The organism is Streptomyces sp. GQFP (assembly GCF_021545335.1).
Taxonomy (GTDB): Bacteria; Actinomycetota; Actinomycetes; order Streptomycetales; family Streptomycetaceae; genus Streptomyces.
The window spans coordinates 2,987,164-3,902,833 of record NZ_CP089312.1 but is presented as its reverse complement, the minus strand read 5'-3'; the positions used below and the strand labels follow the sequence as shown (position 1 = coordinate 3,902,833).

General features: G+C 69.3%; 827 protein-coding genes, 6 tRNA genes, 16 pseudogenes and 2 riboswitches (2 of these 851 running past the window's edge). Of the genes and pseudogenes, 527 read left to right on the top strand and 322 right to left on the bottom strand.

Going from position 1 to position 915,670, the window contains the following annotated elements:
* The 13 genes from LUX31_RS17155 to LUX31_RS17095 all read left to right on the top strand — a co-directional run.
* Positions 1-4,554, top strand: partial view of a DUF6531 domain-containing protein gene (locus tag LUX31_RS17155; protein WP_235475656.1) — the 3' portion only. 906 nt of this gene lie to the left of the window's left edge; the window shows 4,554 of its 5,460 coding nt (coding positions 907-5,460); its start codon lies beyond the left edge, outside the window; the stop codon is at positions 4,552-4,554.
* 11 nt (positions 4,555-4,565) lie between these two features.
* Positions 4,566-4,949, top strand: coding sequence for a hypothetical protein (locus tag LUX31_RS17150; protein ID WP_235475655.1), 384 nt, complete (start codon positions 4,566-4,568; stop codon positions 4,947-4,949).
* 202 nt (positions 4,950-5,151) lie between these two features.
* On the top strand, positions 5,152-5,520 hold the full coding sequence (locus LUX31_RS17145; protein ID WP_235475654.1) for a hypothetical protein: 369 nt from the start codon (positions 5,152-5,154) through the stop codon (positions 5,518-5,520).
* Between the two features lie 70 nt (positions 5,521-5,590).
* Positions 5,591-6,454, top strand: coding sequence for a hypothetical protein (locus LUX31_RS17140; RefSeq protein WP_235475653.1), 864 nt, complete (start codon positions 5,591-5,593; stop codon positions 6,452-6,454).
* Between the two features lie 408 nt (positions 6,455-6,862).
* Positions 6,863-7,591 carry a hypothetical protein gene (locus LUX31_RS17135; protein ID WP_235475652.1) on the top strand — a complete coding sequence of 243 codons (729 nt, stop codon included), beginning with the start codon at positions 6,863-6,865 and terminating at the stop codon, positions 7,589-7,591.
* 16 nt (positions 7,592-7,607) lie between these two features.
* Complete coding sequence (locus LUX31_RS17130; protein ID WP_235475651.1) at positions 7,608-8,507, top strand: hypothetical protein; 900 nt, start codon at positions 7,608-7,610, stop codon at positions 8,505-8,507.
* Positions 8,504-9,814, top strand: coding sequence for a CpaF family protein (locus tag LUX31_RS17125; protein WP_235475650.1), 1,311 nt, complete (start codon positions 8,504-8,506; stop codon positions 9,812-9,814). Before LUX31_RS17130 ends, LUX31_RS17125 begins: the two co-directional genes overlap by 4 nt.
* 8 nt (positions 9,815-9,822) lie before the next feature.
* Entirely contained in the window at positions 9,823-10,845 is a 1,023-nt protein-coding gene (locus LUX31_RS17120; RefSeq protein ID WP_443045968.1) for a type II secretion system F family protein, read from the top strand.
* Positions 10,842-11,765: a type II secretion system F family protein gene (locus tag LUX31_RS17115; RefSeq protein WP_235475648.1), complete on the top strand. Its 924-nt coding sequence runs from the start codon at positions 10,842-10,844 to the stop codon at positions 11,763-11,765. Before LUX31_RS17120 ends, LUX31_RS17115 begins: the two co-directional genes overlap by 4 nt.
* A 71-nt stretch (positions 11,766-11,836) precedes the next feature.
* A complete protein-coding gene (locus LUX31_RS17110; protein ID WP_235475647.1) occupies positions 11,837-12,088 on the top strand; it encodes a hypothetical protein in 252 nt (83 codons plus the stop codon).
* Between the two features lie 55 nt (positions 12,089-12,143).
* A complete protein-coding gene (locus LUX31_RS17105) occupies positions 12,144-12,647 on the top strand; it encodes a TadE family protein (RefSeq protein WP_235475646.1) in 504 nt (167 codons plus the stop codon).
* A complete protein-coding gene (locus LUX31_RS17100) occupies positions 12,647-13,084 on the top strand; it encodes a TadE family protein (RefSeq protein WP_235475645.1) in 438 nt (145 codons plus the stop codon). The genes LUX31_RS17105 and LUX31_RS17100 overlap by 1 nt, the downstream gene beginning before the upstream one ends.
* A 5-nt stretch (positions 13,085-13,089) precedes the next feature.
* The gene (locus tag LUX31_RS17095) at positions 13,090-13,563 is read left to right on the top strand and encodes a pilus assembly protein TadG-related protein (protein ID WP_235475644.1); all 474 of its coding nucleotides are present in this window, start codon (positions 13,090-13,092) and stop codon (positions 13,561-13,563) included.
* A gap of 23 nt (positions 13,564-13,586) precedes the next feature.
* On the opposite strand, the gene LUX31_RS17090 is transcribed toward LUX31_RS17095, so the two are convergent.
* Positions 13,587-13,937, bottom strand: coding sequence for a hypothetical protein (locus LUX31_RS17090; protein WP_235475643.1), 351 nt, complete (start codon positions 13,935-13,937; stop codon positions 13,587-13,589).
* 106 nt (positions 13,938-14,043) lie between these two features.
* Between LUX31_RS17090 and LUX31_RS17085 the strand changes: the two genes are divergently transcribed.
* The 8 genes from LUX31_RS17085 to LUX31_RS17050 all read left to right on the top strand — a co-directional run bounded on the left by LUX31_RS17085 (position 14,044) and on the right by LUX31_RS17050 (position 22,564).
* Positions 14,044-14,691 (top strand): hypothetical protein, encoded by a 648-nt coding sequence (locus LUX31_RS17085; RefSeq protein WP_235475642.1) that lies wholly within the window; start codon positions 14,044-14,046, stop codon positions 14,689-14,691.
* An 84-nt stretch (positions 14,692-14,775) separates the two neighbouring features.
* On the top strand, positions 14,776-19,362 hold the full coding sequence (locus LUX31_RS17080; protein ID WP_235475641.1) for a DUF6531 domain-containing protein: 4,587 nt from the start codon (positions 14,776-14,778) through the stop codon (positions 19,360-19,362).
* Positions 19,363-19,386: 24 nt separating this feature from the next.
* A complete protein-coding gene (locus LUX31_RS17075; RefSeq protein WP_235475640.1) occupies positions 19,387-19,854 on the top strand; it encodes a hypothetical protein in 468 nt (155 codons plus the stop codon).
* Positions 19,855-19,977: 123 nt separating this feature from the next.
* Positions 19,978-20,298, top strand: coding sequence for a hypothetical protein (locus LUX31_RS17070; RefSeq protein ID WP_235475639.1), 321 nt, complete (start codon positions 19,978-19,980; stop codon positions 20,296-20,298).
* A gap of 52 nt (positions 20,299-20,350) precedes the next feature.
* The gene (locus LUX31_RS17065; RefSeq protein WP_235475638.1) at positions 20,351-20,818 is read left to right on the top strand and encodes a hypothetical protein; all 468 of its coding nucleotides are present in this window, start codon (positions 20,351-20,353) and stop codon (positions 20,816-20,818) included.
* A gap of 65 nt (positions 20,819-20,883) precedes the next feature.
* Positions 20,884-21,312, top strand: coding sequence for a hypothetical protein (locus LUX31_RS17060; protein WP_235475637.1), 429 nt, complete (start codon positions 20,884-20,886; stop codon positions 21,310-21,312).
* A 26-nt stretch (positions 21,313-21,338) separates the two neighbouring features.
* Positions 21,339-21,983: a hypothetical protein gene (locus tag LUX31_RS17055; protein ID WP_235475636.1), complete on the top strand. Its 645-nt coding sequence runs from the start codon at positions 21,339-21,341 to the stop codon at positions 21,981-21,983.
* A gap of 191 nt (positions 21,984-22,174) precedes the next feature.
* On the top strand, positions 22,175-22,564 hold the full coding sequence (locus LUX31_RS17050) for a hypothetical protein (protein WP_235475635.1): 390 nt from the start codon (positions 22,175-22,177) through the stop codon (positions 22,562-22,564).
* A gap of 215 nt (positions 22,565-22,779) precedes the next feature.
* Here the strand turns inward: LUX31_RS17050 and LUX31_RS17045 are convergent, their stop codons facing one another.
* Positions 22,780-22,983: a DUF397 domain-containing protein gene (locus tag LUX31_RS17045; RefSeq protein ID WP_235475634.1), complete on the bottom strand. Its 204-nt coding sequence runs from the start codon at positions 22,981-22,983 to the stop codon at positions 22,780-22,782.
* Between the two features lie 8 nt (positions 22,984-22,991).
* Positions 22,992-23,843: a helix-turn-helix domain-containing protein gene (locus tag LUX31_RS17040; RefSeq protein WP_328285664.1), complete on the bottom strand. Its 852-nt coding sequence runs from the start codon at positions 23,841-23,843 to the stop codon at positions 22,992-22,994.
* 191 nt (positions 23,844-24,034) lie between these two features.
* Here LUX31_RS17040 and LUX31_RS17035 point away from each other — a divergent pair, with 191 nt between their 5' ends.
* A complete protein-coding gene (locus LUX31_RS17035; protein WP_235475633.1) occupies positions 24,035-24,448 on the top strand; it encodes an ATP-binding protein in 414 nt (137 codons plus the stop codon).
* Positions 24,449-24,520: 72 nt separating this feature from the next.
* Positions 24,521-25,185, top strand: a pseudogene (locus LUX31_RS17030) (hypothetical protein); the annotation flags it as partial.
* 33 nt (positions 25,186-25,218) lie between these two features.
* Here the strand turns inward: LUX31_RS17030 and LUX31_RS17025 are convergent.
* On the bottom strand, positions 25,219-25,716 hold the full coding sequence (locus tag LUX31_RS17025) for a hypothetical protein (RefSeq protein WP_235475632.1): 498 nt from the start codon (positions 25,714-25,716) through the stop codon (positions 25,219-25,221).
* Positions 25,717-25,771: 55 nt separating this feature from the next.
* Between LUX31_RS17025 and LUX31_RS17020 the strand changes: the two genes are divergently transcribed.
* A protein-coding gene (locus tag LUX31_RS17020) for an IS3 family transposase (RefSeq protein WP_235474831.1) occupies positions 25,772-26,943 on the top strand; the annotation gives its coding sequence in 2 pieces (ribosomal slippage) (positions 25,772-26,027 and positions 26,027-26,943; 1,173 coding nt in all).
* A 9-nt stretch (positions 26,944-26,952) separates the two neighbouring features.
* Here LUX31_RS17020 and LUX31_RS17015 read toward each other — a convergent pair.
* Positions 26,953-27,582, bottom strand: coding sequence for a hypothetical protein (locus LUX31_RS17015; protein WP_235475631.1), 630 nt, complete (start codon positions 27,580-27,582; stop codon positions 26,953-26,955).
* Positions 27,579-28,058 (bottom strand): hypothetical protein, encoded by a 480-nt coding sequence (locus LUX31_RS17010; protein WP_235475630.1) that lies wholly within the window; start codon positions 28,056-28,058, stop codon positions 27,579-27,581. The genes LUX31_RS17015 and LUX31_RS17010 overlap by 4 nt, the downstream gene beginning before the upstream one ends.
* 497 nt (positions 28,059-28,555) lie before the next feature.
* Between LUX31_RS17010 and LUX31_RS17005 the strand changes: the two genes are divergently transcribed.
* The 4 genes from LUX31_RS17005 to LUX31_RS16990 all read left to right on the top strand — a co-directional run bounded on the left by LUX31_RS17005 (position 28,556) and on the right by LUX31_RS16990 (position 34,160).
* The gene (locus LUX31_RS17005) at positions 28,556-31,597 is read left to right on the top strand and encodes a BTAD domain-containing putative transcriptional regulator (protein WP_235475629.1); all 3,042 of its coding nucleotides are present in this window, start codon (positions 28,556-28,558) and stop codon (positions 31,595-31,597) included.
* Between the two features lie 25 nt (positions 31,598-31,622).
* Positions 31,623-32,420: a prepilin peptidase gene (locus LUX31_RS17000; protein WP_235475628.1), complete on the top strand. Its 798-nt coding sequence runs from the start codon at positions 31,623-31,625 to the stop codon at positions 32,418-32,420.
* A 68-nt stretch (positions 32,421-32,488) separates the two neighbouring features.
* A complete protein-coding gene (mqnC, locus tag LUX31_RS16995) occupies positions 32,489-33,703 on the top strand; it encodes a cyclic dehypoxanthinyl futalosine synthase (RefSeq protein WP_235475627.1) in 1,215 nt (404 codons plus the stop codon).
* A 7-nt stretch (positions 33,704-33,710) separates the two neighbouring features.
* A complete protein-coding gene (locus LUX31_RS16990) occupies positions 33,711-34,160 on the top strand; it encodes an imidazolonepropionase-like domain-containing protein (RefSeq protein ID WP_235475626.1) in 450 nt (149 codons plus the stop codon).
* 97 nt (positions 34,161-34,257) lie between these two features.
* Here the strand turns inward: LUX31_RS16990 and LUX31_RS16985 are convergent, their stop codons facing one another.
* Complete coding sequence (locus LUX31_RS16985; protein ID WP_235475625.1) at positions 34,258-35,307, bottom strand: chitinase; 1,050 nt, start codon at positions 35,305-35,307, stop codon at positions 34,258-34,260.
* 430 nt (positions 35,308-35,737) lie between these two features.
* Between LUX31_RS16985 and LUX31_RS16980 the strand changes: the two genes are divergently transcribed.
* From LUX31_RS16980 to LUX31_RS16965, 4 genes are all read left to right on the top strand, one after another.
* Complete coding sequence (locus tag LUX31_RS16980) at positions 35,738-36,100, top strand: hypothetical protein (protein ID WP_328285663.1); 363 nt, start codon at positions 35,738-35,740, stop codon at positions 36,098-36,100.
* An 18-nt stretch (positions 36,101-36,118) separates the two neighbouring features.
* Positions 36,119-38,569: a bifunctional polysaccharide deacetylase/glycosyltransferase family 2 protein gene (locus LUX31_RS16975; RefSeq protein WP_235475623.1), complete on the top strand. Its 2,451-nt coding sequence runs from the start codon at positions 36,119-36,121 to the stop codon at positions 38,567-38,569.
* Entirely contained in the window at positions 38,569-39,858 is a 1,290-nt protein-coding gene (locus tag LUX31_RS16970) for an acyltransferase family protein (protein WP_235475622.1), read from the top strand. Before LUX31_RS16975 ends, LUX31_RS16970 begins: the two co-directional genes overlap by 1 nt.
* A 69-nt stretch (positions 39,859-39,927) precedes the next feature.
* Positions 39,928-40,623, top strand: coding sequence for a demethylmenaquinone methyltransferase (locus LUX31_RS16965; protein WP_235475621.1), 696 nt, complete (start codon positions 39,928-39,930; stop codon positions 40,621-40,623).
* Positions 40,624-40,665: 42 nt separating this feature from the next.
* Here the strand turns inward: LUX31_RS16965 and LUX31_RS16960 are convergent.
* A pseudogene (locus tag LUX31_RS16960) lies at positions 40,666-40,974 on the bottom strand (PASTA domain-containing protein); the annotation flags it as partial.
* Between the two features lie 155 nt (positions 40,975-41,129).
* On the bottom strand, positions 41,130-41,636 hold the full coding sequence (locus LUX31_RS16955; protein ID WP_235475620.1) for a GNAT family N-acetyltransferase: 507 nt from the start codon (positions 41,634-41,636) through the stop codon (positions 41,130-41,132).
* A 99-nt stretch (positions 41,637-41,735) separates the two neighbouring features.
* Here LUX31_RS16955 and LUX31_RS16950 point away from each other — a divergent pair, with 99 nt between their 5' ends.
* Positions 41,736-43,019: a geranylgeranyl reductase family protein gene (locus LUX31_RS16950; protein ID WP_235475619.1), complete on the top strand. Its 1,284-nt coding sequence runs from the start codon at positions 41,736-41,738 to the stop codon at positions 43,017-43,019.
* Positions 43,020-43,058: 39 nt separating this feature from the next.
* Here LUX31_RS16950 and def (LUX31_RS16945) read toward each other — a convergent pair whose 3' ends face one another.
* Positions 43,059-43,685 (bottom strand): peptide deformylase, encoded by a 627-nt coding sequence (gene def / locus LUX31_RS16945; protein ID WP_235475618.1) that lies wholly within the window; start codon positions 43,683-43,685, stop codon positions 43,059-43,061.
* Between the two features lie 143 nt (positions 43,686-43,828).
* Positions 43,829-44,698 (bottom strand): C40 family peptidase, encoded by an 870-nt coding sequence (locus LUX31_RS16940; RefSeq protein ID WP_235475617.1) that lies wholly within the window; start codon positions 44,696-44,698, stop codon positions 43,829-43,831.
* A 726-nt stretch (positions 44,699-45,424) separates the two neighbouring features.
* Between LUX31_RS16940 and LUX31_RS16935 the strand changes: the two genes are divergently transcribed.
* Genes LUX31_RS16935 through nuoN form a run of 14 tightly spaced genes read left to right on the top strand, consistent with a single transcriptional unit; the run spans position 45,425 to position 61,373 of the window.
* Positions 45,425-45,784 (top strand): NADH-quinone oxidoreductase subunit A, encoded by a 360-nt coding sequence (locus LUX31_RS16935; RefSeq protein WP_005476348.1) that lies wholly within the window; start codon positions 45,425-45,427, stop codon positions 45,782-45,784.
* A 14-nt stretch (positions 45,785-45,798) separates the two neighbouring features.
* Positions 45,799-46,353: a NuoB/complex I 20 kDa subunit family protein gene (locus LUX31_RS16930; protein WP_053743379.1), complete on the top strand. Its 555-nt coding sequence runs from the start codon at positions 45,799-45,801 to the stop codon at positions 46,351-46,353.
* A complete protein-coding gene (locus tag LUX31_RS16925) occupies positions 46,350-47,111 on the top strand; it encodes an NADH-quinone oxidoreductase subunit C (RefSeq protein WP_235475616.1) in 762 nt (253 codons plus the stop codon). Before LUX31_RS16930 ends, LUX31_RS16925 begins: the two co-directional genes overlap by 4 nt.
* Positions 47,108-48,430 carry an NADH-quinone oxidoreductase subunit D gene (locus LUX31_RS16920; protein WP_235475615.1) on the top strand — a complete coding sequence of 441 codons (1,323 nt, stop codon included), beginning with the start codon at positions 47,108-47,110 and terminating at the stop codon, positions 48,428-48,430. The genes LUX31_RS16925 and LUX31_RS16920 overlap by 4 nt, the downstream gene beginning before the upstream one ends.
* Positions 48,431-48,459: 29 nt before the next feature.
* Positions 48,460-49,278, top strand: a complete 819-nt coding sequence (nuoE, locus tag LUX31_RS16915; RefSeq protein WP_235479948.1) for an NADH-quinone oxidoreductase subunit NuoE — start codon at positions 48,460-48,462, stop codon at positions 49,276-49,278.
* Entirely contained in the window at positions 49,275-50,624 is a 1,350-nt protein-coding gene (nuoF, locus tag LUX31_RS16910) for an NADH-quinone oxidoreductase subunit NuoF (protein ID WP_235475614.1), read from the top strand. The genes nuoE and nuoF overlap by 4 nt, the downstream gene beginning before the upstream one ends.
* Positions 50,621-53,125 carry an NADH-quinone oxidoreductase subunit G gene (locus LUX31_RS16905; RefSeq protein ID WP_235475613.1) on the top strand — a complete coding sequence of 835 codons (2,505 nt, stop codon included), beginning with the start codon at positions 50,621-50,623 and terminating at the stop codon, positions 53,123-53,125. The genes nuoF and LUX31_RS16905 overlap by 4 nt, the downstream gene beginning before the upstream one ends.
* Positions 53,122-54,489, top strand: coding sequence for an NADH-quinone oxidoreductase subunit NuoH (nuoH, locus tag LUX31_RS16900; protein WP_235475612.1), 1,368 nt, complete (start codon positions 53,122-53,124; stop codon positions 54,487-54,489). The genes LUX31_RS16905 and nuoH overlap by 4 nt, the downstream gene beginning before the upstream one ends.
* Positions 54,482-55,093, top strand: coding sequence for an NADH-quinone oxidoreductase subunit NuoI (gene nuoI, locus LUX31_RS16895; protein ID WP_235475611.1), 612 nt, complete (start codon positions 54,482-54,484; stop codon positions 55,091-55,093). The genes nuoH and nuoI overlap by 8 nt, the downstream gene beginning before the upstream one ends.
* Positions 55,090-55,944 carry an NADH-quinone oxidoreductase subunit J gene (locus tag LUX31_RS16890; protein ID WP_235475610.1) on the top strand — a complete coding sequence of 285 codons (855 nt, stop codon included), beginning with the start codon at positions 55,090-55,092 and terminating at the stop codon, positions 55,942-55,944. The genes nuoI and LUX31_RS16890 overlap by 4 nt, the downstream gene beginning before the upstream one ends.
* Positions 55,941-56,240 carry an NADH-quinone oxidoreductase subunit NuoK gene (gene nuoK, locus LUX31_RS16885; protein ID WP_037929353.1) on the top strand — a complete coding sequence of 100 codons (300 nt, stop codon included), beginning with the start codon at positions 55,941-55,943 and terminating at the stop codon, positions 56,238-56,240. The genes LUX31_RS16890 and nuoK (LUX31_RS16885) overlap by 4 nt, the downstream gene beginning before the upstream one ends.
* Before the next feature lie 14 nt (positions 56,241-56,254).
* A complete protein-coding gene (gene nuoL / locus LUX31_RS16880) occupies positions 56,255-58,150 on the top strand; it encodes an NADH-quinone oxidoreductase subunit L (protein ID WP_235475609.1) in 1,896 nt (631 codons plus the stop codon).
* 5 nt (positions 58,151-58,155) lie between these two features.
* On the top strand, positions 58,156-59,727 hold the full coding sequence (locus tag LUX31_RS16875; protein WP_235475608.1) for an NADH-quinone oxidoreductase subunit M: 1,572 nt from the start codon (positions 58,156-58,158) through the stop codon (positions 59,725-59,727).
* The gene (gene nuoN, locus LUX31_RS16870; protein ID WP_235475607.1) at positions 59,724-61,373 is read left to right on the top strand and encodes an NADH-quinone oxidoreductase subunit NuoN; all 1,650 of its coding nucleotides are present in this window, start codon (positions 59,724-59,726) and stop codon (positions 61,371-61,373) included. Before LUX31_RS16875 ends, nuoN begins: the two co-directional genes overlap by 4 nt.
* Before the next feature lie 82 nt (positions 61,374-61,455).
* Here nuoN and LUX31_RS16865 read toward each other — a convergent pair whose 3' ends face one another.
* Entirely contained in the window at positions 61,456-62,091 is a 636-nt protein-coding gene (locus LUX31_RS16865; protein ID WP_235475606.1) for a hypothetical protein, read from the bottom strand.
* Positions 62,092-62,403: 312 nt separating this feature from the next.
* Here LUX31_RS16865 and recQ point away from each other — a divergent pair, with 312 nt between their 5' ends.
* Entirely contained in the window at positions 62,404-64,524 is a 2,121-nt protein-coding gene (gene recQ, locus LUX31_RS16860) for a DNA helicase RecQ (RefSeq protein WP_443046057.1), read from the top strand.
* 132 nt (positions 64,525-64,656) lie between these two features.
* Here the strand turns inward: recQ and fahA are convergent, their stop codons facing one another.
* Positions 64,657-65,871 carry a fumarylacetoacetase gene (fahA, locus tag LUX31_RS16855; protein ID WP_235475605.1) on the bottom strand — a complete coding sequence of 405 codons (1,215 nt, stop codon included), beginning with the start codon at positions 65,869-65,871 and terminating at the stop codon, positions 64,657-64,659.
* A gap of 235 nt (positions 65,872-66,106) precedes the next feature.
* Here fahA and LUX31_RS16850 point away from each other — a divergent pair, with 235 nt between their 5' ends.
* The 3 genes from LUX31_RS16850 (at position 66,107) to LUX31_RS16840 (ending at position 69,733) form a co-directional block, all read left to right on the top strand.
* The gene (locus tag LUX31_RS16850) at positions 66,107-67,342 is read left to right on the top strand and encodes a carboxylate--amine ligase (RefSeq protein WP_235475604.1); all 1,236 of its coding nucleotides are present in this window, start codon (positions 66,107-66,109) and stop codon (positions 67,340-67,342) included.
* 102 nt (positions 67,343-67,444) lie between these two features.
* Positions 67,445-68,713 (top strand): FAD-dependent oxidoreductase, encoded by a 1,269-nt coding sequence (locus tag LUX31_RS16845; RefSeq protein WP_235475603.1) that lies wholly within the window; start codon positions 67,445-67,447, stop codon positions 68,711-68,713.
* Between the two features lie 168 nt (positions 68,714-68,881).
* Positions 68,882-69,733 (top strand): HAD family hydrolase, encoded by an 852-nt coding sequence (locus tag LUX31_RS16840; RefSeq protein WP_235475602.1) that lies wholly within the window; start codon positions 68,882-68,884, stop codon positions 69,731-69,733.
* Positions 69,734-69,745: 12 nt separating this feature from the next.
* Here LUX31_RS16840 and LUX31_RS16835 read toward each other — a convergent pair whose 3' ends face one another.
* Positions 69,746-70,243 (bottom strand): transglycosylase SLT domain-containing protein, encoded by a 498-nt coding sequence (locus LUX31_RS16835; RefSeq protein ID WP_235475601.1) that lies wholly within the window; start codon positions 70,241-70,243, stop codon positions 69,746-69,748.
* Positions 70,244-71,054: 811 nt separating this feature from the next.
* Between LUX31_RS16835 and LUX31_RS16830 the strand changes: the two genes are divergently transcribed.
* The 4 genes from LUX31_RS16830 to LUX31_RS16815 all read left to right on the top strand — a co-directional run bounded on the left by LUX31_RS16830 (position 71,055) and on the right by LUX31_RS16815 (position 75,741).
* On the top strand, positions 71,055-72,065 hold the full coding sequence (locus LUX31_RS16830) for a polyprenyl synthetase family protein (RefSeq protein ID WP_235475600.1): 1,011 nt from the start codon (positions 71,055-71,057) through the stop codon (positions 72,063-72,065).
* A 349-nt stretch (positions 72,066-72,414) separates the two neighbouring features.
* On the top strand, positions 72,415-73,722 hold the full coding sequence (locus LUX31_RS16825; RefSeq protein ID WP_235475599.1) for a LolA family protein: 1,308 nt from the start codon (positions 72,415-72,417) through the stop codon (positions 73,720-73,722).
* A gap of 80 nt (positions 73,723-73,802) precedes the next feature.
* Positions 73,803-74,792 carry an ABC transporter ATP-binding protein gene (locus tag LUX31_RS16820; protein WP_235475598.1) on the top strand — a complete coding sequence of 330 codons (990 nt, stop codon included), beginning with the start codon at positions 73,803-73,805 and terminating at the stop codon, positions 74,790-74,792.
* Positions 74,779-75,741 (top strand): ABC transporter permease, encoded by a 963-nt coding sequence (locus tag LUX31_RS16815; protein ID WP_235475597.1) that lies wholly within the window; start codon positions 74,779-74,781, stop codon positions 75,739-75,741. The genes LUX31_RS16820 and LUX31_RS16815 overlap by 14 nt, the downstream gene beginning before the upstream one ends.
* A 34-nt stretch (positions 75,742-75,775) precedes the next feature.
* On the opposite strand, the gene LUX31_RS16810 is transcribed toward LUX31_RS16815, so the two are convergent.
* From LUX31_RS16810 to LUX31_RS16780, 7 genes are all read right to left on the bottom strand, one after another.
* Positions 75,776-76,321, bottom strand: a complete 546-nt coding sequence (locus LUX31_RS16810; protein WP_235475596.1) for a flavodoxin family protein — start codon at positions 76,319-76,321, stop codon at positions 75,776-75,778.
* 99 nt (positions 76,322-76,420) lie between these two features.
* On the bottom strand, positions 76,421-77,617 hold the full coding sequence (locus LUX31_RS16805; RefSeq protein ID WP_235475595.1) for an amidase family protein: 1,197 nt from the start codon (positions 77,615-77,617) through the stop codon (positions 76,421-76,423).
* Positions 77,614-79,077, bottom strand: coding sequence for a hypothetical protein (locus LUX31_RS16800; protein ID WP_235475594.1), 1,464 nt, complete (start codon positions 79,075-79,077; stop codon positions 77,614-77,616). Before LUX31_RS16800 ends, LUX31_RS16805 begins: the two co-directional genes overlap by 4 nt.
* Before the next feature lie 129 nt (positions 79,078-79,206).
* Positions 79,207-80,175 (bottom strand): M28 family metallopeptidase, encoded by a 969-nt coding sequence (locus LUX31_RS16795; RefSeq protein WP_235475593.1) that lies wholly within the window; start codon positions 80,173-80,175, stop codon positions 79,207-79,209.
* A gap of 159 nt (positions 80,176-80,334) precedes the next feature.
* On the bottom strand, positions 80,335-80,832 hold the full coding sequence (locus tag LUX31_RS16790) for a VOC family protein (protein WP_235475592.1): 498 nt from the start codon (positions 80,830-80,832) through the stop codon (positions 80,335-80,337).
* 105 nt (positions 80,833-80,937) lie between these two features.
* Positions 80,938-81,906, bottom strand: coding sequence for an EamA family transporter RarD (gene rarD, locus LUX31_RS16785; protein WP_235475591.1), 969 nt, complete (start codon positions 81,904-81,906; stop codon positions 80,938-80,940).
* A gap of 209 nt (positions 81,907-82,115) precedes the next feature.
* Positions 82,116-82,967, bottom strand: coding sequence for an NAD(P)H-binding protein (locus LUX31_RS16780; RefSeq protein ID WP_235475590.1), 852 nt, complete (start codon positions 82,965-82,967; stop codon positions 82,116-82,118).
* 92 nt (positions 82,968-83,059) lie between these two features.
* Here LUX31_RS16780 and LUX31_RS16775 point away from each other — a divergent pair, with 92 nt between their 5' ends.
* Positions 83,060-83,485 (top strand): winged helix-turn-helix transcriptional regulator, encoded by a 426-nt coding sequence (locus LUX31_RS16775; protein ID WP_235475589.1) that lies wholly within the window; start codon positions 83,060-83,062, stop codon positions 83,483-83,485.
* A 15-nt stretch (positions 83,486-83,500) separates the two neighbouring features.
* On the opposite strand, the gene LUX31_RS16770 is transcribed toward LUX31_RS16775, so the two are convergent.
* The 5 genes from LUX31_RS16770 to LUX31_RS16750 all read right to left on the bottom strand — a co-directional run bounded on the left by LUX31_RS16770 (position 83,501) and on the right by LUX31_RS16750 (position 90,568).
* The gene (locus LUX31_RS16770; RefSeq protein WP_235475588.1) at positions 83,501-84,586 is read right to left on the bottom strand and encodes a 2-oxoacid:ferredoxin oxidoreductase subunit beta; all 1,086 of its coding nucleotides are present in this window, start codon (positions 84,584-84,586) and stop codon (positions 83,501-83,503) included.
* Positions 84,579-86,564: a 2-oxoacid:acceptor oxidoreductase subunit alpha gene (locus LUX31_RS16765; protein WP_443045967.1), complete on the bottom strand. Its 1,986-nt coding sequence runs from the start codon at positions 86,562-86,564 to the stop codon at positions 84,579-84,581. Before LUX31_RS16765 ends, LUX31_RS16770 begins: the two co-directional genes overlap by 8 nt.
* 253 nt (positions 86,565-86,817) lie before the next feature.
* On the bottom strand, positions 86,818-87,507 hold the full coding sequence (locus tag LUX31_RS16760; protein WP_328285662.1) for a response regulator transcription factor: 690 nt from the start codon (positions 87,505-87,507) through the stop codon (positions 86,818-86,820).
* Positions 87,508-87,832: 325 nt separating this feature from the next.
* Positions 87,833-89,191, bottom strand: a complete 1,359-nt coding sequence (locus tag LUX31_RS16755; protein WP_235475585.1) for a sensor histidine kinase — start codon at positions 89,189-89,191, stop codon at positions 87,833-87,835.
* 165 nt (positions 89,192-89,356) lie between these two features.
* Positions 89,357-90,568, bottom strand: a complete 1,212-nt coding sequence (locus LUX31_RS16750; protein ID WP_235475584.1) for a sensor histidine kinase — start codon at positions 90,566-90,568, stop codon at positions 89,357-89,359.
* Positions 90,569-90,822: 254 nt separating this feature from the next.
* Between LUX31_RS16750 and LUX31_RS16745 the strand changes: the two genes are divergently transcribed.
* The 13 genes from LUX31_RS16745 (at position 90,823) to LUX31_RS16685 (ending at position 102,938) form a co-directional block, all read left to right on the top strand.
* Positions 90,823-91,209 carry an NADH-quinone oxidoreductase subunit A gene (locus tag LUX31_RS16745; protein WP_235475583.1) on the top strand — a complete coding sequence of 129 codons (387 nt, stop codon included), beginning with the start codon at positions 90,823-90,825 and terminating at the stop codon, positions 91,207-91,209.
* A complete protein-coding gene (locus LUX31_RS16740; RefSeq protein WP_235475582.1) occupies positions 91,200-91,820 on the top strand; it encodes an NADH-quinone oxidoreductase subunit B in 621 nt (206 codons plus the stop codon). The genes LUX31_RS16745 and LUX31_RS16740 overlap by 10 nt, the downstream gene beginning before the upstream one ends.
* Complete coding sequence (locus LUX31_RS16735; RefSeq protein WP_235475581.1) at positions 91,817-93,076, top strand: NADH-quinone oxidoreductase subunit C; 1,260 nt, start codon at positions 91,817-91,819, stop codon at positions 93,074-93,076. The genes LUX31_RS16740 and LUX31_RS16735 overlap by 4 nt, the downstream gene beginning before the upstream one ends.
* Positions 93,073-94,041, top strand: coding sequence for a complex I subunit 1/NuoH family protein (locus tag LUX31_RS16730; RefSeq protein WP_235475580.1), 969 nt, complete (start codon positions 93,073-93,075; stop codon positions 94,039-94,041). Before LUX31_RS16735 ends, LUX31_RS16730 begins: the two co-directional genes overlap by 4 nt.
* Positions 94,041-94,622 carry a NuoI/complex I 23 kDa subunit family protein gene (locus LUX31_RS16725; RefSeq protein ID WP_235475579.1) on the top strand — a complete coding sequence of 194 codons (582 nt, stop codon included), beginning with the start codon at positions 94,041-94,043 and terminating at the stop codon, positions 94,620-94,622. The genes LUX31_RS16730 and LUX31_RS16725 overlap by 1 nt, the downstream gene beginning before the upstream one ends.
* Entirely contained in the window at positions 94,619-95,314 is a 696-nt protein-coding gene (locus LUX31_RS16720) for an NADH-quinone oxidoreductase subunit J family protein (protein ID WP_235475578.1), read from the top strand. The genes LUX31_RS16725 and LUX31_RS16720 overlap by 4 nt, the downstream gene beginning before the upstream one ends.
* Positions 95,314-95,712 (top strand): NADH-quinone oxidoreductase subunit NuoK, encoded by a 399-nt coding sequence (gene nuoK, locus LUX31_RS16715; protein ID WP_235475577.1) that lies wholly within the window; start codon positions 95,314-95,316, stop codon positions 95,710-95,712. The genes LUX31_RS16720 and nuoK (LUX31_RS16715) overlap by 1 nt, the downstream gene beginning before the upstream one ends.
* The gene (locus tag LUX31_RS16710) at positions 95,709-97,703 is read left to right on the top strand and encodes an NADH-quinone oxidoreductase subunit 5 family protein (RefSeq protein ID WP_235475576.1); all 1,995 of its coding nucleotides are present in this window, start codon (positions 95,709-95,711) and stop codon (positions 97,701-97,703) included. Before nuoK (LUX31_RS16715) ends, LUX31_RS16710 begins: the two co-directional genes overlap by 4 nt.
* A gap of 6 nt (positions 97,704-97,709) precedes the next feature.
* On the top strand, positions 97,710-99,287 hold the full coding sequence (locus LUX31_RS16705; protein ID WP_235475575.1) for an NADH-quinone oxidoreductase subunit M: 1,578 nt from the start codon (positions 97,710-97,712) through the stop codon (positions 99,285-99,287).
* Entirely contained in the window at positions 99,284-100,807 is a 1,524-nt protein-coding gene (locus tag LUX31_RS16700; protein WP_235475574.1) for an NADH-quinone oxidoreductase subunit N, read from the top strand. The genes LUX31_RS16705 and LUX31_RS16700 overlap by 4 nt, the downstream gene beginning before the upstream one ends.
* A gap of 163 nt (positions 100,808-100,970) precedes the next feature.
* A complete protein-coding gene (gene htpX / locus LUX31_RS16695) occupies positions 100,971-101,834 on the top strand; it encodes a zinc metalloprotease HtpX (RefSeq protein WP_235475573.1) in 864 nt (287 codons plus the stop codon).
* The gene (locus LUX31_RS16690) at positions 101,831-102,226 is read left to right on the top strand and encodes a YccF domain-containing protein (RefSeq protein ID WP_235475572.1); all 396 of its coding nucleotides are present in this window, start codon (positions 101,831-101,833) and stop codon (positions 102,224-102,226) included. The genes htpX and LUX31_RS16690 overlap by 4 nt, the downstream gene beginning before the upstream one ends.
* Positions 102,227-102,359: 133 nt before the next feature.
* On the top strand, positions 102,360-102,938 hold the full coding sequence (locus LUX31_RS16685; protein WP_235475571.1) for an SMI1/KNR4 family protein: 579 nt from the start codon (positions 102,360-102,362) through the stop codon (positions 102,936-102,938).
* A 43-nt stretch (positions 102,939-102,981) separates the two neighbouring features.
* On the opposite strand, the gene LUX31_RS16680 is transcribed toward LUX31_RS16685, so the two are convergent.
* The gene (locus LUX31_RS16680; RefSeq protein ID WP_235475570.1) at positions 102,982-104,250 is read right to left on the bottom strand and encodes an APC family permease; all 1,269 of its coding nucleotides are present in this window, start codon (positions 104,248-104,250) and stop codon (positions 102,982-102,984) included.
* Between the two features lie 199 nt (positions 104,251-104,449).
* Between LUX31_RS16680 and LUX31_RS16675 the strand changes: the two genes are divergently transcribed.
* A complete protein-coding gene (locus LUX31_RS16675) occupies positions 104,450-104,716 on the top strand; it encodes a GlsB/YeaQ/YmgE family stress response membrane protein (protein WP_235479946.1) in 267 nt (88 codons plus the stop codon).
* A 105-nt stretch (positions 104,717-104,821) separates the two neighbouring features.
* Here LUX31_RS16675 and LUX31_RS16670 read toward each other — a convergent pair whose 3' ends face one another.
* Positions 104,822-105,310: a YajQ family cyclic di-GMP-binding protein gene (locus tag LUX31_RS16670; protein ID WP_235475569.1), complete on the bottom strand. Its 489-nt coding sequence runs from the start codon at positions 105,308-105,310 to the stop codon at positions 104,822-104,824.
* A gap of 235 nt (positions 105,311-105,545) precedes the next feature.
* Between LUX31_RS16670 and LUX31_RS16665 the strand changes: the two genes are divergently transcribed.
* Together LUX31_RS16665 and LUX31_RS16660 are read left to right on the top strand one after the other, a co-directional pair.
* Positions 105,546-105,627 (top strand) — tRNA-Tyr (locus LUX31_RS16665).
* A gap of 101 nt (positions 105,628-105,728) precedes the next feature.
* Positions 105,729-105,962 (top strand): hypothetical protein, encoded by a 234-nt coding sequence (locus LUX31_RS16660; protein ID WP_235479945.1) that lies wholly within the window; start codon positions 105,729-105,731, stop codon positions 105,960-105,962.
* Between the two features lie 46 nt (positions 105,963-106,008).
* Here LUX31_RS16660 and LUX31_RS16655 read toward each other — a convergent pair whose 3' ends face one another.
* On the bottom strand, positions 106,009-106,665 hold the full coding sequence (locus LUX31_RS16655) for an SDR family oxidoreductase (protein WP_235475568.1): 657 nt from the start codon (positions 106,663-106,665) through the stop codon (positions 106,009-106,011).
* 81 nt (positions 106,666-106,746) lie between these two features.
* Positions 106,747-107,988, bottom strand: a complete 1,242-nt coding sequence (locus LUX31_RS16650) for an amidohydrolase family protein (RefSeq protein ID WP_235475567.1) — start codon at positions 107,986-107,988, stop codon at positions 106,747-106,749.
* A 313-nt stretch (positions 107,989-108,301) separates the two neighbouring features.
* Here LUX31_RS16650 and LUX31_RS16645 point away from each other — a divergent pair.
* The 6 genes from LUX31_RS16645 to LUX31_RS16620 all read left to right on the top strand — a co-directional run bounded on the left by LUX31_RS16645 (position 108,302) and on the right by LUX31_RS16620 (position 110,851).
* A tRNA-Thr gene (locus LUX31_RS16645) sits at positions 108,302-108,374 on the top strand.
* Positions 108,375-108,420: 46 nt separating this feature from the next.
* Positions 108,421-108,493: transfer RNA gene (locus LUX31_RS16640), tRNA-Met, on the top strand.
* Positions 108,494-108,581: 88 nt separating this feature from the next.
* Positions 108,582-108,746, top strand: a complete 165-nt coding sequence (rpmG, locus tag LUX31_RS16635; RefSeq protein WP_003948671.1) for a 50S ribosomal protein L33 — start codon at positions 108,582-108,584, stop codon at positions 108,744-108,746.
* Positions 108,747-108,856: 110 nt separating this feature from the next.
* The gene (locus LUX31_RS16630) at positions 108,857-109,321 is read left to right on the top strand and encodes a MaoC family dehydratase N-terminal domain-containing protein (protein WP_235475566.1); all 465 of its coding nucleotides are present in this window, start codon (positions 108,857-108,859) and stop codon (positions 109,319-109,321) included.
* Positions 109,321-109,749, top strand: a complete 429-nt coding sequence (locus LUX31_RS16625; RefSeq protein ID WP_235475565.1) for a MaoC family dehydratase — start codon at positions 109,321-109,323, stop codon at positions 109,747-109,749. Before LUX31_RS16630 ends, LUX31_RS16625 begins: the two co-directional genes overlap by 1 nt.
* A gap of 46 nt (positions 109,750-109,795) precedes the next feature.
* Positions 109,796-110,851 carry a UDP-N-acetylmuramate dehydrogenase gene (locus LUX31_RS16620; protein ID WP_235475564.1) on the top strand — a complete coding sequence of 352 codons (1,056 nt, stop codon included), beginning with the start codon at positions 109,796-109,798 and terminating at the stop codon, positions 110,849-110,851.
* A 12-nt stretch (positions 110,852-110,863) separates the two neighbouring features.
* On the opposite strand, the gene LUX31_RS16615 is transcribed toward LUX31_RS16620, so the two are convergent.
* Both LUX31_RS16615 and LUX31_RS16610 read right to left on the bottom strand, forming a co-directional pair.
* Positions 110,864-111,895, bottom strand: coding sequence for an adenosine deaminase (locus LUX31_RS16615; protein ID WP_235475563.1), 1,032 nt, complete (start codon positions 111,893-111,895; stop codon positions 110,864-110,866).
* 124 nt (positions 111,896-112,019) lie between these two features.
* Complete coding sequence (locus tag LUX31_RS16610; protein ID WP_235475562.1) at positions 112,020-113,246, bottom strand: pyridoxal phosphate-dependent aminotransferase; 1,227 nt, start codon at positions 113,244-113,246, stop codon at positions 112,020-112,022.
* A gap of 309 nt (positions 113,247-113,555) precedes the next feature.
* On the opposite strand from LUX31_RS16610, the gene LUX31_RS16605 reads away from it, so the two are divergent.
* The 11 genes from LUX31_RS16605 to LUX31_RS16555 all read left to right on the top strand — a co-directional run bounded on the left by LUX31_RS16605 (position 113,556) and on the right by LUX31_RS16555 (position 127,693).
* Positions 113,556-113,628, top strand: a tRNA-Trp gene (locus LUX31_RS16605).
* A gap of 109 nt (positions 113,629-113,737) precedes the next feature.
* Positions 113,738-114,025, top strand: a complete 288-nt coding sequence (gene secE / locus LUX31_RS16600; protein ID WP_235475561.1) for a preprotein translocase subunit SecE — start codon at positions 113,738-113,740, stop codon at positions 114,023-114,025.
* A gap of 77 nt (positions 114,026-114,102) precedes the next feature.
* The gene (nusG, locus tag LUX31_RS16595; protein WP_235475560.1) at positions 114,103-114,963 is read left to right on the top strand and encodes a transcription termination/antitermination protein NusG; all 861 of its coding nucleotides are present in this window, start codon (positions 114,103-114,105) and stop codon (positions 114,961-114,963) included.
* Between the two features lie 152 nt (positions 114,964-115,115).
* A complete protein-coding gene (gene rplK, locus LUX31_RS16590) occupies positions 115,116-115,550 on the top strand; it encodes a 50S ribosomal protein L11 (protein WP_020132675.1) in 435 nt (144 codons plus the stop codon).
* An 89-nt stretch (positions 115,551-115,639) separates the two neighbouring features.
* Complete coding sequence (gene rplA / locus LUX31_RS16585) at positions 115,640-116,365, top strand: 50S ribosomal protein L1 (protein ID WP_235475559.1); 726 nt, start codon at positions 115,640-115,642, stop codon at positions 116,363-116,365.
* Positions 116,366-116,501: 136 nt separating this feature from the next.
* The gene (locus LUX31_RS16580; RefSeq protein ID WP_235475558.1) at positions 116,502-117,413 is read left to right on the top strand and encodes a hypothetical protein; all 912 of its coding nucleotides are present in this window, start codon (positions 116,502-116,504) and stop codon (positions 117,411-117,413) included.
* A gap of 57 nt (positions 117,414-117,470) precedes the next feature.
* Positions 117,471-118,298, top strand: a complete 828-nt coding sequence (locus tag LUX31_RS16575) for a DUF1396 domain-containing protein (RefSeq protein ID WP_235475557.1) — start codon at positions 117,471-117,473, stop codon at positions 118,296-118,298.
* Between the two features lie 272 nt (positions 118,299-118,570).
* Positions 118,571-119,101, top strand: coding sequence for a 50S ribosomal protein L10 (rplJ, locus tag LUX31_RS16570; RefSeq protein ID WP_235475556.1), 531 nt, complete (start codon positions 118,571-118,573; stop codon positions 119,099-119,101).
* A gap of 110 nt (positions 119,102-119,211) precedes the next feature.
* Positions 119,212-119,598 (top strand): 50S ribosomal protein L7/L12, encoded by a 387-nt coding sequence (gene rplL, locus LUX31_RS16565; protein ID WP_235475555.1) that lies wholly within the window; start codon positions 119,212-119,214, stop codon positions 119,596-119,598.
* A 618-nt stretch (positions 119,599-120,216) separates the two neighbouring features.
* A complete protein-coding gene (rpoB, locus tag LUX31_RS16560; protein WP_235475554.1) occupies positions 120,217-123,699 on the top strand; it encodes a DNA-directed RNA polymerase subunit beta in 3,483 nt (1,160 codons plus the stop codon).
* Between the two features lie 94 nt (positions 123,700-123,793).
* Positions 123,794-127,693 carry a DNA-directed RNA polymerase subunit beta' gene (locus LUX31_RS16555; protein WP_235475553.1) on the top strand — a complete coding sequence of 1,300 codons (3,900 nt, stop codon included), beginning with the start codon at positions 123,794-123,796 and terminating at the stop codon, positions 127,691-127,693.
* 72 nt (positions 127,694-127,765) lie between these two features.
* Here LUX31_RS16555 and LUX31_RS16550 read toward each other — a convergent pair whose 3' ends face one another.
* From LUX31_RS16550 to LUX31_RS16510, 9 genes are all read right to left on the bottom strand, one after another.
* On the bottom strand, positions 127,766-128,035 hold the full coding sequence (locus tag LUX31_RS16550; RefSeq protein ID WP_235475552.1) for a hypothetical protein: 270 nt from the start codon (positions 128,033-128,035) through the stop codon (positions 127,766-127,768).
* Positions 128,032-128,268 (bottom strand): hypothetical protein, encoded by a 237-nt coding sequence (locus tag LUX31_RS16545; RefSeq protein WP_235475551.1) that lies wholly within the window; start codon positions 128,266-128,268, stop codon positions 128,032-128,034. The genes LUX31_RS16550 and LUX31_RS16545 overlap by 4 nt, the downstream gene beginning before the upstream one ends.
* A gap of 25 nt (positions 128,269-128,293) precedes the next feature.
* Positions 128,294-129,178 carry a peptidoglycan-binding protein gene (locus tag LUX31_RS16540; protein WP_235475550.1) on the bottom strand — a complete coding sequence of 295 codons (885 nt, stop codon included), beginning with the start codon at positions 129,176-129,178 and terminating at the stop codon, positions 128,294-128,296.
* Positions 129,179-129,254: 76 nt separating this feature from the next.
* Entirely contained in the window at positions 129,255-129,503 is a 249-nt protein-coding gene (locus LUX31_RS16535) for a hypothetical protein (RefSeq protein WP_235475549.1), read from the bottom strand.
* Positions 129,496-130,146: a hypothetical protein gene (locus LUX31_RS16530; protein WP_235475548.1), complete on the bottom strand. Its 651-nt coding sequence runs from the start codon at positions 130,144-130,146 to the stop codon at positions 129,496-129,498. The genes LUX31_RS16535 and LUX31_RS16530 overlap by 8 nt, the downstream gene beginning before the upstream one ends.
* Positions 130,035-131,936, bottom strand: coding sequence for a hypothetical protein (locus tag LUX31_RS16525; protein WP_235475547.1), 1,902 nt, complete (start codon positions 131,934-131,936; stop codon positions 130,035-130,037). Before LUX31_RS16525 ends, LUX31_RS16530 begins: the two co-directional genes overlap by 112 nt.
* Complete coding sequence (locus LUX31_RS16520) at positions 131,923-132,759, bottom strand: hypothetical protein (protein ID WP_235475546.1); 837 nt, start codon at positions 132,757-132,759, stop codon at positions 131,923-131,925. The genes LUX31_RS16525 and LUX31_RS16520 overlap by 14 nt, the downstream gene beginning before the upstream one ends.
* A gap of 194 nt (positions 132,760-132,953) precedes the next feature.
* Entirely contained in the window at positions 132,954-133,880 is a 927-nt protein-coding gene (locus LUX31_RS16515; RefSeq protein ID WP_235475545.1) for a hypothetical protein, read from the bottom strand.
* A 166-nt stretch (positions 133,881-134,046) separates the two neighbouring features.
* Positions 134,047-134,670 (bottom strand): hypothetical protein, encoded by a 624-nt coding sequence (locus LUX31_RS16510; RefSeq protein ID WP_235475544.1) that lies wholly within the window; start codon positions 134,668-134,670, stop codon positions 134,047-134,049.
* Between the two features lie 815 nt (positions 134,671-135,485).
* Here LUX31_RS16510 and LUX31_RS16505 point away from each other — a divergent pair.
* On the top strand, positions 135,486-136,712 hold the full coding sequence (locus LUX31_RS16505; RefSeq protein WP_235475543.1) for an outer membrane protein assembly factor BamB family protein: 1,227 nt from the start codon (positions 135,486-135,488) through the stop codon (positions 136,710-136,712).
* A gap of 352 nt (positions 136,713-137,064) precedes the next feature.
* Here the strand turns inward: LUX31_RS16505 and LUX31_RS16500 are convergent, their stop codons facing one another.
* The 8 genes from LUX31_RS16500 to LUX31_RS16465 form a co-directional block, all read right to left on the bottom strand.
* Positions 137,065-137,409 carry a hypothetical protein gene (locus tag LUX31_RS16500; RefSeq protein WP_235475542.1) on the bottom strand — a complete coding sequence of 115 codons (345 nt, stop codon included), beginning with the start codon at positions 137,407-137,409 and terminating at the stop codon, positions 137,065-137,067.
* 148 nt (positions 137,410-137,557) lie between these two features.
* Positions 137,558-138,208: a hypothetical protein gene (locus LUX31_RS16495; RefSeq protein WP_235475541.1), complete on the bottom strand. Its 651-nt coding sequence runs from the start codon at positions 138,206-138,208 to the stop codon at positions 137,558-137,560.
* Between the two features lie 57 nt (positions 138,209-138,265).
* Complete coding sequence (locus LUX31_RS16490) at positions 138,266-138,616, bottom strand: hypothetical protein (RefSeq protein WP_235479944.1); 351 nt, start codon at positions 138,614-138,616, stop codon at positions 138,266-138,268.
* A gap of 65 nt (positions 138,617-138,681) precedes the next feature.
* Entirely contained in the window at positions 138,682-138,972 is a 291-nt protein-coding gene (locus LUX31_RS16485; protein ID WP_235475540.1) for a hypothetical protein, read from the bottom strand.
* A 162-nt stretch (positions 138,973-139,134) separates the two neighbouring features.
* Positions 139,135-139,713, bottom strand: a complete 579-nt coding sequence (locus LUX31_RS16480) for a phage tail tube protein (RefSeq protein ID WP_235475539.1) — start codon at positions 139,711-139,713, stop codon at positions 139,135-139,137.
* Positions 139,714-139,829: 116 nt separating this feature from the next.
* Entirely contained in the window at positions 139,830-140,240 is a 411-nt protein-coding gene (locus LUX31_RS16475) for a hypothetical protein (RefSeq protein ID WP_235475538.1), read from the bottom strand.
* A gap of 263 nt (positions 140,241-140,503) precedes the next feature.
* The gene (locus LUX31_RS16470) at positions 140,504-140,701 is read right to left on the bottom strand and encodes a DUF397 domain-containing protein (RefSeq protein ID WP_235475537.1); all 198 of its coding nucleotides are present in this window, start codon (positions 140,699-140,701) and stop codon (positions 140,504-140,506) included.
* An 11-nt stretch (positions 140,702-140,712) separates the two neighbouring features.
* Positions 140,713-141,564 (bottom strand): helix-turn-helix domain-containing protein, encoded by an 852-nt coding sequence (locus LUX31_RS16465; RefSeq protein ID WP_235475536.1) that lies wholly within the window; start codon positions 141,562-141,564, stop codon positions 140,713-140,715.
* A 168-nt stretch (positions 141,565-141,732) separates the two neighbouring features.
* On the opposite strand from LUX31_RS16465, the gene LUX31_RS16460 reads away from it, so the two are divergent.
* Entirely contained in the window at positions 141,733-142,209 is a 477-nt protein-coding gene (locus LUX31_RS16460; protein ID WP_235475535.1) for an ATP-binding protein, read from the top strand.
* Between the two features lie 62 nt (positions 142,210-142,271).
* Here LUX31_RS16460 and LUX31_RS16455 read toward each other — a convergent pair whose 3' ends face one another.
* Positions 142,272-142,757, bottom strand: coding sequence for a helix-turn-helix domain-containing protein (locus tag LUX31_RS16455; RefSeq protein ID WP_235475534.1), 486 nt, complete (start codon positions 142,755-142,757; stop codon positions 142,272-142,274).
* Between the two features lie 218 nt (positions 142,758-142,975).
* Between LUX31_RS16455 and LUX31_RS16450 the strand changes: the two genes are divergently transcribed.
* Together LUX31_RS16450 and LUX31_RS16445 are read left to right on the top strand one after the other, a co-directional pair.
* Positions 142,976-143,665, top strand: coding sequence for a hypothetical protein (locus tag LUX31_RS16450; protein ID WP_235475533.1), 690 nt, complete (start codon positions 142,976-142,978; stop codon positions 143,663-143,665).
* Positions 143,662-143,901, top strand: a complete 240-nt coding sequence (locus tag LUX31_RS16445) for a helix-turn-helix domain-containing protein (RefSeq protein WP_235475532.1) — start codon at positions 143,662-143,664, stop codon at positions 143,899-143,901. The genes LUX31_RS16450 and LUX31_RS16445 overlap by 4 nt, the downstream gene beginning before the upstream one ends.
* A 78-nt stretch (positions 143,902-143,979) precedes the next feature.
* Here the strand turns inward: LUX31_RS16445 and LUX31_RS37475 are convergent, their stop codons facing one another.
* The 6 genes from LUX31_RS37475 to LUX31_RS16415 all read right to left on the bottom strand — a co-directional run bounded on the left by LUX31_RS37475 (position 143,980) and on the right by LUX31_RS16415 (position 152,297).
* The gene (locus LUX31_RS37475; RefSeq protein ID WP_268828167.1) at positions 143,980-145,713 is read right to left on the bottom strand and encodes a M48 family metalloprotease; all 1,734 of its coding nucleotides are present in this window, start codon (positions 145,711-145,713) and stop codon (positions 143,980-143,982) included.
* 53 nt (positions 145,714-145,766) lie between these two features.
* Entirely contained in the window at positions 145,767-146,312 is a 546-nt protein-coding gene (locus tag LUX31_RS16435) for a Pycsar system effector family protein (RefSeq protein WP_235475531.1), read from the bottom strand.
* Positions 146,309-148,081 (bottom strand): hypothetical protein, encoded by a 1,773-nt coding sequence (locus LUX31_RS16430; RefSeq protein ID WP_235480201.1) that lies wholly within the window; start codon positions 148,079-148,081, stop codon positions 146,309-146,311. Before LUX31_RS16430 ends, LUX31_RS16435 begins: the two co-directional genes overlap by 4 nt.
* Positions 148,082-148,140: 59 nt before the next feature.
* Positions 148,141-150,396, bottom strand: coding sequence for a hypothetical protein (locus tag LUX31_RS16425; protein WP_235475530.1), 2,256 nt, complete (start codon positions 150,394-150,396; stop codon positions 148,141-148,143).
* Positions 150,393-151,298 (bottom strand): hypothetical protein, encoded by a 906-nt coding sequence (locus tag LUX31_RS16420; protein ID WP_235475529.1) that lies wholly within the window; start codon positions 151,296-151,298, stop codon positions 150,393-150,395. Before LUX31_RS16420 ends, LUX31_RS16425 begins: the two co-directional genes overlap by 4 nt.
* A 288-nt stretch (positions 151,299-151,586) precedes the next feature.
* Positions 151,587-152,297 carry a Crp/Fnr family transcriptional regulator gene (locus LUX31_RS16415; protein WP_235475528.1) on the bottom strand — a complete coding sequence of 237 codons (711 nt, stop codon included), beginning with the start codon at positions 152,295-152,297 and terminating at the stop codon, positions 151,587-151,589.
* Between the two features lie 417 nt (positions 152,298-152,714).
* Between LUX31_RS16415 and rpsL the strand changes: the two genes are divergently transcribed.
* The 6 genes from rpsL (at position 152,715) to LUX31_RS16385 (ending at position 161,459) form a co-directional block, all read left to right on the top strand.
* Entirely contained in the window at positions 152,715-153,086 is a 372-nt protein-coding gene (gene rpsL, locus LUX31_RS16410; protein WP_003948652.1) for a 30S ribosomal protein S12, read from the top strand.
* Between the two features lie 3 nt (positions 153,087-153,089).
* Positions 153,090-153,560 (top strand): 30S ribosomal protein S7, encoded by a 471-nt coding sequence (gene rpsG / locus LUX31_RS16405; RefSeq protein ID WP_005481264.1) that lies wholly within the window; start codon positions 153,090-153,092, stop codon positions 153,558-153,560.
* A gap of 39 nt (positions 153,561-153,599) precedes the next feature.
* Positions 153,600-155,726, top strand: a complete 2,127-nt coding sequence (fusA, locus tag LUX31_RS16400; RefSeq protein WP_235475527.1) for an elongation factor G — start codon at positions 153,600-153,602, stop codon at positions 155,724-155,726.
* 143 nt (positions 155,727-155,869) lie between these two features.
* Complete coding sequence (gene tuf, locus LUX31_RS16395) at positions 155,870-157,063, top strand: elongation factor Tu (RefSeq protein ID WP_235475526.1); 1,194 nt, start codon at positions 155,870-155,872, stop codon at positions 157,061-157,063.
* A gap of 207 nt (positions 157,064-157,270) precedes the next feature.
* Entirely contained in the window at positions 157,271-160,360 is a 3,090-nt protein-coding gene (locus LUX31_RS16390) for a glycosyl hydrolase 115 family protein (RefSeq protein ID WP_235475525.1), read from the top strand.
* A gap of 31 nt (positions 160,361-160,391) precedes the next feature.
* Positions 160,392-161,459 (top strand): endo-1,4-beta-xylanase, encoded by a 1,068-nt coding sequence (locus tag LUX31_RS16385; RefSeq protein WP_235475524.1) that lies wholly within the window; start codon positions 160,392-160,394, stop codon positions 161,457-161,459.
* A 55-nt stretch (positions 161,460-161,514) separates the two neighbouring features.
* On the opposite strand, the gene LUX31_RS16380 is transcribed toward LUX31_RS16385, so the two are convergent.
* Both LUX31_RS16380 and LUX31_RS16375 read right to left on the bottom strand, forming a co-directional pair.
* Complete coding sequence (locus LUX31_RS16380; protein ID WP_235475523.1) at positions 161,515-162,507, bottom strand: Lrp/AsnC family transcriptional regulator; 993 nt, start codon at positions 162,505-162,507, stop codon at positions 161,515-161,517.
* A gap of 210 nt (positions 162,508-162,717) precedes the next feature.
* Positions 162,718-164,283 (bottom strand): MFS transporter, encoded by a 1,566-nt coding sequence (locus LUX31_RS16375; RefSeq protein WP_235479942.1) that lies wholly within the window; start codon positions 164,281-164,283, stop codon positions 162,718-162,720.
* Positions 164,284-164,681: 398 nt separating this feature from the next.
* On the opposite strand from LUX31_RS16375, the gene LUX31_RS16370 reads away from it, so the two are divergent.
* The 5 genes from LUX31_RS16370 to LUX31_RS16350 all read left to right on the top strand — a co-directional run bounded on the left by LUX31_RS16370 (position 164,682) and on the right by LUX31_RS16350 (position 168,713).
* Positions 164,682-164,990, top strand: coding sequence for a hypothetical protein (locus LUX31_RS16370; protein WP_235475522.1), 309 nt, complete (start codon positions 164,682-164,684; stop codon positions 164,988-164,990).
* A gap of 1 nt (position 164,991) precedes the next feature.
* Positions 164,992-166,197: an enoyl-CoA hydratase/isomerase family protein gene (locus LUX31_RS16365; protein ID WP_235475521.1), complete on the top strand. Its 1,206-nt coding sequence runs from the start codon at positions 164,992-164,994 to the stop codon at positions 166,195-166,197.
* 65 nt (positions 166,198-166,262) lie between these two features.
* The gene (locus LUX31_RS16360; RefSeq protein ID WP_235475520.1) at positions 166,263-166,844 is read left to right on the top strand and encodes a hypothetical protein; all 582 of its coding nucleotides are present in this window, start codon (positions 166,263-166,265) and stop codon (positions 166,842-166,844) included.
* A gap of 15 nt (positions 166,845-166,859) precedes the next feature.
* Entirely contained in the window at positions 166,860-167,750 is an 891-nt protein-coding gene (locus tag LUX31_RS16355) for a hypothetical protein (protein ID WP_235475519.1), read from the top strand.
* Positions 167,751-167,792: 42 nt separating this feature from the next.
* Complete coding sequence (locus tag LUX31_RS16350) at positions 167,793-168,713, top strand: hypothetical protein (RefSeq protein WP_235475518.1); 921 nt, start codon at positions 167,793-167,795, stop codon at positions 168,711-168,713.
* 27 nt (positions 168,714-168,740) lie between these two features.
* Here LUX31_RS16350 and LUX31_RS16345 read toward each other — a convergent pair whose 3' ends face one another.
* Positions 168,741-169,166, bottom strand: a complete 426-nt coding sequence (locus LUX31_RS16345) for an ATP-binding protein (RefSeq protein ID WP_235475517.1) — start codon at positions 169,164-169,166, stop codon at positions 168,741-168,743.
* A 140-nt stretch (positions 169,167-169,306) separates the two neighbouring features.
* Between LUX31_RS16345 and LUX31_RS16340 the strand changes: the two genes are divergently transcribed.
* The 3 genes from LUX31_RS16340 to LUX31_RS16330 are packed head-to-tail and all read left to right on the top strand — an operon-like array spanning position 169,307 to position 171,232.
* Positions 169,307-170,161, top strand: coding sequence for a helix-turn-helix domain-containing protein (locus LUX31_RS16340; protein ID WP_235475516.1), 855 nt, complete (start codon positions 169,307-169,309; stop codon positions 170,159-170,161).
* On the top strand, positions 170,158-170,349 hold the full coding sequence (locus LUX31_RS16335; protein ID WP_235475515.1) for a DUF397 domain-containing protein: 192 nt from the start codon (positions 170,158-170,160) through the stop codon (positions 170,347-170,349). The genes LUX31_RS16340 and LUX31_RS16335 overlap by 4 nt, the downstream gene beginning before the upstream one ends.
* Positions 170,350-170,398: 49 nt before the next feature.
* A complete protein-coding gene (locus tag LUX31_RS16330; RefSeq protein WP_235475514.1) occupies positions 170,399-171,232 on the top strand; it encodes a hypothetical protein in 834 nt (277 codons plus the stop codon).
* Between the two features lie 111 nt (positions 171,233-171,343).
* Here the strand turns inward: LUX31_RS16330 and LUX31_RS16325 are convergent, their stop codons facing one another.
* The 3 genes from LUX31_RS16325 to LUX31_RS16315 form a co-directional block, all read right to left on the bottom strand.
* Positions 171,344-171,490: a ferritin-like domain-containing protein gene (locus LUX31_RS16325; protein ID WP_235475513.1), complete on the bottom strand. Its 147-nt coding sequence runs from the start codon at positions 171,488-171,490 to the stop codon at positions 171,344-171,346.
* Between the two features lie 129 nt (positions 171,491-171,619).
* Complete coding sequence (locus tag LUX31_RS16320) at positions 171,620-172,579, bottom strand: helix-turn-helix domain-containing protein (RefSeq protein ID WP_235475512.1); 960 nt, start codon at positions 172,577-172,579, stop codon at positions 171,620-171,622.
* 491 nt (positions 172,580-173,070) lie between these two features.
* A complete protein-coding gene (locus LUX31_RS16315; RefSeq protein ID WP_235475511.1) occupies positions 173,071-175,059 on the bottom strand; it encodes an ATP-binding protein in 1,989 nt (662 codons plus the stop codon).
* A gap of 565 nt (positions 175,060-175,624) precedes the next feature.
* Here LUX31_RS16315 and rpsJ point away from each other — a divergent pair.
* The 31 genes from rpsJ (at position 175,625) to truA (ending at position 193,729) form a co-directional block, all read left to right on the top strand.
* A complete protein-coding gene (rpsJ, locus tag LUX31_RS16310) occupies positions 175,625-175,933 on the top strand; it encodes a 30S ribosomal protein S10 (RefSeq protein ID WP_003948644.1) in 309 nt (102 codons plus the stop codon).
* A 17-nt stretch (positions 175,934-175,950) separates the two neighbouring features.
* A complete protein-coding gene (gene rplC / locus LUX31_RS16305) occupies positions 175,951-176,595 on the top strand; it encodes a 50S ribosomal protein L3 (RefSeq protein ID WP_235475510.1) in 645 nt (214 codons plus the stop codon).
* A 6-nt stretch (positions 176,596-176,601) separates the two neighbouring features.
* Positions 176,602-177,258 carry a 50S ribosomal protein L4 gene (gene rplD / locus LUX31_RS16300; RefSeq protein ID WP_235475509.1) on the top strand — a complete coding sequence of 219 codons (657 nt, stop codon included), beginning with the start codon at positions 176,602-176,604 and terminating at the stop codon, positions 177,256-177,258.
* A complete protein-coding gene (rplW, locus tag LUX31_RS16295; protein ID WP_235475508.1) occupies positions 177,258-177,677 on the top strand; it encodes a 50S ribosomal protein L23 in 420 nt (139 codons plus the stop codon). The genes rplD and rplW overlap by 1 nt, the downstream gene beginning before the upstream one ends.
* A gap of 38 nt (positions 177,678-177,715) precedes the next feature.
* Positions 177,716-178,552, top strand: coding sequence for a 50S ribosomal protein L2 (gene rplB, locus LUX31_RS16290; RefSeq protein ID WP_020132633.1), 837 nt, complete (start codon positions 177,716-177,718; stop codon positions 178,550-178,552).
* A 12-nt stretch (positions 178,553-178,564) separates the two neighbouring features.
* Positions 178,565-178,846: a 30S ribosomal protein S19 gene (rpsS, locus tag LUX31_RS16285; RefSeq protein WP_010986346.1), complete on the top strand. Its 282-nt coding sequence runs from the start codon at positions 178,565-178,567 to the stop codon at positions 178,844-178,846.
* Between the two features lie 41 nt (positions 178,847-178,887).
* Complete coding sequence (gene rplV / locus LUX31_RS16280; protein ID WP_235475507.1) at positions 178,888-179,235, top strand: 50S ribosomal protein L22; 348 nt, start codon at positions 178,888-178,890, stop codon at positions 179,233-179,235.
* Positions 179,235-180,083, top strand: coding sequence for a 30S ribosomal protein S3 (rpsC, locus tag LUX31_RS16275; RefSeq protein WP_235475506.1), 849 nt, complete (start codon positions 179,235-179,237; stop codon positions 180,081-180,083). The genes rplV and rpsC overlap by 1 nt, the downstream gene beginning before the upstream one ends.
* Positions 180,084-180,088: 5 nt before the next feature.
* Positions 180,089-180,508: a 50S ribosomal protein L16 gene (rplP, locus tag LUX31_RS16270; RefSeq protein WP_235475505.1), complete on the top strand. Its 420-nt coding sequence runs from the start codon at positions 180,089-180,091 to the stop codon at positions 180,506-180,508.
* On the top strand, positions 180,508-180,732 hold the full coding sequence (gene rpmC / locus LUX31_RS16265) for a 50S ribosomal protein L29 (protein ID WP_005481220.1): 225 nt from the start codon (positions 180,508-180,510) through the stop codon (positions 180,730-180,732). Before rplP ends, rpmC begins: the two co-directional genes overlap by 1 nt.
* Complete coding sequence (gene rpsQ / locus LUX31_RS16260; protein WP_235475504.1) at positions 180,732-181,025, top strand: 30S ribosomal protein S17; 294 nt, start codon at positions 180,732-180,734, stop codon at positions 181,023-181,025. Before rpmC ends, rpsQ begins: the two co-directional genes overlap by 1 nt.
* Before the next feature lie 110 nt (positions 181,026-181,135).
* The gene (gene rplN / locus LUX31_RS16255) at positions 181,136-181,504 is read left to right on the top strand and encodes a 50S ribosomal protein L14 (RefSeq protein ID WP_006376015.1); all 369 of its coding nucleotides are present in this window, start codon (positions 181,136-181,138) and stop codon (positions 181,502-181,504) included.
* A gap of 2 nt (positions 181,505-181,506) precedes the next feature.
* Positions 181,507-181,830 carry a 50S ribosomal protein L24 gene (gene rplX / locus LUX31_RS16250; RefSeq protein ID WP_235475503.1) on the top strand — a complete coding sequence of 108 codons (324 nt, stop codon included), beginning with the start codon at positions 181,507-181,509 and terminating at the stop codon, positions 181,828-181,830.
* Positions 181,830-182,387, top strand: a complete 558-nt coding sequence (rplE, locus tag LUX31_RS16245; protein ID WP_235475502.1) for a 50S ribosomal protein L5 — start codon at positions 181,830-181,832, stop codon at positions 182,385-182,387. The genes rplX and rplE overlap by 1 nt, the downstream gene beginning before the upstream one ends.
* A 5-nt stretch (positions 182,388-182,392) precedes the next feature.
* Positions 182,393-182,578 (top strand): type Z 30S ribosomal protein S14, encoded by a 186-nt coding sequence (locus LUX31_RS16240; protein WP_003948630.1) that lies wholly within the window; start codon positions 182,393-182,395, stop codon positions 182,576-182,578.
* Between the two features lie 215 nt (positions 182,579-182,793).
* The gene (rpsH, locus tag LUX31_RS16235; RefSeq protein WP_010986352.1) at positions 182,794-183,192 is read left to right on the top strand and encodes a 30S ribosomal protein S8; all 399 of its coding nucleotides are present in this window, start codon (positions 182,794-182,796) and stop codon (positions 183,190-183,192) included.
* Positions 183,193-183,213: 21 nt separating this feature from the next.
* On the top strand, positions 183,214-183,753 hold the full coding sequence (gene rplF, locus LUX31_RS16230) for a 50S ribosomal protein L6 (protein ID WP_235475501.1): 540 nt from the start codon (positions 183,214-183,216) through the stop codon (positions 183,751-183,753).
* A 3-nt stretch (positions 183,754-183,756) separates the two neighbouring features.
* Positions 183,757-184,143 carry a 50S ribosomal protein L18 gene (rplR, locus tag LUX31_RS16225; protein ID WP_235475500.1) on the top strand — a complete coding sequence of 129 codons (387 nt, stop codon included), beginning with the start codon at positions 183,757-183,759 and terminating at the stop codon, positions 184,141-184,143.
* 70 nt (positions 184,144-184,213) lie between these two features.
* Positions 184,214-184,819: a 30S ribosomal protein S5 gene (gene rpsE, locus LUX31_RS16220; RefSeq protein ID WP_006376045.1), complete on the top strand. Its 606-nt coding sequence runs from the start codon at positions 184,214-184,216 to the stop codon at positions 184,817-184,819.
* Positions 184,819-185,001, top strand: coding sequence for a 50S ribosomal protein L30 (gene rpmD / locus LUX31_RS16215; RefSeq protein WP_006376032.1), 183 nt, complete (start codon positions 184,819-184,821; stop codon positions 184,999-185,001). Before rpsE ends, rpmD begins: the two co-directional genes overlap by 1 nt.
* 2 nt (positions 185,002-185,003) lie before the next feature.
* Entirely contained in the window at positions 185,004-185,459 is a 456-nt protein-coding gene (rplO, locus tag LUX31_RS16210; protein WP_030671797.1) for a 50S ribosomal protein L15, read from the top strand.
* A gap of 245 nt (positions 185,460-185,704) precedes the next feature.
* Positions 185,705-187,018, top strand: coding sequence for a preprotein translocase subunit SecY (gene secY, locus LUX31_RS16205; RefSeq protein WP_235475499.1), 1,314 nt, complete (start codon positions 185,705-185,707; stop codon positions 187,016-187,018).
* On the top strand, positions 187,018-187,674 hold the full coding sequence (locus tag LUX31_RS16200; RefSeq protein WP_235475498.1) for an adenylate kinase: 657 nt from the start codon (positions 187,018-187,020) through the stop codon (positions 187,672-187,674). Before secY ends, LUX31_RS16200 begins: the two co-directional genes overlap by 1 nt.
* Before the next feature lie 128 nt (positions 187,675-187,802).
* Positions 187,803-188,639, top strand: a complete 837-nt coding sequence (gene map, locus LUX31_RS16195; protein WP_235475497.1) for a type I methionyl aminopeptidase — start codon at positions 187,803-187,805, stop codon at positions 188,637-188,639.
* Positions 188,640-189,263: 624 nt separating this feature from the next.
* Entirely contained in the window at positions 189,264-189,485 is a 222-nt protein-coding gene (gene infA, locus LUX31_RS16190; RefSeq protein ID WP_003948620.1) for a translation initiation factor IF-1, read from the top strand.
* A gap of 209 nt (positions 189,486-189,694) precedes the next feature.
* Entirely contained in the window at positions 189,695-189,808 is a 114-nt protein-coding gene (gene rpmJ / locus LUX31_RS16185) for a 50S ribosomal protein L36 (protein ID WP_003998809.1), read from the top strand.
* Positions 189,809-190,011: 203 nt separating this feature from the next.
* Positions 190,012-190,392, top strand: coding sequence for a 30S ribosomal protein S13 (rpsM, locus tag LUX31_RS16180; RefSeq protein WP_006376031.1), 381 nt, complete (start codon positions 190,012-190,014; stop codon positions 190,390-190,392).
* A gap of 69 nt (positions 190,393-190,461) precedes the next feature.
* Positions 190,462-190,866 (top strand): 30S ribosomal protein S11, encoded by a 405-nt coding sequence (rpsK, locus tag LUX31_RS16175; protein ID WP_003956432.1) that lies wholly within the window; start codon positions 190,462-190,464, stop codon positions 190,864-190,866.
* A gap of 136 nt (positions 190,867-191,002) precedes the next feature.
* Positions 191,003-192,025 carry a DNA-directed RNA polymerase subunit alpha gene (locus LUX31_RS16170; protein WP_003966937.1) on the top strand — a complete coding sequence of 341 codons (1,023 nt, stop codon included), beginning with the start codon at positions 191,003-191,005 and terminating at the stop codon, positions 192,023-192,025.
* 178 nt (positions 192,026-192,203) lie between these two features.
* Positions 192,204-192,707, top strand: coding sequence for a 50S ribosomal protein L17 (rplQ, locus tag LUX31_RS16165; RefSeq protein ID WP_235475496.1), 504 nt, complete (start codon positions 192,204-192,206; stop codon positions 192,705-192,707).
* A 128-nt stretch (positions 192,708-192,835) separates the two neighbouring features.
* A complete protein-coding gene (truA, locus tag LUX31_RS16160; protein ID WP_235475495.1) occupies positions 192,836-193,729 on the top strand; it encodes a tRNA pseudouridine(38-40) synthase TruA in 894 nt (297 codons plus the stop codon).
* On the opposite strand, the gene LUX31_RS16155 is transcribed toward truA, so the two are convergent.
* The 6 genes from LUX31_RS16155 to LUX31_RS16130 form a co-directional block, all read right to left on the bottom strand.
* Positions 193,683-195,713: an acyltransferase family protein gene (locus tag LUX31_RS16155; protein WP_235475494.1), complete on the bottom strand. Its 2,031-nt coding sequence runs from the start codon at positions 195,711-195,713 to the stop codon at positions 193,683-193,685. The two genes, truA and LUX31_RS16155, sit on opposite strands and share 47 nt — an antisense overlap.
* Positions 195,714-195,820: 107 nt before the next feature.
* A complete protein-coding gene (locus tag LUX31_RS16150; RefSeq protein WP_235475493.1) occupies positions 195,821-196,921 on the bottom strand; it encodes a nucleotidyltransferase family protein in 1,101 nt (366 codons plus the stop codon).
* A gap of 15 nt (positions 196,922-196,936) precedes the next feature.
* The gene (locus LUX31_RS16145) at positions 196,937-198,178 is read right to left on the bottom strand and encodes a glycoside hydrolase family 113 (RefSeq protein WP_235475492.1); all 1,242 of its coding nucleotides are present in this window, start codon (positions 198,176-198,178) and stop codon (positions 196,937-196,939) included.
* A 21-nt stretch (positions 198,179-198,199) separates the two neighbouring features.
* Complete coding sequence (locus LUX31_RS16140) at positions 198,200-199,651, bottom strand: glycosyltransferase family 2 protein (protein WP_235475491.1); 1,452 nt, start codon at positions 199,649-199,651, stop codon at positions 198,200-198,202.
* Between the two features lie 318 nt (positions 199,652-199,969).
* A complete protein-coding gene (locus LUX31_RS16135; protein WP_328285661.1) occupies positions 199,970-201,997 on the bottom strand; it encodes a glycosyl hydrolase family 28-related protein in 2,028 nt (675 codons plus the stop codon).
* Positions 201,998-202,172: 175 nt separating this feature from the next.
* A complete protein-coding gene (locus tag LUX31_RS16130) occupies positions 202,173-203,087 on the bottom strand; it encodes a hypothetical protein (protein WP_235475490.1) in 915 nt (304 codons plus the stop codon).
* 280 nt (positions 203,088-203,367) lie between these two features.
* On the opposite strand from LUX31_RS16130, the gene rplM reads away from it, so the two are divergent.
* The 5 genes from rplM (at position 203,368) to LUX31_RS16105 (ending at position 208,074) form a co-directional block, all read left to right on the top strand.
* Positions 203,368-203,811, top strand: a complete 444-nt coding sequence (rplM, locus tag LUX31_RS16125) for a 50S ribosomal protein L13 (protein WP_235475489.1) — start codon at positions 203,368-203,370, stop codon at positions 203,809-203,811.
* A 42-nt stretch (positions 203,812-203,853) separates the two neighbouring features.
* Positions 203,854-204,390 carry a 30S ribosomal protein S9 gene (gene rpsI / locus LUX31_RS16120; RefSeq protein WP_235475488.1) on the top strand — a complete coding sequence of 179 codons (537 nt, stop codon included), beginning with the start codon at positions 203,854-203,856 and terminating at the stop codon, positions 204,388-204,390.
* A gap of 273 nt (positions 204,391-204,663) precedes the next feature.
* On the top strand, positions 204,664-206,022 hold the full coding sequence (glmM, locus tag LUX31_RS16115; protein ID WP_235475487.1) for a phosphoglucosamine mutase: 1,359 nt from the start codon (positions 204,664-204,666) through the stop codon (positions 206,020-206,022).
* A 425-nt stretch (positions 206,023-206,447) separates the two neighbouring features.
* Complete coding sequence (locus LUX31_RS16110) at positions 206,448-206,690, top strand: response regulator (RefSeq protein ID WP_268828162.1); 243 nt, start codon at positions 206,448-206,450, stop codon at positions 206,688-206,690.
* Positions 206,683-208,074 carry a glycosyl hydrolase family 28-related protein gene (locus tag LUX31_RS16105; RefSeq protein WP_328285660.1) on the top strand — a complete coding sequence of 464 codons (1,392 nt, stop codon included), beginning with the start codon at positions 206,683-206,685 and terminating at the stop codon, positions 208,072-208,074. The genes LUX31_RS16110 and LUX31_RS16105 overlap by 8 nt, the downstream gene beginning before the upstream one ends.
* A gap of 22 nt (positions 208,075-208,096) precedes the next feature.
* Here the strand turns inward: LUX31_RS16105 and LUX31_RS16100 are convergent, their stop codons facing one another.
* The 3 genes from LUX31_RS16100 to LUX31_RS16090 all read right to left on the bottom strand — a co-directional run bounded on the left by LUX31_RS16100 (position 208,097) and on the right by LUX31_RS16090 (position 213,558).
* Positions 208,097-209,053: a DUF389 domain-containing protein gene (locus LUX31_RS16100; protein ID WP_235475485.1), complete on the bottom strand. Its 957-nt coding sequence runs from the start codon at positions 209,051-209,053 to the stop codon at positions 208,097-208,099.
* A gap of 31 nt (positions 209,054-209,084) precedes the next feature.
* A complete protein-coding gene (coaA, locus tag LUX31_RS16095) occupies positions 209,085-210,053 on the bottom strand; it encodes a type I pantothenate kinase (protein WP_443046056.1) in 969 nt (322 codons plus the stop codon).
* A 100-nt stretch (positions 210,054-210,153) separates the two neighbouring features.
* Positions 210,154-213,558 carry a hypothetical protein gene (locus LUX31_RS16090; protein WP_235475483.1) on the bottom strand — a complete coding sequence of 1,135 codons (3,405 nt, stop codon included), beginning with the start codon at positions 213,556-213,558 and terminating at the stop codon, positions 210,154-210,156.
* A gap of 435 nt (positions 213,559-213,993) precedes the next feature.
* On the opposite strand from LUX31_RS16090, the gene LUX31_RS16085 reads away from it, so the two are divergent.
* From LUX31_RS16085 to glmS, 5 genes are all read left to right on the top strand, one after another.
* Positions 213,994-221,532: a ricin-type beta-trefoil lectin domain protein gene (locus LUX31_RS16085; protein ID WP_235475482.1), complete on the top strand. Its 7,539-nt coding sequence runs from the start codon at positions 213,994-213,996 to the stop codon at positions 221,530-221,532.
* Positions 221,529-221,990, top strand: a complete 462-nt coding sequence (locus LUX31_RS16080) for a hypothetical protein (RefSeq protein WP_235475481.1) — start codon at positions 221,529-221,531, stop codon at positions 221,988-221,990. Before LUX31_RS16085 ends, LUX31_RS16080 begins: the two co-directional genes overlap by 4 nt.
* 288 nt (positions 221,991-222,278) lie before the next feature.
* Positions 222,279-222,926: a hypothetical protein gene (locus LUX31_RS16075; RefSeq protein ID WP_235475480.1), complete on the top strand. Its 648-nt coding sequence runs from the start codon at positions 222,279-222,281 to the stop codon at positions 222,924-222,926.
* Positions 222,927-223,335: 409 nt separating this feature from the next.
* A complete protein-coding gene (locus LUX31_RS16070; protein ID WP_235475479.1) occupies positions 223,336-224,133 on the top strand; it encodes a hypothetical protein in 798 nt (265 codons plus the stop codon).
* 117 nt (positions 224,134-224,250) lie between these two features.
* Positions 224,251-226,098 (top strand): glutamine--fructose-6-phosphate transaminase (isomerizing), encoded by a 1,848-nt coding sequence (glmS, locus tag LUX31_RS16065; RefSeq protein WP_235475478.1) that lies wholly within the window; start codon positions 224,251-224,253, stop codon positions 226,096-226,098.
* Here the strand turns inward: glmS and LUX31_RS16060 are convergent.
* Together LUX31_RS16060 and LUX31_RS16055 are read right to left on the bottom strand one after the other, a co-directional pair.
* Positions 226,059-226,292, bottom strand: coding sequence for a DUF397 domain-containing protein (locus LUX31_RS16060; RefSeq protein WP_235475477.1), 234 nt, complete (start codon positions 226,290-226,292; stop codon positions 226,059-226,061). The genes glmS and LUX31_RS16060 overlap by 40 nt on opposite strands.
* Positions 226,289-227,140, bottom strand: coding sequence for a helix-turn-helix domain-containing protein (locus LUX31_RS16055; RefSeq protein ID WP_235475476.1), 852 nt, complete (start codon positions 227,138-227,140; stop codon positions 226,289-226,291). Before LUX31_RS16055 ends, LUX31_RS16060 begins: the two co-directional genes overlap by 4 nt.
* A gap of 205 nt (positions 227,141-227,345) precedes the next feature.
* On the opposite strand from LUX31_RS16055, the gene LUX31_RS16050 reads away from it, so the two are divergent.
* The 4 genes from LUX31_RS16050 (at position 227,346) to LUX31_RS16035 (ending at position 229,884) form a co-directional block, all read left to right on the top strand.
* Positions 227,346-227,789 (top strand): ATP-binding protein, encoded by a 444-nt coding sequence (locus LUX31_RS16050; protein WP_235475475.1) that lies wholly within the window; start codon positions 227,346-227,348, stop codon positions 227,787-227,789.
* Between the two features lie 71 nt (positions 227,790-227,860).
* Complete coding sequence (locus LUX31_RS16045; protein WP_235475474.1) at positions 227,861-228,682, top strand: hypothetical protein; 822 nt, start codon at positions 227,861-227,863, stop codon at positions 228,680-228,682.
* A 60-nt stretch (positions 228,683-228,742) separates the two neighbouring features.
* Positions 228,743-229,270: a hypothetical protein gene (locus tag LUX31_RS16040; protein WP_235475473.1), complete on the top strand. Its 528-nt coding sequence runs from the start codon at positions 228,743-228,745 to the stop codon at positions 229,268-229,270.
* Positions 229,267-229,884, top strand: coding sequence for a hypothetical protein (locus LUX31_RS16035; RefSeq protein ID WP_235475472.1), 618 nt, complete (start codon positions 229,267-229,269; stop codon positions 229,882-229,884). The genes LUX31_RS16040 and LUX31_RS16035 overlap by 4 nt, the downstream gene beginning before the upstream one ends.
* A gap of 16 nt (positions 229,885-229,900) precedes the next feature.
* Here LUX31_RS16035 and LUX31_RS16030 read toward each other — a convergent pair whose 3' ends face one another.
* Positions 229,901-231,499: a M16 family metallopeptidase gene (locus tag LUX31_RS16030; protein ID WP_235475471.1), complete on the bottom strand. Its 1,599-nt coding sequence runs from the start codon at positions 231,497-231,499 to the stop codon at positions 229,901-229,903.
* A gap of 11 nt (positions 231,500-231,510) precedes the next feature.
* Positions 231,511-232,494 carry a hypothetical protein gene (locus LUX31_RS16025; RefSeq protein WP_235475470.1) on the bottom strand — a complete coding sequence of 328 codons (984 nt, stop codon included), beginning with the start codon at positions 232,492-232,494 and terminating at the stop codon, positions 231,511-231,513.
* Between the two features lie 107 nt (positions 232,495-232,601).
* Between LUX31_RS16025 and LUX31_RS16020 the strand changes: the two genes are divergently transcribed.
* Positions 232,602-232,973, top strand: a complete 372-nt coding sequence (locus LUX31_RS16020) for a holo-ACP synthase (RefSeq protein ID WP_235475469.1) — start codon at positions 232,602-232,604, stop codon at positions 232,971-232,973.
* A 27-nt stretch (positions 232,974-233,000) separates the two neighbouring features.
* Here LUX31_RS16020 and LUX31_RS16015 read toward each other — a convergent pair whose 3' ends face one another.
* Entirely contained in the window at positions 233,001-237,044 is a 4,044-nt protein-coding gene (locus LUX31_RS16015) for an NACHT and WD repeat domain-containing protein (protein WP_235475468.1), read from the bottom strand.
* 189 nt (positions 237,045-237,233) lie between these two features.
* Between LUX31_RS16015 and LUX31_RS16010 the strand changes: the two genes are divergently transcribed.
* The 6 genes from LUX31_RS16010 (at position 237,234) to LUX31_RS15985 (ending at position 243,114) form a co-directional block, all read left to right on the top strand.
* On the top strand, positions 237,234-238,682 hold the full coding sequence (locus LUX31_RS16010; RefSeq protein WP_235475467.1) for an NAD(P)H-hydrate dehydratase: 1,449 nt from the start codon (positions 237,234-237,236) through the stop codon (positions 238,680-238,682).
* A 69-nt stretch (positions 238,683-238,751) separates the two neighbouring features.
* Positions 238,752-239,693 carry a L,D-transpeptidase family protein gene (locus LUX31_RS16005; protein ID WP_235475466.1) on the top strand — a complete coding sequence of 314 codons (942 nt, stop codon included), beginning with the start codon at positions 238,752-238,754 and terminating at the stop codon, positions 239,691-239,693.
* Positions 239,694-239,742: 49 nt separating this feature from the next.
* Positions 239,743-240,924, top strand: coding sequence for an alanine racemase (gene alr / locus LUX31_RS16000; protein ID WP_235475465.1), 1,182 nt, complete (start codon positions 239,743-239,745; stop codon positions 240,922-240,924).
* A gap of 118 nt (positions 240,925-241,042) precedes the next feature.
* Positions 241,043-242,302, top strand: a complete 1,260-nt coding sequence (locus LUX31_RS15995) for an alpha/beta fold hydrolase (protein ID WP_235475464.1) — start codon at positions 241,043-241,045, stop codon at positions 242,300-242,302.
* Positions 242,268-242,816 (top strand): tRNA (adenosine(37)-N6)-threonylcarbamoyltransferase complex ATPase subunit type 1 TsaE, encoded by a 549-nt coding sequence (gene tsaE, locus LUX31_RS15990; protein ID WP_235475463.1) that lies wholly within the window; start codon positions 242,268-242,270, stop codon positions 242,814-242,816. The genes LUX31_RS15995 and tsaE overlap by 35 nt, the downstream gene beginning before the upstream one ends.
* A 142-nt stretch (positions 242,817-242,958) precedes the next feature.
* A complete protein-coding gene (locus LUX31_RS15985; protein ID WP_235475462.1) occupies positions 242,959-243,114 on the top strand; it encodes a hypothetical protein in 156 nt (51 codons plus the stop codon).
* 73 nt (positions 243,115-243,187) lie between these two features.
* Here the strand turns inward: LUX31_RS15985 and LUX31_RS15980 are convergent, their stop codons facing one another.
* The gene (locus LUX31_RS15980; RefSeq protein WP_235475461.1) at positions 243,188-243,751 is read right to left on the bottom strand and encodes a hypothetical protein; all 564 of its coding nucleotides are present in this window, start codon (positions 243,749-243,751) and stop codon (positions 243,188-243,190) included.
* A gap of 110 nt (positions 243,752-243,861) precedes the next feature.
* On the opposite strand from LUX31_RS15980, the gene tsaB reads away from it, so the two are divergent.
* The 9 genes from tsaB (at position 243,862) to LUX31_RS15935 (ending at position 255,751) form a co-directional block, all read left to right on the top strand.
* Positions 243,862-244,530: a tRNA (adenosine(37)-N6)-threonylcarbamoyltransferase complex dimerization subunit type 1 TsaB gene (gene tsaB / locus LUX31_RS15975; protein WP_235475460.1), complete on the top strand. Its 669-nt coding sequence runs from the start codon at positions 243,862-243,864 to the stop codon at positions 244,528-244,530.
* Positions 244,531-244,550: 20 nt separating this feature from the next.
* Positions 244,551-245,102, top strand: a complete 552-nt coding sequence (rimI, locus tag LUX31_RS15970; RefSeq protein WP_235479940.1) for a ribosomal protein S18-alanine N-acetyltransferase — start codon at positions 244,551-244,553, stop codon at positions 245,100-245,102.
* Positions 245,095-246,186 carry a tRNA (adenosine(37)-N6)-threonylcarbamoyltransferase complex transferase subunit TsaD gene (gene tsaD, locus LUX31_RS15965; protein ID WP_235475459.1) on the top strand — a complete coding sequence of 364 codons (1,092 nt, stop codon included), beginning with the start codon at positions 245,095-245,097 and terminating at the stop codon, positions 246,184-246,186. Before rimI ends, tsaD begins: the two co-directional genes overlap by 8 nt.
* The gene (locus LUX31_RS15960; protein WP_235475458.1) at positions 246,183-246,443 is read left to right on the top strand and encodes a hypothetical protein; all 261 of its coding nucleotides are present in this window, start codon (positions 246,183-246,185) and stop codon (positions 246,441-246,443) included. Before tsaD ends, LUX31_RS15960 begins: the two co-directional genes overlap by 4 nt.
* A gap of 285 nt (positions 246,444-246,728) precedes the next feature.
* Positions 246,729-252,809 carry a DNRLRE domain-containing protein gene (locus LUX31_RS15955; protein ID WP_328285659.1) on the top strand — a complete coding sequence of 2,027 codons (6,081 nt, stop codon included), beginning with the start codon at positions 246,729-246,731 and terminating at the stop codon, positions 252,807-252,809.
* A 32-nt stretch (positions 252,810-252,841) separates the two neighbouring features.
* Entirely contained in the window at positions 252,842-253,018 is a 177-nt protein-coding gene (locus LUX31_RS15950; protein ID WP_235475456.1) for a hypothetical protein, read from the top strand.
* Between the two features lie 238 nt (positions 253,019-253,256).
* The gene (locus LUX31_RS15945; protein WP_235475455.1) at positions 253,257-253,760 is read left to right on the top strand and encodes a SigE family RNA polymerase sigma factor; all 504 of its coding nucleotides are present in this window, start codon (positions 253,257-253,259) and stop codon (positions 253,758-253,760) included.
* A 60-nt stretch (positions 253,761-253,820) separates the two neighbouring features.
* Positions 253,821-254,795 carry a hypothetical protein gene (locus LUX31_RS15940; RefSeq protein WP_235475454.1) on the top strand — a complete coding sequence of 325 codons (975 nt, stop codon included), beginning with the start codon at positions 253,821-253,823 and terminating at the stop codon, positions 254,793-254,795.
* Complete coding sequence (locus tag LUX31_RS15935; protein WP_235475453.1) at positions 254,792-255,751, top strand: DUF3152 domain-containing protein; 960 nt, start codon at positions 254,792-254,794, stop codon at positions 255,749-255,751. Before LUX31_RS15940 ends, LUX31_RS15935 begins: the two co-directional genes overlap by 4 nt.
* A gap of 28 nt (positions 255,752-255,779) precedes the next feature.
* Here the strand turns inward: LUX31_RS15935 and LUX31_RS15930 are convergent, their stop codons facing one another.
* The 4 genes from LUX31_RS15930 to LUX31_RS15915 are packed head-to-tail and all read right to left on the bottom strand — an operon-like array spanning position 255,780 to position 261,271.
* On the bottom strand, positions 255,780-258,086 hold the full coding sequence (locus tag LUX31_RS15930; protein ID WP_235475452.1) for a glycoside hydrolase family 3 N-terminal domain-containing protein: 2,307 nt from the start codon (positions 258,084-258,086) through the stop codon (positions 255,780-255,782).
* A 38-nt stretch (positions 258,087-258,124) separates the two neighbouring features.
* On the bottom strand, positions 258,125-259,030 hold the full coding sequence (locus LUX31_RS15925) for a carbohydrate ABC transporter permease (protein ID WP_235475451.1): 906 nt from the start codon (positions 259,028-259,030) through the stop codon (positions 258,125-258,127).
* Between the two features lie 4 nt (positions 259,031-259,034).
* Positions 259,035-259,913: a carbohydrate ABC transporter permease gene (locus tag LUX31_RS15920; protein WP_235475450.1), complete on the bottom strand. Its 879-nt coding sequence runs from the start codon at positions 259,911-259,913 to the stop codon at positions 259,035-259,037.
* The gene (locus LUX31_RS15915) at positions 259,910-261,271 is read right to left on the bottom strand and encodes an ABC transporter substrate-binding protein (RefSeq protein ID WP_235475449.1); all 1,362 of its coding nucleotides are present in this window, start codon (positions 261,269-261,271) and stop codon (positions 259,910-259,912) included. Before LUX31_RS15915 ends, LUX31_RS15920 begins: the two co-directional genes overlap by 4 nt.
* A gap of 141 nt (positions 261,272-261,412) precedes the next feature.
* Here LUX31_RS15915 and LUX31_RS15910 point away from each other — a divergent pair, with 141 nt between their 5' ends.
* From LUX31_RS15910 to LUX31_RS15890, 5 genes are all read left to right on the top strand, one after another.
* Positions 261,413-262,465, top strand: a complete 1,053-nt coding sequence (locus LUX31_RS15910) for a LacI family DNA-binding transcriptional regulator (RefSeq protein ID WP_235475448.1) — start codon at positions 261,413-261,415, stop codon at positions 262,463-262,465.
* A gap of 169 nt (positions 262,466-262,634) precedes the next feature.
* Positions 262,635-263,963, top strand: coding sequence for an endo-1,4-beta-xylanase (locus LUX31_RS15905; RefSeq protein WP_235475447.1), 1,329 nt, complete (start codon positions 262,635-262,637; stop codon positions 263,961-263,963).
* A 138-nt stretch (positions 263,964-264,101) separates the two neighbouring features.
* Complete coding sequence (locus LUX31_RS15900; protein ID WP_235475446.1) at positions 264,102-265,166, top strand: LCP family protein; 1,065 nt, start codon at positions 264,102-264,104, stop codon at positions 265,164-265,166.
* Between the two features lie 120 nt (positions 265,167-265,286).
* Entirely contained in the window at positions 265,287-265,643 is a 357-nt protein-coding gene (locus LUX31_RS15895) for a YciI family protein (protein WP_235475445.1), read from the top strand.
* Between the two features lie 106 nt (positions 265,644-265,749).
* Positions 265,750-267,000, top strand: a complete 1,251-nt coding sequence (locus tag LUX31_RS15890; protein WP_235479939.1) for an RNA polymerase sigma factor — start codon at positions 265,750-265,752, stop codon at positions 266,998-267,000.
* A gap of 118 nt (positions 267,001-267,118) precedes the next feature.
* Here LUX31_RS15890 and LUX31_RS15885 read toward each other — a convergent pair whose 3' ends face one another.
* Complete coding sequence (locus LUX31_RS15885; RefSeq protein ID WP_443045966.1) at positions 267,119-268,396, bottom strand: THUMP-like domain-containing protein; 1,278 nt, start codon at positions 268,394-268,396, stop codon at positions 267,119-267,121.
* 708 nt (positions 268,397-269,104) lie between these two features.
* Here LUX31_RS15885 and LUX31_RS15875 point away from each other — a divergent pair.
* The 4 genes and pseudogenes from LUX31_RS15875 to groL all read left to right on the top strand — a co-directional run.
* Positions 269,105-269,305, top strand: a pseudogene (locus tag LUX31_RS15875) (polysaccharide deacetylase family protein); the annotation flags it as partial.
* A complete protein-coding gene (locus LUX31_RS15870) occupies positions 269,302-270,060 on the top strand; it encodes a polysaccharide deacetylase family protein (RefSeq protein ID WP_235475443.1) in 759 nt (252 codons plus the stop codon). The pseudogene LUX31_RS15875 and the gene LUX31_RS15870, both read left to right, overlap by 4 nt.
* Before the next feature lie 213 nt (positions 270,061-270,273).
* A complete protein-coding gene (gene groES / locus LUX31_RS15865; RefSeq protein ID WP_017239619.1) occupies positions 270,274-270,582 on the top strand; it encodes a co-chaperone GroES in 309 nt (102 codons plus the stop codon).
* Between the two features lie 145 nt (positions 270,583-270,727).
* A complete protein-coding gene (gene groL / locus LUX31_RS15860) occupies positions 270,728-272,350 on the top strand; it encodes a chaperonin GroEL (RefSeq protein ID WP_235475442.1) in 1,623 nt (540 codons plus the stop codon).
* Between the two features lie 90 nt (positions 272,351-272,440).
* Here groL and LUX31_RS15855 read toward each other — a convergent pair whose 3' ends face one another.
* From LUX31_RS15855 to LUX31_RS15845, 3 genes are all read right to left on the bottom strand, one after another.
* Positions 272,441-273,148, bottom strand: coding sequence for an ester cyclase (locus LUX31_RS15855; RefSeq protein WP_235475441.1), 708 nt, complete (start codon positions 273,146-273,148; stop codon positions 272,441-272,443).
* 106 nt (positions 273,149-273,254) lie between these two features.
* Positions 273,255-274,028: an SDR family NAD(P)-dependent oxidoreductase gene (locus LUX31_RS15850; RefSeq protein ID WP_235475440.1), complete on the bottom strand. Its 774-nt coding sequence runs from the start codon at positions 274,026-274,028 to the stop codon at positions 273,255-273,257.
* Between the two features lie 131 nt (positions 274,029-274,159).
* Positions 274,160-274,822 (bottom strand): MOSC domain-containing protein, encoded by a 663-nt coding sequence (locus LUX31_RS15845; RefSeq protein WP_235479938.1) that lies wholly within the window; start codon positions 274,820-274,822, stop codon positions 274,160-274,162.
* A 116-nt stretch (positions 274,823-274,938) separates the two neighbouring features.
* Between LUX31_RS15845 and LUX31_RS15840 the strand changes: the two genes are divergently transcribed.
* Entirely contained in the window at positions 274,939-275,838 is a 900-nt protein-coding gene (locus LUX31_RS15840) for a LysR family transcriptional regulator (RefSeq protein ID WP_235475439.1), read from the top strand.
* Positions 275,839-275,885: 47 nt separating this feature from the next.
* Here the strand turns inward: LUX31_RS15840 and LUX31_RS15835 are convergent, their stop codons facing one another.
* On the bottom strand, positions 275,886-276,215 hold the full coding sequence (locus tag LUX31_RS15835) for a WhiB family transcriptional regulator (RefSeq protein WP_235475438.1): 330 nt from the start codon (positions 276,213-276,215) through the stop codon (positions 275,886-275,888).
* A gap of 403 nt (positions 276,216-276,618) precedes the next feature.
* On the opposite strand from LUX31_RS15835, the gene LUX31_RS15830 reads away from it, so the two are divergent.
* The 4 genes from LUX31_RS15830 (at position 276,619) to LUX31_RS15815 (ending at position 280,982) form a co-directional block, all read left to right on the top strand.
* Positions 276,619-277,230 carry a response regulator transcription factor gene (locus LUX31_RS15830; RefSeq protein ID WP_003948568.1) on the top strand — a complete coding sequence of 204 codons (612 nt, stop codon included), beginning with the start codon at positions 276,619-276,621 and terminating at the stop codon, positions 277,228-277,230.
* 256 nt (positions 277,231-277,486) lie between these two features.
* Positions 277,487-278,074, top strand: a complete 588-nt coding sequence (locus LUX31_RS15825; protein ID WP_235475437.1) for a sigma-70 family RNA polymerase sigma factor — start codon at positions 277,487-277,489, stop codon at positions 278,072-278,074.
* Positions 278,075-278,238: 164 nt separating this feature from the next.
* Positions 278,239-279,741: an IMP dehydrogenase gene (gene guaB, locus LUX31_RS15820; RefSeq protein ID WP_235475436.1), complete on the top strand. Its 1,503-nt coding sequence runs from the start codon at positions 278,239-278,241 to the stop codon at positions 279,739-279,741.
* A gap of 116 nt (positions 279,742-279,857) precedes the next feature.
* The gene (locus LUX31_RS15815) at positions 279,858-280,982 is read left to right on the top strand and encodes a GuaB3 family IMP dehydrogenase-related protein (RefSeq protein WP_235475435.1); all 1,125 of its coding nucleotides are present in this window, start codon (positions 279,858-279,860) and stop codon (positions 280,980-280,982) included.
* Between the two features lie 723 nt (positions 280,983-281,705).
* Here the strand turns inward: LUX31_RS15815 and LUX31_RS15810 are convergent.
* Entirely contained in the window at positions 281,706-282,914 is a 1,209-nt protein-coding gene (locus tag LUX31_RS15810) for a nucleotide sugar dehydrogenase (protein ID WP_235475434.1), read from the bottom strand.
* 296 nt (positions 282,915-283,210) lie between these two features.
* Between LUX31_RS15810 and LUX31_RS15805 the strand changes: the two genes are divergently transcribed.
* The 5 genes from LUX31_RS15805 to LUX31_RS15785 all read left to right on the top strand — a co-directional run bounded on the left by LUX31_RS15805 (position 283,211) and on the right by LUX31_RS15785 (position 294,401).
* Positions 283,211-284,917, top strand: coding sequence for a glycerol-3-phosphate dehydrogenase/oxidase (locus LUX31_RS15805; protein ID WP_235475433.1), 1,707 nt, complete (start codon positions 283,211-283,213; stop codon positions 284,915-284,917).
* A gap of 355 nt (positions 284,918-285,272) precedes the next feature.
* Positions 285,273-287,537: a serine/threonine-protein kinase gene (locus LUX31_RS15800; protein WP_235479937.1), complete on the top strand. Its 2,265-nt coding sequence runs from the start codon at positions 285,273-285,275 to the stop codon at positions 287,535-287,537.
* A gap of 152 nt (positions 287,538-287,689) precedes the next feature.
* On the top strand, positions 287,690-290,776 hold the full coding sequence (locus tag LUX31_RS15795; protein ID WP_235475432.1) for a protein kinase domain-containing protein: 3,087 nt from the start codon (positions 287,690-287,692) through the stop codon (positions 290,774-290,776).
* 150 nt (positions 290,777-290,926) lie between these two features.
* Positions 290,927-292,585 (top strand): serine/threonine-protein kinase, encoded by a 1,659-nt coding sequence (locus tag LUX31_RS15790; RefSeq protein WP_235479936.1) that lies wholly within the window; start codon positions 290,927-290,929, stop codon positions 292,583-292,585.
* Between the two features lie 97 nt (positions 292,586-292,682).
* Entirely contained in the window at positions 292,683-294,401 is a 1,719-nt protein-coding gene (locus LUX31_RS15785) for a serine/threonine-protein kinase (RefSeq protein WP_235475431.1), read from the top strand.
* Here LUX31_RS15785 and LUX31_RS15780 read toward each other — a convergent pair.
* The gene (locus LUX31_RS15780; RefSeq protein ID WP_235475430.1) at positions 294,398-295,267 is read right to left on the bottom strand and encodes a hypothetical protein; all 870 of its coding nucleotides are present in this window, start codon (positions 295,265-295,267) and stop codon (positions 294,398-294,400) included. The genes LUX31_RS15785 and LUX31_RS15780 overlap by 4 nt on opposite strands.
* Positions 295,268-295,607: 340 nt before the next feature.
* Between LUX31_RS15780 and LUX31_RS15775 the strand changes: the two genes are divergently transcribed.
* The 4 genes from LUX31_RS15775 to LUX31_RS15760 all read left to right on the top strand — a co-directional run bounded on the left by LUX31_RS15775 (position 295,608) and on the right by LUX31_RS15760 (position 302,458).
* Positions 295,608-297,068 carry a diacylglycerol/lipid kinase family protein gene (locus tag LUX31_RS15775; RefSeq protein ID WP_235479935.1) on the top strand — a complete coding sequence of 487 codons (1,461 nt, stop codon included), beginning with the start codon at positions 295,608-295,610 and terminating at the stop codon, positions 297,066-297,068.
* Entirely contained in the window at positions 297,065-298,816 is a 1,752-nt protein-coding gene (locus LUX31_RS15770) for a serine/threonine-protein kinase (protein WP_235475429.1), read from the top strand. The genes LUX31_RS15775 and LUX31_RS15770 overlap by 4 nt, the downstream gene beginning before the upstream one ends.
* Positions 298,817-298,966: 150 nt before the next feature.
* Positions 298,967-300,598, top strand: a complete 1,632-nt coding sequence (locus tag LUX31_RS15765) for a succinic semialdehyde dehydrogenase (protein ID WP_235475428.1) — start codon at positions 298,967-298,969, stop codon at positions 300,596-300,598.
* Positions 300,599-300,676: 78 nt separating this feature from the next.
* A complete protein-coding gene (locus LUX31_RS15760; protein WP_235475427.1) occupies positions 300,677-302,458 on the top strand; it encodes a GMC family oxidoreductase N-terminal domain-containing protein in 1,782 nt (593 codons plus the stop codon).
* Between the two features lie 99 nt (positions 302,459-302,557).
* On the opposite strand, the gene LUX31_RS15755 is transcribed toward LUX31_RS15760, so the two are convergent.
* Together LUX31_RS15755 and LUX31_RS15750 are read right to left on the bottom strand one after the other, a co-directional pair.
* On the bottom strand, positions 302,558-303,598 hold the full coding sequence (locus tag LUX31_RS15755) for an LAETG motif-containing sortase-dependent surface protein (protein ID WP_235475426.1): 1,041 nt from the start codon (positions 303,596-303,598) through the stop codon (positions 302,558-302,560).
* Between the two features lie 686 nt (positions 303,599-304,284).
* Positions 304,285-304,533, bottom strand: a complete 249-nt coding sequence (locus LUX31_RS15750; RefSeq protein WP_235475425.1) for a chorismate mutase — start codon at positions 304,531-304,533, stop codon at positions 304,285-304,287.
* Between the two features lie 374 nt (positions 304,534-304,907).
* On the opposite strand from LUX31_RS15750, the gene guaA reads away from it, so the two are divergent.
* Entirely contained in the window at positions 304,908-306,479 is a 1,572-nt protein-coding gene (gene guaA / locus LUX31_RS15745; RefSeq protein WP_235475424.1) for a glutamine-hydrolyzing GMP synthase, read from the top strand.
* Positions 306,480-306,502: 23 nt separating this feature from the next.
* Here guaA and LUX31_RS15740 read toward each other — a convergent pair whose 3' ends face one another.
* Entirely contained in the window at positions 306,503-306,970 is a 468-nt protein-coding gene (locus tag LUX31_RS15740) for a pyridoxamine 5'-phosphate oxidase family protein (protein WP_235475423.1), read from the bottom strand.
* Positions 306,971-307,235: 265 nt separating this feature from the next.
* Between LUX31_RS15740 and LUX31_RS15735 the strand changes: the two genes are divergently transcribed.
* The gene (locus tag LUX31_RS15735) at positions 307,236-308,030 is read left to right on the top strand and encodes a class II aldolase/adducin family protein (protein ID WP_235475422.1); all 795 of its coding nucleotides are present in this window, start codon (positions 307,236-307,238) and stop codon (positions 308,028-308,030) included.
* Positions 308,031-308,224: 194 nt separating this feature from the next.
* On the opposite strand, the gene LUX31_RS15730 is transcribed toward LUX31_RS15735, so the two are convergent.
* A complete protein-coding gene (locus LUX31_RS15730; RefSeq protein WP_235475421.1) occupies positions 308,225-309,106 on the bottom strand; it encodes a DUF4429 domain-containing protein in 882 nt (293 codons plus the stop codon).
* Between the two features lie 224 nt (positions 309,107-309,330).
* Between LUX31_RS15730 and LUX31_RS15725 the strand changes: the two genes are divergently transcribed.
* Positions 309,331-310,608, top strand: coding sequence for a hypothetical protein (locus LUX31_RS15725; protein ID WP_235475420.1), 1,278 nt, complete (start codon positions 309,331-309,333; stop codon positions 310,606-310,608).
* A 163-nt stretch (positions 310,609-310,771) separates the two neighbouring features.
* On the top strand, positions 310,772-311,302 hold the full coding sequence (locus LUX31_RS15720; RefSeq protein WP_235475419.1) for a DoxX family protein: 531 nt from the start codon (positions 310,772-310,774) through the stop codon (positions 311,300-311,302).
* Between the two features lie 42 nt (positions 311,303-311,344).
* Here the strand turns inward: LUX31_RS15720 and LUX31_RS15715 are convergent, their stop codons facing one another.
* Positions 311,345-311,617 (bottom strand): hypothetical protein, encoded by a 273-nt coding sequence (locus tag LUX31_RS15715; protein ID WP_235475418.1) that lies wholly within the window; start codon positions 311,615-311,617, stop codon positions 311,345-311,347.
* The gene (locus LUX31_RS15710) at positions 311,604-313,055 is read right to left on the bottom strand and encodes a PspC domain-containing protein (RefSeq protein WP_235475417.1); all 1,452 of its coding nucleotides are present in this window, start codon (positions 313,053-313,055) and stop codon (positions 311,604-311,606) included. Before LUX31_RS15710 ends, LUX31_RS15715 begins: the two co-directional genes overlap by 14 nt.
* A 179-nt stretch (positions 313,056-313,234) precedes the next feature.
* Here LUX31_RS15710 and LUX31_RS15705 point away from each other — a divergent pair, with 179 nt between their 5' ends.
* Both LUX31_RS15705 and LUX31_RS15700 read left to right on the top strand, forming a co-directional pair.
* A complete protein-coding gene (locus LUX31_RS15705; protein WP_235475416.1) occupies positions 313,235-314,527 on the top strand; it encodes an ATP-binding protein in 1,293 nt (430 codons plus the stop codon).
* Positions 314,524-315,342, top strand: coding sequence for a LuxR C-terminal-related transcriptional regulator (locus LUX31_RS15700; RefSeq protein WP_268828159.1), 819 nt, complete (start codon positions 314,524-314,526; stop codon positions 315,340-315,342). Before LUX31_RS15705 ends, LUX31_RS15700 begins: the two co-directional genes overlap by 4 nt.
* Here the strand turns inward: LUX31_RS15700 and LUX31_RS15695 are convergent, their stop codons facing one another.
* Positions 315,343-316,458: a C40 family peptidase gene (locus tag LUX31_RS15695; RefSeq protein WP_235475415.1), complete on the bottom strand. Its 1,116-nt coding sequence runs from the start codon at positions 316,456-316,458 to the stop codon at positions 315,343-315,345.
* Positions 316,459-317,176: 718 nt separating this feature from the next.
* On the opposite strand from LUX31_RS15695, the gene ltrA (LUX31_RS15690) reads away from it, so the two are divergent.
* The gene (gene ltrA / locus LUX31_RS15690) at positions 317,177-318,820 is read left to right on the top strand and encodes a group II intron reverse transcriptase/maturase (protein WP_328285638.1); all 1,644 of its coding nucleotides are present in this window, start codon (positions 317,177-317,179) and stop codon (positions 318,818-318,820) included.
* A 108-nt stretch (positions 318,821-318,928) separates the two neighbouring features.
* Positions 318,929-319,282: a hypothetical protein gene (locus tag LUX31_RS15685; RefSeq protein ID WP_235475414.1), complete on the top strand. Its 354-nt coding sequence runs from the start codon at positions 318,929-318,931 to the stop codon at positions 319,280-319,282.
* A 22-nt stretch (positions 319,283-319,304) separates the two neighbouring features.
* On the opposite strand, the gene LUX31_RS15680 is transcribed toward LUX31_RS15685, so the two are convergent.
* Positions 319,305-320,510, bottom strand: coding sequence for a C40 family peptidase (locus tag LUX31_RS15680; RefSeq protein WP_235475413.1), 1,206 nt, complete (start codon positions 320,508-320,510; stop codon positions 319,305-319,307).
* An 8-nt stretch (positions 320,511-320,518) separates the two neighbouring features.
* Positions 320,519-320,693: riboswitch (cyclic di-AMP (ydaO/yuaA leader) on the bottom strand.
* 275 nt (positions 320,694-320,968) lie between these two features.
* Between LUX31_RS15680 and pcrA the strand changes: the two genes are divergently transcribed.
* Positions 320,969-323,494: a DNA helicase PcrA gene (gene pcrA / locus LUX31_RS15675; protein ID WP_235475412.1), complete on the top strand. Its 2,526-nt coding sequence runs from the start codon at positions 320,969-320,971 to the stop codon at positions 323,492-323,494.
* A gap of 113 nt (positions 323,495-323,607) precedes the next feature.
* On the opposite strand, the gene LUX31_RS15670 is transcribed toward pcrA, so the two are convergent.
* Positions 323,608-325,170 (bottom strand): M23 family metallopeptidase, encoded by a 1,563-nt coding sequence (locus LUX31_RS15670; RefSeq protein ID WP_235475411.1) that lies wholly within the window; start codon positions 325,168-325,170, stop codon positions 323,608-323,610.
* A 238-nt stretch (positions 325,171-325,408) separates the two neighbouring features.
* A complete protein-coding gene (locus tag LUX31_RS15665) occupies positions 325,409-326,305 on the bottom strand; it encodes an esterase/lipase family protein (RefSeq protein WP_235475410.1) in 897 nt (298 codons plus the stop codon).
* 427 nt (positions 326,306-326,732) lie between these two features.
* Here LUX31_RS15665 and LUX31_RS15660 point away from each other — a divergent pair, with 427 nt between their 5' ends.
* Complete coding sequence (locus LUX31_RS15660) at positions 326,733-327,149, top strand: cobalamin B12-binding domain-containing protein (protein ID WP_235479934.1); 417 nt, start codon at positions 326,733-326,735, stop codon at positions 327,147-327,149.
* 84 nt (positions 327,150-327,233) lie between these two features.
* Here LUX31_RS15660 and LUX31_RS15655 read toward each other — a convergent pair whose 3' ends face one another.
* Both LUX31_RS15655 and LUX31_RS15650 read right to left on the bottom strand, forming a co-directional pair.
* A complete protein-coding gene (locus LUX31_RS15655) occupies positions 327,234-329,033 on the bottom strand; it encodes a DUF5691 domain-containing protein (protein ID WP_235475409.1) in 1,800 nt (599 codons plus the stop codon).
* Positions 329,034-329,394: 361 nt separating this feature from the next.
* On the bottom strand, positions 329,395-330,747 hold the full coding sequence (locus LUX31_RS15650; RefSeq protein WP_235475408.1) for an SWIM zinc finger family protein: 1,353 nt from the start codon (positions 330,745-330,747) through the stop codon (positions 329,395-329,397).
* Between the two features lie 167 nt (positions 330,748-330,914).
* Here LUX31_RS15650 and LUX31_RS15645 point away from each other — a divergent pair, with 167 nt between their 5' ends.
* The 7 genes from LUX31_RS15645 (at position 330,915) to sucD (ending at position 340,195) form a co-directional block, all read left to right on the top strand.
* Positions 330,915-332,060, top strand: coding sequence for an ATP-binding protein (locus LUX31_RS15645; protein WP_235475407.1), 1,146 nt, complete (start codon positions 330,915-330,917; stop codon positions 332,058-332,060).
* The gene (locus LUX31_RS37470; protein WP_268828158.1) at positions 332,057-332,191 is read left to right on the top strand and encodes a hypothetical protein; all 135 of its coding nucleotides are present in this window, start codon (positions 332,057-332,059) and stop codon (positions 332,189-332,191) included. The genes LUX31_RS15645 and LUX31_RS37470 overlap by 4 nt, the downstream gene beginning before the upstream one ends.
* Complete coding sequence (locus tag LUX31_RS15640) at positions 332,188-335,145, top strand: DUF5682 family protein (protein ID WP_235475406.1); 2,958 nt, start codon at positions 332,188-332,190, stop codon at positions 335,143-335,145. The genes LUX31_RS37470 and LUX31_RS15640 overlap by 4 nt, the downstream gene beginning before the upstream one ends.
* Positions 335,142-336,317, top strand: coding sequence for a VWA domain-containing protein (locus LUX31_RS15635; protein WP_235475405.1), 1,176 nt, complete (start codon positions 335,142-335,144; stop codon positions 336,315-336,317). Before LUX31_RS15640 ends, LUX31_RS15635 begins: the two co-directional genes overlap by 4 nt.
* Before the next feature lie 147 nt (positions 336,318-336,464).
* Positions 336,465-337,364 (top strand): hypothetical protein, encoded by a 900-nt coding sequence (locus tag LUX31_RS15630; protein WP_235475404.1) that lies wholly within the window; start codon positions 336,465-336,467, stop codon positions 337,362-337,364.
* 746 nt (positions 337,365-338,110) lie between these two features.
* Positions 338,111-339,289: an ADP-forming succinate--CoA ligase subunit beta gene (gene sucC / locus LUX31_RS15625; RefSeq protein WP_235475403.1), complete on the top strand. Its 1,179-nt coding sequence runs from the start codon at positions 338,111-338,113 to the stop codon at positions 339,287-339,289.
* 21 nt (positions 339,290-339,310) lie between these two features.
* Positions 339,311-340,195, top strand: a complete 885-nt coding sequence (gene sucD / locus LUX31_RS15620) for a succinate--CoA ligase subunit alpha (protein ID WP_235475402.1) — start codon at positions 339,311-339,313, stop codon at positions 340,193-340,195.
* Positions 340,196-340,358: 163 nt separating this feature from the next.
* On the opposite strand, the gene LUX31_RS15615 is transcribed toward sucD, so the two are convergent.
* Positions 340,359-341,381 (bottom strand): helix-turn-helix domain-containing protein, encoded by a 1,023-nt coding sequence (locus LUX31_RS15615; protein ID WP_235475401.1) that lies wholly within the window; start codon positions 341,379-341,381, stop codon positions 340,359-340,361.
* A gap of 97 nt (positions 341,382-341,478) precedes the next feature.
* Here LUX31_RS15615 and LUX31_RS15610 point away from each other — a divergent pair, with 97 nt between their 5' ends.
* Complete coding sequence (locus tag LUX31_RS15610; RefSeq protein WP_235475400.1) at positions 341,479-343,155, top strand: cell division protein PerM; 1,677 nt, start codon at positions 341,479-341,481, stop codon at positions 343,153-343,155.
* 18 nt (positions 343,156-343,173) lie between these two features.
* Here LUX31_RS15610 and LUX31_RS15605 read toward each other — a convergent pair whose 3' ends face one another.
* The gene (locus tag LUX31_RS15605) at positions 343,174-343,989 is read right to left on the bottom strand and encodes a hypothetical protein (protein WP_235475399.1); all 816 of its coding nucleotides are present in this window, start codon (positions 343,987-343,989) and stop codon (positions 343,174-343,176) included.
* 301 nt (positions 343,990-344,290) lie between these two features.
* Here LUX31_RS15605 and purN point away from each other — a divergent pair, with 301 nt between their 5' ends.
* The 3 genes from purN (at position 344,291) to LUX31_RS15590 (ending at position 347,157) form a co-directional block, all read left to right on the top strand.
* The gene (purN, locus tag LUX31_RS15600; RefSeq protein ID WP_235479933.1) at positions 344,291-344,914 is read left to right on the top strand and encodes a phosphoribosylglycinamide formyltransferase; all 624 of its coding nucleotides are present in this window, start codon (positions 344,291-344,293) and stop codon (positions 344,912-344,914) included.
* A gap of 8 nt (positions 344,915-344,922) precedes the next feature.
* The gene (gene purH, locus LUX31_RS15595) at positions 344,923-346,494 is read left to right on the top strand and encodes a bifunctional phosphoribosylaminoimidazolecarboxamide formyltransferase/IMP cyclohydrolase (RefSeq protein WP_443046055.1); all 1,572 of its coding nucleotides are present in this window, start codon (positions 344,923-344,925) and stop codon (positions 346,492-346,494) included.
* A gap of 204 nt (positions 346,495-346,698) precedes the next feature.
* The gene (locus LUX31_RS15590; protein WP_235475397.1) at positions 346,699-347,157 is read left to right on the top strand and encodes a transposase; all 459 of its coding nucleotides are present in this window, start codon (positions 346,699-346,701) and stop codon (positions 347,155-347,157) included.
* A gap of 46 nt (positions 347,158-347,203) precedes the next feature.
* Here the strand turns inward: LUX31_RS15590 and LUX31_RS15585 are convergent.
* A pseudogene (locus LUX31_RS15585) lies at positions 347,204-347,794 on the bottom strand (FHA domain-containing protein); the annotation flags it as partial.
* 133 nt (positions 347,795-347,927) lie between these two features.
* The gene (locus LUX31_RS15580) at positions 347,928-348,551 is read right to left on the bottom strand and encodes a hypothetical protein (RefSeq protein ID WP_235475395.1); all 624 of its coding nucleotides are present in this window, start codon (positions 348,549-348,551) and stop codon (positions 347,928-347,930) included.
* Positions 348,552-348,809: 258 nt separating this feature from the next.
* On the opposite strand from LUX31_RS15580, the gene LUX31_RS15575 reads away from it, so the two are divergent.
* The 5 genes from LUX31_RS15575 (at position 348,810) to LUX31_RS15555 (ending at position 354,413) form a co-directional block, all read left to right on the top strand.
* Positions 348,810-349,664 carry a bifunctional methylenetetrahydrofolate dehydrogenase/methenyltetrahydrofolate cyclohydrolase gene (locus tag LUX31_RS15575; protein ID WP_235475394.1) on the top strand — a complete coding sequence of 285 codons (855 nt, stop codon included), beginning with the start codon at positions 348,810-348,812 and terminating at the stop codon, positions 349,662-349,664.
* Between the two features lie 259 nt (positions 349,665-349,923).
* A complete protein-coding gene (locus tag LUX31_RS15570; RefSeq protein WP_235475393.1) occupies positions 349,924-350,592 on the top strand; it encodes a DUF3017 domain-containing protein in 669 nt (222 codons plus the stop codon).
* A gap of 118 nt (positions 350,593-350,710) precedes the next feature.
* Positions 350,711-351,208 (top strand): helix-turn-helix domain-containing protein, encoded by a 498-nt coding sequence (locus tag LUX31_RS15565; RefSeq protein ID WP_235475392.1) that lies wholly within the window; start codon positions 350,711-350,713, stop codon positions 351,206-351,208.
* A gap of 417 nt (positions 351,209-351,625) precedes the next feature.
* Entirely contained in the window at positions 351,626-352,990 is a 1,365-nt protein-coding gene (locus tag LUX31_RS15560; RefSeq protein ID WP_443045965.1) for an XRE family transcriptional regulator, read from the top strand.
* Positions 352,991-353,423: 433 nt separating this feature from the next.
* A complete protein-coding gene (locus tag LUX31_RS15555; protein WP_235475390.1) occupies positions 353,424-354,413 on the top strand; it encodes a malate dehydrogenase in 990 nt (329 codons plus the stop codon).
* Positions 354,414-354,451: 38 nt separating this feature from the next.
* Here the strand turns inward: LUX31_RS15555 and LUX31_RS15550 are convergent, their stop codons facing one another.
* A complete protein-coding gene (locus tag LUX31_RS15550) occupies positions 354,452-355,384 on the bottom strand; it encodes a bifunctional helix-turn-helix transcriptional regulator/GNAT family N-acetyltransferase (protein ID WP_235475389.1) in 933 nt (310 codons plus the stop codon).
* 115 nt (positions 355,385-355,499) lie between these two features.
* Here LUX31_RS15550 and LUX31_RS15545 point away from each other — a divergent pair, with 115 nt between their 5' ends.
* Positions 355,500-356,768: a DUF5954 family protein gene (locus tag LUX31_RS15545; protein WP_235475388.1), complete on the top strand. Its 1,269-nt coding sequence runs from the start codon at positions 355,500-355,502 to the stop codon at positions 356,766-356,768.
* 43 nt (positions 356,769-356,811) lie between these two features.
* On the opposite strand, the gene LUX31_RS15540 is transcribed toward LUX31_RS15545, so the two are convergent.
* Both LUX31_RS15540 and LUX31_RS15535 read right to left on the bottom strand, forming a co-directional pair.
* Positions 356,812-357,552, bottom strand: a complete 741-nt coding sequence (locus LUX31_RS15540; RefSeq protein ID WP_443045964.1) for an isocitrate lyase/PEP mutase family protein — start codon at positions 357,550-357,552, stop codon at positions 356,812-356,814.
* Positions 357,553-357,554: 2 nt separating this feature from the next.
* On the bottom strand, positions 357,555-358,046 hold the full coding sequence (locus LUX31_RS15535) for a carboxymuconolactone decarboxylase family protein (RefSeq protein WP_235475386.1): 492 nt from the start codon (positions 358,044-358,046) through the stop codon (positions 357,555-357,557).
* Positions 358,047-358,093: 47 nt separating this feature from the next.
* Here LUX31_RS15535 and pdxR point away from each other — a divergent pair, with 47 nt between their 5' ends.
* A complete protein-coding gene (gene pdxR / locus LUX31_RS15530) occupies positions 358,094-359,518 on the top strand; it encodes a MocR-like pyridoxine biosynthesis transcription factor PdxR (RefSeq protein WP_235475385.1) in 1,425 nt (474 codons plus the stop codon).
* Between the two features lie 166 nt (positions 359,519-359,684).
* Here pdxR and LUX31_RS15525 read toward each other — a convergent pair whose 3' ends face one another.
* Both LUX31_RS15525 and LUX31_RS15520 read right to left on the bottom strand, forming a co-directional pair.
* On the bottom strand, positions 359,685-360,308 hold the full coding sequence (locus tag LUX31_RS15525) for an NADPH-dependent F420 reductase (RefSeq protein WP_235475384.1): 624 nt from the start codon (positions 360,306-360,308) through the stop codon (positions 359,685-359,687).
* Positions 360,309-360,338: 30 nt separating this feature from the next.
* Positions 360,339-361,073 carry an SDR family NAD(P)-dependent oxidoreductase gene (locus LUX31_RS15520; protein ID WP_235475383.1) on the bottom strand — a complete coding sequence of 245 codons (735 nt, stop codon included), beginning with the start codon at positions 361,071-361,073 and terminating at the stop codon, positions 360,339-360,341.
* A 157-nt stretch (positions 361,074-361,230) separates the two neighbouring features.
* Between LUX31_RS15520 and LUX31_RS37880 the strand changes: the two are divergent.
* Positions 361,231-361,362 (top strand): annotated as a pseudogene (locus tag LUX31_RS37880) (LysR family transcriptional regulator); the annotation flags it as partial.
* A gap of 117 nt (positions 361,363-361,479) precedes the next feature.
* A pseudogene (locus LUX31_RS15515) lies at positions 361,480-362,141 on the top strand (LysR family transcriptional regulator substrate-binding protein).
* A gap of 145 nt (positions 362,142-362,286) precedes the next feature.
* Here LUX31_RS15515 and LUX31_RS15510 read toward each other — a convergent pair.
* From LUX31_RS15510 to LUX31_RS15500, 3 genes are all read right to left on the bottom strand, one after another.
* Entirely contained in the window at positions 362,287-362,718 is a 432-nt protein-coding gene (locus LUX31_RS15510; RefSeq protein WP_328285658.1) for a hypothetical protein, read from the bottom strand.
* A 117-nt stretch (positions 362,719-362,835) separates the two neighbouring features.
* A complete protein-coding gene (locus tag LUX31_RS15505; RefSeq protein WP_235475382.1) occupies positions 362,836-363,033 on the bottom strand; it encodes a DUF397 domain-containing protein in 198 nt (65 codons plus the stop codon).
* On the bottom strand, positions 363,030-363,851 hold the full coding sequence (locus LUX31_RS15500) for a helix-turn-helix domain-containing protein (protein ID WP_235475381.1): 822 nt from the start codon (positions 363,849-363,851) through the stop codon (positions 363,030-363,032). The genes LUX31_RS15505 and LUX31_RS15500 overlap by 4 nt, the downstream gene beginning before the upstream one ends.
* Before the next feature lie 147 nt (positions 363,852-363,998).
* Between LUX31_RS15500 and LUX31_RS15495 the strand changes: the two genes are divergently transcribed.
* Both LUX31_RS15495 and LUX31_RS15490 read left to right on the top strand, forming a co-directional pair.
* Entirely contained in the window at positions 363,999-364,415 is a 417-nt protein-coding gene (locus tag LUX31_RS15495; protein ID WP_235475380.1) for a hypothetical protein, read from the top strand.
* A gap of 101 nt (positions 364,416-364,516) precedes the next feature.
* On the top strand, positions 364,517-365,011 hold the full coding sequence (locus tag LUX31_RS15490; RefSeq protein ID WP_235475379.1) for a carboxymuconolactone decarboxylase family protein: 495 nt from the start codon (positions 364,517-364,519) through the stop codon (positions 365,009-365,011).
* A gap of 89 nt (positions 365,012-365,100) precedes the next feature.
* Here LUX31_RS15490 and LUX31_RS15485 read toward each other — a convergent pair whose 3' ends face one another.
* Genes LUX31_RS15485 through LUX31_RS15460 form a run of 6 tightly spaced genes read right to left on the bottom strand, consistent with a single transcriptional unit; the run spans position 365,101 to position 373,233 of the window.
* Positions 365,101-365,937, bottom strand: a complete 837-nt coding sequence (locus tag LUX31_RS15485; protein ID WP_235475378.1) for an aminotransferase class IV — start codon at positions 365,935-365,937, stop codon at positions 365,101-365,103.
* A gap of 41 nt (positions 365,938-365,978) precedes the next feature.
* A complete protein-coding gene (locus LUX31_RS15480) occupies positions 365,979-367,193 on the bottom strand; it encodes an FAD-dependent monooxygenase (RefSeq protein ID WP_235475377.1) in 1,215 nt (404 codons plus the stop codon).
* Positions 367,190-368,770: a class I adenylate-forming enzyme family protein gene (locus tag LUX31_RS15475; RefSeq protein WP_235475376.1), complete on the bottom strand. Its 1,581-nt coding sequence runs from the start codon at positions 368,768-368,770 to the stop codon at positions 367,190-367,192. The genes LUX31_RS15480 and LUX31_RS15475 overlap by 4 nt, the downstream gene beginning before the upstream one ends.
* 59 nt (positions 368,771-368,829) lie before the next feature.
* Complete coding sequence (locus LUX31_RS15470; RefSeq protein ID WP_235475375.1) at positions 368,830-370,401, bottom strand: benzoate-CoA ligase family protein; 1,572 nt, start codon at positions 370,399-370,401, stop codon at positions 368,830-368,832.
* Positions 370,398-372,590 (bottom strand): aminodeoxychorismate synthase component I, encoded by a 2,193-nt coding sequence (gene pabB, locus LUX31_RS15465; RefSeq protein ID WP_235475374.1) that lies wholly within the window; start codon positions 372,588-372,590, stop codon positions 370,398-370,400. The genes LUX31_RS15470 and pabB overlap by 4 nt, the downstream gene beginning before the upstream one ends.
* A gap of 46 nt (positions 372,591-372,636) precedes the next feature.
* Complete coding sequence (locus tag LUX31_RS15460) at positions 372,637-373,233, bottom strand: antibiotic biosynthesis monooxygenase (protein ID WP_235475373.1); 597 nt, start codon at positions 373,231-373,233, stop codon at positions 372,637-372,639.
* A gap of 236 nt (positions 373,234-373,469) precedes the next feature.
* Between LUX31_RS15460 and LUX31_RS15455 the strand changes: the two genes are divergently transcribed.
* On the top strand, positions 373,470-374,249 hold the full coding sequence (locus tag LUX31_RS15455) for a DUF3050 domain-containing protein (RefSeq protein ID WP_235475372.1): 780 nt from the start codon (positions 373,470-373,472) through the stop codon (positions 374,247-374,249).
* 218 nt (positions 374,250-374,467) lie between these two features.
* On the opposite strand, the gene LUX31_RS15450 is transcribed toward LUX31_RS15455, so the two are convergent.
* A complete protein-coding gene (locus LUX31_RS15450; protein ID WP_235479932.1) occupies positions 374,468-375,286 on the bottom strand; it encodes a hypothetical protein in 819 nt (272 codons plus the stop codon).
* A 127-nt stretch (positions 375,287-375,413) separates the two neighbouring features.
* On the opposite strand from LUX31_RS15450, the gene LUX31_RS15445 reads away from it, so the two are divergent.
* Positions 375,414-375,785, top strand: a complete 372-nt coding sequence (locus LUX31_RS15445) for a hypothetical protein (protein WP_235475371.1) — start codon at positions 375,414-375,416, stop codon at positions 375,783-375,785.
* An 8-nt stretch (positions 375,786-375,793) separates the two neighbouring features.
* Positions 375,794-377,002: a glutathionylspermidine synthase family protein gene (locus LUX31_RS15440; RefSeq protein WP_235475370.1), complete on the top strand. Its 1,209-nt coding sequence runs from the start codon at positions 375,794-375,796 to the stop codon at positions 377,000-377,002.
* A gap of 10 nt (positions 377,003-377,012) precedes the next feature.
* On the opposite strand, the gene rocD is transcribed toward LUX31_RS15440, so the two are convergent.
* Positions 377,013-378,218, bottom strand: a complete 1,206-nt coding sequence (gene rocD, locus LUX31_RS15435) for an ornithine--oxo-acid transaminase (RefSeq protein ID WP_235475369.1) — start codon at positions 378,216-378,218, stop codon at positions 377,013-377,015.
* Between the two features lie 419 nt (positions 378,219-378,637).
* Here rocD and LUX31_RS15430 point away from each other — a divergent pair, with 419 nt between their 5' ends.
* From LUX31_RS15430 to LUX31_RS15415, 4 genes are all read left to right on the top strand, one after another.
* The gene (locus LUX31_RS15430) at positions 378,638-380,089 is read left to right on the top strand and encodes a glycine hydroxymethyltransferase (RefSeq protein ID WP_235479931.1); all 1,452 of its coding nucleotides are present in this window, start codon (positions 378,638-378,640) and stop codon (positions 380,087-380,089) included.
* Positions 380,090-380,211: 122 nt separating this feature from the next.
* The gene (gene trpS, locus LUX31_RS15425) at positions 380,212-381,225 is read left to right on the top strand and encodes a tryptophan--tRNA ligase (protein ID WP_235475368.1); all 1,014 of its coding nucleotides are present in this window, start codon (positions 380,212-380,214) and stop codon (positions 381,223-381,225) included.
* 182 nt (positions 381,226-381,407) lie between these two features.
* Positions 381,408-381,986 (top strand): 2'-5' RNA ligase family protein, encoded by a 579-nt coding sequence (locus LUX31_RS15420; protein ID WP_235475367.1) that lies wholly within the window; start codon positions 381,408-381,410, stop codon positions 381,984-381,986.
* A gap of 41 nt (positions 381,987-382,027) precedes the next feature.
* Positions 382,028-382,891 (top strand): YihY/virulence factor BrkB family protein, encoded by an 864-nt coding sequence (locus LUX31_RS15415; protein WP_235475366.1) that lies wholly within the window; start codon positions 382,028-382,030, stop codon positions 382,889-382,891.
* 296 nt (positions 382,892-383,187) lie between these two features.
* Here the strand turns inward: LUX31_RS15415 and LUX31_RS15410 are convergent, their stop codons facing one another.
* Positions 383,188-384,507 (bottom strand): D-alanyl-D-alanine carboxypeptidase family protein, encoded by a 1,320-nt coding sequence (locus tag LUX31_RS15410; RefSeq protein WP_328285657.1) that lies wholly within the window; start codon positions 384,505-384,507, stop codon positions 383,188-383,190.
* 91 nt (positions 384,508-384,598) lie between these two features.
* Here LUX31_RS15410 and LUX31_RS15405 point away from each other — a divergent pair, with 91 nt between their 5' ends.
* The 5 genes from LUX31_RS15405 to LUX31_RS15385 all read left to right on the top strand — a co-directional run bounded on the left by LUX31_RS15405 (position 384,599) and on the right by LUX31_RS15385 (position 394,822).
* Positions 384,599-384,841 (top strand): SCO4848 family membrane protein, encoded by a 243-nt coding sequence (locus LUX31_RS15405; protein ID WP_235475364.1) that lies wholly within the window; start codon positions 384,599-384,601, stop codon positions 384,839-384,841.
* A 129-nt stretch (positions 384,842-384,970) separates the two neighbouring features.
* A complete protein-coding gene (locus LUX31_RS15400) occupies positions 384,971-386,233 on the top strand; it encodes a metallophosphoesterase (protein ID WP_235475363.1) in 1,263 nt (420 codons plus the stop codon).
* Between the two features lie 326 nt (positions 386,234-386,559).
* Complete coding sequence (locus tag LUX31_RS15395) at positions 386,560-392,685, top strand: DNRLRE domain-containing protein (RefSeq protein WP_235475362.1); 6,126 nt, start codon at positions 386,560-386,562, stop codon at positions 392,683-392,685.
* Positions 392,686-392,706: 21 nt separating this feature from the next.
* Positions 392,707-393,102 carry a hypothetical protein gene (locus LUX31_RS15390; RefSeq protein ID WP_235475361.1) on the top strand — a complete coding sequence of 132 codons (396 nt, stop codon included), beginning with the start codon at positions 392,707-392,709 and terminating at the stop codon, positions 393,100-393,102.
* Between the two features lie 163 nt (positions 393,103-393,265).
* Positions 393,266-394,822, top strand: a complete 1,557-nt coding sequence (locus tag LUX31_RS15385; RefSeq protein WP_235475360.1) for an ABC transporter substrate-binding protein — start codon at positions 393,266-393,268, stop codon at positions 394,820-394,822.
* Between the two features lie 353 nt (positions 394,823-395,175).
* Here LUX31_RS15385 and LUX31_RS15380 read toward each other — a convergent pair whose 3' ends face one another.
* Positions 395,176-396,717 carry a sensor histidine kinase gene (locus LUX31_RS15380; RefSeq protein ID WP_235475359.1) on the bottom strand — a complete coding sequence of 514 codons (1,542 nt, stop codon included), beginning with the start codon at positions 396,715-396,717 and terminating at the stop codon, positions 395,176-395,178.
* Complete coding sequence (locus LUX31_RS15375; RefSeq protein WP_235475358.1) at positions 396,714-397,418, bottom strand: response regulator transcription factor; 705 nt, start codon at positions 397,416-397,418, stop codon at positions 396,714-396,716. The genes LUX31_RS15380 and LUX31_RS15375 overlap by 4 nt, the downstream gene beginning before the upstream one ends.
* Positions 397,419-397,564: 146 nt before the next feature.
* On the opposite strand from LUX31_RS15375, the gene LUX31_RS15370 reads away from it, so the two are divergent.
* Positions 397,565-400,030 (top strand): MMPL family transporter, encoded by a 2,466-nt coding sequence (locus LUX31_RS15370; protein ID WP_235475357.1) that lies wholly within the window; start codon positions 397,565-397,567, stop codon positions 400,028-400,030.
* Positions 400,031-400,036: 6 nt separating this feature from the next.
* On the opposite strand, the gene LUX31_RS15365 is transcribed toward LUX31_RS15370, so the two are convergent.
* Genes LUX31_RS15365 through LUX31_RS15355 form a run of 3 tightly spaced genes read right to left on the bottom strand, consistent with a single transcriptional unit; the run spans position 400,037 to position 401,740 of the window.
* The gene (locus LUX31_RS15365; protein ID WP_443045963.1) at positions 400,037-400,780 is read right to left on the bottom strand and encodes a TetR/AcrR family transcriptional regulator; all 744 of its coding nucleotides are present in this window, start codon (positions 400,778-400,780) and stop codon (positions 400,037-400,039) included.
* A gap of 10 nt (positions 400,781-400,790) precedes the next feature.
* Positions 400,791-401,327, bottom strand: a complete 537-nt coding sequence (locus LUX31_RS15360) for a thiol-disulfide oxidoreductase DCC family protein (protein ID WP_235479929.1) — start codon at positions 401,325-401,327, stop codon at positions 400,791-400,793.
* Positions 401,328-401,332: 5 nt separating this feature from the next.
* Positions 401,333-401,740 carry a hypothetical protein gene (locus tag LUX31_RS15355; protein WP_235475356.1) on the bottom strand — a complete coding sequence of 136 codons (408 nt, stop codon included), beginning with the start codon at positions 401,738-401,740 and terminating at the stop codon, positions 401,333-401,335.
* A gap of 174 nt (positions 401,741-401,914) precedes the next feature.
* Here LUX31_RS15355 and LUX31_RS15350 point away from each other — a divergent pair, with 174 nt between their 5' ends.
* Entirely contained in the window at positions 401,915-402,541 is a 627-nt protein-coding gene (locus LUX31_RS15350; protein WP_235475355.1) for a Uma2 family endonuclease, read from the top strand.
* On the opposite strand, the gene LUX31_RS15345 is transcribed toward LUX31_RS15350, so the two are convergent.
* A complete protein-coding gene (locus LUX31_RS15345) occupies positions 402,536-402,943 on the bottom strand; it encodes a VOC family protein (protein ID WP_235475354.1) in 408 nt (135 codons plus the stop codon). The two genes, LUX31_RS15350 and LUX31_RS15345, sit on opposite strands and share 6 nt — an antisense overlap.
* A gap of 86 nt (positions 402,944-403,029) precedes the next feature.
* On the opposite strand from LUX31_RS15345, the gene LUX31_RS15340 reads away from it, so the two are divergent.
* Positions 403,030-403,422: a hypothetical protein gene (locus LUX31_RS15340; protein WP_235475353.1), complete on the top strand. Its 393-nt coding sequence runs from the start codon at positions 403,030-403,032 to the stop codon at positions 403,420-403,422.
* A gap of 5 nt (positions 403,423-403,427) precedes the next feature.
* Entirely contained in the window at positions 403,428-405,818 is a 2,391-nt protein-coding gene (locus tag LUX31_RS15335) for a DUF4132 domain-containing protein (RefSeq protein ID WP_235475352.1), read from the top strand.
* A gap of 450 nt (positions 405,819-406,268) precedes the next feature.
* Here LUX31_RS15335 and LUX31_RS15325 read toward each other — a convergent pair whose 3' ends face one another.
* Complete coding sequence (locus tag LUX31_RS15325) at positions 406,269-406,751, bottom strand: hypothetical protein (protein WP_235475351.1); 483 nt, start codon at positions 406,749-406,751, stop codon at positions 406,269-406,271.
* Between the two features lie 270 nt (positions 406,752-407,021).
* Between LUX31_RS15325 and LUX31_RS15320 the strand changes: the two genes are divergently transcribed.
* Complete coding sequence (locus LUX31_RS15320) at positions 407,022-407,675, top strand: Uma2 family endonuclease (protein ID WP_235479928.1); 654 nt, start codon at positions 407,022-407,024, stop codon at positions 407,673-407,675.
* Between the two features lie 75 nt (positions 407,676-407,750).
* Here LUX31_RS15320 and LUX31_RS15315 read toward each other — a convergent pair whose 3' ends face one another.
* The 5 genes from LUX31_RS15315 to LUX31_RS15295 all read right to left on the bottom strand — a co-directional run bounded on the left by LUX31_RS15315 (position 407,751) and on the right by LUX31_RS15295 (position 411,939).
* Positions 407,751-408,530, bottom strand: a complete 780-nt coding sequence (locus tag LUX31_RS15315) for a succinate dehydrogenase iron-sulfur subunit (protein ID WP_235475350.1) — start codon at positions 408,528-408,530, stop codon at positions 407,751-407,753.
* Complete coding sequence (gene sdhA, locus LUX31_RS15310) at positions 408,530-410,284, bottom strand: succinate dehydrogenase flavoprotein subunit (RefSeq protein ID WP_235475349.1); 1,755 nt, start codon at positions 410,282-410,284, stop codon at positions 408,530-408,532. The genes LUX31_RS15315 and sdhA overlap by 1 nt, the downstream gene beginning before the upstream one ends.
* Before the next feature lie 56 nt (positions 410,285-410,340).
* Positions 410,341-410,832, bottom strand: a complete 492-nt coding sequence (locus LUX31_RS15305) for a succinate dehydrogenase hydrophobic membrane anchor subunit (RefSeq protein ID WP_235475348.1) — start codon at positions 410,830-410,832, stop codon at positions 410,341-410,343.
* Between the two features lie 5 nt (positions 410,833-410,837).
* Entirely contained in the window at positions 410,838-411,218 is a 381-nt protein-coding gene (gene sdhC / locus LUX31_RS15300) for a succinate dehydrogenase, cytochrome b556 subunit (RefSeq protein WP_105973587.1), read from the bottom strand.
* Between the two features lie 199 nt (positions 411,219-411,417).
* Positions 411,418-411,939, bottom strand: coding sequence for a 2-oxo-4-hydroxy-4-carboxy-5-ureidoimidazoline decarboxylase (locus tag LUX31_RS15295; protein WP_235475347.1), 522 nt, complete (start codon positions 411,937-411,939; stop codon positions 411,418-411,420).
* A gap of 266 nt (positions 411,940-412,205) precedes the next feature.
* Between LUX31_RS15295 and LUX31_RS15290 the strand changes: the two genes are divergently transcribed.
* The 8 genes from LUX31_RS15290 to LUX31_RS15255 all read left to right on the top strand — a co-directional run bounded on the left by LUX31_RS15290 (position 412,206) and on the right by LUX31_RS15255 (position 419,332).
* Complete coding sequence (locus tag LUX31_RS15290; RefSeq protein WP_235475346.1) at positions 412,206-413,924, top strand: beta-N-acetylhexosaminidase; 1,719 nt, start codon at positions 412,206-412,208, stop codon at positions 413,922-413,924.
* Positions 413,925-414,062: 138 nt separating this feature from the next.
* Positions 414,063-414,782, top strand: coding sequence for a DUF4328 domain-containing protein (locus tag LUX31_RS15285; protein ID WP_235475345.1), 720 nt, complete (start codon positions 414,063-414,065; stop codon positions 414,780-414,782).
* A gap of 145 nt (positions 414,783-414,927) precedes the next feature.
* On the top strand, positions 414,928-415,464 hold the full coding sequence (locus LUX31_RS15280) for a hypothetical protein (RefSeq protein WP_235475344.1): 537 nt from the start codon (positions 414,928-414,930) through the stop codon (positions 415,462-415,464).
* A gap of 76 nt (positions 415,465-415,540) precedes the next feature.
* Positions 415,541-416,125 (top strand): hypothetical protein, encoded by a 585-nt coding sequence (locus tag LUX31_RS15275; RefSeq protein WP_235475343.1) that lies wholly within the window; start codon positions 415,541-415,543, stop codon positions 416,123-416,125.
* A gap of 121 nt (positions 416,126-416,246) precedes the next feature.
* Positions 416,247-416,657: a DUF6278 family protein gene (locus LUX31_RS15270; RefSeq protein WP_235475342.1), complete on the top strand. Its 411-nt coding sequence runs from the start codon at positions 416,247-416,249 to the stop codon at positions 416,655-416,657.
* 114 nt (positions 416,658-416,771) lie between these two features.
* A complete protein-coding gene (locus tag LUX31_RS15265; protein ID WP_235475341.1) occupies positions 416,772-417,353 on the top strand; it encodes an RNA polymerase sigma factor in 582 nt (193 codons plus the stop codon).
* A complete protein-coding gene (locus tag LUX31_RS15260) occupies positions 417,350-417,535 on the top strand; it encodes a hypothetical protein (protein WP_235475340.1) in 186 nt (61 codons plus the stop codon). The genes LUX31_RS15265 and LUX31_RS15260 overlap by 4 nt, the downstream gene beginning before the upstream one ends.
* Before the next feature lie 291 nt (positions 417,536-417,826).
* Positions 417,827-419,332, top strand: a complete 1,506-nt coding sequence (locus tag LUX31_RS15255; RefSeq protein WP_235475339.1) for an AAA family ATPase — start codon at positions 417,827-417,829, stop codon at positions 419,330-419,332.
* Here LUX31_RS15255 and LUX31_RS15250 read toward each other — a convergent pair.
* Complete coding sequence (locus LUX31_RS15250) at positions 419,300-419,755, bottom strand: ATP-binding domain-containing protein (RefSeq protein ID WP_235480200.1); 456 nt, start codon at positions 419,753-419,755, stop codon at positions 419,300-419,302. The genes LUX31_RS15255 and LUX31_RS15250 overlap by 33 nt on opposite strands.
* Between LUX31_RS15250 and LUX31_RS15245 the strand changes: the two are divergent.
* From LUX31_RS15245 to LUX31_RS15235, 3 genes and pseudogenes are all read left to right on the top strand, one after another.
* Positions 419,718-420,005 (top strand): annotated as a pseudogene (locus LUX31_RS15245) (IS110 family transposase); the annotation flags it as partial. The gene LUX31_RS15250 and the pseudogene LUX31_RS15245 overlap by 38 nt on opposite strands.
* Before the next feature lie 428 nt (positions 420,006-420,433).
* Positions 420,434-421,096 carry an RNA polymerase sigma factor gene (locus LUX31_RS15240; protein WP_235475338.1) on the top strand — a complete coding sequence of 221 codons (663 nt, stop codon included), beginning with the start codon at positions 420,434-420,436 and terminating at the stop codon, positions 421,094-421,096.
* The gene (locus LUX31_RS15235) at positions 421,096-422,205 is read left to right on the top strand and encodes a hypothetical protein (RefSeq protein WP_235475337.1); all 1,110 of its coding nucleotides are present in this window, start codon (positions 421,096-421,098) and stop codon (positions 422,203-422,205) included. The genes LUX31_RS15240 and LUX31_RS15235 overlap by 1 nt, the downstream gene beginning before the upstream one ends.
* 298 nt (positions 422,206-422,503) lie before the next feature.
* Here LUX31_RS15235 and LUX31_RS15230 read toward each other — a convergent pair whose 3' ends face one another.
* Positions 422,504-423,328 (bottom strand): L,D-transpeptidase family protein, encoded by an 825-nt coding sequence (locus LUX31_RS15230; RefSeq protein ID WP_235475336.1) that lies wholly within the window; start codon positions 423,326-423,328, stop codon positions 422,504-422,506.
* Between the two features lie 80 nt (positions 423,329-423,408).
* On the opposite strand from LUX31_RS15230, the gene LUX31_RS15225 reads away from it, so the two are divergent.
* From LUX31_RS15225 to leuE, 3 genes are all read left to right on the top strand, one after another.
* Positions 423,409-424,989 (top strand): acyl-CoA mutase large subunit family protein, encoded by a 1,581-nt coding sequence (locus tag LUX31_RS15225; protein WP_235475335.1) that lies wholly within the window; start codon positions 423,409-423,411, stop codon positions 424,987-424,989.
* A 90-nt stretch (positions 424,990-425,079) separates the two neighbouring features.
* Positions 425,080-425,661 (top strand): Uma2 family endonuclease, encoded by a 582-nt coding sequence (locus tag LUX31_RS15220; RefSeq protein ID WP_443045962.1) that lies wholly within the window; start codon positions 425,080-425,082, stop codon positions 425,659-425,661.
* A gap of 50 nt (positions 425,662-425,711) precedes the next feature.
* Positions 425,712-426,362, top strand: coding sequence for a leucine efflux protein LeuE (gene leuE, locus LUX31_RS15215; RefSeq protein ID WP_235475334.1), 651 nt, complete (start codon positions 425,712-425,714; stop codon positions 426,360-426,362).
* A 20-nt stretch (positions 426,363-426,382) separates the two neighbouring features.
* Here leuE and LUX31_RS15210 read toward each other — a convergent pair whose 3' ends face one another.
* Positions 426,383-427,798 (bottom strand): FAD-dependent oxidoreductase, encoded by a 1,416-nt coding sequence (locus tag LUX31_RS15210; protein WP_235475333.1) that lies wholly within the window; start codon positions 427,796-427,798, stop codon positions 426,383-426,385.
* Positions 427,799-427,875: 77 nt separating this feature from the next.
* On the opposite strand from LUX31_RS15210, the gene LUX31_RS15205 reads away from it, so the two are divergent.
* The 3 genes from LUX31_RS15205 to LUX31_RS15195 all read left to right on the top strand — a co-directional run bounded on the left by LUX31_RS15205 (position 427,876) and on the right by LUX31_RS15195 (position 430,998).
* Positions 427,876-428,541 carry a TetR/AcrR family transcriptional regulator C-terminal domain-containing protein gene (locus LUX31_RS15205; protein ID WP_235475332.1) on the top strand — a complete coding sequence of 222 codons (666 nt, stop codon included), beginning with the start codon at positions 427,876-427,878 and terminating at the stop codon, positions 428,539-428,541.
* A gap of 124 nt (positions 428,542-428,665) precedes the next feature.
* The gene (locus LUX31_RS15200; protein ID WP_235475331.1) at positions 428,666-429,652 is read left to right on the top strand and encodes a glycosyltransferase family 2 protein; all 987 of its coding nucleotides are present in this window, start codon (positions 428,666-428,668) and stop codon (positions 429,650-429,652) included.
* Positions 429,649-430,998, top strand: coding sequence for an alpha-2,8-polysialyltransferase family protein (locus LUX31_RS15195; RefSeq protein WP_235475330.1), 1,350 nt, complete (start codon positions 429,649-429,651; stop codon positions 430,996-430,998). The genes LUX31_RS15200 and LUX31_RS15195 overlap by 4 nt, the downstream gene beginning before the upstream one ends.
* Positions 430,999-431,063: 65 nt before the next feature.
* On the opposite strand, the gene LUX31_RS15190 is transcribed toward LUX31_RS15195, so the two are convergent.
* From LUX31_RS15190 to LUX31_RS15180, 3 genes are all read right to left on the bottom strand, one after another.
* Positions 431,064-432,266, bottom strand: coding sequence for an acyltransferase family protein (locus LUX31_RS15190; protein WP_235475329.1), 1,203 nt, complete (start codon positions 432,264-432,266; stop codon positions 431,064-431,066).
* Between the two features lie 297 nt (positions 432,267-432,563).
* Positions 432,564-433,946: an alpha-2,8-polysialyltransferase family protein gene (locus LUX31_RS15185; protein ID WP_235475328.1), complete on the bottom strand. Its 1,383-nt coding sequence runs from the start codon at positions 433,944-433,946 to the stop codon at positions 432,564-432,566.
* Positions 433,946-434,932: a glycosyltransferase family 2 protein gene (locus tag LUX31_RS15180; RefSeq protein ID WP_235475327.1), complete on the bottom strand. Its 987-nt coding sequence runs from the start codon at positions 434,930-434,932 to the stop codon at positions 433,946-433,948. The genes LUX31_RS15185 and LUX31_RS15180 overlap by 1 nt, the downstream gene beginning before the upstream one ends.
* A gap of 198 nt (positions 434,933-435,130) precedes the next feature.
* Here LUX31_RS15180 and LUX31_RS15175 point away from each other — a divergent pair, with 198 nt between their 5' ends.
* The 4 genes from LUX31_RS15175 to LUX31_RS15160 all read left to right on the top strand — a co-directional run bounded on the left by LUX31_RS15175 (position 435,131) and on the right by LUX31_RS15160 (position 440,102).
* Positions 435,131-436,447: a DUF6716 putative glycosyltransferase gene (locus tag LUX31_RS15175; RefSeq protein ID WP_235475326.1), complete on the top strand. Its 1,317-nt coding sequence runs from the start codon at positions 435,131-435,133 to the stop codon at positions 436,445-436,447.
* Between the two features lie 65 nt (positions 436,448-436,512).
* Complete coding sequence (locus LUX31_RS15170; RefSeq protein WP_235475325.1) at positions 436,513-437,832, top strand: N-acylneuraminate cytidylyltransferase; 1,320 nt, start codon at positions 436,513-436,515, stop codon at positions 437,830-437,832.
* Positions 437,833-437,844: 12 nt separating this feature from the next.
* Positions 437,845-438,780 carry an N-acetylneuraminate synthase family protein gene (locus tag LUX31_RS15165; protein ID WP_235475324.1) on the top strand — a complete coding sequence of 312 codons (936 nt, stop codon included), beginning with the start codon at positions 437,845-437,847 and terminating at the stop codon, positions 438,778-438,780.
* Between the two features lie 98 nt (positions 438,781-438,878).
* On the top strand, positions 438,879-440,102 hold the full coding sequence (locus LUX31_RS15160) for a hypothetical protein (RefSeq protein ID WP_235475323.1): 1,224 nt from the start codon (positions 438,879-438,881) through the stop codon (positions 440,100-440,102).
* Between the two features lie 64 nt (positions 440,103-440,166).
* Here LUX31_RS15160 and LUX31_RS15155 read toward each other — a convergent pair whose 3' ends face one another.
* The gene (locus LUX31_RS15155; RefSeq protein ID WP_235475322.1) at positions 440,167-440,409 is read right to left on the bottom strand and encodes a VOC family protein; all 243 of its coding nucleotides are present in this window, start codon (positions 440,407-440,409) and stop codon (positions 440,167-440,169) included.
* 604 nt (positions 440,410-441,013) lie between these two features.
* Between LUX31_RS15155 and LUX31_RS15150 the strand changes: the two genes are divergently transcribed.
* Both LUX31_RS15150 and LUX31_RS15145 read left to right on the top strand, forming a co-directional pair.
* Positions 441,014-441,634: an RNA polymerase sigma factor gene (locus tag LUX31_RS15150; protein WP_235475321.1), complete on the top strand. Its 621-nt coding sequence runs from the start codon at positions 441,014-441,016 to the stop codon at positions 441,632-441,634.
* Between the two features lie 7 nt (positions 441,635-441,641).
* Positions 441,642-442,349, top strand: coding sequence for a hypothetical protein (locus LUX31_RS15145; RefSeq protein ID WP_235475320.1), 708 nt, complete (start codon positions 441,642-441,644; stop codon positions 442,347-442,349).
* Positions 442,350-442,385: 36 nt separating this feature from the next.
* Here LUX31_RS15145 and LUX31_RS15140 read toward each other — a convergent pair whose 3' ends face one another.
* Positions 442,386-443,048 carry a class I SAM-dependent DNA methyltransferase gene (locus LUX31_RS15140; RefSeq protein ID WP_235475319.1) on the bottom strand — a complete coding sequence of 221 codons (663 nt, stop codon included), beginning with the start codon at positions 443,046-443,048 and terminating at the stop codon, positions 442,386-442,388.
* A 368-nt stretch (positions 443,049-443,416) separates the two neighbouring features.
* Here LUX31_RS15140 and LUX31_RS15135 point away from each other — a divergent pair, with 368 nt between their 5' ends.
* From LUX31_RS15135 to LUX31_RS15095, 9 genes are all read left to right on the top strand, one after another.
* The gene (locus tag LUX31_RS15135; RefSeq protein ID WP_235475318.1) at positions 443,417-444,664 is read left to right on the top strand and encodes a M20 family metallopeptidase; all 1,248 of its coding nucleotides are present in this window, start codon (positions 443,417-443,419) and stop codon (positions 444,662-444,664) included.
* A gap of 308 nt (positions 444,665-444,972) precedes the next feature.
* On the top strand, positions 444,973-446,001 hold the full coding sequence (locus LUX31_RS15130; RefSeq protein WP_235475317.1) for a BMP family lipoprotein: 1,029 nt from the start codon (positions 444,973-444,975) through the stop codon (positions 445,999-446,001).
* A gap of 499 nt (positions 446,002-446,500) precedes the next feature.
* On the top strand, positions 446,501-447,547 hold the full coding sequence (locus LUX31_RS15125; protein WP_235475316.1) for a BMP family lipoprotein: 1,047 nt from the start codon (positions 446,501-446,503) through the stop codon (positions 447,545-447,547).
* A gap of 228 nt (positions 447,548-447,775) precedes the next feature.
* On the top strand, positions 447,776-449,425 hold the full coding sequence (locus LUX31_RS15120; protein WP_235479926.1) for an ABC transporter ATP-binding protein: 1,650 nt from the start codon (positions 447,776-447,778) through the stop codon (positions 449,423-449,425).
* Entirely contained in the window at positions 449,422-450,552 is a 1,131-nt protein-coding gene (locus tag LUX31_RS15115; RefSeq protein ID WP_235475315.1) for an ABC transporter permease, read from the top strand. Before LUX31_RS15120 ends, LUX31_RS15115 begins: the two co-directional genes overlap by 4 nt.
* The gene (locus LUX31_RS15110; RefSeq protein ID WP_235475314.1) at positions 450,549-451,811 is read left to right on the top strand and encodes an ABC transporter permease; all 1,263 of its coding nucleotides are present in this window, start codon (positions 450,549-450,551) and stop codon (positions 451,809-451,811) included. The genes LUX31_RS15115 and LUX31_RS15110 overlap by 4 nt, the downstream gene beginning before the upstream one ends.
* Positions 451,808-452,206 (top strand): cytidine deaminase, encoded by a 399-nt coding sequence (locus LUX31_RS15105; protein WP_268828156.1) that lies wholly within the window; start codon positions 451,808-451,810, stop codon positions 452,204-452,206. The genes LUX31_RS15110 and LUX31_RS15105 overlap by 4 nt, the downstream gene beginning before the upstream one ends.
* A gap of 110 nt (positions 452,207-452,316) precedes the next feature.
* Positions 452,317-453,600, top strand: a complete 1,284-nt coding sequence (locus LUX31_RS15100) for a thymidine phosphorylase (protein ID WP_235475313.1) — start codon at positions 452,317-452,319, stop codon at positions 453,598-453,600.
* 97 nt (positions 453,601-453,697) lie between these two features.
* Positions 453,698-454,291: a Uma2 family endonuclease gene (locus LUX31_RS15095; RefSeq protein ID WP_235475312.1), complete on the top strand. Its 594-nt coding sequence runs from the start codon at positions 453,698-453,700 to the stop codon at positions 454,289-454,291.
* Between the two features lie 6 nt (positions 454,292-454,297).
* Here the strand turns inward: LUX31_RS15095 and LUX31_RS15090 are convergent, their stop codons facing one another.
* On the bottom strand, positions 454,298-455,218 hold the full coding sequence (locus LUX31_RS15090; RefSeq protein WP_235475311.1) for an AEC family transporter: 921 nt from the start codon (positions 455,216-455,218) through the stop codon (positions 454,298-454,300).
* Here LUX31_RS15090 and LUX31_RS37685 point away from each other — a divergent pair.
* Positions 455,175-455,609, top strand: a pseudogene (locus tag LUX31_RS37685) (hypothetical protein); the annotation flags it as partial. The gene LUX31_RS15090 and the pseudogene LUX31_RS37685 overlap by 44 nt on opposite strands.
* Positions 455,610-455,639: 30 nt before the next feature.
* Here the strand turns inward: LUX31_RS37685 and LUX31_RS15080 are convergent.
* Positions 455,640-456,671: a sigma-70 family RNA polymerase sigma factor gene (locus LUX31_RS15080; protein ID WP_235475310.1), complete on the bottom strand. Its 1,032-nt coding sequence runs from the start codon at positions 456,669-456,671 to the stop codon at positions 455,640-455,642.
* Between the two features lie 153 nt (positions 456,672-456,824).
* Positions 456,825-457,979 carry a helix-turn-helix domain-containing protein gene (locus LUX31_RS15075; protein WP_235475309.1) on the bottom strand — a complete coding sequence of 385 codons (1,155 nt, stop codon included), beginning with the start codon at positions 457,977-457,979 and terminating at the stop codon, positions 456,825-456,827.
* 327 nt (positions 457,980-458,306) lie between these two features.
* On the opposite strand from LUX31_RS15075, the gene LUX31_RS15070 reads away from it, so the two are divergent.
* The 4 genes from LUX31_RS15070 to LUX31_RS15055 all read left to right on the top strand — a co-directional run bounded on the left by LUX31_RS15070 (position 458,307) and on the right by LUX31_RS15055 (position 460,075).
* On the top strand, positions 458,307-458,582 hold the full coding sequence (locus LUX31_RS15070; protein WP_235475308.1) for a hypothetical protein: 276 nt from the start codon (positions 458,307-458,309) through the stop codon (positions 458,580-458,582).
* A complete protein-coding gene (locus LUX31_RS15065; RefSeq protein ID WP_235475307.1) occupies positions 458,579-458,773 on the top strand; it encodes a hypothetical protein in 195 nt (64 codons plus the stop codon). Before LUX31_RS15070 ends, LUX31_RS15065 begins: the two co-directional genes overlap by 4 nt.
* Positions 458,770-458,970: a hypothetical protein gene (locus LUX31_RS15060; RefSeq protein WP_235475306.1), complete on the top strand. Its 201-nt coding sequence runs from the start codon at positions 458,770-458,772 to the stop codon at positions 458,968-458,970. The genes LUX31_RS15065 and LUX31_RS15060 overlap by 4 nt, the downstream gene beginning before the upstream one ends.
* A 709-nt stretch (positions 458,971-459,679) precedes the next feature.
* On the top strand, positions 459,680-460,075 hold the full coding sequence (locus LUX31_RS15055; protein ID WP_235475305.1) for a PPOX class F420-dependent oxidoreductase: 396 nt from the start codon (positions 459,680-459,682) through the stop codon (positions 460,073-460,075).
* Positions 460,076-460,174: 99 nt separating this feature from the next.
* Here the strand turns inward: LUX31_RS15055 and LUX31_RS15050 are convergent, their stop codons facing one another.
* Positions 460,175-461,443 (bottom strand): MFS transporter, encoded by a 1,269-nt coding sequence (locus LUX31_RS15050; protein ID WP_235475304.1) that lies wholly within the window; start codon positions 461,441-461,443, stop codon positions 460,175-460,177.
* A 63-nt stretch (positions 461,444-461,506) separates the two neighbouring features.
* Here LUX31_RS15050 and LUX31_RS15045 point away from each other — a divergent pair, with 63 nt between their 5' ends.
* Complete coding sequence (locus tag LUX31_RS15045) at positions 461,507-462,457, top strand: LysR family transcriptional regulator (protein ID WP_235475303.1); 951 nt, start codon at positions 461,507-461,509, stop codon at positions 462,455-462,457.
* 116 nt (positions 462,458-462,573) lie between these two features.
* On the opposite strand, the gene LUX31_RS15040 is transcribed toward LUX31_RS15045, so the two are convergent.
* Complete coding sequence (locus tag LUX31_RS15040; protein WP_235475302.1) at positions 462,574-463,335, bottom strand: alpha/beta fold hydrolase; 762 nt, start codon at positions 463,333-463,335, stop codon at positions 462,574-462,576.
* A 134-nt stretch (positions 463,336-463,469) separates the two neighbouring features.
* Here LUX31_RS15040 and LUX31_RS15035 point away from each other — a divergent pair, with 134 nt between their 5' ends.
* Together LUX31_RS15035 and LUX31_RS15030 are read left to right on the top strand one after the other, a co-directional pair.
* Positions 463,470-464,693, top strand: coding sequence for an adenosine deaminase (locus LUX31_RS15035; protein WP_235475301.1), 1,224 nt, complete (start codon positions 463,470-463,472; stop codon positions 464,691-464,693).
* Between the two features lie 136 nt (positions 464,694-464,829).
* Positions 464,830-465,189, top strand: a complete 360-nt coding sequence (locus LUX31_RS15030; RefSeq protein ID WP_235475300.1) for an ATP-binding protein — start codon at positions 464,830-464,832, stop codon at positions 465,187-465,189.
* A gap of 76 nt (positions 465,190-465,265) precedes the next feature.
* Here the strand turns inward: LUX31_RS15030 and LUX31_RS15025 are convergent, their stop codons facing one another.
* From LUX31_RS15025 to afsQ1, 5 genes are all read right to left on the bottom strand, one after another.
* Positions 465,266-465,475: a PspC domain-containing protein gene (locus LUX31_RS15025; RefSeq protein ID WP_235475299.1), complete on the bottom strand. Its 210-nt coding sequence runs from the start codon at positions 465,473-465,475 to the stop codon at positions 465,266-465,268.
* A gap of 126 nt (positions 465,476-465,601) precedes the next feature.
* Positions 465,602-466,153 carry a VanZ family protein gene (locus tag LUX31_RS15020; RefSeq protein WP_235475298.1) on the bottom strand — a complete coding sequence of 184 codons (552 nt, stop codon included), beginning with the start codon at positions 466,151-466,153 and terminating at the stop codon, positions 465,602-465,604.
* A 186-nt stretch (positions 466,154-466,339) separates the two neighbouring features.
* Positions 466,340-466,972, bottom strand: coding sequence for a hypothetical protein (locus LUX31_RS15015; RefSeq protein ID WP_235479924.1), 633 nt, complete (start codon positions 466,970-466,972; stop codon positions 466,340-466,342).
* A gap of 248 nt (positions 466,973-467,220) precedes the next feature.
* The gene (locus tag LUX31_RS15010) at positions 467,221-468,807 is read right to left on the bottom strand and encodes a sensor histidine kinase (RefSeq protein WP_235475297.1); all 1,587 of its coding nucleotides are present in this window, start codon (positions 468,805-468,807) and stop codon (positions 467,221-467,223) included.
* Positions 468,804-469,481: a two-component system response regulator AfsQ1 gene (gene afsQ1, locus LUX31_RS15005; protein ID WP_198655456.1), complete on the bottom strand. Its 678-nt coding sequence runs from the start codon at positions 469,479-469,481 to the stop codon at positions 468,804-468,806. The genes LUX31_RS15010 and afsQ1 overlap by 4 nt, the downstream gene beginning before the upstream one ends.
* A 286-nt stretch (positions 469,482-469,767) precedes the next feature.
* Here afsQ1 and LUX31_RS15000 point away from each other — a divergent pair, with 286 nt between their 5' ends.
* Positions 469,768-470,526, top strand: a complete 759-nt coding sequence (locus LUX31_RS15000) for a SigE family RNA polymerase sigma factor (protein WP_235475296.1) — start codon at positions 469,768-469,770, stop codon at positions 470,524-470,526.
* Between the two features lie 196 nt (positions 470,527-470,722).
* On the opposite strand, the gene LUX31_RS14995 is transcribed toward LUX31_RS15000, so the two are convergent.
* Positions 470,723-471,424: a uridine kinase family protein gene (locus LUX31_RS14995; RefSeq protein WP_235475295.1), complete on the bottom strand. Its 702-nt coding sequence runs from the start codon at positions 471,422-471,424 to the stop codon at positions 470,723-470,725.
* A gap of 60 nt (positions 471,425-471,484) precedes the next feature.
* Between LUX31_RS14995 and LUX31_RS14990 the strand changes: the two genes are divergently transcribed.
* The gene (locus LUX31_RS14990; protein WP_235475294.1) at positions 471,485-471,904 is read left to right on the top strand and encodes a hypothetical protein; all 420 of its coding nucleotides are present in this window, start codon (positions 471,485-471,487) and stop codon (positions 471,902-471,904) included.
* Between the two features lie 103 nt (positions 471,905-472,007).
* On the opposite strand, the gene LUX31_RS14985 is transcribed toward LUX31_RS14990, so the two are convergent.
* Genes LUX31_RS14985 through deoC form a run of 3 tightly spaced genes read right to left on the bottom strand, consistent with a single transcriptional unit; the run spans position 472,008 to position 475,367 of the window.
* Complete coding sequence (locus tag LUX31_RS14985; RefSeq protein WP_235475293.1) at positions 472,008-472,940, bottom strand: aldehyde dehydrogenase family protein; 933 nt, start codon at positions 472,938-472,940, stop codon at positions 472,008-472,010.
* A complete protein-coding gene (locus LUX31_RS14980; protein ID WP_235475292.1) occupies positions 472,933-474,402 on the bottom strand; it encodes an aldehyde dehydrogenase family protein in 1,470 nt (489 codons plus the stop codon). Before LUX31_RS14980 ends, LUX31_RS14985 begins: the two co-directional genes overlap by 8 nt.
* Before the next feature lie 5 nt (positions 474,403-474,407).
* Complete coding sequence (deoC, locus tag LUX31_RS14975) at positions 474,408-475,367, bottom strand: deoxyribose-phosphate aldolase (RefSeq protein WP_235479923.1); 960 nt, start codon at positions 475,365-475,367, stop codon at positions 474,408-474,410.
* A 274-nt stretch (positions 475,368-475,641) separates the two neighbouring features.
* On the opposite strand from deoC, the gene LUX31_RS14970 reads away from it, so the two are divergent.
* The 12 genes from LUX31_RS14970 (at position 475,642) to LUX31_RS14915 (ending at position 491,393) form a co-directional block, all read left to right on the top strand.
* Positions 475,642-476,289, top strand: a complete 648-nt coding sequence (locus LUX31_RS14970) for a PH domain-containing protein (RefSeq protein WP_235475291.1) — start codon at positions 475,642-475,644, stop codon at positions 476,287-476,289.
* A 5-nt stretch (positions 476,290-476,294) separates the two neighbouring features.
* Positions 476,295-477,977 carry a hypothetical protein gene (locus LUX31_RS14965; RefSeq protein WP_235475290.1) on the top strand — a complete coding sequence of 561 codons (1,683 nt, stop codon included), beginning with the start codon at positions 476,295-476,297 and terminating at the stop codon, positions 477,975-477,977.
* A gap of 337 nt (positions 477,978-478,314) precedes the next feature.
* Complete coding sequence (locus LUX31_RS14960; RefSeq protein ID WP_235475289.1) at positions 478,315-478,662, top strand: hypothetical protein; 348 nt, start codon at positions 478,315-478,317, stop codon at positions 478,660-478,662.
* A 118-nt stretch (positions 478,663-478,780) separates the two neighbouring features.
* Positions 478,781-479,818 (top strand): phosphate ABC transporter permease subunit PstC, encoded by a 1,038-nt coding sequence (gene pstC / locus LUX31_RS14955; protein ID WP_235475288.1) that lies wholly within the window; start codon positions 478,781-478,783, stop codon positions 479,816-479,818.
* A gap of 147 nt (positions 479,819-479,965) precedes the next feature.
* Positions 479,966-481,270 carry a phosphate ABC transporter permease PstA gene (pstA, locus tag LUX31_RS14950; RefSeq protein ID WP_235475287.1) on the top strand — a complete coding sequence of 435 codons (1,305 nt, stop codon included), beginning with the start codon at positions 479,966-479,968 and terminating at the stop codon, positions 481,268-481,270.
* Positions 481,267-482,991 (top strand): phosphate ABC transporter substrate-binding protein PstS, encoded by a 1,725-nt coding sequence (gene pstS / locus LUX31_RS14945; protein WP_235475286.1) that lies wholly within the window; start codon positions 481,267-481,269, stop codon positions 482,989-482,991. Before pstA ends, pstS begins: the two co-directional genes overlap by 4 nt.
* Complete coding sequence (locus LUX31_RS14940; protein ID WP_235475285.1) at positions 482,991-485,504, top strand: hypothetical protein; 2,514 nt, start codon at positions 482,991-482,993, stop codon at positions 485,502-485,504. Before pstS ends, LUX31_RS14940 begins: the two co-directional genes overlap by 1 nt.
* Before the next feature lie 211 nt (positions 485,505-485,715).
* On the top strand, positions 485,716-486,639 hold the full coding sequence (locus tag LUX31_RS14935) for a substrate-binding domain-containing protein (protein ID WP_235475284.1): 924 nt from the start codon (positions 485,716-485,718) through the stop codon (positions 486,637-486,639).
* Positions 486,640-486,758: 119 nt separating this feature from the next.
* A complete protein-coding gene (locus tag LUX31_RS14930; RefSeq protein WP_235475283.1) occupies positions 486,759-488,459 on the top strand; it encodes a hypothetical protein in 1,701 nt (566 codons plus the stop codon).
* A 271-nt stretch (positions 488,460-488,730) separates the two neighbouring features.
* The gene (locus LUX31_RS14925) at positions 488,731-489,672 is read left to right on the top strand and encodes a sortase (protein WP_235479922.1); all 942 of its coding nucleotides are present in this window, start codon (positions 488,731-488,733) and stop codon (positions 489,670-489,672) included.
* Between the two features lie 66 nt (positions 489,673-489,738).
* Positions 489,739-490,638, top strand: a complete 900-nt coding sequence (gene pstB / locus LUX31_RS14920) for a phosphate ABC transporter ATP-binding protein PstB (RefSeq protein ID WP_235475282.1) — start codon at positions 489,739-489,741, stop codon at positions 490,636-490,638.
* Complete coding sequence (locus tag LUX31_RS14915) at positions 490,635-491,393, top strand: hypothetical protein (RefSeq protein WP_235475281.1); 759 nt, start codon at positions 490,635-490,637, stop codon at positions 491,391-491,393. Before pstB ends, LUX31_RS14915 begins: the two co-directional genes overlap by 4 nt.
* A 54-nt stretch (positions 491,394-491,447) precedes the next feature.
* Here the strand turns inward: LUX31_RS14915 and LUX31_RS14910 are convergent, their stop codons facing one another.
* The 3 genes from LUX31_RS14910 to LUX31_RS14900 all read right to left on the bottom strand — a co-directional run bounded on the left by LUX31_RS14910 (position 491,448) and on the right by LUX31_RS14900 (position 494,718).
* Entirely contained in the window at positions 491,448-493,082 is a 1,635-nt protein-coding gene (locus LUX31_RS14910) for a phospho-sugar mutase (RefSeq protein ID WP_235475280.1), read from the bottom strand.
* A gap of 245 nt (positions 493,083-493,327) precedes the next feature.
* Positions 493,328-494,152 (bottom strand): purine-nucleoside phosphorylase, encoded by an 825-nt coding sequence (locus tag LUX31_RS14905; RefSeq protein ID WP_235475279.1) that lies wholly within the window; start codon positions 494,150-494,152, stop codon positions 493,328-493,330.
* A gap of 128 nt (positions 494,153-494,280) precedes the next feature.
* The gene (locus LUX31_RS14900; protein WP_235475278.1) at positions 494,281-494,718 is read right to left on the bottom strand and encodes a gamma-glutamylcyclotransferase; all 438 of its coding nucleotides are present in this window, start codon (positions 494,716-494,718) and stop codon (positions 494,281-494,283) included.
* 139 nt (positions 494,719-494,857) lie between these two features.
* Here LUX31_RS14900 and LUX31_RS14895 point away from each other — a divergent pair, with 139 nt between their 5' ends.
* Positions 494,858-496,306, top strand: a complete 1,449-nt coding sequence (locus LUX31_RS14895; protein ID WP_235475277.1) for an NAD(P)H-quinone dehydrogenase — start codon at positions 494,858-494,860, stop codon at positions 496,304-496,306.
* Between the two features lie 180 nt (positions 496,307-496,486).
* The gene (locus LUX31_RS14890) at positions 496,487-497,497 is read left to right on the top strand and encodes a DeoR/GlpR family DNA-binding transcription regulator (RefSeq protein WP_268828154.1); all 1,011 of its coding nucleotides are present in this window, start codon (positions 496,487-496,489) and stop codon (positions 497,495-497,497) included.
* An 86-nt stretch (positions 497,498-497,583) separates the two neighbouring features.
* Here LUX31_RS14890 and LUX31_RS14885 read toward each other — a convergent pair whose 3' ends face one another.
* On the bottom strand, positions 497,584-498,159 hold the full coding sequence (locus LUX31_RS14885) for a TetR/AcrR family transcriptional regulator (protein WP_235475276.1): 576 nt from the start codon (positions 498,157-498,159) through the stop codon (positions 497,584-497,586).
* 263 nt (positions 498,160-498,422) lie between these two features.
* Entirely contained in the window at positions 498,423-500,195 is a 1,773-nt protein-coding gene (locus tag LUX31_RS14880; RefSeq protein ID WP_235475275.1) for an acetyl/propionyl/methylcrotonyl-CoA carboxylase subunit alpha, read from the bottom strand.
* A 391-nt stretch (positions 500,196-500,586) separates the two neighbouring features.
* On the opposite strand from LUX31_RS14880, the gene LUX31_RS14875 reads away from it, so the two are divergent.
* Positions 500,587-501,123: a hypothetical protein gene (locus LUX31_RS14875; protein ID WP_235475274.1), complete on the top strand. Its 537-nt coding sequence runs from the start codon at positions 500,587-500,589 to the stop codon at positions 501,121-501,123.
* 9 nt (positions 501,124-501,132) lie between these two features.
* Here the strand turns inward: LUX31_RS14875 and LUX31_RS14870 are convergent, their stop codons facing one another.
* The 4 genes from LUX31_RS14870 to LUX31_RS14860 form a co-directional block, all read right to left on the bottom strand.
* Entirely contained in the window at positions 501,133-501,753 is a 621-nt protein-coding gene (locus LUX31_RS14870; protein ID WP_235475273.1) for a nucleoside triphosphate pyrophosphatase, read from the bottom strand.
* A gap of 59 nt (positions 501,754-501,812) precedes the next feature.
* A complete protein-coding gene (gene mmpB, locus LUX31_RS37465) occupies positions 501,813-501,941 on the bottom strand; it encodes a morphogenic membrane protein MmpB (protein WP_268828153.1) in 129 nt (42 codons plus the stop codon).
* Between the two features lie 131 nt (positions 501,942-502,072).
* Positions 502,073-502,282 carry an acyl-CoA carboxylase epsilon subunit gene (locus LUX31_RS14865; protein ID WP_235475272.1) on the bottom strand — a complete coding sequence of 70 codons (210 nt, stop codon included), beginning with the start codon at positions 502,280-502,282 and terminating at the stop codon, positions 502,073-502,075.
* 29 nt (positions 502,283-502,311) lie between these two features.
* Complete coding sequence (locus tag LUX31_RS14860) at positions 502,312-503,916, bottom strand: acyl-CoA carboxylase subunit beta (RefSeq protein ID WP_235475271.1); 1,605 nt, start codon at positions 503,914-503,916, stop codon at positions 502,312-502,314.
* A gap of 120 nt (positions 503,917-504,036) precedes the next feature.
* On the opposite strand from LUX31_RS14860, the gene LUX31_RS14855 reads away from it, so the two are divergent.
* Together LUX31_RS14855 and LUX31_RS14850 are read left to right on the top strand one after the other, a co-directional pair.
* Positions 504,037-504,957, top strand: a complete 921-nt coding sequence (locus LUX31_RS14855) for a biotin--[acetyl-CoA-carboxylase] ligase (protein ID WP_235475270.1) — start codon at positions 504,037-504,039, stop codon at positions 504,955-504,957.
* Positions 504,958-505,239: 282 nt separating this feature from the next.
* A complete protein-coding gene (locus LUX31_RS14850; protein WP_235475269.1) occupies positions 505,240-506,364 on the top strand; it encodes an adenylate/guanylate cyclase domain-containing protein in 1,125 nt (374 codons plus the stop codon).
* A gap of 35 nt (positions 506,365-506,399) precedes the next feature.
* On the opposite strand, the gene LUX31_RS14845 is transcribed toward LUX31_RS14850, so the two are convergent.
* Positions 506,400-507,155 (bottom strand): hypothetical protein, encoded by a 756-nt coding sequence (locus LUX31_RS14845; protein ID WP_235475268.1) that lies wholly within the window; start codon positions 507,153-507,155, stop codon positions 506,400-506,402.
* A 195-nt stretch (positions 507,156-507,350) separates the two neighbouring features.
* Here LUX31_RS14845 and LUX31_RS14840 point away from each other — a divergent pair, with 195 nt between their 5' ends.
* The 3 genes from LUX31_RS14840 to hutH all read left to right on the top strand — a co-directional run bounded on the left by LUX31_RS14840 (position 507,351) and on the right by hutH (position 511,484).
* Positions 507,351-508,181 (top strand): enoyl-CoA hydratase-related protein, encoded by an 831-nt coding sequence (locus tag LUX31_RS14840; RefSeq protein ID WP_235475267.1) that lies wholly within the window; start codon positions 507,351-507,353, stop codon positions 508,179-508,181.
* Between the two features lie 398 nt (positions 508,182-508,579).
* A complete protein-coding gene (locus tag LUX31_RS14835; protein WP_235475266.1) occupies positions 508,580-509,740 on the top strand; it encodes a GGDEF domain-containing protein in 1,161 nt (386 codons plus the stop codon).
* Between the two features lie 205 nt (positions 509,741-509,945).
* Positions 509,946-511,484: a histidine ammonia-lyase gene (gene hutH, locus LUX31_RS14830; RefSeq protein WP_235479920.1), complete on the top strand. Its 1,539-nt coding sequence runs from the start codon at positions 509,946-509,948 to the stop codon at positions 511,482-511,484.
* Between the two features lie 74 nt (positions 511,485-511,558).
* Here the strand turns inward: hutH and LUX31_RS14825 are convergent, their stop codons facing one another.
* Positions 511,559-512,353 carry a hypothetical protein gene (locus LUX31_RS14825; RefSeq protein ID WP_235475265.1) on the bottom strand — a complete coding sequence of 265 codons (795 nt, stop codon included), beginning with the start codon at positions 512,351-512,353 and terminating at the stop codon, positions 511,559-511,561.
* 52 nt (positions 512,354-512,405) lie between these two features.
* Positions 512,406-512,801 (bottom strand): LPXTG cell wall anchor domain-containing protein, encoded by a 396-nt coding sequence (locus tag LUX31_RS14820; protein WP_235475264.1) that lies wholly within the window; start codon positions 512,799-512,801, stop codon positions 512,406-512,408.
* A gap of 110 nt (positions 512,802-512,911) precedes the next feature.
* Here LUX31_RS14820 and LUX31_RS14815 point away from each other — a divergent pair, with 110 nt between their 5' ends.
* The 5 genes from LUX31_RS14815 (at position 512,912) to LUX31_RS14795 (ending at position 520,802) form a co-directional block, all read left to right on the top strand.
* The gene (locus LUX31_RS14815; RefSeq protein ID WP_235475263.1) at positions 512,912-513,265 is read left to right on the top strand and encodes a hypothetical protein; all 354 of its coding nucleotides are present in this window, start codon (positions 512,912-512,914) and stop codon (positions 513,263-513,265) included.
* A 273-nt stretch (positions 513,266-513,538) separates the two neighbouring features.
* Complete coding sequence (locus tag LUX31_RS14810) at positions 513,539-514,810, top strand: L,D-transpeptidase (RefSeq protein ID WP_235475262.1); 1,272 nt, start codon at positions 513,539-513,541, stop codon at positions 514,808-514,810.
* Positions 514,811-514,945: 135 nt separating this feature from the next.
* Complete coding sequence (locus tag LUX31_RS14805; protein ID WP_235475261.1) at positions 514,946-516,454, top strand: ABC transporter permease; 1,509 nt, start codon at positions 514,946-514,948, stop codon at positions 516,452-516,454.
* Between the two features lie 113 nt (positions 516,455-516,567).
* Positions 516,568-517,251: an ABC transporter ATP-binding protein gene (locus tag LUX31_RS14800; RefSeq protein ID WP_235475260.1), complete on the top strand. Its 684-nt coding sequence runs from the start codon at positions 516,568-516,570 to the stop codon at positions 517,249-517,251.
* Between the two features lie 290 nt (positions 517,252-517,541).
* Positions 517,542-520,802, top strand: a complete 3,261-nt coding sequence (locus tag LUX31_RS14795) for a S8 family peptidase (RefSeq protein WP_235475259.1) — start codon at positions 517,542-517,544, stop codon at positions 520,800-520,802.
* Here LUX31_RS14795 and LUX31_RS14790 read toward each other — a convergent pair.
* Complete coding sequence (locus tag LUX31_RS14790) at positions 520,741-521,238, bottom strand: ATP-binding protein (protein ID WP_235475258.1); 498 nt, start codon at positions 521,236-521,238, stop codon at positions 520,741-520,743. The genes LUX31_RS14795 and LUX31_RS14790 overlap by 62 nt on opposite strands.
* Positions 521,235-521,441, bottom strand: a complete 207-nt coding sequence (locus LUX31_RS14785; protein WP_235475257.1) for a hypothetical protein — start codon at positions 521,439-521,441, stop codon at positions 521,235-521,237. The genes LUX31_RS14790 and LUX31_RS14785 overlap by 4 nt, the downstream gene beginning before the upstream one ends.
* A gap of 143 nt (positions 521,442-521,584) precedes the next feature.
* Here LUX31_RS14785 and LUX31_RS14780 point away from each other — a divergent pair, with 143 nt between their 5' ends.
* Positions 521,585-522,418 carry a helix-turn-helix domain-containing protein gene (locus LUX31_RS14780; protein WP_235475256.1) on the top strand — a complete coding sequence of 278 codons (834 nt, stop codon included), beginning with the start codon at positions 521,585-521,587 and terminating at the stop codon, positions 522,416-522,418.
* Positions 522,390-522,605, top strand: coding sequence for a DUF397 domain-containing protein (locus LUX31_RS14775; protein WP_235475255.1), 216 nt, complete (start codon positions 522,390-522,392; stop codon positions 522,603-522,605). The genes LUX31_RS14780 and LUX31_RS14775 overlap by 29 nt, the downstream gene beginning before the upstream one ends.
* Here the strand turns inward: LUX31_RS14775 and LUX31_RS14770 are convergent.
* From LUX31_RS14770 to LUX31_RS14760, 3 genes are read right to left on the bottom strand one after another with little or no spacing between them, the layout of a single operon-like run.
* Complete coding sequence (locus tag LUX31_RS14770) at positions 522,596-522,847, bottom strand: hypothetical protein (RefSeq protein ID WP_235475254.1); 252 nt, start codon at positions 522,845-522,847, stop codon at positions 522,596-522,598. The genes LUX31_RS14775 and LUX31_RS14770 overlap by 10 nt on opposite strands.
* Entirely contained in the window at positions 522,805-523,203 is a 399-nt protein-coding gene (locus LUX31_RS14765) for a hypothetical protein (RefSeq protein ID WP_235475253.1), read from the bottom strand. Before LUX31_RS14765 ends, LUX31_RS14770 begins: the two co-directional genes overlap by 43 nt.
* Before the next feature lie 49 nt (positions 523,204-523,252).
* Positions 523,253-523,459: a hypothetical protein gene (locus tag LUX31_RS14760; protein ID WP_235475252.1), complete on the bottom strand. Its 207-nt coding sequence runs from the start codon at positions 523,457-523,459 to the stop codon at positions 523,253-523,255.
* A gap of 102 nt (positions 523,460-523,561) precedes the next feature.
* Between LUX31_RS14760 and LUX31_RS14755 the strand changes: the two genes are divergently transcribed.
* Together LUX31_RS14755 and LUX31_RS14750 are read left to right on the top strand one after the other, a co-directional pair.
* Positions 523,562-523,903: a helix-turn-helix transcriptional regulator gene (locus tag LUX31_RS14755; protein ID WP_235475251.1), complete on the top strand. Its 342-nt coding sequence runs from the start codon at positions 523,562-523,564 to the stop codon at positions 523,901-523,903.
* 17 nt (positions 523,904-523,920) lie between these two features.
* The gene (locus LUX31_RS14750; protein ID WP_235475250.1) at positions 523,921-524,424 is read left to right on the top strand and encodes a hypothetical protein; all 504 of its coding nucleotides are present in this window, start codon (positions 523,921-523,923) and stop codon (positions 524,422-524,424) included.
* A 29-nt stretch (positions 524,425-524,453) separates the two neighbouring features.
* Here the strand turns inward: LUX31_RS14750 and LUX31_RS14745 are convergent, their stop codons facing one another.
* Positions 524,454-525,383, bottom strand: coding sequence for a helix-turn-helix domain-containing protein (locus LUX31_RS14745; RefSeq protein ID WP_235475249.1), 930 nt, complete (start codon positions 525,381-525,383; stop codon positions 524,454-524,456).
* A gap of 170 nt (positions 525,384-525,553) precedes the next feature.
* On the opposite strand from LUX31_RS14745, the gene LUX31_RS14740 reads away from it, so the two are divergent.
* Positions 525,554-526,594 carry an NAD(P)-dependent alcohol dehydrogenase gene (locus LUX31_RS14740; protein ID WP_235475248.1) on the top strand — a complete coding sequence of 347 codons (1,041 nt, stop codon included), beginning with the start codon at positions 525,554-525,556 and terminating at the stop codon, positions 526,592-526,594.
* 91 nt (positions 526,595-526,685) lie between these two features.
* Here the strand turns inward: LUX31_RS14740 and LUX31_RS14735 are convergent, their stop codons facing one another.
* From LUX31_RS14735 to LUX31_RS14725, 3 genes are read right to left on the bottom strand one after another with little or no spacing between them, the layout of a single operon-like run.
* Positions 526,686-527,762 carry a FecCD family ABC transporter permease gene (locus LUX31_RS14735; RefSeq protein ID WP_235475247.1) on the bottom strand — a complete coding sequence of 359 codons (1,077 nt, stop codon included), beginning with the start codon at positions 527,760-527,762 and terminating at the stop codon, positions 526,686-526,688.
* Positions 527,759-528,745 (bottom strand): FecCD family ABC transporter permease, encoded by a 987-nt coding sequence (locus LUX31_RS14730; RefSeq protein ID WP_235475246.1) that lies wholly within the window; start codon positions 528,743-528,745, stop codon positions 527,759-527,761. The genes LUX31_RS14735 and LUX31_RS14730 overlap by 4 nt, the downstream gene beginning before the upstream one ends.
* Before the next feature lie 8 nt (positions 528,746-528,753).
* Positions 528,754-529,809 carry an ABC transporter substrate-binding protein gene (locus LUX31_RS14725; RefSeq protein ID WP_235475245.1) on the bottom strand — a complete coding sequence of 352 codons (1,056 nt, stop codon included), beginning with the start codon at positions 529,807-529,809 and terminating at the stop codon, positions 528,754-528,756.
* A gap of 142 nt (positions 529,810-529,951) precedes the next feature.
* Between LUX31_RS14725 and LUX31_RS14720 the strand changes: the two genes are divergently transcribed.
* Entirely contained in the window at positions 529,952-530,350 is a 399-nt protein-coding gene (locus LUX31_RS14720; RefSeq protein ID WP_235475244.1) for a VOC family protein, read from the top strand.
* Between the two features lie 12 nt (positions 530,351-530,362).
* On the opposite strand, the gene LUX31_RS14715 is transcribed toward LUX31_RS14720, so the two are convergent.
* A complete protein-coding gene (locus LUX31_RS14715; protein ID WP_235475243.1) occupies positions 530,363-531,046 on the bottom strand; it encodes a maltokinase N-terminal cap-like domain-containing protein in 684 nt (227 codons plus the stop codon).
* Between the two features lie 129 nt (positions 531,047-531,175).
* Between LUX31_RS14715 and LUX31_RS14710 the strand changes: the two genes are divergently transcribed.
* Positions 531,176-531,463 carry a DUF1905 domain-containing protein gene (locus tag LUX31_RS14710; protein ID WP_235475242.1) on the top strand — a complete coding sequence of 96 codons (288 nt, stop codon included), beginning with the start codon at positions 531,176-531,178 and terminating at the stop codon, positions 531,461-531,463.
* Positions 531,464-531,501: 38 nt separating this feature from the next.
* Here LUX31_RS14710 and LUX31_RS14705 read toward each other — a convergent pair whose 3' ends face one another.
* Positions 531,502-532,128, bottom strand: coding sequence for a TIGR04222 domain-containing membrane protein (locus LUX31_RS14705; protein WP_235475241.1), 627 nt, complete (start codon positions 532,126-532,128; stop codon positions 531,502-531,504).
* Between the two features lie 164 nt (positions 532,129-532,292).
* Here LUX31_RS14705 and LUX31_RS14700 point away from each other — a divergent pair, with 164 nt between their 5' ends.
* The 3 genes from LUX31_RS14700 (at position 532,293) to msrA (ending at position 536,191) form a co-directional block, all read left to right on the top strand.
* Positions 532,293-534,485, top strand: a complete 2,193-nt coding sequence (locus tag LUX31_RS14700) for a hypothetical protein (RefSeq protein WP_235475240.1) — start codon at positions 532,293-532,295, stop codon at positions 534,483-534,485.
* Between the two features lie 430 nt (positions 534,486-534,915).
* Entirely contained in the window at positions 534,916-535,467 is a 552-nt protein-coding gene (locus LUX31_RS14695; protein WP_235475239.1) for a DUF3455 domain-containing protein, read from the top strand.
* 211 nt (positions 535,468-535,678) lie between these two features.
* Positions 535,679-536,191 carry a peptide-methionine (S)-S-oxide reductase MsrA gene (gene msrA / locus LUX31_RS14690; protein ID WP_235475238.1) on the top strand — a complete coding sequence of 171 codons (513 nt, stop codon included), beginning with the start codon at positions 535,679-535,681 and terminating at the stop codon, positions 536,189-536,191.
* A 49-nt stretch (positions 536,192-536,240) separates the two neighbouring features.
* Here msrA and LUX31_RS14685 read toward each other — a convergent pair.
* From LUX31_RS14685 to LUX31_RS14670, 4 genes and pseudogenes are all read right to left on the bottom strand, one after another.
* A pseudogene (locus LUX31_RS14685) lies at positions 536,241-536,405 on the bottom strand (peptide-methionine (S)-S-oxide reductase); the annotation flags it as partial.
* 16 nt (positions 536,406-536,421) lie between these two features.
* Positions 536,422-537,576, bottom strand: coding sequence for a hypothetical protein (locus tag LUX31_RS14680; protein ID WP_235475237.1), 1,155 nt, complete (start codon positions 537,574-537,576; stop codon positions 536,422-536,424).
* Positions 537,573-539,234 carry a M48 family metalloprotease gene (locus LUX31_RS14675; RefSeq protein WP_235475236.1) on the bottom strand — a complete coding sequence of 554 codons (1,662 nt, stop codon included), beginning with the start codon at positions 539,232-539,234 and terminating at the stop codon, positions 537,573-537,575. The genes LUX31_RS14680 and LUX31_RS14675 overlap by 4 nt, the downstream gene beginning before the upstream one ends.
* A gap of 223 nt (positions 539,235-539,457) precedes the next feature.
* Complete coding sequence (locus tag LUX31_RS14670; protein WP_235475235.1) at positions 539,458-540,576, bottom strand: hypothetical protein; 1,119 nt, start codon at positions 540,574-540,576, stop codon at positions 539,458-539,460.
* 110 nt (positions 540,577-540,686) lie between these two features.
* Here LUX31_RS14670 and LUX31_RS14665 point away from each other — a divergent pair, with 110 nt between their 5' ends.
* Positions 540,687-541,841: a cystathionine gamma-synthase gene (locus tag LUX31_RS14665; RefSeq protein WP_235475234.1), complete on the top strand. Its 1,155-nt coding sequence runs from the start codon at positions 540,687-540,689 to the stop codon at positions 541,839-541,841.
* Between the two features lie 12 nt (positions 541,842-541,853).
* On the opposite strand, the gene LUX31_RS14660 is transcribed toward LUX31_RS14665, so the two are convergent.
* From LUX31_RS14660 to LUX31_RS14650, 3 genes are all read right to left on the bottom strand, one after another.
* A complete protein-coding gene (locus LUX31_RS14660; RefSeq protein WP_235475233.1) occupies positions 541,854-542,102 on the bottom strand; it encodes a hypothetical protein in 249 nt (82 codons plus the stop codon).
* Positions 542,099-542,602: a sigma factor-like helix-turn-helix DNA-binding protein gene (locus LUX31_RS14655; RefSeq protein ID WP_235475232.1), complete on the bottom strand. Its 504-nt coding sequence runs from the start codon at positions 542,600-542,602 to the stop codon at positions 542,099-542,101. Before LUX31_RS14655 ends, LUX31_RS14660 begins: the two co-directional genes overlap by 4 nt.
* An 85-nt stretch (positions 542,603-542,687) precedes the next feature.
* Positions 542,688-543,194, bottom strand: coding sequence for a MarR family winged helix-turn-helix transcriptional regulator (locus LUX31_RS14650; protein WP_235479919.1), 507 nt, complete (start codon positions 543,192-543,194; stop codon positions 542,688-542,690).
* A 164-nt stretch (positions 543,195-543,358) separates the two neighbouring features.
* On the opposite strand from LUX31_RS14650, the gene ilvA reads away from it, so the two are divergent.
* From ilvA to LUX31_RS14635, 3 genes are all read left to right on the top strand, one after another.
* A complete protein-coding gene (gene ilvA, locus LUX31_RS14645) occupies positions 543,359-544,597 on the top strand; it encodes a threonine ammonia-lyase (RefSeq protein WP_235475231.1) in 1,239 nt (412 codons plus the stop codon).
* 187 nt (positions 544,598-544,784) lie between these two features.
* The gene (locus LUX31_RS14640) at positions 544,785-545,768 is read left to right on the top strand and encodes an ATP-binding cassette domain-containing protein (protein ID WP_235475230.1); all 984 of its coding nucleotides are present in this window, start codon (positions 544,785-544,787) and stop codon (positions 545,766-545,768) included.
* Positions 545,765-546,610, top strand: coding sequence for an ABC transporter permease (locus tag LUX31_RS14635; RefSeq protein ID WP_235475229.1), 846 nt, complete (start codon positions 545,765-545,767; stop codon positions 546,608-546,610). Before LUX31_RS14640 ends, LUX31_RS14635 begins: the two co-directional genes overlap by 4 nt.
* A gap of 51 nt (positions 546,611-546,661) precedes the next feature.
* On the opposite strand, the gene greA is transcribed toward LUX31_RS14635, so the two are convergent.
* Positions 546,662-547,159 (bottom strand): transcription elongation factor GreA, encoded by a 498-nt coding sequence (greA, locus tag LUX31_RS14630; RefSeq protein ID WP_235475228.1) that lies wholly within the window; start codon positions 547,157-547,159, stop codon positions 546,662-546,664.
* Between the two features lie 216 nt (positions 547,160-547,375).
* Positions 547,376-547,774, bottom strand: coding sequence for a DUF4307 domain-containing protein (locus LUX31_RS14625; RefSeq protein WP_235475227.1), 399 nt, complete (start codon positions 547,772-547,774; stop codon positions 547,376-547,378).
* Between the two features lie 146 nt (positions 547,775-547,920).
* Here LUX31_RS14625 and mca point away from each other — a divergent pair, with 146 nt between their 5' ends.
* On the top strand, positions 547,921-548,781 hold the full coding sequence (gene mca / locus LUX31_RS14620) for a mycothiol conjugate amidase Mca (RefSeq protein ID WP_235479918.1): 861 nt from the start codon (positions 547,921-547,923) through the stop codon (positions 548,779-548,781).
* The gene (locus LUX31_RS14615; RefSeq protein WP_235475226.1) at positions 548,774-549,028 is read left to right on the top strand and encodes a hypothetical protein; all 255 of its coding nucleotides are present in this window, start codon (positions 548,774-548,776) and stop codon (positions 549,026-549,028) included. The genes mca and LUX31_RS14615 overlap by 8 nt, the downstream gene beginning before the upstream one ends.
* Before the next feature lie 37 nt (positions 549,029-549,065).
* Here LUX31_RS14615 and LUX31_RS14610 read toward each other — a convergent pair whose 3' ends face one another.
* Positions 549,066-550,553 carry an AAA family ATPase gene (locus LUX31_RS14610; RefSeq protein ID WP_235475225.1) on the bottom strand — a complete coding sequence of 496 codons (1,488 nt, stop codon included), beginning with the start codon at positions 550,551-550,553 and terminating at the stop codon, positions 549,066-549,068.
* A gap of 44 nt (positions 550,554-550,597) precedes the next feature.
* Entirely contained in the window at positions 550,598-553,798 is a 3,201-nt protein-coding gene (locus tag LUX31_RS14605; protein ID WP_235475224.1) for a tetratricopeptide repeat protein, read from the bottom strand.
* 202 nt (positions 553,799-554,000) lie between these two features.
* Between LUX31_RS14605 and LUX31_RS14600 the strand changes: the two genes are divergently transcribed.
* Complete coding sequence (locus tag LUX31_RS14600) at positions 554,001-556,034, top strand: thioredoxin domain-containing protein (RefSeq protein WP_235475223.1); 2,034 nt, start codon at positions 554,001-554,003, stop codon at positions 556,032-556,034.
* A gap of 224 nt (positions 556,035-556,258) precedes the next feature.
* On the opposite strand, the gene LUX31_RS14595 is transcribed toward LUX31_RS14600, so the two are convergent.
* From LUX31_RS14595 to trhA, 3 genes are all read right to left on the bottom strand, one after another.
* Positions 556,259-556,882, bottom strand: coding sequence for a TetR/AcrR family transcriptional regulator (locus LUX31_RS14595; protein ID WP_235475222.1), 624 nt, complete (start codon positions 556,880-556,882; stop codon positions 556,259-556,261).
* A gap of 5 nt (positions 556,883-556,887) precedes the next feature.
* A complete protein-coding gene (locus LUX31_RS14590; RefSeq protein ID WP_235475221.1) occupies positions 556,888-558,438 on the bottom strand; it encodes an MFS transporter in 1,551 nt (516 codons plus the stop codon).
* Positions 558,439-558,548: 110 nt separating this feature from the next.
* A complete protein-coding gene (gene trhA, locus LUX31_RS14585; protein ID WP_235475220.1) occupies positions 558,549-559,265 on the bottom strand; it encodes a PAQR family membrane homeostasis protein TrhA in 717 nt (238 codons plus the stop codon).
* Positions 559,266-559,593: 328 nt separating this feature from the next.
* Between trhA and LUX31_RS14580 the strand changes: the two genes are divergently transcribed.
* Together LUX31_RS14580 and LUX31_RS14575 are read left to right on the top strand one after the other, a co-directional pair.
* A complete protein-coding gene (locus tag LUX31_RS14580; protein WP_235475219.1) occupies positions 559,594-561,441 on the top strand; it encodes a phosphoenolpyruvate carboxykinase (GTP) in 1,848 nt (615 codons plus the stop codon).
* A 212-nt stretch (positions 561,442-561,653) separates the two neighbouring features.
* A complete protein-coding gene (locus LUX31_RS14575; RefSeq protein ID WP_235475218.1) occupies positions 561,654-563,702 on the top strand; it encodes a calcium-binding protein in 2,049 nt (682 codons plus the stop codon).
* Between the two features lie 16 nt (positions 563,703-563,718).
* Here LUX31_RS14575 and LUX31_RS14570 read toward each other — a convergent pair whose 3' ends face one another.
* The 9 genes from LUX31_RS14570 to LUX31_RS14530 all read right to left on the bottom strand — a co-directional run bounded on the left by LUX31_RS14570 (position 563,719) and on the right by LUX31_RS14530 (position 572,667).
* Positions 563,719-564,354 (bottom strand): hypothetical protein, encoded by a 636-nt coding sequence (locus LUX31_RS14570; RefSeq protein ID WP_235475217.1) that lies wholly within the window; start codon positions 564,352-564,354, stop codon positions 563,719-563,721.
* Complete coding sequence (locus tag LUX31_RS14565; RefSeq protein ID WP_235475216.1) at positions 564,341-565,891, bottom strand: substrate-binding and vWA domain-containing protein; 1,551 nt, start codon at positions 565,889-565,891, stop codon at positions 564,341-564,343. The genes LUX31_RS14570 and LUX31_RS14565 overlap by 14 nt, the downstream gene beginning before the upstream one ends.
* A complete protein-coding gene (locus LUX31_RS14560; protein WP_235479917.1) occupies positions 565,888-567,009 on the bottom strand; it encodes a toxic anion resistance protein in 1,122 nt (373 codons plus the stop codon). Before LUX31_RS14560 ends, LUX31_RS14565 begins: the two co-directional genes overlap by 4 nt.
* 160 nt (positions 567,010-567,169) lie before the next feature.
* Positions 567,170-568,264 carry a substrate-binding domain-containing protein gene (locus LUX31_RS14555; protein WP_235475215.1) on the bottom strand — a complete coding sequence of 365 codons (1,095 nt, stop codon included), beginning with the start codon at positions 568,262-568,264 and terminating at the stop codon, positions 567,170-567,172.
* 363 nt (positions 568,265-568,627) lie between these two features.
* Entirely contained in the window at positions 568,628-569,047 is a 420-nt protein-coding gene (locus LUX31_RS14550; protein ID WP_235475214.1) for an SCO4983 family protein, read from the bottom strand.
* Positions 569,048-569,140: 93 nt separating this feature from the next.
* Positions 569,141-570,352 carry a pyridoxal phosphate-dependent aminotransferase gene (locus LUX31_RS14545; protein WP_235475213.1) on the bottom strand — a complete coding sequence of 404 codons (1,212 nt, stop codon included), beginning with the start codon at positions 570,350-570,352 and terminating at the stop codon, positions 569,141-569,143.
* 234 nt (positions 570,353-570,586) lie between these two features.
* Entirely contained in the window at positions 570,587-571,384 is a 798-nt protein-coding gene (locus LUX31_RS14540) for a hypothetical protein (RefSeq protein ID WP_235475212.1), read from the bottom strand.
* A 198-nt stretch (positions 571,385-571,582) separates the two neighbouring features.
* Positions 571,583-571,789, bottom strand: coding sequence for a DUF397 domain-containing protein (locus LUX31_RS14535; protein WP_235475211.1), 207 nt, complete (start codon positions 571,787-571,789; stop codon positions 571,583-571,585).
* Positions 571,786-572,667, bottom strand: coding sequence for a helix-turn-helix domain-containing protein (locus LUX31_RS14530; RefSeq protein WP_235475210.1), 882 nt, complete (start codon positions 572,665-572,667; stop codon positions 571,786-571,788). Before LUX31_RS14530 ends, LUX31_RS14535 begins: the two co-directional genes overlap by 4 nt.
* A gap of 209 nt (positions 572,668-572,876) precedes the next feature.
* Between LUX31_RS14530 and LUX31_RS14525 the strand changes: the two genes are divergently transcribed.
* From LUX31_RS14525 to LUX31_RS14515, 3 genes are read left to right on the top strand one after another with little or no spacing between them, the layout of a single operon-like run.
* On the top strand, positions 572,877-573,284 hold the full coding sequence (locus LUX31_RS14525; RefSeq protein ID WP_235475209.1) for an ATP-binding protein: 408 nt from the start codon (positions 572,877-572,879) through the stop codon (positions 573,282-573,284).
* On the top strand, positions 573,281-573,664 hold the full coding sequence (locus LUX31_RS14520) for a hypothetical protein (protein WP_235475208.1): 384 nt from the start codon (positions 573,281-573,283) through the stop codon (positions 573,662-573,664). The genes LUX31_RS14525 and LUX31_RS14520 overlap by 4 nt, the downstream gene beginning before the upstream one ends.
* Positions 573,649-574,035 carry a hypothetical protein gene (locus LUX31_RS14515; RefSeq protein WP_235475207.1) on the top strand — a complete coding sequence of 129 codons (387 nt, stop codon included), beginning with the start codon at positions 573,649-573,651 and terminating at the stop codon, positions 574,033-574,035. Before LUX31_RS14520 ends, LUX31_RS14515 begins: the two co-directional genes overlap by 16 nt.
* A gap of 21 nt (positions 574,036-574,056) precedes the next feature.
* Here the strand turns inward: LUX31_RS14515 and LUX31_RS14510 are convergent, their stop codons facing one another.
* Positions 574,057-577,761, bottom strand: a complete 3,705-nt coding sequence (locus tag LUX31_RS14510) for an nSTAND1 domain-containing NTPase (protein WP_235475206.1) — start codon at positions 577,759-577,761, stop codon at positions 574,057-574,059.
* A 160-nt stretch (positions 577,762-577,921) separates the two neighbouring features.
* Between LUX31_RS14510 and LUX31_RS14505 the strand changes: the two genes are divergently transcribed.
* Together LUX31_RS14505 and LUX31_RS14500 are read left to right on the top strand one after the other, a co-directional pair.
* Positions 577,922-579,157 carry an acyltransferase family protein gene (locus LUX31_RS14505; protein ID WP_235475205.1) on the top strand — a complete coding sequence of 412 codons (1,236 nt, stop codon included), beginning with the start codon at positions 577,922-577,924 and terminating at the stop codon, positions 579,155-579,157.
* Between the two features lie 69 nt (positions 579,158-579,226).
* Entirely contained in the window at positions 579,227-580,015 is a 789-nt protein-coding gene (locus LUX31_RS14500) for a KAP family P-loop NTPase fold protein (RefSeq protein WP_235475204.1), read from the top strand.
* Positions 580,016-580,271: 256 nt separating this feature from the next.
* On the opposite strand, the gene LUX31_RS14495 is transcribed toward LUX31_RS14500, so the two are convergent.
* Positions 580,272-580,901 (bottom strand): isochorismatase family protein, encoded by a 630-nt coding sequence (locus LUX31_RS14495; RefSeq protein ID WP_235475203.1) that lies wholly within the window; start codon positions 580,899-580,901, stop codon positions 580,272-580,274.
* Positions 580,902-581,068: 167 nt separating this feature from the next.
* Between LUX31_RS14495 and LUX31_RS14490 the strand changes: the two genes are divergently transcribed.
* Complete coding sequence (locus tag LUX31_RS14490; protein ID WP_235475202.1) at positions 581,069-581,713, top strand: TetR/AcrR family transcriptional regulator; 645 nt, start codon at positions 581,069-581,071, stop codon at positions 581,711-581,713.
* 189 nt (positions 581,714-581,902) lie between these two features.
* Entirely contained in the window at positions 581,903-582,796 is an 894-nt protein-coding gene (locus LUX31_RS14485) for a S1 family peptidase (RefSeq protein ID WP_235475201.1), read from the top strand.
* 76 nt (positions 582,797-582,872) lie between these two features.
* On the opposite strand, the gene LUX31_RS14480 is transcribed toward LUX31_RS14485, so the two are convergent.
* Complete coding sequence (locus LUX31_RS14480; RefSeq protein ID WP_235475200.1) at positions 582,873-584,501, bottom strand: N-acyl-D-amino-acid deacylase family protein; 1,629 nt, start codon at positions 584,499-584,501, stop codon at positions 582,873-582,875.
* 10 nt (positions 584,502-584,511) lie between these two features.
* Positions 584,512-585,807 carry an amino acid deaminase gene (locus LUX31_RS14475; protein WP_235475199.1) on the bottom strand — a complete coding sequence of 432 codons (1,296 nt, stop codon included), beginning with the start codon at positions 585,805-585,807 and terminating at the stop codon, positions 584,512-584,514.
* Between the two features lie 167 nt (positions 585,808-585,974).
* On the opposite strand from LUX31_RS14475, the gene LUX31_RS14470 reads away from it, so the two are divergent.
* The 5 genes from LUX31_RS14470 to LUX31_RS14450 all read left to right on the top strand — a co-directional run bounded on the left by LUX31_RS14470 (position 585,975) and on the right by LUX31_RS14450 (position 590,470).
* Positions 585,975-587,033, top strand: coding sequence for a sugar kinase (locus LUX31_RS14470; RefSeq protein ID WP_235475198.1), 1,059 nt, complete (start codon positions 585,975-585,977; stop codon positions 587,031-587,033).
* Positions 587,030-587,791: an IclR family transcriptional regulator gene (locus tag LUX31_RS14465; RefSeq protein ID WP_235475197.1), complete on the top strand. Its 762-nt coding sequence runs from the start codon at positions 587,030-587,032 to the stop codon at positions 587,789-587,791. The genes LUX31_RS14470 and LUX31_RS14465 overlap by 4 nt, the downstream gene beginning before the upstream one ends.
* Before the next feature lie 11 nt (positions 587,792-587,802).
* Positions 587,803-588,216 carry a RidA family protein gene (locus LUX31_RS14460; protein ID WP_235475196.1) on the top strand — a complete coding sequence of 138 codons (414 nt, stop codon included), beginning with the start codon at positions 587,803-587,805 and terminating at the stop codon, positions 588,214-588,216.
* Between the two features lie 134 nt (positions 588,217-588,350).
* The gene (locus tag LUX31_RS14455; RefSeq protein WP_235475195.1) at positions 588,351-589,802 is read left to right on the top strand and encodes a GntP family permease; all 1,452 of its coding nucleotides are present in this window, start codon (positions 588,351-588,353) and stop codon (positions 589,800-589,802) included.
* Between the two features lie 101 nt (positions 589,803-589,903).
* On the top strand, positions 589,904-590,470 hold the full coding sequence (locus LUX31_RS14450) for a hypothetical protein (protein ID WP_235475194.1): 567 nt from the start codon (positions 589,904-589,906) through the stop codon (positions 590,468-590,470).
* Between the two features lie 64 nt (positions 590,471-590,534).
* Here the strand turns inward: LUX31_RS14450 and LUX31_RS14445 are convergent, their stop codons facing one another.
* Positions 590,535-591,887: a M14 family metallopeptidase gene (locus tag LUX31_RS14445; protein ID WP_235475193.1), complete on the bottom strand. Its 1,353-nt coding sequence runs from the start codon at positions 591,885-591,887 to the stop codon at positions 590,535-590,537.
* 308 nt (positions 591,888-592,195) lie between these two features.
* Here LUX31_RS14445 and LUX31_RS14440 point away from each other — a divergent pair, with 308 nt between their 5' ends.
* The 3 genes from LUX31_RS14440 (at position 592,196) to LUX31_RS14430 (ending at position 596,997) form a co-directional block, all read left to right on the top strand.
* Positions 592,196-594,907, top strand: coding sequence for a LuxR C-terminal-related transcriptional regulator (locus LUX31_RS14440; RefSeq protein ID WP_235475192.1), 2,712 nt, complete (start codon positions 592,196-592,198; stop codon positions 594,905-594,907).
* 78 nt (positions 594,908-594,985) lie between these two features.
* The gene (locus tag LUX31_RS14435; RefSeq protein ID WP_235475191.1) at positions 594,986-595,549 is read left to right on the top strand and encodes an ATP-binding protein; all 564 of its coding nucleotides are present in this window, start codon (positions 594,986-594,988) and stop codon (positions 595,547-595,549) included.
* 104 nt (positions 595,550-595,653) lie between these two features.
* Positions 595,654-596,997 (top strand): Nramp family divalent metal transporter, encoded by a 1,344-nt coding sequence (locus LUX31_RS14430; RefSeq protein ID WP_235475190.1) that lies wholly within the window; start codon positions 595,654-595,656, stop codon positions 596,995-596,997.
* On the opposite strand, the gene LUX31_RS14425 is transcribed toward LUX31_RS14430, so the two are convergent.
* On the bottom strand, positions 596,994-598,301 hold the full coding sequence (locus tag LUX31_RS14425; protein WP_235475189.1) for a hypothetical protein: 1,308 nt from the start codon (positions 598,299-598,301) through the stop codon (positions 596,994-596,996). The genes LUX31_RS14430 and LUX31_RS14425 overlap by 4 nt on opposite strands.
* Positions 598,302-598,374: 73 nt before the next feature.
* A complete protein-coding gene (locus LUX31_RS14420) occupies positions 598,375-598,887 on the bottom strand; it encodes a SigE family RNA polymerase sigma factor (RefSeq protein WP_235475188.1) in 513 nt (170 codons plus the stop codon).
* A gap of 44 nt (positions 598,888-598,931) precedes the next feature.
* Between LUX31_RS14420 and LUX31_RS14415 the strand changes: the two genes are divergently transcribed.
* Positions 598,932-599,450 (top strand): Imm50 family immunity protein, encoded by a 519-nt coding sequence (locus LUX31_RS14415; RefSeq protein ID WP_235475187.1) that lies wholly within the window; start codon positions 598,932-598,934, stop codon positions 599,448-599,450.
* Positions 599,440-599,853, top strand: coding sequence for an Imm50 family immunity protein (locus LUX31_RS14410; RefSeq protein WP_235475186.1), 414 nt, complete (start codon positions 599,440-599,442; stop codon positions 599,851-599,853). Before LUX31_RS14415 ends, LUX31_RS14410 begins: the two co-directional genes overlap by 11 nt.
* 101 nt (positions 599,854-599,954) lie before the next feature.
* On the opposite strand, the gene LUX31_RS14405 is transcribed toward LUX31_RS14410, so the two are convergent.
* The 3 genes from LUX31_RS14405 to LUX31_RS14395 form a co-directional block, all read right to left on the bottom strand.
* On the bottom strand, positions 599,955-601,004 hold the full coding sequence (locus LUX31_RS14405) for a hypothetical protein (RefSeq protein WP_235475185.1): 1,050 nt from the start codon (positions 601,002-601,004) through the stop codon (positions 599,955-599,957).
* A complete protein-coding gene (locus LUX31_RS14400) occupies positions 600,992-601,654 on the bottom strand; it encodes a hypothetical protein (protein WP_235475184.1) in 663 nt (220 codons plus the stop codon). The genes LUX31_RS14405 and LUX31_RS14400 overlap by 13 nt, the downstream gene beginning before the upstream one ends.
* Positions 601,655-601,824: 170 nt before the next feature.
* Positions 601,825-602,493, bottom strand: coding sequence for a hypothetical protein (locus LUX31_RS14395; RefSeq protein ID WP_235475183.1), 669 nt, complete (start codon positions 602,491-602,493; stop codon positions 601,825-601,827).
* A gap of 201 nt (positions 602,494-602,694) precedes the next feature.
* Here LUX31_RS14395 and LUX31_RS14390 point away from each other — a divergent pair, with 201 nt between their 5' ends.
* The 4 genes from LUX31_RS14390 (at position 602,695) to LUX31_RS14375 (ending at position 609,186) form a co-directional block, all read left to right on the top strand.
* Positions 602,695-607,308, top strand: coding sequence for a DUF6531 domain-containing protein (locus LUX31_RS14390; protein WP_235475182.1), 4,614 nt, complete (start codon positions 602,695-602,697; stop codon positions 607,306-607,308).
* Positions 607,309-608,265, top strand: coding sequence for an SUKH-3 domain-containing protein (locus LUX31_RS14385; protein WP_235475181.1), 957 nt, complete (start codon positions 607,309-607,311; stop codon positions 608,263-608,265).
* A 1-nt stretch (position 608,266) separates the two neighbouring features.
* A complete protein-coding gene (locus tag LUX31_RS14380) occupies positions 608,267-608,695 on the top strand; it encodes a hypothetical protein (protein WP_235475180.1) in 429 nt (142 codons plus the stop codon).
* Between the two features lie 119 nt (positions 608,696-608,814).
* A complete protein-coding gene (locus LUX31_RS14375) occupies positions 608,815-609,186 on the top strand; it encodes an Imm50 family immunity protein (protein WP_235475179.1) in 372 nt (123 codons plus the stop codon).
* 184 nt (positions 609,187-609,370) lie between these two features.
* Here the strand turns inward: LUX31_RS14375 and LUX31_RS14370 are convergent, their stop codons facing one another.
* A complete protein-coding gene (locus LUX31_RS14370; RefSeq protein ID WP_235475178.1) occupies positions 609,371-609,937 on the bottom strand; it encodes a hypothetical protein in 567 nt (188 codons plus the stop codon).
* A gap of 135 nt (positions 609,938-610,072) precedes the next feature.
* On the opposite strand from LUX31_RS14370, the gene LUX31_RS14365 reads away from it, so the two are divergent.
* The 15 genes from LUX31_RS14365 to LUX31_RS14295 all read left to right on the top strand — a co-directional run bounded on the left by LUX31_RS14365 (position 610,073) and on the right by LUX31_RS14295 (position 623,099).
* Positions 610,073-610,840, top strand: coding sequence for a hypothetical protein (locus LUX31_RS14365; RefSeq protein WP_235475177.1), 768 nt, complete (start codon positions 610,073-610,075; stop codon positions 610,838-610,840).
* A 289-nt stretch (positions 610,841-611,129) separates the two neighbouring features.
* A complete protein-coding gene (locus tag LUX31_RS14360; protein ID WP_235475176.1) occupies positions 611,130-612,029 on the top strand; it encodes a hypothetical protein in 900 nt (299 codons plus the stop codon).
* Between the two features lie 85 nt (positions 612,030-612,114).
* Positions 612,115-612,834 carry a Flp pilus assembly protein CpaB gene (gene cpaB, locus LUX31_RS14355; RefSeq protein WP_235475175.1) on the top strand — a complete coding sequence of 240 codons (720 nt, stop codon included), beginning with the start codon at positions 612,115-612,117 and terminating at the stop codon, positions 612,832-612,834.
* A 91-nt stretch (positions 612,835-612,925) separates the two neighbouring features.
* A complete protein-coding gene (locus LUX31_RS14350) occupies positions 612,926-614,554 on the top strand; it encodes an AAA family ATPase (RefSeq protein ID WP_235475174.1) in 1,629 nt (542 codons plus the stop codon).
* Between the two features lie 11 nt (positions 614,555-614,565).
* Complete coding sequence (locus LUX31_RS14345) at positions 614,566-614,958, top strand: TadE/TadG family type IV pilus assembly protein (RefSeq protein ID WP_235475173.1); 393 nt, start codon at positions 614,566-614,568, stop codon at positions 614,956-614,958.
* Positions 614,959-615,031: 73 nt separating this feature from the next.
* Positions 615,032-616,378 carry a CpaF family protein gene (locus tag LUX31_RS14340; RefSeq protein ID WP_235475172.1) on the top strand — a complete coding sequence of 449 codons (1,347 nt, stop codon included), beginning with the start codon at positions 615,032-615,034 and terminating at the stop codon, positions 616,376-616,378.
* 43 nt (positions 616,379-616,421) lie between these two features.
* Positions 616,422-617,363, top strand: coding sequence for a type II secretion system F family protein (locus LUX31_RS14335; RefSeq protein ID WP_235475171.1), 942 nt, complete (start codon positions 616,422-616,424; stop codon positions 617,361-617,363).
* Positions 617,364-617,380: 17 nt separating this feature from the next.
* Entirely contained in the window at positions 617,381-618,271 is an 891-nt protein-coding gene (locus LUX31_RS14330; protein ID WP_235475170.1) for a DUF5936 domain-containing protein, read from the top strand.
* A 26-nt stretch (positions 618,272-618,297) separates the two neighbouring features.
* Entirely contained in the window at positions 618,298-619,662 is a 1,365-nt protein-coding gene (locus LUX31_RS14325) for a sensor histidine kinase (protein ID WP_235475169.1), read from the top strand.
* Positions 619,646-620,395, top strand: coding sequence for a response regulator transcription factor (locus tag LUX31_RS14320; protein WP_235475168.1), 750 nt, complete (start codon positions 619,646-619,648; stop codon positions 620,393-620,395). The genes LUX31_RS14325 and LUX31_RS14320 overlap by 17 nt, the downstream gene beginning before the upstream one ends.
* Before the next feature lie 108 nt (positions 620,396-620,503).
* Complete coding sequence (locus LUX31_RS14315) at positions 620,504-620,704, top strand: hypothetical protein (protein ID WP_235475167.1); 201 nt, start codon at positions 620,504-620,506, stop codon at positions 620,702-620,704.
* Positions 620,701-621,309, top strand: coding sequence for a pilus assembly protein TadG-related protein (locus tag LUX31_RS14310; RefSeq protein ID WP_268828258.1), 609 nt, complete (start codon positions 620,701-620,703; stop codon positions 621,307-621,309). Before LUX31_RS14315 ends, LUX31_RS14310 begins: the two co-directional genes overlap by 4 nt.
* A 15-nt stretch (positions 621,310-621,324) precedes the next feature.
* Entirely contained in the window at positions 621,325-621,921 is a 597-nt protein-coding gene (locus LUX31_RS14305) for a hypothetical protein (RefSeq protein ID WP_235475166.1), read from the top strand.
* A 2-nt stretch (positions 621,922-621,923) separates the two neighbouring features.
* Positions 621,924-622,544, top strand: a complete 621-nt coding sequence (locus LUX31_RS14300) for an OmpA family protein (protein WP_235475165.1) — start codon at positions 621,924-621,926, stop codon at positions 622,542-622,544.
* Positions 622,545-622,583: 39 nt separating this feature from the next.
* Entirely contained in the window at positions 622,584-623,099 is a 516-nt protein-coding gene (locus LUX31_RS14295) for a hypothetical protein (protein ID WP_235475164.1), read from the top strand.
* 24 nt (positions 623,100-623,123) lie between these two features.
* On the opposite strand, the gene LUX31_RS14290 is transcribed toward LUX31_RS14295, so the two are convergent.
* Together LUX31_RS14290 and LUX31_RS14285 are read right to left on the bottom strand one after the other, a co-directional pair.
* Positions 623,124-623,315 (bottom strand): hypothetical protein, encoded by a 192-nt coding sequence (locus LUX31_RS14290; RefSeq protein ID WP_164315744.1) that lies wholly within the window; start codon positions 623,313-623,315, stop codon positions 623,124-623,126.
* A gap of 10 nt (positions 623,316-623,325) precedes the next feature.
* The gene (locus LUX31_RS14285) at positions 623,326-624,186 is read right to left on the bottom strand and encodes a helix-turn-helix domain-containing protein (protein ID WP_235475163.1); all 861 of its coding nucleotides are present in this window, start codon (positions 624,184-624,186) and stop codon (positions 623,326-623,328) included.
* Between the two features lie 288 nt (positions 624,187-624,474).
* On the opposite strand from LUX31_RS14285, the gene LUX31_RS14280 reads away from it, so the two are divergent.
* From LUX31_RS14280 to LUX31_RS14250, 7 genes are all read left to right on the top strand, one after another.
* Positions 624,475-624,996, top strand: coding sequence for an ATP-binding protein (locus LUX31_RS14280; protein ID WP_443045961.1), 522 nt, complete (start codon positions 624,475-624,477; stop codon positions 624,994-624,996).
* 456 nt (positions 624,997-625,452) lie between these two features.
* The gene (locus LUX31_RS14275; protein WP_235475162.1) at positions 625,453-626,103 is read left to right on the top strand and encodes a hypothetical protein; all 651 of its coding nucleotides are present in this window, start codon (positions 625,453-625,455) and stop codon (positions 626,101-626,103) included.
* Positions 626,091-627,122 carry a hypothetical protein gene (locus LUX31_RS14270; protein WP_443045960.1) on the top strand — a complete coding sequence of 344 codons (1,032 nt, stop codon included), beginning with the start codon at positions 626,091-626,093 and terminating at the stop codon, positions 627,120-627,122. Before LUX31_RS14275 ends, LUX31_RS14270 begins: the two co-directional genes overlap by 13 nt.
* Positions 627,123-627,263: 141 nt before the next feature.
* Positions 627,264-627,587, top strand: a complete 324-nt coding sequence (locus tag LUX31_RS14265; RefSeq protein WP_235475160.1) for a hypothetical protein — start codon at positions 627,264-627,266, stop codon at positions 627,585-627,587.
* A complete protein-coding gene (locus LUX31_RS14260) occupies positions 627,584-628,939 on the top strand; it encodes a hypothetical protein (protein ID WP_235475159.1) in 1,356 nt (451 codons plus the stop codon). Before LUX31_RS14265 ends, LUX31_RS14260 begins: the two co-directional genes overlap by 4 nt.
* 118 nt (positions 628,940-629,057) lie before the next feature.
* Complete coding sequence (locus tag LUX31_RS14255) at positions 629,058-629,672, top strand: hypothetical protein (RefSeq protein ID WP_235475158.1); 615 nt, start codon at positions 629,058-629,060, stop codon at positions 629,670-629,672.
* Positions 629,673-629,696: 24 nt separating this feature from the next.
* Complete coding sequence (locus tag LUX31_RS14250) at positions 629,697-630,404, top strand: hypothetical protein (protein ID WP_235475157.1); 708 nt, start codon at positions 629,697-629,699, stop codon at positions 630,402-630,404.
* Between the two features lie 121 nt (positions 630,405-630,525).
* Here the strand turns inward: LUX31_RS14250 and LUX31_RS14245 are convergent, their stop codons facing one another.
* From LUX31_RS14245 to LUX31_RS14235, 3 genes are read right to left on the bottom strand one after another with little or no spacing between them, the layout of a single operon-like run.
* On the bottom strand, positions 630,526-631,179 hold the full coding sequence (locus LUX31_RS14245; RefSeq protein WP_235475156.1) for a DUF6082 family protein: 654 nt from the start codon (positions 631,177-631,179) through the stop codon (positions 630,526-630,528).
* A complete protein-coding gene (locus tag LUX31_RS14240; protein WP_235475155.1) occupies positions 631,169-631,876 on the bottom strand; it encodes a DUF6879 family protein in 708 nt (235 codons plus the stop codon). The genes LUX31_RS14245 and LUX31_RS14240 overlap by 11 nt, the downstream gene beginning before the upstream one ends.
* The gene (locus tag LUX31_RS14235) at positions 631,869-632,147 is read right to left on the bottom strand and encodes a hypothetical protein (protein ID WP_235475154.1); all 279 of its coding nucleotides are present in this window, start codon (positions 632,145-632,147) and stop codon (positions 631,869-631,871) included. Before LUX31_RS14235 ends, LUX31_RS14240 begins: the two co-directional genes overlap by 8 nt.
* 189 nt (positions 632,148-632,336) lie before the next feature.
* Between LUX31_RS14235 and LUX31_RS14230 the strand changes: the two genes are divergently transcribed.
* On the top strand, positions 632,337-632,660 hold the full coding sequence (locus LUX31_RS14230) for a hypothetical protein (protein WP_235479914.1): 324 nt from the start codon (positions 632,337-632,339) through the stop codon (positions 632,658-632,660).
* A gap of 54 nt (positions 632,661-632,714) precedes the next feature.
* Positions 632,715-633,236: a GNAT family N-acetyltransferase gene (locus tag LUX31_RS14225; RefSeq protein WP_235475153.1), complete on the top strand. Its 522-nt coding sequence runs from the start codon at positions 632,715-632,717 to the stop codon at positions 633,234-633,236.
* Here the strand turns inward: LUX31_RS14225 and LUX31_RS14220 are convergent.
* Positions 633,231-633,719 carry a DinB family protein gene (locus LUX31_RS14220; RefSeq protein ID WP_235475152.1) on the bottom strand — a complete coding sequence of 163 codons (489 nt, stop codon included), beginning with the start codon at positions 633,717-633,719 and terminating at the stop codon, positions 633,231-633,233. The two genes, LUX31_RS14225 and LUX31_RS14220, sit on opposite strands and share 6 nt — an antisense overlap.
* Positions 633,720-633,813: 94 nt before the next feature.
* Here LUX31_RS14220 and LUX31_RS14215 point away from each other — a divergent pair, with 94 nt between their 5' ends.
* Positions 633,814-634,611, top strand: coding sequence for a class I SAM-dependent methyltransferase (locus LUX31_RS14215; RefSeq protein ID WP_235475151.1), 798 nt, complete (start codon positions 633,814-633,816; stop codon positions 634,609-634,611).
* A 522-nt stretch (positions 634,612-635,133) separates the two neighbouring features.
* Here the strand turns inward: LUX31_RS14215 and LUX31_RS14210 are convergent.
* Complete coding sequence (locus LUX31_RS14210; RefSeq protein WP_235475150.1) at positions 635,134-635,490, bottom strand: DUF192 domain-containing protein; 357 nt, start codon at positions 635,488-635,490, stop codon at positions 635,134-635,136.
* A gap of 690 nt (positions 635,491-636,180) precedes the next feature.
* On the opposite strand from LUX31_RS14210, the gene LUX31_RS14205 reads away from it, so the two are divergent.
* The 4 genes from LUX31_RS14205 (at position 636,181) to LUX31_RS14190 (ending at position 641,185) form a co-directional block, all read left to right on the top strand.
* On the top strand, positions 636,181-636,957 hold the full coding sequence (locus LUX31_RS14205) for an isoprenyl transferase (protein WP_235475149.1): 777 nt from the start codon (positions 636,181-636,183) through the stop codon (positions 636,955-636,957).
* Between the two features lie 347 nt (positions 636,958-637,304).
* Positions 637,305-638,630 (top strand): PhoH family protein, encoded by a 1,326-nt coding sequence (locus tag LUX31_RS14200; RefSeq protein WP_235475148.1) that lies wholly within the window; start codon positions 637,305-637,307, stop codon positions 638,628-638,630.
* A gap of 397 nt (positions 638,631-639,027) precedes the next feature.
* Entirely contained in the window at positions 639,028-639,741 is a 714-nt protein-coding gene (locus tag LUX31_RS14195; protein WP_443045959.1) for a transglycosylase SLT domain-containing protein, read from the top strand.
* A gap of 130 nt (positions 639,742-639,871) precedes the next feature.
* Positions 639,872-641,185, top strand: a complete 1,314-nt coding sequence (locus LUX31_RS14190) for an AI-2E family transporter (protein WP_235475146.1) — start codon at positions 639,872-639,874, stop codon at positions 641,183-641,185.
* A gap of 49 nt (positions 641,186-641,234) precedes the next feature.
* Here the strand turns inward: LUX31_RS14190 and LUX31_RS14185 are convergent, their stop codons facing one another.
* Together LUX31_RS14185 and LUX31_RS14180 are read right to left on the bottom strand one after the other, a co-directional pair.
* Positions 641,235-642,173 carry a M56 family metallopeptidase gene (locus LUX31_RS14185; protein ID WP_235475145.1) on the bottom strand — a complete coding sequence of 313 codons (939 nt, stop codon included), beginning with the start codon at positions 642,171-642,173 and terminating at the stop codon, positions 641,235-641,237.
* A 133-nt stretch (positions 642,174-642,306) separates the two neighbouring features.
* Positions 642,307-642,843, bottom strand: coding sequence for an alkyl hydroperoxide reductase (locus LUX31_RS14180; protein ID WP_235475144.1), 537 nt, complete (start codon positions 642,841-642,843; stop codon positions 642,307-642,309).
* 109 nt (positions 642,844-642,952) lie between these two features.
* Here LUX31_RS14180 and LUX31_RS14175 point away from each other — a divergent pair, with 109 nt between their 5' ends.
* From LUX31_RS14175 to LUX31_RS14160, 4 genes are all read left to right on the top strand, one after another.
* Positions 642,953-643,906, top strand: coding sequence for a hydrogen peroxide-inducible genes activator (locus LUX31_RS14175; RefSeq protein ID WP_235475143.1), 954 nt, complete (start codon positions 642,953-642,955; stop codon positions 643,904-643,906).
* A 224-nt stretch (positions 643,907-644,130) separates the two neighbouring features.
* A complete protein-coding gene (locus LUX31_RS14170) occupies positions 644,131-645,153 on the top strand; it encodes a MarR family transcriptional regulator (protein WP_235475142.1) in 1,023 nt (340 codons plus the stop codon).
* 23 nt (positions 645,154-645,176) lie between these two features.
* Positions 645,177-645,575 (top strand): roadblock/LC7 domain-containing protein, encoded by a 399-nt coding sequence (locus tag LUX31_RS14165; RefSeq protein ID WP_235475141.1) that lies wholly within the window; start codon positions 645,177-645,179, stop codon positions 645,573-645,575.
* An 8-nt stretch (positions 645,576-645,583) separates the two neighbouring features.
* The gene (locus LUX31_RS14160; RefSeq protein ID WP_235475140.1) at positions 645,584-646,012 is read left to right on the top strand and encodes a hypothetical protein; all 429 of its coding nucleotides are present in this window, start codon (positions 645,584-645,586) and stop codon (positions 646,010-646,012) included.
* A gap of 69 nt (positions 646,013-646,081) precedes the next feature.
* On the opposite strand, the gene LUX31_RS14155 is transcribed toward LUX31_RS14160, so the two are convergent.
* The 5 genes from LUX31_RS14155 to LUX31_RS14135 form a co-directional block, all read right to left on the bottom strand.
* Complete coding sequence (locus LUX31_RS14155) at positions 646,082-648,418, bottom strand: ABC transporter permease (protein ID WP_235475139.1); 2,337 nt, start codon at positions 648,416-648,418, stop codon at positions 646,082-646,084.
* Positions 648,415-649,107: an ABC transporter ATP-binding protein gene (locus LUX31_RS14150; RefSeq protein ID WP_235475138.1), complete on the bottom strand. Its 693-nt coding sequence runs from the start codon at positions 649,105-649,107 to the stop codon at positions 648,415-648,417. The genes LUX31_RS14155 and LUX31_RS14150 overlap by 4 nt, the downstream gene beginning before the upstream one ends.
* Positions 649,104-649,631 carry a PadR family transcriptional regulator gene (locus tag LUX31_RS14145; protein WP_235475137.1) on the bottom strand — a complete coding sequence of 176 codons (528 nt, stop codon included), beginning with the start codon at positions 649,629-649,631 and terminating at the stop codon, positions 649,104-649,106. The genes LUX31_RS14150 and LUX31_RS14145 overlap by 4 nt, the downstream gene beginning before the upstream one ends.
* A 65-nt stretch (positions 649,632-649,696) precedes the next feature.
* A complete protein-coding gene (locus tag LUX31_RS14140) occupies positions 649,697-649,963 on the bottom strand; it encodes a hypothetical protein (protein WP_235475136.1) in 267 nt (88 codons plus the stop codon).
* The gene (locus tag LUX31_RS14135; protein ID WP_235475135.1) at positions 649,960-650,907 is read right to left on the bottom strand and encodes an SPFH domain-containing protein; all 948 of its coding nucleotides are present in this window, start codon (positions 650,905-650,907) and stop codon (positions 649,960-649,962) included. Before LUX31_RS14135 ends, LUX31_RS14140 begins: the two co-directional genes overlap by 4 nt.
* Positions 650,908-651,171: 264 nt before the next feature.
* Here LUX31_RS14135 and LUX31_RS14130 point away from each other — a divergent pair, with 264 nt between their 5' ends.
* A complete protein-coding gene (locus tag LUX31_RS14130) occupies positions 651,172-653,613 on the top strand; it encodes a transglycosylase domain-containing protein (RefSeq protein WP_235475134.1) in 2,442 nt (813 codons plus the stop codon).
* A 331-nt stretch (positions 653,614-653,944) separates the two neighbouring features.
* On the opposite strand, the gene LUX31_RS14125 is transcribed toward LUX31_RS14130, so the two are convergent.
* Positions 653,945-654,424: a hypothetical protein gene (locus LUX31_RS14125; RefSeq protein ID WP_235475133.1), complete on the bottom strand. Its 480-nt coding sequence runs from the start codon at positions 654,422-654,424 to the stop codon at positions 653,945-653,947.
* 183 nt (positions 654,425-654,607) lie between these two features.
* Between LUX31_RS14125 and LUX31_RS14120 the strand changes: the two genes are divergently transcribed.
* From LUX31_RS14120 to LUX31_RS14095, 6 genes and pseudogenes are all read left to right on the top strand, one after another.
* A complete protein-coding gene (locus LUX31_RS14120; RefSeq protein WP_328285656.1) occupies positions 654,608-655,057 on the top strand; it encodes a DUF2690 domain-containing protein in 450 nt (149 codons plus the stop codon).
* A 377-nt stretch (positions 655,058-655,434) separates the two neighbouring features.
* Positions 655,435-657,780, top strand: coding sequence for a glycoside hydrolase domain-containing protein (locus tag LUX31_RS14115; RefSeq protein ID WP_235475131.1), 2,346 nt, complete (start codon positions 655,435-655,437; stop codon positions 657,778-657,780).
* Positions 657,781-657,839: 59 nt separating this feature from the next.
* Positions 657,840-658,217 (top strand): hypothetical protein, encoded by a 378-nt coding sequence (locus LUX31_RS14110; RefSeq protein ID WP_235475130.1) that lies wholly within the window; start codon positions 657,840-657,842, stop codon positions 658,215-658,217.
* A gap of 230 nt (positions 658,218-658,447) precedes the next feature.
* Entirely contained in the window at positions 658,448-658,891 is a 444-nt protein-coding gene (locus LUX31_RS14105) for a hypothetical protein (RefSeq protein ID WP_235475129.1), read from the top strand.
* A gap of 109 nt (positions 658,892-659,000) precedes the next feature.
* Positions 659,001-659,303, top strand: a complete 303-nt coding sequence (locus tag LUX31_RS14100) for a hypothetical protein (RefSeq protein ID WP_235475128.1) — start codon at positions 659,001-659,003, stop codon at positions 659,301-659,303.
* A 6-nt stretch (positions 659,304-659,309) separates the two neighbouring features.
* Positions 659,310-659,450, top strand: a pseudogene (locus LUX31_RS14095) (RNA-guided endonuclease TnpB family protein); the annotation flags it as partial.
* Between the two features lie 36 nt (positions 659,451-659,486).
* On the opposite strand, the gene LUX31_RS14090 reads toward LUX31_RS14095, so the two are convergent.
* From LUX31_RS14090 to LUX31_RS14075, 4 genes are all read right to left on the bottom strand, one after another.
* Complete coding sequence (locus LUX31_RS14090) at positions 659,487-661,496, bottom strand: SpoIIE family protein phosphatase (RefSeq protein WP_443045958.1); 2,010 nt, start codon at positions 661,494-661,496, stop codon at positions 659,487-659,489.
* Positions 661,497-662,079: 583 nt separating this feature from the next.
* Positions 662,080-662,772 (bottom strand): cytidylyl-2-hydroxypropylphosphonate hydrolase, encoded by a 693-nt coding sequence (gene fomD / locus LUX31_RS14085; RefSeq protein ID WP_235475126.1) that lies wholly within the window; start codon positions 662,770-662,772, stop codon positions 662,080-662,082.
* A gap of 73 nt (positions 662,773-662,845) precedes the next feature.
* The gene (locus LUX31_RS14080; RefSeq protein WP_235475125.1) at positions 662,846-664,240 is read right to left on the bottom strand and encodes a class II fumarate hydratase; all 1,395 of its coding nucleotides are present in this window, start codon (positions 664,238-664,240) and stop codon (positions 662,846-662,848) included.
* 322 nt (positions 664,241-664,562) lie between these two features.
* On the bottom strand, positions 664,563-666,230 hold the full coding sequence (locus tag LUX31_RS14075; RefSeq protein ID WP_235475124.1) for a fumarate hydratase: 1,668 nt from the start codon (positions 666,228-666,230) through the stop codon (positions 664,563-664,565).
* Positions 666,231-666,422: 192 nt separating this feature from the next.
* Between LUX31_RS14075 and LUX31_RS14070 the strand changes: the two genes are divergently transcribed.
* Complete coding sequence (locus LUX31_RS14070) at positions 666,423-667,133, top strand: DUF1707 SHOCT-like domain-containing protein (protein WP_235475123.1); 711 nt, start codon at positions 666,423-666,425, stop codon at positions 667,131-667,133.
* A 307-nt stretch (positions 667,134-667,440) separates the two neighbouring features.
* Entirely contained in the window at positions 667,441-667,812 is a 372-nt protein-coding gene (locus LUX31_RS14065; RefSeq protein ID WP_235475122.1) for a WhiB family transcriptional regulator, read from the top strand.
* Between the two features lie 195 nt (positions 667,813-668,007).
* Here LUX31_RS14065 and glpX read toward each other — a convergent pair whose 3' ends face one another.
* Positions 668,008-669,042, bottom strand: a complete 1,035-nt coding sequence (gene glpX / locus LUX31_RS14060) for a class II fructose-bisphosphatase (RefSeq protein WP_235475121.1) — start codon at positions 669,040-669,042, stop codon at positions 668,008-668,010.
* A 127-nt stretch (positions 669,043-669,169) separates the two neighbouring features.
* Here glpX and LUX31_RS14055 point away from each other — a divergent pair, with 127 nt between their 5' ends.
* A complete protein-coding gene (locus LUX31_RS14055) occupies positions 669,170-669,709 on the top strand; it encodes a DUF4245 domain-containing protein (RefSeq protein ID WP_268828152.1) in 540 nt (179 codons plus the stop codon).
* Between the two features lie 36 nt (positions 669,710-669,745).
* On the opposite strand, the gene LUX31_RS14050 is transcribed toward LUX31_RS14055, so the two are convergent.
* Together LUX31_RS14050 and xseA are read right to left on the bottom strand one after the other, a co-directional pair.
* Positions 669,746-670,015, bottom strand: a complete 270-nt coding sequence (locus LUX31_RS14050; RefSeq protein ID WP_235475120.1) for an exodeoxyribonuclease VII small subunit — start codon at positions 670,013-670,015, stop codon at positions 669,746-669,748.
* Positions 670,016-670,024: 9 nt separating this feature from the next.
* Positions 670,025-671,251: an exodeoxyribonuclease VII large subunit gene (xseA, locus tag LUX31_RS14045; protein WP_235475119.1), complete on the bottom strand. Its 1,227-nt coding sequence runs from the start codon at positions 671,249-671,251 to the stop codon at positions 670,025-670,027.
* A 181-nt stretch (positions 671,252-671,432) separates the two neighbouring features.
* Between xseA and LUX31_RS14040 the strand changes: the two genes are divergently transcribed.
* Entirely contained in the window at positions 671,433-672,482 is a 1,050-nt protein-coding gene (locus LUX31_RS14040; RefSeq protein ID WP_235475118.1) for a 4-hydroxy-3-methylbut-2-enyl diphosphate reductase, read from the top strand.
* Between the two features lie 29 nt (positions 672,483-672,511).
* Positions 672,512-673,258, top strand: a complete 747-nt coding sequence (gene ppgK / locus LUX31_RS14035; protein ID WP_235475117.1) for a polyphosphate--glucose phosphotransferase — start codon at positions 672,512-672,514, stop codon at positions 673,256-673,258.
* Between the two features lie 73 nt (positions 673,259-673,331).
* On the opposite strand, the gene LUX31_RS14030 is transcribed toward ppgK, so the two are convergent.
* Positions 673,332-673,727: a DUF6542 domain-containing protein gene (locus tag LUX31_RS14030; protein ID WP_443045957.1), complete on the bottom strand. Its 396-nt coding sequence runs from the start codon at positions 673,725-673,727 to the stop codon at positions 673,332-673,334.
* Between the two features lie 278 nt (positions 673,728-674,005).
* Between LUX31_RS14030 and ychF the strand changes: the two genes are divergently transcribed.
* Both ychF and LUX31_RS14020 read left to right on the top strand, forming a co-directional pair.
* On the top strand, positions 674,006-675,094 hold the full coding sequence (gene ychF, locus LUX31_RS14025) for a redox-regulated ATPase YchF (RefSeq protein WP_235475115.1): 1,089 nt from the start codon (positions 674,006-674,008) through the stop codon (positions 675,092-675,094).
* A 164-nt stretch (positions 675,095-675,258) separates the two neighbouring features.
* Positions 675,259-676,395: a Fic family protein gene (locus LUX31_RS14020; protein WP_235475114.1), complete on the top strand. Its 1,137-nt coding sequence runs from the start codon at positions 675,259-675,261 to the stop codon at positions 676,393-676,395.
* A 194-nt stretch (positions 676,396-676,589) separates the two neighbouring features.
* Here LUX31_RS14020 and LUX31_RS14015 read toward each other — a convergent pair whose 3' ends face one another.
* Both LUX31_RS14015 and LUX31_RS14010 read right to left on the bottom strand, forming a co-directional pair.
* Positions 676,590-677,555 (bottom strand): SCO0930 family lipoprotein, encoded by a 966-nt coding sequence (locus LUX31_RS14015; RefSeq protein ID WP_235475113.1) that lies wholly within the window; start codon positions 677,553-677,555, stop codon positions 676,590-676,592.
* A 311-nt stretch (positions 677,556-677,866) separates the two neighbouring features.
* Positions 677,867-679,507, bottom strand: coding sequence for a hypothetical protein (locus LUX31_RS14010; protein WP_235475112.1), 1,641 nt, complete (start codon positions 679,505-679,507; stop codon positions 677,867-677,869).
* Between the two features lie 234 nt (positions 679,508-679,741).
* Here LUX31_RS14010 and LUX31_RS14005 point away from each other — a divergent pair, with 234 nt between their 5' ends.
* From LUX31_RS14005 to LUX31_RS13995, 3 genes are all read left to right on the top strand, one after another.
* Positions 679,742-685,243 (top strand): hypothetical protein, encoded by a 5,502-nt coding sequence (locus tag LUX31_RS14005; RefSeq protein ID WP_235475111.1) that lies wholly within the window; start codon positions 679,742-679,744, stop codon positions 685,241-685,243.
* A gap of 103 nt (positions 685,244-685,346) precedes the next feature.
* Positions 685,347-685,643, top strand: a complete 297-nt coding sequence (locus LUX31_RS14000) for a hypothetical protein (RefSeq protein ID WP_235475110.1) — start codon at positions 685,347-685,349, stop codon at positions 685,641-685,643.
* Positions 685,644-685,746: 103 nt separating this feature from the next.
* The gene (locus LUX31_RS13995) at positions 685,747-690,129 is read left to right on the top strand and encodes an FtsK/SpoIIIE domain-containing protein (RefSeq protein WP_235475109.1); all 4,383 of its coding nucleotides are present in this window, start codon (positions 685,747-685,749) and stop codon (positions 690,127-690,129) included.
* A gap of 102 nt (positions 690,130-690,231) precedes the next feature.
* Here LUX31_RS13995 and LUX31_RS13990 read toward each other — a convergent pair whose 3' ends face one another.
* Positions 690,232-690,849, bottom strand: coding sequence for a hypothetical protein (locus LUX31_RS13990; RefSeq protein ID WP_235475108.1), 618 nt, complete (start codon positions 690,847-690,849; stop codon positions 690,232-690,234).
* Positions 690,850-690,902: 53 nt separating this feature from the next.
* Positions 690,903-691,187 (bottom strand): hypothetical protein, encoded by a 285-nt coding sequence (locus LUX31_RS13985; RefSeq protein WP_235475107.1) that lies wholly within the window; start codon positions 691,185-691,187, stop codon positions 690,903-690,905.
* Between the two features lie 327 nt (positions 691,188-691,514).
* Here LUX31_RS13985 and LUX31_RS13980 point away from each other — a divergent pair, with 327 nt between their 5' ends.
* Both LUX31_RS13980 and LUX31_RS13975 read left to right on the top strand, forming a co-directional pair.
* Positions 691,515-692,084 (top strand): sigma-70 family RNA polymerase sigma factor, encoded by a 570-nt coding sequence (locus tag LUX31_RS13980; RefSeq protein ID WP_235475106.1) that lies wholly within the window; start codon positions 691,515-691,517, stop codon positions 692,082-692,084.
* Entirely contained in the window at positions 692,081-692,776 is a 696-nt protein-coding gene (locus tag LUX31_RS13975; RefSeq protein WP_235475105.1) for an anti-sigma factor family protein, read from the top strand. Before LUX31_RS13980 ends, LUX31_RS13975 begins: the two co-directional genes overlap by 4 nt.
* A gap of 185 nt (positions 692,777-692,961) precedes the next feature.
* On the opposite strand, the gene LUX31_RS13970 is transcribed toward LUX31_RS13975, so the two are convergent.
* Complete coding sequence (locus tag LUX31_RS13970) at positions 692,962-693,432, bottom strand: COG4315 family predicted lipoprotein (RefSeq protein WP_235475104.1); 471 nt, start codon at positions 693,430-693,432, stop codon at positions 692,962-692,964.
* 209 nt (positions 693,433-693,641) lie between these two features.
* On the opposite strand from LUX31_RS13970, the gene LUX31_RS13965 reads away from it, so the two are divergent.
* The gene (locus tag LUX31_RS13965; protein WP_235475103.1) at positions 693,642-694,595 is read left to right on the top strand and encodes a CHRD domain-containing protein; all 954 of its coding nucleotides are present in this window, start codon (positions 693,642-693,644) and stop codon (positions 694,593-694,595) included.
* A gap of 147 nt (positions 694,596-694,742) precedes the next feature.
* Here the strand turns inward: LUX31_RS13965 and LUX31_RS13960 are convergent.
* Positions 694,743-695,473, bottom strand: a pseudogene (locus LUX31_RS13960) (ATP-binding cassette domain-containing protein); the annotation flags it as partial.
* Between the two features lie 319 nt (positions 695,474-695,792).
* Between LUX31_RS13960 and LUX31_RS13955 the strand changes: the two are divergent.
* Both LUX31_RS13955 and LUX31_RS13950 read left to right on the top strand, forming a co-directional pair.
* Positions 695,793-696,383 (top strand): sigma-70 family RNA polymerase sigma factor, encoded by a 591-nt coding sequence (locus LUX31_RS13955; RefSeq protein WP_235475102.1) that lies wholly within the window; start codon positions 695,793-695,795, stop codon positions 696,381-696,383.
* Positions 696,380-697,216: a DUF1206 domain-containing protein gene (locus LUX31_RS13950; RefSeq protein WP_235475101.1), complete on the top strand. Its 837-nt coding sequence runs from the start codon at positions 696,380-696,382 to the stop codon at positions 697,214-697,216. The genes LUX31_RS13955 and LUX31_RS13950 overlap by 4 nt, the downstream gene beginning before the upstream one ends.
* 28 nt (positions 697,217-697,244) lie before the next feature.
* On the opposite strand, the gene LUX31_RS13945 is transcribed toward LUX31_RS13950, so the two are convergent.
* The 4 genes from LUX31_RS13945 to LUX31_RS37875 all read right to left on the bottom strand — a co-directional run bounded on the left by LUX31_RS13945 (position 697,245) and on the right by LUX31_RS37875 (position 700,093).
* A complete protein-coding gene (locus LUX31_RS13945; protein ID WP_235475100.1) occupies positions 697,245-697,961 on the bottom strand; it encodes a GAF and ANTAR domain-containing protein in 717 nt (238 codons plus the stop codon).
* Between the two features lie 78 nt (positions 697,962-698,039).
* The gene (locus LUX31_RS13940; protein WP_235475099.1) at positions 698,040-698,828 is read right to left on the bottom strand and encodes an ANTAR domain-containing protein; all 789 of its coding nucleotides are present in this window, start codon (positions 698,826-698,828) and stop codon (positions 698,040-698,042) included.
* Between the two features lie 40 nt (positions 698,829-698,868).
* Positions 698,869-699,294 carry an STAS domain-containing protein gene (locus tag LUX31_RS13935; RefSeq protein ID WP_235475098.1) on the bottom strand — a complete coding sequence of 142 codons (426 nt, stop codon included), beginning with the start codon at positions 699,292-699,294 and terminating at the stop codon, positions 698,869-698,871.
* A gap of 247 nt (positions 699,295-699,541) precedes the next feature.
* Positions 699,542-700,093: a YceI family protein gene (locus LUX31_RS37875; RefSeq protein WP_235475097.1), complete on the bottom strand. Its 552-nt coding sequence runs from the start codon at positions 700,091-700,093 to the stop codon at positions 699,542-699,544.
* A 100-nt stretch (positions 700,094-700,193) separates the two neighbouring features.
* On the opposite strand from LUX31_RS37875, the pseudogene LUX31_RS13925 reads away from it, so the two are divergent.
* Positions 700,194-700,854: pseudogene (locus tag LUX31_RS13925) on the top strand (helix-turn-helix domain-containing protein).
* A gap of 152 nt (positions 700,855-701,006) precedes the next feature.
* Positions 701,007-701,843: an oxidoreductase gene (locus LUX31_RS13920; RefSeq protein WP_235475096.1), complete on the top strand. Its 837-nt coding sequence runs from the start codon at positions 701,007-701,009 to the stop codon at positions 701,841-701,843.
* Between the two features lie 18 nt (positions 701,844-701,861).
* Here the strand turns inward: LUX31_RS13920 and LUX31_RS13915 are convergent, their stop codons facing one another.
* Positions 701,862-702,974 (bottom strand): pyridoxal-phosphate dependent enzyme, encoded by a 1,113-nt coding sequence (locus LUX31_RS13915; protein ID WP_235475095.1) that lies wholly within the window; start codon positions 702,972-702,974, stop codon positions 701,862-701,864.
* 289 nt (positions 702,975-703,263) lie between these two features.
* On the opposite strand from LUX31_RS13915, the gene LUX31_RS13910 reads away from it, so the two are divergent.
* From LUX31_RS13910 to LUX31_RS13885, 6 genes are all read left to right on the top strand, one after another.
* The gene (locus LUX31_RS13910) at positions 703,264-704,451 is read left to right on the top strand and encodes a DUF4190 domain-containing protein (protein ID WP_235475094.1); all 1,188 of its coding nucleotides are present in this window, start codon (positions 703,264-703,266) and stop codon (positions 704,449-704,451) included.
* A gap of 159 nt (positions 704,452-704,610) precedes the next feature.
* A complete protein-coding gene (locus LUX31_RS13905; protein ID WP_235475093.1) occupies positions 704,611-705,363 on the top strand; it encodes a GntR family transcriptional regulator in 753 nt (250 codons plus the stop codon).
* A 326-nt stretch (positions 705,364-705,689) separates the two neighbouring features.
* Entirely contained in the window at positions 705,690-705,872 is a 183-nt protein-coding gene (locus tag LUX31_RS13900) for an SPOR domain-containing protein (RefSeq protein ID WP_105968232.1), read from the top strand.
* Between the two features lie 24 nt (positions 705,873-705,896).
* Positions 705,897-706,313 (top strand): (deoxy)nucleoside triphosphate pyrophosphohydrolase, encoded by a 417-nt coding sequence (locus LUX31_RS13895; RefSeq protein WP_235475092.1) that lies wholly within the window; start codon positions 705,897-705,899, stop codon positions 706,311-706,313.
* Between the two features lie 145 nt (positions 706,314-706,458).
* Positions 706,459-706,902 (top strand): ATP-binding protein, encoded by a 444-nt coding sequence (locus LUX31_RS13890; RefSeq protein ID WP_235475091.1) that lies wholly within the window; start codon positions 706,459-706,461, stop codon positions 706,900-706,902.
* Positions 706,903-707,208: 306 nt separating this feature from the next.
* Complete coding sequence (locus LUX31_RS13885; RefSeq protein ID WP_235475090.1) at positions 707,209-709,947, top strand: SpoIIE family protein phosphatase; 2,739 nt, start codon at positions 707,209-707,211, stop codon at positions 709,945-709,947.
* Between the two features lie 201 nt (positions 709,948-710,148).
* Here LUX31_RS13885 and LUX31_RS13880 read toward each other — a convergent pair whose 3' ends face one another.
* Complete coding sequence (locus LUX31_RS13880) at positions 710,149-711,657, bottom strand: hypothetical protein (protein ID WP_235475089.1); 1,509 nt, start codon at positions 711,655-711,657, stop codon at positions 710,149-710,151.
* A gap of 164 nt (positions 711,658-711,821) precedes the next feature.
* On the opposite strand from LUX31_RS13880, the gene LUX31_RS13875 reads away from it, so the two are divergent.
* Both LUX31_RS13875 and LUX31_RS13870 read left to right on the top strand, forming a co-directional pair.
* Positions 711,822-712,127 carry a hypothetical protein gene (locus LUX31_RS13875; RefSeq protein WP_235475088.1) on the top strand — a complete coding sequence of 102 codons (306 nt, stop codon included), beginning with the start codon at positions 711,822-711,824 and terminating at the stop codon, positions 712,125-712,127.
* Entirely contained in the window at positions 712,124-713,149 is a 1,026-nt protein-coding gene (locus tag LUX31_RS13870; RefSeq protein ID WP_235475087.1) for a phosphotransferase family protein, read from the top strand. Before LUX31_RS13875 ends, LUX31_RS13870 begins: the two co-directional genes overlap by 4 nt.
* Here LUX31_RS13870 and LUX31_RS13865 read toward each other — a convergent pair.
* From LUX31_RS13865 to LUX31_RS13850, 4 genes are read right to left on the bottom strand one after another with little or no spacing between them, the layout of a single operon-like run.
* Positions 713,124-713,918, bottom strand: a complete 795-nt coding sequence (locus tag LUX31_RS13865; protein ID WP_235475086.1) for a succinate dehydrogenase/fumarate reductase iron-sulfur subunit — start codon at positions 713,916-713,918, stop codon at positions 713,124-713,126. The two genes, LUX31_RS13870 and LUX31_RS13865, sit on opposite strands and share 26 nt — an antisense overlap.
* Positions 713,915-715,855 (bottom strand): fumarate reductase/succinate dehydrogenase flavoprotein subunit, encoded by a 1,941-nt coding sequence (locus LUX31_RS13860; protein ID WP_235475085.1) that lies wholly within the window; start codon positions 715,853-715,855, stop codon positions 713,915-713,917. Before LUX31_RS13860 ends, LUX31_RS13865 begins: the two co-directional genes overlap by 4 nt.
* A gap of 20 nt (positions 715,856-715,875) precedes the next feature.
* Positions 715,876-716,697: a hypothetical protein gene (locus tag LUX31_RS13855; protein ID WP_235475084.1), complete on the bottom strand. Its 822-nt coding sequence runs from the start codon at positions 716,695-716,697 to the stop codon at positions 715,876-715,878.
* Positions 716,698-716,717: 20 nt separating this feature from the next.
* Positions 716,718-717,008, bottom strand: coding sequence for a hypothetical protein (locus LUX31_RS13850; protein WP_235475083.1), 291 nt, complete (start codon positions 717,006-717,008; stop codon positions 716,718-716,720).
* A gap of 285 nt (positions 717,009-717,293) precedes the next feature.
* On the opposite strand from LUX31_RS13850, the gene LUX31_RS13845 reads away from it, so the two are divergent.
* The 8 genes from LUX31_RS13845 to LUX31_RS13810 all read left to right on the top strand — a co-directional run bounded on the left by LUX31_RS13845 (position 717,294) and on the right by LUX31_RS13810 (position 728,611).
* Complete coding sequence (locus LUX31_RS13845) at positions 717,294-719,537, top strand: ABC transporter family substrate-binding protein (protein WP_235475082.1); 2,244 nt, start codon at positions 717,294-717,296, stop codon at positions 719,535-719,537.
* Positions 719,538-719,685: 148 nt separating this feature from the next.
* Positions 719,686-721,593 (top strand): translational GTPase TypA, encoded by a 1,908-nt coding sequence (typA, locus tag LUX31_RS13840; RefSeq protein WP_235479912.1) that lies wholly within the window; start codon positions 719,686-719,688, stop codon positions 721,591-721,593.
* A gap of 708 nt (positions 721,594-722,301) precedes the next feature.
* A complete protein-coding gene (locus LUX31_RS13835; protein WP_235475081.1) occupies positions 722,302-723,924 on the top strand; it encodes a peptide ABC transporter substrate-binding protein in 1,623 nt (540 codons plus the stop codon).
* A 142-nt stretch (positions 723,925-724,066) separates the two neighbouring features.
* Complete coding sequence (locus tag LUX31_RS13830) at positions 724,067-724,999, top strand: ABC transporter permease (protein ID WP_235475080.1); 933 nt, start codon at positions 724,067-724,069, stop codon at positions 724,997-724,999.
* On the top strand, positions 724,992-725,939 hold the full coding sequence (locus LUX31_RS13825) for an ABC transporter permease (RefSeq protein ID WP_235475079.1): 948 nt from the start codon (positions 724,992-724,994) through the stop codon (positions 725,937-725,939). The genes LUX31_RS13830 and LUX31_RS13825 overlap by 8 nt, the downstream gene beginning before the upstream one ends.
* Positions 725,940-725,950: 11 nt before the next feature.
* Positions 725,951-727,003 (top strand): ABC transporter ATP-binding protein, encoded by a 1,053-nt coding sequence (locus LUX31_RS13820; RefSeq protein ID WP_235475078.1) that lies wholly within the window; start codon positions 725,951-725,953, stop codon positions 727,001-727,003.
* On the top strand, positions 726,996-728,144 hold the full coding sequence (locus LUX31_RS13815; protein ID WP_235475077.1) for an ABC transporter ATP-binding protein: 1,149 nt from the start codon (positions 726,996-726,998) through the stop codon (positions 728,142-728,144). The genes LUX31_RS13820 and LUX31_RS13815 overlap by 8 nt, the downstream gene beginning before the upstream one ends.
* Positions 728,145-728,221: 77 nt before the next feature.
* Positions 728,222-728,611, top strand: a complete 390-nt coding sequence (locus tag LUX31_RS13810; protein ID WP_235475076.1) for a VOC family protein — start codon at positions 728,222-728,224, stop codon at positions 728,609-728,611.
* On the opposite strand, the pseudogene LUX31_RS13805 reads toward LUX31_RS13810, so the two are convergent.
* From LUX31_RS13805 to LUX31_RS13770, 8 genes and pseudogenes are all read right to left on the bottom strand, one after another.
* Positions 728,601-728,907, bottom strand: a pseudogene (locus LUX31_RS13805) (oligopeptide/dipeptide ABC transporter ATP-binding protein); the annotation flags it as partial. The gene LUX31_RS13810 and the pseudogene LUX31_RS13805 overlap by 11 nt on opposite strands.
* A gap of 71 nt (positions 728,908-728,978) precedes the next feature.
* Positions 728,979-729,419 (bottom strand): VOC family protein, encoded by a 441-nt coding sequence (locus tag LUX31_RS13800; RefSeq protein WP_235475075.1) that lies wholly within the window; start codon positions 729,417-729,419, stop codon positions 728,979-728,981.
* A gap of 82 nt (positions 729,420-729,501) precedes the next feature.
* Positions 729,502-730,509: an ABC transporter ATP-binding protein gene (locus LUX31_RS13795; RefSeq protein ID WP_235475074.1), complete on the bottom strand. Its 1,008-nt coding sequence runs from the start codon at positions 730,507-730,509 to the stop codon at positions 729,502-729,504.
* 76 nt (positions 730,510-730,585) lie between these two features.
* On the bottom strand, positions 730,586-731,557 hold the full coding sequence (locus tag LUX31_RS13790; RefSeq protein WP_235475073.1) for an ABC transporter ATP-binding protein: 972 nt from the start codon (positions 731,555-731,557) through the stop codon (positions 730,586-730,588).
* The gene (locus LUX31_RS13785; protein WP_235475072.1) at positions 731,554-732,483 is read right to left on the bottom strand and encodes an ABC transporter permease; all 930 of its coding nucleotides are present in this window, start codon (positions 732,481-732,483) and stop codon (positions 731,554-731,556) included. Before LUX31_RS13785 ends, LUX31_RS13790 begins: the two co-directional genes overlap by 4 nt.
* Complete coding sequence (locus LUX31_RS13780) at positions 732,480-733,544, bottom strand: ABC transporter permease (protein WP_235475071.1); 1,065 nt, start codon at positions 733,542-733,544, stop codon at positions 732,480-732,482. Before LUX31_RS13780 ends, LUX31_RS13785 begins: the two co-directional genes overlap by 4 nt.
* A gap of 3 nt (positions 733,545-733,547) precedes the next feature.
* Positions 733,548-735,401 carry an ABC transporter substrate-binding protein gene (locus tag LUX31_RS13775; RefSeq protein WP_235475070.1) on the bottom strand — a complete coding sequence of 618 codons (1,854 nt, stop codon included), beginning with the start codon at positions 735,399-735,401 and terminating at the stop codon, positions 733,548-733,550.
* Between the two features lie 272 nt (positions 735,402-735,673).
* Entirely contained in the window at positions 735,674-736,213 is a 540-nt protein-coding gene (locus LUX31_RS13770) for a hypothetical protein (protein ID WP_235475069.1), read from the bottom strand.
* 524 nt (positions 736,214-736,737) lie between these two features.
* On the opposite strand from LUX31_RS13770, the gene LUX31_RS13765 reads away from it, so the two are divergent.
* The 12 genes from LUX31_RS13765 to LUX31_RS13710 all read left to right on the top strand — a co-directional run bounded on the left by LUX31_RS13765 (position 736,738) and on the right by LUX31_RS13710 (position 749,329).
* Positions 736,738-737,028 carry a helix-turn-helix domain-containing protein gene (locus LUX31_RS13765; protein ID WP_235475068.1) on the top strand — a complete coding sequence of 97 codons (291 nt, stop codon included), beginning with the start codon at positions 736,738-736,740 and terminating at the stop codon, positions 737,026-737,028.
* Positions 737,029-737,289: 261 nt separating this feature from the next.
* The gene (locus LUX31_RS13760) at positions 737,290-738,351 is read left to right on the top strand and encodes an ABC transporter ATP-binding protein (protein WP_235475067.1); all 1,062 of its coding nucleotides are present in this window, start codon (positions 737,290-737,292) and stop codon (positions 738,349-738,351) included.
* A gap of 13 nt (positions 738,352-738,364) precedes the next feature.
* Positions 738,365-739,480: an ABC transporter ATP-binding protein gene (locus LUX31_RS13755; RefSeq protein ID WP_235475066.1), complete on the top strand. Its 1,116-nt coding sequence runs from the start codon at positions 738,365-738,367 to the stop codon at positions 739,478-739,480.
* A gap of 120 nt (positions 739,481-739,600) precedes the next feature.
* Entirely contained in the window at positions 739,601-739,774 is a 174-nt protein-coding gene (locus LUX31_RS13750) for a hypothetical protein (RefSeq protein ID WP_235475065.1), read from the top strand.
* A 15-nt stretch (positions 739,775-739,789) separates the two neighbouring features.
* Positions 739,790-740,368 (top strand): MauE/DoxX family redox-associated membrane protein, encoded by a 579-nt coding sequence (locus tag LUX31_RS13745; protein WP_235475064.1) that lies wholly within the window; start codon positions 739,790-739,792, stop codon positions 740,366-740,368.
* A gap of 14 nt (positions 740,369-740,382) precedes the next feature.
* The gene (locus LUX31_RS13740) at positions 740,383-740,958 is read left to right on the top strand and encodes a TlpA family protein disulfide reductase (RefSeq protein WP_235475063.1); all 576 of its coding nucleotides are present in this window, start codon (positions 740,383-740,385) and stop codon (positions 740,956-740,958) included.
* Positions 740,959-740,964: 6 nt separating this feature from the next.
* Positions 740,965-742,866, top strand: a complete 1,902-nt coding sequence (locus LUX31_RS13735) for an ABC transporter ATP-binding protein (RefSeq protein ID WP_235475062.1) — start codon at positions 740,965-740,967, stop codon at positions 742,864-742,866.
* Positions 742,863-743,318: a S26 family signal peptidase gene (locus tag LUX31_RS13730; RefSeq protein WP_235475061.1), complete on the top strand. Its 456-nt coding sequence runs from the start codon at positions 742,863-742,865 to the stop codon at positions 743,316-743,318. Before LUX31_RS13735 ends, LUX31_RS13730 begins: the two co-directional genes overlap by 4 nt.
* 80 nt (positions 743,319-743,398) lie before the next feature.
* Positions 743,399-743,542 carry a hypothetical protein gene (locus LUX31_RS13725; RefSeq protein ID WP_235475060.1) on the top strand — a complete coding sequence of 48 codons (144 nt, stop codon included), beginning with the start codon at positions 743,399-743,401 and terminating at the stop codon, positions 743,540-743,542.
* A 62-nt stretch (positions 743,543-743,604) separates the two neighbouring features.
* Positions 743,605-744,678: a HesA/MoeB/ThiF family protein gene (locus LUX31_RS13720; RefSeq protein ID WP_235475059.1), complete on the top strand. Its 1,074-nt coding sequence runs from the start codon at positions 743,605-743,607 to the stop codon at positions 744,676-744,678.
* A complete protein-coding gene (locus tag LUX31_RS13715; RefSeq protein WP_235475058.1) occupies positions 744,675-745,883 on the top strand; it encodes a hypothetical protein in 1,209 nt (402 codons plus the stop codon). The genes LUX31_RS13720 and LUX31_RS13715 overlap by 4 nt, the downstream gene beginning before the upstream one ends.
* A gap of 74 nt (positions 745,884-745,957) precedes the next feature.
* Positions 745,958-749,329, top strand: coding sequence for an AfsR/SARP family transcriptional regulator (locus LUX31_RS13710; protein ID WP_235475057.1), 3,372 nt, complete (start codon positions 745,958-745,960; stop codon positions 749,327-749,329).
* On the opposite strand, the gene LUX31_RS13705 is transcribed toward LUX31_RS13710, so the two are convergent.
* The gene (locus LUX31_RS13705) at positions 749,324-750,118 is read right to left on the bottom strand and encodes an AfsR/SARP family transcriptional regulator (RefSeq protein ID WP_235475056.1); all 795 of its coding nucleotides are present in this window, start codon (positions 750,116-750,118) and stop codon (positions 749,324-749,326) included. The genes LUX31_RS13710 and LUX31_RS13705 overlap by 6 nt on opposite strands.
* 256 nt (positions 750,119-750,374) lie before the next feature.
* Here LUX31_RS13705 and LUX31_RS13700 point away from each other — a divergent pair, with 256 nt between their 5' ends.
* Positions 750,375-750,752 (top strand): VOC family protein, encoded by a 378-nt coding sequence (locus LUX31_RS13700; RefSeq protein ID WP_235475055.1) that lies wholly within the window; start codon positions 750,375-750,377, stop codon positions 750,750-750,752.
* A gap of 3 nt (positions 750,753-750,755) precedes the next feature.
* Here the strand turns inward: LUX31_RS13700 and LUX31_RS13695 are convergent, their stop codons facing one another.
* From LUX31_RS13695 to LUX31_RS13675, 5 genes are all read right to left on the bottom strand, one after another.
* Complete coding sequence (locus tag LUX31_RS13695) at positions 750,756-751,340, bottom strand: Uma2 family endonuclease (protein WP_235475054.1); 585 nt, start codon at positions 751,338-751,340, stop codon at positions 750,756-750,758.
* Positions 751,341-751,370: 30 nt separating this feature from the next.
* Positions 751,371-752,408 carry an ABC transporter ATP-binding protein gene (locus tag LUX31_RS13690; RefSeq protein WP_235479911.1) on the bottom strand — a complete coding sequence of 346 codons (1,038 nt, stop codon included), beginning with the start codon at positions 752,406-752,408 and terminating at the stop codon, positions 751,371-751,373.
* A gap of 19 nt (positions 752,409-752,427) precedes the next feature.
* Positions 752,428-753,411, bottom strand: coding sequence for an ABC transporter permease (locus LUX31_RS13685; RefSeq protein ID WP_235475053.1), 984 nt, complete (start codon positions 753,409-753,411; stop codon positions 752,428-752,430).
* A gap of 163 nt (positions 753,412-753,574) precedes the next feature.
* A complete protein-coding gene (locus LUX31_RS13680; RefSeq protein ID WP_235475052.1) occupies positions 753,575-755,359 on the bottom strand; it encodes an ABC transporter substrate-binding protein in 1,785 nt (594 codons plus the stop codon).
* 76 nt (positions 755,360-755,435) lie between these two features.
* Positions 755,436-756,464: an ABC transporter permease gene (locus LUX31_RS13675; protein WP_443045956.1), complete on the bottom strand. Its 1,029-nt coding sequence runs from the start codon at positions 756,462-756,464 to the stop codon at positions 755,436-755,438.
* Positions 756,465-756,731: 267 nt separating this feature from the next.
* Here LUX31_RS13675 and LUX31_RS13670 point away from each other — a divergent pair, with 267 nt between their 5' ends.
* From LUX31_RS13670 to LUX31_RS13650, 5 genes are read left to right on the top strand one after another with little or no spacing between them, the layout of a single operon-like run.
* On the top strand, positions 756,732-758,375 hold the full coding sequence (locus LUX31_RS13670; protein WP_235475051.1) for a peptide ABC transporter substrate-binding protein: 1,644 nt from the start codon (positions 756,732-756,734) through the stop codon (positions 758,373-758,375).
* A gap of 54 nt (positions 758,376-758,429) precedes the next feature.
* Positions 758,430-759,353, top strand: a complete 924-nt coding sequence (locus LUX31_RS13665) for an ABC transporter permease (RefSeq protein WP_235475050.1) — start codon at positions 758,430-758,432, stop codon at positions 759,351-759,353.
* Entirely contained in the window at positions 759,346-760,335 is a 990-nt protein-coding gene (locus LUX31_RS13660; protein WP_235475049.1) for an ABC transporter permease, read from the top strand. The genes LUX31_RS13665 and LUX31_RS13660 overlap by 8 nt, the downstream gene beginning before the upstream one ends.
* An 8-nt stretch (positions 760,336-760,343) precedes the next feature.
* Positions 760,344-761,327, top strand: coding sequence for an ABC transporter ATP-binding protein (locus LUX31_RS13655; RefSeq protein ID WP_235475048.1), 984 nt, complete (start codon positions 760,344-760,346; stop codon positions 761,325-761,327).
* Positions 761,311-762,402, top strand: a complete 1,092-nt coding sequence (locus LUX31_RS13650; RefSeq protein ID WP_235475047.1) for an ABC transporter ATP-binding protein — start codon at positions 761,311-761,313, stop codon at positions 762,400-762,402. The genes LUX31_RS13655 and LUX31_RS13650 overlap by 17 nt, the downstream gene beginning before the upstream one ends.
* Positions 762,403-762,561: 159 nt before the next feature.
* Here LUX31_RS13650 and LUX31_RS13645 read toward each other — a convergent pair whose 3' ends face one another.
* Positions 762,562-764,682: a S9 family peptidase gene (locus LUX31_RS13645; RefSeq protein ID WP_235475046.1), complete on the bottom strand. Its 2,121-nt coding sequence runs from the start codon at positions 764,680-764,682 to the stop codon at positions 762,562-762,564.
* Between the two features lie 176 nt (positions 764,683-764,858).
* Here LUX31_RS13645 and LUX31_RS13640 point away from each other — a divergent pair, with 176 nt between their 5' ends.
* From LUX31_RS13640 to LUX31_RS13585, 12 genes are all read left to right on the top strand, one after another.
* The gene (locus LUX31_RS13640; RefSeq protein ID WP_006375723.1) at positions 764,859-765,053 is read left to right on the top strand and encodes a hypothetical protein; all 195 of its coding nucleotides are present in this window, start codon (positions 764,859-764,861) and stop codon (positions 765,051-765,053) included.
* A 217-nt stretch (positions 765,054-765,270) separates the two neighbouring features.
* Entirely contained in the window at positions 765,271-766,161 is an 891-nt protein-coding gene (mshB, locus tag LUX31_RS13635; protein WP_235475045.1) for an N-acetyl-1-D-myo-inositol-2-amino-2-deoxy-alpha-D-glucopyranoside deacetylase, read from the top strand.
* Positions 766,158-766,625 (top strand): DUF6113 family protein, encoded by a 468-nt coding sequence (locus LUX31_RS13630; RefSeq protein WP_235475044.1) that lies wholly within the window; start codon positions 766,158-766,160, stop codon positions 766,623-766,625. The genes mshB and LUX31_RS13630 overlap by 4 nt, the downstream gene beginning before the upstream one ends.
* A gap of 264 nt (positions 766,626-766,889) precedes the next feature.
* Positions 766,890-769,376: a hypothetical protein gene (locus LUX31_RS13625; RefSeq protein WP_235475043.1), complete on the top strand. Its 2,487-nt coding sequence runs from the start codon at positions 766,890-766,892 to the stop codon at positions 769,374-769,376.
* A 159-nt stretch (positions 769,377-769,535) separates the two neighbouring features.
* A complete protein-coding gene (locus tag LUX31_RS13620; RefSeq protein WP_235475042.1) occupies positions 769,536-770,459 on the top strand; it encodes an ABC transporter ATP-binding protein in 924 nt (307 codons plus the stop codon).
* Positions 770,456-771,196, top strand: a complete 741-nt coding sequence (locus LUX31_RS13615) for an ABC transporter permease (RefSeq protein ID WP_235475041.1) — start codon at positions 770,456-770,458, stop codon at positions 771,194-771,196. Before LUX31_RS13620 ends, LUX31_RS13615 begins: the two co-directional genes overlap by 4 nt.
* Positions 771,193-772,368 carry a sensor histidine kinase gene (locus tag LUX31_RS13610; protein ID WP_235475040.1) on the top strand — a complete coding sequence of 392 codons (1,176 nt, stop codon included), beginning with the start codon at positions 771,193-771,195 and terminating at the stop codon, positions 772,366-772,368. Before LUX31_RS13615 ends, LUX31_RS13610 begins: the two co-directional genes overlap by 4 nt.
* Positions 772,365-772,982 carry a response regulator transcription factor gene (locus LUX31_RS13605; protein ID WP_235475039.1) on the top strand — a complete coding sequence of 206 codons (618 nt, stop codon included), beginning with the start codon at positions 772,365-772,367 and terminating at the stop codon, positions 772,980-772,982. Before LUX31_RS13610 ends, LUX31_RS13605 begins: the two co-directional genes overlap by 4 nt.
* 266 nt (positions 772,983-773,248) lie before the next feature.
* Positions 773,249-773,731: an RICIN domain-containing protein gene (locus tag LUX31_RS13600; RefSeq protein ID WP_235475038.1), complete on the top strand. Its 483-nt coding sequence runs from the start codon at positions 773,249-773,251 to the stop codon at positions 773,729-773,731.
* 77 nt (positions 773,732-773,808) lie between these two features.
* Positions 773,809-774,657: a hypothetical protein gene (locus tag LUX31_RS13595; protein ID WP_235475037.1), complete on the top strand. Its 849-nt coding sequence runs from the start codon at positions 773,809-773,811 to the stop codon at positions 774,655-774,657.
* Between the two features lie 98 nt (positions 774,658-774,755).
* Positions 774,756-775,826 (top strand): helix-turn-helix domain-containing protein, encoded by a 1,071-nt coding sequence (locus tag LUX31_RS13590; protein ID WP_235475036.1) that lies wholly within the window; start codon positions 774,756-774,758, stop codon positions 775,824-775,826.
* Between the two features lie 104 nt (positions 775,827-775,930).
* Complete coding sequence (locus tag LUX31_RS13585) at positions 775,931-777,328, top strand: family 43 glycosylhydrolase (protein WP_235475035.1); 1,398 nt, start codon at positions 775,931-775,933, stop codon at positions 777,326-777,328.
* A gap of 41 nt (positions 777,329-777,369) precedes the next feature.
* On the opposite strand, the gene LUX31_RS13580 is transcribed toward LUX31_RS13585, so the two are convergent.
* Positions 777,370-778,221 (bottom strand): transglutaminase-like domain-containing protein, encoded by an 852-nt coding sequence (locus LUX31_RS13580; RefSeq protein ID WP_235475034.1) that lies wholly within the window; start codon positions 778,219-778,221, stop codon positions 777,370-777,372.
* Between the two features lie 17 nt (positions 778,222-778,238).
* Positions 778,239-779,237 (bottom strand): GNAT family N-acetyltransferase, encoded by a 999-nt coding sequence (locus LUX31_RS13575; RefSeq protein ID WP_235475033.1) that lies wholly within the window; start codon positions 779,235-779,237, stop codon positions 778,239-778,241.
* 141 nt (positions 779,238-779,378) lie between these two features.
* Between LUX31_RS13575 and fdxA the strand changes: the two genes are divergently transcribed.
* Together fdxA and LUX31_RS13565 are read left to right on the top strand one after the other, a co-directional pair.
* On the top strand, positions 779,379-779,699 hold the full coding sequence (gene fdxA, locus LUX31_RS13570) for a ferredoxin (RefSeq protein WP_164267011.1): 321 nt from the start codon (positions 779,379-779,381) through the stop codon (positions 779,697-779,699).
* Between the two features lie 114 nt (positions 779,700-779,813).
* Positions 779,814-780,908, top strand: coding sequence for a bifunctional succinyldiaminopimelate transaminase/glutamate-prephenate aminotransferase (locus LUX31_RS13565; RefSeq protein ID WP_235475032.1), 1,095 nt, complete (start codon positions 779,814-779,816; stop codon positions 780,906-780,908).
* Positions 780,909-781,000: 92 nt separating this feature from the next.
* On the opposite strand, the gene LUX31_RS13560 is transcribed toward LUX31_RS13565, so the two are convergent.
* A complete protein-coding gene (locus LUX31_RS13560; protein ID WP_235475031.1) occupies positions 781,001-781,321 on the bottom strand; it encodes an ATP-binding protein in 321 nt (106 codons plus the stop codon).
* Between the two features lie 319 nt (positions 781,322-781,640).
* The gene (locus LUX31_RS13555; RefSeq protein WP_235475030.1) at positions 781,641-782,597 is read right to left on the bottom strand and encodes a heavy metal transporter; all 957 of its coding nucleotides are present in this window, start codon (positions 782,595-782,597) and stop codon (positions 781,641-781,643) included.
* 172 nt (positions 782,598-782,769) lie between these two features.
* On the opposite strand from LUX31_RS13555, the gene dapE reads away from it, so the two are divergent.
* Positions 782,770-783,849, top strand: a complete 1,080-nt coding sequence (gene dapE, locus LUX31_RS13550) for a succinyl-diaminopimelate desuccinylase (protein ID WP_235475029.1) — start codon at positions 782,770-782,772, stop codon at positions 783,847-783,849.
* A 115-nt stretch (positions 783,850-783,964) separates the two neighbouring features.
* Positions 783,965-784,723 carry a TIGR00730 family Rossman fold protein gene (locus LUX31_RS13545; protein ID WP_235475028.1) on the top strand — a complete coding sequence of 253 codons (759 nt, stop codon included), beginning with the start codon at positions 783,965-783,967 and terminating at the stop codon, positions 784,721-784,723.
* Between the two features lie 238 nt (positions 784,724-784,961).
* On the opposite strand, the gene folP is transcribed toward LUX31_RS13545, so the two are convergent.
* Positions 784,962-785,822 carry a dihydropteroate synthase gene (gene folP, locus LUX31_RS13540; RefSeq protein WP_235475027.1) on the bottom strand — a complete coding sequence of 287 codons (861 nt, stop codon included), beginning with the start codon at positions 785,820-785,822 and terminating at the stop codon, positions 784,962-784,964.
* 199 nt (positions 785,823-786,021) lie between these two features.
* Between folP and LUX31_RS13535 the strand changes: the two genes are divergently transcribed.
* Complete coding sequence (locus LUX31_RS13535) at positions 786,022-786,372, top strand: DivIVA domain-containing protein (RefSeq protein WP_235475026.1); 351 nt, start codon at positions 786,022-786,024, stop codon at positions 786,370-786,372.
* The gene (locus LUX31_RS13530; protein WP_328285655.1) at positions 786,369-786,962 is read left to right on the top strand and encodes a DNA-3-methyladenine glycosylase I; all 594 of its coding nucleotides are present in this window, start codon (positions 786,369-786,371) and stop codon (positions 786,960-786,962) included. The genes LUX31_RS13535 and LUX31_RS13530 overlap by 4 nt, the downstream gene beginning before the upstream one ends.
* A 77-nt stretch (positions 786,963-787,039) precedes the next feature.
* On the opposite strand, the gene LUX31_RS13525 is transcribed toward LUX31_RS13530, so the two are convergent.
* Positions 787,040-787,843 (bottom strand): enoyl-CoA hydratase/isomerase family protein, encoded by an 804-nt coding sequence (locus tag LUX31_RS13525; protein WP_235475025.1) that lies wholly within the window; start codon positions 787,841-787,843, stop codon positions 787,040-787,042.
* A gap of 357 nt (positions 787,844-788,200) precedes the next feature.
* Between LUX31_RS13525 and LUX31_RS13520 the strand changes: the two genes are divergently transcribed.
* Complete coding sequence (locus tag LUX31_RS13520) at positions 788,201-788,368, top strand: DUF3117 domain-containing protein (protein WP_003966491.1); 168 nt, start codon at positions 788,201-788,203, stop codon at positions 788,366-788,368.
* Between the two features lie 96 nt (positions 788,369-788,464).
* Here the strand turns inward: LUX31_RS13520 and LUX31_RS13515 are convergent, their stop codons facing one another.
* Positions 788,465-789,163, bottom strand: coding sequence for an O-methyltransferase (locus LUX31_RS13515; RefSeq protein WP_235479908.1), 699 nt, complete (start codon positions 789,161-789,163; stop codon positions 788,465-788,467).
* Positions 789,164-789,373: 210 nt separating this feature from the next.
* Between LUX31_RS13515 and sigE the strand changes: the two genes are divergently transcribed.
* The 5 genes from sigE (at position 789,374) to LUX31_RS13490 (ending at position 794,495) form a co-directional block, all read left to right on the top strand.
* The gene (gene sigE, locus LUX31_RS13510; protein WP_235475024.1) at positions 789,374-790,147 is read left to right on the top strand and encodes an RNA polymerase sigma factor SigE; all 774 of its coding nucleotides are present in this window, start codon (positions 789,374-789,376) and stop codon (positions 790,145-790,147) included.
* Positions 790,144-791,142: an anti-sigma factor family protein gene (locus LUX31_RS13505; protein WP_235475023.1), complete on the top strand. Its 999-nt coding sequence runs from the start codon at positions 790,144-790,146 to the stop codon at positions 791,140-791,142. The genes sigE and LUX31_RS13505 overlap by 4 nt, the downstream gene beginning before the upstream one ends.
* Positions 791,143-791,206: 64 nt before the next feature.
* Entirely contained in the window at positions 791,207-792,949 is a 1,743-nt protein-coding gene (locus LUX31_RS13500) for a trypsin-like peptidase domain-containing protein (RefSeq protein WP_235475022.1), read from the top strand.
* A gap of 208 nt (positions 792,950-793,157) precedes the next feature.
* Complete coding sequence (locus tag LUX31_RS13495) at positions 793,158-793,598, top strand: sec-independent translocase (RefSeq protein WP_235475021.1); 441 nt, start codon at positions 793,158-793,160, stop codon at positions 793,596-793,598.
* A gap of 237 nt (positions 793,599-793,835) precedes the next feature.
* Entirely contained in the window at positions 793,836-794,495 is a 660-nt protein-coding gene (locus LUX31_RS13490; RefSeq protein ID WP_235475020.1) for a hypothetical protein, read from the top strand.
* A gap of 133 nt (positions 794,496-794,628) precedes the next feature.
* On the opposite strand, the gene LUX31_RS13485 is transcribed toward LUX31_RS13490, so the two are convergent.
* Genes LUX31_RS13485 through LUX31_RS13475 form a run of 3 tightly spaced genes read right to left on the bottom strand, consistent with a single transcriptional unit; the run spans position 794,629 to position 797,741 of the window.
* Positions 794,629-795,762 carry an Mrp/NBP35 family ATP-binding protein gene (locus tag LUX31_RS13485; protein WP_235475019.1) on the bottom strand — a complete coding sequence of 378 codons (1,134 nt, stop codon included), beginning with the start codon at positions 795,760-795,762 and terminating at the stop codon, positions 794,629-794,631.
* A gap of 43 nt (positions 795,763-795,805) precedes the next feature.
* A complete protein-coding gene (locus tag LUX31_RS13480; protein WP_235475018.1) occupies positions 795,806-796,444 on the bottom strand; it encodes a DUF1003 domain-containing protein in 639 nt (212 codons plus the stop codon).
* Positions 796,434-797,741, bottom strand: coding sequence for a magnesium transporter MgtE N-terminal domain-containing protein (locus tag LUX31_RS13475; protein WP_235475017.1), 1,308 nt, complete (start codon positions 797,739-797,741; stop codon positions 796,434-796,436). Before LUX31_RS13475 ends, LUX31_RS13480 begins: the two co-directional genes overlap by 11 nt.
* Positions 797,742-798,008: 267 nt before the next feature.
* Between LUX31_RS13475 and LUX31_RS13470 the strand changes: the two genes are divergently transcribed.
* Complete coding sequence (locus LUX31_RS13470) at positions 798,009-798,716, top strand: hypothetical protein (RefSeq protein ID WP_443046054.1); 708 nt, start codon at positions 798,009-798,011, stop codon at positions 798,714-798,716.
* Positions 798,717-798,797: 81 nt separating this feature from the next.
* Here LUX31_RS13470 and LUX31_RS13465 read toward each other — a convergent pair whose 3' ends face one another.
* Positions 798,798-799,343 (bottom strand): hypothetical protein, encoded by a 546-nt coding sequence (locus tag LUX31_RS13465; protein ID WP_235475015.1) that lies wholly within the window; start codon positions 799,341-799,343, stop codon positions 798,798-798,800.
* Between the two features lie 41 nt (positions 799,344-799,384).
* A complete protein-coding gene (locus tag LUX31_RS13460) occupies positions 799,385-800,509 on the bottom strand; it encodes a magnesium and cobalt transport protein CorA (protein WP_235475014.1) in 1,125 nt (374 codons plus the stop codon).
* Positions 800,510-801,012: 503 nt separating this feature from the next.
* On the opposite strand from LUX31_RS13460, the gene LUX31_RS13455 reads away from it, so the two are divergent.
* The gene (locus tag LUX31_RS13455; RefSeq protein ID WP_235475013.1) at positions 801,013-801,618 is read left to right on the top strand and encodes a suppressor of fused domain protein; all 606 of its coding nucleotides are present in this window, start codon (positions 801,013-801,015) and stop codon (positions 801,616-801,618) included.
* A 134-nt stretch (positions 801,619-801,752) separates the two neighbouring features.
* On the opposite strand, the gene LUX31_RS13450 is transcribed toward LUX31_RS13455, so the two are convergent.
* The gene (locus LUX31_RS13450; protein WP_235475012.1) at positions 801,753-802,976 is read right to left on the bottom strand and encodes an MFS transporter; all 1,224 of its coding nucleotides are present in this window, start codon (positions 802,974-802,976) and stop codon (positions 801,753-801,755) included.
* 163 nt (positions 802,977-803,139) lie between these two features.
* Here LUX31_RS13450 and LUX31_RS13445 point away from each other — a divergent pair, with 163 nt between their 5' ends.
* From LUX31_RS13445 to LUX31_RS13435, 3 genes are all read left to right on the top strand, one after another.
* Positions 803,140-803,781, top strand: a complete 642-nt coding sequence (locus LUX31_RS13445) for a DUF6758 family protein (protein WP_235475011.1) — start codon at positions 803,140-803,142, stop codon at positions 803,779-803,781.
* A 154-nt stretch (positions 803,782-803,935) separates the two neighbouring features.
* Positions 803,936-804,793, top strand: a complete 858-nt coding sequence (locus tag LUX31_RS13440; RefSeq protein WP_235475010.1) for a PHP domain-containing protein — start codon at positions 803,936-803,938, stop codon at positions 804,791-804,793.
* Positions 804,794-804,842: 49 nt separating this feature from the next.
* A complete protein-coding gene (locus LUX31_RS13435; protein WP_235475009.1) occupies positions 804,843-805,448 on the top strand; it encodes a MarC family protein in 606 nt (201 codons plus the stop codon).
* A gap of 88 nt (positions 805,449-805,536) precedes the next feature.
* Here LUX31_RS13435 and LUX31_RS13430 read toward each other — a convergent pair whose 3' ends face one another.
* Positions 805,537-805,689 carry a hypothetical protein gene (locus LUX31_RS13430; RefSeq protein WP_107055985.1) on the bottom strand — a complete coding sequence of 51 codons (153 nt, stop codon included), beginning with the start codon at positions 805,687-805,689 and terminating at the stop codon, positions 805,537-805,539.
* A gap of 184 nt (positions 805,690-805,873) precedes the next feature.
* Here LUX31_RS13430 and LUX31_RS13425 point away from each other — a divergent pair, with 184 nt between their 5' ends.
* Positions 805,874-806,782, top strand: coding sequence for an NYN domain-containing protein (locus LUX31_RS13425; RefSeq protein ID WP_235475008.1), 909 nt, complete (start codon positions 805,874-805,876; stop codon positions 806,780-806,782).
* Between the two features lie 22 nt (positions 806,783-806,804).
* On the opposite strand, the gene LUX31_RS13420 is transcribed toward LUX31_RS13425, so the two are convergent.
* Complete coding sequence (locus LUX31_RS13420; protein WP_235475007.1) at positions 806,805-807,692, bottom strand: alpha/beta fold hydrolase; 888 nt, start codon at positions 807,690-807,692, stop codon at positions 806,805-806,807.
* Positions 807,693-808,095: 403 nt separating this feature from the next.
* Entirely contained in the window at positions 808,096-810,795 is a 2,700-nt protein-coding gene (locus LUX31_RS13415; RefSeq protein ID WP_235475006.1) for a DEAD/DEAH box helicase, read from the bottom strand.
* A 470-nt stretch (positions 810,796-811,265) separates the two neighbouring features.
* Between LUX31_RS13415 and LUX31_RS13410 the strand changes: the two genes are divergently transcribed.
* Positions 811,266-812,057 carry a ferritin-like fold-containing protein gene (locus LUX31_RS13410; protein ID WP_235475005.1) on the top strand — a complete coding sequence of 264 codons (792 nt, stop codon included), beginning with the start codon at positions 811,266-811,268 and terminating at the stop codon, positions 812,055-812,057.
* Positions 812,058-812,114: 57 nt separating this feature from the next.
* Here the strand turns inward: LUX31_RS13410 and LUX31_RS13405 are convergent, their stop codons facing one another.
* The 5 genes from LUX31_RS13405 to LUX31_RS13385 all read right to left on the bottom strand — a co-directional run bounded on the left by LUX31_RS13405 (position 812,115) and on the right by LUX31_RS13385 (position 815,920).
* Positions 812,115-812,384, bottom strand: coding sequence for a hypothetical protein (locus LUX31_RS13405; RefSeq protein ID WP_235475004.1), 270 nt, complete (start codon positions 812,382-812,384; stop codon positions 812,115-812,117).
* 190 nt (positions 812,385-812,574) lie between these two features.
* On the bottom strand, positions 812,575-813,993 hold the full coding sequence (gene ltrA / locus LUX31_RS13400) for a group II intron reverse transcriptase/maturase (protein WP_235475003.1): 1,419 nt from the start codon (positions 813,991-813,993) through the stop codon (positions 812,575-812,577).
* A gap of 479 nt (positions 813,994-814,472) precedes the next feature.
* On the bottom strand, positions 814,473-814,700 hold the full coding sequence (locus LUX31_RS13395) for a DUF3107 domain-containing protein (protein WP_235475002.1): 228 nt from the start codon (positions 814,698-814,700) through the stop codon (positions 814,473-814,475).
* A gap of 135 nt (positions 814,701-814,835) precedes the next feature.
* The gene (locus tag LUX31_RS13390) at positions 814,836-815,477 is read right to left on the bottom strand and encodes a TetR/AcrR family transcriptional regulator (protein ID WP_235475001.1); all 642 of its coding nucleotides are present in this window, start codon (positions 815,475-815,477) and stop codon (positions 814,836-814,838) included.
* A 206-nt stretch (positions 815,478-815,683) separates the two neighbouring features.
* Positions 815,684-815,920: a hypothetical protein gene (locus LUX31_RS13385; RefSeq protein WP_235475000.1), complete on the bottom strand. Its 237-nt coding sequence runs from the start codon at positions 815,918-815,920 to the stop codon at positions 815,684-815,686.
* Between the two features lie 166 nt (positions 815,921-816,086).
* Between LUX31_RS13385 and LUX31_RS13380 the strand changes: the two genes are divergently transcribed.
* From LUX31_RS13380 to moeZ, 11 genes and pseudogenes are all read left to right on the top strand, one after another.
* Entirely contained in the window at positions 816,087-817,115 is a 1,029-nt protein-coding gene (locus LUX31_RS13380; protein ID WP_235474999.1) for an alpha/beta fold hydrolase, read from the top strand.
* 8 nt (positions 817,116-817,123) lie between these two features.
* On the top strand, positions 817,124-818,533 hold the full coding sequence (locus LUX31_RS13375) for a DUF3152 domain-containing protein (RefSeq protein WP_235474998.1): 1,410 nt from the start codon (positions 817,124-817,126) through the stop codon (positions 818,531-818,533).
* Positions 818,534-818,589: 56 nt separating this feature from the next.
* Positions 818,590-818,682: an Ms4533A family Cys-rich leader peptide gene (locus tag LUX31_RS37670; RefSeq protein WP_328285728.1), complete on the top strand. Its 93-nt coding sequence runs from the start codon at positions 818,590-818,592 to the stop codon at positions 818,680-818,682.
* Between the two features lie 162 nt (positions 818,683-818,844).
* Positions 818,845-819,342: pseudogene (locus tag LUX31_RS13370) on the top strand (ABC transporter substrate-binding protein); the annotation flags it as partial.
* A gap of 94 nt (positions 819,343-819,436) precedes the next feature.
* Positions 819,437-820,252: pseudogene (locus tag LUX31_RS13365) on the top strand (ABC transporter permease subunit); the annotation flags it as partial.
* Between the two features lie 147 nt (positions 820,253-820,399).
* Positions 820,400-820,558: an ABC transporter ATP-binding protein gene (locus LUX31_RS37870; RefSeq protein WP_443046053.1), complete on the top strand. Its 159-nt coding sequence runs from the start codon at positions 820,400-820,402 to the stop codon at positions 820,556-820,558.
* 208 nt (positions 820,559-820,766) lie between these two features.
* The gene (locus LUX31_RS13355; protein ID WP_235479907.1) at positions 820,767-822,491 is read left to right on the top strand and encodes a DUF3492 domain-containing protein; all 1,725 of its coding nucleotides are present in this window, start codon (positions 820,767-820,769) and stop codon (positions 822,489-822,491) included.
* On the top strand, positions 822,488-823,789 hold the full coding sequence (locus tag LUX31_RS13350) for a hypothetical protein (protein ID WP_235474997.1): 1,302 nt from the start codon (positions 822,488-822,490) through the stop codon (positions 823,787-823,789). The genes LUX31_RS13355 and LUX31_RS13350 overlap by 4 nt, the downstream gene beginning before the upstream one ends.
* 141 nt (positions 823,790-823,930) lie before the next feature.
* Positions 823,931-824,890, top strand: coding sequence for an NAD-dependent epimerase/dehydratase family protein (locus LUX31_RS13345; protein ID WP_235474996.1), 960 nt, complete (start codon positions 823,931-823,933; stop codon positions 824,888-824,890).
* Positions 824,878-825,627, top strand: coding sequence for a spherulation-specific family 4 protein (locus tag LUX31_RS13340; RefSeq protein ID WP_235474995.1), 750 nt, complete (start codon positions 824,878-824,880; stop codon positions 825,625-825,627). Before LUX31_RS13345 ends, LUX31_RS13340 begins: the two co-directional genes overlap by 13 nt.
* A gap of 63 nt (positions 825,628-825,690) precedes the next feature.
* Positions 825,691-826,869 carry an adenylyltransferase/sulfurtransferase MoeZ gene (gene moeZ, locus LUX31_RS13335; protein WP_235474994.1) on the top strand — a complete coding sequence of 393 codons (1,179 nt, stop codon included), beginning with the start codon at positions 825,691-825,693 and terminating at the stop codon, positions 826,867-826,869.
* An 80-nt stretch (positions 826,870-826,949) separates the two neighbouring features.
* On the opposite strand, the gene LUX31_RS13330 is transcribed toward moeZ, so the two are convergent.
* The 3 genes from LUX31_RS13330 to LUX31_RS13320 form a co-directional block, all read right to left on the bottom strand.
* Entirely contained in the window at positions 826,950-828,494 is a 1,545-nt protein-coding gene (locus LUX31_RS13330; RefSeq protein WP_235474993.1) for an alpha/beta hydrolase, read from the bottom strand.
* A gap of 115 nt (positions 828,495-828,609) precedes the next feature.
* Positions 828,610-830,160, bottom strand: coding sequence for an alpha/beta hydrolase (locus LUX31_RS13325; RefSeq protein WP_235474992.1), 1,551 nt, complete (start codon positions 830,158-830,160; stop codon positions 828,610-828,612).
* 98 nt (positions 830,161-830,258) lie between these two features.
* The gene (locus LUX31_RS13320; RefSeq protein ID WP_235474991.1) at positions 830,259-832,997 is read right to left on the bottom strand and encodes a lysylphosphatidylglycerol synthase transmembrane domain-containing protein; all 2,739 of its coding nucleotides are present in this window, start codon (positions 832,995-832,997) and stop codon (positions 830,259-830,261) included.
* Between the two features lie 185 nt (positions 832,998-833,182).
* On the opposite strand from LUX31_RS13320, the gene LUX31_RS13315 reads away from it, so the two are divergent.
* The 5 genes from LUX31_RS13315 (at position 833,183) to nudC (ending at position 843,254) form a co-directional block, all read left to right on the top strand.
* Positions 833,183-833,548 (top strand): MGMT family protein, encoded by a 366-nt coding sequence (locus LUX31_RS13315; RefSeq protein WP_328285654.1) that lies wholly within the window; start codon positions 833,183-833,185, stop codon positions 833,546-833,548.
* A gap of 257 nt (positions 833,549-833,805) precedes the next feature.
* Positions 833,806-837,171 (top strand): ATP-dependent helicase, encoded by a 3,366-nt coding sequence (locus tag LUX31_RS13310; RefSeq protein ID WP_235474989.1) that lies wholly within the window; start codon positions 833,806-833,808, stop codon positions 837,169-837,171.
* A 36-nt stretch (positions 837,172-837,207) separates the two neighbouring features.
* Positions 837,208-840,720, top strand: coding sequence for an ATP-dependent DNA helicase (locus LUX31_RS13305; RefSeq protein WP_235474988.1), 3,513 nt, complete (start codon positions 837,208-837,210; stop codon positions 840,718-840,720).
* Between the two features lie 10 nt (positions 840,721-840,730).
* The gene (locus tag LUX31_RS13300) at positions 840,731-842,143 is read left to right on the top strand and encodes a dipeptidase (protein WP_235474987.1); all 1,413 of its coding nucleotides are present in this window, start codon (positions 840,731-840,733) and stop codon (positions 842,141-842,143) included.
* Positions 842,144-842,306: 163 nt separating this feature from the next.
* Positions 842,307-843,254, top strand: a complete 948-nt coding sequence (gene nudC, locus LUX31_RS13295) for an NAD(+) diphosphatase (protein WP_235474986.1) — start codon at positions 842,307-842,309, stop codon at positions 843,252-843,254.
* Positions 843,255-843,311: 57 nt separating this feature from the next.
* Here nudC and LUX31_RS13290 read toward each other — a convergent pair whose 3' ends face one another.
* Positions 843,312-843,569, bottom strand: coding sequence for a glutaredoxin family protein (locus LUX31_RS13290; RefSeq protein WP_235474985.1), 258 nt, complete (start codon positions 843,567-843,569; stop codon positions 843,312-843,314).
* A gap of 190 nt (positions 843,570-843,759) precedes the next feature.
* Between LUX31_RS13290 and LUX31_RS13285 the strand changes: the two genes are divergently transcribed.
* The 5 genes from LUX31_RS13285 (at position 843,760) to LUX31_RS13265 (ending at position 847,661) form a co-directional block, all read left to right on the top strand.
* Positions 843,760-845,955 carry an ATP-dependent DNA helicase UvrD2 gene (locus tag LUX31_RS13285; RefSeq protein ID WP_235474984.1) on the top strand — a complete coding sequence of 732 codons (2,196 nt, stop codon included), beginning with the start codon at positions 843,760-843,762 and terminating at the stop codon, positions 845,953-845,955.
* A gap of 171 nt (positions 845,956-846,126) precedes the next feature.
* Entirely contained in the window at positions 846,127-846,450 is a 324-nt protein-coding gene (locus LUX31_RS13280; RefSeq protein WP_235474983.1) for a hypothetical protein, read from the top strand.
* Positions 846,451-846,622: 172 nt separating this feature from the next.
* Positions 846,623-846,991 (top strand): WhiB family transcriptional regulator, encoded by a 369-nt coding sequence (locus LUX31_RS13275; RefSeq protein WP_020119791.1) that lies wholly within the window; start codon positions 846,623-846,625, stop codon positions 846,989-846,991.
* Positions 846,988-847,311: a hypothetical protein gene (locus LUX31_RS13270; RefSeq protein ID WP_164409200.1), complete on the top strand. Its 324-nt coding sequence runs from the start codon at positions 846,988-846,990 to the stop codon at positions 847,309-847,311. The genes LUX31_RS13275 and LUX31_RS13270 overlap by 4 nt, the downstream gene beginning before the upstream one ends.
* Before the next feature lie 122 nt (positions 847,312-847,433).
* Positions 847,434-847,661, top strand: coding sequence for a hypothetical protein (locus LUX31_RS13265; protein ID WP_235474982.1), 228 nt, complete (start codon positions 847,434-847,436; stop codon positions 847,659-847,661).
* 6 nt (positions 847,662-847,667) lie between these two features.
* Here LUX31_RS13265 and LUX31_RS13260 read toward each other — a convergent pair whose 3' ends face one another.
* Both LUX31_RS13260 and LUX31_RS13255 read right to left on the bottom strand, forming a co-directional pair.
* On the bottom strand, positions 847,668-849,032 hold the full coding sequence (locus LUX31_RS13260) for an ABC1 kinase family protein (protein WP_235474981.1): 1,365 nt from the start codon (positions 849,030-849,032) through the stop codon (positions 847,668-847,670).
* A complete protein-coding gene (locus LUX31_RS13255; protein WP_235479906.1) occupies positions 849,025-850,236 on the bottom strand; it encodes a TOMM precursor leader peptide-binding protein in 1,212 nt (403 codons plus the stop codon). The genes LUX31_RS13260 and LUX31_RS13255 overlap by 8 nt, the downstream gene beginning before the upstream one ends.
* A gap of 338 nt (positions 850,237-850,574) precedes the next feature.
* Between LUX31_RS13255 and LUX31_RS13250 the strand changes: the two genes are divergently transcribed.
* From LUX31_RS13250 to LUX31_RS13235, 4 genes are all read left to right on the top strand, one after another.
* Positions 850,575-851,177 carry a M48 metallopeptidase family protein gene (locus LUX31_RS13250; RefSeq protein WP_235474980.1) on the top strand — a complete coding sequence of 201 codons (603 nt, stop codon included), beginning with the start codon at positions 850,575-850,577 and terminating at the stop codon, positions 851,175-851,177.
* 133 nt (positions 851,178-851,310) lie between these two features.
* A complete protein-coding gene (locus LUX31_RS13245) occupies positions 851,311-852,990 on the top strand; it encodes a TerD family protein (RefSeq protein WP_235474979.1) in 1,680 nt (559 codons plus the stop codon).
* An 11-nt stretch (positions 852,991-853,001) separates the two neighbouring features.
* The gene (locus tag LUX31_RS13240; protein ID WP_235474978.1) at positions 853,002-853,682 is read left to right on the top strand and encodes an AIM24 family protein; all 681 of its coding nucleotides are present in this window, start codon (positions 853,002-853,004) and stop codon (positions 853,680-853,682) included.
* Between the two features lie 17 nt (positions 853,683-853,699).
* Positions 853,700-854,455: an AIM24 family protein gene (locus tag LUX31_RS13235; protein ID WP_235474977.1), complete on the top strand. Its 756-nt coding sequence runs from the start codon at positions 853,700-853,702 to the stop codon at positions 854,453-854,455.
* Between the two features lie 65 nt (positions 854,456-854,520).
* Here the strand turns inward: LUX31_RS13235 and LUX31_RS13230 are convergent, their stop codons facing one another.
* The gene (locus LUX31_RS13230; protein WP_235474976.1) at positions 854,521-855,036 is read right to left on the bottom strand and encodes an NUDIX hydrolase; all 516 of its coding nucleotides are present in this window, start codon (positions 855,034-855,036) and stop codon (positions 854,521-854,523) included.
* Positions 855,033-856,436 (bottom strand): zinc-dependent metalloprotease, encoded by a 1,404-nt coding sequence (locus tag LUX31_RS13225; protein ID WP_235474975.1) that lies wholly within the window; start codon positions 856,434-856,436, stop codon positions 855,033-855,035. Before LUX31_RS13225 ends, LUX31_RS13230 begins: the two co-directional genes overlap by 4 nt.
* Before the next feature lie 188 nt (positions 856,437-856,624).
* Here LUX31_RS13225 and LUX31_RS13220 point away from each other — a divergent pair, with 188 nt between their 5' ends.
* The 5 genes and pseudogenes from LUX31_RS13220 to LUX31_RS13205 all read left to right on the top strand — a co-directional run bounded on the left by LUX31_RS13220 (position 856,625) and on the right by LUX31_RS13205 (position 859,885).
* On the top strand, positions 856,625-857,737 hold the full coding sequence (locus tag LUX31_RS13220) for an SDR family oxidoreductase (RefSeq protein ID WP_235474974.1): 1,113 nt from the start codon (positions 856,625-856,627) through the stop codon (positions 857,735-857,737).
* A pseudogene (locus tag LUX31_RS37865) lies at positions 857,709-857,860 on the top strand (cobyrinate a,c-diamide synthase); the annotation flags it as partial. The gene LUX31_RS13220 and the pseudogene LUX31_RS37865, both read left to right, overlap by 29 nt.
* A gap of 141 nt (positions 857,861-858,001) precedes the next feature.
* Positions 858,002-858,463 (top strand): molybdenum cofactor biosynthesis protein MoaE, encoded by a 462-nt coding sequence (locus LUX31_RS13215; RefSeq protein WP_235474973.1) that lies wholly within the window; start codon positions 858,002-858,004, stop codon positions 858,461-858,463.
* 110 nt (positions 858,464-858,573) lie between these two features.
* The gene (locus LUX31_RS13210; protein WP_189147013.1) at positions 858,574-858,732 is read left to right on the top strand and encodes a hypothetical protein; all 159 of its coding nucleotides are present in this window, start codon (positions 858,574-858,576) and stop codon (positions 858,730-858,732) included.
* A gap of 58 nt (positions 858,733-858,790) precedes the next feature.
* Positions 858,791-859,885: a YlbL family protein gene (locus LUX31_RS13205; protein ID WP_235474972.1), complete on the top strand. Its 1,095-nt coding sequence runs from the start codon at positions 858,791-858,793 to the stop codon at positions 859,883-859,885.
* Between the two features lie 38 nt (positions 859,886-859,923).
* Here LUX31_RS13205 and LUX31_RS13200 read toward each other — a convergent pair whose 3' ends face one another.
* Complete coding sequence (locus LUX31_RS13200; RefSeq protein ID WP_235474971.1) at positions 859,924-860,466, bottom strand: PPA1309 family protein; 543 nt, start codon at positions 860,464-860,466, stop codon at positions 859,924-859,926.
* 164 nt (positions 860,467-860,630) lie between these two features.
* On the opposite strand from LUX31_RS13200, the gene LUX31_RS13195 reads away from it, so the two are divergent.
* The 4 genes from LUX31_RS13195 to LUX31_RS13180 all read left to right on the top strand — a co-directional run bounded on the left by LUX31_RS13195 (position 860,631) and on the right by LUX31_RS13180 (position 866,136).
* Entirely contained in the window at positions 860,631-863,585 is a 2,955-nt protein-coding gene (locus LUX31_RS13195; RefSeq protein WP_235479905.1) for a UPF0182 family membrane protein, read from the top strand.
* Positions 863,586-863,657: 72 nt separating this feature from the next.
* Positions 863,658-863,731: transfer RNA gene (locus LUX31_RS13190), tRNA-Met, on the top strand.
* Positions 863,732-863,937: 206 nt separating this feature from the next.
* Positions 863,938-865,731 (top strand): tetratricopeptide repeat protein, encoded by a 1,794-nt coding sequence (locus tag LUX31_RS13185; RefSeq protein ID WP_235474970.1) that lies wholly within the window; start codon positions 863,938-863,940, stop codon positions 865,729-865,731.
* A gap of 331 nt (positions 865,732-866,062) precedes the next feature.
* Positions 866,063-866,136: transfer RNA gene (locus LUX31_RS13180), tRNA-Met, on the top strand.
* Between the two features lie 24 nt (positions 866,137-866,160).
* Here LUX31_RS13180 and LUX31_RS13175 read toward each other — a convergent pair.
* Together LUX31_RS13175 and hisN are read right to left on the bottom strand one after the other, a co-directional pair.
* A complete protein-coding gene (locus LUX31_RS13175; protein WP_235474969.1) occupies positions 866,161-866,556 on the bottom strand; it encodes a CBS domain-containing protein in 396 nt (131 codons plus the stop codon).
* Between the two features lie 120 nt (positions 866,557-866,676).
* Positions 866,677-867,477 (bottom strand): histidinol-phosphatase, encoded by an 801-nt coding sequence (hisN, locus tag LUX31_RS13170; RefSeq protein ID WP_235474968.1) that lies wholly within the window; start codon positions 867,475-867,477, stop codon positions 866,677-866,679.
* A gap of 201 nt (positions 867,478-867,678) precedes the next feature.
* Between hisN and LUX31_RS13165 the strand changes: the two genes are divergently transcribed.
* Positions 867,679-868,311 carry a TetR/AcrR family transcriptional regulator gene (locus LUX31_RS13165; protein WP_235474967.1) on the top strand — a complete coding sequence of 211 codons (633 nt, stop codon included), beginning with the start codon at positions 867,679-867,681 and terminating at the stop codon, positions 868,309-868,311.
* A 19-nt stretch (positions 868,312-868,330) separates the two neighbouring features.
* On the opposite strand, the gene LUX31_RS13160 is transcribed toward LUX31_RS13165, so the two are convergent.
* The 4 genes from LUX31_RS13160 to LUX31_RS13145 form a co-directional block, all read right to left on the bottom strand.
* Entirely contained in the window at positions 868,331-868,654 is a 324-nt protein-coding gene (locus tag LUX31_RS13160; RefSeq protein WP_235474966.1) for a DMT family transporter, read from the bottom strand.
* A gap of 113 nt (positions 868,655-868,767) precedes the next feature.
* Entirely contained in the window at positions 868,768-869,778 is a 1,011-nt protein-coding gene (gene rsgA / locus LUX31_RS13155) for a ribosome small subunit-dependent GTPase A (RefSeq protein WP_235474965.1), read from the bottom strand.
* A gap of 16 nt (positions 869,779-869,794) precedes the next feature.
* Complete coding sequence (aroA, locus tag LUX31_RS13150; protein WP_235474964.1) at positions 869,795-871,111, bottom strand: 3-phosphoshikimate 1-carboxyvinyltransferase; 1,317 nt, start codon at positions 871,109-871,111, stop codon at positions 869,795-869,797.
* A gap of 161 nt (positions 871,112-871,272) precedes the next feature.
* Entirely contained in the window at positions 871,273-871,995 is a 723-nt protein-coding gene (locus LUX31_RS13145; RefSeq protein ID WP_235474963.1) for a M50 family metallopeptidase, read from the bottom strand.
* Between the two features lie 50 nt (positions 871,996-872,045).
* Between LUX31_RS13145 and LUX31_RS13140 the strand changes: the two genes are divergently transcribed.
* The 4 genes from LUX31_RS13140 to rsrA all read left to right on the top strand — a co-directional run bounded on the left by LUX31_RS13140 (position 872,046) and on the right by rsrA (position 874,736).
* Entirely contained in the window at positions 872,046-872,861 is an 816-nt protein-coding gene (locus tag LUX31_RS13140; protein ID WP_235474962.1) for an SOS response-associated peptidase, read from the top strand.
* 1 nt (position 872,862) lies between these two features.
* Complete coding sequence (locus tag LUX31_RS13135) at positions 872,863-873,507, top strand: alpha/beta hydrolase family protein (protein WP_235474961.1); 645 nt, start codon at positions 872,863-872,865, stop codon at positions 873,505-873,507.
* A gap of 255 nt (positions 873,508-873,762) precedes the next feature.
* Positions 873,763-874,443, top strand: coding sequence for an RNA polymerase sigma factor SigR (gene sigR / locus LUX31_RS13130; protein ID WP_235474960.1), 681 nt, complete (start codon positions 873,763-873,765; stop codon positions 874,441-874,443).
* Positions 874,440-874,736, top strand: a complete 297-nt coding sequence (rsrA, locus tag LUX31_RS13125) for a mycothiol system anti-sigma-R factor (protein WP_235474959.1) — start codon at positions 874,440-874,442, stop codon at positions 874,734-874,736. Before sigR ends, rsrA begins: the two co-directional genes overlap by 4 nt.
* A gap of 60 nt (positions 874,737-874,796) precedes the next feature.
* Here rsrA and LUX31_RS13120 read toward each other — a convergent pair whose 3' ends face one another.
* A complete protein-coding gene (locus tag LUX31_RS13120; protein ID WP_235474958.1) occupies positions 874,797-875,162 on the bottom strand; it encodes a hypothetical protein in 366 nt (121 codons plus the stop codon).
* A gap of 164 nt (positions 875,163-875,326) precedes the next feature.
* Here LUX31_RS13120 and LUX31_RS13115 point away from each other — a divergent pair, with 164 nt between their 5' ends.
* From LUX31_RS13115 to LUX31_RS13075, 9 genes are all read left to right on the top strand, one after another.
* Positions 875,327-875,692, top strand: a complete 366-nt coding sequence (locus tag LUX31_RS13115; protein ID WP_235474957.1) for a hypothetical protein — start codon at positions 875,327-875,329, stop codon at positions 875,690-875,692.
* Positions 875,693-875,735: 43 nt separating this feature from the next.
* A complete protein-coding gene (locus LUX31_RS13110; protein WP_235474956.1) occupies positions 875,736-876,548 on the top strand; it encodes a hypothetical protein in 813 nt (270 codons plus the stop codon).
* Between the two features lie 362 nt (positions 876,549-876,910).
* Positions 876,911-877,321, top strand: a complete 411-nt coding sequence (locus LUX31_RS13105) for a roadblock/LC7 domain-containing protein (RefSeq protein WP_235474955.1) — start codon at positions 876,911-876,913, stop codon at positions 877,319-877,321.
* 180 nt (positions 877,322-877,501) lie between these two features.
* On the top strand, positions 877,502-878,932 hold the full coding sequence (locus LUX31_RS13100) for an HD-GYP domain-containing protein (protein WP_235474954.1): 1,431 nt from the start codon (positions 877,502-877,504) through the stop codon (positions 878,930-878,932).
* Positions 878,929-880,155, top strand: coding sequence for an HD-GYP domain-containing protein (locus LUX31_RS13095; protein WP_235474953.1), 1,227 nt, complete (start codon positions 878,929-878,931; stop codon positions 880,153-880,155). The genes LUX31_RS13100 and LUX31_RS13095 overlap by 4 nt, the downstream gene beginning before the upstream one ends.
* Before the next feature lie 157 nt (positions 880,156-880,312).
* Entirely contained in the window at positions 880,313-881,293 is a 981-nt protein-coding gene (locus LUX31_RS13090) for a tetratricopeptide repeat protein (RefSeq protein ID WP_235474952.1), read from the top strand.
* A gap of 138 nt (positions 881,294-881,431) precedes the next feature.
* Positions 881,432-882,082 carry a peptide deformylase gene (gene def, locus LUX31_RS13085; RefSeq protein WP_235474951.1) on the top strand — a complete coding sequence of 217 codons (651 nt, stop codon included), beginning with the start codon at positions 881,432-881,434 and terminating at the stop codon, positions 882,080-882,082.
* A gap of 302 nt (positions 882,083-882,384) precedes the next feature.
* Positions 882,385-883,470, top strand: a complete 1,086-nt coding sequence (cyc1, locus tag LUX31_RS13080; RefSeq protein WP_328285727.1) for an epi-isozizaene synthase — start codon at positions 882,385-882,387, stop codon at positions 883,468-883,470.
* On the top strand, positions 883,467-884,828 hold the full coding sequence (locus LUX31_RS13075) for a bifunctional albaflavenone monooxygenase/terpene synthase (protein WP_235474949.1): 1,362 nt from the start codon (positions 883,467-883,469) through the stop codon (positions 884,826-884,828). Before cyc1 ends, LUX31_RS13075 begins: the two co-directional genes overlap by 4 nt.
* A gap of 30 nt (positions 884,829-884,858) precedes the next feature.
* Here LUX31_RS13075 and LUX31_RS13070 read toward each other — a convergent pair whose 3' ends face one another.
* Positions 884,859-885,821, bottom strand: coding sequence for a GlxA family transcriptional regulator (locus tag LUX31_RS13070; RefSeq protein ID WP_235474948.1), 963 nt, complete (start codon positions 885,819-885,821; stop codon positions 884,859-884,861).
* A gap of 93 nt (positions 885,822-885,914) precedes the next feature.
* Between LUX31_RS13070 and LUX31_RS13065 the strand changes: the two genes are divergently transcribed.
* Complete coding sequence (locus tag LUX31_RS13065) at positions 885,915-886,115, top strand: hypothetical protein (RefSeq protein WP_235474947.1); 201 nt, start codon at positions 885,915-885,917, stop codon at positions 886,113-886,115.
* A gap of 19 nt (positions 886,116-886,134) precedes the next feature.
* On the opposite strand, the gene LUX31_RS13060 is transcribed toward LUX31_RS13065, so the two are convergent.
* The 8 genes from LUX31_RS13060 to LUX31_RS13025 all read right to left on the bottom strand — a co-directional run bounded on the left by LUX31_RS13060 (position 886,135) and on the right by LUX31_RS13025 (position 895,817).
* Positions 886,135-887,148, bottom strand: a complete 1,014-nt coding sequence (locus LUX31_RS13060; RefSeq protein WP_235474946.1) for a ribonucleotide-diphosphate reductase subunit beta — start codon at positions 887,146-887,148, stop codon at positions 886,135-886,137.
* Positions 887,148-889,520, bottom strand: a complete 2,373-nt coding sequence (locus LUX31_RS13055) for a ribonucleoside-diphosphate reductase subunit alpha (protein WP_235474945.1) — start codon at positions 889,518-889,520, stop codon at positions 887,148-887,150. Before LUX31_RS13055 ends, LUX31_RS13060 begins: the two co-directional genes overlap by 1 nt.
* A gap of 126 nt (positions 889,521-889,646) precedes the next feature.
* Positions 889,647-889,795, bottom strand: a riboswitch (cobalamin riboswitch).
* Between the two features lie 77 nt (positions 889,796-889,872).
* Complete coding sequence (locus LUX31_RS13050) at positions 889,873-890,376, bottom strand: GNAT family N-acetyltransferase (protein ID WP_235474944.1); 504 nt, start codon at positions 890,374-890,376, stop codon at positions 889,873-889,875.
* Positions 890,377-890,520: 144 nt separating this feature from the next.
* Positions 890,521-892,152, bottom strand: coding sequence for a monocarboxylate uptake permease MctP (mctP, locus tag LUX31_RS13045; protein WP_235474943.1), 1,632 nt, complete (start codon positions 892,150-892,152; stop codon positions 890,521-890,523).
* Positions 892,149-892,442, bottom strand: coding sequence for a DUF3311 domain-containing protein (locus LUX31_RS13040; protein WP_235474942.1), 294 nt, complete (start codon positions 892,440-892,442; stop codon positions 892,149-892,151). The genes mctP and LUX31_RS13040 overlap by 4 nt, the downstream gene beginning before the upstream one ends.
* A gap of 105 nt (positions 892,443-892,547) precedes the next feature.
* A complete protein-coding gene (locus LUX31_RS13035; protein WP_235479904.1) occupies positions 892,548-892,745 on the bottom strand; it encodes a YbdD/YjiX family protein in 198 nt (65 codons plus the stop codon).
* Entirely contained in the window at positions 892,720-894,885 is a 2,166-nt protein-coding gene (locus LUX31_RS13030; protein WP_235474941.1) for a carbon starvation CstA family protein, read from the bottom strand. The genes LUX31_RS13035 and LUX31_RS13030 overlap by 26 nt, the downstream gene beginning before the upstream one ends.
* A gap of 167 nt (positions 894,886-895,052) precedes the next feature.
* Entirely contained in the window at positions 895,053-895,817 is a 765-nt protein-coding gene (locus tag LUX31_RS13025) for a GntR family transcriptional regulator (protein ID WP_235474940.1), read from the bottom strand.
* Between the two features lie 400 nt (positions 895,818-896,217).
* On the opposite strand from LUX31_RS13025, the gene LUX31_RS13020 reads away from it, so the two are divergent.
* From LUX31_RS13020 to LUX31_RS13005, 4 genes are all read left to right on the top strand, one after another.
* Positions 896,218-897,501: an extracellular solute-binding protein gene (locus LUX31_RS13020; protein ID WP_235474939.1), complete on the top strand. Its 1,284-nt coding sequence runs from the start codon at positions 896,218-896,220 to the stop codon at positions 897,499-897,501.
* Between the two features lie 498 nt (positions 897,502-897,999).
* Positions 898,000-898,983: a carbohydrate ABC transporter permease gene (locus tag LUX31_RS13015; RefSeq protein ID WP_235474938.1), complete on the top strand. Its 984-nt coding sequence runs from the start codon at positions 898,000-898,002 to the stop codon at positions 898,981-898,983.
* Positions 898,980-899,858 carry a carbohydrate ABC transporter permease gene (locus LUX31_RS13010; protein WP_235474937.1) on the top strand — a complete coding sequence of 293 codons (879 nt, stop codon included), beginning with the start codon at positions 898,980-898,982 and terminating at the stop codon, positions 899,856-899,858. The genes LUX31_RS13015 and LUX31_RS13010 overlap by 4 nt, the downstream gene beginning before the upstream one ends.
* A 9-nt stretch (positions 899,859-899,867) precedes the next feature.
* Complete coding sequence (locus LUX31_RS13005; protein ID WP_235474936.1) at positions 899,868-901,370, top strand: glycoside hydrolase family 3 protein; 1,503 nt, start codon at positions 899,868-899,870, stop codon at positions 901,368-901,370.
* A gap of 141 nt (positions 901,371-901,511) precedes the next feature.
* Here LUX31_RS13005 and nagB read toward each other — a convergent pair whose 3' ends face one another.
* Positions 901,512-902,297 (bottom strand): glucosamine-6-phosphate deaminase, encoded by a 786-nt coding sequence (nagB, locus tag LUX31_RS13000; RefSeq protein WP_235474935.1) that lies wholly within the window; start codon positions 902,295-902,297, stop codon positions 901,512-901,514.
* 153 nt (positions 902,298-902,450) lie between these two features.
* Positions 902,451-903,203, bottom strand: coding sequence for an SDR family oxidoreductase (locus LUX31_RS12995; RefSeq protein WP_235474934.1), 753 nt, complete (start codon positions 903,201-903,203; stop codon positions 902,451-902,453).
* 98 nt (positions 903,204-903,301) lie between these two features.
* Between LUX31_RS12995 and LUX31_RS12990 the strand changes: the two genes are divergently transcribed.
* Positions 903,302-903,943 carry a TetR/AcrR family transcriptional regulator gene (locus LUX31_RS12990; protein ID WP_235474933.1) on the top strand — a complete coding sequence of 214 codons (642 nt, stop codon included), beginning with the start codon at positions 903,302-903,304 and terminating at the stop codon, positions 903,941-903,943.
* Between the two features lie 454 nt (positions 903,944-904,397).
* Positions 904,398-905,873, top strand: coding sequence for a sensor histidine kinase (locus tag LUX31_RS12985; RefSeq protein ID WP_235474932.1), 1,476 nt, complete (start codon positions 904,398-904,400; stop codon positions 905,871-905,873).
* 176 nt (positions 905,874-906,049) lie between these two features.
* On the opposite strand, the gene LUX31_RS12980 is transcribed toward LUX31_RS12985, so the two are convergent.
* On the bottom strand, positions 906,050-906,307 hold the full coding sequence (locus LUX31_RS12980) for a WhiB family transcriptional regulator (RefSeq protein WP_006380970.1): 258 nt from the start codon (positions 906,305-906,307) through the stop codon (positions 906,050-906,052).
* Between the two features lie 319 nt (positions 906,308-906,626).
* Positions 906,627-907,595 carry a diacylglycerol/lipid kinase family protein gene (locus tag LUX31_RS12975; protein ID WP_235474931.1) on the bottom strand — a complete coding sequence of 323 codons (969 nt, stop codon included), beginning with the start codon at positions 907,593-907,595 and terminating at the stop codon, positions 906,627-906,629.
* A gap of 182 nt (positions 907,596-907,777) precedes the next feature.
* Between LUX31_RS12975 and LUX31_RS12970 the strand changes: the two genes are divergently transcribed.
* Positions 907,778-908,224: a hypothetical protein gene (locus tag LUX31_RS12970; RefSeq protein ID WP_235474930.1), complete on the top strand. Its 447-nt coding sequence runs from the start codon at positions 907,778-907,780 to the stop codon at positions 908,222-908,224.
* Positions 908,225-908,252: 28 nt separating this feature from the next.
* On the opposite strand, the gene LUX31_RS12965 is transcribed toward LUX31_RS12970, so the two are convergent.
* The 3 genes from LUX31_RS12965 to LUX31_RS12955 all read right to left on the bottom strand — a co-directional run bounded on the left by LUX31_RS12965 (position 908,253) and on the right by LUX31_RS12955 (position 910,388).
* Entirely contained in the window at positions 908,253-909,380 is a 1,128-nt protein-coding gene (locus tag LUX31_RS12965) for an RNA polymerase sigma factor SigF (protein ID WP_235474929.1), read from the bottom strand.
* Positions 909,377-909,790, bottom strand: coding sequence for an anti-sigma regulatory factor (locus LUX31_RS12960; RefSeq protein WP_053744517.1), 414 nt, complete (start codon positions 909,788-909,790; stop codon positions 909,377-909,379). Before LUX31_RS12960 ends, LUX31_RS12965 begins: the two co-directional genes overlap by 4 nt.
* Before the next feature lie 337 nt (positions 909,791-910,127).
* A complete protein-coding gene (locus LUX31_RS12955; protein ID WP_235474928.1) occupies positions 910,128-910,388 on the bottom strand; it encodes a UBP-type zinc finger domain-containing protein in 261 nt (86 codons plus the stop codon).
* Positions 910,389-910,478: 90 nt separating this feature from the next.
* Here LUX31_RS12955 and LUX31_RS12950 point away from each other — a divergent pair, with 90 nt between their 5' ends.
* Positions 910,479-912,074 carry a Na+/H+ antiporter gene (locus LUX31_RS12950; RefSeq protein ID WP_235474927.1) on the top strand — a complete coding sequence of 532 codons (1,596 nt, stop codon included), beginning with the start codon at positions 910,479-910,481 and terminating at the stop codon, positions 912,072-912,074.
* A gap of 12 nt (positions 912,075-912,086) precedes the next feature.
* On the opposite strand, the gene LUX31_RS12945 is transcribed toward LUX31_RS12950, so the two are convergent.
* From LUX31_RS12945 to LUX31_RS12935, 3 genes are all read right to left on the bottom strand, one after another.
* Positions 912,087-912,956, bottom strand: coding sequence for a 1-aminocyclopropane-1-carboxylate deaminase/D-cysteine desulfhydrase (locus LUX31_RS12945; protein WP_235474926.1), 870 nt, complete (start codon positions 912,954-912,956; stop codon positions 912,087-912,089).
* A gap of 188 nt (positions 912,957-913,144) precedes the next feature.
* Positions 913,145-913,735 carry an N-acetylmuramoyl-L-alanine amidase gene (locus LUX31_RS12940; protein ID WP_235474925.1) on the bottom strand — a complete coding sequence of 197 codons (591 nt, stop codon included), beginning with the start codon at positions 913,733-913,735 and terminating at the stop codon, positions 913,145-913,147.
* 117 nt (positions 913,736-913,852) lie between these two features.
* Complete coding sequence (locus LUX31_RS12935) at positions 913,853-914,086, bottom strand: hypothetical protein (protein WP_235474924.1); 234 nt, start codon at positions 914,084-914,086, stop codon at positions 913,853-913,855.
* A 304-nt stretch (positions 914,087-914,390) separates the two neighbouring features.
* Between LUX31_RS12935 and LUX31_RS12930 the strand changes: the two genes are divergently transcribed.
* Positions 914,391-915,670, top strand: partial view of a family 2B encapsulin nanocompartment shell protein gene (locus LUX31_RS12930; protein ID WP_235474923.1) — the 5' portion only. The gene runs 127 nt beyond the window's last position; 1,280 of the gene's 1,407 nt are visible here — the first part of the coding sequence; it begins with the start codon at positions 914,391-914,393; the stop codon falls past the right edge of the window.

Below are 915,670 nucleotides of genomic sequence, written 5' to 3'. Positions count from 1 at the left end.
GCGTTCACCGAAGCGTTCACGGACGCCCAGGTGCCGGCCCCCGGGGTGTCGCTGACGGTCGGGCGGGTCTATTCCTCGGACAACGCCCTTACCGGTGCGCTGGGCAAGGGCTGGCAGCTGCCGTGGGAGACGCGGCTGCAGTTCGAGTCCGACGGTGACGCGGTGTTGGTGGGTGAGGGTGGCACCCGGCACACGTATGCCAAGAAGTCCGACGGGACGTTTACGGTTCCGGGGGAGTCCCGCTCCAAGCTGGCCGTTGACGGCAGCGGCTACAAGCTGACCAAGGCCGACCGCTCGACGTACGGGTTCAACTCATCGGGTCGGTTGACGGCGGTGAAGGACCGTACGGGCAAGGGCCTGACCCTGACGTACACGGGCAGCCAGCCCACGACGATCACGGACGCGGCCGGGCGCCCGGCTTCCCTGGCCTACGCAGGAGACCGGCTGGACAAGCTGACGCTCGCCGACGGCCGGGTGGTGGACTACACGTACACCGGTGACCGGCTGACCAGTGTGACGTCGCTGGACCACAGGACCGAGGCATACGGTTACGACGCCTCCGGCCGCATCGACAAGGTCACCGATGCCCGTAACAAGGTCGTCACTGCGAACGTCTACGACGCTCTGGGCCGGGTGACTTCCCAGACGGATGGGCGGAACAAGACCACCGACTTCGTGTACTCGAAGAACGGATCTTTCGCCCAGACCGATGTCACGGCCCCGGACGGTGGTGTGTGGACGGACATCTACTACAAGAACGTCCTGTTCACACAGATCGATCCGCTGAACAACAAGGTCATTTACCGCTACGACAAGTTCTTCAACCGTACGAGCGTGGTCGACGCGGAGATCCGCAAGACCGAGTCGACGTTCGACAGCACGGGCCGCATAACCGCCCGGTCGAACGCGGCGTCCTATGCGTCCTGGACGTACGACAGTGCCGGCAACGTGGCCACGTCAACGGACGGCGAGTCCAACAGGACCGTCTACGGCTACAACCCCAACGGCCAGCTCCTCACCGTCAAGGACCCGCTGAACAAGACGACGGTGTATGGCTACAACGCGACCACGGCTCTGCTGGAGACCGTCACCACCGCGCGCGGCAAGCTCACCCGTTATGGGTATGACGCGGACGGCAACCTGACGTCGGTCACCACGCCCAAGGGCAACAAGACCACGTATACGTATGACGCGTCGGGCCGGGTGCAGACGGCCGTCGACCCGCGGGGCAACGTCAGTGGTGCGGACCCGGCGGCGTACACGACCTCCTACACGTACGACGACGCCGACCGGGTCAAGACGGTCACCGACCCACGCCGCAACGTCACCTCCTACGGCTATGACGAGGTCGGCAACCTCACCACGGTCACGGACGCCCTGAAGCGCGTCACGACCTACGCCTACGACGCCGCGAACCGCCTGACCTCAGTCACGGACCCGGCCCAGAAGCAGACCATCCTGGACTACGACCCGGTGGGCCGCCTGAGCAAGGAGACCAACCGGCTTGGCGCGAGCACCACGTACGAGTACGACAAGGCGGGCAACCAGACCAAGGTGGTCAGCGCGCGCGGCAACGCGAGTGGCGCGGACGCCACGAAGTACACCTGGGCGATCGGTTACGACAAGGTCGGCAACCGCAAGACGGTCACCGATCCACTGAGTAAGACGACGGCCTTTACCTGGGATGCCGCCAACCGCCCGCTGTCGGTGACCGACCCGCTGAACCACATCCGCAAGGTCACCTACGACGACAACGGCAGCGTCACCCAAACCAGCGACGGTCTAGGCCACGGCACCACGCTGGCCTATGACGACCTGGGCCGCCTTGCCTCGTCGAAGAACTGGTTCAATTACGCCACCACCTACGAGTACGACGACGACAGCCACCTGACCGCCGAGGTCTCCCCGGAGACCGAGCGCATCACCTACGGCTACGACGATGACGGCAATCTCACCACCGCAGTTGATCCGCGTGGAAATGTCTCCGGCGCGGACCCGGCGAAATACACCTGGGCCTACGGCTACGACCCCGCAGGCCTGCCGATCTCCGTCACCGACCCGCTCGGCAACCGGCGCACGACCGGCTACGACGCCGTCGGCAATGTCACCTCGGTCACCGACGCCCGCACCAAGCGGACGGCTTACGAGTACGACGAGCTGAACCGTCCCAAGAAGGTGACTGCTCCCGACACCGGCACCACCGGGTTCACCTACAACACCGCGGGTCTCCTGGAGACCAGCACGGACGCCAACACCCGCACCAGCACCTACGGTTACAACGCCGAAGGTCAGCTGACGTCGGTCAAGAACCCGCTGAACAAGACCGTCGCGTACGAGTACGACCTCGACGGCAACCGGACGAAATTCACCAACGCCCGCGCGCAGACCGTCACGACCACGGTCGACGCCCGCAACCTGCCCACGAAGATCGCCTACTCCGACGGCACCGCGGCGGAGACCTACAGCTACGACGACGCGAGCCGTCTCACTGGTGTCACCGACGCGACGGGCAGCCGCACCCTGGCCTACGACAACGACGACAAGCTCTTGTCGATCACGTCGCCGGGCGCGACCAATCCCTTCAGCTACGTCTGGAACGCGGACGACACCCTCAAGTCGCGCACGTACCCGGACAGCCGGGCCACTAGCTACACGTACGACAAGGTCGGCCGGATCAAGAGCCAGACCACCAACAGCAAGGCCATCGGCTACGTCTACGACAAGGCCGGAAATCTCACGTCGGTCACGCTGCCCACCACCACGGCACGCACCGAGACCCGTGCCTACGACGAGGCCGGCCGCCTGGCCTCGATGACCACGCCGACCGGCAGCAGCACCTACACCTACGACGAGAACAACCGCCTGGTCGCCGACAAGTTGGGCACCGGCTTCCCGGCCCGTTACGGCTACGACGACGCGGGCCGCATGACCCGGGCCTGCACCGACACCTCGGCCACCTCCTGCCTGACCGGCACCACCGGCTTGACCTACACGTACGACAAGGTCGGCAACCTCAAGAGCGACGCCAAGTCCGGCGGTACCACGACCGCGTACACCTATGACGCCGGCGACCAGCTGACCACGACCACGGTCGGCACGACGGCCACCAGCTACACCTACGACGCGGACGGCAACCAGACCAAGGACGACGACGGCACCTACGTCTACGACCCGGCCAACCGCCTCAAGTCCGCCACCATCGGCAGCGACAGCTACGCGTTCCTCTACGACGCCGACGGCAACCGCACCACCACCAACAAGAACAGCGCGCTGGCCGGCACCGCCCGCTGGGACATAGTGGGCGACCTCCCCACGCTCGCCACTGCCACGAACGCCACCGGTGCCCTGACCGGCGACTACCACTACGACCCCGACGGCACGGCCCGCTCCATGGACCGCACCACGGGCCCCTTCTACTTCACCCAGGACCGCCAGAGCTCCACCAGCACGGTCTACGACGCGGCGGGCGTCGACAACTACCGCTACACCTACGACGCCTGGGGCATCCAGACCGGCAAGCCCACCATCACAGGCGGCCAGCCCACAGTCTTCGGCTACACCGGCCAGTACAACGACCAGTACCTTCCCGATCGCCTCCAACTGCGCGCCCGCTCCTACGACAGCACCCAGCACCGCTTCACCACGCAGGACCCGGTCCCAGCTGCTGGCGACAACCCCAACCAGTCCCCGTACAACTACGCCGACAACGACCCGGCCAACCTGTCTGACCCATCGGGCAACTGCCCGATGTGCATCGGCGCAGGCCTCGGAGCCATCGTCAGCGGCGGCGTCTACGCCTACCAGCACCAGGATGACTTCGACTGGGGCGACTTCGCGGCAGCGACCGCGACCGGCGCTGTCATCGGAGCGGGCGCAGGCTTCCTCGCCCCGGCCGGCATGGGGCTTGCTGGCTCCCTTGGCCTCTCCGGAGGCCGCGCCCTTGCCGTCGCAGCCGTCACCGACGCGGCCATAGGCATGGGCTACACCTGGGCCGTCAACACGGCCCTGTGCAAGCCCACCACGCCGATGGACCTCCTCATCGGAGCCGTTACCGGCGGACTCGGGCCTCTCTTCGGACCAGCCTGGCAGTGGGGCAAGGGACTCTTTGGTGGAAGCCGCGCAGTCACCATGGCTGCCAATAGTCACACGGCGGCTGGTAGTGCAATTAGATGGACTAAGACGTCGACAGCCATGGGCTCAGACGACGCAACTCTGAGTGTTGAGGAGTTGATTAAGAATTCTGGACATCATGATGTGATTGTCCATGGAACCAAGGATGGTTATATCGGTGTAGACGTCCATAAGACGAATGCCGGGCAAATATCTGAAGCCGTGACAGCAAACCCCAACTATGCAGGAGGATGCCTCAGGTTGCTTGTTTGTCACTCGGGTGTCTCAGGTGTTGGGCAGCAAGTTGCTGACGCTATGAACGTGCCGGTATGGGCTCCGACTACTAGGGTAGGTGTAATGAGGGGGAAGGGCCCAGGCCAGGAGCCAATTTTGGATGTGGGAGGATACTGGCGGCTGTTCCTGCCGATCAATGATCCTAGATAGTGGTGGACGGAATGAAGAGGTTCGGTTTCTATCGAGAGCATTTTTCTGTACCCACAGAGCTTCCCAGTATTCATGATATTCCCCTCAGCCTAGATTCTGTGATTGAAGATATTCTGGGCTACCTGGAAGGCAACCCGACTGCGGTGGACTACACCGAAGCGAGTGACTGCCTCCTTGGTTGTGGAGCTTTGCTAGTTGGATGCTCATCGGTGAAGACGGATGGTGAATGGGTTTGGCGACACGATACTCACCATTATGTGAGTGAGCATGGCTTGAGTGTTCCGCCAGAATTTATGACCTGGGGGGAGGATCGCCGATGGGTAGTAGTGAGAGGGGAATGGGAAAATGTAGAAATTTTCGACGAAGCCCTGGCAGTCTCCCGTTCTCTTGAGTAGAGGGTGCTGGGCGCGGAGGCCAGGAAATTGTACCGGTATCATGCGGGCTCCGATGCGGTTCACGCTTTTCTGTCATGTAAGTATCGGATCTCCGTAGGTGTGACCGGGAGATTATTATCCTCTATAATTGCGCCTACGTCGGTGTCTCGCTCGAAATCCATTTGAAGAACCATCTCCAGTGGCACAAGAGGAAGAAGTCGCTATGAAGCGCACGTCAACAGCAGTTACGGTCATCGCACTCGCACTCGCCTTCGTGGGGATCGGAACATCAACCGCCAGTGCTCGCTCGGTGATGCTCTACCAGCACAAGAACCTCTCGGGCGGGTACTACAACTGGACCGCGCAGTACGGGAACCTTTCTGGAAAGAGTTGGTTCTTCGAGCCCGGCTCTATCGATAACGCCATCTCCTCCTTCGATAACCCATCGAGTACTGAGTGGTTTTTCTTCGATGGTGCCGGCTGCACCGGGGCCTATTACTTTGCGAAGGCGTATTCCGAGGATGCGGACTTGTCGAGCAACTCGGGAAATCCTTCCAACTTCGACAATAAGATAAGCTGTGTGACTATCTAAGGTAATTCTGGTGGGCGGGGTTGTGGAAACTCACAACCCCGCCCTTCGCTGCGCCAACGGAGGGGTATCAATGCGGAAACTGTCAACTCTTTCACTCTTGCTTTCTTTTTTCTTGATAGAGGGTTGCGCCTCTGGGGGATCTGACAAATCGGATGAGGTTGCTGAGCCTACCGCTCGCGCACGTGCGGAGTGGAAAATTGATCTGCCATTCGATGAATATCAACTGTCGTCGAGTGAAGGTGCGGTTGTATTCGCGGCGCAAGAAAGACTTACTGCGGACTGTATGCGGTCGACTGGTGCGAATTGGAAGGAGATTCGGCCTGGGGTTGAGGAGGTTTCCTCCAGAAATAAGCGGCGGTATGGAGTGATCGATGAGGGCATCGCCGCCTCTTATGGATATCATATGCCGCCACCTGGCCCGGAGGTTCTCCAGCGACTTAAGGAAGAGCAGGAAAGGGAAAAGGATCCTAATTCCAAGATCTATCTGAAAGCTTTTGGGGAAGATGGGTTTGGAGGGTGTGCAAGATGGGCTTATGAAAATCTCCTGGAAGGTGCGCCAGGGGCTGACCTTGATCTCTACAACGAACTTAATCGGAAGAGTTTTCGGATGTCCATGGAGACTCCGAAAGTGGAGAAGGTGATGACTGAATGGAGGAAATGTGTAAGTCGCGGAAATTATCGCTATGTGAGCCCTATTGAAATGTCCAGCGACTCTCGATGGTTCTCGGGAAAGGCGATATCCGGTAATGAAAAGAAGGCCGCTGTGGTGGATGCGAAATGCAACAGAAAGGTTGGCCTTGCGGCTATTTGGGTGCAGCAAGAAGCGAAAATTCAACGAAATCTAATCGGCGCGAATGTGAAGTACTTTGATGACTTGAAGGAGATCAGGGAGATTAATGTGAGCGCAGCACGAAAAGTGTTGCGAGCGGAATGATGAGTTGAGTGTGATTGCGGCTGGCTGATGGTGCGGCGAGTTCTAGGGTCTTGTGCGCTGCGAGACGGTGGCGCAAGTCTTGTGAACGCCTGGTGTCGACCTAGTGTTGCAAATGTGATGCCCCTGTTTGCGTGCACATAAAGCAAGATGGGTTTACCCGGCAGGCTTGGTCGCGCGGAAGCGGCATGGTTGGAGTTGCGTGTCGAGCCCTTCCGGTCCCCGAGGGGATCGTGACGTCGGGTGCGCCTTGAGGGGCTTATGTGCTGCTGATACGGTGCGATGGCTTGACGCCCGCGCCTGGGCTGGATATCTACCCTAGTTGCCTTGTGTAAACATCTATAGATGTGGGCGAGATGTCCTATTTTGGCGAATAGGTAAGTTTTCCTGGGTGTAACGGGGAGCGGTTGCGTGAAGATCCAAGAGCGTATGGGGACGGCGCAAGGTCGCCCCGCAGCGCCGGCTCAGCCGATGGCCGGCGATCGGCTGCCTGCGCCGCCTCGTGAGCGCAAGCCGGCTCTTGCCGCTCTTGCGGTGCTTTTGATCCTGGTCGGCGCGCTGGGCGCGACGATGCTCGTGCTGCGGGCGGGGGACCGGATCGAGGTCATCAAGGTGACCGACGAAATCCCGGCCGGGGGGTCCGTCAGTAAGGCCAACACGACGTCCGTCATGGTCGCTGCCGACACTGGTATCAACTATGTCGAGTGGACCCAGCTGGACACCCTCAAGACCCTCAAGGCCAGGTCCACGATCTACGAGGGCACGGTCGTCATGGGACAGATGTTCGGCTCCGACGGAGGCGTCGCTGCCGGGCAGGCCACCGTCGGACTCTCCCTCAAGGAGGGGCAGTACCCGAACGGACTCAAGGCCGGAAGCTTCGTCGCCGCCTACCGCGTCGGCAATACCACCGGCACCGGCTCTACCACCGGTTCCAGTGACTCCTCCTCGTCCGGCGCCAGCACCAGCCCGATCGTGGACAAGGCGAAGGTCACTTACGTAAAGCCGGCGGCGAGCAGTGGTGACGTCATAAGCAGCACCAACCTCCCCGTCACCCTCACCGTGGACAGCACCAAGGCCGCCGACCTCGCTCAGGCAGCCGCCGCAGGCCAAGTGGCTCTCGTGCTCATCCCCAGCAGCTGAAGGCGGCCCCAGAACCATGGCGCTCATCGTTCTTGCCGCCGACAAGGGTTCCCCCGGCGTGACCACCGCGGCCGTCGCTCTCGCGGCGGTCTGGCCGCGGCGGGCCCTGCTCGCCGAGACCGACCCGGCCGGCGGTGACCTCGTGTACCGCAGTGCCGCCGCGCACGGCGGGATGCTCAACCCGAACACCGGCATGCTGTCCATCGCAGCGACCGCGCGGCGTGGGCTCGTTCCCGATCAACTCTGGGACCACGTACAGCCGTTGAGCGGTGGGCTCGAAGTGCTCGTCGGGCTCGGCATCGCCGAGCAGGCCGCCGGGCTCGCGGGGCTCTGGCCCACCCTCGGCAGCGCCTTCGCGCAGCTCGCCGACTCTCCGAACGCGCCCGCCGACGTCATAGCCGACTGCGGACGCATCAGCGGGGACACGCCTGTCGTCGAACTGTTCCCGCATGCCGCCCTCGTGCTGCTCATCTCGCGTACCGAGCCCGAGGCCATCGCTCGCGTGCGCGATCGTGCCGCCGCTCTCTCCACCAAGCTGCACGGTGGTCCGCGCGGGGCCGCCAGCCTCGGTACGCCGTTCATCGGGGTCGTCCTGATCGCCGATCCGAACAACTCGGGCAAGCTGGTCAACCAGGTCAACGACATGCTCGTACACGCGCAGACGGGTGCCCGTGTCGTCGGCACGCTCGCCGAAGACCCCGCCGGGGCCGAGCAGTTGGCCGGGCGCAAGCGCGGGCGGCTCGACAAGTCGATGCTCATCAGGTCGGCCCGCAAGGTGACTTCGGATCTGTATCAGCAGTACGGCGCCGCATGGTCCGTACCCGGTCAGGGCCACCAGGCGCAGCAGATCCAGCAGCCGGGCGGTCAACAGCCCGGCCACGCGGGCTACTCCGGCCATGCCGGAGCCGGCCGATGACCGCTGTCGACCACTCGCTGGTCAAGCGGTTCCGGCAGGACGCCGGTGACCGGATCTCCGAGCAGCGTCGGCTCGACCAGGCCTCGAACGTCACGCCGATGTCCGGTGAGGACGAGCGGCAGTACGCGCGTGCCGTCATAGCCCAGATCCTCGAGGACTACGCCCGGACCGAGATCAACGCCGGGCGTACGCCGCTGGATGCCGAGACCGAGGAGCAGTACGCGGCCGCCGTGCACGCCGCGCTCTTCGGTGTCGGGCGGCTGCAGCCACTGCTCGACAACCCCGACGTCGAGAACATCGACATCAACGGGTACGACCAGGTCTTCGTCGGGTACTCGGATGGGCGTGAGGTTGCCGGTGATCCTGTCGCCGAGAGCGATGAAGAGCTGATTGAGCTCATTCAGGTTCTTGGCGCCTACTCCGGGCTCTCCTCCCGGCCCTTCGACTCCGCCAATCCGCAGCTCGACCTGCGGCTGCCGGACGGGTCCCGACTGTCCGCCGTCATGGATGTGACGCGTCGACCCGCGCTCTCCATTCGTCGTGCGCGCATGGGGAAGGTCTTCATCTCCGACCTTGTCGGCAACGGGACCGTCACCCCCGAAGTCGCGCACTTCATGGCCTGTGCCGTGCGCGCCCGGAAGAACATCATGATCGCGGGTGCCACCAACGCCGGTAAGACGACGCTGCTTCGGGCCCTCGCCAACGAGATCCCGCCGCACGAGCGCCTCATCACCGTCGAGCGTGCGCTGGAGCTGGGCCTCGACCAGTTCCCCGAACTCCACCCCAACGTCGTGGCGTTCGAGGAGCGGCTGCCCAACTCCGAGGGCCAGGGCATGATTTCGATGGCCGAGCTGGTGCGGCGGTCGCTGCGTATGAACCCCTCGCGCGTCATCGTCGGTGAGGTGCTCGGCGACGAGATCGTGACGATGCTCAACGCGATGTCGCAGGGCAACGACGGCTCGCTCTCCACGATCCACGCCAACAGCTCGCACGAGGTCTTCAACCGTATTTCCACGTACGCGCTCCAGGCGACGGAACGGCTGCCCATCGAGGCCAGCCAGATGCTCGTCGCGGGCGCCGTGAACTTCGTCGTCTTCATCACGCGGCGCAACAACTTCCACACGGGCGGCCGGCTCCAGCGCATGGTGACCTCGGTCCGTGAGGTCAACGGCGTGGACGGCCGGGTGCTGTCCAGCGAGGTCTTCGCCGAGACCCCGGACGGCCGCATCGTGCCGCACGCGCCCATCTCCTGCCTCGACGATCTGGTCGCGCACGGGTACCGGTTGCCCGGCGGGAACTGGGGGTGACCATGATCATGACTACAACCAATAGTGCGTCCGGTGACACGTACTCGGCGGCCGTCGGCTCTCTCGGCTCCATGGGCGGGCTGTTCTCCACCGAGGTCCTCTACTCGCTCGTGGCCGGTATCGCCGTCGGCGGCGGGCTCGCGCTGCTCGTCGTCGCGATCCGCGGGCTGCCGGCCAAGCCGGAGCACGAGAAGCAGAAGGCCAGCGAGCGGGCCAACGAACTCATCCGGTTCGCGGGGCAGCGCGGTTCGCTCGCCGCCCTCGTCGGACTCGCCGTGCTGGTGCTCACCCGGTGGGCGGTGGCCGGTATCGCGGCCGGCGTCCTCGTCTTCTTCTGGGACCGTCTCTTCGGCGGCGCGGCGGAGGAACGGGCCGGAATGCGGCGCGTGGAGGCCCTCGCCTCCTGGACGGAGTCGCTGCGCGACACGATCGCCGGCGCGGTCGGTCTGGAGCAGGCGATCCCGGCGTCGGCGCGCGCGGCGGCACCGGTACTGCGTCCGCACCTGGACGCGATGGTCGACCGGCTCCGCTCCCGTACCCCGCTCCCCGAGGCGCTGCAGCAGCTCGCCGACGAGATCGACGACGCGTCCGCCGACATCATCGTCGCTGCGCTCATCCTCAACTCACGGCTGCGCGGCCCGGGTCTGCGTCAAGTCCTGGGCGCGCTCGCCAAGTCGGCGCGCGAGGAGGTCGACATGCGGCAGCGCGTCATGGCGCAGCGGTCGTCGACTCGGCGGTCCGTACAGATCGTTGTGGCGGTGTCCGTCGCCTTCGTCCTCGGACTCGCCATCTTCAACCGGGAGTTCGTCGAGCCGTACGGCACACCGATCGGCCAGGTCGTACTCGCCGGCGTCTGCGGCCTGTTCGCGCTCGGCTTCTGGTGGCTGCGCAAGCTGTCGACCATCGAGACACCCGAACGCTTCCTGGTACGGGACGACGCGTCCGTGAAGTTCGTACGGCCGCCCCAGGTGCCGAACCCGGGTGCGCAGGGACAGCCGCCGTACGGCGCCGAGGAAGGGGTACGTCGATGAACGACCTGACCATGCCCGTGCTGGTCGGCGCCGTCCTGGGCCTCGGTATCTACGTCCTCGTACGGGCGTTGATGCCGTCGAAGCGGAGCGCGGTCGCGCAGGTCGCGCGGATCGACGCGATGCGGGCGCGGGGAGCGGCGTACGAGTCGGCCCATCGCACGCAGGATGCCGGGCGGATCGGTTCGTTCCGGGCCCAAGTGGGCGTCCGGGTCTCGGACTTCTACTTCCAGCAGGGCTGGGAGCAGCGCTCGCTGCGGGCCGATCTGGCCGTCCTGGACCGGAGTTGGGAGAACTTCCTCGCGACGAAGGTGCTGCTGGGGGCGGCCGGTCTGTTCTTCGGCCCGTTCCTGTTCGCCATCGTCTACACGCTGAGCATGGCCAGCAGCCCGGCCATCCCGGTCTGGCTGGCGCTGCTCTTCGCGCTGGTCTTCTTCTTCCTGCCCGACCTGGAGGTACGGCGGGACGCGGCCGACAAGCGGCGTGATCTGCGGCGGGTGATCGGGGCGTATCTCGACCTGGTGTCGATGAGCCTGGCCGGCGGCCGGGGTCTGCCGGAGGCGCTGATGGCGGCGGCGGAGGTGTCGGACGGCTGGGCCACCCAGCGCATCCGCAACGCGCTCGCGGACGCTCGTATCACCGGCACCAGCCAGTGGCAGGCGCTGGGTTCGCTGGGCGAGGAGCTGGGTGTGGAGGAGCTGAAGGATCTGTCGGCCTCCCTCGCGCTCGTCGCCGACGACGGAGCGAAGGTCCGTGAGTCCCTCGCCTCCCGCGCCGAGACCATGCGGCACCGCGAACTCGCCGAGATCGAGGGCAGCGCGGGCGAGAAGTCCCAGTCGATGCTCGTGGCCCAACTGCTGCTCTGCGCCGGCTTCCTGGTGTTCCTGATCTATCCGGCGGCGATGCGTGTGTTCCAGGTCTGAGTCATTTCCAGTGCTGATTCCAGTACTGCCCATGCCCCAAGATTCTTTTTGATTTGAGAGGACAACTCACCATGAACGGACGGAACTTCAGCACCGGGATCCCGGCAATGGACTTCCTGGTCACCTTCTTCCAGGCCCGGGTGGAGCGTGCGCGCTCCGGCGAGCTGGACCGCGGTGCGTCCGCGGTCGAGTGGGTCATCATCTCCGCGGTCGTCGTGGCGATCGTCGGCGTGGTCGCCGCGATCATCAACACCGCGCTGAGCGACGGCGCCAACAAGGTCGGCGACTGCATCAAGGGCGCCAAGGCGAGCGGCACCTGCTGATCGTCGTACGAAAACGGGGTGTACGGGGTCGAGTCGGTTGACGGGGTTGTTGCTCGTGGGTGGCGCAGGCAGATGGGTACGCCGAAGGGTGGAGGCCGCACGGGAGTCGGCGTCCGCCCGCGGTGACTCCGGCACGTCCGGCGCCGGTAGGTCCGGGGCCGGCAGGTCCGACTCCGGCATGACCGCGATCGAGTTCGTGCTGCTGACGCCCGTACTCTTCTTCATGATCTTCGCGACGGTGCAGTTCGCGCTGTACTTCTTCGCGGACCATGTGGCCCAGGCGGCGGCCCAGGCAGGCGCCCGCAAGGCCCGCGCGATGGCCCACGATCAGCCGGGCGCCTGGCGGGGCGAGGCGCAGGACGTCGTGGACAGCTACATCCAGCAACTCGGCCCGAGCCTGGTCCTGTCGCCGAACGTGACGATGCTCCAGCCCGAGGTGAACACGGTGGGCGTGGAGATCACGGCACGGGTGCCCACGGTGTTCCCCGGGTTCGATCTGACGGTGCACGCGCAGTCGGTGGGGCCGGTGGAGCGGTTCGTTCGGGAGGGGGAGAACTGATGAACTCGCCTTCTGATGTACGGAGTCGCGGCGTGCGGGAGTACGGCGACCGTGGCCTGTCCACCATCGAGGTGGTGATCCTCGCCCCGGTGATGATCATGTTCATCCTGGTGCTGGTGGCCTTCGGGCAACTGGTCGACGGGCGGGGTGCTCTTGACGGGGCTGCGCGGGACGCAGCCCGTTCGGGCTCCTTGCAGTGGGAGGAGGGCCTCGCCATGGCGGAGGCCCGCGCGGCGGCGGAGGCCGACCTGACGGACATCTGCGACGGCCCGGTGACCGTGACCAAGACGAGCGCCGGCTTCGCGGACGCGGACCTCTTCTCGGTCGACGTCAGCTGCGAGGTACGGGGTCTGGCCATGCTGGGCCTGGACATCCCGACGCGGCTGACGGGTTCGTTCACGTCGCCGCTGGACCCCTTCAAGAGGAAGGCAGGGTGAGCCGGATGGACAGCTCTGTCGGAGCGGTCGTGGGCACCTGGTTCAGGTCGCGCCGAGCCCGCCTGGACGACCGCGGCTCGGGTGCCGGCGCCGTGATCATCTTCGCCCTCCTCTTCCTCTCCCTCTCCGCCTTCGTGATCGACGGCGGCATGTCCATCTCGAAGCGGGAACGCGCGGCGGACATCGCGGAACAGGCGGCGCGTTACGCCGCCCAGGACATCGACCTCGAAGCCCTCTACGGCAACGCGGCGGGCGGCGCCCCGATCAACTTCCAGAACTGCGACGCCCGCGTGAAGGCCTTCGCCCAGGAGATGGGCATGTCCGCCGCGGACACGGGCGCGTCCCACTGCGTGGCGGCGAACGCGGACGAGGTGCAGGTCGAGGTGCAGTTGACGTACTCGCCGGTGTTCACGGGGCTGTTCTACGGCGGGGATGTGACGGTACGGGGCGAGGCTGTGGCGGAGAACGAGGTGGGGTGAGGGGGGTACGGGGGCCGCTCAGCTCACTTGTTGCCGCCGCTGCCACTCTGGCCGCTGCCCCTGGTGTCCTTGGTCGTCATCTTCTCGTTGACCTGCTTGGCCAGTTCGTCGTCCAGCTTCTTGAACTCGCGGACGACGGCGTCGGACATGCTCGCGAGGGCGTCCAGTTGCTGGGTGATGTCCTCGCGCCCGTCCTCCCAGTTGGACTCGAAGTCCTCTAGGGCGTCGTTCACGCTGCCGTCGCCGATGTCGTCCCGGTAGGACTCGAAGAGCTTCTTGGTGTGGTTCAGCCGGGTCTTGATGGAACGCAACCGGCTGCCGTAGTCCTCGAGTTCGCTCAGCGGGAGCGTGAGGTCGGACTTGCCCTTGCCCATGTGTGAGTCCCCCGGAGTGCCTCGTAGTCTGATCAGTGTCTGATCGGCACCGTACAACGGAACGATGTCGGCACGGGAGATCGAGTCAACGGGGTGGAGTGAGGACATGGCCCGCTACAGCGAAGCGCAGACGGTCGAGCGAGGTGGGTTCCGGATCAAGGTGCCCGAGTCGTGGTGGGAGTTCGACGTGCGCCCCGAGTCACGCGACGACTCCATCCGGCGGATGGTGGACGAACGGGTGCGGCAGCGCGAGGAGTTGGCCCCGTACCGCGACACGTACACCGCGTTCCTCCGGAAGGCGGCGGCGGACGCGTGGAAGTCGGGTGCGCTGTACTGCGGTTGCATGGCCGAGAGCTTCGGCGGCGACACCCCGATCACCGGCTCGGTGACGGTCTCGATGGTCGGCGGCCGGGCCCAGGACGGCACGCCGCTCTCGACCGAACCGGCGGCCATCGTGGCCCAGTTGGCGGTCAAGGAGGCGAAGCGGGAAGGGGACAGCTGGCGGAAGGTGACGACCGTCGACATCCCCGGCGTCGGCCCGGCGGCCCGTACGTACGGCGTCGAGGACATCGCCGTACCGGGGGACGAACTCGGCCGCACCATCAGGGCTGTGCTGATGCAGACGTTCATCCCGGTGCCGGGCCAGGAGGGCAAGGTGGCTCTGGTGGCGGGCAGCAGCCAGGTGCTGGACCTCGCGGAGTCGTTCTTCGACATCTTCGACGCGATCACCTCGACATTCCGGTTCAGCGACTGATCTCCTTCACTCCGAACGGCCGTTCCTTGTAGGTTCACGTGTGCACATGGTTGTTGGTGGCGCGCAGGTGACGGGGGTTGCGGGATGGCGGGGTATCGGCCGGCGGATTGGCATGTGCTGGACCTGGACAAGGACCCGACGCCCGGTGACCCGCACCGAGTCCGCCAACTCGCCCGTACCTTGCATGACTTCGCCGATGACGTGTCGGACGCGCTGCGGTTGATCAAGGGGATGGCGTCGGAGAACGAGACGCTGGAGTGGGCGGGCAAGACCGCTGAGGTGTTCCAGGACGAGTTCGCGGATGTGCCGAAGAATCTGAAGAAGCTGAAGCGGTCGTACGACCTGTGCGGTGACGCGCTGGTGGATTACTGGCCGAAGCTGGAGCGGGCGCAGGCGCTGGCGGACAAGGCGCTGGCCAAGGGGCGGGAGGCGCAGGCGGACCTCTCCTCGGCCAAGTCCCGCCTGTCCTCGGCCGATTCGTGGGTTACCCGCGCCACGAAGGAGTCGGACAAGTACAAGGACGACCCCACCGGCAGCAAGGCGGCGGAGCCGCCGGACGAGGCGAAGGTCCGGGCCGCGACTCGGGATGCCCAGCACGCCAAGTCGGCGCAGAGCACGGCCCAGTCGGACGTCTCCAGTGCCCAGTCGGCGCTGGACGCGGCGAAGAAGATGGCCGAGGACGCGCGGAAGATGCGCGAGGAGGCGGCGGGCGAGGCGAAGCGGAGGATCGACGAGGCCTCCGATGCCGGTATCCAGAACCGGAGTTGGTGGGAGGAGGTCGGCGACTGGTTCGTCGACAACTGGGACAGCATCGTCGCCGTGTGCAAGATCGTCGTCGCGGTGCTCGGGGTCGTCGCGATGATTATCGGGGGGCCGATCCTGGGCGCGATCGTGCTGATCGCGGCGCTGGTGGTGCTGGCGGACACGCTCTACAAGTATTCCAAGGGACAGGCGTCTCTGTGGGATGTGGGATTTGCCGCGCTGGACTGCATACCGGGGATGAAGGGGCTGACGACCCTCGGCGGCCTCGCCAAGGGCATGAAGGTCCTGGGCAAGGGCGGTCTCAAGGCCATGGCCAAGGGCCTGGGGAAGAAGGGCCTGCGTAAGGAAGCCGACGACGCTGTGGCGCACGCCAAGCCCACCAAGGGCCGCTGCAAGAACGGCGACCCCATCGACATGATCTCCGGCGACATGCTGATGGAGGAGACCGATGTCGACCTGCCGGGACTGCTCCCGGTGGTGCTGCGCCGCACGCACCTCTCCTCCTACTCGTACGGCCGCCTCTTCGGGCCGTCCTGGGCCTCCACCCTGGACGAACGCCTCGAACTGGACGAGGAGGGCGCCGTTCTCGCCGCCGAGGACGGCATGCTCCTCTTCTACCCCGTGCCCACACCGGGCACCTCGGTTCTGCCACTGGAGGGCCCGCGCCGGCCGCTGGACTGGGACGGTGCCCCGGGTGCTCCCGTCAGGATCACCGACCCGGACACCGGCATCACGCGCCACTTCGCCGCGAGCAGGACCCCGACACCGGTCGACGAGACGTTCGCCCTTCCCATCGTCGCGATGACCGACCGCAACGGCCTCCGTATCGACTTCGACCGCGACGACGACGGCACGCCGGTGGTCGTACGGGATTCGGCGGGCCGCCGCGTGTACGTCGACACCGAGAACGGACGCGTCACCAGACTCCGGGTCCACCACCCGGAGGACGGTCCCGACGGCACGGTGGTCAGGCGCTTCGGCTATGCCGCCGACGGCAACCTCACCGAGATCCACAACTCCAGTGGGCTGCCCCGGAAACTGACGTACGACGCCCGCGCGCGCATCACGTCGTGGACCGACCGCAACGGCTACTCCTACCGCTTCACCTACGACGCCCTGGACCGCTGCACCGCAGGCGAGGGCGACGACGGCAGCCTTTCCTGCACGGTCGAGTACGACAGCGAGAACCGCGAGACGCGCTACACCGACGCACTCGGCGGCACGACGACGTACCGCTACAACGACCTCCACCAACTGGCGGCCGTGACCGACCCGCTCGGCCACACAACCCACTCCGAGTGGGACCGCTACGGGCGGATGCTCTCCCGCACCGACGAACTGGGCCACACGACCCGATTCACCCTCGGCGAGCACGGCGAACCCGTGCGCATGGACCGCCCCGACGGCACCAGCATCCACGTGGAGTACGACGCCGACGGCCAGCCCATCGCCATCACGGAGCCCGACGGGGCGCGTTGGGAGTGCGCGTACGACGACCGGGGCAACCTGCTCAGCAGCACCGACCCGCTGGGGGCGGTGAGTTCGTACACTTACGACGAACACGGGCACCGGATCGCGCAGACCGACGCGCTCGGCAACACCATCCGCTTCGACACCGACGGGGCCGGCCTTCCGGTGCGGGTTGTGGATTTGCGCGGAAGTGTCGCCACCGTACACAGGGACGCGTACGGCCGTGTCGTGCGGATCGACGACCCGGTCGGCGGGAGCGTCCGTCAGGGCTGGAACCCCGAGGGCCTGCTGCTGTGGCGGGAGCGCGCCGACGGCGGCCGCGAGTCCTGGTCGTACGACGCCGAGGGCAACCTCACCGAGCACCGCGACGCGGGCGGGTTCACCACCGCCTTCGAGTACGGCGCCTTCGACCTGCCCAGTGCCAGGACCGACCCGGACGGCACCCGCTACGTCTTCACCCACGACGCCGAGCTCAGGCTCACTGTGGTGACCAATCCACTCGGCGCCGAGTGGAGTTACCGCTATGACGCGGCGGGCCGCCTGATCGGCGAGACGGACTTCAACGGGCGCACGCTCACGTACGGCTACGACCCGACCGGTCGCCAGGTCGAGCGCACGAACGGTACCGGCCAGGCCCTTCGGCTGACCCGTGACGCCGCAGGTCGGGTGCTGACGTCGCGTACCCACGACGGCGCGGTGGCGACGTCTCTGCGCTACGACGCGGCGGGCCGGCTGGTCGAAGCCGTGAACGCCGACAGCAGGGTCACGTACGACTGCGACGCGGTGGGCAGGATCGTCGCGGAATCCGTCGACGGCCGTACCGTCACGAGCGAGTACGACCTGCTGGGCCGAAGGACTCGGCGGACCACCCCCTCCGGCGCCACCTCGCACTGGTCGTACGACTCCGCGGGACTCCCCACCGCCCTCGTCACCGCGGCCGGTGAACTGACCTTCGCGCACGACGCGGCCGGCCGGGAAACCGCCCGCGGCCTGGGCGGCGCGGCCACGCTGACGCAGTCCTGGGACGCGGGCCACCGTCTGGTCGAGCAGATTATCCGGACGGGAACCGCCGAGGACCAGGCCGGGCCCGGCAGCCCGACCGTCCGTCAGGCCCGCTCGTACACGTACCGTGCGGACGGCCACCTGATCGGGATCGCCGACCTGCTGGGCGGCTCCCGTCGCTTCGACCTCGACCGCGCGGGCCGCGTCACCCAGGTGTCGGCCGAGGCCTGGACCGAGTCCTACGCCTACGACGAACTCGGCAACCTCACGGCCGCCGCCCACCCGGCGCCGGGCAGCCAGGACGCCCAGGGACCGGCACGGCACTCCGGGACGAAGGTCACCTCGGCCGGCCGTACGACGTACGAGCACGACGCCCAGGGACGCGTGGTCCGGATGATCCGGCGGACGCTGTCCGGGCTGCGTCGGATCTGGACGTACACCTGGGACGCCGAGGACCATCTCACCCAGGCCGAGACGCCCGACAAGGGGGTGTGGCGCTACCGCTACGACGTGCTGGGACGGCGTACGGCCAAGCAGCGTCTGGACGAGCACGGCTCGGTCACCGACGAGACCCTCTTCACCTGGGACCTGGCCAATCTCGCCGAGCAACAGACGCTCCGGGACGGCGTGGTGCAGACCGACACCTGGGACTGGGAGCCGGGCACGCACCGCGCGGCGGCACAGTCGCGCACCCGGTGGCGAGCCGAAGAACCGGCCGCGGTCGACCGTCAGTTCTACGCGATCGTCACCGACCTGGTCGGCACGCCCACCGAACTGATCGGCGAGGGCGGGGAGATCACCTGGCGGTCGGCCACCAGCCTGTGGGGACGCCCGCTGTCCGCCGAGGACGACGGTGACCTGTGCCCGCTGGCCTTCCCGGGCCAGTACCGCGACCCGGAGACGGGCCTGCACTACAACCTGTCCCGCTACTACGACCCGGACACGGCGAGCTACCTCTCACCCGACCCCCTCGGCCTGGTCCCCGCCCCGAACCACCACGCGTACGTCGACAACCCCTTGCGCTGGACCGACCCGCTCGGGCTTGAGGGCGACGAGCCGGAGCGCGTTTACGACGACTCGGAGTACACGAAACACGGTTCAGGCAGCAGTTCCTCCGCCAAGGGCGAGGTGAGCCGTGCGCCGACCGATGGCCAGGCCGCGTTGGACCGGTCCCTCCCGTTGGGCGATCCGAACAATCCGGACAGATTCCGGCGCGTCGGCGTGGACCACGTCAACAACGAGATCGTGGTCCTGGACCGGCATCGCAAGATCCTGGACAAGGACGGCAATATCGTCAAGGAGATCTACCATGGCCACGTGCAGTCCTCGTACCCGTCGCCGGCTGTCAAGGAGAACGATCTGACCGCGCTGGTGAAGGCCAAGATGATCAACAACAAGAAGAAGCAGAAGGTGCTCCCGCCCCCATGCGATGGGTGACGGGCATACGGAGGAAGACCGGCCATGGCGTCCGAGTGGGACTGGGAAAGCGGCGAAGGCCTGCTGGGCATCGACGACCCCGCAGAGTGGGACGCCGCGTTCGAGCGGGGCGAGCGGCATCTCGGTACGGCGGCGATCGGCTTGGCGTTCCAGTGTTCGTTGGACGAGGCATCGCCTCGGATTCTCAGAGCGATGCAGTTGCCGGACCGCGATGAACGCGGGTTCGCGTTCACCGCGGCGGGAACCGCGGCTCGGCTCAACGGCGGTTTGACGCCAGAGCTGTACGCCGCACTGCGGGCGGTGGGCCATCGCGGCCTCGCCGAGACCGCCGTCGATGACACCCTGACGTTCGTGCCGTTCAGGGATCTGCCGCCGTGGTTCAAGTGGCGGAAGATCGCGTCAAGGGTGCGGGACAAACTGGAGACTTGGCGGTCGAGCGTCAAGTACGCGGTCGAGGACGCCTGGCAGGCGCTGCGCGGACGCCGCTCCTGAGCGGGTGTGAGGCGAAGCGGCTTGGGGTGGGGAGCGGCCGGTGTCACCGAAATCAGCGGGATGGCATCGGACTTGGCGGACACGACGGTTCGGTAATTCATCCGTACGGAGAGTTGATCCATCGTGAGGACTGCGGAGTTTCTCGTCGAACTCGACGGGGGAATGCTCGACTATTTCCGTGAGATCGCCGAGGAGATGGTCAGCCGGTTCGGAATCTCCCGAGCCGAAGCCGTGGCCAGGATCAACTCGACGTACGAGGGTGTGCAGATCGAGCCGTACCCCGACCTCATGTGTCATGAGATGCCGGAGTACTGGGCCTACGGTCTCTACTTCGAGCCACGGGACGGGCGGTTGCCTTACGGTGCGCCCGGTGAGGATCTCTCCGTATGGGAAGTGAGGCCGGCTCCCTCTGGGAACTCGTATGTCTGGACGCTCAAGGCGTGAGCCTTCGAGCTCCTGCCGCTGTGCGGCGGGCAAAAGTGAATGAAGGTCGGGTATGGCGTCCGGGCACGACTGGGAAAGCGGCAAGGGCCTGCTGGGGCTCGATGACCCCGCCGAGTGGGATGCCGCGTTCGAGCGCGGAGAGGATCGTCTTGGTACGGCGGTGATCGGGTTGGCGTTCCATTGTTCGCTGGAGGAGGCGTCGCCTCGGATCGTCAGGGCGATGCGGCTGCCGGATGCCGGCCAGCGGGGCTTCGCGTTCACCGCAGCGGGGCACGCGGCCCGGCTCAATGGGGAGTTGACCCCGGAGCTGTACGCGGCCCTGCGCGCCGAGGGGCCTGGCGGCATCGCCGAGCACCCCATCAGAGACACGCTGGGGTTCGTACCGTTTCGGAAGCTGCCGCCATGGTTCAAGAGGCGGTGGGTGCTTGTGACTGTTCGCGACAAGCTGGAGAGCTGGTGGCTGCGGTCCGGGGAAACGGTTGAAGACACCTGGCGGGCGCTGCGCGGACACCGTTCCTGACCGGGTGTGCCGGCCGTGGGCGCGTGGGTCGGGAGAGGGCCGCTGAAGTGGCGGTCGAGGACAACATGAGCAGCACCTTCAAGTACCGTTTCCAGAGCCCTCTCGGCGGTCTGGCCGCCGACCTGACAGCGGAGTACGCCCTGCCGGGCGCCGACGATGAATTCTTCCTGCGGGTTGACCGACACGTGAGCCTGTCGCTGCCCCAGGGCGTCAGTTGGAGGGATGCGGCCTGGCTCTCCTTCGGTCTGGCGGCGCACGCACCTGACCTGGCCCTCCGGAACCCTCAAGGAATACGCGTCCGAGTCACGGCTCTTGAGTTCCCGCTCGCTCATTTCCGGTCGGAGGTCGCGGCGTTGGCCATGGACGGGTGGATACGGCAGGAACTCTCCCTGCCCGATCACGGGTTACGAGCTGTCTTCGACGCCGAACAGAGAAGCTACGGATTCCATTGGGGAGAACAGCCAGAGCCGTTCTCGGACGATCTCCTGAAGTAGATTTCGAGAGGACATGGCTGAACGGTATGGGCGAGCAGATCGACCCCGATTCGCAAGTACGGCTCGCGCGAGCGGTGTTCGGGCCGCTCGGGGGAGTGGTGGAAGTCAGTGCGGTGAACGCCACAGGCACCTGGGCGCTCGCTGACGTCTCTGTGGGCGATTTCCTGGCCCGCAGGCAGAGCGACGTGGAGCGCCTGCTCGACGGCATCCGGTCGGTCTGCCGATTCGGCGACGCGGCCATGGCGATCGTCGACGAGCTGGGCCGGTTCCGCGACCATGAAGTGCCTGCCGCGTTCCTGCTCCTGTGGTCTGCGGGTGTCACGGGAGTTCCGCAGCCTCTCGAGAACCTCGAAGAACCACCCGTGGTACGACGCATGTGCCGGATGGCAGCGGACCTGCAACTGACGTACTTCCTCCAGGCCTTGATCACAGCCGCCCTCGCGACCGGAACGGACCCCCACCAGGGAGCGCCGAAAGTCGCCGAACTCCTCGCAACCGCAGCGGACTTGGCGGACGGAACGGGCGGCAGCGCCCCGCTCGACATCTTCAGGATGTGGCGAGTCGCCCATCTGCCGGGCATCCTCCGCCCGGAGTCGGACGCGCCGGAGAGCGGAAAGGCAGGCTTCCGGGCGTACGACGAACTATTGGAGAAACTGCTGGAGGAACTCTGAGGGCTACAGCCTGAGATCCCAATCCAACGAACGCGCCATTGTGTTCCAGGCTCCGCCGGAGCCGTCCCGTCCGAAGGGAAGATTTCGTCGATGCCACAGGACACTCGACCGACTTTGTCGTGGACTCGTCCTTCCCGACGGCGATGGGACGATTCGTCCGATGCCGGCACCGGCGTCGGCCGGGTCTGTTCTTGCACGGTGAGCCGCTCACGGCCGACAGCCTGGCCGACTGGAGTCTCCCGGCAGCGGACGAGGACGGCTACTCGGGCATAGTCACATTCTCCACGGGCCAGGAGATGGAGGACTTCTGGGAGGAGAACGGCTACGTGCTGGACGCCTTGGGCGAAAGGCCGTTCTCGGTGTTCTACCGGCTCCACGCACAGGCGTTGCGGGCTCGGACCGTCGCCGGAGTGGAGTCCGTGTCGGCCGAGGGCGCCCTGGCCGTGGAGGGGACGGGCCTTCTGCTGTCCGAGTACTTCGCCGTCAGCGTGCTCACACCGGAGGATCCGGCGTCCGACCCGTTCTCGGCGCGTGTCCTGAGCGACTTCGTCGAGGCTTTCGGCCTGTTGGCGCGCTCATGACGGACCGGTCCTCAGGTATCACCGGAGTTCATCGAGCACGTGCGGGGCTTCGGCTCTCCCGTGGCGATCGACCGAGGCTGTGCTCGGACTCGAACAGTGAGCAGACACAGGCAAGGCAGAGTTCGATGGAACGGATCCTGGCCCAGGAACGAAACCGACCACAGGGCAACTGGACCAAGCCCCGGAAGCGGCGGTGTCCCTGAGTCGACGTGAGATCAGACGGTCGTGTGCGCAGTTTCTGCCTTGAGTGTCTCGACGAAGGCGGTGAAGGCTCGGAGTGGAAAGGAGAGGGCGCCGCGGGCCGGTTCCTTGGAGTCGCGGATGGCGATGCGGGTGTGCAGTTCGGCTATCTCGACGCACGCGTTGCCCTCGCCGCCGCCGGAGAAGGTGGACTTTCGCCAGTGCAGGGCCTGGGTCATGCGACGCCTCACAGTTCCTTTGACAAGCGGTGGACGAAGTCCCGGGACGCCGTGGGGTCCAGCGCCGCCTCCTCCACCCTACGGAACAGCGTTCGAAGGTGGCTCAGTTGAGGTTCCGGGTCGATGAAGGCGGTCCCGGTTGGGCCGTCCCGGATTCCGGTGTCCAGCCGAGGCACGGGGCCGCAGACGTACAGCATCGACGCGTCGGCGCCGCCGAAGCCGTCCTGGTCGGTGGGGATGACGCGTACGGTCACGTGCTCCTGCTCGATCTGGTCCAGGATCTGCCGGAGTTGAGCGCGAGTGACCTGGCGATCGGCCACACGGATGCGTAGGGCGAACTCGTGGACGATCGTCTCGTACGTGGTGGGGGCGTCGCCCTCGATGACCGTGTGCCGCCGCATGCGGAATTCCACTCGGGGCGTCACTTCGCTCTTGGGCAGCTCCGGGCGCATGTATCCGAAGACGGCGCGTGCGTAGTCCGGGGTCTGGAGGAGCCCGGGAACGTGGGTGACCACGACCTCGCGCAGGAAGGTCGCGTGGTGCTCCGCCTCGGCCACGTCCAGGTTCACCGGGGGCAGAACTCCCCGGAAATCCTCCCACCAGCCGCGCGTGCGATCCGTTGCCATCGCCGCCAGCGCTTCGATCAACGCCTCGTCCGTGCAGGCGTAGTTCGCGGCGAGGCGGCGGATGCGTTCAGCACTGACGCCGACGACTCCGGACTCGATCTGGCTCATCTGGACGGAGTCGGCTCCGAGTAGCGCCGCGGCCTCGCGGGCCTTCATGCCTGTCGCCTCGCGCAGCCTGCGCAGTTCGGTGCCCAGCCGCACTCGGCGGGCCGTGAGATGCCTCTTCGGCGGCACCGGTTCCTCCTCGTTCCAACTGCCTCGCGGGTATGCCCCGTTCGGGGGTCAGAGTACGGCAACGGGTTGCACATTCCTAAAGTTAGGAAATACCGTCAGTGCTGCGACGCACACGCTGCGGAATCACCGGATCCCTGGAAGCGCGCTGCTCCGCCCTGTCAACTCCCCTCCCCGCCAACGGAGTTCAACGCATGCCCGAAACCGACTGGGAGTACGTCCTCCACATCCCCCACGACCTCCGCGCGGTCACCGTCTGCCGCCGTACCGTCCGCCTCGTCCTCACGATGCACGGCCTGATCCGCCTCACCGACGTCGCCGAACTCCTCGCGACGGAGCTGGTCTCGAACGCCGTACGCCACACCAAGGGCCCCGTCGCCCTGCGCCTGCGCATGCGGGACGGCTTCCTGCGCGTCGGAGCATGGGACGCCGACCCCGAACCGCCCCAACCGCCGCCCTCCGCAGAGGCGTTGGCGCAGCTCACGCAACTGGAGGAAGGGCGAGGCCTGGCCCTGGTCAGCACCTGTGCCGACCTGTGGGGCTGGCAGCCGCTGAGCAGGGACGGACGGCGAGGCAAGTACGTGTGGGGTGACCTCCTCGCGGCCTAGCTCGTTGATCGATCCGAACGGAAGATGGAAAGGAGAGCGGATGGTCGGCTCGTCGCATGAAGGCCTGCACCGGATCTGACCGAGATCGAGCCGATCGAGCGGCGCGTGGACACGTTGCTGAGAGCGGAGACGGACGAGGGCACGTACCTCTTGGTCGTCGAGTCGCAGGGAAAGCAGGACGAGAGGAAGCGGGGCAGTTGGGCGTACTACCTCAGCTACCTGTACGCGAAGTACCGCTGGGAGCCGGTGCTGATCGTCCTGACCCAGAGCAGGGCCACGGCCCGCTGGGCGGCACAGCCGATCCGTCTGGGCCTGCCCGGCTGGCACTCGCTCACGGTACGGCCGCTCGCATACTGAAACCGCTGGCGGCAGCGCTGGAGACCACCGACCCCGAAGGCGCGGGGATGCTCGCGCAGTTTGTCGAGTCATGTCTGGGCGATGCCCAGGCCAAGCAGATCTGGAAGGAACTGATGATGCCGGTCAACTACTTCTTCCGCCACGAGGTCGCTGAGAAGGTCCGGGAAGAGGGGCGAGACGAAGGCCGAGGAGAGGGCATCGGGAAGGAACGCGCATCGATGGTCCTCCGGATCCTCGACTGGCGCGGTATCGCGGTGCCGGAGTCCGTACGTGGCCGAGTGGAGGCCTGCTCCGACCTCGGCCAGCTCGAAATCTGGGCCCAGCGGGCCGTCAGCGCGACGAACGCCGAGGATCTGTTCGGCGGCGGCGACGCGGGCTGATCCGCCCAGGCCGCCGCCGGGACTCGGCCCGCGTCAGCGGTTGACCGACTGGATCTCCTGGACCGCGATCTCCTGCGTCGTCTCGAACGTCCCGTTCGGGAGGTCGCCGCCCGTGCCGTCGCTGCCCTGCCAGGTGATCTCCCAGGTGACGGAGGCCTTCAGCTGGTAGGGGGTGCCTTCGGTGGCCCGGAGGTACGTGATCCCGCACGGCGGAGTCTCGGACGCCTTGCCCGCCGCGTACGGCGTACCGATCGAGCCGTCCTCGTTGATCGTGCAGTCGCCCGAGGCCGGGTAGGTCGTGGCGTCGGTCGTGCCCGGGGCCAGGTGCAGGGCGACCGGCTTGGCTGTCGTCTCCGCCCACAGGCCCGTGTTGGGGAGTTCGGCGCGGACCTTGACCTCCTGGAAGGTGCCCTTGTCCAGCCAGACCCAAGTGGGCAGGTTGACCGTGGACTTGGCGGTCGGCCGCAGTTCGATCTCAGTGCTGGGGACCTCGATCTTGTCGTAGGCGTACTCGGCCAGGTGAGGGGCCACGAAGTTTCCGGACGGGGACCCAATAGGGTTGTCCTGAACAGGAAACGAGGAAGAAGTGGCGCCACCCAGTAAGTACTCGCCGGAGTTCCGCGAGGAAGCCGTCCAGATCGCGTTGAGGTCAAGCAAGACGATCTCCGAAGTCGCCCGGGAGCTTGAGCTGAACCCGGAGACACTACGCGGCTGGGTCAAGAAGCAGCAGGAACCGGCTCCCGACGCCGAACTGACGGTAACCGAGCGGGCGCGCCTGAAGGAACTCGAACGACGCAACCGCGAGCTGGAGATGGAAGTTACCTTCCTGAAAAAAGCCGCAGCGTACTTCGCGAAGGATCCCCGGTAGCAAGCAAGTACGAGTTCATCGACGAGATGCGGCTCGACACCGAGGAGTACGCATACAGCGTCGAGTTCATGTGCGGCCGACTCGGCGTATCTAGATCCGGCTACTACGACTGGCGATCCCGCCCGGAATCCGCGACGACCCAGCGGCGCGAAGAATTGAAACTGCTCGTCGAGAAAGCCTTCGACATGTCCGACGGCACCTACGGACACCGGCGCATCCAGGCCCAGCTGCACCGCTGGGGCGTCACCGCGGGACTGGAGCTCGTCCGCCGGCTCATGCGCGAGCTGGGCCTTGAGCCCTGCCAGCCGCAGCCGAAGAGGTTCAGCCTCACCAAGGCCGCGGCCGGCCAGGTGCCGGACCTCGTCGGGCGCAACTTCACCGCGGATGCGCCCGGCGAAAAACTCGTCGGCGACATCACCTACATCTCGACCGGGGAAGGCTGGCTGTACCTCGCAACGGTCATCGACTGCTGCACGAAGGAAGTCATCGGTTACGCAATGGACGACCACTACCAAACCCCACTGATATCCAGGGCGATCCACAACGCGGCACGCAACAGGAACCTCTCGGCCGGCGCGATATTTCACTCCGACCGCGGAAGCAACTACATGTCAGCCGAGTTCGGGAAGACGCTCGACCGGTACGGACTCCGCAGATCTTCCGGCCGCACCGGGATCTGTTTCGACAATGCCATGGCCGAATCATTCTTCGGCGCCCTGAAGAACGAGCGTGCATCAAGGGTGACTTACCTGACCCGCGAGGCCGCCCGGCAGGACATCACTCGCTACATCGAATTCTGGTACAATCGCAAACGCCTCCACTCGGCAGTGGGTTACCGCCCTCCGCGCGAAGTCCACGCCGAATACGAGAAGTTGCGAATTACCGCGTGAAACAGACGGTCAGACACCTGTCCGGAAAACGCGAGGCCCCTCAAGGGTCTTGGGGGTGGGAGCGTGGGCGATCTTGGGGATCACGCCGGCGGGCTCCCAGAACATGATGCGGTTGCAGTCCCAGGAGAAGGGGTCGGTGGTGTCCGCTGCGACGCCGCGCCAGAAGTAACCCTTCTCGCCCAGGTTGTAGTCGTCGAAGCCCATGACCGTTCCCGCGGTTCCATCAGTGTCGTCGTAGTAGTTGAACGTGGACTTGCCGTCCCGGAAGAAGTCCGTCCACAGCCTCGACCCGTACCACCCGATACGGGTACTGACGTCGCCCGAACCCACCGTCTCCGAGAAGGTCTTGAGCTGCTCGGGCGTGAAGCCCGGTTCGTACCAGCACGGTGGTGGTGTCCAGGTGGTGTTCGTCGACGAGAGGGCACCGCGCTTGCCGCCGGTCGGGCCACTGACCTGGGTGACCTTGATGTTGGAGTAACTGGCGGACGCGTACAGCTCCTTGCCGTTGGCGCCGCCCTTGGAGGGCGGAGGCGTTGAGTGGTCCCCAGGAAGGTCGGCCTGCGCGATGCCGCCGGTCCACAGCACAAGGGCGGCAGCCAGAACCGGACCCAGGCGCAACGAGTGAGTAGACGTCCTCATGCGGCCTTGCACTCCTCCGACTTGCCCGCGACCTCGATGACCATCGCCTTCCAGGTCTTGGAGGACGCGGACGGCGGGTTCATGAGCAGGGTGTACTTCTCGTAGCTGGCCAGACTTTCCTCGGTGCGGAGGATCTTGCCCGTCTTGACTTCTTTTCCGTAGAACTCGGCCTGGTTCCGGCAGAAGGTGACGACGATGTTCTTGTTGCTCAGCGTGGTGGCTTCAGCGTTGTAGTACTCGTCGGTGCCGTTGACGGTCCAGCCGCCCTTCACCATGGTCTGGATCTGAGACTTGGCGTACTGGGCCGCAAGCCCCTCGGAGTAGTACTTGTACGCAGGGTCCTCTGGGTCCTGTTGGGCCATGCCGTGGATCAGCGCTCGGATGTAGTTCTCCGCGTTGGTGAGCGCGGCGGCGGAATTCGCGTCGGAGGGCGCATCGAAGTCGAAGACGAGCTTCACGTCGGACGGCACACTCACATCCGGCGCCCCCGCAGCCGCCGACACCGAAGCGGAAGCCGAAGGGCTACCCGCCCCCGACTCCGCCCCCTTGATGTCATCCGGCGACGAGTCACCGTCACCCCCACCGCACCCGCTGACCAGAAGAGCCGCTGTCGCGGTGAACGTAGCTACGGTGACGGACAGGGCGCGGCGGGCCACGGTTGATCTCCCCCGGGGTTGGCTTGTGTACGGCAGAGAACGAAGCTATCAGCGGTGCGTAGAGGGCATTTGCGTGCCGCCAGGGGATTGTGTGGGGACCGTGAGGAGTGTGTCGTGGCGGTTGCGAACGGTACGCATGCCGGGCGCCGCCGGGACCCGGCGGTCACCCTCGACCCGGACTCCGCCCCTCACTCCGCCCCTGACTCGACCCGGACTTCGCCCACCGCCCCTCCACGCCCGAAATAAGATCCCGATAGGCTCAGCACACCCCCGCGCCCTTCTCCCACCCCACACGACACAAACCCAGGACACCCGCCATGCCGCGACGCAGCACTTCAAGCCGGACGGGAAATCCGACGGGCAGCCCGACGGGAGGCTCGTCGGGAACCGGGACTCCCCGGAACCGGACTCCGCAGCCTCTGCCCCGTCGGCGCCGCAGCTTCGGTGACTTCGTCAAGGCGTTTCTCGCGTTCGTCGCCCTCGTCGTTCTGCTCGTCGGGGTGCCCTACGCGCTCGCCGTGACCATCGGCTGGCCCTTCCCGGGCGGCACGCCCTCCCTGGACTGGCTGCAGGAAGAGATCACGGTCAACACCTTCCTCGGTGTGCTCGGGGTCATCGTGTGGATCGCCTGGGCGCAGTTCACCGCGTGCGTCCTCGTCGAGATCAAGGCCGCGCTGTCCGGCGTCGGCATGCCGGGCCGGGTGCCCGGGGCCGGGCCCAGCCAGCTGCTCGCGCGGCAGCTCGTCGCCGCGCTGCTGCTGGTCGGAGCCACCGCCGCGTCCCTCACACCCGGGCTCTCGCAGCTCGGGAACAGCTACGACGGCAACCAGCGGGGCACTGTCGCCTCCGCCCAGGCCACGCCGGGCGGTTCACTGAGCGGGATCTTCGCGCAGCAGCAGGAGCAGGCGGCCGGTACCGCCGCCGCGATCGGCCAACAGGCCGCCGACGCCGCCAGTCACGCCGAGGTCGGGGGCCCGTCGGTCAAGTCCGAGAACACGAAGTACTACCGGATCCAGCCTCCCGAGGGGCGTCACCACGACTCCCTCTGGGAGATAGCCGAACGGCACCTCGGCGACGGACGCCGGTACGGCGAGATCTACCAGCTCAACAAGGACCGCGTGCAGCCCGACGGTTCACGCCTCTCCGAGGCCAGCCTCATCCGGCCCGGCTGGATCATGCAGATGCCCGGCGACGCCCGCGGCGGCGACCTCGTGGACATGTCCAGCACCGCCGCCGCCCCTGACGCCGGCCCCGCCGTCTCCGCGCAGGTGCAGCAGCAGATCAACACGTACGCCCAGACCGGCGACCACGCCCAGGGCACCGGCGGCGGCACCGCCTCCCTCGACAACAGCACCACCCGCATCAGCGTCCCCAAGCAGCAGACCCCCACCACCACCCCCGCCGTGCACCACGAGCAGCACGCGGCCACCGCCACCGAAACCGCCTCCGAGTCCGCCTCCGACGCCGGTTTCTCCTTCGGCCTCCCCGAAGCCCTCCTCGGCGCCCCGCTCCTCGCCGCCGGTCTTCTCGGCGCCCTCGGCCGCCGGCGCCGCCAGGCCCTGTGGCAGTCCGCGCTCGGTGCGGTCGGCGGGCGGCGCGGTATGGAGCCGCCCACGCCGACCGGCGCCGCCGCCGACGCCCAGGACGCCCTCCTCATCGGCGCCGACCCCGAAGGCGTACGCCTGCTCGACCGCTCCCTGCGCGGCCTCGCCGCCTCCCTCGCCGGCGAGTCCCGCCCCCTCCCCACCGTCTACGCCGCCTGGCTCAGCAACGGTGACCTGCATCTGCAACTCGCGCAGCCCGCCGGGAAGCCGCCGGCCCCCTGGCAGCTCGGCCAGGACCAGACCTTCTGGCTGCTGTCCCGGACCGACGCCGAGCGGTACGAGGATGTCGACACCGCCGCTCCCTACCCGGGGCTCGTCAGCCTCGGGACGATGGACGACTCGCGGCTGCTGCTCAACCTGGAGTCGGTGCCCGGCATCGTCTCGCTCAGTGGCAGCGAGTCCGACCGGGCAGCCGTATTCGCCTCCGTAGCAGCCGAGTTGGCCACCAACGGGTGGTCCGACCGCATGACCATCACCCTCGTCGGCTTCGGCCAGGACCTCACCCCCCTCGCCCCCAACCGGCTGCGCCACCTCGACGACATCGAGGCCCTGGTGGAGACCATGGAGGCCGAGACCCGCCAGCGGCGCGGTGCGTTGGGCGCGGCCGGCCACGACTCCGTACTCACCGGACGCACCGGGCCTGCCCAGCACACCCGTTGGGCCCCGCACCTCGTCCTCCTCGCCGCCTCACCCTCCGCCGACGACGCCGTCAAGCTCGCCGAACTCGCCGCCGACGCAAGCCGGTTGGGCATCGGATACCTCGTCGGCACCGACAGCGGCGATCTGCCCGGCGCCGCCTGGGAGATGGAGATCACCAGCGAGGGCAAGCTCCTCGCGCCGCTCCTCGGGCTCGAACTCGACGCCCAGACACTCCCTGTCGCCCAACAGCGCGCGATCGTCGAGCTGTTCGTCGACGCCGACCCCGAGCGCACTCCGGACGGACCGGCGACCACGCCCCCCTTCCTCGTCGACATCAGCGAGCAGGGGCGGCCGGCGGTGTACGCGCGGCTCGTGGGCCCGTACGAGATCATCGGCCTCGACACCCCGGACGGGGAGCGCAGCCCGCTCCAACACGAGGCGCTCGCCCTGCTGTTGCTGCACCGCGAGGGCGTGCACCCGCGCGTGCTCGCCTCCGCGCTCTGGCCGCGCGGCGTCACCGACGACGTACGCGAGGCCCTCCTCGAACGGCTCCGCGTCTGGCTCGGCACCGACCCCGACGGCACCCCCCGCCTCGCCACCGACGCCAACGGGCGGCTCACGCTCGCCCAGTCGGTCGTGTCCGACCTCGACGTACTGCGCTCCCTCTACCACGAGGCCACGCAGGGCAGGGGTGTCGACAGCCGGGTCGTCCGCGGACGGCTGCTCACCGACGCGCTCGCGCTGGTGCGCGGACCGCTGCTCGCCGACCGTCCCGAGGGCCGCTACGGCTGGCTCACGCACGAGATCATCGACGCCCAACTCCCGCTCCTGGTCGCGGACATCGGGCTCGCGCTCTCCGAGTTCCACCTCGTGAAGAACCGCGCCGAGCGGGCCATCGAGGCGCTCAACGCCGCGCTCAACTCCGCCCCCGGCGACGAGCGCCTGTGGCACGAACTCCTGCGCGCCACCCACTCCACCGGCGACACGGACAAGCTCCAGCAACTCGCCGCCGACCTGATCCGCCGCAGCGGCGCCCGCGGCCTGCCGCCGCGCACCGAGGCCCTCCTCGACGAACTGCTGCCGACGTGGCGCGACGGCACAGCGGCAGTGGGATGAGAGCTGTGGGAATGAGAGCTGCGGGATGAGCATCGACCAGCTGCTCGTCGTGGTCGCCGCGCTGTGGGGCGCGGCGGCCGGGACCCTCGTACCCCGCGCCGCCTACCGGTTCTCCGTCCCGCCCGAGGAGCCCTGGCAGGACAGCTGTCCGCAAGGGCACTCCCTGGGTGGCTGGCTGGGCCGGGCGCGCTGCGCGGTCTGCGCCGGAGGCGAGCCCACCCGGGACGCCGGGCACCTCGCGGCGGACACGACAGCACCCTCGTACGACAAGAGCGCCGCGTACGGCCCCAGCACCCCCCTCCTCGCCCTCGTCACCGCGCTCGTCTGTGCCGCCCTCGCCGCCGCGACCGGTACGCGGCCCGAACTGGGGGCCTGGCTGCTGCTCGCGCCCGTCGGGGTGCTGCTGGCGGTCGTGGACTTCCGGGTGCAGCGGCTCCCCGACCTGCTGACCCTTCCGCTGGCCGGCGCCACCCTCGTCCTGCTGGGCGTGGCCGCGCTGCTGCCCGAACACGCGGGCGACTGGCTCACCTCCCTCCTCGGGGCGCTGGTGCTCGGGGGCGCGTACTTCGTGCTCTTCCTCATCAGCCCCAACGGCATGGGCTTCGGCGATGTGAAACTCGCTCTGGGGCTCGGGGCCGTCCTGGGCTGGTACGGCTGGGGGAGTGTCGTGCTCGGCACCCTTGCGGGGTTCCTGTTCGGCGGCCTGTACGGGCTCGGCCTCGTCGTCGCTCGACGGGCCGGCCGCAGGACATCCATCCCCTTCGGCCCGTTCCTGATCTCGGGCGCGTTCGTCGGGCTGCTGATCGGTGCGTACGCGGCCTGACGTGAGGCCTGGCAGGGCGCTGACGTAGGCTGGAGCGGTCCGCCCCACCCCTGCCGAAGGGACGCCCGGTGACCGAGAACGCCGACCTTGTGCCGTTTGATGTCGCAGCCGTCCTGGACCGTGCCGCCGCGGGCGGGCGGATCACCCCCGAAGAGGCGCTCCACCTCTACCGCGACGCCCCGCTGCACGCGCTCGGCTCGGCCGCCGACGCCGTACGCCGCCGCCGGTACGCGGGTACGGAACACATCGCGACGTACATCATCGAGCGCAACATCAACTACACGAACGTGTGCGTCACGGCGTGCAAGTTCTGCGCCTTCTACGCCGCCCCCAAGGACAAGGCCAAGGGCTGGACCCGCGACCTCGACGACATCCTGCGCCGGTGCGCGGAGACCGTCGAACTCGGCGGCACGCAGGTCATGTTCCAGGGCGGCCACCACCCGGACTACGGCGTCGAGTACTACGAGAAGCACTTCGCCGCGATCAAGGCCGAGTACCCGCAGCTCGTCATCCACAGTCTGGGGGCGAGCGAGGTCGAGCACATGGCCCGGATCAGCAAGGTCAGCGTGGATGAGGCGATCTCCCGTATCCACGCGGCCGGTCTCGACTCCTTCGCCGGCGCCGGCGCGGAGCTGCTCCCCGCGCGCCCCCGCAAGGCCATCGCGCCCCTCAAGGAGTCCGGCGAGCGCTGGCTGGAGATCATGGAGACCGCGCACGGGCTGGGCGTCGAGTCGACGTCCACCATGCTCATGGGCACCGGCGAGACCAACGCCGAGCGCATCGAGCACCTGCGGATGATCCGTGACGTACAGGACCGGACGGGCGGCTTCCGCGCCTTCATCCCGTACACCTACCAGCCCGAGAACAACCACCTCAAGGGCCGTACACAGGCCACGATCTTCGAGTACCTCCGCATGATCGCCATCGCGCGCCTCTTCATGGACAACATCGCCCACATCCAGGGCTCGTGGCTCACCACGGGCAAGGAGGCCGGCCAACTGTCCCTGCACTACGGCGCGGACGACCTCGGCTCGATCATGCTGGAGGAGAACGTCGTCTCCAGCGCCGGCGCCAAGCACCGCTCCAACCGTATGGAGATCATCGACCTGATCCGCAAGGCGGGCCGCGTCCCCGCCCAGCGGACCACGACGTACGAGCACATCGTCGTCCACGACGACCCGGCGAACGACCCGGTCGACGAGCGTGTCATGTCCCACATCTCCTCCACCGCGATCGAGGGCGGCACGGCCCACCCCGAGCTGAAGCTCCTCACTTCCAACTGACGTCCCCGTGCTGACGATTCACGCCGCCGACGGGGTACGCCTGGACTGGGCCGCGGAGCCCCTGAAGGACGCCGCCGTCGCCGTCGACGGCACGAGGATCGCCGCCGTGGGCCCGCTCGTGGAGCTGGCGGAGCGGTTCCCGGGGGCGAGAGTGCGCGAGTGGCCGGGAGGCGTCCTGGGCCCGGCCCTCGTCCACGAAGGCCCACTCCCAGCCGCCCCGACCCCACGCGAACGCGTCCACGCCCTACTGAAGGCGGGCGCGGTGGCGGTCCTGGAGGAGTCCGTCACCTCCCCCGACCTCCGCTCAGCCGCCGCGCGCAACGAGGTCCTCGTACTCCGGCACACGCGAACCCCGGAAATCGTGGAGGGCGAGCGAGCGGACCTGGCGGTGTTCGACGGGGGCGGGGTGTGCATAGCAACGGTATGCAGTGGACGTCTTGTACACAGACGCCGGTGAGCTGTCGCTTTTAGGGGCGCGGGGCTGTGGCATTGTGCGGCTCCGCCGCGTGGGCGCGACAAGCCCCCACAGCCCCGCACCCGACAAACAACCAATCTCACCCCGAAAACGCCACCCCAAACGCCCCCGCCTCCTGAGAAACCCCACTGCAATCGGTCGCCGCATCATCAGACGCCGAATTCCCGTCCTCACACTCCTGATCCCGAAATGTCGACCACATAGACACCCACGCAACCCCCTTCTCCTCCGCGAATGCCCGCACTTCCGCCGCATCCGCCAGCGAAAACGTCTCATTGTCGACGTCGTTCACACCGATCATGGAAGTAAGAGCCATCCCCTTCCACGCCCCCTCGTCCGACAACCCGAAGACGTCGGCGAGCTGATCATGCGTAGCCGTCGCGGACGTGATCGCGTACTGCCCCATGTCGTCGGTGTATTCACTCCCGTAGTTCATCGTCATGATGTTGACGGTGGACACCTGCACGGAGTTGTTGTTCGCCGAGTCGAGCAGGGACACGCTGTCGTCGTCGAGGCCGCTCGGCATGACGGGCAGGGTGAAGGAGACGCTGACGTCGCTCCGCTCCTGCTGCAGCAGCGCGATCGCCTTCGAGCGCAGCTCGACCGAGTCGGAGTCGGTGAGCGCGTCACCCTCGACGTCGAAGTCGGCCTGGGTCGAACCGGCCGCGTCCAGGGCCGCGCCATAGGCCTTGGCCAGCGCGGACGCGCTGTCGCAGACCTCGGCCAGCTCCTTGCCGGAGGCGCCGCCGAAGGAGACCCGGACCGAGCTGCCGCTCGCCGTGAGCGCGGCTATGCGGGACTTGACGGCCGAGTCGCCGATGGCCGTCGTACCGTTCCACTTCGGCGTACAGGTCGTACCGTCCGAGATCACGAACGCGAGGTTGTACGTCGACGGTGAGCCTGCGCTGTCGTTGTCGTTCGCCTCGGTGGCGCTGACGTACGGGGCGAACCCGGTCGTCGACTCCGTGCTCTCGGAGGACGAGGCGCTCGGCGAGGCCTGTTTGGAAGGGGCCGCGGACGCGGCGTCGGAGCCGCTGTCCGCATCGCTGTCCGAGCCCGATGAGCACCCGGCGCAGGTCAGGGCAACCAGACATGTGAATCCGGCGGCCGGCCTCAGGAAACGCCTCATGGCGCATGCACCCGCTTTCGTGATTTCCGTCTCAGGATGGAAACGTCTCAGGATGGAAACAAAGTGTGTTTCCGAAGTGGATCCGGAGTGGAAAGGTCTCACACGAGGCTGTCCTTCATGAGGTCGATGAACGCACAGCGGACTCATGGACAGTGCACCGTGAAGGGCGCGAATGGGGCAAGTAAGTCGGACAATCGAGCCCTTTCCATCAGGGGCGGGTTGCGCAGGCTTCCGGGGAATCTCTCAGAGGATGCACAGGTTAAGGAGTTTCTCATGGGCGTCTCACATGAGAACCAGAGTTTCAATCACATAAACGCCTCCTAATGTCCGGGGAATGCATTCCGAGCCTGCCATCGAAAACCGTGCCGCCAGTAGCGGCGGCCGTCGCCGTAAGAGCGGCAACGGGTCCAACGGGTCCGCAGAAGGTCCCGTGTTCGTTGACAACTCCGGCCGCCGGGCGAAGCTGCTCCGGCGGTTCGGCACCTTCGTGGGTGTCGTCTGCCTTGGGTATGCCGTCGTGCTCGGCATGGCCTTCATGGGCTGGGGCACCTCGCTCACCCCGTCCTCGCTGCTGCCCTTCGGGGGCGGCGGCCCCGGCGGCAGCCAGGGACCGGGCGGCAACCAGCAGCCGCAGGGCGGCATCGGAGCGGCCCCCACGGGCGCTCCCACCGGAGCCGCCACCCCGCCCGCCCAGCCCTCCGGCATCCCGCCGGCGGGCGTTGCCACGGGCGAGCCGCCCGCTTCGGCACCGACCGCGACCGCCACCGCGTCCGCCTCCGCGGCCGCCAACTGACCGGAACGCAGCCACCACATGACTACGACGACCACCTCGCGCGGCCGCAGGCGCGCCCCCTCGAAGGTGCAGCGGGCCGCCGGCAAGGCCGCGGCGCTGCAGAAACCACGAGTCATCCTCGCCATGCTGCTCCTGCTCGCGCTGACCAGCGTGATGCTGCTCGACGGCTATCTGCGCGCGGAGGTCGGCGGCGACCAGCGCGTACGCACCGGGGCCAGCGCCAGCGATGTCCCCGACGAGGTCATCGACGGCGGGCCGATCCTCAGCTTCCGCAACGGACAGGCCGTGAGCCAGTCCGTGCCGGACAAGACGATCGCGCTCACCTTCGACGACGGCCCGAACCCCACCTGGACGCCCCAGATCCTGGAGATCCTGGAGGAGTACGACGTCCCCGCCACGTTCTTCGTGGTCGGCTCGATGGTCTCGCGCTACCCGAGCATCGTGAAGACGATGGTCGAGGACGGCAACGAGATCGGCATCCACACCTTCACGCACGTCGACCTCTCCTACCAGAGCGACGCCCGCGTCAACCGTGAGATGGAGCAGACCCAGCTCGCCCTGGCGGGCGCGGCCGGCATCACGACGACGCTGTTCCGGGCGCCGTACTCGTCGGAGGCGGACGCCATCGACAACTACAGCTGGCCCGTCTACAAGAAGCTCGGCGAGGAGGGCTACACCAGCGTCTTCGTCGACACCGACAGCGACGACTGGAAGCGCCCCGGCGTCTCGAAGATCATCAAGTGGGCCACGCCGGAGGACGGCGCGGGCGCCTCGGTGCTCTTCCACGACGCCGGCGGTGAGCGCTCGCAGACGATCAAGGCGCTGCCGACATACATCAAGAAGATGAAGGCGGCGGGCTACACCTTCACCACCATCAGCGGCGCGATCCAGCAGGAGCAGTCGAGCGCGCAGCAGGCGGCCACCGGTACGGCCGGCTCGGACGCCAGTGCCAGCCCCAGTGCCAGCCCCAGCGCGAGCGCCACCGCGGGCACGGACACCGCCACGAGTGCTCCGAGCACCGCCGAGGGCCAGCAGCCCGGCGGGGCGCCGGTAGGCCAGCAGGGCAACGGGCAGCAGCAGGGCAACGGCCAGCCCGGCACGGGTCAGCAGGGCAGTGGCCCGGGAGGCGCGGGGACCGTGAACCTCCTCCAGGCCGCCCATCGCACCGCCACCGGCGCGACCCTCTACGAGGGCAAGGCCCTCATCGCGGCCGTCGCCGTCGCCGAATGGGCGGTACCGGGCCTCGCGACCGGACTGGCGGTGGTCGGGTTCGCCGTCATGGGCCGGTTCGGGATGATGCTGATCCTCGCCCGCCGCCACTACCGGCAACGCAACCGGAAGCGCGGCAAGGGCGGCAAGTTCAGCTGGGGGCCGACGGTCACCAGGCCGGTGACCGTGATCGTGCCCGCGTACAACGAGAAGGAGTGCATCGCCAACACCCTGGAGTCACTGGCGAAGAGCACCCACCCGATCGAGATCATCGTCGTCGACGACGGCTCGGACGACAACACGTCCCAGATCGCCCGCGACGCGGCCATCTCCTTCGGCATGACGAACGTACGGGTCATCCGCCAGGAGAACGCGGGCAAGCCGGCCGCCCTCAACAACGGTGTCCGCAGCGCCAGTTACGACATCGTCGTGATGATGGACGGCGACACCGTCTTCGAGCCGGACGCCGTGCACCAACTCGTCCAGCCCTTCGCGGACCCCGAGGTCGGCGCGGTCGCGGGCAACGCCAAGGTCGGCAACCGCAACACGATCATCGGCGCCTGGCAGCACATCGAGTACGTGATGGGCTTCAATCTCGACCGCCGTATGTACGACCTGCTGCGCTGCATGCCCACCATCCCGGGCGCGATCGGCGCGTTCCGTCGCGACGCGGTCCTGGAGGTCGGCGGTATGAGCGAGGACACGCTCGCCGAGGACACCGACATCACCATCGCGATGCACCGCGCGGGCTGGCGGGTCGTCTACCAGGAGCACGCCAGGGCCTGGACGGAGGCTCCCGCCTCGCTGAAGCAGCTGTGGAGCCAGCGCTACCGCTGGTCGTACGGCACCATGCAGGCCCTCTGGAAGCACCGCAAGTCCCTTACGGACAAGGGCCCTTCGGGCCGCTTCGGCCGCGTGGGCATGCCCCTGGTGGTCATCTTCCAGATCATCACGCCGATCTTCGCCCCGCTGATCGACCTGTTCACCGCCTACTCGATGATCTTCATCGACTTCCAGGCGGCCCTGCTGGCCTGGCTGGCGGTCCTCGGCATCCAACTCGTCTGCGCGGCCTACGCGTTCCACCTGGACAAGGAGCAGTACAGGTATCTCCTCATGATGCCGCTGCAGCAACTGGCGTACCGCCAGATGATGTACCTCGTCCTGATCCACTCCTCCATCACCGCCCTCACCGGCGGCCGCCTGCGCTGGCAGAAACTGAAGCGCACGGGCGAGGTAGGCACCCCGGCGGGGGCGAACTGATGAGCTGGGGGACGGATCAGCAGGGCTACGGCCAGAACGACGCCTACGGCAACAACCATGGCTACGGCTATGGGTACGAGTACGGACAACAGCCGTATCCGCAGGAGCCGTACCCCCAGCAGTACGTCGAGTACGGCCAAGTCGGCCATGGGCAGCAGGAGTACGCGACGCCCGACGTCAACGACACCAAGGAGACAGCGCTTCCCGAGCCCGAGTCCCAGCCCGAGCCCGACCTCCCGCCGAAGGCGCAGAAACCCGCGGGCCGTGACCGCTACTTCGACGCCCTCCGGGCCGTCGCCCTCGTCCGCGTCGTCACCTACCACACCTTCGGCTGGGCCTGGGCGGGCATGGTGTTCCCCTCCATGGGGGTCATGTTCGCCCTGGCCGGCACGCTGATGGCGAAGTCCCTGGAACGCCCGGCCCTCAAGGTGATCAGGAGCCGGATCCGCCGGCTCCTGCCCCCCTTCTGGTTCTGGGGCTTCTTCGTGATCGTCGCGATGATGGTCCACGACTGGATGCCGGGCTGGCAGATCGTCTTCTGGATCGTGCCGCTCGGCGATCCGCCGGGCAATGCCTGGGGCCAGCAGGCCTGGGAGATCCTCTGGTACCTGCGCACGTACCTCTGGTTCGTCCTGCTGTCCCCGGTGCTGCTGCGGGCGTTCCGGCTGGCCCCGGTGGCCGTCCTGCTCCTCTCGCTGGCCCCGATCGTGGTGTTCCACAACTTCTGGGAGCCCCCGGACAACCGCTTCGGCAGCGCCCTCACCGACCTGGCCACCTTCCTCTTCTGCTGGATGCTCGGCTTCGCGCACCGCGAGGGCGTCCTGCAGCGGCTCAAGCCGGCCCTGGTGGTCCTCTTCTCGCTCGCCGCCATCGGCTTCGGCGGCTGGTACGCCTTCACCCACCAGGCCGAGACGGGCTCCTACGACCTCGACGACATCCCGCTCGCGCAGGCGTTCTGGTCGGCGGGCTTCGTGACGCTGCTGATGTACGCGAAGGCCCACTTCGAGATCGACTTCGCGTGGCTCACCCGCTTCAAGCGGCTCGACCGGATCGTGACGATCTTCAACGCGCGCGCCGTCACCCTCTACCTCTGGCACGAGATCGCGCTGGTCCTGGCCGTCCCGCTGATCGACCAGTTCTGGAACATCCCGGCCTTCGAGAAGTACCTGCCGCTGGAGAGCCAGTGGTTCATGTTCGGCGTCGGCTGGATCCTGATCGCCGTGTTCATCCTGCTCTGCGGCTGGGTGGAGGACGTGGCAGGCAAGAAGAAACCGAAACTGCTGCCGTAGGCGGCCGGAGGGTGCGACGACGGGCCGGGCGCTTCGGGTACGTCCGGCCCGTACTGCCACAATGGGCACGTGACCCGCGCATCCCTGAACAAGCAGCCGCACGAAGTCGCCTCGATGTTCGACGACGTGGCGGAACGGTACGACCTCACGAACGACGTGCTGTCGCTCGGCCAGGACCGCGTGTGGCGCAAGGAGGTCGCGAAGGCGGTCGACGCCCGCCCCGCGCAGAAGATCCTCGACCTGGCCGCCGGCACGGCCACGTCCTCCCTGCCCTTCGCCCGCACGGGCGCCTACGTCGTCCCCTGCGACTTCTCCCTCGGGATGCTCAGGGTCGGCAAGCGCAACCACCCCTGGCTGCCCTTCACGGCCGGGGACGCCACCAAGCTGCCCTTCAAGGACGACACCTTCGACGCGGTGACGATCTCCTTCGGGCTGCGCAACGTCCAGGACACCGACGCGGCACTGCGCGAGCTGTACCGGGTCACGCGCCCCGGCGGACGGGTCGTGATCTGCGAGTTCTCACACCCGACCTGGACGCCCTTCCGCACGGTGTACACCGAGTACCTCATGCGCGCCCTGCCCCCGGTCGCCCGCGCGGTCTCCTCGAACCCCGACGCCTACGTCTACCTCGCCGAGTCCATCCGCGCCTGGCCGGACCAGCCGGCCCTGGCGGAACTGCTGCGCGAGGCCGGCTGGTCCAAGGTCGCCTGGCGCAACCTGACGGGCGGCGTCGTGGCCCTGCACCGGGGCTTCAAGCAGCCCTGACCCCCACCTTCCCGTATGGGGTCCGACACGGGATCCGATCGACTCGAACGCTTCCCCGGGCCGGTCGTGCTCGCGCTTCAGCCCACCCCTGGGCGGCTTCGGCACGCGCGGCTCACGCACCCCCGCGCCCCCGCCGCCCTCCCCGTCCCCGAAGTCGAACCACACGGTGACGACGGCACCGCGCGGAATCTCGACGCCGGGCGGCGGGTACTGCCGTACGACGTAGTCGACGACGGCGAGATGGAACTCGGGCCGGTCGGGCGCGGCGAGCAGCACCCCGTGTGCTCTGGCCCTCTCACGCGCGTCCATGGCCATCAGGCCGACGAGCCTCGGCACGCGCGCCTCGGGCATGTTGGGTGTTGAGTGCACAGACGTCACCCCCAGCGGTACCGGCAGAGTAACCCCGGCCGAGTACCGCCCGGAAGCGCTAAGTATTTTTCTGCGCCAAATAACTACTGTGCGTCACAATTTTGGATCTCCATCGGGAATCAATCGGTCGAAGTCGGTCAGAGGTCAAGCCGGTAGCAGTGCCCCTCCTGCTTCGACGTAGGCGTCCTGAAGACCTCGACGAGTCGCATGCCCAGCCGCCGGGTGACCGCGATGGACCGCTCGTTGCGGGCGTTGACCATCGCGACCACGCTGGGCACGCCCGCCGCACGCACCCGCTCCAGGGTCAACTCGGCCGCCGCGGTGGCGTACCCCTGGCCCCAGTGGGCCCTCCCGAGCCGCCAGCCGATCTCGATCTCCCCCTTGGGCCCCCAGTCCTGCGGCCACGGCTGGGCGCCCGTGAAGCCGATGACCTGGTCCGACTCGTCGAGCATGGTCCAGAAACAGAACCCGTACTCGGCGTCGTGCCGACGCTGGCGCGCGGTGAGTTCCTCGTAGGCGGACACTTCAGCCGATCTGCCCCCGTGGAACTCCATGACATCGGGGTCGTCGAAGACCCGGTGCCACGCGAAGGCGTCCTCGTCGGTGGGAACACGCAGGCGTACTACGGGGAGCGCTCGGTTCACGGGGCAGCCCTTCAGCCGGGTGATCAGTACTGCTGAATAGACTGCCCATGTCCAGTGCCGGTCGGCACACAGATTTGAGAGTCTTGGGGAGAACCCGCCGTGACCGAGCCCCTCTCCGAAAACACCGCCGATGTCATCGTGGTCGGGGCCGGGCCAGCCGGTTCCACCACCGCCTACTACCTGGCGAAGGCCGGACTCGACGTGCTGCTGCTGGAGAAGACCAGCTTCCCGCGCGAAAAGGTGTGCGGCGACGGCCTGACACCCCGGGCGACCAAGCAGCTCGTCGCGATGGGCATCGACATCTCCGAGGAGGCCGGCTGGCTGCGGAACAAGGGCCTCCGCATCATCGGCGGCGGCGTCCGCCTCCAGCTCGACTGGCCGGAACTCGCCTCCTTCCCGGACTACGGCCTCGTCCGCAAACGCGACGACTTCGACGAACAACTCGCCCGCCAGGCCCAGAAGGCGGGCGCGCGCCTGTACGAGCGCTGCAACGTCGGCGCCCCGATCACCGACGACCGCACCGGCCGCATCACCGGCGTGCACGCGAAACTCGGCGAGGACAAACGCGAGGTCACCTTCCACGCCCCGCTGGTGGTCGCCGCCGACGGCAACTCCACCCGCCTCTCCCTGGCGATGGGCCTGCACCGCCGCGAGGACCGCCCGATGGGCGTCGCCGTCCGGACGTACTTCACGTCTCCCCGCCACGAGGACGACTACCTGGAGTCCTGGCTGGAACTCTGGGACCGGCGAGGCGCCGAGGACCGCCTGCTCCCCGGCTACGGCTGGATCTTCGGCATGGGCGACGGCACGTCGAACGTAGGTCTGGGCGTTCTGAACACCTCGGACTCCTTCAAGGAACTCGACTGGCGCGAGGTCCTGAAGGCCTGGTGCGCGTCAATGCCGGAGGAGTGGGGCTACACCCCCGACAACATGACCGGCCCGATCCGCGGCGCCGCCCTCCCCATGGCCTTCAACCGGCAGCCCCACTACACGAAGGGCCTGCTGCTCGTCGGCGACGCCGGCGGCCTGGTGAACCCCTTCAACGGCGAGGGCATCGCCTACGCCATGGAGTCCGGCCAGATCGCCGCCGACGTCATCGTCCAGGCCCACGCGCGGGCCACCCCGGCCCAGCGGGAGATCGCGCTCCAGCGCTACCCGCGCGTGCTCAAGGACACCTACGGCGGCTACTACACGCTCGGCCGCGCCTTCGTGAAGCTCATCGGCAACCCGAAGGTCATGAAGATCGCGGCCGAACGCGGCCTGACCCACCCCCTGTTGATGAAGTTCACCCTGAAGATGCTGGCCAACCTGACCGACCCGACGGGCGGCGACGCGATGGACCGCATCATCAACGGCCTGAGCAAGGTGGCCCCGAAGGCGTGACCGGCAGAGTTTCCTTCAGCGGGTGAGGCCCTCTCGTGCTCAGGAGCTGAGGGCCTGCTCCTTGGCGGCCCGTCGCGCGAACACCGCCTCGCGACGGTCCGCCACCTGCCGCAGGGCTTCCTTCCGCTCCCGCCTGGAGAGCCGGTCGAGATACACGCGCCCGTTCACGTGGTCCGTCTCGTGCTCCAGACACCGGGCGAAGTACCCCGTCCCCTCGACGACCAGAGGGTTCCCGTCCTGATCGAACCCGCGCACGACGGCACGGTCCGGGCGGGGTACGTCCATCATGGCCCCCGGCACGGACAGGCACCCCTCGCCCTCGTCGAGGAGGCGCCGGTCGCCGGCGTCGAGCGGCTCCAGCACCGGGTTGACGATGTGCCCGACATGGCGGACACCGTCGTCGTCCGGGCAGTCGTACACGAACAGCCGCAGATCGACGCCGACCTGGTTGGCCGCGAGCCCGGCCCCGTCGGCCACCTGCATCGTCAGGAACATGTCGTCGATGAGCGCCGCGAGTTCGGGCCCGAACTCGGTCACGTCCCGGCACGGCTTGTGGAGCACCTCTTCGCCCACTTCGGTGATCCGCCGCACGGCACCACGCCGTGCCTCGGGCGTGAGCCGCGGATACGAGTCGACGGGCCTGCCCTGTACGAAGACACGAGGCATCGCTGTCTCTCCTTCTGCTGTGTGGAGTACCGAGGAGGTACCGGGGCATCAGCCTCACACAGCCATCCCCCGCAGGGGGCGGAGACAGGGAACGGAGAAGGGCCGCCGCCGACCAGCGGCAGCGACCCTCATCCACCGCTCGCTCAGAGAACGCGCACCGCACCCGTCGCCGGGTAGCCCGAAAGGTCCTGAATGACAACGCCCTTGGACGGGTTCGCCGCGTCCAGGTACTGGCCGTTACCGACGTACACCCCGACGTGGTACGCCGAACCCTTCGCACCCCAGTACAGGATGTCGCCGACCTGGATGTTCGACAGGGAGACCTCGGTGCCCTGCATCGACTGGTCCTGCGAGACCCGGGGGAGATCCACGCCGACCTGCTTGAACGCGGCCTGGACCAGGGAGGAGCAGTCCCACGCGTTGGGGCCCGTGGCACCCATGACGTAGGCGTCGCCCAGCTGAGCCTTGAGGAAGTCGACGACGGTCGCGACGCTGCCGCTCGCGGGGGCGGTCACCTGCGACGAGTCCGAGCTGGAGGCGGACTCCGAGGAGGTGTCGGATGCCGCCAGCGTGGCGCGCTCGGCGGAGCGGGACACAGCGGCCTCTGCGGCCGCCTTGCGGGCGGCCTCGGCCTGCTTCTTGGCCTCCGCCTTCTTCTTGGCCTCCGCGAGGTCCTTCCTGGCCTCCTGGGCCGCCTTGGCGGCTGCGGCGTCACGCTCGGCCTGGAGCTCGTAGTTCGCGGCGGCCAGCTGCGTGGCGTCCGCGGACTCGGCGATCTGAGCGGCCAGGTCGGCCGTGAGGGTGGGCAGTTCGAGTGTCTGCGTCACAGGCTGCTCGGCGGCGCTCGCCGCACTGGACGCACCAGCCACTGCCAGGGTGCTGAGAACGCCACCGGCGACTCCTGCGCGCATGGCCAACGACGAGTTGCCGGCACGCCGGGGCTTCCGGTGGCTTCGTATGTGAGCGGTAGCGGTGTGGGACATGGGTACTAGCGGTACCAGGGGCTCCTCCATACCTTCAAGAAACGTGTGCTGCGCCACAGTTGTTCAATGGAGCGCCCAAATTCCCCGAGCGTCACTCTTTATTGACGCCGTAACGGGCATTGCGGACAGTGGCGATCATGCCTGTGATCATGCGCTTTCATCGGTACGCCCGAATTGCCCGCTGCTTACCATCGGTTGCGGTCCGTGGCCAACCCCCGATCTTCACAGACCTTCACAGGTGTGGCGCAGGTCACGGAAAGGTTACCGGTCGGGGAGCGTCACGCGCGTAGATCGTCGACCGGCCGCCGCTCGTGAACGCGTGCACGCACGGGCGGGCATCCACATTCACCACTCGCCCTCTCTGGAGTGTGAACGCGCTCCACTATCAAGCCGCCCTGTCCATCTCCAATTTGCATGCAGGGGAACTTTCTTGATATGGAGACGCCGCTTGTGACCAGCGGTAACCGGCGAAAATGTCACCTCTGGTGATCGCGTGGACGCTTCGAGTGTGAAGATCACCGCTCATCCGACTTCATGATCCTTCGTCAGGTGGTGGAGATCACAAAGGTTCGGCAATACCTCGTGTCGCAGATCACAGACCGGCGGGCATAGGATGCGGGGCAGTTGGGCTTGTGACCTGCTTCACATGTTCTCGATCTTCGCCGGGACGGGCGGGGTTCGCGGGGCGGACGGGGCGGGGGCTCCGGCCCGATGCAATCGCCAGCAGTCAGTGCCGACTGAGAGGAGCGAGGAGCGGTGAACGCGTATGCGCCCATCCTCGTACTGGGAGCCCTCGGGGCAGGCTTTGCGATCTTCTCCGTGATCATGGCTTCGCTGATCGGCCCGAAGCGTTACAACCGGGCCAAACTCGAAGCCTATGAATGCGGGATCGAGCCGACACCCACGCCGGCCGGCGGTGGGCGATTCCCCATCAAGTACTACCTGACGGCGATGCTCTTCATCGTCTTCGACATCGAGATCGTCTTCCTCTACCCCTGGGCCGTCACGTTCGACGCCCTGGGTGTTTTCGGGCTCGTGGAGATGCTGCTCTTCGTGCTCACCGTCTTCGTGGCGTACGCGTACGTATGGCGGCGCGGCGGCCTGGAATGGGACTGAGGGGCCTCTAAGACATGGGACTCGAAGAAAAACTGCCGAGCGGATTCCTGCTGACCACCGTCGAGCAGGCCGCGGGCTGGGTGCGCAAGGCGTCCGTCTTCCCCGCCACGTTCGGACTCGCCTGCTGCGCCATCGAGATGATGACCACCGGCGCCGGCCGATACGACCTCGCGCGCTTCGGCATGGAGGTCTTCCGCGGCTCGCCCCGCCAGGCGGACCTGATGATCGTGGCCGGCCGGGTCAGCCAGAAGATGGCGCCGGTACTGCGGCAGGTCTACGACCAGATGCCCAACCCCAAGTGGGTGATCTCCATGGGGGTCTGCGCCTCCTCGGGCGGCATGTTCAACAACTACGCGATCGTCCAGGGCGTCGACCACATCGTCCCCGTCGACATCTATCTGCCCGGCTGCCCGCCACGGCCCGAGATGCTGATCGACGCGATCCTCAAGCTCCACCAGAAGATCCAGACCTCCAAGCTCGGCGTGAACGCCGAGGAAGCCGCCCGCGAGGCGGAGGAGGCCGCGCTCAAGGCACTCCCCACGATCGAGATGAAGGGGCTGCTGCGATGAGCGACGCGAACGGCACCGGAGCAGGCGGGGCGGGCAACGGGGTCAACCCCGAGAAGGACCTCGCCTCCTCCAACCTCCCCGGCCAGCGCGGCGACGGCGGCGAGGAGATCCGCGTCCAGCGCGGCATGTTCGGCGCCACCAACGGCGGCGACACCTCCGGCTACGGCGGCCTGGTCCGCTCCGTCCGGCTCCCGGGAGCCTCGGCGAGGCCCTACGGCGGCTGGTTCGACGAGGTCGCCGACGAACTCGAGGGCGCCCTGGAGGAACAGGGACTGGTCCCCGAGAACGTGATCGAGAAGACGGTCGTCGACCGCGGCGAGCTGACGTTCCACGTCGAACGCGCGTACCTGCTCCGGACCGCCCAGACCCTGCGCGACGACCCCGCCCTGCGCTTCGAACTCTGCACGGGGGTGAGCGGGGTCCACTACCTGCAGGACAAGGGCCGCGAGCTGCACGCCGTCTACCACCTGCGCTCGATCACCCACAACCGGCTGATCCGCGTCGAGGTCAGCGCCCCGGACAGTGACCCGCACGTCCCGTCCCTGGTCTCCGTCTATCCGACGAACGACTGGCACGAGCGCGAGACGTACGACTTCTTCGGGATCGTCTTCGACGGTCACCCGGCCCTGACGCGGATCATGATGCCGGACGACTGGCAGGGCCACCCGCAGCGCAAGGACTACCCCCTCGGCGGCATCCCCGTCGAGTACAAGGGCGCCCAGATCCCGGCTCCGGACCAGCGGAGGTCGTACTCATGAGCACGCAGCACGCAACTCCGCGCGAGACCACCGAGGGCACCGTATACACGGTCACCGGTGGCGACTGGGACGAGGTCGTCCAGTCCGCGGCCCGTGCCGACGACGAGCGCATCGTCGTCAACATGGGCCCGCAGCACCCGTCCACCCACGGTGTGCTCCGTCTCATCCTGGAGATCGACGGCGAGACGGTCACCGAGGCCCGCTGCGGCATCGGCTATCTGCACACCGGCATCGAGAAGAACCTCGAGTTCCGCACGTGGACGCAGGGCACCACCTTCGTCACGCGCATGGACTACCTGACGTCCTTCTTCAACGAGACCGCCTACTGTCTCGCCGTCGAGAAGCTCCTCGGCATCGAGGAGCAGATCCCGGACCGCGCCACCCTCATCCGCGTGCTCCTGATGGAGCTGAACCGGCTCTCCTCGCACCTGGTGTGCATCGCCACCGGCGGTATGGAACTCGGCGCCACCACGATCATGATCTACGGATTCCGTGATCGTGAAATGATTCTCGACATCTACGAGCTCATCACGGGCCTGCGGATGAACCACGCCTACATCCGCCCCGGCGGACTCGCCCAGGACCTGCCGCCCGGCGCGGTGGACCACATCCGCGAGTTCGTGAAGAAGATGAAGAAGAACCTTCCCGAGTACGACAAGCTCGCCACCGGGAACCCCATCTTCAAGGCCCGTATGCAGGACGTCGGCTACCTCGATCTGTCCGGCTGTATGGCCCTCGGTGCCACCGGCCCGATCCTGCGCTCCACCGGCCTCCCGCACGACCTGCGCAAGAGCCAGCCGTACTGCGGCTACGAGACGTTCGACTTCGACGTCCCCACCGCCGACTCCTGCGACTCCTACGGCCGCTTCCTGATCCGCCTGGAGGAGATGCGGCAGTCGCTCAGGATCGTCGAGCAGTGCCTGGACCGGCTGCAGCCCGGCCCGGTCATGGTCACCGACAAGAAGATCGCCTGGCCCGCCCAGCTCGCCCTGGGACCGGACGGTCTGGGCAACTCCCTGGACCACATCAAGAAGATCATGGGCACCTCCATGGAGGCCCTGATCCACCACTTCAAGCTGGTGACCGAGGGTTTCCGCGTCCCGCCGGGACAGGCCTACGCGGCTGTCGAGTCACCCAAGGGCGAACTCGGGGTGCACGCCGTCTCCGACGGAGGTACCCGCCCCTTCCGGGTCCACTTCCGGGACCCGTCCTTCACCAATCTGCAGGCCATGGCGGCGATGTGCGAGGGCGGCCAGGTCGCCGACGTCATCGTCGCCGTCGCGTCCATCGACCCCGTGATGGGAGGCGTCGACCGGTGACCACCACCCCCGAGGGCGTCAGCCTGGGCATGCCCCAACTGCCCGCGCCCGATTACCCGGACGACGTTCGAGCCCGGCTCGAAGCGGACGCCCGCGAGGTCATCGCCCGCTACCCGGACTCCAGGTCCGCCCTGCTGCCGTTGCTGCATCTCGTGCAGTCGGAGGAGGGCCATGTCACGCGCACCGGGATGCGGTTCTGCGCGGACGTACTGGGCCTGACCACGGCCGAGGTCACCGCGGTCGCCACCTTCTACTCCATGTACCGCCGGGGCCCCTCCGGCGACTACCAGGTGGGCGTCTGCACCAACACCCTCTGCGCGGTGCTGGGCGGCGATGCCATCTTCGAGACCCTCCAGGAGCACCTCGGCGTCGCCAACGGCGGGACGACCGAGGACGGCAAGGTCACCCTGGAGCACATCGAGTGCAACGCGGCCTGCGACTTCGCACCCGTCGTGATGGTCAACTGGGAGTTCTTCGACAACCAGACCCCGGCCAGTGCCAAGCGCCTCGTCGACGACCTGCGCGCGGGTGCGCAGGTCGAGCCCACGCGCGGTGCCCCCCTGTGCACGTTCAAGGACACCGCCCGCATCCTGGCGGGCTTCCCCGACACCCGGGACGGGGCCGTCGAGGCGAGCGGCAGCGCCGGCCCCGCCTCGCTGACCGGGCTCCGGCTGGCCAAGGGCGAGAGCCCCGCGCGCGTGGTCCACCCCAGGGGCGCCGCTCCCAAGGGCACGCAGCCGCACGACCCGTCGCCCGCCGAGCACCTCAGTTCGCACGACGCGCCGCAGGACACGGCGGCGTCCGACCCCTCCCACCCGGCGGGGCCCGTCACCGAGGAGGGGGAGTGATGACATTGGCACCCGAGATCAACGAGACCAGCCCCGAGAAGCTGCTCGCACCCGTGCTGTCGGCCTTCTGGGACGAGGACAGGTCCTGGACGCTGGACGTCTACCGAAGGCACGAGGGTTACGAGGGACTCCGCAAGGCCCTCGCGATGACACCGGACGACCTCATCGCGTACGTCAAGGAGTCCGGTCTGCGTGGCCGCGGCGGTGCGGGATTCCCTACGGGAATGAAATGGCAGTTCATTCCTCAGGGTGATGGAAAACCACACTATCTAGTTGTCAACGCCGACGAATCGGAGCCGGGAACCTGCAAGGACATCCCGCTCCTCTTCGCGAACCCGCATAGCCTCATCGAGGGCATTGTGATCGCGTGTTATGCCATCAGGTCTTCGCATGCCTTCATCTATCTGCGCGGTGAAGTCGTACCAGTGCTGCGGCGGTTGCACGAGGCCGTACGTGAGGCCTACGCGGCGGGCTACCTCGGCAAGAACGTGCTGGGCAGCGGACTCGACCTCGAACTCACCGTGCACGCGGGCGCGGGCGCGTACATCTGTGGTGAAGAGACCGCACTGCTCGACTCGCTCGAAGGCCGCCGGGGTCAACCGCGGCTCCGTCCCCCCTTTCCTGCCGTCGCGGGGCTCTATGCCTGCCCAACTGTTGTGAACAACGTCGAGTCGATCGCGTCGGTTCCCGCGATTCTCCAAAAAGGAAAAGAATGGTTCCGGTCGATGGGCAGCGAGAAGTCCCCGGGCTTCACGCTCTACTCGCTCAGCGGCCATGTCACCAATCCCGGCCAGTACGAGGCCCCGCTCGGCATCACGCTCCGCCAACTCCTCAACATGAGCGGCGGGATGCGCCCTGGCCACCGGCTGAAGTTCTGGACACCGGGCGGCTCCTCGACACCGATGTTCACCGACGAGCACCTCGACGTCCCTCTTGACTACGAAGGAGTGGGCGCCGCGGGTTCCATGCTCGGCACGAAAGCACTCCAGTGCTTCGACGAGACCACCTGCGTCGTCCGGGCCGTCACCCGCTGGACCGAGTTCTACGCCCACGAGTCCTGCGGCAAGTGCACGCCCTGCCGCGAAGGGACGTACTGGCTCGTGCAGTTGCTGCGCGACATCGAGGCCGGCAAGGGCGCCATGTCCGACCTCGACAAGCTGAACGACATTGCCGACAACATCAACGGCAAGTCCTTCTGCGCCCTTGGCGACGGCGCCGCCTCGCCGATCTTCTCCTCCCTCAAGTACTTCCGCGAGGAGTACGAGGACCACATCACGGGCCGGGGCTGCCCCTTCGACCCGGCCAAGTCGACGGCCTGGGCCGACCGCACGGAGGTGAACGCATGACGGTGACCACGAGCGCCCCCTCCGGAGGAGGCGACGCGGCGGTCCCGCCGGAAGATCTCGTCTCGCTGAAGATCGACGGCATCGACATCAGCGTGCCCAAGGGCACCCTGGTGATCCGCGCCGCCGAACAGCTCGGCATCGAGATCCCGCGCTTCTGCGACCACCCCCTCCTCGACCCGGCCGGCGCCTGCCGCCAGTGCATCGTCGAGGTCGAGGGCCAGCGCAAGCCCATGGCGTCCTGCACGATCACCTGTACGGACGGGATGGTGGTGAAGACTCACCTCACCTCGCCCGTGGCCGAGAAGGCCCAGCACGGTGTGATGGAGCTGCTGCTCATCAACCACCCGCTCGACTGCCCGGTCTGCGACAAGGGCGGCGAGTGCCCCCTGCAGAACCAGGCCATGTCGCACGGCCAGTCCGAGTCCCGCTTCGAGGGGAGGAAACGGACCTACGAGAAGCCGGTCCCGATCTCCACACAGGTCCTGCTCGACCGCGAACGCTGCGTGCTGTGCGCCCGCTGCACCCGCTTCTCCAACCAGATCGCGGGCGACCCGATGATCGAGCTGATCGAGCGCGGCGCGCTCCAGCAGGTCGGCACCGGCGAGGGCGACCCCTTCGAGTCGTACTTCTCCGGGAACACGATCCAGATCTGCCCGGTCGGCGCGCTGACCTCGGCGGCGTATCGCTTCCGCTCCCGCCCCTTCGACCTGGTGTCGTCGCCGAGCGTGTGCGAGCACTGCTCCGGCGGCTGCGCGACCCGCACCGACCACCGGCGCGGCAAGGTCATGCGGCGCCTCGCGGCCAACGAGCCCGAGGTCAACGAGGAGTGGATCTGCGACAAGGGACGCTTCGGCTTCCGGTACGCGCAGAAGCCGGACCGGCTCCAGACCCCCCTCGTACGCAACGCCGCCGGCGTCCTGGAGCCCGCCTCCTGGCCCGAGGCGCTGGAGGCGGCGGCCCAGGGACTCCTCGCGGCCCGCGGCCGTGCGGGCGTGCTCACCGGCGGCCGGCTCACCGTCGAGGACGCCTACGCGTACAGCAAGTTCGCGCGTGTGGCCCTCGACACCAACGACATCGACTTCCGCGCGCGCGTGCACAGCGCCGAGGAGGCCGACTTCCTCGCCGCCCGGGTCGCCGGACACGGACGCGACCTCGACGGTACGGGTGTCACGTACACCTCCCTGGAGAAGGCCCCCGCGGTCCTCCTGGTCGGGTTCGAGTCCGAGGAGGAGGCGCCCGGCGTCTTCCTGCGGCTGCGCAAGGCCTGGCGGGGACACGGGCAGAAGGTCTACTCGCTCGCCACGCACGCGACCCGCGGCCTGGAGAAGGCCGGCGGCACGCTGCTGCCCGCCGCCCCCGGCACCGAGACCGAGTGGCTGGACGCGCTCGGCAGCGGGTTCGGCCTGGAGGAGAGCGGGGCGAAGGCCGCCGAGGCGCTGCGCACCGAGGGCGCGGTGATCGTCGTAGGGGAGCGGCTGGCGGCTGTGGCGGGCGGGCTCACCGCCGCCGTACGGGCCGCCTCCACGACCGGCGCCCAGCTGGTGTGGATCCCGCGCCGGGCCGGGGAGCGCGGCGCCGTCGAGGTCGGCGCGCTGCCCTCGCTGCTGCCGGGCGGACGTCCGGCGACCGACCCGCGCGCGCGGGACGAGGTCGCCGTCGCCTGGGGCGTGGCCGAGCTGCCGCACCGCTTCGGCCGCGACACCGGCCAGATCGTCGAGGCCGCCGCCGCAGGCGAGTTGCGGGCCCTGGTGGTCGCCGGCGTAGAGGTCGCCGACCTGCCCGATCCGGCACGCGCGCGTGACGCCCTGCACGAAGTGGGCTTCCTGGTGTCGCTGGAACTGCGGCCGAGCGAGGTCACCGAGCACGCCGACGTCGTACTCCCGGTCGCCGCGGTCGCCGAGAAGGCGGGCACCTTCCTCAACTGGGAGGGCCGGGCCCGTCTCTTCGAGGCCGCGCTCAAGCCCGACCAGATGACCCGCCGTCTCGCACCGTCGGACGCGCGCGTGCTGCAGATGCTGGCCGACGCCATGGACGTACACCTGGGCCTGCCTGATCTGCGGACCGCGCGGCAGGAACTGGACCGGCTCGGGGCCTGGGACGGGGCGCGGGCCACCAACCCCCTGGAGATCGGCGCCCAGTTGCCGCGTCCGGCCGCCGGAGAAGCGGTGCTCGCGGGGCACCGGCTGCTGCTCGACCAGGGGCGTCTCCAGGAGGGCGACGACGCGCTCGCCGGGACACGGCACGCCGCCCACGCGCGCGTGTCCGCACCCACGGCCGCCGAAGCCGGTGTGAAGGACGGTGACCTGCTCGCCGTGACGGGTGCCACCGGGACGGTCGAACTCCCCCTCAGGGTCACCGAGATGCCCGACCGCGTGGTCTGGCTGCCCCTGAACTCCACCGGAGGCGGCGTCGCCTCCGACACCGGGGCGCTGCCCGGCGCACTCGTCCGCATCGGCCCGGCGACGTTCGCCTCCGAGGCCCCCAAGGAGGTGGAGGCATGAGCAGCCCGTACCTCGCCGCTGAAGACCTCTCCATGTTCGGCACCGACCCCTGGTGGCTGGTCGTCGTCAAGGCGGTCTTCTGCTTCGCCTTCCTGATGATCACCGTGCTGTTCTCCATCGTGTGGGAACGCAAGGTCGTCGCCTGGATGCAGCTGCGCATCGGTCCGAACCGGCACGGCCCCTGGGGCATGCTCCAGTCGCTCGCCGACGGCATCAAACTGATGCTCAAGGAAGACCTGGTCGTCAAGCGCGCGGACAAGGTCGTCTACATCCTCGCGCCGATCGTCGCGGCCATCCCGGCCTTCATGGCGATCGCGGTCATCCCCTTCGGACCGGCCGGCAACGAGGTCTCGATCTTCGGCCACCGTACGACGATGCAGCTCACCGACCTGCCGATCGCGATGCTCTACATTCTCGCGGTCGCCTCGGTCGGCATCTACGGCATCGTGCTCGCGGGCTGGAGCTCCGGATCCACCTACCCCCTGCTGGGCGGACTGCGGTCCTGCGCGCAGATGATCTCGTACGAGATCGCCATGGGCGCCGCGTTCGCCTCGGTGTTCCTCTACTCCGGGTCGATGTCGACCTCGACCATCGTCGAACAGCAGCACGACCGCTGGTACATCGTCCTGCTGCCGGTCTCCTTCGTGATCTACATCATCACGATGGTCGGCGAGACCAACCGCGCCCCCTTCGACATGCCTGAGTCCGAGGGCGACCTGGTCGGCGGCTTCAACACCGAGTACTCGTCCATCAAGTTCGCGATGTTCATGCTCGCCGAGTACGTCAACATGGTGACCGTCTCGGCTGTGTCGGTGACGCTCTTCCTGGGCGGCTGGCGGGCCCCCTGGCCCATCAGCACGTTCTGGGAGGGCGCCAACCACGGCTGGTGGCCGATGGCCTGGTTCGTCCTCAAGGTGCAACTGCTGCTGTTCTTCTTCATCTGGCTGCGAGGCACCCTCCCGCGCGTCCGCTACGACCAGCTGATGAAGCTCGGCTGGAAGGTCCTCATCCCGGTTTCGCTGGTCTGGCTGATGCTCGTCGCGACCGTACGGACCCTGCGCAACGAGAACTACGACTTCGCCGACATCGCCCTCTACGTCGGCGGCGGTGTCCTCGTCCTGCTCCTGCTCTCCTTCGTGGCCGACATGTTCCGCGACCGCGGCAAGGCACCACAGACAGCCGACGACGAGCCCGTCGCCTTCGACCCGATGGCGGGCGGATTCCCCGTACCGCCACTGCCGGGACAGGAGGCGCCGGCGGTGCCGCGGAGGAGCCCACGCCGTGAGCGCGAGCTGATTGTCAGTGGTGGACCGGATACTGGCAGTGACGGATCTCTGGATGGAAAGGAGGCGTCCGATGGCTGAGGAGCCAAAGGAGACCGGGCAGACGAAACCTGGCTTTCAGAACCCCGTGGCCGGCTTCGGCGTGACCTTCAAGGCCATGTTCAAGAAGCGGCTGACCGAGCAGTACCCCGAGCAGCAGAAGACCACCGCCCCACGGTTCCACGGACGGCACCAGCTCAACCGCCATCCGGACGGCCTGGAGAAGTGCATCGGCTGCGAACTGTGCGCCTGGGCCTGCCCCGCGGACGCCATCTATGTGGAGGGCGCCGACAACACCGACGAGGAGCGCTACTCCCCGGGCGAGCGGTACGGCGCGGTCTACCAGATCAACTACGCCCGCTGCATCCTGTGCGGCCTGTGCATCGAGGCGTGCCCCACGCGCGCGTTGACGATGACCAACGAGTTCGAGCTCGCCGACAGCAGCCGCGCCAACCTCATCTACACCAAGGAACAGCTGCTCGCCGGACTCGAGGAGGGCATGGTCGACTCGCCCCACTCGATCTTCCCGGGCACCGACGAACAGGACTACTACCGGGGGCTGGTCACCGAGGCCGCGCCCGGCACGGTGCGTCAAGTGGCTGTCTCCAAGGGCGAGAAGCCCGAGGACGAGGAGGTGGGGGCATGAGCGCACAGCTCGCCGCCTACTCCACCTCCACTGGTGAGGCCTTCCAGTTCTGGGTGCTCGGTACCGTCGCAGTGGCCGGGGCCCTGTGCACTGTCTTCATGAAGCGGGCCGTGCACAGTGCGCTCTGTCTTGCCGGAACCATGATCATCCTGGCGGTGTTCTACCTCGCCAACGGCGCCTACTTCCTGGGCGTCGTCCAGATCGTCGTCTACACCGGCGCGATCATGATGCTGTTCCTCTTCGTGGTCATGCTCGTCGGTGTCACCGCCGCGGACTCCCTCAAGGAGACCATCAAGGGCCAGCGCTGGCTGGCCCTGGTGTGCGGGCTCGGCTTCGGCATCCTCCTGGTCGCGGGCGTCGGGAACGCCTCCCTGACGGAGTTCACCGGCCTCGGCCAGGCCAACGCGAACGGCAACGTGGAGGGCCTCGCCACCCTCCTCTTCACGAAGTACGTGTTCGCCTTCGAGATCACCGGCGCCCTGCTGATCACGGCCGCCGTCGGCGCCATGGTGCTCACGCACCGCGAGCGCACCGAGCGCGCCAAGACCCAGCGCGAGCTGGCCGAGCAGCGCGTACGGGACGGCAAGCACCTGCCGCCGCTGCCCGCCCCCGGTGTGTACGCCCGGCACAACGCGGTGGACATCCCGGGCCTGCTGCCCGACGGCACCCCGGCCGAGCTGTCGGTCATGCAGACGCTGCGTCAGCGCGGCCAGATCCGCGATGTGTCCGCCGAGGCCATCAGCGACCTCAAGGCCCTGGAGCAGCGCTCCGAGGACCGCCTGGAGCGCACCAACAGCGGCCCGGGCAGTGGTTCAGCCGGTGGCTCGAACAGCGGGGAGGCGTCGAAGTGAACCCGGTCAACTACCTCTATCTCGCCGCCCTGCTGTTCACGATCGGCGCCACCGGCGTCCTGATCAGGCGTAACGCGATCGTCGTCTTCATGTGCGTCGAGCTGATGCTCAACGCCTGCAACCTCGCGTTCGTCGCCTTCTCCCGGATGCACGGCAACCTCGACGGCCAGGTCATCGCCTTCTTCACGATGGTCGTCGCCGCCGCGGAGGTCGTCGTCGGGCTCGCGATCATCGTGTCGCTGTTCCGTTCCCGCCACTCGGCCTCGGTCGACGACGCCAGCCTGATGAAGCTGTAAGGGGTCGCTGAATCGTGGAGAATCTGATCGCGCTGCTGGTGGCGGCGCCTCTGCTCGGAGCGGCCGTACTGCTGTGCGGCGGCCGGCGGCTCGACGCCGTCGGCCACTGGATCGGCACAGCCCTCGCCGCCTGCTCCTTCGTGATCGGCGTGATCCTCTTCGCCGACATGCTGGGCAAGGACACCGAGCACCGCGCCCTGACGCAGTACCTGTACAGCTGGATCCCCGTCGAGGGCTTCCAGGCCGACGTCGCCTTCCAGCTCGACCAGCTGTCGATGACGTTCGTCCTGCTGATCACCGGCGTCGGCTCACTGATCCACGTGTACTCGATCGGGTACATGGAGCACGACGAGCGGCGCCGCCGCTTCTTCGGCTATCTGAACCTGTTCCTCGCGGCGATGCTGCTGCTCGTCCTCGCCGACAACTACCTCCTGCTGTACGTCGGCTGGGAGGGCGTGGGCCTCGCCTCGTACCTCCTGATCGGCTTCTGGCAGCACAAGCCCAGTGCCGCGACCGCCGCGAAGAAGGCCTTCCTGGTCAACCGCGTCGGCGACATGGGCCTCTCGATCGCCATCATGCTGATGTTCACCACCTTCGGGACCTTCGCCTTCGGGCCGGTCCTCGAAGCCACCGGTGAGACGAGCGAGGGCAAGCTCACCGCCATCGCACTGATGCTGCTGCTCGCGGCCTGCGGCAAGTCCGCCCAGGTGCCGCTGCAGTCCTGGCTCGGGGACGCGATGGAGGGCCCGACCCCGGTCTCGGCCCTCATCCACGCGGCGACGATGGTGACCGCGGGCGTGTATCTGATCGTCCGCTCCGGGGAGATCTTCAACGCGGCGCCCGACGCCCAGTTGGTGGTCACCGTGGTCGGCGCCGTCACGCTCCTCTTCGGTGCGATCGTCGGTTGCGCGAAGGACGACATCAAGAAGGCGCTGGCCGGCTCGACCATGTCGCAGATCGGCTACATGATCCTCGCGGCAGGCCTCGGTCCCATCGGCTACGTCTTCGCGATCATGCACCTGGTGACGCACGGCTTCTTCAAGGCCGGGCTGTTCCTCGGTGCCGGTTCGGTCATGCACGGCATGAACGACGAGGTCGACATGCGCAAGTACGGCGGCCTCAGGAAGTACATGCCGGTCACCTTCGTGACCTTCGGTCTCGGGTACCTCGCCATCATCGGCTTCCCGGGTCTGTCCGGCTTCTTCTCCAAGGACAAGATCATCGAGGCGGCGTTCGCCAAGGGCGGCACCGAGGGCTGGATCCTCGGAAGCGTGGCCCTGCTCGGCGCGGCCATCACCGCGTACTACATGACGCGCGTGATGCTGCTGACGTTCTTCGGCGAGAAGCGCTGGCAGCCCGACGAGCACGGCCACGAGCCGCACCCGCACGAGTCGCCCAAGTCGATGACGATCCCCATGATCGTGCTCGCCTTCGGCTCGGTCTTCGCGGGCGGGTTCTTCAGCATCGGCGACCGCTTCCTGCACTGGCTGGAGCCCGTCACCGAGCACGCGCACGGAAACCCGCCGGTCAGCGCCCTCACGGTCACGCTCTCCACCATGGTCGTGCTCGTCATCGGCGCAGGCCTCGCGTACGTCCAGTACGGGAGCCGTCCGGTCCCGGTCGTCGCCCCGCGCGGGTCGCTGCTCACCCGGGCCGCGCGGCGCGACCTCCTCCAGGACGACTTCAACCACGTCGTCCTCGTACGCGGCGGAGAGCACCTCACGCGCTCCCTGGTGTACGTCGACCACACCCTGGTCGACGGGGTCGTCAACGGTACGGCGGCCTCCATGGGCGGCCTCTCCGGACGGCTCCGCAAGCTGCAGAACGGTTACGCGCGGTCGTACGCGGTCTCGATGTTCGGCGGTGCGGCGGTCCTCATCGCCGCGACCCTGCTGATGAGGGCGGTCTGATACCGATGTCCTTTCCCCTCCTGACAGCGACGGCGGCGCTCCCGGCCCTCGGGGCGATCGCCACGGCGGCCGTACCGGCCGCGCGGCGCACCGCCGCCAAGTGGCTGGCGCTGATCGTCTCGCTCGCCACGCTGGTGCTCGCCGCGATCGTCCTGGTGCGCTTCGACCCGGACGGCGACCGCTACCAGCTCACCGAATCCCGCGCCTGGATCAAGGACTTCGGGGTGCGGTACGAACTGGGCGTGGACGGCATCGCCGTGGCGCTCATCGCACTGACCGCACTGCTGATCCCGTTCGTGATCCTGGCCGGCTGGCACGACGCCGACCCCCTGGAGACCGGGAACACACGCTGGCGGCCCACCCAGGGCTTCTTCGCGCTGATCCTGGCCGTCGAGGCGATGGTGATCATCTCCTTCGAGGCCACCGACGTCTTCCTCTTCTACATCTTCTTCGAAGCCATGCTCATCCCGATGTACTTCCTCATCGGCGGCTTCGGGGACCGTGCCCACGAGCACGGCGAGGAAACGGCGTCCACCCAACGCTCGTACGCGGCCGTGAAGTTCCTGCTCTACAACCTCGTCGGCGGTCTGATCATGCTGGCGGCGGTGATCGGCCTCTATGTGGTGGCCGGGAACTTCTCGCTCACGGAGATCGCCGCCGCGCGGGCCAACGGCTCGCTGGACATGGCGACGAACACCGAACGCTGGCTGTTCCTCGGCTTCTTCTTCGCCTTCGCGGTGAAGGCGCCCCTGTGGCCGCTGCACACCTGGCTGCCCAACGCCATGGGGGAGGCCACCGCGCCGGTCGCCGTGCTGATCACGGCAGTCGTCGACAAGGTGGGCACCTTCGCGATGCTCCGCTTCTGCCTCCAGCTGTTCCCGGAGGCGTCGAAGTGGGCGACGCCCGTCATCCTCGTACTGGCGCTGATCAGCATCATCTACGGGGCACTGCTCGCGGTCGGGCAGCGGGACATCAAGCGGCTGGTCGCGTACGCGTCGATCTCGCACTTCGGGTTCATCATCCTGGGCATCTTCGCGATGACCAGCCAGGGCCAGTCGGGCGCGACGCTGTACATGGTCAACCACGGGATCTCGACGGCCGCGCTGATGCTGGTGGCAGGCTTCCTGATCTCGCGGCGCGGCTCGCGGCTCATCGCCGACTACGGAGGCGTCCAGAAGGTCGCTCCGGTGCTCGCCGGCACCTTCCTGATCGGCGGCCTCGCGACCCTGTCGCTGCCGGGCCTCGCGCCGTTCGTGAGCGAGTTCCTGGTCCTGGTGGGCACGTACGCGCGTTACCCGGTGGTCGGCATCATCGCCACCTTCGGCATCGTCCTCGCCGCGCTCTACACCCTCGTCCTCTACCAGAGGACGATGACGGGCCCGGTGAAGGCGGAGGTCGCCAAGATGCCGGACCTCAGGGTGCGTGAGCTCGTGGTCGTGACGCCGCTGATCGTGCTGCTGATCTTCCTGGGCGTCTATCCGAAGCCCTTGACGGACATCGTCAACCCGGCGGTCAAGCAGACCATGTCCGACGTCCAGAAGAAGGACCCCCAGCCCGAGGTGGAGGCGGCCAAGTGAGCGCATCAGCCGTCCACAGCCTGTGGACAACGGCGGCCGACCCGATCTCCAAGATCGACGCGCCGAAGATCGAATACGGGCAATTGTCGCCCACCCTGATCGTTATCGGCGCGGCGATCGTCGGGATCCTGGTTGAGGCCTTCGTGCCCCGCAAGTCCCGCTACTACGTGCAGTTGTTCGTGTCCATCGTCGCCCTCGCCGCGGCCTTCGCCGCGGTCGTGGGGCTCGCGGCGAGCGGGTACGGCACCACCAAGGCCGGCATCGCGGCGATGGGTGCCATCGCCGTCGACGGACCCGCGCTGTTCCTCCAGGGCACGATCCTGCTCGCGGGACTGGTCGGGCTGTTCACCTTCGCCGAACGGCGGCTCGACCCGGAGGCCCACGGCAACCGCGTCGACTCGTTCGTGGCGCAGGCCGCGTCCGTACCGGGCAGCGACAGCGAGAAGGCCGCTGTGAAGGCCGGGTTCACCACCACCGAGGTGTTCCCGCTGCTGCTCTTCGCGGTCGCCGGCATGCTGATCTTCCCCTCGGCCAACGACCTGCTGACCCTGTTCGTGGCCCTGGAAGTCTTCTCGCTCCCGCTGTACCTGCTGTGCGCCCTGGCCCGCCGCAAGCGGCTCATGTCGCAGGAGGCCGCGGTCAAGTACTTCCTGCTCGGCGCCTTCGCCTCCGCGTTCACCCTCTTCGGCATCGCCCTGCTGTACGGCTACTCGGGCTCCATGTCGTACGGGACGATCGCCCAGGTCGTCGACGGCACCGTCCAGGAGGTCAACCCGGCCCTCGCCGACACCATGGGCAACGACGTGCTGCTGCTCATCGGCGCCGCGATGATCGTCATGGGCCTGCTCTTCAAGGTGGGCGCCGTCCCGTTCCACATGTGGACGCCCGACGTGTACCAGGGCGCGCCCACACCGGTGACGGGCTTCATGGCGGCGGCGACGAAGGTGGCGGCCTTCGGCGCGCTGCTGCGGCTGCTGTACGTCGTACTGCCGGGCCTGAGCTGGGACTGGCGGCCGGTCATGTGGGGTGTCACGGTCGTCACCATGCTGGGCGGCGCGATCGTCGCGATCACCCAGACCGACATCAAGCGGCTGCTGGCGTACTCGTCCATCGCGCACGCCGGGTTCATCCTCGCCGGTGTCATCGCCATGACACCGGACGGGATCTCGTCCGTGCTCTTCTATCTGGCCGCGTACTCGTTCGTGACGATCGGGGCGTTCGCCGTGGTCACGCTGGTGCGGGACGCCGGGGGAGAGGCGACCCATCTGTCCAAGTGGGCGGGGCTGGGGCGCCGGTCGCCGCTGGTGGCCGCCGTGTTCGCGGTGTTCCTGCTGGCCTTCGCCGGCATTCCGCTGACCTCCGGGTTCGCCGGGAAGTTCGCCGTGTTCAAGGCGGCGGCGGAGGGCGGCGCGGGCGCGCTGGTCGTGGTCGGTGTGATCTCGTCCGCGATCGCCGCGTTCTTCTACATCCGGGTGATCGTGCTGATGTTCTTCAGCGAGCCCCGGCCCGAAGGACCCACCGTCGCCGTGCCGTCGCCGCTGACCATGACGGCGATCGGGGTGGGGGTGGCGGTCACGGTGGTGCTGGGCGTGGCGCCGCAGTACTTCCTCGACCTGGCGAACCAGGCGGGCGTCTTCGTGCGCTGAGCAGGTCGTTTAGCGGATCGCGCTGGGCCCCGGTCTCCTTGTGGGACCGGGGCCCAGCGCGTGTTCGGGGTCATCGGGAACGTCAGGCGGCCGGGCAGCTCACAGTGGGGTTCCAGCGGGCGAACATGCCGCTGGGGTTCTTCTTCCAGACCCAGGCGTGCAGGTCGTAGTGGATCGGCATACCGGGCTCGTGGCCGAGCATCGGGCCGTTGAAGGGGACACCGAACAGGCTGGGGCGGTCGTCGTCGGTCGTCAGATCCTGGTCCTTGTCGACCACGATCCACTCCGCGGCGACGAGCCTGCGCGACTCGGAAGGGGCGCTCACTGTGGGGGCGCTGCCGTCGAGCGCGTCCAGATCGTCGAGCCAGCTCGTGTCGGACGCCTCGTCCATCCAGTCCTCGTTGACCCGGTCCTCGTACAGCAGAGCGGCCGGTTTCGCCGGATCGAGTGAACCGTAGAGGTTCTTGTTGATGTAGTGGTGGCCCATCCCGCCGAGCGTCGGACTGGCCGAGCAGAAGGCGGGCTTGTAGCCGTCCGTGACGGCGAACGGAGCGTACTGGTACTTCGCCGTGCCTTCGAGCGTCTTGGCCAGCTCGGTCCAGACCCCGGGGTCGACGGGATCGCTCGGCGCGGAGTGCGCGGGGGCGACGGCCAGGGAGAGGGACGCGGCGGCGGCCGTGGCGAGGGCGACGGTGACCTTGAGCCGGCTGCGGGGCATGTGGGGACTCCTTGAACGGGAGAGGCGCCCCGGAGGGCGCCGGTCCGAGAGGCGCGCGCGGGGCGCCGGTCCGTTGTACGGGCCTCCCCCTCGTCCCGCCCGAGCAGCATGTCCCGGGGTATTCGGGGCCGCCACGCGAAGCGGCCATTGGGCTGAACACCCCGGTTCGGCGGCGGGCGCCGGTGACACGGGCCGCAGGTGTGGCGGGACAGCCTGTGGATAACTCCGGGGCTGTCGGTGCGGGCCCCTATGGTGGACGCAGTGGTCGAGGCGCGACGTACGGGGGACACGACGATGAGCGCGATGAGCGTGATGGGCGGGTCGGGTGTGATGACGGAAGCGGGCGAGGGTCCGGGCACGGTCGTCGAATCGGCGGCCGGGGCGGGGGACAGCGAAGCGCTGGCCACGCTGCACCGGGTCTTCGGGTACGACTCCTTCCGCGGCGAGCAGGCGGCGGTCATCGATCATGTGGTGGCGGGCGGCGACGCCGTCGTCCTCATGCCGACCGGTGGCGGCAAGTCGCTCTGCTACCAGATTCCGTCCCTGGTCAGACCGGGTACGGGGATCGTCGTCTCGCCGCTCATCGCGTTGATGCAGGACCAGGTGGACGCGCTGCGGGCGCTCGGCGTGCGGGCCGGGTTCATGAACTCCACGCAGGACTTCGGCGAGCGGCGGGTGGTGGAGGCCGAGTTCCTGGCCGGGGAGCTGGACCTCCTGTACCTGGCTCCGGAGCGGCTGCGACTGGATTCGACCCTGGACCTGCTCTCCCGGGGGAAGATCGCCGTCTTCGCCATCGACGAGGCGCACTGCGTCTCGCAGTGGGGTCACGACTTCCGGCCCGACTACCTGGCGCTGTCGCTGCTGGGCGAGCGCTGGCCGGACATCCCGCGGATCGCGCTCACGGCGACGGCCACGCACGCGACGCATCAGGAGATCACCCAGCGGCTCGGCATGCCGGACGCCCGTCACTTCGTGGCGAGCTTCGACCGGCCCAACATCCAGTACCGCATCGTGCCCAAGGCCGACCCCAAGAAGCAGCTGCTGACCTTCCTGAAGGAGGAGCACGACGGCGACGCGGGCATCGTCTACTGCCTCTCGCGCAACTCCGTGGAGCGCACGGCGGAGTTCCTCGCCGCCCACGGCGTCCGGGCGGTGCCGTACCACGCGGGCCTGGACTCGGGCACCCGCGCGGCGAACCAGTCGCGCTTCCTGCGCGAGGACGGCCTCGTCGTGGTGGCGACCATCGCCTTCGGGATGGGCATCGACAAGCCGGACGTCCGGTTCGTCGCCCACCTCGACCTGCCCAAGTCGGTCGAGGGCTACTACCAGGAGACGGGCCGCGCCGGCCGTGACGGACTGCCGTCCACGGCCTGGATGGCCTACGGTCTGAACGACGTCATACAACAGCGCAAGATGATTCAGGGCAGCGAGGGCGACGAGGCGTTCCGGCGCCGCGCGCAGGCGCACCTGGACGCGATGCTGGCGCTGTGCGAGACGGTGCAGTGCCGGCGTGGGCAACTGCTCGTCTACTTCGGCCAGGACCCGGTGCCGGGCGGCTGCGGCAACTGCGACACCTGCCTGACCCCGCCGGAGAGCTGGGACGGCACGGTCGCCGCGCAGAAGGTGCTGTCCACGGTCTGGCGGCTGGAGCGTGAGCGGCGGCAGAAGTTCGGCGCGGTGCAGATCGTCGACATCCTGCTGGGGCGGCGCACGGCGAAGGTGATCCAGTTCGACCACGACCAGCTCTCCGTGTTCGGCATCGGAGAGGAACTGTCCGAGGGCGAATGGCGCGGTGTCGTACGGCAGTTGCTCGCCCAGGGGCTGCTCACGGTCGAGGGCGAGTACGGCACGCTGGTGCTGACCGAGACGAGCGGTGCCGTGCTGGGGCGCGAGCGGGAGGTGCCGCTGCGCAAGGAGCCGAAGAAGGCGACGACCGCACGGTCGGCGACCGGTGGCGGCCGGAGTGAGAAGAAGGCGAAGGCGGCGGCTGTCGCGTTGCCCGAGGAACTGCAGCCGGCATTCGAGGCCCTGCGCGCCTGGCGCGCCGAACAGGCCCGCGAGCAGGGCGTTCCGGCGTACGTCATCTTCCATGACGCCACGCTCCGGGAGATCGTCAGCGTCTGGCCCCGGTCGGTGGCGGAGCTGGGCGGAATCAGCGGGGTGGGCGAGAAGAAGCTCGCCACGTACGGGGAGGGCGTGTTGGGGGCGCTTTCGGCACTGGGCGAGGCGCCTGAGGTGTCCGCGGCTGCTCCACAGGTCCCGGAGACCGGCTCGGCGCCCGGCTCCAAGTCCGGCTCCAAGTCCGGCTTCAGGTCAGGCTCTTCGGGCAGTGACAGCGGCCGGGGTGCGGGATCCGGGCCGAGGGACGAGCAGTTGGGGCCGGACGACTGGCCCGAGATGGAGATGGAGCCCGAGCCGGAGGACTGGATGTAGGGGGCTGGATGTAGAGGGGGAGACGCGGGGCGCGACGGTGTCCTCCTGGTCGGGGCCGGACCGACTGCCCCGCCCGTTGCCCGACGCGTTGCCCCGCCCGCTGCTCCGGACCCGCTGCTCCGGGCGCTGCGCTCAGCCTGCCGGAGTGATCCTGCCCGTCACCTCGCCCAGGCCTACGCGGGTGCCGCCCGGACCAGGGGCCCAGGCGGTGAGGGTGACCTCGTCGCCGTCCTCCAGGAAGGTGCGCTTGCCGGTGGGGAGGTCGATGGGGTCGGTGCCGTTCCAGGTGAGTTCGAGGAGGGAGCCGCGTTCCCGTTCGGTGGGGCCGCTGACCGTGCCCGAGCCGTAGAGGTCGCCGGTGCGGAGGGACGCGCCGTTGACGGTCATGTGGGCGAGTTGCTGCGCGGCCGTCCAGTACATCGTGGAGAAGGGGGGCTCGGAGATGGTGTGGCCGTTCACGGCGACGGAGATACGCAGGTCATAGCCGCCCGGCTCGCCCTCGGCGTCGTCGAGGTAGGGGAGCAGGGCGTGGGTGCGGGCGGGCGGGGAGACCCGGGCGTCCTCCAGGGCGTCCAGCGGGGTGATCCACGCCGAGACGGACGTGGCGAAGGACTTGCCCAGGAACGGGCCCAGCGGGACGTACTCCCAGGCCTGGATGTCGCGGGCGGACCAGTCGTTCAGCAGGCAGAGGCCGAAGACGTGGTCCCGGAAGGCGGACAGGGGCACCGCGCTGCCCATGGGCGACGGTGTGCCCACCACGAAGCCGACCTCCGCCTCGATGTCCAGGCGGACCGACGGGCCGAAGAGCGGGGCCGGGTCGGTGGGCGCCTTGCGCTGGCCCGACGGACGTACGACCTCCGTGCCGGAGACGACGACCGTGCCCGAGCGGCCGTGGTAACCGATCGGCAGGTGCTTCCAGTTGGGGGTCAGGGAGTCCGCGGCGTCGGGGCGGAAGATCTGGCCGACGTTCCGGGCGTGGTTCTCGGAGGCGTAGAAGTCGACGTAGTCCGCGACCTCGAAGGGGAGGTGCAGGCTCACCGAGGAGAGGGGGTGGAGGAGCGGGGCGACGGTCTCCTGGTGGGACGGGACGGTGACCCAGGCGGTGAGGGCGCGCCGGATGTCGGACCAGGTCGTACGGCCTGCGGCCAGAAGGGGGTTGAGGGTCGGGCGGGCCAGTACGGAGACATAGGGGGAGCCGAGCGCGGCGGCAGCGGCACCCGCGTCCAGGACGTGGTCGCCGAGCCTGACGCCGACCCGGCGGTCCGTGGAGCCGGCCGGGGTGAACACGCCGTACGGGAGGTTGTGCGGGCCGAAGGGGTCGCCCTCGGGGACATCGAAGGGGGGCATGGGGTGCTGCCTCGCTCTCGTGTGTCGTGCCGTGTGGCCATGTGGTCGCGCCACAGGTTACGGGTGAGTTGCGGGCTCGGGGCAGTGTCCCCAGTGTCTAAAGAGTTCGTAATGTCCGGATAGGCCTTGTCCGGAGCGGATGATTCCGGCTTAGCGTCCTTTGGGGGGACACGGACGGGGTGGGTCCGGTCCGTAGGGGGGACACGTGGGGGGACCCGTGGCCAGGAGCAGCACTGTGCCGTTTTCGGCCGACCATGCCGTGCCGGCGCTGATCGTGAAGTTCGGTGACTATCCGCTGCACCACGGAGGCGTCGGGGCCATCCGCAGTCTGGGACGGCTGGGCGTTCCGATGTACGCGATCACCGAGGACCGCTGCACGCCGGCGGCCGCCTCGCGTTATCTGCGGCGCGCGTTCGTCTGGCCGACCACCGGGACCGAGGAACCGGAGCGGCTCGTCGAGGGGTTGCTGCGCATCGGGCGGCGGATCGGGCGTCCCGCTCTGCTCGTTCCCACGGATGAGGAGGCGGCCGTACTGATCGCCGAGCGGCAGGAGGAGTTGGGGGACGCCTTTCTCTTCCCTCGTGTGGAGGCGGCGCTGCCGCGTCGACTCGCCAGCAAGCAGGGGCTGCACGAGTTGTGTGTGGAGCACGGCATACCGACTCCGGCCGCCGCGTTCCCGCAGTCGTACGAGGACATCGAGCGGTTCGCGCGGACGGCCCGGTTCCCGTTGGTGGCCAAGAACCGGGAGGCGTTCGTGCGGCGCGCCCGGCCCGCCGTCAACGGCACTACGCGCATCGCGAGTCGGGAGGCGCTGCTGTCCCTGGCCCGCGACTGGGGTGAGCGTCCCGGTGTGATCCTTCAGGAGTATCTGCCCCGGGAGGAGGCCGAGGACTGGATCGTGCACGCCTACTTCGACGCGGACTCGAATCCGCGCGCGTTGTTCACGGGCGTGAAGGTCCGTTCCTGGCCGCCGCACGCGGGAATGACGGCAAATGCGTACGTCGTCGACAATCCGGAACTCGCGGACCTTGCCGTACGTTTCATCAAACAGATCGGCTTCACCGGCATCATCGACCTCGACCTGCGCTTCGACCGGCGCGACGGACAGTACAAGCTTCTCGACTTCAACCCGCGGATGGGCGCCCAGTTCCGGCTCTTCGAGAGCGAGTCGGGGGTGGACGTCGTGCGGGCCATGCATCTCGATCTGACCGGGCGCACCGTTCCGGAGGGGGAACAGCGCGCCGGGCACCGGTACATCGTGGAGAACATCGACCTGCCCGCCCTCCTCGCCTACCGGCGCAGCGGCTATACGACGCCGCACGCGCCGGCCCGGGCGAGCGGGACGGAACTGGCCTGGCTCGCGGGTGACGACCCGCTGCCGTTCCTCACGATGCTCGCCCGCTTCGTACGGCCGGGCGCGAAGCATCTGTATCAGCTGTGGCGGGCCGGCCGTCGTGGCGGCAAGGCGTAGGTATCAGGCGTAGTGGCGACAACCTGCTGACCGGTTGGGCGGCAGCAGCAGAGCAGTAGAACAGCGCGAAGTGGCGAAGCAGCGTCCTGGGGAGGGGACTTCGTGAATCATCCGGTAGCGGTAATCGGCGCGGGACCGTTCGGTCTGTCAACCGCCGCGCATCTGCGGGCGCGTGGCATTCCGGTGAGAGTTTTCGGCGAGCCCATGGTGAGCTGGCGGGACCACATGCCCGCCGGGATGCTCCTGAAGTCGACGCCGGTGGCCTCCAACATCGACGCCCCGCAGCGGGGCCACACGCTGGTCGACTACTGCGACGCGGCGGGGATACGCCGGCTGGTCACGGACGAGGACATCGTCCCGGTGGAGACCTTCATCGCGTACGGCGAGTGGTTCCAGCAGCGGCTCGTGCCCGAGTTGGAGCGGGTCCGGGTGGTGTCCGTGGACCGGCGGCAGCACAAGGGCGCGGGCAGCGGCAGCGATGGCAGCGGCGGTGGCTTCGAACTCAAGCTGGACTCGGGTGAGTTGTTCACCACGAGAGCGGTCGTGGTGGCGACCGGGTTGTCGGGGCTCGCGCATCTGCCCCCGGAGCTGGCCGGCGCCGCGCCGGACGGGCCCTCGCCCGCGGGTCCGGTGTCCCACAGTTCGCAGCACCATGATCTGGGCCGGTTCGCGGGCCGGGAGCTGATCGTCGTCGGTGCGGGCCAGTCCGCGCTGGAGACGGCGGCGCTGGCGGCGGAGGCGGGGGCACGGGTTCGGGTGGTGTCGCGGGGGCGCGGTCGCGTCGCCTTCGGCGCGCCTCCGTGGCGGCAGCCCAGGCTGCGGCCCGAGTCGCCGTTCGGCAACGCGTGGTCACTCTGGGCCCTCACCTACTACCCGCACCCCTACCGCCATCTCCCGGCCCAGGCCCGCCACTATCTGGTCCGCCGGGTCCTCGGACCGCTCGGGGCGTGGTGGCTGCGCGACCGGTTCGAGGGGAAGGTGCAGGTGAGCGAGGTCGCGCGGATCGTAGGGGCAACGGGGGACGCACGGGGGAGCGGGGCTGCGGGGGGCTCTGCCGGTGGGCGGCCCGTGTTGACCGTGGAGGAACTCGGCGGCCGTACCCGGGAGTTGTCGGCCGACCACGTCATATCCGCGACCGGCTACCGCGTCGACCTCGCCGCGATGGACTTCCTCGGGCACGAGCTGCGTACGGAGCTGGCGGTGAGCCGGGGCACGCCGAGGCTCGGTGCCGGGTATGTGTCCTCCGTACCGGGGTTGTACTTCACGGGGTTGCCGGCGGCGGCTTCGTACGGGCCGGTGATGCGGTTCGTGTGCGGTACGGAGTTCGCGTCACCGAGGCTGGTGGGGCATCTGGCGGCCGCGCACGGATAGGGCGCGGACGGGGGTGGGCGACAACGGGTGCGGACCGCGATCTCATGCCGTTCGGGCCTTCCCGGGGCGGGAGTTGGGACAGGCTGGGAGGCTGTTGCTGCCGGGATGCCGAACGTCGTCCGGTTCGGGCGGAGACCGATGTGCCGAACGATCCGTATTCTCTGGATCATGGCCGCTCCCACCTCATACGCACTAATCGCCACGGACCTGGACGGAACGCTCCTGCGTGCCGACGACACGCTCTCCGACCGGTCGCGGACCGCGCTGGCGCGTGCCACGGCCGCCGGCGCCCAGCACTTGGTGGTGACGGGACGGCCTGCGCCGAGAGTCCGGCCGCTGCTCGACGACCTCGGGGCCGGGGGGCTCGCGGTGTGCGGACAGGGCGCGCAGTTGTACGACGCCGGCGCGGACCGTCTGCTGTGGTCGGTGACCCTGGACCAGGAGCTGGCGGAGACCGCCCTCGGCAAGATCGAGGCCGAGGTCGGGCAGGTGTACGCCGCCGTGGACCAGGACGGTGTCGACGGGCTGACGCTCATCGAACCCGGGTACCTGATGCCGCACCCGACGCTGCCCGCAGTACGGGTGCCGCACCGGGACGACCTGTGGGCAGCGCCCATCAGCAAGGTGTTGCTGCGTCACCCGTCCCTGTCCGACGACGAGTTGGCGTCGGCGGCGCGTGGCGCGGTCGGTTCGCTCGCGACCGTCACCATGTCGGGGCCGGGCACCGTCGAACTCCAGCCATGCGGCATCACCAAGGCGACGGGGCTCGCGCTCGCCGCCGAGTACCTCGGGCTGGCCTCGTCCGCCACCATCGCCTTCGGCGACATGCCGAATGACATCCCCATGTTCGACTGGGCGGCCCATGGGGTGGCCATGGCCAACGCCCATCCCGAACTCAAGGCGGTGGCGGACGAGGTCACCCTCTCGAACGAGGACGACGGGATCGCGGTCGTGTTGGAGCGGTTGTTCGGAGCCGGGGACGGCAACGAGCACTGGAACGCGCCCGGGGTGTGGCGGTGAGGGCGGGTCGGCCTAGTAGGCGCCGTACACGTTGTCTATCGAGCCGTATCGCGCCGCCGCGTAGTTGCAGGCCGCTGTGATGTTCGCGATCGGGTCGTAGGGGTCGTACGAGGTGCCGGCGACGTGGTAGGCGGCGAAGGTCGGGTCGATGACCTGGAGGAGGCCCTTGGAGGGGGTGCCGGCTGCCGCGTTCGAGTCCCAGAGGTTGATGGCGTTCGGGTTGCCCGACGACTCGCGGATGATGTTGCGGTAGATGCCGTTGTACGTGCCCGGGATTCCCTTCTGCGCCATGATGTCGAGCGATTCGCGGATCCAGCCGTCCAGGTTGTTCGCGTAGTTCGTCGCCGACGCCACGGACACGGCGGACGACGGTGCGGCTGATGCCGTCGTCGCGGTCAGGAAGGGAAAGGCCAGGGCTACGGCGGCCGTTCCGGTGATGGCGAGTGTGCGCGGGAGTGTGAGCGGGCGGCGGGTGGTTCTCGCGCGGTTGTGCTGACCTCGTGCGGGCATGGTGAGTCCTCTCCGACGCCTACGAGGTGAGCTGTCGGGTTCGGGCGGGAGATGCCCGGCCGGGCGCCTGCTTCGGCGCACGACTTCACCCCCAGCCGCTCCGGCGTCGTGCCCGGACCGGCGGCTTACCTGGGTCCCCCGCTCCTGCCTGCGTGAGTCACGTGTGGGTGGGTGGGATGGTGCTCTGCGGGCGGTGGCAGGATTCGGCGATCCGCCCGGCGTGGCGAGAACGTATGCGAGAGCACACGGGTGGAACAAGGGGCGGAAGCATAGGACTTGGTCATTTGGGGCGCACGTTGGGGACAAAACGGGCGGGCGTGTGGAGTGGGTGGTGAGTAACTTGCCTTTTGCGAACGGGGAGTTTGCGGGGGAGGGGGTGGCGGGCGTCGGAATTTGGAGTGACTCGAATCACGGGGTGGGGGTAGTCGTGGTCTGGGTGAGATGAGTGGGGTAAATAGGGGGGTTTTAGGGTTTTTAGGCTTCTTGTGGGCGTGTCTGTCGGGAGGGTGGAACCTCTCGCACGATGCGCGTCGTTGTCGTAGTGACGGGTACGGCGGGTGCCGTCAGGGAGGTGGTGGCGTATGCGCGGGTGCGATCACTGGTGTGACGGGTGGGGCGCGGGATGTTTATGAATGTCCATACTTATGGACTGATCAAAAACATTCCGGTCGTGATCCGATACCGCCTGGCCTGGACGGGCGGGCGCTCGTGGTGATCGAAACGTGACCGGATACGCTGACTTGAGTGATGGCAGCGACCTATTGACACACCGTGTGACCGCCAGTAGACACCAGCAGACAGGAGATCCCTCGTGACCGTCGTCGGGCCGTTCGGGCTGAGCGTGCGGGACCAGGCTCTCGAAGCCGATGTCCAGGCCGGATTGGCGGCTGTCGAGGAAGGGTTGCTCGAAGCAACCAAGAGCGAGGTGCCCTTCATCACGGAGGCCGCGCAGCACCTCGTACGGGCCGGCGGGAAGCGGTTCCGGCCCTTGCTCGTGATGCTCGCCTCGCAGTTCGGGGACCGGCACGCGCCGGGGATCGTGCCGTCGGCGGTGGTGGTGGAGCTGACCCACCTCGCGACGCTGTACCACGACGACGTCATGGACGAGGCCGAGGTGCGGCGCGGGGTGCCCAGCGCCAACACGCGCTGGGGGAACTCCGTCGCGGTCCTGACCGGCGACTTTCTCTTCGCGCGCGCTTCGCACATCCTTGCGGACCTCGGGCCCGAGGCGGTGCGGGTGCAGGCGGAGGCGTTCGAGCGGCTGGTGACCGGGCAGATCCTGGAGACGGCGGGGCCGACCGACGGGCGGGACCCGGTCGAGCACTACCTGGACGTACTGGGCGGGAAGACCGGGTCGCTGGTGGCCGTGGCCTGCCGGTTCGGGGCGATGATGTCCGGCGCCGACGACAGTGTCGTGGACGTGCTCACCCAGTACGGGGAGCGGCTCGGGGTCGCCTTCCAGCTCGCGGACGACGTGCTGGACATCGCGTCCGACTCCCACGAGTCCGGGAAGACGCCCGGGACGGATCTGCGGGAGGGCATTCCCACGATGCCCGTGCTGCGGTTGCGGGAGCGGGTGGCCCGGATGGGGCTGGCCGAGGATGTCGCGCTGTGCGAGTTGCTGGACTCCGATCTGAGTGACGATGCGCGGCATGCGGAGGCGTTGGCCCGGCTGCGGGTGCATCCTGCGTTGACGCAGGCTCGGCGGGACACGGTGCGGTATGCGGAGGAGGCGCGGGCTGCGTTGGTGCCGTTGGCGGAGTGTGATGCGAAGGTGGCGTTGGGGGAGATGTGCGATGCGGTGGTGCATCGGGCTGGGTAGGGTTTTCGCCCCCGCCGCCCCTACCCGTCCCATCCCGTTCCTGGGGGCTGCGCCCCCAGACCCCCCTTTCGCGCTGAACGCGCTCGTCGTCAAACGCCGGACGGGCTAAAAGCACCGCGGGCTCCTCGCCCGGCACCATCGTGGGCGACCCCTACGGGTCGGGGGAAGCTCCGCCTCCTCATGTCATCCCGTAGCAGTACGCGGAGTTGAGACCAAGGTCTGACGATTCCTCTTCGCCGATTTGGTGAGATGGAAAGCACCACTCCTCACCGGTTCGGGTGAGAATGGCGGCTCAGGGTGGACAGGTGTGGGACTGACAGCCGCCGCCGACGACGGAGGTAAGGCACACATGGCACCGTACGAAGAGGCCAAGTCCGGCAACCGGATCGAGGCCGAGATCGAGATCGAGGCCGAGGACGTGCCGTCGCGGCGCCGCAAGGCCGCGCGGTATGCAGCACCGGCCGTGGTGATCGGTCTGACGGTCGCGACGATCGGGCTGGTACCGGCGTTCGCCGGCTCCGGTGACCCCGATCTACCGAAGATCAGCGCGCAGGAACTCATCGAGAAGATCGCCGCGTCGGACACCCAGCAGCTGTCCGGCACGGTGAAGATCAGCACGGACCTGGGGCTGCCCGACCTCGGCGGTCTGGAGAGCGGCCTGCTCTCGGGCGGCCTCGGCGGGGGTTCCGACGATTCGGGGTCGGCCGCCGATCCGAGCGCCAAGCTCCTCGAGCTGGCCTCCGGCACGCACACGGTCCGGGTCGCCGTCGACGGCCCCGACAAGCAGAAGGTGTCGCTGCTGGAGAAGGCCGCCGAGTACAGCGTCATCCACAACGGCGACGAGGTGTGGGCGTACGACAGTTCGTCGAACGAGGCGTACCACGCGACGGCCCCCGCATCCGAGGGCGGCAAGGACAAGGCCGACGGCAAGGACCAGGCCCTGCCCGACGACGTGCCCGCCACGCCCAAGGAGTTCGCCGAGGAGGCACTGAAGGCGGCCGACGGCACGACCTCCGTGACCGTCGACGGCACCGCCCAGGTCGCCGGCCGCGACGCGTACAAGCTGGTCATCAAGCCGAAGGAGTCCGGGTCCACGGTCGGGGCGATCAGTATCGCGGTCGACTCGAAGACCGGTACGCCCCTGAAGTTCACGCTCACCCCGGCGAGCGGCGGCGCGGCCGTCGTGGACGCCGGCTTCGTCGACGTCGACTTCGCCAAGCCCGCCGCCTCGACCTTCGACTTCACCCCGCCCAAGGGCACGAAGGTCACCGAGGAGGGCTCGGGCACGGCCGAGGAGGACTTCGGCGGCGACTCCGGCAAGAAGTTCGAGGAGGACCTCAAGGGACTCGAGGACCACGAGGGGGCAGTGGACGGGCTCGAAGGCGATGACGTCAAGGTCATCGGCGAGGGCTGGAACTCCATCGCCGCCTTCGACTCGGGCGCCGAGAGCGGCCTGCCGTCGGCCGGTGACTCCCCGGACGCCGGCGCGTTCGGCGGCTTCCTCGACTCCTTCGGCGACAAGGTCTCCGGCGACTTCGGCTCCGGCACGGTCTTCAAGACCCGCCTGATCAACGCCCTGATGACGGACGACGGCAAGCTCTACGTCGGCGCCGTCACGAAGGACGCGCTGGTGAAGGCGGCGAACGCGGCCCAGTAACTCGCGTAACTCCCGTTCGGGAACCTTCGGACGAGAATCCCTGTTGTACGAGTAGACGATCGAGGGAGCCGGGGGAGCCCATGGAGGAAGCGTCCGCCGCGGAGCGGGGAGAGCCGGAAGAGGTGCACCGGGGTGACGATGGCGCGGTCATCGTCACCCGTGCCCTCACCAAGCGCTACCGCGGTGGACAGCTCGCCGTCGACGCTCTCGACCTCACCGTCCCGGCGGGCAGCGTCTTCGGTTTCCTCGGGCCGAACGGCTCAGGCAAGACGACCACCATCCGCATGCTGATGGGCCTGATCGAGCCGACGTCGGGCACGGCGCGGGTGCTGGGGCGGCCGATGCCCCGCGCCACCCGCGCCGTCCTGCCGCATGTCGGCGCGCTCATCGAGGGGCCCGCGCTGTACGGCTTCCTCTCGGGCCGCGACAACCTCGTCCGGTACGACGCCGCCGACCCGACCGCCGATCCGCGCACCCGGCGTACACGCGTCGCGCACGCCCTGGACCGGGTGGGCCTCACAGCCGCCGCCGGCAAGAAGGCGAAGGCGTACTCGCTGGGCATGAAGCAGCGGCTCGGTCTCGCGGCCGCGCTGCTCCAGCCGCGCCGCCTGCTCGTCCTCGACGAGCCGACCAACGGGCTCGACCCGCAGGGCATGCGCGAAATCCGTTCCCTGGTAAGGGAGTTGGCCTCCGACGGCACCACCGTCTTCCTCTCCTCCCACCTCCTCGACGAGATCGAGCAGGTCTGCACGCACGCAGCCGTCATGGCACAGGGCCGGCTGATCACCCAGGGCCCGGTGGCAGAGTTGGCCGCCGGCACACGCGGACGCCTCGTCGTCACGACACCGGACACGACGGACGCGGCCCGCGTACTGAAGGAGCAGGGCGCCTCGGACATCGTCATCACCGAGGACCAGGTGACCGCAGAACCTCCGGACCGCGAACTCGCCGACGTGAACGCCGCGTTGGTGACGGCGGGGGTACGTGTCCGCGGCTTCGGCCTCAAACAGGCCTCCCTGGAGGACGCGTTCATGGCACTGACGGGGGAGGGCTTCGATGTCGCAGGCTGAGGTTCGGGTAGGCGCCCCAAAGGGGCGCGGGGCTGCATCGGATGTGCGGCTACCGCCGCGTGGCCGCGACCAGCCACTTCAGACCGTCAGCCGCCGAACAACCGTCCGAGGCACCCTCTTCGGCAACGAACTACTCACCACCTTCCGCCGCTGGCGCACCCTCGCCCTCCTGGGCGTACTGGCGGCGGTACCAATCCTCATCGGCATAGCAATCAAGATCGAGACCGGCGACGGTTCGTCCGGCGTCGGCGGCGGCCCGGGCGGAGGCGGCGGTGCCGGACCCGCCTTCATCTCGCAGATCACCAACAACGGCCTCTTCCTGGTGTTCACGGCCCTGGCCGCAACCCTCCCCTTCTTCCTCCCGATGGCCATCGGCGTCATCGCGGGCGACGCGATAGCCGGCGAGGCAAGCGCGGGCACCCTTCGCTATCTGCTGGTCGCCCCGGCCGGCCGCACCCGCCTGCTCCTCACCAAGTACGCGACCACGCTGACGTTCTGCCTGGTCGGGACGCTGGTGGTGGCACTGTCGGCGCTCACTGTCGGCGCCCTGCTCTTCCCGCTCGGCGATCTGATGACGATCTCCGGTACGAGCATCAGCTTCACGGAGGGACTGGGGCGGGCGCTGCTGATCGCGCTGGTCGTCGCCGCGTCACTGATCGGGGTGGCGGCGCTCGGCCTGTTCATCTCCACCCTGACGAGCAGCGGCATCGCGGCGATGGCGACGACCGTCGGACTGCTCATCACCGTCCAGATCCTCGACCAGATACCCCAACTGCACGCGCTCCAGCCGTACTTCTTCTCCCACTACTGGCTGTCCTTCGCCGACCTCATGCGCGAACCGGTCTACTGGGACGACCTGGTGAAGAACCTCGGCATCCAGGCCGTGTACGCGGCGGTGTTCGGCTCGGCGGCCTGGGCGCGGTTCACGACGAAGGACATCACGGCCTGAAGTCCCCTCGCCCGAATGGGCCGAACCGGCCGGACTATTCGAAGAACGTCTTCGCGCGGGTGAGCGCGCCGGTGTCCTTCAGTACGTCACCGGGCTTGCTCCCGTTGCCGAGCAGCACCCCGCCGAACCGCATCCCCATGTACGCGGCCGAGTTGCGGAGCGTACCGACCAGCGGGTCGGCGAGCGCCGGGTCCGGGTCGGCGAGGACGGTGACGCCCCAGAGCGTGCGTCCGGCGAGGGTGGCCTTGAAGTCCAGGCCGGGAGTGCGCAGCCAGCCCGACCAGTAGTCGAGATAGCGCTTGACAGGGGCGGACACCGAGTACCAGTACAGCGGCGAGACGATCACGATGTCCGTGGCCGCGAGCGTCGCGTCGAGCAGGAGGGCCGTGTTGTTTCCGGTGGGCCGGACGTGGTCCGCGTCATGGCGCAGATCCTCGAAGTCGGGCAGTGGATGCTCGGCGAGACTCAGCCAGCGCTGCTCGACCTCGGCGGGCAGCTGTTCGGCGGCCCGGCGGGCGAGCGCCTCGGTGTTGCCGTCGGTGCGGCTGCTGCCCAGGAGGAAGAGGAAGCTGCGGTTCATGGTGGGCCCCCGGTGCGGTTGGCGTACGGCAGGTGTGGCGCGCACGGTGATTCAATGCGCGCACGGTATATGCGTGTGCATTAACGGCTGGCCTGTGCATTAACAACTGGCCAGGCCCGCCTGTTCCTCGGCCTCCGCCATGACCCGCAGCAGCATCTGTTCCTCGCCGTGGCGTGCCACCACCTGGAGTCCGACCGGGCAGCCGTCCGGGCCGAAGCCCGCCGGAATGCTCGCCGCCGGGTGCCCGCTGAGGTTGAACGCCCAGGTGAGCGCGGTCGAGTACCGGTCGCCCGGGCCCTCGTGGCCGTGCGGCGGGTTCGGCGTCGTGGGGGTCAGGAGCAGGTCGGCCCGGCTGAACAGCTCCGCGAGCCGCCGGTCGTTGGCGGCGCGCAGCCGGTACGCGGCCGCCGTGTCGCCGCCCGTGTCCGCACCCCTAGTCCGACCCCCACCCGCACCCGGCGCCCGCAGCGCCAGCCAAGCCGGCCCCGGATCGTCGAGGCGCACGAGGGCATCGTCCGTCGGCAACAGCCGTACGACCCCGGCACCGTCGAGCCGCAGCGCGGCCCCGTGCGCGACGAGGGCGGGCCCGGAATCGGCGCGGGCGAAGCCGAGGGAGTCGGACCAGAGGGCGGTGAGAGGCCGCCGTACGCACGCGCACTCCTGGTCCCCCTCCTCCGTCACGCACCGCCAGTACGCCCCCAGGTCAACCGCCCGCCGAGCCACCGCCCCCACCGCGCTCAACCCCGTCCGGTCGGGATGCGGCAGGCGCCCGTTCGTCGCCTTGAGCCCGAACACTCCGCACCAGGCGGCCGGGATGCGTATGGACCCGGCGCCGTCCGCGCCGGTCGCGAGAGGGACCAGGCCCGCAGACACCGCCGCCCCGGCCCCCGCCGACGAACCGCCCGGCACCCGGTCCGCCCGCCACGGGTTGACCGTCCGTCCACCGGCCCCAAGCCCCCATGTCTGCCAGGGAGTTCCAGGCGCGGGTACGGACGTGGCGCCCACCGGTACGCACCCGGCGGCGATCAGCCGTGCCGCGTCCGCCGCCCGTTCCCCGTACCGCCCCTTCACCGCGAGCGGAACGCCCGCGAGCGGCAGCCGCTCACCCGCCGCGACCCTGACATCGACCTCGCGCGCCCGCCGTACCGCCGCCTCGACCCACACCTCCCTGAACGCGCACAACTCCGGCTCCACGGCGGCGATCCGGGTGAGCGCGGCCGTGACGACCTCGACGGCGCTCACGTCCCGCGCCCGTACGGCGGCGGCGATCTCCGAGACAGGGGGGAGGCCGCTCAACTCTCCACGCGCCCCGAGACCCGAATCCCGCCGCCCTCGATCCAGGTGAGGAAGATGCCGGCGCCGACGGGCGTGTACGCGGGCGTCTCCGTGCCGGTCGGCAGGGCCTTCGGGGTGCCCGTCGAGGCCGGGATCTCGACGGCGACGCGCGGGTCCGAGCCCGGGACGGTGCCGTACGCCGTGCCGTCGTCGCGCACGGAGGCGATCAGCATGTCCTTGCGGCCCTCGTCCCCGCCCACACCCTTGGCGAGACAGACCACGGAGCCCTTCTGGAGGTCGAAGAGCATCCAACCGTACGAGAGATAGCGGCCGCCCGGGGAGACGGAGGTCAGGACGCTGTCGCCGAGGACGGTGTCGTCGTTGTCGAACGTCTGCGTGAGCGTCCGGTCGCGGCACTCGGCGCGCAGCAGCACCTTGCCGGTCGAGGCGTCGTGCACGGTCCGTACCGTCTCCTCGCTGCCGTCCGCGTTTCCGGCCCCGGAGGGCGTCCAGGAGGCGACGACCTTGCCGTCGGCGACCGTCTGGGCGGTGCCGTTGAGCAGGTCGGTGCCGAAGCCGACGGACTGCTCGGGGGCGGCGCCCTCGGGAGCCACGTCCGCGCTGGACCAGCCGCCTGACGCACCCGACGACGCCTGTGACACGCCGAATCCGCCGCCGGAGGCGTTCGCCACGGGCCCCTGCTCGCTCATCCCGACGACCGAGCCCGCCGCCTCACCCTCATACGTCGTGACCTTGCCGCTGGTGACATCGATCGCCGCGTCGTGGCCGCGGTAGCCCTCGGCCCAGCCGACGAGGGCCTGGCCGGCGCCGCCGTCACGGACGACGGCCTCGCCCTGCGCGGTGCCGTTGGCGGCCGCCACGGGGACGTCGACACTGCGCAGCGGCGCGACCGAGTTCCCGGAGGCGTCGGCCGCGTACACCTGGGCCTGGACGATCTCCTTGCCGTCGTGCAGCTCATCCCGGCCGGCCAGCCCGTGCGCCCACGCGACGAAGTACTCGCGCCCGCCCGCGCTCACGGCGGTCACCGAGGCGGGTGCGGTGAGCGCGGGGTCGTAGCCCGCGGAGTCGTCCAGCGACCCCGGCGGGGTCCAGGCGGCGCTGGTCCACAGCACCTTGCCCGTCGTCGCCTTGCGCACCTGGACGTACATCTCGGCCTGGTCAGCGACCACGTACGCGACGGTCCCGGAGCCGGGTGCGACGGCGACGGGCGCGGTCTCGGCGCCCTCCTCGACCCACCCGAGCTCCTGGTCCCAGCCGCGGCCGGCGTCGTAGCCGGCGGGGACGGTCAACTCGGCGAGCGAGCCGCCCGATCGACCGTCCCCCTTGGGATCACTGGCGTTGGCGGCCTTCTCGGGCTGCGCCGATTCGGCACAGCCTCCGCATCCGACGAGGACCAGCCCCGTCACGACGGCCGCCATCACCCTCGTACCCGTGCTCACTCTCGTACGCGTACCGCGCATGGAAACGTTCCTTCCCCCGTACCAACTGACGCCAACTGACGCCGACCGACGATCTGCTGAACGATCTTGGCATCCGTACGATGCCATCGCCGGTGCGGTACGGGGGAGTTGGACCACGGACTGCGCGCGTTACTCCGACAACTCCCACACCGCGTACGCCGCCGCGTCGCTGTTGCGGTCGAGGGCGGTGTCGTTGATGTTGGCCGTCGTGTCGCAGGACGAGTGGTAGCAGCGGTCGAACGCCTGGCTCGACGTGCCGCCCCACTTGGCCGCCTGCGCCGCCGACTTGGTGTTGCTGGCGCCGGTGAACAGACCGCCGACCGGGACGCCCACGTTCTTGAAGGGCGCGTGGTCGGAGCGGCCGTCGCCCTCGGTCTCGATCTCGGTCGGGACGCCGAGGCCCGCGTAGTAGTCCTTGAAGGTCTGCTCGATGGTCGGGTCGTCGTCGTAGACGAAGTAGCCCGGGTTCGGCGAGCCGATCATGTCGAAGTTCAGATAGCCGTCGATGCGTGCGCGGTTCGCGGTGGAGAGGTTGTTGACGTAGTACCGGGACCCGACCAGACCCAGCTCCTCCGCTCCCCACCAGGCGAAACGCAGATGCTTCGTGGGCTGGTACTGGGCGCGGGAGACCGCGAGCGCGATCTCCAGAACGGCGGCCGAACCACTGCCGTTGTCGTTGACACCGGCGCCGGAGGTGACGCTGTCGAGGTGCGAGCCCGCCATGATCACCTGCTCGGGGTCGCCGCCGGGCCAGTCGGCGATCAGGTTGTAGCCGGTACGGCTCGACGCGGTGAACTGCTGGATGGTCGTGGTGAATCCGGCCGCGTCCAGCTTGGCCTTCACATAGTCGAGCGAGGCACGGTAACCGGTTCCGCCGTGCGCCCGGTTGCCGCCGTTGGCGGTGGCTATGGACTGCAACTGGGTCAGATGCGCTTTGACGTTGGCCAGCGGCAGGTCGGGCGCGGCGGCCAGCTTTACGGACGAGTCGGGTGCGGGGGCCGCGCCGGCCGCCGTGCTCGTGGTGAGGAGCGCGGTGGTGGCGAGCACGGTGACGGCCACAGCGGTGGCTGTGGCGCGTCCGGGAACCGAGAGCTTCATGTGGGGGGCTCCGAATTCCTTGGGAATCACAGGGATTCCACAGCGGATAGGTGCCTGGATGGTGAAGCTCTGGCCAACTGTTCGTCAAGAGCGCTATCTGGACAGGGAGTTCGCATACCGGATGAACATGGACATGACTAACGCGCCCGTGTGTTCGGTTCAGTGGACGCAGAACTCGTTCCCCTCCGGGTCCGCCATCACCACCCACTCACCGCCCATCTCCTGCACCTCCCGCAGCACTCTCGCCCCCAGCTCGGTCAGCCGCTCGACCTCGGGCGTGCGCAGGTCCGGGCCCGGGTGCAGATCGAGGTGGAGCCGGTTCTTGCCCGCCTTCTGTTCCGGCACACGCTGGAACAGCAGCCGCCGCCCGAGCCCGGTCCCGCTCTCCTCCTCGTACGGATCACCGGGATGCCGTACGGCGGCCAGGTCCCGCCAGGCGCGCCGGCCGTCCACCTCGACGGTCAGCTCGTCCGGCACGGCACCGATGCCCAGCAGGCGCTCGACCAGCGCACTGTGGTCCTCGACGGTGTACGCGAGCGCGGCACCCCAGAAACCGGCCTGTGCGTGCGGGTCCGCGCAGTCGACGACCAGCTTCCAGTGGACGGGGGTGGGCGTGGGGACGGGAGCGGATTGGGTGGATCCGGGCGTCAGTGTCATGGAAACCACTTATAACGTGCCGCACTGACAACGCCCCGCTTCGGCGACGGACGTCCCGCGTGTTCAGGCGGACGTCCCGCGTGTTCAGGCGTGCATCCCGCGTGTTCAGCCGCGTACGTCCTGCGTGGCTTCCGCCGTCCGGGGAGCGGGGATCGCCTCGGCCCCCGCCCTGAGCGCCCGAGCCCCCCGCCGAGCCGCCCGCAGCGCGTCCCATGTCAGCAGGGCGAGTGCGAGCCACACGAGGGCGAAGCCGGCCCAGCGTTCCGGGGGCATGGCCTCGTGGAAGTAGAAGATGCCGAGGAGGAACTGGAAGACGGGGGCCAGGTACTGGAGCAGGCCCAGGGTCGACAGGGGCACCCGGATCGCCGCCGCGCCGAAGCAGACCAGCGGGAGGGCGGTCACGATGCCGGTCGCCGCGAGGAGGGCCGCGTGCCCGGCGCCCTCCGTACCGAAGGCCGCCTCGCCCCGGCTGCCCAGCCACAGCAGATACGCCAGCGCGGGCAGGAACTGGACCGCGGTCTCGGCGGCCAGGGATTCGACCCCTCCCAGGTTGACCTTCTTCTTGACCAGGCCGTACGTGGCGAAGGAGAAGGCCAGGCAGAGGGAGATCCAGGGCGGCCGGCCGTATCCGATCGTCAGGACGAGCACGGCGGCGAGACAGACGCCGACCGCCGTCCACTGCACCGGCCGCAGCCGTTCCTTCAGCAGGATCACGCCCATGGCGATGGTGACCAGCGGGTTGATGAAGTAGCCGAGCGAGGCCTCGACCACGTGCCCGGTGTTCACCGCCCAGATGTAGACGCCCCAGTTGACCGTGATGAGCGCCGCCGCGACCGCTATCAGCGCCAGCCGGCGCGGTTGCCGCAGCAGTTCGCCCGCCCAGGCCCAGCGGCGCAGCACCAGCAGTGCGATACCGACGAAGGCCAGGGACCACACCATCCGGTGGGCCAGGATCTCGACCGCCCCGGCCGGCTTCAGCAGCGGCCAGAAGAGCGGGACGAGGCCCCACATCCCGTATGCCGCGAAGCCGTTCAGCAGACCCGTGCGCTGCTCGCTCGTGGGCTTCCCGGCCACCGGTGCCTCCCCCTCGTATCAGCACATCAGCAGATGGACGTGCGTCCCTGACGGTAACGCCGAGCACCCCCGGCTGTCATGCTCGTATCGCGATACGGTCATGACAGCTGGGGGTGGCGTCCTCAGGGGCGCTACGGGGGAGTGCGCGCCCCTGAGTGCTCTGGGGTCTGTCCGGCAGGTCAGGCCCTAGCTAGGGGTTGCGGGTGACGTCAGGCCTTGAGCGCGGCGGCGATCGACTCGGCGATCGGCGTGGTCGGGCGGCCGGTCAGGCGGGACAGGTCGCCCGGGGTGCCGGCCAGCTGGCCCTGCTCGATGGACACGTCCACGCCCGCGAGGATCGCGGCGAAGCCCTCGGGCAGGCCGGCGCCGGTCAGGATGCCGGTGTAGACCTCGACGGGAACGGCGTTGTAGGCGACGTCCTTGCCGGACTGCTTGGACACCTCGGCCGCGTACTCGGCGAAGGTCCACGCCGTGTCGCCGCTCAGCTCGTACGTCGAGTTCTCGTGGCCCTCGCCGGTCAGCACCGCGACAGCGGCGGCGGCGTAGTCGGCGCGGGCGGCCGAGGCGACCTTGCCGTCACCGGCGGCCTGGGTGACGCCGTGCTCCAGGGCGACGGCGAGCTGCTCGGTGTAGTTCTCGTTGTACCAGCCGTTGCGCAGCAGCGAGTACGTGATGCCGGACTCGAGGATCGCCGCCTCGGTGCCCCTGTGGTCGTCGGCCAGTGCGGCCGTGAAGGCGCCCAGGGCGCTGGTGTACGCGAGCAGTGCGGCGCCCGCGGCCTTGGCGGCGTCGAGGACGACCTTGTGCTGGGCGACACGGCCCTTGTCGAACTCGTTGCCGGAGATGAGCAGCACCTTGTCACCGGCGGCTATGACACCGTCGAAGGTCTCGGGCTCGTTGTAGTTGGCGACGGCGATCTTCACACCGCGGGCCGCGAAGCCGGACGCCTTCTCCGCGTCGCGCACGACGGCGGTGATCTGGTCGGCCGGAACCTTCTCCAGCAGCTGCTCGACGACGTGACGACCGAGGTGGCCGGTGGCTCCGGTGACGACGATGCTCATGATGTGAATCTCCTTGTGGGATGCGGGCTGGCGCTAACCCTAGGAGAAGCGCTAACTCTTGGAAAGTACCCACTTTCAAGTAAGGTACTTACATGACAGTAAGTTCGGCAGTGAGCGGCGGGGCCGAGGCCAGGGGCAAGTACGCGACGGTCGACGCCGAGGGCAGGTGCCCGTACCGCCTGGTCATGGAGCACGTCACCAGCCGCTGGGGTGTGCTCGTCCTCATGGAGCTGCTGGAGCGCTCGTACCGCTTCAGCGAGCTGCGCCGGGCCATCAGCGGGGTCAGCGAGAAGATGCTGACGCAGACCCTCCAGACGCTGGAGCGCGACGGCATGGTCCACCGGGACGCGAAGCCGGTCATCCCGCCCCGCGTCGACTACTCGCTCACCGACCTCGGCCGCGAGGCCGCCGCCCAGGTCAGCGCCCTGGCGGTCTGGACGAAGGACCGCATGCAGGACGTGGACCGGGCCCGCGAGGCGTACGACGAGGCCCGGGCCGAAAAGACCCGGGCCTCGTAGTCGCTCGCGAACAGGTCAGCCGACGACGGTCCAGGTGTCGCCGCCCGCGAGCAGCGCGCCGAGGTCGCCCTTGCCGTTCTGGACGATCGCGGTGTCGAGCTGCTCGGCCATCTGTGTGTCGTACACGGGCCGGTCGACCGAGCGGAAGACGCCGATGGGCGTGTGGTGCAGGGTGTCCGGGTCGGCGAGCCGGGAGAGCGCGAAGGCCGTGGTCGGGGACGCGGAGTGCGCGTCGTGCACGAGCACGTCGGCCTCGTTGTCGGCGGTGACGGCGACCACCTTCAGGTCGCCGGTCGCCCGGTCCCGTACGACACCCTTGGCGTGGTCGGTGCCGAAGCGGATCGGCTGCCCGTGCTCCAGCCGGATCACCGCCTCCTCGGCCTGCTGTTTGTCCTTGAGGACCTCGAAGGCGCCGTCGTTGAAGATGTTGCAGTTCTGGTAGATCTCGACGAGCGCGGTACCGGGATGGGCGGCGGCCTCGCGCAGCACGCTCGTGAGGTGCTTGCGGTCGGAGTCGACGGTCCGGGCGACGAAGGACGCCTCGGCGCCGATCGCCAGCGACACCGGGTTGAAGGGCGCGTCCAGCGAGCCCATCGGAGTCGACTTGGTGATCTTGCCGACCTCGCTGGTGGGCGAGTACTGGCCCTTGGTCAGCCCGTAGATCCGGTTGTTGAAGAGCAGGATCTTGAGGTTCACATTGCGCCGCAGGGCGTGGATGAGGTGGTTGCCGCCGATGGAGAGGGCGTCACCGTCACCCGTGACGACCCACACGCTCAGGTCGCGGCGGCTGGTGGCGAGGCCGGTGGCGATGGCGGGCGCGCGGCCGTGGATGGAGTGCATCCCGTAGGTGTTCATGTAGTACGGGAACCGGGAGGAGCACCCGATTCCGGACACGAAGACGATGTTCTCCTTCGCCAGCCCCAGTTCGGGCATGAAGCCCTGTACGGCGGCGAGGACCGCGTAGTCCCCGCAGCCGGGGCACCAGCGCACTTCCTGATCGGACTTGAAGTCCTTCATGGACTGCCTGGCCTCGGCCTTGGGCACCAGAGTGAGTGCCTCGATCGCGCCGGTACCGGAACCTTCCGTGGACGTCTCAGCCATCGATGGCCTCCTTGAGAGCCGTGGCGAGCTGTTCGGCCTTGAACGGCATACCGTTGACCTGGTTGTACGAGTGGGCGTCCACCAGGTACTTCGCCCGGATCAGCGTGGCGAGCTGGCCGAGGTTCATCTCGGGGATCACGACCCGGTCGTAACGCCTCAGCACCTCACCGAGATTGCGCGGGAAGGGGTTGAGGTGGCGTAGATGGGCCTGCGCGATCGGCTGCCCGGCCGCCCGCAGCCGCCGTACCGCCGCGGTGATCGGCCCGTAGGTGGAACCCCAGCCCAGCACCAGGGTGTTGGCGGCGCCCGACGGGTCGTCGACATCGAGATCCGGTACGTCGATGCCGTCGATCTTGGCCTGGCGGGTACGGACCATCAGGTCGTGGTTGGCGGGGTCGTAGGAGATGTTGCCCGTGCCGTCCTGCTTCTCGATGCCGCCGATGCGGTGTTCGAGCCCGGGGGTGCCGGGGATCGCCCAGGGGCGGGCGAGGGTCTGCGGGTCCCGCTTGTAGGGCCAGAAGGCCTCGCTGCCGTCGTCGAGGGTGTGGTTGGGCCCCTGGGCGAACTGCACCTGGAGATCGGGCAGTTCGTCGACCTCGGGGATGCGCCAGGGCTCGGAGCCGTTGGCGAGATACCCGTCGGAGAGCAGGAAGACGGGGGTGCGGTAGGTGAGCGCGATCCGGGCGGCCTCGATCGCGGCGTCGAAGCAGTCGGCGGGCGTGCACGGGGCGACGATCGGGACCGGGGCCTCGCCGTTGCGCCCGAACATGGCCTGAAGGAGATCGGCCTGCTCGGTCTTGGTCGGCAGCCCGGTGGAGGGCCCGCCGCGCTGGATGTCGATGACCAGCAAGGGCAGTTCCATCGAAACGGCCAGCCCGATGGTCTCGGACTTCAGCGCCACCCCCGGCCCCGAAGTCGTCGTCACGGCCAGCGACCCGCCGAAAGCGGCGCCCAACGCGGCCCCGATACCGGCGATTTCGTCCTCGGCCTGGAAGGTCCGGACCCCGAAGTTCTTGTGCTGGCTCAGCTCGTGCAGGATGTCCGAGGCGGGCGTGATCGGATACGACCCCAAGTACAGCGGCAGATCGGCCTGTTGACCGGCCGCGATGAGCCCGTACGACAGGGCCAGGTTCCCGGAGATGTTGCGATAGGTCCCGGTGGGGAACGCGGTCGACGCAGGAGCGACCTCGTACGAGACGGCGAAATCCTCAGTCGTCTCCCCGAAGTTCCAACCGGCCCTGAACGCGGCGAGGTTGGCGGCGGCGATCTCGGGCTTCTTGGCGAACTTGGCGGCCAGGAACTTCTCGGTACCCTCGGTCGGCCGGTGGTACATCCAGCTCAACAGCCCCAGCGCGAACATGTTCTTGCTGCGCTCGGCCTCCTTGCGGGAGAGCGCGAACTCCTTGAGCGCCTCGACGGTGAGAGTGGTCAACGGCACCGGATGCAGGCTGTACCCGTCGAGCGAGCCGTCCTCCAGCGGGGAGACCGGATACCCGACCTTCTGCATGGCCCGCTTGGTGAACTCGTCCGTGTTGACGATGATCTCGGCGCCGCGCGGCACATCGGCGATGTTCGCCTTCAGCGCGGCCGGGTTCATCGCGACGAGCACGTTGGGCGCGTCACCGGGCGTGAGGATGTCGTGGTCGGCGAAATGCAGCTGGAACGAAGAAACGCCCGGCAGTGTTCCTGCGGGCGCTCGGATCTCGGCGGGGAAGTTCGGCAGAGTGGACAGATCGTTCCCGAAGGACGCGGTCTCGGAGGTGAAGCGGTCCCCCGTGAGCTGCATTCCGTCCCCGGAGTCCCCCGCGAACCGGATAATCACCCGATCGAGTCGACGTACGTCCTTTACGGCGGCTGGGTTGCGCTGCTCTCCCACGACGGATCCGACGGCTCCGACGTCTGCGCCGGCCTTCTTCGCTGACCCGTCCGCTGAACCGTTCGCTGAACTGTCCGCTGGACTGCTGACCTGGCTGGTCACTGAACTGGACCTCCTTCGAGGCGGCGGCCTGGGGCGGTCCTCCCGCGGACCTTCCCAGGATCAACAGTACGTCGGTAAGGGTCGCCTTCCCTGGACCGATCGCATGATGGACGCCATTTTGAGACGGCTCGGCGCCCTGACTTGTCATGATTTCCTGCCCCGCAGCGCTGACTCGGTAGACGCTCCCGGCCGGTTCTCCGGTTCTGCCGCAGACCGCGCGCCTGCAGCCAGGCCCTGACGGGATGTCAGGCGATCAGGAGTTGAGGTAGGTCAGAACAGCCAGAACCCGCCGGTGATCACCGTCACTCGGCGAAAGCCCCAGCTTCAGAAAAATATTGCTGACGTGCTTCTCGACGGCACCGTCACTCACGACGAGCTGCCGCGCGATGGCCGAATTGGTCCGCCCCTCGGCCATCAGCCCCAATACCTCCCGCTCCCTGGGCGTGAGCCCGGCAAGCACGTCCTGCTTACGGCTGCGCCCCAGCAACTGGGCCACGACCTCGGGATCGAGCGCGGTACCCCCCTGGGCCACCCGCACCACCGCGTCCACGAACTCCCGCACCTCGGCGACCCGGTCCTTCAGCAGATACCCGACGCCTCGGCTGGACCCGGCGAGCAGCTCGGTCGCGTACCGCTCCTCGACGTACTGCGACAGCACGAGCACACCGAGTTCCGGATGTGATTTCCGCAGCTGTACGGCGGCCCGGACCCCTTCGTCGGTATGCGTGGGCGGCATCCGCACATCCGCGACGACGACGTCCGGGAGCTCGTCCTGTGCGGCCAGCTCGGTAATGGTCTTGATCAGCGCGACCCCGTCACCCACACCGGCGACGACGTCATGCCCACGGTCGGTCAACAACCGGGTCAGGCCCTCCCGAAGCAGCACTGAATCCTCGGCGATGACCACCCGCACCCTGTCCTCCACGATTCCCCGGCCCCCCATACCCCGTCCGAACACCAGGCTCCAGCATCCCAGTATTCGGACGAGGAAGGGGGTGTTGTCGAGGGGTTTCCTACGCCCCGGGGAGTTGTCTCGCCCCCGCCGCCCCTACCCGTTCCCATCCCCTGGGGGCTGCCGCCCCCAGACCCCCGCTACGGCCCTAAAACGGGCCTTGTCCGCAAACGCCGGACGGGCTGACTACCCAGCCCGTCCGGCGTTTGAGGACGAGCGCGTTCAGCGCGACAAAGGGGGGTCTGGGGGCGCAGCCCCCAGAAGGATGGGACGGGTAGGGGCGGCGGGGGCGAAAAAACCGCCCCCGCACCACCACTCACCCCCGCCAAGGCAACTCCGCAGTAACCCGAGTAGGCCCCCCCACCGGAGAATCCACCACCAAAATCCCATCCACCGCATCAAGCCGCCCCGCCAACCCAGCCAACCCCGAACCGCCGGAGGCATCCGCCCCGCCCACCCCGTCATCCACCACCTGCAACATCAACCGGTTCTCCACCCGCCACACATCCACCGACGCCGACGCAGCCGACGCATGCTTGCTCACGTTCTGCAGCAACTCCGACACCGTGAAGTAAGCGATCCCCTCGATCGCGGCAGCAGGCCGCGCCACCAGATCCACCTCCACCTGCACCGGCACCGCACACCGAGAAGCCACCGCCGACAGAGCAGCGTCCAGCCCCCGATCCGTCAGCACCGCCGGATGAATCCCCCGCGCCAGATCCCGCAGCTCCTGCAACGCCGTCTTCACCTCCCCGTGCGCCTCGTCCACCATCCGCGCAGCAGCCTGCGGATCCTCCGTGAGCTTCTCCTTCGCGAGCCCCAGATCCATGGCCAGAGCCACCAGCCGCGCCTGCGCCCCGTCATGCAGATCCCGCTCGATCCGCCGCAGATCGGCCGCCGCCGTGTCGACGACGACCCCCCGGTCGGACTCCAGCTCGACGACCCGCGTCGCCAGCCGCGACGGCCCGAGCAGCCCCTGCACCATGACCCGGTCGACCAGGGTCAGCGCCCGCACGATCCAGGGCGTGGCCATGGTGAACAACAGCCCGACCAGCGCGGTCACGGTGACCTCGAACGGGTTGTCGAGGTAGATCCGGTGAGTCTCGTCGCCGTACAGCTGAAGGCCGTCCTGGCCGCCGTACATCGGAAAAACCCAGAACCACAGCGGGTACGTGAGCAGCGCCCACCCATAAACCCAAAAGATCACCGCAACCAGGAACGAGAACATCGCCCAAGGCAGATGCAGCACCGAGAACAGCAGGTGCCGCCACGAGGTACCGCTCTTGAGCACGCCCCCCATCCAGGCCGCCGCCCCCGACTTCCCGGTCCGCACCGGCTCCGGTTCGGCAACGTCGGCGCCGATCAGCGCCCGCGCCATCTTCCGTTCCAGCACACCGAACCCCCGGCACCCCGCCAGGGCCACGGCCAGCACCGGAATCCCGAGGAAGGTGATCAGCAGCCCCGCACCGGTGGAGGCCATGGTGACGGCGTACGTGAACACCAGCACGCTGACCGGCAGGCTCAGCAGCACATACGCGAACTCACGCCAGCTGCGCGCCTCGACGGGCGCCCGCAACGCGGCCGGCAACCGAAACCGCCGCCCCCGCCCGGCCTCGTGGAATCCGGCCCCGGGCCCGCCCTGCTGCCCGTACCCCTGTCCGTACTCCATGGCCATCGCCCCAGTCCGTCCTACTAGTCCTACGAGTCCCAGTCGGCGCGCCCGCCGCTGCCCTGTTCGCCTGCCATCAGCCTGCTCGCCCCGACCCCCACGGACCATGGAGCACGTAGGCGTCTTCCCCCGGGGGTTTTCCCTACCAAAACCCTGAAAAGAAAGCCCTGCCTACGACTGCTCGACCCGCTCCCGCCAGGGCAACTCGGCCGTGACCGTCGTGGGTCCGCCCTCGGGCGACTCGATGACGAACAGCCCGTCCACCGCGCCCAGCCGGTCCGCGAGCCCCGCCATCCCCGTACCGCCGTCCAGCCGCGCACCGCCCCGCCCGTCGTCCCAGACCTGGATCAGCAGCCGGTCCTCGGTACGCCACACATCGACGGAGGCGTTCCGCGCCCCGCTGTGCTTGCTGATGTTCTGGAGCAGCTCGGAGACCGTGAAGTAGGCGATGCCCTCGATGGCGGCGGCCGGCCTGGCCGGCAGATCGGCCGTGACCTGCACCGGCACCGTGCACCGCGAAGCCACCGAGGACAGCGCGGCATCCAGCCCCCGGTCCGTCAGCACGGCCGGATGGATCCCGCGCGCCAGATCGCGCAGCTCCTGCAGCGCGAGTTTCACCTCGCCGTGCGCCTCCTCGACCATCGCCGCCACGTGTTCGTCGGCCTGGCCCTCCAGCAGCTTCTCCTTGGCCAGCCCGAGCCCCATCGCGAGGTTCACGAGCCGGGCCTGCGCCCCGTCGTGCAGATCGCGCTCGATCCGCCGCAGATCGGCGGCGGCAGTGTCGACCACGACCCCCCGGTCGGACTCCAGTTCGGCGATACGGCGTTCCAGCTCGTCGGAGGGCGACAGCAGCCCGCGCACCATCGCCCGGTCCACGTTGGTGAGCCCCCGCGCCACGAACGGCAGCACCGGCCACAGCACGAACAACGACACGAGCACGACAGTGAAGGTGAGGACGGCCCACGGGAGCCGCACGAAGTCGTACAGGATGGTCCGCCAGCCGACCGGGTCCTTCAACGCCATCCACAACTGCCCGAAGAACCCGAGCTCCTGGCCACGGGCGCCCCGCCCGGCCAGCGGCAGCGGACTCGGCTCGTCCACCCGCACCCCGAGCAGCACCCTGGCCCGCGCCCGTTCGATCCGGCCCAACTGGCGTGCGCCCATCAACCCGGCGGCGAGCAGCGGGACGCCGATCACCGTGAACGTGAGGAAGAACCCCGTCGACACCACGGTCACCACGTACACAAAACCGAACAACGCCATCGGCAGGTTGGCCAGGAGATGGGCGATCTCCTTCCAGGTGTGCGGGTCGAGGGCGAAACGGGCAGGGGGCAGTCGGTCGCCCTCGGTTTCCGCGCTGGTGGCGGTGATACGTGCGGTCATGTTCGCCAGCCTGCCCGCCGCCGCGCCCCGGCGCCATGAGGCGGACCGCCCGCCGACCCGGGGGAAAACCCCACCTTGCACATCACTTCGGGCATGGCCATGCGTGACGGGCTGCTTACGGTCTCTTTAGCAGGCCCTAGACTCCCGTCCGTACAGATCGCCGAACGCCAGGGGCGAGACGTGACGAGGCCAGGGAGCGAGGGACGGACGTGCAGGCACCGACCGCCACCGCCGCGACGGAGCACACTGAACACATGGGGTACATCGCGGCGTCGGAGTACTTCCAGTCCTACTCCGTCGTCGGCCTGCTCGCCGTCGTGGGCGTGCTCTTCGTCGCGGTCGCCTTCGGGGCCGGCCGCCTGCTGCGCCCCGTGGTCCCGACCCCCGAGAAGCTCATGACGTACGAGTGCGGTGTCGACCCCGTCGGCGAGGGCTGGGCCCACACCCAGGTCCGCTACTACGTCTATGCCTTCCTCTACGTCATCTTCGCCGTCGACTCGATCTTCCTGTTCCCCTGGGCCACCGTCTTCGCCGCCCCGGGCTACGGCGCGACCACCCTCGTCGAGATGTTCATCTTCCTCGGCTTCCTGGCCGTCGGCCTGCTCTACGCATACAAGAAGGGCGTCCTGACATGGACGTGACGCCAGAAACGAATTCACGGGAATCGGTTCCCGTTCTGCTGCCGGAGCCGAAACGGCTGGGCGCCCTCGCCCGCCTGGCCCCCGAACCGATGAAGGTGGTCCTGAACTGGGGCCGCCGCTACTCGCTCTGGGTCTTCAACTTCGGCCTCGCCTGCTGCGCCATCGAGTTCATCGCCGCGTCCATGGCCCGCCACGACTTCATCCGCCTCGGCGTGATCCCCTTCGCCCCCGGCCCCCGCCAGGCCGACCTGATGGTGGTCTCGGGCACGGTCACGGACAAGATGGCCCCTGCGGTACGCCGCCTCTACGAACAGATGCCCGAGCCGAAGTACGTCATCTCCTTCGGCGCCTGCAGCAACTGCGGCGGCCCCTACTGGGACTCCTACTCCGTGACGAAGGGCGTCGACCAGATCATCCCGGTCGACGTCTACGTCCCCGGCTGCCCACCCCGCCCCGAGGCCCTCCTCCAGGGCATCCTCAAACTCCAGGAGAAGATCGCCCGCGAGTCCCTGGGCGAGCGGTACGCGTCCGCCCGATCGACCCGCCCGTCCCCGGCCGCACTCCAGAGCCCCCTGGTGCAGCCGCCGGCCGCAGGGGAGTCGAACAGGTGACGGCAACCGGCTGGCTGCCCGCCCCCACCGAGGACCTCTTCGGTACGGAGGCCACGGCCGAGGAGTCCTACGACGTCCTGACCGTCGACGTACCCCCGACCTCCTGGACGGCAGCCCTGGAGACAGCGCGCGACCGCCTCTCCTGCACCTACTTCGACTGGCTCAGCGCGGTCGACGAACCGGGCACCGGCTTCCGCGTCGCAGCCCACGTGGTCGCCCTCTCCCCGGTCCGCCGTCTCCTCGTACGCACGACAGTCCCGCACGAGTCCCCCGTACTCCCTTCCCTCGTGGACGTCTACGCGGGCGCCGCCTGGCACGAGCGCGAGACCCACGAAATGTTCGGCGTACGTTTCGAGGGCCACCCGGGCCTGGACCACCTCCTCCTCCCGGAAACCTTCGAGGGCCACCCCCTCCGCAAGGACTTCGTACTGGCGGCCCGTGTAGCCAAGGCATGGCCGGGCGCCAAGGAACCGGGGGAGTCGGAGCACGGCGGCCCCAAGCGCCGCCAGATGCTCCCACCGGGCGTCCCCGACCCCAACGAATGGGGCCCCCTGAAGGGCCAACTCCCCCCGGCCCCGACCCGCCCGCCCCGAGCAGCCGCCGGCCGCACGCCCACCGACCGCCCGGCACGCCGCACCCGCACGACCTCGGAAGGCTCAGCAAGCCAGGCCTCGGCGGGCCAGTCCCCGGCGGGCCCGGCAAGCCAGTCCCCGGCGGGCCAGACCCCGGCGGGCCAGACCCCGGCGGGCCAGGCCCTGGCAGGCCCGGCAAGCCAGTCCCCGGCAGACCCGTCCCCGGCATCCCCGGCGGGCCAGTCCCCGGCATCCCCGGCGGGCCAGACCCCGGCAGGCTCGCCCCGGGCAACGGAAGGCACCCCCGCGGAGGCCGCCCCGTCGGCCACCCCCCGCCGGTCGCGCAGCGCAAGCCAGGGCTCGGCATCGCAGCGCCCCCAGACACCGCCGACCGAGGCCGCCGCTCCCGAGCCCCCGCCGACAGAGGCCCCCAAGCCGCCCCCCACGGCGGACGCCCCCTGGCACCACGCCCGCCCCGCCTTCGACGAGCCCACCCCGAAGGCCCCTGAACCGACCGAGGCCTCCGAACCGACCAAGGCCCCTGCACCGACCGAGGCCCCTGCACCGGAAGCCCCTGCCCGGGAAGCTCCTGCACCAGAAGCGCCCGCCCCGGAAACCCCGACCCCGGAGGACCCCGCCCCCGAAAAGGGCACCCCCGAGAACCCCTCAGGAGGCTCGCAGTGAACGACGCGCTCGACGTCGCCCTGCGACTCCTGATCGTCTTCGTCGTCTTCCTCACCTTCCCCCTGATCGTCGGTCAGACCGAGCACAAGGTGATGGCCCATATGCAGGGCCGCCTCGGCCCGATGTACGCCGGTGGCTTCCACGGCTGGGCCCAACTCGTCGCCGACGGCGTCAAGTTCGCCCAGAAGGAAGACATCGTCCCGGCCGGAGCCGACCGCCGTATCTTCCAACTGGCCCCGGCCGTGGCCCTCCTCCCGTACCTCCTCGTCCTCCTCGCCATCCCGATCGGCCCGGGCGAGGGCGCCGTCGGCGAGGTCGTCGACGCGGGCATCTTCTTCGTCCTCGCCGTCATGGGCGTCGGCGTCCTCGGCTCGCTGATGGCCGGCTGGGCGTCGGCCAACAAGTTCTCCCTCCTCGGCGGCCTGCGCACCGCCGCTCAACTCCTCGCCTACGAACTCCCGATGCTGCTGACCGCCGCCTCGGTCGCGATGGCCGCCGGCACGGTCTCGCTCCCCGGCATCGTCGACGCCTTCGAGTGGTGGTGGCTGCCCTGGCAGATCGTCGGCGCGATCGTCTTCTTCGTCGCCGGCCTCGCCGAACTCCAACGGCCCCCCTTCGACATGCCGGTGGCCGACTCGGAGATCATCTTCGGCGCCTACACCGAGTACACCGGCCTCCGCTTCGCCCTCTTCCTCCTCGCCGAGTACGCCGGGATCGTCGTCCTGTGCGGCCTCACCACCGTCCTCTTCCTGGGCGGCTGGCACGGCCCCTGGGCTGCCGACGGCCTCGGCTGGGTCTGGACCCTCCTCAAGACAGCCGTCCTCGCCTTCGTCGTCATCTGGCTGCGCGTCACCTACCCCCGCCTGCGCGAGGACCAGCTCCAGAAGCTCGCCTGGACCCTCCTCGTCCCCCTTTCCCTCGCCCAGATCGCCCTCACCGGCATCGTCAAGGTGGTGATCTCCTAGTGGCCCCCATCCCTGGCTCAGGACTGGCCAAGGGCCTGGCCGTCACCCTCCGCACGATGACGAAGAAGACCGTCACCGCGCAGTACCCGGACGCCCAGCCCGACCTCCCGCCCCGCAGCCGCGGAGTCATCGGACTCTTCGAGGAGAACTGCACGGTCTGCATGCTGTGCGCCCGCGAGTGCCCGGACTGGTGCATCTACATCGACTCCCACAAGGAGACGGTCCCGGCCGCGGCCCCCGGGGGCCGCGAGCGCAGCCGTAACGTCCTCGACCGTTTCGCCATCGACTTCTCCCTCTGCATGTACTGCGGTATCTGCATCGAGGTGTGCCCCTTCGACGCCCTCTTCTGGTCCCCGGAGTTCGAGTACGCCGAGACCGACATCCACGAACTCACCCACGAACGCGACAAGCTCCGCGAGTGGATGTGGACGGTCCCGGCCCCGCCCGCCCTCGACCCCGCAGCCGAGGAACCGAAGGAGATCGCGGCGGCCCGCAAAGCGGCGGAGAAGCTGGCGGCCACCCAGCCCGAGCCGCAGGAGACCGGACCTCAGCAGCCCGAGCCGCAGGAGGGGAACTCGTGAGCCTTGCCGCAGCCGCCGCGACGGCAGCACGCACCACGACCGCCGCCTCCGACACCCACGGCTTCCTCTCCCCGACCGGCGTCGAGATCGCCTTCCTCCTCGTCGGCCTGGTCACCTTCGGCGCCGCGCTCGTCACCGTCACCACCCGGCAGCTGGTGCACGCCGCCCTGTGGCTGGTGGTGACCCTCGGCGGCCTCGCCGTCGAGTACCTCCTCCTCACAGCCGAGTTCATCGCCTGGGTACAGGTCCTCATCTACGTCGGTTCCGTCGTCGTCCTCCTTCTCTTCGGTCTGATGCTCACCAGGGCCCCCATCGGCCGCTCCCCGGACGCCGACTCCGGCAACCGGTGGGCCGCCCTCGCCGTTGCCCTCTCCTCGGCCGCCGCCCTGGTCTGGGTCGTCGTCGACGCCTTCCGCACGACCTGGATCGACCTGGACGGTGCCGCAGCCGGCTCCACCGCCGTCACCGGTGCGAGCCTCTTCCAGAACTGGGTCCTGCCCTTCGAGGCCCTCTCCGTACTTCTCCTCGCGGCCCTGGTCGGGGCGATCGTCCTGTCCCGCAAGACGAAGGCGGAGTCGAGTTCTCCCCCTGTGAACTCCCGAGCCGCGACCGGTAGTTCCCCCTCTGTCCCGGATTCCCGGAATCACCCGATCGAGCTAAACAACCCGGCAGAGCAGGAAGGTGCCCTCTGATGCACCTCGCCTATCCCGCCGTACTCTCCGCCCTCCTTTTCTCCACCGGCCTCTACGGCGTCCTCGCCCGCCGCAACGCGATCCTGGTCCTGATGTCCGTCGAGCTGATGCTCAACGCCGTCAACCTCAACCTGGTCGCCTTCGACGTCTGGCTGAGCAGGACCGCCCGCGAGACCCTGCACTCCGGCCAGGCCCTCACCCTGTTCACCATCGCCATCGCGGCCGCCGAGATCGGCATCGGCCTGGCGATCGTCCTCGCCGTCCACCGCAACCGCGGCACCGCCGACATCGACAAGCTCCGCGACACCGCCGAACCGCACGGCCCCGACGAAGCCACCGGCACGGACGCCGCAGACGGCACGGAAACGGAAGACGAGAAGGCTGAGGCCACCGCGTGACCACGACCACCCTCGCCGTCCTCGTCCCCCTCCTCCCGTTCCTGGGCGCCGCGGCCGGCCTGCTCCTGGGCCGCACGGCCCCCGGCTTCGTACGCCCCCTCGCCGTACTGCCCACCCTCACGGCACTCGCCCTCGCCGTGGTCGTCGCCGTACGCCAGGGCGGCGACCGGGCCGTCGACGCCGCCACCGAGCTGACACCCACCGGCTCGGTCCCCGTCGAACTCGCCCTGCACATCGACGGCTTCGCCGCCCTCGTCGCTGTCCTGGTCGGCCTGGTCGCGACCTGCGTGCAGATCTACTCGACGGGCTATCTGCGCGACGACCCGCGCTACCCCTCGTACGCCGCTCTCGTCTCCCTGTTCACCTCCGCGATGCTGCTCGTCGTCTACTCCGGCGACCTGATGGTGCTGCTGGTCGGCTGGGAGATCATGGGCATCTGCTCGTACTTCCTGGTCGGCCACTACTGGGAGACCCCGGAGGCCCGCGCCGCCTCCCTCAAGGCCTTCCTCGTCACCAAGCTCGGTGATGTCCCCTTCCTGATCGGCCTGTTCGCGCTCGCCACCGACGCCGGGTCCTTCCGGATCACGAAGATCCTCGGCACCGTCGCGACCGGCGGCCTCGACCACCCGACACTGGTCGCCCTGCTGCTCCTGGCCGGCGTGGCGGGCAAGTCGGCACAGTTCCCGCTGCACACCTGGCTCCCCGACGCTATGGCGGGCCCCACCCCCGTCTCCGCGCTGATCCATGCCGCGACGATGGTCGCCGCCGGTGTCTACTTCGTCGCCCGGCTCCTCCCGGTCTTCGCGGCCTCCTCGGCCGCACTGGTCGTCCTCGCCGTCATGGCCGCCGTCACGATGGCCGGCTCTGCCCTCGCCGCCCTCGCCCAGGACGACATCAAGCGCGTCCTCGCCTACTCGACGATCGGCCAGCTCGGCTACATGACCGGCGCCCTCGCCGTCGGCGACCGCGGTGCCGCCGTCTTCCACCTCCTCACCCACGGCGCCTTCAAGGCGCTGCTGTTCCTCGCGGCCGGCGTGATCATCCACGCCGCCGGCACCAACTCACTGGCCGCCATGTCCCGTATGGGCAACCTGCGCGCCCGCGTCCCAGACGCCTACTGGACGATGACCGTGGCGCTCCTCGCCCTCGCCGCGATCCCGCCCTTCAGCGGCTTCTTCTCCAAGGAGTCCGTCCTCGGCGCCGCCGAACACGTCACCACCGGCCACGCCGAGGGCATCCCGGACGCCGCAGGTTGGATCGTCCTCGTCGCCGGCCTGGTCTCGGCCCTGCTCACCGCCGCCTACGCGATGCGTCTGTGGCTGCTTGCCTTCCGCGGCAAGGGCGCCGAGGCCCCGGACCACGGCAGGCAGCCCGTCGCGATGACCGCCGTGCTCTGGGTCCTCGCGATCCCCTCCCTCGCCCTGGGCGGGCTCGCCTACGGCAGGCTGCCCGACTGGTTCGACGGCCACGACCTGACCCCGACCCTCACCACTTCCGTCCTCGGCACGGGAGTGGCGCTGGTCGGCGGCATCGTCACTTACGGAGCCTGGCGCCACACCACCGCCCTGGCGGCCCGCGTCCCCCTGGGCGCGGTCGCGGCCCACCCGGACGCGGACGGCGGCCTGGTCGAGGCCGAGGCCATCGCCACCCACACCCCCGCCTACGGAGACATGGCCGGCGCACCCGACCCGGCGGACCCCGGCCGACTCCTGCTCGGCCCGCTGCATCGCCACGCGGCTGTCGGCTTCCACCTGGACGCCCTGTACACGGCGCTGTTCGTCCGCCCGGTCCAGGCCGGCGCCACCCTCGTCCGGTTCCTCGACCGAGAGGTCGTCGACACCTACGTACGCGGCGCGAGCGCCGTGCCCCGCCTGCTGGGTGCCGGCGTACGGCGCGCCCAGACCGGCAACGTACAGACCTATGTGAGCGCGCTGCTCGCCGGCACCGTCGTCCTGGTGGTCGCCGTCCTCCTCGTCGCCACGGGAGCGTGAGCAGGCGTGATCGATATCAACGAGTCAGTGATGCAGTTCCTTCTGGCATTCCTCGTCGTGGGCCCGCTCATCGGGGCCGTCGCCGCTCTTCTGCCGGCCCCGCCCGGGCTGAAGGGGAAGTCGCCGGAGCAGGCCGTGCTGCGGCACGGCGTGACCGTCACCGGTGCGGTGCTCATCGCCGCGATCGTTCTCGCGCTCGGCTTCGACCATGACCATCCGTCGAAGATGCAGGCCACGACCGACATCAGCTGGATCCCGGCACTCGACGTGCGGATCCACCTCGGCGTCGACGGCATTTCCCTCCCCCTTCTGGTCCTGACCGCGCTCCTGACCTTCCTCTGCGCGCTCTACTCCTACTTCAAGCTCCCCGCAGGCCCGTCCCCGAAGGCCTTCGTCGCGCTCCTCCTCGTCCTGGAGTCCGGCACCCTCGCGACCTTCGCCGTCCTCGACCTGCTGCTGTTCTTCCTCGCCTTCGAGATGGTGCTCATCCCGATGTACTTCCTCATCGCCCGCTGGGGCGGCGAGCAACGGACCCGGGCGGCCTGGAAGTTCATCCTGTACACCCTGCTCGGATCCGTCGTCATGCTGCTGGGCCTGCTCCTGATCGGGATCAAGGCGGGCACGTTCGACATCATGGCACTCGCCACTGACAACGGCCCCGGACTGAGCACATCCGTGCAGGTCACCGCCGCTTTGGCGATCGGGATCGGGCTCGCGGTCAAGACGCCGATGTGGCCGCTGCACAGCTGGCTGCCGGACGCCCACACCGCCGCCCCGACCGTCGGCTCGGTCCTGCTGGCGGGCGTCCTGCTCAAGATGGGCACGTACGGGTTCGTGCGTATCCTGCTGCCGATCACACCCGACGGATTCCGGACCTTCGCGCCCTACCTCGCCGCCTTCGCCGTCGTCGGGATCATCTACGGCTCCCTGGCCTGCCTGGCCCTCGCCCGGCAGGGCGCGAAGGGCGACCTCAAGCGGCTCATCGCCTACTCCTCCGTCGGCCACATGGGCTTCGTGCTCCTCGGCATCTCGACCATGACCCCGACCGGCGTCAACGGCGCGCTCTTCGCCAACATCGCCCACGGCCTCATCACCGGCCTCCTCTTCTTCCTGGTCGGCGCGCTGAAGGACCGCACGGGCACCTCCGACCTCGACACCCTCGCCGACCGCACCGGCGCCGCCCTCTACGGCCGGGCCCCGCGCCTCGGCGGCCTCGTGGCCTTCGCCGCCGTCGCCTCGCTCGGACTGCCCGGCCTCGCCGGGTTCTGGGGCGAGATGCTGGCCCTGTTCGGCGCGTTCGACCCCGCCGACGACCTCAGCCGCCCCGCCTTCCTCACCTTCACGGCGATCGCCGCGTTCGGCACCCTGCTCACCGCCGCGTACATGCTCGTCGTCGTACGCCGCGTCTGCATGGGCGCCGCCCCGCAACCGGACGCCCCCCAGCTCGCCGACGTACAGACGTACGAATTCGCGGCCTGGACCCCGCTCGTCGCCCTCACCGTCGTCGCCGGACTGTGGCCGAAGGCCCTCCTCGGGCTGACCGACCCGGCCGTGCAGCAGCTCCTTTCCGGAGGCCCCCGATGAGCGCCCTGGCCCAGTCCACGGCCCAGTCCGTCGTCCAGTCCGTCGACTGGCTCGCCATCGCACCGCCCACCCTCGCGGCCGTCGTTGGGCTCGCCGTGCTGGTCGCCGATTTGTTCATCGGCGGCAACAAGAAGGCGGTCCTCGGCTGGACCTCGGTCGTCGGCCTCGCCGCCTCCGCGCTCCTCCTGCTGCCCCTCCTGGACGGCGACCGCGCCACCTTCTGCCTCACTGGCAGCTCGGACGCCTGCAGTTACACGGCGGACCGCTTCACGCTCGTCATCCAGTTCCTGGTGCTCGGCGGCGCGCTGCTCGCCGCCCTCCTCTCGGTCACCGCCCTCAAGGACGCCGACCGAGGACTCCCCGAAGGGGAGTACTGGTTCCTGCTGCTGTCCTCCGCCGCCGGAGCGGCCCTCCTGCCCGCCTCCCGCGACCTCGCGACTCTGATCGTCGCCCTGGAGGTCGCCTCCCTGCCCGCCTTCGCCCTCGTCGGCATCCGGCACGGCGACCGCAAGTCCTCCGAAGCGGCCCTGAAGTTCTTCCTGTCCTCCGTGACGGCCACCGCGGTCAGCCTCATGGGCATCAGCTTCGTGTACGCGTCCACCGGCACCCTCTACCTCACCGAGATCGCCGACCGTATCCAGGACGTCAACCCACAACTCCACACCCTCGCCCAGGCGGGCGTCGTCCTCACCCTCATCGGCTTCGCCTTCAAGACAGCCGCTGTGCCCTTCCACTTCTGGGTACCCGACACCTACGTGGGGGCGCCCCTGCCCATCGCCGCCTACCTGTCGGTCGTCGGCAAGGCCGTTGGCTTCTCCGGCCTGATCCTCGTCACCGTCGTCGCCTTCCCGTCGTACGCCGACGTCTGGGGCCCCGCACTGGCAGCCCTGGCCGCGCTCACCATGACCGTCGGCAACGTCGGAGCCCTGCGCCAGCAGGCCACGCGCGCGTACAGCGCGGTACGCCTGCTCGCCTGGTCCTCCGTCGGCCAGGCCGGCTACCTCCTGGTGCCGATCGCCGCCGCCGCGTACTCCGACGACGCCCAGAAATCGATCGGCTCCACCGTCGCGTACGCCCTCATGTACGCCGCCGTGAACCTCGGCGCCTTCGCCGTGGCCGCCCTGGTGGCCCGTACGAAGCCCCTGAACCGCGTCAGTGACTACCGCGGTCTGTACGCCACCCGCCCCCTGGCAGCGCTCGTCCTGGGCTTCTTCCTGCTGTGCCTCGCCGGGCTGCCGCCGGGCATCATCGGCCTCTTCGCGAAGGTCACCGTCTTCTCCGCGGCCGTCGACGCCGGACTCGGCTGGCTGGCCGTGATCATGGCCGTCAACGTGGTGATCGCCCTCTTCTACTACCTCCAGTGGACGGCCCTGCTCTTCCGCGTCCCCGAGGGAGCCGAGGAACGCCACCGTGCCCCGGCCCCCCTCACGGCCGCGATCGCCCTGACCGCCGTCCTCGGCATCGCCCTCTCCGGCGCACCCCAATTGGTGCTGCGTTTCGCCGACACCGGACTCTTCTGACCCGCCGCGACCGCACGCGCGCGTGACCCCTCACCCGAACGGCCCACGCGCGCCTGCGCGCACGCAAGGGAACTGCGAACCCTCGCCTGGCGTTGACCAGTACAGAAGGGTCCACTGGACCTGACACCAGGGTTCCCCTGCCGCACCACTTGGAGGGCGTACCGTGCACCGCCGGCACAACGGGCTCAGGACAGCCGTACTCCTCGGGGGACTGTCCGCACTCATCATCGTCATCGGCAGCTTCTTCGGCCGTACGGGACTGGTGATCGCACTCTTCATCGCGATCGGCACGAACGCGTACGCGTACTGGAACAGCGACAAGCTGGCTCTACGCGCGATGCGCGCCCGCCCGGTGAGCGAATTCGAGGCCCCGGCCCTGTACCGCATGGTCCGTGATCTCTCCACCCAGGCCCGCCAGCCCATGCCGCGCCTGTACATCTCGCCGACCGAGGCACCGAACGCGTTCGCGACGGGCCGCAACCCGCGCAACGCGGCCGTGTGCTGCACCGAAGGCATCCTGCGCATCCTGGACGAACGCGAGCTGCGCGGCGTCATCGGCCATGAGCTGAGCCATGTCTACAACCGCGACATCCTCATCTCGTCGGTCGCCGGCGCCCTGGCCTCCGTGATCATGTTCCTGGTCAACTTCGCCTGGCTGATCCCGATCGGCCGCTCGAACGACGACGACGGCCCCGGCATCCTCGGCATGCTGTTGATCATGATCCTGGGCCCGCTCGCGGCCTCCCTCATCCAACTGGCCATCAGCCGCTCCAGGGAGTACGAGGCCGACGCGTCGGGCGCCCAGCTCACCGGCGACCCGCTGGCCCTCGCGAGCGCCCTGCGCAAACTGGAAGTGGGCACGAAACAACTCCCGTTGCCCCCCGAGCCGCGGATCGAGACCGCGAGCCACATGATGATCGCGAACCCCTTCCGCCCAGGCCAGGGACTCTCCAAGATGTTCTCCACGCACCCGCCGATGGCGGAGCGCATCGCCCGGCTCGAAAAGATGGCAGGTCGCCCCCAGTGAAGACAATCCTCAACATCATCTGGCTCGTCCTGAGCGGCTTCTGGCTGTTCCTCGGCTATGTGCTGGCGGGCGCGCTGCTCTGCATCACGGTCATCGGCATTCCTTTTGGCATCGCCGCTTTCCGTATCGGCGTGTACGCCCTCTGGCCCTTCGGCCGCACGACGGTCGAGCGCCGCGACGCGGGTGCCCCCTCGTGCGTCGGCAACGTGCTGTGGCTGGTCCTCGCGGGCTGGTGGCTCGCGCTGGCCCATGTCGTCACCGGCGTTCTGCTGTGCATCACGATCATCGGTATCCCGTTCGGCTTCGCCAACTTCAAGCTCATCCCGGTCTCGCTGATGCCGCTCGGCCGCGAAATCGTGCCGACGGACCAGCCGTTCAGCTCGCGCTGGTAGTCCGGCCGGGGGAGGGGAAGCGGTCGGCGCCCTACCCGACCGTTTTCCACAGGCTGCCGGTGGGCTCCCGTCCCGGCCCGCCGGTTATCCACAGGCCCGCCCGATTGTCAGTGGCGGCCTGCATGATGAATCCATGACCGAGATCGAGCAGTTGCTGACACGGGTGGCGGCCGAGGCCCGCAACACCCGGCCGTGGGGCTGGCCTTCACTTCCCGCACCCGTGGACACGGCCACGCTCGACCGCGCCGAGACCGCCCTCGGCTTCCCCCTGCCACCACTCCTGGCCGCGCTCTATCTCCGGATAGGAGACGGCGGATTCGGCCCGGAGTACGGCCTGTTGCCCCTGCTCGACAGCGCGCCCGCAGGGGAGCCGGCCGTCGTCGCCCAGTACCTCGCCAACCGTGAGGAGGCCCGCAAGGACCCGGACTGGCCCTGGCCCGAGGGCATGCTGCCGATATCCCACTGGGGCTGCGGAATGTACGCGTGCGTGGACTGCCGTACGCCCGAAGGCACCGTCCTGCTCTTCGAGCCGAACGCCGACGACGCCGACCACGCGTGGTACACCGACGCCCCGGCCCTCGCCGAGTGGCTGCGGTCTTGGCTCGACGGCACGGGCTGGTACGAGGAACTCAACGCCGACATGGACCTGGAGCCCTGGCCCGACCTCCGCATACGCACGGCGACAGCGACACCGCCGGCCCAGGCCTCGTAGCCGGCTGACCGAGTAACCGACACGAGTTCCGTCAGCGGTGAGGTCAGGCCGACGACCCCGAAGCCGGCCACCACCGTCGCACGCCGTACACGACCGCCCCCAGACCCAGCACACCCGTGCCCACGACCACCGACACCCCCGGAAGCGCGAACGCCAGCGTCACACAGCCGAGAAGCCCCACCGCCGGCACCACCCGAGACGTCGGCGCCGAACTCAGTGTCCAGGCGGAGGCGTTGGCCACCGCGTAGTACGCCAGCACCCCGAAGGAGGAGAAGCCGACAGCACCCCGTACGTCCACCGTCGCGGCCAGCACCGCGACCACCGCACCCACGGCCAGCTCGGCCCGGTGGGGCACCTGGAAGCGCGGATGCACGGCGGCCAGGGCGCCGGGCAGATGACGGTCACGGGCCATGGCCAGTGTCGTCCGTGAGACGCCCAGGATCAGGGCGAGCAGCGAGCCGAGCGCGGCCACGGCGGCACCCACCCGTACGACAGGAACCAGCCCCGGCACGCCCGCCGCACGGACCGCGTCGGCCAGTGGGGCGGTCGCCTGCCCGAGACCACCTGACCCCAGCACAGAAAGGACAGCCACTGCCACCGCCGCGTACACCACCAGCGTGATGCCCAGGGCCGACGGGATCGCGCGGGGGATGGTGCGCGCGGGATCCCGGACCTCCTCGCCGAGGGTCGCGATCCGGGCGTACCCGGCGAACGCGAAGAACAGCAGCCCGGCCGCCTCGAGCACGCCGCCCACACCACCGGAGGCCCCGACGTCCAACCGACCGGCGTCGGCGGCGTCCGAGCCCAGGCACACCACCACGACGGAAGCGAGGACAGCCAGGACCACTGCCACGATCGTCCGCGTCAGCCAGGCGGCCTTCTGGACGCCGAGGTAGTTCACCGCGGTCAGTGCCACCACGGCCGCGACCGCCACCGCGTGCGCCTGACTCGGCCAGACGTACGCGCCCACGGTGAGCGCCATAGCCGCACAGGAGGCCGTTTTCCCGACGACGAACGACCAGCCCGCGAGATAGCCCCAGAAGTCGCCGAGCCGCTCACGCCCATAGACATAGGTACCACCGGAGGCGGGATAGCGGGCGGCCAGCCGGGCGGACGACATGGCGTTGCAGTAGGCGACCACGGCCGCCGCGGCGAGTCCGAGCAGCAGCCCGGACCCGGCCGCGCGTGCCGCGGGTCCCAGGGCTGCGAAGACGCCGGCCCCGATCATCGAACCGAGCCCGATGACCACGGCGTCCCCGACGCCAAGGGTGCGTCTCAGTTCGGCGGTCGATTCCGCTCCGGGCTGTGTCATGGGCCGCACCCTACTGACCGGTGCAACCGCCGGGCAGCGCGTTGACGTCGTGTACAGCAACGCGACACCAACAACGCACCAACACGAACGCACCGGCACCAGCCCGGCGAAGTCGACCGGCGGTATCACGCCACCCAAGGTCGACGAAGTCACAGTGCCGGGACAGTTCGAGCACAGCGCAGAGGGGCAGGTTCACGGCATGAGCATCATCGGCTGGATCATCCTGGGGCTGTTGGCCGGGGCCATCGCCAAGTTCCTGCTGCCGGGGCGCGACCCGGGCGGCTTCATCGGCACGACGGTCATCGGCGTCGCGGGCGCGTTCATCGGTGGCTGGATCTCGGCGCGCTTCCTCGACCACCCCATCAGCAAGGACTTCTACGACGGCACCACGTGGGCGGCGGCGATCGGCGGCTCGCTCGTGCTGCTGGTCGCGTACCGCATCCTGTTCGGCAACTCGCGCGACTGAGCGCACACCGGGTCCGCAGTCGGCAATGAGGGAAAAGCAGGGAGGGGCGGGCGCCCTGGAACGCCCACCCCTCGTCACCTCGTCAGTCCATCAACCACTCGTGGACTACCGGTAGTTCACGAACTGCAGCGCGAAGTCGAAGTCCTTGCCCTTGAGCAGTGCCTGCACGGCCTGAAGGTCGTCGCGGCTCTTCGAGCTGACGCGCAGCTCGTCGCCCTGGACCTGGGCCTTCACGCCCTTGGGGCCCTCATCGCGGATGATCTTCGCGACCTTCTTCGCGTTGTCCTGGGAGATGCCCTCCTCGATCGAGGCGAAGAGCTTGTACTCCTTGCCGGAGAGCTGCGGCTCACCGGCGTCCAGGGCCTTCAGCGAGATGCCGCGCTTGATCAGCTTGGTCTCGAACACATCGAGGACCGCTTTGACCCGCTCCTCGGAGTTCGCCTCCATGAGGATCTTCTCGCCGGACCACGAGATCGAGGCACCCACGCCCTTGAAGTCGTAGCGCTGGGAGATCTCCTTGGCGGCCTGGTTGAGGGCGTTGTCGACCTCCTGCCGCTCGACCTTCGAGACGATGTCGAAACTGGAGTCGGCCATGTCCTGTGGCTCCTTGTATGGGGTGCTTGTCGGGATCTGTGGGTTGCGATTCGGCATGCGTGGGGACAGCAGCCGAGCCCGGCGTACGTCCCGGGCCGCATCCGCATAAGCCTAGCCACCCCCTACCCCCCGAGCGCCGCTCAATCGAGTGGCGAAGCACCCCTGTGCATCGGGTATCGTTTACGTCGTTGCCACGGAGCACCGCCGAAAAGCGGTTCGAAGGGCAGCAAACCTTGGCGGTGTGCCCGAGCGGCCAAAGGGAGCAGACTGTAAATCTGCCGGCTCAGCCTACCCAGGTTCGAACCCTGGCGCCGCCACGTTGAAGGCCCTCTTTTCTCTGCGGGAACGTAGAGAAAAGAGGGCCTTTTCGTTGTCAGCGCGTGCCTGGGTCATGAGGGAGAGTGGCCCCATGTCATCGATGTCACGACCGTCGTTCGCGTCGTCGTCCCGTCGCCGGCACTGTCCCGAGTGCCGGCGGGAGATCGCTGTCGTCGCCGGGAGATTCGCTCGGCACGATCCGCCGGGGGCCCGGGGGAGTGGTGAACTCGTCTCGTGCCCCGGGTCTCGGCGGCAGGCGGAACTCGGGGCGGCCCAGCCCGCGTTGGACGGGTACGTCGTCCCGGAATTCCCCGGCCAGCTGCCCCTCTTCTGACCTGTCACCCGCTTCTCTCTTCTGCCCCCTCGCCCTCGCCCACTTCTCAGTTGCTGGCCACCGACTTCACCGACACCGACACCGGCATCGAGCCGCCGATCAGTTCCAGCGTCAGGCCCGCCGTCGCCGGGGTGTCCAGGAGTTCCGTGAGGACGGCGGCCACGTCGTCCCGGGGGATCGCGCCGCGACCCGTGTCCGCCTCCAGGCGTACGCGGCCCGTGCCGGCGTCGTTGGTCAGGGCGCCGGGGCGCAGGATCGTCCAGTCGAGCGCGTCCAGGCCGCTGACGTATGCGTCCGCCTCGCCCTTCGCGCGCAGGTAGACGTCGAAGACGTCGTCGCCCGGGTGGGCCGGGTCCGCGCCCATCGACGACACGACCAGGTGCCGGCGTACCCCCGCCCGGACCGCCGCGTCCGCGAACAGCACCGCCGCTCCCCGGTCCACCGTGTCTTTGCGGGCCGTGCCGCTGCCCGGGCCCGCGCCCGCCGCGAAGACCGCCGCGTCGGCGCCCCGCAGCAGCTCCGCGACCTCCTCCACCGACGCCGACTCCAGGTCGCACACGACCGGTTCCGCGCCGGCCGCCCGCAGGTCGTCGCCCTGTTCGGGGCGGCGGACGATGCCCGCGACCTCGTCACCGCGCCCGGCGAGCAGACGCTCCAGCCGCAGCGCGATCTGACCATGACCTCCAGCTATGACAATGCGCATGCTTTCGACCGTACGCCCGGAGGGACCCCTACGCCCGGACAGACCCTTCGCCGCACAGCTCCCACAGGGGCCGCACTCACCTCACGACAGCTCCGTACGCCCCTGCCTCGGCAGATCCAGGGCCGCCGCTGCCGGGGTGTTGCAGTACTCCCGTACCGCGCTCGTCCGTGCCACAACGCGCCCCCTGTGCACCACGATTCGGCTGTAGGCCAGGGACAGCGCGCCGGCCAGGCGGTCGCCCCGGACCGCCAGGAGTTCCGCCGGGAAACCCGCCTCCACGCGGACCTCCGGCAGGCCGAGCACCGCCCGCGCAGACGTGCTCACGGCGTCGTACGCCTCCTCCGGGCGCAGACCGTGACGGGAGGCGAGCAGATACGCCGCCTCCAAGGGGTCCCCGCGACCCACCGGGTTCGCCACGTCCCGGAGCGCGCCGCTGCCCGCCGCCACCCGGACCCCGGCCGCCCGCAGCAGCCGTACCGGAGCCGTCGCACGGCGCTCAGCGCCCCCGCAGCCGCCCTGCGGGAGGCACGCCACCGTCACGCCCGCCGCCGCCAGCTGGTCCGCGGCCCGTGAGGCCACCTCGGCGGGCAGTCGGCCGAGGCCGCCGCAGGGGCCGATCGTCACACCGGGACGCAGACCGCCCGCCATCGCCGCGAGGCGGGCCAGCCGGGCCGGGTCGTCACCGTCCGTGTGCAGATCGACCGGGCAGCCGTGCTCGGAGGCGACCTCCAGGACCGCTTCGACATAGCCGGTCGGATCGGGGTCGCGGTCCGGGCAGCCGCCCACCACCGACGCGCCCATCTTCACCGCGTCCCGCAGCATCGCCAGCCCGTCCGCCCCGGCGGCGCCGGTCAGCACCCGTGGCATGGCCACCGCCGTCAGCTCGGCGAGGCCGCGCAGCGCCCGTCGTGCCTGCAGTACGGCGGCCAGCGCGCCAAGGCCCGGTACGTCGCCGATTCGCACGTGTGAGCGCGACGCCGTGGCCCCGTGGCCGAGTTGGAGCAGCGCGGCCTCGGTGGCCCGGCGCTGGACGTCCTGCGGGTCGTACGAGACCGGGCCGTCGGCGTCGGCGGACAGGGCCGTGTCGCCGTGCGCGTGCGGTTCGGCGGGGGCCGGCAGGAGGAGGTAGCCGCTGAGGTCCACGCAGGTGGCGTACGCGCTGAGGCTGCCGACCGTGCCGACCGCCTCGATACGACCGCCGCCCAGCCGTACGTCCACGGTCCGGCCGTCGGTGAGACGCGCGCCGCAGAGGAGGAGCGCCGCCGGATCGCCCGAGGAAGCGGGCGACGAGGAGTGGGGCGGCTGCGGCTGGCTGTCGGGCATCGCGCTCCTGTGCTCGGGGGCGGCTGCGCGCAAGATGGGGACACAAGATCACGCAGAGTGAGTCGAGCCTAGGGCGGGCATCCGTCCGTGTTGCGGAGGAGCGGAATAGTCGTACCGGTGTGGTCCGCCGGACGGGAAAGATCCCTGGCGAGGGGGGTGTGGGGGCGGTTTCGGGAGGGGGCTTCGGGGCTGTTGGGGGAGGGGTTTTCGGCGTCCGGGAGGAGTGCGGATCGGGGGCCGGAACAGGGCGGGACGGGGGCCGCGAAACGGATTTGGGTGAACGGCAGCCGAGCGTGTAATGTCTTCATCGCTCGCCCCAATAGCTCAGTCGGTAGAGCGTCTCCATGGTAAGGAGAAGGTCTACGGTTCGATTCCGTATTGGGGCTCTGGTGTGAGAGGTCCCCGTCGCAAGGCGGGGTCCGATCGCATCACAGCGGTGTAGCTCAGTCGGTAGAGCAAGCGGCTCATAATCGCTGTGTCACCGGTTCAAGTCCGGTCACCGCTACTGACAGTAGCCGATTGCGGGGTCGGTCCTTCGATCGGCTACTCTTTTATGCGTTCATCGTCCCATCCGTTCGTCAAGGAGCACTCCTGTGGCTGCCACCGACGTCCGCCCGAAGATCACGCTGGCCTGCGTGGAGTGCAAGGAGCGGAACTACATCACCAAGAAGAACCGGCGTAACAACCCGGACCGACTGGAGATGAAGAAGCACTGCCCGCGTTGCAATGCGCACACCGCGCACCGCGAAACGCGATAGTTACATCAGGCTCGTACGTCGAGGCCGTCCCCTGTTGGTTGGGGGGCGGCCTCGCGTCGTTGCATCACTCAGAACGTCGCTCAGGACATCACTCAGGAGGTGCCGAGTCCATGGCGCTCGACCAGTCCTTCGTGGGGCGGTCCTACCCGCCCACCGAGCCCTATGAGGTCGGCCGGGAGAAGATCCGCGAGTTCGCGGTCGCGGTGGGTGACACCAACCCGGTCTACACCGACCCGGAGGCCGCCAAGGCGCTCGGTCATCCCGATGTGATCGCCCCGCCCACTTTTGTGTTCGCCATCACCTTCAAGGCGGCGGGAGACGTCGTGGCGGACCCGCGGCTCGGCCTGGACTACAGCCGAGTGGTGCACGGGGACCAGAAGTTCGCCTACGTCCGGCCCGTCCGCGCGGGCGACCGGCTCACCGTCACCTCGACCATCGAGACCATCAAGTCCATGGCCGGCAACGAGATCATCGACATCCGCGGCGAGGTCCACGATGAGGCGGGCGAGCACGTCGTGACCGCCTGGACCAAGCTCGTCGCGCGCGCGGCGGTCCCCGAGGAGGGCGAGGCCTGATGGCGACGCAGATCGCTTACGACGAGGTCGAGGTCGGCACCGAGCTGCCCGCCCAGACCTTCCCCGTGACCCGCGCCACCCTCGTCCAGTACGCGGGCGCCTCCGGGGACTTCAACCCCATCCACTGGAACGAGAGGTTCGCCGTCGAGGTCGGTCTGCCCGACGTCATCGCGCACGGCATGTTCACCATGGCCGAGACGATTCGCGTCGTCACCGACTGGGTCGGCGACCCGGGCGCGGTCGTCGAGTACGGCGTCCGCTTCACCAAGCCGGTCGTCGTCCCCAACGACGACCAGGGCGCGACGATCGAGGTCAGCGGCAAGGTCGGCGCCAAGCTCGACGACAACAAGGTCCGTGTCGACCTCCTCGCCATGTGCGCGGGACAGAAGGTGCTGGGCATGTCCCGGGCCGTCGTCCGGCTGAGCTGAGTCCGGCAGTCGGGCACTGTCAGTGGGGTCTCGTAGTCTTGGGCGCGTGCAGGAAATCCACGACGCGCCCCTCGCCCCGCTGACCACCTTCCGGCTCGGCGGCCCCGCGGACCGGCTGATCACGGCGACGACCGACGCCGAGGTGATCGCCGCCGTCCGCGAGGCCGACGACTCCGGGACCCCGCTCCTGATCATCGGCGGCGGCTCCAACCTGGTCATCGGCGACAAGGGGTTCGCGGGGACGGCTCTGCGGATCGCCACGACCGGCTTCGACCTTGACGGCACTGGGCTGGAGCTGGCCGCCGGCGAGGTGTGGACCGACGCCGTCGCACGCACGGTCGAGGCCGGGCTTGCCGGGATCGAGTGCCTCGCCGGGATCCCCGGCTCCGCCGGTGCGACGCCCATCCAGAACGTGGGCGCTTACGGCCAGGAGGTGTCCTCGACGATCACCGAGGTCGTCGCCTACGACCGGGTCGCCCGCGAGACGGTCACCCTCACGGGCGCCGACTGCGCCTTCTCGTACCGCCACAGCCGCTTCAAGGCCGACCCCGAGCGCCATGTCGTCCTGCGCGTCCGCTTCGCCCTGGAGGACGCGGACGGGCTGTCGGCGCCCCTGAAGTACGCCGAGACGGCCCGTGCCCTCGGCGTCGAGCCCGGCGAGCGGGTGCCGCTGGACGCGGCCCGTGAGACCGTGCTGAAGCTCCGCGCGGGCAAGGGGATGGTCCTGGACCCCGAGGACCACGACACCTGGTCCGCCGGGTCCTTCTTCACCAACCCGATCCTCACGGAAGCCGAGTTCGCCGCGTTCCACGCGCGCGTGGCGGAGCGGCTCGGCGCCGACGCCGTACCGCCCGCCTACCCGGCGGAGGAGGGCCGCACCAAGACCTCGGCGGCCTGGCTGATCGACAAGGCCGGCTTCACCAAGGGGTACGGCACCGGACCCGCCCGTATCTCCACCAAGCACACCCTGGCCCTCACCAACCGGGGCCAGGCCACCACGGAGGACCTGCTAGCCCTCGCCCGCGAGGTCGTCGCCGGGGTCCGGGACGCCTTCGGGGTCACCCTCGTCAACGAACCGGTGACGGTCGGCGTCAGCCTGTAAGGCCCGTACGAGCTACGAGGCCAGCCAGTCGTCGATTCCCGCCAGGAGCTTCGCCCGTACACCCTCCGGCGCCGCCGAACCCCGTACCGACTGCCGGGCCAGTTCGGCCAGTTCCGCGTCCGTGAAGGCGTGGTACTGGCGGGCGATCTCGTACTGGGCCGCCAGGCGGGAACCGAAGAGGAGCGGGTCGTCGGCGCCCAGGGCCAGCGGCACGCCCGCCTCGAAGAGCTTGCGCAGGGGCACGTCCTCGGGCTTCTCGTACACGCCCAGGGCGACGTTCGACGCCGGGCAGACCTCGCAGGTGATCTGGCGGTCCGCGAGGCGTTTCAGCAGGCGCGGGTCCTCCGCCGCCCGGACGCCGTGGCCGATCCGGGACGCGTGCAGGTCGTCCAGGCAGTCGCGGACCGACGCCGGGCCCGTCAGCTCACCGCCGTGCGGGGCCGACAGCAGGCCGCCCTCGCGCGCGATGGCGAAGGCCCGGTCGAAGTCCCGGGCCATGCCCCGCCGTTCGTCGTTCGAGAGCCCGAAGCCGACGACACCCCGGTCCGCGTACCGCACGGCCAGCCGGGCCAGCGTGCGCGCGTCCAAGGGGTGCTTCATGCGGTTCGCGGCCACCAGGACCCGCATCCCGATGCCGGTCTCCCGGCCCGCGGTCTCCACCGCGTCCAGGATGACCTCCAGCGCCGGGATGAGACCGCCCAGGCGAGGGGCGTACGAGGTCGGGTCGACCTGGATCTCCAGCCAGCCCGAACCGTCTCTGCGGTCCTCCTCGGCGGCTTCGCGGACCAGCCGCTGGATGTCCTCGGGCTCGCGCAGACAGGACCGGGCCGCGTCATAGAGCCGCTGGAAACGGAACCAGCCCCGCTCGTCGGTCGCCCGGAGTTTCGGTGGTTCGCCGCTGGTGAGGGCGTCGGTCAGCGCCTCGGGCAGCCGCACACCGTACTTGTCGGCCAGTTCCAGCAGGGTCGCGGAACGCATCGACCCGGTGAAGTGCAGGTGCAGATGGGCTTTCGGCAGTTCAGAGACATCACGTACGTGCTCCATTCGAGGATCCTGCCGTACCTCTCGCCCGGATCGGTAGCGCTTTCCCTGAACGTGGTCTTGCTCGCACTGAGAGACGAAAGAAGGCCGCTTCCCGGAGGGAAGCGGCCCACTCACATCACGAGGTTCAGTCCGTCGCCTCGGCCAGCAGCTTCTGTACGCGGCTGATGCCCTCGACGAGGTCCTCGTCGCCCAGGGCGTACGACAGACGCAGATAGCCCGGTGTGCCGAACGCCTCACCCGGTACGACGGCCACCTCGACCTCGTCCAGGATCAGCGCGGCCAGCTCGACCGAGTCCTGCGGGCGCTTGCCGCGGATCTCCTTGCCCAGGAGGGCCTTCACCGACGGGTAGACGTAGAAGGCGCCCTCGGGCTCCGGGCAGACCACGCCGTCGATCTCGTTGAGCATGCGCACGATGGTGTGGCGGCGGCGGTCGAAGGCCACCCGCATCTCCGCGACCGCGTCCAGGTTGCCGGAGACGGCGGCGAGGGCGGCGATCTGGGCCACGTTGGAGACGTTCGAGGTGGCGTGCGACTGGAGGTTGGTCGCCGCCTTGACGACGTCCTTCGGGCCGATGATCCAGCCGACCCGCCAGCCCGTCATGGCGTACGTCTTGGCGACGCCGTTGACGACGATGCACTTGTCGCGCAGCTCGGGGAGGATCGCGGGGAGCGAGGTGAACTTGGCGTCGCCGTAGACGAGGTGCTCGTAGATCTCGTCCGTCAGCACCCACAGGCCGTGCTCCACGGCCCAGCGGCCGATCGCCTCGGTGTCCTCGGCGCTGTAGACCGCGCCGGTCGGGTTGGAGGGGGAGACGAACAGGACGACCTTCGTCCGCTCGGTGCGGGCCGCCTCCAGCTGCTCCACGCTGACCCGGTAGCCGGTGGTCTCGTCCGCGACGACCTCGACCGGGACACCGCCGGCGAGACGGATCGATTCCGGGTACGTCGTCCAGTACGGGGCCGGGACGATGACCTCGTCGCCCGGGTCGAGGATCGCGGCAAAGGCGTTGTAGATGGCCTGCTTGCCGCCGTTGGTGATCAGGACCTGGGAGGCGTCCACCTCGTAGTTCGAGTCGCGGAGCGTCTTGGCGACGATCGCGGCCTTCAGCTCGGGGAGACCACCGGCCGGTGTGTAGCGGTGGTACTTCGGGTTCGAGCAGGCCTCGACGGCGGCCTGGACGATGTAGTCCGGGGTCGGGAAGTCCGGTTCACCGGCGCCGAAGCCGATCACCGGGCGCCCGGCGGCCTTCAGGGCCTTGGCCTTGGCGTCCACGGCGAGGGTGGCGGACTCGGAGATCGCGCCGACTCGGGCGGAGACCCGGCGCTCGGTGGAAGGGGTTGCAGCGCTCATGGTGCCCATCGTTTCAGACCGGAAACCTCCACGGCACACGGGTTTCACGTATTGGTCAGACCGGATACCGGAGTGGATCACCCAGGGGGAGAAGAATCAGGTGCCGGGCGGGGCGGAAGGCTGAACAAGCGTCCGGATCCGGGGCCCGGGCTGGGCGATCTTCCGTCGGCAACGCCCCAGCGGGTGCTTTCTGTTCGACGATCGTCGCTGGAGCACGTACACTCTCACCTCGTTGGCCTTCACCGGCCCGCGCTCATCCGGTGCACACCGAGCTTCCGGGCGAGTACGGTACGTTGGGGTAACCACCAAAGGGTCGTAGCTCAATTGGTAGAGCACTGGTCTCCAAAACCAGCGGTTGGGGGTTCAAGTCCCTCCGGCCCTGCTACACACGCCTGTCACCAGGCTGTGTGCGCATGTACGTACTGCATTGCATCGCCGTGCGGCTCAGACCGGGCGCGGCACGGCCACGACCCGGGAACAGGTGAGGATGAATGGCGGACGCCGTGGGCTCCATCGACATGCCTGATGCCCAGGACGAGGCGCCCGAGTCGGACAAGAAGACTCGCAAGGGCGGCAAGCGTGCCAAGAAGGGTCCGCTGAAGCGTCTCGCGGTTTTCTACCGCCAGATCGTCGCGGAACTCCGCAAGGTCGTTTGGCCTACGCGTAACCAGCTGACGACGTACACGACCGTGGTGATCGTCTTTGTGGTCATCATGATCGGCCTGGTGACTGTGATTGACTTTGGCCTCGACAAAGCCGCCAAGTACGTCTTCGGCTGAGCCAAGAGCGAAGGGCGCCGGGTGCGGCGCCCCTTTCGCATGTTCCACCCACATGTATCCAGGAAGAAGCAGCCACCGTGTCTGACCCGAACCTGAACGACGCCATCGTGCCGGACGAGTCCGTGGATGACGAGCTGGATATCGTCGAGGGCGCCGATGAGGTCGAGGACGAGGTCGACGCTGCCGACGCCGCCGTGGGGGAGCCCGCCGAGGAAGACGCCATCCACATCGAGGACGATGAGGACGCCGACGTCACCGAGGTCGGCACCGACGAGGACGAAGAGTCCGCCGAGGCCGAGGTCGAAGAAGAGGCCGAGCCCGTCGACCCCGTCGAGGCCCTCCGCGAGGAACTGCGCACGCTCCCCGGCGAGTGGTACGTCATCCACACGTACGCCGGTTACGAGAACCGTGTGAAGACCAACCTCGAACAGCGTGCCGTCTCGCTCAACGTCGAGGACTTCATCTTCGCGGCCGAGGTGCCGCAGGAAGAGGTCGCGCAGATCAAGAACGGCGAGCGCAAGACGGTCCGCCAGAACAAGCTTCCCGGGTACGTTCTCGTCCGCATGGACCTGACGAACGAGTCCTGGGGCGTCGTCCGCAACACCCCCGGTGTCACCGGCTTCGTGGGCAACGCGTACGACCCGTACCCGCTGACCCTGGACGAGATCGTCAAGATGCTCGCGCCGGAGGCCGAGGAGAAGGCCGCTCGTGAGGCCGCCGAGGCCGAGGGCAGGCCCGCTCCGGCCCGCAAGCTCGAAGTGCAGGTGCTGGACTTCGAGGTCGGCGACTCGGTCACCGTCACCGACGGCCCGTTCGCGACGCTGCAGGCGACCATCAACGAGATCAACGCCGACTCGAAGAAGGTCAAGGGCCTCGTCGAGATCTTCGGCCGCGAGACCCCGGTCGAGCTGTCGTTCGACCAGATCCAGAAGAACTAGCACGTCACCAGCTTCCGTCCAGGTCAGGTCGGCTCTCCCGGAGCTGGCCTGACCTGCTCGGTTTCACGCCTCGCCACGGTGTCCTTTATCGTGGTGCGGTTGCCTGGCTTCTGTCGGGCACAGCGAAGACCAACGAAGATAGAGGACCCGGAATGCCTCCCAAGAAGAAGAAGGTCACGGGGCTTATCAAGCTCCAGATCAACGCCGGTGCGGCGAACCCCGCCCCGCCGGTCGGCCCCGCGCTCGGTCAGCACGGCGTCAACATCATGGAGTTCTGCAAGGCGTACAACGCCGCGACCGAGTCGCAGCGTGGCTGGGTGATCCCGGTGGAGATCACGGTCTACGAGGACCGCTCCTTCACCTTCATCACCAAGACGCCGCCGGCCGCGAAGATGATCCTCAAGGCCGCGGGTGTCGAGAAGGGCTCCGGCGAGCCGCACAAGACCAAGGTCGCCAAGATCACCGAGGCGCAGGTCCGTGAGATCGCCACGACCAAGCTTCCCGACCTGAACGCCAACGACCTGGACGCCGCGTCGAAGATCATCGCCGGCACCGCCCGTTCCATGGGCATCACGGTCGAGGGCTGAGCCCCAACCTCGTATAAGCCTTCAGTAGTACGTGGCAGGGCCTGCTCGGTCCGTTACCACGACTCCTCAGAACAACATCAGGAGCAGTAGTGAGCAAGCGCAGCAAGTCTCTCCGCGCTGCGGACGCCAAGGTCGACCGGGACAAGCTCTACGCCCCGCTCGAAGCCGTGCGTCTCGCCAAGGAGACCTCCACGAGCAAGTTCGACGGCACCGTCGAGGTCGCCTTCCGCCTGGGTGTAGACCCGCGCAAGGCCGACCAGATGGTCCGTGGCACCGTGAACCTCCCGCACGGCACCGGTAAGACCGCCCGGGTCCTGGTCTTCGCGACCGGTGACCGTGCCGAGGCCGCGACCGCCGCGGGCGCCGACATCGTCGGCTCCGACGAACTCATCGACGAGGTGGCGAAGGGCCGGCTGGACTTCGACGCCGTCGTCGCCACCCCGGACCTCATGGGCAAGGTCGGCCGCCTCGGCCGTGTCCTCGGCCCGCGTGGTCTGATGCCGAACCCGAAGACGGGCACCGTGACCCCGGACGTGGTCAAGGCCGTGACCGAGATCAAGGGCGGCAAGATCGAGTTCCGCGTCGACAAGCACTCGAACCTGCACTTCATCATCGGCAAGACGTCGTTCGACGACACCAAGCTGGTGGAGAACTACGGCGCGGCGCTGGAGGAGATCCTCCGTCTGAAGCCGTCCGCCGCCAAGGGTCGGTACATCAAGAAGGCCGCGATCAGCACCACGATCGGCCCCGGCGTTCCGCTCGACCCCAACCGCACCCGCAACCTCCTCGTCGAGGAGGACCCGGCCGCCGTCTGAGCCCTCCGCTCACCCCGGTAGCCGCGCGTACGCGTTCTGTACGACGGGCCCCGCAACCTTTCGAGGTGCGGGGCCCGTTGTCGTAGGGACGGGTTAGCGTGAAGATCACGGGGTGTACTAGGGGGTAGGGGCGCGGATGAGGCACAGCGGTGTACGGGGCATACGAGGCGTACGGCGGACGGTCCGGCCGGTCGCGGTGACCGCCGCGCTCGTGGTGGTGGGCGTGGCCATGTCGGCGTGCAGTTTCTCCGGTGACCCCGACGACGGGGACGCCGAGCAGACCCGGGGCACGGCCAGCCTGGACGCCCGTACGGCCGCCGCGCTGCACGCCGTCGAGAAGGCCACCGACCTGGCCGGGTCCGCCCGCGTCAGCTCGTCCTCCGTGATGGGCGACCTGCTCTCCATGCGGACGGCCGGTGTCCTCGGCTGGGCCGGCGAGCCGGTCGGCAAGCTCAGCATCACCTACACCGGCGGTGAGCTGGCCGATTCGATGCGGGCGCTCAACAGCTCCTCCATGGAGGCCCGGCTGCTGCCCGACGCCTACTACGCCAAGGTCGGCGACAAGTTCGCCGCCCAGATGCAGGGCAAGCACTGGATCCGGTACGACTACGACGACCTGGCGGACCTGCCCGGCGGCTCCGGGACGTATCTGAAGGACCAGCTGCGCAACACCGCCCCCGTGCAGCCGGTGAAGCTCCTGCTGGCCTCCGGTGACGCCCGCAGGGCCGGGACGGAAACAGTGCGTGGTGAACGTACGACGCACTACTCGGGCACGGTGGACGTGGCGGTACTCGCCGACTCCGCCCTCAAGGAGCAGCTCGTCCAGGCCGGAGTCGCCACCGAGACGGTCGACATCTGGGTCAACGAGCGGAATCTGCTGGTCAAGAAGGTCGAGAAGGGTGAGCTGTCGAGCGGGCGGATGTCGTCGACGGCGTACTACAGCGCGTACGGCGTGAAGGCGGAGGTGGTGGCTCCGGAAGGCAGGGACACCGCGGACTTCAAGGAGCTGTTGGGGAATTCAGGAGCCTCATCCGCCTCACCGGGTTAGGCTCACGGTCGTTTCTGTGAATCGACCATGTGTTCACAAAGTTCCTTGGGGGGAATCGTGGGTGCTTCTTCTTCCGTACGTGTCGGGCTCGCCGTGCTGCTGCTCGGCACCGGTGCCGTCGCGTGTGCCGAGGGGGCGTCGGAGGAGTCGCCGAAGATGACGCCGGCGGCCGCTGTCGCCAAGGCGGCGAAGAACGTGGAGGACATCACCTCCCTCAGCTATCGGATGACCGGCCGCACGCCCGAGGAAGGGCGCGTCAAGGCCGACGCCAAGATGCGGCTCAAGCCCGACGTGGCCATGAGCATGAAGATCACGGCCCTCGACCAGGGCGCGGACGGCACCGCCGAGATACGTCTCGTCGACAAGGCGATGTTCATAGGTGGGGGCGCGGCGGCGGCCAAGGAGATGGACGGCAAGAGCTGGATCAAGTTCGACCTCTCCGCGCTGGGCGCCGCCGGCGGCGAGTCGCTCGGGGCGGCCGGGCAGGCGGACAAGAACCCCGCGCAGGAGTCCACCTTCCTCACCGGCTCGAAGGACGTGAAGGAGATCGGCAGCGAGACCGTGGACGGGGTGAAGACGACCCACTACCGGGGCACGGTCACCCTCGACGAGTTCAAGGCCTCCCTCGAGAAGGAGACCAAGGCGACTCGTGAGGCGCGCGAGAAGAGCCTTGAGCAGTACGAGAAGCTCGGCATCGACAAGTTCACGATGGACATGTGGATCGGTGAGGACGAGCTGACGAAGCAGTTCCGGATGCGGGGCAAGGGCGACAAGGGTCCGCTCGACATGACGATCACCTTCGACGACCTGAACAAGCCGGTGACGATCACCGCCCCGCCCGCCAAGGACGTCGCCGACCTGGCCGAGATGTTGAAGGGCGCATAGGCGATTTGCCTGGCTGTTGGTCCCTCGCGTAGTCTCCTCTAGAAGCCAAAGACCGCTGGTCGTTGCTGTGTCCTCGTTAGGGGGCTCGGTGGCCGAAGGATCCGCTGAACTGCGGACGACCCGCGTAGGTGACTGTGGAAGTGCTCCTGGACGGAATCCGCTCACGGAATTCGTTTGGTCGAGTTCACGCCCCGTGCGCCTGCGCCGGGGCGTTTCGTTTTCCTCAGCCCCTTCTGAGCGGTCCTCATCACCCGGAAGGAGGCCGACGCTCTATGGCAAGGCCCGACAAGGCTGCCGCGGTGGCCGAGCTCGCGGAGCAGTTCCGCAGCTCGAACGCCGCCGTGCTGACCGAGTACCGGGGTCTCACCGTGGCGCAGCTCAAGACGCTGCGTCGTTCGCTCGGTGAGAACGCCCAGTACGCCGTGGTGAAGAACACGCTGACCAAGATTGCGGCCAACGAGGCCGGGATCTCTACGCTCGACGACCTGTTCAACGGTCCGACGGCGGTCGCCTTCGTCACCGGTGACCCGGTGGAGTCGGCGAAGGGTCTTCGTGACTTCGCCAAGGACAACCCGAACCTCATCATCAAGGGCGGTGTCCTTGACGGTAAGGCGCTGTCCGCCGATGAGATCAAGAAGCTCGCGGACCTCGAGTCCCGCGAGGTTCTGCTCAGCAAGCTGGCCGGTGCCTTCAAGGGCAAGCAGTCTCAGGCTGCCTCGCTCTTCCAGGCGCTGCCGTCGAAGTTCGTCCGCACCGCGGAGGCGCTTCGCGTCAAGCTCGAAGAGCAGGGCGGTGCCGAGTAACTCGGCTCGCACTCTGACCGCCGCCTGACGCGGTGGTCGACGCGGGCCGAACGTACGCCCGCCGACACGTACATCGGCACCTGCCGAATTGACTGGAAGGATCGCCCATCATGGCGACGAAGCTGTCCCAGGAAGAGCTGCTCGCGCAGTTCGAGACCCTCACCCTCATCGAGCTCTCCGAGTTCGTGAAGGCGTTCGAGGAGAAGTTCGACGTCACCGCCGCCGCGGCCGTCGCCGTTGCCGGCCCGGCCGCCCCCGGCGCCCCGGTCGAGGCCGAGGCCGAGCAGGACGAGTTCGACGTCATCCTCACGGGTGCCGGCGAGAAGAAGATCCAGGTCATCAAGGTCGTGCGTGAGCTGACCTCCCTGGGTCTGAAGGAGGCCAAGGACCTCGTGGACGGCGCCCCGAAGCCCGTTCTCGAGAAGGTCACCAAGGAGGCCGCCGAGAAGGCTGCCGAGTCCCTCAAGGCCGCCGGCGCGGGCGTCGAGGTCAAGTAACACCCTTGGGAGCCCGCTGAGGGCTCTCGTGGCAGCTGACGTGGGGCTCCTGAGAGCCCTGTAACGCTGACGCAGTGAAGAGCGATCATCCATCTGGGTGGTCGCTCTTCGGCGTTCGAGGGGTCGGGTCGTGGCTGCCTTGCAGGCGTGGTGACGGCGAGTAAGGTGATCTTCGTCGTGCCTCCGAACGCCCCTGGTGACGTGCCGTACGTGACGATGACAGCACCGGGTCGGGGCATGGAGGCCTTGACGAACTGCACGTAGCGCGCAATTCTCAGGACGCGTCGTCACAACGATCCGAATCCGAGGCATGGATCGGTGGCGAAGAGGGAAGTATCGATGTGCATCGAGGGCGTGGCTTGCAGCAGGGGTTGAGAGCAACGAGGGTCTTCAAAAACCCGCACTGGACATCAGTGAGCCTAGTGGCTACACTGACCCTTTGCGCTGCCTGTTAGCTGCCTCCTGCCCGTCACCAGGGGCATGCCCTCGCTTGAGCACCGACGATCGGACCTTCTCCGACCTGGCCTTTTACGGCTGGTCAGTGGAGCGCCTGTCTCTGTGCCCCGGTGAGGGGCCGGTACGCGCGTAGTGAGTCCGAGCCCTCGGAAGGACCCCCTCTTGGCCGCCTCGCGCACTGCCTCCGCGAATACGAACAACGGCGCCAGCACTGCCCCGCTGCGCATCTCTTTTGCAAAGATCAAGGAGCCCCTCGAGGTTCCGAACCTCCTTGCGCTGCAAACCGAGAGCTTCGACTGGCTGCTCGGTAACGCCGCGTGGAAGGCTCGTGTCGAGGCGGCTCTGGACAGCGGACAGGACGTCCCCACCAAGTCCGGTCTGGAGGAGATCTTCGAGGAGATCTCCCCGATCGAGGACTTCTCCGGGTCGATGTCCCTGACGTTCCGCGACCACCGTTTCGAGCCTCCGAAGAACTCGATCGACGAGTGCAAGGAGCGTGACTTCACGTACTCCGCGCCCCTCTTCGTCACGGCCGAGTTCACCAACAACGAGACCGGCGAGATCAAGTCCCAGACGGTCTTCATGGGCGACTTCCCGCTCATGACCAACAAGGGCACCTTCGTCATCAACGGCACCGAGCGTGTCGTCGTGTCGCAGCTGGTCCGTTCGCCGGGTGTCTACTTCGACTCCTCCATCGACAAGACGTCCGACAAGGACATCTTCTCCTCCAAGGTGATCCCCTCCCGGGGTGCCTGGCTGGAGATGGAGATCGACAAGCGCGACATGGTCGGTGTCCGCATCGACCGCAAGCGCAAGCAGTCCGTCACCGTCCTCCTCAAGGCTCTCGGCTGGACGACCGAGCAGATCCTGGAGGAGTTCGGCGAGTACGAGTCGATGCGCGCCACCCTGGAGAAGGACCACACCCAGGGCCAGGACGACGCGCTGCTCGACATCTACCGCAAGCTCCGTCCGGGCGAGCCGCCGACCCGTGAGGCCGCGCAGACGCTTCTGGAGAACCTGTACTTCAACCCGAAGCGCTACGACCTCGCCAAGGTCGGCCGTTACAAGGTCAACAAGAAGCTGGGCGGCGAGGCCCCGCTGGACGCCGGTGTGCTGACCGTCGAGGACATCATCTCGACGATCAAGTACCTGGTGAAGCTGCACGCCGGTGAGACCGAGACCGTTGGCGACAACGGCACGTCGATCGTCGTCGAGACCGACGACATCGACCACTTCGGCAACCGTCGTCTGCGCAACGTCGGCGAGCTCATCCAGAACCAGGTCCGTACGGGTCTGGCGCGTATGGAGCGAGTCGTGCGTGAGCGCATGACGACCCAGGACGTCGAGGCGATCACGCCGCAGACCCTGATCAACATCCGGCCCGTCGTCGCCTCCATCAAGGAGTTCTTCGGCACCAGCCAGCTGTCGCAGTTCATGGACCAGAACAACCCGCTGTCGGGTCTCACCCACAAGCGCCGTCTGTCGGCTCTTGGCCCGGGTGGTCTCTCCCGTGAGCGGGCCGGCTTCGAGGTCCGTGACGTGCACCCCTCGCACTACGGCCGCATGTGTCCGATCGAGACCCCCGAAGGCCCGAACATCGGTCTGATCGGCTCGCTCGCCTCCTACGGCCGGGTCAACGCGTTCGGCTTCGTCGAGACGCCGTACCGCAAGGTCGTCAACGGTGTCGTCACCGACGACGTCGACTACCTGACCGCCGACGAAGAAGACCGCTTCGTGATCGCCCAGGCGAACGCGATCCTCTCCGAGGACATGCGCTTCGAGGAGTCCCGCGTTCTCGTCCGCCGCCGTGGCGGCGAGATCGACTACATCCCCGGCGACGACGTCGACTACATGGACGTCTCCCCGCGCCAGATGGTGTCCGTCGCGACCGCGATGATCCCCTTCCTGGAGCACGACGACGCCAACCGTGCCCTCATGGGCGCGAACATGATGCGCCAGGCCGTGCCGCTGATCACCGCCGAGGCCCCCCTCGTCGGTACGGGCATGGAGTACCGCTGCGCCGTCGACGCCGGCGACGTCATCAAGGCCGAGAAGGCGGGTGTCGTCCAAGAGGTCTCCGCGGACTACATCACCGTCGCCAACGACGACGGTACGTACACCACGTACCGCGTCGCGAAGTTCTCGCGCTCCAACCAGGGCACCTCGGTCAACCAGAAGGTTGTCGTGGACGAGGGCGACCGGATCGTCGAGAACCAGGTTCTCGCCGACGGGCCGGCCACCCAGGAAGGCGAGATGGCGCTGGGCAAGAACCTGCTCGTCGCCTTCATGCCGTGGGAGGGTCACAACTACGAGGACGCGATCATCCTGTCGCAGCGCCTCGTGCAGGACGACGTCCTCTCCTCGATCCACATCGAGGAGCACGAGGTCGACGCCCGTGACACCAAGCTCGGCCCCGAGGAGATCACCCGGGACATCCCGAACGTCTCCGAGGAGGTCCTCGCCGACCTCGACGAGCGCGGCATCATCCGTATCGGTGCCGAGGTCGTCGCCGGTGACATCCTCGTCGGCAAGGTCACGCCCAAGGGTGAGACCGAGCTGACCCCCGAGGAGCGCCTGCTCCGCGCGATCTTCGGTGAGAAGGCGCGCGAGGTCCGCGACACCTCGCTGAAGGTGCCGCACGGCGAGATCGGCAAGGTCATCGGCGTACGCGTCTTCGACCGTGAAGAGGGCGACGAGCTGCCGCCGGGCGTGAACCAGCTGGTTCGGGTCTACGTGGCGCAGAAGCGCAAGATCACGGACGGTGACAAGCTCGCCGGCCGCCACGGCAACAAGGGTGTTATCTCGAAGATCCTTCCGATCGAGGACATGCCGTTCCTCGAGGACGGAACTCCGGTCGACATCATCCTCAACCCGCTGGGTGTCCCGTCCCGAATGAACCCGGGACAGGTCCTGGAGATCCACCTCGGCTGGCTCGCCAGCCGCGGCTGGGACGTCTCCGGCCTCGCGGACGACTGGGCACAGCGCCTCCAGGCCATCGAGGCCGACGTGGTCGCCCCCGGCACGAACGTCGCCACCCCCGTCTTCGACGGTGCGCGTGAGGACGAGCTGGCCGGTCTGCTCAACCACACGATCCCGAACCGCGACGGCGAGCGCATGGTGCTCCCGACCGGTAAGGCGCCGCTGTTCGACGGCCGCTCCGGCGAGCCGTTCCCGGAGCCGATCTCGGTCGGCTACATGTACATCCTCAAGCTCCACCACCTGGTCGACGACAAGCTGCATGCGCGTTCGACCGGTCCGTACTCGATGATCACCCAGCAGCCGCTGGGTGGTAAGGCCCAGTTCGGTGGCCAGCGCTTCGGAGAGATGGAGGTGTGGGCGCTGGAGGCTTATGGCGCCGCGTACGCCCTCCAGGAGCTGCTGACCATCAAGTCCGACGACGTCACCGGCCGCGTGAAGGTCTACGAGGCCATCGTCAAGGGCGAGAACATCCCCGAGCCCGGCATCCCCGAGTCCTTCAAGGTGCTCATCAAGGAGATGCAGTCTCTCTGCCTCAACGTGGAGGTGCTGTCCAGTGACGGTATGTCCATCGAAATGCGTGACACCGACGAGGACGTCTTCCGCGCGGCGGAGGAGCTCGGCATCGACCTGTCCCGGCGTGAGCCGAGCAGCGTCGAAGAGGTCTGACGGGAGTTCGGAGGCCTTCACCATGAAGGCCTCCGGCCCCAGGACCCCCGTATCAGACCCCATGACTTACAACCCTGAGAGGGATTGACGCATAGTGCTCGACGTCAACTTCTTCGACGAGCTCCGGATCGGTCTGGCCACCGCTGACGACATCCGTCAGTGGAGCCACGGCGAGGTCAAGAAGCCCGAGACGATCAACTACCGCACGCTCAAGCCCGAAAAGGACGGACTCTTCTGCGAGAAGATCTTCGGTCCGACCCGGGACTGGGAGTGCTACTGCGGCAAGTACAAGCGTGTCCGCTTCAAGGGCATCATCTGTGAGCGCTGTGGCGTCGAGGTCACTCGCGCCAAGGTGCGCCGTGAGCGGATGGGCCACATCGAGCTGGCCGCTCCCGTCACCCACATCTGGTACTTCAAGGGCGTTCCGTCGCGTCTGGGCTACCTGCTCGACCTCGCCCCGAAGGACCTCGAGAAGGTCATCTACTTCGCGGCGTACATGATCACGTACGTCGACGACGAGCGTCGTACCCGTGACCTGCCCTCGCTGGAGGCGCATGTCTCGGTCGAGCGGCAGCAGATCGAGAACCGGCGTGACTCCGACCTCGAAGCCCGCGCCAAGAAGCTCGAGAGCGACCTGGGCGAGCTGGAGGCCGAGGGCGCCAAGGCCGACGTACGCCGCAAGGTGCGCGAAGGTGCCGAGCGGGAGATGAAGCAGCTGCGGGACCGTTCGCAGCGCGAGATCGACCGCCTCGACGAGGTGTGGACCCGGTTCAAGAACCTCAAGGTCCAGGACCTGGAGGGCGACGAGCTGCTCTACCGCGAGCTGCGCGACCGCTTCGGGACCTACTTCGACGGTTCGATGGGTGCCGCGGCGCTGCAGAAGCGCCTGGAGTCCTTCGACCTGGAGGAGGAGGCCGAGCGCCTCCGCGAGATCATCCGTACCGGCAAGGGCCAGAAGAAGACCCGTGCGCTGAAGCGGCTGAAGGTCGTGTCTGCGTTCCTGCAGACCTCCAACAGCCCCAAGGGCATGGTTCTCGACTGCGTCCCGGTCATCCCGCCGGACCTTCGCCCGATGGTGCAGCTGGACGGTGGCCGCTTCGCGACCTCCGACCTGAACGACCTGTACCGCCGTGTGATCAACCGGAACAACCGTCTGAAGCGGCTTCTCGACCTCGGTGCTCCCGAGATCATCGTCAACAACGAGAAGCGCATGCTTCAGGAGGCCGTTGACGCGCTGTTCGACAACGGTCGTCGTGGCCGTCCGGTCACCGGTCCCGGTAACCGCCCGTTGAAGTCCCTGAGCGACATGCTCAAGGGCAAGCAGGGTCGATTCCGTCAGAACCTGCTCGGCAAGCGTGTGGACTACTCCGCGCGTTCCGTGATCGTCGTCGGTCCGCAGCTGAAGCTGCACCAGTGCGGTCTGCCGAAGGCGATGGCGCTGGAGCTGTTCAAGCCGTTCGTCATGAAGCGGCTGGTCGACCTCAACCACGCTCAGAACATCAAGAGCGCGAAGAGGATGGTCGAGCGCGGCCGTACCGTCGTGTACGACGTTCTCGAAGAGGTCATCGCTGAGCACCCGGTTCTGCTGAACCGTGCGCCCACGCTGCACCGCCTCGGCATCCAGGCCTTCGAGCCGCAGCTGGTCGAGGGCAAGGCCATCCAGATCCACCCGCTCGTCTGCACCGCGTTCAACGCGGACTTCGACGGTGACCAGATGGCCGTCCACCTGCCGCTCTCCGCGGAGGCGCAGGCCGAGGCCCGCATCCTGATGCTGTCCTCGAACAACATCCTGAAGCCGGCTGATGGCCGTCCGGTCACCATGCCGACCCAGGACATGGTTCTTGGTCTGTTCTTCCTCACCACCGATGGTGAACTGCGTGACGTCAAGGGTGAGGGCCGCGCGTTCGGCTCCTCGGCCGAGGCGATCATGGCGTTCGACGCCGGTGAGCTGGCGCTCCAGTCGGCCGTCGACATCCGCTTCCCGGTGGGCACCATCCCGCCGCGCGGCTGGACCCCGCCGGCCCGCGAGGAGGGCGAGCCTGAGTGGCAGCAGGGGGACTCGTTCCGTCTGCGCACCACGCTGGGCCGCGCGCTCTTCAACGAGCTGCTGCCCGAGGACTACCCGTTCGTCGACTACTCGGTCGGCAAGAAGCAGCTCTCCGAGATCGTCAACGACCTCGCCGAGCGCTACCCCAAGGTCATCGTGGCGGCGACGCTCGACAACCTGAAGGCGGCCGGCTTCTTCTGGGCGACCCGCTCCGGTGTCACCGTGGCCATCTCCGACGTCGTCGTTCCCGAGGCGAAGAAGGAGATCGTCAAGGGCTACGAGGCGATGGACGAGAAGGTCCAGAAGCAGTACGAGCGCGGTCTGATCACCAAGGACGAGCGCACGCAGGAGCTCATCGCGATCTGGACCAAGGCGACCAACGAGGTCGCCGAGGCGATGAACGCGAACTTCCCCAAGACGAACCCCATCTTCATGATGGTTGACTCGGGTGCCCGAGGAAACATGATGCAGATGCGGCAGATCGCCGGTATGCGTGGTCTGGTGTCGAACGCCAAGAACGAGACGATCCCGCGTCCGATCAAGGCCTCCTTCCGTGAGGGCCTGTCGGTGCTGGAGTACTTCATCTCGACTCACGGTGCCCGTAAGGGTCTCGCCGACACCGCCCTGCGTACCGCCGACTCGGGTTACCTCACCCGTCGTCTGGTGGACGTCTCGCAGGACGTCATCATCCGCGAGGAGGACTGCGGCACCGACCGTGGCCTCAAGCTGGCCATCGCCGAGCGCGACGAGGCCGGCGTGCTGCGCAAGACCGAGAACGTCGAGACGTCGGTGTACGCCCGTGCGCTGGCCGAGGACATCACCATCGACGGACGTGTGCTGGCCCCGGCCAACACCGACCTCGGTGACGTCCTCATCGACGAGCTGGTCAAGCACGGTGTCGAGGAGGTCAAGACCCGCTCGGTCCTGACCTGCGAGTCCGCCGTCGGCACCTGCGCCATGTGCTACGGCCGCTCGCTGGCCACCGGCAAGCTGGTCGACATCGGTGAGGCGGTCGGCATCATCGCCGCCCAGTCCATCGGTGAGCCCGGTACCCAGCTGACGATGCGTACCTTCCACACCGGTGGTGTGGCCGGTGACGACATCACCCAGGGTCTGCCCCGTGTCGTCGAGCTCTTCGAAGCTCGTACGCCCAAGGGTGTCGCCCCGATCTCGGAGGCGGCCGGCCGCGTCCGTATCGAGGAGACCGAGAAGACCAAGAAGATCGTCATCACCCCGGACGACGGCAGCGACGAGACGGCGTTCCCGATCTCGAAGCGCGCCAAGGTCATGGTGCGTGAGGGTGACCACGTCGAGGTGGGCCAGAAGCTCACCTTCGGTGCCACCAACCCGCACGACGTGCTGCGGATCCTCGGTCAGCGCGCGGTCCAGGTCCACCTGGTCGGCGAGGTCCAGAAGGTCTACAACTCGCAGGGTGTGTCGATCCACGACAAGCACATCGAGATCATCATCCGGCAGATGCTCCGCCGGGTGACGATCATCGAGTCCGGCGACGCCGAGCTGCTGCCCGGCGAGCTGGTCGAGCGTGGCAAGTTCGAGACCGAGAACCGTCGTGTGGTCCAGGAAGGCGGCCACCCGGCCTCCGGCCGTCCGCAGCTGATGGGTATCACCAAGGCCTCGCTGGCGACGGAGTCCTGGCTGTCGGCCGCCTCCTTCCAGGAGACGACCCGAGTCCTGACGGATGCGGCGATCAACGCCAAGTCCGACAGCCTCATCGGCCTCAAGGAGAACGTCATCATCGGTAAGCTCATCCCGGCCGGTACGGGTCTGTCCCGTTACCGCAACATCCGGGTGGAGCCGACCGAGGAAGCGAAGGCCGCGATGTACTCGGCCGTCGGCTACGACGACATCGACTACTCGCCGTTCGGCACGGGCTCCGGCCAGGCCGTTCCGCTGGAGGACTACGACTACGGTCCGTACAACCAGTAAGGCGTACGTCTGCTGAAGGGCGGCCACTCCGTTTCGTACGGGGTGGCCGCCCTTCGGCGTGTTCAGCGGGCGTCAGCGGGCGGTCAGTTCCCAGGCCGCGACGGCCACCGTGGCCATGCCCGCCAGGGCGCCGATGCTGGCGAGCGGCCAGCGGGAACGCTCCAGGGTGTCCAGTCGGTGCTCGTGGTCGGCGAGCTGTTTGTCGGTCTGGTCGCTGCGCTGCACCAGCAGGGCGAGCGATCCGTCGACCCGGGCGAACCCGGCCTCGACGGTGCCACGCAGCCGCTCCAGTTCGAGGGCTACGGCGGCCGGGTCGGAGAGTGCGGTGGCGGGTTCGTTCACGTGTCGCTCCTTTCACCGGCCGGGGTGTCCGTGCGCAGCCACGCGGGCAGCAGGGCCTGTGCACCCGGCAGCGCCATGACGCGGGTCAGGCCCGCGGCCACGCCCAGTGCCCCCGCGACCCGGGGCAGGGTGTGGGGGAGCCCGGCCGCGTCGATGATCGTCGGCAGCAGGACGCACAGGCCGACAGCGGTTTGCAAAACAGTGCGGAGGGTCCGCTTGGCGGCCTCTGACATGGTGAAACCTCACAATTCCGGGCGGTCAGGAGCTGTACGGGACCTTCAGCGCCGCCCAGGACTTCGCGCCCGGCCAGCCGTCGGCTGCGGAGCCCGTGTAGCCGAGCTTGCGCTGCCACTTCGCGTACGACGCCTTGTCGGCCGCGGTCCACTGGGGGCCGGGGCCGGACGCGTAGGCGGAACAGCCGACGGCTACCAGGCGCTTGCCCATCGCTGTGACGACGGGGGACCTGGGGGTGTTCTTGAACCAGGGGGTGCCGGGGAAGGGGTGGTACTTCGGGGTGGCCGAGGTGGTGGAACCCGTGGAGCCCGTGGAGCCCGTCGGTTTCGTGCCGAGTCGGTCGGCGATCCGGGTGCGCATCGCCGCCATCGAGAAGCTCGGGTCGATCTTGCGCGTCGTCCACTCCTTGTGAGCGATGACGCGGTCCGCGTCCCAGCCGTGCGCCCGGCAGACCGCGGCGGCGACCTTTTCCACGGCCTCCAACTGGACTGCCGGGTAAGGGTCCCGGCCGTTGCCGAGGTTCTCGATCTCGAAGCCGTAGAAGTGGGCGTTGCCGTCGACGGCGTCGGCCCCCGGCCTGGCGGGCAGCGCGGTACTCGCGCGTACGGCGTCGTAGACGGCCCGGGAGCCGAGGCCCGCGTGGTTCGTCCGGCCGTAGCCGACCAGGTGGACCGTGCCGTCCTTCGCTATGACGGCGACGCACAGCGGACCCGGCAGGTCGGAGCGGCCGGTGCGGCAGAGCGCGACGCTGTTGGTGCCGGCGGTGTGGTGCAGCATCACGCCCTGGGCCGGGCCCCAGGAACCGACACTGTCGCGGTTGTGGGTGGACCAGGTGCCGTGTTCCTTGAGGGTGACGTTCTCGGCCCGCAGAGCGGCGGCGAAGGCCGTCGCGGAGAGGGGAGTGGGCATGGGGGTTCCTTACGTGCGCGTGGGTGGTGAGGTCCTGTGCGTGGGTGGTGAGGTCCTGTGCGTGGGTCGGCGGAGGTCAGCCCGTGCCCGTGTCCGTGCCCGTGTCCGTCTCGGTGGATGTCTCGCCGGTGCCGCCGTCCGCGGGTTCCTCGACTGTGACGGTCTCCGTGACGGTCACCTCCACCGGAGTGACGACCACTACCGACTTCTCCTCCTCCTTCGCCTCGAAGTACGCGGTGAGGCTCGTGGCGACGGCGGTGGCCAGCTGAAGGAGCTGCTCCTCCGCCAGCACGACGGGCACGGTCTCCGTGCTGGTCTCAGACATGCGCGGACTCCTTGATCTCGCCCCAGGTCAGTCCTGACGCGGTGAGTGCGGCGAGGGTCGCGAAGGTGCTCGTGACGGAGGCGTACGTGGCATACGTCACCGGCGCGGGGTCGCTCGGCGCGTCCGGGGCCAGCTCGAAGTCGGCCGGGTCGGGAACGGGCTTGATGGCGCGCAGGGTCAGTGTCTGCTGGACGCCGCCGTCGGGCGTGGCGCCGGTCCGGATGCCGACGACCCAGGCGAGGGTGTCGAGCGTGGCGCCGGACGAGTCCACCACCCGTACGACATCGCCCAGTTGGATGCGCGGGTCGTACAGCACCTCGACGTCGCCGATCACCGGGACCGGCAGGACTCCCGCGGCGCGCATCGCCTGGGCGAGGGCTGCCGCGCCGGCCGCGTTCTGGACCCAGTCGGTGGACTCGGCGGTGTACTCCTGGCGGCCGTAGTACTTCTCGCTGGCGACTCCGTCCTTGTCGTTGACGGTGTCCTTGAGCAGCGCGACGGCGTTCCGCTCCACCGGGTCGGCGGTCGGCTTCAGCGTCTCCAGGTAGAACGACGCCTTGCCGGCGGTCGTCGCCGTGTAGAGCGTGGCCGCCTTGCGGTTGGTGAAGCGGACCACCAGGTAGCCGTCCTCACGGCGGACCATGAGGTCCACGGCTCCTTTGACCGCGGTGGTCCCGGCCGCCGTGGTGGCGAAGCGGACGTTCGTGCCCGGGGTGGCGCCGGTGTCGTCGTCGGTGGAGGGGGGGGGCTGACGTCGTACTCGTCGTCCGACATCAGGTACGTGACGGTGGTCGTCGCATTGCCCGGGATGGTCCGGACGTTCTCGTCCTTGAGTGTCGTGCCCGTCGCGGACCTGATCCCCGTCCAGTCCTTGTACGGCTGGACACAGTAGTTGCGGCAGGCGTCGATCTCCTCGGTGGCGGTCAGGGACGCGATCTCGCGGACACTGGTGAGGGTGAGATCGGCGGTCGTCGGCTTCGTGGTGAAGCGGGTGTAGTTGCGCCAGTGGAAGACACCGCGCTCGTCGAGCTCGGCGGTCGACATACTCGCCTTGGCGATCTGCGAGATCACCTCCCACTGTGACCCGCTGACCCGGGGTACGGCGTACAACGGCAGGATCACGTCGTCGAGTTCGACGCTCTTGGTCCAGCCGGTCTGGGCGAACTCGGCCGGGGTCGGCATGGCTGCCAGCCCGCTCGTCACCTGGACGCACTCGGTGGGCATGTCGGTGATGAGGGTGACCTGGTGGAGCTCGGCCGCCTTCTGTATGGCGGAGTCCTCCGTCAAGGTGGACGGATCGGGCCGGAGCTGTGTGCCGTCGGGAGCGGTCAGCTGGGGCTGGACAGTGGTGCCGGTCGACGTGCAGTTGAAGTGGGCACCGAGGTGCCAGACACCCCGCAGGCCGAGGACACCCTTCAGGAACGGGTTGTCGCTCCAGGACCACTGCTGGAACCAGCCGCCGACGGCCGAGTCGATGGAGGCGAGCCGCACCCAGCCCTCGGCGAAATCGGCCTCCAGCTTGAGATGGCCGGTGGTCGACCCGTTGCGGTTCAGCTCCAGCTGGAGGACGACCTGGTCGTTGTTGGCGGGGGCCTCGGCGGTGCCGTCGAGGTCGCCGTACGAGACCGCGTTGTTGACCCACACCTCGGCGAAGAGCCGACTGGTCGACACGGTGGCGCTGCCCGGCACGGTGACGCGGCTGCGCGGGAACCAACTCACCTTCGTCTGCTTCTGCTTGGGTACGAACGCCATCTCGTGCGGCGCGCCCTGGCGGCTGAAGACGTACGTGTCCGGGTCGGGCAGGGTCTCCGGCTGGCCGTACGGCGTGCTGAAGCCGCCGTGCAGCGTGGCGTACACGAGGGTGATCGGCTTGCCGTCCTCGAAGTCCGGGTAACGGGCCGGCGGGCAGGCGTACAGGCCGCCCTGGCGCAGCAGTTCGGACACGCACCAGGTCGCGGACGACACCGGGTAGCCGTAGTTGAATCCCGCGTACGGCTTCGGAAGTACGGCGGGCCCGCGCAGCCGCTCCGCCCCGTCGAGGGCGGTGATCTGCACGGAGTCCGTTCCGGAGGCGGCGGAGCGGGAGCGGACCGTCCCGCGGAAGGCGGGCAGCTTCTCCGCGGTTCCCACGCCGTTTTCGTGGACGACGGACTGTCCGGGGCGCGCGATGTCGCCGGTGGTGCGCGCGGCCCAGGGTGAGTAGAGCTCGGGTGCCGACTTGCCTCCCGTACCGGAGAGCTGGACCTGAAGTTGCGCGGCGGAGGATCCGGAGAACGCACGCATCGCGGCGGGCAGATCGGTGGCGTACGACCGCTCCAGCTGCCAGGACTGCACCTGCGCGGAGACGTCCTGGCCGCCGAGCCGGGTGGTGTGCGTGGTGGTCCGTTCGCCGGCCGCGAGCGCGGTCTCGGTGGCGTCGTCAGCCTGCTGCACCGGACACCTCCACGAGGTCGAGGCCGATGCTGCGGTAGGGGAGCGGGCGGCCGGGGGTGTCGCTGTAGTTGGTGACGGACATCGGGGGGAGACCGTCGCCGGGGACGCCGTTCTCCGCCGTGCCGCCGTAGGTGAGGCAGGCGCCGGCGAGGGAGTAGGTCCCGGCGGTACCCGGTTTGGCGGTCGGGGTGGCGTAGGCGGCGGTCGCCGGGGCGGTGGCGGAGACGAGGGCGCCCGCGGTGTTGGTGTCGGAACTGATGTAGGTGCCGTCGGACTTCTTGAAGTCGATGCCGACGCTGACGGTGCTGAGCGCCGCGATCGCGGTGGGGGCGCGGAAGGACACCTGGAGGCCGGGGGAGACGGGGAAGTTGCCCCCGGTGCCGACGCAGCGCCAGGCGACGGAGCCGGTGGTGTCGACGGCGGTGAACAGGAAGGTGCCGGGGGCGGTGGTGCTCTCGGCGACCGTTCCCGTCGTCGTCTTGAACCATTGGGTGAGGCCGGTGATGCCGGTGGCCCCGACGGCGCCGAGTCCGGCGGCCTGGCCGGGGCTCAGGACGTTCCCGGCGGCGGGGTCGACGACGAACACCGTCCGGGAGCCGTCGACACGGCGGGCGATGCGGTCCAGGGCGCGGGCGTGCGCCGGGGCGAGCAGGTCCCAGGCCAGCTTGAGGCGGCGAACGGGGGCGAGGGTGCGGGTGAGGGTGACTCGGCCGCCGAGCGACTTGAACTCGCTGATGCCGAGGTCGGCGGTGCGGTCGAAGGACTTGGCGGCCTGGTCGATCTCGGTCATCGAGCCGGGTGGGCCGATCCAGAGGTTTCCCATGGGGGCTCCTGGGGTGGGCGGTGGGTGGGTGGGTGGGTGGTGGTGGTGGTGGGGCGTGCGCGGGGATGCGCGGCATGCGCGGGTATACGGGTGTGGAGGCGCGCGGGTGTTCGAGGGCATGAAAAAAGCCGGCGGCGGGTGAGCCGTCGACTGAAGGGTGGGGGCGGTGAGGGAGCGGGGTGGGGCGGCGTGAACTACCGGCGGGCGAGCTGTCGTTGTCCCAGGAACACGGCTCGGGCGATCTCCTGTGAGTCGACCTGTACGACGACGGGGCGGGCGGCCAGCTTCTCCACGGCAGCGGTGAGGTTGCGCAGCCCGCTGCCGGAGCCGATCATCCGGTCGAGCTTGGACAGCGGGATGACGGCCTCGTGCTCGCCGGCCTCACCGAGGAGGGCGAGGGTGCCGCCGTGGCGGGCCTGGACCACGCCACCCGTGGCGAGGCGCGGGACCGGGACACTCAGGCGGGGGAAGGAGAAGCCGCGACCGCCGTACTTGGGCACCCAGTCGGGGATCTCGATGCGGATGCCGGCCAGGATGCCGAACAGGGAGTTCAGCGCCATGGCGAGGCCGGTCCACGGTGAGAGCAAGGCGTTGCCGAGGCCCTTCAGCAGCGGCCCCGCGTTCTTCACCAGCGAGCCGAGCGCCGAGCCGATGTGCTTCATGGCGATCTCGAAGCCCTTGCGCAGGACCGCGGTGATCTTGTCCATGTTGACGAACTGGGCGATGAGCGGCGTGAGCAGCGTCATCAGCAGCCCGAACGGGCTCGCCGCCATCGCGAGGTTGAGCCCCTTCTGGGCCAGGGATGCGCCCTTGAGGCCCTTGCCGAGGTTGCCCATGGACTTCCCGCCGGTATCGGCGTTCTTGGCTGCCTTGCCTACGGACTTCTCCACGGCGTCGGCCTGCGCCTTGACGGTCTTCAGCTCGCCGTGGGCGCCCTTGGCGGCGGACTTGAGCTTGTCGAGGGAGGACTTGAGCTTGTCGGAGCCGGTACGGGCCTTGCCTAGGCCGCCGTCGGCGTTTGTTGCGGCTGTCTTGATTCTGGCGATGCCGTCGCTGCCCTGAGCGGCGGAAGATTTTAGCCTGCCGAGGGCTGTATTGCTTTTGTCGGCCGCGGTGCGCAAGTTACCGACGGCAGAGCTCGCCTTCTGCGAAGCCTGCTGAATACCGGGCACGGCGTTGCTTGTGCGGCTTATTGCGTCACGAAAACGATGGATGGTTTCCGTGGCCTTGCTGAACGATGAATTAATGCTCACAGAGACTCCCTTTAGCGAATTTTTCGGAAGGTGATCAGGATATTGCTGAATCCAGCTCCCGCAATTTGACTCGAAGTCCGTCGATCTTTGAGCTCATGGCGCCAAGTGACTGTTCCACTCTCTTGCGTTGATCTTCCGTAGCCTTCTTTTTCTCTTCCGCATCGTGTGCCATTTTCGTGATGGATCGATACACGTCCACTGTTTCTTTGAAAGTTTCGCCAGCCTTCTTCTGGGATTTTTCGGCGCGCTTCATCTCCGCATCGGTCGCCCAGTTGCCTGTTTCTCCTGCGTTGCTCTGGAGCCGTTGCGCCATGGTTATGGCGCGCTTCGCATCCTCGGCCGCCTTTTCCGTCTGCTGGTCCAACTTGAGCAGCTTTTTGTCAGCAGCCTCAAGTTTCGCCTTTTCGTCGCGCGCATGGCGCCATGTCCACTTCTGGACGCCGCCGAACACTATCCCCTTCTCGTCCACCTTGAGGATCGCTGCGTCGATTTTGAGCGGAGTGAATCCGATAGCTGCTACCCCGGCTGCTATCTTTAGGATGTCTACCGAAGTGCTGAGTCCATTAAGCTTATGTTTGAACTTGTCGGCTTCGTCCTTCGTCCAGAGATATCCGACGCTTTCATTGCTGCCAGTCCCAGCTGTTGCTGCCACTTCCATCTCCAATCCATAAGCTGGGCTTGTCGCCCAGCGGTGATGTATGTCACGATCATCGAATGGATGCTCTGGGGTGGGTCTGCTTCTGTCTAGTAATCTTTCCGATTCCCTTTTTGTTCTGGTTTGGAATGATTCCTCTGTGGGTTGACCGAAGATTGAGGCGGTCTGGCGAGGAAACCATAGGGCGATGTCGGAACGTCTCAACTTCGGAGGGGCGATACTCGACCAGCTTTGAATTCTCGACGCACTCAGGAGATCGGATCATCTATATCTCTCCACTCAGCGGCAGTGTCTGGGGTACACCTGGGGAAGAGGCTCTGCTGGTGTACGACCCCAGTTCTCCGTGGCGGAGGGTTCGCAGTCGGCGAGAGCTGGATTCTCGTTCCGAGGCGTGGGCTTCTCTCTGGTGGGGCATCTTGCTGGAGGCGATTGTGGTGACGGTTTTTCTTCTTTATCTGACCTACTGAACCCGGATCCATCGGCTTGATTCCGGAGCGATCGTTTCGGGGTTGTGCGGGCGGTGTTGTGGATGGGCTTTGGTGATACTGGCCGGCCGACGCCAGGTGATCCACCAGTTCTGCCGTGGTCGGTGACATCGGGTCATGGACGACGAAGAGTGGTGCCCCCGGTGCCAGGGAAACGGATGACGTGGGAGTCGACTCCGCGTGATGCCGGGTGCCCTCCGGGAGGAGATAGAGGAAGTGCACAGTGACGTCGTTCTCGTGCATCCACAACGGCGTGTACTGGCGAGGGAGATAGTGTGCCAGTCGTGGTGCAGGGGGCGCGGGTTCTGCGAGTGGGGATTCATGGGGGCTGAAGTGGCCGATGGCAGAGTGCCGTTGACCGTCAACGCGGATTCGGACGGGTGGTTGTGGACCCTGCGGGCCGTGGGCGGTGAGCTGGAGCAGCCTGTTGTGGTGGGCGGGGCTGTGTATGTGGGAGTGCCGGGTGGGCGGATCGCGGCTCTCGATGCCGGCAGTGGGCAGGTGCGGTGGTGCAGTGTCGAGATCGCGAAGGCGTCGCCGAGGCGGTTGGTCGGTGCCGGCGAGGTGGTTGTGGTTCCTGTCGGGCGGGAGCGGGAGCGCAGTGGGTTCACTGCGCTGGAGGCGGCTACCGGCGAGGTGCGGTGGACGCGCCGAAAGAGCCCGCTGCATCGGGTCGTCGGCGTGGGCGACTCGACTCTCGTCCTGTGGAACGACAGTGACGAGGAACGCGGGGCGATCGCCGGCGTCGACGCGCTCACCGGCGAGACGCTGTGGGAGGACGAGTTCACGCGGATCAACGGGCTCGTCGTGCGCGGGGAGCGGGTGATCCTGGACGCCGGAGGCTTCCGGGCACTGGATGCCCGTAGCGGTGAGGAGATCTGGGACGGGGGAGTCGGCCACCTGGTCGGCCAGCACGGAGAGACCGAGGACGCGGCCGTCTTCCTCAGCTGGGGCAGTTTTCTCAACACCCTTGCCGTGCAAGCCTCGGACACCGGTAAGAAACTCTCCGAGACCCGGTTCCCCCACCGGAAGGCCATGAAGCACTTCTGGAGCCGGTCTGCTCTCGTCGACGGAGGCCGGGCGTTGCTCTCCGAGTCTTTCGGGCGCAGGGTTCGGCTCTTCGCCTATACGGGTCTGGACCAGGCCCAGTCCCTGGGAAGTTGGCGGCTGGGCCGTTGGCGCCTGAGTACCCTCCGCGAGGCGGTGTGTGTCGGTGACTGGGTGTACGTGCGCACCTGGCGCCACAAGGTGTACGCCGCGCAGGTCGGCCCGCGTCGTGGCCTGCGGCGGTTGACGTTGGCAGCCCCGGATGGGCGGTCCGTGCGGAGGCCCTTGAACATCACTGCCGGGCCGGGATACGTGCTCGGGTGGGATACGGAGGCGGTGTCAGTGATCCGGGACGGTCGCGTGTTGTGGGCTGCGGCGACCGACATCCTCAGTCTCAGTGACGGTCCGGTGCCACTTGGCGACGACCGTGTGCTCTTTCGGGCTCGGAGTGGGAAAGGGACCGAGGTTCGGCTGTACTGCGCCGATGTGGCGACAGGACGACGGCTGTACTGAGGTGACTGCGGGGCGGTGGGCACGGCTTGCCTGTGATCAACTTCTCAACTGCCCGCCGACCGCATGTTTTTACCTGCTGTCTGGCCCGTAATGCATTGTGGCGCGGGCTGCGCTGTGCTTCCGCCGGTCGCGCATACACCTCCTTTACCCCTCGCTCCCGCAACTGCCAAAGCTTCTTCCGGCAATCCCTTAACACCCAACTATGCAGGTCAGCTCCCTACTGTGGTGCTGATCCTTCCCGAGTTCGTCGACGATCCCCAGGACTGATGATGGTGGATCCCGGCGGAGGGACCGCCGGGATCCACTCGACTACTGACACTGAATTCGTTTGCTGATCCGCTGGAGTGGGCTGCTACGAGGGTTCGTCACCGGGCGGGACCGGATGTCCGGTCGAGTGCCAGGCCGAGTGCCCCGTTGATGCGGGTGAGGGCTGTCGTTGGTGGGGGAAGGGCAGGATCTTCCCCTCCTGGTCGCCGGCGGTGCGGGCGGCCTTGGCGCGGTGCGCCGCGTGTTCCACGTGGTCGCGCCAGCCCTGCCCGTACGCCGTGAACTCCCGGGTCTCGATCTCGGCCCGTGTCGTGATCACCAGGTCCGCCGGAAGGGCGTACCCCAGTTGTCCGGTGAGTACTCGCCGTAGCTCGGCGGTGCCGAGTTGTTCGCCGCCGCCCTGTGCCATGCCGTCGTCGTCCTTCGTCATGCAACCCCACCCCTCCGTGCCGGCCGAGTTCTCGACCGGTGGCCGTACTGCCGTCTCTCTGCCGAACTCCTGAATCGAACGTATGAGCGATAACTCTTCAGGATCCTACCTGAGTCGCCTGTGAGTGGCAGGGGAGAAAACGGGCCGGTCAGGCCACCTCGTACGTCCCGTTGACCCGGATGAAGCTGCCGTCGGCGAAGGCCGTACCGAACAGCCCGCCGCTGCCGATCTGAGCGATCGCGGAGGACGTGGTCGTGCCCTGGCCCCACAGGGTGTAGGTGGTGGCCCCGCCAGTGCCGGAGGGCATGCAGGTGATCTGCCCGCGGCCTCCTCCGCTGAGCGCCATGCCGTTGAACTGGATCAGCCCGCCTGTCGGGCCGGTGGCGACGGGGAGGCTGAGGGAGTAGCCGCCGCTTCCGTACGTCGTCGTGGATCCGAACGCGGCGAATGCCGTGAAGTGGCAGACCTTGCCGACCACCGCGTACCGGCCCGTGAGCGTGCCGTTGCCGATCGCCGGGGCTGTCAGAGCGGCCGTCCATACCGGGGTGTACGAGTTCCAGGCGCCGAGGGCCACCCAGGCTGACCCGGTGTAGTAGCTGAGCGTGCCGGGTGTGGTGAGCCAGGCGACCATGCCGGCTGCCGGGGTGGTGACGGCGGCGTCGCGCGCGGCGGCGGTGGCGTACCGCAGGACCGTGCGGGCGTCGATGCCCTCGGCCAGGGACTGGAGATGGAGAGGGAGGTCGGCGGTGTCCGTGGGCGCCGGGTAGGGGAGGCCGTTGAGTGGGGTGTAGTAGGTCACTGGTGGGGTCCAACTCCTCGGTACGGGAAGGTTTTCAAGGGAAGGGATGCGAGGGGTTCACGAGAAGAACTGGGCGAGTTCGACGGCGCTCGGGTTCTGTTCCGTCCGGGTGTCCGGCGGGGTTGCCGAGGGCCCAGGTGCGGGGGTCGGGGCGTGTGTTCCCGGGCGCGGCACCGGCTTCGGGTAGTCCAGCGGGTCCGCGTCCTCGTCCCGGTTGACCGTCGCGAACATCCAGTTCGCCTCGGCGAGTTGGTCGACGGCCGAGGCCAGCAGGTAGTCGGTGACCGACCACTGCGCCGCCTCGCCGTGGATGCCGCCCAAGGTCGCGCTGTCGCGTGGCAGGTGCTTGACGAGCACCGCGAGCCGGCGGGAGGAGAGCCGGCCGCGGTGCCAGTCGAGCAGGTCCACGCCGTAGTGGCGGAGCAGGTCAGCCTCAAGGGCCTCGGCGTGTTCGTCCACGAACTCGCCGAGGCTCAGCCTTCCCCCAGGCCCAGCCCCGTCTCCTTGCCGTACGCCTCCATGATCGCCGCGATGTCCTGCATCGTGACCTCGTGGCGGTCGAAGCGCGCGAACTGGGCGTCGCCCATGAGCGCGCGCAGCAGTCCGTCCACGTCGTTGTCGTCCAGCTCGCGCAGAGTGCGCGCGGTCTTGCGGGTCAGCTCGGTCGGGAGCGTGAAGGTGTCCTCCTCGATGGTGAAGGACCAGGCGCGGCCGAGCGCCTCCTGACGCTGAGCGCGCGCGGCGCTGACGTCGAAACTTGCCATGGAGCAACTCCTTTGGGTGGCAGGGGAGATGAGGATGGAGAAGGGGGAAGGGAGGAGGGGATGGGGGGATGGGGGGATGGGGGGATGGGGGGATGGGGGGCGGGCAGGGCCGGGGGGTCCCGGCCTTGCCCGCTCTGCCCGGAGGGGTGGATCAGGGGTGGGTCAGGAGGCGGTGCTGTACGCCGGGTCCTTCATCAGGAAGGTCGCCAGTGGCTTGGTGCTGTCGACCGCGAGCGCGGTGAAGGTGACGCCGAGCTTGATCGAGGCGGTGCGGGTGAGCGACAGCTCCTCGGTCTCGGTGACCTGGCCTCGGGCGACGATGAAGCGGTACGTGATGGCCGAACCGTCGGTGAACTCGACGCCCAGGGCCTTCTCGTTGAACTTCGGCTCGGAGGACAGGTCGTACTTGTAGATCCCGGAGCTGGTGGCCGTCTCCGCGGTCGCGTCGCCGCCCATGAAGAAGGGCAGCGTGTCCTCGTTGAGCTGGAGCATCTGGAACTTCAGGGTCAGGTCGCGGTCCGAGTAGATGAAGCGGGCCGGGGAGACCGACTGCCAGGTCTCGACCGGGTCCAGCTTGTCCTTCTTCGACAGCTTGATGCCGTCCACCGAGGTGTAACCGAGGTCCTTCCAGCCGGCCGCCCAGGCGGTGGTGACGTCGGTCGGCGCGGTCGTACCGACCGGGGCGACCAGGATGCGACCGGCTCCGGCGACGCGGATCTCGCTGGCGTTGTTGCCTGCCATGGGTAACTCCTTCTAAGGGGTGGCGCGTTGATATGCGCCTGGGTGTGGGGTAGGTGCGGATATGGCGAAGGCCCCGCCGGACGGCAGGGCCTTGATCAGGGGAAGCGCGGGTGCGCTCAGGCGGTGGGGCGGATGTGCAGCCGCACCGTGGAGTAGTAGCGGTTGGCCGCCGACCGGTTCCAGTCGGGCAGCCAGCGCGGTCCGTCCGCCTCGACGACGTCCGAGACGTACGCCGTTCCGTACGTCGCGCCGCGCAGCGCGAGCAGCGCCGAGCGGACCGAGAGGGCCAGGGTGTGGGCGCTGGTCTTCGTCGGGCCGTACACCTCGAAGTCGACGAGGGGCTGGTCCAGGTGCTGGTCGTCGATCCAGGCTCCGCCGGCGCGGGAGACCAGGACGACCTGCTGGGTGCCGTCGAATCCGGAGGGCGGAACGTTGTCCACGGTGGCGGCGGCGAGTTCGGTGCGGTCGGTCAGGAAGTCGACGACGAGTTGTTCGACGTCGGGGAAGGTGACCGTTGGATCGGCCAAGGTGCGGCCTCCCTTCTTGAGGGGCGGGCGGGGTCGCGTAGGGGAGTGGGGAGCCCTGTGACTTCTACGGCTCTACGCGAAACGGCGGGGCCGGTACCCGGTGTCGGGCACAGCTCCGCCGCTGCACCAACTGTGACACGTTGCGTGCGTGCGCGCAACCAGTGGGGTGTGTGGGGTGCCGGGAAGTGCCGGGGACGGCAGTTGCCCCGCCGCACCGGAGGGCGCGACGGGGCAACTGGGGAGCGGCAACCGCCGCCTTGCTCCTACGGTTCTCTTCGCGGTCGGCTTGTTCCCACGGCGTCCGTGAACGCGGTCCAGGTCTTGTGGCTGACCGTGGCCCAGGGGAGTTCCGGGTGCTTGGAGTCGCGTATGGCGATGAGGTGGTCGGCGGTGGCGACTTCTACGCAGTTGTTGGCGGAAGCCTCGGAGTACGAAGACTTGCGCCACTTCGGCTCGGGCAAGACGGCTTCCTTCATAGATCCCTGATGATGTCGAGGACGGCATCCCTCGACTGAATGGGATTCAACGCCACTTGTTCGATTGCGTCCAGGCGTCGACGGAAGTTGGCCAGCTGTGTGGAGGAGTCGAAGAAGACGGCCCCGATGGGCGAGTCCACCTGGACCGTGTCCAGGTGAGGGCTGTCGGCGGCCGCGTAGAGCACGGAGTCGCCCGCCATCGGGAACCCGCCGGCGCTGAACGGGATCACGAGCAGTGTGATGTTGTCGCGTTCGCTCTCCTCCAGCAGGCGGTTGAGTTGCGCCTTGGCCACGAGGCGGCCCCCGACCTGCATGCGCAGTGCTGCCTCATGGATGATCCCTCGGTATTCCACCGGCGGATTCTTTGTGATCACGGAGTGGCGGGCCAGGCGCTGGGCGATGCGCAGCTCGACCTCCAGGCGTGGCAGCGCCGGGATGAACAGGTCGAACAGGGCTCGGGCGTGTTCCTCGATCTGGAACATGCCTGGGAGATGGGCCGTCTGGAGAGTGCGTAGCGAAGTTGCGTGATGCTCCAACTCGGCCACGTCCAGGAAGTCGGGCGGGATTTTGCCCCGGTACTCGTCCCACCAGCCCTTCGTGCGTCCGCCGGTCATCGCCGCGAGGGCGTCGATGAGTTCGGTGTCGTCGCACTCGTAGATGCTCGCCAGGCGGCGTAGCCGCTGCTCGCTGATGCCGAAGCGGCCGGACTCGATGTTGGAGATCATCGTCCGATCTGCACCGAGCCGTTCGGCCGCGACCGGAGCGGACAGGCCTGCCGCCTCCCGCAGTCTGCGCAGTTCGGCTCCGAAGCGCCGTTGGCGGATGGTGGGTTTCTGTCGGGGTGCCATAGATCAACTCCTCGCTCGCGCACACAGTTTGCCGAGGTGTGTGACGAGCGTCCATCGAATCCGAAGGTAAGACTCGTTCGAGTGAAGTACGTAGCACGTGTTTTAAGTTAGCCGGTAGCTTATGGGTAGATCGCTCGGGTAATTCGTCAACTCCCCACGAGGTGAACGATGGACACCGCACCCGCCCCCTTCGACGCAACCCCCACCCGCGTCGGCTGGGACGCCTCCGTCCTGGACCCGCACCGACCCGTCGCCGAGGCCCGGCACAGGACCCGCGTCTGGCTTCAACAGCACTGGAAACTGGCCGACTTGGCGGACCCGGTGGAGCTCGCCGTCGGTGAGCTGTGTACGAATGCCGTACGCCACGGGGGTGGCCTCGCCGGGCTGGAGTTGGTCCTTGGGGCCGGGCGGGAGTTCGCGCCGCCCTTGCTGCGGGTGCTGGTGGTCGACCATGCCCCGGACCGGGCGCCCGAACTGCCCACGACCGCCGACCCGTTCGGTGAGGGCGGTCGGGGGCTGCGTCTGGTCGAGGCGCTGGCGCGGCGGTGGGGATGGCACCGTACGGGCTTCGATGAGAAGCAAGTCTGGTGCACGTTCGCCCTCGCGCCGGGATCGGAGGATCCGTGTCACCCCCGGCCCCGGTGAGCGGCCGTGCCCGCCGCGTCTCCGGCATGGGTGCTCCGCGATGGTGTACCGCCGGGGCAAGGTCAGTCGGAGCCCGGGGCCGTCCCCGTCGCCGCCTCGGTCCCAGTCCCGGTCCCGGTCCCGGCTCCTTCCTCCGTTTCGTCCGGCAGGAACTGCTCCACCACCCTGACGAACATGTCCCGCCGGTCGGCGGGTACGCCCAGCAGGTCGGCGACCTCCTCCAGGGTGGGGCGGCGGCCGAACTCCGCGCTGGGGGCGGGGGAGGCCAAGTGGTCGCGGGGGTCGGCCAGTTCCTCGGCGGTCAGGCGGCCGGAGCGGATGAGCAGGTCGCGGACCGGTACGCCGAGTACGCGGGCCAGTCGGCGGGTGGTTTCGAGGTCGGGCATGCTCTGGCGCTGCAGCAGACGGGTCACGGCAGCCCGGTGGATGCCCGCCGCGTCCGCGATCCGTGACTTTCCGCCACCGCGCGGGCTGTCGATGTCGTAGCCGCGCTCGCGCATCAGGGCCTCGACCCATGCCGCGAACGCGTCCAGATCCTGGGTGGTCATGTCTGCTCGCTCTCTTCTGGGATGAGGCGAGCTTAGCTTGCTTGCGCGCGCAGAATTACGTGCTCTCGTGCAAGCAATGTGGAAAATCGTCGCTGTTCGGGTGGTTGCGTAGTCAGACATGATCGGAGAGTGGTCGAAATTTATTGCGAGCGCGCACGCAATCTGTAAGGTGGGGCCTTCACTTCGTACGGCTTGTTCACGCCGACAGGGAGGCTCTCTTGCCCGACGACCGCCCCACCACCCACGCCGCCCTCTGGATCAACACCCTCATCCAGCAGTTCCCGGAGCTGCCCGCCGAACTCGTTCCCGGCCGCACCTCACCGGCCCACCGCTCCTCCACCCCCGCCCCGCTGCCCGCCGGACTCGGCGCCCGGCTCCGCGAGGAACGTGAGGAGGCACTGTTTCTCCAGCAGCGGCATGGCCTCGTCGCCCCAGGCCGCAGCTCGGCCCCCCTCCGTCTGCATGTCTCCGACGCCATCCGGGACATCACCGACGGGGTGATCGAACTGGAGGAGGCCGTGTGCGAACGGCTCGGTCTGCCCCGGCCGCGCCGTTCCCCCGTGCCCGAGCGGTTGCGCCGTATCGAGGCCCTCCTGAACGACATCGCGGCCGACGCGGTCCTGACCGCGCACGTACGTGACGAGACCCGGCGCATGGCCCGCCGCTGTGCCCGCACACTGGGGGACACCGAGACCGTCGTACGAGTGTCCGGACGTTGCCCCTGGTGCGACTCCGTCTCCCTGAGGGCGTTTCCCGACCGCCGAGCCGTCCTCTGCGTCAATCCGGCGTGCCGTTGCGCCGACCCCGACTGCGGTTGCCACGACGATCCCGCCCATCGGCATACCTGGGCCGAGGGGGAGTGGGAGCGGGTCGCCGCCGCGGGCTCCGCATCGGGGGCCGGCCGATGAGTACGTCGACGAATACGCCTGTGGGCACGCCGTACGACGGACAGCCGACCCTGATCACCGGGGAGCTGGCCGCCCGGGAGACCGGCGTCGCTCCGGCCACCATCCGCAAATGGGTGCAGCTCGGCAGGCTCACCGCCGCGGGCCGGACCGGACGCGCCCTGCTGTTCCGGCTGGAGGATGTGTTCGCTGCGGAGCGTGCGACGCGGGCGGCGGCCCGGCGGTCACGGGAACGTTGAGACGCTGAAGAGGCCGAGGATGTTGGAGGGCGGTCACCCGGACGCAGGGTGACCGCCCTTAAGCCTGTCGTCCCGTCCTCAGCGCTGCTGCTGGAGGTACGGCTGGAGGTGGTGCAGCCGGGTGTGGTAGTCCGGGTGGGACGAGAGCAGCTTGCTCAGCGGGCTCTCCTCCGGCGCCACACCGCCGTTGAGCGCGGCGAGCGCCGCCGTCTGTGCCTGCTCGTCCTGGTGCAGCTTGTGGAGTACGGCGGCCAGCATCGGCGCGAAGCCGAGGGCCGCCGCGTGCTCGTCGGCGCGGAGTTCGGCGCGGCGGCCGACGGCTGCGAGCGCGTACGGCACGCCGAGGATCAGCAGGGGCAGGCCGTACAGCGTGCTGATGGTCGCCAGGGCGATGCTGCCGAGGACGAGCACGACGAAGGCGACGCCGAAGCAGGAGAAGGCGCGGGACACCTTGAAGACGATCACGGAGAGGGCGCGCAGGACCCGCCAGGCGATCCGGCCGGGCTGCGCGTACCAGTAGCCGAGGAGACCGGACCAGGCGTGGCCGCCGACGTGGTGGCCCAGCTCGTGTGCCATGACGGCGGCGAGTTCGCCGTTGGGGAGCTGGTTCATGGCGAAGCGGGTGACGCCGACGATGTGGCCAGCGGCGGCGACCGCGTTCAGGCCGTCGCTGTCCTCGACCCAGAGTTCGTAGTTGCGCCCCTCGACTCCCGCGCGGGCGGTGACCTCACGCCAGACCGGTTCGAGTTTGGCTCGTTCTTGCGGAGTGGGGTAGCGCAGATGAAGCAAACGGCGCGCGAGGGCGCTTTCGGTGGGCCGGTGGAACACGAGTGCGCCGCTCAGCAGCCAGAGGATCACGACGAGGAACGCGAGTTCCTGGAAGAAGAGGGAGAAGAGGCTGACGACGAGGAGGCTGCAGAGGAAGTTCGGGAGATAGAGGAGCAGGTTCCCCACGGCGGTGGCGTCGGTACGGCGCTGGTGGGCGGAGATGTGGACGCGCTGGCGGTCGGTGGGGATGTGGTGGGGGTGGTGCTCGGCCGGGGGTGCGGGAGTTGGCGGCGCGGGAGCGGTCGGGGGTTGCTGCGGGGGCGCGTACTGCGGGGGGACCGGCGGCTGGGCGGTGGCGGCCTGGGGGTAGGACGGCGGGGGCTGGGCGGGGGCCGCGCCCGGGTAGGCGGGGGGCGGCTGGGCCGGGTTCAGGGGCGAGCCCGGGTAGGTCGGGGGTTGGGCGGACTCGGGGTATGCGGGTGCCGGTGCCTGGGGAGCGGCGGCGGGATAGGAGGGCGGCTGGGCGGCGTCTGCGTACTGGGGTGGCTGGGCCGGGTCCGGGTACGAGGGTGGCTGGGCCAGGTCCGGGTACTGGGGTGGCTGCTGCGGGGCCTGCGCCGCCTGCGGGTACGCGGGAGCGGACTGCCCGGGGTACGGCGGCGGGGCCGAGGAGTGGGCCGCAGCCGACCCGGGGTATGCGGGCGGGGCTGACGGCTGGGCCGCTGCCTGTCCGGGGTACGTCGGCGGACTCGGGGGCCGGGGGGCGGGCTCGGGGTGTGCCCGCGGGCCCGGAGGTCGGGGGGCGGTCTCGGGGTACTGCGGCGGGAGTGGGGTCTGGGCGGTGGGCTCGGGGTAGGACGGCGGGGTCGGAGGCTGGTGGGTGGTCTCGGGGTAGGACGGCGGGGTCGGAGACTGGTGGGCGGTCTCGGGGTAGGACGGCGGGACCGGAAGCTGGTGGGCGGCGGTCTCGGGGTATGTCGGCGGGGACAGGGGCTGCTCGGCGGGCTCGGGGTACTCCGGTGGTGACGAGGGTGGCTGGGTCATGGTCTTCCTTCACGTGCGGGGACGGTGACTGAGCGGTCCGGTGTCCGGTGTGATCAGCCGATGAGCAGCGAGGTGGGGAGGAGGAGCGTGCCGGTGCAGAAGGAGATCAGGCCGGCACGGATCCACTGGTGCTTGCGTGTGGCGATACGGCTTGTCTCGGTGAGCGCCGAGGTGAGCGCGGCCGTGGGATCGCGCTGGGTGTCGGCAAGCGCCGCCTCCAACTGGCCGAGCCGTACGGCGTGTTGGATGTCGGCGAAATAGGAGAGGGGCTGGCCCGGAGTCCACGGTTCGGAGCGGTGGCGGGGCAGGACGGCGAGGAGCAGCGCGAACAGCGACAGCACCAGGGAACCGGCCCCGGCGCCCCAGACGACCGTGCCGAAGGTGCTCAGCGCGCCCGGGTTCCAGTTCCGCCCGGCGAGCAGCCCGCTGAACACACCGGCGGTCATCCCGAGCGCGGCGACCAGGACGGACGCCTTGCTGTCGGCACGGGCGATCTCGGTACGGAGGTCCGCGAGCAGGCGCTCGCAGAGCTGGGTCGGGTCGGCGGGCGTGTCCGGCGGGAGCGGCGTCGGCGTGCGGTGCGGATCGAGCGTGGTCATGCGCCGCCGCCTGCCCTGTCCTCCCCTGTTTCGTCCCCGTCGGCCGGCTCGTCCGCCGCTGCGTTCTGCTGCTCGGGGAGGGTCGGGGTGCTGCCGTAGCCGGGGGGCGGCTGCCAGGCGGGGGCTTGGGGAGCGGCGTACGGCTGCTGGTACGGCGCACCCGTCGGGCGCGTGGCCGTGGCCGGAGGCGTGTACGCGGCGGGCGGCGCTCCGGGTACATCGGCGGCGCCCGGGACGCCGTACGAGGGAGCGGCCCCGTACGGCCTGGCAGCACCCGGCATCGGGGCCTGCGCCGCAGGCGCCTGCGGGGCAGGCGGATACGGGCTAGCCGGGGGCTGCGTGCCCCAGGCGGAGGCGGCCGGCGCCTGGCCGGCCGCGACGCCCGGAGGCACCGGCGGCTGGGCGGCCTGGGCCTGCGCCGGGGTCGCGTCGCTGGGAAGTCCACCCGGGGTCCCGTACACGGAGCCGGGCTGCCCCGGGACGGGGCCCGGCTGTCCGGGTACGTGTCCTTGCGGGCCAGGGACGACCCCCGACTGCCCGGCCACCCCAGCTACCCCGGGCACCCCCTGCCCGTACCCCGCCCCGTAAGGGCCACCGTACGGATCGCCGTACGGGTCCCCGGGAGCCGCCTCCCCGCCCGGCAGCGACGGCGGGTTCTGCGGTACGCCCGGGAGGCGTTGGGTCAGGATGTCGCTCACTGTGCGCAGGGCGAGCTGCTTCGGGCCCTCCAGCTCGAACTTCTCCGCGTTGTCGCCGTGGAGAAGGTCCTTCACCAGGTCCATCTGGGCCTGGATCATGCGGAGTTGATCGTCGCGCATGCTCGTCATGACCAGGCGGGAGTCCTCCGGGTGCTGGGCCAGGTGGAGGGCCCACTGCTGGACGCCGCCCTGGGACAGGTGCCACTGGTAGTAGGCGATCTTCTCCGCCTCGATCTTCTGCAACTCCAGTTCCTGGTGGCCCTGTTGGATGGCGAGCTGGTGCTGCTGGCTGCTCTGCAGGGCCGCCTGTTCGTAGTCCCAGCGCTGTTGTTGCAGGGCCAGGTGCTGCTGCTGGGTGCCGTACGACATCGCGCGCTCGATCTGGAGGGCGTCCTGCTGACGGTTGCGGCGGTCCACCTCCACGTCGACCTCGGAGCCGCGCTCGGCCGCCCGTACCTGCTCGGTCGCCGAGTGGTCGATCGCCTGGAGGCGGCGCTGGTGGTCGATGTTCTCCTGGTCGCGGCGCAGGCGCAGGGTCCACGTGGTCTGGAGGCCCGCCGGGGCGCCCAGTGGGCCCAGGACGTTGATCGCCTGGAGGAGTTCCCCTTCGGCCGCCGCGCTCTCCGCGATCGGGAAGCGTCGGCTCACCGGCCGTGCTGCGCGCTGGAGTTCGCCGATGAGCAGGCCCGGCACGTCCCGGTGGCCGCTGCCCACGAACCGCTCCGGGTCGACGACCTGCCAGGACACGTCGACCTCGGCCGAGAACTCGAACGCGTCGTTGTCGCTGGGGAGTGTGAGCGTGCCGGAGAACGGGTGCACGCCCATGTCGACCTCGTACACCGCCGTGTAGTGGCGGGCCGCGATCTCGCTGCGCGTCGGACGGCGGGGCGGGAGGTAGGCCTCGTAGCCGCCCTTGGCGGTCGAGAAGACGAGCGCGTGGTCGATACGGACCGTCGACTTCAACGAGAGTTCGAAGCGCGACAGTTGCCGCACGGTGAGGACCGGGTCGATCAGCTGGGTGTGTCGGTCCGCGGACTGCTGCCACTCGGGCGGGCGGTGGAAGGCGGGCATCGTGCGTTGCTCCTCGGTGAGCGTGAGCGTGAGCGTGAGCGTGAGCGGTATGTGGCTTGCTAGCGGAGCGGGAGTGTCGTGAGGAGGCGGGCCGCCACCGCCGGTGGGGCCGCGCCGTCCTCGCCCGGCATCGTCCGCAGGAGGTGGCCCAGGCGCTGGTACTCCGCCTGGGTGGTGACCAGGGTCGGGAGCAGATGCGCCAGGGCCCATTCCGTGGTCGTCGAGCGGTCGGCGATCAGGACCCACTCGCGCAGTACGTCGAGGGCGTACCGGGTCGTGTTCGGATCGCCCAGCGCCGCCCGCCACAGGAACGGGACGCCCTGCGCGCCGGCCGTGCGGTCGGTGACCGACCGCACGTACCAGCCGAGGACCAGCGGATGGCCGTACCGCTCGTCGTCCTGGGTGCGGCGGCAGGCGCTGACGAAGCCGCCGATGGTCAGGTCGTGCACCGGACGGTCGTCGTCCAGGTGCGTGCGGAGTTCGGCGAGGACGGTGTCACCGGCCTCGGAGAGGAGCAACAGGGCGACGGCCTCCCGCAGTTCGTCGGCCATCTCGCGGTCGAAGGCGTCCCGGTCGCCGAGGTTGTCGTACAGACTGCGGGCCGCCGTACGCAGCGCGGCCAGGGCCTGCTCGGGGCGTTCGGGGCCGATCAGCGCGTACGCCCGTACGGCCACCCAGCGCAGCCGCCGGTCCTCGTGCCTGGACCACTCGTCGAGGATGCGCGGGATGTTCGGCGTGTCGATGAGGTGCGCGAGGGTGAGCGAGTTGACGGCCACCAGCCGGTGCCGGAAGCGGTTGGAGGTCGCCCAGGGTTCGATGACCAGGGCCATCGCCGAGGGCAGGTCCGTGCGGGCCAGGACGGCCACCGTGGACGCGGCCCGGGTGCGGACCAACGGGCGTCCGTCGTCGGCCAGTTGACGCAGCCAGCTGATCAGCGCGGGGCGCGCGGAGGGATGGCCCGTCCAGACCTCGCGCAGGAGCACTAGGGAGGCGCGGTCGTCGATGAACCGGGCCTTCTGCTGGGTCACCGGACCCCACTCGGTGTGCTCGTCGTCCTCGTACCGCTCGGCGCGCGCGAGTTGGAGCCGCTTGCCGATGTGCGTGCCGAAGACGGGGACCTCGGGGACGCCCACCGGGTTCTGCGTCTTCTGCAGGAACCGGTAGAGCAGATCGCTGAGTTCGGCGGTGAGGGCGTACGGGCCGTCGTCGAACGCGGCCAGCGCGACCAGGAACGCCTTGTCGCGCAGATGGATCGACGCCTCGTCCTCCTCGAACCACTCCTGGACCTGGTTCTCCAGGGATATGAGGGAGAACTGGGCCACGGCGTCCTCGGTGACCTCGCCCGCCGCGTGCCGGCCGAGCAGCTGGGCGAAGGCGGCGACCTCGCGCAGCTGGTGACTGCGGCTCAGGAACTCGGTCACGTCCGGGAGTTCGAGCAGTTTCCTCGCGGTCTCCTCTTCCTCGACACGGGTGCGGAGGTGTGCTGCGAGTACGTCGGCTGCGGGCGGCGCGTGCCATTCGGCGACCGGTACGTCCTCCAGTACGGCCGTGTGGCCGACGGTGACGACGAGGTATCCGTCCTGCGCGGCCAGGCGGTCGCGGGCGGCGAGGAGGTGGTGCTCGCGGAGCGGGCGGTCGCGGCGGGTGGCCAGGTCGGCGAGGACGTAGCCCCGGGGCGTTCCCTGGGGGCGTTCGCCGGTTTCCCCCGTCGCCGTGGCTCTCTCCGCCAGCGTGGCCGGGTCCGTGTCGCGGTCGAGGGTGTGTACGGGGGCCGCCCCGAGCCGGTGCAGGAGGGTCAGGGCGGCCGTACGTCTGCCGGTGAAGCGGGCGCCGGACAGGACGAGGACTCGGTCGCGGCGCAGCCGGGCGAGCAGGTCCTCGACGGTCGCCTCGGCGGCGACGAACGAGGCGGCGAGCCGGTCGAGGGTGGGCTGAGGGACCTCGCCGGAGGCGGAGGCAGCGGCGGACGGGGCGGAGAACCCGGATATCGACCACTGGTGGATCTCCGTCTTCGTGCCCATGATCACGTCGCCGGTGACCTGTCCGCCGCTGACGCCGTGCTGGTCGCCGGCGATCGCGCTGCCGCCGATGCGGGCATCGCCCCCGAAGCGCATCGTCCGGGGGCTGTGGTCGATCAGGTCGCGCCGGGCCGACCAGGCGGTCTGCGCCTGCTCGCGGTCCTCCGACCCCTCGGCGCCCTCGGTCTCCTTCGCCTCCTTGGCGGCACCGTCTCTGCCGTCCTTGCCGTCGTCGGAGGCGGCCGGGTCGTCGGCGGGCCCGGGACGGGTGGCCTCCGCCGCGTCCGGTGTGCTCACGAGCCGTCACCCCCGTTGCGGCCGCCCATGTTGACGTCCCCGGTGACCTGTCCGCCGCTGACGCCGTGCTGGTCGCCGGCCACGACGCTGCCGCCGATGCTGACGGCCCCGTTGAAGTTGAAGACGGGGCCCGGGGCGGGGCGGCTCTCGGGTGCGGGCGAGGTGCCCTGCGCGGGGACCCTCGGTTCCGGCGTCCCCTTCGTCTCTTTCGTCTCCGGTGACTGCGGGGTCTGCGGCGCCGGGCGGTCCCCCGAACCGCCCGGCGCCTCCCCCGCCCCCGTGTCACGGTGGTCCTGGTCGGCCGTGCCGGCCGGGGCCGCCTCGTATCCGCTGGGCAGCGGTCCGTGCAGCCAGGCCTTCATCGAGCCGTTCTTGGTGTCGACCCCGACCGGATGGAACTCGTCGGCCGGGATGCCGGGGTGGTTGTGCCGTACGACACCCCCGTACAGGGAGTCCGAGACGATCAGCGCGAAGTCGTGGGGGCGTTCGCGCAGGGCCGCTCGCAGCAGCTGGGCGTCCAGCAGCCGACAGGCGTTGTTCAGGTCGGTGCCGACCCAGCCGTCGTGCTCGTCCACGGCCACGTACCCGGTGGCGACGACCCCGCGCAGCCGGATCTGGGCCGAGCTGGACGCCATGCGGTTGACGGCGCGCAGCTGGGCCGGGACGTCCACGAGCAGGGCGCGCAGCAGGGCGGTGACCGGGGCGTTCGCGTCGATCAGCTCCATCACGGAGTCCCCGCGGTCGGCACGCAGGCGGCGGGTCTCGTCGATGCCGGCGCTTTCGAGCGCGCGGTCGGTGATGTCGTACAGCATGCGCCGCAGGTAGGCCTGCTCCACGTCGTCCCGGTCGCTGAACCTCTCTATGTCCAGCAGCAGGATCGTGCGGCTCACGGGGTCGGTCATGGTCGCCCTTCGACATGCGTGTGGGGGTTGCTTGCAGCAGCGTGGCGGGTGGGGACGGTGCGGTGTGAGGGCGGATGACGCAGTCGGAGTGTGTAGGGGTACACATAAGGGGGTTGGTGGCTGCGGGAGTTGAGGTGAGCGTCGTACCTGGGGGCTGCCGCCCCCAGACCCCCGCTTCGGCCTGAACGGCCTCGTCCTCAATCGCCGGACGGGCTGGAGATGCGGGCCGGCGCTGAAAGGACCCCCGCAGACACGAGCCGCCCCACCCGCAACCCACCGTCCGCCCGGCTAACCCTCGGCCGCCGCGATCCTCCGCAAAATGTCCGGCCTCCGAATAAGCAGCGCCCGCCTCCCCGTCTCCACCGCCTCCTTCTCCCGCAGTTCCCGGAGGAGCCGCTGGACCATCTCCCTCGACGCGCCCACCGAGCCCGCCAGCTCCTGCTTGCTCAGGGGGACCGAGAGTTCGATGCCCTCGGGGGTGCGGCGGCCGTGGGTGCGGGCGAGGTCGAGGAGGAGGATCGCGAAGCGTTCCCGTACGTTCATGGACGCGAACTCCAGGCGGCGGCGGTCGGCGGCCCGGGTGCGGTCGGCCGTGAGGCCCAGGAGGGCGAACGAAACAGCCGGTGAACGGCCCAGGAAGTCTTTGAAGCGTTCGTGGTCGACGGCCACCGCCCGTACCGCCTCCAGCGCGGTCACCGTGGCGGACCGGGGGCGGCCGGTGAGCGCCGCCGACTCGCCGACTATGTCGCCGGGGCCGCGCAGGGCGAGCAGGGCCTCGTAGCCGTTGGCGGCCGAGGCCGTCACCTTTGTCCAGCCCTGGACCAGGAAGAGGACGTGGGAGGAGGGCTCGCTCTGATGTATCAGGGCCACCCGGGTGGCGAAATTCAGTTCGCGGCCCAGAGACAGGAGGGCCGTGCGGTCCTCCTGTTCCAGGCGGGCCAGGAAGGGCACCCGGTCGTCCAGGCCCCCGTCGTCCAGTGAATGCGCCGCCGTCCTCATCACGCTCTGCCCCCGAATCGTCGCAGCGGACGGATCAAGGTACTGAACGGGCAAGTCCACGGGGCTGTAAAGGGCGCGAATCAGCCACCTTGGCCAGCAAGCCGTGCGTAAGGCATGCAAAGCTGCTAGAAGCAAACAAACGGTGGCTCGGGCGCCGCCCGGAGCGCGGCAGGTCGTACCGGCGTCCATTTGTTTTGACCGAAGTCGTTGAGGTAGGTACGCTCAGACCTTGTGCCTGGGGTGTGCCCTGGCCCTCGTGCGTGCCTTCGAACCGTACGGGGAGCTGTAAGCGGCCACCGCAATCTGCGCCCTTTTCGCCTTGCCGGCGGGAGTCTGCAGTATTCGACACACCCGACCGCGTGGGTCGGCGATGTTCCAGGTTAGCTTCACCATCGGCACACAGAAACCGGAGAAGTAGTGCCTACGATCCAGCAGCTGGTCCGGAAGGGCCGGCAGGACAAGGTCGAGAAGAACAAGACGCCCGCGCTTGAGGGCTCGCCCCAGCGCCGTGGCGTCTGCACGCGTGTGTTCACGACCACCCCGAAGAAGCCGAACTCGGCCCTGCGTAAGGTCGCGCGTGTGCGTCTGACCAGCGGGATCGAGGTCACGGCTTACATTCCGGGTGAGGGACACAACCTGCAGGAGCACTCCATCGTGCTCGTGCGTGGTGGCCGTGTGAAGGACCTGCCCGGTGTTCGCTACAAGATCATCCGCGGCTCCCTTGACACCCAGGGTGTCAAGAACCGCAAGCAGGCCCGCAGCCGCTACGGCGCCAAGAAGGAGAAGTAGAAAATGCCTCGTAAGGGCCCCGCCCCGAAGCGCCCGGTCATCATCGACCCGGTCTACGGTTCTCCTCTTGTCACCTCCCTGATCAACAAGGTGCTGCTGAACGGCAAGCGCTCCACCGCCGAGCGCATCGTGTACGGCGCCATGGAGGGCCTGCGCGAGAAGACCAGCAACGACCCGGTCATCACGCTGAAGCGCGCGCTGGAGAACATCAAGCCGACCCTCGAGGTCAAGTCCCGCCGTGTCGGTGGTGCGACGTACCAGGTTCCGATCGAGGTCAAGCCCGGTCGCGCCAACACGCTCGCGCTGCGCTGGCTGGTCGGTTACTCCCGCGCCCGTCGCGAGAAGACCATGACCGAGCGTCTGCTCAACGAGCTGCTCGACGCCTCGAACGGCCTCGGTGCGGCCGTGAAGAAGCGCGAGGACACCCACAAGATGGCCGAGTCCAACAAGGCCTTCGCGCACTACCGCTGGTAGTCGCAGCCCCCATCGAGACCGAGAGAAGACCGAAGCCTTATGGCTACCACTTCACTTGACCTGGCCAGGGTCCGCAACATCGGGATCATGGCTCACATCGACGCGGGTAAGACGACCACCACAGAGCGGATCCTCTTCTACACCGGCGTCAGCTACAAGATCGGTGAAGTCCACGACGGCGCCGCCACCATGGACTGGATGGAGCAGGAGCAGGAGCGTGGCATCACGATCACCTCTGCTGCCACCACCTGTCACTGGCCGCTTGAGGACAACGACTACACGATCAACATCATCGACACCCCCGGGCACGTCGACTTCACGGTCGAGGTGGAGCGTTCGCTCCGCGTCCTCGACGGTGCCGTCACCGTGTTCGACGGCGTCGCGGGTGTCGAGCCGCAGTCCGAGACGGTGTGGCGTCAGGCCGACCGTTACGGCGTGCCGCGCATCTGCTTCGTCAACAAGCTCGACCGGACCGGCGCGGAGTTCCACCGCTGCGTCGACATGATCCGGGACCGCCTCGGTGCGGTGCCGCTGATCATGCAGCTTCCGATCGGTGCCGAGATGGACTTCAAGGGCGTTGTGGACCTGGTCCGCATGAAGGCGCTCGTGTGGTCCGCCGAGGCCGCCAAGGGCGAGATGTACGACGTCGTCGACATCCCGGCCACGCACGTCGAGGCTGCCGAGGAGTACCGCGGCAAGCTCGTCGAGGCCGTCGCCGAGAACGACGACGAGATCATGGAGCTGTTCCTGGAGGGCCAGGAGCCCACCGAGGAGCAGCTGTACGCCGCGATCCGTCGCATCACCATCGCGTCCGGCAAGTCCACCGGCGTCACGGTCACCCCGGTGTTCTGTGGCACCGCGTTCAAGAACAAGGGCGTCCAGCCCCTGCTCGACGCGGTCGTGCGCTACCTGCCGACCCCGCTCGACGTCGAGGCCATCGAAGGTCACGACGTGAAGGACCCCGAGCAGGTCGTCAAGCGCAAGCCGTCCGTGGACGAGCCGCTGTCCGCGCTCGCGTTCAAGATCATGAGCGACCCGCACCTCGGCAAGCTCACGTTCGTACGCATCTACTCCGGACGCCTGGAGACCGGCACCGCGGTGCTGAACTCCGTCAAGGGCAAGAAGGAGCGCATCGGCAAGATCTACCGTATGCACGCGAACAAGCGTGAGGAGATCGAGGCGGTGGGCGCCGGTGACATCGTCGCCGTGATGGGTCTGAAGCAGACCACGACCGGTGAGACGCTGTGCGACGACAAGGCCCCGGTGATCCTGGAGTCCATGGACTTCCCGGCGCCGGTCATCCAGGTCGCCATCGAGCCCAAGTCCAAGGGTGACCAGGAGAAGCTGGGTGTCGCCATCCAGCGTCTCGCGGAGGAGGACCCCTCCTTCCACGTTCACTCGGACGAGGAGACGGGCCAGACCATCCTCGGCGGTATGGGCGAACTGCACCTTGAGGTGCTGGTCGACCGTATGAAGCGCGAGTTCAGGGTCGAGGCCAACGTCGGCAAGCCGCAGGTCGCGTACCGCGAGACGATCCGCAAGGCCGTCGAGCGTCACGACTACACGCACAAGAAGCAGACCGGTGGTACCGGTCAGTTCGCCAAGGTGCAGATCGCGATCGAGCCGATCGTGGACGGCGACGCCGCGTACGAGTTCGTGAACAAGGTCACCGGTGGCCGTATCCCGCGGGAGTACATCCCGTCGGTGGACGCCGGTGCGCAGGAGGCCATGCAGTTCGGCATCCTGGCCGGCTACGAGATGACTGGCGTCCGCGTCATCCTTCTCGACGGCGGCTACCACGAGGTCGACTCCTCCGAACTGGCGTTCAAGATCGCCGGCTCGCAGGCCTTCAAGGAGGCCGCGCGCAAGGCCAGCCCCGTGCTCCTGGAGCCGATGATGGCCGTAGAGGTCACCACGCCCGAGGACTACATGGGTGAGGTCATCGGCGACATCAACTCCCGCCGTGGTCAGATCCAGGCCATGGAGGAGCGTGCCGGTGCCCGCGTCGTGAAGGGCCTCGTGCCCCTCTCGGAGATGTTCGGCTACGTCGGTGACCTCCGCAGCAAGACCTCGGGTCGCGCAAGCTACTCGATGCAGTTCGACTCCTACGCCGAGGTTCCCCGGAACGTCGCCGAGGAGATCATCGCGAAGGCCAAGGGCGAGTAACACACACCGTTTACACGCTTTAGGCTTGACACCGACCGCCGGGGCTCACCCGGGAGGGCAGAGCCCGGCGGGCGGCATCCCAGCAAAGATCACCTGGCGCCGATGAGTAAGGCGTACCAGAACCACTCCGCAGGAGGACCCCAGTGGCGAAGGCAAAGTTCGAGCGGACTAAGCCGCACGTCAACATCGGCACCATCGGTCACATCGACCACGGTAAGACGACCCTCACGGCCGCCATTACCAAGGTGCTGCACGACAAGTACCCCGACCTGAACGAGGCCTCGGCCTTCGACCAGATCGACAAGGCTCCGGAAGAGCGCCAGCGCGGTATCACCATCTCCATCGCGCACGTCGAGTACCAGACGGAGGGTCGTCACTACGCCCACGTCGACTGCCCGGGTCACGCGGACTACATCAAGAACATGATCACCGGTGCCGCCCAGATGGACGGTGCGATCCTGGTCGTGGCCGCCACCGACGGCCCGATGCCGCAGACCAAGGAGCACGTGCTCCTGGCCCGCCAGGTCGGCGTGCCGTACATCGTCGTCGCCCTGAACAAGGCCGACATGGTGGACGACGAGGAGATCCTGGAGCTCGTCGAGCTCGAGGTCCGTGAGCTCCTCTCCGAGTACGAGTTCCCGGGCGACGACCTGCCGGTCGTCAAGGTCTCGGCGCTCAAGGCGCTCGAGGGCGACGCCGAGTGGGGTCAGTCGGTTCTCGACCTCATGGCCGCCGTCGACGAGGCGATCCCGACCCCCGAGCGTGACGTCGACAAGCCGTTCCTCATGCCCGTCGAGGACGTCTTCACGATCACCGGTCGCGGTACGGTCGTCACCGGCCGTATCGAGCGTGGTGTCCTGAAGGTCAACGAGACCGTTGACATCATCGGCATCAAGCAGGAGAAGACCACCACCACGGTCACCGGCATCGAGATGTTCCGCAAGCTGCTCGACGAGGGCCAGGCGGGCGAGAACGTCGGTCTGCTCCTCCGTGGCATCAAGCGCGAGGACGTCGAGCGCGGCCAGGTCATCATCAAGCCCGGCTCGGTCACCCCGCACACCTCGTTCGAGGCGCAGGCCTACATCCTGTCCAAGGACGAGGGCGGCCGTCACACGCCGTTCTTCAACAACTACCGCCCCCAGTTCTACTTCCGCACCACGGACGTGACCGGCGTCGTGACCCTCCCCGAGGGCACCGAGATGGTCATGCCGGGCGACAACACCGAGATGAGCGTCGAGCTCATCCAGCCCATCGCCATGGAAGAGGGCCTGAAGTTCGCCATCCGTGAGGGTGGCCGGACCGTGGGCGCCGGCCAGGTCATCAAGATCAACAAGTAAGTCTTGTTGGCTTGACAGCCTGACCCGGTACTTCGGGCAGTTCTTCAGAGGGGCCCGTACGACTTCGGTCGTACGGGCCCCTTTGCTGTGCCCGGTTTGCTGGTCACTGTTACGAAACTATTCGGCGCGTACGACCCGTTGTTCACTCCGCGCACTCGCCCCACTATTTGTCATGCCGCTGACCAAATTCGCGTGGAGGGGTGTGCCATGTCTGGGGCCGTCAGTCGTAGAGCTGTTCTTGGGGCCGGTCTTGCCGCGGTGCCGGTGCTGTCGGGGGTGGCATGGGCAGGGGCCCGCCGCACCGACGCCGGCGGGTACATCTCGTTCACCGGCGGGGCGTTCGCGCTGGTCGGCGCCCCGGTCGTGGTCAGCACGGACGACCACCCCGGAGTCGTACGAGTGGCCGCCGACCTGCGGGACGACATCGAACGCGTCACAGGTGTACGTCCGGGCGCGACCGTCGCCCGAGAGGTGATCCTCGTCGGCACGATAGGCCGCAGCCCGCTGATCGACGGTCTGGTCCGCGCCGGCAAGCTGGACGTCACGGGCATCGCGGGCCGCTGGGAGACCTCGCTGCAGACGGTCGTGGAGCGTCCGATGCCCGGGGTTGAGCGTGCGTTTGTCATCGCGGGCAGCGACCCGCGCGGCACGATCTTCGGGGCGTACGACGTCTCGTACGGCATCGGGGTCTCGCCCTGGTACTGGTGGGACGACGTCCCGCCGGTCCACCGGGACGCGGTGTACGTCCTGCCGGGCCGGTTCACGCAGGGCACCCCGGCCGTGAAGTACCGCGGGATCTTCATCAACGACGAGAACCCGGCGCTGGGCACCTGGGCACCGAGGTTCTTCGGCCCCGGGAAGGCGCCGGGCCACCCCGGAGGCTTCAACGCGGCCTTCTTCGAGCGGGTCTTCGAGGTGCTGCTGCGCCTGAAGGCGAACTATCTCTGGCCGGCGGTGTGGGGCAGGGCGTTCGCCGAGGACGACCCGGAGAACCATGCTCGGGCGAAGGCGTACGGCATCGTCATGGGTACGTCCCACGAGGCGCCGATGATGCGGGGCATCGAGGAGTGGAACCGGCACGCGGTACCGGCGGTACGCGACAGCGCGGGGAACATCGTGACGCCCGGCCGCGACCCGTACGGGGGCACGGGCGAGTGGTCGTACCGGCGGAACGCGGCGGCGGTAAGGGCGTATTGGCGCGACGGCATCCAGCGCATGGTCGACGAGGACTTCGAGGGCGTCGTCACGCTGGGCATGCGCGGCAACGGCGACACCAGCCTGCCGGACGGCGACGGCATCGAGCTGATGCGGGAGATCATTGAGACGCAGAGGGGGATCATCGCTGAGGTGACGGGCAGGCCGCTGTCGGAAACCCCGCAGGTGTGGACCCTGTACAAGGAGGTCCAGCGGTACTGGGACCGGGGGTTGAGGGTTCCGGGCGACGTCACGGTTGTCCTGACGGACGACAACTGGGGCAACATCCGCAAGCACCCGGACCCGGCGGAACCGGCGACGAGCGGCGGCTACGGCCTGTACTACCACTTCGACTACGTCGGCGTCGGCCGCAACTACAAGTGGGTGGACACGGTCAACCTCCAGAACCTCTGGGACCAGCTCCACCAGGCGCACGCGTACGGGAACCACGGCCTGTGGGTGACGAACGTGGGCGACCTGAAGGGGAACGAACTCCCGACCGAGTTCTTCCTCAACTACGCCTGGAATCCGGATCGTTGGGACCTGTCCAGCCTGGAGGAGTGGGAACGGCGGTACGCCCGCCAGAACTTCGGGGCCGAGCACGCGGCGGCGATCGCGTCGGTGCTCGCCGAGTACGGGCAGCTCCAGGCCCGGCGCAAGCCGGAGTTGCTCAACCGCCGTATCACCCTGGACCCCGCGAAGGACCCGACGAAGGACGAGTCGGCGATCGTGTACGACGACCAGGAGACGCCTTTCCGCTTTGCCCACCGGGAGTTGGAGCGGGCGACGGAGGAGTGGCGGGGGCTGGCGCGGGAGACGGAGCGGGTGGGGCGGAGGCTGCCCCCGTCGGCGCAGGACGCGTGGTACGAGCTGGTCGGGTACGAGGTGACGGCGACCGCCAACCTGTACGCCCTGCGCGAGGCCGAGTTCAAGAACCTTCTGTACGCGGCTCAGGGGCGCGCGGCGACCAACGACCGCGCGGCGGAGGCGGAAGCCGGCCTGGAACGGGACTTCGCGCTCGCCGATCACTTCAACTACGGGGTGGCCGGCGGCAAATGGGAGGGCTTCCAGACCCAGCCGCACATCGACTACGGCGACGTGGAACGGTACGGGCCCAACGCGCCCTGGCAGCAGCCCGAGAAGGACAACGTGGCAATCCCGGACGTGCTGTTCCCGGCCGTGCGGCGGGTCGAGCTGCCGGTGGACGGGGAGTTGGGGGTGTCGGTCGACGGCGCCGAGGACTCGGGGGAGTGGTGGCCGGGGGGTGCGGATCGGGAGGCCGTGCTGCCGGTGTTCAGTCCCTACCAGACGCGGCCCGACCAGTACGTCGAGGTGTTCAACCGGGGGCGTACGCCCTTCGCGTACCGGGTGGAGTCGTCGGCGCCGTGGCTGGTGGTGGATCGGCCGAGCGGGCGGGTCGAACAGCAGGTGCGGCTGGCGGTGGCGGTGGACTGGGAGCAGGTGCCGGACGGTCGCACGGAGGCCTCGTTGACGGTGTCGGGCGCGGGGGCGTCGGTGGTGGTCGGGTGCGTGGTGGAGAAGCCGTCGCGGAGGGAACGGCGGGGGCTGCGGGGGTTCGTGGAGGCGGGGGGTTATGTGGCGATCGACGCCGACAACCACTCGCGGGCGGTGGGGAGTTGGCGGCGGCTGGACCGTATCGGGCGGACGGGCGCGGGGATGACGCCCTGGCCGGTGACGGCTCCGCGCCGGACGCCGGGAGGGGGTTCGGCGCGGCTGGAGTACGAGGTCGGTTTGCTGTCGGCGGGTGAGGTGACGGTGTGGGCGTATCTGTCGCCGCGCAACCCGACGCTTCCGACGGGCGGGCTGCGGTACGCGGTCTCGTTCGACGAGGGCGAGCCGCAGCAGGTCGACATCCACGCCGTCACGGGCGCGGACGACGGCCTGATGAACAAGCAGTGGGCACGGCACACGTCCGACAACGTGAATGTGACGGCGACCAGGCATGCGGTGGCTGCGGCGGGGGTGCACCGGCTGAAGTTCTGGGTGGTCGATCCGACGGTTGTGGTGCAGCGGCTGGTGATCGACACGGGTGGGCTGACGCCGACGTATCTGGGGCCGTTGGAGAGCCGCCGCATCCGCTGAAGAGGTAATACACCGAGTGAAGGGACCGCACATGAACGGCTTCCGCATGCCCGTTTCCGCCGTCGCGCTGGTGGGCGTGGCGCTTCTGATCACCGGCGCGGGTGCGCAGCCGGCGTCGGCGCACCCGGACCCCGTCCCGCTGAGGGCTTTGGCGGCCGGTACCGGCGTACGCATCGGCACTGCCGTGGACATGGCGGCGCTGGCCGACGATACGACATATCGCCGAAAAGTCGCACGGGAGTTCAATTCAGTTACCGCCGAGAACGTGATGAAGTGGGAATCGGTCGAGCCGAGTCGGGGGACGTACGACTGGGGGAAGGCCGATGACCTGGTGCGTTTCGCGCGGGCGCACGGGCAGGCGGTGCGGGGCCACACGCTGGTGTGGCACAGCCAGTTGCCGGGCTGGCTGACGACAGGGGTGGCGGACGGATCGATCGGGGCGGAGGAGCTGCGCGGGATTCTGAAGGCCCACATCACGAAGGAGGTGAAGCGGTACAAGGGCAAGATCTATGAGTGGGACGTGGTGAACGAGGTCTTCGAGGAGGACGGTTCGCTGCGCGACTCGATCTGGCTGCGTGAGCTGGGTCCGTCGTACATCGAGGACGCCTTCCGCTGGGCCCACGCGGCCGACCCGAAGGCCAGGCTGTTCCTGAACGACTACAACGTCGAGGGCGTCAACGCGAAGTCGACGGCCTACTACGACCTGGCGAAGCGGCTGCGGGCAGAGGGCGTGCCGGTACAGGGCTTCGGCATCCAGGGGCACTTGGCGATCCAGTACGGCTTCCCGGGCCAGGTCACCGAGAACCTCGCGCGCTTCGAGAAGCTGGGCATGCAGACGGCGTTCACGGAGGTCGACGTACGCATGATCCTGCCCGTGGAGGAGGCGAAACTGGCGGCGCAGGCGACGTACTTCCGGGGGCTGCTGGACGCCTGTCTGAACGCCCGGCGGTGCACGTCGTTCACGGTGTGGGGGTTCAGCGACAAGTACTCGTGGGTGCCGGGGGTGTTCGCCGGGCAGGGGGCGGCGACGCTGATGGACGAGGAGTTCGGGCCGAAGCCGGCGTATGCGGCGGTGGGGGAGGGGCTGGCCGCAGGCTGACTCTCGCGCGGCTCGCGGCTGGCGGCTGGCGGCTGGCGGCTGTTGGCTCGGCGGCTCAGCGGCTCGGTTCGTAGGCGAGCTGTTTGATCTGGCGGAGGGCCAGGGTCGTTTCGACGGAGTGGACGCCGTCGAGGACGCCGATCCGCTCGGTGAGGTACGTGTACAGGGTGCCTGTGCTGCGGTTGCTGACGGCCGCGACGATGTTGGACTGGCCGGTGGTCGCCGCGGCGAAACTCACCTCGGGGTGTGCCGCGAGCGACCGTCCGACCGAGTCGAGGGCGGACGGCTTCACGGTCAGCCAGAGCAGCGCGGTGACGCCCTGGCCGAGAGCCGCGTTGTCGATCTGGACGTCGAAGTACAGGGCGCCGGTGGAGCGCAGTTGCTCCAGCCGCCGTCGGACGACGGACTCCGACTGGCCGGTGCCGGCCTGGAGTTCGGCGAACGTGGCCCGGCCGTCCCGCCGCAGCAGGGCGAGCAGCGCTTCGTCGGTCTCGTCGAGGAGTACGGGCGTGGCCGGTGGCTCGGTCCGGGGCGGACGCAGGGCCTCCTCCTGCGCCGGCTCCAGCGCCCGGTTCTTGTTCAGCCAGCCCAGTGCGCCGCCGTAGAAGTGGTGCAGCAGACAGTGGGCGCTGACGGAGACGACCCGGGGTGTGCGCTGGAGGCGGTCGAAGAGCAGTTCGTCCCGCTCCTTCTGGCTGCGGGGCCGCATCGAGCACACCACCTCGGTCCCGCCCGAGACCAGGTCGATGTACGAGGTGTCGGGGCGCCGGGCCAGGGCGTTCGCGAGTTGTTCGGCCACGTCGGGGGTGCAGCGCAGCCGCACGATCCAGCTGGTCCGGCCGAGCACACTCGCGTCGGTCATGCCCAGCACCCTCAGGCTCGCCGTCGTACGCAGCCGCCGGAAACGCCGGGCCACCGTCTGGTCGGAGACTCCGAGGACCTCGGCGATACGGCTGAACGGGGCCCGTCCGTCGATCTGGAGCGCGTCGAGCAGCTTGAGGTCGAGGGCGTCGAGGTGGTCCGGGGCAGTGGGGGTGGAGTGCTCCACCGGGACTCTCCTGCTGTGGGTGGGAGGCGGGGCGGTGACCTGCCGAAAGGGGGTCATCGTTGATCGAGGGGGTCGTCTTAGCGTAGGCCGCCCTCGGACGCGGTGTGGCCCAGGACCCGGGGGATCGGTCCCGGGCCACCCGGGAGGCGGCGCCGCACCCGTCCCCACGGACGGCGCCGGTACCGGCAGGCCCGGGGTCATCCGATCCGCTCAGGGCCGTGCCGCCGGTACGTCGGGTGTCGCGGCGCCGGTGGTGGCGTGCGGGACGGGGGCCGGGGTGCCCTGGGCGGTGACCCGGGGTGTCGTGTGCTGCTGGCGGCGCAGCAGGGCGGCTCCGACAGCGGCGGCCAGCAGGGCCAGTACGGCCGAGACGATCAGACAGAGCCGGAGTCCGTCGACGAAGGCCTCGGACAGGGCGGCCATGACCCGGGGTGTGTCCGCGCCGAGGTCGAGTCCGCCGACCGCACTGAGCCCGCCGCTGTCCGCGACCGCGGTGACATGCCGGACCGTCGCCCCGGTCAGACCCGCGTCACGGAGATGGTCGGGCAGGGCGTCGATGGCCCTGGAGGTCAGCAGGGTGCCGAGGACGGCGGGACCGAGGGCGCCGCCGACCTGCCGGAAGGCGTTGTTGCCGGCCGCGGCCATACCGGCCTGGTGGAACGGCACCGAACTGACGGCCGTGGCGGTCATCGGCGTGATGACGAAGGACAGACCGAAGCCGAGCAGGGCCAGCCGCCAGGCGAGCGAGCCGAACGAGGTGTCCGTACCGATGGAGGTGAGCGACAGCAGCGCGGCGGCGCTGATCACCAGGCCGCCCGGGATCAGCAGCCGGGGGGAGACACGGTGCATCAGACGTCCGACCGGGGCGCCGAGCAGCAGCGGGACCATGCTCACCATCACCAGCCGGTAGGCCGCTTCGAGGGTGCTGAGCTGCTGGACGATGCCGAAGTAGAGGCTGAGCGCGAAGAAGAAGCCGATCAGACCGAGGAAGCTGATCATGGCGATGAGGGTGGTGGCGGTGAAGGCCGGGCTGCGGAACAGCGTCAGGTCCAGCATCGGGTCGGCGCTCCGGCGCTCCACGATGACGAACGCGACCGCTCCGACGGCGGCGGTGGACAGCGCGACCATGACCTTGGGGTCGGTGAAGGAGGTGACGCCACCCTCGATGATCCCGTACACCAGGGCGGTGATCGTCAGCGCGGCGGTGGCCTGGCCGGGCCAGTCCAGGCGGCGGGTGCCCGGGGCGCGGGAGTCGGTCAGCAGCTTCGCGGCGAAGGCCATCGCGAGCAGCGAGACCGGGATGGGCAGGAGGTAGATCCAGCGCCAGGCGAAGTGTTCGAGGATCAAGCCGGCGATGAGGGAACCGATGGCCAGCGCTGACATGAGGGCGGTCGCCCACAGCCCGATGAACTTCCCGCGCTCACGCGGGTCGGGGACGGCGTGGCTGATCAGCGCGAGCGTCGTGGGCAGCAGAGCGGCGGCCCCGAGCCCCGCGAACGCCTGTCCGACCCACACAACCTCGACGGACTGCGCGCACAGCGCGATCAGAGCGCCCAGAGCACTGAAGGCCAGCCCGGCCTGGAACACCTTCTTCCGGCCGTGCACGTCCCCGAACACACCGGCGGTCAGGATGAGGGCGGCCATGGGCAGCACGAACGCGTCGGACACCCAGGACAGTTGCGAGGTCGAGGTACCGAGGGCCCGCTGAATGGCGGGCAGGCTGGCCGAGACGGTGGTCACCGGCAGATAGGCGACGAACACGCCGAGACAGGCCATGACGAGCGTGGCCGCTCGCCGCTCCTGCGGCACTTTCACCGTGGACGTGACGTTGACGTTCACGAAACTCTCCCTTGGGGGCGCCGGGCGCGGCGGTAGCTGACTTCGGGCGTCACTTTCCGCTGGGTGGGGCTCCTGGACCCAGCCACGGGAGCTGGATACCGGGAATCCGACATAAAAGGCGTCGATGGGGGAGAGTTCCGACACTGGCTGGCTTGCGTCAGGGGAAGTGCCGCTGGCGAGGGAGGGCGCGGGGGCAGGGAGGCCGCCGTGTGCGGCTCGATCCCCAAGAATTCACAAACCCCGTTCCTGCCGAGCGGGTTCGGTGTGGCGAAGACGCGGACCCCACCGATAACTTCGGTGTTTTGATCGCACTTTTGTTTCACGGGGGAACCACCATGAGTGACCTGCGCCTCGACGACACCATATTCGCGGACCTGAAGAAGACGTTCTCCTCGATCAGTGACCGCATGGAGACGACCCGCCGCAGCCTGCGCAGCGCGGACGCCTCGTGTGTCGGCGAGAGCGGACTGGTCGAGGACGTCCAGGACTTCGCCGACGACTGGGGCTACGGCATCAAACAGCTCGGCAAGCACACCCAGGGTGCTGTGAAGATGATCAACAAGATCGCCGAGACCTTCGACGGACTCGACCGGGAGCTGGCCGAGTCCCTGAAGTCCGCCAAGGCCGCGAAGAAGGGCAAGTAAGGTGGCCGGCCAGCGGATCGTCCCGCCGAGCATCGGCTGGGACCCCACCCCCGGGAATGTCGAGGACACCAGGGAACTCGCCAAGCGGCTCGGCAAGCTGGCGAGCGAACTGGGCACGGCTCTCGGGGAGTTGGAGCGGATCGAGTGCGGCGCCTGGAAGGGCAAGGCCGCACTCGCCTTCACCGAGTACATAGGCGAGGACGTCACCCCGCTGATCCGCAAGAGCCACGAGTCCTTCGACAAGGCCTCACGCGCGCTGCATCGCTGGGCGGGCGAACTCCAGGACTTCCAGGACGAGACGGACCGCCTGGACAAGTCCGCCCAGGAGAAACTCGACGCCAAGTCGGAGGCCGAGGCAAAGGCCGACGGCAAGGGCAGCGAGGACCTGGCCAAGACCTCCAGCGCGGTGAACGGGGTCATCCAGAAGGTCCACGAACTCGAGGAACGCTACCGGCGGGCCGCCGGCCAGATCAGCAAGGAACTGGACAAGGCCGCCGACATCGCTCCTGACGAGCCCGGCTTCTGGGACAAGCTGGGTACGGGAATCGCTGATGCGTGGGGGGCTACGGGGGACTGGCTCAAGGAGCACGCGGACCTGATCAAGGAGATCGGCGATGTACTGAGCATGGTCAGCAGTGCCTTGGGGGTGCTCGCGATCATCACTGCTCCCTTCGAACCGATCGGCGCGATCTTCGCCGCCGCAGCGATGATCACGAGCGGGGCCGCACTGCTGACGCATGTGGTGGCGAAGGCGGCGGGTGCGGATGTGAGCTGGGCGGACATCGGGTTCGATGCGCTGGGCATCCTGCCGGGGGTCAAGGGGCTTACGGGGACCGCGGCACTGGCCAAGGGGACCAGTGCCACCGCGCGTGCCGCCAAGCTCGGCTCGGGTTATCGCGGCGTGACGGACATCAGCAAGACGTTCATTCTCTTCGGCCCGTTGAAGGCCACTCCGGTCGTCAAACTCGGCGAGGGCGGCAGCCGTCTGGCTCTCGCTGCCGAGAGCGGACTGCAGAACATCCGGCAGGGGCAATGGCTCGGTACTCAGGGAGTCAACCTGATCGGGTCGAAACTGCCGTTCGTCAAGAGCGCCGAGGACATCATCGCGCCGATGAGCAACGCGGGCCGCGCCCTGGACGCCACCATCAAGTCGGCGCTCACCGGAAACAAGGCCCACACCATCGCCACCAACGACTACGGGAACTGAGCACCACGGTATGGACAACGCCGAGGAACTCCGGGTGCTGGGGGTGGAGCATGGCGCTGCCGCCGATGAGCATCAGCCTGCCCGAGGGTATGCACGCGATCGAGGTCTCCCTCGACGAGACCGAACGGACCGAAGCCGTACGGAAGTTGGTCCAGGACATCTACCCACGGGGCGAGGAGCCCCTGTGGGAGGCCATGAGCGGTCTGTACGGCGCGACGGCACAGGAGATGCTGGCGGGCGGTGTCTCGTTCTTCGGCATCGGTCTGTACGACATCGGGGACGGCGGCGGGGTGGCGCACTGTTCGCTCACTGTGGCCGTGTTCGAGTCGGGAGAGGCGGACCCGGACACCGTCGCCCAGGGAATCTTCGCGGTGCTGAGCCCCGACCCCATGCGGGATGTGACCTGGCTCGACCTGCCCTGCGGTCCGGCGGTCTCGGTGATCGCCTTCCGTAAGCTCGTGGTGGACGGCCTGTACACGAAAAGCGGTAATGACGAGGAACTGGTGATGGGGCAGATCCAGGTGCACATTCCGTTCCCGACCGGCCCGTTCACCGCCGTGATCACTTTGGACACGGCTTCCGTAGAACAATGGGAAGAGTTCACGCACGCCATTGCAGGAATCGTTGGCTCGCTGGAATTCACGTAGGAGAGAGACGTACTGATGGACTGGTATCCCGCAGCCGACGAAGACCTGCTCCTCCGGGCCACGGCCAAGTTCGCCACCGGTGTGGCTCCCGCGGTCGCGGGCAGCAGATGGTTCCGGGGCCCCGAGCGCGACGACATTCAGGACGAGTTGACCGGCTGGCCGTCCGGTCCCGTCTACAGCCCGCATGCGGTGGGCGACCAGACCGCTCGCCGTGCAGGCCGTGCCTTTCTCGTCGGTATCCCGTTGATCGCGAACCTCATCGCCAACATCGGAGGAGCCTCCGGCTCGCCCTTCGGGGACGTCCCCGTCCGAGGGAAGCCGGAGGAACCGGAGAACGAGGTCGACGACTTCCCCGTGATGTGGGCAGCCCCCGGGACCCTCGCGCGTACGGCACCGTGGCAGCTGGATCCGGGGCGGCGTCCGGAGGGATACACCACGGATCTGGCCCTGACCAGTCGGCGGTTGCTCTTCCTCGGCACCCGGAGCGGCACTCTCGACAAGGCCGATGTGCTGGGCGAGTACGCGCGGGAGTCGATCGCCGGAGCCCGGCGCATGAAGTTCAGCGAGGTCGGCGCGGATGTACGCATCACCTTCGCCGACCAGTCCTGGATCCGTCTCTTCACGGGCAGCCCCGACACCGCAGAGCGCCTCGCCGAGTTCCTCTCGGGCACAGCGCAGGGACTTGCCGAGAGCGCCCTGTCCGACGCACAGCGCGAGCGGGTGTCCCGCTTCATGGCAGACCTCCCCGAAACTGCGCAGCCGCCTGCGTATACGAGGCTGACCAGCGGGATCGTCCTCGTCGAAGCCCGCGTCCCGGCGAAGGCGGGGAAGGGTCTCTTCGAGACGCATTCCATCCTGATGGACGACTCGGGTGCTCCCACGCAGCCGAAGCCGGGCGATCTGTAGCACCGGTATCCACAGCCGGCACGAGGAAAGAACCATGCTGATATGAGCGTCTGGGAGCCTGACGAGGGTGAGGTACTTCTTGCTCGCGCTCCGGTCACCTTCGCCAGTGGCGCGGTCATGCGCGTCAGCGGGATGAGGTGGTTCCGCGACCAGGACCGTCACGACATTCAGGGTGAACTCGTCGGCTGGCCGGCGGGCCCGACGTACACAGCGCATTCGACGAGTGGCACGATCGCCCGGAACACCGTCAAGGGCGTGGCGATTGCCGCAGGCGTCGCCGTCTTGGCATTCCTCTCCGCCCATGGCGGAAACCTCACCGGTTATGTGGACTCCGGGGACGGCAGCGACACGTCGTCGGACGACCCTGCGGACGAGGTCGAAGACTTCCCGGTGATATGGGCTGCGCAGGGCACCGTGGCCCGCACCTTGCCCTGGCAGCTGGACCCCGGCCGCTCCTCCGAGAAGCGGTATCGAACGCACGCGGTCGTCACCGACCGTCGGCTCGTGATCGTGGGCTTCCCCAACGTCAAAGGGAATCGCTATCGAGTTGACGACGAACTCCTCTGGGAAACCCCTCGGTCCACCATCGAGAGAGTTGAACTGCGGAGCTTCCAGGCAAGTCGTGACGTAAAGATCGTCTTCACGGACGGCTCATGGTGCAGGCTGAACAGCGTCAGCCGAGAACGGCTCACCCAGTTCCTGATCGAGCCTCCCGACTTCATCCCGCTGGACTCCCTCACCCCTGCCCAGCGGACCACCGCTGAGGATTTCGCGGAGGCCCAAGCGCCGGATGCCGAGCTGCCGCTCGTGACGCGGAACCCGTGCGGCTGCTTCCGGGTCGAAGTGCTGGCACTGAGCGAGGTCGAAGCGCTCTTCGGCCACTCCGGCCTGAGCATGGTCATGGACGGGAACGGCACCGAACTCAAGCACATGGAGTACCACCCGGAGGACCTCCGGAGCTGACCCCCGCCCGCACGGCAGATCGAACCCTCACCCCACTCCACACTCCGCCCACACCGTCTTCCGAGGACGCGGCCCCAACTCCACCCCCCACCGGTCCGCCAGGGCCTCCACGATCACCAGTCCCCGTCCCGACTCGCTGTCCGGCGCTGCATCCCGTACCCCCGGCAGCAGGTCGTCCCGGGTGTCCGTCACCTCGATGCGCAGGGTGGTGGCGACGACGTACAGCACCAGCCGGAAGTCGCGGCCCGGTACGCGGCCGTGGGTCACGACGTTCGCCGTGAGTTCGGCGACCAGGTGTTGCGCGGGGTACAACGGGAGCCCCCAGTCGCGGAGTTGCTCCACCGCCAGTCGACGGGCCTGCCGGGCTCCGCGGGGCGTGGAGGGCAGGAGGGCACTGAAGTTGCGGACGGGGCCGGTGTGTTGGGTCCGGTGATCGGCGGTTTCTTGATTCATGTCACTCAGCGTGGCGGAACATGCTTGCCTTGACGTGCGGTGACGCCTGTGCGTATCCGCGCTGTCCGGTTCTTGTCTCGCTCTGTCTCGGCTGTCTCGGATGACGTGCGGGTACGGGTGCGCGTTGGAGGTGGGTGGGCATGAACAGCGAAAACGAAGGTGTGGACGAGTCCGGCTGGGACCTCGAACCCGGTGACGAGAGTGCGCCGTTGGTGGAGGCCGTCGGGCGGCTCATCAAGTTCTGTCGTGAGCAGGCCGGGATGAGGGTGGCCGACTTCGCCCAAGTCATGGGCTACGGCGAGGACATGATCCGCAAGATCGAGCGCGGGGCGCGGATCCCGAGGGTGGAGTTCCTGGACCGGGCTGATGATGTCCTGAACGCGGGCGGGCATCTGAGGGCGTTCATGGAGGACATGGAGAGGGCTCGGTATCCGAGGAAGGTGCGTGAGCTTAAGGAGTTGGAGGATCGGGCGGTCGAGGTGTTGCTGTACAGCAACCACAACATCCATGGGCTGTTGCAGACACAGGAGTACGCGCGGGCGTTGCTCGAGATGAGGAAGCCCGCGTACACGCCTCAGGTGGTCGAGCGGGGAACCGCCGCGCGTATGGCACGCAAGGCGATCTTCGAGCGGGAGCCTGCTCCCACGCTCAGTTTCGTCCAGGAACAGGTGACGCTGGAACGCCCCTATGGGGGGAAGATGTTGTTGCGTCGACAGCTCGAACACCTGCTGGAGGTGGGGCGATTGCGCAACGTCACGCTTCAGGTCATGCCGACCGATCGTGAGGAGCATGCTGGGGCGCAAGGCCTGATCGAAGTGCTGAAGTTCGCCGACGGTACAGCGGTCGGACGCTCCGAGGGAGCGTTCAACGGCCGCCCGGTCTCGAACCTCAGGGATCTTGGGATCCTCGAACTGCGCTATGGGATGATCCGGGCACAGGCTCTCCCGCCGAGGGAGTCGCTGGCCTTCATCGAGCAGGCGCTGGGAGAACTATGAGCACTGCGGAACTCCACTGGTTCAAGAGCAGCTACAGCAGCAGCAGTGAGGCCGACGACTGCGTCGAAATAGCCACCGCCCCCGGCGCCGTCCACGTCCGCGACTCCAAGTCGGTGGCCCAGGGCCTCCGTCTCACCCTCGCCCCCGCCGCCTGGGCCGAGTTCGTCCCCTACGCGTCCGGTAGTTGATCAGACTGGTGTAGCCTTTCCGATCCCTTTACTCGTCGGAGAGGTGTGCATGAACCGAAGACGTACCACCGCCGTGATCGCGACGGCCGGAGCCCTCGCGCTCTCGGTGCTCAACGCCCCGGCCGCGCAGGCGAAGGACACGGGCATCGTCGTGTCGAACCTCGTGTTCAACAACGGTAAGCCGATCGTGGTCGGCACATCGAAGGTGTCGGAAACTCCCGTTCCGTTTAACATCGCCCTGCCCTCCGGGTACACAGTGGACGGCATCGGCCGCTGGCGCATTTCCCCTTTCCTTTACCGGGGAAATCTGAAGGACGTGGCCAAGGGCACCGCAAAGAACTCCTTGTGGACGATTCCGTACGAATGTTATGAGCAGGGCTCCCAGAGGGCCCGTTGTGAGGGCTCCCTCTTCATCAACCCCGATCCGTACATGGAGGAGGTCGACTCCAACAGCGACGCCACCACGTGGAAGATCGGCGTGTACCTCGCTCTGTTCCCGGCTGGCGACGGCCCTGTCCTGGCCGAGGAATACGAGTCAAGGTCCGGAACCGTCTCCCTCCGCCGAGCCGCCAAACTCGCCACCGCCGACGCCACCCCCGAGCCCGTCACCAAGGGCAAGAAGCTCACCCTCAAGAGCAAGCTCACCCGGGCGAACTGGACCACCAAGAAGAACGACGCCTACGCCGGTAGCACGGTGAGCCTCCAGTTCCGCGCCAAGAACGCCACCTCCTTCAAGACGCTGAAGAAGGTCAAGACGAACAGCGCGGGCGCCCTGAGCACCTCCGTCACCGCCACCACCGACGGCTTCTTCCGGTGGGTGTACTACGGCAACACGACCACCGGCACCGCCACCAGCGGCCAGGACTACATCGACGTTCGCTGACCCGGCTGCCCGTCTGGCCTGGGCGTACCGGCATGAAGCGCGCTCGTGACGGTCCCTGAGTGCCGTGTGCCCGCCCCTCTCAAGGGTGGGCACACGGCACTGGGACTGCTGCTACCGGTCCGTGAAGATCTCCGCTGCGGAGGTGGCGGTGAGGGCGCGGGTGAGCCGGGCGCGCAGGGTGGCGGTGTCGTCGCAGCTGGTGATCCGGTCACGGATCTCGTCGGTCACGTCGAGGCCGCGCTGCTCCAGGACGAGCACCAGTTTCCTCCAGAGCTTCCTGGCCGGGCTGTCGCCCAGTCGGGGGAAGTGCTTCTGTCATGTGCCTAAGGGGTCCCGCTGTGAGCATAGGAGTCCCATGCGGGCTGGCGGCGGCCGAGTTGGCGGGGTTCACCCTGAGGGATGACGGTCTGTGGTGGCCGGTCCGCTGTGGAGTCGGCGGCAGTCGCGGCAGCGGCCTGGTTCGGGTGAGCGGAAGACGCGTTCGCAGCCGTCGCAGGTCTGGAGGGGGTGCCGGACGGTGGGGGGCGAGGCAGGCGCACGGAACGGTGGCAGGGCCGGTAGCTGGGCGGTGAGGCGGTGGGCGAGGAATGCGGCTGGGCGGTGCATTCCCTCGGGTGGGTGGTTGCTGAGGAGGGCGTGGCGTACGGCGGTGGGGCTGACGTCGCGCTCCAGCCAGGCGGCGACGCCGGGGGCGAGGTGGGTGGTGCCGCAGGCGGAGAGGAGCAGGTCGGGGTCATGGCGGCGGAGGCCTGCGAGGAGTTCGGTGGCGGCCCGGAGGAGAGCTGGGCCTTTGTACGAGGGCTGCGGTACGGCGGGGAGTGGCTTGCGCGGGGTGCGTTTCTTGGGCTTGGCCGGGGCGCAGGGGGTGCGGGCGGGGGGCTCCTCGTCGGCCGGACCGTCGGTTGCCCCGGCCCCGGCTGTGGTGCTGGCGCCGGCGTTCGCGGGCCGCTCGGCGTGGTGTCCGGGGCGGTTGCAGGAGATCGTGCGGGTGACGATGCGACCTGCCGGGGTGCGTTCGCGGGGTCGACTCAGGTAGCCGTGGGCTTCCAGTTCGCGCAGACCGGCGGCGATACGCTCCGGGCTCTCCGGGAACTTCCTGGCGAGGGTCTTGATGTCGACGGGAGCACCGGCGGGCAGCGACTGGATGTGGGTGGCGAGCCCGATGGCGAGCAGTGACAGCTCGCGGTGTTGCGCAAGGTGGTTGCCGATCACCGTGAAGCGGGTGGTGTGGCGGGCGTTGTCGTGGACGACGCCGGAAACGCCGGAATTGGGTCGCCGGGGCGGGTGATTTTTGCCCGTGGGACGGGCCTCGGCGCACGGGGGCGCACTAGGATTCTGCGTATCCATCAGGAAGTTACAGCCTTCCTCGGTGGTCAGGCCCTCGCATTGGGATTGCAGTCCCGGCGAGGGCCGTCGCATGTCTGGAGTTGTCTGTGACGTGGTCGTGCTGCTGCGCTGAGCGTAAGGCAGGCAACCGGGCACGAATCCAGCCGAGTTGGTGATGTTCACTCGGGCGAGTGAGTGCACGCGTCGGCGGCCGGGAGGGAAAGGGTGGGGCTTGGTGGGGTTCTTTCTCTCCCGTGTTTCTTTGGAAGAGCGCCGGGCCCACCTGAGCGCACGCCACCGGGACTCACGTTTCCGGGATCCGGTGTGGCCTGTGCGTTCGGGGTGGGCGTCAAGGCGACGGGCGGCGGAAACGAATCGGGGATCTCCGTTCCGCGGGAGGGGCCGGCAGGCAGGGGAGGGCGCGTCGCGGACACGGACGCGTCCAAGAACAGTAGACCGGGCCACTGACAACAGGCGGCCATCAGGCCATCAGGCCGTCAGTCGCCCGGGGCTCACTGCATGACGTCGTTGGTGGCCTCGGCGCTTCGGGGACTGGGGATGATCCCGTCCGCAACCAGCTCCGCCACGGCGTCACCGTGGTTGCGGACCAGGTAGTCCATCGCGTGCTCGGTCGAGGACTGGTACTCCAGCTGCGCACTGTGGAACCGCAGTCGCTCCTGGCAGTCCTCGATGATCTCGCCCCAGGTCTTCACCATGATCCGGAAGCGTGGGGTGGATACCGCGCACCCAGGTACCCGGTCCACCTGGTGGGCCAACTGCCGCAGTGCCTTGTCCATGGCGTTGCCGACGAGCCAGAAGTCCCACGTCACGGTCGGGTCGCGGAATCGGTCGTCGGACATGACGGCCTCCGCGTAGCTGCTGATCTGGCTGAACTCGACCATGCCGAGAACCACACTGGGACGCTTGAGTTCGACGATCAGGTGGTGCCGTTCGCCTTTCCTGTGTCGCGCGACCCGGGACAGCATCAGGTCGACCCTGCCCGTGCGTCCGTCCTCTCGCAGAACCGGTTCCGGCGTCGGAATGTCGCGACCGAGCAGTCGGCAGTGCTGCGTGAGCACCGCGTTGAGGCTGCGGTCGCTGACGTGCAGTGCGTACTCCTCGCCGAAGACCCAGCACTGGCTTTCCAGGATGCGGTGCAGTTCATCCCGCTCGGTGACGCGTGACCTGGTGTCCGGCGCGAAGACGAGGTGTTCCAGAGCGGTGAGGAAATCGATGCGGTTGGCCGCTGCGGTCGACGCCTTGATCAGTGCTGAGAGCGTCGTGCGTTCCAGGAGGCGGTTCAGCTCTTCTCGCTCCTGCTTGGAGAGCGTGAACAGGTCGTTCGCGATACGCAGTATGTCCGAGGGCTCGTGCGCGAGCACCGATCGCAGCAGTGCGAAGGTGGTCCTGCGTGTGGCCTGAGACCTGGGAAGGTGCCGGAAGACAGTGGTGGCCACCGCGTCGAAGGTCTCGCGCTCGGCTCGTTCCTTCTCGTCGGCGGCGTCACCCGCGTAGGGGTAGATCCCCTCCCCTTGCCACTCGGCGACCTGCTCCCGTCGGCGCTCGTCCACGCGGGCCCGGAAGTGGACCTTGAGCTGGTCTCGTGCCGCTGCGAGTACCTCGGCGTGCGGTCCGCGCGATGCCCAGTCGGTGAAGGCGAGGTCCTCGGCGTCGACATCATCGAAACCGGCCCAGGTGAGATGCGCGGTGAACTCGAAGCCGGGAGCCTGGATACCCGGCTTGAGGTGAGCCCGGGACATGCTCTGGCCGTCGCAGAGGAACAGCGCCCGGGTTACGGACCTGCGCCACTCCACGACCTTCAGACGCGCCGGCTCGCCGCTCCAGCCGGACGGCGACGGCAGGACGTAGTCGCGTACGTGGAGTTGCTCCGCGGCCGGATCGAGGTCCTGGCCGTCGTACTCGATGCGGACGTCCGGGTACTTCTCCAAGTACGTGGCGAAGGCAGTGGTGAGCGAGGCCCTGGCTCGCTCGTCGGCGAGCAGGTCCAGCTGCTCGTCACCGCCGAACGCCTCGAAGAGTGTGCCGGTGGGGTCGGCAGCGGGTTCCGGGTCGCCGATGTCGAACTCGTCCATGGAACGTCGGTCTGCTTCGATCACCAGCTGCTGCCGGTCTCCGAACGCGTCACTGACGCTGGTCCAGCGCACCTGGGTGCCGAGCGCGAAGGCACGTACCCGGCCTCGCCCGTTCTTCCCGTGCAGAGCGCGCTTTTTCACAGGGCTGCCCTGTGCACGCTTCTTCCAGGAGGCACCGATGGGCCGGAAGTACTCCTCGCAGTGCTCGGCAGACATTCCACCGCCGTCGTCCTGGACACGGACCCTGTCCACACCACCCAGGTCGTTGCGCTCCAGGACGACGACGACGCGTTCGGCGTCGGCGTCCACGGCGTTCCAGACCAGTTCCTCGATGGCACCCACGGGATCCCGCAGCCGAGCCAGCTCTGCGACGTGCTCACGGCTGGTCTCGAGCCGCACCTTGACCATGACGGGAGCCTCCTGACACGTGTGTCCCTGATCAAGACGGCAAACTAGTCGGTCCTGAGGAGGGCGAAGAGCGAAATCACGGGAAATCGCCCGACCGGGACGAGCGGGACCGCCGACACGGCCCGGTCGGCACCGTGTTTGACCTTCGTCACCCCCGGGGTATTCTCTCCGGCCCGATTGGCGGAGGCCCTGCCCCGTATGGCAGACTGTCGGAGTTGCTCGGTCGAGCGCCGATGCTGCGCGCCTCCCGTCGGGAGGACCGGAAGCGAGTCCCACAGTACTCGTCGCCTCAACTGCCGTAAGGCAGCGCTGGGGCGGACGTACGGGAATCTTTCGGGAAGTGTCAGCGGGGTGCAGGCCAGGCGCCCGGTGGGTGTCCATGCCCCCCGGTCCTGCGGTTGCTTTCGGGCGGGCCGCGTCCCTCGTACGTAGGGGAATCCGTTGATGGATTAGCGGATATCTGTGCGGCAGGAGCGCGACACACCCGACCGCGTGGGTCGGAGGACGGGGACGCGAACCCCCGGGTTCCAGAGCGTTTCACTAGACAAAGGACTACTGAGTAGCCATGGCGGGACAGAAGATCCGCATCCGGCTCAAGGCCTACGACCACGAGGTCATCGACAGCTCGGCGAAGAAGATCGTCGAGACGGTGACGCGAACTGGTGCGTCGGTCGCGGGCCCGGTGCCGCTGCCCACTGAGAAGAACGTGTACTGCGTCATCAAGTCGCCGCACAAGTACAAGGACTCGCGCGAGCACTTCGAGATGCGCACGCACAAGCGCCTGATCGACATCCTCGACCCGACGCCCAAGACCGTTGACTCTCTGATGCGACTCGACCTCCCGGCCGGTGTCGACATCGAGATCAAGCTCTAGGGAACGGTGATCTGAGAATGGCTAAGCAGATCAAGGGCATCCTGGGCGAGAAGCTCGGCATGACGCAGGTGTGGGACGAGAACAACCGTGTTGTTCCCGTCACCGTCGTCAAGGCGAGCACCAACGTCGTCACCCAGGTCCGTACGAACGACACCGACGGCTACGAAGCGGTCCAGATCGCCTTCGGCGAGATCGACCCCCGCAAGGTGAACAAGCCCCTCAAGGGTCACTTCGCCAAGGCCGACGTCACCCCCCGCCGCCACCTCGTCGAGATCCGCACCGCGGACGCCTCCGAGTACACGCTGGGCCAGGAGATCTCCGCTGAGGTCTTCGAGGCCGGCGTCAAGGTGGACGTGACCGGCAAGAGCAAGGGCAAGGGCTTCGCCGGTGTCATGAAGCGTCACAACTTCAAGGGCCTCGGCGCCGGTCACGGCACCCAGCGCAAGCACCGCTCCCCCGGTTCCATCGGTGGCTGTGCCACCCCGGGCCGCGTGTTCAAGGGCCTCCGCATGGCGGGTCGCATGGGCAACGAGCGGGTCACCACCCAGAACCTGACCGTTCACGCCGTTGACGCGGAGAAGGGCCTGCTCCTGATCAAGGGCGCGGTTCCTGGTCCGAACGGCGGCCTCGTCCTGGTCCGCACCGCGGCCAAGGGGGCCTGAGGACTCATGAGCACCATTGACATTCTGTCGCCCTCCGGCGACACAGCCGGGACCATCGAGCTCCCGGCCGAGATCTTCGACGTAGAGAAGATCAGCGTTCCGCTGCTTCATCAGGTCGTCGTCGCACAGCTGGCCGCCGCCCGTCAGGGCACGCACAAGGTCAAGCGTCGTGGCGAGGTCCGCGGTGGTGGCAAGAAGCCTTACCGCCAGAAGGGCACCGGCCGCGCCCGTCAGGGTTCGACCCGTGCGCCGCAGTTCGCCGGCGGTGGTGTCGTTCACGGCCCCACCCCGCGCGACTACTCGCAGCGGACCCCCAAGAAGATGAAGGCCGCGGCCCTGCGCCACGCCCTCACCGACCGGGCCCGCAACGCTCGTATCCACGTCATCACCGGCGTGATCGAGGGCGAGACCCCCTCCACCAAGGCCGCCAAGAGCTTCCTCGGCAAGGTCAGCGAGCGCAAGAACGTGCTCCTGGTCATCGAGCGCTCCGACGAGGCCGCGCTGCTTTCCGCGCGCAACCTGCCCCAGGTGCACATCCTGGAGCCGGGCCAGCTGAACACGTACGACGTTCTCGTCTCGGACGACGTGGTCTTCACCCAGGCCGCTTTCGAGTCCTTCGTGTCCGGCCCCAAGGCCACTGACACCGAAGGGAGCGAGGTCTGATGGCGATCCGTCACCCCGCCATTGCCTCCAAGGCGGCCAAGGCCGCCAAGGCCGCGCGCGTCGCCAAGGCGAAGCGCCACGAGGCCGAGGGCAAGAACACCGTCGTCACGCCGATCAGCAAGTCGTTCACGGACCACCGTGACGTCCTGCTGAAGCCGGTCGTGTCGGAGAAGAGCTACGCGCTCATCGACGAGAACAAGTACACGTTCATCGTCGCTCCCGGCAGCAACAAGACCCAGATCAAGCAGGCCGTCCAGGCGGTCTTCTCGGTCAAGGTCACCGGGGTCAACACGATCAACCGCATCGGCAAGCGCAAGCGCACCAAGAGCGGTTTCGGTAAGCGCGCTGACACCAAGCGCGCGATCGTGACCCTCGCAGAGGGCGACCGTATCGACATCTTCGGCGGTCCGTCCGCGTAAGCGGGTCGGATCGTCCGATATCGGACGAGGACTGAGAAATGGGAATCCGCAAGTACAAGCCGACTACGCCGGGCCGTCGTGGCTCCAGCGTCGCCGACTTCGTCGAGGTCACGCGGTCCACGCCGGAGAAGTCGCTGGTCCGCCCGCTGCACAGCAAGGGCGGCCGTAACAACGCCGGTCGTGTGACCGTTCGCCACCAGGGTGGCGGACACAAGCGCGCCTACCGAGTGATCGACTTCCGTCGTCACGACAAGGACGGCGTGCCGGCGAAGGTCGCGCACATCGAGTACGACCCCAACCGCACCGCGCGCATCGCGCTGCTGCACTACGCGGACGGCGAGAAGCGCTACATCCTCGCCCCCCGCAACCTGTCGCAGGGCGACCGCGTCGAGAACGGTCCTGGGGCCGACATCAAGCCGGGCAACAACCTGGCGCTCCGCAACATCCCGGTCGGTACCACGATCCACGCGATCGAGATCCGTCCCGGTGGCGGCGCCAAGTTCGCCCGCTCCGCAGGCGCCTCGGTGCAGCTGCTGGCGAAGGAGGGCACGATGGCCCACCTTCGTATGCCCTCCGGTGAGATCCGTCTGGTCGACCAGCGCTGCCGCGCCACGGTCGGCGAGGTCGGCAACGCCGAGCAGAGCAACATCAACTGGGGCAAGGCCGGGCGCAAGCGCTGGCTGGGCGTCCGTCCGACCGTTCGCGGTGTGGCGATGAACCCGGTTGACCACCCGCACGGTGGTGGTGAAGGCAAGACCTCCGGTGGACGTCACCCGGTCTCGCCGTGGGGTCAGAAGGAGGGTCGTACTCGTTCGCCGAAGAAGGCTTCGAACAAGTACATCGTCCGCCGCCGCAAGACGAACAAGAAGCGCTAGGAGCGGGTTTAGATGCCGCGCAGTCTCAAGAAGGGGCCCTTCGTCGACGACCACCTGATCAAGAAGGTGGACGCCCAGAACGAAGCCGGTTCCAAGAACGTCATCAAGACCTGGTCCCGTCGCTCGATGATCATCCCGGCCATGCTCGGCCACACGATCGCGGTGCACAACGGCAAGACCCACATTCCGGTGTTTGTCACCGAGTCGATGGTCGGCCACAAGCTCGGCGAGTTCTCGCCGACGCGCACCTTCCGGGGTCACGTCAAGGACGACCGGAAGTCGAAGCGCCGCTAACGCGGGGTGGAATGACCATGACAGACACTGGAAGGACAACCATGGAAGCCAGGGCCCAGGCGCGGTACATCCGCGTTACGCCCATGAAGGCCCGCCGCGTGGTGGACCTTATCCGTGGCATGGATGCCACGGAGGCTCAGGCGGTCCTGCGTTTCGCCCCGCAGGCCGCGAGCGTGCCGGTCGGCAAGGTGCTTGACAGCGCCATTGCCAACGCCGCGCACAACTACGACCACACCGACGCCGGCAGCCTCGTCATCACCGAGGCGTACGTCGACGAGGGTCCGACCCTGAAGCGGTTCCGGCCGCGCGCCCAGGGCCGTGCCTACCGGATCCGCAAGCGGACCAGCCACATCACCGTGGTCGTCAGCAGCAAGGAAGGTTCCCGGTAATGGGCCAGAAGGTAAACCCGCACGGGTTCCGACTCGGCATCACCACCGACTTCAAGTCGCGTTGGTACGCCGACAAGCTGTACAAGGACTACGTCGGAGAAGACGTCGCCATCCGTCGGATGATGACGTCCGGCATGGAGCGCGCCGGCATCTCGAAGGTCGAGATCGAGCGCACCCGTGACCGCGTCCGCGTCGACATCCACACCGCGCGTCCGGGCATCGTCATCGGCCGCCGCGGCGCCGAGGCCGACCGTATCCGCGGCGACCTGGAGAAGCTGACCAAGAAGCAGGTCCAGCTCAACATCCTCGAGGTCAAGAGCCCGGAGACGGACGCTCAGCTGGTGGCCCAGGCCGTCGCCGAGCAGCTGTCCTCCCGCGTCTCCTTCCGTCGTGCCATGCGCAAGAGCATGCAGGGCACGATGAAGGCCGGCGCCAAGGGCATCAAGATCCAGTGCGGTGGCCGTCTCGGCGGCGCCGAGATGTCCCGCTCGGAGTTCTACCGCGAGGGCCGTGTGCCCCTGCACACGCTCCGCGCGAACGTCGACTACGGCTTCTTCGAGGCCAAGACGACCTTCGGCCGTATCGGTGTGAAGGTCTGGATCTACAAGGGCGACGTCAAGAACATCGCCGAGGTCCGCGCCGAGAACGCCGCTGCCCGTGCGGGTAACCGCCCGGCCCGTGGCGGTGCCGGTGGCGGCAGCGACCGTCCGGCCCGTGGTGGTGGCCGTGGTGGCGAGCGTGGCGGCCGCGGCCGCAAGCCGCAGCAGGCTCCCGCTGCCGAGGCCCCCAAGGCCGAGGCTCCGGCGGCTGCCGCTCCGGCTGCTGAAAGCACCGGAACGGAGGCCTGACCGACATGCTGATCCCCCGTAGGGTCAAGCACCGCAAGCAGCACCACCCCAAGCGCCGTGGTATGGCCAAGGGCGGTACGACGGTCGCGTTCGGCGAGTACGGCATTCAGGCCGTCACGCCGGCGTACGTGACCAACCGTCAGATCGAGGCCGCCCGTATCGCGATGACCCGCCACATCAAGCGTGGCGGCAAGGTCTGGATCAACATCTACCCGGACCGCCCGCTCACGAAGAAGCCTGCCGAGACCCGCATGGGTTCCGGTAAGGGTTCGCCGGAGTGGTGGATCGCGAACGTGCACCCGGGCCGGGTCATGTTCGAGCTGTCCTACCCCAACGAGAAGATCGCCCGTGAGGCCCTCACTCGCGCAGCCCACAAGCTGCCGATGAAGTGCCGGATCGTCAAGCGCGAGGCAGGTGAAGCGTGATGTCGGCCGGTACCAAGGCGTCCGAGCTGCGCGAACTGGGTGACGAGGAGCTTCTCAACAAGCTCCGCGAAGCCAAGGAAGAGCTGTTCAACCTCCGCTTCCAGGCGGCGACCGGTCAGCTCGAGAACCACGGTCGGCTGAAGGCCGTCCGGAAGGACATCGCGCGGATCTACACCCTGATGCGTGAGCGCGAGCTGGGCATCGAGACGGTGGAGAGCGCCTGATGAGCGAGAGCAACGTGACCGAGACTGAGAACGCAACCGAGGCGCGCGGATTCCGCAAGACCCGTGAGGGTCTCGTCGTCAGCGACAAGATGGACAAGACCGTCGTCGTCGCTGTCGAGGACCGTGTGAAGCACGCGCTGTACGGCAAGGTCATCCGCCGTACGAGCAAGCTCAAGGCGCACGACGAGCAGAACGCTGCCGGCATCGGCGACCGTGTCCTCCTCATGGAGACGCGTCCGCTGTCCGCCACGAAGCGCTGGCGCATCGTCGAGATCCTCGAGAAGGCGAAGTAGCCAAGTAATTCCTGCGGGGGTAATCCCGCAGGGCAGTTCCGCCAGGCTCCGATACGGGGTTGCACAGACAACCCCGTATTGGGGAACCGGCAGACAATCAGGAGATAGACGTGATCCAGCAGGAGTCGCGACTGCGTGTCGCCGACAACACTGGTGCGAAGGAAATCCTTTGCATCCGTGTCCTCGGTGGCTCCGGTCGCCGCTACGCGGGCATCGGTGACGTGATCGTCGCCACCGTCAAGGACGCGATCCCCGGCGGCAACGTGAAGAAGGGTGACGTCATCAAGGCGGTCATCGTTCGCACCGTCAAGGAGCGCCGCCGTCCGGACGGCTCGTACATCCGTTTCGACGAGAACGCCGCTGTTGTTCTGAAGAACGACGGCGACCCTCGTGGCACCCGTATCTTCGGCCCGGTGGGCCGGGAGCTGCGCGAGAAGAAGTTCATGAAGATCATCTCGCTCGCGCCGGAGGTGCTGTAAGCATGAAGATCAAGAAGGGCGACCTGGTTCAGGTCATCACCGGTAAGGACAAGGGCAAGCAGGGCAAGGTCATCGCGGCCTTCCCCCGCGAGGACCGCGTCCTGGTCGAGGGTGTCAACCGGGTCAAGAAGCACACCAAGGCCGGCCCGACCGCGAAGGGTTCGCAGGCCGGCGGCATCGTCACGACCGAGGCGCCCGTCCACGTCTCCAACGTCCAGCTGGTCGTTGAGAAGGACGGCAAGAAGGTCGTCACGCGTGTCGGTTACCGCTTCGACGACGAGGGCAACAAGGTTCGCGTTGCCAAGCGGACGGGTGAGGACATCTGATGACGACCACCACCACTCCGCGTCTCAAGACGAAGTACCGCGAGGAGATCGCGGGCAAGCTGCGTGAGGAGTTCTCGTACGAGAACGTCATGCAGATCCCCGGCCTCGTCAAGATCGTGGTCAACATGGGTGTGGGCGACGCCGCCCGCGACTCCAAGCTGATCGAGGGCGCCATCCGCGACCTCACCACGATCACCGGTCAGAAGCCGGCCGTCACCAAGGCCCGCAAGTCCATCGCGCAGTTCAAGCTGCGTGAGGGTCAGCCGATCGGTGCCCACGTCACGCTTCGTGGCGACCGCATGTGGGAGTTCCTGGACCGCACCCTGTCGCTCGCGCTGCCGCGCATCCGCGACTTCCGTGGTCTGTCTCCCAAGCAGTTCGACGGTCGTGGCAACTACACCTTCGGTCTCACCGAGCAGGTCATGTTCCACGAGATCGACCAGGACAAGATCGACCGCACCCGGGGTATGGACATCACCGTGGTGACCACGGCGACCAACGACGCCGAAGGCCGCGCCCTTCTCCGTCACCTCGGCTTCCCCTTCAAGGAGGCGTAAGCGAGATGGCGAAGAAGGCTCTGATTGCCAAGGCTGCTCGTAAGCCCAAGTTCGGTGTACGTGGCTACACGCGCTGCCAGCGCTGCGGCCGTCCGCACTCCGTGTACCGCAAGTTCGGCCTGTGCCGCGTCTGCCTTCGTGAGATGGCTCACCGTGGCGAGCTGCCGGGCGTGACCAAGAGCTCCTGGTAATCCCCTAATTCGGGATTCCGGAAGCTCTCGGTAAGCAAATGGGTTGGTCAGGTGCCCACCCCTCCATGGCTTAGGCTAGGAGGGTTGGGCGCCTGACGCCCGTACGACTTACTACGCCGTAGGTCCCCCGCACCGCACCCGTCCCGCCACTGAGTGAGTGGGGAGAGGGATGGCGCATCCAGGAAACCCCGGCGAGAGAGGCCGAAGGCCAATTCATGACCATGACTGATCCGATCGCGGACATGCTGACTCGTCTGCGTAACGCGAACTCGGCGTACCACGACACCGTGGGTATGCCGCACAGCAAGATCAAGTCGCACATCGCGGAGATCCTCCAGCAGGAGGGCTTCATCACGGGCTGGAAGGTCGAGGACGCCGAGGTCGGCAAGAACCTCGTTCTCGAGCTGAAGTTCGGCCCGAACCGTGAGCGCTCCATCGCGGGCATCAAGCGGATCTCCAAGCCCGGTCTCCGGGTGTACGCGAAGTCCACCAACCTGCCGAAGGTGCTCGGCGGCCTGGGCGTGGCGATCATCTCCACGTCGCACGGTCTCCTCACCGACAAGCAGGCCGGCAAGAAGGGCGTAGGCGGAGAAGTCCTCGCCTACGTCTGGTAGAAGGGAACGGAGGAAACAGCTATGTCGCGTATTGGCAAGCTCCCCATCACGGTTCCCGCCGGCGTGGACGTCACCATCGATGGCCGCACGGTCCAGGTGAAGGGCCCCAAGGGTTCCCTCTCCCACACCGTCGCTGCGCCGATCGACATCGCCAAGGGTGAGGACGGCGTTCTCAACGTCACCCGCCCCAACGACGAGCGTCAGAACAAGGCCCTGCACGGCCTGTCCCGCACGCTGGTGGCGAACATGATCACCGGCGTGACCACGGGTTACGTGAAGAAGCTCGAGATCAGCGGTGTCGGTTACCGCGTGGCGGCGAAGGGCACGAGCCTCGAGTTCGCGCTCGGCTACAGCCACCCGATCACCGTCGAAGCGCCCGAGGGCATCAGCTTCAAGGTCGAGAACCCGACGCGGTTCTCGGTCGAGGGCATCGACAAGCAGAAGGTCGGCGAGGTTGCGGCCAACATCCGCAAGCTGCGCAAGCCCGACCCGTACAAGGCCAAGGGTGTCAAGTACGAGGGCGAAGTCATCCGCCGCAAGGTCGGAAAGGCGGGTAAGTAAGCCATGGCATACGGTACGAAGATCGCTAAGGGCGACGCTTACAAGCGTGCTGCCATCAAGCGGCGTCACATCCGGATCCGTAAGAAGGTCAACGGAACGGCTGAGCGTCCCCGCCTGGTTGTGACCCGCTCCAACCGCCACATCGTGGCCCAGGTCATCGACGACATCCAGGGTCACACCCTGGCGTCGGCGTCGACCCTGGACGCCTCGATCCGCGGTACCGAGGGCGATGACAAGTCGGCGCAGGCCGGCAAGGTCGGCGCACTGGTCGCCGAGCGTGCCAAGGCCGCAGGCGTCGAGGCCGTTGTGTTCGACCGTGGTGGCAGCCGGTACGCCGGTCGTATCGCCGCCCTGGCCGACGCCGCCCGCGAAGCCGGGCTCAAGTTCTGAGCCGCCCGTCGCGCTCGCGGCCTAGTGCCGCGGCGCAGCGTAGCTAGCGGAAAAAGAGAGAGGTAATCCAATGGCTGGACCCCAGCGCCGCGGAAGCGGTGCCGGTGGCGGCGAGCGGCGGGACCGGAAGGGCCGTGACGGCGGCGCTGCTGCCGCCGAGAAGACCGCGTACGTTGAGCGCGTCGTCGCGATCAACCGCGTCGCCAAGGTTGTGAAGGGTGGTCGTCGCTTCAGCTTCACTGCGCTCGTCGTAGTGGGCGATGGCGATGGCACCGTCGGTGTCGGTTACGGCAAGGCCAAGGAGGTGCCGGCCGCGATCGCCAAGGGTGTTGAAGAGGCCAAGAAGCACTTCTTCAAGGTCCCTCGTATCCAGGGCACCATCCCGCACCCGATCACGGGCGAGAAGGCCGCGGGCGTCGTCCTGCTCAAGCCTGCTTCCCCCGGTACCGGCGTTATCGCCGGTGGCCCGGTGCGTGCTGTCCTGGAGTGCGCCGGCGTTCACGACATCCTGTCGAAGTCGCTCGGTTCGTCCAACGCGATCAACATCGTGCACGCGACCGTGGCGGCCCTCAAGGGCCTGCAGCGTCCCGAGGAGATCGCGGCCCGCCGCGGTCTGCCCCTTGAGGACGTCGCCCCCGCGGCTCTGCTTCGTGCGCGTGCGGGAGCGGGTGCGTAATGGCTCGCCTCAAGGTCACGCAGACGAAGTCGTACATCGGCAGCAAGCAGAACCACCGTGACACCCTGCGGTCCCTTGGTCTCAAGGGGATCAACACCGTGGTCGTCAAGGAGGACCGCCCCGAGTTCCGCGGAATGGTTCACACCGTCCGCCACCTCGTGACGGTTGAGGAGGTCGACTGATCATGGCGGAGAACAACCCGCTCAAGATCCACAACCTCCGTCCCGCCCCGGGCGCCAAGACCGCCAAGACCCGTGTGGGTCGTGGTGAGGCGTCGAAGGGTAAGACGGCTGGTCGTGGTACCAAGGGCACGAAGGCCCGTTACCAGGTTCCGGAGCGCTTCGAGGGTGGCCAGATGCCCCTCCACATGCGTCTCCCGAAGCTCAAGGGCTTCAAGAACCCGTTCAAGACCGAGTACCAGGTCGTGAACCTCGACAAGCTGGGCGCGCTGTACCCGGAGGGTGGCGAGGTCACCGTCGAGGGTCTCGTCGCCAAGGGTGCCGTTCGCAAGAACAGCCTCGTCAAGGTCCTCGGCCAGGGCGAGATCTCCGTGGCGCTGCAGGTGACGGTCGACGCCGTCTCCGGCTCCGCCAAGGAGAAGATCACCGCCGCCGGCGGTACCGTCACCGAGCTCGTCTGAACACCACAGGCGCCTCGATGACTTGAGCGATCCCTGCCGGGGATACCCCACATATGGGGTATCCCCGGTTGGTCGTTCCAAGGGAGGCATGGTCGCCGGTAAGGTGGCCAGCACTGTCAATTTGAGTCCGTTGTGCTCACGAGGAACTCCGGACCCCTCTTGGCTGTTAGTTATCTGTCCGCTTATTCGTCGAACCTCAAGACCGTCACCTCTGACGCAGTAGCGCGGGGGTCGCAGGAGGCACCGTGCTCACCGCGTTCGCCCGGGCGTTCAAGACGCCCGACCTGCGCAAGAAGCTGCTCTTCACGCTCGGCATCATCGTGGTCTATCGGGTGGGCACGCACATCCCGATCCCCGGTGTCGACTACTCGAACGTCCAGACGTGTATCGATGTGGCGAAGGGCAACCAGGGCCTGTTCGGTCTGGTGAACATGTTCAGTGGCGGCGCGCTGCTGCAGATCACGATCTTCGCGCTCGGCATCATGCCGTACATCACGGCGAGCATCATTCTCCAGCTGCTGACCGTGGTCATCCCGCGTCTGGAGGCCCTCAAGAAGGAGGGCCAGGCCGGTACGGCGAAGATCACGCAGTACACCCGTTACCTGACGGTGGCCCTGGCCATCCTGCAGGGCACCGGCCTCGTCGCCACCGCCCGCAGCGGCGCGCTCTTCAGCGGCTGCCCGGTCGCGAGCGAGATCGTCCCGGACCAGTCGATCTTCGTCACCATCACCATGGTCGTCACCATGACCGCCGGAACCGCCGTCGTCATGTGGCTCGGTGAGCTGATCACCGACCGCGGCATCGGCAACGGCATGTCGATCCTGATGTTCATCTCGATCGCCGCCACCTTCCCGTCCGCGCTGTGGGCCATCAAGACCCAGGGCGACCTGGCGGGCGGCTGGATCGAGTTCGGCACGGTCATCGCCGTCGGCCTCGTCATGGTCGCGCTGGTGGTCTTCGTCGAGCAGGCTCAGCGCCGTATTCCGGTTCAGTACGCGAAGCGCATGATCGGCCGCAGGTCTTATGGCGGCACCTCTACGTACATCCCGCTCAAGGTCAACCAGGCCGGCATCATCCCTGTGATTTTTGCCTCCTCGCTGCTCTACATCCCCGCGCTGATCGCGCAGTTCTCCGGCGGCACCTCCGGCTGGAAGACGTGGATCGAGCAGAACCTGACCAAGGGTGACCACCCGATTTACATCACCACGTACTTCTTGCTGATCGTTTTCTTCGCGTTCTTCTACGTCGCCATCTCCTTCAACCCCGAAGAAGTAGCCGACAACATGAAGAAGTATGGTGGCTTCATCCCGGGCATCCGGGCTGGCCGGCCAACCGCTGAGTACCTGAGCTACGTACTCAACCGGATCACCTGGCCGGGTTCGCTGTATCTGGGTCTGATCGCTCTCGTCCCGACGATGGCGTTGGTTGGTTTCGGGGCAAACCAGAACTTCCCGTTCGGCGGGACCAGCATCCTCATCATCGTGGGTGTCGGTCTTGAGACCGTGAAGCAGATTGAGAGCCAGCTCCAGCAGCGCAATTACGAAGGGTTCCTCCGCTGATGCGAATCGTCCTCGTCGGGCCGCCTGGTGCAGGAAAGGGAACGCAGGCCGCGTTCCTGGCCAAGAACCTGTTGATCCCGCACATCTCCACGGGCGACCTGTTCCGGGCCAACATCAGCAAGCAGACGGACCTCGGGAAACTCGCCAAGTCCTACATGGACGCGGGCAACCTGGTACCCGACGAGGTCACGATCGCCATGGCGAAGGACCGCATGGAGCAGTCCGACGCGGTGAACGGCTTTCTGCTGGACGGCTTCCCGAGGAACGTCTCGCAGGCCGAGGCGCTGGACGAGATGCTCAAGGCCGAGTCCATGAAGCTGGACGCGGTGCTCGACCTGGAGGTCCCCGAGGACGAGGTGGTCAAGCGCATCGCCGGCCGCCGGATCTGCCGCAACGACTCGGCGCACGTCTTCCACGTGACGTACCAGCCGCCGAAGGCCGCGGGAGTCTGCGACGCCTGTGGTGGCGAGCTGTACCAGCGGGACGACGACTCCGAGGAGACGGTGCGCAAGCGGCTGGAGGTCTACCACACCCAGACCGAGCCGATCATCGACTATTACAAGGCCCAGGGCCTTGTCGTGACGATCTCGGCGCTGGGCAAGGTGGAGGACGTCACCGGTAAGGCGATGGCCGCGCTGAAGGGCGATGACGAGTAGTCTTTTTCGTTTGTACGTGCGTACAGCCGCGGTTTCCTGTCAGGGGACCGCGGCTGCTGCGTCGGGGCAGGTCCCCGTATCTTTGGGTGTGTTCGTTCGCTCCCCGGTCCAGGAAGGCCGTAGTTCCCATGGTGCAGATCAAGACCCCCGAGCAGATCGCCAAGATGCGCGAGGCGGGGCTTGTCGTCGCCGCCATCCACGCGGCCACTCGTGAGGCGGCCGTGCCCGGCGCCAGTACGAAGGATCTGGACCAGGTCGCGCGGAAGGTGCTCGCGGAGCACAACGCGAAGCCGAACTTCCTTGGGTACGGCGGGTTTCCGGCGACCATCTGCACGTCCGTCAACGAGGTCGTCGTTCACGGCATCCCGTCCGACGAGGTCGTGCTGAAGGACGGGGACATCATCTCCATCGACTGCGGCGCGATCATCGACGGGTGGCACGGGGACGCGGCGTACACGGCGTTCGTGGGGTCGGGGCATGCGCCGGAGCTGATCGAGCTGTCTCGGGTGACCGAGGAGTCGATGTGGGCGGGGATCGCGGCCATGAAGCAGGGGAACCGGCTGGTCGATGTCTCGCGGGCGATCGAGACGTACATCCGGCGTCAGCCGAAGGCTGGGGGTGGGCGGTACGGGATCATCGAGGACTATGGCGGGCATGGGATCGGTACCGCGATGCACATGGATCCGCATCTGCTGAACTATGTCGAGCGGAAGCGGGGGAAGGGGCCGAAGCTGGTTCCCGGGTTCTGTCTTGCGATCGAGCCGATGGTGTCGTTGGGGACGCCGAAGACGGAGGTTCTGGCGGACGACTGGACGGTCATTACCACGGATGGGACCTGGTCTTCGCACTGGGAGCATTCTGTGGCGTTGACTGAGGCTGGGCCGCTGGTGCTGACGTCTCCCGACGGGGGGAAGGCGAAGCTGGCGGAGCTGGGCGTGACTGCGGCGCCGGATCCGCTGGCGTAGGGCTTTTCTCGCCCCCGCCGCCCCTACCCGTCCCATCCCCAGGGGCTCCGCCCCTTCGACCCCGCCAGGGGGCGCTGCCCCCTGGACCCCCGGCGGGGCGCTGCCCCTGCACCCCGGTGGGGACTGCGTCCCTTGCACCCCGCTCGGGGCTGCGTCTCCTGTACTCCGGTGGGGGCGGCGTCCCCTGCACCCCTGCGGGGACTGCGCCCCCTGCACCCCTGCGGGGACTGCGTCCCCTGCACCCCGCTCGGGGCTGCGCCCCGGCCCCTGGTGTGTTCCCTGCGTCCCGTCTCGGGGCTGCGCCCCTGGCCCCCCATCGGCCTGGACGGCCTCGTCCTCAAACGCCGGACGGGCTGAAGTTGTCGGCCTGGGCCTCAGGTGTGGGCTGCGGCCCCGTGCCCTGTTTCTGGCTGCCCTGGGCCTTGTCTCTGAAGGGTGCTGGGCCTTGTTCGTGTGGCCGGGCTGGTTAAGGATCATGGGTGTGGGGCATTCTTCCTCGATTCGTCTTTCCGGGTGCGCTGACGTAGACTGACTCGTCGGCTCTCGTGCACCCGCATGTCCGCATGCGCCTCGTGAAGAGGATGCAAGGGAGTCGATCAAGGTAGTCGATTCGAAGGGCGAAGCGTGGCCAAGAAGCAAGGTGCCATCGAGATCGAGGGCACTGTCGTCGAGTCTCTTCCGAACGCCATGTTCAAGGTTGAGCTCCAGAACGGCCACCAGGTCCTGGCACACATCAGCGGCAAGATGCGTATGCACTACATCCGCATCCTCCCTGACGACCGGGTCGTGGTGGAGCTGTCTCCGTACGACCTGACGCGTGGCCGGATCGTCTACCGGTACAAGTGAGCTTGGGCGGGTCCCGTACTCGCCCCGGCGGCCGGGAGGGTCGTTGCCGGACAGGTCTCACCTGTCAAACTCTCCGGAGCGATCCAGGGGAGAGTCTTTCTGACCAGTCAGATCAGTCAGGAAGAGAACTCCAACGATACAAGTAGATCTTTGCCCTTGCCCTCCGCCTGCATCTCGGCGTGGGGCACTGACCCGGAGAACCTCACCCCATGAAGGTCAAGCCGAGCGTCAAGAAGATCTGCGACAAGTGCAGGGTGATCCGCCGTCACGGTCGGGTCATGGTCATCTGCGAGAACCCGCGCCACAAGCAGCGCCAGGGCTAATCGCTACAGGCCGTACCTTCTGCATCCGCAGAGATTCGCGCGACGCGAGCAGTAGTAGCAGTACTTGTTCATACGCAGGGTCCAGGTGTGTACGTTCGCGCCTGATACCCCCGGTCGGAGGCCGGGGACCCAGTTCGTACCTCGTACGGCGAGCCGGGAAACGACCTTGTGGAAGACCTCCGAACGACAACTGGAGCCATTGAATGGCACGCGTTTCCGGTGTTGACATCCCGCGCGAAAAGCGTGTGGAGGTCGCCCTCACCTATGTGTTCGGCATCGGCCGGACCCTGTCCCAGCTGACGCTGGCGGAGACGGGCATCGACCCGAACACCCGTGTTCGGGACCTCTCCGAGGAGCAGCTCGTCGCGATCCGCGAGTACGTGGACGCCAACATCAAGACCGAGGGTGACCTCCGTCGCGAGATCCAGGGCGACATTCGCCGCAAGATCGAGATCGGCTGCTACCAGGGTATTCGCCACCGCCGTGGCCTGCCCGTCCACGGCCAGCGCACCAGCACGAACGCTCGTACCCGTAAGGGCCCGCGTCGCGCCATCGCCGGCAAGAAGAAGCCGGGCAAGAAGTAGTCCGCAGCGGACAACGCTTCATCAGCGGTCTTCGCTGTAGGACCGACCACCTCCCCGTAGGAGATTTAGATGCCCCCCAAGGGTCGTCAGGGCGCTGCCAAGAAGGTGCGCCGCAAGGAAAAGAAGAACGTCGCTCACGGGCACGCTCACATCAAGAGCACGTTCAACAACACCATCGTCTCGATCACGGACCCCTCGGGCAACGTGATCTCCTGGGCCTCCGCCGGCCACGTCGGCTTCAAGGGCTCGCGCAAGTCCACCCCCTTCGCCGCGCAGATGGCCGCCGAGTCGGCCGCCCGGCGCGCGCAGGAGCACGGCATGCGCAAGGTTGACGTCTTTGTGAAGGGTCCGGGTTCGGGTCGTGAGACCGCGATCCGTTCGCTCCAGGCCACCGGTCTTGAGGTCGGCTCCATCCAGGACGTCACCCCCACCCCGCACAACGGCTGCCGTCCGCCGAAGCGCCGTCGCGTCTGATCTTCGGATCAGCTGGTTCGACGTGCGGTTGTCTTAGGTTTCGGGCGGTATGGCTCTTCGGGGCCGTGCCGCCCGTACCCTTGTAGTACTAGTCGGGCATCAAATAGTGGGTGTCCATGACTGAAGGAATCACGACATGCTGATCGCTCAGCGTCCCTCGTTGACCGAAGAGGTCGTCGACGAGTTCCGCTCCCGGTTCGTCATCGAGCCGCTGGAGCCGGGCTTCGGCTACACCCTCGGCAACTCCCTCCGCCGGACTCTGCTGTCCTCCATCCCCGGTGCGGCTGTCACCAGCATCCGTATTGATGGCGTTCTGCACGAGTTCACCACCGTGCCCGGTGTCAAGGAAGACGTCACCGACCTCATCCTCAACATCAAGCAGCTCGTTGTCAGCAGTGAGCATGATGAGCCCGTGGTCATGTACCTGCGCAAGCAGGGGCCCGGTCTCGTCACCGCCGCCGACATCGCGCCGCCGGCCGGTGTCGAGGTGCACAACCCCGACCTCGTCCTCGCCACGCTCAACGGCAAGGGCAAGCTGGAGATGGAGCTGACCGTAGAGCGCGGTCGCGGTTATGTCTCGGCTGTTCAGAACAAGCAGGTGGGGCAGGAGATCGGGCGTATTCCGGTCGACTCCATCTACTCGCCGGTTCTCAAGGTCACGTACAAGGTCGAGGCGACTCGTGTCGAGCAGCGCACCGACTTCGACAAGCTGATCGTCGACGTCGAGACCAAGCAGGCCATGCGTCCGCGTGACGCCATGGCTTCGGCCGGCAAGACGCTCGTCGAGCTGTTCGGGCTTGCCCGTGAGCTCAACATCGACGCTGAGGGCATCGACATGGGTCCGTCCCCGACGGACGCCGCCCTCGCCGCTGATCTGGCGCTGCCGATCGAGGAGCTCGAGCTCACCGTTCGGTCGTACAACTGCCTCAAGCGCGAGGGCATCCACTCCGTGGGTGAGCTCGTGGCTCGTTCCGAGGCTGATCTGCTGGACATTCGTAACTTCGGTGCGAAGTCCATCGACGAGGTCAAGGCCAAGCTTGCGGGTATGGGGCTTGCGCTCAAGGACTCGCCTCCCGGCTTCGACCCGACCGCCGCCGCTGACGCCTTCGGCGCCGATGACGATGCTGACGCCGGTTTCGTGGAGACTGAGCAGTACTGATCCGTTTTCGGCTGCGGGGCCGTTGTGGCTGGTCGCGCAGTTCCCCGCGCCCCTTTGGGGGCGCGGATCCTCCGGGGCACGCTGTAACAGGCGCCCCGGATCTTCGACAGGCGATCGCCTGCTCGGACACTGACCTCGGTACCTGATACGGCCGGGGCAGACACCTAGGAGAAAGACCATGCCGAAGCCCACCAAGGGTGCCCGTCTGGGCGGCAGTGCCGCGCACGAGAAGCTGCTTCTTGCGAACCTCGCGAAGTCGCTCTTCGAGCACGGTCGCATCACGACCACCGAGGCGAAGGCGCGCAAGCTGCGTCCGTACGCCGAGCGTCTGATCACCAAGGGCAAGAAGGGCGACCTTCACAACCGCCGTCAGGTGCTTCAGGTCATCACGGACAAGAGCATCGTGCACACGCTCTTCACCGAGATCGGCCCGCGCTACGAGAACCGTCCGGGTGGTTACACCCGTATCACCAAGATCGGTAACCGTCGTGGCGACAACGCGCCCATGGCTGTCATCGAGCTTGTGGAGGCGTTGACTGTTGCGCAGGCTGCGACGGGCGAGGCCGAGGCTGCGACCAAGCGTGCCGCCAAGGACGCCGAGGCTGTTGTTGAGGCTCCGGTCGAGGACGCCAAGGTTGATGTGACCAAGGCTGACGAGGCCGAGGAGTCCAAGGAGGCGTAAGCCGTCCTTTGGCTGCCGGTCCGTCGTGGCTGGTCGCGCAGTTCCCCGCGCCCCTGAAGGGGCGCGTTAGAGCGGGCCTGTTCCTTATCGGAGCGGGCCCGCTTTTCCGTACCTGAGAGGATCTCTGTGTGAGTGACGATGTGCAGCCCGGGTTCGTACGGGTGCGGCTTGACCTTTCCTATGACGGGACCGGGTTTTCCGGGTGGGCCAAGCAGGCCGGGGGGCGGCGGACCGTGCAGGGGGAGATCGAGGATGCCCTGCGGACTGTGACGAGGTCCGGGAGTGCCTCGTACGAGCTGACCGTTGCCGGGCGTACCGATGCTGGCGTGCATGCCCGGGGGCAGGTCGCTCATGTCGATCTGCCTGTCGAGGTGTGGGGCGAGCATCAGGAGAAGTTGCTCAAGCGGCTTGCCGGGCGGCTCGGCAGAGATGTGCGGGTTTGGCGGGTTGCCGAGGCGCCCGTGGGGTTCAACGCCCGGTTCGCTGCTCTGTGGCGGCGGTATGTGTATCGGGTCGGTGATCGGGAGGGTGGCGTCGATCCTCTGCTGCGTAGTCATGTGCTTTGGCACGACTGGGAGTTGGATGTCGTGGCGATGGACAGCGCCGCCAAGTCCCTTGTTGGGGAGCATGACTTTGCCGCCTACGCCAAGAAGCGTGAGGGCGCTTCCACCGTTCGCGAGATTTTTGACTTCGGGGTCCGGCGGAGGCTCGACGGGGTCGTTGAGATCGAGGTGCGGGCCGACGCCTTCTGTCATAACCAGGTGCGGTCCATGGTGGGCGCGTTGTTGTTCGTGGGGGATGGGCATCGGGGGGTGGAGTGGCCTCGGCGGGTGCTCGACGCCCGGGTGCGGGACAGTGCCGTTCATGTGGTGCGGCCGTACGGGCTGACGTTGGAGGAAGTCGCCTATCCGGCGGACGAGTTGCTGGCCGAGCGGCAGCTTCAGGCCCGCCGGGTTCGGGGCGAGGTGCACGGGGTCAGCCGGCCAGGACCTTCTTCAGGGTCGGCTCGAGGTGGGGGATGACCGTCTTGGCGTAGCCCGAGGTGATGTGGCTCGCGTCGTAGTAGACGACCTGCTCGCCGATGATCGCCGGGCAGACGTCCCGCGCGCAGAACACGGGGACCGTGTCGATGATGTAGGCGCCGTGTTCCTCGGCCACGGCCTGTTCCATCGCCCGGACCTTCGGGAACTCCAGCGCCTCGCTCTCCTTGCGGTTGCAGGCGGTCACGTCGTCGGTGTGGGTGGCCAGGCAGTCCGGGATGTTCTGGCCGGGCTCAGGGGTGTCGGTCAGGTAGACCAGCTGGGCGCCGTTCTTCTCCAGGACCTCGAACAAAGCCTCGGCACCCTCCCGGTTCGCCTCACGGCGGGCACGGTCGGAGACGACGATGACGTCGGGCTTCAGCTCGGACAGCGCAGTGAAGGCCGATTCGCGCCAGCTGTTGCACTCGGTGTACTTGCGGTTCAGCTCGGGGTTGTTGATGTCGTACACCTGCGGGGAGCAGCCGCCCTTGGACATGACCAGGACCTTCGCCGCCAGGTCCTTCCCGATCTCGTCGAAGGCGTCGCTCCACTGCCACGCGTGCGAGTCCCCCATGAGGACGATGGTCTGCTCGGCGTCGCGGTCCCCGAGTACGCAGGCGTCCTCCGCGTCGAACCGGGTGTCGGTGGTGGAGTCGATGCAGGTCTTGCTCGCGTGGTCGTCGGGGGACTTGCGCAGCGAGGCCAGTGCGGTGCTGGACAGCCGCTTCTGCATCGCCGCGTCCTCCACAGTCGCCCGGTTACTGTACCCACTGGCGACCGTGCTGCTGCTGGTCACCGTTTCGAGGTTCAGCGGCAGGATCGTCATCGCGAAGGCCGCGGCCCCCGCTGTTCCGGTCACGGCCGTGCCGCCGGCGAAGACGCCCTTCCAGGGGCGGGCCACCAGCTGGGCGTTGTTCCGGAAGCGGAACTCGACGATGTGGTACATCGCGTACGCCAGGATCAGCGACAGCGAGGCGACCCGGAAGCGGTCCGAGTAGGAGAGCTCGTGGCCGGTGATGTCCGGCCAGAGGATCAGGATCGGCCAGTGCCAGAGGTACCAGCCGTAGCTGACGTTGGCGACGGAGTTCAGCACCGGGTTGTCCAGGAGCCGTTCCACGCCGAAGGTGGGTGCGGCACAGCCGCCCGCGATGATCATGGAGGCGCCCAGGACGGGGCCGGCCACCGCGTACCCGGGCAGCGGGGTCTCCGGGGTGATGAGGAGCGCGGTGCCGAGGGCGGTGGCCAGGCCCAGCCAGGAGACGAACGCCGCGAAGCCGCGGTTCATGCGGGAGAGCAGGGGTGCGCTCAGGGCCAGCAGGATGCCGAAGGCCAGTTCCCAGATGCGGGCCTGGGTGCCGAAGTAGGCGAGGGGTTGGTTTGATTTGGTTTGCGTTATCGAGAGGTAGAGGGAGCCGGCCACGACTGTTATCAGGAACAGGCCGACCAAAACGCGGTTGCGGAAGATCTTGCGGCTGAGCCACGCGGTGACGAGCAGGACGATCGGGGCGGCCAGATAGAACTGCTCCTCGATGCCCAGCGACCAGAAGTGCTGGTACGGGGACTGCGTGCCGTCGTTGGCGAAGTAGTCGGTGCCCGTCTCGACGAGCCGCCAGTTCATGACGCTCAGCGAGGAGGCGAAGCCGTCCTCCATGGTGTCGCGGAACCGGAGGGGGCTCGCGTAGATCCAGGCCAGGACCGCGGTGACGAGGATGACGACGGTCATGCCCGGGGCGAGTCGGCGGAAGCGGCGGGCCCAGAACTTGGTCAGCGAGACCTTGCCGGTTCTGTCGATCTCGGCGAGGAGCTGGCTGCCGATGAGGAAGCCGCTCAGGACGAAGCTGACGTCCACGCCTCCGTGGATGTCGAGTATGCCGCAGTGCATGCTGACGACCATCATGATCGCTACGGCACGCAGGCCCTGGATGTCCGGCCGGTATTTGCGCAGGCGTTCTGTGCTCTCGGGGGCCGATGAGCGGTGGCGGGTCACGGTTCTCCAGTAACTGTCCGGGCGGGTCGTTTTTGTACCTGCGGGCCGGTGGGGGCTGGTCGCGCAGTTCCCCGCGCCCCTTTCGGGGCGCCCCCGGTGCCGTTGCTTCAGTGGGTCGTCAGGCAGGCGGCGGCCGTGGCGCTGACGCGCATCCCTTGGGCGGGGACGCGGATGCCGCATGACAGCCGTAGCTGGGCTGGGAGTTCGTTCTGGGCGCCGACGTGTGAGTGGCAGCCGACCACGACCTCGCGGAGGAACGATTCGGCGCCGATCGAGGAGTCGTGGTCGACCACGGACTCATGGATCCGGGCGCCCTCCTCCACCGTGACGTTGCCGCCGATGATGGAGCGGTCGACGACCACGCGGGGGCCGATGACGGCGTACGGGCCGATCGTCGAGCCGCCCGTGACACGGGCCGTCGGGTCGATGGCCGCCGTGGGATGGATCAGGGCCTCGGCCGGTGCTCCCACCAAGGGCGAGGCCGCCAGGCCGGTGACCAGGTCGGCGGAGCCGTGGACGAAGGCCAGCGGGGTGCCGAGGTCACGCCAGTAGTCGTCGGTGGTGTGGCCGAAGACGCGGCCGCCGCGGGCGACGAGCTGGGGGAAGGTCTCCTGCTCGACCGAGACCTCGCGGTCGGCCGGGATGGCGTCCAGGACGGACCGGCGGAAGACGTAGCAGCCGGCGTTGATCTGGTCGGTGACGCACTCCTCGGCCGTCTTCGGCTTCTCCAGGAACGACAGCACCCGGCCGGACCCGTCGGTGGGGACCAGGCCGAAGGCGCGCGGGTCGGGTACCCGGGTGAGATACAGGGTGACGTCCGCTTCCCGGGCTTCGTGCTGCTCCAGGAGGGCCGGCAGGTCGACGCCGGACAGGATGTCGCCGTTCAGGACGAGGACCGGGGCGTTCGTGGACGGGCCGCGCAGCAGGCGTGCGGCGTTGCGGATCGCGCCGCCCGTGCCGAGCGGGACCTCCTCGACGGCGTACGAGATCTTCAGGTCCTGGGAGAAGTCCTTGAACTCCTCCTCGAACAGGCCGGCCAGGTACGAGGTGGCGAACACCACGTGCTCGACGCCCGCGTCCATCAGCTTGGCGATCTGGTGCCGGATGAAGGACGAGCCCGCCACGCTGAGCAGCGGCTTCGGGGTGTGGTTGGTCAGGGGGCGCAGACGAGTTCCCTTGCCGCCCACCAGAATGATGGCTTCTTGCATGATTGCCTCGCTCCGTCAGCTTGCGGTGTCGGTCCCGGGCCCCGCGTACGCGGAGGTGAAACAGGACTTGATGGCCTTCTCGGAGAGAGGGCGTCCGGCGAAGTCGAGCCGTGAGGCGACCTTCTCGTCGGGCTTGGTGTTCGGGTCGTCGTCGAAGTAGACCGACCACCAGTACACGCCGCTCATCTTCCGTTCCTGGACCACCTGGCAGACGGCCGTGTACCAGTTGGCCTGCACCTGCGGATTGACCGCGCGCTTGGTGTAGAAGTCGCCGGGCGCGTGGTAGGCGCCGTTCATCGCGCCGATGCCGGCCTCGGCGATGGTGATGTGGGGCAGTGGTCCGGTGGCCTTGCGGTCCAGCCACTTGTTCCAGCCGTCGACCAGCGTCTTCACGGGCGCGGTGTCCGGGACCTTCACCGGGAAGTAGGCGTCGATGCCGAGATGGCTGACCGGCATGTCGATGCGGCCGGAGACGTAGTTGTCCCAGTTGGCGTCGTAGGAGACCTCACCGGAGAAGGTGCTCTCGGCGGAGTCGACCAGGGCCTCCCAGCGGGGGTCGCCCTCCATGGAGTTCAGCTCGGTGCCGATGGTGAAGGTCGTCGCCCCCGCGCCGTGCGCCGCCTTCAGATAGGGCGTCAGGAACTTCTCGTACGAGGCGAACCAGGCGTCCCGGTCGGCGGGGTCGATCTTGCCGCGCCAGCCGCCGTTCGCCACGTCCAGGGACTCCTCGTCCATGATCGGCCGTACGGTCGTGCGCAGTCCGGCCTCGTGGAAGATCCGCAGGACGCGGGCGAGCCGGTCGGGGGTGGGCGTCATGTCGCCGCCGCTGATCTTCGTCGACGTGAGGTCGCCGGTGTAGAAGGGGAAGCTCACGCTGACGGAGTTGGCGTGCAGGCCGACCAGGTAGTCGGAGTGCAGCTTGGCCTGTTTCTCGACGTATTCGAGGTCGTGGTCGGGGTTGTCCTCCCAGTAGATCTGGACGCCCCACTGCGGCATGCCCTCCTTCCACTCCTTGGCCACCCGGGCGGTCCCGGCGGTGGACGTGTCCGTGGTGCTGGGGGCCGTGGTGCCGTCGGCGGCCGACGACGCGGGGGCCTTCGACCCGCCGGTGTCCCCGCCCTTGAGGACGAGGGTCGGCATCAGCGACCCCGACTCCCAGCGCAGCGGATGGTCACCGGCGACGAAGGGGACCGCGATCACGAAGGAGATGACGGCGACGGGCAGCACGGCGAGCATGGGCAGACGAGCGCTCTTCATGAGATGTCGGTCTCTTCCGGATCAGGCGGGCTTGGCGATGACGACGAACTTGTTCTCCTCGCGGCGGATGAACTTCCACAGGCCCTTGATGCCGCCGAGCCCTTCGACGAAGGAGAACAGGGGCAGCATGAGGATCACCGCGATGGGCTCCCACCATTTCCGCCTGCCGTTCGCCGAGGCGATCGCGTTGAGCCGCAGCCCTTCCCAGTACGCCCAGATCACATAGGCGAAGCTGATCGACCACAGCAGGACGACCGACTGGGTCACGGGCGAGGTGTTCATGTCGCCGATGAACCAGGCCACGAAGATGATCGTGCCGACGTGCTGCAGCGGGCCCAGGATCCAGCTCGTCACACAGATCGTCAGGAACCAGCGGTAGCGCAGCGGCACATTGCGGTTGAAGCAGAGGGCGACCAGACCCCAGGCCCAGCGCTCGCGCTGCTTGACGAAGTCCTTGGTGTTGGACGGCGAGGCGCCGTAGCAGCGGCCGTTGAACCAGTCGCTGCGGCCCGGGTAGATCCGGCAGAACGTCAGCGCCAGCCGGGCGTCCTCGACGATCTCCTTGGGGCCGAAGTCCCAGCCGATCTCGGCCTCGATCGACGCGCGTAGTACCAGAAGCTCACCGTGCACACCCGCCGCAGGCGTGCCCAGGCCCGTGAAGGCGCGGAACCGCGCGATGTCGTCCGCCGGGCGGATGGCGTCGGCGAACCACGTGAACATGCTGACCGCGTTCTCCCGCGGGTAGGCCAGGATGCCCTGCGCCATGTGCTTGACCTCTTCGGGCGTGGCACGGCGCTGGCGGTTGATGAACTGGGCGAGCGAGGACGCGGTGTCGGGGCCGACGCCCGTGTCGTCGTCCATGTGCAGCACCCAGACGTTCTCCAGGGCCTCGCCCTCCTCGATGCGCAGCTCGTGGGCGTAGTTGTTGGCGCGGGCCTTGAAGCGGGTGCCGTTCTTCGTCTGGTACGCCTTCGGGACGGTGACCACGCGGATCCACGGGTGGCTGGCGGCCAGCGCGTCGATCCGCTCGGCGGCCTCGCAGCCCTCCTCGGTGAGCACGTCCACGCGCATGTACGGGAACCACTCCGGGAGGTGCTCCACGTAGGAGAGGACGGACCGCTCCAGCGCCGGGTAGGTGTCGTGGCGGCCGATGGTCGGCACGAGCGTGATCAGGAAGTCCTGCTCCACCGGCGCGGGCGGGGTCATCAGATGGGCCCTGCGGGTCCGGCGGCGGATCAGCGCGAAGCCCTGGATCGACACCAGCACACCCGGGACGGGCAGTGCCCACGCGATGGTGATCAGCCAGGCCAGCGGGGAGTCGCTGGGTGTGTACGACCAGAGGCTGAAGGCGGTCAGGCCCACCAGCGGGATGAGGAACGGCAGGATGCCGGGGTTCCACGCGGCGGTGCGTTTCGCCAGTTTGGCGTTGTGCCGCGAGAGCGGTACTCCATCGTCAACACCTGTTGAGGACATGGCTGCTGCGGAGCTCCCCGTGAGATCGGTGGCGCGTTGAGGCATCACCGATCCCGGCCCGTGGCACGCCGAAGCGCGCCACGGCACGGTCACGACGGGTTCCATGCCCCCCAACGCCTTCATTGGCGTCATCAGCCACTTCCGGTTCAGACGCCCCCCCGGGCACCCAGAAAATGGCTGAATAGAAGCGCGATCCTCGCACGTATGTCCAGTGCATGGAACGTTTGTGAGGGCGATGTGCCCAAACGTTAACCAAGTCACTGTTGGGGCGCGGTGGTGATGGGTTGTTACGTCCTTTTCGCGCCCTCCGCCCGTCCGCTACGCCGGTTCCACGATGAGCCAAGCCACGGTAGAGGTGTCGCCCGCGACCCCCTTCACGGAGAACGACGTACCGGCCGTACGGGCCGAGACATACGCGATTCCGGCCGGGGTGCCGCCGGGAGCCTGCACCGTGAGGAAGATGCGGCTCGTTGCCGTGACCGCCGTCGTGGCGACGGTGACCGCCGTGGCGCCGTTCAGGGTGAGGGTGCCCATCTTGGCGTTGGTGCCCTCCCTCACCCGCAGGCCCTTTCCGGCCAGGCCCGCCACGAGGTCCGAGTCGGTGCTGCCGATCTGGGCCGCGCCGAGGCGGCCCCAGCTGGTGTCCCGGCCCGTGGAGCCGCCGGGGCCGAAGGTCTGCGTACCGGAGATGTCGACGGCGAAGCGGTTTACCGAGTCGCCGGTGACCTGGGACTGGAAGGCGCGGGAAGCGGTGTCGGCGCCGGTGACCGCGTAGCCCTGTCCGGCGGCGCGGGTCTGGACGAGGTTCACGCCGGGGCTCGCGGTTGCGTTGACGACCACGCCGGGGCTGGTGCCCGCCTGGCCGAGGGTGATGCGGCCGGTGGTGCGGCTGACGGTGACCGGGGTGTCGAGGGCGGTGCCGTCGTCGGCGTACCGCACGAGGGCGAAGTCGGAGCCGTCGCCGGAACCGGACTCGGCCGCGTCGGTGGTGCGCAGGGCCCAGCGGCGGTTCTTGCCGCGGGACCAGAACTGCACGTCACGGGTGGTGCCGGCGGCCCCCGACACCATGTGCGCGTCGGACTTGTCCCAGACGATGCCGGCGTCGGTGCGGGTACCCGCGGTGACCCCGCTGTGCCGTACGACGACCGCGCCGGCGTCGTTGAAGGGGGCCGTCGTGCCGACGTACTCGCCGCCGACGACCGAGACGCAGCTCGCGGAGTTCAGGGCCGAGGTGGTGATGCCGTACGCGGGGGAGAAGTCGCCCGTGTTGTCGTCGTTGCGGCCGATCGAGGTGGAGCAGCCGGTCAGGACGACGCCCTCGGCGGCCTCGCCGGTGACGCTGAAGCCGGCGGAGTCCGTGGCGCTCTTGCCGTCCCGTTTCGCGAGGCAGCCGAGGAGTTGGAGGAAGCGGCCACCGGCGGAGGTGGCGAGGTGGAAGCCGTCCTTGCCGTTGCGGTCGGTGTTGCAACCGACCATGACCATCGAGTAGTTGATGCCGGTGACGTGGTAGCCGTACTGCGTGTTCCACTCGGCGCGGCAGTCGACCATGGTCACGGCGTTCGGGTTGAGGATGTCGAAGCCGTGACCGCCGTTGCCCTGCGAGTAGCACTGGAACAGGTCGGCGTCGACCAGGCCGCCGCCGGTGCCCGCCGAGTCGCCCCAGGTGAAGCCGTGGCCGCCGGCGCCCGTGCAGTGCACCTGGTTGAACTGGAACGCGGCCCCGTTCTGGGCGTTGACACCGTCGCCGGAGAACCGCCAGATCGTCACCTTGTCCATGCCGACGTCCTTGACGCCGGGGTTGATCCGGACGGCCGTGATGGGGCCGTTCTCCGTGTTCACGATCCGGTTGCGCAGCCCGTCGCATCCCTTGAGCGCCAGGCCGTACAGGCGCGGCCCGCCGCCGTGGGCGGAGTCGTAGTACGTGTCCTGCACCGGGGCCGGGTCGACGGTGATCAGGGCGTCGCCCACGAAGTAGCCGACAGCCGGCCGGATGTAGGAGCCGGTCATGTTGGTGCGGTCCGGGAAGTGCGGGTTCCAGTCGCCGCGGAGCGTCACGCCCAGCGTCAGCTTGAGGGGCGCGGCGATGCGGTACTTGCCCGGCGGGAAGTAGACGGTGCCGCCCTGGCCTGCCGCGTCGATCGCCTTCTGGATCGCGGGCTGGTCGTCGGCGGCGTCGTCGCCGAGTGCTCCGTACGCCGCGTCCCGTACGTTCAGCCAGCCCGCCGGGGTCTCCGCGGCGGCCGCCTCGCCCGCGCCGGCCACCGTGGTGGCGAGGGCGGCGGTGCCGATACCGGCGGTCGCGGCGAGCATCCGGCGTCTGGACGTGACGGAGTCGTGCGTGGTCATGAATGGTCCCCCTGGGCCTGATCCGTACGCGATTCGGTACGCGATTCGATACGCGATTCGGTACGCGAGACAGTTCGCGAGTGACCAACCATCGGCGATTTTCGGCCGACGATCAATGGCCGACGATCAGTGATCGTCGGCCATTGAAAAGGGGAGTGCCGCGTTCCGGCTCGTCCTACTGACTGGCCGCCGAGGCCTGGGCCTCGCCGCGCCGCCGGATCTGGCGGAAGGCGAACTCCGCGAGGTCGTCGCCAGTGGTGAAGACGGCCGTGCTCTTCGTCGTCACGTCCTTGCCGTTGGTGAAACCGGCGATCGTGAAGTAGGCGTAGCGGCCGTAGGAGTTGGTGGTCGAGCGGCAGATCGCCGCGCGGCAGAAGGTCGGGACGCCGCCGCCGGACAGGGACTCGACGATGCTCTTCTTGTCCGCCGTGGTCTTGACCTTCGTGGCCTGCGCCTCGGTGTCGAAGACGGCCACGCCGACCGTCACCGCGACGCCGTCCTTGCTGTACGTGACACGCAGGAAGCGTGTGCACCTGTTGTCCGTGAGGATCTTCGGGAGGGTGCCCTTCGCGGCCGACGCGCAGCTCTTCGTGTCCGCGGTCGGGCCCTTCTTGTAGAGGCGCTCGCCCATCGTCAGCTGCGTACCGGGGAAGAGGATCTCCGGAGCCAGGGGCGCCGTGTCCTTCTTCACACTGGCTATGAAGTCCTTCGGGTCCAGCGGCGGCGGCGCGCTGGTCGGCTCGAACGACGGCGCCGCCGAGGCGGTGTCGCTCGGGATGTCCGCGGTCGCGGGCAGGTCGGAGGTCGGTTTGTTGGAGGCCGTGGTGTTGCCGTCCGCGTTGACCACGGCCATGGCGACGGCCGCGCCCACCCCGACGGTGGCCACCGCGGCCCCCACGATCAGCAGGAGCCTCTTGCGTCTGTTACGGGTCTCGGACGCCTCGGCGAGCGCCGCCCAGTCGGGGGCGTGACCGGCGTTCTGGCCACCCCACGGCTGCTGTGGCGCCCGGCCGCCCTGGTCGTCCCACGGCTGCTGCTGGGTATTCGGTTTCCAGGGATCCCACTGAGGTCCCCCCTGCCCAAAGCTCATGCGCGCATCCTAGACGCCGTACAACCCTTGTGCCGAGGCGTCTCATACGTATCAGCCCGCACCTCGTTTTGACCCGTCCGGGGCAGCGCGGGTAGCCTGGGGTTTCTTATGCGTATCGGCTTGGTCGTTCTTGGACGAGAGCCCCTACGTAGGTTCCCTGGAGCAGTTACCAGTGGGCGGCATACGGGCATCGTTCCCGGCACTGTCGTCCCCAGCTGCACGATCGCTTCAGTGATGCCATGTGTCAGGACCCATCCACTGAAGAAGCGAAGGCTACGAAGTGCGTACGTTCAGCCCTAAGCCCGGCGACATCACTCGCCAGTGGTACGTCATCGACGCCCAGGATGTCGTCCTGGGTCGTCTTGCCACCACTGCCGCGAACATTCTGCGGGGCAAGCACAAGCCGATTTACGCCCCCCACGTCGACGCCGGTGACTTCGTCATCATCATCAACGCGGACAAGGTGCACCTTTCCGGCAACAAGAAGACCCAGAAGCTGGCCTACCGCCACTCCGGTTACCCGGGCGGTCTGCGCTCCGTCCGTTACGACGAGCTGCTGGCGAAGAACCCCGAGAAGGCCGTCGAGAAGGCCATCAAGGGCATGATCCCCAAGAACACCCTGGGCCGTCAGTGCCTGTCGAAGCTGAAGGTCTACTCGGGCGACCAGCACCCCCACGCTGCCCAGCAGCCGGTGCCGTTCGAGATCACCCAGGTCGCGCAGTAGTTCCGGCCACCCCCTAAGACGTAGAGAATTCTGAGGAGAATCGTGGCCGAGACCACTGTCGAGCAGCCGCTCGACGAGAACGCCGATGTCGAGTTCGAGAACGCCGACGTCGAGAGCTACACCACCGAGTCCGAGGCGCCCGTGGCCGAGGGCGAGTACACCGAGGCCCTCGACGGCCGCTTCGGCGACCCGCAGCCGGCCGCCGGCCTGGGCCGTCGCAAGAACGCCATCGCCCGCGTCCGGATCGTCCCGGGCACCGGCAAGTGGAAGATCAACGGTCGCACCCTTGAGGACTACTTCCCCAACAAGGTGCACCAGCAGGAAGTCAACGAGCCCTTCAAGGTGCTCGAGCTCGAAGGCCGTTACGACGTCGTCGCTCGCATCTCGGGTGGCGGTGTCTCCGGTCAGGCCGGTGCCCTGCGCCTCGGCGTGGCCCGTGCGCTGAACGAGGCCGACGTGGACAACAACCGCGGCGCCCTCAAGAAGGCCGGCTTCCTCCGTCGCGACGACCGTGCGGTCGAGCGCAAGAAGGCCGGTCTCAAGAAGGCCCGCAAGGCCCCGCAGTACAGCAAGCGCTAAACGTCGCTCCGCTGTTCCTGCTTGTACGCATCGCCCCGGCGGCACTTTCCGTGCCGTCGGGGCGGTTCGTTTACCGGGGGCTTTACTTATCACAGGCTTACGGCACAGGTGGGCGGAACGGTCCCGACAGCTTGGAAACAGGCACAGGGGATATACGTAGGCAGGTCCGGCATGGACACTCGGCAGAAGCCGCACCCGACACGGCCCCACAGTGGATGAGCCGTACGTACAGTGCATGAGCCGCACATTTTCCAGCATCTTCGGAGGACACCAGTGGGACGACTCTTCGGCACGGACGGCGTGCGCGGTGTCGCCAACGCGGACCTGACGGCCGAGATGGCACTCGGCCTGTCCGTAGCGGCGGCGCACGTGCTCGCCGAGGCGGGTTCGTTCGAGGGCCACCGGCCGGTCGCCGTGGTCGGACGGGACCCACGTGCGTCAGGGGAGTTCCTGGAGGCCGCGGTCGTCGCGGGCCTCGCCAGCGCGGGCGTCGACGTCCTGCTGGTCGGCGTGCTGCCCACACCGGCGGTCGCGTTCCTCACCGCCGAACTCGGCGCGGACCTCGGCGTGATGCTCTCCGCCAGCCACAACGCCATGCCGGACAACGGCGTCAAGTTCCTGGCCCGCGGCGGCCACAAGCTCGACGACGACCTGGAGGAGCGGATCGAGGCGGTGTACGAGGAGCACCGCACCGGCGCTCCCTGGGACCGCCCGACCGGCGGCGGCGTGGGGCGCGTACGGACGTACGACGAGGGCTTCGAGCAGTACGTCACCCATCTCGTCGGCGTGCTCCCGAACCGCCTCGACGGTCTCAAGGTCGTGCTGGATGAGGCGCACGGCGCGGCCAGCCTGGTCTCGCCCGAGGCGTTCACCCGGGCCGGCGCCGAGATCGTCACGATCGGCGCCGAGCCGGACGGCCTCAACATCAACGACGGCTGCGGCTCCACCCACCTCGGCAAGCTCCAGGCCGCTGTCCTCGAACACGGCGCCGACCTCGGCATCGCCCACGACGGCGACGCCGACCGCTGCCTCGCCGTCGACCACACCGGCGAGGAGGTGGACGGCGACCAGATCATGGCCGTACTCGCGCTGGCGATGCGGGAGCGGGGCGTACTGCGGGCCGACACCGTTGTCGCGACCGTGATGTCGAACCTGGGCTTCAAGCTGGCGCTGGAGCGGGAGGGGCTGTCCCTGATCCAGACGGCGGTCGGGGACCGGTATGTGCTGGAGGAGATGAAGGAGCACGGGTACGCGCTGGGCGGCGAGCAGTCCGGGCACGTGATCATCTCGGACCACGCGACCACGGGCGACGGGACACTGACCGGGCTGCTGCTTGCGGCCCGGGTCGCGCAGACCGGTCGTACGCTGAAGGATCTCGCGGCGGTGATGGAGCGGTTGCCGCAGGTGCTGGTGAATGTTCCGGACGTCGACCGGACTCGGGTGGGGTCTTCTGCGGAGTTGGCCTCCGCGGTCGCCGACGCCGAGCGTGAACTCGGGGCCACCGGGCGGGTGTTGCTCCGGCCTTCCGGGACCGAGCCGTTGGTCCGGGTGATGGTCGAGGCCGCGGACATCGACCAGGCCCGGTCCGTGGCCGGGCGGCTGGCTGATGTGGTGAAGTCCGCGCTCGGTTAACCCGGTTGAAGAGGGACCGTCGGCGATCCCGGACGCCTGGTCGCGACGTGTGTGCGGAACGGTCTGCCAGGGCGTTGGCCTGACCGTGTACCGGCTGGTGCGGGAGGTGCCGGCCGACGCGGTCAAGCGCGGGGGTCCTGGAGTGGCCGCGTGGTCGTGTGCCTCGACCGGTACAGGGTCGGCGGTCGGGTGAGGGCCGAGGTCGGCGATGACGGGCGGGGCACCCCGGCGATCGTCCGCTCCGAACTGTCCACCGGGCACGGGCTGATCGGGCTGCGGGAGCGGGTCGCCGTCTGCGGCGGCACGTTCGACGCCGGTCCCACCAGGGACGGCGGCTTCCGGGCGCCGCCACCCTGTCGGCAGCGGACAGCTCCGGCCGGAGGCCGCATCATGATTCAGGTGCTGTCGGCGACGCCCAGGCGCTGGTGCGTTCCGCGCCCGCCATGCTGCTCACCGGCGAGGACGGCATCGACGTGGTGGGCGAGGCCGCCGACGGCGCGGAGGCCATGGCCCTCGCGGCTGAACTGCGCCCCACGGTCGTCGTCACGGACGTGCGGATGCCCGGCGCGGACGCCGCGGCCCTGACCCCGGTCATGGATCGTTTTCCCTGCACGTGTCACACGGTGGCCGTTACGATCACCCGGTCTGATCATCGACGTCATGCGTGAACCACAGGGGGCCGGTATGGGTACGGAGCAGCAGTCGAGCGGTGTCGCGAGACGGCGGGCGTTCTTGACGGGGGCCGTCGGAGCGGTCGGCGCGGTCGGCGCGGGGATCGTCGTGGGGGCGGCGACGCCTGCCGCCGCCGGCGTCGCCTCGGACTGGTTCGACGTCAAGGAGTACGGGGCCGTCGGGGACGGCGCCACCGACGACACCGCCGCTGTCCAGGCCGCGATCACGGCGGCCGTGGCGGCCGGGGGCGGGACCGTCTACCTGCCGGGGGGCAAGTACCTGGTCAAGCCCTCCGGCGACACCCCCGCACTGACGGTCACCGGGAACAACGTCCGGCTCGTGGGCGCGAACAGCAAGGCCGCGATGCTCGTGAAGGGCGCTGACGGGCTGTTGCTGCGGATGTCGGGCGCCGGCGCCGACAACACCGGTGCCACACACCGGCGTTACTGCTCCGTCGACAACCTCGGCTTCAACGGCAACGGCAAGACCGGGAAGCTGCTGGAGCTGTACTACGCCGACAACTGCTACTTCCGTGACGTCTTCATGACGAGCAATCAGGACATCTGCATCGACGCCGTGGAGTTCTGGGACTCACGGTTCTACAACCTGGTGATCGAGGCGTGCACGGGGCCCGCGGGAAGCACCGCCCACCCCAACATATGGCTGCGCAACACCTCCACGGCCACCGCCGGAGCCTGGGGGCACAGCACCGACAACATCAACCAGATCCACTTCACCGGCTGCCGCCTGGAGGCCTTCGGCACCGGCGCGCTGTGGATCACCCAGGGCCCGGCGGGCACCAACAACCCCAACGGGGTCCATCTGACGGACTGCAAGTTCGAGACCTCGCAGATGCAGGGCGGCCCCCACCTCAAGGCCGACGCCTCCTGCAAGCACGTCCACGCGAGCAACATCTACGCCTACGCGGGCGGCTTCGCCACCGGCTACTCCACCCCGCAGAACATCATCTCCTGGGCCGCGACGGCCAGTTCGCTGGAGAACGTCCTCATCGCCAACGGCGGGACGGCCACCGTCAACTCGGGTGTGCTCGTCTACGCGGGGACCGGCGCGACCGCCGTACTCCGTGACGTCGTCGGTCTGTACGGCACCAAGCCGACCGGTACGCACCTCTACTACGAGGCGAGCAGTACGGGCGACTTCCTGGTGGAGAACTGCTACGGCAGCACCGGCGGACAGGCCAGCGGCACCATCCCCACCCGCAACCAGCCGGGCCCGCCGCTGCGTCTGGTCGCCGGACCCGTCACCGACGCCTCCTTCACCAGGACGCCCCTCGACGGGACCATGGCGGTGGACACCGCCTCCGAGCGGCTCTACGTGCGCGTGGGCGGCGCCTGGATGTGGACGCAGCTCAACGGGTAGTCCCCGTCTCTTACCGGGCCTCTTACCGGGTCTCTTGCCGGGCTTCGGCTTCGGTTTTCCGGCGCTGCCTGGTCCAGAGCCACTTCTGGGCCAGGAGCGTGAGGGTGGCGGCCAGGATGATGCCCAGGAGGTTCAGGAGGAGCTGGACCGTGGAGCCCCAGGTCTGGTTGGTGTCGCCGTAGCTCAGGGCCACGGCCGCGTTCGCGGCGGCCGGGACCGTGGTCACGGAGATGGCGACGCCCACCAGGGCGCCGGACTTCGCCGAGGTCAGGGAGAGGGTGCCGGCGGCGCCGGCCAGGACCGCCACGACGAACGAGAACCAGTCGTAGGCGTACACGAAGCCGGTGTTGGGGCGGTCCGCCTGCAGCTGGGCCTCGGTGAACAGACCGACGGCGTCCATGAAGAAGCTGAAGCCGACCGTCACCGCCATCGCCGCCGCGAAGCCCACGAGCAGTGCGGTGAGCGAGCGCGCCGCCAGTCTCGGCCGACGTCGTACGAGTGCGGTGCTCAGACCGGCCAGCGGGCCGAACTCCGGGCCCACGGCCATCGCGCCCACGATCAGGATCGCGTTGTCGAGGACCACACCGCAGGCCGCGATCATCGTGGCGAGCGTGATGAAGGCGACGTACGTGATCGAGAGCGTCGACTCCTCGTGCGTGGCGTCCGCGAGGTGCTCCCAGAGGACCGCGTCCGCGCCCTCGCCGGGTGCCTCCTCCGCTGCCTTGTCGGCGCGTTTGGAGAGCGACAGGTCGATGTTCTCCACGGCGATCGAACCGGTCGTGTCGAGGTCCAACGCCCGCAGCCCGCCGATGAGTTCGTCGCCCGCTTCCCGGGCCACGTCACACATCACGACGTCCCCGGCGGGGTTGCGGGCGGCGCCGGGGACGACGACCAGGTGGGTGGCGCCGACCGTCTTCTCGATCAGGCGGACCACGTCGTTGGTCCGGTCGGCGGGGGTGATGAGGCGTAGGTGGAGCATGAGGGCAGGGTACGGCTACGGCCCTATGTCTCTACAGCTTGCGCAGGCTGAGGCGCTGCACCTTGTGGTCCGGGCCCTTGCGGATGATCAGGGTGGCGCGGCCCCGGGTGGGGGCCACGTTCTCCAGGAGGTTCACCTTGTTGATGGTGCGCCAGGTGGTGCGGGCGTAGTCCAGGGCCTCCGCCTCGGACACCTGGGTGTACTTGCGGAAGTACGAGGAGGGGTTCTGGAACGCCGTCTCGCGCAGCCGCCGGAAGCGGTTCAGGTACCAGCGCTCGATGTCCTCGGGTCGGGCATCGACGTACACGCTGAAGTCGAAGTAGTCGGCGAGGCCCACGCGGGTGCGGCCGTCGCTGCCGGGGAGGGCGGGCTGGAGGACGTTCAGGCCCTCGACGATCAGGATGTCGGGGCGGCGGACCGTGAGCTTCTCGCCGGGGACGATGTCGTAGATGAGGTGGGAGTAGACGGGGGCCGTGACCTCGTCCTTCCCGGCCTTGATGTCGGCGACGAAGCGGGTGAGGGCCCGGCGGTCGTAGGACTCGGGGAAACCTTTCCGCGACATGAGGCCGCGGGAGGTCAGCTCGGCGGTGGGGAGCAGGAAACCGTCCGTGGTCACCAGTTCTACGCGCGGGTGTTCGGGCCAGCGGGAGAGCAGGGCCTGGAGGAGACGGGCGACGGTGGATTTCCCGACGGCCACGGACCCTGCGACCCCTATGACGAACGGGGTGCCGGTCTGGGTGCCCTGTTCGCCCAGGAAGGTGTTGAGCGCACCTCTCAGCCCGTCGGTGGCGCCGATGTACAGATTGAGGAGCCGGGAGAGCGGGAGGTAGATGTCCCGCACCTCGTCGAGGTCGATGACATCGCCCAGACCACGCAGCTTCTCGACCTCCTCGGCGGTGAGGGGCAGCGGCGTCTTGTCGCGCAGCGCACTCCACTCGGCACGGGTGAGGTCGACGTAGGGAGTCGCCTCCGGCCGCTGCCGGTGGGCGCTCCGGGGCATCGAGGAGACCGGAGAGATCACAGTCCATTGTTACGGGAGTGTGGACGGGGTGGGGGGTGGGGTGCGTCACGCCACCCCCCACGTCCATGGTTCCGGCTGGTCAGCCGACCGCCCCCTTCTCCGTCCAGCCGCTGCTCACCACCGTCGTGTACGCGCCCACCGCCGTATTGCCGCCCCGGTAGAAGCGGACCGTGCCCAGGTCGTCGTTCATGACCGCCCACATGTCCGGGATGCCGTCCAGGTTGACGTCCGGCCCGCCCATCAGCAGCCGGACGCTCGATGTCGTCCAGCCGGAGGCCGCGTACTCGGTGTCCGAGCCGTTCAGCGAGCTGGTGGAGACGGCGAGCGAGTCGAGGGAGGTGCCGCCGGCGCCGTCGGACGTGCCGTAGCGGAGGAGGAGGCGGCCGGAGGGGACGCTGCGGTAGAGCAGGTCGACCTCGCCGTCCGCGTTGTGGTCGCCGAGGGAGACCAGGTCGCGATCGGCCCAGGCGGTGCCCTCGTTCTGGAGGACGGCGCGGGAGAACGTACCGCCCGTGTAGCCGAGGAAGGCCCAGTACTGGTTCCCGGCCAGGGCGAACAGGTCGGGCCGCTTGTCGTTGTCGATGTCGCCGACGGCGAGGATCTGGTCGAGGTCGGCCGGGTCGGGGGCGTCGGCGGGGAGCTGGATCTCGGTCTGCCGGTTGATGTCGACGCTGCCGTAGCCGTCGCCCGGGTAGACGTAGAGCTTGCCGTCGGGCATCCGGGCGACGAGGTCCTGGATGCCGTCGCCGGGCAGGAAGTCGCCGTTGTGGGTGATGAGCGCGCCGGTCCAGTAGCTGTCGTAGGCGTCGTCCTCCGCGAGGACCGCGCCCTCGTCGTGCGCGGCCGGGAGCGAGGCGTGGATGTCGCCGTTGCTGGGGGCCGGGTACAGGCGCAGGTCGTCGAACTGGTCGATGACGAACAGGTCGGGCTTGGCGTCGCCGGTGACATCGCCGGGTGCGTCGGCTGTGTCGCGCGGCTTGACGTAGAACACGTACTTGAACGCCTCGGAGACGTTGGAGGCGGCGTCCACGGCACGGACGTACAGCACGTTGGGCCCCGCGGAGGGCGGGGTGAGCGTGGCCGTGGCGGTGCCGCCCGCCGTGGCCGGGGTCGCGCTGTGGTTGAAGGTGCTGTTGTTGTACGAGAACTCGTACTTCACGGTGTCCGTGCTGCCCTGGGCGTCGAAGGTCGCGGCGCCGCCGGTGCCGAACGGGACGCTGCTCCAGACGGCGCCCGTGCCGTCGTCCTCGGGGAAGACGGTCGATGTCACGCCGGGGGAGTTGGGGCGGGAGGCGTCGTAGACGAAGCCGCAGTTGCCGTCGCCCTTCGGGGCGTACGAGGAGCCCGCGCCCGTGGCGTCGAGGCCGCGCACACGCCAGTGGTACGTCTTGCCGTTGACGAACTTGCTGCTGGAACCGTCGATGCCGTCGAGGGTCACGCTGGCCTTGCCGGTGGAGGTGACGGTGATGTTGGCGTCGTGGATCATCGTGCTGCTGCCGGACTGCCAGACCTCGAAGTCCAGGTACTTCAGGTCACTGTCCGGGTCGGTACCGGTGGCGTCGAAGGTCAGGTCGGCGGCGCCGACGGAGGCGTACGGGGCGGTGGTGTCGCAGTCGGGGCCCGGGGTCATGTGGAGCTTGGTGGGCTCGGCCGGCTTGCGGGTGTACGTCATGACGAGCTTAGGCGCGGCTTCGCCCTCGGCCTTGAACTTCTTCCAGGAGTAGGAGGAGGACTCGTCGGTGGCTCTCAGCCCGATGAACAGGCTGACCCAGCCGGCGTCGGCGGCGTCCTGGGCGACGGACTTGGCGTCGTAGGTGACGTACGCGTCCGGGCAGGAGGAGTTCCAGCCGTGGGCGAAGGACTTGGTGCCGATCTGGCTCGCCCAGCTCGGCTGGTTGTTCCAGGTGGTGGCGGAGGAGATGGCCCCGGTGCGCCACAGCTGCATCTCGCGGGCGGTGCAGGACCAGGCGTAGGTCTGCTGCAGCCGGATGGTGGCGGTGTTGATGGTGGCGCCCTTGAAGCTGGTCTTCCAGCCGAGACGGAAGAAGGTGCGGGACAGACCGCCGGTGGTCGACTCGTATCCGACGCGGCCCTCGGTGGTGCCGGTGTTGTAGTTGGCGCCGTCGTAGAAGCTGGAGGTGGGGTGCTTCTTGTAGACCGTGGTCCAGTTGGTGGTCTTGCCGGTGATCGACGGGTCGACGAATACGGGGTAGACCGTGTCCTCGCCCGTCAGCAGGGAGAGGTCGGGGGCGACGGTCAGGGTGGCCGAGGTGGTTCCGGGGCCGTCGAGGGCCGAGGTGCCGACCGCCCGGTGGGTTCCGGGGTGCGGGCCGGTGAGGCCGGGCAGGGCGAACACCTCGGCGGGGGCGGGGCTGCTCACGGTGGTGGCGGTGCCCGTGCGGTACGCGGACTGCTGGGTGGTGCTGGTTCCGGTGCTGTCGCTGTCGCTCGGGCTGGGTTCGGCTGCCGGGGACTCCGACGGCGACGGTGACGGCGCGGTGGGGTCGTCCTCGGGGTCCGGTGCGGCCGTGTCCTCGGTGTCGGCGCCCGTGGGGTTGTCGGACGGGGCCTCGCCCGGCTCCTCGGAGTAGGAGGGGGAGGGCTCGTCGGTGGGTTCGGCGGGCTCGGGATCGTCCCCCTCGGTGACGGCGGGGGTGCCTGCCGAGTCCCACAGGTACGGGGTCGGGGAGACAGCGATCTCCTGGCCCTCGGCATCCCGGGCGGTCACGACGTCGGTCACCGGATCGAGGTGGAAGGTGAGATCCGGCGAGGTCAGACGGTAGGAGAGCGAGGCGAGCGCGGGATCGGCGGCTGCCTCGGCGCTGTGCACGACCAGGACGTGGCTGAAGCCGCTGTCCCGGGCGGTGAGCAGCAGGTCGACGCCGTCGAACACGCCCTGGTAGAGGGCGCTCGAACCGTCGATGACGGGGGTGGGGAGGGTGCCGGGCCAGCCCATGGTGATCTCGTGCGTGCCGCTGGTGAAGGTGACCAGGTCGGTGTACGTGGTGGTGTCGTCGGCCACGGGGGTGACTGCGGTGCGGTTCGTGCGCGAGGCGCGGGACACGGTGTACGCGACCGGGCGCGCGGCGCTGGAACGGTCGCGGCCCGCCGAGAAGACCACCGGCGAGTTCGTGGCCCTGGGGGCCCAGCCCTCCTCGGTGCGGGAGAGGGCGGTGTCGATGGGCCGCCACGCGTCGTCGACCTTGGCCCGTACGGGGGCGCCGTGCGCCGTCACTTCGAAGCTGCCGTTGGGCAGGGCGTAGGTGGTGGAGGTGGCGTCGCGCAGGGCGGTGACCTCGACCCGCTTGCGGGCGTTACGGGCCTGTGTCTGGGCGGCGGTCTCGGTCAGGGGGCCGGCGGCCGCTTTCGGGTGTTCCTTGCTTCCGGCGCTGTCCGGCTCGCCCCATTCCGGGGCCGTGAGGAGGGTGATGCCCAGGGCGGCGGCGACCAGGGCTGCCACCCCTGTGAGACGACGACGGTCCACGGTGCTGAATTCCCCTCCCCGTAACGACATCGCGCGGGCGTTGTTGAGCGTTCCGTTCCGCGCGGCCGTATTCAATACCGAACCGATGAACCTGTGAATTGCCAATGAAGGCGAATTCGACGTGGTTGGTTCGACGCCGTTGAGCGTGCGCGAGCAGCATGCCGGATCAACGCTTCGTCAGTAAAGGCCTGTTCGCAGGGTTGTGCGATCGGGGGCGAGTTTCATGATGAAGGCGGATTTGGCGCCAAAATCCACCGTGCGAGCCGAGTCGGATGTTTTGGTGAAGTTAAAGCGGAAGTATATGTGAGGTAAATCACCCACCTCAAAAAGTGATTGACCGCATGCGAATTAATGGCAGAAGATCCGCCCGTCACCGGATCGAGCTGGGGGGCTGCGGCCGTCGTGTGGGGATCGCTTTTGCGCAGACGTCTGAGAATGCGGATCGGTGTGATCGTCGCGCTGGTCGTGGCGCTGACCGTGGGCACGCTGAGCGGCGCAAACGCCGTGCCGCCGCCCAGTGACGACCGCAACGGCGTCGAGCTGGTCGACCTGCCCGTCGCCGAGGAGACAGAGGGCGAGGACGGCGGCGCCCTCGCCGACCTGACCACCGGCGACACCCAGCCCGAGGTGGAGTACGAGCCGACCAAGGTCGCCGAGCCGGCCGCCGCCACCGCCACCGAGACGGTGTCCGGCCTGGCCGCAGGCGAGACCGTCCCCGTCGGCACCCTCCCCATCGAGGTCGGCGCCCCAGACGACGCCACCACCGCCCAGGCACAGGCCCTGGAGGGCGCCTGGCAGGCCACCCTCGTCGACGAGACCACCCTGGCCGACCGGGACATCAACGGCCTGGTCTTCCAGGTGGACCCGCCGGACACCGCCACCGGCGACGCGGTCGTCGCCCTGGACTACACCCAGTTCGCCGAGCTGTACGGCGCCGACTGGGCGGACCGGCTGCAGTTCGTCAAGTTCCCCGCCTGCTTCCTGACCACCCCGGACACCAAGGGCTGCTCCGAGCCGACCGAGGTCGACACCCGGAACGTCATCGAACCCACCACCACGGATGTCACCGGTGACGGTGTCCTGGACGGCGTCCGGCGCGTCGAGGCCGTCCTCGACGTCACCGAACTCACCGACTCGACCTCGACCAGCACGGCCGGCACGGCCGCCGCGACGGACGAGGGCGTGATTACCGACGGCGTGTACCGCAAGACGGGGACCGACGCAGGCGCAGGAGCACGCACCGCCGCCGTCGATTCCGAGGCCTCCGTGTTCGCCGCCACCTCCTCCGGCAGCGGCGCCAAGGGTGACTTCTCCGCGACCCCGCTGGTCAGCGCGGGTTCATGGGCGGCCGGCAGCAGCTCGGGCTCCTTCAGCTACACCTACGGACTCCAGGCCCCGACCGTCCCCAACGGCCCCTCGCCCAGCATCGTCTTCGGCTACGACTCACAGGTCGTCGACGGCCGTACGTCCGCCACGAACAACCAGGCCTCCTGGATCGGCGACGGCTGGGAGTACAACCCCGGCTCGGTCACCCGTACGTACCGCGCCTGCCGCGACGACCTGGCGGACGGCGCCAACAACGCCAACCGCAAGACCGGCGACCTGTGCTGGGGCTCCGACAACGCCACCCTCACCCTCGGCGGCACCACGACCGAGCTGGTCAAGGACGACACCACCGACGACTGGGTCACCGCCAACGGCGACGGCTCACGCGTCGAACTGCTCACGAACACCGCACTCGGCAACGGCGACGCGGACGGCGAGTACTGGAAGGTCACCACCCGCGACGGCACCCAGTACTACTTCGGCAAGCACAAGCTGACGTCCACCGCGACCGAGGTCACCGACTCGGTGCTGACGGTGCCGGTGGCCGGTAACCAGTCCGGCGAGCCCTGCCACGCCACCGCCTTCGCCGACTCCTTCTGCGCCCAGGCCTGGCGCTGGAACCTCGACTACGTCGTCGACCTCCACGGCAACGCCATGACCCTGTGGTGGGACAAGGACAGCAACTACTACGCCAAGAACCTGAAGTTCAAGGCGCCGGTCAAGTACGACCGTGACGCCCACCTCACCCGCATCGACTACGGCCAGCGCGAGGACACCCTGCTCTCCGCCGAGCCGATCGCCCGCGTCACCTTCACGGTCGACGAGCGCTGCTTCACCGAGGACGGCATCGTCTGCACCGAAGACAACTTCACCTCCGGCGACTGGGACAAGACCCACATCTGGTACGACACCCCGGCCGACCTGTACTGCTCGGGAGCGAGCGGCAAGGAGTGCTTCGTACCGGTGCCGACGTTCTGGTCGCGCAAGCGCCTGGCGCAGGTCACCACGTACACCCAGCGCACCCAGGGTTCCACCGCTCTCTCGAAGGTCGACTCCTGGACCCTCCAGCAGTCGCTGCCCGCCGAGCGCACCGACGAGGGCACCGCCCTGTGGCTGGAGTCCATCACCCGCACGGGCTTCGGCGCCGACGGCTCGGGGCTCGCGCTGCGCCCGGTGACGTTCGTCGCCAACACCGAGTCCATGCCCAACCGGGTCAAGGAGGGCGCGAACGACCCGGCCCCGACCTTCGACCGGCTGCGCATCGAACGGATCGTGAGCGAGTACGGCGGCGAGACCCTCGTCGACTACAAGGAGCCCACCGGCTCCTGTGCCTCGGGCAGCGGCTTCCCCAAGCCCGAGGAGAACACCGGGCTGTGCTTCCCCGCGTACTGGCACCCCGACCCGGACAAGGCCGACGAAAGCATCGACTGGTTCAACAAGTACGTCGTCGCCAACGTCCAGGAACTGCCCGCCATGACGGGCGTCCCGACGATGACGACCTCCTACGAGTACGTCGGCGGCGGCGCCTGGGGCCTGAACCAGGCGGAGTTCTCCAAGAAGAAGACCCGCACGTACGACCAGTGGCGCGGCTTCTCCCTCGTACGCACCATCGGCGGCGCGGACAACACCGAGCAGTACGTCGGTACCGAGCGCTCGATGACCGAGACCCGCTACTTCCGCGGGATGGACGGTGACCCGCTGCCGGACGGTACGACCCGTTCGGTCACCGTCACCGACTACGCAGGCGCGACGATCGCCGCCGACAAGCTGCCCTACGCCGGTCGCGTCGCGGAGACGATGACGTACACGAAGTACGGCGGCGAGCTGCTGACGCGCTCGGTCGACCGCCCGACGCACACGGTGCTGGCCACCCGCACCCGCGACGGCGGCATCCCCGCGCTCAGGGCGTACCGGGTCCTGGACGACCTGAACGTCTCGGTGACCCGGTCGTCCAAGACGGGCGACGACAAGCGTGAGTGGCGGACCGTCAGGTCGACGACCGCGTACGACGAGTACGGCCTGCCCGTGCGGGTCGAGTCGGAGGGCGACACGGACCGCACGGGCGACGAGTCGTGCACCGTCTCGTCGTACGTCCACAACACCACCGACTGGCTGATCGGCCTGCCCCTGCAGTCGCGGACCACCCCGGGCACCTGCGCCGCCGCGGCCACGGCGACCGACGCCGACCTGATCGCCGGCTCACGCGTCGCCTACGACGGCGGCGAGTACGAGGACACCCCGACCGGCGGCCTGGCGACCACCACCTGGGACATCGACGGGAACGGCGCCTGGAGCCGGCGCGGCACGCTCACCTACGACGACTTCGGCCGAGTGAAGTCCACCACCGACGCCCTGGACCACACCGACACGACCACCTACACACCCCCGACGGGCCAGGTGTACTCGGTCACCACGGCCAACGAACTCGGCCACGAGGAGACGACGGTCGTCGACCCCGCCCGTGGCACCTCCCTGAAGGAGACCGACGCCAACGGCCACTACAGCGCGTTCGCCTACGACGCGCTGGGCCGCACGACGGCCGGCTGGAGCGACGCCACACAGACGACGTCCACCGAGCCCGTGGTGAGGTTCGCGTACAACACCTCGCCCGGCGAGCCGGTGTCCGTGGTGACCTCCGCGCTCAACGACCGTGGTGTGTACGAGGATTCGGTAGTCCTCTACGACGGCCTGGGCCGTGAGCGGCAGCGGCAGGAACCGGCGGTCGGCAAGGGCCGCCTGATCACCGACACCCACTACAGCGCGAACGGCACGATCGAGCGCACCGACAACGCCTACTACGCGCCGGACGACCCGAAGACGGTGATGTTCGAGGTCGAGTCGGATTTCCGCGTCCCCAACGCCACGCTGTACGCGTACGACGGCTTGGGCCGGACCCTGTCCGAGACCCCGTACGAGGCGGGCTCCACGAAGCCCGAGAAGTCCACGCGTTACCAGTACGGCTACGACTACTCGACGGTCATCGAGTCCAACGGCGCGGCAGCACAGCGCAGTTACAGCGACGCCCTCGGCCGCACGGTCCGCGTCGACACCTTCACCGACGCGCTGCGCTCGGCCTACCGCGCCACGGAATACACGTTCGACGCGCGCGGCGACCAGGTCGGCGCGACCGACAGCCAGGGCAACACCTGGTCGTGGACGTACGACGCCCGGGGCCGCCAGCTCACGGCGACGGACCCGGACACCGGCACGACGACCATGACGTACGACGTCCTCGACCGCCCGGTGACGACGACCAACCAGCTCGGCGTGAAGGTGTGGACGGGCTACGACGTACTGTCCCGCCCGACCGAACAGCGACTGAACTCGTCCACGGGCGAGAAGCTGACCGAGACGACGTACGACGGACTGATCGGCGCGGTCGGCCTGCCCTCGAAGTCGACCCGCTACACCGACGGCCTCCCCTACACCACGAAGGTGATGGGCTACACCGACGACTACCAGCCCACCGGCACCCAGCTCTCGCTGCCGCCGCAGGTGGCGCAGCAGCACGGCCTGGCCGAGTTGTACGCGTACGCGTACGAATACTCGCGGATGGGCCAGCTCACCTCGGTGACCCTGCCGAAGGCGGGCACGCTGGACGCGGAGCAGGTCGTCACCCGCTACAACGCGGACGGCCTGCCGGTCTCCACGTCCGGCCTGGACTGGTACACGGCGGAGACGGACTACAGCCCGTACGGCGAGGTCCTGCGCACGGTCAGCGGCGAGATGCCGACCAGGGTGTGGACCACGAACCTGTACGACGAGTCGACAGGCGAACTCACCCGCTCGATCGTGGACCGCGAGTCGATCACGGACACGACGGGCGTGGCGGGCCACCGCGTCAACTCCCGTACGTACGCGTACGACAACGCGGGCAACGTCACGAAGACCGAGGACACGGTCGACTCGGTGACGGACCGCCAGTGCTTCTCGTACGACGTGATCGGCCAGCTCACGAGAGCATGGACGGCGAGCGACTCTTCGTGCGCGACAACTGCTGACGGCACGCCCACGGGGGTGACGGCGGGTGCGCGGGGCGACGGCTACCACAAGAAGTACGAGTACGACGAGGCCGGCAATCGCAAGAAGCTGGTGGAGTACGACCCGGCCGGGAACGCGGCGCTGGACGCGACGACGACGTACACGTACGGCAAGTCGGACGGCACCCAGCCGCACACCCTGACCGGGATGTCGCACACGGCGGGCTCAGCTCCGCAGGTCACCGAGGCGGCGACGCTGACGTACGACGCGACGGGCAACACGGAGACCCGTACGTACGGCGGCGACGAACAGGCCCTGACCTGGACGTGGGACGGCCAGGTCGAGAAGGTCACCGGCTTCGGCGAGAACGGCTCCGGGGCGTGGGTGGGGCTGGAGGGCAAGTGCCTGGACGTGCAGTCGGGAGCGACGGCGGCGGGCACGCCGGTCCAGTTGTACGACTGCAACGGCACGAAGGCGCAGAAGTTCCGCATCGACGCGGCGGCGGGGTCGTCGGACGCGTCGACGGGGGCGCTGAAGGTGCTGGGGAAGTGTGTGGTCCCGTCCGGCACGGCTGCGGTACTCGCAACCTGCGACGGCAGTGCGGGCCAGCAGTGGACGACGATCGCGGCGGGCCACAAGCTCAAGCACGCCTCGTCGCAGAAGTGCCTGGACGTCCCGTCCTCCAACTCGGCGTCGGGCACGGACCTCCAGCTGTACACCTGCGACACGGACGGCCAGGCCCAGACCTGGGCACCGGCCAACGAGACGACGTACGTCTACGGCCCCGGCGGCGAGCGCCTGATGGCGCTGAGCGCCGCGGAGAACGTGCTGTACCTGGGCGACACGACGGTGGCTCGGACTGCGAGCGGGACGGCCGCGTACACGGAGCGGTACTACGCCCAGCCGGGCGCCCCTGCTGTCATGCGGCACGCCCAGGGCAGCGCCACGACCTCGACGCTGCACGCGCAGATCACCGACCAGAACGGCACGGCGTACGCGGATGTGTCCCTGGCGGCGGGCAACGCGGTGGTCTTCTCGCGGACGGACCCGTTCGGGGTGCAGCGCGGCACGGAGTCCAACGGGTGGCGCTCGCACCAGGGTTACATCGGCGGGGGCGACGACGCGGCGAGCGGGCTGGTGCATCTGGGGGCGCGGGAGTACGACCCGTCGACGGGGCGGTTCCTGTCGGCGGATCCGGTGCTGGATCTGGCGGACCCGGTGCAGATGAACGGGTACGTGTACTGCGAGAACAATCCGGTCACGTACGCGGATCCGTCGGGGCTGGCGTCGGATGCCGGTGGGGGCGGGGGTGGCGTCAGCAGCGACCCGTCGGCCTCGGAGGTCGCGGAGGCGCGCAGGACGATCGACACGTCGGTGTCGCAAGTCATCCTGTCCATGGGCGGGGAGATGCTGAAGGAGTTCGTCGGCTGGAAGGAGATCAAGAACTGCTTCTCGAGTGGTGATCTGTGGTCCTGCGGCAAGATGATCGTCTCGGCCATCCCGTGGACCAAGTGGGGGAAGATCCCCTCAGTGCTGGCGACGGCGGGCAAGATCGCGAGGGCGATCATCGGGCTGAATGCCGCGAAGGCCAAGGCCCACAAGGTCATCGAGGCTGCGAAGAAGGCCGCGGAGTTGGCCCGCAAGGCCAAGGAGGCCAAACGCAAGGCCGCCGAACGGGCCGCACAGATCAAGAAGGCGGCACAGCAGGCCAAGACCAGAGCCACGAAGGCGGCGGCGAAGAAGACCGGCAACGCCGTCCAGAAGGCGAAGAAGACGATCGCCAAGGCCGGCGAGGCGATCAGGACCGGTTACCAGAAGGTCAGGGCCAAGCTGGGAGGCAGTTGCAAGACCAGCAACAGCTTTGTCTCCGGCACGCTCGTCCTGATGGCCGACGGCACCACCAAACCCATCCAGAACGTCACCAACGGCGACAAGGTCCTTGCCACCGACCCCGAAACCGGCGAAACGGCCGTGGAAACGGTCACCGCCGAAATCACCGGCGAGGGCGTCAAACACCTCGTCAAGGTCACCATCGACACCGACGGAGACAAGGGCGACGCCACGGCCTCGGTGACCGCGACCGACGGCCACCCCATTTGGGTCCCGGAACTCGACGACTGGATTGATGCGACGGACCTGAAGTCGGGCCAGTGGCTCCAGGCCGGCGCCGGAACGTACGTCCAGATCACGGCGGTTGAGCGGTGGACGGCCCAGCAGGCGACAGTCCACAACCTCACCGTCAGCGACGTGCACACGTACTATGTGCTGGCGGGCGAGGTCTCGGTCCTCGTCCACAACTGTGGTGGGTCACAACCCGGGCACTCCGAGCTTTGTAGGTGCGATCCGGAGAATCCCCGCAGTGAGGTCGTCTTGGACGCAGGCTCGTTCGAACAGGCCAGAAACCAGGCCATGGACATCGTGGGACCCATTGATACCGGTTCGTGGCAACGACGGCAGGGGACGATGGAGTCTGCGGTCGATACTTTTGGTAGGGATACGGGGTTCACTGCGACCAGTGGCGGGAATTACAGATCGTTCCGCCTGGACACCGACCCGAGAATTGGCACGCACATCAATGTGATGACGGGTAAGGGTGCGTTGGTTCGCAAAACGGCGATAAGGTTCCCCGGTGGGAGCATTTTGACTTGGCTGAGGCGGAACGTATGACCGAAAGTAGTTCCTATGCGAGTCACCCGGAATACCTTCCGGACTTCATGAACGACCCCCGCGACGATGACGGTCGCCAGGTTGTGAAGTTGGATCTCGCCGAGAACCGTGGACTGACGGCAGCGAGCCTGAGCAGGTTTCCGGCCGCCAGGGGCGACGTAATCGACTTCGAATCTATTTCGTACGAAGACCGTCTCTGGTGGGACGACGAGGAGCATTGGACGAGGATGGCGGCAGAACTGCTTTCCTCGTACGTACAGCGGGGGGAGCGGATCGCCATCATCTGGGGAAATTATCTGATGCCGACCGTGACCATGCCTGCAGATGTCGCAGTGCGACACGCGCAGGACATCCTGGACGCCGGGCCACACTTCTGGATCCACCCGCTTGGTGGTTCGGTGCTCATTGAATGCCTGATGGATGGGCAGGTGACGGTCGCGACGATTCCGTCCCCCTAGTACTACAGCCGATCGTTCACGTGACGTGATGATTGGACTCGTTGATGGTGGATGGGCAGAGCGACTGCAAAGTTCGTTGATCGTGCGTTGACGGGTCAGTCGCTGATGGCGCAACGGAGAAAGTGAACGCAGTACATAATGAAGAGTTCTGGTATAGGTCGCCGCACTCGTAGCGGCGCCTTCGTAACCCTGGTTCTTCCCTTCGCGCTGGTCGCCGGATGTGGGAACTCCAGCGGTTCCGGCGGCGAGAGCGGCGCAAGCGCAGGGGGCGAGACTGCCGCCTCCGTTGTGAGTACCCCGAGTTCCCCGAGCGCGTCCGAGGCGCGGGCCGCCGCCGAGTTGGACAAGCTGGCCCTGGCGGAGAGTGATCTCAAGGGGTTTGCCGTCAGGAAGCTCAAGGCGGTCGAGGTGCTCACGCAGCATGACGTGCGTACGGCCGAGGAGGACTGCGCTCCGCTCAGCCAGGCCGAGCACGGGGTGGCCATGGGGGACCCGGTGGCCACCGCGCAGCGCCGGGTGACGTTCGAGTTCGACGCCGACGCGATCGCCGCCGCGGGCTCCGAGGAGGAGTTGGACGCGGTGTTCGCGACCAGTCATACCGCGGTGACCCTCGCCTCGTACGACAGCCCGGACCAGGCTCGGGCGGTGCTCAAGGCGCTCAGGAGCGGACTGGCCACGTGTGAAGGCGGGTTCTCCTCGTTCGGCGTCGACAAGGTGAGTACGGACACCGCGCCGAAAGCGGGTGACGAGGCCGTCGCGTTCACCGTGACACCCGGTCAGGACGATGCCCTGGTAGGTCCGACGAAGGCCGTGGTCTTCCGGCATGGCAGCACCATCGCCCAGTTCGGCACCGAAGACCCTTCCGCCACCGGACCCACCGACGACTTCGAATTTCCGACTGCCCTGATCGAGGCCCAGGAAGCGAAACTGGGCTGACGGTTCACAGTCGGAATCGAACCCTCCAAATGGCAGTGCGACGATGCCGGCCTCGTTTTGGTTGCGTGATTGCGGGATTTTTTTGTGTCGCGCGGGTGGTTTCGGTCATGGAGCTCGGTGTGGCTTTTCGGGTACTTTCTGCCGGAGTTGACCTGGGTGGGAGGCGTAGCTATTGCCCAACTTCTCTCCATTCTGGGCGGTATGCGGATTTCTCGGGTCGGGTCAATCAAGGCTCGATTTCAGGCAATCGATCACAGTGGCGTTGCGATCGGATATCGGCTGGTGCCTCTGTGAACTCCCGCTGTTTTCTGTTGCGTAAAGTGCGGATAAAGTGATGGCGCTTCGCTGGTTACCGCAAGGGTGACCGTGAGGTGCCGTCGGCGCTTCCTTGAAAGAGAGAGTTCTCGACGTGAGATCCACCGCTGTCCGCCGTACCGCCCTCGCCGCCTCCGCCGCTGCCCTGGCGCTTCTCGTCACCGCCTGTGGTGGTTCGTCCGACGACGGCTCCGGCGACAGCGCCAGCGACAAGGCCGGCGGCAGCAGCGAGAGCACCCAGGCAGGCAAGACGGCCGCCGGCAAGGCGCTCACCTCCGCCGACTTGACGAAGGCCGCCCTCGTGCAGGCCGACGTCAAGAGCGGGACCCTCACCGAGAAGGTGCCGGCGAAGGACGACATCGCGCAGGCCAAGGTGACGTCGGAGGACGCGGCTTGTGCGCCGCTGGCGTATCTCCAGTCCGGTTCCTACGTCGGCAAGCCGGCGGCCACGGTGAAGCGGACGTGGAAGGGCGATGCCGCGAAGCCCGCCGCCGGGGCGAGCGAGGAGGAGCAGTTCCTCGCCGCCCTCGACCTGGAGCAGGCCATCATCACGCTGGCCTCCTATGCGGACGGCGGGGCCGAGCAGGCGATGAAGGACCTGAACACGGCCGCTGAGAAGTGCGCCGCCGGGTTCTCCTACACGGTGGCCGGTACGGCGACCAAGGCCGCGAACGTGGTCACGACCGCGGCGCCCGAGGGAGCGGACGAGGCGCTCGCCCTGACGGTGAACGTGGACGCCGATGGCGTGAAGGCGCCGATGAAGGCCGTGATCCTCCGCAAGGGCGCCACCGTCGTCTACCTCCCCGCCGCCAACTTTGCCGCCGGGGCCACCGGCAAGGACTTCGACTTCCCCACGGAGCTCGTCGACGCGCAGCTGGCCAAGCTCAGCTGACCCACCGGGGTTCCGTTTCCGCCGGGGGTCCGCGTACCTCGTACCTCCGGCGGGAATTTCCGATATCGGGCACGCGGTGCACGAGCGTGGTGTGTGTTCGATCGTAGGCTGCGGGACATGTGCGGAATCGTGGGTTACGTGGGGTCGCAGTCGGCTCTCGACGTCGTGATGGCCGGGCTGAAGCGGCTGGAGTACCGGGGGTACGACTCGGCCGGTGTGGCTGTGCTCGCGGACGGTGGGCTGGCCGCCGCCAAGAAGGCCGGGAAGCTCGTCAACCTGGAGAAGCAGCTCGTCGAGCGGCCGTTGCCGAGCGGGGGCACGGGCATCGGGCACACCCGGTGGGCCACCCATGGCGGGCCCACCGACGCCAACGCCCATCCGCATCTCGACAACGCCGGGCGCGTCGCCGTCGTCCACAACGGGATCATCGAGAACTTCGCCTGTCTGCGGGCGGAGTTGGCCGAGCGTGGGCATGAACTCACCTCCGAGACCGACACCGAGGTCGTCGCCCATCTGCTCGCCGAGGAGTTCTCCGCGTGCGCCGATCTGGCGGAGGCCATGCGGCTCGTCTGCCGGCGGCTCGAGGGTGCGTTCACGCTGGTCGCCGTGCATGCGGACGAGCCGGATGTCGTGGTCGGGGCGCGGCGGAACTCGCCGCTCGTGGTGGGCGTTGGAGAGGGCGAGGCCTTTCTCGCCTCGGACGTCGCCGCGTTCATCGCCCACACGCGGTCTGCGATCGAGCTGGGTCAGGACCAGGTGGTGGAGCTGCGCCGGGACGGGGTCACGGTGACGGGCTTCGACGGCAGTCCGGGGGACGCGCGGTCGTATCACGTCGACTGGGATGTGTCGGCCGCGGAAAAGGGGGGCTATGACTACTTCATGCTCAAGGAGATCGCCGAGCAGCCCAAGGCTGTCGCCGATACCTTGCTGGGGCGTATCGACGCGGCCGGTTCACTGACGCTGGACGAGGTGCGGATTCCCGCGAGTGCGTTGCGGGAGGTCGAGAAGGTCGTGGTGGTGGCGTGCGGTACGGCATTTCATGCCGGGCTGATCGCCAAGTACGCCATCGAGCACTGGACGCGCATTCCGTGCGAGGTGGAGTTGGCTAGCGAGTTCCGGTACCGGGATCCCATTCTCGACGCGCGGACCCTCGTCATCGCCATCTCCCAGTCCGGCGAGACCATGGACACGCTGATGGCGCTGCGGCATGCGCGTGAGCAGGGTGCCAAGGTGCTGGCCATCTGCAACACCAACGGTTCGACGATCCCGCGCGAGTCGGACGCGGTGCTGTACACGCATGCGGGGCCCGAGGTTGCGGTTGCCTCCACCAAGGCGTTCCTGACGCAGCTGGTGGCGTGTTACCTGGTCGCCCTGTACCTGGGCCAGGTGCGCGGTACCAAGTGGGGTGACGAGATCCAGGCCGTCGTGCGCGACCTCGCGGACATCTCCGGTGAGGTCGAGCGCGTACTGGAGACCATGGAGCCCGTGCGTGAGCTGGCACGTTCGCTCGCCGACAAGAACACGGTGCTGTTCCTGGGGCGGCATGTGGGGTATCCGGTGGCGCTGGAGGGTGCGCTGAAGTTGAAGGAGCTTGCCTATATGCACGCGGAGGGGTTCGCGGCGGGTGAGTTGAAGCATGGGCCTATTGCGTTGATCGAGGATGACGTGCCGGTGGTCGTGGTTGTGCCTTCGGCGCGTGGGCGGTCCGTCCTCCACGACAAGATCGTGTCCAACATCCAGGAGATCAGGGCTCGGGGTGCGCGGACGATCGTCATCGCGGAGGAGGGGGACGAGGCGGTCGTGCCGTATGCGGACCACCTGATCCGCATTCCGGCTACGCCGACCTTGCTGCAACCGCTGGTGGCTACCGTGCCGTTGCAGGTGTTCGCGTGTGAGTTGGCGACGGCTCGGGGTAACGAGGTGGATCAGCCTCGGAACCTGGCGAAGTCGGTGACGGTGGAGTGAGTCGACTTCAGGGTGGCTAGGAACGGCGCGAAGGCTTCGGCAGGGAAGGTGAGGGTTGCCCTGGCGGGGGCTTTCGAGTCGCGGACGGCTATGTGGGTGAGGGAGTTGGCGATCTCCACGCAGTCGTCGCCGTCGCCGCCGGCGGAGTAGTAGGACTTCCGCCAGTTGTTGGGTGTTGCCTGAGACAGACTCACAGTTCTTTCGCCAATCTCTGGATGAGGTCACGTGACCGTTCCGGGGTGAGTGCCATGGCCTTTACCTCCTGGAAGCGGGCTCGGTACGTGGACAGTTGGTCTTCTGCGTCGACGTAGACCGCGCCGGTGGGGGTGTCGCGGATTACGGTGTCCAGTTTGGTCACGTCGCCGCCCAGGTAGGCCATGGTGCTGCTGCCCCAGGAGAAGCCCTCCAGGTCGAAGGGGATGACCCTCACGGTGATGTGTTCCGCGTCGGAGAGTTCCAGGATGCGGGTGAGCTGAGCGCGTGACGTGGTCCGGGTGCCGACCATGATGCGCAGTGCTGCCTCGTGGATCACCGCGTCGAGGGGGATGGGCGAGGGCCCGTCGATGATCACGCGGCGCGCCACGCGGTGGCGTACGCGCAACTCCAGTTGGTCCTCCGTGAGTGCGGGAATCCTCGTGGAGTACACGGCACGGGCATAGTCCTCGGTCTGTAGGAGGCCTGGTACGAACAGGATGGCCACGTTGTACTGAAACCGGGAGTGGTGATCCAGCTCGGACAGGTCCATGAACGGCGTGGACAACAGGCCCCGGTACTCCTCCCACCAACCCCGTGTCCGATCGGTGGCCATCGTGACCAGGGCGTTGATGAACTCCTCGTCCGTGCAGGCGTAGTGGGACGCGAGTCGGCGGAGTCGCTGCTCGCTCACGCCCGCGAGTCCGGTTTCGATGTGGCTCATCTGGACGCGATTCGCCCCAAGCAGTGCTGCTGCCTCGACGGCGCTGAGCCCTGCCGCCTCGCGGAGCCTGCGCAGCTCGATCCCCAAGCGCAGCTGACGCGCCGTTGGTTCGCGCCTCAGGACCATCCATTGCTCCTTGTTCAACACGCCTGCCGGTGCCGCTCGTTCGAGGGCAGATTACGCGATCGGGTTGCTCGGTATTACAGGTTAGACGTACCGTCGGTGATGCAACGTACACACTGCGGAAGCGCACCGCGCCGTCCTGCCATGACGGCCGCGACAATGCCACCGCCCGCTCGCCGCGCCCCCACCACCGAACGGGAGTTGACGCATGCCCGAAACCGAGACCGACCCCGAGTTCACCTCCGATCCCGACTCCTGGGAGTACTCCCTCTACGTCCCCAACGACCCCCGAGCCGTCACCGTCAGCCGCCGCACCCTCCGTCTGATCCTGACCATGCACGGACTCATCGGCCTCGTCGACATCGCCGAACTCCTCGCCAGCGAACTGGTTTCCAACGCCGTACGGCACACCAAGGGGCCCGCCGCCCTACGTGTGCGCTGGCGGGCCGGCGTACTCCGCATCGGGGCCTGGGACGCGGACCTTCGACCGCCGGAGCCGCCACGGGAGTTGGGGCAGCTTGGTCAGTCGGAGGAGGACGGGCGTGGGCTGGGGATGGTGGTCGCCTGTGCCGATCTGTGGGGGTGGCAGCCGTTGAGCCGGTTCGGGAATCGCGGCAAATTCGTGTGGTGCGAGCTGACTTCGGCGGCCTGAACGTTTTGCCGCTGCTCGAAAGAGTGAACGCATCTCGATTGCCCCGAACTCCTCCCTCCGCGAAGGCGACCGTGGACGCCGTCACCACGGACGTGACGGAGACCCGGCCGTTGGAACGGCGCGTCGACACCGTGCTGCGCATCGGTCCGTCCGACGGCGAGGACTTCCTGCTCGCCATCGAGTCACAGTCCGGCAAGGTCGCGGGCAAGGAGCGGAGCTGGGCGTACTACGTCGGCTACCTTCAGGCGAAGTACGAACTGCCCGTGCTGCTGCTCGTGGTCTGCCAGGACGCGGCCACGGCCAAGTGGGCGGTCGGCCCCTTCGGTTGCGGAACGCGTGGCTGGACAGCTCTGCGGGTGTATCCGCTGGTCGCCGGGCCGGACAATCTGCCAGTGATCACGGACACCAGGACCGTGGCGAAGAACCTCCCACTGGCCGCGCTCTCCGCCCTGGCACACGCCCGCAGCCCTGAGTGCGCCGCCATACTGGAGGCGATCAGCAGCGCCCTTCAGGAACTCCAGGAGACCGACCCCGACACCGCCGAGTACTTCTTCGACTTCCTGGAAGTCACCCTGGGTAAGACACCAGCCGGAGAGAAATGGAAGGACATCATGTCGTTCGTCAGCTACTTCCCTGGCCGGGGCACGGTCCGTGAGACGGCCTATCTCGAAGGTGAGGTCAAAGGCACGGCCAAGGGGGAGGCCAAGGGGATCCTGTTCGTGTTGGAGGTGCGCGGCATCCCCGTGTCGGCCGATGCGCGCGAACGCATCACGTCCTGCACAGACCTCGACCGTGTCGACGCCTGGCTGGAGCGGTCCCGCACGGTCACGCGTGCGGAGGACCTGTTCGCCGAGGACTCGGAGGCCGCGCCGGGCGCTCCTGAACAGGAGTGATCGGCGGGCGTTTTCCCCGCACCGTCGGCGATGTCAGTGGCCGCGTCTAGGGTGCTTCGCATGACCGACTGGATACACAGTCCCTTTCCGGGCCAGGACGTGAACGTCGTCTTCGCGCGGCGTATGCCTCTCGGCGTGCTTACCCAGGCGCTGAACACCTTGCACCGCGAACCCCTCGCGTACGGCGAGGCGGACGGGTGGGTGTGGGCGGTGCACGAGATGCACAACTGGGAGATCGAGGACTACGAGTCCGTCAACTACCGGGATCTGTGTCCGCGCGGCGTGGAGATCGTCGTGTTCGTCGTCGATCCGTGCAGTGCGAAGGCGTTCCCGCCCGACTTCGCGTACTACCGGGACGGCCGGTTCGTCCTCGGCTTCAGTTTCGAGAGTATTGGGCAGCGGGTCGGCGACAACCCGGACTACCTGTCGCAGGAGCTTCTCGCCGCGAATCTCATCGGTCCCGATGCGGTGTACGACGGCCGTGACGATCACGAGCGCCTCGTGCAGACGATCGCCGACTTCTTCGAACTGCCTTCTCTGACGGTGGCCTCCCTGGCAGCCGCATCCTCCGGGGCGGTGAGAGAGTGAACTGGCTCGCCCCGAACACGTTCGTCACCTTCTGCAAGGGCATGACCATGCCCACCGTGGCCGGCATCTTCGGCGAAGCGGGACGTCTTCCCCGTGCCTTCGGGGAGGCCGACGGGTGGGTATGGGTGATGCAGGACGCCTACGTCGGCCCGAGTTCGAGAGCGGTCGGACAGGCTGCCTGGGAACTGGCACGGAGTATCACGGGTCGCAGGGGGCACATTCATTACGCCGAGCGCGCCAGTGATCCGGATCGCGTGGAGACCGTGTTCCTGGCCTCCACGCCCGCGTGCACGTGCCCGCACGGGCAGAACTACTTTGTCCCGCACTGTGCCGAGCACCCGTTCCAGTTCCTCTACAGCCGGGGCGGGTTCGAGCAGACGCTGTTCAACCTGGGTGGGCGCCGCGAGTCACGACGTTCCGGAGGCATGGCCGATCTGCTTGTGCGTGAGCTGCTGGACGCCGGGATCATCGGCCGGGACACGCCGAGGTACGACTCCGAGTCCGGCTTCAACGCCGATGGCGCTCACACCGTACGGATCATCACCCAACACTTCGGGCTCCCCTCACCGCCACTCGAATCACCGGCACTCGAACTCGGGCCCCGGCAGATCTAGCAGTCCGGGCCGATGTTCAGGCGCGGCCTCGCCGCAGAGTGGCGTACAGCCTGCGGGTCCAGGGCCGTCGGCGGGCGGACGGGACGTTCTCGTGGCGCTGAGGTTGGGGGATCTGTTCCGGGGCGCGTGGTGGCATGCGGACGATCGCCGTCGGCGGTACGGCCGCGTCCAAGGCCGCGATGCGGTCCGCGGTGATGCCCCGGTACAGCGTCGGTTCCACCGTGACCGAGAAGCCGTCCTGGCCTGTGAGGGTGCGGGCGCCGTCCGGGTGGGACGTCATCGCCGCGGTCGTTGTGCAGTGGACCGTCACCGGGCCGTCCGGTGTTGTCAGGGTTACGCCCTCCTCGCCGATCGTCAGGGCGATCTCGGGGTCCTCCAGGGACTGGTGGCGCGTGCCGGTCACCGTGTTCGTCGAGTACTGGGGGGCCAGGGTCAGGCCTGCCCACTCCGCGCCTCGGCCCGGTATCTGGAGCAGACCGTTCGTCCAGGCCTCGCGGGCGGCATCGCGCAGGTCGGTGACCGTCAGTGAGGCCAGCTCGGCGCGGTGGTCGTCGGGGGAGAGGACACGGTGGCCGAGGAGGACGTTCAGGGCGTACGACGGCAGCATCGCGGCGCCGAGGTCCGGGGCGTCGTACCGCTTGAGCAGCTTGGTGCGGGCCGAGTCCAGTTCGTGCTGTTCGATGCGGCCCGCGCGCAGGCGCGCGAATGTGTCGACGAAGCCGCCCACCACCGCGCCCTGCTTGTGCGGGAGGGCGTCGGCGTACGCGGTGAGGACGGCGTGGTCGGCGTCGCGCGGGGTGTAGTCGGCCTCCGCCGAGTACGAGTAGCCGCCCTCCTGCCGCAGGTCCTGGAAGAGCGCCCGCCCGAGCACCTCGGCGAGGACGGCGGCGGCCGTGGAGCGGCGTACGACCGCGTCGAAGACGACATGGCCGCCGGGGCCGTGGATGTACGCCGGTGTCACGGGGAGCGCGCTGGTCGCGGTGGGGGGTGGGGTGTGGCTGCCTGTGGGGAGGGTGAGGTCCAGGCCCTGGGGCACGGTGTCGCCGGTCAGCCACAGGACCGCGTTCTCCCGGGTGAAATGGGTTCGCGCCCAGTCGCGGACCTCGTCCGCGGTGAGCCGCCAGGTACCCAGCTCGTCGTAGGCCGTGAGGCCGTAGCCCTGGGCGCCGTAGCGCCACAGCGGGAGTTGGCGGTGCGGGCCCTGGCCACGGCCCGCCGCCTCCGTGCGCAGGATCTCCTTCTCCGTCTCCAGGCGCTCCAGCGGCAGGTCTCGCAGCGACGCGCAGACGTTGTTCAGGTGGGCTACCACCTCGTCCTCGCTGCCCGTGACGTGGAAGAGGGTGTACGTGGTTGACGTCGCGCCGTTGTAGTGGTGGGGGCTGGACGAGGCCGACCTTCCCACGCGGTGCAGGGCCAAGTGTTCTACGAGGTGGGTGATTCCGGCTGTGGCCAAGGTCTCGTCCGCGCGGCCCACGCGGAAGAAGAGGCCCGCGGTGATCTCGGCAGCAGCCTTGCTGCGGGGCGACGGGAGCGTGTGGAGGGTGCGGATGCCCTGGGTCGTGGTCGTGCCTATCAGGCCTGACAGCGGGGCGAGTTCGAAGGTTTCTGTGGTCATGTCCGTGCGCCTCAGATCGTCGCCGTCGCGGACTTGCGGTATTTGAGGAACGCCGTCGACGGGTCGGGTACGTACGACCACACGGACGCGTCGGCCCGGTCCCCGAGCGCGCCGAAGTGCAGCAGCGCGTCCTCGAAGTGGCCGCCCATCGAGAACGCGAGCGCGAACGCGCTGTGCGCGCCGATGCCGTGGAAGCCCGGCCGGTAGTCCCGGTGCAGTACGGACACCCGGGCCGCGAAGCGCAGGTCGTCGCGGACCGGCACGCCCCGCAGGTAGGCGTAGGCGGCCATCGGCTCCAGGTCGGCGACGTGCTCCAGGTGCGCGAGCGCGACCAGTGCGCCGGAGTGCGAGCCGTCCGGGGAGGCGCTCGCCGCCCCGCGCGCGAAGTCGTGCGCCGTCTCCCAGGAGCCGCCCCACTTGGGGCACAGCTGCTGGAGGAGCTGTTGCTGCGCCGGGTAGTGGTGCGGGTGGTGGGCGGAGAGCCGGTCGTAGCGGCGGCGGACCTCGGCCTGGTCCAGCTCCAGGCCACGGGCGGTGAGCAGACGTACGGTCCAGGCGGGGACGTACGCCGGCTGCTCCGCGCACACATCGATCAGGATCTGCTCCGCCTGCTCCAACCAGCCATGGAACCGGTCGAACTGTTCGCGCGAGACGCTGTCGGCGAGGGCGCCGGTACGGATGTCCCAGCCGATGCCGACGTAACGGTGGGCGAGGAGCGTGCGGGGCAGTGGCGCGGCCGGCTGCTCGGCCACCGCCTTGCGCAGCATGTCCTCCACGCCGGGGGTGTCGGCGACGAGCCCCGAGACGAAGGAGATCTTCTCGGCCGAGTCGAGGGTCGAGAAATACGCCTGTACGGCCGTCCAGTCGGCGTTCGTCAGCGCGGTGCGCAGCGGGGCGAGTTCCGGCAGGGTGTCGTACGGATCGAAGTACGGGGGACCGGACCTCGCGCTCGTTCCGCCGCTGCTGCCGGCCGCTCTGCCGGGCCTCCGGGTCATGGCTCCGCCCCCGCTGATGTCATGAACTTGGTGAAGTCGCCGCAGGCTAACAGGCGGCGAGTGGCGGGCGCGCGGGGAAAAGGGGTGCCCGCCGTAGGGTGCTCGGCATGAGCATCATCGGAGTCGGCATCGACGTCGCCGAGATCGAGCGGTTCCGGGCCTCGCTGGAGCGGACGCCCGGGCTGGCCCAACGGTTGTTCCTGGGGGGCGAGTTGCTGCTGCCCAGTGGGGAGCGGCGCGGGGTCGCCTCGCTGGCCGCGCGGTTCGCCGCCAAGGAGGCGCTCGCCAAGGCGCTGGGCGCTCCGGGCGGGCTGCTCTGGACGGACGCGGAGGTCTGCGTCGAGGACAGCGGGCGGCCTTGGCTGCGGGTGACGGGGACGGTCGCCGCGCGCGCGGAGGAACTCGGGGTGCGGTCATGGCATGTGTCGCTCAGTCATGACGCGGGGGTTGCCTCGGCAGTTGTGATTGCCGAGGGGTAGGCCGTTCGCAGCGGACGGCGGGCTTCGTCACTTGCCGCACGGTGGGTCGTACGGCAGGTCCGGGGAGACGTACTTCCTCCACTGGTCCGGCGTCATCGCCGTGGACGTTGACGCGCAGAGGAGGGTGCGGGCCCTGGCCGGGTCGGTCTGCCAGAGGCGTACCGTGCCGTCCGCGCCGCCGGTGATCAGGGTGCCGGAGCGGGGGCTGAACTCCAGCGCCGAGACGAGGCCGCCGTGGCCGGTGACAGGGAGGCCGTAAGCCGTGGCGCGGGCCGGGTCGGTGGTGTCCCACAGGCGGATCTGGCCGATGCCGTTGCCGCTCGCGAGCAGGCCGCCGCCCGGAGCGAAGTCGAGGCTGTTCGCGATTCCGCCGGTGAGCAGCGGTTTTCCCAGCGGGGTCGGGGCGGTCGGGCGGGACACGTTCCAGAGGCGGACAGAGCTGTCCCCGTTGCCCGTCGCGACGACCCGGGTCCGTGCGTCGGCGGCCAGGGCGATGACGATCTGGCCGGTGCTGATCCGGCCCGTCTCGGTGGGCACGGTGCCGTCCGCCGTTCGCCAGACGCGCAGATTGCCGCCGTAGACCTCGCCCGTGTAGACGTAGCCGCCCTGCGGCGCGGCGGCAACGGCCCGGACCGGAAGCAGGTATCCGCCGAGCGGGCCGTCGCCGAGGGTGGTGGGGCGGGCCGGGTCGGAGACGTCCCAGGCGTGCAGGCTGCCGCTGAAACCGCTCTGCAGTTGCAGTGCGCCCGCCAGCAGCGTGTGTCCTGAGGCGTCGAAGGCCAGCCCGCCGACCGGTATCCCCAGGCCCGGCCGCACCGCGCCGGTCTCCAGCGGGCGGGCCGGTGCCGACACGTTCCAGAGCCGGATCCCGCCGCCGAAGTCGCCGACGGCCAGCAGGCGTTGCCCGCTCCGCCCCGGCCGGAAGGCCAGCGCGTTCACCGACGTACGGGCATCGGGGAGCCGGCCGACCTGGGTGAGCCGGGACGGGTCGGAGACGTCCCACAGGGTGACGGACGGGCCGGAGGCGACCGCGAGCAGGCGTCCGTCGTCGGTCAGGGACACCACTTCGGCCGCGTAGCCGCCGGTGGTGACGGCGAGGGTCGGGGGCAGTCGCCACAGCAGGATCCTGCCGTCCCCGCCGCCGCTGGCGAGGGTGCGTCCGGTGCTGTCGAAGGACAGAGTGGTGATGTTGGCCGTGTGTCCTTGCAGGGCCGGGCCGAGGGTCCTGGTGGTACCCGGGGCTCCGACGTTCCAGAGGTACACGCTGCCGGAGTTCTCACCGGTGGCGAGCAGCCGGCCGTCCGGGCTGAACTCGACCGACGAGGCCGGGCTGCTGAGGAAGAGCCGGCTCGCCACCTTCGGCCGGCGCGGCTGCGAGAGGTCCCAGACGACCACCTTGTTGTCGCTGCCCGCGCTGGCCAGCACCGGTCCGACCGGGCTGAACACGACATGGTTGACGACGGTGGAGTGACTGCCCAGCTCGCCGCCCACGGCCTTCGGGCGGGCCGGGTCCGAGACGTCCATCAGGCGTAGGCGCTGGACGCGTTCGGTCCCCGGGGTCGTGCCGCCGCAGATGGCGAGGAGGGCGCCGTCCCGGCTGAAGGAGAGGGACGAGGCGTTCTGCCCGGGAATGGACGCGATGGTGCTCAGCCGCCGCGGTCGCCGTGGCTCCACGACACTCCACAGCTGCACCTCGCCGGACATCATGGCGCCGCCCGACTGGACGGTGCTGACGAAGGCCAGCGTCCGGCCGTCGGGGCTGAACCGGAGGAGGGGCAAGGATCCCTTCGAGACCTGGATCCAGTCCGAGAGCGGTACGGGGTGCGCGCCGTCGGAGACGTCGAAGATCCGCAGGGCGCCGTCCCCGCCGCCCACCGCCAGCAGACCGCGCTTCGGGCTGTACACCGACGACACCCGGGTCCCCGCCCGGCCGGCGACCGGGGAGGTCAGCGGGGCCGGACGGGTCGGGTCCGCCGCGTTCCAGAACCGCAGCGCGTCCCCGCCGGTGGCCAGCCGTCCCTTCGCGCCGAACGAGACCGAGTGCACGGCGCCGAAGTCCCCCGGCAGCCGCGTCGGCATCACCGCACCCGCCTCCTGCATCAGCCGCGTCCGCAACGCCGCCGTCGGCCGCATCCGGTACGCCACCAGGTCGAGTTGGGCGGCGAGCGCGCCGTTCGTGTCGCGCTGGCGGTCCGCCTCCGCCGTGACCCGGTCGAAGACCGCGTTGTCGCGCTGCTTCAGGGCGTCCGCGCGGCTGTCGAGGGCGAACACGGCGAGCCCGGAGGCGAGCAGTGCCAGGACGGTGATGACGGCCACCGCGCCGCGCCGTAGCAGCTTGCTGCGGCGCTCGTGCCGTTGGGAGGCGCCGAGGAACTCGGTGACCAGCTCGGTGAGGTCCTCGTTGCCGTCGCCCACCGCCCAGGAGCGGGCCAGTTCGAGGCGCGCGCCCCGGTAGAGGGAGGCCGTGTCCTTGCGGCCGGTGTTCTTCCAGGCGACGGCCGCCTCCTCCAGCTCCTGCCGGACCGGTACACCTCCCTTGCCGAGCGCCGCGATCCAGGTGCGCAGGAGTGGCCAGGCCGTCAGCAGCGCCTCGTGGGTGATCTCGACGGTGGCCCGCTCACGCTCCACGCCCTGGGTGAGCAGCCGGGCGTGGGTGAACCGCTCGACCAGGTCCGGGACGGCCTTCGGGTCGGTGGTCGTCAGCAACAGGTCGGCACGGGTACGGCGGCGCCGGACCACTTCTCCGTTCTCGCCGATCCTGACGAGGCTGAGGAACAGCTGCCGGGCCGTCCGTTGAGCGGCCGGACCGAGCCTGTCGAACTCGGTGTCGGCGGTTGCCTTGACGGCGCCGTCGATGCCGCCGGTGTCACGGTAGGTGCCCACAGTCATGGTGTCGCCGTTGCGGTTCAGCCAGGTGACCCGCAACGCGTGCGCGAGCAACGGCAGCCGGCCGGCCTCGTACGCACCACCTGCGGCGGCGGTGTCGGCGGCGGTCTGGCGGGCGCTGCCGCGCAGATCGCCCAGGACGACGTCCACCAGTCCCGGCCCGAGCCTGAGCTTGCTGCGCATGGCGGGCCGGGTCACGGCCTGGCGTACGTCCTTGTCGGTCATCGGGCCGACGATCAGCTGGCGGTTCTCCAGGGCGTCGTGGAGGTGGGGATGGGCGACACAGGAGCCGTAGACATCGGCGCGCAGGCCATAGACAGTCAGGGCGACAGGGGCCTGCGACGCGTCGGCGCCGGTCAGAGCCGCGAGTACGGCGACGAAACGCAGGCGGGCCGACTCGTCCTGGCAGAGGGTGAACAACTCCTCCAGCTGGTCCACGACCAGCAGCACCCGTGCGTCCGGCGGCAGCGCGAGCCGTTCCCGTACGAATCGGACGACGTGGTCCGGGCCGCTCTCCACCGCCGCCGCGACCACCGACTCCTCGGCCCTGGTGAGCAGGGCGAGACCGGTGGTGAGGGTGGCGAGCGGGGTGGCCGTGGGGGTCAGCAGCAGCTGGGGCCAGTGCTGTGAGCCGGACAGCTGTCCCTTGGCGAGCCCGGGCAGCAGACCGGCGCGCAGCAGCGACGACTTGCCCGCTCCGGACGGTGCGACGACGGCGAGCGGACGGTGGTCGCCCAGAGACCGGTCGAGCAGGTCGAACAACTGGCTGACCAGGGTCTTCCGGCCGAAGAACCACTCGGCATCGCCCCGTCCGAACGCGCGCAGCCCCGGATACGGGACGCCCTCGCCCCCTGCCGGGACGGTGGTCCGCTCGTCCTCGTCCTCGTGCCCGTCGTCGCCGGAGTGGTAGTGCTCGTGCAGGTGCTGGATCAGGTCGCCGTGGACGACGATCATGCTTTCCAGCGACTGGTAGACACTGCCGTGGTCGGTGGCCCAGGCGTGCAGCTCCGCGCTGCTGACAGCCTTGGCGGGTCCGGCCTTGGCAGGTCTGGCGGCAGGCTCCTCGCCGGCTCTCGCGGACGTGCCTTCGGGGCCGGGGTCGGAGCCGGGAGCGGATTCGGGGGCGGATTCGGGGGCGGATTCGGAATTCCGCGCGTCGTCCTCGGGATCCAGGTACGCCGTCATAAGGCGGCCACCGTCGTCGGCAACGCGGTCAGCTGTCCGTCCATGGGGATCCCCCGATTCCCTTGGCACATGCGTCGTGCCGTGTGTCGTGGGAAAAAGTGTGAAGATGCGGACGGTCCGTGACCAGACGGTCGCTGTATGGATTTGGTGAATACGGACGGATGGACGACGGTACGGGAGACTCGGCGTATGCGAACTGCGTACAGCGTGGAGACGGTACGGGCGGCCGAGCGTGAGCTGATGGCACGTTTGCCGGAGGGTGCGCTCATGCAGCGTGCGGCGGCCGGACTGGCCGTCGCCTGTGGGCAGTTGATGGGGCGGGTGTACGGGACGCGGGTCGTCCTGCTCGTCGGCAGCGGTGACAACGGCGGCGACGCCTTGTACGCCGGGGCCCGGCTCGCCCGGCGTGGGGCGGGCGTGACCGCGGTGCTGCTCGTGCCGGAGCGCGCGCACGCCGGAGGGCTTGCGGCGTTGCGGCGGGCGGGCGGGACGGTCGTGGGCGCCGATACTGCCGAACAGGTGATCCATCGCGCCGACCTCGTCCTCGACGGCATCGTCGGGATCGGTGGGCGGGGTGGGCTTCGGGATGATGTCCTGCCGCTCGTGGAGGCTGTGCGGGAGTCGCGGGCCGCTGTGGTCGCCGTCGATCTGCCCAGTGGGGTCGACGCCGACAGCGGTGAGGTGCGGGGGACGGCGATCCGGGCCGATCTGACCGTCACCTTCGGGACCCACAAGCCGGGGCTGCTCATCGACCCCGCGCGCGAGTACGCCGGGACGGTACGGCTCGTCGACATCGGCCTCGGCGAGGTGCTGCCCGAGCGGACCGAGCTGGAGGCGTTGCAGCACGCCGACGTCGCCCGGCTGTTGCCGGTGCCCGGAGGCGAGAGCGACAAGTACCGGCGGGGGGTCGTCGGGATCGCGGCGGGTTCGGCCAGGTATCCCGGGGCCGCCGTGCTCGCCGTCGCCGGGGCGCTGCGCGGCGGCGCCGGAGCCGTGCGGTACGTGGGCCCGGCCGCCGACGCGGTCATCGCCCGCTTTCCCGAGGCGCTCGTGTCCGACCAGGGGCCGCACAAGGCGGGGCGTGTGCAGGCGTGGGTGGTCGGGCCCGGGGCCGGGGAGGACGCCGCGACGGTCGCCGAGGTGCTGGAGGCGGACGTACCCGTGCTGATCGACGCGGACGGGTTGCGGCTCGCGGACCGGGAGACGGTGCGGGGGCGTACAGCGCCGACGCTGATGACTCCGCACGCTGGTGAGGCCGCCGCGTTGCTCGGCGTGACCCGGGCGGAGGTCGAGGGTGCCCGGTTGTCGTCCGTGCGTGAACTCGCCGCCCGCTACGGCGCGACCGTCCTGCTCAAGGGCTCGACCACGCTGGTCGCCGGCCCGGCGGGGGGTCCCGTACGGGTCAACCCGACCGGTACGGGGTGGCTGGCGACCGCCGGCAGTGGGGACGTGCTGTCGGGGTTGTGCGGGTCCTTGCTGGCGGCGGGGCTCTCGGCGGTGGACGCGGGGAGTGTGGGGGCGTATCTGCACGGGCTGGCAGGGAGGCTGGCGGCAGAGGGGGCGCCGGTGGGGGCGCAGGATGTGGCGGAGGGGGTGGGGAAGGCCTGGCGGGATGTGCGGGATGTGCGGGGCGTTTGAGGCGCACGGTCGGGTGACCCCGCCGCGCGGCTAACCCAGGAGGCGTCAACCCCGCGTTCTCCTGATCGCATGATCAGTCGACCTTTCCTGTCCCGAGGGCTCACCGCGCTGCTGGTCGCGGTGGCCGTGCTGCCCGTCGGCCCCGCCGTCGCGGTCCCCGCGCCACCCGCTCCCGCCCCCGGCTCCGCCCCCGCTCCCGGCCTCGCCTCCGGCCCCGGTCCCGCTCCCGGCCCCATGGGCGACCTCGTCCCCGGCGTACGCCCCGCCCCCTCCCAGCCCTGGTCCTTCGACACCCCGGACCAGGTGCTTGCCCCGCAGGTCTACACCCCGTCCAAGAAAGAGGACGCCGTCGAGCCGGCCGACGCCTTGCAGGGGACGTACGACCTCATCGAGTACGTGCCTCTGAATGACGCCGCTCGCAAAGTCGCCTGCTCCAAGCTCACCGGGCCCTATCAGCGGCAGGTCGAGTACTGGCTGAAGCTGAAGGTGGACGGGAAGCAGTCCGCCGCCGACTGCCGGGCCATCCGCGCGTTCCAGCTCAAGCACAAGATCAAGCCCGCGATCGGGTTCGCGGGGCCCGTCACCTGGTCCCGGATGCAGTTGCTGTCCGCGCGGAAGAACCCGAACGCCGCCGGCAAGTGCCCCGTACGGACCTACCGTGTCACCTGTGTCGATCTCGGGCGGCAGCTGACCTGGGTGCAGAAGGGGAAGAAGGTCGTCTACGCGCCTGTGCCCGTCCGGACCGGGCGGGCCGGGTACGCGACCCGGGGCGGGTGGCACAAGGTGTACTGGAAGCACAAGAACCATCACTCGACCCTCTACGACACCCCCATGCCCTACTCCCAGTTCTTCAGCGGCGGCCAGGCCTTCCATGCCGTCTACGGCAGCATCTACACCACCGTCGGCTCCATGGGCTGCGTCAATATGCGGCTCGCCGACGCACGGAAGCTGTGGAGCGTGCTGAAGACCGGCGACCGGGTCTACGTGTGGGGACGGCGGGCCGCGGGGTAGGCGCCACCGTGCTCCTGAGTCCCTCTGAGACACTGGGAGCGCCATGAGCATGAGTGAGACAGCAGCCCCGCCTCCCGCAACCCTGCGTGCCCGCGCCGAGATCGATCTGGCCGCCCTGCGGGCCAACGTACGGACCCTGCGCGCCCGCGCGCGCGGCGCGGCCCTGATGGCCGTCGTCAAGTCCGACGCGTACGGCCACGGGGCGCTCCGGTGTGCCCGGGCGGCCGTCGAGGCGGGTGCGGAGTGGCTCGGCACCGCCACGCCCGAGGAGGCGCTCGCCCTCCGGCAGCCGACCTCCGGGATTCCTCGCGATGTCCGGATCATGTGCTGGCTCTGGACGCCCGGCGGGCCCTGGCAGGCCGCCATCGAGGCCGACATCGATGTGTCGGTGGGTGGGATGTGGGCCCTGCGGGAGGTTGTCGAGGCTGCCGCTGTCGCCCATCGGCCCGCTCGTGTGCAGCTCAAGGCCGACACCGGGCTCGGGCGTGGTGGGTGTCAGCCGGGGGACGACTGGTGCGCGCTCGTCGCCGCGGCCCTGCGCGCCGAGCGGGACGGGCTGATCCGGGTCACCGGGCTCTGGTCCCATCTCGCCTGCGCCGACGAACCCGACCACCCCTCCATCGACGCCCAGCTCACCCGCTTCCACGACATGGTCGCGTACGCCGAACGGCACGGACTGCGGCCCGAGGTACGGCATCTCGCCAACTCGCCCGCCGTGCTCAGCCGTCCGGACACGCACTTCGACCTCGTACGGACGGGGGTGGCCGTCTACGGCATCTCGCCGAGTCCTGAGATCGGGACCTCCGCCGACCTGGGGCTGCGTCCCGTGATGACGCTGGCCGCCTCGCTCGCGCTGGTCAAGCACGTACCGGGCGGCCACGGCGTCAGTTACGGGCACCACTACGTCACCCCCGGCGCCACCACCCTCGGCCTGGTGCCCGTGGGCTACGCGGACGGCATCCCGCGCCACGCCTCCGGTACCGGTCCCGTACTGATCGGCGGCAAGTGGCGGACCGTGGCCGGGCGGGTCGCCATGGACCAGTTCGTCGTAGATCTGGGGGGCGACGAGCCCGAGGCCGGTGCGGAGGTTCTGCTCTTCGGGCCCGGCGACCGCGGCGAGCCCACCGCCGAGGACTGGGCACAGGCGGCCGGGACGATCGCGTACGAAATCGTCACGCGCATCGGAACCCGAGTGCCCCGCGTCTACGTGAATGAGCAACAAGAGGGGTAGTCGCCCGAGTGGTCGGCCGAAGGGCTGAAGGTCTCATTGGCCGGCGGCACGAGTCACCCCGGCAGCAGCCCCATCAGTCACTCAGTTATTCCAGAGTTACTTCAGCGAGGAGCAGTACGTGAGCGAGAGCAGTGCGGAGGTCGTCGCGAGCGCCGCCACGGCGGCCGTGGCCTCCGTCACGGGTGGGTCGGCCGGGAACTGGCGCCGGGCGACCGGCATCGTCGGCGTCGCCATAGGAGTGGTGGCCGCCGGTGCCGCCGCGGGTGTCGCCGTCGAGCGGATGACCGTGGGACGCGGGATGCGCGAGAGGGCGCGGCTCGCGCTCGACTCGACGGGCCCGTACGGCTCGCTGCGCGGCACTCCGGGCAAGGCGTACGCCGACGACGGCACCGAGCTGTACTACGAGGTCGACGACGTCGACCCGGCTGCCGCGCCCGCTCTCACCCCGCGCCGGCGCCGCCTCTTCGGGCGCAAGGCCCCGGCCCCCGTCACCGTCGTCTTCAGCCACGGATACTGCCTCAACCAGGACTCCTGGCACTTCCAGCGGGCCGCCCTGCGCGGGGTCGTACGGAGCGTGTACTGGGACCAGCGCAGCCACGGCCGGTCCGGGCGCGGCGCCGCCCAGGTCAACGACGGCACGCCCGTCACCATCGACCAGCTCGGGCAGGACCTGAAGGCCGTCCTCGACGCCGCCGTGCCCGAGGGGCCGATCGTGCTCGTCGGGCACTCCATGGGCGGGATGACCGTCATGGCCTTCGCCGACCAGTTCCCGGACGTCGTACGGGAGCGGGTCGTCGCGGTCGCCTTCGTCGGTACGTCGTCCGGGCGGCTCGGCGAGGTCAACTTCGGGCTGCCCGTCGCGGGCGTGAACGCCGTACGGCGGGTGCTGCCCGGCATACTGAAGGCGTTGGGGCAGCAGGCCGAGTGGGTCGAGCGGGGGCGCCGGGCCACCACCGATCTCTTCGCCGGGATCATCAAGCGGTACTCGTTCTCGTCGAGGGACGTCGACCCCGCCGTCGCCCGGTTCGCCGAACGGATGATCGAGGGCACGCCCATCGATGTCGTCGCCGAGTTCTACCCGGCCTTCACCGAGCACGACAAGACCGAGGCCCTCGGCCACTTCAAGGACCTGCCCGTGCTGGTGCTGGCCGGGGTCGGCGACCTCGTCACGCCCAGCGAGCACAGCGAGGCCATGGCCGACCTGCTGCCGGACGCCGAACTGGTCCTCGTGCCGGACGCCGGGCACCTGGTGATGCTGGAGCACCCGGAGGTCGTCACCGACCGGCTCGCCGACCTGCTCACCCGCGCGGGTGCCGTGCCGACAGGGGCTACCGTTTCCGGTTATGGAAGCACCAGCGGCAGCGCACAACCAGGCTGAGTCCCCCTTGTCCTCCCCGGCCCCTCAGTCCTCCGGTCACTCCTTCGAACTCGTCGTCGACTCGCCTGACGAGATGCGGGACCTGGGTCTCCGGCTCGCCAAGCTCCTGCGGGCCGGCGACCTCGTGATGCTCACCGGTGAGCTGGGCGCGGGCAAGACGACGCTGACGCGCGGGCTCGGCGAGGGGCTCGGGGTCCGGGGTGCCGTCACCTCGCCCACCTTCGTGATCGCCCGCGTCCACCCCTCCCTCGGCGACGGCCCGCCGCTCGTCCACGTGGACGCGTACCGGCTGGGCGGCGGTCTCGACGACATGGAGGACCTCGACCTCGACGTCTCGCTGCCCGAGTCCGTGATCGTCGTGGAGTGGGGCGAGGGCAAGGTCGAGGAGCTGACTGACGACCGGCTGCATCTGCTGATCCACCGGGCTGTCGGCGACACCACCGACGAGGTGCGGCACGTCACCCTCACGGGGGTGGGGGAGCGGTGGGCGGCGGTTGACCTCAGCTTGATCTGAGCGCCGGACGAACGTTTGCGTGAATGTTCCGACAATCGGTCGGCAAGATGTTGCGTTGGGTGTCTTGCGCGTGGTCACATGGTATCCAGTTCGTGGTTAGGTTTACCTAACTACGTCCGCCCCCGGACCTCAGGAGGCGTCCATGTCGGCTACCGAGAGCACGTCTGCGCCCAAGCGCCGCGCGGTTTCCGGGGTGTCCATGCGTGAGCTGTTGGCTGCGGGCGCGGCCGCCCGTGCGGTGTCCACGCCCCCGCGTGTGCCGGACGCGCCCCTCCAGCAGCGGCCCAAAGCTGCTTGAGCGTTTGGCTGCGGCGCCGTCGTGGCTGGTCGCGCAGTTCCCCGCGCCCCTGAAGGTGGGGCTGCGCCCCCCTTCAGTGGATTACTACGACCCTTTCTCCGATCGTTGCGAACTCCCACATCGCGGTTCCGTCCGGGCGGGTTTCCCGGATGCCGCCTGTGCGCATTTCTGGGTCCGGTTCTGGTTGTGTTTGTGGAGCCGAGTTGTCCACCGCCGCGCTGAAGCCGATGGCCACGCCGTCCACGCCCGTGAAGCGGACCACGTGCTCGATCGGGGTGCCGTCGGTGCCCGTGATGGAGTTCGAGCGGGACGTGACCAGGTAGCTGCCCGGTGCCGGGTCGACCGTGCCGGGTGTGACGGTGAAGGTGCGGAGCACCTTGTTGTTCGTGGCGACGATCCACACCCGATCGTCGTCCAGGGAGTACACGACCCGCTTGCCCTTGCCGGTGCCGCGTGGCAGGGCGTCGGGGTGCCGGGTGTCCCGGGGGACCTTCGAGGTCGTCACCGGAGTCGAGGAGGACAGGCGCTCGGCCTCCGGGCGCGGGGCGTTCGCGGAGGCCTGGTAGGCGAGGACGCCGACCGTGGCGAGGGCCGCCACGGTGAGCCCGGCCACGAATCCCGAGCTGCTCCTGGTCACCGGCGCCCACCTCTTCGTCTCGTACGTCCCGTTTTGTGGCGACGGTAGCAGCAGCCGTACCGCCGACCGGGGCGGCCGTACGGGGGGCGCGGGCGCCGTAGGCTGTTCGCGTGCTCTTGCTCGCTCTGGATACCGCCACCCCGGCCGTCACGGTCGCCCTGCACGACGGGACGGCCGTCGTCGCCGCGTCGAGCCAGGTCGACGCGCGCCGGCACGGGGAACTGTTGCTGCCCGCCGTCGACCGGGTCCTCGCCGAGGCGGGCACGGGCCTCGACGCCGTCACCGGTGTCGTCGTCGGCATCGGCCCCGGCCCCTACACAGGCCTGCGCGTCGGCCTGATGACCGCCGACACCTTCGGGCTGGCGCTCGGCGTCCCCGTCCACGGCGTCTGCACGCTGGACGGCCTCGCGTACGCCGCCGAGGTCGAGGAGGCCACAGGGGGCGGCCCCTTCGTCGTGGCGACCGACGCCCGCCGCAAAGAGGTCTACTGGGCGCGCTACAGCGACTCCCGTACGAGGGTGACGGAGCCGTCCGTCGACCGGCCGGCGGACATTGCCGACCAGGTCGCGGGCCTGCCGGCCGTCGGCGCGGGCGCCCTGCTCTACCCGGACACCTTCCCGGACGCGCACGGGCCCGAGCACGTCTCCGCCGCGGCCCTCGCCGCCCTGGCCGCCGAACGGCTGGCGGCGGGCGTCGAACTCCCCGCACCCCGGCCCCTCTACCTGCGCCGCCCCGACGCCCAGGTCCCCAAGAACTACAAGGTGGTCACCCCCAAGTGACGACTGCCGTGCTGCGCGAGATGCGCTGGTGGGACATCGAGCCCGTGCTGGAGCTGGAGAAGGACCTCTTCCCCGAGGACGCCTGGTCCCGGGGCATGTTCTGGTCGGACCTCGCCCACGCGCGGGGACCGGAGGCGACCCGGCGGTACTTCGTCGCCGAGGACGAGAGCGCGGACGGGAGTCGGCGGATCATCGGGTACGGGGGGCTTGCCGCCGCCGGTGACGTGGCCGACGTACAGACGATCGCCGTCGCCCGCGAGCACTGGGGTACCGGGCTCGGTGCCACGCTGCTGACCGAGTTGCTGCGGGCGGCGACCGCGTTCGAGTGTGCCGAGGTCATGCTGGAGTGCCGGGTGGACAACGTGCGCGCGCAGAAGCTGTACGAGCGGTTCGGCTTCGAGCCGATCGGGTTCCGGCGCGGCTACTACCAGCCTGGGAACGTCGACGCCCTGGTGATGCGCCTGCGTGACCCGGCGGCATCGGTCCCTGAAGCACCCTCGGCCCCCTCGGCCCCCTCGGCCCCTTCAGCCCCTTCAGCACCTTCAGTACAAGGAACCGAGAGCAATGGCTGACTCCAAGGACGTCCCGCTCGTCCTCGGCATCGAGACCTCCTGCGACGAGACCGGCGTCGGCATCGTCCGGGGGACCACGCTCCTCGCGGACGCCATCGCGTCCAGCGTCGACGAGCACGCCCGGTTCGGGGGTGTCGTGCCGGAGGTCGCGTCCCGTGCGCACCTGGAAGCCATGGTGCCGACCATCGAGCGGGCGCTGAAGGAGGCGGGAGTGAGTGCGAGGGACCTCGACGGCATCGCCGTCACCGCCGGTCCCGGGCTCGCGGGCGCGCTGCTGGTCGGGGTCTCGGCGGCGAAGGCGTATGCGTATGCCTTGGGGAAGCCGCTGTACGGGGTGAATCACCTCGCCTCCCACATCTGCGTCGACCAGCTGGAGCACGGGCCGCTGCCCGAGCCGACGATGGCCCTCCTGGTCTCCGGCGGCCACTCCTCCCTGCTGCTGTCCTCGGACATCACCTCCGACGTACGGCCCATGGGTGCGACCATCGACGACGCGGCCGGTGAAGCCTTCGACAAGATCGCGCGGGTGCTGAACCTGGGCTTCCCCGGCGGTCCGGTCATCGACCGGTACGCCAAGGAGGGCGACCCTCGCGCGATTGCCTTCCCGCGCGGGCTGACCGGGCCGCGCGATCCTGCGTACGACTTCTCCTTCTCCGGGCTCAAGACGTCCGTGGCCCGCTGGATCGAGGCGAAGCGGGCGGCGGGGGAGGACGTGCCGGTGCGTGATGTCGCCGCCTCCTTCCAGGAGGCGGTCGTGGACGTGCTGACCCGGAAGGCGGTACGGGCCTGCAAGGACGAGGGCGTCGACCACCTGATGATCGGCGGGGGCGTGGCCGCCAACACGCGGCTGCGGGCGCTCGCCCAGGAGCGATGCGAGGCGGCTGGTATCCGACTCCGCGTGCCCCGGCCCAAGTTGTGCACGGACAACGGGGCGATGGTGGCGGCGTTGGGTGCCGAGATGGTCGCCCGGAACAGGGCCGCCTCCGACTGGGACCTGTCGGCGGACTCGTCGTTGCCGGTGACCGACCCGCACGTACCAGGTCGTCATTCACATGCGGTGAGTGAGGGGAACCTGTACGCGTGACTGTCGCGTTGATGTGGGAGGCGCGGGCCGTCGAGGGGCGCGGGGACGAACTCCTTGCCTGGGCACGGGCGCAGGCGCAGCTGCTCGCGGTGGCTCCGGTGCGCCGGGAGGTGCTGCGGGCTCCGCAGGACCGCGTTCTCGTCATGACGTGGTGGGACGCGGAGTTCGACGCCGAGCTGCCGGAACTTCCCGAGCCGGGCGCGGAGTTGGTGACGCGGGCGGTGCACCGGTGGCGTTTTGAGGTGGTGAGCGAGTGATGTCCCCATTTCCCGTCAAGGATTGGGCAATCCTGACTTTGCCCGTATGAGGGGGAACGGGGTGGATGAAGTGAGCAAAAGGTGCAGTCGGCGGGGCCGGTTTTCCTCACTCATCCCTGTCCTTTGAACCCGCTTTATGTTCCCTGGGGCCGCCGTTGAGACGATCTCCGCCCGCGTCCGCGCCGCCCCTGATGATCAAGCCGCTTTTGCCTGTGTGACCGCACACGGGCATGAAGGGGGCTGATCATGCATCAGGGACAGAGACACAGACGCAGACAGAGAAACGTGCGCCGTACGGCTGTGGCCGTGCTGGTGGCACTCGCGGCCCAGGTCGCACTCGTGGAGCAGGGCAGTGGGCTGGCGTTCGCCGCGGACACGGGTTCGCGGGCGAAGACGTCCACGGCGGGCAGGAAGTCCGCCACCAAGGTCTCCGGGCCCGCCGAGGCACAGGACGAGGCCTCCGCCGTACTGATGGCCCGTCTCCAGCACCGGAAGGTCGAGGTGCTGTCCGCCCGTACGGCCGATTCGACGACATACGCGCTGCCTGACGGGCAGTTGCAGACGCAGGCCTATGCCGGGCCCGTCCGGACGAAGGTCGACGGGGTCTGGAAGAACATCGACACCTCGCTCTCCGACACCGGCGCCGATCTCACGCCCGCCGCCGCGCCCGCCGATGTGGCCGTCTCCGACGGTGGCGACACGCACCTCGCGTCGGTCAGCAAGGGCAAGCAGTCCTTCGGACTCGGCTGGGGCACGAAGTTGCCCACCCCGTCCGTGAAGGCGAACACCGCCTCCTACGCCCTCGGCAGCGGCCAGACCCTGTCGGTGAGCGCGCTCGCGCAGGGCTTCTCCGAGAACATCCGCCTCGCCCACAAGCCCGCCGACGGGACGGTCTCCTACCGCATCCCGCTCGACCTTGCCGGGCTGAAGCTGTCCCGGGCCGCCTCCGGGCACCTCCTGCTGAAGGACACCAGCGGCAAGCTGGTCGCCGAGGCGCCCGCGCCCATGATGTGGGACGCCAGTATCGACAAGGCCTCCGGCGAGTCCGCCCACCAGGACCAGGTGGCGACGAAGGTCGAGACCGCCGCCGACGGCGCGCAGACCCTCGTACTGACTCCGGACGCGTCCTTCCTGGCCACCGCGGCCTACCCGGTGACCGTCGACCCGACGACCACCCTCGCCGTCACCACCGACACCTGGGTGCAGAACCCCGACTACACCGACTCGCAGATCAGCTCCGAGGAGCTGAAGTCGGGGACGTACGACGGCGGGACGGACACCGCGCGTTCCTATCTGAAGTTCGACGTGTCGAAGTTCGCGGGCAAGCACATCACCGCCGCGACGATGTCGCTGTACAACTACTACTCGGCGACCTGCTCGACCTCCGGTGCGGCCACCCTCGCCAAGCGGATCACCTCCACCTGGACGTCCTCGTCGATCACTTGGGGCGCACAGCCGACCACCACGACGACCGGTGACGCCTCCAACACCGGGCACTGGGGCTACGACTCCTCCTGCGCCGCGAACTGGTCCAACTGGAACCTCCAGGCCATCACGCAGGCGTGGGCGGACGGTTCGACGAACTACGGGCTCCAGATCGCGAGCGCGAGTGAGACGGACTCCACCACCTGGCGGCGCTTCCGGTCGGCGAACTACTCGACGGCCGGGTACGCGCCGAAGCTGGTCGTCACCTACAACTCCTACCCGTCGAGGCCGACGGGCACGGCGATCGCCCCGGCGCAGGTCAACGCGTACAACGGCAAGCGGTACGTCACCTCGCTCACCCCGACCCTGTCGGCGGCCGTCGCGGACCCGGACGGGTCGGCCACCAAGGCCCAGTTCGAGGTCACGGCGGATCCGGCGTACGCGGACACCACCTACTCGTACACGGGGACTTCCGCCTCCGTGGCGTCCGGGGCGACGGCCAAGCTGACGATCGCCTCGGCGAACGCGTTCCCGGCCGGCTCGCACCTGCGGTACCGGGTGCGGGCGTACGACGGGACCGACTACGGCTCCTGGACCGGCTACACGACGTTCGTGCTGAACACGGCCAAGCCGAACGCGCCGACGGTCACCTGTGACACGTACACGGAGAACGGATGGACCGCCAAGGCCGCCGACGCGGTGTCCTGCACGCTGGACACGGACTCCACGGACGGGGCCGGCTACTCCTGGGGCCTCGACGACTCCTCGGTGCCGGACAAGAAGCTGGACACGACCAACGGCACCGGCGGTGACGCGCAGACGGTCAGCATCGACCCGGCGAACGGCTGGCACACGCTGTACGCGCGGACGGTCGACTCCGGTGGCAATCTGTCGACCGCCACGACGGCCTACAGCTTCGGCGTGGGCGCGGACGGCGCGGCGATCCTGTCCCCGCAGAACGGTGACACCACGGCCCGCCGGCTGACCCTGTCCGCCAAGGGGCTGTCCACCTACACGGGTGTGACCTGGCAGTACCGGCGTGGTGAGACGGACTCCTGGCACACCGTGCCGGTGGGTGACGTGACCGCCTCCGGCGCCGCCGTCTCGGCCTGGCCGGTCGCGGTCAGCGGCGGGACCGCCACCAAGCTGGTCTGGAACACGGTCTCGACGCTCGCCGAGGACGGGGTGATCGAGCTGCGGGCCGCCTTCACCGACGGCACCACCACCGGGAACTCGCAGACCGTCGACGTGACGCTGGACCGCGACGCGGGCACCGCGCCCGCCGCCCAGGTGGGTCCTGGCCAGGTCAACGAACTCACCGGCGACTACAAGCTGTCGGCCACGGACGCCTCGGCGTTCGACGCGAGCGTGGAGCGGACGTTCTCCTCGCGGGCCAACAGCACCGCCACCGAGGGCCAGGCGAAGATCTTCGGCCCCGGCTGGACCTCGTCCGTCACCGGGCAGGCGAGTGACTACACGCAGGTGCGGAAGACCTCCGACACCTCCGTCGAGGTGGTGTCCGCCGACGGCGGCACGGTCGCCTTCACCGCGACCAGCGCGGGCGGCTGGGAGCCGCAGACCGGCTCCGAGACCCTCACCCTGACCGGCACGCTCACCGGAACGGCCTTCACGCTGACCGACACGGACGCCGACACCACGGTCTTCAGGAAGGCGGCCACCGGCGCGACGACCTGGACGCTGTCCTCGTACGCCTCGGCGGTCGACGACTCGACCGTCACCACGGTCTCCGAGACGGTCACGTCCGGCAGCACGACCCTGGCCCGCCCCAAGTACGTGATCTCGCCGACGAGCGGAGTCACCGAGGCCACCTGCCAGGCCACCCCCGCCACGAAGGGCTGCCGGGTCCTGGAGTTCGTCTACGCGACCTCCACCACCGCCACCTCCGGTGCGCCGGGCGACTACACGGGCCAGGTCCAGGCGGTCAAGCTCTGGGCCACCACCCCGGGCGCCTCGGCGGCCACCGCCGAGACCGTCGAGTCGTACGCGTACGACACCTCCGGCGAGCTGCGCCAGGCGTGGGACCCGCGGATCAGCCCCGCGCTGAAGACGCAGTACACCTACGACTCGAACGGTCGGGTGGCCACGTACACCGAACCGGGTGAACTGCCCTGGACGTTCACGTACGGGCAGGCCGGCTCGGCACTGACGGCCGGTGCGGGCATGCTGCTGAGCGCGTCGCGTCCGCAGCTCGCCGAGGGCTCGACCAGCACCACCTCCGGTACGGCGACCACCACCGTCGTGTACGACGTGCCGCTGTCCGGCAGTACGGCCCCGTACCAGATGGACGCCGCCACCGTGGCGACCTGGGCGCAGGACGAGGCGCCGACGGACGCGACCGCCGTGTTCCCGGCCGACTCCGTCCCGTCGTCCAGCACGGGCGGCGACCTGGCGGCGACCTCGTACGGCCGTGCGACGGTCACGTACATCAACGCCGACGGCGAGCGGACCGACACCGCGGCCCCCGGTGGCGCGATCAGCACCGCCCAGTACGACGAGTTCGGCAACACCGTCTCCGAACTCACCGCGGCCAACCGTGCGTTGGCGCTCAGCGCCGGCGACGACCGGCTCGCCGAACTCGGCCTGTCCGACCTGCCGACCGCCGACCGGGCCCGGCTGCTGTCCACCGTCTCCGTGTACTCGGCCGACGGTACCCGGGTCACCGACACCTACAGCCCGCTGTACCAGGTCACCCTCACCCAGGAGGTCACCGGCTCCACCGCCGACACCACTCTTCCGGTGGGGACGGTGATCCCGGCCCGGGCCCATGTCGCGTCCGCCTACGACGAGAACCGGCCCAGCGACGCGGCGGTCTCCGGCCTGGTCACCTCGACCGTGACGGGCGCGGCGATCCCGGGCTACGCGGCCGACGCCGACACCCGTACCGTCACCACCACCTACGACTGGTCCACGGGCCAGGAGAAGGCGACGACGGGCGGGCAGAGCACCGACACGGTGACGACGTACGACAGCGACGGGCAGGTGGCCACCACCCGTACCGCCGGCTCGTCCGGCTCGGACGCCGACACACTGGCGTACACCTACTACACGGCGGGCGCCTCCGGCACCTGCGGTTCCGTGGAGTGGGCCGGGTTGCTGTGCAGGACGGCTCCGGCGGCCGCGATCACGGGCGGCGGGGGCAACCCCACCGAGGCGGTCACCACCGTCTACACCTACGACCGCTGGGGCCGGCTCGCCACCAAGGCCGAGACCGCGAACGGCACCACCCGCACCACCACGAACACCGTGGACGGCGCGGGCCGGCCGACCCGGACCGAGGTGACCGGCGGCACCGGCACGGGCACCCCCGTCACCACGCTCACCTACGACCAGGGCAACGGCCGCCTCGCGTCCCAGACGACGAACGGGCAGACCGTCGCCGTCACCTACGACGCCCTGGGCCGTCAGGCCACGTACGACGACGGCGCGGGCAACACCGGCACCACGTCCTACGACGGTCTGGACCGGCCGGTGAAGACCACCGACTCGGTCCCGTCCACCGTCACCTACGCGTACAACGCCACCGGTGACGTCACGACCCTCACGGACTCGGTCGCGGGCACCTTCACCGCCTCCTACGACGCGGACGGCACCCTCACCTCCGAGACCCTGCCCGGTTCGTACACCCTGGACGTCGCCACCGACACGGTGGGCCGGCCGACGGGACGGACGTACACGGCCTCGGACGGCACCACGGTCGCCTCCGACACCGCCGGATACACCGACACCGGGCTCCAGTCGGGGCACACGCAGACCGCGGGATCCACCACCGAGTCCGACTACACCTACGACAGTGCGGGCCGCCTCACCAAGGCCGCCGACACCACCGCGAGCGGCTGCACCACCCGCGCCTACACCTTCGACGCGAGCAGCAACCGCACGGGTCTGACCACGTCCACGGACGACTGCGACAGCAGCACCGCGGACACCACGACCACGTCCGTGAGCAACACGTACGACTCGGCCGACCGGCTGATCGACTCCGCTCACGTGTACGACGCCTTCGGCCGCACCACCACCGACGGTTCGGCCACGCTCTCGTACTACACCAACGACCTGGTCCGCTCGGAGACCGTGGGCACCGGCCGCAGCACCTGGAGCCTCGACGGTGCGGGCCGGCTCGCCGTCCTGACCTCCGAGACCCAGGCCACGGACGGCACCTGGAGCACCAGCTCCACCACGACCAACCATTACGGCTGCGGCTGCGACAGCCCGACCTGGAGCATCAGCGGCTCGACGGTCAGCCGTGACGTGTCGGACCTCACCGGCGTCCTCGCGGCGACCACGACGGCCACCGGCGACACCGTCCTGCAACTCACCGACATCCACGGCGATGTGACGGTCCAGCAGCCGCTGGACACGGCCCAGGCCCCGGTGGTCCAGCAGTACGACGAGTTCGGCAACGCGCTGGACGCCACCGTGGCCACGACGTACGGCTGGCTCGGCGGCCGGCAGCGGGCCGAGGCGCCCCTGTCGGGGCTCACCCTGATGGGAGTGCGGCTGTACGACCCGACCGCCGGCCGGTTCCTGTCCGTGGACCCGGTGCTGGGCGGCGGCGCGAACGCGTACGACTACGCGGGGCAGGATCCCGTCAACGCGTACGACTACGCGGGCACCTTCCGGATCTACCGCTGGAAGTGGGGCCAGTGGCACTACGTCCAGGTGTACATGAGCAGCACCTTCCAGCGTGACCTCGCGCAGGGTGCGATCTGGGGGCTGGCCGGCGGGATCGCCTCGTTCTGCGGCGGCTTCGGCTGCTACTTCGTCGTCGGGGTCATCGCCGGAGTCATCAGCAACCATGTCTCCGACTCGTGGCACCCGCGGGCCAAGTGGCTGCTGTTCGCCTGGAAGTGGCCCGGCAGCCACCACTGGTGGACCGTCTACCGTATCCGGGCGACCTTTGTGGGGTGGTGGTACGCATGACAGAGCCGAACCCGAACCCCGGGAGACCCTTCGTGAAACGTGTGGCCTACGCGCTCGTGTTCGCCGCGGCCGGCATGACCGCCGCGACCCTGGGCGCCGGTGACGGGCTTCCGTCATGGGCGGCGATCGTGACGTTCCTGGTGGCCGCTTTCCTGGTGATCGGGCTGATCTCGCTGGTGCGAGTGGGCTGGCGGAGAGCGCGCAAGTAGTACCCACGATCAGGGGCGGTACCGGGGTTCCGGTGCCGCCCCTTCCCGGGTCCGACCGCACCGGACCAGAAATTTTTCCGCACCCCCTTCAACCTTTCCGCCCCGAACACGCTCAAGAACAGGTGAGGGCGAGACCTGTGAGGCGTGTGAGGGGTGTGATGCGTATGAGGCACGTGAGCCATAGCAACTGCCATCGCCACAGCCTCAGCGATACGCATGACGGGAAACGGGAGGGTGGATGTCGGCGACGGTCCGGCAGCGGGACTTCGAGGAGTACGCGCGGGCGGGCCGGCAGCGCCTGTACCGGACGGCGTATCTGCTCTGCGGCGACCGCGAGCACGCCCGCGACCTGGTGCAGTCCACGCTGGCCCGCCTCTTCCAGCACTGGCACCGGGCGAGCCGGGCCGACCACCTCGACGCCTACGCCCGTACCGTCCTGACCCGGCTGTTCCTGCACGAGCGGCGGAGGCGGCTGCGCGATCTGCTCGCCCATTCCCGTCCCGACCCCGTGCCCGCCGCGCCCAGACCCGATCTGCGCGTCACGCTCATGGCCGCGCTCGGTGAACTCCCGCCCCGGGCAAGGGCGATGGTCGTCCTGCGCTACTGGGAGGACCTGAGCGTGTCGGAGGTGGCCGCGCAGCTGCGGTGCAGCGAGTCCACCGTCAAGAGCCAGTGCTCGCGCTCCCTGACCCGGCTGCGCGCGGAGCTGGGCGACGCCCATGTGTACACCGCCGAGTACTGACTCCCCGGCCCCCTGTCCCCTCGTACATCGCCCGATCTGCCGCGTCAGAGAGGAACTTCCGTGCACGACACGCCACCCGGCCGCCCGCACGGGCCCGAGCCGGACGCCGGGCCCGACGACGCGCTCGTCGGGGAGCTGAGGGAACTGATGGAGCGGGCCGCCGCCGGACTCGCGCCGCTGCCCGATCTGACACAGGAGGCGGTACGGCTGGGCAGGCTCCGCCGGATCCGGGCGCGGCTCGCCGTGGTCGGCGCGGTCGTCGGGGTCCTGGCGGTCGGGGGCATCGGCTCGGTCGCGTTCGGCGGCCTGGGCAGCGCCGCGTCGCAGCCCGTCAGCCCGGCGGCCGCACCGCCCAGCGCGTCCCGGGCGTCGGCCGTGCCGTCCCCCGCCCCCTCCATGACAGCGCCGACGCCCGTGGCCTCGGCCTCGGAGGACGCCGTTCGCGGGGCGCGGACGGCGGAGGCCCTGACCCGGGCGCTGGGCGACCTGATCGGGACCGTCACGCCGGACGGCGCGGACCGCTTCGCCGGGCGGCTGAAGGGCCACATCTTCCCCGTGACGTTCCAGGTCATGCCGGGAGGGGGCAGCCTCGCCGAGTGCTCGGACCTGCCCGAGACGGCCACGACCTGCAGTACGGCCTTGCTGCCCGACGGGAGCGAAGTGCGGGTCATCGTGTCGGGCGACACGCTGTGGGGCGGCCAGTCCTTCAGCGTCAGCTACCGCTATGCGGAGAGCACCGTGAACCTGACCGTCACCCCGGACGCCGACGCCAAGGTCTCCCCGCCCGTCACCGTCGACCAACTGGTGGCCGCGGCGGGCACCAAGGCACTGCTGACCGAGGTGAAGTACCAGGCGCAGTACGCGGCGGAGGCTACGGCGGACTCCTCGGACGAGGCATCCGACTCCCCGTCCTCCCCGGCCTCCCCGGCCGAGACCGCGCCCGCCACGGCCGAACCCTCCACCGCCGAGCCCTCCTTGGCAAGCGATCCGACCGGTACCGACAGCACGAGTGAGACAGGCGGTTCCTCCCGATGAGTGAGCAACGACGCGCAGTGAACGGTCCGGGTGGCCGGATCGCCTTACGGCGGCGACGCAAGCAGCGGGTCCGGCTCGGCGCGATCGGCGCCACGGTCTGTCTCGCCGCGCTCGGTACGGCGGCGGTGCCGCTGCTCCTGCCCCGGCTGCTGCCGGACAACGCGTCGCGGGCCAGTTCCCCGGAGGCGGTCCGGACGACGACCGAGCCCACCCCGGACCCGGGAACGTCCGCGACGCGGGGCGCCACGAGTTCGCCCCCCGACGACTCCACCGTCGCCGGGTCCCCCGACCCCTCCGAGTCGCCCAAGGCCCCCAAGTCCCCGAGCGCCACCGGCACTTCGGGGGCGGAGAAGGGCTCCGGGGCCGGCTCGGGGAAGGGCTCCTCCTCGACGCCCACCATCCCCGCCTCCGGCCCCGGCACCTTCGACACGGCCCCGGTCGTCGTCACCGGGCCCGCCTCCGGTACGCCCTTCCGCGTCCAGGTCGAGGACGGCGCGGGCGTCGACCCGAAGGACGCGGCCCGCCAGATCGGCGCCATCCTCAACGACCAGCGAGGCTGGCGGCAGGCGGGCGCCCGCTTCCGCCAAGTCACCGGCGCGGAGGCCGAGTTGACGTTCAAGGTCGCCACCGCGGCCACCACCGACAAGCTGTGCAACGTCCAGCAGCCGGAACACATCGGCGAGGTCAACTGCCGGGCCGGCGTCAACGTGGTGATCAACCTCAAGCGCTGGCAGCTGGGTTCCCCCCAGTTCGACGGCCCGGCGACCGAGTACCGCGCCCTGATCGTCAACCACGAGGTCGGCCACTGGCTGAACCGAGGCCATCTGACCTGCCCGGGTCCGGGCCAGCCCGCGCCCGCGATGATGCAGCAGATCGACGGCCTCAAGGGCTGCGTCTCGAACGCCTGGCCGTACGACACAGAGGGCCGCTACCTGGACGGCCCCGCTGTGCCGTAGCGGAGACGGAGGAGAGGGGACCGGCCCGCTAAGGGCCGACCTCCGTCTCGCACCGCAGCCGCCGCTCCGCCCCCAACTCCCTTACCGCACCCACCAGTCGCACCCGAACCGTGTGCCGTACATCCGCACTCGACGCCCCCAACCGCAGCTCCAGCGCCCCCGGTTCGACGACCCGCCGCCCCGCGCGGTCCGTGAACGCCGACAGATCCGCGTGGAACCGGAACGTCACCCGGCGCGCGGCCCCCGGCGCCAACTCCAGCCGCTCATAACCGATCAGCCGGACATCGGGCCGGGTCACCGAGGCCACCGGATCGTGCAGATACAGCTGCACGACCTCGGCCCCGGCCCGCGCCCCCGTGTTCCGGACGGTCACCGACACGTCGTACGACCCGTCCGTCCCGATCTCGGCAGGACCGCCCTCATCGAGGTCCTCCCAGGCGAACGAGGTGTACGAGAGCCCGTGCCCGAAGGGATACAGCGGGGTCGGGTCCAGGCTGCTCACCTCGCCCGCGAGCCCCAACGGCGGCTGGAGATACGTCCACGGCTGGCCCCCGCGCTCCCTCGGCACGCTCACCGGCAGCCGCCCCGACGGGGTGACGCGGCCCGACAGCACTGCCGCGACCGCCGGGCCGCCCTCCTCCCCGGGGAAGAACGCCTGGACCACCGAAGCGAGTTGACCGTGCCAGCGCCCCAGCGCGTACGGCCGCCCGGTGAGCAGCACGAGCACCACCGGAACCCCCGTCGACACGAGCACGTCCAGCAACTCGGCCTGTACGCCCGGCAGTTGCAGGTCGGCGACATCGCACCCCTCGCCGGACGTACCCCGCCCGAACAGACCGGCCCGGTCGCCCAGTACCGCCACGCACACATCCGCCTCGGCGGTCCGCGCCACCGCCTCCTCGAAACCGCCCGTGTCCGGCCCCGAGGTGTCGCAGCCCTCCGCGAACGTCACCTTGGCATCCGGGAGTTCGGCGCGCAGGGATTCCAGGAGGGTGGGGATGTCGAGCCCCACCGGGGTCTCCGGATGACTCGGCAGGACATGCGAGGGGAACGAGTAGCACCCCAGCATGGCCAGCGCGTCCGCCGCCCTCGGCCCGACGACCGCGATACGCGTGTCCGGGGCGAGCGGCAGTAGCCCGTCCGGGTTGTCGAGCAGTACCACCGACTCCTCGGCCAACCGCCTGGCCAGCGCCCGGTTCCCGGCCGAGTCCAGATCGATCGGCCCGCCGGCAGGCTCGGGCTCCCATCCCTCGTCCAGCAGCCCCAGCTCGCACTTCTGGGCCAACACCCGCCGCACCGCCCGGTCGACCAGCGACTCCGGTACGTCTCCCGCCTGTACGGCCGCCACGAGCGGGTCGCCGTAGCTCCGGATCGTCGGCAGCTCGACATCGATGCCGGCGGCCAGGGCGACATGGGCGGCCTCGGCCGGCGTACCGGCGACCCGGTGCAGGGTCTCCAGGAAACCGATGCCGAAGTAGTCCGAGACGACCGTGCCTGTGAACCCCCAGTCCTCGCGCAGAAGTTGGGTTAGCAGCTGCGCATCGGCGGAGGCCGGGACTCCGTCCGTCTCGTTGTAGGCGGCCATCACGGAACGCGCCCCGCCCTCGCGCAGCGCCATCTCGAACGGGGGGAGTGTCACGTCCGCGAACTCCCGCACGCCTGCCCGCACGGGAGCGAGATTGCGGGCCCCGGCCGAGGACGCGTACCCGGCGAAGTGCTTCAGCGTGGCGATGATCCCCGCCGACTCAAGACCCCGCACGTACGCCGACCCGATCGTCCCCACCAGATACGGGTCCTCGCCGATCGTCTCCTCGACCCGGCCCCAGCGCGGATCCCGTACGACGTCCAGGACCGGGGCGAGGCCCTGGTGGACGCCGACCGAGGCGAGGTCGCGGCCGATGCGGGCCGCCATCTCCTCCACCAGCTCGGGGTGGAAGGTGGCGCCCCAGGCCAGCGGGACCGGGTACGCCGTCGCCCGCCAGGCGGTGAAGCCCGCCAGGCACTCCTCGTGGGCCAGCGCCGGGATGCCGAAGCGGCCCGCCTCCGCTATCCGGCGCTGGGCGCGGGCCAGTGCCTGCGCGCCCAGCGCCGGGTCCACGGGGGCCGTACCGAAGGGGCGCGTGAGCTGGCCCAGACCTCGGGTGATCAGCTCGTCCCACTGGTAGTCGGCGGTCATGTCGTGCTGGTGCGGGGCGACGCCGTGGCCGTCCGTCGAGGCGCCCACCCACACGCCGTACAGCTGGGCGGTCTTCTCCTCCAGGGTCATCCGGGAGAGCAGGTCGTCGACACGGGCGTCGACGGACAGGGCGCGGTCACGCCAGGGGGCGGTCGTCATGAAACTCCTGTCAGAGTCACGGGCACGTTGGTCTGGGTTCACTTGCCGCCCACGCCCATCAGGCCGCCGATCAGCGCTCGCCGGGCCACCAGATAGACGGCGAAGATCGGGATGCCGGAGAGGACGACCGACGCGAGCAGGGCGGGGATGTTCACGCCGAACTGGCTCACGTAGTTGAACAGGCCGAGGGTGAGGACGCGGGGTCCGTCGGACTGGGTGAAGATCAGGGGGAAGAGGAAGCCGTTCCAGGCCTGGAGGGCCGCGTAGATCACGACGGTGCTGATACCGCCCTTGGCCAGGGGGATCGTCAGCTGGAACAGCATGCGCAGGGGAGAGGCGCCGTCGAGGGCCATCGCCTCGTACAGGTCCTCCGAGATGTCCCGCAGGGTGCCGGTGAGGACCAGCACCGAGACCGGCATCGCGAAGGCGGCTGTCGGCAGGATCACCGCCAACAGGCTGTCGTACAGGTCGAGTTTGGCGATCAGGAGGTACAGGGGGACCACGACCGCCTGGGCCGGGATCGCGACCCCGAGCAGGAACAGCCGGAAGGCCGCGCCCGACCAGCGGGTGCGGGTGCGCACGGCCACGTACGCGAGCGGGACGCAGAGCCCGAGGACGATGGCCACGACCGTGACGGCCACGATCACCGTGTTGCTGAGCAGATGCCCGAAGCCGGAGTTGAGGACGGTGTTGTAGTTGTCGAGGGTCGGATCGGTGGGCGGTTTCAGGGGGTTGCCGGTGAGGGCCTTGTCCGGGCCGGTGAGCGAGGCCGACAGCATGGCGTAGATCGGGACGAGGACGATCACCAGCCAGACGAACGAGCCCAGGCCCGCGAGCGGATTGGCGCGCCTGGTCCAGTGCCGACGCCGCCGAAGACTGTCCGGCTGCGGTCGCTCCGGACGCTTGTCGGTGGCCGTCGGGCGGGGGAGCGTATCGTGTGACACTCCGTCACATCCCTTCACGCGTACTGCGCATGCCGCCGAAACCGGTCAGCCGGACGAGCAGCAGGGACAGCCCGGTGGCGGCCAGCACGAGGGCGGACGCGATGGCGCTCGCGTAGCCGAAGTCGTACGTCTTGAAGCCCGCCTCGTACATCAGGTACGGCAGGATCGCCGTGTCCGTGCCGGGCCCGCCCTTCGTCAGGATGAGCACCGTCTCGAAGTACGTCAGCGAACCGACGACGATCAGCACGGTGGACGTCGTGATCGTGTGCCGCAGCTGCGGCAGCGTGATCGAGAAGAACTGGCGATAGCGTCCCGCGCCGTCAATTGCCGCAGCCTGGTACAGCACTTGGGGAATCTGCCGGGCCCCGCCCTGGTAGATCAGCGTGTGGAACGGGATGAACTGCCAGCCGCCGACGAACACGATGGCGAGGAACGCGCCGCTGGAAGAGCCGAGCGTGTCCTTCTGGATGATGCCGAAGTTCGGGTCGAGCAGCGCGTAGAACAGCACCGAGATGGCGGTCGAGGAGAGCAGGAACGGCACGAAGAAGATCGCCGAGAGCACCGCCCGGTTGCGTTGCCGGCCCGCCGCCCACACCCCGAGCAGAAGTGCCACGACCGTCTGGAACGCCCAACTGGCCGCCGTCAGAAGGACAGTGAGGGTGAGCGACTGGGTCAGCCGCGGATCGTCCAGCAACTTCTGCCAGTTGGCGAGCCCGATCGGCTTCGGGTCGCCGAGACCGTCCCACTTGGTGAAGGAGAGATAGAAGGCCAGGGCCATCGGGACGACCGCGAAGAAGGTGAAGAAGAGCACCGCGGGCAGCGCCCAGACGGCGCTGGGCCGCCCGGCCCGCACACCGCTCGCGGCCTTGTCCGCGACCCTCACTTCAACCCCTTGCACGCCGACACGAACTGACTGGGCGTCGACTTGCCCGTGAAGAGCTTCCCGATCTCCGTGTGCATCTTGGTGCCCAGCTCGTCGCCGAGTGCCTGGTCCCAGGAGAGCGTGAACGCCGGTGCCTGCTGGACCATGTCGTACTGGAACTTGGCGTACTCCGGATTGGGCGCGGAGGACAGCAGGGCCGCCGCGTTGGAGGTGGTCGGTACGTCTCCGAGGGCGACCAGGTCCTTCGCGTACGCCTCGGACGCGCAGTCCTTGAGGAACGCGATCGCCGCGTCCTTGTTCTGTGTACGGGGGTTGATGGACCAGTAGTTGGTGGGGTTGCCGACGACGTTGCGGACGTCGCCGACGCCGTCCTCGATCTTGGGGAAGGCCGCCCAGCCCAGGTTGGCCTTGGCGAAGTCGGGGAACTTGCCGAGCTGCGTCGAGTACTCCCACGAGCCCATCAGATGCATCGCCGCCTTGCCCTTGGCGAAGACGGCCGGGGCGCCGCCGTTGACGTACGACACCGAGGTGAACTTCGACCCGAACGCGCCGTCGTCGATGAGTTCCTTCACCATCTCGGCGGCCTTCAGGACCGCCGGGTCGCCCCAGCCCTCCGCGTCGCCGTCCTGGATGCGCTTGAAGACCTCGGGCCCGCCGATCCGGTCGACCAGGTACTCCAGCCACATCAGCTCGGGCCAGATGTCGGAGCCGCCGAGGGCGAACGGAGTGATCTTCGCCTTCTTCAGCTTGGTGTTGATGTCGAGCAACTCGTCCCAGGTGGTGGGCGGTTGGAGTTTCTGCTCGGCGAAGACGGACTTGTTGTAGAAGAGGATCACCGGCTGCATCCCGCGCATCGGTATGCCGTAGTGGCGGCCCTTGAGGTCCCCGGCGGCGAGTACGGAGGGCAGGAAGCCGTTCTTCAGCACCGGGTCGTTCTCGATGGTGTCGGTCAGGTCGACGATCTTCCCGGCCGCCTCGTACGCCTTGATGGAGCCGCCGCCCCAGTTGAAGAAGACGTCCGGGGCACTGGGCGAACCCATCGCCGTACGCAGCTTGGGCAGATAGTCCGAGCCCGGGATCTTCTCCAGCTTGACCTTGCCCTTGGCCGTCTTGCTGGCGGCGGACTTGTTGAACCGGTCGACGGCCGCCTGCTGCACCTTCACGGCGTCGTCCCCGTACACGAACGCGGTGATGGTCCCCCCGCCCCCGCCCGAACCCTCACCCGAGCCGCACGCGCTCAGCCCGGTGGTGAGCAGGGCGGACGCACCGGCACCGAGCACCCAGCGCCGACTGAACGCCGTACCACCGTTACCGATGGCACCGCCGGTACCGGTGGACCGCCCTCTGTTGGACTCCATGACAGCACCTCTCGCGAATGTTCTGACCGAAACCTGACTGAGTCTCTGTACGAATCTTTCGGGTGGTACTTCGAATGTTCCGGGAACTTATGGCGGGACAAGGTCTTCGTCAAGAGGTCGCGCAGGGATACGATCGCGGCCATGAGACCCTCGAAACCAGCTGAAACGCAGACGACACCGCAGTCCACCCAGACCGCGACGCTCGCCGAGATCGCCCGCGAGGCAGGCGTCTCCGCTCCGACTGTTTCGAAGGTGCTCAACGGTCGCGCCGACGTCGCGCCCGCGACCCGGACCCGCGTCGAGGACCTGCTGCGGGCGTACGGCTACCGGCGCCGCCGCGCCGAGGCGACTCGCTCACCACTCATCGACCTGGTCTTCCACGAGCTGGAGAGCGCGTGGGCGATGGAGGTCATCCGGGGTGTGGAGAACGCGGCGCGGGAGGAGGGGCTGAGCGTCGTCCTCTCCGAGAGCGCGGGCCGCCTCACCCCCGGCCGCACCTGGGCCGACCAGGTCGCGGCCCGCCGCCCGCACGGCGTGATCCTCGTCCTGTCCGGCCTGGACGAGTCCCAGCGGGCGCTGCTGACCAGCCGTTCCATCCCGTTCGTGGTGATGGACCCGGCGGGCGACCCGGGCGACGACGTGCCCTCGGTAGGCGCGACCAACTGGCAGGGCGGTCTGGCGGCCACCCGTCACCTGGTCGAACTCGGCCACACCCGCATCGCGTCGATCAGCGGCCCGTCCCGCATGATGTGCAGCCGCGCCCGCGTGGACGGCTACCGCGCGGCCCTGGAAACGGCGGGCCTCCCGGTCGACCCCGACCTCCTCAAGGTGGGCGACTTCCACCACGAGACGGGCTACCGAGCCGGCCTCGAACTCCTCCGCTCCCCGAACCGCCCGACCGCGGTCTTCGCCGGCAACGACCTCCAGGCCCTGGGCCTGTACGAGGCCGCCCGCGAACTGGGCCTACGCATCCCGGAGGACCTCAGCGTCGTCGGCTTCGACGACCTCCCGATCGCCCGCTGGGTAGGCCCCCCACTGACAACGGTCCGCCAGCCCCTGATGGAAATGGCAGAAACGGCAGCCAAGCTGGTCCTGGACCTGGGCCGAGTGGAGGGCACCCCAGGCGCAACCAGGGTGGAACTGGCAACAAGCCTGGTGATCCGCAACAGCACGGCAGCGCCGCCAGCTGTCTAACTGGGGGCGCGGTGTCCCACCCAGGGGCGCGGGGAACTGCGCGACAAGCCACAACGCACCCGCACCCGCACCCGCACCCGACACACAACCCATTGACGCCCAACGCAACTCCCCCCACACTGCCCCGAAGTCAATCGGTACCCCAACCGAAACTTTCGGAGGCACCCGCATGAGACCCTCCAGAACAGCCTTATCCCTCCTCACCGCCGCACTGCTCCTCGCCGGGACGGCAACCTCGGCACACGCCGAAGACCCCCCACTGCGCGACCTCGCCACAGCCAAGAACAAAGTCATAGGCACAGCAGTAACCGGCAGCAAACTCACCGGAACCTACGGCGACATAGCCGGAACCCAGTTCAACTCCCTCACCCCCGGCAACGCCATGAAGTGGGAATCCGTAGAGCCCACCCAAGGCACCCACAACTGGACCGAGGCCGACCAGATAGTCACCTTCGCCCAGGCCCACAACCAACAGATCCGCGGCCACACCCTGGTCTGGCACAGCCAGAACCCCAGCTGGCTGACGAACGGCACCTGGACCCCGGCCCAGCTCAGCACCATCCTCCAGGACCACATCACCACCGAAGTCACGCGCTACAAGGGCCAGTTGGCGGCCTGGGACGTGGTGAACGAGCCCTTCAACGAGGACGGCACGTACCGCTCCACGCTCTGGTCCACCAACCTCGGCACCGACTACATCGCCCAGGCCCTGACCTGGGCGAGGGCGGCCGACCCGACCGCGAAGCTCTACATCAACGACTACAACGTCGAGGGCGTCAACGCGAAGAGCACGGCCCTGTACAACCTGGTCAAGTCCCTGAAGGAGCGCGGAGTACCGATCGACGGGGTGGGGCTCCAGGCCCACCTGATCCTCGGCCAGTACCCGTCGACCCTCCAGCAGAACATCCAGCGCTTCGCCGATCTGGGCGTGGACGTGGCGATCACGGAACTGGACATCCGTATGCAACTCCCCGCCACAGACGCCAAGTTGACCCAGCAGGCGGCCGACTACAAGGCCGTGATGGACGCGTGCGTGGCCGTGACCCGGTGCACCGGCGTGACCGTCTGGGGCTTCACGGACTCCGACTCATGGATCCCGGACGTGTTCGACGGATACGGCGCGGCGACCCCGTACACGGAGTCGTTCACCCCGAAACCGGCGTACTACGCGATAGCCCAGGCCCTCGGCGGCACCCCTTCCACGGAGGGCTGCACGGCGACGTACACGGTCCCGAACCAGTGGAACACCGGCTTCACGGGCCAGGTGACGATCGCGTGCTCGGGCAGGTCCCTGTCGTCGTGGCGGGTGACCTGGCCGTACGGCGCGGGACAGCAGCTCACGCAGGCCTGGAACGCCACCTGCACCCAGTCGGGGACGGCGGTGACCTGCGTGAACGCCTCGTACAACGGGACGGTGCCGAGTGGCGGTTCGGTGAGCTTCGGGTTCAACGGGACATGGAGCGGGAGCAACCCCGTACCAACGGTGACGCTGGGCTGATCCCGGCCTGATCTCGGGCTGATCCCGGGCTGATCTTGGGCTGAGAAGTGTGAGATTTTCCGAAGAATGCCGGGCACGGGCCTCCGCTCGTAATAATTCGGACGTACGTTCCTCCCTGTGATGGGAGAAGAGGAACAGATGTCGGACGACGACGGGGGCGCGGAGAGACAGACGGCCCGGCAGACGGGCCGGCGGCCGTCACGGTGGTTGAAGGCCGTCGGTTTCACGCTCGCCGGCACCCTGGTGCTCGCAGCGGCAGCCGGGGGCTACGCCTACTGGCACCTGAACCGCAACATCAAGAGCGTCGACATCAACAGCGCGCTCGGCGACAACCGCCCGGCCAAGACACAGGCACTGCCGTCGACGGGCGCGTCCGCCTCGGCGACACCGCTCCCGAGCGAGGCGCTGAACATCCTGGTCCTGGGCTCGGACTCGCGCAGCGGCAAGCGGAACCAGGCACTCGGCGGCGGCAGCAGCGAGGGCGCGCGGTCCGACACGGCGATGGTCGTCCACCTGGACGCGGGCCGTACGAAGGCGACGATCGTGAGCATCCCGCGCGACACGCTGGTCACACGTCCGTCCTGCCCGCTGTCGGACGGGGGTTCGACGGCGGAGGCGTACAACGTCATGTTCAACACGGCGTACTCGGTCGGCGGCCCGGTCTGCGCGGTCAAGACGGTGGAGTCGATGACGAACGTGCGTATGGACCACTACCTGGAGATCGACTTCGCCGGTTTCGCGGACCTGGTGGACGCGCTCGGCGGCGTCACGGTCACCACGGACGAGGACATCCACGACGACGACAGCCACCTAGACCTGACGGCGGGCGAACACCACCTCGACGGCACCCAGGCCCTCGCCCTGGCCCGCACCCGGCACGGCATAGGCGACGGCAGCGACCTGGGCCGAATTGGCCTTCAGCAGAAGCTCGTCAAGGCCCTCCTCCAGCAGGTCTCCTCGACGAACCTGCTGACCAGCCCCGCCAAGCTGTACAAGGTCGCCGACGTGGCGACGGGCAGCCTGACCACGGACACCGGCCTGGACTCCCTCAGCGAACTGATGAGCCTGGGCCAGAGCCTGCAGGGCCTGTCGGCGGACGAACTGAAAACGGTCACGATGCCGGTGGTGACAGCGGCGTCGGACGCCAACCGGGTGGTCGCGGAGGAGCCGGAGGCGGCGGAGTTGTGGGCCTCCTTGAAGTAACGACTCTGAAGTAGGGGGAAAAGTTTTCCGGAGGCCGTGTCGATCCGGGCCCTCCCCGTTCGACGCAGTGGTGAGAGCCCGGAACGGACCCGGACTCCGCCACACCCCAGGAGGAACCCCATGCCCCGTTACCTCTCCCTCGTGAAGATCGACGAGGCCACCGCCCCCGCCGAAGGCCCCAGCCCCGAGCTGATGCAGCGCATGGGCGAGCTGATCGAGGAGATCACCAAGGCCGGGGTGATGCTCGACAACGCCGGCCTGACCCCCACCGCACAGGGCACCCGCGTGCACTGGCAGGACGGCAAGATCTCCGTCACGGACGGCCCCTTCACCGAGTCCAAGGAGATCGTCGGTGGCTACCTCATCATGCAGTGCAAGGACAAGGCGGAGGCCCTGGAGTGGGCCAAGCGCTTCCTGAAGGTGCACGAGGAGTACTGGACGGTGACCTGCGAGGTGCGGGAGATCGCCGGGGGCTGAGCGGCCGGCGTTCCTTGGCCCCGAGCCCGCGAGGGGTGTCTGATGGTGGGTTGTGACACCAAAGCGCACACAGCCCACCCACCCCACCACGGACCCGAGCGAACCCATCGAGACCGTCATCGAGACGGTCTTCCGCCTGGAATCCCCCCGCATCATCGCGGCCGTCACCCGCACCGTCCGTGACATAGGCATCGCCGAGGAACTGGCCCAGGACGCCCTGGTCGCCGCCCTCGAACAGTGGCCCCGCGACGGCGTCCCCGACAACCCGGCCGCCTGGCTCATGACCACCGCCAGACACCGAGCGGTAGACCTGATCCGCCGCCGCGAGACGTACGCCCGCAAACTGCGGGAGATCGGCCGAAACCTGGAAACAACGGTCGAGCCCCCCGAACCCCCCACCCCCGAAGACATCGACGACGATCTCCTCCGCCTGGTCTTCACGGCCTGCCACCCGGTGCTGTCCGCCGAGGCCCGTATCGCCCTCACCCTCCGCCTCCTCGGCGGCCTCACCACACCCGAGATCGCCCGCGCCTTCCTGGTCCCCGAGGCGACAGTCGCCCAGCGCATCGTCCGCGCCAAACGAACCCTCGCCACGAAGAACGTCGCCTTCGAGGTCCCGTACGGCCCCCAGCGCGAGGCCCGTCTCGGCTCGGTACTGGAGGTCATCTACCTGATCTTCAACGAGGGTTACGCCGCCACAGCAGGCGACGACTGGCTGCGCCCCGCCCTCTGCGAGGACGCCCTGCGCCTGGCCCGCGTGCTGTCGGGCCTGATGCCGAAGGAACCCGAAGTGCACGCGCTGACAGCCCTGTTGGAGCTGCAGGCGTCCCGCTCGGCGGCCCGCACGGGCCCGACCGGAGAACCGGTGCTCCTCAAGGACCAGAACCGCTCCCGCTGGAACCGCATGCTGATCGCCCGAGGCTTCACGGCCCTGGCCCGAGCGGAAGCGGCCGGCGCCACGACATCGACATCAGGCCCAGGCCCGTACACCCTCCAGGCCACCATCGCCGCCTGCCACGCCCACGCCCACTCCTACGACACCACGGACTGGCCCCGCATCGCCGCCCTGTACACGGCCCTGGCCACCCGATCCCCGTCCCCAGTAGTCGAGTTGAACCGAGCGGTGGCCGTCTCGATGTCCGAGGGCCCGGCCCAGGCCCTCCAGATCATCGAACCCCTGACAACCGACCCAACCCTCCGCGACTACCACTTGCTCCCCAGCGTCAGAGGAGACCTACTCCAACGCCTGGGCCGGACAAAGGAGGCAAGAGTGGAATTCCTAAGAGCAGCAGAACTAACCCAGAACGAACGAGAACGGCACTTGCTGCGTACGAGGGCGAGCGAGTGCGCCCGATAGGGGCGCGGGGCTGTATCCATCTGCGGCTCCGCCGCGGGGCGCGACACTCCACCCTCGCACGAGCGCGCCCGATAGGGGCGCGGGAAACTGCGCGACAAGCCCCCACCGGCCCGCGGACTCAATACAACCCACCCCGCGAAGCCCCCGACACAGGCTGACCAATCAGCATCGCCGGCGCCCCCGCCACCCGAGTAAGAAAAACCGTCGCAGAGTTAGGCCCAGAAAGCTTCACCTTCTTCCGCAACTCCTCCGGCTCAACAGCAGACCCCCGCTTCTTAACGGTCAACACCCCAACCCCCCGCTCCCGAAGCACCGCCTTCAACTTCTTCACCCCGAACGGCAGTTGATCGGTGATCTCATAAGCAGAGGCAAAGGAAGTGGCCCGCAACTCATCCCCCGTCACATAGGCGATCGTCTCGTCGACAAGCCCCCCACCCACCTCCTCGGCAACCTCCGCCACCAGATGAGCCCGAATAACAGCCCCGTCAGGCTCGTACAAGTACCGCCCCACAGAACGCACTTCAGGATCAGGCAACCCCCGCCCGTCCAGAACACGCGGCCCCGGCAACAGAGTTGCCCGCACAGACCCACCCCCAGGCCCCGCCCCGAACCACAGCACCGCCTCCTTCACATCCCCGCCGTCCGAGATCCACTCGGCCCCCGCCTCACCGGGAATCGCCTCGTGCGGCACCCCGGGAGCGATCTTCAGCGCGGCCAGCGGAGCCTTCCTGGCCGCCCCCACGGCCCACGACAACGGCGGCGAGTACGCCTCGGGATCAAAGATCCGACCACGCCCACCCCGTCGCCCCGGATCGACGAACAAGGCGTCGTAGGCCGAGACGTCGACCTCGGCGACATCCGCCTCCCGCACCTCCACCAACTCCCCGATCCCCAGCGCCTCGGCGTTCGCGCGCGCGACGGCGACGGTGAGCGGATCCCGGTCCACGGCGAGAACACGGACGCCCGCCCGGGCGAGCGCGATCGCGTCGCCCCCGATCCCACAGCACAGGTCGGCGACCGAGGTCACGCCCAACTCCCTGAACCGTCCCGCCCGGTACGCGGCCACACTCGCCCGAGTCGACTGCTCGACCCCGTTGGGCGTGAAGAACATCCGCCCGGCGTCCTCGGCCCCGAACTTCGCCACCGCCCGCTGCCGTAGCCGTTCCTGCCCGAGCGCCGCCGAGACCAGTTCGGCGGGATGCGTGCGGCGCAGCCGGGTGGCGACGGCCAGTTCACGGGCCGGCTCGGTACCGCGCACCTCGTCGAGGAGGGCGCGGCCCACAGGGGTGAGCAGGGCGGCGAAGGCGGAGAGGGGAGTGGCGAGGTCGTTCACCGCCTCATTGTGGGCCAGCCGGTGGACGGCGCGCTTCCGGCGGCGGTGTCGGCCGTACTCCATGGCCACGCCCTGGGAAGATCCGGCACCATGCGAACAGTAGGACAAACATACAAAAACCGGTCCATCGCCCGCGCCGGAATTCTCGCGCTCGCCGCAGCCGCCCTCGCCTCCGCCTGCGCGGAGGGCGCCGCCCCGCCGAAGAACGCCCGCCCCGCCCCCGGCCAGGAACTCCGCCTCCACGCACCCCCGGCCCGCGCCCTGGACGCATACGCCCGAAAACTGGGCCGGGCACAAGCGGCCCGCACGGCCCCGGCCAAGCGCTGGGGCCTGACCGCACCCCCACTCACCGCCCTACGGCAACTACGGCGAGGACAGCTTGCGCGCCACGTCGTGCGGCGTGAAGCACGTACCGTTCCTGTGGACCGAGCAGGGGTGAGCCTGTTCAGTCGCGCGCCCCGAACGGTCTTGGGCGTACTGGTCCCCGGCGTACTCGACCCCGGGGCGGCGACACGCATCCTGTGCGTGGTCCGGACCCGGGAGGCCGGTTTCCTCACGACCTGGCCGGTTGGGTACGGCCAGAGGCGACGGGGAGGCCCTGATTCATCCTCTGGTGGAGCAGGGGCCCTGCACGCTGGCACCGCACCTCGTGGCCCAGATCGCACAGCCACGCTAACCCGGACGGCCCAAGACACCGCAAGCCTGGAAGCCGACCATCACACGATCGAGCTAAAAAGACCTTGTTCGCGCTCCTCCGCAAGGAAGATGCCACCTCTCTGGAACGAGGAGGTCTTCGCCGACCGCTGGGACTACCGCGAGTGGGACCGGGACATCCACCCCGGCGACATCGTCCTCAGCCACTTCCGGGGCGAGGGCGACTGGAAGGGCACGATGCCCGACATGGTCCGCCGCTTCATGAAGCTCGTCACCGCCAAGGGGTACGCGGTGGCCCGCCTGGAGGACTACCTGTGACCGCGCGCCCCCTGGCCGCCGCCGCACTCGCCGCCGCGCTCCTGGCGACGACGGCCACCGCCTGCGCCCGGCCCGTGGCCCCCATCGAACGCCCGGTCGAGAAGGCGGCACACGCCGACTCCGCGCCCGACGACCCCCAGGCCTACCGCCGCTGGGGCCTGCCGGCCCCGTTGCCCCCACCCCCGCCCGCGCACCCGAGGGCCCGCCTCCGCACGGCGGGCCCGGGCCTCCCCCCGGTCGTCGACCACATCCCGACCCACGACAAGGTCGTCTTCCTCACCTACGACGACGGCGCCGAACGCGACCCCCGGTTCGTCGACCTGGTCCGCGAACTGCGCCTCCCGGTCAGCATGTTCCTCACGGACAGTGTCGTGGGCCCGGGCTACGCCCACTTCGCCCGTCTGCGCGAGGTCGGCGCCAACGTCCAGAACCACACCCTGGACCACCAGTCCCTGCGGGGCCTGCCGTACGCCGGCCAGCGCGCCGAGATCTGCGGCCAGCAGGACAAACTCCGCGAACGCTTCGGCATCCGCCCCCGCCTCTTCCGCCCGCCCTACGGCACGTACGACACGACCACGCTGAGGGCAGCGGCGGACTGTGGCGTATCGACGGTGCTCCTCTGGACCAAGGGGGCACCCCTCCGCCCGGGCGCCATCGTCCTCGTGGGCCCACCCCAGGTCGAACAGACACTGAGGCTGCTCAGGGAGACGCAGGAGAGAGGCCTGAGCGTGGCCCGCCTGGAGGACTATCTGTAGGGCTGCCCGCGGCGCCTTTTCGGTGCACCGCGTCTCATGGAATTAGCAGTCCGCTTGACCGAGTGCTAATCGCGGTCATAGTCTCAGGTCTGGCACTCCCCCCTGGAGAGTGCCAACAGCGACGGGCAGGTCCGGCACCCGCGACGACGGATCCACCTGGTCGCCACCTCAGACAGTTAACCCCGTGAGATCTCCGAAGGGGGAGGTCGGATCGTGACGACCACCAGCTCCAAGGTTGCCATCAAGCCGCTCGAGGACCGCATTGTGGTCCAGCCGCTCGACGCCGAGCAGACCACGGCCTCTGGCCTGGTCATCCCGGACACCGCCAAGGAGAAGCCCCAGGAGGGCGTCGTCCTGGCCGTGGGCCCGGGCCGCTTCGAGAACGGCGAGCGTCTTCCGCTCGACGTGAAGACCGGCGACATCGTGCTGTACAGCAAGTACGGCGGCACCGAGGTGAAGTACAACGGCGAGGAGTACCTCGTCCTCTCCGCTCGCGACGTGCTCGCGATCGTAGAGAAGTAATTCACCCGGTGATACCGGCACCACCGGTATTGCCAGATTCACCAGCATTGCAGTGAACTGCGCCCCTGGCCCCCGCGACCTCAACAGCCGGGTGCCGGGGGCGCAGTTCGTTCTCCCAATTTTCCGAGAGGGCTGAACCGCTCCCATGGCGAAGATCCTGAAGTTCGACGAGGACGCCCGTCGCGCCCTTGAGCGCGGCGTCAACAAGCTTGCCGACACGGTCAAGGTGACGATCGGCCCCAAGGGCCGCAACGTCGTCATCGACAAGAAGTTCGGCGCTCCCACCATCACCAACGACGGTGTCACCATCGCGCGCGAGGTCGAGCTGGACGACCCGTACGAGAACCTCGGCGCCCAGCTGGTGAAGGAGGTGGCGACCAAGACCAACGACATCGCGGGTGACGGTACGACCACCGCCACCGTGCTGGCCCAGGCGCTCGTCCGCGAGGGCCTGAAGAACGTCGCCGCCGGCGCCTCCCCGGCCGCCCTGAAGAAGGGCATCGACGCGGCGGTCAAGGCTGTGTCCGAGGAACTCCTCGAGACCGCCCGCCCGATCGAGGAGAAGTCCGACATCGCCGCCGTGGCCGCGCTCTCCGCGCAGGACACCCAGGTCGGCGAGCTGATCGCCGAGGCGATGGACAAGGTCGGCAAGGACGGTGTCATCACCGTCGAGGAGTCCAACACCTTCGGTCTGGAGCTGGACTTCACCGAGGGCATGGCCTTCGACAAGGGCTACCTGTCCCCGTACATGGTGTCCGACCAGGAGCGTATGGAGGCCGTCCTCGACGACCCGTACATCCTGATCCACCAGGGCAAGATCTCCTCCATCCAGGACCTGCTGCCGCTGCTGGAGAAGGTCATCCAGACCAACTCCTCCAAGCCGCTGCTGATCATCGCCGAGGACGTCGAGGGCGAGGCCCTGTCGACCCTGGTCGTGAACAAGATCCGCGGCACCTTCAACGCGGTCGCCGTCAAGGCCCCCGGCTTCGGTGACCGCCGCAAGGCGATGCTCGGCGACATGGCCGCGCTCACCGGCGCCGAGGTCATCGCCGAGGAGGTCGGCCTCAAGCTCGACCAGGTCGGCATCGACGTCCTGGGCACCGCCCGCCGCGTCACCATCTCGAAGGACGACACGGTCATCGTCGACGGCGGTGGCGACACCGGCGCCGTGGCCGGCCGCGTCAACCAGATCAAGGCCGAGATCGAGAACACGGACTCCGACTGGGACCGCGAGAAGCTCCAGGAGCGCCTCGCGAAGCTGGCCGGCGGCGTGTGCGTGATCAAGGTCGGCGCCGCCACCGAGGTGGAGCTGAAGGAGAAGAAGCACCGTCTCGAGGACGCCATCTCGGCGACCCGCGCCGCGGTCGAGGAGGGCATCGTCTCCGGCGGTGGCTCCGCGCTCGTCCACGCCGTGAAGATCCTCGAGGGCAACCTCGGCAAGACCGGCGACGAGGCGACGGGTGTCGCGGTCGTCCGCAAGGCCGCCGTCGAGCCGCTGCGCTGGATCGCCGAGAACGCCGGCCTGGAGGGTTACGTCATCACCTCCAAGGTCGCCGAGCTCGACAAGGGCCAGGGCTTCAACGCCGCCACCGGCGAGTACGGCGACCTGGTCAAGCAGGGCGTCATCGACCCGGTCAAGGTCACCCGCTCCGCCCTGGAGAACGCGGCCTCGATCGCCTCCCTCCTCCTCACGACCGAGACCCTGGTCGTCGAGAAGAAGGAAGAGGAAGAGCCGGCTGCGGGCCACGGCCACGGCCACTCCCACTAGTCGAGGCACCGGCCAGAACACCGGCCGACGAAGAAACCCCCCGTTCCTGGCTGGAACGGGGGGTTTCTCCCTTCGCGGGCGGTCACATGACTACTGCTCCAGTGCGTCCAGCGCCCCCAACTGCCCCATCAGCCCCAGCCGGTCGTACTGCCACCAGCCCTCGACGATCTTCCCGTCCGTGTCGAACCGGAAGATGGTCGCGCCGGTCATCGAGGCCTTCCTCCCGCTGTTGGGGATCCCCAGGAACTCGCCCCGCTGGGTCCCGTTCCATGTCCAGCGCGTGCAGACCCGGTCGCCCTGGGCGATCTGGTCCTCGACGGTGAACGCGAAGTCGAAGGACGCACGCCACATCTGCATCTCGCGCCGCGCCGCGTCCAGCCCGAGGTTGTCCTGCTCGTTGGACGGATCGTGGTCGTGGTAGTGCTCCACGAACAGGTCGTTGAGCGGAGGCAGTTCACCCCGGGTGGCGATCACCTCGAAGAACCGCCGCGCGGTGTCCGCGCACAACTGCTCGTCCCGTACGACGTCCAGGTCGGTGAACGTCGGCATCTCGTCGCACAGGGCGACCATCTCGCGGAAGATCCGGTCGGTCTCGGGAAGGTTCGAGTTCCGCATCGCCTCCTCGTACGACGGGAACTCCACGATCTCGACGAAGTGCGACGAGTCCGAGAGATCCTTGCCGATCAGTGTGTGCGTCGCGGTCCGCTTCCCCTTGGTCTGCTCGACCCAGGTGTCCATCAGCCGGTTCATCTCGTCGAACCGACTGGTCTTGCAATCGATCAGCTGTACGAATGTCATGGCGCCGCCTCCGGCCCCCCTGGGTCCGGTACCTCTCTCCATACTCCCACCGGAGCGACGACGACACCTCTGCCGGAGACCGCGGAGGCCACCGGGACCGCTGAGGTTACTGAGGCCCGTACTTGCGCCCCGTCTTGGACGAGATCCCGCCCAGCAGCGCGCGGGGCGTCACCTTCACCACGCCCATCAGCGCCTTGTAGCGCGGGTCCGGAATCGACAGCGACTTGCCCCGGGCCAGATCCGCGAGCGCCGCCGCGACCAGCTTGTCCGCGTCCAGCCACATCCAGTTCGGGATGTTGTCCGTCCCCATCCCGGCCCGCTCATGGAACTCCGTACGCACGAACCCGGGCGCCAGCGCCATCAGCCGCACCCCGCTCCCCGCCAGGTCCTTCGCCGCCCCCTGCGTGAACTGCACGACCCACGCCTTCGACGCCCCGTACGTACCGCGCGGCACGAAGGCGGCGACGGACGCGACATTGACGACACCCCCGCGCCCCCGCTCCCGCATCGCCTCGGCCGCCGCACCGGTCAGCCGCAGCACCGCCTCGCAGTGCACCTTGAGCATCCTCAGCTCGTCCGCCATCGGTACGTCGAGATAGCGGCCCTTGTTGCCGAAGCCGGCGTTGTTGACCAGCAGGTCGACGGGGTTCTTGCGGTCGCCGAGGCGCGCGGCCACCGCGTCGATGCCGGCGTCCGTCGCGAGGTCGGCGCTCAGCACCTCCGCCTCGATGCCGTGCCGGTCGTGCAGTTCGGTCGCCTGCTCGCCGAGCCGTTCGGCGTCGCGCGCCACCAGGACGAGGTTGTGGCCGTCGGCCGCCAGCCGCCGCGCGAACGCGGCACCGATTCCCGCGGTCGATCCCGTAATCAGAGCCGTTGTCATGGCGCAAGATTAGTGACCCGGACTGTTCCCGTCCCTTCCCGTCCGCCCCCTGCACGCTCCCTCCAGATCGTGAAGTCCCCGCCCGGACCTCCGACGTAATGCCTTGTCAGCAGCCGTGCCGCGTCCGCGCGTCAGCCGTGTTTCTTCACATATTCGTGAGCCCTCGCCGCCGCCTCCGAATGCAGGGCCGCACCGGCCGTGAGCAGCCGGGGCATCAGGGCCCGCTCGGTCGTCAGCGCCCGGAAGTACAGGGCGACCGTCACCTCGTGCTCCGGCCGGTGCACGATCTCGACCTGGTCGCCCGCCCGTATCGCACCCGGCTCGATCACCCGCAGATAGGCACCCGGCGCACCCCGCTCCGTGAACCGTTTCACCCACCGTTTCTCACCCAGATGGCCCTGGAAGGTCGCGCAGGGAATACGCCCGCTGGTGACTTCGAGGACCACCTCGGACCCGATCCGCCAGCGCTCGCCGATCAGCGCGCCGGACACATCGAGGCCCCGAGTGGTGAGGTTCTCGCCGAACATCCCGTCGCGCAGCGGGCGGCCCAGCTCGCGCTCCCAGTCGTCGAGATCCTCGCGCGCGACCGCGTACACCGCCTGTTCGTCGCCGCCGTGGTGCTCCTTCGAGCAGATGGTGTCCCCGGCCAGACCGCTGCCGCCGATCCCCTTGAGCCCGGGCGCCGCCACCCGCACCGGCCCGTCCACCGGCCGCTTGTCGATACCCGTGCCCTGCGGATGGTCCGTGTACGGCACGGACTGCGCACGACCCACGTTCACGGACAACACCTTCATCACAGCACTCGCCCCCGTATCCGCCCCAGCATCCATGACCCCACGCTAAATCAGACTTGCCCAAAGCGTCGACGTATTATTCTCCCCCATCCCCAAGAATCACTTATGATCGAAAAATGATCGAAGCCCGTCACCTCCGTGTCCTGCGCGCCGTGGCCACCACCGGCTCCTTCTCGGCGGCGGGCCGCGAACTGGGCTGCACCCAGCCCGCCGTGAGCCAGCAGATGAAGGCACTGGAAGCCTCGGTCGGCACCCCGCTGCTCGTCCGCAACGGCCGCGAGATGCGCCTGACCCAGGCGGGCGAGGCCCTGGTGCGGCACGCGGCCGGCATCCTCTCGGGCCTCACGGCGGCGGAGGAGGAGGTCGCCGCGATCGCCGGCCTGCGCGCCGGGCGGGTCCGGCTGGTCTCCTTCCCCAGCGGCAGCTCCACCCTCGTACCGACCGCCCTCGCCGCTCTGCGCGCCGCCCACCCCGGCACCCGGGTCTCCCTGGAGGAGGCCGAACCCCCGCACTCCGTCGAACTGCTGCGCGAGGGCGACTGCGACGTGGCCCTCGCCTTCCGGTACGAGGGCGCGGCGGGCGCCGGTGAGTGGGACGACCTGGTGGTCCGCCCGCTCCTCACCGACCGGCTCGTCGGCCTCGTACCCGAGGGGCACCGGCTGTCCCGCGCGGAGTCGGTCGCCCTGGGTGAACTCGCCGCCGAACCATGGATCGCCGGCTGCCCGCGCTGCCGGGGCCAGCTGGTCGAGGCCTGCGAGAGCGCCGGCTTCACCCCGCGCATCGACTTCGCGACCGACGACTACCCCGCGGTGGTCGGCCTGGTGGGCGCGGGCCTCGGCGTGGCCGTCCTGCCCCAGCTCGCCATCGACTCCGTACGGCCACGGGGTGCGCGTGCGGTGACGCTGGAACCGGCGGTACGGCGGGAGATCGTCGCGCTGACCCTGCCCGACCTGGCGAAGGTGCCGGCGGTGGCGGCGACGCTGGACGAGTTGGCGCGGGCGGCGGCGCGGGCCTGAGGTGAGGCGGGACCGAGATGGTCCCCAGCCTCAGAAGAAACGTTCCTTCAGTTGTTCGAGCCGAGGTCCCCGGCACCGGCCGACGCCGACACCAACCGGTGACGGGCCCGCCCCATCAGCTCTTCGCGTTCGTCCTCGGTCAATCCGCCCCACACGCCGTACGGCTCGCGCACCGCCAGCGCGTGCGCCGCGCACTGCGCGCGGACCGGGCATCTCATGCAGACCTCCTTGGCCGAGTTCTCACGAGCGCTCCGTGCCGCACCGCGCTCCCCCTCCGGGTGGAAGAAGAGCGAGCTGTCGACCCCGCGGCAGGCCGCGAGGAGCTGCCAGTCCCAGAGGTCCGCGTTCGGACCGGGAAGGCGGGAGAAATCTGCCATTACATGTCCCCTTGTTGCCGTTCTGGGCTGAGGTGATGCCTCCGACCGTACAACTACGATCTAAGGAGATGAAAATATGACTCATTGCGAATCTAGCCTCAGACACCAACAAATGGGAAGAAAAACGGCTGAATGGGGCATAGGTTGTGATGAAACGTTGAGGGTCTGTTGTGCATGTCTGCACCGTGTCCACGCCCTCACGTAGAGTGCCGAAGACGACACACAGCCCCGTAACTCTTTCGAGTGACCATCGTTGAGAGTGCGGAGGCGGTTGGAGGAACAAGCGCTCGGACGGGCGGCAGTACCCACTGCCGGGAAAATCGGTCGAGCGTCAACCGCACAGGTGACGATTAGTACCAGCCTGGAGGCTCAAGGTGACGCGCATCAGCTGCGGAGGGCGGCCATGACATCCGTCCTCGTCTGCGACGACTCCCCGCTTGCCCGAGAGGCGCTCCGCCGCGCGGTCGCGACCGTGCCCGGTGTCGAGCGCGTGACCACGGCGGCCAACGGCGAGGAAGTCCTCCGCCGCTGGGGTGCCGACCGTTCGGACCTGATTCTGATGGACGTACGCATGCCCGGTCTGGGCGGCGTCGAGACGGTCCGGCGGCTGCTGTCCGCGGACCCCGGAGCACGCATCATCATGCTCACCGTCGCCGAGGACCTGGACGGCGTGGCGCTCGCCGTCGCCGCCGGCGCCCGCGGCTATCTGCACAAGGACGCCTCGCGCGCCGAACTGCGGGCCACGGTGACGCAGGCACTGGCCGACCCGACCTGGCGGCTCGCGCCGCGCCGGCTGCGCTCGGCCGAGATGGGCGCCGCGCCCACGCTCACCGCGCGTGAGATCCAGGTCCTGGAAGGCATGAGCCACGGCCGGTCGAACGCGGAGATCGGACGCGAGCTGTTCCTCTCCGAGGACACGGTGAAGACGCACGCCAGGCGCCTTTTCAAGAAGCTCGGCGCCTCGGACCGCGCGCACGCGGTGGCGCTCGGTTTCCGGTGGGGTCTGGTCCGATAAGTGGGCCTCAGCGGGGGTGAAGAAGTCCCCGCCTACCGCAAGGTGGGCGGGGGTGGCAAAACGGCCCGCCGGACGCCCGCTGCTCGTTTCGCCGCGGATGCCGCATCCTTGAGGTGTGGAGTTCCTCGGGGACGAGTCGGTCGAGCGGAAGGGGAGGGCGCAGGATATGAGTTCCGGCGCACCTGCTCATAACGCTTCGGTGCACAACAACGGACGCGGTGCCACGGAGAGAGCGGCGCCAAGGCACCATGGTCCGATGCGCGACGACGAGGCGGCTTATGCCCATGGGGTGATTGGTGGTCTCGTCCACCGTGCCGTCGACGGGGACGAGCAGGCCACGCACGACCTGCTCGCCCATGTCCACCCCCTCGCCCTGCGCTACTGCCGCACCCGGCTGTCCCGACTGCCGGGCGACGCGCGGCACTTCGTGGAGGACCTGGCGCAGGAGGTCTGCGTCGCCGTTCTCCTCGCTCTGCCGCGCTATCGCGACACCGGACGCCCGTTCGAGGCGTTCGTCTTCGCGATCGCCGCGCACAAGGTCGCCGACCTCCAGCGCGCCGCGATGCGCCACCCCGGTTCGACGGCCGTCCCCTCGGACGAGATGCCGGAACGCCCCGACGACTCCCTCGGCCCCGAGGAACGCGCGTTGCTGAGCAGCGACGCCGAATGGGCCAAGAAACTCCTGGCCAACCTCCCCGAGAACCAGCGCGAACTGCTCCTGCTGCGCATCGCGGTGGGTCTCACCGCCGAGGAGACCGGCCAGATGTTGGGAATGTCACCTGGAGCGGTGCGTGTCGCGCAGCATCGCGCGCTCAGCCGCTTGCGGGCGCTGGCGGAACAGTAGTCCTGGCGGCGGAACAGTGGTCCTGGCCGCGGTCTGAACGGCCGGGGCGTCGATTCCGTACGAACATACGAAGCCTGAGGGTGCCTCGCACCGTGGAATTCGGGACCCGTGCTTCCCGTTAGCATGGACATCCGCACCGATCAAGGCCATTTGGGGAAGGTGTCATGACTGCCAACGTCGACGGAGTGCCCGCCAAATTCGCGACCCTCGGGCTCACCTACGACGACGTGCTGCTGCTGCCGGGCGCATCCGAGGTGCTGCCCAACGCGGTCGACACCTCGTCCCGCATCTCCCGCAACGTCCGGGTCAACATCCCGCTGCTCTCCGCGGCGATGGACAAGGTGACCGAGTCGCGCATGGCGATCGCCATGGCCCGGCAGGGCGGCGTCGGTGTGCTGCACCGCAACCTCTCCATCGAGGACCAGGTCAACCAGGTCGACCTCGTGAAGCGCTCCGAGTCCGGCATGGTCACCGACCCGATCACGGTGAACCCGGACGCGACGCTGGCCGAGGCCGACGCGCTCTGTGCCAAGTTCCGCATCAGCGGCGTCCCGGTGACGGACGGCAACGGCAAGCTGCTCGGCATCGTCACCAACCGCGACATGGCCTTCGAGACCGACCGCTCGCGTCAGGTCCGTGAGGTCATGACGCCGATGCCGCTGGTCACGGGCAAGGTCGGCATCTCCGGCAGCGACGCCATGGAGCTGCTGCGCCGCCACAAGATCGAGAAGCTTCCCCTGGTCGACGACTCCGGTCTCCTCAAGGGCCTCATCACGGTCAAGGACTTCGTCAAGGCCGAGAAGTACCCGGGTGCCGCCAAGGACTCCGAGGGCCGGCTGCTGGTCGGCGCGGCCGTCGGCGCCAGCCCCGAGGCGCTGGAACGCGCCCAGGCGCTCGCCGCGGCGGGCGTGGACTTCCTGGTCGTCGACACCTCGCACGGGCACAACAGCAACGCCCTGAGCTGGATGTCGAAGATCAAGTCGAACGTCCACGTCGACGTGATCGGCGGCAACGTCGCCACGCGTGACGGCGCCCAGGCCTTGATCGACGCGGGCGTCGACGGCATCAAGGTGGGCGTCGGCCCCGGCTCCATCTGCACCACCCGCGTCGTCGCCGGCATCGGCGTACCGCAGGTCACGGCCATCTACGAGGCGGCCCTCGCGGCCCGCGCCGCCGGCATCCCGGTGATCGGTGACGGTGGCCTCCAGTACTCCGGCGACATCGGCAAGGCGCTCGCCGCAGGTGCCGATTCGGTCATGCTGGGCAGCCTTCTCGCCGGCTGCGAGGAGTCGCCCGGCGAGCTGCTCTTCATCAACGGCAAGCAGTTCAAGTCGTACCGCGGCATGGGGTCGCTGGGCGCCATGCAGTCGCGCGGCCAGGCGAAGTCGTACTCCAAGGACCGCTACTTCCAGGCCGACGTCGGCTCCGACGACAAGCTCGTCCCCGAGGGCATCGAGGGCCAGGTGCCCTACCGCGGCCCGCTGGCCGCCGTACTGCACCAGCTCGTCGGCGGCCTGCGCCAGACGATGGGCTACGTCGGCGCGGCCACCGTCTCCGAGATGGAGTCCAAGGGCCGCTTCGTCCGCATCACGTCGGCGGGGCTCAAGGAGAGCCACCCGCACGACATCCAGATGACGGTCGAGGCGCCCAACTACAGCCGTAAGTAGGCGCGCGCGGTAACCAGGCGGGCGAGGGGCGGTCCCGGAGGTACTCCGGGACCGCCTCCGTCGTGCCCGTCGGGGATACTGGGAGGCGCAGAACCGAAGAGGGAAAGGCCACACACGTGACTGAGATCGAGATCGGGCGCGGCAAGCGCGGCCGTAGGGCGTACGCCTTCGACGACATCGCCGTCGTCCCGAGCCGTCGTACGCGCGACCCGAAGGAGGTCTCGATCGCCTGGCAGATCGACGCCTATCGCTTCGAGCTGCCCTTCCTGGCGGCCCCCATGGACTCGGTCGTCTCCCCGGCCACCGCGATCCGCATCGGCGAGCTGGGCGGCCTCGGCGTCCTGAACCTGGAAGGCCTCTGGACGCGGTACGAGGACCCGCAGCCGCTGCTCGACGAGATCGCCGAGCTGGACGTGGACAACGCGACACGCCGCCTCCAGGAGATCTACGCGGCCCCCATCAAGGAGGAGCTGATCGGCGCGCGCATCAAGGAGGTGCGCGACTCGGGCGTGGTCACCGCCGCCGCGCTCTCCCCGCAGCGCACGGCCCAGTTCTCCAAGGCCGTCGTCGACGCGGGCGTGGACATCTTCGTCATCCGCGGTACGACGGTCTCCGCGGAGCACGTCTCCGGCGCCGCCGAGCCGCTGAACCTGAAGCAGTTCATCTACGAGCTGGACGTCCCGGTGATCGTCGGCGGCTGCGCCACCTACACCGCGGCCCTGCACCTGATGCGCACCGGCGCGGCCGGTGTGCTGGTCGGCTTCGGCGGCGGCGCCGCGCACACCACGCGCAACGTGCTCGGCATCCGCGTCCCGATGGCCACCGCGGTCGCCGATGTGGCCGCCGCCCGCCGCGACTACATGGACGAGTCCGGCGGCCGGTACGTGCACGTGATCGCCGACGGCGGCGTCGGCTGGTCCGGCGACCTCCCCAAGGCGGTCGCCTGCGGCGCCGACGCGGTCATGATGGGCTCCCCGCTGGCCCGCGCCACGGACGCGCCCGGCAAGGGCCACCACTGGGGCATGGAGGCGGTGAACGAGGAGCTGCCGCGCGGCAAGAAGGTCGACCTCGGCACGGTCGGCACGATCGAGGAGGTCCTCACGGGCCCGTCGCACATTCCCGACGGCTCGATGAACTTCTTCGGTGCGCTGCGGCGGGCTATGGCCACGACTGGGTACAGCGACCTGAAGGAGTTCCAGCGAGTTGAGGTCGCGGTGGCGGACTCGGTGCATCAGCGGTAGTTCGTAGGACGCAATAATCGGGGCCCGAAAAGGGGGCCGGTCACCTTGGCAGGTGACCGGCCCCCTTTTGGCTGTCCGGCGCGGGGGCGCGTGGTGTGGGGCGCGGGCGCGCGGTTGCGTTCGGGGTGGATACGGGCTGGTCAGGGGAGGCGTGGGGGCTAGCGTGTGTGTCGGCGCCCCAGTTCTCTGGAGCGCCCCCTTCCAGGGACATGGTTCCGGACCCCCGCCCGTCGGGGCCCGGCCCGAGTTCCAGCAAACCGCCCACCGGGTCAACTGGGCGGCATCGCGGAAGGGGGCGCCCATGGGTCGCCACCGCAAGCCCACCCGCTGGGATCGGATCCGTCTTCGGGCGGTCAAGTTTCAGAGGAGGTGCGTCTTGTGGATCTATGGACGGTGAGCGGCCGCCCCTATAAGAGCTAGGGGCGGACACTCCGCTATCCGTTCGGAGCCTGCCGCAGTGACCGCTGCGGTGGGCTCCACCTCTTTGTACGGTACCGGGTTCGCCGTCGGGCGGCCCGGTACCGTAGATGGTGCATCTTGTGGACATACGGAAAGCGAGCGGCCACCCCCAAGAGACATAGGGGTGGACACCTCGTTCACCTTCAGGAGCCCGCCGCAGTAAAGCGCTTACCCCCTGCGATGGCCTCCACTCCGTACGCTACCGACGCAAGCACCCCCCGCGCCACCAGCCCCGGAGGCGCAGCCAGCCGCACGCGCCCCCCTTCACAACCGATGCGCCGCCCCCGTAGGCGTAGCCCCCCGCGTGTCCAGCAGCAGCTGCGCCTTCACCGACAACCCCTGGAGGTCGTACGTCCGGTGCTGCTGGAGGAGGATCGTCAGGTCCGCGTCGGCCGCCGCCTCGTAGAAGGAGTCCGCGCGCGGGACGGGGCGGTTCAGGACGCTCCAGGACGGGACGTGGGGGTCGTGGTAGCTGACGGAGGCGCCCAGTTCCATCAGGCGGATCGCGATCTCCTGGGCGGGGGAGCCCTGTTGGTCGGCGAGGTCCGGCTTGTAGGTGACGCCCAGGAGCAGCACGCGGGCGCCTCGGGCCGACTTGCCGTGCTCGTTCAGAAGCGTGGCCGCGCGCTGGATGACGTACTGGGGCATGTGGTTGTTGACCTGCTGGGCGAGTTCCACCATGCGCAGGGTGCGGCCGGTGTGGCCCCGGAGGTCCTGGGGGACCGCGTGGCCTCCGACGCCCGGGCCGGGGCGGAAGGCCTGGAAGCCGAACGGCTTGGTCTCCGCGCAGCGGATGACGTCCCAGAGGTCGACGCCCAGGTCGTTGCAGAGGACGGCCATCTCGTTGACGAGGGCGATGTTGACGTGGCGGAAGTTGGTCTCCAGAAGTTGGACTGTTTCCGCTTCCCGGGGGCCACGCGCGCGTACCACCTTGTCGGTGAGCCGGCCGTAGAAGGCGGCGGCCGACTCGGTGCAGGCGGGGGTGAGGCCGCCGATGACCTTGGGGGTGTTGGCGGGAGTGAAGTCGCGGTTGCCGGGGTCGACCCGGCTGGGGGAGTAGGCGAGGTGGAAGTCGCGGCCCGCGCGGAGGCCGGAACCCTCTTCCAGGAGGGGGCGCAGGAATTCCTCCGTCGTGCCCGGCTGCACCGGTGACTCCAGGATCACCGTGGTGTGCGGGCGCAGGCGTGCCGCCAGGGTGCGGGCGGCTGCCTCGACCTGGCTGAGGTCGAGCGTTCCGTCGGCGCCGCGCGGGGTGGGGGCGCAGATGACCGCGGTGCGTACGCGGCCGAGTTCGGCGGGGCCGGCCGCTGTCCGGAAGCCTCTGGAGAGCATCCGGCGCAGTTCGGCGGCGGTGAGGGAACCCGCCTCGGGGCCGGTCTTGTACCCCAGGGTGGGGATGCCGGCGGCGACGGCGGCCTGGGCCAGCGGCAGGCCGAGATGTCCGAGTCCGATGACGGCGAGATCTGCGGGCATGCGTGGGCCGTCCTTCCCAGTAGCCGAAGCGGGACAGGTGCGCAAGCCCTGTGGACTGGACGGGCGAGCGCAATGTCAGACTAGGAGTAAATATGACCGATATGTGGGATTGGGTGGGCGAGTTTCCACAGGTGTTTCCGTGGAGGTTGTCCACAGGCTGAGGGCGGGTGGTGGCCGAAGTCGGGCAACCCGGTCAGAATTCGGGCAGGGGGATCAGGGCAGGCGCAGCCGTACGACGGGATGCAGACAGCCGGTCGTACGGACACGGCCGGCGCGACCGACAGCGGGAGGCAGCGATGAGGACAGCGGCACTGGGACCGGCGCAGCGCGACGAGTCACTGGCAGCGATGGCCGAGCGCGAGCTGGACGTGCTGGTCGTGGGCGCGGGCGTGGTCGGCGCGGGCACCGCGCTCGATGCCGTGACCCGCGGTCTGTCCACGGGGCTTGTGGAGGCACGTGACTGGGCGTCGGGCACGTCGAGCAGGTCCAGCAAACTCATCCACGGCGGCCTGCGCTATCTGGAGATGCTCGACTTCGCCCTCGTACGGGAGGCGTTGAAGGAACGCGGGCTGCTGCTTGAGCGGCTCGCACCGCATCTGGTGAAGCCGGTGGCCTTCCTGTATCCGCTGCAGCACAAGGGCTGGGAGCGGCTGTACGCCGGGTCGGGCGTCGCGCTCTACGACGCGATGTCGATGGCCCGCGGGCACGGGCGGGGCCTGCCGACGCACCGCCATCTGAGCCGCCGTCACGCCCTGCGCGTCGCGCCCGCCTTGAAGAAGGACGCGCTGGTCGGAGCGTTGCAGTACTACGACGCGCAGATGGACGACGCCCGCTATGTGGCCACCCTGGTGCGCACGGCCGCCGCGTACGGCGCGAAAGTCGCCAACCGCGCGCGGGTGACCGGCTTTCTGCGGGAGGGCGAGCGGGTGGTCGGCGCCCGGGTGCAGGACGTCGAGGCCGGTGGGGAGTACGAGATCCGGGCCCGCCAGATCGTCAACGCCACGGGGGTGTGGACCGACGACACCCAGGGGATGGTCGGCGAGCGCGGCCAGTTCCACGTCCGGGCGTCCAAGGGCATCCATCTGGTCGTCCCCAAGGACCGGATCCACTCGACGACCGGGCTGATCCTGCGCACCGAGAAGTCCGTGCTGTTCGTGATCCCCTGGGGCCGGCACTGGATCGTCGGCACGACGGACACCGACTGGGACCTCGACAAGGCCCACCCGGCGGCCTCCAGCGCCGACATCGACTATCTGCTGGAACATGTGAACTCGGTGCTTGCCGTGCCGCTGACCAGGGACGACGTCCAGGGCGTGTACGCGGGGCTGCGGCCCCTGCTCGCCGGTGAGTCCGACGCCACCAGCAAGCTGTCGCGCGAGCACACCGTGGCGCATCCGGTGCCGGGGCTCGTGGTCGTGGCGGGCGGCAAGTACACGACGTACCGGGTGATGGCGAAGGACGCCGTCGACGCGGCGGTGCACGGGCTCGACCAGCGGGTCGCCGAGTGCGTGACGGAGGACGTGCCGCTGATCGGAGCCGAGGGCTACCGTGCGTTGTGGAACGCCCGGGCACGGACGGCCGCGCGCACCGGCCTGCACGTGGTGCGCGTGGAGCATCTGCTGAATCGGTACGGCTCACTGGCGCAGGAGGTCCTCGATCTGATCGCCGCGGACTCCTCGCTCGGCGAGCCGCTGCAGTCGGCGGAGGACTATCTGCGGGCGGAGATCGTGTACGCGGCCTCGCACGAGGGGGCGCGGCATCTCGACGACGTGCTGACGCGGCGGACCCGGATCTCCATCGAGACGTTCGACCGGGGGACGCGCAGTGCCCGCGAGGCGGCGGAGTTGATGGCGCCGGTCCTCGGCTGGGACAAGGACCAGATCGAGCGAGAGGTCCAGCACTACGACAAGCGGGTGGAGGCGGAGCGTGAGTCGCAGCGTCAGCCGGACGACCTGGCGGCGGACGCGGCGCGGCTGGGCGCGCCGGACATCGTGCCGCTCTGACACCGTTTCACGGCGACGCTCTCGAACTCCCGATCGTCACTCGAACGAGTGTCGTGAGCTGGGATCTTTGTCCGGCACTTGTCCGTTCTACGGGGTGCGGGGGCGGAACTCGGCGGCGGGCGGGGCCGGTTCGGGGTCGGGTCCCGCGCTCTTGTCCGTGTTCATTCGGAGGTCGTTCCGAGGTCGTTCGGAAGGTGAGGAGGCACCGACCGCAGGTGGGGCGGTGGAACGCGTGCTTCACGCGGTCCCTCTTCCCACAGGCCACCGTCCGTCCCGAGGGGCACCCGGGGCGTCGGCCGCTTGTCGGGTGAGGGACAATGGAGGTTCTGTCAGGGCGGGTTGCATGAGGGGACGCATGTCGGAGGCGGAGCGGGCGGGCGCATCCCGTGAGGACAAGAGCGAGCGTCTCCTCGCCGGGCGGTACCGGCTGGGAGGGGTCCTCGGCCGCGGCGGCATGGGTACCGTCTGGCGCGCGGAGGACGAAACCCTGGGCCGGACCGTCGCCGTCAAGGAGCTGCGGTTCCCGGGGAGTATCGACGAGGAGGAGAAGCGGCGGCTGATCACGCGGACGCTGCGCGAGGCCAAGGCGATCGCGCGGATCCGCAACAACAGCGCCGTGACCGTCTTCGACGTGGTCGAGGAGGACGACCGGCCCTGGATCGTCATGGAACTCGTCGAGGGCAAGTCGCTCGCCGAGATGATCCGTGAGGACGGGCTGCTGGAGCCGCAGCGCGCGGCCGAGGTGGGCCTCGCGATCCTCGACGTGCTCAGGTCCGCGCACCGTGAGGGCATCCTGCACCGCGACGTGAAGCCGTCGAACGTGCTGATGTCCGAGGACGGCAGGGTCGTCCTCACCGACTTCGGTATCGCGCAGGTCGAGGGCGACCCGTCGATCACCTCGACCGGCATGCTCGTCGGCGCGCCCTCCTACATCTCGCCGGAGCGGGCCCGAGGCCACAAGCCCGGCCCGGCAGCCGACCTCTGGTCGCTCGGCGGCCTGTTGTACGCGTCGGTCGAGGGTGTGCCGCCGTACGACAAGGGGTCCGCGATCGCGACGCTGACCGCCGTGATGACGGAGCAGCTGGAGGAGCCGAAGAACGCGGGCCCGCTGAAGGACGTGATCTACGGGCTGCTCACCAAGGATCCCGCCAAGCGGCTCGACGACGCCGGTGCGCGCACGATGCTCAACGCGGTGATCCACGCGCCCGAGCCCAAGGAGGCCGAGCCGGAGCCGGCGGACGTCACGAAGGTCGTGCCGTTGCCGCCTGTGCCGGGCAAGGGCAAGCGGGCGGACAAGGGCGCGGAGAGTGGGAGTCCGGCGGACTCGGGCTCCGGGGGCAAGCGGGGCGAGGAGGCCGGCGAGCGGTTCCGTGGGGCGTTCCGGTCCGTGAAGAAGGCGGCGGCTGTCGCGGCGGGGGCCGGGGCTGGGGCGGCTGTTCGTACGAAGGGCGCCGACTCCGCCGGGACCCCCGGTACTTCGGAGTCCGGGGGCGCGGCAGCGGCCGGGCCCGGTGCGGGTGTGGGTGCCGTGTCCTCGGGAGGCGCGCCCTCCGGGAGTTCGGCCTCGGGCAGCGCGGCCTCTGGGGGTGCGTCCTCCGGGAGTTCGGCTTCCGGGAGTTCGGCTCCCGGCGGAGCGTCCTCCGGCGGCGCGGGCTCCGGGAGTGCTGCTTCCGCCGGGGTGGCGGGTGAGGCTGCGAAGAGTGGGGGTGCTCAGGGGGCCGTTGTTCCCGGGGCGCGGGACGGCAAGACTCGGGAAGCCGGGGCTCCGGCGGGTAACGCCGGTACCGCGGGGCGGAGTTCGGGGTGGCCTGTCGTGCCGCCGCCGGATCTGCCGCCTCGGCCGGTGCCCAGGGCGCCGATCACCGATGTGGTGCCGAAGCGGACGCTGGTGATCATCGGGGTGGTCATCGCGGTCATCGTGCTCGGCGTGGTGCTGGCCCTCGTGCTCGGGGGTGACGACTCCGACGACGCCGCCGGCGCGAAGAGCGGTGGCGGCAAGGTGACTTCCTCCGCCTCCGCCTCTGCCTCGTCCTCCGCCGAGACCAAGGAGGACAAGGACGACGGCACCCGTACGGACGGCGGGCAGAGTGCCGGCGCCTCGAAGAGCGCCGAGGCGGGGACCGGCTCGGGTACGGGGACGGGCACGGCGAACTCGCCCAGTGCGACGGCGAGTGAGTCCAGTGGTGTCACGGGTGTGTCCACTTACACGAGTGGGCAGGGGTTCTCCATCGGGTTGCCCACCGGGTGGAAGTTCGAGTTCACAGGGGCCGCGGGTGCCCGGTTCGCGGGTCCCGCCGGGCAGAAACTGCTCGTCGGGTGGACCACTACGCCCAAGTCCGATCCCGTGGCGGACTGGGAGAACCAAGAGCAGTACATGACGCGTTCGCAGTACGACAGGATCCGAATAGCGAAGGTGAACTACCGCGGCTGGAACACGGCCGACTGGGAGTTCACCTATGCGGACGGCGGGACGACGTACCGGTCGGTGGACCGGGGGTTCGTCGTCAACAGCCAATCCGGGTATGCGCTGATGTATACGGCGAAAGCGTCCAATTGGGGCACCGAGCTGCGCAAGGAGACATGGCGGACGTTCACCGAGACGTTCGAGCCGAAATCGTGATGTGCGCGGTTCCGAGTTGAGGCCGTGAGATCTCGCATCCTCTCTTTGTGACTTGCCTCCGGCACGTATCGTGAGTGGTTGCGGACCGTACGCATCCAGAACGGGACGTATGGCGAACGGAATTGAGCAGCCGACGGCCCGGGGGAGGCATCGTGGAGGAATATGCGGGGCGGGTGCTCGCCGACCGCTATCGCCTGCCGCTGCCGCCGTCCGATGAGTTCGAACTCTCCGAGACCCGGGCCTGGGACACCTACAGCGGGCAGGAAGTCCTGGTCAGGCAGGTGCCGTTGCCCGAGGTCGTCGAGGCCGAGGTGCTCGACTCGGACGGGCTGCCGGACGGGTTCGTGGCGCGGGACGGGCGTCGGGCGCGGGCGTCCGACACGCGGTCCACGGCCACGCGTCGGCCCAGCGATCCGGCCGTACGGCGTGCCATCGAGGCCGCGCAGGCCGCCGCGTCCATCCCCGACCACCCACGGCTCGACCAGGTCTTCGACGTGTTCGCGCAGGGCGGTTCGCTGTGGATAGTGAGTGAACTGGTGCCGGCGCGGTCGCTGGCGTCGCTGCTCGCCGAGAAGCCGCTGACGCCGTACCGCGCGGCCGAGGTCGCCGCCGATGTCCTCATGGCACTGCGCGTGCTGCACGCCCATGGCTGGGTGCACCGCAACATCACCGAGCGCACGGTGCTCGTCTGCGACGACGGGCGCGTGATGCTCACCGGGCTGGCGGCCGGAGCGGCGGAAGAGGCGCTGTGCGGGTACGACCCGGTGCCGGGCCGGGACACGTCAGGGGCGGCCGGGGCACATGAGGGCGCGAAGGCCCTAGGGGGCGCGGCAGTTGGCGCTCCGGGGGCCGGTGGCGGCGCGAGGCCGGGTTCGGCGGGCGGCAGTGGCGGGGGCGGAGGGTACGGGCAGTCACCGGCTCCGTTGCCGAGTGGTCCGGGTGCGGCGGGGCGCCAGGGGCTGCCCGGCGGTGGGGTCGGCGTTTCGGGCCACCCCGGCGGGGTCGGCAACTACGGGGCTTCCGGTGGGACGTTCGCCGGTGGTACCGCCGGGGATCCCGAGGCTGCCCGGCGTGCCGCCATTGAGGCGCGGACGGGTGGCGGGGCCGGTCGTCCTGGCGCGGGCGGGGGTTACGGCGTTGCCGGTGGGACGTTCGCCGGGGGTTCCGGAGGGGATCCCGAGGCCGCTCGGCGTGCCGCTGTCGAGGCACGGGGCGGTGGGGCGTCCGGAGCCGGTGCCGGTGGAGGTTACGGAATTCCCGGGGGGACGTTCGCCGGGGATGCCGCCGGGGATCCCGAGGCTGCCCGGCGTGCCGCCATCGAGGCGCGGGCCGGTGGCGGGGTGCCCGGGACCGGCGCCGAGGGAAGCGGCGGAGGCTCCGCCGGGGGTGAGCGGCGGGCGTTGGAGACCGGCGGGGACATCCGGGCGGCGCGGGCCGGGGCGATCGCCGCGTACCGGGCGGGGGCGCGGGCCGCGGCCCGGGTCCAGGAGGCCGAGCAGAGCGGGCGTACAGCACTGCCAGGTGCCAGGCCGTCGATCGAGGCGGGCGGCGCCGGTGGCGGTGCGCACGGCACCGGTGTGGAGCGTGGCCCGGCCGCCACTCCGCCTCCGGGGCAGATCGCCGACCCCTACGGCGTGCGTACGCCGGCCAGCTGGAACGGTGGCTTCGCCCCCGCGACGGGGATTCCCGGTCAGGCGGGGCACGCCGGACAGGCGCGCAGCGCCCTGCCCGCCGCAGCGAACGGCGCCGCGACGAGCGGGGTCGCCGACAGCGTTCCGCACCAGCAACACCAGCACCAGCACCAGCAACAACACCGGCAGCCTTGGCCGCCGACTCACGCCCAGCCCCAGGACGCGCCCCAGGACATGCCCCGGGACCAGGTCCCGCCCGCCGATCGTGTCCCCGGCCGGACCCCGGGCCGCTGGGACGACGTGGTCGCCGGCGGTGCCCCCCGGCGTGGGCCCGCGACCCCGCTGGCCGCCGAGCGGGCACGGCAGGCGCGGATGGCCCTCGTAGGGGCGGTGACCGAGCGGTGGGCGCCCGAGCAGGCCGGTCCCGTGCACGAGAACTGGCAGCTGGCCCCGCCCATCGGTCCCGCGACCGACCTGTGGGCGCTCGGCGCGCTGCTCTTCAGGGCCGTACAGGGCCATGCGCCCTACCCCGAGGAGTCGACGGCCGAGCTGGTGCAGCTGGTGTGCGCCGAGCCGCCCGCCTTCGCCGAGGAGTGCGGACCGCTCAGGCCCGTCGTGGAGTCACTGCTGCGCCAGGACCCCACCGAGCGGCTCGACTTCGAGGAGCTGAACGGCTGGCTGCGCTCCCTCGTCCGGTCGGCGCCGGAGCCCGAGGCCGGTCTGTACACCGTCGCCGCGCCACCCACCGATCCGCGCCGGCTGCCGATCGTACGGCGCCGGGGCGAGCTGGTGCGCAGGCGCCGGGCACGGCTGCCCGCGACCGGACCGCACGGACGGCACAAGCGGGGCAGGCAGGAGAAGCGGGCGCCGCGCAGACTGGGCCGCAACCTGCTCGTCCTGATACTGCTCGCGCTGGCCGCGGCGATCGCGTACGCCATGTTCTTCATGCCGAAGGCCAAGAGCAGCGGGGATCAGGACGGGGAGCGGACCGGTTCCGCCGGAGAGGTGAGCACGGCGCCGGAGCAGTCGGCCGAGAACCCGGACGCGAGCAGCGAACCGCGGCCCGAGCAGACCTCGCCCGGCAGCGGGAACGGCAACAGCGCCTCCCCGTCGGCCGGTTCGTCGGAGACGGAGACGACCACCGGGCCCGATGTCGCGGCCGGCTTCACCGTGCGTACCGACCCCGAGGGCTTCCGGGTCGCCGTCGCCAACGGCTGGGACCGGGCGGCGAAGAACGGGCGCGGCCAAGTCGTGTACTCGCACGGCTCGTTCGAGCTGATCGTCGTACCGGGCCGGGACACCACGCAGCAGTACGGCGCCGATCCGATGGCGTACCAGCGGGAGCGGGAGTACGAGCTGCAGCCGTTCCGCGACTCGACCTGGGCCACGTCCAGTGGGATGCGGACCATCGAGGTGGGCGGACGGACCATGGCCGAGGGGCAGTTCACCTGGCAGAACAGCTCCGGCAGCGAGGTGTTCGTACGCAATCTCGCGATAGTCGTCGACGGGCGGTACCACGTGGTCCAGGTGCGTGGGCCGGAGGCCGAGCGGGACGAGGTGACGCGCCTGTACGAACAGGCCGCGGCCACCTATCAGTTCACCGGCTGACCCCAACGGGCCAGCGGCCGACCTCGGGGGCAGGCCTGACGGGCAGAACCGTCACAGTGCTGTCCCCGTAAGCACCCCTGCGGTTCCCTCCGGCGAGGGGGCTCCTTAGTCTTGCCCCTGTCAAGACCATTGCGGGGAAACGTGAATGAGATGCAGGGCCTGCTTCTCGCGGGCCGCTACCGGCTCGTCGACGTCATCGGCAGCGGCGGCATGGGCCGTGTGTGGCGTGCGCACGACGAGCTGCTGCACCGTGCCGTCGCCGTCAAGGAGCTGACGGCCGCCCTGTACGTGTCCGAGAGCGAGAAGGCCGTCCTGCTCGCCCGGACCCGGGCCGAGGCGCGCGCGGCGGCGCGGATCAACCACTCCGCCGTCGTCACCCTGCACGACGTACTCGACCACGACGGCCGGCCGTGGATCGTGATGGAACTCGTCGAGGGCCACTCGCTGGCCGACGCGGTCAAGGAGGCCGGACGGATCGAACCGCGCGAGGCCGCGCGGGTCGGCCTGTGGGTGCTGCGCGCGCTGACCGCCGCGCACGCCGCCGGCGTACTGCACCGGGACATCAAGCCCGGCAACGTCCTGCTCTCCCAGGACGGCCGGGTCCTGCTCACCGACTTCGGGATCGCCCAGGTCGAGGGGGACACGACCATCACGCGCACGGGAGAAATCGTCGGCTCGGTCGACTACCTCGCCCCCGAGCGGCTGCGCGGCGAGGACCCGGGACCCTCCTCCGACCTGTGGGCGCTCGGGGCCACGCTGTACACGGCCGTCGAGGGCCGGTCCCCGTTCCGCCGCACCTCCCCGCTGACCACCATGCAGGCGGTCGTCGAGGACGAGGCCGACGAGCTGCGGTACGCCGGTCCGCTCGCGCCCGTCATCACGTCCCTGCTCCTCAAGGATCCCGCCGTACGGCCCGGAGCGGCCGAGGTCGAACAGATGCTCGCGGAGGCGGCGGAGGGGCGACGGCCCCGCGCGGCCGAGCAGTACGTGCCGACGCTTCACACGGGGGCGATGCGGGCGACTGCGGAGGGGGAGGTCGGGACCTTCCGGATGGGCGGGGCCGCGGTCGGCTCCGCCACGCCGGTTCAGGGGACCTTCGGTCCGGTCATTGGTCCGACCCAGGTGGGTCCTGCCGCCCCGGCCGGGCCGCGCCGCCGGGGTCGTACGATCGCCCTCGTCGCCGCGCTGGTCGTGCTCGTCGGCGGGGGTGGGGCGTTCGGGCTGCACCAGTGGAACTCCGGTTCGAAGAACGCCGGTTCGGCCGTCTCGGCCTCGCCGTCCGCCACGCCCTCCGGCTCTCCCTCCGTTACGGCGAGTGCGAGTGCGCAGCCCTCCGCCGTGCCGGGCACCGTGCCGAAGGACTGGGTGCGGGTCGACGATCCGGCCGGTTTCAGTCTCTCGCTGCCCCAGGGGTGGACGCGGACGGAGACGAACGGGCAGATCGACTACTCGCCCGACGGCGGGGAGCACTTCCTCCGTATCGCCATCGACGAGTCCCCGGACTTCGACGACCCCTACCTCCACCAACTCGACCTGGAACAGCAGCTCCAGAAACTCAGCGCGTACAAGAGGGTCAGCCTGGAGTCGAACGTCTACCGCGACCGCAAGGGTTCGCTCTGGGACTTCACCTGGACCGCGCTGGCGGAGGACGGGGGGTTCCCGGGGCCGCGGCGGGCCATCGAGCAGGCGTATCTCGGCCGCGACGGCGCCGAGTACCTGCTCTACATGTCCTCTCCGGCGGCCGACTGGGCGACCGCGCGCGAGCAGTTCAGCGCGGTACTGCGGGGCTGGCGGCCGAAGGCCGGCTGACACCGCCACGCATACGGCACGCCTGGTAGGGCGGTTGTCGGTCATCCGCTGCTCGGCGCCCCGGAGTCCTGTCCTCCGGTGCGGCATGATGAGGCTCATGGGGACCGAGGGGGACAGCTTCCGTGTGATCGCCGGGCGGTACCGCCTGGAGGCCAGGCTCGGCCGGGGCGGCATGGGCGTCGTCTGGCGGGCGACCGACCAGCTGCTCGAACGGCGGGTCGCGGTCAAGGAGTTGACGCAGGACACCTCCCTCTCGGCGGACGAGGCCCGGCTGCGGCGCGACCGCACCCTGCGCGAGGCGCGCGCGGTCGCCCAGCTGCACCATCCGCACATCATCGTCGTCCACGATGTCGTCGAGGACGACGAACGCCCGTACATCGTCATGGAGCTGATCGACGGCGGCTCGCTGGCCGACCGGATCTCCGGGGACGGTCCCGTCGACGCCGACGAGGCCGCCCGGATCGGCATCGCCCTGCTCGGCGCCCTGGGCGCGGCCCACGCCGCCGGTGTCCTGCACCGGGACATCAAGCCCGCGAACGTCCTCCTGGAGGACGGCACCGACCGGATCGTCCTCACCGACTTCGGGATCGCCCAGGTCGCGGGCGCGACCACCCTCACCGAGAGCGGCTCCTTCGTCGGCTCGCCCGAGTACACGGCGCCCGAGCGGATGTCCGGGACCAGGACCGGGCCGGAGTCCGACCTGTGGTCGCTCGGCGCGCTGATCTGCACCGCGCTGAGCGGTGAATCCCCGTTCCGGCGCGACTCGTTGGGCGGCATCCTGCACGCCGTCGTGATCGACGAGGTACGGCCACCGGCCCAGGCCGCGCCGCTCCTGCCCGTCGTACGGGGGCTCCTCGAACGCGATCCCGAGCGGCGGCTCGACGCGGCACAGGCGGAACGGATGCTGCGGGCGTTCCGGGCGACCGGGCGTACGCCGAAGCTGTCGGCCGGGTACTCGCCGGCCCGGCAGCAGGACCGGCGGGGCGAGGACTCCGGCGGGAAACCGGCGCCGACGCCGTCACCTCGCACCCTCTCCCTGCGGCGCCCTTCATCGCGTATCTCATCCCCTCGTACCTCATCCCCTCGTACCTCATCCCCTCGTACCTCATCCCCTCGTACCTCTTCTTCTCGTACGACGGATCAGGCGTCGCGGCCCTCCGGGCGGGCCGTGCTCATCGCCGCGGTGCTTGTCGCGGCGCTGGCCGGGGCAGGGGTGTCCGCGGCGGCACTGCTGATGAACTCGGGGGACGGCGGGGGTGGGAGGCCGGGGAGCACGGCGACGGCGACGGTGTCGGGGGCGACGGAGGTGTCGCCCAGCACGACCGGGCCCACTCCCACTCCCACTCCCTCTACCTCCAGTAGCCCTTCCTCCCGGACCGCTCCCTCCGGCTACCGCCTCGCCCAGGACCCGCGTGGCTTCTCGCTCGCCGTGCCGGACGGTTTCACGCGGACCGAGCAGAAGGACCGGGTCTTCTATCTGTCACCGGGGGAGACCTTCCGGCTCGGGATCAGGGTCGTCGACCCCCAACCGGGCGGCCCGCTCGGGGTGATGAGGCGGGCGCACGCCAACGGGCCCTCCTCGAACCCCGGTTACCGCGACGGACGGGTCACGGAGACCGTGCACGGTCAACAGGCCGCCGCGCTCTGGGAGTTCACCTGGGACGGCTTCAGCACGGCCGAGGGACCGCGCCACACCTACGACCTGTGCTGGGAGGAGGACGGCCGGATGTACGACGTATGGGTGTCGGCGCCCGTCGGGAAGGTGCGGGAGGCGAAGGAGTATTTCGACGTCGCCCTGGACACGTTCGCCAATTAGCGAAGAACGCGGCGATTCAGGAGACCGGGAGCCGCCCTGAGAAGTCCCGCTTTCCCGGTCCGCCCCACGCGCAGCGCGAACCCGCCCTCCGGCCTGAAAACCGGCTTCGCGTACCAGAGTCCGCTTCGCCGCCACCACTTGGCCGCACCCAGTTTCTTCGGCGGCTGTGGCAGCGGCAACGTTCTTTCCCCGAGCCGGAGTTCACCGCTCCACACGCCGGGCGCCAGCTCGGCGACGGGTATGTGTACGGTGAACTGCTCGCCGTGCGGGGGCCGTACGGCGGGAAAGACGGCCGTGGTGCTCGGCTCGTCCTCGTTGGTGAGGTGCACGGCCAGCGCCCCGCGCGGGTACGCGCCGAGTGTGCAGCGGCCGGTGACCAGCAGCTCGGTGGGACGGCCGGCGTGCCAGCGGACGGCCCCGAAGGTGAGCCGCTTCAGCACCGGGTGCTTCCGCTCGCCGAGGTCGATCGTGTAGTTGCCGTACGGAACGGTCGTGTAGAGCGTGACGGCACGCCGACCTCGTACGGTCTCCGTGATCCGCACGTCGGGACGGCCCGCCAGCCGCTCGGCCCGTCTGCTGCCTATGCGCACCTCGCGCGTGAGCCCCTGAGCGCCGACGGCCAGGGAGATGTCCCACAGCCCGTCGTCGAGGGGCGAGCCGTCGGCGAGGGTGTCGATGTCGAAGGCGGCCTCGAACCCGGCCTTCTCGTACACGTACTGCCCCTCGTCCTCGTCGGCGCCGAGGTGCGGGGACGCGGTGTGGGTGACGGGCAGCCGGTACTCCGTGCCCGTTTCCCTTTCGCGCACGACGAGTTCGGTCGTGACGTCGTGCGTCTCCACCCGGTGCAGATAGGCATATCCGGCCAATCGCACCCGGGTACCGCGAAGTTCGGCCCGCGAGACGTAATGTCTTATCTCTATTTCGTCCGTTCTGTGCGTTTCGCGCTGTCTCGGGGCATCCGTTTCGGGCACGGTCATCGTCACGTTCTCCAAAAGTGCGAGGGGTCGAATGCGAAGGGCGAAATGTGGAGGGTGAAGTGCGAATGCGTGCGCCGTTTCGGATATGCGTGGCGACTGAGTGGTGAAGATACCGTGACCCGATCGTGCCTTCAAGGAAAGTCCACCGTGATCATCCTGTTCAGCGGGGGGCTGGGTATGGGGAGATCACGAACTCTGCTAGAACGTCGACATGGACATGGGTACCGGCGTGGGCATCGAGCTGTTCGGGCGTGCGCATGCCCGGCAGCGCTGGGCGGCGCGCGGGGCGCTCGGGGCCGCCGGGCTGGCCGTGCTGCTGCCGATCGGATACGCGGGCATGGGCAGCCTGCTGCTCGGCGTGGTCGGAGCCGGCGGGGCCGTGCTCACCGCCTCCGGCCTGTGGTGGGCGCTCGCCCGGCGCGGCCTCGTACGGGGTGTGGGGGCGGTGCTCGCCGTGGCCACCCCGATCGCTGTCGTCGCCCTCTTCGCCACCGCCAACCTGCTGGGGCCGGCGCTCGCCTCCATCGTCCTGTGGTGCGTCGCCGTGTGGGCCGGGAAATTCGCGCTGAGCAGCACCAAGTCCCATGTCGTGCCGGTCCGTGAGTACGAGGTGCCGGGGCCCCGCCAGCCCTTCCTCCTCATGAACCCGCGCTCCGGCGGCGGCAAGGTCGAGCGTTTCCGGCTGCGCGAGAAGGCGGAGCGGCTCGGCGCCCGCGTCCATCTGCTCGACCCCGACAAACCCGAGCCCGAGGACGTCGTCGCCCTGGCCCGGGAGGCGGTCGCGGCCGGCGCGGATCTGCTCGGCGTGGCCGGCGGCGACGGCACCCAGGCCCTCGTCGCGGGCGTCGCCGCCGAACACGGCCTGCCCTTCCTGGTCGTGTCCGCCGGTACACGCAACCACTTCGCCATGGACCTCGGCCTCGACCGCGACGACCCGGCGACCTGCCTCGACGCCCTCACGGACGCGGGCGGGGTGGAGCTGCGCGTGGACCTCGGCTTCCTCGACACCCACGTGGGCGGTACGGCGGACAGCCGCCCCTTCGTCAACAACGCCTCCTTCGGTGCGTACGCCTCGATCGTGCAGAGCCCCGCCTACCGCGACGACAAGGTCGGCACCACCCTGGACCTGCTGCCCGAGCTGCTCACCTTCGAGCGCGGCGCGACGCTGACCGCACGGGCGTACCCGCAGGCCGACACGCACGACGGGGAGACCACCGTCCACGCACCGCAGGCCCTGCTCGTCAGCAACAACCGCTACCGCATGGACGACCTGGCCGGCCTCGGCCGTCGCGAGCGCCTGGACGCCGGTGTCCTCGGCGTGCTCGGCATCAAGGTCGAGGACGCCGCCCAGGCCGCCGAACTGCTTCTGGGCCGGTACGCCACCGGCCTGACCGTCGTCACCGCCCACGAGGTCGTCGTCGAGGCCGACCTGCCCGAGATCGAGGTCGGCCTCGACGGCGAGGCCCTCGTCCTGCCCACCCCCGTCCGCTGCCGCGTCGAACCGGGCGCCCTGCGCGTCCGCGTCCCCCGGAACCGGCCCGGCGTTCCCGCGCCGACGCCACCCATGGACTGGCGCCGGCTGCGCAAACTGGCGGCGACGGTCGGACGTACGGCACTGCCCCGCCGTACGACGGACGCCCTGAACCGGCGTCGACAAGCGTCGTCCCCGCAGGGTAGGGATGGGGCATGAGCAATGGCGGGGACAGTGGAGGGAACAGGGGTACGGACCGGGGGAGCAAGGGTGACGAGGGGCGGCTGGTCGGCGGCCGGTACCGGCTGACCGAGCGCATCGGCTCCGGCGGCATGGGCACCGTGTGGCGGGCCCAGGACGAGCTGGTCGAGCGTGAGGTCGCCGTCAAGCAGCCGAGGCTGCCCGGGGACCCGCAGGACGCCGCCCATCAGCGGATCGCCCACCGCCTCCACCGGGAGGCGCGGGCCGCCGCGCGCGTCGACCATCCCTCCGCCGTCTCCGTCCACGATGTCGTCGTCGAGGACGGACTCCCCTGGATCGTCATGGAGTTGGTGCGCGGCGAGTCCCTGCACGAGGTGCTCCAGCGCGGCGCCATCGAGCCCGCCGAGTCCGCGCGCATCGGCCTCGCCGTGGTCGGCGCGCTGCGCGCCGCGCACTCCGTCGGGATCGTCCACCGGGACGTGAAGCCCGCCAACGTCCTGCTCGGGCAGCACGGCCGGGTCGTCCTCACCGACTTCGGCATCGCCCACATCATGGGCGAGGAATCCCTCACGATGAGCGGGGAGTTCGTCGGCTCCCTCGAGTTCATCGCCCCCGAGCGCATGTCGGGCCGGGGCGCCGGTCCCGCCTCCGACCTGTGGTCGCTCGGCGTACTCCTCTACGCGGCTGTCGAGGGCTGGTCCCCCTTCCGCCGTACGACCCTGGAGTCCACGCTCGCCGCGATCCTCGCCGCCGAGACACCCCAGCCCCAACAGGCGGGCCCGCTCGGCCCGTTGCTCGTCCGGCTGCTGGTGAAGGACCCCGCCGAGCGCCCCGACGCGGACGAGGTCACGGCGGCCCTGGAGGCGGTGGCCAAGGGCTGGCCGCTCCCGAAGGCGCCGGAGCGCGGGGAGTTGACGGTCGCTCAGGAGTCGTCCGGGATAAGGGAGTTCGCGGACGACGCCGGAACGATGCGGTTGCGGGGGGACGGCGCTTTAGAGGAGTCCGAGTCCGAGACACCGGTGCCTGGGACACCCGTACCAGGCACACCCGTACCCGAGCCCTCCCCCGAGACCCGCGCCACCTCGTTGCCCGCCCCGAAGCCCGCGCGGCGTCGGCGTCGGCTGCGGGTGGCCCTCGCGGTCCTGGCCGGTGCTGTCGTTCTCGTGGGCGTGGGCATGGTGTTCGAGGGCACGATCGTCGAGACCAGTGACGGGGACGCGGCGGTCGCGGGGGCGCCCGGGACCCCGTCCGTCGTACCCCCTGCTGTACCCGCCACCGTCCCCGCGCCCACCGAGGCCCTCCCCACCCTCGACAGTTGGCTGGCCCACGAGGAGAAGGACCTGAAGGCGGTGCTCGCACTGCCCCGCCAGTACGTCCGCTTTCACGAGCAGGGCGACGCCGACGACCAGCCCCGGATGGCGCTCTACGACAACGACGAGGTCATCCAGGTCCGCCTCACCATGTGGGACAGAGCGCCCAGCTCGCCCATGGGCCGGGCGAAGGAGTCCGCCGAGATCTGGGCGGGGTACGGGGAGTCGACCACCCAGTACACCAACACGACCGTCGACGGCTACGAGGCCGTCCAGGCCGACACGACGTACGAGACCGAGGGCAGGCTCGTCCGGGTCATGCAGGTCATGATCCTGACCGACGACAGCCGGCTGTACGAGCTGCGCGTCGACATGCCCAAGGGGACACCGGACGAGAAGCGGGGCACCGAGGTCTTCAAGGGGGCGCGGGACCAGCTCGAAATCGAGAAGCAGTGACTTCAGGTCGCGCCCAACGCCCTGATCAGCGGATTCGTTGCCAGTGCTCACTGGCGGCATGCCGGTGAGAGCCGGCGGCTTGTGCGTAGACAGTGAATCCGGGTTACCCATGGGTACCCAAAGCCTCCGAGCCGTCATACCCTGCGGCTCATGACGGACTCGCAGGCCCCGGTAAAGCCCGGCACCGACGCCCCCACCGGTACGAACCCCCTGGCCCCCGCGCCCACAGGCGCCCGCACCGCCGCGGACGTGGTCACGCCCGAGCTGATCGCCCAGCTCACCAAGGGGGTCGTCGGCTCCGGCCGCACCGCCAACCACACCCCGTTCACCGGCGAGAAGCTGGCCGACCTGCCCGAGTCCACCCCCGAGGACGTGGAGAAGGCGTACCAGCGGGCCCGCGCCGCGCAGGCCGTCTGGGAGCAGACCCCGGTACGGCAGCGTGCCGCCGTGCTGCTCCGCTTCCACGACCTGGTGCTGGCCCGCCAGGCCGAGGTCCTCGACCTCATCCAGCTGGAGACCGGCAAAGCCCGTCTGCACGCCCACGAGGAGGTCCAGGCCGTCGCCGTGGCCGCCCGTCACTACGGCCGCATGGCACCCCGCTATCTGAAGCCGAAGCGGCACGCGGGCGCGATGCCCACCCTCACCAAGGTCACCGAACTGCGCCACCCGCGCGGGGTGGTGGGCCAGATCGCCCCCTGGAACTACCCGCTGGAACTGTCCGTCGGCGACGCGATCCCGGCCTTCGTCGCGGGCAACGCGGTCGTGATGAAGCCGGACACGGAGACCTGCCTGACGGCCCTGTGGGCCCGGGACATCCTCATCGAGGCCGGGCTGCCCGCCGATGTCTTCCAGGTCGTCCTCGGCGAGGGCCCGGTCGTCGGCCCCGAGGTCGTCAAGCACGCCGACTACGTCTCCTTCACCGGCTCCACTCGCACCGGCCGCGAGGTCGCGCAGGGCGCCGCCGCGCGTCTGGTCGGCGTCTCGCTCGAACTCGGCGGCAAGAACGCCATGTTGGTCCTGGAGGACGCCGACATCGAGAAGGCGGCGGCGGGCGCGGTCCGGGCCTGCTTCTCCTCCGCCGGCCAACTCTGCATCTCCATCGAGCGGTTGTACGTCCACGAGTCGATCGCGGACGCGTTCGTCGAGCGCTTCGTCGCCCGTACGAAGGCGATGCGGCTCGGCAAGTCCCTCGCGTACGGCGCCGACATGGGCTCGCTGGTCGGCGAACGCCAGCTGGAGACGGTCACGCAGCACGTCGACGAGGCGGTCGCCAAGGGCGCGAAGGTCCTCGCGGGCGGCACGGCCCGCCCGGACATCGGCCTGTACTTCTACGAGCCGACCATCCTCGACGGCGTCGAGACCCCGATGGCCGTCTGCTCGGAGGAGACCTTCGGCCCGGTCGTCTCCATCTACCGCTTCAAGACGGACGACGAGGCGGTGGCCCTCGCCAACTCCACGCCGTACGGCCTGAATTCCTCGGTCTGGACGAAGAGCGCCGCCCGTGGCCGCGCCGTCGCCGCCCGCGTCCGCTGCGGCACGGTCAACGTCAACGAGGGCTACGCGTCCGCGTACGGCAGCGTCCAGTCACCCATGGGCGGCATGAAGGACTCCGGCCTCGGCCGCCGCCACGGCTCCGAGGGCATCCTCAAGTACACCGAGGCCCAGACGATCGCCCAGCAGCGGCTGCTGCCGATGGCGCCGGCACTGGGGATGACCGACGAGAAGTACGCCCAGTTCATGACCCGCAGTCTGCGCGTGATGAAGGCATTCCGGCTGAGGTGATCGGCCTTCTTTAGGGGCGCGGGGAACTGCGCGACCAGCCACAGGCGGCCCGCACACAACACTCAACGAGGAGAAAACGTGTCGCAGGACGGTTACGACTACGACGTCCTAGTCGTCGGCTCCGGCTTCGGCGGCTCGGTAACCGCCCTACGCCTCACGGAAAAGGGCTACAACGTAGGCGTCCTGGAAGCGGGCCGCCGCTTCACACGCGACACGCTCCCCCGGAACTCCTGGGACCTGAAGAACTACCTCTGGGCCCCCAAGCTCGGTATGTACGGCATCCAGCGCATCCATTTGCTGGGCAACGTGATGGTGCTGGCGGGCGCGGGCGTCGGCGGCGGTTCGTTGAACTACGCCAACACCCTCTACGTACCGCCGAAGCCGTTCTTCGACGCCCCCCAGTGGCGCGAAATCACGGACTGGCAGGCGGAGTTGAGCCCGTACTACGACCAGGCCCGGCGCATGCTCGGCGTACGGCTCAACCCGACGATGACCCCTTCGGACGTCCACCTCAAGGCGGCGGCCGAGCGGATGGGCGTCGGCGACACCTTCCACCTCGCGCCGGTGGGCGTCTTCTTCGGCGACGGCGAGGACGCGGCGGGCGGGGTGAAGGCGGCGCCGGGGGAGCAGGCCCCGGACCCCTACTTCGGCGGCGCCGGACCCGCGCGCAAGGCGTGCACGGAATGCGGTGAGTGCATGACGGGCTGCCGGCACGGCGCGAAGAACACCCTCAACGAGAACTACCTCTACCTGGCCGAGAAGGCGGGCGCGGTCGTCCACCCCCTGACAACGGTCGTGTCCGTCACGGACGACTCACGCGGCGGCTACGCGGTCGCCACGCTCCCGACGGACGCGAAGAGGAAGGGCAGGGGCCGTACGTACACAGCCCGGCGCGTGGTCCTGGCCGCAGGCACCTACGGCACCCAGACCCTCCTCCACCGGATGAAGGCGGGCGGTCAACTCCCGTACCTCTCCGAGCGCTTGGGCGAGCTGACCCGTACCAACTCGGAGGCGCTGGTCGGCGCCCAGACCGACAACCGCCGCTACCGCAAGGTGACGGGCGAGACGAAGGTCGACTTCACGCGCGGGGTCGCCATCACGTCCTCGATCCACCCCGACGAGAACACCCACATCGAACCGGTCCGCTACGGCAAGGGCTCGAACTCGATGGGCGGCCTGTCGATCCTCCAAGTCCCGTACGCGGAAGGCTCGTCGAGGGTCCTGGGCTGGCTGGCGAACGCGGCCCGCCACCCGCTCCTGGTCCTGCGCTCGATCTCCAACCGCCAGTGGTCGGAGCGGACCATCATCGGCCTGGTGATGCAGTCGCTGGACAACTCCCTGACCACCTATCTGAAGCCGAAGGGCGCGGGGAAAGGCCTGTTGACGGCTCGTCAGGGCCACGGCGCCCCCAACCCCAAGCAGATCAGGGCCGCGACGGAGAGCGCGTCCGCGATCGCCGCCGAGATCAACGGCTTCGCCGGCAGCAACGTCGGCGAACTGATGGGCATGCCGCTGACCGCCCACTTCCTCGGCGGCTGTCCGATCGGCGACTCACGCGAGACGGGCGTGATCGACCCGTACCACCGCCTCTACGGCCACCCCGGCATCTCGGTCGTCGACGGCGCCGCGGTCTCCGCGAACCTGGGCGTCAATCCGTCCCTCACGATCGCGGCCCAGGCCGAACGGGCGATGTCGTACTGGCCGAACAACGGCGAGGCCGACCCGCGTCCGGCCCAGGGTGCCGCGTACGAGCGTCTGCAGGCGGTCGAGCCGAAGGCACCGGCGGTCCCGGCGGAGGCGTTCGGCGCGCTGCGGCTGCCGTTCCTGGGGATACCGGCGGTGCCGAAGAAGGCTCTGTAGTTCTGTAGGGCAAAGAGGTCGAAGAAGGCTTGCAGAGCAAAAGAGAAGGACCCGCACCCCCCTCCGAGTGCAGGTCCTTCCCTTGTTCATGCCGGAGGCTTACGCCTCCGTGCCCGCCTTACGACGACGCATCGCGAACACCGCACCCGCACCGGCGACGACGGCGACCCCGCCGACGAGGCCGATCATCGGCAGGGCGGAACTGGAGCCGGTGTCGGCGAGGTTGCCGGTCGGCAGCTCGGAGACACTGCCCTGGGGCTTCTTGACCGAGTCCTTGGAGCCGCCGTCGCTCGGCGTGGCCGAACCCGGGTCGGTGTTCGAGGAACCGGCCTCCAGTACCTGGAAGTCGTACTGTGCCCAGCCCTCGGCGATGCAGTCCTGGCCGTCGACGTTGTCGATGTAGGCGCCGGAGCCGAAGGAGTAGGCGTCGCCCGCGGGGGCCTGCTTGTCGATGCTGACGCGCAGGTCGACGGACTGGCTCGCCTTGGCCTTCAGCTTCTCGACGTAGAAGAAGTAGTCGCCGGCCCACTCGTCGTCGCCGATGCGGTCCCAGGAGCCGGTCTCGGGGTTCTTGAACTCCAGGTCGACGTACGGGCTGAGGAACTTCGCCTCGTCCAGCTCGTAGTTCTCGATCTCGGCGTAGAAGGCGACGCCCTTGAGGTCGACCGTCGAGTCGTTGGTGACGACCAGCTTGAAGGCGTGGAAGCCGTCGCCCGCGACGATCTTGCCCGGCAGGCCCTTGATGTCGGCGGACACCTGGGCGTTGCTGTAGTTCTCGTCGAGGTCCTCGCAGAACGGGACGTCCGGGTCCGTCGGGTCCTCGCTCGGCTCAGCGGAGTCGGACGGGGAGGCAGAGTCGGACGGGGAGGCCGAGGTGGAGTCGCTCGGGCTCGCGCTCGCGCTCGTCGAGGCGGTGGAGGACGCCGTGTCGGACGGCAGGCCGGTGTCGGAGGGCACGGTGTCCGAGGGCGTCGCCGACGCGGTGTCGCTCGGCGTCTGCGAGGGGGTCTCCGTGGCGGCCGGCTCGCTCGGCGTGGCCGAGGTCGAATCGTCGGCGAACGCGACGGGCGCGGACAGCAGCGCCAGCGGGGCTATGACAGCCGTCACCGCTGCTGCGGCCATGGCTCGGCGAAGCTTCATGAAGACCTCACGACCTCGAAACGTCCAGATGCGGGGCACGGATGTGACCCCTGGTTCTGAACGTGTGACATGCGACCGCTGTGAATGGTTGCTCTTCACTCACGCGAAATTTATGTGTGCTGGGTCACATGTGTCGTGGGTCCTGTGGGTCCTGTGGGTGCCCGGGCATGGCAAAGGGCCCCGCGGGACGGAGCCGCGGGGCCCTTCTCCGTCAGCACCGGCGTCAGGGCAGCGCCGGTGCCTGGGGGAGCGGCGCCGGGGGGTTGCGCCGCGTTGTTGGTCTGTGTCCACCGGTCGGCGCCCCGGCGTACGGGGGGCGCACGCCCGGTCTGGACCAATGGCAGTCAGTGGTCATACGTCAATGCGGTTGTCTGCTATGGGACTTGGGGTCGCTCTTGCATCGTGCTGGAAGGCCGTCGACTACGCAACCTTTTGACCCAGCGTTGTACTTTTTGACCTTGGTCCAGGCTCGGGCTGTCCTGGCCTTGAACTTTGCCGGCCGACTCCGGGCGTCCCCGGAGTCGACCGTTCTCGGGGGTGACCGGGCTGCTGTCCCCTGCCGTCCGGTCACAACCCTGGAGCCACGCGTGGTTTGTGCGGGCCCGCCCCTGGCTGGCACGGACACCGGTACCAACGAAGACCGCGGGCGACGGTCACGCGCCGGACGGGTGAGACGGCGCCCGAACTCAGATACGACCCCGGCACAGCTCCAGCAGGGTCATCGCGAGGGAGGTGCCGGGCTTGCCCAGCGCCTCCCGGTAGTGACCGAGAACCTCCATCTCCCGGGACAGGCTCACGCGTCGCCCGCCCGAGGAGATGCGCGCCTCCTGGACGACCGCAGACACGGCCATCCGTTCCTGGATGAGACCGATGATCCGGTCGTCGAGCGCGTCGATGCGCTCACGTGCGTCGGTGATCACGTCAGTGGTGGTCATATGGGGCTCCTCGTCGGACGGGACGGTGTGCCCCGGACCGGCAGACCCGGAAACGCCAGACGCCCCGGGCCTTGTCGGCCCGGGGCGCCTGGGAAGTCGCTTGTCAGTTGCTCAAGCAGCACGACCATGGCATCCGGCGGGCCGGTTGCCATAGGTAAAGAGGAAGGTCGGGTGCGTGAGCATGGGGGCAGTATGCCACGTCGCTGCTGAGGCTGGGGCCTGCATCTCCAGCCCGTCCGGCGTTTGAGGGCGAGGCCGTTCAGGCCGACAGCGGGGGTCTGGGGGCGGCAGCCCCCAGCAGACGGCAAGGTGTCCTACCCCCACCCCGGTAGAATCACCCGTACAGACCCCCGCCCAACCGCCGGAAGGCCCCCGTGTCAGCAGCGACCCCCGCCCCCGACACCGTCCTGGTCGTCGATTTCGGTGCGCAGTACGCCCAGCTCATCGCCCGCCGAGTCCGCGAGGCCCGGGTCTACAGCGAGATCGTGCCGAGCACCATGCCGGTCGAGGAGATGCTCGCCAAGAACCCGGCGGCGATCATCCTCTCCGGCGGCCCCTCCTCCGTGTACGCGGAGGGCGCCCCGGTTGTCGACCGCGCCCTCTTCGAGGCCGGCGTCCCCGTCTTCGGCATGTGCTACGGCTTCCAGCTGATGGCGACCACCCTCGGCGGCACGGTCGACAACACCGGAGCCCGCGAGTACGGCCGTACGCAGCTGACCGTCACCAAGCCGTCCTCCACCCTCTTCGAGGGCACCCCGGCCGACCAGTCGGTGTGGATGTCGCACGGCGACGCCTGCTCCGCCGCCCCCGAGGGCTTCTCGGTCACCGGGTCCACAGACGTCGTCCCGGTCGCCGCCTTCGAGAACGACGAGAAGAAGCTGTACGGGGTCCAGTACCACCCCGAGGTCATGCACTCCACGCACGGCCAGCAGGTCCTCGAACACTTCCTCTACCGGGGCGCGGGCCTGACCCCCTCCTGGACCACCGGCAACGTCATCGACGAGCAGGTGGCGCTGATCCGCGAGCAGGTCGGCGACAAGCGCGCTGTCTGCGGTCTCTCCGGCGGCGTGGACTCGGCGGTCGCCGCAGCCCTCGTACAGAAGGCCATCGGCTCCCAGCTGACCTGCGTGTACGTCGACCACGGGCTGATGCGCAAGGGCGAGACCGAGCAGGTCGAGAAGGACTTCGTGGCCTCGACCGGCGTCACGCTGAAGGTCGTCGACGCCGAGGAGCGGTTCCTGAACGCGCTCGCCGGGGTCTCCGACCCCGAGGAGAAGCGGAAGATCATCGGGCGCGAGTTCATCCGCGTCTTCGAACAGGCACAGGCCGAGATCATCGCGGACGAGGGTCCCGAGGTCGCCTTCCTGGTGCAGGGCACCCTCTACCCCGACGTGGTCGAGTCCGGTGGCGGCACCGGCACCGCCAACATCAAGTCCCACCACAACGTGGGCGGCCTGCCGGAAGACCTCGAATTCCAGCTGATCGAGCCTCTCCGCAAGCTCTTCAAGGACGAGGTCCGGATGGTCGGCCAGGAGCTGGGGCTTCCGGACGAGATCGTCCAGCGCCAGCCCTTCCCCGGCCCCGGCCTCGGTATCCGGATCGTCGGCGAGGTCACCAAGGACCGCCTCGACCTCCTCCGCGAGGCTGACGCCATCGCCCGCGAGGAACTGACGGCCGCCGGCCTCGACCGCGACATCTGGCAGTGCCCGGTGGTCCTCCTCGCCGACGTGCGCAGCGTGGGCGTCCAGGGCGACGGCCGGACGTACGGCCACCCGATCGTCCTGCGCCCGGTCTCCTCAGAGGACGCGATGACCGCCGACTGGTCCCGCCTCCCGTACGAGGTCCTGGCGAAGATCTCCACCCGCATCACGAACGAGGTCGCGGACGTCAACCGAGTCGTCCTCGACGTGACGAGCAAGCCGCCGGGCACCATCGAGTGGGAGTGAGCCCTTCTTAGGGCCCTGGGGGTTCAGGTCCGCTTGAGAGTCCGCACCGGCTCTCCGGGCGTCCAGACCTGGACGACCAGATACTTCTCGTCCTCGACACAGATCCGTACGACCTCCGTCAGCTCGGTGCGGAAGAGGTGGAACGGCTCCGGCGGTTCCACCTCTTCGGCGTACGCGGCCTTGGCGGCCGGATCCTCGACCTCGTACGCCCGCCCGCTGACCCGTACATCGCCCCCGCCCATGTCCGTCCCCGCCCCGGGGTTCGCCTGGAGGGCGAAGCGGGGGTCGCGGAGCAGATCCCGTGCCTTGAGCGAGTCCGGCATCATCGCGAGCCACAACTCGCCGTTCAGGAAACGGACTTCGAGGCCGGAAGTGCGTGGCGAGCCGTCCTTGCGGAGGGTGGCGAGAGTGTGGTGGGTGAAGGCGCGGAAGCGCTCCTCGACGGTTTCGGCCAGTTCGGGTTCCGTGGTGGTGAACACTGCCCAGTTCATGGGACCGAGTCTGACGCGGATACCCGACATCCTGTGACGTGTATTCGCTGGTGTCCGGTAGGTATCTTGCTGTCATCCCGCAGGCTTCCCGTGGGTGTCTCGTATTCGCCGCTGTCCGGGGCTCGGCCGTGTCTCGGGTGGGTCTCGGGACCCTGTCTCCGGTATCTCTTTTATCTCTTCTCAACCTCTTCTCAACCACCCCTGTTCTCCTGCGCGGACCGACGGTAACTTCCGCTCCGTAAAGGAACCCAGTGCTGGAGGACCTATGCACGGGCCCACTCCGCCCCTGCCGCTGCCCACCGACCAGCTGCAGTTCGCGATGCCCCCGATGTACGAGTCGCTCGACGACGAGCGCAGGCACCGCAAGGAACGGCTGGCCGGTGCCCTCAGGCTGTTCGGGCGGCTCGGCTTCGAGGACGGTGTCTCGGGGCACATCACGGCGCGCGACCCGGAGTACAGCAACTGCTTCTGGGTGAACCCGTTCGGGATGCCCTTCAAGCACGTCACCGTCAGCGACCTGGTCATGGTCAACCAGGACGGCCAGGTCATCGAGGGCCGCTATCACATCAACCAGGCGGCCTTCACCGTGCACGCCCAGGTGCACGCGGCCCGCCCGGACGTCGTCGCCGTGGCCCACTGTCACTCGGTGCACGGCCGCGCCCTCTCCGCCCTCGGCGACCTCCTCGACCCGATCACCCAGGAGAGCTGCGCCTTCTACGAGGACCACGCCCTGTACGACGCGTACACGGGCGTTGCCGTGGACGCCGACGAGGGCCGGCGGATCGCTTCCGCGCTGGGCACCCGCAAGGCCCTCGTCCTGCGCAACCACGGGCTGCTCACGGTGGGCGACTCGGTGGACGCGGCGGCCTGGTGGTTCCTGTCGATGGAACGGTCGAGCCAGGTCCAGCTGACCGCGAGGGCGGCCGGCCGCCCCATCCTCATCGACCACAAGCAGGCGGTCTCGACGCGCGAGCAGCTCGGCGGCGACCTGGTGGCCTGGATCAACTACCAGCCGCTGTGGCGGGACATCAGCAGGAGCGAGCCGGACCTGCTGAGCTGACGACGACCGGGGGTGCCGGTGGGCGTGCCGGGCCGGAGACTCCGGGTGCCCCGGGTGTGGCCGAGTTCGATCAGGTGCCGGGTGTGCCGGGTGTGCCGGGTGTGCCGGGTGTGCCGGGTGTGCCGGGTGTGCCGGGTGTGCCGGGTGTGCCGGGTGTGCCGGGTGAGCCGGGTGAGCCGGGTGAGCCGGGTGGGTCAGAAACCTCGTAGGACGGCCGCCTTGGTCGTCGCGAACTCCTCGTCCGTGAGCACGCCCTCGCGGTGCAGCTCGCCCAACTCCCGGAGCCTGCGCAGGAGTACGTCGTGATGGTCGGACTGCGGCGGGACCGCGGGCGTCAGCCGGGGGCGCTCCACGTAGTCCACCGCCCGGGTGGAGGGGTGCGGCAGCCGGGCGGTGACCGCGGTCGCGACGAGCGCCGTGAGCAGATCGCGGCGGGCGCTGCCCCACAGGTCGAGGGCGTACGGGTCCTTCTCCGGCGGCAGCTTGGAGAACACCGTCTCGCGGGTCACGAAGCGCATGAACCCGTCCTCGTAGCCGGAGTTGGGCAGCCAGTCGACCTGCACGAGATCGTGCACGGAGACGATGCGGGGCCCGGTGGCCCGCTTGACCCGGTCGGAGGTGTCGGCCCAGTCGATACGGACCTGCGTACCGTCGAACGACACCATGCCGTCGCTGGACCGCACCGACACCGGCACCGGCGGACCCGGCAGCAGATACGCCTTCGCCGGTTCCTTGGGCACCTGGTCGAGGAGCAGGGCGTGCCGGATCTCCTCGGCGATGTACTCGGCGACTCCGGACCGGTCGATGTCCACCGTCAGCCGGTACGGGTCCGCCGCGTCGGGCAGCCGCCCGCCCGTCGCCTGGAGCAACGGGTCGGCGCCCTCGCGGAGCCGCAAGCGCAGCCGCCCACGCTTGCGTTCGGGCTCGTAGACGATCCCGGAGACCGCCTCCAGAGGCACGGCGACCTCGCCGTACGTCTGCCGGAACAGCGGCACGGAACGGTGGAGCCCCGGCGTGATCCTGACCGTGCTGCCGTCGAAGGCCCAGGTCCCGTCGCGCTGGATGATCTCGGCCATACGCAAATTCTCGCAGCCGGGTCAACACGGGGGTCACGGTTTCACTCGCACTTTCCCCTGCCGGGGCCGACCTGCCGTACGCGGAGGGTGTTGCGTAGGGCACAATTCGCTCTCGTCGCGGGGGAGTTGCACGGCGGTCGATTGAGCGGTTCGGGTGTGCGGTTCGGGTGGCGATCCGCGCGTGTGTGGTTCGGGCTTCGGGTGCGGGAAGGCAGGCGTCGGGCGTGGCGGTGCAGGAGGCGAGACAAGGTGTGCTGCCCGGGGAACACGGGGGCGGCTGCACCTGCGGGGACTGCCCGCACGGGGCACGTACGGGACACCGGCGTGCGGTCGCCGAGTTCCTGCTCATGCGGGACGGGTTCGCGGCTGGACAGGGGCTGCCGGCGGCGGTGGCCCATTCGGCCTCGGCCTCCCGCCAGTGGGTCTCGGACGAACTGACCCAGTCCGCGGCGGTCGTCGCCGAACGCGGCCGGGCCGAGGGCGAGGTGTGGCTCGCCCGGCTGTGGCGCCGTACGGCGTTCACGGTGTGGGCGCTGATCGGCGTCCTGCTGCTCGTGCAGGCGCTCACGGCGATCGGGGCGGGCTGGACGTCCGCCCGGACGGCCGGACTTGTGGCCGCCGTACTGTTCGGCGGCGCGCTGACCGCCGCGTCCTGGTTCCACCGGGCGCGGGGCGGGGCGCTGGCGCCCCTGATCGGCGAGGACAACCGCCTCTCGACGTCGCGTGTCGTGGCGGCGGTCTGGGTGCTGTTCGTGGCGTACGCCGTGCTCGTGCTGGTCGGCCGGCTCGCCGCGGCCTCCGGCCACGAGGAACGGGACGCGCTGATCGCCGGCCTCGAACTCGCCTGCGGCGCGGGCGTCGTGACCGTCCTCGCGGTCGTGTGCGCGATCGCGGTGCTCGTACGCAGGGTGGTCGGCCTGCGTGTCCTCGGCCAGCGCCTCCAGAAGGTGCGCGCGGACCGGCCCCGCGCGGCCGACCTTCTGACGGACGACTCGGGCCGCGGCACCTTCGCGGACATCCAGTACGTGATGATCGGCACGGTCGCTCTCCTCTTCGCGGTCGTACGGCTGGCGCGGCGCCCGGATCAGTTGCCGGATCTGCCGTGGGGGCTGGCGGTGGTGGTGCTGGTGTCGGCGGCGACCTATGTGGCCGGCAAGTACGCGGAGGGCGGCCGGCCGGTGATCCTGTCGGTCGTCCGGTCCCGGGAGGCGGGCGACCTGGACGCCCCGATCCGCACCGGCGACGACATCGAGATCCGCGGCGCCGGCTTCGTGCCCCCGGGTGCGGGCACCGCCGACCGGCTGTCCCGCATGGTCGTCCGCATCGGCCCGGTCCACGTCCATGTCCCCCTGGTCCCGGTACCCGGCGGCTTCAGCAACCCTCGCGACGACGTGCTGACGGTGCCTGTACCGGCGGATGTGGAGCCGGGACGGGTCGAGGTGCAGGTGGTCACCGCGGCGGGCGTGGAGACGAACCGGTGCGTGATCGATGTGACGGACTGAGGGGCTGCCTCCTGATGGTGGTTGCGTAGGCCTGGCGCTCGGCCGCTGCTTCTTCCCGGCCAAAGGCGGAAATTTGGCGTACCGGAAGTGAGCGAGGTCACGTCCGCGTACGTATCGTCTGTTGAGGGGTCAACGTATGGCGGGCGAGAGGCGGCTAAGAGCGATGACTCACAGCACTCGAACGGACACGCACTCTCCTTATCTCGACGGCGAACGGGACTGGCGGGACACCGCCACTCGCTATGCCCTACTGCCCCTGCGCGTCTTCCTCGGTGTCACCTTCGTCTATGCCGGCCTGGACAAACTCACTGACAGCTCCTTCTTCGCCGACTCCGGATCAGGGTCGATCGGTGATCTGATGCGCACGGTCCGGGACTCCTCCGCCATCCCGGCCCTGGTGGACCTCGCCCTCAAGAACCCCGCCGGCTTCGGCTACGCCATCGCCTTCGGTGAGCTTGCCGTCGGCATCGGCACGCTGCTCGGGCTGCTGGCCCGGCTGGCGGCGGTCGGCGGCGCGTTGATCTCGCTCAGCCTCTGGCTGACCGTGAGCTGGGCCTCCGACCCGTACTACTTCGGCAACGACCTCCCCTATCTGATGGCCTGGCTTCCGCTGGTTCTTGCCGGTGCGTCCGTCTTCTCCGTGGACGCCGCCCTGCGGGGGCGACGGCGGCAGCGGTCCGAGGGATATCGGTAGCAGCGGCGGTAGCGGGTGGTTGGCCGGGTCATCGAGAGTCGGTCAGTTCGGTATCTCCGGGGGCCTTGAGGGGGCTACCGCCTCCGGTGTGCCGGCCGAGGGCGTCGGCGAGCGGCGGGTCTTCCTGCGGCGGCGTATCGCTCCGGTCAGGAGGGCCACGGCGCCTGCCAGGGTGAGGCCGAAGACGAGGAGCGGGATCACCGCGAACCAGGGTGTCTCCCAGGCGTCGCCCGCGTCGCCGATGTAGGTGATGCCGGCGATGGTGACGAAGATGCCGGCGATCAGCTTTCCGGGCTGGAACTCATGACGTAGCACGGGTCACCTCCGCCTGTCCCAGGCCGACCTCGAGGTCGAGGACGACCGTGCCGGTGCCGGCACCGCCGTTCGTCGGTGACAGCGTGACCTGCTTGTGCTTGCCCGGTGCCACGTCCACGTCCTGTTTGTCGTCGCCGGGCAGCTGGATGTCACCAACCCCCACCTCGATGTCCGCCTGCACCGTCGCGTTCTTCGGCACGATCACCTCGATCCGGCCCACGCCCACCCCGATCGACGTCGTCACCGTCTGTCCCTTGGCGAGGCGCAGCCCGGTCAGATCGAGGGTGGCTTCGCCCGTGCCGAGGTCGTACCTCGGCTGGACGGCTGCCACCGCGGTCGGGGTCCACTCCGTGCGCACCCAGTGGGTGCTGACGTCCTTGGGCAGCGCGGCCGATCCTGCCAGCAAGGCCGCGGTGATGATCGCCAGGAAGACCGAGCCGGCTCCGGTACGGCCGAGGAACGCGCTGACGGCTATGCCGACGCCGAACACCGTGAGCGCGCAGGCCAGACCGGTCTGCAAGCTGGTGGCGAGTGCCTCGTCGTCCCATTTCGCGGCTGTGCCGACGAATCCGGCGAGGAGGGCGAGCAGGAGGATCCAGCCGCCGATCCAGCGTGGGCCGCGCGGTTTCGGTGGGCGGGGCCAGGCCGCCCGGACATCCGGGCGTTGGCCGTTGTAGTTGCCGTGGGTGATGTTGACCGCTGCCGAGATGTCCCGGTCGCGGGTGTCGTGGGGGCCCCACAGATAGCCCGTCCCGCCGACGTGTGTGCCGTCCTTGACGATGGGGTCGCGCCACCACGAGGGGTAGGCGGAGGGGGCCGGGGGCGCCTGGGCCTCCGGAGGGGCGTCTGCGACGGCCTGGGCGGCCAGTGGGTCGGGGTCGGGGGCGCCGCGGTTGCGCGACCAGTAGCCGGCGCCCGCGAGAAGGATGGACAGTATGACGGCGAAGGACAGCACCCCGCCGTTCTTCAGCATCGTCAGGAACACACCGCAGCCGACCAGTGCGAAGAGCACGGCAGTCAGCGCCTGGCCGTCCACTCGGCCGGTGAGCAGTTTGCGGACCTCGTTCTCCTCCTCGTCCTCGTACGGCACGAAGAGCCAGGCGAAGCCGTAGAAGATGAGGCCGATGCCGCCGGTCGCGGAGAGCACCGCGAGCGTGATCCGGAAGATCACCGGGTCCATGTCACAGGTCCGCCCGAGCCCGGCGCACACCCCGCCCAGCATCTTCTGCCGCCGGTCGCGCCGGAGCCTGGCCGGCAGCTGCTCGTCGGCTGCGGCAGCCGTCGCCGCGTCCGTATGCTCGGGCGCGCGCGGTTCCCCTTTCTCCGTGGGCGGTGGAGTTGCCGCGGCGGGTGCGGCATCCTGCGGCCCGGCGCCCGATGAAGGGCGCGGGCCGGAGCCGGGTCCCGGACCCGTCGCGGCGTGTGCGTGATCTGTCATGCGTCCATGTTGGCGCTTGAGGCGGCTCGGCGGCAGTCGGGATGACCCTGGGCGAACCCTGATATCGGCCCTGAGGCGGGGCGGGGGAAGCGTTCGAGGGCAGACGGGCCTGAAGATCAGGGGAGTCTCGGGGGCCGACCCTGATGCCCGGGCCTGCCGCTCGTGTGAACATCGATGGCATGCCGGAAGCCGCAGCGTTGCCACTCGTCGAACCGCGGCCCTCGCGCAAGCTCTACCGCAGCAGCGACGGACGCTGGCTCGGAGGCGTGGCGCGAGGGCTCGCCGGGCATCTCGGGCTGCCGGTGATCTGGCTGCGCCTCATGTTCGTCGGCCTGTTCATGGCGGACGGGCTCGGTGCGCTGCTGTATGCGGCCTTCTGGTTCTTCGTGCCGCTCGGTGTCGGCGGCGTCGATGCCCAGCGGCCCCCCTCCCTCGTCAGTGCGGAGACCTCGCCGGACGGCCGTCGCAGACTCGTCGCCCGCAAGCCGGACAAGGGGCAGATCGTCGCCCTGCTCCTCATGGTCGTCGTGGCCATGGTGTTCGTCGGCAATGTGAATCTCGGCGGGGGCGCCAAGGCCTATCTGTTCCCGACCGTGCTCGTCGCCGCGGGCGTCGCCCTGGTCTGGCGCCAGGCGGACAACGCACGGCGGGCCCGCTGGATGGAGGTCGGCAGCCGCAGGCGCACGCTCACCCTCGTCCGTGCCGCGGCCGGCGTCATGCTGGTCACGGCCGGAGTGTCCGGCATCTTCGTCCTGCAGGGCTCCGCCGCCCACCTCGGCTCGGTCCTGCAGGCCGCGCTCGCGGTGCTGGTCGGGATAGCGCTGCTGGCCGGTCCGTATCTCGTCCGGATGACCCAGGACCTCTCCGAGGAGCGCCTGATGCGCATTCGCGCCCAGGAGCGTGCGGAGGTCGCCGCCCATGTGCACGACTCGGTGCTGCACACCCTGACCCTGATCCAGCGCAACGCGGAGAGCGCGAACGAGGTGCGCCGGCTCGCCCGCGCCCAGGAGCGCGAACTGCGCAACTGGCTCTACAAACCGGAGGGCACCGGAAAGGAAGAGGCCGACGAACCCGACACCCTCGCCGAGGCGGTGCGGCGCAGTGCGGCGGAGGTGGAGGACAAGCACGGTGTCCCCATAGAGGTCGTGGTCGTCGGCGACTGTCCGCTCGACGACAGAACCGGCGCACAGATGCAGGCCGCGCGGGAAGCGATGGTGAACGCCGCCAAGTACGGTGGCGAGGGCGGTGCGGTGCAGGTCTACGCCGAGGTCGAGGGCAGGACGGTCTTCGTGTCCGTCCGGGACCGCGGACCCGGCTTCGACCTCGACTCCATACCCGCCGACCGCATGGGCGTCAGAGAATCGATCATCGGCCGCATGGAGCGCAACGGCGGTACGGCGCGGCTGCGTGCGGTACCGGATGGCGGCACAGAGGTCGAGCTGGAGATGGAGAGGGCGGAGAGTACGTCATGAGCGAGGCACAGGGGGAGAACAGGCGGACCGGGTCGGCCGGTTCGGCGGAGTCGGCCGAACCGACAGCTGCTGCCGAACCCACCGCCGCACCTGCCGAGGGTGCACAGACCGGTGAGCCTGCCGGCAGCGGCAGCCCCACCGGTGATGCGGTCGGACGGCGGGTGCGGGTGGTGCTCGTCGACGATCACCGTATGTTCCGTACGGGGGTTCAGGCCGAGATCGGGCAGACCGAGCGGACCGGTGTCGAGGTCGTCGGTGAGGCCGCCGACGTCGACCAGGCGGTCACCGTCATCACCGCCACCCGGCCCGAGGTGGTCCTGCTCGACGTGCATCTGCCGGGCGGCGGCGGGGTCGAAGTCCTGCGCCGCTGCGCCCCGTTGATGGCCGATCCCGAGCAGCCGGTCCGTTTCCTGGCGCTGTCCGTCTCGGATGCGGCGGAGGACGTCATCGGCGTGATCCGTGGCGGTGCTCGGGGATACGTCACGAAGACGATCACCGGCACGGATCTCGTCGACTCGGTCTTCCGTGTCCAGGACGGCGACGCGGTGTTCTCGCCGCGGCTCGCCGGGTTCGTCCTCGACGCGTTCGCGTCCACGGACGCACCGCCGGTGGACGAGGACCTCGACCGCCTCACCCAGCGCGAGCGGGAGGTACTGAGGCTGATCGCCCGGGGCTATGCGTACAAGGAGATCGCCAAGCAGCTCTTCATCTCCGTGAAGACGGTGGAGTCGCATGTGTCGGCGGTCCTCAGGAAGCTCCAGTTGTCGAACCGGCACGAGCTGACGCGGTGGGCCACGGCGCGACGGCTGGTGTAGTCAGGCCACCCTCGTGGCGCCCGCGAACGGCATCTCGTCCAGAGGTGCCACCCGTACCGGCGCCGAGGGGTTCGGGGCGTGGATCATCTGGCCGCGGCCGACGTACATGCCCACATGACTGATGCCCGAGTAGAAGAACACCAGGTCGCCGGGGAGGAGTTCGGACCGTGAGACACGTTGGCCGGCGTTGATCTGGGCGTAGGTGGTGCGGGGCAGGGAGATGCCCGCGGAGCGGTAGGCGGCCTGCATGAGGCCCGAGCAGTCGAAGGCGTCCGGGCCGGTGGCGCCCCACACATAGGGGCTGCCGAGCTTCTGGTAGGCGTAGGAAACGGCCGCCGCCGCACGGGAGTTGGGCGCCTCGGCGACTCCGGAGGTCCCGGACGCCCCAGTGGCGTCGGCGACTCCCGCCGCCTCCAGCCCGTCCCGCGCGCTCCCCGAGGACCGCGAAGCATGCGCCCCGCCCCAGCTGCCACTGCCGCCGTCCGTCGCGGCGAGGCGGGCACGTTCCTCCGTGCTGAGGCGGGACAGCAGCTGGCGGGCCTCGCCCAGCTTTCCGGTCACCGTCTTCTTGTGGCGGTTCAGCTCGGCCTGGCGTGACTTGAGGGTGGTCAGCTCGACGTGGGCGGCCCCGCGCAGCTGCTCGATCTCCCGCAGCTGCCTGCGTACGCGGGTCACGTCCGACGCCTGTCTGCTGTCTGCCCGTTCGGCGAAGGCGGCGCCGGCCAGATAGCCGTCGGGGTCGTCGGAGAGGGCGAGTTGCAGCGCGGGGTCGAGCCCGCCGGAGCGGTACTGCGCCGCGGCCATCGAACCCAGCGCCTCCCGCGCCGAGTTGAACCGGTCCTCCTTGCGGGCCGCCTCGTCCCGCAGGTTCGCCAGCCGCCGCTCCGACCGCTCGGCCCTCTCCTTCGCGCCGTTGTACTTCTCGGTGGCGACCTCCGCCTCCTCGTACAGCTTGTTCACCTTGGCCTCGACCTGGGCCTGGGTGAGCTGTGGCTCGGCGTACCCGATGCCGTCGAAGCCGGTCGCCGTCGCCGCGCCCGCGAGGGCGATCGTGGCGGCGGTGCGGGCCGTATTGCCGTTGAGCGAGCGCTGTCGGGGCTTGCGGTGCGCTGCCACCGGGGCGTCACGTCCTTTCGTACGACCGCCACTGCGTCGACCGCCGGAAGGCTGCCTGGGAAGCGGACCCAGGAGGGCGGTGGCGCGTCCGGCGGCGGCCCGCACAGGGGGAACGGTCCGCCGCCGGACTTTCTCGGCGGTGGTGTCCGACTGCCGCCCCTGGCCCGGGCGGCGGTGGGGAGCCGGTCACCTGGTGGAGGACGCTAAACCGGAGTGTGACGTGGGGGTAACGCCATGTACGGAACTGGCGTGAGCCGACCACCGCGTGACCGCATCCGACCGTGATCGCGCTCCGGCGCCGCCGACTTCACGCAGACGGCTGACCGATGAGGAGGTTTGGGAGGCACGTGGCGATTACACGGTGCTATGGGGTGCATATATGCGAGGTCCCGGAGTGCGGTGCGAGGCATGCTGGATGCCTCGCGAACGCCGTTCGCCCAGCCCGGTGTCATGCGGCACGGGAGCCTCTGATTAGGCTCCGGGCCCATGTTGCGTCCTGAAAGCTGGTCCAGGCTCGCGGGTGGAAGTCCCGTCCGGGTAGGCACCGGAGTGCCCGGTAGCAGGTCCCGGTTCGTCGTGGAGACGCGGCGGGCTGAGCGGGATGTCAAGAGCCTCATTTTGGAGGGAGCAAGCACGCGGGCCGTAGCGTGAAGCGAACCTTGCAGCCTCGTCAGAGTCAAAGCGGAGAAGCCGAGCCCCTCATGTCCGGGCGAAGGCCATGTCCTGGGGGCCCTGTTCCGGGGTCAGCCTCCGGGGTTCTCCCGGGGTACGGAGGGCGGCACGTGTGCACAGTCTGGGCCGGAACAGGAGAGACCCGTCTGACCACGCCTGGCATCGGGCAGGAGACCGGACGTATAAGCCGATGGTGAAGTCGTCCGGAGGGCAGCGGGAGTCCGAGGGGGCCGTAGTACCGCTGATCGGCGTGCAACATAACGCGCCGGGAGGGAAGGACCCCCACTTTGATCACGTCCGTAGCGAGGGTAAGCGCGAGGGCATGGCCGGGTCTGCCCGGTCCAACCACCCCGGCGGGGCATCCCCCGTCGTAGTGGACGGGCATGCGTCCGTCTCGAAAGTGCGAAAACTTCAACGCGGGCTATGGACTGCGGCCAAGCAGTCTCCGGAGCGGCGTTTCCACGCCCTGTACGACCGTATCCACAGAGGTGATGTGCTGTGGGAGGCGTGGGAACGGGTCCGGGCCAATGGTGGAAGTGCTGGGGTGGATCGGGTCACTCTGGTATTCGTGGAGAAGGAATACGGGGTCGGGCGGTTGCTCGGTGAACTCCAGGCTTCTCTGCGTGCAGGCACGTATCGTCCCGCGCCCGCCAGGCGTGTGGGCATCCCGAAACCGCAGGGTGGCATCAGGCCGCTTTCGATTCCTGCTGTCCGTGACAGAGTGGCCCAACAGGCGGCGAAGATTGTTCTGGAGCCGGTTTTCGAGGCGGGGTTCTCCCCGTGCTCGTATGGATTCCGTCCGAAACGGTCGGCGACGCAGGCGATGGAACGGCTTCGAGTCGGCTTTGTCAAGGGCCGTCACTTTGTCGTGGAGTTTGACATCCGGAGCTTCTTCGACGAGATCGACCACGGTCGGCTTCTCGCCGAGGTGGGGCGTCGGGTGTCGGATCGCAGGGTTCTCAAGCTGGTCCGTCTGTGGTTGCAGGCGGGGGTGATGGTGGACGGTGAGGTCCGGCGGACGGTCGCCGGGACGCCTCAGGGCGGGGTGATCTCGCCCTTGCTGGCCAACATCTACCTGCATGTTCTGGACTCCGAGCTGACGAGGCAAGGGGTTGGTGAGCTGGTGCGGTATGCCGACGACGGAGTCGTTCTGTGCCGTTCGGCCCGCCAGGCCGGAGCTGCCCTGGATGCGGTCGGGGAGATCCTCGGCTCGCTGGGGCTGCGACTGCACCCGGACAAGACGAAGATTGTTGACCTCAGAGAGGGCCGGGAAGGACTCGACTTCCTCGGCTGCCACTTCAGAGCCCGTTTCTCAGGCAGGTCGTGGGAGAAGTACGGGACAGTCCGCTTCTACCTGCACCGCTGGCCTTCGAAGGCGGCGATGAAGAGACTCCGGGACAAGGTCCGGGAACGGACCGACTGCCGTCGGTCGGGATGGGATGTCCGTGATGTGATCGCGGATTTGAATCCGATCCTGCGCGGCTGGGGCAATTACTTCCGAACCGGGAATGCCGCCGAGAAATTCCAGAACGCTGACAGATATGTGGTGTGGCGACTTCGCAGACTGATGGTCAAGAAGCGCGGGCGCAACCTGCGGCAGGGTCAGTGGCGGGAATGGACGGAAGAGTGGTTCAACGGGCACGGCCTGTATCGACTGCGTGGCACCATTCGCTATCCGAAGGCTGCGTAATCCTGTCAAGAAGATCATCGGTAAGCCGTGTGCGGGAAAACCGCACGCACGGATTGAAAGGGGACGGAGGAAACGGGCCCGCAAGGAGCACCGCGCCTCCAACTACCAATGGACGTACTCATCCATCTCTTCGTCGGCCTGCACATCATCGGCATCGCCTCGCTGCTGGGCGGGTTCCTCACCCAGATGAAGGCGATGGGGCAGGGCACGGCCCGCTTCGTGCCGGCGATGCTGCACGGCGCCTTCACCATGCTGGTCACCGGCGTCGCCCTGGTGGGCCTCAACCAGGCCGACGACCAGACGGTGAACAACGTCAAGATCGGCGTGAAGCTGGCCCTGCTGATCGTGATCCTCGGCCTCGTCTACGTGAAGCGGGACGACGAGACCGTGGACAAGCGGCTGTTCGGCCTGGTGGGTCTGTTCACCACGGCGAACATCTTCATCGCGGTGCTCTGGACCTGACGAGAGCCGCCCGACCTGCCTGTCAGGCCGGGCGCAGCACGCTGTGGATCGCCGACTCGCCGTCGTAGAAGATCGATTCCTCACGGACGTACGCACCCGGCTTCGGGGCGTGGATCATCATGCCGTTGCCGATGTAGAGGCCGACATGGCTGATGTCGTCGTAGAAGAAGACCAGGTCACCGGGTTGGATGTCGGAGAGGGAGACCGTTGTGCCCGCGTTCACCTGGTCGTAGGTGGTGCGCGGGAGGGTGACTCCGGCGGCCTTCCAGGCGGCCTGGGTGAGGCCCGAGCAGTCGTACGAGTCCGGGCCGGTCGCACCCCAGACGTACGGCTTGCCGACCTGTGCGCGTGCGAAGGTGAGGGCCTTCTCGGCCTTGGCGGCGTACGAGGAGTCGGTGACCGTTGTCGTCGACGTGTCGGAGGAGGTGCTGCCCGTCGACTGCTGGGCCGCCGCGGCCGCCGCCGCTTCCTGCTGGCGCTGCTGCTCCGCCGCCTGCTGCTGACGGGCGAGTTCCTGCGCCTGGCGGCGGGCCTCCGCCTGCTTCTGCCGCTCGATCGCCGCGAGCCGTAGCTTCTCCTCGGCGGTGAGGCGGGAGAGGAGCTGGCGGGCCTGTGCGAGCTTCGTCTGGACTGTGGTCTTGGTCGTCTGCAGGTCGTCCTGGGACTCCGTGAGCGATTCGAGGCTCGCGGTGGCCTCCTGGCGCATCTGCGTCGTCTCGGCCTGCTCCGTGACGTACTCGTCGACCGCGTCCTTCTGGCGGGCGGTCAGCCGGTCCATCAGCTGGTTCTGGTCGAAGTAGTCCTGCGGGTCGTCCGCGAGCAGGAACGTCGCCGTGTCGGGGGCGGCCGACCCGGTGCGGTACTGGGCCGCGGCGAACGAACCGAGCTCCTCGCGCGCGTCGTTGAGCTTCTGGGTGCGCTGGGCCACGTCGTCCATCAAGGTGTCGACGCGCTTGCGCTGCTTGGAGGTCTTCTCCTTGGCGGCGTTGTACTTGTCGGTGGCCGACTCGGCCTGGCGGTAGAGGTCGCCGACCTTCGCCTCGACCTCCTCCATACTCGGCTTGTCGTCGGCCGAGGGCGCCGGGGGAGTGGCGGGCTCCGTGGGCGCGGCGTTGGCGGTCTGGGACAGCAGGGCGACGGAGGTCAGGGCCGCCGTGGCGAAGGCGGGGGTCCGTATGCCTGCTACGCGCGTTCCCGTAGGACGCGACTTGCGGTGCGACGACGCCAAGGGAGGCGACTCCTTCCACGTACCGCCTACCGGGTTAGCTGTCGGGTTCGGGCGGGTGGTTCGGAAGGGTTGCCCTACGGTCCTTGCCCTGGACGGCAGTCGGACCGATTCACCCCAAGTTTTCGGTGGGTCCCCGGTTCCTGCCGCACAGGGCGGCACGATCGGACTCGGCGGAGGCCGCGCGGCCCGGCGATGTTCGCCGGTGGGGGTCGAGCGGCCTGGAGGGCACGCTAGCCAATTCGTGTTGCCCCTGTGAAGGTTGATGACCGCTATGCCCGATACGTTTTTGTGACCTCAACCCTAAACGCGGGTCACCGGAGTCGATCTGGAGGAGTGTGTGACGTTAGGTCCGCACTTGACGTGTTCATCCTGATCAGTGATCCGCTGTCCGGACAGCACGGAGGATGTTTTCGGGGTGGCGGCCGGTTGTCAGTGGGGGAGCCTAGACTCGGAGAGCGATGAGCAGCCTCTTTGACGACAGCTTCCTGGCGGACCTCCAGGGCCCTCGTGCCCACGAGGAGGAGCCCCCGCCGCCGCCCGAGGACGAGCATGCGCCGGAGCCCGTTCCGGACGACCTGTTCGGCGGGCAGTTCGACGCGCCGCCGGACCGGGACGCGTACTACCGCGACGGCGCCCCACGCCCCGTGGTGGACCCGGCCGCGCTCCTGGACGGGCTGAACGAGAACCAGCGCGCGGCCGTCGTGCACGCCGACACCCCCCTGCTCATCGTGGCGGGCGCCGGCTCCGGCAAGACACGTGTGCTCACGCACCGCATCGCGTATCTGCTCGGCGAGCGGGGCGTCCACCCCGGCCAGATCCTCGCGATCACCTTCACCAACAAGGCCGCCGGCGAGATGAAGGAGCGCGTCGAGCAGCTCGTCGGCCCGCGCGCGAACGCGATGTGGGTGATGACGTTCCACAGCGCGTGCGTACGGATCCTCCGGCGGGAGAGCAAGAGGCTCGGCTTCACGTCCTCCTTCTCGATCTACGACGCCGCCGACAGCAAGCGGCTGATGGCGCTCGTCTGCCGCGACCTGGACCTGGACCCCAAGCGCTTCCCGCCCAAGTCCTTCAGCGCGAAGATCTCCAACCTGAAGAACGAGCTGATCGACGAGGAGGACTTCGCCGCCCAGGCGAGCGACGGTTTCGAGAAGACCCTCGCCCAGGCGTACGGGATGTACCAGTCGAGGCTCCGCGAGGCCAACGCCCTCGACTTCGACGACCTGATCATGACGACGGTCAACCTGCTGCGCGCCTTCCCGGATGTCGCCGAGCACTACCGCCGCCGTTTCCGGCACGTCCTCGTCGACGAGTACCAGGACACCAACCACGCCCAGTACGCGCTCGTACGGGAACTTGTGGGCACCGCTGAGCACCCGGTGGACGTACCGCCCAGCGAGCACGACCTGCGCCCCGCCGAGCTGTGTGTCGTGGGTGACGCCGACCAGTCGATCTACGCCTTCCGGGGCGCGACGATCCGCAACATCCTCCAGTTCGAGGAGGACTACGCGGACGCGACGACGATCCTGCTCGAACAGAACTACCGTTCCACGCAGACGATCCTGAGCGCCGCCAACGCGGTCATCGAGCGCAACGAGTCCCGCCGCCCCAAGAACCTGTGGACCAACGCGGGCGCGGGCGCGCAGATCACCGGCTACGTCGCCGACACCGAGCACGACGAGGCACAGTTCGTCGCCGAGGAGATAGACCGACTGACGGACGCGGGCGACGCGAAGGCGGGCGACGTCGCCGTCTTCTACCGGACCAACGCCCAGTCCCGTGTCTTCGAGGAGATCTTCATCCGCGTCGGCCTGCCCTACAAGGTCGTCGGCGGCGTCCGCTTCTACGAGCGCAAGGAGGTCCGGGACGTCCTGGCCTACCTGCGTGTCCTCGCCAACCCGGAGGACTCGGTGCCGATGCGACGGATCCTCAACGTCCCCAAGCGGGGCATCGGGGAACGCGCCGAGGCGATGATCGACGCGCTGTCCCAGCGCGAGAAGATCAGCTTCACGCAGGCGCTGCGGCGGGTGGACGAGGCGTACGGGATGGCGTCGCGTTCGACCAACGCCGTCAAGAAGTTCAACACGCTGATGGAGGACCTCCGTACGATCGTGGAGTCCGGCGCGGGCCCGGCGACCGTCCTCGAAGCGGTGCTCGAACGCACGGGCTATCTCGCCGAGTTGCAGGCTTCCACCGACCCGCAGGACGAGACACGCATCGAGAACCTCCAGGAACTCGCCGCGGTGGCCCTGGAGTTCGAGCAGGAGTCCGCGCAGGCGGAGGATTCCCAGCAGCCCGCCGAGGGCGAGGCGGCGGCCCCGGCCGGGCTCGCCGCGTTCCTGGAACGGGTCGCCCTTGTCGCCGACTCCGACCAGATCCCCGACGAGGACGACGACGGCTCCGGCGTCATCACCCTGATGACCCTGCACACCGCCAAGGGCCTCGAGTTCCCCGTGGTGTTCCTGACCGGCATGGAGGACGGCGTCTTCCCGCACATGCGTGCCCTCGGCCAGGTCAAGGAACTGGAGGAGGAGCGGCGGCTCGCGTACGTCGGCATCACACGCGCGCGTGAGCGGCTGTATCTGACCCGGTCTTCGCTGCGCAGCGCGTGGGGGCAACCCTCGTACAACCCGCCCTCGCGGTTCCTGGAGGAGATCCCGGCGACGCATCTGGAGTGGAAGCGCACGGGCGGGATGGCTCCGGCGTCGTCCTCGGGCCCCGTCTCCGGGGTGGCGTCCTCGCTGTCGTCCTCGCGCTCGCGCTCCGCGGCCTCGGGGGCGTCGGGCTTCGCCACGCGGCGGGGTGGTGCGGAGAAGCCGGTCGTTGCTCTGGCTGTGGGGGATCGGGTCACGCATGATCAGTTCGGGCTGGGGACCGTGGTGGGTGTGAAGGGGACCGGTTCGAATGCGGAGGCGACGGTGGACTTCGGTGAGGAGAAGCCGAAGCGGTTGCTTTTGCGGTATGCGCCAGTGGAGAAGCTTTAAGGCTTTGTCGGAGGCGCGGTGATGGATCTGCGGGCCCGGTGGGGGCTGGTCGCGCAGTTCCCCGCGCCCCTGTCGGGGCGCCCCTTGCAGGGCGCGATACGGCAGCGGTCCTGCTACGTCGGGTCCAGGCCGTGGCTGCGGAGCCAGGGGAGGGGGTCGATCGCTGAGCCGCCTGCTGGGCGGACCTCGAAGTGGAGGTGTGGGCCGGTCGAGTTGCCGGAGTTTCCGGAGTACGCGATGGCGTCGCCGGCCTTGACCGTCGTACCGGAGGCGACCTGGTAGCTGGAGAGGTGGCAGTACCACGTCTCCGTGCCGTCCTTGTCGGTCACGATCATCATGTTGCCGTACGCGCTGTTCCACTGCGTGCGGACGGTGCCGTCGGTCGCGGCCATCACCGTCGTGCCGTACGAGACCGGGAAGTCGATTCCGGTGTGCACGGACATCCAGTTGATGCCGGCTTGGCCGAAGTAGGCGCTGAGGCCCTTCTGCGCGACGGGCAGGGCGTACTTGGGGCGCAGGCGCTCCTTGCGGGCCGCCTCCGCCGCCGCTGCCTTCTTGTCGGCGAGCTGCTGGGCCTTGAGATCGATGCGTTCCTGCGTCCGGCTGGCCCGGTCGGCGAAGTCGTCGGCGCCCGCGGAGAGGCTCTCCAACTGGGAGTCCAGTTTGTTGTTCGCGGTGGACGGCTTCACGGCGACGCCGTCCGAGGCCGACGCCGTCGTGTTCTGCTCGTCGTCGCTCATGCCGCCCACGGAGGCGGCGGCGATGCCCGCGACCCCCATCACACAGGCGGACGGAACGGCGACGGTCAGCAGGGCGGAACGTTTGGCCGGGGTACGACGCCGGGACCGGCCCGCGTTGCGCGCCGCCGTACGGGACGCCGCGCGCCCGCCGGTGGGTGCCGTGCTCGGGGCGGTCTCTTCCTGGCCGTCGAGCAACGGGGCCTCGGCAGGCAGTTCGCCGTCGGCGACGAGGTCCGACTCGTCGTGGGCGAGAGCGTGCTGGTCGTACTCCTGTACGTCCGGCACGTCCGCGATCTGCTCGAACATCGCGGTGGCCTGCTGGTCGTACTCGTGCTCCCGCTCGTGGTCGTACTCGGCGGACGTGCCGCTCGGGCCGCTGTCCGAGTTCCACTGCGTGGCGTCGTACACACCGGTGTCGGAGACCTGTGTGCCCCACGCCCACTGCTGCGTCTGGTCGGCCGGGCCGGGCTGCTCGGGCTGGAGCCAGGCGTTCGCGTCCCTCCCCCAGAGGGGGGACCCCCAGCCGCTGGTTTCGGCGCCCGGGGGCGGCGACTGGGCGGGGATGTCGGCGAGTTGCTGGTAGCCGGGCGCCCAGGTGGTGGTGTCGTACGCCCCGGTGTCGTAGGCGGCGTGGTGCTGGGCCGCGTACGGGTCGTAGTTCAGGGTGTGGTGACTGCCGGTGGACCACTGGGAGTTGTCGTACGAACCGGTGGTGTCGTCGGCCGGCATGTTGCCGAAGAGCGGGTCGGCGGCGAAAGTGCCGGTACCGGTACCCGTGCCCATACCCGCGTCAAAACCGTTGGCGAAGGTGGGGTCGTACGTGGTGAAGTCACCGAAAGGGACTTCCTGGGTGCCGTACGACGCGTAATGCGCTGTCGCGGCATCGGAAGCCGGAGCCGGGGTGATCATGGTCCCCGACGGGTGACGTTCGTTCACCAACTTCTCTTTCGCCTCGACAACAGGGGCTGGCAGAGCTGGCAGAGCAGTGCGGCGACTGTACCCGGCGGTATGCGGGCGCGACAATCTTCCGCAGGTTTCGTGCCTGCGGGAAACGGGCATTCGGCCGTGTTTCGGGGGACTGCGGGCACGGGTTTGGCCTGGCGTTCGAAGATTGTTCGAATTCTGGTGGTGCTGAGTCGCCTTGTCGGTGGTGCTGAGCCGCCTGTGCGCGGGGTTACGCCACGGTCAGTCCGCCGGTCTGCGCTCCGGCCTGTGCTCCGGTGGCGACGGGGGTGTCGCTCTGGTCGAGGGCCTGCCTTATTCCGGTCGCGACGGCGGGGTGCACGGGCAGGGCGAGATGCCCGACGCCGGTGACCTGCACGTTCTGAGCCAGCAGGTCCGGGTGGTCGATGCAGGCCGTCTCCGGCGGGTCCATCAGCTGGTCCAGGTCGCTCCAGAAACTGACGAAGCGCGTACGGCAGCCGGGGGCGGGCAGGCGCAGTTCCTCGAGGACCTGCGAGCCGGGGCGCATCTGGCGGACGATCGGGTGCGCGTCGGCCAGCGGGGCGACCCGGGTGCCGGAGTGCGGGGTACCGAGGGTGACGAGCGTACGGACGCGGAAGTCGCCGCCGAGCCGCTGCACGTAGTAGCGGGCGATCAGGCCGCCCAGGCTGTGCCCGACGATGTCCACCTGCGGGTGGCCCGTGCGCCGGCATATCTCCTCTATGTGCCGGCCGAGCAGCTCGGCCGCGGTGCGGATGTCGCAGGTCAGCGGGGAGTAGTTCAGCGACTCGACCTGCTGTCGGCCGTGCTGGGCGAGGGAACGGCGCAGCAGGACGAAGACGGAGCGGTTGTCGATGAAGCCGTGCAGGAGGACGACCGGGGGTTTCGGCTGCGTCGGCAGATGGGTGGTGGTGGGGGTCTCGGGGAGTGTGGAGGGGGTGGCGGGGTCCGTGGCCGTGGCCCGGCGTTCCTGGGAGATGCCCGACGGATAGAGGAGCAGATGTCCCGCCAGGATCGCGATCTCCAGGGCGGTCGCCTTCAGGAGGGCGATGGAGAGCCCCGCCAGCCTGCTCGGCAGGACGTGCTCGCAGAGCGGCAGCAGCGGCTGTACTGCCCGGATGACCTTCATGGCCGACCTCCTGTCGGCACACGGGAGGACTTCTCTGTCCCCCGTGTGCCCTAGTGGGGGTCGCGCCGAGGGCGGCCGGTGGTGGCGTCGGTGGTGTACGAGGGGGCGTGCGGCGTGTGTGACGCCGAGGGGCGGAGAGCCTCCTTGCCGTATGGCGACGAAGCTCCCCGCTGTCGTGCCCTTTCCGCCCTTCGTGCCATCTCCGAGCCACCGCACCGCCACGGCGCGCGGCTCGCGGCGCGGTGGTGCGACTACCTCGATGCGGCTCCCCTTGCTCCGCTCCGGTGAAGGCAACGGTGCGCGGCGAACGTGTCCCACCGTGTGATTTCCCCCTCGCCGATCGTCGTGAAACTGCGGGTTGCGGGATGCTGGACATAACGTTCGTTCACTTCATGTATTTCATCTCGTGCACTTCATGGAGGCAGTGATGGGTGTGGCCGGGGGTCCGATCCGTGTCGTCGTGGCGAAACCGGGGCTCGACGGGCACGACCGCGGCGCCAAGGTGATCGCGCGGGCGCTGCGGGACGCCGGTATGGAGGTCATCTACACCGGGCTCCACCAGACCCCCGAGCAGATCGTCGACACCGCGATCCAGGAGGACGCCGACGCGATCGGGCTGTCCGTCCTCTCCGGGGCCCACAACACGCTCTTCGCCGCCGTGATCGACCTCCTGGCGGAGCGGGACGCGGCCGACATCAAGGTCTTCGGCGGCGGGATCATTCCCGAGGCGGACATCGCCGCCCTGAAGGAGAAGGGGGTCGCGGAGATTTTCACGCCTGGCGCGACCACGGCTTCGGTGGTGGAGTGGGTGCGGGGGAATGTGCGGGAGTCGGCGGGGGCGTAGGTCTCGAGTGGGTTCGGGGGGCCAGGTTCGGCGTCCGGGGGTCCAGGTTCTGCGTCCGGGGTTCGGGTGGTTCCTGGTCGCGGTTCAGGCATCTTCCTTCCTCCCACCCGTCGCCAGTTCCTCCGCCATGGCCGCGCGCAGGCGCAACGTGCCTACGAGGCGCTGGAACGCCTCCGCCCAGTAGCTTCCCGCGCCCGGTGACGCGTCCTCCCCCTCGTCCGGGACCGCCAGCAGGCCGTCGAGGTGGCCGGCCTCGGAGGGGTCCAGGCAGCGTTCCGCCAGGCCCATCACGCCGCTGAAGCTCCAGGGGTAACTTCCGGCGTCCCGCGCGATGTTGAGCGCGTCGACCACTGCCCGCCCGAGCGGCGGAGCCCAGGGCACCGCGCACACCCCGAGCAGCTGGAACGCCTCCGACAGGCCGTGCGTCGCGATGAACCCCGCGACCCACTCGGCCCGTTCGGCGGAGTCCAGCGTCGCGAGCAGCTTCGCCCGCTCCGCCAGGGACACCGCGCCGGGCCCTCCGGCCTCAGGTGTCGAGGGTGCGCCGAGGAGAGCCCGGGACCAGCCGGCGTCCCGCTGCCGGACCGCCGCCCGGCACCACGCGGCGTGCAGTTCGGCCCGCCAGTCGTCGGCCACCGGCAGTGCCACGATCTCCTCCGGCGTACGTCCGCCGAGCCGCTCCGACCAGGAGCCGAGCGGGGCTGCCTCCACCAACTGGCCCAGCCACCAGGACCGTTCGCCGCGTCCCGCCGGGGCCTTGGCCACGACGCCGTCGCGTTCCATGCCGGCGTCGCACTCGTGCGGTGCCTCGACGACGAGCGTGGGCCTGTCCTTCGTACCGCCGGCGCCGGCGCCGCCGTCGCGTTCCTTGCCTGCGTCGCGTTCGTGCGATGCCTCGACGACGAGAGAGGGTCCGCTACTCGTACCGGGTCCGCCGACCGTGTTGTCGGTGTGGCTGGCGCTGTTCGTGTGGTCGACGGCCACGCATGCTCCTGCCCGGACCGCCATCCGCGCGGCGAGCGCCGAATCCGGCAGCGCGGACAACAACTCGGCCGCCGTCGCCCGGACGTTGCGGCTGCGGTCGGCCAACGCCCGCTCCAGGAACGGCTCGTCCTCGGCGGACAGTCCTGTGCGGAGCGAGTCGAGGAACATCAGCCGGTCCTCGGCCCGTTCCGTCGGCCAGGTCGTCTCCAGCAGTTCCCGGGCGGCAGCGGGCTCCCGCGCGCGTATCGCCGCGAGGAGGGAGACCCGCTCGGCGAACAGGCCCTCCTGCCACAGCTGTTGGATGCGTTCGGTCTCGTCGGCGCCGGGCAGGACCGTGCCCCCGCCCGGGGCGGAACGCAGGGCGAACCGCCAGTCCGTGTTCAGCCGGGCCAGCCACAGGGCGCGCGGGCCCGCGAACTCCAGCGCCGCCGGACGCAGGTCCGTACGCCCCCTGGCCGCGTCGAGCAGCGCCGGCAGCGTCTGCGGAGGGGCCGCGAAACCGTGCGTGTTCGCCGCCGCGAGCCACTGGGGCAGCAGCTCCATCAGATCCGGTGCCGTGCCCCGGCGACCGCTGCCGCCCGGGGTGCCGGGACGGTCGGCCAGCAGCATCGCCAGCCTGCGGGCCGCCGCCGGAGGCAGCGGCGGCCGTGGGTCCGCCACCGCGGGCTCGGGACGTGTCACGGCGCGGGCCGGCCGCAGCCCCGCCCGCCGCCGTACGGTCTCCACGGCCGCCGCGTCGAGCAGCGCGACCGGAGCGTGTACGCCCGGCGGGCAGCTCGGGGGAGTGCGCCGCTCTGTGCCGAGCAGCGCCGCGGTGACCAGTTCCTCCCAGGTACCGCCCGCTGCGAGTGTGCCGGCGGTAGGCGTGCCCTCGGGGGCGGAGGCCTTGCTGCCGTTCATGAGGTGCCCTTTCGTCGGGTGGGGGTCGTGGGAGTCGTGGGAGTCGTGGGGGCGGGGAGTCGTGGGAGGGCGCGCTCCCCCAGTACAAGGGGACCGCCTGGCCTGCCGTCCCCGGTGACTGCATTCGCCGGAGGAGATGACGTGGTCACCTGGGAGGGCGCTGGGTTTGTTGGGGGTCGTGAGGTGTCGGGTCGCCTCAGTACAGGGGGACTGCCTGTCTCGGTGTCCCCTGTGGCCAGGGGGGCAGTGGAGCGAAGCTCTGGTGACAGGGGACGCCGAAGGAGGCGACGGGTTTTCTGGGGGCCGTGGAGAGTCGTGGAGAGTCGTGGCCGACAGGAACCGTGAAGTGTGTCGCGTCGCCTCAGCACAGCGGGACCGCCTGTCCCGCTGCCCCCTCCGGCCAGGCCGTCAGGGGAGTGAAACCCCGGTGGCCGCACTCGCCGAAGACCGTCACCGGGGCGCCGCCCGAGAGGGCGACCAGGCGCCACAGGCCGGGGTGGGTGATGGCGGAGGGGGACAGGGGAAGCGCCATGTCGGTGTCGGCGTCTGCCAGTTGCCAGGAGTCGTCGGCCGGGATGGGTATGACCCGGGCCAGTGTGACCGGGACGGAGTCCAGCCAGGGATCGTCGCGGAGTGCCTCCCCGTAGTGCTCCGCCGCGCGCGTGGTTGTCGTTCCCGGCGGACGTACGTTTGTCGGTGCGGGTGCGGTGAACCGCTCGCCCAGGGCCGAGCGCAGTTGTCCGGCGCCGGGGTACGCCGACACCTCCGCCTCGAACGCCAGGCCGACCGGCAGCGTCAGTTCGGGGGTGCGGCCCGCCGGACCGAACGAGAGGAGCAGGGCGGTGCGGCCCGACTCCGCGCCGTGCAGCCAGATTCTGCGGGTCGTCAGACGGGCGTCGGCCGTCTCGTACTGGGCGAGGACCAGCCACTGGTCGCGCACCGGCGGGCCGTCCGCCGAGCCGGACAGGCCGACCCGGGACCGGACCGTCGCCGCCAGACCCTCCGGCAGCTCCTCCCGGCGCAGCCAGCCCCGGTCGAGGAGGTGAAGCAGCGCGCACTCCTCCAGCAGCCTCATCGGCCAGCCCGGACCGGACGCCGGGATCGCCCCCAACTCTCTTACGCGCGAGGCGAGTCCGGGGGCCTGGGCGTCGACCATGCGGGCCGCCGTCTCCTCCCACAGCCCGTACCCCGCCTGCTCCGCCGTGGCCAGGCCGCCGCGCAACAGGTCGGCGAGGCGCTGCTCAAGCTCCGTCGCCCCCGCCGTGATCCGCTCGGCCCGGCGCTCCGCCCTGCGCCGAGCCGCCTCCGGATCAGCGGACCCGGAGCCACCTGCCTCCGCCGCCCGCTTCTCTCCCGCACGCTTCCGCCGCCCCGCCAGCCATTCCTCCGCCCAGCCCGGCGCCTCTCCTCGCGGCACCGCGCCGTCCCCGCCCGCCCAGAGCAGCAGCAGCCCGAGGGCGTGCTTGCACGGGAACTTGCGGCTCGGACAACTGCACTTGTACGCGGGCCCGGTGGCGTCCGCGATGTCGACGACCGTCTGATACGGCTTGCTGCCACTGCCCTTGCACAGCCCCCACACCGTCCCCTCGTCAGAACTGCCGGCCTCGGACCACGGTCCGGCCGCGCCGAGTTTGCTTCCCGCTTTGCGTGACGAGACATCAGGCGCCAGTGCCAGCACCTGATCCGCCGTCCAGCGCACCCCCTGCTGAGTCATGACATCGAAGGTAGGTCCCGGCACTGACAATCGGTCCTCGCAGCGATCGACGGTCCGCCTTCGAAATGGCGTTTTCGCAGGTCAGAACGCGTTGTCAGTGGCGTGGTGCAGTGTGGTCACCAGATCCGAACGGGCCAAGACCGGCCGAGCTGGAGGGGGACCGAGCCATGCCTGTTTCCGCTGAACCGACATCCGTCGACCCGAGTCGAGAGCAGTCCGCTCACGCGAACAACACGGAGGAACTGCGGCCGCACGCCGAGGACGCCTTCGCCGCCGAACTCGCGGCGCTGGCAGCGCAGGACGACCGCCCGCGCCCGGCACGCTGGAAGCTGTCGCCGTGGGCCGTGGCGACGTATCTGCAAGGCGGCACCCTGCCGGACGGCACGGTGATCACACCGAAGTACGTGGGCCCGCGCCGCATCGTCGAGGTCGCCGTCACGACCCTCGCGACCGATCGCGCCCTGCTCCTGCTCGGCGTGCCCGGCACGGCGAAGACCTGGGTGTCCGAGCATCTGGCGGCGGCGGTCAGCGGTGACTCGACGCTGCTGGTCCAGGGCACGGCCGGCACACCGGAGGAGGCGATCCGGTACGGCTGGAACTACGCGGAGCTGCTCGCGCACGGCCCGAGCCGCGCCGCCCTCGTCCCCAGCCCTGTCATGCGGGCGATGGCGGAGGGGATGACGGCCCGTGTCGAGGAGCTGACCCGTATCCCGGCCGACGTCCAGGACACGCTGATCACGATTCTGTCGGAGAAGAACCTGCCGATACCGGAGTTGGGGCAGGAGGTGCAGGCGGTCCGCGGGTTCAACCTGATCGCGACGGCCAACGACCGCGACCGGGGGGTCAACGAGCTGTCCAGCGCCCTGCGCCGCCGCTTCAACACGGTCGTGCTGCCGCTGCCCGAGAGCGCCGACGCCGAGGTCGACATCGTCTCGCGCCGGGTCGACCAGATCGGCCGCTCGCTCGACCTGCCGGCCGTGCCGGACGGCGTCGACGAGATCCGCCGCGTCGTGACCGTCTTCCGCGAACTGCGCGACGGCATCACGTCGGACGGACGTACGAAGCTGAAGTCGCCCAGCGGCACGCTGTCCACCGCCGAGGCGATCTCGGTCGTCACCAACGGCCTGGCCCTGGCGGCCCACTTCGGCGACGGCGTCCTGCGGGCCTCCGACGTCGCAGCGGGCATCCTCGGCGCCGTCGTCCGCGATCCGGCGGCCGACCGGGTCGTCTGGCAGGAGTACCTGGAGGCGGTGGTCCGCGAACGCGACGGCTGGAAGGACTTCTACCGGGCGTGCCGGGAGGTGAGCGCGTGAGCTGCATGGCGGGTGCGGGTGCGGGTGTTCGGGGGCGGGTGTACGGGATGTCGGTGGAGGTCGGTGCGGTGAGCAGGGTGTACGGCGACGGCGACACGCTGTGGCCGAAGCCGAAGAGGGGGCTGGTGTGACAGTCGTCGAGGGGGAGGACCGTGGGGGGAGGTCCGGCAGCGGGCCCCTGTTGCTCGGCGTGCGGCATCACGGGCCCGGGTCGGCGCGGGCGGTGCGGGCCGCGTTGGCGGTGGCGCGGCCGGCGGTCGTACTGATCGAGGGGCCGCCCGAGGCCGACGCCCTGATCCCGCTGGCCGCCGACGAGGACATGCGCCCGCCGGTCGCCCTGCTGGCCCACGCGGTGGACGAACCCGGCTGCTCGGCGTTCTGGCCGCTGGCCGAGTTCTCCCCGGAGTGGGTGGCGGTCCGCTGGGCCCTGGAGCACGGGGTACCCGCCCGCTTCATCGACCTTCCCGCCACGCACACGCTGGCGTGGGGGAGCGAGGAGGAGAAGAAGGAGGAGGAGGAGAAGGAGAAGGAGGGCGAGACGAGGGAGGAGGGGGACGGCGTCGGCGATCCTGTCTCCGACACGGATTCCGATGTCGAGGTGCGGGTCGATCCGCTCGCCGTGCTCGCGCGGGCCGGCGGTTACGACGATCCGGAGCGCTGGTGGGAGGACGTCGTCGAGCACCGGGGGGTGGGGGAGGGCGGCGCGTTCGCTCCCTTCGAGGTGCTCGAAGAGGCCATGGGCGCGTTGCGGGAGGTGTACGGGACCGGGGGCCACGACCGGGATCCGGTCCGGGAGGCGTACATGCGGCTCCAGGTGCGGGCGGCGCAGCGTGAGTTCGGGGACGCGGCGGTGGCCGTGGTGTGCGGGGCCTGGCATGTGCCCGCGCTGCGGCGGAAGAGTGCCGTCGCCGCCGACCGGGCGCTGCTGAAGGGGTTGCCCAAGGTCAAGGTGGACGTGACCTGGGTGCCGTGGACGCATCGCAGGCTCGCGCGGGCCAGCGGGTACGGGGCGGGTATCGACTCGCCAGGCTGGTACGGGCATTTGTTCGGGGCGCGGGACCGGCCGGTCGAGCGGTGGATGACCAAGGTGGCCGGGCTGCTGCGCGACGAGGACAGGATGGTCTCCTCGGCGCACGTCATCGAGGCGGTGCGGCTGGCAGAGACGCTCGCCGCGATGCGGGGGCGCCCGCTGCCGGGGCTGACCGAGACGACCGACGCCGTGCGGGCGGTGATGTGCGAGGGGTCGGACGTACCGCTGGCCCTGGTGCAGGACCGGCTCGTCGTCGGGGACGTGCTCGGGGAGGTCCCGGAGTCGGCTCCCGCGGTGCCGTTGCAGCGCGACCTGACGCGGCTTCAGCGTCGGCTGCGGCTCAAACCGGAGGCGCTGGAACGGGAGTTGGAACTCGACCTGCGCAAGGAGACCGACGCCGCGCGCAGTCGGCTGCTGCACCGGCTGCGGCTGCTCGGCATCGGCTGGGGTGAGCCTGCGGCGTCGCGTGGCAGCACGGGTACCTTTCGGGAGACGTGGCGGTTGCGGTGGGAGCCGGAGTTGGCGGTACGGGTCGCCGAGGCCGGTGTGTGGGGGACGACCGTGCTCTCGGCGGCGACTGCCAGGGCGGAGGCCGACGCCGTCGGCGCGGGCTCGCTGGCCGACGTGACCGCACTCGCCGAGCGCTGTCTGCTCGCCGAACTGTCCGACGCGCTCCCCGTGGTGATGCGCGTCCTCGCCGACCGCGCGGCCCTCGACGCGGACGTGGGCCACCTCGCCCAGGCCCTGCCCGCCCTGGTCCGTTCCCTGCGCTACGGCGACGTACGCGGCACGGACACCCAGGCACTGGCCGAGGTCGCGGCAGGCCTCGCCGAACGAGTCTTCGTCGGCCTGCCCCCGGCTTGCGCCGCCCTCGACACGGACGCGGCGGACGAGATGCGGCGCCATGTGGACGCGGTGCATGGGGCGGTGGGGTTGCTCGGCGAGGCGGCGGCACCGACTCCGGCTCCGACGCCGGATACGGGCACGGCTTCGGCACCGGGGCTGTCTCCAACGGATGGTACGGCTGCTTCTGGGGCCTCTGGGGCCTCTGGGGACGGCGTACCCGCGGGCGGCGTTGCCGAGATCCCCGCGAGCATTCCCGAGTCCGGGGAATCCGAGGAGCCCGAGGCTCCTGCGGGCGGTTCTGCGGATGCCGATGCGGACAGGGTGGCGGGTGCCCCCGTGCCGGGGCAGCGGGGCGAGTTGCGGCGCCGTGGACACGATGATGGTGAGGCCGAGGATGGTCTCGCGGGCGGCGATGCGGATGTTGCCGCGTCGGGGGATCGCCGCGAGCCGGGGTGCCGTGGGGACGGCGTTGAGGCCGAGAGGGGCTTCACGGCAGGTGCTGCGGGCGTCGATGCGGACGCTGCGGCGGAAGTCGCCGCGTCGGGGGACCGTGGCGAGTTGCGCTCCCGTGGGGACGGCCTTGAGGCCGAAGAGGGTCTCGTGGGCGGTGCTGTGGACGCCCGTGCGGGTGCTGCGGGTGATGTTCCCGCGCCGGGACACAGCAGCCAGTTGCGGCAGCGCTGGCACTCTGTGCTCCGGGTTCTGTCCGCGCGGGACAGTGTGGCCGGGGTTGTGCGTGGGCGGGCCGTGCGGTTGCTGTTGGACGACGGGGAGTTGGGGCAGGACGAGGCGGCCGTGCTCATGGGGCTTGTGCTGTCTCCGGGGACGGCGCCGGGGGACGCGGCCGCGTGGATCGAGGGGTTCGTCGGGGGTGGCTCCGGGGGCGGGATGCTGCTCGTGCACGACGGACGGCTGCTCGGGCTGGTCGACGCCTGGCTGACCGGGGTGCTGGCGGAGGCGTTCACCGACGTGCTGCCGCTGCTGAGGCGCACCTTCTCGGCGTACGAGCCCGGGGTGCGCAGAACGTTGGGGGAACTGGTCCGGCGCGGCCCGGGCGAGCGGGGGAGTGCGGTGGCCGGTGCCGCCGGTGTGCCGGGGTTCGCGCCCGACCTCGACGTCCGGCGGGCGGATGCCGTGTTGCCGGTGCTGCGACTGCTGCTGGGGGCCGGGGAGCTCTACGACAACGACCTTGTGGGGGTGGGGACATGACGACGGTGACCGAGTCGGTGGATCCGGCACAGGAGCGGCTGCGGCGGTGGCGGCTCGTGCTCGGGGGCGACGCGGCGGACGGTACCGGGTGCGCGCTCTCCGGGCAGGACGCAGCCATGGACGGGGCGCTCACCGCGCTCTACGGCAGAGGGGACGGGATCAAGGGGCGAGGGGGGCGGGAGCGTTCGGCGGGGCTCGGGGCGTCCGCGCCGTCGGTCGCGCGGTGGCTCGGCGACATCCGGACGTACTTCCCGTCCTCCGTCGTCCAGGTCATGCAACGGGACGCCATCGACCGGCTCGGGCTCTCCGCCCTGCTGCTGGAGCCCGAGATGCTGGAGGCGGTCGAGGCGGACGTCCACCTCGTCGGCACGCTGCTCTCCCTCAACAAGGCGATGCCGGAGACGACGAAGGAGACGGCGAGAGCCGTTGTGCGCAAGGTGGTTGAGGATCTCGAGAAGCGGCTCGCCACTCGGACCCGGGCCACGCTCAGCGGGGCGCTGGATCGCAGTGCCCGGATCGGCCGGCCGCGCCATCACGACATCGACTGGAACCGCACGATCGCGGCCAACCTCAAGCACTACCTCCCGGAGTACGGCACGATCGTGCCGGAGCGGCTCATCGGCTACGGGCGTGCCTCGCAGTCTGTGAAGAAGGAGGTCGTCCTCTGCATCGACCAGTCCGGGTCGATGGCGGCGTCGGTGGTGTACGCGTCGGTGTTCGGGGCGGTGTTGGCGTCCATGCGGTCGATCGACACGCGGCTCGTCGTCTTCGACACGGCGGTCGTCGACCTCACCGACCAGCTCGACGATCCGGTGGATGTGCTGTTCGGTACGCAGCTCGGCGGCGGTACGGACATCAACAGGGCGCTCGCGTACTGCCAGTCGCAGATCACCCGGCCCGCCGAGACGGTCGTCGTGCTGATCAGCGACCTCTACGAGGGCGGCATACGCGACGAGATGCTGAAGCGGGTCGCCGCGATGAAGGCGTCCGGGGTCCAGTTCGTGACGCTGCTCGCGCTGTCGGACGAGGGGGCGCCCGCGTACGACAGGGAGCACGCGGCGGCACTCGCGGCGCTGGGCGCACCGGCGTTCGCCTGTACGCCCGATCTGTTCCCGGACATCATGGCCGCGGCGATCGAGAAGCGCCCGCTGCCGATACCCGACACCGAGTGAGGCGAGTGAGGCGAGTGAGCGGGGGCGCGGCTCGGGTGGCAAAACGGACATGAGTGAGCATCGGTACGGGGGGCTTGCGCGACCTCGGGAGGGGCGTGCGAGGATCGGCGCCCACCCAGTCTTGCCGCCGCCCGGAGGCCCCTCCTCTTGAACTGGCCAGCCGCCCTGTCCATTGCCGTACTGCGCGTGACGCGTACGGCGGTGGGGCGGCGTGCGCTGCAAGTGGCCGTGCTGGTGAGCGGGTTGTTCGTCTTCGGGTTCCTGTGCGGGGAGCGGGCGCATGCGGCGGAGGGTGCGCCGGTGCCTCTGGGACAGGTTCAGCGGCAGATTCAGGATCCGGTTCGGGATCAGGTTCAGGTTCAGGTTCTGCGGGTGACGGATTCGTTGGCTGAGCCGGTCAAGCCGGTTGTGCCGTCCGCCGTCGAGGACACCGTCGGCAAGGTCGTGCAGCCGGTCGGTGGGCTGGTGGAGACCGTCACCGAGGAGCTGGCGGAGGTAACGGCGCAAGTACCGACGCTGCCTGCGCTTCCGGAAGTCCCGGAGCTACCTGTGCTCCCCGCGCTTCCGGAGCTTCCCGGTGTGCCCGCGTCGCCCACCGTCCCTTCTTCGCCGGCCTCGCCTGCCCCACCGCCCGTTTCTCCCGCGTCGCCCGCCTCCCCAGCTTCTCCCTCGTCGCCGGACAAGACCCCGCCGACGACCGCTCCCCGGACCCACCAGGGCGGCGGCGTCGCCTACGGGCCTCGGTTCGTCGGTCGTGTCGGTGGGGCCGGCGAGACCGTGGCCGGCGACCGGGGTGGCGTACGCGTCTCGCGGGCGGCTGTGCGGCAGGCGCCCGGTGGGCTGCCGGGCGGGGTGTCGCACGGGGCACTCGGTGAGCGGGCAGTCGTAGAGGCCGGTAGCTCCCGGCATGGTGGTGGGCACGGCGACGCGCATGCCGTCGCGTTGAGCCAGCGGGCGCCGGTGCGGCTCGTACCGGGGGTTGCCCCGGTCGCCGCCGGTGCCGAGGTCAGGGACAGGTACCAGGCCATTCCTGTCTTCCCCGGTTAGGACCGGGCTCCTCCTCCGTTCCTCCGTTCCTCCGTTCCTTCGCCGTGCGCGTCGATCCGTGCCGTGCGTGACGTGACGTGACGTGAACGGAGCCTGCGGCGACTGCACGGAGTGCCAGTCCGGTGACCGCCTTCCGCGTACCCGGCCTTCGCACACCCGACATCAGCGCAGCAGGCCTCCGCGCGCATGGCCTCCGTACACCTGACGCCTGCATACCTGACGCCCCGCACGTCTGACGTCCCGCACACACGACCCCTGCACGCCCGACTTCCGCGCGCCTGACGTGCGGATCTTTCGGACTCCGCCAGGCAAGCCCCGTACGGCCGAATGCCATCGGTCCGGGCGGGGCGTGCCCGGCGGACGGCGGTGAGCGGCTCCCATAGGGGTGGGGACCGCTTGCCGGAGGACCGTCAAAGCCACTGGCGGGCCTTCCAGAGGCCTCACCGGGTCTACCCCAGCCCGGTGAGGCCTCACCTTTGCACCCGTAACCACATCTAAGCCCCTCCCGAGCACCCTCGCAGGGGTCGGGCGGCGGCCGTGGATGGCACTCTGTGACAGGTATCACCGCTCAGGTGTGATTCCTGATTTAGGGACCTGCGGGGTGCGGCGATAACCTGCGAGACGGACATGCCGCGCGCTCGGACACCGTGTGCGCCACCCTTGTGACACAGCGGACGTCACGTTGCCCTTCGCGGCACGCCCACGCATCCAACGAACCGCGAGATCACTGATAGGGACGGACGCGCGTGGACCTGTTCGAGTACCAGGCGAGGGACCTCTTCGCCAAGCACGGTGTACCGGTGCTGGCCGGTGAAGTCATCGACACGCCTGAGGCGGCGCGCGCGGCGACCGAGCGCCTGGGCGGCAAGTCTGTCGTCAAGGCGCAGGTGAAGGTCGGTGGGCGTGGAAAGGCCGGCGGCGTGAAGCTCGCCGCCACCCCGGACGAGGCCGTCGCCCGCGCGACGGACATCCTCGGCATGGACATCAAGGGCCACACGGTCCACAAGGTGATGATCGCCGAGACCGCGCCCGAGATCGTCGAGGAGTACTACGTCTCGTACCTCCTCGACCGCACCAACCGCACCTTCCTCGCCATGGCGTCCGTCCAGGGCGGCGTGGAGATCGAGGTCGTCGCGGAGGAGAACCCCGAGGCCCTCGCGAAGGTCCCGGTCGACGCCAACGAGGGCGTGAGCATCGAGAAGGCCCGCGAGATCGTCGCGCAGGCGAAGTTCCCTGCCGAGGTCGCGGAGCAGGTCGCCGAGATCCTCGTGACGCTGTGGGACACCTTCATCAAGGAGGACGCCCTCCTCGTCGAGGTCAACCCCCTCGCCAAGGTCGCCTCCGGCAAGGTCATCGCCCTCGACGGCAAGGTCTCCCTCGACGAGAACGCGGAGTTCCGCCAGCCGGACCACGCCGCGCTTGAGGACAAGGACGCGGCCAACCCGCTGGAGGCCGCCGCCAAGGCCAAGAACCTCAACTACGTCAAGCTCGACGGTGAGGTCGGCATCATCGGCAACGGCGCGGGTCTCGTCATGAGCACCCTCGACGTCGTCGCGTACGCCGGTGAGGCGCACGGTGGGGTCAAGCCCGCCAACTTCCTCGACATCGGTGGTGGCGCCTCCGCCGCCGTCATGGCGAACGGCCTGGAGATCATCCTCGGCGACCCCGACGTCAAGTCGGTCTTCGTCAACGTCTTCGGCGGCATCACCGCGTGCGACGAGGTCGCCAACGGCATCGTGCAGGCGCTGCAGCTGCTCGCGGACAAGGGCGAGGAAGTCTCCAAGCCCCTCGTCGTCCGCCTCGACGGCAACAACGCCGAGCTGGGTCGCAAGATCCTCTCCGACGCCAACCACCCGCTGGTCCAGCGCGTGGACACCATGGACGGCGCGGCCGACAAGGCCGCCGAGCTCGCGGCTGCGAAGTAAGGGACGAGGGAAACAACCGCCATGGCTATCTTCCTCAACAAGGACAGCAAGGTCATCGTCCAGGGCATGACCGGTGCCACGGGCATGAAGCACACCAAGCTCATGCTGGCCGACGGCACGAACATCGTCGGCGGGGTGAACCCGCGCAAGGCGGGCACGTCCGTCGACATCGACGGCACCGACATCCCGGTCTTCGGCACGGTCGCCGAGGCGATCGAGAAGACGGGCGCGAACGTATCGGTTCTCTTCGTACCGCCGGCCTTCGCCAAGGCCGCGGTCGTCGAGGCGATCGACGCGGAGATCCCGCTCGCGGTCGTCATCACCGAGGGCATCGCCGTCCACGACTCCGCCGCCTTCTGGGCGTACGCGAAGTCGAAGGGCAACAAGACCCGGATCATCGGCCCGAACTGTCCTGGGCTCATCACCCCGGGTCAGTCGAACGCCGGCATCATCCCGGGCGACATCACGAAGCCGGGCCGCATCGGTCTGGTCTCGAAGTCGGGCACGCTGACGTACCAGATGATGTACGAGCTCCGTGACATCGGCTTCTCGTCCGCCGTGGGTATCGGTGGCGACCCCGTCATCGGTACGACGCACATCGACGCGCTCGCCGCGTTCGAGGCCGACCCCGACACCGACCTGATCGTGATGATCGGTGAGATCGGTGGCGACGCGGAGGAGCGGGCCGCCGACTTCATCGCGAAGAACGTGACGAAGCCGGTCGTCGGTTACGTGGCCGGGTTCACCGCGCCCGAGGGCAAGACCATGGGCCACGCCGGTGCCATCGTCTCCGGCTCCTCCGGTACGGCCGCCGCGAAGAAGGAGGCCCTTGAGGCCGCCGGAGTCAAGGTCGGCAAGACGCCGACCGAGACGGCGAAGCTGGCGCGCGAGCTGCTTGCCGGCTGACGTTCCTTGAGCTGAACCTTTGTGGGCCCGTTCCCTTCGCTGGGGGCGGGCCCACTGGCGTCGGTACAGGTGCCGTGGGGTTACCGGGCACCCGGCGTTGGTGGCTGTGCCCACCCGTTCCGCCCTAGCGGAACGACTGCCCACAGCCAGGTGCCGTCAAGGCTCACCTCACCTCCGGTGTCACCCTCTCCGGGCCGTTCTCAGCCTCGCCCTTCAGCTTTTTACGGAGGTTCTGTTCCGTTCGGGACAGGGGGCCCGGGGCCGGGATCGGGGGGATTCCCTGGACCGATGCCCCCGGGGCCACTACTGGCTCGTAGTGGGTGGGGGCCGTGTGGAGGGTGAACGTCGTGGCGCCGATCAGGGCGATGGTGAAGGCGATTGCCGCGTGGGTCCAGTTGCGGGCTCGGCGTTCGCTGCCCGCGCGGACGGCTGACGGGCGGGCGGCTCTCAGGCGGGCGTGGGTCGCCAGGCCCGACAGGCGGGTCGAGAGGTCGGTCGGGTCCGCCAACTCCGGTAGCCGGGCCGCCACCGCCTCGCGGGCGTGGAGGATGCGGTTCGCCGCTGCCGGGGTGCTCGCCTCCGTCTCCGCCGCCGTTTCCGGCAGGCCCAGGCCCACGCCGTCGTACAGGAGCAGGGTGCGGCGGTACGGCGGGGGGAGTTTCAGGAGTACGGAGAGCAGCGCGCGGTCGGTCGGGTCGGCGGGCGGGGCCTCCGGGTGGCGGTGGCGGGCGCGGAAGCGGTGCCAGGGGGAGAGGGCGCAGTCGTACGCCGTGGCGCGGATCCAGCCCGCCGGGTCCGGGTCCACCGCCACCTCGGGCCAGCGGTGCCAGGCCAGCTGGAACGCCCGTTCGACGGACTCGCGCGCCAACTCCCGCCGCCCGGTGAGGAGATAGGTCTGCCGTACGAGGGCGGGCGCGCAGAACGCGTAGAGCGCGTCGAAGGCCTGAGCGGGGGTCAGGGCCGTCATGTCCTCAACGGGCGTCGCCGCCGGCGCCGCCGCCAGCAGGCTCGCGTACGTCTGTGCCTTGCGTCCGCGCGGTGTCGTACGGCCGGTCTCCCACGCGCGTACCGTCTCGCGGCTGACACCCACCCGTTCGGCGACCTGAGCCTGCGTCAGCGACAGGGACTCGCGCAGGCGTCGGCGCTCGCCGGGCGGGGGCAGCGGGATGGTGGGGCTCTGCGTCACCGGGGGCCCCTTCGGACGTAAAAGTACATAAAACGTATATTGAGTGACACGTCGTAGGTTCGCCTGTTACAGCCGGAAAGTGCGTGTCGTTGGGAGCATGGCGCTCGTGACCCAGACGAACGGCCGCCGGCTTCCCTTCCTGCCACTGCCTCTCTCCCCGCGCCTGCGCGTCCGGGTCCGGGACCGGGTTCGCGACCGGCTGCGTGACCGGTCGCCCGGACTGGGCGCGGGTCTGCTCGGGGGCGCGGTCGCGGCCGGGCTCGGGCTCGGTTCGTTCGCCGTGCTCGTCATGGTGCTGTGGATCAGCTCGCCCTACCCGGACAGCGGACCCGACGGCGCACTGCACATCGCCGCCGCCCTCTGGCTGCTCGCCCACGGCGCCGAACTGATCCGCGCGGACGGCCTCACCGGCGCCCCCGCCCCCGTCGGCGTCACCCCCCTCCTCCTGCTCGCCCTCCCGGTCTGGCTGCTGCACCGCGCCGCCCGTGACGCGGCCGAGGGCCCGGAGGAGGAGGGCGCGACGGGGGACGCGCCCCCCGTCCCCGCCCGCACCGCCTGGCTCGGCGTCGTCGCCGGGTATCTGGCCGTCGGCGGGGGCGTCGCGCTGTACGCGGCCGGGGGCGGGCTGCGTCCCGACTGGGCCTGGACGGCCGTATGCGTACCGCTGCTCGCCATGGCCGCGGCGGGCGCCGGGGTGTGGACGGCGTACGGACGCCCGCGCGCGCCCCTGTCGCCACGGGTGCTGTATCTGCTGCCCAGGTGGGTACGCCGGCGCATCCTGGACCCGGAGGTGCGGGGCCGGGTCCTGGCCGTCGGGCGGGCCGCCGGGGCCGGTACGGCCGTGTTCGTCGGGGGCGGGGCGCTGCTCGTCGCGGTGTCGCTGGTGGGGCACGGTGGGGCCGCCCGGGCCTCCTTCCTCCAGCTGACGGAGGCGTGGTCGGGCCGGATCGCCGTGCTGCTGCTCTGTCTGGCCCTGATTCCGAATGCGGCCCTGTGGGGTGCGGCCTACGCCCTCGGCCCCGGGTTCGTGCTCGGCGCGGGCCGGGTCACGGGGCCGCTGAGCTCCGACCCGGCCCCGATGTTGCCGCCGTTCCCGCTGCTGTCGGCGGTACCGGACGCCGGTCCGGGCACCCCGCTGACCTGGGCGGTCGCCGGGGTGCCGGTGGCGGCCGGGCTGACGCTGGCCTGGTTCACGGCACGGGCGGCAGCCCCCGGCGGCGGAAGGGCGCCCTGGTCGGGCCGGCGTACCGCCGCGAACGCCGGCCTCGCCGCCCTCCTGTGCGCGGGTGCGCTCGCCGCGCTGGCCGGGCTGGCGGGCGGACCGCTCGGCACCGACGCCCTCGCGCACATCGGGCCGGTGTGGTGGCAGACGGGCGCGGCGACACTGGCGTGGACGGCGACTGTCGCCGTACCGACGGCCGTCGGGCTGCGGGCGTGGCGGCTGCGCAAGCGCCGCCCGAAGGCCACAGCCACCGGCACCCGCAGCAGCACCGACATCGGCACGCTGAAGCTGAGGCCCTCGGCGGCGCCCGCCGGGTCGAAGAAGCCGCACGAGACAGCCGCCGCGGATGACGCGTACGAGGCGAGCGACCCGTACGAGGCGGAGGCCGCGTACGACTTCCTCCCCATCGATCTGCCGTCGCCGTCGCCCGCGTCGTCCCTCTCGCCCTGGTACGACACCGCGTCCCGAGAGGCCCGCTGGGCGGCGCTCAAGGAGGCGTCGGCGACACCGCCACCGGAGGACCCGGATGAGCAAGAAGAGACGCAGCCGTAGCTGTAGCCGTATCTGTGGCTAGCTGTTCGTGCCGAACACGTCCCGCAGTTCCTTCGGGAGAAGGTCGTCGCAGGCCTTCTTCGCGGTGTTGGTGAGGGCGTCGTTCGTGCACGTGTAGTAGTCGCGGTAGACGAACTGGAGGCTGAAAGTCACGGCGACCATGGCGAGGGCCAGGGATGCCGTGACCAGGCCGCTGATCGCGGCCGTCCGCTGCTGCCGGCCGCTGCCCGGGCCCTGCGTCGGCGCCGGGGTGTCCGGGTTCGGGGTTCGGGGCTTGGCGCGCAGGGCGCTGATGCCCCAGTGCAGGGCGAGCGCGCCGAGCAGCAGTGCCACGTACGGCCAGCTGAAGAGGGCGAAGAAGAAGGCCCACATGCCGCACAGCAGTGCGTACCGTGCGCGGCGCTGGGCCGGGTCCGTCGGGTCCCAGCGCGGGTTGGAGCCCTGGCCGTCGCCCGGTCCCTCGGGGCCGCCCTGTCCGCCCTGACGGCCGGAGCGGTCGCCGAAGCCGCCCGGGGAACGGCCGGGCTGCCGGTCGCTCCACTGGTTGCCCCACGGGGAGTGACCACCGCCGGACCCGCTGGCGGACCCGTCGCCGGACGAGTCGTCGCCCGCCGGACGCCGGGGCTGCCAGGGCTTGTCCGGGGTGCCCTCGGGCGGCGGGGCGAACGGGTTGTCGTCCTGGGCCGCGCTCTCCTGCCCGTCGCCGGTCGCACCGGTGTCTCCCTGGTCGCCGTTCTTCTTGCCCGAGGGCGCGTCGGGCGGCGACGCGGGGCGCTCCCGCAGCAGCACCGACTGCGGGGTGAGCGTGAGGAGTCGCAGGCTGCGGTCCGACATCAAGTGAGCGTCTTCCCCTTGTTGATTACAGCTTCGGTTGGAGCAAGGGCTGTTTCGGCGTGAGCCGTCACCCAGTGAACGCACCGTATGACGAGCGCGTTCCCGGACCGGCCCCTCCCAGACGCTACCTTCCGGCCACGCCCCCGTCCCGTGGGGGCTGTCCGGTGTGCCGGTATCGTTGCTGGCGGTCGGCCGCTTCGTAGACTTCCCCGTATCCGGGGGCGCGAAGCATTCGTACGACCGCACAAACGCTCCCCCGAGAAAGGGCCCCGCCGTGGCCGAGTCCCAGGCCGCCAAGCCCATGACCAGTGCTGCCAAGCGCCTTGTCGTGCTGGTCTCCGGATCCGGTACGAATCTTCAGGCGCTCCTCGACGCCATCGAGGCCGTCGGCGCCGGGGCCTACGGGGCCGAGATCGTCGCTGTCGGGGCCGACCGGGACGGCATCGAGGGCCTCGCGCGCGCGGAGCGGGCCGGGCTGCCGACCTTCGTGTGCCGGGTGAAGGACCACGCGACCCGGGCCGAGTGGGACGCGGCACTCGCCGGGGCGGTGGCCGCGTACGAACCCGATCTGGTCGTGTCCGCCGGGTTCATGAAGATCGTGGGCAAGGAGTTCCTGGCCCTGTTCGGCGGGCGCTTCGTCAACACGCATCCCGCCCTGCTGCCCAGTTTTCCGGGGGCCCACGGCGTGCGCGAGGCGCTCGCGTACGGCGTCAGGGTCACCGGCTGCACCGTCCACTTCGTCGACGACGGCGTCGACACCGGATCGATCATCGCTCAGGGCGTGGTGGAGATCCGGGACGAGGACGACGAGAGCGCTCTGCACGAGCGCATCAAGGAAGTCGAGCGAAGGCTGCTCGTCGATGTCGTGGGGCGGCTCGCCCGCAACGGCTATCGCATTGAGGGACGAAAGGTAGTTATCCAGTGACCGCCGACATCACTGTCACGGCCGAGAGCAACAAGCGGGTCATCCGACGGGCGCTCGTCAGCGTCTACGACAAGACGGGCCTCGAAGACCTCGCACGCGGCCTGCACGAGGCGGGCGTGGAGCTGGTCTCGACCGGGTCGACCGCCGGGCGTATCGCCGCCGCCGGCGTCCCCGTCACCAAGGTCGAGGAGCTGACCGGATTCCCCGAGTGCCTGGACGGCCGGGTCAAGACCCTGCACCCCAAGGTGCACGCGGGCATCCTCGCCGACCTGCGCCTGGAGGACCACCGCGACCAGCTCGCCGAACTGGGCGTCGAGCCCTTCGACCTGGTCGTCGTCAACCTCTACCCGTTCCGCGAGACGGTCGCCTCCGGCGCCTCGCCCGACGAGTGCGTGGAGCAGATCGACATCGGCGGTCCGTCGATGGTCCGCGCGGCGGCCAAGAACCACCCGTCGGTGGCCGTGGTCACCAGCCCGGCGCGCTACGCCGACGTCCTGAGCGCCGTACAGACCGGCGGCTTCGACCTCACCACCCGCAAGCGGCTCGCCGCGGAGGCCTTCCAGCACACGGCGTCGTACGACGTGGCGGTCGCCTCCTGGTTCGCGTCCTCGTACGCCCCCGTCGACGAGTCGCAGTTCCCCGACTTCCTCGGCGCCACCTGGGAGCGCGAGAACACCCTCCGCTACGGCGAGAACCCGCACCAGCCCGCCGCGCTGTACGTCGACGGGACGGGTGGCGGTCTCGCCAAGGCCGAGCAGCTGCACGGCAAGGAGATGTCGTACAACAACTACACGGACACGGACGCCGCGCGCCGTGCCGCGTACGACCACGCCGAGCCCTGTGTCGCGATCATCAAGCACGCCAACCCGTGCGGGATCGCGGTCGGTTCGGACGTCGCCGAGGCACACCGCAAGGCACACGCGTGCGACCCGCTGTCGGCGTTCGGCGGCGTGATCGCCGTCAACCGGCCGGTCAGCAAGGAGCTGGCGGAGCAGGTCGCCGAGATCTTCACCGAGGTCATCGTCGCGCCGGACTACGAGGAGGGCGCCCTCGAAGCGCTCGCCAAGAAGAAGAACATCCGCGTGCTCAAGGCGGCCGGCGCGCCCGCCAACCCCGTCGAGGTCAAGCCCGTCGACGGCGGTGTGCTCCTCCAGGTGACCGACCGCCTCCAGGCCGACGGCGACGACCCGGCCAACTGGACGCTCGCGACGGGCGAGGCGCTGTCCGCGTCCGAGCTGGCGGAACTCTCCTTCGCCTGGAAGGCGTGCCGGGCCGTCAAGTCCAACGCGATCCTCCTCGCCAAGGACGGCGCCTCCGTCGGCGTCGGCATGGGCCAGGTCAACCGCGTCGACTCGGCGAAGCTGGCGGTCGAGCGGGCGGGCGAGGAGCGGGCCCGGGGTTCGTACGCGGCCTCGGACGCGTTCTTCCCGTTCCCGGACGGCCTGGAGATCCTGACGGCCGCCGGCGTCAAGGCCGTGGTGCAGCCGGGTGGTTCGGTCCGGGACGAGCTGGTCGTGGAGGCCGCGAAGAAGGCGGGCGTCACGATGTACTTCACGGGGACGCGGCACTTCTTCCACTGAGCGCGGTTGAACCGACCGTGGCCTCCGGCCCTCCCCGAGGGGGCCGGAGGCCACGGTCGTGCGTGCGTACTACGTGGTGACGCGGTACGCGCTGACCCACGGGCCGATGTTGCCGGTGAACGCATGGCCGGTTGGCCACTGGTTCGCGTGCACGCGTCCGGGATTCGTGTGGACGTGTGAGTCGCGGTCGTACCGTCGGGTCTCATGAAGCTGGTGGTGCAGGTGAAGCTGCTGCCGACGCCCGTACAGGCGGCGGCGCTTGAGGCGACACCGCGCGCCTGCAACCGGGCCGCCGACCACGTCGCCCAGGTGGGCTTCAAGCGCGGCGTGAAGGATCGCAACGGGTTGCAGAAGCTGCTGTACGCCGAGGTCAAGGCCCGCTTCGGGCTCTCCGCACAGCCCGCGGTGCGGGTGGTGAAGAAGGTCGCCGACGCCTGCACCGCCCGCACGGCACAGGCGAAGGCCGGGCGTCCGGGGATCGATCCGGCCTATACCTCGCAGCGCTGTCCGCGCTGTGGGCACACCGAGTGGGCCAACCGGTCCGACCGGGACCATTTTCGTTGTCGTCGATGTGGCCTTGTTGACCCCGCCGACCACGTCGCCGGGGTCAACGCGCGCAACCGCGCACACTCGGTGTGGGCCTTTGTCAACAGGCCCGTGTGAACGCAACCGAGTGCACAAGCTCGGTCGCGTTCACGGCCGAGGAGTTGACGGCCAGGTAGTCGATGTTCCACTGCACCGAAGTGCGGGAGGCGGCGGGCCAGTTGGGGCGCAGCTGGTCGACGACCTGGTCGACCCTCGGCAGCGGCGCGTGCGGGGCGCCGCGCAGGCGGGGCTTGCAGAGGGCGGCCAGGACCGCGAAGTAGCGCTTCGTGCGGTCGACGGAGAAGGCGGGGGCCGTTGTGGCGCCGGTCGGTCCTGCGGACGGGTCGCGGTAGTCGTGGCGCGGTGCCCACACCTCGATCGGGAGCAGATCGCCGGCCGCCGGGAGCACGATCCGGGAGAACTCGAAGGGGATCGGCGCGTCCAGCCGCCCCGGGCCCACCTTGATGTGCTCGCCCGCGCCCTCCGGGTTCTCGACGACGTACGTCTGGGACCCGCTGTGGTTGCTGAGTATCCAGAAGGCGCCCTGCGCGGTGATCTCACCGGCGGCGCGGGAGACACCCTCGTGCGGGATCTCCAGGTCGTTGTCGGTCGCGGACCGGCCGAACGTGAGGCGTTCGCCGGGCGCGAGCCGGAATCGGGTGTTTCGTCGCTCGTCCTCCGTGGTCGGCGGAGGTACCACGATGATGCTGTACAAGGTGCGTCTCCCCGGGCCTCGCAGCTTTCGGAGCCAGGGTAGGGCGACGCACCAGGGCCGTGTCTCCCCTTGTGTGTGCGGGTGAGACACGGCCCTTGACGGTGAATGGCGTGAACTCGCCGACGCCCCGTGCTTACTGGTGTGCCGCGGGGTACTTCGCCCGGTTGAACCAGGCCGCGCCCTCGGACTTGCCGACGAACACCGCGATGAGGATGCCGAGGACGGTGTGCACCAGGCCGACCACTATGAACGGGTAGATGCCGAGGACGGCGGTGATGATCGCGAACACCATGGTGGTGATACGGATGCCGCTGCCGCCGCTGCTGAACTTCGTGCCCAGGACGATCGCGAAGACGCCCCAGGCGAGGACGATCGCGGTGACGGCCCACAGGGCGCCGGCCGAGTAGTCGGCGAGCTGCTGGAAGTCGACGTCGTCCTTCAGCTGCTCGTCGTTCTTCGCGGCGCTGATCGCGACGGCGGACAGCGCGATGAGGATCGCGCCGATCACCTGGAAGCCCGCGATGACGTAGAGCATCACGCGGGCGGCCTTGACGTTGCCCGGCATCGTGAGCGGGCCGCCGGGGTAGCCGCCGTAGCCGGGCTGTCCGTACGCCTGCTGGCCGAGCGGCGGGGCCGCCGGGTAGCCGTAACCGGGCTGCTGGGGCGGGGTCTGCTGGGGGTAGCCGTAGCCGGGCGCCGGCTGCTGGGGCTGCTGCTGGGGCGGGCCGTAGGGGTTGTTCGGGTCGCCGAAACTCATGGCGGGTCTTCCTCCGTTTGCGTCAAGTGCGGGGACGACGCGAGGCACCGAACGGAGGAAGGTGATGCAGATGCGGTACGCCCCCCGGCCCTGCCCGCGGCACTGTGCTGCTCAGCTTTTTATCGTTCTTTAGTTCGCTCATACTTGTCCAGCCGCCTAGTGCATGTGTTGTGCAAGTGCAACATCCGCGATCATGCGTATCAGGTCGTAGGGCACCCGGATTGGAACCGGGAGGCGGTCATCCGCGAGGATGTGGGTATGAGCGCCCAGATTCTCGATGGCAAGGCCACCGCAGCCGCGATCAAGTCCGATCTGACCGCCCGCGTGGCGGCGCTGAAGGAGAAGGGTGTGACGCCCGGCCTCGGCACGATCCTGGTGGGTGAGGATCCCGGCAGTCAGAAGTACGTCGCCGGCAAGCACCGTGACTGCGCGCAGGTGGGCATCGCCTCCATCCAGCGCGAGTTGCCCGACACGGCCACGCAGGAGGAGATCGAGGCGGCGGTCCGCGAGCTGAACGAGGACCCGGCCTGCACGGGTTACATCGTCCAGCTGCCCCTCCCCCGGGGCATCGACGAGAACCGCGTCCTCGAACTGATGAACCCGGACAAGGACGCGGACGGCCTCCACCCGATGAACCTCGGCCGCCTCGTCCTGAACGAGCCGGCCCCCCTCCCCTGCACCCCCAACGGCATCCTCACCCTCCTCCGCGCGCACGGCGTGGAGATCAAGGGCGCGGAGGTGGTGGTCGTTGGCCGCGGCGTGACGATCGGCCGCCCCATGCCCCTTCTCCTCACCCGCCGCAGCGAGAACGCGACGGTGACGCAGTGCCACACGGGTACGCGTGACCTGGCCGCCCACCTCCGCCGCGCCGACATCATCGTCGCCGCGGCCGGCTCGGCCCACCTCGTCCGCCCCGAGGACGTGAAGCCGGGCGCCGCCGTCCTCGACGTCGGCGTCTCACGCACCGCCGAGGGCAAGATCGTGGGCGACGTCCACCCGGGCGTCACCGAGGTCGCCGGCTGGATCTCCCCGAACCCCGGCGGAGTCGGCCCGATGACCCGCGCCCAGCTGCTCGTCAACGTGGTCGAGGCGGCGGAGCGAAGTGTCGCCTGAGGCGGAGGACCGGCGGGGGCCGGAGAGCGGACGCGGAACCTTCGGCGGCGGTACGACCGACGCAGGGGCGTCCGAGTCGGCTGAGGTGCGTGATTTCGGCGGGGTGCCGGATTCTGGCGGGGTGTCGGGGGGTGGTGTGGTGCCCGAGTCCGGGGGAGCGTCGGGGGCGGGTGACCGGGCGGGGGCGTCTGAGGTGGCTGGGGTGCGGGAGTTCGGCAGGGCGGCGTCCAGTTCTGGTGGGGTGTCCGGGGGTGGTGTGGTGCCCGAGTCCGAGGGAGTGTCCAAGTTGGGCGACCGGGCCGGTGGCATCGAGGCGGCTGGGGTGCGGGAGTTCGGCGGGGCGTCCAGTTCTGGCGGGGCCTCCAGGAACGGTGTGGTGCCCGAGTCCGAGTCCGAGGGAGCGTCGGGGGCGGGTGACCGGGCCGGTGCCGTCGGCTCGGGTGGTGGCGCCGAGTCGGACGGTGCCGTGGACTCGAACGGTGCCGTGGACCCCGTCAGCGCGCCCGATGCCGCGGGGCGGCCCCGGCGTACTACGCGGCGGTTTCCGCTGTTCACTCGGGACACCGCGCGGCCCGAGGGCGGTGGCAGGGCGGCTCCCGGGGATGCGTCGGCGCCCGCTCGGCAGTGGCCGATCCTGGCCGTGCTGAGTGCGGTCGGGCTCGGGCTGTTGCTGACCGCGCTGGATGTGTTCCGGTACGGGACGCTGCTGATCGGGGCCGCGTTGCTGGCCGGTGCGGTGCTGCGCTGGGTGATGCCGGACGTCGGGATGCTCGCCGTACGGTCCCGGTTCACGGACATGGTCACGTACACGGTGCTGGGCACGGCCATCGTGCTGCTGTCGATGATGGCGCAGCCGAAACCCTGGCTGGAGATCCCGTTCCTGGACGACACCCTGCACTACACGATCCGCAGCCACGGCGGTCTGTAGGCGCACGTCGGCCCCGGCGGGAACCGACCCGCCGTCCGACGCCGTCAAATGCCTCGGATCGGCCGTGGTGCGCCGACGTACGCCGACGAAGGTCGACGAATGCCGAGGAGGATGCGCGATGAGCGCCTGGCAGCCGCTGCCGGACGATCTGCCGCCGGAGGTGCGGCACTTCGTGGAGCAGGTGCGGGGTCTCAAGGACCGCACCGGGCTCAGCCTGGCCGCGCTCGGCGCGCGCACCGCGTACAGCAAGTCCTCCTGGCAGCGGTACCTCAACGCGACCCAGCCGCCGCCCCGGCAGGCGATAGCCGCGCTGTGCCGGGTCGCGGGGCTCACCCCGGCGGACGCCGAACGCTTCGGAGTCCGCTGGGAGTTGGCGGTCCAGGTCTGGCCCCGGCCACCGGCGCCGGTCGCGGAGTCGGCGCGGCAGGACGGGGTGTACGGGGTGTACGAGGAGGAGGTGCCCACTCTTCCGTGGTGGGTCGAGTCCGAGTCCGCCGGGGACGCGAGGGACGCCCGGGCCTCCGGGGACTCCTCCCGGCGCGTGCTGCTCGTCGCCGTACTCCTCGTGCTGGCCCTCGGGTTGCTCGCAGTGGTCGGCGCTGTCGCTTTTGGTTGAGGCCGCTGGGGGAATGTGACAACACTGCGTCCGGTGTGACCGCTCTTGTGCTTTCTGTGTGGCGATGTGTCGATAAGTTCGAGGAATTGCAACCGGCGCGCAACGCGTCACGGCTAATGTGGGCAATCGGGACGGTCCGGGGCGTCCCGTGCACCATCCAGGGGTTCTGTCCGGCCGGGAGGGCTACCGGTGGAACACTGGACCGCAAGCCAGGGGCGTGCAACGGTGCACCTCCAGGCCTGACAATGCTCCCGTGCGCCCCCACCCCGGGAACCGAGATCCTGAATGGGTGCATCCGTTTGGGTAGCCAAGACACTCAAGAACAGACTCGGCGAGGGATCCACGGCACTACGCACGGGAGAACAGCCAGCACGACCGGGGGGAATGAGGGGGGAAGCTATGCCTCGTTGGAGGGCCTTGCCGGATGATCTCGATCCGCAGGTCAAGGAGTTCGCGAGCCAACTGCGCAGGCTCGTGGACCGCAGCGGCCTGAACATCGCGGCGGTGGCCGACCGCACGGGCTACAGCAAGACGTCCTGGGAGCGATATCTCAACGGCCGTCTTCTCGCACCCAAGGGCGCGATCGTCGCCCTGGCCGAGGTCACCAACACCAATCCCGTTCATCTGACGACGATGTGGGAATTGGCCGAGCGCGCCTGGAGCCGCTCGGAGATGCGTCACGACATGACCATGGAGGCGATCCGGATCTCCCAGGCGCGCGCCGCGCTCGGGGAGTTCGGGGCGCCTGCCGCCGACACGAAGAACGGGAGCGGCAAGAACGGGCGGGCCGCCCGGAGCGCGACGGTGACTCCGGGGATCGCCGGCCCCGCCGGTGTCTCCCCGACCGTGCCGCCACAGCCGACCCCGGAGACCCGGGACTCGGTGGGCGACGTACGGGCGGGTGCGGCGCGGGGCGGTGCCTCCGGCGGCTCGGTGAGTTCCGCGAGTTCCGCAGGCTCCGTGAGTTCTGCAGGCTCCGTGAGTTCTGCCAGTTCCACCTCTTCCGCCGGCTCGGCCGGCTCCGCGAGTTCGGCCTCGGCCGAGGGCAACTCCTGGGGCCTGGCCGGGTATCAGGGGCCGGCGGCGAGGGGCGGCGCCGGGGGGCGCACGGCCACCCCGCCCTCGGGATCGCCCAGTGTGTCCGGGGCGTCGGGGGTGCCCGGATATTCGGGCGGGACGCCTTGGACTCCCGGTACGCCCGTACCGACGCCCGGCGGTGGCCCGCAGGACGCCAGGCCGGGCGGCAGCGGCGATCCCGGTGGCTCCGGTGGCTCAGGCGGTTCGCGGCGCAAGCGGCGGCTCACGATGTTCCTTGCGGGCGTCGTGGGGGCGTCGGTGGTGGTCGCGGCGGCCCTGTTCTTCACCAACCAGGGGGACGACACACCGGCGGCGAGCAAGCCGAGCCCGTCCCCGACCACGTCGGCCGGCACCGATCCCGACCTGCCGGTCGGGGTGGAGTGCAGCGGCGACGCGTGCACCGGCCAGGACCCGGAGAACATGGGCTGCGGCGGCGAGTTGGCGCAGACCGCCAACAGCGTCACCGTCGGCACCACGCTCGTCGAGGTCCGCTACAGCAAGACCTGCCAGGCGGCCTGGGCGCGCATCACCCAGGCGGCCCCCGGCGACAAGGTCGACGTCACCGCCTCCGGCGGCGCGAAGCAGACCGGCGCGGTCGACACGGACACCGACGCGTACACCCCGATGGTGGCCGTAAAGGACGCGGGCGACGCGACGGCGTGCGTCACCCTGGCGACGACCGGAGAGAAGGGCTGCACGCAGTAGGGGGGGCAGGGCCGCGCGCGGCGGGGGTGAGTCGCGCGCGGCGGTGACGGGGCCGCGCGCGGCAGGTGCGGGCCCGCGCCGCAGGTGTGGGCGTCATGCCCCTCGTGTGGCGGAGTCCGTTCCGCCGGATTGCGTTCAATCGGTATGTGAGGGGAATGCCCGGCCCGGTTCTGGGCAGGCGGTGAAGTACCCCCACGGGATCCGGCGTGATCGGTCCCCGGGCGGCGGTCGCCCGTCAACACCTCTCCCGGACGGGTGGCCGCCGCTTCCCCGGCCCGTGGGTGCGGCTCTGTGGGGCGGGCCACATGGGGCCCGGACGTCCGGGATCCCGGATGCGCGATAGCCTGACGGCGGATCTCTCTTGATGCCAAGAGATCGATCATCCGAACCGGGGCAGCGACGCCCCACCGCCAGCTGTCATACGGAGAACGCCATGACCCGCACTCCCGTGAACGTCACCGTCACCGGCGCGGCCGGCCAGATCGGTTACGCCCTGCTCTTCCGCATCGCCTCCGGCCAGCTGCTCGGCGCGGACGTGCCGGTCAGGCTCCGCCTCCTGGAGATCACCCCGGCGCTCAAGGCCGCCGAGGGTACGGCCATGGAGCTGGACGACTGCGCCTTCCCGCTGCTCCAGGGCATCGACATCACGGACGACCCGAACGTGGCCTTCAACGGCGCGAACGTGGGCCTGCTGGTCGGCGCCCGCCCGCGTACCAAGGGCATGGAGCGCGGTGACCTCCTGGAGGCCAACGGCGGCATCTTCAAGCCGCAGGGCAAGGCCATCAACGACAACGCCGCGGACGACATCAAGGTCCTCGTCGTCGGCAACCCGGCCAACACCAACGCGCTCATCGCGCAGGCCGCCGCTCCGGACGTACCGGCCGAGCGCTTCACCGCGATGACCCGCCTCGACCACAACCGCGCGCTCACGCAGCTCGCGAAGAAGACGGGCACGACCGTCTCCGACATCAAGCGGCTCACCATCTGGGGCAACCACTCCGCCACCCAGTACCCGGACATCTTCCACGCCACGATCGCCGGCAAGAACGCCGCCGAGGTCGTCAACGACGAGAAGTGGCTCGCGGAGGACTTCATCCCGACCGTCGCCAAGCGCGGCGCCGCGATCATCGAGGCCCGTGGCGCGTCCTCGGCCGCCTCCGCCGCCAACGCCGCCATCGACCACGTCCACACCTGGGTCAACGGCACGGCCGACGGCGACTGGGCCTCCATGGGCATCCCGTCCGACGGCTCGTACGGCGTCCCGGAGGGCATCATCTCCTCCTTCCCGGTCACCACGAAGGACGGCGTGTACGAGATCGTCCAGGGCCTGGACATCAACGAGTTCAGCCGCGCCCGCATCGACGCCTCCGTGGCCGAGCTGGCGGAGGAGCGCGAGGCGGTTCGCGCGCTCGGCCTCATCTAGTCAGGACCAGCCCCAACCGCTCTTCTCCCGGGCCCCGTTCAGGCTTCTGCCGGACGGGGCCCGCGTGCGTCCGGTGCCGCCGGGGACAGCCTCTTCTCGAACCAGTGCCCCGCGTAAGGGTTGTCGTCGTAGCGCGGGATCTCCGTGTAGCCGCACGCCAGGTACATCGCCTGCGCCTCCTTGAGGACCGCGTGCGTGTCCAGTCGTACGACCGTCAAGTCCCGTACGGCGGCCTGCTGTTCGAGGCCGTCGAGGAGGCGCCGGGCGAGGCCCAGACGGCGGGACCCGGGGTGCACCCAGACATGGCGGATCTCGCCGACCCCCGGTTCGAGCCGCCGCAGCGCCCCGCAGCCCACGGCACGCCCCTCCTCGTACGCCACCAGGAAGGCGCCCGCGTCGCCCGACACCTCGTGCGGCGGTACGAGGGCAGCCGGATCGAAGCCCTCGGGGAACCGTTCGCCGATGTCGGCGGCGTACGCGGCGAGGCAGGCGCGGGCGTCGGGGCTCGCGCCGTCGACGGTCTCGACGGTGATCGCCGCGAGGCGCAGCAGCCGTCGGGCGGTGTCGAGGGCGGCGGTCAGTTCGCCGCGCCGGGTGTCGTCGAGGCCGGCGAGGAGGCCCGCCGCCAGGGCGTCGGCCCGGCGGTTCTGCTCCGTCAGCTCGGCCTCTCCGGCCGGTGTCAGCTCCACGACCCGTGACCGGCTGTCCCCGGGATGCACCCGCAGCCGGACCAGCCCCTGTCTGTCCAGGGCGCGCACCAGTCGGCTCAGATACCCGGCGTCCAGGGTGAGCCGGGTGCGCAGCTCGCGCAGCGAGGCGCCGTCCCCGGCCTCGGCGATCTCGAACAGCAGCCGGGCCTCGCCGAGCGGCCGGTCCTGGCCGAGGTAGTGGTCGTCGAGGGCGCCGATGCGGCGGGTGAAGTACCGGTTGAACTGCCGGAGGGTGTTCACATCGTTCACAGCGTCGTCCATGATTTCTTTGACTTTAGTCAAAGAACCGGCGAGATTCCACAGGGTTCCACGCCAGGGCCCCGCGAATTCGGTGAAACCCGGTGTCGGGCAACTCCCTTGTGTGCACGCTCAGTGCATGGGCGACTACAGAGATGATGTTCCGGCGTATCTGACGATCAGGGTCACCGCGCAGGAGGGCCCGATCGCGGCCTTCGCGGAGCAGGAGGCGGGAGAGGCCGCGATGCGGTACCCCGACCTGATGGGGGTGGGCATCCCCGAGTTCTTCCATGCCAAGGAGCGCGAGGCGGGCGGCTGGGAGCTGTTCGGCTACGGCAGCGACACCCCGCAGGGCTCCCGGGACTCGCTCGGCTCGGTGTTCCGGCTGCGGGCCACCGAGGCCGAGAAGGTGGGCGACGAGGGCGCCCGGCGCAAGTGGATGGCGGCGGCTCTGCGCATGGACCGCGAGGTCGTGAACGACCTGCGGGTCCGCGGCGAGAGATTCCGGATCGTGCGCGCCTCACGCTTCGTCCGGATGGGGCCGAACGGGCCCGAGCCACCCCGCCCGTCCGACCCCGACCCGGCGGAGGTCGGCGAGGCGTACAAGGTGGGGCCGCGTACGAAGGGTTTCGTGGTCGATCCCGTCACCGGTACCGGGCTGTCCGACGGCATCCTCAAGCTGGACCTGATCCAGTTCGTGGGCATCGCCCCGGGTGCGCCGCAGGCGGTTCGCGACGAGGCGCGGCGGGCGCTGCACACCCACCCGGGCGGGGTGCTGCTGCCCGCCGTCTACATGATCTCCGAGCGGGTGGACGGGAGTTGGCGGGCGCACAACCCCGGCGCCTCCGACTCCACACCCCAGGGCGCGCGGGACTCCCTGGCGTACTGGCTGCGCGTGATGGCCCCCTTCACGCTCCGGCTGAGCGAGAAGAAGGCCGCGGAGTACGCCCTGATCGCCGACCGAGTCGACGAGAAGCGCTTGAACGTCGCGACCGTCGACGGCATCCGCTACCGCGTCACCCGCGTCGAACGCCTGATCAGGGTCGGCCCCGACGGCCCCGAGGGCCCGCGCCCCTCCGACTTCGACCCGGAACCGCCGGTCGAGGTCCAGACCCGCGAGCTGAAGGCGAAGGGCCTGTGGAAGGAGGAGGACGACGAACCGGCCCCGCTCAGCGAACGCACCCTGGAACTGAAACGCCGCTGGGAGGCGGAGGAGGCACGCCGAACGGCGGTACGAGAGGGGAGGAGGAAGGCGAAGGAGGCGGCGAAGGAGAGGGTGACGGGGCAGGTTCCGGGTCAGGTGGAGGGGCCGGGCGGGGGGCAGGTTCGGGGCCAGGAGGAGGGACGGGGCGAGGAGGATGGACGGGGGCAGGGCGAGGGTGTCGGCGAGGGGCCTGCGCCTGCCTGAGTCCGGCCCTGCTTCAGGCCTCGGTCCCGGGTCCGGCCGCGGTTCAGGCCTCGGTCCCGGGCCCCGCCCCGCTTCCGCCCGCGATGAACCCCGCCGCTCTCCCCCGCAGCGCCTCCGCCGTCCAGTGCAGGAAGCCCGGGCCGAAGGTGACTCGGGTGGCGCCCAGGGTGCCCAGTTCGGCCGGGGAGGGGCCGTCGAGTGTGGCGAAGACGTTGAGCGGACCGCTGATGGCTGACCGCAGCAGCGGAAGTGCGGCGAGCGGTGCCTCGATGGGGTACACACAGTCCGCGCCGGCCGCCACGTACAACGCGGCCCGCTCGATGGCCTGTTCGGGGGTCTGGTCGCCGTATACGAACGTATCGACGCGGGCGTTGACGAAGAGCCGGTCGCCCGCCGCGTCCCGTACCTCTGCGAGCCGGTCGGCGTGGGCGTGCGGGTCGGCCAGGACGCCCGCGTGGGAGTCCTCCAGGTTGCAGCCGACGGCGCCCGCGGTCAGCAGTCGGTCCACCAACTCCCTTGGCGCCAGGCCGTATCCGTCCTCCACGTCCGCCGACACGGGTACGTCCACGGCCCGCGCGATGCGTGCGATCGCCGCGAACATCTCGTCGGCGGGCGTGGCCCCGTCCTCGTACCCGAGCGAGGCCGCGATCCCGGCGCTGGGTGTCGCGAGCGCGGGGAACCCGGCGGCGGCGAACTCCCGTGCGCTGACCGCGTCCCAGGGGCCGGGCAGGATCAACGGGTCGTCGGGCAGGCGGTGTTGGTGCAGGGCTCGGAAGACGTCCACGCTCACTTGGCGCCGCCGGTCGCGTACTGGCCCGGCTTGTAGTGGCCGGGGACCATACGGGTCGTCACCGCGAAGCGGTTCCAGGCGTTGATGACCGTGATCCCGGCGATCAGGTGGGCCAGTTCCGCCTCCTCGAAGTGGCGGGCGGCGTGCTCGTAGACCGCGTCCGGGACGAAGCCGTCGGTCAGGACGGTCACCGCCTCGGTCAGCCGGAGCGCCGCCAGCTCCTTCTCCGTGTAGAAGTGCGCCGACTCCTCCCACGCGCTGAGCTGGACGATCCGCTCCACGCTCTCGCCCGCCGCGAGCGCGTCCTTGGTGTGCATGTCGAGGCAGTAGGCGCAGTGGTTGATCTGCGAGGCCCGGATCTTCACCAGCTCCCAGAGGACCGGGTCGAGGCCCTGTCTGGCCGCCGAGTCCAGCCGGATCATGGCCTTGAAGACGTCGGGGGCGAGATCGGCCCAGGGGAGACGGGGGGTCTTCTCATCGGTGGTCATGCCAACGACTCTAGGTGGCCAGTAGCCCAAGGGTATGGTCCATTTTCATGGCTGAATCCTGGGCCACTTCGGGGGTCGACCTTCATCTAGAACCAGCCGGTACCGGCGTGCGCCGGGGGCTGACGGACGCGATCCGGGAAGCCGTGCGCGGCGGCAGGCTGGCGCCCGGTACCCGCCTGCCCTCCTCCCGCTCCCTCGCCGCAGACCTCGGCATCGCCCGCAACACGGTCGCCGACGCGTACGCCGACCTGGTCGCCGAGGGCTGGCTCACCGCCCGCCAGGGCTCGGGCACCAGCGTGGCGGAGCGGACCGTACCCCGCCCGTCCGCCGGGCCGACCCGGCATCCGCGTTCACCGTTCCCGCCGGTGCACGACCTGATCCCGGGCAGCCCTGACCTCTCCCTCTTCCCCCGCGCCGCCTGGCTCAAGGCATCCCGCCGCGCCCTGACCAGCGCCCCCAACGACGCCCTCGGCTACTCCGACCCGCGCGGACGCGTGGAACTCCGTACCGCCCTGGCCGGCTATCTGGCCCGCGCCCGGGGCGTCCGCGCCCACCCCGACCGGATCGTCATCTGCTCCGGCTTCGTGCACGGGCTGATGCTGCTGGGTGGGGTCCTGCACGCCCGGGGGCTCACCTCACTGGCCTTGGAGTCGTACGGACTGGACGCCCACTGGCGGCTGTTGGAGCGCGCGGGGCTACGGACGGTACCGCTCGGCCTCGACGAACTGGGCACCCGTACCGAGGAGTTGACGGGAGAGGAAGGGGAACTGGCTGACGTACGGGCCGTGTTGCTGACGCCCGCCCACCAGTTCCCCATCGGCAAGTCGCTGCATCCCGACCGGCGGGCCGCCGTCGTGGACTGGGCGCGGCGCGGGGACGGGCTGATCCTGGAGGACGACTACGACGGGGAGTTCCGTTACGACCGGCAGGCGGTGGGCGCGCTCCAGGGGCTGGACCCCGACCGGGTGGTGTATCTCGGTACGGCGAGCAAGTCGCTGGCGCCCGGGCTGCGGCTGGGCTGGCTGGTGCTGCCGCCGTCCCTCGTCGGGGAGGTCGTCGCGGCGAAGGGTCGGATCGACTGGTCCTGCGGGGTGTTCGATCAACTGACCCTCGCCGAGTTCATCGACTCGGGTGCGTACGACCGTCAGGTGCGCGCCGCCCGGCTGCGTTACCGGCGTCGACGGGACGCGCTGGTCGCGGCCCTGGCTGCCAGAGCACCCCAGGTCCGCGCGACCGGCATCGCGGCCGGTCTGCACGCGGTCCTCCAACTCCCGCCCGGCACCGAGGAGTCGGTCGTACGGGCAGCGGCACGGCGGCGACTGGCGGTGCACGGGCTCGACCTCTACCGTCACCCCGAGTCGACCGTCGAGCGGACCGACGCGCTGGTCGTCGGGTACGGGACACCGGCGGAGCATGGGTGGGCGGGGGCGCTGGAGGAGTTGTGCGCGACGGTTGCTCAGGCCGGTTCCTAGTGTTGTGACCGCATAGGTTCACCAGGTTGGGTCTGCGCGCGTTCGGATGTGCCATGACGTCCGATCCGGACCGGGACGGCGATATCCGACATCAGCGGGTCGGTGATCCATCAACCACTATCAGGGCGGACGGCGCCCTGTTCGCCGACTGCTCGGCCCCGGGGGCTCAGCCGGTGAATTCGTTGACGCCGAGGGCGAAGTCCCAGTGGCCAACCCCGTTGCCGGCGAGCCCCATCGTGACCAGGCCCATTCCTTCCAGCCAGTGCGCCATTTTCAGGCCGCCGACGTCCAGCGGGCGCAGCCCGAGGCTCTCGATGAATGCCGCCACGCCCGCCTTGGCCTGCGCATTGTCGCCAGCGATGAAGACGTTGGGGCGGCCCTTCTCCAGGACATTACGGAAGATGGTGTTGAACGCCTTCACCACGCTGGCGCCGGCCGGGGCCACCCTGGCGACTTCCTGCGCGATCGAGGTCTCCTCGCTGTGGGCCAGTCCGTCGAACGTGGCGTTGAACGGGTTGCTGATGTCGACGACGACCTTGCCCGCGAGGGCGTCTCCGTACTCGGCGACGACCGGAACGACACCGTCGGACAACAGGGCCGTGATGACGATGTCCCCGGCCGGGACGGCGCCCCACTTGCCCGTCGTCGCGCCGCCGCCCAGAGTCTTGGCCAGGTCATCGGCCTTGGACTGATCGCGTCCCATGACCTCGACGGTGTTGCCGCCCGCCACCGCGAGCGTGCCGATGGTACGGGCCATGTTCCCCGTACCGATGAGGGTGATGCTGCTCATCAGGTGTGCTCTCTTCCTGTTGTGTGTGGTTCAGATGGCGGTGGTGCCGCCGTCGGTGACCAGTTCCAGGCCGTTGACGTAGCTGGAGTCGTCGGAGGCGAGGAACAGGGCGACGGTCGCGATTTCATCGGGGCGGCCCATCTTTCCGCGGGGGATGAGGGACTCGAATGTGGCCTTGGTTGCCTCGTCGAACAGTTCTTCCTGTTTGGCGGTGGCGACCTGACCGGGGGTCAGGACGTTGACCCGGATCCTGCGGTCGCGCAGTTCGTTGAGCCAGACGCGGGCCCAGGCCTGCTGGACGGCTTTGCTTCCCGCGTAGAGGCTCCAGCCGGGGAAGGCGCCGAGGGAGGCGTTGGATCCGGTCATGAGGATCGAGCCGTTGTCGTTGATCAGCGGCAGTGCCTTCTGCACGGTGAACAGGGTGCCGCGCGCGTTGAGCCAGAATGCGCGGTGGAACTGTTCCTCGGTGATCTCGCCGAGGACGGCGGGTTCGCCCATCCCGGCGCTGGCCCACAGCACGTCGATCGAGCCCTTTTCCCGCTTGACGGTGTCGTACAAGCGGTCCAGGTCGTCCAGTTCGGCCGCGTCACCCTGGACGGCGGTGACGTTGCGGCCGATCAGCTTGACGGCGTCGTCCAGTGCTTCCTGCCGCCGGGCCTGGATGAAGACGTGCGCTCCTTCCTCGACGAACAGTTTGGCGCCGGCCAGTGCCATGCCGGTGGATCCGCCGGTGATCACCGCTACCTTGCCATCGAGCTTTCCCACGATCACTCCGTTGAATTGATGGGTATCCGAATTCTCATGCCGAATTCGCTTCGGCCCCATTAGGTACCTGTTCAGGTTGTCATTGGCCTGAGTGGGTGTCCAAGACCTCTTTTAACGGCGGTGATACCCTGAAGGCATCACCGGACTGGGAGATGCCATGGATCTGGACTTGCGCAAATTGCGTTACTTCGTCGCCGTGGCCGATCGGTTGCACTTCGGCCGCGCCGCCGATGAGCTGCATATCGCGCAGCCGGTGCTCAGCCGGCAGATCCGCGCGCTCGAGCAGGATCTCGGCGCCTCGCTGTTCACCAGGGATCGCCACGGCGTAGCGCTGACCGACGCGGGCCGACAACTGCTCGACGACGCCGGTCCGCTGCTCGCCTCCGCGCACGCGGTCCGCCGCCGGGTGTCCGTGGCCGCCCGTGGCAGCCGGCGGCTGACGGTGGGTTTCCGGGCCGGCATCCCGGTTGTCCCGGCGGCGCGGGCGTTCGAGGCCCGGCACCCGGACGTGGTCGTGGACGTGCAGCGGATCGAAGGGGACGACCAGGCCCCGATGCTGCTCGACGGCCGCATCGACGTCGGCTATGTGCGGCTGCCTATCGACGGGACGGCCTGCGTGTCACCCCGCTGTACACCGAGCCGCGGGTGGCGGTGCTGCCCGCCGGCCACCGGTTGGCCGGCAAGGAGGAGGTCACCGAGGCCGACCTGGCCGGCGAACCACTGGTCTGGCATGCCGACCCGAGCACGCAGCCCACCAGGCGCCCGCACCCCAACGCCGGGTACCTGGTGCGCGGGGTGGACGAGACGCTCGAGCATGTCGCGGCCGGCCGGGGCATCTCGTTCCTGGCCCGTTCGGCGACCGTGTTCTACTCACATCCGAACATCATCTATGTGCCCATCCCGGATCTGGCACCCGACCAGGTCTGCCTCGCTGTGGCGGCATCGCGCACCTCGCCAGTGGTCGACGACTTCCTCACTGCGGCTCAGGAAACGGCCGAGATCACGGCAGAATGTGGAAACTATGAAATGTGGCAGTTTGGAGGCGATGCCGTTTCAAAGCGCGGTTGAGCAGCCCGACTGCTCGGGGGTGGAGGCGATGTTGGCGCACAGTGAGAATCGACATCATCACGCGGCCGTTTCCAGGATGATGGAAATCATGATCTCGCTGATTTCGCCGTGACTATCACCAACGGCGAGCACTCGCTAACGCTCGCTAGACCGGTTCCTGAACCTGTGCCTTCCGCCACGCGACTTCCTCGGCACGCAGTGGGCCGTGGACGCTGTACACGTCGCCCACCCGCAGATTGTCCGGCGTTTCGTGCTCGCCGTAGGTGCCGATGACGGTGATGGCCACACGGGAGTCGGGCTGCCAGAACGTATGGAAATACGGACCGGTCCCCGTGATCTCGGGGATCTCCACCAGGGGCACGCCGCGCCGCGTCAGCAGACGCTGCAACTTCTCGAACCGGAGCCTGGGGGTGAACCGCCCGTACCGGGCACGAAGTACGTCGTGGACGTCGGTGCGGTTCCGGTGCGCGAGCCGGTGCAGCTGGAGGGTGAAGTGGTGGCCCGACCAGGGGTCGTCGGCGGAAGCACGGTCCCAGAAGAACTCGACGAAGCCGTAGCCGAGGCACATGCTGGGCATTGGCGACCTGCTCGGGAGAATCCGCGGGGCCGCCCACGCCGAGCACGGTGCCGGTGGTGACGACGTCCACGTAGAACGCCAGGGAGTGCGGGGTCACTGGAGGGTTCCGTCCGGTGCCTACTTCCCCTTGACCTCAGCGAGGAAGGGGGCCCAGGCGGCCGAGGCGAAGAGGATGGCGGGCCCATGGGGCGCCTTGGAGTCTCGGACGGGGACGACGCTGGCGATACCGTCCCCGACTTCGAGGCACTCGCCGCCGTTGGGGCTGCTGTAGCTGCTCTTGCGCCATGCAACGGGCAGTTCGCTCGCGCTGATCATGTGCCTAGCTCCTTCAGGTGCCTGCCGATCAACTCGGCCGACGCGTCGGGTGACAGGGCCATCGCCCTGAGCAGATCATAGGTGCGGTCCGCCTCGGCCACTTCGGCATGGTCTGCGGTTGTCCGTCCCTGCGAGAAGCCGTCCACGTGAAGCACATCCTCGCCCTCGTCGAACCCGAGAACTGTGAACGGACCTTTCAGCCCAGGATGCGCGGCAATCGCGCGGGGGATCAACTGGATTACCGTGCGGGGATGTTGGCCCGCCTCCAGCAGATGCTCGAACTGGGCACGCATCACGGCCTCACCGCCGATGTGCCGCATGAGGACGTACTCGTCGATGATGAACCAGGTGCGAGGGCGGTCCTCGCGTTCGAAGATCGACTGCCTCGTCATCCGGGCGGCCAGCAGATCGTCGAGGTTGTCCGGTCGGCCTGCGGCCAGGATGATGCGCGCGTAGTCCTCGGTCTGCAACAGGCCGTGAAGGATCTGGCCCTGGAACGACCGGATGGACACGGCAATCCGTTCCAGTTCCACGAACGGCAGGAACCAGGACGGATACGCGTAATGGATGACGAGCGGGTACAACCGTTGAAAGTGCCCGTCCGTCTTCAACGCGATGTCCAGGTCGCGCGCCAGGTCCTCCGAGGGGACCCTCTTCGCCGCCTCCACCTTCGAAATCATGGACTGGGTCGTGTGGGCCAGCTTCGCGAGCTTCTCCTGGGACAGCCCCGCCTTCGTGCGGATACGGGCCAACTCCGTCCCGAAGAAGGCCAGAAGGGACTTGGTGGGGTCGGGGGCCGGGTCGGTCTCGACGGTCATGCGCAAACCTCCTCCGTCATGACCGGGAGGCGGTCATGGCGACCTCCCATGACCTCGGTCAGGTCATGGCGTTCTCCCTGGTGAAGCTACCCAACGGAGCGCAACGCTGTCTCCACAACCGGTAGTTGCCCCCCGAAGGAGAAGCGCGTGGAGACCGACAAGTGTGCGGGTACGGCCCCGGAGGCCGGAGCGGTGCTGTACGACGGGGAGTCGGGGAGAGTCGGGGAGTACCGGGCCAAGGCCGGCCCGTATCTGCTGCTCCGCCCGCTTGGGGGCGGCCGGGAGTGGGAGGCGGACCCCGGGGACGTACGCCCCGCGACCCCCGCCGAGCAGTTGAGCGCCAAGGTGCGGGCCGCGAACGACCAGGGGACGCGCAACCGGGCGGAACCGGTGAACGCGCCGCAGCACGAGGCCCGACGCCCGCCGGTGCCTGTCCCGGGCTGTACGGAGTGCGCCGAACTCGGTGCCCAACGCGCCGCCGCCCGCGCCGGGTTCGACTGGAGCGGGGAGACGGACGCGAACGTACTGCTCCGCTCCCACCAGCGACGGGACCACGACGCATGACCCGCCGTATCTTCCGCTATGTGCCGGAGCCCGATTGCCCGGTGCAGTAATTCCGTCAGATTTCCGATCCTGGAGTACTCTTCAGCAGTTACAGTATTCCCATGACCACCACTGAACCGATATCCCGAGTCGCCCTCAAGAAAATCACCCCGGACGTCTCCGCGTCGATGGGTGCCCTGCACGGCGCCGCCGTTTCCGCCGCGCAGGATGCCAAGGTCGAACCCGAACTCCTGGAGCTGATCAGGATTCGCGCGTCCCAGATCAACGGCTGTGCGTTCTGCCTCGACATGCACACCAAGGACGCTCGCGCCCAGGAGGAGACCGAGCAGCGGATCTACGCCCTCAGCGCCTGGCGGGAGACCCCCTTCTTCACCGAACGGGAGCGCGCCGCACTGGCGTTGACCGAGGCAGTGACCCTGGTGCACGACGGACACGTGCCCGACGACGTGTACGCCGAGGCCGCCGCCGTCTTCGACGAGGCACAGGTCGCCGCGCTGATCTGGGCGGCCACCGTCATCAACGCGTACAACCGGATCGCCATCGCGACGCGGATGGTTCCGGGGGCTTATCAGTCGGCGGCGAAGAAGAGCAGCTGAACGAAGATCAGCTGAATTTGGGCGTGAAAAGGTGGGGCGGGGCGAATTCGACGCCCTGCCCCACCTTTCTTCAGTTTACGTTTCTTTGTTTATTGCAGCGGCTCCATCAGGTCCTCCAGCCATTGCCGCCATTCAGCTGCCCGCTCCGCTCGTCCCGCCCGCAAAAGCGGTTCCTCCGATCCTTCGCCCGCCGTCCATTCCGTCACCGGGCGGATTCCGTGCAGCGCGTTCACCAGCCACACCTCTCGGCCGTCCAGGTCGGCGAGGACGCGTTCGCGGTGGGCGATGCGGATGCCGGTGCGCTGGGCGCGTTCCTGGATGAGGGAGAGGGTGACTCCGGCCAGGACGGGGAGCTGTGGGGAGGGGAAGCACAGGGTGTCGCCCTCCCACCACAGGACGCTGGACGTTGCGCCCTCCAGGACCACGCCCGTGGGTGCGATCAGCACCGCCTCGTCCGCACCCGCGCCGGCCGCCCGCTGTCGGACCCGGGCCAGGATGTCCAGGTCGGGGCCCTTGCGGCGGGGGACGGTACGCGGATCGGACTGGGCCGTCGCCCAGACCCGTACGCCCGTGCCGAGCGGCGGAGCGTGACGGAGGAGAAGTCTCAACTCCCTTGATTCGGCGCCCAGTTCCACCCGGGGGAACCACTCCCCGGTGCGTGGCAGTGCGGCGGTCATGTCGCGCCAGAAGTCCACCAGGTGGCGCAGCGAGGGGCCGCCGGAGTCACCGCAGGCCCGCAGGAAGCGCTCCCGGTGGCGGGGCAGGCCCCGTACCCGGCCGTCGCGCAGCAGCCATGAGTCGGCGACCGCCAGCCGTTCGCCCACCGTCGGTACGGAGTCCGTGGCGCCAGGACCGGTCAGCCCACGGCGCGGTGACCAGGCCAACAGTCCTTCCGCGGCTGCTGCTTGTGTTGCTGGGTGCGTCATCAAGTGCTCTTTCTCGATGCTTTGGTACCTCGGTGCCTCGGTCAGTACTTGCGGCCGGCCACCGCCGGTGCCCCGTTGCGCGGCCCGTACGGCGCGTGCTCCAGCCATGATCCGCACCACGGCAGGACCGGTGCGAGGGCCGCCGCCGCGCGCTGCTTGGCCCGGACGATCCGGCGGTGGGGGCGGAGGTGGTCCAGCGCCGTACCGGCGGCCGCGCTGTTGAACAGGGCCGCCGCACGCCGTACTTCGGCGAACTCGGCGACCGCTCCCACCAGCCCGGTTCTGGTCACCGCCGCGATCGCCTCCGCCGCTGCCGCCGCGTCCGCGATCCCGCTGTTCATGCCGCGCGCCCCGAACGGCGGGAACAGATGCGCCGCCTCCCCGACGAGCAGCACCCGCCGGTGCGGATCGGTGAACGCGTCCGCGACCTTGCGCAGGAAGCGGTACGTCGACACCCACAGGATCTGCGACCCGTACCCGGGTGCCTCCAGGACCCTCGGCAGCCAGTCCCGTACGGCCTCCTCCGTGCCGTACGCCTCCTGCTGGTCGTCGTCGCGGCACTGGAGGTCGACCTGGAAGCCGCCGGTGAAGGGCACCCGCATCACGCTCCGGCCGCCCACACCTGGGTGTTCGTAGTGGAAGACGCGTTCCAGGGGGAGTTCGGCGCCGGGGATGTCGGCGACGTCCACGACCACATGGAAGCCCTCGGAGCGCGTCCCCTCCATGGCGATCCCCAACTCCGCCCGGACCGCGGACCGGGCGCCGTCGGCCGCGATCACATGGGTGCCGTGCCAGACGCCCCCGTCGAAGTCGGTGAGCGTGACCCCGGTCGGTGAGGACCGTACGCCCGTCACGCGCACGCCCCACGCGAACTCCACGCCCGCGTCCCAGCACGCGGCGCGCAGAAAACGCTCGGTGTCGACCTGGCGCAGGCTGGTGAAGGGTGGGGTGGAGACAGGGGGGTTGGGCGTCTCGGGGAAGGTGCGGGAGTAGACCTCGCGGCCCCGGTACAGCGTGCGCCGGGTGTGCCACGTGCGGCCGTACGCCGTGAACTCGGCGGCCAGGCCCGGGCGCATCGCGTCCAGCAGGCGCAGGGTCTCGCGGTGCACGAACAGGGCGCGGCTGCCCGGGCGTTCACGGTCCTCGGGGTCCAACTCCAGGACCACGACGGGCAGTCCGTGGGCCCGCAGACCGAGGGCGGCGGAGAGGCCGACGGGACCCGCCCCCACCACAAGGACCCGCTCCGAGGTGGTCACGCGCGTGCGCTCTCGGCCAGCATGCGGCTGATCTCCACCCGCTTCACCTTCCAGGTCGCCGTCATCGGCAGCTCCTCGAACCGCCACTGACGCGGTTCGGCCATCGTCGGCAGGTCGGCGGTCGCCTGCTTCCAGCGGTCCGGGTCCAGCGGCACCTCGTCCCGTACGCAGATCACGGGCACCGGCTCACGGTCGGCGCCGGGCACGATGACGACCTCGCGCAGTTCCTCCAGCCGGTCCATCAGCGTGTCCTCGACCTCCAGATTGCTGTGCACGGAGTCGATCTGGTCGATCTCGCGGTCGATGAGATAGAGCGCGCCGAGCCTGCTCCGGTAGCCCATGTCGCCCATCTGCCACCATCCGCCGCCGTCCAGCTGGCGCTCGTACTGCTCGCGCGCGCCGAGGTAGGTGAGGATGCGTCCGCGGGTACGGGCCTCGATCCGGCCCGGCTTTCCCGGGGCGGCGGGCTGCCCGTTGTCGTCCGTGATCCGGACCCGCGTGAAGCCGGGGATCCCGATCCCGACCCGCCGCCCGTCCGCCTTCGCGGCACTGCGCCGGGTGAACCACTGGAAGGCGACGGGCCCGGTCTCGCTCTGCCCGTACAGCTGGATCAGCCAGGCGTTACGGCGCTTCGAGGCGCCCAGCAGCCGCTTCACGGTACGCGGGTGGATCGCGTCGAACGTCGACCCGTACGACCGTACGCGCGACAGGGGTTGACCCGGCGCGTCCGCCAACTCCTCCCACAGGACGAAGGTGTTGGGGTGCGTCTCGACGATGCCCGGGCGATGGCGGGCGAGGAGCGGGCCCACGCTGGCCGGGGTCGGGTCGGTGATCAGGAGCAGCGGGCTGCCGAAGTGCAGGAGCACGCCGAGGAGATGGTAGAAGCGCGAGTGCACGAAGGACATGTGCAGCGCGGCCGTTTCCCCGCGCGTGGGCCAGCCCATCGCCTGCTGCGGTACGAGCCTGTTCCACATGGTGTTCGCGCAGTGCACGGCGAGTTTGGGAATGCCGGTGGTGCCCGAGCTGTGGGTGATCAGGGCGGGTTCGCGGGGGTGGAGCCGGACGGGCGCGGCGGGTTCGGCGCCGGCGTGCTTCTCCAGCGGTTCGGCGTCGGCCGCGGTGGCGCCGGCGTCGACGGTGAGGGTCCGGCGTACCAGCGGAGAGAGGTCCAACTCCTTGAGCGGGCCGGTGAGTTTGGTGCTGTCGGTGAGCAGCCAGGGGCGCTGCAGGCGCTCCAGCAACTGCCCGACGACCGGTCCCGCGAGGGCGGGGGAGAGCAGCACGGGGACCGCGCCGATCCGGGAGACGGCGCAGGTCAGCAGCACGATGTCGACGTTGTCCGTCTTGTGGACGACCACCTGCTCGGACGGCCGCACCCCGGCCGCCCACAGCCGGGCCGACAACTCCTCGACGAGATCGGCCAGTTGGCTGTAGCTGAGGTCGACCCCGAGGTCCGGGCTGACATCCAGCGGCCGGTCCAGGGTGACGAAGACGGCTCCGTGGCGGTCGGCGGCCCGCCGGAAGATCGGGCCCAGATAGAAACCGCGGTCGGCGAGCAGGGGCTGCTGCTGTGGCATGCGCCCGTTCCCTTCTGAAGTACGGCAGGCGGTTGTGACGGTTGCGGTGGTGGTACGAGTCACCAGGCGCCCTGGCGGACCAGGTGGCGGCGGAGTTTCCCGGTCGAGGTGCGGGGCAGCGACGGGACGAAACTGACGCTGCGGGGGGCCTTGAAAGCGGCGAGCCGGGCCCGGGCCAGCTCGATGAGTTCGGTCTCCAGGCCCGCCCGGGCCGGTCCGACGGGCACGACGAAGGCGCGCAGTCTGCTGAAGCCCCGCTCGTCGGTGAGCGCGGCGACGGCGACCTCCCTCACCGCCGGGTGGGTGCGCAGTACGGCCTCCACCTCCAGCGGGGAGACCGTGATGCCGCCGACCATCTCCATGTCGTCGGCGCGGCCCAAGTGCCGGTAGGTGCCGTCCGGTTCACGCACCGCCCGGTCCCGGGTGGCCAGCCAGCCGCCGACCAGTGAACGGGCCGTCTCCTCGGGCCGGTTGAGGTACCCGGACGTCACCGTGGGCCCACGGACCCAGAGTTCGCCCTCCGCGCTCCCCTCGGGTAACCGGACCCCGGCGCGGTCGCGCAGCTCCACCTCGAACCCGGGGACGGGACGACCGACCGTACCGGGGTGGTTGTGGTCGAAGCTGTTGGCGCAGAAGGCGTGTCCGGCCTCCGTCGAGCCGATCTGCTCCAGCACCGGCGCCCCGAGCAGCTCCTCGATCTGCTGCCCGAGCCCCTCCGGCAGTCCCTCCCCGGCCGACACGGCGGCCCGTACGGAGGCGAAGCAGGCCTGGTGGCCGCTGCCCCGGTCGGAGACGAGGGACGCGTACGCGGACGGCACGGAGTAGATCAGCGTCACCCGGTGCCGGGCGACGAGTTCGTCGACGGCGGCCGGGGTCGGACGCCGGTCCACCAGGACGGCCGACGAGCCGGAGAAGAGCGGGAAGACGAAGGCGTTGCCGAAGCCGTAGGCGAAGAACATCTTCGAGACGGAGAGGGTGACGTCGTCCTCGGTGATGCGGAGCAGCCGGCGCCCGATGAGGTCGTGGTAGGTCTTCGGGTCGCCGTGCGTGTGCACAACTCCCTTGGGGCGCCCGGTCGTTCCGGACGTGTACTGCACGTAGAGGGGTGTATGCGCGTCCACCGGGTGGGCGGTGGTGGCCGGTTCGGCGGTGGGGGCGAGGGCGGAGAGCTGATCGGCGCCGAGGAGCGGGCGGCCCGCGAAACGCTTCTCGTCCGCCTCGCCCTCCTCCAGCCAGGGACCGGTCACGCACAGCACGGCTTCCGCGTCCTCGGTCATGAACGCGTGGTCGGCGGGCGGCAGTTCGGGGTTGACCAGGACGGCCACGGCACCGAGCCGGGCGATGGCGAGGAAGGCGGTCACCCAGGTGATGCCGTCGGGCAGGGCGAGGAGCACCCGGTCCCCGGCGCGCACGCCGTACCCGGCGAGCACCGTCGCCGTACGGGCCGCCAGCTCGTGCACCTCGCCGTGCGTCCAGGAGCGGTGCCCCTGGTGGCTCTGGTGGAAGGCGGCCCGGTCGCGCCAGCCGCGCCGCTCGGCGAGGGCGGCGAGATGGGCGGCGAGGTTGCCGGGGGCGTCGGCGTCGGCAGGGGTGGGGGGAGCGGTTGTCCTGGTCGCCTGGTGGAGCGTCATCGGGTGGCCTCCTCGGCGGTGGCCGACAGCGACGAGGACTCCTTGTGCTGCTGCCGGTACTCGTCGTAGGCCCGCATCTGGGCGGCCGTCTTCAGCAGCATCTCGTCGTACTCCGCGACCGGGTCGGAGCCGAGGACGATCGCGCCGCCGGCCCCCAACTGCATCTCCCCGTCGGCGAGTACGGCGGTTCGGATGACGATGCTGAGGTCCGCGCCGCCGCTGCACCCCAGGTAGCCGAGGGCGCCGGAGTACACGCCACGGGCCTCGGTCTCCAGCGAGTCGATGATCTCCATCGTGCGGAGCTTGGGCGCGCCGGTCATGGAGCCGCCGGGGAAGCAGGCGCGGACGGCGTCCACCGCGTCGGTGCCCTCGCGCAGCTGGCCCTCGACGTAGGAGACGAGCTGGTGCACGGTGGCGTACGTCTCGGCGACCATGAGCCGGGAGACCCGGACCGTGCCGGTGCGGCAGACCTGGCCCAGGTCGTTGCGGAGCAGGTCGACGATCATCAGGTTCTCGGCGCGTGTCTTGTCGTCGGCGGCGAGCGAGTCCCGGAGGGCGTCGTCCTCCTCCGGCGCGTGGCCGCGCGGGGCGGTGCCCTTGATGGGTCTGGCCTCGGCCATGCCGTCCCGGGTGATGCGCAGGAACCGCTCGGGGGAGGAGCCGGCCACATCGAGGTCCCCGAAGCGCAGGAAGGCCGCGTACGGCGCCGGGTTCACGCGGCGCAGGACGCGGTAGTAGTCGTACGCGTCCGGCGGGGCGGGCATCCGGGCCGCGTTGGTGAGACAGACCTCGTAACTCGTACCGGCCTTCAACTCCCGCTGACAGGCGGCGATGTCGGCGAGATAGGTGTCCCGGTCGCGCACCAGCCAGGGCTCGGCCGCGGCCGGGTCCGGCTCGACGGAGGGCACGGACGGGAGCGGCTGTTCCGCGACGACGAAGGTGAGTTGGGCCAGCGCGGTGTCGAGCCAGTCGGCGGCCTCCAGCGTGGCCTGCGGGGTGTCCTCGGCGAGACAGACCGCGTACGTGTAGCCCTCCTGGTGGTCCACCGCGATCAGCCGGTCGGCGAACAGCCAGCAGGCGTCCGGGGTTTGGGCCTGGTGGACGTTGGGCGAGGCGCCGCAGTCGGCCTTGGTCTCGTACCCGAAGTAGCCGACGTATCCGCCGGTGAAGTCGAAGGGCAGGCCGGTCGCGTCGACCTGACGGCTGATCAACTTCCGCTTCAGATAGTCGAAGACGCTCGCCTTCACCTTGCGCGAAGGCCGTCCGGCCCGCTCGATCTCACAGACGCCGCTCGTGACGTCGTACCGCACGAACTCGGCGAGCGGTCCTGACCCGTCCCCGAAGAACGAGAACCGCGACCGCCCCTCCTCGACCTGAGAACTGTCCAGCCAGAACGCGCGCGGCGAACCGGCGTACATCCGGCCGAAGGCGGCCTCCGTGTCCACGGCGGTGGCGATCCGGCGGGTGTGGAGACGGTGGGTGGGGCGCTGCGGTGAGGAGCGGCGCTGGGCGGGGATGCGGGGCATGCGCGCCGGGGAGGCCGCGGACGCCTCGGGCATCGCCGCGGCCCGGCGGGTGACGGCGGTGTTCTTCGTACGGAGCTTGTGGGCGCGGTCCGCCGTGAGGTTGCGGAAGTTCATGAGCATGCGGCGGCCGTACTCGGTGAGGACGGACTCCGGGTGGAACTGCACTCCCCACAGGGGGCGGGTGCGGTGCCGCAGGCCCATCAGGACGCCGTCCTCCGACCAGGCGGTGGCCTGGAGGGTCTCGGGCAGCGGCTCGCGCACGGCGAGGGAGTGGTAGCGCACGGCGGTGAAGTTCTGCGGGAGCCCCTTGAAGAGGTCCTGCTCGTCGTGCCGGATCGTGGAGAGATGCCCGTGACGAGGCTCGGGGGCGGGCACGATCCGGCCCTGCTCACCGAGCGCGATCCCCTGGTGCCCCAGGCAGACGCCCAGTACGGGGATCGGGGACTCGGCGAGTACACGTGCGCTGATCCCGAAGTCGCGGGGTGCGGCGGGGTGGCCGGGCCCGGGGGAGACGACCACGTTGTCGAATTCGGCAAGAGTGTCGAATGCGCTGGTCGGTGCGTCGTTGCGGATCACCACCGGCTCCTCGCCGTTGACCTCCGCGATCAGCTGGAAAAGGTTGTACGTGTACGAGTCATAATTGTCGATGAGCAGGGTCTTCACCCGCCCACCTCCCTTGCATCGTTCATGCCGTCGATCAGGTCGTCGTTCAAGCGGTTCGCCGTTTGTGCCGTCCACGGAGTGCCTGGAGCGGCGGATACAGCCATTTCTTGAAGAAGCGCTGGAGGCGCGGCATGAGGATATAGGTGACGATTGCCGTCACGGAAAGGCACAGCAGTAGAGTGCGAATCAGCGGATTGAGGCCGCCGAGGTAGGGGAGAATGGTCAGATTGAATATGAGCACCGGTGGAAAAACCGCGCTCATATTCACGAACCAGAGCTTCCATTTCTCCGGCGGGCGGGGCGGAGCGGGCGGTGGAGCGGTGGCCGGCGTGTCCGTCTGGGACTCGAACCACGTCCTGGATCCCTCGACGCTGCGGCGCCCGGTCTCCCGGGCAAGTGTCTGCGCCTTGGCCGTCCACTGGGCCCAAGTGACGGAGTTCTCCCAGGCCAGGCCCGAACTCTCACTGTCGAAGCGGTAGACCACATGCCAGTCCGCCTCTCCGTCGACAAGCACACCACCCCCCAGAAAACCCGGCTCACGCGCGGTCGCCCGGAGCATGGCCCACCCCCAGGAGTGGAACTCGGTCTCGCGGCCCGGGATCACTTGATACGCCACCGTGACGGTGACGGGATTCCTGGTCACCCCGTCCTATACGGACCAGGATCCGGTCACGCTCAAATCTTCAACGAAGATTTTCGAAACCCTCGACCGAATGTCCGGAAGGTGGCTGTTTATCGTTCTTTGGGGTGGCTTTCGGTGTTGTTTCGATCGATACCTGAGTGATACTCGGGGTAACTTTTCTGGAATTCAGGAAAGGGCTTGCCGGGAGGGTCGGTAAAGCTGCACGATCGCCATTCGACCAACGCGAGGGAGATTTCATGTCCAGGTACGACTGGGATATGACCCACGAGGGAATCGAGCGGGCCCGGTCCGTGATCGAACCGGCACGAAAAGAAGTGACCGCCCACCCGATTTACCAGCGGATAAACACCCGGGAACACATGGCGACGTTCATGGAACATCATGTGTTCGCGGTGTGGGACTTCATGTCCCTGCTCAAGTCGCTGCAGCGGGAACTGACCTGTGTCGACGTCCCCTGGGTGCCGCGCGGGTCGGAGGTGAGCCGCCGTCTCATCAACGACATCGTGCTCGTCGAGGAGAGCGACGAGCTGAACGGGGGCTTCACCAGCCACTTCGAGCTGTACCGGGCCGGCATGGCCGAGGCGGACGCCGATCCGACGCGGATCGACACGTTCATCGGGCTGGTGGGGGAGGGTCACGAGGTGACGTCGGCCCTGCGGGTGGCCCAAGTGCCGGGCCCCGCAGCCGAGTTCGTCCGCACGACGTTCGAGATCATCAACGACCGCCCGCTGCACTGTCGCGCGGCGGCGTTCGCCTTCTCCCGGGAGGACCTCATTCCGGACATGTTCGACCAGGTGATCAAGAAGGAGGGCACGGACCGCTTCCCCCTGTTCTGCGACTACCTGTCCCGGCACATCGAGGTCGACGGCGAGGAGCACACTCCGATGGCCATGCAGATGGTCGCGGACCTGTGCGGGACGAGTGACAAGCACTGGGCGGAGGCTGCGGAGACGGCGATGGACGCGTTGGAGGCGAGGGTGCGGTTGTGGGACGGGGTGGTGGGGGCGATGGGGTGAGTTGTTCGCCCCCGCCGCCCCTACCCGTCCCATCCTTCTGGGGGCTGCGCCCCCAGACCCCCCTTTGTCGCGCTGAACGCGCTCGTCCTCAAACGCCGGACGGGCTGGTTTGTCAGCCCGTCCGGCGTTTGAGGACAAGGCCCGTTCAGGGCCGTAGCGGGGGTCTGGGGGCGGCAGCCCCCAGGGATGGGAACGGGTAGGGGCGGCGGGGGCGAGTCTCACTCCGGGGCCTCGCCGAACCGGGCCAGCACCAGCGCCCCCGCCACAGCCACCCCGAACCCCACCACCGCCAGCCACCCCAACCCCTCCCGCGTGCGGTCCCCCAGCCACACCACCCCGATCACCGCCGGCCCGATCGTCTCCCCGATCACCATCCCCGCCGTCGGCACGGTCACAGCCCCCCGCTGCAACCCCGACGTCAGCGCCAGAAACGCCGCCCCACCCCCCACCACCAGCGCATACGTCGCCGCGTTCGCCACCAACGCCCCCACCGACACCTCATCGATCAACCGCACCGACACCTCGACCACCCCGAACCCGAACCCCGCCCCCAACCCGAGCACCAACCCCCGCCCCCGCTCCGGCAACCGCCCGCCCAGCAGCCCCAGCACCAGCACCCCCACGGCGGTCGCGAGCATCGCGTACCTCAGCGCGTCCGACCCCGCCCGCTCCCCCTCCGTCCCCGAGGAGAGCCCCAGCATCCCCAGCCCCGCGCACACCACCCCGACCGCGCCCCACTCCACCCCGCTCAGCCGCACCCGCAGCAACCGGGCGGCGACCACCGCGGTGACGGCGAGACTCGCGGCCAACGCCGCGCCGACCGCGTAGATCGGAACGGACCGCAGCGCGGCGACCTGGAAGACGAAGCCGAGCCCGTCCAGGGCCAGCCCGGCGATGTACCGCCACTGCCGCACCGCCCGCAGCAGCAGCGCGGCGTCGCCACCTCGGCCGGGGGCTTCGGCAGCCGCCCGCGCGGCCATCGCCTGCAACACCGTCGCCGTACCGAAGCAGACCGCCGCGCCGAGCGCGCACACCATTCCAAAGAGCACAAAGTGACTCTAGGTGGACGGGAGACACAGGGGGGTGGGCGTACACCCGTCCTTGAACGATCTTTAAGCTGGGCGGACTTCAAGCCGGGCGAGACACCAACGGGGAGACACGACCATGGCCGACGCACGCAGACAGTCACGCGGACAACTCCGCTCAGGCACCGTCGTACTGGGCGGCATGGGCCTGCTCGCCGCCGCCCTCACGGCCTGCTCCTCGGACGACCCCGACAAGCGCTGCGTCGACCGCGACAGCTACAAGGCCGCCAAGGGCTACAAGGTCGTCGCCGACAAGAACTGCAAGACCGTCACGAGCACCAACGGCGCCTACTACTACGGCGGCAAGAAGAAGTCCGGCTGGGTCAAGGGCGGCTCCTTCAGCAAGTCCGGCAAGAGCAGCGGCAGTTCGGGCAGCGGCGACGGCACCGGTGGTGGCACCGGTGTCAGTCGTGGCGGCCTCGGCGGCGGCGACACCAGCTCGGGCGGCTGAGCCCCGACATGCAACGCCGCACGATCGAACCCCGCCCCGACTGGCAGCGAACCGTCGAGGAACAGGGGCTGATCTACCCGCTCACCCGCCACCCCGACGGCACCCTGCGCCCCTACTGGGACGAGAGCGCGTACTACGTCTTCTCGCTCCCGGAGGTGGAGGCGCTGGAGGAGGTCGTGGAGGAACTCCACGGCATGTGCCTCGCCGCCGCCGAGCACATCGTCAGCGCGAACCGCTTCACGGACCTCGGCATCACCGACCCGCACATCGCGGCAGCGGTCGCCGAGGCCTGGCACCGCCGTGCCGAACTCCCGTCCGTCTACGGCCGTTTCGACCTCCGCTACGACGGCCGCACGGGCGGAACAGACGGCTCGGGCGGTCCCGCGAAGCTCCTCGAGTACAACGCCGACACCCCCACCTCCCTCGTCGAGGCCGCCTCGCCCCAGTGGTTCTGGATGGAGGACCGCTTCCCGGGCGCCGACCAGTGGAACTCCCTCCACGAACGCCTGATCGCCGCCTGGAAGAAACAGGCCGCCCTCCTCCCGCCCGGCAGCCCCCTCCACTTCGCGCACTCCGCCGCCGACGAACTCGGCGAGGACCTGATGACCGTCGCGTATCTGAAGGAGACCGCGGAGCAGGCGGGCCTCGACACCGACTGGCTCGCCGTGGAGGAGATCGGCTGGGACTCCCTCTCCGGCCGCTTCGTCGACAACCAACTCCGTTTCATCCGCAGCTGCTTCAAGCTGTACCCCTGGGAGTGGCTCACCACCGACAGGTTCGCCGGCCATGTCCTCGACACCCTGGACAACGGCGGCGGCACGGGTACGACGCTGTGGATCGAGCCCGCCTGGAAGATGCTGCTCAGCAACAAGGCACTCCTCGCGATCCTCTGGGAGCTGTACCCCGGACACCCGAACCTCCTCCCCGCCTACCTCGACGGCCCACGGGAACTGGCGCACACGACCGGTTACGTGAGCAAGCCGCTGCTGGGCCGGGAGGGCGCGGGCGTCATCGTCCACGAGCAGGGCGCCGCAGCCGTCGTACGCCAAGAACCCTGCTGCTACCAGGAGTTGGCCCCCCTGCCCGACTTCGACGGCAACCGGGTCGTCCTGGGCGCGTGGGTCGTGGAGGACGAGTCGGCGGGACTCGGCATACGCGAGTCCTCGGGCCCGATCACGGACGAGTACGCCCGCTTCCTGCCCCACGTGATCCTGTAGCCCCCGGCTCTCATCCGCTCAATACGCCCCGCAACTGCGCCAGCCCCCAGTCCAGGTCCTCCTTGCTGATGACGAGGGGCGGCGCGAGGCGGATCGTCGGGCCGTGGGTGTCCTTCACCAGGACGCCCCGGTCCATCAGCCGCTCGGAGACCTCCCGGCCCGTGCCGTACGCCGGTGCGATGTCGATGCCCGCCCACAGGCCCCGCCCGCGCACCTCGGTCAGCGCGCCGGTGTCGGCCAGCGCGCGCAGCTCCCGGTGCAGATGCGCGCCCAGTTCCGTGGCCCGCGCCTGGTACTCGCCGGACCTGAGCATCGCGATCACCTCCAGCGCCACCGCGCACGCCAGCGGGTTCCCGCCGAACGTCGACCCGTGCTCACCCGGCCGGAACACCCCGAGCACCGCACGCGATGACACCACCGCCGACACGGGCACGATCCCGCCGCCGAGCGCCTTCCCCAGAACGTAGACGTCCGGCACCACACCCTCGTGCTCGCACGCGAAGGTATGTCCCGTGCGCCCCAGCCCCGACTGGATCTCGTCCGCCACGAACAGCACGTCCCGCTCCCGCGTCAGCTCCCGTACGCCCCGCAGATAGCCGTCCGGCGGCACCCGTACCCCCGCCTCGCCCTGGATCGGCTCCAGCAGCACGGCCACCGTGTTCTCGGTGACAGCGGACCGCAGGGCGGTCAGATCGCCGTACGGCACGATCTCGAAACCCGGCGTGTACGGGCCGAAGTCCGCGCGCGCCGCCGAGTCCGTCGAGAAGCTGATCACCGTCGTCGTACGGCCGTGGAAGTTGTCCGCCGCGACCACGATCTTCGCGATCCCGTCCGGCACGCCCTTGACCCGGTACCCCCACTTCCGGGCGGTCTTCACCGCGGTCTCCACGGCCTCCGTGCCCGTGTTCATCGGCAGCACCGTCTCCATGCCGCACAGCGCCGCCAGCTCCGTGCAGAACGCGGCGAACCGGTCGTGGTGGAAGGCCCGGGACGTCAACGTCACGCGCTCCAGCTGCGCCTTCGCGGCGTCGAGCAGCCGCCGGTTTCCGTGACCGAAGTTGAGCGCGGAGTAACCGGCCAGCAGGTCCAGATAGCGGCGGCCCTCGACATCCGTCATCCAGGCACCGTCCGCGGTGGCGACCACGACCGGCAAGGGGGCGTAGGTGTGCGCGCTGTGCGCGTCGGCCGCCGCGATGAGCGCTTCGGTGGTGGTCACGGCACCTCCCGGGGTACGAATGCCCACCGGCCCCCCTCTCTTCCATGGTCGCTCGCATGGTGGACGCGGCACCTTGGGCCCATGTCGTGCCCGGTAGGCTGGCCGACGGGCCGTGACTGGCGCGCTGGGCCCGGTCGTCCCCTTCCCGTCGTCCGCCCGGAGGGCGGGCTCCGCGGCGCCTGGTGCGTGCGATCGCAAGGCGCCGGAGCGTCCTCGTGGCGGAGCCACGCGGGCGATTCGGCAACGCGGCGAGCGTGCGTGCCAGGCGCCGCGGAGCAGACGGGAAGGGGACGACCGGGCCCGAGGATGGGACAGACCATCGGGGAGCGGCCCACGAGCAGTAAGAGTGCCGTGCGCCTGGGCCGAACCGTGACCCCGTGACCGCTTTCCAGCACCCACGCCACCCGGAGGCCGACGACATGTCAGAGCAGCAGCCCCTCTCCACCGAATCCACCGCCTTCCGCGCCGCCCTCGACGTGATCCGTGCCGTCGAGCCGCGCGTCGCCGACGCCATCGGCCAAGAGGTCCACGACCAGCGCGAGATGCTCAAGCTGATCGCCTCCGAGAACTACGCCTCCCCGGCCACCCTCCTCGCGATGGGCAACTGGTTCAGCGACAAGTACGCCGAGGGCACCGTCGGCCGCCGCTTCTACGCAGGCTGTCGCAACGTCGACACCGTCGAGTCCCTCGCCGCCGAGCACGCCCGCGAACTCTTCGGCGCCCGGCACGCCTACGTACAGCCGCACTCCGGCATCGACGCCAACCTCGTCGCTTTCTGGGCCGTCCTCGCCGACCGCGTCGAGGCGCCCTTCCTGGAGAAGACCGGCGTCCGCCAGATCAACGACCTCTCCGACGCCGACTGGGCCGAGCTGCGCCGGGCCTTCGGCAACCAGCGCATGCTCGGCATGTCCCTGGACGCCGGCGGCCACCTCACCCACGGCTTCCGCCCCAACATCTCCGGCAAGATGTTCGACCAGCGCTCCTACGGCACGGACCCGGCGACCGGCCTGATCGACTACGAGGCGCTGCGCACGTCGGCCCGTGAGTTCAAGCCGCTGATCATCGTGGCGGGCTACTCCGCGTACCCCCGTCTGGTGAACTTCCGGATCATGCGCGAGATCGCCGACGAGGTCGGCGCGACGCTGATGGTGGACATGGCCCACTTCGCGGGCCTGGTCGCGGGCAAGGTGCTCACGGGTGACTTCGACCCGGTTCCCCACGCCCAGATCGTGACGACCACCACCCACAAGTCGCTGCGCGGCCCGCGTGGCGGCATGGTCCTGTGCGACGACTCCCTCAAGGACCAGGTCGACCGGGGCTGCCCGATGGTCCTCGGCGGTCCGCTCCCGCACGTGATGGCGGCGAAGGCGGTGGCTCTGGCGGAGGCCAGGCAGCCCGCCTTCCAGGACTACGCCCAGCGCATCGTCGACAACTCCCGCGCCCTGGCGGAAGGCCTGATGAGCCGGGGCGCGACCCTGGTGACCGGCGGTACGGACAACCACCTCAACCTCATCGACGTCGCCTCCTCCTACGGCCTCACCGGCCGCCAGGCCGAGACCGCCCTCCTCGACTCGGGCATCGTCACCAACCGCAACGCCATCCCGTCCGACCCGAACGGCGCCTGGTACACCTCGGGCATCCGCATCGGCACCCCCGCGCTCACCACGCGGGGCCTGGGCACGGCCGAGATGGACGAGGTGGCCGCCCTGATGGACCGGGTCCTCACCGCCGCCGAGCCGGGTACGACCAAGTCGGGCGCCCCGAGCAAGGCGTCGCACGTCCTGGACGAGAAGGTGTCGGAGGAGATCGCCCAGAGGGCAACAGACCTGGTGGCAGGCTTCCCCCTGTACCCCGAGATCGACCTGGGCTGAGGTTTTTTAGGGGCGCGGGGCCGCATCTATTTGCGGCTCCGCCGCGGGGCGCGACCAGCCACATCCGGCCCGCAGCTCCCCGCGTACCGAAACCACCCCCCACCTCTGAGACAATAAAAAACATGGCCTCAGATCGTCCCCGCGTGCTCTCCGGAATCCAGCCCACCGCCGGCTCGTTCCACCTCGGCAACTACCTCGGCGCCGTACGCCAGTGGGTCGCCCTCCAGGAGACCCACGACGCCTTCTACATGGTCGTCGACCTGCACGCGATCACGATCCCGCAGGACCCGAAGGAGCTGACGGCCAACACTCGCCTGGCCACCGCCCAGCTCCTCGCCGCCGGCCTCGACCCCGAGCGCTGCACGCTGTTCGTCCAGAGCCACGTCCCCGAACACGCCCAGCTCGCCTGGATCATGAACTGCCTCACCGGCTTCGGCGAGGCCAGCCGTATGACGCAGTTCAAGGACAAGTCCGCCAGACAGGGCGCCGAGAGCGCGAGCGTCGGCCTGTTCACGTACCCGATCCTCCAGGTCGCGGACATCCTGCTCTACCAGGCGGGCGAGGTCCCCGTCGGCGAGGACCAGCGCCAGCACATCGAACTGACCCGCGACCTCGCCGAACGCTTCAACGGCCGGTTCGGCGCGACCTTCACGATCCCGAAGCCGTACATCCTGAAGGAGACGGCGAAGATCTACGACCTTCAGGACCCGTCGATCAAGATGAGCAAGTCGGCGTCGACGCCCAAGGGTCTCATCAACCTCCTCGACGACCCGAAGGCCACCGCCAAGAAGGTCAAGAGCGCGGTCACGGACACGGACACCGTGATCCGCTTCGACCCCGCCGAGAAGCCCGGCGTCAGCAACCTGCTCGGCATCTACTCGACCCTCACGGGCATGGACATCGCCGAACTCGAGCAGAAATACGACGGTAAGGGCTACGGTGCGCTCAAGGTGGACCTCGCCGAGGTCGTGGTCGACTTCGTGACGCCGTTCCGGGAGCGCACCCAGCAGTATCTGGACGACCCGGAGACACTCGACTCGATCCTCGCCAAGGGCGCGGAGAAGGCACGGGGGGTAGCCGCGGAGACGCTCGCCCAGGCGTACGAGCGGGTCGGCTTCCTCCCGGCGAAGCACTGACCCGTACCGCCACCCGCACCGCCACCCGCACCGGCATCCGAATCCGTACCACCGCACGGCGCACGACGCGGCATCAGAGCGCTGCACATCACTACGCGTGCGCCTGCCCGCAGACCCGCCCTGCCCGTACAGTCGATAGCCGACTGACATGAGCAACACCGAGACGACGAACAGGAGACGACGTGGGGACCGTAACGATCGGTGTGTCGATCGCGGTCCCGGAGCCTCACGGCAGCCTGCTCCAGGAGCGGCGTGCGGGCTTCGGCGACGCCGCTGCTCACGGCATCCCCACCCACGTCACCCTGTTGCCGCCCACGGAAGTCGACTCGGCGGCGCTGCCCGCCATCGAGGCGCACCTGGTGGAGGTGGCCGCAGCCGGCCGCCCCTTCCCTCTCCGTCTCTCCGGCACCGGCACCTTCCGGCCGGTGTCGCCCGTCGTGTTCGTCCAGATCGCCGAGGGCGCGGAGGCCTGCACCTGGCTACAGAAGCAGGTCCGTGACGCCTCCGGTCCTGTGGCGCGCGAACTCCAGTTCCCGTACCACCCGCATGTGACGGTCGCGCACAGCATCACCGAGGAGGCGATGGACCGCGCCTACGCGGAACTCGCCGACTACGAGGCCGACTGGCCCTGCACCGGCTTCGCGCTCTACGAGCAGGGGGCCGACGCGGTGTGGCGCAAGCTGCGCGAGTTCACCTTCGGCGGGACCGTCGTACCGCCGCAGGCGGCGCATGTGGAGCGCGGCACCCTTCCGACCAGGTAGAACCTCCACACGGACAGGCGTTTCCGGGGTAAAAGGTCCCTATGGACTGGCTGAAGAAGCTCCCCGGCGTCGGACCGATCGTCGTCCGCCTGATGGCCACGCACGCGTGGCGGTCGTACGAGCGACTGGACCGCGTGAAGTGGACGCGGCTGGCGGCGGCGATGACCTTCATCAGCTTTGTGGCACTGTTCCCGCTGCTCACCGTGGCCGCCGCTATCGCCGCGGCGACGCTCAGCACCTCGCGGCAGAACGAGCTGGAGGACAAGATCGCCGAGCAGGTACCCGGCATCTCCGAGCAGCTGAACATCGACGGGCTGGTCCAGAACGCGGGCACGGTCGGGGTGATCGCGGGGGCGGTGCTGCTGTTTACGGGGATCGGGTGGGTCGGCTCGATGCGGGAGTGTCTGCGGGCGGTGTGGGAACTTCCGGACGACGAGGGGAACCCCGTCCTGCGGACGGTGAAGGACACCGGTGTGCTGGTAGGACTGGGCGGTGCCGTCCTCGTCACCCTCGCCGCGTCGACGGTCGCCTCGGCGGCGGTCGGCTGGATCGCGGGGGGGCTGGGGATCGACGAGGCGGGCTGGGGTGCGGTGCTCCTGCGTGTCGCCGCGTTCGGCGTCGCCGTACTCGCCGACTTCCTGCTCCTCCTGTACGTCCTGACCCTGCTGCCGGGTGTGGAGCCGACCCGGCGTCGGCTGCTCGTCGCGGCGCTGATCGGCGCGGCGGGTTTCGAACTCCTGAAGCTGCTGCTGAGCAGCTACATGCAGGGCGTGGCGGCGAAGAGCATGTACGGCGCGTTCGGCGTCCCGGTGGCCCTGTTGCTGTGGATCAACTTCACATCAAAACTTGTCCTGTTCTGCGCGGCGTGGACGGCAACGGAGTCGACCGAGACGCCGAGCACCTGAAGCGTTTCTCGCCCCCGCCGCCCCTACCCGTCCCATCCCTGGGGGCTGCCGCCCCCAGACCCCCGCTTCGGCCTGAACGGCCTCGTCCTCAAACGCCGGACGGGCTGAAGTGGCGGGCGCGGGTGGGAGGGTCGCGCTGAACGCGCTCGTCCTCAAACGCCGGACGGGCTGAAAGATCCAGCCCGTCCGGCGTTTGAGGACAAGGCCCGTTCAGGGCCGTAGCGGGGGTCTGGGGGCGCAGCCCCCAGAAGGATGGGACGGGTAGGGGCGGCGGGGGCGAGGAAAAAAGCCCCCAACTACCGCCGACGCCGCACCAGTTCCGGCAGCGGCCACCGTCGGTTGATCAGGAACGCGCCCCCCGCCAACAGCACCAGCACACCCCCGGTGATCCCCAACGCAACCCCGATCCCACCCCCGTCCGCCTCGGCCGACGCGTTCGCGACCGGCGACGCGGAACCGTCGGCCTTGCCGGCGCCCCCGTCCGACGCCCCGCCCCCTGCCTCACCGGAGTCCGTGTCACCGTCGGTCGAGCCGGGCTGAGGGCTCGACCCCGCCGCACCCTGGGGCGCCACCAGCTCGCCCACCGGCTGCACCTTCCCCGCCGCCTTGAACCCCCAGTCGAGCAACCGCGCGGTCTCCTTGTAGACCTCGTTGTGCTCCTCCTCCGACGGATTCATGACCGTGACCAGCAGCACCTTGCCGCCCCGCTCGGCAACCCCCGTGAAGGTCGCCCCCGCGTTCGTCGTGTTGCCGTTCTTCACGCCCGCGATCCCCTGGTACACCGAGACGTCCGAGTCGCCCGCCAGCAGCCGGTTGGTGTTCTGGATCTCGAAGGTCCCGCGCACCGTCTTGCCCTGCTTGTTCTTCTTCGTCTCGCCCGGGAACTTGGCCGTCACCGTCGAGCAGTACTCACGGAAGTCCTTCTTCTGCAGCCCGGACCGCGCGAAGAGCGTGAGGTCGTACGCCGACGACACCTGCCCCCGCTCGTCGTAGCCGTCGGGGCTCACGACGTTCGTGTCGAGGGCCTGCAACTCCTCCGCGTGCTCGTTCATCTCCTTGACCGTGGCCGCGACGCCCCCGTTCATGTGGGACAGGACGTGCACCGCGTCGTTCCCGGAGCGCAGGAAGACACCGAGCCACAGGTCGTGGACCGTGTACGTCTCCTTCTCCTTGATGCCGACCATGCTGGACCCGGCGCCGACGTCCGCCAGCTCGGCGGAGGTGACCTTGTGCTCCATGGTCTTCGGGAACTTCGGCAGCACGGTGTCGGCGAACAGCATCTTCAGCGTGCTCGCCGGCGGCAGCCGCCAGTGCGCGTTGTGCGAGGCGAGGACGTCGCCGGACTCCGCGTCCGAGACGATCCACGAGCGGGCGCTGATGTCCTTGGGGATCACCGGCACCCCGTCGGAGAGGTTCACCTGCGTCCCGGCCTTCCCGAGCCGCTCCCCGCCCACGGTCGACATGTTCGCCGGGGGAGTCGCCGACGGCGTGGCACTCGGCGTCGGAGACGGCTTTGGGGCCGCGAACGCCGGGACGGGCGTGGTCAGCGCGGCGGACAACAGGGCGGCGGAGGTGACCAGCAAGGAGCGCTTGGCGGTCTTTTTGGAGGCGGACACGATCGAGAACGTACATGTAGTAGCCCGCGAAGTCGCACGGCCCTCCCCACCCCGGCCGAGGGACCCAGCACAGGGCGGCGATACTGGACCCATGAAGCTCAGCCGCCCCGTCTCCTGGTTCCTGCTCGCCTTCGGGGTGTGGAGCTGGGTCATCTGGGTCACTTTCATCAAGAATCTGGTCACGGACGGCAGCGGGCTCGCGTTCGACGACGCGGGCAATCCGACGGCGTACTTCTGGGTGCATCTGGTGCTCGCGGTCGTCTCCTTCGTATTGGGGACGATCGTCGGGGGCATCGGGTTGCGCGGACTGCGCGCTTTGCGCCAGACCTCATAACGCCCGATCTCGTAACACCGGATCTCGTAACACCGGATCTCGTAACACCCGATCTCGCAACGGGAACAACCCGACCTCACAACGGGAACAACCCGACCTCACAACGGGAACAACGGGAGACACCCCCGCATGGTCATCGTTTTCCTGCTCGTCGTGCTCGCCGCCCTGGTCGGCCTGCACTGGTACGTCTGGCGTCGCCTCGTGCGCGACACGACCGTCGGTCCCGGCCTCGCCCGCCGTATCGGCACGGCCGTGTTCGTCGCCTGGCCGGTCCTGATGATCGGGGCCTTCGTCGCCGAGCGCGCCGGCGCGCCCTTCTGGCTCCAGCAGACGTTGGCCTGGCCCGGCTTCCTGTGGCTGGCCCTGTTCATCTACCTCGGGCTGGCCCTGATCGCCGGCGAGGCCGTACGGCCACTGCTGCGACGGTTCCTGGAGCGGCGCCGCCCGGCCGAGGCACCCGCGGAGTCCCCCGTACCGCTCCGGAAGGCGGAGACCGTACCGCCGGGCGTGCCCGAGACCCCGGACCCGGTCCCCGACCCGAGCGCCGGCCCCCGTCTCCTCGCCGCCCCGTCCCGCCGGCTCTTCGTCTCCCGGGTCGTGGCCGGTGCCGCCGCCACAGCAGCCGTCGGGACCGTGGGATACGGCACCTACGGCGTCGTACGAGGCCCGCGCGTGAAGCGGGTCACCGTGCCGCTGGCCAAGCTCCCGCGCGGAGCCCACGGGTTCAGGATCGCCGTCGTCAGCGACATCCACCTCGGGCCCGTCCTCGGGCGGGGGTTCGCGCAGAAGGTCGTCGACACGATCAACTCCACCCAGCCCGATCTGATCGCGATCGTCGGCGACCTCGTCGACGGCAGCGTGAAGGATCTGGGACCGGCCGCCGCTCCCCTCGCCCAACTCCGCGCCCGTCACGGCGCGTTCTTCGTGACCGGGAACCACGAGTACTTCTCCGGCGCCGAGGAGTGGGTCGAGGAGGTACGGCGGCTCGGGCTGCGCCCGCTGGAGAACGCCCGCGTCGAACTGCCCGCCTTCGACCTCGCCGGGGTCAACGACGTCGCCGGTGAGAGCGAGGGCCAGGGCCCCGACTTCACCAAGGCGCTCGGCGACCGGGACACCTCACGGGCGAGCGTGCTGCTGGCCCACCAGCCGGTGCAGATCCACGACGCCGTCGACCACGGCGTCGACCTCCAGCTCTCCGGCCACACCCACGGCGGCCAGCTCTGGCCGGGCAACTTCATCGCCGACCTCGCCAACCCGACCCTCGCGGGCCTGGAGCGGTACGGGGACACGCAGTTGTACGTCTCCCGGGGCGCCGGCGCGTGGGGTCCGCCCACGCGGGTGGGGGCGCCGTCGGACATCACCGTGGTGGAACTGGCCTCCGCACAGGCCTGATCACCGCCAGTGATGATCACGAATCGGTAAAGAATCCGGGTGGGTGGAACCCCGGTGGCGGTCCGTCGATCAGCCCTCGGTCAATGGGAGTTGGCGTCCGGGTGTCCCATTCGCCTTGATCGATCCACAGGCGTGACACAGGGGAGTGGAATCTTCCGCATGGCCGAAACTCGGTGATCGTTTTCCAGTCAAGTGTCTTGAGGGAGATCTGAGGGTAACTGTGAGCGACATCTGAGGGAATGGTGGAGGTTCCCTCACGAACCCCTGCTTTGATCACGTCCGTTCATGGCGCACCAGGCGTCATGGCGTGATCACAGGAGTCGTTCTTGAGAATCAAACGGGGAAGGGCGAGAGCCGTAGGCATATCGCCAAGACGCACCGCGCTCGCCGTCGCAGCCGTGCTGGCGGCCGAGACGGCGCTGGTGTCGCTGGGGACCGGGCAGGCCTTCGCCGCCGCGGACTCCGCCACCGCGTCGCAGGTGACGTCGACGGCCGCCAAGTCGGCCAAGTCGGGTGCGTCGTCGGCGGATTCGACGGCCGCGGCGCTGCTGATGGCCCGTACGCAGGGCCGGAAGATCGAGGTGTTGTCGGAGCGTTCGGCCAGCTCGACGACGTACGCGCTGCCGAACGGGCAGTTGCAGACGTCGACGTACGCGGCACCGATCCGGCAGCAGGTGGATGGCGTCTGGCGGAACATCGACACCGCCCTGTCCGATGAAGGCAGCGCCCTGGAGCCGGAGGTCGCGGCGGCGGACATCGCGGTCTCCGACGGTGGGGACACCGCGCTGGCGTCGGTGACGAAGGGTGCGCGGTCGTTCGGGATGGGCTGGGAGTCCAAGCTCCCCACACCGTCGGTGAAGGACGACACCGCCTCCTACGACCTCGGTGACGGCGAGACCCTGACCGTCACGGCGCTGTCGCAGGGCTTCAGCCAGAACGTGGTCCTGGAGAAGGCACCCGAGGGGCCCCTCGAATACCGAATACCGATGCGGCTCAAGGGACTTGTCCTGTCGGTGGCCGATTCCGGGCACCTGTTGCTGAAGGATTCGGCCGGGAAGCTGGTCGCCGAGGCGCCCGCGCCGATGATGTGGGACTCCTCCAAGGACCGTAAGTCCGGCGAGTCGAAGTATCAGGCCAGGGTCGAAACGAAGGTCGAGACCGCCGAGGACGGGTCGCAGACCCTGGTTCTCACCCCGGACGCCGACTACTTCACCGAGAACAAGCTGACCTACCCGGTCACGGTCGACCCGACCACCACCCTCGCCGTCACCACCGACACCTGGGTCGCGACGAACTACACCGACTCGCAGATCTCCTCGGAGGAGCTGAAGTCGGGGACGTACGACGCGGGGACCACCAAGGCCCGCGCCTACATGAAGTTCGATGTGTCGGCCTTCAAGGGCAAGCACATCACCGACACCAACCTGGCGCTGTACTCGTACTACTCCTCGACGTGCGACACCTCGGGCGCGGGTACGCAGGTGCGGCGGATCACCGGGTCCTGGACCTCGTCGGCGATCACCTGGGGCGACCAGCCCGCCACCACCGCGACCGGTGCGGTCACCAGCACGGCGGCCAAGGGCTACAGCGACTCCTGCCCGGCCGGCACGGTCAACTTCGACGTCGACGCCATCGTGCAGGCGTGGGCGGACGGTTCCACCAACCAGGGTGTGCGCATCGCGGGCGCCTCGGAGACCGACTCCACCACCTGGCGCCGCTACCGCTCCGCCAACTACGTCTCCGGCGACGGCTCCACCGAGCCCCACCTGACCGTGACGTACAACTCCTACCCGGCGGTGCCGAGTTCGGCCGCGATCGCGCCCTCGCAGGTCAACGCCTACAACGGCAAGCGGTACGTCACCTCGCTCAACCCGACGCTGTCGGCCAAGGTGACCGACCCGGACGGGTCGAAGACCAAGGCCCAGTTCGAGATCACCCCGGACCCGACGTACGCCGACACCACGTACACCTACACGGGTACGTCCGTCTCGGTGGCCTCCGGGTCGCAGGTGCCGTTCACGATCCCCTCGGCCAGCGCCTTCCCCTCGGGCAGCCATCTGCGGTACCGCGTGCGGGCGTACGACGGGACCGACTACGGCTCCTGGACCGGCTACACGACGTTCGTGCTGAACACGGCCAAGCCGGTCGCACCGACCGTCACCTGTGACACGTACACGGAGAACGGCTGGACCGCCAAGGCCTCCGCCGCCGTGTCCTGCACCCTCGACACCTCCTCCACGGACGGGGCCGGCTTCCAGTGGGGCCTGGACGACTCGTCCCTGCCCAACAAGAAGCTCGACACCACCAACGGCACCGGCGGCGACTCCCAGACGATCAGCATCGACCCGGCCAACGGCTGGCACACGCTGTACGCGCGGACCATCGACTCCGGCGGCAACCTGTCGACGGCGACCACCGCTTACTCGTTCGGCGTCGGCGCCGATGGTGCGGCGATCCTGTCTCCGGCCGCCGGTGACACCACCGCCCGCCGCCTGACCCTGTCCGCCAAGGGGCTGTCCACCTACACGGGTGCCACCTGGCAGTACCGGCGTGGTGAGACCGACTCCTGGCACACCGTGCCCGTGGGCGACGTGACCGCTTCCGGCTCCGCGGTCTCCGCCTGGCCGGTCGCCGTCACCAGCGGCACCGCCACCAAGCTGGTCTGGAACACGGTCTCCTCGCTCACCGAGGACGGGGTCATCCAGCTGCGTGCCGCGTTCACCGACGGCACCACCACCGGGTACTCGCAGACCGTCGACGTCACGCTCGACCGTGACGCCGGTACCGCGCCCGCCGCCCAGGTGGGTCCGGGCCAGGTCAACCAGCTGACCGGTGACTTCACGCTGTCGGCCACGGACGCCCTCGCGTTCGAGGCGAGCGCGGACCGCACCTACTCGTCGCGGGCCAACGACACCGACACCGAGGGCCAGGCGGAGATCTACGGTCCCGGCTGGACCTCGCTGATCGACACCTTCGGCAGCGCGTACACGCAGGTCCGCAAGACGTCGAGCACGTCCGTGGAGCTGCTGAGCGCGGACGGCGGCGCCGTCGCGTTCACCGCGACCAGCACCGGCGGCTGGGCGCCGCAGACCGGGGCCGAGTTCCTGACTCTGACCGGCACGCTCAGCGGGTCGTCGTTCACCCTGACCGACACTGACGGCAACTCCACGGTGTTCGCCAAGGCGGCCACCGCCGCGACGACCTGGACGCTGTCCTCGTCGGCGTCGGCGTCCGACAACACCACCGTCACGGTCGCCTCGGAGACCGTCACGGTCGGCACCGAGACGCAGGCCCGTCCGAAGTACGTGATCTCGCCGACCGGCGCGGTCACGGCGGCCACCTGCCAGGCCACCCCGGCCACGAAGGGCTGCCGCGTCCTGGAGTACGTCTACGCGACGGCCACCACGGCCACCTCCAGCGCGCTCGGCAACTACGCGGGCCAGGTCTCCTCGGTCAAGCTGTGGACCACCCTCCCCGGTGGATCCGCCGCGACCGCCGAGACCGTCTCGTCGTACGCGTACAACACCTCCGGCCAGCTGCGTCAGGTGTGGGACCCGCGCGTCAGCCCCGCGCTGAAGACGGAGTACACCTACGACTCCGACGGCCGGATCGCCACGTACACCCAGCCCGGTGAACTCCCCTGGACGTTCACCTACGGCAAGGCCGGCTCCGCGCTGACCTCGGGCACCGGCATGCTGCTCAAGGCCTCCCGCCCGGGTCTGGCCGAGGGTTCCGCGAGCACCACGTCGGGTACGGCGGCCACCACGGTCGTCTACGACGTGCCGCTCTCCGGCACCACCGCCCCGTACCAGATGGACGCCGCCACCACGGCGACCTGGGCGCAGGACGAGGCACCGACCGACGCCACCGCGGTCTTCCCGGCGGACTCGGTCCCGTCGTCCAGCACGGGCGGCGACCTCACCTCGACCGCGTACTCGCGGGCGACCGTCACCTACATCAACGCCAACGGCGAGGAGACCAACACCGCGGGCCCCGGCGGCTCGATCACCACGACCGAGTACGACGACTACGGCAACACCGTCGCCGAACTCACCGCCGCCAACCGTGAGTTGGCGCTCGGTACCGCCTCCGGCGCGGCCGACGAGCTGGCCGGGCTCGGTCTGACCGACCTGTCCACCGCGGACCGCGCCCAGCAGTTGGCCACGGTCTCGGAGTACTCGGCGGACGGCAAGCAGCTCACCGACGAGTACGGCCCGCTGCACGAGGTCACCCTCGCCGCCGAACTGACCGGCTCCACCGCCGAGTCCACCCTGGCGGCGGGCACCGTGATCCCGGCCCGTACGCACACCGCGTACACCTACGACGAGAACCGGACCAGCGGCGCGGCCGTCTCCGGCCTGGTCACCTCCGCGGTGACGGGCGCGGCGATCCCCGGCTACGCCACCGACGCCGACACCAGCACGACCACCACCACCTACGACTGGACCACCGGCGAGGAGAAGGCGGTCTCGGGCGGCAACGCCTCGGCCGTAGTCACGACGTACGACAGCGCGGGCCGGGTGGCCACCACCCGCACCGCCGCCTCGTCCGGCTCGGACGCGGGCACCCTGGCGTACACCTACTACAGCGCGGACGCCACGGGCACCTGCTCCTCGGCGATCTTCGCCGGGCTGCTCTGCAAGACCGCTCCGGCGGCGGCGATCACCGGTGGCGGGACCAACCCCACCGAGGCGGTCACCACGGTCTACACCTACGACCGCTGGGGCCAGATCGCGACCAAGGCCGAGACCGCCAACAGCGTGACCCGCACGACCACCAACACGGTCGACGCCGCGGGCCGGCTGACCAGCACCGCCGTCACCGGCGGCACGGGCACGGCCACCCCCGCCACCACCTTCACCTACAACACGGCCAACGGACGCATCGCCGCCCAGACCGCCAACAGCCAGACCATCGCGTACGGCTACGACTCGCTCGGCCGTCAGCTCACCTACACGGACGGCGCGGGCAACACCAGCACCACCTCGTACGACCTGCTCGACCGGCCGGTGAAGACCACCGACTCGGCACCCTCCACCGTCACCTACGCCTACAACACCGCAGGCAGCCTCACCACGCTCACCGACTCGGTCGCGGGCACCTTCACCGGCACCTACGACGCCGACGGCACCCTCACCTCCGAGACCCTGCCCGGCGACCACACCCTCACCGTCAACACCGACCCGACCGGCCAGGAGACCGGCCGCGAGTACACCACCGCCGACGGCACCACCATCGCCTCCGACACCGCCGGCTACACGGCCACCGGCCGCCAGGCCGGTCACACCCAGACCGACGGTTCGACCACCCAGACCGACTACACCTACGACAGTGCCGGCCGCCTCACCAAGGCCGCCGACACCACCGCCAGCGGCTGCGCCACCCGCGCCTACACCTTCGACGCGAACAGCAACCGCACCGCCCTGACGGCCACGTCGGACGACTGCGACAGCGCCACGACCGACGACACCACCACGGCCACCACGTCGTACACCTACGACAGCGCCGACCGTCTGGTGAACTCCGGCTACGTGTACGACGCGTTCGGCCGCACCACCGCCAACGGCACCGCGACCCTGTCGTACTTCACCAACGACCTGGTCGCCTCCGAGACCGTCGGCACCAGCCGCAACACCTGGACCACGGACGGAGCCGGACGCCTCGCCGTCCAGACCGCCCAGACCCAGGCCACCGACGGCACCTGGACCACCAGCGCCACCACGACCAGCCACTACGGCGGCGACGGTGACCGCTCCACCTGGACCAAGACCGGCGACACCGTCAGCCGCAACGTCCGGGACCTGTCCGGAGACCTGGTCGCCACCACCTCGGCGAGCGGCTCCACGGTGCTCCAACTGTCCAACATCCACGGCGACATCACGGTCCAGCAACCGCTGGACACCACCGTCGCCAGCACCGTCCAGCACTTCGACGAGTACGGCAACGCACTCGACGGCACGGTCGCCACGGCCTACGGCTGGCTCGGTGTGCACCAGCGCGCGACGAGCACGGTCGGCGGCCACACCCTGATGGGTGCCCGGCTCTACGACGCCACGACGGGTCGTTTCCTGCAGACCGACAGCGTCGTGGACGGGTCGCCGAACCACTACGGCTACCCGGCCGACCCGGTCACGGGTCATGACCTCGACGGCAAGCGCTGGTGGAAGAAGGCGTCGAAGAAGCTCACGGACAAGAAGGCCAAGAAGATCGGCAAGGCGCTGAGCAGGGGCGGAACCTCGCTCACGGTCTTCGCCACGACTCTTGTCCCGTCCGGCTACGCCGCCATCCTGGCCGCCGCGGTGAGCGCGATCGGCCTGAGCGTGAAGGCCTTCGGCACGGCGCTGATCGTGGCGGCGGCCCTGCCCAAGCCCAAGGTGAAGATCACCATCGGCATCAAGGTCTCCTACGGCTGGCTCTACTACCCGTGGCTGACCATCAAGCCGAGCAGGTAACACCAGCGGTACCAGCTCTATGTGAGTGAACGTCAACTCGCCGGGCGAGGCGGAAACGCCTCGCCCGGCTCGTACTTCCAGGGGTGCGCAGTGATTTCGATCGTGTTCGTCGCTCTGCTCGCGGTGCTCGCCTTCCTCGCGGTCAGGTCCGCCAAGGCCGTCAACAGCCTGTGGTTCGAGGCGGGAGTCCTCGTGGGCGCCTGGGCCGTCGTCCTCTTCGACGGGTTCCCCGACATGGACTGGGTCGAGGGAGCGCTCCGCGCCTATGTCCTGCTCGGCATCGCGCCCGCCGCCGAACGCCTCGCGGGCCTGTCCAGGGGCAGTACAGGCCAGGCCCCGTTCCGGGACGTGCGCTGGTGGGCGGCTCTGGTCGCAAGTGCCCTTGCGGGAGCGGTAGTTGTCGCCGTCAAGCTGTGACGGCGGCCGGTGCCCCCGGCTGGGAAACCGGCCGGAAACAGACCGTCGGTAACGTCTTTCCCATCTCGCAAGAAGTCCCTTCCCCCACCCGAAACTCCTGTGGTTAGGTGATCTACACCACAGGGGAGTGACCTGTGCAGGGGGTCCTGGGGAGGGCACACCGATGCGCTCGGTACGCATACGGATTCTCGCGGCGTTTCTCATCGTGGCCGCCGCGGGCGCGGTCGCCTGGCAGCTGATGCCGGACGGTGAGGACAACGACAGGACGATCACCGTCGGTACGACCGACGACGTGACCTCCCTCGACCCGGCCGGCGCCTATGACGCCGGCTCCTGGGCCCTGTTCAGCAACGTCTTCCAGACACTGCTCACCTATGAGCCGAGCGGGTCCACCCCCGTCCCGGACGCGGCGAAGAGCTGCTCCTTCAAGGGCTCCGACCTGCGCACATACGTCTGCACCCTGCGCGACGACCTCATCTTCCCGAGCGGCCGGAAGATGACCGCCGAGGACGTGCGGTTCTCCTTCGAGCGCGTCAAGCGCATCAACTCCGACGTCGGCCCCGCCTCCCTCCTCGGCACCCTCCGCTCGGTCGACGCCAAGGACCTCACGGTCACCTTCCACCTCAACTCGCCCGACGCCACCTTCCCGTTCAAGGTGGCCACCGGGGCCGGTGCGATCGTCGACCGCGAGCGCTACCCGGAGAACGGCCTGCGCACCGACACGGGCGCCGACGGCACGGGACCGTACGTCCTGAAGTCGTACACGAAGGAGAAGCAGGCCGTCCTCGACCCCAACGGCAGCTACAAGGGCGCCGTGCAGAGCACCGGCCGGCCCATCCTCCTGCGCTACTACGCCGACCCGACCGCCCTCGACAAAGTATGGAAGGCGAAGAGCATCGATGTCGCCACCCGCCAGCTCCCGCCCAAGGTCCTCGCCGGCCTCTCGCCCAGCGACCCGGGCCAGCGCGTCATCGAGGACGACAGCGCCGAGACCCGCAACCTGATCCTCAACGTCCGTACGAGTTCCCCCCTCCACGACCCGCTCGTCCGCCGCGCCCTGGCCTGGCTGATCAACCGGGAGGAACTCGTCAGCACGGTGTACGAGGGCACGGCCGACCCCCTCTACTCACTGATCCCGGCGGGCATCACCGGCCACACCACCTCGTTCTTCGACGCCTACCCCCGCCCCAGCGTCACCCAGGCCCGCGCCCTGCTCACCGAGGCCGGCGTGACCCTCCCGGTCCGCTTCACCTACGGCTACGCCGAGGGACGCGGCGCCGCCGCCGAGGAAGCGGCCCTGCTCAAGCGGCAGTTGGAGACGGGCGGCCTGTTCAAGGTCACCGTCAAGGGCTACGAGTGGACCGACTACCAGAAGCGGTACGCGGCCGGAAAACTGGACGCCTACGCAGTCGGCTGGGTCGCCGACTTCCCCGACCCGGACACCTTCACCGGCCCGCTCGTCGGCACCGGCAACAGCATGAAGAACGGCTACGCCAGCAAAACGGTGGACCAGCTCATCCTGGACAGCCGCCGCTACGCCGACCGCACCCGAGCCGCCCAGGACTTCCGCTCCCTCCAGCAGGAGATCGCCCAGGACGTCCCCGTCATCCCGCTCTGGCAGCGCAAGGAATACGTCATCAGCAGCGAGGACGTCGGCGGCGGCCAGTACCTCTCGGACGGCACCGGGGTCTTCCGCCTCTGGAGCCTGGGCTGGATCTGAGACGAGACTAAAGGGCGCCCCGAAGGGGCGAGCCCTTCAGGGGCGCGGGGAACTGCGCGATCAGCCCCCACCGGGCCCGCGGCCGGGCGGGCTTTTAGGGGCGCGGGGAACTGCGCGATCAGCCCCCACCGGGCCCGCGGCCGGGCGGGCTTTTAGGGGCGCGGGGAACTGCGCGATCAGCCCCCACCGGGCCCGCGGCCGGGCGGGCTTTTAGGGGCGCGGGGAACTGCGCGATCAGCCACAACGCACCCGCAGGCGAAGACCGGCCCGATAAGGGGCGCGGGGAACTGCGCAAAAAGCCACAACGCACCCGCACCCGACAACCGAACCCGCACCCGACAACCGAACCCCCCTCAGCAAACCCCCCGCTCCGGCAAGCTAACCGTCACAGCCAACCCCTCCCCAGGCGCGGTCCGCACATCCAAAGACCCCCCATGCGCCAGAACAACCCCCTGCACGATCGCCAACCCCAACCCACTCCCAGCCCCACCCCCCGCCCGAAAGAACCGATCAAAAATCCGCCCCGCATCCTCCTCCGCCACCCCCGGCCCCTCATCCGCAACACACACCCGCATAACCCCACCCACCCGCTCAACCCCCAACCGCACAGCCACATCCCCAGCCGTATGCGTCCGCACATTCCCCACCAGATTCCCCAACACCTGCCGCAACCCCGACTCATCCGCCCGCACCAGCAACGCCCCCTCCGCGGACACACTGATCGGCCGCTCCGGCTCCTGCACCCGCAGATCCTCCGCCACGTCCCGCACCAACCGGCTCAGATCCACATTCCGCAACCGCAGCTCGGGCCGCTGATCGAGCCGAGCCAGCGTCAGCAGCTCGTCGACAAGCCGCCCCATACGATCCGCCTCACCGTTCATCCGGTCCCACGCCCGCCGCCGCTCCACCGGATCCGTCAGCATCCCCTTGTCGTACAGCTGGAGATAGCCCCGTATCGCGGACAACGGCGTACGCAACTCGTGCGAGGCGTCGGCGACGAACCGCCGCAGCTGGGCCGCACTGCGCTCGCGCGTGCGATACGCCGACTCGACCTGATGGAGCATGGTGTTGAGGGCGACCCGCAACTGCTCGACCTCAAGGGTGGCCTCCCGACTGGACGGCACCCGCCGGGTCAGATCGCCCTCGGCGATGGCCGTCGACGTCTCGACCATGTCCTCCAGAGGCGCCATCCGACGGCTCACGCTGAACATCGTGAGCACGGCGAGCAGGGCCAGCAGCAGCGTCCCGACGGCGAGATCGAGCTTCAGCGCCTTGCCGAGGACGTCGTGCAGAGCGTCCGTCGAGGTCGCCAGGAGCACGGTCGAACCGTCGGCGAGATGGGCGGCGGTGACACGGTACGGAGCGTGCCGCACACGGATGTCGTGCGGCGCGTCGTCACGGGCGAGGGCGGCCGGGTCGGACACGGCGGCGACGAGGGCCCGCTGATCGTCGGTGGGCGCGAACCCGGCGACGGTCATGGCCCGCCCGCCCTTGCCGATGACGACGAAGATGCCGTCGGACACAAGAGAGTCGGCGTTGGCGGACCCGACCCCGGACGAACCACCGCCACTGTCCCCGCCCCCAGAGACGGACCGATACCTGTCCGTCAGCGCGGCGAACGCGGTAAGCGAGTCGATCTGCTCCAACGTGACCCGCGACCCCCCGATCGAGTCCCGCGTGCTCATCAACTGCGTGTCGACGCTGTCCAGCAGATACAGCCGCATCCCCATCACACTCACACCGCTCGCCACGACGATGCCGAGCGCGAGCAGCGCCACATTGGCCAGCGTGAGCTTCACGCGCAGGGAGTGGATCCCGCGCTTGCACTGGAAGGTGCGCCCCCAGCCCGGCCCCAAGGCCCGCCCCCACCTCGCCCCGATCCCGAAGAGGCTCATGCCAGCCCGTACCCGACACCGCGCCGAGTGGTGATCACCGGCGGTCCGAGCGCGTCGAGCTTGCGCCGCAGATAGCTGATGTACGTCTCGACGACCGTCGACTCGGGAGGCGTGTGCTCGTACTGCCAGACATGCCGCAGGAGTTGCTCCTTCGGCACGATCCGCCCGCCGTTGCGCACCAGGAACCGCAGCAGCGCGTACTCCGTGGGCGTCAGCTCGACCGTGCCGCCCGCGCGGTGCACGCTGTACGTCGACTCGTCCAGCTCCAGATCGCCGTACCGCAGCGGAGGCCGCTGCGGCAGCACGTCGACGGGCCGGGTCCGCCGCAGCACGGCGGTGATCCGTGCGACCACCTCATCGATGTTGAACGGCTTGGTGATGTAGTCGTCGCCGAAGCCGAGGGCGCCGACGATCTCGCCCGGAGCGTCCCGCGCGGTGAGGAAGACGAGGGCCAACTCGGGCCTGCGGGCGTGCAGTTCACGCCCGAGGGCCCGGCCGTCGCCGTCCGGCAGCATGATGTCGAGCAGGGCGACGTCCGGGCGGGTGCGCTCGGCGAGCGTGAGCGCCTCACGGACGGTGCCCGCGACCATCACCTCGAAGCGGTGGTAGCGCAGGGCGATGGCGAGGACGTCCGCGATGCTCGGTTCGTCCTCCACGACCAACACAGTGCCTGTGCCCGTTCCTGCGCCTGGAGCCGTCATGCCCCCAGTATCGGCGGGCCCACCGACAGCAGGGCCCTGTTCGTGCTTTGGAGTTCCTTGAGAGTCATGGCCGGCCGGTGTCCCCACCGGCCCCCGCCCCCCAATTCTGTTGCCAGGACCTGGGGGACCAACCGAATCAACTACTCATGAGTGAGGGGCTGTTGAGCGTGGCGGCATTGGCACGGTGGTGCTATCGGCACCGACTGGTGGTCCTGTTGCTGTGGGTGGGGGCCGTGTTCGGACTGGGCTTCGCGGGCTCCGCCGCGGGCACGGACTACGCGAACACCTTCTCCCTCCCGAACACGGACTCCACCCGCGCGTACGACCTGATGGAGAAGGCCTTCCCGCAGACTGCGGGTGACACCGACACGGTCGTCTGGAAGGTCGACGAGGGCTCGGTGAAGGACGAGTCGGTACGGTCCCGGATCGAGCCGAAGCTCGAAGAGATCGGCAAGATGGCGGGCGTCGGCGAGGTCACCAGCCCGTACGCCGCCGACGGCACCGGCGCCGCCCAGATCAGCGAGAACGGGCGGATCGCCTACGCCCAGATCACCTTCACCGAGCAGGCGAACTCGGTGCCGAAGGAGACCGTCGAGGACGTCGTCGACACGGCCCAGGCCGCCGAACGCGACGGACTCCAGGTCGAGTTGGGCGGCCAGGCGATCACCAGGACCCAGGAACCGCCCACCGGCGTCGCCGAGTTGGTCGGCATCCTGGCGGCGGCGGTCGTCCTGTTCCTCGCCTTCGGTTCGCTCTTCGCGATGCTGCTGCCGCTGGTCGTCGCGATCGCGGCCCTGGGCACCGGCCTGATGGCGACGTCCCTCCTCAGCCATGTCACCGACGTCCCCGAAGTAGCCCCGCTGCTCGGCTCGTTGATCGGCCTGGGAGTGGGCATCGACTACGCGCTGTTCATAGTCACGCGCCACCGCCGAGGAATCCTGCGCGGCATGAAGCCCGAGGAGTCGGCGGTCACGGCCCTCAACACCTCAGGCCGAGCTGTGCTGTTCGCGGGCGGCACGGTGTGCATCGCGCTCGCCGGCATGCTCGTGATGAACATGCGCTTCCTGGACGGCGTGGTCATCGCGACCTCCCTCACGGTGGTCCTGAGCGTCCTTGCCGCCACAACCCTCCTCCCGGCCCTCCTCGGTATGCTCGGCATGCGCGTCCTCAGCCGCAGGCAGCGCCGCAAGCTGGCCGCGACGGGCCCGGAACCGGCCGAGGCGAGCGGACTGGCGGCGCGCTGGTCGTCGTACGTGGAAAGGCGCCCGCGCTCGACGGTGGCAGTAGCTCTGCTGGCGATGCTGATCCTGGCCCTCCCCATCCTGTCCATCCGCCTCGGTGCGACCGACCAGGGCAACCACCAGGAGTCGACGACCACCCGTCAGGCGTACGACCTGCTGGCGGAGGGCTTCGGCCCAGGCTTCAACGGCCCGCTCCAGGTGGTGGTCGCGGAGGGCGACGCGAACGCGCTGGTCTCGACGATCCGTACGACGGAGGGCGTGGCGCAGGCAGCGGCGGCGCCGCCGTCCCAGGGCATCACGGTGATCCAGGTCGTCCCGACGACCTCACCCCAGTCGGAACAGACGGACCAACTGATCGACCGCTTGCGCGACGAGGTCATCCCGGCATCCGGAACAGAGGCCCACGTAGGCGGAGTCACGGCGATCTTCAAGGACTTCGCGGCGGTGACGGGAGACCGTCTCCCGTACTTCGTGGCGGCGATCATCTCGCTCGGCTTCCTGCTCCTGCTGGTGGCATTCCGCTCCCTGGTAGTCCCGTTGACAGCTGCACTGATGAACCTGATAGCGGCGGCGGCCTCGTTCGGCGTGCTGGTCGCGATCTTCCAGTGGGGCTGGGGCACGGAGCTGCTGGGCATAGGAAAGGAGGGCCCGATCACGGCGTTCCTCCCGGTAATCATGCTGTCCCTCCTTTTCGGCCTCTCGATGGACTACCAGGTGTTCCTGGTGAGCCGTATGCACGAGGAATGGGTGCATACGAAGGACAACGCGAGGGCGGTCCGAGTAGGCCTCGCCGAAACAAGCAGGGTCATCAACTGCGCGGCCCTGATCATGATCTGCGTGTTCTCGGCCTTCGTCCTGAGCGGCGACATGGAGGGCGCGATGGCGGGCATCGGCCTCGCGGCGGCGGTGGCGCTGGACGCGTTCATCCTCCGTACGGCCCTGGTGCCGGCCGCGATGCATCTGCTCGGCAACTCCAACTGGTGGCTGCCGGCGGGCCTGGAGAAGCGCCTGCCGCATCTGGCGGTGGAGCCGAAGGAGGACACCCCGGAGACCGGGGAACCCGCCGGCCCGGCGGGCGGTGCCTCGGTGGTCCACGGCTTCGTCCGTGACGCGGAGGGCGCGCCGGTCGAGGGCGCGGCGGTGAGCCTCCTCACCAAGGGCGGACGCCAGTTGGACCGGGTCACGTCCCTGGCGGACGGCTCGTACATCCTCTCCGTCCCCGCCCCGGGCGCGTATCTGCTGTCGGCGACAGAACCGTCGTACGGCTCCCGGGCCCGGCAGGTGACGGTGGAGGACGGTCCGCTGGCGTACGACGTGGAACTGAGGGAGGCATCGGAGGCGTCGGAGGACGAGATGGACACGGTGAACTGAACCGACTCACTTCTCGGTGGCCGAAGCGCCCTTCCCACCCTCCTCGGGAAGGGCGTTGGTCATGCCGGGCAGGAAGTCGCTGAACAGGTCGTGGACTTCGCGGACGAGCGGACGCAGCACCCGGAACCGGGCCAGGGTCACCCCGCGCGCGGTGAGCCGGGCACCGCGCCCGGCGAGCCGGTAGGTGCGCTCACGCCCCTCCGTACGGTCGTAGATCCAGTACATGACCAACCCCATCTGGGACAGCCACATCAACTCGGGCAGTACGTCCTTGAGTTCCTCCGGCACCTTGGCCTTGGACCCGGCGAGCACCTCCCTGTGCACCTCGATGGCCTGCACGCGCGCGTGCTCCGACTCGGCGGAGAACGGGCTGAGAGGGCTGTTCGGATCGGCGGCGGTCTTGAAGAACTGCACGGCGAACTCGTGGTAGGGAGCGGCGACATCGAGCCAGGCCCGGTGCACCCCGGCGAGCCGGGCCTCCAACTCGGTCTCCCTGTCCAGGACTTGCCGAGCGGCCACCTGGTACTCAAGGGCCAGCTGGTCGTAGAAGCCCTGGATCAGGTGCTCCTTGCCGGCGAAGTAGTAGTAGGCGTTGCCGACGGAAACCCCGGCCTCCTGAGCGATGGCCCGCATGGTCGTCTTGTCGTACCCGCGCTCCTTGAACAGCCGCATGGCCGTCTCCAGGATGAGCGCACGGGTCTGCTCGCTCTTGGGGCTGGGGCTGGGACTGTCTTTGGCTGCTGCTGGCACGGAAAGGAGCCTAACCAGTGGAGCAGGCGCCGCTGTCACAGCCGGGCGGGCTGTGGATCCACCCGAGGCTGGGATCGTACGACCATCCGTCGGGCCGCTGGTACCCCCGCCGACCACCCCTGTGGTTGTCCTTCTTCGCCCCGCGCCACTTGGCGGCGGCCAGGGCGGCGGCCTTGGCGACCCGGGCCCCGGCCGGGGTACTGAGCCGATGGGCGAGCGGCCGATGCTCGCGCAGCGCCCAAAGGACGACAACCCAGGCACCGGCACCCCGGTAGACCTGCCCTCCGTCCCCGACGACGGTGATGTCGGCGAGGGTGGCGGAGTGATCGAGGGTCGGGAAGAGCCCCCGAGCCCGCTCGGACCCGGCAGGAACCAGCACCAACGGCACGAGCTGAGACTGCCGCGTGAGCCACTCCCGCACGAAGGCGCACAGCTCGCAGTCGGCGTCGTACAGGACGGTGAGCCGGCGGACCGGCACGCCCCCCGTGGCGTGCCGGTCCGCGCGGGCGGTGGTGTCGCCCGACCCCACCGCGTCCAGTTGGCTCATCCTGCTCACGCCCCGGCGGTGGGAGCGACCCACCCCTGCGGCGCGACGGGCGGCACCTGCTCCCGCTCCATGACACCCCGCCGCCGGATCTTGCTGAGCACGAACACGTTGGCGAGGTGCATGACACCGAGGACGAGCAGCACGACCCCGAGCTTGGTGGAGAGGGCCTCGAAGACCTCCCGGGTGCTGCCGATGTCCCCGTCACCGCTCAGATAGAGGGCGACGAACCCGAGGTTGACGAGATAGAACCCGACCACGAGCAGATGGTTGACGGCATCGGCGAGCTTCTCGTTCCCCCGCAGCACATCGGCGAGAAAGATCCGCCCGTTGCTACTGAGAGTCCGCGCGACCCAGACGGTCAGCGCGACGCTGACCAGCAGATAGATGACGTATGCGACGACTGTGAGGTCCATGTCTCTTCGTCCTTGTCCCCGTGTGCCTTGCACCATCTGAACGACTTGAACGCGTTCAAAAGCGCTTACGGGGAAGACTGTAGACCTGTTTTTGAACACGTTCAAGTCGTAACTGGGGTTGAGCTGGTCGCGTTGAGTCGAGGACGGGACTCGGTCTTGGAGGGGGAGGCAGCCGTGAGCGCCGCGCACGAAGAGCGAGAGGAGTGGTTCGACGCCGAACCGCCGTACCGCTGGCCGATCCCGCCCCCGGGAGGCTGGACCGCCGACGACCTCGACCGCATCCCCGGTCTCCCGTCGCACACGGAACTGCTCGACGGGAGCCTCGTCTTCGTCAGCCCGCAGACACGGTTCCATTCCCGCGCGCTGCGTCTGCTGGAGCGTGCTCTTTGGGGGCAGGCCCCGGACAACCTTGATGTCCTGTCCCGGATGACCGTCAAGCTGGACACCAGGAACCGTCCCGAACCGGATGTCATGGTCTTCCCGGAGACGGCGAACACCGGCCCGGACCAGACCTGGTACGAGGCGACGGACATCCTCCTGGCCGTCGAGGTCGTTGCCGCCGACACCTTGGAACGCGACCGCGAGGTCAAGCCCCGCAAGTACGCGGCAGCCGGGGTGCCGCACTTCTGGCGGGTCGAGCAGGACGGCGACCAGGGGCTCCCGGTCGTCTACGTCTACGAACTCGACCCGGCCACCAAGGCCTACGCACTCACCGGCATCTTCCACGACCGCCTGAAGGTGACCGTGCCCTTCGAGATCGACGTCGACCTGACGGCGATCAATCGCCGACCGGGGTCATGACCGCCCGAGCTCCGGCCGCTTCCGGTAGTCCGTGAAGCCGATGACGTTGCCCCAGGGGTCGGCGATCTCGACGGTCCACCCGGTGGCGACGGAGAGCGGCGCGTCGAGCGGGGTGATGCCGGCCGAGGCCATGGCACGGGCCGCCGCCTTCGCGTCCGGCACCTCCAGCCAGATCCGGGGCGAGGCCCACGGGGGCGGCCGGTGGCCGAGCGCCTCCTCGACGCGCAGCAACAGGCCCGGGGTCTCGGGGCCGACCCTCAGTACGGCGATCCCGGCCTCGTCGAGCCGGGCGGTGATGCCGAACCCGGCACGCTCGTAGAAGGCGACCGCCTCGGCGAGGTCACCGACGGGCAGCAGCACGTTGTCGAAACCGAGCAGTTCGTACGACTCGTCATCTGACATGGCGTCAGGGTAAGGGGATGGTCGGTCGAAATCGGGCATCTCCGACGCGCCGGTGATTGTCAGTGGTGCCTCGTACTGTCGTCGGCATGGGAATGGTGACGTTCGTCGACGAGACGACAAGCGGGGCCCGGGCCGAGGGCTGGGGGCTGGAGATCGCCGAGGAACGGCTCGCGCTGCGTGAGCTGATCCGGCGGCGGGTGTTCCAGGAGGCCGCGGAGTACAACGCGCGTACGCCGGAGGTGTTCCAGGGCCTGGTGCAGCCGGAACACGCGGAGCGCGTGCTCAACGGCTACGCGCTGCGCACACCTCGCCGGATAGACCCCGAGGCCCAGACCGAGCTGGCACTCCGCGCGTTCGCGGGCAACGGCTTCCTGGTGCTGGTGGGGGAGCGCCAGGTGACCGACCTCGACGAGGAGATCGAGCTGACGCTCGGCACGGAGGTCACGTTTCTGAAGCTGGTTCCGCTGGTGGGTGGGTGACGGTCATGCGCCTTTACGGATTGGCAGGAGAAGTGCGCCGCCGGATCGCCGAGGGCGACATGGAGCTGACGGCGAAGGCCGCCCTGAGCGCCATCAGCGCCCGCGACGGCTACTGGGAGGAGGCATGGGACGCGGTCCTCGACGTGCTGACCAGGCTGGGTCCGGTGGAGCGGCGCCGTCTCGTCGACGTGCTGGTCGAGGGCTTCCATGAGCGCGGACAGGACCCCGACCACCGGACGGACAAGCTGACCCTGGTCAGTGCCCTCTCCGGGGACTTCGCCGACGATCCGCTCGCCGCCGAGCGCTTCGAGGAACTGGCCTACTTGGGCAGGGTGAACCACTACTACTGGTACGGAGCCCGGCTCGACCTCCTCGCCAAAGCCGAGATCACCAGGGGCAGGGTGCTCGCGCCCGCCGTCGTCGCGTTCTTCCGCCGCTCCGGCCTCACCGGCTACGAGCCCCACCCCGCACCCGAGGGCACCGACCGGCCCGTACTCAACGTGGGCGAGGAATGGGCGGAGCGTGCCATGGCGGACGCCACCGGCCCCGGCTGGGAAGCCCTGCTCGCCCACCTCACCACCGCCACCGCCTCCCGACCCACGGCCACGTGGGACAAGAGGGCCCGCACCCTCGCCGACACGCTCGGAGCAGACCAGGTACGCGTGACGGCACTCCGCTGGCTCACGCTGGTCGGCCGTCCCCGCACGTTCCCGCTGGAGTGCGGCCCGCACGACCCGGATATCAACAGCGCCCTCGACCCTTACAACGCGAACGCGCTCCGAGGCCTGGCCTGGCTGCTCTCGCTCCTGCCCCCACACCCGGACACGGCCCGCGCGCTCGGCACCCTCGTCGAGACCTCCCTCAGAAGGGTCGCGGGCATCGGCCCGCGCAACCCGAAGGTCGCCAACGCGGGAGTGGTCGCCCTCTCCCGTATCGACGGCGACGAGGCCCTCGCCCAACTCGCACGCCTGTCCACCCGCATGACGCACAAGAACACGGCGAAGCTCCTCGACACGGCCCTGCGGACCCGGGCCACCGCACTGGGCCTGAGCCGCGAGGAGATCGAGGAACTGGCGGTCCCGGCCTACGGCCTGACGGAGGTGGGCCGCTCGACCCACCACCTGGGCGAAGCAACGGCAGAGCTGACGACGGAAGGCACAAGAACCCACCTGACCTGGAAAAACGCGGCAGGCAAGCCGACGAAGACCGTACCGGCGTCGGTCCGGAGGGACCACGCGGACGACCTCAAGGAGCTGAAGGCGGCGGCCAAGGACATCGACAAGATGCTGACGGCCCAGCGCGAGCGCCTGGACCGCCAGTTCCTGGCCCGCCGCACGTGGTCGTACGAGACCTGGCGAGAGCGCTACCTCGATCACCCCCTGGTGGGCACCCTGGCCCGCCGACTCCTCTGGACGGTGGACGGCACCCCGACCGGCTTCGCCGAGGGCGAGCTGCGCACCCTCACGGACACCCCGGTGACGACGGGCACGGAGGTGACCCTCTGGCACCCGGTGGACAGGGAACCGGCCGAGATCATGGCCTGGCGGGACTGGCTGGAGCGCCACGAGATCACCCAGCCCTTCAAACAGGCCCACAGAGAGCTGTACCTCCTCACGGACGCGGAACGCACGACATCGACCTACTCCAACCGCTTCGCGGCCCACGTCGTACGCCAGCACCAGTTCAACTCCCTCGCGGCGATCAGGGGCTGGCGCCACAAACTCCGCCTGTGCTTCGACGACGATGCTCCACCGGCGATCCGCGAACTCCCCGAGTGGGGCCTGCGAGCCGAGTACTGGATCGCGGGCGACGGCGAGGAGTACGACGTGGACACCACGGAGTCGGGCACCTACCTCCGCCTGCGCACCGACCAGGTCCGCTTCTACCCGCTCGGCGCCCCCGCGGACCCCCTCCCCCTCACCTCGATCCCACCCCTGGTCCTCTCCGAAGTCCTGCGCGACATCGACCTGTTCGTGGGCGTGTCCAGCATCGGCAACGACCCGACCTGGCAGGACGGCGGCCCCGACGGCCGCTTCCGCGAGTACTGGACGTCGTACGGCTTCGGCGACCTGTCCCAGAGCGCCCAGACCAGACGAACTCTCCTGGAACGCCTGATACCCCGCCTGGCGATAGCCGACCGCTGCACCCTGGAGGGCCGCTTCCTGCACGTACGGGGCGAACGCCACACGTACAGAATCCACTTGGGCTCGGGCAACATCCTGATGTCTCCGGGCGACCGGTACCTGTGCATTGTCCCGAAGAGCAACCCCGAGCCTCACCAACACGGTTACCTCCCCTTCGAGGGGGACCGGATGCTGGCGGTGATTCTGAGCAAGGCGATGATGCTGGCGGACGATGCGAGGATCACGGATCAGTCGATCCTGAGCCAGTTGTAGGCGGGGCCCAGGCTCTCGGCAGACGCCGGCCGACACCGAAGGGCCCCGCTTCCTCGGAAGGAAAACGGGGCCCTCGGCTTCCGGCCGTCCCCCTACTGCGGAAACTCCGCCCGAACCCCCACCTCACTCGCAGCCCCCACCGTCACACCACTGGCCCCCGCCGCCCGAAGCAGCACGTTCCCGCTCCTGCGCCCGCTTCCCGCTCGCAACGAACTCTTCGGGTACGGCGTCGCAGTCGCCTACTTGGAGGCCTCTGGCGAGCGTCTGGAAACGAAGTTCGAGCTGTGGCGCGACCTGATCAACGACATTCGCGCTCTGGGTCTGGACTCGTACGGCGTCGCCGAGCGGCTGCGGTCGTGGCGAACGCTTTGACCGTCCTGGGCCCGGAAAGTCCACCTCACTACGACGGTGCCGGGTGCGGGGGAGCGGCTCGGTCTCCGCGCTTGAGGCTTACTCGTTCCCCTGGGGCAAAGGTGAGAGGCCGAGGTCTTCTTCCGGTTCGTGGGTGAGGCGGGTGAGTATGGCCAGCGGAGCGGGATACGCGTAGATCCCGGCGCTGTGACGCCACTGGGTCAGCAGGAGTGCGATGGGGGCGAGGTTGTCCAGGGCCACCGCGCCGCGTGCCGTGTCCACCAGCTCCGCGAGGAGCGTGTCAACGTCCTCGGCAGGCAGGAACGTGCTCCACGGCAGGGCTTCGGGAAGGGCTTGGCGCAGAGCCTCGATGTTCTCGGTGCGGACCAGTCCGGCGAGCGGACGTGAAGTGAAGTCCACGACTGAGGCATCCCGCTCCATCTGGTCGACCCGCATCAGTGCGAGGTCCCCCGCGTCGCGCCGTCGCAGCAGCAGTGCGCGGACGGCGTCTGGCCTCCGCGTGGTCGCAGCCGGGTGGTGGAGCAGTTCGCTGAAGGGCACGTCCTCGTAGGCCTCAGTCATGACATCCACAGCAGCTCGGATGTTCTTCGGGTGACAGTGAAACCGGAGGAAACGGGCTCTCTGGGGGCTGGGTTCCCGTGGCGATCGCTTTCAGGTCCTCGGCGTCGAAGACCAAGAGGACGGCTTCGCTGCCGGTCCCAGCCCGACGAGCTCCTGGCGGTCTCCATCCGCCTCGGCTGGATCGAGCACAGGGCGGCGGGCGATACAGCCCGGCGCTACGGTGGAAGGCGCGACACGCTCTGTAACCAGTGGAGGACCGTGGTGACCATCATGACCGAGCGTCCGACAGCCATAGACGACGTAGAGGCCCCTGCGACCGGGTCCTTCGAGGACATGCTCCGGATTGTCGAGGAGATGGACACACCTGCCGGCTACAAGGCCGAACTCATCCGGGGGAAGATCGTCGTGTCGCCGTGGTCGAAGCTGCGCTACAAGAGGGTGATGAAGGCTCTGCGGCTGCAACTGGAGCCTCACGCCCCGGAGGGGCACGACGTCGACGTAGCGCCCTTTCTCTTCAGGTTCCCTGGATCCGAGCGCGGCTTCGGGCCCGACCTCCACGTCGCCGACGAAGCCGCCTTTGACGACGAAGGCCGCCACGCCGATGGAACCGCTCTCTCCCTTGCCGCCGAGCTGACCTCCGACTCCACCAAAGATGTCGACTGGCTCGACAGGCTGGACACCTACGGGCGGATCGTGCCCGTGTATCTCCTGCTCGACATGAAGATGCAGGAAATCAACGTCTTCTGGGATCCCTCTCCGAAGGGGTACCGGTCGCGGACCAGTGTGCCCTTCGGGCGGCCGGTACGTATCCCCGCCCCGTTCGACTTCGAACTCGACACATCGGCGTTCATCGTCGCGGCCGATGCGGAAGCCCAGGGAACAGCCGACGGGAACGACGCGGGTAGGAGCACACCAGACGCCTGACATACGCACAGGGCCCCGCCCCGGCGCGTAACCGGGAAACGGGGCCCTGACCGCAGTAGCGGAACCGGACTGGACTCAGAAGCGGCGCGTGATCAGCGCCCTCTTCACTTCCTGGATCGCCTTCGTGACCTCGATGCCGCGCGGGCACGCGTCCGTGCAGTTGAACGTCGTCCGGCAGCGCCAGACACCGTCCCGGTCGTTCAAGATCTCCAGCCGCTGCTCACCCGCCTCGTCACGCGAGTCGAAGATGAAGCGGTGCGCGTTGACGATCGCCGCCGGGCCGAAGTACTGGCCGTCGTTCCAGAACACCGGGCACGACGACGTGCACGCCGCGCACAGGATGCACTTGGTCGTGTCGTCGAACCGCTCGCGGTCCTCCGCCGTCTGGAAGCGCTCGCGCGTCGGCTCGTTGGTGTCCTTCGTGATCAGGAAGGGCATCACGTCGCGGTACGCCTGGAAGAACGGCTCCATGTCGACGACGAGGTCCTTCAGGACCGTCAGGCCCTTTATGGGCTCGACCGTGATCGGCTTGCCGGGGTTGATGTCCTTGATCAGGGTCTTGCAGGCAAGACGGTTCTTGCCGTTGATCCGCATGGCGTCCGAGCCGCAGATGCCGTGCGCGCAGGAGCGACGGAACGTCAGCGAACCGTCCTGGTCCCACTTGATCTTGTGGAGGGCGTCGAGGACGCGTTCCTTCGGGTCGATCTCCAGCTGGAAGTCTTCCCAGACCGCCTCGGCCGCCAGCTCCGGGTTGAAGCGGCGGATGCGGAAGGTTGCCGTGATGTACGGGGAGTCGGCGAAGCCGGGCTCGGGCTCGCCGGCCGCGTCCGCCTTGTCCAGAACAGGGGTTGCCATCAGTACTTACGCTCCATCGGCTGGTAGCGGGTCTGGACGACCGGCTTGTAGTCGAGACGGATGGACTCGGTGCCGTTGTCGCCGACTTCGCGGTACGCCATGGTGTGGCGCATGAAGTTGACGTCGTCGCGGTTCGGGTAGTCCTCGCGGTAGTGACCGCCGCGCGACTCCTTGCGGGCCAGGGCCGACACCGCCATGACCTCGGCCAGGTCGAGCAGGTTGCCCAGCTCGATGGCCTCCAGCAGGTCCGTGTTGAACCGCTTGCCCTTGTCCTGGATCGACACGTTCCGGTAGCGCTCGCGGAGTTCCGCGATCTTCTCCACCGCCGTCTTGATCGTCTGCTCGGTACGGAACACCATGACGTTCGCGTCCATGGTCTCCTGCAGTTCCAGGCGCAGCGCGGCGACCCGCTCCGTGCCCGTGGAGTCGCGCAGGTGCTCCACCTGGGAGATCACCAACTCCGCCGGGTTCTCGGGGAGTTCGACGAAGTCGGCCTTCTGGCTGTACTCCGCCGCCGCGATCCCGGCCCGCTTCCCGAACACGTTGATGTCCAGGAGACTGTTCGTGCCCAGGCGGTTGGCGCCGTGCACCGACACACAGGCGACCTCGCCGGCCGCGTACAGGCCCGGGACGACCGTCGTGTTGTCGGACAGCACCTCACCCTCGACGTTCGTCGGGATGCCGCCCATCGCGTAGTGCGCGGTGGGCTGGATCGGGATCGGGTCCGTGTACGGCTCGATACCGAGGTACGTCCGCGCGAACTCCGTGATGTCCGGGAGCTTGGCGTCCAGCTGCTCCGGCGGGAGGTGGGTCAGGTCGAGGTAGACGTGGTCGCCCTCGGGACCGCAGCCACGGCCCTCACGGATCTCCGTGTAGATGGACCGCGAGACGACGTCACGCGAGGCCAGGTCCTTCATCACCGGCGCGTACTTCTCCATGAAGCGCTCGCCGTCCTTGTTGCGGAGGATGCCGCCCTCACCACGGGCGCCCTCCGTCAGCAGGATGCCCATGCGCCAGATGCCGGTCGGGTGGAACTGGAAGAACTCCATGTCCTCCAGCGGCAGCCCGCGCCGGTACACGGCCGCCTGGCCGTCGCCCGTCAGCGTGTGCGCGTTCGACGTCACCTTGAAGAACTTGCCGCAGCCGCCGGACGCGTAGATCACGGCCTTCGCCTGGAAGACGTGGATCTCGCCGGTCGCCAGCTCGTACGCGATGACGCCGGCCGACCGCTTCACGCCGTCGACCTCGACGATCAGCTGGTCGAGGACGTAGAACTCGTTGAAGAACTCCACGCCCTCCTTCACACAGTTCTGGTACAGCGTCTGGAGGATCATGTGACCGGTACGGTCGGCCGCGTAGCAGGAACGGCGGACGGGCGCTTCACCGTGGTTACGGGAGTGGCCACCAAATCGCCGCTGGTCGATCGTCCCGTCGGGCGTCCGGTTGAACGGCAGGCCCATCTTCTCCAGGTCGAGGACCGAGTCGATGGCCTCCTTCGCCAGGATCTCGGCGGCGTCCTGGTCGACCAGGTAGTCACCGCCCTTGATCGTGTCGAAGGTGTGCCACTCCCAGTTGTCCTCCTCCACGTTGGCGAGCGCGGCGGCCATACCGCCCTGCGCGGCGCCCGTGTGGGAGCGGGTCGGGTAGAGCTTCGTCAGTACGGCGGTACGGCTGCGCTTCGTCGACTCGATCGCGGCGCGCATACCGGCGCCGCCCGCGCCGACGATGACGGTGTCGTATTTGTGGATCTTCATCAGGAATTCCTCAGTCCCTCAGTCCCTCAGTCCTCAGCACCGTGGCCATCAGACTTCTAGCGGATGTTCGGGTCGAAGGTGAAGATCACCAGCGTGCCCAGCAGGATCGTGAACACCGTGGCGGTGTAGAGCAGGCCCTTGAGCCACAGCCGGGTGTTCGCGCGCTCCGCGTAGTCGTTGATGACGGTGCGCAGGCCGTTGGCGCCGTGCAGCATCGCCAGCCACAGCATCAGCAGGTCCCAGACCTGCCAGAACGGGGAGGCCCAGCGGCCGGCCACGAAGGCGAAGCCGATCTTGGAGACACCGCCGTCCAGCACCAGCTGGATCAGGAGGTGGCCCAGGACCAGCACGACCAGGACGATGCCGGACAGCCGCATGAACAGCCAGCCGTACATCTCGAAGTTGCCCCGGGTGGACTTGGGGGTCTTCTTCGTACGCTTGCGCGGGGCCTCGATCAGGGGCGCCGGGTTGTCGACGCCGTAGCCGGAGAACGCGCCCGCGCCCTCGACGGGGCCGATGCCCGAGGCGGTGGATTCAGTCGTCGCCATGTGCGTCAGCTCCCGAACAGTTCACGAGCGGCGTGGCCGAGGACGGGGTAGATCGCCCCGATCATCAGCACGACCCACAGGCCGACGACGGTCCATAGCATCTGCTTCTGGTAGCGCGGGCCCTTCGACCAGAAGTCGACGGCGATGACGCGGAGACCGTTGAGCGCGTGGAAGAGGATTGCGGCGACGAGGCCGTACTCCAGCACGGCGACGATCGGCGTCTTGTACGTGGCCACGACCTTGTCGTAGGCCTCGGGGGAGACACGGACGAGAGCGGTGTCCAGGACGTGTACGAACAGGAAGAAGAAGATGAGGACGCCGGTGACTCGATGAGCCACCCAGGACCACATTCCTTCCCGGCCGCGGTACAGCGTTCCAGCCGGCACGGAAAACCCTCCGGGAGCGGGGATTGGGGCCGCGCCGGCTCGGTGTGTCGGACGGGCCCGGCCGGGTACGGTCCACCGGCCCCGGCCATCGTAGCGACGACTTGTCGGAACGCTTACAGCGGGCCTACTGATGTGATCAAACAGGCTTCTTACGGGCTACTGGGGGAGGGGGTGCGGTGTGTGTGCCGGGTGCGGGCCGTCAGTGGCTGGTCGCGCAGTTCCCCGCGCCCCTGAGCACGCCTACCAACCGTTCCCTTGCCAGGCGGCGGAGTTCCTCTGCCGCCACCACCCGTTCCTCCTCCGGATCGTTTGTCAAACGTGACCGGATGCCGGTCAGGACCTGGTTGAGGGCCCCGTCCGGGGAGGGGCTGTCGACGCAGATGACGAACACGTGTCCGAAACGGCTCTCGTACGCCGCATGCGCCGCCCCCAATGCCGTATGCGCCGCCGCGTACACCCCGTCCGGGAGGTCGGGCAGGGACTCTGCCGCCAGGGCCTCCGACAGGTCGGCCGGGGTCAGGTCGTACGCCGCCTCGTCCGCTGCCGCCAGCAGGGAGTCCAGGTCCGGGTAGGGGCGGTGGTCGGTGAGGCGGCGGGCCCAGCGGAGGCTGCGCAGGCAGGTCAGGAGTGCGCGCTCGATGTCCGCGGCGGGCTCGGTGTTGAACCGCTCCAGGCTTGTCGGCGTAGGAGAGGGGGACTCGGCGCGCGTCTGGGCCGGCATGGCGAGCCGGCCGGTGAGGTGGGGAAGACGGTGCGCGGGCAGCGTGAGTCCTCGGAGTTCTGAGTTGCCGTGTGAGAAGTACCGCTCACACTATCGAGAGTGGTCAGGAGCTGTCCCTCGGGTGTCTGAATTTCACCCGAACGGGAGAGTTTCGGAACGTACCGTGGACGATCCCGGTGGGGTGACGTCGTAGGTTCAGAGGTGGAGGGGACTGAGGAGGTGCGTGGCATGCGGGTGATACGTGAGGCTCGGACAGGTGGGAACCGATGACCGGGCGGAGGCGACGGGTCCCCGATCGGAACCCTGACCGGAAGACGCACGGACAGGGGTCCCGGTTGCTTCTCGGGGCCGGTGTTCTCGTCGCTGTCGGTGCTGTCGGAGTGACCGTCGCCCTCTGGCCGGTCGGCGACACCGGCCCGGACACCGGCAGCGACACCGCGTCGACCGGTGCGGCCCGCTCCTCGGACGTACCCGGAGCCACCGCCTCCGCCCCCGACGCGGCCCGCGCCCCTTCCGCCGCCGCACCCTCCTCGACCGCCTCCTCCCGCGTCTACCCCCTCTCCAAGACGCCCCGCACCATCCCCGCCGTACGCGAGCACATACCCGCCCGGGGTCCCGGCTGGCGCCCCGCCTCGACCGCCCGGGTGGTCGTCACCGCCGGTGCCCTCGCCGACGAGGGGAAGCTGCTCGCCGGTGAGCTGAAGATGGCGTACGGCGGGACTGCCGGCGCCCGTGCCGGAGACGTCCAGCTGAAACTGGACCCGGGGCAGGCCAACAAGGGCGCCGAGTCCTACACCCTCACCGTCACGAACGGCCGCGTCACCGTCGCTGCCCCCGCCGAGGCCGGCGTCTTCTACGGCACCCGCACCCTCAAGCAGGAGGTCAGCGGCGGGAGCACCGCCCCCGAGGGAGTCGTACGCGACCGGCCCGCCAAGGCGCAGCGCGGGCTGATGCTGGACATCGCGCGCAAGCACTTCACGGCGGACTGGATCAAGGACCGCGTCCGGGAACTGGGCGACCTCAAGTTCAACGAGCTGGGCCTGCACTTCTCCGACGACCAGGGCTTCCGGATCGCCTCCGACAGCCACCCCGAGGTCGTCTCCGCGCAGCACCTCACCAAGGCCGAGGTCCGCGACATCCTCGCCCTCGCCGCGAGCCGGCACATCACCGTCGTACCCGAGATCGACTCCCCGGGACACCTCGGCGCGGTCCTCGCCGCCCACCCCGACCTCCAGCTGACCAACGCGCAGGGCACGGCGGCCGACGGCGCGATCGACATCTCCAAGCCCGAGTCCGCGAAGATCGTCGACGATCTCCTCAACGAGTACGCCGACCTCTTCCCCGGCGCCTCCTGGCACCTCGGCGGCGACGAGTACCGGGCCCTGACGGTCTCCAGCCCGGCCGCCTCCTACCCGCAGCTCGCCGCCGCGGCCACCGAGAAGTACGGGTCCGGCGCCAGCGTCTCCGACCTCGCGACCGGCTGGCTCAACGACCGCGCCGCCACCGTCCGCGCCCACGACCGCACCAGCCTGCGCGCCTGGAACGACGGCTTCTACCAGTCGAGTTCGGTCCAGCCGGACAAGGACATCCAGGTCGCCTACTGGACCGGCAAGGAGATCGGCGCCCGGCAGCCGGCCGGGTATCTGAGCGCGGGCCGCGAGGTCGTCAACTACAACGACGAGTACCTCTACTACGTGCTCGGGCAGCCGAACACCTTCGTCTATCCCACCGGCGAGCGCATCTACAAGCAGTGGACCCCGCGCGTGCTGCGCGGCAGTACGGCCGTCTCCTCGACGTACGACGACCAGATACTCGGCGGGGTCTTCGCCGTCTGGTGCGACCTCGCCGGCTCGCAGACGCAGGCCCAGGTGGCCGATGGCATACGCATGCCGCTCCGGGCGACCGTCCAGAAGCTGTGGGACCCCCGGGCTCAGCCGTCCCTGTCCTGGAACCAGTTCAGGACGCTGGCGGACCGGCTGGACTGAATCCGGGTGGACGGACGGGCCGGGCGGACCGTAAGTTCCGCGTAAGCGACGCCAGTCGAACACTGGTCGCACGGATATTCGTATGCCGGGCGTGCCCCTGGGGAGGGGGCGCGCCCGGCTTCTTGTCGGGGGATCCACATGTTCAACGATCACAGCCAGTTCTCCGCGCCGACCGGGCCTGTCGTCCAGCCGCACGGCCCTGCCTGGCTCCGCTCACCGGTCGGACTCGGCAAGGCCGTCGCCGTGCTGCTCGGCGTGGTCGTCGCCGTCGACCTCTTCGCCGTCTACGCCGACCTCACCATGTACGACGTGATGGGCTCCCTCGCGAACGACGGCGACGACTACGACGCCTACCTGCGCGACGCCGACCACGCGGACTCGCTCTACGTCGCCGCCGGATACCTGCGGTCGGCGTCCTTCGTCGCCACGACCGTCGTCTACCTCGTCTGGTTCCTGCGCGTACGCGTCAACGCCGAGGTGTTCAACCCGTTCGGGCACAGCAAGAAGCGCGTCTGGGCCGGCTGGGGCTGGTTCGTGCCGTTCGTGAGCCTGTGGTTCCCGCGCCGGATCATGCTGGACATCTGGGACGCGAGCAGTCCTGCGGGCACCCGCGCCCCGCACGGGCTCGTCAACACCTGGTGGACGCTGTGGCTCGTCGCGCTCTTCACCAGCCGGGACCAGTTCACCGGGTACGACCGTGCCGAGTCGGCCGGCGAGATCCAGGACGCAGCCGCCATGATGCTGCTCTCGGACCTCACCGACATCGCCGCCGCAGTCCTCGCGATCCTCGTCGTGCTCCGGCTCACCCGGATGCAGCACGAGAAGGCGCTGCGCGGTCCCGCCCCCGTGAGCGCCTGACACGCCCGGCGCGTCGGATCACTGGCCAACTCCCTTGCGGCTGTGGTGTATTCGGCGCGGGTAGAGCGAAGAGCGGTGGAGCGAACAGAACCGCGGAACCGCAGAGCCGAAGAGCGAGCAGGACCGAAAGGCCGGGGGGAAGGCATTGGGTTACTGGGGCTACTTGATCGTGGGCAGGAGCGAGCGGCCGCTCGCCGAGACCGACGCCCTGCGCGCGGTGCGCGACGGGCTGACTCCGCGCGAACGGCGGGACGACGGCTGGCAGGTGTGGGAGTACCCGAGCGGCGACGGTGACGTCGGCAGCATGAACACGCTCGCCCTGGAGACCGGCGCGCCCGCGCTCTTCGGGTACGTCATGGACAGCCGCTGCGTGGTGCTGGAGGCAGCGGCGCCCGAGAGCGGCGCCTGGACCACCTGTCTGGCCCGCGAGGCCATGGCCGAGTACCTGGGCGCCGGACAGGACGAGGGCGACGAGGACGGTGAGGAGGACGGCGGGCTCGCGCTCGACGACTACTTCCTGGAACCCGCCGACGCGGCCGGACGCGCGGTCGACTGGGCCGCCGAGGCCGGCCACACGGTGAACGCCGGGCCGCTCATCGACGTACTGACCTCAGACCCCGACCCCTTGGCCGAAAACCTGTTCTTCCGGTTCCTTGACCGACTCGGTGTTCTGCCACTGTGACGCGCCGGGTACGTTGCACGCAGTAAGGGAAAGCGCGGGCTCAGTAAGGGCCGGCGCCCTGGCGAGGGAGGCGTGCATGAGTCTGGTGGACCTGATCGCTCGGGCCGACGAGCGCGGCCTGACAGCCAGCGGACTGGCTTGTTTGGATCGGTGCGTCGCCCTTCTGGGCGGCGACGACGAGATCCTGCGCCCCCTGTGGGCCAGCCTCGCCGACGGCACCGACGCCGGCGAGTGGACGGCCCGGCTGGAACAGGCCCGGCTCAAGCTCGACCTCGACGAGCCGGACGTCCTGACCGTCTCCGGCGCCTCCGCCGAGGGCGAGGCCACCCTCCTCGCCCGGCGGATGCTCGCCGCCGCGCCCGCCACCCGGTCCGCCGCCGGGGTGCGCGAGTGGGCCGACGCCTGCTCCGTCGCCGCGCTCCGCATCCACCGACTCCTGGATGCCTCGGCCTCCGGTGCCTCCTCGATCGACCCCCACCGGGAAGGCCGTACGGAGGGCATGTCGCCCCTCGTCGCGGCCGAACTGCGGCGCCAGACCAGGGTCCTGGAACTGCTCGCCGAGCACGGCTCCGGCGGACTGCGGCAGGCGATGGCCGTGTCGACGGAGGGGCGACGCGTCCTGCGCGCGGTGGTGTCACGACGTGCCCGCGGCCGGGCCTGAACCCCGGAAACGGGTAACTCCTGTGACTGTCCCGTGGTCGTCCTGGGGTGGTCCCGCACCGATCCCGGGCAGTCGCCGAAAACGAGTGACACCTGCCGTCACCTGCACGCTTTCCTGAAATGTGACAGCACACCGAGCAGCAGAACACGCAGCCCGAACAACCCGCCCGCACGCCGCCGCGAAACCCGTGCGCTGGGCCGCCGACACCGTCGCGACGATGCGCGAGGGTGCCCGGCTGCGCCTCGACTACTCGACCCAGAGCCTGTGGCGCGTCGACCGGATGATCGAGGAACTCCGCCGCGAACAGCCGCCGTACGCCGCCGTGGAGTCGGTGCTGCGCGGCTTCGGGGCGTACGCGGGCGAGGTCATCGTCCGGCGGGCCGGGGGCGCGGCCGAGTGGCTGGAGGCGGGCGGCGGGCACTGGGTCCGTACGGCCGACGGGCGGCTGTGGGACCCGGTCGAAGAGGCCCGCCGCTGTTTCGCCGGACACGGTTCGCTGCGGCTGCTGTGCCGGGACGCGACGACGGTCTGAGCCGACGTGAGCTGTGACACTTCCGCGCCGGGCGACGCAGTTGCCCATGAGGACAGGCGGTCGAACACACGCCCGTACTCCCACTCGGTACGCCGGTACGGACGAGGACAGCGCTTGGGCCAGGGACGACGGGGAACCCGCCGAGTACAGGCGTACGACGAGGAGCTGGGCGCGGCCGTCGCGCGGGCCCAGGACGGCGACGAGGCGGCCTTCGCGGTCGCGTACCGGATCGTGCAGCCCGGACTCCTCGGCTATCTGCGGGGGCTCGTCGGCGACGAGGCCGAGGACGTGGCGTCCGACGCCTGGCTGGAGATCTCCCGCGACCTGGGCCGGTTCAAGGGCGACGGCGCCGGTTTCCGCGGCTGGACGGCGACCATCGCCCGCAACCGCGCCCTCGACCTGCTGCGCCGAAGACGGGTACGGCCGCAGGGGACGGCGCTCGAAGAGGACGTACTGGAGCTGCCCGGCCCGTACAACACCCCGGACCAGGTCCTGGAGACCCTCTCCACGGAGTACGCCCTCGGGCTGATCGCCGGACTCCCCCGCGACCAGGCCGAGGCGGTCCTGCTCCGCGTGGTCGTCGGCCTCGACGCCTCCGCAGCCGCCCGCGTCCTCGGCAAACGCCCAGGCGCGGTACGTACGGCCGCACACCGGGGCCTGAAGCGCCTCGCCCGGCAACTGGGGGAACCGACATGAACGGCGACGACACGGCAGGCACCCGCCGGGCACGCGAGCGGGAACTGGCGGGGCTGCTCGCCGCCGCCCTGCGCGCGGGTGCCGGCGAAGGGGAACGGGCGGCGATCGCGGCGTTTCTCCTGGCCAGGGACTCCGGTGCGCACAAGACGGCACCCACCCGACGCCAGGACGACTGGCGGTGAACGGGGGTCTCGTACCCCCCGAGGGGCCCACTGACGGCCCGCCGATGGCAACGGCCGGAGCCGCCACTCCTGGCCGGACAGAAGCATGAAGGGCATCTGACCAGGCATTTTGTTGTCCTGGTACAGGTTCTCGCTTCCCATCTGGATCGGCCCTCATCCATGTGTTTCTGGCTGTTCCTGACCGCTACTGGTCGCGCGCTGGTCACCTGTCTGGGGTGCATTCCAGTACGACGGATAGTGTCGAAGTAGACTTAGACGCATTCCGTCGAAGTAGAGGTGTGGGAGGGCGAAGTGAAGGAGGGGCTGCCGGCCAAGCCGGACGATGTGGTCGACCGGGACAGGGAGTGGGATCTGCTCGCGCGGTTTCTCACCGATCCGGACCCGGCAATGCGGCTCGGCATCGTGTCGGGACGGCGGAGGCACGGAAAGTCGTACCTCCTCCAGGCCCTCTCCGAGCAGGTTGGCGGCCTGTACGTCACCGCGGTCCGGGAGGAGGGGCGGCTGCCCGCGATCCAGCGGTTCAGTGACGCGGTCGCCACGCATGCCGGTCTGAGGCCGGGGAGCCTGCGCCTGACAGACTGGCGCGACGTCTTGTCCAACGCCCTGGATGTGACCGCCCGTTCGTCGCACCCGCTGCTGGTGATCGACGAGTTGCCGTACCTGCTCCAGCACTCGCCCGAGATCCCGGGACTGCTTCAGCAGCTCTACGACGAGCGCCAGCGCGGTGCCCAGCCGGGTGCCGGGCCGGGGCCGCGGCTGATCCTGTGCGGCTCCGCGATGAGCGTCATGCATGAACTGCTCTCGGGGACCAAACCACTGCGGGGACGTGCCGTGGTCGATCTTCGGCTCGGGCCCTTCGACTACCGGGACAGCCGGGCCTTCTGGCAGATCACCGACCCGCTGACCGCGCTCAAGGTGCACGCGGTCCTGGGCGGGGCCCCTGGCTACCGGCCGGTCGCCGCCCGCCCACATCCTGACGACGGCTTCGACGCCTGGCTCGCCCGGACGCTGCTCGACCCGGGCCGGGCTGTGTACTCGCGGACCGAGACCGAGTACCTGCTGCGTGAGGATCCGAGGATCACGCAACACACGCTGTACTACGACATCCTCACCGCGATCGCGAACGGCGCCACCACCCCCAGCAAGATCGGTGCCGCCCTGGAGCGCCCGCGCAACGCCGTCGCTCACCCCCTCGGGATCCTGGAATCCACCGGCTACATCCGGCGGGAACAGGACATCCTGCGCTCCAGGCACCCTGTCATCACGCTCGCCGACCCCGTCATCCGTTTCAACCAGCTCGTCACCCTCCCGCAGGCCGCCGCCGTGGAACAGGGTTTCGCCGAGCAGGTCTGGCAGCAGGCCGCCCCGACCTTCAACTCCAAGATCCTCGGCCCGCACTTCGAGGACCTGGCCCGCGACTTCACCCGCCGCTACGCCCACCCCCTGCTCCCCGGTGGACTGCCCGGCCCGGTCGGCACCACCGAGGTCGCCGACCAGGCCGCCCGGACGAAGCACGAGGTCGACGTCATCGCCCTGGCCGCAGGCGAGCGCCCACAGGCTCCCCGCGCGAGGATCGCACTGCTGGGCGAGGCCAAGGCGACGGCCGCCCGCCGAGGGACCGGTGACCTGGAGCGCCTGGAACGTATCCGTGGTCTGCTCGCGGATCAGGGGTACGACACTGAGGCCACCACGTTGGCCCTGTATTCCCTGCACGGCTTCTATCCCGACCTGGTCGAACTGGCCGACCGTCGTGACGACCTCCTCCTAGTCGATCTGCCCACCCTCTACAACAGCTGACACCAAGAGTGCGAGCAGCGTCGGTGCGGATGCCAGCGGCGCGGAGAAGCCCGACCACGCCCCCAGATAAGAAGGCGCGCCCTCAAGCAAGAAGGCGCGCCCGACGCCAGAGGCGAACCAGGCGCGTGCGGTGGCCTCCGCCTCTTCGGGCAGATCGTCGAGGAAGACCACAGCCAGGCCGTGTTGGGCTCGTGAGCAGCTGACGTAGAAGAGGTTGCGCGAGCGCTGGGAGCGGTCTGCGGAGTCGGTGCCCGCGAGCATTTTGCTGATGCTGTACATGTTCCAGAGACGATCGTCGATGACGACGACTACGTTTTCGAACTCGTCACCCTTAACACCGTGTTGGGTCGAGAATGGCTTCCTGGAGGCCCACATCGCCGCACTGCTGGAGGCCCACCCTCTCGCGAAGGTCCTGACCTCCATGCCCGGGGTCGCGGTCAGGACCGGTGCCCGCATCCTGGCCGAGGTCGGCGACGCCGGCGCGTTCCCCACCGCCGCCCACCTGGCCTCCTACGCGGGACTGACCCCCACCACCCGTCGATTGGGTACCTCCATCCGCGGCGAAGGACCGCCCCGCGGCGGCAACAAGGTGCTCAAACGCGCCCTGTTCCTGGCCTCGTTCGCCTCGCTGAGCAGCCCCGAATCGCGGGCCTACTACGACAAGAAGCGCGCGGTCGATGTGAGGTACTGCCCGCAGGACGCCACCAAGGCCGAGTACGGCAAGCACCGGGGTGAAGGGGCCCATAGGCGGATGTCCAGGACGCCTCAGGGTGTCGTGCTGGATAAAATCGCATGAGGCGTCTGGCCCGCTGGTCACGGAACCTGCGCAAAGGCCCAGGTCATGGCCCTAAAACCCGGGCAACGGCCGGAGCCGCCACCCCCCACAGGAGAGGCCCCGGCCGTCGCGCGGCACGGGCCGCGCGGCGGCCCGTATCTCCTACAGCGCCGCGCGTGCGTTTTCTGTCACACCCTCACCTCGTCACGGGTTGGTTGCACGTTGTACGGACATGGACGAGCAGCGGTTTCACGCCGTAACGTGCCTTTCGCTACAGGCTGCGGACGACAGGAAACTGCATCCACTGAGGTCTTGAGGTGTGCTCGGTGCAGGGGGACGACGCGGAGTTGACCACCGCGGTGCTTGCGGCACAGGCCGGGGACGAGACCGCGTTCCGGACTGTGTACCGCTCGGTGCACCCACGGTTGCTCGGGTACGTACGGACGCTGGTCGGCGATCCGGACGCCGAGGACGTGACGTCCGAGGCCTGGCTGCAGATCGCCCGTGACCTGGACCGCTTCAGCGGGGACGCGGACCGGTTCCGGGGCTGGGCCGCGCGAATAGCCCGCAACCGCGCCCTCGACCACATACGGATGCGCGGGCGCCGCCCGGTGATAGGCGGCGACGAGACCGAGCTGTCCGGCCGGGCCGCCGAGTCCGACACGGCCGGCGAGGCCATGGAGTCCCTGGCCACCGACCGCACGCTCTCCCTCATCGCCCAGCTGCCGCAGGACCAGGCCGAGGCCGTCGTCCTGCGGGTGGTCGTCGGCCTCGACGCCAAGACCGCCGCCGAGACCCTCGGTAAACGCCCCGGAGCCGTACGTACGGCGGCGCACCGCGGGTTGAAACGGCTCGCGGAGTTGCTCGGGGCGGACCCGGAGGCGACCGCCGCGCTCGACGCGCTGCCGCCTCAGCGGGAACCGCACGGACGTGCGGTGACGTCGGCCGGTGTGACGCATATGCGTTCGCGGACGCAGAAGGACATGTGATGGCCGACGACGACCGGTACAGGTGGCTGGACCGCGCCACGGCGGAACGTTTGCTGAGCGGGGAGTCACTGGAGGCTTCACTGGCGTCCGCCGGCCCCGAGGCCCGCGACCAGGCAGAGCGGCTCGCCAAGACCCTGGGCGCCCTCTCTGTGGACGCCCCGCCGAACGATGCCGAACTCCCCGGCGAGGCCGCCGCCCTGGCCGCCTTCCGCAAGGCCCGCCCGACCCCGGACACGGCCGCCGTGTCCGACCTGGGTCCGCAGGCCGGGCGGGACATGGGGCTCGTACGCGTGGGCGGCTTCGGGCGTTCCGGCTCCCGCGCCCGTCCGGCCCGCTGGGGCCGCCCCCTGCGCCTCGGGCTCAGCGCCGCGCTGGCCGTCGGCATGTTCGGCTCGGTCGCGGTGGCCGCCGGGGCCGGAGTCCTGCCGAACCCGTTCCGCGACGACGAGCCAGGTCGTCCCGCCGCCACCGTGTCGGCCGCCGAGCGCGACCCGATGCTGGCCTCGCCGTCGCCGGACGCCTCCCGGGGCAAGAGCGCCCCGTCCCTCAGGCCCGACAGCACAAGCGGGGGCTCCGTCGACAACGGCTCCGCCGGGCACGATGAGGCCCAGGAGGACACGACCGACTCGGAACAGGGGTCGCGCTCCGACAAGAGCCTGCCCGGCGACTGGCGCAGCGGCCTCGCCTCGTCCTGCCGCGACATGCGCAGCGGCAAGAAGCTGGAGGCGGAGCGCAGACGGGCCCTGGAGAAGGCGGCCAAGGGCTCCACGACGGTGTCGCAGTACTGCGAGGACACCCTGAAGGACGACTCGGCCGCCAGTTCGAACTCCGACACCGGTACGGACCCGGGACCGGGCGAGGGCGACCAGAGCGGCGCCGGTGACACCGGCGGCAAGGGCAACGCCGTGACCGGCGACGACAAGGGCAGCGGCGGCGGTGGAGGGCGCGGCAACGGGAGCGGCACGGGTCGTGGCGACCGTGCCGCGACGAAGCCGACGCCCGAACCGACGTCCTTCGCCACCGTCAAGGCGGACGACCCCCAGAACGAGCCGGCGCCGGAGGCCTCCGACCCGTCGTACGGCATCCTGCCGCTGCCGACGGCCACCTGACCCCCCCCCGGACGAACTCCGTACGGTCTCCGTACGCCCCAGGGGCCCCACCCTGCCACCGCGCCGCGATTGACCGCCGTGCACCCCACTGACCTGTGAAGACACGCGCCGGTGAAGTTCTCACGTGCCGGGTGTGACATTTTCCGCGGCGCCGACGCAGTAGTCAGTGAGCCGACTGGTCATCGGTTCCTCGCACAGAGCCGAGGGTTCCCCCCGTACCTACGGCTCGTGCACCTGGCGCGGGCGGGACACGTTCCCCCGGTCCCGTCCGCGCCCCCCAATCACCCTCTCCGCCGCCTCACCAGTAGACGACGACCTTGTCGCCGACACTCACCTGGGCGAAGATCGAGGCGATCGCCAGCTCGTCCCGGACGTTCACACAGCCGTGCGAGGCGCCGCCGTAGCCACGGGCCGCGAAGTCGGCGGAGTAGTGGACCGCCTGGCCGCCGCTGAAGAACATCGCGTAGGGCATGGGGGAGTCGTAGAGCGTCGACACGTGGTGCCGTGACTTCCAGTAGACGCTGAAGACGCCTTCCCGGGTCGGTGTGAACTGGCTGCCGAACCGCACGGCCACCGTCGAGACGGTCCGGCCGTCGACCATCCAGCGCAGTGTCCGGCTGGTCTTGCTGATGCACAGCACCCGGCCCGTGAGACAGCGCCGGTCGGGATAGGCGGCCGGCTGCCCGCCCATCAGGAACAGCTCCCACTGGCCGGGTTCACGCGTCATCCGCAGCAGCCGCTGCCAGGTGACGGTGTCGGTCTTCCCGGTGCCTGGCAGCCCGCGCTTGCCCTGGAAGCCTCTGACGGCGGTCTCGGTCAGGTCGTCGTACGACCCGGTCGGCCCGTCGTAGAGCCAGGCGATCTGACGCAGCCGGGCCTGGAGCTCGCGCACGTCACGCCCGCTGTCGCCGCGCGACCAGAGGACGGCGGGAGGGGGCGTGACGGGGGCCGCCTTCTTGGGAGTCGGCGCCGGTGTGGCCGTGGCGGCGGGTTTGTCGTCGGTGGGCGGGTGCGAGACCCGGATGTGCACGGGTGACCTGGCGTCGCCGTCCGTGCCGGTGGTCTGCACGGTGCAGCCGCCCAGGGCGAGAGCCGTGAGAACAGCAAGAATCGCCTTTCGCATGCCTGTAGTACGCAAGCCGGACCCCCGAAGCTCATGATTGTTGTGTACGGCGACTGGCAAGCTACGCGGAGGTACACACCATGACGCGTGAGTCCGAGTCGGGACTACCCATCGAACCGGCGTACGGACCCGGCGCACTCGTGAACTGGGATCCGTCGGAGAAACTGGGCGAGCCGGGCGCGTACCCCTTCACGCGGGGCGTGTATCCGACCATGTACACCGGCCGCCCCTGGACAATGCGCCAGTACGCCGGTTTCGGCACGGCCGCGGAGTCGAACGCGCGCTACCGGCAGCTGATCGCCCACGGCACGACGGGCCTGTCCGTGGCCTTCGACCTCCCCACCCAGATGGGCCACGACAGCGACGCGGCGATCGCCCACGGCGAGGTCGGCAAGGTGGGTGTGGCGATCGACTCGGTGGACGACATGCGGGTCCTGTTCGAGGGAATCCCGCTGGACAGGGTCTCGACGTCGATGACGATCAACGCCCCGGCGGCGCTTCTCCTCCTGATGTACGAGCTGGTGGCCGAGGAGCAGGGAATCCCGGCGGCGCAGCTGACTGGCACGATCCAGAACGACGTACTGAAGGAGTACATAGCGCGGGGAACGTACATCTTCCCGCCCGCACCCTCCCTCCGCCTGACCGCGGACATCTTCAAGTACTGCGGGTCCGAGATCCCGAAGTGGAACACGATCTCGATCTCCGGCTACCACATGGCGGAGGCGGGTGCGAGCCCCGTACAGGAGATCGCGTTCACGCTCGCGGACGGCATCGAGTACGTCCGCACGGCGGTCGCGGCCGGTATGGACGTCGACGACTTCGCCCCACGCCTGTCCTTCTTCTTCGTGGCCCGGACGACGCTCTTGGAGGAGGTGGCGAAGTTCCGCGCGGCGAGAAGAATCTGGGCGCGGGTGATGAGGGAGGAATTCGGAGCCCGGAACCCCAAGTCATGGATGCTGCGCTTCCACACCCAGACGGCGGGCGTCCAACTGACGGCTCAGCAGCCGGAGATGAACCTGGTCAGGGTGGCGGTCCAGGCCCTGGCGGCGGTACTCGGCGGCACGCAGTCCCTCCACACGAACAGCTTCGACGAGGCACTGGCCCTCCCCACGGACAAGAGCGCCCGCCTCGCCCTCCGCACCCAGCAGGTCCTCGCCTACGAGACGGACGTGACGGCGACGGCGGACCCCTTCGCGGGCTCGTACGCCATCGAGAAGCTGACGGACGAGGTCGAGGCGGCGACGCTGACGCTGATGAGGCGGGTCGAGGACCTCGGCGGCGCGGTGACCGCGATCGAACACGGCTTCCAGAAGACGGAGATCGAGAACAACGCGTACCGCATCGCCCAGGAGACGGACGCGGCGGAACGGGTGGTGGTAGGTGTCAACCGCTTCCAACTCGACGAGGAGGAACCGTACGAGCCGCTCCGCGTGGACCCGGCGATCGAGGCCGAGCAGGCACAACGGCTGGCACGGCTACGGGCGGGGCGGGATCAGGGGGCGGTGGGCGCGGCCCTGTCCGCTCTCACTGAGGCGGCTGCGGGCACGGCCAACGTCCTGTACCCGATGAAGGACGCGCTGCGGGCCAGGGCGACGGTGGGGGAGGTGTGCGGGGTGTTGCAGGGGGTTTGGGGGGTTTATGCGCCCTCCGATGCCTTCTGAGCTGGGCGGTTCGTCCGAATGGGTGATCGGAGGTGGAAAGCGTCCATGCCCGGTTACGCTCGTGGAGAGTGTTCCCGAAAGGAGGGTGCCGTGGCTGTGATGCTGCACGAGTCGTCGCTTACTGAGGCTGCCGACTGGCTCTGGGAGGAGCTGCCCGGGCACCGGGTGGAGATCCTCAACGGGAGCATTGTTGTGACACCGCCGCCCGACGGGCCGCATCAGGAGACGTTGACCTGGCTCATCGAGGAATTTTTGAGGGTCAGGGCCCGGGAAGCAGGGCTCAGGTATGTGCAAAACATCGGTTTGTGGCTGCCGACCGGGCCGGACGACTACGCGGTGCCGGACTTCTCAGTCGTCGACGCTGACTACAAGAACGCACTCGTCGAGAAGAATTGCTACGCGCCGCATGTCTTCCAGCTGGTGCTGGAGGTGACTTCCTCCAACTGGACCAACGACACTGCCACGAAGGTCGATATCTACGCCCGGGCGGCGATCCCCGCCTATCTCATCGCGGACCGTAAACACGACGAGGTCCTGCTCTACACCGACCCGGTCGACGGCAAGTACCCCGACCCTCAGCGCTACAAGCGAGGCCAGTGCGTCCCCGTTCCCGAGTCCGTCGGCGTCAGCCTCGAACTCTCCGTGGACACCCTCCTCGACGGCGACGACTGACCCTCGATATTCAAACCCGGAATGTCGTACCCCCGTGCGACACTCGCCCCGTGTTCGGCGTAACTGACCTCCCCACGTATCTCACCGGCCTGGTGCTGATCGTTCTGCTTCCCGGCCCCAATTCGCTCTACGTCCTCTCCGTCGCCGCCCGTCGAGGTGTCCGCGCCGGATACACGGCCGCAGCGGGTGTCTGGTGTGGGGACGCCGTGTTGATGACCCTTTCCGCGGCCGGGGTGGCCTCGCTTCTCCAGGCGAACGCTCTGCTGTTCGGGATCGTGAAGTACGCCGGCGCCGGTTATCTGACCTGGCTCGCGATAGGCATGCTCCGGGCCGCCTGGGGCATGTGGCGTTCGCGGCGGGAAGAGGCCGCAGCCCAGGACGTGGCCGTCGGCGCCGACGAGCGGCCCTATCGCCGTGCTCTCGTCATCAGCCTCTTCAATCCGAAGGCGATCCTGTTCTTCGTCGCCTTCTTCGTGCAGTTCGTCGACCCCGGATACGCCTACCCGGCCGTCTCCTTCGTCGTCCTCGGTGTCTTCGCCCAGTTCGCGAGTGTCCTCTATCTCAGCGCGCTGATATTCGGCGGAACCAGGCTGGCCGCCGTCTTCCGACGTCGTCGGCGTCTGTCGGCGGGGGCGACCTCGGCAGCGGGCGCGCTGTTCATCGGCTTCGCCGTGAAGCTGTCGCTGGCCAGTAGCGTCTAGCCAAGTCCTAGCCGAGTCCCCTACCTGAGGGCGCCCATGGCCTCCGCGTACTCCACCAGCCCCTCCGCCGTCGCCCCCGCCCAGCCCACGTAACCGTCCGGGCGGATCAGGAACACCCCGGTGCCGTACGCCTCGTACGAGAGCAGGCGGACCGTGGGGATCGGGAGCGGTGGCAGGGGCGTTGCCGTGGCCACCGTCAGCAGGGTCCAGTGCGGGCCGCGGAACGTGTCGAAGAGGCGTACGCCGTCCACCGTGCCGTCCGGTGCGCGGTCGCCCGCGTGGACCGGGCCCGGGGTCGGGCGGGTCTCCGCCGTCAGGGACGAGTCGCGGTAGCCGAGGCCGAGCTGGCGGGTCGCCTCGCCGCGCCTGATCTCGCCCCGGTGGACACCCGTCGAGATGCCGAGCATCTGCGCGGCGATCGGCCGGCGCTCCTCCTCGTACGTGGCCAGCAGGGACTCGGGCGCCCCACGCCTCAGTACCGCGCCCAGCTTCCAGCCCAGGTTGTACGCGTCCTGGACGCTCGTGTTCAGGCCCTGGCCCCCGGCGGGGGAGTGGACGTGCGCCGCGTCCCCGGCGAGGAAGACCCGGTCGGCGCGGAAGGCGTCCGCCAGAGCCGCCCTCGGGCGGAAGTCCGAGGCCCAGCGGACCTCCGTCACATCCTCGGGGGCAAGATGCGAGCGGGCGGTCACCGTCTTCCGTATGGCCTCCAGGGACACGTCCAGGTGCTCCCCCTCCGGGAACTGGGCCACCAGCTGGAAGTCCTCCGTCCCGGCCAGCGGGCAGATCGCCATGAAGCCCGCGCCCTCCCCGCTCGGCGGGAAGACGTGCCAGTTCTCGCGGTCCAGGCCCGTGATCCGGACGTCCGCCACCAGGATCGGGTTCGGGTCGACCGTCTCGCCGGTCATGCCGATACCCAGCGCCCGGCGGATCGTCGAACGGCCACCGTCGGCCGCGACCACATACCGCGCACGAACCGGCGCACCGGCGGTGAAGCGGACCGTCACGCCCTCCTCGTCCTGGTCGAGCCCCACGACCTCCCTGCCGAACTCCACCCGCCCGCCCAGTTCCCTCAGCCGCGCGAACAGGATCTCCTGCGTCCTCCACTGCGGCACCATCCACGGCTCGGCCCCGTAAGGCGACGCCCCGACCTCCTCGGTCCCCTCCGCCTGGTCGAACATCCGGTGCTCGCCCACCCGTTCGCCGTTCTGCCAGATCATTCCGACCGGGTACGCACCCCCGGCCGCCCGGATCGCGTCCAGCACCCCGAGGTCGTCGAAGACCTCCATCGTGCGCGACTGGATCCCCTTGCCCCGCGACCCGGGGAACAGCCCCTCGGCCCGCTCCACGACCACCGCGTCCACCCCGCGCCGCACGAGGTCCACGGCGAGCGCCAGTCCGGTCGGCCCCGCGCCCACGACAAGTACGTCGGTCCTCATGACCACTCCACTCTCCTTAACGTTGTTAAGTAGCCCTGCCCTCCGAGAGTGGACTTAACGGTGTTAAGTTGTCAAGCGTGAGTACGGAACGACGAGTCCCCCTCGACCGCAAACGCGTCGCCGACACCGCCCTGAAGCTCCTGGGCGAGGTCGGTCTCGACGGCCTCACCCTGCGGGCCATCGCCAAGGAGCTGGACGTCAAGGCACCCGCCCTGTACTGGCACTTCAAGGACAAACAGGCCCTGCTCGATGAGATGGCGACCGAGATGTACCGGCGGATGGTCGCCGGTCCGGCTCCGGGTCCCGACGTCCCGTGGGACGAGCGGCTGCTCCTCGCCAGCCGCGGGCTGCGCGACGCCCTGCTCGGCTATCGCGACGGCGCCAAGGTGTTCAGCGGCTCCCGTTTCACCGGTGTCGAGCACGCCGTCCAGATGGAGGCGAACCTCCGCTGCTTCGTCGAGGCCGGCTTCACCCCGGCCCAGGCCGTCCGCGCGAACATGACGGCGTACGTCTATACGATTGGCTTCGTCACGGAGGAGCAGGGCGTGCAGCCGCTGCCCGGTGAGCGCCGGGAGGGGTACGACGTCGAGGAGCGGGCCCGGCGGATGGCAGACTTTCCTCTGTCGGCCGCGGCCGGCGCCGAGGTCTTCCAGGACTACGACCGACAGTTCGAGGAAGGGCTGAAGCTGGTGCTCGCAGGAATCGGGGCGACGTACGGAATGACGTACGGAAAGTCGTCATGAGGCAGCGTGTGTGCGGCTCGGCCCTCATCTTTCGAGTGCTGTCCGGTCGGGACCGAGTTGACATCCGGCGCCGAATAACTCTTACTGTCGCGGAATCTGCAGCTGAGAGAGCCCAGGTGTACGCGTGACCAACCGTCCCCCGATACTGTCCGTCGTCGTGCCTTGTTACAACATCGAGACCTATGTCTCGGACACCGTGACGAGTCTCGTCAACAACGACCAGGACGACTTCGAGTTCATCTTCGTCGAGGACCGCTCGACCAAGGACAAGACCTACGAGGCGTTGCTGGAGCTGACGAAGCGGCTGAAGAACGGCAGGGTGATCCGGCACGAGCAGAACGGCGGTCTGGCCACCGCCCGCAACACCGGCATCGACGCGTCCGAGGGCACCTACATCACCTTCCTCGACGGTGACGACTGGCTGGGCCCGGGTTATCTCAAGGCCCTCGTCGACTCCGTCCAGCGCCATGACGTCGACTTCGTGCGTACCGACCACGTACAGGTCAACGGCATAGAGCGGGCCGTCCACCGGGCGCCCGAGGGCCGCCGGAACGTGCCGCTGGACCCGCGTACCTCGATCCTCCCCGTCGACGACACCACGATGGTCGACTACCCCTACGCCTGGGCCGGCGTCTACCACCGCCGCCTCCTCGACAAGGGCATGCTGCGCTTCCACGACGGCCTGAAGACCGCCGAGGACCGACCCTGGATCTGGGACCTGCACCGCAGGGCCGACTCCTACCTGGTCGCCAGCCTGCGCGGGGTCTTCTACCGCCGGGGCGTCACCACCTCGCTCACCCAGATCGGTGACGTCCGCCAGCTGGACTTCTTCCGGTCCTTCGACCTCGTACTCGCCGAACTCGCGAGCGACCCCGAGGTCGGGCTGCTGCGCAAGAAGGCGCTGCGCAACTACTGCGTCGTCATCGCGCACCAGCTGCTCCAGCGCAGCCGCTTCGACCGGCCGACCGCCGCCAAGCTGCGGCAGATGAGCGCCGACGCGCTGAACAAGATGTCCGAGGACGAGCTCCAGGCCGCCCTCATCGGTATGGGCGAGCAGCGCGTACACCTGCTGCGGCGCGTGCGCGGCGGTATGAAGGGAATCGCGGCATGATCCAGATCTTCTTCTCGGCGACCCAGTACGCGGCGGCGACCGTCACGGCCGCGATCCGCGCCGGGCTCTTCGGCCCGCGCGAGGAGCACCGCCGCATCCTGGTCGTCAGCAACACGGCCGCCATCCCGGAGGTCGGTACCCCGCTCGACAGAATGCCCGGCTTCGAGAAGCTGCGGCCCGAGTTCGACGAGGTGCGCTCCTGGAACGAGTTCATCTCCCCGCACCACCCGGCCGGCTGGTCCCCGCGCGCCCAGGACGCCATCCTGTGGGAGAAGGCCGTACGCCTGGCCTGGGACCTCGGTGACGAGCCCGTCGAGATCGCCTGCGAGTCGATCCAGGCGAACCCCTCGCGCGCGGTCGCCGAGATCTTCGCCGACAGCCCGATCCACGTGTACGCGGACGGCCTGATGAGCTACGGCCCCACCCGCAACCGCGTTCCGCACGGGATGAGCAGCCGCATTGCCCGCGTGCTCCACCTCGACCTCATACCGGGACTGCGGCCCCTGCTCCTCGCCGAGTACGGCGTGGAGCCGGTGCCGATCCCGAACGAGCCGATCGTCGAGGTTCTCAACGAGATCGGGGAGCAGGGGTTCGACCTGCTCGCCGCGCGCATCCCGGCCGAGAACCGTCCGACGGCCGTGCTCCTCGGTCAGTACCTGTCCGCCATCAACCTCATCACCCAGGAGGAAGAGGAACAGCTGCACGTCCGGATGCTCCGGGCCGCGGCCAAGGCCGGCCACACGGCCGTCCTGTTCAAGCCGCACCCGAGCGCCCCGGCCGCCTACTCCACGTCCCTGCAGACCGCCGCCGCGGAACTCGGCGTGCACCTGAGCGTGCTCAACGAACCGGTGCTCGCGGAGACGGTGTTCGCGTACCTGAAGCCGCAGCTGGTCGTCGGCTGCTTCTCCACCGCGCTGATGACCGCCGCGACGTTCTACGGCATCCCGGTCGCCCGCGTCGGCACGGAGTCGCTCCTCGACGCCATCACGCCGTACGAGAACAGCAACCGCATCCCGCTCACCATCATCGACGCGGCCCTGCCCGACGCCGAACGCGACCTCGCGTCCAGCATCGGTGTGCCGTCCGACGACCCCGGGCTCGTCGCGCGGCTGGAGCCGCTGGTGAAGGCGGTCGGGTACTGCATGCAGTCCCGCAAGCACCCGCAGCTGCGTGAAGAGGTCGCGGCCTGGCTGTCGGTCCATCTGTCGGAGAACGCCCACTACTTCAAGCGCCGCCGCCTGACCAGCCTCCGCCTCCCCGGCGGCAGCACGGTCCGCGCGGAGACGCTGCGGCGCAACCCGACGGTCCGCAAGGTCGTGAAGAAGGTCAGGGCCGCGCGGTCCTGACAGGCAGTGGTATGTGAAAGGGCCCGGGGTCGGAATCCGACCCCGGGCCCTTTCACACACTCAACTCACTTGGCCTGCTTGAGCTTCTCGCCCAGCTGCTTCGACTGCAGCGTCATCGTCCGCTTCAGACGCGGCCCGAACGGCTTCTCGACGAACTTGTGCATCAGCCAGGCCAGCGTCAGCAGGCTCGCCACCGACGCGAGGATCGTCAGATAGGGGTCGAGGCCCCAGCCGCGGTGCAGCACCCGGATGAAGAACCAGCCCAGGTGCTCGTGGATCAGATAGAAGGGGTACGTCAACGCGCCCGCGATCGTCAGCCAGTTCCAGTTCGCCCAGCGCGTCCAGCCCAGCGCGACCACCGCCACGGAGGCGAAGGCGAGCAGCACGATCAGCTGGATCACGTACGGGTTGCGGGAGAAGTCGCCCTGCGGGCCCGGGTGCCAGAGGGCCGTCACCGAGTAGCGCTGGCCCAGCAGGAACGACATGCCGACGATGCCCCACAGGAGCAGGTCGCTGCCGTAACGGTGGATCAGGTAGAGGGCCAGGCCGCCGATGAAGAAGGGGGCGTGGTCGCGGAAGGTCAGTTCGGAGATCAGCGGGTTGTCGGCGACCCGGGCGAAGGCACCGGCCAGCGTCCACAGGATGCAGAAGGTCACCACACGGCGGTAGGTGACGCCCTTCCAGACCACGAACAGCGCGAACAGCACGTAGAACTTGAGCTCCACCCACAGCGTCCAGCACACGCCTAGGACACGCGGCACGCCCAGCGGCTGCTGCATCATCGTGAGGTTGACGAGGAACTCGTCACCGCGGACGTGGTGCACGACCACCGGCATCGCGAACGACGCGGCGGTGACCATGACGATCGCGACCCAGTACGCCGGGTAGAGGCGCGCGATGCGCGAGCGGAAGAAGTCGCCCAGCGTCTTGCCCCAGCTGCTCATGCAGATGACGAAGCCGCTGATGACGAAGAAGAACTGCACCCCGAGGCTGCCGTAGGTGGCGAACCGGGACAGGGTCGGGAACATCTCACCGGGCGACTGGTGCCAGGACTCGGCGACCTGACCGTTCTTGCCGGCGAAGTGGTACATGCAGACCATGAGCGCGGCCACCAGCCGCAGTCCGTCCAGCGCCCTGAGCCGGCTGACCGGACGGGCGGCCTTGGCACCCTCGGCGGAGGGCGGAACGGCCGGTTCGGCACTCCCGGACCGCGGACCCGGCGGGGGAGCCGGGAGTGGGGGTGCCATGGTCTGGTCGGCCGCGGTCATCGGGTGGCCTTTCGCAACGGGGACAAGAGAGGGGGGAGCGAAGCTGACTCATCGACGGTAACCAGGAGAGCCAGTGGCAACCCAAAGAGGTAGCACAGAAAACGCGCGAACTGATAAACGATCAGCTCATTGGCGTATCAACGGAGTTGGCCGGTTGCGTGCAGACGGACCCGCGGTTGCGTGCAGACGGATGCACGGTTGCGCAGACACGAACGCGCCGCCCCCCGGTTCCGTATACGGAACCGGGGGGCGGCGCGTTCGGCGAATCAGATTTTCGCGGTGCCTGTGGTCAGCGCGTTACCTCTTGACCGTCCTGCTCAACGCCCGCGCCCGGCGCGCGATCCGGCGCACGGTCGCGTTGCGCGGGATGAACGACAGCTGGGACGGCAGCGCGCCGGGCAGTGCCAGCGAGGTCAGGCGGCGGCGCTTGAAGTAGCGCCAGGTCTGCTCGGTGAGGTGCTTGGAGAGATATGCCTCCGCCTCCGGGCGCAGCCTCGGGTAGATCCGGGGCTGCATGCAGAAGCCGATCGCCTTGACGAGCCCGGCGAGTTCCTTGCCGACCTGCTTGCGCGACGGCATCGACCAGTTCTGCACGGCCTTGGCGTCCGCGAGGTCCGGCAGCAGCACGTCCACGATGGTCAGCGGCACGCGGTTGCTGTTCTGGTACGGCGTGATCTTCTCCAGCACGGTGTCCGTGCCGACCCGGGCGACCGGGATGCCGTACAGGCCCGCCGCCGTGAACAGGCCGGTCGAGAAGCAGCCGACGACCAGCGCGGGGCGCAGCCGCTGGAAGAGGACCTCGGCGAGCACGGGCCGGTCCAGGACGGTCAGTTCGGCGCCGAGCTTCTTCGCCTCCGCCTCCAGCGAGCCCGACCAGGCGGCGGGCGCGGTCGGGTGCGGCTTGAAGACGAGCGCGCGGTGCCCGGCCTTCACGGCACCGCGCACCATGCGCAGGTGCAGCTCCTCCTCCTCGGCGGGGGTGAGGATGTCGAGCGCGGAGAGGTACTGGCCCAGCAGCAGCGCGGGATGTTCCTTCGCGTCCTTCGCGGGGGCCGCCGCGATCTCCGGCTCGGCCTCGGCGAGTTCGCCCAACACCTTCAGGAACGCCTCGGTCGGCACCAGTTCGGCGGGCACGGCGAACTCGGTGAGCAGCAGCGGGGTGAGGCCCGGGACGAGGTCGAGGTGGAGCAGCCGCCCGATACGGGTGCCGACCAGCGCGTCGATCTTCTCGCGTGTGGGGCCATAACTTATGAGGCCGTCCGCATAGACGTCGACAGGGGCGCCGGTGAACAGCTGACACAGTGCCAGGGCCGGGTTGACCTGCACGGACTCGACGGTCAGCTGGATGTTGTCGTCGCCGAGGTTCCACAGCATCCGCAGATGCCGCTCCCACAGCGGGACGTCGTCGGCGCGCGGGCCCCAGCCGCTGGGGTGGAACGGGGCGATCGTCTCGTTCCAGGACAGCACCTCGTCGAACCGCTCGCGCACCCGGTCGAAACCGGACATCGCGTCGACCCCGGTGGTGATCTCGGGGTTGGCCGCGTTGTTGGTGATGAGCAGGATCCGGCGGTCGGCCGGCTCGAAGAGCCCCGTGTCGAGGGCGGCGGCCAGCGTGGCGGCGCCGTACAGCGTCGACGCGCAGTAGATCTGGGTGGTGCGGGTCTGGTTGCTGGCGGGCATCAGACGGACACCGTCCCGGCGGACGCGGAGACGGGCCTGCGCCGCACCTTCCGCAGCCGGTTGGCCCGCTGGGCGTCCATCGAGTCGATGGCCTCCGCGAGGACGTCCTGCGGCATCCGCTTCAGCGCGGCGGCGCTCAGCGAGCGCAGTTTTCGGGCCACGGCGGGTTCGAACCTCTCGATCGCTCCGAGATGATGAGCCATGATCGCGCAGTAGGTGCGCACTGCTTTCGGCAGCAGCCTATCCGCCTCGGGGTCCCGGGCCGTCTCCTCGATCACCTGGTCGAAGGCCCGAATGAAGTCGAGTTGGCGAACATCACCGATTTGGGTGAGCGAGGAGGCGACACCACGCCGGTAGAACACGCCGAGCAGCCCCACGGCGGCGAACGACTTCGCCTCCCGGTGCAGCTTCCAGATCCACGGCCGGTCCTCCGCCGTACGCAGCCCGTCGGTGAAGTGCAGGATGCCGCGGTCGACGAGCCGACGGTGGTAAATGCCCGCCCAGGCATAGGCGTAGTCGACGGAGGTGGAGCGGTCGGTCGGCAGGATCGCGTCCCGCGGCGACATCACCACCCCGCGCCGGCCGTGCGGAACCCGATGGATCGCACGCGCCCTGTTGGTGCACTGGACATGATCCGTACGAACGAAATCGCAGCCCAAGTCCTCAATAGCGGCGAGGAGTTGAGGGAAATAGCCGGGAGCGAGCCAGTCGTCGCCGTCGAGGAACGTGAGGTATTCGCCACGCGCTTTGTCGATACCGGTGTTACGGGCGGTGGCCAGGCCTCCGTTCTTCTCGTGGCTGACCAGCACGGCGCCCGGCAGCTCGCGCTCTGCGCGCGCGAGGATGTCCGGAGTCTCGTCGCGCGAGCAGTCGTCGACGAGGATGAACTCGAAGTCCTCGCGCGCGTTGGCGCGCAGGCTCTTCAGAGTGTCGGGCGCGTATTGCTGCACGTTGTAGAACGGCACGATGACGGAGAGCTTGACCACGCGTCCGAGGTTAGAGCCTCTCCGGTGGTCTCACTTTACCCGGGGTTTGATGTCGGGTGAACTACATGTGTCGAGCCGGTGAATCAAGGGGGTTTCTGCACGTTTGACGTCTTGATTCAAGCCGACGCGACCTTTTGTTAACCCTTTGTTGCCCCCGGATTCGGCGGAAGCCCCCCATGTCCGCTTAAGGTCTTGGGCGTGCCAGCCAGTACCACGAGCCCCATGAGGGTCGCCGTCCTCGCCGATTCCGACACTCGGTGGAAATGGGGTGCGCTCACAGCCAGCCGTATTTCTCCTGATAATTCGGACATTCATCTTGACGGCTACCTCCTCAGAGGCCGGGCCACCCCCACCGCCCGCCAGCTCCAGGAGGTAGGGGTCAAGGCGGACTCCCTGCGTGAGGTGACCGCCCTCGAGTTCCTGCGGGCCATGGGCCAGGAGGAGCCGTACGACATCCTCGTGCTCGCCCTCGTCGGCGGCGGCGTCCAGGCGATGCTGCACGGCCTCGGGCACGTGTGGGAGGACCAGGCGCTGCGCCCCGTCGTCGTCACCGGCTATGTCGGGGTCGTCTACGAAAAGCTCGCCGACGGTCTGCTGCTGCGCCACGGCGCCGACCTGGTCCTCGCGAACTCCCGTCAGGACGCCGACCGTTTCAAGGCCGTGTACGACGGAGTCGGTGCCGATTCGTCCTCTGTGACCGAAGTCGCACTCCCCTTCCTGGGCGGCTCGACGTACACAGGTGAGCATGGTCACCCCTACACGGTCGTCTTCGCCGCCCAGCCCTCCGTCCCGGAGAGCCGCAAGGACCGTACGTATCTGCTCGACCGGCTCGTGCAGCACGCCCGGCTGCACCCCGAGCGCGAGGTGCTGCTCAAGCTGCGCTCCAAGCCCGGCGAGCACACCACGCACATCGAGGAACTGCCCTACCAGAAACTGGCCCAGCGCGCAGACCTTCCGCCGAACTTCAAGCTCGTCTACGGGCACATGGGCGAGGTGCTCGACCGTACGGACCTGCTGGTCACGGTCAGTTCCACGGCCGCCCTTGAGTCCCTGCACCGCAGCATCCCGACCGTCGTGCTGAGCGACCTGGGCGTGCGCGAGGCGCTCGGCAACCACCACTTCGTGGGCTCCGGCTGTCTTGCCTCCTGGGAGCAGTTGGACGCGGGCCACAAGCCCGTTCCTGACGCCGAGTGGGTCGCTCGCCAGGGCGTTGCCGCAGATGGCTCGTACGAGACTGCCTTCGACGCGGCACGCGACAGGATCGACCGTCTTCTGGGATCCTCGAAGCTTCCGCCCCTGGCCCCGTACTACACACCGATGACGGCTCCCGGATATTTGCCGGGTATTCTCGCTCGGCACCACCTCGGCCCCGACGGCGTCCCGCTGCCCGGAGCCCCGGCCGCCGACAAGGAGCCGGGAGCGGTGCGGCAGATCGTGCGTCGCGCGGCCCGCGGCGCCTACCGGCACGGCGTGCAGCGCGTCGCGCCCGTGATCCGGCGCATGGGGGAGCTGTGACCGACCGGGTTTCCCCTCAGGCACGCGAACGTCAAGCACGCGAAGAGCGTCAAGGAGTACAGGCAATGTCCAAGCCGGAGTCCAACCCGCAAGCGGGCCGAGCGACCGCGCGGCCCCGCGTGCTCGCGGTGATCCCCGCGAGAGGCGGCTCCAAGGGCGTGCCCGCGAAGAACCTGCTGCCCGTCGGCGGGGTCCCGCTGGTGGCCCGCGCGGTGCGCGAGTGTCTCGCCGCCAAGCTGGTCACGGACGTCGTCGTCTCCACCGACGACCAGGCCATCGCCGCCGCCGCCCGCCAGGCCGGCGCCGAGGTCGTGCTGCGCCCCGCCGCCATCGCCGGTGACACCGCGACCTCCGAGGCCGCCGTCCTGCACGCCATGGACGCCCACGAGACGCTGCACGGCGCCAAGGTCGACGTGGTCCTGCTCGTGCAGTGCACCAGCCCGTTCATCATCCGCGAGGACGTCGACGGCGTCGTCGGCGCGGTCGTGAACAACGGCGCGGACAGCGCGCTGACCGTCGCCCCCTTCCACGGCTTCATCTGGCGCGACGCCGCCGACGACCCGCAGCCGGCACCCGACGAGCACACGGCCGTCGAGGGCGGCGACGACACCGTCACCACCACCGAGACGGTGACTGTCGGCGGCGGCTATGGCGTAAATCACGACAAGTCCTTCCGGCCCCGCCGCCAGGACCGCCCCCAGGACCTCCTGGAGACCGGCGCCGTCTACGGCATGGACGCGGCGGGCTTCCGTAAGTCGAAGCACCGTTTCTTCGGTCACACCGAACCCGTGCGCACCGACCCGGCCCGCGTGCTGGAGATCGACGACCCGCACGACCTCGCCCGCGCCCGGGCCCTCGCGACGCTCTTCGACGCGGAACGCCCCGGCGCCCTCCCGACCGCCGACGACATCGACGCGGTCGTACTCGACTTCGACGGCACCCAGACAGACGACAGGGTGCTGATCGACTCCGAAGGACGGGAATTCGTCTCCGTGCACCGCGGAGACGGACTCGGCATCGCGGCGCTGCGCAAGAGCAGCCTCAAGATGCTGATCCTGTCCTCGGAGCAGAACCCGGTCGTCGCCGCCCGCGCACGGAAGCTACAGCTGCCCGTGCTGCACGGCATCGACCGGAAAGACCTCGCGCTGAAGCAGTGGTGCGAGGAGCAGGGCATCGCGCCGGAGCGCGTGCTCTACGTCGGCAACGACGTCAACGACCTCCCGTGCTTCGCCCTCGTGGGCTGGCCCGTGGCGGTCGCGAGCGCCCACGACGTTGTGCGCGGCGCCGCACGCGCGGTCACCACCGTTCCCGGCGGCGACGGCGCGATCCGAGAGATCGCCAGCTGGATCCTCGGCCCCTCTCTCGACCCCCTCAACAAGAAGTAAGGAACCAAAGTCATGACCTCCACCCGCTTGCGCTCGTTCGGTTCGAAGACCGCCGGCCCCGGTCAGCCCGTCTACATCTGCGGCGAGATCGGCATCAACCACAACGGTGACCTTGAGAACGCCTTCAAGCTGATCGACGTGGCCGCCGAAGCCGGCTGCGACGCGGTCAAGTTCCAGAAGCGCACCCCGGAGATCTGCACCCCGCGCGACCAGTGGGACATCGAGCGCGACACCCCCTGGGGCCGCATGACCTACATCGACTACCGCCACCGTGTGGAGTTCGGTGAGGACGACTACCGCCAGATCGACGAGCACTGCAAGAAGCGCGGCATCGACTGGTTCGCCTCCCCGTGGGACACCGAGGCCGTCGCGTTCCTGGAGAAGTTCGACGTCCCGGCCCACAAGGTCGCCTCCGCGTCCCTGACGGACGACGAGCTGCTCGTCGCCCTGCGCAAGACCGGCCGTACGGTCATCCTGTCGACGGGTATGTCCACCCCGAAGCAGATCCGTCACGCGGTCGAGGTGCTGGGCAGCGACAACATCCTGCTCTGCCACGCGACGTCGACGTACCCGGCGAAGGCCGAGGAGCTCAACCTCCGCGTCATCAACACGCTGGAGAAGGAGTACCCGAACGTCCCGATCGGTTACTCCGGCCACGAGACCGGCCTCCAGACCACCCTCGCGGCGGTCGCCCTCGGCGCCACCTTCGTCGAGCGTCACATCACCCTCGACCGCGCGATGTGGGGCTCCGACCAGGCCGCCTCCGTCGAGCCGCAGGGCCTGACCCGCCTCGTCCGTGACATCCGGATCATCTCGGAGTCCCTCGGCGACGGCGTCAAGAAGGTCTACGAGTCGGAGATCGGCCCGATGAAGAAGCTGCGCCGTGTCTCCGGCGTCATCGCCGACGCGGAGATCGCCGCCGCGGCCGGTGAGCCGGTCACCGCCTGACCCGCGTCATCTCAGCGGCTTTACCGGCGTCAGCCGGTAACCACTCCGTCCACGCGGATCCCCCAGTCCGTACTCACGGAAGCGACGGTCGTACGTCGATGAGCCCTCGCGCCGGTACCACCGGCCCCCAAACTCTCGCCTTCGTCGAGAGTCCGGTCCAGCTCCTGAACGTGCTGGAATGGGCGCATGTGCATGCGCATGCGCTCAGCCCGGAGGGGGCCGGCGGTCCGGCGTCGGCTGTTTCCGCCCGCGAAAAGGGCAACGTCCCCGGGCAGGCGTCCCGCCGCTGGCGCAGAGGCCAGAGGCGGCCGACGGTCCATCGGGAACCCGCCGCAGGCGGCCTGACCCTGGTGGTCCTGTCCCCGGTCGACCCGATGACCCGGGGCCAGCTGCGCCGCATGGCCGAACTCGCCCGCGACGAAGGCCACGAGGTCCGCTGGGAGGACGCGCGCGCCGGTACGTCGGCCCCGTTCCGCACGATCGGCGGCCTGGCGCCCTTGCTGCGCCGGACGCAGCGAATCGTGATGGGAGACCCGTTCTCCCGCTACGTACAGGTACTTCTCAACATCACCAAGGCCCGTGACCTCGTCGTGGTCGACGACGGCACGGCGACCATGGAGTTCGTCTCCCAACTGGCGCGCGGTGAACGCCTGGTGCGCTGGCACCGCAAGTCCCGCCGCCCCGGAGCGCGGGACCTGCTGTTCATCCCGGTGTCCTCGAAGGCCCGCCGCCGGCTGACCCCGGGCGGTAAGCGCCGGGTCGAGATCTTCTCCTCGATGCCGATCGAGGAAACCCCCGAGGGCGTCGAGGTCACGTCCAACGACTTCGCCTGGACCCGCTCCCGCTTCGGCCCCCCGCACATCTCCGAGGGCGCCGACATGGTCGGCACGTCACTGGTGGAGACGGGCGTGGTCGACGCCGATCGCTATCGCGAAGCGGTCCGCACCCTGGCCAAGGCCCACGGCGTGACGCGTTACTTCGCCCACCGCCGCGAGAGCCCCGAGAAACTCCACGACCTGGCGGCCTGCACGGGCCTGGAGGTGGTCCGCCCGGACCTCCCCCTGGAACTGATCGCCCGCAGAGGCCCCATCGGCCGTACGATCCTCAGCTTCCCGTCCACGGTGGTCCACACCCTCCCCCTGGCCCTGGCGGGCACGGACGTCAAGGTCGCGGTCTGCGACATCGACCCGGCCTGGCTGACGGCGAACGCCTCGCCGAGGGCCCAGGGCTTCCTGTCGGGCGTCACGGGCTCGGCCCGGGACGTACAACGGGTGTCGACGGAGTCGGACCACCCGGCCAAGGAAGCGAAGGCGACGGGCTGACGCCCGTACTCCGTAACTCCGGTACCTGGTCTCCCGCTGTTCGTCGCGTGCAGAGCCAGCCCCTTCACGCGCCCTCCGCCGCACAGAAGTTGATGCCCTGAGGGGCACCATGATCGGGACCTCCCTCACGCGGCTCCACCAGCACCGTCGGGTCGTCCTCCGGGCCGTCGATGCCCAGCGCCCGCAGCCGGGCCAGTTCCGCCTCGTCGTACGGGGCGACGGCGTATCCGTCGAGGGCGGCGGCCCAGAAGCGGGCCAGCGCGGCGGGGTGGGCCGAGTCGATGACGATGTCGCGGAGGCGGGCCATGCGGTCATGGTGCCGGTCGGGGTCCCTGAGGCGGGTGGGTGATGTGCATCACAGTCGTTTCGCGGTCGGGTGGGTTCGTGTTCGCGCAAATAAGGGTCGGAAATCTCCCTTTTTGACAGATGGGCAGCTGAGTCGGGGTGGCGAAGCCTGGCGGACGGCGTGGCGGATCATGGTGGTATGCGTCAGCAAATCGTCGGATGATCTGTAGGTAGAAGGAAGGTCACCTTCCGTTAGAAGCGACAGTTGGGTGGACTGCACATTTCGGTGGGGCGATCCGATTGTCTGTTCCCTGGAGCAACAAGGCTCCAGGTGCCTTCCCGACCCGAACGGGGGACGGAACGGTCGGGCGCCGCCGCGAAAGAAGGAAAACGAACACTGTGAACTACGACGTAGCCGGCTTCGTGCTGGCCCTCGCCGCCGCGGCGCGATCCTTCGCGCCCGACGTGTGGTTCTTAGTGCGGCGCCTCCTCGGTGCCGGAGTACGGATCGGGGCCGACGCCCTGATCGAGCATCGGTCCCCCTCCGTACAGCCCCCGTCCCGGTCCGCGCAGCCCCCGTCCGGACCGTCCCCCACCAAGGTCTCCCTCGACGAGGGAGGCCGCCGATGACCAGCCCGCCACCCGAACCCGCAGGACATACGATCCGGCAACCCGGCGCCCGGACCCCGGCCTCGTTCTGGGACTTCCACGCCCGCTACGACCAGCCCTACTACGAGTACAGCCGTATCCACCTCGGCAACGACAAGGCCGCCCGCCGCCTGGTCAACGGCGTCTTTCTCTACCTGGCGGTCATCTGGCCCCGGCTGGAGCGCGGCAACCGCGGTCCCTACGCCTGGGCCCTGCTCAAGCAGCGGGTCGCCGGTGAACTGGCCGTGCTGGGCCGCAGCCCGGCCACGACCACCGAGACCCTGGCGTTCGCCCGGGCCATACGGGCCGCCGCCGCACCCCTGCTCGACTCCTTCCGCGCCACCTTCCGTGCCGAATACGACAGAGAGGTGACCGAACTCGAAGAAGGTCTGGGTCTCTACTCGCGGATGGCGCGGCTGAGCGAACGACAGTTCGACGTGCTCGTCCTCCGGGACGCGCTCGGCTTCGACACCAGGCGCACCGCCCTGATCATGGGCATCAGCGAAGCGACCGTCCGCTCCACCCGCCGCACCGCCAAGCAACGGCTCGCGACCGCCATGGGCTACCACCTCGACGAACACACCGACGACAAGGAGTGATGAGCCCGTGAACCGCACCCCGCGCAGCATCGACGAGGCACTGAGCCGTGCCCGCGTCTTCCAGGGCGAGTACGGCGAGGCCGACCTCGAAGCAGCCCGGCACAGCATCGCCGGCGAACTGCACGAGCTGCGCTGGGTGCGGTTCCTCTCGGCCCCCGTCCCGGCCCTCGAACTGCCCCCCGCTCTGCACGAACAGGCCGCACAGGACCTTCGGGTGCTGTGCCGGGGCATCGTCCACGATCACGACGCCGCACTCCACATCACGGCCTTCGACACCGCGCGCGAACCCGACGGCGCCCTCACCTTCGCCTGCCTCCTCTTCCTCGCCGACAAGGAGGAAGGCGCCCAGTTCTGGTGGCAGTTCACCGCCGGCGCCGGCAACGTCACCGGCGCCCTGTGTCTGCACCTGCTGCACCTGCTGCACAGCGAACTGCGCGACGCCCAGCACTGGGCCAGACAACTGCGCGTACTGAAACGCCTCGACTGGAGCTCCTACACCCCCGTCGACCACGACGCGGACCTCGCGTGCGTCGGCTCGCCGCTCGGCCCCACCGTCCGCTACGCCCTGCCCGCCACCGACACGGTCGTGCCCGAAGCGGCCGTCAAGGACGCCGTCGACGACCTCGTCGAGGCACCCGCCGACGAGGACCACGGACCGATCCCCCAGCCCAGTCCGGCCCTGGCGGACAACTGGGAGACCCTCATCACCGCGTGAGCCGTCGGGCGCGGGTCCGCACGGGTCTGCATGGGTCTATTCGACCGGCTTGCGCGCCAGCAGGAACGCCCGCTGGCGGGTCTCCTCCTCGTACGGCTCCCGGATCGTCTGCGCCTGCACGGTCAGGCCCGCCTTGGTCAGGAGTTCGGCGACCCGGTCCGGCGTACGGAACCAGTAGTCCAGCGACATCTCGTGGCCGAAGCGTTCCGAGAGGTGCAGGTGGCCGTCGTCGGTGCCCGCCTGGAAGCCGAGCAGGACATGGCCGCCGGGGGCCAGGACCCGGTGGAACTCCGTGAACACCGTGGGCAGATCGCTGTCCGGGACGTGGATGATCGAGTAGAGGGCCAGGACTCCGCCGAGGGTCTCGTCGGGGAGGTCCAGGGACGTCATCGAGCCGACGTGGAACCGGAGTTCGGGGTGGGCCCGGCGGGCCAGCGCCACCATGCGCGGGGACAGGTCCACGCCGAACACCGGGACGCCGAGGGCATGCAGTCTCGCGGTCACATAGCCGGGCCCTGAGCCGACGTCCGCGACGGGCGCGGAGCCCTCGGCCCGCACCATCTCGGCGAAGGCGGCGACGAGGGCGCGGTCCAGGGGAAGCTCCGCCAGGTGGTCCGCGTATCGCTCTGTGTAGTCGGCGGCCATGGCGTCGTAGGACGCGCGGGTGGCGTGGATGAAGTCATGGGTCGGGGCGGTCACGGAGGTGCACGTTACCCGGGGCCGGTGCGGGGAAGGGGGCGTTTCCACGGGCCGCTGCGAGTGTGGGCGAGTGTTCACGCGGTGTGCCCTCGGCCGTTCATGTGCCGTGACCGTGGTCGTTTCGGTGGGTGGACAGAACCGGCGGGGCGACCGGCCGCGTGGCATCGTTGAGAGGGGTGGACGGACACGGGTGCCCGGAAAGTGCCCGCATGATCCGAATCAGCCGGAAAGGCGGGCGAGTCTACCCACTCCAGTGCACGAACATGCCTCCGGCGGTCAGATTTTCTTCCCCTATCGGGTTGAACTTTTGTTGATCGTGGGTCAGTTGGCCGCCCGGGCGTCCTACCCTCCAAAGGGTGAACCAATTGATGTCCCGAGAGTCCGAGGCCGATCTCCCCGGGGAAGCCGCGCTTCCCGGCACACTGCCGGACGCGTTGCGCGCCGAACTCGTCGCGTTCCGGCGTGACTTGCACATGCACCCGGAGCTGGGCAACCAGGAGTTCCGTACCACCGCCGCGATCAAGGAACGGCTCGAGAAGGCCGGCCTGAAGCCGCGCGTGCTGTCCATCGGAACCGGGCTCATCTGTGACATCGGAGACATCGGTGCCGACCCCGAGGGGCCGGGCAGCGGAACCGTTCCGCCCATGCTGGCCCTGCGCGCCGACATCGACGCCCTGCCCATCCCGGACACGAAGAGTGAGTGCGCGTACCGCTCCACCGTGCCCGACCGCGCCCACGCCTGCGGCCACGACATCCACACGACCGTCGTCCTCGGCGCCGGACTCGTACTCGCCGAACTGCACAGGCAGGGCCGGCTGCCACGGCCGGTGCGGCTGCTCTTCCAGCCCGCCGAGGAGATCCTGCCCGGCGGCGCCACCGACGCCGTCGAGTGCGGCGCCCTCGACGGGGTCGGGCGGATCATCGCCGTGCACTGCGACCCGAAGGTCGACGCCGGGCGCATCGGACTGCGCCATGGGCCCATCACCTCGGCCTGCGACCGCCTGGAGGTCTCGCTCGACGGCGCCGGCGGCCACACCGCGCGCCCCCACCTCACCACCGACCTGGTCACCGCCGCCGCCCGGGTCGTCACCGACGTGCCCGCGCTGGTCGCCCGGCGCGTCGACGCCCGCAGCGGGCTCGCCGTGACCTGGGGCCGGATCGAGTCGGGCCACGCCTGCAACGTGATCCCGCAGCACGCCGAACTCTCCGGGACCGTGCGCTGCCTCGACCTCGACGCCTGGCACCAGGCACCCGACCTGGTCCACGCGGCCATCGACGAGATCGCCAACCTGCACCGGGCCAAGTCCGAGATCAACTACGTGCGCGGGGTGCCGCCCGTCGTCAACGACCCGGTGATCACCGAGCTGTTGCGCGACGCCATGACCGCCCGGCGCGGCGCCCACTCCGTCGAGACCACCGAACAGAGCCTCGGCGGCGAGGACTTCTCCTGGTATCTGGAGCAGGTGCCCGGCGCGATGGCCCGGCTCGGCGTGCGCAGGCCGGGGGAGCGCGGGGTGCGCGATCTGCACCAGGGCGACTTCGACGCCGACGAGCACGCGATCACGGTGGGCGTGGAGCTGTTCACGGCCGCCGCACTGATCGACGGACAGCGGTAGGAATGCCCGCGGAGGGGGTGCTGACAGACGCTCCGCTCGGCACCCCTCCTCGTATCCCTTACGTCCGCCTTCGTCCCTTTGTTTCACCCCGGCGTAACCCCGAGTGGACAAACGTAACCCCCCTCGGCACGAATCGATAACGGCCTTTCGAAACCCCGTTCCCCTCCCTTTCTACGCGCGTTACTGTGCGCCGCAATCGCCGCCGTAGGTGGCGTATTGGGTAAGCGGGCCGGGGACGGTGCCGTGGGGATGAAGGGGTGCCTGCTGTGCGTCTTATTTCTCGGAGGACTCGGTTCTCACAAGCTGCGGTGACCGTCGCGGTCATCGCCCTCACGGCTGTCGGCTGCGGTGAGTCGAGCACCAGCTCGGGCACCTCCGACGACGAGTCCGGCAAGTACACCGGCAAGGGCATCGGCCTCGCCTACGACATCGGCGGCAAGGGTGACCAGTCCTTCAACGACGCCGCCTACGCCGGCTTCGAGAAGGCCACCACGGAGTTCAAGATGGGCGGCCGGGACATCGAGCCGCAGGACGGCGAGTCCGACGCGGACAAGGTCCAGCGCCTCACCCAGCTCGCCCAGGCCGGCTACAACCCGGTGATCGGCGTCGGCTACATCTACGCGCCCGCCGTCAAGGAGGTCGCCGCCAAGTTCCCGAAGGTCACCTTCGGCATCATCGACGACGAGCAGGTCAGCGCGGAGAACGTCGCCGACATGGTCTTCACCGAGGAGCAGGCCTCCTACCTGGCCGGTGTCGCCGCCGCCAAGGCGACGAAGAAGAACCACATCGGCTTCATCGGTGGTGTGGACATGCCGCTCATCCACAAGTTCGAGGCGGGCTTCGTCCAGGGCGCCAAGTCCATCACCCCGAACATCAAGATCGAGTCGCAGTACCTGACCGAGACGGCTCAGGAGGGCGGCTTCTCCAGCCCCGACAAGGGCAAGGGTGCGGCCAGCGGGCAGATAGAGGCCGGCGCCGACGTGATCTACCACGCGGCCGGCCTGTCCGGTCAGGGCGTGATCTCCGAGGCCGCGAGCAACAAGGTCTGGGCGATCGGCGTCGACTCCGACCAGTACGGCCAGCAGGCGCTCGCCGAGTACAAGGACTACATCCTCGGCTCGGCCCTGAAGAACGTCGGCGGCGCGGTCTACGACCTGGCCAAGTCCGTGTACGAGGGCAAGCCGCTGTCCGGCGTCCAGCGCGGCGACCTCAAGTCGGGCGGCGTCGGGTTCGCCGACACCAACCCGAAGTACAAGGCGATGACCGACGTCGTGGCCGCGGTCGACAAGGCCAAGCAGGACATCATCGCCGGCACGGTCACCGTCAACACGAAGTGACGCCGTCGGTTCCGCGGACGTGACCTGACGTCGGCGCAACCGGGCCCGTACGACGAGCGGCGCCCCGGCCTCACGGTCGGGGCGCCGCTCGTCGTACGGAAGAAGCGGACTCGTTCCGCAGAGGCCGGTCGTGCTGTGCACGACCCACAGTTCCCTCGCACCGGTCGGGAAGGGCGGCGAGGCCTCTGGGGGCATGGGTCAGAACGTAGGGCAGGCTTGGCCGTGTCTGTACTCGGTCAGCCTTCCGTCGGCTTTGGTCAACCTTCGGTCAGCGGGCCGCCGTACCGCCGGCCCTTGATACACCCGGCCGGGCATCGTTCCTGCACATACGCCCCTTGCCTCCCGTGAGGCGCGCGTTCCTGTCCGTAATGTGGGCCGCGACTGCGGCCACAGCTCGATAACGGACCGGACAGTTGGGGTTTTCCGTCTGGTCTACGCGCGTTACGCTGCGGCGGAACCAGCGCCTGGTATGGGCGCTTGCACAAAGGAGTCTCGTCCCATGCGCCGGCTGTCCCGAATCGCGGTTGCGGGTATCGCGTCCGCCACCCTCGCCGTCATCGCCACTGGCTGTGGCAGCTCGTCCTCCTCCTCAAGCAGCAGCGACAGCGAAGGCAAGGGCCTCGCCCTCGCCTACGACGTCGGCGGCAAGGGCGACCAGTCCTTCAACGACGCCGCGACCGCCGGCATGGACAAGGCCGACGCGGAGTTCGGCTACAAGAGCACCGCCGTCGAGCCGCAGGACGGCGAGTCGGACGCGGACAAGGCCCAGCGCCTGGAGCAGCTCGCCAAGCAGGGCTACAACCCGGTGATCGGCGTCGGCTACGCGTACGCGCCGGCCGTCAAGGAGGTCGCCGCCAAGTTCCCGAAGGTGACCTTCGGTGTCGTCGACGACGAGCAGATCAAGGCCGACAACGTCGCCGACATGGTCTTCACCGAGGAGCAGGGCTCCTACCTCGCCGGTGTCACGGCCGCCCTCACCACCAAGACGAACGTCGTCGGCTTCGTCGGCGGTGTGGACATCCCGCTTATCCACAAGTTCGAGGCGGGCTTCAAGCAGGGCGTCGAGGACACCAAGAAGGGCATCACGGTCAAGTCGCAGTACCTGACCGAGACCGCCCAGGAGGGCGGCTTCGCCAGCCCCGACAAGGGCGAGAACGCGGCCGAGGGCATGATCGACAGCAAGGCGGACGTCATCTACGCCGCCGCCGGTCTCTCCGGCCAGGGCGTCATCAAGGCCGCCGCCGCGAACAAGATCTGGGCGATCGGTGTCGACTCGGACCAGTACAAGCAGGACGCGCTGGCCAAGTACAAGGACTCCATCCTGACCTCGGCCATGAAGGACGTCGCGGGCGCCGTCTACAACCTGGCCAAGTCGGTCAAGGACGGCAAGCCGGAGACCGGTGTCGTCCGCGCGGACCTCGCCTCGGGCGGTGTCGGCCTGGCCGACTCCAACCCGGTCTTCAAGGACAACGCGACCCTGCAGGCCGCGCTGGAGAAGGCCGAGGCCGGCATCAAGGACGGTTCGATCAAGGTCAAGACCTCCTGACGTCAGGGGGCTTGAGCGTGGTCCACGAGGCGCTGTAACAACAGCGTTACGGCCATGGAACGGGGCGCGGAGAGGATGGCCAATCCGCGCCCCGTTCACGCGGCAGAATGCTCGGAACGGATCGGTACGGATCAATCAGTAAATGATCAAGCCCGGTCGGATCCGGGCACTATTTAAAGCAGGGGCGCTACGCGCGTAGAGAGGCCCCTTTCCCAAGGAGAGTGCGCCATCGACGCGTCCAGCAGCCCTCCGCTCACCGCTCAGTCGACGACCGCGGTCGAGCTGACGGGCATCACCAAGCGGTTCCCCGGTGTGGTCGCCAACCACGACATCCACCTCGCGGTCAAGAAGGGCACCGTGCACGCCCTCGTCGGTGAGAACGGGGCCGGCAAGTCCACCCTGATGAAGATCCTCTACGGCATGCAGAAGCCGGACGAGGGCACCATCGAGGTCGACGGTGAGCAGGTGGCCTTCTCGTCGCCGGCCGACGCCATCGCGCGCGGCATCGGCATGGTCCACCAGCACTTCATGCTCGCGGACAACCTCACCGTCCTGGAGAACGTGGTCCTGGGCAGCGAGAAGCTCCACGGCATCGGCGGCGGCGCCCGCCGGAAGATCAAGGAGATCTCCGACCGCTACGGGCTGAACGTCCGCCCGGACGCCCTCGTCGAGAACCTCGGCGTCGCCGACCGCCAGCGCGTCGAGATCCTCAAGGTCCTCTACCGCGGCGCCAGGACCCTCATCCTCGACGAGCCGACCGCCGTCCTCGTCCCGCAGGAGGTCGACGCCCTCTTCGAGAACCTGCGCGAACTCAAGTCCGAGGGCCTGGCCGTCATCTTCATCTCCCACAAGCTGGGCGAGGTCCTCTCGGTCGCCGACGAGATCACCGTCATCCGGCGCGGTACGACGGTCGGCACGGCCGTCCCCTCCCAGACGACCCCCCGTCAGCTCGCCGAGCTGATGGTGGGCAGCGAACTGCCGACGCCGGAGACCGCGGAGTCGACGGTGACGGACCGGCCGGTGATCGAGGTCCGCGACCTCACCGTCATCGACAAGGGCACGATCCAGCTCAGCAACCAGGCATCGGCCGGCCTGCTGATGTCCGAGGTGGAGCGCGGCTCGGTGAAGCTCGCCGTGGACAACGTCTCCTTCACCATCCACGCGGGCGAGGTTCTCGGTATCGCCGGCGTCGAGGGCAACGGCCAGACGGAGCTGATCGAAGCCCTCATCGGCCTCAAGAACGCCGACTCCGGCACCATCGCCCTGGCCGGCGACGAGATCACCCCCTGGCCCACCCGCAAGCGCCGCGAGCACGGCATCGGTTACATCCCCGAGGACCGTCACCGCCACGGCCTGCTCCTCGAAGCCCCGCTGTGGGAGAACCGCATCCTCGGCCATGTCACCGAGAAGCCCAACAGCAAGGGCAAGCGCGGCTTCTGGCTCGACCCGAAGGGCGCCCAGGAGGACACCCGCCGCATCGTCGAGGCGTACGACGTCCGCACACCCGGCATCGACGTCACCGCCGCCTCGCTGTCCGGCGGCAACCAGCAGAAGCTGATCGTCGGCCGCGAGATGACCCACAAGCCGCGTTTCCTGATCGCCGCCCACCCCACCCGGGGTGTGGACGTCGGCGCCCAGGCACAGATCTGGGACCAGATCCGCGAGGCCCGCCGCGAAGGACTGGCCGTGCTGCTGATCTCCGCCGACCTGGACGAGCTGATCGGCCTGTCGGACACCCTGCGCGTCATCTACAACGGCAGGCTGGTCGCCGACGCCGACCCGGCCAGTATCACGCCGGAAGAGCTGGGCTCGGCCATGACGGGTGCCGCGACCGGCCACCTGGAGCACGTCGAGTCCGGGGAGGACGAGGCCCGATGAAGAAGTTCGACAAGGAGCGGCTGCTCCTGGCGGTGGCCGGGCCGGTCATCGCGCTCGTCGCGGCGATCGCCCTGACCTCGGTGGTGCTGCTCGCCTCGGGCCGCAACCCGTTCGAGCCGTACTCCCTGATGCTGGAGCAGGCGTCGTTCTCCGACGTCCAGGTCCTCATCGTCAACCAGGCGTCGATGTACTACATCGCCGCCCTCGCGGTCGCCCTCGGCTTCCGGATGAACCTGTTCAACATCGGCGTCGACGGCCAGTACCGCCTCGGCGCGATGATGACGGCCGCGGTCGGCGCGAACGTATCGCTCCCGTCCTTCCTCCAGATCCCGCTGCTCCTCCTGGTCGCCATGCTCACCGGCGCCTTCTGGGCCGGTATCGCGGGCATCCTGAAGGTCACCCGGGGCGTGAGCGAGGTCGTCTCGACGATCATGCTGAACGCGATCGCGACCAGCCTCATCGGCTGGCTGATGCTCTCCGACAACTGGGGCGTGCAGGTCGGCAACAACAACACGACCGGTGTGATGAAGGAGTCCGGCTGGTTCCCGGGCATCGACCTCGGCGCGGACGTCGGCGAGATCTACGGCCTGGTCTTCCTCGCCGTCCTCCTCGGCATCCTGTACTGGGCCGTCCTCAACCGCACCCGCTTCGGCTTCGACCTGCGCGCCACCGGTGAGTCCGAGTCGGCCGCTGCGGCCTCCGGCGTCGACGCCAAGCGCATGGTCCTCATGTCGATGCTGATCTCCGGCGGTGTGGCGGGCATGTCCGGCCTGCCGCTGCTGCTCGGCGAGGTCCACACCTACAGCCTGAGCTTCCCGGCGGGCCTCGGCTTCACCGCCATCGGCATCGCCCTCCTCGGCCGCAACAACCCCGGCGGCATCGCGTTCGCCGCGCTGCTGTGGGCCTTCCTCGACAAGGCGTCCCCCGCCCTCGACTACGCGACCCCGGTGGCGTACGAGAAGGAGATCGCCACCATCATGCAGGGCCTGATCGTCTTCGCGGTCGTCATCTCGTACGAGGCCGTACGTCAGTGGGGTCTGCGCCGCCAGCAGCGTCAGGTCGGCGCCGAACTGGCAGCGGCCGCCGCCGACAACAACTCCACCCAGAAGGAGGTGGCGGCCCGATGAGCACCCAGACCATCGCCAAGCCGCAGGCGCAGCAGCCCGGCAAGGGCAGCCGCCGGATCTCGCTCCCGGTACTCCTGCTGATCATCGCGGGCGTGCTGGTCCTGACGTCGGTCGTGCGCCTGATCACCGGCGCCGACGGCATCACCTCCACCGGCCAGATGTCCACGGCCCTGCGCCTCGCCGTCCCGATCGGCCTCGCGGGCCTCGGCGGACTGTGGGCCGAGCGCGCGGGCGTCGTCAACATCGGCCTCGAAGGCATGATGATCCTCGGCACCTGGTTCGGTGCCTGGGCCGGTTACCAGTGGGGCCCGTGGGTGGGCATCGCCTTCGGCATCATCGGCGGGGCGCTGGGTGCCGTACTGCACGCGATCGCGACCGTCACCTTCAACGTCAACCACATCGTCTCCGGTGTGGCCATCAACATCCTGGCCCTCGGCACCGCCCGCTACCTCTCGAAGTTCACCTTCGAGAACGCCGAGGGGGGCTCCTCCAAGCAGTCCCCGCCGATCGACTCCCTCGGCACCTTCGACATCCCAGGGTTGTCGAGCGGGCTGGACACACTCAACCAGAAGCACTGGTTCCTGATCTCCGACATCGGAGGCCTCCTCGGCGGTCTGGTCACCGACCTCTCCCCGCTGACGGTCATCGCGGTGGCCCTCGTACCCGGCACCTGGTGGGTCCTGTGGCGCACCGCCTTCGGCCTGCGCCTGCGCTCCTGCGGCGAGAACCCGGTGGCGGCTGAGTCGCTCGGCGTCAACGTCTACAAGTACAAGTACCTCGCCGTGATCATCTCGGGCGGCTTCGCCGGCCTCGGCGGCGCGTTCCTGTCGATCGTCGCCTCGAACGTGTACCTCGACGGCCAGACGGCCGGGCGCGGCTACATCGGTCTCGCCGCGATGATCTTCGGCAACTGGATGCCGGGCGGACTCGCCCTCGGCGCGGGCCTGTTCGGCTACACCGACAGCCTCAACCTGCGCGGCGGCACGACCAACGTGCACGCGCTGATCCTGCTTCTGGCGATCCTGCTGGTGGTCGGCGTGGCCTACCTGGTGTGGAAGAAGCGGTACGTGCCCGCCGTGATCACGGCCGTCATCTCGGCGCTGATGTTCTTCTGGTACGCCGACACGAACGAGGTCCCGCGTCAGCTGGTGACGGCGGCGCCGTACATCGTGACCCTGCTGGTCCTGTCCTTCTCGGCGCAGCGCCTGCGGATGCCCAAGGCGGACGGCATGCCGTATCGCAGGGGGCAGGGCAAGTGAGCGTCGACGGGGTGGAGTGGGAGAAGCTGCGGGCGGTGGCGCGGGACGCGATGTCCCGGGCGTACGCCCCCTACTCCGGCTACCCGGTCGGCGCCGCGGCCCTGGTCGACGACGGCCGTACGGTCTCGGGCTGCAACGTCGAGAACGCCTCGTACGGCATCGGGCTGTGCGCCGAGTGCGGCCTGGTCTCCGAACTCCAGCTGACGGGCGGCGGCCGGCTGACGCACTTCACGTGCGTCGACGGCAAGGGCGACATCCTCGTCCCGTGCGGCCGCTGCCGACAGCTGCTGTACGAGTTCGGGGGCGCGACCCTGCTCCTGGAGACCCCGGCGGGCATCCTGCCCCTCTCGGAGATGCTGCCCCAGGCCTTCGGCCCGGACCATCTCACCAAGTAACTCCCGTACGGCCCCCTGGAGTTGGTCGAGTACCTACTCCGGGGGGCCGCACAGTTTCGCAGAACGACCGGTTCTCAGAACTACTGGAACCACCGGAAGGAAGCCAAGCCATGGCCATGGACGTCATCTCCGTCATCCGCACCAAGCGGGACCGCGGTGAACTCGGCGACGACCAGATCGACTGGGTCATCGACGCGTACACGCGCGGCGAGGTCGCCGACGAGCAGATGTCCGCGCTCGCCATGGCGATCCTCCTGAACGGCATGAACCGCCGCGAGATCGCCCGCTGGACGGCGGCGATGATCGCGTCCGGCGAGCGCATGAACTTCGACGCCCTGTCCCGCCCGACGGCCGACAAGCACTCCACGGGCGGGGTCGGAGACAAGATCACCCTGCCGCTGGCTCCCTTGGTGGCGGCGTGCGGTGCTGCGGTACCCCAGCTCTCGGGCCGGGGCCTCGGCCACACGGGCGGCACGCTGGACAAGCTGGAGTCGATCCCGGGCTGGCGCGCCCTGCTCTCCAACGAGGAGATGCTGCACGTCCTGGACACGACGGGCGCGGTGATCTGTGCGGCGGGCGACGGCCTGGCCCCGGCCGACAAGAAGCTGTACGCGCTGCGAGACGTGACGGGCACGGTCGAGGCGATCCCGCTGATCGCCTCGTCGATCATGTCGAAGAAGATCGCGGAGGGCACCGGCTCGCTGGTCCTGGACGTGAAGGTCGGCACGGGCGCCTTCATGAAGACGATCGAGGACGCGAGGGAGTTGGCGTCCACGATGGTGGGCCTGGGCACGGACCACGGCGTCAAGACGGTGGCCCTCCTCACCGACATGTCGACACCGCTCGGCCTGACGGCGGGCAACGCGCTGGAGGTACGGGAGTCGGTCGAGGTCCTGGCGGGCGGCGGCCCGGCCGATGTGGTCGAACTGACGCTCGCCCTGGCCCGCGAGATGCTCGACGCGGCCGGTGTGAAGGACGCCGACCCGGCGAAGGCGCTGGCCGACGGTTCGGCGATGGACGTCTGGCGCCGCATGATCGCGGCCCAGGGCGGCGACCCGGACGCCCCCCTCCCCGCGTCGAAGGAGCAGCACGTCATCAAGGCCCCGGCCTCGGGCGTCCTGACCCGCCTGGACGCGTACGGCGTCGGCGTCGCCGCCTGGCGGCTCGGCGCGGGGCGTGCGCGCAAGGAGGACCCGGTGCAGGCGGGCGCGGGTGTGGAACTCCACGCCAAGCCGGGCGACACGGTCACGGCGGGCCAGCCCCTGCTGACCCTCCACACGGACACCCCGGAGCGCTTCGAGTACGCCCTCCAGGCGGTCGAGGGTGCGTACGACATCGGGGCGGCGGGGACGGACTTCGCGGCTTCGCCCGTTGTGCTGGAACGTATCGTCTGACCTGGGTTTTCCCCTTTCAGGTGAACGGGATCGGTGGACCGCCGCCGGTCCCGTTCGGCATGCTGGGATCGGTGACGTACCGATTGGAGACACCGCCATGAGCGCACTCAGTGCCAAGCCCGAGTCCCCCCGGGGTACGGGTTGGGACGAGGTCGTCCGTGTCTGGGAGGAGACCGACGCTCCCGAGGGCAGCAAGGTGGAGATCATCGAAGGGATCGTCACCGTGCCGCCGCCGCCGTCCGAGGAACACAACGACACAGCCGAACTCCTTCAGCAACGTCTGTACGGATCGATCCCCGCCGACTGCGACTGGGGCATCTACCAGACGCTCGGGCTGACGCTCGCTGAGACGGCCGGACTGTTCGTGCCGGACCTGTGCGTGGTGCCGAGGGCTGCCCTGCGCCGCCGGAAACGCGTACCCGCCGACGAGGCCGAACTGGTCGTCGAGATCACGTCCCAGAGCAACGCCAATCACGACCGCATCAAGAAGACCCACGGTTACGCTCAGGCCGGGGTGCCGCTCTACCTCCTCCTCGACCCCTGGCACAGCGGTCGGCCCACGGCCACGCTCTACGGCGAACCGCGGAACGGTACGTATCGCGTCCTCGCATCGGTGGAGTACGGCGAGAAGCTCACCTTGCCGGAACCTTTCGGCCTTGATCTCGACACCGGCGAGTTTCCCCTCAACTGAGGCAGGTCAGCCCAGCAGCGCCGCCACGACCACCAGCACCGGTACGGCCAGGATCGTCGACAGCAGGATCGACTCGCGGGCCAGGGTCTCGCCGACGCGGTAGCGGCCCGCGTACGTGAAGAGGTTCTGGGCGGCGGGCAGCGCCGAGGTCACCACCACGTCGAGCAGGGGCGCGCCGTGCAGCCCGAAAACCCCTGCGCCCAGCGCCCAGGCGACCGCCGGCTGCCCCACCGACTTCAGGGCGACCGACAGCAGTACGGGAGTCCGCTCCGAGCCGCGCAACGGCAGGGTGCTGCCGCACAGCGAGATACCGAACGCCATCAGCACCGCCGGGACGGACATGTTGCCGATCAGGGTCAGCGGGTCCATGACCGGCGCGGGGACGGTGAGCCCTGTCGCCGCCACCAGCACCCCGGCGAGCGTGGCGACGGCGATGGGGTTGCGTATCGGTGTGATCAACTGCCGCCACAGCGGGCCCTTCTCACCGATGCCCGTCAGATCGAGGACGGTCAGCGCGACCGGCGTGACCACGATCAGCTGGAACAGCAGCACCGGCGCGACGAGCGAGGCGTCCCCCAGCACGTACACCGCGATCGGGATACCCAGGTTGCCCGAGTTGACGTAGCTGGAGCAGAGGGCGCCGATCGTGGTACGTCCGGCGCCCCAGCGGCGTACGACACCCACCGCGATGAAGACACTCGCCGCGGCGACCGTGCTCAGCGCGGTGATCAGGAGCCGGCTGGAGAAGATCACCGACAGGTCGGCCCGGGCGAGCATGGTGAACAGCAGGGCCGGGGTGGCCACGTGGAAGGCGAGCTTGGTCAGGACCTCGCGTCCGTTGTCCCCGAGATAACCGCGCAGCCCGATCGCATAACCGACGCCGATGACCACGGCGATCACCGCGAACCCGGTCAACACCCCCTGCACGGAGCCTCCTTCGCGGGCGGGGAGGAAAGGAGGCCGTGGGGTATCGCGGGCGGGACCGGTTCGTGGGGCATACACGCAACTCTCCGGGGCGGGAGCGGTGCGAGTCAAAGCGATCTCAACGGGTGGGCGAGAGCGGAGGCGGGGGCGGGCGATGAGTTACGGGTGGCTGCCCGGTCTACCGATCGTGGATGCCATGACACCGGCTGTACTCGTGCTGACCGGCCCCGTCACCAGGGATGAGGTGCCGGGGCTGTGCGAGGACGTGCGGGCGCTGCTGGGCGCCGGCGGGAGCGGGGTGGTGGTGTGCGATGTGGCGGGGCTGGGCCCGCCGGGCCTGGACGCGGTGGAACTACTGGCCCGCCTCCAGCTCACGGCCCGCAGGTCCGGAGGCGGATTCCGCCTCCGGGACCCGACCCCCGCCCTACTCGCCCTCCTGAACCTGGTCGGCCTCTCCTTCGCCATCGAGGGGGAAGTGGAGGGGGAGCCCGAAGAGCGGGAACCAGCGCTTTGTGTCGAGGAAGCAGTGGAACCCGGTGATCCGGCCGTCTGAGATCTCCAGCACCTGGACCGCCCAGGGGGAGAAGCCGCCCGTCTCCTCGTCCGGCTTGTACTGGGCGAAGCCCGGCAGACCGTTGACGGCGACCGGCACGAGGTGCGAGCCCGCGCAGGCGGCGCCGAGCGTCGTCATGAAGCCCGTGATGTCCTCGGGCCCGGTCAGCCACAGGTCGAACGGCGGCATCGTCATGACGGCGTCCTCGTGCAGCAGCGCGGTGAGGGCCGTCATGTCGTACCCCTCGAACGCGGCGACATAGCGCTCAAGGAGCTTCTGCTGCTCCTCGTCGAGGGGGTCGGAGACGGTCGCGTCGGCGCCGCTGTGATCGCGTTCCGCGAGGGTGGCCCGGGCCCGCTGGAGGGCACTGTTGACGGACGCGACGGAGGTGTCGAGCAGCTCGGCGACCTCGCTCGCCTTCCAGGCCAGCACTTCCCGGAGGATCAGCACGGCCCGTTGTTTCGCGGGGAGTTGCTGCAGGGCGGCCATGAAGGCGAGCCGGACGGACTCCTTGGCCACGGCTGCCTCCGCCGGGTCCTCGACGGTGGGCAGCACGCGGGCGTCCGGCATCGGCTCCAGCCAGGTGTTGTCCGGGCGGGGGGAGAGGGCGGCGCGGGCGAGGGGGGTGGAGTCGGTGAGGTCCATGGGACGGGCGCGCTTGTTGCCGGCGGTGAGCATGTCCAGGCAGACGTTGGTGGCGATGCGATACAGCCAGGAACGCAGACTGGACCGCCCCTCGAACTTCTCGTAGCTCCGCCAGGCACGGACCATCGTGTCCTGCACGGCGTCCTCGGCCTCGAAGGAGGAGCCGAGCATGCGGTAGCAGTAGCCGGTCAGCTCGACGCGGTGCCGTTCGAGTTGCAGATCGAGGTCTGTAGTAGCAGTAGCAGTGCCGTCACTCATCGCCAACCCACCCCTTGGCTGTCTCCGTCGCCCCATCGCGACCCAACACGACGAAGCTAGCGCAGGCCACTGACAACGGCGCGTGGAGTGGGGGAAGGTGCAGGTCGGGGAGGGTTTCTTCGCCCCCGCAGGCCGCCGGTGGCGGACGGCTCGCTATCGCTCGATAGCTTTGAGTCCTTGGTATGCCTCCCTCAAATCCGCGCTCTCTGGCAGTTGTCGAGCCTCAACGGCTTTGACGACTTCCAGGGCACGCCAATGATTTGAGGGGACTACACGGCCCGACAGTATGGCACTTTGCGCCGAGCCACATGCTTCGTCCAGCCGGTTTCCCTTCAACAGGACCAGCGCCAGATCGATGTTGGCAGACGCCACTCGCCTGGGCCACATAGTGACATCATCGCTGGGACTGAGTTGCTTGATGATTTCCCGCGCGTAGGGCTCAGCGGCCGAGTCCCCCAGCCAAGCAAGAGTCGTTGCCACATAGGAGAGTGATTTACCGGGGTCGTACCGGTAGTGATGCTCCGGGGTGTCAGGTGTGCCGAGTGAAGCTGACATTTCCTGCACTCGTTCAATAGCGGCGTATGTCTCGGCCGCGTTTCCCAATCGTGCGTGTGCGCGGCCCTCTTGAGCCGTTGCCTGAATCAACGCTGAAGTACCAGAGGGGGCTATTTCCTGAGCCGCCCTGGAAAGGTCCACCGCCTGAACATACTCCCCGTCAGTGAGGACCCGCCAAGCTTCAGTTTCATAACACCAGGCTTCGATATCCGGGAATCCGGCTTCCCTCGCCAGGGTTGCGGCTGTCTCCAGCCGGGCCGTAGCCGCATCGTCCTGCATCAAGTCGATATGGACTGTCGCTCCGAGCAGGGAAAGCCATCCGCCGAGAATCAACAAGCGGCGGTGTTCAGAGAGAGTCTTCCGACCGTCCAGGAGCTTTACGACGTAACCCGAATGCTTGCGCACTTGGCGCAACAAGTCCGCAGGATTCGACTTCGGGTAAGCCATGGCCAAGCTGTCAAAGGTGAGTTCAAGGCGTTCAAGGGTGGCGTTCCCGACATCACTTGCCTGCACTCGACGAGCAAGCTCCCAAGCGTCCATCTCGTCATCTTGGGGGCCGCCGGCATCTTCCACCGTGAGTGACAGGCCGAGGTATTCGTTGACGGCTCGGATTATTTCCGAAGAGGGAGGCTGCTTTCCGTTGATGACTCGGCTCAGGTATGCGACGTCATAATGCAACTCTCTGGCTGCACCCCTCAGGCTCTTGCCCTGAGCCTTGAGTGCCGCCCGCACTTCAGTACCGAAGTCGATCATAAAACCGCTCCCGTTGACTGTTGACTCTCATCGTAGTCAACGCTGGTCAACTCCCGTGTGGCCTTGCTGAGCATCAATGCTGGTCAGCTGATGGAGAGACCCCCGCGCCGTGCGACCGGCCGGGGGCGTGGTCCACCAACTGAACGGGAGTTGATGAACATGGCCGAGCGTAGCGCGGCTGCGCTGCACTGGCTTTGGGTGCCCCTGGCTGTCTGGGGGCTCACTCGCCTGTTCCCGCCGACCGGTACCCGCCGGAAGGCGTCGACGGCAATTCGAACTGTCGTGACCAGTAAGAACGCAAACGATCGTGCGCATCTGGTAACGCGGGTGCCTGCTCAGCGCCGGTCGCCGTACAGCACCGACCGCGCATCCCTGGACGGTTCCGCGTCCCGTCTGTCACGGCCCTACCTCCCTGCCATCGCCGACATGATGTCCGGGGCGACCGTGAGTCCGCGTACGGCGCGTGTGCAGCCGTACTGGACGGCGCGGGAGCGGGTCACCCGATGGGGCAGGCGCACGACGATGATGCTGGCCGCTGACTTCGGCCTCGACCTGGACACCCGCGACATTCACGCCGTGCTGGACGGGGTGAGGGTCCGATGACCGGCGCGCGGGTCAGAGCGACCGTGAGGCCGGCCGAAGACGCCATGCTGCGCGCCTACCGGCTGTGGCACGAGCACACCCGCAGATGCTCCGACGGCTGCAAGGACGTACGTAAGGCGCTGGACGGCTGCGACAGCGGGCGCGAACTGTGGGCGGCTTACCGCCGTGCGTACACCGGGGGGTCGCGATGACGACACCGGCGAACACGGACCGGTGCGGGAGGGTGCGAGCCTCCCTGTTCTACGGCGCCCCGATCCTCAGCGAGACAGGCGCGTGCGTCCTCTCCACGGGGCACAAGGGGGACCACGAGGACCGGCGCGGCGGAACGTGGGGCGTGATCCCGCTCTACCCCATGACCAACACCGGCAAGGGGGCGGACGAGCGGTGAACTCCCCAATGGACAAGGAGAGTTGGATGCCGGAATCCCCGTACGTGTCTGGGCGCTGCACCATCGGCACCCATGACCGGTGCCGGGACGCGGAGCCCCGCGAGAGCGGTGTTCCCGGACTGCGGTACCTCGTGTGCACGTGCTGCTGCCACCGGATGACTCCGGCTCTGGTGAAGGGAGCGAGCGGATGAACTCCCCGGACACCAAGGCGACTTGGTACCGCGAGTGCTGGGAGACCACCCGGGACGGACGCGCCCGGGAACAGGGCACGCTCACCGGGCGGGACGTACCCAGCATGCTCATGAGTCTCCGTGACTGTCTGCCGGTGGCCGTCACGGACCCCGAAGCGGTACGCGCTGCGGCCGACACTCCCGAGGGGTGGTCGTACGAGTCGGATGCCTTGGCTGTCCACACTCACCAGACCCCGTCGGAGGGTTCGTGGCTGCTCTGCCTCGGGTGCCCGAACCGATGGGCAGGGGGAGACTCCGTGATGTCTCACAGGGCCCGCAGGAAGCGGCTGGCGTCGGTCAGCTTCACAGCAGGCCCTCATGGCGGCGTGGGCCGTCGTAGTCATCGCTGCGGACCTGTGCGGGTCGGTGCCCTGCTCCGGGGCGCCGGTCCTGTCGACCAGCGGCGGGAAGGACCCGGCCTTCGTATCTGTTCTGCTCAAGTAGTGATCCCCAGGATGCCGGACAGAAGGGGCGAGGTTGTGTCAGAGCTGTTCAACGAGCAGATACGCAAGCTGCTGGACGGGAGGAACTTCGCCACCGTCGCGACGCTGAACCGGGACGGTGGGCCGCATACATCGCTGGTCTGGATCGCCAGGGAGGGGGACACGGTGCTGTTCTCCACAACGGCCGGGCGCCAGAAGGGGCGGAACCTCGCCCGGGATCCGCGGGTCAGCCTCACGGTCTTCGACACCGCGAACCCGTACCGGACCGTGGACATCCGCGGCACTGCCGAACTGATCGAGGACCCGGAGAAAGCGCTGCCGCACGAGCTCTCGCAGAAGTACCTCGGCGAGGACCCGCCGCCTGAGCCGGAGGAGGTGCTCCGGCTGATTGCCCGGGTGACCCCGCAGAAGGTCACAGGCTTCCACATCTGAGCCTCGCGGACGTCCGGTTGCCCGTCGTACCAAGCACGGCGGGCAATCGCGTATATCCGGTCCAACCGCGTACTTCCGGTCCACGGCTGGACGCCGAGGTCAAGCCGCAGCCACCCGCACACCCCGCGCCGCCCGAGACCCCAGCACCGTGATCCCCACAACCCCCAGCACCGCCAGCAGTCCCATCCCCACGGTCCCCGACCAGCCCCCCGCGTGGAACGCCACCGCGCCCACCGCACTGCCGACGCTGGAGCCCAGGTAGTACACCGACTGATACAGCGCCGACGCCTGCGCCCGCCCCTCCTTCGCCGTGTGGCTCACCGCCGACGACGCCACCGCGTGCCCTGCGAAGAACCCCGCCGTGATCAGCACCAGGCCCAGCAGAACCAGCGCCAAGGTGTCCGACAAGGACAACAGCAAGCCCGATGTCGTCGTGCCGCCCGCCAGGTACAGGGCACCCCGCCGGCCCAGGCGCGCCACCAGCTTCCCCGCCGTCGACGCCGACACCGTACCCACCAGGTACACGAGGAAGATCGAGCCGACCACACCCTGCGGCAGGCTGAACGGGGCCTCCGTCAGGCGGTAGCCGATCACCGTGTAGACCCCGCCGAACACCGTCATGAACAGCGCGCCGATCGCGTACAGCCGTCGCAGCAACGGGTTCGACAGGTGCGTACGGACCGTGCGCGCCAGGACCCTCGGGCGCAGCGAACCCGTACGGAAGTGCCGCGGCGCCGGCAGCAGCAACCGGAACGCCACCGCGCAGCCAACGGCCACCACACCGATCACGGCCACCGCCGCCCGCCAGCCCCACTCCTGCGCGACCCAGCCCGTGATGACCCGGCCGCTCATCCCGCCCACGCTGTTCCCGGCTACGAACAGACCGATCGCCGTGATCAGTGCCTTGGGCCTGACCTCCTCGGCCAGATACGCGGTCGCCGACGCCGGCAACCCCGCCAGCGCAGCGCCCTGTACCGCCCGCAGCGCGATCAGCGCGCCCAGCGACGGGGCGAAGGGGACCAGCAGCCCGACCGTCACCGCGACAGCCAGCGACGCCGTCATCAACGTACGCCGACCGAACCGTTCCGACAGCGCGCTCATCGGGAGGACGAACAGGGCCAGCGCGCCGGTCGCCGCCGACACCGTCCAGCTCGCGTCGCTCGCCGCCACCCCGAACTCGCCGGAGATCAGCGGCAGCAGTGCCTGCGTGGAGTAGAGGAGGGCGAAGGTCGCGACGCCCGCGAGGAAGAGCGCGAAGCTCATCCGGCGGTAGCCGGGCCCACCCGGGGCCATACGGGAGTCGGGGACGGGGCGTGAAGGAGAGGCGGCGCCCACAAGCGTGGACGCCTCGGTACTGGCAGCAGGCATGTCTCGAAGTTACGTACGCCCCCGTTCATCCGTCCAATGCACGGAAACCCCATAATCGTTCCCATGGTGCATCAGCAGAGGTCAGCAGCTCGCCTGTCACCGTCCAGTGACACAGAAGACATCGTCACCCTCCTCGCCCCACGGCTCTCCTACTTCGCCGGAGTCGCCCGCACGGAGCACGTCACGCGCGCCGCCCAGGAGATGCAGGTACCGCAGTCGACGCTCTCCCGGGCGATGGTCCGCCTGGAGCAGGATCTGGGCGTCGATCTGTTCGCCCGTCGGGGGCGGACCGTCTCCCTCACCCCCGCCGGGCGTACGTTCCTCGGCTCCGTCGAGCGGGCCCTCGCCGAGATCGAACGGGCCGCCGACGAAGTACGCGCCGACGCCGACCCCGCCACCGGCAAGGTCGCCTTCGGCTTCCTGCACACCATGGGCGCCGAGACCGTCCCGGGCCTGCTGCACGCCTTCCGCGCCGACCATCCCCGCGTCCGCTTCACCCTCGTACAGAACTACGGCGAGGCGATGATCGAGCGGCTGCGCTCCGGGGAACTCGACCTCTGTCTCACCTCCCCCGTCCCGGACGCCCCCGACCTGGTCGCCCGGCGCCTGGACGAACAGAAACTCCGGCTGGTCGTCCCCGCCGACCACCGCCTCGCCACCCGTCGACGAGTCCGCCTGGCGGAAGCGGCCGACGAAACCTTCGTCACCCTCGAACCCGGCTACGGCCTCCGCCGCATCACCGACGACCTGTGCAAGGAGGCCGGCTTCCGCCCTCGCATCGCCTTCGAGGGTGAGGAGGCCGAGACGTTGAGGGGGTTGGTGGCGGCTGGGCTGGGGGTGGCTCTCCTGCCTCCACCGGCCGTCCCCCGCCCGGGAGTTGCAGAGCTGACGGTCACATCCCCACGAGCGGCGAGGGAAATTGGAGTGGCTTGGCTCGACGGTCACCCCGACACCCCACCGGTGGCCGCCTTCAAGAAGTTCCTCTTGGCAAGAAGGGGCAACCTGCTGCCCTGAGAAGGGGCAACTCGCTACCTGCGCAAGGGTGACGGGTCTGCTTTTAGGGGCGCGGGGAACTGCGCGACCAGCCCCCACTCACCCGCACCCGGAACACAACCCCAACCACCCCGAACCTAGCGCCGGAAAGACTGCCCGAACCCCGCAGCCAACGGCATCCTCAACCCCAACGGCGGCGGAGCCACCAGCGCATCCTCGACCGGCCGAGAAAACCCCCGCCCGAACAAAACCCCCATCACGAAGTCCTCGGCCAACGCATGCACTTCCTGCCGGTACTGATGCAACCCGTGCCCGTCCGCATGCACTTCGAACCGACAGATGTCCCGGTTCGCCTTCTTCGCCCGCGCCGCGAACCGGAACGACAGTTCGGGATCGGTCCGTTCGTCGTTCGTGCCGTGCACGATCAGGACCCGCCGCCCGCTCAGCTGCCGTACCGGTTCCGGCGGCGCCGCCATGTCGTCCTCGGGCAGCCAAGGCGCCAGCGCCAGTACGGAGTTGACGGCCTCGTGATCCGCCGCGCGCAGCGCCGCCCGGCCGCCCATGTCGACTCCGGCGAGGCACACGGAGACATCGCCGTACCGTCGGACGATCTCGTCGGCGGCCCAGCGCGCGTCGTGCGCGAGCTGCGCCTCGCTGCCGTTCCAGCCGCGGTAGCGGTAGTGGACGACGTGCACGGCCAGTCCGTCCGTACGGCCCGCGCGGGCGAGCCGGCGGCCCAACGCCCTTACGGAGGCGGTCGCCAGGACGGGCGACGGCCTGCGGCTCGATACCTCGTCACCGGCGGGAAGCAGCAGGACGACGCCGCTGACCGAGGCCGGCTCCGGTCCCAGTGCCCTCCCCAGCCGGGCCTGTCGCACCGGCGTCACTTGGTGTGCCATGACAGAACAGTGTCAGAAGCAACGGAGTACGAGACCGGTCGGCACGGTCACCATTGCGTATCGACGGAAACGTACAGGCGAAGAAACGGCAAACAGGACAGATGATCTACGCGCGTAGGAGTTAGAGTGCGGAAATGACGAGCGAGAGTGATCGGACGACGAGTCAGACCAGTCAGCGGACGACCCAGAGTGCCGGCGCCAGCGCCGGCGCGAACCCTGGTCCCGGGCCCCGCCCCACCCCCGACCAGATCCGCCGCGCCCCCAAGGTCCTCCTCCACGACCACCTCGACGGAGGCCTGCGCCCCGGCACCATCGTCGACCTGGCCCGGGAGACGGGTTACTCCCAACTCCCGGAAACCGACCCCGACAAGCTCGGCGGCTGGTTCCGTGATGCCGCCGACTCCGGTTCCCTGGAGCGGTACCTGGAGACCTTCGCCCACACCTGCGCCGTCATGCAGACCCGCGACGCCCTCGTCCGGGTCGCCGCCGAGTGCGCCGAGGATCTCGCCGAGGACGGTGTCGTCTACGCCGAGGTGCGGTACGCGCCCGAGCAGCACCTCGAAGGCGGGCTCACCCTCGAAGAGGTCGTCGAGGCCGTCAACGAGGGCTTCCGGGAAGGCGAGCGGCGGGCCCGGGAGAACGGTCACCGGATTCGGGTCGGGGCGCTGCTCACCGCCATGAGGCATGCCGCCCGCGCCCTGGAGATCGCCGAACTGGCGAACAGGTACCGGGATCTGGGCGTCGTCGGCTTCGACATCGCCGGTGCCGAGGCCGGCTTCCCGCCCACCCGGCACCTCGACGCCTTCGAGTACCTCAAGCGCGAGAACAACCACTTCACCATCCACGCCGGCGAAGCCTTCGGGCTCCCCTCCATCTGGCAGGCCCTCCAGTGGTGCGGCGCCGACCGGCTCGGCCACGGGGTGCGCATCATCGACGACATCCAGGTCCAGGACGACGGCACGGTGAAACTCGGCCGCCTGGCCTCCTACGTGCGTGACAAGCGCATTCCGCTGGAGCTGTGCCCCTCCTCCAACCTCCAGACCGGCGCCGCCGCCTCCTATGCCGAGCACCCCATCGGGCTGCTGCGACGGCTGCATTTCCGTGCGACCGTCAATACCGATAATCGGCTTATGTCGGGTACTGGAATGAGTCGTGAATTCGAGCACCTTGTCGAGGCGTTCGGTTATACGCTCGACGACCTGCAATGGTTCTCGGTCAATGCTATGAAGTCAGCATTCATTCCTTTCGATGAACGACTGGCGATGATCAATGACGTCGTCAAGCCCGGATACGCCGAGCTGAAATCCGAATGGTTGTTCCGGCAGACCGCCTCCACCAGCGGTTCTGTCGGGGAGTAGGGCTGATCGAGGGCGGGTGGAAAGCGGTCGGTCCGTACGACTCGGCCGCTTTTCGCTGTTTGCGGCGGGCGGCCCGGCATGTTTACGGTCTTGGACCGCTCACATCCCCGTCATCGCATTCAAGGACGCATTCACTATGAAGCAGTCTGCTGCCAAGACCCTCGGTGTCGCCGCTCTCGGTGCCGCCTTCGCCGCGGCGGGTGCGGGTGCCGCCAACGCCGCCCCGGCCATCCCCGCCCTCCCGGACTCCGCCGCGCTGGGCACCGTGACCCAGACGCTGCCCGTGGAGAGCGCGTCGCAGGCACTGCCGGGTGCCGCCGAGGCCGTCGCGCAGGGGCAGACCGCGCTCGGCGCGGGCGTCGAGGCCGCGCAGCCGGTGGTCGCGAAGCTGGTGTCCGAGGGCCCGACCGCGCCGGTCGCCGGTCTGCTCGGCGGCCTCCCGCTGCAGGGGCTGCCCACGCACGGCCTACCGGTGAACGGCATTCCGCTGGGCTGACCCACCCTGTGAACGCGCCGATGGGGCGCACCTCCGTAGCCCGGGGGTGCGCCCCATCGGCGTGTGTGCGGGTCGACTACCAGGCGGCTCGGGCCTTGTCCTGGTACTTCTCGGAGGGGAGCAGGATCCACATGCCTATGTAGAGCAGGAACTGCGGGCCGGGCAGCAGACACGAGAGTACGAAGATCACGCGCATCGTCGTCGCGGACATCCCGTAGCGCCGTGCCAGCGCGGCACACACTCCGCCGATCATGCGGCCGTTGGTGGGGCGGGCAAGGCGGGCCATAACGTCTCCTATGCGAGGTCGAGTCCGAGTTCGAGTTCGAGTTCGGTGAGTGACAGGGGCTGCCCGGCTGTCCGGGTGCCTCATCTGTACTCAACGTTACGGACGCACAGGGGACGAAGCGTCGCTCTACGGGGCGATCCCGACCCTGGGAATCGTCGGGGTGCGACCCTGAGTCGCTTCCTCCGTACGGATGGTCGCCCGGCGCCTGCGGTCGTTCCTGCGGCGCAGCCAGGACCGTACGGCGGGCACCACGGCGACATGGGCGAGGCCCACGCCCACCGTGTTCAGGAGCAGCGAGTCGACGTCCACGACCTGACCGGGTACGCCGGTCTGCAGCAGCTCGATGCCGAGCGACAGCATGGCGCCCGCCATGACCGTACGGAAGAGGGAGCCGAGCGGGGACGCGTCGAGCCGTCCGCCCGCCATCGGGAGCAGCACACCCAGTGGGGCCAGCAGTGCGAGCCCCTCCGCGATGCGCCGGGCCGCCTCCTGCCAGCCGAGGGCCAGGTCGGCCCGTATGCCCGCGAAGGGGCGCAGATTGGCGGGCAGCTGCCACGGGACGTCGAGGGGGCGCAGCGTGAGCCAGGCGACGAGCGCGAGATGGGCGACGAGGAGGACACCTCCCGCCACGCGGATGCGGATCGCGGCGCTTTGGCCGCCCGAGCGTTGACGCTGCACGTCCCCCAAGACGCGGGGGTCGGCACGATCGGTTCCGGGGTGCGCTGGGGGAGGGGGTGAGTCATGTGCCACACGGGGGTGGGTCGTGGGTCATTCGTTGGCTGCGGGCCGGTGGGGGCTTGTCGCGCAGTTCCCCGCGCCCCTGTCGGGGGGCGCTGCGCGCCTCCCCTCCTTCGCCAGGACCGGTCAGCTGCCGTCTACCCCCGACGACGGGGGTACCTGGGCGCCCGGGCGGGAGCGGACCTCCGGTGTGCAGGTGTAGCGGCGTAGGGGGGCCGTGTTCGGGCCCCCCAGAACTACCGAGCCGTCTCCCTCGGCTGCTGCCGAGTCGGAGAAGGTGCAGACGATCTGGGCTAGGGCGTAGGAGGCCAGGTCGTCCGGGGACGTGCTCAGGCGGAGGGTGTCCTCGGGGTCCTGTGGGCCGGGGCCGGTCACGCTCATGCCGTCGCGTACGTCCGTCGTGTAGCCCGCCTCGGTCTCGTCGGCGGACGGGGTCTCCGCCAGCTCGTCCAGGAGGCCCTGGGCCACCAGGACGCGCCGCTCGGCCTCCCCCGTACCGTCCGGGACGCGCACCGAGCGGTCGACGGTGACCAGCTGGGAGGCGCACAGGAGGAACACCTGGACGGGGACGCCCCTGGCCGACTGTGCGGCGGCGTCCGACGCGGAGGGCGCGGCGACGTCGGTGAGGGAGCACGGGACCCGGGAGGGCGCCGGACCGAAGTCCGTCGGAACCTCGGTGGCGCGGATCCCGCAGCCGGTGAGCAGCGCGGCGAGCAACGGTACGGCCAGCCCCCGGCGCACGCCCCGCGCGGACGGCAGGCCTCGCGCGTCCCGCAGGTCGTGCCGGCCCAGCGCGGACCGCAGGCTCAGCGCGGACCGCAGGCCGTGCACGCTCCGCGCGAACCGCTGGCCCAGCACGCTCCGCGCACCCTGCGCGCCCTCCAGGCTCCGCGCGCCCGGCGCGAACCGCACGTCCAGCGCCTCCTCCACGCCCAGCGCCTCCTCCACGCCCTGTGCGCCTTCCACGCCCCGCACGCCCTGTCCACCCCGCACGCCTCGTACGTTCGTCACGCGCCCTCCCCGTTGCCGTTCGCGTCGTTCGGGTCGGGTGAGGGCTCCGTCAGGGTTGACGGGTCCCTCGGTAGGCGCAGGGTGAACACCGCGCCGCCCTTCGGGGAGTTGGCGGCGGTGATCTCGCCGCCGTGGATGTGGGCGTTCTCCAGGGCGATGGACAGGCCCAGGCCGCTGCCCTCGGAGCGGGGGCGGGAGGCGCTCGCCTTGTAGAAGCGGTCGAAGACGTGCGGGAGGACGTCCTCGGGGATGCCCGGGCCGTGGTCCTGCACCTCGATCAGCAGGTCGGAGCCGGCGCCGTCGTTGTCGGACACGCGCACCGACACCCGTACCGGCGAACCGCCGTGCTTGAGGGCGTTGCCGATGAGGTTGGCCAGGATGACGTCCAGGCGGCGCGGGTCGAGCCGGGACATGATGCCGCGCTCGGCGTCCAGGTCGACCGCGTCCAGCCAGGCGCGGGCGTCGATGCAGGCGGTGATCTGGTCGGCGATGTCGACGTGGTCCAGGACCAGCCGGGCGGTGCCCGCGTCGAAACGGGTGACCTCCATCAGGTTCTCCACCAGGGAGTTGAGCCGCCGTGTCTCGCTGACCACCAGCTTCACCGCCGGTTCGATCATCGGGTCGATGCTGCCGGTCTCCGCGTCCAGTTCCTCTTCGAGGATCTCCGTAACGGCGGTGATCGCGGTGAGCGGCGTACGCAGCTCGTGGGACATGTCCGCCACGAACCGCCGCGAGGCCTCGTCCCGGGCGCTCATGTCGGCCACCCGCGTCTCCAGCGCCTCCGCCGTGTGGTTGAACGTCCGGGCCAGGTCGGCCAGTTCGTCCGTGCCCGACACTCGGAGGCGTGTGTCCAGTTTGCCCTCGCCGAGTCGGCGGGCCGCGATGCCGAGGCGGTGCACCGGCTTCAGTACGGTCGTCGCGGCGGCCTGCGCGAGCAGCGCCGAGCCGATCAGCGCGAGGCCGGTGGCGATACCCAGCGACCAGGCAAGCGAGTTGAGGTCCTTCTCCTCGGGCTCCAGCGACTTCAGCATGTACCCGGCCGGACCGCCGCCGATCACCTTCGTACCCGCGACCAGGTACGGCTTGTCGCCGTCGATGATCCGCTGCCAGTACAGGTGGTACGGGTACTTGTTGCTCGACGTGATCGACTGCTCCTTGCCGACCGCCGTACGCAGCGACTTGGGCACGTCCGTCAGCGAAAAGGTGTCCAGTGCCCCGGAGTTGCCGACGACCGTGCGCCCGCTGCCGTCCTCGGCGACCAGCAGCACACTGAACCGCTGGCTGCTGGCGGCCATCTGGCCCGCCGTGTGCTGGAGTTCGTCCTGCGTGGGGTGGGCCGGCAGCGCGCCCGCGCGGTTCTGCATCTCCTGCTGGAAGTCGCGCAGCACCGCGTCCTGCGTACGCGTCAGCACCGCCTCGCGGTTCAGCCAGTACGCGATCCCGGACGCCGACACGGCGGCCGTCAGCGCCACCAGGCCGAAGACGACCACCAGGCGCAGCCGGAGGCTGGTGAAGCGGAGGCCGGAAAGTATCGCTCTGCGCGCCGCGGCCCAGCCACGGAGCTTGTCCTGCGGTTTCGTCACTGAGGCGAGTCCAGCCGGTAGCCGACGCCACGGACGGTACGGATCAGCGTGGGCGACGACGGCACGTCCTCGACCTTCGCGCGCAGCCGCTGCACACACGCGTCCACCAGCCGTGAGTCGCCCAGGTAGTCGTGCTCCCAGACCAGCCGCAGCAACTGCTGCCGGGACAGCGCCTGACCGGGCCGTCGGCTCAGCTCCAGGAGCAGCCGCAGCTCGGTGGGCGTCAGCTGCAGATCCTCGCCGTTCTTCGTCACCGTCATCGCCGAGCGGTCGATGACCAGCGAACCGAAGGACGCCGAGTCGTTGGACTCGCGCTCCCCGCGCCGCAGCACCGCACGGATACGGGCGTCGAGCACCCGCCCCTGCACGGGTTTGACGACATAGTCGTCGGCGCCGGACTCCAGCCCGACCACCACGTCGATGTCGTCGCTGCGCGCGGTGAGTAGGATGATCGGCAGCTGGTCCGTGCGCCGGATGCGTCGGCACACCTCGAATCCATCGATTCCGGGCAGCATCACATCCAGGACGATCAGATCAGGCCGCTGCTCACGCAGCAGTTTCAGACCGTCCTCACCGGTGGCAGCGGTGGCTACCCGGTGGCCCTGGCGCGTCAAAGACAGCTCCAGTGCCGTACGGATGGCGTCGTCGTCCTCGATCAGCAACAGGGAAGGCACGGATGCATTCTGGCCCATGGCCGGGCCGGGCTGCGACTGCCAGGCGATTGTCGGGTCATTGTCCGGCGATTGTCGGGTGATTTCGGGGCACCCCGGGTACATATCGCCCCTCACTGTGGGCCCGCTGTGCGTGCGCTGAGCCGTTCCTGCGGAAGAGGCCCTGTTGCACGCCTGTGACAGTCGGCGGACACCGTCATGAAGTGGCTTGGGCAAGCTTCTCGGCACAGGCAAGGAAGCACCACGAACCAAGCCGGAGTCCGGGTAAGTCCACGACGGGGGGCGCGAGATGAACACGCTGCACAGCACGAGCGCGAACGCAGTGATCACGCGTCTGCACGACGTCACCCGGGTCACTGAGAAGTCCGGTGTCGTGAACGGGCGGGGGTGCGTTCGCGGCACCGGGCGTCAGCACACCACGTACATGTCGGTGGTTGACGCACACACGGGGGGAAGCGGCAGCGGTACCACGGGGGGTACGGGGGCCGCGTACAGGGAGGAATCCACGGGGGAGCGCCGTTCGCTGTCGGAGGCGGAGTTCACCGCCTACGTCCAGGAGCGCCGCGCCTCCCTGTACGCAACCGCCTACCACCTCACCGGTGACCGCTTCGAGGCCGAGGACCTGCTCCAGAGCGCGCTGTTCTCGACGTACCGCGCCTGGGACCGGATCAGCGACAAGGCCGCGGTCGGGGGCTACCTGCGCCGCACCATGACCAACCTGCACATCAGCGCGTGGCGCCGCCGCAAGCTGAACGAGTACCCGACCGAGGAACTGCCGGAGACGCCCGGCGACACGGACGCGATGCGCGGCACCGAACTGCGCGCGGTCCTGTGGCAGGCGCTGGCCCGGCTGCCCGAACTCCAGCGGACGATGCTGGTCCTTCGTTACTACGAGGGCCGCACCGACCCGGAGATCGCGGAGATCCTCGACATCAGTGTCGGCACGGTGAAGTCCAGCATCTGGCGGTCGCTCCGCCGGATGCGCGAGGACGAGGTCCTCAGCTTCGGCCGTGACGAGGAGGAGTCCTTTGGGGAGCTTGTCGCCTGAAGGTCCGGGGGGCACCGTTCGGGGGAGCGGTGAAGACGGGGGAGTAGTAGACGGGGGAAGCACGGGGGAGCACCACCAGGGGGAACCACCGGGGTCGGGGGGCCGCGGGGGAGCACCAAAAAGGGAGCGGGGCTGGAGGGCCGGGGGGTCCATCCAGTCCCGCTTTGGTGTGTCCGGGTGTCCGGGTGCCGGTTGTCTATGTGGTGCGTACGTAGGTTCTGGTGCCCGCCGCCGCGTCCGCGAGCCTTCCCATCGCCTCGTCGCGGTCGCACGCGTGTGTGCCCAGGGCCGTCTGGCGGGCCACGATGGAACGCTCCGCGCGCATCAGCCGCCAGCCGCGGCGCAGCAGGAACGGCACCGACTTGCGGCCCTCGCGCAGATCCCGCAGGAAGCGCCGGCGGAACGTCTTGACCGGGCCCCGGCTCAGGCACAGCGCGTCCGCGAGGACACCCTCCTCCTGGCAGCGCTCCACGATCTCGGCGGCGAAGATGCCCTCCGCGATGAACAGCGGCGTCCGGCCGATGTCGACGCTCTCCTCGCCGGTACGGGCGCTCAGCGAGATGTCGTACACGGGAACGTTCGTACGACCCGTGCGGCACAGCTCGGTGATCGCGGTGACCGCCGTGTCCGCGTCCCACGACTCGGGGTGGTCCCAGTCGATGTCGGTGCTTCCCAGGACCTGCGGCAGCGTCGGGTCGGTGCCCTCTTTGTAGAAGTCGTCGAGCCGCAGGACCGGGAGGCCGGAGCGGGCGGCGACGAGGGACTTGCCGGAGCCGGAAGGGCCGCAGAGCAGCACGACTCGCGTGGGTATGGGCGGGTGGGAGGTCACGAGACACCAGTGTGAGGCATCGGGCGCCCCCCTGCCGACCCCGCGGGTCGGCTTTGAAAGGTGCGTCACACGTCAACTACCCTTCGTGTCGACCTGATTACCCGGCGTACCAGAAGGTGGAAACCAGTCATGGCACGACACGCGTCCTCCCAGAACCAGACCGCCCAGACCGCCCAGCGTGCCCTGATCGCCCTCGCGACCGCGGGCGTTGCCCTCGGGGCGGGCGCGGTGACGGCCGCCGCGGCCGAGGGGGGACCTGCGGTGGATGTCATGCGGGCCAACCCCAGCACCTCGTTGGGGCAGATCGACCCGCAGGCGGGGTTGGCGGCGCTGACCGGCTCGGTCGGGTATGTCACGGGCGCGGTGCAGGGGCTCAAGCCGAATCCGTTGGCGGGTACGGGGGTTGACCCGCTGGACAACGGGGTTGCCACGCAGTTGTCCGACTTTCAGCCTCTGGCTTCCCAGGCCCTGACCGCGCCTGTTGCGCAGGCGCAGTCGATCGGGCGTATTCCGGTGGTGGGGGAGGCCTTGGGGGTCTTGGGCGGTTGAGGTGCGGGGAAGGGGCGGGGAGCTGCTGACCGTTGCCGGGTGCGCGTGCGTCGTGGCTGGTCGCGCAGTTCCCCGCGCCCCTACTAGGCGGCCTGCGGCCGGCCTAGTAGGAGGAGCCCGATGTGCCCAGTGCGCCCGTGGGGTGCCAGACCGTCTTTGTTTCCAGGAAGGCGGTCATGCGTTCCGTGCCTGGGGTGGCGAACCATTCCGCGTTGTCCACAGGCTGTGGACGGAGGACGCGCTTCAGGTTGTCGGCTGCCGCGATCTCCAGTTCCTTGGCCAGTGCCTCGTCCGCGCCCGCCAGGTCGATCGCGTTGACGTCCTGGTGTGCGGCGAGGGACGGGGTGATCTCCGACGTACGGCCGGAGAGGATGTTGACGACTCCGCCGGGTACGTCCGAGGTGGCCAGGACCTCGCCGAGGGAGAGAGCCGGGAGCGGGGACTTCTCGCTGGCGATCACGATCGCCGTGTTGCCGGTGGCGATCACGGGGGCCAGCACCGACACCAGGCCCAGGAACGAGGACTCCTGGGGGGCGAGGACGACGACCACGCCGGTCGGTTCGGGGGAGGAGAGGTTGAAGTAGGGCCCTGCGACCGGGTTCCCGCCTCCTACCACCTGGGCGATCTTGTCGGTCCAGCCCGCGTACCAGACCCAGCGGTCGATCGCCGCGTCGACCTGGGCGGTCGCCTTCGGCTTCGACAGGCCCTCCGCGTCGGCCACCTCGCGGACGAACTGCTCCTTGCGGCCCTCCAGCATCTCGGCGACGCGGTAGAGGATCTGGCCGCGGTTGTACGCCGTGGCCCCGGCCCAGCCGCCGAACGCCTTGCGCGCGGCGACGACCGCGTCACGGGCGTCCTTGCGGGAGGAGAGGGGGGCGTTGGCCAGCCACTTGCCCTTTGCGTCGCTCACCTCGTACACCCGGCCGCTCTCGGAACGCGGGAACTTCCCGCCCACGTACAGCTTGTAGGTCTTGAAGACGGACAGACGCGGGTCCGGCCGTGTGTCGTGGCGCGGGTCCACTCGGGGGTCAGACATCGAGGTACGCCTCCAGGCCGTGGCGACCGCCCTCGCGGCCGAAGCCCGACTCCTTGTAGCCGCCGAACGGCGAGGTGGGGTCGAACTTGTTGAACGTGTTGGACCAGACGACACCGGCGCGGAGCTTGTTCGCGACGGCGAGGATCCGTGAACCCTTCTCCGTCCAGATGCCCGCCGACAGGCCGTACTGGGTGTTGTTGGCCTTGGCGACGGCCTCGTCCGGGGTGCGGAAGGTGAGGACCGAGAGCACCGGGCCGAAGATCTCGTCGCGGGCGATGGTGTGCGCCTGGGTGACGTTCGTGAAGAGCGTCGGGGCGAACCAGTAGCCGGAGGACGGGAGTTCGCAGGCCGGGGACCAGCGCTCGGCGCCCTCCGCCTCGCCCGCCTCGACGAGCGAGGTGATCCGGGCGAGCTGCTCCGCGGAGTTGATCGCGCCGACGTCCGTGTTCTTGTCCAGCGGGTCGCCGACGCGGAGCGTGGACAGGCGGCGCTTGAGCGAGTCGAGCAACTCTTCCTGGATCGACTCCTGTACGAGGAGTCGGGAGCCCGCGCAGCAGACCTGGCCCTGGTTGAAGAAGATCCCCGTGACGATCCCTTCCACCGCCTGGTCGATGGGGGCGTCGTCGAAGACGATGTTGGCGCCCTTGCCGCCCAGTTCGAGGGTGACCTTCTTGCGGGTGCCCGCGACGGTGCGGGCGATCTCCTTGCCGACGGCCGTGGAGCCGGTGAAGGCGACCTTGTTGACGTCCGGGTGCGCGATGAGGGCGGCGCCCGTGTCGCCGTACCCGGGAAGGATGTTGACGACGCCCTTCGGGAGGCCCGCCTGGCGGCAGATGTCCGCGAAGAAGAGGGCGGAGAGGGGGGTCGTCTCGGCGGGCTTCAGGACCACCGTGTTGCCGGTGGCGAGCGCCGGGGCGATCTTCCACGCCAGCATCAGGAGGGGGAAGTTCCAGGGGATGACCTGGCCGGCGACGCCCAGGGGCTTCGGGTTCGCGCCGAAGCCCGCGTGGCCGAGCTTGTCGGCCCAGCCCGCGTAGTAGAAGAAGTGGGCCGCCACCAGGGGGAGGTCCGCGTCGCGGGTCTCCTTGATGGGCTTGCCGTTGTCGAGGGTTTCGAGGACGGCGAGCTCGCGGGAGCGCTCCTGGATGATGCGGGCGATGCGGAAGAGGTACTTGGCGCGCTCGGCGCCCGGCAGTGCCGACCACTTCTCGAAGGCCTTGCGGGCGGCCTTCACGGCACGCTCGACGTCCGCCTCGCCCGCCTGGGCGACCTCGGAGAGGACCTCTTCGGTGGACGGGGAGACCGTCTTGAAGACCCTGCCGTCGGCGGCCTCGGTGAACTCGCCGTCGATGAACAGGCCGTAGGAGGGGGCGATGTCGACGACGGAGCGGGACTCGGGCGCGGGCGCGTACTCGAATGCGGATGACCGCTTTTCGATCTTTTCGATCTTTTCGATGGTCATGGTGATCAGTCCACCGTCACGTAGTCGGGGCCGGAGTAGCGGCCCGTGGTCAGCTTCTGGCGCTGCATCAGCAGGTCGTTGAGGAGCGAGGACGCGCCGAAACGGAACCAGTGGTTGTCGAGCCAGTCCTCGCCCACGGTCTCGTTGACCAGGACCAGGAACTTCACCGCGTCCTTCGTCGTACGGATCCCGCCGGCCGGCTTCACGCCCACCTGGACACCGGTCTGCGCGCGGAAGTCCCGGACGGCCTCCAGCATGAGGAGGGTGTTCGCGGGCGTCGCGTTGACGGCGACCTTGCCGGTGGACGTCTTGATGAAGTCCGCCCCGGCGATCATGCCGAGCCAGCTCGCGCGCCGGATGTTGTCGTACGTCGACAGCTCGCCGGTCTCGAAGATGACCTTGAGCCGGGCGGACGCCCCGCAGGCCTCCTTCACGGCGACGATCTCCTCGTACACCTTCAGGTAGTTGCCCGCGAGGAACGCGCCCCGGTCGATGACCATGTCGATCTCGTCGGCACCGGCGGCGACGGCGTCGCGTACGTCGGCCAGCTTGACGGGGAGTGCGGCGCGGCCGGCCGGGAAGGCGGTGGCGACGGAGGCGACCTTGACGGTCGACCCGGCGACGGCCTCCTTCGCGACGGCCACCATGTCGGGGTAGACGCAGACCGCGGCGGTGGCGGGGGCCGTGCGGTCGGTCGGGTCGGGGCGGACCGCCTTGGCGCCGAGGGCCCGGACCTTGCCGGCGGTGTCCGCGCCTTCCAGCGTCGTCAGGTCGACCATCGAGATGGCGAGGTCGATGGCGTACGCCTTCGCGGTCGTCTTGATGGAACGCGTGCCGAGGGAGGCGGCGCGCGCCTCCAGGCCGACCGCGTCGACGCCGGGGAGTCCGTGGAGGTAGCGGCGTAGCGTGCTGTTGGACGCGGTCACGTCTTTGAGCGGGAGTGCGGTTGATGCAGTGGTGGGCATGGTCACAAGCCGAGCATATCTACGCGCGTAGCGGCTGTACAGGGGTTGTTTTCGCCCCCGCCGCCCTTACCCGTTCCCATCCCGTTCCTGGGGGCTGCGCCCCCAGACCCCCCTTTCGGCCTGAACGGCCTTGTCCTCAAACGCCGGACGGGCTGGTTTGTCAGCCCGTCCGGCGTTTGAGGACAAGGGGTGGCGGCGGGGGCGAAACAAGGCTTCTCGGACCCGCTCGGGGCCACCGGCCGGGCTCCCCCGCCGCGTCGGGCAGAATCGGGGCATGACCACCCCGGACCATCCGTCGCCCGCGCAGGGGCCTGCCAAACCCGAGTCTCCCGACCGGGCCTACCGGTCACCCTCCTCGATCGTGGCCGGCGTGCTGCTGCTCGGGCTCGCGGGCTGGCTCGGTGGCGACGCCGTGATCGTCGGGCACGGGCGGACCCCGTGGCTCGCGCTCGCCGCGCTGCTCTGCGCCGTACCGCTCGTGATCGCCTTCACCCTGCGCCCCGGCGTGTTCGCCAACGACCACCGGCTGCGGGTGCGCAATCCCTTCCGGGTGGTCGTGGTGCCCTGGGGCGAGGTCGCCGGGTTCCGGTCCAGCTTCTCGAACGAGGTCGTCGTCGAGTCCGGCGCCAAGTACCAGCTCTGGGCCGTACCGGTCTCGCTGCGCGCCCGCAAGCGTGCCAACCGCGCCCAGATGCGTGAGGCCCGCGAGGCGGGCGGGGGCCGGCCTGGGCTGTCCATCGTGCCTCCGGGGCCCACCCGCGCCCAGACCGACCAGATCATGGACGACCTGTCGCAGCTGTGGGAGGCCAGGGAGAAGGCCGCCACCTCCCAGGGCGAGGTGACCGTGAAGTGGGCGTACGAGATCATGGCGCCCGCCGCCGCGGGCGCCGTACTGCTGGCGATCCTGCTCGCGGTCGGCTGAGCCGCGTGACCTTCCCCGACGAGCCGCTGCGGCTGCCCCTCACCGCCATACCCGACGGCTGCCAGGACTGGACCACCGTCCGCGCGGCCCGCTGGTCCGCCGCCCTGCCCCCGCGCTGGACCTTTCTGCGGGTGCGCCGCTCGGTCGCGGCCGGCCTCGCCACCCTCGTGCTGTGCGTGGGCGCCCTGGTGGCGATGGCCGGCGGCCTGTGGCCGTTCGTCGCGGCCGGGTTCGCCGTGTACGTGCTGTGGGTGCTCGCCCGGCCCGAGCTGGTGTGGGCCGGCGCGCCCCTGCTGCTGCTCGCCCTCGCCGTCGAGGCCTCCTCGAAGTCCTGGGCGCTGACCGCCTTCGGCGTGCTGGTCGTACTGGGCTCCTGGGCCGTCGTGGCCGTCCGGCTGCGAGCCCGGAGCGAGCAGTTGGAGCGGGCCGTGGACGCCGCCGGGGGCGTCGCCGTGCTCGTGCCGGGCGCCGGGGCTCCCGTACGCCGTGGGCGGGTGCTGTTCGCCCTGGGGTTCGTCGTGCTCGCGCTCGGCGCGCTCACCGGAGGCACCGCCGGTCTCTGGGGCTCGACCCAGGACCAGCAGGGCGCCTGGGTCGTCACCGTCTTCCTGGCCGGCCTCGGCGTGACCGCGCTGGCCTCGGCCTGGCTCGGCCGGCAGCGGGCGGGCGCCCTGCGCGGGGCTCCGGTCCCGGTGCTCCGCGTGCTCGTCCGGGATGACGCGCAGGGCGGTACGGAGGTGTACGCCGCCGACGATCCCGCCGCCGAGCGACCCCTGTTCACCGTCGACCTCGCCTCCTTCGACGAGGACGACGAGGGCGACGAGGACGATGAGGACAGCGACGAGGATGAGGATGAGGATGAGGTACAGGACGAGGGCGACTCCCTTCAGCGTGTGCTTCTCGGGCTTGACGACGACACCTTCGGGCCCGTCCGGGAAGCCGTTCTCTACGGTGCTCCCTTCGACGGCGCCGAGGTTCTCGTCGTCAGCGCCGACGAGGATCCCGAGCAGCCTCCGCTGACGGAGTGGTCGGAGGGGCCCGTACGGCCGCTGTCGCCGGACGCGGGTCGCCGACGTGCCGCCCGGCAGCGTGAACAGGCCGCCGGCAGTCTCCAACTGGAGCTTCAGGGGCGGGAGTTGGCCGAGCGGCAGGCGGCCGTCAGCAAGGTGCGGCACTGGCGGGCGGGGTGGCTGGACTGGTTGGCCGCCGCGTTTTTCGTGTGGTGGGGGCTGTGGCTGAGCTGGGCCTGGTTCGGTGACTCCGGGCTCTCGTCGTGGAAGCTGGCGCTCATCCCGCTGCTCGGGCTGTACGGGGCCGTGCGCATCCCCCAGAAGCTTGCCTGGCGTATCACCGCCGACCGGTCCGGTCTCTGGGTCGCCGGGCTGCGCGGGCCCCGCCATGTGCCCTGGGACGACCTCCGGTTCGTACGGCGGCGGTCCCTGGAGCTGAAGATCGACTGGCGGGGCGGCGGCTGGGCGGTCTCCGCACCCCGCTGGGACCGGCTCCAGCGGCGCTGGGGGCTGACCCATCCGTACGACGCGCTGGCCGCCGAACTCACCGCCATGCGCCTCGACCCCGAGCTGCGGCCGTCGGGGGAGAGCGGCGTGGCCGAGCGGGGGCGGGCCGTCTGGCCGGTGGCCGCCGTGCTCGCGGGCGCGTGGGTGGTGGCGCTGGTGGCGTGGAGCTGACCGGGCGGCGTCGCGGCAGGGTGCTTCTCCCGTAAATTCCGTCTCAAATGGCGACTACGGCTGCTGTGGCAACGTTGTCCTGGTAGCCGCAGCGAGCACTTTCCCTGTGGCTGTCCTAGGGGTTTCCTAGGGACCACTTCGAGGTGAACCGTGTCATGGGCCGACAGTTTCCTCTGTCAACTGCCTCTGACCGCTCAGTAGATTTGCTGTCGCCGCCCCACATCGCCGTACCTGCGGTTTTCTCTCATCTACGGGCGGCGGGGGTGGGGACATGGAGCGGTCGGGCAGAGCGGGCGCGGCAGGGAGAGCGGGGCGAACCGCCGCCGTCGCGTCGGGTATGAGATGTCAGATCGACATCAACGGGGAGGGCCGGTTCGGCTGGCGGTTAGTCGCGCCCAACGGGCGGGCGGTCGCCGTGTCGGTGACCTTCCAGGACACACACGCGCGCTGTCGCGCCGCCTTCGTCAGGCTGTGCGCCTATCACGCGGACACCTCGGGCGGAATCCAGCACAGCGCCGGGGGCGGCGGCTGGGTGTGGGTGCTGTGGGACGGGCAGGGGCGTCATCTCGCCGCCTCCGCACGGACGTACGAGCGGCACGCGACCTGTCGTTCCTCCTATGAGCGCTTCCGCGGGATGCTGCCCGAACTGAGCACCGTGGGACCTGAGTTGTGGGGCGAATCCTGACGTAAGCGCGAACGGAAGCGGTGCTACCGGGGGCGGTGCGGCGGAAGTTGCCCCCAGGGCACCTCTCGTTAACCCTTCAGGATGCGCATGTCAATCGGGGGCTCGGAACGTCTGAATCGTGCCCTTGCCGAGAAGAACCAGACAGCCGCAGCCCGCGCTCGCCGCGGCGGGCTCGGCCGACGACGTGCCCAGACGGCTGTACGCCGACCCCGGGCTGCCCGACCGTGTCTTCCGTGCCGTCCTGCGCTCCGGCGGCGGGCTCGTGCTCACCGTCATGCTGCTCGTGGGCGGCTTCCTGCTGTACCGGGCGTGGCTGGCGCTGGACAGGGCCGGCTGGTCGTTCCTGACGACCGCCCAATGGGCGCCGGACAGCGGGCGGTTCGGGATCGCGGCGGTGCTGGTCGGGACCGTCCTGATCGCTTCCGTCGCCGTCTGTGTGGCCGTACCGCTCGCCACGGGTGCCGCCCTGTACATCTCCGAATACGCTCCGCCCCGGCTCAGACAGACACTGATCAGCGTCGTCGACCTGATGGCCGCGGTCCCGTCCGTGGTCTACGGCCTGTGGGGGGTGTTCTTCCTCCAGGACAAGGTCCTGCCCGTCTCCCGCTGGATCTCCGCCTACTTCGGCTGGATCCCGGTCTTCGACGTCCAGGGCGCCGACCCGAACGACCCGTTGGCGTCCGCCAGCGTGTACACCTCCTCGACGTTCATCGCCGGGCTCGTGGTCGGGATGATGATCGCGCCGATCGTCTGCTCGATCATGCGCGAGGTCTTCTCGCAGGCACCGGCCGGTGAGCGCGAGGGGGCGTACGCGCTGGGCGCGACCCGCTGGGGCATGATCCGCAGCGTTGTCCTGCCGTTCGGCAAGGGCGGCATGATCGGCGGCACGATGCTGGGGCTGGGCCGTGCGCTGGGCGAGACCATCGCGGTCCTCATGATCATTTCGCAGACCTTCGACATCCAGTGGCATGTCCTGCAGGCCGGCACCAGTTCCGTCTCCTCGCTGATCGCGCTGCGCTATGGCGAGGCGAGCGAGTTCGGTATGTCCGCGCTGATGGCGGCGGGGTTTGCGCTGTTCATGATGACCCTCGTCGTCAACTTCGCCGCGTCGTCGATCGTTGCTCGGTCGCGTTCGGGTGCGACGAGTGACGCGTGAGGTTTCGCTGGGGTGCGCCGATGTGCCGTCCGTCCGCTGTCTGTCGTCCGCGCCGCCGTCGTGGCTGGTCGCGCAGTTCCCCGCGCCCCTTTGGGGCGCGGTCGCGTGCCCCCCTCTTCCCAGCTCCCTTCAGGAATGAGTTCCATCATGACCGTTGCTCCTGAAGCGCCCGGGGCGCGGCAGGTGTCGAGGCGTTCGCGTACGGTGCTGCCCGGTTCGTCGCGTGCCGCCGATCCGGGCGGTGAGCGGCGTCGTGCCCTCACCTCGTTGCGTGACACCGATGTGTACGCCGTGATCGGGGCCGCTTCCGCCGCGCTCTCGCTGACCTGGCTGCTGTTCGTGTGGCTGCTGCCGTTCAACGGTCCGGTCGGGTTCGTCGTGATGGCGTACGGCCTCTTCCTGCTGGTGTACGCGCTGCTCGTCTCCCTCGACGAGGACGGCCCGGCCGTGGTGGACCGGATCGCGGCGGCCATGGTGCGGTCGATGGGGTTCCTGATGGTGGCGATCCTCGTGATCGTCGTCGTGTACGCGCTCGTCCAGGGCCGCACGGCCCTGGTGCACCTGAACTTCTTCACCGAGGACATGACGCTGGCGGGCCCGCTGGAGCCGCTCACCATCGGCGGTGCCCTGCACGCGGCGGTCGGCACCCTCATCATGATCACCATCGCGCTGGCGATCACCGTGCCGGTCGGCCTGGTCTGCGCGGTGTTCCTCACCGAGGTGCCGGGCCCCTTCTCGCGCTTCGTCCGCACCATCGTCGAGGCGATGACAGCGTTGCCGTCGATCGTCGCGGGCCTGTTCATCTACGCGACCGTGATCCTGAGCCTCGGCGTGGATCTGGGCGGCTTCGCCGCGGGGCTCGCCCTCTCGGTGATGATGCTGCCGATCATCATCCGCGCCGCCGACGTCGTCATCCGCCTGGTGCCAGGCACCCTGCGCGAGGCGAGCTACGCCATGGGTACGTCCCGCTGGCGCACGGTGTGGCACGTCGTCCTGCCCACCTGCCGCTCCGGACTGACCACTTCGGTGATCCTCGGCACCGCGCGCGGCATCGGCGAGACCTCCCCGGTGATGCTGACCTCGGGCATGACCCAGGAGCTGAACCTCGATCCGTTCCACGATCCGATGCTGGCCCTCTCGTTCGCGACCTTCGAGTACGTCAAGTCGCCCGAACCCACCATGATCGCCCGCGGGTTCGGTACGGCGTCGCTGCTCATGGCGCTGGTGCTCGTGCTGTTCGTGGCCGCGCGCGTCATCGGGGGCCGCGGACCAGGGCAGTTGACCCGCCGCCAGGAACACCGCCGCGTGGTCGCCTCGCGACGTGACGCGCGTCGCTTCGCCGAGCGGGCCGAGCGGTCCGAGCGGGCCGAGCGAGCGACGCCGGCCACGGCACCGGCCGCCCCACCCACTCCGCCCGCCACCTTCCGTACGCAACCGGGGAGTTCGTCGTGAAACCCGCCGCTCGTTTCCGTCTGGCGGCCACCGTGCTGTCACTGCTGTGCGCGCTGTTCGCCGTACAGACACCACCGGCCGCAGCGGCCACCTACGCGAAGATCACCGGCGCGGGGTCGACCTGGAGCTCCAACGCCGTCCAGCAGTGGGTCCGCAACGTCAAGGCCAATTACGGCATGACGGTCAACTTCACCGCCAACGGCTCCTCGCAGGGCCGTGAGCAGTTCAAGAACAACACCGTCGACTTCGCGGTCTCCGAGATCCCGTACGGCCTGAAGGAACAGGGCATCACGGACCAGCCGCCGACGCGCGACTACGTCTACATGCCGATCGTGGCCGGCGGTACGGCGTTCATGTACAACCTCAAGATCAACGGCAAGATGGTCACCAACCTGCGGCTGTCCGGCCCGGTCGTCGCGAAGATCTTCACCGGGAAGATCACCCGGTGGAACGACTCCGCGATCCGCGCGGACAACCCCGGCTTGACCCTGCCGGCCCGCCAGATCGTCCCGGTCGTCCGCTCCGACGGCTCCGGCACCAGCGCGCAGTTCACCACCTGGATGTCCAAGCAGTACGGCTCCATCTGGAGCGACTTCTGCGGCCGTACCGGCCGGGGCAGCGGCAACTGCGGGATGACCTCCAACTACCCGCTGCTCAGCGGCTCCGCCATGGTCTCCAAGTCCGGCTCGCTCGGCGTCTCCGGCCATGTGCGCCAGCCGTCCGGCGAAGGCGCCATCACGTACGTCGAGTACTCCTACGCCAAGAACACCGGCTTCCCCGTGGCGAAGGTGCTCAACAAGGACAACTACTACGTCGAGCCGACCGCCGCGAGTGTGGCGGTGGCCCTGACCAAGGCCGAGATCAACCAGAACAAGCAGTCCGTCAACTACCTGACCCAGATCCTCGACAAGGTCTACGCCAACCAGGACTCCCGCACCTACCCGCTGTCCAGCTACAGCTACATGATCATGCCCACGAAGGAGGAGGCCGGCTTCACCGCGGCCAAGGGCAACTCCCTTGGCACGTTCAGCCGTTACTTCCTGTGCGACGGCCAGCAGCAGGCCGAGCAGCTGGGCTACTCGCCGCTGCCGAAGAACCTCGTCGAGGCGGGCTTCCAGCAGATCCGCAAGGTGCCGGGCGCGCCGACGGCCTCGATCGACATCACCAAGTGCCGCAACCCCACCTTCTCGGGCGGCGTCAACACCCTGGTCAAGAACGCCCCCTTCCCCAAGGCCTGCGACAAGAAGGGCCCCACGCAGTGCTCCACCGGCACCGCCGGCGCCGCGAACCAGGAGACCCCGGTGAAGCCGGGCGCCACCAGCGGCGGCAGCGGCAGCGGCAGCGGCGGTACGTCGTCGACCGGCGGCTCCGGCACGGGCGGCACGGGCGGCAGCGGTACGAGCGCCAGTGGCGGCACGACCGGCGGTACGGACACCGACGGTGACGGTACGCCCGATGCCGCGACCGGCGCCGCGGCCGGGGGCACCTCCGGCGGCACGGTCGACCCCGACACCGGCGAGCTGGTCAGCGCCGACGGTACGGGCACCGGCGGCGACACCTCGATCGTCGCCAACCCCGTCAGCCTCGCCTCCGGCGACTCCTTCGGGCTGCGCGGCGCGCTGATGGCGCTGTCGGCCGTCCTGCTCGTCGCGGTGGTCGTCGGACCGCCGCTCACCGCGCGGGCCCTCGCGGCACGCACCCGCCGCAAGGGGGAGTACTGATGAGCCGGCCGACGACACGAATACCCACGGTGGGGCCACCCGTGTCCCCCGGCCGCCGCCGACGGCTCACGCTGGGCATGGGAGCCCTGCTGGCCGCCCTCGTCCTCGCCCTGCTGCCGCTGCCCGAGGGCGCGGACCAGGCGCGGGCGGCCACCGCCGAGAGCTCGGCGGTGACCAAGAGCGGGGCGGCGGGCAGGTACGACGACTTCTCGGACCTCAAGGTCACCGTGCACCAGACGAAGGGCCTGCGCTGGCAGGGCGTCAAGGTGTCGTGGACGGGCGGGAAGCCCGCGCCGGTGCTGGGCAAGTTCAACTTCCTGCAGATCATGCAGTGCTGGGGCGACGACCCGGACAAGGGGCCGGACCGCAGACAGTGCGAGTTCGGCAACGAGGCCAGGATCCCGCCGGGGACCAGCCGGGACGTCTCGCCCACGACCGACCCCCAGGAGACGGACGACTTCACGACGGACCCGCGCGGGAACACCTTCGTTCCCTTCCGGCCGGTGTCCGGGCCGTCGACCACGTCGAGGCTCGACACCACCTACTTCAGCGCCGGGGACACCAACTCCCTCTCGTGGCTGCCCAATGACGGCAAGGGCGAGGGCGAGGCGGTCTTCGAGATGAAGTCCTCGCTGGAGTCGGAGTACCTGGGCTGCGGGGCGCGCACCACGGCGTCCGGCGCGGTCCAGCCCTGCTGGCTGGTCGTGGTGCCCCGGGGCGAGCACGAGCCGGACGGGGTCTCGGACGTCAGCAGGCCGACCCTCACCTCGGCGCTCAGCCGGTCGAACTGGAACCAGCGGATCGTCTTCCGCCTCGACTTCGAGCCCGTCACGAACACCTGCGACCCGGACAAGCCGGAGCGCGTGATCATGGGCTCCGAGCTGGCCACCGACGCGACCACGGCATGGCAGGGCGAGCTGTGCAGGACCGGCACCCACCGGTTCACCTACACCCAGTCCGGTGAGGAACTCGCCCGGAACGTCGTGCTGGCACCGAGCGACTCCTCGGCGGGACTCGCCATGACGCTGGATCCCGTCCAGGCGCCGGAGGGGACGGCACCGGTGGTGCACGCACCGGTCGCGGTCAGCGGTCTGACGATCGGGTTCGTCTGGATGTACGAGAAGGGGACCTTCAACTACGCGCCGTTCAAGGAGGTCAGACTCAACCAGAGACTCCTGGCCAAGGCGCTCACCCAGTCCTACGCGAGCACCATGGTCTCCTCACAGGACGCCGTTCCCGACTACCTCACCGGAAATCCGAGATACATCGGCGGGGACCCGGAATTCCTGAAACTCAATCCCGCTTTCGACGGGAACGACTTCAATTCTCCGATCGGCCTCGTCATCACCTCGGAGAACACCGACTCGGCCCGCATGATGTGGGAATACATTCTGGCGGACCCGGCGGCGCGGGAGTTCATCAACGGGGAAAAGGACCCCTGGGGAATGAAGGTCAACCCGGAATACCTCAAGGACGGGGTGATCACGGACTCCCTGGACTACTTCCCCAAGGCGGACCTCACCCCCACGACCGTCGAGTGCAGCGGCGGGGCCGCCGGCCTCACCATGGCCCGTACCGGACAGGAGGTGGTCCCGTACGCGACGGACATGCACGAGGCGGCGGTGAAGATCCGCCGGGGTGACATCGGCACCGCCTACGAGTGCACCGTCAACCAGAGCATCACGAAGTGGGCGACCGTCGAACGCGCGACCCCGGTGACCCAGCGCCAGATGGGCATCGTGGACAACGCGTCCGCCGTGCGGTACCAGCTGAACGCCGCCGCCCTGCCGAACGCGGACGGGGAGTACGTCAAGCCGACCAACGACTCCCTGCTCAAGGCGGTCGCCGAGATGCCCGACTCCGAGGTGGCCGGCGTCAAGGCGGCCGACCCCGCCAGGATGACGGACGGCGCCTATCCGCTGGCCGCCGTGGTGTACGCGGCGGCCTCACTGGGCCAGGCGAAGGACGCCCGGCAGGACTACGCCAAGGTGATCAGGTACGCGGCCGGCGACGGCCAGACCCAGGGCACCGCGAGCGGCCAACTGCCGTACGGATACGCCCCGTTGCCCGCCGCCATGCGTACACAGGCCCAGCAGGCCGCCGACCGCCTGGAGAAGGGCGTCGTCGCGTCCGCGGAGTCGCCGGGCGCCGGTACGACCGACCCTGAAGGCGAGTCGGGCGGAAGCGGCGGTACCGGCAGCGGCGGGGGAGCCGGCGGCCTCGACGGCGGTACGGACACCGGCGGCACGACCGGCGGCGACTCGGCGGGGACGGCGGGCGCCGCCGCCCCGGACCCGGACGCGTCGGACACCTCCCGGCCCTCCGTCGCCCAGACGGATCCGGCGAAACAGAACGTGGCGCAGTCCGGCGGATTCACCCCGTCGGACATGCTCGGGCTGATCCGCTGGGTGCTCCTCGGAGTGCTGATCGCGGGCGGAGTGGCAGCTCTCGCCGGCCCGGTCATGCTGCGGCTCTCCGTCCGGCGGGGGACGGCGGGGGCGACGGCCCCGTGAATTCCCTTGGTGTCACGTAGGAAACCGATTCGTCATCTGACGAGCGGCTGGAATTGGTGGCCGCCGGTGCGAATTCATGGAATTTTCTTACCTGTCGGCCGACGGGTCGGCCGCGGAAAAGAATCCGGATTCTGCTCGACCGTTTCTTGCCCGACCGTCATTTGCTCGACCGTCCTTTGCTCGCAATCCGTTTCCACGGAGGAGATCAGAAGTGAACGTCAAGTCTCTCGCATTCGCCGGTGCCGTTGTCGGTGCCGCCGCTCTCGGCCTCAGTGTCATGGCCCCCGTGGCCTCCGCCGACCCGGCCGCCGGCGACTACCGTGTTCTCGCCGGCGTCGGCTCCGACACGACGCAGGACGTTCTCAACGGCCTTGGCGACTCCGTCGACGGCGGCACCCTGATCGCGTCGTACGACGCGACCCCCGCGGGGAACATCAAGACCCGTGCGAACGGCTGCACGATCGCCCGTCCGAACGGCTCCTCACAGGGCGTCACCGCGCTGAACAACGACATCGACACCAGCGCGGGCTGTCTGGACTTCGCCCGCTCGTCCCGTGGTGTCGTGACGGCCGGCGACGACCTGACCTGGATCCCGTTCGCCTCGGACAAGCTGACGATGGCGGTCCGTGCGGACAGCCCGCTGAACGACACCGACGGCCTGGACGTCAGCACGGCCCAGCTCAAGGCCATCTACGAGTGCACCCAGACCACCCTGAACGGCTCCCCCGTGACCCCGCTGCTGCCGCAGAGCGGCTCGGGCACCCGCAGCTTCTTCCTGGCCCAGATCGGCAACCCCACCCTCGGCACCTGCGTCGGCACGATGCAGGAGCACGACGGCCGGGCGCTCACCTCCACCGCGCACATCGCCCCGTACTCCGTGGCGAAGTACGTCAGCCAGACCGGCGGTCTGGTCGAGGACGTGCACGGTGACACCGTCCTGGGCACGATCGACGGCGGCGAGTACAGCCGCACCGTCTACAACGTCGTCGAGACCGACCGGCTGGGCGAGGCCGGCATCGCCGACACCTTCGTCGGCGCCGGCTCCAAGGTCTGCGCGGACACCTTCACGATCGAGCTCTACGGCTTCGGCACCGTCACCAACTGCGGCAGCACCGCCCTCACGGGCGAGAACTGATCGCCACGCACCAACCCCGCACAACGGCCGGGCACCCATCGGGTGCCCGGCCCGGCGGCGTATCCGCCCGTACCGAGAAGAACAGAAGTGCACCCGAAACCCCGTGGGGGGACCATCACATGAACCACCGACTGGCACAACTCAGATCACCGGTAGCACTGTTGACCTGCTGCGCGCTGCTGTGCGCCGCCCTGGCCGGGATGGTCGCCTTCGCGGGCCGGGCCAGCGCCGCCGCCGAGACCATCGGCACGTTCACCCTCAGCCCGGACACGGGCTCGATCTCGGCCGATCTCATGGCCACGTCCGCGACGTCGAGCGCCGGCTGCCCGGACCCCGCAGCCGGCCAGACCGCGAACCAGCCCCTCCTGTGGGCGCTCAACCCGGCCAACCTCGCCCAGGGCCTGAAGATCGCCGACGCCACGGCCACGATCCCGACCGGCACGGCTCCCTTCACGTCGAGCCTCAAGGCCGCGGCCCCCGTGAAGAGCCTGGAGACGGCGCTACGGGCCTTCGTGAAGACGGAGTCGCTCGACGGCACGTACACGCTGGGCCTGGCCTGCCGCAGCGGGCTCACCACGTCGGCCCGCTTCCTCGCCAAGATCCGGATCGTCGGCACCACCTGGACCCTCCTCCAGCAGAAGACCACCTCCGTCGCCCTGAGCGCGGCCGACGGCGTGTCCGTGGGCGGCGACCTCAAGCTGAGCGCCACCGTGACGCCCGCCGAGGCGCCCGGCACCATGGAGTTCAAGGAGGGCGAGACCTCGCTCGGCACGGCGAACGTGACGGGCGGCACCGCCGAGACCACCATCAAGGCACCGGCGGTCGGCGGCCCGCACACGTACACGGCCGTCTTCAAGTCCAGCGACCCCGAGGCCTACAGCGACGGCCAGGGAACCGACCCCGTGAGCATCGGCTACCTCCTCACCGCCAAGGACGCCGACGGCAAGACCCTCGGCGACAAGCCGACCCTCACCGTCGGACAGACCGTGAAGATCACGGTCAAGGGCTTCACCCCGGGGTCCACGGTCAAGGTGGTGCAGTCCCCGGGCACCGGGGCGACGTTCGCGGACGCGACCGCCGACGCCGACGGGGCGGTCGTCGACTACGCGTACACGGTCCCCGACCGCACCCTCGCCGGTGACACCCAACTGCTCCTCGAAGAGGGCGGCTCCGCCAACAACCGGGCGACCTTCACCTTCGTCAGCGCCGACGCGGAACCCTCCCCCGACCCCACCACCCCTGCCGACCTGGAGGTCACCGACGAGGACGGCACAGTCCTCGACGCCAACCCCAACCTCGCCGCCGGCCAGACCGTGAAGATCACCGCCCGCGGCTACACCGAGGACGCCGCGGTCAAGGTCACCCTCGCCGACAGCGAGGAGACCTTCGAGAACGCCAAGGCGAACACCGAAGGGACCGTCGAGGGCTACGAGTTCACCGTCCCGAAGAAGATCGAGGACGGCGACCACGTACTGACCCTGGCCGAGGACAAGACCGACGGGAAGAGCGTGGAGTTCGCGTTCACCACCGGGGATGTCGCCGGGGAGAGCCCCGAGCCCTCCCCGTCCGACTCGGCCTCGGACGGCACCACCGACGGCGGTACGGACAGCGGCGGCACGGACACGGGTGGCACCAGCGGTGGCGACACGGGTGGTACGGGCGGCGGCACCGGCACCGGCTCGATGGCCTCCACCGGCGCCCAGGTCGGCGCGATCGGCCTGACCGCCGTCGCCCTGCTCTGCGCCGGCTCGGCCCTCGTACTCCACATGCGCCGCAAGGGCCTGCTGACCTTCGGCACGGACACCCCACAACACCACTGACCGACCGAGCGGCTTGGCTGCGGGCCTGCGTGTTTCGCCCCCGCCGCCCCTACCCGTCCCATCCCTGGGGGCTGCGCCCCCAGACCCCAGCTGTCGGCCTGAACGGCCTCGTCCTCAAACGCCGGACGGGCTGAACTACTCAGCCCCTCCGGCGTTTGAGGAGCGGGGGTTCGGGGGCGGAGCCCCCGAGGATGGGACGGGTAGGGGCGGCGGGGGCGAAGGAAACACCCCGTCGGCGTACCAACCGCCCCCCTACGAGGAGCACACCGAAGTGACCACGCTCGCCCCACCCCCGGCCGCCCCGTGGGCACCCCCGCCCGGCCCACCCGCCGAAGAACCGGGAAAGCCCACCCCCCGACTCCCCGCCCGCCCCGGCCTCGCCCTCGCCGGAGCGGCCCTCTGCGTCCTGGCCGCCGTACTCCTCGGCTTCGCCGCGAACCTCACGATCGTCGGTCACCTCCAGCACGCCCGCGACCAGCAGACCGCCTACGACGAACTCCGCCGCCAACTCGCCCTGGGCATCGCCCCCGTGGGCCAGCTCGACTACGAGGGCAAGCTCCTGGAGCCGGGCGCGCCCGTGGCCCTGCTGAGGATCCCCGCGCTCGACATCAAGGAGGTCGTGGCCGAGGGCACGACGTCCGAGGTGCTGATGTCGGGACCAGGTCACCGCCGGGACACCCCGCTGCCCGGCCAGGCGGGAACCACCGTCCTCATGGGCCGGCAATGGGCGTACGGCAGCCCCTTCAACCACCTCCACAACCTGCCCGTCGGCACCCGCGTCGAGCTGACGACCGGCCAGGGCAAGGCCGTCTACGAGGTCACCGGCATCCGCCGGGCAGGCGACGAACTCCCCGACCCGCTCGCCGACGGACAAGGACGGCTCACCCTCCTCACCGCGACCGGAGCCCCGTACACCCCCAGCGGAGTGCTCCGCGTCGACGCCAGACTGATCACACCCGTGCAGCCCAGCCCGCCGCGTGAGCTGCGTCCGGGCTGGATCGCCGCCTCCGAACAGGCACTGGGCGGCGACGACAACGCCTGGCTCGCGGTCTTTCTCTGGACCCAAGGGCTGCTGCTCGCCGCGCTGCTCGCGGTGTTCGCGTACCGGGTGTGGGGGCGCTGGCAGACCTGGATCTGCGCGGGCCCCCTCCTGCTGGCGCTCGGGCTCGCGGACTCCCGGGCGATCACCGCCCTCCTGCCCAACCTGCTGTGAACCACCCGCCCTTGTGCCGTCCTCCCTCGTACTGGCCTTCCTCGTACCGGAGTTGAGATCACCATCATGTCCACCAACACCACCGACACAACCGAGAACGCCGCGGACTCCTCTCCCGAGGACGCGAACCCCGACCTCACCGACACCGTCCTGCAGCCCCGGATCACGGCCGGACAGCTCTCCGGCCAGGGCCCCGCGACCCTGCGCGCCGACTCCGTCTCCGCCTGGTTCGGCGACCACAAGGTCCTCGACCGGGTCTCCCTCACCATGCCCGCGCGCGAGGTCACCGCGCTCATCGGCCCGTCCGGCTGCGGCAAGTCGACGTTCCTGCGCATCCTCAACCGGATGCACGAGCTGATCGCCTCGGCGTCGCTCGGCGGACGCGTCCTCCTCGACGGCGAGGACATCTACGACCGGGGCCGCCGCATCACCCAGGCCCGCCGCCAGGTCGGCATGGTCTTCCAGAAGCCGAACCCCTTCCCGGCCATGTCCATCTACGACAACGTCCTCGCCGGGCTCAAGCTCAACGCCATCAAGGTCTCCCGGGACGGCAGGGACGACCTGGTCGAGGAGTGCCTGACCAAGGCGGGCCTGTGGAAGGAGGTCAAGGACCGGCTGCGCCAGCCCGGCGGCGCGCTCTCCGGCGGCCAGCAGCAACGCCTGTGCATCGCGCGGTCGTTGGCGGTACGCCCCCGGGTGCTCCTCATGGACGAACCGTGCTCGGCACTCGACCCGACCTCGACCCGGCGCATCGAGGAGACCATCGCCGAACTGAAGTCGGAGGTGACCATCGTCATCGTCACCCACAACATGCAGCAGGCCGCCCGGGTCTCCGACACCTGCGCGTTCTTCCTGGCCTCCCAGGGCACACCGGGCGTCATCGTCGAACACGGCGACACCGACGCGATGTTCAACTCCCCGCAGGACGAACGGACTTCGGACTACGTGAACGGGCGTTTCGGATGACGGGACCACTCCTGGCGCGCGCCGCGCGGACCGCCGCAGGGCTGTGCGCGGCGGGCGCCCTGCTCACGGCGTGCACAACGGGCGCCGGTCAAGGGCCTGTTGGACCGCTGGCGGACGGCCCCCGCTCGCCAGCTCCCTCACCGGGCGTCCCACGCGAGGAACGGGCGTCAACACCCGTCGCCCCGCCCGAAGTTCCCACCAGGCCGACCCCCACGACCACCCGCAAGGCGCCCGACCCGAGCAGCACGCCCGCGTCACCCACCCGCCGGACACGCGGCGGCCTCGATCTCTCCCGAAGCCCCAAGCCCGCTCGTACGAAGGCCACTTCGGCGCCGACCCCCACCCCGACCACCCGGCGGAACACGGCGGTGAGCGGCGGCACCCGCCCCACCGGGACGACGATCCGGATCGGCACCTGGACCGAGGACATCGTGCGCGGTGGCCAGGAGGAGGTCGACGCGTGCCGGGACGCCGTGCAGTGGAGCGGCCCGACGCTCGGCACCGAGGACGGCTACAAGATGAGTACGGCCGTCCTGGTCGGCCACGACTACTGCGGCTTCGACCGCTTCGCGACCCTGCCCGTGGGCACCCGCGTCACCGTCAGCTCCCCGCGCGGCACCTGGACGTACAAGGTGTACGCGAACTACCTCACCCCCGGCCGTGGCGCCCCGGCCGCCGGCCTGTACTGGGGCGACCTCACCCTCCAGTCGTGCGTCGGGCCGGACACGGGCTTCAGCTACCTCATGCGCCAGTGAAGCGCCGCGCCCGACCCGTACGGGCACCTCATCGGGGGCGAGTACGGCTACGGCTCAGATACCCGCCGCCGCGGACAGGTCCCGCTTGATCGTCTCCAGCAGGTCGGCCGCCTTCGCCCGGGCCGCCGGGAGGTCCGTGTGCGCGGGCACGGGGATGACGACCTCCAGGTAGCACTTCAGCTTCGGCTCCGTACCGCTGGGGCGGACGATGACCCGGGCACCGTCGAGCGTGTAGCGCAGGCCGTCCGTGGGCGGGAGCGTCTCCGTGCCCTTGGTGAGGTCCTCGGCCTTGGTGATCGCCAGCCCCGCGAGCCGGGTCGGGGGCCGCTCGCGCAGCCGGCGCATGGCGTCGGCGATGACGGACAGATCCTCGACGCGCACCGACAACTGGTCCGTGGAGTGCAGCCCGTGCTCGACGGCGATGTCGTCGAGCAGATCGAGGAGCGTACGGCCCTCCTCCTTCAGCTCGGAGGCGAGTTCCGTGATCAGGAGCGCGGCCGTGATCCCGTCCTTGTCCCGTACGCCGTCCGGGTCCACGCAGTAGCCGAGGGCTTCCTCGTAGCCGTAGCGCAGGCCCTCGACGCGGGCGATCCACTTGAAGCCGGTGAGGGTCTCCTCGTAGGGGAGGTTCGCCTTCTCGGCGATCCGGCCGAGGAGGGAGGAGGAGACGATCGACTCGGCGAAGGTTCCCTGCGCGCCGCGCCGGACCAGATGGGTGGCGAGGAGGGCGCCCACCTCGTCGCCGCGCAGCATGCGCCAGCGGTCGGCCGTCGGTACGGCTGCCGCGCAGCGGTCCGCGTCAGGGTCGTTCGCGATGATCAGATCCGGACTGGTCTCGCGGGCCTTGGCGAAGGCGAGGTCCATCGCGCCGGGCTCTTCCGGGTTGGGGAAGGCGACGGTCGGGAAGTCCGGGTCGGGGCCGGCCTGTTCGGCGACCAGGGTGGGGGCCGGGAAGCCCGCGCGGGCGAAGGCGGCGAGGAGGGTGTCCCGGCCGACGCCGTGCATCGGCGTGTAGACCGTGCGGGCGGTACGGGGGGAGCCGGGGGCGAGGACGGCGTCCGTACGGGCCAGGTAGGCGTTCAGGACGGTGTCGTCGAGGGTTTCCCAGCCGCTCTCCGGGCGCGGTACGTCGTTCAGCGTCCGTACGGCGTCGATCTCGGCGGCGATCTCGGCATCGGTGGGCGGGACGATCTGCGAACCGTCGCCCAGGTACACCTTGTAGCCGTTGTCGCGGGGCGGGTTGTGGCTTGCGGTGACCTCCACGCCCGCGACGGCGCCGAGATGCCTTATGGCGAACGCCAGTACGGGGGTGGGGAGGGGGCGGGGGAGGACGGCCGCCCTGAGTCCCGCGCCGGTCATCACGGCGGCGGTGTCCTGGGCGAAGTCGGCGGACTTGTGGCGGGCGTCGTAGCCGATGACGACGAGGCCGTCGGTCCGGCCCGTGGACTTGAGGTATGCGGCGAGGCCGGCTGCGGCGCGGATGACGACGGAGCGGTTCATGCGCATGGGGCCTGCGCCGAGTTCGCCTCGCAGGCCTGCGGTGCCGAACTGGAGGGTGCCGGTGAAGCGGGCGGTGAGTTCGGGGAGGTCCTGGGCGTCGATGAGCTTGGCGAGTTCGTCGCGGGTTTCCGCGTCGGGGTCCTCGGCCAGCCACGCCTTGGCCCGTGCGATCAGCTCGTCGTCGTGCACGTCGGTGCCTCTCGGTGTGGTGGTGGTGCGGGTGCGTGGTCGGGTGCGGGTCCATTGTTTCTCGCCCCCGCCGCCCCTACCCGTCCCTCCCCCAGAGGGGGGACCCCCATCGGGGGCTCCGCCCCCGAACCCCCGCTCCTCAAACGCCGGAGGGGCTGGGTAGTCAGCCGAGGACAAGGGGGGTCTGGGGCGCAGCCCCCAGGGATGGGAACGGGTAGGGGCGGCGGGGGCGAGGAAAAAAGGGCCTACAGGCGGTCCAGGACCTGGGCCAGCAAGGAGCCCATGCGGGTTGCGCTGTCGCGGCCCGCCTGGAGGACCTCCTCGTGGTTCAACGGTTCCCCCGTCATCCCCGCCGCCAGGTTCGTCACCAGCGAGATGCCCAGGATCTCGGCCCCGGCTTCCCGCGCCGCGATCGCCTCCAGAACCGTCGACATGCCCACCAGGTCCGCCCCGATGACCCGCGCCATCCGGATCTCGGCAGGAGTCTCGTAGTGCGGCCCGGTGAACTGGGCGTACACGCCCTCCTCCAGGCTCGGGTCGATCTCCTTGCACAGGGCCCGCAGCCGAGGCGAGTACAGATCCGTCAGGTCCACGAAGTTCGCGCCGATGATCGGCGACGTCGCCGTGAGGTTGATGTGGTCGCTGATCAGGACCGGCTGCCCGGGACGCATGTCGGCGCGCAGGCCGCCACAGCCGTTGGTCAGGACGATGGTCTTGCACCCGGCGGCCACGGCGGTACGGACACCGTGCGCCACGGACGCGACGCCCCGGCCCTCGTAGTAGTGCGTGCGCCCCAGGAACACCAGCGCGCGCTTGTCGCCGATCCGGTACGAGCGGATCCTGCCGCCGTGGCCCTCGACCGCCGGCGGCGGGAATCCGGGCAGCTCGGTGACCGGGAGGTCGGCCTCGGGGGTGCCCAGGGCGTCCACGGCCGGGGCCCAGCCGGAGCCCATCACGAGGGCGACGTCGTGGGTCTCGGCGCCCGTGAGCTCCCGCAGGCGGGCGGCGGCGGCGTCGGCGGCGGAGTGGGGGTCGCCCTGGATGTCGTCCGGAAGAAGAGATGCGTTCACGCTCAAGAGCGTATCCGGTCGGAGCCTACGCGCGTAGATGACAGAGGTCACGGGATGGCGATCGTTGTCTTGTCGTTTCCAACCAAGGACGGGGGCACCCGCCCGCTGGACCTGCCCGCTCTACCTGCTCAACAGGGACGTTTTCTCAGTTCCATCACATAGTCGTGCGGAGCCCCCGCCGACTCCGCCGCGTCGGCGATCTCGCCCAGGTTCCGGGCCGACGGCAGCCCGCCCTCGTACCCGTTGAGGACGTACACCCACGCCGGCTCCTCGCCCTCCAGCGTGTGGACGCGCAGCCGCATCCGGCGGTAGATGTCGAGGCCCACGCCCTCCCAGCGGTCCAGCGACTCCTCGTCGGGCGGGGCGATGTCGTACAGGGCGACGAAGACCTGCGAGCGCGGGGCCTCCACGATCGTCGGGAGGGCGCCCTCCCAGCCCATGTGCTCGCCGCCGAACGTCAGCCGCCAGCCGGTCAGCCAGCCGGTGGCGCGCAGCGGCGAGTGCGGTGCGCGGCGCGTCATGAGCCGCGCGTCGAGATTGCCGGCGTAGGCGGCGTAGAGCGACATGGGTCGAGAGTACGGCAGCGGACACGGCCGTCACTCCGACAGCACAGGACCCTCCCGCACCCGTACAACCGTGCGCCCGCACCGGTCGCGTACGCCCACACGTGACCCGGGGCGCAGACACCTCGGGGCATGCGGGACAATGGAGCATGTGACTCGGATCGTGATCATTGGTGGCGGACCCGGCGGGTACGAAGCTGCGCTGGTGGCAGCACAGCTCGGCGCGGAGGTGACCGTCGTCGACTGCGACGGTCTGGGCGGGGCGTCGGTGCTCACCGACTGCGTACCGTCGAAGACCCTGATCGCCACGGCCGAGGTGATGACCACCTTCGACTCGTCGTACGAGGAACTGGGGATCATCGTCGCCGACGACACCCCGCCCGAGCAGCAGGCCGCCCGTGTCGTGGGCGTCGACCTCGACAAGGTCAACCGACGGGTCAAGCGGCTCGCCCTCGCCCAGTCGCACGACATCACCGCCTCCGTCACCCGGGCCGGCGCCCGTGTCCTGCGCGGCCGTGCCCGGCTCGACGGCATGCAGGCCATCGACGGCTCCCGGAAGGTCGTCGTACGGGCGGCGGACGGCACCGAGGAGACCCTCGTCGCCGACGCCGTGCTGATCGCAACCGGCGGACACCCGCGCGAGCTGGCCGACGCGCAGCCCGACGGCGAGCGCATCCTCAACTGGACCCAGGTCTACGACCTCACCGAGCTGCCCGAAGAGCTGATCGTGGTCGGGTCCGGTGTCACCGGTGCCGAGTTCGCCGGTGCCTATCAGGCGCTCGGGTCCAAGGTCACCCTCGTGTCGTCGCGCGACCGCGTGCTGCCGGGTGAGGACCCGGACGCCGCCGCCGTCCTCGAAGAGGTCTTCCGGCGCCGTGGCATGAACGTCATGGCCCGCTCCCGCGCCGAGTCCGCCAAGCGCGTCGGCGACCGCGTCGAGGTCACCCTCTCCGACGGGCGTGTCATCACCGGCTCGCACTGTCTGATGGCCGTCGGCGCCATTCCCAACAGTGCCGGCATGGGCCTTGAGGAGGCCGGGGTCAAGCTGCGCGACTCGGGGCACATCTGGACCGACAAGGTGTCCAGGACGACCGCCCCGGGCGTGTACGCCGCCGGTGACGTGACCGGCGTCTTCGCCCTCGCGTCCGTCGCCGCCATGCAGGGCCGCATCGCCATGTACCACTTCCTCGGCGACGCGGTGGCCCCGCTCAACCTGAAGACCGTCTCCTCCAACGTCTTCACCGACCCCGAGATCGCCACCGTCGGCTACACCCAGGCCGACGTCGACGCCGGCAAGATCGACGCCGTGGTCGTCAAGCTCCCGCTGCTGCGCAATCCGCGCGCGAAGATGCAGGGCATCCGCGACGGCTTCGTCAAGCTCATGTGCCGGCCGGGTACGGGGATTGTCGTCGGCGGGTGTGTCGTGTCGCCGCGTGCCTCCGAACTCATCCACCCGATCTCGATCGCGGTCGACAACAATCTGACGGTCGAGCAGATCGCGAACGCGTTCACGGTCTATCCGTCCCTTTCCGGATCGATCGCAGAGGTCGCCCGGCAGCTCCACACGCGCAAGGCGACGGGCGAGGCCTGAGCGTCCGGAGCCGGTGGGGAGCGGAACTTCCCGCTGGTCACGGGGAGTTGCGGCCCATTCGTACGGCATAGGCGGAGCGGATAGGCGCGTATACCACTTCCCGTACCCCCATGCGAACAACTTCTGTTATTCGGCGCAAACTGCTGAAAGCAGACGGTCGTTGGGGTTACTGTCAGTTTCGTGTTCGCTGCAGAACGTCGTCAATTGATCCTCGAAATGGTGCGAGCGAATGGGGCCGTGTCGCTCCGTGAGCTTGCCCGCGTCGTCCAGACCTCCGAAGTGACCGTACGGCGGGACGTGCGCGCACTGGAGGCAGAAGGACTCCTCGACCGCCGGCACGGCGGTGCGGTATTGCCGGGCGGCTTCACGCGGGAGTCCGGCTTTCCGCAGAAATCCCATCTCGCGACCGCCGAGAAGACGGCCATCGCCGACCTCGCCGCGAGCTTCGTCGAAGAGGGCGAGGCCATCGTGGTCGGGGCGGGGACCACCACGCAGGAGCTGGCACGCCGGCTCGCGCGGGTCCCCGGGCTGACCGTCGTCACCAACTCCCTGTTGGTGGCTCAGGCGCTGGCCCACGCAAACCGGGTGGAGGTCGTGATGACCGGCGGCACTCTGCGCGGTTCCAACTACGCCCTGGTCGGCAGTGGCGCCGAGCAGTCCCTGCACGGGCTGCGGGTGTCCAAGGCCTTCCTCTCCGGAAGCGGGCTCACCGCCGAACGCGGACTGTCGACCTCCAACATGCTGTCGGCGTCCGTCGACCGCGCGCTGGTGCAGGCCGCCGCCGAGGTCGTCGTGCTCGCCGATCACACCAAGCTCGGTACGGACACCATGTTCCAGACCGTGCCCACGGACGTGATCACCCGCCTCGTCACGGACGAACCGCCCGTCCACGACGACCGCGCGGGTACGGAACTCCAGGCCCTGGCCGACCAGGGAGTCCAGATCGCCGTCGCCGGATCGTCCGGCTCGGGGAACAGCTCCCAGGCGACCGGACCGGGCGGCGGCGATCAGGTCCCGGCGCGCCAGCAGCGCCGGGACGTGCCGCTTCCCAACCCACGCCGGGGCCAGCTGCCCGGCGGCGCGGCGGGCCATCCGCTGCGCGGCACGATGCTGGGCGAGCAGCCCGGCGGCCCGGGTGAGCGCGAACGGGAACGGGAGCGGGCCCGGGTGGCGGATCTTCGCCGCCGCTGATCCGTCGTCTTACCGGGTCACTGGGTTACTGGGTCACCGGGTTGCTGTCGTATGTCCGGTATCCGGGTTGCCGGCAGTACACCGGCTTATTGCGGTACGGCCTTCAGGCCCCGCAGTGTCAGGGTCAGGAGGCGGTCGGCGAGGCCCGGGTCGTCCGGGGTCTCCTCGGCCGCCAGCGCGATGGCGTTGGTGAGCTGGAGCAGGTCGCCGATGGAGACGTCGGTGCGCAGGGTGCCGGCCTGTTGGGCGCGGGTGAGCAGGGCCGCGCCCGCCGCCCGCATCGGGTTGCTGCACCTGGCAAGCGCCGAGTCGGCGTCGTACGACACCGACATGAGCGCCCGTGCCAGGCCGCGGTACTCACTGGCGTGCGTGACGATCTCGCGCAGCCAGGTGACCAGGGCGGCGCATGGCTCCGGGTCGGTGAGCAGCTCGCGGGAGCGGGCGAGCAGGTCGTTCACCGCGTCCTCGAAGACCGCGCTCATCAGGGCGTGGCGGTTGGGGAAGTGGCGGTAGAGGGTGCCGATGCCTACGCCTGCGCGGCGGGCGACGTCTTCGAGGGAGGTGTCTGTGCCGTGTGCGGCGAAGGCGGCGCGGGCTTCTGTGAGGAGGCGCTCGTAGTTGCGGCGGGCGTCCGCGCGGAGGCCTGCCGGCGGGTGGGCCATGGTTCACCTGCCCTTCGTTTGCTTGGTCCGTGGGTTCAGCATGCCATCCGGTGGTTGTGTGCCGGGTGCGGGCCCGGTGGGGGCTGGTCGCGCAGTTCCCCGCGCCCCTGAAAGACGGGCGCTTGCCCGCACCGTCCGTCTGGAAACGAAGCGCCTGACGGGCCGAAATAAAGGGGCGCTTGCCAGCGCCGGAAGCCTGCAAGTGAAGCGCCCGGTGGGCTGATCGCTCAGTCCGCCGGGCGCCTTTGATGTCGTACCGCTGGTCAGTCCTTGATTTCGCAGATGGGGGCGCCGGAGGTGAGGGAGGCGCCTACCTCTGCTGCTAGGCCCTTGATGGTGCCGGCCTTGTGGGCGTTGAGGGGCTGTTCCATCTTCATGGCCTCCAGGACGACGACCAGGTCGCCCTCCTTGACCTCCTGGCCCTCCTCGACGGCGACCTTGACGATGGTGCCCTGCATCGGGGAGGCGAGGGTGTCGCCCGAGGCCACCGGGCCGGACTTCTTGGCCGCGCGGCGCTTGGGCTTGGCCCCGGCGGCGAGGCCGGTGCGGGCCAGGGACATGCCCAGGGAGGACGGGAGGGAGACCTCCAGGCGCTTGCCGCCGACCTCGACGACGATGGTCTCCCGGTCCGTGTCGTCCTCCGCGTCGGCGTCGGTCGGGGCGGCGAAGGGCTTGATCTCGTTGACGAACTCGGTCTCGATCCAGCGGGTGTGGACCGTGAATGGAGCCTCGGAACCCGTGAGTTCGGGGGCGAAGGCCGGGTCGGCGACGACCGCGCGGTGGAAGGGGATGGCGGTGGCCATGCCCTCGACCTGGAACTCCGCCAGCGCACGGGCGGCGCGCTGGAGGGCCTGCTCGCGGGTGGCGCCGGTGACGATCAGCTTGGCGAGGAGAGAGTCCCACGCGGGGCCGATGACGCTGCCGGACTCGACGCCCGCGTCCAGGCGAACCCCGGGGCCGGACGGCGGGGCGAAGGTGGTCACCGTGCCCGGGGCGGGCAGGAAGCCGCGTCCCGGGTCCTCGCCGTTGATGCGGAACTCGAGGGAATGGCCGCGCAGTTCCGGGTCGCCGTAGCCGAGGTGCTCGCCGTCGGCGATGCGGAACATCTCGCGCACGAGGTCGATGCCGGAGACCTCCTCGGTGACCGGGTGCTCGACCTGGAGGCGGGTGTTGACCTCCAGGAAGGAGATCGTGCCGTCCTGGCCGACGAGGAACTCGACGGTGCCGGCGCCGACGTAGCCGGCCTCCTTCAGGATCGCCTTCGAGGAGGCGTACAGCTCGGCGACCTGGTCCTCGGAGAGGAAGGGTGCCGGGGCCTCCTCCACCAGCTTCTGGTGGCGGCGCTGGAGGGAGCAGTCACGTGTCGAGACGACGACCACGTTGCCGTGGGAGTCGGCCAGGCACTGGGTCTCCACATGCCTCGGTTTGTCGAGGTAGCGCTCGACGAAGCACTCGCCGCGTCCGAAGGCGGCCACCGCCTCGCGGACCGCGGAGTCGTACAGCTCCGGGACCTCTTCGAGGGTGCGGGCGACCTTCAGGCCGCGTCCGCCGCCGCCGAAGGCGGCCTTGATGGCGATGGGCAGGCCGTGCTCCTGGGCGAAGGCGACGACCTCGTCGGATCCGGAGACCGGGTCGGGCGTGCCGGCGACCAGCGGGGCACCGGCGCGCTGGGCGATGTGACGGGCGGCGACCTTGTCGCCGAGGTCGCGGATGGCCTGCGGGGGCGGGCCGATCCAGGTCAGGCCGGCGTCGAGGACGGCCTGGGCGAAGTCGGCGTTCTCCGAGAGGAAGCCGTATCCGGGATGGATCGCGTCCGCCCCGGCGTCCTTGGCGGCTTGCAGCACCTTGGCGATGTCGAGATAGCTGGTCGCCGGGGTGTCACCGCCCAGGGCGAACGCCTCATCCGCGGCGCGGACATGCAGAGCGTCCCGGTCCGGGTCGGCGTACACGGCCACGCTCGCGATTCCGGCATCCCGGCAGGCCCGGGCAACGCGGACAGCGATTTCGCCACGGTTGGCGATGAGCACCTTGCGCACGATTGAGGCTCCCTCCTTGAAACAAGCCGAGTTTAGGGACTGCCGACACGGCGCATCGACCCGTCCCCACTGGTGAGCTTGCCCACACGGAGCGTGATACGAGGCTCGCTCGACCCGCGAAATCCCTTGTCGCACCTACGTACGCAGGACTCCTTGCGGAAACCCTAGCCCCCTGATGTGGTCAAGGTCTCTGTGAGAGCGTGCTGCGGCCCACTCCGTTTCTTTGTGGAATCCCTACGAACGGCCCAATGATTCTTTGCCCGTCGAGCAACCTCGGGCGAACCCTTGTCCGCGCGTTTACCCGTTAGTAGCGTTCACGCTGTACCGAACGTAGTACCAACCGAACGTAGTACTAGCCGCACGCGCGGCAGTCGAAAGTGGGTGGGGGCCAGTGGTCCGCAGACCGGTGGCTTGGATCGTCGCGGTCGTCCTGTTCGTGGAGGCGTTCGGCGTCGCCGCGCTGAACTGGTTCCTGGGGACGGTCGTCGACAACCAGCAGATGTCCCTCGCCGGCCTCGACCCGGACATGATGTCCGTGTCCTCGAAGATCGGCGGCCTGGTCTTCGGCGCCTACTTCGCGCTGTGCGGGGTGGTGGCCCTGCTCGTCGCCCTGCGCGACCGCTCCCCGGCCGGCCTTGGCCGCATCCTGCTGATCAGCGCGGCCGTCGTGCACGCGCTGCTGGGGGCGTTCGCCTGGGGCCTGGTGGGCTGGACGGCGTTCCTGACCATGGTCGTGGTGATGACGCTGGTGGTGCTCCTGCTGATGACGTACGACCAGCAGAACGGCACGGCGGCGGCCCAGGGCCCCGAGGACGGCACGGGCGGCGGTACGGGGGACACGGGCGGTACGGGCGAGAGTGGCTCTCCGGCCAAGGGGAACGGCGGCGGCTCGCCGCTCACACCCCCGCCGACCCCCAGCACACCGTGACCATCGGAGCTACTTCTCCCTGGGCGTCCACAACTCGGTGATCCCGACGCCCAGTTCGGCGAGCAGCCTGCGTACGAGGGGCAGGCTGATGCCGATCACGTTGCCGTGGCCGCCGTCGATGCCGTCGATGAACGGTGCCGAGCGGCCGTCGAGCGTGAACGCCCCGGCGACATGGAGGGGCTCGCCGGAGGCGACGTACGCGGCGATCTCCTCGTCGGTCGGCTCGCCGAACCGCACGACCGTGGACGCCGTGGCCGACACATGGCGGTTGTTCGCCGTGTCCCAGACGCAGTGGCCCGTCTGGAGCGTGCCCGCCCGGCCGCGCATCGACTTCCAGCGGGCGGTGGCCTCCTCGGCGTCGGCGGGCTTTCCGTACGCCTCGCCGTCCAGGTCGAGGACGGAGTCGCAGCCGATCACCAGCGCGCCCCGCACCTCGGGCTTCGCGGCCACCACGGAGGCCTTCGCCTCGGCGAGGGCGAGGGCCAGTTCGGCGGGGGTCGGCGCCGTCACGGCGTCCTCGTCGAAGCCGCTGACGATCACCTCGGGGTCCAGTCCGGCCTGCCTGAGCAGGTTGAGCCGGGCGGGTGACTGGGAGGCGAGCACGAGGCGGCGGCGTGGCTGATCGGTCATGCGGTCAGGGTATCGGCGTGCGCCTCCGGCGAGGGGCGGGGCTTCGGTGAGCGGCAGGTCTACAGCACCCCGAGCACGATCATCGCGAGCAGCATGGCCAGGGCCATGAGAAACCCGAGCCGCCGAAGCATCTGCTGCGCTTCGCGCAGTTCCTTCGGCGGCTCGTTCTCAGGGTCGGACCACAACATGCCATCCAGCGTGACGCTCCGCGGGTTGGGGCGCCTGAGTACGCGTACTTAACTTGCGGCTGCGATGTGGGTTGTTTGCTGCGGGCCCGGTGGGGGCTGGTCGCGCAGTTCCCCGCGCCCCTTTGGGGCGCTCAGCTCGGCCAGTACGTGCGGGTCCATGATGTCGGGCTCGGTTGGGGGATGTGGTGGGCCGCGATCCTTGCCGGGTCCGACCACGCGTCCCTTGTTCGCGGTGCGCCGGGGGCCGTGGTGGACGCTGCCACGGCTCGGGCTCGGACCACTGCCAGGGCGGCGGCCAGCTCCTCGGGGGTCGGGTTGCCCCGTATGACCTTGATGTTCACAACGGCTCCTGAACGGCGGTCGAGACGGTCTAGAGGGGGATGTTGCCGTGCTTCTTCGGGGGCAGGGACTCGCGCTTCGTGCGGAGCTGGCGCAGGCCCCGTACGACGTGGCGGCGGGTGTCGGACGGGAGGATAACCGCGTCGACGTAGCCGCGTTCGGCCGCGATGTAGGGGTTGAGGAGGGTGTCCTCGTACTCCTGGATCAGACGGGCGCGGACCACGTCCAGCTCCTCCCCGTTGGCCTCCGCCTCGGCGATCGTGCGGCGGTGCAGGATGTTGACCGCGCCCTGGGCGCCCATGACGGCGATCTGGGCGGTCGGCCAGGCCAGGTTGAGGTCGGCACCCAGGTGCTTGGAGCCCATGACGTCGTAGGCGCCGCCGAAGGCCTTGCGGGTGATGACCGTGATGAGCGGGACCGTGGCCTCCGCGTAGGCGTAGATGAGCTTGGCGCCGCGCCGGATGATGCCGTCGTGCTCCTGGTCGACGCCCGGGAGGAAGCCGGGGACGTCCACGAAGGTGAGGACCGGGACGTTGAAGGCGTCGCAGGTGCGTACGAAGCGGGCGGCCTTCTCGCTCGCCGCGATGTCGAGGCAACCCGCGAACTGCATCGGCTGGTTGGCGACGACGCCGACCGGACGGCCCTCCACCCGGCCGAAGCCGGTGAGGATGTTGGGCGCGAACAGGGACTGCGTCTCGAAGAACTCGGCGTCGTCCAGGACGTGTTCGATCACCGTGTGCATGTCGTACGGCTGGTTCGCGCTGTCCGGGATCAGGACGTCCAGCTCGCGGTCCTCGTCCGTGACGGCGAGGTCCGCCTCCTCGGGGAACAGCGGGGGCTCGCTGAGGTTGTTGGACGGCAGGTACGACAGCAGCTGCTTGACGTACTCGATGGCGTCCTTCTCGTCGCCGGCCATGTGATGGGCCACGCCGGAGGCGGAGTTGTGGGTCCTGGCCCCGCCCAGCTCCTCCATGCCGACGTCCTCGCCGGTGACCGTCTTGATGACGTCGGGGCCGGTGATGAACATGTGCGAGGTCTGGTCGACCATGACCGTGAAGTCGGTGATGGCCGGGGAGTAGACCGCGCCGCCGGCGCAAGGGCCGACGACGAGGCTGATCTGCGGGATGACACCGCTCGCGTGGGTGTTGCGGCGGAAGATCTCGCCGTACGCGCCGAGCGACGCGACACCCTCCTGGATGCGGGCGCCGCCCGAGTCGTTGATGCCGATGACCGGGCAGCCGGTCTTCAGCGCGAAGTCCATGACCTTGACGATCTTCTGGCCGTACACCTCGCCGAGAGCGCCGCCGAACACGGTGAAGTCCTGGGAGAACACGGCGATCGGACGGCCGTCGACGGTCCCGTAGCCGGTGACGACACCGTCGCCGTACGGGCGGTTGTTCTCCAGGCCGAAGTTGGTCGAGCGATGCGTGGCGAACTCGTCCAGCTCGACGAACGAGTCGTCGTCGAGGAGGAGTTCGATGCGCTCACGGGCCGTCAGTTTGCCCTTGGCGTGCTGCTTCTCGACAGCGCGTTCCGATCCGGCGTGCGTCGCCGCGTCGACGCGGCGCTGCAGGTCCGCGAGCTTGCCAGCGGTGGTGTGGATGTCGATCTGCTGCGGCTTTACCGGCTCGGCCATCGGGATGTGGCTCCCTGCAAAGAGTGACGTGCTCAGAAGGGGGATTGGCTACTCATCCGTAGCGTAGTGGGGTGCCTACCCATCGGCAGTGCGGCGTTTACCACATCTAGTGTGGCTTGCATGACGCCGCGAGATGACTCAGAGGGTTCAGCAGGATCAGAGGGTTCAGCAGGATCAGCAGGTTCAGAGGGTTCAGCAGGAAACGACGGGCGCTGGTCCGATCTCGACCGGCCGCCGCTCGGCGCCGGTGCGCTGCGGCGGGCGCTGGTCCGGGAGGGCGGGCTCTGGTCCGGGGTCGAGGTGGTTCGCAGTACGGGGTCCACGAACGCCGATCTCGTCGCCCTCGCGAGTGCGGGCAAGGCGGAGGAGGGGTTCGTCCTGGTCGCCGAGGAGCAGACCGCCGGGCGCGGGCGGCTCGACCGGCAGTGGACGGCGCCCGCCCGCTCCGGGCTGTTCTTCTCCGTGCTGCTGAAGCCGACGGAGGTGCCGGTGGCCCGCTGGGGCTGGCTGCCGCTGCTGACCGGGGTCGCGGTGGCGACGGGGCTGTCGCGGGCCGCGGGCGTCGATACGTCACTCAAATGGCCCAATGACCTGCTGGTGAGCGTGGGGGGCGCGGAGCGCAAGGCTGGCGGGATCCTCGCGGAGCGGGCCGGTGCGGACGCGGTGGTGATCGGCATCGGCATCAACGTCACCCTGCGCGAGGACGAGCTGCCGGTGCCGACGGCTGGGTCGCTGGCGTTGGCGGGGGCCGTGGGGACGGACCGGGATCCGTTGCTGCGGGCGGTGCTGCGGTCGTTGGAGCAGTGGTATGTGCGGTGGCGGGCGGTGGAGGGGGATCCGGTGTTGTCGGGGCTGCAGGAGACGTATGCGGCGGGGTGCGCGACGTTGGGGCGGACTGTGCGGGCGGAGTTGCCGGGGGAGAGGTCTGTGGTGGGGGAGGCGGTTGCTGTGGACGGGGACGGGCGGTTGGTGCTGGCTACGGGGGAGGGGGTGCAGGAGCCGGTGGGGGCGGGGGATGTGGTGCATCTGCGGCCGGCGTGAGGTGTGTTCTCGCCCCCGCCGCCCCTACCCGTCCCATCCTTCTGGGGCTCCGCCCCAGACCCCGCTCCTCAAACGCCGGAGGGGCTGAAATGCCCAGGCATATCCAGCCCGTCCGGCGTTTGAGGACGAGCGCGTTCAGCGCGACAAGGGGGGTCTGGGGGCGCAGCCCCCAGGGGGTCACACCAACACCGGGTGCGTTGTCGCTGCTGGACCTAGCGGAGCGAGGCCGTATCGTTGATGGCGGTCGATATCTGACCGTGACAGATCGGAAGGGCAGCAGGCGTGACCGTCGACGACACGGGCTCCGGCACGGCGGGCGGCCGGGTGGACGGGCAGGACGCCGACCCCGGTGAGGACCCGCTCGCCCTGCGTCTCGAACAGCTCATCCTCGGGGCCGAGCGGCGCTACACCCCCTTTCAGGCCGCCCGCAGCGCCGGTGTCTCCATGGAGCTGGCCTCCCGTTTCTGGCGGGCCATGGGCTTCGCCGACATCGGGCAGGCCAAGGCGCTGACCGAGGCGGACGTCCTCGCGCTGCGCCGGCTCGCCGGTCTCGTCGAGGCGGGGCTGCTGAGCGAGGCGATGGCCGTGCAGGTGGCGCGTTCCACGGGGCAGACCACCGCCCGGCTGGCGGAATGGCAGATCGACTCCTTCCTGGAGGGGCTGACCGAGCCGCCCGAGCCCGGAATGACCCGCACAGAGGTCACGTATCCGCTGATCGAACTGCTCCTGCCCGAGCTGGAGGAGTTCATCGTGTACGTCTGGCGGCGCCAGCTCGCCGCCGCGACCGGACGGGTCGTACAGGCCGCCGACGACGAGGAGATGGTGGACCGGCGGCTCGCGGTCTGCTTCGCCGACCTTGTCGGGTTCACGCGGCTGACCCGCCGTATGGAGGAGGAGGAACTCGGCGAACTCGTCGAGGCCTTCGAGACCACGGCCGCCGACCTGGTCGCCGCGAACGGCGGGCGGCTCGTCAAGACGCTCGGCGACGAGGTGCTGTACGCGGCGGACGACGCCGGTGTCGCCGCCGAGATCGCCCTGCGGCTGATCGAGACGATGGCGCACGACGAGACGATGCCCGAGCTGCGGGTCGGGATGGCCTTCGGCACGGTGACCACCCGTATGGGTGATGTGTTCGGGTCGACGGTGAACCTGGCCTCCCGGTTGACGTCGATAGCGCCACGGGACGCCGTGCTCGTCGACGGGGCGTTCGCGGAGGAGCTGATCCGTACCGGGGACGCGCCCGCCTCCGAGGCGGAGGCGGCCGAGGCCGCTGCCGCCGCGGAGAAGGAGGGCGAGGAGCCGCCGGTGTACCGCTTCGCGCTCCAGCCGATGTGGCAGCGGCCGGTGCGCGGGCTGGGCGTGGTCGAGCCCTGGCTGCTGACCCGGCGGGCCGGCCCGGTCGCGTAGGACCGCCCGCTCGTCCACCTCCCTGCTGCTCCCGCTCAGTGGCGGTGGTTCAGCGCGTCCACGCACAGGCCGATCAGGGGTACGCAGACTCCGCCGGGCGCGGGGGGCTGCGGGGCCGGTGCGGGGGGCTGGGGCGCCGGGGCCTCCTGCTGTGGGGGTTCGGGCGCGAGGGGTGCTGGGGCCGGTGCCGTGGCCGGCGGCTGTTCAGGGGTGGCGGTCGGTGCCGGTGTGTCGGGCCGCTGCGGGATCGTGGTGGCGTCGGAGGCGGTTCCGGGTGTCGGGGGGTACGGGCCCAGGGGCTGGGGCCGCAGAGGGCCGGTCCCGCTCGGGAGAGCCGTCGGGAGTGCGGTCGGGGGCGGGGTCGGTGCGGGGGTCGCGCCGCCCATGGGGGCGCTTGCCGACGGGGTCGGCGTGGGGGTCGTCCCGACGGTGGCCGCCGTGTTGTCGGTGCGGTCGGCGGAGGCGTCCCCGTACGCGGCACCGCCCGTTTCCGTGCCCGTGTTCGTGTCCAGGTCGGACTGCGCCTGGGTGTTGCCGACGCCGCCCACTCCGCCGTCGGGCGCCAGCCGTACGAGGCTCAGGACGCCGGCGGCCAGAGCGAAGCCGCCCGCCGCGAGCAGGACCTTGCGGGGGCGGGGCTTGCGGTGCCGGCCCCGGGGGCGGGTGACGAGAGGGACGGGCGGTGGCTCCGGGGGAGGCGTCCAGGTACGGGCGGGGCCCGTGAACTGGCGTGGGACCTGGGTGTGCCTCGGTGTGCCTGTCTCGACCGGCCTGGTCGCCGTGTCCGTCATCGCGATCCCTCCCCGTTGCGCTCGCGCCCCCGATGCGCCGAGGCGGTGCGCACGTTATGCGCTCCCCGGGGCGGGATTTCGGGAGATCGGTGCGATGTCACCCGAACGGGGAGAGGGATCCGTTCTTCCCCCGGGTGGGCAGGGCTGCGATGATCGGGGCGGTCGTAGTTAACCCGCGTTAACCGGGAGGGTGTCATGGCTGAGGAACGGTCCGAGGAACGGTCCGAGGAGCGGTCCGAGGAGCGGTTCGGGGAGTTCGTCGTGGTGCGGCGGCATGCGTACGTCGCCGAGCTGGTCCTCGACCGGCCGAAGGCCATGAACGCGGTCTCCTCCGCCATGGCCCGGTCCATCGCCGGCGCGTGTGCCGCGCTGGCCGCCGACCGTGCCGTACGCGCGGTGGTGCTGACCTCCACCCATGAGCGGGCGTTCTGCGTCGGGGCCGACCTCAAGGAGCGGAACTCGATGACCGACGCCGAACTGGTCCGGCAGCGGCCGGTGGCGCGGGGTGCGTACACCGGTGTACTGGAGCTGCCGATGCCGGTGATCGCGGCGGTGCACGGGTTCGCGCTGGGGGGCGGGTTCGAGCTGGCGCTGTCCTGCGATCTGATCGTGGCGGACGGTACGGCGGTGGTGGGGCTGCCCGAGGTGTCCGTGGGCGTGATTCCCGGGGGCGGCGGTACGCAGCTGCTGCCCCGGCGGGTGGGGGCCGCGAGGGCCGCCGAGCTGATCTTCACGGCGCGGCGCGTGGAGGCGGCAGAGGCGCGGGAGCTGGGCCTGGTGGACGTACTGGTGGAGGAGGGGCAGGACCGGGCGGAGGCGCTGGCACTGGCGTCCCGGATCGCGGCGAACTCCCCTGTGGGGGTACGAGCGGCCAAGCGGGCCTTGCGAGTGGGCTTCGGGCTGGACCTGCGGGCCGGGCTAGAGGTGGAGGACGCCGCATGGCGTGCCGTTGCCTTCTCGGGCGACCGGGCGGAGGGGGTGGCGGCGTTCACGGAGAAACGGACGCCCGCCTGGCCGGGCGAGTAGCCATTGCGCCTCCGGCGCGCGGGGCTTCACGGCGTCTGGGCCTTGCGGTGCCCCCGGGCTTTGAGGCGCGCCGGGCTTTGCGGCGCTGTGCGCCGGATCTGCGGGCCGGATCCCCGGGCCGGGTCTCCGTGATGGGTCTCCGTGATGGGTCTGCGGGCTGGGTCTCTGGACCGGGTCTGCGGGCGGGATTCCCGGGCCTGGTCTCCGTGCCGGATCTCCCTGCCGGGCTCTCCGCACCTTCGGTGCGGTGTTTTGCGCCTGGGTCGTCCTGCCCGGGCGGGTGAGGCGGGGGTGCTGGGGGAATTCGTCCGGTGGCCCTCGGACCCGGTGACTCGCGCCCACCCCCTGTTCGCCCTTCCAATGTCTCAATTCCTCCCAAACCTTCCTAACCTGGATCAATGGGTGAGGAAAGCCGGCTCCGCGCCGTCGTGACGCTCGCGCAGGGTATGGCCGCCGCGCACAGCCCCCGCGACTCCTGGCGTGCCGCCGCGTTCGGGGCCTGTCGTGCGCTGACCGGGAACTTCGCCGCGCTGTCGGTCTGGGAGCGGGAGCTGGGGCGGCTGCGGGTCCTCGCGAACGTGGGGGAGCTGGCCGTCGACGAGGAGGAGTTTCCGGAGGGGGAGGCGTACCCCGTGCACCAGTTCCCGGAGATCACCGAGTTCCTGCATGAGCGATGGGCGGGCGGGGGTGAGCCCAACGCCTGGGTCGAGACCGCCGAGGGGCCTGCCGACGGGGCCTTCGAGGGGCGGGCGGGGTACTGCCATCAGCGGGTCGCCGCCCTGCGCCGCCGGGGGCGTGGCTGCTGCGTCGTCGCCCCCGTCGTGCTGCACGGGCGGGCCTGGGGCGAGCTGTACGTCGCCCGGCCCGCCGGTGCGCCCGTCTTCGACCGTGCCGACGCCGACTTCGCCACCGTCCTGGCGTCCGTCGTCGCCGCCGGGATCGCCCAGACCGAGCGGCTGGAGGAGGCCCGGCGGCTGGCCTTCACCGATGCGCTGACCGGGCTCGCGAACCGGCGGGCCGTGGACGCGCATCTCGACGAGGCGATCGAGCGGCATCGGCGGGACGGGGCGGTGGTCAGTCTCGTCGTCTGCGATCTGAACGGGCTCAAGCGGGTCAACGACACCCTGGGGCATTCCGTCGGTGACCGGTTTCTCGAACGGTTCGGGTCCGTGCTGTCGCTGTGCGGGGCGATGTTGCCGGGGGCGTTGGCCGGGCGGCTGGGTGGTGACGAGTTCTGTCTGCTGGTGGTCGGTGCGCCTGCCGATGATGTCGTGCGGGCGGCGGATGAACTCTGTCGTCGGGCTGCTGGGTTGGAGTTGGGGGAGGGGGTTGCTTGTGGGGTGGCCTCGACGGCTGATGCGATCGGGGCGGTGCGGACGGCTCGGCGGTTGTTTCGGCTTGCGGATGCGGCGCAGTACCGGGCGAAGGCGCTTCGCGCGGATCGGCCGGTCGTCGCGGGGCGCGAGGGTCCTGACGATCCGGTGGTACGGCTCGCTGACGCGAGGCCGTCCCTGGAGGGGGCTGTCGAGCGGCGGCGGTTCCGTGGGCGCCGGCCGTGAGGTGGGGGGTTTGTTTCGCCCCCGCCGCCCCTACCCGTCCCATCCCGTTCCTGGGGGCTGCGCCCCCAGACCCCCCCTTCGCGCTGAACGCGCTCGTCCTCAAACGCCGGACGGGCTGACTACCCAGCCCGTCCGTTGTAAGGGGTGTACCGGCCACCCGGTAGTGACATCTGGGAATTCACTGCGTACGCTCCTGAATATGGATATGCACACTGTGGTGGTGGGGACGTCCGGGGTGACCGCGGACGACGTGCTCGCCGTGGCGCGCGGTGGCGCCCGGATCGAGCTGTCCGGTGAGGCCCTCGCCGCCCTCGCGAAGGCCCGCGGCGTCGTCGACGCGCTGGCCGCCAAGCCCGAGCCCGTGTACGGCGTCAGCACCGGGTTCGGTGCCCTCGCGACCCGGCACATCAGCCCCGAACTGCGCGCCCAGCTCCAGCGCAACATCGTCCGCTCGCACGCCGCCGGCATGGGCCCGCGCGTCGAGCGCGAGGTCGTACGGGCCCTGATGTTCCTCCGGTTGAAGACCGTCTGCTCGGGCCACACCGGCGTACGCCCCGAGGTCGCCCAGACCATGGCCGACCTGCTCAACGCCGGCATCACCCCCGTCGTCCACGAGTACGGCTCCCTCGGCTGTTCCGGTGACCTCGCGCCGCTCTCCCACTGCGCCCTCACCCTCATGGGCGAGGGGGACGCCGAGGGGATCGATGGCGTGGTGCGGCCTGCCGCGCAACTCCTCGCCGAGCACGGCATCGTCCCCGTCGAGCTCCGCGAAAAAGAAGGCCTCGCCCTTCTCAACGGCACCGACGGCATGCTCGGCATGCTGATCATGGCCCTCGCCGACCTCGACACCCTCTACAAGTCCGCCGACGTCACCGCCGCGCTCTCGCTGGAGGCGCTGCTCGGGACCGACAAGGTCCTCGCGCCCGAGTTGCACGCCATCCGGCCGCATCCGGGGCAGGGAGCCAGCGCGGCCAACATGCTTGCCGTGCTCAAGGGTTCGGAGCTGACCGGGCATCACCAGGACGGCGCGCCGCGCGTTCAGGACGCCTACTCCGTGCGCTGCGCCCCGCAGGTCGCCGGCGCCGGGCGGGACACCATGGCCCACGCGCGGCTCGTCGCCGAGCGGGAGCTGGCCTCGTCCGTCGACAACCCGATGGTTCTGCCCGACGGGCGGGTCGAGTCCAACGGGAACTTCCACGGGGCCCCCGTGGCCTACGTCCTCGACTTCCTCGCCATCGCCGTCGCCGACCTCGGGTCCATCGCCGAGCGCCGCACCGACCGGCTCCTCGACAAGAACCGCTCGCACGGGCTGCCGCCGTTCCTCGCCGACGACCCCGGTGTGGACAGCGGGCTGATGATCGCCCAGTACACCCAGGCCGCCCTGGTCAGTGAGTTGAAGCGGCTCGCCGTGCCTGCCTCGGCGGATTCCATTCCCTCCTCCGCCATGCAGGAAGACCACGTCTCCATGGGCTGGTCGGCGGCGCGCAAGCTCCGTACGGCCGTCGACAACCTCGCCCGGATCATCGCCGTCGAGCTGTACGCGGCCACGCGCGCCATCGAGCTGCGCGAAGGGCTGACACCCGCGCCCGCGTCCCGGGCCGTCATCGACGCCGTACGGGCCGCCGGTGTCGAGGGTCCCGGTCCCGACCGGTTCCTGTCGCCCGACCTCGCCGCGGCCGACGCCTTCGTGCGGGGCGGGCACCTGGTCACCGCGGTGGAGCCGGTGACCGGCCCGCTGCAGTAGGCCCAATAAGCCGGGGCCCTGTCCGACTCGATCCTCGTGTCGGACAGGGCCCCGGAAACAGGGGGATCTCCCGGTTACTTCAGCTTCGCCGTCTGTGCCGTCACCAGCGCCGCCGGGACGTCGTACGTCTTGCCCGTCATCATCGCGCCGAGGTTCAGCGTGTAGTAGCCCGCGACGAGGTTGCCGCTGCGTACGACCTCGCCGTGCAGCGCGCCCGTCTCGCCGGTCTCCTCGTCGACCACGCCGGTCACGGAGAACGCCACCGCCTCGTCACCGGCGTCGGCCGCCTTCTCGGCGGCGACCTCGGTCAGCTTCTGCGGTTCCTTGTCGTCGGTCACCGTGAAACCGCTGGCGCACGCCGTGAGCGCGTCCGAGACGGACTTCATCGTCTTCTCCGCCGCGTCGCCCTCGTACGAGGACAGCGACACGAGGGTGACGTCGACGTCCATCAGGGACTCGCCCGTGAGCTCGGCCAGGTCCTCCTCGGACGTGGGAGTGGCCGACGGCTTCGCGCCGACGACCGAGCGGTTCGTCGTGGCCGCCTCGTCGCCCGGGGCCTGGCCCGACAGGACGTCGGCGAGCGGACGGCACTTCTCGTCGGACAGCTTGAGGCCGGCCGCGGAGACCTTGGCGGACGCACCCGCCGCCTCGACCGTGGAGCCGGGCACATCGGCCGTGGCGACGATCAGCTTCTCCAGCTCGGCCTTCGTGGCCGCCTTCGCGGCGGCCACCTCCGAACCCGTTGAACTCTTGTCCTTCGACCCGGCCGAATCCGCCGAGTCCTCGCTGCCGCACCCCGTGATGAGGACGAGCGACAGTGCGCCCACGGTCGCCGTGGCGCACAGGCGCGCCCTCGATGATCTCTTCATGCGCGGACTATGAACTGATGTTCAATTAAACGTCAAGTTCGTCAAAAGATTGTCAGAATCCCAGGCGTTCGCGTCGCAGCGAATACACCACGAAGCCCGCGCCGAGGCCGAGGCAGAGCGTGCCGCCCACGACGTACGGGGTGGTGTTGAAGCTGCCGGTGTCGGCGAGGCGGGTGCCGTCGCCGGTGCCCGAGTCCGAGGTCGTCGTGGCCGCCGTACCGCTGCTCGTACTCGTACTCGTACTCGTGCTCGTGTTGGTGCTTGTTGTGGAGACCTGGCGCGTGAAGTCGGACATCGTGGACAGGGACGTATCCGCTCTCTGCTGCTGTTCCACCGACTTCTCCACCGGCTTGTCTCCCGTCGCGTTGGCGGACGGGACGAACCAGAGGGCACCCAGGAGGGTCCCCGCTGCGGTGGCGGTCAGCAACGACCGACGTGCGGATGACACGGAATATCGATCCCCTTGTGGCTCTGGCGAATTGGCCGTGGACCCGATGCTAATGACAGGCGCGGGTCGTGGGAAAGTTGCGGGAGCTGTGAGCCGTACGCTCTCCGACCATGAGTACTTCAGAGACATCACGTTTTGTACGGCTTCGGGTGGAACTGGTCGTCGAGGTCGACGACCCGGCCACCCTCACGAAGGCCGCGTTGCGGCGGATCGCCGAGGACACCGAGATGCCCGCCGACGAGCGGGTGCACGCCGAGGACGCTGTGACGGAAGACACCGCGGAGGCGCTCGCGTACCTCGTGGACCCGTTCGACCTGGTCGGCGAGGTGCCGGGGATCGAACTGGCGCAGGCATCCTGGAGCAGCGAGGAGATCGACTACGACCCGGATTCGCCGGACTGGGATCTCGACGAGGATGATGAGGTGGACGGCGACGAGATGGTCGGGGAGCGGGTCGGCGGCTGAGGGTCTTGGAAAAATCGTGACCCCGGGCGGCAACCGCGGCCCGGGGTTTCTTCGTCTGAGGGGGAGCAGTGACCGGCAGCGGCACCACGCGACCCGGTGGAGTGCGGGACGGGCGGAACGCCCCCTGTGACCCAGGCGACGTGGTGTGCCCCACACATCGAGCGAATGTGGAACGGGACGAACCGGTCGTAGCGTTGAAGTGGGTTACGGGGACTTGCATGTTCGGTTCGGTATGGGGACTCGTGGTCCCGACGGTTCGGGGATTCGGCAACGATGGAGAAGCGTGTGATGACGGACAGTAGGCGGCGCAAGGGTCTGATGGCCGCGTCCGCCCTGCTCGGTGGCGTGCTGGTGCTCTCTGCGTGCAGCGGGGGCGACAGCGACAGTGCCTCCAAGGGCGACAGCGGCACCGACACCTCGCAGGCCAAGGCCGACGAGGCGGCGGCGGCGAAGACCTCCGAGGCCCAGATCAAGATCACACCCGGGGACGGCTCGAACAACGCCTCCATCAACAACGCGGCCCAGGTGGCGGTGACCAAGGGCACCTTGACGTCCGTGGAGATGACGACGGCGGACGGTACCGCGGTCGCCGGTGAGATATCCGCCGACAAGACCAGCTGGAAGCCGAGCGCCCAGCTGGAGCGCGCCACCACCTACAAGGTGACGGCGGAGGCCACGGACACCGAGGGCCGTACGGCCCACGAGAACGCCTCCTTCACCACGGTCTCCGCCGGGAACAGCTTCGTCGGCTACTTCACCCCCGAGGACGGCTCGACCGTCGGTGTGGGCATGCCCGTGTCGATCAACTTCGACAAGGCGATCACCGACAAGGCGGCCGTGCAGAAGGGCGTCACGGTCTCCTCGACCAGCGGGCAGGAGGTCGTCTGCCACTGGTTCAACGACACCCGCATGGACTGCCGGCCCGACGACTACTGGCAGGAGAACTCCACCGTCACGCTGAAGCTGGCGCTCGACGGCGTGGAGGGCGCGAGCGGTGTCTACGGCGTGCAGCAGAAGACGGTCACCTTCAAGATCGGCCGCAACCAGGTCTCCATCGTCGACGCCAAGACGAAGACGATGAAGGTCATGCACAACGGCACGGTCATCAAGACCATCCCGATCTCCGCCGGTTCGCCCGAGAACAAGACGTACGAGGGCAAGATGGTGATGTCGGAGAAGTTCAAGGAGACGCGCATGAACGGCGCGACCGTGGGCTTCACCGACGACGACGGCAAGGGCGAGTACGACATCAAGGACGTGCCGCACGCCATCCGCCTGACCACCTCCGGCACCTTCGTGCACGGCAACTACTGGAGTTCCAGCAGTACTTTCGGCAGCGCCAACGTCAGCCACGGCTGTGTCGGCCTGGACGACACCAAGGGCGCCAACGACAAGAGTTCGGCGGGCTACTGGTTCTACACCAACTCGATCATCGGTGACGTCGTCGACGTCCGGAACACCGGTGACAAGACCGTCGACCCGGCCAACGGGCTCAACGGCTGGAACCTGAGCTGGGCGGACTGGAAGGCCGGTTCGGCCGTCTGACTCTCAAGCAGTTCACAGCTTTCCGGTGCCGCCCCCAGGGGCGGCACCGGTGTTTCTGGGGTTCACCACAGCCTTCTCATGCATCTCTTATCCGGGGCTTATCCCGCCATCACACGGTGTACCTAGCTTGCGGCCATGTTCTTCACCTACCTGAGGCGCGAACTGCGCCGCCGCAGAAAAGCGGCACTCGTCGTCGCCTCCGGGCTCGCACTGGGCATCGCACTTGTCATCGTGGTCACGTCCGTGTCCTCGGGCATGTCGAAGGCGCAGGACAAGGTCCTGGAGTCGCTGTACGGCCTCGGTACCGACATGACCGTCACCAAGGCCGCCGCGGCCCAGACCGGCACCGGTGACGCCCAGCGCCCGCGCTTCGAGTTCGACGCCCAGGACAACGACTCGGACGCCGAGCAGAGCAGCGACCGGGTGATGGTCCAGGGCTTCCAGACCCTGGCCGCCTCCACGGTCACCAAGGTCGGTACGCAGAAGGGTGTTTCGGACGCCGTCGGCGGACTGAGCCTCCAAGTCATCAAGGTGAGCGGCCAGTTCAGGCAGGGCCAGTTCCAGCAGGACGAGAGCGCCAGTGGCGGCACCGGCGACCAGCAGGGCGGCGGCCCCGGTGCGGGCGGCAACGGCGGCTCAACGGGCGCTCCCCAGGGGCGCGTTGAGGGCGGCGGCGCCGAGTTCGACGTCAACAACTACTCGGTGTACGGCACCGACGTCACCAAGCCGGAACTCGGCCCGCTGACCTCCTCGAAGATCACCAGCGGCCGTACCTTCACGACCTCCGAGACCGACGCCAAGGTCGTGGTCGTCGACGCCTCCTACGCCAAGGAGAAGAAGCTCAAGGTCGGCAGCACGGTCACCATCAAGAGCGTCAAGTACAAGGCCATCGGCATCGCGACGCCCGAGAGCGGCGACGCGGCGGCCAACCTCTACATCCCGCTGAAGCAGGCCCAGACCCTCAGCGACTCCAAGGACAAGGTCACCACGATCTACGTCCAGGCGACCGACTCCCAGCAGATCAGCGCGGTCAAGTCGACCATCCAGAAGAACATCTCGGGTACGACCGTCACGACCTCCGCCGATCTCGCCGACACCGTCTCCGGCTCCCTCTCCACCGCCTCCGACCTGGCCTCCAGCGTCGGCAAGTGGCTGTCGATCGCGGTGCTCATCGCCGCCTTCCTGGTCGCGGGTCTGCTCACCTCCTCGGCCGTGTCCCGCCGCGTGCGCGAGTTCGGCACGCTGAAGGCGCTCGGCTGGAAGTCGGGCCGGGTCACCCGGCAGGTCGTCGGCGAGGCCATCGTCAACGGCCTGGTGGGCGGCGCCCTCGGTATCGCCCTCGGCCTCGCCGGCGCGTACATCGTCACCGCGATCAGCCCCGAACTCCAGGCGGAGCTGGGCAGTTCGGGCGGCAACGGCGGCGGTCCCGGCGGTGGCGGTGGCGGCTTCCCCGGCGGCGGAGGCGGCCCCGGCCGCCAGGCGGCCTCCCAGGCCCTGACGGTCGCCCTCACGGCCCCGGTCGCCCTCTCCACCATCGCCCTGGCGGTAGGCCTCGCAGTGGCCGGCGGCCTGATCGCAGGAGCCTTCGGCGGCTGGCGAGCATCGAGGCTCCGCCCGGCGGACGCGCTGCGCCGAGTCGAATAGCGAGGGGTTCGCCTGGGGCTTTTAGGGGCGCGGGGAACTGCGCGAGAAGCCCCACCGGCCGGCAGCCGACAACAACGACGCACCACCCCCGAACCCACCCAGGAGCCACCACCATGTACGAACTAAAGGGTGTAACCAAGACCTACACCCGAGGCAAGAAAACAGTGGACGCCCTCGCCGGCATCGACCTCACCATCGCCGACGGCGACCGCCTCGTCATCCAGGGCCCCACAGGCGGCGGCAAGTCCACCCTCCTCCAAATGCTCGGCGGACTCGACCGCCCCACAGGCGGCAGCATCGACCTCGACGGCACAGATCTCGCCAAACTGTCCGAGAGCCGCCTCACAAAAGTCCGCAGCGAGAACATCGGTTTCGTCTTCCAGAGCTTCAATCTCATTCCGACCCTGTCGGCCCAGGAAAACGTCGAGACCGCTCTCGTACCACTCGGCGTGAAGACCAAGGAGCGCCGCGAACGAGCCGCCGAGGCACTGAAGTCGGTCGGCCTCGGTGAGCGCCTCGGGCACCTCCCGGGCGAGATGTCCGGCGGCCAGCAGCAGCGTGTCGCCATCGCCCGTGCCCTGGTCAAGCAGCCGAAGGTGCTCCTCGCCGACGAGCCCACCGGGAACCTCGACGAGTCGATGCGGGACGAGATCATGGACGTACTCGAAACCATGTGGAAGGAGCTGGGGCTCACCTTCATCATGGTTACGCACGATTCGGCGATCGCGAAGAAGGCCCCGCGGCTGGCCACCATCCGTAAGGGGAAGATCACCGTGAAGGAGAACGCGGGCGCGTAGGAAAGTGACCACCGGCGCGTAAATGGAGAAAACCGGCGCGCAAGGTTTCGTAACTGCCTCGTAACAGCCCACTCTTGAGAGCTCAGTCTATTGAGCGGCTGATCACCCCTCGGCATAATTCACGGTCGGGGGGTGTACGCCTCTGCGTACGGGACCGCCCCCAGCCGGAAGAACGGGGAATTTTTCCGGCACCTCAGCCACGGGCTCCAGGGGGAGACTTGCGCAAACAAGTGAAAAGAGCATGTGCGGCAACCGTAGCCACGGCAGCCGCAGTTGCCCTCGCGGCGGGCATGACCGGCCCGGCGTCCGCGAAGGGCGAGGTGAAGGTCGAGCAGCAGCGTGTGACCGACGCCGCCCAGAAGCTCAAGCCCGCGCACCGCATCACCCTCATCACCGGTGACCGGGTCGCCGTCGACGCCAAGGGCCGTGTCATCGGCCTGGAGCGGGCGGCGGGGCGCGAGAAGATACCCGTACAGATCCGCAAGATCGACGGGCACACCCTCGTCATCCCGGCCGACGCGGCCCGGCTGGTCTCCAGCGGCAAGCTGGACCAACGGCTGTTCGACGTCACGGAGTTGAACAAGGCGGCGACCCGCAAGTCCCAGCAGAAGGGACTGAAGGTCATCGTCGGCTACACGGGGGCCGCGGCGGCCACCAAGGCCGATGTCCGCGACGCGGGCACCCTGCGCCAGACACTGAAGTCCCTGAACGCGGACGCCGTACAGACACCGCAGAAGGACACTCCCGAACTCTGGGACGCGGTGACCAACGGCGACAGGACCGCCGCCGGGATCGCACACGTCTGGCTCGACGGCACCCGCAAGGCCAGCCTCGACAAGTCCGTGCCGCAGATCGGCGCGCCGAAGGCGTGGGCGGCCGGGTACGACGGCAAGGGCGTCAAGATCGCCGTCCTGGACACCGGTGTCGACGCCACCCACCCGGACCTCAAGAGCCAGGTGATCGCGGCCAAGAACTTCACCCCGGCCGCCACCACCGACGACAAGGTCGGCCACGGTACGCACGTCGCGTCCATCGCGGCGGGCACCGGGGCCAAGTCCGGCGGCAAGTACAAGGGTGTCGCACCCGGCGCCAAGATCATCAGCGGCAAGGTTCTCGACGACAACGGCTTCGGCGACGACTCGGGCATCCTCGCCGGCATGGAGTGGGCGGCCGAGCAGGGCGCCCAGGTCGTCAACCTCAGCCTCGGCGGCCAGGACACCCCCGAGGTGGACCCGCTGGAGGCGCTGGTCAACAAGCTGTCCGAGGAGAAGGGCATCCTCTTCGCGATCGCGGCGGGCAACTCCGGTCCGGAGACGGTCGGTTCGCCGGGCAGCGCCGACAAGGCGCTCACCGTCGGCGCGGTCGACGACAAGGATGTGCTGGCTCCCTTCTCCAGCACCGGCCCGCGCATCGGCGACGGCGCCATCAAGCCGGACGTGACCGCGCCCGGCGTGGACATCACGGCGGCCTCCGCCAAGGGCAGCGCCATCGAGCAGGAGGTCGGCGAGAACCCGGCCGGCTACCTCTCCATCTCGGGTACGTCGATGGCGACTCCGCATGTGGCGGGCGCGGCGGCGATCCTCAAGCAGGAGCACCCGGACTGGACGTACGCCGAGATCAAGGGCGCGCTCACCGGCTCCGCTAAGGGCGGCAAGTACACGCCGTTCCAGCAGGGTTCGGGCCGGATCCAGGTCGACAAGGCCATCAAGCAGACCGTGATCGCCGACCCCGCGTCGGTGAGCTTCGGTACGCAGGCGTGGCCGCACACCGACGACACCCCGGTCACCAAGCAGCTGACGTACCGCAACCTCGGCACGACCGACGTCACGCTGAAGCTGGCGGCGACCGCGACCGACCCGAAGGGCCAGGCCGCTCCGGCCGGCTTCTTCAAGCTGGCCGCGACGACGGTGACGGTCCCGGCGGGCAAGAGCGCCTCCGTCGGCTACACCGTCAACACCAAGCTGGGCGGCACCCTCGACGGCGCGTACTCCTCGTACGTGACGGCGACGGCCGGCACACAGAGCGTCCGTACGGGCGCGGCGGTCAACCGTGAGGTCGAGTCGTACGACCTGACGGTCAAGCACATCGACAAGGCCGGGCAGCCGACGGGCGAGTACAACACGATCGTCGCCGGTTACACCGGCCTGGCCGCCGACCGCGGTTACCAGGTCCCGACCTCCACCACCGGCACCACGACCATGCGTCTGCCCAAGGGCACGTACCTCCTGGACGCGTGGATCGCGAAGGACTTCACCAAGCCCGACCTGGGCGGCGAGGGCCTCGACTGGGTGGTCCAGCCGAAGCTGGCGGTCACCAAGAACACCTCGGTGACGATCGACGCCCGCACCACCAAGGCGGCGGACATCACGGTGCCGGACGCCGACGCCAAGCCGCTGGGCGCGATGATCAGCTACATGTACGACGAGGCGGGCATCGGCATCGGAGTCGGCCTCGACTCCTTCGCCAACCTGCGGATGGCCCACCTCGGCGCGGAGACCCCCGGCCTCTCGCAGACCTGGTTCGGCCAGTTCAGCAAGGGTGCGGGCGCCGAGTACGACGCGATCACGACCGCCAAGGTCAAGAAGATCCAGGGCGACAAGGTCCGGCACTTCAAGGCGAGCGAGTTCGCCACGGTGTCGAACAAGCTCGGTGCCGGATCGCCGGGCAAGACCGGCGCGCTCGGTGCGATCGCGTTCCTGCCCGAGGACGTCGCCTTCGGCGGCCTCGTCGAGCAGGCGCTGCCGGCCACGCGTACGCAGTACGTGTCGACGGGCGAGAAGGTCCAGTGGCTGTTCGACTTCACCCAGTTCAAGGGGAAGGACGCACAGGGCTTCTCGATCCCCGAGGCCTACTACACGCTCGGTTCCGCGCAGACCCTGAAGGGCGGCGGCAAGTACTACCGCACCTTCAACACGGCGGTCTTCGGTCCCCGACTCCTCCCCGACTACGGCCTCTTCCGTGACGGCAACTACATCTACGGCCTGATCCCGCTGTTCTCCGACGGCGCGGGCCACCCCGGCTCGTCCGACTTCACGTCGGTCGCCACGACGCTCTACCGCAACGGCAAGAAGGTCGCCACGACCGACGACCCGCTGTTCGCCGAGAAGCCGTTCACGGTTCCGGCGGGCGACGCGGAGTACAAGCTGACGACGTCGGTGAAGCGCAGCGTCAAGGTGGCGCAGGCGTCCACGCGGATCGACGCGAGCTGGACGTTCCGGTCGAAGAAGCCGGGGGAGGACGGGGCGCAGCTCCCGGCGTCCTCGGTGCGCTTCAACGCGCCGGTCGGCCTGGACAACAAGGTCGCGGCCGGTACGAAGGTCACGTTCCCGGTCGTCGTCGAGGGCTCGGCGCGCGGCGGCAACCTGAAGTCGCTGTCGGTGTACGCGTCTTACGACTACGGCAAGACGTGGAAGAAGCTGACGGTGAAGGGCGGGAAGGTGAGTGTCGTGAACCCGAAGAAGGGGGAGGCGATCTCCTTCCACGCGAAGATCACCGACAAGAAGGGGAACAAGTCGACGATCTCGATCTATAACGCGTATTACGGCAAGTAAGGGTCGTAAGGGTCAAGTAACCCTCGCCGTACGTCGTAGGCAGCCGGCCTGGCTGGGACTCCGTGTCCTGGCCAGGCCGTTGTCGTGTGCCGCCCAACTCGCACCAGACCGTTTTGCGGTCCGCTCCCTGCTCCACGCCCCACCGGTGGGTGAGGGCGTCGAGGAGCGCTATACCCCGGCCCGACTCGTCCGTGGCGGTGGCACGCAGGAGGACGGGGAGTACGCGGGGATCTGGATCGGTGACTTCGACGCGGGTACGGCCGCAGGGGGTGCCGGTGACCCGGACGGTGACGGGGGTGCCCTCGCCCAGGTGGTCGATGACGTTGGTGACCAACTCGCTGACGCACAGCCGTACGTCGTGGGTGTGGTCGCGGAGCCGGTGGCGCAGTTCGGGGACGGCCTTCGGGGTGGCGAGGAGGGTGAGTACGAAGCTCACCGCTCGGCCGACTTCCGGAGGGCGGCGGCGAGTTCGCGGGCCGTGGCGGTGTTGCAGTTCCCGAGCGCGACGAGGCCCGGACGGTAGGGGGAGGCGAACGTCGGCAGGTCCACCGCGAGCGAGGGCAGCGTGATGTCGTGCAGGGCGAGGGCGGCGTGGAGTTCTTCCACGCAGAGGATCGTGTCGTTGGGGGTGGTGGTCATGGGCGATACATCTCCTGTGCGCTCTGTGACGATTCGCTCACAGACTGGCGTTCCGCTGGCTACCGTGGAAGTGGGTTCGCGTTCGCGATCCGGACAGCGGAGGAGGGTGATCGGTGGCCCGGGGCAAGGACATTGACGGCTCGATGAGCGTTCCGACGTTCTACGGCAAGGAGTTGAGGTGGCAGAGGGAGGCGGCGGGGCTGTCGCTGGAGGCGTTCCTTGAGGGCATCTTCTTCGGCAAGACGTACCTCAGTGACATCGAGCGCGGGGAGCGGCGGATGCCGATCGAACTGGCTCGGCACGCGGATCGGGTGCTCAAGACGGACGGGTTCTTCGAGCGGCATTGTGAGGATGTGCGGAAGGCGCGGAGGGGCGCGCATGCCGCGTACTTCGAGAAGGTGCTGGAGGCGGAGAAGTACGCGGAGTGCATTGAGGAGTGGTGCGCCGCCGTCTTCCCTGGGCTGCTCCAAACCGCCCCGTACGCACGGGCGTTGGTCCGGTCGGCCCACCCGGCGGCCCTGGACGAGTGGGTCGAGGCGAAGGTGGCGGCCCGGCTCGCCCGCGCCCGTCTCTTCGAGGACGACCACTCGACCCCGGAGTACTGGGCGGTTCTGCACGAGTCGCTGCTCACCGACCCGATCCTTCCGCCGCCGGAGATGGCCGAACAGCTGGACCGGATCGTGGAGTTGGCCGAACGGCGCCGGATCACTCCGCAGATCGTTCCGCGGACATGCGGCCCGTTTCCTCTGATGGCTGCCTCCATCAAGGTCATGACCTTCCCGGACGCGCCGCCACTGATCTACATCGAGTCGTCGTACAGCGGTGACACCATCGACGATCCGGCCCTCGTGAAGCAGTACCGCAAGGCATACGATCGGCTCAGGGCCGTGGCGCTGTCCCCGGACACGTCCCTGGCGATGATCAAGGCGGCGGCAGAGGATTACCGAAATGGCAAGCAACCGGACCGACTTGAGTGACGCGCTCTGGTTCAAGAGCAGCTACAGCAACGGTGACGGCGGCGACTGCGTCGAGGTTGCCGACAACATCCCTGGTCTCGTCCCCGTGCGTGACTCCAAGGTCTCCGGCGGTCCTGCGCTACTGCTCACCGCCGGTGCGTGGGTGCCGTTCGTCGTGGGGCTCAAGCGCGACGGGGCTCAGGGGTAGGTCACCTGCATGATGTAGAGGCGTTCGTGGCGGGGAACGACTAGGTAGTTGAAGAAGCCGCCGGGTACGTGGGCGAACGCACCTTTCGGGCCCTCCCCCTGATAGCCGGTGCCGCCCAGATAGAACGCGGCTGCCGCACGGACCAGTTCGTTCGCCATCTTCTCCACCTCGGCGATGAATGCCGGGGGGGCATCGCCGATCACATGCCGCCCGTCCGGGTCGTACTCCCACTGCCAGCCCATGCGGACACCGCACGGGCGGCTTCGGCCTCGATCGCAGCCAGTGCATTCATGTTCCGCCGGAATGCCGGGTCGCCCTTGTCGTTCGTGCCGTGGACGGCGGTGAGAGCTGCCTGGTGGCGGGTGTGCAGGTCGGGGCGACGCTCGATCTCGACCTGCACGTGCCAGTGGGTGAGCCATGCCTGGAGGTGGCCGATTCTGCCGTCCTGGATCGCGGTGGAGAGGGCTTGCTCCTTGTGCCGCTCCATGTCGTCCAGCCTGTGTGGGGCAATCCGGGCGAGGGCGGTGCGGACGGCTTCGGGGGTTCGTTCGGGGCGGGGAATCAGGTCCTGCATGCCATGGTCGGGCTGAGTGGTCACGCGCATCCTCCGAGTCGCTCTCCGGGGTCCAACGGTACCGGTGACACGTCTAGGGCAGCAGGGGCCAGTTCCAGTGGTAGGCGCCCCAGCTCGCGCATACCGCGATCAGCCACAGCAGCAGCCCGAGTGAGGTCCGCAGGTGCAGATACCGCCCGGCCTTGACGATCAGTCCTGAGCGGTCCAGCCGGAAATCCCAGGTGAGCGGCTCGTCGTCCGGCCTGTCGGCGCCGGTTCCGTTCGTGTCCTTCGTGGTCACTGTCGTCGTCCTCTCTCGCGTTCCGCCGTGGACGCTACTGTGCCAGTTAGGTCTATGTCTACCTAGGTGGAGAATGTGAGGCTACCTAGGTAGACTTCGAGCATGAGTGGACTCCGAATGACCCTGCAGACGCAGTTGGTCCTCAAGGAACTGCTCCAGAACCCGACCCAGGCTCAGTACGGCCTGACGATCGGGCAGGCGGTGGGGCTGCAGAGCGGAACGATTCACCCCATCCTGGCCCGGCTTGAGCGTGCGGGAATACTGGAGAGTTTCTGGGAGGACCCCAAAGAGCACGAGGCCGCCGACCCTCCGAGGCCGCGCCGCCGGTACTACCGGTTCACTCCGGACGGGGCGGAGCAAGCGCGGCTGGCTCTTGCGGCTGCGTACGAACGACAGCCCAAGAGTGCCGACCGGATTGCGGCCCGGCCAGCGACCGACTCCTGAACGGATGCCGACAGCGCATGGAAGTCTTCTTCGTATTGTCCGCTGTGATCATGAGCGGGCTCGTACTGCTGGTCGGGCTTTGGGCAGTCTGGGAGAGCAGAAGGGGAGCGCGCATCGTCAGGGAGATTCGCCGACTGGAGCGGGAGCTCGACCACGGATTTTTTGATGGCCCGCTCGTCGCGGCCGAGGACGAAGAGCGGCAAGCGCGGATCGACTACCTGGAGGCACGCCTTGTGGCGGGGGAGGCTCGCCTGTCCTTCGAATTCCTGGGCCTACGTTTTTCTTGGCGCGCCTCCCCGCGACGGACAAGCGAGAAACTGATCAACCGCAAGTGCTCCCTGATCTCCCTGATTCTCCCCGCACCGCAGCGGGCGCGTTATGCGGAGGAGTGGAAGGACGAGTGGTTGGCGATGAGGCGGGGCGACATCCCGAAGCAGCGTTTCCACGCGCTCAGGCTGGTCCGTGGAGCCGTCGTCCAGTCGTACGAGGAGCGGACCGAGGTGCGGAAGCAGGTCGACTGACATGTCCGGCCGGCTTCAGGTGCAGCCCCTCACGCAGGTGGCGCCTGAAACCCGCTGCCCGCCCTCGTCGCGTCCCGCCCCCAGCTCGCCAGCAACCGCAACGCCTCCGCCGAAGGTGAGGCCGGTTCTGCGTGGTAGACGATCAGCATCTGGTCGCTGTCGTCCGGGAGGCTGAGCGACTCGAAGTTCAGGGTGAGTTCGCCTACCAGGGGGTGGCGGAAGCGCTTCACGCCGTGGCTCTTCTCCTTGACGTCGTGGGTGGCCCACAGGCGTCGGAACTCCTCGCTCTTCACGGACAGTTCGCCCACCAGAGCGGCCAGCTTCGGGTCCTCCGGATAGCAGCCCGCGTCCATCCGCAGATGGCAGACGATGTCGATCGCCTTCTGCTCCCAGTCCAGGAACAGGTCGTGGTAGTCGGGGCGAAGGAACGTCAGCCGGGCCCAGTTCCGTTCCTGCGGAGGCAGCTCGGCCCAGTCGCCGAAGAGGGACGCGGCCATCGCGTTCCACGCCAGGATGTCCGTACGCCGCCCGGCAACGTACGCCGGGACGCCGTCCATCGTGTCGAGCAGCTGCCGCAGCGTCCCGCGTACGACCTGCGCCCGCACCGACGGCTTCTTCTTGTGCTGCTTCGGCTTCGCGAGGTGGGTGAGGTGGGCGTGCTCCGCGCCCGTCAGCCGCAGGGCGCGGGCGATGGCGTCCAGGACCTCCGCGGAGACGTTCCGCCCGTTCCCCTGTTCGAGCCGCGTGTAGTACGCGACGGACACCCCGGCCAGCTGGGCCAGCTCCTCGCGGCGCAGCCCGGGCACCCTGCGGTGCCTCCCGAAGTCCGGCAGCCCGACATCCTCCGGCTTGAGCCGGGCCCGTCGGGTGCGCAGGAACTCGCTCAGCTCGGCACGCCGGTCCAGGGCTCCACCGGTGTTTCCGGCGGTGGGGCCCGCGGCGTGCTCTTGTTCGTCCATACGGTCCAGTATTCCCGGTCGTACGAACACGAGCCTGACCCCGCCAGTGGTAGGACCGGCCGACGTACGCAGAAGCGTGGGCTGGGTGAAAGGCGGAACGTTCGGCAGACTGATCGTCGTGCCCGGTCAGAAGGCGGCCGGGGACGGAATCCCCCTAGGAGACCCCCGGCATGACCACTGTCGCTGCATACGCCGCCCCCTCCGCCAAGGCTCCGCTGGAGCGGACCACGATCGAGCGTCGTGAGGTCGGCGAGTTCGACGTCCTGATCGACATCAAGTTCGCCGGTATCTGCCACTCCGACATCCACCAGGCCCGCGAGGGCTGGGGCGAGGCCATCTTCCCGATGGTCCCCGGCCACGAGATCGCCGGTGTCGTCGAGGCGGTCGGTTCCGGTGTCACCAAGTTCACGGTCGGCGACCACGTGGGCGTGGGCTGTCTCGTCGACTCGTGCCGCGAGTGCGAGAACTGCGCGGCCGGCCTGGAGCAGTACTGCCTCAAGGGCGGTGTCGGCACGTACAACGCCCTCGACAAGAACGGTGAGCCGACCTACGGCGGCTACTCCGAGAAGATCGTCGTCGACGAGAACTACACCGTCCGCATCCCCGACGGCCTCTCCCTCGACGTGGCCGCGCCGCTGCTCTGCGCCGGCATCACCACGTACTCCCCGCTGAAGCACTGGAACGCCGGTCCCGGCAAGAAGGTCGCGATCCTCGGCATGGGTGGCCTCGGCCACATGGGCGTCAAGATCGCGAGCGCGCTCGGTGCGGAGGTGACCGTCCTCTCGCAGTCGCTGCGCAAGAAGGAGGACGGGCTGAAGCTGGGTGCGTCGTCCTACTACGCGACCAGTGACGAGGCCACGTTCAAGGAGCTGCGCGGGACGTTCGACATCATCCTGTCGACGGTGTCCGCTCCGCTGAACCTGGACGCGTACCTGTCTCTCCTCAAGACGGACGGCGCGTTCGTGAACGTGGGTGCGCCTGAGGAGCCTGTCGCGCTGAACCTGTTCTCGGTGATCGGCGGTCGTAAGACCCTTGCGGGGTCTGGCATCGGAGGGATTCAGGAGACCCAGGAGATGCTGGACTTCTGTGCGGAGCACGGGTTGGGGTCGGAGATCGAACTGATCAGTGCGGAGCAGATCAATGAGGCGTATGAGCGGGTGCTGGCGAGTGATGTTCGGTACCGGTTTGTGATCGACACCGCGACGATCTAGTTCCGTCGGGGGGTGCGTAGTCGGCTGCGGGTGCTTCGTGGCTTGTCGCGCCCACGCGGCGGAGCCGCATATCGAATACAGCCCCGCGCCCCTAGGGGACGACGGGGCTGCGCCCCTGTCCCCTAGGGGCTGCCAGGAGCCATAGCAGGTATGGGCCGCCCACCAGTGCTGTTAGTGCCCCTACTGGGATTTCCAGTGGGGGCATTAGCGTGCGGGCCGTCAGGTCGGCCCCGACCAGTACCACTGCCCCCGTCAACGCTGAGCCCAGTAGCGGCAGTTGAGGTGTGCGGGTGAGGCGTTTCGCCAGTTGGGGTGCGGTGAGTGCGATGAAGCCGATCGGGCCGGCGGCGCCGGTCGCCACGGCGGCCAGGACGACCCCTAGGACGGTCAGGCCTAGCTGCGTTCGCTGTATCCGTACGCCTAGCGCGGCGGCTGTGTCGGTGTCGAGCCCTAGGGGGCGCAGCGCTCTGCTGGCCCATATCAGGCCGGGGAGAGACAGCAGCAGTACGACGGTCAGCGGGCCTGCCTGTTCCCAGCCGCGTCCGTTCAGGCTGCCCGTGAGCCACAGTTTGACCTGCTCGGCGGCCTCCAGCTCGCTGTCGGTGAGGTAGAGCTGGACCACCGCCGAGAGTGCCACGCCGATTCCGACCCCCGTGAGCACGAACCGGCTCGCCTGCATTCCGCGCCGCCAGGCGAGTACGTACACCAGCGCGGCAGCCGCGAGCCCGCCCGCGACGGACACGGCGGGCATGGCCCCGGGCGAGGCTACGGCCCCGGTGGCGAGCGCCAGTACGGTCGCGGCGGCGGCCCCGTGACCGACGCCGATGACGTCCGGGCTGGCCAGCGGATTGCGCGTCACGCTCTGCACGAGCGCCCCCGCGAGCCCGAGGGCGGCCCCGACGAGCGCCCCGAGCACGATCCGGGGCACCCGCAGCTCATTGACGACGAGGTCGTCGGGGCCGCTGCCGCTTCGGACCGTCGCCCACACCTCACCGGGTGAGATGTACGTCTGCCCGACACAGGCGGAGACCGTCATCACCAGGGCGAGCAGCACGAGAAGGGCGACCGCGACGAGGGCCGACCGTCGGTGCAGGAGGAGGGAGAAGCGGGGCCCGGGTCGCAGTACGGCGACCCCGCGAGGGAGGGAGCCCGGAGTGCTGGTGGTCACGTACTCGCCACCTTCCGCCGTACGAGCACCACCAGCACCGGCACGCCGACCAGTGCGGTCATGACACCGGCCGGGACCTCGGCGGGTGCCCGTACGACCCGCCCGGCCACATCGGCGGCCAGCAGCAGCGCCGCGCCGAGGAGGGCGGAGAGGGGGAGGATGCGGCGATGGCTGCCGGGGAGGATGCGCCTGGCCAGGTGGGGTACGGCCAGGCCGATGAAGGCGATCGGGCCGGCGGCGGCGACCGCGGCGGCCGTCAGCAGGGTCGCGCCGAGTGCCGCGGCACCCCGTACGACATGTACCCGGTGCCCGAGTGCGCGGGCCGTGTCGTCGCCGAGCGCGAGGGCGTCGAGGCCGGGGGCGCAGGCGAGTACGAGCAGGGCTCCGGCGACGAGGAACGGCAGCATCCGCGCGACCGTGTCCGCGTCCCGTCCGCTGAGCGCGCCCACCTGCCAGAAGCGGAACTGGTCGAGCGTGGCCGAGCTGGAGGTGAGGACGACGGTGGTGGCGCCGCCGGTCATCGCGGCCAGCGCGGTGCCGGCGAGGGCGAGCTTCACGGGGGAGGCGCCGCCCCGGCCGCGCGAGGCGATGGCGTACACCAGGCAGGCGGCGACTACGGCACCGGCGAAGGCGTACCAGACGTATCCGCCGAAGCCGTTCGCGAGGCCGAGCGCGATGGCGAACACGACACCGGCCGCCGCGCCCTGGCTGAGCCCGAGGATGCCCGGGTCGGCGAGCGGGTTGCGGGTGACGGCCTGGAGCGCGGCCCCGGCGAGCCCGAGGGCGGCCCCGGCGGTGAGCCCGATCTCGGTCCGGGGCACCCGGAGCGAACGTACGACCAGCGCGTCCGGCGTGCTCCCGCCGTGCAGCAGCGCGTCGAGGACGGTACCCGGCGGCACGGGCCGGGTACCGACGGCGAGGCTGAGGAGGGAGACGGCGGCCACCACGAGGACGGCCGCCGGCCAGGCGAGGCGCGCGCCCATACGGGGGCTCACTTGCCGATGTGCTCGGCGAGCTGCCGTACGACGAGACGGGCGGCGGTCGGGCCGGCGTTGAGGTACCAGGGGTCGTCGTCGACCTTGACGGCGTGACCGGCGGTGACGGCCTTCATGGACTTCCAGAGCGGCCCGGCGACGACGCTCGCGGCATCGGTCTTGCCCGCGTCCCCCTGGATGGAGTAGAAGATCCAGTCGGCGTCGGCGGTGTCGATGCTCTCGGCCCCGATGTCCTCCGAAATCGCCCTGAACTGCTGGGACTTGGGCCGCCCGAGCCCCATGTCGACGGCGATGGACCCGGTGAAGGAGGAGACGCCGAACATCCGGGTGCGGTCGGGGGTGAAGCGGACCATGGAGACGGTGGTGGAGCCGAGGGGCGTGCCTTGCTTGGCCGCATCGGCGGCGATGTCGTCGACCATCTCCTGAGCGGCCTCGCCCTTACCAACCGCCTCCCCGACGAGCAGGAGATCGCGCTTCCAGTTGATGCCGTTGCCGGCGGTGACGACGGTCGGGGCGATCTTGGAGAGCTTGGGGTAGAGGTCGCCGAGGGAGTCGTTGGCGAGGATGAGATCGGGCTTGGCGGCGGCGAGGGTTTCGAGGTTCGGCGCCTGCCGGGTGCCCGCGTCGGTCATGGCGGCGAGCTCCGCCTTGTCCTGCGGGAAGGCGTCGGCGAGGTAGTCGGGGACGAGCCCGGCGTTGTCGGCGCGGGTGGTGGCGGCCGGGACGAGCCCGAGGGAGAGGAGATCGTCGAGCTGACCGGTGCTGAGTACGGCGATCCGGGTGGGGGCGGTCTTGAGGGTGGTCGTGCCCTTGAAATGGGTGACGGTACGGGGGAAGGTGCCGTCCGTGCCGACGTCGGAGCCCATTCCGTCTGCGAGCGCGGAGGGGGCGGCCGAGGGCCCTTCGGAGGCGCCCTCGGAGGCACCCATGACAGGGTTGCGGGCTTCCGCGCCGGCCGCCTTGGCATCGTTGTCGGAGGCCGACGAGCAACTGGTCAGCAGCCCTCCGGCGAGGATCGCCGCCACGACGGCCTGCCACTTCAACGTACGCACTTGTCACTCCACAACCGGTCAATTTCTAAGGCAAGCCTTACCTTATCTTGCCTGCTGGGCGGGGCGGACGCGGGGTCGTAGCGTGGAAGAAGGCATGAGAAAGAGCGAGAAGGCGCGAGAAGGAGACAAAGGGGGTCCACGGATGACAGTCCAGCTGAACCACACCATCGTTGCCGCGCACGACAAGAAGACCTCGGCGCGATTCCTGGCCGACATCCTCGGCCTGGAGGTGAGCCCGCAGTTCGGCCCGTTCGCCCCGGTCGCGATACCCAACAGCGTGACCCTGGACTACATGGACACGGAGGGCACGATCACGCCCCAGCACTACGCGTTCCTGGTCTCGGAGGACGACTTCGACACGATCTTCACCCGCATCAGGGATACGGGCCTCATGTACTGGGCGGACCCGTTCCATCACCGCCCGCAGGAGATCAACAGGAACGACGGCGGCAGGGGGACGTACTTCGAGGACCCGAACGGGCACAGCTTGGAGATCCTTACTCGGCCGTACGGGAGCGGGAGTGAGGGTGCTGGGGGCTGAGCGGCTCGCGTGTCAGGGCTGCTCGTGCGCGGTGTCGCCGACGAGTAGGACGAACTGGGCGCGACCCTCCCCGCCGTCGGGCAGGCGCCAGCCGGCGGTGATGTGCCCCTGAGCCTCCGTTGCGCCGGACGCCGGGTCCTGCTGCTCCGGCGAGAGGACGCGCGTCACTTCGAGTGTCAGGGTGCGCGCAGCGGTTTCCACGGCTACGGCGGTGCCGTGCTGCCCATCGGTGACGGCGAGGGAAGTGACCTCGGCGTCGACCTCGGCTCCCGTGAAGTGACGGGTGACAGAGGTGTCGAGGGTGTCGGACACGCTCTGGGCCTGCGCTTCGGTGCTGCCCTGGAGGAGGGAGAGCAACTGGGCGACGAGGACCGGGTCTTGGGTCCCGTCGTATACGCAGCGCTTGCCCAGCACGCCGTGCTCGGACGTGCCCACGAGTGCCTCCTCGGCTCCGTCGAGCGGGGCGCCGCGGTAGCTGAGGGGTACGTGGTAGGAGAGCGGTGTCCTGCCTGAGGCGTCCGTGACCACCATGAACTCGATGCCCACCTCCCCCTCCGGATCGTCGAGCCGGAACCCGCCGACCTTGGCCAGCTCGGGCGTACGCCCCGTGCCGACGTACCAGGGCCGCGTGGGCAGCCAGGTGGTGAGCAGTTCCAGCTTGCCGGGGGACATGGTCGTGTGGTGGATGACAGCCATGCCTCGTGAACTTCCGCCGTCAGCCGATGATTCCCCTGCTGCGCTGTTGGTTGTTTGGAGGTGGGTCGTTCCCGCCCTAGCCTGGCCACCGTGAGCGGCGGTGACAGGCCGCGAAAGGGGACTGGCACAGTGGAACTCGCCTTCGCAGGCCGGGTGATCGAGTGGCGCGGACCGGCGCCGTACTACTTCGTCCCCGTACCGGACGAGGAGTCCGCCGACATCCGCGAGGTGGCCGCGATGGCTTCGTACGGCTGGGGTGTGATCCCGGTCGAGGCACGGATAGGCGAAGTCGTCTTCGAGACGTCGCTCTTCCCGAAGGACGGTGGCTATCTGCTGCCGCTCAAGGCCGCCGTACGCAAGCGGCAGGACATCTCGGCGGGGGACGATGTCGCCGTGGAGATCGCTGTTCGCCTCTAGTTTCTGGTCCCCAGGCAGTCGTCGGAGTCAACCTCCCCTCAGTCGCTGCCGCTCCCACCGCCACAGCTGAAGGCGCTGCCCGAGCCTGCGTCCGAGTCGGGGTCGGAGTCGGAGTCGTGGTCGCGGTCCAGGGCCATGCGGATCAGGGTTCGGCCCAGGCCTGACGGGATCGGCCGTGCGTTGACGACGCCTCGTCGGACCGGGCCGTGCGGGAGGGTGGCGGGGCCGCTGAAGACGTACTCCGGTAGGCCCTTGGCCCGTTCGGCTGCCCGCAGTTGCTGTTTGCCCAGCCGGGTCGGCCGGCGCCGAGAACCCGTCACCAGTTTCCGCGCGGCAAGTCGGCGGGCCATCTCCTCGACCTCCGGGGAGTGTTGCAGGGCGGTGAGTACGGAGGCGGTGTTCCTGCTGCGTGGGCATGAGGCGAACAGGGCGCCCTCGACCGGGTGTTGAGGCCGCGTCTCACCCACGGCACGTACACGGGAACCGCCGAGCTTCAGCAGGCCGCGTTCGGACAGCGCGATCAGCGCGCTGTCCGCCACCCTCTGGGGCCCGCCCGCCAGGAAGGCGATGTCGTAGGCGTCCAGGGCAGCCCCGGGCTCTGCTGTTGCCTCCGTTGCCTCCGTAGCCTCCGTCGTCGGGACGGATCGCCGAAACGCTCTTCCCATGCCGAGCCCCCTTCGGACGCCTTCTCTGCCCGCAGTGTCGCCCGGCGCGAGTGCGCACAACCCTGTCCCCTGCCCCTTCAGAGCAACACTTGAGCTTTCAGGGGCCGCCCGCGGGCGAAAAAACTCCGATGCGCCGGTTCGCCCCTCTCTGCGACCATCCCGGAATGGCGCACAGTTTCGAATCGCTGGTCATCCGGCACACCCACCGCGTTGCCTCCCCCAAGGGCTCCCTCGGGGCTTCCGCCGGTCAAGGGGCCGCCGCCGCGCGGCAGTTCGACGTGGCGCTGGCCTCCGTGGGCTTCAAGCTCTCGGCGGAGTTGCTGGAGCGGCTGTCGGGGCTGTCCGAGGCCGCGGTCCTGCACACCGCCAGGCGGACGCTGCGTACCGTGAGCGAGATGGTCGGCGACCACGTCCGGCACAACACGTACTTCATCGACTTCCCGGCGAACGTGCCGGACACCGAGGAGTTCTGGACGCGGTGCGTGGCGCAGGCCCTCGGCGACGAGAAGTCGCGGCAGGGCGTGCTCACGCAGCTCGCGCACGGCGTGCTGGATCTGCTCAGCCTCCCCACGTACGGGCGCTACCAGCACACGTACGAGGAGATGCTCGCGGCGCAGGACGAGCTGATCGCCTCGGCGGGCGACCGGGTCACCGTGCTGCACCTCGGCCGGGACCTCGATGCCGAACTCACCGACCTGTACCTGGCGTTGGCGGGCAGCACGACCCCGTTGGGCGAGGACGACCTGCGCGACCTCAAGGCCCTCGCCGAGCGGTGCGCGCTCGGGCCGCAGCCGGAGGCGATCCCGGTACGGGAGATCCGCGCGGTCGTGAACGAGGCCCGCGTCGGCGCCGGTGCGGACCTGCTCCTCGACACCGTCACCGACGTACTGCGGCTCGCCTGCGCGCTGTCGGGCGGTGACGTGACCCTCCAGGAGCCGACCCCGTTCCGGTCGCTGTCGCGGCCGGTGCGGCGGGCGCTGCTCGCGGGCCTCGACGCCGTGATCGCCGCGAACCCGGCGAAGCTGGCCGACGTACACGCGTACCGCGAGCCCTTCAAGCGGCTCGGCGAGCGGCTCCACCCGCACGAGTACCCGCGCTGGCCGCACGCCGCCGACGTGTTCGCCGTCGCGCGGGGCGAGAAGGAGGCGCGGTCCTTCGACAGCCGGGTGGACAAGCTGCTCGACGAGTTCGACGTGCTCGGCGCGGTGAAGCTGCTGGAGTCCGCTCCCGGCAGGCTGTTCCGCGCCCTGGACCTGCTGCTGCGCATCGCCGCCGACCAGACGGAGCGGGACGCGGTGGTGGCCGCGGCGGTACGGGTCGCTCCCGAGGTCGCCGGACGGGTCGTGCTCTCGGTGCGCGAGCACTTCCACAACCGGGAGCGGGAGACCGGCGCGCCCCGCATCTTCGTCAACCGCCGGGCCCGCGCCTGGGTGACCCCCGACCACCGCCCGACCGTACCGGCCGCCGACCGCGACCGTCTGATCGCCGCCCTCGACGCCGAACTGCGCCGCCGGCTCCCGGCACCGGGCCGGCTCCTCGTCGACCCGGACGTCCTCGACGTGGCGCTTCCGCTCAGCGGCAGGGCGACCGCGGCAGGCCTCGGTGTGCTGCCCCGGGGTTCCGTCTCCGCGGTCGACGGCGAACGGCTGCGCTTCTTCGTGTACTGGAAGGAGAAGGAACGGCGGACCGACTACGACCTGTCGGCGCTCCTCCTCCACCCCGACTACAGCACCGACACCTGGCTCTCCTACACATCCCTCACGGCGGTCGGGGGCCGGCACTCGGGCGACATCACCGAAGCACCCGACGGGGCCTCGGAGTTCATCGACCTGTCCCTGGACCGCGTACGCAGCACGTTCATCGTTCCGCAGGTCAACATCTACGCAGGCGAAAGCTTCGAGGAGGCCGAGGAGTCGTTCTTCGGCTTCATGCTGCGCGACGACGACCAGAAGGGCCGGCCGTTCGAGCCGCGCACAGTACGGACGAAGTCGGAGCTGCGTGGGGTGGGCCGGGTCGCGTTGCCGCTGGTGTTCCGGCGTGAGGACGACGGCCGGTGGCGTGCGAAGTGGCTGCACCTGTATCTGAAGGGCATCTCGGACGCCAACCGGGTCGAGGAGAACCAGGTGTCGGTGTCGAAGGTGGTGCGCGCCGTCGTGGAGCGCGAGCAGCTGACGGTCGGGTACCTGATCGACCTGATGTCCGCCGACAGCACGGTCGTCGACCTGTGGGACGGCCGGTCGGGCGAACCGGTCCCGGCCGAGCCCGTGACGTACGTCGGCCTCGAACGCCCCGAGGGACTGCACCCGGACTCCCGGATCATCACCCTCGAAAACCTGCGCGACCTGATCCCGGCCTGAGTGCTAGCGTTGCCGACGGCGAGGCCATGAAGGGGCTTCCTTCTCATTCACTCCAAATGAACTCAAGTCCTTTCGCTTTCCTCGCCGTTCACGTCGCTCCGGGCGGCGCCCGCGCTCACCGCGCGAGCGCCGCCCGAGCCGTTTTTCCACCACGGCAACTGCCCTGACGGCACGTCGAACGCCCCGAAGTCCACGGTGACGTGACCGTGCGCGTGCCCTGCAGTCCCTGGCCGGTCCGGAACCCGTCCGGCGATACTCCGTACGCATGAGCCGTGATGATCACCACGGGGGACGTGATGCCCACGACTCGTTCACGTTCTCGTGGTTGATCCCCACGGCACAGCGCGGGTCTGATGGCACATCACCGCTCACCGCGCCCCAACTCACAGCGCACAGCTCAGAGTTCAGAAACGTTCTGGAGACAAACCCGATGAAACTCGCCAAGCGAATCATCCTCACCACCACGGCTCTCGCCGCCGCATCCGCCGCCACGCTCCTGGGCGCGACGGTCGGCCAGGCCGCTCCCGTGCAGACGGTCCGCCCCGTCGTCGACGCTCCCGCCGCACTGAAGGTCCCGGACGGCAACAGACTGACCGGCGTCTTCTCCGCCGAAGGCGTCCAGACCTACACCTGCACGGACGGCGCCTGGAAGCTGCTGGAGCCGGCCGCCACCCTCTGGGCCAAGAACGACCACTCCCGCCGCACGGTCGCCCTGCACTCCCGCGGCCCGGTCTGGGTCTCCACCATCGACGGCAGTGCGGTCAACGCCGCCGCCATCGCCAACTCCCCCAAGACGGGCACCATCCCGGAGCTCCTCCTCCAGTCCACCGCCACCCGCGGCACCGGCGTCTTCGCGGACGTCTCCTACATCCAGCGCCTCAACACCCGGGGCGGCGTGGCCCCGACCACGGCCTGCACCGGCACGGACCAGGTCAGCGTCCCGTACTCGGCGACGTACACGTTCTACAAGCCCGCCAAGTAGTCATGGGCCGTCGACTCCCTCGGTCCCAGGGCCGGAAGTGACGTAACGCGAAGGTCCCCGGTGCCATCAGGCGCCGGGGATTTCACGTACCCTCCGGGCGTCGGAATCGCCCGGCGGCCTCGTGCGTTGAGGAGGGTGGGCAGGGATTGCCGGTGGTGTGCGAGCCGAGCAGCCCGAGAGTGATCGAGCCGACAGAGAGTGGAGGGCCGCAATGGCTGCGCAGACGCAGAGGGCCGTGCTGGCTGGTGGATGCTTCTGGGGGATGGAGGAGCTGATCCGCCGGCTTCCGGGCGTGACGGCGACCCGGGTGGGATACACCGGCGGGGACGTGCCGAACGCGACGTACCGGAACCACGGCACGCACGCGGAGGCCATCGAGATCCTTTTCGACCCCGAGGCCACCGACTTCCGCGCGATCCTGGAGTTCTTCTTCCAGATCCACGACCCCAGCACCAAGAACCGCCAGGGCAACGACATCGGGCTCAGCTACCGCTCCGCCATCTACTACGTGGACGACGAGCAGAAGCGGATCGCCGAGGACACGATCGCGGATGTGGACGCCTCCGGACTGTGGCCGGGCAAGGTCGTCACCGAGGTGGAGCCGGTCGGCCCCTTCTGGGAGGCCGAGCCCGAGCACCAGGACTATCTGCAGCGTTACCCGAACGGCTACACCTGCCACTTCCCGCGCCCCGGCTGGCGCCTGCCGAGCCGCACGGCGGGCTGACGACCGGACCGCACGCGGGCGGTGGAGAGTCTCAGCCGTCCGCGCCGGCCACGGCGGAGCGGTACTGGGTGCCGCCGTCGTTGCCCTGGCGGAAGCCCTGGGCCGGGGTGTGGGACTCCCAGGAGAGCTGGAGCAGACGTTCGTACGAGATCTGCCGGGGGTCGAAGACCACGCGGACCGCCTCCGTGTGGCCGGTCAGGCCCGAGCAGACCTCTCTTCGGCCCGTCGGCTCAGCTCGCCCCGGCCTCCGCGGACTGCCCCTCCGTCGCCGACGTCACCGCCAGCGCCGCCAGGTTCCGTATCCGGCAGTACCGCGCCGCCATCTTCGTGCCGCGATACCGCCACGGCAGCGCGTTCACATACCCGTCCACCAGCCTGAACTGCTCGACCGCCGCCTCGTCGCGGTCCTGGAGGGCGAGGTAGTACGCCAGCAGGTGGCGCAGTTCCGGGAGGCGCGGGTGGGTCGGGTCGGCCGCGGCGGCGTCGGCGAGGCCGGCGTTCACACGGGCGATCATCTCCGGGGTGCGGTCGGTGGCACTGTCGTCCGACTCGTCGTGCTCGAAGTGGGCGATCAGGGGGAGCGCCGTCAGCAGGCTGCCCAAGGGCGCGGTAGCCGCCGCGCGTTCCGCGAACTCCATCGCCAGCTGCTCCGAGCCGCGCCACTTCTTGCACCAGTACTGCAGCGCCGCGAAGTGCGCCTCGTAGTGGTACGGGTCGCGCGCGGTGAGTTCCGACCACAGCTTGTCCATCTCGGAGTGCGGGTATCCGAGCCCGAGCGCGGTCCAGATCTCCGTGACGTACGGGGTCGGGTCCTCGGGGTTGAGCGCCGCGGCCCTGGCGATCTCCTCGCGGGAGCGCTGCAGCAGCCGGTGGAAGCCCGCGAACTGTTCGCCCGTCGTGTGGGTGGCCCGATTGCCGCCCCGGACGTTCCAGGCGAGGCTCACCGTGCTCCGGGCGCGGACCAGAGCGGTGTCCGGATCATCGGGACCGCCGGGCCCGTCGGCTTCCCAGGCCAGCAGCCAGCCGTCGTCCTCGGCCGCGATCTCCGCCAGCAGAGTCGTGGCCATGGAACGGTGTTTCCAGTCCCGGCCGATACCGCGCAGCAGCTCGGCGGCCGTCTTCCAGGCGTCCCTGTCACCGCCGCGCACCGTGTCGAGCGCCGCCTCCCAGCCGGCCGGCAGCGGTCCCGCGGACTTCGTGCTCTGCCGCTCGGCGGGCAGCAGCCCGAGCTGCTCGGCGGCCGCCGCACCGCCGTCACCGTCATCGTCGCCACCGGTCCCCGACATCTGCGTGAAGAACTCCTTGACGAACACCCCGCCCAGCCACAGCGCGAAGATCAGGGTGGGCACGGCCAGGATGCCCAGGATCCACAGCAGTACGGTCATCGGGGAGCGTCCGTTTCTCGGGAGGAGCGGGGAGCGGGGGGAAGCAGGGCGCGCAGCGGAGCGGTGTCCGGGTGGTCGGCCAGGGCCCTGTCCACGGCGGCGCCGATCGAGGCGTCGAGTTCGGAGGCGTCGTCGTCGGGGGCGCTGCCCGGCGCCGGGAGCAGACGCGCCTTCGCCGACTGCTCCCAGGAGAACTCCCAGCGCATCCGCGACCGCGCGCTGAACTCCGCCATCACCATGCTGTGCAGCGAGTTGTGCAGCGTCGGGCGTACGAACTCACGGAACGCCCGCCCCTTCGCCGCGACCGCCTCGTCCGACAGGGGCAGTCTGCGCGCCAGTTGCCACAGCTGGCCGTCGTCGATGAGGGTGAGGAGGGCCGGAAGAGTCGGACTGGCCTTCGTGTACAGGGCCAACGCCCGGTGCAACGGGGTGTTCAGCGCGGCCAGGTTCCCCGCCATCGCGCCGTCGAGGAGTTCCTGCCAGTCGGCGGTACGCCTGAACTGCCGTACCTCGTCCGTCAGTACCGCCTCCTCCAGCGCCGCGTACGCCCGCTCCTCGTCGGCCAGGAGCGCGATCGCCGCGCCGTGGGCCTCGTCCGCACGCCCGTCGGCGGGGAGCAGCTCGATACGGCGTACGCGGTCGGCGATCGGCGGGTGGGAGTCGTACGGGGATATCGGCTCCGTCGGCAACTCGCTGCGCAGGCCCGCCAGTTCGAGCTGCCGGGCGGAGAGCATCCGGCCGAAGCCGCCGAACACCTCACCGGGCGGCGGCAGCAGCCGGGCTTCGCTGCCCAGGGTGGCGTAGCAGCGGACGTAGAACCCGAACGCGCCCTCCAGGACCGGGATTTCGCGCAGTGCGGACGCGGTGGCGTCGCGGCCGGCGATCCGGGCGGCCGAGGCGTCGGCGGCGTACTCCTGGCGGCGGGAGTCGGCGAGCGTGGCGCGCAGGTACAGCTTGGCGTACGCGGTGTAGATCCGGGCCATCGCGCGGTACGTGACGCCCGCGCGGCCCGTGTCGACCTCCTGCGCCTCCTTGCCCTTCGCCTCGGCCTTGGCGTTCCTCCGCTCCTGCCGGGCGCGCTCCCGGGCCTCCGTGCTGCCCGCCCGCTCCTCGAAGTTCCTTATGGTGCGCAGGAGTTGGGTGCGTCCGCGCAGGGTGAGGGCGGCGAGGCGGGTGTCGGAGCCGGCGTAGTGGCCGAGTTCATGGGCGAGGACCGCACGCAACTGGGCCTCGGTCAGGCCCTGCATGAGGGGTACGCCGAGATAGAGCCGGCGCGGCCCGGGGAACAGGCCGAGCAGCCGGGCGTCCTCGCTGACGGCGGCGTTGGTGTCGCCCATCAGGACGATGCGGGACGGGGCGCGGGTGCCGACCTGGTCGGCCAACTCCCGCACGGTACGCCAGAGTTCGGGCTCGTCGGCCTCCGTGACCGGCAGACCCGAAGGCTCCTCGCCCTTCGGCGTACGGAGCATCAGCAGCCCGCGGACCAGCGGAATCGCCAGCAGTACGGAGACGACGGCCAGCTTCGTCGCGACGGCCGCCGGGGTGTGCGCGAAGAGCAGGTAGTCGGTGCCGGCGAGCACCGCCAGCAGGAGCACGCCGAGCAGATAGAAGCCGGCGAGCAGTACGAGAGCGCGCAGCGCGCGCAGGGTCGAGCCCATCGGGCCGGGATCCCTCCACGGGGAACGGGGACGGTGGAAAGGGTGCGCGGCCGAGCGGTGGGGTCATGACCGGCGGGTGGGGGAAAGCGGAGTATCGCGTACGGGCACGCTGGCAGGCAAGACATGGCCATGCCGCCGGACGCTCATGTCCCGCGTGGGCGTATATGGGCGGCCCCCAGGCCCCTGTCTCACCCCACCCCTACCCCCACCCCCACCTCTCACCTCACCGCAGCAGCGTCGCCGGGCTCCCCCCGTTCGCCTCGTACCCCGCCACCGCCAGCGCGCGATAGATCGCGAACTCGGCCGCAGGGTCGGCGGTGAGGGTCCACGGGAGGGCGCCCACGTGGCCGTCGACGTGCACCAGCTGGTTCATGGCCTCCGCCCAGCGCTCGGAGCGCACCAGGAAGAAGATCAGCAGATGGCGTACGTGGGCCAGCATCGGGTCGTCCGGGCGGGCCGCGTGCACCGCGAACAGCGCGCCGTGGACCGCCTTCGTCACTACCTCGCTCTGGTAGAAGCCGCTGACCAGGTTCACCTCGGGCAGATGCTCGAAGACCGCGAACAGGGGCATCGCCGCCAGCAGCGAGCCCTGCGGGGCCCGGGCCGCCGCAGCCTCCGCGAACGACATCGCCAGCTCGCGCGAGCCGTGCCACTTCTCGCACCAGTAGTGGAGGGCCGCGAGATGCGCCCCCATGTGGTCCGGGGCGCGGTCGAGGATCTTCAGCCAGAGCTGCTCGAACTCCGGCTGGGAGTACGCCAGTCCGCGTGCCACCGACAGCTCGACGATGTACGGGACCGGGTCACCGGGGGAGAGGAGCGCCGCCTCGCCGCACGCCGACCTCGCCTCCTCCATGATGATCCGGAACTCGTCCGTGCCGGGCGTCGACGTCCGCCACGCCTGCTGCACCAGGAACTCCGCGTGCACGGCCGCGCCGCCCGCGTCCTTGGGCGCCTCCGTCCGCCACACCCGCAGCCACTGCCCGCCCGGCGACTCGCTCACCCCGCCGGGGCGCTGCCGCAGCTCCAGCGACGCGGCGCCCGCGAAGGCCTGCACGCGCTGCCAGCGCCGCTCGCCGTCCTTCTCGGTGCCGACGAGCAGCTGCGACGCCGCTCTGTAGTCCTGCGAACGCTGCACGACGTCGAGGACATCGAGCAGATCCTGGTCGGGGCCGGGCATCCGGATGTCCAGCGCCTCCTGCCGGACGAACCCGTAGTTCGCCGGGTCCGCCGCGTCCGGGTCACCGGGCGAGACCTGCTGAATACCGGCACGGCTGCGCCGCACGAACGGCAACACCACGAAGCCGAGCATGACCAGCGCCATCAGGACCCAGAGAATCTCCATGCCACAAGCGAACCAGACGGGTCTGACAATTGGCCAACCCGGTCCCCCGCACCGGCCCCGGGCGGCCGTCGGCCGTCACCGATCCCGTGGGCGGGCTACGCTCGGTCCACATGAGCGACAGGCACATCAGTCAGCACTTCGAGACCCTCGCGATCCACGCGGGCAACACCGCGGATCCCCTCACCGGCGCGGTCGTCCCGCCGATCTACCAGGTCTCGACCTACAAGCAGGACGGCGTCGGCGGGCTGCGCGGCGGTTACGAGTACAGCCGCAGCGCCAATCCGACCCGTACCGCCCTCGAAGAGAACCTCGCGGCCCTGGAGGGCGGTCGCCGTGGTCTCGCGTTCGCGTCCGGACTGGCGGCCGAGGACTGCCTGTTGCGTACGCTGCTCAGCCCCGGCGACCACGTGGTCATCCCCAACGACGCGTACGGCGGCACGTTCCGGCTCTTCGCGAAGGTCGTCGCCCGGTGGGGCGTGGAGTGGTCGGTCGCCGACACCAGCGACCCCTCCGCGGTACGGGCCGCGCTCACCCCGAAGACCAAGGTCGTCTGGGTGGAGACGCCCTCCAACCCGCTCCTCGGCATCACCGACATCGCCGCCGTCGCCCAGATCGCCCGCGAGTCCGGCGCCCGGCTCGTCGTCGACAACACCTTCGCCACGCCCTACCTCCAGCAGCCGCTGGCGCTCGGCGCGGACGTCGTCGTGCACTCGCTGACCAAGTACATGGGCGGCCACTCGGACGTCGTCGGCGGCGCGCTGATCACTGCCGACGCCGAACTCGGTGAGGAACTCGCGTACCACCAGAACGCCATGGGCGCGGTCGCCGGGCCCTTCGACTCCTGGCTGGTGCTGCGCGGCGCCAAGACGCTCTCCGTCCGGATGGACCGGCACAGCGAGAACGCCACCAAGGTCGCCGACATGCTCACCCGGCACGCGCGCGTGACGCGCGTTCTGTACCCGGGGCTCCCGGAGCACCCCGGTCACGAGGTCGCCGCCAAGCAGATGCGGTCGTTCGGCGGCATGGTGTCGTTCCAGGTGCAGGGCGGCGAGGAGGCGGCCGTCGAGGTCTGCAACCGCGCCCAGGTGTTCACCCTCGGCGAGTCCCTCGGCGGCGTGGAGTCCCTGATCGAGCACCCGGGACGCATGACGCACGCGTCCGTCGCCGGGTCGGCCCTGGAGGTGCCGGGCGACCTCGTACGCCTCTCCGTGGGCATCGAGAACGTCGACGACCTCCTGGAGGACCTCCAGCAGGCCCTGGGCTGACCTGCCCCCGCCTCACCAGCCTGTCAGGGGCGGAGTCGTCTCCGACGGCGGCTCCACCCAGGGCTGGACCGTCGCCGCCCACACGGCGAAGACGACCACCGCGACGGCCAGCAGCAGCCACATCAGCCGCCGTACCGCCCGCCTGCGCCGCAGCATGCGGCTGCCGCGCCGTACGGCCTCCACGTACAGGTCGGGCGGCACCGGAGGCGGCGTGCCCTCCATGAGCCGCCTTGCGGCGGCCTCCCGGTCCCGGCGGCTCACGACGGCACCACCTTGCGCCCGGCCACCGTGGGCGCCGGGCTCCGCGGCGGATGCAGCAGCGTCGCCGTCGCGCGGTCGCAGATCGCGTGGACGCGTTCCGTGGGCAGGCCGAGCAGCGCCGCCGTCTGCTCCTCGCCGACCCCCTCGTACAGCCGCAGGACCATGATCAGCCGCTGCTGCGGGGTGAGCACGGCCAGGGCGCCGCCGGGATGCGCGCGGGCCCGGCCGAGACCGCCGTACTGGTGCCACGCCCCGCGCGCGAAGCGCACGGCCAGATACTGACGGGCCCTGTCGTACGGGTCCTCCCCGCGCATCCGGTCCCAGCACGCGTACGTGTGGGCCAGGGCGTACGTCAGCAGGCGCCGCGCGCGCGGGTTGTCGTGCGGCGCCTCCGCCGTGAGCAGCGTGGCGGCGTGCAGCAGCCGGCCCGCCGCTCCCGCGACGAACGCCTCGAAGTCCCTGGCCCGGCCGGCACCCTGGGACACCTGCCGTTCTCGCACCGCGCCTCCCGCCGTACGACAAGGACCCGGTCTCATCTGAGGCCAGATGCCGCCCGCCGGTCAAGAGCCGGGAAGCACGCGGTGGTCAGGAGGTGGACTCCGGTTCCCCCACCGAGATGCCCTGGGCGGCCTGACGGGCCGAGAGCGCGGTGTTGAAGCGCGTGAGGAGCGTGCAGAACGCCTCGCGCTCCTGCGGAGACCACTCCTGCGTCAGCTCCGCCATCAACTGACGCCTCGACGACCGTACTTCCTCCAGCCGCGACAGCCCGCGCGGGGACAGCTGCAGGACCACCGCGCGCCCGTCCTCGGGGTGCGAGGTGCGCTTGACGAGGCCCGTGTCGACGAGCGGCGCCACCTGCCGGGTGACCGTGGACGAGTCGATGCCCATGCTCGCGGCGAGCGCCTTGACGCCCATCGGGCCTTCCTTGTCGAGGCGGTTGAGCAGCAGATACGCGGCGCGGTCCATCGAGTTGCGCACCTGCCCGACTCCCCCGAGCCGGGTCTGTTCGGCACGGCGCGCGAACACCGCGACCTCGTGCTGCAACGTGTCGAGGAGACCGGTGTCACCGACGGTCGTCATGTCCATCGACATTTCAGGTGTTGTGGGCATGGCCGGGGGCTCACTTCATGAAAGGGGGTGCTGGGTTGGGGGACAGGGTACGCGGCCGGAAGGCGGGCCGTACCGACGCTGAGGAAACCGGTCTCGGAGCTTGGTCACACCGCGAGTTCGCGCCTGTGAACTGCGAGACTTGAGTCATGAGCTACAGCACGGCTGACTCCTTGCACTCCCTCAAGCCTGTCACTCTCGACGACGTACGCGGTGCCCAGAAGATGCTCCAGGGCGTGGCGCGGATGACCGCCATGGAGGGCAGCAGGCATCTGACCCAACTGGTCGGCGCGCCGGTGCACCTCAAGTGCGAGAACCTCCAGCGGACCGGATCCTTCAAACTGCGCGGCGCGTACGTCCGTATCGCCGGACTGTTGCCCGAGGAGCGGGCCGCCGGTGTCGTCGCGGCCAGTGCGGGCAACCACGCGCAGGGGGTCGCGCTGGCATCGGCGCTGCTCGGAGTGCGTGCCACGGTGTTCATGCCGCACGGCGCCCCGCTGCCGAAGATCAGCGCCACCCGTGAGTACGGCGCCGAGGTGAGGCTGCACGGACAGGTCGTCGACGAGACGCTGGCCGCCGCCCAGGAGTACGCGGAGCGGACGGGCGCGGTGTTCATCCACCCCTTCGACCACGCCGACATCATCGCCGGGCAGGGCACGGTGGGCCTGGAGATCCTGGAACAGTGCCCCGAGGTACGCACGATCGTGGTCGGGATCGGCGGCGGCGGTCTGGCCGCCGGGATCGCGGTCGCCGTGAAGTCGGTGCGGCCCGACGTACGGATCGTGGGCGTGCAGGCGGCGGGCGCCGCCGCGTATCCGCCCTCGCTGGCGGCCGGGCGGCCGGTGTCGGTCGCGAACCCGGCCACGATGGCCGACGGGATCAAGGTCGGGCGGCCCGGCGCGGTGCCGTTCGGGATCATCGGCGAGCTGGTGGACGAGGTCCGCACGGTCAGCGAGGACGAGCTGTCGGCCGCGCTGCTGCTCTGCCTGGAGCGCGCCAAGCTCGTCGTGGAACCGGCGGGGGCGAGCCCGGTCGCGGCGCTGCTGAGCGAGCCGGGGGCCTTCGAGGGACCGGTCGTCGCGGTGCTGTCCGGCGGCAACGTCGACCCGGTGCTGCTGGAGCGCATCCTGCGCCACGGCATGGCGGCGCAGGGCCGCTACCTGGCGGTTCGGCTGCGGCTGACGGACCGGCCGGGTGCCCTCGCGACGCTTCTCGGGGTGTTGTCAGTGGTCGACGCTAATGTCCTCGACGTGAGCCATGTCCGGACCGATCCGCGGCTGGGGCTCACGGAGGCGGAGGTCGAACTGCACCTGGAGACGAAGGGCCCGGAGCACTGCGCCGAGGTCGGACTGGCGCTGCGCGAGGCGGGTTACACCGTCATCGACTGAGGTCAGAGGGGTGATCTCACTCGGACGAGTGGAGCCGGGAAAAATGCATTGAGAGACGCGATACATCGCGTTATGGTGTGTGTCACGCGAAGGCTCTGCCCGCACATGCTCCTCCTGCTTGCCGGGCGGGGCAAACGAGAAAAATCTAGGCTTCTTGCGGTAATCCCCAACGACGTGGAGAACAGATATGCCAGGCGCCATCTATGCCGAAGGCCTGGTGAAGACCTTCGGCGATGTAAAGGCTCTGGACGGCGTCGATCTGGACGTCCCGGAGGGCACGGTCCTCGGCCTGCTCGGGCCGAACGGAGCGGGCAAGACCACCACGGTCCGCTGTCTGACGACCCTGCTGCGGCCCGACCGCGGCTCGGCGGTCGTCGCGGGCATCGACGTCCTGAAGCACCCCGACGCCGTCCGCCGCTCGATCGGCCTCTCCGGCCAGTTCGCGGCGGTCGACGAGTATCTGACCGGCCGCGAGAACCTCCAGATGGTCGGCCAGCTGTACCAGATGAGGGCGAAGGCGGCGAAGGCCCGCGCGGTCGAACTGCTGGAGCAGTTCCATCTCACGGACGCCGCAGACCGCCCCGCGAAGACCTACTCCGGAGGCATGCGCCGCCGGCTCGACCTCGCGGCGGCCCTGGTCGTCTCACCGCCGGTGATGTTCATGGACGAGCCGACGACCGGACTCGACCCGCGCAACCGCCAGCAACTGTGGGGGGTCATCAAGCAGTTGGTCTCCGGCGGGACGACACTGCTGCTGACCACCCAGTATCTGGAGGAGGCCGACCATCTCGCGCACGACATCGCGGTGGTCGACCACGGCAAGGTCATCGCCCGCGGCACCTCCGACCAGCTCAAGGCCCGCACCGGCGGCGAGCGCGTCGAGGTCGTCGTGCACGAGCGCGAACACATAGCGACCGCGTCCGAGGTGCTCAACGCCTTCGGCAAGGGCCAGGGCGAGGTCACCGTCGAGGAGCACATGCGCAAGCTCACCGTGCCCGTCACCGGCGGCGCCAAGCTCCTCGCCGAGGTCATCCGGGAACTGGACACCCGCGGCATCGAGATCGACGACATCGGCCTGCGCCGCCCCACCCTCGACGACGTCTTCCTCTCCCTGACGGGCCACCTGGCCGAGGCCAAGGACGAGGAGAACGGAAAGGAGACCGCCAAGTGAGTGCCGTCACCGACGCGCTGCCCGCAGCGGTGCCCACGAACCCCTTCAGCCAGCTGATCCGCGACTCGCTGGTCGTCGCCAAACGGAACCTGTTGCGGATGTCAAGGATTCCCGAAATGATCATATTCGGGTTGATTCAACCAATCATGTTCGTGGTGCTGTTCGCCTACGTCTTCGGCGGCTCCATGAACATCGGCGGTTCGACGGACTCCAGCACCTACCGCGAGTTCCTGATGGCCGGCATCTTCGCGCAGACCGTCACCTTCGCCACAGCGGGTGCCGGCGCGGGCATCGCCGACGACATGCACAAGGGCCTCATCGACCGTTTCCGCTCCCTGCCCATGGCACGCGGCGCGGTGCTGACCGGACGGACGCTCGCTGACCTCGTCCAGACAGCGCTCACCCTGCTCGTGCTGGCGGTGGTCGCGCTGCTGGTCGGCTGGCGCACGCACACCAGCCTCGGTGAGGTGCTCGGCGCCTTCGGGCTGCTGCTCCTGGCGGGATACGCGTTCACCTGGATCGGTGCCCTGATCGGCCTGTCCGTGCGTACCCCCGAGGCGGCGACGTCCGGCGGGCTGATCTGGCTCTTCCCGGTCACCTTCGTGTCCAACGCGTTCGTGGACTCCAGCAACCTGACCCCCTGGCTGCAGCACGTCGCCGACTGGAACCCCTTCAGCGCCACCGTGCAGGCCTGCCGCGTACTGTTCGGCAACCCCGGTGTCTCGCCGTCGGACGCCTGGCCCATGCAGCACCCGGTGTGGGCCTCGGCCATCTACTCGGTTCTGATCATCCTCATATTCAGGACCCTGGCGGTCCGCAAGTACCGCTCGGACACGGCATGACGGCGCCCCCGGCGTCTTGGGACGCCGGGGGCTCGCCAGGGACTTGAGAGGTCAGCTCTGGTAGGGCACGGCCTTCAGGATCTTCACGGAGGCGAGCTTGCCGTTCGGCAGTTCGTACTGGGCGTCCGAGCCGACCTTCTTGTCGCTCACACCGCGGCCCAGGGGGGACTGCGGGGAGTAGGTCTCGATGTCGGCGCTGGCGTACTCGCGGGAGGCGAGCAGGAAGGTCAGCGTGTCGTCCTCGTCGCCGTCGAAGGCGATGGTCACGACCATGCCGGGCGCGACCGCGCCGTTCGCCGCCGGAGCCTCGCCGACCTTCGCGTTCTCCAGGAGCTGGGTCAGCTGGCGCACACGGAGCTCCTGCTTGCCCTGCTCCTCCTTGGCCGCGTGGTACCCGCCGTTCTCGCGCAGGTCGCCCTCCTCACGCGCAGCGGCGATCTTGGCGGCGATCTCCGTGCGCGCAGGACCAGTAAGGTGCTCAAGCTCGTCCTTGAGCTTGTTGTACGCCTCCTGGGTCAGCCAGGTGACGTTCTCGCTGGTCTGGGTCACAGGTGCTCCTCGTAGGTACTGGGAATACAAAGCATCGCCCTACCCAGAAGAATGTTCCTTCTCGGATGGGCGAAACCACGAGCCTAACAATTCAGCGGCGGCAGGGGGAGGACATAAGCCATCAGAAAAACATCGACGCAGGTCAGTGCTTATGTGATGAGAGTGACCCCGATGACGGCCCTGGTCCAAGCCCTGGGCCAAGTTCTGGGGGCGTCCTCAGTCGGCGTGACAGCCGAGCAGCTCGGCTGTGGTGCCCTGGGACGTCGTACGGAGGGTGACGACCTGGTCGATCCGGGTGGCGTCGCCGTCGAAGCGGAAGTCGGCGCGGCCGACCTCGGCGCCGTTCTCGGCCTGGGAGCGGACCGTGCAGTAGCCGTTCGCGCCCGAGTCCTTGCGGACCTCCAGGTGAACCTTCACCGACGTGCTGTACGTCTTGAAGGTGATGATCTCGGCGCTGATCTTGTTGCCGACGACATAGTGGTAACCGAACCAGCCGAGCACGACGAGCAGGACGGTTCCGAGTACCGCGGCGGCGACCCTGAGCCTGTGATCGGCGCGCTCGTCCGTGGAGCGGCCGTACCGTCCCTCGGGCGGTCGCGTGGTCGCCGTACTCATGATCGTCCCCTCCGCGAGGCCCCTGGAAAGCCGGGCCCCGGAATTATTGGCCGCTCGGTTCGGTCACTATAGAAGCCGCCCACTGCACCCGCTCACACCGGGCGCCGACCTACGAGGATTGAGTCTTGACTGACCAGCTGCGACTGATGGCCGTGCACGCGCACCCCGACGACGAGTCGAGCAAGGGTGCGGCGACCATGGCGAAGTACGTGTCCGAGGGGGTGGACGTGCTCGTCGTGACCTGCACGGGCGGGGAGCGCGGCTCCATCCTCAACCCGAAGCTGCAGGGCGACAAGTACATCGAGGAGCACATCCACGAGGTACGCAAGAAGGAGATGGACGAGGCCCGCGAGATCCTCGGCATCAAGCAGGAGTGGCTCGGCTTCGTCGACTCCGGTCTGCCCGAGGGCGACCCGCTGCCCCCGCTCCCCGAGGGCTGCTTCGCCCTGGAGGACGTGGACAAGGCGGCCGGGGAGCTGGTCAAGCAGATCCGCTCGTTCCGTCCGCAGGTGATCACGACGTACGACGAGAACGGCGGGTACCCGCACCCCGACCACATCATGACCCACAAGATCTCAATGGTGGCCTTCGAGGGCGCGGCGGACACCGAGACCTACCCGGAGTCGGAGTACGGCCCGGCGTACCAGCCGCAGAAGCTGTACTACAACCAGGGCTTCAACCGGCCGCGCACCGAGGCGCTGCACAACGCGCTCCTGGAGCGCGGGATGGAGTCGCCGTACGGGGACTGGCTGAAGCGGTGGTCGGAGTTCGAGCGCGCCGAGCGCACGCTGACCACGCATGTTCCGTGCGGGGAGTTCTACGAGATCCGCGACAAGGCACTGCTCGCGCACGCCACCCAGATCGACCCCGACGGGGGCTGGTTCCGGGTGCCGCTGGAGATCCAGCGGGAGGTCTGGCCGACGGAGGAGTACGAGCTGGCGAAGTCGCTCGTGGACACTTCCCTCCCCGAGGACGACCTGTTTGCGGGCATCCGCGACAATGCCTGACATGAGCGCAAGCGCAAGCCTGGCAATGACGCATCTCGTCCCGCTCGCGGCAGAGGTCGACGAGGACAAGGTGACCCCCGGTGTCCTCGGCTTCATCGTGTTCGCGGTGATGGCCCTCGCGGTGTGGGGCCTGATGAAGTCCATGAACAAGCAGATGGGCAGGATCGAGTTCAAGGAGGCCGAGGACCCGAAGGGCGACGTCGACTCCGAGAAGACCCCGGCCGAACCCAAGGCCCGGCAGGGCTGACGCGACCCGCGGAGCCCGCCCGCGCTGTGCCTCCCTCTCACCGGCAGTGGTCGGCCAGGGACAGCAGCAGATGGGCGGACTCCGGCCGCAGGTGGTCCGAGTGGGCGCCCGCGGGGCCGTGCCCGCGCACGAAGACATCGCTCGCGTCGACACTGACGAAGCGGTGGTCGAGGGCGGCCAGCGGATACGGCTCGTCCGGCGACAGCATGCGGATCGTGGAGACCGGGGCGGGCGCGGTGCCGATGCCCGCGTACCCGATGCCGGCCCGCTTCTCGGCGCGCAGATGCCAGAACCCGGTGGCCCGGTCGTGCTGCGAGTACGTCGCCACGACAGGGCCGCGCAGCGGGGCTCCGGCGAGTGCGGTGAACGTGTTCGCGAAGGCGTCACGGGGCGCCGCCATCTGCAGCAGCAGCATCGAGTCGACGGTGAACGGCCGGCCGGCCGGGCTCGGCGTGCTCCAGCCCAGAGTGAGCGGCTCCTCCCGCGCCGACCACTGGACGGCCTCGCACAGCAGCCGGCAACCGAAGGAGTGCCCGACCAGGTGCAGATACTGGCCGTCGCGGTTGGCGAGCACCGGTGGGGCGGCCGGGTCGGTGCGGTGGGTGTCCAGGTAGCCGAGGAGGCGGCCGATGACGCGGGCCGCCTCGCCCAGTTCGCCGGGCTCGTCGACCAGGCAGCGGGCCAGCCTTCTGTCCATCTGCTCCGAGATGCGACGACGGTCGCGGACGCTGTACCGGGCGACCTCCTCTCGTACCGTGGGTCGCAGCTCGTACCAGCCGGGGCGGGTCTGTTGCAGCAGTTGGTGTTCGTGCAGTCGCTCGATCGAGCGGCGTCTGTCCGAGGCGGTGCTCCTCGCGCCGTACAAGGGCATGTCCGGCGAGAGTTCGGTTCCCCGCCACGAGACGAGAGCGTCGAGCAGGGCGGTGTCGTACTCCGTCAACTGTGCGTGGCGCTCCGCGACCCACCGCTGTGGGGAGAACCCGTCGGGCGTGGCCACCTCATGGAGCACGATGTCCGGATCCTCGGCCCACGCCACATGGCTGGTCCTGGCCGTGACGATCAGGATGTGGCGCGTGCGCCTGAGCAGTTCGGCGGTCAGCCTCAGGAGGTTTTCTCCGGGTAGGGCGTCGAGCACGAACAGCGACGGTATGGCCTTGGGCCAGTTCTGGCTGGCGGCGTAGGCCAGAGGGGCCAGACGATGATGCCCGCCCCGAAGCGCGTCGGACAGTTCGCGGGGCGGAACCTCCCCCGCCCGCTGGAGCACCCGTAGCAGCAACTGCTCCGGTTCGGCGTCGTGGTAGCCCAGCGCGAGCCAGTGGAGGGGAATGTCGAGTGAGGCCGCCAGCTCGGTGGCCAGCCTGCGTGCCAGCGTCGACTTCCCCGCGCCCGGCGGGCCGTGGAGCACGAGGACGCGCCGTCGGCCCGGGGCCGACAGCTCCTCCAGGACAGACGTCAGCCGCAGCATCTCGGCATCCAGGTGCCGTGCCTCGGCATCCCGCGCCGTCCCCGGCAGCCACTCGCTCACCCGCGCCCCTCCCTCCGCCCGCCGGGCCCTGGATCCCGCACCCTTCAGGAAGCCGCCGCCACCGCCACGCCCATGATCTCCCGGGCATGCCTCCCCGGGATCATCCCCAACCGCCAAGCCTGCCACCCCGATTCGAGTCTCACACCGCGCTCCAGGAGAAGCTGGTAGGCGTCGGCGAAGTCGTCGAGTTTCTCGTCGCGGGACGGGTGGCGGGCGCGGATGAGCTGGGACAGTTCCTCCTGGGCGACCGCTGTGCCGATCTCGACGCCGCCGGGGGCCGCGTACGGCAGCAGGGTGCAGCGCAGGAAGCTGGCCCAGTCCTCGCCGCGTCGGTCGCCGTACGAGGTGAACAGGGCGATCGCCTCGTCGCACAGGGCCAGTGCCTGCTGGGTGCGGGCGTTGCCCGCGTCGACCACCGCCAGTTCCAGGCAGGTCCAGGCCTCGCCGTGGGCCACCCCGATGCGCTGGAAGTCGGCGCGGGCGTCCACCAGGAGCTGCCGGGCGAAGCCCGAGTTGCGCAGCGAGCCCGTCTGGACCGCCCGCTGGTCCCGGGTGACACGGGCCGAGTGGTGGCGGGCGCAGGCGAGGCCGTAGACGTCACGGATGCGGGAGAACATCGTGCGGGAACGTTCCAGCTCGCGGACGGCCAGATCCAGGTTGCCGGTCTCCTCCAGGGACTGGCCCAGGTAGTAGACCGACCAGGCCTCGCCGCGCGCGTCCTCGTTGTCCCGGTGGACCGAGGCCGCCTGCCGCAGCCCGTCCACCGCCGCCGACGCGTCCCCGGCGACCAGCCGGGCCCGCGCCAGCTGGGTCAGCGCCCAGGCCTCGCCACGGGAGTCGCGCGTACGGCCGTACAGATCGAGGGCGGTGCGCAGTTCGGTCTCGGCGCGCGGTACGTCGCCCATGCGCAGGCCCAGTTGGCCGAGCTGGAAGTGGGCCCACGCCTCGCCGTGGATCGACTCGCCCTCGCGGTGCAGGACCAGGGAGCGGGTCAGCAGGTCCCAGGCCTCGGCGAGGCGGGAGCGGTCGCGTTGGACGGCGGCGAGGGCGTGCATCGTCCAGGCGCGGTCGGTCGCCAGTTCGGGGGCCTGCTGGAGATCCAGGGCCTCCTGGAGCTTGGCCGCCGCCTCGACCAGGTTGCCCTGGTGGTGCAGCGTGATGCCGAGCGAGCACAGGGCCCGGGCGGCGCCCGCGTCGTGATGGGCCTCCATGTACAGCTCGACGACCGAGGTCAGGGTCGTGCGCGCCTTGTCCAGCTCGCCCAGCTGCCGGGCGGCGATGCCCGTACGCCACTGCACCGAGCGGACCAGCAGCCCCTCGTCGACGGACTCCGCCAGCTCGCTGATCTCGCCGAGCCGGTAGAGGTCGCCGCGCAGCAGGCAGTAGTCGCACAGGGCGCCGAGGAGATTGAGTACGGCGGCCTGGTTGACGCCCTCCGCGTGCCGGAGGGTCGCCGTGATGAAGCTCGACTCGTCGTCCAGCCAGCGCAGGGCCTCGTCGAGGGAGGTGAAGCCGTGCGGGCTGAAGCGGTCCGAGCGGGTCGACATGTTGCCGTCGACCAGCCGCAGCACCGAGTCGGCCAGTTCGCCGTAGTTCACGATGAGACGTTCCTGCGCGGCCGTGCGCTCGGCCGGCTGCTCCTCGTCCAGGAGACGGGCCTGCGCGAAGGCGCGGACCAGGTCGTGCAGCCGGTAACGGCTGCCCCGGACATGGTCGATCAGACCGGCGCGGGCGAGTGCGTCGAGCTGCCGGGTCGCCTCCGTCTGGTCGGTGCCGAGGAGGGACGCGGCCGCGGCGGTGCCGAGCGAGGCGCGTCCGGCCAGCGCCAGCCTGCGCAGCAGCCGCCGAGCCTGGTCCGACTGGTCGGTGTAGCGCAGCCACAGCACCCGCTCGACCGGCTCCACGGGCCCGTACGCGCCCAGGTCCGCCGCCAGTCGGCGCGCGCTGCGCGGGCCGAGCGCGGAGCCCGCGATGCGCAGCGCGAGCGGCAGCCCGCCGCACAACTCCCGTATGCGGGTGGCGGATTCGGCGTCGGGCGGCCCGGATTCTGTCTGCGCGGACGCGCTCAGCAGTTCGTCGCTGCCCGCCGCGTCCAGGGCCTCGACGGGCAGCTGATGGACCCAGAAGGGCAGGTCGGCCGGGAGGTCGAGGGGCTGTCGGGTGGTGGCGATGACAAGGCTGTCGGAGCGCTCCGGGATGAGGGTACGGACCTGCTCGGGGTCCTGGGCGTCGTCCAGGACGATGGTCACCGGGACCCTGGTGAGATGCTGGTGGTACAGCTCGCCCAGCCTTCTGACCTGCTGGTCCGGTGACGAACGCTCACGGAAGAGCAGCTGCTCGCGGGAGGCGCCGAGCCGGTTCAGCAGGTGCAGGAGGGCGTCGCGGGTGGGCAGCGGCGGCTCCTCCTGGCTGTCGCCGCGCAGATCCACCACGCACGCGCCCCGGAACTGGTCCCGCAGATCGTGCGCCGCGTGGATCGCCAGCGCGCTGCGGCCACTGCCGGACGCGCCGTGCAGGACGACCAGGGTCGGCCGGGTCTCCGTACTCGCCCGGGCCGCGTGCACCCACTGCCGGATCCGGGCCAGCTCCTGGCGCCGGCCCGCGAACGGCTCGTCCGGCTCCGGGAGTTGGGCGAACGACTGCTCGAGGACGCTACGGCTGCGGGCCGCCGCACTCTTGTCGGTGCCGCGCAGCTGCGGCCCTTTCTTCTTCGGCCCGGTGGACGCGCTGAGCACCCGCTGCTGGTCGAGGAACGGGCGGATACCGCGTACCTCCAGCGCCGTCAGCCAGGTCAGCCGCAGCTGCTCGGGACCGCCGGGCTGGCTCACGGCACCGGCGCGATGGTGGGCGGCGGGGAGGTGCGAGGCGGTCACCTTGAGGACGGTCGCTGCGGCGCCGACGACGCCGACGGTGAGCGCGGTGCCGGCGGCGGTGCCTGCGCCGGTGCCGAGCGCGAGGTCGGCGACGCCTGCGGCCAGGGCGGCAACAGCCGCCACCAGCAAGGGAGTTCCGGCTCCCTCGCGGGCGTAGCGCTGCCCGAACGTGAGCTGTCCGGCCTTCGCCTCGTCGAGCGCCCGCGTGTACGCCTCGTACTCCTCCGCGGACGACTGCGCCATGGCGTCCAGCGCGCCGCGCGCCCGCGTGAGCAGCACGCCCCCGTCGGTACGTCCGCCGGACCGGCGCACCTCTTCCTCCACGGCCCGGACCAACAGCCGCTCGGCTTCCGCCCGGTGGCTGTCCCGCATGGTGTGTCCCCCTCTGGCAATGACGGCTTCTGCTTGGTCAAGTGTCCTGCGTAGGGGGCATTCGGGCGAGGGGGCGTCGGGGGTGGGCCTACTCGTCGTTCGGGTGTCTGTTGTTTGGCGGGTGCGGGCCGGTGGGGGCTGGTCGCGCAGTTCCCCGCGCCCCTAAAAGCGGGGCGCGTTCTGCTGGGGCAGGATGGAGGCCATGCCGAACCGACTGGCCCATGAGACGTCCCCTTACCTCCTCCAGCACGCCGACAACCCCGTCGACTGGTGGCCGTGGTCGGCCGAGGCGTTCGAGGAGGCTCGGCGGAGTGGCAAACCGGTGCTGCTCAGCGTCGGGTACAGCAGTTGTCACTGGTGTCATGTGATGGCGCACGAGTCCTTCGAGGACCAGGCCACCGCCGACTATCTCAACGAGCACTTCGTCAGCGTCAAGGTCGACCGTGAGGAGCGGCCGGACGTTGACGCCGTCTACATGGAGGCCGTCCAGGCGGCGACCGGGCAGGGCGGCTGGCCCATGACCGTGTTCCTCACGCCCGAGGCCGAGCCCTTCTACTTCGGTACGTACTTCCCGCCCGCGCCCCGCAGTGGCATGCCCTCCTTCCGGCAGGTGCTGGAGGGGGTCCGGGCCGCCTGGACCGACCGGCGGGACGAGGTCGCCGAGGTCGCCGGGAAGATCACGCGGGACCTTGCCGGGCGGGAGATCGAGTACGGCGCCGCCGAGGCGCCCGGCGAGGAGGAGCAGGCGCGGGCGCTGCTCGGGCTCACCCGGGAGTACGACGCCCAGCGCGGCGGATTCGGTGGGGCGCCGAAGTTTCCGCCGTCCATGGTGCTGGAGTTCCTGCTGCGGCACGCGGCCCGTACGGGGGCCGAGGGGGCGTTGCAGATGGCCCAGGACACCTGTGAGCGCATGGCCCGGGGCGGGATCTACGACCAGCTCGGGGGTGGGTTCGCCCGGTACTCCGTGGACCGGGAGTGGGTTGTGCCCCACTTCGAGAAGATGCTCTATGATAATGCGCTTTTGTGTCGCGTGTATGCCCACCTCTGGCGCGCCACCGGCTCCGAGCTCGCCCGGCGCGTCGCCCTGGAGACCGCCGACTTCATGGTGCGTGAACTCCGTACCAATGAAGGGGGGTTCGCTTCCGCGCTCGACGCCGACAGTGATGACGGGAGCGGTAATCATGTCGAGGGTGCTTACTACGTCTGGACGCCGGCCCAGCTCGCCGAGGTGCTCGGGGCCGAGGACGCGGAGCTTGCCGCGCACTACTTCGGGGTGACGGAGGCCGGCACCTTCGAGGAGGGGGCCTCTGTTCTTCAACTTCCGCAGCATGAGGGTGTGTTCGACGCCGAGAAGGTCGACTCCATTCGGGTGCGGTTGCTCGATGCCCGTGCCGCGCGGCCTGCTCCCGGGCGGGACGACAAGGTGGTCGCCGCCTGGAACGGGCTCGCCATCGCCGCGCTTGCCGAGACCGGCGCGTACTTCGAGCGGCCCGACCTTGTCGACGCCGCGCTGGCCGCCGCCGATCTTCTCGTACGGGTTCATCTGGACGACCGGGCGCATCTCGCCCGTACCAGCAAGGACGGTCAAGTCGGGGCGAACGCCGGGGTGTTGGAGGACTACGCCGATGTCGCCGAGGGGTTCCTCGCGCTGGCCTCCGTGACGGGGGAGGGGGTGTGGCTGGAGTTCGCCGGGTTGCTGCTCGACCATGTGCTCGTGCGGTTCGTCGATGCCGAGTCAGGGTCCTTGTACGACACGGCGAGTGATGCCGAGCAGCTCATTCGGCGGCCTCAGGATCCGACCGACAACGCGGTGCCCTCCGGGTGGAGTGCTGCTGCGGGGGCGTTGCTCGCGTATGCCGCGCAGACCGGGGCCGAGCCTCATCGGGTCGCTGCCGAGCGGGCGTTGGGGGTGGTGAAGGCGCTTGGGCCGCGTGTGCCTCGGTTCATCGGGTGGGGGCTTGCTGTTGCCGAGGCGTTGCTCGACGGGCCTCGGGAGGTTGCGGTCGTCGGGCCGGACCTCGGTGATCCGGCCACAATCGCTCTGCACCGTACGGCGCTTCTCGCTACCGCTCCGGGGGCTGTTGTCGCTGTGGGGGTTGCGGACAGTGACGAGTTGCCGTTGTTGGCGGGGCGGCCGCTGGTTGGGGGTGCGCCGACGGCGTATGTGTGCCGGAACTTCACGTGTGATGCGCCGACGACTGATCCGGAGGGGTTGCGGGTGGCGCTGGGTGGCTGAAACGGGCGGTGCCTGTAGCGGGCTTTTTTCGCCCCCGCCGCCCCTACCCGTCCCATCCCTGGGGGCTGCGCCCCCAGACCCCCCTTTGTCCTCAAACGCCGGACGGGCTGGTTTGTCAGCCCGTCCGGCGTTTGAGGACAAGGCCCGTTCAGGGCCGTGGTGGGGGTTCGGGGGCGGCAGCCCCCGAGGATGGGAACGGGTAGGGGCGGCGGGGGCGAAGAATGTCAGTCCCCCGGCAGGCCATGCTCCAGGACGTTCAGAGCCCGGTTCGCCAACTCGCCCAAGTCGTCCTCGTAGTTGTTCTCCGCCCAGTAGATGCTGACCTCCGCCAGGCCGCCGATCAGGGACATCGCGTAGACGCGGACCTCCAGGTCGGTGGAGTCGCGGCCGGTGCGTTCGGCGATGACGCGGCAGAGGAGGCGGCCCGTTACGGACATGCTCTCGATCATGCGGGAGCGGACCGCCGGTACCTGCAGCATCAGTCTGCTGCGCAGGCGGGTGATCTCGGGCTCCTCGGCCCTGGCGGCGCCGATGGCCTTCGTCAGGACGTACCGCACGGAGTCGATCCAGGTTTCGTCGGCCGGACGGGTACGCAGCTCCTCCTCCATCATGGCGTCGTACTCGTCGGTGAGCACGATGTCCTCCTTGGTGGGGAAGTAGCGGAAGACCGTCGACTGCGACACCTCGGCGCGCTCGGCGATCTGCTCGATCGTCGTGGCGTCGTACCCCTGGTCCTTGATCAGTTCGTACGTCGCGGACCGGATCGCCATCCGGGTCTTGATCTTCTTCCGTTCACGGAGGCCCAGCTGGGGGCGGTCGGTGAGGGAAGAGGTACGTGCGGCCGTCATACGCGTCATTGTCGGCCATCGGGCCGGTCGGCTGCCATGTCCGGGGTGTTCGGGAGAAACGCTCCTGCCAGCAGGGCCGCCGCCAGCGCCGCCACTCCGCTCACCAGCAGGACCACGCCCATGCCATGGACGTACGCACTGTTCGCCGACTCCAACAGATGCGCCGAGCCTGTCCTCTCCGCCATCAGGTGTGCCGCCACCACCGAATCCCCGGCCGTCTCCGCCGCGCCCGCCGGCAGGCCCGTGACGTCCAGGCGGTCGCGGAACGTGCCCGCCAGCAGGCTGCCCAGCAGCGCGATGCCGATCGCGCCGCCCACCTGCCGCAGCGTCATCAGGAGCCCGGAGCCGCTGCCCGCGCGGTCGGCGGGCAGGGCCGCCAGGGCGCCGTCCATCGCCGGGACCACGGCGAAGCCGAAGCCGAAGCCGGCGATGGTGAGCCACAGGGCCGTGTAGCCGTAGCTCGCGTCGACCGTCGTACGGCTGCCCAGGATCGCCGAGAAGGCCAGGATCACCAGGCCGGCGGTGACCGTCGCCCGTGAGCCGAACCTGGCCCCCAGCGGCTGTGCCGTCCGCGCGGCCACCATCAGGCCGCCCATCAGCGGCAGCAGCCGTACGCCCGTGCCCAGCGCGTCGCTGCCCAGGACCGCCTGGAGATACGGCGGCAGGACGAACATCAGCCCGGACAGGACGAACATCACCAGCGTCGCCGCGACCGTGTTCAGCAGGAAGCCCCGCTGGGAGAGCAGCGTCATGTCGAGCATGGGGCGGGTGGCGCGGCGTTCCCGGAGGACCAGGGCGGTGAGGAGTACGGCCGCCGCTGCGAACAGGGTCAGGACCAACGCGTCCGTCCAGCCCCGGGTCGGGGCCTCGATGATCGCGTAGATCAGCGCGCCCAGGCCCGTCGCCGTCAGGGCTGTGGACACCACGTCCACCTTGGGGGAGGCCGGGTCGCTGGTCTCCGGGAGCAGGAACACACAGGCCGCGATGCCGATCGCGACCATCGGGACGTTGATCAGGAAGACCGAGCCCCACCAGAAGTGGTTCAGGAGCCAGCCGCCGATGATCGGGCCCAGCGGCATACCGAGCGCGGAGGCCGCCGAGATGACGCCGACCGCCTTGGTGCGCTCGTGGGGCGGGAAGAGGGAGGGGAGCACCGAGAGGGCCAGCGGCATGACCAGGGCCGCTCCTACGCCCATCAGTGCTCGGGCCGCGACCACCCAGTTCACGTCGGCCGCCAGTGCGCCTAACAGTGAACCGGCCAGGAAGACGCCGAGGCCGGCGATCAGCATCCGGCGTCGTCCGAAGCGGTCGCCCAGCAGGCCCGCCGGGAGCATCAGGGCCGCGAACACGACGATGTACGCGTCCGCCATCCACTGCTGCTCGCCCGTGGTCGCGCCGAGCTGCGCGGCCATCGTCGGCAGCGCCACGTTCAGGATCGTCATGTCGAAGCCGAGGACGAGCATGCTCGCGACCAGGGCGCCCAGGGCCCACCAGCGGCGGGGGTCCAGGGGTGGGGTGTCGGCCGTACCTGCGTCTGTGTTGGTGACAGTAGCCATGAAATGAGAGTAGCTCTCAAAAGGTGGCGAGTGTCAAACTTCTTGCATTGTCCGGGCATGAAAAATGGCCGCGGCTCGGAAGCCGCGGCCAGCAGGAGGAGACGAGGGGACTAGTGCTGGTACGCCACCAGCGAGATCCCCACGTAGTGCGTCACGAACGCCGCGAGGGTCAGGGAGTGGAACACCTCGTGGAAGCCGAACCAGCGCGGTGACGGGTTGGGGCGCTTGATGCCGTAGATCACGCCGCCCGCGCTGTAGAGGATCCCGCCGACGATGACCAGCACCAGGACGGCGATGCCGCCCGCCCGCATGAAGTCCGGCAGGAAGAAGACCGCCGCCCAGCCCATCGCGATGTAGCAGGGGGTGTAGAGCCAGCGCGGGGCGCCGACCCAGAACACGCGGAAGGCGATGCCTGCCCCGGCGGCCCCCCAGATGCCCCACAGGAGCCACTGGCCCTTGCTCTCCGGGAGCAGCAGCATCGTGAGCGGCGTGTAGGTGCCCGCGATGATCAGGAAGATGTTCGCGTGGTCGAGCCTGCGCAGGACGCCGTCCATGCGCGGGCTCCAGGTGCCGCGGTGGTAGAGCGCGCTCACGCCGAACAGCAGGCAGGCGGTGAGGGTGAAGATCCCGCAGGCGATGCGCGCCCTGCTCGTACCCGCGAGCGCGGTGAGTACCAGCCCGGAGATGAGTACGGCCGGAAACATGCCGAGATGCAGCCAGCCGCGCAGCTTGGGCTTGATCTCATCGGAATGTGGCAGCGAGAGCGCCATGGGGCCACGGCCGACAGCCGGTGAGTCCAGAGGCGCGTCGGGGACGGACGCAGTCATGACGGGCATCGTACCTACGTAACCGTAAGTTACGCGTCAGTGCGGCGTGGGGAGGGGCTGGAAGTGGCCATCCTCTCACGTGGTTTGGGAATTCCGGCACTGCAGGTGAATGCGTGGTGACCCGGAGGAAACTCTAGAGGGAGTAAAGGGTGAGTGGCAATGGTCACGTCGCTCAGGTGTGGGGCCCTCTGGACAGATGGGCGCTCCAGTCGGATGATCAAATGAGTGCGGTCGGCACCGGATGAGCGCCAGAGATCAATTCCGTGAAGCATCCGGGTCGCGGCCCCCAAGGGGCAGTCAACAAAAAACCCTCATTCAAGGAGCAATCGTGGCGCGCGACATCGCGGCTCCCGTTCTCTCTGACCCGTCCCTCTCCGGCACCGTCCCGACCAACCACAAGCAACTGGTCTCGTGGGTGAACGAGATCGCAGAACTGACGCAACCGGACAGCGTGGTCTGGTGTGACGGATCCGAGGCCGAGTACGAGCGACTGTGCGAGGAGCTCGTCCAAAAAGGCACCTTCACGAAACTGGACCCGATCAAGCGCCCCAACTCCTACTACGCGGCCTCCGACCCGACCGATGTCGCCCGTGTCGAGGACCGCACCTTCATCTGCTCCGAGAAGGAGGAGGACGCGGGTCCGACGAACCACTGGAAGGACCCCGCCGAGATGCGGGACATCTTCGCGGGGGACAAGGGCGTCTTCCGCGGCTCCATGAAGGGCCGGACGATGTACGTCGTCCCGTTCTGCATGGGCCCGCTCGGCTCGGACCTCTCCGCGATCGGCGTCGAGATCACCGACTCGGCATACGTCGCCGTCTCCATGCGCACGATGACGCGCATGGGGCAGCCGGTCCTCGACGAACTCGGTACCGACGGTTTCTTCGTGCGTGCCGTGCACACGCTCGGGGCGCCGCTGGCCGAGGGCGAGGCCGACGTGCCGTGGCCGTGCAACTCCACGAAGTACATCTCGCACTTCCCGGAATCCCGCGAGATCTGGTCGTACGGCTCCGGGTACGGCGGCAACGCGCTGCTCGGCAAGAAGTGCTACGCCCTGCGCATCGCGTCCGTCATGGCACGCGACGAGGGCTGGCTCGCCGAGCACATGCTCATCCTGAAGCTGACCCCGCCGCAGGGCGAGTCCAAGTACGTCGCCGCCGCCTTCCCGTCTGCCTGCGGCAAGACGAACCTCGCGATGCTGGAGCCCACGACTCGCGGCTGGACCGTCGAGACGATCGGCGACGACATCGCCTGGATGCGCTTCGGCGAGGACGGCCGGCTGTACGCCATCAACCCCGAGGCCGGTTTCTTCGGCGTCGCGCCCGGCACCGGTGAGCACACCAACGCCAACGCGATGAAGACCCTGTGGGGCAACTCCGTCTTCACCAACGTCGCCCTCACCGACGACGGCGACATCTGGTGGGAGGGCATGACGGAGGAGACTCCGGCCCATCTGACGGACTGGAAGGGCAATGAGTGGACGCCGGAGTCCGGAGTCCCGGCCGCCCACCCCAACGCCCGCTTCACCACCCCCGCCGCCCAGTGCCCGATCATCGCGCCCGAGTGGGAGGACCCCAAGGGTGTGCCGATCTCGGCGATCCTGTTCGGCGGACGGCGCGCCACCGCCGTACCCCTCGTCACGGAGTCCTTCGACTGGAACCACGGTGTCTTCCTGGGCGCCAACGTGGCCTCCGAGAAGACGGCCGCCGCCGAGGGCAAGGTCGGCGAGCTGCGCCGGGACCCCTTCGCCATGCTGCCGTTCTGTGGCTACAACATGGGCGACTACATGGCCCACTGGATCGACGTGGCGAAGGACAAGGACCAGTCCAAGCTGCCGAAGATCTACTACGTCAACTGGTTCCGGAAGAACGACGAGGGCAAGTTCGTCTGGCCCGGCTTCGGTGAGAACAGCCGCGTCCTGAAGTGGATCGTGGACCGGCTGGACGGCAGGGCCGAGGGCGTCGAGACGCCGATCGGTGTGCTGCCGGCCAAGGGCGCGCTCGACACGGACGGTCTCGAACTCTCCGAGGCCGACCTCGACTTCCTGCTCACGGTCGACAAGGACGTGTGGCGCGAGGAGGCCGCCCTGGTCCCCGAGCACCTCAACACGTTCGGCGAGCACACCCCGAAGGAACTGTGGGACGAGTACCGGGCGCTGGTGCAGCGTCTGGGCTGACGCCCACAGCCCGCAGAACTCCGCGGCCGGTCGGACTTGCCCTGACCTGCGACGTCGTCACGGCCGGCCGCGGTGACCTCCATCCCCACGGGTCTCGTTGGTCGTACATTCGCATCGTCGATCACCCGTGGTGATGGTTTTTCGGCGGCCAGAGAGCGCAATGCGGCCCTCGGGCGGGTGGAACGCCGTGTGTTCGGCGCATAGCTGCCGACATGCTCACATCTCATGTACGACCGGCCTGGCGCCGGTCCCGGGAAGGGCGCCGCAGATCATGGGCGGCCCGGACCGGCGTCGTGGCGACCGTCGGACTGGCGCTCGTCCTCGTTCTGCCCGGCACAGCGATCGCCGCCCCCGGCGACCTCGACCCCACCTTCAGCAGCGACGGCAAGGTGCTCACCGACTTCGCCGACGGCGACCAGGCCCGCGATGTGGCGGTGCAGCCCGACGGGAAGATCGTCTCCGTCGGCGCCTCCACCGACGAATCGCTGCTGGAGAGCCGCTTCGCGCTGACCCGCCACAACGCCGACGGCACCCTGGACACCGGCTTCGGCGGTGCCGACGGCGACGAGCCCGGCACGGTGACGACCGCCGTCAACAACATGGGCCCGAGCCTCCAGTGGAGCGAGGCCAACGCCGTGGCGCTGCAGGCCGACGGCAAGATCGTCGTGGTGGGCATGAGCTGGCGGGAGTACGAGGACTGCTGCTGGTTCGTGGTCGCCCGCTACAACGCCGACGGCACCCTGGACAACACCTTCAGCGACGACGGCAGGGTCTTCGCCGACATCGCCGGCCCGACCGAGGCCCGCGACGTGGAGATCGACTCCAGCGGCAGGATCGTCGCGGCCGGCTACACCGGCGGCCACATGGCGGTGCTCCGCCTCACGAGCGACGGCACTCCGGACACCACGTTCGGCGGCGACGGCACGGTGACCGCTAATCCGGCGGGGCCGGTCCTCCAGGAGGGCGGTGACGGCCGTGCCCTGGCGTTGCAGCCCGACGGGAAGATCGTCGTCGGGGGCCAGGTCGGTTCGACCCGTTTCGACTTCGCCCTGATGCGCTTCAACACCGACGGCAGCGTGGACACGGGCTTCGACGGCGACGGCATCGTCCGCACCGACTTCGGCGACTACGAGTCCGTGGAGTCGCTGGCGCTCCAGCCCGACGGCCGCATCATCGCCGCCGGAGGCGACACGCTGGCCCGCTACAACACCAACGGCAGCCTCGACCCCACCTTCAGCGGCGACGGCCGGGCCTTCCTCACCGGTGCCTGGGCCGGCGACATGGCGCTGCAGCCCGACGGACGGATCGTCCTGGTCGGCGGCAACGGACCCGGCGGCGACCTGGCGGCCGTACGGCTGACCACCAACGGCAGTCCCGACCCCGGCTTCGGCACCGGCGGCCTGGTCACCACCGACTTCGGCGGCAGCGACGCGGCCCGAGGCGTGGCGCTCCAGCCCGACGGCAGGATCGTCGCCGCGGGTTGGGGCGGACCTGACGTGGACTTCGCGCTGGCCCGCTACGAGGGAGGCGGCGCCGTCGAACCGCCCAGCGCGGACCTCTCCGTGACCAACACCAACTCCGGGCCGGCCACCGTCGCCCTGGGCGACCGGGCCACCTACACCGTGCGGGTCACCAACGCCGCCGTCTCCACCGCGTCCGCCACCGGCGTCACGCTGACCGACACGGTCTCCGGAACCGGCGCGACCCTCGTGTCGGCCACGACCACCCAGGGCAGCTGCACCACCACGGCCACCAGCGCCAACTGCTCCCTGAACACCCTCGCCCCGGGCACGACCGCCACGGTCACCGTCGTCGTCGAACCCCGGCTCACCGGCACCCTCACGAACACCGCCACGGCCACCTCGACCCCGAGCGACCCGGCCCCCGGCAACAACACCGCCGTGGCGACCACCGCCGTGAACAACTCCCGGGGCTGCACGATCACCGGCACCAGCGCCTCCGAGACCCTCAACGGGACCGGCGGCAACGACGTGATCTGCGGTCTCGGCGGCAACGACATCATCCGCCCCGGGTTCGGCAACGACACCGTCCACGGCAACTTCGGCAACGACAACATCGACGGCGCGTCCGGTGCCGACACCCTGAACGGCGGCCCGGGCAACGACACCCTGACCGGCAACATCGGCAACGACCGCCTCGACACCCGCGACGGCGTCGGCGGCAACGACACCGCCAACGGCGGCACCGGCTTCGACACCTGCACCACCGACCCGGGCGACACCCGCATCAGCTGCCCCTGACGACCGATCGCGTACGTCAGTCGCCCAGCCCGCCGCTGCGGGGCCCCCGGCCCTCCAGGTAGCGGGTGTGCGACTCCTGGCGGCGGGCCTCGATCTCCCTGAGGCCCGCCGCCAGCGCCTCGGCCTCGTCCCGCAACAGCCCGAGCTGCCGCTCCAGATGCCGTTCCGGCGGCTCCTGACCCGGCGCGAGACGCGTCCACCACCGTGTCCGTACGAAGCTGTCGACGGCCTCGGGCAGGTCCTGCCGCACGATCCGCGACAGGGCGTGCACGCCCTCCGGGTCCTGCGCCAGTACGTCCGTCACCCACCCGGGCTCCAGCAACGCACCGACCAGCCCGGACAGTTCGGTCACCTGGCCGGCCGCCGCGGGCGGCAGCTCGACCTGGCCCAGATAGGCGCCCAGCCGCTCGAAGTCCCCGCGCAGCTCGTCGAGTTGGGCCGTGAGCTGCGCCGACGGGTCCGGGAAGTCCGGCAGCGGCTGATGCTCCGGCGGGGCGATCAGCGCGCCCGCGCCGTACAGTCCCGCGACGACGACCGGCCAGTAGGGCCCCGCCACACCCGTGAATGTCAGGACCAGCCCCACCAGCCCGCACACACTCCCGGCGATGTTCTTCCGGGACTCCAGAAACCCCACGAATCTACTGGTAGCCACGGATCTCCTTGAAGGCGCCGTCGAGCGAGCCCTTCTGGGCGTCGAAGAGACGGCCGCCGGTCAGCTCGGCGATGTGCGTCAGCTCGGCGCGGTCGGAGTCGCCGAAGAGGATGGGGAAGACGGGGATCTCCCGCTGCCTGGAGGAGAGTTGGCGGTAGAAGTCGTCGAAGTCGTCGGCCTTCGCGCCCGCCGTGTTCTCGCCGTCCGTCATCAGCACGATCGAGGTGAACATGTCGCGGTCGGCGCTGAGTTGCTCGTACGCCTTCTCCAGCGAGGTGAAGATCGCGGTGTCGCCCTCCGCTTCGAGGGCGTCGCTGTCCCGGCGGATCGCGTCGAGCCCGGTCTGCGGATCGGTGGGGTTCACGACATGCGTCGACACGCTCTTCACGTCCGACCCGAACGGCATCAGCGTGACCTCCTCGCGGTGCCGGAAGTCGCCGACGAGCCCGTTCAGCGCCTCCTTCAGCCCGGCCAGACGGTCGCCGTCCATCGAGCCCGAGGTGTCGAGGACGTACACGGTCCGCGAGGGACGGCGCAGCTTGTTCTCGTACGCGTCGAGCAGACCGTCGGCCACCGATCGGCTGCCGGGGAAGGGGAGTTCGCGGCGGCGGGAGGTGTCGAGGCCGGTCGCGGGCGGTACGGAGGCGACGACCGGACGGCGGTGGGTCGTGCTCGTGATCTGGCGCTGGGTCGCCGGGGTGCGCAGGGCCTCCGTCAGCCGGCGGACGTCCTCGCGGGTCGCCGCGTCGGTCGACGCGAGGGAGGTGATCGGGTAGTCGGCGGTGACGACTCCGTCGCGCGGGCGGATCACCGTCAGCTCCGGGATGCCCTTGAGGACGGACTCGTAGTTGAGCAGGGCGTCCACGGTGCCGCGCCGGTCGTATGCGGCGGCCAGCCAGCCCGACGAACTGCCCGTCAGCTTCTGCCCCTTGAAGAACTCCTTCAGGCGCGGCGACGCCTTCTGCACATCCGCGTCGGTGAGCGCGGACTGCGCTCCGGACAGCCCCGAGGCCACCGAAACCAGCGTGGAGAAGCCGGAGTTGGAGCGCGCCGGGTCGGTCATGCCGTACGTCAGCTTGCCGTCCCGTACCGCCTGCTCCACCTGGGACCAGGTGACTTGCTCCGGCTGCCAGCCCAACTCCTTGACGGTGGCGGGCTTTACGCCGATGGCGACCGGGCTCGACATGATCGGCGTCTCGGACACGACCTTCTTCGCCGCGTCGGGACGCAGCCGCAGATAGTCGTTGGAGGACAGCCACAGGGCGTCGTACCGCCCGTCCGTCTTCCCGTTCGCCAGCATGTCGATGGCGTCGAGGGTGCCCATGTAGGTGGGCCGGACCTTGATGCCGGTGTCCTTCTCGACCTTGTCGAGGACGGGCGTCATGTCGGACAGCTCGCTGGAGGCGAGGACGCGGAGGGTGCCGGGTTCGGGGGAGCCGTTGTCGAAGAGCTCCTCGGGCTCCTGCTGTGCCGTGCAGGCCGTCAGGAGGGCGGTGGCGGCGAGTGCGACGGCGGCCAGTCGGCGTCTGATGCTCATATCTGGCCCCCGTCGAGCGCGCTCTGCGCGCGGCTGCGGTCCAAGTAGGCGCTGGCGTGCTGGAGTTCGGAGGTCAGCGACTCCACGGTCGCCGCCATCGCCTCCGTCGCCTGGACCTTGTAGGTGTCGATGGTGTCGAGGGTGCGGTAGATCTGCTGGAAGGCCGTTCGGAGGGTCTCCGCCCCCACGGCCGGGTCGGCGGCGATCCGCTGGATCTCGCCGCTCTGCGTGGCGAGCATCTCGGCGTTGCCCCGGATGAGGTCCTCGGTCGTGCCGCGCAACGCGTTGACCTGCTCGATGACCTTCTTCTGGTTGTCGAGGGCGGACGCCAGCATCACGGAGATGCGCAGCGCGGACACGGTCGTGGTGGCCGCGCGGTCGACCCCCTTGATCAGCTCGTCGTTGTTGCGGCGTACGACGTCCATGGCCAGGTAGCCCTGCGCGCACACCGCGAGCTGGGTCAGCAGGTCCTGGTGCTTCTGCCGGACCGGGAAGAGGACGTCGGCGCGGAGGTGGTCGGCGGCCGTCGGATCGGTCAACTCCAGGCTGCCGATGTGCTGTTCGACGGCGGAGTCCAGGGCTTCGGTCAGGACGACGTACTCCTGGAGCTTGCCCATGGTCTCCCAGAGGCGGACGCGTTCGGTCTGGAGGGCCGCGCTGTCTCTGCGCAGCTCGTCCTGTCCGCCGCGCAGCGAGCCCACGATCTTGTTCAAGGTCGCCTGCGAGGAGGCGTACTTGGCGACGTGGTCGCGCAGTTTGTTGCCCCCGGGCAGCCTGGACAGCAGCTTGCGCCCCTTGCCGGCGGGCAGGTCACGCGGGTCCAAGTCCTCGACCACGCGCCGGAGTTCGACGAGCGAGCCCGCGACCAGCGACTGGGCGTCCCCGCCCTTGCCGGGCAGGCTGCGCACGGCCCGTTCCAGCATGCGATTGGACTGCGCGGCGGCGGTTCGCATCTCACCAGCACCCAGGCCGGTGATCTCCCCCACCCGGCCCGCGAACTCGGGCGAGCGGGCGTCGAGGGAGGCGAGCTGTCCGACGTACTCGGCGGCCTTGCGGGCCATGTCCGTACGGACACTGTCGTCGACGGGGACGAGCCCGCCGGCCTTCTCGCGCGGCACGGCCGCGACGGGCTCGGGCGCGGTGAGGGTGAAGACGTCGTCGCCGCTGAGGCTGGTGTTCTGACTGCTGTTCTGATTCGGAGCGTAGACCGGATTCTGGCCCGGATTCTGGTTCGGATCCTGGTTCGACTTCTGGTAGTTCACGTGCGATTCCCCCTGGTTACGACTGGCTCCGGGCCCGGCGCGCCATCTCGCGCAGCACCGCGGAGGTGGGCACGGGCGCCTGCCGGACGCCGGTCAGCTTCTGGTTGAGGTAGGCGGCGTCGGCCGCGGTGGCCGCGACGAACTCGGCGGCGTCGCCCTGCGGCCGGAACCCGTGCCGGACGGCGAGCTTGCGCAACACCGGGTCGTCGCTGAGGAGTTCACCGAGCGCACGGCCCTCCTCGGTCAGCGGTACGACGCTGTGGTCGCTGTTGGCCGTGGTGTCGGGGTAGAGGACGGTGAGGTCACCGGCGCTCTGCTGACCGCTGTTGTCGCCGAGCAGGGAGGCGACCTGTGACTCGTACACCAGCACCAGCGGATTGCCGGCGCCGCTCACGAAGTCCCGGAACGCCGCGTCGGAGCTGGGCTGTTGGGCGCCCTGGACGCTGATCAGCTTGTGCATGAGGGGTGCGGTGCGGTTCACGTCGGCGCTGCTCGACACGACCCGGCCGCCGTTCGCCACGTAGCTGGTCGCGGCGAGGTAGAGGGCACCGGAGCTGGAACTCTCCGGGTCGGTGGAGGCGATGTAGAGGGTGCCGGTCAACTCCCCGTATTTCTCAGCCCCCTTGAGCTGCTGCCAGGTGCGGTCGTCGCCCGCTGCCTTGACGTAGGCGGCCATCTTGAGGGTGCCGCGATGCTGCCCCTGGTCGAGCGTGGCGAGTCCGTTGGCGGCCAGCACCTCGGCGGCGTTGCGGTGGGCCACGACGACGAGCGGCGAGTAGAAGGGCCTCGGGAGGGGCTGGCGTGCCTTGTACTTGGCGGCCAGTTCGTCGGCGGGGGCCTGGCTTGACGGGAACGCGAAGTCGTAGTCCTTGAGGTCGAGACCCTCCATGGCCCACGACCCGGAGGTCTCCGTCCGCACGGTGTAGCCCTTGGCGGCAAGGGCCTTCACCACGTCGGGATCGGCGAAGAACTCGGCCTTCTCCGACCCGATAACTCCGTGCACGGTCTTCGTTGCCGTGCCTTGGTCCCCGTTGTCCCGGCCCGCCACGACAGCTGCCACCACGCCGCCGATCAGCAGGACCGCGAGGACAATCCCTGCGATTCGTCTCACGCCGGGAGCGTGCTCCCGGAATCCAACGTTCCCTGATTAAAAGGATGAACGGCGAGTGAAGCACCGGTCCCGGAACGCAACGGATTCCAGCCAACGCGGGGGACTGCACCCCCCTGAGGGACTGCACCCCCCTGAGGGGCGGTAGCCCCTAAGGGGCGCGGGGAACTGCGCGACCAGCCACAGACAACCCGCAGCCGCACACAACAGAAGCCCCCACGGCGCACCGCACCGCACCGCAACTAACGGCACTTCACAACCCGGCGCAACAAGAACCCCCGCTCAAGCCAACGCAGTGCGTGGCACCCGGTCCGCACGTCGCTGGGAGCGCGCGGACCGGGGCCGTAGGGGGAGCCCCGGAGGGGGCTAGCGGGACGCGAGCGCGCGAGGCCCGCTGGCCTCCGCGTGGGCGTCCATACGTTCGGCGGCGAGGATCGCGGCGGCCGTGTCGGCCCGCGAGGCCGCGACGACCAGGGCTCGCCCGGCGAGGGCGTGGGCCCGCCGGTGCAGCGCGGTGACTTCGGGCGCGGCGCTGCGGGGCGCCGATGCGCGAGCGGGCGTACGCCCACGCCGCAACCTGCTCACCTCGGCGGTGAGCCGCTCCGCAGCCGTGTCCAGGTCGGCGGAGGGCGCGACGGCGCGCAGCTCATCGGTCGCGGTGAGGAGCGCGGCGAGGTGACCGGCCAGCTGAATGTCCAGCTCTTCCTCGCGCGACCGGTGGGGAAAGTCCGGGGCGGCGCCGGCCAGCGTGCTGTGGACCGACGGGGTGCGGATCGGTTCGTACATGGGGAGATGGCCTCCTGTGCGCTGACAGGAAACCATCCTAGCTTAGATTCTGTCTAAAGTTGACCCCGGTCGCGGAGGGTGAGCCCCCGACTACTACGGCTGGCTGTAGCCGTCCAGGAACGTGCCGATACGGGTCACCGCGTCGCGCAGATCGCTGACCGTGGGCAGCGTCACGACGCGGAAGTGATCCTGCTCGGGCCAGTTGAAGCCCGTACCGTGCACGACCATGATCTTCTCGCGGCGGAGCAGGTCCAGGACCATCCGCCGGTCGTCCTTGATCTTGAAGACGTTCGGGTCGAGGCGAGGGAAGAGATAGAGCGCGCCCTTGGGTCGTACACACGTCACGCCCGGAATCTGGGTGAGCAGCTCGTACGCGACGTCCATCTGTTCCTTGAGCCGCCCGCCCGGCAGCACCAGGTCGTTGATCGTCTGGCGCCCGCTGAGCGCGGCGACGACACCGTGCTGGCCCGGCATGTTCGCGCACAGGCGCATGTTCGCCAGGATCGTCAGGCCCTCGATGTAGGAGTCGGCGTGCGCGCGGGGGCCGGAGATCGACATCCAGCCGACCCGGTAACCGGCGACGCGGTACGCCTTCGACATGCCGTTGAAGGTGAGCGTGAGGAGATCGGGGGCGATCTTCGCGGTCGAGGTGTGCGTGGTGCCGTCGTACAGGATCTTGTCGTAGATCTCGTCCGAGCAGACGAGGAGGTTGTGGCGCCGGGCGATGTCGGTCAAGCCCCGGAGCATCGCATCGTCGTACACCGCGCCCGTCGGGTTGTTCGGGTTGATGATGACGATCGCCTTGGTGCGGTCGGTGACCTTGCGCTCGATGTCCGCGAGGTCCGGCATCCAGTCGGCCTGCTCGTCGCAGCGGTAGTGGACCGCCGTACCGCCGGAGAGGGAGACCGCCGCCGTCCACAGGGGGTAGTCGGGGGCCGGGACGAGCACCTCGTCGCCGTCGTCGAGCAGGGCCTGCATCGCCATCACGATCAGCTCGGAGACGCCGTTGCCGACGAAGACGTGCTCGACGTCCGTCTCGATGCCGAGGGTCTGGTTGTGCATGACGACCGCCCGGCGCGCGGCCAGCAGTCCCTTCGCGTCGCCGTAGCCGTGGGCCGACGACACGTTGCGGAGGATGTCCTCCAGGATCTCGGGCGGAGCCTCGAAGCCGAAGGCGGCCGGGTTGCCGGTGTTCAGCTTGAGAATGCGATGCCCTGCCGCCTCCAGCCGCATCGCCTCTTCGAGAACCGGGCCCCGGATCTCGTAACAGACGTTGGCTAGCTTGGTCGACTGGATCAGCTGCATGGCGGTGAGTTTACGGGGCCGTAATGCGTGGGGCTTCGTGTTATCCGCCACGTGGGACGGGGGCGGGGCGCGGAGGGGACGTGGGTGTGGCGGGTGGGTGGCTTGCTGCCGGGGTGACTCAGGACCTGGAGATCGTCGCCTTCGCATCCGCCGGGGCCCCCGAGGTGGAACCGCAGCGGGATCCCGTACCGGGTCCAGGAGGCCGAGACCCGTGCCCGCCGGATCCTCAGACCTTCATCTGCGGTCAGCGTGGACTTGAGCACCAGGGAGCCGCTTATGCTCTACTCCAACGCGCTCGAAGAGTCGGTTCATCCAAGAAATCCCTTGGACCGACACCCCTTCTTGGATGGCCATTCCGTTTATGTAGAATCCTTCATCCCAGGAAACCCCAAGTGTAATGCCAGGATTCTTTCTGTGGAGGGCAACCAGTTGCGGTGCTCCGCCGCTGCGCCTGTCTTTTCTCTCCTTTAGTGCGTCGCAGAAGGAACTGAATTGGGCTCGACTGGTGCCGCCGGAGTCGGATTCAGCCCACTTGGCCGACGCGCTCTTCAGGTGGCCTTCCCCGCTGCCGAGAAAAGTCAAGTGTGAGCTGCTGGTAGGTATTTCAATTCGTTCAGATTCTACTGTGCCGGATTTGGCATCAAGTTTGAGTATCTGGAAGCCGAATTCGCAGCGGACGCCTTCGCCCACTCGTGTCGCATGAACGATTGAAAGATCGTACCGTTCCTTTGGGGGGAAGCTGGACCAGACGTGCTCGATAATGCTGCGCAGGTATTCTTGGCGAGTGGTCACGCTGTTGTTTTCCCTGGCCTCCTCCAGGCTGAGTATTTCAATGACGGTGGGGAGGAACAGTGCAGGGAAGAATACGTATCCTACGTAGCCGAAAATGTCTGGGGACTCGTGGCAGGCGAAAGTTTTCCTTGCACTGTCCCAGGAATGAGTATTGCCCCAGGAGATTCTGCTGTCTGTGGCAATGTACAAAGATGCGGGACCTCTCGAGTCCACGCCCACCCACGCAGCCAGGCTGGTCACCCAGTAACCTCCATGACTTGACAACGCCAGTCTTCTGCCCGACCCTCTTCTTGCAACTCCGGGAGCCTCCACCACATGGGGGCGGCGAGGTGCCCACGGTGGCATACGCCAAATTTTTGGCAGATGCCTTTCATCCGTGTCTCCGGTCTTGGGGCCGGCCACTTCCTCGTGGTCGGCCACCCCACTGCTTCGCGGCCCTCAGCCGCCGAATTCTCCGTCATTGACGCCGGTGCTGAAGGCATTCCACTCCGTCGGGGCGAAGAAGAGGATTGGGCCTTGAGGGTCCTTGCTGTCACGTACCGCTCGGCCTCCGTCGGCGGTGTGGGCGACTTCTACGCAGTCTGCGCCATTCGCAGTTGAGGCACTGGACTTTGTGAATTCGGTGACAATGTCCTGATTCTTCATTCCGCTTCCTTCTCTCCATCCTGGACTTCCTCGATCGCTTTCCTGATGAAGGCCAGGCTTTGGTTCGGGGGTAGTGCGGCAGATCTCAGGGATTCGAAGATCCGCGCGTGGTAGGCCATCTCGTTCAGATCTTCGAGGACCACCGTGCTCGTCGTGGTGTCGTACGCGACGGCTTCAGGTGCCGGTTCCGGCCCGAAGCTGAACATCACGAAGTGGGATGTCAGGTGTGCGGCCCGCCACTCGGAGAACGGCAGCACCTGAATGCTTACATTCTGCCGCTGTGCGACGTTGAGAATGTGGAGCAATTGTTCACTGTGAATCTTCGCGGACGGCATGGGGGCGGTGAGCGCGGGTTCCCAGATGACGGCGGCGTATTGCGTGCCGCCCTCCTCGATGAGCTGTCGACGAGTTTGCCGAACCGTCACCATTTCGTCGATGGCCTCGGGGGTACTCGTGGTCGGACCTGAACTTACGAGGGTCCTGACGTAGTCGCCCGTCTGTAGCAAGCCGGGGATGAACACCGGGTGGTACGTGCGGATGTAGGTGGCGTCCGCTTCCATGGAGACGAAGTCGGCGTACCACTCCTTGTCCGACGCCTGGGGGTACTTGAGCCACCAACCTCGTTTGTTGGAGTCCCGCGCGAGTTGCTCAAGCTTCAGATAGACGTTGCGGTCTTCAACCTCGTACAGGTCGAGCAGGACGCGCACGTCTCCCACGCGGGCCGCGCTGATGCCCGTCTCAACTCGGCTGATCTTCGCCTTGGAGCACCCCAGCACCTCGGCGGCGTGCTCCTGGTCGAGTCGAGCTGCGAGCCGGTACTGCCTGAGCGTGGCGCCAAGGCGCCGGCTGCGCACCGTGGGCTTTCCACCTGCGGGCATGCTGCCCCCCTTCACCTCCGTGCCAGTCTGCACGGTAACGGACCGTACACGCCAGGTCGTTGCATCCAGGCTCAGGTTGCAAAATTACATCCAAAGATCTGTTGCAAGTTGAGTGGGTTGAGGTCTAGCTTCAATGCGTCACGCTCCGCACTTGCTTGAGGGCGGTGGGTGATTCAGATCCCGCCTGTCCACGCACCCTTGGGGGACCCATGTCCGGGCGCACGCACAGCAACAGGTTCCGGTTACGCAAGGATTCGGTGCCGGTCGCCCGGGACCATGTCCGCGCGATATTGACCCTCTGGCTCCTCGGCGAACTGGCCGACGACGCCGAGTCGATCGTGGGTGAGCTGGCGGCCAATGCCGTCGTGCACGCCAAGGGGATCGGCGAGTTCTTCGAGGTGGGGCTGCGTCGCCGGGACGGCGTGCTGATCGTCGAGGTGTCCGACTCGTTCCAGTGGCGGATGCCTGAGAGACGAGATACGGACCTCGATGACTGCGACGGGCGCGGGCTCGTCATCGTCGAGGGGCTGTCCGACGCGTGGGGCGTGCGACCCAGGGAGACCGGCAAGACGGTCTGGGCTCATCTGGTCATCAACCGTGGGGATGCGGCGTGTTGAGTGCGCCGAGGTCCGCGCCGCCCGGCGAACCGGTCGCGCCGTCCGCCGCCTTCGACGCCGACTGTGTGGCGTACGCCGTCTCGGGTCGCTCGCTGTACGGGCTCGGCCGCTGTCGCTCCAACTCCGCCTGGCTCGCCATGTTTTGGCTGCTACGGCGGGCCGGGCACATCGCGGACCAGCTCGATCCGCCGGCCGCCGCTCCGGTGCGGGCGTGGATGTCCGACGGCTGGGAGCATGCCCGGGCCTTGCTGCGGCTCGCGGGGCACGAGACGTACACGTACACGATCTGTGACGGCGACGTCCGGTACGTACTGGCCGTCGCCCCCGTTGTCTTCGTGCGCCGTGATGCCGACCAGGAGGCGACATGTGCCGCAGCCTGATGCACCGCCCCGCGTCCGTCGGTCGTCCTGGCTGGTGGTGCGAGTTCACCGCGTACTCGATGGCGGACGGCGGTATCGGTGGGACGGGACTCCGGACGAAAGCAGCCGATACTCCGGAGCAGGCGCTGGTATGGATGCGCCTCGCCGTGCGCGTGCTGCTGTCCGCGTTCGATCCTGAGGACACCGAACGTGCCTTCCGGTGGCTCGACCATGGTCAGTGGGAAGCGGTCATGCGGCTCCGGGCCGGTGAACCGTACGCGTTCGTCGCCTCCGCAGGAGACACGCGTGTCGAGTGGGCCGCCCGGCCTGTGTTGTTCCTGCCCTTGGCCCGCGCCGACCACGGTCCGCAGTGTCCATGTCCGCGCTCATGACTTTTGAGTATCGATGAGGTCCTATCTCACGGCAGTCTGGCAGCCGGCATCCGCGGACTGCCCGTGCAGGTAGCGGGACTGTTCCTGAGAGGTGAGAGAGGCGTCGACGGCCTCGCAAATGTTGCGGATCGCGCGGGCCGGGTCGGGCAGGTCGACGTTCCACAGGCCGACGGAGTCGCCCGTGCCGATGGCCAGGGTCCGTCCGTCCGGGCTGAACGCCACTGCTGCGAACGAGCCGGTCGGCAGGGTGCTTCTGGTCTGGCTGGTGGCGAGGTCCCACAGCTGGACTCCTCTTACGGTGCTTATGGCCAGGGTGCGTCCATCGGGGCTGAAAGCCGGCGACGCCGCCTGACCACTGACACTGAAGCTGTCTTGGAGCTGACCGGTGCGCGCATCCCATGTCTTCACCAGTCCGTTGCCGCCGGCCACGGTGGCCAGCATGTGTCCGTCCGGGCCGAACGCCAGGGACAGCGGGCTCCGGGCGCCCGGGTCGATGGTGCGCTGGGTGCGGCCGGTTGCTGCGTCGAGCAGCGTGATCTGCTCGCCGTCGGCCTCGATGTCCACGACGGCGAGTGTGCGGCCGTCCGGACTGAACGCCACCGCCCGGACGGGTTCGCCGTGGCCGTTGCGGGCGGTGCGAAGTACGCCGGTTGAAAGGTGCCAGATCCACACCGATCCCTCCACGCCGAGGATGGCGAGCCGCGTCCCGTCGGGGCTGAAGACCGCCGTGCCGACGGCGCCCAGGGCACGGCTCTGGCGAAGACGGCCCGTGGCCACGTCCCGGACCTCGACCACCTCTGTCCGCCCTTTTCGCACGGTCCTGACGGCCAGGGCGCGCCCGGTCGGGCTGAACCCCACGGCCCCGAGGCGGGAAGCCGTGAAGGGCAGTTGCCTTCCTCCGGGTGCCGGGTCGGTGTCGAGCGCCAGTGCGGCCTCGCGACCGCCGGTCCTGACATCCCAAAGCTCGACCGACCCACGGCCGGGCGGCCCTTGGCGAACCGTCGCCATCGTCCGTCCGTCCGGACCGAATGCCATGTCGGCGATGTACGTGCCGGCAGGGCCGGGCAGAGTGGTCTGTGGGGGATCGGCGGGCAGGCCGTGGACGCGGACGGCGGGGTCCAGGTTGCTGCCGGTGACCAGGGTGCGGCCGTCCGCGCTGAGCGCCACTTCCATGGCCCCCCGCCCGTGGTGACCGGTGGTCACGGTGCCCCGCGCGGTGCCGGAAGCGGTGTCCCACAGCCGCACCTTGTCCCCCTGACCCGGGATCGCGAGGGTCCGGCCGCCGGGCGCGAAGGTCACCTCGTGCAACCCGGTGGGACCGTCCCGGACGGTGCGCCGGACGATGCCGGTGGCCGTCTCCCGCAGTTGCACCGAACCGTCGGCGCGCACAACCGCGTAGGTTCGGCTGTCCGGGCTGAGAGCCACCACCTGGCCGTCGATCCGGCCGTCGTGGGCGGTCCGGGTGCGGCCGGTGGCCACGTCCCACACCCGCACCAGTCCGCCGAGGCTCACCGCGGCGACGGTACTTCCGTCAGGGCCGAAGGCGACCGCCTGCGGGTCGGGGTGGCCGGTGAAGCCTTGCCGCTTGCGGCCGGTGGCCACGTCCCACAGCCGTACAGCCGTCGCGGAGGCGGCGGCCACGGTACGACCGTCAGGGCTGAAGGCGATCCCACGTACCGAACCGCCGGGGATGGTGAGGGTGCCGCGTTTCCTGCCGGTGGCCGGATCCCACATGCCTATCGCCCCGCCGGTGGAGACAGCGAGGGTGCGGCCGTCGGGGCTGAACGCCGCGGTCGTGACCTCGCCGGTGCTTCGGCCGGGGAACGTGTGCCGGAGCCGGCCCTCCGGCAGACTCCAGATCCGTACTCCGCCGTCCGTGCTGTGGGCGGCGACGGTGCGGCCGTCCGGGCTGAGGGCGAGGGAATCCACCGGTTCGGTGCCGCTGATCAGACTCTTGCGCGGTGGTAGCGCCGCGGCGGCATAGAGGGCGGCGGTGGCTTCGCGGGTCGGGCTGGTCCGGTAGGCATGGACGGCGAGTAGTGCGGCGAGGTCGGGTTCGGAGTCCAGCAGTGCGCTGGACTGGGCGGCCAGTTGCCGGGACTCGGCCAGGCGCTGGGCGGCGACCGCGCTCTGCCACTGCCCCACGGCGAGGCCGGCGGCGACGAGGGCTAGACACAGGGCGGCGGTGACCGCGGTGAGCACCAGCCGGTACCGGCGACGGCCCTTCTGCTCGTGGTCGAGTCCGGCGTGGAGGAAGGCGCGCTCCAGGTCGGTCAGGTCCTCGCGCGGTGCGCCGCCGAAGTGTTCCTGGGCGGCGGCGAGTCGGCTTCCCCGGTACAGAGCGCCCTTTTCGCGGCGCAGGTCCTGCCAGGCGTGGGCCGCTTCGGTCAGGTTCCGGTGCACACGCAGGCGTTCGCGGTCTTCCTCGATCCACCCGCGCAGCCGGGGCCAGGCCGTGATCAGGGCCTCGTGGGCCATCTCGACCCTGTCGCCGTCCAGGGTGAGCAGCCGCGCCCCGGCGAGTGCCTCCACCACTTGGGTGGTGTCGTCCCGGCCGGTGCCGGTCAGTTCCGCGCGTCCGACGGGACGGCGGGTGTCGGGCGTGCCGTCACCGGGAATGACCAGGCGCAGCAACACCCGGCGGGCGGCAGCCGCCTGGTCTGCGGTGAACCGGCCGTAGATCTGCTCGGCGGTCTTGGCGATCGCGCCGTCCAGGCATCCGGCCGCCTCGTACCCCGTCATGGTCAGTGTCTTGCCGCGGCGGCGGCGCCAGGTCTCCAGCAGCGCGTGGGACAGCAGGGGCAGCCCACCCGGCGCGTCGGCGACCTCCGTGACCAGCCGGGCGGTGAGGGCGCGTTCCACGGTCAGTCCGGCAGCCGCGGCCGGCTTGACGACGGCATCGCGCAGTTCCGCCCGACTCATCGCTCCGGCCAGGAGGTTGGCATCGCGCAGTGCGTCGGCCAGGTCGCGGTGCTCGGCGCAGCGGCCGTAGAAGTCGCCGCGCACCGCCAGCAGCACCCGCAGACGGCTCCCGGGCTGCCGGGCCGTCAGCAGCAGATCGATGAAGCGGGTGCGTTCGGCCGCGTCGTGGCAGAGAGTGAAGACCTCCTCGAACTGGTCGACGATCACGAAAGTGTCCGGCCCTGCGCTGCCGTCGCGGGGAGTCGCGGGCGCGAGGAGAGGGGCGTGGCTGCGGGCCGGGCGTTCGCCCGGTGTCAGGATCCGGATCGCGGCCGGGCGCAGGCCGGGCTCCTGAGCGTGCCGGAGGACGGGTAACAGGCCGGCCCGCAGCAGGGAGGACTTGCCGCTGCCGCTGGGGCCGAAGACCGCGGCGAACCGTCGGCGGCGCAGCAGGTCGAGCAGGTCGGCGGTGAGCTGTTCCCGGCCGAAGAACAGGCCGCTGTCCCCGGGCTCGAACCGAGCCAGACCCCGGTACGGCGTGAGCGATCCGTCGTCGTCCCGGGAGTCGTCACCGGCGGACTCCTCCACCGCTTCCTTCCACCGGGCCTCCCATTCCGCCAGGTCTCCACCGCACGCCCCGGCATAGGCCAGGGCCACCGGCAGCGTCGGCAACTGCTCGCCGGCCGCAGCCTGCGACAGCGCGGTCACCGAGTAGCCCGCCCGCTGAGCCAGCGACCGGTAGGTGATCCCGTCCGCCTCCGCCCGCAGCTTGCGCAACTCGAACGCGAACCGCTGCACCGGACCCGCCGCCGGATCCACCGGCATCTCACGACGCCCCGCCACAACTCACCCCCGCCAGTCGCCGGTTCATTGTTCAGCCGCCAGAACGGTACTGCCGAACAATGCACCGGCCACTGAACTCGGTGATGCCCCCGCCGCACGGCGAGCCCGGCGGACATCTCACCGAAGAGGACTCTGGCCACGCATGCAATCCCCACCCCGCGTTCCTGCTTCACCGGCGCGCTCGCCCTCCCCCGCATCGCGGTTGGGCTGGCTGGACGCGTCGCGCGGCCTCGCCGCACTCGTCGTGGTGTTCGACCACTCCTCGTACACCTTCATGGCGGACTTCCGGCGGGAGCTGATGCCGCAGTTCAACACCAGCCGCTACGGCATCATGGTGTTCTTCCTGGTGAGTGGCTACATCATCCCCGCATCGCTGGAGCGCCGGGGCTGCGTCCGGACGTTCTGGATCGGACGAATCTTCCGCGTGTACCCGCTGTGGGCGGCTGTCGTCACCGCGCTCCTCGCCCTCGACCTCCTGGGCATCGCGGAGATACGTGACTTCGGCCAACAGAGCGTGGTCACCGTGGCGGTGGCCCACGCCACCATGCTCCAGGAGTTGCTCGGGACGCCCAGTCTCCTGCTCGTCCTGTGGACGCTCTCGTACGAGATGTCCTTCTACCTGCTGGTCGTGGCTCTTTTCACGGTCCGCCTTCACGGGCGGTCCGCGGCGGTCGCGGTCGTCCTGGCAGTGCTCGCCGCCGCGAGTGTGATGGCAGGGGTGGCGCTGCCGTCCTCTGCCCTGTCCGGACTGGTCGGCACCGGCCCGCTGATCGTGTTCGCGTCGATCGCCATGGGGGTCGCCATCTGCTGTGCGAGCGCCGCGTCACCCGTGCTCCGGGTATTCGGGGGTGTCCTGGGCGGGGTGCTGGCGCTCGTCCTGGTCCCGTTCAACGGCACGGTCCCGCTGTGGGAGGACCTGGTGATCCTCGCCGTGATGTTCCTCGGCACCGCCGTCCACCGTGCCGAGAACGGTCAGAGCACCTGGCGCCGTGCGGCCGGTACCGCCGTCACAGTGGTTGCCTGTGCTGTAGGGAGTGCGTACTGGTACGGCGACGGCGACCACTTCACCCGGCGCGGCTGGATCGTCGCGTTCCTGCTGGCTGTACTGACCTTCGGCGCCGGACTGCTGTCCCGCCGTCGGCGCATACCGCGGATGCTGACCGGACTGGGAACGATCAGCTACTCGGTCTATCTGCTGCATCCGGTGCCGCTGGCCGTGATCGACAGCACGATCGGCCGACGGCGGCAGGACAGTCCTGCGCTCGAAGTCGCGTTCTTCGCCGTGCTGCTGCCCCTGTGTCTGCTGACCCACCGTTACGTCGAAGCACCGAGCCAGGCATGGGGCCGCAGGCTGGCACGCCGTGTGCAGCCACCGTGACGATCCCAAGATGCCCTGACCCTGGGTATGTTGACCTTCTCGATCAGAGGGAAGGGAGCGGCCGGACGCATGAGGCTCTCGCTGCTGAACGACGAGCCCGTGACCGTGCCGGAGGATGATCTGCTGGGTGCCGGGCGGGCCGCGCGGGAGCTGGCCCGGCTGTTGCACGACTCCCGGACCGCGACCCCCTTCACGCTTGCCGTCGACGCCGGGTGGGGGATGGGCAAGAGCAGCCTCATGCGGCTCGTCGAGGCCGAGTTGCGGCAGCGTCAGGACGTCGAGATCGTCTGGTACAACGCCTGGACCTCCTCCGGTGGCGACGCGCTGGAAGGGCTCATCAAGTCGGTGCTGATGAAGTTCGACCGGCGACTGGTGCGGCGGATGATCCACGGCGCGTCCGAACGCGGGACCTTGATACGGGCCCTGCGGGAGACGCTCACCATCGCCTCGGCGCCGTTCGGCGCGGCCGGGCTCGTCGACCAGTTCTGGCGTGACCTGTCCGTCGATCCCAAGGCCCGCAACGAGATGCGGGACGCGCTGCGCGACCTCGCCACCGAGTGGGCCGACTCGGCGGAGTACGAACCGCGCCGGCTGCTCGTCGTCTTCGTCGACGACCTCGACCGCTGCTCGGAGGAGACGGTCCTCGCGGTCTGCGAGGCGGTGAAGGTCTATCTGGACGTGCCGGGGCTGGCCTTTCGTCATCGGCTGCGACCGGGCCGCGTTCGTCGCGTCCTTGGGAGACACGCGTGTCGAGTGGTCCGGCCGCCCGGTGCTGTTCCTGCCTTTGGCCCGCGCAGACGACGGTCCGCAGTGTCCGCGTCCGTGCCTGTGACTTCCGCGTCTGTGCTTGCGGGGTAAGCGTCAGTGTCTTCTTCGCGGAGAGGGAAACGCCGTTCACGCTGTGCCTTGCCCAGGGGATGGGACACAGGCCTTCATGCCCCAGGTCCGGGCACAGTGCGTCCACCAGCCGGTCCATGAGTTCCTCGTGCTTGGCCGGTGTCGCGACCAAGGCGGTTTTCACCTGCCGCAGCCTCCCAACCCCTGCCGGCTGCCATCACGAAGGGGCCGTCGGCAAGCCGACGGCCCCTCATGAACGATCGAGGCCAGGGTCAGGCTAGGGCGCTACCTGCGGGGCAGGTGCCAGCGTCGCCAGGCTCATCGCGTACTTCGGTGCTTGGGTCTGCAACAGGTCCATGAATACCGGCAAGGTGTCGAAGTTCTCGTACGTACGTTGGAACTCGGCAGCCAGGGAAAGCCAGCTCCGCGGAACTACGCCGAGCTGCGTGAGCCGGGTAAGGGCAGCCTGGTGGATCTCCGGGTTCTCGTCCGCTGTCGCGTCGACGACCACTGAGACCGAGTAGTCCCGCCGAAGCGCGCCGAGCGCCGTGTGATGCACGCACCCGTCCGTCATCAGTCCGGCAAGCACCAGGTGCCTGACGCCTGAGTCCTCTACCGCCTGGGCGAAGCCCGGGAAGTCGAAGGCATCGAACGAACCGGAACGGTGAATCACCGGGTGCTCGCCGATGACGGACCGGAGTTCGGGATACAGCCCTCCTCGCGGATCGCCCTCGGGGCCGCTGGTGACGATCAGCGGCGCACCGAAGCCGAGCGCCGTCTTCGCCAGCGCGACAGCACCGTTGACGTTCGCCTCGATGGTCTGCGACCGGAAGATGTTCGCGAACCCGGTGATGTAGTCGATGAGCACAATGGCTGTGTTGGCCGGCGTGCGCCGCTCGACGTCCATGGTCGTGACTCCTGACTTTTGGATGTGTCTGCCGCGCGATGCCACCCTGGCGTCCGGATCGGCACGCAGGGCGTGAACATCCGCGTAGAGGGCTCCTGTATTGGATATAGGAAGCCTACGCCGAAAGTAGCACGCGCCAGCAGGGCGCGTTGATGGAGGATGGAAAGATGAGCAGCAGGCCGCATGGTCAGCCACGCCCGTACCGTGCCGGCAGACGCGCCGAGACGGCCGCGGAGACGCGGGCGGCCATCCTTGAGGCCGCTCTGCGCCTGTTCCTCGAACGCGGCTATGGAAAGGTCACCGTCGGCGACATCGCGCGGGAGTCCGGGACGGCCGTCCCCACGGTGTACGCGAGCACCGGGGGCAAAGCCTCGATCCTGGCCCACTTCATCAGCGAGGGCATCGGCGACCCGATCGTCGACCAGACCCTCTCGGCGGTGAACGCCTGCCGCGACCCCCGTGAAACGGTCGCTGTCGCCACGCATGGGGTGCGGGTCGACAACGAGCAGTACTTCGCCCTGCTCCAGGTGCTGAACACGGCAGCCGCACTGGACGAGACGGCCGCGGAAACCCTCGCCCGCGCCAACCGCGTCTACCGCGAGGCCCTCGCGGTCGTGGCCGGGCGGTTGGAGGAACTGGGCGCCCTGAGGGCGGGACTGACGCGGGGCCGCGCAACCGACATCCTGTGGTTCTTCCTCGGCCACCCCTCCTGGCGTCTGTACGTGGCGGACTGCCGCTGGTCGTGGAACGAGACCGAGCAGTGGCTGGCCCAGCAGGTGTCGGCCGCGCTGCTGGACGACGGTATCGGCTGACCGCGCAACCGGTGCCGCGCAGGACTCCTGTGCAGAAGTCGTGGCCGCCGTCGCCCGCGCGCAAACCCGCCAACTCCCGGCCGGAAACAATTCCTTGCCTCAACCACCCCTCCCGCATCACAATGCGCATGACAAAAAGTGAGCGGCCGGAAGATCTCCGGTCGCTCTGTCGTACGAGGGGACCCCCACATGAACAAGCCTCTCCTTGCCGCGCTCACAGCCCTGGTGATCACCGGGGCCGGCGCGGCACCCGCGGTCGCCGCGCAGGCCGACACGGCCGCGTCCGTCGGGAAGAGCACCACGGGCACAACGGGCGCCACCGTCAAGACGGCTGCCGCGCCGGCCATCCAGGCCGTCAACTTCGCCGGCACCGTCTCGCTCTCCAACTGTTCCGGCTCGCTCGTCCGCTTCCCCAGCTCCGAGTCCGACGACCCGGCGCTGGTCATGTCCAACGGGCACTGCCTGGAGACCGGCTTCCCGGCCGCCGGCGAGGTCATCGTCGACCAGGCGTCCACCCGTACCTTCGGGCTGCTCAACGCCGCAGCGACCCGCGTCGGCACCCTGCGCGCCAGCAAGATCGCGTACGCGACGATGACCGACACGGATGTCTCGATCTACCAGCTCACGACCACGTACGCGCAGATCGCCAGCAGCTACGGCATCAGCCCGCTCACCCTCAACGACACCCACCCGGTCGCCGGTACGGCGATCACGGTCGTCTCCGGGTACTGGAAGCAGACGTATGCCTGCAACATCGATGGGTTCGCCTATCGACTGAAGGAGGGGGAGTGGACCTGGAAGGACTCGGTCCGTTACACCTCCGCGTGCCAGACCATCGGGGGTACCTCGGGGTCGCCGGTTGTCGACAACGCGACGGGGAATGTCGTTGCCGTCAACAACACCGGTAATGAGGACGGCGAGACGTGCACCGACAACAACCCGTGTGAGGTTGATGCGAGCGGCAACGTGACTGTTCGTGAGGGCATCAACTATGCGCAGGAGACTTACCAGATCCCGGCTTGCTTTGGGCTCGACAACAAGTTGGATCTGAGTCGTAGTGGGTGTGTTCTGCCCAAGCCGTAGCGCTCCGTGGGGGGTGGGGCGGTAGTGGTGCGATCTGCTGCGCCGTCGTGGCTTGTCGCGCAGTTCCCCGCGCCCCTTAGGGGCGCGGGGTTCGCCTGATCGACTTGCCTGCCAGTACGTCTGTTCGGCGGCCGTCCTCCATCACGAAGCGGCCGTCGATCAGTACGTGCGGGATGCCCGTCGGGAGGGTGCGCGGGGTTTCGAAGGTGGAGCCTGCCGCCACCGTCGCCGGGTCGAAGAGGACCAGGTCGGCTCGGTAGCCCTCCCGGATCAGGCCTCGGTCCGGGAGGCGTAGGCGGGCCGCCGGGCGTGACGTCAGGTGGGCCACGCACTCCTCCAGGGAGAGGATCCCCAACTCCCTTACGTAGCGGCCGAGATACTGGGGGAACGTGCCGTATGCGCGCGGGTGCGGTTTCGTGCCCTGGAGGATGCCGTCCGAGCCGCCCGTGTGGACGCGGTGGCGCATGATCGTGCGGACGTTCTCCTCGTGGCCGACGTGCTGGAGGATCGTCGTGCCCAGGCGGTCGGTCAGGAGGAGGCGGCGGGCCGTCGTCCACGGGGTCTCGGCTCGCGCGTTCGCCGACTCCTGGATCGTGCGGCCCACATAACCCGTGAGGTCAGGGTCCGTCACGCCCGAGATCTCGATCGTGTCCCACTCGATGGGGACGCCGTGGCAGCCGTCGGCGCCGATGACCTCCATGTGGTGGCGGATGCGTTCGGCGGTCGTGTCGGCAGTCAGGCGCCGGAGGATCTCTTCCGGGCCACCCTCGCTCGCCCAACTCGGCAGCATTGCCACCAGCGTTGTGGAGCCGGGTGTGTAGGGGTACGTGTCCAGGGTCAGGTCCGCCCCCGCCGCCAACGCCTCGTCCAGGAGCGTCAGCAGCTCCGGTGCCCTGCCCTCGTTCACGCCGAAGTTCATCGTGGCGTGGGCCAGGTGGAGCGAGCAGCCGGCCTCCTTCGTCAGCTGCACCATCTCCGCGTACGCCTCCAACGCGCCCGCCCCGTACGAGCGGTGGTGCGGGCAGTAGTAGCCGCCGTACCGCGCCACCACCCGGCACAGTTCCGTGAGTTCGGAGTCCTTGGCGTACATGCCGGGCGTGTACGTGAGCCCGGACGACATGCCCACCGCGCCCTGTTCCATCCCCTCCGCGACCAACTGCCGCATCCGGTCCAGCTCTTGGGGTGTCGCCTCGCGGTCCTCCCAGCCGACGGCCAGCATGCGGACCGTCCCCTGGGGGATGAGGTAGGCCGCGTTGACCGCGATGCCCTCCCCTCCGAACCCCCGGTCCAGCCGGTCGAGATACTCGCCCACCGACCGCCAGTCGAAGTCGATGTCGTCGCCGTTGCCGTTCCAGCCGGTGATCGCGCGGCGGACCTCGGCGAGGGTGCGGTCGTCGACCGGGGCGTACGACAGCCCGTCCTGGCCCAGGACTTCGAGGGTCACCCCCTGTGCGGCCTTCGCACTGTGGTCGGGGTCGCGGAGGAGGGCCAGGTCACTGTGGGCGTGCATGTCGATGAAGCCGGGGGAGAGGGCGAGCCCGGAGGCGTCCAACTCCCTCCGCGCCCTTGGGCGTTGACAGCCCGCTGCCGCCGCCTCCTGGACGATCGAGACGATCCTGCCGCCGTCGACCACCACATCCGCGCGGTACGACGGGCCGCCCGAGCCGTCCACGACGTCCGCGTCCCGAATGACCAGCTCTTCCATACCCGGCCTCCTAGAAGAACGTGCGGATGTAGTCGACGACCGTGCCGTCCGCCTCGGCCAGCGGGATCAGCTGCCACTTGTCGAAGGACGTGCACGGGTGGGACAGACCCAGGCCCAGCCAGTCGCCGACCTCCAGATCCGCCCCGGGGTCGGTATGCAGCCAGGCGTGCTGGTCGGAGAGGCCGGTGACCGAGATGCCGGTGGCGGGCCGTTCCTCAGTGCCCTCCCTCCGTACGACCTGGGCGAAGGGCAGATCCAGGTCGTAGGCCGCGTCGCGCTTGCCCGCGTTCGCGAAGGCCTGCTCGGGGGACGGGCGGGACACGACCTGCGTCCAGAGGCGGAAGGCGGGCTCCAACGCCCCTTCCTCCGGGACCCGGTTGAACGGGGTGACATGGCGATAGTGGCCGTCGTCGTGCGAGACGTACGCGCCCGAGCGCAGCAACTTCAGTACGGGGAGCGACAGTTCGGGGATCTCCACGAACACGTCGGCGACCGCGTCGAACCAGGCGCTGCCGCCCGCGCTCACCACGATCTCCTCGACGGAAGGGGCGGCGAACCGGCCCGCCTTGTCGAAGTCCGCCGCCAGCGCGACGAGTCGCCGCAGCCACGTCCGCACCCGCTCCGGGTTTGCCTGCGGCACCTCGCCCTCGTACCCGGCGACCCCGACCAGCCGTAGCGTCGGTACGGCGGCCACCGCGTCCGCGACCGCCGCGCACTCCGCCTCCGTACGCGCACCGGTCCGGGCGCCCTCACCGGCGCCGAGTTCGACGACCACGTCCAGCGGGCGGGTCACGGCCCCCGCCAGCGCCGCGTCCATCAACTCCACTCCGCGCACGGAGTCGACGTAACAGATGAACCGGAAGTCCGGGTCGGCCGCCAGCTCCGACGCGATCCAGCGCAGGGCGGACGGGTCGACGAGTTCGTTGGCGAGGAAGACGCGCTGGATGCCGAACTGCCGTGCCACGCGCACCTGGTGGGGGACCGCGAGGGTGATGCCCCAGGCACCGTGGTCGATCTGGCGCCGGAAGAGCTGGGGGGCCATGGAGGTCTTGCCGTGCGGGGCAAAGGAGAGGCCGTGGCGGGCCGCGTACGTCTCCATCAACTCCAGGTTGTGGGTGAGGTGCTCGGCGGAGAGCGTGAGTACGGGGGTGGTGAAGCCGCCGGTGAAGAGGTTGCGGCGCTCGGCGGTCAGCTCGCCGACCGTGAGGCCGTCGGCGTCCGGCGGGAGGCCCTTGAAGCGGGCGTCGACCCGGTCGGTGGCCAGGCGGGCGAGCGCCCCCGCGCTCTCGCTGCTCTCGGTGCCCATGGAACCTCCCTGATTCGGCTGCGCCGCACTGTAATGCGCCGCACGGGCATGCATTGCAACATGTGCAATCGGCATTGCGTATATCGCTTACCGCTGTCTAACATCTCGCCAACGCGGGGTCAACGGAGCCGCCGCCTCCCCCGCATCACCTAGGAGCTACGACGATCGTGACCGTCACCGGACCCTGCAATGCCCCCGACGTCGTCGATGTGGTCGATGTCGTCGCGCTTGGCGAGTCCATGGTCACGTTCCTTCCCTCCCGGCCGGGCCGCCTCGCCGACGTGCCGTCCTTCGAGCGGACCATCGGCGGCGCCGAGTCCAACGTGGCCTGCGCGCTCGCCGCCGGCCACTCCGTCCGCTGGATCAGCCGCGTCGGCGCCGACGGCTTCGGCGACCACCTCGTCGAGACGATCGGCTCGTACGGGGTGGATGTGACGTCCGTACGGCGTGATCCGGCGCGTCCGACGGGCGTGTACTTCCGTACGGCGGGCGACCGGGCGACCGACGCGCACGAGGTCGCGTACTACCGGGCGGGCTCGGCGGCCTCCGTGATGTCCGCCGGGAACCTGGACCTGGAGGCGGTGCGCGCGGCGCGTGTCCTGCATCTGTCCGGGATCACGGCCGCGCTGTCCGGCAGCTGTCTGGACCTCCTCTGGGAGCTGACCGAGCCCCGGCCCGGCAGGCCGCTCGTCTCCTTCGACGTCAACTTCCGGCCGGGGCTGTGGGCCGACGCCGAGGGTCCCCGGGTGCTCCTCGACCTGGCCCGGCGGGCCGACCTCGTCTTCGTCGGCGCCGACGAGGCGCGGGACGCCTGGGGGCTGGAGGGCGTGGGGGCGGTCGTGGACGCGCTGCCCGAGCCGGGGCTCGTGGTCGTCAAGCAGGGCGGCGGCGAGGCAGTCGCCTTCGGCGAGGACATCGACGAGGCCGAGGCCGTACGTGTCCGTGCGCCCCGGGTCGAGGTCGTGGCCGCCGTCGGTGCCGGCGACGCCTTCGCCGCCGGGTTCCTCTCCGCCACCCTCAGGGGTCTCCCCGTACGGGACCGCATCCGGCACGGCCACCTCATGGCCGCCGCCGTCCTCACCGCCCCCGGCGACCTCGCCGCGCCGCCCGCCCGCGACCACGCCGACCGGTTGGTCGCCCTCGACGACAGGGCGTGGGGGACACTTCGACTCGGCCCCGGCTGGACGCAAGCCGAGCAGGCCCCGGAGGAGGTACCCACCCCATGAGCCAGACCGTCGACCGTGCGCTGAGCATCCTGCCGTTGCTCGCCGAGGGCCCCGCCGACCTCGGCCAGGTCGCCGACCGCCTCGGCGTCCACAAGTCCACGGCCCTGCGCCTCCTGCGCACCCTCCACGAACACGGGATCGTCTACCGCCAGTCCGACCAGCGCTACCGCCTCGGCGCCCGCCTCTTCGCGCTCGCCCAGGAAGCCGTGGAGAACCTCGACGTCCGGGAGATCGCCCACCCCCACCTCGTACGCCTCAACGAGCAGTGTGGGCACACCGTCCACCTCGCCGTGCACGAGGAGAGCGAGGTCCTCTACATCGACAAGGTCGAGAGCCGCTACCCCGTGCGCATGTACTCCCGTATCGGCAAACCCGTCGCCATCACCGTCGCCGCCGTCGCCAAGCTGCTGCTCGCCGACCTGCCGGAGAACGAGCGACGCGCTCTCGCCGAGAAGCTCGACTACCCGATGTACACCTCCCGCTCCACCCCCAACTCCCTGGCGTTCCTACGGGAGTTGGCCAAGGTGCGCGACCAGGGCTGGGCCACCGACCTCGGCGGTCACGAGGAGTCCATCAACTGTGTCGCCGCCCCCATCCGGGGCACCGACGGCCGCGTGGTCGCCGCCATGTCCGTCTCCGCCCCGAACGTCGTCGTCACCGCCGACGAACTCCTCACCCTGCTCCCGCTGGTACGCCGTACGGCGGACGCCATCAGCGGCGAGTACTCCGGACGAACCCCAGCAGCCCCCCAAACCTAGGAAGCCACCCGATGACCGAGAAGATCGCCCTCACTCCGAAGACCCACACCACCCCGCCCGCCAAGTTCTCCCACGGCGTGAAGAAGGGGAACATCCTCCAGGTCGCCGGCCAGGTCGGCTTCCTGCCGGCGGAGGAGGGCAAGCCCCCGACACCGGCCGGCCCCACCCTCCGCGAACAGACCCTCCAGACCCTCGCCAACGTCAAGGCGATCCTGGAGGAGGGCGGCGCGACCTGGAACGACGCGATGATGATCCGTGTCTACCTGACGGACGTAGACCACTTCGCGGAAATGAACAGCATCTACAACGAGTACTTCGAGGAGCAGGGGCTGACTTCTCCCCCCGCCGCGCGCACCACGGTGTACGTGGGCCTCCCGGCAGGCCTCCTGATCGAGATCGACGCACTCGCGGTACTGAACAGCTAGGGCTCACAGCAACGCGCCCCGTTTTTAGGGGCGCGGGGAACTGCGCGAGCAACCACAAACAACCCGCACCTGGCCACGAATGCGCTCCCCCCTGCCCAAATTCCCCCCGCGACTGAACAACAGAGGACCCCCACATGTCCGAAACCCCACCCCACACCGGCGGCCTACTCCTCCTCATAGACGGCACCGCAGGTCTCCTCACCGTCGCCGCCCTAGGCATAGCCCTGCTCCTGATCCTCATCATCAAGCTCCGCCTCCAACCCTTCGTAGCCCTCCTCGCCGTCTCGATAGCCGTCGGCCTGGGTGCCGGCCTGAGCGTCACCGAACTCTTCGGCACAGTCCAGCGCTCGGACGCCGTCTCCGTCATCGAGTCCGGCATGGGCGGCATCCTCGGCCACGTAGCGATCATCATCGGCCTCGGCACGATGCTCGGCGCGATCCTCGAAGTCAGCGGCGGCGCGGAGGTGTTGGCGTCCAGACTCCTCAACCTCTTCGGCGAGAAGCGGGAGCCTCTCGCCATGGGCCTCACCGGCCTCGTCTTCGGCATCCCCGTCTTCTTCGACGTCGGCATCTTCGTCCTCGCACCGATCGTGTACGCCGCCGCCAAGCGCTCCGGCAAGTCGATCCTGCTCTACTGCCTGCCTCTCCTCGCCGGCCTCTCCGTCACGCACGCCTTCCTGCCGCCGCACCCCGGACCGGTCGCCGCCGCCGGGCTCCTGCACGTGGACCTCGGCTGGGTCATCCTGATGGGCGTCGTCTGCGGACTGCCCGCCGTGCTCGCCGCGTGGGTGTGGTCGGCGTGGATCGGAAAGCGGATCTTCGTCCCCGTACCGCAGGACATGCTGGAGGCCGCGGAGGAAGCCAAGAAGGCGGTCCTCGACGAGCAGCGCGAGGCCGGAGTGGCCCCCCAGGAGACACCCGTATCGCTCGGCACGGTCCTCGCCATCATCGGTACGCCGCTGCTGCTGATCCTCGCCGCCACGTTCTCGTCGATCGCGCTCGACCCCTCCACCTTCCGGTCGGTCGTCACGTTCCTCGGCAGCCCGTTCGTCGCGCTGACGATCGCCCTGTTCATGGCGTACTACCTGCTGGGCCTGCGCCGCGGCTGGTCCCGCAAGTCGCTGGAGACGGTGTCCACCGCGTCCCTCAAGCCGGTCGGCAACATCCTGCTCGTCGTCGGCGCCGGCGGGATCTTCGGCGCGATCCTCAAGGCCAGCGGGGTCGCGCAGGCACTCTCCGACACCTTCAACGACGTCGGTCTGCCGGTGATCGTCCTCGCCTATCTGATCTCCGTGGTGCTACGGGTCGCCCAGGGCTCGGCGACGGTCGCCATCGTGACGACGGCGGGCATCGTGGCGCCGCTGCTCAGCGAGGGCGACCACTCGCAGGCGTTCGTCGCCCTCGTCATCATGTCCATCTCGGCGGGCTCGATCTTCGCCTCGCACGTCAACGACGGCGGCTTCTGGATGGTCGCCAAGTACTTCGGCATCAGCGAACGGGACACCCTCAAGACGTGGACCGTGCTGGAGACGGTGCTGTCGGTGGCGGGGTTCGTGGTGGCGGCCGTACTGAGCCTGTTCGTGTAGCACTCCCTCGTACAGGCTCGTGAGGCCCACGGTTTCCGGTCTCCGGATCTCTCTGGCCCCTGCTGTCCCATGACACAGCAATGTCCGCCATACTTCCGACTGTGGAGCAGCGCATAGGTTCGAGCAGCAAGCCCCTGGAAACCGCCGCGGTCGACCCAGCGGCCATCCCCGGGCTCACTTCACCCGTGCCGGCTGAGCCGGAGGACGGGACCCCGGACCCGGTGGAGGAGGCGGGAGCGGAGGCGGAAGCCCCCGAGACCTCTGAAACCTCTGAGGCAGAGGCCGAGGCCGAGGCTGAGACCCCTGAGGCTGAGACCTCTGAGGTCGAGACGGAGACCCCCGAGGTCGAGGGCCCCGTCTTCGAGGCGTCCGACCGCCGGGCGAAGATCATCGCCGACCACAGCGGCGTACGCCTCTCCCTGGACGACCAGGAGTGCGAGTTCCGCTGGGACGAGATCGGCGCCGTCGAGACGGAGACGTCCCGCTTCGGCAAGCGGTTCACGGTGACGGTCCACACCCCGGACCGCCGCTGGTACCCGGTGGAGATCGAAGCGAAGGCGAAGTCCCAGCACCAGGAGTGGGAATCCGACCTGGACAAGGTCCTGGACACCTACTTCGAAGACGAGTTCGAAGACGAGAAGGAGCCTGAGGAGAGCAGCGCCCCCTAAGGGGCGCGGGGAACTGCGCGACCAGCCACAACGGACCCGCAGTTCCCCACTACCTCAGAGGCATTTAGCAGTACTGCGCCTGCTTGCCGATGGACCGGTACATACAGTCCGAGTTCTCCAGCAGCTGCAACACCGCATCCCGGTTACGCGCGGTCTCCCGGTCGATCACCTCATCGGGCGGATAGAACCCCCCACCCGAGCTGGACGACGGATACATCTCGAACGTGTACGCGAAGATCTTCTGACTGCCCCAGAGGTAGTCGTCGATCGACCCGTCGGTGATGTACAGGTCGCTCGACTGCTCCGGCGTGTACCCGTTGCTGGCCGCCATCTTCCCGCCGACCGTCGCGAACGCGTCCCGGTCGTCCTGGGTCATGCCCGTCGTGGTGTTGGCGGTCGTGTACCCGAAGGGCCACAGCACCAGCTCGCTGTACGTGTGGAAGTCGATGCCCGTCTTGATCTGCTGGACGCCGCCGACGACCCGGCTGCGGACGAAGTTGGCGACCACCTTGACCTCGGGGGCGGACTCGGGGGCCGTACCCCGGTAGGTCTCCGAGGACGTCGAGCCGGAGGAGCCGCCGCAGCAGCCCCACTGGTAGTTCCAGTTGCGGTTCATGTCGGTACCGACGTACGACGAACCGGAGTTGGGCTGCCGGTTCTTGCGCCACGAGCGGTACGAGCCGGTCGCGATGTCGTACTCGCCGCCGTCCGGGTTGAGGTCCGGCACGATCCAGATCTCACGGGAGTCGAGCATGGCCTTGACCCGGGAGTCGGTGGCGTAGGTGGACGTCAGGTTGCGCAGCAGGTAGAGCGCCATCTCGACGGTGAGGTGCTCACGGGCGTGCTGGTGGTGCGTGAACAGCACCTCCGGCTCGGCCTCGTCGGTGCCGACGTTGTCGCTGAGCTTGATGGCGACGATGTTCCGGCCCGAGTACGACGTACCGATGACCCGCTGGCTGGCGATGGAGGAGTTGGCCGAGACGAGGGAGTTGATCTCCGTCGTCATCTCCGCGTAGTTGTGATAGCTGGAGTCGGCCGTGGGGAAGTCGAGCAGCCGTACGTCGTCTGCGCTGCTGGAGCGGTCGGGGACCTGGCCCAGCGGCGTGATGTCGTAGCCCTGGGCGCGCAGCTTCTGGATCTGGTCCGCGCGGCCGGAGACGGTGACGCCGTGGCCGTCGGTGTCGTCGATGGACACGCCCGCCTGCTGGAGCTTGGTGCGGTCCTCGACGGTCGAGTGCATGTGGATCTCGTACTGGCGGACGTCGTCCGCCGAGGCCGCCGGGCGCTTGGCGCTGGTGGCGGTGGCGTCGGGTGTCGTGGAGGTGACGCCGAGGGCGAGAGCGAGGGACAGCAGGCCGAGGACGGCGGCGGACCGTTTGCCGCTGCGGGCGCCTGAGCCTCGTATGCGAAGTCGCATGAAGTCTCCTGATTTCTCCGGGAGTTCCGGGATCTCCGGAAGCTGGGAGTGGAGCGGGGGGTGGTTCTTCGGTGCGACGGACTGGTGCGGGTGTGGCGCTCATGGTGTGGCTATGGCATGAGCAGGTCAAGAGTGCCTAAAGGGCGTGGCGCGAACCGGCTGGCCGTACGGGCCGGAAACGGTCGCTCGTACGAGGGGGACGCGGAGGATACGCGCCTCCGCCCCGCCCGTCGCGGCTCCTCGGCAAGTGCACACGTGTGTGTGACCGCGTGTGTGTATCTGCGGGGGCCTGTTGGAAGGTACTGATCATGGGCGGATCAGCGCCACGAACGGACTGCGGATCACCGGCCGAAGGCCGATCACCGGCCGCACCACCAGCATCCGAGACCACGAGCTTCGTCGACCGCCGCGACGAACAGGCCCAGGTCCGGGCGCTGTTGGCCAGAGCCCGGCTGGTCACGCTGACCGGCCCGGGCGGCGTCGGCAAGACCCGCCTCGCCGCCCGCGTCGCGACCCGCGTGGCCCGCGCCTTCCCGGACGGCGTCCGCTTCGTGCACCTCGCCGACCTCGACGACCCCGGCCTGGTGGCGAGGGCCGCCGCCACCGCACTCGACCTGTACGGCGACCACGCCACGCCCCGCCGACCGGAGACCCCGGACGCCCTCGCCGACCGGCTGAGCGCCCGCCGCCTCCTCCTGGTCCTCGACAACTGCGAGCACCTGCACCGGGCCTGTGCCGAACTCGCCGGCGCACTCCTGCACCGCACCACCGGCGTACGTGTCCTCGCCACCAGCCGCCACCGGCTGGGCCTGACGGAGGAACACCTCCTGGACGTACGCCCGTTGCCGCTCCCCGACCCGGACGGCGACCTCTCCGCGACCCACCGCCACCCGGCCCTCGCCCTCTTCGCCGACCGGGCCGCCGCCGCACTCCCGGGCTTCACCCTCACCCCCGCCAACCGCAAGGCGGTGGCCCGCCTCTGCCACCGCCTGGACGGCCTCCCCCTCGCCATCGAACTGGCGGCGACCCGCATGGGCGAACTGGGCGACGAGGACATCACCGAACTACAGACCCGCATCGACGACGAGCACACCCGTGCCGGCCGTCATGGCACCCTGCGGGCGACGATCGACCTGAGCCACCAACTGTGCACGCCGGAGGAGCGGTTGGTGTGGGCGCGGGCGTCGGTGCTGCCCGGAGACTTCGACCTGGAGACGGCGGAGGCCGTGTGCGGGGAGGGCACCGACGACGTCCTGGAAGCGGTGACCGGGCTGGTCGGCAAGTCCGTACTGAGCCGGGAGACGGACCCCGACGGCGGCGTACGCTACCGGCTGCTCGACACCCTCCGGCAGTACGGCCTCGACCGGCTGAGGCAACTCCCCGGAGCGGAACAGGCCGCCCGACGCAGACACCGCGACTGGACCCGGACCAGGGCGACGACCTACGAACAGGCCTGGTTCGGCCCCGGCCAGCGACAGTTGGCCACCCGCCTCCGCGCCGACCACGCCAACCTCCGCGCAGCACTGGACTTCAGCCTCGGCAGCTCCGGCAGCTCCGGCAGCTCCGGCAGCTCCGGCAGCTCCGGCAGCTCCGGAGGCTCCGGAGCGGAGGTCAGGACTGGCGGAGGGGCCTCCGACGGTTGCCGCGCCGGGCTCGGTGTCGACCGGGCCGACCTCCGTGGCGAGTTGGGCATCAGCTCCGGAGGCCCCGGAGCGGAGGTCAGGGCCGGCGGAGGGGTCCCCGACGACCGCCCCGCCGGCCTCCGCGTCAACCTCCCTGCCGCGTTGGACTTCAGCCCCGGACGCCCGGGACGCCTCGCAAGCCCCGGAAGCCCCGGAAGCCCCGATACGGAGATCAGGACCGGCGGGGAAGCCCCCGACGACCCCCGCGTCGGCCTCCGTCTCGCCGGCACCCTCTGGTTCCACTGGTACGCGTCCGGCGTACCCGGCGAAGGCCGGTACTGGCTCGACCGCGCCCTCGAAGCGAACCCCGAACCGAGCCGGGAACGGGCCCGCGCGCTGTGGTCCGCCGGACTGCTCGGGCTGCTCACCGGCTCCCCCGACGAACTCACCCTGGGACGGCGGCAGGCCGAGGAGGCGCGTGCCCTCGCCCGACGCCTCGGTGACGCCGCCGAGGCCGCGCACGCCGGGTACGTCGTGGGGGTCGGTCTGCTGCTCGGCGGTGAACCGGCCGCCGCCCTGCGGCACTTCGAGGACGCCGTGGCGCGGGGACCCGTACCCGGCGGTCATGCCGCCCTCGCCGGGCTCGAACGCGTCCAACTCGCCCGTGCGCTCGCCTCGTTGGGCGAGGCGGACCGGGCCGTCGCCCTCTGCGAGAACGTCCTGCGGGTGTGCGGGGAGTACGGCGAGCAATGGGTGCGCTCGTACGCCCTGCGCGCGCTCGCCCTCGCCCACGTCATCCGCGAGGACCCGCAGCGCGCCGAACCGCCCGCCCGCGAGGCCCTGCGCATCGCGTACACCCTGCACGACGTCCTCGGCATCGCCCCCGCCCTCGACCTGCTCGCCCTGATCGCGACCGCCCACCACCACGCCCACGAACACGCCGCCGTCTTGCTCGGCGCCGCCGACCGCGTACGGTCCACCCCGTCCGACCCCGTACGCCAGGACGCCGAGACCGGGGCGCGCGAGGGCCTCGGACGACGGGCGTACGAGCGGGCGTACCGGCGGGGAGCGGGCATCGGCCTCCCCGGGATCGTCAAGTACGCGCTGCGGGAGGAGAATTCGGGGGACGGAAACGGAAACGGAAACGGGAGGAACGGGAACGGGAGACCCGAACCACCCTCCAACACCCGCGGCTCGAGCGATCGAGGTACGCGTCTCACCCGCCGCGAGACCGAGGTCGCCGCGCTCGTCGCCGAAGGCCTCGCCAACCAGCAGATCGCCGACCGGCTGGTGATCGCCCGCCGTACCGCCGAGGGCCACGTGGAACGCATCCTCGGCAAACTGGGCCTCAGCAACCGCACCCAGATCGCGGCCTGGGTGACGACAACGCATCGCTGACGATGCGTGCGTGCAAGGTGCCGGAAACAGGTATTTCTACCCGCGCGCGGGAGCGCCCGTGGAGGCGATCCTGAAGGCATGCTGCAACTCTCCGGGGGCTCCGGGGGACACGTCCCGGATCCCGTCCCTCGGTATGGCTCGTACCCCCAACCCCCGCTGGGGGCAGGCCATCTGAGCATCGAGTACGACCCGCGCCCCACCGCGGCCCGCGAGGCACGGGCGGAGGTGCGCAGGCAGTTGGAGGAGTGGGGTCTCACCGACCGGGACGACCTGACGGTCAAGGACGATCCGAAGGGCCGGGATGACCCGACAGGCCGGGACGACCCGACAGGCCGGGACGACCTCCTCGACGTCGCGGAACTGCTCGTCAGCGAACTGGTCACCAACGCCGTGCTGCACGCCGCGAGCCGGTTCCGGCTCACCCTGACGGCCGCACACGGCATCCTGCGCTGCGAGGTCACCGACACCGGCCGCCGTACTCCGCGGGTACGGCACGCGGGCGCCGCGGAGAGCGGCCGGGGGATGTTCCTGGTGGACGCGCTCGCGAGGCGCTGGGGCTGCCACCAGGAAGGGCCGGGCAAGACCGTGTGGTTCGAGCTCGGCACCTGCGGGTCCGACGGCTGTGGTCGGCGACAGCCGTAGCGCCCCGCAGGTCCCAGTTCCGGACGCCGGATGCCCTGGCTGTCCACCTCCGGCTCCGGAACGCCCTCTTGTGCGACCAGCCCCTTTGCGCTTTCTTGACCTACATGGCGGACACCACAGGAAACTCTGGAATCACCACGGAAACAGGGACCGCGGGCGTCGCTCCAGGCGCCGATTCCACTCCGCGCAAGTCCAGTTGGAAGTTCATCGGCCCGGGAATGGTGGTCGCCGCGACAGGCGTCGGCGCCGGCGACCTGGTGGCGACGCTCATCGCGGGCAGCAACTTCGGCTACACGCTCCTGTGGGCCGCCGTACTCGGCTGTCTGGTGAAGATCTCCCTCGCCGAGGCGGCGGGCCGCTGGCATCTCTCCACCGGCCGCACCCTCTTCGACGGCTGGGCGAGCCTCGGCCGCTGGACGACGTACTTCTTCGTCGTGTACGTCGTGGTCTGGGGCTTCGTGTACGGCGCGGCGGCGATGTCGTCGAGCGCGTTGCCGCTGCAGGCGCTGTTCCCGGACGTCATGGACCTCAAGTGGTGGGCGATCGCCTGCGGGTTGTCGGGTCTCGTCTTCGTCTGGTTCAACAAGTACGAGGTCTTCGAGAAGGTCATGACGGTGCTGGTGGGCGTGATGTTCGTCGTCACGGTCTACCTGGCGATCCGGGTCACCCCGAACCTGGGTGACGCGTTCGCGGGCCTGCTGCCCGTGCTCCCCGACGAGAAGGACTCGATCCTCAACACACTGGGCCTGATCGGCGGCGTGGGCGGCACCATCACCCTTGCGGCGTACGGCTACTGGGTCAACGCGAAGGGCTGGACGAACACGGGCTGGATGAAGGTGATGCGGTTCGACAACCGGGTCGCGTACGCGACGACGGGCATCTTCGTGGTCTCGATGCTGTTCGTGGGAGCGGAGTTGCTGCATTCCGCGAACGTGTCGATCGCGAGCGGCGACAAGGGCCTGATCCAGCTGAGCGACATCCTGGAGGACAAGTACGGCACGGCGACCGCCAAGTTCTTCCTGATCGGCTTCTTCGCCACCTCCTACACGTCGTTGATCGGCGTCTGGCACGGCGTGAGCCTGATGTTCGCGGACTTCGTCGAACGCTTCAGGCGCGGGACGGAGGGGACGACAGGCGAGGAGATCGCCTCGGGCGCACGGGAACGGTCGTGGCCGTTCCGCGCGTACCTGCTGTGGCTGACCTTCCCGCCCATCGTCCTGCTCTTCCAGGGCCAGCCCTTCCGGCTGATCATCCTGTACGGCGTCCTGGGCGCCGCCTTCCTCCCCTTCCTGGCCGGCACCCTGCTGGTCCTGCTCAACTCCTCCCGCACACCCGCCGAATGGCGCAACCGGCTGCTCAGCAACACGATGCTGGTGATCGCGGGCCTGCTGTTCCTGGTGCTGTGCGTGAAGCAGATCTGGGACCAGCCGTGGTCGGAGTTCTTCTAACCCTGGGTCGGTTCGGAGCCGACGCTCGGCACCAGCTCGCGCCACTTCGGGCTGGTGGCGATCGCCTTGAGCTGGTCGAGGGTCAGTGCGGGAGTGGCACGGGTCGGACCGGTGTTCTGGCTACCGGAGTTGAAGGCGCTGACGACCACCCGCATACCGTCGGTCCTGATGGTGTCGGCGGTCCGCATGATCAGCCCCAGCCCCTTGTCGTCGCCGATGCCCTCCTTGACAACGACCTTGGTCCCGTCGGCCAGGGTCTCGGGGTTCCTGTCGGGACCGAAGAGCTGGTCCTCGACGTCCGACATGTCGGGCTGCACATTGACCTGGACGAAGCTCCTGCCCTTGCCGTCGTCGACGACGACGTACCCGTACTCGGCTTCCTGGCTGCCCGTGGACACCACGTCGAGGCCGGAGGGGAGCAGACCGGTGAGCGTCGACACGACGGATCCGCCCTCGACCGCCGGAGGCGGGGACGACGCGGGCGACGCGGACGGCGTCTCGGCCTTCGGCATGCGGTCGATGGTCACGGTCCACGCCCCGTGGGTGACCAGGGTCTTCAACTCCTCGCTGTCCAGCGGAGGTTCGGCCCGGCTGATGGGCGCGTCCTTCTCGGCGGGGGCGTTCCACTCCATCACCGACACATGCTCCCCTTCGGGTGTGACAAGGTCGGCCGTCCACAGCTTCGTGTCCACGCGGCGGTCCGGATACTCGTATCCCTTGAGGATCCTGAGCACCCCGGCGTCGGACAGCGTGCTCGACACGCAGTCGTCGTACGGCGTCAGCGTCCTGTCCGGGCAGTCGGTAGCCTCCCGGGCCTGCTCGCTGCCCGGCTCGACCCGCCCGAGGCTGACGGAGAGAGCGGCGGCGCCCTTCCCGTCGTCGTACACGGCATACACGTACGGCCCCGGTGCGGAGTCCGTGCCGCGCGCCGACTCGTTGCTGAACCGCCCGCCCTTGGGAAGCAGGTTCTTGAGGATGTCGATCATGTCGTCCCCGGTGGTGACCGTCGGGGTGGCGGTGCCGGTGGCGTCACCGGGTCCGACGGTAGTCCCGCCGGCCCCCACGGCGCGCTGCCCTGTCCCGTCCCCTCCCCAGGGCGCGACCAGGGCGCCGCCCACCCCCACCAGCGCGATCGCGACGGCACCGCTGACGACAGCGGTCCAGCGGCGCGTACGGAGCCTGCGCCCCCGGCTCTCGCCACCGGCGACGAGGGCGGCGCGATCGACGTCGAAGGCACCACCGGCGCTGCGCAGGGCGGAGCCGAGCCGCTCCTCGAACTGGTCGTCTCGTTGTTCAACGGGCATGGCGAACCACCACTTCTGCTGTGTAGGGAGTGTGTATCGGAGCACCGGAGTACTGGACGGGCGGGAGGACGAGTCAGCGGGCCGCGTACTCGCCGAGTTCCTCGCCGAGAAGGGCACGCAGCCGGGCGAGGGCACGGACACAACGGGTGCGTACGGCGGCCGAGCTGACGTTCATCGCGCCCGCGGTCTCCTCGATGGAACGGTCCTCCCAGTAGCGCAGGACGACCACCGCCCGGTCCTTCGGCGGGAGTTGGGCGAGCGCCTCGACAAGGGTGAGCCGCATGGTGACATCGCCCCCGGCGGAGGGAACGGGGACCTCGGGCAGCACGTCGGTGGCCCGCTCGGTACTGCTGCGGCGCCGCTGATGCGCGAGGAAGGTACGGGTGAGCACCGTCTGCGCGTACCCCGCCGGGTTGTTGGCGCGGGAGACCCGCCCCCAGTTGACGTACAGCCGCCCGAGCGTCTCCTGCACGAGGTCCTCCGCGAGATACGTGTCCCCGGCGGTGAGCAGACACGCGGAGCGGTACAGATACCCCGCCCGCGCCACCGCGAACTCCGCGTACTCGTCCGCGCGGACCTTTCTCATACGTTCCCCCTGTGCCTGCGACGCACCGACGACCTCATGCGTGTGTGGACTGTCCTCACCTCTTTGATGCGGTGGGCATGGGGAAATGTTTCACGATGGTCGTTGAGAATCTTCTCGTGAAAGTCTCGGACCTCGATGAAGTCAGGATCAGATCGATCAATCTGAACTGGCGCGGCCCCACGGTGACGCTCCGCGTCGACCTGTCTTCCTTTCCCGCCTCGCCACCGCAGGAGTGGATCGACGCGGGTATGGACACGGTGCAGTGCCAACTCCAGTTCCTGGCAGCGGAGAACATCTCCCTCAGCGACTGGAACCCGCCGTTCGTCGGCCGCATCGAGATGTCGCCATCGGGCAGGGAGAACCGCATTCGGGTAGTCGTGGACGGCCAAGGGATGACGCTCCGATTCGACTGCAGTGAGTCCGTACGCGTAAACCATGTGAGCGCGTTCCGCATCCAGGCCGACGGATCGGACAACGGACCGCATCTCTTCACGAGCAGGATCGACGCCCGACGGCACACCTTCCTTCCCCCGACCGACGAGAAGACGTTCTATGAGCGCTGACTGGTCGCAACTCCTCGCATCGACCGAATACTTGGGGGAGCTGTACGAGGGTGTTCCGCCCCCGACCGAAGCGTGCGACCTCTTCTACGTGCACATCGACGAACGGGAGAACTCGGTGACTCTGGGCTTCGACACCAGAGCCTTCCCGGTGAACCCCCCTCCTGAATGGAAGGGGCAGGGCAAGGACTTGAACGCCGTCGAGTTCCATCTGCTCTTCACGGGAGTGACCGGTCTGCAGGTCACAGGCTGGGGGGCTTCCGAAGCCAGGGCGATCGATCTGACCGCCCACGACGGAGGACACATCGACGTGGCCCTCGGCTCCGAGGCTTCCGGCATCACGTTCCGTGCCGCTGCGGCCCGCCTGACCAGAACGCGGGCCTATCTGGCTTCGAACAATCCCTGACCCTGAAAGCCACCCCTCCACACCCAATCGAACCTCGCATCGGCGGCGAAGACGGATTGGGTGGGAGGAGCAGACAAGGGCTGATGGAGAGCGAGGTTGGCTCAGCGATTGACGGCCTGGATCTCCTGAACGACGACAGCTTGCTCGGCCCCGAACTCACCGTCGGGCAGGGGCTGTTCCTGGGCGACACCGGTACCGGTCCAGTGGATCTTCCAGGTGATGGTGGCGCGGAGCGGGTAGGTCCCGTCGCCGGAGGAACGCAGGTACTTCACACCACAGGGCGGAGTCTGGCCGGCCTTCCCGGCGGCGTACGGCTCCCCGATACGCCCGTTGACGAACGTGCACACACCGGACGCGGGGTAGACCTGCGCGTCGGCGGTACCGGGCTCGATCCTCAGGGAGACAGGCTCGGCGACGGTGGTGGCCTCCATCCCCAGAACCGGAACGGACGCGGTCACGGAGACAGGCTTGAACTGCGCCGCGTCCAGCCAGGCCCAGGTGGGAAGGTTCACCTTGGTTTCGCCGGCGGGGGCGAGGGTCACTTTGGTGGAGGGGACGCGGATCTCGTTGTAGGCGAGTCCGGCGAGGATTTCCGGGGTGATCGTGTTGGGGATGTTCGCGGGCGGGTCGTCACCCGTGTCGACCCAGAAGTAGTCCTCGGTGCAGGAGTCCCAGCCCGGCGGGTAGGACTTGTTGACGTACGAGCCCCACCAGTAGCCCTTGCCGGTCTTGTCCTTGTTGAAGTCCTTCGTGGGATCGTCCTTGTTCAGGTACTTCGCCCGCTGCTCGGCATCCCACTCATACCCCGTGGACTCCGCCTCCCAGACCGGCTCCTTGACCTTCTGGAGCTCCGCGGGGCTGTACGTCGGGGCGTACCAACAAGCGGGCGGCGTCCAGCTGGTGGAGGCGGTGACAGGCCCGGCGGACTGCCCGGACCCGTTGTTAGAACGGTCGTAGACGACGGCTCCGGCGGTGGCGGAGAGGGTGTCACCATCGGCGTTGCCGCTCGGTCCGGTCGTGCCGGGGTTCTGGGCGTTGCCGTCCAGTGTGTCGTCGGCGTGTGCCACTCCGGGAAGCGACAGGAGTGGTACGAGCGCTGCGGCGGCTATCGCGGCCGACAGGGTCCACGGTTTGCGCATCAGGGCTGGCACTTGGCACTCCCCACTTCAGAGACCATGTCCTGGATGACCCAGACGCCCTTGCTGTTCCGCTTGAGGGACGTGTGGTAAATGACGTAGCTGTCAGCGGTGACCTCGGTCTTCTTGACCTTGTTGGTCTCCAGGTACTTGACGTATGCCTTGCCCTGGTCCTCGCAGTAGCTGAGGGAAGCAGTTCCGTCGTTGTCGACCTTGAGGTCGGGGTCGTAGAAGCGATAGGCACCAGTGATGCTTGCCTTGGCATCCACGTACTTCTTGACGAACGTCTCCGTGCCGGCAGCTGCCTCGCCCTCGTAGTAGTAGAGGTAAGCCTTGTCCAGGGCGTCCTGGTTCACGATCGCGAGGTCCACGGCCTTGATGGACTGCTCGCTGTCGGCCAGGACAGCGTCCTTGTCCGCGTCGCCGGTCTTGGGCCATTCGAAGGTGTACGTCAGATCCGACGGCAGCTCGATCTTCGGCCGGTCGGCGGAGTCGGCCGAGGCCGAGGCGGACGCTGTCGGCGATGCCGAGGTCTCGCTCCCGGTGTCGGCCCCGGCGATCTTGTCGTTGTCCTTCGACTCGCTGTCGTCGCCGCCACAGGCAGTCAACAACAGGGCCGCGGACGCGACGAGCGCGGCAGCAACGGGCAAAGAGCGGCGCTTCACAGTGGAACCCCCGTGAGACAGATGTGCTGGCAAAACCTAGACGGTATCGGTGGGGCCGGTGGTTCCGCCAGGCTGCCAAGGTTGCGCTGTGGCAACGGCAAAGGTTGACAGCCGTACCGGCGGTCGCCGCCCCTCTCTCGTTCAGTCCCGGCGGGCCCGCCTGCCCGTCCTCAGGGCTGGCATACAGAACTTCCCCGCTGGGATGTGAGGGTCTCCGTGATCCAAATTCCGTGCTCGTCGACCCGCAGTCGGCTGCTGTAGAGGACGTAGCTGTCCTTCGACGCCGCGGTCACGTCGGTCTTGCCGGTCGTGAGGCTCTTGTCGTACGCCTTGCTCTGATCCTCGCAGTAGACGAGACCGGCGGTTCCATCACCGTTGACGTTCACCTTGGCGTCGAAGTACCGCTTGGCGCCCGTGATGCGGCTCTTGTTGTCCACGAACCACTGGATGAACTTCTCACTCCCTGCCGCCGCTTCCCCTTCGGAGTAGAAGAGGTAGGCCTCGTTGAGCGGCTCCTGCACAGCGATGGCCATGTCCACAGCCTTGATGAACTGCTTGCTGTCGCTCAGGACAGCGTCCTTGTCCGTGTCACCCGTCTTGGGCCACTCGAAGGCATACGTCAGATCGGACGGCAGCTCGATCTTCGGCCGGTCGGCGGAGACGGCCGAGGCGGAGGCCGATGCCGCAGACGATGCGGGTGTTTCACCCGCGGTGTCGGCCTCCGCGACCTTGTTGTTGTCCTTCGATGTCGATGCGCCGTCGCTGCCGCCACACGCGGTCAGCAGGAGCGCCGCCGTCGCGACGAACGCGGCAGTAATGGGCCGATCGTGGCGCTTCACATTGGACTCCCCGTGAGACAGATGTGCTGGCAAAGCCCATACGGTATCGGCGGTCTCGGACAATCTCCGTCCGAGGACCTTCCGGTCTGCCCGGCACCAGCTCACCGACGCGAAGCACCTTCACCTCGAACTCCCGTATCAAGTAAGTTCGCGCGTGCGTACGACTGTTGTCGTTGAGGTCGGTGTGACGGGGGTTGCAGCATGGCGGGGTATCGGCCGACGGATTGGCATGTCCTGGACCTGGACAAGGACCCGACGCCTGGTGACCCGCACCGCGTGCGCCAACTGGCCCGTACGTTGCATGACTTCGCCGATGACGTGTCGGACGCGTTGCGTCTGATCAAGGGGATGGCGTCGGAGAACGAGACGCTGGAGTGGGCGGGCAAGACCGCTGAGGTGTTCCAGGACGAGTTCGCGGATGTGCCGAAGAATCTGAAGAAGCTGAAGCGGTCGTACGACCTGTGCGGTGACGCGCTGGTGGACTACTGGCCGAAGCTGGAGCGGGCGCAGGCCCTCGCCGACAAGGCGCTGGCCAAGGGCCGGGAGGCCCAGTCGGACCTGTCATCCGCCAAGTCCCGTCTCTCCTCGGCCGATTCGTGGGTCACCCGCGCCACGAAGGAGTCGGACAAGTACAAGGACGACCCGACCGGCAGCAAGGCGGCGGAGCCGCCGGACGAGGCGAAGGTCCGGGCCGCCACCCGGGACGCCCAGCACGCCAAGTCGGCGCAGAGCACGGCCCAGTCGGACGTCTCCAGTGCCCAGTCGGCGCTGGACGCGGCGAAGAAGATGGCCGAGGACGCGCGGAAGATGCGCGAGGACGCTGCGGGCGAGGCGAAGCGGAGGATCGACGAGGCCTCCGACGCCGGTATCCAGAACCGGAGTTGGTGGGAGGAGGTCGGCGACTGGTTCGTCGACAACTGGGACAGCATCGTCGCCGTGTGCAAGGTGGTCGTCGCTGTCGTCGGGGTCGTGGCGATGATCATCGGGGGGCCGATTCTCGGCGCGATCGTGCTGATCGCGGCCCTCGTCGTGCTCGCGGACACGCTCTACAAATACTCCAAGGGACAGGCGTCTCTGTGGGACGTTGGCTTCGCCGCGCTGGACTGCATACCGGGGATGAAGGGGCTGACGACCCTCGGCGGCCTCGCCAAGGGCATGAAGGTCCTGGGCAAGGGCGGTCTCAAGGCCATGGCCAAGGGCCTGGGGAAGAAGGGCCTGCGTAAGGAAGCCGACGACGCTGTGGCGCACGCCAAGCCCACCAAGGGCCGCTGCAAGAACGGCGACCCCATCGACATGGTCTCCGGCGAGATGCTGATGGAGGAGACCGACGTCGAGCTGCCGGGGCTCCTCCCATTGATTCTGCGCCGTACCCATCTGTCGACCTACCGGTCAGGGCGATCGTTCGGCCCGTCCTGGGCATCCACCCTCGATGAGCGCCTTGAGCTGGACGACGACGGTGCGGTGTTCGCCGCCGAGGACGGCATGATCCTGCTCTATCCGGTGCCTGAACCAGGCGCCTCGGTCATGCCGCTGGAAGGTCCGCGCTGGCCGTTGGAGTGGGACGGTACGCCCGGTGCTCCCCTGCGCATCACCGACCCGGCCACGGGTCTTGTCCGTCACTTCGTTGCTCAGGAGACCCCGGCAGCAGCCGACGGCGTATTCACGATTCCCCTCGCCGTAATCACGGACCGCAACGGTCTACGGATCGACTTCGACCGTGACGCCACGGGCGTCCCCGTCGCCGTACGTGACTCCGCCGGCCGACACCTCCACGTCGACACCGAGGGCGAATGTGTCGTTCGACTACGTCTGCGCACCCCGCAGGAGAGCCCCGAGAGCACGGTCCTCCGCCGCTACGCGTACAGCTCCGACGGCGACCTCACCGAGATCTACAACTCCAGCGGTTTGCCACTGAGGCTCACCTACGACAGCCAGGCACGCATCACGTCGTGGACGGACCGCATCGGTTGCTGGTACCGCTTCACCTACGACGATCAGGACCGCTGCATACGAGGCGAGGGGGCCGAGGGCCGTCTCTCCTGCACCATCACCTACGACACCGCCAACCGCGAGACGCACTACACCGACGCACTCGGCAACACGACGACGTACCGGCACAACGAACTCCATCAACTCGTCGCGGTCACCGACCCGCTCGGCCACTCCACGTATTCAGCGTGGGACCGCTACGACCGGCTGCTCTCCCGCGCGGATTCGCTCGGCCTGACGACCCGCTACGAGTACGACGAGCAGGGCGCCCCAACGGCTGTCATCCGGCCGGACGGCAGCCGGGAGCACGCGGAGAACAACGCGTACGGCCTGCCCGTGTCGGTGACCCAGGCCGATGGCCACGTCTGGCGCATGGAATACGACGAGCGCGGCAACCTGACGTCGGAGACGGATCCCACCGGCGCTCGCATCTCCTACGAGTACAACGAGATCGGCGCACTCACCGCGGCCACCGACGCCGCCGGGCGTACCGCATTGCTGGAGTCCGACGCGGCGGGTCTGCCGGTCGGCACCACCGACGCCGAGGGCCGGACTACACGGTACGAACGGGACGTGTTCGGCAGGATCACCGCGGAGACCGGACCGCACGGGGCAGTCACCCGGTTCGGCTGGACGCCCGAAGGAAGGCTCAGCAGGCGCACCCTCCCCGACGGCAGCACAGAGCGACGTGTCCACGACGGTGAGGGCAACCTCATCGAGCACACGGACACCCTCGGACAGGTGACACGCTTCGAGTACAGCGGCTTCGACCTGCCGGCAGTCCGCATCGACCCCGACGGCTCCCGTCTGGAATTCGCCTACGACGGTCAGTTGCGTGTCACATCGGTCACCAACCAACTCGGCGCTGCCTGGCGGTACTTCTACGACGAGACAGGCCGACTGGTTCGTGAGCAGGACTTCGGCGGACGCGCACAGAGTTACCGATTCGACGCGGCCGGTCGTCTCGTGGGACAGACCAACGGCGTGGGTGAGTCCATCGACTACATCCGTGACGCCTTCGGCAAGGTGGCGCAGCAGCACACGCCGGAAGGGATCACCACATACACGTACGATCCGGTGGGAAACCTGCTCCGGGTGGTCGACGGTCAGAACGAGCTGACCTACGAGCGGGACGCCCGAGGCAGGGTCCTCGCCGAAACGTGCAACGGCGCGACCGTACGCTCGGCCTACGACGTGCTGGGCAGACGTATTCGCAGGGTGACCCCGTCGAACGCGGAGAGCGTCTGGGAGTACGACGGAAGCGACCGGCCCACGTTGTTGCGGACGGCGGGCAGGACCGTCACGTTCGCGTACGACGCGGCCGGGCGCGAGATCGAGCGCCGCACAGGTTCCGCCGTTCTGAGCCAGGCCTGGGATGCGGACGGAAGGCTCAACTCGCAGACGCTGACGGCGAGTGCCGATCCGACGGGGGCAGTCGAACCGCGACGTGTCCAGCATCGTGCGTACCGCTACCGCCCCGACGGAACGGTCTCGGCGATCACCGACCTGCTCAACGGTGACCGCCTTGTCGATACCGACGGCACCGGGCGGGTCACCGGGGTGCGGGCGGCGACGTGGTCCGAACGCTACGCGTACGACGCGGCAGGCAATCTCAGCGGGGGTGAGTGGCAGGCGGATCTGTCCGCTCGCTCCGCACAGCCTTCCGAGCGCGGTTCCGTCCGCAAATCCGGGGACATCCGCTATGAGTACGACGGTCAGGGCCGGGTGGTGGTCAGACGGAAGAAGCGTCTCTCCCGCAAGCCCGATGTGTGGCGCTATGCCTGGGACAGCCAGGACCGTCTTGTCGGTGTGATCACACCCGACGGTACGAAGTGGGCCTATCAGTACGACCCTTTCGGCCGCCGCACATCAAAACGACGGTTCGCACCGGATGGCGAGACCGTGGTGGAGGAGGTGACCTTCGCATGGGATGGATTTGTTCCGGCCGAGCAGATTTCGCGGGGCGGCGGCGAGATGCCCTCCTGCACGGTGTGGGACTGGGAACGGGACCGCTTCAGCCCGGTTACTCAGGTGGACAGGGTCCCCGTCGGGGAACTTTCCCAGGATTGGGTGGACGACCAGTTCTATTCCATCGTCACCGACGTCGTCGGCACTCCGACAGAACTGGTCGACGACCGCGGAGAATTGGCGTGGAGGGCGCGAACGACCGTATGGGGCGCACCCCTCGACGACCCTGGCCCCGATGGTGCGTACTGCCCTCTGCGCTTCCCGGGCCAATACCACGACCCCGAAACAGCGCTCAACTACAACTACCACCGTCACTATGACCCGGAGACAGGCCAATACGTCTCCCTGGATCCCCTCGGTCTCGCACCTGGGCCGAATCCCCGGGCATACGTCTCGAATCCGTTCACCGCCGTCGACCCGCTCGGGCTGTCGCCGGCCTGTGAGGAAGCAGCGAGTGCTGCCGCAAGGCGGAGAGCCGACGAGGAACAAGCACGGCCAGGAGCAAACAAGCACACCAGGCCCACAAGTGCGGCCGGGTTGTCGGTGCCGGGACATGAGACGCCGTTCAACGGTGCAAGCGTCAAGGGCGGAGGCGACCACGACCTGCATCCGGACATCCGAGCCGCCTACGATCAGGTTCCGCAGGCCATCAAGGAGAGTGCCGGAGGTCAGCACGGGAGGTGTGGTGAGGCGGAAGCGCTCTCGAACGCCATGAAGGCCGGGGTCGATCCCCGAGGCGGAGTAATGGCGGCGGTGAACGTGCGCGCGCCGGGCAATCCCATGCATGGGGTGCCGAAGCCCATTTGCGACTCCTGCCAAGATGTTCTTGATCGGTTGGGGATTCGAGGGGTGTCCTAGATGAGTGAAGAAGCGCGGCGTTGGTCCACAGAGACCGACCAAGTACTGCGGAGGGCCGGGTGGCAGCCAGGCCGTTCGGTGCCCACCGCCACGTGGGAGTGGATTCTGCGTGAGCGTGGGGAGTTCGAGGTCCACGAGGCCGCGCGACGGTTCCTCGCCGAATTCGGAGGCCTGGTGACCTACGGCTGGCCGGCGGACTCGATCCTGACCCGGTCAGCCATCAGGTTCGACCCGCTCAAAGCTGAGTGGGACAGCGCAACCTTTGCCAGGCTGAGTGAGGAAGCCGGGACACAGCTGTGTCCCATCGGCCAGGCCGACAGCGGAAACAGCTATCTGGGCATCGCAGCCGACGGAGCGGTCTATCTCGCCAGGGAACATGTGGAGTTGCTGGCTGAGACCGTCGACCAGGCGCTCGATCGACTCGTGCAGTTGCAAGGAACCCAAGCGGGCGTCTGGGCGCCTGACGTTCCGGTGGGAGCTCACTCGTTCTGGGACCGGATCGAGGCCGTCGGTCCAGGTGCCGATGCTGAGCGGCGTTGGCCCGCGGAGACGGACCGAGTGCTGCGCGCGGCCGGCTGGTACCCCGGCCGCTCGGTTCCTACAGCCACGTGGGAGAGCATCCTGCGCCAGCAGGGCGAATTCGAGATGCATGAGGCAGCACAGCGGTTCCTTGCCGAATTCGGGTGTGTGGGGATCCCGCATCGGGAGCCGAGGGATTCGATGCCATGGGGAGAATTCCGGCTCGACCCGCTCTTGGCCATGTGGGACGACGAGATCTTCGATGATCTCAGTGAGCAAGCAGGTACTTATCTCTACCCTGTCGGCATGATTGATCGAACCAATCAACACGTTGGCGTTGCGGAGGATGGTGCGGTTTATGTCGGGATGGACTCGGTGAGGCTGCTCGCAACCACACCTGATGAGGCGCTGAAGGCGCTCACGAGAAAAATTCGGTAGCGTGGCCAGCACTTTCAAATACCGCCTCCGTGGCCCCTTCGGTGGTTTGGCGGCAGACTTGACGGTGGAGTACCGCACGCCTGATCCGAGCGAAGAATTTCGCCTGCAAGTTTACCGTAATGTTTGTTTGACGCTTCCAGATGGGGTCAATTGGCGTGATGCCGCATGGCTTTCATTCGGACTCTCGGTCCATGCCCCCGATCTGTCCGCCGCTCACCCGGACGGCTTGACCGTCAAGGTCACATCACTTTCCTTCCCCCTCGCCCATTTCCGCGCAGAAGTGGCGGCACTGGCGATGGACGGATGGGTTCGGGAGGAATTCGGGCTTGTTGATCGAGGCTTTCACGCCGTTTCCTGTGAGGGAGGAGAGGGTTACATTTTTCGCTGGGGGGAGCATTTCGACCCCTTCTCGGACGACGGCTTCAAGTAGGCCAGCTGCCATATTCCGAATCCAGGCCGACGGATCGGACAACGGACCGCATCTCTTCGTGAGCAGGATCGACGCCCGACGGCACGCCTTCCTTCCCCCGACCGATGAGAAGACGTTCTATGAGCGCTGACTGGTCACAACTCCTCGCATCTGCCGAATACTTGGGGGAGCTGTACGACGGTGTCCCGCCGTCGACGGACGCGTACGACCTCTTCTACGTGCACATCGACGAACGGGAGGACTCGGTGACTCTGGGCTTCGACACCAGGGCCTTCCCGGTGAACCTGCCGTTCCACCTGTTCTTCACGGGGGTGACCGGTCTCCGGGTCACGGGCTGGGGGGCTTCCGAAGTAAAGGCGATCGATCTGACGGCCCACGACGGAGGACACTTCGACGTGGCCCTCGGCTCCGAGGCTTCCGGCATCACGTTCCGTGCGGCTGCGGCCCGTCTGACCAGAACGCGCGCCTATCTCGCTTGGGGCAACTCTTGAAACCGAGGGAAAAGCGCCCAGGCACGGGGACCTTCGTCGGTGGCGTTGCCGCTCGGTGCGTTCGTGCCGGGGTTCTGGGCGTTGCCGTCCAGTGTGTCGTCGGCGTGTGCCACTCCGGGAAGCGACAGGAGTGGCACGAGCGCTGCGGCGGCTATCGCGGCCGACAGAGTCCACGGTTTGCGCATCAGGGCTGGCACTTGGCACTCCCCACTTCAGAGACCATGTCCTGGATGACCCAGACGCCCTTGCTGTTCCGCTTGAGGGACGTGTGGTAGATGACGTAGCTGTCTGCGGTGACCTCGGTCTTCTTGACCTTGTTGGTCTCCAGGTACTTGACGTATGCCTTGCCCTGGTCCTCGCAGTAGCTGAGGGAAGCAGTTCCGTCGTTGTCGACCTTGAGGTCGGGGTCGTAGAAGCGATAGGCGCCAGTGATGCTTGCCTTGGCATCCACGTACTTCTTGACGAACGTCTCCGTACCGGCAGCCGCCTCGCCCTCGTAGTAGTAGAGGTAAGCCTTGTCCAGGGCGTCCTTGTCCGCGTCGCCGGTCTTGGGCCATTCGAAGGTGTACGTCAGATCCGACGGCAGCTCGATCTCCGGCCGGTCGGCGGAGACGGCCGTCGCGGATGCCGTCGGCGATGCCGAGGTCTCGCTCCCGGTGTCGGCCCCGGCGATCTTGTCGTTGTCCTTCGACTCGCCGCAGGCAGTCGACAACAGGGCCGCTGACGCGATGAGCGCGGCAGCAACGGGCAAAAGAGGTGACCGCCGTACATGCTCTTCGACCCGTCCGTCTCCGGTATCTGCTGCGTCACGGCTGGCACCTGTCCAGATCAACGGGGGAACTTCACCCTTGACCCCGGAATCCCCGAAGCACACCTGGAAGGAACCATGGATCTACAGGCCACCCTCGCCGGTTTCCGTAATGCCGCCCCCCTCGAAGGCCTGGACGGGGCATGGCGGTGGAGTCTCAATCCGGTACTGCACTTCGCGGGTGCTCTGACCGACGACGGAAAGCGGCTCCTCCAGACCAACCAGCGTGGCAAGCACGACGAGAACCTTGCCCGTGAGGTGCTGTCCTTCGCTCGCGCTCACGAGCAGGAGTTGTTGGGGGAAGGGCGTTTCCTCGGTTCCGCGGAGGGCTTGCGCGTACCTGACCACGAGTTCGACGCCGTCGCGGCAGCCGTCCCGGATGTCCACGGCCATCACAAGGCACAGAATCCCGACCTCATGGCGGTGACGTACATCGTCTTTCCCGCGTATGCCTGCGAGTTCTCCGGGCACGAGACGCTCGCCGAAGCTGAAGCCAGGTACACGAAGATGCTGCGGCCCGCCGAAATCGGGCGCGAGCCGGTGCCGTTCGTGAAGATGAGCTTTGACAATCCCCGCTCAGGTGGCGGCAGCACCAATCCCGGGCGCGCACTGACATACCCGCGGATCGTCCGTCAGGAGATCCCCGAGCTGGAGAACTCCGCCGGCGGATTCGTGGAGTTCGAGAACCGCTTGGGCAAGGTCTGGCGAGTGGAGTGGGACGGTGGCTGGAATGTTTCGAGGGAAGGGGAACCGGGGCGACGGGAGTTGGGCCTGGACGAGGTCCTGGAGTTCTTCGAAGGAACGCTGCGGGAAGGAACGGCCTCCGCGGGAGGACGGACCGCCTGACTCCCCTCGTGCGACAGCACCCGCTCAAGGGGATCCAGGTGAACTTTCCCTCGGAAGGTGTACTGATCCGTAGTGGTCAAGTTCCGTCAACTCCCCTCCCGCGCACCCGACTTGTGGCATATTCGCCTCACTCTCCGTCGATCAAGCTCCACCTTCCGTTAGTTGATCTAGAAGATTCAGTGTTGAGCGGGCCATGCCGTGGATAAGGTGCTGATGCAAGAGGACGTCACAGGGGCGATCTGAGGCGGTGGCCGACCACCCCGCCGCAGTGAACGGGGTGGTGTGCAGCGTGCCGACCGCGATAGCCGTCACCAGTACTGATCTGGTGCTCCCACCGCATGACCGGCAGACCCCGCCCGCCGCTGTCCCGACCCTCGACAGCCTCGACGGCGCCCTCATGGGGATGCACACGCTCATCGAGCAGCACGGGTACGTCATCGCCCTCTACCCGGCGTCCACGGACCCGGCCGTCACCCGGCGGCTGCACACCGTGCGTTCCGTCCTGGAGAGCGACCGTATCGCGCTGCTCGGCGTCGATCTGCCGCCCCTCGGACTCGCCCTGCTCGCCCAGCAGTTGCGGCAGCTCTCCATGTGCGACTTCAGCCCGGGCGTGCTCGCGTCCTCCGCCCGGCTCCTCGCCCACTACATCTACGCCGGCGCCCTCCTCGGCTCCGTCGCCAAGCTGGACCGGGTGCCCGTCTCGCTCAAGTCGCACGCCAAGTCCTGGGTGCCGGGCGCCCAGTTCGCCGTACTGGCCAATCCGCGAGCCCAGCTCGTACGGGTGGGCCAGGAGGAGCTGACCGGGCCCGAGTTCGGGACGCGGCTGCTCGTGGCTCAGGGGCAGCCGCCCTCCGACTGGGTCACCTCGACCCTCGCACCCGCCTGGCGCGTCCAGGGAGTCGCCCCCGTGCCGCTGCCCGCGGAGTCCGTGCGCTGGTGGGGGACCGGGAAGGTCGTCGAGTTCGCGGCCGGGCTGCACGACGTCTCTGTGCTGTACCAACTGGTCTCCTCCGTGCGGCGCGAGCAGTGCCACTGGTGCGGCCTCGAACTCATCGGCGACCGCTGCGGATTCTGCGCCGCACCACTCGCCCGCCCACAGGAGCTTCCCGCTGCCCTCGGGCGGGCAGGAACCCCAGCAGGGGCTTCAGGAACACCAGTGCGAGCAGCACTGCCCCGAGGCACGACGTAAGAGACGTAACAGACGCACGAGTTGCAAGAGACGCAAACATGTAGAAGACGTGTCCGTCCCCACCCCGATCGAGGTTGTCCGCGTCATGAACTCACGCCAGCGCCGCGGCGTCATCCTGCTGGTCCTCTCGACCCTGTGCGCCATCGGCGCCTTCGTCGGAGTGCTCTCGGTGATCCGCGACGTGAACTCCAAGGTCGGCCCGGAGGTGACGGCGTACCGCCTCAAGAGCGACATCGCGCCCTACAAGGAGCTGTCGGCCGACCAGTTCGAGAAGATCTCCATGCCGGAGCGCTGGCTGTCGGCGACCGCCGTCACCAAGGCCTCCCAGATCCAGGGCAAGATCGCGGTGACCCGGCTGGAGAAGGGCTCCCTGCTGCAGACCGACATGATCGTCGACCGGCCCGAACTCGCCGCCGGTGAGCAGGAGATCGCGATCATGATAGACGCGTCGACCGGTGTCGCCGGAAAGATCAACCCGGGGTCCCTCGTCAACATCTACGCCACCTTCGAGTCGAAGGACAGCGAGAAGGGCGTCGACGAGGTCAAGCTGCTCGTCACGAACGCGCGCGTCATCGACGTCGGCAAGCTGACCGCCCTCGAAGCGGGCCAGTCGAGCACCGAACGCCGGCGTACGGCCACGGAGGCCGTGCCGATCACCTTCGCGCTCACGACGCCGAACGCCCAACGCGTCGCGTACGCCGAGTCGTTCGCCGAACACGTCCGGCTGTCCCTGGTCGCGGGCGGCGAGCTGACGACCGTCCCCGGTGACAGCGATCGTACGTACACCCTCGACAAGGACAAGTAGGAGGCCGGGCGATGAGGTCCGTACGTACGAAGCCGCAGCCACGGTCGCAGACACATGCGCACCCTCGGCCGTGCCCGGCGAGGGTGTGCCGATGACCATCCGCATCCTCCCCGCCACCGCCGACATCGAGTCCGCCCGCGCCCTGAGCACCCTCCTCAGCAGGCTCCCCGACGCCGAACCCGCCCCGCCCGTCGCCGACTCGACCGCGCTGCTCGACACCCTGGCCCGGCTGGCCGCCGAGTCACTCGACGAACTGCCCGAAGTCGTCCTCATCCACGAGCGGATAGGGCCCGTCCCGGCCCTCGATCTCGTACGCGACCTCGTGCTGCGCTTCCCGGCCGTCGGGGTCGTCCTCATCACCGCCGACCCCAGCACCGGCGTCCTCACCGCCGCCATGGACTCCGGCGCCCGCGGGATCGTCCAACTGCCGCTCACCTACGAGTCCTTGGCCGAGCGGGTGACGGCCGCCGCGTCCTGGTCGTCCGGCATGCGGCGCCATCTCGGCAGCAGCGCGCCGGAGTTGTACGCGGGCCCCGGCGGTACGGTCGTCACCGTCACCGGCGCCAAGGGAGGTGTCGGCGCCACCGTCACCGCTGTCCAACTCGCCCTCGCCGCACGGGCGTCGGGCCGGACCGTCGCCCTGCTCGACCTGGACCTCCAGTCGGGGGACGTCGCCTCCTACCTGGACGTCCAGTTCCGCAGGTCGGTCGCCGACCTGGCCGCCATCACGGACATCAACCCGCGTGTCCTCCAGGACGCCGTCTTCATCCACGACACCGGCATCGGCCTGCTCCTGGCCCCCGCCGAGGGCGAACGCGGCGAGGAGGTCACCGACCGGGCGACCCGCCAGATCGTCGCCGCCCTGCGCTCCCGGAACGACGTCGTCATCGTCGACTGCGGCGCCCGGATGGACTCCGCCACGGCCGCCGCCGTCGAGATGGCCGACCACGCCCTGCTCCTCGTCACCCCGGACGTCGTCGCCGTACGCGCCGCCAAACGCATGGTCCGCCTCTGGGACCGCCTCCAGATCCGCAAGGCCGAAGAGACGTTGACGGTCGTCAACAGGCAGTCGAAGGGTACGGAGATCCAGCCCGCCCTCGTCGAGAAGGTCACCGGCACCAAGGTCGCGCGGGCCTCGATTCCCGCCGCCTTCAAGGAACTTCAGGGCGTGGTGGACGCGGGCAGGCTCCAGGACCTGGACGCCCGGTCGACCGTCAAGCAGGCACTGTGGGCCCTGGCAGGGGAGTTGGGCCTGGTAGTCGTCCCTGAAGGGGGCGGCGGCAAACGACGCAAATCCTCGGCGTCCTCGGACCGGGGCGCACTGACCCTGCGCCGACGAGGGGAGCGCGGCGACCGAGGCGCCGTGACCCTCGAATTCGCGGGCATGTTCCCGCTGTTGCTCGTCGTGATGAGCATCCTCTGGCAGTGCGCGCTGTACGGCTACACGTACTCGTTGGCCGGGAACGCGGCGGACGAGGCGGCTCGCGCGGCCACAGCGGCGTACGCCCTCGACTCCGGCGGCTACGAGGGAGCCTGCGAGAGCGCCGGCGGCGAGCACCTCCCCGGAGCCTGGTCCGGTGCCACCATCGACTGCGGACCCGAGGGCGAGGTCATGAAGGCCACCGTGAGCGCCCAAGTCCCCTTGTTCTTCCCCGGGTTCGACGTCAACTGGACGGTGAACGGCGAGGCGGGCGCGGCGCTGGAAGGGGACGGGGACTGATGAGGGGGCTGATGAGGAGTCTTCGGGACCGTCTGGCGAGCCGTCTCCGGGAAGCGAGGGGGCGGGGTGACCGGGGCGCCTCCATCCTGGAGTTCGCCGGTTTCCTCCCGATCCTCATCGTCGTCGGCCTGGCCTGCATCCAGCTCGGCCTGATCGGCTACGGCATCAACCAGGCCGGGACGGGGGCGCGTGCGGCCGCCAGGGCCGCCTCCCTGGACGGCGACGGGGAAGCGGCGGGCGTCGCCTCCGTCAGCGACTGGCTCGACCCACAGGTGGACGCGCCGCTCGGCGCGGGCGACACGACCACCGCGACCGTGACCGTGACCGTCCCCGCGATCATCCCGATCTTCGACGCCTGGCCCGTGACCCGCGAAGCCACCATGCCCAACGACGACGACGGCTGACCGACAGCCGACCGATAGCCGACCGAGATGATCCACAACTCAGTGTGACTGGAGAGGAGTTGAGACCGAGACCATGAGCCTGCGCTCCCGCATAGCCTCCCCCGACGACAACGGCAACGGAACCGCGCGCGAGGACGGCCACCTCGTCGCCGTCTACCGTGCCAAGCTCCTCGAAGAGATCGACCTCGCGGAGATGTCCAGCCTCGCGGCGGCCGAACGCCGTGTCCGACTCGAACGCGTCCTCGGCCACATCATCAGCCGCGAGGGCCCGGTCCTCTCCTCCGCCGAACGCTCCCAGCTCATCAGGCGGGTGGTCGACGAGGCCCTCGGCCTGGGCGTCCTCGAACCGCTCCTCGCCGACGCGTCGATCACCGAGATCATGGTCAACGGCCCCGACTCGATCTTCGTGGAACGAGCGGGCCGGGTAGAGCAGTTGCCGATGCGCTTCGCGTCGAGCGAGCAGCTGATGCAGACCATCGAGCGGATCGTCTCGACGGTCAACAGGCGGGTGGACGAGTCGAATCCGATGGTCGACGCCCGCCTCCCCACCGGCGAACGCGTCAACGTCATCATCCCGCCGCTCTCCCTCACCGGCCCGACGCTCACGATCCGCCGCTTCCCCCGCGCCTACACGCTCCCGGAGTTGATCGGCCTCGGCTCGCTGGACGAGCAGATGCTGATGCTCCTCGCGGCCTTCGTCCGGGCCCGCTTCAACGTCATCGTCAGCGGCGGTACGGGCACCGGCAAGACCACGCTCCTCAACGCCCTCTCCGGCCTGGTCCCGTCCCACGAGCGCATCATCACCATCGAGGACTCGGCCGAACTCCAGCTCCAGCAGGAGCATGTGATCCGCCTCGAATCCCGTCCGCCGAACGTGGAGGGCAAGGGCCAGATCACCATCCGCGACCTGGTCCGCAACAGCCTGCGCATGCGCCCCGACCGCATCATCGTCGGTGAGGTCCGCGGCGGCGAGACCCTCGACATGCTCCAGGCGATGTCCACGGGCCACGACGGCTCCCTGGCCACCGTCCACGCCAACTCGGCGGAGGACGCGCTGATGCGTCTGCAGACCCTGGGCTCGATGTCCGAAGTCATGATCCCCTTCGAGGCGTTGAAGGACCAGATCAACTCGGCGGTCGACGTGGTGGTCCAACTGGCCCGCCACGCCGACGGATCCCGCCGTATCGCGGAGATCGCCCTGCTGGTCTCCCACGGCCGCGAACAGTTCCGCATCGCGACCGTCTCCCGCTACGTCTCCCGCCCGTCCGGCCCCGACCGGGTCGCCCAGGGCCACTTCCAGCACCTCCCGCTGCCCCGCCCGGTCGCCGAGAAGCTGTACCTGGCGAACGAGTCGCTGCCACCGGCGTTCGGCGTGGCCGAGGTGCTCGACGTACTGGACACGAGGCAGGCGATCGGATGAACACGCGGACCACCACCAGGATGATCGGGCGGAGCGAGCAGCCATGAACAACTCGGTCCCGCTGGCGTTGGGCGCCACCATGCTGTGCGGCACACTCGCCGTCGCGGGCGTGCACACGTACGCCACCGGCCGCGCCCAGCGCCGGGCACTCGAAGACCGCCTCTCCGGCGGCGGCGCACTCCACACGGTGGCAGGCCGGGTACGCCGGTTCGCGACCGTCGACCGACGCCTCCGCCGCACCCGCCTCGGCCGCACGATCCACCTCCGCCTCTCCGCGACCGGACTCGACCTGACAGCAGGCGAGTTCTTCACGTACGTCACCGGAGTCGGCGTCGCCCTGTGGCTGCTGGCGGCCGCCGTACTGGCCCCCTTCTTCGGCCCGATCGCCGCACTGGTGACGGTCTGGGGCGCGGCGATCTTCCTCAACTGGCAACGCCAGAAACGTATCGAGGCGTTCATCAACCAACTCCCGGACGTGGCCCGGCTGCTGGCCAACGCCACGGCGGCCGGCCTCGCCCTGCGTACGGCACTGGCGATGGCGGCGGAGGAGCTGGAGGCCCCGGCGGGCGAGGAACTGGCCCGGGTGGCCGACCAGTTGACCCTCGGCCGTACGGTCGACGACGCACTCGGCGAACTGGCGGAACGCCTCCCGTCCCGCGAACTCGTCGTACTGGTAACGACGTTGGTCCTGGCGAACAAGGCGGGCGGCTCGGTCGTCAGCTCGCTCCGCAACCTCACCCAGACCCTCGAGGACCGCAAGGAGACGCGTCGCGAGGTCCGCACGATGCTGTCGGAGGTCAACGCGACGGCCTTCACGGTCCCCTGCCTGGGCCTCGGTTCCCTCCTCCTCATCAACTCCTCGAACGAGGGCGCGCTGGAGAAGGTGACCGGCTCCGGCCTCGGCCAGGGCCTGATCCTGCTCTCCCTGGGCCTGTACACGGTCGGCTTCTTCGTCATCCGCCGCCTCGGCAAGATCGAAGTCTGAGGGGAGTGGACGAACCGATGCTGCCTCTCCTCCTGGCCCTGCTGATGGCGATCGCCGTCGCGGGCGCCCTCCTGGGCATCCGCATGATCCGGGCGGACGCCAAACTCCCCTCCGACCTGATGCTGGCCCTGGAGGTGGGCGGCACCCGCGTCTCGAAGGCGGACTCGGCGGTGGACCGCATGGGCATGCGGTTCGCCCCCCTCGTACTGCGCCTGATGGGCCCCCGCCGGGTCGACGCGAAACGCCTGCGCATCGACATGGCGGGCAACCCCGGCGGCCTGACCATCACCCGCTACGCGGCCCGCCGCGCCGTCTACGTCACCTTCGGCGTCCTCCTCGGCCTGATCTTCCTCACGAACGGCCAACTCGTCCTCGCCGTCATCACGTTCGCGTTCGGGGTGACGGCGGCGGACGCGGCGATCTGGCAGGCGGTACGGGAACGCAAGGACGTCATCGACCGCACGCTCCCGGACTTCCTGGACGTCCTCGCGGTCGTCGTGTCGGCGGGCCTCGGCTTCCGCCAGGCCCTGGACCGCGTGGCGGAGCGGTACGAGGGACCGTGGGCGGACGAACTCCGCATCACGCTCCGCCAGATGGACATGGGCGTGAGCCGCCGCCAGGCCTTCGACGAACTCCGCAGGCGCAACTCCTCCGAGCAGGTTGCCCAGTTCGTCTCGGCGCTCCAGCAGGGCGAGGAACTGGGCGCCCCGATCGCGGAGACCCTGATCCAGATCGCCGCGGACATGCGCCGCACCGACGCCCAGGAATCCCGCCGCCGCGCCGCGAAGACGATCCCCAAGGCCACCCTCGTCACCCTGGTCTTCATGCTCCCGGCGACGATGATCCTCATCGCGACGGGCATGTTCCTCGGCTCGGGCACCAACTTCGGCTCGATTCTGGGGCGTTGAGGACGATGAAGGCGTGGGTGACGAGCATGCGACGCCGTGGGAAGCGGAGCCGGGGCTACGACCCGACCGCCGGCTATCTGGCCGACGACGCCCCGCCCCCGGCCAGCGTCCGCCTCCAACTGAACGCCCTGCAGGCCCTGTGCCGCCAGGCGTTCGCCGTACGGATGACGATGCTGGCCCTGGGCACGCCCTTCGCGATGACCAACACGGCGGAAGGCCCCCCGCGTTACATGGTCCTGGCGGCTGCCGTCCTGGGCATCACGGCCTCGTACGCCATGTACCGCGACTGGGACCGCCTGGCCCCCCGCCTCCTGGCTCATCCCACCCTGATGGCAGCGGACTTGACGTTCGCGGCGATCCTCCTGCTCACAGCATCCCCAGCCTCCCCCCTGGCATACGCCACGGCATGCACCCCCCTCCTCGCGGGCCTCCTCTACGGCTGGCGGGGCTCAGGAGTCTTCACCGGCCTCCAACTGGCGGTCCTCCTCACGGTCTACCGGGCCTGGGAACACCGCCCGGGCACCGGCACGAGCACCCTCCTCATAGCGGGCTTCTGCGTCGGGGCCGGCATCATCGGCGTCACGCTGCGCAACCTGATGTTCCGCTTCGGCACGGCGAGCGAGGCACTGGCGGAGGCGAACTCCAGGCTGGCGGTGGCGGAAGCGGTGGAGTCCGAACGGGCGCGCCTGGCAAGGCAGATGCACGACTCGGTGACGAAGACGCTGCACGGCCTGGCCATGGCGGCGGAGGCACTGGCGGCGACCTCGGCGGCCGACGCGGACCCGGACACGGTCCGACGCCAGGCATCCCTGGTGGCCGGGGCGGCCCGCCGAGCGGCAACGGAGTCCCGCGACCTGCTGACGGACCTGCGCCACCACACGGACCTGACGTCCCCGGACGTGGACCTGGTCGCCGAACTGGCGCGGCGGGCGGCGGAGTTCGAGCAGAGCACGGGAATCCGCACAACCGTGGAGTCCCCGCCCGGACGGATCGCCGCCCTCTCCGCCCTCCCGCACCGGACGGCACACCACCTCCTGGCGATCGTGTCGGAGGCCCTGGAGAACACGCGCAGGCACGCGAGGGCGACGAGGGTGAGGGTGGAGGCGGAGCCGTCGGGGGCAGGTGCGGAGGGCGTGACCCTGCGCATCCGGGACGACGGAGTGGGCATCCCCCACCCCCTGAACCTCGAAGAGACAGCCAGATCAGGCCACTTCGGAGTGCTGGGCATGGTGGAACGGGCGAGGTCGCTGGGCGCGGTGATTCACGTGGGCCGAGGCGAGGAAGGGGGCACGGAGGTCCGCGTGGACGTGGTCCCACCAGGACTCGACTACGTACCGATGCCCAGGCCCCGCCCCCGAAAGGAGGCGGAGTCGCATGCCCACCACAGATGAACGACGGCGCCCGGATCTGCTGCGGGTGCTGGTTGCGGACGACAACCCGGTGGTACGCGCGGGACTGTCGGCGCTGCTCGGCGGCCACCCGGACATAGAGGTGGTGGCGGAGGCGTCGAACGGCACGGAGGCGGTGTCGGCGGCGGAGCGGATGAGCCCCGACGTGGTGCTGCTGGACGTACGCATGCCAGGCACGGACGGCCTGACGGCGCTGCCCCAACTGGCGCTCCTGGCACCGGTGATGATGCTGACGTACAGCAGCGAGCCGGAGGTGGTGCGGCAGGCGCTGCGCCAGGGCGCGTCGGGGTATCTGGTCCACGGAGGCTTCACGACGGAGGAGTTGACGGAGGCGGTGCGGGCGGTGGGGAGGAAAACGAGGGCGGCGGATTCGCTCGTCGTTTCCTACGAACCGAGCGAATGCTCTTCGCATATGCAACCGTTTATGGCACTCTTGTCAAAGAATCCGGAGACTCCAGAAACTAGGCTAGGCCACGCGACGACACTCGCCGCCCGCGCCCGCAGTCGACCGGACTTCGGCCTGAGTTCAAGGGAGGTGGAGGTCATGGATCTCATCGCAGCCGGCATGAACAATCGCCAGATCGCCGCCACCTGCTTCATCAGCGAGAAGACCGTCAAGAACCACATCAACCGCATCTTCGCAAAGCTGCACAGTACGACACGGAGCGAATCGATCGCCCGGTGGCTGGGTACGGCTCGGGAGGGGTGGGAGTGATGGGGCGTGCTGTGGGGGGGAGTTGGGTCCCTGGACCCACGCGGAGTAGGCGGGTTCTCACATACTGTGCTGAGGTCGGTAGTGGTGTCGGGCGGGAAGGCGCAAGCCATGATGAAGGTCAACAGGTGGGCGCGGACCGTTGTCTCCCGGATGCGCGGGAAGGGACGGGACGCGGGGGCCGGGTTCGTGGAGTATGCGGGCCTCATGATCATCATTGCGGGGATCTTTACGCTGATCGACGGGTTGGGGCTGGACGGGTTGATCTCGCAGGCGATCCTGACAGCCGTAACCAACGTCATTGGCGGCTGAGGGTTCCCGAACCACGCGACGACCGAGGACAGACTCTCCCCATCTACATCTGGCTGACAGGGATTCTGCTCTTCGCGGCGGTCGCGTTCTTCGTGTTCGCCCAAGCAGCGTCCGTCCGTAATGGAGCTCAATCCGCGGCGGACGCTGCGGCGTTGGCGGCGGCGCAGGACGCCCGGGACGAACTGGTGGACTCCCTGACGGGTGCGATCGGACAGGGCAACGACTGGCTCGACTGGCTGGACGGCCAGGATCCACCGGGCGTCGGGGCCACAGCGGCTGCGCAGGCACTGGCCGTCGAGAACGGCTCGACCGTTCAGGGCGGCGCTGAACCTGTCGAGAGGGATGGTTTCCCCGGGTTCCGGGTCGCAGTCGAGACCAACAATACGGTCGGCGCCTCGATCATTCCGGGCACGGAGGGCATGCACGCCAATGCCGACGCCATCGCCGTCATCCAGCCGCGCTGCGATTTCGATCCCGATGCGGATCCCACGCTGCCGGTCGATCTGAACTGTGACGGCCAGATCGTGACCATCGACCCCGGAAACTTCAATCCGGCCGACTTTCCTGACGCATCCGTGCTGTTCTCTGTGTATCTGGCCGAGTGAGAGGAAGCCGTACCGATGGATTTCCGGCGCACCAAGAAGAGCCGCAGGGCGCTGTCGACAGTGGCGATCACGACGGGGTTGCTTCTCGCGGTGGCCGGCTGCGGCGGCGGAGGCGATGACGACAAGGCGTCGAGTACGGGTTCTTCCTCCACCCCGTCCGCCAAGGACCAGGGAGATGCAGACAAGGAAGAGTCCCAAGCCCCCGCAGCAGACCCGGTGTTGGCCGAGGTCAAGGCAGGAGGCCTGACGCTCCAGGTCATGTCGGCTTCTCGCGACGAAGGCGGCTTCGTCACCGTTGAAGGCAAGGTGACCAACGGCACTGGCGCGCCGTGGGTCGGTGCGGATTGGCGCGGTGACGAGAACGAACTCGTCAAGAACGGCGGGTCGATCGCGGGCGCGAGTCTTCTCGACACGGCCGGCAAGAAGAAGTACCTCGTACTGCGTGATACGGAAGGGCGCTGCTTGTGCACGAGGTTCACCGGAGGCGTCGGAACGGGTGACACCACGGAGTGGTTCGCCCAATTCCCCGCTCCGCCCGAAGGCACGACCAACGTCGACTTCCAGGTCGGTTCCATGCCCCCGGCGTCCATCGAGATCTCCGAGGGCGAGTGACGATGACTCGCAGCTACCGCCTCACGGCGACCACGGTCACGGCCCTGGCAGTCCTGGCGACGCTCACATTGGCCACCCCCGTGGCACAGGCCGACGATGACCCAAGCGCACCCCCAGGCAGCGTCACAACATCCCCACCCCCGGAAGTGGACCCCAACAGCCCCGGCCTGAAACTGGCCGACGGCGCCACGCTCGCCGCCGCCAAGGTCCTGGACATCAAGTCGATCGTGGAGGACATGGGCGGCGAGGAACGCCGGGTGGACACGAACGAAACCGTGACGTTCGCACTCCAGGCAGAGGTCCTGTTCCCCAAGGACAGCTCGAAACTCAACCCGGAGGCCCGCTCCCGCATCCAGGCGATCGCCGACGAGATCAAGGCCCAGAAGGCCACGAACGTCAGAGTCTTCGGCTTCACCGACAACCTCGGCTCGTACGCCCACGGCCTGACCCTCTCCAAGAACCGCGCGGAGGTCGTCCACGACGAACTGGCCGCCGGCCTGGGCGGAGACGTCACCTTCCAGGTACGCGGCTACAGCGAGGACTACCCGATCGCGGACAACACCTCGGAACAGGGCAGGCGCAAGAACCGGCGGGTGGAGGTGACGTTCCAGAAGGGGGAGTGAGGCCGACAGCTTCGAGTGACAGGGGATGCGGGGCGGCAGATGCCACTGCTGGACACACTGGTGACAACGGCCGCCGGAGCACTGGCCGCAACGGCCGGGGTCCTGGTCGGCGGCATCGTCACGCATCGGGCCCAGGACCGTCAGTGGCTGCGGGACAAGCAACTGATCGCCTACCAGGAACTGATCAGCCACTACGCCAAGTTCACGATGATCCTCAGCCGCGCCCACGCCGGCCGACAGGGATGGGATTACGACTGGAGCGAGTGGAGCGCGGCCCTGACCCGCGCCAGCCTGGTCGCCCCCGCGGCGGTCGCGACGGAGATCGACAACTTCGGCAAGGCGATCGGTACGTTCCTGGACCAGGTGGCACGCGACCCGGCACGCGATCCGTCACGAGACCCACTGAGCGTGGAGGAGTTCGCCGAGGCCAACAGAGCGCCGGCCGAGGCGCAGGTGCAGTTGGTCAACGCGATACGACGGTCACTGAGCAAGGAACAAAAGGAGCTGGCTTTCTGGATAGGGGGATCCTTCGCGGGCAGACCGGACGACACGTGATGGACGCGGCATGGTGTGAAAGCGTCATACCAGGTGGTCCGCCTTCCCTGCCTTGATGTCCCGGACCAGCGCGAGGAGGGCCTCGCGGCTGTCCGTCAGATAGCGCTCTTCCTGACCCGCGACGGCTATGTAGGCGTTGCCGTCGTCGTCGGTACCAAGACGGAAGCAGTTGTTGCCCTCGCCGCAGAAGGGCTCTTCCCAGTGGATGCCGGTCACGATCTCTCCCCTAAAGGTCGCGGGCGATCTGGTGGATGAGGTCACGGGAAGCCACCTGCGCCAGCGCCGCGTTGTCCATCCAGTCCAGGTGGACACGGTACTTGCTGAGCTGCGCTTCGGCGTGCGTGAATTCGGGCCCGTGTGCGGAGTCGAGCTGCACGGTGTCGAGTTGAGCTGTCACCCCGTCTGCGTACAGCAGCGCATGCCCCGCTCCGGGAAATCCGCCTGTGCTGAACGGAACGACCCGCACCTCGACGTTCTCGCACTCGGACTGCATGCACAGCTGCTTGAGCTGCTCGCGGGTGACTCCGGTGCCACCGAAGGGCATACGCAGGGCGGCTTCGTGGACGAAAGCGGCGTACGACAGGGGTGTGGAACGCTCGAAGACCTGTTGACGCTCCATGCGGTGGGCGACGCGCAACTCGATCTGTAGTCGGGTCAGGGGCGGTAGGACTGAGGCGAAGACAGATCGGGCGTACTCCTCAGTCTGGAGCAGGCCAGGTACGTGCATGACCTGGACGGTGCGAACACGGGTGGCGAACCACTCCAACTCCGCGATGTCCAGCAGACCTGCGGGCAGGCTGCCCCGGTGCTTCTCCCACCACCCGCGTTCCTTGCTGCCGACCGTGTCGGCCATGGCTGAGAGCGCCTCAACGTAACGCGCGTCCGCGCAGGCGTAGTTGCAGGCGAGTGTGCGGACGCGCTCTGCTGAGAACGGCCGGATCCCGGACTCCATGTTGGACAGCCTGGTCCGGTCGATGCCGAGCAGCCCGGCTGCGTACTCGGTCGTACATCCGGCCGCGAGACGCATCTTGCGCATCTCGGCGCCGAGCCGCTTCTGCCGCTCTGTTGGCGTGGTCCTGGTCGACATGCCATCCCTTCTGGCCCTGGATGGCTCACAGTCTGCCCATTGAGCCTCCTTCCGGTCCACTCCTTGGGGGTAATTATCCCTGAAGTAATGGACACTGTGACTTCTAGAGATCTACCTTCGGTGACGTAGTGACTACCTACCGCACTGCCGGAAGTGCATCGCGCGAGCCTGCCCGTACCTCCTTCCCTGGGAGGGGCGGGCCCGCGTCAGGGAGACGGGCCGCCGGCTGTACGCACTCGCACCCGCGTCGAATCGCCTCGAACGTGCCACTCGAGCAATGGAGTTGCCGTGACCGCACCTGCACCTGTACCCGCGACTACTTGCCCGCTGCCCATCGACCCCCTGCCCACCTCGGCACCCGGGCCGGAGAAACTCGCATACAGCCTCACCCTGCCCGCCGCGCCGACGAGCGCGGCGATCGCGAGGGCGGCTGCCCGTGCGGTGCTGCACAGGCATGGCCTGCACGACATGACCAACGCGGTCGTCCAAGTCGTGAGCGAACTGACGTCCTGCGCCTGCCGTTTCACGACTGCCGACGACATCTACGTCTCGCTCCGCTACCGCGACGGGGCGCTGCGCGTGATCCTCTACGACGCCCACCCCAGCCACACCCACCCCCGTTTGTCGGCGGCCTGCGACGCCAGGCGCCGCGCGACCCTGCGCGTACTGGCATGCGTGGTTCGCACCTGCCAGGGCGACTGGGGCTTCGACGCCGCCCGGGAACCGGGCGGCGGTACGCGTCTGTGGGCGGTGTTGCCGAGGTCGGGGGCGCGGACGTACGGGGCGGCGGTGGAGCGCGCGACCGGGTGAAGTGGGACTGGGCGTGGCAATGTCGACCCGGGGAGCCCCCTCGGAATGGCCTCCCGACGCGGTGGGGTCGCTGGAACTGGGTGGGCATGCTGCTTGTCACTGCTGACTTGCTGGCCCAGTTGGCTTGAGTACTGGACGTCACGGTGAATCTGCATGCGGCGGTCGACGGCGTCAACGCCGTGACCTTCGGCTAGTGGGTGGCGTAGGTCGCAGGAGCAGGTCTTCGCCCATTTGCGGTGCAACCGCTAAACGGCCTGCTCATCGCGTAGTGCGGTGAGCAGGCTGCCGCGTTATGTAACTGTTGCGGGCCAAGTGGGCGAGCTACTGGCCGGTTTGAGTCAGTACGTCCCGCTGGTTGACAGGCTTCAACCTGGTCTCTCCAGGCGTTGGCGGATAGCGTTGCTTCGCCAATGAGAAGCCTCGCCCCACCGGGAGTTGACCGTGACCCGCCGTCCCATGCTGCTCGCAGCGATCGCGCTGACCGCTGCCGCGGCTTTGTCGCTGTCCGCATGCGGGAGTGATGACAGCTCCAACGACAAGGACAACGACAAGATTGCGGGAGCCGACACCGGGAGCGAGACGCCGGCGTCCCCATCGTCGAGCCCGAGCGCGTCGGACTCCGTCGACCGCCCGAAGATTGTCTTCCCGTCCGACGCGAAGAACGTCTTCGAGTACGAGAAGACGGGCGACGCGAAGAAGGACGCTGCCCTCGCTGACAGTGCGCAGAGTGTCAACTCTGTGGACGAAGCGATCTTTGAGGGGAGTACGGGCACGAAGGCGCTGGGCTTCTACAACGCGGACAAGGCTCTGGGCGCGTACATCACATACGCGCAGAAGTACATCGACGATGGCGAGACCTGGGTCGGGGAAACCCGGTACTTCGACTACAAGGTGACTCTCTCCGGAGACAGCAAGGCCTACGTCACATACTGCTCCGACGAAAGCAAGTCCTACATCAAGGACAAGAAGACAGGAAAAGTCGACAGGTCCCCGGCAACGGCGAACGCCTACGTGCTCTACAACACCGGCCTCACCAAAAATGCCGACGGTGTTTGGCAGACCACCGCTATTGTCTCGAACAGGGGGGACAAGGCATGCCAGCCGTAAGGAACTCGGCCAGGATGGGAACGGTCCTTGCACTGGCATTCACTTCTCTATTTGCTTCCGATGCAGCTTTTGCAGAGCGAGGCGAGAACGGAAACGCCTCCCAGCCGACCCAGAAGGCCAATTCCGACGCAGAGGGCAACCTCTTCGTGTCCGTGGGCGACGTCCAGTTCGACCGTTCGAAGAACGGCAGCGGCAGTTCCACGGGCGTACTGACGTCGACAACGCCCTGGACGCCGCCTGCGTGTTGGTATGCGCCGACCTATACGCCCGCCGAGTTGGAGGAGGTCAAGGTACCGGTCTGGGAGGCGGGGTCCACGGGGAACGAGTGGGATGTCGCGCAGCGGAAGAAGTACCTCAACGAGGACGATCCCTCGAAGGACTTCAACAAGGACAAGACCGGCAAGGGCTACTGGTGGGGCTCGTACGTCAACAAGTCCTACCCGCCGGGCTGGGACTCCTGCACCGAGGACTACTTCTGGGTCGACACGGGTGACGACCCGCCCGCGAACATCCCCAACACGATCACCCCGGAAATCCTCGCCGGACTCGCCTACAACGAGATCCGCGTCCCCTCCACCAAAGTGACCCTCGCCCCCGCCGGCGAAACCAAGGTCAACCTCCCCACTTGGGCCTGGCTGGATGGTGCTGACTTCAAGCCGGTCTCCGTCACGGCGTCCGTACCGGTGCTGGACATCTACGCGACTGCGACGGCAACACCAATGTCACTCAGGATCGAGCCAGGCACCGCTGATGCGATGACGTACCCGGCTTCCGGCGTCTGCGAGATCAACAACGGCAGCATCGGCGAGCCGTACGCTGCGGGCAAGGCCGCCCAGACCCCGCCTTGCGGTGTGAAGTACCTGCGTTCCTCCGGTGACGGCACGTTCCCCCTCAGGGCAACGGTCACTTGGAAGATCACCTGGACTGGTTCCGGCGGCGCGGGGGATGACCTTCCGGACGGCAACTTCGGCGCGACCCAGGATGTCGTCGTCCAGGAAATCCAAGCTGTCAACCGCTGAGCGTCGTGAAGGAACTGTCGCGAGATGCCCACTCCCGTGCAGGAGGCGGGCATCCATGCGATGTCTCGCAAGCGGAACGGTTAGAGTTCCCTGCCGGTGCCCTACTCGTGGCAGCAGGGGACAGGGAGAGGGGACGAGCGCGTGGCGGACCGGTTGGCCGTTGATGACGATGAGCTCGCGCACTTCATGAAGTTGCTCAAGAAATCCAGTACTTCATTGAAGGGTCTGCGTAAGGCTTTGAGCGATGCCAATGTCAGCGGACTCGGTACGGACGACCTGGACTCCGCGTGCCAAGACTTCCAGGAGGACTGGAAGTACGGCACAGAGCAGATCGGTGAGCAGACCGAGAACCTTGCCAAGATCATCGGAAAGAGCAAGGACAGCTACAACGAGGTGGACAAGGCGCTGGAAGAGGCGCTGAAGAAGGCCCAGGAGGGCAAGGGCAAAGGGGGAGATTCGAAGTGACCTACCCTTCTGGCATCGAGCAGTCGAACGGGCTCCTCGACTCGCAGGCCCGCGCCGACCTTGACAAGCCCCAAGGGCTCAAGTCGCATCCGGGTGTCTCGGGCGTTGCTTACCCGAACCTTGGCTTCAATCCTGCGCCGGGCAGTACAGACATCGTCCACGGCCTCTATGCCAAGCTCGCCAACTGTGCCAAGGTCCTGGAAGACTCCCATGGCCTGGTGACCAAGCTGATGGACGGTAGCTATTGGCAGGGTGACGCGGCCGTGGCCTTCCGGGAGGAGCTCGACGGCGGTCCGTTGCCGCTCAATCTGAAAAACGCTGCACATTCCATCCGCAAGGCCGCCCGGCAACTCGACCGGTGGGAAGGCGAACTCGAAGACTTCCAGCGCCGAGCCAAGCGTTTGGAGGCGGATGCGAAGGACGCGCAGGATGCTCTGGACACGGCCAAGGGCCGGGCGACCAAGGCGGAGGCCGACCCGGATCTGGACAAGAAGGGTTCCCGCCATGATGAGGCACAGAAGTCTCTGACCCATGCGAATACGGCCATGGAGGAGGCGCAGGCTGCCCTTGACGCGGTCATCGGCAAGGCGAAGAAGCTCGCTGAGGAACACGAGGACAAGGCCCGGTACCGGGCAGGCAAGATCAGTGACGCGACGGAGAAACTGGCGCCTCACGAGCCGGGGTTCTTCGACGAAGCATTGGACTGGGTCACCGACAACCTGCCGGACATTCTCAGTTGGGCTGCGGCTGGGCTGGGCATCGCGATCCTTTTCGTAGCCACAGGCGGAACTGCGGCGGCTGTACTGCTCCTGGCCGCGGCTGCGCTGAGCGCGGCGGCTGTCGCCACCAAACTGACGATGAAGCCAGAGATCTGGGCGTCGCTCAAGGACGGGTTCACCAAGGGGGAGCTCGACGCCGACTTTTGGGCGAACATGGTCGGTTTGACGGCAGACGCTCTGGGCGCTTTGCCGGGAGTCGGAGCTGTGGTGAAGGGGGTGCCCGTCGCCCTGCGCGGTGTCAGCGCAGCGGGCGAGGCGCTGACGCTCGGTGAGCGTCTGGCGGCGGCAGGAGGAAAGTCGATGGAAGCTGCCAAGGAATTCACCGGCCTGACGAACCCGTTCACGGAATGGGTGGTAACGAAGGCCCCTCGCCTGGCCACTACTGTCGATGTCGCCGAGGCAGCCGCACCTTGGGCCGGCTTCGCCACAGCGACCTACGGGTTGTCGGCCAGCCTCGTCGACTCATTGGAGAACGATGCTGCTGGAAACGTTGCCACGTCCGTCGACGGCACGTTCCTGGGGCCGATCGATGTCGCCGAAACCGTTGATCTGGCCCGACGTATCTTCCAGTAGCAGGATCAGTAACGTCACATCCACCCCCTCCGTCGGATAGGAAAGCATTCCCATGGGCCCCTCCGATCACCCCACTGCCTGGGATCATGAAGCCACCCGCTCCGCCTGGACAAGGCACATGACGATGAACGTTCTCGGGCAGATCGGATGGACTGTTGCTTATCCGGGTCTGTTCTACATCTTGATCGTCTTCACGTCTCAAGCGTTCGTCTTCCTGTTCCTTCCGTTTATTTTGTATTCCTTGTACCGGTTCGTCGTTCAGATCACTTACTTCCCTGCGGCTCTCCGTATGCGTCGCATCCTGCAGACGTACCCATGGCGGCTGCTCAAGACGGTACCCAGTGGCCTTGGGAAGCATCCGAATGCTGAGGACGACGGAATGTGGTTCGAATTCCGGAACCCGTCCAATTCTGAAGAGAAGATCCCTATGGTGTTCATCAAGCATCAGCGTTCGCATTGGTGGTTGAAGCGCCTCGACGGACCTCGCACCAAGCCACACCGCAGAGCAGAGATCGAGCCGCTCTGGTTTGCGGGTGACCCGCGCTTCCTCGCGGTTGTCGCGGCATCTGACCGTGGTGGCGAGGCACCCAAGCGACTCCACATGCTCTATCAGCGTCCGGTTTTCGACAGCCGCCGCACGCTTGAGACCTGGGATGCGAACAGTGTCGACATCGAACAAGCTCGTCGTGCTGGCGCCCAGTACCTCGACAGCACTTCTCAGCCCCGCGCGTAGCGAAGAGTGCATAGGCAACAGAACATGACGACGCGTACATCGAACCTGGCTATCCACCCGAGCGTCAGAGAACCCGGTGATGGAATCTGGTTCGCAACGCCTGCGGGATTCACGGCCCTGCCACTTGACGCGCTTCTCGCGCCTCCAAATTCCGTCGAGTCGACAAAATTCAGAGAAGCCTTGGACCCTGTCCTGAGTTCGGCTCCGGACGAGGCCTCCCGCCAGCGATTCATCGCCACCTTGGTCGCTGCCCAACGCATGTTCTACCCCATGCGTGCGGAAGGGACAGTCCATTGCTCTTTGGGCGTCCACGGCGATGACACGGACAACGGAGACGGCAGCGTGCTGATTTCCTTGTTCACCGTCACGTGGGTTGATACCTCCTGGGCGCCACGCGGGGTGACCGCGGCTCGGGCCATTGCGGATGCCGAAGGCCTCACGCACATCGAATACACCGAACTCCCCGGTGGCCCGGCTTCATTCAGCGAGACCATCCGCACTCCGACCGCAGAGTCAGGCTTCCCCCAGGAGCCCCTGCTGCAGGTCCATGCTCACCTTCCGCACCCGGATGGCAAGAGCTTGGCGCTTCTTACGATGAGCACGCCTGCTGTTGCCCGGCGCGAGCAGTATCGGGCAATTCTCTGCAAGGTGGCGGAGACAGTCAGCTTTGAGGATCCGTTCGCCCCCGGAGCGAGCGCCGAGGAGGCGGGCAGGGAAGGGAAGACTCGGTGAACGGGCTTCCCTGGGCCCTGGGTGACTCTGGTGCCCGCCGTTACGAGTACAGCCAGCTCTCGGCGTGGGGTCTTCAAATACCGCTTGACCGTTCGTGCTCTGGACATTGTTCGATTCGCTATCACGATGTGGTGTGCCGTGTGACCGCAGCCCGATACCGCCCCTCCACCACCGCATGAAACCGACGCCCCCGCCGAGTCCCAGAAGCAAGCCGCCGAGCCTCCCCACTCACCGCCCAGAACGCTCGACCCGGTTCCGTGCCGAAGACACTGTCGGCGCCCTGGCGTAGGTGTTCCTCGGGCAGGGTGCCCAGTTCGAACATCATCTCCCAGTGGGACAACACCAGGTTCAGGTACAGGTGTTGGCGTCGGGCTGTCACGGACGCGTTGCCGTCCAGGCGGCCCCAGCAGGCCATGAGGTCCGGGTCCGTCATCGCCATGCGTATGAGTTCGGTGTGTGCGGTGCGTACGCCCTGCTCGCGGTTGGCCTTGCTCTCCCTGGCCTGGAGGAAGAGGGACGCCCCGACACCCACAAGCGCGAGCCCGGCGATCAGTGCGGACGCGGCGCCGTACGCCTGGGCGATGTTGCCGACGCGCTGCCAGTCGCGGTCGGAGCCGGGGCCGCTCGGGCCGAAGGCGCGTAGGGCGAGGGGAGAGAGGAGGACGAGGGCTGTGGCGGAGATCAGGGCGAGGACGGTCAGGGAGATACGTACGGTGGGGGACGACCACCGTATGCGGCGTCGGCGTCCCACGCTCTGCGGCGTTTCATCGCTCATCTGCCGGCCTCCGCTCTGCCCGGGCGGTCAGCAGCGGGGCGGTCACCCGGTCGTGGAAGGTGAGCAGCTCCTCGCTTGTGGCAAGGAGCTGCTCGAAATCCCGGCGGCAGGCCTCGATCAGCTCTCGATCGGTGTGACGCACCGCGCCGTCGAGATCACCCTCGTGCGTGTACCTCAGCTCGTACAGAGCGGTGGTCCCGAGGGCCACCAGTTCCGGCATATGCGCTGGGGGGGGGTGTTGCATGCTGGACCGGTTGGGACCGGGCCAGCCATCCTCGGCGGTAATACCAGATGAAATACCAGCTGATGTGATGACGCCGATCTCCTCGCCCAGTTCCGCGCGCAGCCGCAGGATGCTCATCTCCCACAGTACGTAGTCGGACGGCGGGAGTTCGACGATCCGTACGCGGCGGAGTCGGCAACCGCGGGCAGCGGCCTCCTCGTACTGGCGTGCCAGGGCGGGGCGTTCCTCCTCGGCGAGGCGCAGGGCCTCACCCCAGTTGCCCCGCTGGGCTGCCTCCCATGGTGCGTATCCGGGTTCACGGAACCTCTGCCCCGCCTCCAGCTTGTCGACCTGAGAGCAGCGCGGGTACTCCTCTCGGAAGCGGACAAGGTAGTCCGCGCGAGACAGCCGGAGGCCGGATGCCCGTGCCCCCGCGAGGTTGGAGATGGCCGTCGGAGGAGTGCTGTCAGGCATCGGGGATGTCCCGCTTCGCGGACAGAAGTGTGGAGCGGGGGATGATTATCACGCGCTCGTCGGGCGCCACCGAGACGCCTGCCGGCAGTCGGCCCGCGTACGCGTCCGTCGCTTCTCGGCCTATGCAGGCGAAGTCACCGTTGTTGAGTTCCCACATGTCGGGGCAGCTCTCGGTCGCACTGGTCAGTCCCAGCTCCTGCGGTGACTTCCCCAGCCTTCGGGTGAATCCGGCGGCGAAATCCGCTTCCCACGGGCGTTCGGGTGTTCCCATTAAGCTCATCTCCATCTCCCCTGAGGGGTACGAGAGTTGATCATTCGGGCGTGCGTGAGGCTAACAACGACAGACAGGCGCCACAACGGGGCTCACGGACCCGCAGACGGATGGCTTGGGTGAACCTCCGTTGGTTAAGTCGCCCGCATGTCCCTCCGTCTTCGTATGCGTCAAGCCCTCCCCGAAGCCATGCGTGCCCGGGACAAGGTCGCCGTGAGTGCCCTCCGCGCGACCCTCGGTGCCTTGGACAACGCCGAGGCCGTGCCCGTAGACCACACCGCGCTTCGTGGCGTCGCCATTGAGCAGGCGCCAGTTGGTGCCGGTGCCACCGAAGCGGTCCGGCAGGAGCTGAGCGAGAGCGGTGTGGAGGTTGTCGTACGTGCTGAAGTCGCCGAGCGGCTCGACGCTGCCGCCCAGCTAACCTCGTCGCCCGCACACGCCGACCGGGCCGCGCAGCTCCGTGCCGAGGCCGCCGTGCTGCTTCGCTTCCTCGACGAGCCCGGCAGCGTGTAGCCGGCCCCTTCTGTCTTCCCCGCGTTGTCAGTGGCCCCTGCCAGACTCCCCACCATGACGACCGACATCGACGTACAACTCCGCGACGTCACCGAAGCCGACCTGGAGTTTCTTCTCGCCTATGAGCACGATCCCGAAGCCGTTCGGCGGGCGCGGTTCACGCCTCGGCCGCGGGACGCCTTCATGGCGCACTGGAAGTCGAAGATCCTCGGCGACAGCACCGTGTTCGTGCAGACGGTCACCGTGGACGGCGAGCCCGCCGGCAGCATCGTCGCCTGGTGGGACAGTGATCCGGACCTCGGTGAGCGGCGGTTTATCGGGTACTGGCTCGGGCGGCCGTACTGGGGGAGGGGGGTTGGGAGTATCGCCCTCGGGCTGTTTCTGCGGCGTGAGACCAATCGGCCGCTGTACGCCGACCCGTTCGCCGAGAACACCGCCTCCGTCCGCCTCCTCGAAAAGCACGGCTTCCGTCCCACCGGGACGGTCCGTTACGGCGACAACGAACACACCTTGCTCGTCCTCGACGTTCCGGATGCCCAGAACATCCATGACATCCAGGACTCCGCAACGTCATGACGGCCCGTACTCTCCCGTCGCCCCGTCGATCAGCTCCCGCACGATGTCCATGTGCCCCGCATGCCGTGCCGTCTCCGCCGTCATGCGCACCAGGACCCAGCGCAGCGAGCACTCGTCGTCCCGCCAGGCCGGCTTGCCCAGGGTGTCCAGGGGGAGTTCCGTCAGTACGCGGTCGGCGGCGGCGCGGGCCCGGGCGTAGAAGTCGGTGATCTGGGTCTTCGTCTCGTCCGGGGCGGCGCTCATGTCCTCCCCGACGTACGGGTCGAACCAGAGAGGTTCCGTCTGCCTCCCGAACGTCTCCACGAACCAGCCGTACTCCACCGACGCCAGATGCTTCACCAGCCCCAGCAGACTCGTCCCCGACGGTGTCATCGGTCTGCGGACCTGCTCCTCGTCCAGGCCCTCCAGCTTCCACAGCACCGCGTCCCGCTCCTGGTCGAGCTTCGCGCGCAGCGTCGTCACCTCGTCATCGGCGTACAGCATGTCCCGGACCGCCTCTCCTTCTCCATCTCCCGCTTCCGTCTTCGCGGCGGAAATTATCAGCGGCCACCGACAACCGCCTGCGAATATCACCCCCATGGCCACGCCCAACCCCATCCACGCGCCCGCTCTCGCCCCCACTTTCGAACAACTCCTCGCCGAAGGCGCCTCCGTCCCCACCGATGGATGGGACTTCTCCTGGTTCGAGGGGCGGGCCACCGAGGCGCGGCCCTCCTGGGGGTACGCCCGGGCCATGGGGGAGCGGCTGGCCCGGGTGTCCGCCGCGCTCGACCTGCACACCGGTGGTGGTGAGGTGCTCAACACCGCCCCGACGCTGCCCCCGCTCACCGTCGCCACCGAGGGCTGGCCGCCGAACGTCGCCAGGGCCACCGCGCTGCTCCACCCGCGCGGCGTCGCGGTCGTCGCCGTACCGGACGACGCGCCGCTGCCCTTCGCCGACGGCGCCTTCGACCTGGTCGTGAGCCGGCACCCCGTGTCCCCGCCCTGGGCCGAGATCGCCCGCGTCCTGCGACCCGGCGGTACGTACTTCGCCCAGCACGTCGGGCCGTCCAGCGTGTACGAACTCGTCGAGCACTTCCTCGGACCGCAGCCGGACGAGGGGCGCAACGCCCGCCACCCCGACCGCGAGCGCGTCGGCGCGGAAGCCGCCGGGCTGGAGATCGTCGAACTGCGGGCCGAGCGGCTGCGGATGGAGTTCCACGACATCGCCGCCGTCGTGCACTTCCTGCGCAAGGTGATCTGGATGGTCCCCGGGTTCACCGTCGACGCCTACCGGCCCCAACTCCGGGCCCTGCACGAGCGGATCGAGGCCGAGGGGTCGTTCGTGGCGTACAGCAGCCGTCATCTCTTCGACGCCCGCAAGCCGTCCGGCTGACCCGGCCCGTACGCCTCCCACGCCTCTCCCGCGGCGGCCGGTCGACCACGACCTACCGGAGGACCTGCTTCCGCCGCCCTGCCCTCGCCTTTCCCCCGCCCTCCCGCCGCAGCCGCAGAACTGGCGAGTAACTGCCGCCCGGGCCGCCGCGAGCCGCCTTGCTCCGGGCTGCCCTTCCGCGCCGCACCCTCAAAAAATGCGCATCAAACGTCACATCTCATCTCTTATCATCCGCAAACTTCCGGATATCGTTCACCCCCGTCCGAATATTGGCGAAATCTCGGCGAAGCGGATGTGGCCCCGCTTGTCGCCTGCGAGACATGTGTACGTATGCCCGAAAAGGCTTCACGAGGTTTCCACATCGTTATCGCGGAGGTTCGCGAGCATGGGTCGGTGTCGCGTAAATTTAGGTAAAGGTAATTCGCGTGAGCAAAGTGGCGCGGGCGGTACCGCGCAGAGGAGGGGCCTGCGCGGTGCCCTGCCCACCCCTTCCGCACTCGTCGGTGAGCGCCCCGCTCCTGCTCAGCCGTCCTCCGGCGCCGCGTCGTCCGCCCGGATCGTGAGCCGTACGCCCCGCCGCACCCCCCACCTCTCCAGCGCCCCGGCCTCCGCCTCCAGGACCGACCGCACCCAGGGGCGCGGGAGTCCAACTCGCCCCGGACGCATGGTTCTTACCGCCCGGACCCGCGCCTTTCCGTCCAGATAGGCGACGTCGATCGCGAACCGCATCCCGAACGTGTGCACCGAACTCGCGGGCGTCAGCAGCAACGCGCCCTCGATTCCGTCCCGGCCCAGCAGCCCGCGCCGGCGGGACCGGCCCGACTCGGCAAGCTCCAGCGGAACCGGCTCGGGTGTCTCCGAAGTGGTGAACGTGGCCATGGCTGCGAAGTTAGCGACGGCGTCAAGCGGGCGTTCGCGACAGGGTCGCCCTTGGGAGGGATGCCGGGCCCGGGACCCCTCCGTGACACGTCCGGTGCCCGAATGGCCCTGGAGTGGGACGGGTGTGTTCGCAAGAGGGGTGAAACCCGCCGGATCCCTATGGATCATCCCGGATCCCGGGTTTTTTCCTGGGAATCAGCTGTTTTCCGGCCATGATCCCACCAGGAAAACGGGCTCCGGGGGCCATCCGCGCGTCGCCGGGCGACTTCGGAGAGTAGTTGTTCCGCGCCGATGTACGCGGCATCACTCACGAAGGGTTATGGTGGAAGCCCCCCCTCGGGCCGGTCCGTCTCCCCCCCACGGACCGGCCCGTTTTTTGTGCCCGGCCGGAGCAGCCGGATACCGACGCTCCCCTCCCGCCCGGATCGCCCGGACACCCACCCGCCGTCCCCGCCCCGGACACCGGCCCGCCCCGCCCCCTCCCGGGGGCAGTCCCGCCCCGCCCCCTCCCGGGGGCCGCAGGGCGCCCGTTCCCCCGGGCGCAGGACCCCCCGCCCCGCAGCGGTACGCTTCCCCTCCGGGGATCGCCACCCAAGCCGCCCCCGAGGACCACCAAACGGGCAGCGAATCGCGCCAGGGGAATGCGCCCGGCCGCGCCTGTCCGATCCGTACGGAGGGGCTGACAAACACGTGAACCTGCGCGACAACCTGCGCCGGCTGCTGGTCAGGGTCTACACACGCAGGGTGGAAGGCCACCTCGACCACGACCAGGTGCCCAAGCACATCGGCGTCATCGTGGACGGCAACCGGCGCTGGGCGAAGGCCGCGGGCTCCACCACCGCCCAGGGGCACAAGGCCGGCGCTGACAAGATCGAGGAGTTCCTCGGCTGGTGCTCCGAGACCGACGTCGAGGTCGTCACCCTCTGGCTGCTCTCCACGGACAACCTCACCCGTCCGCCGGAGGAACTGGCACCGCTGCTCGGGATCATCGAGGACGTCGTGACCTCCCTCGCCGCCGACGGCCGCTGGCGTGTCCACCACGTCGGCAACCCCGATCTGCTCCCGGGTCAGCTGCAGGCCCAGCTCAAGGAGGCCGAGGAGGCCACCGCGCATGTGACGGGCGGAATACTCGTCAACGTCGCCATCGCGTACGGGGGCCGGCAGGAGATCGCCGACGCCGTCCGCTCGATGATGCTCGACGCCCACGACAAGGGCACCTCGCTGGAGGAACTCGCCGAGAACGTCGACACCGACCTGATCGGCAAGCACCTCTACACCAGCGACCAGCCCGACCCCGACCTCGTCATCCGTACCAGCGGCGAGCAGCGGCTGTCCGGGTTCATGCTCTGGCAGACCGCCCATTCGGAGTACTACTTCTGCGAGGTCTTCTGGCCGGCCTTCCGCAAGGTCGACTTCCTGCGCGCCCTGCGCGACTACGCGGCCCGTCACCGGCGTTACGGCAGCTGAGCCGGGACCGGGTGCGTACCCGGTCGTAATGTCCCGATGAGGTGAAAGTCACCCCCCTTGGGGCGGAAGTAACAAGGAGTTCACCAGCGCGCCGCCATGCGGCGTGGCATGGCGGCGCATGTTCGAGGGCATAAGCCAAGCAGGTCGACACCCGAACCACGGGTGTCGTATCTCAGCGGACGGCACGGGGCCGTCCGCCCGGGAGGCCCTTTGCACCAGCCCGACCGTGTGGTCACAGCACGGGCGAACAGGCGGAGGGCCGGTTCTCGGCCCGCGCACTGCGGCCGTCGACCGGTCCAGATCTCCTTCGTCGCTCCCCGACCTCATCCGAGGGGGTACGTCCTTCCGTGGTGACCAGCACAAAGCGCCGTATGCCAGACCGGCGCACCTATGTTCTCGACACCAGCGTCCTGCTGGCCGATCCAGGCGCTCTGAACCGCTTCGACGAGCACGAAGTCGTGCTGCCGATCGTCGTGGTCACAGAACTGGAGGCCAAGAGGCACCATCCCGAACTCGGGTACTTCGCCCGGCAGGCCCTGCGCCTGCTGGACGAGTTCCGGGTCCGGTTCGGTCGCCTCGACGCCCCGATTCCGATCGGGGAGCTGGGCGGAACCGTCCGTGTCGAGCTCAACCACTCGGACCCCAGCGTGCTGCCAAGCGGCTATCGCCTGGGGGACAACGACTCCCGCATCCTCGCGGTCGCCCGCAATCTGCAGGCCGAGGGGTACGACGTCACCGTCGTGTCGAAGGACCTGCCGCTCAGGATCAAGGCCTCGTCCGTCGGACTCCTCGCCGAGGAGTACCGCGCGGAGCTGGCCATCACGGGCTCGTCCGGCTGGACCGGAATGTCCGAACTGACCCTGGCCGGCGAGCAGGTGGACCTCCTCTTCGAGGAAGGGCACGCCTACGTCCCCGAGGCAGCCGAGATGCCGGTGCACACCGGTCTGACGATCCAGTCGGAGCGCGGCAAGGCCCTGGGGCGCGTGACGTCCGAGGGCAATGTCCGCCTCGTACGAGGGGATCGCGAGGTCTTCGGTATCAAGGGGAGGAGTGCGGAGCAGCGGATCGCGCTCGACATCCTGCTCGATCCGGACATCGGGATCGTGTCCATGGGTGGCCGGGCCGGCACCGGCAAGTCGGCGCTCGCGCTCTGCGCCGGACTCGAGGCCGTGCTGGAGCGGCGGCAGCACCAGAAGGTGATGGTCTTCCGGCCGCTGTACGCGGTGGGCGGGCAGGAACTGGGCTATCTGCCCGGCTCCGAGTCCGAGAAGATGGGCCCCTGGGCCCAGGCGGTCTTCGACACGCTGTCCGCGGTCACCAGCCGCGAGGTCATCGAGGAGATCACCGCACGCGGCATGCTCGAAGTGCTGCCGCTCACCCACATCCGCGGCCGCTCGCTCCACGACGCGTTCGTGATCGTGGACGAGGCACAGTCACTGGAGCGGAACGTCCTGCTCACCGTGCTGTCCCGGATCGGCTCCAACTCACGGGTGGTTCTCACCCATGACGTGGCACAACGGGACAATCTGCGAGTCGGCCGGTACGACGGTGTCGTCGCCGTCGTCGAGAAGCTGAAGGGACACCCGCTCTTCGCGCATGTCACCCTCAACCGGTCCGAACGGTCCCAGATCGCGGCCCTGGTGACCGAAATGCTGGAGGACGGGCACATCTGACCCGAGAGTTCACCTAGTTGGTGAGTTGTTGGCGCCGTCCGGCAAAGGCGAAGAGCCTAGCCGGGCGGCGCTTCCGCGTCTGCGGCTTTCCTCAAATCACCTGGGGCAAACGAGGTGTGAGCTTTCACACTCAACTCAGAATTGCCACCCGGCGTCCGGGTACGGCTAGAGTCTCACTCCTGTCAGGCCCCGCATACGACACATCTGTGCCCCCAGCGATACGGCACCACAGCAGCATCACAGTCAACTCCATACTCCCCGTCGTATGCCGCCCGTGCACCACGCGGCACTCCCCGCAAGGGAGTTGCCCACCGGGCCCGCGTCTCCCGTGACCCCGCAGTTGGGAGGCCAGCGTCTTGGGGCAAGATTGCGTCCGCCAGGGTCACCGAAGCGGGCGATGCTGGAAGGAAACCGTGTGAGCCGGATTTCGGTCCGGGGACTGGCAGTGGCCTCGGCCACCGCGGTCACCGCTGTCGGCGCAGTTACAGGTGTGGCCTCCGGCCAGACCGGCACTCCCAACGACGCCGAGGCACTGGTAGGCGACACCACGCTGCTCACGGACATACCCGTGGGCTCCCAGGCCCAGGTGCAGACCGCGTCCCTGACGCAGCAGGCCGATGTCCAGGCCATCGCCGCGGACGCCACCGCGAAGAAGGACGCCGAGGAGTCTGCGCGCAAGCAGGCCGCCAAGGACGCCGTGGCCAAGCAGAAGGCCGCCGAGAAGGCCGAGGAAGAGGCCAAGGCGCGCAAGGCCGCGGAAGAGGCGGCCAGCCGTTCCGCGACGCGCGACGCGTCCAGCTTCCCGCAGCAGGCCTCGTACACGATCGCCGAAGTCCAGGAGATGGCGCGCCAGATCGTCCCGGCCGACCAGTTCCAGTGCTTCAGCAACATCGTGGACCACGAGTCCAGCTGGAACTACCAGGCGGACAACCCCAGCTCCGACGCGTACGGTCTCGTCCAGGCGCTCCCGGGTTCCAAGATGTCCTCGGCAGGCGCCGACTGGGCGACGAACCCGGCCACCCAGATCAAGTGGGGCCTGAGCTACATGAACGACCGCTACGACAGCCCGTGCGGTGCGTGGAACTTCTGGCAGGCCAACAACTGGTACTGAGCCCTTCCGCATCTCCAGGCTCAGTTCTCTCAACCTTTCCGAGCCCCTCACCGTCCTTAGGTGAGGGGCTTCGGCCATGTACGGTCGGACGCGGACCGCAGAGGGAGCGATGGGGGGACGAGGGCGCATCATGTCGCGAGTGCCGCAGTGGCTCGGCCGGATCGGCACCCGGCTGACCGAGATGGGCGAGCGGTTGGACGAACGCCGGGCCGAGGTGGAGAAGGAACACACGGACGACACCCCCTCCCCGCCGCCACCGGAACCGGCCCCCGAGCACGACGAGCCCTCTGCCGCCCCCACCAGCTCCACCACCCCCGTAGTGCCCGCGATCCGCCCCGAACCCGCCTCCGTGGTCCCCTGGGGCGTACGGGTCGCCGCCGAGGCGGGCTGGCGCCTGCTGGTCCTCGCGGGGACCCTCTGGGTGCTGATGCGGGTCATCAGCGCCGTCCAACTCGTCGTCTTCGCCTTCGTGGTGGCGCTGCTCATCACCGCGCTGCTCCAGCCGGCGGTCGCCCGTCTCACCCGGTGGGGCATGCCGCGCGGGCCCGCGACCGCGCTCACCGCGATCCTCGGCTTCGTCGTGATGGGCCTGATCGGCTGGTTCGTGACCTGGCAGGTCATCGAGAACACCGACCAGCTCTCCGACCAGGTCCAGGACGGCGTCGACGAACTGCGCAACTGGCTGCTCAACAGCCCCTTCCACGTCACCGACAAGCAGATCAACAAGATCGCCGAGAATCTGCGTGACGCGATCGGCGCCAACACGGACGAGATCACGTCGGCGGGCCTGGAGGGCGTCACCGTCATCGTCGAGGCGCTGACCGGCATCCTGCTCGCGGCCTTCTCGACGCTCTTCCTCCTCTACGACGGCAAGCGCATCTGGGAGTGGTCGCTGAAGCTGGTTCCGGCGGCGGCCCGGCCCGGTGTCGCCGGCGCGGGCCCGCGAGCCTGGCGCACGCTGACGGCGTACGTACGCGGCACGGTGATAGTGGCTCTGATCGACGCCATCTTCATCGGCCTAGGCATCTACTTCCTGGACGTCCCGATGGCCGTCCCGCTGGCCGTGTTCATCTTCCTGTTCTCCTTCATCCCGCTGGTCGGCGCGGTCGCCTCGGGCGCCCTGGCGGTGGTGGTGGCACTGGTGACGCAGGGCGTCTTCACGGCGGTACTGGTCGTCGTCGTGGTCCTGGCCGTACAGCAGATCGAGGGCCACGTCCTGCAGCCGTTCATCCTGGGCCGCGCGGTCCGGGTCCACCCACTGGCGGTGGTCCTGTCGGTGGCGGCGGGCGGCATGGTGGCGGGAATCGGCGGCGCGGTGGTAGCCGTACCCCTGGTAGCGGTGACGAACACGGTGGTCGGCTACCTCCACTCGTACTCCCAGGCCCACCCCCAGGGAGGAGCAACGGCCCTGGGAAGTGGCCCTGAGGGGCCGCAGGCCCCGTAAGGGGCGCGGGGAACTGCGCGACCAGCCACAGCGAACCCGCAGACGAAAGTCAGTTGAGCACCTTCAACGCAGGCCCCAAAGCAATCAGCAACGGAACCAACGGGGCCAGCGCGGCAGCCAAAAGCGCAGCAGCGCGATACCCCGCATCCAGCCGAGGCGGCGGCGCCAACAACCGCTCGACCCGATCCCCCAACTGCCCGCGCGTACACGCGCAGGACAGCACACCCCGATGCCGGTTCAGCTCGATCAGCGCGACCGCGGTCGTACGGTGACCACACCGCCGCGACGCCGTGTCGTCCGCGGCCAGTTCGACCAGCCGATACGTCTGGTCCCGGAAGTGCGCGAAGACAGGAACCCGCGGAAACCCGGACGCCAGCGCCTGCGACAGATGCAGCAGCCAGTCGTGACGGGCCCGCGCATGACCGAGTTCATGGGCGAGCACGGCGTCCAGCTCATGGTCGGACAGCCGCCTCAACGCACCCGTGGTGACGACGAGTTGAGGAGTCGGCCCCGGCTGCAGCCAGGCGTCGGGATACTCGTCCTCCAACACCAGCAACGGCCCCCGCGCCGCCGGAAACCCGGCAGGCAGATCCGGCGCTCGCTCCCGCAGATGCAGCCGCCGCAGCCGACGCCGTCTGCGCGCCTCGGCGAGTTCCCGGGCGAGCATGGCGACCGTCCAGGCCGCCCCACAGGCCAGCAGCAGCGTCAGGACGGTGAGCCAGACGGGCGCGGGCCCCAGCCCGTACGCGGCGCTGACGGCGTCCGGCGCCGGTGCGAAGGCATGGGCCCGTACGGTCCCGAAGGCGGCCGCCGTACCCAGCAGCAGGGCGGCGAGGCAGCACGCCAGCACGGTGGCGACCAGGCACTGCCAGACCCACAGCCCGAGCACCGGCTCCCGGTCGGGCCAGCCGGCCCGGGTCAGCACACGCGGCAGGACAGCGGCGGCCGTCAGCGCGACGGCGGCCATCAGCACCAGGACGACGGTCATTGCGGTGGCTCCCTCAATCGGAGAAACACGGTCCTCGCGGCCGGTACGACGAAGGCGGCGACGAACGGAGTGAGGGTCCGCCCATTGTCGGACGTACCGCCTGCCGCGTCCAGTCGCCGGAGCCGCTCACCCCTCAGCGCTCGGCGAGAATCTCCTCCGCGTCCAGCGTCGTGCCGACCGCCTGCACGACCGCCGCGATCCTGAACGCCTCCTGGACCGTCTCCCGGTCGACACCCGACCCGCGCAGCACCCGCTCGTGCGCGTCCAGGCAGGTGCCGCAGCCGTTGACCGCCGACACCGCCACCGACCACAGCTCGGCGTCGGTCCGCTCGACGCCCGGATCGCCGAGCACGTTCGCCCGCAGCCCGGTGCGCAGCCGGGCGTACTCCGGGTCGGAGAGCTGATGGCGGGTGCGGTGGAAGACGTTGTTCATCGCCATGACGGCCGCGGTGGACCGGGCGGCCGTGTACGCCGCCGGCGAGAGCCGCGCCCTGGCCTCAGGCCCCAGCTCGCGCAGCACACGCGGCGAGCGGGACGCGATCGCGGAGACCAACAACGTGCCCCACAGCTGCTGCGGGGTGAGCCGGGAGCGGTCGACGACCGAGCCCAGGTTGAGGCGCAGGTCCGCCGCGAAGTCCGGCAGGGCAGACTTCAGTTCCGCGATGCCCATACCCACTCACCACCATTGATCAGGTGAATCACTACACTCATCCATGTTGATCCGCAAAAACTATCAGCGAAACCCAGAAAACCATCGGTCGGGAGTCGGGAGTACGGGCATGGCCGCCGCCAAGACCACCGACGGGCGCCGTCGCCCCAGTCTCGCCCAGCTGCGCGCCTTCGTGGCCGTCGCGGACCACCTGCACTTCCGGGACGCCGCCGCCACGATCGGCATGAGCCAGCCCGCCCTCTCGGGTGCCGTCTCGGCACTTGAGGAGGCCCTCGGCGTCACCCTCGTCGAGCGCACCACCCGCAAGGTGCTGCTGTCGCCCGCCGGTGAGCGGCTCGCCGTACGCGCCCGGGCCGTGCTCGACGCGGTCGGCGCGCTGATGGAGGAGGCCGAGGCCGTGCGCGCGCCCTTCACCGGGGCGCTGCGGCTCGGGGTGATCCCCACCGTGGCGCCCTATCTCCTGCCCGCCGTCCTGCGCCTCGTCCAGGACCGCTACCCGGCCCTCGACCTCCAGGTCCACGAGGAGCAGACCGCCGGACTCCTCGACGGCCTGACCACCGGCCGCCTCGACCTGCTCCTGATCGCCGTACCGACCGGCCTGCCCGGCATCCTCGAACTCCCCCTGTTCGACGAGGACTTCGTGCTCGTCACGCCCCTCGATCACCCCCTCGGCGGGCATACGGACATCCCGCGCGAGGCGCTGCGCGAGCTGGACCTGCTGCTCCTGGACGAAGGGCACTGTCTGCGCGACCAGGCGCTCGACATCTGCCGTGACGCCGGGCGCGCGGACGCTCCGGTCACCACCACGGCCGCCGGTCTGTCCACCCTCGTCCAGCTCGTGGCCGGCGGCCTCGGCGTGACGCTGCTGCCGCACACCGCCGTCAGGGTCGAGGCGGGCCGCAGCGACCAGCTCCGCACCGGCCGCTTCGCCGCCCCGGCCCCGACCCGCCGGATCGGCCTCGCGATGCGCGCGGGCGCCGTGCGGGGCGCGGAGTACGAGGGACTGGCGGTAGCTCTGCGGGAGGCGCTGCGGCCGTTGCCCGTACGGGTGCTGGGCGACTGAACCGGTCACCGAACCGGTGACCGTTCGGTCAAATGAGCGTCGAACAAAGACCGTTCAGTGACGCTTCGGCGGCGAGAGAATTCAACTTCCGTCAGGTAGCGAGACCCCGGCCGGAATATGCGCCCGGACTGATACACATACCCCCTCAGTGCTACGCGTCAGGCGTATGTGCGAAATGCCCAGGTGAATTGGCAAGGGGAGTGATGTCGGTCATCCGCGATTCCGTGTCCGAATCCGACGCCGATTCCCTCGGCCGGATCGGCTACCACGTGCTGCTGGGCGCCCTGGCCGAGTGCGGGCGCGAGGAGTTCACCGGGGCGCTGCGCGCGGCCGGCAGTCCCGGCGGGACCTTCCACTTCCGCCGCGGACTCGTCGTCGGCGCCGAGAGCCCGGGCGCCCCGGGCCCCGAGGCCCTGCTGCTGCGGTCCCGCCGGATCAGCGGTGAGGAGTGGGCCGAGCTGGTGCGCGAGGCCGGGGGAGCGCGCTGGCCCGGCACGGAGCTGATCAGGCACGGGTACGCGGGCGCCGCCCAGTTACGGGTCGTCTGCATGATGGCGTTACGGGACGCCGTCTTCGCGGTCGTCGCCGGCCGCGTGGACGCCTGCGAACGCGACCCCGGGGCCGAGGCGCCGGCCCCCGTCCCGGTGGGCGAGGGCCCGGTCCGCCTCCTCCAGGACGCCAACCGCAAACTGGCCGCCCTCGCCGCCCTGCCCCACCCGGTACGCCCCAACCGCGAGCGCCCGAGCCCGGGTTCGGCGCCGGCCGCCGTGGACGAGGGGCGACTCACCCCCGTACAGCGGGAGTTGATCGCCGAGGCCGACGGCCGTCGCACCGCCCGTGACCTCGCGTTCCGTACCGGTCGGGGGGTGTACACGGTGACCGTCGAGGTGGCGCGGATGCTCGGGGCCGGGCTTCTGGAGTGCGCCGAGGGACCCGCGCCCCTGCCGGTCGTACGGGTGCCGGCGGAGGGCCTACGGCAGCGCAAGCCGCCCCCGCCGGCACCTCCTCCATCACCGCTCCCGCCACCACCGCCCCTGCCACCCCCGTACGTCGACCCCGCGGTCGTCACCGCGCTGGCCGCCGTCCTCGCCTCCGACGCGCAACCGGTACCGAAAGGTCCTGCTCCCGCACTGCCCCGCCGTGAACCCGGCGCCAGTGGCATCACCGAATCTCTCGCCCCGGAAAAGCGTGGGACGAGCTGGAAAGGGTTCTTCCGCATGCGGAACGGAACTCATGGAAATTCATAGAAGCCCATAGGGGAGTTGAGTGCATGGACCACAAAGCGCTGGCCATGGAAATGCGCGACCTGCGTGAACAGGTGGACGGAATAACCGATACGGCCGTCGCCGCCACCGACGGACTGCTCATCGCGGCGGACACCGCCGAGTCGATCGACCCCGAGGGCCTCGCCGCCCTCGCCGCCGCCGGACTCGGCCTCGCCCGACGGGCCGCCCAGGCGACCGGCCGGGGCACCCTGCGCCAGACGGTCACCTACGGCAGCCAGGGCTGCGCCGCCTTCTACGCCGTCGGCGACACCGCGCTGATGGTCGTACTCGGCGACGAGGGCGTCGACCTCGACCGGCTGCACCGGGCGACCCAGCCGGCGCTGCGGCGCATCGGGTCGATCCTCACCGCGACGGACTCCTCCGTGGCGACCGAAGGAGTGTGAAGGAAAGGATGGGGACGAAACGCATGACCACAGGTTTCTCCGACCAGGTCATGGGCCTGGTCAAGTCGCTCCGTACCGATGCCCCCGAGTGTGTCGCCTCGGGCGTCGTCGACATGTCCACCGGGATGCTGCTCTCGTACGAGACGGTCGACAACCATCCGCCCGAGGTGCTCGACCTGCTGGCGGGCGCGACCCTCGACCTGTTCCAGGGCCGTACGGTCGTGATGATCGAGGACGTGTTCAAGGAACGCCGGGGCGTCCAGAGCGACCAGCACTTCTTCCAGGAGATCCTCGTCAACAGCGAGAACCTCACCCACCTGTTCGTGCGGCTGAACGAGCAGCAGGACGTCGTCGCCGTGGTCGTCTGCCGCAAGGCGGTCAACGTCGGGATGCTCTTCGCCCAGGTGCGACGGGTGGTCAAGGAGTACAGCCTCTGAGCGGAACGGGCGGAACGCCGACGGGCCCCTCGGGGGGAGGGGCCCGTCGGCGTGCGTGCGCGGGGAGCGTCACTCCGTACGCAGGCCGTCCGCGCGCATCAGCCGCAGCAGCGGCGGCAGGCTCAGCAGCGTCACCAGGAAGACGACTCCCGCGCCGATGCCGGTCATCGCCAGTACGGCGGTCCAGTCGACGTGGATCGACGTGCTCGTCATCTTCAGCAGGACCGCACCCAGGGTGAGCCCCACCGCCGACGCCAGCAGCAGCCCCAGCCCGATCGGGATCGCCGTCTGCCACAGCACCGACAGGCTCAGGGTGCGCCGCCGGGTGCCGAAGGCGACCAGGGACGACAGCAGCTTCCTGCGTTCGCGCAGCTGCTCCAGCTGGGAGACCAGCAGGCTCACCCCGATCAGCAGCAGGACACAGGTGGCGCCTACGAACAGGCCGGTACGGATCGAGTCGAACCGCTCGGAGCGGTCGCTCGACGTCCAGGTCATCGGCTCCGACAGCCGGTCGATCTTCATGGACGTGTTCCGGACCAGGTCGCGGGCGTCCGCCACCTCGGGGTCGAGGCCGATGTAGATCAGTCCGGGGGCCCGCGCCACGATCTCCTCGGGCAGGGCGCCCGGCGTGGCGAGGATGCCGCCGCCCACGACCCCGGACGGGTCCTCGATCGCGTCGGCCTGCTGGACGTTCGCCGGCACCGTCCAGGCGACCGCTGGGTGCTCGCTCTCGGTGTAGGTCGGGCTGATGTACAACGTGCGGCCCGGCTTGACCAGTTGGGGCGTGTCCGCGTCGTACCCCTCCCGGCCGCCCCGCGTGGCGAAGGAGTCGCCGTCGCGGCACGAGGGGAGATTCCCCACGGCTCGCAGCGCCGTGCAGTCGCCGATGGTCAACTCGATGTACTTCTCCGGGTCCTTGGCCTTCTCGCTCACCGAACCACGGGACAGCACGGTGACCTTGCGGACGCCCTTGGTCTCGGCGAGCTGCTTGCCCGCCTCCGTGAGCAGGGCACCGTCCGGCAGGTCGATCTCCATCTGGGCCCGTGTGAGGTCCTGCTCCGCAGGGGTCGTGTAGGCGCCGGAGACCCCCGAGAAGAGCATCTGGAGGGCGATCGCCCCGGCCACCGCCACCGCGATGCCGCTCACCGTACGGGCCGCCATGCCGCTGCTCAACTGGAGCCGCCGGACGGCCAGTTGCCAGGCAACCCCGCCGGAGCCGAGCCTGGCGACCACGGCCTCGATGACCCAGGGGAGGAGAGCGGTCACCCCGATGAGCAGGAGCATGACACCGGTGACGACGAGGAGGTCGTTGAACTCCCCGCTGTTGTTGCCCTGTCCGATCATGGGGTAGAGCGCGGCGATTCCGCCGAGCGGCAGCAGCAGCCGCCACCACAGCCGGCGCCGCGGCGGCCGGGCCGTGCGCACCACGCCCAGCGGCTCGATCACCACACCGCGCAGCGTGAACAGGGTGACCAGCACCGCGGCCACCGGCACGGCGACCCCGACCAGGACGGCCAGCGCGGGCGACGGGTTCAGATCACTGGGGAACACGCTCTTGTCGAGGATCTCGACGGAGCCCGCGGCCTGCCGGCCGATCAGGAAGAAGGCGGCGCCGAGGACGAGCCCGACCGCGGCGCCCGCGAAGGCCTCGCCCGCCGCGATCCGCCGGGTCATCCGGCCGTCGGCCCCGACCAGCCGCAGCGCGGCCAGCCGCCTGTCACGCCGCTCACCGCCGAACCGTACGGCCGTGGCGATGAAGACGCCGACCGGCATCAGCAGCACCACGAAGACGACGAGGGTGAGGAGCAGCAGGACGGGGTCCATGCCCTCGGACGACGGATAGAGATCCCCGAACCGGTCGATCCGGGTCACCGCACCGTTGTCGAGGTGCTTCCCGAGATCGTCGGCGCCCCGGTAGAAGGAGAGTTCGGCCGGTCCGAGGAGCCCGGCCTCGCCGATGGTGCCGACGATCCGGTCCGGCAGCCGCTCCCGCAGCAGCTCGCCCTCGCCGGACTTCAGCAGCCGTTCGAGAGCGGGGGAGGCGATCATCTCCCCGACCGCCGGGAACCTGTCGATCCCCGGGGGCAGGGGCGCCCGCGCTCCCTCGGGTTCCAGTTCCCGGCCGCGGATGTCGTCCGCACGGAAGGTCGTGTCGACCATCGCCACGATCACCGTGTTGTCGGCCTTCGGCATCTGCGTCTCGACGTACATGACGTTCGAACGGTCGCTGGCGCGGTCGCGCCGGTCCGCCAGGGCGCTCGGGACGGCGGTCGTCAGCAGCAGCAGCGCCACCCCGAGCCCGACCCCGACGGCCGTCAGCAGGACCCGCATCCACCCCTCGCGCCCGCCCGAGAAGGCGAACCGGACCCCCATACCCAGGTCCCTCGTCCACTGGCGCACGCTCATACGACGCGCTCCATGTCCCGCGACTTCCCGTCCCGTACGACGATCTCGCGGTCCGAGTAGGCGGCCACCCGTGCCTCGTGCGTGACAAGCACGACGGCCGCGTTGGTCGACCGGGCGGCCTCGGTCAGCAGCTCCATCACGCGCTCGCCGTTGAGCGAGTCGAGCGCGCCGGTCGGCTCGTCGGCGAACAGCACCCGGGGGTTGGTGACCAGCGCCCGCGCGACCGCGACGCGCTGCCCCTGCCCGCCGGACACCTCGCCGGGCCGCTTGCCCTGGAGGTCGTCGACCTCCAGCCGCTCCATCCAGGACAGCGCGGTCCGCTCGGCCTCCTTGCGGGAGGTCCCGCTGAGCCGCAGCGGAAGGGCGACATTCTCGACGCACGTCAGTTCGGGAACGAGTTGCCCGAACTGGAACACGAACCCGAACTCGGAGCGCCGCAGCTGACTGCGCTGGGCGTCGCTCATCCCGGCCAGTTCACGCCCGTTGTACGTGATGGAGCCGGAGTCGGGCGGCACGATCCCGGCGAGACAGTGCAGCAGGGTCGACTTGCCGGACCCGGACGGGCCCATCACGGCGACGACCTCGCCGGCGTGGATCGAGAACTCGGCGCCGTCCAGCGCGTTGGTCGGACCGTAGGCCTTGCGCAGCTCGCTCGCGGCGAGCAGGGAACCGGTAGGAACAGTGGTCATCGGGCCGTCACCGCCAGAGCGAGCTTGTCGAGACGCGCGGCGGTCAGTTCCAGCCAGCGCAGATCGGCTTCGAGATGGAACAGGGCGTGGTCGCAGACGAGTTGGTCGGCGAGGTCGCCCTTGCGCTTGCGCTCGGTCAGGATGCGCATCATCCGCAGATGCTCGGAGCGCTGCGTGTCGAGGATGTCACCGGCGTTCCGGTGCGTGAGCAGGGCGAGGACGACCTTGGTGTAGAGGACCGACTGCAGATACGGCTCGGGCTTCTCCGGCGTCGCGAGCCACCGCTGTACGTCGGTGATCCCGGCGTCGGTGATCGCGTACCGCTTGCGCTCGGGACCGTCGCCGGCCTCGATCCCGTCGACCTCGACGAGCCCGTTCTTCAGCAGCCGGGACATCGTCGAGTAGACCTGCCCGTAGTGCAGCGGGCGATCATGACCGAACTTCTCGTCGAAGGCCCGCTTCAGGTCGTAACCGTGCCGGGGGCCGGACTCCAGGAGTCCTAGAAGGGTGTGACCGATGGACATGGGCAGGACTATACACAGTGGGTATACGTCGCGTGTATACCCACTGTGTATAGGGTCGATTTTCCTTAGCCTGTTGGGGGTTGGGGTCTGGGGGCGGAGCCCCCAGGGGGACGCCCGCGCCGAGGAATGGGCCCCGCCTCCCCAGGCAGTCGACCGGCCTCGGCCAACGCCCGCCGCAACACGAACTCGATCTGCGCGTTGGCCGAGCGCAGCTCATCCCCCGCCCAGCGGGCCAGCGCCTCGTACACGGCAGGGTCCAGCCGCAACAGCACCTGCTTGCGCTGTTGCTGCGGCCGGCGCTGAGGGGCCGGCTCCTCGGAAGGAACGGTCACTGGTACAAGGACCCCGTGTTCAGGACCGGCTGCACCGCACGGTCACCGCACAGCACCACCATCAGGTTCGACACCATCGCCGCCTTACGTTCGGAGTCCAGCTCCACGATGTCCTGCTCGGTGATCCGGGCGAGCGCGGCCTCGACCATGCCCACCGCGCCGTCCACGATCTGCCGCCGCGCCGCGACGACCGCCCCCGCCTGCTGCCGCTGGAGCATCGCCGAGGCGATCTCGGGAGCGTACGCGAGGTGGGTGAAGCGGGACTCGATGATGTGGACGCCGGCCGCCTCCACGCGCGCGTGCAGCTCGACGGCCAGCTTCTCGGTGATTTCCTCGGCGTTGCCGCGCAGCGAGAGCCCGTCCTCGTCATGGGCGTCGTACGGGTACTCGATGGCGATGTGCCGGACGGCCGCCTCGGTCTGGGTGGCGACGAACTCCAGGAAGTCGTCGACCTCGAAACTGGCCTGGGCGGTGTCCTGGACCTTCCAGACGACGACGGCGGCGAGTTCGATCGGGTTGCCGTAGGCGTCGTTCACCTTGAGGACGGCGGTCTCGTGGTTGCGTACCCGCGTCGAGATCTTGGAGCGCGAGGTGAGCGGGTTCACCCAGCGCAGCCCGTCCTCGCGGATGGTCCCCCGGTACCGCCCGAAGAGCTGGACGACCCGGGCCTCGCCCGGCGCCACCATGTTCAGACCGCACATGGCGATGAAGGCGGAGAGGCTGATCAGGATGCCCAGGACGATCAGGGCGGCCTTGGCGCCGCTCCCGGTCACCGCCGTCGCGCCGACGATCATGCCGACGCCGATCACGACGCCGAGCAGTCCCATCAGCAGGGCGAGCCCGCCCCCGATGCTGTGGGCCTGGAACTCCCGGACCTGGGGATCGGGCATGTCGGGCAGATCGGTCGTCGGTGTGGAGTCGTGCGCGGAGTCGTGTGTGGTCATGGGTGGTGCCCCCGTTTCTCGGCTGTCACGGCCAGAGCCTAGCAAGTCGCTAACTAAGTGATATCACTTTAACCTGCTCGGCAACCTTCCGCAGCCCCTGGTAGTCGGTTCCAGTGAGGCTGGTGCTGATTGTCACGTCCGTAAAACACCGGATCGGAATCTCGTCGTCTTATCCGACGGTGTTAGTTTTCGGAGCTGACCTGTGCCACGAGCCTGTGTGACGTACGAGACGGAACACAAGAAGGAAGCGGAGCGAAGCGACCCATGGGACGAGCGGAAGAGAGACGAGCGCGGCAGCATCGCGGTGGCCGCCGCGCGGCGCCCAAGCGCTCGACCAGAGACGCGGCGACCGAGACCGAGACCGAGGCCGGGACCGAGAGCGCGACCGGCACGGCCACCGCGACCGCGACCGCCACCGAGACCGAGCCCATGGGCAGGGCGGCGAGCAGGGCCGCGGCACGCGGCAGAAGTGGCAAGGCGGGCAAGGGCGGTAAGAAGGACGGTAAGAGTTTCTTGCGCCGCATGTTCACCTGGAAGAAGATCCTCGGCACGTTCTTCGGCTTCCTGCTGCTCGGCATGGGCGCCTTCGTCGTGCTCTACGTGATGATCGACGTGCCCGCGGGCAACGCCGCCGCGGAGAAGCAGAGCAACGTCTACAAGTACAGCGACGGCACCGTCCTCGCCCGTACCGGCACGGTCAACCGCGAGATCGTGGACCTGGCCGACGTGCCCAAGAAGGTCCAGCTCACCTTTGTCGCCGCCGAGAACAAGTCGTTCTACAAGGACGCCGGCGTCGACTTCAAGGGCACCACCCGAGGTCTGATCAACACGCTGTCCGGCAAGGGCAAGCAGGGTGGTTCGACGATCACCCAGCAGTACGTCAAGAACTACTACCTGGACCAGAACCAGACCATCACGCGCAAGCTGAAGGAACTGGTCATCTCACTGAAGGTCGACCGCAGCAGGTCCAAGGACTACATCCTCGCCGGCTACATCAACACCAACTACTACGGCCGTGACTCCTACGGCATCCAGGCCGCCGCGCAGGCCTACTACCGGGTCGACGCCAAGAAGCTCAGCGTCGAGCAGGGCGCCTACCTCGCCGCGCTGCTCCAGGCGCCGAGCCAGTACGACTGGGCCGTCGCGTCCCCGACGAGCAAGAAGCTGGTCACCGCCCGCTGGAACTACGTACTCGACAACATGGTCGAGGAGGGCTGGCTCGACAAGACCGAGCGCGACGCCATGAAGTTCCCGGTGCCGAAGGATCCCAAGGGCGCCCCGGGCCTGGAGGGCCAGACGGGCTACCTCGTCGACGCCGCGAAGGCCGAGATGGCCAAGCAGCTCGTCTCCCAGGGCACGGCGGACGACACCAACAGCGCGAACGCACTGATCGACGCGGGCGGCTGGACGATCACCCTCAACATCGACCGGAAGAAGCAGACCGCGCTGGAGTCGGCCGTCAAGAGTGAGCTGACCAGCAAGCTCGACGCGAAGAAGCGCAAGGTCGACGGCAACGTCCAGGCCGGTGCCGCGTCCGTCGACCCGAAGACCGGGCGGGTGGTCGCGCTGTACGGCGGCACCGACTACTTCAAGCACTTCATCAGCAACGCGACCCGGCGTGACTACCAGCCCGCGTCCACCTTCAAACCGATCATCCTCGCGGCGGCCATGGAGGAGAAGGCGAAGACGCAGGACGGCGACCTGATCGACCCGAACACCATCTACGACGGCACGAGCGGCCGGCAGGTCGTGTCCGACGGCAAGAAGGTCGGCTTCGCCCCGCCGAACGAGGACGACGACGACTACGGCGACGTCACCGTCCAGGAGGCGATGAACAAGTCGATCAACTCGGTGTTCGCACAGATGGGCGTCGACGTCGGCATGTCCGAGGTCATGAAGGTCGCCGACGAACTCGGCCTGGACACCGAGGGGTTGCAGGCGGTGCCCGCACAGACCCTCGGCACGATGGGCGCGAGCCCGCTGGAGATGGCCGGCGTCTACGCCACCCTCGACAACCACGGCCGCAAGGTCACCCCGGCCGTCGTGAAGTCGGCCGAACACAAGGACAGCACGGTCGAGATGCCCTCCCCGCTGGGCGAGCAGATCATCACCCGCGAGGCCGCCGACGCGGTCACCTCGGTGCTGACGGGCGTGGTCGACGACGGTACGGCCAAAGCCTCGGTGGCCCAGGCTGCCGGCCGCAAGGGGCAGCAGGTCGCGGGGAAGACGGGTACGTCTGACAAGAACAAGTCGGCCTGGTTCACGGGCTACACGCCGGGCCTGGCCACGTCCGTAGGTTTGTTCGGCGAGGATGTCAAGATCCCTGCTCAGGTTCCGCTGTACGGGGCGGGAGGCTTCCCCCGGGTCAACGGCGGTGGCTACCCGGCGAAGATCTGGGCGACGTATACCTTCGGCACGATGGGCAAGGTGACCAAGTTCGACCTGGACACCACGCTGGGCGCGGGCGTGAAGGCGACCCCGACACCGACTCCGACCCGGTCGGAGACGCCGACACCGACGCCGACTCCGACCGAGTCGGAGACGCCGACCCCGACACCGACCCCGACCCGGTCGGAGACGCCGACCCCGACACCGACTCCGACCCCGACGACCTCGGCACCGACGACCTCGGCACCGACGTTCCCGGAGGAGACCCCGACGGGCGGGATCACCCTGGATCCCCCCGATCCGGACGAGGACCAGTAGCGACGTACCGCACATACGAGAGGGGGCTCCCGGTGATCACCGGGAGCCCCCTCTCGTATGTGCGGTCAGCCGCGTCGCGGTCCGGCGGACCGTGTGTCGTGCGGTTCCGCTCGCCACCGCCGCCATGCCAGCGCGAGGCCGATTCCAGTGATCAGCACGGGTACGGCCAGCACCGTTGTGAGGACTTCGACCCAGCCCGGGTTCAGTTCCGATGTCGCTCCACTCCGGTACGCACAGGTCGCCTGGGGCGGGAAGAGGCTGTAGTCCAGAGTTTGCGGCGGATAGGACGCCCACTCCCCTCTGGCGGAACACGCCGATGACGGGCCGGTGATCAGCGGCCATGCCGCCAGTCCATAGACCAGGAAGAACACGGACGCGGCGACGAAGAAGGCCGTTCCCGTGCGACGCAGCTTCCTGACCGGGGAGACCCTGGGGAGCGCGGTGCCCGGGGGACCAGGCGATCGGTAGTGCCCGGAGTGGGCGGATCGGTCCATTCGACCAGTAGCCCCAGCAGTACGGAGACGGTCAGGCACACCACGCTCAGCCAGACCACGGCACCGAGCACTCCGGTGGCGCCGGCGGAGACGTCCCCCTGCTCGTACTCGCAGATGACGGCTGGGGGAAACGTCTGCCGCCGAATGTCCAGCAGTCGCCCGGGGCCGTCGACAACGCCCTGGTTGCACTGTTCGTCGAACTCCAGCGAAGTCAGTAGTGACCAGCCCAAAGAGATGAACAGAACTACGAGCGACGTACCGGCCGCGGTCCACCAGCGGACGGTACGGAAGACGCCGTGCGGAAGACTTTTCGGCATGTGCGGAGCATATCGGACCGCGCGGCGATTCAATTCTGGATATTATGGGGTCAAGGTTGCCATAAGGTGCACTTCTTGATGTCGAGATTAAAAGCGTGGACACCTCACTCCCGACCTCATAGTGTGTGCATAGCGCCACCCTGTGGGGGATGATTCGAAATTTCGAACAAGGGGGATTGCGTCATGCGTAGGAATTCGGCCAGGGCAGCATTGATTTCGGCTGCCGCGCTGGCTCTGACCATGATTCCGCTCGCGGGTACTTCGTACGCCGCGAGCTGTTCCGGAACCGGTTGTGACAACAAGGGGCCGGTTACCTATAACTGCGACGCCAGTGTCAGCACGGTGAGAACGCTCGAAAGTAACAGTCGGGTCGCGCAGCTCCGCTGGTCGCACGACTGTGTCGCGGCCTGGGTGCGGATCACGAACAATGCGAGCCCGTCCGTCTACACCTCGTACGCGACGATCGAGAAGTACGACGCCGCAGGAAACTTCATCAGGTCTCTTTCGGTCACCACTCCTGGCTATGGCGGCTCCGACTGGTCGAACATGCTCGGCGGCTCGGCGTACTACTACCGCATCTGCATTCGCTTTGACGACGATCTGTATCCGTTGCAGTGCAGCACCAAGTGGTAGGTGCCGACGCTTTGAAGGCGCGACACGTCGCCAAGTAGTGCTCATTTTTCAAACCCATGGGAACTCTCCACCGAGAGATCGAGGGGGATTTCCCGTGGGTGAATTTGGTGACGCCGTCAGTCATGTTAAGTTCTTTCATTCTCGGATTTTTAGGGCTCCTTATTTGGAGGAATGAGGGAATTTGATCCTTCCCGTGTGACGTCAACTCGTGCGGGATGGAACCTGATTGGCGCTATCAATTTTTCCTGCCCTTGTTCTATGGTCGAGGGAAACCGGCTTTGCTTTGGTCTGCCGTTTCGTTTAGTCCAGCGTGTTGTTCGCGTGGGCTCAGCCGTGCCCCTATCTGTAACCATCCCACTTAAATCAGGAGGAGATTCGTGGCGGACGAGAAGGTCCTTGAGGCGCAGAAATGGGTGAACACGACTTACGGCAACGTGTCCGGCTATGTGGAGTGCCCCGAGGACGGTGTCACCGGCTGGGCCACCATGTACAGCCTGATCATGGGTCTTCAGCATGAATTGGGCATCAGTCCGGTCGTTGCCAATTTTGGTGACGGAACCCTCTCCAAGGTTGCTGCCCTCGGTGCTATCGGCATCGGGTGGGACAACAATGAGAATATCGTCAAAATCATTCGTCACGGGCTTTTCTGTAAGGGCTACTGGGGTGGCGACACAAATGTTGTCAGCTTCGACTCCGTTGCGGCATCGTCAGTGGATCAGATCAAGGGCAACATGGGAATTTCCCAGGATGGCGGTGTTGTCCAGCCCAAGGTGCTAAAGGCGATTCTGAACATGGACGCCTATGTTGTCGTCGCCGGCGGTACGGAAAAGGTTCGCTCCATCCAGCAGTGGCTCAATGAGCGCTATTGGCAAAAGAGCACCTTCTCCATTGGTCCCACGGACGGCAACTTCTCTCGTGACGTGCAGCAGGCCCTTATGAAGGCCGTGCAGATCGAGATCGGCATTCCTGAGGGCCAGGCCACCGGAAACTTCGGTTCGGGTACCCAGGCGGGCCTGAAGGCCAACCCGGTCGGTCCGGGCTCCTCGGGGGTCCTCATGCAGTTGTTCTCCGCCGCATGCGTCTTCAACGAGCCGGTCGCGAGCTCACTTGAAGAAGATCAGCGAACCCACTTCACCGATGCCTGGGACTCGGACATCGACGGCTGGATACGTGGCTTCCAGAAGTTCTCTGCCCTTACCGACAGCGCTGGCAACGTAAGTGGATTGGGCGACTACGCGACCTGGGCCCAGCTGCTGGTGTCCATGGGTGACCCCGACCGGACGGTCACGGCGTCGGACACCGCCTACACGATCACTCCGTCGCGCGGCCAGAGGATGTATGCCGACGGCTATCGGTACGTCGGCCGCTATGTCAACGAGTCGTCGTCGGGTGGTGGCTCCAAGATGCTCGAGGAGGGTGAACTCGCTGACATCTTCGCCGCAGGCCTGCGCGTATTCCCGATCTTCCAGGACAACGCCCGGGATTATGCCGACTTCAACTGGTCTAACGGCTACGCGCACGGCCAGTGGGCCCACGACCAGGCTGTGCACTTCGGCTTCAATCGCGGGACCATCATCTACTTCGCCGTTGACTACGACGCCACTGATGCCGACATGCCCAAGGTCATCGAGTACTTTCAGGGAGTTGCCTCAGGTCTGGCGAGCAGGGGTAAGCGCTACACGTACGGCGTCTACGGTTCGCGTAACGTGTGCGCCCAGGTGACAAACGAGACCTATGCGGCCTTCTCCTTCGTATCCGGAATGTCCTGGGGTTTCTCGGGGAACCTCGGTTTCCCGCTGCCGGGAAACTGGTCTTTCAATCAGATCAAGGAATTCCAGGTCACCAACGGATCCGATACGTTTTGGCTCGACGCCGATGCCCATCGGAAAGGATCGGACGAAGGTCAGAAGAGTGTCAATCAACCAACGTCTCCCGCAGACGGGTTCGTATCCTACATTTCCGGACTGTACGACCTGGCGAATGCGTACGGCGAGGGCAATCCGAACCAGCTGGTGATGGAGTACATCCGCCACAAGCTGTATGGCGACTGGCAGTGGCGGATCCTGATCGGCGACCCCGACCAAGGCTTCATCGACTATGCCGAGGAGCACGGAGCCTCTATTATGGCCGAATTCACGGATCCCTTCTCCGGCATCGCACTCGGCACCGAGCATCTGATGGCCACATGCAACGCACATTTTGTCAAGCCTCAGCCGTCCGACCCTGGTGCTGTGAACGTCGGCGACGTCGGCGGATGGGGAGGTGACCTGTTCACATTCTACGGAGAGTGGCGGCGCGACAGTGAGAGTTACTCCTCCGGCTACACGTATTGCACTGAGAAGCTCGGGAAGATCGGAGTGAACTCCACTTTCTCCTTTTCGGATCTGGTCGAGGACGCCGACGGGTATCTTCTCGCCAGAAAGGTCCACGACGGAGCGACTATCGTCGAAGCGGTGCGGGACCAATACACCGGTACAGGTGGTGCGAAGCGGTTTCAGAACTACTACTCAGACCGGTTCGGTGGATCCGTCGCGCAGTCGGCTGCCCTGGCCCGCGAGATGCTACTCACCGACGAGGAGCCGATCGCTGCCGGGCGCACGGCGCTGTTCAAGAAGTACGCTGGTGCGTTGTCCATCGGACCTGGGGCTCTGCCGTCGGACAAACTGAACGAGTTCTGTCAGGGCTTCGCCGAGGTTCTGGCGGGCCATGTACAGGTCGAGTAGCAGCTGAACCGAGGTCTGGTCTGCTCGGTGAAAGGAGATGCATCATTCTTATCGTCGTCTTGACCACTACCGTCCTGGCCATCGGTGTTCTGATCGCCAAAGCCATCTGTATCAGGTGGACCAAGCGGGCTCTCCTGATGAGCGAGGCCTACGGAGCCTTGCTGGAGGCCGCAGCGCTGCTGGCGAGCGTTGCTTGGTTGATCAACATATACGGCGTGGTTTCGGTGCTCGCGGACCGCGGTGAAGCCGTCTCCTTTCTTCCGGTCCGGCAGGTCCTCCACACGGACCACGGTGCCATCGAGCTTGTTCCCGCCTGGATTGCGCCCACCGTGGTGGCACTGTTCGTAACCAGTGGCCTCTGTCTCGTCCTTGCTGTGGGCTCAGCTGTACGGAGCGGGAAGATCCCATTCATCAGTTGGAAAGGATCCATGCGTTGAGAAACGCGTTCACAGGCCACCCCAGCCGTCGTCACGTCCTGACTCTTGGGGCGGGCCTCGCCATCGGGACCGCTCTCGCGACAACTCCCGCCGTAGCCGCCTCGGCCGCTCCGCAGATGAAGACGTGGGATGGCTCCCGATCGGCGAACGGTTGGCCCGTCGTCGACCAAGCCTCGAAGGAGCGTCTGGAGGGTGCCGGCAACGTTCACGTTTCCCTGGTGGACGGCGACGTGGCCACCGTACTCTTGTATGTGGCTCGCCGGTTCTCGTACGAGATCGACATGTTGCGCCCCGGCGACGTCCAGAGCCACACCATCGACCGGCACATCGGTGCCCGCTTCGAGTCGAACTACCTCTCCGGCACCGCGCTGGCGATCCGTCCGCTCTTCTACCCTCTTGGCGCGGACAAGGCCACTGGTATGACGGAACAGGAACGCACGATCGTGCAGGACATCCTTGCCGACTGCGGGGACGTCGTCGCCTGGGGCGGCGACCTCGACCCAGTGAAGGAGTCACACTTCCAGATCGATGTCCCTCCGGGCGATGCCCGTCTGTCCCGTCTCGCTCAACGGATCCAAGGCTGGGACGCCACGCCGGGCCAGGGCGCCGGAAGTATCGACGCGTTCGCCCCGGCGCGCGTCCGCCGTGCCAGGAAGGCAGCGGCGGCTCGATGAGGAACCTGGGCGCTTCCCGTGTCATCGACCGCTTATCACCGTCCCGGCGCTGCCTCACTCCGCACGGTCAGTGATTCCCCGTCGACCATGGCACTGAGCAGCGATACAGGTGAAGACCCGGGGCCTGGTCGCCCTGGTGGTGAAATCCATCGTCTCGTTCGTCAACTTCCGAGAAGTGGCCGAGAAAGACACTTCCTTCGACATGCCCGCGCTGACGCACGCTGCTTCGCGGATGCCCTCGGAGATGGTGCCCGAGACCTCGACGACTGAGGAAGCGACGGCCCCGGAGACGGCCCCCACGGGCTGGATGGCCCCCAGATCCGGACGCCCCACAGTAGGCACGTACGAGGAAGGGCTCCCGGTGATCACCGGGAGCCCTTCCTCGTACGCGTGCGAGTACGCGACATCGTGACCGCTCACCTACACCTGCACCGCATGCGGAAACGTGTCCCCACGGGACAAGAACTCCGCACATGTCATGCTCGTCCGGGCTGGTCTCAACCCGGCTGGCGCTGATGGCAGAAGACCTCCTGGAGCGCTGCTCCAGGAGGCGGCCTGAGCCAGGAATCCCCTCCCCCTTCAGGGAGGGGATGATTCATGTCCGGTTCAGCTCGAACCAGACCACCTTCCCGGTGCTCAGCCGGGTCGCGCCCCAGCGCCGGGCCAGCCGGTTGACGAGATACAGCCCGCGCCCGCCCTCGTCCGTGGCCCGCGCCTGCCGCAGGCGTGGCAGCTGCGGCACGTCGTCGCCGACCTCGCAGCGCAGTACGTCGGTCCGCAGCAGCCGGAGGGTGATCGGCCGGGAGGCGTAGCGCACCGCGTTCGTCACGACCTCGCTGACGAGCAGCTCCACCGAGTCCGTCAGCTCCTCAAGACCCCAGCGGGACAGCGCGCGCCGGGCGAGCCGGCGGGCCCGGCCGGGCGCCGCGTCCTCCGGGTCCAGGTACCAGTACGCGACATCGCTCGGCGCGATGCCGTCGAAGCGGGCGGCGAGCAGCGCGATGTCGTCGTCCCGGTCGCCCGGGCCCAGCATGTCGAGGACCTCGTCGCACAGGGCTTCGAGGGGCGGCGGATGGTCGGGGCCGGTCAGCTGGGCGGTCGCGGCGAGCTTCTCGCGCAGCTGCTCTATGCCGGTCCAGACGTCCCGCAGCCGGGACTCGACCAGGCCGTCGGTGTAGAGGAAGAGGGTGGCGCCGGCGGGCGCGTCCAGCTCCACGGCCTCGAAGTCGACACCGCCGACCCCGATGGGCGCGCCGGACGGCACCTTCAGCACCTCGGCCCGGCCGCCCAGGTGCAGCAGGACGGGCGGCGGATGGCCGGCGTTGGCGATGGTGATCCGGTGCGATACCGGGTCGTACACCGCGTACAGGCAGGTCGCCATGCGGTCGGTGCCGAGGCGCTGGGCCTGTTCGTCGAGGTGGTGCAGGACCTCCTGCGGGGGCAGGTCGAGCCCGGCGAGGGTCTGCGCGGTCGTCCGGAGCTGGCCCATGATGGCCGCGCTGGTCATGGAGTGCCCCATGACGTCACCGACGACGAGGGCGACGCGGCTGCCGGGCAGCGGGATCGCGTCGTACCAGTCACCGCCGACACGGGCGGTCTCGGCGGCCGGGAGGTAACGGGACGCGAGCCGCACACCTGTCGGCCGCGGCAGGGTCTCCGGCAGCATCGTGCGCTGCAGCTCGTCGGCGATGTAGGCCTCGCGGCCGTACAGCACCGCCTTGTCGATGCCGAGGGCGCTGTGCGTGGCGAGTTGGGCGGCGACGAGGAGGTCGTCCGTCTCGAACGGGATCCGCTCCGGGCGGCGCAGGAAGAGCGCGGCCCCGATGACCCGGCGCCGGCCGCGCAGCGGGGCGAGGATCGCGCGCTGGCCGTCCGGTACGTCCAGATCGCAGCCCTCGCCCAGCAGTTCGGGCAGGGCCGCGCGGGCGGCGGGCGCGTCCGCGAAAACGGGCCGTACGCCCCGCAGCACCTCGGCGAGCGCGCCACCGGGACGCACCTCGCACAATTCGGCGCTGACCGGGGACAGCTCGGGGGGCTGCTGGGGGACGGCAGAGGTGGCCAGGAAGCCGTTCTCGGAGTCCCGCTCCTGCGGCAGCCGGTCCGTACGGCGCAGCCGCAGCACCAGCGGTCCTGTGGGCCGCTCGTCGCCGACGGGCAGCGGGTCGCGCAGATAGACGAGGATCGTGTCGGAGAAGGTCGGCACGGTGGCCCGGCACAGCCCCATCACGATCTCGTCGAGGTCGATGCCCCGGGCGATCCGCCGGGTGGCCGCGCCGACGAACCGCAGCCGGTCGCCGTCCCGCCGCATCGGCAGGGGCGTACCGGTGGGGCTGCCCTGGCCGGAACGCCGCTCCTTGCCCACGAGGGCGCCCGTGGTCGGGTCGATGTCGAGGGTGTCGGAGGGCGGGTCAATGGCCGTGTGGTTCTCGGCGCCCGGCTGGGCCGGGATGCTGTCCGGCGCCGGACGCGGGCGGTGCGCGTCGGGGCCGGTGGAGGACGGCTGGTCGGGCTGCGAGTGCTCGGGCCCTGGGGTGGCCGGCGGACCGGTGGGGTTGGGGCCGGTGGAGCCGGACGTACCGGTACCAGTACCCGAGCTGGATGCCATCGCGCCTGTTCCCGCCTCTGTTCCCGCTGTTCCCGCGTCGTGCGCGGTCCTACCGGTCCTACCGGTCGTACCGGCGCCGCCGACGGTCTCGGGGCTCTCGGAGCCTGTCACGGAGCAGACGGCGGCCTCCGGTCCACCGGCACCCTCGCCCTGCCCTGTCGTTTGCTTCGGCAGAGGCAGAGCCGCCGCCTCCGGGGAACGCAGAAGCGCCCCGCGGGTGTCCGCGGGGGTGTCCGGCCGGCCGGTGCCCGGCCGACTGCGCTCGTGCGAGGTGGGTTGCTCCGTCACGCGTGTCGAATCCATCCGTCCGGGGCTGCGCGCTGTACACGCAGTTGGTCCCGCCGACTTCCCGATACCCGGTATACATGCCCCAGGAACGGAAAACCGGCGTGGTCAGAGGTTGTTCCTGTTACACCGGCGGGCCCTGGTCGGCCCGGACCGGTGTTGCCCTCGTACCCCTCGCTCACGTCCTGCCGCCCCTCGGTGACGTATGGTCAAGCCCAGCGCATGTTCCGGGAGTTACGGTTGTGCGCCCTTGCGGAGGACGATCCTACGGTTGCGCACCGGGGGCGCATCAAGGGTCTCATGACGACATGTGCGCGGGCGTACGGTCCCAGTCCTCCGGCAGTGACGGTACAGCCCAGGACGGATCCGGTCGCCAGTGCTGCCAGCCATCCGCGAACGGCGCCCCCCACGCGCGGATGACCTCGACCGCCGATCGCCCCGCTTCCCTTACCCGTTCGGCGAGTTGGGCGTCCATCAGTCCGGCCTGCTGGGCCTGCGCGAACTCGTCCTCGTCACGCCACTCCCAAGTCCGGTCGGGATTCACGGTGATGTCGAGGAAGTGATCCTCGGAATCGACCCCGCCGGCCCAACGGACCAGCGGTTCCTCCAGGTTCACGTACCAGTTCTTGAACTGCCAGCCCGGTTCCCAGAAAAGCCACACAGACCACGGCTCACCGGGCCGAGCGAGCTTCAGCACCCCGGTCCCGAACCACCGATCCCTCTGCACGGTACGGGGCTTGGTGTACCGCGACTCCAGCGGTTCCACGTGGACGGGCGTACCGTCGGCGAGCACGGGCTTGACGCACTCGGTACCCGGCGCCATCCACACGGCCAGCACCTCGGAATCATCCCGCACGACGGTGACGGGACGCACGATGTGGAAGCGGTCGCCGGAGTTCTCACGGTACCGCCACAGAATCTGACTGCCGGGGGACCAGTACGCCGCCGATCCGCCCGCTTCCACTCGTCTCACCGCTCCGTCGTCTGTCATGGAGAGATATTAGGTGCCCCGGGCACGTGACGCTGCGGTGCGCGTCACCGTTCTCGCCAGTGGCCGAATGACGTTACGGGCGTGTCATCCGCAGGACATCAAGGGCCGTGTCGAGCTGCTCGACGGTGAGATCACCGCGCTCCACGTACCCACCCTCCAGGACGACTTGGCGAATGGTCTTCTGCTCGGCGAGCGACTTCTTGGCCACCTTGGCGGCTTCCTCGTACCCGATGTACTTGTTGAGCGGTGTGACCACGGAGGGCGAGGACTCGGCGTACTCCCGGGCCCGCTCCCGATGCGCGACGATCCCGTCGACGGTCCGATCGGCAAGCAGCAGAGAGGCATTGGCGAGGAGCCGAACGGACTCCAGCACATTCTTGGCAATGACGGGCAGCATGACATTGAGCTCGAAGTTCCCGGCGGCACCGGCGGTGGTGACGGTGAGGTCGTTGCCGATGACCTGCGCGGACACCATGAGCACGGCCTCGGGAATGACGGGGTTGACCTTGCCGGGCATGATGGACGACCCCGGCTGAAGATCGGGAAGGGAAATCTCGGCAAGCCCGGTCCGAGGTCCCGAGGCCATCCACCGAAGATCGTTGGCGATTTTCGTGAGCCCCACGGCAATGGTCCTGAGCTGCCCCGAGGTCTCGACGATCCCGTCCCTCGCGCCCTGGGCCTCGAAGTGATCGCGGGCTTCGGTGAGGGGCAGCCCGGTAGCCCGCGCCACCTCCTCGATAACGGCGGCGGAGAACCCGGGAGGCGTGTTGATGCCGGTCCCGACGGCGGTACCGCCGAGGGGCAGCTCGGCGAGCCGGGGCAGGGAGGCCCGCAGCCGCTCGACGCCGTACCGCACCTGAGCGGCGTACCCCCCGAACTCCTGTCCGAGCGTCACGGGCGTGGCATCCATGAGATGCGTACGCCCCGACTTCACGACGTCGGCGAACTCCTCGGACTTGCGGGTGAGGGAGTCGGCGAGGTGGTCGAGAGCGGGGATCAGATCACGGGTGACGGCGGCGGTGGCGGCGATGTGGATGGAGGACGGAAACACGTCGTTGGAGGACTGCGACGCGTTGACATGATCATTAGGGTGTACGTCCCTGCCCAACCGCTCACTCGCAAGGGTGGCGATGACCTCGTTGGCGTTCATGTTGGACGAGGTCCCGGACCCTGTCTGGAACACGTCAACGGGAAAGTGCGCGTCCCACTCCCCGGCGGCGACCTCCCCGGCGGCCTCCTGGATCGCCCCGGCGATGTCCTTGTCGACGACCCCGAGATCGGCGTTGACCTTGGCGGCGGCGCCCTTGATGTGGGCGAGGGCCTCGATGTGCGCACGCTCGATCCGCTGCCCGGAGATGGGGAAGTTCTCGACGGCGCGTTGGGTCTGGGCCCGCCACTTGGCGTGGGCGGGGACGCGTACCTCGCCCATGGAGTCGTGCTCGGTGCGGTACTGGCCAGTGGTTGTCATTCGTCGTACCTCCGGAAGGGACAGCGTGGGGTCGGAGGGACGTATTCCCTTGCGGCCAGGGCAGCGTTTCCTCGCCCCCGCCGCCCCTACCCGTCCCATCCCTGGGGGCTGCGCCCCCAGACCCCCGCTATCGGCCTGAACGGCCTCGTCCTCAAACGCCGGACGGGCTGAAATACCTGGGCCTGGGCTGAAAGATCAAGCCCCGGCCGGCACCATCCAGCCCGTCCGGCGTTTGAGGACGAGCGCGTTCAGCGCGACAAGGGGGGTCTGGGGGCGCAGCCCCCAGGGATGGGACGGGTAAGGGCGGCGGGGGCGAAAACCCCTACACCAGCCCCGGCCCCCGCACCGGAATGCTCGTGAACGTAGGCGCCGGTGCCGGGTCTTTGAAGAAGTCGTTGCCCTTGTCGTCGACCACGATGAACGCAGGGAAGTCCTCGACCTCGATCTTCCACACCGCCTCCATGCCCAACTCCTCGTACTCGACGACCTCGACCTTCTTGATGCAGTCCTGAGCGAGGCGCGCGGCCGGGCCGCCGATCGAGCCCAGATAGAAGCCGCCGTGCGCGTCACACGCGTTCGTGACCTGCGCCGACCGATTCCCCTTCGCCAGCATCACCTTGGACCCACCAGCCGCCTGGAACTGCTCGACGTAGGAGTCCATACGGCCGGCTGTCGTCGGGCCGAAGGAGCCGGACGCGTAGCCCTCGGGGGTCTTGGCCGGGCCCGCGTAGTACACCGGGTGGTCCTTCAGGTACTGCGGCATCTCCTCGCCCGCGTCAAGGCGTTCCTTGATCTTGGCGTGCGCGATGTCACGCGCCACGACCAGCGGCCCCGACAGCGACAGCCGCGTCTTCACCGGGTACTTGGTCAGCTCGGCGAGGATGTCGTCCATCGGCTGGTTCAGGTCGATGCGGACGACGTCGGCGGACTCGTCCAGGTGCTCGTCGGTCGTCTCCGGCAGGAAGCGCGCCGGGTCCGTCTCCAACTGCTCCAGGAAGACGCCCTCGGCGGTGATCTTCGCGACGGCCTGCCGGTCGGCCGAGCAGGAGACGGCGATGGCGACGGGGCAGGACGCGCCGTGGCGCGGCAGACGCACCACGCGCACATCGTGGCAGAAGTACTTGCCGCCGAACTGCGCCCCGATCCCGATCTTCTGCGTCAGCTCGAAGACCTTCTCCTCCAGCTCCTTGTCCCGGAACCCGTGCCCGAGCGGCGACCCCTCGGCCGGAATCTCGTCGAGGTAGTGCGCGGAGGCGTACTTGGCGGTCTTGAGCGCGTACTCGGCACTCGTGCCACCCACCACGATCGCCAGGTGGTACGGCGGACAGGCGGCCGTACCCAGCGACCGGATCTTCTCCTCCAGGAACTTCATCATGGAGCCCTCGTTGAGGACGGCCTTGGTCTCCTGGTACAGGAACGACTTGTTGGCCGACCCCCCACCCTTGGCCATGAACAGGAACTTGTACGCGCCCCCGTCCGTCGCGTACAGCTCGATCTGGGCCGGCAGGTTGGACCCGGTGTTCTTCTCCTCCCACATGGTGAGCGGAGCCATCTGCGAGTAGCGCAGGTTCAGGTTGAGGTAGGCGTCGTAGATGCCACGGCTGAGCGCCGCCTCGTCGCCGCCCTCGGTGAGCACGTTCTGCCCGCGTTTGCCCATGACGATCGCCGTACCGGTGTCCTGGCACATCGGCAGCACACCGGCCGCCGCGATGTTCGCGTTCTTCAGCAGGTCCAGCGCCACGAACTTGTCGTTGTTCGAGGCCTCGGGGTCATCGATGATCCGCCGCAGCTGCGCCAGGTGGGCCGGCCGCAGATAGTGCTGGATGTCGTGGATGGCCTCGGCGGCGAGCTTGCGCAGCGCCTCCGGCTCGACCTTGAGGAACGTGCGCCCGTCGGCCTCGAAGGTGGAGACACCCTCGGAGGTCACCAGCCGGTACGGGGTGGTGTCCTCTCCCATGGGGAGCAGATCGGTGTACGCGAACTCAGGCATCTCGCCCATTCCTCACTCGACGAAGACAGCGGCCTGCCTTCATTGGCGGGCGCCCACCAGCGTATGACTTGCCGGAAGCGCGGAGCTTGTTAGGTAAGACTCAGTTGAGAGGGTCCCGGCTCGGACGAGGGGGCGACTTCCGCTTGTCCACACCCCTAGTCGCGATCTATCGCGTTTGGGTACGCTGCTTCCGTGGACCTTCAGAAGCACACCGAACCGCGTGCCCCCGAAGCCGGGGTCTCGGAACTCCGCGCCTCGGACGCCGACCGTGACCGCGTCGCCGACCTCCTGCGCGAGGCGCTGGCCGAGGGCCGCCTCACGCCCGACGAGCACGCCGAGCGCGTCGAGGGCGTGCTCAGTGCCAAGACGGTCGGCGAACTGGAGGTCTTCGTACGGGACCTGCCCGCCGGCCACCAGTCCTACCGCCCCCACACGACCCGGGGATACACCCCCGCGCCCAACCGCCCCACCCCGGGCGCGATCCCGATGGACCCCGACGAGAACGTGGTGGCGGTCTTCAGCAGCGCCGTCCGCAAGGGCCGCTGGCGCGCGGGCCGCCGTATGCACGCGTACGCGGTCTTCGGCAGCGTCGAGATCGACCTCAGCGAGGCGATATTCGAGTACCAGCAGGTCGTGATCAAGGCGATCTCGGTCTTCGGCAACGTCGAGATCCGCGTCCCGGAGAACATCTCGTTGCGCGGCACCGGCGGTGGTGTGCTGGGCAACTTCGAGGTGAGCACGCTGGATTCGGGCGAACCCGACGCACCCGTGGTCTATGTGGACGGACTGGCCATACTCGGCAATGTCGAGGCGAAGCCCAAGCGGGGCAGGATGATCGAGGACATCCTCGACCGCGTCTCCCGCAAGGTCGACCGGAGTTTGCGCAAACACCTGGATCGTTGACGGTTGTGAATTCGGTCGCACTCGAAGAGATCCCGAAGAGATCATGAAGGGATTCGGTCAGGTCACGACGCCCCGACAATGCCCTGGAACCTCAGCGGTTGGGAACTCAGTGCATAGGCGCGCGCACAGCGGGTAGGGCTTGCTGCATCGTCTCTTGGAGGGTGCCGTGGGCTTCACGCGGAACCCGGTACGCCCGGCACGCGCGCGCCTTGCGATCGCACGCCCCGGACGCCCCGGACCCGTCGCCCCGGTCCACGTGGGCCCCACGGCTCCCTCCAGCTCGCGAAGCCGTCGTCAGGAGTAGACCGTGCTGCAACCGCCGCATTCGTCCCTGCAGGTCGCTGCCGTTCCGCCCCAGCGGGTGCCAGTGCGAGAGAGGGACCAGGACGCCCCGTGGCACACCGAGGCGGTGTGCCGGCGCGACGAGGCCGGTCTCTTCTTCGCCCCCTCCAAGGAACCGACCGCGGCCAGGCTCTCCCGGGAGGAGGCGGCCAAGCGGGTCTGCGGAGGCTGTCCCGTCATGGTCGAGTGCCGCGAACACGCCCTGCTGCAACCCGAGCCGTACGGAGTCTGGGGCGGCCTCACCGCCGCCGAACGCCGAGTCGTCCTCGCCAGGCGCCGCCGCCGCGAAATGGAACTCAAGAAAACCGCCCGCGGCACGATAGCGGCAGCGGGCTGACTCGGGTTGGTCATGGTGAAGGGGCGCCCCTTCTGCCGCATGATCTTTTTCGGTACGGGGGTCAGACGCGAGCGCATCGACAGGCGCGAGCCGGGCTGCTTTTAGGGGCGCGGGGAACTGCGCGACCAGCCCCCACCGGCCCGCAGCGACCCACAACCTGAAGTCCCCAAACCAAACCGAACCGAACCGACGGACCTACTTGGCCCGGTCGAAGTCGATCGCGCTATAGGCCCGCAACTTACTAAGCCGATGCTCGGACGAAATCTGCCGAACCGTCCCCGACTTCGACCGCATCACGATCGACTCAGTCGTAGCCGTCTCCGACCGATAACGAACCCCGCGCAACAACTCCCCATCGGTGATCCCGGTAGCGACGAAGAACACGTTCTCCCCGGACACCAGGTCGTCGGTCAACAGCACACGATCGAGATCGTGCCCTGCATCCACCGCCCGCTGCCGCTCCTCGTCGTCCTTGGGCCACAACTTGCCCTGGATGGTGCCTCCGAGGCACTTCACGGCACAGGCCGAGATGATGCCCTCGGGCGTGCCGCCGATACCCAGCAGCAGATCGACGCCGGTGCCCTCACGCAGCGCGAGGATCGACCCGGCGACATCGCCGTCGGAGATCAGCTTCATCCGCGCGCCGGTCTCCCGGATCTCCTTGATGATGCCCTCGTGGCGCGGCCGGTCGAGGATGACGACGGTGACGTCCTCCGGCGTGACCCGCTTGGCCTTGGCGACCCGGCGGATGTTCACGGAGACGGGCGCGTTGATGTCGACGAAGTCGGCGGCGTCCGGCCCGGTGACCAGCTTGTCCATGTAGAAGACGGCGGACGGGTCGAACATCGAGCCGCGGTCGGCCGCCGCGAGAACCGCGATGGCGTTCGTCATGCCCTTGGCGGTGAGGGTCGTACCGTCGATCGGGTCGACGGCGATGTCGCACTCGGGCCCGGTCCCGTCGCCGACGCGCTCCCCGTTGAAGAGCATGGGCGCCTCGTCCTTCTCACCCTCACCGATGACGACGACGCCGTTCATCGAGACGGTCGAGACGAGGGTCCGCATGGCGCGTACGGCGGCACCGTCGGCGCCGTTCTTGTCACCGCGGCCGACCCAGCGGCCCGCCGCCATCGCGGCGGCCTCGGTCACCCGGACGAGTTCCAGGGCCAGGTTGCGGTCGGGGGCTTCGGAGGGCACTTCGAGTTCGGACGGCAGATGATGATGCTCGGTCATCGAGACGCACCTTTCTGATACGACGACGGCCGGATGAGGGTGTTGGCCCCGACTCTATCGTTAGGCAGACAAAATGAGCAGGGGGCCCCACGGATGAGCGGCCAGGTACACCTGCGACGATAGGGGTGTGGCAGGCTCGAACAGCACGACCGGCAGGACCGGCAAGCAGAAGACGGCCCGGGACATGATCTTGTCCCTGGGCCTCATCAGTCTCGCGGCGGGAGTGATCTACCTCTTCATCCCGCACGACGACTCCGCTCCCGACCTCAAAAGGGTCGACTACCGCGTCGAGTTGCTGACCGCTCGCCGCGCCGCGAGCTACCCGGTGGCCGCGCCCCAGGGCCTGTCGGCCGACTGGAAGGCGACCTCGGTGCGCTTCTCGGGCGAGGACTTCGACGCGTGGCACCTCGGCTTCCATGACTCCGAGGGTGAATACGTGGCGGTGGAGCAGTCCGCTCAGAAGCCGTCCGTCTTCATCGACGAGAAGACCCAGAGCGCCCAGGAGACGAAGGTCACCCAGCGCATAGGGGACGCGACGTGGACGCGGTACGAGGGCGACAAGTACGACGCGCTGGTGCTGCGCGAGAAGGGCTCCACGACGGTGGTGACGGGCACGGCGCCGTTCGACCGCCTGACGAAGATGGCCCAGGCCCTGAAGACGACGTAAGCGAACGCGGGCAAGGCGGGCCGGCCGCCGGAGAGGTCACTCACCTCCGGAGTCGACCCGGCCCTCCTGACCCTCCGCGCCCTCCGCATCGGACTGCTCGTGTTCTTCGGCCAGGGCCGCGTCGAGCCGCTTGCGCGCGCCCTCCAGCCACTGCCGGCACACCTTGGCCAGCTCCTCGCCGCGCTCCCAGAGGGCGAGGGATTCCTCCAGCGTCGTCCCGCCCGTCTCCAGCCGCCGTACGACGTCGATCAGTTCGTCCCGCGCCTGCTCGTAGCCGAGCGCCTCACTCACGTTGCTGCTGGTCATGCGCCCACCCTAAACATCGACACCATCGACAACATCGGCTCGGACAGTGAACTCACCCTCGGCGACCCGCGCCCGCAGCACCTCACCGGCCGTGACGTCACCCGGATCCCGGACCACGTGCCCGTCGGCCTGTTGCAGCACCGCGTACCCGCGCCGCAGGGTCGCGGCGGGGGAGAGGCCCACCACGCGCGCGTGGGTGTGGGACACCTCGGAGTCGGCACGGTCGAGAAGATGACCGAGAGTCCGCCGTGACCGTTCGACGAGGGCGGCGACATGGTCGGCCCGCTCGTCGATCATCCGATGCGGATCCTCTATGACGGGCCGCGCGAGGGCGTGCGCGAGCCCGCGTTCCTCCCGGTCCACGAAGGCGTGCACGGACCGCCGGGCCCGGTCGAGCAGCAGCCGCACGCGCTCGTACTCCTCGCCCACGTCCGGTACGACCTTCTTGGCGGCGTCGGTAGGGGTGGAGGCCCGCAGGTCCGCCACGAAGTCGAGGAGCGGATGGTCGGGCTCATGACCGATGGCGGAGACGACGGGCGTACGACAGGCGGCGACCGCCCGGACGAGCTGCTCGTCGGAGAAGGGCAGCAGATCCTCGACGCTCCCCCCACCCCGAGCGACGACGATCACATCGACCTCATCAAGATCGTCCAGCTCCTTCACGGCCTGGACGACCTGCGAAACGGCGTGCACACCTTGCACGGCGACGTTGCGCACCTCGAACCGGACGGCGGGCCAGCGGCGCCGGGCGTTCTCGAGAACGTCCCGCTCGGCGGCGGAGGCACGCCCGCACACGAGCCCGATGAGCTGGGGCAGAAAGGGCAGCGACTTCTTCCGCTCGGCGGCGAACAGCCCCTCGTTGCCGAGGGCCTTCTTCAACTGCTCCAGCCGGGCGAGCAGTTCCCCGATCCCGACAGGCCGTATCTCGGTGGCCCGCAGTGACAACTGCCCCCGGGGCGCGTACCACTCGGGCTTGGCGAGCAGGACGACCCGAGCCCCTTCACTGACCACATCGGCGACGGCGTCGAAGACCTGCCGATAGCAGGTGACGGCGACGGAGATGTCGTGAGAGGGATCACGCAACGTCAGAAACACGACACCGGCGCCGGGCCGCCGCGACAACTGGGTGATCTGCCCCTCGACCCACACGGCCCCGAGCCGATCGATCCACCCCCCGATGAGCCGCGACACCTCACCAACAGGCAACGGAGCATCAGCGGACGTATTGAGAGCCATACAGCGAGACTATCGGCGCCCACTGACAACACCGGGCACCTTCCAGCCCGTCCGGCGTTTGAGGACGAGGCCGTTCAGGCCGACAGCGGGGGTCTGGGGGCGCAGCCCCCAGGGATGGGACGGGTAGGGGCGGCGGGGGCGAAAACCCCACAATCGCCACCCCACCCACCGCGCACGTACGATGGTGAACATGACCGCTTCGCCTGGCCGCCGTGTCCTGCTCGCCGCCCCCCGAGGCTACTGCGCGGGCGTGGACCGCGCCGTGATCGCCGTCGAGAAGGCCCTCGAACAGTACGGGGCCCCCATCTACGTCCGGCACGAGATCGTGCACAACAAGTACGTCGTACAGACCCTCGAAAAAAAGGGCGCGATCTTCGTCGAGCGGACCGCGGAGGTCCCCGAGGGGTCGATCGTCATGTTCTCCGCGCACGGCGTCGCCCCCGTCGTCCACGACGAGGCCGCCGCAGGCAAGCTCGCGACCATCGACGCGACCTGCCCCCTCGTCACCAAGGTCCACAAGGAAGCCGTCCGCTTCGCCAAGGAGGACTACGACATCCTCCTGATCGGTCACGAGGGCCACGAGGAGGTCATCGGCACCTCGGGCGAGGCCCCGGACCACATCACCCTCGTGGACGGCCCCAAGGACGTCTCGAAGGTCGAGGTCCGCGACCCGTCGAGGGTTGTCTGGCTGTCCCAGACCACCCTCTCGGTGGACGAGACGATGGAGACCGTCGACGCCCTCAAGGAGAAGTTCCCGCAGCTGATCTCCCCGCCCAGCGACGACATCTGCTACGCCACACAGAACCGCCAGCTCGCCGTGAAGCAGATGGGCGAGGAGGCGGATCTGGTGATCGTGGTCGGATCCAGGAACTCGTCCAACTCCATCCGGCTGGTCGAGGTGGCGAAGCTCGCCGGCGCCCGCGCTGCGTACCTCGTGGACTTCGCCGACGAGATCGACGAGGCCTGGCTGGACGGCGTGTCGACGGTCGGCGTCACCTCGGGCGCGTCGGTCCCCGAGATCCTGGTGGAGCAGGTCCTGGAGTACCTGTCGCAGCGCGGCTTCGAGGACGTGGAGTTGGTCAAGGCGGCGGAGGAGTCCATCACCTTCTCGCTCCCGAAGGAACTCCGCCGCGACCTGCGCGCGGAGGCGGCGGAACTGGTGGCCCAGCGCATGGGGGTTGCCCCCGCCACCCCGACCGCCACCACCACTACACCCCCCTCGGGCGAGTGACTGTCAGTCGTACGCCGTAACGTAGAGCCATGCACATCTTTGGCGTGGACATCGGCGGGTCAGGGATCAAGGGCGCCCCTGTGGACCTGGACAGGGGCGACCTCGCGGAGGAGCGCTTCAAGGTGCTGACCCCGCACCCGGCCACGCCCGACGCGGTGGCGGACGGCGTGAAGGAGGTCGTCGGCCACTTCGGCTGGACTGGCCCGGTCGGCATCACCTTCCCGGGCGTCGTCACGGGCGGCTCGACGATTCGTACGGCGGCGAACGTCGACAAGAACTGGATCGACACGGACGCGCGCGCGTTGCTGAGCGACCGACTGGGCGGCCTCCCGGTGACGGTGCTGAACGACGCGGACGCGGCGGGCGTCGCCGAGATGCAGTTCGGCGCGGGCCGCGACCGGCGAGGCACGGTCGCGCTCCTCACCTTCGGTACGGGCATCGGCAGCGCCCTCTTCTGCGAGGGCGTCCTGGTCCCGAACACGGAACTGGGCCACCTGGAACTGCACGGCCACGACGCGGAGACCCGCGCGTCGACGAAGGCCAAGGACGACAACGAGCTGACGTGGGAGCACTGGGCCCACCGCGTGCAGAAGTACCTGGAGCACGTGGAGATGCTGTTCTCCCCGGAGCTGTTCATCATCGGCGGCGGAGTCAGCCGCAAGTCCGCCAAGTTCCTGCCGCTGATCGAGGGCATCAAGGCGGAGATCGTCCCGGCGCAGCTCCAGAACAACGCGGGGATCGTGGGCGCGGCGATGCGGGCGGCCAAGCAGGCGTAGGAGGCGCAAGGGGCGGCGGTCGGGAGCGGCCAAGGACCTTGCGGTCCTGCAAGCCGGGAGCGGCCAAGGGGGCCTACGCGGTCCGGCCGGCCCGGTTCCGCCCCGGCCGCCGGTTCATCAGACGCACCTTCCGCACGATCACGATGACGCCCGCGACGAGCGTTCCCCCGTACAGCCACCCGGCCTGGGTGGCGAGTGCGGTGACGATGCCCATCAGGCGGCCGAAGACGCCGTCTCCGTCGGCCACGGGCAGCAGGCCCACGGTGAAGGCGATGGGTACGACGACGGGCGCGGTCACCAGGTCCGCGCCCCGCACCCAGGCCGCGGTCAGCACGCACACCGGCAGGAACAGCACGCCGTACGCGGTCAGGGACGCCCCGAACAGCAGCTGGTCGAGACTGCCGAGCACGAACATCAGCGCCGCGCAGAACAACCCGCCGCCGAGCCCGGTGAGCCGGGGGTTCGGCATCCGCCGCAGGGTCTGCACGACCGGGGGAGCGGGCCGCCGGGCGGGGGCCGTGGGGCGCCGGGATCCGGCCGCCGCTTTCCCGGTGCCTCCCCTGGCGCCGCGTACGGGCCGGGCCGGGCCGGAGTGCGGGGGACGGTGTCGGATCCTGTGTTGCTCCACTGGACCAACCTAGGTCGGCCCGTGCGGGGACCGGCCCTTCAGACACGCCGAAGAAACGCCCGTAGACTGAGGGATCGTCTCCACCCTCCTCACCCTCCTCTCGTACGGGAAGTCGCAACGTGTCGCTCACGATCGGAATCGTCGGTCTGCCGAATGTCGGCAAGTCGACCCTGTTCAACGCCCTGACCAAGAACGACGTGCTGGCGGCCAACTACCCGTTCGCCACGATCGAGCCGAACGTCGGCGTGGTCGGCGTCCCCGACCCGCGTCTGACGAAGCTGGCCGAGATCTTCTCCTCGCAGAAGATCCTCCCGGCGACCGTCGACTTCGTCGACATCGCGGGCATCGTGAAGGGCGCGTCGGAGGGCGAGGGGCTGGGCAACAAGTTCCTCGCGAACATCCGTGAGTCGGACGCGATCTGCCAGGTCATCCGCGCCTTCAAGGACGAGAACGTCGTCCATGTCGACGGCAAGGTCTCGCCGAAGGACGACATCGAGACGATCAACACCGAGCTGATCCTCGCCGACCTCCAGACCATCGAGAAGGTCCTGCCGCGCCTCCAGAAGGAGTCGCGCATCAAGAAGGACATCGCGCCCAAGGTCAAGGCGGTCGAGGAGGCCAAGGAGATCCTGGAGAGGGGCGACACCCTGTTCTCCCAGGGCATCGTCCAGGGCTCGGGCAGGGAAGAACTCCTCCACGACCTGCACCTGTTGACGACGAAGCCCTTCCTCTACGTCTTCAACGTCGACGAGGACGAACTGGTGGACGAGGACTTCAAGGCGGAGCAGCGCACCCTGGTCGCCCCCGCCGAGGCGATCTTCCTCAACGCCAAGCTGGAGCAGGACCTCGCCGAACTGGACGAGGAGGACGCGATGGAACTCCTGGAGTCCGTCGGCGCCGAGGAGCCGGGCCTCACCACCCTCGCCCGCGTCGGCTTCGACACCCTGGGCCTGCAGACCTACCTGACGGCCGGCCCCAAGGAATCCCGCGCCTGGACGATCAAGAAGGGCGCGACGGCCCCCGAGGCCGCGGGAGTCATCCACACGGACTTCCAGAAGGGCTTCATCAAGGCCGAGGTCATCTCCTTCGCGGACCTGGTCGAAACAGGCTCGGTCGCCGAGGCCCGCGCCAAGGGCAAGGCCCGTATGGAGGGCAAGGAGTATGTGATGCAGGACGGGGACGTTGTGGAGTTCCGCTTCAATGTGTGACCAAGGTGTTACTGAACGTTAATACGATGGGTTCGACGTGTGGATTCGGGCCGAGTTCTCTTCGTGGACTCGGCCCTCCGTCGTTCCCGTGCGGGCTCGACGCCGTACGGTCGGCGGGAGTCTGACGTATTGACGTAATGTTTGCGTCATTCTATGGTGTGGGCATGCTTTTCCCCACGCCTCCTCTCGGTGCCGAGGACCAGCGTGTTCTCGGTGAGATCGACGATCTCCGTCACTCATTGCGCCTGCAGGTCCGGTCCACTCCGACGAAGTGGGCTGAAGGTTTGCGCAAGTTCCTGACCGCCGACGCGGTGGCGGCTTCCAACTCGATCGAGGGCTTCAAAGTGTCCACGGTCGACGTCGAGGACCTTCTGGAGGGCGAGCGGGATGTCGACGTGTCCGAGGAGGACCGGGAGGAGACGCTCGCGTATCAGCGGATGATGACCTACATCCAGACGCTGCACGATGTCGCGGACTTCCGATACAGCAAGGAGCTGCTCAACGCGCTCCACTGGATGCTGCAGGGACACCGGCATACCCCGCGTAAGCCGGCCGGGCAGTGGCGCCGCGGAGCGGTGTACGTAACGGACGCCCGCGACCCCAGCATCGCCGCCTACACGGCGCCGGACGCGGCCGATGTGGCTGCGTTGACGGGTGAACTGGTCGAGTGGCTGAACAAGGATGACGGCACTCACCCGCTGGTACGGGCCGCCATGGCGCATCTGCACCTCGTTTCCATCCACCCGTGGGCGGATGGAAACGGCCGTATGTCCCGTTCCCTCCAAACACTCATGATCGCGAGAGAGGGGGAACTGGCCCCAGAGTTCTCCTCGATCGAGGCTTGGCTGGGGCGCCCCGGCAACACCTGGGAGTACTACCGCGAGCTACAGCGTCGGGGCGCCACTTACCGCCCCGACCAGGACGTCTCCGACTGGGTTCGTTTCAACCTCACTGCGTACCACCAGCAGGCGCAGACCGTACGCAGTCGCTTGGATCGTTCGAGCCAGGTGTGGCTTCTGCTCGGTGAGTTCGCGGAGGCCGGGGGGCTGGAGGAGAGGGTGGTTTCCGCTCTGCATGACGTGGCGATGTCCGGGCGGGTGCGTCGGACACGCTACGAACGGGCGGAGGGTCTGGGCCTGCAGCGGGCCCAACGCGACCTGCGGGACCTGACAGCGGCAGGCGTCCTGACACCAGTGGGCCGTACCCGTGCCCGCTTCTACACCGCCGGCCCCGCCTTTCCGGAGCCGGCCCTGGAAGCGGCTCGGACGCCGCTGCCGCTGGCCGATCCGTACACACGCTGAGGGTGTCTCGCGTCCGTGTCCGCCGACCTGCCGGAACTGTCCGGAACTCGCGACCGCGCAGGTTGCGGCAGAGGCAAGCCTCGTGCCCTGTCACAACGCGTTCCGTCGGCTGCTTCGCTGCGGCGCGTGCCGCCTTTGGTCAGGTGCTGAACCAGCTGCCGCAGCAACGTGGCGCAGCCGGGAGCGGCCCGGTGCTATTTGGCGAGGCTGCCGTCCGCCTTCACCGCGAACCAGGTGCCGCCGACGCCCTGGCCGTTGGTGTCGCCCGGGGTCTGGTCACCGGTGAACCAGTAGAGCGGCCAGCAGTCGAGGGCGAGTTGCTCGGTTCCGTCGTCGGGGCGGGTGTAGGTGCTGAGGAGCTTGGGGTCGATGCCCTCGACGGCGCCCGCGTCGACCGGCTTGGCGGGCTTCCACTTGTCCAGGCAGGCGTCGACGCAGTTGGACTTCATCGGCCAGTCGGTGTCCTTGGTGAAGCGGTACAGGGTGCGGCCCTCGCCGTCGCGGACGATCTCGCCGAGGTCGGCGTTGTCGACGGTGGAGAGCGGCGGGAGTTCTTCGGTCTGCCCGGCATCGGCATCGGCACCGTAGCCCGAGCCGCTGGCCGTGTCGGCGTTGGCCTTGGTGCCGTCGGGGGCTGCCGCGAACCAGGTGCCGCCCACGCCCTGGCCGTTGCTCTGGCGCGGCTGGGTGTCCTTGGCGAAGCGGTACAGCGGCCAGCCGGCGAGGGTGAGCTGTTCGGTACCGTCGGCGCGGGCCACCTTGCCGAGCAGCGAGGCGTCCATGCCGTCCGCGGCCGAGGCGTCGTCGGCCAGGACGGGCGGCCAGGTCGTGGCGCACTCCCCGGCACAGTTGGACCGCGAGGGCTGGGCGGTGTCCTTGTCGAAGCGGTAGAGCGTGAAACCCGCGCTGTCGGTGACGACCGGCCCCAGCTCGGCGCTCTCCCAGATGCTGAGCTTGCCCGCCGCCGACGGCGCCACGTTCGCCACGCCTCCCACAACGGTGCCGGCGCCCGCGCCTCCCGGTGTGGCCGCCGCCCCGCTCGGGGCCACGCTCACCGCGGCGCCCGCGGGCGCCGCCCCGTCCTGCGACCCCCCGCAGGCTGACGTCAGCATGATCGCCGCCGCCGTGACCGCGATCGAAATGCTCTGCCACTTTCGCATGACTTTTCCTCTTCCGTTTCCGAATCGGGGCGCGTTTCGCCGCGCCCCGGTTTTCGATGAATGGGTGTGAACGAGGTGTACTCAATGAGCGGGGCACCGCCCCGGCGGCCGTGGAGGAGGACCAGACAACCGCCGGGACGGAGTTCTTCGCGGACCGGCCGTTATCCGGTCACGGAATTCCTTCCGGGGCTTTCCTCCGGGACTTTTTCCCTCCGCCGCTCTTTTCCGCTGTATCCGCTGCTGCCATCAACACGGCCCCCGCGGGAAGGGGGTTCAGTTCCAGGATATTTGTTTCGAAGATTTTTTACGGGTCACACGCGGCCGGAGCCGATACCGGCCAGGGCCTGTGTCGGGACCGTCACCCGCAGGCCGAGAACGCCCAGATCCACCGTGCCGTCCGGCTCGGCGTACCAGCGCCAGTGCGCCCCGGGCACATCGCCCACCGTGAGGACGATCCAGCCACCGCCGTCCGGCGTCGCCAGTTCCGCGAGCGCCCGCGCCTCGTCGCCCGTCGAGGGCTGAAGCAGCATGATCAGCCCGGTCGCCTCGCCCGTACGGCCCGCGCCGCGCACCAGGCCGACGCCCAACTCCTCGGCGGCGCTGAGCACTTCGGCCGGGGCCCGGCCCTTGACCTCCGCCACGGAAGGGACCCGGACCAGACCGTGCACGCCCGGCAGCACGGTCGCGTTCGGGTCCACCGCCACCACCACGGTACCCTGGCGGGGCAGTTCCAGCAGTCCGCGTACGAGCATCGCCACCGTGTCCTGGGCCACGCCGAGGTCGCCGCGCACGCTCAACGAACCATTGATCTGGCCGAGGTCGACCATGACCTGGGCGCCGCGGTCGTTGATGCCGACCCGGGCGAGCAGCGGGAGGTCCGGTGCGTCGTCCGGGCTGTCGGCCTCGATGACCGTCGGCAGCCCGGCGCGCTCCCAGCTGGTGGGCGCGACGGCGGTCCACGGCGACGGTGCCTCGGCCGCGCCGGACACCGAGGCCAGCAGCTTGGCCGGCTCGGCCTGCACGCTGTAGACGCGGACCGGGCCGCCCGCGCCCGGCTGGTCGGCCCGTACGAGCTCGCGCAGCGCCTGACGCACCATCACCGGGGTGCGGCTGTCCGCCGCCAGCCGCCGGGCCAGTACCCCACGCCTGCGGCGGCGCAGCGCCAGGGCCATGCCGCGGGGCAGCCGGGGACGCAGCACCCGAGCGCCCCGGGCGATTCCGGATCCCGTCCTTCGCGCGGCCCGGCCGAGCGGCCGACGGGCGACGATCATCACGGTCAGCCCGGCGACGCCGCCGACTCCGCCGATGAGCACCGGCAGGGACACCCGGTCGCCGATGGACGCGAAGGGGTTGGCCGACCGGGAGTTGTTCACGGCGGTGGCCGGCGCGGACTGCGCGGGCGAGGGTGCCGCCGACGGGTTCTGCGCCGGGGCGCCGGCCGTGTCTCCCGCCACCGGTTCCTCGGGAAGTACGCCGAACTGGACGTCCGGGCCCTCGGCGTCGGCGGGCAGCAGCAGTGCGAACCCCGGCGTGGTCTGGTCGGGGCTCGCGAAGATCTCGCCGTTGGGCAGCACACGCCCGGTGTTGAGGACCAGGATCTCGTCGAACCGGTTGCCGTCGCCGAGCGTCCTGGCGGCGATGTTGAACAGGATGTCGGGTTCGCCGCCGTTCTCGGCCGGAGTCTTCACGACGTAGAACTTGGTCACTTCGTCGGCGACCCGCAGCACGGCGCCGGGCCGTCCGCCGGCGGCCCGTACGGCAGGCAGCGCCGCCGGCAGCGTGAGCGGCCGTGCCTGCGACAGCTCGGCCGGCCGTGCCGACGCCGACGGTACCGACAGGCCCGTCGGCGCGAGCGCGTACGCCGTGGCGGGCAGCGCCATCGAGGCGGCCAGCGCGAACCCGCACACCATGGCCAGCCGCGTCGAGTCGCGCCGGCGGCGTGCGTCGGGCATGGCCGGTGACGGCTGTGTCCGGGGCATCGTCCCCGGGTTCGGGGGGGTTGGGGCGTCTCGCATCTTTCTCGTCCTCCTCCAGCAGTTCCGCGGACGCGCACTCCCGGCGCGTCGGCGAGCACACGGCCGGGGGACCCGAGTCGGTTCAACGCCGGAGCGATTCCGTTTGAACCAGGCGGCTCCGACACCCGTTTCTGGCACCGCTGAGTCGATTGATGAGCGGGGAGGACGGAAATGGCGCGACGACACCCGACCGGGTGGGAGGTTCTGGGGTTCTCCGAGGACCCCACCCCGGGCGATCCGGAAGCGATCCGAAACCTGTCGAGGAACTATCGCGAACTCGGGGACGGCGCAGGTGAGGCGCTCGGCCTGCTGCGCGACGACGGGCGGATCAGACAGGGCAAGGGGCAGGCCATGGACGCTCTGAAGGAGCGGATCAAGGAGCTGCCGGGGATGCTGGAGGACACCCGGGACTCGTTCCAGCGTGCCGCCACCGCGTACGACGACTACGCCAACACGCTCACCGAGGCGCAGTCGATGCTGGACCGGGCGATCGATCAGGGCCAGGAGGTGGCGGCCACCGCGAACGCGGAGCCTCCGGCACAGGCTCCGCCGGACGCCACCCCGGAGCAGGTCGAGGCCCGCGAGGGCGAGGTCAACCGGATCAACGGGGCGAAGCAGCAGCTCTCGGCGGCGCAGTCGCTGGGGCGGGACGCGGAGCGGCTGCGGGAGGACGGGTCCCGCCGGGCGTCGGTCGTCCTGGACGACGCGGCGTCGAAGTCCATCCCGGAGCGGGGGTTCTTCAAGAAGATCGGGGACTTCCTCGCGGACAACCCGTTCCTGGAGATCATCGCGGGCATCCTGGTCGGGATCATCTCCGTCTTCCTGCCGTTCGTGGGCGTCCTCCTGGGCGCGATCGTGTTCGGCCTCACGCTCATCAGGATGGCCTCCCAGGGCAAGTTCGACGTGGGCGAGATCGTGATCGGCCTGCTGACCCTGGTGCCCGGCGGGGTGCTCCTCGGCGGTCTCGGCAAGCTCGGTCTCACCGGAGCCAAGCTGGCGAAGATCGCTCCGGCCCTGGCCAAGCTGGGCAAGGGGGCCGGGACGATCTCGGCGGGTCTGACGAAGATCATCCAGGGATCGACCCTCATCCGGAAGGTCATCAACCCGCTGAGCAAGGGGCTCGCCGGGACCGGTCTCAAGATCACCCCGGGGCTCGCGCTGGCCGGCAAGGTGGGCATCGACGTCGCCACCGACTTCGGGCTCGGCCTCGCGGCCGCGGGTATCACGGCGGCGGCCGACAAGAAGAAGTTCGACATCGGCGGCGCCGCGCTGGGCGGGCTGATCGGCGCGGCCACCGGCGGTGTGCTGGGCGCCTTCGGCGGCACGAAGTTCGCCAACAGCATCAAGAACGCCTTCACCATCAAGGGCAAGTTCAAGAGCAACATCGACAAGGCGTTCTCGCCGCAGAGCCTGGGCATCACCAACGGTACGTTCAAGCCCGGCGACATCCTGTTCGTCAACGGCCTGGAGCTGCCCCAGAAGATCGGCTTCAACGGCATCAACAGCAGTACGACGGTGGACGCGGGGACCGGGGCACTCAAGACGAAGGTCTCCACCCCGGACGGCACGAAGACCGAGACCAAGATCACCCCGGCGGCGCAGAAGCCGGACCTGGTCGGTGACGGGCTGCCGTTCTTCGAGCCGCCGGACCCGGTCACCTCGACCAAGACCACCACGCCCGACGGATTCACCTCCGAGACCACGGGCGGCGCGAACACCATCAAGAGCCCGGTCGGGGACATCATCACCTCGAACGGCACACAGACCACGATCACGACACCGCTCGCCGGGCCGGGCCTCGGCCAGAAGACGAGCGACGTCGTCTTCGCCCCCTTCGCCCCGGGCTTCAAGGACAAGCCCACGATCGACACCGAGCTGACGCCGGGCGGCGGCTTCAAGACCTCCGGCTCGTTCGGTGACATCTCCACCGTGGGCAACGGCGGTCCGACGGTGATCAACCCGCCCACCGTTCCCGGCGCGGACCCGGCGGTCGTGATACCGCCGAACTTCACCATCGACGGCAACGGGATCACCACGCCCAGCGGTATCACCGTCAACGACCAGGGCGCCTTCACCACCGTCTCGGGCGACGGCTTCTCGATCGGGAACGGGAACAACACCACCTCGGTGTTCAACAACCCGAACCCCGCGAACGGCGTCGCGCCCGTGATCACGCACGACCCGGCGACCGGCGTCATCGACATCGATCTGGGCAACAACACCGCGATCAACGCCAACACGGGAATCGGCAACGGCTCGATCACGGTGAACGGCGGCAGCCCGGTCGACATCGACAACGTGGGCAACATCACCGTCACCAACAACCAGGGCGGCAACCAGACCGTCACCGTGCCCCCGGCGAACAGTGCCGCGCCGGTGACCGTGGTCGACGGCAACGTCACCACCAGTCTCCCGCCGGGCGGCGGCGCCACCATCACGACCCCGAACGGGGCCGGAAACATCACGACGACCCTCGACAACACCGGCTTCACGGTGAACACGGGGGCGCCCAACCCCAGCACCGTCCAGTTCAACGGCCCCGCCGGAACACTCGACGTGACGCCGGGCACCGGTCAGCCGATCACCGTGAGCCCCAACGGCGGCGTGCAGGTGGACGGCATCACGACCACCCCGAACGGCGGCGGCACCATCGAGGCGGCGGGCAAGTCGATCGCCTTCACCCCGGACAAGGCCACCTTCACCACGAACGACACCTCGTTCGACGTGGGTACGAACGGTGCCTTCGACATCGGCAACATCTCGCAGTCGCCGACCGGAACGATCACCACGCCCACCAGCACGACCGTGGTGAACCCCGACGGATCCGCCGTACTGACCACCGACGGCCAGCAGTTCACCATCGGCAAGGACGGCACGATCGCCCCGATCGACACCGGTGCCGGTACGACAGGCACCCCCGGCACCAGCACCGCGGGCGATCCCGGCACCAGCACGGCGGGTGGGACCGATCGCCCGCCGACGCCTCCGCCCCCGCTCCCGCAGCCCGCGGTCGGCAGTCCGGTGACCCTGGGCGACGCGACCATCGGTGTCGACGGCGCCGGCGGGTCCACCATCACCTTCAAGGGCGACAACGACACCACGGTGTCGGTGAACAACGGCAACACCACCGTCAACTCGGGCTCGTTCCAGGTGACCACCACCCCGAACGGCATCACGGCGACGAACACCACCGGCTTCACCCCGGTCCAGTTCAGCTCCACCGTCACCAACGGCGGCACCACCTTCACCGCCGGCCACGGCAACACCACCGTCAGCACCGGCACCAACAACGGAACCGGACTCCCCACCACCGTCACCGGCCCCGGCACCCAGCCCGGTGTCACCGTGACCCCGGCCGGCGACGGCAACCCGACGACGGTCACCACCACCGACGGCTCCACCTCCACCCTGACCGGGAACGGCGCCCAGACCGACGTGGGCACCACCCCCGTCGCCACCGCGGGCACGGACAACGACGGTGCCCTCACCACCCAGGCCCCCGCGGGCGGCAGTACGACAGTCGTCAACAACCCGGACGGCACCACCGTCGCCACCGACAACACCAACAACTTCGGTGTCGGCAACAACAAGACGGTGACCGACGGCCCGGTCACCGTCACCCCCGGCACCACCGGCGCCGGCAACACCCCGACCGCCGACATCACCAACACCGGCACCGGTACGCAGGCCACGCTCACCAACAGCGGGATCGACTCCCAGGGCATCACCACCAGCATCGACGCCGGCGGCAACGTCACCTTCACCAACCAGCCCGCGCCCGGCGCACCCACCACGACGACCACCTCGTCGCCCGACGGGTCGCTCACGACCAACGGCCCCGACAACACCACCGTCCAGGTGCCGAACCGGCCGGCGGGCCCGCCGCAGGGCGCCCCGGGAGCAGTCCCGCCCGCCGCCAACACCATCACCAACGGCAACGGCTCCACCATCGCCACGGACGGCACCGACATCACCCTGTCCCAGAACGGCTTCACCACGAAGTTCGACGGGAACAACGGCACGGTCACCACCGTCAGCGACAAGTCCGGCGTCGGTCACCAGGTCGACCCGGCGGGCCAGACGACCGTACTGAACTCGCCCAGCAAGGCCGACATCGCCGCCGACAACACCCAGGTGACGGTGAACACACCGGCGAACACGGGCTTCCTCGGCGGCCCGGAGTTCACCGGCGGCGAGAACACCCTGTCCAACGGGCCGAACGGCCCGACCATCACCACCCACGGCGCCGATCCGGTCGCCGAGCCGGGCACCACCGTCGTCCACGGCCCCAACGCGAACGGCCCGGACGGCGAGATCTCCGTCACATACGGGCCCGCCCAGGGCGAGTTCGCCCCGGGCGGTGTCACGGGCCTCGGCCCCGCACCCGGCGCGGGCGCCGACACGGCAGGCAATCCGGTCGGCACCAACCCGGGCGACACCCAGATCGGCACCGCGACGGGCGACGGTCAGGGCGCCATCAACGTGCCTGCCTTCGACGGCGGCGGCTCGATCCAGCACGAGGGAGGGTTCAACGGCAAGTCCACCGTGGACACGGGCACGGTCACCATCTCCAAGTCCCCCGGTACGCAGGACAACCCGCTGACCGCCGGCCAGAAGTCCGGTGTCGTCGACGGCCCGCTCAACCCGATCGACCCGGCCCCGGCCAACGGCCCGGAGACCTTCACCGTGGGCGGCAACGCGGGCAACGGCCCGACCGTCGAGATCCCGGTCCAGGGCGGTGGCTCCACCGTGCACGGCGGCGGCGACTCGTTCGACGTGAAGTCCACCGGGGACGGCACCTTCGAGGTGTCGGTGCCCGGCAGCACCAACCCGGGCGACACGGTCATCATCGGCCCGGACGGCACCCTGACCGGACCGAACGTCATCACTCCGCCGCCCCAGGTCGGCAACGGGCCGGTGCAGTTGCCGTCGGCGCCCCTGAGCAACGGCACCACCGTCACCGGCGGCGCGAACCCCTTCGTGACCAGCCCGCAGGGCGCGGCAGGACCGACGACCGCCTTCAACAACGGCACGGCCACCACCACCGACGGGGCCGGCACGACCATCACCCAGAACCCCGACGGCACCGCCAACTTCCAGTCCGACACGCCCGATCAGGCCGGCGGCAACCAGACGACCAACCTCGACATCGGCAACGACGGCGTCTCAGGCACCGTCACCACCACCGACGGCGCGGGGAACCAGAGCACGTTCAACGTCGACGCGGGCGAGAGCGGCGCGATCAAGGTGAAGGACGGGGCCGGCCAGTCCACCGAGCTGGACGCCTCCGGGGGATTCCAGCAGAACCACTCGCCCGTCCACGACTACTACGCCAACACCAGCGGCCCCGACTCGGTGACCGATCTCAACGTCTACGGCTACGAGGCGGTCACCAGCGCCATCAAGGGCGCCATCGGCAACCTCGCCACCGCGGGCTTCCAGATCGCGGGCGGCACGGACCAGCAGACCGCGCTGGAGAACGCCGGCATCAAGACCGGTCTCGGTGTGGGCAATTCGCTGGCCAACAAGAAGCTGGAGAACGACTACATCTTCAAGACGAAGGCACCCGAGGTGGCCCTCGCCATTCTCCCGACGAAGTTCATCGCCGGCATCAACAACAACGAGCACACGGACCTCAATCCGGCCCCCACGAAATTCCCCACGAACCAGTGAACCCGTCCGGCACCCGCCTCGTGTTCATGGTGCCTGACCGACAACGTAAAGAAATCCAAGCAGGAATCCAAGCAGCAGTCCGAACAGAAACGGGAGAATCCCCATGGCCGACTACATCGTCAACGACGAGAAGACCGCCGCTGCCGCCGCCTCCACGATGAACGAGTACGACATCGCGATCGCCCAGCTGCGGAAGATCAAGACCGATCTCGACACCCTGACGCAGGACGGCTACAACACGCCCTCGGCGAGGAACGACTTCCAGCCCTTCGTCGAGGAGTTCATGGGCAGCTACGAGAAGGTCACCGAGGGCCTGACCGGCATCTCCGCCTACGTCAAGGCGGTCGGTGACGGCTTCAACAAGCTCGACACCGACATGGGCGCCAGCCTCCGCGGCTGATCACCCACCTCTCTGCCCCGGGCCGGGCCGGACCCCAGTGGTCCGGCCCGGCCCGATCGGGTCCGACCGTCCCCACCTCACGTGTGCCTTAGGAGCGCCGACCATGCGTCTGACCGTCACCGCAGTCGACCCGCAGCAGGGACAGACCGCGGACATCATGATCGAAGCCGATCCGGCGGTTCCGGTCGGTGAACTCGCCGAGGAGCTGCATCAGCGGCTGCGCGGCGGCACCCCCGAGGAGCCGCCGGCCCTCTTCCTGGGAACCACCCCGCTCCCGCCCGAACTCCCGGTGGGCACCGCCGAGTTGCGCTCCGGCAGCCTGCTGGCACTGGACGCGCCGGTCGCCGTGCCCGGCCGCGAGCCGGACGGAGTCGCGGAGCTGAGAGCGATCGGCGGCCCCGACGCCGGCGCCGTGTTCCGGCTGCCGCCGGGCGACTACGAGATCGGCTCCGCGGACGGCTGCCGGATCCGGCTCGCCGCCGACTCCCTCGCGAAGAGGGCCGCCCGGCTCAAGGTGACCGCCGACGGCACCGTGACGGTCACCCCCGTGGGACAGCAGACCCTGAAGGTCGACGACATCCCGGCGCCGGCCTGGACCCGCTGCCCGGCCGGCTCGGTGATCTCCCTCGGCCCGGTCCTGCTGGAGCTGGCCGCGCCCTCGGTCCCCGATGCCGCGCTGCAGCCCTCGCCGGACGGCGTCGGCCTCGACTACAACCGTCCGCCCCGGCTCCTTCCGCCGCCGGTGCAGAACCGGTTCCGGCTGCCCGCCCCGCCGTCCAAACCGGCCAACTTCAAGCTTCAACTCACCCTGATCTTCGCCCCGTTGCTCATGGCGGCGGTCTCCGTCCTGATCTTCAACAACCTCAGGTTCCTGGTCTTCGGTCTGCTGTCCCCGATCATCGCGATCGTCGGCCAGCTGGCCAACAAGCGCCGCGGCAAGGAGACATACGCCGAGCAGCTCGCGGAGTACGAGAGGAAGAAGGCCGAGCTGGAACAGGACGTGGACGACGCCGTCCTGGCCGAGCAGCGGGCCCGCCGTGCGGCGAGCCCCGACCCGGCGGCCACGCTGCTCATCGCCGCCGGCCCGCGCCAGCGGCTGTGGGAACGCCGCTGGCGGGACGAGGACTTCCTGCTGATGCGGGTGGGGGTCGCCGACCGGCCCGCCTACCTGGAGCTGGAGGACCCCGCCGAGGCCGAGCACCGCCGCCGGATCACCCGGACCACCCATGCCGTGCCGGTGGCGGTACCGTTGCGCCGGGCCGGTGTCATGGGCATCGCCGGAGGCGCCGCCGCCGAACCCCTCGTACGCTGGCTGATCGCCCAGGCCGCCGCCCTGCACAGCCCCTCCGACCTGCGGATCTGCGTACTGTCCGGGTCCGGCGGCGCCGACCGCTGGTCCTGGGCGCACTGGCTGCCGCAGTGCGCGCCCCTCGGCGAGGACACGGTCAGCCTGATCGGCACCGGCGCCGAGTCCGTGGGCCGGCGGATCGCCGAGCTGAACGCGGTGATCGCCGCGAGGCGGGCCGCGGGCGACCGGGCCGCACGCGGCGGCGCGGTGGGTGAGCCGGACATGCTGGTCGTGCTGGACGGGGCCCGGCGGCTGCGCTCGCTCCCCGGCGTCATCCAGATCCTGCGCGAGGGCCCGGCCGTCGGCGTGTACGCGCTCTGCGTGGACGACGAGGCACGGCTGCTGCCCGAGGAGTGCCAGGCCGTCGCGGTGGCCGAGGCCGGCGGTCTGCTGCGGGTCGAGCAGGAGGGCGCCGACCCGGTCGACGGGGTACTGATGGACGCCCCCGGCCGGTCCTGGTCGGTGGGCGTCGCACGGGCCCTCGCCCCGATCCGGGACGTGGGCGACGACGCCGAGGAGAGTCTGCTGCCCACCTCCGCGCGGCTGTTGGACGTGCTCGGTCTCGAACCCCCCAAGCCGGACACGGTCGCCGCGGGCTGGGTCATCGCGGGCCGCACCACCCGGGCGGTCCTGGGTGAGGGCGTGGACGGGCCGTTCGCCGTCGATCTGGCCGCCGACGGCCCGCACGGGCTGATCGCGGGCACCACCGGCTCCGGCAAGTCCGAGCTGCTGCAGACCCTGGTGGCCTCGCTGGCCGTCGCCAACCGCCCGGACGAGCTGAACTTCGTGCTCATCGACTACAAGGGCGGCAGCGCCTTCGCCGAGTGCGAGGACCTGCCGCACACCGTCGGCATGGTCACCGACCTCGACACGCATCTGGTGGAGCGGGCCCTGGTGTCGCTGGGCGCCGAGCTCAGGCGGCGCGAGCGGATCCTCGCCGACGCCGCCGCCAAGGACATCGACGACTACACCGACAAGCGCGACCGCCGCCCCGAACTCGGCGCCCTGCCACGGCTCGTCATCGTCATCGACGAGTTCGCGTCCATGGTCCGGGAGCTCCCGGACTTCGTCTCCGGTCTGGTCAACATCGCCCAGCGGGGCCGCTCGCTCGGCATCCACCTGATGCTGGCCACCCAGCGCCCCTCGGGTGCCGTCACCGGCGACATCCGCGCCAACACCAACCTGCGGATCGCGCTGCGCACCACCGACACCTCCGAGAGCCGCGACATCATCGACGCACCGGACTCCGGCCAGCTGTCCCCGCGTACCCCCGGCCGGGCCTACGCGCGGCTCGGCCACGCGGCCCTGCTGCCCTTCCAGACCGGCCGGATCGGCGGTCGCCGCCCCGACACCTCGGTCGCCGAGGAGGACCGTCCGGCGCCTGTCCTCACCGAACTGCACTGGGAACTGCTGGGCGAACCGCTGCCCCGCGCCGCCCGGCAGGAGCGCGCCGTCCAGGCGGTGACCGACCTGTCGGTGCTGGTCGAGGCGGTGCGCGGCGCCGCCGAACAGCTCGCGGTGCCCGAGGCCCGCCGCCCCTGGCTGCCGCCGCTGCCCGACGCCCTGGTCCTCGCGGACCTTCCGGCGCCCGCGGCCGAGGAAGGGCGGCTGGCCCCGGTCGCGTACGGCCTGGTGGACCTGCCCGCCGAACAGGCGCAGCGCCAACTCGCCTTCGACCTCGACGGAACGGGCCATCTGCACATCATCGGCTCACCGCGCAGCGGCCGGTCCCAGACCCTGCGCACACTGGCCGCCGCCATCGCCGGGACGCACTCGTGCGCGGACGTTCATCTCTACGGCCTCGACTGCGGCAACGGAGCCCTGCGGGCACTGTCCCGACTCCCGCACTGCGGCGCGGTGGTGGACCGAGGTCAGACCGAGCGGGTGGTACGGCTGCTGACCCGGCTCACCGCCGAGGTCGGCCGTCGGCGGGGGCTGCTGGGCAAGCGCGGGGTGGCGGACCTCACCGAGCTGCGCCGGACCCTGCCCGAGGAGGAGCGACCGCCCCATCTGGTGCTGCTGGTCGACCGGTTCGAGGCGTTCGACCGTGACTTCAACACCTACGACCAGGGCAGCGTGATGGACAAGATGACGCTGCTGCTGCGCGAGGGCGCCGGCGTCGGTGTCCATGTGGTGGTGGCGGGCGACCGGGTGCTCGGCCAGGGCCGCTACTCCTCCTCGACCGAGGACAAGCTGGTGCTGCGCCTCAACGACCGCAACGACTACTCGACGGTGGGAGTCAGCTCACGCTCGATACCCGAGGATCTTCCGGCGGGCCGCGCTGTCCAGGTCAAGGACATCAGCGTCGCCCAGATCGCGCTGATCGAACCAGACCCCGGCGGCGCGGCCCAGGCGGAGGCCCTCGACCGGCTCGCCGAGCGGACCCGTGAACGGGACGCCGAAGTCCCGGAAACGCGGCGCCCGTTCCGGGTGGAGGTCCTGCCGGACCGGCTCACCTTCGACGAGGCCTGGCAGCGCAGGCAGCGCCCCGCCGAACTCTCCCCGCTGTGGGCGATGGTGGGCGTCGGAGGCGACGAACTGACCGCGAAGGGTACGGACATGACCGCGATCCCGTCCTTCATCGTGACCGGGCCGCCGCGCAGCGGCCGGAGCACGGTGCTGCTCACGATGGCCCGCTCGCTGCTCTCGCACGGCACGAAGATCGTGGTGATCGCGCCCCGCAACTCACCGATGCGCGCGCTGGCCGGGGTGCCGGGGGTGGTCGAGGTCTTCGAGGACTCCGATCTGGCGGTCGCGGACTTCCGGGCCGCGCTCGGCCGGGTCGACTCGCAGGCGGGCGGAATCCTGGTGGACGACGCCGAGATGCTGTTCAACTCGGAGATCGACGGCGATCTGGCGGCCCTCGCACGCGGCAACGCGGGTGACGGCTGGGGCCTGGTGGTGGCGGGCAACAACGAGGCGATGCTCAGCGGTGTCTCGGGCTGGCAGGCGGTCGTACGGCGCAACCGGTGCGGCGCGCTGCTGGCCCCGCGCTCCATCAGCGACGGGGAGGCCGTCGGCCAGCGGGTCCCGTACGGTCTGATCGGCGCGGACACGGAACCGGGCCGGGCCCATCTCCACCTGGGCGACGGACGCTTCGTCACGGTCCGCGTCCCGGACACCAAGTCGGCCTTGTAGAACGGGACTTCGGGCACCCGCCCGCAGCAACCGACGCACGGAGAAGGGCCCGGGTTCTTGAACCCGGGCCCTTCTCGACGGCGGTACGGCGGACGCGGGCGGTCAGCCCGCCATGGCCGGCGGTTCCTCCTCGCCGAAGGCGAACGTGGCCGTGATCGCGTCGAAGACGTCGTACAGCTGGTCCGCCAGCGGCAGGTTCGGGCTGAAGCAGGTGATGATGAGCGCCCGCCGCTCGTCCGGTACGGGCACCACCGTGTGCATGACCAGGATCTTGTAGCTGACCCCGTCGGTCAGCGCGCCCTCCTCCACGCCCACAAGGCGCCCGACCGGGCCCACCGCAGGCAGCTGTTCCGTCGTGAAGGTACGTGTCGTGCCCTTCTTCCGCTGCTTGCCGGTCGCCGAGAACTGCTGGGCGAGGGCGTACGCCGAGAAGTTCTCGCCGGGCGGCGGGGTCAGGCTGAAGACCATGACCCCGGCCATGAGCAGCCCGTCCTCGAACATCTGGGTGGTGCCGGCCGCGTAGACGGCACCGTGCCGCCGGGCGCCGTCCAGGATGCGCCGCAGCTGGCGGAAGGTCGCGTTGATCCGGTCCCGGCCGCCCTTGTCGGGGGTCTCGCGCAGGAGTTCCGCCCGCATCGGGGCGAGGCTGTCGCCGGAGAGGTCGTACTCGCTCCAGGTGTCCGGGATGGCGATCCCGAAGGTCACCGCGTCACTGCTCATGGCCAACTCGCTTTCGTCCGCTTGGGGTTGCATCACCGGTTCGTTGCCGGCCGCTACTGGCCGTTGCCTTCTTTGAGCTGTTGGCCCATGTCCCGGTCGGCGTCCTCGAAGGCCTTCACGATGGCCTCGCAGGCGTCCCTGAGGACCTTGCCGTTCCGTTTCAGCTGGAACCGGCCGTCGTTCCACTTCTTGTCGAAGTTGTCGCCCGAGCGCTCCAGCGGCGGACCGACGTCGGCGGCGTTGAAGCCCGAGGCCTTGGTCTCGACGAGTTCCATCACCCGTCCCAGGAGGTCGCGTACGCGCGCCACCTCGTCTCCCGGCATGTCGATTTCGGCCATGGTCCCTCCCGGCTCCCTTCGTTCCACTTCACTCGGTTCGAGCTTCGCGTCGTCCCAGGAACGGCTGGGAATCCGGCACGGTTCAATGCCGATGTCGTGCTCGTCCGACACGGCTCGTTCTGCCGCGCGGGCGGCGATCGCTCCACGTACAACCGGCCGGTGCTCCGCCGCCCGGACCGGGCCCGAACCGCCGGACGCACGGCACGTGAGGCGCGTCACATCGGGCTGGGGGTGAACCGGAATTGAACCGTCTCCGTCCGCCGCTCGTGTTCCCAGCGCATCAGCTCAGGAGAGCAACAGGAGAGCAGGAGAGGACGGAGTGAGTGGATGGCGGCTTTATGGTCCCGTGCTCGGCAGAGAACGAGCGACGAGGCACTGATCCGGGCTCTCTACGAGGAACACGGCAGAGCCCTGCTCGCCTACGCGCAGCGGCTCACCGGCGACCGCGGCGCCGCGGAGGACGTGGTCCAGGAGACGCTCATCCGGGCCTGGAAGAACCCCGATTCGCTGGTGAACGGCAAGGGCTCGGTGCGCGGTTGGCTGCTCACCGTGGCCCGCAACATCATCACCGACCGGTACCGGGCGAAGGCCGCCCGACCCACCGAGGTCGCCGAGTCTCCGGGCAGACCGCCGGTGGAGAAGGACCACGCGGACGCCGTGGTGGACTCGATGCTCGTCATGGAGGCGCTCGACCGGCTCTCCCCGGACCACCGGGACGTGCTGAGAGAGATCTACTTCCAGGGGCGGAGCGTCGCCGAGGCGGCGAAGGCCCTGGGAATACCGCCGGGAACGGTCAAATCCCGGTCACACTATGCCTTGAAGGCATTGCGTGAGATGTATGCGGACAACAAACCAAGAACAGCGAAGCTCGTCGCACTGAAGGAGGTGGCGGCATGAGCATTCAGCAGCATGACAGCGAACTGCTCGGCGCCTACGTCCTGGGCGCGCTCGTTGAGCAGGAGGTGCTGGCCGTCGACGAACATGTGGCGTCGTGCCAGAAGTGCCGCGACGAACTGGACGGGCTGCGGGAGTTGGAGTCCGCGCTGGGCGAGGTGCCGCCGGAGGCGTTCCTCGACGGTCCGCCCGAGGACGGCGACCTGATGCTCCAGCGCACGCTGCGACAGGCCCGCGGCGAGCGCGACGGCGCGGAGCGGCGACGTTGGAGCGCCATGGCGGCGGTCGCGGCGGTCGTGGCGGCGGCGGTGCTGGGCGGCGGCGTACTGATCGGGCAGAGCTCCGGTGGCGAGAAGGTCGATGCACTGCCCTCACCGACGTCGACTCCCGTGGCCGGTACCAAGGTGGCCTCGGGCACGAGCGCCGAGACGGGCAGCACCATGGCGGTACGGGTCACCCCGGCCGCCGACTGGGTCCGGATCAACGCCGCGGTCAAGGGCATCCCGGTCGGCGAACTGTGCCGGCTGATCGTGGTGACCAAGGACGGCAGTCGCGAGGTGGCCGGCAGTTGGCTCACCGCCGACGAGGCGAAGGGCGCCAATCTCGACGGATCGGCGGCCGTGCGGGTCGACGAGATCGCCGAAATCCGGGTGGAGAACGACAAGGGCAAGGAATATGTGACCGCACGCATCTGAGAATGTGGCGAGGCCGGTCCGACCGCGTAAGCGAAACCACGCGGTCGGACCGGCCCTTTTCTGGACCGCCCTTTTCTGGACCGCCCTTTTCAGGACCGCCCTTTTCTGGACCGGTATGCCGAAGGGGCGGCCCGCACCCTGTGGTGCCGCGCCGCCCCATCCCCTTCTCATTTCTCGATACCGCGTTACTCCTTGATCATTTTGCCGTCCGCCTTCACCACGAACCACTCCCCGTCCAGCCCCTGCCCGTTGACGTCGCCGGGAGCCGCGTCGCCCACGTAGTAGTACAGCGGCCAGTCCCCGTACGTCGCCTGGACCGCGCCTCCGGCGTTCCTGGCCTCGCCCAGCAGCGCCTTGTCCGTACCGGGCCCTGCCGTGGCCGCGGCGGTGCTGGTCAGCGCGGGCCATACGGCGATGCAGTCGGCGTCGCAGCTGCCGGCGCCCGCCTTGTCCTTGGTGAAGGCGTACAGCGTGCGCCCGTCCTGGTCGACCAGGATGTCGCCGAGGCCGGAGCCGGCCACCTCGACCGACGTACTGGCGGAACCCTTCCCCGAAGAGGAGGCGCCGCCCGTCTCCTTCTCCCTGTCGGCTCCGCCGCAGGCGGACAGGCTCAGCAGGGCGAGGGGAATCGCGACCAGAGTGATTCGTGCGCGCATGATTGTCGACCGTCCTTGTTCAGTCAGGAATCCGGATGGGAACTCGCGAAATCGCGTTGCGGATTCCCACACGTGCGCGCGGCAGGAGTGGTTCAGTCGGGCCGCGATCCGCACTTCTCCGGATCTCCGTTGAACCTTCCAGGGCTCACGCTCGTGGACCGGTCGTGAATCGAATCCGTTCTCGACGTGTCCTCGGAAGGGGAAAGAAAATGCGCGGTTTCCCGATGGCGGCCGTAGTCGCCGGCGCTCTGCTCGTCGGTGCCGCCGGCGCGCCGGCCGTGGCCGACGACCATGCCGGCCACAGTGGCGCCGCCACGGTCTCCTCCTCGGCTCCCACCCGGCTGACGTCCGTGTCGGCGGGCGCCCCGGCCATGTCACTCATCGCCCAGCTCGACGGCGCCCAGGAAGTGCCCGCGCCCAACGGTCCGGCGGTCGGCGACCAGGACGGCAAGGCCGTCGCCCTGATCAAGGTCAAGGGCGACCGCATCACCTTCGCCCTGACCTGGAACGGCATCGACACCCCCACCCTCGGCCACATCCATGAGGGCAAGGCAGGGGCCAACGGCGATGTCAGGGCCGGTCTGTTCACCACCGCCATGCCCGCCGGTGTCCACTCCGCCGCCGGCCAGACCGCGATCACCGACGCCGCCCTCGCCGAGCGGCTGCGCACCGACCCGAGCGGCTTCTACGTCAACCTGCACAGCGCGGAGTTCCCCGGCGGAGCGGTCCGCGGCCAACTCAAGCCGTTCGGCAAGGCGATCAACCCGCTCAGCATCATCCGAGGCGGCAAACTCCGCGCTCTCGCCGACGGCGGCCAGGAGATCCCGGCCGACGACCCGGCCGCCGCGGGTGACCCGGACGGCCACGCCGTGGCCTTCGTCTACCCCGGCCAGGGCATGGTCGGTTACTCCGTGGCCTGGGTCAACATCGCGGCCCCGGTCGCCGGCCACATCCACGAGGGCGTCCTGGGCAAGAACGGTGATGTGAAGGTCCCGCTCTTCACCACCCCCGCCCCGGAGAACATCTTCGCCCTCTCCGGCGCGGTCCCGGTGCCGGACGCCGCGACGGTTCAGCAACTGAAGAAGAACCCCACCGCCTTCTACGCCAACGTCCACACCGCGGAGTTCCCCGACGGAGCGGTCCGCGGTCAGCTCTTCCGCTGAACGCGGCTCGGCCACCGGGGCCGACCGACGCGAGCAGCACGAAGGCGTTGTCGACGGTGAGGACTTCGGCGGCGGCCGGCTCGCCGGCGTACGCCGAGGTGAGGCCCTGCACGGCGTGGACGGCGTGGACGGCGTGCAGGACGACGCTCACCGCACCTGTCGGCGTACGAAGTGGTGGAACAACCCCGTGGTGTCGGCGAGGAGTTCGTCCGGCGGCCCCGACTGGACGATGTGGCCTTCCGACAGGACGATCACCCGGTCGGCCTCCATGATCGTGGACAGCCGGTGGGCGATGACCACGCGGGTCGCCCGCAGGGCCGCGCGGGTGCTCTCGGTCACGATCCGCTGCGTGTGGTTGTCCAGGGCGCTGGTCGCCTCGTCCAGGAAGAGGATCCGCGGCCGCCGGATCAGGGCCTGCGCGATCATCAGGCGCTGTCGCTGTCCGGCCGAGAACGTGCTCCTGTTGTCCGACAGGACTCTGTGTGCAGTCCCATGGGCAGTTGGGCGATGTCGTCGGCGAGGCCGGCCATCCGGGCCGCTTCCCGCACCTCGTCCAGGGAGTACGCCTCCGCGCCGCGGATGTTGGACAGGACCGTGCCGGTGAACGGCTGCGCGTGCAGGAGGACGACGCCGCACTGGCGGCGTACGGCGGTGAGGTCGAGCGCGGCCAGATCCTGGCCGTCGTAGTGGACCGAGCCGGTCTCGGGTGCGGCGAAGCTGAGGAGGAGGCGCAGCAGGGTCGACTTTCCGCAGCCGCTCGGGCCGACGACGGCCACGAATTCGCCGGGGCGGACCCGCAGGGTGACGTCGTCGAGGACGGGTGGTCCGTCGGGGGAGTAGCGGAAGGTGGCGCCGCGTACGTCGATGGCACCGGTCAACGCGTGGTGTGTTCCGGCGGGATACCGGCGGCGAGTGAAGCCGTACCGTGCACGCCAGTCCTCGCCGAGCCCCCTGGACAGGCGGCAGGTCGCCATCCGGCCATCGGCGGAGCACGCGGGCGTCGGCCTGATCCTGTTCGGTTTCGGGGCTCCGTGGCGTGGTGGCGGGCGCTGTTTGAAAGAGGGCTGTCCGGGGACTCGGCCGACGTGCTTCGGACCGGAGGCACGCCTGTGGGAGCAGCTGTTGCCGCTCCCTTGTGCGCAGCGGTCCGCCGGCTCCCACGGTGGGTGACGCCACCGATGAGGGAGAAACGTGTCGATGCCGGACGTACGGACGCAGGGTTCACGAGGCGCGCACCGATACGACGGCGCGCCCGACACCGCTGCGGTGTTCCGCCGTATCGCCGCGCTGCCGGACAGCCCGGAGAGGTCCGTGCTGCGGCAGGAGATGGTGTGTGCCTGGACGCCGATGGCCCTGCGCCTGGCCCGGCGTTTCCGCCATCGCGGCGAGACCTTCGAGGACCTCAGGCAGGTGGCCCAGTCGGGCCTGGTCAAGGCGGTGTGCCGCTTCGATCCCGGCCACGGCACCGCCTTCCCGGACTTTGCCGTACCGACGATCCTCGCCGAGGTGAAGTGGCACTTCCGCGACGACCTCCGGGAGAGCCTCGCCCCCGTGCCCGCGGACGCCCTGGCCGTCGATCGTGAGGCGCTCCGCCCGCTGCTGCGGGCCCTGCCCGAAGGCGACCGGCGGATTCTGTACATGCGGTTCTTCTGCGAGATGACACAGGCTCGCATCGGCCTGCAGCTCGGTGTCTCGCAGACGCACGTCTCCCGTCTGATCGCCCGTATCCGGGCCCGCCTGCACGACCAGGTGACGGCCGACACCCACGCTCTGAGGAGGCCGTCGTGACGACATCCCGGATGCCCGGGCGGCATCGGGCCGCCAGGCCCGGTACCAGTGATTCCGCGGAGGAGCAGACCCTGACCGCCGCCGGACAGGCGGGCTTCGCCGCGCGAGGCGTGGTGTACGTCCTGGTCGGTGTGCTGGCCGTCCGGATCGCCCTCGGCAGCGGCGACGAGTCGGCGGACCGCCAGGGCGCGCTGGCCCAGATCGCGGAGCAGCCCTTCGGCAAGGCGATGCTGTGGGCACTGGTCGTCGGGTTCGGCTGCATGGCGTTGTGGCGGGGCTCCCGCGCGGTCCTCGGCAGGGGGCCCCGGCGCAAGGCGGCCTCGCGCGTGCTTGACGGCGGACGGGCGCTCTTCTACGCCGCCGTCTGCTGGGCCACAGCGGTGTACGCGGCCGGCGGCGGCCAGGGTTCCAGCGGCAACGAGCAGTCGCAGGACTGGACGGCGTCGGCGCTCGAACTGCCCTACGGGCGGGTGCTGGTGGGTGCCGCGGGCTGCCTCCTGATCGGCATCGGCGGGGTACTCGCCGTCCGCGCGGCCCTGCGGCGCTTCCTGCGGCAGCTGGACACCGGCGCCATGAGCCACCGTACGAAGCAGGTGGTCACCGCCCTGGGTGTCGGCGGCGGTGTGGCACGTGGTGCGGTGTTCGCCGCGGCCGGGGTCTTCATCCTGGCGGCAGCAGTCCGCTTCGACCCGCAGGAGGCCAAGGGCGTGGACGCCACACTCCGCAGCTTCACGCAGACACCGGTGGGGCCATGGCTCCTGGTCGCCGTCGCGGTCGGGCTGATCCTCTTCGGTGTCTTCTCCTTCGCCTCGGCCCGCTGGCGCCGCCTGTAGAACGGCCCGGCCCGCCGCGGCCGTCGGGTCAGACCGCCAGGCCGGGAAGGGGTTCGGAGTTGTCGATGAAGGCGCGGGCCACATCGGACAGCCGGCGGTTGTGCGCACGGGCGTAGGTGCGCAGGGCGGTGAACGCCTGCTCCATGTCGATGCTCTGGCGTTCGGCGAGTTTCCCCTTGGCCTGTTCGATCAGCACACGGCTGTTCAGGGCGTTCTGCAACTGTTCGTTGAGGACGGTGCTGCGGTGTGCGGAGCGCTGCTGGAGCAGGCTGATGGTGGCGACGTCGGCCAGGGCCTGGGCGACCAGTGTGCCGACCGGGTCGAAGGGGCCGGGGGCGGCGTGGAAGAGGTTCAGGGCACCGACGGTCTCGTCCCGCAGCCGCATGGGCAGGGCCTGGACGGCCCCGAAGCCGCTGCGGTGGGCCGCCGCGACGAAGCGCGGCCAGCGGCCGATCTCCCGGGTCAGGTCGGTGACCGCCACGGGTGCGCCGCTGCGGAAGCATTCGAGGCAGGGGCCCTCGTCGTTCTGGAGCTGGAAGAGTTCCAGCAGGCGCACCCGTTCGTCGGAGGCGGCCATGACGCGCAGTTCGCCGTCGCGGTCGGCGAGCAGTACGCCCGCGGCGCTCGCGTCGAGCATGCCCACGCAGCGGTCGGTCAGCAGGCGCAGGAAGTCGATGAGGTCGAAGTCGGCGACCAGGTTGTCGGCCAGTTCGACGAAGGTCTTGGCCAGGAGCTGCTGATTCATCGTGACACCCTCGATTGAGACTAGTCCCGTCGGAAGCGGGCGGGAAGCACAGCACGTTCATCGGCCGGCACCGGTGCATCAGGTTTCCCCATCGGTCTGTCGGGGTTCGGTGTCGGGTGAGAAACGGAGCCGGCGGGCCACCACGTCGGCGGCCACGTCGGCGAGCCGTCGCCCCTGCGCGTATGCGTGGGCGCGGAGCCGGACGAAGGCTTCGTCGATACCGACGCCAAGCTGGACGGTGAGGATGCCGGTGGCCTGGTCGATCTCCGCCCGGTATCCGCCCAGGTTCTCGGCGTCCCGGTCCTTCGGCGCTCTGTCGACCGGTGCGCCCGTCTCCTCGATCCGCGCGTCGAGCAGGAGCAGGGTCGCGAGATCGGCGAACGCCTGTGCGTCGGCCAGCTCCTCGGCGTCCAGCACGGTCGGTACGTCCGCGTACAGGTCCAGGACTCCCGGGCTGATCGCCCCGATCTGCAGGGGGAGTGCGAAGACCGCGCGTGCCCCGGCCTCCAGGGCCGCGTCGGCGAACACGGTCCAGCGGTCCTGCGCTTCGCCGGCCAGCAGATCGGGCACCAGGACGGCGGAACCGTGGGTGAAGGCGTCCACACACGGTCCCTCGCCCAGGGTGAGCTGGAGTTCCTCCAGTTGCTCGCTGATGTCGTCGGTGCTGCACAGCGGATGGCTCGCCGCGGTCCGGGACATCGCCGACACCCCGGCCCCGCGGACCGGCAGGGCAGCCACCGCCGCCGTGCACACATCCGCCACACCGACCCGGGCACCACGCAGCGCCGCCTGCCCGGCGGCCAGCACCTGGATCCTGGCCGACCGGCTGCCGGGCATCACCCGGGCCACCGGGGCCACCGGGGCCACCGGGGCCAGTCATCGTGCGCGAGTCCTTCCGGCCGGGCCGTCATCGCACCTCGCGCGGGAGGGCGGAGGCGAGGGGAACAGGCCGGGGCGGCGGGGTTTGGGTCGCCGGGGTGGGGACACCTTCGAGAAGAGGCGGCAACTGCCCGAACGGAATTCCGAGGACCAGGAACCCGGAGCCGGTGAGTTCGAGCACGAGGGCCAGCATCGGTGGCGGGTTGTGCAGTCGCAGGGCTCCGCCTGTCTCCGTGGTCCGCTGGGCGGCGTGCAGGAAGGCGTTGAGGCCGCTGCAGTCGCAGAAGGTGACGGGGGTGAGGTCGATGTCGATGGTGCGTATGCCGTCGCGCAGACAGTCCGCCAGTACCGCGCGCACCAGCGGCGCCGATTCCAGGTCGATCTCACCGGCCAGGGTGACCAGCGCCCGTTCCCTTCGGTCATGTCGGTAGACGGTGAGCTGTGGAGTGGGCATGACGCCTCGGTTCACGGGGCTGTCCGGCAGCGCACGCGGTGACGCCGGAAGTCCCGGCCCTCCGGGCGCGCTCGCGACAGGGGCATACGTTCGAAGAAGGCGGAGGAACGCCGGTCCGGCAGTCTGTACGACAGGAGAGTGGACCCGCCCAGTTCCCTCCAGGGATGCGCCGGGTGACGGACGGAAGATCCGCCCCCGCAGCCATCTGTATCAAGGAACTACAAGCCGCCGGGGTCTGGGACGTCCTTCACGCAGCATAGCCCTCCGCCCGCTCCGACGGACGGCCGGAAGCCGCCGATTCCCGGGGTGTGGACGGTGTCGTCGAACAGTGACCGGCCGTCAGCCGTCCGCGCCCTCCGGTCCGATGAACTGCATGTCCAGGTGGATCTTGACCGCGTCGCTGAGGAGCCCGGTGCCGAAGTCCAGGCCGTAGTCGCTGCGGCGGATCTCGCCGGTCGCCTCGAAGCCGGCGTGGTTCCGCTGGTCCAGGGGGGAAGACCGCCACCCCGCCCACTTCGACGGCGAACGTGATCGGGCGGGTCACGTCCCCGATGGTCAGGTCTCCCTCCATCGTCCAGCCCTCGTCCGCCCCGGACACACGGGTCGAACGGAACGACATCGTCGGGCGCTTCGCCACGTCGAGCAGGTCGGCCGAGCGGGTGTGCGCGTCGCGGTCGGGGTTGCCGGTGTCGATGGAGACGAGGGGGTCGAGTTCCCGGTCGCCGGGGGAGAGAGGCAGCTCGGCGAGGGAGGAAGTGACGGAAGTGGCAGTGGTGTTCGTGGAGTTGTCGTCGCTCATGGCCTCAGCGTGTGGGCCCCGTGCCGGGAGAGGGAGACCGGGCGAAGGGCGGTAGTGGCAGGGCCATCCTCCGCGGCGGCTCCGGTTGTACGTTCGACAGGTGAGCGCCAACGAGTTGGGCACCTTCCTGCGCACCCGCCGTGAGGCAGTCACCCCCGTCGAGGTGGGGCTGCCCCCAGGCGACCGCCGTCGTACGCCGGGGCTGCGCCGGGCCGAGCTGGCCACCCTCGCCGGTATCAGCGTCGAGTACCTCACCCGGCTCGAACAGGGCCGCGACCGCAACCAACTGGATGGGCGACATCGTGGCGCACACCGAGGGCTACGAGCGGTACGCCCGCCCGCTGGGCCTGCTCGACGGGGATCCGCCCAACGTCCTGCGGTACCTGTTCACCTTCACCGACGACCGGGCCCGCGCGGTCTACCCCGGATGGGACCGGCAGGCCGACGAACAGATCGCCCACCTGCGCGACGAGACCTCGCTGAACGACCTCCATGTGACCGCCCTGGCCGAGGAACTCGCGGCGGCCGGGGCGCCGTTCAGGGACCGTCTCACCGCCGTTCCGGTCACGCCCGCCCGGTTCGGGACCGAGCTGGTGGATCACCCGGAGGCGGGGCGACCGCGTCTGTCGTACGAGACGCTCGTACTCCGCGACGAGGGCCGGCGCCTGGTGGTGCACATCCCGGCCGACGAGGTCACGGCGACCGCTCTCGACCGCCTCAACGGCCGCAGGCCCGGAGCGCTGCGGGCGGTGAGCGGCTGAACCCCGGTCGGCGCCTCGCCGACCAGGGACTTTATTCGGCCCTGTGAAGGCGTACGCCACCCTGCGGAAGCCGCGCTCCCTCTAGGCTGCTCCCCGAGCTTCTGAACAGTCGGGGCAGTGAGCGGACAGCGGTCTACGGGAGGGCTGACCTCATGAGCAGGGTCTGGTTCATCACCGGTGCGAGCAGTGGCTTCGGGCGGGCCGTCGCCGAGGCGGCGGTCGCCGCGGGCGATGTGGTCGTCGGTGCCGCACGGCGTACGGGCGCCTTGGACGGCTTTGTGGCCGCCCATCCCAAACAGGTCCAGGCACTGCGCCTGGACGTCACCGACCTGACCGCGATCCGGACCGCCGTGGAGGACACGGTCGCCTGGCACGGGCGGATCGACGTGCTCGTCAACAACGCGGGGCGTACGCACGTCGGTGCCTTCGAGGAGACCACCGACGCCGAACTCCGTGCCCTGTTCGACCTGCATGTGTTCGGGCCCGCCGCGCTCGTACGGGCCGTGCTGCCGCACATGCGGCAACGGGGCTCGGGCACGATCGTGCAGATGAGCAGCGTGGGCGGGCAGCTGTCCACGCCGGGCTTCGGGGCGTACAGCGGAACGAAGTTCGCGCTGGAGGGCATGTCCGAGGCGCTCGCGGCGGAGGTCCGCGGGTTCGGGATCAAGGTGTTGATCGTCGAACCGGGGGCCTTCAGGACCGAGTTGTTCGACAGCGGCCGGGCGGGCACCAGCCGGGACCTCGGCGCCTACACCGGTACGGTCGGCGCGACCCGCCGCATGGTCGCCGAGAACGACGGCGCCCAGCCCGGCGACCCGGCGAAGGCGGCGGCCCTGATCCTCGCCGCCGTCGACGCCGAAGAGGCCCCGCTGCGCCTGCCCCTCGGCGACGACGCGGTCACCGCCGTACTCGACCATCTGGACGGCGTACGGGGTGATGTCGCCGGCTGGGAGAAGCGGACGCGGGCGACGGCGTTCGACGACGTCTGAGGCCGCTCGCGGCGGACATCAGGCGGGCGCCAGGCCCGTCTTGAGCCCCGCTCCGCACAACGGCACCACCGCCGTCCGCGCCCCGAGCGCCCCCTCCCGTACCGCCGCCCAGCAGGCCACGCCGGTCGACTCCACGTACAGGCCCTGTGACGCCAAGTCCCTTTGCGCGTGCCGGATCTGATCCTCCGTCACGGTGAGGAACGTGCCGCCCGAGTCGCGTACCGCGCGCAGGATCTGGCGGGCGCGGGGCGGGTCGGGGATCGCGATGCCCTCCGCGAGCGTGGGGGAGGGCGGGGGCGGGGCGCTGCCGGTCAGATCGGTGGCGCCCTCGGCCCAGGCGTGCGCCAGTGGGGCGACCGCGGCGGCCTGGACGGCGTACAGGGCGGGGCGCCGGTCGATGAGGCCGGCCCCGTGCAGCTCGGCGACGGCGAGGGCCGCGCCCAGCAGCAGGGTGCCGTTGCCGACCGGGACGACGAGCACCTCGGGGAGCCGGCCGCCCATGTCCTCCCACAGCTCGTGGACGTACGTCTTCGTGCCGTGCAGGAAGTACGGGTTGTAGACGTGGGAGGCGTAGAAGGTGCCCGGGGCGTCGGCCGCCGTACGGGCCGCTGCCGCGGTGGCGGCCCGGTTGCCGTCGACGACGTGGACCCTGGCCCCGTGTGCCTCGATCTGCTCCAGTTTCTTCGCGGAGGTGCCGTCGGGGACGTACACCGTGCAGGGGAGGCGGGCGCGGGCGCAGTAGGCGGCGATCGCGGTGCCCGCGTTGCCGCTGCTGTCGGCGATGACCTGATGCGGGTTCAGCCGGAGGGCGAGTTCGGCGAGGAGTACGGCGCCGCGGTCCTTGAAGGAGAGGGTCGGCATCAGGAAGTCGAGCTTTGCGGAGATGCCGTCGCGGAGTTCGACGAGAGGGGTGCGGCCCTCACCGAGGGTTGTGGTGGGGGTGGGGAGGGGGAGGGTTTCGGCGTAGCGCCAGAGGGAGTTCACTCTGCCGGTGAGGGATTTGAGGGAGGCGGGGGTGGGGGCGAAGTCGAGGTCCAGGGGGCCTTGGCAGAGGGGGCAGCGCCAGGTGAGGGTGCCTGCGGGGACGCGGGTGCCGTCCGTGGGGCAGTAACAGTCCGGCAGTGGGCTCATGCACGCAGAGTAGTTGCGAGTCCGCCCGCTTTTGTCTCGCCCCCGCCGCCCCTACCCGTCCCATCCTCGGGGGCGCTGCCCCCGGACCCCCTTTGTCCTCAATCGCCGGACGGGCTGACTACCCAGCCCGTCCGGCGATTGAGGACGAGGCCGTTCAGGCCGACAGCGGGGGTCTGGGGGCGGCAGCCCCCAGGGATGGGAACGGGTAGGGGCGGCGGGGGCGAAACTCCCCTAACATGCGCCAAGTCGTACGTCAGTTCCCACCACCCCGACGAGGAGCCCCCCGCTCGTGGCCATACCCCCGCCCCCTGGACCCGGCCAGCCGCAGCAACCCCAGTACCCCCAGGGGCCCTACTCCCCGTACCAGGGCTACCCCCAAGCCCCTTACGCCCCTTGGGCCCAGGGCTACTCCCCGTACAACCAGCCCGCCCCCGTCAACGGCGTAGCCATCGCCTCCCTCGTCCTCGGCATCCTCTGCTTCCTGCCCGCCCTCGGCCTCGTCCTCGGCATCGTCGCCCTCGTGCAGATCCGCAAGAAGGGCGAGCGCGGCAAGGGCATGGCGATCGCAGGCTCCGTGCTGTCGACCGTCGGACTCGCCCTCTGGGCGCTGCTCCTCGGCACCGGAGGCCTCTCCGACGCCTGGGACGGTTTCAAGGACGCAGCCGAGGACAGCAACAGCACCTTCTCCCTCGCCAAGGGCGACTGCTTCAACTCCCTGGACGGCTCCCTGGAGGGCTACGCGTACGACGTCGACACCGTGCCCTGCTCCGCCGCCCACGACGGCGAGGTCTTCGCCAGTTTCCAGCTCCCGTCCGGCTCCTACCCGGGCGACGACCGCGTCACCGAGATCGCCGACGACAAGTGCTATGCCCTTGAGGACAGTTACGCGATGGACACCTGGGCCGTGCCGGACGACGTCGACGTCTACTACCTCACCCCGACCAGCCAGAGCTGGCGCCTCGGCGACCACGAGGTCACCTGCGTCTTCGGCAGCGTCGAGACGGACGGCACCCTCACCGGCTCCCTGCGCAACGACGCCACGACGCTCGACGCCGACCAGCTGACGTATCTGAAGGCGGCCCAGGTCCTCAACACGGCGATGGACGCGGAGCCCGTGGAGGAGTACGTCGAGGACGACCTGCCGGGCCACAAGGAGTGGGCGGGGCAGATGACGGACGCGCTCGACGAGCAGATCGGCCTGCTCACCGAACACCGGTTCGCCGCCCCGGCCTCGCCCAGCGTCACCGCGCTCGTGAAGGACCTGCGCAGCGCGCGCGTGGAGTGGGCGAAGGCGGCCGTTGCCACCGACGTGGACACTTTCTACGACCACTACGACACCGGCTACTCGCTGCTCGACGCCGACCGCACGGTCACCGCGCGCAAGGGGCTGGGGCTCGCGACGACCCCGCCCGAGTACGAGTACGACCCGGAGGGCACCGGCGAGGACACCGGCGGGGACACCGGCATCGATGTGTGACGACGGCCGGAGCGGGGAGAACGCGCCTGCGCAGGCACTCGTCCCATGCCTCCCGGCCACGCATGTCATCACATCGAGTGATTCCCTGGCCTTTGCTTGCATGTCGCAACCCATGGTTGCCAGGCTGTCGCTGTCTGTACAACCTGATGGGAGCGGCCCGTGACATTCGGTGAGCAGCCGGCCTACCTGCGTGTCGCGGGTGATCTACGACAGAAGATCGTCGACGGTTCGCTGCCACCGCACACCCGCCTCCCCTCCCAGGCCAGGATCCGGGAGGAGTACGGCGTCTCGGACACGGTCGCGCTGGAGGCGCGCAAGGTGCTGATGGCCGAGGGGCTCGTCGAGGGCCGCTCCGGGTCGGGGACGTACGTGCGCGAGCGTCCCGTGCCGCGCCGGATCGCCCGCTCCGGCTTCCGGCCGGACGGCGGTGCGACACCGTTCCGGCAGGAGCAGTCCGACGCGGAGGCGCGCGGCACCTGGGAGTCCAGCAGCGCGCAGACCGAGGCGAGCGGTGCCATCGCCGAGCGGCTCAGTCTGCTGCCCGGCGACCGCGTGATGTGCACGAAGTACGTCTTCCGGGACGCCGGCGAGGTGATGATGCTCTCCACCTCCTGGGAGCCCCTCGCGGTCACCGGTCGTACGCCGGTGATGCTGCCCGAGGAGGGCCCGCTCGGCGGGATGGGCGTCGTCGAGCGCATGGCGGCCATCGACGTGATCGTGGACAACGTCACGGAGGAGGTCGGCGCCCGCCCCGGCCTCGCCGAGGAACTGCAGGCCCTGGGCGGTGTCCCCGGGCATGTGGTGCTCGTCGTGCACCGCACCTACTACGCCTCGGGGCGCCCGGTCGAGACGGCCGACGTCGTGATCCCCGCGGACCGCTACCAGGTCGCGTACCACCTGCCAGTGAAGTAGCCCACACGCAGGGGCGGTTGACTTCTCGAACGCTCCCCTCTTCACCGCTGCCCCGCCAACCACCGCCACCCACCGGGCCGTTGGATTCTGGCCGTTCTCGCAGGTCGCCCCGTGGGGCACGGTGTGCCGCTGACCGGACACACCGTGCCCTTTCGACGGCGCGTTCGATGTCGTGCGCCCCCTGGGCCCTGGCCGGTTGCGTACCTCTTTGTGAAATTCCGTATTCGGTGCGTAAAGGTTAGGCGTAGGCTCGGGCATATGCGGATTGCGGTTTCCTTAGCGGGCGGGGCGCGGCGCAAGCCGGGGGCGGGAAGTGGAGGGGCTCCATGAGCGACGGGACGATCACTCTTCCCTGGCTCGTCATAAGGCAGGACGACAACGGCAATCGCTACCGCGTGGGCCGGTACGCGACCCGTGCGGAAGCCCAGAAGATCGCCGACAGCCTCGACGACCGCGGCCACAAGCAGCTGTACTGGGTCGAGCGGATCGGGCAGAACGGAACCAGGTGACCCCGCTCCCGTAGGCTCCGGCCTATGACGGAACGGACACATCCGACCGCGCGGATCGTCGTGGTCGGCGCCGCCCTGCTGCGCGACGGACGCCTCCTCGCCGCCCGCCGCAGCGCGCCCCCCGAACTGGCCGGCCGCTGGGAACTGCCCGGCGGCAAGGTCGAACCCGGTGAGGCGCCCGAGGACGCCCTCGTGCGCGAACTGCGCGAGGAGCTGGGTGTCGACGCGGAACCCGTCGAGCGCATCCCGGGGGAGTGGCCCCTGAAACCGCCGTACGTCCTGTGGGTCTGGACCGTGCGGCTCCCGGCCGGTTCGGCCGAGCCGAAGCCCCTCCAGGACCACGACGAACTGCGCTGGCTGACCCCGGCCGAGATCTGGGACGTGGACTGGCTGGATCAGGACGTACCGGCGGTCCGGGAAGCGGTCGCCCGGCTGGGCTGAGCCGGCAGGGGCGCCGCCGAGGGTATGGCAGGAGTGGGCGGTGCCGAAGGCTCCCGGTGCGCACGCCCCGTACGCCGTTCGTGCCACAGTGCGCCCTCGGAGGCGGTACTGGGCCGTGAATATCGGGTATGTGCCCATTAACCCCATGAAACCGGACATGGGTGGGTCGCTGGCCTGGGAAGTGATCGGCGTGATCGACACCGAAGGCGACTGCGCCGAGTGGAGCTTTCCCGCGGAGCCCGGCGCCGTGCGCGGAGCCCGTGTGGTCGTGCGCGGACAGTTGCGCGACTGGGGGCTCGACGCCCTCGGTGACATCGCCGCCCTGCTGGTCAGCGAGCTGGTGACCAACTCCCTGAGGCATGCCACGGGCCCCATCGGTGTACGGCTGGTGCGGCCCGCCGGGATCTCCGCCACGCTCCTGGTCGAGGTGTCCGACCCGCTGCCCGACCTGCCCTGCGAGCGTGCGGCCCGGCCCGACGAGGAGGGTGGCCGGGGGCTCCAGCTGGTCGCCCGCTCCGCCAGCCGCTGGGGCACCCGCCCCGCCGACGCGGGCAAGACGGTGTGGTTCGAGCTGTCGGTACCGGGCTGAGCGAGGGTGGAGCGGACCCGTGCACGGAGAGCGACGAACCGTGCGCCGGTGCGAACATCGGCTGTACGCCCGCCCCTGAGCTGTCGACCTTGTGGTTCAGGCCACTGGCAGTTGTCGTCGATCGGGGTTCGACGGGTGCTCCCCTGGTTAGAAGACTGGGAGTGTTGTCGCGGGCCGGTCCGAAAAGCATCGGGATCGGCCTGTGATCGTGAACACCGTGTTGTGGGGCGCCGTAGTGCTGGATACTGCGGGCAGCCGCCCCCGGTGACCGGTGCCGGACGCGGTGAGCTGGAGGGGACGGTTCGCGTGAGCGAGATACCAGCGAAGGCCACGGAGTCCAAGGACCCGTCGGGCGGCGCGAGTGCGGGGGTCGTGGGTGATGCCGCGGCCGGTGCGCCACGTCGTGCGACGGGTGTCAGGAGTTCCGCGGGCGGTGACGCGATACGCGATGCGACACGTGAAACCACGCGTGGCACCATGGGCGGGCCGGTGCGCGATGCGACACGTGACACCGCGCAGGACTACGCGCGTGACGTGACAGGTGACCCCATGTGGCAGAGCAGCCCGCCCGGCTCGATCTACGACTACATCAAGGTGGCGTCGTTCTCCATCGGCCCCGACGGCCTTGTCGACCAGTGGAGCCTGCGCGCCGAGAAGATCTTCGGCATCCCCGCCGGGCGGGCCGTGGGCATGGACCCCATCGATGCCTTCATCGACCCCGATCTGCGCGAGCGCGGCCAGCGGAAGATGGCGGAGATCCTCGACGGCCGGGAGTGGACCGGCGTCGTGCCGTTCCGCGTCCGCGAGTCCGGGCCGGGTGAGGACGGCCCGCGGGAGGGCCTCGCCGAGGTCTATGTGATGCCGACGCGGACGGAGGAGGGCGAGAAGGCCGCCGTCTGCATCGTTGTCGATGTCCGGACGCTGCGTCAGATCGAGACCGACCTCGCCGCTTCGCAGGCGATATTCGGACAATCTCCGTTCGGCTTTCTGCTCATCGACACCGATCTCCGGATCCGGCGCGCCAACCAGCGCTTCGCCTCGGTCTACGGCGGCATGGTCGACGACCACCGGGGCCGCGGTGTCCACGACTACCTGCGCTCTCCCGAGGCCGAGCGGGTCTCCGCGACGCTGCGCCGGGTCCTGGAGACCGGCGACTCGATAACGGACATGCACATCACCGGCTTCGTGCCCGGCTCCGACGAGCGCCGGCACTGGTCGGTCAACCTGTACCGCGTGCACAGCGGCACCGGCCGTCCCATCGGTGTCGCCTGGCTCGCCCTCGACATCACCGCCCGTCGCGCCGCCGCCCGCGAGGCCGCCGCCGCGCGGCGCAATCTCGCCCTTCTGAACGAGGCCGGCTCCCGCATCGGGAACTCGTTGGACCTGGAAACGACCGCGCGCGAACTCCTCGACGTCGTCGTCCCCGGCTTCTGCGACCTCGCGACCGTCGACCTGTACCAGGGTCTGCTGGCCGGCGACGAGACCCCGCCCGGGCTCGCCGACGGCAGCGCCGAACTCCGCCGCGTCGCCTACGCCAGCGCCGTCTCCGACGCGCCCTTCGCGGGCGGCAAGGCACCCGTCGCCGTCGGCGCCGTGCACCACTTCCCGTTCAACTCGCCCTGCGCGGACGCCCTGCGCACCGCCCGCCCCCAACTCGTCCCCGCCGAGGACAACGGCGCCATCCAGTCCACCCTGGCCGTCCCGATGGTCGCCCACGACACCGTCGTGGGCCTCGCCCAGTTCTCCCGTACGAAGGGCAGCGAGCCGTTCGGGGAGCGGGACCGGGCGCTGGCCTGGGAGTTGGCCGCACGGGCGGCCGTCTGTATCGACAACGCCCGCCTGTACCGGCGCGAGCACGAACGGGCCCTGATCCTCCAGCGGTCGCTCCTGCCCCCGGGAGACCCGGAGGCCTCCGGCCTGGACATCGCCTGCCGTTACCTCCCCGGCAACGCGGCCACCGAGGTCGGCGGCGACTGGTTCGACGTCATCGAACTCCCCGGCAACCGCACCGCGTTGGTGGTCGGCGACGTGATGGGACGGGGGCTGCGCGCCGCCGTAGCCATGGGTGAACTCCGTACGGCGGTCCGCACCTTGGCCCTGCTCGACCTCGAACCGGCGGAGGTCCTCTCCGCGTTGGACGAGATCGCGCGCGGCCTGGGCACCCCCGGCGGCGTCCAGCAGGCCACCCGTGCCGCCCGCCAGCCCCGCGACGCCGACCTCTCCGAGGTGTACCTCGCGACCTGCATCTACGCGGTCTACGACTCGGTGACCCGCAGGTGCACCTTCGCCAACGCCGGCCATCTGCCGCCCGTCCTCCTCGAACCGGGCGAGGACGCGCTGATGCTCGACGTGCCGCCGGGCATGCCGCTCGGCGTCGGCGGGGAGCCGTTCGAGGAGGTCGAGGTCGAACTCCCCGAAGGCTCCCTCTTGGCGCTCTACACGGATGGACTGGTCGAATCCCGCGACCACCCCCTCGACGAGGGCCTGCAAGCATTCGTGGGCGCCCTCAGCGACCCCTCCCAGCCGCTGGAGGACGTCTGCGACCACGTCCTCAACACCCTCGACACCCACCACGGCGAGGACGACATCGCCCTGCTGATGGCACGTGTCCAAGGGCTGCCCGCCGATTCCGTCGGCGACTGGACCCTGCCGCGCGAACCGCGCAGCGTGGGCCGCGCCCGTGAGTACACCCGCACGCAGCTCACCGCGTGGGGCCTCGAACCCCTCATCGACACCACGGAGTTGCTGGTCAGCGAGCTGGTCACCAACGCGCTGCGCTACGGCGAGGGCGAGATCAGGCTCCGCCTGCTCCTCGACCGGATGCTGGTGTGCGAGGTCTGGGACGCGGGCCTGGTCCAGCCGCGTCGCCGCCGCGCGCGCGACACGGACGAGGGTGGACGCGGCCTCCAGCTGGTGGGCCTGCTCAGCGCGGCGTGGGGCTCCCGCAGGACCCCCCGGGGGAAGACGGTGTGGTTCGAGTTGCCGCTCCCCGACGGGGGGACGGTCCTCGCGGACCCGGCGGAGGCGCTGCTGAGTCTGTTCTGACGGACAGACTCGCTCTTACGGAGTTCACGGGGAGTTCTTACGGGGCGCTGGGCGGGGTGCTCGCGCTGGGCCGAGCGCCCACTGTCCTGCCTCGGTGTGTCGTCGTGCGGCTGCGGGGCCGTCGTGGCTGGTCGCGCCCACGCGGCGGAGCCGCATATCGACACAGCCCCGCGCCCCTTCGGGCCGCGCCCCTGTGGGGCGCTATCCCCGTCGTGCCCGTGTTGCCGGGCCGCCGAACGAACCCGGTGCGCCGCCCGTCAGCGCCTCGGCCTTCGCGTCCGGTAGGTCGCCGAGGAGGATTCCGCCGAGGACTGCGCCGGCGACGCCGTTCGTGTGTTCGGGGCGGCCGCCGTACGGGTTTCCGTGGGCGCGGATGTCCCGTTCGGCCAGTTCTCGGGCCTGGCGGGCGAAGGTGTCGGCCTCTGCCGGGTCCCGGTCCAGCAGGCGGCGGGCCTCCGCCAGGCGGGTCCGGGCCTCGGCGGCCACCGCGCCCCGGTGTGTGCCGACCAGGCCGTCCGCGTCGGCGGTGGTCCCGCGCGCGACGAGCCGGACGGCGCAGGGGACCGTCCCGAGGGGTGCGGACACCTCCGTGACCCGGCGCAGGGCCTCCAGGGGGTCGTAGGGCCCGGCGGCGGCCTCTTCCCGTACGACGGCCAGCGTGGCCTCGGCGCGCCGGACATGCCCCTCCAGCGCACCGACGGGCTCGTCCGCCGCCGTACCCGCCGCCAGCCGCTCCCGTGCCTCCACGACCGCCGCCTCCGCATCGTCCAGGGCCTCCGGCAGTGCCTGTGCGGCGGCGGCCAGTGCGGACGCGAGGCGGTCGACGCCGTCCACGAACACCTCGGCCTGGGCGATCGCGCCCTCGGCGGCGCGCAGATGCAGCACGGCCCGGTCCGTCTCGCCCAAGTCGGCGGACTGGCGGGCCCTGTTGAGCCCGGTCGTGGCGAACACCAGCCGGTCCTTGGCCTGTTCGACCTGGCTTGAGACGGAGAAGGACGCGGTGGGCGCGTACCGCTCACCGAGGTCGGCCAGGGTCGACCCGGCGGCTCCCGTACGGCCGTTCAGCTCCCGGAAGCGCACCTCGGCGTGTCTCAGGGCGCCGCTCATGTCCTGTTCCAGGGCGCGCAGTTGGTCGAAGCCGGCGGCCTCCGCGTCCAGCCGCCGGCCCGCGTCCACACACCGCGCGACGATCTCGTCGAGGATGTCCCGGGAGGCGTCCGTCGGGTTGTCGTCGTACGTCTGGCGCAGCTGGAAGGCGGCCGACAGCTCGGCCTCGGCATAGCGCACGGCCTCCGTGAAGGGCGCGACCGCCTCGGCCCCGAACAGCCCCTCCACGAAGCCGAGTTCCTCACGGCTGGTGCGTACGCAGTCGTCGGCCGTGACCAGCGACCTGCGGGCCTGCCGGTCGAGTTCCGGGGCCGGGGGCGGGAGTTGGGCGGGCCCGGCGCCGGCGGTCGCGGGCGTGTGGGTCCGGGCCCGGCGTCTGCGGCGGGCGTAGGTGTACGCGGCCACCGCGGTCGCCGTGCCCGCCGCCACGAGGGGCAGGACGAGATCGCCGGTGGAGGTCTCGTCCTCCTGGGCCGCGGTCCCGCGCGCGCTGCCGACCGCCGACACGGGAACCTCGTGGTCCGAGTGGTCCGCCGTCACTCCGGGCAGCACCAGCCACATCACCCCGATCGCCCCGCCCAGCGCGGTGTGCGCCAGACGCACGGGTATGTGGGACGCGGCTCGCCGTGGCCGGCCCCTGGTAAGGGAGGGCGTCACATTTGCGAGCGTATGGGGATGATCGCGGTATCGCGACCGGGGTGGGGCAGGAGTGGCGGAACAGGGGCAGTGGGTAGGGTTTGCGGAGACGTGTTCGAAGGGGGCGGGGGATGAACGGGTACCTGGTGGCGACGGCCGCATCGGTGCTGGGCGGCATGGTCGTGTGCGGCGTGGTGGCGGTCGCCACCGGATGGCTGCTGCCGTGGTTGCGGCGCCGGACCCTGCGGCCCGCCCTGTGGGGCTACGGAACGGTTCTCTTCGCCGCGGGCCTGCTCCTGAGCATGTCGTACGGGGCGTTTGACGTGTTCGACGGCTCCCCGGCCCTCATCGACGCCGCCTTTGTCTCCAGCGTGCTGATGATCGGGACGGGCGGCTACCTCCAGGTGCTGTCCACCCGCCCGCTCCTCGCCTCATGACCGGCACGCCCCGCAGGGAACTCACCGCCGCCGACCTAGCCCCCCTCACCCGCGCCGCCCTCGGCCGGAACCGTTCGCTGACCGGCGTCACCCGGGTGCGCGGCGGCAGCAAGAAGGGCGTCTACCGGCTCGCCCTCGACGACGGCACGACGGCGATCGCGTATGTCTGGTCGCCGGACGAGGACCTCTGGGACGCGGGCCCCGTCGACCACCGCGACCCCCTCGCCCACGCCACCGGCCTCGACCTGTTCACGGCGTGCCACGACCGCCTCGCGGCCGTCGGCGTCCGCACCCCGCGCCTCCTGTACGCCGACCCCGCGCACAACCACCTCCCGGCGGACGCGGCGGTCGTCGAGGACGTACGGGGGCACCCGGGCGGCGGCGACCTGGAGGTGCTCCTGGAGCGCGACCCGGAGACCGGCGCCCAGGTACTGGACCGGCTCGCGGACCTGCTCGGCGTACTGCACGGCACCACCGGACCCCGCCTCGGCAAGGTCGGCCTCGTCGACAAGGGCGGGGTGTCGTACGGGAGTTCGTGCGAGCAGATCCTCACGGACCGGGCGCTGCACGACCTCGACGACCTCGTCGTACGACAGCCACGAGCCGCCGCCCTGCACGGCGAACTGGCGGCCCTCGTACGGCACTTGGCGGCCGAGGTCCGCCCCCACACCGGCCCGCTCTCCCTCATCCACGGCGAACTCGGCCCCGATCATGTCCTGGTGACCCCGGACGGCGAACCTGCGCTCATCGACATCGAGGGTCTGCTGTACTTCGATGCGGAGTGGGAGCACGTGTTCCTGCGCCAGCGGTTCGGGACGCTGTACCGAAGCCTGGCTGCTCCGGACCTCGATCCGAACCGACTACGCCTCTACCGGCTCGCCATGCACCTCTCTCTGGCCACGGGCCCGCTGCGACTCCTCGACGTGGGCGCGTTCCCGGACCCCGCCTTCATGCGCGAGATCGCCGAGCACAGCCTCGAACAGATCATCAACCTGCTCATGAGCCCGCGCCGCGCCTCCTGATCTTCGAGCCCAGCCACACCAGCGGGTCGTACTTGCGGTCAACGGCCCGTTCCTTCAGGGGAATCAGCGCGTTGTCCGTGATGTGGATGCCCTCCGGGCACACCTCCGTGCAGCACTTGGTGATGTTGCAGTAGCCGAGGCCGTGTTCGTCCTGGGCGGTCTTCTTGCGGTCCAGGCCGGACTCCGCCGCCGCGTCCAGGGGGTGCATGTCGAGTTCCGCGACGCGCATCAGGAAACGCGGGCCCGCGAAGGCCGGCTTGTTCTCCTCGTGGTCGCGGACCACATGGCAGGTGTCCTGGCACAGGAAGCACTCGATGCACTTGCGGAACTCCTGCGGCCGGTCCACGTCCTCCTGCATCATCCGGTACTCACCGGGGCCCAGTCCGTCCGGCGGCACGAAGGACGGCACCTCGCGGGCCTTCGTGTAGTTGAAGCCGACGTCGGTGACGAGGTCCCGGACAACGGGGAAGGCCCGCAAGGGAGTTACGGTGATCGTCTCCTCGCGGCTGAACACCGACATCCGGGTCATGCACAGCAGCCGGGGACGGCCGTTGATCTCCGCCGAGCACGAACCGCACTTGCCCGCCTTGCAGTTCCAGCGGACGGCGAGGTCGGGGGCCTGGGTCGCCTGGAGCCGGTGGATGATGTCGAGGACGACCTCGCCGTCGTTCACCTCGACCGCGAAGTCCTTCAGCCCACCGCCCTTCACATCGCCGCGCCACACCCTGAAGCGGGCCTCGTAGCTGCTGCTCACTGCGCTGGTGCTCACTCGTAAAGCTCCTCGTCGGTGAGGTACTTGACCAGCTCCTCTTTCTCGAAGAGGGCGAGCAGGTCGGGGCGGACGGGTTCGGTGGTCTCGCGGGTGAGGGCGACCAGGCCGCTCACCGGGTCCGTGGCAGCCAACCCGGCGGCGGGATCAGCGAGTTGGCACAGCAGGTTCACGTTGCGCCACTCGCGGTCCATCGTCGGATGGTCCTCACGGGTGTGGCCGCCGCGCGACTCGGTGCGCTCCAGCGCCGCCCGGGCCACGCACTCGCTGACCAGCAGCATGTTCCGCAGGTCGAGGGCGAGATGCCAGCCCGGGTTGAACTGGCGGTGGCCCTCGACGCCGGCCCGGTGGGCCCGTACCCGCAGCTCGGCCAGCTTCTCCAGCGCCTGCGCCATCTCGCCCTCGCGGCGGATGATGCCGACCAGGTCGTTCATGGTCTGCTGGAGTTCCTGGTGGAGGGTGTACGGGTTCTCCACCGGGCGTCCCTCGTCCTTGCCGGGGGTCGGGCTCTCCGCGGAGAAGGGGCGCAGGGCCTCGGCCGCCGCCTCGTCGATCTGGGGGTCGTCCACGCGCGGACGGGCGGCGAGCGTGTTGGCGTACTCGGCCGCGTGCAGTCCGGCCCGGCGGCCGAACACCAGCAGGTCGGAGAGGGAGTTGCCGCCGAGCCGGTTGGAGCCGTGCATCCCGCCCGCGACCTCACCGGCCGCGAAGAGGCCCTGGACGTTGCGCGCCGCCGCGGTGTCGGACTCGACCGCGATCCCGCCCATCACGTAGTGGCAGGTGGGCCCGACCTCCATCGCCTCGGCGGTGATGTCGACGTCCGCCAGTTCCTTGAACTGGTGGTACATGGACGGCAGTCGGCGCCGGATCACCTCGGCGGGCATGCGCGTCGACACGTCGAGGAAGACACCGCCGTGCGGGGAGCCACGGCCCGCCTTGACCTCGGAGTTGATGGCGCGGGCCACCTCGTCGCGGGGGAGCAGTTCGGGGGGCCGGCGGTTGTTGTCCGCGTCCTCGTACCAGCGGTCGCCCTCGGCCTCCGACTCGGCGTACTTCTCCTTGAAGACGTCCGGGATGTAGTCGAACATGAAGCGTTTTCCGGCTGAGTTGCGCAGTACACCGCCGTCGCCGCGGACCGACTCCGTTACGAGGATGCCCTTGACCGACGGGGGCCAGACCATGCCCGTCGGATGGAACTGCACGAACTCCATGTTCAGCAGCGGCGCCCCGGCGAGCAGCGCCAGCGCGTGGCCGTCGCCCGTGTACTCCCACGAGTTCGACGTCACCTTGAAGGACTTGCCGATACCGCCGGTCGCGATGACGACGGACGGGGCTTCGAGGACGAAGAAACGGCCGGTCTCACGCTCGTACGCGAAGACACCGGAGACCCGGCTGCCGTCCTTCAACACGCGGGTGACCGTGCACTCCTGGAAGACCTTCAGCCGGGACTCGTAGTCGCCGGTCTCCTTCTTGTCCTGCTGCTGGAGGGAGACGATCTTCTGCTGGAGGGTGCGGATGAGCTCCAGGCCCGTGCGGTCGCCGACGTGCGCGAGGCGCGGGTACTCGTGGCCGCCGAAGTTGCGCTGGGAGATCCGGCCGTCCTTCGTACGGTCGAAGAGGGCGCCCCAGGTCTCCAACTCCCAGACCCGGTCCGGGGCTTCCTGCGCGTGCAGCTCCGCCATCCGCCACTGGTTGAGGAACTTGCCGCCGCGCATGGTGTCGCGGAAGTGGACCTGCCAGTTGTCGTGGCTGTTGACGTTGGCCATGGCGGCGGCGATCCCGCCCTCGGCCATCACCGTGTGCGCCTTGCCGAAGAGGGACTTGCAGATCACCGCCGTACGGGCGCCCCGCTCGCGTGCCTCGATGGCGGCGCGCAGTCCCGCGCCGCCCGCGCCGACCACGACAACGTCCCATTCCTGCCGGTCGACCACGGACATCAGAAGCTGTTCCTTTTCCTCTAGAAGATGGTCGGATCATCGAAAGCGCCGGAGGCGACCAGGTACACATAGAAGTCGGCGAGCGCCACGCTCACCAACGACGCCCAGGCGAGCAGCATGTGACGGTCATTCAGCTTCCCGACCCACTGCCAGGCGCGGTAGCGCACGGGATGCTTGGAGAAGTGCTTGAGCTTGCCGCCGACGATGTGCCGGCACGAGTGGCAGGAGAGCGTGTACGCCCAGATCAGCGTGATGTTGAGCAGGAAGACCAGTGAACCGAGGCCCATGTGGCCCCAGTTGTAGTGCTCGTCGCGGAAGGCCAGGACCGTGTCGTAGGTGAGGATCCCGGCGACCACGAGGGCCGCGTAGAAGAAGTACCGGTGCATGTTCTGGAAGACCAGCGGGAAGCGGGTCTCACCCGTGTACTTCTTGTGCGGTTCCGCGACCGCGCAGGCCGGCGGGCTCGCCCAGAAGCCCCGGTAGTAGGCCTTGCGGTAGTAGTAGCAGGTCAGGCGGAAGCCCAGCGGGAAGATCAGGATGATGATCGCGGGGGAGATGCCCCACCAGGCGCCGAAGAGGTCGGCGTTGGGGCCGTGCCGCATGGGCGCGCAGTTGTCCGCCAGACAGGGCGAGTAGAACGGCGAGACGTACGGGGCCGCGTAGTAGTCGGCGTTCGCGAACGCCCGCCAGGTCGAGTACACGATGAACGCCAGCAGACCGGCCGCCGTGGCGGCGGGCGCCAGCCACCAGCGGTCGGTCCGCAGGTGCGGGGCGTCGATGGCGGCGCGTGTACGGGTGCGTACACCGCCGCTCTGAGGATGGGGTTCCGTATCGGTGGCCAAGGAGAACTCCGGTCGGATTCTCAGGGGGCGTGACGGTCGTGGGCGCCGAGTCCTTCGTCGTCCGAGTCCGTCCAGAGGGCGTTGTCGTACGGGGTGTCGGGGATCGTCACGAGGTCGGGGCGCCGGGGCTGTGCGAGCCCGGGGGCGGCCTCGCGGAGCAGCGCGAGGCTTTCGCGCAGGTGGTTGGCGTCGCTGCGGAGGCGGCGAAGTTCCAGGCCGCCCTTGCCGATCTGCTGTTCCAGGCGGCCCATGGAGCGGAACAGGTCGTCGAGACAGCGCTGGATGGACGTCAGTTCGTCGTTCACGGACATGACGTGACCTCACTTCCGTAGGCCGGGGCCTTGGACGGCAACGTTCATGCGCCTGCGAGTGTTGCGCGTCACACCTGTCGGTGGGAAGGGATGTGCACCGATTGGCCGAGGCGTATGGGTGCATCCCGCGGTGCGCTGCGCCGCACGGGTGGGCTTCCCGGCTGTCGTCGCCGTGTCGCCGTCCGTTGCCGAACCCTTTCCTCTTCAGTGGCCGGATACATGCGATCAGCTCCATATACCGCCAAAAGTGATCATAACGCCCGCGGCCCTCGGAGGTAAGCAGAGATGTCTCACCACGGCGTCGGACTGCGCGCGGTCACGCGCTCGGTCGCCTTTCTCACCGCCGGCGTGCTCGCCGTGCCCCTGCTCACCGCGTGCGGCGGTGACGAGGACCAGGCGAGCAAGCCGCTCGCCGGGCAGGACATCGCCCCCGCCGCCCGCTCCCTGCTCACCGACGGCGGCACTCTGCGCTGGGCCGTGGACTCCGTACCGGAGACCCTCAACACCTTCCAGGCGGACGCCGACGCCACGACCACCCGGGTCGCGCAGGCCGTGCTGCCGTCGATGTTCCGGCTCGACGCGAACGGGCGGCCGGTGCGCAACGCCGACTTCCTGGAGTCCGCGAAGGTCGTCGACACCGAGCCCCGCCAGGTCGTCCTCTACAAGCTGCACCAGCAGGCCGTCTGGAGCGACGGCCGGGAGATCGGCGCCGCCGACTTCGCCGCCCAGTGGCGTGCTCTGTCCGGCAAGAACTCGGCGTACTGGACCGCCCGCAACGCCGGGTACGACCGCATCGCGAAGGTGCAGCGCGGGGCGAACGATCTCGAAGTCAAGGTGACCTTCAGCCGTCCCTACGCCGATTGGAAGTCGCTCTTCTCGCCGCTGTACCCCAAGGAGGTCATGGGGACCCCGGACTCCTTCAACGACGGGGCGAGGCGAAAGCTCAAGGTCACCGCGGGGCCGTTCAACCTCAAGAAGATCGCCAAGGCCGACGGTGATGTCGTTCTCGTGCGCAGTCCGCGCTGGTGGGGGCGTACCCCCCGGCTCGACAGCATCGTGCTGCACTCCGTACCGCGCGACAAGCGCGCCGAGGCGCTCGCCGCGGGCAAGGTCGACGTCGCCGAGATCGACCCCGCCGAGGCCGAGCGCATCGTGCTTGCCGCGCGCGGCAAGTCGACCCCGCTCCAGGGCCCCGGCGCCGCGCGCACCCCGGCCCGCGCCCTGCGTTCCTGGGCCCTCGCGCACGGCTCCGACGAGGAGGCCGCCGACGCGGAGATCATCGCCCGGAGCGCGCAGCGCAAGGCGGACGCCAAGTACAAGGAGCAGCAGCGGTCGCTCAGCGGGTTCGAGGTGCGCAAGTCCCTCGAACCCGCCTACACCCAGCTCGCCCTCAACGGCGCCGACGGCCCCCTCGCCGACGAGCGGGTGCGCCGCGCCGTCGCCCGGGCGCTGGACCGCGAGGAGCTGGCCGGCCTCGTACTCAAGCCGCTGGGGCTGCCCGCCGTGCCGGTCGGCAGTCATCTCGCGCTCTCCGGACAGGCCGCCTACGCCGACAACAGCGGCGCGCTCGGCGGCCAGGACACCGACGAGGCCGAGGCCCTCCTCGCCGACGCCGGCTGGGTGCAGGGCGGCCCGCTCGGCAAGCCGAAGAAGGTCGCCGGGGGCGAGGGGAAGAAGGCCGGCGCGACGTCCACCGCCTCCCCGAAGGCCAGCGAGAGCGCCGGTGACGAGGACGGGAACTACATCGTCGGCGACGACGACAAGCCGTACGGCGAGCCCGTCCGCGAGGACCACCAGGACCCGCTGGACCACCAGAAGCAGCAGGACGGGTCGGGGAAGACGAACCTCGCCCAGGACGGCAAGCAGTCCCTCCACAAGCACCCGGACCAGGGCGGTGCGCCCGCCGGTGCCTACGCGCCCAAGGGCACGCCCGCTCCCGCCGGGGCCGCCGCCGGGGCGCTCGCGAAGGACGGCAAGCCGCTGACCCTGCGGTTCGTGCTGCCCTCGGGGCCCGGCTCCGCCACGCTGCGTGCCGTGGGCGACCGGATCGCGCGGATGCTGGACCGGGTCGGCATCCGTACCGCCGTCACCAAGGTGTCCGACGACAGCTACTTCAAGGACCACATCGCCTCCGGGCAGTACGACCTGGCCCTGTACTCGTGGCCCGCGTCCGCCTTCCCCGCCACCGACGCCCGGCCCATCTACGCCAAGCCCGTGCCCGCCGCCGACGGGTCGCTCAACGTCGAGCAGAACTACACCCGCGTCGGCACCGACCAGGTCGACCAGCTCTTCGACCAGGCCATCGCCACCCTCGACGAGGGCAAGTCCGCCTCGCTGGTCCGGAAGGCCGACGCCCGGATCTGGGCGGCCGGCGGGTCGATCCCCCTCTTCCAGCGGCCCCAGCTCCTGGCCGTGAAGAAGAACGTCGCCAACCTGGGAGCCTTCGGTTTCCAGACGCCCGTCTACGAGGACATGGGCTTCCTCAAGAAGGGCGTCACGCCGGGCAGCAAGGCCTCGCCCCGACCGTGACGGTCGCCTCACCCGGACGGCCCGGCGAGCCCCCGCTCCGCCGGGCCCGTAGCATGGGGTAAGGCCGTGGCATGTTCAGCCCGGCAGGGCCCGCGTGACGCAGACGTACGCGCAGGCCGTCCTCACCACTCCGGGAGTACGCCGCACTATGGCCACGCGCCACGACATCCGCAACGTCGCCATCGTCGCCCACGTCGACCACGGGAAGACGACACTGGTCGACGCCATGCTGAAGCAGGCCGGTGCCTTCGCCGCGCACGCCGCCGAGTCGCTCGACGACCGCATGATGGACTCGAACGACCTGGAACGTGAGAAGGGCATCACGATCCTCGCCAAGAACACGGCGGTGAAGTACCACCCGAAGGACGGGGGGGACGTCATCACCATCAACATCATCGACACCCCGGGCCACGCCGACTTCGGCGGCGAGGTCGAGCGCGGTCTGTCGATGGTGGACGCCGTCGTTCTGCTCGTAGACGCCTCCGAGGGCCCGCTGCCGCAGACCCGCTTCGTCCTGCGCAAGGCGCTCCAGCAGCGTCTGCCCGTCATCCTCTGTATCAACAAGACCGACCGCCCCGACTCCCGGATCGACGAGGTCGTCAACGAGACCTACGACCTCTTCCTGGACCTGGACGCGGACGAGGAGCAGATCGAGTTCCCCATCGTCTACGCGTGTGCGCGTGACGGTGTCGCCTCGCTGACCAAGCCGGAGGACGGCACGGTCCCGGCCGACAGCAACAGCCTGGAGCCGTTCTTCTCCACGATCCTGTCGCACGTCCCGGCCCCGTCGTACGACGAGGAGGCCCCGCTCCAGGCGCACGTCACCAACCTGGACGCGGACAACTTCCTCGGCCGTATCGCGCTGCTCCGCGTCGAGCAGGGCGAGCTGCGCAAGGGCCAGACCGTCACGTGGATCAAGCGTGACGGCACGATGTCCAACGTCCGCATCACCGAGCTGCTGATGACCGAGGCGCTCACCCGCAAGCCGGCCGAGATGGCGGGCCCCGGTGACATCTGTGCCGTCGCCGGTATCGCGGACATCATGATCGGCGAGACCCTCGCCGACCCCGAGAACCCGATCGCGCTGCCGCTCATCACGGTCGACGAGCCGGCGATCTCCATGACCATCGGTACCAACACCTCGCCGATGGTCGGCCGCGGCGGCACCGGCAAGGGTGCCGAGAACAAGGCCGTGGTCAAGGACCGCAAGGTCACGGCCCGTCAGGTCAAGGACCGTCTCGACCGCGAGCTGATCGGTAACGTCAGCCTCCGTGTCCTCGACACCGAGCGTCCCGACGCCTGGGAGGTCCAGGGCCGTGGTGAGCTGGCGCTCGCCATCCTGGTCGAGCAGATGCGCCGCGAGGGCTTCGAGCTGACCATCGGCAAGCCGCAGGTCGTCACGCAGGAGATCGACGGCAAGGTCCACGAGCCCGTCGAGCGCATGACGATCGACGTGCCCGAGGAGCACATGGGCGCGGTCACGCAGCTCATGGGCGTCCGCAAGGGCCGCATGGACAACATGTCCAACCACGGCTCCGGCTGGGTCCGGATGGAGTTCGTCGTGCCCTCCCGCGGGCTCATCGGCTTCCGTACGGAGTTCCTGACCGGTACGCGCGGCACCGGCATCGCGCACTCCATCCACGAGGGCCACGAGCCCTGGTTCGGTGTGCTGGCGACCCGTAACAACGGTTCGCTGGTGGCCGACCGGGCCGGCGCCGTCACCGCCTTCGCGATGACGAACCTTCAGGAGCGCGGTGTCCTGTTCACCGACCCCGGCACCGAGGTGTACGAGGGCATGATCGTCGGCGAGAACTCGCGCTCCGACGACATGGACGTGAACATCACCAAGGAGAAGAAGCTCACCAACATGCGGTCGTCCTCGGCCGACTCGTTCGAGGCGATCGTCCCGCCGCGCAAGCTCTCCCTGGAGCAGTCCCTGGAGTTCTGCCGCGACGACGAGTGTGTCGAGGTCACCCCGGAGGCGGTTCGCATCCGCAAGGTGAACCTGGACGCCCGCGAGCGGGCCCGCTCGGCGAGCCGCGCCAAGCACGGCTAGTCACGGCCGGCACGGTCGGCATGACCGACGCCGGTTCCAGGCGGAACGCACCGGGTATCCCCACTTCACGTCGGGGGTGCCCGGTGTTGTCGTAGGGGGAAAACCCTTCAATTGAAGATGCGGGCCTTCATTCACGTCATGTCCGCACTACCCTGCTGCTGGAGGGATCGACCGGCGGTGGTGGGACGTGTGTCTGTGCACCGGCTGTGTCGTCGTCGTTCTGTCTGTCTACGGGCCCGTGGCGGTCCCGGCAACTGAGAGATCCTGTCGCGGCAGTCTGCTGACGGCGCGTCAGGCGGGGGCGCTTCCCGCGCTTTCGGAGCGCGGGTGCCGCCTGAGGAACCATGCACGGCGATCAGGCATACGCAACTCGTTTTCCACTCCGCCATGTCCGGAATACGGACACTCGTTTCCGATAGATGTGTAACAAGTCCGTTTCGCAGGGATCTTTCGGCAAACTGTTTGTCCGGATTTTGGAAGAAGTTTCTGTCAGGTGTGATCGAACCGAGACCTTGAGGATGTGGTTCGGCTATGGCACATGGCAGATAGTTAGGCGCGTAGAGCTCGGATCAACGGGTCTGGCGCAGCAAACTGTGCCGACTCGCGAGCGTGGGGGGCATCTGACTTTCCCGATACCGGCAACGGTGGCGGTGGTGTGTCGTCTGCTCTCTTTTTGCGGTGAACCAATGGACTCATGAGGAGGAACCCATGCGCGGTGCCAGGAGCGCCAAGTGGGTCGCGATAGCCGCGGTTGTGGCACTGAGTGCGACCGCCTGTGGTGGCAGCGACGACGGCGACAGTGGTGACAGCGCCGCGATCGATCCGAACGGTACGTTCACGGTCGAGTCAGGTGAGCCGCAGAACCCGCTGCAGCCGGCCAACACCATGGAGTCCTACGGCAGCATCGTGATCAGGTCGCTGTTCACCGGTCTGGTGGACTACGACTCCAGCGGCAAGATCGTCATGATGAACGCCCAGTCGGTCGACACCACGGACAACAAGACCTTCACGGTCAAGCTGAAGTCCGGCTGGAAGTTCCACGACGGCACCCCGGTCACCGCCGAGTCCTACGTCAAGGCCTGGAACTGGGCCGCCAACCCGGAGAACAAGCAGACCAACAGCTTCTGGTTCTCGGACATCAAGGGTTACTCCGATGTCGCCCCCGAGACGGGCAAGGCCAAGGCCACCGAGCTCTCTGGTCTGAAGGTCGTCGACGACAGCACCTTCACCATCGAGCTGGGCACGGCCATGCCGTACTTCGTCTACAAGCTCGGTTACGAGGTCTTCTCGCCGCTGCCCGAGTCCTTCTTCAAGGACCCGAAGGCCGGCGGTGAGAAGCCGATCGGCAACGGTCCCTACAAGTTCGTCAGCTGGGAGCACAAGAAGGCGATCACGGTCGCCAAGAACGCCGACTACAAGGGCTCGAACGCGGCCAAGAACGGCGGCGTGATCTTCAAGAACTACTCCACCCCTGAGACGGCCTACGAGGACCTGAAGTCCGGCAACCTCGACGTCACCACCCAGATCGCCCCGAAGGACCTGCCCGTCTATAAGACGGACCTCGGCGACCGTGCAATAGAGCAGGCCTACTCCGCGGTCCAGTCGATCGTCCCGGCCTTCTACACCAAGCAGTGGAAGGACATCGACCCGAAGGTCCTCCAGGGCCTGTCGATGGCGATCGACCGCAAGACCATCACGACCACCGTGCTTCAGGGCACCCGTGAGCCTGCCACCGGCTGGGTCGCCAAGGGGGTCCTCGGCTACCAGGCCAACGTCGCGGGTGACGTCACCACGTACGACCCGGCCAAGGCCAAGGCGCTCATCAAGGAGGGTGGTGGCGTTCCCGACAACGCGATCACCATCCAGTTCAACGCCGACGGCGGTCACAAGGAGTGGGTGGAGGCGGTCTGCAACTCCATCACCAACGCGACCGGCGTGAAGTGCTCCCTCGACTCGAAGGCCGACTTCCAGGCCGACCTCGACGCCCGTGATGCTCACGAGGTCAAGTCCATGTACCGCGGGGGCTGGGTGCTGGACTTCCCGATGAACGCCAACTTCATCCGTGACCTGTACGGCACCAAGTCGGCGGGTAACACCAGCGGCTTCTCCAACAAGACGATCGACGCGGAGATCGCCGCTGCCGACAGCGCCGCCACGCTGGACGAGTCGGTGAAGAAGTACCAGGAGATCGAGAAGGAGCTCGTCAACTACATGCCGAGCATTCCGCTCTGGTACTACAAGGTCAACGCGGGCTACTCGGAGAAGGTCTCGGGCGTCAAGTTCGCCCAGGACGGCGACCCGATCCTGACCGGCGTCCAGGTCAAGAAGTAACCGAAAACAGCCCGTTGCCCGGGGCGCGCGCACCGCGCCCCGGGCAACGGCAGCGGCCGGGGGGCCCTTTCCGCACGTATCGCCGAGCGATGTGTGCGGAAAGGGCCCTGCCTGCTGCCGCTGTGACTTATATGGAGGCACGATGGGGCGCTACGTCGCACGACGACTGCTCCAGATGATCCCGGTCTTCATCGGGACGACTTTGCTCATCTTCCTCATGGTCTACGCCCTGCCCGGTGACCCCGTCAGAGGGCTGTTCGGAGACAAGGGCGGCAGCCCACAGGTGATCGCCGCGCTGAAGCGCGAGTACGGCCTCGACCAGCCGATCCTCGTGCAGTACTGGAACTACATGAGAGACATGATCCTGCACGCCGACTTCGGCACGCAGATCGCCAGCGGCCGCCCGGTCACCGATGTCCTCAGTGACGCCTTCCCGGTGACCCTGCGTCTGGGCGGCCTGGCCTTCGCCATCGAGGTCGTCTGCGGCATCGGTCTCGGCGTGTTCGCCGGCCTGCGCGCCGGACGCGCGGCCGACACTGGCGTCCTGCTGTTCACCCTGCTGCTGATCTCGGTCCCGGTGTTCGTCCTGGGCTTCATCCTCAAGTGGATCTTCGCCGACGAGCTGCAGTGGCTTGAACCGAACGTCAACGACCCATCGAACTACGGGCAGTTGCTGATGCCGGCCATCGTCCTGGCCACGGCGTCACTCGCCTATGTGACCCGGCTCACCCGTACGTCAATCGCGGAGAACATGCGCGCCGACTACGTCCGCACGGCCATCGCCAAGGGGCTGCCGCGGCGCCGGGTGGTGGGCGTTCACCTGATGCGCAACTCGTTGATCCCCGTGGTCACCTACCTGGGCACGGACATCGGCGCCCTGCTCGGCGGTGCCGTCATCACCGAGGGCATCTTCAACATCCAGGGCGTGGGCGGCACGATCTACCAGTCGATCGTCCGCCGGGAAGGCACCACCCTCGTCGGTCTGGTGACCATCCTCGTCATCGTCTACCTTGTCGCCAGCCTCCTTGTCGACCTGCTCTACGCGGTCCTTGACCCGAGGATTCGCTATGCCTGACATGACCAAATCCGACACCGCCACCGTCGCACCGGACGCCGTGAGCGCGGCTGCGGCAGCTCCGCAGCCCGACAAGGCCGAGAAGGCCCGCAGCCTGTGGGGCGACGCCTGGCAGGACCTGCGCCGCAACAAGATCTTCATCGTCTCGGCGGTGCTGATCCTGCTGCTCCTGACGATCACCTTCTTCCCCAGCTGGTTCACCAGCGCCAGCCCGACCTACGGCGACCTCGCCAACCACTACCTGCAGAAGCCGCAGATCGGGAAGGTCTTCTCGGCGGAGTGGCTGGGCTACGACCAGCAGGGCCGCAGCGTCTACGCACGGCTCATCTACGGCGCCCGGACCTCCATAGCCGTCGGCTTCGGCACCACGATCGTCGTGACTGTCGTGGGCGGTTTGGTCGGCATGATCGCCGGCTACTTCGGTGGGATCGTCGACTCCGTCCTGTCGCGCCTCGTGGACGTGTTCTTCGGCATCCCGTTCCTGCTGGGCACCATGGTTGTCCTCAACTCCTTCCAGGACCGCACGGCCTGGGTCGTCATCGGCGCCCTGGGCTTCTTCGGCTGGACCCAGCTGGCCCGTGTCATGCGCGGTGTGGTGATCACCACCAAGCAGTCCGACTACGTCCAGGCGGCCAAGGCGCTGGGGGCGAGCACCCCGCGCATCCTGTTCCGGCACATCCTGCCGAACACCCTGGCCCCGGTGATCGTCGTCGCGACCATCTCGCTCGGCGTCTACATCGGCGCGGAGGCCACGCTGTCCTTCCTGGGTCTCGGCCTGAACGGCGTCTCGTGGGGCAACGACATCTCCGACGGCGGCGCCCAGATCCGGGTGGCGCAGTGGATCATGCTGTACCCCTCGATCATGCTCACCCTGACCGTGCTGGCGTTCATCATGCTCGGTGAGGCCGTGCGCAACGCCCTCGACCCGAAGATGCGCTGAGGGAGGCGTACGTGACCATCATCGAAGAAACCGTGCCCGCTCCGCGCGACAGCGCGGAAGACGACGGCCCGCTGCTCGAAGTGCGTGACCTGCACGTCGAGTTCAAGACCCGCGAGGGTGTCGTCCGGGCTGTCAACGGCGTCAACTACAGCGTCGCCGCCGGCGAGACCCTGGCTGTGCTCGGCGAGTCCGGCTCCGGCAAGTCCGTCACCGCGCAGGCCGTCATGGGCATCCTCGACATGCCGCCGGCGACGATCCCGCGCGGTGAGATCCTCTTCCGCGGCCAGGACATGCTCAAGATGTCCGCCGAGGACCGTCGCCGCATCCGCGGCCGCAAGATCGCCATGATCTTCCAGGACGCGCTCAGTTCGCTGAACCCGGTGCTGACCGTCGGCTACCAACTCGGCGAGATGTTCCGTGTCCACCAGGCCATGTCCAAGAAGGACGCCAAGGCCAAGGCGATCGAGCTGATGGACCGGGTGAAGATCCCGGCCGCCTCGGCGCGGGTGAACGACTACCCCCACCAGTTCTCCGGCGGTATGCGCCAGCGCATCATGATCGCCATGGCGCTTGCCCTGGAGCCGGACCTGATCATCGCCGACGAGCCGACCACGGCCCTGGACGTGACGGTCCAGGCCCAGGTCATGGACCTGCTCGCGGAGTTGCAGCGTGAGTACAACATGGGACTCATCCTGATTACCCACGACCTCGGCGTGGTCGCCGACGTCGCGGACAAGATCGCGGTGATGTACGCGGGCCGGATCGTGGAGCGCGCCCCGGTCCACGAGCTGTACAAGCGCCCGGCGCACCCGTACACCCGTGGCCTGCTGGACTCGATCCCGCGCCTGGACCAGAAGGGCCAGGAGCTGTACGCGATCAAGGGTCTGCCGCCCAACCTGCTGCGCATTCCGACTGGTTGCGCCTTCAACCCGCGCTGCCCGAAGGCCCAGGACGTGTGCCGGGAGCAGATCCCGGACCTGCTGCCCGTCACCGAGCAGGACGGCACCGAGCTGGTGGGCCGCAGTTCGGCATGCCACTTCTGGAAGGAGACGCTCCATGGCTGAGCTCAGCAAGAACGACGAGCCGCAGGACGCCACGCCGAACGTCGCCGAGGTGGACGTCGTCGAAGCCCGCACCGAGGAGGAGGCGGTCGCCGCCGTCGAGGCCCCGGTCGAGCGCGGTGAGCCGATCCTCCAGGTGCGCAACCTGGTGAAGCACTTCCCGCTCACCCAGGGCATCCTGTTCAAACGGCAGGTCGGCGCGGTCAAAGCCGTCGACGGCATCTCCTTCGACCTGTACCAGGGCGAGACCCTGGGCATAGTGGGCGAGTCCGGCTGCGGCAAGTCCACCGTCGCCAAGGTGCTGATGAACCTGGAGCGGGCGACCGCGGGCGAGGTCTTCTACAAGGGCCAGGACATCACCAAGCTGTCCGGGCGGGCCATGAAGGCCGTGCGGCGCAACATCCAGATGGTGTTCCAGGACCCGTACACCTCGCTCAACCCCCGTATGACGGTGGGCGACATCATCGGGGAGCCCTTCGACATCCACCCCGAGGTGGCACCGAAGGGCGACCGCCGCCGCAAGGTCCAGGAACTCCTGGACGTCGTCGGTCTCAACCCCGAGTACATCAACCGGTACCCCCACCAGTTCTCCGGCGGCCAGCGCCAGCGCATCGGCATCGCGCGCGGCCTGGCGCTCAACCCGGAGATCATCATCTGCGACGAGCCGGTCTCGGCGCTGGACGTGTCCGTCCAGGCGCAGGTCATCAACCTGATGGAGCGACTGCAGGACGAGTTCAACCTCTCCTACATCTTCATCGCCCACGACCTGTCGATCGTCCGGCACATCTCGGACCGCGTCGGCGTCATGTATCTCGGCAAGATGGCCGAGATTGGCACCGACGAGCAGATCTACGACCACCCGACGCACCCCTACACCCAGGCACTGCTGTCGGCGGTCCCCGTGCCGGACCCGGAGGCCCGTGAGGGTCGCGAGCGGATCATCCTGACCGGCGACGTGCCCTCCCCGGCCAACCCGCCGTCCGGCTGCCGCTTCCGCACCCGCTGCTGGAAGGCCCAGGACAAGTGCGCCGAGGAGATGCCGCTCCTGGCGGTCCCCGAGCGCTTCAAGAACTCGGACGCTCCGGTGGCACACGAGTCGGCGTGCCACTTCGCCGAGGAGAAGGACGTCGTGCACGCGGCCTGACGCGGTGACGTGCTCCGCCGGTTCCCGGCACTCCGTCAGGGTGCCGGGAACCGGCATTTCCGCATCGATTGGAAGACATGCTGCACCACGTCGAGCTGTGGGTCCCCGACCTCCCCCGTGCGGCCCGCGCATGGGGTTGGCTGCTGACCCGCCTCGGCTACGAGCCGTACCAGGACTGGGAGCACGGCCGCAGCTGGAGGCTGGGGCCGACCTATCTCGTCGTGGAGCAGTCACCGGCCCTGAGCGGCGACCGTCACGACCGGCTGCGCCCCGGCCTCAACCACCTGGCCTTCCACGCCGGAAGCCGCGATGAGGTCGACGCGCTCGCGGCCGAGGCCCCTGCCCACGGCTGGACGCCGCTCTTCGCGGACCGCTACCCGCACGCGGGAGGCCCGCAGCACTACGCCGCCTACCTCACCAACGCCGACGGCTTCGAGGTCGAGCTGGTGGCCGAGGTCAGGCAGTGATCCGCGCCCGCGCCCAGTGACAAACCACTTGCGCCTCCCCGCCCGCCCAGCAGCCCGGGATCCTCGGTCGGGCGCGCCTTCGCGACGCCCGCCCGTTCCGCCTCCCCGCTCGCCAGGACCTGGCACCGGGCATGGAAACGGCAGCCGGACGGGATACGGGACGGGTCCGGGGGTTCACCGATGAGCACGACCGGATCACCGGGGGCTTCCGGAGGACCGACAACAGGGCCTGCGGGTACGGGTGTTGGGGGCGCCGTCAGGGCCTGCTCCACGGCCTCCGTTTTCACGTCCGGCCCCCTACCGGTTCCCGGCGCCCTCCGAGGTGCCGGGAACCGTGCGCTCAGGGGGAGCGGCACCCGGCACCCGGTCATCCTCGGGCCGAGGCCGCGCCGACGCAGAACTCGTTGCCCTCCGGGTCGGCCATCGTGATGTGGTGCCCGTCGAACTCTTCCAGGACGCTCCCGCCGGCCTTCACGAGCCGCTCGGACTCCGCCCGGATCCGTGCCCACCGCTCGTCGGCGCTGCCGTGCCCCGGGACCCGGACGTCGATGTGGAGTCGGTTCTTCGCCGTCTTCGGCTCGGGGACCTTGAGGATGGAGAGTCTGGGGCCGACGCCGTCGGGATCGCAGAGCCATGCGCCGTCGTCCGCGGAGTCGTCTTCCGGGAGGTCGAACTGAGCGAGCCACTCCTCGCGGGTTTCGTAAGGAGCCGGCGGCGGCTCGTCCATGTATCCCAGTGCCGTCTTCCAGAAGTCGGCGAGGAGCTTCGCGTCCGCGCAATCGAGGGTCAGATCGATTCTGGTTGCCATGGCAGGACCGTACTGCGCGCCTCTGACAGTGCGGCCGAGCGGAGCCGGTGGCCGCTCCCGCACGCTGTGGCTCGCAGGGCAATCAAGTGGTGATCCGCGTCACCCGGGCCCAGTGACACGCCACCTGGGCCTCCCCGCCCCCGGTGAGGATCCCGGGATCCTCGCCCCGGCACGCGTCTACCACTCCCGCCCGTTCCGCCTCCCCGCTCGCCAGGACCTGGCACCGAGCGTGGAAGCGGCAGCCGGAGGGGATGCGGGACGGGTCGGGAGGCTCTCCCGTGAGGACGACCGGATTCCCGGGTGCCTCCGGTAGCACCGACAACAGGGCCTGGGTGTACGGGTGCCGAGGCGCCGAGAGGACCTGTTCCACGTCCCCTGTCTCCACGATCCGGCCCAGGTACATCACCGCGACCCGGTCGGCGATGTTCCACGCCAGGCCCAGATCGTGGGTCACCACCAGGGCGGACAGGCCCAGTTCGGCCCGCAGGCGCAGCAGCAGGGCCAGGATCTCGCCACGCACGGAGGCGTCCAACGAGGCCACCGGCTCGTCGGCGACGATGAGTTCGGGCTCCAGGACCAGGGCACCGGCGATGACCACACGCTGACGCTGGCCGCCGGACAGCTCGTGCGGGTAGCTCAGGAAGAAACGCTCAGGTGGTCGCAGGCCCGCCCGGGACAGGGCTCCCGCGACCGCCGCCCGCTCGTCCCCCGCGTACCCGTGGATGCGCAGTCCCTCGGCGACCGCGTCGTACACCGTGTGCCGGGGGTTCAGCGATCCGGACGGGTCCTGGAGCACCAGCTGGACGTGGCTGCGGTAGGCCTTCAGGGCCCGTGAGGAGTACTCCAGGGGCTTGCCGCCGAAGCTGACGTGTCCGGCGGTCGGCGGGACCAGGCCGAGCAGTGAACGGGCCAGAGTCGTCTTGCCGCAGCCCGACTCGCCGACCAGCGCCACGATCTCCCCGGCCCGGATGTCGAGTTCGACGCCGTCCACGGCCCGGGCGGGCGCGGCACCGTGCCGCCCGGGAAAGGTCACGTGGAGGCCCCGGGCACTGAGGAGGGGGGCCTGCACGGCCGTAGGTGCTGTGGTCATGTGGTGTGCTCCTAGGCGAGCTGGTTGATCCGGGTGCAGTGCGGCGCCCCCGTCAGGGGCGCGGGGAACTGCGCGATCAGCCCCCACCGGCCCGCGGTGAACGATCTACATGTACACAGGCCGCCCGCCGCTCCCGCCCCGCGTCCCGGAGTGCCTGGTCCTCGCTGCCGCACACGTCCAGCGCGACAGCGCACCGCGGATGAAACGCACACCCGGCAGGCAGGGCCGACGGATCAGGCGGATCCCCCGCGAGGCCACGCGGAGCGAACCGTGACGCCGGGTCCCCGATACGCGGGAACGCCGCCGACAGAGCCCTGGCGTACGGGTGCAGCGCATCCTCGTACACCTGCCGGGCGGGGCCCTGCTCGATCACGCGGCCCGCGTACATCACCGCGAGCCGGTCGCAGGTGTCGGCGAGTACGGCCAGATCGTGGCTGATCATGACGAGGCTCAGGTTCTGGTCGGTGACGAGCTGTTCGATGAGCCGCAGGATCTGCGCCTGGATCATCACGTCCAGGGCGGTGGTCGGTTCGTCGGCGATGATCAGCAGTGGGTCGCAGGCCAGCGCCATGGCGATCATGACGCGCTGGCGCTGGCCGCCGGAGAGTTCGTGCGGATACGCCGAAGCCCGCGCCGCCGGCAGACCCACCTGCTCCAGCAGTTCGCCGGCTCTCCTCCGTGCCGCGGCCGCGGTTGCCTTGCGGTGCAGCAGGATCGGCTCCGCGATCTGGTCGCCCACGCGGTGAACGGCGTTGAGCGAGTGCATCGCCCCTTGGAAGACGATCGAGGCGCCCGCCCAGCGGACCGCCCTTACCCGTCCCCACCGCATGGTCAGGATGTCCTCACCGTCCAGCAGGATCTCCCCGCCGATCCGGGTCCCGGTCGGTAGCAGCCTGAGCAGCGCGAGCGCCAGCGTCGACTTTCCGCAGCCCGACTCGCCCGCGATGCCGAGTTTCTGGCCGGCCGCCAGCGACAGGTCCACACCGCGCACGGCAGCCGCCCCGCCCGCGTAGGTCACGTTGAGGTTCCGGACCTCCAGAAGAGTCAACGGGCCACCCCCAGCCTGGGGTTGAGAACGGACTCCACCGCGCGTCCGCACAGTGTGAACGCCAGGGCGACCACGGCGATCGCGATGCCTGGCGGCACCAGGTACCACCAGTCGCCGGCGCTGACCGCGCCCGCCTCGCGTGCCTCCTGGAGCAGGCCGCCCCAGGACACGACCGTCGGATCGCCGAGCCCGAGGAACGCGAGGGTCGCCTCGGCGAGGATGGAGGAGGAGATGATCAGGGTGGCCTGTGCCAGCACCAGTGGCATCACGTTGGGCAGCACATGCCGGGCCATGACGTGCCAGTGCCCGCCGCCGAGTGCCTTCGCGCGTTCGATGTACGGCCGCGACTCGACCGCCAGGGTCTGCGCCCGCACCAGCCGGGCCGTGGTCGGCCAGGACGTCACGCCGATCGCCAGCACGACCGTGCCGAGGGAGCGGGACATGACGGTGGCCAGCGCGATGGCGAGCACCAGCGTCGGCATCACCAGGAACCAGTCGGTGACCCGCATCATCACGGTGGCGTACATCCCGCGGAAGTGCCCGGCCGTGACCCCCACCAGGGCGCCGATACCCACCGAGAGCAGGGCCGCGAGCAGCCCGACGAGCAGGGAGACCCGCGCGCCCCAGATGAGCAGGCCCAGCAGATCGCGCCCGAACCGGTCGGTGCCCAGCGGGAATTCACCGCTCGGGCTCTCCATGGGCTGTCCCGGTGCGTCCGTCACGCTCGCGACGTCCGAGCCGACCGTCAGCGGCGCGGTCAGCGCGACCAGCGCGAAGAAGGCGAGCAGGGCCAGGCCCAGGAGGCCGGCGCGGTGGCCGCGGTACCGCTTCCAGAACCGGACGACGGAGGCGCGGCGCCGCTGCCGGGCGAGCTGCCGGGGACCGGCCGGAACCCGGGCTGCCGGGGGAGTCGCTTCGGTGGTCATCGGCCCACCCTGGGATCGAGGAGCGGATAGAGCAGGTCGGCCAGGGTGTTCATCACGATCACCGCCGCGGCGAAGACGAAGAACAGTCCCTGGACCAGCGGAAGATCGGGCACGCTCAGCGCCTGGTAGAAGAGCCCGCCCAGGCCCGGCCAGGAGAAGACGGTCTCGACGAGGATCACTCCCGCGACGGTCCGGCCGAGGTTGACGAAGATCAGTGTCATGGTCGGCAGCATGGCGTTCGGCACGGCATGCCGACGCCGGACCAGGTCGTCCCTGAGCCCCTTGGCGCGAGCGGTCGTCAGATAGTCGCTGCCCATCTCGTCGAGCAGAGCCGAGCGTGTGACCAGCAGGGTCTGTCCGTACTCGACCGCGACCAGGGTCACCACCGGCAGGACGAGATGGTGGGCGACATCGAGGACGTACGCGAAGCCGGTCTCACCGCCCGACTCCATGCCGCCGGTCGGGAAGAGACCGGGGATCGGGCCCATGCCCACCGAGAAGACGATGATGAGCAGCAGGCCGAGCCAGAACGACGGAATCGAGTAGAGAACGAGCGCCAGACCGGTGTTGAGCCGGTCGCTCGGTCCGCCGTTCCGCCAGGCCGCGCGGGTGCCGAGGTAGACGCCGAGCACGGTGTACAGGACGAACGCGGTGCCGGTGAGCACCAGCGTGTTCGGCAGAGCTTCGGTGATCTTGTCGATGACGGGCGCCCGGAACTGGTACGACGTGCCGAGGTCGCCGGTGAGAGCCTTGCCGCAGTAGTCCGTGAACTGCTGCCACAGCGGCAGGTCCAGGCCGAACTCCCGTCGGTAGGCGGCCAGTTGCTCGGACGATACCTGTCGGCCGCCCGTCATGGTCTTGACCGGGTCGCCGGGGATCAGTCGGAAGAGGAAGAAGCTGGTGACGAGGACGGCGAGCAGGGAGACGGCGGCGCCGCCCAACTTGCCTGCCCCGTATCGCAGATAGGCGGACCGGTTGCGGCGCGGACCGCGGTCCGACGGGGCGGCGAGGGCGGCCCCGTCGGACTCCGCGACCGACGCGGATGCTGCGTCAGCGGTCATCGGCTATTCGCGATCCTCTGCGCCGGCCCGGCGGCGCATCACGAAGAACACCACGGCGCCGAGGACCACCGCGAGACCTCCGACGGTGCCCGCGACGACCCCCGTCGAAACGGAGTCGTCGGAGGAGCTGTCGGAGGCGGCGGGCACCGCCGACCACCAGCTCCAGTAGCCGTCCTGACCGTAGATGTTGCCCGCTTTCACCGGCATGGTGGTGATCGACTTGATCTGGTCCGTGCGGTAGGCCTCGACCGCGTTCGGGTACGCCATGACGTTCATGTACCCGAGGTCGTACAGCCGCGACTCCATCTGCTTGACGATGTTCGCCCGTTCGGCCGGGTCGTACTCGGCGAGCTGGCGCGCGTACAGGTCGTCGTACTTCTTGTCGCAGACGAAGTTGTCGGTGGCGCCCACGTCCTTGGGTGTTGCGGGCAGGGCCCCGCAGGTGTGGATCGACAGGACGAAGTCCGGGTCGGGGTTGACGGACCAGCCGTCGAAGGCGAGGTCGTAGGTGCCTGCGAGCCAGGGGTCGCTCACGTTGTCCAGGCAGTCGAGTGTCACGCCGATGCCGAGGTCGCCCCACCACTCCTGGAGGTACTGGCCGACGGCCTTGTCATTGGGGTCGGTGGCGTGACACAGGATGCGATAGGTGATCGGCTTGCCGTCCTTGCCGACCCGTTTGCCGTCGCCGTTCTTCTTGTAACCGGCCTGGTCGAGGAGTTGGGCCGCCTTAGTGGGGTCGTAGGCGAGTTTCTGGCTTGCCGACGGTTTCCAGAAGTACGTCGAGAAGCGCGGCGGGATGTAGCCCTCGCCCTCGACCGCGTGGCCTTGGAACACCCTGTCGATAAGGGTCGTACGGTCGACGGCCATGAACAGCGCGTGCCGCACCCGCTCGTCGAGGAGCGAGGGGTCCCCGTCACCGAACTCCTCGCCATTCGCGGCCCGCGCGCCGGGGTTGGTGGCGAGGGCGTAGAAACGACGGCCGGGCGCTTCGTTGACGCGGATGTTCTTCACGCCCTGGAGGGACTCGGCCTGAGCGGGTGTCAGGGCCGGGGCCCCGGCGACGAAGGAGACCTCGCCCTTGCGCAGGGCGGCTACGGCGGCGTCCTGGTCCTTGTAGTACCGGAAGACCAGTTCGTCGAACTTGGGGGCGCCGCGCCAGAAGTTCTTGTTCGCCTTGAGCCGGACGTAGCTGTCCGCCTTGTAGTCGGTGAGGACGAACGGGCCGTTGCCGACGATGGGGAAGCTCTTGTCGTTGTTGAACTCCGAGAAGTCCCCGACCTTCTCCCAGACGTGCTTGGGCACGATCGGCACATCGAGGGCGGCCATCGTGGCCTGCGGCTTCTTTAGTTTGATGACGAGCTGTGTCGGGCTCGGAGCCGTCACCTTCTCGAAGTTGCCGACGTAGCTGCCGTTCGCGGTGGCGGCACCCTCGTCGGTCATCATCTTGTTGAACGTCCACGCCGCGTCCTCGGCGGTGGCCTGCTGCCCGTCCGACCACTTGGAGTCGGAGCGGATCGTGTACGTCCAGGTGAGTTTGTCGGCGGACGGCGTCCACTTGGTGGCGAGCCCCGGGATCGGGTGGGCGTCCTTGGGGTCGTAGTTGGTCAGGAACTCGTACATCAGCCGGTGGATGCTGGTGCTGACCAGCCGGGACGCGAGGAACGGGCTCAGCGAGTCGACGCTCTGGGCGACGGCGACGGTGAGGACCTTCTTGCTCTCCGCCGCCGACGCCTGCTGGGGCGCGAGGCCGAGCGGAGTCGAGACAGCGGCCGAGAGCGCCAGGGCGGCGGCTAAGAGCCGGAGCGCACGGCTCTTCAGGCTCTGGTTCCGTCTGCTGCGCCGGTCTTGAGCATTCATAGAACGTGGCCTCGTGTCATCGCTCGCACAGGGACGTCTGGAGGTACCGGGCCCCACCCGGCCGGGTGGGGCCAAGCGGGTTGATCAGGTATCTATCAGTGGCGGTCTGTGCCCGTCAACGGTGCCTTACCGTGTGTGGCCTGCGGAAATGCCACGTTGACGCGCGAGTGGGGCAGCTATTGGTCGAGACCGGTGAAGCGTCCCTGGTGGGGGCCTGACGGCCCCCACCGGAGTGTGGTCCGCCGGGAATCCGACGGACCACACTCATGGGGCTACTTCCACTCCAGGCCCCAGACGTTGCTGTTCGACTTCACCGGCGCGACCATCCACTTGGTCCAGACGGTCTTCTCGACGTACTTGCAGTTGGCGTTGTAGCGGTACGTGTACTTGCGGACCTTGAACTTCTTGGACTCGTGGAACATGGTCATGCGGACCTTGGTCTTGCCCGCCTTGTTCTTGGCCGGGATCGAGTACTCCCAGCTGCTGGACCTCGACCAGGACCCGCCGACGGTCACACTGAACGACGCGCTCGCCTTGGCGAAGATGGCCCCGGCCTCGGCCTCGACGCCCGCGGTGCCGCTGGCGTTCACCTCGGCGGTCGAGGTCGCGTTGTACGTGAGGTTGCCACCGAGGTGGTCGTACATCCAGTCGCTGTGGAGGTTCGTCGACTTCTGCACCGTCGACTTGTTCGTGATCTTGTAGCCCTTGCCGGGGCTCGGAGCGCACGCCGCCGAGGCGGGCGCGGCGACTCCGCCCACCATGCCGCCCGCGACAATGACGGTGGTGACGACGCTGCTTGCGAGTTTCCTCACGGATGGTGCCCTTCGGGTGAGTAAGCCGGTCTGCGACTTCTGTCGAACTACCTGTGATGGCTCTGTGTGGCTCGGACTCACCAGAACCCCCGTCAGCAGCTTCTGCTCGCCCGCCGGAGACGGCAGTTGGGCGAGTGATCCAGAAGTGCGGGGACAGGATTGACCGCGTGTCTGCGAGATGGCAAACGAGACATGGTGCGCCGGAGATACGCGTCTGTCTTGACCGTCGTGATCGCTACCGGGCAAAGCGTGCAAACGGGAACTCGCGCCGGAGTCGGGCGACTTGGTTCGCCGCCTCTGGGCGGATTGCCGCTATCGCTCGATGTGCATAAGGTGATCAACATCTCTCTGCGGAGGCTCATGCGCTTTGCGACATGAAAGGCGCACTCAAGGTCTTCTCGAGTGCGGAACCGACTACCGCAGATAGTTCATCTTCTGATGGCTGGGAAGCCTCGCGGGTTCTCTCGAGCGCGTGAGGTGTGACGGTCGTTCAGTACACGGGGAGAGTGGCGAAAATGCATGTTGTGGCAGTTCGCAGACATGGCGGCACCTGCGACGGAGCGGCGAGCGAGTGGCTCGGCAGGCCCTTGGGGGCGGCCGTGCGTGCCAGGCGTCTGGAAATGGGGCTGACGCAGGAGCGGGTCGCGGCGCAGGCCGGTATGAGTCAGGGGGCGCTGTCGCGTCTGGAGCGCGGCAGGGGAGTGCCGACCCTGCCGCTCCTGGAGCGGCTGGCGGCGGCCATGTCGTCGAACCTGCTGATCTCGTTGTCGCCGCACGGCGATGTCCGCGTGGTCTTCAGGCCGCCTGTGCGGTGATCGATTTGCTGATGTGAGTGATTCTCGATGCCGGCCACCACTCGGTGGCCGGCATCGGGCGTGAGTACCGCAACAGGGCTGCCGGAGACGCCTTTTGGTTCGTCGAGCCTTGCATTCGGAATCGATGTCAGTGCGACGGGCCGAGGACGGCGGTGGTGACGGTCCGGCCCGCCTCGGTCCCGGTTTCGAACGTTCTTACCGACGTCGTGTATGCCTACATCGACCCCGTAGGTCCGGCTCTCCCAGGAAGAACGAACCACCGTGACCACACTGACCAAGCCCGAGGGCGCACCGGCCCCGACCGGTCCGGACAGCTTCCTCTCGGTCCGCGATCTCAAGGTGCAGTTCTCCACCGAGGACGGCATCGTCAAGACGGTCGACGGGCTCTCCTTCGACGTCGAGCGCGGCAAGACCCTGGGCATCGTGGGCGAGTCCGGATCGGGCAAGTCCGTCACGAACCTGACGATCCTCGGTCTGCACAACCCGAGGAGCACCACCGTCGACGGCGAGATCGTCCTCGACGGCAAGGAACTCGTCACCGCCACGGAGAAGGAGCTGGAGCAGCTCCGCGGCAACAAGATGGCGATGATCTTCCAGGACCCGCTGACCGCGCTCTCCCCGTACTACACGGTGGGCCGCCAGCTGTCCGAGCCGTTCATGAAGCACACCGGCGCCTCCAAGAAGGAGGCCAAGGACCGGGCCGTGCAGATGCTGGAGAAGGTCGGCATCCCGCAGCCCAAGACGCGCTTCGACGACTACCCCCACCAGTTCTCGGGCGGTATGCGCCAGCGCGCGATGATCGCCATGGCGCTGATGTGCGACCCCGACCTGCTGATCGCCGACGAGCCCACCACCGCGCTGGATGTGACGGTGCAGGCCCAGATCCTGGACCTGCTCAAGGACCTCCAGCAGGAGTTCGGCTCCGCGATCATCTTCATCACGCACGACCTCGGCGTCATCTCGAACATGGCCGACGACCTGCTGGTGATGTACGCGGGCCGGGCCGTGGAGCGCGGCACCGTCAAGGAGGTCCTGCGCACACCGCAACACCCGTACGCCTGGGGCCTGCTCAGCTCCATGCCCCGCCTGGACGGTGACATCAACGAGGCGCTGACGCCGATCCCCGGCTCGCCGCCCTCGCTGCTCAACCCGCCCTCGGGCTGCCCCTTCCACCCGCGCTGCGCCTTCACCGGCGAGGTCTCGGGCAGTCTCTGCACCGATGTACGGCCGTCGCTGGCGGACGGGCGCGCCTCCGCGTGCCATCTGTCGGCGGAGCAGAAGCAGACCATCTTCATCGACAAGATCCAGCCCCGGCTGCGCTAGGGAGCACCGCGACATGAGCGACAACCTCACCCTCCCCGCACAGCAGGGTTCCACCGGTACGTCGACCGAGGAACTGCTCAAGGTCGAGGGCCTCACGAAGCACTTTCCGATCTACGGCGGCTTTCCGATCAAACGAAAAGTCGGCGCCGTGCAGGCGGTCGACGGCATCGATCTGACCATCGGGGTCGCCGAGAGCGTCGGCATGGTGGGCGAGTCCGGCTGTGGCAAGTCGACCGCGGGCCGGCTCATCACCCGGCTCCTGGAGCCGACCGGCGGCAAGATCACGTACTCGGGCCAGGACATCACGCACGCCTCGCGCAAGCAGCTGGCGCCGGTCCGCTCCGAGATCCAGATGATCTTCCAGGACCCGTACAGCTCCCTGAACCCGCGCCAGACCGTCGGCTCGATCATCAAGTCGCCGATGGAGGTCAACGGGATCGAGCCCACGGGCGGCCGGGAGAAGAAGGTCCGGGAGCTGCTTGAGCTGGTCGGTCTCAACCCCGAGCACTACAACCGCTTCCCGCACGAGTTCTCCGGCGGTCAGCGTCAGCGCATCGGGGTGGCCCGCGCGCTCGCCCTGCAGCCGAAGCTGATCGTGGCGGACGAGCCGGTCTCCGCGCTGGACGTCTCCATCCAGGCCCAGGTCGTGAACCTCCTGAAGAAGGTCCAGGAGGAGATGGGCATCGCGTTCCTGTTCATCGCCCACGACCTGGCGATCGTGCGGCACTTCTCGCACCGCGTCGCGGTGATGTACCTGGGCAAGGTGGTCGAGGTCGGCGACCGCGACTCGATCTACAACCGCCCGCGTCACCCGTACACCCACGCCCTGCTGTCCGCCGTCCCCGAGGTGGCGATGGACGACGAGGCGGAGTCCCGTGAGCGCATCCGCCTCGCCGGTGACGTCCCCTCGCCGATACACCCGCCGTCCGGCTGCCGCTTCCGCACCCGCTGCTGGAAGGCGCAGGACAAGTGTGCGAGCGAGGAGCCCCCGCTGGTCCAGATATCCGGCAACCGTGCCGGCCACCTCACGGCCTGCCACTTCCCGGAGGACCCGACGACGGAGGCCCGCGACGAGGACGTGGTCCTGGACCCGGCGCTCAAGGCCGGCCCGGCTGCCGCCGAGGCGTGAAAGGGCGCTGAAAGCCCGGAGAAAGTTCCCTCGGAGAGGCTTGGGCAACAAGGTCGGAAACCCCCGGGACCCCCTGGGACCTGGGGCATCCGACAGGAATGCCAGACGAGGAGAACCTTGATGTCCAAGATGCTGCGTGGTGTGGCCGGCCGTGTCGCCGGCAAGCTGCTCCCCCAGACGACCGCGGCGGCCGGCTGTGCGGCCGACTGCTACTACGACAACAGGGTCTCCGGGGGACAGATCTACAAGCTCCACTGCTGCTACCTGCCCAACTGCACGCTGCGCTGCGTCTGACCGAGGGTGGCCGCCGTGCCGGTCTCACGCACGGCGGCCCTCCCGCGTACCGATCCGTACGTCAATCGGGGACCCATGCAAGCGGTAGCAGCGTTCGGGCAACTGTGCCTGGTCACGGTGTTCATCTGGTCCGGCGTGCAGAAGGCCAGGGATCTGCGCGCCTTCCGGCGGCATCTGACGGCGACGGTTCCGAGGCTCGGCAGGTTTTCCGGCGCCTTGGCCGCAGCGGTTCCGGCGGTCGAATGGAGCGCTGCCGGACTCCTGTTGCTGCGCCCGTCGGAATGGGCCGGATACTTCGTGGCCGCTGTTCTTCTCGGCGTCTTCACGCTGTATCTGATCGGCCTGCTGCGGTCGAATCCGGCCGCGTCCTGTGGTTGTGCCGGCGCGGACGACACTCCCGTGTCGGGAGCGCATGTCGTACGCAACCTTCTTCTGTTGGTCATCTGCGCCCTCACCTGGTGGGCGGCAGCACGTTCGGCGGGCCCCGCCCTGTCCGAGTACGCCGTGGTCGCGGCTCCCGCGGCCGTCTTCGGGGTGACCCTGCTTCATCTGGGGGAGCTGGCCTCCCTCTTCCGCACCACACCTGTGACTTGAGAAATGGAGTGCGCATGGGGATCGTGCTTTCCGTCCTCGCCCTGTTGACGGCTTCAGCGGCGTGCGGTCTTTCCGTGGCCGTCGCTCTTCGGGTGAAGAATCTCCTCGATCCGCTCACCGAGCAAGGCCTGTTGAGCAACCGTCGGGGGAGTGCCCCCGAAGTGGGCACCGTGATTCCGCCGAGTTCAGCGCTCGTCGACGTGACCGGCGAGGAAGTGCGTCTGCCCGGCGCCGGTTCGGGGCCGTGGGTGCTCGCGTTCCAGTCCGTCGGCTGTACGGGCTGCAAGATGCAGATGCCCGCCTACAAGTCGTTCCTGCGGGCGTCGGGCATCAGTCGCGACCGGGTGTTCTCGATCGTCGTCGGTGACGCCGACGGGCTCCCGTACTACCAGAACGAACTCGGCCAACTGGGCTACGTCGTCCCCGGCGTCGACAGGGCGTCCGAGATCGTGGAGAGCCTCGGCATCTCCGTCTTCCCGACCTACGTCCTGGTGGACGGAGAGGGAACGGTCGTGGTCTCCACGCAGAGTTCCGCGGCGCTCCCGAACGACGCGGCGCCGCTCCGCCAGCCGGATCTCGTGGGCGGCTGAGGTGCCATGCCCATAGAGAAGTCCGGCGTGTCGGGACAGGCGCCGAACCCCGCCCGTACAGGGGTCGAGCGGGGACCCGGGCCGAAGCGCCTGGCGGCGGCTTTGGCCCTCGGATTCGAGGCCGCGCCGACGGCACTGCTCGTCTACGCCGCGCTCGATCTGGTCGGCGGTGTCCTCCCGGTGGGCCTCGGCTGGCTCACCAAGATCGCCCTCGATCACCTCACCGCCCATGCGCAGGCGAGCACTCTGGCCGCGCTGGCCGTCGGACTCGCCGCCGTAGGAGTCGTGCAGGCCGTGCTTCCCCATCTCTCCGCCTACCTCCAGGCGGAGTTGGGGCGGAGGACCGGAACCCTCGCGCAGAACAGGCTGTTCTCCGCCGTGGGCAGGTTCGCGGGGCTGGGCCCCTTCGAGGACCCGGAGTTCCTCGACACGCTGCGGATGGCGAAGCAGTCCGGGCGCAACACGCCCGGTGCCGTGGTGAGCGGGACACTCGGAGTGGCCCGGGCCGGTATCACCATCACGGGTTTCCTGGCGTCGCTGGCCGCCCTGGCCCCGCTGATGGCCGTGTTCGTCCTCGTCTTCGCGCTTCCCGTGCTGGCTGCGGAGATCGTTCTCTCCCGTCGCCGGGCGGAGATGCTCTGGAGCATCAGCCCCGGGGAACGACGCGAACTGTTCTTCGATCAGTTGCTCTCCGACGTCAACGCGGCCAAGGAGGTACGGCTGTTCGGCTCGGGGGGCTTCCTGCTCGGGCGTATGCAGCGGGAGCGGCTGACGACGGACGCCTCCCGGCGCCGCATCGACCGCCGTGAGCTGTCCACCCAGTCGGGCCTGGCACTGCTCGCCGCGCTGGTGTCCGGGGCCGGTCTGGTGTGGGCCCTGCAGAGCGCGCGGTCGGGCGCGCTGACGCTGGGGGACATCGCCATCTTCATCGCCGCCGTCGCGGGAGTACAGGCGGCGGTGGCGCAGCTCGCCGACAGCACCGCCCGCGCCCACCAGGCACTGACCTTGTTCGGGCACTACCAGGAGGTGACCATGGCCGGCCCCGACCTCGAACGCCGTGCGGATCCGCGCCCGTTGCCGCCCCTGGAGCACCACATCGAACTGCGGGACGTCTGGTTCCGGTACGCCGAGGACCAGCCGTGGATCATCCGGGGCGTGGACCTCGTGATCCCACGAGGCCAGAGCCTGGCCCTGGTCGGCCTGAACGGCGCCGGGAAGTCCACTCTGGTCAAACTGCTCTGCCGGTTCTACGACCCGACCTGCGGCGCCATCCTCTGGGACGGCGTCGACATCCGGGACGTGGCCCCCGAGGAACTGCGCTCCCGGATGAGCGCGGTGTTCCAGGACTTCATGCACTACGACCTGACCGTCCGGGAGAACATCGCCCTCGGCGATCCGGACACGCTGGACGATCCCGCCCGGGTGACCGAGGCGGCCCGGCGGGCCGGTGTGCACGAGACGATCGCCGGCTTTCCCCTTGGCTACGACACCCTCGTCACGCGGACCTTCTTCCCCGGCACGGACGAGGACGACGCGACGACAGGCGTCCTGCTGTCCGGCGGCCAGATGCAACGGCTGGCGCTGGCCCGCGCCCTGGTGCGCGAGCGGCGGGACTTCCTGATCCTGGACGAACCCACCTCGGGCCTCGACGCGGAGGCCGAGTACCAACTGCACGTGGAAGTGGACGACTTCCACCGGGGCGGCACCCGGCTGCTGATCTCCCACCGGCTCGGATCCGTGCGGGACGCGGACCGGATCGTCGTCCTGGCGCAGGGCAGGATCGTCGAGCAGGGCGACCACTCCGCCCTGCTGGCCCGGGGCGGCGCGTACGCGCGTCTGTTCACCCTGCAGGCCGCGGGATACAGCGAGCGGCCGGAGCTGCCCTCGGCCCAGGAGGCGGCACGGTGATCCGGCTCGGGCTGGTCGCGGTCGCCGCGTGCGTCGTCGCCGCCGGTGCGGCCTGGCAGTTGCGCCGACGGCTGGTGTCGGTCACCGTGGTCGGCCACAGCATGCTGCCCGCCTACCGCCCTGGTGACCACGTGGTGGTGCGGCGCGGGGTCGTGCCGCCGCCCGGCGGGGTGGTCGTCGTCGAACAGCCCGACACTCGCACCCGGAGCTGGCCCGTTCCACCGGCCGGGCTGGGCAGCCGACGGCAACCGGTGGCCGGCCGGCAGTGGCTCGTCAAGCGGGTCGCGGCCGGACCCGGCGGGCTCTGGACCACCCCCGCGGGTGTGGCCGAGCGCGTACCGCCGGGCCATGTGCTGCTGCTCGGTGACAACGCGGACGTCAGCTTCGACTCGCGCCAGATGGGGCCGTTCCCCGTGGAACGGGTCCTCGGAGCGGTCTGGCTGCGCCTTTGACCTCCGTCGGACAGCGAGGGCCGGCTCGGCCCGCGCACCGCCGGGAGAGGAAAACGCACCACCAACGAGGAGGAGAAGTCATGCAGGAGAACAACACGCAGGTCGGGCAGAGCACGGGCCGGATCGAGACGGTCCGGCCCGAGACGGTCCAGCAGCCCGAGACCATCGAGATCCGGCTGCTCGACAAGATCGAGACCATCGAGACCAAGGCAGTCTCCCGGTAGCAGCAGGTCCTGTCGGCGGAGGTGACTCCGCCGACAGGCACATCCTTCGAGGAGTATCGGTCTTGAGACGTCCACGTGTGAAACCCGAACACACCGCCCACCGCTTCGACGACGGAACCATCCGTATCGGCGGCGAGATCTACGGAATCGCGGCGGAGATCACCGACCCCCATGGCTGGGTCTGGGCCGCCCTGACCAAGCTGGACGGCACCGCCTCGCCCGAGGTCGTCGAGAAGGAGCTGGCCGCCGAACACCCGCGACTGGGCCCCGAAGGCGCCGCGAAACTGCTCCGGGACCTCCTGAACTCCGGCTACGTCGAGGACGCGGCCGTCGGCCCGCCGACCGGCCTCACCGATGCCGAGATCGAGCGGTACAGCCGCAACCACGCCTACTTCCGGCGGGTGGACCTGAGACCGGGCAGCGACCCGTGGGAGGCGCAGTGGCGGCTCAAGTTCGCGCGGGTGGCCGTCCTGGGCGTCGGCGGCACGGGCAGTCACGCGGCGTGGGCGCTGGCCGCCGCCGGTGTCGGCAGCCTCCACCTCGTCGACCCGGACTCCGTCGAGCTGTCCAACCTGACCCGCCAGGCGCTGTACGGCGAGGCCGACCTGGGGCGCCCCAAGGCGGAGGTCGCCGCCGAGCGCCTCGCGGGGGTCAACTCCACCGGAACGTTCACCCATGACGTCCGGATGGTCGACACGGAGGAGGGGCTGAGGAAACTCGTCTCGGGGTGCGACGCCTTCGCCCTCTGCGCGGACGAACCCCGCAACGACCTCATCGCCAAGATGACCAGCCGGGTCTGTGCCGCGCTCGGCGTTCCCTGGGTGAGCGCCGGATACAACGGACCCCTGGTCACCGTCGGCGTCTACGGTCCGCAGGGCCCCTGCTTCGAATGCGTCGGAGCGGGCGAGGAGGCGAAGCTGAGGCCGGGCTGGCATCCCGACCTCGGGGGAGCGGGCGTACTGGCCCCCGCCGCCGGGATCTCCGGACAGCTGATCGCCCACGAGGTCATCGCGCTGCTCACCGGGACCAACCGGTCGGCGCCCGGGTTCGTGCGGGGCCTCAACCTGATCGCCCCCGACCAGCTGGTCGACGTACGGCATCCCGCGCGGCCCGACTGCCGGCTGTGCAACCCGTGACCGACGATCGCGGCGTCCGGGTGGGGCTGCACGCACTGGAGGTCCGGCCGGACCGGGGTGAGTGGATCGTGGGGCGGCAGGGCCACGACCAGGTCGTCGCCCTGCCCGGGATCGGACTGGCCGCCCTACGGCTCCTCGCCGAGGGCCGTACGGTCGAGGAGGCCAGGAGCAGCCTGCGCACGGACACCGGACGCGACCTGGACGTCGGCGCGTTCGTGGAGCGGCTCAGCGGAGCCGGACTGGTGGCGTCCATCGGCGACCGGCGTATCGACTCCGAGCCGTCGGCCGTCTCGTTTCCCCGGCTGCGGCCGACCCATGTCCGCTGGGCCATGAGCCCGGTCCTGCACGGGCTTCTCCTGGCGGTCCCCGTGGTCGCCCTCCTGGCGGCTCTGTGGGATCCGGGTGCCCTGCCGTCCTGGGGCGACCTGCTGTGGACCGAGTACGGCACGTTCAACCTGCTCGCGCAGGGCGCGGTGGCCGTGTGCCTCATAGCCCTGCACGAGATGACGCACCTGGTCACGGCCCGTGCCGCCGGTGTGCCCGGACGGATCCGGCTCGGGACACGACTGCAGTTCCTGGTGGCGCAGACGGAGGTGTCGGGCATCTGGCTGAAGGGCCGCAAGGAGCGGCTCACGGTCTATCTCTCCGGGATCGCCCTCGACGCGGCGATCTGGGGATCCTGCGTCCTGGCCCGGTTCCTGGGCGGGGACTTCGCGCTCCTGCCCGTCATCGCGATGACCCTGGTGGCCGCGTTCGCGAACCAGTGCCTCGTGTTCATGCGGACGGACCTCTACTTCGTCATCCAGGACCTCACGGGCTGCCGCAACCTCTACGCGGACACCGGCCGCTATCTGCGCCACCTCGCGGCGCGGATGTGCGGACGGCGCCACCAGGATCCCCTGAGTTCCCTGCGCACCGCCGAGCGGCGCTTTCTCAAGGCCTACGCCCTGGGTGCCGTGGCCGGAACCGTCGCCTGTGTGTTCGTCGGCATCCGGCTCCTCACCGAGGTCACCCTGCCCCTGTTCACCCGCTCGCTCGACCAGCTCGTGCACGGCGCCGACCCGTGGGGCCGACTGGACGCCTTGGTGACGGTCCTCGTGCTGGCCGGACTGCAGGGAACATGGGCCTGTCTGTGGTGGCGTCGCCATTCGGGCCGACTGCGGCGGGCGTGGCACGCGGGAGGGCGGCGGCTTCGACGGGACTGAGAACCGGACAGCGTCGCTCCGCTGTCGGGTAAACCCTCATTGCCTCCCCAACGGCGGTGGTCTACGTTCTGTGAATGTTCAACCCAGCGCCTCGGTTTCGTCTGCTCGGTCCCCTGGAGGCCGAGGTCGACAGGCGCCGTGTGGTCCTCACCGGACGCCAACGCGCCCTCTGTGCCGTGCTGTTGCTCAACGCCGACCATGTCGTGTCGGTCGACCGTCTGACCCAGAGCGTGTGGGGTGGACGCCGGCCCAGCGCGCCCGAGGCACGCGTCCGGGCCCTGGTCGCCGAGGTACGCCGGGCCTTCGGCCCCGTGGGAAGCGCCCTGCTGGTCACCCAGCCGCCGGGCTACGCGCTGCGGGTGGCCCCCGCCGAGGTCGATGTGCACGTCTTCGAGCAGCGGCTCAAGGACGCGGCCCGGTCGGCGGCCCACGGAGACTGGGCGGAGGCCCACCGCTGTCACGACGAGGCCCTCACCCTCTGGCGCGGCGAACCCCTGCCGGACCTGCCCGCGCTGGAGGCGGAGCGCCGACGCCTGACCGAGTTGTACATCGCGGCCCAGGAAGGCAGGTCCGAGGCCGACATGGAACTCGGCCGCCACCGTACGGCCGTTGCCGAGCTGGTCCGTCTCACGTCGGACCATCCCCTGCGTGAGCGCCCGCACGCGTTGCTGATGCGCGCCCTGCAACGCGACGGACGTACCGCCGACGCCCTGGCCGTCCACGCAGGTTTCCGGCGGCGCCTGGTCGACGAACTCGGGGTCGAGCCCTCGGACGAACTCGGCGCCCTGCAACAGAGTCTGCTACGCGGTGACGTCGGCCACGCGAACGCACCGGTGTCCCGGCCGGGCGCCCCCGTGGAGACCAGGCCGGTTCCCCGGCAACTGCCCCGCGAGCCCCGCCGCTTCGTCGGCCGTGGTTCGCACCTGCGCCTGCTCGACGCCTGTCGACGCCAGGCCGAGGCGCTCGCCCTGATCGTGGGACCCGCCGGGGTGGGCAAGACCGCGCTGGCCCTGCACTGGGCCCACCGGATCGCGGGCGACTTCCCCGACGGCCAGCTCTTCCTCGACATGCGGGGCTTCGACGACGCCGAACCGATGACCCCTCAGGAGGCGCTCCCCCTTCTCCTCCAGGGGCTGGGATGCGCGTCCCGGGACATTCCGCTCGGCTGGGAGGCACAGGCAGCGCTCTACCGCACGGTGCTGGCCGAGCGCCGGATCCTGGTCGTCCTCGACGACGTGGCAGACGCGTCGTACGTCCGGGACCTGCTCCCCGCCTCCAGCGGTTCGCTCACGCTGGTGACCAGCCGGCACAAACTCAACGGCCTGGTCACCATGGACGGCGCCTACCGGGTCTCCTGCGACGTGCTCGACAGCGGGGAGGCCCTGGAGCTGATCAGCGCCGCCGTCGGGACCGACGCCGTCGCGGCCGACCCCGAGTCCGCGACCCGGCTGGTGGAACTCTGCGACCGGCTGCCGCTCGCGCTCTGTGTCGCCAGCTCCTGGATCGGCGACCGGCCGGGCAGCATCAGGGACTACGTACAGGACCTCGCCGAACGGGGACGCCTCGCGCGGTTGCATGTGGAGGGTGAGGAGAGCGTGGCGGTCCGGGCCGCGCTCGACCTGTCGTACGAAGGACTGTCGGCCGAAGCGAGGAGGGCGTTCCGCCTCCTCGGGCTGGTGGCGGGAACCGGGCGCTCCGCCGCCGCTGCCGCGGCCGGCGCCGGGATCGACGAACCGGGCATGTCCGACCTGTTGCGTCTGGCGCAACGTGTGCACCTGCTGCGGGACGCCGGGGGCGGTCGCTCGGCCTGGCACGACCTGGTGCACGAGTACGCCAGGGATCGCGCGGTCGCGGAGGACGACGAGTCCGAGCGGGGGTCCGCCGTCGAACGCATCCTGGACCACTATCTGCAGAGCGTCGTCAACGTGGCTCGTGTGTGCGGCCTCTACGTTCCGCGCGAGTGCCCCCCTCCCATCGAGTCGTCGACACCGAGGGGGTTCGGTACGTCGGAAGAGGCCTACGCCTGGTTCGAGTCCGAGTGGGAGGACATCGCCGCCGCCATCGGGCACGCGGCGGAACACGGCCCCGCGCGTTTCGCCTGGCAGCTCGTGGACGCCCTGCTGGATCTGTTCCACCACCGGCGCCCGATGTCGGAATGGATCCGGCTGGCCGCCGTCGCCCGTGAGGCCGCCGAGCGGAGCGGCAGCCTCCAAGGCCAGGCCGCCATGCACCTCTCCACCGGGAACGCACTCTGGCGGAACGGCGACCTGAGGGGAGCCCTGACCGAGTACGAGGAGGCGGAGGCCCTGGCCTGCCGTGCCGGGTGGCTGTTCGGCGAGGCCGCCGGCCTCCAGGGCAGGGGAGTCACCCTCAAGCTCCTCGGCAGGCCCCAGGAGGTGCCACCGCTCTACCACCGGTGCCTCGACATCTACCGCCAGCTCGGCGTGACGAAGAGTGCGGAGATCATGCTCATCAACATGGCCTCCCTCTACCACTCCCTCGGGCGTCTCGCCGAGGCGGAGGACGCGGTCACCGAGGTGCTGTCGCAGCTCGGTGAGGGCGGACGCCACACTCACTCGATGGCCCTGGTGAACCTCGCGCTGATCCTCCAGGAACAGGCCCGGTTCGCCGAGGCGACGACGACGCTGCGCAAATGCCTCCTCGTCTCCCGTGACTCCGGATCGGTCTACGGGGAGGCCGTGGCCCTGGAGACCCTGGGCCGGGTGTTCGACGACTCCGGTGACAGCGCCCGCGCGATCCGTGCGTACGAGGACGCCCTCGCTCTGTCCCGGCAGGTGGGAAACCGCAACTGCGAAGTGGACTCGCTGGTCGGCCTGGCCCAGGTGAAGGTGCGTACCGGCCGGCCGGACGAGGCCGCCGGGCATCTCGACGACGCCCGTGACATCGCCGAACAGACGGGCCACCGGACGGGACTGGTCGAGGTGCTCCGCGCGAACGCCACGGTGTGCTGCGCGCGCGGCGAGTACGAGAACGCGATCACGCATCTGGCGCATGCCGCGCAACTGGCCGTCGAAGGTGCCCCCCTGGCACTGCCGCGCATTCACACGCTCACCGCCCTGGTACTGCTGGAGACCGGCGCGGTGGCCGATGCCCTGCGGGCGGCGGAGGAAGCGGTGGACCGGGCAGGTGAGTCGGGCCAACGGCTGTCTCTCGCACGGGCGTTGACAGCCCGGGCAGCCGCCCGGGACGGCGCCGGCGATGCCCGCTCCGGCCTGGCCGACCGGGACGAGGCCCACACCCTGTTCGAGGCGATCCGTGCCCCGGACGGCCACTACCGGACGGCCGTCCCCTGGCTGCCCGAACCGCGCCCGCAGCGGCGACGACGGCTGTTCCAGGAGCTGCCCTCCGACGCCGGGGCCCGTTTCGACCGGTACGAGGTCACCCATTTCGATGACCTGGAGGCGGGCGGTCACGGCGTCTCATGAGCGGATGAGGTCCAGCACCCCGCGATAGGGTCGCAGGCTCTCGCTCCTGCACAGGATGCGCTCGTGCACGCTCCGGAGTTCAGGGCCCGGCTCGTCACCGAGCAGCTCGACCATGTGCGTCCGGGTCACCTGGAAGCACCTCAGCGCCTCCTCCTGCCGTCCGCTGCGATACAGGGCGAGCATGAGCAGACCGACGACCCATTCGTCGAGAGGCTGACGGGCGGCCAGTTCGTGGAGCGGCGCGACGCACTCGTCGTACCGCCCCAGCCGCAGGCTCAGTTCGGCACCGCCGATCACCGCGTTCCGGTGCTCGTGGCGGAGCGTCAGACGTGCCGCGTCCGCCCACGCGGTCCTCATGTTGGACAACGGCTCACCGCGCCACAGGGCCAGCGCCTCCTCGTAGAGCCCCAGAGCGCGCTCTGCCTCGCCCCGTCGCTCCGCGTCCTTGGCCTGCCTGACCAGGCGCCGGAACCGTGAGGCGTCGACCACTTCCTCGTCGACCGCCAGGATGTACCCCCCGTAACGCCTGATCAGGTCGAATCCCGGCCCCCCGTCGTCCGTGACGCACCGCAGCGCCTTCCTGACCCGGGTGGCCAGAGTGTGCAGCGCGTTACGCGGGTGCTCCGGCAGCCGCGTCTCCCAGAGGCGCTCGATCACCTCGTCGTCGGCGACGAAGACGTTGGGTGTCCATGCAGTGGCGGCCAGCAGTAGTCCGACCCCGTTGGACATGGAAACTCTGCTCCCGGAAGGAGTGCGCACCTCGATACAGCCGAGCAACTGAATGTTCATGCCGATTCCCCGCTGTTCCCTCGCTTGTGGTCCCTCCAATCTGTGGCCCGGGTGTTCGGAAACCGCATGGATCGCGCATGGACGCCGACCAGTGGGCCCGCGCGGTGCCGGTGGACCTGGCTGCCGACTCCTTCGTACCCCCACCGACTGTCCAGGATCTTTCAGATCAGCAGCGGGTCGTCTAATTCGTTCGACTTCCGGTGCCGGGTCCGGGACGCTCGCATGCGGTGTTCCCCATACGGCCTGGAGGCCTCGGTTGTCTTCCCCCACGATCCACAGCATCACCTTCGACTGCACCAACGACCCCTACGACCTAGGCCTGTTCTGGAGCCGGCTGCTGGGCCGCCCCCTCGCCGACGACGACAAACCCGGCGACCCGGAGGCCCTGATCGCGGACCCGGCCGGCGGCCCACGCCTGCTCTTCGTCCGGGTGCCGGAAGGCAAGACGGCCAAGAACCGAGTCCACCTCGACCTGCAGCCGCACGGCCGCACCAGGGACGAGGAGGTCGAGCGCGCGATCTCCCTCGGAGCCCGGCTCGTCGCGGACCACCGCAGGCCCGACGGCGGCGGCTGGGCCCTCATGGCCGACCCCGAGGGCAACGAATTCTGCGTGGAGCGCGGAGAGCTGGGCTGACCCTCAGCTGGGGTCGTTCCCGGCCTTCCCATAACGGCGGAACGCCTGTGTCTCCACCGTCCAGGGGCCGACCGGCACCGAGTCGCCGAAGATATAGGGGTCCTTCTGCTGGTAGCGGCCCTTGCACGGGTCGGAGTGCACCTCGATGGTGCCCGTGCGGGGATCGACGATCATGTAGTGGGCGATGCCCATGGCGGGGTACTCGGCCAGCTTCTCGCCGTAGTCGTTGTCCGGGTTGGACGGCGAGACGATCTCGATGACCGCCAGCACCTGGGTCGCGTCGACGGCGAGTCCCTCCTCGTCGAGGACCTCCTCGGGGATGACGACGGCATCCGGGCGACGCATGCGGCTTATGGCCGGGTGCTCGATCTCGGGGCCGTTCGCGCAGATGTAGCCGGGGTGCGTGGCGAGGAGCTGTTCGTCCAGCTGCTTGCGGATACGGCGGACCGTACCCGCGTGACGCTTCGACGGGCTCACCATGGCCAGGAAGGGGCCCGAAGGGCCGATCTCGACGTTCCAGGTCCCTTCGAGCTCCTCGGCACAGGCCATGAGCTTCTCGGCGATCACGCGCATCCTCGCGTAGTCCATACCGGGAGGGTAGCGATCAGGCTCTCCCTGTCATCCTGGGTCCGCGCCCACATAATCGGCGTGGTACTCCACCCGCTGCGCCGACGTCAGATGGCAGGCCGCGCCATGGCCGCCGGTACGAGGCAGATCGGGCCGTCGGCTCGCACAGCGCCCCGCCGGCACCTGCTCCCGGAACGCGCAGCGTGGCTCGAAACGGCAGCCCGGGGGCGGGTCCAGGAGCGACGGAGGCGTCCCCGGGATCGGGGACAGCGGGACGTCCACCGGGGCGCTCAGCGTGGGCATCGAGCCCAGCAGGCCCCAGGTGTACGGGTGTTGGGGTGTCCGCAGTACCTCGTCGCGCGTGCCGCGCTCCACCGCCCGGCCCGCATACATCACCAGGATGTCGTCCGCCATACGGGAGATGACGCCCAGGTCGTGCGTGATGAAGACGATCGACGTGCCGAACTCCTGCTGGAGATCCCCCAGCAGGTCCATGATCTGGGCCTGGACCGTGACGTCCAGGGCGGTCGTCGGTTCGTCGGCGATCAGGAGCTCCGGGTCGCACACCAACGCCATGGCGATCATCACGCGTTGGCGCATCCCGCCGGAGAACTGGTGGGGATAGTCGTCCGCGCGGAGCACCGGCTGGGGTATGCCCACCCGCCTCAGCATCTCCACCGCCCGCGCCCCGGACTCCCGCCTGGACGCGCCCGTGTGCTTGGCGTACGTCTCCGCGATCTGCCGGCCCACCGTGTGGTACGGCGACAGGGACGCCAGCGCGTCCTGGAAGATCATGGCCATCTTGCTGCCCCGGAGCCGCTCCAGCTCCCGTTCCCGCGCCGTCAGCAACTCCTTGCCGTCCAGCACGATCTCCCCGGCCAGCGTCGTGCGCGCACGGTCGTGCAGGCCCAGGATCGCCAGGTTCGTCACCGACTTGCCCGAGCCTGACTCGCCGACGATGCCCAGGGTCCGGCCGCGCTCCACGTCGAAGGAGAGCCCGTCGACCGCCCGTACGACACCGTCGTCGGTGGCGAAGTGGACGCGCAGATCCCGTACGGAGAGGAAGGGGCCGGCAGCCGACTCGGCCATGGAGGTCACCAAGTCCCCTCTACGCCAGCCTGATCCGCGGGTCGATCAGTGCGTACACCGCGTCCACCACGATGTTCGCGACGACGATGGCGGCGGCGGCCACCAGGACCACCCCCAGCAGCAGCGGCAGGTCGTTGTCGCGTACCGCCTTGATGGACAGGGCGCCGATGCCGTGCAGGCCGAAGGTTTCCTCCGTGATGATCGCGCCGCCGAGCAGATAGCCGATGTCGAGGCCCAGGATCGTGACGATCGGGCCCATCGCGCCCCGCCAGGCGAACCGGAAGAACACCGTGCGGCGGGACAGGCCCTTGGCGCGGGCCGTACGGACGTAGTCCTCGGCGAGGGTCTCCACGAGCTGGGAGCGGGTCATCCGGGTGTAGTTGGCGGTGAAGATGATCGCGAGGACGAACCAGGGCAGCAGCAGGCCCTTGAACCAGGCCGCCGGGTCCTGGGTGAAGCCGACGCTGTCCTGGGGGCGGGGGAGGATGCCCCACTGGTCGGAGAGGTAGTACATGGCGACCACGCCGACGATGTAGATCTGGAGGGAGGAGCCCACCAGCGAGATCGACGACGCGATCTTGTCCAGGGCCCGGCCCTGCTTCACCGCCGCCAGCATGCCCGTACCGACACCGAGGACCACGAACACCACCGAGCTGCCGAGGGCGAGGGACAGGGTGGTCGGGAAGCGGTTCGTGATGAGGCCGAGGACCGGCTCGTGGTTGGTGAAGGAGTAGCCGAGGCAGGGCGCCGCACAGTGCCCGAGGCCGGCGTAGTCACGGCCCACGAACACACCCGCCAGCCAGTGCCAGTACTGCACCGGCAGCGGATCGTCGATGCCCAGATTGCGCCGGACGAGCGCGAGCGTCTCCGGCGTACAGAGCTTGCCGCACGCACTGCGGGCCGGGTCGCGCGGAGCGACGTAGAAGAGGACGAAGGTGATCGCACTGATGACGAGCAGGATCATCAGCGCACTGAGCGTCCGACGGAGTATGAAGCGGAACATGGCGATCGGTTTCCCTGGCGAAACCCCCGACACCGGTCCCTGGTGGGTGGGACTGGCGCCGGGGGTGGTCGGGTGGGCGGGTGGGGCGCCCCGCTAGGGGCCGCCCCTCAGGGGCGCGGGGAACTGCGCGACCAGCCCCCACCGGCCCGCAGCAAAGTACGACCTACGACTTGGCGTACAGCTTGTAGAGGACGAACGACGAGTTCAGTGGGTCGTACTCAGTACCACCCACCTTGCTGCCGTACAGATAGAACCGCCGCTGATAAGTCTCCGGAATGATCGGCGCCTCCTTCTCCATCAGCTCCTTGTCCAGCGCCGCCCACGCCGCGTTCGCCTTCGTCTGGTCGGTCAAGGCCGCAGCCTTGTCGATGGCGGCGTCGACCCAACTCACCTTCAGCTGCGAGACGTTGTTCGCCCCGTTGGCGATCGTCCGGCCGTCGAAGAGCGGCTGGATCATCGTGTAGCCGGTGGGCCAGTCCGGGGACCAGCCGAACCACATCACGTCGAAGGAGTTGTCGATCTGCTGGACCTGGTCGTAGTAGCTGGTCGACTCGACCGGCTTCACGACCGGGTCGAAGCCCGCCTCCTTGAGGGCGTTGGCGATGACGACCTTCGTCTTCTCGTAGGCGTCGTTGCCGCCCTGCGGGTAGGTGTAGACGATCTTCTGGCCGAGCTTGCCGGCCTCCTTGAGCAGCGCCTTGGCCTTCGCGGTGTCGCCCTGCGGCTTGGTCAGCTTGCCGTAGATGTCGAACTTGACCCGGCCGGCCATGTCCGGGCCGAGGATCGTGGTCGCGTAGTCACCGGCGGACGGGCCGCCGTAGATCGTCCGGATCTGTTGCAACGGCCAGGCGTAGTTGAGCGCCTGACGGACCTTCAGGTCGGTGATCCGCTTGCAGTTGATGGCGTAGTAGTACAGGCCCGTCAGCAGTCCGTCGACGGTACGGCTCTTCAGCGCGGGCGTCGTCAGCACCTTCTGGATGCGCTCGGCGGGCACCCCGCTGTACGCCATCACCGCGTACTGGTCGGTCCCGGAGTCGGCGATCAGCCGGTCGGTGGTCTGGAGTGCCTCGGGGCCGAACTCGAAGGTGAACGAGTCCGGGTAGGCGTTGCGGATCGGGTCGGTCGCCGGGTCCCAGTGGGTGTTGCGGACCATCGTCAGCGACTTGTCGACGGAGTGCTGGGAGAGCCGGTAGGGCCCGCAGGAGAACGGGTCCTTGTCGTACTTCTCCTTGGTGTCGTGCTTCGCGGACACCGCTCCGTACGACTGCATCGCCAGCGTCCAGTTGAGGTCCGGGCGGGCCGTCTTGAGGTGGAAGGTGATCGTCTTCTTCGCGGTGTCCGTGACGACCGAGTCGAGGTGCTTGCCGTCGTACGGGCCCTTGTAGACCGAGCGGAAGTCGTTGCTGCCGGTCAGCGCGGCCTGGAGGTAGGTGGCGCCCTCGGTGGTGAAGCTGGCGAAGCCGCGCTCGATGCCGTGCCGTACGTCCTCGACGGTCAGCTCGCTGCCGTCCTCCCACTTCAGCCCGTCCTTCAGGGTGAAGGTCCAGGTCTTGCCGCCGTCCGCCATCGTGCCGGTGTCGGTGGCGAGGTCGCCGACGAGCTTCATCGCGCCGCCGTCGATGCGGTAGCCGGTGAGACAGCGGATGTAGAGGTTGCCGACCTCGGAGTTCCACGAGTAGTAGATGCGCTGCGGGTCGAGGTGCGAGAAGTCCTGCGGGCCGATCGGCCGGATCGTGCCGCCCTTCTTCGCGCCCGGGATCGCCGGCGCGGGCCCCGTGGAGTCCTCCTTGGTCCCGATGGTGACCGACGAGTACTTGTTGGTCCCGGCCGCGCCGCCCCCCGACGTACCGCCACCGCCTCCCCCACCGCTGCTGCACGCGGACAGGACCATGGAGCCGCCGGCGGCCACCGAGGTGGCGATGACGAAGTTTCTGCGGGAGAGAGACATGGGGTGTCCTGCCTGAATCAAGGAGAAGGGGTGTGTCTTCTGGGAGGGCCGGTGCGGGCGGCGAAGGGCGCTCGGGTCAGCGCCTCGTCTTCGGGTCCAGTGCGTCGCGCACGGAGTCGCCGAGGAGGTTGAAGGCGATCACGAAGATCACCATCGACAGGCCGGGGAAGAGCATGTACGTGATGTCGTTCTGGTAGACCTGCGCCCCGCGCTGGATCATCACGCCCCAGTCGGGCGTGGGGTCGCTGAGCCCGACCCCGAGGAAGGCGAGCGCCGCCTCCGTGGTGACGTACATGGGCAGCGCGAGGGTCGCCTGGATGAGGACCGGGGTCCACAGGTTCGGCAGCAGCTCCCTGAAGATGATCCGGGCCGGGGAGGCCCCGGTGACCTTGGCGGACTCCACGAACTCCCGCTCGCGCAGGGCGAGCACCTCACCGCGCAGCAGCCGGGCGATGGGCGCCCAGCCGAACGCGGTCATCACGGAGATGAGGCTGACGACGGTCAGCCAGGTCGGGGTGTTCTCCTCCGGTGACACGAAGATCGAGATCATCACCGGCCAGAAGGCGATGAAGAACAGCGTGGAGGGGAACGCCAGCAGGATGTCGATGACCCGGCCGACGAAGCCGTCGATCCGCCCGCCCATGTAGCCGGCCGTGACACCGACGACGATGCCGAGCAGGGTGACCAGCACGGTCGTCACCGTGGCGATGAGCAGCGAGTTGCGGATGCCGTACAGCAGCAGGGTGAAGACGTCCCGGCCGAGCTGCGGCTCGACGCCGAACCAGAAGTCGCCGCTGATACCGCCGTTGGGTCTGATCGGGAAACCGAACTCGTTGAGCAGCCCGGTGCCGTTCTGGCCGTACGTCGTGTACGGGTCCTTGCCGTAGACCTTGGCGATCAGCGGGGCGGCGACGCCCGCGACGAAGAACAGCACGACCACGACGGCCGAGACGAGCCCGGTCCGGTCGCGCCGGAAGCGCAGCCAGGCGATCCGCCCCGGCGAACGGCCGGTGCCGCCACGGGCCGGCGCGGTGGGCGTCGGCGGTTCGGCACCGGAATCGGCCGCCACCCGGGGTGCGGTGGCGGAAGGCGTAGACGAGGTCACATTGGGGACTTTTCTGCGCCGGTTCAGTCGCCGTCAATGTTTTGTTGACGCCTTTGATCTGGACTTTTGCCCTTTGACCCGGGGGAGGGGTGCCACTTGGTTCAGCTTTGGACGGCCATGACCAAAGAGGGATCAAAGAGGGACCGGAGAGGGAGGGAGACCCGTACGGGCCGCCCAGGCGTGCGCTATGGGTGCTGTGCACCGATATTGACCGATAACGGTGCAGCGCACCGAAACGGTATGGCGCACTGAAACAGGAGGCACTCCATGCGTGGAGCCACGCACGTCCGATGGGCCGCATGTGCGGTGGCGGTGGCCCTCGCGGCGACCGCCTGCGGGGGCGACGACAGCGACGGCGGCGGCAGTGGCAGCGCTGACGGCTCCGGAGTGCTCAGCTCCTCCTGGGGCGACCCGCAGAACCCGCTGGAGCCCGCCAACACCAACGAGGTGCAGGGCGGCAAGGTCCTCGACATGGTCTTCCGCGGACTGAAGCGGTACGACGCCAAGACGGGCCAGGCCACCGACATGATGGCCGAGAGCATCGAGACGACCGACTCCCAGAACTTCACGATCACCATCAAGGACGGCTGGAAGTTCAGCAACGGCGAGGCCGTCACCGCGAAGTCGTTCGTCGACGCCTGGAACTACGGCGCCAGCCTCAAGAACAACCAGAAGAACGCCTACTTCTTCGGCTACATCGACGGCTACGACAAGGCCCACCCCGAGGACGGCAGCAAGCAGACCGCCGAGACCCTCTCCGGGCTCAGGGTGACCGGCACCAACACCTTCACCGTCAAGCTCAACCAGAAGTTCTCGACGTTCCCCGACACCCTCGGCTACTCGGCCTTCTCGCCGCTGCCCCAGTCCTTCTTCACGGACCACGCGGCCTGGCTGAGCAAGCCCGTCGGCAACGGCCCGTACATGATCGACTCGTACACCAAGGGCTCCCAGATGTCCCTGCGCAAGTGGGACGCCTACTCGGGCACCGACAAGGCGCAGAACGGCGGCGTCGACCTCAAGGTCTACACCGACAACAACACCGCCTACACCGACCTGATGGCCGGCAACCTCGACCTCGTCGACGACGTGCCCGCCTCCCAGCTCACGAACGTCAAGGCCGACCTCGGCGACCGGTACATCAACACGCCCGCCGGCATCATCCAGACCCTCGCCTTCCCTTTCTACGACAAGGACTGGGACAAGGCGGGCATGGAGAAGGTCCGCACCGGCCTCTCCCGGGCGATCAACCGCGAGCAGATCACCGAGACGATCTTCCAGAAGACCCGCACCCCCGCCACCGACTGGACCTCACCCGTCCTCGGCGAGGAGGGCGGCTACAAGGAAGGCCTGTGCGGCGACGCCTGCGAGTACGACCCCGAGGAGGCCAAGAAGCTCATCGAGGAGGGCGGCGGCTTCCCCGGCGGCCAGGTCAAGATCTCGTACAACGCGGACACCGGCTCGCACAAGCAGTGGGTCGACGCGGTCTGCAACAGCGTCAACAACGCGCTCGACAACGACAAGGCCTGCGTCGCCAACCCGGTCGGCACCTTCGCCGACTTCCGCAACCAGATCACCCAGTCCAAGATGTCGGGCCCGTTCCGCGCGGGCTGGCAGATGGACTACCCGCTGATCCAGAACTTCCTCCAGCCGCTCTACTACACCAACGCCTCCTCCAACGACGGCAAGTGGACCAACAAGGAGTTCGACAAGCTGGTCAACGAGGCCAACGCCGAGACCGACCAGGCCAAGGCCGTCGAGCTGTTCCAGCAGGCCGAGGAGGTCCTGCGGGACGACATGGGCGCCATCCCGCTCTGGTACCAGAACGGCAGCGCCGGCTACTCGGAACGCCTCTCGGACGTGGCCCTGAACCCGTTCAGCCTGCCCGTGTACAGCGAGATCAAGGTCAGCTGAGCCGTCGGGGGCGGGCTTCCAGGAGCGTCCGCCCCCACTACCTCCGGAGCCCTCATGGGACGGTACGTGATCCGGCGTCTGCTGCAGATGATCCCGGTCTTCATCGGCGCCACCCTGCTGATCTTCCTGATGGTGAACGTGATGGGCGACCCCATCGCGGGCCTCTGCGGCGACCGGCAGTGCGACCCGGCCACGGCCGCCCAGCTCAGGAAGGAGTTCGGCCTCGACAAGCCCGTCTGGCAGCAATACCTGACCTACATGGGCAACGTCTTCACCGGCGACTTCGGCACCGCCTTCAACGGCCAGGAGGTCACCGAGCTGATGTCGACGGCGTTCCCCGTTACCATCCGGCTCACGATCGTGGCGATCTTCTTCGAGATCGTCATCGGCATCACCCTGGGCGTGATCACCGGCCTGCGCCGGGGCAAGCCGGTCGACACGAGCGTCCTCCTGGTCACCCTGGTCGTCATCTCGGTCCCGACCTTCGTCACCGGTCTGCTGCTCCAGCTGCTGCTGGGCGTCGAGTGGGCCTGGATCAAACCGTCGGTGTCGACGGACGCAACCTTCAGCGAACTGATCGTCCCGGGCCTGGTCCTGGCCTCGGTCTCACTGGCGTACGTGACCCGTCTGACCCGCACCTCGATCGCGGAGAACAGACGCTCCGACTACGTCCGTACAGCCGTCGCCAAGGGACTCCCGCGCCGCCGGGTGATCACCCGCCACCTGCTCCGCAACTCACTCATCCCCGTGGTCACCTTCATCGGCACGGACATCGGCGCGCTGATGGGCGGCGCGATCGTCACCGAGCGGATCTTCAACATCCACGGCGTCGGCTACCAGCTCTACCAGGGCATTCTCCGCCAGAACACCCAGACGGTCGTCGGCTTCGTGACCGTCCTCGTCCTCGTCTTCCTGGTCGCCAACCTGCTCGTCGACCTCCTGTACGCCGTACTCGACCCGAGGATCCGCTATGCCTGAACCCCAGTCCACGGGCGCGACCGGCGCATCCGAGGGTGCCATGGCGGCGACCGGCATGGGCGGAGCCATGGACCTCGCGATGAGCGAGGCGGAGACGCTGGAGAAGCGCCCGGAGAACAACGGCGGCCCGGCCGACAAACCCCGTTCCCTCTGGTCGGACGCCTGGCACGACCTGCGCCGCAACCCCGTCTTCATCATCGCCGGGCTGGTCATCCTCTTCCTGGTCGTCATCTCCATCTGGCCCTCGGCGATCGCCTCCGGCAACCCCCTCAAGTGCGACCTCGCCAACGCCCAGAAGGGTTCCAGCCCCGGCCATCCCTTCGGATACGACGGCCAGGGCTGCGACGTCTACACGCGCACGGTCTACGGCGCCCGTACGTCCGTCACGGTCGGCGTCTGCGCCACGCTCGGGGTCGCCATCCTCGGGTCCGTCCTCGGCGGGCTCGCCGGTTTCTTCGGCGGGATCTGGGACTCGGTGCTCTCCCGGATCACGGACGTGTTCTTCGCGATCCCCGTCGTCCTCGGCGGCCTCGTCCTGCTCTCCGTGGTGACCAGCTCGACGGTCTGGCCGGTCATCGGGTTCATGGTGCTGCTCGGCTGGCCGCAGATCTCCCGTATCGCCCGCGGCTCGGTCATCACCGCCAAACAGAACGACTACGTCCAGGCCGCCCGCGCCCTCGGCGCCTCCAACTCCCGCATGCTGCTACGGCACATCACGCCCAACGCGGTGGCCCCGGTGATCGTCGTGGCGACCATCGCGCTCGGTACGTACATCGCCCTGGAGGCGACCCTGTCGTACCTGGGCGTGGGCCTGAAGCCCCCGACGGTCTCCTGGGGCATCGACATCAGCGCGGCCTCCCCGTTCATCCGCAACGCCCCGCACGCCCTCCTCTGGCCCTCCGGAGCGCTCGCGGTCACCGTCCTCGCGTTCATCATGCTCGGCGACGCGGTGCGCGACGCCCTCGATCCGAAGCTGAGGTGACCGGCGCCATGCTCCTCGAAGTACGCGACCTGCACGTGGAGTTCAGAACCCGGGACGGGGTCGCCAAGGCCGTCAACGGCGTCACCTACAGCGTGGACGCGGGCGAGACGCTGGCCGTGCTCGGCGAGTCCGGCTCAGGCAAGTCGGTCACGGCCCAGGCGGTCATGGGCATCCTCGACATCCCGCCCGGAAGGATCACCGGCGGCGAAGTCCTGTTCCAGGGCCAGGACTTGCTCACCTTCAAGGAGGAGGAGCGCCGCAAGGTCCGGGGCGCCCAGATGGCGATGATCTTCCAGGACGCGCTGTCGTCCCTCAACCCCGTGCTCAGCGTGGGCGACCAGCTCGGCGAGATGTTCACGGTCCACCGAGGAATGTCCCGAAAGGACGCCCGCACCAAGGCGGTTGAGCTGATGGACCGGGTCCGCATCCCTGCCGCCGCCCAGCGCGTACGGGACTATCCGCACCAGTTCTCCGGAGGCATGCGCCAGCGCATCATGATCGCCATGGCGCTGGCCCTGGAACCGGCCCTGATCATCGCCGACGAACCGACGACGGCCCTCGACGTGACTGTCCAGGCCCAAGTCATGGATCTGCTGGCCGAGTTGCAGCGCGAGCTGAACATGGGCCTGATCCTCATCACCCACGACCTCGGGGTTGTCGCGGACGTCGCCGACAAGATCGCCGTCATGTACGCGGGCCGGATCGTCGAGTCGGCGCCGGTCCACGACATCTACAAGGCGCCCGCCCACCCGTACACCAAGGGCCTGTTGGAGTCGATCCCGCGCCTCGACCAGAAGGGCCGCGAGCTGTACGCCATCAAGGGCCTCCCGCCGAACCTGATGAACATCCCGCCGGGCTGCGCCTTCAACCCGCGCTGCCCGATGGCCCAGGACATCTGCCGTACGGAGGTACCGCCGTTGGCGGAGGTCGACGAGGACCGCAGAAGCGCCTGCTTCTTCTGGAGGGAGACGCTCGATGCCCACAACCACTAAGACTGCCGAGCCGATCCTCGAAGTGAGCGGGCTGGTCAAGCACTACCCGCTCACCCAGGGCATCCTCTTCAAGAAGCAGGTCGGCGCGGTCCGGGCGGTCGACGGCGTCGACTTCGCGCTCGGCGCGGGCGAAACCCTGGGCATCGTGGGGGAGTCGGGCTGCGGCAAGTCGACGGTCGCCAAGATGCTGGTCAACCTGGAGAAGCCGACGGCCGGGACGATCAAGTACAAGGGCGAGGACATCACCAGGATGTCGGGCCGCGCCCTGAAGGCCGTACGCCGGAACATCCAGATGGTCTTCCAGGACCCGTACACCTCCCTCAACCCCCGGATGACGGTCGGCGACATCATCGGGGAGCCGTACGAGATCCACCCCGAGGTGGCGCCCAAGGGGGACCGTCGGCAGAAGGTCCAGGACCTGCTGGACGTGGTCGGTCTCAACCCCGAGTACATCAACCGCTATCCGCACCAGTTCTCCGGCGGCCAGCGCCAACGCATCGGTATCGCACGGGGGTTGGCGCTGCGCCCCGAGATCATCGTCGCGGACGAACCGGTGTCGGCGCTCGACGTGTCGGTGCAGGCGCAGGTGATCAACCTGATGGACCGCCTCCAGAGCGAGTTCGGGCTCGCGTACATCTTCATCGCGCACGATCTGTCGATCGTGCGGCACATCTCCGACCGGGTGGGGGTCATGTATCTCGGGCGGATCGTGGAGATCGGCCGGGACGCCGAGATCTACGACCACCCGACGCACCCCTACACGCAGGCACTCCTCTCCGCGGTGCCCGTCCCCGACCCCGAGGCCCGCGAGCACCGGGAGCGGATCATCCTCACCGGTGACGTGCCCTCCCCGACGAACATCCCCTCCGGCTGCCGCTTCCGCACCCGCTGCTGGAAGGCCCAGGAACGGTGCGCCCTGGAGGTGCCGCTGCTGGCGGTGCCTGCGGAGTTCCGGCTGACGACGGGGCCGGCGGCGCATGACTCGGCGTGTCATTTCGCGGAGGAGAAGCAGGTGGTGCCGGTCGAGGAGCCGCCGACGGATGCTGTGGACGATCATGCGGACGGGTTGAAATAGCAGCATAAGTACGCACGAAACGCGTTAACACGCAGGCAACTTGGCCGACCCGATCTCGATATATGGACAAGCCACTCTGAGGAACGTACGGCCGTGCGGGTGCCGTAAACGGGCTGGGGCTCGCCATGTAGCCCCAGCCCGTTGCCGTGCCCGGCCTGCCTAGTGGGTCAGCCTCAACGCCCGCTTCAGGAAGTCCACCTGAAGCAGCAGCAGGTTCTCCGCGACCTGTTCCTGCGGGGTCATGTGCGTGACGCCCGACAGGGGAAGCACCTCGTGCGGGCGGCCTGCGGCCAGCAGGGCCGAGGACAGTCGCAGGGCGTGGGCGAATACGACGTTGTCGTCGGCGGTGCCGTGCACGACCATCAGGGGGCGGTGCGGCTCGGCGGGAGCGGACAGCCCCTGGTCCGTCACGAGGGAGCTGTTGGCGTACGCCTCGGGGGCCGCGCCCGGGTCGCCGAGATACCGCTCCGTGTAGTGCGTGTCGTACAGCCGCCAGTCCGTCACCGGGGCGCCCGCGATGCCCGCGTGGAAGACGTCGGGCCGGCGCAGCACGGCAAGACCCGCGAGCCAACCGCCGTACGACCAGCCCCGGATGGCCACCCGGGAGAGATCCAGGGGGTGGCGCTCGGCGAGGTCGTGCAGGGCCTCGACCTGGTCGTCCAGGGAGACGGTGAAGTCCCCGTGGACCGCCTTCTCCCAGGCCGGCGAGCGCCCCGGAGTCCCTCGCCCGTCGGCCACGACCACCGCGAAACCCTGGTCGGCGAACCACTGCGAGGTGAGGTGGGCGTTGTGCGCGGCGACCACTCGGGGGCCGTGCGGACCGCCGTAGGGGTCCATGAGGACGGGGAGGGGAGTGACCCCGTCGTAGTCGTTCGGCATAAGCAGGGCGCATGGAATTCGGCGTGCGCCCCCCTGGGTCAGAGTGATGCGCGGGGACAAACCGGGATCTTCGGCGTACGAGGTGACAGTCGCGGCACGCTTCCCGTCGCGCAGCACCTGCACCTGGGCCCCCGGCCGGTCCGGCACCGCCGAGACGAGTACGGTCACGCCCCCGGCGCGAACCGCCGAGTGCACGCCGGGCTCTTGCGAGACGCGCTCCAGCCCGAGTTCGTTCACTCGATAGACGTGCACCTCGCCGATCTCGGTACCGGCGGCCTCCTCCCCGGCCGACGCCGACACGAGCACGTCATCGGCGGAGACGTCCAGCACCGCCCGTACGTGCAACTGCGCCCCGGTGAGCGGCCGTTCCCCGACGGCGAGCACGCGCGCGCCACCCTCGTCGGCGATGCGCACGAGCTGTCCGGAGGGGCTCCAGCACGGCACGCCAGGGAAAAGATCAAGCCAATGTGGATCTTCCTCCGCGTGCACCATCCGGGTCGCCCCCGTGTCCGGGTCCACCGCCAGGAAGAGCTGCCCGCGCTGGTCCCGCGACTGCACGAGAATCAGCGGCGCACCGGCCGCTGACCAGTGCACACGCGCCAGATACGGATACTTCTCGCGATCCCAGACAACCTCCGTGCGCACGCCCTCAAGGCTGATTACGAAGAGCCGCACCTCGGCGTTCGGAGTGCCCGCCGCCGGATACGCGACCCGCTGCGGCTCGCGTTCCGGATGCGCAGGATCGGAGATCCACCAGCGGCTGACGGGCGAGTCGTCGGCCCGCGCGACGAGCAACCGGTCCGACTCGGGGGACCACCAGAACCCGCGCGAACGGGCCATTTCCTCGGCCGCGATGAACTCGGCGAGCCCGTAGGTCACGGTCTCCGACTCGGGCTCGGCGAGCGCGAGAGTCTGCTCACCGGCGAGGTCGGCGAGGTGCAGAGCACCGCCCACGACGTAGGCGACGAGCCGTCCGTCGGGGGAGGGCCGGGGATCGATGACGGACCCCGGAACGGGGATCTCCCGCACGGTCCCGGCTTGCAGCTCGGCCACGAAAAGCCGCCCGGACAGAGCGAAGGCGGCCAGTTCGACGGCGGAGTCGGTGGCGTAACCGACGATCCCCGCACCCCCCTCACGGCTCCGCTCCCGGCGCGCCCGCTCCTCGGCGGACAGCTCCTCGTCGGCCCCGCCGAGAAGCGCGAGCGGGTCGGCGGCGAGGCGCTCCCCACCGTCGGGGAGGTCGAGCACCCACAGCTTGTTGGCCCGGTCCGTACCGGAGGATGACCGCAGGTAGGCGACCCGTGAACCGTCGGGCGCCACGGTGAACGCGCGGGGTGCGCCGAGGGTGAATCGCTGGGTGCGGGCGTGCCGGCGGGGGAAGGAGACAGGCTCGGTCGTCATGCCCCGACCATATTGGCCATGCGCCCCCTTGTGCGGCCGTGCGCCGACCGATGCGCGCGGACGAATAGTTATGATCACTGGCGGCAAGTGGGTATGAACCTGCTGGCCACTGTATGGATTTACTGCCCCCATAGTCCGACCCCCCGCGTCCCTGGGCCCCTTGGAGGTGAGCCGCCGTGGCACTCTCGATTTCGGCGGTCGTGCTGCTGGCGATCATCGTCTTCTTGCTGATCAAGAAGTCAGGACTCAAGGGAGGCCATGCGGTCGTGTGCATGCTCCTGGGGTTCTACATGGCCTCGTCGACCTTCGCCCCGACGATCAGCGACCTGACGACAAGCATCGCGGGCATGATCGGCGACCTCAAGTTCTGATCTGCGTCTGCTGAGTGGCACCGGTAGGTGGGCCGCTGGCGGGTTCCGGAGGGCTCCGGAAGGTGCGCGACCGGAGCCCGAGCCCGGCGGACGTGTCCGGTGAGACGCCGGCCGAGGAGTTCGTCACGATCCCGACGACCGGCCTGCCGCGCTACCGGGACGGGGACTCCTAGGAGGGCGCCGCAGGTCAGTCCCCCGGGCCTCGTAGGGTGGGCCCATGACGGAACTGCCCGACCGGCGTCTGCTTCTGGTGCATGCGCATCCGGATGACGAGTCGATCAACAACGGCGCGACCATGGCCAGGTATGCGGCCGAGGGCGCCCTGGTGACGCTGGTCACCTGCACCCTCGGTGAGCGTGGCGAGGTCATTCCGCCCGAGCTTGCCCATCTCGACGGTGCCGCGCTGGGGGAGTACCGGCTCGGGGAGCTGGGCGCTGCCATGCGTGCCCTCGGTGTCGACGATCACCGGTTGCTCGGCGGAGTCGGGCGGTTCGGGGACTCCGGGATGATGGGGCTTGCCGACAACGACGATCCTGGTTGTTTCTGGCAGGCGGATCTCGACGAGGCCGCCGGGTACCTCGTCGAGGTGATCCTCGAAGTCCGGCCCCAGGTTGTGGTGACGTACGACCCGGACGGGGGGTACGGGCACCCCGATCACATCCAGGCCCACCGCGTCGCCACGCGTGCCGTGGAACTGGCCGACGAGGCGGGCTGGAGCGTCCCCAAGGTCTACTGGAACCGTGTGCCCCGGCCGGTCGCCGAGGAGGGGTTCGCGCGGTTGCGGGAGGCGCTGCCCGGGTTGTCGTTCCCCAAGGCCGGTGTCGTCGACGACGTACCGGGGGTTGTGGAGGACGACCGGATCACCACTTTTGTCGACGGCACCGCCTACGGCTCCGCCAAGGCCGCCGCCATGCGTGCCCATGCCACCCAGATCGAGGTGGCCGAGCCCTGGTTCGCCCTCTCCAACCAGCAGGCCCAGCCGCTCTTCACCGATGAGTACTACGAGTTGGTGCGAGGTGAGCGCGGTGGGGGTGGTGAGCGTACTTCTGTACGTGAGACCGATCTGTTCGACGGGATCGCAGTGACTGCGGAGGGTGGTGCGCGATGAGTGCGAACGGGAAGGCACCCGCGGGCGGAGCGCGCGGGAAGGCGGTAACCGGGGCGGCGGGCGGTGGGAGTCTGTTGGCTCAGCCGCTTGTCGGGCCCTCTCTCGGGCGTTCGGTGGCCTATCTGGGGCTCTTCGTCCTTGGGGCCGTGGTAGGGGCCGCGGGCGGGCTTGTGCAGGCCGCCTGGTTCCCGGGTGGGCTACTGCTCGCCCTCGGTGGAGCGGCCGGGCTGTTTCTCGGTGGGGCGCGTGCCGTCGGGAGTCGCGCCGGGGCGGTCGCGCCGGCGGCCGGGTGGATGGTCTCCGTCATCCTGCTCACCGCGAGCCGTCCGGAGGGGGACTTCCTGTTCGCCGCGGGAGTCGGCTCGTACCTCTTCCTCCTCGGAGGGATGGCTGTCGCTGTGATGTGCGCCACCCTCGGTCAGGGGCGGCAACCGGACGGCTCCGCCGTCCGACTTGGCAAGTGACAGGCCTTACAGATGCCCTCCACGCAGGTTTGCCGCGCGGTGTCCGCACCGGTCGACCAAGCCGACCTGCTTTTCTGCTGGGGGTCCGGGGGTTATCCCCCGGAAAGATGCAGCACTTCGCCGCCGCTACCGCGTGGGGGTCCCGTGATGGTTTCCCCGGCGGTCGTGGGATACGCGCCAGGAGTGGCCAGTATGGTGGTGCGCGCCGCCGAGCTGCCCGCGTGAGGTCGCGTCGGGCGGCGGAGCCAACCGGGAGAACCTGCCTTGAGTCGTGAAACTGACAGTCCGTCCTCCGGGCCCAACGGGCGCGGGGGTGCCGCCTACCCCTCGGGGACACCGCCGTACGGCACGCCCATGGCGTCCGACGGCGGTACGGACGCGGGCCGTTCGGCCGCGGAGCCCGACGGGCCCAAGACCGAGACCACGCTGACGACCCGGATCCGGATCAACATCCCCGGATCCCGGCCCATTCCGCCGGTCGTCGTCCGGACGCCCGTCGCGGACGCCGAGTCCCCGTCGTACTCGCCCTCCGAGGAGACCGGGTCCCACGCGCTGCCGAGGACGGGCGGCGGAGGCGACGGCAGAACGTCGGGCGCCGCCGCGTCCAACGGCGCCGCCGCGCCGTCCGCCGAAACCCCGGCCCCGGCCGGGGAGAAGACCAGCGACTGGTTCGCGCCGCGCAAGTCCGGTGCGCCCAAGGGCGGTCCGGGCGGCGGTGCGAGCAACGGAGCCGGTCTGCCCGGTGGTTCGGGTCCCGCGCCCGGTGGTGCTCGTCCGGGCGGTCCCAACGGCAGCGGTCCGGCGGGCGCTTCCCGTCCCGGTGGCCCCAACGGCGGTAGTCCCACGGGGTCTTCGCGTCCCGGTCTGGGTGTCATGGGCGCCGCGGGCAACGCGGGCGGCCCACGCGCCGCCGGTGGCGGTACGAAGGGTGCCGGGCTCCCCGGTGCGACCGGCGCCGGTCCCGTGGCGCCGGGGCACGGTGGCGGCACCGGTTCCTTCGACGTGTCCGCGCTGGCGGCCGGGGCGGGCCCGCTGAGCACGTCCCCCTACCCGCCGGCCGGCGGGTCCGGGGCTGGTCCCCGGGCCGCCGACGGCCGAGGTGAGCCGCGCCGCGACGACCTGCCGTACTTCGCGGAGAACGGGCAGGGCGGGCAGAACGGGCAAGGCGGGCATGGCCCTCAGGGCGGCGGGCCCAACGGCCAGGTCGGCGGCCCCAATGGTCAGGTCGGCGGTTCCAACGGGCAGCCCGGTGGCTTCGGGCCCCAGCACGACTTCGCCGCCCAGAACGACTTCACGGCACCCAACGACTTCGGCGACTTCGGTGCCGCCCAGGCCGACTTCGGCGGCCCGAACGGTCCGAACGGCCAGAACGGCTTCGGACCCGGCGGTCCCGGCGGCCCGGGCGGACGCGGCCCCGCAGGCCCGACCGGCGGTCCCGTCACCGGCGACGGCCCGGTCGTCCCGCCCGTCAGCGGCGGCCCGTCCGGCGCACCCGGTGTCCCCGGCACGGGACGCCTCGGCGGCGGCCTCAGCGACGACACCGCGATCCTCACCCCGCAGAAGCAGGCCCCCGAACCGGGCGCCGACGGCTACGGCGGCTACGGCGGCTCCGTGGACAACGTCTCCAGCTCCACCCTCACCAGCGGCATGCCCGTCGTCCCGGCCGACCGGAACTCCCCGAACTCCCCGTTCGGGCCGGGCACGCACCCCGACGGCCCGCTTCCGCACACCCCGCCGAAGCTGCCCGAGCCGGTGTCGCCGAGCGCGCCCGCCGCTGCCGCGCCCAAGGGCAAGAAGGCGAAGAAGAAGGGCCGCAGCAAGCTGACGCTGCTCATCGTCGCCGTCTTCTTCATCGCCGGAGCCGTGTACGGCGCCGGGCTGCTGATGAACCACTCCGACGTGCCCAAGGGCACCACCGTGTTCGGCGTCGACATCGGCGGCGGCACCCGCGACGACGCCGTCAAGAAGCTCGACGACGCCTTCGACGACCGGATGACCCAGGCGCTGAAGCTGTCCGTCGACGGCAAGACGGTCGAGCTGAAGCCGGACCAGGCCGGGCTCCAGTTCGACACCCAGGCCACGGTCCGGGCCGCCGCCGTCAGCGACTACAACCCGGTGTCGGTGATCGGCTCGCTCTTCGGGCAGCAGCGGGTCGTCGAACCCGTCATGCCGGTCGACGAGGAGAAGCTGACCGCCGCGCTCCAGCGGGTGGCCGGCGGAACCGGCTCGGCCAGCGACGGCACGATCAAGTTCGAGTCGGGCAAGGCCGTCGCCGTCTACGGCAAGGCGGGCAAGGGCATCGACGCCGCCGCTGCCGCCGAGTCCGTCGAGAACGCCTACCACAGCCAGGTGGAGAGCGGCACGAGTACGCCGGTCCAGGTCCCCACCAAGACCCAGGAACCGACGATCTCGAACGCCGAGGTCGACCGCATGATGAAGGCGTTCGCCACCCCGGCGATGTCCGCCAACGTCATCGTCCGCGTCGGCACCGGCGCGCCGGAGGTGGAGTTCAGCCCGCAGAACTCCCTGTGGAAGTTCCTCCAGGTGAAGCCGCTCAACGGCAAGCTGGTCGAGTCGTACGACAAGGCCGCGCTGAAGGAGTTGTACGGGGGTACGTTCGATCAGGTTCTGATCGCTCGTGGCAACGGCAACAAGACGCCGGTGACTGTCGAGGACGTGATCGGTGCGATGCGTCCGGCGCTGGTCAGCACGACTAATCGGGTCGGGGTCATCGAGACCGACCCGAGCTGAAGGCTCCGCCGGGTACGCGGTTCTTTGGCCGCGGGCCGGTGGGGGCTTGTCGCGCAGTTCCCCGCGCCCCTGAGGGGCGCGGGGCCATGACATCTGTCATCCGCGAGTCAGGACCGTCGGCACTGCCGGGCTCAGCCTGTCCGCAGCCACGATGGACGCATGGAAACCGCCCCAGTGGTCGCGTTCGACCAGGTCACCAAGAGCTACGGCGAGGTACGGGCCGTCGACGGGCTCACGCTCACTCTCCGCCCCGGCGAAACCGTGGCCGTCCTGGGCCCCAACGGTGCCGGCAAGTCGACCACCCTCGATCTGCTTCTCGGTCTCAAGCAGCCCGACAGCGGTACGGTCCGCGTTCTCGGGTGCAGCCCTCGGGACGCCATCGTCGGCGGGCATGTCGGCGCCATGCTGCAGAGCGGCGGCCTGATGGACGAGGTCACCGTCCGTGAGCTGGTCGCGCTCGCCTGCGCCCTGCACCCCCGGCCCTTCCCGGTCGGCGAGGTCCTCTCCCGGGCCGGGATCACCCACTTCGCCGACCGCAAGGTCAACAAGCTGTCCGGCGGCCAGGAACAGCGCGTCCGGTTCGCGCTCGCCACGGCCGGGGACAGCGCCCTGATCGTCCTGGACGAGCCCACGACCGGCATGGACGTCACCGCCCGCCAGTCCTTCTGGGCGACCATGCGCGAGCAGGCGGACCAGGGCCGTACGGTCCTGTTCGCCACCCACTACCTGGAGGAGGCGGACGCGACAGCGGACCGCGTCCTCGTCCTGCACCGGGGCCGCCTGCTGGCCGACGGCACGGCCGCCGAGATCAAGGCGAAGGCGGGCGCCCGCAGGATCTCCTTCGACCTGGAGTTCGTAGCGGAGAGCCCGGCCGAGGAAGCAGTGCTCCGCACCCTCCCCTTCCTCACCGCCCTCGACATAGCCCGCCAGACGGTCCGCATCCAGTCCTCCGACGCCGACGCGACCGTCCACGCCCTGTACGGCCTTGGCTTCTACCCCCGCAACCTCGAAGTGGCCGGCCTGGGCCTGGAGCAGGCGTTCGTCACCCTCACCGCAGCGGCCGAGGAGGCGCGCACCTCATGAACGACCTCATCCGCCTCGAGATCACCCGGGCCCTGCGCAACCGCAAGTTCCTCTTCTTCTCGGTGATCTACCCGTCGGCGCTGTTCCTCCTGATAGCGGGCAGCGCGGACAGCACGACGAAGGTGACGGGCACGGAACTCACCCTCCCCACCTTCTACATGGTCGCCATGGCCTCCTTCGGCGCCCTGACCGCCGTACTGATGGGCAACAGCGAGCGCATCGCCAAGGAGCGCGAGAGCGGCTGGGTACGGCAGCTGCGGCTGACCACGCTGCCGGGCCGCGGCTATGTCCTCGCCAAGACGGCGAGCGCGGCCGTGATCAGCCTCCCGTCGATCGTGATCGTCTTCGTCGTCGCGGCGGCGGTGAAGGACGTCCACCTGGACGCCTGGAAGTGGCTGGCGCTCACCGGGACGATCTGGGTGGGCAGCCTGGTCTTCGCGGCGCTGGGAGTCGCCCTCGGCTATCTGGCGAGCGGGGACGCGGTCCGTCCGATCACGATGATCGTCTACTTCGGCCTGTCCATGCTCGGCGGCCTCTGGATGCCGACGACGAGCTTCCCCGACTGGCTGCAGGACATCGCGAAGTGGCTGCCCACGCACGCGTACGCTGCCCTGGGACAGTCCATAGAGCTGGGCAACGCCCCGCAGGCGAAGGACGTGGCGATCCTGGCCGTCTCGTTCGTCCTCTTCGCGGGCGGCGCGGCCTGGCTGTACCGGAAGGACACGCTGAAGGCGTGAGCGGCGTCGGCATCGGACAGCGCCCCACGACCCGCAGACAGCGGGTCGTGAAGTCCCTGTGGATCGGCATCTGGCTCGTCTACCTGAGCGCACCGGTCAGCGACCTCCTGCACGGCGGCCACAGCACGGGCGTACGCGTCCTCGGCTGGCTGGGCCTGGTGGTGTTCGTGGCCTGGTACGCGATCCTCGTCTTCCGTACGAGCCGAGGCGAGACGACCCTCCTGGTCGTGGGCTCCCTCGCGGTCCTCACGGCCCAGTCGACGCTCCTCGCCCTCACCCTGGGCCGCGAGTGGCTGGTCCTGTTCGTGTACGTGTCGACCGCGTCCGGCGCCGCCCTGACGGCACGTACGGCCCGCTGGGCGATCGTGGGGGTGTCGGCCCTGATGACGGCGGTCGCGCTGGCGGTCCCCGGCGGCCACTCCTACCTGGCCGGGCTCCTCATCCCGGCCCTGCTCGGCGGCGCCGCCATGATGGGCGTACGTCAACTCGTGCGTACGACGATCGAGTTGCGCGAGGCCCGGGCCACGGTCGCCCAGCTGGCGGCCAACGAGGAACGCCTGCGCCTGGCGAGGGACCTGCACGATCTGCTGGGCCACTCCCTCTCCCTGATCACCCTGAAGAGCGAGCTGGCGGGCCGTATGCTCCCCGCCCACCCCGAGAAGGCGGCCCTCCAGGTGGCCGACATCGAGAAGGTGAGCCGCCAGGCCCTGGTGGACGTACGCGAGGCGGTGAGCGGCTATCGGCGTCCCCGTCTGGCCGGTGAACTGGCGGGCGCGAAGGTCGCGTTGACGGCGGCGGGCATCACGGCCGACCTGCCGGCGAGCGCCACGGAGACCGACATCGAGGAGGAGGCGGAGTCCGCCCTCGCCTGGGCGCTGCGCGAGGCGGTGACGAACGTCGTACGGCACAGCGGGGCCCGGCGCTGCACGGTGGAGGTGCTGAGCAGGCAGACCCTGGAGGGCCCGGTCCTCGAACTGTCGGTCGAGGACAACGGCACGGGCGACGGCTCACCCGGAACACCGGGCAACGGCCTGACGGGCCTCGCGGAACGCCTGGAGAAGACGGGCGGTTCCCTGGAAACAGCCCGTACGAAGCAGGGCTTCCGCCTGGTCGCGAGGGTGCCGGCGAACTCGTCGCCCACCACTCGGGCGGACGTAGGATCCGGTCCATGAGCCGCATGATCAAGGTCCTGTTGGCGGAGGACCAGTCGATGGTCCGCGAGGCGCTGGCCGCGCTGCTCGGTCTGGAGCCCGACATCGAGGTCGTCGCCCAAGTGGCCCGCGGCGACGAGGTGCTGGCCGCCGCCCGGACCCACGCCGACCTGGACGTGGCCCTCCTGGACATCGAGATGCCCGGCGCCACCGGCATCGAGGCGGCGGCTCTCCTGCACCACGAGTTCCCGTCCCTGAAGCTGGTCGTCCTCACGACCTTCGGCCGCCCCGGCTATCTCCGCGCCGCCATGGAGTCCGGCGCCGACGCCTTCCTGGTCAAGGACGCCCCGGCCGCCCAACTGGCGGAAGCGGTACGCAAGGTACTGGCCGGAGAGCGGGTCATCGACCCCACGTTGGCGGCAGCGGCCCTGGCAGACGGCGCCAATCCGCTGACGGATCGGGAGCGTGAGGTTCTGCGCGCGGCGGCGAACGGCGCGACCAACGCGGAGCTGGCGTCCACCCTGCACCTCTCCCAGGGCACGGTCCGCAACTACCTCTCGACAGCGATCCAGAAACTGACGGCCCGGAACCGGACCGAGGCGGTACGGATCGCGAGGGAGAAGGGCTGGCTGTAGGAGTCCCCGGCCGGGGCGGTGTCCTTCGGGAGCCGCCCCGACGCTGTTTCGCCGTCCGCTTCCCGTCCCGGGACAGGTGCGCCCCAGCAGGTCAGGAGCGTGTCTGTCCCGACATGGGCGAAGCAGCCGGGATCAGGTTGTGGGCGGGTTGTGAGCTGCACAAACTCGTCTCACCGGCCCCGCAGTTCGCCTCCGACGGTGAGTGCGCGTCGGTTCCTGTGGCCGCTCACGGCCGACTCCTCGCATCCCTCGGAAGGGACTTCCGCATGACTTCCGTACGCATCCTCCTGCCCTCCCTCGTGGCCGCCGCCGTGACCGTGCTCGGCGCGGCTCCCGCCACCCCCGCCTCCACCACCTCGGCTCCCGTCGCCCGTGCGGCGGGCGCGGAGACGTACCGCAACGTGCACACGGGACTGTGCATGGACGACAGCGACGGCGGCGGACTGCGCGGCTGGCAGTGCAACGGGCTCAACCACCAGAAGTGGGTGGTCACCCGGCACGCCGCCGACGGCACCCGACAGCTCACGAACATGGCCACGAGCAGGTGCCTGGACGACAGCGCTGCCGGCCTGCGGACCTTTCCGTGCAACGGACTCGACTACCAGAAGTGGACGGTCGAGAAGCTCACCCAGAGCCGCATCCAGTTCAGGAACGTGAAGACCGGGGCGTGCGTCGCCGACCCGGGCGAGAACAAGCGCCTGATCGCCCTGCCGTGCGTGACCAACTCGGCGAACCAGCAGTGGCAGTAGCGGGCCCGACCCCGGCCCCTGATCCCACGCCCCGAACATCTCGAACATCTCGAACACCTCGAACGAGGAGACCAACCATGTCCCCCCGCGCCGGCAAGCTGCGCAAGATCCTGCCCACCCTCGCCCTCACCTGTCTGACGGTCCCGGCACTCGCCGTCTCCGCCCACGCCACGACCCCGACCACGACGCCGGCGAGCGTCTCCCAGGCCGCCGCCTCCTTCCCCACCTGGGGGACGCGCTGGGTCGTGCACGCCACCTCGGACATCAACTCGCCGTCCGTCGGCATGATCAACCAGAACTCCGCAGGTCAGGACCGCATCACTGCCGACTACCAGGTCGACACCGGCCACCGGGTGTGCGAGGGCAGCGCCTGCTCCACCTTCATGGCCCACATCACCGCACCCGTCACGGGCTTCCTGACCGTCGTCGCCGTGGACATCCCCGAGGACCGGCTTCCGGGTGTCCCCGTGCAGGGCGATCCCGGTGGTGACCCCCAGACCGGCTCACGGCAGCGGACCTTGGAGCGGGCCGCGACCTGGCTCACCGCCAACGGAGGTCGCCCCGTCCCCTACAACCAGTCCGCGTACTGGCGGGACGGCTACCGGCAGGACTGCTCCGGCTACGCCTCCATGGCACTCGGCCTGCCGACGCCCGGCACCAACACGGTGGGGCTGGCCACCAACCGGAACCTCACCCGCCCCATCGCGATGGGCGAACTGCAGCCCGGTGACCTCGTCATCGACGCCATCGGCAACAGCAACACCCGGCACGTCGTCATCTTCGAACGGTGGAACGACGCGGCCCACACCTCCTATCTGGCCTACGAGCAGCGCGGCGGCCCCGGCACCACACACCGGACGCTGACCTACGGCCTGAACGGAGGCAGCGAGTACCGGGCCTACCGGCCCGTCCAGTACGGCGACTGACCCGTCACCAGGTGTGCGCCCAGCCCTCCTCGGGCTGGGCGCACCCTCCGCCGAGAGCCCGAACGACGGCACTCCATTGGGCCGTAGGAGTGAATCCCGTGACCGGTGAATCGACTCTGCACGGGCCGGGACACCGTGCCGGTTGCGTCGCCATTGTCCGCTTCCATAGATTCCTGACCTGCTGGGACAGCCTGTCCCAGGGCATGAAGCACCAACGGGACACCGTTGTCGTACCACGGGAGACGTCCGCCATGACGGACAGCGGGCAGAGTGACCGCCTGGCGGCGCAACGACAGCTCGGCGCGGCCCTGCGCGCCCTGCAACACCGGTCGGGCCTCACCCTGCGGGAGCTGGAGAAGCGGGTCCCGGTCAGCGACACGTCGCTGTCGCGCTACTTCCGCGGCGACGGCGTCGCACCCTGGCCCGTCGTCGCCGAGATCGGCCGGATCCTGGGCGGCGACCTGAGCGAACTGCGCGCCCTGTGGCAGGCGGCCGACCGTATGTCGTCGCCCCCACAACTCCCGGCCGTGCTCCCGGCCGTACCCACTCCGGCTCTGCCCGACGACAGCCCGCGCACTCCGGCTCCCGGCCCCGCCCCCGCGTGGTGGCGCCTCACGCGGGTCACGCGGGGGCGGGCCATCGCCGCGGTGGTCACCGTCGTACTGCTCGCAGCGGGTCTGACGGCGTACGGCGTCCAGTTCGACACCGACCCCCAGGGCGAGCGGACCACCACGGCCGCCCTGGGCAAGGAGGGCCTGCGCGCCGGGGTCGACGAGCGACGGCCCGTGTTCTACGAGGCGGAGAAGGCCCGTAAGAGCCAGGTGACCGTCCGCGAGGCCACCGGGGCCCGCAGCGGCAAGGCCATCGCCCACATGGACTACCCCGACAGCTACGTCGAGTTCACCGTCGTCGTCGCGTCGGCCGGTCCCCGAGCCATGAGCGTGCGGTACAGCAACGGCTCGCAGGACACCGCCGGCGCTGAGTCGTGCGCCTCGCACGGCCTCTCGGTCAACGGTGCCGTCGCGAACCCCGTCCACTACGCGCACACCGGCTGGGAGAACTGGCAGCGGACCGAACCGGTGACGGTGGCCTTCCACGCGGGCCGCAACACGATCCGCTTCTCCAAGGGCGACCTGTTCACCGAACTGGACGGCATCGAGCTGGCGTAGGGCCGTCGGCGTAGGACGCGGGACGCGACACAGCCAGAAGCACTGATCTCAGGCACTGATCTCAGGCACTGATCTTCCGCCCCCTGATCCCAAGGGACCGCCCCATGCCCTCCCGTCAGACGTTCCCCTCCCACATGACCCGCCGGCTGGGGAGACGACTCGCGTCTCTCGCGGCCCTCCTCTGCCTGGCCCTGGTCCTGGACCCGCCCTCGGGACATACGGCCGTCGCGCCACCGGCCGTGGACGGTTCGCCCTCGGTCGTCGTCGACCGCGATTTCGCGGACCCGGACATCGTCAAGGTCGGCGCCGTCTACCACGCCTACGCCACCAACAGCGGCCCCCGCCACATCCAGCACGCCACCTCGCGCGACCTGCGGCACTGGACGGTCGACGACCGTGACATGCTGCCCGACCCCGGCTCCTGGGCGGCTCCCCGGTCCGAACTCGTCTGGGCGCCGGAAGTGTTCGACGACGGCGCGGGCTTCACCATGCAGTACACCGCCCGCGACCGGGCGAGCGGCAGACAGTGCATCGGTGTGGCACGGGCCACCGCGCCGGATGGCCCCTTCCGCCCGACCGGCGAGACCCCCCTCGTCTGCCCCGCGCGCGAGGGCGGCGCCATCGACGCCTCGACCTACACCGAGGACGGGCGGCGCTACCTGCTGTGGAAGAACGACGGCAACTGTTGCCACCTCGGCCAGGACACCTGGCTGCACCTCCAGCCCACCACGTGGGACGGCACCCGCCTCACCGGGGACCCGGTCCGGCTGATCCGCCAGGACCAGTCCTGGGAGGGCCGCCTCGTGGAGGCACCCACCCTGGTCAAACGCGCGGGGCACTACGTCCTCCTGTACTCCGCGAACGCCTACGACACCAGCGCCTACGCGACCGGCTACGCCGTGTCCCCGCATCTCACCGGCCCCTACACCAAGGCCCCCCGCCCCCTCATGTCGACGGACAGCTTCTCCGGCGCCGTCCAGGGCCCCGGGGGACAGGACGTGGTCGAGGGGCCCGACGGCCGCGACCACATCGTCCTGCACGGCTGGCGCGGAGGTGTCCGGACCCTGTACCGGGCCGATCTGGGCTGGGCCGACGGACATCCGGTGGTGCGCGGCAGCAAGGTCGTCCACGAGGCGGAGCGGGCGCGGTTGAACAACGTCGTCGTCCGTGACGCCCCCGAGGCGTCCGGCGGCAGGGCGGTCGGGTACATCGACCACCCGGACAGCCGTGTCGAGTTCCGGGTGTTCGCCGCGTCCGCGGGACCGCACACCCTGTCCGTGCGCTACGCGAACGGCTCACTGGACCCGGCGGGAAAGCCGGCCGCCGCCACCCACCGACTGTCCGTCGACGGTACCGACGCCGGTACGGTGCTCTATCCCCACACCGCCTGGGACAACTGGCAGACGGCCGTCCGGACCGTGCCGCTGCGCACCGGCTGGAACACCCTCAGCCTGTCCAAGGGCGACCTCTACGCCGAACTGGACCACATCGAGGTGAGCTGAACCGCCCTGCCGCACAAGGGCACTTCAGTTCACAAGGGACTTCAGTTCAACCGGGCCCGAGCCGCCCGAGCCTGTCCCCGAACCCGCTCGGCCCCCGCCTCGACAACCTCCGCGTACTGCTCCAGCTCGGCCGCCCCCACCAGGAACTCCCCCCGCCCCACCAGCAACTGAGCCCGCTCGTACCGCAGCCGAGCCGGATGCGAAGGCAGCAGCAGCGCCAACTCCACCGCCCACAACGACACTTCCGACCGCTCCGGCCGCGCCGCCGCCCACGCCCGAATGTTGTTCAGCACCCGCAGCATCACATCCAACGGATCCGCCGGCACCAGCATCGACGGATCCAACGCCTCCCCGGTCGCCCCGGCCACCAGCAACTCCGCGTCGCCCCCGCTCAACACCCGCCCCCCGTCGAAGGGATCGGCCAAGACCTGCTGGTCGACGGGTCCGAACCCCACGACGAAGTGCCCGGGCAGCGCGACCCCGTACACCGGCGCCCCCGCCCGCCGCGCGACCTCCATCCACAGCACGGACAGCAGAATCGGCAACCCCCGCCGCCGTACCACCACTTCGTGCAGCAGCGAGGACTCCAGCCGCTGATAGTCGGCCGGGCTGCCCCGGAAGCCGAGACGCTCGCCCAACAGCTCGTGCAGCGCCGTCGCCCAGGAACGCGGCCCGCCCGGCCGGAACGGCAACTGCCCGGCCAGCCGGTCGAGTTCCATCTGGACGGCGTCGACACCGGCCTCGTCCAGCGCCCGGTCCGCGACCCCGCCCATCAGCAGGCACAGCGTCGTCAGATCGGGCCGCTCGGACCGGGCCTCGTCGGCGAAGAGAGCGCGCAACTCGGCGGACCGTTCGGGTCCCGGGGGATACGGCGGGGGATGAGGGAAACGCATACCAGGCCCGTGCCCTCTCACACCGATCGATAGTGGTGGTAGGAGTGATGCGCTCCGAATCCCGTCCCGGCGTACAGCGCCCGCGCCCCCGCGTTGTCGGCCTCCACCTGGAGCCAGGCGGCCGACGCCCCCTCCTCAAGGGCTCGCCCGGCCAACGCGGCCATGACAGCCGTGGCCAGCCCCTGCCGTCGTCGTCCGGGGTCCACCTCGACCGCCCCGAACCCGGCCCACCGCCCGTCCACGACACACCGCCCGATGGCGGCGGGCGGCTCGCCCTCACCCCCGGGCACGGTCGCGAACCACACCGACGGGCCGCTCCCCAACACCGCCAGCGCCACCTCGCTCACCCCCTTGCGCTGATACCGCGAGAGCCATGCCTCATCGGCCTCCCGGGACAGCACCACCCGGTCCGGATCCCCCCGGTCGGCGACGGGCGCCAGCCCGCCGACCCACAGCTCGGCCGTCACCTCACGCGTCCACCCGCGCTCCTCCAGCTCCGCGCACAGCACCTCCTGCGTCCCCTCGGCGCCGGTCGCGGTCTGGACGTACGCGGGGAGGCCACGATCGGCGTACCAGCGGCGTACGGCGGTCAGCGCTTCGCCGAGCGGCAGGCCCGGGTCGCCGAGCGGCAGCACGGAGTTCGCCCGCCGCGTGAACCCGGAGGCCGCCCGCAGCTCCCACTCACCGAGACGCTCGCTCTCCACGGGCTGCCAGGACCGCGCGGAGACCCGCGCCAGCTCCTCGTACGAGGCGGCGGGACCGCGCCGGCGGGCGGGGGCCGCCGGGACCACTTTGCCCGCGACCAGGGACGCTGCCGCGACCCGGACGCGCTCGCCGTCGCGCCGTGTGATCAGAAGCACACCCGCGACTTCGTCCCATGATGTGAGAACACCCACCGTGTCGGTGAACTTCTCACTATCGGTGACTTCTTCGTTCAGTCGTCGAACGGAGACACGTTTGCCCACGTCAGCAGCGGTGATACGGACCTCGAGACGGCCGGCGGCAGAGATTTCCACAGGTCAGTTCACCCCTCCTGTATGGATCATGCCCAGGAACGGAGATACTAGGTGCGGGCATCGACGACGCCGCGCTCCCGCGCGCCAGGTGGCGGGGCCTGAAGACGGCTCGCCAGCGCCCTATCGAGGAGGAACGACAGCGTGACCTACGTCATCGCGCAGCCTTGTGTCGACGTCAAGGACAAGGCGTGCATCGAAGAGTGCCCGGTCGACTGCATCTACGAGGGCTCCCGGTCCTTGTACATCCACCCGGACGAATGCGTCGACTGTGGTGCCTGTGAGCCGGTCTGCCCGGTCGAGGCGATCTTCTACGAGGACGACACTCCGGAGGAGTGGAAGGACTACTACAAGGCGAACGTCGAGTACTTCGACGAGCTCGGCTCGCCCGGTGGCGCCAGCAAGCTGGGCCTGATCGAGCGCGATCACCCCTTCATCGCCGCGCTGCCGCCGCAGAACGGCTGAGAGCGGCCCGCAGAGCCCGCGCCGCCTCGGTCCCGTACGGCCTGATCGCCTTTGATCATGATCGCCGTACGGGACCGAGGCGTTTGCCGTACGTACGAAAGTGAGCCAGTAATCGTGTCCTCCGCAGTCTCCGACCGCCTCCCCGCCTTCCCCTGGGACAAGCTGGAGCCGTACAAGAAGACGGCCGCCGCGCACCCGGACGGCATCGTCGATCTGTCGGTCGGCACGCCGGTCGACCCGGTCCCCGAGCTGATCCAGAAAGCGCTGGTCGCGGCGGCCGACTCGCCGGGCTACCCGACCGTCTGGGGCACGCCCGAGCTGCGCGACGCGCTCACCGGCTGGGTCGAGCGACGCCTCGGCGCCCGGGACATCACCCACCGCCACGTCCTGCCGATCGTCGGCTCGAAGGAACTGGTCGCCTGGCTCCCGACCCAGCTGGGCCTGGGCCCGGGCGACAAGGTCGCCTACCCGCGCCTCGCGTACCCGACGTACGAGGTGGGCGCCCGCCTGGCCCGTGCCGAGTACGAGGTCTACGACGACCCGACCGAGCTGGACCCCACCAACCTGAAGCTCCTCTGGCTCAACTCGCCCTCGAACCCCACGGGCCGGGTGCTGAGCAAGGAGGAGCTGACCCGGACGGTCGCCTGGGCCCGCGAGCACGGCGTGCTGATCTTCTCCGACGAGTGCTACATCGAGCTGGGCTGGGAGGCGGACCCGGTCTCCGTACTGCACCCGGACGTGTGCGGCGGCTCGTACGAGGGGATCGTGTCCGTCCACTCCCTCTCCAAGCGCTCCAACCTCGCCGGCTACCGGGCGGCGTTCCTCGCCGGTGACCCGGAGGTCCTCGGCCCGCTCCTCCAGATCCGCAAGCACGGCGGCATGATGACCTCGGCGCCCACCCAGGCGGCGGTCGTGGCCGCCCTCGGCGACGACACACACGTCGCCGAGCAGCGCGAGCGGTACACGGCCCGTCGTACGGCCCTGCGCGAGGCCCTCGTACGCCACGGCTTCCGCATCGAGCACAGCGAGGCCAGCCTCTACCTGTGGGCCACCCGCGAGGAGTCCTGCTGGGACACCGTCGCCCACCTCGCCGACCTGGGCATCCTGGTCGCACCGGGCGACTTCTACGGCACGGCGGGCGAGACCTTCGTCCGCGTGGCCCTGACGGCGACGGACGAGCGGGTGGCGGCGGCGGTCGCGCGCCTGTAAAGAGTCATTGCTGGGCCAGTGCCGCTGTACGACGGAGGGGCCCGGGGAAGATCCCCGGGCCCCTCCGCCATCACCTGGTCACCGCGCTCGGGTCAGCCCAGCGGCAGGCCCTGCAGGGGCAGCTGGCCGGCGCCGGGCAGGCCCTTCGTCGGGAGCGCGTCCGTCGGCAGGCCGCCCTTCGTCGCGGTCTTCGCGGTGTCGCCGAGGACGTCACCGCCGGCCGTCGTCGGCACGGCCTTCGTGACCGCGTCGACGTTCGCCGTGTCCAGGGCGGTCAGACCGCCGAGGTTCGGGGTGGCCGGCAGACCGGCCGGCGCCGCGCTGGCGGAACCGGCCGCACCGACCCCGGCTGCCGCTCCCGCTGCGACGAGCAGCGCAGCACGGGCGATCCGGCGGGTCAGGGGAAGGGACATGATGCTCCTGAGTGTCGGTTGACTGTTGATCGTCCGGACTCGGACGCAGTGACTACCGCTCGAAGGCCCCTGAAGGTTGCGGCGCCCGAATGTAAAGAGTTGGCAATGCGTCGCATTATCGCCTGCGGATAAAAGTGGGCAAAGGGCACCCGGTCCGAAAGTCGGGTGAATGCTTGTGGCGCGCTACAGCCCTTTGTCCGCAAGGGTTTTGACGGACAGTGGGCGGATGTGGGAGTGACTCGGCGAAAACCCGGGCGGACTCCTGCCGGGGCCCGGCAGGAGTAACCCGTACGGGGGACTCCCCGCACTCCTGCCCGTACTACCGCGCGGTGACGATCAGGACCACGTCCGAGCTCGCCCGTGTGCCCGTCGGGCGCCACTCGCTGTCGGTGTTGCCGGCCGTCCAGCGGCGGCCCGCGTACGTGACGTTCTCGATGTGCAGCGCGGAGGAGTTCGCCACCGCCCAGTGCGCCAGCTGCCAGCCACGCTGCTCGACCGTCGTCCCGGCGGCCGTGTCGCTGTCCGAGGGCACCGGAAGCGTCACGGTGGAGTGGGGGGTCGAGGAGGGGGAGGGTGTGGGGGTTGCGGCGGTCTTGCGGCCCACCTCCGCGGCGGCCACGGTGAGCACATCGCGGCCGAAGTCCCGTACGAGCGCCGCGCGTACGGCGTCCGGGCCGCCGGTCGGGGTGGTGTCCAGGCGGCCCTGGCAGGTCAGGGTGGCCGCCGCGCGGCCGGTCAGGGCCGCCGCCAGCAGCGTGGCGTCCGGCTCGTGCTTCGCGTACGCCTCCGGGTAGCCGCTGCGCTGCACGCGCTGCGCGGCCACGGTGAGCGGGAGGCGCTCATAGCCGGAGACCTTGACGAGATGCTCGTAGAACTCGCCCGCCGAGTAGGTCGGGTCCAGGATCTCCTTCTCGGTGCCCCAGCCCTGCGAGGGGCGTTGCTGGAACAGGCCCAGCGAATCCCGGTCGCCGTGGGTGATGTTGCGCAGTCCCGACTCCTGGAGGGCGGTCGCCAGCGCGATGGCCACGGCCCGTTCGGGCAACCCGCGCGCGGTGCCGACCGCGGTGATCGTCGCCGCGTTGACCGCCTGCTCGGGGGTGAACTCGTACGCGGTTCCGTCACCGTCGGCCGAGACGACCTCGCAGGCCGGATCTCCGGTCCCGCCGGTGACGTACTGCACCGCGAGATAGCCCGCGACGGCGAGCAGGACCAGGAAGGACGCCCCACGACGGAGGAGGCGGCCACGACGCTTGTGGTGGGGGGACGGCTCCGGCATCCGTACAAGGTACTGGAGAGTAGGGTCCGCGGTTTCCGTGTTCGGCGAGGAGGGAGGTCGGAGGGTGGTCGGAAGGGGGTGAGGGGACGGTGTGGGGCGCTGCCCGTGCTGTGCCGGTGCTGTTCCCGAGCTGTGCGGTGGCGTGACCGGACGGCGCGTTAGGGTCGTCGGCATGGCCGACACACCGCTTGACCTCACGCTGGACGCCGCTCGCCTGACCGCGTGGCTCGTCGACTTCCCCTCGGAGAGCGGCAGCGAGAAGCCCCTCGCGGACGCGATCGAGACGGCTCTGCGTGCCCTGCCGCACCTCACGGTCGAGCGGTACGGCAACAACGTCGTCGCCCGGACGAACCTGGGCCGCACGGAACGCGTGATCCTGGCCGGCCACATCGACACGGTGCCGATCGCCGACAACGTCCCCTCGCGGCTCGACGAGGACGGGGTGCTGTGGGGCTGCGGGACGTGCGACATGAAGTCGGGGGTCGCGGTGCAGCTGCGGATCGCGGCCACGGTGCCGGCGCCGAACAGGGACCTCACGTTCGTCTTCTACGACCAGGAAGAGGTCGCGGCCGAACTGAACGGGCTCAAGCATGTCGCCGAGGCCCACCCGGAGTGGCTGGAGGGGGACTTCGCGGTGCTCCTCGAACCGTCCGACGGCCAGGTGGAGGGCGGCTGCCAGGGCACGCTGCGGGTGCTGCTGAAGACGGCGGGCGAGCGGGCCCACTCGGCGCGCAGCTGGATGGGCTCCAACGCGATCCACGCGGCGGCCCCGATCCTGGCCAAGCTGGCCTCGTACAAGCCGCGTTACCCGGTGATCGACGGCCTGGAGTACCGGGAGGGGCTCAACGCGGTCCGGATCGGGGGCGGGGTGGCGGGCAACGTCATCCCCGACGAGTGCGTGGTGACGGTCAACTTCCGCTACGCGCCCGACCGTTCGGAGGAGGAGGCGCTGGCGCACGTGCGGGAGGTCTTCGCGGACTGCGGGGTGACGGAGTTCGTGGTGGACGACCACAGCGGCGCGGCCCTGCCGGGTCTCTCCCACCCGGCCGCGGCGGCCTTCATCGAGGCGGTGGGCGGCACCCCGCAGCCCAAGTACGGCTGGACGGACGTGTCGCGCTTCAGCGCGCTCGGCATCCCGGCCGTCAACTACGGCCCCGGGAACCCCCACTTGGCGCACAAGCGGGACGAACGGGTGGAAACCGGAAAGATCCTGGCGGGCGAGGAACGACTGCGGGCCTGGCTGACGTCCTGACCACACAGGAAGGCCGGGACGGCGCTTCATGGCGGACATGCTCACGTCCCCCGTCCGTAACCGGCGGAGATCTACGCTGAGGTGGAACCACAGCAAGCGGAGGAAGGGAGCGGCCATGGCTACCGGCAACCCCGAGGGCAGCAAGCAGCCACCGGAGGAGCAGCGGCTCGGACCGGTGCTGCGCAGGCGCGGGCAGGTCCAGGCGAGCACCACCGACCAGCGTCTCCTCGACGCGGGCGGTCCCTCCGACTGGGTCCACACGGACCCCTGGCGGGTGCTGCGCATCCAGTCGGAGTTCATCGAGGGCTTCGGCACGCTCGCCGAACTCCCGCCCGCGATCAGTGTGTTCGGGTCGGCGCGTACGAAGGTGGACTCGCCGGAGTACGAGGCGGGGGTCCGCCTCGGCCGGGGTCTGGTGGAGGCGGGCTTTGCCGTCATCACAGGCGGTGGCCCGGGGGCGATGGAGGCGGCCAACAAGGGTGCGTGCGAGGCGAAGGGCGTCTCGGTGGGGCTGGGTATCGAGCTGCCCTTCGAGCAGGGGCTGAACCCCTACGTCGACATCGGCCTCAACTTCCGCTACTTCTTCGTCCGCAAGATGATGTTCGTGAAGTACGCGCAGGGCTTCGTGGTCCTGCCCGGGGGTCTCGGCACCCTGGACGAACTCTTCGAGGCGCTGACCCTGGTCCAGACGCAGAAGGTGACACGCTTCCCGATCGTGCTGTTCGGGAGCGAGTACTGGGGCGGCCTGATCGACTGGCTCACGAACACCCTGATCGCCCAGGGCAAGGCCTCGGAGAAGGACCTGATGCTGTTCCACGTCACGGACGACGTGGACGAGGCGGTGGCACTGGTGTCGAAGGAGGCGGGACGCTAGCGCTGGGCTTGAGCAGCGTTTCCTTCGCCCCCGCCGCCCTTACCCGTTCCCATCCCTGGGGGCTGCGCCCCCAGACCCCCCTATCGCGCTGAACGCGCTCGTCCTCAAACGCCGGACGGGCTGGGTAGTCAGCCCGTCCGGCGTTTGAGGACAAGGCCCGTTCAGGGCCGGAGCGGGGGTTCGGGGGCGGCAGCCCCCGAGGATGGGACGGGTAGGGGCGGCGGGGGCGAGGAAAGCCCTACGCCAGCCCCCTCCGCGCCACCGCCGGCGGACGGTGGCCCGCGATCGACGTCACCATGTCCAGTACCTGGCGCGTCTCCGCGACCTCGTGGACGCGGTACACCCGCGCCCCCAGCCACATCGACACCGCCGTCGTCGCCAACGTCCCCACCAGCCGCTCCTTCACCGGCCGGTCCAACGTCTCGCCCACGAAGTCCTTGTTGGACAGCGACACCAGCACAGGCCACCCCGTCTCCACCATCTCCCCCAGCCGCCGAGTCGCCTCCAGACTGTGCCGCGTGTTCTTCCCGAAGTCATGCCCCGGATCGATCATCACCGACTCCCGGGGCACCCCCAGAGCGACCGCCCGCTCGGCCAGCCCGACGGTCACCCGGAGGATGTCGGCCATGACATCCTCGTACTCCACCCGATGCGGACGAGTCCGCGGCTCCGCACCGCCCGCGTGCGTACACACCAGCCCCACCCCGTACCGCCCCGCGACCTCCGCGAGCCGCGGATCGACGCCGCCCCACGCGTCGTTCAGCAGATCCGCCCCCGCCTCGCACACGGCCTCGCCCACGTCCGCCCGCCAGGTGTCCACGCTGATGACCACGTCGGGGAACCGGCGCCGCACCTCCGCCACGAAGCCGACCGTCCGCCGCGCCTCCTCCTCCGCCGTCACCTCCTCGCCGGGTCCCGCCTTCACCCCGCCGATGTCGATGATGGCAGCACCCTCTGACACCGCCTGCTCCACGCGCGTGAGCGCGGGCTCGTCGCGGAAGGTGGCTCCCTGGTCGTAGAAGGAGTCCGGGGTCCGGTTCACGATCGCCATGATCACCGGCTCGTGCGCGCCGAATTCACGCCTGCCCAGTCTGAGCATCGCCTGTGACCTCTCCTAGTACGTTCCCGGTATTCGGCCGCCTGCGGCCATGACTGCCAGATTCGCATGGCACGATCGGACCCTGCCGCATGGGCTGAGGCACCGCCCATCGGTCCGATCCACCCGATCCACCCGATCCACCGGTCCGCCCGATGCACCTGCTTCTTCCGATCCATCCGAAATCCATGGGGAACCAGCGATGTTGATGTTCTTGTTCCTGGTCGTCGCGCTCGCCGTCGTGGTCGCCGCGGTGACGCTGGCCGTGGTGGGCGGCGGCGAGAACGCCGTCCTGCCGGAGACCGCGCCCGAGCGGCTCCAGGACCCGCTGCCGCTCGACCGTCCGGTCGACCGCGGCGACGTCGAGTCCCTCCGCTTCCCGGTCGCCGCCCGTGGCTACCGCATGTCGGACGTCGACGACGCGCTCACCCGCCTCGGCGCCGAACTCGCCGAGCGGGACGCCCGTATCGCCGACCTGGAGTCCGCGCTGTCCGGCGCCCAGGCCGCGTCGCGGGTCGCCATGGACAAGCCGGCCCAGGGGAGCGAGCAGTGAGCGCCGGGCCCGGCGAGGCCCTCGCCGGGCCCGACGGCGCTCTGCGCTGCCCCTGGGCGCTGTCCACGGAGGACTACGTCGCGTACCACGACGAGGAGTGGGGGCGCCCGGTCCACGGCGACGAGGCCCTCTTCGAACGGCTCTCCCTGGAGGCCTTCCAGTCCGGTCTCTCGTGGATCACCATCCTGCGCCGCCGGCCGGGCTTCCGTACCGCCTTCGCCGGCTTCAGGATCGCCTCCGTCGCGGTCTTCACGGACGTCGACCGCGAACGGCTCCTCGCCGACGCAGGCATCATCCGCAACCGCGCGAAGATCGACGCGACGATCGCCAACGCGCGCGTGCTCGCGGACTGGGCCCCCGGGGAACTGGACGAGCTGATCTGGTCCCACGCCCCGGACCCGGCCACCCGCCCGGTCCCCAAGACCCTCGCCGACGTCCCCGCGGTCACCGACGAGTCGACCGCCCTGTCGAAGGCCCTGAAGAAGCGGGGCCTGCGTTTCGTGGGCCCGACGACGGCGTACGCCTTGATGCAGGCCTGCGGGCTGGTCGACGACCACTTGGCGACGTGCGTCGCGAGAAGCGCCCTTTAAGGGGCGCGGGGAACTGCGCGACCAGCCCCCACCGGACCCGCAGCTCTCAACGGCGCTCCCCACCCCAAAAAGGGAACTCACCGCCCCAAGTACTTCGGCTTCTCCTTGTTGACGAACGCCTGTACCGCGATCGCGTGGTCCTCCGACGCGCCCGCGTGTGCCTGGAGTTCGTCCTCCTTCTCCAGGGTCTCCTCCAGGGAGTGGGAGAAGCCGTAGGCCACGGCCTCCTTGAGGGCCGCGTACGCCACTGTCGGGCCGTCGGCCAGGGCCCGTGCCGTCTTCTCGGCCTCGGCCCGCAGGTCCGCCGCGGGGACGACCCGGTTCGCGATGCCCAGCTCGTACGCCTCCTGCGCCTTGATGCTGCGCGGGAACAGGAGCAGGTCCGCGGCGCGCCCGGGGCCGACCACGCGCGGGAGCGTCCAGGAGACGCCCGAGTCGGCGGTCAGCGCCACGCCCGCGAACGACGTGTTGAAGGCCGCCGTGTCCGCGACGACCCGGTAGTCGGCGGCGAGCGCGAAACCGAAGCCGGCCCCGGCCGCGACGCCGTTCACGCCCGCCACCACCGGCTTGGGCATGCCCGTCAGGGCCCGCACGATGGGGTTGTAGTGCTCGCGGACCGTCGTCATGGTCTGACCCGTGCCGGCCTCGCGATCGGCCGCCAGAAGCCCGATGTGCTCCTTGAGGTCCTGGCCCACACAGAACGCCCGGTCCCCGGCCGCGGTCAGCAGCACCGCCCGTACGGCGCCGTCCGTGGCCGCCGCCTGGACCGCCTCCCGGAGTGCGACCTTGGTCGCGATGCTCAGCGCGTTCATCGCCTCGGGGCGGTTCAGCGTGATCGTCGCCAGTCCGTCGTGCACCTCGTAGAGCACGGTGTCGGCCATGGGGGTCCCCTCCAGTGGGTGTCGCGGCTCGGTCGTCGCAGGACAGCATGGCGGAGATCGCGGTCCCAGGAGAGGGCCGGTCATGTGACCTGCGTCAAAGAATTCTCGTCCGTCCGGCGGCGGCGCGGGTCCGCGCGGCGGCGAAGTATCGCAGTCACATCGGCGAATTGAGTGGTTTTGATCGCGCGCGTTGCCCAAGCGATGCCGACTGATGTTGGTCATAGGGTCCTGAGATGCGGGATAATGGCTTGGAAGCAATGTGTTCGATGCCGGTGACGTTCGTCCCATGAGGGGATGGGCGTGCCCTCCTAAGGGGCCGTCGGCGACGATGAGCTGGTTTCAGGAAGGGGAACGAGCATGGCGGCCATGAAGCCGCGGACGGGCGATGGCCCGCTCGAGGTGACAAAGGAGGGGCGGGGCATCGTCATGCGCGTTCCGCTCGAAGGCGGCGGTCGACTCGTCGTCGAGCTGACCCCTGACGAGGCCGACGCGCTGGGCGATGCCCTCAAGAAGGTCGTCGGCTGACGCGCGGACGCGTCCATACCCTTTCAGCTGCCCCGGCACCGTGAACACACGGTGCCGGGGCACTGTTTTGCCCAGGCCCTGCCCCCAGCGCTGCCCTCAGCGCTTGACCGCGCACAGCAGACCGTCGCCCACGGGGAGCAGGGACGACACCAGCTCCTGGCTCTCGCGCACCGCGCGCAGCAGCTCCCGCAGCCGTATGACCTCGGTGGGCTGGGGCCCCGAATCGACCGTCCTGCCGTTGGCGAAGACGCCCTCGAAGACCACCAGGCCACCCGTACGGAGCAGACGCAACGATTCAGCTAGGTAGTCGAGGCTCTCCAGCCGGTCGCCGTCGCAGAACACGAGGTCGTAGCCGGCGTCCGCGAGCCGGGGCAGCACGTCCAGGGCGCGGCCCGGGATGAAGCGGGCGCGATTGCTGGCGAAGCCGGACGCGCGGAAGGCCTGGCGGGCGAACTGCTGGTGGTCCGGCTCGGGGTCGACCGTGGTCAGGACACCGTCCGCGCGCATGCCCTGCAGGAGGTACATCCCCGAGACGCCCGTCCCGGTCCCGATCTCCGCCACCGACTTCGCGTCCACGGAGGCGGCCAGCAGCCGTAGCGCGGCGCCCGTGCTGGGCGCCACCGAGCGCAGCCCTGCCTCGCGGGCCCGGTCACGGGCCCAGAGCTGTGCTTCGTCCTCGGCGACAAAGGCGTCGGCGAACGCCCAGCTCGTCTGCCGGTTGCCGGTAATGACCCTCTCCTGTCCCCGCAGTTGCCTGGGCGTGACTGTATCCGTTGCTGCCGGGAACCCGCAGATGGGACCGGGCGTTTAGAGGGGTGCGGGACGAGGTGGGACAGACAGGCTGAGGACCAGGGGGACAAGCGGATGGACCAGCACACCGAGAAGGCTGAGAACGCAGGGTATGCGGAGGGCGCGGGACAGGTGCTCACGCGGCCCGCCGAGCCGTATCAGCGCAGATCAATTTCTCGTAAAACCGCTTATCCGGAGCTAACGGGCGAGGTGGCTATGGTAGGTGCTCCACTGGTCACCACCAGAGCCGACAGGGGAGGTGCGGCTGCGCCTGTGGATCGGGGAGGAGCGCTCCGGCGTCTTCTCGGATCAGCGGGCAGGCCGAAATCCGTGAACAACACTGCTGCTGACCCCAGCCACGCCGCTGACCGAGCCCAGACCGCGACCTTCTCCACCGACGCGGACGGGCAGGCGTGGACTCCGCCCACGTGGGAGGAGATCGTCAGCACGCACAGCGGCCGTGTCTACCGCCTGGCATACCGCCTCACCGGCAACCAGCACGACGCCGAGGACCTCACCCAGGAGGTCTTTGTCCGCGTCTTCCGCTCGCTGTCGACGTACACGCCCGGCACCTTCGAGGGCTGGCTGCACCGCATCACCACCAACCTCTTCCTGGACATGGTCCGCCGCAAGCAGCGCATCCGTTTCGACGCCCTCGGTGACGACGCGGCCGAGCGTCTGCCCAGCCGTGAGCCGTCCCCGCAGCAGGTCTTCAACGACGCGCACTTCGACGCGGACGTCCAGCAGGCGCTGGACACCCTCGCGCCCGAGTTCCGCGCCGCCGTCGTCCTCTGTGACATCGAGGGACTGTCGTACGAGGAGATCGCCGCGACTCTCGGCGTGAAGCTCGGCACCGTCCGCTCCCGTATCCACCGAGGCCGCTCCCAGCTCCGCAAGGCCCTCGCGCACCGCTCTCCGGAGGCCCGTGCCGAGCGCCGCTTCGCGGTGCCACGGGTGGCCGCGCTGGGAGGAGGGGGCGCGAGCGCGTGAGTGGATCGCGGCCGTACTCTGCCGAGCGTCGTCTGGCAGAGCAGCATCTGGGAGACCGCCTCTCCGCCCTTGTGGACGGAGAACTCGGTCATGAGACGCGTGAACGCGTCCTGGCGCACCTGGCCACCTGTCCGAAGTGCAAGTCGGAGGCCGACGCACAGCGCCGTCTGAAGAACGTCTTCGCGGAGATGGCCCCGCCACCGCCCTCCGAGAGCTTCCTGGCCCGCCTCCAGGGCCTGCCCGGCGGAGGTGATTCCGACTCCGGCGGCTCGCCGCTGGGCGGGGGAGGGTTCTCCGACGGGCTTTCCGCGTTCCCCGGGGGTCCAGGAGCCGGCTCAGGAGTCTTCGGGGTGAGAGGCGAAGGGTTCGGGTACGTCCCGGCCCGGCCGCACACCTCCGTCCTTCCGCCGCCCGCCCCCGGCCGGGGTTTCCGTATCCATGACGTCGGTCGTCACGACGCCGACCGCTCGTCCTCGCGCGGCCTGCGGTTCGCGTTCGCCGCCGCCGGTGCGGTGTCGCTGGCCGCGATCGCGCTGGGCGGGGTGTCGACGGGCGTTCCCGGCGACACGGCAGAGGCCCGAGGCACCTCCGGGGGCAGCAATGTGACGCCGATGCGTCCGCAGGGCGGGGGAGCCGCGACGGCTCCCGACAGCCAGCGGCGCCGCTCGGTCGGTCCGCTGCTCTCGCAGGGGTTCGGGCAGGGGACGTTCGGGCAGGCGCCGGTGGCGTCGACAGGGGCGTCCGCGCCGCTGCTGCCCGGCGTGCCGGCACCGGCCTCCGGGAGCCGGGAGCGCGAGGCCATGCATCCGCTGACCACGCCCGTCGTGGCCGCCGCCGCGGTGCTGTCCCCGCTGATACGCCCACTGGAGGCCCCGCAGGTCGCCCTGACCTCCTGGTCCACGGCGCCCGAAGTGGCCGTCCAGGGCCTGCTCATGGCACCGGCGCCCGACTCGTCCCCCTCACCGTCCCCTTCCTCCACGGACACCGTCCGCTGACCCCACGAACCTGGTTGAATCCGAGGTGCGGGCCGCACAACAGCGGGCCAGGTGTGGGGAGAGCATGAACGAGGGGAAGCCCGCGAAGGCCAAGTGGTGGAACCGGCCTCAGGAGGAGTCGGCGCCGCCGGGTCAGGAGGCGTCGGTTTCCGGCCAGGAGGTTTCGGCCGCCGAGGCGCGGCTGTCCTCCGAGGAGGGTGTGGCTTCCGCAGAGGTTGTGGCGGGGGCCGACGGTGACGGCGACTTCGAGTTGCCGCCTCCCGTGACGGTGCCTGGAGCGTCGGACGGGTCCGGAGCACCTGGGGTACCCGAAGCCGCGCCCGCCGCCCAGCCGGACCTCCCGCCCGAACCGCCTCAGTCCGGGCCGCCCCAGCCCCTCCACGACCCCGATCCCTACAGCACCCCGCCCTACGGCCATCCCGGCCCCTGGGCGCCCGCTCCGCCGGTCCAGCACCCCGCGATGACCCCGGCGCACGGTACGGCCGTACCGGGGCCGCTGACGCCCCCGGGGCTGTCCGAGGTACCGGAAGACGTGTCCGACGTACCCGAGGCTCCTGCCCCGCCTCCCGCCCCTCCCGAGACCGGCTCCGGACCCAACCCCTGGCAGCGCTACGACCCTTGGTCGGCCTCGCCCCTGCAGTCCCTTCAGCCGCTCCAGCAGAACGGATCCGCGCCCGTCGATGCCCGGCCCGGGGCGCGGAAGCGTGGGCTGGTGGTCGGGGCCGTGCTGATCGCGCTGCTCTCCGGAGGTGTCGGTGGCGCCGTCGGGTCGTATCTGGAGCGGCACGGCGGGGGCGGTGAGCGGATCCAGCTGCCGCAGACCGCGAGCGACGAGTCCGTCGGACGGGCACCGGACAGCGTGGCCGGGATCGCGGCGCGTGCGCTGCCCAGCGTGGTGACCCTGCATGTGCGCGGCGACGAGGCCGAGGGCACCGGTACCGGGTTCGTGCTCGACGGCCGGGGACACATCCTCACCAACAACCACGTCGTCGAACCCGCCGGTGCCGACGGCGCGATAACCGTGACGTTCAGCGGCGGCGAGACCGCCGAGGCCGAGGTCGTCGGACGGGACAGCGGATACGACCTGGCCGTCGTCAAGGTGAGTGACGTCGACGGGCTCCAGCCGGTGGTCCTCGGGAACTCCGACAACGTGGCGGTGGGCGACCCCGTCGTCGCCATCGGGGCCCCCTTCGACCTAGCCAACACCGTCACGTCCGGCATCATCAGCGCCAAGGAACGGCCCATCACCGCCGGGGGCGAGAGCGGGGACGGCAGCGACGTGTCGTACGTCGACGCGCTCCAGACCGACGCTCCCATCAACCCGGGCAACTCCGGCGGCCCGCTGCTCGACGCCCGGGCCAGGGTCGTCGGGATCAACTCCGCGATCCGCTCCGCCGACAGCGGCTCGGGGCTGGACGGCGCACAGTCCGGGTCGATCGGGCTCGGCTTCGCCATACCCATCAACCAGGGCAAACGCGTCGCCGAGGAACTGATCAACACCGGGAAGGCGACCCACCCCGTCATCGGCGTCACCCTCGACATGGACTACTCCGGCGACGGCGCCCGCGTCGGCACCGAGGGCAACGACGGCGGGCCCGCGGTCACCACCGGCGGCCCCGGCGACCGGGCGGGCCTGGAGGCCGGCGACATCATCACCGAGGTCGACGATCGGCGCGTCCACTCCGGCGAGGAACTGATCGTTAAGATCCGCGCCCACCGCCCAGGCGACCGGCTGGAACTGTCCCTGTTGCGCGGCGGCAGGGAACGGACGATCTCCCTCGTCCTGGGCTCCTCCGGCGGTAACTGACAGAAACGTCACAGGTGACGGGCCCGCACCGCCTCCCACTAGGCAAACATCGCGGAAAACCGGTCTCGTACACGCACTCTTCGGCCCCCGGACGGTACCGGTGGGACAGGATGGCCGGGTACCGTGGAACCGGCCCGGACCACGGAAGACCGCGAAGACCGCACGGACCACCGAGGGCCGAGGACCGAGGACTCGCAAGGAGCTTCAGGTGTTCAATGACATAGGACCGCTCGAGCTGGTGACGCTCGTGCTCCTCGCTGTGCTCGTCTTCGGTCCGGAGAAGCTTCCGAAGATGATCCAGGACGTCACGCGCACCATCCGCAAGATCCGGGAGTTCTCGGAGGGCGCGAAGCAGGACATCCGCCAGGAACTGGGCCCGGAGTTCAAGGACTTCGAGTTCGAGGACCTGAACCCCAAGACGTTCATCCGCAAGCAGCTGGACAACGACGAGCTGGGGCTCAAGGAGATCCGCAACGGCTTCGACCTGAAGAAGGAGATGGCCGAGGTGACGGACGCGGTGCACGGCCGCGATGCCGACTCCTCTTCATCGGGCTCCACCACTGCGTCCGGTTCCTCCGGCGGCACCGTCGACATGACGAAGAAGCCCGAGGCGGACGAGCGCCCGCCCTACGACGCGGACGCCACCTGATCGTCGTACGCCTGCGTGCACATGTCCGTGTGCGCGTGACGTGATTCATACTCCGACTGGGCCTCGGACGGCCCGATCCGGACGTCTGCGCGGCCCACGCGCCGGGCGCTTTCCCTGCTGCTCGGAGCGGGGTGGCTATGCTGCCGAGTTGTTGTGGGGCCGTACATCGGCCAGCAGCGCCGCCCGAAGGGGGGCGGGCCGTTCCGGGCCGACGAGAACGAGGAGGCGTCCGGGTACATGGAGACGACAAGTCGGGTGGGCGCACAGGCGCCGGCCGCGGAGGGCGGACAACAGGTCCCCTCCGCCCGGCGCACGGTTGACGGCTATCTGCTGGCGCCCTTCCCTTGGTACGGCCTCGACGAGGCCTTCACGGGACCGCGCTGGCTGATGCAGGTGGGTACGGCGGCCGACGGTGCCGTCGAGCACGGTTCGATCGGGCACGGCGACGAACCCTCCGTACGGCACGAGGCCATGGGGGAGGACAAGGAGCGGTTCGCGGTGGTCGTCACCGTGGCCGCCAACCCCGTACGGCGCAGTGCGGACGGGACGGGGCTGCTGGAGGCCACCTCGGTGTCGTCGGCGGCTTGGCTGGCCGGGGTGGGGCTGCTGTCCTTCACCTGGCCCGGGCAGATGGACCACACCCTGCGGGACGACTGGCTCGACCAGCAGACCGAGACGGCGTGGGTCCTCGCGGACGATCTCGGCGGGTCCGACTGGTCGACGTTGTCCCTGCCGGTGGACGGGGTGCCTACGCCGTTCCACTACCGGGAGTCGGAGTTCGGGTGGGTGCTGGCCGGGTCGACTCAGGAGGGGGTGCATGTGGGGGCGTATGGGCGGGGGATGAGTGCGTACGGTCTTGGCTTCGCCGTGATCAAGGATATTGGCGTGTACGCGTGAGGTTTTGGGGCGCCGGTTGTTTGCGGCGCCCCTTCGTTGTGGGGGCTGGGGTTGTGTGGCGAGTGCTGCGCCGTCGTGGCTTGTCGCGCAGTTCCCCGCGCCCCTAAAGGCAAAAGCCCCGCTCGCCCCCCGGTTAGAACTTGTTCCGTGGGGTGATGCCCAGCGACATGCCCGACAGGCCCCGCTGCCTGCCTCCCAGTTTGCCTGCGATGGCGCGGAGGGATGCGCCTGCCGGGGAGTCGGGGTCGGAGAGGACGACCGGGCGGCCGTCGTCGCCGCCCTCTCGGAGGCGGACGTCGATGGGGATGGAGCCGAGGACCGGGACCGTCGCCCCGGTTGTGCGGGTCAGGCCGTCGGCGACGGTCTGGCCGCCGCCCGTGCCGAAGACGTCGACCATCTCGTCGCAGTGGGGACAGGGCAGGCCGGCCATGTTCTCGACCACGCCGACGATCTTCTGGTGGGTCTGTACGGCGATGGCGCCCGCGCGCTCGGCCACCTCGGCCGCCGCCTGCTGAGGCGTCGTCACGACGAGGATCTCGGCGTTCGGGACCAGCTGGGCGACGGAGATCGCGATGTCGCCCGTGCCCGGCGGGAGGTCCAGGAGCAGGACGTCAAGGTCGCCCCAGAACACGTCCGACAGGAACTGCTGGAGGGCCCTGTGGAGCATCGGGCCGCGCCAGACGACCGGGGTGTTGCCCGGGGTGAACATACCGATGGAGATGACCTTCACGCCGTGCGAGGACGGCGGCATGATCATGTTCTCGACCTGCGTCGGCAGGCCCTCCACGCCCAGCATGCGCGGCACGCTGTGGCCGTAGATGTCGGCGTCGACGACGCCCACTTTGAGGCCGTCGGCCGCCATCGCCGCCGCCAGGTTGACGGTGACCGACGACTTGCCGACACCGCCCTTGCCGGACGCGACCGCGTACACGCGCGTGAGGGAGCCGGGCTTGGCGAAGGGGACCTCGCGCTCGGCCTGGCCGCCGCGCAGGGCGGACGCCAGTTCCTTGCGCTGGTTGTCGCTCATGACGTCGAGTTCGACGTCGACGCGCGTGACGCCCTCGACCCGCGAGACCGCCTCCGTCACGTTCTTCGTGATCGTGTCGCGCATCGGGCAGCCGGAGACCGTCAGGTACACGGCGACCGCGACCGCCCCGTCCGCGCCGATGACCACCGACTTCACCATCCCCAGTTCGGTGATGGGTCGCTGGATCTCGGGGTCGTTCACCGTCGCCAGTGCTTCACGCACCGCGTCTTCCGTAGCCATAACCACGATGGTACGGCGCCGCACACGGCCCCCGGAAAGCCCGTCACCGGTCTTCTACGTCACGCCCCCGCGGCCGTTCTGCCGGGAATACGCCAGGTCCGCCGGGATGGCGGTCGGGACGGTGCTTGGGATGCCCGTCCGCGTACCGCTCCTCGTACCGTTCCTCCAGCTCCTTGACCAGGTCATGAAGCTCGGAGCGGATCCAGTCCCGGGTCGCGACCTCGCCGAGCCCCGCGCGCAGCGAGGCGATCTCCCGGGTCAGGTACTCGGTGTCGGCGATCGACCGCTCGTTCTGCTTGCGGTCCTGTTCGAGGTTGACGCGGTCACGGTCGTCCTGCCGGTTCTGCGCGAGCAGGATCAGCGGGGCCGCGTAGGACGCCTGGAGGGACAGCGCCAGGGTCAGGAAGATGAACGGGAAGTTGTCGAAGCGCAGGTCGCCCGGCGCGAAGATGTTCCACAGCACCCACACGAGGACGACGACCGTCATCCAGACGATGAACCGTCCGGTGCCCATGAACCGCGCGATGCGCTCCGACAGCCGTCCGAAGGCCTCCGAGTCCCACTCGGGCAGGATCCGGCGCCGGGGCGCGCGCGGCTGGTCGAGCCGGACCCGGGCCCGGCCGGTCGCGGTGGCGCCGGTGGCCGCACGCTCGCGCGTACCGGACTCGCGCTCAGGCGTCATGCGCACCCGCCCCCTCGGCAGCGGAAGGTGGTGCGCTCTCGTCGAGGTGGAACTCCGTCTCCCGCCAGTCCTCGGGCAGCATGTGATCGAGTACGTCGTCCACGGTCACCGCGCCCAGCAGCGACCCGCTCTCGTCGACCACCGGCGCCGCCACCATGTCGTACGTCGCGAAGAACCCGGCGACGACCGGCAGTTCGGCGTCCGGGGAGAGGGGTTGCAGGTCGTCGTCGACGAGCGAGCCGACCAGGGTGTACGGGGGGTCGCGCAGCAGCCGCTGGAAGTGGACCGCGCCCAGGTACTTGCCGGTCGGCGTCTCGTCCGGCGGACGGCACACGTACACCTGGGCGGCGAGCGCGGGGGAGAGGTCGGGCTCGCGGATCCGGGCCAGCGCGTCGGCGACGGTCGCGTCGGGCCGTAGGACGATCGGCTCGGTCGTCATCAGACCGCCCGCCGTGTCCTCGCGGTACGCCATCAGCCGGCGCATGTCGGCCGCGTCGGCGGGCTGCATCAGGCTCAGCAGGCGCTCCTGGTCGTCCTCGGGCAGCTCGCCGAGCAGGTCGGCGGCGTCGTCCGGGTCCATCGCCTCCAGGACGTCGGCGGCGCGCTCCTCCTTGAGCTTGCCGAGGATCTCGATCTGGTCGTCCTCGGGCAGCTCTTCGAGTACGTCGGCCAGCCGGTCGTCGTCGAGGGCGGCGGCCACCTCGGCGCGCCGTTTCGGCGACAGGTGGTGCAGGACGTTGGCGAGGTCGGCGGGGCGCAGCTGCTCGAAGGTCGCGAGGAGGCTCTCGGCGCCCTGTCCGTCCTCCTCCAGGGAGAACCCGGTGACGGCGGACCAGTCGACGGTCAGCGTCTCGCCGGTGTTGCGCCGGAAGGCTCCGCCGCGGCCCTTCTTCCGTACGAAGACCCGCTCGATCTCCCAGTCCCGGCGGGCCGGCAGTTGTCGTACCGCCACATCCAGGACGGTGACCTCCTCGCCGGTCTCGTTGAGGGTGACCCGCCGGTCGAGGAGTTCACCGAGGACGAGCCGTTCGGTGGGGCGCTGTTCGAAGCGCCGGACGTTCAGTACGCCCGTCGTGATGACCTGGCCGGACTCGATGCCGGTGACGCGGGTCATGGGCATGAAGACGCGGCGCCTGGTGGTGAGTTCGACGACGAGGCCGAGCAGCCGGGGCGGGCGGTGGCTGACGCGCAGCATGGCGACGAGGTCGCGTACCCGGCCCACCTGGTCGCCGTTCGGGTCGAAGACGGCCGTACCGGCGAGGTGTGAGACGAAGACACGGGCAGAGGCCGCCGCCATACCGTGCCTCCTGTCTCGGTGTGCGCTGCGGGAAGCGCGTCGGACTGTGTCCGCAGGTATCCGAATTGCCTGCTCGGATGCGCTTCAGGCTAGCCCGTCCGGTTCGCCGCCGCCCTGGTGGGGGGTCCGGACGGACTGGCTCCGCCGGGGCCCGACGGCACCGGTACGCTGCCGTCCAGACCGCCCAGGACACTCGTACGAGAGGCAGCCCCACCTGTGTCTGCGATTCCCCGTGGCCGTACCCGCAGCGCCGGACTGGTGGGCGCGATGTGCGCCCTGGTCGTGACGGGGACAGGACTCACGGGATGCAGCTCGGACCCGGACGAGGGCACCAACGGGGTCGGCAAGCTGCCCGCCGACACCATCCAGACGAAGACCCGTACGGCAGCCGAGTCCGCCGACACCGTACGGCTCTCCGGAACCGTGGTGACCAACGGCACGACCTACACCCTGGACATGCGTCTCAAGGACGACGGCGGCACCGGCTCGGTCACCTCGAAGGGGTCGACGTTCCGGCTGCTGCGGGTCGGGGAGCACCTGTTCCTGAAGGCCGACGCCGCGTTCTGGAGCCACGAGGACGGCGGCAAGGGCGAGGACAGCGAGTCGGACGCGGCGGCCGCCGAGAAGCTCGGGGGCCTGTTCGTGAAGGTGCCCACGGGCGACCCCTCGTACAAGAAGTTCAGCGGCTTCACCGACAAAAACGTTCTCCTGGACGGCCTCCTCACCCTCCACGGCAGCCTCGCGACGGACGGCCACCACAAGCAGTCGGGCATCCGCACGATCCGCATCACCGGCGACGAGGGCTCCGGCGGCACCCTGGACGTCTCCCTGGAGGGCTCCCCGTACCCCTTGCGCCTGGTCCGCGCGGGCGGCGCGGGAACGCTGCTGCTGAGCGACTGGGGCAAGGACTTCGCCCTGGAGGAACCGAAGAAGGACGAGACGGTGGACTACGGCCAGCAGCTGCCCAGTTCTTGAGGGGGGGTATGGGGGGCTACGCCCCCCATAAGGGGCGCGGGGAACTGCGCGACAAGCCCCCACCGGCCCGCAGCAAACGAACTACTTACCCCGCCGCTTCCGGAACAGCAGCCGCGGCAACCCTGCAGGGATCGCCTCTCGAGTAGTCGCCGACGTAGGCACCGGCGGCGCAGCCAACGACCCCTCAGGCAGCGGGCGCAAGCCTCCCGCGCACGGCACCAACCGCACTACCCGGCATTCCCGCGCCCACCGTTCCACCATCGCCTCACCGTCCGGCGCGTTCAACCGCTTCCCCTTGAGCTCGGCGACAGCCGCCTCCCACTCAGGGGACTTAGGGGCCAGCTCCACAACGGTCGCCGCCCAGACGACCAGCCGCCCGCCCTTGTCCTTGCTGCGGACGGTGACCTCCGCCTCGGCCCCGTCGACCAGCCCCGGCAGCGGCTGCTCACCGGGCCCGTCGCCGACCAGGACGGCCCCGCCCTCGTGCCAGACGTGCCACATCGCCCGGGCCGGGATGCCGTGGCCCCCGACGTGCAGCGCGGGCACGCCGTTGCCCTTGACCCAGATGAGCCCGGACTTCTTGGTGGCCTCCTCGACGAGGGCCCGGTCGAGCAGCGTGTCAGTCATGGGCAGAGCGTAACGACGAAGCCCGCCGCCACCAGCCCCCGTCACAGCCAGCCGTTCCGCTTCAGCGTGCGGTGGATGCCGAAGCAGAGGCCGATCATGGCCGTCATGACGACGGGGTAGCCGAACTTCCAGTGCAGCTCGGGCATGTAGTCGAAGTTCATGCCGTAGACCCCGCAGACCATCGTCGGTACGGCGATGATCGCGGCCCAGGACGTGATCTTCCGCATGTCCTCGTTCTGCGCGACGGACGCCTGCGCGAGGTTGGCCTGGAGGATCGAGTTGAGCAGCTCGTCGAAGCCGATCACCTGCTCATGGACCCGGGCCAGGTGGTCGGCGACATCGCGGAAGTACTTCTGGATGTCGGGGTCGATCAGCCGCATCGGGCGCTCGCTCAGCAGCTGCATGGGCCGCAGCAGCGGCGAGACGGCCCGCTTGAACTCCAGGACCTCACGCTTGAGCTGGTAGATCCGGCCGGCGTCGGTACCGCGCGGGGTGCCCTTGCGACCCGGCGAGAACACCTCCGTCTCGACCTCGTCGATGTCGTCCTGCATGGCGTCCGCGACCGCGACATAGCCGTCGACGACATGGTCGGCGATGGCGTGCAGCACGGCGGAGGGGCCCTTGGCGAGCAGCTCCGGGTCGTCCTGGAGACGGTGGCGCAGCGCGCGCAGGGAGCCCTGGCCGCCGTGCCGGACGGTGATGATGAAGTCCCGCCCGGTGAAGCACATCACCTCGCCGGTCTCCACGACCTCGCTGTTCGCGGTGAGTTCGGCGTGGTCGACGTAGTGGATGGTCTTGAAGACGGTGAAGAGCGTGTCGTCGTACCGCTCCAGCTTGGGCCGCTGGTGGGCCTGGATCGCGTCCTCGACGGCGAGCGGGTGGAGCCCGAACTCGCTGGCGATACCGGAGAATTCGGCCTCCGTCGGCTCGTGCAGCCCGATCCACACGAAGCCGCCGTCGCGGCGCACCTTGCGCATCGCCTCGTGCGGGGTCGGCGTCTTCGAGGGGCTCGGGTTGTCGACCCGGGCGCCGTCGCGGTAGACGGCGCAGTCGACGACGGCCGAGGGCGTCGAGGGGTCGCGGGTGGTGTCGTAGCTGCCGCCGTCCTTGCGCAGGGAGGGACGGGACGGGCGGACCGCGGCACGCAGGTTGTGGATCATCGACATTGGCAGGCTCCTTCGCGACACGCAACGAAAGACCGCCGTCAACGGTTGGAACTGCCCGGAATGGGGACGTCCTGACTGAGGATGTTTGGCACGTCCACAAAGCGGGGAGCACCGCACCGTCGCGGTGGTGAGCTTCGCTACTGATTCAGAACTGACTCAGATCACATGGATCGGGCAAAACGAAACCAAGTGCTCTTCCGCGATGACGCGAACGCGAGAGGTGACAGCCCAGCGGTAACAGCCGGAGCAACTACATCAGCGGGCGGAAGAGCGGGTGCTACTGCACGGATGACTTCGATCCATTGCAGCCCCACCTCCTCCGGCCGGTCCCTCGTGAGGGACGATCATTCCCCTTCAAGGGGAGCCCCCTAAGGGGAACTTCGTAGGTGTCGGGACTTGATCGCGACGCTTCTGCGTGCTGCCCGGACCCGGCCTAGGGTAACAGCCGACGGAACTGTCAAGGTGCGCGTTTGCCCGCAACTGACGAGTTCTATGCTCGCCGCATGGCTGATGTTCTTCCTCTGGTCGAGGCCCGGTTGCGTACGACGCTGGGCGAACCGGACGCGCGCGCCGCGGTCACCTTCCTCGGTACGGACCGCGTCGAGGTGCTGCGTTTCCAGGGCCAGGACCGGGACGGGGGGGACGGGGAGATCGTCCGCTACGCCACGCTCGGCATGTCCGCGCAGCCGATGGCGGACCCCGCGGCGGTCCTCGCCGACCCGGTGAAGGGCCCGCGCGCCGAACTGGTCATCTCCGTCCGGGCCGGCCTCGCCGACACCGACAAGGTGCTGCGCCCGCTCGCCGTCCTCGCCGCGTCCCCGCAGGTCGAGGGGGTGATCGTGGCTCCCGGCGCGTCGCTCGACGTAGGCGAGCCGCTGTGGCCGGGGGCGCCCTTCACCTCGGTCCTGGTCGCCGAGCCGGGCGGCCTGATCGAGGACCTGGAGCTGGACGAGCCCCTGGACCCCGTCCGCTTCCTGCCCCTGCTCCCGATGACCCCGAACGAGGCCGCCTGGAAACGCGTCCACGGCGCCCAGGCCCTCCAGGAACGCTGGCTCACAAACGGAACAGACCTACGGGACCCGTCCCGCAAGTCCGTCCCCCTGGACTGACCCTCACATCCGACTCCGGAGTGACAGACATCACCAACGGCCGCTTGGAAACCACCAGTTGGGCAAGCGCGCCCCAAAGGGGCGCGGGGAACTGCGCGACAAGCCCCCACAGGCCCGCAGGCAAACCACCGTGCTCAACTCGCAAAGACGCCAACACTGTCCTCCGCAGCGTGCCGAACCTCCAGCTCCTCCACTTCGTGCGTCAGCGACTTCCGCCGCACGACAACCACCACCGCGCCGAGCACGGCGGTAACCGCCGCGACCACGAACGGCATGTGAATGTCGCTCCACCCCTCGATCTTCGGCGCGAGGAACGGCGCCGCAGCCGCCGCGAACCACCGCACGAAGTTGTAACCGGCGCTGGCGACCGGCCGGGGAGCGTCGGAGACCCCGAGCGCCAGCTCCGTATACACCGTGTTGTTCACACCGATGAACGCACCGGACAGCACCGTGCAGACCACGGCAGTGGTGTGACTGCCGTAGCCGAGGACCAGCACGTCCACGGCGAGCAGCACCAGCGAGCCACCCAGCACCGTCAGCGATCCGAACCGCCGCTGCAACCGCGGAGCGACCAGCACCGACGAGACGGCCAGCAGCACACCCCAGGCGAAGAACACGGCCCCCGACTTGTAGGGCGTCATGTCGAGCACGAACGGGGTGAAGGCCAGGACGGTGAAGAACGTGTAGTTGTAGAAGAAGGACGAGATCGCGGCCGAGGCCAGACCGCCGTGGCCGAGCGCCCTGACCGGGTCGAGCAGCGAGGTCTTCCGGGCCGGCTTCGGCTGCTCCTTCAGGAACACCGTGATGCACAGGAAACCGATCGCCATCAGGAACGCGGTGCCGAAGAAGGGGTAGCGCCAGCTGGCGTTGCCGAGCAGCGCGCCCAGCAGGGGGCCGCACGCCATCCCGAGGCCCAGGGCGGACTCGTACAGCAGGATCGCCGCGGCGCTGCCGCCGGCCGCCGCGCCGACGATGACCGCGAGGGCCGTCGAGACGAAGAGCGCGTTGCCGAGGCCCCAGCCCGCCCGGAAGCCGACCAGTTCGGCGACCGAGCCCGAGGTGCCGGCCAGACCCGCGAAGACCACGACGAACGCGAGGCCGAGCAGCAGGGTCTTGCGGCCGCCGATGCGGCTGGAGACGAAGCCGGTGACCAGCATGGCCACGGCGGTGATCAGGAAGTACGAGGTGAAGAGCAGGGAGACCTGTCCGGCCGTGGCGTCCAGGCCCTTGGCGATGGACGGCAGGATCGGGTCGACCAGCCCGATGCCCATGAAGGCGACGACGGACGCGCCGGCGGTCGCCCAGACAGCCTTCGGCTGCCGGAGGAGGCTTTCCGTGCCTCCCGTGCTGCTGTTCATGTCTGCTCCCCGGGAGATGGTTGGTGTGTGCACATAGTAAGTTAGAGTTGCTAATTAATGCAAGCTACATCTAATTTCACCTGGTGGAAACGGTGGAAACGTGTCACTCCGGACGGGTGATCGTCCTTGACGGGAGGAAGGACGGGGAGGACCGTGGGGCCCTATGAGGGGCGAACCCAGTTGCCCGAAGTGTGGTGGCCGGGTCAGGGCTCCCGGACTCTTTGCCGACTCTTGGCAGTGCGATGTGCACGGGACGGTGCATCCGCTGCAGCCCGTGATCCCGCCCAGCGTCGAGGCCCTCAGTGTCGTCGTGCATCGCACGCAGGTTCCGGTGTGGATGCCGTGGCCCCTGCCGGTCGGCTGGCTCTTCACGGGCGTGGGCTGTGCGGGGGACGACCGCAGCGGTGGGCGTGCGACGGCGGTGGCCTGTTCGGGCCCCGGTCCGCTCGGGGGTGTGGGTGAGCTGATCCTGGTCGCGGAGGAGCTCGGGGTTGGGCTCGGTGCGCGGTACGCGGGGATCGACGGGCCCGACCCGGGGCCCTATATGAACGTCGAGAAACCGGCCGAGGCGAAGGTGCTGGCTGCGGGGCGGCCTACTCCGTTGTGGCATGTCACCGGTGGGCCCGATGATCGGGCGGTGTTCGCGGGGGAGGCGCTCGGGCTGTGGTTGTGGGCTGTTGTGTGGCCTGAGCAGTCGGGGTTGTTGATGTATGACGAGCTGGTGCTTACGGATTTGCGGGATGCGGGGGCTGAGGTGGAGTTGGTTCCCTGCGGGGCGTTGTCTCCCCGGTTGCTTCAGCCGTGAGGGTGTCGGTCGGGTTTGGGGTGTCTGGGGTGCGTTGCGGGGTGCGGGCCCGGTGGGGGCTTGTCGCGCAGTTCCCCGCGCCCCTAAAAGACAAAAGGCGGCCCGTTATGCTGAGGCGTCCCCCTTGGCGCCGTCACCTGCTGGAGTTCGCACCGTGCGCATCGATCTGCACTGCCACTCCACCGCGTCCGACGGTACGGACACGCCTGCCGAGTTGGTTCGTAACGCTGGGGCTGCCGGGCTGGATGTTGTCGCGCTGACCGATCACGACACGACCCGGGGATACGCCGAGGCGATCGCCGCGCTGCCCGCCGGGCTGACGCTCGTCACCGGGGCCGAGCTGTCGTGTCGGCTCGATGGGATCAGCATGCACATGTTGGCCTACCTGTTCGATCCCGAGGAGCCCGCGCTGTTCGCCGAGCGGGAGCTGGTGCGGGACGACCGGGTGCCGCGTGCCCAGGGCATGGTGGCCAAGCTCCAGGAGCTGGGCGTGCCCATCACCTGGGAGCAGGTCCTGCGGATCGCCGGTGACGGTTCCGTGGGCCGGCCGCATGTCGCGACGGCGCTGGTCGAGTTGGGCGTCGTACCCACCGTGAACGACGCCTTCACCGGGGACTGGCTGGCCGACGGCGCCCGGGCCTACGTACCGAAGCACGAGACCGATCCCTTCGAGGCGCTGCGGCTGATCAAGGGGGCCGGTGGCGTGGCCGTGTTCGCGCACCCGGCCGCGAGCAAGCGCGGACGGACGGTGCCGGAGTCCGCGATCGCGGAGCTGGCCGCCGCCGGGCTCGACGGCATCGAGGTCGACCACATGGACCACGAACCGGCGACCCGCGTGCGGCTGCGCGGCCTCGCGGCGGAGCTGGGGCTGCTGGCCACCGGCTCCTCCGACTACCACGGCAGCCGCAAGACCTGTGTGCTCGGGGAGTACACGACGGACCCCGAGGTGTACGGGGAGATCACGCGGCGGGCCACCGGGGCGTTCCCGGTGCCGGGGACCGGCGGAGCCTGACGGTCGTCCGCGCCCCTCCTCCCCGTACCTACGCAAGGCTCCCTCACCCATGTTCGACGTCGCTGTCTTCGGCTCGCTCTTTCTCACCCTCTTCGTGATCATGGATCCCCCTGGGATCACCCCGATCTTTCTCGCGCTCACCGCGGGGCGCCCGGCCCGCGTGCAGAAGCGGATGGCGTTCCAGGCCGTCTGTGTGGCCGGTGGTGTGATCACCGTGTTCGGGTTGCTCGGGCATCAGATCCTGGACTATCTGCATGTCTCCGTGCCCGCCCTGATGATCGCGGGCGGGCTGCTGCTCCTGCTGATCGCCCTCGACCTGCTCACCGGCAAGACGGACGAGCCCAAACAGACGAAGGACGTGAACGTCGCCCTCGTACCACTCGGCATGCCGCTGCTCGCCGGGCCCGGTGCGATCGTGTCGGTCATCCTGGCCGTGCAGAAGGCGGACGGCGTGGCCATGCAGGTGTCGGTGTGGGCGGCGATCCTGGCCGTCCATGTCGTGCTGTGGGTGGTGATGCGGTACTCGCTGCTGATCATCCGCGTCATCAAGGACGGGGGCGTGGTCCTGGTGACCCGGCTCGCGGGGATGATGCTCTCCGCGATCGCCGTGCAGCAGATCATCAACGGGGTCACCCAGGTGGTCCAGCAGAGCTGATACGCAGAACCCCCGTACGGCTTCGGTGCCGTACGGGGGTTCTGAAGTCTGCTCGTCGTCCGCGAGCGTCATCCGCGCAGGTCGCGCGTTATGAGGCCGAGGTCTCGGCCGGGCGGATCCAGAGGCGCTGCCCTATGGCGGCTGCTTGCTGCACGATCCGGTTGACGGAGGCGGCGTCCACGACCGTACTGTCGACGGGGGTGCCGTCGACGTCGTCAAGACGCATGATTTCGAAGCGCATGGGCTTCTCCCTTCGTCTGGTCATCCTCCTGAGGAGAACTACTTGGTTACGTAGTACTCAACTACGTGAGTGTTACGAACATTCCCTACGCTAAAGAAATTTTTCGAACGTCTAACTACTGCCGGGTAAGAGCTGACCGGGACCGGTTGTGTTCGAAGCGTGACCGCCGAGACAATGGAGGTATATGAACAACGACGACCACGACGATCACGCGGAGCTGAGCGCCCGCCTCGACCGTACGAACGAGCTGCTCCATCGCATGCTCGCCGAGGTGGCGAAGACGCCCTCGACACATGCGATCTTCGTCGACGCCGGATATCTGTACGCGGCCGCGGGCCGGCTCGTCGCCGGGACCGAGGACCGCCGCAGCTACGAACTGGACGCGGAAGGCCTCATCGAGGCGCTCATCGACAAGGCCCGCACGATCTTCGCGGACAGCCGACTGCTGCGCGTCTACTGGTACGACGGTGCCCGGCGCCGCATCCACACCATCGAGCAGCAGTCGATCGCCGAACTACCCGATGTGAAGGTGCGCCTGGGCAACCTCAACGCCAACAACCAGCAGAAGGGCGTCGACTCGCTCATCCGGACCGACCTGGAGTCACTCGCCCGGCACCGCGCCATCAGCGACGCCGCCCTCATCGGCGGCGACGAGGACCTGGTGTCGGCGGTCGAGGCGGCACAGGGGTACGGGGCACGGGTCCACCTCTGGGGCATCGAGGCCCCCGAGGGCCGCAACCAGGCCGAGCCGCTGCTCTGGGAGGTCGACAGCCAGCGCACGTTCGACCTCGACTTCTTCAAGCCGTACGTCGCCCGGCGCACGGCCGCGTCCTACGAGGCGTCGGTCGGGACGCGGCCCACGCGCGAGGACGTGCGGTTCGTGGGCGCGCAGATCGCGGCGAAGTGGCTGGCGGCGCGGGGGCGCGAGTCACTGGTCGAGCTGCTGCCCGGGCATCCGTATCTGCCCGGGTCCGTCGACCAGGACCTCCTGGTGGAGGCGGAGGGGCTGCTCCAGTACTCGCTGCGTGGACAGGCCGAGCTGAGACGGGCGCTGCGGGACGGGTTCTGGGAGCACCTTCAGACGCAGTACTGAGTCGCCTGCTGTCGGCCGGTGGCTACTGACTGATGGTGTCCCAGAAGTCGGCCAGGGCGCGGGCCGTCTCCAGTGGGCGGTCCGTGTTGGGGGAGTGCTCGGCGCCGTCGATGACGGTCCGGTGCGCGCGCAGTCGTACGGCCATGTCGTCGAGGAGCGGGATGGCCCAGGTGCCGTCCTCGGCGCCGGACAGCACGTGGAAGGGCAGTGGCACGGCGGCGAGTTCCGCCACCCGGTCCGGCTCGGTGCACAACTGGCGCCCCGTGGCGACGAGTTGGGCCGGGCTGTTGCCCATCCAGCGGCGGCGCAGATCCTCGCGGTCGTCGAGCCCGGCGTCCAGGGCGTCCACCGAGTCGAGGTCGCCGCCGGCCTGCGGGTCGTCCATGGCCTGGATGGCCTCCCAGACGTCGGCCAAGCTCATTACGGCGAGCGCGTCCCTTAGGAGCTTCGCGCGCTGCTGCTGGGCCTCGGAGATCTCGGCGGGGCCCGAGGAGATGAGGGTCAGGGAGACGAACGGGGTGTGGTCCAGGAGGACGGCGGCTCGGGCGATCTGGCCGCCGAGCGAGTGGCCGACGAGGTGAACCGGGGTGCCTACGGCTGTGGCCTGTGCGAGCACGTCCTGCGCCAACTCGCTCTGCGCGTACGCCGATTCGTCGTCCCGGGGGCCGGGTGACTCGAACTGGCCTCGGCCGTCGATGGCGACGGTGCGGTATCCGCGCGCGGCGAGTGGCTCGTGCGTCGAGATGAAGTCCTCCTTGCTGCCGGTGAACCCGGGCAGCAGCAGAACAGTCCCCTTCGGCTCGGCGCCGGCGCCTACGGAGGCGTCGATGACGGCGAACTCGCCGCGTGCGGTATGCAGCGCGTAGGCACGGGCGCCGGGGGGCGGGGCGAAGGTCAGAGGCCTGCTCATGGGACGAGGTTATCCGGCGGGGGTGCGCGCCAAGTGGTTCGCCCCCGCCGCCCCTACCCGTCCCATCCCTGGGGGCTGCGCCCCCAGACCCCCGCTCCGGCCCTGAAGGGGCCTTGTCCTCAAACGCCGGACGGGCTGGGTATGTCAGCCCGTCCGGCGTTTGAGGACAAGCGCGTTCAGCGCGACCTTCCCACCCACCCGACCCCCGCCGGCCACCCCCCCCAGCCTGTCCGGCGTTTGAGGACGAGGCCGTTCAGGCCGATAAGCGGGGGTCTGGGGGCGCAGCCCCCAGAAGGATGGGACGGGTAGGGGCGGCGGGGGCGAGAAAGCGCAAGGGCTCGGGAAACGCCGACGGCCCGGCCACCTGGGGAGGTGGGCCGGGCCGTCGGGGTGTGGCTGGTGCTCAGGCTTCCACGGTGTCCGTGGTCGCCTTGCCGGTGGCCTCCGGCGCCGCTTCCACCACGACCGTCGGTTCGGCGGCCTTGCGGGTCCGGCGGCGCGGCTTGACCTCGTCCGCGGCCTGCGCCGGGATGTCGGCGACGACCACCTCGACCGCCTTGCCGGCCGTACGGCGACGGGGCTTCGCCTCGGCCGTCTCGGCGGTGTCGACAGCGGCCTCCGCAGCCGACGCCGTCGCCTTGCGGGTACGGCGCGGCTTCGGCTCCGTGGCTTCCGCCTCCACGGCGACCGGGGCCTCGGCGGCCTTGCGGGTCGTACGGCGACGCGGCTTGGCCTCGACGCCCTCCGCCGTGTCCACGGCGGCCTCCGCGGCCGGTGCCGTCGCCTTGCGCGTCGTACGGCGCTTCGGCTCCGGAGTCTCGGCCGAGGTCGGCTGGGCCGGGATCTCGGCGGTCTCCACCACAACCGCCGGTTCGGCGGCCTTGCGGGTGGTCCGGCGGCGCGGCTTCGCCTCGACCGCCTCGGCGGTGTCTACGGCAACCTCGGCGGCCGGGGCGGTCACCTTGCGGGCGGTCGTCCGGCGCGGCTTGGCCTCGACAGTGTCGACCACGGCCTCGGCGGTCACCGCTGCCTTACGCGTCCGGCGCGGCTTCTCCGGGGCGGCCTCGACCGCGACGGGCTCGGTCGTCTTGCGGGCGGTACGACGGCGCGGCTTGGCCTCGATGCCCTCCGCCGTGTCCACGGCGGCTTCCGCAGCCGGGGCCGTCGTGGCCTCGGCGGTGTCGACGACCGGCTCCGCCGTCTTGCGGGTGCGGCTGCGGCGGGGCTGCTCCTCCGGGGCCTCGGCCGGGATGGTCTGGGCGGGGGTGGTCAGCGTCGGTTCCGCCGTCTTGCGGGTGCGGCTGCGGCGGGGCTGCTCCTCCGGGGCCTCGGCCGGGATGGCCTGTGCCGGGGTGGTCAGCGTCGGCTCCGTCGTCTTGCGGGTGCGACGACGGCGCGGCTGCTCCTCCGGGGTCTCGGCCAGGATGGCCTGGTCCGGAGTGGTCAGTGTGGGCTCCGCTGCCTTGCGGGTGCGGCGGCGGGGCTGCTCTGCCGGTGTTTCCGCCTCGGGGGCCTCGGGGGCTTCGGTGACGACGGCCTCGGTCGGCGTGGGCTCCGCCGACCTGCGGGTGCGGCGGCGGCGCGGCTGCTCCGACGCCTCGGGGGTCGTGCCCTCCGCCGTCGCGACCGCGGCCTCGGCCGACGGCTCGACGAACGTCGCCGTCGAGGCGGCCATCGGCTCCGCTGCCGCACCGCGGGTACGGCGACGGCGGCGCGGCGTACGGCGCTCGGTGGGCTGCTCGGACGGGGCGAGGGCATCGGTGACCGGAGTGGACGGCGCGTCCGCGGTGGCGCCGCCACGCGTACGGCGGCGACTGCGCGGCGTACGTGCCGGGCGCTCACGCTCCGCCGGGGCGGAGGCGGCGGCCGGGCCGGAGCGGCCGCCGCGGCCGCGCGGGCCACCGCGTCCGCCCGTCTCGCCGAGGTCTTCGACCTCCTCGGCGCCCAGGCCGGCGCGCGTCCGCTCCGAGCGCGGCAGGACACCCTTGGTGCCGGCCGGGATGCTCAGTTCCTCGAACAGGTGCGGGGACGTGGAGTACGTCTCCGGCGGGTTGTTGAAGTTCAGCTCCAGCGCCTTGTTGATCAGCTGCCAGCGCGGGATGTCGTCCCAGTCGACCAGCGTGATCGCGATGCCCTTGGCGCCCGCACGGCCCGTACGGCCGATGCGGTGCAGGTACGTCTTCTCCTCTTCGGGAGACTGGTAGTTGATGACGTGCGTGACACCCTCGACGTCGATACCGCGCGCGGCCACGTCCGTGCAGACGAGGACGTCGACCTTGCCGTTGCGGAAGGCGCGCAGCGCCTGCTCGCGGGCACCCTGGCCGAGGTCGCCGTGGACGGCGCCGGAGGCGAAGCCGCGCTGCGCGAGCTGGTCGGCGAGATCGGCGGCCGTACGCTTCGTGCGGCAGAAGACCATGGCCAGTCCCCGGCCCTCGGCCTGCAGTATGCGTGCGACCAGCTCGGGCTTGTCCATGTTGTGCGCGCGGTAGACGTACTGCGCGGTGTTCGCGACCGTCTTGCCCTCGTCGTCCGGCGCGGCGGCGCGGATGTGCGTGGGCTGTGACATGTAGCGGCGCGCGAGACCGATGACCGCGCCGGGCATGGTCGCCGAGAACAGCATCGTCTGACGGCGGGCCGGCAGCATGTTCATGATCTTCTCGACGTCGGGCAGGAAGCCCAGGTCGAGCATCTCGTCGGCCTCGTCGAGGACGAGCGCGCGGACGTGCTTCAGGTTCAGCTTCTTCTGGCCCGCGAGGTCGAGCAGCCGGCCCGGGGTGCCGACGACGACGTCGACGCCCTTCTTGAGGGCCTCGACCTGCGGCTCGTACGCCCGGCCGCCGTAGATGGCGAGAACGCGCACGTTACGGACCTTGCCGGCCGTCAGCAGGTCGTTCGTCACCTGCTGGCACAGCTCGCGCGTCGGGACGACGACGAGTGCCTGCGGGGCCTCGGTGAGCTGCTCGGGCTGGGCGCGGCCGGCCTCGACGTCGGCGGGGACGGTCACGCGCTCGAGGAGCGGGAGCCCGAAGCCGAGCGTCTTGCCGGTGCCGGTCTTGGCCTGGCCGATGACGTCCGTGCCGGTGAGGGCGACGGGGAGGGTCATCTCCTGGATGGGAAAGGGGGTGATGATGCCGACGGCTTCAAGCGCCTCGGCGGTCTCGGGAAGGATTCCGAGATCCCGGAAAGTCGTAGTCAGGGCAATGCCTCTTCTGTGTACGCGGTGCGAGGCGAGCGCGGGGGTCGTGTCGGGACCGTGCCGGAAACTTCGGCCGCCTCACGGGCGGGCCGAGTGGCACGGGACCACTGCCGACGCTCGAGCGCTCGTACCGCTGAGGGTCCCTCCGAATTCCGTACGCACTGTGCCGTACGGATGTGGAGAGCTGTCGGGTCGGAGCCGATCGGGCCACCGACCGGGCATCCTCATTCGTGTGGCCCGTCGAGCTACGTCTTTCAACTCAGCGAGCGCATTACCACCATACCCCGGAATCGCGCACATGCGATGGCCGATTCGGTCACGTAGTGGTCGTCACACTGATTGAGCAGGGACTTCCGCCTTGCGGCAGGCGGGCTATTGTGCGCTTCATGACGACGCCTGACAACGCCTCCGGTACCTCCGCGACCCCCGACGAAAGCACAGCAGAAACCGCGGCCGAAGCCGCTCCCGCACTCACCGGAATCGCCGCCCAGGACTGGGCGCAGGCCGCCACCGACCCGCAGTACCGTGCCGCGGTCGTCGACCTGCTCGGCGCGCTGGCGTACGGCGAGCTGGCGGCGTTCGAGCGGCTCGCCGAGGACGCGAAGCTCGCGCCGACGCTCGTCGACAAGTCGGAACTGGCCAAGATGGCGTCGGCGGAGTTCCACCACTTCGAGCAGATCAGGGACCGGCTCACGGAGATCGGCGCCGACGCGACGCAGGCGATGGAGCCGTTCGTCGCCGCGCTCGACGGCTTCCACAAGCAGACGGCGCCCTCCGACTGGCTGGAGGGACTCGTCAAGGCGTACGTCGGTGACTCGATCGCCAGTGACTTCTACCGCGAGGTCGCGGCCCGTCTCGACGCGGACACCCGGCAGCTGGTGCTCGCGGTCCTGGACGACACGGGGCACGCGAGCTTCGCCGTCGAGAAGGTGCGCGCGGCGATCGACGCGGACCCGCGCGTGGGTGGGCGGCTCGCGCTGTGGGCGCGGCGGCTGATGGGCGAGGCGTTGTCGCAGTCGCAGCGGGTGGTCGCCGACCGGGACGCGTTGTCCACGATGCTCGTGGGTGGCGTCGCGGATGGGTTCGACCTCGCGGAGGTCGGGCGGATGTTCTCGCGGATCACTGAGGCGCACACCAAGCGGATGGCTGCATTGGGGTTGGCCGCGTAGTTGTCTGCGGCGCCGCTGTGGCTGGTCGCGCAGTTCCCCGCGCCCCTGTCGGCTCGGCTACGCCGTTGCCGATGATCGGCGGAGTCTTGCCTTAGGGCGCAGCAGCAACGAGACCGAGGCGGCCGAGACCGCCGCTGCGCCCAGCAGGATCAGTACGAAGTGGGCGGCGCCCAGTGCGCTGTGCGTGACGAAGGCGCCGAAGAGGGCTCCGGCCACGCCGGTCGACAGGACCAGGGGGCGGGCCGGGAGACGGTCGGGCAGGCGGTAGGCCGCCGCCCATGCCAGGGCCAGGCCGAGGATCGCGGAGCCGAGTGCTTCCAAGAACATGTCGGGTTCCCTCCCACAGCCTGCCTGCGCGTGACGTTCACAGCCCGTCATACCCGTGACCTGCTGAGAGCAACCCACTTGTAAGGGTGACGTGTGGTCAACCTGTGAATGCGGACCAATCGAGTAGGAGGGACGGGTCGCCCGTCCCTCCTCTCACACCACCGGACATGCGGGCCACGCATCCGGCGGTTCATCCAGCTGATCTCAACCGTTGCCAGGTCGGCTTGAGCATGTGCAGGCCGAGGTCGTCCCAGTGGGTGGTGGGCAGTGCCTGGTTGAGGACGGCAGAGCCCGCGATCCGCCAGTAGCCCTTGCTGGTGCCGCCCCACTCGCGGGACAGCCGCTCGTTGATCCCGAGCTTGCGCAGCATGTGCTGACGGGTCTTCGGCCTCTTCCATTCCTTCCACCGGACCTGCCGCATCCTGCGGTGCAGCCACTTGTCCAGTTCGCGGAACAGGTGTGAACCGTCCGCGAGCCGGAAGTAGCCCATCCAGCCAGCGGTGAAGCGGTTGATCTTCCCGATGCGTTCGGGCATCGCGATGCTCCACCGGCGCGACGTCAGTTCCCTGAGTCGTTCCTTCAGGCGTTTGACCGCCTTCGGGTCGATCCGGATACCGACCTTGCCGCCCCGGGCGAAGTAGAAGCCGAACCCCAGCAGCACCGCTTCGCGGGCGTGGACCACCTTCGACTTGTCCCGGTTGACCTTCAGTTTCAGCCGCTGCTCGACCACGGCCGTGACCGAGTCGAGCACCCTCTGAGCGGCCCGCTTGCTCCGCACGAAGACGCGGACGTCGTCGGCGTAACGCACGAACCGGTGACCACGCCTGAACAGTTCCCGGTCCAGGTCGTCGAGCATGATGTTCGACAAGACGGGCGACAGCGGAGACCCCTGCGGGGTCCCCTCCACACTCGGCATCTTCACGCCGTCCACCATGATCCCGGCTTCCAGATACCTGCGGATCAGTTTCAGAACCCTGCGGTCACTGACTTTCCGCGCCACCCGCGCCATCAGGACGTCGTGCTGGACACGGTCGAAGAACCGGTCCAGATCGAGGTCCACAACCCAGCGGTTGCCGTCCTCGATGGCCCGCCGCGCGACCCGGACCGCCTGATGGGCGGACCGGCCGGGACGAAAGCCGAAGGACGACCCCGAAAAGCCAGGGTCGAAGACGGGCACGAGCACTTGCGCGATGGCCTGCTGGATCAAGCGGTCCAGCACCCGCGGCACCCCCAGCATCCGCTCACCGCCGCCAGGCTTCGGGATGACCACCTGACGGACCGGCGACGGCCGGTAGATGCCCGCATCGAGTTCGGCCCTCACCTCGGGCCAGCGCACCGCAATCCACGGCCTGAGTTCGGCCGTGGTCATGCCGTCCACCCCGGGAGCACCCCGGTTCACTTCAACGCGGTTGAGCGCCGCGAGCAGGTTCTCCTTCGAGAGCATCAACTCCCACAAAGAGCACTCCTGTTCGCGGTGAACGTCCTCCGTGAGACGCGCCGGCCGGTCACTGCGCTCCGCCGGGTCACTTCCGGAATGCACCGGTCCCTCCCCGGTCGGCACCGCCGAAGCGGTATTACTGCGGTCCACGTGACCGGCACGAGCAGTCACCACATCATCCGTTCCACTCGATGTTCGGCCCTTCCCAGCCGCCGTGCCCATCCCGGCTGGTACTACGGCCTCTGCTGACTTCTGCCCGGTCAGCCCCCACCTCCCGGCACGGACCGTCGGCGCGGCGACAACCTCAGCACAACCGACACCCGGACAGATCTCCCCAGGTAAGAACGATCACTGTCCCTGGATCCCCGCCGCGTTTACGCACTGGCCTTCTTGGTGGAGACGGGCATCACCTTCCATGGCAGGCTCACCCGACCAGCACGCCTCATACACGGTTCGTGTTCCTCGGTACCCAGGTCTCGCCTCGGGCTTCCTCCAGACCCCACCTCACGATGACGCCCTTGCCTCCGGCTCGGGGTTAGCACCACCTCTTCCCCCAGGGGACTCACACCCCCAAGCAATCGCCCATGCTGGGCACACCATGGGTGGGGCCCGGCGGTTTCGAACCGCCGGGCCCCACCCATGTGCATGTCCTACAGCGCGCTGAAGCCCACCTTGCGGGCCGTCGGCTCGCCCAGCTCGACGTACGCGAGACGGTCGGCCGGTACCAGGACCTTGCGGCCGTGGTCGTCCACGAGGCTCAGCAGTGCCGACTTGCCGGACAGGGCCTCGGCTACGGCCTGCTCGACCTCCTCGGCGCTCTGACCGCTCTCCAGAACGATCTCGCGGGGCGCGTGCTGCACGCCGATCTTGACCTCCACGGCTATGTCCCTCCGACGGTCAGTGAAGTGCGCGGGCATCCGCGCCGTACCCAGCACACATTAGCCCGGTGAGGGGACGTACATGTTCCGCCCGGGAACGCCAGGAGCGAACAGCCGGTGGGAACAAACGGGCTGTCAGTGGTGCTCGGTGCCGTGCAGCGGGAAGCCGGCGATGCCGCGCCAGGCCAGCGAGGCCAGCAGCTGGACCGCCTGATCGCGCGGCACACTGCGGTCGCTGTGCAGCCAGGACCGCGCCACCACCTGGGAGAGGCCGCCCAGACCGGAGGCGAGCAGCATCGACTCCGGACGCGAGAGGCCGGTGTCCTCGGCGATGACCTCGCAGATCGCCTCCGCGCACTCGTTCGTCACCTTGTCGACACGCTCGCGCACGGCGGGTTCGTTCGTCAGGTCCGACTCGAAGACCAGCCGGAAGGCGCCGCCGTCGTCCTCCACATAGGCGAAGTACGCGTCCATCGTCGCCCGTACGCGCTGCTTGTTGTCGGAGGTCGAGGCCAGAGCCGTACGGACCGACTCGATCAGTGCCTCGCAGTGCTGGTCAAGCAGTGCGAGGTAGAGGTCGAGCTTGCCCGGGAAGTGCTGGTAGAGCACCGGCTTGCTGACGCCCGCCCGTTCGGCGATGTCGTCCATCGCGGCGGAGTGGTAGCCCTGCGCCACGAACACTTCCTGGGCGGCGCCCAGCAGCTGATTCCGTCGGGCGCGACGCGGCAACCGCGTGCCCCGCGGGCGTGCCGCCTCAGTTTGCTCGATGGCTGTCACGCCGCCTCCCAATTTCGTCCACATGCGGTGTGCGCCGCGCGGCCATCGTACTTTTCGGTAACCCTGGTGTGCGCGGTGCGAGCGCAGAAATTCCTCGACCGAGGGACTGTATGTTCCGGGCTAGTTAGTCAAATAGCAACAAATCCTGTGCTGGGTGCGGAGCGGTTGCGGAAGAGCGGTGGCGTTACCGGTATCAGTGGTGGCGGCTACCGGTAGTCGTCCTCGTCCAGTTTCACGACGCGGGCCTGTTCCACGAGGTCGGCCTCGTTGGCGCGGTCGGTGTTCTCGCCGGTGAACGGGGCGTCGTGCTGCTGGGTGACGTCCCTGTGCTGTTCGGCGGCGTCGCCCTCGGGGGCCTCGACGTCGATATCGGTGGCGCTGTCCCCGCCCTCGAAGTCCTCGTCTTCCTCGAAGGTCTCGGGGTCGGTGGGGTCGACGGCCATGCTGGGCTCCCTTCCCGGGGTGTGCGGCCCTACTGCGGGTGCCCTGTTATGAGCCTAGGAGACATGGGGGCCGGACGCCATGCCGTCGGGGCGCCGGGAGGGCGGGACGCGCGCCTGTGACGCCGAACACACGAACCACTGCGTGATCGTCTCGTAACATTGCCGCATGTCTTCGACCGAGCCGCCGTACGTACCGGCCACCAATGTGCTGCCGAAAGTGGCGCCCGTCAGGGTCGCGGAGGGTGAGCGGCTGCGCTCGGTGGGGCTGCCGGGGATCACCCTGACCGTGCGGTCGCGGCCCCCCGCGCGCGAGGGACTGCCTCCCGCGCTGTACGTCCATGGCCTGGGCGGTTCCTCGCAGAACTGGTCGGCGCTCATGCAGCTGCACGACGGGATCGTCGACAGCGAGGCACTCGACCTGCCGGGCTTCGGCGACTCTCCGCCACCGGACGACGGCGACTACTCGATCACCGGGCACGCGCGTGCCGTCATCCGCTACCTCGACGCCTCCGGGCGCGGGCCCGTGCACCTGTTCGGGAACTCGATGGGCGGCGCTGTGTCGACGCGCGTCGCTGCGGTGCGGCCCGACCTCGTCCGGACGCTCACGCTCGTCTCGCCCGCGCTGCCGGAGGTCCGCGTGCAGCGCACCGCGGTGCCGACCGCGCTGCTCGCCCTGCCCGGTGTGGCCCGGCTGTTCACCCGGATGACCGCACAGTGGAGCGCCGAACAGCGCGTCCGCGGCGTCACGGCGCTCTGCTACGGGGATCCTGAGCAGGTGACACCCGAGGGATTCCGCCACGCGGTCGAGGAGATGGAACGACGGCTGCAACTGCCGTACTTCTGGGACGCGATGACGCGTTCCTCGCGCGGGATCGTGAACGCGTACACGCTCGGCGGCCAGCACGGTCTGTGGCGCCAGGCCGAGCGGGTGCTCGCGCCGACCCTCCTCGTCTACGGCGGCCGTGACCAGCTCGTCTCCTACCGCATGGCCCAGCGGGCGGCACGCACCTTCCGTGACTCCCGGCTGCTCTCGCTGCCCGATGCCGGACATGTGGCGATGATGGAGTACCCGGACACGGTGGCAGCGGCGTTCCGTGAACTACTTGGGGACACAGGTGAGTTGACAGCGGATACCGGTACTGTGGCAGCGAGGACCGTCGGCAGCCGGGCCGACGCCGCGAACGCGGGGAGCTGAGACGCGAGGTGGGACGTCACAGCCGCCGCGGCCGTACCGGCGGCAGCGCCAGTAAGGGCGACACGGCGAACATCCCTGTGGTTCAGCAGGGACAGCAGCCTCGACAAGGGCAGCGACCTCAGCAGGGCCCGCAATCCCCACAGCGGCAACAGCCTCAACAGGGCCCGCCTCAGAGGCTTCCTGAAGGTACGCCCGCTCATGGCTTCCCGCGTCTGCCCGACGGCACCCCGGCACACGGGATGCCGCGTTTCCCGGACGGGACCCCTGCTCACGGCTTTCCCCGCATCCGGGGAGGCGGGCATCCCGAGCAGCGGGAAACCGGCGGCGGCTGGGGCGAGTTGGGCACGCGGACCGGCGCCGGGCCGGCCATACCGGGTCAGCGTTCCGCGCCCCCGAACGCGCGGGGACCGCGGCAGGCGTACGTCGACGCCTTCGACGGAGTCGGTACGTCCGGCGCCGAGGACGTCGACCTCTTCGCGCCGCGCGGCCGGGCGCGGCACTCCTCCGATCCCTACGGGGACGTCACCACCTGGGAGTCCGAGGCCGACGCGGGCGACGGGTACGTCCCGCCCGCCGAGCCCGTCAAGGGCAAGGACGGCGGCAAGGGCCGGGCGTTCGCCGGGATCGCGGCTGCCGCCGTCACCACCGTGCTGGCGGTCGTCGTGGCCGGGCAGGTCACCGACGGCCAGGACGACGACGGTGGCGTGCGCACCCAGACCGCGAACGGCTCGGGCCAGGACGTACGGGGCTCCGAGGACTCCGCGGCGGACAGCGACGCTGCTCCTTCCGCGTCCGACGCGCCGGCGGCGGTCACGACACTGACGTACGACCAGAAGATGGCCAAGACGTACGCGCTCGGGGCGACCCTCAAGGGCTCGGGGAAGTTCGACGCGATCCGCGGGTTCGCCAAGGCGCCCGGGACCGGGCAGAAGTACACGTACCGCGTGGACGTCGAGCAGGGGCTCGGGCTCGACGGGACGCTGTTCGCGCAGGCCGTGCAGAAGACGCTCAACGACGACCGCAGTTGGGCCCACAGCGGCGGTCGTACGTTCGAGCGGATCTCCTCCGGCAAGCCCGACTTCGTGATCACGCTGGCGAGCCCCGGCACCACCGCCTTCTGGTGCGCCAAGTCCGGGCTCGACACCACCGAGGACAATGTGTCGTGCGACTCGGCCGCCACCGACCGCGTGATGATCAACGCCTACAGGTGGGCGCAGGGGTCCGAGACCTATGGCGACAAGATCTACCCGTACCGGCAGATGTTGATCAACCATGAAGTCGGCCATCGGCTGGGCTACGGGCATGTGACCTGCGACAAGGACGGCGAGCTGGCGCCGGTCATGCAGCAGCAGACCAAGTTCCTCGACCACGACGGGATCCACTGCCGGGCCAACCCCTGGCCGTATCCCGGGAGTTGACCCGTGGCTCAGAAGTCACGCTGACACGGGTGGAAAGTTCGTTCATAGTTCTGCGCATGTGGTCTGGTCATGTTTCCGAGCACGCCGCCATCGAACTGGCGCCGATCGGCGTGACCCCGCTCTGCGTAGCCGACATTCTCTGTCGCTGACACCTGCCGCCGGCGTGCGTGTCACGACGTCAACCATCTCCTTCTTCGGTCGACCACGACCTGATGCGACCCGACGCCCGGGCAGACGTGTGTTCTCTTCCGTCTCGTTCCTCGTCATTCCGTCTCATCATTCGAGAGGCCGTCTTCCGATGCGCCAACCGTTTGAGGGACTGGCTGATCGGCGCCGCCGACTACCAGGGGCCCTGCAAGGACAAGGGCAAGGGGCTCGACGCGATCGAGACGCCGGACGACCTCACGATTGTCTTCCACCTCGACAAGCCCGAGGGCGAGTTCCCCTACCTGGCCACGCAGACGCAGTTCACGCCGGTCCCGAAGGCCAAGGACACCGGTACGAAGTACGAGGAGCACCCGATCTCGTCGGGGCCGTACAAGGTCGTCAGCAACGAGGGCGACGGCGAGCGGCTGATTCTGGAGCGCAACACCTACTGGTCGGCCGCCACGGACGCGGAGCGCAAGGCGTACCCCGACAAGATCGACGTACGGTCCGGGCTCGACTCCTCGGTGATCAACCAGCGGCTGTCGGCGTCCCAAGGGGCGGACGCCGCGTCCGTCACCACGGACCCCAACCTCGGCCCGGCCGAACTCGCCAAGGTCACCGGCGACAAGGAACTGGCCGCGCGGGTCGGCACCGGGCACTTCTGCTGCTGCCTGCGGGCGCCCTGTTCGTGACCGTCCTCACTCTCACCGTCCTCGGCGACGGCGTACGCACCGCCCTTGATCCGCGCGCGGCAACATCTCCGGTTTCGGCGGGTTCGTCGCCCTCCTCGCCATCTCGGTGATCATCTACGTCGTCTTCTACGTCGCCCCCGGCAACGTCGCCCAGATCACCTGCGGCCCGCGCTGTTCCCCCGCCCAGGTGCACCAGGTCGCCGAGTAACTGCGCCTCGACGACCCGCTGTACCTGCGCTACTGGCACTTCCTGGAGGGCATCTTCGCCGGCCAGGACTACTCGACCGGTACGTCCGTCCAGCACTGCTCGACGCCCTGCCTCGGCCTGTCGTACCAGACCGACCAGCAGGTCACCGAGCTGATCCTGGCGAAGCTGCCGGTCGCCGGCTCGCTCGCGCTCGGCGCGATGGTGCTGTGGCTGCTCATCGGCGTAGGTACCGAAGTGCTCTCCGCCTGGCGGCGCGGCCGGCCCACCGAGCGCATCCTCACCGGCCTCACGGTCGCCGGCACGGCCACGCCCGTCTTCGTCATCGGACTGATCCTGATGATCGTCGTCTGCGGTCAGCTGGAGCTGCTGCCGCTCCCGCAGTACGTGCCCTTCGTCGACGATCCCGAGCAGTGGGCCTGGAACCTGCTGCTGCCCTGGCTGTCGCTCGCGCTCATCGAGTCCGCCAAGTACGCCCGTCTGACCAGGGCGTCGATGCTGGAGACGCTCGCCGAGGACGAGGGGCGCGTACGGGAGCGCGTGGGGGAGTTGCTGGAGCGCGTGGGGCTCGATCCGGCGCACTTCGACCGCTATCCGCACGAGTTCAGCGTCGGACAGCGCCAACGCGTGGGCATCGCACGGGCGTTGGCCGCCGAACCGCGCGTCATCGTCTGCGACGAGCCGGTCTCGGCGCTCGACGTCACGACGCAGGCCCAGGTGGTCGCCCTGCTCGGCGAGTTGCAGCGCGAACTCGGCCTCGCGCTGGTGTTCGTCGCCCATGACCTCGCCGTCGTACGCCAGGTCAGCGATCGCGTCGCGGTGATGCGCCGGGGACGGATCGTCGAGTCGGGCCCCGCCGACGAGGTGTACGGCAGTCCGCAGGACCCGTACACCCGGCAGCTGCTGGCCGCCGTACCCGCTCTGGACCCGGAGATCGCGGCCCGGCGCCGCACCGTGCGACGGGAGTTGACCCCGGCCTGACCGTACATCTGTTCGTGACCATCCGTGCTGGAGTGATCTCTTAGCGCGACCGAACGCGAACCGTACGGGAAAGTTACGACCGTTCACCCCTTTTGGTGGTGCGACGGACAACCGTCCGTCGCACCACCGCCATGTCCGCATACGTTCGTCCCGCTGCGAGCCGCCGGGTCAACGGCGGCTCCCCATACGGGAGATCGGGGGTGTGCTCGTGCGCATCGGACTGCTGACGGAGGGTGGCTATCCGTATGTGAGCGGTGACGCCAGACTCTGGTGCGACCGGCTCGTGCGCGGGCTCGGCGGGCACGAGTTCGACATATACGCGCTCAGCCGCAGTGAGCGGCAGGAGGACGCGGGCTGGATCGAGCTTCCGCCGCAGGTCAGCCGGGTCCGGACCGCTCCGCTCTGGACGGCCGAGGACGACGGGGTGGGGTACGGCCGCCGCACGCGCCGCCGGTTCGCCGAGTGCTTCGGCGAGTTGGCGGCAGCGCTGTGTGCCGGACCCGACGCGGGGAACGCGTCGGACGGACCGGACGCGTCCACCGCTGAGGCGGACCGTTTCGGCAACGCGCTGTACGGGCTCGCCGAACTCGCCCGGGACGAGGGCGGGCTGGTGGGAGCGCTCCGCTCCGAAGCCGCCGTACGCGCCCTGGAGCGCGCCTGCCGTGCGCCCGGCGCGCTGGGAGCGGCGCGCGAGGCGCGCGTCCCGGATCTGCTCACCGTCGCCGCGCACCTGGAGCGCGCCCTGCGCCCCCTCTCGCTCGACTGGTACGAGGACGACGGGCTCGGCTCGGTCGACCTGTGCCACGCGGCCGGCGGCGGCCCGGCGGCGCTCCCCGGGCTACTCGCCCACCACTTCTCCGGCGTGCCCCTGCTGGTCACGGAGTACGGAGTCCCGTTGCGGGCGCACTACCTCGCCTCGGGCGCCGACGACAGCGCCCCCGCCGTACGGTCTCTGCTCGCGGCCTTCCACGGCAGGCTCGCCTCGGAGACCTACCGGAAGGCCGCGCTCGTCACCCCCGGCAACACGCACACCCGCCGCTGGCAGGAGAGATGCGGGGCCGACCGGGAGAAGCTGCGCACCGTGTACCCGGGCATGGACGCGTCCCACTTCGCGGAGGTGGGCGAGTCGCCGGAGACCGCGGACCCCAGCACGCTGATCTGGGTCGGCCGTATCGAGCCCGCCAAGGATCTGATCTCCCTCCTGCACGCCTTCGCGGAGGTCCGCAAGGAGGAACCGAAGACCCGCCTGCGCATCATCGGCGCGGCCACGGGAGCGGAGAGCGAGGCGTATCTCGGCCACTGCAAGGCGCTGGCCGCACAGCTCTTCCCCGACGAGGCCGAGGGCATGCACGCCGTCGGCGACAACCCGGTGTCCTTCGAGGAGATCGGCGGCCCGGAGGCACCGACACTCGCGGAGGCGTACGCGGCGGGCGCGGTCGTCGTCCTGTCCAGCGTGGTCGAGGGCTTCCCGATCAGCCTCGTCGAGGCCATGTTCTGCGCCCGGGCGACCGTGTCGACGGACGTGGGCGCGGTGGTCGAGATCATCGGCGGTACGGGCCTCGTGGTGCCGCCGCGCAATCCGCGGGCCCTCGCGGAGGCGTGCGTGGCGCTGCTGCAGGACCCGGAGCGCCGCGAGCGCCTGGGTGCCGCCGCCCGCGCCCGTGCCCTCGAACTGTTCACCGTCGAGCAGAACATCGCGGCATTTCACGGCATTTACCTGGAGGTCGTCTCGCGCAGCCCCGTCAACAAGGTGGTCCTCGACGACACCGGCGAACCGCTTCCGTTCGCCGTCCCCGCGGAGGCCCACGTCGCCGGCCGCTGGACGCACGCCGGCATACGCGTGGTGGCCCGGGGCGGGCCCAGCTGGGCGACAGGACGCGCATCCGCACCGGTACAGGCGACCCCCGTACCGGCCGGGGAGGGCGCGCGATGAGCGAGCTGGGAGAACTGGACCGCCCTGGGACACCGAACAGCCCCGGAGCCTGGGACGAGAGCTCGGAGGAATGGCTCATGGGCGCCACGGAGACCGACGCACCGGACACGGAGACGACCGCACCGGGCGCAGAGACGAACGCGCAGGACATGCGGACGCAGGCCCGGACGACCGCGCCCTCCACCCGTACCGCGCGCCGAGGCACCGCCGACCCCGTCAAGGCGCTCATGCACCGGCACCGTGAGCTGTGCGAGCGCGCCGTGGACCCGCTGGAGATCGCCGCCGGCCTGGAGGCCCACGGCGTCACGGACCGGACGGCCGCCCGTTTCCGCCACCGGGACGTCTTCTCCCTGGCCGAGGAGATGTACGCCAGGATCTCCCGGGACGCAGAAACGGCACCGCAGCCCACCCCGCCGACCGCACCCGGCGTACGGGCCGACTGGGTCCTGCTCTCGCTGCTGCCGGGCGCCCTGTGCGCGGCGACGGTGACGGGCCTGCACCTCACCGAGGGCCGCGTCCGGCTCGCCGTGGCGACCCTGGGCGCCCTGGCCGTGGCGCTGGCCGTACGCGCGGCACTCGGCCGGGGGCCACTGAGCCCCAGGTCCCATCCGGCGCCCCCCGGCTCCTACGCGAGCCACACCCCGGCGTCCACGCGCGCGTGGACCTACTGGCTCCTCGCGTACGCCCTCCTGGGCGACGGCCTGCTCACCGCCGCGCTGACGGGTGGCCTGGACGGATTCCCGGCCGCCGCCGGTGACCTGGCCACCGCCCCGGTGCTGGCCCTCACCGCGGCCTGCGCGCCCGCGGCCTGGTGCGCCCATCTCTTCGCGGGCGGAGCCCGTCGCAAACTGGCCGCCAGTCGTGGCCTGGCCGACTTCACGGCAGCCGTGAAACCCCTCCTCCTGGGCACGTTCGCCCTGTTCCTCTGCACGTTGGCGGCGCTCGTGGCCGTCTCCGGAACGGTCCTGCACGCACCGGCGGCCTACACCACGACCGTCACCCTGGGCGCCCTGCTCCTCCTGGCCCGCCTCCTCACGGCACACGGCTTCACCCACGCCCCTGCGGTGCTCCTCGGCGCGGCAGCGGCGACGGAGGCGGCGGCCCTGGCCACCGCCTTCGCGTCCCACCTCCCCGGCTGCGCCTTCCTGGCCGTCCCGGTGGACGTGGTCGTGGCCGCCTGGGGTGCGGCAGGCATCCCGGCGGCGGCCTGCGGAGGGGCCGCCCTGGTCCTCCTGCTCCACGCGACCCGCACGCTGACCAGGGCGTCGGCACACGCGATGCCGGGTGAGGCCGGATGACGCCCCGGACCACGACCACGGCAGGTGACCGATTCCGCATCGCCCGGCCCCCCATCACGAACGCACCCGTAACCCCAGAAGGAGCAAACCGATGATCACCTCCCGACCCGGAGCCGGAGAATCCGCCGAGGGAGCCGTCCGATGAGGGTTCTGCTGATCGGAGCCAACGGCTATCTCGGCCGCTTCGTCGCCGACCGACTGCTCGCCGACCCGGCCGTGCAACTCACCGCCCTCGGCCGCGGCGACGACGCCGACGTCCGTTTCGACCTCGCGTCCGGCAGCCCCGGCGCTCTCACCCGCTTCCTCGACGCCGTCCACCCCGGAGTCGTCGTCAACTGCGCGGGCGCCACCCGCGGCGGCGCCCGCGAACTCACCCGCCACAACACCGTCGCCGTCGCCACCGTCTGCGAGGCCCTGCGGCGCAGTGGCTGCGGCGCCCGTCTGGTCCAGCTCGGCTGCGGCGCCGAGTACGGCCCCAGCCAGCCCGGTTCCTCCACGGCGGAGGACGCGGTGCCCCGCCCCGGTGGCCCGTACGGCGTCAGCAAGCTCGCCGCCACCGAACTCGTCCTCGGCTCCGGCCTCGACGCCGTCGTCCTGCGCGTCTTCTCGCCGGCCGGCCCCGGCACGCCCGCCGGCTCCCCGCTCGGCCGTCTCGCCGAGGCGATGCGCCGCGCGATGCAGTCCGGCGACGGCGAGCTGAAGCTCGGCGGCCTGGGCGCGCAGCGCGACTTCATCGACGTACGGGACGTGGCGCGGGCCGTCCACGCCGCCTCGCTCTCGGCCGCGCAGGGTGTCATCAACATCGGCTCCGGCCGCGCCGTGCGCCTGCGCGACGCCGCCTCCGTCCTCGCCCGCGTGGCCGGATACGGCGGCGCGCTGCACGAACTCGACGGCCCGCCCGGCCCCTTGAGGGCGTCCATCGGCCACCCCCGCCCCGACCCGGACCACGCGCCCCCGGCCGCGTACCCGTACCCGGACGGCTGCGGCAGCTGGCAGCAGGCCGACGTACGCACCGCCCGCGACCGGCTCGGCTGGCGGCCCCGGATCAACCTGGAGGAATCCCTCGCCGACATCTGGATGGAGGCGGCATGTCGCATCTGACCAGCGCCAGGGCGGGCACCGCGAGCACCGGCGTCCGCACCGGCTTCGGCATCCCGGGCTTCGCGCACCCCCTGCTCGCCCCGACCGAGTGGGGCGAACTCACCCGCCCGGGGATGCCCCTGCACTGGGTCGTCCTCAATGTCGCCGACGGCCCGGGCAGCCGCCCCGACCCGCACTGTCTGGAGGCCGCCGGCCGGCTGCGCAACGCGGGCGTCCGCGTCCTCGGCCACCTCGACACGGCCCACGGGGCCCGCGCACACGGCGAACTGGCCGCCGAGGCACAGCGGTACCGCGACTGGTACAAGGCCGACGGCTTCCTCCTGGACCGCTGCCCGACCGACCGCACCGCGCTCCCGGCGATCGGCCGCACGGTCGACACGCTCCGCGCGGCGGACGACGACACGCACCTCGTCCTGGGCCACGGCACCCATCCGCACCCGGCTTACGTGGAGCACGGCGACCAGCTCGTCACGTTCTCCGGCCACTGGAGCGACTACCGCTGGTCGCAGGTGGCCGAGTGGACCGCCGAGCATCCGCCCGAGCGCTTCTGCCACTTCGTGCACGGACTGCCGCACGGCCATCTCGACGAGGCGCTGCGCGTCGCCCGCTGGCAGGGCGCCGCCACGATCTACTTCACCGACCGTACGGACCGCGGTGGCCGCACCGATCCCTGGGAGACCATGCCCGGCTACTGGGACGACATCGTCTCGCGCCTCGGAACGGGTGTCTCGGAATGAAGAAGGGCGTGGCAGTGTTACGGGGAGAACAACTGTAGTGATTGACCGACCAACGGAGTCCCCGTGTCGCTGCCACCCCTGGTCGAGCCCGCTGGCGAGCTCACCGTAGACGAGGTCCGCAGGTACTCCCGCCACCTGATCATCCCCGATGTGGGGATGGACGGGCAGAAGCGGCTGAAGAACGCCAAGGTGCTCTGTGTGGGCGCCGGCGGCCTGGGCTCGCCGGCTCTGATGTACCTGGCCGCGGCGGGCGTGGGCACGCTCGGCATCGTGGAGTTCGACGAGGTCGACGAGTCGAACCTGCAGCGCCAGATCATCCACAGCCAGGCGGACATCGGCCGCTCCAAGGCCCAGTCGGCCCGTGACTCGGTGCTGGGCATCAACCCGTACGTCAACGTGGTCCTTCACGAAGAGCGGCTCGAAGCCGAAAACGTGAAGGAGATCTTCAGCCAGTACGACCTGATCGTCGACGGCACGGACAACTTCGCGACGCGCTACCTGGTCAACGACGCGGCCGTACTGCTGAACAAGCCCTACGTCTGGGGTTCGATCTACCGCTTCGACGGCCAGGCCTCCGTGTTCTGGTCCGAGCACGGCCCCTGCTACCGCTGCCTCTACCCGGAGCCCCCGCCGCCGGGCATGGTCCCCTCCTGCGCCGAGGGCGGCGTCCTGGGCGTGCTGTGCGCGTCCATCGGCTCCATCCAGGTCAACGAGGCCATCAAGCTCCTCGCCGGCATCGGCGAGCCCCTCGTCGGCCGTCTGATGATCTACGACGCGCTGGAGATGCAGTACCGCCAGGTCAAGGTCCGCAAGGACCCCGACTGCGCGGTCTGCGGCGAGAACCCGACTGTCACCGAACTCATCGACTACGAGGCCTTCTGCGGCGTCGTGTCCGAGGAGGCCCAGGAGGCGGCGGCCGGCTCGACGATCACTCCCAAGCAGCTCAAGGAGTGGATCGACGACGGCGAGAACATCGAGATCATCGACGTCCGCGAGATCAACGAGTACGAGATCGTCTCGATCCCCGGCGCCAGGCTGATCCCGAAGAACGAGTTCCTCATGGGCGCCGCCCTGGAGACCCTCCCGCAGGACAAGAAGATCGTCCTGCACTGCAAGACGGGTGTCCGCAGTGCGGAAGTCCTCGCGGTCCTGAAGTCCGCCGGATTCGCGGACGCGGTCCACGTCGGCGGCGGTGTGATCGGCTGGGTCAACCAGATCGAGCCGCACAAGCCGGTGTACTGACCCAAGGTTCACCACCCCGTTCGTTGTGTTCGGCCGGCGGGGGTCTCGCGCACCACAGGTGCCCGGGGCCCCCGCCGCCGTCATGAACAGACCTTGCCGTCCCGCGGCACCGTCCCATCCAGCAGATACGCGTTCACCGTGGAGTCGACACAGTCGTTCCCACTGCCGTACGCCCCGTGCCCCTCGCCCTTCCAGGTCAGCATCACGCCGACGCCCTTGCCCAGCTCGTCCGCCATCTTGCGCGTGCCCTCGTAGGGCGTCGCCGGGTCCCCGGTGTTGCCGACCACCAGGACGGGTGCCGCGCCGGGCGCGCTGACCTCCGGTGTGTCGTACTGACCGGCGACCGGCCAGTCGTGGCACCAGCCGGCTGTGTCCCAGCCCATGAACTCCCCGAACACGGGCGAGATCTTCCGGAATTCGGGCAGTTGCTTCCTGGTCTGCGCAGCGGTCGGCCGCTGCTTGTCGTCCAAGCACGATATGACCCGTTGGGCATGTGTCGTCGTGCCGTAGTGGCCCGACGTGTCGCGGTCGTTGTAGCCGTCGGAGAGCGCCAGCAGGTCCGAGCCGTCGCCCTGCTCGGCCGCGTCCAGGGCGCCGGTCAGCGCCGGCCAGCTCTGCGCGCTGTACAGCGTGACGGCGATGCCGGTGAGCGCCAGGCCCTGTGTCAGCTTCCGCCCGGAGGAGGTGGGCAGCGGCTCGGCGTCGATCCGCTTCAGCAGGGCCGTGATCTTCCGCGATCCCTCTTCCGGGTCCTGGCCCGTCGACTTCAGATAGCCGTCGAGTGCCCGCTGGAAGCCCCTGGCCTGGTTCTTCGCGTGTCCCACCATGTCGGCGCTCGGGTCGACCACGGCGTCGAGGATCAGCCGCCCCACGTTCTTCGGGAACAAGTGGGCGTAGACACCGCCGAGTTCGGTGCCGTACGAGATGCCGAAGTAGTGCGTCTTCGTGTCGCCGAGGACCTGGCGCATCAGGTCCATGTCGCGGGCGGAGTCGGTCGTCGACACATGCGCGATGAGGTTTCCGGCGGCCTTCTCGCAGCCCTTGCCGAAGTCGGCGGCGTCCTGGAGGTACGCCTTCTCCTCGGCCGCGTCGTCCGGCGTCGGATCCAGCGACTCGGCGGCCTGGATCTCCTTGTCGCTGCGGCAGCGCACGCCCTCGCTGGCCCCGACCCCGCGCGGGTCCCAGCTCACCAGGTCGTAGCGCTCGCGGAGTGCGGAGACCGTGCCGGCGTACGAAGGCATCACGGAGATGCCCGACTGGCCCGGGCCGCCGAAGTTGAACAGGAGGGACCCGATGCGGCTGCCCCCGGTGGCCTTGGCGCGGATGAGGGCCAGGCCGATGGTCTCGCCGTCCGGCTTCGCGTAGTCCAGCGGCACCTTGAGCGTCGCGCACTGCCAGTCGCTGCCCGGCGTGGGGGAGTCCGACGTGCCTTCGCAGCGGCCCCAGTCGAGTTTCTGCGAGGTCAGCGAGGCGGGCAGCCCGGGCGAGGCCCGGGACGAGGACGTGGCCGACGAGGGCGTCGTGGCGGAGCCCTTGTCGTCACCGCTGTCGGACGAGCCGCTGCTGCAGCCGGCCACCAGCAACGCGGCGGCGGTCGCGGCCGTCCACCGTACGAAACGAGACATGCGCACTTCCCCCCTGCGAGCCCTCCGCTCGGTCAGCGGATGGCGGTCCGGCCATAGTAGGCGGATCACGCCGAGGCCGTTTCAGCCTGTGGATAACCTTCTGACCTGCGATTTTCTAGGAGCAGACGGTCCCGGCCGCCGGTACCTTCCCGTTCAGCAGATAGCCGTCCACCGCCGTCAGCACACAACGGTTCCCGCTGTCGTACGCGCCGTGCCCCTGCCCCTTGTACGTCAGCTCGACCCCGACGCCCTCACCCAGCGCTCCCACCATTTTCCGCGCGCCCTCGTACGGCGTGGCCGGGTCGCCGGTGTTGCCGACGACGAGGATCGGTGCCGATCCGGTCGCGTCGACGTCGGGGTGGTCGGCGGCGCCCGGCACGGCCCAGTCGGTGCAGCTGACCATGGACCAGGCCATGAAGTCACCGAACAGGGGCGAGGCGGCGCGGAATTCGGGCAGCCTCGCCTCGACGTCCGCGACGGTGTAACGCGGCTTCTCGTCGGAGCAGTTGATGGAGGTGTTCGCCGCGGTGATGTTGCTGTACTCGCCGTTCTGGTTGCGCCCGTTCATCGAGTCGGAAAGCAGCATCAGGACCTTGCCGTCACCGTCGTACGCCTGTTCAAGGCCTACGGTGAGATAGGGCCAGAACTCTTGGGAGTACAGGGCTTGCGCGATGCCGTTGGCCGCCGCGCTCTGGGTCAGCTCGCGCGGGAAGACGCCCGGGATCGGTTTGGCGTCGAGGTCCTTGAGGAGCTTGGCGATCCGGTCCTCGACGTCCTGGACGGTGTCGCCGACCGGGCAGTCCTTGGTCTTCGAGGTGCAGTCCTCGGCGAAGTTGTCGAGCGCGAGCTGGAATCCCCTGGCCTGCCCGAGCGAGCCCTGTTCGGGGGTCTGGGTCGGGTCGACTACCGCGTCGAAGACGGCCCGGCCCACCTTCTTGGGGAACAGGTGTGCGTAGACGCCACCGAGTTCGGTGCCGTACGAGATGCCGAAGTAGTACAGCTTGTCGTCGCCCAGAACCTGACGCATCAGATCCATGTCGCGGGCCGCGTCGGTGGTGCGCACATGCGGGAGCACCTTCTTGGAGTGCTTCTCGCAGGCCGCGTTGAACTCCCGGGTGTTGTCCAGCAGCTCGGAGCGCTCGATGGCGTTGTCGGGCGTCGCGTCCTGCTGGAAGTAGACGTCGAGCTGTTCGTTGTCCTCGCAGCGCACACCGGCGCTGCGGCCGACGCCGCGCGGGTCGAAGCTCACCAGGTCGTAGCGCGTGCGCAGGGCCGTGTAGTCCTTGCCGAACGCGGGGAGCGTGGTCACCCCGGAGCCGCCGGGGCCGCCGAAGTTGAAGATCAGGGATCCGATGCGCCTGCTCGCGGCGCCGCTCGCCTCCGCCCGGATCAGCGCGAGCCCGATCGTGTCGCCCTTCGGCTCGGCCCAGTCCAGCGGCGCCTTCATGGTGGCGCACTGCCAGTCGTCGCCGCCCGGCAGCGGGGACGGCGCATCGCCGCCGCCCTCCGACTCGGACGGCACAGGACAGTCCTTCCAGCTCAGCTTCTGGGCCGACAGGTCCTCGTCCGTGGAGCCGGAGTCGTCGCTGCACCCCGCCACCAGTGAGGCCAGCAGGAGGACGGTGACCGTCAGGGCAGCGGCACGCGGCCGGAGGGGGTTGGGCATGCCCCCATCCTGCGGTGGCACCCGGCGGGGCGCTCGGGGCGCGAGCCGTACGAGGTACCGCGCACGCCCTTGAGCGCACCCACCCGAAACCGCGCTCCCTAGAGGGAACCCTTCCGCGTCAGATGGTTGAAGAACAGCCAGCCCGGCAGCACCGGAATCCACAGGGTCAGCAGCCGGTAGAGCAGCACGGCCGGGGCCGCGACCTCCTTGGGGAGGCCGACGGCGATCAGACCGACGGTCAGGGTCGCCTCGACCGCGCCCACACCACCGGGGGTCGGTGCCGCGGACCCCAGCGCGTTGCCGGCGAGGAAGACGACGGCGACGCTGGCGAGGCTGAGGGAGGTCGTCTCGTCGCCGAACGCGCGGATCGACGCGTCCAGACACATCACGAAGCACGCGGTCAGCAGCAGCATGCCGCCGATGCCGGTGACCAGCTTCTGGGGCCGCTGGAGGACGTCCAGCATGCGCGGTACGACACCGGCGAACAGCGACCGCACGCGCGTGACGACGAATTTCCGCAGGAACGGCACCGAGGTCACCACGAGGACGAGCACAGCGACGGTCAGCAGACCCGCGATGACCGTCCGGGACGGCGACAGCGACGGCGTCTTCTCGGTACCGGTCAGATAACCGAACGACAGCAGCATCAGGATGTGGCAGCCGAGCCCGAACAGCTGCGACGCGCCGACACTGGCCACCGCGAGCCCCGGCCGCACCCCCGCGCGTTGCAGGAACCGCGTGTTGAGGGCCACGCCGCCCACCGCGGCGGGCGCCACGATCTTCACGAAGGACCCGGCGACCTGCGCGGCCACGGTCCGCATGAACGGCACCCGCTCGGGTACGAAGCCCAGCAGACTCATCGCCGCGGCGAAGTAACTCAGCGCCGAGAACAGCACAGCCGCGATGACCCAGCCCCACTCGGCGTTGTCGAACAGGGTGCCGAACTCGATATGGGTGAGCTGGGAGAGCAGGAAGTACGCGCCGAACGCGCCGGCGATGAAGCTGATCAGCGTGCGCGGTCTCACCCGCTCCAGCCGGGCCGGTTCGACCGGTGCCTGCGGTCTGATCAGCAGCACCTGGTGGCGGATCTGGGTGAGCAGATCCTCCTCGCGGGCCCCTTCCAGGGCCTCGTCGAGGGCCCGCTTCTCGGCCCGCTGCTCCGCCCGTACGGCCTTCTTGCCGGGCTTCTCCAGTACGACGACGGGCCCGGTGTCGGCGTGGGCCGCCTCCAGACGGGCCTGCCTGGCCTGCTGGGACGCCTCCAGGACCGCCTCGCGCTGACGCTGGGCGCGCTCGCGGGCGAGTTTGCGCAGCGTCGCGCGCGTGGAGCGGGACAGCGCGATGGGCTGGAGCATCGGCAGACAGTCCGCCACCGCGTCCGGGCCGAGCACCCCGACCGCCGAAGCCACCGCGCGTTCGGCGCCCACACGCAGGCCCAGTGTCGACACGAGCTGGGCGATGTCCATGCGCAGCAGCAGGTCCCCGGCGGCGATCTCGCCGACCCGGAGGTCCGTGAGGATCACCTTGCCGGAACGATCCACCAGGATCGCGTCGGCGACGAGTCTGCGATGCGCGATGCGCCGCGACTGCAGCGCCTTCACCTGATGCCAGGTGTTGCGCAGCAGCTCGTCGGTGATGTCCTCGTCGTCCAGCGAGTCGAGCGTGCGGCCCCCGGTGTGCTCGTAGACGAGCATCACGGCGTCGGGGCCGAGTTCCGAGGTCGCGATCAGCTTGGGCGCGTTGGCCCCGGCGGCGATCGCCGCGTACGCGAGGAGAGCCTCCTGCTCCAGGGCCTGGCGCAGCGACTGGAGGCTGCTGCGGGTGGCCAGGCCACGCAGCGTGATGTTGCGCCACATGCGGTAGAAGAAGCCCTGCGCCTGTTGCTCCCGGTCGACCACGGTGACGTCCAGCGGAGGGCCGTCCTCCAGGGTGACGAAGTAGCGCCGGCCCCGGTCACCGCTGTCCGTCGCCTCCGGCACCTCCTCACGGGCCGCGCTCACCGGGCGGAAACCGACGTGCCGCAGGCCCGCCATCAGGTTGCGCCCCGTGGGGCGCACGTTCGGCGAGCCGACCGCGTACAGCGTCCCGTACGCCACCGACCAGCCGATCAGCACCGTCAGGATGATCGAGAACGGTGTCGTGTAGCCGGTGACCAGCATCGAGAAGGCGTCGAGCAGCAGCACCACCCACAGGACGGCGCGCCAGCGCGGCCGCCGGGACATGCCGACGGCCGTCATGTACGCGATGACCGGCGCGAGATAGCCGTGCACGGGGTCGGTGAGGGCGGTGATGTCGCCGGGGGAGGGCTGGGTCAGCGCCTCCTGGATGGAGTCCGGGGCGGCCTTGGCGACCCACAGGTCGGTGGCGAGGGTCACCCCGTGCGCGAGGACCGCCGCGAGGACGCCGTCGGCGATCCGCAGCCCGTCCCGCTTGATCAGCCGCTCGATCGCGAAGGCGACCGGCACCAGGAGGATCGCGATGCTCGACGCCAGACCCGCGATCTTGATCAGCAGGTCGGGCGCCTGGCCGGTGCCCTTGTTGATGTCCTGTTCGAGCCCCGAGGTGGTGCCGTGCGCGAACGCGGCGATCGCGAGCAGGACGACGACCGCGAAGACACCCGCCAGAAGCCGCATGAGGTCGGAGGGACGGTGTACGCGCGCGGGGAGCAGCGGTTCGTCGCCCTCGACCTCTTCGGCGTGGGGGTCGTCGTCGGCGCAGTCGGTGGCCGGGTCGGCCGGTGTCCGCTCGGGCTCGTGACCGGTGCCGTCGGCACCGGGGCGCGACGAGACCTCAGAGGTGCCCTCCGCGTCTTCGGGGTGCACGCCCTGCTGCTTCATGGTCTCTTCTTGGTCTCGTATCACCGGTCACCGCCCGCACGATGGTGGCATGCCCCACTGACACACAGGGGCATCAGGGTGCAGTGCGGGGGCGCACAGTCTGCCGCAAGCGCCGCTCCGGGGCGAGGAATACCCACGGTCGCCGCCTCGTCACATTGTCGGTGGGGTGGGGCAGGATGGGCCGGATGAGCAACGAGAGCCTTCCGGCGGACGCCCTGCCGGAGTACGCCGAGCGGGTCCTGGAGGCCGCGGAACTGATCCCGCCCGGGCGTGTCATGACGTATGGCGATGTGGCCGAGTGGCTGGAGGAGGGCGGACCGCGCCAGGTCGGGCGCGTGATGGCCCTCTATGGAGGAGCCGTTCCGTGGTGGCGGGTCGTCCGCGCGGACGGTGCCCTGCTCCCGGGCCACGAACTGGAGGCCCTCGATCACTACCGCGCGGAGGGCACGCCTCTGAAGGAGGCGAGCAGAGCCGCAGAGGGACATCTGCCGCGCCTCGACATGAGACGCGCGCGGTGGGACGGCGGCGAGCCGGCGGAGGGTCACACCTGACAGCTTCCGCCATCGGGCGGGCGTCAGGGGAACCTGTGGCCCGTACGGGGTAAAACCGGCACGTCCGTGCCATGGCGTACGTTCGTGGGGCAAGGGGCCGCAGTGGCGCTCGGGGCGGGAGGGAACAAGCGGAAGCCCTGCTTCCGAACCGCCCGTCGGCGTAGCGTCGGCTGCACCTGTCCCCCTCACCTCCCGGCCACCGTCCTCCACACACGACGGTCGTCCAACCAGCACACCCACCAGGACCGGCGAACCACGTGAGCTCCTCTTCCTCCACCAGGCGCCTGTCGCACCCTCAGGTGCGACAGGGGGACCGTGGCGCTTACCGACTGGTGCGTACCCCGCCCACGCGGCAGGACCCCCCTCGTCTGGACGCCGCACAGCGCGCGGTGGTTGACCACGCGCGGGGACCACTGCTCGTCCTCGCGGGCCCGGGTACCGGAAAAACCACCACCCTCGTCGAGGCCGTGGCGGCCCGCATCGCCCGGGGCGGGGACCCCGAGCGGATCCTCGTGCTGACGTTCAGCCGCAAGGCGGCCGTCGAACTGCGCGACCGGATGGCGCTGCGCATCGGCGCCGCCCGCGCTCCCCGCGCGACCACCTTCCACTCCTTCTGCTACGCCCTGGTCCGCGCCCACCAGGACAGCGAGCTGTTCGTGGAGCCCCTGCGGCTCCTCTCCGGCCCCGAACAGGACGTGGCCGTACGCGGGCTGCTCGCCGGCCAGCCCGACCTGGAGCGGCTCGGCCTCGCCCATGTGCGCTGGCCGGACGAACTGCGCGCCTGCCTCACCACCCGAGGCTTCGCCGACGAGGTCCGCGCGGTCCTCGCCCGCAGTCGAGAACTGGGCCTCGGCCCGGACGCCCTGGACGCCTTCGCGCGGCGCATCGGCCGCCCCGACTGGCGTGCCGCCGCCGCGTTCCTCGCCGAGTACCTCGACGTGCTCGACATGCAAGGGGTGCTCGACTACGCGGAACTCGTGCACCGCGCGGTGCTCCTCGCCGACCGTCCCGACACCGCCGGACAGCTCGCCGCCCGCTACGACGCCGTCTACGTGGACGAGTACCAGGACACCGACCCGGCCCAGGTGCGGCTGCTGCACGCGCTCGCAGGGGGCGGCCGGACACTCGTCGCCCTCGGCGACCCCGACCAGTCGATCTACGCGTTCCGCGGCGCGGATGTCAACGGCATCCTGGACTTCCCGGCGGCCTTCCCGCGCGCGGACGGCCGCCCCGCGCCGGTCGAGGTCCTCAGGACGTCCCGCCGCTCCGCCGCCGTCCCGCTGACCGCCACCCGTCTCCTCACCCAGCGCATGCCACTGACCCGCCTCCCGGCCGAGAAGGTCCGCGCCCACCGCGCACTCGCCCCGGTCCGCGACGGGGGCCGTGTCGAGGTCTGCACGTACCCGACGGCCGGCACGGAACTGGACAACATCGGCGACATCCTCCGCCGCGCACACCTGGAGGACGGTGTCCCCTGGGGCGAGATGGCCGTCCTGGTGCGGGCCGGCGGCCGGACGATCCCCACGGTCCGGCGCGCCCTCACGGCCGCCGGGGTCCCCCTGGACATCGACGGCGACGACCTGCCCCTGCGCCACGAACCGGCGGTGGCACCACTCCTGACGGCACTCAGGGCGGTGGCCACGGCGGAGGCATCCGGCACGGACGAGGGGACGGGCGCCGAAGGGGCGGAGGACGCCGACGCCGCCGTGCCGGGAGACACCGCCTGGCTCGGCACGGAGACCGCTCTGACGCTCCTCACCTCCCCCCTCGCAGGCATGGACGCCGCTGATCTGCGCCGCCTCGGCCGCGCCCTGCGCGAGGAGGAGCGGGCCGGGGGCAACCCCGTACCGCCGCCCTCGGACGAACTCCTCGCCCGCGCGCTGGCCGAACCGGAACGCCTCGTCGCCCACGATCCGACGTACGCGCGCGGTGCCCAGCGTCTCGGCGCGCTGCTCAGGAAGGCACGTGAGCGCCTCGCGGGCGGCGGCACGGCTGAGGAGGCCATCTGGGACCTGTGGAACGGCACGCCCTGGCCGACGCGGCTGGAGCGGGCCGCCCGGCGCGGCGGTGCGGCCGGACGCAACGCCGACCGGGACCTCGACGCCGTGTGCGCGCTGTTCGCGACCTCCGCGCGCGCGGAGGAGCGCACCGGAGGCCGGGGCGCCCTCAACTTCCTGGAGGAGATCGACGCCGAGGACATCGCCGCCGACACCCTCACCCGCCGTGCCGTACGCCCCGACGCCGTGCGCCTGATGACCGCGCACCGCTCCAAGGGTCTCCAATGGCGCCTCGTGGTCGTCGCCGGCGTCCAGGAGGGACTGTGGCCCGACCTGCGCCGCCGCGGCTCCCTCCTGGAGGCAGACCGCATCGGCCGCGACGGCCTCGCCGAACCGCTCACCCCGGGAGCACTGCTCGCCGAGGAACGGCGGTTGTTCTACGTGGTCGCCACGCGCGCGCGTGAACGCCTGGTCGTCACCGCGGTGAAGGCTCCCGCCGACGACGGGGACCAGCCCTCCCGCTTCCTCACCGAACTCGGCGTCGAACCCAAGGACGTGACGGGCCGCCCGCGCCGCCCCCTCTCCGTCGCCGCCCTGGTCGCCGAACTGCGCGCCACCACGGTCGACCCGCGCGTCTCCGGCCCTCTGAGGGAGGCCGCCGCCCGCCGCCTGGCCCGGCTCGCCGCGCTCACCGACGAGGACAGCCGCCCACTCGTGCCGTCCGCCCATCCCCACCGGTGGTGGGGCATGTACGAGCCCACCGAGAGCAAGGTCCCGCTGCGCGACCGCGACCAGCCCGTCGTGCTGTCCGGCAGCGCCCTCGACCAACTCGCCAACACCTGCGCCCTGCAGTGGTTCCTGGGCCGCGAGGTGAAGGCCGACGCCCCCGCGACCGCCGCCCAGGGATTCGGCAACGTCGTGCACGTCCTGGCCGACGAGGTCGCCTCCGGACACACCCCCGCCGACCTCGACGTCCTCATGGAACGCCTCGACTCCGTGTGGAACGCGCTCGCCTTCGACGCGCCGTGGAAGTCGGCGCAGGAGAAGGAGCACGCGCGCGTGGCGCTCGAACGCTTCCTGACGTGGCACGTCGACTCCAGCCGCACCGGCCGCACCCCCGTCGCGAGCGAGCACGACTTCGACGTGACCCTCGGGGCCGGCGACTACGAAGTGCGCATCCGCGGTTCCATGGACCGCGTCGAGACCGACGGCGAGGGCCGCGCCTACGTGGTCGACTTCAAGACCGGCAAACAGGCGCCCACCGCCGCCGAGGTGGCCCGCCACCCCCAACTCGCCGTCTACCAGCTCGCCGTCCGCGAAGGCGCCGTCGACGACGCCTTCGACGGGGTGCGCCCCGAACCGGGCGGCGCCGAACTGGTCCAGCTGCGCCAGGGAGCCGCCAAAAGGGACGGCGGCGAGACCCTGCCCAAGGTGCAGGCCCAGGCCCCGCTCGAAGGAGGGGCAGGGGAAGGCGCGGAGGGGGAGTGGATCGGCGACCTGCTGGCCACCGCCGCAGGCAAGGTGCTCGACGAACGCTTCACCCCGACCGCCGGCCAGCACTGCGCGCACTGCTCCTTCCGGGCCTCGTGCAGCGCTCGCCCGGAAGGCCGGCACGTGGTCGAGTGACACCGACTGTCAGTGGCCGCCGCTAGCCTCTCTCACGTGCCAGCCAGTATCAGCGACCCCGAGCAGCTCAAGGAGCTCCTCGGCATCCCCTTCACCCCGGAGCAGACGGCCTGCATCATCGCGCCGCCCGCCCCGCAGGTGATCGTGGCCGGAGCCGGGTCGGGCAAGACGACGGTGATGGCGGCACGCGTGGTGTGGCTCGTCGGCACCGGCCAGGTCGCCCCCGAACAGGTGCTCGGCCTCACCTTCACCAACAAGGCCGCCGGTGAACTCGCCGAACGCGTCCGCAAGGCGCTCGTCAAGGCGGGCGTCACCGACCCGGACGTCATCGACCCCGACAACCCGCCCGGCGAACCGGTCATCTCGACCTACCACGCCTTCGCCGGCCGCCTCCTGACCGACCACGGCCTGCGCATCGGCCTCGAACCCACCGCCCGCCTGCTCGCCGACGCCACCCGCTTCCAGCTCGCCGCGCGCGTACTGCGCGAGGCCCCCGGCCCGTACCCGGCGCTCACCCGCTCCTTCCCGGACCTCGTCAGCGACCTTCTGACCCTCGACGCCGAACTCGCCGAACACCTCGTCCGCCCCGAGGAACTGCGCGCGTACGACGCCGAGCTGCTGCGCGCCCTGGAGGGCGCCAAACTCACCAACGCGGACCTGCGCAAGGTCCCCGAGACGGCCGCCGCCCGCCGTGAACTCACCGAGCTGGTGACCCGTTACCGGGCCGCCAAGCGCGAACGCGACCTCCTCGACTTCGGCGACCAGATCGCCCACTCCGCGACGCTCGCCCGGATCCCCGAAGTGGGCCGCGTCCTGCGCGAGGAGTTCCGGGTGGTCCTCCTCGACGAGTACCAGGACACCTCGGTGGCCCAACGCGTCCTCCTGGCAGGCCTGTTCGGCAGCGGCACTGGCCACCCGGTGACCGCGGTCGGCGACCCCTGCCAGGCCATCTACGGCTGGCGCGGCGCCTCCGTCGCCAACCTCGACGACTTCCCCGAGCACTTCGCCCACGCCGACGGCGGCTCGGCCGCCCGCCAGTCCCTCAGCGAGAACCGCCGCAGCGGAGGCCGTCTCCTCGACCTCGCCAACGGCCTCGCCGAGCCCCTGCGCGCCATGCACGCGGGCGTGGAGGCCCTCCGCCCCGCACCCGGCGCCGAACGCGACGGCCAGGTGCGCTGCGCGCTGCTGCGCACCCACGCCGAGGAGATCGACTGGCTCGCCGACTCCGTCGCCCACCTCGTACGCACCGGCAAGGCGCCCGGCGAGATCGCCGTCCTGTGCCGCACCGCCACCGACTTCGCCGAGATCCAGGGCGCGCTCGTCGCCCGGGACGTCCCCGTCGAGGTCGTCGGGCTCTCCGGGCTGCTGCACCTGCCCGAGGTCGCCGACCTGGTGTCCGTCTGCGAGGTCCTCCAGGACCCCGGGGCCAACGCCTCCCTGGTCCGGCTGCTGACCGGCCCGCGCTGGCGCATCGGCCCGCGCGACCTCGCCCTCCTGGGCCGCCGGGCCCGGTTCCTCGTGTCCCACGCGCGCGTGGGTGACACCGACGACCCGGACCGCCGGCTCGCCGAGGCCGTCGAGGGGGTCGACCCCTCCGAGGTGATATCGCTCGCGGACGCCCTGGACACCTTCCTGGAGACGTCCCTCAGAGGCGAGGGTGACGACGACGGGCTGCCCTTCTCGCCGGACGCGCGCGTGCGCTTCGCCCGGCTCGCCGCCGAACTGCGCGACCTGCGCCGCTCACTCTCCGACCCGCTGATGGACGTACTGCACCGTGTGCTCGCCGTCACCGGCCTGGAGGTGGAACTGTCGGCGTCTCCGCACGCCCTGGCAGCCCGCCGTCGCGAGACCCTCTCCAACTTCCTGGACGTCGCCGCCTCGTTCGCCGCCCACGAGAGCGAGGCGAGCCTGCTCGCCTTCCTCGGCTTCCTGCGCACGGCGGCGCAGTACGAGAAGGGCCTCGACAACGCCCTGCCCGGCGGCGAGAACACCGTCAAGGTGCTCACCGCCCACAAGTCCAAGGGCCTGGAGTGGGACGTCGTGGCCGTCCCCGGCCTGGTCACCGGCACTTTTCCCAGCGCCCAGGGCCGCGAGAAGTGGACCTCCCAGGCCAAGGTCCTGCCGCACGAGCTGCGCGGCGACACCGACACACTGCCCGACATCGAGGCCTGGGACGCCCGGGGCATGAAGGCCTTCCACGAGGCGATGAAGGACCACCAGCACACCGAGGAACTCCGCCTCGGCTACGTCACCTTCACCCGCCCCCGCTCCCTCCTGCTCGGCTCCGGCCACTGGTGGGGCCCCTCCCAGAAGAAGCCCCGCGGCCCCTCCGACTTCCTCCAGGCTCTCTACGGCCACTGCGCGGCCGGACACGGCGAGATCGAGGCCTGGGCGGACGAACCGGAGGAGGGCGAGGAGAACCCCGCCCTGCACGCGACGACCGCCGACCAACTCTGGCCCCTCCCGCTGGACGACGCCGCGTTCCGCCACCGCAGGGCCGCCGCCGAGACGGTTCTCGCCCACCTGGAGACCCTCGCCTCCCACGAGGACACCCACCCCGCGGCCGCGCCGGACCCGGACATGTACGAAGACCCGGACTGGCCCCCGCCGCCGGACGACGACGAGATTCCGTACGACGGCCCTCTTGACGAAGACACCGGCTTCCCCACAGAGCACGACGCCGACTGGGACGCCTTGACCACGGACCGCCCCGAACCGCCCACACAGACGCCGCCCCACGCGCGCGTGCCCCACACCGGACACGACCACGAGCGCCCGCCCACGGTGCCGCACGCCCGCCGGCACCCCGCCGAAGCGGATCTCACCCCCGAGGAGGCCCGTGCCGTCGCCTCCTGGGATCGCGACCTCGACGCGCTCACCGGGGAACTGCTCCGCGCGCGGGAGAGCGTCACCGACGTCCCTCTGCCCCCGTCGCTGACCGCCACTCAGCTGATGCTCCTGGCCGCCGACCCGGACGCCCTCGCGCAGGAGCTGGCCCGCCCCATGCCACGCCCGCCGCGGCCCGCCGCCCGCCGGGGCACCCGCTTCCACGCCTGGGTCGAGTCCCGCTTCGAGGAACTGCAGCTCCCCATGCTGGAACCCGATGAACTGCCCGGCAGCGACGCCGAGATCGCCGACGAACGCGACCTGGAGAACCTCAAGGACGCCTTCGAGCACACCCCGTACGCACACCGAACGCCCTACCGGGTCGAGGCCCCCTTCCACCTCGCCATCGCCGGACGCGTCGTACGGGGCCGGATCGACGCCGTCTACAAGGAGGGCGACGGCGACGAGGCGACGTACGAGATCGTCGACTGGAAGACCCACCGCGCCCCCACCGCCGACCCCATCCAGCTCGCCGTCTACCGCCTGGCCTGGGCCGAACAGCAGGGCGTGCCCCCGGAGGCAGTCGGGGCCGCCTTCCTGTACGTGCGCAGCGGCGAGATCGTACGGCCCGATCTCCCGGACCGGGCCGCGCTGGAGCGGCTGCTCCTGGAGGAGCCGGCCGCGTTCGAAGTACCGGACGAGGATGTCAGCGCGGGCCGATAGGCTCTCGACCATGAGCCATCCCGTTGACAGTGACGTCAGCGCCGTCCGTACGTACATCGAGCAGCACCGCGCGGCCTTCCTCGACGACCTCGCCGAGTGGCTGCGCATCCCGTCCGTGTCGGCCCAACCCGACCACGCCGCCGATGTACGCCGCAGCGCCGACTGGCTCGCCGCCAAACTCAGGGAAACCGGCTTCCCGACCGTCGAGGTCTGGGCCACCCCGGGCGCCCCGGCGGTCTTCGCCGAGTGGCCCGCCGACGACCCCGCCGCCCCCACGGTCCTCGTCTACGGCCACCACGACGTGCAGCCCGCCGCCCGCGACGACGGCTGGGACAGCGACCCCTTCGAACCGGTCGTCCGGGGAAACCGCCTCCACGCGCGCGGGGCCGCCGACGACAAGGGCCAGGTGTTCTTCCACACACTCGGCGTCCGTGCCCACCTCGCGACCACGGGCCGCACCGCACCCGCCGTCCATCTGAAGATGCTCGTCGAGGGCGAGGAGGAGTCCGGCTCCATCCACTTCCGGGCCCTCGTCGAGGAGCACGCCGACCGGCTCGCCGCCGACGCCGTGATCGTCTCCGACACCGGTATGTGGGCCGAGGACACCCCCACGGTGTGCACCGGCATGCGCGGCCTCGCCGAGTGCGAGATCCAGCTCCAGGGACCCGACCAGGACATCCACTCGGGCTCCTTCGGCGGCGCCGTGCCCAACCCGGCGACCGCGGTCGCCCGCCTGGTCGCCGCGCTGCACGACGAGCACGCGCGCGTGACGATCCCCGGCTTCTACGACGGCGTCACCGAACTCAGTGACCGCGAACGCGAACTCCTCGCCGAACTCCCCTTCGACGAGAAGGAGTGGCTGCGCACCGCCAAGTCGTACGCCACCCACGGCGAAGCCGGACACACCACCCTGGAACGCGTCTGGACCCGCCCCACCGCCGAGGTCAACGGCATCGGCGGCGGCTACCAGGGTCCCGGCAGCAAGACCATCGTCCCGGCCTCGGCCATGGTGAAGCTCTCCTTCCGGCTGGTCGCAGGCCAGGACCCCGACCACATCGAGAAGATCGTCCGCGACTGGACCGCGACCCGTGTCCCCGACGGGATCCGGTACGAGATCACGTTCGCGGCGGCCACGCGCCCGTGTCTGACCCCGCTGGACCACCCCGCCCTGCAGTCCGTCGTACGCGCCATGAGCCGCGCCTTCGGCAAACCGGTCCGCTACACGCGCGAGGGCGGCAGCGGCCCGGCCGCCGACCTTCAGGACGTCCTCGGCGCCCCCGTGCTCTTCCTGGGTATCTCCGTCCCCTCCGACGGCTGGCACGCCCCGAACGAGAAGGTGGAGATCGACCTGCTCCTCAAGGGCGTCGAGACCACCGCCCACCTCTGGGGCGACCTCGCAGAGAACTGGCGCCATGAGGCCTGACGACCCCGCGCGGTCGGAGCCTGCAGCCGCCCCGGGGCACACTGGCAGCACTGCCCCGCACCCGCGCGAGCCCGCCCGAAAACCACCGCCCCCGCGTCCCCACCCACATCCCGCCGAACCGCCCGCCGAAATATCCGTTCCACCGGGGGAGTTGGAAGCACCTGTGACCACCTGGACCGACTACACCGCCGACCGTCCGATCTCGCTCACCGCCCCCAGCGGCATCGACCGGGCCGCGCACCACCGGCTCGACGAGGCCTGGCTCGCCGCGGCGTGGAGCCACCCCACCACCCGCTGCTTCGTGGTCTCCGGCGGCCAGGTCCTCATCGACGAGACGTCCGAAGGACGTACCGAACTCGTCATGACCCCCTCCTTCGAAGCCCCCCTCACCGAGGCGCACCGCTACTTCCTCGGCAAGGACGAGGAAGGCACCAGCTACTTCGCCCTCCAGAAGGACGCCCTGCCCGGCCGCATGGACCAGTCGGCGCGCCCCGCCGGCCTGCGCGAGGCCGGCCTGCTCCTCTCGCCCCGGGACGCGGGACTGATGGTGCACGCCGTCGCCCTGGAGAACTGGCAGCGGCTGCACCGTTTCTGCTCCCGCTGCGGCGAGCGCACCGTCATCGCCGCCGCCGGCCACATCCGCCGCTGCCCGGCCTGCGGCGCCGAGCACTACCCGCGCACCGACCCGGCGGTGATCATGGCCGTCACCGACGAGGAGGACCGTATCCTCCTCGGCCGCCAGGTCCACTGGCCCGAGGGCCGCTTCTCGACGCTCGCCGGTTTCGTCGAGCCCGGCGAGTCCATCGAACAGTCGGTGCGCCGCGAGGTGTTCGAGGAGGCCGGCATCCTCGTCGGCCACGTCGAGTACGTCGCCAGCCAGCCCTGGCCGTTCCCGTCCAGCCTCATGCTCGGCTTCATGGCCCGCGCCGCCTCCACCGACATCGAGGTCGACGGCGACGAGATCCACGAGGCCCGCTGGTTCTCCCGCGAGGAGTTGCGCGCGGGCTTCGAATCCGGCGAGGTCCTCCCGCCGTACGGCATCTCGATCGCGGCCCGCCTGATCGAACTCTGGTACGGCAAGCCGCTGCCGAAGCCGAACAGCGCGGTCTGACGTACGCGAAGACCCCCGCACGGCCGCTGGGCCGGTCGGGGGTCGGGAACACGCGGGTCAGGCGCCGAGAGCCTGCTTCACCTGCGCGAGGCTCGGGTTCGTCATCACGACCTCGGGGCCGTCGTTGGAAGGCACGACCAGCACCGTGGGAACCGTCTGGTTGCCGCCGTTCGCCTTCTCCACGAACGCCGCGGAGTCCGGGTCCTGCTCGATGTTGATCTCGTTGTACGCGATGCCCTCGCGGTCCATCTGGCTCTTCAGCCGACGGCAGTAGCCGCACCACGTGGTGCTGTACATCGTCACAGTGCCCGGCATGTCTCTCGCGCTCCTCAGCAGTTCGGGGGACGGGTGCTCGCTGTGGTGGAACGTACGCGACCCGTCCGCCATTCCCATGAGGGGTATCCAGGGTTTTCTGAGAGGGACGCCTGCCGGATTAGTACGACTGCAAGGGGGTGCCTGTGGACAACCGGCTCACCTGTCTCCGGCGACCTGGCAGCATGGCCGTGTGACAGCAGCAACGCACTCCACCCTCTTCCCGCAGGTTCCGGACTCGGCCGACGCGGTGCTCGACGGACTCGATCCCGAGCAGCGCGAAGTGGCCACCGCCCTGCACGGTCCGGTGTGCGTGCTGGCAGGCGCCGGCACGGGAAAGACACGGGCGATCACCCACCGCATCGCCTACGGTGTGCGCGCCGGGATCCTGCAGCCCTCCAGCGTGCTCGCCGTCACGTTCACCGCCCGTGCCGCCGGTGAGATGCGCGGGCGACTGCGCCAGCTCGGCGCGGGCGGAGTCCAGGCGCGTACCTTCCACTCGGCCGCGCTGCGCCAGCTCCAGTACTTCTGGCCGAAGGCCGTCGGCGGCTCCATGCCCCGCCTGGTCGACCGCAAGATCCAGCTCGTCGCCGATGCCGCGGCAGCCTGCCGTATCCGCCTCGACCGGGGCGAACTGCGGGACGCCACCGCCGAGATCGAATGGTCCAAGGTCACCCAGACCGTCCCCGCCGACTACGCGCCCTCCGTCGCCAAGACCGGCCGCGTCGCCCCCCGCGACCCGGCCGAGATCGCCCAGATCTACGCCACCTACGAGGACCTCAAACGGGACCGCTCCGTCATCGACTTCGAGGACGTCCTGCTGCTCACCGTCGCCGTCCTCCAGGACCGGCGCGACATCGCCGAACAGGTCCGCTCCCAGTACCAGCACTTCGTGGTCGACGAGTACCAGGACGTCAGCCCGCTCCAGCAGCGGCTGCTTGAACTGTGGCTCGGGGACAGGGACAACCTGTGCGTGGTCGGCGACGCCAGCCAGACCATCTACTCGTTCACAGGAGCAACTCCGGACCATCTGCTCGACTTCCGCACCCGCCACCCCGGTGCCACCGTCGTCAAGCTGGTACGCGACTACCGCTCCACCCCCCAGGTCGTCCACCTCGCCAACGGCCTGCTCGCCCAGGCCCGGGGCCGCGCCGCGGAACACCGCCTGGAACTGATCTCCCAGCGAGACCCGGGACCCGAGCCCGGCTACACCGAGTACGCCGACGAACCCGCCGAGGCCGAAGGCGCCGCCCGCCGCATCCGCGACCTTGTCGCCGCCGGCGTCCCGGCCGGCGAGATCGCCATCCTGTTCCGGACGAACTCCCAGTCCGAGGCGTACGAACAGGCCCTCGCCGACGCCGGAGTCCCCTACCAGCTGCGCGGCGCCGAACGGTTCTTCGACAGACCCGAGGTGCGCAAGGCGATCAATCAGCTCCGCGCCGCCGCCCGCTTCGGCGGCAACGACTCCCTCCTGGACGATGTCGTCGACCTGCCCTCACAGGTGCGCGCCGTGCTGTCGGGGGAGGGCTGGACCAGCGAGCCGCCTGCGGGCTCCGGGGCCGTCAGAGAGCGCTGGGAGTCGCTGGCCGCACTGGCGCACCTCGCGCAGGACTTCACCGCCGCGAAACCGGGCGCCACGCTCGCCGACCTCGTCGCCGAACTCGACGAGCGGGCGAACGCGCAGCACGCCCCGACCGTCCAGGGCGTCACCCTCGCCTCCCTCCACTCGGCCAAGGGCCTGGAATGGGACGTCGTCTTCGTCGTCGGAGTCGCCGAGGGCATGATGCCGATCACCTATGCGAAGACGGACGAGCAGATCGAGGAGGAACGCCGTCTCCTCTATGTCGGTGTGACCCGTGCGCGAGAACGCCTCCATGTCTCCTGGGCCCTCTCCCGTGCCCCCGGAGGCCGCCCGAACCGCCGCCCCAGCCGCTTCCTCGACGGCCTGCGCCCCGGTTCCGTCACCACCGCCCACCGGACGGGCACGGCCGGCCCCGGCGGCATCGAGCGCGGCTTCGGCGGCAGCCCCGGCGTGACCCCGCGCAGGACACAGAGAACCCCGGCCCGCTGCCGGGTCTGCGGGCGCACGCTGACCGACGCGGGCGAGATGAAACTGATGCGATGCGACGAGTGCCCCTCCGACATGGACGAGGGCCTCTACGAGCGGCTGCGCGAGTGGCGGGCGGACCAGGCGGCACGCAGTGGCCAGCCCGCCTTCTGCGTCTTCACCGACCGGACCCTGATGGCGATCGCGGAGACCGTCCCGGACGAAGCAGGGGAGTTGGCCCGCATCCCCGGCGTCGGGGTGCGCAAGCTCAACCGGTACGGAGCCGATGTTCTGGCCATCTGCGCTGGTCAGGAAGTTGAGGGTGAGGGCGGGAGTGACTGATTCAAACTCGTCGGAAAAATAGTTTGCGCATGCCCCGGCAATCCCCATAGGTTCTTAGCCACGGGCACGGAGTCTTCTCAGAAGACCTGGATCCGTGCTGTACTTCATAGTCGTATATCCGTTGGACTGGTTCACCCCAGTCCCCCAAGACGCCGAGAGGAGGCGAGTCCAGTGATCAGCATCTACACCAGCTCTGTCAGCGAGGTCAAAATGACCGATCTCTCGGCCGTCTCCCTGTGCATGCTCGGCGTCTCGAACCTGGGCACCGGTCTGTCCGGCATTCCTGCCGTCCGGCCGGCGTCCTCCGTGTCTCTCGCGGGTCTCCCTGTCCGCGAGCGCAATGAGCGACCGATCAAGGCACTGGAAGCAGGAGCAGTAAAGGCACAGGCCCCGGTCTATGCCTTCGCGGCCGGTGCCGGATCCCTGAAGCAGACGACGCAGCACCACACGATGTGGGCCTTCCGTGGGCCAGAACCCTGGAGTGATCCAGCCTGATTGATCAGGCCGGCGCCTTCAGGGCCGCGGAACCCCATCCGGGATCCGCGGCCCTTCTGTTTTCCCCGAACGGGGACAACGGAGTGAAGGGGCCTCGGGACAAGAGAAAACCCGCCGGTACCAGCCACACCGGCCCAACAGGGCCGGGACGAACAGACGAGGAAGACGAACCGTGCAACTCGAAGCGCACGCCCCGTCAGTACCGCCTTCCGAAACGATCCCCCCGCCCGGCCTCACGGAGGACTCCACCTTGATCCCGCTCACTGCGCTCACCGCGCTCGACGACGCCATCGAGAACCTCGGCGTACCCGTCCCCTGCCGTTCCTACGACCCGGAGGTCTTCTTCGCCGAGTCGCCGGCCGATGTCGAGTACGCCAAGTCGCTCTGCCGCACCTGCCCGCTGATGGAGGCCTGCCTCGCCGGCGCCAAGGAGCGGCGTGAGCCGTGGGGTGTCTGGGGCGGCGAACTGTTCGTCCAGGGTGTCGTCGTGGCCCGCAAGCGGCCGCGTGGCCGTCCGCGCAAGAACCCGGTCACGGCATGAACATCACAGGAACGATCGACCGCCCCTTCACGCACGACCCCAAGAAGCAGGCCCCGATGACGCCGACCACCAGCGAGCCCGTCGGCTCCGCGACCCCGGACTTCACCACCACCGGTGCGAACGACTCGCGCCAGAACAGGACCCGAGAGATGCAACTCATCCCAGAAGCCCTGGCTCGTGCGCATATGCACGACCGCCTTCAGGAGGCCGAGCGGGAACGCCGCGCGCACCGCGTGGTGACCGCCCGTCGCCTCCAGCGCCGAGCCGAGCGCGCCTCGCTGCGTGCCCGCCGTGCGCTTGCCATGGCGGTCATGCAGTAACGACCACGGCGATTCGGCAGTAATAGCAGTCCCTTCCCGCGGGGGCCGGTCCGTCCGAACGGACCGGCCCCCGCAGTGCGTTGTGCCCGCCGGACCACCGGTCACAGCGATATCGTCGGCTGGTGACGAGTGTTCCCGGCAGCAACGACGTCCCCGGTGGCGGTGACGACAGCGGTTCCTCCACGGAACCCCGCACCGTCGTGTGCGCCCACTGCGGCACGCAGGCCGAGGGCCCGCCGCTGACCTGGACCTGCTCGGTGGAGAACGGCACGCGTCACTATCTCTGCGACACATGCGCCCGGCAGAACCTCAGAGCGATCGAGGGACGGCTGGACTCGGCCTGGTGGTGAGCCGGCTCAGACTCCGGCAGCCGACGCCTCCTCCTCGTCCTCCGGCAGGAAACCCGGTAGCCACTCCTCCAGTTCCGCGCGCATGCGGACCGTCGCCCCCAGTTGGCACAGGACGCCGATGGTGCTCAAGGTCACCCGGTGGATCAACAGATACGACGGGGGCAGGTTGAGCCGCTTGCCCAGTTGGTGTGCGGGGGAGCGCGGGTCGGCTATGCGGGTCGCCTGGTTGCGCATCCAGCCCCGGGTGAAGGTGAACTCGTCCGCCTGCGCCGGTTCGATGATCGGCAGGAGGTAGTCGAGCACGGCGTCGGGGTCCAGGTCGATGGAGTCCTTGACGAAGCCCTCCGCGCAGAGGGCCTCGTAGACCGCCTCGGCCTGGCCGTCCAGGGTCAGCCGCAGTGAGTCGCCGATCGTCGGGGGCAGGCCGCCCGGGAGCCGGTCGACGGTGCCGAAGTCCAGCACACCCAGACGCCAGTCGTCCTTGCCCGCCGGGCCGCCGGGCAGCAGACGGAAGTTGCCGGGGTGGGGATCGGCGTGCAGGAGGCCGGTGCGGGCGGGTCCCGAGAAAAGGAACCGGGCCAGCAACTGGCCCGCGCGGTCCCGCTGCTCCTGGGTGCCGTTGGTGATCACCTCCGACAGCGGTATGCCGTCCATCCACTCCGTCACCAGGATCTGCTCGCACTGATGGACGACGTCCGGTACCACGACGTCCGGATCGTCCGTGAACTCCGCCGCGTGGGCCCGCTGGGCCTGGGCCTCCAGACCGTAGTCGAGTTCCTCGGAGACACGGTCCCGGAGTTCGGTGATGAGCGGCTTGATGTCCATCCCGGGGATGAGGGGGCCCAACAGACGGGCGAAGCGGCTCAGTTGGTTCAGGTCGGAGAGCAGTGCCTCGCCGGCGCCCGGATACTGCACCTTGACCGCGACCTCGCGCCCGTCGTGCCACACCGCCCGGTGCACCTGGCCGATCGAGGCCGCGGCGGACGGCTTCTCCTCGAACTCCAGGAACAGTTCCTGCCAGTCCGCGCCGAGCCGCTTCTCCAGCACCGAGTGCACCGTGCGCGTAGGCATCGGCGGAGCCGCTTCCTGGAGCTTCGTCAGCGCCGCGCGATAGGGGCCCGCGACCTCCTCGGGCAGGGCGGACTCGAAGACGGACAGGGCCTGCCCGAACTTCATCGCGCCGCCCTTCAGCTCGCCGAGGACCTTGAACAGCTGTTCCGCCGTGCGCTGTTGCAGCTCGCGGCCGACGATGTCCGCCGACTCACCGACGATCCGTTTGCCCAGTCCCCAGGTCGCCCGCCCGGCGATGCCGAGCGGGAGCGCGGCGAGCTTGGCGGTACGGGTGACCGCCTTCCGGGGAAGATCAGACATGCGCCCTCCAAGTTCCGGACGGCTGCGTCGCGTGTGCCTTACGGCGTAACCCGGTCGACGGCCGTTGCTCAGCCATTGTCTCGTGCGACTCCCCGTCCTCGGAGGTGCGTTCCCCCTTCTTACTTTTCTCCTCGGCACCGCAGGGACATGCGGGGTGCGCCCAGACCGGGCGGGAGTGCCAGTCGAGCCCGGGGACGGAGACCTCCCAGCGGGCACCCGCCGTGGACGGGTTCCTGCCGTCCAGGAAGGCCAGCGCATGGCTCGCGGTCAGCCCCGCGACCGTCGTCGCCAGGGCCAGGTCGCAGGCCCTGACCTGGCGTGGTCGTGCGGAACGCCACTGGGCGACCAGTCGTGGCCAGACGGCGTCCCGGTCGACGCGCCAGCGGTCCAGACAGCCGGCGCAGGCCGTCTCCCCGGGCAGTACCAGCGGGCCCACGACACCGGTCCCCTCCACGACACCGGCGTACAGATGGGGTGTGCCGGAGGTCACGAGTGGTTCGGCGGCGGCCGGGTCGGGCGCGTGCACGGCGAGGTCGTCGCGCGGGGCGAGGATCACCAGGGAGAAACCGGGGTCGCCCTCACCCGGCGGCGACTGGACGTCCGTACGCCGTGGTGCGCGGTCCGGGGCCGCTCGTCGGGCGGCGCGCCGGGCGGACTCGTCCCGGCGTTCGCCGACGGAATCGGCGGGCAGGCCACCCGGCGCGACGTCCCACGGCTCGACCACGCCACCGTCGCGCACATCGACGTGGCCCACCCCCGCACCCGCCAGCAGCGACGCCACCACCGCGCCCACCCGGCCCGCGCCCCGGACCTGCACGCGCAGCGACCGGCGGGCTGCCAGCCGTGCCATCGCCTCGCCCGGCGCCGGTGCGATCAGGGAGAGGGAGGCCAGATCGGGGCTCAGCCGCTCCAGGACCTTCTTCTTGCCGCGCAGCGTTTCGACGGCCGGGCCGCCGCCTGTCGCGTCGTCGAGGAGGCCGGCCTCGCCCAGTCGCTCCACCAGTCCGTCGACATGATGGGCCGGCAGGTCCATGCGATGCCCTTCCTCGTGGAGGCGGGACAGTCCGCGCGTGCCGTCGAGCATGCCCAGGAAGCTGCCCGTCGCCGTGTCCATCGGACCGAGGGTCATCGCGTGTGCGGGTGTCATCCCGAACTGGACCGTGTTCAGATCCCGCCAGCCACGCCGCAGCGCGGGTTTCATCATCGGGTGGGTGACACGCGGGCGGGTCTCACCCGAGTGGGTCGTGTCCGGCGGCGCGACAGACGTGTCCGGTGTGTCCGACGCAGGCGCGGGTGTGGTGGTTGATCGCATGGCAGGCCCCCGTAGCCAGAGAAAGTCCCCGTTGAAAGTCCCTGTTTGTCGGCGGATGTCGGTGCTCGTTCCGTCGACGAGAGTCAGCATGCCGGGTTTGCTCATCGGGCGTCGAAAGTTGTCCACAGGTGGTGGGTATTCGTCGTACAAATCAAACGCATGGTGGGGGATCGACGCCGAACCGTCCCGGAGTCAAGACTTCCCCCATGTGCAGCGGGTAACGTCGTGCCGTGCCCGCCGACCCACTGCACCGCGCCGGAAACCCACAGCGCAGTACGACGAGCCAGCCGCCAAGCGGCTCGGGGGCGAGCGCGATCGAGGTTCGCAGGAGTGCCCGGCGACGCCGGACGGTCTCCGCGTACCGCGAGGGCGATCGCACCGTCGTGCTCATCCCGGCCCGGATGTCCGAGGCCGAGGAACAGCGCTGGGTGACTGTCATGCTCGACAAACTGGCCGCCCAGGAGAGCAAACACAAACGGGTGCCCGGCGACAGCGAGCTGGCCGAGCGAGCCGAGCAGTTGTCGGACCAGTATTTCGACGGCCGCGCCCGGCCCACCTCGGTGCGCTGGGTCACCAACCAGAACACGCGCTGGGGCTCGTGCACCCCGGCCGAGGGCAGCATCCGGCTGTCGCACCGGCTGCAGGGCATGCCCGAGTACGTCGTCGACTACGTCCTCCTCCATGAGCTGGCCCACCTGCTGGTACCCGGACACGGGCCCCGCTTCTGGCGGCTCTTGGACGCTTATCCGCGCACCGAACGGGCCCGTGGCTACCTCGAAGGAGTGGTCGCCGCCGACCGGCTGCCGCATCCGCCCTCCGCGCGCGGGGAGTGACCTCCGGGCGGCAGGCGCGTGGTCGTGACGGGGCGTTGTGTACCGGGTTTGTACCGGCTTCGGCCGCGTCCGGAATTAGCCGTTAGCCTGACCCGACGCATTCGGCATTCGGGATGGGGGACGGTCGGTACGCATGGCCAGGGAATTCCAACGCGGCCACAAGGCCAGGATCAGTGATCTCACCGCGGGCACGGATCTGTACGTAGGCGTACAGATCTCCGGACCGGGGCTGACCTTCGACATCAGCTGCTTCGGCCTTGACGCCGACGAGCAGCTCTCGGACGACCGGTACTTCGTCTTCTTCAACCAGCCGAAGTCTCCCGAGGAGTCCATCCAGCTCCTGGGCGCCCAGGCGGGCGACACGGAGTCCTTCCGCGTCACGCTCGACCGGATCCCGCCGCAGATCCAGAAACTGTCGTTCACGGCCACGCTCGACGGCGCCGGGCAGATGTCGCAGATCGCCCCCGGATACGTCCGTATCGTCGCCGGCGGCGAGGAGGTGGCCCGCTACTCCTTCGACGGCTCGGAGTTCTCCACCGAGCGGGCCGTGATGCTGGGCGACTTCTACCTGAAGGACGTGTGGCGGTTCGCCGCGGTCGGACAGGGTTTCGACGGCGGCCTCGACGCGCTGCTGAAGAACTTCGGCGGAGAGGTCGCCGAGGAGGAGACGCCTGAGCCGCAGCTGCCCCAGCCCGCTGCCGCTCCCGGGTTCGCGCCTCCCGCGTTCGGCGTTCCGGCGCCGGCGGCTCCGGCCGCTCCGCAGCCCGCCGCTCAGGGTTTCGCGCCCCCTCCGGCAGCCCCCGCGCCCCCGGCTCCGGCGCCCGCGCCGTCGATGCACGCGGCCCCCACCATCGTCGCGCCCATGACCCCGCCCGGCGGCGCCCAGGTGCCGCCCCCGCCCCCGGCTCCGGCGCCCGCGCCCTACGGACAGCAGGTACCCTCGCAGGCTCCGCAGCCCCCGCCGGCTCCGTACGGCCAGGTACCCGGCCAGACTGGAACGCTGCCCCCTGGCTACGGTCAGCCGCAGCCGCCCCAGGCCCCGGCCGGGCCTCCCGGTCCTCCCAGCCCTCCCGGCTTCGGCCAGCAGCCGCCGTTCGGGCAGGCCCCCGGCCCGCAGGCCTCCTATGGAGTGCCGCAGGGCGCCGGGCAGAACCCCGGTGTCACAGCCGCGCTCCAGCAGTTCAAGGAGACGCCGACCGGGCAGCGCTGGACACCGCAGAGCAAGAAGCTGATCCGCGTCGACCTGGGCGTCGGCGGCCAGCCCGTGCTGGCCCGCCAGGGCAGCATGGTGCTCTACCAGGGCAAGGTCGACTTCAGCTACAAGGGCGCCGGATTCGCCGGCCGGATCGTGGGCAACGCGACCGGCCAGGAGATGCAGCTGATGCGCTGTACCGGCCAGGGCCAGGTGTTCCTCGCCGACAACTCCACCCATCTGCACCCCGTGGAGCTCCAGGGCGACGCGATCTGCGTCTCCGCCGAGAACGTCCTCGCCTTCGACGAGAGCCTCCAGTACGAGGTCCGCCGCGTCGAGGGACACGGCATCCCCGGCGGCGCTCTGTTCACGATGCAGTTCCAGGGCACCGGCACGATCGTCGTGAAGACGCACGGCACGCCCGTGGTGCTCCCCGTCACGCCCACCACGTTCGCCGACTGCAACGCCGTCGTCGCCTGGTCGGCCGCCTCCCAGGTGGTCGTCTCCAGCCAGGTACGGATGCGCCGCAACGCCTACCCCGGCGACACCGGAGAGAGCGTCAACCTCCAGTTCCGAGGCGCGCCCGGAAACTTCATCGTCGTCCAGCCGTACGAGGTCTGAGGGAGCCCGTCATGAACCAGCCGCTCGCGGGCTACGCTCCCGCACCCGTCACCGCCCGCATGGAGAACCACGGCAACCACATGCTGAAGGTCGCCATGCAGACCGGAAACGACCTCCTCGCGCGCGTGGGGTCGATGGTCGCCTACGAAGGCTTCGTCCAGTACGAGCCCAACCCGCCGGCCGTACGCCAGATCGCGCGCGACTGGGCCACCGGCGAGGGCGCGCCCCTGATGAAGTGCTCGGGGGACGGCCTGCTCTATCTCGCCGACTACGGTGCGAACGTGATCGTGATCAACCTCAACGGCGACGGCATCTCCGTCAACGCAACCAACCTGCTCGCCTTCGACGCGCACCTCACCTGGGGCGTCGAGCGGGTCAAGGGGCTGGCGAAGTTCGCCGGGCAGGGCCTGTGGAACACCAGGATCTCCGGGCAGGGCTGGGTCGCGCTGACCTCCCGGGGCAAGCCGATCGTCGTCGACTGCGGTGGCGGCGAGGACGAGACGTACGTCGACCCGGACGCGCTCGTCGCCTGGTCCCCGAACCTCAAGGTGAAGGGCAAGCGCAGTTTCAAGGCGCAGTCGCTCATCGGCCGGGGCAGTGGCGAGGCCTACCAGATGGCCTTCTCCGGCCAGGGCATCGTCGTCGTCCAGCCCAGCGAGGACAGCACCGACCGTCTCCGGATCCGGGGTTGAGGGGGAGCCAGAACGCCATGCAGAGCCCACTTTTCGCGCACAACGACTCGCAGACCCAGGAGCGCTGGAGTCTGCAGAACAAGCAGATGCTCCGGGTCACCCTGGAGGGCCACGACGACATCCTCGCCCGCAAGGGCACGATGGTCGCCTACCAGGGCCTGATGGAGTTCGACGCCGAGTACCAGAGCGGCAACCAGAGCCGCTCCCGCGCCCGCACGGGCGAGGGCCTGGACCTGATGCGCTGCCACGGGCAGGGCACGGTCTATCTCGCCAACCTCGCCCAGCACATCCATCTGGTGGACGTGGAACAGGACGGGCTGACGGTCGACAGCAGTTACGTGCTGGCGATGGACTCCGGGCTGCACCACGAGGTCATCGCCGTGGACAGCCTGTACGGCATCTCCGGTTCCGGGAAGTACCAGCTCAACATCACCGGACGCGGCAGGGTCGCCCTGATGACCTCGGGCGCGCCGCTGATGATGCAGGTGACGCCGGACAAGTACGTCAACTGCGACGCCGACGCGATCGTCGCCTGGTCGACCGGACTGCGCGTGCAGATGCAGGCCCAGACGCACACCTCCGGCGTGTGGCGGCGCCGCGGCAACACTGGCGAGGGCTGGGAGCTCAGCTTCATGGGCAGCGGCTACGCGCTGGTCCAGCCCAGCGAGTTGCTGCCGCCGCAGCACGCCCAGATCGGCCAGGGCGCCGCGGCCCAGTTCGGTATGGGGCAGCAGGGCGCGCGGGCGCAGAACCAGGGCAACGCCTGGAGCTAGCCGCACCGGACGGACAACCGGGACGTGTAAGGGGCGACCACTCTGGGCGGTCGCCCCTTACACGTTCACAGTCTGGCGCGCGTTGCTTCGAGCAGTCGTACGACCGAGTCGTCCGCCACGTCCGCCACCTGGGCGTAGGCGAACCAGCGCAGGTCCAGGGACTCGTCGCTGATCGCCTCCATGGCTCCCCTCGGGGCCACGGCGGCGTACTGCACGTCCAGGTGCCAGGCACAGGGCGTGTGGTGCCGGTCCAGGCGGACCGGGGTGCTCTGGAGCAGCCGCAGCGAGGGGATGCCGGACTCCTCCGTGGCCTCGCGGAGCGCGGCGTCCGCCAGCGTGTCGTCGCTCTGCTCGCAGTGCCCGCCCATCTGGAGCCACATCCGCAGCTTCTTGTGGAGCGTGAGCAGGACCCGCTCACGCTCCGGGTCGATCACCAGAGCGCTGGCTGTGATGTGTCCGTCCTTGCAGGCCTTCCACATCCCGTCGGGATGGCCGTCCAGATGGTCCAGGTAGACCTGACGGAGATCCTGCTGATCCTCATACTTCTCCAGCACCTGGACCGCGTCACCGTGGAGCGTCACTCGGAGTCGTCGTCCTTCTTCAGGTTCGGCTTGTCGGCGGAGCCGCCCGCCGCCTCGCCGAGCATCTTGTCCAGCTCCGAGAAGTCCAGCTGCTCGCGGTGCACGAAACCGTCCGGGTCGTCCAGGTCGGACGCCGTCGGCAGCATGTCCGGGTGGGCCCACAGGCCGTCACGGCCGTCGACACCGCGCGCGTCCGTCAGCGACGCCCACAGGCGCGCGGCGTCGCGCAGCCGGCGCGGGCGCAGCTCCAGGCCGATCAGCGTGGCGAACGTCTGCTCGGCCGGACCGCCCGTGGCACGCCGGCGGCGCAGGGTCTCGCGCAGCGCGTCAGCGGACGTGAGACGGGGCTTCGCGGCCGCGTGGACCACCGCGTCCACCCAGCCCTCCACGAGCGCCAGAGCCGTCTCCAGACGGGCCAGGGCGACCTTCTGCTCCGGGGTGTCCTCCGGCTGGAACATGCCCTGCTGGAGCGCTTCCTGGATCTGCTCGGGGTTCTGCGGGTCGAACTGGCCGACCACGTCCTCCAGCTTGGCCGTGTCGACCTTGATCCCGCGCGCGTAGCCGTCGACCGCGCCGAACAGGTGCGAGCGCAGCCACGGCACATGGGCGAACAGACGCTGGTGGGCGGCCTCGCGCAGGGCGAGATACAGCCGCACCTCCTCCTGGGGCACGCCCAGGTCCTTGCCGAACGCCTCGATGTTCGCCGGCAGCAGCGCGGCCCGGCAGGCCGGGCCCAGCGGCAGACCGATGTCCGTCGAGCCGACGACCTCGCCCGCGAGCACACCGACGGCCTGCCCGATCTGCGTACCGAACATGGCGCCCCCCATGGAGCGCATCATGCCGATCAGCGGGCCCGCCATGGCCTGCATCTCCTCGGGCAGGACGTCGCCCATGGCCGCGCCGACACGCTCGGCGACCGGGTCGACCAGCTCCTTCCACGCGGGCAGGGTCGCCTCGACCCACTCCGCGCGGCTCCACGCCACCGCGGATCCCGCACCGGACGGCAGCGATGTCGCGTCGTCCAGCCACAGGTCCGCCAGCCGGACGGCCTCCTCGACCGCGGTGCGCTCGGCGGGGCCGATGCTGGAGTCCTTGACGCCGTCGGGCGTCCCCTGGGAGACCGTCTGGCGGGCGATCTGCTTGGCCATGTCCCAGTTCACGGGACCGCCCTCGTACGAGAGCATCTGGCCCAGCTGCTGGAACGCCGCGCCCAGGTCGTTGGGGTTCATGGAACCGAACATGGCTGCGAGCGGATTGTCGCCTCCGGGACCGCCGAAGCCGGCAGGTCCGAAACCGAACGGTCCCTGACCACCACCGCTCTGCTGGTCCTTCTTCTTGCCCTCGTCGCCGTTCTCCGGCTCCTCCGGCGGAAGGCCGAATCCGAATGGGGTGTCACTCACGGGATTCCTCGGCTGGTAAGGCCGTCGGCTCTTCGACGGCGGCTGCCCGACAACACCACCCAGCCTAGACACCACGGCCGGTTGTGGGGCTCGATGCTCCGCCGACTCCTGGCCTGCGGCAGGATGGATGTCACCTGGTACGTACGCGTCACGCGCGTCCTTACTGAAGACAACCGCTGGAGACGCCGGTGAGTTCCCCAGATCCGCAGGTTCGCGCAGCGCGAAACCACTCAACCAACCCGGCCGTACGAGGGCCGGTCGTCGCGGTCACCGGCGCCGCGACCGGCATCGGAGCGCTGCTCACCGAGCGGCTCGCCGCGTCCGAGGAGATCAAGCAGGTCGTCGCCATCGACGAGCGGCGCGGAGAGTGCGCGGCGGCGCAGTGGCACATCCTCGACGTACGGGATCCGGCCATCGCGGAGAAGCTGCGCGGCGCCGACGTCGTGGTGCATCTGGCCGTCGATCTGGACCTGGAGACGGACGGAGCCGCCCGAACGGCGTACAACGTGCGCGGGACGCAGACCGTGCTGACGGCTGCCGCCGCGGCCGGGGTCCATCGGGTCGTGCTGTGCACGTCGGCGATGGTCTACGGGGCGCTGCCGGACAACGAACTGCCGCTGGCGGAGGACGCCGAGCTGCGGGCGACCGCCGAGGCGACCGGGGTCGGGGACCTGCTGGAGATCGAGCGGCTCGCCCGGCGCGCGCCGCGGGCACATCCCGGGCTCAATGTGACGGTCGTGCGGCCCGCGGTGCTCATCGGCGGCACGGACACCGCTCTTACCAGGTACTTCGAGTCGCCTCGGCTGCTTGTTGTGGCCGGGTCGCGGCCTGCTTGGCAGTTCTGTCACGTCGAGGATCTGTGCAGTGCGCTGGAGTACGCGGTGCTGGAGAAGGTCGAGGGGGAGCTTGCCGTCGGGTGCGACGGGTGGCTGGAGCAGGAGGAGGTCGAGGAGCTGAGTGGGATCCGGCGCATGGAGCTGCCGTCCGCTGTCGCTCTGGGTGCGGCTGCCCGGCTGCACCGGATCGGGCTCACGCCCTCTCCGGCCGGGGATCTGGCGTACACGATGTACCCCTGGGTGGTGAGCGGGAGTCGGTTGCACGATGCGGGGTGGCGGCCTCAGTGGAGCAATGAGGAGGTGCTCGCTGAGCTGCTTGAGGAGGTTGCGGGGCGGCATACCGTGGTGGGGCGGCGGCTGGGGCGGAAGGATGCGACCGCGGCGGGGGCTGCGGGGGCGACGGTGGCGTTGTTGGGTGCGGCTGCGGTGGTTCGGCGGGCTCGGAAGGCTCGGCGGCGGATCTGAGGGCCGGGGGTGGGGTGGGTTTGTTTCGCCCCCGCCGCCCTTACCCGTCCCATCCCTGGGGGCTGCGCCCCCAGCCCCCCCTTTCGCGCTGAACGCGCTCGTCCTCAAGCGCCGGACGGGCTGGGTGTGCCTGGGGGCTTGTGGTGGAGGGTGCGGCGGGTGGGTGGGAAAAGCTCGGCCTGAACGGCCTCGTCCTCAAACGCCGGACGGGCTGGGTGGTGCCGGCCTGGCTGAGTGGTGAGGCTGGGGTGGCACCATGGGGGTATGGCATCCCTTAATGATCATCCTGGTGAGAAGGGCGCTTCGGAGCCCATCAAGCTTCTTGCTGTTCGGGATGAGGCGCTCTCTCTGGATGAGGTTTTTCGGGCTGTGGGGGACGACTCCGCCGGGGGGACCGCGCTGTTCGTGGGGACCGTGCGGAATCATGACGGGGGTGCCGATGTCGAGGCGCTCGGCTATTCGTGTCATCCCAGTGCCGAAGCCGAGATGCGGCGTGTCGCCGAGAAGGTCGTCGCCGAGTTTCCTGTGCGGGCGCTCGCCGCTGTCCATCGCGTTGGGGATTTGGGTGTGGGGGATCTGGCTGTTGTCGTCGCCGTGTCCTGTCCCCATCGGGGGGAGGCCTTCGCCGCCTGTCGGAAGTTGATCGACGACCTCAAGCACGAAGTGCCCATCTGGAAGCACCAGACGTTCTCCGACGGGACCGAGGAATGGGTCGGCGCCTGCTGAGCCACACGGCTCCGGTTGCGTAACCGGCCCCCGGGCGTGAGCGTTAACACAGCGGAGGTTAATCTGCTGATCAGTCAGTTGCGGTCACTCTTTGGGGTTGGGAGGTCGGCATGGCGGCGCTCGCCTGGTTGCTGATTCCGCTGGTGGCCGCGATCGGCGCCGGACTGTGGGGCAGTTGGGCCAACCGGACTCGCAGGACCCGCGGTGACGGGCCCGAGCTTGATGGTTATGTGCGGTTCCGTGAGGCCATGGAGAAGTCCCGCACCTGAGACACCGCATGGGCGGCCCTGACGGTGCGCCGACAGGACCGTCCCGTACTGTCGTGCCATGCCACGCCGCACCGCGACGATGCTCGCCTCCACCCTGATGCTGATCGCGCTCCTCTGCGCAGGAGTGTTCATCACCGTGCCGTACGCGGAGATGTCGCCGGGGCCGACCGTGAACACACTCGGGGACCACGACGGCGAGCCGGTGCTGCAGATCTCCGGGCGCAAGACCTACCCGACCACCGGGCACCTGAACATGACCACCGTCCGGGTCACCAGCGCCGACTACAACATGAACCTCGTCGAGGCCGTGTACGGGTGGCTCGCGCACGACAACAAGGTCGTGCCGCACGACACGCTCTACCCGGACGGCAAGACCGAGGAGCAGTCGACCCAGGAGAACGCCGAGGAGTTCAGTCAGTCCCAGGAGAGTGCCAAGGTCGCGGCTCTCAAAGAGCTCGACGTTCCGGTGCAGTCCTGGGTGATTGTCTCCACTGTGTTGAAGGGCTCCCCGGCCGAAGGGGAACTGCACGCCGGTGATGTCATCAAGGCCGTCGACGGTACGACCGTCAAGGAGCCCGCCGACGTCGCCAAGCTGGTGACCAAGCACAAGGCCGGCGAGAAGGTCGTCTTCACCGTCGTGCCCGCCGCGGAGCAGGCCGCCGCCGAGAAGGCGAAGCGGGCGGCCACCAAGACGCAGGACATCACCATCACCACCGCCAAGTCCGACGACGACGGGGCCGAGCGCGCCATCGTCGGGATCTCCGCCGGGACCGACCACACCTTCCCGTTCACCATCGACATCAAGCTCGCCGATGTCGGTGGCCCGAGTGCCGGGCTGATGTTCGCCCTCGGTATCTACGACAAGCTGACGTCCGGGAGCCTCACCGGCGGCAAGTTCGTGGCCGGCACCGGCACCATCGACGACGACGGCAAGGTCGGTCCCATCGGCGGGATCGAGATGAAGACCGTCGGCGCGCGGGACAAGGGGGCTCAGTACTTCCTGACGCCCGCCGACAACTGCGCGGCCGCCGCCAAGGACACCCCCGAGGGGCTCACGCTCGTCAAGGTGGGCACCATTGGCGACGCGTTGAGCGCCCTCAAGGACATCCGCTCCGGCGACACCGGCGATCTGCCGAAGTGCAGCACCAAGTGAGCAGTCCGTAGGACTGCTCACCCGTACTCGCTCCTTCGCTACTCCGCGAACGTCGCCGACAGGGCCTCCGCCAGGCCCGGTACCAGACCCGAGCCCGTGAGCACGTCCGTCGCCGCGTCCTTCTCGCGCAGGCGCACCGCCGAGTCCCGGGTGCCGTCGCGCAGGACCGCGACCGTCATCCGGACCTCCTGCCGGTCCGGATGCGCCGCGACCCAGGCCGTCAGCTTCTTGTCGCTGAGCCCCTGCGGAACCGACGCCTCCGCGGACGGCGGCAGCATCAGGCGCTCGACGGTGAGCGCGCAGCCGACCACCGCGTCCGGCCAGGCGATGGTGGCGAGGAACTCGTCCAGCGGCTTGCCCGCCGGGATCTCGTCCTGCTCGATCGGGGTGAGACCGGCGGCCTCCTGCTCGTCGGTCAGGCCGAGCTGGGCCGCGAGAGAGGGCTCCTGGACCTTCAGCCGGGCGGTGTCTACTAGGGCGAAGAGCCTGGCCGGCTGGTCCCAGCCGAGGCCGGAGACGTACTCGTCGATCTCGAGTACGGCCCGGGTGAGCGGGTTCGCCGCCATGGGAGTGTTGGACATGGTCACAATCCTGCCTCGTTCATGGCCCGAACCGGGAACCGAGTAAAGCGTGAGTAAGTTGCATAGGTGAGGCCTCTACGATCACGAGGCCTGACGGATGGTCCGCGATCACGGGGGCCTGACGGACCGACAGCGACTTTTGAGGTGCCACCTTGGCTTTCCAGATGCCGGACCGCGGCGGAGGCCCGCAGGGGCCACGGATCAGAGTGGGCCGCCCGTCCCGGCGCGTCCGGACCCTGCTCATGACGCTGGGCGTCCTTGCCGTACTCGGCATGGCGTTCGTCATGTTCGCGGGTTTCTGGACGGACTGGCTCTGGTACCGCTCGGTCAACTACTCGTCGGTCTTCACGACCACGTTGTGGACCAAGATCGGACTTTTCTTCGTCTTCGGTCTGCTGATGGCGACCGCGGTAGGAGTGAACATCTGGCTGGCGCACCGGCTGCGTCCGCCACTGAGCGCCATGTCGATGGAGCAGCAGAGCCTCGACCGGTACCGCATGGGCATCGCCCCGTACAAGAAGTGGCTGCTGCTCGGCATCACCGCCCTGGTCGGCCTCATCGCGGGCGCTTCGGCGTCCGGGCAGTGGCGGACCTGGCTGATGTGGGTCAACGGAGTGTCCTTTGGACAGAAGGACCCCCAGTTCGGTCTGGACGTGTCCTTCTACGCCTTCGACCTGCCCTGGTACCGCTTCCTATTGGGCTTCGGCTTCGCCACGACGATCCTCTCCCTGATCGCCGCGGCCCTGACCCACTATCTGTACGGCGGGCTGCGCATCACCAGCCCGGGAGCCCGTGCCACGTCCGCGGCGACCGGGCATCTGTCCGTGCTGCTGGGCCTCTTCGTCGCCCTGAAGGCGGTCGCGTACTGGCTCGACCGGTACGGCCTCGCGGTGAAGTCGAGCGACTTCAAGGCGACCGGCAACTGGACGGGTCTGCGGTACGTCGACGCCAACGCCTATCTGCCGGCCAAGACGATCCTGTTCTGCATCGCGATCATCTGCTCGCTGCTGTTCTTCGCGACGCTCTGGCGGCGCACCTGGCAGCTGCCCGTCATCGGCTTCGGACTGATGGTCCTCTCGGCCATCCTCATCGGCGGGCTGTACCCGGCGATCGTGCAGAAGTTCCAGGTCCAGCCGAACGAGCAGGCCAAGGAAGCCCCGTACGTCACCAAGAACCTCAAGGCGACGCGCGAGGCGTACGGCATCGACGACGCCAAGGTCAGCGAGTACCCCGGCCGCAGCGACACCGAGGACAAGACCAAGCTGCGTGACGACGTCGACGCGACGGCGAGCATCCGCATCGTGGACCCGAACATCGTGTCGCCGACGTTCCAGCAGCTCCAGCAGATGCGTAACTACTACGCCTTCCCGACCAACCTGGACGTCGACCGCTACAGCAAGGACGGCAAGGAGCAGGACACGGTCATCGGTCTGCGTGAGCTGAACCTCAACGGCATTCCGAAGAACAACTGGATCAACGACCACTTCCGCTACACGCACGGCTTCGGTGTGGTCGCGGCCAAGGGCACCACGGCCGACGCCGAGGGCCGCCCGGTCTTCACCGAGTCCGACCTGCCGTCCACGGGTGACCTCGGGACGTACCAGCAGCGGATCTACTACGGCGAGAAGACCAGCCAGTACTCGATCGTCGGCGGTCCCCAGAAGGAGATCGACTACTCCGACGACAGCGGTGAGAAGACCACCAGCTACAAGGGGAAGAGCGGCGTCAACCTCTCCAACCCGATAAACCGTGCCGCGTACGCCGTCGCGTTCAGCGAGCCGCAGATCCTCTACTCCGGTGCCATCGGCGAGGGTTCGCGGATTCTGTACAACCGCACGCCCAAGGAGCGCGTCGAGGCGGTCGCGCCCTGGCTGACCATCGACGGTGACGCCTACCCGGCCGTCGTCGACGGTGAGATCCAGTGGATCGTCGACGCGTACACGACGACGAACGGCTATCCGTACGCCTCCCGCACCACCCTGGGCGACACGACGGCCGACTCGCTCACCGCCAACAACAACCAGCGGGCGGTGGTGGCCCAGCAGAACCAGGTCAACTACATCCGCAACTCGGTGAAGGCGACCGTCGACGCGTACACCGGTGAGGTCAAGCTCTACCAGTGGGACACCAAGGACCCGGTTCTGAAGACCTGGATGAAGGCCTTCCCGAACACGGTCGAGCCGAAGAGTGACATCTCGGCCTCGCTGATGGCCCATCTCCGGTACCCGCAGGACCTGTTCAAGGTCCAGCGCGAGCTGCTCACCCGCTACCACGTGGCGGACGCCGAGACGTTCCTCAGCGGCTCCGAGGTGTGGCAGGTGCCGGACGACCCGAGCAACAAGTCGGGCGACGCGGTGCCGCCGTACTACCTGAGCATGAAGATGCCCGACCAGCAGGCGCAGGCGTTCTCCCTGACGACGACGTTCACGCCGAACGGCCGGGACAACCTCAGTGCCTTCATGTCGGTCAACGCCGAGGCGGGGACGAGTGATTACGGCAGGATCAGAATCCTGAAGCTGCCGACGAGCAGAACCGTCGACGGGCCCAAACAGGTCCAGAGCCAGTTCAACTCCGAACAGGACATCGCCGAGTCCATCAGGCTGCTGAGAGGCGGCGACTCGGAGATCGAGTACGGCAACCTGCTGACGGTGCCGCTCGACGGCGGCCTGCTCTACGTGGAGCCCGTCTACGTCCGAGGCAGCGGCCTCAAGTACCCGCTGTTGCGCAAGGTGTTGGTGACCTACGGCGGCCAGACCGCCTTCGAGGACACGCTCGACGCCGCGCTCAACAAGGTCTTCGGGGCGGAGGGCACGACGACCGAGCCACCGGACGACGGCGGTGGTACGACGACACCGCCGACGGCCGAGGATCCGACGGTCCAAGAGGCACTCAACGATGCCCAAAAGGCCTTCGACGACGGCCAGGCGGCCCTCAAGAAGGGTGACTGGGAAGCGTACGGCAAGGCACAGGCGGCTCTTGAGGACGCGCTCCAGCGGGCCGAGGAGGCACAGGCCGACGCGGACAAGGCAGGGAGTGGGAGTGGTGCCGGAAGCGGTTCTTCCGGTGGCGCGAGTGCCAGTCCCAGCAGCAGTCCCAGCAGTAGTCCAAGTAGCGGTTAGTGCTGGTCGGAGGCCCTGTTGAGGCAGTGGCCTCCGCCCCTCCCGCGCCGTGGTACGGTTGCAACACAACGGCGCGGGGTGGAGCAGCTCGGTAGCTCGCTGGGCTCATAACCCAGAGGTCGCAGGTTCAAATCCTGTCCCCGCTACTGATTGCGAAGGCCCGGATCCTCCAAGGATCCGGGCCTTCGTGGTGTGCGAACGCATGTGCCGACCTGGTGAAGGCCGCGTCTTCCTGGGGCAGTTGAAGGGAACTGTGTTTGACTTGTCTCTCTGTGGGCATGTCGACAAAACGCTGTAGAGACCTCACTGACTGCGGTATACCAGGTGTACCCAGGTTGCAGGTGGTGCGACGATGGACGTTATGGGGGACAAGGCAACTCTGTTGGAGACAGGGCGATTTGTGCAGCCTTCCGACCGGGACGAAACCGGCGAGGCGGTAGAAGAGGCACGTCAACGGCTCGCTGCCGAAGCCGGCGACGTCGAGGCGATGAGTGTCCTCGGAGCCATGCTGCTGCGCCGTGGTGATCTCGACGGAGCCGAGCCTCAGCTGCGTGCCGCCACCGCGGCCGGTGACCGTGCCGCCGCCAACAACCTCGGTGTCCTCCTCCACCAGCGCGGGTACGCCGACGACGCCGCCGGCTGGTGGCGGATCGCCGCCGTCGCCGGCTCCGCCCCCGCCGCGCACGCCCTCGGCCGCCACCACCGTGAGCGCGGCGACGAGCCGGCCGCCGAGTACTGGCTGCGCCAGTCCGCCGAGCAGGGGCATGTGCTGGGCGCGTACGCGCTCGCCGATCTGCTGGAGCACCGCGGGGACGCGGCCACCGAGCAGTGGATGCGGGTCGCCGCCGAGCGGGGGCATAGGGAGGCCGCTTATCGGCTCGCCCGGGCGCTCGACCGGAAGGCCGCGGGGGGTGCCGAGGGCGAGGGTTCCGAGAGCGGTGCAGGAGAGGCCGAGCAGTGGTATCGGCAGGCTGCCGCTCGAGGGCATCAGCGGGCCGCGCTGCATCTCGGGGCCATTCTGGAGAAGCGCGGTGAACTCAAGGAGGCCGGACGCTGGTATCTGACGTCCGCCAAGGACGGCGAGGCCCGGGCCGCGTGCGCGCTCGGGTTCCTGCTGCGGGACGCGGGGGACACCGAGAGCGCCGCCGTGTGGTGGCTGCGGGCCGCCCAGGACGGGGACGGCAACGCCGCCAACGCGCTGGGCGCGCTGCACGCCGAGCGCGGTGAGACCCAGACCGCCGAGCGGTGGTACCGCGCGGCCATGGACGCGGGGGATGTCAACGGCGCGTACAACCTCGGTCTGCTCTGCGCCGAGCAGGCGCGTACCGCGCAGGCCGAGCAGTGGTACCGGCGGGCCGCGTACGCCGGGCACCGCGAGGCCGCCAACGCGCTCGCCATTCTGCTGCTGCAGGGCGGGGACACGTCGGGGGCCGAGCCGTGGTTCTCCAAGGCGGCCGAGGCGGGGAGCGTGGACGCCGCCTTCAACCTCGGGATTCTGTACGCCGGGAGAGGTGAGGACGATGCCGCGCTGGGGTGGTACGAGCGTGCCGCGGGCGCCGGGCACACCGAGGCGGCGCTTCAGGTCGGTACCGCGCGGCTGCGGGTCGGGGACGAGCGGGACGCGGAGCGGTATCTGCGGTGTGCGGCGGGTGGGGGGAGCCCCGAGGCGGCCTATCGGCTGGCCGCGGTGCTCGACGCCCGGCGTCCGCCGACGCCGGCGCATGAGCTTGGTGAGATCGCGCACGAGAAGACGGAGTGCGAGGAGTGGTACGAGCGGGCGGCTTCTCAGGGGCATCGGCGGGCGCAGGTGCGGGTGGGGATGCTGGCGTCGGCTCGGGGGGACGTGGTGGAGGCGGCCCGGTGGTACCGGGCGGCGGCTGAGGCCGGTTCTCGAAACGGGGCGTTCAACCTGGGGCTGTTGTTGGCTCGGGAGGGGAGTGAGCCCGAGGCGGCTGTGTGGTGGGCTCGGGCGGCTGAGGCGGGGCATGGGCGGGCGGCGTTGAGGTTGGCGCTGGTGTATGCGCGGCGGGGGGAGTTGGCGGAGGGGCAGCGGTGGGCTGATCTTGCGGTTTCTCTTGGGCCGGGGGAGGTTGCGGAGCGGGCGGCTCGGTTGCGGGATGCGTTGCGGGAGGAGCTTTCCGCTTGAGCGGGGGTGAGCGGGGGTGGGGGCGGGCGTTGGGTTTTTCTCGCCCCCGCCGCCCCTGTCCGTCCCATCCCGTTCCTGGGGGCTGCGCCCCCAGACCCCCCTTCGCACTGGACGCGCTCGTCCTCAAACGCCGGACGGGCTGAAATGCCCTGGCCGGTGCTGAAGTGCGGTGGGGGTGGGTGGGCGGGGAGGAGAGTGGGCTGGACGCGCTCGTCCTTGCGCGCCGGACGGGCTGGATGTGGTGCGGGCCGGTGCTGAAATGCCTGGGCCTGGCTCGTTGGTAAGTGATTTGCCTTTGTTGGTTGGGCTGACGTAATGTTGGGTTTACCGACGCGGGGTGGAGCAGCTCGGTAGCTCGCTGGGCTCATAACCCAGAGGTCGCAGGTTCAAATCCTGTCCCCGCTACTTTGAACTGAGGGTCGGAGTCCGTTACAGGGCTCCGGCCCTCAGGCGTGTCGGGGCCCAGCAGCGGATGATGTCGCGGACCGAGACGATGCCCATGGGTTCTCCCCCGTCCAGGACGATGAGATGGCGGAAGCCGCCGTGGGCCATCGCGTGTGCGGCCTCCTCCAGCGTCCAGGACGGGGCGGCGAAGACTACGTCGTTGGTGGTGTGGGCGTGGGCTCGTTCCGTGTCCGGGCTCTGGCCCAGGCCCACGGAGTTGAGGATGTCGCGTTCGGTCAGGATGCCGATTCCGCCAGCGTCCGGGTCGAGGACCACCGCCGCGCCGATACGGCGCGCGGCCATCAGTGCGGCGGCCTGGCGGAGTGTGTGATCGGGGCCGATGGTGAGGACCACGGTGCTCATGGCGTCACGTACGAGCATGGGGTGGAGCCACCTCCTAGAGAGTTCCCGCCCCTGTTCACTTCCTTGTTCAGGTTTTCACAAGTTCACAAGGGGGGACCTTCAGAGTGGCAGTTAAAGAGGCGGTCAACAAGAGGAGGGTCAGTACCGCTGGTTCAGGTAGCCCAGCATCTCGTCGTGGAGGTGGCCGTTCGACGCCGCCGCGTCGCCGCTGTGCGGGCCCGGGCGGCCGTCGAGGCCGGTGAACGTGCCGCCGGCCTCCGTGACGATGATCGCGTTGGCTGCCATGTCCCACAGGGACAGCTCCGGCTCCGCGCAGATGTCGATCGAGCCCTCGGCGACCATCATGTACGGCCAGAAGTCGCCGTACGCGCGCGTGCGCCACACCTCGCGGGTCAGGTCGAGGAAGCCGCCCAGCACTCCGCGGTCCTCCCAGCCGGTGAGTGACGAGTACGCGAACGACGCGTCCGACATTTTGGAGACGCCCGAGACGCGCAGCCTGGACGCCGAGGAGAGGCTGCGGCCGGTGTAGGCGCCGTGGCCCTTCGCCGCCCACCAGCGGCGGCCCAGGGCGGGGGCCGACACGACGCCGACGACCGGCTGGAAACCGCCCTCGGCCGCCTCCATCAGGGAGATCAGCGTGGCCCAGACGGGCACCCCGCGGACGTAGTTCTTGGTGCCGTCGATCGGGTCGATCACCCAGCGGCGGGGGCCGGTGCCCTCGATGCCGTACTCCTCGCCGAGGATCGCGTCGCGTGGACGGGCCCGCTGCAACTGGCCCCGGATCAGTTCCTCGGCGGATTTGTCCGCCTCGCTGACCGGTGTCATGTCCGGCTTCGTCTCGACCTTGAGGTCGAGTGCCTTGAACCGGCCCATCGTCGTGGCGTCGGCGGCGTCCGCGAGGACATGGGCAAGGCGCAGGTCATCGTGATAGTCGGGCATAGGCGAACCGTATCTTTCACGGCTGCCGCCCGGCTACAGGGGCCATGGGTGCGGTTACCCGCAGTTGTCCGGCTCCCTGCCCGGCCCTGACCGGGGTGCGAATGTCGATACGCGCCCCCTGGCGCTGCCGCGAACCCTTGACAGTGACTCCGTCCGCGTCAAACCTGGGGCGCAGAGCCGCTCGCCCCTGGGAGGCCGATGATGCCTGCAGCGCGGGATTCCCTGCTGGACGCCGCTTACACGGCGCTCGCGCGCCGTCCGTGGTCCGCGGTACGGATGGTCGACGTCGCGGCGGCGGCCGGAGTGTCCCGGCAGACGCTGTACAACGAGTTCGGCAGCAAGGACGGGCTCGCCCGGGCCCTGGTGCGCAGAGAGGCCGACGCCTACCTCGCGGGTGTCGAACGGGCGCTGACCGGGCCCGCCGACCCGGGTGTCGGTGCGCGGGAGCGGCTCACTGCCGCCGCCGAGTGGACCGCGGCGTCCGCCCGCGACAGTGTGCTCGTACGGGCCCTGCTGACCGGCTGCTGGAGCGAACGGCTGCCCTCGCCGACGCTGTCCGCCGTGCCGTCCTCCGCCTCGGTGCCCGCGCAGCGGCGGGCCGACGGGCCGCTGCCCTCGCCCGGCGAGTTCGTGGCGCTCGTCCGCGACCGTGCCGTGACGGTGCTGTCCGGCCCCGGCGCGGCCAAGTCGGAGGCGGTCGAGATGTCCCGCACCTGCGAACTGGCCGTCCGGCTCGCCCTGTCCTGTGTCGCCGCGCCCCCGGGGGAGGGCGGTGTCGCCGATCTCGTACGGAGTGTGCTGCCGAGGTCGGTCGGCGCCGCCGTCTGGAACTGACCCCCGCTGGGCCGGGTTCTTAGTGCGACGAGCCCGACAGCTGGAGGCCGATCACGCCGATGATGACCATGCTGATCGAGACGATCTTCAGGACGGATACCAGGTCGTCCAGGAAGATCATTCCGTAGATCGCGGTGCCCGCCGCGCCGATGCCGGTCCACACCGCGTAGGCCGGGCCCACGTCGAGTCTCTTCAGGGAGAGGGTCAACAGGCCGAAGCTGCCGAGGGCGAAGACGCAGAAGGCCGCTGTCGGCCAGAGACGGGTGAAGCCGTGGGACAACTTGAGGCAGACCGCGAATCCGACTTCCAGGAGCCCCGCCACAACGACCAGCAGCCACGCCATGTCTTGTCCTCCCGTGTACTACTTGGACTGCTTCGACCGCTTCGTCACGCTCGGATTCGGCTCGGTGCGATTATGCACTTACCGGTCGTCGCGTCGGCCAAACAACGCGGAGGTCAGTCGCCTTCCGTGCGCTCCCGGGTCGACAGGAGCCGGCGTAGCGAGTAGAGGCGCGCCGGGTCCGCGTGGCCCTTCTCGACCCACTCGTCCAGCGCGCAGTCGGGCTCGTCGTGACTGCACGCGCGCGGGCAGTTCTCCGTACCCGGTTCGAGGTCGGGGAAGGCGTGGATCACGAGAGACGGGTCGACGTGGTGCAGCCCGAACGAACGTACGCCCGGGGTGTCGACCACCCAGCCGGCGTCGCCCGAGAGGGGGAGGGCGAGGGCGGAGGTGGTGGTGTGGCGGCCACGGCCCGTGACCGCGTTGACGTGGCCCGTCGAACGGCGCTGGTCGTTCGGTACGAGAGCGTTGACCAGGGTCGTCTTGCCTACGCCCGAGTGGCCGACGAACGCGGTGATCTTGCCGTCCAGCTGTTCGCGTACGCGGGCCACGGCCGCCCCGCTCTCCAGTTCCTGGCGGCTGGTGACGACGTACGGGATGTCCAGGGCGCCGTACAGCTCCAGGAGCTTGTCGGGCGGGGAGAGGTCCGACTTGGTCAGGACGAGGAGGGGCGTCAGGCCGCCGGCGTACGCCGCCACCAGGCAGCGGTCGATCAGGCGGGGGCGGGGTTCCGGGTCCGCGAGGGCCGTCACGATGGCCAGCTGGTCGGCGTTGGCCACGACCACGCGCTCGTAGGGGTCGTCGTCGTCCGCCGTGCGGCGCAGGAGGGAGGTGCGCGCCCCGATGCGGACGATGCGGGCCAGGGTGTCCTTCTTGCCGGAGAGGTCGCCGATGACGGACACGTGGTCGCCGACCACCGCGGCCTTGCGGCCCAGTTCGCGGGCCTTCATCGCCATGACGATCCGGTCGTCGACCAGGACGGTCAGCCGGCCCCGGTCGACGGTGAGGACCATGCCGTCGGCGGCGTCCTCGTGCTTCGGGCGGATGTTCGTACGGGGACGGTTGCCCTTGGGGTTCGGGCGGGAGCGGATGTCGTCCTCGTCGGTGTTCTTGCCGTAGCGGCGCATGATCCAGGTCCGCCCGTCAGTTCCCGAGCATTCCGGTCCACAGATCGGGGAAGTCCGGGAGGGTCTTCGCCGTCGTCGCCACGTTCTCGATCTGTACGCCCTTCACCGCCAGGCCGATGATCGCACCGGCGGTCGCCATGCGGTGGTCCTCGTACGTGTGGAAGGTGCCGCCGTGCAGGGGGCGCGGGCGGATGTGCAGACCGTCGGCCGTCTCGGTGACGTCGCCGCCGAGTTCGTTGATCTCCTTGGTCAGGGCCGCCAGGCGGTCCGTCTCGTGGAGGCGCAGATGGGCCACCCCGGTGAGGGTGGAGGGGGAGTCGGCGAGGGCGGCGACCGCCGCGATGCCCGGGGTCAGCTCGCCGACCTCGCTGAGGTCCACGTCGATGCCGTGGATCGCGCCGGAGCCGGTGAACTCCAGGCCGTACTCGGTGAGTTCGCAGGAGCCGCCCATCTCCGTGAAGATCTCGCGGAGCCGGTCGCCGGGCTGGGTGGTGCGGGCCGGCCAGTCGGGGACCGTCACCTTGCCGCCGGTCACCAGGGCCGCCGCCAGGAAGGGCTGGGCGTTGGAGAGGTCCGGTTCGATGGTCAGGTCGCGGCCGAGCAGCGCGCCCGGGGTGACCCGCCAGACGTTCGGTTCGCCGCCCGACTCCGGGGTGTCGACCTGGGCGCCGACCGAGCGGAGCATGTCGACGGTCATCCGGATGTGGGGGAGCGAGGGCAGGGTCGCGCCGGTGTGGCGGACCTCGACGCCCTGGTTGAAGCGGGGGGCGGAGAGCAGCAGGGCGCTCACGAACTGCGAGGACGACGACGCGTCGATCGACACCGGACCGCCGTCGAGGGCGCCGCTGCCGTGCACGGTGAGGGGGAGCGTGCCGCGGGCGTCGTCGTCGATGCGGGCGCCGAGGGCGCGGAGGGCGTCGATGACGCCGTTGAGGGGGCGTTCGTACGAGCGGGGGTCGCCGTCGAAGCGGATGGGGCCGTCGGCGAGGGCTGCGACCGGGGGGAGGAAGCGCATCACGGTGCCGGCGTTGCCGACGTCCACCGTGGCGGGGCCGTGGAGGCCTGCGGGGAGTACGCGCCAGGTCTCGCCGGTGCCGTCGGGGCCGACGCCCTCCTCGATGCCTACGCCCATGGTGCGGAGGGCGCCGGCCATGAGGAGGGTGTCGCGTGAGCGGAGGGGGCGGCGCAGCCAGCCCGGTTCTGAGGCGAGGGCGGCGAGTACTAGGGCGCGGTTGGTGACCGACTTGGACCCGGGCACGTGGACCGTCGCGTCGACGGCTCCGCTCGCGTGCGGGGCGGGCCAGAGGGCGGTGTCTGCGGGGTTCGGGGCCATGGGGTCACTTTAGTAGTCGGTGGTGATTCGGGTGCGGCGCCGTTGTGGCTGGTCGCGCAGTTCCCCGCGCCCCTAAAGACGCTGCCCCTTCGGGGCGCGTCATCATCCAGGCACCGCGTTCCCTCAGGCCCCGCCTCACACCTTCAGCAGCCACCTGCCCCCTACACCTCCAGGAGCCACCGCCCCCCGCCTATCAGTGAGCACAGGCTCACCGCGTGGAACAGGAAGAGCCACAAGCCTGCTGGGACGTGGGTCAGCCTTGACAGCTGGTCTGCGTCCGAGTCGCCCGCTCCGCCCCTGCGGCGTTTTGCCTGGAGTTCGAAGGCCGGGCGGACTCCGCCCAGGAGGAGGAACCAGACCACCGCGTAGGCGAAGGCCGCCTGGATCTGGGGGCCGGTCAGCCAGGAGACCGCCAGGAAGGTGCCGCCGGAGATGAACACCGTGAGGGCGCCGTACGCGTTGCGGATCATCACCAGCATCGCCACGAGCAGGACTGTCGCCAGCCACAGGAGGGCCGTGATGTGGCCGGCGGCCAGCAGGGCGGCTCCGCCCAGGCCGAGCAGTGGGGGAGCCGTGTAGCCGAAGGCGGCCGTCAGGATCATGCCTATGCCGTGCGGCTTGCCCCGGCTGACCGTGAGGCCGCTGGTGTCGGAGTGCAGGCGTATGCCGGTGAGGGTACGGCCGGTCAGCAGCGCGACCAGACCGTGGCCGCCCTCGTGCGCGATGGTGATGGCGTTGCGCGAGAGGCGCCACAGGGGATGCGGGACGGTCACGGCGAGCGCGGCCACCAGGGTCGCGATCACCACCCACAGGTCGGGGTCGGGCTGGCTGCCGAAGATCTCGTCCCAGAGGCCGGCCAGCGAGGTGGATGCGGTGCTGTCCATTGTCGGCGGAGGCTCCCTAGTGTCGCGTCGAATCTGGCAGTGTGACATGTATGTGCGGTAGGTATGCAGCGAGTCGTGCGCCCGAGGATCTCGCAGGAGTCTTTGAGATCGACAAGTGGGATCCCGAGGAGACACTCGCCCCCGACTACAACGTGGCCCCGACCAAAGAGGTCTACGCGGTACTCGACCGTCCTCTCAAGGACGCCGAGGATCCGAAGGCGGTTCGGCAGCTGCGGAAGTTGAAGTGGGGGCTTGTGCCGTCCTGGGCCAAGACCCCCGAAGGCGGCGCTCGGATGATCAACGCGCGCGCCGAGACCGTCCACGAGAAGCCCTCGTACCGTCGGGCCTTCACCACCCGGCGCTGCATCCTGCCCGCCGACGGCTACTACGAGTGGGTCACCGCGGCCGGCGAGCGTGAGCTGGAGGTCGAGGGGAAGAAGAAGCGGCCTCGCAAGCAGCCGTACTTCGTGACGCCCGCCGACGGGTCGGTCTTCGCGATGGCGGGGCTGTACGAGTTCTGGCGGGACCGGACCCTGCCCGACGACCACCCGCAGGCCTGGTGGGTGACGTGCTCGGTGATCACCACCGAGGCCGAGACCTCCCCGCTCGCTGTCGGCCCCGCCGAGGGCCCGCGCGCCCTGGCCGACATCCACCCCCGGATGCCCCTGATGCTCACCCCGGACCACTGGGACGCCTGGCTCGACCCGGCCCGTACGGACGTGGACGACCTGCGTGAGCTGCTCGCGCCGCCGCCCGCCGGGCTGATGCGCGCGTACCCCGTCTCCACGGCCGTCAGCAACGTCCGCAACAACGGACCGGAGCTGCTGACCGAGCTGGAGGGGCCCGAGGAGGGCACACTCTTCTGACGTGAGCCCAACCAACACACGTATCCAGACCGTCGAGACCGACGCCGGCACCGCTCGCATCACCTGGCACCCGGCCCCGCAGCCCCGCCTCGTCCTCGCCGTCAGTCATGGCGCCGGGGGCGGCATCGAGGCCCGCGATCTTCAGGCGCTCGCCGGAGAGCTGCCCGCGCACGGCGTCACCGTGGCGCTAGTCGAGCAGCCCTGGCGGGTGGCCGGGAAGAAGGTGGCGCCCGCGCCGAAGACGCTGGACGTGGGGTGGCGGGGGATCTGGCCCGCGCTCGCCAAGGCCGGGCTGCCGGTGATCGCCGGTGGGCGGAGTGCCGGGGCCCGCGTGGCCTGTCGTACGGCCGGGGAACTGGGCGCCGTGGCCGTGCTCGCGCTCTCCTTCCCGCTGCACCCGCCGGGGAAGCCCGAGAAGTCGCGGGCCGACGAGCTGCTCGGGGCCGGGGTGCTCACCCTTGTCGTCCAGGGCGGCAACGATCCGTTCGGGAAGCCGGACGAGTTCCCGGCGGGGGAGTACGAGTTGGCGGAGGTGCCGTACGGCGATCATGGTTTCGCCGTGCCGAAACGGGCACCCATTGGGCAGGAGGAGGCGGTGGCGGTGATCACCGGGCGGGTTGTGGGGTGGACCGCGTCACTCGGGTGACGGCCGGGAATGCCGGGCGGCGGACCGCTGTTGTGCGGATCAGATACCACAAGCGTGTGGTGACCGTTCGTACGAGAGGAAGTCCGCCGCATGGGTTCGACCATCTGCCCGAATCGCCGCAGCAGCGCTGACCTGGACTGGACGGTCCTGCACGCGGCGAAGACCGCCCCTGTTCGGGCGGCGGGCGGACACGATGTTCGTCTATCCTCCGATTCGAGTGGGATCGGTTTCGGTCTCGCAACGTCACTGGAGGAGGTGGGTCCGGTCACTGGGACCGACGCAGGGACCGAACACGGCCAGGCGGAGCAGCCCGAGGGCCCGGGCAGGAGTGAGTCGACCGCGGAGCGCAGCGCGCGCTTCGAGCGGGACGCGCTCGAATTCCTCGACCAGATGTACTCGGCCGCGCTGCGCATGACGCGCAACCCGGCCGACGCCGAGGACCTGGTGCAGGAGACGTACGCGAAGGCGTACGCGTCCTTCCACCAGTTCCGTGAGGGCACCAACCTCAAGGCGTGGCTGTACCGCATCCTCACGAACACGTTCATCAACTCGTACCGCAAGAAGCAGCGCGAGCCCCAGCGCAGTGCCGCCGAGGAGATCGAGGACTGGCAGCTCGCGCGTGCCGAGTCGCACATGTCGACCGGTCTGCGCTCCGCCGAGTCGCAGGCGCTCGACCACCTGCCCGACTCGGACGTCAAGTCGGCGCTGCAGGCGATCCCCGAGGAATTCCGGATCGCCGTGTATCTCGCGGACGTAGAGGGCTTTGCGTACAAGGAGATCGCGGACATCATGGGGACACCCATCGGTACGGTGATGTCCCGGCTGCACCGAGGCCGTCGCCAACTGCGCGGCATGCTCGAGGACTACGCGCGTGACCGCGGGCTGGTCCCGGCCGGTGCCGGAGAGTCGAACGAAGCGAAAGGCTCGGGCTCATGAGCTGCGGAGAAGAGCCGCACGAGACGGACTGCAGTGAAGTACTCGATCATCTCTACGAGTTCCTCGACCGGGAGATGCCGGACTCGGACTGCACCAAGTTCGAGGTGCACTTCGAGGAGTGCTCTCCGTGTCTGGAGAAGTACGGGCTCGAACAGGCCGTGAAGAAGCTCGTCAAGCGCTGCTGCGGGCAGGACGACGTGCCGACCGACCTGCGGGCCAAGGTCATGGGGCGGATCGACATGATCCGCTCCGGTCAGGCCGTGCCCGAGCACGACGTGGCCGCGGAGGGCTGACCACCACACGCCGTCGGCCCCGCGATGCGGGGCCGATCGCCGCTTTCCCCGGCCTGGACCTCAGACGTCCAGGCCGTTCTCGATCCGCTTCAGGCTGTGCCGGGCCAGCGCCAGGTTGCTGCGCGACCGGTCGAGCGCGACGTACAGGAAGAGCGCGCCCTTGCTGCTGGCCAGCGGGCGGATCAGGTGGTACTGCCTGCCCAGCGTGATCAGGATGTCCTCGATGGTGTCGTCCATGTCCAGCGAGGCCAGCGTGCGCATCTTCGACCGTACGACCTCGGTGTTGCCCGCTGCCGCCAGTTCCAGGTCGAGGCCCGGGCCGCCGCCGAGGGTGCCGAGCGACATCCCGCTGTCGTAGTCGACGAGCGCCACTCCGAGCGCCCCGTCGACGGCCATGACTTCCTTGAGCGCTGTCTCGATGTTCATTCTTGGTGCCCCAATTCCTCAGTGACGCTGACCGGTCGCTGTCCGTGCAACTACGATCGAACTCCAGCGACTCTCGGGTCGTAAAACATCAACTTTGGTGTGTGTTACGAAAGTTGTCGTTCAAAGTACTGTGCAACGGTCGTACGTGAAGGGGGAATGGCGAAATGGCGACGGCAGTTGAGGCTTCGCTGGCCCGGTTCCTCGACTCCCCCGGCGTCACCGGTGTCGCCCTCGTCGACGCCGTCACCGGCCTCACCTACGGAGTGGCGGGAGACGTCGCCGAGGCCGGCGACGGTCAGGAGAGTTCCGAGTTCGCCTCCCTCGTCGCCGACCGGCTGGGCCGGGCGGGTGCCGAGGGCGAGCTGGAGAGCGTCGTCACCACCAGCGTGCGCCGCCATCAGGTCCTGCTCGCGGTGGGCCGCCCGGCCGGCGACCCGCTGCTGCTGACGGCCGGACTCGACCGCGAGCGGGCCAACCTCGCCCTCGCCTCGCGCAGTATGGGCGACCTGGCCGGCGAGGTGCTGGCATGACCGGCATCGTCGGTGTGGCCGGCCCGAGAGCGCGGGTGAGCGCATGAACGCGTCCGCCGCGCGCAACCTGCCCGCGCTGCTCCTGGGGCTGCGCGATGAGGAGTTCAGCGGCACCGTACGGGTCGCGGGCACGCCTGGTGGCACGATTCACCTACGAGCCGGTCTGGTGGGCGCGGTGGAGACACCGGGCGCGCCGACCGCCACCTCGGCCCTGCTGACCTCCGGCCGGATCGACGACGAGGCCTGGCTCGCCGCGTGCGCCGCACAGCCCGACCCCGACCTGCTCGGTGAACGTCTGGTGGCCGACAGGCTGGTGGGCGCCGCCGAACTCGAAGTCATCTGCACGGCCGCCGTGTTCGACGCGGCCTTCGCCATGTCGCTGGGCGCGCCGGGCAGTTGGGAGCTGAGCGACCCGGAGCCGGCCCTCCGTGTCCGACCCGGCGTGGAACCACGGCAGTTGAGCGACGAGACCACGCGGCGCATCGCGCTGCTCAGCCGGCTGTGGGGACCCCCGGGCGAACTCGCCCGCGCACGCCCCACACCCGGCACAGGGGTTGTGGAGGGGCCGCTGTCCCGTCGGCACGAGGACGTTCTGAACCAGGTCAACGGGCGCCGTACGGCCCGGGACATCGCCTTCGCGCTGGGGCGCGGACTGTACGCCGTGATGCTGGACCTGATCCGCATGGAGACGCTCGGGCTCCTCCGATGGGGGACCCCGACCGCACCCGGTGGCCGGCCCAGCACCGCGCCACGTGTCGCCCCCGGCCGTACGACGGCCGCCGGCCCGCCGCCGGTGCCGTCGAGAACCGAGCCGCTGCCGAGGCGTACGCCCAGGGGCGGAGAGAAAGGGGGGTAGTGAGTGCGGACGACGGACGAGACGACGGACGAGACACCGAAATCGCTGCCGGAACCAACGGCGAAAGCAACGGCGAAAGCAACGGGGAGGCCGGGAAAACCCCGAAAACCGGGGAGACCAACGGGGGAACAGCTGGCGAAACCGCCGACGAAGGCGCGGCGACCCAGAACGATCAGGGTGTGAGCACACCCCCTCCGCTCGTACGGAGGCCGCTTCCCGTGCGGCCTCCCGCGAACCCCGCCCTACTGGGCCCCACGGCCGAAGAGCTGGCCGCCGACCAACCCTCTGTCGAGACGCTGCGGCGGGTCCGCCATGCGTTGCGCGCTCTTCCGGAGCCCGACTGACCGCAAGGAGTACGTCCCATGGGCCCCCTGAGCGAAGAAAACCCGCAGCCCTCCCAGTCCGCCCAGCTGACCGGCATCCTGACCTCGTTGCGGGACCGGGTGATGGGAGTCTCCGAGAGCGTTCTGTCCACGGTGGACGGCCTTCTCGTCGTCGCCGACACGGACTCCGCGCACCCCGAGTCGATCGCCGCGCTCGCCGCCGCCACGCTCGGAGTGAGCAGCCGTATCGCCGAGCAGGCGAACGTCGGCGTACTCCGCGAGGTGGTCGCCCGGTGCGGCGCCGGGCATGTCATCGTGCTGGCCGTCGGTGAACGCGCCCTGCTGACCGTCATGGGCGACGCCGGGCTGGACATCGCCGCGTTCCAGCGTGAATCCCCGGCCACGGTCGAGGAGTTGACCAAGGTGCTGGCCGCGGATGTGGCGTACTGACACGGACGCGCACGGTTCCCTCTAACGGGCTAATCTGCGGCTCCTGAGGCCTGGGATTCGCCCAATGCCTCCGTACGGCCGCCGCCGGCCGCCCTATCCTCCATGTCCCGGAGCCTGAACAGGCTTGTGCCGAACGCCAGCCCGGCCGGCCCCGGTCCGGGACACGGGGGAGGGAGCGCCATGCGGTCGATCACACCGTGGGCGCGTGTCTACGTCATCGCGGTCGCCCTGGGTGCCGTCCTCTGCGCGGCGCCCGTCCGGTCCGCGCACGCCCCCTGGGGCGCCGTGGCGCTGTTCGCCGCACTGTGCGCCGCGTGCGAGCAGCTCGCGGTCGGCCGGTTCGGCGGGGGCCACGGGTACGAGAGCCCGGGCGCTGCCGGTTCCGGCGGCGCCGGTCCGCCCCGGTGGCACACGCCCGTCCTGCTCGCCGGCGCCTTCCTGCTGCCGCCCGCCGCGGCCGCGCTCGTGCCGCTGCCGGGCGCGCTGCTCGTCCGGGGCTCCGAACGCACACCGTGGCCGCGCCGGCTCTGGCGGGCCGGGCAGCTCGGGATCGGCACCTGGACGGCCTCGCGGGTGCACTGGTCGCTCGGCGGCCCTGACGCGGTCGACTCCGCCGGGTTCCCGTACGCCCTGTTCGGCGCCGGGGTGGCCGTGGTCGCGTTCTGCCTGGTCCTGGCCCTGCTCGACGGAGGCATCCTGGCACTCGCCGAACGGGTGCCGGTGCGGCTGGCCTGGCGGGGACTGTTCGTACGGTCCCTGGTGCCGGTCGGGGTGCACGGGCTCGCCGGGCTGATGATGGCCGTCCTGTGGCGCGGCCCGTACGGACCCGTCGCCGCGCTGCTCGTGCTGCTGCCGATGTGGGTGTCGTGGTGGGTGTTCGCCCAGTACCACCGGGAGCGGGCGGCACACCAGGCGACGATCCGGGCGCTCGTGCAGGCCGTCGACATCAAGGACGGCTACACGCGCGGGCACAGCGAGCGGGTCGGACAGGCGTCGATGCTGATCGCGCGGGAACTGGGCATGGACGACGAGCGGGTCGAAGTCCTGCGGTTCGCCGGAATCCTGCACGACGTGGGCAAGCTGGGCGTTCCCACGCGGCTCCTGCGGAAGGACGGGCCGCTCACCCCGGAGGAGCGCCGGGTGATCGAGCTGCACCCGGAGTACGGGCACGAGATCGTCCGGGGGATCGGCTTCCTCGGGGAGGCCCGGTCGGCGATCCTGCACCATCACGAGCGGCTGGACGGGAGCGGATATCCGTACGGGCTCGTCGGGAGCCAGATCCCGGAGTTCGCGCGGGTCGTGGCCGTCGCGGACGCGTTCGACGCGATGACGTCGACACGGTCGTACAGCAGGGCGCGGCCCGTGCCGGTGGCCCTGGCGGAGCTGGAGCGGTGTGCGGGGACGCAGTTCGACCCGGTGATGGTCCGGGCGTTGGTGCGGGGGCTGGAGCGCGGGGGTGGGTGGCATCCGGCGGTCACAGCCGACTCAGTGCCGTCCCGTTGTGATTATCCGCCTACTCCTTCTGTCTCCGGTCCTTCTGTCTCCGGTCGGGCTCCCGCGCACCCCGACGGTGTTCCCGGGCAGGTCGGCAGCAAGGGCGGGGTGAGATGAGGACCCTTGTTCACGTCACCGCCGGTCTCCTCACCGTCCTCTCCCTCGCCCATACCCTCTGGTCCGGCCTCGACGAGCGTGCCGTCGCGCTCTGCTTCGGGCTGCTCGTGGTCCTCGGGGAGCTGACCCGGTGGAGCGGGCCCGAGTCGCGGGAGGTGGCGCCGCTCGCCGCCGCCGGGGCGTTGTCGTACGCGCTGCTCGGGGAGGACGCCGGGCGGGCCACGCACCACGGCGCCCTCCAGGTCGTCGCTGTCGTCTTCGCGGCCACCCTCGTCGGCTGCGTGCCGCACGTCGCACACGGGCAGGGACCGACCGCCGACCACCTCGCCCGGCGCGTCCTCACCGCCGGATTCGCCGCCGTCTGCTTCCAACCCCTCTACAACCAGGGCGTGTTCGAGGCCTGGGGCGGCCCCGCCTACGTCCTGCTGCTCGTCGCGCTGCTCGGGCTCACCGCGCTGTGCGACGCCGTACTCGCCGCCGCGCTGGCCCACTCGCGCACCGGCTGGCCCTTCGGTCCGCTGCTGCGGGACGAGCTGCGGGCCACGCTGGGCATCGGGACCGCCGTGTGCGCGACCGGGGTCGTCATGGCGCTGGCCGTCGCCGTCGTCGGGCTCTGGGCGCTGCCCGTCTTCTCGCTGCCGTTGCTCCTCACCCAGCTCTCCTTCCGGCGGTACGCGGCAGTGCGGGCCACCTATCGGCAGACCATCGCCTCCCTGGCCCGCGCCACCGAGATCGCCGGGTACACCCCGGCCGGGCACGCCCGGCGGGTCGCGGTGCTGAGCACGGCGGTGGGGCGGGAGCTGGGGCTGTCCGAGCCGGAGCTGACCGTGCTGGAGTACGCGGCCCTGATGCACGACATCGGTCAGCTCAGCCTCGTCGACCCGGTACCGGCCGGGGCCACGGCCGTACTCCCGGTGGAGGAACAGCGCCGGATCGCGCTGCTCGGCGGGGCCGTCGTACGGCAGACGGGGGTGGCCGCCGCGGTCGCCGTGGTCGTGGAGCGGCAGGCCGATCCGTACCGGGAGCAGCCGGTCTCCGCGCGGATCGTGCGGGCCGTCAACGCATACGAGGAGAAAGTCCGGGAAGCCGGAGCGGACGGGCCGCTGCGGGCTCTCGAAGAGCTGCGGCTGGGGACCGGCCGGGACTACCAGCCCGAGGTCGTGGAATCACTCGCCCGGGTGCTCGCCAGAAATGGCGGCGCCGTCCGCGAGCGCATCGGCTGAAGGTGGTGGTGGGAGAGGGGTGGACGGTCTTACGCTGCCCTCGGTTGGGTAACCCATGGGTAATGAGCGCCCCTCCAGCGGTCCGTGGTTGGATGCGAGGGAGAGGCTGTACGGGGGCAGAAGCCGGCCCACTCCACGGCACTGGCAGGCGGGAATCGTGAGGATCTTCGGCAAGGGACGGCACCGGCCCTCCGCCTCATGGCGGCAGGCCACCGACCGCGCGTTCACGCTGATCGGCGACGGGCGGTACGAGGACGCGGGGGCGCTGCTGACACGTGCCGCCGATCTTGAACCGTGGCTGTCCGAGTCGTGGTTCAACCTCGCTCTGCTGCACAAGTTCCGGCACGACTGGGAGCAGGCGCGGGCGGCCGGTCTGCGCGCCGTCGCGCTGCTCGACCGGGAGACCGGGGCCCCCGATTGGTGGAACGTGGGCATCGCCGCCACCGCCCTCCAGGACTGGCCGCTGGCCCGGCGGGCCTGGCAGGCGTACGGGCTGCGGGTGCCCGGGGGCGTCACGGCCGCCGGTGAGCCCGTCGGCATGGACCTGGGCAGTGCGGCCGTACGGCTGTCGCCCGAGGGCGAGGCCGAGGTCGTGTGGGGGCGGCGGCTGGATCCCGCCCGGATCGAGGTGCTGTCGATCCCGCTGCCGTCCTCCGGGCGGCGCTGGGGTGAGGTCGTGCTGCACGACGGGGTGCCGCACGGTGAGCGGACCACGGCGGCCGGGCACTCCTACCCCGTCTTCGACGAGATCGAGCTGTGGGCGCCCTCGCCGGTGCCGACGTGGGTGGTTCTGCTGGAGGCTGCGGCCGAGGAGGACCGGGACGCGTTGGAGAGGCTGGCGTCCGACGCGGGGTTCGCCGCCGAGGACTGGTCGTCGTCCGTTCGGTTGTTGTGCCGGATGTGCTCGGAGTCGCGGATGCCGTCCGATGAGGGTGACGGTGACCATCTTGATCCGCACGATCACAGTGAGCCCGGTCATCCTGGGCCGTTGGGGCATCGTACGGATGGGCAGTTCTGGGCGCCTGAGCGGGAATGTGGCATCGCTGCCCCGGCCTCGTTGGTGAAGGGGCTGCTGGACGGGTGGGTTGCTGACAGCCCGGAGACTCGTGACTGGCGGGATCTCGAAGAGGTTTGTTAGGTCCGTTGCTGGCTGCGGGCCCGGTGGGGGCTTGTCGCGCAGTTCCCCGCGCCCCTAAGGGGCGCCCCTGCGGGGCGGCCCCTGCCCGTACCCTGTATCCGCAACTCTCCCCCTGTTTTGAGGAAGGCATCGTCGGTCATGGCGCAGCAGGACACCGATCAGCAGCACGCGGGCGTGCTCCCCGTGGACGACGAGGGATTTGTCGTGGACACCGAGGACGGGGAGGAGCGCGAGGCCGCCTGGCGGGAGCGTGGGACCTCGCGGCCCATCACGGTCGTCGGCAACCCGGTGCTGCACAAGGAGTGCCAGGACGTCACCGAGTTCGACGCGGAGCTCGAGCAGCTGGTCGCGGACATGTTCGCCAGCCAGCGCACCGCCGAGGGCGTGGGCCTGGCCGCCAACCAGATCGGTGTCGATCTGAAGGTCTTCATCTACGACTGCCCCGATGACGAGGGTCAGCGGCACACCGGGGTCATCTGCAACCCCAGGCTCGTCGAGCTGCCCGCCGACCGGCGCCGGCTGGACGACAGCAACGAGGGCTGCCTCTCCGTGCCGACCGCGTACGCGCCGCTCGCCCGGCCCGACTACGCCGAGGTGACCGGGCAGGACGAGAAGGGCAACCCGATCAAGGTGCGCGGCACCGGCTACTTCGCACGCTGTTTGCAGCACGAGACCGATCACCTCTACGGGTACCTGTACATCGACCGGCTCTCCAAGCGTGAGCGCAAGGACGCCCTGCGCCAGATGGCGGAGAACGAGCCCCGCTACCCCGTGGTCGCGAACGGCTGACAACCTCTGAGGCACACGCGCACTCACCCGCACACGAACGGCCCCTGACCAGGGGCCGTTCGTGTTTCGGTCGCGTGTCCGTCGCACGTTCGATCGAAAGTCGGACTCAAGTGTGCTTCTAGTGATCCAGAATCAGTCAGACCAGAGGCGAATCTCGGCAGCTTGGGGTAGTGAAGGAAGCAAATCCGTTCCCAGAACGGTCAGTTGTGGTGCTGAATGGGAAGTGCGGGGATACGCAACGGCGCACGCCCGGCACAGCGGGAGGGGTGTTGCGCCAACTGGCGGCTGAGAGGGGTTTGTTCGTGCCTGCTTTCCCACACAGCACCTCACCGGCGACAACAGCGGTAGCGATCCCACCATCACTGGCCTTACCGGTGATCGAGACGGCGTTTCCCCGGCAACTGCATCCGTATTGGCCCCGACTTCAGGAGAACACCAGGGGGTGGCTGCTGGAAAAACGCCTCATGCCGGCGGACAAGGTCGCAGAATATGCCGACGGCCTTTGCTATACCGACCTCATGGCCGGGTACTACCTCGGCGCCCCGGACGACGTACTCCAGGCGATAGCGGACTTCAGTGCCTGGTTCTTCGTCTGGGACGACCGCCACGACCGTGACATCGTGCACGGCCGGCCCGCCGCCTGGCGGAAACTCAGGAGCCGTCTCCATGCCGCGCTGGACGCCCCCGGGCTGTATCTGTACCACCGGGATCCGCTGGTCGCGGGGTTCGCGGACAGTGTGCTGCGCCTGTTCTCGTTCCTGGGGAGGAAGTGGAACGCACGCTTCGCGCGGCATTTTCACGCGGTGATCGACGCGTACGACCGAGAGTTCCGTAACCGTACAAGCGGAACCGTGCCGAAAGTCGAGGAATATCTCGAACTGCGGCGGCTCACCTTCGCGCACTGGATCTGGACCGACCTCCTGGAACCGAGCGCGAGCTGTGAACTCCCCACGGTGGTGCGGAAACAGCCCGCATTCCATCGGGCGGCGCTGCTGAGCCAAGAGTTCGCCGCCTGGTACAACGACCTCTGCTCGCTCCCGAAGGAAATCGCGGGCGACGAGGTCCACAATCTCGGAATCAGTCTCATCCGGCATGAGGGGCTGACTCTCGAAGAGGCCATCGCGGAAGTCAGGGGACGGGTCGAGGAATCCATTCTGGATTTCCTCGCGGCGGAACAGGAAGCACGTCGGTTCGCCGAATCGCTCGACGACGGCAGCACCCGGGGAAAGGAAATGAGCAGCGCCGTGAACGCCTGTCTCGACAACATGCGGAACTGGTTCAGTTCCGTCTACTGGTTCCACCACGAGTCCGGCCGCTACATGGTCGACAACTGGGACGACCGCTCCACACCCCCGTACGTCAACAACGAAGCGGCAGGTGAGAAATGACCGTCGAATCCGTACGGCCCGCGTCTCCTCCCATGAGCGAACCGCCCCTCGCGGGCGGCGGTGTCCCGCTCCTCGGCCATGGCTGGCAGCTGGTCCGCGACCCGCTCGGTTACTTCGCCCGGCTCCGCGACCACGGCGACGTCGTACGGCTGAAGCTCGGCCCCAAGACGGTGTACGCGGCCACCTCGCCGGAACTGGTCGGGGAACTCGCGCTCAACCCGGCCTACATCATCGGCGGCCCGCTGTGGGAGTCCCTGGAAGAGCTGCTCGGCAAGGAGGGCGTGGCCACCGCCAACGGGCCCACCCACCGGCGCCAACGGCGCACCATCCAGCCCGCGTTCCGGCTGGACGTCCTGCCCGAGTACGGGCCGATCCTGGAGGAGGAGGCACACGCGTTCGCCCGGCGTCTGCGGCCCGGCGAGGTCGTCGACTGCACCGCGGAGTCGTTCCGGGTCGCCGTGCGCATCGCGGCCCGCTGTCTGCTGCGCGGCGACTACATGGACGAGCGGGCCGACCGGCTGTGCGCCGCGCTCGCCACGGTGTTCCTGGGGATGTACCGGCGCATGGTGATCCCCGCGGGACCGCTCTACCGGCTCCCGCTGCCGGGCAACCGCAAATTCAACCGGGCCCTGGCCGATATGCATCTCGTCGTCGACGAGATCGTGGCCGAGCGCCGGGCATCCGGTCAAAATCCGGACGATTTGCTGACGGCGTTGCTGTCGGCCAAGGACGAGAATGGCGACCCCATAGGCGAACAGGAGATCCACGATCAGGTCGTCGCCATTGTCACCCCGGGCGCCGAAACCGTCGCCTCCACGATCATGTCGCTGCTCCAGGTCCTCGCCGAACAGCCGATACACGCCGACAAGGTGGCCAAGGAGGCCGAATCGGTCGGGGGCGACCGCGCGGTCGCATTCGCGGACGTCCGCAAGCTGACGCACACGAACAATGTCCTCGTCGAGACGATGCGTTTGCAGCCGCCCGTATGGATATTGACCCGGCGGGCGGTGGCCGAGACCGAGCTGGGCGGCTATCGGATTCCGGCCGGTGCCGATCTCGTGTACAGCCCGTACGCGATCCAGCGCGATCCGCGTTCGTACGAGCGGAACACCGAGTTCGACCCCGACCGCTGGCTTCCGGAACGCACCAGGAGCCTGCCCAAGTACGCGATGACCCCGTTCGGCGTGGGCAACCGCAAGTGTCCGAGCGACCACTTCTCGATGGCCATGCTCACCATTCTCACGGCTGAGCTGGCGAGGAAGTGGCGCCTCGAACGGGTGCCCGGCTCACGCGACGCGGTCCGCGTGGGCATCACCCTGCACCCGGACCGGCTGCTGCTGCGGGCGATACCCCGCTGAAGGCACCCGGGCAAGGCGACAGGCGTGCGTTCAGGCGGCCTCCGGGCCCTTGAACGTACGCCGGTACGCCTGCGGGGTGGTCCCCAGCGACCGTACGAACTGGTGGCGCAGCGCCGCCGCGGTGCCGAAACCGGTGCGCCAGGCGATCGCGTCCATCGTCTCGTCCGTCGCCTCCAGCAACTGCTGGGCCAGCAGCACGCGTTGCCGCAGGATCCAGCGGTAGGGCGTGGTGCCGGTCTCCTGCTGGAAGCGGCGGGCGAAGGTGCGCGGCGACATGTGGGCGCGCTCGGCGAGCTGCTCGACGGTCACCTCCTCGTCGAGATGGCGCTCCATCCAGACCAGCACCGACCCCACGGTGTCGCACCGCGACCGGGGCAGGGGCCGCTCGATGTACTGGGCCTGCCCGCCGTCCCGGTGGGGCGGTACGACCATCCGGCGGGCGATGGAGTTGGCGACCTCGGGCCCGTGCTCCTCACGCACGATGTGCAGACAGGCGTCGATCCCGGCGGCCGTCCCGGCGGAGGTGATCACCGGCCCCGCGTCGACGTACAGCACGTCCGGCTCGACCTCGACCAGCGGATAGCGCCGGGCCAGCTCCTCGGCGTGCCGCCAGTGCACCGCGCACCGCCGGCCGTCCAGCAGACCCGCGGCGGCGAGCACGAAGACCCCGGAGCAGACGCTGAGCACCCGGGCCCCGCGCTCCACGGCCCGCCGCAGCGCGTCGAGCAGCTCCGGCGGGTACTCCCGGGCGGCGTAGGTCTGCCCGGCCGGTACGGCGATCAGGCCGGCGCTCTCCAGCCGCTCAAGCCCGTGTTCCAGCTGCACCGAGAAACCGGCATGGGTGCTCAGTGTCGGTCCCTCGGCCGAGGCGACCGCGAAGTCGTACACCGGCAGGCCCTCGTCGCTGCGGTCGAGGCCGAAGACCTCGCAGACGACACCGAGTTCGAAGGGATGCACTCCGTCGAGCAGCACGACGGCCACGTTTTCCAGCATGCTGCCAGTGTGCCTCGGTATTGGCAGGAAATCGAGGATGTGCGGCAGTCCTGCCACTGACGGTCAGGAGTATTCGGCGCGAGACTGATGTCCATGAACACAGCAACGGACAACATCGTCGGAATACTCGTCGTCGTCGCGGTCTTCGTGGCCCTCGCCCTCCCGTCCCTGATCGGCCTCGCGCACGACCGGCGTATCGACCGTCAGCTCCGGAAGGCCCAGCGCGACCGGCAGGCTCAGGACGCCTCGGCCCGCCGGGCCATCACCGCCCAGGACGTCGCCCGGGCGGCGTGACCCCAGCCGGGAGTCGGTGTCAGAACTCGTCGTCGAACGACACCGAGCCCTCCACCGCCACCTGGTACGCCGACGGGCGGCGCTCGAAGAAGTTGGTCAGCTCCTGGACCCCTTGCAGCTCCATGAAGGAGAAGGGGTTCTCGGAGCCGTACACCGGGGCGAAGCCCAGCCGGGCCAGGCGCTGGTCGGCGACGCACTCCAGGTACTGGCGCATGGACTCGGTGTTCATGCCCGGCAGGCCCTCGCCGCACAGGTCGCGGCCGAACTGCAGTTCCGCCTCGACCGCCTCGCGGATCATGTCGGTGACCTGCTGCTGGAGTTGGTCGTCGAACAGCTCCGGCTCCTCCTTGCGGACGGTGTCGACCACCTCGAACGCGAAGCTCATGTGCATGGTCTCGTCGCGGAACACCCAGTTGGTGCCGGTGGCCAGGCCGTGCAGCAGACCCCGGCTGCGGAACCAGTAGACGTACGCGAAGGCCCCGTAGAAGAACAGGCCTTCGATGCACGCGGCGAAGCAGATCAGGTTGAGGAGGAAGCGGCGGCGGTCGGCCTGGGTCTGCAGGCTCTCCAGTTTCTCGACCTCGTTGATCCACTTGAAGCAGAACTCGGCCTTCTCGCGGATGGACGGGATGTTCTCCACCGCGTCGAAGGCGGCCGCCCTGTCCTCCGGGTCGGGGAGATAGGTGTCGAGCAGCGTCAGATAGAACTGGACGTGCACGGCCTCCTCGAACAGCTGGCGCGACAGATACAGGCGCGCTTCCGGCGAGTTGATGTGCTTGTACAGCGTCAGCACGAGGTTGTTCGCCACGATCGAGTCGCCCGTCGCGAAGAACGCGACCAGCCGGCCGATCATGTGCTGCTCGCCCTCGGACAGCTTGGCCAGGTCGGCGACGTCCGAGTGGAGGTCGACCTCCTCGACGGTCCAGGTGTTCTTGATCGCGTCCCGGTAGCGCTCGTAGAAGTCCGGGTAGCGCATGGGGCGCAGGGTGAGCTCGAAGCCCGGGTCGAGAAGGTTCTTGGCTTCGGTGGTCATTACTGGCAGGCCTCGCAGGACTCGGGGTTCTCAAGGGAGCAGGCGACGGCGTCTTCGTCAGCCGTGGCCTGCACGGGGATCGGGGCCTGCGCCTGTGCGGCGCGGGCGATACGGGTCGCCGGGCGCGAGCGCAGGTAGTACGTCGTCTTCAGGCCCGACTTCCAGGCGTACGCGTACATCGAGGAGAGCTTGCCGATGGTCGGCGTCTCCAGGAACAGGTTCAGGGACTGGGCCTGGTCCAGGAACGGGGTCCGGGCGGCGGCCATGTCGATGAGCCCGCGCTGCGGGATCTCCCACGCCGTGCGGTACAGGGCCCGTACGTCGGCCGGGATCCAGGCGAACTCCTGCACCGAGCCGTTCGACTCGCGCAGCGCCTCACGGGTACGGGCGTCCCAGACGCCGAGGTCCTTCAGCTCCTGCACCAGGTAGGAGTTGACCTGGAGGAACTCGCCGGACAGCGTCTCGCGCTTGAACAGGTTGGACACCTGCGGCTCGATGCACTCGTACACACCGGCGATCGAGGCGATGGTGGCGGTGGGCGCGATGGCGAGGAGCAGGGAGTTGCGCATCCCGGTCGTGGCGATACGTTCCCGCAGCGCCGCCCAGCGCTCGGGCCAGTTCAGCTCGACGTTGTAGTGGTCGGGGTGCAGCACACCACGGGCCGTACGGGTCTTCTCCCAGGCCGGCAGCGGGCCGTTGCGCTCGGCGAGGGCGGCGGAGGCCTCGTACGCGGCGAGCATGACGCGCTCGGCGATCCGCGTGGAGAGGGCCTTGGCCTCGGGCGAGTCGAAGGGGACGCGCAGCTTGAAGAAGACGTCCTGGAGGCCCATCGCGCCCAGGCCGACCGGGCGCCAGCGGGCGTTGGAGCGGCCCGCCTGCTCGGTCGGGTAGAAGTTGATGTCGACGACCCGGTCGAGGAAGGTGACGGCGGTACGGACGGTCTCGTCCAGCCGCTCCCAGTCGATGTCACCGGCCGCCGTATCGACGAACGCGCCGAGGTTGACCGAGCCCAGGTTGCAGACCGCCGTCTCCCCGTCGTCCGTGACCTCCAGGATCTCGGTGCACAGGTTCGAGGAGTGGACGACGCTGCCCGGCTCGGCGGTCTGGTTGGCGGTGCGGTTGGCCGCGTCCTTGAAGGTCATCCAGCCGTTGCCGGTCTGCGCGAGGGTACGCATCATCCGGCCGTACAGATCGCGGGCCGGGATGGTCTTGCGGGCGAGCCCGGCGTCCTCGGCCTTGCGGTAGGCGGCGTCGAACTCGTCGCCCCACAGGTCGACCAGTTCGGGCACGTCGGCGGGGGAGAACAGCGACCAGAGCGCGTCCGTGTTCACCCGGCGCATGAACTCGTCGGGGATCCAGTGCGCGAGGTTCAGGTTGTGCGTACGGCGGGCGTCCTCACCCGTGTTGTCGCGCAGCTCCAGGAACTCCTCGATGTCGGAGTGCCAGGTCTCCAGGTAGACCGCGGCGGCACCCTTGCGCCGGCCGCCCTGGTTCACGGCGGCGACGGAGGCGTCCAGCGTCTTCAGGAACGGCACGATGCCGTTGGAGTGCCCGTTGGTGCCCCGGATGAGGGACCCGCGCGAGCGAATCCGGCTGTACGACAGCCCGATGCCACCGGCGTGCTTGGAGAGGCGGGCGACCTGGTGGTAGCGGTCGTAGATGGAGTCCAGCTCGTCGACGGGGGAGTCGAGGAGGTAGCAGGACGACATCTGGGGGTGCCGGGTACCGGAGTTGAAGAGGGTGGGGGAGGAGGGGAGGTAGTCGAGGCGGCTCATCAGCCGGTAGAGCGAGGCGACTTCGTCGAACGCGTGAACGGTGTCATCCTCGGCGAGCCCGCTAGCCACCCGCAGCATGAAGTGCTGGGGAGTCTCGATGACCCGGCGCGTGATCGGGTGGCGCAGGAGGTACCGGCTGTGGAGGGTCCGCAGCCCGAAGTACCCGAACCGATCGTCCCCGTCGACGTCGATCAGGGTGTTCAGCCGGTCCGCGTGCAGCCGTACGAACTCGGCGGTGCGGTCGGCGATCAGGCCCTCCCGGTGCCCGACCGCGACCGACTCCGAGAAGGTCGTGACGCCTTGCGAGGCGGCCTCGGCGGCGATGCTGACGGTCAGCAGCCTGGCGGCGAGGCGGGAGTAGGCGGGGTCCTCCGAGATGAGGCCGGCCGCCGCCTCGGTGGCCAGCTCGCGCAGCTCCGACTCGTCGGCCCGCGAGGACCGGCCGCGCAACGCGGCGGCGGCGACCCGGCCGGGGTCGGCGTCGGGGAGGTCGGCGGTCAGCTCGGTCAGGGTCCGCAGCAGCGCGGCTCCGGGACCATCCGTCTCGACTCGGGCCACTGGGGTCGCTGAAGCCGGTTCGGCTGGCGCGATGGTCACGTGGGGGCTCTCCCTCGCTCGGCACGGGGCCTGGCGGAGGGCAGCGGGGCACACGGACGCCTTACGGGTACGCGCGCGTCCACCGGCCCACTCCACGAGGCCCGGACGTCTGGCGCCCGGACCGGTCGGCCGGGCACACCGTCGGCAGGTCCTCGGACTGGACACGCGCACAGCCGTGCCAGGGCTATCAGGGCACGAATACGCACGTGTACACCGTTGCGGGACAGTTCCGGATTCGCACCGGATTCCCCTGCGGCGACAGCGAGCATGAGCATACATCTTGTGCCGGTCCCTGAAGGCACCCCCACATGTTGTGTCGTGTCGGCTTCAGAGGGTGGAGCGCCCGGTGCTGTCAGAGCGTCAGCTCATAGGCGAGCAGGCTGATGTCGATACCGGGAATCGGGTTCCAGTCGCGCTCCGGGGAGCGGACGAAGCCCAGACGCCCGTAGATCCGGTGCGCGGTGCGCATGGTGGTCTGGGTCGACAGGACGACGCGTACGCACCCCTCGACGGCCCGTGCGCGCTCGACGCAGGCCCGCACGAGTGCCTCACCGGCACCCCGGCCGCGTGCTTCCTCCGCGACCGCCAGCATCCGTATCTCTGCCTCGCCCTCGCGCGCGATGTCGGACATGGGCCCGCCGGCCGGCACGAAGGTCACCCCGCCGAGCAGCCGCCCGTCGGCGACCGCCACCAACACCTCGGCATCGGCGGCCCGCTTCCCGACGTCCCGCAGCTCGACGAGATACCCGTCACTCTCCCCGAAGTCGAGCAGCCCGTCCCGGAGATAGGCCTGCGCGGTGATCTCCCCGAGCACGTCGTACTCCTCGGAAAGCGCCCGCCTGATCAAAATGTCCATGAGTGGAGTGTGCCGGAGGGGTACGACAACGGGCCGCCGGTTAAATCCGGCGACCCGATGTCGCGCCCCCTTAAGGGGCGCGGGGAACTGCGCGACAAGCCCCCACCGGCCCGCAGACAAAGAACCGCGCCCCCGGCGGAGCCATCAGTGCGCGGCGGCCCCCGCAGTGGCCGGCGGCAACTCCACCACCACCCCCGGATCCCCCGCATCAGCCGTGTAGTCCGACGCCACCGTCTCGTCCACACCCTCCGGAGCCTTCAGCGCCTTCAACACAAACGTCAACACCACCGTCACCACCACATTCAGCACGAACGCCGTCAGCCCGATGTACCCGATCTCCCCGATCCCCGGAATCTCCTTCGCACTCCCCCCGAAGTGCTTCTGCGTCGGAGACGCGACCCCGTACGCCGCCAGCGTCCCGTACAGCATGCCGACCGCCCACCCGGCCAGCAGCGCCCACCGGTGGAACCAACGGGTGAACAGACCGCCGACCAGCGCCGGGAAGGTCTGCAGGATCCAAATACCGCCCAGCAGCTGGAAGTTGATCGCGACCGTCTTGTCCATGGTCAGGACGAAGACCAGCGCTCCCACCTTCACCAACAGCGAGACCAGCTTGGAGACCTTGGTCTCCTGCTCCGGAGTCGCGTCGGGCTTCAGGAAGTCCTTGTAGATGTTCCGTGTGAACAGGTTCGCCGCCGCGATCGACATGATGGCCGCCGGAACGAGCGCCCCGATGCCGATCGCCGCGAAGGCGACCCCCGCGAACCAGGCCGGGAACATGTTCTCGAACAGCTGCGGGATCGCCAACTGCCCGTTGGTGACCTTGACCCCGGCCGCGATCGCCATGAAGCCCAGCAGCCCGAGCAGACCCAGCATCAGCGAATACAGCGGCAGGATCGTGGAGTTGCGCCGGATCACGTCACGGCTGCGACTGGACAGCACGGCCGTCACGCTGTGCGGGTACATGAACAGCGCGAGCGCCGAGCCGAGCGCCAGTGTGGCGTACGTCCACTGCGAGGCCTCGCCGGGAGCGAGCGCGCCGCGTGGGTTGCCGGTCGCCGGGTTGGTCTGGGAGAAGGCGTCGCCCGCGGCCTTGAAGATCTCGTCGAAGCCGCCCAGCTTGATCGGGATGTAGATGATCGCGACCGCGATGACGAGGTAGATCAGCGCGTCCTTCACGAACGCGATCAGCGCGGGCGCCCGCAGCCCCGACGAGTACGTGTACGCGGCCAGCACGCCGAAGGCGATCAGCAGCGGCAGGTCCTTGACGAACCAGTTGGTGTCCTCGCTGCCGCCGACGCCCATGACGTCCAGGACGGCCTGGATGCCGACCAGTTGGAGCGCGATGTACGGCATCGTCGCCAGGATGCCGGTGACGGCGACCGCCAGCGACAGCCCCTTCGAGCCGAACCGGCCGCGCACGAAGTCCGAGGTGGTGACGTACCCGTGCTTGTGCGAGACCGACCACAGCCGGGGCAGGAACACGAACATCAGCGGGTAGATGAGGATCGTGTACGGCACCGCGAAGAAGCCGGCCGCGCCCGCCGCGTAGATCGCCGCCGGTACGGCCACGAAGGTGTACGCCGTGTACAGGTCGCCGCCGAGCAGGAACCAGGTCACCCAGGTGCCGAACGACCGGCCGCCCAGGCCCCATTCGTCGAGGCTGTTCTCGTTCTCGGCCCTGCGCCAGCGCGAGGCCATGAAGCCGATGACCGTGACGGCCAGGAAGAAGATGATGAAGACGGCGAGTGCCACGCCGTTCACGCCGTCGTTCACGCGTCCGCACCGCCCTTCGCGGAGCCCGAGGACACGGCGGCACGGGCACGCTGGTCACGCTGCCAGAGCTGGTACGCGGTCATCGTCAGCGCGGTGGAAATGACCACCCACAGCATCTGGTACCAGTAGAAGAACGGTATGCCGATGAGAGTCGGTTCGATCTTCGCGTACGAACTCACCCACAGCATCGCGACGAAGGGTGCGAAGAGGCAGAGCCCGATGACGACACGGACCGGTGTCACCGCCGGTTGCTCTGCCCCCGCTTGTCTCACTTCAGGCGCTTCTGACATGTCGCGGCTCCGTCCCCTCACCGATTCCCTGTGATCACTTGTGCAACGCGCAGGAAATCTAGGGGACGCTTTCGCTTTATGGAACCCCCGTCCGTATAGCGGATATCAGCAGCAGCGGAACCCCTGTCGAGGGTCCCTTTCCTGTCGTTCCGTACGCATCCGCTCGAACTCCCGCCGGGTGGGCACCGCTTGCTCCCCGTGCCCCGACCGAACATGCGCGACATACCGCTCGTACGCCGACTCGTCGGTCAACTCCCGTACGTACCAGCGCACTCCCCTAATCGCCCGACGAGCCCGGCGCAGCACTGCCGACGACCGCACGGCGCTCCCCCTCCCTCTCCTCCTCGCGCTCCTCCTTGGTCGGGAACAGCCCGGCCGGAGCGACGATCTTCGACTCGACGTACGCCGCCTCGCTCAGCGAGGACAGCGCCGGCCTGCGCACATGCCGGACACAGACCCGGGCCGCGTCCACGATCACGACGACGATCAGGAGCGCGAGTACGGCGGACAGGACGCCGTCCACCGTCGAGTTGGTGACGATGGTGTGCATGTCGTCCATGCTCTTGGCCGGCGCCAGGACCTCGCCCCGGTCGATGCCGTCCTGGTAGACGGACCGCTGCTTGAAGAAGCCGACGCGAGGATCGCTGGAGAACACCTTCTGCCAGCTGGCCGTCAGGGTCACCGTCGCGTCCCAGGCGAGCGGAACCCCGGTGATCCAGGCCCACTTGAGGCGTCCGGACTTCACCAGCAGCGTGGTGCAGACCGCCAGTGCGACCGCTGCGAGCAGTTGGTTGGAGATGCCGAAGATCGGGAAGAGCTGGTTGATCCCGCCGAGCGGCTCGTGCACGCCGACCCAGAGGAAGTAACCCCACAGCGCGCACACGATCGCGCTGGTGATGACGAGCCCGGGCTTCCAACTCACGTTCTTGAAGGGCCTGTAGAGGTTGCCCAGCATGTCCTGGAGCATGAACCGGCCCACGCGCGTGCCCGCGTCCAGCGCGGTCAGGATGAACAGCGCCTCGAACATGATCGCGAAGTGGTACCAGAACGCGCGCAGCCCGTCCCCGGTCACCTTGGAGAAGATCTCCGAGACCCCGACCGCGAGGGTCGGCGCACCGCCCGTACGCGACAACAGGCTTGCCTCCTCGACCTGTTCGGCCGCCTTGGCCAGCGCGTCCGGCGAGATCGTGTACCCGAGGTTCGCGACCGCCTCCGACGCCGACTGCACGCTGGTGCCGATGACCCCGGCGGGCGCGTTCATCGCGAAGTACAGCCCCGGGTCGATGACCGAGGCGGCGATCAGGGCCATCACGGCGACGGACGACTCCATCAGCATGGAGCCGTACCCGATCATCCGGACCTGCGTCTCCTTCTGGATCATCTTGGGCGTCGTACCGGAGGAGATGAGGGAGTGGAAGCCGGACAGCGCCCCGCAGGCGATGGTGATGAACACGAACGGGAAGAGCGAACCCGCGAAGACGGGCCCGTCGCCGCGCGAGGCGAAGTCGGTCACCGCGTCCATCTTCAGCGTGGGCAGCGTGACGAGAACGCCCAGGGCCAGCAGCCCGATCGTGCCGATCTTCATGAACGTGGAGAGGTAGTCGCGTGGGGCCAGCAGCATCCACACCGGCAGGATCGACGCGATGAACCCGTACGCCACCAGCCACACGACCAGCGTCGAGGGCGCGAGGGTGAAGGTGTCGGCCCACGACGACTCGGCGACCCAGCGTCCGGCGACCAGCGCGAGCAACAGCAGCGCCACGCCGATCAGCGAGACCTCGGTGACCCGCCCCGGCCGTAGAACCCGCAGGTAGAAGCCCATCAGCAGGGCGATCGGGATGGTCATGCCGATGGAGAAGGTGCCCCACGGCGAGGCGGCCAGCGCGTTCACGACGACCAGGGCCAGCACGCCGAGCAGGATGATCATGATGGCGAACGCCGCGATCAGCGCCGCCGCCCCGCCGAACGGCCCGATCTCCTCCCGGGCCATCTGCCCGAGCGAGCGTCCGTCGCGGCGGGTGGAGAAGAACAGCACGACCATGTCCTGGACGGCGCCCGCGAAGATGACGCCCACGATGATCCAGATCGTGCCGGGCAAGTACCCCATCTGCGCGGCCAGTACGGGCCCGACCAGCGGACCGGCGCCCGCGATGGCGGCGAAGTGGTGACCGAGCAGCACGCGCCGGTCGGTCGGATGGAAGTCGATGCCGTTGTTGAGGCGTTCGGCGGGGGTGGCCCGGGTCCTGTCGACCTTGAGCACCTTGTACGCGATGAACTTCGAGTAGAAGCGATAGGCGATGGCGTACGAGCCGAGGGCCGCCGCGACCATCCACGCGGCCGAGACGTCCTCCCCACGCGCCAGCGCGAGCACGGACCACCCGGCCGCGCCCACCAGCGCGACGAGGGTCCAGATGACGATGGTTCGGGTGTTCGCAGTGCGCACCGGGCCGTCCTCCCGTCCATGCGATGACGCAAGGACGGTAGTGCGACAAGAGGACCAGCGCTACACCGCGTACGTACTAGTAGGCGGTGCGGGGTTCGTCCTTAGGGGCGCGGGGAACTGCGCGACCAGCCACGACGCACCCGCACCCGCCCAAGCACCTGAAGCCCCTATTCAATAGGCCGCTTGAGCCGAGCAACGAACTTGTACCGATCCCCCCGATAAACAGACCGCACCCACTCCACCGGCTGCCCGTCCTTGTCCAGCGAATGCCGCGACAGCATCAGCATCGGCAACCCCACATCCGTACCGAGCAACCCCGCCTCACGCGGAGTGGCCAGCGAGGTCTCGATGGTCTCCTCGGCCTCCGCCAGGTGCACGTCGTACACCTCGGCAAGGGCCGTGTACAGGGACGTGTACTTCACAAGCGACCGGCGCAACGCCGGAAACCGCTTGGCGGAGAGATGGGTGGTCTCGATGGCCATCGGCTCACCGTTGGCCATCCGCAGCCGCTCGATGCGCAGCACCCGCCCGCCCGCCGTGATGTCGAGCAGCTCGGCGAGCGTGTCGTCGGCGGTGATGTACCCGATGTCGAGAAGCTGAGAGGTGGGTTCGAGGCCCTGCGCACGCATGTCCTCGGTGTACGACGTGAGTTGCAGCGCCTGCGAGACCTTCGGCTTGGCGACGAACGTGCCCTTGCCCTGGATGCGTTCGAGCCGGCCCTCGACGACCAGCTCCTGAAGGGCCTGGCGGACGGTCGTGCGGGAGGTGTCGAACTCCGCCGCCAGCGTGCGCTCGGGCGGGACCGGCGTGCCGGGTGCCTGCGTCTCCGTCATATCGAGCAGATGCTTCTTCAGACGGTAGTACTTGGGCACGCGCGCGGTACGGACGGTAGCCCCACCCTCGTTCTCCGCACTGCTCACGTCGGTGCTCATGCTCCGCCTTCCCGGCTCCTGGTGCCGCTACGGCCGGCGTCCCGCCGGTCCACGTCCACATCGTGACACGGCCCACGCGGCGATTGACCTGTGAATGGTCTCTACAAGCCCTCGCGCGCTCCGTGATCCCCTCTGTATACCTTCACGCCCCTCGCTGGTCTAGTCCACCGTACGGAAACCCGCACGCACCTCGCGCCCCGCTGCTCCCTCGGAGTGGTCTACCTCGAACCGGACGCGTGTGCAGGGTATTTCCGCCACCTTCTTACTTAAAGGTCCCTGCATATGTAGGTCGCATAACGGCTGGTCAGAGATGTTCACGGACTCTTGACACGCAGTTTGGTCTGAGCCAAGCTCCGCCTACTGGTCTACACCATTGGTCCAGGTCCCTGAGGAGGGTGGCGTGAAGCGCAAGCTGATATCCGCGATCGGTATCGCGGGCATGATGGTCTCCATCGCGGCATGCGGGGACAGTGACAGCGGAAGCTCGGACAACACCGGCGCGGACGCCAAGGAACTGACCGTCTGGCTGACCGTGGACGCGCAGAACAACTGGCCCGAGCTGGTGAAGGCCGCCGACGCCGCGCTGGTGAAGAAGCACCCCGGCATCAAGATCAACCACGAGTACTACGGCTGGCCCGACAAGAACGCCAAGCTCGACGCCGTCCTCGCCACCGACAAGGCGCCCGACGTGGTCGAGATGGGCAACACCGAGATGCTCAGCTACATGGTCAAGGGTGCCTTCGCCCCTGTCGACCCGGCGAAGTTCGAGAACTCGGCCGCCTGGCTCGACGGCCTCAAGGCCTCCGTCACCTACGAGGGCAAGACGTACGGCGTCCCCTACTACGCCGGTGGCCGCGTCGCCAACTGGCGCAAGGACGTGGCCGCTTCGGTCGGCGTCAAGTCGGTGCCGACGACGTACGCCGAACTCACCTCCGCCCTGGACAAGATCCAGAAGAAGGAGGGCGACAAGTACAACGCCTGGTACCAGCCCACCCGCGACTGGTACGCCGCCATGTCCTTCGTCTACGACGCCGGCGGCGCGATCGCCGAGGAGTCGGGCGGCCAGTGGAAGGCGACCCTCTCCTCGCCGGACTCCGTCAAGGGCCTCACGGAGTTCAAGAGCGTCATCGACAAGTACATGCACGGTGACAAGACCAAGGACGAGTCCGACCGCTACATCGTCTACGGCCAGGGCAAGACCAGCATGATCTTCGCCGCCGCCTGGGAGGGCGCGACCGCCGAGGCGCCGGAGAACGACAAGACCGGCAAGCTCAAGGGCAACCTGGAGAACTTCGTCATGCCCGGCCCGTCCGGCCAGAACATGCCGGTGTTCCTGGGCGGTTCGGACCTCGCCATCCCGGTGAAGTCGGACGCGCAGACGGTCGCCGCCGAGTGGATCGACGCCTACACCGGCGCCAGCGGCCAGAAGGGCCTGATGGCCAAGGGCAACCTGCCCAACAACAAGACCGACCTCGCCACCCTGAAGAACGACCCGGCGACGGCGGTCCCGGCCACGGCGGCCGAGTCCAACTGGTTCGTGCCGATGGCACCGGGCTGGGGCCAGGTCGAGAAGGCCCAGATCCTCCAGACGATGCTGCAGAGCATCGGCACCGGAAAGAAGACGGTCGAGGAGGCCGCGAAGGAAGCGGACGCGGCGATCGACAAGGTCATCAACGTCAAGTAGCGGCTCGAGGCGGGGCCCTGCCAGAGGGAGGGCCCTGCCCGCCACCGTACGACCCGGACATCCACTCCTGACGTACGACCTGGACGACCGTACGACCTGAGGGACCGCTGAGGAGCACGCGGATGAGTGCCGCTGATACGACCACCGTTCCTGAAGACTGAGTGGGCTTGAACCCCTCCAGCCGCGCGCCCCGAACGGTCTTGGGCGAACTGGTCCCCGGCGTTCTCAACCCCGGGTGGCGACACGCATCCCGTGCGTGGTCCAGGCCCCCGGGAGGCCAGTTCCCTCACGACCTGGCCATGTGGGTACGGCCAGAGGCGACGGGGAGGCCCTGAACCATCACTCCGGTAGAGCAGGGGCCCCGCACGCGGACACCGGACCTCGCGTCCCAGATCGCACGATCACGTTAACCCGGATGGCCCAGGACACCGCAAGCCCAGAAGCCGACCATCACACGATCGAGCTAAACCGACCTTGTGTGCACTCCTTGGAGAGCAATTGCCAACCCCTACCAAGGTGCCGCCCAAGCGGCAGCCACCACCGCCGACCCTGGCGGAGCAGCCCGGGAAGCCGGGGAGACGACGGACGTCGAAGGGCGCCGCCGCGATTCCGTGGGCCCTGCTGGCCCCCTGTCTGCTGATCCTCGCGCTGGTCCTCGGCTATCCCCTCGTCCGTCTGGTCACCCTGTCCTTCCAGAAGTTCGGGCAGTCCCAGCTGTGGGGCTTCCAGCCGGCCGAGTCGGTGGGCTTCGACAACTTCACCAAGGTGCTCGGCGACAGCGAGTTCTGGGACGTCGTCGTCCGCACGATCGTCTTCGCCGTCGGCTGTGTCGTCTTCACGATGGTCATCGGCATGCTGATCGCCCTGCTGCTCCAGCGGGTGAGCGGCTGGATGAAGACGCTCATCAACATTGTCCTGGTGGCCAGTTGGGGCATGCCCATCATCGTGGCGACCACCGTCTTCAAATGGCTGTTCGACTCCGACTACGGGATCATCAACGCGCTGGTGAGCAAGCTGCCGGGCGTCGAAATGGTCGGCCACAACTGGTTCGCGAGCGGACCGCAGGGCCTGGCCGTGATCATGCTCCTCGTGGTCTGGGGCGCGGTGCCGTTCGTCGTCATCACGCTCGGCGCGGGGCTGACCCAGGTCCCGAAGGAACTGGAGGAGGCGGCCCGGCTCGACGGCGCGGGCGCCTGGGGCGTCTTCCGTTATGTCACCCTCCCCATCCTCAAGCCGATCGTCGTGATGCTCACGACCCTGTCCGTGATCTGGGACATGGGCGTGTTCCCCCAGGTGTTCGTCATGCGCAACGGCCACCCCGAGGCCGAGTTCCAGCTCCTGACCACCTACTCCTACGACCGCGCCTTCGTCATCAACGACTACGCCCAGGGCTCGGCGATCGCCCTGCTCACCGTGGTACTGCTGCTCGGCGTCGTCGCCGTCTACATGCGCCAGATGCTGAAGATCGGAGAGGTCGAATGAGCGGCCTGAGCGCGACAGCCCCCTCCGTGCCCCGGAAGGCCGAAAAGGCCCCGAGGCCCCGGAAGTCGAAGGCAGGCTGGAACCTGCTGGGCCTGTTCGTCTTCCTGACAGCCGGCTTCCCGGTCTACTGGATGCTGAACACGGCGTTCAAACCGGCGAAGGACGCGATCGACCCCGACCCGAGCCTGCTGCCGACGGGATTCACCCTCGACAACTTCCGCCGCGCGCTGAACATCGCCGACTTCTGGGGCCCGGTCGGCCGCAGCCTCATCGTGTCCCTGACGGTCGTCGTGATCGGCATCTTCGTCGGCATGCTGGCCGCCCTCGCCATCTCACGCTTCGCCTTCCGCGGCCGGAAGATCGTCATCGTCGGCATTTTGGCCGTGCAGATGGTCCCCCTGGTCGCGATGATCATCCCCGTGTTCCTGCTTCTCAACGACCTCGGCCAGTACGACCGGCTGACCGGCCTGATCATCACCTATCTCACCTTCATCCTTCCGTTCACGGTGTGGACCCTGCGCGGCTTCATCGTCAACATCCCCAGGGAGCTGGAGGAGGCGGCGATGGTCGACGGCTGCTCCCGCACCACCGCCTTCATCCGCGTGGTCTTCCCCCTCCTGGCCCCCGGCCTGGTCGCCACCTCGGTCTACGGCTTCATCCAGGCCTGGAACGAGTACCTCTACGCCCTGATGCTGATGAGCCAGAAGAACCAGACCGCCACCGTCTGGCTCGGCAACTTCACCACCAAGCACGGCACCGAATACGCCCCGATGATGGCCGGCTCCACGATGATGGCCGTGCCGATCGTCGTCCTCTTCCTCCTCGTCCAGCGCAAGATGGCCGCGGGCCTGACCGCGGGCGCCGTGAAGGGATAACCCCACCCGATGACGACACTCGCCCGCCGCCCCGCTGCGTTTGATCCCGAAAAGGACGGCCTGACCCGCGACGCGCTCACCGTCCTCCAGCCCGGCTTCCCCGGCACCACGGCCCCCGACTGGCTGCTGCGCCGCCTCGGCGAAGGCCTCGCCTCCGTGGGCCTGTTCGGCCGCAACATCGCATCCCCCGCACAACTGGCTGCCCTCACCGCCCAGCTGCGCGCCGAACGCGACGACGTCCTGGTCGCGATCGACGAGGAGGGCGGCGATGTCACCCGCCTGGAGGTCCGCACCGGCTCCTCCTTCCCCGGCAACCACGCCCTCGGCGCGATCGACGACGTCCAGCTGACGCGCGAGGTGGCGTACGAACTCGGCCACCGCCTCCGCGTCTGCGGGGTAAATCTCAACTGGGCCCCCTCCGCCGACGTCAATTCCAACCCCGCCAACCCCGTCATCGGCGTCCGCTCCTTCGGCGCCGACCCGGAGCTGGTCGCCCGGCACACGGCCGCCTACGTCACCGGTCTCCAGACGGCGGGCGTCGCCGCCTGCACAAAGCACTTCCCGGGCCACGGCGACACCTCGGTCGACTCCCACCACGCCCTCCCACGCATCGACGCGAGCCGCTCGGTCGTGCTCGACCGCGAACTCGCCCCCTTCCGCGCCGCGATCGAGGCCGGCACCAGGGCGATCATGAGCGCCCACATCCTGATCCCCTCCCTCGACCCCGACCGCCCGGCCACCCTCTCCCACCCCGTCCTCACCGACCTCCTCCGCGGCGAACTCGGCTACACCGGCCTGATCGTCACCGACGGCATGGAGATGCAGGCCATCGCCGGCACCTACGGCATCGAACGCGGCAGCGTCCTCGCCATCGCCGCCGGCGCCGACGCCATCTGCGTGGGCGGCGGCCTCGCGGACGACGAGACGGTACGCAGCCTGCGCGACGCCCTGGTCAACGCCGTCCGCACCGGCGAACTCCCGGAGGAACGCCTGGCGGACGCGGCGGAACGAGTCCGCACCCTGTCCCGCTGGACGGCCTCGGCACCGCAGTCCTCCGACACGGCCCCCACGGACGTAGGCCTCACAGCGGCCCGCCGCGCCGTGAAGGCAACGCACCCCGAGCCCTATGAACCCCTCCGGGAACCCCCGTACGTGGCCGCCTTTACCCCCGTGGCGAACTTCGCCGTCGGCAACGAGACCCCATGGGGCGTGGCAGCGGAGCTCGTACGCCTCCTCCCCGGCACCCGCACCGGCACCTTCACCGGCGAGAACGCGGGCCACGCGGCCCTGACCGAGGCGGGCCCGAACCGCATCGTCGCCGTGGTCCGCGACGAACACCGCCACCCCTGGATGTCCGCCGCCCTGGACACCCTCCTGTCCGCCCGCCCCGACACGATCGTCGTGGAGATGGGCGTCCCCCAGGCCTCCCGCCGAGGCGCCCTACACCTGGCGACCCACGGAGCGGCCAGAGTCTGCGGCCAGGCGGCGGCGGAGTTCATCGCGGGGGAGTAACCCCAACGGCTACAAGGGCGCCGGTCTCCTGAAAAGGGGACCGGCGCGCTGTTGTCTTGTAGGGGCGCGGGGAACTGCGCGACCAGCCACAGCCGGCCCGCAGCCACCCGAAAACCGAACCCGGCAGACGCTTGGATCCCTCTAGATCCCTTGCCAGTCAGGCTTGTTGACAAAGGTGTGCCGAAAATAATCCGCCAGCTTCAACTTGGAAGCCGCCCCCTCATCGACAACCACAGTCGCATGCGGATGCAACTGCAGCGCCGACGCAGGACACACCGCGGCAACAGGCCCCTCCACAGTCGCCGCGACGGCATCAGCCTTACCCTCGCCAGTCGCGAGCAGTACCAAGTGCCGAGCCTCCAGAATCGTCCCGATCCCCTGCGTGATCACATGGTGCGGCACCTGCCCGATGTCCCCGTCGAAGAACCGCGCGTTGTCGATCCGGGTCTGCTCGGTCAACGTCTTGATCCGGGTCCGTGAGGCAAGCGACGAGCACGGCTCGTTGAACCCGATGTGCCCGTCGGTCCCGATCCCCAGCAACTGAAGGTCGACCCCGCCGGCCTCGGCCAGCGCCTTGTCGTACGCCTCGCACGCCCCCCGCACGTCCTCGGCGGTCCCGTCGGGCCCCATGAACGCGTCCATCCCGATCCCGAGCGGCTCCAGCACCTCGCGACGCAGCACCGAACGGTACGACTCCGGATGCTCGGCCGGCAGCCCCACATACTCGTCGAGCTGGGCTATTCGCGCCCGGGACACGTCCACGGCACCGGAAGTCACCTGTGCCGCGAGCGCCTGGTAGATGGGCAGCGGGGTCGAGCCGGTGGCCACGCCGAGCAGGGCGGTCGGCTTGTGCCGGAGCAGCTGTGCCATGGCCCCGGCGATCAGCTCGCCACCCGCCTTGGCGTCCGGAACGATGACAACTTCCACGCTGGGCCTGCCGATCTGGAGTGACGACGTAAGTCTTCAGTAGAGGTCTCAGTGGCAGTCTCAGTAGAGGACTCGACGGAGACCTGGAGGGGGACAGAGGGGAACCATGTGGTTTAGACCAATCTAACAGAACGGGGTTCCCCGGCCCAGGTCCTACGTCAGTGAACCTCCCGTCACATCCACCCAGCTCCCGGTCACCCACCGACCGCTGTCCGACGCGAGAAACGCGACCACGTCCGCCACATCCGCCGGCGCCCCCACCCGCCCCAGCGCCGATATTGCCGCCGCCTCCGCCCACGCGTCCTCGGTCGAGTGCAACAGCTCGGCCGTGTTGTCCGTGTCGATGATTCCCGGGGCGACCGAGTTCACCGTGATCCCCCGGCCGCCCAGCAGCTTGGACAGGTCCCGGCTGAGGACGTCCAGCGCGCCCTTCGTCATGGAGTACGCCATGAGGTTCGGCATCCCGGCGGAGCGAGCCAGGCCCGAGGAGATGTTGATGACCCGCCCGCCGTCCCGCAGCCGGTCGAGGCCGTGCTTGGCGATGAAGTACGGCGCCTTCACATTCACCGCGAAGACCCTGTCGTACTCCTCCTCGTCGATCTCCTCGATCGGCGCCGACGTCCCGATCCCGGCGTTGTTGACCAGGATGTCCGCCCCCTCCGCCCGCTGGTCGAACGCCTCCCACACCGCCTCGGCGTCTCCCGGCCGCCCCAGCTCGACCCCGATCGTGAACGCCGAACCGCCCGCCGCCTCGATCGAGGCGACCGTCTCCTTCGCGGCGGCCTCGTCCCGTCCGTAGTGCACCGCGACCCGCGCCCCGTCCCGCCCCAACCGCTCGGCGATTCCCCGCCCGATACCCCTGCTCGCGCCCGTGACCAGCGCCGTCCTACCCGTGAGCACACCCATGACCGACGTCCCCCTCGCATTTACCTAGTGGCCGCTACAGAAAAAACCGTACAACACGGCTCGGACATTTAGCTAGTGCCCGCTATAGAATCCACTCCATGGTGAACGAGGAGCCCCGGATCAGGGCAAAGTCCGCATCCGCACCCGTGTCCAAGCCGCGCGGTCGCCCCCGCTCCTTCGACCGTGCAACCGCGCTGGAGCAGGCGGTCCTGGCCTTCTGGGAGCACGGGTACGAGGCGACCTCCGTCTCCGACCTCACCCGCGTCATGGGCATCGGCGCCCCGAGTCTGTACGCGGCGTTCGGCGACAAGCAGTCCCTCTTCGCCGAGGTCGTGCAGGCGTACGGCGTGAAACACGGAGCCTTCGGCGACCGCGCGCTGGCCGAGGAGCCCACCGCCCGGGCCGCCATCGGGCGGATGCTCAGGGAGGCCGCCGCCGAGTACACGGACCCCGGTCATCCGCACGGCTGTCTCGTCATCCACGCGGCCACCAACTGCACGACCCCCGAAGTCGAGGCGTCCCTGCGTGAGCGGCGCAACGCGAACATCGCAGCCTTCGAGAGTCGTATGGCAGAGGGCGTCGCGGCGGGGGAGCTGCCCGCCGGGACCGATGCCGCCGCGCTCGCCCGGTACGCCGGGGCCGTTCTCCAGGGAATGTCGCAACAGGCCCGCGACGGTGCGAGCCGGGAAGAGCTGGAGGCGGTCGCGGAAATTGCCATGGAGATCTGGCCCCGCACATGAACCAACAGGGCTAGGCTGCATGGTGGATCCTGGGACGTTCGACTAGTTCCAACGGGCGGCCTTCAGGCATCCGAAGTGCTCGCGAAGGCACAGCGACAAACACTCTTCAACGCATGGACACGGCTTGTGGTCTAGTCCACAATGCGTAGGGAAAACGTACGATCGATCAGCTGTAGGCACAACCAGCTGTATGTACGACCAGAGCCTCCGTCTTCCCCGCACAGGAAGGCGGATCGAGGAACCGGGGCTCTCTGCCCTGACTGCGCCGGCTCCTCATCCATCGGCCGACTGGGACCGCACACCCCACGGCCGTTGCTGCTCCGGGCTGCGGTGCCGGGAGGGTTGAGGGTCCCTCTCAGGCGCCGCGGCCCGCGGGTGTTTCCGGGCCTCTTTCGTACCTTCCCACCAGCCACGGTTTCAGGCCATGTCCGAACCGCCGGGTACGCTCGCACACGTGCCCTCCATGAACGAACTCGTACGCCAGCACACCGCGCTCAGCGACTCCGACCTGGAGTGGCTGCACCTGCTGGTGTCGGAGTGGCAACTGCTCTCCGACCTCTCCTTCGCCGACCTCGTCCTGTGGGTCCCCACGCGTGACGGCACCCGCTATGTCTCGGTGGCCCAGATGCGGCCCAACACCGGCCCGACCTCGTACCAGGACGACATGGTCGGCCACCTCGTCCCCCGTGGCCGCCGCCCCCTGCTCGACGCCGCCCTGGACGAGGGCCGGATCGTCCGCGAGGGCGACCCGGAATGGCGTGAAGAGGTCCCTGTCCGCGTCGAGTCGATCCCCGTCCGCCGGGAAGGACGCGTCCTGGGGGTCATCGCCCGCAACACCAACCTCCTGACCGTCAGGACCCCGAGCCGCCTGGAGTTGACGTATCTCCAGAGCGCCTCAGACCTGGCCCAGATGATCGCCGCCGGATCGTTCCCCTTCTCGAACCAGGTCGTCGACATGGACGCCTCGCCGCGCGTCGGCGACGGACTGATCCGCCTCGACGCCGACGGAGTCGTCCAGTACGCCTCGCCGAACGCGCTGTCCGCGTACCACCGCCTCGGCCTCGCCTCCGACCTCGTCGGCCATCACCTGGGCATGACCACCGCGGAACTCGCCCCGACCCGGGGGCCGGTGGACGAGGCGCTCGCCAAGGTCGCCAGCGGGTGGGCGCCGCGCGAGTTCGAGATCGAGTCCGGCGACGGGGTCATCCAGTTCCGGGCGATCCCTCTCAAGCCCAAGGGCACCCGCATCGGTTCGCTCGTCCTGCTCCGGGACGTCACCGAACTGCGCCGCCGCGAGCGTGAGTTGATCACCAAGGACGCGACCATCCGGGAGATCCACCACCGGGTCAAGAACAACCTCCAGACGGTGGCCGCCCTGCTGCGCCTCCAGGCCCGGCGCATCGAATCGGAACGCGGGCGCGAGGCACTGGAGGAGGCCGTACGCCGGGTCGGGTCCATCGCGATCGTGCACGAGACGCTCTCCCAGAACCTGGACGAACGCGTGGAGTTCGACGAGATCGCCGACCGCGTCCTCGCGATGGTCGCCGAGATCTCGCCGGGCACGGTCACCGCCCGGCGCAGCGGACGCTTCGGCATCCTGGACGCGGAGGTCGCCACCCCGCTCTCCATGGTGCTGACCGAGATCCTGCAGAACGCCCTCGAACACGGCTTCGGGCCGGGCGAGACCGGCACGGTCGAGGTCTCGGCGGTCCGCGGTGGCACGAGCAAGGAGGCCCGCCTCCTCGTCACCGTCCAGGACGACGGCGTCGGCCTCCCCGAGGGCTTCGACCCGCACCGCTCGGGCAACCTCGGCCTGCAGATCGTACGGACCCTGGTTGAGGGGGAGTTGGGCGGCACGTTCGACATGGTGCCGGCGCCCGAGCGGGGTACGCAGGTGATCCTCGACGTCCCGGTGCGCGCCAACAAGTAGGCGTACGGACGGCAATTCACAGCAAGGCACAGCAATGAGCCCCGGACCATGGGATGGTCCGGGGCTCATGTGCTCGTTGCTATGCGCATCGGGGGCACTGCGCGCTGCGGCTCGGGGGCGGGAGATGCGTACTCGCTGTACGCGCCGCCAAGCTCAGGCTGTTACGGGGTGGCTTGTCAGGCGGTTGCCTGACGGGCCCGGTTGCGGGCGGCGCGGCGCTTCATGGCGCGGCGCTCGTCCTCGCTGAGACCACCCCAGACGCCGGAGTCCTGGCCGGACTCAAGCGCCCACTGCAGGCACTGCTCCATGACGGGGCAGCGGCGGCAGACGGCCTTGGCTTCCTCGATCTGCAGCAGCGCAGGACCGGTGTTGCCGATGGGGAAGAAGAGCTCGGGGTCTTCCTCGCGGCAAACGGCGTTGTGACGCCAGTCCATGGCTGCTACCTCTCCTTGGTATTACATGCACGTTGCTTGTGAATGTGAACGCTTTCACGAATCCCTCAACAAGTGAAGGGCCGATCATCAGATGGACTGATGTGGTCCTGTGAAGTGAGGAGGGGTTCTGGCTCTCTGTGGTGGCCGGTGTTGCGGGCCGTCCCGAGCGCCACGTAGAGACTCGCAAACCTCAGCGGCGGATACAACCCCTACCGGAAAGTTTTTTTTGATTCCTCGGTGTCGGCTCGGTCACAGCCGTACTTCCATGGGGTGGACCCTGGCCTAAACGTTCGAGTGGAAGGACTTTAGCCCGTTCCGCTCACACAATCACACGCAGTGCACGGCGTACGCCTGTGAACGTCACGCTCGTTCGCAGTCCAAGGTGGTCGCCGTCCATCTGGAGGGGCAGAGGTGCCTTCGAATGCAAGGTGAAGTCAGTCAGGTCGTGCAGGGACGTGGCATGCCTGCCATGGGGTCCCCGTTCGGGGGACGAAGTGAGCAACTGCATGCCATACCGGGCAACCGCGGCCGACGACATACGGCTGAGACCGAGTACGTCGAGCCCGGTATCGAACGAGGCCTTAGGCGACGCGTACACCGGGCGATTGCCCAGAAACGTCCAAGGGGACGTGTTGCAGACTATGGACAGCACAAGATCGGTAACGGGGTCCTCGCCCGGTTGTTCCAGTGTGATCGTGCCGTGCCGGCGATTGGCCTCTCCCAGGAATTGGCGCGCGGCCTGCCGCAGGTAAAGGGAGTGTGTGGATTTCCTGCCGCGTTCGCGCTGCTGTTCCACCCGTCCGATCACACCGGCGTCGAATCCCAGACCGGCGCAGAACGTGAACCAGCGCCCCGGCACGGACTCGTCCTCGGTACCCGGCGTCCCCTTCGCCATTCCGAGGCCCACCGTGCGCTCCCGCTCCTCGCGCAGGGCGTCCAGCAGGACGCCGGTGGCCTCCACGGCGTCGTTGGGCAGGCCGAGGGCGCGGGCGAAGACGTTCGTGGAGCCGCCGGGGACCACGGCGAGGCCGGGCAGCCGGTCCGGGTCGGGGCCGTTGTGCAGGAGGCCGTTCACGACCTCGTTGACCGTTCCGTCGCCGCCGAGGGCGACGACCAGATCTATGTCCTTGCTCTCCGCGGCCTGCCGGCCTAGGTCACGCGCGTGGCCCCGGTACTCGGTGGTGACCGCCTCGAGTTTCATCTCGCTCGCGAGAGCATGGGTCAGCACATCGCGCGTACGTGCGCTTGTGGTGGTAGCCGCCGGATTGACCACGAGAAGTGCACGCATGCGAAGCAGGGTACCTACCCGGTGGTACTCGGCCCAGGGCAGGTTAGGGATCAGTAAGAGTTGGCGGGTGTGAGCGGGGGCGCGGTGTTTGGCTGCGGGTGCGTTGTGGCTGGTCGCGCAGTTCCCCGCGCCCCTTAGGGGCGCGTCCGAGCGCCGTAGGGTCCCAGCGATACCCTTCTTGCGTGAGCGTTGAGCAGAACCCCTCCCCGGAAACTCCCGAATCTGTGGGGCCGCGGCCACTGCGGCTGACCGCCGCCGCCGTGCTCGCCGGGCTGGAGGGGCTTGCCCTGGTCGTCGGGGGAGTTCTCATCCTCGGGCTGGGGATCACGGGTGACGCGGACGACCGGCAGCAGGCCGTCACCGGAGGCGTCACGCTCGTCGTGCTCGCGCTGCTGCCGCTGCTCGCCGCGCGCGGGCTGCTGGGGCGGCGCAGCTGGAGCCGGGGGCCGGCCGTGATCACGCAGATCATGGCGCTGCCCGTGGCCTACAACCTGCTCCAGGCCGACAGCATGGCCATTCCGGGCGGGATCGTGCTGGGTGTCGTGGCGGTCACCGCGCTGGTGCTGCTGGTGAACCAGGAGACGACCCGGGCCCTCGGGATCCGGGGGCCCGGCAGCGCGTCGGAGTAGCCCCTGAGGGGTACTCCTCGATCAGTGATTACTCCTCGACCAGCAGCTTCTCGCGCAGCTGGGCCAGGGTCCGGGCCAGCAGCCGGGAGACGTGCATCTGGGAGATGCCGACCTCCTGCGCGATCTGCGACTGCGTCATGTTGCCGAAGAACCGCAGCAGCAGGATCCGCTTCTCGCGCGGCGGGAGATCCTCCAGGAGCGGCTTGAGCGACTCGCGGTACTCGACGCCCTCCAGGGCCTCGTCGTACGCGCCCAGTGTGTCCGCGACCGCCGGGGACTCGTCGTCCGTGTCGGGGACGTCCAGGGACAGCGTGGAGTAGGCGTTGGCCGACTCCAGGCCCTCCAGGACCTCCTCCTCCGAGATGCCCAGCTTCTCGGCCAGCTCGTGCACCGTGGGGGAGCGGCCGTGCCGCTGCGACAGCTCCGCCGTCGCCGTGGTGAGCGAGAGGCGCAGCTCCTGGAGCCTGCGCGGGACGCGGACCGCCCAGCCCTTGTCCCGGAAGTGCCGCTTGATCTCGCCGACGACCGTCGGGGTCGCGTACGTCGAGAACTCGACACCGCGGTCCGGGTCGAAGCGGTCGACCGACTTGATCAGGCCGATGGTCGCGACCTGGGTGAGGTCGTCCAGCGGCTCGCCGCGGTTGCGGAAGCGGCGCGCGAGGTGCTCGACGAGCGGGAGATGCATACGGACCAGCCGGTTGCGCAGCTCCGCGTACGCGACACTGCCGTCCTCCAGCGCGCGCAGCTCGATGAACAGGGCACGCGCTCCGCTGCGGTCCGTCGGGGAGTGCTGCGTGGCCTGCGCCGTCTGTGGTGCGCCCTGCGCGTCGTCTCGTTCGTGCTCGCTCATCGTCCCGCCCGTCGACCTTCCCCGAATTCGCGCATCAGCTCGAACAGGGGAGACCTCGCTTGGCCCTTCCAGGGGCGCACTCTGCACGGCACCTTCCCGATCCAGCTGCCCGTCGTCCATGAAGCCGGCCTCCGAGGGGTCGTCCTCCGGGTGCGGCCGGGCCTGCTCGGGGATGCCGGAGATACCGGCGACGCCGGAAATGGCATCCGCCGTGTCCCGCGGCCCGTCGGGGCCGCCGCTGCCCGCCGCGGGCAGCTCCCGTGTGCCGCGCTCTTCGTCCCGCACCGGCCCGTCCCCGTTCCTCACGCCGGCCCGGGTCCCGCGCCGCGCTTCTTGTAGAGACTGATCGACACGGTCTTGTCCTCGGCGACGGTGGAGTCGACCTGGCCCGCGAGGGCGGACAGGACGGTCCAGGCGAAGGTGTCACGCGCGGGGGCGTGACCGTCCGTGGTCGGTGCCGAGACCGTGACCTCCAGGGAGTCGTCGATCAGCCGGAACACACAGCTGAGTACGGAGCCGGGCACGGCCTGCTGAAGCAGGATCGCGCAGGCCTCGTCCACTGCGATGCGCAGGTCCTCGATCTCGTCGAGGGTGAAGTCCAAACGGGCCGCGAGACCGGCCGTGGCCGTACGCAGCACCGACAGGTAGGCACCCGCGGCCGGCAGCCGGACTTCCACGAAGTCCTGGGTCGCGGGCTCGCCTGCGAACTGGGACACCCTCACCTCCAAGGTGGTACAAGCTCTTTCGGGGGCCGAGGGTCGCCCCCCGGGGTAACGCGATACGTGGTTCAGCGGTGACGCTACCGCGCTCTCGACATTTCTGTCCCCGGGACCCCAGCCCCTTGCTGTCACTCATAGTAAACATACGGATACGCACAGTGGCTAGGGGTTCTGCGGGCCCAATTGGGAACAACGAGCGCCGGGTTGACGTACCCAGACGTCAGACGGTCGAACCGTCCGGATCCAGGGTCACACGAGTACGCCTCCGGTCACCAATGCCCCTGCTCACACGGGTGCGAGGTCGGGTGGACGACGATACGCGGCTTCCGCGCGGTCATACGAGGACATGGTCCACGAAGCACCAGCGCCAGCTCTCGCCGGGTTCGAAGGTGCGCATCACCGGATGCCCGGTCTCCTTGTGGTGTCCTGTCGCGTGGCGCATCGGCGAGGAGTCGCAGCAGCCGACGTGGCCGCAGTCCAGGCACAGGCGCAGCTGCACCGGATGGGTACCGGCCGCCAGGCACTCCGGGCAGGTCTCGCTCTTGGGCTTTGGTTCCGGGACCGGCAGCGCGTCGGCATGCGTGCACTGTTTCATGATTGCCAGGTTACGACGGGTGCGCGGAAAGCCGCGCGGAATCCAGATGGGGTGCCGGATGGGGCGGGAAACGAGATTGGGCCGAGACCGATGCACGTGATGCCACTGCTCCTGCTGGTCGCGGGCAGCGCCGCCATCGCCGCCGCGGCCCGCCGCACCCCGGTCCCGCCCCCGCTGCTGCTGGTCGCGGCCGGCCTGGTGTTCGCGTACGTCCCCGGGGTGCCCGACTACGCCCTCGACCCGCATGTCGTCCTGCCGCTGATGCTGCCCCCGCTGCTGTACACGGCGGCCGTCGACAGCTCGTACCTCGATCTGCGTGCGCAACTGCGGCCCGTGGCGCTGCTGTCGGTGGGGTACGTGCTCTTCGCGACCCTCGTCGTCGGCTGGGCCGCCTATCTGATCGTGCCCGGGCTGCCGCTGACCGCCGCGCTGGTGCTCGGCGCGGTCGTGGCACCGCCGGACGCCGTCGCGGCGACGGCGATCGCACGCCGGGTCGGGCTGCCGTCGCGGGTCACGACCATCCTCCAGGGCGAGTCCCTGGTGAACGACGCCACCGCGATCACCGCGTACCGCGTAGCCCTCGCGGCGGCCGTTGGAGAGGGCGCTACCTGGGCGGGCGGGATCGGCGAGTTCCTGCTCGCGGCGGTCGGCGGCATCGGGATCGGGCTGATCCTGATGATGCCGATCCATTGGCTGCGCACGCACCTGAAGGAAGCGCTGTTGCAGAACACTCTCTCCCTGCTGATCCCGTTCGCGGCGTACGCGGTCGCCGAAGAGGTGCACGCCTCCGGGGTCCTCGCGGTGGTGGTCGTGGCGCTTTATCTGGGCCATCGCGCGTGGGAGGTCGATTTCGCGACCCGTCTCCAGGAGGAGGCGGTCTGGAAAATGGTTGCCTTCGTTCTCGAATCGGCCGTCTTCGCCCTGATCGGCCTGCAACTGCCGGTCGTCCTGGAGGGACTTGGGGCATACGAGGGTGTCGACGCCGCCTGGTACGCGATCGCCGTCTTCCTCGTGGTCGTCGTCACCAGGTTCGTCTGGGTGTACCCCGGAACGTTCGTGCCCCGGCTGTTGTCGGCACGGATCCGGGACCGCGAACCGAACCCGACCTGGAAGGGCGCGTTCGTCATCTCCTGGGCCGGGATGCGGGGGGTGGTCTCCCTGGCCATCGCCTTCTCGATCCCGCTCACGATGGAGGGCGGAGAGGCGTTCCCGGAACGGAACCTGGTGCTCTTCCTGACCTTCACTACGGTCATCGGCACACTGGTCGTCCAGGGGCTGACGCTGCCCCCGCTGATCCGTCTGCTGAAGCTGCCCGGGCGTGACGCGCAGGCGGAGACGCTCGCGGAGGCGAACGCCCAGGCCCAGGCGTCCAGGGCGGCACAGCAGCGCCTGGAGGGCCTGCTGGAGGACGACCGCAACGCGCTGCCGCCTCCGCTGGCCGACCGGCTCAGGACAGTCCTGGAACGCCGCCAGAACGCCGTCTGGGAACGGCTGGGCGCGGTCAATCCCGTGACCGGCGAGACGGTGGACGACACGTACCGGCGGCTGTCCAGGGAGATGATCAGCGCGGAACGGGAGGTGTTCGTGCGGCTGCGGGACGCGCGCCACATCGACGACGAGATGCTGCGGACGCTGCTGCGACGGCTGGACCTGGAGGAAGCGGCGGCGTTCCGGGAGCCGGAGTGAGGGCGACGTCCGTCACGGGAACGGGCGGCCGGTGATCACCGCCGCGACGGTGGTCCCGCGCGGGAACGCGCCTTCTTCCGCGAGAGCGACAAGTCCGTACAGCATCTTGGCGACATAGAGAGGTTCCATGGGGACGTCGTGACGGGCCTCGAAGTCGTCGGCGAAGGCGTGCAGTTCGGGGGGCGTACGGGCATAGCCGCCGAAGTGGAAACGGTGGTCGAGGGTCCAGGAGCCGCGGGCGCCGCCGAAGGCGAGGTCCTGGAGGGCCCGTATCTCCGCGTCCAGGAAGCCGCCCTTGAGGACCGGGATGCCGAGGGCGCGCTGGTCGGGGGCGAGGCCCGCGGCCAGGCCGGCGAGGGTGCCGCCGGTGCCGCAGGCGACCGCGACGACGTCGGCGTGGCCGCGCAGCTCCTCGCCGAGGGCGCGGCAGCCGCGTACGGCGAGGGCGTTGCTGCCGCCTTCCGGCACGACGTACGCGTCGTCGGCGCCGGCTTCCCTGCGGATGGCGGCGAGGGTGTCGGGGTCGGTCTTGCGCCGGTACGTCGATCTGTCGACGAAGTGCAGGCGCATGCCGTTCGCCGTGCAGTGGGCGAGGGAGGGGTTGAGAGGGCGGGCGGCGAGTTCCTGACCCCGGACGATCCCGATGGCCGGCAGGCCGAGGAGGCGGCCAGCGGTGGCTGTGGCGCGCAGGTGGTTGGAGTAGGCGCCGCCGAAGGTGAGGATCGGGCGTCCGGCGGCGGCATCCAGGTTGGGGACCAGCTTGCGCCACTTGTTGCCGACGAGGTCCGGGTGGATGAGGTCGTCGCGCTTGAGGAGCAGACGGAGGTGGTGGCGGGCGAAGCGGGGGTCGGTGAGCTCTTGGAGGGGGGTGGGGAGGGACACAGAGCCATTTTCGCCCCCGCCGCCCCTACCCGTCCCATCCCTGGGGGCTGCGCCCCCAGACCCCCCCTTTGTCCTCAAACGCCGGACGGGCTGAATATCCAGCCCCTCCCGCGTTTGAGGAGCGGGGGTTCGGGGGCGGAGCCCCCGAGGATGGGAATGGGTAGGGGCGGCGGGGGCGAAGGAAATCCCTACTTCAAGCGGTCCCGTACCCGTTCCCTCAGCCACTGCATGCTGAAGCCCCGTGGGTCGATCTTGCCCGGTTGCCATTCGAGGTGGCCGATGACCGACCGCTCCGTCCAGCCGTGGTGGCGGCACAGCGCCGCGGCGACCTTCTCGATGGCGTCGAGCTGGGCCGGAGGCCAGGGATCCTCGCCGTCGCCGAGGTTCTCGCACTCGAAGCCGTAGAAGTGCCGATTGCCGTCCGTGTTCGCCTCGTTGTCCGGCGGAAGGAGCTTCTCGGCGATCACCGCACGCAGCACGTCGTCGTCGCCCAGACCCGCGTGGTTGGCCCTGCCGTAGCCGACGAGATGGACGCAGCCGTCCTTGGTGATGACGCCGTGGCACAGAGGGCCGGGCAGCTCGGCATAGCCATCGCGGCAGAGTTCCACCGTGTGCTCGCTGCCCTTGGTCACCGTGTGATGGATCATCACGCCGTGCACCGGGCCCCAAGGGCCTTTGTGGTTGCGGTTGTGGTGGGGCCAGTCGCCGACCTCGACGACGGTGACGCCTTCCTCCCTGAGCCGGTCCAGGAAGCTGCCCGCGGACATGGGTGGGGCCATGACCGTCTCCTTACGCGCTGCGCGACGGCCACCGGTCGTGACCGCCTCGTACCGCAGCTTGTACCGGAATCCCACGGTCAAGGGTGAATTGTTCGGACGGCGTGCGAGCCGATCCGGTCACTGGCGCAGGAACGCGTCCCCGTTCACCGCGATGTGACTCTCCAGGGCCTGAAGGGCTCGCTGGGTCGCGTCGGGAGAACCGCTGCCGCGCCGCTCCGCGTAGTACGCCGCACCCAGTTTCTTGAGCAGGTCGCTGCCCGCCCGCTGGGTCTGCACCTCGTCGAGCTTCTGCTTGCCCTGTGTCAGGCCACGCTGTGCCTGTTCCTTCGCGCGGTCCAGGAAGCCTGCCATCGGTGTCTCCTTGTTCGTAGTCCGTCAAAGGCTCAAACGGTCGGTCCGATCTTGAAGTTCCCGAAACGGAGGGAGGAGGGAGAAGGAGACGGCAGAAGAGGTCTTTTCCGTTCGCCCGGTCGAACGATTTGGCGAAGAACCCCTTTGTGCCCACTCCGGAGATGATCCATTCCCGCTCATTCGTGTAGTAGCACGGGCGCGTTCGGTGGGGAAGGCTGGTGCGCGCAGGCGTCCGATGCGGAACGAACCCGAGAGGGATCAGCGCGTCGGCGCATTTAAGAGTTGACCGGGAGGGCAGTTCCTTATGTCGGTAGGCGAAGAGATCCGCACGGAGCAGGACAAGCCGCAGCAGAGTCTCGGCACATCGGCCGCGCGGAATCTGGCCACCACCACCAAGTCCGTCCCCCAGATGCAGGAGATCAGCTCGCGCTGGCTGCTGCGCATGCTCCCCTGGGTGAATGTGCAGGGTGGTACTTACCGTGTGAACCGGCGGCTCACCTACTCCGTGGGGGACGGCCGTCTGACGTTCGTGAAGACCGGTGACCGCGTGGAAGTGGTCCCCGCCGAACTGTCCGAGTTGCCGGCCCTGCGGTCCTACGAGGACGAGGAAGTGCTCACCGAGTTGGCCCGGCGCTGCCAGCAGCGGGAGTTCACACCGGGTTCGGAGATCGCCTCGTTCGGCAGCCCGAACGACGAGGTGTTCCTGCTGGTCCACGGCAAGGTCGAGAAGATCGGCACGGGCCCGTACGGGGACGACGCCGAACTCGGCATGCTCGCCGACGGCGCGTACTTCGGCGACCAGGCACTGCTCGACCCCGACGCCCTCTGGGAGTACACGGCCCGCGCGGTCACCACGGTCACCGTGCTGACCCTCTCCCGGCAGCACTTCGAGCAGGTCACCGAGCGTTCCGACTCGCTGAGCGACCACCTCCAGGCCCTGCGGGCGATCCCGGAGCAGGCCGCCAACAGGTACGGCGAGAAGGAGATCGACCTCGCGGCCGGTCACGTCGGCGAGGCGGACATCCCGCGCACGTTCGTCGACTACGAGGCCAAGCCCCGCGAGTACGAACTGAGCATCGCCCAGACGGTGCTGCGCATCCACTCCCGCGTGGCCGACCTCTACAACCAGCCGATGAACCAGACGGAACAGCAGCTCCGTCTCACGGTCGAGGCCCTGAAGGAGCGCCAGGAGCACGAACTCATCAACAACCGGGAGTTCGGACTGCTCAGCAACTGCGAGTACGACCAGCGGCTCCAGCCGCACGACGGCGTGCCCAGCCCCGACGACCTGGACGAGCTGCTCAGCAGGCGGCGCGGGACCAAGTTCCTGCTCGCCCACCCGCGCGCGATCTCCGCGATCGGCCGTGAGCTGAACAAGCGCGGACTCGTCCCCGAGACGATCGACATGAGCGGCAACCGCATCCCCACCTGGCGCGGTGTGCCGATCTACCCGTGCAACAAGATCCCGGTCACCGAGGCCCGTACGACCTCGATCATCGCCATGCGTACCGGCGAGGCCGAGCAGGGGGTCATCGGGCTCCAGCAGGCCGGTATCCCGGACGAGATCGAGCCCAGTCTGTCCGT

Excerpts from the sequence above, each read along its gene's own strand:
- LUX31_RS13620 (WP_235475042.1), top strand. The coding sequence starts at position 769,536 with ATGGAAACCGCCCCAGTGGTCGCGTTCGACCAGGTCACCAAGAGCTAC.
- LUX31_RS15660 (WP_235479934.1), top strand. The coding sequence starts at position 326,733 with ATGGGTGTGGCCGGGGGTCCGATCCGTGTCGTCGTGGCGAAACCGGGG.
- LUX31_RS14960 (WP_235475289.1), top strand. The coding sequence starts at position 478,315 with ATGAGATGTCAGATCGACATCAACGGGGAGGGCCGGTTCGGCTGGCGG.
- LUX31_RS13685 (WP_235475053.1), bottom strand. The coding sequence starts at position 753,411 with ATGTTCCGCTTCATACTCCGTCGGACGCTCAGTGCGCTGATGATCCTG.
- LUX31_RS13900 (WP_105968232.1), top strand. The coding sequence starts at position 705,690 with ATGAGCGACGGGACGATCACTCTTCCCTGGCTCGTCATAAGGCAGGAC.
- LUX31_RS15905 (WP_235475447.1), top strand. The coding sequence starts at position 262,635 with ATGAGACCCTCCAGAACAGCCTTATCCCTCCTCACCGCCGCACTGCTC.
- LUX31_RS16800 (WP_235475594.1), bottom strand. The coding sequence starts at position 79,077 with ATGCGCGGTACGCGTACGAGAGTGAGCACGGGTACGAGGGTGATGGCG.
- rplQ (WP_235475496.1), top strand. The coding sequence starts at position 192,204 with ATGCCGAAGCCCACCAAGGGTGCCCGTCTGGGCGGCAGTGCCGCGCAC.
- LUX31_RS14125 (WP_235475133.1), bottom strand. The coding sequence starts at position 654,424 with ATGCCGAAAAGTCTTCCGCACGGCGTCTTCCGTACCGTCCGCTGGTGG.
- LUX31_RS16930 (WP_053743379.1), top strand. The coding sequence starts at position 45,799 with ATGGGACTCGAAGAAAAACTGCCGAGCGGATTCCTGCTGACCACCGTC.
- LUX31_RS14075 (WP_235475124.1), bottom strand. The coding sequence starts at position 666,230 with ATGCCTGAGTTCGCGTACACCGATCTGCTCCCCATGGGAGAGGACACC.
- LUX31_RS14315 (WP_235475167.1), top strand. The coding sequence starts at position 620,504 with ATGATGAAGGTCAACAGGTGGGCGCGGACCGTTGTCTCCCGGATGCGC.
- LUX31_RS14930 (WP_235475283.1), top strand. The coding sequence starts at position 486,759 with ATGAACCACCGACTGGCACAACTCAGATCACCGGTAGCACTGTTGACC.
- LUX31_RS16145 (WP_235475492.1), bottom strand. The coding sequence starts at position 198,178 with ATGAAGAGCGCTCGTCTGCCCATGCTCGCCGTGCTGCCCGTCGCCGTC.
- LUX31_RS15790 (WP_235479936.1), top strand. The coding sequence starts at position 290,927 with ATGCAGGGCCTGCTTCTCGCGGGCCGCTACCGGCTCGTCGACGTCATC.
- LUX31_RS14220 (WP_235475152.1), bottom strand. The coding sequence starts at position 633,719 with ATGCTGTACGCCGATGACGAGGTGACGACGCTGCGCGCGAAGCTCGAC.
- LUX31_RS15785 (WP_235475431.1), top strand. The coding sequence starts at position 292,683 with ATGGGGACCGAGGGGGACAGCTTCCGTGTGATCGCCGGGCGGTACCGC.
- LUX31_RS14985 (WP_235475293.1), bottom strand. The coding sequence starts at position 472,940 with ATGTCTGACCCCCGAGTGGACCCGCGCCACGACACACGGCCGGACCCG.
- LUX31_RS13815 (WP_235475077.1), top strand. The coding sequence starts at position 726,996 with ATGGCTGAGCTCAGCAAGAACGACGAGCCGCAGGACGCCACGCCGAAC.
- LUX31_RS16355 (WP_235475519.1), top strand. The coding sequence starts at position 166,860 with ATGGACTGGTATCCCGCAGCCGACGAAGACCTGCTCCTCCGGGCCACG.
- LUX31_RS16970 (WP_235475622.1), top strand. The coding sequence starts at position 38,569 with ATGAGCTGGGGGACGGATCAGCAGGGCTACGGCCAGAACGACGCCTAC.
- rplV (WP_235475507.1), top strand. The coding sequence starts at position 178,888 with ATGGAAGCCAGGGCCCAGGCGCGGTACATCCGCGTTACGCCCATGAAG.
- LUX31_RS15710 (WP_235475417.1), bottom strand. The coding sequence starts at position 313,055 with ATGACAGATCACGCACACGCCGCGACGGGTCCGGGACCCGGCTCCGGC.
- fomD (WP_235475126.1), bottom strand. The coding sequence starts at position 662,772 with ATGACAGACGACGGAGCGGTGAGACGAGTGGAAGCGGGCGGATCGGCG.
- LUX31_RS16750 (WP_235475584.1), bottom strand. The coding sequence starts at position 90,568 with ATGACCGCACGTATCACCGCCACCAGCGCGGAAACCGAGGGCGACCGA.
- rplP (WP_235475505.1), top strand. The coding sequence starts at position 180,089 with ATGCTGATCCCCCGTAGGGTCAAGCACCGCAAGCAGCACCACCCCAAG.
- LUX31_RS13160 (WP_235474966.1), bottom strand. The coding sequence starts at position 868,654 with ATGGCGTGGCTGCTGGTCGTTGTGGCGGGGCTCCTGGAAGTCGGATTC.
- LUX31_RS14155 (WP_235475139.1), bottom strand. The coding sequence starts at position 648,418 with ATGAGCGTGCGCCAGTGGACGAGGGACCTGGGTATGGGGGTCCGGTTC.
- LUX31_RS13470 (WP_443046054.1), top strand. The coding sequence starts at position 798,009 with ATGTGCGCCCTGGTCGTGACGGGGACAGGACTCACGGGATGCAGCTCG.
- LUX31_RS13965 (WP_235475103.1), top strand. The coding sequence starts at position 693,642 with ATGCGCGGTTTCCCGATGGCGGCCGTAGTCGCCGGCGCTCTGCTCGTC.
- LUX31_RS14435 (WP_235475191.1), top strand. The coding sequence starts at position 594,986 with ATGCTGCAACTCTCCGGGGGCTCCGGGGGACACGTCCCGGATCCCGTC.
- LUX31_RS14785 (WP_235475257.1), bottom strand. The coding sequence starts at position 521,441 with ATGACCACCACCCCCAACGACACGATCCTCTGCGTGGAAGAACTCCAC.
- LUX31_RS14080 (WP_235475125.1), bottom strand. The coding sequence starts at position 664,240 with ATGACAACCACTGGCCAGTACCGCACCGAGCACGACTCCATGGGCGAG.
- LUX31_RS16985 (WP_235475625.1), bottom strand. The coding sequence starts at position 35,307 with ATGAGGCGTTTCCTGAGGCCGGCCGCCGGATTCACATGTCTGGTTGCC.
- LUX31_RS14705 (WP_235475241.1), bottom strand. The coding sequence starts at position 532,128 with ATGGGAAGAGCGTTTCGGCGATCCGTCCCGACGACGGAGGCTACGGAG.
- LUX31_RS16680 (WP_235475570.1), bottom strand. The coding sequence starts at position 104,250 with ATGACACAGCCCGGAGCGGAATCGACCGCCGAACTGAGACGCACCCTT.
- LUX31_RS13920 (WP_235475096.1), top strand. The coding sequence starts at position 701,007 with ATGAGCAGGGTCTGGTTCATCACCGGTGCGAGCAGTGGCTTCGGGCGG.
- LUX31_RS17005 (WP_235475629.1), top strand. The coding sequence starts at position 28,556 with ATGCCGCGACGCAGCACTTCAAGCCGGACGGGAAATCCGACGGGCAGC.
- LUX31_RS13380 (WP_235474999.1), top strand. The coding sequence starts at position 816,087 with ATGTCTTCGACCGAGCCGCCGTACGTACCGGCCACCAATGTGCTGCCG.
- LUX31_RS13115 (WP_235474957.1), top strand. The coding sequence starts at position 875,327 with ATGGCGACGGCAGTTGAGGCTTCGCTGGCCCGGTTCCTCGACTCCCCC.
- LUX31_RS12955 (WP_235474928.1), bottom strand. The coding sequence starts at position 910,388 with ATGAAACAGTGCACGCATGCCGACGCGCTGCCGGTCCCGGAACCAAAG.
- LUX31_RS13655 (WP_235475048.1), top strand. The coding sequence starts at position 760,344 with ATGCTCCTCGAAGTACGCGACCTGCACGTGGAGTTCAGAACCCGGGAC.
- LUX31_RS14335 (WP_235475171.1), top strand. The coding sequence starts at position 616,422 with ATGAACAACTCGGTCCCGCTGGCGTTGGGCGCCACCATGCTGTGCGGC.
- LUX31_RS14150 (WP_235475138.1), bottom strand. The coding sequence starts at position 649,107 with ATGACCACTGTTCCTACCGGTTCCCTGCTCGCCGCGAGCGAGCTGCGC.
- LUX31_RS16445 (WP_235475532.1), top strand. The coding sequence starts at position 143,662 with ATGAGTACGTCGACGAATACGCCTGTGGGCACGCCGTACGACGGACAG.
- rpsM (WP_006376031.1), top strand. The coding sequence starts at position 190,012 with ATGGCACGCGTTTCCGGTGTTGACATCCCGCGCGAAAAGCGTGTGGAG.
- rplB (WP_020132633.1), top strand. The coding sequence starts at position 177,716 with ATGGGAATCCGCAAGTACAAGCCGACTACGCCGGGCCGTCGTGGCTCC.
- LUX31_RS15945 (WP_235475455.1), top strand. The coding sequence starts at position 253,257 with ATGTCGGCGACGGTCCGGCAGCGGGACTTCGAGGAGTACGCGCGGGCG.
- LUX31_RS15370 (WP_235475357.1), top strand. The coding sequence starts at position 397,565 with ATGAGTGAGGGGCTGTTGAGCGTGGCGGCATTGGCACGGTGGTGCTAT.
- LUX31_RS14915 (WP_235475281.1), top strand. The coding sequence starts at position 490,635 with ATGACGGGACCACTCCTGGCGCGCGCCGCGCGGACCGCCGCAGGGCTG.
- LUX31_RS14190 (WP_235475146.1), top strand. The coding sequence starts at position 639,872 with ATGTCGCGAGTGCCGCAGTGGCTCGGCCGGATCGGCACCCGGCTGACC.
- LUX31_RS16080 (WP_235475481.1), top strand. The coding sequence starts at position 221,529 with ATGACCGAAAGTAGTTCCTATGCGAGTCACCCGGAATACCTTCCGGAC.
- LUX31_RS16430 (WP_235480201.1), bottom strand. The coding sequence starts at position 148,081 with ATGCCCGCCTTCCACCGCCCGCCCGAGTGGCAGCAGTCCGCGGACCGA.
- LUX31_RS16925 (WP_235475616.1), top strand. The coding sequence starts at position 46,350 with ATGAGCGACGCGAACGGCACCGGAGCAGGCGGGGCGGGCAACGGGGTC.
- LUX31_RS16005 (WP_235475466.1), top strand. The coding sequence starts at position 238,752 with ATGATCAGTCGACCTTTCCTGTCCCGAGGGCTCACCGCGCTGCTGGTC.
- mshB (WP_235475045.1), top strand. The coding sequence starts at position 765,271 with ATGACGGAACTGCCCGACCGGCGTCTGCTTCTGGTGCATGCGCATCCG.
- LUX31_RS15355 (WP_235475356.1), bottom strand. The coding sequence starts at position 401,740 with ATGGACCTCACAGTCGTCGCATACGTCATCTATCTGCTGGTCAGCGTC.
- LUX31_RS15590 (WP_235475397.1), top strand. The coding sequence starts at position 346,699 with ATGAAGCTGGTGGTGCAGGTGAAGCTGCTGCCGACGCCCGTACAGGCG.
- LUX31_RS14810 (WP_235475262.1), top strand. The coding sequence starts at position 513,539 with ATGGAGAAGCGTGTGATGACGGACAGTAGGCGGCGCAAGGGTCTGATG.
- LUX31_RS16540 (WP_235475550.1), bottom strand. The coding sequence starts at position 129,178 with ATGCCCACTCCCCTCTCCGCGACGGCCTTCGCCGCCGCTCTGCGGGCC.
- LUX31_RS12975 (WP_235474931.1), bottom strand. The coding sequence starts at position 907,595 with ATGCGTGCACTTCTCGTGGTCAATCCGGCGGCTACCACCACAAGCGCA.
- LUX31_RS14605 (WP_235475224.1), bottom strand. The coding sequence starts at position 553,798 with ATGCGGGACAGCCACCGGGCGGAAGCCGAGCGGCTGTTGGTCCGGGCC.
- LUX31_RS16740 (WP_235475582.1), top strand. The coding sequence starts at position 91,200 with ATGGACGTGACGCCAGAAACGAATTCACGGGAATCGGTTCCCGTTCTG.
- LUX31_RS15235 (WP_235475337.1), top strand. The coding sequence starts at position 421,096 with ATGGCCGACGACGACCGGTACAGGTGGCTGGACCGCGCCACGGCGGAA.
- LUX31_RS14210 (WP_235475150.1), bottom strand. The coding sequence starts at position 635,490 with ATGGCCACGTTCACCACTTCGGAGACACCCGAGCCGGTTCCGCTGGAG.
- LUX31_RS14755 (WP_235475251.1), top strand. The coding sequence starts at position 523,562 with ATGAGTGGACTCCGAATGACCCTGCAGACGCAGTTGGTCCTCAAGGAA.
- LUX31_RS13195 (WP_235479905.1), top strand. The coding sequence starts at position 860,631 with ATGCCGGACCGCGGCGGAGGCCCGCAGGGGCCACGGATCAGAGTGGGC.
- LUX31_RS13955 (WP_235475102.1), top strand. The coding sequence starts at position 695,793 with ATGCCGGACGTACGGACGCAGGGTTCACGAGGCGCGCACCGATACGAC.
- LUX31_RS17065 (WP_235475638.1), top strand. The coding sequence starts at position 20,351 with ATGGCGTCCGGGCACGACTGGGAAAGCGGCAAGGGCCTGCTGGGGCTC.
- LUX31_RS14020 (WP_235475114.1), top strand. The coding sequence starts at position 675,259 with ATGCTTTTCCCCACGCCTCCTCTCGGTGCCGAGGACCAGCGTGTTCTC.
- LUX31_RS13890 (WP_235475091.1), top strand. The coding sequence starts at position 706,459 with ATGAAACCGGACATGGGTGGGTCGCTGGCCTGGGAAGTGATCGGCGTG.
- LUX31_RS16825 (WP_235475599.1), top strand. The coding sequence starts at position 72,415 with ATGGCACCGTACGAAGAGGCCAAGTCCGGCAACCGGATCGAGGCCGAG.
- ltrA (WP_328285638.1), top strand. The coding sequence starts at position 317,177 with ATGTCCTGGGGGCCCTGTTCCGGGGTCAGCCTCCGGGGTTCTCCCGGG.
- LUX31_RS13075 (WP_235474949.1), top strand. The coding sequence starts at position 883,467 with ATGACCGTCGAATCCGTACGGCCCGCGTCTCCTCCCATGAGCGAACCG.
- deoC (WP_235479923.1), bottom strand. The coding sequence starts at position 475,367 with ATGCCCACCACTGCATCAACCGCACTCCCGCTCAAAGACGTGACCGCG.
- LUX31_RS15565 (WP_235475392.1), top strand. The coding sequence starts at position 350,711 with ATGAGCGCCTGGCAGCCGCTGCCGGACGATCTGCCGCCGGAGGTGCGG.
- purN (WP_235479933.1), top strand. The coding sequence starts at position 344,291 with ATGACCAGTGCTGCCAAGCGCCTTGTCGTGCTGGTCTCCGGATCCGGT.
- LUX31_RS14005 (WP_235475111.1), top strand. The coding sequence starts at position 679,742 with ATGGCGCGACGACACCCGACCGGGTGGGAGGTTCTGGGGTTCTCCGAG.
- LUX31_RS14505 (WP_235475205.1), top strand. The coding sequence starts at position 577,922 with ATGCAATCCCCACCCCGCGTTCCTGCTTCACCGGCGCGCTCGCCCTCC.
- LUX31_RS14285 (WP_235475163.1), bottom strand. The coding sequence starts at position 624,186 with ATGTCGACCAGGACCACGCCAACAGAGCGGCAGAAGCGGCTCGGCGCC.
- hutH (WP_235479920.1), top strand. The coding sequence starts at position 509,946 with ATGCACACTGTGGTGGTGGGGACGTCCGGGGTGACCGCGGACGACGTG.
- LUX31_RS15810 (WP_235475434.1), bottom strand. The coding sequence starts at position 282,914 with ATGCCCGCAGATCTCGCCGTCATCGGACTCGGACATCTCGGCCTGCCG.
- sdhA (WP_235475349.1), bottom strand. The coding sequence starts at position 410,284 with ATGAAGATCCACAAATACGACACCGTCATCGTCGGCGCGGGCGGCGCC.
- LUX31_RS15910 (WP_235475448.1), top strand. The coding sequence starts at position 261,413 with ATGAGACCCTCGAAACCAGCTGAAACGCAGACGACACCGCAGTCCACC.
- LUX31_RS13245 (WP_235474979.1), top strand. The coding sequence starts at position 851,311 with ATGGCCAGGGAATTCCAACGCGGCCACAAGGCCAGGATCAGTGATCTC.
- rplE (WP_235475502.1), top strand. The coding sequence starts at position 181,830 with ATGACGACCACCACCACTCCGCGTCTCAAGACGAAGTACCGCGAGGAG.
- fahA (WP_235475605.1), bottom strand. The coding sequence starts at position 65,871 with ATGCCCCCCTTCGATGTCCCCGAGGGCGACCCCTTCGGCCCGCACAAC.
- LUX31_RS14090 (WP_443045958.1), bottom strand. The coding sequence starts at position 661,496 with ATGGCATCCAGCTCGGGTACTGGTACCGGTACGTCCGGCTCCACCGGC.
- LUX31_RS13235 (WP_235474977.1), top strand. The coding sequence starts at position 853,700 with ATGCAGAGCCCACTTTTCGCGCACAACGACTCGCAGACCCAGGAGCGC.
- LUX31_RS13895 (WP_235475092.1), top strand. The coding sequence starts at position 705,897 with ATGACGGAACGGACACATCCGACCGCGCGGATCGTCGTGGTCGGCGCC.
- LUX31_RS14640 (WP_235475230.1), top strand. The coding sequence starts at position 544,785 with ATGCCAGGCGCCATCTATGCCGAAGGCCTGGTGAAGACCTTCGGCGAT.
- LUX31_RS15825 (WP_235475437.1), top strand. The coding sequence starts at position 277,487 with ATGCGCGACGACGAGGCGGCTTATGCCCATGGGGTGATTGGTGGTCTC.
- LUX31_RS15275 (WP_235475343.1), top strand. The coding sequence starts at position 415,541 with ATGAGTCTGGTGGACCTGATCGCTCGGGCCGACGAGCGCGGCCTGACA.
- LUX31_RS14350 (WP_235475174.1), top strand. The coding sequence starts at position 612,926 with ATGACCATCCGCATCCTCCCCGCCACCGCCGACATCGAGTCCGCCCGC.
- LUX31_RS15475 (WP_235475376.1), bottom strand. The coding sequence starts at position 368,770 with ATGCCACAGCAGCAGCCCCTGCTCGCCGACCGCGGTTTCTATCTGGGC.
- LUX31_RS15740 (WP_235475423.1), bottom strand. The coding sequence starts at position 306,970 with ATGAACTGGGCAGTGTTCACCACCACGGAACCCGAACTGGCCGAAACC.
- ppgK (WP_235475117.1), top strand. The coding sequence starts at position 672,512 with ATGCACATCTTTGGCGTGGACATCGGCGGGTCAGGGATCAAGGGCGCC.
- rpsJ (WP_003948644.1), top strand. The coding sequence starts at position 175,625 with ATGGCGGGACAGAAGATCCGCATCCGGCTCAAGGCCTACGACCACGAG.
- LUX31_RS13665 (WP_235475050.1), top strand. The coding sequence starts at position 758,430 with ATGGGACGGTACGTGATCCGGCGTCTGCTGCAGATGATCCCGGTCTTC.
- LUX31_RS16755 (WP_235475585.1), bottom strand. The coding sequence starts at position 89,191 with ATGGCCATGGAGTACGGACAGGGGTACGGGCAGCAGGGCGGGCCCGGG.
- LUX31_RS14625 (WP_235475227.1), bottom strand. The coding sequence starts at position 547,774 with ATGAGTACGGCGACCACGCGACCGCCCGAGGGACGGTACGGCCGCTCC.
- LUX31_RS16025 (WP_235475470.1), bottom strand. The coding sequence starts at position 232,494 with ATGACCCGGAGGCCCGGCAGAGCGGCCGGCAGCAGCGGCGGAACGAGC.
- hisN (WP_235474968.1), bottom strand. The coding sequence starts at position 867,477 with ATGCCCGACTATCACGATGACCTGCGCCTTGCCCATGTCCTCGCGGAC.
- LUX31_RS13785 (WP_235475072.1), bottom strand. The coding sequence starts at position 732,483 with ATGACCACCGAAGCGACTCCCCCGGCAGCCCGGGTTCCGGCCGGTCCC.
- LUX31_RS16030 (WP_235475471.1), bottom strand. The coding sequence starts at position 231,499 with ATGACCACAGAAACCTTCGAACTCGCCCCGCTGTCAGGCCTGATAGGC.
- LUX31_RS14295 (WP_235475164.1), top strand. The coding sequence starts at position 622,584 with ATGCCACTGCTGGACACACTGGTGACAACGGCCGCCGGAGCACTGGCC.
- LUX31_RS14885 (WP_235475276.1), bottom strand. The coding sequence starts at position 498,159 with ATGGCCCACCCGCCGGCAGGCCTCCGCGCGGACGCCCGCCGCAACTAC.
- LUX31_RS14345 (WP_235475173.1), top strand. The coding sequence starts at position 614,566 with ATGAGGAGTCTTCGGGACCGTCTGGCGAGCCGTCTCCGGGAAGCGAGG.
- LUX31_RS15380 (WP_235475359.1), bottom strand. The coding sequence starts at position 396,717 with ATGAGCCTCTTCGGGATCGGGGCGAGGTGGGGGCGGGCCTTGGGGCCG.
- LUX31_RS13560 (WP_235475031.1), bottom strand. The coding sequence starts at position 781,321 with ATGTCCCTTCCCCTGACCCGCCGGATCGCCCGTGCTGCGCTGCTCGTC.
- LUX31_RS15930 (WP_235475452.1), bottom strand. The coding sequence starts at position 258,086 with ATGACGACCGCCCCCTGGCGTGACCGCGCCCTGTCCGTCGACGCCCGT.
- LUX31_RS13240 (WP_235474978.1), top strand. The coding sequence starts at position 853,002 with ATGAACCAGCCGCTCGCGGGCTACGCTCCCGCACCCGTCACCGCCCGC.
- LUX31_RS13350 (WP_235474997.1), top strand. The coding sequence starts at position 822,488 with ATGAGCGAGCTGGGAGAACTGGACCGCCCTGGGACACCGAACAGCCCC.
- LUX31_RS15060 (WP_235475306.1), top strand. The coding sequence starts at position 458,770 with ATGACGACACCGGCGAACACGGACCGGTGCGGGAGGGTGCGAGCCTCC.
- LUX31_RS15770 (WP_235475429.1), top strand. The coding sequence starts at position 297,065 with ATGAGCAATGGCGGGGACAGTGGAGGGAACAGGGGTACGGACCGGGGG.
- LUX31_RS14590 (WP_235475221.1), bottom strand. The coding sequence starts at position 558,438 with ATGGCTACTGTCACCAACACAGACGCAGGTACGGCCGACACCCCACCC.
- rplL (WP_235475555.1), top strand. The coding sequence starts at position 119,212 with ATGGCGACGAAGCTGTCCCAGGAAGAGCTGCTCGCGCAGTTCGAGACC.
- LUX31_RS13690 (WP_235479911.1), bottom strand. The coding sequence starts at position 752,408 with ATGGCCGAGTCGGCTGCCGGCCCCTTCCTCTCCGTACGGGATCTGCGC.
- LUX31_RS14445 (WP_235475193.1), bottom strand. The coding sequence starts at position 591,887 with ATGCGACTTCGCATACGAGGCTCAGGCGCCCGCAGCGGCAAACGGTCC.
- nuoI (WP_235475611.1), top strand. The coding sequence starts at position 54,482 with ATGGCTGAGGAGCCAAAGGAGACCGGGCAGACGAAACCTGGCTTTCAG.
- LUX31_RS14670 (WP_235475235.1), bottom strand. The coding sequence starts at position 540,576 with ATGGAGATTCTCTGGGTCCTGATGGCGCTGGTCATGCTCGGCTTCGTG.
- LUX31_RS16835 (WP_235475601.1), bottom strand. The coding sequence starts at position 70,243 with ATGCCCGCACGAGGTCAGCACAACCGCGCGAGAACCACCCGCCGCCCG.
- LUX31_RS15345 (WP_235475354.1), bottom strand. The coding sequence starts at position 402,943 with ATGTCAGATGACGAGTCGTACGAACTGCTCGGTTTCGACAACGTGCTG.
- ilvA (WP_235475231.1), top strand. The coding sequence starts at position 543,359 with ATGAGCTACAGCACGGCTGACTCCTTGCACTCCCTCAAGCCTGTCACT.
- LUX31_RS15190 (WP_235475329.1), bottom strand. The coding sequence starts at position 432,266 with ATGACCGCGGCCGACCAGACCATGGCACCCCCACTCCCGGCTCCCCCG.
- LUX31_RS13600 (WP_235475038.1), top strand. The coding sequence starts at position 773,249 with ATGACTTCCGTACGCATCCTCCTGCCCTCCCTCGTGGCCGCCGCCGTG.
- LUX31_RS15185 (WP_235475328.1), bottom strand. The coding sequence starts at position 433,946 with ATGCCCGCCAGCAACCAGACCCGCACCACCCAGATCTACTGCGCGTCG.
- LUX31_RS13825 (WP_235475079.1), top strand. The coding sequence starts at position 724,992 with ATGCCTGACATGACCAAATCCGACACCGCCACCGTCGCACCGGACGCC.
- LUX31_RS16055 (WP_235475476.1), bottom strand. The coding sequence starts at position 227,140 with ATGGTCCTGAGGCGCGAACCAACGGCGCGTCAGCTGCGCTTGGGGATC.
- LUX31_RS15290 (WP_235475346.1), top strand. The coding sequence starts at position 412,206 with ATGACCGGGCGGAGGCGACGGGTCCCCGATCGGAACCCTGACCGGAAG.
- LUX31_RS15385 (WP_235475360.1), top strand. The coding sequence starts at position 393,266 with ATGCGCTCGGTACGCATACGGATTCTCGCGGCGTTTCTCATCGTGGCC.
- LUX31_RS14720 (WP_235475244.1), top strand. The coding sequence starts at position 529,952 with ATGACAGTCCAGCTGAACCACACCATCGTTGCCGCGCACGACAAGAAG.
- LUX31_RS15110 (WP_235475314.1), top strand. The coding sequence starts at position 450,549 with ATGAGCACCCAGACCATCGCCAAGCCGCAGGCGCAGCAGCCCGGCAAG.
- LUX31_RS15525 (WP_235475384.1), bottom strand. The coding sequence starts at position 360,308 with ATGAGCAGCATCACCCTCATCGGTACGGGGAACATGGCCCGTACCATC.
- LUX31_RS17145 (WP_235475654.1), top strand. The coding sequence starts at position 5,152 with ATGAAGCGCACGTCAACAGCAGTTACGGTCATCGCACTCGCACTCGCC.
- LUX31_RS16745 (WP_235475583.1), top strand. The coding sequence starts at position 90,823 with ATGGGGTACATCGCGGCGTCGGAGTACTTCCAGTCCTACTCCGTCGTC.
- LUX31_RS14515 (WP_235475207.1), top strand. The coding sequence starts at position 573,649 with ATGTGCCGCAGCCTGATGCACCGCCCCGCGTCCGTCGGTCGTCCTGGC.
- LUX31_RS14855 (WP_235475270.1), top strand. The coding sequence starts at position 504,037 with ATGACGCCGCGAGATGACTCAGAGGGTTCAGCAGGATCAGAGGGTTCA.
- LUX31_RS14195 (WP_443045959.1), top strand. The coding sequence starts at position 639,028 with ATGCTGGAAGGAAACCGTGTGAGCCGGATTTCGGTCCGGGGACTGGCA.
- LUX31_RS12935 (WP_235474924.1), bottom strand. The coding sequence starts at position 914,086 with ATGGCAGGCTTCCTGGACCGCGCGAAGGAACAGGCACAGCGTGGCCTG.
- LUX31_RS13465 (WP_235475015.1), bottom strand. The coding sequence starts at position 799,343 with ATGACTGACACGCTGCTCGACCGGGCCCTCGTCGAGGAGGCCACCAAG.
- LUX31_RS16200 (WP_235475498.1), top strand. The coding sequence starts at position 187,018 with ATGCGAATCGTCCTCGTCGGGCCGCCTGGTGCAGGAAAGGGAACGCAG.
- LUX31_RS15575 (WP_235475394.1), top strand. The coding sequence starts at position 348,810 with ATGAGCGCCCAGATTCTCGATGGCAAGGCCACCGCAGCCGCGATCAAG.
- LUX31_RS15755 (WP_235475426.1), bottom strand. The coding sequence starts at position 303,598 with ATGAAGCTTCGCCGAGCCATGGCCGCAGCAGCGGTGACGGCTGTCATA.
- LUX31_RS17060 (WP_235475637.1), top strand. The coding sequence starts at position 20,884 with ATGAGCAGCACCTTCAAGTACCGTTTCCAGAGCCCTCTCGGCGGTCTG.
- LUX31_RS15155 (WP_235475322.1), bottom strand. The coding sequence starts at position 440,409 with ATGGCCCGCCTCCGCGACATCGTCATCGACTCGGCCCACCCCGCCGCG.
- LUX31_RS13475 (WP_235475017.1), bottom strand. The coding sequence starts at position 797,741 with ATGGCGGCGGCCTCTGCCCGTGTCTTCGTCTCACACCTCGCCGGTACG.
- LUX31_RS17140 (WP_235475653.1), top strand. The coding sequence starts at position 5,591 with ATGCGGAAACTGTCAACTCTTTCACTCTTGCTTTCTTTTTTCTTGATA.
- LUX31_RS15845 (WP_235479938.1), bottom strand. The coding sequence starts at position 274,822 with ATGAAGGTGTTGTCCGTGAACGTGGGTCGTGCGCAGTCCGTGCCGTAC.
- LUX31_RS14700 (WP_235475240.1), top strand. The coding sequence starts at position 532,293 with ATGGCGCACAGTTTCGAATCGCTGGTCATCCGGCACACCCACCGCGTT.
- LUX31_RS15855 (WP_235475441.1), bottom strand. The coding sequence starts at position 273,148 with ATGACATTCGTACAGCTGATCGATTGCAAGACCAGTCGGTTCGACGAG.
- LUX31_RS16650 (WP_235475567.1), bottom strand. The coding sequence starts at position 107,988 with ATGCCCGACAGCCAGCCGCAGCCGCCCCACTCCTCGTCGCCCGCTTCC.
- LUX31_RS15485 (WP_235475378.1), bottom strand. The coding sequence starts at position 365,937 with ATGACGCACCCAGCAACACAAGCAGCAGCCGCGGAAGGACTGTTGGCC.
- LUX31_RS15850 (WP_235475440.1), bottom strand. The coding sequence starts at position 274,028 with ATGACAACGGCTCTGATTACGGGATCGACCGCGGGAATCGGTGCCGCG.
- LUX31_RS17115 (WP_235475648.1), top strand. The coding sequence starts at position 10,842 with ATGAACGACCTGACCATGCCCGTGCTGGTCGGCGCCGTCCTGGGCCTC.
- LUX31_RS14845 (WP_235475268.1), bottom strand. The coding sequence starts at position 507,155 with ATGACGGACACGGCGACCAGGCCGGTCGAGACAGGCACACCGAGGCAC.
- LUX31_RS13775 (WP_235475070.1), bottom strand. The coding sequence starts at position 735,401 with ATGAATGCTCAAGACCGGCGCAGCAGACGGAACCAGAGCCTGAAGAGC.
- LUX31_RS13695 (WP_235475054.1), bottom strand. The coding sequence starts at position 751,340 with ATGGACTACGCGAGGATGCGCGTGATCGCCGAGAAGCTCATGGCCTGT.
- LUX31_RS13185 (WP_235474970.1), top strand. The coding sequence starts at position 863,938 with ATGGACGTTATGGGGGACAAGGCAACTCTGTTGGAGACAGGGCGATTT.
- LUX31_RS13705 (WP_235475056.1), bottom strand. The coding sequence starts at position 750,118 with ATGAACATTCAGTTGCTCGGCTGTATCGAGGTGCGCACTCCTTCCGGG.
- LUX31_RS14990 (WP_235475294.1), top strand. The coding sequence starts at position 471,485 with ATGGCACGACACGCGTCCTCCCAGAACCAGACCGCCCAGACCGCCCAG.
- LUX31_RS15030 (WP_235475300.1), top strand. The coding sequence starts at position 464,830 with ATGAAGCAGTCTGCTGCCAAGACCCTCGGTGTCGCCGCTCTCGGTGCC.
- LUX31_RS13120 (WP_235474958.1), bottom strand. The coding sequence starts at position 875,162 with ATGAACATCGAGACAGCGCTCAAGGAAGTCATGGCCGTCGACGGGGCG.
- LUX31_RS16615 (WP_235475563.1), bottom strand. The coding sequence starts at position 111,895 with ATGGAGCACGTACGTGATGTCTCTGAACTGCCGAAAGCCCATCTGCAC.
- LUX31_RS15450 (WP_235479932.1), bottom strand. The coding sequence starts at position 375,286 with ATGGTGTGCGCGCTCGGCGCGGCGGTCTGCTTCGGTACGGCGACGGTG.
- LUX31_RS16345 (WP_235475517.1), bottom strand. The coding sequence starts at position 169,166 with ATGAATCAAGAAACCGCCGATCACCGGACCCAACACACCGGCCCCGTC.
- LUX31_RS14185 (WP_235475145.1), bottom strand. The coding sequence starts at position 642,173 with ATGACCGTCGTCCTGGTGCTGATGGCCGCCGTCGCGCTGACGGCCGCC.
- LUX31_RS13710 (WP_235475057.1), top strand. The coding sequence starts at position 745,958 with ATGTTCAACCCAGCGCCTCGGTTTCGTCTGCTCGGTCCCCTGGAGGCC.
- rplC (WP_235475510.1), top strand. The coding sequence starts at position 175,951 with ATGGCTAAGCAGATCAAGGGCATCCTGGGCGAGAAGCTCGGCATGACG.
- LUX31_RS16420 (WP_235475529.1), bottom strand. The coding sequence starts at position 151,298 with ATGACCGACCCCGTGAGCCGCACGATCCTGCTGCTGGACATAGAGAGG.
- LUX31_RS16810 (WP_235475596.1), bottom strand. The coding sequence starts at position 76,321 with ATGAACCGCAGCTTCCTCTTCCTCCTGGGCAGCAGCCGCACCGACGGC.
- LUX31_RS15935 (WP_235475453.1), top strand. The coding sequence starts at position 254,792 with ATGAGTGAGCAACGACGCGCAGTGAACGGTCCGGGTGGCCGGATCGCC.
- LUX31_RS14490 (WP_235475202.1), top strand. The coding sequence starts at position 581,069 with ATGAGCAGCAGGCCGCATGGTCAGCCACGCCCGTACCGTGCCGGCAGA.
- LUX31_RS15655 (WP_235475409.1), bottom strand. The coding sequence starts at position 329,033 with ATGAACGGCAGCAAGGCCTCCGCCCCCGAGGGCACGCCTACCGCCGGC.
- LUX31_RS13425 (WP_235475008.1), top strand. The coding sequence starts at position 805,874 with ATGAACAACGACGACCACGACGATCACGCGGAGCTGAGCGCCCGCCTC.
- LUX31_RS14480 (WP_235475200.1), bottom strand. The coding sequence starts at position 584,501 with ATGGAAGAGCTGGTCATTCGGGACGCGGACGTCGTGGACGGCTCGGGC.
- LUX31_RS14365 (WP_235475177.1), top strand. The coding sequence starts at position 610,073 with ATGGATCTACAGGCCACCCTCGCCGGTTTCCGTAATGCCGCCCCCCTC.
- LUX31_RS14390 (WP_235475182.1), top strand. The coding sequence starts at position 602,695 with ATGGCGGGGTATCGGCCGACGGATTGGCATGTCCTGGACCTGGACAAG.
- LUX31_RS13215 (WP_235474973.1), top strand. The coding sequence starts at position 858,002 with ATGGCATCCCTTAATGATCATCCTGGTGAGAAGGGCGCTTCGGAGCCC.
- LUX31_RS16240 (WP_003948630.1), top strand. The coding sequence starts at position 182,393 with ATGGCGAAGAAGGCTCTGATTGCCAAGGCTGCTCGTAAGCCCAAGTTC.
- rplD (WP_235475509.1), top strand. The coding sequence starts at position 176,602 with ATGAGCACCATTGACATTCTGTCGCCCTCCGGCGACACAGCCGGGACC.
- LUX31_RS13210 (WP_189147013.1), top strand. The coding sequence starts at position 858,574 with ATGGCGGCGCTCGCCTGGTTGCTGATTCCGCTGGTGGCCGCGATCGGC.
- LUX31_RS13025 (WP_235474940.1), bottom strand. The coding sequence starts at position 895,817 with ATGAGCACCGACGTGAGCAGTGCGGAGAACGAGGGTGGGGCTACCGTC.
- LUX31_RS17015 (WP_235475631.1), bottom strand. The coding sequence starts at position 27,582 with ATGAGGACGTCTACTCACTCGTTGCGCCTGGGTCCGGTTCTGGCTGCC.
- LUX31_RS16700 (WP_235475574.1), top strand. The coding sequence starts at position 99,284 with ATGAGCGCCCTGGCCCAGTCCACGGCCCAGTCCGTCGTCCAGTCCGTC.
- LUX31_RS13810 (WP_235475076.1), top strand. The coding sequence starts at position 728,222 with ATGCTGCACCACGTCGAGCTGTGGGTCCCCGACCTCCCCCGTGCGGCC.
- LUX31_RS13995 (WP_235475109.1), top strand. The coding sequence starts at position 685,747 with ATGCGTCTGACCGTCACCGCAGTCGACCCGCAGCAGGGACAGACCGCG.
- LUX31_RS14410 (WP_235475186.1), top strand. The coding sequence starts at position 599,440 with ATGAGCGCTGACTGGTCGCAACTCCTCGCATCGACCGAATACTTGGGG.
- LUX31_RS15230 (WP_235475336.1), bottom strand. The coding sequence starts at position 423,328 with ATGCGAAAGGCGATTCTTGCTGTTCTCACGGCTCTCGCCCTGGGCGGC.
- LUX31_RS15720 (WP_235475419.1), top strand. The coding sequence starts at position 310,772 with ATGACTCACAGCACTCGAACGGACACGCACTCTCCTTATCTCGACGGC.
- LUX31_RS15195 (WP_235475330.1), top strand. The coding sequence starts at position 429,649 with ATGATCCAGATCTTCTTCTCGGCGACCCAGTACGCGGCGGCGACCGTC.
- LUX31_RS15295 (WP_235475347.1), bottom strand. The coding sequence starts at position 411,939 with ATGCCGGCCCAGACGCGCGCCGAGTCCCCCTCTCCTACGCCGACAAGC.
- LUX31_RS14130 (WP_235475134.1), top strand. The coding sequence starts at position 651,172 with ATGGGACGAGCGGAAGAGAGACGAGCGCGGCAGCATCGCGGTGGCCGC.
- LUX31_RS15285 (WP_235475345.1), top strand. The coding sequence starts at position 414,063 with ATGTTCAACGATCACAGCCAGTTCTCCGCGCCGACCGGGCCTGTCGTC.
- LUX31_RS15160 (WP_235475323.1), top strand. The coding sequence starts at position 438,879 with ATGAGCCCTCGCGCCGGTACCACCGGCCCCCAAACTCTCGCCTTCGTC.
- LUX31_RS14485 (WP_235475201.1), top strand. The coding sequence starts at position 581,903 with ATGAACAAGCCTCTCCTTGCCGCGCTCACAGCCCTGGTGATCACCGGG.
- LUX31_RS15210 (WP_235475333.1), bottom strand. The coding sequence starts at position 427,798 with ATGAGGACCGACGTACTTGTCGTGGGCGCGGGGCCGACCGGACTGGCG.
- LUX31_RS37870 (WP_443046053.1), top strand. The coding sequence starts at position 820,400 with ATGCGCCGGGGACGGATCGTCGAGTCGGGCCCCGCCGACGAGGTGTAC.
- LUX31_RS13175 (WP_235474969.1), bottom strand. The coding sequence starts at position 866,556 with ATGCTCGTACGTGACGCCATGAGCACCGTGGTCCTCACCATCGGCCCC.
- LUX31_RS13645 (WP_235475046.1), bottom strand. The coding sequence starts at position 764,682 with ATGACGACCGAGCCTGTCTCCTTCCCCCGCCGGCACGCCCGCACCCAG.
- LUX31_RS15730 (WP_235475421.1), bottom strand. The coding sequence starts at position 309,106 with ATGGCCGAGATCATCCAGCGCGACGGGACCTGGGCCTTCGACGGCAGC.
- rplO (WP_030671797.1), top strand. The coding sequence starts at position 185,004 with ATGGCGGAGAACAACCCGCTCAAGATCCACAACCTCCGTCCCGCCCCG.
- LUX31_RS14510 (WP_235475206.1), bottom strand. The coding sequence starts at position 577,761 with ATGCCGGTGGATCCGGCGGCGGGTCCGGTGCAGCGGTTCGCGTTCGAG.
- LUX31_RS16820 (WP_235475598.1), top strand. The coding sequence starts at position 73,803 with ATGGAGGAAGCGTCCGCCGCGGAGCGGGGAGAGCCGGAAGAGGTGCAC.
- glmS (WP_235475478.1), top strand. The coding sequence starts at position 224,251 with ATGTGCGGAATCGTGGGTTACGTGGGGTCGCAGTCGGCTCTCGACGTC.
- LUX31_RS16530 (WP_235475548.1), bottom strand. The coding sequence starts at position 130,146 with ATGGTCCGCCGTGAGGACGGCTACCTGGTGGTCCGCTTCACCAACCGC.
- LUX31_RS15050 (WP_235475304.1), bottom strand. The coding sequence starts at position 461,443 with ATGCCTGCTGCCAGTACCGAGGCGTCCACGCTTGTGGGCGCCGCCTCT.
- LUX31_RS15040 (WP_235475302.1), bottom strand. The coding sequence starts at position 463,335 with ATGGCACACCAAGTGACGCCGGTGCGACAGGCCCGGCTGGGGAGGGCA.
- LUX31_RS13580 (WP_235475034.1), bottom strand. The coding sequence starts at position 778,221 with ATGCGTTTCCCTCATCCCCCGCCGTATCCCCCGGGACCCGAACGGTCC.
- xseA (WP_235475119.1), bottom strand. The coding sequence starts at position 671,251 with ATGGCTCTCAATACGTCCGCTGATGCTCCGTTGCCTGTTGGTGAGGTG.
- nuoE (WP_235479948.1), top strand. The coding sequence starts at position 48,460 with ATGCCCCAACTGCCCGCGCCCGATTACCCGGACGACGTTCGAGCCCGG.
- LUX31_RS15700 (WP_268828159.1), top strand. The coding sequence starts at position 314,524 with ATGAGCGAGGCACAGGGGGAGAACAGGCGGACCGGGTCGGCCGGTTCG.
- LUX31_RS15375 (WP_235475358.1), bottom strand. The coding sequence starts at position 397,418 with ATGACGGCTCCAGGCGCAGGAACGGGCACAGGCACTGTGTTGGTCGTG.
- LUX31_RS14000 (WP_235475110.1), top strand. The coding sequence starts at position 685,347 with ATGGCCGACTACATCGTCAACGACGAGAAGACCGCCGCTGCCGCCGCC.
- LUX31_RS16975 (WP_235475623.1), top strand. The coding sequence starts at position 36,119 with ATGACTACGACGACCACCTCGCGCGGCCGCAGGCGCGCCCCCTCGAAG.
- LUX31_RS15915 (WP_235475449.1), bottom strand. The coding sequence starts at position 261,271 with ATGGAGTCCAACAGAGGGCGGTCCACCGGTACCGGCGGTGCCATCGGT.
- LUX31_RS16480 (WP_235475539.1), bottom strand. The coding sequence starts at position 139,713 with ATGGCAGGCAACAACGCCAGCGAGATCCGCGTCGCCGGAGCCGGTCGC.
- LUX31_RS14895 (WP_235475277.1), top strand. The coding sequence starts at position 494,858 with ATGGAGCATGTGACTCGGATCGTGATCATTGGTGGCGGACCCGGCGGG.
- LUX31_RS13340 (WP_235474995.1), top strand. The coding sequence starts at position 824,878 with ATGTCGCATCTGACCAGCGCCAGGGCGGGCACCGCGAGCACCGGCGTC.
- LUX31_RS13420 (WP_235475007.1), bottom strand. The coding sequence starts at position 807,692 with ATGAGCAGGCCTCTGACCTTCGCCCCGCCCCCCGGCGCCCGTGCCTAC.
- LUX31_RS14255 (WP_235475158.1), top strand. The coding sequence starts at position 629,058 with ATGACGATGAACGTTCTCGGGCAGATCGGATGGACTGTTGCTTATCCG.
- rplW (WP_235475508.1), top strand. The coding sequence starts at position 177,258 with ATGGCGATCCGTCACCCCGCCATTGCCTCCAAGGCGGCCAAGGCCGCC.
- LUX31_RS13630 (WP_235475044.1), top strand. The coding sequence starts at position 766,158 with ATGAGTGCGAACGGGAAGGCACCCGCGGGCGGAGCGCGCGGGAAGGCG.
- LUX31_RS15705 (WP_235475416.1), top strand. The coding sequence starts at position 313,235 with ATGCCGGAAGCCGCAGCGTTGCCACTCGTCGAACCGCGGCCCTCGCGC.
- aroA (WP_235474964.1), bottom strand. The coding sequence starts at position 871,111 with ATGGCCCCGAACCCCGCAGACACCGCCCTCTGGCCCGCCCCGCACGCG.
- tsaD (WP_235475459.1), top strand. The coding sequence starts at position 245,095 with ATGGCTGACTCCAAGGACGTCCCGCTCGTCCTCGGCATCGAGACCTCC.
- LUX31_RS13405 (WP_235475004.1), bottom strand. The coding sequence starts at position 812,384 with ATGTTCTTGGAAGCACTCGGCTCCGCGATCCTCGGCCTGGCCCTGGCA.
- LUX31_RS16890 (WP_235475610.1), top strand. The coding sequence starts at position 55,090 with ATGAGCGCACAGCTCGCCGCCTACTCCACCTCCACTGGTGAGGCCTTC.
- LUX31_RS14330 (WP_235475170.1), top strand. The coding sequence starts at position 617,381 with ATGCTGCCTCTCCTCCTGGCCCTGCTGATGGCGATCGCCGTCGCGGGC.
- pstA (WP_235475287.1), top strand. The coding sequence starts at position 479,966 with ATGACCGTTGCTCCTGAAGCGCCCGGGGCGCGGCAGGTGTCGAGGCGT.
- LUX31_RS14840 (WP_235475267.1), top strand. The coding sequence starts at position 507,351 with ATGGCTGAGGAACGGTCCGAGGAACGGTCCGAGGAGCGGTCCGAGGAG.
- LUX31_RS13140 (WP_235474962.1), top strand. The coding sequence starts at position 872,046 with ATGTGCGGTAGGTATGCAGCGAGTCGTGCGCCCGAGGATCTCGCAGGA.
- LUX31_RS13615 (WP_235475041.1), top strand. The coding sequence starts at position 770,456 with ATGAACGACCTCATCCGCCTCGAGATCACCCGGGCCCTGCGCAACCGC.
- LUX31_RS13200 (WP_235474971.1), bottom strand. The coding sequence starts at position 860,466 with ATGTCCAACACTCCCATGGCGGCGAACCCGCTCACCCGGGCCGTACTC.
- LUX31_RS16535 (WP_235475549.1), bottom strand. The coding sequence starts at position 129,503 with ATGTCTGAGACCAGCACGGAGACCGTGCCCGTCGTGCTGGCGGAGGAG.
- LUX31_RS14740 (WP_235475248.1), top strand. The coding sequence starts at position 525,554 with ATGACCACTGTCGCTGCATACGCCGCCCCCTCCGCCAAGGCTCCGCTG.
- dapE (WP_235475029.1), top strand. The coding sequence starts at position 782,770 with ATGGCCGACACACCGCTTGACCTCACGCTGGACGCCGCTCGCCTGACC.
- LUX31_RS13780 (WP_235475071.1), bottom strand. The coding sequence starts at position 733,544 with ATGACCGCTGACGCAGCATCCGCGTCGGTCGCGGAGTCCGACGGGGCC.
- LUX31_RS15430 (WP_235479931.1), top strand. The coding sequence starts at position 378,638 with ATGTCAGAGCAGCAGCCCCTCTCCACCGAATCCACCGCCTTCCGCGCC.
- LUX31_RS14535 (WP_235475211.1), bottom strand. The coding sequence starts at position 571,789 with ATGAAGAATCAGGACATTGTCACCGAATTCACAAAGTCCAGTGCCTCA.
- LUX31_RS16340 (WP_235475516.1), top strand. The coding sequence starts at position 169,307 with ATGAACAGCGAAAACGAAGGTGTGGACGAGTCCGGCTGGGACCTCGAA.
- LUX31_RS16140 (WP_235475491.1), bottom strand. The coding sequence starts at position 199,651 with ATGTCCTCAACAGGTGTTGACGATGGAGTACCGCTCTCGCGGCACAAC.
- LUX31_RS12950 (WP_235474927.1), top strand. The coding sequence starts at position 910,479 with ATGCACGTGATGCCACTGCTCCTGCTGGTCGCGGGCAGCGCCGCCATC.
- LUX31_RS14680 (WP_235475237.1), bottom strand. The coding sequence starts at position 537,576 with ATGACCGTACTGCTGTGGATCCTGGGCATCCTGGCCGTGCCCACCCTG.
- LUX31_RS16455 (WP_235475534.1), bottom strand. The coding sequence starts at position 142,757 with ATGACCACCCAGGATCTGGACGCGTTCGCGGCATGGGTCGAGGCCCTG.
- LUX31_RS13680 (WP_235475052.1), bottom strand. The coding sequence starts at position 755,359 with ATGTCTCTCTCCCGCAGAAACTTCGTCATCGCCACCTCGGTGGCCGCC.
- LUX31_RS14815 (WP_235475263.1), top strand. The coding sequence starts at position 512,912 with ATGAGTACTTCAGAGACATCACGTTTTGTACGGCTTCGGGTGGAACTG.
- LUX31_RS14980 (WP_235475292.1), bottom strand. The coding sequence starts at position 474,402 with ATGACCATCGAAAAGATCGAAAAGATCGAAAAGCGGTCATCCGCATTC.
- LUX31_RS16660 (WP_235479945.1), top strand. The coding sequence starts at position 105,729 with ATGTCACGACCGTCGTTCGCGTCGTCGTCCCGTCGCCGGCACTGTCCC.
- LUX31_RS16040 (WP_235475473.1), top strand. The coding sequence starts at position 228,743 with ATGACCGACTGGATACACAGTCCCTTTCCGGGCCAGGACGTGAACGTC.
- alr (WP_235475465.1), top strand. The coding sequence starts at position 239,743 with ATGAGTGAGACAGCAGCCCCGCCTCCCGCAACCCTGCGTGCCCGCGCC.
- rpsH (WP_010986352.1), top strand. The coding sequence starts at position 182,794 with ATGACCATGACTGATCCGATCGCGGACATGCTGACTCGTCTGCGTAAC.
- LUX31_RS15635 (WP_235475405.1), top strand. The coding sequence starts at position 335,142 with ATGACGACGGTGACCGAGTCGGTGGATCCGGCACAGGAGCGGCTGCGG.
- LUX31_RS15685 (WP_235475414.1), top strand. The coding sequence starts at position 318,929 with ATGGACGTACTCATCCATCTCTTCGTCGGCCTGCACATCATCGGCATC.
- LUX31_RS15830 (WP_003948568.1), top strand. The coding sequence starts at position 276,619 with ATGACATCCGTCCTCGTCTGCGACGACTCCCCGCTTGCCCGAGAGGCG.
- LUX31_RS14235 (WP_235475154.1), bottom strand. The coding sequence starts at position 632,147 with ATGGGAACACCCGAACGCCCGTGGGAAGCGGATTTCGCCGCCGGATTC.
- def (WP_235474951.1), top strand. The coding sequence starts at position 881,432 with ATGGCGCAGCAGGACACCGATCAGCAGCACGCGGGCGTGCTCCCCGTG.
- LUX31_RS17055 (WP_235475636.1), top strand. The coding sequence starts at position 21,339 with ATGGGCGAGCAGATCGACCCCGATTCGCAAGTACGGCTCGCGCGAGCG.
- LUX31_RS16675 (WP_235479946.1), top strand. The coding sequence starts at position 104,450 with ATGAGCATCATCGGCTGGATCATCCTGGGGCTGTTGGCCGGGGCCATC.
- LUX31_RS13005 (WP_235474936.1), top strand. The coding sequence starts at position 899,868 with ATGACGACACTCGCCCGCCGCCCCGCTGCGTTTGATCCCGAAAAGGAC.
- nuoH (WP_235475612.1), top strand. The coding sequence starts at position 53,122 with ATGAGCAGCCCGTACCTCGCCGCTGAAGACCTCTCCATGTTCGGCACC.
- LUX31_RS16435 (WP_235475531.1), bottom strand. The coding sequence starts at position 146,312 with ATGACCACGCTCGATCCGCACCGCACGCCGACGCCGCTCCCGCCGGAC.
- nuoK (WP_235475577.1), top strand. The coding sequence starts at position 95,314 with ATGCACCTCGCCTATCCCGCCGTACTCTCCGCCCTCCTTTTCTCCACC.
- LUX31_RS16580 (WP_235475558.1), top strand. The coding sequence starts at position 116,502 with ATGAGGCACAGCGGTGTACGGGGCATACGAGGCGTACGGCGGACGGTC.
- coaA (WP_443046056.1), bottom strand. The coding sequence starts at position 210,053 with ATGCCCCGGAGCGCCCACCGGCAGCGGCCGGAGGCGACTCCCTACGTC.
- LUX31_RS13385 (WP_235475000.1), bottom strand. The coding sequence starts at position 815,920 with ATGGCCGTCGACCCCACCGACCCCGAGACCTTCGAGGAAGACGAGGAC.
- LUX31_RS13915 (WP_235475095.1), bottom strand. The coding sequence starts at position 702,974 with ATGAGCCCACTGCCGGACTGTTACTGCCCCACGGACGGCACCCGCGTC.
- LUX31_RS13935 (WP_235475098.1), bottom strand. The coding sequence starts at position 699,294 with ATGCCCACTCCACAGCTCACCGTCTACCGACATGACCGAAGGGAACGG.
- rplR (WP_235475500.1), top strand. The coding sequence starts at position 183,757 with ATGGCATACGGTACGAAGATCGCTAAGGGCGACGCTTACAAGCGTGCT.
- LUX31_RS15095 (WP_235475312.1), top strand. The coding sequence starts at position 453,698 with ATGAGCGCACTCAGTGCCAAGCCCGAGTCCCCCCGGGGTACGGGTTGG.
- LUX31_RS15115 (WP_235475315.1), top strand. The coding sequence starts at position 449,422 with ATGAAGAAGTTCGACAAGGAGCGGCTGCTCCTGGCGGTGGCCGGGCCG.
- tsaE (WP_235475463.1), top strand. The coding sequence starts at position 242,268 with ATGGAAGCACCAGCGGCAGCGCACAACCAGGCTGAGTCCCCCTTGTCC.
- LUX31_RS13065 (WP_235474947.1), top strand. The coding sequence starts at position 885,915 with ATGAACACAGCAACGGACAACATCGTCGGAATACTCGTCGTCGTCGCG.
- LUX31_RS17045 (WP_235475634.1), bottom strand. The coding sequence starts at position 22,983 with ATGACCCAGGCCCTGCACTGGCGAAAGTCCACCTTCTCCGGCGGCGGC.
- LUX31_RS13670 (WP_235475051.1), top strand. The coding sequence starts at position 756,732 with ATGCGTGGAGCCACGCACGTCCGATGGGCCGCATGTGCGGTGGCGGTG.
- LUX31_RS13750 (WP_235475065.1), top strand. The coding sequence starts at position 739,601 with ATGTCCAAGATGCTGCGTGGTGTGGCCGGCCGTGTCGCCGGCAAGCTG.
- def (WP_235475618.1), bottom strand. The coding sequence starts at position 43,685 with ATGCCTCGTGTCTTCGTACAGGGCAGGCCCGTCGACTCGTATCCGCGG.
- LUX31_RS14750 (WP_235475250.1), top strand. The coding sequence starts at position 523,921 with ATGGAAGTCTTCTTCGTATTGTCCGCTGTGATCATGAGCGGGCTCGTA.
- LUX31_RS13205 (WP_235474972.1), top strand. The coding sequence starts at position 858,791 with ATGCCACGCCGCACCGCGACGATGCTCGCCTCCACCCTGATGCTGATC.
- LUX31_RS15895 (WP_235475445.1), top strand. The coding sequence starts at position 265,287 with ATGCCCCGTTACCTCTCCCTCGTGAAGATCGACGAGGCCACCGCCCCC.
- LUX31_RS14460 (WP_235475196.1), top strand. The coding sequence starts at position 587,803 with ATGACCGAGAAGATCGCCCTCACTCCGAAGACCCACACCACCCCGCCC.
- LUX31_RS16795 (WP_235475593.1), bottom strand. The coding sequence starts at position 80,175 with ATGAAGCTCTCGGTTCCCGGACGCGCCACAGCCACCGCTGTGGCCGTC.
- LUX31_RS16390 (WP_235475525.1), top strand. The coding sequence starts at position 157,271 with ATGTCTGGGGCCGTCAGTCGTAGAGCTGTTCTTGGGGCCGGTCTTGCC.
- LUX31_RS17075 (WP_235475640.1), top strand. The coding sequence starts at position 19,387 with ATGGCGTCCGAGTGGGACTGGGAAAGCGGCGAAGGCCTGCTGGGCATC.
- LUX31_RS16105 (WP_328285660.1), top strand. The coding sequence starts at position 206,683 with ATGCGTGAACCACAGGGGGCCGGTATGGGTACGGAGCAGCAGTCGAGC.
- rpmD (WP_006376032.1), top strand. The coding sequence starts at position 184,819 with ATGGCTCGCCTCAAGGTCACGCAGACGAAGTCGTACATCGGCAGCAAG.
- LUX31_RS13585 (WP_235475035.1), top strand. The coding sequence starts at position 775,931 with ATGCCCTCCCGTCAGACGTTCCCCTCCCACATGACCCGCCGGCTGGGG.
- LUX31_RS16510 (WP_235475544.1), bottom strand. The coding sequence starts at position 134,670 with ATGGAAGTGGCAGCAACAGCTGGGACTGGCAGCAATGAAAGCGTCGGA.
- LUX31_RS16940 (WP_235475617.1), bottom strand. The coding sequence starts at position 44,698 with ATGGAGGAGCCCCTGGTACCGCTAGTACCCATGTCCCACACCGCTACC.
- map (WP_235475497.1), top strand. The coding sequence starts at position 187,803 with ATGGTGCAGATCAAGACCCCCGAGCAGATCGCCAAGATGCGCGAGGCG.
- LUX31_RS15260 (WP_235475340.1), top strand. The coding sequence starts at position 417,350 with ATGAACGGCGACGACACGGCAGGCACCCGCCGGGCACGCGAGCGGGAA.
- LUX31_RS13010 (WP_235474937.1), top strand. The coding sequence starts at position 898,980 with ATGAGCGGCCTGAGCGCGACAGCCCCCTCCGTGCCCCGGAAGGCCGAA.
- LUX31_RS15840 (WP_235475439.1), top strand. The coding sequence starts at position 274,939 with ATGATCGAAGCCCGTCACCTCCGTGTCCTGCGCGCCGTGGCCACCACC.
- LUX31_RS15340 (WP_235475353.1), top strand. The coding sequence starts at position 403,030 with ATGGGAATGGTGACGTTCGTCGACGAGACGACAAGCGGGGCCCGGGCC.
- LUX31_RS14275 (WP_235475162.1), top strand. The coding sequence starts at position 625,453 with ATGCTGCTCGCAGCGATCGCGCTGACCGCTGCCGCGGCTTTGTCGCTG.
- LUX31_RS15510 (WP_328285658.1), bottom strand. The coding sequence starts at position 362,718 with ATGCCCAGCATGTGCCTCGGCTACGGCTTCGTCGAGTTCTTCTGGGAC.
- LUX31_RS14825 (WP_235475265.1), bottom strand. The coding sequence starts at position 512,353 with ATGAAGAGATCATCGAGGGCGCGCCTGTGCGCCACGGCGACCGTGGGC.
- LUX31_RS15075 (WP_235475309.1), bottom strand. The coding sequence starts at position 457,979 with ATGATCGACTTCGGTACTGAAGTGCGGGCGGCACTCAAGGCTCAGGGC.
- LUX31_RS14495 (WP_235475203.1), bottom strand. The coding sequence starts at position 580,901 with ATGGACGTCGAGCGGCGCACGCCGGCCAACACAGCCATTGTGCTCATC.
- LUX31_RS16320 (WP_235475512.1), bottom strand. The coding sequence starts at position 172,579 with ATGGATACGCAGAATCCTAGTGCGCCCCCGTGCGCCGAGGCCCGTCCC.
- LUX31_RS13050 (WP_235474944.1), bottom strand. The coding sequence starts at position 890,376 with ATGGACATTTTGATCAGGCGGGCGCTTTCCGAGGAGTACGACGTGCTC.
- LUX31_RS17085 (WP_235475642.1), top strand. The coding sequence starts at position 14,044 with ATGGCCCGCTACAGCGAAGCGCAGACGGTCGAGCGAGGTGGGTTCCGG.
- LUX31_RS13500 (WP_235475022.1), top strand. The coding sequence starts at position 791,207 with ATGAACGAGGGGAAGCCCGCGAAGGCCAAGTGGTGGAACCGGCCTCAG.
- LUX31_RS13845 (WP_235475082.1), top strand. The coding sequence starts at position 717,294 with ATGTCTCACCACGGCGTCGGACTGCGCGCGGTCACGCGCTCGGTCGCC.
- LUX31_RS13735 (WP_235475062.1), top strand. The coding sequence starts at position 740,965 with ATGCCCATAGAGAAGTCCGGCGTGTCGGGACAGGCGCCGAACCCCGCC.
- LUX31_RS15440 (WP_235475370.1), top strand. The coding sequence starts at position 375,794 with ATGCAACGCCGCACGATCGAACCCCGCCCCGACTGGCAGCGAACCGTC.
- sucD (WP_235475402.1), top strand. The coding sequence starts at position 339,311 with ATGGCTATCTTCCTCAACAAGGACAGCAAGGTCATCGTCCAGGGCATG.
- rplF (WP_235475501.1), top strand. The coding sequence starts at position 183,214 with ATGTCGCGTATTGGCAAGCTCCCCATCACGGTTCCCGCCGGCGTGGAC.
- LUX31_RS14180 (WP_235475144.1), bottom strand. The coding sequence starts at position 642,843 with ATGGGCATCGCGGAACTGAAGTCTGCCCTGCCGGACTTCGCGGCGGAC.
- LUX31_RS14230 (WP_235479914.1), top strand. The coding sequence starts at position 632,337 with ATGCGTGCCCGGGACAAGGTCGCCGTGAGTGCCCTCCGCGCGACCCTC.
- LUX31_RS14300 (WP_235475165.1), top strand. The coding sequence starts at position 621,924 with ATGACTCGCAGCTACCGCCTCACGGCGACCACGGTCACGGCCCTGGCA.
- LUX31_RS16315 (WP_235475511.1), bottom strand. The coding sequence starts at position 175,059 with ATGGTCAAGGTGCGGCTCGAGACCAGCCGTGAGCACGTCGCAGAGCTG.
- LUX31_RS16460 (WP_235475535.1), top strand. The coding sequence starts at position 141,733 with ATGGACACCGCACCCGCCCCCTTCGACGCAACCCCCACCCGCGTCGGC.
- LUX31_RS15400 (WP_235475363.1), top strand. The coding sequence starts at position 384,971 with ATGGTCATCGTTTTCCTGCTCGTCGTGCTCGCCGCCCTGGTCGGCCTG.
- rpsQ (WP_235475504.1), top strand. The coding sequence starts at position 180,732 with ATGAGCGAGAGCAACGTGACCGAGACTGAGAACGCAACCGAGGCGCGC.
- LUX31_RS16610 (WP_235475562.1), bottom strand. The coding sequence starts at position 113,246 with ATGAGCGCTGCAACCCCTTCCACCGAGCGCCGGGTCTCCGCCCGAGTC.
- LUX31_RS12980 (WP_006380970.1), bottom strand. The coding sequence starts at position 906,307 with ATGGACTGGCGTCACAACGCCGTTTGCCGCGAGGAAGACCCCGAGCTC.
- LUX31_RS14120 (WP_328285656.1), top strand. The coding sequence starts at position 654,608 with ATGCGTAGGAATTCGGCCAGGGCAGCATTGATTTCGGCTGCCGCGCTG.
- LUX31_RS13105 (WP_235474955.1), top strand. The coding sequence starts at position 876,911 with ATGGGCCCCCTGAGCGAAGAAAACCCGCAGCCCTCCCAGTCCGCCCAG.
- LUX31_RS14375 (WP_235475179.1), top strand. The coding sequence starts at position 608,815 with ATGAGCGCTGACTGGTCACAACTCCTCGCATCTGCCGAATACTTGGGG.
- LUX31_RS13490 (WP_235475020.1), top strand. The coding sequence starts at position 793,836 with ATGGAGACGACAAGTCGGGTGGGCGCACAGGCGCCGGCCGCGGAGGGC.
- LUX31_RS14780 (WP_235475256.1), top strand. The coding sequence starts at position 521,585 with ATGAGCGTTCCGACGTTCTACGGCAAGGAGTTGAGGTGGCAGAGGGAG.
- LUX31_RS14215 (WP_235475151.1), top strand. The coding sequence starts at position 633,814 with ATGGCCACGCCCAACCCCATCCACGCGCCCGCTCTCGCCCCCACTTTC.
- rpsE (WP_006376045.1), top strand. The coding sequence starts at position 184,214 with ATGGCTGGACCCCAGCGCCGCGGAAGCGGTGCCGGTGGCGGCGAGCGG.
- LUX31_RS15250 (WP_235480200.1), bottom strand. The coding sequence starts at position 419,755 with ATGGAGGTCAGGACCTTCGCGAGAGGGTGGGCCTCCAGCAGTGCGGCG.
- LUX31_RS14225 (WP_235475153.1), top strand. The coding sequence starts at position 632,715 with ATGACGACCGACATCGACGTACAACTCCGCGACGTCACCGAAGCCGAC.
- LUX31_RS17080 (WP_235475641.1), top strand. The coding sequence starts at position 14,776 with ATGGCGGGGTATCGGCCGGCGGATTGGCATGTGCTGGACCTGGACAAG.
- rpsG (WP_005481264.1), top strand. The coding sequence starts at position 153,090 with ATGCCTCGTAAGGGCCCCGCCCCGAAGCGCCCGGTCATCATCGACCCG.
- LUX31_RS16770 (WP_235475588.1), bottom strand. The coding sequence starts at position 84,586 with ATGGCTGAGACGTCCACGGAAGGTTCCGGTACCGGCGCGATCGAGGCA.
- LUX31_RS15500 (WP_235475381.1), bottom strand. The coding sequence starts at position 363,851 with ATGACCGTCGAGACCGACCCGGCCCCCGACCCCACCAAGTCCCTTCTG.
- LUX31_RS16520 (WP_235475546.1), bottom strand. The coding sequence starts at position 132,759 with ATGGGAAACCTCTGGATCGGCCCACCCGGCTCGATGACCGAGATCGAC.
- LUX31_RS14575 (WP_235475218.1), top strand. The coding sequence starts at position 561,654 with ATGCTCACATCTCATGTACGACCGGCCTGGCGCCGGTCCCGGGAAGGG.
- LUX31_RS15315 (WP_235475350.1), bottom strand. The coding sequence starts at position 408,530 with ATGGCAACCCCTGTTCTGGACAAGGCGGACGCGGCCGGCGAGCCCGAG.
- LUX31_RS14465 (WP_235475197.1), top strand. The coding sequence starts at position 587,030 with ATGAGCCAGACCGTCGACCGTGCGCTGAGCATCCTGCCGTTGCTCGCC.
- LUX31_RS13300 (WP_235474987.1), top strand. The coding sequence starts at position 840,731 with ATGAGCCATCCCGTTGACAGTGACGTCAGCGCCGTCCGTACGTACATC.
- LUX31_RS13650 (WP_235475047.1), top strand. The coding sequence starts at position 761,311 with ATGCCCACAACCACTAAGACTGCCGAGCCGATCCTCGAAGTGAGCGGG.
- LUX31_RS13980 (WP_235475106.1), top strand. The coding sequence starts at position 691,515 with ATGGCGGCTTTATGGTCCCGTGCTCGGCAGAGAACGAGCGACGAGGCA.
- typA (WP_235479912.1), top strand. The coding sequence starts at position 719,686 with ATGGCCACGCGCCACGACATCCGCAACGTCGCCATCGTCGCCCACGTC.
- LUX31_RS17130 (WP_235475651.1), top strand. The coding sequence starts at position 7,608 with ATGGCGCTCATCGTTCTTGCCGCCGACAAGGGTTCCCCCGGCGTGACC.
- LUX31_RS15445 (WP_235475371.1), top strand. The coding sequence starts at position 375,414 with ATGGCCGACGCACGCAGACAGTCACGCGGACAACTCCGCTCAGGCACC.
- glpX (WP_235475121.1), bottom strand. The coding sequence starts at position 669,042 with ATGACCGAGCATCATCATCTGCCGTCCGAACTCGAAGTGCCCTCCGAA.
- LUX31_RS15800 (WP_235479937.1), top strand. The coding sequence starts at position 285,273 with ATGTCGGAGGCGGAGCGGGCGGGCGCATCCCGTGAGGACAAGAGCGAG.
- LUX31_RS14430 (WP_235475190.1), top strand. The coding sequence starts at position 595,654 with ATGGCGGACACCACAGGAAACTCTGGAATCACCACGGAAACAGGGACC.
- LUX31_RS16920 (WP_235475615.1), top strand. The coding sequence starts at position 47,108 with ATGAGCACGCAGCACGCAACTCCGCGCGAGACCACCGAGGGCACCGTA.
- LUX31_RS15045 (WP_235475303.1), top strand. The coding sequence starts at position 461,507 with ATGGTGCATCAGCAGAGGTCAGCAGCTCGCCTGTCACCGTCCAGTGAC.
- LUX31_RS14525 (WP_235475209.1), top strand. The coding sequence starts at position 572,877 with ATGTCCGGGCGCACGCACAGCAACAGGTTCCGGTTACGCAAGGATTCG.
- LUX31_RS14715 (WP_235475243.1), bottom strand. The coding sequence starts at position 531,046 with ATGGCTGTCATCCACCACACGACCATGTCCCCCGGCAAGCTGGAACTG.
- LUX31_RS14730 (WP_235475246.1), bottom strand. The coding sequence starts at position 528,745 with ATGGGCGCGCGCCTCGCCTGGCCGGCGGCCGTCCTCGTGGTGGCCGCC.
- LUX31_RS13445 (WP_235475011.1), top strand. The coding sequence starts at position 803,140 with ATGAGGGGCGAACCCAGTTGCCCGAAGTGTGGTGGCCGGGTCAGGGCT.
- LUX31_RS13755 (WP_235475066.1), top strand. The coding sequence starts at position 738,365 with ATGAGCGACAACCTCACCCTCCCCGCACAGCAGGGTTCCACCGGTACG.
- LUX31_RS15550 (WP_235475389.1), bottom strand. The coding sequence starts at position 355,384 with ATGGACGACGCTGTGAACGATGTGAACACCCTCCGGCAGTTCAACCGG.
- LUX31_RS14970 (WP_235475291.1), top strand. The coding sequence starts at position 475,642 with ATGACCACCCCGGACCATCCGTCGCCCGCGCAGGGGCCTGCCAAACCC.
- LUX31_RS16545 (WP_235475551.1), bottom strand. The coding sequence starts at position 128,268 with ATGTCAGAGGCCGCCAAGCGGACCCTCCGCACTGTTTTGCAAACCGCT.
- LUX31_RS14600 (WP_235475223.1), top strand. The coding sequence starts at position 554,001 with ATGCCGAACCGACTGGCCCATGAGACGTCCCCTTACCTCCTCCAGCAC.
- LUX31_RS16780 (WP_235475590.1), bottom strand. The coding sequence starts at position 82,967 with ATGAGCATCGTCGTCACCGGAGCCACCGGCCACCTCGGTCGTCACGTC.
- LUX31_RS37475 (WP_268828167.1), bottom strand. The coding sequence starts at position 145,713 with ATGACCCAGCCACCCTCGTCACCACCGGAGTACCCCGAGCCCGCCGAG.
- rplJ (WP_235475556.1), top strand. The coding sequence starts at position 118,571 with ATGGCAAGGCCCGACAAGGCTGCCGCGGTGGCCGAGCTCGCGGAGCAG.
- LUX31_RS15335 (WP_235475352.1), top strand. The coding sequence starts at position 403,428 with ATGCGCCTTTACGGATTGGCAGGAGAAGTGCGCCGCCGGATCGCCGAG.
- rpsC (WP_235475506.1), top strand. The coding sequence starts at position 179,235 with ATGGGCCAGAAGGTAAACCCGCACGGGTTCCGACTCGGCATCACCACC.
- LUX31_RS13100 (WP_235474954.1), top strand. The coding sequence starts at position 877,502 with ATGCGGTCGATCACACCGTGGGCGCGTGTCTACGTCATCGCGGTCGCC.
- rpsK (WP_003956432.1), top strand. The coding sequence starts at position 190,462 with ATGCCCCCCAAGGGTCGTCAGGGCGCTGCCAAGAAGGTGCGCCGCAAG.
- LUX31_RS15405 (WP_235475364.1), top strand. The coding sequence starts at position 384,599 with ATGAAGCTCAGCCGCCCCGTCTCCTGGTTCCTGCTCGCCTTCGGGGTG.
- LUX31_RS17110 (WP_235475647.1), top strand. The coding sequence starts at position 11,837 with ATGAACGGACGGAACTTCAGCACCGGGATCCCGGCAATGGACTTCCTG.
- LUX31_RS17090 (WP_235475643.1), bottom strand. The coding sequence starts at position 13,937 with ATGGGCAAGGGCAAGTCCGACCTCACGCTCCCGCTGAGCGAACTCGAG.
- LUX31_RS13040 (WP_235474942.1), bottom strand. The coding sequence starts at position 892,442 with ATGTCAGAAGCGCCTGAAGTGAGACAAGCGGGGGCAGAGCAACCGGCG.
- LUX31_RS15645 (WP_235475407.1), top strand. The coding sequence starts at position 330,915 with ATGCCTGTTTCCGCTGAACCGACATCCGTCGACCCGAGTCGAGAGCAG.
- LUX31_RS15535 (WP_235475386.1), bottom strand. The coding sequence starts at position 358,046 with ATGACCACCGATGAGAAGACCCCCCGTCTCCCCTGGGCCGATCTCGCC.
- guaB (WP_235475436.1), top strand. The coding sequence starts at position 278,239 with ATGACTGCCAACGTCGACGGAGTGCCCGCCAAATTCGCGACCCTCGGG.
- LUX31_RS15305 (WP_235475348.1), bottom strand. The coding sequence starts at position 410,832 with ATGGCGACGACTGAATCCACCGCCTCGGGCATCGGCCCCGTCGAGGGC.
- LUX31_RS14565 (WP_235475216.1), bottom strand. The coding sequence starts at position 565,891 with ATGAGCATCAGACGCCGACTGGCCGCCGTCGCACTCGCCGCCACCGCC.
- LUX31_RS16360 (WP_235475520.1), top strand. The coding sequence starts at position 166,263 with ATGAGCATCAGCCTGCCCGAGGGTATGCACGCGATCGAGGTCTCCCTC.
- LUX31_RS15735 (WP_235475422.1), top strand. The coding sequence starts at position 307,236 with ATGCACGGGCCCACTCCGCCCCTGCCGCTGCCCACCGACCAGCTGCAG.
- LUX31_RS12995 (WP_235474934.1), bottom strand. The coding sequence starts at position 903,203 with ATGGGTGTGCTCACGGGTAGGACGGCGCTGGTCACGGGCGCGAGCAGG.
- LUX31_RS16050 (WP_235475475.1), top strand. The coding sequence starts at position 227,346 with ATGCCCGAAACCGAGACCGACCCCGAGTTCACCTCCGATCCCGACTCC.
- LUX31_RS13415 (WP_235475006.1), bottom strand. The coding sequence starts at position 810,795 with ATGACCCTCCCCGTCGCCCTCACCGGCACGGACGTCATCGGCCAGGCC.
- LUX31_RS14770 (WP_235475254.1), bottom strand. The coding sequence starts at position 522,847 with ATGGGCTGGCAGTGGGAGTACGACCCGGACGGGCGGCATGTGATCGGC.
- LUX31_RS13480 (WP_235475018.1), bottom strand. The coding sequence starts at position 796,444 with ATGACGCCTGAGCGCGAGTCCGGTACGCGCGAGCGTGCGGCCACCGGC.
- LUX31_RS16375 (WP_235479942.1), bottom strand. The coding sequence starts at position 164,283 with ATGGCCTGTCTCGGCGTGTTCGTCGCCTATCTGCCGGTGACCACCGTC.
- LUX31_RS15415 (WP_235475366.1), top strand. The coding sequence starts at position 382,028 with ATGGACTGGCTGAAGAAGCTCCCCGGCGTCGGACCGATCGTCGTCCGC.
- LUX31_RS14145 (WP_235475137.1), bottom strand. The coding sequence starts at position 649,631 with ATGTCCATCGGTCACACCCTTCTAGGACTCCTGGAGTCCGGCCCCCGG.
- LUX31_RS15505 (WP_235475382.1), bottom strand. The coding sequence starts at position 363,033 with ATGATCAGCGCGAGCGAACTGCCCGTTGCATGGCGCAAGAGCAGCTAC.
- LUX31_RS15610 (WP_235475400.1), top strand. The coding sequence starts at position 341,479 with ATGGCGCTCGTGACCCAGACGAACGGCCGCCGGCTTCCCTTCCTGCCA.
- LUX31_RS13520 (WP_003966491.1), top strand. The coding sequence starts at position 788,201 with ATGGCGGCCATGAAGCCGCGGACGGGCGATGGCCCGCTCGAGGTGACA.
- LUX31_RS14795 (WP_235475259.1), top strand. The coding sequence starts at position 517,542 with ATGACCGGCCCGGCGTCCGCGAAGGGCGAGGTGAAGGTCGAGCAGCAG.
- LUX31_RS14530 (WP_235475210.1), bottom strand. The coding sequence starts at position 572,667 with ATGCCCGCAGGTGGAAAGCCCACGGTGCGCAGCCGGCGCCTTGGCGCC.
- LUX31_RS13800 (WP_235475075.1), bottom strand. The coding sequence starts at position 729,419 with ATGGCAACCAGAATCGATCTGACCCTCGATTGCGCGGACGCGAAGCTC.
- LUX31_RS16875 (WP_235475608.1), top strand. The coding sequence starts at position 58,156 with ATGTCCTTTCCCCTCCTGACAGCGACGGCGGCGCTCCCGGCCCTCGGG.
- LUX31_RS13455 (WP_235475013.1), top strand. The coding sequence starts at position 801,013 with ATGGCTGATGTTCTTCCTCTGGTCGAGGCCCGGTTGCGTACGACGCTG.
- LUX31_RS15100 (WP_235475313.1), top strand. The coding sequence starts at position 452,317 with ATGGCCATGGACGTCATCTCCGTCATCCGCACCAAGCGGGACCGCGGT.
- rplK (WP_020132675.1), top strand. The coding sequence starts at position 115,116 with ATGCCTCCCAAGAAGAAGAAGGTCACGGGGCTTATCAAGCTCCAGATC.
- LUX31_RS14800 (WP_235475260.1), top strand. The coding sequence starts at position 516,568 with ATGTACGAACTAAAGGGTGTAACCAAGACCTACACCCGAGGCAAGAAA.
- LUX31_RS37875 (WP_235475097.1), bottom strand. The coding sequence starts at position 700,093 with ATGAGCGACGACAACTCCACGAACACCACTGCCACTTCCGTCACTTCC.
- LUX31_RS14245 (WP_235475156.1), bottom strand. The coding sequence starts at position 631,179 with ATGAGCGATGAAACGCCGCAGAGCGTGGGACGCCGACGCCGCATACGG.
- LUX31_RS15025 (WP_235475299.1), bottom strand. The coding sequence starts at position 465,475 with ATGGCCCGCCTTGCCCGCCCCACCAACGGCCGCATGATCGGCGGAGTG.
- LUX31_RS17125 (WP_235475650.1), top strand. The coding sequence starts at position 8,504 with ATGACCGCTGTCGACCACTCGCTGGTCAAGCGGTTCCGGCAGGACGCC.
- rpmJ (WP_003998809.1), top strand. The coding sequence starts at position 189,695 with ATGAAGGTCAAGCCGAGCGTCAAGAAGATCTGCGACAAGTGCAGGGTG.
- LUX31_RS16500 (WP_235475542.1), bottom strand. The coding sequence starts at position 137,409 with ATGACGAAGGACGACGACGGCATGGCACAGGGCGGCGGCGAACAACTC.
- LUX31_RS12940 (WP_235474925.1), bottom strand. The coding sequence starts at position 913,735 with ATGGCCCCACCCATGTCCGCGGGCAGCTTCCTGGACCGGCTCAGGGAG.
- LUX31_RS13660 (WP_235475049.1), top strand. The coding sequence starts at position 759,346 with ATGCCTGAACCCCAGTCCACGGGCGCGACCGGCGCATCCGAGGGTGCC.
- LUX31_RS16085 (WP_235475482.1), top strand. The coding sequence starts at position 213,994 with ATGCGGATCGGTGTGATCGTCGCGCTGGTCGTGGCGCTGACCGTGGGC.
- LUX31_RS13345 (WP_235474996.1), top strand. The coding sequence starts at position 823,931 with ATGAGGGTTCTGCTGATCGGAGCCAACGGCTATCTCGGCCGCTTCGTC.
- LUX31_RS17100 (WP_235475645.1), top strand. The coding sequence starts at position 12,647 with ATGAACTCGCCTTCTGATGTACGGAGTCGCGGCGTGCGGGAGTACGGC.
- LUX31_RS16485 (WP_235475540.1), bottom strand. The coding sequence starts at position 138,972 with ATGGCAAGTTTCGACGTCAGCGCCGCGCGCGCTCAGCGTCAGGAGGCG.
- LUX31_RS13595 (WP_235475037.1), top strand. The coding sequence starts at position 773,809 with ATGTCCCCCCGCGCCGGCAAGCTGCGCAAGATCCTGCCCACCCTCGCC.
- LUX31_RS14325 (WP_235475169.1), top strand. The coding sequence starts at position 618,298 with ATGCGACGCCGTGGGAAGCGGAGCCGGGGCTACGACCCGACCGCCGGC.
- LUX31_RS14455 (WP_235475195.1), top strand. The coding sequence starts at position 588,351 with ATGTCCGAAACCCCACCCCACACCGGCGGCCTACTCCTCCTCATAGAC.
- LUX31_RS15135 (WP_235475318.1), top strand. The coding sequence starts at position 443,417 with ATGTCCCGAGAGTCCGAGGCCGATCTCCCCGGGGAAGCCGCGCTTCCC.
- LUX31_RS15170 (WP_235475325.1), top strand. The coding sequence starts at position 436,513 with ATGTCCAAGCCGGAGTCCAACCCGCAAGCGGGCCGAGCGACCGCGCGG.
- LUX31_RS17150 (WP_235475655.1), top strand. The coding sequence starts at position 4,566 with ATGAAGAGGTTCGGTTTCTATCGAGAGCATTTTTCTGTACCCACAGAG.
- LUX31_RS15150 (WP_235475321.1), top strand. The coding sequence starts at position 441,014 with ATGACCAGCCCGCCACCCGAACCCGCAGGACATACGATCCGGCAACCC.
- LUX31_RS13975 (WP_235475105.1), top strand. The coding sequence starts at position 692,081 with ATGAGCATTCAGCAGCATGACAGCGAACTGCTCGGCGCCTACGTCCTG.
- LUX31_RS14805 (WP_235475261.1), top strand. The coding sequence starts at position 514,946 with ATGTTCTTCACCTACCTGAGGCGCGAACTGCGCCGCCGCAGAAAAGCG.
- LUX31_RS16865 (WP_235475606.1), bottom strand. The coding sequence starts at position 62,091 with ATGCCCCGCAGCCGGCTCAAGGTCACCGTCGCCCTCGCCACGGCCGCC.
- LUX31_RS13060 (WP_235474946.1), bottom strand. The coding sequence starts at position 887,148 with ATGACCACCGAAGCCAAGAACCTTCTCGACCCGGGCTTCGAGCTCACC.
- LUX31_RS16020 (WP_235475469.1), top strand. The coding sequence starts at position 232,602 with ATGAGCATCATCGGAGTCGGCATCGACGTCGCCGAGATCGAGCGGTTC.
- LUX31_RS16685 (WP_235475571.1), top strand. The coding sequence starts at position 102,360 with ATGACCGAGATCGAGCAGTTGCTGACACGGGTGGCGGCCGAGGCCCGC.
- LUX31_RS13990 (WP_235475108.1), bottom strand. The coding sequence starts at position 690,849 with ATGAGCAGTGACGCGGTGACCTTCGGGATCGCCATCCCGGACACCTGG.
- LUX31_RS14745 (WP_235475249.1), bottom strand. The coding sequence starts at position 525,383 with ATGGACGAACAAGAGCACGCCGCGGGCCCCACCGCCGGAAACACCGGT.
- LUX31_RS14270 (WP_443045960.1), top strand. The coding sequence starts at position 626,091 with ATGCCAGCCGTAAGGAACTCGGCCAGGATGGGAACGGTCCTTGCACTG.
- LUX31_RS13110 (WP_235474956.1), top strand. The coding sequence starts at position 875,736 with ATGAACGCGTCCGCCGCGCGCAACCTGCCCGCGCTGCTCCTGGGGCTG.
- LUX31_RS13095 (WP_235474953.1), top strand. The coding sequence starts at position 878,929 with ATGAGGACCCTTGTTCACGTCACCGCCGGTCTCCTCACCGTCCTCTCC.
- LUX31_RS17120 (WP_443045968.1), top strand. The coding sequence starts at position 9,823 with ATGACTACAACCAATAGTGCGTCCGGTGACACGTACTCGGCGGCCGTC.
- LUX31_RS15325 (WP_235475351.1), bottom strand. The coding sequence starts at position 406,751 with ATGACTGAGGCCTACGAGGACGTGCCCTTCAGCGAACTGCTCCACCAC.
- LUX31_RS17035 (WP_235475633.1), top strand. The coding sequence starts at position 24,035 with ATGCCCGAAACCGACTGGGAGTACGTCCTCCACATCCCCCACGACCTC.
- LUX31_RS14050 (WP_235475120.1), bottom strand. The coding sequence starts at position 670,015 with ATGACCAGCAGCAACGTGAGTGAGGCGCTCGGCTACGAGCAGGCGCGG.
- LUX31_RS14425 (WP_235475189.1), bottom strand. The coding sequence starts at position 598,301 with ATGCCCGTTGAACAACGAGACGACCAGTTCGAGGAGCGGCTCGGCTCC.
- LUX31_RS13325 (WP_235474992.1), bottom strand. The coding sequence starts at position 830,160 with ATGCCCAACCCCCTCCGGCCGCGTGCCGCTGCCCTGACGGTCACCGTC.
- LUX31_RS16010 (WP_235475467.1), top strand. The coding sequence starts at position 237,234 with ATGCGAACTGCGTACAGCGTGGAGACGGTACGGGCGGCCGAGCGTGAG.
- LUX31_RS14175 (WP_235475143.1), top strand. The coding sequence starts at position 642,953 with ATGGCCGCCGCCAAGACCACCGACGGGCGCCGTCGCCCCAGTCTCGCC.
- LUX31_RS13970 (WP_235475104.1), bottom strand. The coding sequence starts at position 693,432 with ATGCGCGCACGAATCACTCTGGTCGCGATTCCCCTCGCCCTGCTGAGC.
- LUX31_RS13545 (WP_235475028.1), top strand. The coding sequence starts at position 783,965 with ATGGCTACCGGCAACCCCGAGGGCAGCAAGCAGCCACCGGAGGAGCAG.
- LUX31_RS13860 (WP_235475085.1), bottom strand. The coding sequence starts at position 715,855 with ATGTCCGTGGTCGACCGGCAGGAATGGGACGTTGTCGTGGTCGGCGCG.
- LUX31_RS15455 (WP_235475372.1), top strand. The coding sequence starts at position 373,470 with ATGTCCAGGTACGACTGGGATATGACCCACGAGGGAATCGAGCGGGCC.
- LUX31_RS14040 (WP_235475118.1), top strand. The coding sequence starts at position 671,433 with ATGGTGAACATGACCGCTTCGCCTGGCCGCCGTGTCCTGCTCGCCGCC.
- LUX31_RS14340 (WP_235475172.1), top strand. The coding sequence starts at position 615,032 with ATGAGCCTGCGCTCCCGCATAGCCTCCCCCGACGACAACGGCAACGGA.
- LUX31_RS14240 (WP_235475155.1), bottom strand. The coding sequence starts at position 631,876 with ATGCCTGACAGCACTCCTCCGACGGCCATCTCCAACCTCGCGGGGGCA.
- LUX31_RS14305 (WP_235475166.1), top strand. The coding sequence starts at position 621,325 with ATGGATTTCCGGCGCACCAAGAAGAGCCGCAGGGCGCTGTCGACAGTG.
- LUX31_RS14775 (WP_235475255.1), top strand. The coding sequence starts at position 522,390 with ATGGCAAGCAACCGGACCGACTTGAGTGACGCGCTCTGGTTCAAGAGC.
- secE (WP_235475561.1), top strand. The coding sequence starts at position 113,738 with ATGGCGGACGCCGTGGGCTCCATCGACATGCCTGATGCCCAGGACGAG.
- LUX31_RS16630 (WP_235475566.1), top strand. The coding sequence starts at position 108,857 with ATGGCGCTCGACCAGTCCTTCGTGGGGCGGTCCTACCCGCCCACCGAG.
- LUX31_RS15750 (WP_235475425.1), bottom strand. The coding sequence starts at position 304,533 with ATGACCACCACTGACGTGATCACCGACGCACGTGAGCGCATCGACGCG.
- LUX31_RS16130 (WP_235475490.1), bottom strand. The coding sequence starts at position 203,087 with ATGAGCTTTGGGCAGGGGGGACCTCAGTGGGATCCCTGGAAACCGAAT.
- LUX31_RS15805 (WP_235475433.1), top strand. The coding sequence starts at position 283,211 with ATGAGGACAGCGGCACTGGGACCGGCGCAGCGCGACGAGTCACTGGCA.
- LUX31_RS13830 (WP_235475080.1), top strand. The coding sequence starts at position 724,067 with ATGGGGCGCTACGTCGCACGACGACTGCTCCAGATGATCCCGGTCTTC.
- LUX31_RS14940 (WP_235475285.1), top strand. The coding sequence starts at position 482,991 with ATGAGCCGGCCGACGACACGAATACCCACGGTGGGGCCACCCGTGTCC.
- LUX31_RS15080 (WP_235475310.1), bottom strand. The coding sequence starts at position 456,671 with ATGAGTGACGGCACTGCTACTGCTACTACAGACCTCGATCTGCAACTC.
- LUX31_RS14500 (WP_235475204.1), top strand. The coding sequence starts at position 579,227 with ATGAGGCTCTCGCTGCTGAACGACGAGCCCGTGACCGTGCCGGAGGAT.
- LUX31_RS13270 (WP_164409200.1), top strand. The coding sequence starts at position 846,988 with ATGAACATCACAGGAACGATCGACCGCCCCTTCACGCACGACCCCAAG.
- LUX31_RS13485 (WP_235475019.1), bottom strand. The coding sequence starts at position 795,762 with ATGGCTACGGAAGACGCGGTGCGTGAAGCACTGGCGACGGTGAACGAC.
- LUX31_RS15470 (WP_235475375.1), bottom strand. The coding sequence starts at position 370,401 with ATGACGCTCCACCAGGCGACCAGGACAACCGCTCCCCCCACCCCTGCC.
- LUX31_RS15125 (WP_235475316.1), top strand. The coding sequence starts at position 446,501 with ATGCGCCGGCTGTCCCGAATCGCGGTTGCGGGTATCGCGTCCGCCACC.
- rplX (WP_235475503.1), top strand. The coding sequence starts at position 181,507 with ATGAAGATCAAGAAGGGCGACCTGGTTCAGGTCATCACCGGTAAGGAC.
- LUX31_RS16370 (WP_235475522.1), top strand. The coding sequence starts at position 164,682 with ATGAGTGACCTGCGCCTCGACGACACCATATTCGCGGACCTGAAGAAG.
- LUX31_RS16415 (WP_235475528.1), bottom strand. The coding sequence starts at position 152,297 with ATGAGGACGGCGGCGCATTCACTGGACGACGGGGGCCTGGACGACCGG.
- LUX31_RS14595 (WP_235475222.1), bottom strand. The coding sequence starts at position 556,882 with ATGACGGCCGCACGTACCTCTTCCCTCACCGACCGCCCCCAGCTGGGC.
- LUX31_RS14860 (WP_235475271.1), bottom strand. The coding sequence starts at position 503,916 with ATGGCCGAGCCGGTAAAGCCGCAGCAGATCGACATCCACACCACCGCT.
- LUX31_RS15035 (WP_235475301.1), top strand. The coding sequence starts at position 463,470 with ATGACGAGCGAGAGTGATCGGACGACGAGTCAGACCAGTCAGCGGACG.
- LUX31_RS13145 (WP_235474963.1), bottom strand. The coding sequence starts at position 871,995 with ATGGACAGCACCGCATCCACCTCGCTGGCCGGCCTCTGGGACGAGATC.
- LUX31_RS15065 (WP_235475307.1), top strand. The coding sequence starts at position 458,579 with ATGACCGGCGCGCGGGTCAGAGCGACCGTGAGGCCGGCCGAAGACGCC.
- LUX31_RS15605 (WP_235475399.1), bottom strand. The coding sequence starts at position 343,989 with ATGTCGGACCGCAGCCTGCGACTCCTCACGCTCACCCCGCAGTCGGTG.
- LUX31_RS14420 (WP_235475188.1), bottom strand. The coding sequence starts at position 598,887 with ATGAGAAAGGTCCGCGCGGACGAGTACGCGGAGTTCGCGGTGGCGCGG.
- pcrA (WP_235475412.1), top strand. The coding sequence starts at position 320,969 with ATGAGCAGCCTCTTTGACGACAGCTTCCTGGCGGACCTCCAGGGCCCT.
- msrA (WP_235475238.1), top strand. The coding sequence starts at position 535,679 with ATGGCTGCGCAGACGCAGAGGGCCGTGCTGGCTGGTGGATGCTTCTGG.
- LUX31_RS13450 (WP_235475012.1), bottom strand. The coding sequence starts at position 802,976 with ATGAACAGCAGCACGGGAGGCACGGAAAGCCTCCTCCGGCAGCCGAAG.
- LUX31_RS16135 (WP_328285661.1), bottom strand. The coding sequence starts at position 201,997 with ATGACCACGCACGACTCCGTCACGTCCAGACGCCGGATGCTCGCCGCG.
- LUX31_RS15665 (WP_235475410.1), bottom strand. The coding sequence starts at position 326,305 with ATGAAGGTCATCCGGGCAGTACAGCCGCTGCTGCCGCTCTGCGAGCAC.
- LUX31_RS15650 (WP_235475408.1), bottom strand. The coding sequence starts at position 330,747 with ATGACTCAGCAGGGGGTGCGCTGGACGGCGGATCAGGTGCTGGCACTG.
- LUX31_RS16465 (WP_235475536.1), bottom strand. The coding sequence starts at position 141,564 with ATGGCACCCCGACAGAAACCCACCATCCGCCAACGGCGCTTCGGAGCC.
- rimI (WP_235479940.1), top strand. The coding sequence starts at position 244,551 with ATGCGCTGGTGGGACATCGAGCCCGTGCTGGAGCTGGAGAAGGACCTC.
- recQ (WP_443046057.1), top strand. The coding sequence starts at position 62,404 with ATGGGCGGGTCGGGTGTGATGACGGAAGCGGGCGAGGGTCCGGGCACG.
- LUX31_RS37670 (WP_328285728.1), top strand. The coding sequence starts at position 818,590 with ATGTGGTCTGGTCATGTTTCCGAGCACGCCGCCATCGAACTGGCGCCG.
- LUX31_RS16350 (WP_235475518.1), top strand. The coding sequence starts at position 167,793 with ATGAGCGTCTGGGAGCCTGACGAGGGTGAGGTACTTCTTGCTCGCGCT.
- LUX31_RS16760 (WP_328285662.1), bottom strand. The coding sequence starts at position 87,507 with ATGGGGGGCCGGGGAATCGTGGAGGACAGGGTGCGGGTGGTCATCGCC.
- LUX31_RS16840 (WP_235475602.1), top strand. The coding sequence starts at position 68,882 with ATGGCCGCTCCCACCTCATACGCACTAATCGCCACGGACCTGGACGGA.
- LUX31_RS13985 (WP_235475107.1), bottom strand. The coding sequence starts at position 691,187 with ATGGCCGAAATCGACATGCCGGGAGACGAGGTGGCGCGCGTACGCGAC.
- LUX31_RS13430 (WP_107055985.1), bottom strand. The coding sequence starts at position 805,689 with ATGCGCTTCGAAATCATGCGTCTTGACGACGTCGACGGCACCCCCGTC.
- LUX31_RS14250 (WP_235475157.1), top strand. The coding sequence starts at position 629,697 with ATGACGACGCGTACATCGAACCTGGCTATCCACCCGAGCGTCAGAGAA.
- LUX31_RS13435 (WP_235475009.1), top strand. The coding sequence starts at position 804,843 with ATGTTCGACGTCGCTGTCTTCGGCTCGCTCTTTCTCACCCTCTTCGTG.
- LUX31_RS14160 (WP_235475140.1), top strand. The coding sequence starts at position 645,584 with ATGGGGACGAAACGCATGACCACAGGTTTCTCCGACCAGGTCATGGGC.
- LUX31_RS14440 (WP_235475192.1), top strand. The coding sequence starts at position 592,196 with ATGGGCGGATCAGCGCCACGAACGGACTGCGGATCACCGGCCGAAGGC.
- LUX31_RS13725 (WP_235475060.1), top strand. The coding sequence starts at position 743,399 with ATGCAGGAGAACAACACGCAGGTCGGGCAGAGCACGGGCCGGATCGAG.
- rpmC (WP_005481220.1), top strand. The coding sequence starts at position 180,508 with ATGTCGGCCGGTACCAAGGCGTCCGAGCTGCGCGAACTGGGTGACGAG.
- LUX31_RS14030 (WP_443045957.1), bottom strand. The coding sequence starts at position 673,727 with ATGCCGAACCCCCGGCTCACCGGGCTCGGCGGCGGGTTGTTCTGCGCG.
- sigE (WP_235475024.1), top strand. The coding sequence starts at position 789,374 with ATGGTAGGTGCTCCACTGGTCACCACCAGAGCCGACAGGGGAGGTGCG.
- rsrA (WP_235474959.1), top strand. The coding sequence starts at position 874,440 with ATGAGCTGCGGAGAAGAGCCGCACGAGACGGACTGCAGTGAAGTACTC.
- LUX31_RS13070 (WP_235474948.1), bottom strand. The coding sequence starts at position 885,821 with ATGCTGGAAAACGTGGCCGTCGTGCTGCTCGACGGAGTGCATCCCTTC.
- LUX31_RS14870 (WP_235475273.1), bottom strand. The coding sequence starts at position 501,753 with ATGACCGATCAGCCACGCCGCCGCCTCGTGCTCGCCTCCCAGTCACCC.
- LUX31_RS15885 (WP_443045966.1), bottom strand. The coding sequence starts at position 268,396 with ATGGAGTACGGCCGACACCGCCGCCGGAAGCGCGCCGTCCACCGGCTG.
- LUX31_RS15490 (WP_235475379.1), top strand. The coding sequence starts at position 364,517 with ATGACCACCACTGAACCGATATCCCGAGTCGCCCTCAAGAAAATCACC.
- LUX31_RS15835 (WP_235475438.1), bottom strand. The coding sequence starts at position 276,215 with ATGGCAGATTTCTCCCGCCTTCCCGGTCCGAACGCGGACCTCTGGGAC.
- LUX31_RS13290 (WP_235474985.1), bottom strand. The coding sequence starts at position 843,569 with ATGCCGGGCACTGTGACGATGTACAGCACCACGTGGTGCGGCTACTGC.
- LUX31_RS16670 (WP_235475569.1), bottom strand. The coding sequence starts at position 105,310 with ATGGCCGACTCCAGTTTCGACATCGTCTCGAAGGTCGAGCGGCAGGAG.
- LUX31_RS16015 (WP_235475468.1), bottom strand. The coding sequence starts at position 237,044 with ATGACGGCGTACCTGGATCCCGAGGACGACGCGCGGAATTCCGAATCC.
- mmpB (WP_268828153.1), bottom strand. The coding sequence starts at position 501,941 with ATGTTGTGGTCCGACCCTGAGAACGAGCCGCCGAAGGAACTGCGCGAA.
- LUX31_RS15985 (WP_235475462.1), top strand. The coding sequence starts at position 242,959 with ATGTCGGCTACCGAGAGCACGTCTGCGCCCAAGCGCCGCGCGGTTTCC.
- LUX31_RS13875 (WP_235475088.1), top strand. The coding sequence starts at position 711,822 with ATGAACGGGTACCTGGTGGCGACGGCCGCATCGGTGCTGGGCGGCATG.
- LUX31_RS15000 (WP_235475296.1), top strand. The coding sequence starts at position 469,768 with ATGAACACGCTGCACAGCACGAGCGCGAACGCAGTGATCACGCGTCTG.
- LUX31_RS13255 (WP_235479906.1), bottom strand. The coding sequence starts at position 850,236 with ATGATGAAACCCGCGCTGCGGCGTGGCTGGCGGGATCTGAACACGGTC.
- LUX31_RS13320 (WP_235474991.1), bottom strand. The coding sequence starts at position 832,997 with ATGAAGCAGCAGGGCGTGCACCCCGAAGACGCGGAGGGCACCTCTGAG.
- LUX31_RS13165 (WP_235474967.1), top strand. The coding sequence starts at position 867,679 with ATGCCTGCAGCGCGGGATTCCCTGCTGGACGCCGCTTACACGGCGCTC.
- LUX31_RS15580 (WP_235475395.1), bottom strand. The coding sequence starts at position 348,551 with ATGAGTTTCGGCGACCCGAACAACCCCTACGGCCCGCCCCAGCAGCAG.
- LUX31_RS15320 (WP_235479928.1), top strand. The coding sequence starts at position 407,022 with ATGACCGAGCGTCCGACAGCCATAGACGACGTAGAGGCCCCTGCGACC.
- LUX31_RS16815 (WP_235475597.1), top strand. The coding sequence starts at position 74,779 with ATGTCGCAGGCTGAGGTTCGGGTAGGCGCCCCAAAGGGGCGCGGGGCT.
- LUX31_RS16905 (WP_235475613.1), top strand. The coding sequence starts at position 50,621 with ATGACGGTGACCACGAGCGCCCCCTCCGGAGGAGGCGACGCGGCGGTC.
- trhA (WP_235475220.1), bottom strand. The coding sequence starts at position 559,265 with ATGACTGCGTCCGTCCCCGACGCGCCTCTGGACTCACCGGCTGTCGGC.
- mca (WP_235479918.1), top strand. The coding sequence starts at position 547,921 with ATGGCCGTGCACGCGCACCCCGACGACGAGTCGAGCAAGGGTGCGGCG.
- LUX31_RS16170 (WP_003966937.1), top strand. The coding sequence starts at position 191,003 with ATGCTGATCGCTCAGCGTCCCTCGTTGACCGAAGAGGTCGTCGACGAG.
- LUX31_RS16335 (WP_235475515.1), top strand. The coding sequence starts at position 170,158 with ATGAGCACTGCGGAACTCCACTGGTTCAAGAGCAGCTACAGCAGCAGC.
- groL (WP_235475442.1), top strand. The coding sequence starts at position 270,728 with ATGGCGAAGATCCTGAAGTTCGACGAGGACGCCCGTCGCGCCCTTGAG.
- LUX31_RS16100 (WP_235475485.1), bottom strand. The coding sequence starts at position 209,053 with ATGCTCCACCTACGCCTCATCACCCCCGCCGACCGGACCAACGACGTG.
- LUX31_RS14835 (WP_235475266.1), top strand. The coding sequence starts at position 508,580 with ATGGGTGAGGAAAGCCGGCTCCGCGCCGTCGTGACGCTCGCGCAGGGT.
- LUX31_RS12990 (WP_235474933.1), top strand. The coding sequence starts at position 903,302 with ATGGTGAACGAGGAGCCCCGGATCAGGGCAAAGTCCGCATCCGCACCC.
- LUX31_RS15765 (WP_235475428.1), top strand. The coding sequence starts at position 298,967 with ATGACGGACTCGCAGGCCCCGGTAAAGCCCGGCACCGACGCCCCCACC.
- LUX31_RS13850 (WP_235475083.1), bottom strand. The coding sequence starts at position 717,008 with ATGTCCGTGAACGACGAACTGACGTCCATCCAGCGCTGTCTCGACGAC.
- LUX31_RS14385 (WP_235475181.1), top strand. The coding sequence starts at position 607,309 with ATGAGTGAAGAAGCGCGGCGTTGGTCCACAGAGACCGACCAAGTACTG.
- LUX31_RS13795 (WP_235475074.1), bottom strand. The coding sequence starts at position 730,509 with ATGACCACAGCACCTACGGCCGTGCAGGCCCCCCTCCTCAGTGCCCGG.
- LUX31_RS14695 (WP_235475239.1), top strand. The coding sequence starts at position 534,916 with ATGAAACTCGCCAAGCGAATCATCCTCACCACCACGGCTCTCGCCGCC.
- LUX31_RS15225 (WP_235475335.1), top strand. The coding sequence starts at position 423,409 with ATGACGCGTGAGTCCGAGTCGGGACTACCCATCGAACCGGCGTACGGA.
- rsgA (WP_235474965.1), bottom strand. The coding sequence starts at position 869,778 with ATGCGCCGCTACGGCAAGAACACCGACGAGGACGACATCCGCTCCCGC.
- LUX31_RS14135 (WP_235475135.1), bottom strand. The coding sequence starts at position 650,907 with ATGACCACACACGACTCCGCGCACGACTCCACACCGACGACCGATCTG.
- LUX31_RS15360 (WP_235479929.1), bottom strand. The coding sequence starts at position 401,327 with ATGAGCCAACTGGACGCGGTGGGGTCGGGCGACACCACCGCCCGCGCG.
- LUX31_RS14545 (WP_235475213.1), bottom strand. The coding sequence starts at position 570,352 with ATGCAGCTGATCCAGTCGACCAAGCTAGCCAACGTCTGTTACGAGATC.
- LUX31_RS17000 (WP_235475628.1), top strand. The coding sequence starts at position 31,623 with ATGAGCATCGACCAGCTGCTCGTCGTGGTCGCCGCGCTGTGGGGCGCG.
- LUX31_RS16775 (WP_235475589.1), top strand. The coding sequence starts at position 83,060 with ATGACAGTAAGTTCGGCAGTGAGCGGCGGGGCCGAGGCCAGGGGCAAG.
- LUX31_RS13555 (WP_235475030.1), bottom strand. The coding sequence starts at position 782,597 with ATGCCGGAGCCGTCCCCCCACCACAAGCGTCGTGGCCGCCTCCTCCGT.
- LUX31_RS13460 (WP_235475014.1), bottom strand. The coding sequence starts at position 800,509 with ATGTCGATGATCCACAACCTGCGTGCCGCGGTCCGCCCGTCCCGTCCC.
- LUX31_RS14010 (WP_235475112.1), bottom strand. The coding sequence starts at position 679,507 with ATGCCCGACGCACGCCGCCGGCGCGACTCGACGCGGCTGGCCATGGTG.
- LUX31_RS15165 (WP_235475324.1), top strand. The coding sequence starts at position 437,845 with ATGACCTCCACCCGCTTGCGCTCGTTCGGTTCGAAGACCGCCGGCCCC.
- LUX31_RS13740 (WP_235475063.1), top strand. The coding sequence starts at position 740,383 with ATGGGGATCGTGCTTTCCGTCCTCGCCCTGTTGACGGCTTCAGCGGCG.
- LUX31_RS16330 (WP_235475514.1), top strand. The coding sequence starts at position 170,399 with ATGAACCGAAGACGTACCACCGCCGTGATCGCGACGGCCGGAGCCCTC.
- LUX31_RS15545 (WP_235475388.1), top strand. The coding sequence starts at position 355,500 with ATGGGCGACTACAGAGATGATGTTCCGGCGTATCTGACGATCAGGGTC.
- LUX31_RS14650 (WP_235479919.1), bottom strand. The coding sequence starts at position 543,194 with ATGTCGATGGACATGACGACCGTCGGTGACACCGGTCTCCTCGACACG.
- LUX31_RS15900 (WP_235475446.1), top strand. The coding sequence starts at position 264,102 with ATGTCGGACGACGACGGGGGCGCGGAGAGACAGACGGCCCGGCAGACG.
- LUX31_RS13260 (WP_235474981.1), bottom strand. The coding sequence starts at position 849,032 with ATGTCTGATCTTCCCCGGAAGGCGGTCACCCGTACCGCCAAGCTCGCC.
- LUX31_RS13330 (WP_235474993.1), bottom strand. The coding sequence starts at position 828,494 with ATGTCTCGTTTCGTACGGTGGACGGCCGCGACCGCCGCCGCGTTGCTG.
- cpaB (WP_235475175.1), top strand. The coding sequence starts at position 612,115 with ATGAACTCACGCCAGCGCCGCGGCGTCATCCTGCTGGTCCTCTCGACC.
- LUX31_RS13525 (WP_235475025.1), bottom strand. The coding sequence starts at position 787,843 with ATGGCCGACACCGTGCTCTACGAGGTGCACGACGGACTGGCGACGATC.
- folP (WP_235475027.1), bottom strand. The coding sequence starts at position 785,822 with ATGCTCAGACTGGGCAGGCGTGAATTCGGCGCGCACGAGCCGGTGATC.
- pstB (WP_235475282.1), top strand. The coding sequence starts at position 489,739 with ATGTCCACCAACACCACCGACACAACCGAGAACGCCGCGGACTCCTCT.
- LUX31_RS16385 (WP_235475524.1), top strand. The coding sequence starts at position 160,392 with ATGAACGGCTTCCGCATGCCCGTTTCCGCCGTCGCGCTGGTGGGCGTG.
- LUX31_RS14015 (WP_235475113.1), bottom strand. The coding sequence starts at position 677,555 with ATGCGAAAGTGGCAGAGCATTTCGATCGCGGTCACGGCGGCGGCGATC.
- LUX31_RS16790 (WP_235475592.1), bottom strand. The coding sequence starts at position 80,832 with ATGACACTGACGCCCGGATCCACCCAATCCGCTCCCGTCCCCACGCCC.
- fusA (WP_235475527.1), top strand. The coding sequence starts at position 153,600 with ATGGCTACCACTTCACTTGACCTGGCCAGGGTCCGCAACATCGGGATC.
- LUX31_RS14475 (WP_235475199.1), bottom strand. The coding sequence starts at position 585,807 with ATGGGCACCGAGAGCAGCGAGAGCGCGGGGGCGCTCGCCCGCCTGGCC.
- LUX31_RS13315 (WP_328285654.1), top strand. The coding sequence starts at position 833,183 with ATGAGCAACGAGAGCCTTCCGGCGGACGCCCTGCCGGAGTACGCCGAG.
- LUX31_RS16655 (WP_235475568.1), bottom strand. The coding sequence starts at position 106,665 with ATGCGCATTGTCATAGCTGGAGGTCATGGTCAGATCGCGCTGCGGCTG.
- LUX31_RS16625 (WP_235475565.1), top strand. The coding sequence starts at position 109,321 with ATGGCGACGCAGATCGCTTACGACGAGGTCGAGGTCGGCACCGAGCTG.
- LUX31_RS14615 (WP_235475226.1), top strand. The coding sequence starts at position 548,774 with ATGCCTGACATGAGCGCAAGCGCAAGCCTGGCAATGACGCATCTCGTC.
- LUX31_RS14675 (WP_235475236.1), bottom strand. The coding sequence starts at position 539,234 with ATGGGCTCGACCCTGCGCGCGCTGCGCGCTCTCGTACTGCTCGCCGGC.
- LUX31_RS16150 (WP_235475493.1), bottom strand. The coding sequence starts at position 196,921 with ATGCAAGAAGCCATCATTCTGGTGGGCGGCAAGGGAACTCGTCTGCGC.
- pdxR (WP_235475385.1), top strand. The coding sequence starts at position 358,094 with ATGGCTGAATCCTGGGCCACTTCGGGGGTCGACCTTCATCTAGAACCA.
- LUX31_RS14550 (WP_235475214.1), bottom strand. The coding sequence starts at position 569,047 with ATGTACGAACCGATCCGCACCCCGTCGGTCCACAGCACGCTGGCCGGC.
- LUX31_RS14665 (WP_235475234.1), top strand. The coding sequence starts at position 540,687 with ATGAGCGACAGGCACATCAGTCAGCACTTCGAGACCCTCGCGATCCAC.
- LUX31_RS14320 (WP_235475168.1), top strand. The coding sequence starts at position 619,646 with ATGCCCACCACAGATGAACGACGGCGCCCGGATCTGCTGCGGGTGCTG.
- LUX31_RS17095 (WP_235475644.1), top strand. The coding sequence starts at position 13,090 with ATGGACAGCTCTGTCGGAGCGGTCGTGGGCACCTGGTTCAGGTCGCGC.
- LUX31_RS13835 (WP_235475081.1), top strand. The coding sequence starts at position 722,302 with ATGCGCGGTGCCAGGAGCGCCAAGTGGGTCGCGATAGCCGCGGTTGTG.
- LUX31_RS14165 (WP_235475141.1), top strand. The coding sequence starts at position 645,177 with ATGGACCACAAAGCGCTGGCCATGGAAATGCGCGACCTGCGTGAACAG.
- LUX31_RS14900 (WP_235475278.1), bottom strand. The coding sequence starts at position 494,718 with ATGTCGCTCTACGCCGCCTACGCCGGCAATCTCGACGCGCGGCTCATG.
- rpsS (WP_010986346.1), top strand. The coding sequence starts at position 178,565 with ATGCCGCGCAGTCTCAAGAAGGGGCCCTTCGTCGACGACCACCTGATC.
- LUX31_RS13870 (WP_235475087.1), top strand. The coding sequence starts at position 712,124 with ATGACCGGCACGCCCCGCAGGGAACTCACCGCCGCCGACCTAGCCCCC.
- LUX31_RS13945 (WP_235475100.1), bottom strand. The coding sequence starts at position 697,961 with ATGAATCAGCAGCTCCTGGCCAAGACCTTCGTCGAACTGGCCGACAAC.
- LUX31_RS13535 (WP_235475026.1), top strand. The coding sequence starts at position 786,022 with ATGTTGATGTTCTTGTTCCTGGTCGTCGCGCTCGCCGTCGTGGTCGCC.
- LUX31_RS13605 (WP_235475039.1), top strand. The coding sequence starts at position 772,365 with ATGAGCCGCATGATCAAGGTCCTGTTGGCGGAGGACCAGTCGATGGTC.
- LUX31_RS15555 (WP_235475390.1), top strand. The coding sequence starts at position 353,424 with ATGACCCGCACTCCCGTGAACGTCACCGTCACCGGCGCGGCCGGCCAG.
- trpS (WP_235475368.1), top strand. The coding sequence starts at position 380,212 with ATGGCCTCAGATCGTCCCCGCGTGCTCTCCGGAATCCAGCCCACCGCC.